This window comes from Amycolatopsis sp. CB00013 (genome assembly GCF_001905755.1).
In the GTDB taxonomy this organism is placed as follows: Bacteria; Actinomycetota; Actinomycetes; order Mycobacteriales; family Pseudonocardiaceae; genus Amycolatopsis; species Amycolatopsis japonica.
Window position 1 is genome coordinate 111,736 of record NZ_LIWC01000002.1, and the last position, 899,293, is coordinate 1,011,028.

Here is an 899,293-nt window from a genome sequence, read left to right on the forward strand (position 1 = left end):
ACGCTCGCGATCCGTGAGGCCAAGGAAGAAGAACTCCGCGCCGAAATGACCCGCCGCGCGGAACGCACCCGGATCGCGCGCGAGATGCACGACGTCCTCGGGCATCGGCTCTCGCTGCTGTCCTTGCAAGCCGGTGCGCTCGAAGTCAGCAAGGGGCCCGCGACGACGGAGGCGGCGAAGACCGTCCGCACGACCGCGCGCCAGTCGCTCGAAGATCTGCGGCAGGTCATCGGGGTCCTCCGCGATGGCCAGGGTTTCGGCGAAAACAGCGAGAACGGAATCCATCCGGAGCCGCCGCAGCCGACGCTGGCGGACATCCCCGAACTCGTCGCCAATGCCCGCCGGGCCGGTTTGGGGGTCAACGTGACGATCCTGCTCGACGACGCGGGCGGCGCGCCGGCCTTGCTCGGCACGACCGCGTACCGGATCGTGCAGGAGTCGATGACCAACATCCTGAAACACGCTCCGGGCGCGACGGCCGACGTTTCGGTTCGCGGCGGGCCCGGGAACGGGCTCACCGTCGAGGTCGTCAATCCGCTGCCCGCGATCGCCGCGGCGGGAAAGCCGCCGGGCGCGGGCGCCGGACTGGCCGGGATCGGTGAGCGTGTCACGCTGATCGGCGGGAACGTCAGCGCGGGCCCCACCGAAGAGCGCACATTCGCCGTCCGGGCTTGGCTACCGTGGGGACACCACTAACCTGTCCGGGTGAACCAGCGCCCACTGCGAGTGCTGCTCGTCGACGACGACCCGCTCGTGCGAACCGGTTTGTCGATGATCCTGTCCAGCACGGGCGACATCGAGGTCGTCGCGGAAGCGGGCGACGGGGACGAAGCCGTGCCGAAGGTGTCCATGCACGCGCCCGACGTCGTGCTGATGGACATCAGGATGCGGCGGATGAACGGCCTCACCGCGACCGCCGCGGTCACCGCGCTGCCCAATCCGCCGAAGGTTCTCGTGCTCACCACCTACGACCTCGACGAATACGTCTTCGACGCGCTCGGCGCGGGCGCCAGCGGATTCCTGCTGAAGGAGGGCTCGCCGCAGGAGATCATCGACGCGGTGCGCGTGGTCGCGGCGGGTGAGGCGATGCTGTCGCCACGCACCACGCGGAAACTCATCGGGCATTTCGTCGCGACCAGGACGAGCCCGCGCCGTCATCGGGCGCGAGCCGGGCTGGGCACCCTGACCGAACGCGAGCGGCAGATCGTCACCGCCGTCGCTCAAGGCGGGACCAACGCCGAAATCGGCGTGGAACTGCACTTGAGCGAGGCGACGGTGAAGACCCACATCACCCGGATCTTCGCCAAACTCGACGCGACCAACCGGGTCCAGCTGACGATCTTCGCTTACGAAGCCGGGCTCGTCGCTCCCTGACCTTCCGTCGCGAACAGCCCGGCGGCGACGGTCCCCCAGAGCACCACGGCGCCTCCAAAGCCGGGCACGAGCTGCCAGGCCGCGGCCCAGCCCGCGATCGCGAGTACGGCGGACAGCGCGGCGACAGCGCACAACAAGGCGCTCAGCACCAGGAAACGCCGTGAGCCGAACAACTTCGCGAACGGCAGGAAGTGCAGGCCGACCACGAAGAGGACCCAGGCGGGCACGGCTTCGGGAACTTCGAAAACCGCCGAGAGCACCCTGGCCCCGGCGAAGATCCCCACCAGCATGAGCAGCACGGCGATCCCGTACTGCTTGCCGAACGGGCTTTCCTCCCGGCCGCCGCCCGCGGGCAGCCCGGCGCCCCGGCGGGCGGTCAGGACCAGCCAGCCCACCAAGCCCAGTACCGCGACGATGCCCACGACGACCAGCAGCGTCGCTCCGTCGCCGACGGAGGAGGCACCGAAGAACCACCATCCGGCACCGAATCCCACACCGATCGCGGAACTGATCAGCAAGGTGATCAGATGCCCTTTGGTGAACCGCGCGTCCGTCATCACGCGAGCCCGGCGAGGATGGCGGTGGCCTCCTGCGGGTGCACGAGGAAACGGACGTGGCTGCTCGTCAGCGACCGCACGTCAGTCGGGTTGCCCGGGGTGAGCGCGTCCGCCTCCTTGATGAAACGGTCCTGCAGCGCGAGCGGCATCGACCGGTCTTCGGTGAGCCTGATGTAGGTGCGCGGGATCCGGCCCCAGGTGGCGGCGTCGGCGAGTTCGGTCCCGGCGTCGAGGCTCTCGTCCGGTTCGAGCGTGTTGAGGTAGGCGAAGAATTCCTGGTCGGTGCCGTCCTCGATCATCGCGGTCTTCAACGCGGCCAGCAGCGCGGGATCGGCGGTGCGCCAGTTCATCCGGAGCGCGCCGAGTTCGGCCGGATTCGCGACGACGACCCCGCCGACGTCGTTCAGCGCGCTGCTCGCGTACTCGGGCCCCTGCATGTACTCGCCCACCGTCGCGTCGACGCAGCACCACGCGGAGATGTAGACGATCCGGTCGATCAGCTCCGGGACGGCGTTCGCGACGCCCGTGAGCGGGAGCCCACCGCGGCTGTGCCCGACCAGGATGACGGGACCGTGCTCGGCGACCTTGCGCACGACGTCCACCACCTGCTCGACGGCCTCGGCCAAGGTGGCGCCCGCCTGGCTCGACGGCGCCGTGGCCAGCGCTTCGAGGTCTTGCGGCGCCTGGTAAGCGGCGTGGAAACCGGCGGCGAAACCGTGTCCGGGAAGGTCGACGGCCAGCGTGCGGTGGCCGAGCAGGGCGAGCTCGCGTTGCAGCGGTCCCCAGGTGAACGAGGCACTGTTGGAACCGTGGAGCAGGACGTAAGTGGGATTCACGTTCGTATCCTGACATCCCGGCTTTGCCCGCCTGACGGCTCAGTCCGCGATGAGCACCTGGCCTGCCCCGTCGAACCGGTAACCGACCCCGCGCACCGTCGCGATCGGTGTCAGCACGGGTTCCAGCTTGCCGCGGATCTTGCGGACATGGACGTCCACGGTCCGGACGTTGCCGCCGGACAGACCCCACACCCGCTCCATCAGCGTGATGCGGTCGAAGACGCGGTCCGGATTCCGGCTCAGGAACAGCAGGAGGTCGAACTCGAGCCTGGTGAACTCCAGTACCTCGCCGCGCAACAGCACTCGCCGCGAATCCGGCTCGATCCGCAGCGGCGGGCCGGACTCACTGGATCGCCGCCGTCCGGCGAGTTCGACGACCTGGCCGGTTTGGACGGTCCGTGCCGTCAGCGTCACACCGACAGTGTCCTCAAAGGACTCAAGCAGGCGTGCGGCGATAGTGGCGGCGTGCTCGGAGTCGGTGCTCACCCGCAACGCCAGGGTCAGCTCGACGGTCGGCTCGATGCTCACCGCGACCGACTGCGTCATCTCACACCACCCGGACCGGATGCCGGACGACGGCGTCGAACAGGTAGCCCTGGGTGTTGTGCGGGGTGACCTCGGGCTGAGTGACGCCAGTGATGTCCGTGGCTCGCGCCCGCAGCGTGTGGACACCGGGAACACCGGCGCGCCAAGGGATCTCCCAGCGCTGCCACCCTCGATCCGCCGCCGCGCCCACGAACTTCGCCTGCCGCCAACCGCTTCCGGTATCGACGTCGACCCGCCTGATCCGGCCGTTGCCCGACCACGAGCGCCCGCGCAGCACCTGCCTGTCACCGGCCGCGAACTCAGCGTTCCAGGGCAGTTCGAACGCGCTCTTGACCACCTGCCGGGTCACGAGCGTGCCCTCGGCCGGATAGTCCGGCCCGAGCAGCCGGTAGTACTGCGTGTTCCACGGGGACACCAGTGGCGTTTCGGAGACTTCGATGCGCCCCAGCCATTTGATCGACGAGATCCCGGCCCAGGAGGGTACGACGAGCCGCACCGGATGGCCGTGATCCGGCGGAAGCGGGTGCCCGTTCATCTCGTACGCCAGCAGAACGTCCTGCAGCGCCTTCGCGACCGGCAGCGGACGGCGCACCTTTCCCAGGTTGACCCCGCCGGTGACGTAATCGGCGTCCAGCCCCTCCGGCAGGACGTCGACCGCGTTCCGCGTCAGGCCCGCTTTGGCCAGCACCGTGGCGAGCCGGACACCACGCCAGCGCGCGACGCCGATCGCGCCGAGCTTCCAGGCCGTGCCCGACACCGTTTGCCCTTGCTGGCTGGTGAAGTAGCTCCGTCCGTTGCCCGCGCATTCGATGGCGGAAGTGATCGTCTCCGACGGCAAGCGGAGAAGATCCCGGTAGCTGAACTCGACGGGCCCACCACGCAGACCGCTCCCGAAGAGCTTCAGCCGCCAGGTGCTGACGTCGATCGTCGGAGTGGCGGTGTGGTTTCGCACGAAGAACCGCTCGACCGGAGTCAGGTAGCCCTGGCCGCTCAGCGCCTCCCAGCGCGTCTCCGCGTTGGTGCCGTAGACCTCGAAGATCTCCGGCGGCAGGGGTTTCACGATCGGTGTGGCCGCCGATGCCGTGCCGGACGGAAGCGCGCCGAGCGCCGTCAGCGCGAGTGAGCCGCCGGCCGTCAGCCGGAGCATCCCGCGCCGCGACAGCGCCTTCCCCGCCCGCCATTGCTCGATCCGCGTGCGGTCATAGGTGGCTTCGTCGGTCAGGCCGGTTCCGGTCATGCGGCTCATTGTCGGCAGCGGCCGACCGCGCGGACCAGCATGTCCACAGAGCGGAACACTTCAGGTCCGGGACGCCGTTCGTGCGCGTCATCGAGGCCTGTTCAAACCCCTCCCGGCCGGTACGACGGTTGTTAGACATGGTCAAGGCCTGGTCAGACACCCCGGCAGATGTGACACCACAACCCGTGGCGTACCAAACGCAACGCCAGCTACGTCCTGACGAGGTGGCCACCGCAGTGGCAAGGTTCGAAGCTGGCGCGAGCATGCAGCAGATCGCCGACCAGCTAGATGTTCACCGAACCACCATCCTCAAACGGCTCCAGAGCCTCGGTATCACAACCCGCTTCTCAAAGCTGGAGCCAGACGAGGTGAAAGCAGCCGCCGAGCTCTACGGCGACGGGTGGACACTTGACAAGATCGCGAAGAAGTACCATGTGGCCGCAAGCACCGTACGCGATTACCTGCTTGCTGCTGGCATGGAGATGCGACCGCGAGGACGACAGAACTTCCCGTACGCCGAAAAGATCGACACAACCTAAGGTTGACTCGCCGAATCGTTGACACGGAGAGCCAGCGGACCGTCTCACCTAAGCCCGAGCAAGGTCAAGAGCCCCCTGGGCGCCTTGGATAAGATCACCATACGTAATTACTTCAACACGGCTCAAGTGAGAGTTATATGTTCGGAGCGTCTCCGATATCTCATCCTGAGTAGCCCCTTTTACATAGGATGGGTGGCCGATCACGACAGTAGCGAAGGCACGCCTACACTCGATACCAAGAGTGCCCTTGATGGTGTGTCTCTGCTCGTCAAGCTCGCGAAGATAGTTCATTACCTGACCAACAGCCTCATTGACAGCTGGACCTGCGACGAAGTGGTTTCGATACTTGATGACCAGGTCTGGCACGTTCGCCGTCTTTAACTCGATAACATGCAGGGCACCGTCAGCCCGAATGAGGGGAATATCCAACTGGTCAAGCACGGTTATCGCCCGACGACTCGCCTTATCTATAAACTTCCCGCCGAACATCCACCAGTTATCTTCGAGCGCCTTCTGAAACCGGCCTTCGCGAGCACTAGGATCTTCGACGGCAGCCGTCAGCTCCGAGATCACATCTCGTTGTCGCGCGAACTGAATTCCATCAAGGAGCACTTGTCCTGCCCCATGACGAGCCAGGACATCATCAGCGTTCGGCGCATCAGCAAGCGCCTGGACCATCTGCGCAATCTGCTCAGCGTCAGCCTTCCCAGCTTCAATACAGGCAACCAGCTGCGCTAGAGCCTCACTGTCGCCTACGCGCCGATATAACCCGGGTTCGTCGATCTGCCCAGACAGAAAGGCGAGCAGCGCATCGATCTCATCGTTGTCACACGCCCACGAGTTCGCCTTCTCCGTAAAATCAAAGCCCCCTCCCCCTTCTCTCGCGTTCCAAGATTGGACAGATAGCGTCCTTTTCTTCAGCTCACCAGTTTCAGAATCGCCAAAGAACCAGAGCGTAGCTGTCTTATAAGCTTGAGGACCTTTTCTCACGACAGCCGTCTCGATACGCAAGCAGCCAGGCGGCAGCGGCCCGCTCCTTATTCTAAGCTCCAGAGCCTTTGCCGCACTGGTCACATCTTTGAAGCTTATCGCCAAGTCACCCACACCCTCTACGTCATCTACTTGGTGCGCAATTGATACAATGTTTTGCTCGTAGCGACTCTTGTGACAGCTACGGCCTCACTGCCGCCGACGCCCCAATACCACGCCGTAGAGAACAAAGACGTTCACCAATGCGATGAACGACGGCTGGAGTACACGGAAGACCGCCTTGGGCTGGTTCGCAACCGGCTGACCCTCGGTTCCAAGAACGGTGGCGCCCGGACGGGACACGAGTAGCGATACGAGGCCGAACAGGGCGCAGAGCACAAAGGGGAACCACCCGCCGCGCAGCGGACTCCACAAGCTTTGCCCGCCACCCCACGCCGCGGCGATGGCTCCTGTCATAGCGGCGAAGTTGGTCAGCGACTGCACCGTGATGAAGTCGCTGACGCTCGTGGTGCCGGCCGGGGCGTTCTGCTGGAGGTTGCCGGTTGATGGCTCGCCTGCGGCAGCGGTAGTGCCGAATGCTGCGGATATAGACATGGCTGGCCTCGCTTCCGTGCGTCGAGCTGGCCATGCCGTGTACACCTGGTCAGCCCGGTGATGACTCAGAGTCGAAGCGAGGCGCACCAGTGTTACGCCGTGTAGCGGTTTGTTACCACTTGTCCATCTGGGCGCGATAGTCCGAACTGGTCTGCGAGACCTTCAGGCTTGAAGTTACATCAGTAGTAAGAAGGAAACTCACCGTTGAACAGCTTGTCCCACCACTCAAAGGCCTTCTTCGTGTTCCCCGCCTTGTGCTCTTCGAGCGCGTTCGTCGCCCGCGTGACGGCAAGATTGAGCTTGGACAAGGCGTCGTTGCGCTTGGTTTCAGTGGAGCAGGCGTTGATCCGACCCGTGTAGCCCGTCGGATCATTCATGGCCGCCAGATCGTGGCCTTGCAGTCTCGACAGGAAGCGCTTGATGTCCTGTGGGTAGTCGAGGAAGGTCTCCCCCTCCATGTACTGCGCCGCCCGCATCTCTAGGTAGAACGACGAGATCGGGACGTTGCGGTAGTACTTCCACGCCTTCACCAGCCGGGCGAGCTCCTTGGCGCCGCCCTTCGGAGTGCCATTGCAGTCGTTGACGTAGCTGGCATGCGCCTCCGGCGTGGACTCCAGCCACTCGTCAACGACACCGGGGATGTTGAACTTCATGACCTCTTTGTCGGTCACGCGTTCCTTGGCGTAGGCCGGGATCACCTCCACCCGTTCGTATCCCTGCCCGAACTCCAGCACGACCGCGGGGCGCTCGACGTGGATTCTGGTGAACGGGAACCGGTCCTGAAGCGCACTACGAACAGCAGACAGCGTGCTGTCTGATCTCACCGGGCGGTCTGACTTCAGGGACACGAAGTAGTCCACATCGCTGTGGCCGCTCACGCCGGTTCCGTGCTTGAACGAACCGCTCTCGAACATCCGGTACACGCCGAACTTGGACTCAAGCTTGTCCTTGATGCTCTGGCGATGCGAGGCAGCCTTGGCCCGCTCGCTTGCGGTAGGCGTCAGCCAGCCAAGGAACGTGTCGAAGCCTTCTGAGGCCGTCTTAGCCATCTTCCTTACCTGCCTTGTCTACCTCGTAGTCCTGTCCACCGCTCTTTGTGATGTTGCGTTTTGCGCGCCAGTACGCGTAGGTGTTCGGCGGGTCGGCCGTCCGGTTGACCTCATCGCGGCGGGCGCTCAGGGTCTTCAGCTCCTCGCGAGCGTCCTCAAGGTTCAAGTGAGGGAGCCGGATGGTGAGGAACTGGCGGGCGTCGGTCTGAATTTCCAGGTAAGCGTTCGCTGCCGCCTGAGCCTGAGTGACCCGACGAGACGGGTTGAGCGTCGTGAGCGCCGCCCCGAAGCCTGCGGCAACCAGGGCTAAGACAGCAGGGAGCTTCGTGGCCTCGGCAGCAGCCAAGCCGGTACCACCTGAGAAGGCCGCCAGAATCGCGGCCGGGACACCGAAAACCATGTTCATGGCCCGCCAGAGCTTCATCTGCTCAAACTGGCCCTGACCACTCCACAAGGCACTCTCATGAATCCGGTCCGCCTCTTCGGCGATTGGCTTGAGCTCGTCCGAGAGATTGGATGGCACCATTGACATGTGTATTGCTCCCTCCTCTGCGGGGAGTATCACTCCGCGAAGCTCGGTTTGCAACTTTGAAAGATTTGCACTAGAAGACCAAGAGTGTGGACAATAGAAAACACCCCACCAGCGAAACTGGCAGGGTGTTAGGCGTCTTCTCGCGCTTACGAGTGAACTCTGTCAAACGCATCCACTCTTACGGGCATGATTTCGCGGTGACCGAAATCTTTATAACGTGTGTCTAGCTCGACCGGATCCTGCGTGGTCGCAACGAAATGCTTGCAGTGAGTTCTCAGAACAGGAACTTCCGTCCAGATACCCAACCTTGGTATATGAACCTCAAGGCCTCCGATAATCAGTCCGGAAACCATGCGAGCTTTCAAGAGACGTAAGTAATTCGGATGCACCGCACAAGCGGCCAGCACTTCAAGACCGGCCGAAAACTCCGGGTCCCGCTCCTTAGCAGGACACGTCAGTTCGCCTGACTCTTTTCGGTCCCGACCCGCGAGGTCAATTTCCAACCAGCGGACACTGGGCTGGTCACCGTACCGGCTCGAATCAAGAAGACGCAAATGGCTTGCATCGGAAAGAATCTCCGGATCGCAGACAATGTCTTCACCAAGCTTTCGCTGCTCCTCAACCATCCAAAGAACCAGCTCATCATAGGTATTCTTCAGATTCCCCAGCCATATATCCACGACGGGCACAACAAGTGGCCGAGCTCGATTAACGAACGGCCGGTCATCCACCAAGGCGTCGAGTATGCTTTCTGAAATTGGCCACCTACGCTCCTCAGACCTAGCACGGACACTGGCAAGAACTTCTTCTTCGCTTGAAAATGGGTATGCCATCCTGATCACCCTCCATTCGGTGCAGTTAAGAAGACACACCTACATTAAACTAGTTAGCGTCCAATTCAAGCTTAAGTGGTTTAGTTTTATGCGGATTTGTTAACCACGGTCACATGTCCACCTGGACTCAACTCCATCAATAGCCTCTCGGCGTTGCGACGGCGGCCTACGGGTTGAACAGGATTTACAATTCCAAGGGCTTGCGTCAGGCCAACTATCGCGTAGATCTCCTCTCCTGGCTCGAAATAGTCTTGGTACCACAAGATGACCGCATCGATCTCAACGGCCCGGCGCTTAGCGAGTAGCTCATGCACGTTCGCTCTTTCATCAACGAGTAGCCGATCAAGGTCACGAAACACCGCGTCGCGTCGTCCTTGGATGTGCGATGTGCCAGACGTGAAGCTCCGCGTAATATCACAGTAAATCACCCGCATGTCAGCGTTAGTGCTGGCGGGGCGATCACGAAGTTGGCGGTGCGCCTCAGTAAGACGCTCTTCAATCCGCTCTCCCGAGAACACACGCTTAGCCTCGATTGCAATCTTCTGCTTACCCCAAGTAGAGAATAGGTCAGGGTTGGGGTCTGCTAAGACGGTAGGAATTCCAAGGCTGTTGTGGCGCGCACATATTGAAAGCTCAAACCGCACATCTCTTGGGCGTGTCTTCTTTGACTGCTCCTCACGAACAGAATCGGGACCCCTTAGAATCTCGGTCAACTTACGTGACAATAACTTGACATCCTGGACGCCTACATTGTTTCGAATGAATCGAAGGTGTTGCATGTCTGAGAGGTTGTTTTGGCTTACCACGGGATCTGCATAAAGCTGATCAAAGAGTCTCTGCGCTTCTGCTTCACTGGGAGCGCCTAGAATCTTCTCCATCTTCACGATAGATTTTTCGAGCCAGTTGTTGCTCCCCGCTTTCGCGCCTACCGTGGTCGCCCAAGCGAGAAACTCGCGGCCTTCCTTAATTAAATCCGCTAAACCAAGTGCATTTGGCTGCAAAGAGGGGCTCATAGGAGCTGATCTCGCAAGTAGTCGAGAGTAGCTCGAACTACCGGAACTACAGTTATTACTGACCCAATGAAACCGAGGCCATCAACTGCAGCCCTGAGACGAAAGGAAGCATGCCGAGGTGGCGGCAGGAAGGAAGCCTTAACACGCTTCATCCTTACGTCATTAAGCTTTGCCTCAGAGGAAACATCCATAAGCCTCATCCCCGAGACCTCAACATTATCTAACTCAAGACCATCGACGTTACCATCAATCTTGATAGCCACAGGGATATCTCGATCATCTGAAATTTCTTTAGTTGGAGCAAGCCTGCAGGACAGCTTGTAAAGTAGATTGTAGAATACCATCTACTTAAACCTCTTGCCATGCTTCTTAATTTGACGTCGCTCCGTGCTCACTTGAAAATTCCTTTGTGAAAAGCTTGCGCCCACGCACCGCTACTGTCAACAGGACACGAAGAAGTCAGGAATGTAGGCCGTACATCAACGACTCATACACCGGCGCATCGTCGAACGGTTGGAGCTGCCCGAAGCGCCGCCAACCCCACGACAAGTACGCCGTGCGAGCTGGGATGTTGTCAGGCTTCACGAGCAAGGTGGCCCGTTCCTCGGTCCGGTCATGTAAGAGCGCGTCGTGGAGCTGCTTGGCGTAGCCACGTCGCTGCCAGGCCGGAAGCACCATCAGCTGAGTGACGGCGAAGGTGCGCTTGCCGTCCTCTTCCAGCATCCGTGGGTCCACGTCGCCCCGGAAGCCCCGCCACCAGGCGGACCGGTTCGGCAGGCGGTAGCCGAGGGTGTAGCCAATCAGGCCATCCGCTATCCAGCCGGTCACGAGAGCGAAGCCCGGCCACTTGGCGTAGGCCTCGAGGCGTTCCCAGAATCGCTCCGGCGCGAAGAACGGATCACCAAGAAGATCGGCGTACACCTCGGTATAGACCGTGAGCAGTGGCTCACGAAGCTGGTACATGCCGTCCGCGTCATAGTGACGCAACGACAGCTCAGGAACATCACTCATCCGGTGACCACAGTCCGGTAGCGCTCCACCAGTTCATTCACGCCGGGAGCGGCGTGGGCCGAGATGGCCCGCATGACCCGGCCAAGTTCGAGGTTGACCCGCCAGCTGTCGAGCCCGGCCGAGATGGCATCCAGCACCTCGCCCGTGGTTTCGACAGCGCCATCGACGGCGCCCGCCTTGACCCGAGCCGAAGCTAGGCGGACCCGGTAGAGCGCGATGTTGCGAGCAAAGCCGTCGTCGTACCCGGAAATAGCCTGCTCCAGCAGCTTCTCGGCTCGCGTGGCCTTACCAACCTCTACGGCACAGGTCGCTTCCACACCGTCAATCTCCATCGGGCTCATGAAGGCCGCCCAGCTGGCCGCCTCGCCCGTTCGGTCTGAGTCGAGAGCCTTCCGGGCGCGGGTGATGGCCGCTTCGGCCCCGCGGTAGTCGTTGCTGCGGGCGTTCGCCACGGCCAGGTGCAACAGCGGCACGGCCGTCATCCGGGACGATGGTCCGAGGGTCTGCACCGCATCATCAGCCGCACGGGAGAAGCGCAGGCCCTCACGGGGTCGGCCGACGAGATTGCTCTGGAAGCCTAGACCTGCCAGTGCTCGGGTCTCGATCTCGGCGGCGCCGGCCTGGCGAGCAACGGTTAAGGCGTCGGTGAAGCTGGTTCTAGCCACCTTGTGCTGTCCGGCGTCACAGGCCAACCAGCCCGTTCGGATGTGCAGATTGCCGGTGGCTTCAAGGAGCGCTTGCCCAACACTGGTGCTGTAACTGCCATGCTCCAGCATGGTGTTGGCCTCCTGCACCGAGGCCACCCCGGCCTGCCACAGGATTTCGCCGCCGTGCCGATGATCCAGACTGCAGAGTCGGTCGGTGGTGCGGCGAAACCGCTGCACATCTGCCATACCGATCTTGGCGAACACCGTGGCGCCAAGCCCTGTGGCGGCGGTTGTCGCCACGCCCCACTTCATCAGGGTCCGTCGCTTCATAGGATCGGACGTTACCTCGGCCAGATCCGCTGCGCCGCGCTGAAGGTCCTGATTTTCGTCTGACTCAAGGCTTTGGGCGAGAAGTTCTTCGAGCTTTTCGGTGGTGATGCGTAGATGTCTCGCCAGCTTGAACCGCGTATGCGGCAACGGCTCAGTGTCGCCTGCCTCCCAGCGTCCAATGGTGCTGCGGTCCATCTCTAGAGCTTCGGCTAACCGTTCCTGGGTGAGACCGGCCGCTTTACGTGCCCGCATGAGCCCTGTTCGCTTGCTGGCCATGATCATCTCCCTGGTTACACGGCGAGATCAACACATTACCGCAGGTCAAAATGGTGCGTGCATCATCCGCGCGACATTTCGGCGCTTTTCGTGCTCTGGTTTGCCCGGTCTCACCGGACGAAGGTCATATGTGGCACCCCGGCGACCGGTTGACACGGACGCCCTCCCCGAAAAGACCACGGGGCGGCACCCGCCAGCGCTACCGCCGCCCGTGATCGTTTTGTCCTGGTCACCAGGGTGCCGTCCACCGTGACCGCACGCGACCTCAAGGCGAGGCACCCATGACCACGCGCAGCTTGTTGGACCCGCCATCCACCGCACCGGCCGCCGTCTTTGCGGCAGATGAGCCGCAAATGCTGGTAACGAAGCCCCTGGCGTACGGGTACATGAGAGTTCCGCGGGACGTCTCAGATGACAAGGTGCGGCGGCTGGAGCGGGCCATCATGCGGTTCGCGGACGGCCAGGGGCTGTACTTCGTCAGCTTCTTCTTTGAGTTCCACTGTGGTTCGCGCGAAGCCTTCGACGAACTCATTACCGAGCTCGTGCGGGCTCAGGCCCGTCACGTCGTCGTGCCCACCCTGCGGCACCTGGCGCGCAACGGCTTGCTCCAGGACGTCATGCGGGACCGGCTGACCCAAGAGGCCAGGGCCGAGGTGCTGGTGCTGCGCCACCAAGTGGAGGTGTCGTCCCATGCCTGACGCCTTCCCTGAACTCCAGGAGCTAGCCGGATGGCTGGGCCAGCAGCCGCCCTCTCCCCTAACGACCACGACCTCACCGCTGGTGTATGGCTACGTCCGCACACCCGAATCCCAACCGAGCTACGCGGAAGCCTGCGCGGATCTCTTGACCTGGTGGAGCGTGGCGCGGGGTTGGCGGCTCGGGGTCATCTTCCGTGATGTGGGTGTGGGCTGCGCGCATGAGGCGCGGCCGGGCTTCACGGGCCTGCTGGATGTCTTGCAGTTGCCGGAGGCCGCTTTTGCTCTTGTCGTGACGAGTGACCACCTGGACCGCAGGCCAACTGAAGCCACTCGGCGGACGGCCAAGATTCGCCGCACCGGCTGCCAGGTCCGCATCCTGGCCGACGAGGTGACGGCGTGAACACCGAGACAGCCGAACTGGTCCGGGCACTGTCTGGGGTGGCCAACCACGTTCCCCGGGTAACGGCGGAACTGCTGACGGGCGCCTTGTCGCCGGAGCGGCAGCGCCAGTTCGCGGTCTTGCTGGCGGGGCTGGCGGAGCTCATGAAAACCCACGCCCAGCACCAGGAGGACGGCGTCATCCCGACACCCTCCGGGGCGGAGCAACCAGCACTGCCCGGCGACCCGCCGGCGGCCGCGGAGGGGCCGGACCTGGTCCAGCCGCCCGACCAGCCCGCGTCATGACCTGGTGGGGCGCCTACGCCTTGGTCATCCTGGCGCTGCCGGTGGTGCTGGTCATCCGGTGGGTGGTGGCGGACTGGCTGCGGTCCAAACGCCAAGCGAGGGTCGATGCTGGGACGGTCCAGTCTGAGGATCCCTGGCACGCCAGCGTCATCCTGGCCCGTGTCAAGCAGGAACGCGCCGACGAGCAAGCCGCCGAGGCACCCACCGAGGTCCTGCCGGTGATCTCACCCCACGCCGTGCCAGCGCAACGGGCGCAGTCACCAGATGACGCCCCCACCGAACGCCTGCGTCCGGTATTGCCGAAACGACTACCTGGCCGGACCACGCGGCCGACGCCGTATCCGCGGCAGCCGTTGGTTCGCCCTGAAGAGGTCCTCATGAAGCGGGTGCTTGTCGGCTTGGAGCGTCTGCCCGTGCCGGACAGCTCCCGCCACAGCTTGCCGAGCAGACCGCCCGCCCAGATCTCTCCGGCCCGGCCAAGCGGGTCGGAGGTTGGTGATACCAAACAGAAAGAGGACTGTTGAGAACAACCATTCTTGCCTCCACCGTCGCCCTGCTGCTGGCTCCGGCCCTCGTCGGAACCAGTGCGACCAGCGCGGAGGAGATCCAGCCCAACATCGTTGGCGGCAGTGAAGCCAAAGGCAACACCAGCTGGATGGCCTCGCTGCAGTACGACGCTCCCGCCTACGACCGCTACGCCCGTCACACCTGCGGCGGCGCCCTTGTGTTCCGCAGCTGGGTGGTGACCGGCGCACACTGTGTCACGGATATGCCGGGTGATCCCAACGCCGTCCCCACCGCCGCGAAGACGTTCTTCGTCCGGGTCGGCTCCAAGGACCGCACCGGGGGCGGTGAAACCGCCAAGGTGACCCAGATTGTCATCCGGCCCGGCTGGCAGTGGGGCGAAGGCGCCCCGCAGAAGCAGGTGGATGACCTGGCCATGCTGAAACTGGACCACCCTGTGGACCTGCAGCCGATCCAGCTCAGCCCGCAGGCCGCGCATCCCGGCGAACGAGTGCGGCTGTACGGCTGGGGCTCCGACGACCCCGCGGTGCCGCCCACGGACCTGCCCCGGCGGCTCCAGCAGCTCGACACCACGGTGCTGGCTCCCGAGAAGTGTGCGGGCGCCTTCCAGAGCGCCGGAGAAATCTGCACCGACAACCCCAACGGCACAGATGGACCGGGACACGGTGACTCCGGTGGCCCGGCCGTCCGCATCTCGGGCGGAGTCGCGCAGCTGGTTGGCACCTGTAGCCGGAGTGTGGCCAAGCACCCTGGCGTGAAGCCAAGCGTCTACACCAGTGCACCGGACTTCCGGCAGTGGCTGTATGACACGGCCCGGGGCGGTCCGAGAGCGTAGCTTGCCAAAAGGAAGCGCCACGCCGCAGCTCGGGCGGCGTGGCGCTTCTTTGCAGATTGGGCCTCGTCGCCTACGTTGCGCTGGCTTCGTCAGGCGCCAGGAGACGAGGGTTGAACCAGGACAGTCCGGCCTGGTCATGACATTGGTCGTTTGTGGACATATCTACTCGCCACACCAGGGCGATGCTGTTCGTGCCGGGGCTTATGGGAACGTGCAGGAGCCGGTTTGGCTCGCCTGCGTGGAGCTGGCCGTGCTCCACCTGGACACCACGGCCGTCTTCGATTGACCAGGCGATGGTCATCTCGGGGCACTGCTGGTCTGGCGGCGGGCCGTCCAGCGTCAGCAGTCCAGTCAGGACGACCGGAGCCGTCGGCTCGCTCGCGGGAGCGAAGATGGCCCGGTAGCTTCCATGGTTCCAAAGCTTCCACTGGAGGACGTCAAACTCGTCTGCAAACGGGGTGTTGGTCGGGGTCAGGCTGCCCGCGATGTAACTGAGCCTGGTTCCGAGGGAACGATTCGAGATTTGAGTTAGGGACGTGACCAGCGCGGCCCCGGCAGTGAGGGCCGCTGCGAGAGCGAGCAAGCGCCTACATGGTTGGAAGGCGCGCTGGTTCGGCCGGATGGGTTGCGGCTGACTGGGTTCCGGGTCGACGGGGGTTGGTGGGGGTGACGTCTCAGGCTGGCTGGCTGGTTCCGCTGGTTCGCGATCCTCGATCTTCTGCAAGAGCTCAGCTCGAACCTTCTCATCGCTCAGAAAGTCCAGTATCGCTTGTTCAAACTTGCGGAGAAGGTCATCGACGTTGTCGTGGACGGCCTTGTTTGAGTAACGTTCTTTGTCGCGATACCAAACTGAACCAAAGAGCTCGCGCTGCTTCTTGCCGCGCTTGTACTCGCCCGCCATGAGACGGCTCCAGTAGGCGGGATTCACATCCCTGAGCTTGACCAACCGTTGGAGTTGCTGCCTCTTCCCGAGGCCGATTAGTTCACCAACTGCTGCAATGCCCGACGTTGCGCCCGGAGCTTTTAGGACGCGCTGGCGTTCTTGTTCCGCCAACGTCGAAAGGATCATTCCCAGAAACTCTGAGGCGCCACTCGGCGTAAGTGGCAAGCGACGGCCGAGCGCATCTTCGACGAGTGCCACGAGAGCGCTGCATTGACGTAACGAATCGAGACTGACGGTAACGTCGGCTAGAAAATAAAGATCCTCCAGGGCGGTAACACCTGGCGCGTGCTTCGATCGCATCCCTTTCCTTTCACTTTGAGTGGACACCGTAGTTTACGCTACGGATACAGGGGCAACCTCTCGTGCTTGCATTTGCAGGCCGTTGGCATAAAACTCATAGTTGTTGAGCACTCAACTACTGAGGAGTTTGCATGCTTACTCCATCGCCCTTTTCTTATTGGACGGTAGTGCACTTCAAGAATTGGGTAGGCGACTACGAGGATGACGGTGACTACCCCAACCTTCTTGACTTCATTACCCAGTGGATGAAAGAAGATGGGTTCTCGCGCATGGACGACTACACGTCGTTCCTTGAAGCAATGTTAATCCTTATCGATGCCTACGAACGGGATCCCTCAATTCTTGATTACGCGGGAGATCCGGAGCGAGGGAAGCCCCCCCGACGCCGCCGCGTGAAGCGAATGCTCGATTTTCACGACAACAATCCGGGCATCTACCACCTGGACCGACGACACGTCAACCATGCGATCATGCTTCACTACCGAAAGTAATTGCCCGGCACCTCTCTACGTCCGCCTCCGTCTGGAGGCGGGCTTCTCTGTGTGCGCCTCCCTGGCGCCTCCCCAAGATCTCATCGGCGCCCTGAGCTGCGCAAACGGCATCGCGTCTGGGGAGATGGCGGGGAGATTCGTTGCTTGCGAGCTGCACCAGATGCTGGAATTGATCTCGTCAGCAGATTCCGCTAGCTACGGCTTTGCAGGCACGACCGGCTCACTGTCAGCCTTGGGCTTGAGGCTGTCGAGATCAAGAGACTTGCCAGTCTCGTAGTCCACGAAACAGGTAGCGGCAGCTACTAACTTCCTGCGCCGCTCGGCATCTTCACCCGTAATTCCCGTCATGCGCTGGGAGTAGCCCGGCTCATTGCAGAAGTGTTCGACGGCGATCCGCTGGAGGGACAGCTGATCAGCAGTAACGAGATACGTCCAATAGCCAACGAGTCCGACATTGAGGGCAACGGATAGCCCCAGGGTAATCCACAAAATCCGGGTGTTCTTTGCCTGAGAGGAGGTTGAACGAGCAGCCATCTGAAATTTCCTTTGCTTACGCGAACAACCATAAGAGGAACGAGTCTCGGAACAAAGGAGCAATCATGCAGAAATTTGGGCGGATGTTCGCCACCGTTTTGGCTGTTTCAGCCTTGATGCTTGGTGGCGCCAGCCAGGCGTTCGCCTGGCCCTGGAGTAGCACGGTAACCGTAAGCGGCGCGCTGACGCAGTGCTCCGACAGTATCCAGAGTGCCCATGTCAGCGCCGTCCTCAATGGCCAGGGCCATGCTTATAACACCTTGGCTGGAATGCCACCTCGCTACGGCGTGACATTTACGAATGTGCCGGGTGGCTCTGGTGGTCTGGCCTGGATCGTCGTCACTTGCGCGGTTCAGGGCGGTTCGCGCGGCTACTGGGTGCGGGTGTACCGGCCAGCATTCGGATCCGTCCTGAACGTCAACCTGTAGCCGCCCCCGTGCCGACGGGCCGTGGAAGGCGCGGTCCGTCGGCACCTCACCCGCATTCACCTGCAAGAGCCAGACGAGAGGAAACCCATGACGAGTCTGCCCAGTCGCCTCACCGGCGCCCTCAGTCCGTTGTCCAGCCGCGAACTGCGCCCTCGGCCCGTGCCCGCCCGAATTGAACGAGCCGTTCACGAGAGCGTGGCCCTTGAACACGGCAACGGCATTATTCAGGCGGCCAAGGTGCGCGCCGTCGAACTGGTGGCAAACGAAGGCATGCAGGCCGTAGCTGGTCTCAGCCAGCTTGAAGCCTTGCACCTCCAGCGCTGCCCGCTCGGAGAAGCCCGGTACCGCACCATTGCCGATACCGCTGCTGTGGCCATCGCCAGCATCGTGGCCGAGACGGGGCGGCACTGACGTGGTAGCCGTGGCTGCGCTCTTTGGCTGCCTGCTACTTCTGGCGCTCCTGGCCTACCTCGACCAGGAGGCCGAACGCAGGCGACAGGAGGAGCGACGGGCCCAGCTTGAACAGGAGCGCTACCAGCTAGGCAGCGACTGGCACGTCTTGGACGCCACCCGCCGCATCCGGGCGACCTTCACCCTGGCTCAGCGGGCCATGCAAGAAGAAGCCCGGCGGCACGACCAGCCGCCGACTACCTAACGCTCACAGCGTTGAGCGAACACCCGACGAGCTGGCAGCGGCGCATCTTCGCCGCCACGAGTCTCCTGCTGGCCGTGGCCATTGGAACGCGGGTGACGGCAGACCTGCTGGCTCCGCTCGTCCCCCTGCTCATTACCGCGGCCGTCGCGCTGTTCGTGCTGGCAGTCGCCACTAGCTGGTGGCGACGTTAGGTCGACCGTCACCAGCCCCTAAGACAGAGAGGAGCCAGTTGCCCAGAAAGACCCGGAAACAGTTGGTAGGTAAGGAAGAAAACGCCGAGGCCGAAGAGCGGGAGGAGTTCCTGCGGGCCCTGGCCCGGGCCCTACGTCAGGCGTGGCGGCGGGAGCAGCGGCGCAAGAAGACGTGTAGGCCGACGCGATCACCTGCCCCTAAACAGGACGATCTCAGTTAAACCATGGTAATTACCTGATTTCTAGCCCTGCTTTCGTCTGGTGTTTCTCTGTAAGAACAGGCTACCGGCGCTCGGTTAGGTGTGGAAAAGTCGGTTGTTCCCGGTGTGAGTACTCCGGAATAATAAAAGCCCTGGGCCTGCCGCAAGGCTAAAGGATGCGCAGATCGATGTGGAATCTGCTGCGCATCTGTCGCGCGAGCGGCGTTGGTCCAGGTTGCTACACAACAATAACCCTCGAAATTAAGGGGAGCTGCGTTCGCTTATTTTCACGCTATCCGTGCTACGAGTCAAGTAGCATAGGCGTCTTAAATGCGGCCGGTGAAACCCTCGTTTCGAGCTCGTCCCGAGAGGAGGGTTTTCTATGTCCGAGCCACGTTCAAATCAACAGATCAAGGTCACCGCCGAGGAGAAGGTGCACCCCAGTATCCAGCGTTTAGCGAGGGCGGCGATTGCCCTCGGCCGTCACGAGCTGCAGCGGGAGCGGCTCTCAGTCGACACCCCTAATCCGGGCGCAGCCAACGGCGACACGGCGGTCAGTTCGGAGGCAGCGCATGACTAACCTTGCCTGGCACGAACTCTTTCCGCCGCGTGGCGTCGGTCTTGACGACGTGACGCGGCTCTTGCGACCGCTGGCTAGCCGTCCGCACGTGGGCTTCCTGAAGCGAACACCCGTGGTCGTGGCCGAAACCGAGCTTCAGCCAGGCGCCGTGCGCTGGCGGCTGGGAGTGGACGAGCGGTTGCCGCGTCGCTTCACCGCTGGACTGCGGGCTCATCTACCCGGTCTTGAGGTCGTGACGCTGGATAGTCCGGCACGCCTTACGCCGACCTTGGGTGCGGAGGTGCGGTTATCCAGCTACGTCTTCCCGATCCGGCTCGACACGGCCGAAAGCGTCAGTGCTGGTGTGCTGGCACTCGCGGACCAACTGAAGCCCGGCGAGGTGCTTACCTTGCAGTGGCTGATCGGGCCGTCATATCAGCGGGCACGCCGCCCGCAGCCGTACCGGGTGGCCGAAGCCCTCGGCCTGCAGCCGCCGAGCTCACCGACTGCCACCGAGCACCAGGCTTGGAAGGTCAAGACCGGCGAAGCACTCTTTGGCGTAAGAGCCCGGATCGCCGCCCGGGCCGCCAGTCCGCGGCGGGCTCACAGTCTCATCCGGTCAGTCGCGGCTGCCCTGGCACTGGCTAACAGCCCGCAGTGCGCGGTGCGCACCGGCAAGGCAACGACGAGAAGCGCGCGAGCGGTGGAGGCTGTCATCCAGCCGACTGTCACGTGGTCGTCGGTGGTCAGTTCGGCAGAGCTGGGCGCGCTGCTGGGCTGGCCGCTCGGCTCGGTTGAGGTAGCGGGCCGGGCAACGCAGCTGGCACCGCCGCCTCGTTCGGTGGTAGCCGAGCCGGAGACTGCCGAACCCGCCGGCCGCGTCCTGGGCGTAAGCCTCCACCCTGCAGATCACGGCAGTCTGGTTCGAATGCCACTCGCAACCAGTCTCCACAACCTCCAAGTGGTTGGCCCCACAGGTAGTGGCAAAAGTACGGCCCTGGCGCAGATGGTCCTCTCGGACGCCGAAGCAGGGCACGGCGTCCTGGTGCTCGAGCCACGCGGCGACTTGGTCACGGAGATCATCGAGCGCCTACCGAAGCACCGGCGGGGCCATCTCGTGATCATCGATCCGTCGGCAGGGGATCAGGTCGGCGTTAACCCGCTCGTCGGGCCGCTGCACCAAGCCGAGCAACGGGCGGACGAACTTGCGGGCCTCCTGCGGTCGCTGTACGGCTCCGCCATCGGGCCGAGAAGCGGGGACGTGATCTTTCACGCTGCCCTCACCGCGGCCCGGCTGCCAGATGGCTCCTTGGCTGACATACCCATCCTGTTGTCGAACCCCAGTTTCAGAAGATCGGCACTCGCCAAAGTCAGCGATCCCGTCGTGCTTGGACCTTGGTGGGCCTGGTTCGACTCATTGTCGGCGGGTGAAGCTCAGCAAGTCGTAGCTCCCGTCCGGAACAAGCTGGCTGCCTTCCTCGCTCGTCGCAGCTTGAGGCACCTCGTGGCGCAGCCTGAGCCGAAGTTCTCCTTCGATGATCTGTTCCTGCGCGGTCCGCGCATCGTGCTCGTCAACGCCAACCGGGGCCTCATGGGTCCGGAGGCGAGTCGGCTGCTTGGCATGCTGATCTTGCAATCCGCCTGGATGGCAGCGCAACGGCGTGCCACGTTGCCTGTGGCGGCCCGGTTCCCGGTCAGTCTCGTGGTCGACGAGTTTCAGGACTACGTCGGCGCACTCGACATGGGCGAAATCCTGTCGCAGTGCCGGGGCCTTGGGGTGTCATTCACAGCGGCCCACCAGCACCTCGGACAGCTCAGCCCGCAGTTGCAAGCAGCCGTAACGGCTAATGCCCGGTCCCGGCTCGCGTTTCGGCCCTCCGACGATGACGCCCGGGCGCTCGCGACGGTCTTTGGCTCGCCCGTCACCCCGGATGACGTGCTGCGCCTCGGTGCGTTCCAAGCCTGTGTTCGCCTGCTCATCGACTCAGCCATGACGCCACCGTTCGCGGTCAAGACGTTGCCACTCGGCCCGGCAACGAACGACGCGGCCAAGCTGCGACACATGAGCCGCGACCGATACGCCGCCGACGGTGACGCTCTGGATGAAGCTCTGGTTCGTCGTTGGTACGGGGGAGGCTCTGGCCCAGCCGCCCCGGTGGCGACTCGACGGAGGCCGGCGTGAGGTGCTCCGGCGTCACTCCGGCGCCTACCGATCGCCCTGCCGCTCCCTGGCTCTACGCCTTCGCCCTGGCCACGCGGAACCTCAACCAACCACCACCGAGTGTCTACCCGTCAGGAGGTGCCCTATGACTGACCACACCACCACACGCGGCCGGGCCGGGCGCCTGCGCGAACGACTCAGTGACCGCGACCTTGAAGTGTTGAAGACGCTCTACCAGCTCCGGCTGGCCACCTCGCGGCATCTCCAACGGCTCCATGTCCCGGACGGCTCAGCCCGCACACGGACCCGGCGCACTCGTGCCCTCTTGCAGCGCCTGTCAGACCTGCGGCTGGTGGTGCGGATGGCGCGCACCGTCGGCGGTACCCGCTCTGGCAGCTCCGCCCACATCTACGGCTTGTCCGGCTTGGGCCTGGCGGTGCTGAACGTTCAAGGTCCCTACGGCCGGAGACGGCGGCGGGTCTGGGAGACCAAGCCGCACTTCGCTCGTCATGTCCTCGCCGTCACGGAGCTTGCCGTGAGTCTGACCGAACGCAGCCGCCCAAGCGCGGTGGACCTGGTGACCTTTGACGGTGAACCCGCCTGCTGGCGGCCCTATCCCGGTCCCATGGGTGTGCCGATCACCCTCAAACCGGACGCCTACGTGCACGTCGGTGTCGGCGAGTTCGAACGCCACGCCCTGATCGAGATGGACATGGCCACTGAAAGCCTGCCATCCGTTCGGCGGAAGTGCGCAAGCGTCATCCACTACTTCAACAGCGGCGTCGAACAAGGTCGGCGCGGCATCTTCCCGGTCGTGCTCTGGCTCGTCCCCAGCGAGCACCGCCAACGGCAGCTTGAGGAGGTAATCGCGGATCTTGAGACGGAGTATCGCCACCTTTTCACGGTGGCGCTGCAAGAAGACGGACCGGCGCTCCTGACGGCACCAGTTGAGGTCGAAGCGTGAGCGGGTCCGAGCGCCGCGATATGACGCGGCAGGTACCCACCGGGCAGATTCTCATTGGCGATGTCCGCCAGCGCCTGGCTGAACTCCCCGATTCCTCAGTGGACTGCGTGGTGACGAGTCCGCCGTACTGGAACCTCAGGAATTACGGCCACAAGGATCAGATCGGTGCGGAGGCCACGGTGGACGACTGGGCCGCCCAGATCGCCGCCATCTGTAGCGACGTGGCCCGTGTCCTGACGCCGACTGGTTCGCTGTGGCTGGTCCTCGGAGACGGCTACTCCCGTCACCCCAAGGAAGGCGCGGCCAAGAAGAGCTTGCTGCTTGGTCCGTCGCGGGTCGCCCTGCTCCTGACTCGCTCCGGTTGGCTGCTCCGGTCGCAGATTGTGTGGCACAAGCCCAACCCGACCCCCAGTTCGGCACGAGATCGCTTCACGCCGAATCACGAAGTGCTCTTCCACCTCGTCCGGCAGTCGCACTATCACTTCGACCTTGATGCCTGCCGCGAACCCGCCAAAACCGCGGCCACGGGTCCTGCTCGCAAGACGGCTCAGGCCTACTTGCCGCGCGAAGCCGTCCCCGCCCTCGGCGGTGGCACGAGTCCCCGAGTGGACCTCAACCACGGCCTGGCACGGATGAAATCCGCCGGACTCACTAGTCATCCCCTTGGCAAGAATCCGGGCTCTGTCTGGTCTGTATCAACCGGCAGTTACCGGGGAGCGCACTGGGCCAGCTACCCCGTCGAGCTGATTCGACGGCCAATCCTGGCGGGCTGTCCTGAAAGAGTCTGTGCCACCTGCGACCGCCCCTGGCGACGAGCTGAACGGCTCCATGACGGCCGCTGGCTGGCTACTGGTCCGTTGGAACCCGTCTGCCCGCACACCACCTGGCGGCGCGGCATCCTGCTGGATCCCTTTCTCGGCAGCGGAACCTCAGCGGTCGCCGCTGAGATGTACGGCCGGGATTGGATCGGGATCGAGCTCAACCCAGACTACGCCGCGCTCGCCAAGCAGCGCCTTGCGACCTGGCGCGCCGAACAGGACCGGGCAGCGTGAGCTGCCGCCCGGTCCGGGCCACTCGTCGGTGGCCTGTGGTCGCTCTAGCCACCGCTCCGCGCGCTGTGCGCGGACCTAGAGCGGTCACACCAACACCGAGGAGGCAGGTCACCAATGACCGATCCCAAAGGCGTCAAGACGCTCGGCCTAAAAGTAGGTGCTGAGCTGCACGCTCAGTTCACTTTGATCGCTCAGCTGGATGGCATCTCGCTCAACGACGCCACGCTGCGGGCAGTGGAGCTGTACGTCGAGACCAAGCGATCTGAGCCGGACTTCGCCCAGCGAGCAACCGCTGCCCTGGAGGCGATCCAGCGGGAAGCCGAAGCCAGGGCCGGAGCCATTCAGGGCCTGTTCGGCACCGACCCGGCCGAAGTCGCCGAAACCAAGCCCCCGGCAACCCGAGGGCGCAAAGCAGCCGAGTAAGCCACTCGGCCTGGCCCCAAATGGTGAATACTTCGCCATTTGGGGCTATCCCGCACGAAACCATAGAAATTAGGACAGGATTTCCTCTCTTGGCACTTCCTAAAAAGACTGAGAAAATGATTATGTAAATAACGTTCTTGGCTCTTTGAAGCCAAAAGGAGACCCCCTCATGGTTATAGAACCAGTACACACGGCCGCATTTTACCTACGCGTCAATGAATGGGATCCCCAGTTGGCCAAACGAGCCATTGAGCTCCAGCGAGCAGCCTGCGAACGTCGAGCAGAGCAGCTCGGCCTCATTGTTACCGCTGAATATATCGACCGGTGCGACGACGGCAAACCTGAAGAGCGCCCTGGATTCTCTGGACTCCTCAAGCAGCTGGCTGGAACGCCGCCACACTACATTATCGCTCACGACCACCGCAGCATTTCCGACAGCATGAACCGCTACGCCGAGGCAGCCTGGGCGATTGGCAAGGCTGGATCACGGCTAGAAATCGCCTCACTGCCACATCGGGAAGTGGATGAAAACATCCGACAGCTAATTAGCTACATCGGCTCGGTGCAGCTTGTGACCCCCTCTCAAGACCACGCACAAGACGACCAATTGAATTAGACAGGAACATCAAAACAGGAAGGAGGCACTCATGTCTGCCAGCCACGATCACACCGAAACAGAATCGACCATCCCTGAAAAACAGCTTGCCTTAGCTGCTATTCAACGCATCCAACAGCTCAGCACTCAAACTGGAGACAACGCCACAAATCCGTCTAACGCAGAAACTGGGCTTATTTATCTGCGCGTTAGCACCAAGGAGCAAGCTCGTACTGGCGGAGGCGCAGAAGGCTACTCTATTCCGGCTCAACGCGAAGCCTGTCACGCCAGGGCGGCGCAAATGGGCGTCACAATCCTCGACGAGTACGTCGATGCAGGTGAGTCAGCACGTTCAGCTCAGCGCGACGACCTACAACGAATGCTTAGCGACATCAAGAAAACCCACCCAACCTATGTGTACGTTCACAAAATTGACAGACTGGCACGCAATCGCGAAGACGACATTGCCATTAATCTGCTCTTGCGGAAGCATGGCGTCAAGCTCATATCCTGCACTGAAAACGTAGATGACACGCCCAGCGGAAAGCTACTTTACGGCCTGATGGCCGAGATTGCTCAGTTCTATTCTGCCAACCTCGCTCAGGAGGTCATGAAAGGCCTAGTGCGTAAGGCAGAAGAAGGTGGCACTCCGTACCGAGCCCCTTTGGGCTACATTAACCGTCGCGAGATTCGTGATGGCGTTCAGTTTTCATGGGTTGACCTTGACACAGAACGAGCCGAGATCATCCGCTGGTGCTTTGAGGCCTACTCAACCGGAGAGTGGAGCGCAATCGACCTCACGCTTGCCGCAAGAGCCAAAGGGCTTACCAGCAGGCCCACGCCTGCCCGTCCCAGTAAGCCCATCGCACTCACAACCATGTACCACATACTGGCCAACCCTTACTACATGGGACTTGTGCCATACCAGGGAATTCACTACGAGGGAAAACATGCCACTCTCGTTGAACCGGACGTTTGGCTAGCCGTCCAGCACACTCTCGCGGCTCACAATCAGACGGGCGAGAGAGATCGGATTCACAATCATTACCTACGCTCAACTATCTACTGCTCAGAATGCGGCGGACGCCTTGTTTACTCACGCAACAAAGGCAACGGCGGAACCTACGTGTACTATTTTTGCGTAAAGAAGAAGACCAAAGCAAACAACTGTATCCGCCCTGGAGTGCGGCTAGAACGCATCGAGGATGGTATCGCCGCCTTCTACAGCCAGTTCCGCATCCGGCCTGAGCATGCCGAACAGATACAAGCCAGTGTCTACGAAGAGCTCACCGCCCAGCGCCAAGAGGCAAACCGCGGCCTGGCGCGTGCCAACAAGCGCAAGGATCTGCTGACAGACGAACGTCAGAAGCTGCTCCATGCTCATTACGCTGGCGCCATCCCACAGGATCTACTGGGAAGCGAGATGAAGCGTCTAACACGCGCTCTGACTGAAGCTGAGACCGAGATCAAAGCCGCCAAGACGACCGCAACCGACACAGAAGCCACCCTTACCCGCGCTCTAGCTGCCGCCAGCCACTGCGAGAAGGCATATCTCGGTGCACCAAGCAACATCCGACGGCAGATCAACCGAGGCTTCTTTGAGAAGCTCTACATCGGCGCAGACGGCGCCGTAGAAGGCGTCGAGCTGACGGAGCCGTTTGCCGCTCTGCTGGAGGTCGGCACAATGGTGCACCTGCCCAACACGTCAGCAGAAGAGGCCACCTCACCCGCGCAGACCGCCGCAGAAGCTAGGCACCTCCCCGCCAGGACTGGCAGCGCGCAACTCACAGAAGCGCGACGGGCGGCATTCAAGACACGCACAAACATTACGGAACGTGCACAACGCAACACGCCCAGCGAGCTCTCGCTCGTCGGGCGTGGTTTGGATAGGACATGTCTGGTGCCCCGGACGGGGATCGAACCCGCACTGTGTCGATTTTAAGTCGACTGCCTCTGCCAGTTGGGCTACCGGGGCACGGGTCAGCCTAGGCGATGCCACAACCGAGGCGATGACCTAGTTCGCCTTGTCGGCTTGGCGATACTTCAGCCAGCTGTTCCCGACGAGGTCCCAGATCGCCTGGTACTGGTCGAATCTCTCGCGCAACACGGCCTGATCGAGCTCTTCGGGCGGCGTCGAAGCGATGTAGTAGGTCAGCTCGTCACGCAGCCGGTAGAACTTGTACTGGCCTTCTTCCATCAGCACCCACAGCGAACGCCACGCGAAGAACGGTTCGAGCACGTTCACCACGGTGACGACGGCGACCAGCGCGAACGCCGTCCCCGTCCACGGATTCAGATTCTGCAATCCGAGGATGATCGTCGAGGTCGCAGACAGCAGCAGCGCCAGTACCCGCAGGATGACCGACCTCGTCCGGAACCGGCGTTTGCGGATCCGCGCGTACTTCGTCCCCTGTTCGATCCGCTCCACGAGGTCGTGGGCGAGTTCGAGCGGGGTCAGCCCCGGCCGGGGAAGGGCGGATTGGATGGGCGGCTTCAACTTCCGGAATGCCTGCACCGGCACACCTTAAACGCCGTGAAGGCCTCCTTCCCTACGTTCAAGGTAGGGAAGGAGGCCTTCACGGAACTACGAAATCAGGACTTCGACAGCCGGTCGAACTCTTCGCGCGGGTTGTTGATCTGGCCGAGCGAGATGACCTCGCGCCGGAACAGGCCACCGAGCATCCAGTCGAACAGGATGCGGATCTTGCGGTTCCACGTCGGCATCGCCTTGAGGTGGTACGCGCGGTGGAAGAGCCAGGCCGGGAAGCCCTTGATCTTCAGGTTCAGCGCGTCGGCGACACCCTTGTGCAGGCCGAGGCTGGCCACCGCACCCAGGTTCTTGTGGTAGTAGTCCTTCGGCTTGCCGCCGCGGATCACCTTGATGATGTTCTTCGACAGCAGACGCGCCTGGCGCACGGCGTGCTGCGCGTTCGGCGGGCAGGTGGCGGTCGGGTCCTGCTCGGTACGCGAGAGGTCCGGCACGGCGGCGTTGTCACCGGCGGTCCAGACGTCGGGGTGCCCGACGACCTGCATCGCGGCGGTGGCCTCGACCCGGCCGCGCTTGTCCAGCGGCAGGTCCGAGCTGGCGAGCACCGGGTTCGCCTTCACGCCGGCGGTCCAGATGATCGTGTCGGTGTCGAATTCGGTGCCGTCCGAGAGCACGACGTGGCCGTTCTCGAACGACTTCGCCGCTGTCGACAAATAGACTTCGATGCCGCGCTTCTCGAGCTGCTCGACGGTGTACACACCGAGCGTCTCGCGCACCTCGGGGAGGATCCGCCCGGCGGCCTCGACGAGCACCCAGCGGATGTCCTCGACCTTGAGGTTCGGGTAGTAGTTCTCCACCGCGAACCGGGTCATGTCCTCGAGTTCGGCGAGCGCTTCGATACCGGCGAACCCGCCGCCGACGACGGTGAACGTCAGCAGGCGCTTGCGCTGCTCGGGATCGAGCGTGCTGGCGGCCTCGTCCAGCTTCGTCATGACGTGGTTGCGCAGGTAGATCGCCTCGCCGATGGTCTTGAAGGCGATACCTTCTTCGACCAGGCCCGGGATCGGCAGGATGCGCGCGACGGCGCCGAGGGCGACCACGAGGACGTCGTAGTTCAGCTGCTCGACGTGCCCGTCGGCGGCCTCGACCGTCACGGCTTTGCGCTCGTGCTCGATCTTCGTCACGCGCGCGGTGAGCACGTGGCAGCGCTTGAGCACGCGCCTCAGCGGCACGACCACGTGCCGCGGTTCGATCGCACCGGCCGCCGCCTCGGGCAGGAAGGGGGCATAGGTCATGTGCGGCTGCGGATCAACGACCGTCACGGACGCTTCGTTGGCCCGGAGCATCTTCTGGAGCCCGTACGCCGTGTAGAGCCCGACGTACCCACCACCAAGGACGAGGATCCGTGTCGGTTCCGACTTAACACCAGCCATATTCCTATAGTCGCACCCATCTGCTGAGATCGCTCGCAGACCCCATCCGGCTGTGACCAGCGTCGCCACGGTTTCCGCACCGATTCAGTTCAGGCCGGCCGCCGAGGTCGCGGAGGCCAGGACGTCGCACACCATGTCAAGCGTCAGGCGGCCGGTCTGGACATTGCGCTGCGACACGTGGTAACAGCCGAAAAGGCGCAGGTCGCCGAGTTCCACTTCCACCCCGTGGCCGAACTTCGGGCGTGGCGCGGGCACCGGCCAGCCCGCCTCCGCGAGCACCGGCAGCAACGCCTGCCAGCCGAACGCGCCGAGCACCACGACGGCCTTCAGTGTCGGTTTCAGCAACGTGAGTTCGGCCGCGAGCCACGATCGGCAGGTCTCCCGTTCCTCAGGTGTGGGCTTGTTGGCGGGTGGCGCGCATCTCACCGGGGAGACCATCCGGGTGCCACGCAGCTCGAGCCCGTCACCTATATGGGTCGAGGTCGGCTGTGACGCCACCCCGACCCGGTGAAGCGCCTTGAAGAGAACGTCACCGGACGGGTCGCCGGTGAACAGGCGGCCGGTCCGGTTCGCGCCATGCGCCGAGGGAGCCAGTCCGACGATGGCCAGTGACGCGTCCGGCGGGCCGAAGCCGGGCACCGGCCGGGCCCAGTAGGTCTCGCCGGCGAACGCCGCCCGCTTGACCACGGCGATCTCCTCACGCCAGGCGACCAGCCGCGGGCAGGCACGGCAGTCCACGACCTCGGCGTCGAGTTCGGCGAGCGAACGGAACCTCATAACGCTTCTTTCAGGGTGTCTCGGGCGAGGCGGTCGGCGTGCCGGGTCGTCTCCGGCTGACGGAACGACGGTGCCAGCCGCAGCACCTGGCGGCACGCGTTCTCCAGCGAGATCTTGTGACCGACGGAGACGTAAACGGGCTTCACGTCGTCCTGGGTGCGCAGGACCGCGCCGACGACCTCGCCCCCGTCCAGCAGGGGTGCCCGCGAGCCACGGGTGCCGCCGGGTTCGTCGTGTTCGCCGACGAACCGGGTCTTGCCGACCCCGATGGACGGCAGGCCCGTCACGACCCCGACGTGGCAGGCGAGCCCGAACCGGCGCGGGTGCGCCAGGCCGTGCCCGTCGCAGACCAGCAGATCCGGGACGTGATCGAGCGCGCGGAGGGCGTCGAGCAGCGGAGGAAGCTCGCGAAAGGCGAAAAGGCCCGGTTCGTACGGGAACGAAACCCGGGAAACGACCGATCGCTTTTCCACGACGCGGAATCCGGAGGTTTCGAGGGTGACGGCGGCCGCGGCGATCAGGCCGCTGTCCTCGTCGTACGCGACGTCCAGCCCGGTGACCGTGACGATCTCTTGTGGACAGCGATCCTCGAGATCGACCAGGCCACGCAGGGTTTCCTGGATCTCGATCGCCTGCCCCGGCGTGCTCGGGCGATCATGCGCCGTGACGATGTCCACTCCTACAGACTGCCAGTAAGTTGGAGGCATGCCGGACACGAATCCCGATTCGAAGGTCACCGACGAGAAGGACACCCCGTCGGTGGAAACCAAGGTCGAGCCGACCGACGACCTGGTCACCACGAAGCACACGCTGACGCTCAAGCGCAAGAAGCTCGCCTACACGGCTCAGACCGGGCGGATCGTGCTGCGGAAGGAGGTCATCACCGACGGCAAATCCGAGGGCCACAAGGCCAAGGCCGAGGTGTTCCTGACCTCCTACACGCTCGACGACGCGGAGCCCGGCTCGCGCCCGGTCACGTTCGCGTTCAACGGCGGGCCCGGCTCGGCGAGTGTCTGGCTGCACATGGGCCTGCTCGGCCCGCGCCGCGTGCTTTCGGGCGATGTCGACGACCCGGTCGCGCCGCCCTACGGGTTGACCGACAACCAGGAAACCCTGCTGGCGCACAGCGACCTGGTGTTCATCGACCCGGTGTCGACCGGCTATTCCCGCGCCGTGGACGGCGAGGCGGCCAAGGAGTACCACGGGTACACCGCCGACATCGAGTCCATCGGCGAGGTCATCCGGCTGTGGGTCTCGCGCAAACAGCGCTGGCTGTCGCCGAAGTTCCTGGCAGGCGAGTCGTACGGCACGCTCCGCGCGGCCGGGCTGGCGTCGCATCTGCAGGAACGCCACGGGATGTACTTCAACGGGCTCCTGCTGATCTCGTCCGTGCTGGACCTGGGCACGCTGCGGTTCACCGAGGGCAACGACCTGCCGTACTCGCTCTACGTGCCGACGTACGCGGCGATCGCGCACTACCATGGGCTCCACGGCGACCGGCCGCTCGACGACGTCCTCGCCGACGCCGAGGACTTCGCGGCCAAGGAACTCCCCTGGGCCCTCGCCCGCGGCGCCCGTCTGTCCACACAGGACCGCGCGGAAGCGGTGGCGACGCTCGCTTCGCTGACCGGACTGAGTGAGTCCTATGTGGACCGGGTCAACCTGCGGATCGAGCACGTCCGGTACTTCACCGAACTGCTGCGTGACAAGGGCCTGGTTGTCGGCCGGATGGACGGCCGGTTCACCACCTGGGAGCCCGACGGCGGACGCGAGCACATGAGCGACGATCCGTCGATCTCGCGGATCATCGGCGCCTACACGGGCGGGCTCAACCACTATGTGCGAGCCGAACTCGGCTACGAGAACGACCTGCCGTACGAAATCCTCTCGACGGACGTCTTCAAGGCCTGGTCGTACTCGGACTTCGAGGGTCGCTCGGTGTCCTCTGTGGACTCGCTCGCTTCGGCCATGCGGGCGAACCCGCACCTTCGGGTGCATGTCGCCTTCGGTCACTACGATGGCGCGACGCCGTACTTCGCTTCGGAGCACGTGTTGGCGCGGCTGCAGATTCCCGAGGAACTGCGGGAGAACATCGACACGGCGTACTACCCGGCCGGGCACATGATGTACGTGCACGAGGAGTCGCGGGTGCGGCAGGCGAAGGACCTGGCTAAGTTCATCAAGGCCGCTTCGGGAAAGTAGCCACCCTCGGCCACGTCGCTGACCACAGATGCCATGAAAGGTCCTTTCCTTGCAAAATTTGCAAGGAAAGGACCTTTCATGGCAGTGCGGGATCGAATTTTGTCGGGCCTGCCGGTCACTGTGTCGGCATGTACCTATCACGAGCTCCACAAACGGACTCATACCTACGTCAACACAGTCGACACGGCGTCATCCGCGTGGCGACCCTGGAGCAACTCGGGGTCACGCAAAGCACGTCGTATCGAAGATGTCAGCCTGGTGGACGGTGGACTCACCTGCTACCAGGCATCGTCCTTCTCTCGAAAGAGCAGCCAAGCGCGCGGCAACGAGTAGAAGCCGCGCTGATGCTCACTGACTCCAGGGGAATCATCACCGGCTTCGAGGCCGCACGACGATACGGACTACGGCAGTCCGGCCCTCATGGGACCGTCCATGTACTCATTCCACAACAGCGCAAGGTGCGAAGCGTCAAGTTCGCGATCATCGAACGAACGATCGCGATGCCGGAACGCCGCGTGATCGAAGGGGTACCGCTGGCGGCACCGGCTCGAGCCGTCTTGGATGGCGTAAGGCGCATCCGAGATCTCGACCCGGTTCGCGCTCTGCTCATCGAAGCCATCGAGACGGGCCTCTGCACAGTAGACGAGTTGAGCGCCGAGCTCGAATCCGGCAGCAGGCGAGGAACAGCTCTCCCTCGCGCCGTGCTCCGAGAGCTCGCCGCCGATGTCAAGTCTGTCCCTGAAGCGGCATCGCTCGCGATCTGGAAGAAAGCGGGACTGCCGCCTGCCGAGCGGAACGTCAAGATCTACGACGCCTTCGGCAACTACATCGGCAAGCCGGATTCATGGTGCGACGAGCTCGGCATGGCATGGGAAGTCGATTCGTATGCCTTCCACTTCGGCAGGGACGTCTACCGGAAGACCCTTCACCGCAACAATCGCTATGCGGCTGCGGGGATCATCGTCGTCCAGACCTTGCCGTCTCGGATTCGCGACGAACCGGAGAAGGTAATCGCAGAACTCCGTGCCGCGGCCGACGCAGCGGCGCGACGCCCGAGACCTGATGTCACTGTGGTCCGCACCGATCGAGCCGCCTAACGATCCACCCCCGCACATGCTATGAAAGGTCCTTTCCTTGCAAATTTTGCAAGGAAAGGACCTTTCATAGCACTCTAGGGACCGAAGATCAGCCGCGCAGGAACTCCGAACCGCGCGTCACGGCCGACCAGGCGTCAACGGCACCATGACCGTAGAAGCCGTTGAACGAAGCGTCACCGGTGCAGGTCGCGGTGAACGACGCGTCCCGGCCTTCCTTCAGGTAGTCGACGGTCCGCGGCGTCGGGCAGGCGATGTCCGAAGCCGTGCCCTCGAGCACCCGCTGCACGGCGTCCGGGTTCATCCCGAAATCGCGCGAACCCTTGCCGTACTGCGAAACGATCAGCGCCGCGACACCCGTCGCGTGCGGCGACGCCATCGACGTGCCCTGCAGCCACTGGTAGTAGCCGACGCGGCCGTCGGCGGCGGTCGCCTTCTTGACACCGGCGGTGACACCGTCGGGCGTGACGTTCCCGTCCGCGTCGATCATGCCCTCGGCGACACCGACGTTGCGCGGGTAGGTCGAGAGGATCTGGTTCTCGACCGTGCGGAACCACGGGGTGCCGTAGTAGTCACGGAAGTAGCCACCGGGCGCGGACACCGAGATCTGCTCGGTCCCGTAGTTCGAGTAGTCCGCCTTCGCCTGCGACGGGCCGAAGGAGGAGACGCCGATCGTGTGCGGGCCTTCGATGGGCAGCGAGAGGCAGCTCGCGTTGTCGATCTGCCGCGGGTGCGTGCTGTTCGACGGGTAGCCCGGGCTCGACGCGTCCGGCTGCGGGGCGGCCAGGTCGCTGTGCTGGTTGCCCAGCGAGACGACCTGCGTGACGCCCTTGCGGTGCGCGTAGTTCAGCGCGCGGGTGGTCGCCTCGATGATGGTGCGCTGCTCGGCCTGCTGCTCGGGCGTGTCCGCCGGGTTCGCGGTGCAGTTGTACAGCCAGGGGTCCGTGAAGAAGCTCATGTTCACGACGTCCACACCGGCGTCGCCGGCGTAGGTGATCGCGTCCACGGTCGGCTGCAGGAAGAAGAAGCCCGAGTCCTGCCCGGCGCGAAGGTTCACCAGCGTCACGTTCGGGGCGACACCCGAGACACCGAAACCGTTCGCGGCGGCGCCGATGGTGCCGGCGACGTGCGTGCCGTGGCCGTTGTCGTCGTGGTCAACCGGGTCGACACAGCCGCGGAATTCACACGGTCCGTCGACGACGCCGCCGTTCACGTCGGAGACGATGTCCTTCGTGAAGTTCCGCGACGCGGCGCGGTCGAAGTTCGGCGCGATGTCCGGGTGGCTGCCGTCGACACCGGTGTCGATGACGCCGACCTTCACCCGCTTGTCACCCGGCTGCTTGGTACGCGAAAGGTCCGACCGGACGGATTTGAGTCCCCAGAGCTGATCGTCGAGCGGGTCCATGCCGACGGTCTTCGCTTCGACCGGCTTCGTGGCCGAGGCGGCGCCGCGGCCCTCCTTCTCGACGACACCCGGCTTGACCTTCGCCTTGCCCTGCTTCGGCGCGGTGCCGATCGCCTTCGCCTTGGCGGCACCGAAAACCGCGCGGTCCGCGGAGACCCGCTCGGCGAAACCGTTGGCGGGCGCGGTCGCGGTGATCAGGCCGACCGCGGCGTTGCTCGTCACGACGGTGCCCCCGGCGGCGCGGATCGCCCTTTCCACCGAGGCCACGCTCTGGCCTTCACGGGCCAGTACGGAGAATTCGGTCGCCGCACCGGAAAGCTGCGGCTGCGCGGAAGCCGTCGGCGCGGCCACGATTGCACCGAACAGCGGTACCGCGAGCGCGATCACGAGAGATCTTGGCTTTTTCACTTCCTGCCTCCTGAAGAATGCTATTCGTGCAAACTACGTCAGCTGTCCATCACGTATCAACGAAGTCCCTACGAAAGTCAGGGGACGACGGTTTTCTCCTCCGCGAAATGACAGGCGGACAAATGCCCACCGGACCGGGTGATCAATTCGGGTTCCTGATCGGCGCAAATGTCCTGCGCCTTCCAGCAGCGCGTGCGGAACCGGCAGCCGGACGGCGGATCCAGCGGGCTCGGCACGTCGCCTTCCAGGCGGATCACCTGCCGCTGCCCGCGTAACGCCGGATCCGCGACCGGCACCGCGGACAGCAGTGCCTGCGTATAGGGATGCGACGGATGTTCGTAGATCTCCTCTTCCGTCCCCATTTCCACGATCTTGCCGAGATACATCACCGCGACCCGCGTGGAAAGGTGACGGACAACGGACAGATCGTGTGCGATGAACACATAGGAAAGGCCGAATTCCTTCTGCAGTTCACCGAGCAGGTTCATCACCTGCGCCTGGATCGAAACGTCCAGCGCGGAAACGGGTTCGTCGCAGATGATGACCTTCGGCCGCAACGCCAGCGCCCGCGCGATCCCGATGCGCTGACGCTGCCCGCCGGAGAATTGGTGCGGATAGCGGTTGATGTGCTCGGGGTTCAACCCGACGACGTCGAGCAGCTCCCGCACCTTCGCCGCCCGCGACCCCTTCGGCGCCACCTCGGTGTGGATTTCGAAGGGTTCGCCGATGATGTCGCCGACCGTCATCCTGGGGTTCAGCGAGGTGTACGGATCCTGCAGCACGATCTGGATCTCGCGCCGCAGCCTCCGCAGTTCCGCTCCCCGCAACGCGAAGATGTCGCGGCCTTCGAAGGTCGCGAGCCCGCCCGTGGGTTCCTCCAGCCGCATCAGCACCTGGGCCAGCGTGGACTTGCCACAGCCGGACTCCCCCACGACGCCGAGTGTTTCCCCCGGCATCAGGTCGAAAGAGACACCGTCGACGGCCTTCACGTGCCCGATGGTGCGTTTGAAGAGGATCCCCGCCCGCACCGGGAAATACTTCACCAGATTCTCGACCCGCAGAATGGGCTCAGACACGGCCGATCACCACCTCGTCGGCGAAGTGGCAGGCGCTGACCCGGCCGAAACCGAGACTGTGCAGGGCGGGCCGTTCGGTCTCGCACCGGCTTTCCGCCCGTGGGCAGCGCGGATGGAACGGGCAGCCGGGCGGCACGTTCAGCAGGCTCGGCGGCAGGCCCTTGATGGTCTCCAGCGTCTGTCCTTTGAGGTCGAGCCGCGGCAGCGAGGCCATCAGTGCCTCGGTGTAGGGATGCCCCGGCGAGCGGAACAACTCGGTGACGTCGGCCTGTTCGACGATCCGGCCCGCGTACATCACGGCGATCCGGTCGGCGACCTCGGCGACCACCGCCAGGTCGTGGGTGATCAGGATCAGCCCCATCCGCCGTTCGGCCTGGATCTCCGCCAGCAGGTCCATGATCTGGGCCTGCACGGTGACGTCGAGAGCGGTCGTCGGTTCGTCCGCGATCAGCAGATCCGGGTCGAGCGCGAGCGACATGGCGATCATCGCGCGCTGCCGCATCCCGCCGGAGAACTGGTGCGGATACTCGCGGACCCGGCGGGCGGCCGCCGGGATGCGCACGATGTCGAGCAGTTCGATCGCCCGTTTGCGCGCGTCCTTTTTGGACATACCGAGCCGCACCCGCAGCTGTTCCTCGATCTGGAAGCCCACGGTGAACACGGGATTCAGCGCCGACAGCGCGTCCTGGAAGATCATCGCGATCTCCCCGCCCCGCACTTCACGCCGCCGCTCTTCGGTGGCGGTGAGCAGATCCTCACCGCGGTACCGGACGGCACCACCGGTGACGACGGCGGGCGGGCTGTCGAGAATGCCCATCACCGTCTGCGCCGTGACACTTTTACCGGAGCCCGATTCTCCCAGCACGGCAAGGGTTTCCCCGGCGTGCACGGAGTAGTCGACCCCGTTGAGCACGGTCGCGACCCCGTCGGAGGTGCGGAATTCGACGTGGAGGTCTTCCACTTCCAGCAGCAATTCGTCGGTCACGGCCGATCACCGGGCCTTCGGGTCGAGCGCGTCGCGGATCCCGTCACCGAGCATGACGAAAGCGAGCACGGTGATGGTCACGAACCCGGCGGGGAACAACAGCATATGCGGATTCACCCGGAAGTAGTCCCGCGCGTCGCTGATCATCACGCCCCACGAGACGACCGGCGGCCGCACGCCGACACCGAGATACGCCAGTGTCGCTTCCGCGCCGATGAACGCGCCGAGCGCGATGGTCCCGTAGACCAGCACCGGCGCGACCGTGTTGGGCAGCAGATGCCGGAACACGATGCGCGGCGTGCTCGCTCCGAGACCGCGCGCGGCCTTGACGTAGTCGAGCTGTTTGGCCACCAGCGTCGCCGACCGCATGATGCGCATCGCCACCGGCCAGCTCAGCGCGGCGATCGAGACGACCACCTGCACGATGATGGTGACCACGCCGGGATTCGAGCCGGGCGCGTTGAACGTGGTCAGGATGACGATCGCGCCGAGCACGAACGGCAGCGCCGCGAAGATGTCGCCCACCCGCGAGAACAGGCTGTCGACGAGACGGCCGTAGTACCCGGCGACGATCCCGACCACCGAGCCGATCAGGATCGTCAGGATCGTCGCGAAGACCCCGACCAGCAGCGACGCCCGCGCGCCGTGGATGGTCCGCGCGTAGACGTCGTAACCCTGGTTGTCGTAACCGAACCAGGCGTCCGCGGACGGTCCTTCGTTGGCGTGGAGCAGATCGCTGAACCCGGCGGGCCGGGAACTGAACAGGTCCGGCGCGATCGCGATGAGCACGACGAGCGCGATGATGACGGCGGAGATGATGAACGACGGCCGCTTGCGCAACATCCGCCAGGCGTCGCCGCCGAGACTGCGCGGTTTGTGCGCCACCGCGGAATCGTCGGCGACACCGGCGCTCGCGACGTCCACAGAGGACACCCCGCCGGCCACATTGGGGTCAGTCATAACGGATCCTCGGGTCGAGAACGGCGTAGAGCAGGTCGACGATGAGACTCACCAGCAGGTAGACCATCACCAGCAGGACGACGACGCCGGTGACGGTGGCGCCCTCCCGGTTCTGGATACCGCGGAAGATGAGCCCGCCGATGCCGTTGATGTTGAACACGCCTTCGGTGACGATGGCCCCGCCCATGAGCGCGCCGATGTCGGTGCCGATGAAGGTCAGCACCGGGATCACCGAGTTCCGGAGCAGGTGCACGCCGACGACCCGGCTGCGCGGCTGTCCTTTCGCGACGGCCGTGCGGACGTAGTCGGCGTGCCGGTTCTCCGCGATGCTCGTTCTGGTCAGCCGGGCTATGTAGGCCATGGAAAGGCTGCCGAGCGCGATTCCGGGCACGATCAGTTCGCCGATCGTGGCGTCCTCGGACACGCTCGCGTCGATGATGCCCAGTTCCGAACCGAGGACGATCTGCAGCACGATCGCGGTGACGAACACCGGGATCGAGATCAAGAACGTGGTGGACATCAGCACGAGGTTGTCGAGGAAACCCTTGCCGCGCAGGCCGGTCAGGATGCCGGCGGACAGGCCGATGATCGCTTCGATGGCCACCGCGATGAGGGCGAGCCGGACGGTCACCGGATAGGCGTTGCCGATCAGCTCGCCGACCGAGACACCGTTGAAGGTCTCGCCCCAGTCGCCGGTGAACAGGTTGCCGAGGTATTTGAAGTACTGGACGAAGATCGAATCGTCGAGGTTGAACTTCGCCGTCATCATCTCGATGTAGGCGGGCGGGCAGGCGACCTGGCCGCATTTGCCGGCGAACGGGTCACCGGGCACCGCCCACACGAGGGCGTAGATGAGGAACGTCGTGCCGAAGAAGACCGGGATGAGTTGAAGTAGTCGTCGAAGGATGTACTGGGGCATGGGCGTGCCGTCCTGGGGATCGCGTGGTGGGAGCCGTGGGTCCGGCCGGCCGGGAGCGGTGCGCTCCCGGCCGGCACGACCACGCGATTACTTCGCCGCGACCTCGATGGACGAGTAGTCCGCGAGACGACCGAAGTCGAGCTTCGCGACCTTGAGCCGGTTCGACTTGCCGCCGACACCCTTCTCTTCCCACACGGGGATCTGCGGCAGATCCTTCGCGATCAGGTCCTCGGCCTGCTGGTACAGCTTGATCGCGGCCGCCTTGTCGGCGGTCTGGTCCGCCTGGGTCAGCAGCGCGTCGACGGCCGGGTTGTTGTACGTGGAGTCGTTCGACGAACCGGTGCTCTTGTAGCGCGGGTTCAGGTAGTTCTCGATCGACGGGTAGTCGGCGGACCAGTCGGAGCGGCCCATACCGGTCAGCTGGCGGTTGTTGACGATGCTGCGCCACTGCCCGAAGTCGGTCGCCGGCACGAAGTCGCATTCGACGCCGAGCGCGTTCTTGATGCTGTTGCACGCCGCGACCAGCGGCTCCTTGCGGCCACCGTCGGCGTTCGAGGCGATGGTCAGCTTGCCGGTGAAACCGGACTTCGCGAAGAACTCCTTGGCCTTCACCGGATCGAACTTGCAGAACTCGCCGCAGACGCCGGGCCGGTAGCCCTCGATACCGCGCGACACGTAGCCGTCGGCGGGCGCGTAGGTGTCGTTCATGACGGTCTTGACGATCTGCTCGCGGTCGATGGCCAGCGAGATCGCCTTGCGCAGATCGAGGTTGTTGTAACCCGGGACGTAGTAGGGAAGGGCGAGCGCGCTGATGCCGAGCAGCTTCCCTTCGACCAGACGCTCACCGAGGTCGGTCTTGTACTTGCCACCGGCCTTCGCCGCGGGCGGGAGCGCCTCCATGAAGTCGAGGCGGTTGCTCAGCAGATCCTGGTACGCGGTCTCCTGGCTGGTGTAGATGCGGACTTCCAGGTCCTTGAACTTGACCTTGTCCTCGCCCTGGTACTCGTCGTACCGCGTGAGCTTCATGTTCTGGTTGGGCGTGCGCGAAACGAACTTCAGCGGGCCGTTGCCGATCGGGGCCTTGGCGAACGCCTCCGGGTCGGCGAAGAACTTGTCCGGCAGCGGCGCGAAGGCGAGGTAACCGATCTTGGTGGCGAACACCGAGAACGGGCCCTTGAGGGTGACCTGGAACTCGTAGTCGTTCACGACCTTGAGCCCGGACATCTCCTTGACGGCCGGTTCCTTGGCGCTGATCTCGTCGTAGCCCTGGATCTGCTCGAAGAACGACGCGTTCTGCATGCCGTTCTTGCCGTTCGCGCTGTAGTTCCAGGCGTCGACGAAGTTCTTGGCCTTGACCTCGGTCCCGTCGTGGAACTTCCAGCCCTTTTTGATCTTGATGTCGAAGACCTTGGAATCGGTCGTGTTGATCGATTCGGCCATCAGGTTGTACGGCTCGGCGGTGTCGGATTTGTAGCCGACCAGCGCCGAGAAGACCGGCTTGAGGGCCTTGGACCCGCCGAGCTCGTTGGTGTTGGCGGGAATCAGCGAGTTCTCCGGCTCGGTGCCGTAGACCGAAACCGACGCGTTGGCGTCGGTGGCGCCGGATCCCTTGTTCTCACCGGACCCACCACCCCCACAGGCCGTCAGCAGCAGGGCCGCCGTGGCCACCACCGCCGTCGCTCCCCAGAACCCGCGTGAAGCCCGCATGTCCCCTCCAACTCTCGTCGTCGGATTGTCGGCGGGCGCTGGTCGCGCCCTACCGCCCAGAAGGTGAGACGACGCTATGGGACAGGTGAAGGCGATCACAGTGCGTTGGTGTTGCAAATGTGTGACGGTCTCCGGGACCACCCGGTTAGAGCACAACGTTGGTAGGAACGACGCTGCGCCGAATGGCCCAATCCTGGCTGGAGGTCACCACTTGATCACCTAAAGAAATGGCTTCACGTAAGAGAAAACCCGGCTGTCAAGCCAAGGACAGCGCGATCCCGTCGAGGATGTCGTGCTCGGAGATCACCAGCTCGTCGGGACCACCGCGCGTGGCGAACTGCTCCGCCAGCACCTGCACGATCACCGAGCCGCCGCCGATCACGTCGACCCGGCCCGGGTGGATCACCGGGTTCGCGGCGCGGGTGGCGTGGTCGGCCGTGAGAAGCGACTGCGCGACCCGGTCGATGTCGGCGTGGGAGAGCTTCGAAAGGTGCGTGCGCTCGGAGTCGTACTCCGACAGGCCCTGTGCCACGGCGGTCAGGGTCGTGACCGTCCCGGCGACGCCGATCCACGTCTTGGCGGTGGACACGTCCACGACGTCGAAGGCCTCGGTGAGCACCTTCGCGGCCAGCTCGCGGGCTTCGGCGATTTCGGCCGCGGTCGGCGGGTCCGACTTCAGCGCGCGTTCGGTGATCCGCACACAGCCGATGTCGACCGACTTGGCCGCGATGACCTCGGCCTGGCGGCCGTCCCAGGTGCCGACCACGAGTTCGGTCGAACCGCCGCCGACGTCGACCACCACGAAGGGACCGTCGTCGGGATCCTGCTCACCGACTGCGCCGGTGAAGGAAAGGCGCGCCTCTTCGTCGCCGCTGATGACCTCGGCCTCGGTGCCGAGCACCTCGCGTGTCATCGCGAAGAACTCGTCGCGGTTGCTCGCGTCACGGGTCGCGGACGTCGCGACCATGCGGACCTTCTCGACACCCTTGCGGCGCGCGGCGATCGTGTAATCGGCCAGCGCCTTGCGGGTGCGCTCGAGCGCCTCGGGCGCCAGCTTGCCGGTGGCGTCCACACCCTGGCCGAGGCGGACGATCCGCATCTCACGGTGCAGGTCGCGCAGGTCGACCGTCCCGTCGTGGCGGGGGGTCAGCTCGGCGACGAGCAGGCGGATGGAGTTGGTCCCACAGTCGATCGCGGCAACACGAGGCATGACGCCAGCGTAGTCAACGCGATCAAGGCGTCTTGGTGCCGCTGGTCGATGACGTCACCGTCGTCGTCGTTGTGGTCGTCGTCGGCGAAGAGCAGGTCGGCGGAGGCGTCGGAGTCGTGGTCGTCGGACTCGTGCTCGTGGTCGAAGTCGGTTGCGTCTCCGTTTCGGTGACCGTCGGGCATGGCGGCAGCTTCGGGGTCGTCGACGAGGATTTCGACGACGAACCCGAATTGCTCGGCGGCAGCGAGGTCGACGACGGCGGCGTCACCGAACCGGGTGGCGTCGACGGCACCGGAGGCGGCGGCACCGACACGGGCGGCGGAGCGGCACCGGCGTTCGGCGCGCCGATGGGCACCTTGCTGTCCGGTGTCGGCAGCACCCCCGTGCGGTAGGCCTCGGCCCAGATCAGCACGGTGTTCACGTAGGTGTCCGAGTTGTTGTAGCGGAACACGGCCGCCCGCAACTGATCCGGCTTCGACAGATCGAGACCGCCGGAGCACAGGTACCGGCCCGTGCCCAGCGCCGCGTCGAAGATGTTGTTCGGATTGGATTCGCCGTCGCCGTTGCCGTCGGAGGCGTAGCGGGCCCAGGTCGACGGGATGAACTGCGTCGGGCCGACGGCGCGGTCCCAGACCGTGTCGCCGTCGAACTTCCCGCCGTCGGTGTCCGGGATGGCCGCGAAGGGGCCGGCGCCGTTGAGCTGCGGGCCGAGGATCGGTTCGAGAGTGTTGCCCTTCGCGTCGACGTACCCGCCGCGCGCGTGGTTGGACTCGATGCGGCCGATACTCGCGATCAGCGCCCAGTCGATATGGCAGCCGGGCTGTTCGGCGATGAGGATGTCGGCGGCGTTGCGGTACGCGGCGAGCGCGGTGACCGGGATGCCGAGCGGTCCGTTGGGGAGTTCGTCCGCGGGGAGCGGGAGCGGGGTCGGCGCGTTCGGCAGGCTGCCGTCGACACCGATCTGCTGGACCAGCGGGTTCTTGGGGTCGTAGCCGCCGACGAGGGCGACGTTGTCGGTGTGGATCGTGCTCGCCGTCGCGGCCCAGCTGCCGGTACCGACGACCGCGGCACCGGCCGGGACGATGGCGAGGACACCTCCGGTCACCGCGGCGATCGTGCGGTGCCGGAGACAGAGTCTCCGGACATGACCGGAGACCGCGCCTGGCACCTGCCTCACGCGCATACCTCTGAACCCTCCCGGCGGATCACGACTCGGCGATCCGGTACACCCACCCCGACAAACCCACGACTGGTACCCAGCCTGCCGCATGCGGTGACCGGTTTCACCCCATTGAGGACGACCAGTTGGCCGACATCGGGTGAATTAACCCGCCTGGAGGAACTATCTGTACACCGGCGGCCGGTGTTACCCCTGGCAGTCGCCCGATGGCCATCCGTTCGCCTTCAGCAACGCGAGGGTTTCGTCGCCGAACGGGTTCACGCCGGGGCCGACGGCGAGCGTGTGCGCGAGGTGGACGTGCAGGCATTTGACGCGGCCGGGCATCCCGCCCGCGCTGACCTCGTGACCGAGCGGGTCGATGGCGTCGCGTTCGGCGAGGTAGCTCTCGTGGGTCCGCTGGTAGGCGGCCGCCAGCTCGGGATCCTCCGCGAGCCGGTCGGTCATCTCCTTCATCAGCCCGGACGCTTCGAGCGTGCCGACCATCGACGTCAGCTTCGGGCAGGTCAAGTAGTAGAGCGTGGGGAACGGCGTGCCGTCGTCGAGGCGAGGGCTGGTCTGCACGACCGACGGGTGGCCGCTCGGGCAGCGCGCGGCGACGGCGCGCAGCGCACGGGGTGCCCGGCCGAGCTGTTCCGCGATGATCTCGCGGTCGGCGTCGGTCACGGGCTCGAAGGAAGACTGTTCCGTGCTGTTCACACCCCTAAGGCTAAAGGGAGTGCTTCAGCCGCCCGCGACCTGATCCCACAGCTTCTCGTACCAGGAGCCCGCGGGCACCGGCTGCTGACCTTGCGGCTGTCCCTGCTCGGGCGCCTTGTCCTCGGGGAGCTGCACGATGTACGGCGTCTCGCCGGGCTTAACGAAACCGAACCGCTTGCGGGCTTCGGCCTCGATTTGCGCGGGGTCGCTCAGTTCGGCCTTGCGGCCTTCCAGCTGGGTGACGCTGCGCTGCAGTTCGGACTGCAGCTGCTGCTGTTCGTTCACTTCGGACTTCTGGCTGAGGTACGTGCGCAGCGGGACGGCGATGGTGAACGCGAGCGCGCACACCACGATCGCCACCACCGCGGCCCGGCGGGTGGTGGACATGCCGAGCACCTTCGCGGCACCCGATGCCCGTTTCGCCGCCAGGCTGCGGCGCAGCCGGGTTCGGGCGCGGACCTCCGTCGTCGTCGTGCGACGGGCACGCTCCGGCCGGCGGCCCCTGCTGGAGCCACCACCGCTCACGCGCCCGCCGCCACGACGGGTCGTCCGCGCCCTCCCCCGGTCCGCCATCGTTCGTTATCCCTCGGCGCTGAACCGCGGGAACGCGAGGTCGCCGGCGTAGCGAGCCGCGTCGGCGAGGGTCTCCTCGATGCGGAGCAGCTGGTTGTACTTGGCGATCCGCTCGCCGCGCGCCGGGGCGCCGGTCTTGATCTGGCCGACACCGGTCGCGACGGCGAGGTCGGCGATGAAGGTGTCCTCGGTCTCGCCGGACCGGTGGCTCATCATCGACTTGTAGCCGTAGGACGTGGCCAGCGAGATCGCGTCGAGGGTCTCCGACAGGGTGCCGATCTGGTTGACCTTCACCAGCAGCGCGTTGGCGGCACGGCGGGTGATGCCCTCTTCGAGACGGTCCGGGTTGGTGACGAACAGGTCGTCGCCGACCAGCTGGACCTTCTCGCCGATCTCGGTGGTCAGCTGGACCCAGCCGTCCCAGTCGTCCTCGCTCAGCGGGTCCTCGATGGACACGAGCGGGTAGTCGCGGACGAGCTCGCCGTAGTAGGCGGACATCTGCTCGGCGCTCTTCTTCGCGCCTTCGAAGGTGTACGCGCCGTCCGAGAAGAACTCCGTCGCGGCGACGTCGAGCGCGAGCGCGACGTCGCGGCCCGGGGCGTACCCGGCCTTCTCGATCGCCTGAAGGATCAGGTCGAGCGCTTCGCGGTTGTTCTTCAGGCTGGGCGCGAAGCCGCCTTCGTCACCGAGGCCGGTCGCCAGGCCGCGGCCCTTCAGGACCGACTTCAGCGAGTGGTAGACCTCGGTGCCCCAGCGCAGGGCCTCGCGGAACGACTCGGCGCCGATCGGCGCGATCATGAATTCCTGGATGTCGACATCGGTGTCGGCGTGCGCGCCACCGTTGAGGATGTTCAGCATCGGCACCGGCAGCACGTGCGCGTTCGGCCCGCCGAGGTAGCGGAAGAGCTCCAGCTCGGCCGACTCCGCGGCGGCCTTCGCGACGGCGAGCGAAACACCCAGGATGGCGTTCGCGCCGAGGCGGGACTTCGCCGGCGTGCCGTCGAGGTCGACCAGCTTCTGGTCGACGATGCGCTGGTCGACGGCGTCGGTGCCGACCAGGTCCGGGCCGATCTCGTCCAGGACGGCCGCGACCGCGCGCTCGACACCCTTGCCGTTGTACCGGCCGGTGTCGCCGTCACGCAGCTCGACGGCTTCGTGTTCGCCGGTGGACGCACCCGAGGGGACCGCGGCCCGCGCCAGCGTGCCGTCGTCGAGAGCCACCTCCACTTCGACCGTCGGGTTGCCTCGCGAGTCCAGAATCTCGCGAGCGCCTACCTGCTCGATGAGCGCCACGCCATGCTCCTCATGTGGGTTGTGCCTGCGGTGACCGGGCCCAGCCTAGCCGTCACCGCAGTTCACCCGTTGGAGGCACGCGCCACATCAGCCGCCGACCGGGCTTTCCAACCTTCCTCCCCACCGCCACCCTCAACGGAGGAGCGTCGCTCCGCAGTACCTACTCCGTGGCCGGTTCGTCCGCCCGGACTTCCTTCCAGCCCGACGGGAGCTCGACCGTGTCGGAGAACTGCTGCCAGAAGGTCCAGCTGTTGCCGCCGATGTCGGAGACGGTGAACACGCGGGCGCCGTACGGCTGGTCCTGGGGCGCGTCGATGTCGGCGTCGTCGCCCAGCGCGGCGCGAACCCGCTCGTACTGCGCGTCGGCGTCGGCGACGTAGACGATGTTCAGCTGCCCGACCGGGCCGTCGACGCCCTTGGCCTGCCAGTACTCGGGGCCGACACCGGCCAGCTGGATCTTGGCCGGGCCGGCGCACAACGTGGCCTGGAACACCTCTCCGGAGCCGTCGGCGAAGCGCACTTCCTCGGTGAACCCGAACACTCTGACCAGCCACGCGACCGCCTCGGTGGCGTCGGCGTAGTAGAGGTACGGCGCGAGCCCGAGGTACCCGGGCTCGTTTTCGGGCCTATCCGCTTCGGTACTGCTCATGGCAGGACAGTCCACCATGACCGTTTCAGCAGTCGAGATCGGCCCTGCCCAGGCGTATCGTGGAGCGGACCATGATGGATGCCGAACCCGCCCCAGAACCCGGCCCGGACCCGTCCGGTGAGTCACGGTTCCGCGCCTTCCGTCAGGCGGAGGCGCTGGTCGAAAGCCGCAGGCCGCTCGACGCGCTCAAGGCACTCGAGCCCTTGCTGGAACACGAAACCGACAAACCGAGTGTTCAGTTGCTGGCGGGCCGCGCGTACTTCCACTCCGCACAGTTGCGGCGGGCCGAGCGTGCCTTCACCCGGGTGCTGGAGCTGGATCCCACCGATCATTACGCGCGGTTCGTACTCGGACGGACCCTCCAGCGCCTCGGCCGGTTGACCGAGGCGCTCGCGCAGATGCGGATAGCGTCGGCGATGCATCCGATCCCGGAGTATCTGGAGGCGATCAGCGAGGTCAGCGCGCGGATCGCGTTGCGCGACTGAGCTGCCGGGGAGCAAGGGACCTTTGCTCTCATTTCGACCTGGCCCGCAGATGCGCCCGTTCGCCCTGCTTGCCGAACAGCACCAGCAGCTCCACCGGCCCCGGACCGGCGCTGCCGAACCAGTGCGGCACCCGCGTGTCGAACTCCGCGGCCTCGCCGGGGCCCATCGTGAAATCGCGATCGCCGAGCAGCGCCCGCAACCGTCCACTGAGGACGTACATCCATTCGTAGCCCTCGTGGGTGCGCTGCACCGGCTCGATGTCCTCGACCGGGATCAGCAGTTTGAACGCCTGCGGCTGCCCAGGCTGCGCGGTCAGCGCCCACGCGGTGAACCGGCCGAACTTCTGCGCCTTCATCCGGACCCTCGGATCGGCGGGTTCGGGCTCGCCGACCAGTTCGTCGAGCGGGACCTGATGCGCCGCCGACAGCGTGAGCAACAACTCCAGTGTGGCCTTCCGCGTGCCCGATTCGAGCCGCGAGAGCGTGCTGGCGGAGATCCCCGTCGCCTCCGACAGCGCGGAGAGGGTGGTGCCGCGTTCCTTGCGAAGGGCCTTGAGCTTCGGGCCGACCTCGGCGAGCCGCCGTTCGATGTCCTCCATGTCTTCAGTTTGCCAAATCGGCAATGAACTTTGCCAACTTTCGCAGAGATCCGGATGCTCGGGACCATGAACGAAGAATTCGACGTGGTGATCATCGGTGGTGGCGTCGCGGGCCTCAGCGCGGCTTTGGTGCTGGGCAGGGCGCGGCGCAAGGTGGCCGTGATCGACGGCGGCACCCCGCGCAACGCGCCCGCCGCGCACGCACACGGTTTCCTGACCAGGGACGGCATCCCGCCCAAAGAACTACGGGAGATAGGCCGTGACGAAGTCCGCGCGTACGGCGTCGAGATCATCGACGACGTCGTCCACCGGCTGCGGCACGACAAGGCGGTGGAACTGGCGAGCGGACGGGTCGTCGGCGGACGGCGGATCGTGGTGACCACCGGGCTCGCCGACGAACTGCCGGACGTCCCCGGCGTCGCGGAGCGGTTCGGCGCCGACGTGCTGCACTGCCCGTACTGCCACGGCTGGGAAGTGCGCGATCAGCGGTTCGGCGTGCTCGCCACGTCCGACAAGTCGGTCCACCAGGCGCTGATCGTCTGGCAGTGGAGCAAGGACCTGACCTTCTTCACGCATACACAGCAGGTCTCGGCCGAAGACCGGGCGAAGCTGACCGGGCTGGGCATCCGGATCGTCGACGGGAAGGTGTCCGAGCTCGCCGTCGAAAACGACCGGCTGACCGGCGTCCGGCTCGTCGACGGCGAATTCGTCGAACGCGACGTCGTGTTCGTCGGCCCGAAGTTCGTCCCGCACGACCGGCTGCTCGCCCAGGTCGGCTGCGCCCGGACCGAAAGCGGCTCGATCGCGGTGGACGCGCAGGGCCGCACGAACGTGGACGGTGTCTGGGCGGCGGGGAACGTCGTCGATCCGATGGCGCAGCTCGTCGTCGCGGCGGGCGACGCCTACCGGATGGCGACGGCGCTCAACTTCGATCTGGTGCTCGAAGATCAGGGCGCGACGCTGGCGTCCGCGTAGGTGTCGGCCGCACTGAAGACTTCCTGGACGTAGGGCACCGCGGGGTTGAACACCCGCATCGACTTCCACCAGCCGTCCGGGGTGGCGACGTCGTCTCCGGCGGCGCAGAGGTAGCGGGCGGTGGCGAAGGCGGCGTCGTCGAGGTCCTTCGGATCCGGCTGTTTGCCGTCGCTCCTGGCCCGGGCGGAGTGCTTGGCCCAGATCTCGGGCGCGAGCGTGATCGGGCCGGGCCTGCCCTGCGCCGTCTCGACGTGGGAGATTCCGGCGAGGGTCGCCCACGAGAGATGACAGCCCGGCTTCTGCCGCCGCAGCCACATCTCGGCGCGGCCGTAGGCGGACAGGTCGGTGACGGAGAGCCGGGTCTTCGCGGCCACGCGCTTCGCCCAAGTCTCCAATTCGGCCGCGTCGGAAACGGTGGGCCGGTCGGGCGGCGCGGCAAGCCCGGCACGCGGCGTCGCCGCCCCGGGCTGCGGCTTCTGGTCGGGAACGGCGAGCGCGGGCTGGGGCTGAGGCGCCGGAGGCGGTTCCTCACCGGCAGGCCGGTTCACCCCGACCGTCATGATCAGCACCACGCCCGTGAGCACGAGCCCGCCCGCGAAGGCGAGCCTGGGGACGTACGGCGGCAGAGGGCGCGCTGGATGCTCCGGGGCGTCGGTGCTCTGGGCGGTTTCGGCCACCCGGACAGGTTACTTCGCCACACTTCCGGGCGATGACCCATTCGGCTTACGAAGCCAACTGACGGTAAAGCGAATCGGTAACCGGTCCTCGGCGGCCGATTCGTTATCTGAAGCACCGAGTTCACGCTGACCTGGGAATGCTTCAAAACACCCCGTCCGATCAAGGTCTCTTCAAGCGTTTCGTCCAGTTCTGGACCGTGTCACTCCCCCTGGACTTTCAGGGAAGCCTTACCTAAAACCAGGAGGTTCAGTCGGCACGACCAGGGAGAACGACGTGTGGTTCGCGAGTGCGCTCATCGGCCTGCGTGAAGGCCTCGAAGCGGCCCTCGTCGTCAGCATCCTCGTCGCGTTCCTGGTCAAGACCGAACGACGGCACGCGCTGCGCTGGGTCTGGCTCGGGGTCGGCGTCGCGGTCGCGCTGTCGGTCGGGGTCGGCGCGATCCTCACCTACTCGACCGCCCAGCTGACCTTCGAACAGCAGGAACTGCTCGGTGGCACGCTGTCGATCGTCGCGGTCGGTTTCGTGACGGCGATGATCTTCTGGATGCGCAAGGCGTCGAGGACGATCGCCGCGGAACTGCGCGGGAAGCTCGACGAAGCGCTCGACGTCGGCCCGGTCGCGGTGCTCGTCCTGTCGTTCTTCGCCGTCGGCCGCGAAGGCCTGGAGACGGCGGTGTTCTTCTATTCCACCGTGCAGACCGCGCAGGGCGGCACGACCGAACCGTTGATCGGTTTCAGCGCGGGCATCCTCGTCGCGGTCGTGCTGGCGTACCTGATCTACCGCGGCGCCGTCCGGTTCGACCTCGGCAAGTTCTTCACGATCACCGGTGTCCTGCTGGTGTTCGTCGCGGCGGGCGTCCTCGGCTACGGCCTGCACGACCTGCAGGAGGCCGCCTTCCTGCCCGGGCTGACCACGCTCGCGTTCGACGCGTCGGCCGTCCTGCCGGAGGACAGCTGGTACGGCGCGCTGCTCAAGGGGATCTTCAACTACTCGCAGCAGACGACGGTCCTGCAGGCCGTCGCCTGGGTCGCCTACGTGGCGATCGTGCTGCCGCTGTTCCTCAGGCCCAAGAAGAAGGCCACGGCACCCGCCGCGGCCGCGATCAAGGAGTGACCCTCGTGTCTCGTCGATTCCCGCTCGTCGCGCTCGCCGGCGTCGGCGCCATCGTGCTCACCGCCTGCGGTGGCGGCGAGGATGCGCCCACCGCGGCCGGCGGCCCGATCAAGGTCGAAGCCTCCGACTCGGCCTGCGCCGTCTCGGTGACCACCGCGAACGCGGGCAACGTGACCTTCGAGATCACCAACAAGGGCACCAAGGTCACCGAGTTCTACCTCTACGCCGAGGGCGACCGGATCATGGGCGAGGTCGAGAACATCGCGCCGGGGCTGAACCGGCGGCTCATCGTCGAGGTCGCCGAAGCGGGCAAGTACCAGACCGCGTGCAAACCCGGTATGACCGGCACCGGCATCCGCGGCGACTTCACCGTCACCGGCGGCGGAGCGAAGCAGAACGACCCGAACTCGCAGAAGGCGCAGGCGGTCAAGAGCTACGCGGAGTACGTCGCGAACAACACCAAGGCGCTCGACGAGGAGACCGCCAAGTTCGTCGCGCTGGTGAAGGCGGGCAAGGTCGACGAGGCGAAGGCCGCGTACGCCCGCACGCGCGTCTACTTCGAGCGGGTCGAGCCGGTGGCCGAGAAGTTCGGCGACCTCGACCCGAAGATCGACGCGCGCGAGGCCGACCTCGAACCGGGCCAGAAGTTCACCGGGTTCCACCGGCTGGAGAAGGATCTCTGGGTGACCGGCCTGCAGGCCGACTCGCCGCAAATCGCCGATCAGCTCGTCGCCGACGTCAAGGAGCTGGTGACCAAGTCGGCGTCGATCGAGCTGAACGCGCTCGACCTGGCCAACGGCGCCAAGGAACTGCTCGACGAGATCGCCACCGGCAAGATCACCGGCGAGGAGGAGGCGTTCTCGCACACCGACCTCTCGGACTTCCAGGGCAACCTCGACGGGTCGAAGGCCGCGATCGCCTCGCTGCGCCCGCTTCTGCAGGCGAAGGACCCGGCCTTGGTGTCCACTTTGGACAAGGAGTTCGGCAACGTGCAGGCACTGCTGGACAAGCAGCGTGAAGGCGACGGCTTCAAGCTGTACACCACGCTGAGCCAGGACCAGGTCAAGGAATTCGCGTCGGCGGTGGACGCGCTGAGCGAACCGCTGAGCAAGGTCGCCGAGGTCGCGGCGCAATGACCGGCGCGGAGCACACCCCGGTCACCCGCCGGAAGCTGTTCGGCATGGCGGGCGCGGGCGCCGCCCTGGTCGGAACCGGGGCCGCGGCGGGCTTCGGCGCGAACCAGCTCCTCGGCGGGGACAGCCCGGCGCAGGCGGCGCAGAGCGTCGTCGAGTTCCACGGCGAGCACCAGGCCGGGATCGTGACTCCCGTGCAGGAGAACCTGCATTTCGTCGCGTTGGACGTGACGACGAAGGATCGCGAAAAGCTGGTCAAGCTGCTGCGCACGTGGACGGACGCGGCGCGGCGGATGACCGCGGGCCAGGAGGTCGGGACGGGAGGCGCCGTCGGTGGCGCCCCCGCCGCCCCGCCGAGCGACACCGGCGAGGCACTCGATCTGGCGGCGTCCTCGCTGACGCTGACGATCGGTTTCGGCCCGTCGCTGTTCGACGACCGGTTCGGGCTCGCCTCGAAACGGCCCGCCGCGTTGATCGACCTCCCGCTGTTCCCTCAGGACAAGCTCGATCCCACGCGTAGCGGCGGCGACATCTGCATCCAGGCTTGCGCGGACGATCCGCAGGTGGCGGTGCACGCCATCCGGAACCTGGTGCGGCTCGGTTTCGGTGTCACCGCGGTGCGCTGGTCGCAGCTCGGCTTCGGCCGCAGCTCGTCGACCTCGCGGGCGCAGTCCACGCCGCGGAACCTGTTTGGGTTCAAGGACGGGACGCGCAACATCAAGGCCGAGGAGACCGACGTCCTGCGCGACCAGGTGTGGGCGACGGCCGAAGACGGGCAGCCGTGGATGGCGGGCGGGTCGTACCTGGTGGCCAGGCGGATCCGGATGCACATCGAGACCTGGGACCGGGAATCGTTGAAGGGCCAGGAAGGGATCGTCGGCCGGTCGAAGGGCGCGGGCGCGCCACTGGGCCAGGCCGCCGAATTCGACACCCCCGATTTCCAGGTCGGCGGCGCCGGCGGCGAGAAGCTGATCCCGGAGGACTCCCACGTCCGGCTGGCCTCGCACGAAAACCTGAACGGGGCACGGATCCTGCGGCGTGGCTACAACTTCGTCGACGGTTCCGACGGTGTCGGGCATCTCGAAGCCGGGCTGTTCTTCCTCGCCTTCAACCGGGACACGCGCAAGCAGTTCGTGCCGATGCAGCAGGCGCTGTCGTCGAAGGACGCGATGATGGAGTACCTGCAGCACACCGGATCCGCTCATTTCGCCGTGCCGCCGGGCGTGCGCGAAGGCGGTTTCTGGGGCGAGGGCCTGTTCTCTTGACCTCCAGTTAAGTGGAGGTCGCACACTGGGCTCATGTTCAGTGAAGCGGAACTCGACTACCTCGCCGCCCAAGGTCTCGGACGGCTCGCGACGGCGCAGCCGGACGGCACGCTGCAGGTCAGCCCCGTCGGCTACGCCTACAACACCGAGACCAAGACGATCGACATCACCGGCTACGAACTGGCGAAGAGCAAGAAGTTCCGGAACGTGGCCGCGAACGGGCAGGCCGCGTTCGTGGTGGACGACATGCCTTCACAGGACCCGCCGCGGATCCGCTGCCTCGAGATCCGCGGCCGGGCCGAGGCGCTCACCGGCGCCCGCACGGCCGACGGGCATTTCGACGGCGCGGTGATCCGGATCCACCCGTCGCGGATCATCAGCCTCGGCGTCGACGACCCGGACCACGACCCGCTCGATCTCGTTCCGCACAACCGGAACGTCTGAGCCCTTCGGATGTCATGAAAGGGCCGTTCCTGACGAAGAACGTCAGGAACGGCCCTTTCATGACATTTCAGCGGCGGTTACCGAAGACCGCGTAAATCCCGAGGCCCGCCACGGCCAGCACCACGGCCGTCCACGTGGCTTCGGCGACACCGGCCGGCTGGAAGAGCCAGGTGATCACCCGATGCGCGCTCTCCGTACTCGACGTGGTGGCCCACACCACGAACGAGACCGCGAACCCGAGCATCGGCAACGTCCACCCGAAAGCTCCACCGAACACCACCGCGGCGATCCCGGCGAGACCGAGCAGCCCACCCGCGTTCCGCACGATGAACTCCACCGGGGCCCGCTCCACTTCCCACAGCCGCGGCAGCAGCGCCGCACCGAGGCCGAGTCCGCCGATCAGCAGGAGATGGAGGACACGGCGCGGCGCCCAACGGATCGCGGCGGTCCGGTCGAGATCGGTGTCCTGCCCGCTGAGACCGACGGTGGTCACCGCGATCGCCACCAGAAGCGCCAGCGAAACCGGGATCTCCGACCAGCGGTCCCGCGCCAGGAACCAGAGCGCCGCCATGCTCACCGCCAGCCCCGCGAACGACGCGGGCATGGCGCGTGACCGCGCGTACAGCACCGCCCATCTCATCGGGCGCCCCCGAGGAGGATGCCGAGCTGGTTGCCTTGACAGGTCAGGCCCGCCTGCCGCTGCGCGATGATCCGCGTGCGCTGCACGTCGGGCGGCAGGGCACGGAAGATCTCCCAGTTCCGGAGGACCTCGTTCCATATCCTGTCGCCCAGCCGCGAACCCCTGTCCATCTCCCACTCGCCGAGGAACCAGCTCGACGAGATCGCCCGCGCGGTGAGTTCGTCCGAGAAGGACCGGTCACCACCACTCACGGCGTAACAGGTCGGCGTCCCTGCGCCGGCGACCAGTGTCCGCGTCACCTCATCCGGATTCACGATCGAACGGATGGACCAATCCACCAGGTCCACGTAGACGGTGTCGGCGGCACGCGGCGGCACCTCGTCGTAGCCCAGCCGCCGGTCCAGTGCCGTGACCTTGACGGGCGCGTCCGGCAAAGTTCCCAACAGCCTCAACGCTTTCTTGCCCGGCTCGGCGAGGCGAGGCAGTTCGGCCTCGAACATGCGCGGGACGCAGACCGGGCCGTCGCAGACCATCTCCGTCGCGTCCGGGTCGGCGACTTCGGCTTCGGCCGTGCTGCCGGGAAGAACGGGCAAAGCGATCACGACCGCCGCCAGCGCGGGGACGACGGCGAGCCCCTTCGCCCGCTTGGAGCGGGCAGCCAGCAGGAGAAATCCGGTCACGGCCAGTCCGGCGAGCCAGACTCCCTGGCCGAGATCCATCCAGCCCGCCGTGGTCTTGAACGGATCCCTGACGACATCCATCGCGGGCGAGAGCAAGGAGACCCGGAACGGCACGAACCCGGCCAGCGCGCTGCCCTCCGCCCCGGCGAACTGGAACAGGAGAACGGCTACGAACGCGGCGACGGCCACCGCGGGCGCGGTCAGCGGATGGGGCAGCGACCGGCCGATCCCGAGCCCGATCCAGGCGCCCGCGAGCATCGCGAGCACCCCGACCACGACGATCGGCAGCCAGCCGAAGGTGAAGAACCCGCCGTTGAAGGCGGCCTGGACGGCACCGACGGCGAAGATCAGCAGATAGCCCAGCACCAGCAGGCCGCCCAGCGCGCCGGCGAGTTTCGCGGCCCGCTGCCAGCCGGGGCGCGGCATGGTGGCCATGAGTTCGACCGTGCCGGACCGCTTGTCGCGCATGCCTTGGATGACACCGGCGCCGATCGCGATCGGCCACAGGAACACCAGCAGGAACCGGCTCCATTCAGCGGCGTGCGTCCAGTGCTCGTCCCAGGCGAGTGGCACCTTCGTCCACGGACCGCTGAACGAGTAGAGGAAGCCGAACGCGACGACGAGAATGGCGAGCGTGGCCCAAGGGGCGATGGAACGGCGGGCTTCGGTCCGCAGGACGCGAGTGTTCACCAGTTCCCCTTCCCCGGCTCGTGCCCCAGCAGCGCCGAGTAGCCGCGCTCGATCGGGCTGTCGCCGACGTGCTCCGCGCTTCCGGCGGCGGCCAGTTCGTCCGGAGTGCCCTGGAAGACGAGCTTCCCGTTTTCGAACAGGACGACGTCGGTGCACGCCGTCGCGACGTCCTCGACGAGGTGGGTCGAGACGACGACGCAGGCGTCCCGGCCCAGTTCCTGCATGAGCTCACGGAAGCGCACTCGTTGCGCCGGATCGAGTCCGGCGGTCGGCTCGTCCAGCAGGAGGATGTCCGGATCGTTGACGATCGCCTGCGCGATCCCGACCCGCCGCACCATTCCGCCGGACAGCGTCTTCATCCGGTCGTCGGCGCGATCGGCGAGGCCGACGCGTTCGATCGACCGTTGCACCGCGCCTGGGATGTCCTCTCCTGCCATTTCCTTGAGCCAGGCGATGTATTCGACGAACTCACGGACGGTGAATCGCTTGTAGAAACCGAAATTCTGCGGCAGATAGCCGATCCGGCGGCGCAGGCGGCGCTGATCGGTGAACCCCCCGACGGATTCACCGAGCAGCGCCAGCCCGCCCTCCGCCGGCCGGAGCACCGTCGCCAGTGCCCGGATCAGCGTGGTCTTCCCGGCCCCGTTCGGGCCGAGCAGACCGTGCACCCCCGTGCCGAGGTCCAGGTCGAGCCCGTTCACGGCGAACTTGCGTTTGCCGACCCGGACCTTCAGTCCCTCCGCCTTGATCTGCCACGCGTAGGTCGTCGGCGCGACCTCCGCGGCCCCGACAGCACGCATCATGTTCTCCCCTTCGTTCAACGTTCGGATCCGGTGAGCAGGCCGAAGACGCTCCGCCGGAGCACCACCACGACCGCGGTCACCGCGAAGATCGCGCCCCACACCGGGAGCAGCCGGGGTTCGAGCGCGGTGGCACGTCCTTGCGAAGCCACCGCGGGCGCCAAGATCACCGCCACCCAGACCCCGGCGAGGACATAGGCCGCCCGCACCACGCCGATCAGCCCGCCGAGCGCGAGCGTCCCGGTGGTGAAGGCCAGGCTCGGCAGGAGACCGAGCCCGAATCCGCCGCCGCCGAGCCAGCTGGAAAGGGCCTGGATCGGCAAGACGACGGCGAGGACCGCCGTCGTCCGGCGGAGCAGCAGGTAGAGCCCGGCTCTCGGCGTCGAAGTGACGAGTTCGTACGCGGGGTCGAGCCCCTTCGCCCACGACACCGCCACCCCGAGCACCGGCAGGACCGGTGAGAACAGCTGGACGAACGAGTAGCCCTTGCTCCCGGTGAACCCGACCCCGTCCAGCAGGACACCGATCGCCGGGATCAGGAGGATCATCACCAGCCACGGCAGCATCACCGGCGTCACCCAGGTGTGCAGCCGCCCGGCCCACCGCCTCCGCATCGGGCTCGGCCCCGCTTCGGCGAGTTTCGGCCCCAGCCCGGCCCAGACGTCGTCCACCAGCGCGGACACCGACGGCAGGCTGAGGGCGGACAACCGCCCCCGGCATTCCGCGCACGATTCGAGATGTGCCTCGACCGCCCAGACCTCGTCACCGGCCAAGCCGTCGTCGCCGAGGACGTAACCGGCGAGGAGCTGTTCGGACACGTGTTCCTTGTTCACGACAGCGCCTCCCGCATCGCGATCCGAGCCCGCCTGGCGCGGGTTTTGACGGTTCCTTCCGGCACGCCGAGCAGGACCGCGGTCTCGCGGACGGTCAGCCCGTCGAGCACCATGGCCTGCAGGACCTGCCGGAGTTCGGGAGCGAGCCGTCGCAGCGCGTCACCGACGTGGTCACCGACCGCACCGGCCAGCGCCTCGTCTTCGGCCGCGGGTGCAACGGCCGTTTCCGCGACCGGCAGCGGCTGCGCGAACTTCGCCCGGCGGCGGAAGGCGTCGACCAGCCGCCTCGCGGCGATCGTCCACAGCCAGCCGACGGCGCTTCCGCCGACGGCCGCACCGGCGAACGCGCCGGCCGCGCGCCAGACCGCGAGGTAGGTCTCCTGCATCACCTCGGCGACGATCTGTTCGTCGGCGCAGCGACGACGCAGGCGCACGGCCAGCCACGGCGACGTGCGGCGGTAGAGCTCCTCGAACGCCGCACGGTCGCCTTTGGCGGTGCGGCGGACGAGCTGCTCTTCGTCCGGTTCCGTTCCCTTCACATCCGGCAAGACGCCGAGATCACCGAAACGGTTCTCACCCGATTGTGTTCCGCATCACAGCGGCCGGACGGCTTCGGCGGCTTTCTCGTCGAAAGCGGAGCGTGAAGCGAGGATCTGGTCGACGTTTTCGACGGCCCATTCGGCGACGGCGTTCGTCAGCCTGCCGACATCGACGCCGAGCGGCGTGAGCCCGTACTCCACCCGCGGCGGAACGGTGGGATAGACGTCGCGCCGGATCAGCCCGTCCCGCTCCAGCGAGCGGAGCGTCTGGGTCAGCATCTTCTGCGTGATCCCGTCGAGCAATCGGCGAAGTTCGCTGAACCGCATCGGCCGTTCGTAGCGCCGGATCGCGCCGAGGACGTAGAGCGCCCATTTGTTCGCGAGCACTTCGATGACCGTCCTGGACGGGCAGTCACGGCCGTGCACGGCCACCCATTCCTCGAACAACCGCCGCTCGTCGAAGGTACCCATGAGGTACCTAGATATCAGTGGAGTGCCTACTTCACAACAGGTACCGACCGCGAAATGCTCATTTCCATGCGGAAGATCCAGCAAGACTCCTTCGGCGGACCCGGCGTCCTCGAACTCACCGAATCCGAAAAACCCGTTCCGGGAGCGGGCCAGGTCCTGGTGCGCGTCCACGCGGCCGGGGTCAATCCGGCCGATTGGAAGATCCGGAACGGGCTGGTCATCGGCGAACTGCCACTGACCGTCGGTCTCGATTTCTCGGGTGTGGTGGATTCGGCCGGGACACGGTTCCAGCCGGGGGACGAGGTCTACGGCGTCACCTTCCCGCCGAACGGCTCGTACGCCGAGTACATCGCGGTCAGCGAAGACGCGCTCGCGCCGAAACCGAAAAGTCTCGATCACGTCGAGGCGGCCGCGCTCCCGATCGCGGCATTGACCGCGTGGCAGCCGTTCACCAAGGTGTTCCCGGTCGGACCGGGACACCGTGTGCTCGTCCACGCCGCGGCAGGCGGGGTCGGACATCTCGCCGTCCAGATCGCGAAGGCCCGTGGCGCGTACGTCATCGGAACCGCCAGGGCGGCGAACCACGCGTTCCTGCGCGACCTCGGCGCCGACGAACTCATCGACCACACGGCCGACGATTTTTCGAAATCGCAGGTCGTGGACGTCGTACTGGACCCGATCTCCGGGGATTACGGTCCCCGGTCGCTCGACATACTCGAACCGGGCGGTTCGCTGATCGACATCGTCGGGCACGGCCCGGACCGGACGGAGGTCCGGCGGAAAGCCGCGGAGCTCGGGGTCCGTTTCGACGAGTTCTACGTCGCCCCGTCCGGAACCGATCTGGCCGAAATCGCCACTTTGGCCGACGCCGGTTCACTACGCGTCTCGATCGCCGAGGTCCTCCCCCTCGCACAGGCGGCGAAGGCACACGAACTGAGCGAGTCCGGACGCGTCCGGGGCAAACTCGTGCTGACGATCTAGCTCGGCCAGAACTTGCGCCAGCCGTCGGCCTCCAGCGTCGTCGGCTCCAGGCCGGCGTCCCGCGCGGCCTGTTCGGCGTCCCGGATGTCGCGCGCGAACCGCTTCGCGACAGCGCGGAGCTCGCCTTCGGGATCGATCCCCGCCCGGCGCGCGGTCGCGGCCACCCGGAACAGCTGGGCCGCCGCCTCGGCGCCGTCGGGGAACAGGTCGAGCGGGATCCCGGCCCGGCCGCTGCGCTGGCCGAGCTTCCCGGCGAGTGCCACGGCGGGCTGCCCGAGTGCCACACCGTCCACAATGGACTGACGGCTCTTCTCGGCCTGCTTCAGTTCTTCCCATTTGAGGTTCTGATCGCTGACGGTCTCGACCCGCGGAGCGTCACTGAATATGTGCGGATGACGTCCGACCAGTTTTGCGACCAGTCCGGACGCGACCTCGTCGATCCCGAACGGATCGGCCGCGTCCTCGACGGCGACGCGCGCGTGGAAGAGCACCTGGAGCAGGACGTCGCCGAGCTCCTCGCGCAAGGCGACCCTGTCGCCCTCCTCAATCGCGTCGAGCAGCTCGTAGGTCTCCTCGACCAGGTACTGGCGCAGCGATTCGTGGGTCTGGACGGCGTCCCACGGACATCCGCCCGGCGAACGCAGGCGGTCCATCACCTCGGCGGCCTCGACCAGCGGCGGAACAGGTCCTTCGATCACCCGCGCACCCGCCCTGATCAGCGCCGCGGCCTTGGCTTCCCGGCGCGAACCCGCGATGAGCACGAGGTCGCGCACCTGCGTGTCACCGAGCGAGGGCACCCCGAAAACGTCGGGATCGACATCGGAAGCCGCGTACACGGCGGCGCTGCTTCGCAGGATCGGGAGTGCCGCGGCGGGCAGTGTCGCCCCGCGGGCGATCACGACGACGGCAGCGGTCACGGGTTTTGCGGCGCGGCACCGTGCACAGGCAGCACGATGCCCTTCTTCGAAGCTTCGTTGGGCGCGAGGTCCATGCCGACAACATCCCACACGCCATAGCGCGGGTTCACCTTGAGGTCGACCTGGTCGAGGTACGGCTGGAGGAGCCGGATACCCACTCCTGCCAGCTGCTGAGCGGTCGGCTGCGTGGCCTGGTCCGACGCGACGGGCTTGTCCGCGGCCCGCTCGCGCATCACGACGACGACCCAAAGCGGCTGCTGCGGTGTCGGCTGGAAGGCGGCGACGGTGTTGGGTTCGAGACCGAACAGGACGGTGGCCGCGGTCGCGGGCGACTGCATCGCCGGCAGCTTCTGGCCGGTGCCCGCCTGCGTGTCGGCGGTCTGCTGGTCCTGCGCGATCAGCTCGGCGGCCGCGTTCGGCGACGCGGCGAACTTCTTGGCCTTCTCGATCGCCTGCTCGCGCAGCTTGTCCGCGTCGGAACCGGTGGCGTCGGTCGAGGAGACCGAGCTGAAATCGAACGTGACGGTGAGCTTGTCGAGGTACTTCATCGCGAGCTGGGTCTGCAGCGCCGCGTCGACCAGGGCGTCGCGGTGGTCCCGCACCCGCGCCACGAGCTGCTGGACGCTCAGCGCGGGATCGTTCTGCGGGTTGGCCTCCATCGGCTTGGCCAGCGGGTCGTTCTGCAGCGCGTTCACGACGAGGGACTCGTCGACCCGAACGCCTTCCCGCTGAGCGGCGCGCTCGGTGAGGTCGTGCAGGATCTCCTGCCGGACGATCTCGCGGCCGACGAGGTCGAGCTTGTGCTCGGCGGCGAGCTGCTGCCCGTACGGGTGTTCACGGACGGCCTTGTCGATCAGCTGCTGCACGCGATCCACCGAAACGGTTTTGCCGTCGATGATCACCGCGGCACCGACCTGCCCGGGGCCGGCGTTGCATCCGGCGAGAAGGAGAGAACCGGCAAGAACCCCGACCAGCGCGCGACGGCGCCCCATGATCCGCATCACAGGGCCTACCCTCTCATACCGGCCCCGGCGAGAGAACCAGGTCATAAGTCGCGATTCGGCTTCTCGCGAGCACCGAAAGTCCGTGAAGGCCCCCATGACGGACTCTGGGTCCCTCAAGGAGGCCGTCACGGACAGGCACGCCGTCTACGCGACGGGCGCCGGCGACTTCATCAGATTCGTCAGCAGCTTCGCGCACCAGTCCAGCAATTCCTCGTCGCGCAGCGCCGGGGCGCCCATGCGACCACCGGCCGGGCCCTCCGTCGGCTTCGGCACGGAGACCGTGTTCGTCACCGCCTTGTAGAGAGCCTTGGGGTACAAGCGCTTCAGCCGCACCATCTGCGAATCCGCCAGCGGCAGCGGCGCGAACCGGATCGACGTGCCCTGGACGGCGACCTCGGTGACGCCCGCCGCACGGCAGGTGTGCCGGAACGCGGCGACCGCGAGCAGCCTCCGCACCGGGGCGGGCGGCTGACCGTAGCGGTCGATCAGTTCCTCGCGCACGGCGTCGAGCCCGGCCTGGTCGGGAGCGGCCGCGATCTTGCGGTACGCCTCCAGCCGCAGCCGCTCGCCCGGCACGTAGTCGTGCGGGATGTGCGCGTCCACTGGGAGATCGACGCGGACTTCGGCGAGCTCCTCCTCTTCGGAGGTTTCCGCGCCCGCGTGCCGGCGGAACGCGTCGACCGCTTCGCCGACGAGCCGCACGTACAGGTCGAAACCGACTCCCGCGATGTGCCCGGACTGCTCCGCGCCGAGGATGTTGCCCGCGCCGCGGATCTCCAAGTCCTTCATCGCGACGGCCATACCCGCGCCCAGTTCGGTGTTCTGCGCGATGGTCGCGAGCCGGTCGTGCGCCGTCTCGGTGAGCGGTGCCTCCGGCGGATACAGGAAGTACGCGTACCCGCGCTCGCGCCCACGCCCGACCCGGCCGCGCAACTGGTGCAACTGCGCGAGCCCCAGCAGGTCACCGCGTTCCACCAGCAGCGTGTTGGCGTTCGAGATGTCCAGCCCGGTCTCGACGATCGTGGTGCAGACGAGCACGTCGTACTCGTTCTCCCAGAAACCCTGGATGATCTTCTCGAGTTTCTCCTCGTTCATCTGCCCGTGCGCGGTGACGACGCGCGCCTCCGGCACCAGTTCGCGAATGCGCTTCGCGGCCTTCTCGATCGAGGAGACCCTGTTGTGCACGTAAAAGACTTGGCCGTCACGCAGCAGCTCGCGCCGGATCGCGGCGCCGACCTGCTTGTCGTCGTACGCGCCGACGTAGGTCAGGATCGGATGCCTGTCCTCGGGCGGCGTCAGGATCGTGGACATCTCGCGGATGCCGGCGAGCGACATCTCCAGCGTCCGCGGGATCGGCGTCGCCGACATGGTCAGCACGTCGACGTGGGTCCGCAGCGCCTTGATGTGCTCCTTGTGCTCGACGCCGAACCGCTGCTCCTCGTCGACGATCACCAGGCCGAGATCCTTGTACCGGATCCCGGTCTGCAGCAGGCGGTGCGTGCCGATCACGATGTCGACGTCGCCCGCGGCCAGCTGCTCAAGGATCGCGTCGGACTCGGCCTTGTTCGTGAACCGTGAGAGCCCCTTGATCTTCACCGGGAACGAACTCATCCGTTCGGTGAAGGTGTTGAGGTGCTGCTGCGCGAGCAGCGTCGTCGGCACCAGCACCGCGACCTGCTTGCCGTCCTGCACCGCCTTGAACGCCGCGCGCACCGCGATCTCGGTCTTGCCGTAGCCCACGTCGCCGCAGATGACGCGGTCCATCGGGACGCCGCGTTCCATATCCGACTTGACCTCGTCGATCGCGGCGAGCTGGTCGTTGGTCTCGGTGAACGGGAAGGCGTCCTCGAGTTCGCCCTGCCACGGGGTGTCCTGCGCGAACGCGTGCCCCGGCGCGGCCTGCCGCGCGGCGTAGAGCTGCACGAGTTCGGCGGCGATCTCCTTGACCGCCTTCTTCGCCTTGGCCTTGGTGTTCTTCCAGTCCGATCCGCCGAGCTTGTTCAGCGTGGGCAGCTCGCCACCGACGTAGCGGGAGACCTCGTCGAGCTGGTCGGTCGGGACGAACAGCCGGTCCCCCGGATGCCCGCGTTTGGAGGAGGCGTACTCCAGCAGCAGGTACTCGCGGGTCGCGCCGGCGACGGTGCGCTGCACCATTTCGACGAACCGGCCGATGCCGTGCTGATCGTGCACGACGTAGTCGCCCGCCTTGAGGGCGAGCGGGTCGACGGCGTTGCGGCGCCGCGACGGCATCTTGGTACTGAAGTCCTTTGTGGACGTTCCCGCGCCCGAGCCGCGACCGGTGAGGTCCGATTCGGACAGCACCACGAGGGCGCGCTCCGGCGAGACGAAACCGTCCGACAGACCGCCGCACGTCACCGTCACGACGCCGGCCGTCAGCGGACCGGTGATGCCTTCGGCGAGCGACGCGGGGACATCTCCCGCCGACAGCTGCTCGACGGCGCGGGCCGCGGTGCCGTGCCCGGCGACGACGAGCACAGCCGTCCCGCCTGCCGCCGTGTGGGCGCGCAGATCGGTCGTCGCGCGCTCGACCTCGCCGCGATAGTTCGGCGCGGCCTCGATCGAGACGCGGTAGACGTCGGGATCGTCGCTGGCCAGCTGCGTCAACGTCCACCAAGGGCGCTTCGTCTCCTGAGCGTGCTTCGCGATCTCCGCGAGGTCCCGGTACGCGGACGCCCCGAGGTCGATCGGCGCCTGACCGCCCGCGGCGGCCGTGGTCCAGGACGCTTCGAGGAACTCCTGCCCGGTGCGGACCAGATCGGCCGCGCGGGCGCGGATCTTCTCCGGATCGGCCAGCAGGACGTGCGTGCCCTGGGGCATCGCGTCGGTCAGCAGGTCCAGCTCGCCCTCGCACAGCACGGGGATGAGCGCCTCCATACCCTCGACGGGGATCCCGCCGGAGAGTTTGGTGAGCATCTCGGTGAGCTGCGCGTCCGCCTCGTACGTCGTCGCGAGCTCGGCGGCCTTCGCGCGGACCGGCTCGGTGAGCAGCAGCTCACGGCACGGCGGCGCGCTGACGTGCTGGATCTCCCCGGGCAGCGACCGCTGGTCCGACACCGCGAACGCGCGGATCTCGCTGACCTCGTCGCCCCAGAACTCGACCCGCACCGGATGCTGCGCCGTCGGCCCGAACAGGTCGAGGATGCCGCCGCGCACGGCGAACTCGCCGCGCTTCTCGACCATGTCCACCCGCGTGTACGCGAGCTCGACCAGCCGCTCCAGCAACCCTTCGAAGCTCTGCTCCTCGCCGACGACCAGGTCGATCGGCGCGAGCGAACCGAGCCCGGGCGCCATCGGCTGGATCAGGCTGCGGACGGTCGCGACGACGACGCGCAGACCGTCCGAGCCCGTCTTGAGCCGGTGCAGCACCTCCAGCCGCCGCCCGACGGTGTCCGCCCGCGGGGACAGCCGCTCGTGCGGCAGCGTCTCCCAGGACGGGAAGTCGACGACGGCGCCTTCGCCGAGGAACGACTTCAGGGAAGCGGTCAATTCGTCCGCCTCGCGGCCGGTGGCGGTCACCGCGAGCACGGGGCGGCCGGCGCCCTCGTCCGCGGCGAGGGCACCGGCGACCAGCTGGCGGGTGGCGATCGCGCCCTGGAGTTCGAGCACCGGGGCACCGGCCCGCTCTACGACCCCGCGAAGGGCCGGATCGGGAAGGATGGAATGAAGGAGTCCGGACAATGGAGCGTTTGTCACCGTCCCAGCCTACGTGGGGGCACCGACAGTCCGCCGCGCGATTACCGGGGCAAGGCGTCGAACACCTTCGGGAGCTGCTCGTCGAACTCGGCCGGTTCCTGCGTCGCGATACGGATCAGCATGTGTTCGGCACCCGCGTCCTGGTACTCGCGCAACCGGTCGGCGACCTGCTCCGGGCTGCCCGCGACCAGCATTTGGATCTTCTCGACGAAGTCCAGCGGGACGCCGTAGTTCCGCTGTGCGTAGTCCTCCAGCCGCTCGCGTGCCCTGATCGGGTCATCCTCGATGAGCACCGTCGCGAACAACGCCGGTGTCACGGGGCGTACGGCCGTTTCGCGGATCTTCGCGAGGCCGTCGGTGTAGTCGGCGACGTCGGGCGGGTACGGCAACCAGCCGTCGTAGAGCCGCCCCGCACGTTTCAGCGCGCCCGGGGTGAAGGCGGCCAGCCACACCGGCGGGCCACCGGGACGGTGCGGTTCCGGGTACTCCGGCAAGGCGTCGTAGTGCAGCACGTCGCCGTGGAACGGCCCGCTCTTCCCGCTCCACACGTGCCGCCACAACGCGACGATGTCGTCGAGGCGGGCGCGGCGGCGTTCCCACGGGACCCGGGTGAACGCGAACTCGGGTTCGCTGCGACCCGCGAATCCGGCACCGACGCCGAGCGTGACGCGGCCCTGGCTGAGCAGGTCGAGTGAGAGGATCGCGTTCGCGGAAAGGAGCGGATCCCGCAACGCCGGCAGCAGCGCGGCGGTGCCGAGGGTGACCCGCTCGGTTCTGGCGGCGAACGCGCCGAGCAACGTCAAGGAATCGATGGGCGCCTTCGCGAGAGTGTCGCCGACCCAGACCGAATCGAAGCCGAGGCGTTCGGCCTCGACCGCGATGGCGACCATTTCCGGCGCGGTGCGCCCGGCGTCGAGGGTGGACCGATAACTGGGGACGACCAGACCGAATTTCATGCCGGAAGCATCTCCGCGGCGGGGAATCGTCTCAATTCCTTCGAGGGAATGGCGACGCCGACGACGTCTCGGCCAAGATGACGCCATGGTTTCCGGATTCGGCCCCGCGCTCCGGGGCTGGCGCGAACGACGGCGGCTTTCCCAGCTGGAGCTGGCGATCCGGGCCGGGACCACGCAACGGCACGTGAGTTTCCTGGAAGGCGGCCGGTCGATCCCCGGTCGCGGCCTGGTGCTGCGCGTCGCCGAATCGCTCGAACTGCCCCTGCGTGAACGCAACGGCCTGCTGCTCGCGGCCGGGTTCGCCCCCGGTTTCCCCGAAACCGAATTGGACGATCCGAGCCTGCGGCCGGTCCTCGACGGTATGCGGCGGCTGCTCGACGGGCACCGCCCGTATCCGGCCATCGTGGTCGACCGCTACGGCGTGCTCGTCGCCCGCAACGACGCGCTCGACCTGCTGTTCGAGGACGTGGCGCCGGAACTGCTGGAGGAACCGGTCAACACCCTGCGGCTCGCGCTGCACCCGAAGGGGATGGCGCCGAGGGTGCGCAACCTCGCGGACTGGGCCCGGCACATCCTGGAACGGTTGACCCAAGAGATCGCCCACGCGCCCGACGAGCGGCTCACCGCGCTGCTGGCCGAACTCGAAGGTTACGTTCCGGCTCCCGGTCCGCCCGGGCCCGATCACCTCGGTTTCGCGGTGCCGATGCGCCTGTCCACTTCCGCGGGCGAGCTGCGGCTGATCACGGCCATCACGACGTTCGCGACCGCCGCCGATGTCACGGTTTCGGAATTGAAACTGGAGACGTTCCTCCCCGCCGACGCCGAGACGGCGGCGATCCTCACCCGCTGACCCAAGCGCCCGCGTGGCCCAAGAACAGCTCGGCGCACGCCCACACGACGGCCGCGCAGACACTGCCGGGCACGAACCGCCGGTACGGCATCTCGGCGGCTCCCGCGATACGCGGCACGACGGTCCGCACCCCGGCCAGGCAGCGGCCGGCGATCACGGCCGGGACGCCGAACCGGGCGACGGCCCGCTCCACGCGCTCCCACCGATCCCGGCCGAACCGCCGCCCGAACCGCGTGGTCCGCAGCCGCGGGCCCAGCCGCCGCCCCTCCAGGAAGGCGATCTGGTCGCCCGCCACGGCGGCGCCGATCGCGACCGTCAACGCCATCGGCAGGTCGAGCGTGCCCCGTCCGGCGAGGAACCCCATCAGCAGCAGGCTGGACAACGTCGGCAGCACGATTCCCGGCAGCAGCGCGGTTTCCAGGAAGATCAGGGCGCCGCAGACGAGGTAGACGAGCACGGGCGGCGACTCAAGAAGCGGCCGCAGCAGGCTGTCCACGACGCCTCCCCGCCTTCTGTGGCAGCGCCGCGCGATGTACGAAGGCGGGCGGCAGGTTCGGCCAGACCAACGGGGTCCGGCCGGTCACCGCGAACCGGTCCCGCAGCGCCGCGCCGAACCTGCGGGCGGGCGTCGTCCAGGCCGCGTGCGCGTAGGCGAACGTCGTGAACCGTCCATGCGGCGCGAGGATCTCCGTGACCTGATCGAGGATCCGCAGCTGCCGTTCACCGGGCATGACCGTCCACGGCAGCCCGGAGACCACGACGTCGGCGGCCTCGTCCACATACGAAAGCAAGTTTTCGGCGGACCCCTCGACGACCTCGACGTCCCCGTGCCGGGACCGCAGTTCCCGCGCCAGCCGCGGATTGATCTCGACCGCGATCAGCCGCGCGCCCGGTGGCAGGCGGCGGACGACGGCGCCGGTGAACACACCGGTCCCGGGGCCGAGTTCGACGACGAGCCTCGCGCTTTCCAGGCCGAGGCCCGCGGTCATGGCCTCCGCGAGTTTCGGGGAGCTGGCCGCGACGGCCCCGGTCAAGACGGGATGGCGGAGGAATTCCCTGGTGATCGACATGTTCCCGACGCTAGGAACGGGTTTCGTCGCTCCGCGTCGGCTTCGTCGGCCGATTCCGTCCTCCCGTGGGAGGACCCCGGGAGTACCCCAGGACGACGCGCTCCCGTGCCGGGCGGGGTTACGTTCGAACGGTGCAAAGGCTGCTCGACCGGCTCCGCGCCCACCCGTGGGTGACCGACCTTCCCCTGTACGCGTGGTTCGTCTTCCTCGCGCCGACAGGATCGTCGTCGGCCCCCAAGGCCGTCCTGCTGGTGCCGTACCTCTTCCTCGTCCCGCTGCTCTGGCGGCGGCGCCACCCCGAGATCGTCGCGGTGCTGATCGTCGCCGGGGTCACCGCGCAGTACACGACGGAACTGTGGGCCTACGACCGCGGCCGGGGCGAACTGGCCATGGCCGTCGCGCTCTACACGCTGGTCCGCGCGGGCAACCGCCGATTCGCCGCGCTGATCGCCGGCGCGATCGTCATCCTCGACGTCACGTGGGGTCTCGTCTGGGGCGTCACCACCGAACAGGGCTCCTGGCTCGCCATCGGCGCGACGATCCCGCTGCACGTCGCCGCTTGGGCGCTCGGCGAGTTCTTCCGTGCGCGGCAACGGCTTTCGGCGGAGGAAGCGACGAAGGCGGAGCTGGCCGCGTCCGAGCAGGAGGCCCGCGCCCGGGCCGCCGTCGCCGAGGAACGCACCCGCATCGCCCGCGAACTGCACGACGTCCTCGCGCACAGCGTGAGTGTCATCGTGATCAACGCCGAGGGCGCGAAACTCATGCGCGACAAGGATCCCGAGGTCGTCGACCGGACACTCGACACGATCGGCAAGGCGGGCCGCGACGCGCTCGCCGAGCTGCGCCGTCTGCTGGAAGTCCTCCATGCCGGCGAAGCCGCCCGAAGCCCGCAGCCGACCGTCGCGGAGCTTCGCGACCTGGTCGCGCAGGTCAGCGCGAGCGGACGGGAGGTGGATCTTCAGGTCACCGGGGACGCCGAGGGGTTGCCGCCGAGCGCAGCGCTGCAGGCATACCGCATCGTCCAGGAGTCGCTGACCAACATGATCAAACACGCGCCGGGGGACGCGAGCGGCCAGGTCGAGATCGATTTCGGCCAGGGCGGCCACCGCCGGAACGTCCGGATCGAGGTGACGAACACCGGCGGGAGCGAACCCGTCGCGCCGCGGCTCCCGTCGTCCGGCCGGGGGATCGCCGGCATGACCCAGCGCGTCGAGATGTTCCACGGCACCCTCGACACCGGACCTACCCGCGACGGTGGCTACCGGGTCGCCGCGAATCTGGTGGTGGAGGCGGGATGACGGCGGTGAAGGTGCTGATCTGCGACGACCAGGAACTGGTCCGGGTCGGGATGGGGATGATCGTCACCAGCCAGGACGACCTGACCGTCGCGGGCGAAGCCACCAACGGCGCCGAAGCGGTCGAAGCCGCCGAGAAGCTGCGGCCGGATCTGGTCCTGATGGACGTCCGGATGCCCGTGCTCGACGGCGTCGCGGCGACCGAGCGGATCTGCCGGTCGCTTCCGGACACCCGGGTCCTGATGATCACCACGTTCGACCTCGACGAGTACGCGTATGCCGCGTTGCGTGCCGGTGCCAGCGGCTTCCTCGTCAAGGACGCGCCCGCCGACGAGATCCTCGTGGCGATCCGAGGTGTCCTCCGCGGCGATTCGATGGTCTCCCCATCGGTGACGAAACGGCTGCTCGACCGCTACCTGGCCGACGAACGGGACGCCGGTGAGAGCGCGCGGCTCGAAACGTTGACCGAACGCGAGAAGGACGTCCTCTCGCTCATCGCGCGCGGCCTGACGAACTCCGAAATCGCCGCGAAGCTCTACATCGGGGAGACGACCGTGAAGACCCACGTCGGCCGGATCCTCGCGAAGCTCTCGCTGCGCGACCGTGTGCACGCGGTCGTGTTCGCCTACGAAAGCGGTTTGGTTCGCGCGGGCGGGTGAGCACGGTGGCATGCTGATGTCATGCGCACTTCCGCCGTCGTCGCGTTCGCTTCCCTGTCCTTGCTGGTCACGGCCTGTTCCGGGGCGTCGAGCGAGACAGTGCAGAGCGCGCCTCCGGTCACCTCAAAGCCCGCGGTGTCGAAGCTGAAGGTCGAGCAGGTGACAGCCGGGCTCGAACACGGCTGGGACGTCGGTTTCCTGCCGGACGGGAAGATCCTCGTCACCCAGCGCCCCGGGAAGCTGGCCCTGATCGAGGGCGGCGCGAAGCGTGACGTCGCCGCGGACTTCTCCGATGTTCACGTACGCGGCGAAGGCGGCCTGATGGGGATGGTGGTCAGCAAGGACTTCTCGACGTCACGCGAGTTCATCACCTGCCAGACCCACAAGGAAGGCGACAAGGCCGTCGACATCCGGCTGGTCACGTGGCGGCTTTCGGACGACGGCGCGAGCGCCACGAAGGTCAAGGACCTGCTGACCGGGCTGCCGGTGAACCCCAGCGGCAGGCATTCCGGCTGCCGTCCCGCGTTCGGCGCGGACGGCGCGCTCCTCGTCGGCACCGGCGACACCGCCCGCCCGCAGCACCCGCAGGACCGGACGAGCCTCGGCGGCAAGGTGCTTCGCGTCGACGCGAAGACCGGGAACGCTTTGCCGGACAACCCGTTCGCGAAATCCGCGAACCCGAACGAACAGCGTGTATTCACCTACGGGCACCGTAACGTCCAGGGCGTCACGGTCCGCCCCGGCACCGGGCAGGTGTTCACCGCGGAGCACGGGCCGAGCATCGACGACGAGGTCAACCTGGAGACCGCGGGCGGGAACTACGGCTGGGACCCGTCCAAGGGCGGCACCGAGACCAGCTATGACGAAAACGTCCCGATGACGGACAAGCAGCGCTTCCCGGACGCCATCAGTCCTTTGTGGACGACCGGCGAGATCACCGAGGCGATCTGCGGCGCCGAGTTCCTCACCGGCTCGCAGTGGGGAGCGCTCGAAGGTTCGCTCGCCGTGACGGCGCTGAAGGGACAGAAACTCCTGCTGTTCCGCCTCGACGACACCGGCAAGGTCACCGAAGTGACGCTGCCGCCGGAGTTCGACGACAAGTTCGGCAGGCTGCGCGCCGTCCGCAGCGGTCCGGACGGCGCCCTCTACATCACCACTTCGGAAGGCCAGGACGACAAACTGCTGAAGGTCACGCCCAGCGCCTAACGGCCGAGGTGAGCTCCGCCGTTGACGTGGACGATCTGCCCGGTGACGTGCCGCGCCTCCGGGCTCGCCAGGAAGGCGACCACTTCGGCGACGTCCGCGGGCTCGCCGGCGCGTTTGGTCAGCGTGTTGCCGATCAGCCACGCCCGGCGCTCGTCGGAGAGCTTGCCCTGGAAGAACTCGGTGTCACCGACCAGCCCGGGCGCGACGATGTTCGCGGTGATCCCGCGCTGCCCGAATTCCCTTGCCACGTCGACGTTCCACGCCTCCAGCGCGGCTTTGGCGGCACCGTAGGAACCCGCCCCGGTGCGCGCGGCGATCGAACCGATGGTGACGATCCGCGCCCCGTCGGCGAACCTTTCCCGCAAGGCACGGGTGACCAGGACAGCGGTGAAGACGTTCGCGTCGAGATTCGCCTGCCAGTTCGCGGCGAACGACTTCAGGTCTTCGGCCTGCCCGCCGCGGAAGTCGGTGTTCCCGCCCGCGTTGTTGACCAGGACGTCGACGCGCTCCGGCAATTCGGTCAGTGCCCGTTCCACCGCCTCCGGATCGGCCGCGTCGAACGGGACCGGGTTCGCGCCGAGCAACGTGGCGGCCTCGGTGAGGACCTGCTCGCGACGGCCGGTGATCGTCACCCGATCACCTCGCGCGGCGAAGGCCGCCGCGACCGCGTAGCCGATTCCCGTTCCGCCGCCGGTGACCACTACTTCCCTGTTCTGCCCCATGTCTCCAGCATAGGGACCACTAGGCTTCCCCTCATGACGAAGATCGACCCGGCGACGACGGCGCTCGTCCTGATCGACCTCCAGACCCGGATCGTCGCGCTGGAGACCGTGCCGATCGAAGGCACCGAAGTCGTATCGAACGCCGTCCTGCTGCGAGACGCTTTCAGCGCGGCCGGCTCGCCGATCGTCCACGTGCGGGCGCACCGGCCGGACGTCGCCGAGCAGCCGCCCGGCAGTGAACTGGTCGCCGAACTGACGCCCCGCGAGGGCGAGCACCTGATCACCAAGAACACGATCGGCGCGTTCTACCGCACCGGACTCGACGAACTCCTGCGCGGCCTCGGCGTGAAGACGCTGGTGCTCGCCGGCATCGCCACGGAGTACGGCGTCGAATCGACGCTGCGGGCCGCGATCGACCACGCCTACGAGACCATCGCCGTTTCGGACGCGATGGCGGGCATCGCCGCGATCTCCCACGAATCGGCGATCACGAAGGTGTTCCCGCGGCTGGGCGAAGTGCTCACGACCGCCGAAACCGCCGCGGCGCTGGGCTGAACCATGATCGACAAAATCGCTTTGCTGTCTTTCCAGGACGGCCGTGTCCTCGGCGCCCGCTCGCACGGCAAATCCGTGTTCTACCTGCCCGGCGGCAAACGGGAACCCGGTGAAACCGACGCGGAGACACTGATCCGCGAAATCCGCGAGGAACTGAACGTCGAGATCGATCCGGCGACGATCGAACCCGCCGGATCGTTCGAGGCTCAAGCCGACGGACACGCGTCAGGACTCGTGGTCCGGACGACCTGCTACCTCGCCGAATTCAGCGGAACACCCACGGCCAGCAGCGAAATCGAAGAAATCGCGTGGCTGGGCCATGCGGACAGGGACCGGCTCTCCGCGGTGGGCAAGCTCATCTTCGACCACCTGCGGGAGACCGGCCTCCTGCGCTGACGCCTACTTCAGTTCGTCGAGGCACACCACGCGTTCGCGCGGGATCAGACCACCCGCACCCGACGCCCACGTGAGCTTCATGTCCGTCCCCGGCACGGAGGAGCACGTCGTGGTCCCGATGGAGACCTCAGGTTCCCTTTCGATGGCGAGCACCTTGAAATGCGCTCCCGCGCAGTCCACCTTTTCGAGCTTCTTCGCCGCGAAGAGGTCCCCGGCGAAGCAATCCCCGACGGCCGGCAGCCGTGGACCCGGATTCTTGAGGTTTTCCAGGCAGAGCAGCACGCCGTCGTCAGCCGACTGCCTACCCTGGAAGTAGTACAGGTCAGCGTTGAGGTAGCCGTCGCATTCGGAGCCACCCGAAAGCAGTATCCCGCCTTCCGACTTTCCGCCCTGTTTCCCGACGACCTTGAAGTTCGCTTCCGGCGTCCCGCACTCGACGTTCCTGATACTGTCCGCGTTGTCGACGTTGCCCTTGAGACAGGCGCCGACCTCGATACGCGACGCCGTCAACGGATTTTCGGCGAAGATCCCGAGCAGGACGATGGCACCGAAGACTCCCACGATGATGACCGGCTTCAGCCACGGTCTCTTCTTCTGCGGCGCCATCTGCCCGACGGCAAGCGCGGAAAAGTTCTCCACGGTGTTCCCCCAGTTTGATGATCTCTTTGGGGGACCTAGCGCTCATCGGCCGGGAAACGTTACTACCGCGCGACGCTATCAGTGCAGCCGCAGCTTGGGCTTGTGCTCCAAATTGGACAGACCGTTCCACGCCAGGTTGACCAGATGCGCGGCGACCTCGTCGCGCTTCGGTTTCCGGGCGTCGAGCCACCACTGCCCGGTGAGCGCCACCATCCCGACGAGCGCCTGCGCGTACAGCGCGGCCAGCTTCTCGTCGTAGCCCCTGGCGGCGAACTGCTGCGCGAGGATGTGCTCGACCTGGCTGGCGATGTCGTTCAGCACCGTCGAGAACGTGCCCGTGGAACTCGCGACCGGCGAATCCCGCACCAGGATGCGGAAGCCGTCGTGCGAGTCCTCGACGTAGGAGAGCAACGCGATCGCCGCCTGCTCCAGCATCACCCTCGGGTGTCCACCGTGGAGGGTGGAGACCATCCGGTCGAGCAGCAGCTGCGTCTCGCGGTCGACGACGACGGCGTAGATGCCTTCTTTGCCGCCGAAGTGCTCGTACACCACCGGTTTGGAGACGTTCGCGCGGTGCGCGATCTCCTCGATGGACGTTCCTTCGAAACCCTTCTCCGCGAACAGGGCCCTGGCGACGTTGAGCAGCTGCTGCCTGCGCTCGCTCCCCGTCATCCGCACCCGGGCCACCGGAGCGACAGGACGCGCCCCGGTGACCGCTTCACGTTTGGTCCGCCTTCTCCCCGCCATCGCAGAAGACTAACGCGACCTCGCTATTTGCTTTCAGCGGCGATGCGCGCGAGGCGCTGCGGGGTCGGCCAGCGCACGTCGTAGGCCCAGCCGAACTTCTCGAAGATCCAAATGAGCCGCGCGGAAAGGTCGATCTGGCCGCGCTGCACCCCGTGCCGCGCCGAGGTCGGGTCGGCGTGGTGCAGGTTGTGCCACGACTCGCCGAAGGAGAAGATCGCCAGCGGCCAGAAGTTGGCCGATTTGTCGCGGGCGGCGAACGGGCGCTCGCCGATCATGTGGCAGACCGAGTTGACCGACCAGGTCACGTGGTGCAGCACGCAGACCCGCACCAGCCCGGCCCAGAAGAACGCGGTCACCGCGCCCCAGAACGACCAGGTGATCAGTCCGCCCAGGATCGCGGGCAGCACCAGGGTGAGCAGGCTCCACAGCCAGAACAGGTCGTCGACCTTCTTGATGGCCGGGTCCTTCACCAGGTCCGGCGCGAACCGCTCCGCGTTGGTCTGGTCGCGCTCGAACAGCCAGCCCATGTGCGCGTGCCAGAACCCCTTGGCGATGGCGAGCGGCGAGGTGCCGAACAGCCACGGCGAATGCGGGTCGCCGTCGCGGTCGGAGAAGGCGTGGTGGCGCCGGTGGTCGGCGACCCAGGTGATGACGGGGCCCTGGACGGCCATGCTGCCGGCGATCGCCATCGCGACGCGCAGCCACGGCTTGGCCTTGAACGAGCCGTGCGTGAAGTAGCGGTGATAGGAGACGGTGATTCCGAGGCCGCTGATCGCGTAGAAGACCACGAACAGGCCGACGTCGACCCAGGTCAGTCCCCAGCCCCAAGCGAACGGGACGGCCGCGAGCAGCGCGGCGAGCGGGAAGATGACCCCGAGGTAGACCGAGAGCTGCACGGCGCCCGATCGTTGTCCGTCGATTACCGGTTTGGGGCCCTTCGCGGGCTTCTGGGAACGGTCGAGGGTAGCCGTCATGCAGTCACTTCTTTTCTACGCGCAACCCTGAGGGTTTCCCTAAGGGTGACCTTACCTACGATGCCGTAAGTTACGGTACAGGAGGTTTCGTCCCCTGTGGAGTGCCCGCGACGGTGAGGCCACCCCCGGGCGCACGTGGACGTCCCCGACATGGCTATCCTGACCAGGATCGATCCGCCGTAGTGTAATCGGCAGCACTTCAGATTTTGGTTCTGACAGTTCAGGTTCGAATCCTGGCGGCGGAGCAGACGAGCAGATGACCAGCGGCGTTTTCAACGGTGGGGGTGTGTGCGGCTGACCGAGGACGCGACGACCAGTGGCAGGCGGCCGGCGCTTGCGGAGATGTCCGACGCCTGGCTCTACGGCCGCGCGCGCGAACTCGGTGCGGCCATACAGCGCGTCACCTTCGCCGAGCAGCTGGACATCATCACCAGCCTCGACGAACTCCTCGACGAGACGCAGCGCCGTGGCGAACCCCTGCTGGTCGCCCAGCTGCTGCGTTACTCAGCGGCGGCCAGGCTGGTCACCCGCGGTCTCGCCGCCGAAGCCGAACCCAGGCTCGACGAGATGCTCGCGCACACCCGGCGGCACGGTCTCGCGCTGATGCGGGCCGACGCGCACGCCATGCGCGGCCGTCGGCTGGTGATCGCCAAACAGGAGGACGCCGCCCTCACCGAGATCGCCAGGGCGCTGGCCATCCTCGACGATTCCGCGGTCCCGGACCGTCAGATCGGCAGGCGCAACTGGGACCGAATGCTGTCCACGACCCTGGTCGACTGCTGGCTGGTGCTGAACCAGCTGGGCGTCTACGAGGCGGCCGAGGAGGCCATCGCCCGCGCCGCGCAGGCGATCCGCGACAGCGCCAGCCCGCACGAGATCGCGCTCCAGCTGATCAACCGGGTCAAGATGCTGCTGGGCTGGGGCCTGCGCCTCGAACGCATCGAGCGGTACGACGAGGGGGCGGACAAGTTCCGCACCGCGGCGTCGATGGCCCAGGCCGCCGAGGGCCCGTTCACCGAATCGCTGTTCCCGCGCAAGGCCGGGGTGCCCGCGATCGACCAGGTCGGCGTGCTCGCCGCCGCGGCCGCGCTGGCCTCGCCCGATTCGTCGCATATCGAGCGGCTGACCTCGCTGCTGCATCCGGAACTGGTGTTCCCGCACGAACGCGAGATCATCGCCATCGCGCTGGCCCGCTGCCTGGACAACGACGGCCGCCGCGAGGACGCGCTGCAGGTGCTCAAAGAGGTCCGCGAGGACAACGAAGAGGGCTCGCTGCCGTCGATGCGGTTGAACCTCGCCCGCGAGCTGGCCAGGCTCGACACCACGCCGGACTACGCGTCCGGGGCGAGCCAGTCGCTGATCGACTACGCGACCATCCTGGAAACGGAGATGTGGTCGCTGCGGGAATCGCAGATCGCCACGCTCAACGCGCGGCGGGAGCACGAGCGGCTCTCCGCCGAGCACGGCGCCATCACCCAGCAGGCGCTGCAGGACCCGCTCACCGGGTTGCCGAACCGGCGCGCGCTCGACGAAAAGCTGCGTTCGCTGGCGTCGTCCGCCGACGCCCAGCCGCTCGCGGTGGCGCTGGTCGACCTCGACGGCTTCAAGGACGTGAACGACAAGCAGTCGCACGCCGAAGGTGACAACGTGCTCCGTGTCATCGCGAGCACGCTGCGCGACGCCCTGCGCGGCGACGACGTCGTCGCCCGCTACGGCGGAGACGAGTTCATCGTGCTTCTACCTGGGGCTCCGGCCTCCGCGGCGAAACAGGCGCTGGGTCGTTCTGTGAATGCCGTCGCATCTCTGCCGCACCATCTTTCGCACGGCGTCACCCTCTCCGTCGGCCTTGTCTCGCTCCGCCCGCAGGAACGGGCCGAACAGGTCCTCGCGCGCGCCGATGCGGCCATGTACCAGGCGAAACGCGGCGGCGGGAACCAGGTTTCGTCGGTGAACTCGATGGCCATCGATCCGGTGACCGGATGGCCCGGCGAGGATGCTCCGACCGACCCCGCGTGGGACGCCGAGCAGCCCACGTAGGATCAATGCCCGACAACCACCGTTGGTGAAATGTTGGGAGTGCCGTGACCGGCCCGCTGAGCACGTTGATCCTCGCCGCGGGTGAGGGCACCCGCATGCGCTCGTCCACCCCGAAGGTGCTGCACCCGATCGCCGGCCGCCCGTTGGTCGAGCACGCGGTGCGGGCCGCCGCGGGACTGAACCCGGAGCACCTGGTCGTCGTCATCGGCCACGGTCGCGACTCGGTCGGCGCCCGGCTGGCGAACGTCGGCGAGGCGCTCGGCCGCGAGGTCGTCACGGCCGTCCAGGAAGAGCAGAAGGGCACCGGGCACGCCGTCTCGTGCGCGCTCTCGGCGCTGCCCGCGGGGCTGACCGGCACCGTCGTCGTCAGCTACGGCGACGTCCCGCTGCTCGACACCGAAACGCTCGCTTCCCTGGTCGCCGAGCACACCTCCACCGGGAACGCGGTCACCGTGCTGACCGCGGTCGTCGAGAACCCGACCGGTTACGGCCGGATCATCCGCGACGAGAACGGCGTCGTCACCTCGATCGTCGAGCAGAAGGACGCGACCCCCGAGCAGCACGAAATCGCCGAAATCAATTCCGGCGTCTACGCCTTCGACGCCTCGGTCCTGGTCGACGGGCTTTCGAAGCTTTCGACCGACAACGCCCAGGGCGAGCTCTACCTCACCGATGTCCTCGGCATCGCCCGTGGCGACGGCAAGGGCGTCGGTGCGCTGGTCATCGACGACCCGTGGGTGACCGAAGGCGTCAACGACCGCGTGCAGCTCTCCGTCCTCGGCGCCGAGCTGAACCGCCGGATCGTCCGCGGCTGGCAGCGGGCGGGTGTCACCGTCGTCGACCCGGCGAGCACCTGGATCGACGCGGGCGTGACCTTGTCGCGCGACGTCGTCATCGAACCCGGCGTCCAGCTGAAGGGCTCGACGTCGGTCGGCGAGGGTTCGCAGATCGGCCCGGACAGCACTCTGGAGAACGTCTCCGTCGGCGCGGGCGCGTCGGTGGTGCGGACGCACGGTTCCGATTCGGAACTGGGCGACGGCGTGAAGGTCGGCCCGTTCACCTACCTGCGTCCCGGCTCCAAACTGGGGACCAAGGGCAAACTCGGCGCTTTCGTCGAGACGAAGAACGCCGACATCGGCGCCGGCACGAAGGTCCCGCACCTGACCTACGTCGGCGACGCGACCATCGGCGAAAACAGCAACATCGGGTGTTCCAGCGTCTTCGTCAACTACGACGGCGTGAACAAGCATCACACCACGATCGGCTCCCATGTGCGGCTCGGCGCGGACAACACGTTCGTCGCCCCGGTGACCATCGGCGATGGCGCTTACAGTGGGGCAGGCACCGTGATCAGGCAAGACGTGCCCCCGGGCGCGCTCGCCGTGTCCACCGGGCCGCAGCGCAACATCGAAGACTGGGTGTCCCGGCGCAGGCCGGGCACACCCGCGGCGGAAGCAGCTTCCGCCGCGAAGCAGGACACCACCGCCGTGTCCGATTCAGATAAGGGAAACGACGGGGAGTCGCCAGCATGAGCTCGAAGTCCGGAACACCGAAGAAGAACCTGATGCTGTTCTCCGGGCGCGCGCACCCGGAGCTCGCGGAAGAGGTGGCCAAGCACCTCAACGTGTCGGTCGTCCCGCAGACCGCGCACAATTTCGCCAACGGGGAGATCTTCGTCCGGTTCAACGAATCGGTGCGCGGGACCGACGCGTTCGTGATCCAGAGCCACCCGGCGCCCATCAACGAATGGGTGATGGAGCAGCTGATCATGGTGGACGCCCTCAAGCGCGCGAGCGCCAAGCGGATCACCGTGATCATGCCGTTCTACCCGTACGCGCGGCAGGACAAGAAGCACAAGGGCCGCGAGCCGATCTCCGCGCGCCTGATCGCGGACCTGTTCAAGACCGCCGGCGCCGACCGGATCATGACGGTCGACCTGCACACCGCGCAGATCCAGGGCTTCTTCGACGGTCCCGTCGACCACCTGCTCGCGCAGAACGTGCTGGCCGCGCACATCAACAAGACCTACCAGGACGAGAACATCACCGTCGTCTCGCCGGACTCGGGCCGGGTGCGGCTCGCCGAGAAGTGGGCGGCGCAGCTGGGTGACCGGCCGATCGCCTTCATCCACAAGACCCGCGACCCGGACAAGCCGAACCAGGCCGTCGCCAACCGCGTCGTCGGCAAGGTCCGCGGTCAGCTGTGCGTGCTGATCGACGACATGATCGACACCGGTGGCACGATCGTGAAGGCCACCGAGGCCCTGCTCGACGAAGGCGCGGCCGACGTCGTCATCGCCTCGACCCACGGCATCCTGTCCGACCCCGCCACCGAGCGGCTGTCGAACTGCAAGGCGCGCGAGGTGATCGTCACCAACACGCTGCCGATCCCGGAGGAGAAGCGGTTCCCCGGGCTGACCGTGCTGTCCATCGCGCCGCTGCTGGCGCAGGCGATCCAGCAGGTCTTCGAGGACGGGTCGGTCACGTCCCTCTTCGACGGCAACGCCTGATCCCCGACGAAGCAAGGGACCTTTGCTCTCACTCTCTTTCGGAGAGTGGTAGCAAAGGTCCCTTGCTTCGTTTTCGGCTCCTCGCGAAACGGCGCGCGCCCGGCCTCCCCTCGTGGCTAGGTTTCCGGCATGGGGAAATTCAAGTTCGGCGTGAACCTGTGGGGCGCCGAGAGCCGCGAGAACTGGGTCGCGAAGTGCCGCCGCGTCGAGGCCCTCGGATACGACGTCATCTCCGTGCCGGATCACCTAGGCCCAGGACGGAACTCGCCTTTCCCGGCGCTGACCATGGCCGCCGCCGTGACTCAACGGCCCCGCGTCGGCACTCTCGTCTCCAACGTGCCCTTCTACAACTTCGCGCTCTTCGCGCGCGACGTCGTCACGACGGTGAAGATGACCGGCGATCGGCTGGACCTGGGTCTCGGCTCCGGTCACATGAAATCGGAATTCGACGATGCCGGCCTGCCGTGGATCCCGGCCAAGGAACGTATCGAGTACCTCACCAAGGGCATTGACCACCTGCGTGAACACTTCGCCGCCGAAGGGATCACGCCCCCTCCGCTGCTCCTCGCGGGCAACAGCGACGGCGTGCTCTCCCTCGCCGCCCGCGAAGCCGACATCGCCGGCTTCGCGGGCCTTCGCCAAGCACCGGGAAAGCCGCCGGGCACCTTCCGGCTCGACGACGCCGAACGCATGGACGAGCGCGTCGCCTTCTTCCGCTCACACGCGAACGGCCGGGACCCCGAACTGAACATGCTCGTCCAGCGCGTCGTGGTCACGGACGACCGGCGCGCGGCCGCCGAGTCCTGGCGCGAAGAGCTGAAGGACCAGGACAGCCTCGACGTCGACGCGGTGCTCGAAACGCCCCAATTGCTGTTCGGGACCACCGACGAGATGGTCCGGCAGCTCCAAGAGCGTCGTGAGCGGTACGGCTTCTCCTACATCACGGTGTTCGAGCCGATGCTGGAAACGTTCGCGCCGGTCGTCAAGGAACTGTCCGGTCAGTAAGCGACGCAGAAACGCTGACGGCGGCGCTCCGGCTTGTCGATCTCGTCGACGAACGCGATCGCGTAGTCGGCGCCGCTGATCTTCGACCCACCGTTCTCGTCGGTCAGGAGCACGTCGCCGCCGAGCCGGAACTCGCCGGTCCGCTCGCCCTCGGCCCACGCGCCGAACTCCGCGGCCGGGCTGACGTAGAACCAGTCGACGTCCTCGGGAAGCTTCCGGAACGCCTCCAGCACCTCGGCGTGCGCACCGGCCTCGCCCTTGTACTCGTCCGGGAACTCGGGGGTGTCGATCAGGCGCGGCCCGCCTTCGGCCACCTTCAAGCTGCCGGCCCCGCCAACGACGCCGATCCGCGCACCGTTGTCCTTCGCGACCTGGGCGATCGAGGGCACCGCGTCGAGCAGACCGCTCTGCCCGTGAACCGCGATGACCAGGACGTCCGCGCCCTTGGCGACGTCGGCCAGGAAGCCCTCGTCGTAGAGCGAGCCCGCCTTGGTCCCCTCACCCTCGGCGTTCCTCGACACCGCCAGGACCTCGTGGCCGCGGCCGCGTGCCTCCGCGGTGATCTTTCCGCCCGCGTACCCGGTTCCTCCGAACACAACCAACTTCGCCATCGCGTTTCTCCCTTTTCATCGGCGACCACGCCGATGCTAAGAACGCAAGATCGGCTACTTCAACGTATGCAACGCACCCAGAGGTGAGTGTGCAGGTCAGCCACCCAGCGCAGCGAACTCGGACTTGAGCTTTTCGCGGACGGCGTTGACGTCGACCGCCGCCCGGACCTCGCCGCGTGCCGAAGGCTTCGCCTGCACTTGGTAGCTGGCGTTCCGATTCGGCAGCTTGAACTTGACCTCACAGGTCATGCTCGTCGTGGCGCCGGGTGCCGCGTCGGCGTTCGCTGTGCAGCTCTGCGCGCCGAGGGACTGCGCGGTGAAATCGACGGTCAGCGTCAAATGCACGGGCGTCCCGCTCACGCCACCGATGACGGTGTTGGCGACGTCGATGGTCGCCCGGCAGTTTCCGACGAAATCCGTGCAGTCCAGCTTGTCGTTGACGACGCTGACACTCACCTGGGCGAGCGCGTCGAACGGCTGCCCGATTCCCCCGATCGCGCCGTCCAGGTCGGTCTGGAGTTTCTTGAGCGCGTCCCCGGCGAGCGGTTCGACCAGCATCTCGGCACCGAGCGTTTTACCGCCCGCCGCGGCGACGAGGGAAGGCGCGAAACTGACCACGCGGTGCGGCGCGGCGGTGGTCACGCGCAGTGCCCCGAGCCCGCTCCCGACGTCGTAGACCTCGGTCCCGTCGGGCAGCTTCGACCGGACCGGATCGGTCAGCGGGTCCATCGCCGACACCGCGGTCCTCAGTGTCGACGCGGCCCTGCGCGGGCTGAGCACCTCGACCGCGTTCACCGGCAGATCCGAGCCGTCCGTACGTACCCAGTTGGTGCCGTACTGCTCACTGTTGCCGAGCCCGTGCGCCTTCCAGTACTCCGGCGTCGCCGAGAGGTACAGCTGCTTGTCGGCGGAGATGATCTGGATCGGCTGACCGTCGACCGGGAGGGCCCCCTGCGCGCTGCCGCTACGGGTGATCCGGAACTGCAATTCTGCGGGTTTGCCCGAAGCGTCCTTGATTGTCGACTTGTAGACGACGGCGGGCGCTTGCTCAAGCGCCTTCAAGGCACTCTCGACGGCGCCGCGCTGTTCGGCGCGCCTGTCCACTCGCTGCTGTTCGGCGGGCGAGATCCCCGCCGCCCCGTCGATGGCGACGTCGCAACCCGCCAGGAGGCAGCACAAGGCGGCGATCGCGCCGATCCTCGACCGTCGTGCCGCCATTCCGCCCCCTTTGTCTCGAGTGCGAGGAGATCACACCTTAGAAAAGGGGTCGCGCACCACCGCATCCGCGGGTTCCCGAAGCAGCTGTCACCGACTTGTCACCTGAACGAGCCACCCGGCGGGACCCCGGCGCGACCGCTTGGTCTACACTTTCCCGGTCTCGGCGAGGCGGGTTCCGTGAGCACCTGGTGCCCGACGTGATCGACGCGGCGGCTTGAGTGGCCACACGCGGTCGAGCACGCCTGTGGAATTCGCCGCCGAACACCCGAACCGCCCGAACCATCCCCACCTCAGCATGCTTTCGCTGAACATGTTGGTGAATTGAAGGAGTGCTACACCGTGTCCGAGGTAACCCTGTCCGTCGAGCCCCGCACCGAATTCGGCAAGGGTGCCGCGCGTCGCACGCGTCGCGCCGGCAAGATCCCCGCGGTGCTGTACGGGCACGGCTCGGAGCCGCGCCACTACGCCCTTCCCGCCCTCGAGTTCGCCCGCGTCGTGCGTGAGAACGGCAGCAACGCCGTCATCACCCTCGAGCTCGAGGGCAAGAGCGAGCTGGCGCTGACGAAGACCATCGTCGTCCACCCGCTGAAGAACTACATCGAGCACGTCGACCTGCTGGTCGTCATCCGCGGCGAGAAGGTCACCGTCGACATCCCCGTCGTCGTCACCGGCACCCCCGGCCCGGGCACCCTGGTCACCACCGACCTCGACGCCATCCAGATCGAGGTCGAGGCGCTGCACATCCCCGAGCAGGTCGAGGTCTCGGTCGAGGGCGTCGCTGCCGGCACCCAGATCAACGCATCGGACGTCATCCTGCCGAAGGGTGCCTCGCTGGTCACCGACCCCGACGCCTTGGTCGTCGCCGTGAACGAGGCGCCGTCCGAGTCCGCGCTCGAGGGCGAAGAGGCCGAGGCTGCGGAGACCCCCGCCGAGGACGCCGAATAAAGTCACCGGTGTGACCGAAGCAGTACTTCCCGGGGCCGGCGAGCAGATCCTGCTCGCCGGCCTCGGCAATCCCGGCCCCCAATACGCGGGCAACAGGCACAACGTCGGCTTCATGGTGCTCGACGAACTGGCCGGCCGCGTCGGCGGCAAGTTCAAAGCGCACAAGAGCGGCGCCGAAATCCTCGAAGGCAGGCTGGCAGGCCAGCGAGTGGTTCTGGCCAAGCCGCGTTCGTACATGAACCTCTCGGGCGGCCCGGTCGTGGGCGCGGCCCGGTTCTACAAGATCCCCCCGGCCGGTGTCGTGGTCGTCCACGACGAGCTGGACGTCGACTTCGGCGCGCTCAAGATGAAGCTGGGCGGCGGCGACAACGGACACAACGGTCTCCGCTCGATCACCAAGTCCCTGGGCACGAAGGATTACTACCGTGTCCGTTTCGGCGTCGGCAGGCCTCCGGGGCGGCAGGATCCGGCCGATTTCGTGCTGAAAGACTTCTCGACGGTCGAACGCAAAGAGCTCGCTTTCGAGATCGATCGTTGCGCCGACGCCGTTGAAGCGCTTATCAGCACCGGTCTCGCGGCGGCCCAGAACACCTTCCACGCTGGGTGAATCCGCTCACATGGCGGTGCGTTACAGCTCGTCACTCGAAGGCGTTTCACCACGCCCCTGATCGAGTCGTGGAATAGGGCGAGCTCTTCCGGGGAACTCTCAAACCCGTTAGGACGGAATGCGGAGATCGCATTCCCCACCGAAACCGGAGAGAGTTTCATGTCGTTTACGGCCGAAGACATCACCGGCGCCACTTTCCCCAACGCCCCGATCGGGCGGCGCGGATACGCCAAACACGAGGTCGACGCGTTCCTGGAACGGATCGCCGACACGATCTCGGACCGGGACGACCTGACGGCCGCCGAGGTCCACCACGTCATGTTCTCGCGTCCGTTGATCGGGAAGCGCGGCTACGACGAACGCGAAGTCGACGATTTCCTCGACAAGGTCGAGGGGCAACTCGCCCACCGGACCGGCCAGCACGCACTCCACGTGCCCGGCGCCCGCGAAGAGGACGAAGCCACCGCCGAGCGCGCCGTTCCGGACCGCGGTCCCATCGAGACCCTCCGGGAGCGCTAGTGCCCGTCACCGCGTTCGAGGCCAGAACCCGGCAGTTCGACAGGGCGCCGATCGGTGCGCGTGGCTACCACGAACCCGCGGTCGACGCCTTCCTCGAACGGGTCGCGGCGACTCTCGACGGCGACGACGACCTGTCGGTCTCGGACGTCCACAACGTGGCGTTCGCCAAAGCGCCGCTCTCGAAACGAGGCTACGACCCGGCAGCTGTCGACGCGTTCCTGCGAGACGTCGAGGGGACGCTGGCCGGGTTGTCCCAGTCCTCCGGCTACTACATAGCGCCTGCCCTGGAGCACACCCATAACCGCAAGCCACTGTGGCGACGCCGCTGACCAACGGGAGGTGCCGCGAAAGGGCCGGGCCGCGATACTCGCGGGCCCGGCCCTTTCGTCTCAGCTGGTCGCCGCGTTCTTGGCGATCTTGTCCGCGAACTGGACGGCGGTCGCGGCCCGTTTCACCTTGCCCGAAGGCGTCTTCGGCAAGCTCCCCGCAGGGAGCACCACAACGGCGAAGGGCCGCATGTCGACGGCGCCGCGCACCTTGGCCGCGACCTCCTTCGCCAGCGCCTTCTCCGTCTCCGGGTCCCCGGCGAGTTTCGATTCGACGACGACCGCGAACCGTTCACGTCGGCTGCCGGCGTCGAGCCGCACGGCCACGGCGTTCCCCGCGCGCACCCCTTCGACCGAAGTCGCCGCCCGTTCGATGTCGGTCGGATACAGGTTCCGGCCGCCCATGATGATGACGTCCTTGCGACGGCCGCAGATCACGATCATGCCGTCGACCAGGTAACCGAGGTCGCCGGTGAGCAGCCAGCCGTCCTCGTCCTGCGTCGCGAGCGGACCTTCCATGGTCAGGTACCCCGGCGTCACGGCCTCGCCGCGCAGACGGATCTCCCCGACCTCGCGTTCCCCGAGCACGGTTCCCTTGTCGTCGACGATCTCGGCCTCGAGCCCGTCGAGCGGCGGCCCGAGCACGGCGAAGGACCGGACCTCCTCGGTCCCGCGCCGCGAGTCGCCCTCGGGGACCGGCACCGCGCGGTTGTCCGTCTCGAGCGCGTCGGCTTCGACGACGTCCAGTGTCAAGCCGGTGAACAACGGCGCGAACGAAACCGCGAGAGTCGCCTCCGCCATGCCGTACGCCGGGAAGACGCATTCGGCGGGCATTTTGAAGCGCGCCCCGGCATCGACGAACGTCTGCACGGCCGTTTCGTCGATCGGCTCGGCGCCGTTCAACGCGATCCGAAGCTTCGAGAGGTCGTACTCGTTGTCATCCTCGACGCGGGCCATCCGCCTGCCCACGATCGCGTACGCGAAGTTCGGCGCGGCCGTAGTCGTGCCGTTGTACTTGCTGATCAGCCGAGGCCAGATCAACGGTCCCGACAGGAACTCGAGCGGCGTGATCTTGACGAGCTCGACTCCGAACGTCATCGGGACCGTCAGGAAGCCGACCATCCCCATGTCGTGGAAGGTGGGCAGCCACGAGACCATCACGTCGACGTCGAAATCGAACTCGGCCCGATCGACCATCGCCTTGACGTTCGAATAGAGGTTTCCGTAGGTGATCTGAACGGCCTTCGGGTCGGCCGTCGACCCGCTGGTCAGCTGCAGGAGCGCCGTGTCCGATTCGGCCGTCGGCACGGGCTCCGCCAACGGTTCCGCTTCGAGCAGCTCGGTGATGACCTGGAAGGCGATGCCGTGCTCGGTGAGCACCGGCCCCAGCTGGTCGAACGGCTCGCCGAGCAGAACCAGGCCGGAACCGATCATCCGCAGCACGCGAACGGTGTCCTCGGCCCATTCCGCGAGGTCGGTGCGCTGCGTCGGCTGGTGCAGCATCGTCACGCTGCCTCCGGCGAGCCAAACCGCCTGTACCGTCGGCGCGATCAGCGACGGCGCCGCCGCCAGGACCGCGACCGCTTTACCGGGCTCCAGCCCGGCCGCCACCAGACCCCCGGCGACCCGTTTGGCCTGCTCGTGGATCTCGGCCCATGTCCGCCGAACCGGCTCCTTGGGCTCCCCGGTGACCATTCCCCGCTGCTGACCTCGCCCCGCCGCGGTGGCGACGAGCGTGTCCACGAACCGACTCATGCGCGTCACACTACTGTCCGCGCTGGAAGACCCGCGCGCCGTCGTGTGAACTCATTCGATCGCTTCGGAGGTCTCAAGCCACTGAGCTTCGACCTCCTCTTTCTCCGTTTCGACAGCCTTCAGTTCGGTGTTCAGCTCGATGAGCTTCGTAGGATCGGTCGCCGCGGCGAGCAGCGCCGCATGCAACTTCTCTTCCTTCGCGTGCAGCTGGTCGAGCTTGCGTTCGAGACGGGACAGCTCCTTCTGCGCCGCACGCTGCTCCGCGGCACTCTTCTTGGGCGCGGAGGCCTGAGCGTTGCCCGCCTTCCGGTCACTGCCCGCCTTTTCGAGGCTCTTGGCGCGCCGGTCCAGGTACTCCTCGATCCCGCCCGGCAAATGGGTCACCTGCCCATCCCCGAACAGGGCCACGATCGTGTCGCAGACGCGTTCCACCAGGTACCGGTCGTGCGAGACGACGACGAGGCTGCCCGGCCAGGAATCCAGCAGGTCTTCGAGCTGCTGCAAGGTGTCGATGTCGAGATCGTTCGTCGGCTCGTCGAGCAACAACACGTTGGGCTCGGCCATCAGAAGCCGGCACAACTGCAGGCGGCGCCGTTCGCCACCGGAAAGGTCTTCGACCGGCGTCCACTGCCTCGCCGCGGGGAACCCCAACTTCTCGGCGAGCTGCGAAGCGGTGAGCTCCTGCTTGCCGAACACGACCCGGCCGGACACCTCTTCGATCGCCTGCAGCACGCGCAGATCACCTGGCAGGTCGTCGAGCTCCTGCCGCAGGTGGGCGAGGCTGACCGTCTTGCCCTGGATGCGTCGCCCCGTCTCGGGCTCCTTGTCGCCGCCGAGCAGCTTGAGGAGCGTCGTCTTGCCCGACCCGTTGACGCCGACCAGACCGACCCGATCGCCGGGCCCGATCCGCCAGGTGACGTGATCGAGCAGGGTGCGGTCGCCGACGGTCAACGTGGCGTCCTCGATCTCCAGCACGGTCTTGCCCAGCCGCCGACGCGCGAACGCCTGCAGCTCGACCGAATCACGCGGCTCCGGCACATCGGAGATCAGCGCCTCAGCCGCCTCTACGCGGTAACGCGGCTTCGAGGTCCTGGCCTGCGGGCCGCGACGCAGCCACGCGAGCTCCTTACGCGCCAGGTTCTGCCGCTTCTCCTCGGCGGTCGCCGCCAGCCTCGCCCGTTCGGCCCGCGCGAAGATCCAGTCCGCGTACCCGCCTTCGTACTGCTCGACGCGGCCGTTGGTGACCTCCCAGGTCAGGCTCGCGACCGTGTCGAGGAACCACCGATCGTGCGTGACGACCACGACCGCGATCTTGCGGTTCAGCAGGTGATCCGCGAGCCAGCGCACGCCTTCGACGTCCAAGTGGTTGGTCGGCTCGTCGAGGACCACGAGGTCCAGTTCGCCGGTGAGAGCGGCCGCCAGCGCCACCCGTCGGCGTTCGCCACCGGACAGGTTCGCGGTTTCCTTCTCGACGCCTAGAGCGGTGATCCCCAGACCATCCATAATGGACCGGACACGCGCGTCAGCGGCCCACTCGTGCTCCGCGCCGTAGCGTTCCAGCACGACATCGCCGACAGTGCTGCCGGCAGGAAGCTCGGTCCGCTGAGTGACCACGGCCATCCGCAAGCCACGGACCTGACTGACCCGTCCTGTATCCGGCTCGCTGATCCCCGCGAGAACCTCCAGCAGCGTCGTCTTCCCGCCCCCGTTGAGACCGACGACACCGATACGCTGCCCCTCCGCCACACCGAGCGAAACACCGTCGAGCAGCGGGCGCACCCCGAAGGACTTGCTCACCGACTCCAGGTTGACCAAGTTGGCCATGCCTCAGCCGATCCTTTCCGAAAAGCTTGCACCACAACGAATTAGTCGATGTCCTTTTCGGACACCCTCACGCGTGCACCCGCGGCGGTGACGGCCGCGGCGCGTCGTCGCCGCCGACCAGCCGCGCTCCGGGCACCGGACCGTGCGCGACGCGTACCGTGCGGCAGACACCCGCGCCGGACAGCTCCGCGGCGACCTCGACGGCCGACTGGGCATCCGCGCACAGAAAGGCACACGTCGGTCCGGAGCCGGAGACGGTGCCGGCGAGCGCGCCCGCGTTGACCCCCGCCCGCAACGTACGACGCAGCCCCGGCCGCAACGAGACGGCGGCCGCCTGAAGGTCATTACCCAGAAGCAGCGCCAGCTGCCGCGGGTCACCGGACGCCAGCGCCTCGACGACCGGGGTGTGCGAACCGATCCGCGGCGGGCTGCCCTCTTCACGCAACTTGTCCAGCTCGCCGAACACCCTCGGCGTCGAAAGACCACGCTGGTCGAAGGCCAGGACCCAATGGAAGGTGTGCCGCGACAAGACCGGCACCAGCTGCTCACCTCGGCCGGTGCCCAACGCGGTCCCGCCGTAGAGCGCGAACGGGACATCGCTGCCGAGCTTCGCGGCGATACCCGCCAGTTCGTCTCGGGAGATGTCGAGCTTCCAAAGCGACGCGAGCCCCACCAGGGTCGCGGCCGCGTCGGCGCTGCCACCGGCCATCCCGCCCGCCACCGGGATGCCTTTGCGCAGTACGACCCTGACCTTGGACTCGCCGTCCGCCTTGCCGACGTGTGCCGCCAGCGCCTGCGCCGCCTTCCAGGCGAGGTTGTTCGCCCCTGTCGGTACGGAGCCTTCGCCTTCGCCGTAGACCTCGACACCGGGATCCTCGGTGACCGCGACGGTCACCTCGTCGGTCAAAGAAAGCGCCTGGAACACGGTCACCAGCTCGTGGTAACCGTCCGGGCGTACGTCACCGACCGACAGGTGCAGGTTGACCTTGGCGGGAACCCTGACGGTTACTGGGGGCGGTACGACGGCGAGCACCCGTCAAGCCTACGTGGCCGTTCCACTTGCGCTGTCACCAGGAGAAAAGAGAACAGGACGAGTCGGACACGAACGGGCCGCCCGGGACGGATTTCGTCCTGGGCGGCCCGTTCGTGGAGGAATCAGGCAGCGACACCCTGCGGTCCGCGGACCGGGTGGGTCACGTGGCCGCCGCGTTCGGCGATCCAGGCGAGCGCGGCGTCCGCACGCTCACCACGGACACCGAGACGGAACCGGCCCACCGGCGTGTCGCCGATCCGGGTCAGGCCACCACCGATGGTGGCGAGTTCGACGTCGAAGCGACCTGCGGCCTCCGGGAGCAACGCACCGACCGAGGCGAAGCCGACCAGCACGACGTCCACCGCGCGGTCGTACTTCGAGGCCTGCGCACGCCCGGTCTCGATCGCGGGAAGCAGCGCCTGCGCGGTACGGCTGTTCGGGTCGGAGACCAGGTCGAGCACGGTCCCGCGTTCGATGATCGCCCCGGCTTCCAGAACCGCGACGTCGTCGCAGACACGGCGAACCACGCCGGCGTCGGGAGTGGTGAGCAGCACGGTGACTCCGAGCTCGGCACGGGCCCGATCGAGCACGGTGAGGACCGCGCCGGACTCCTCGGCCTGCACGCCGGCGGTCGGGTCGTCGGCCAAGAGCACGGACGGCCCGGCGGCCAGCGCCTTGGCGATGGCCACTCGGCGCAGCTGCCCTTCGGACAGGTCGCCCGGCCGCTGCCCCGCCCGGGGGGTGAGCCCGACCAGGTCGAGCAGGTTGCCGACCCGGTTGCGCCGCTGCGGCCCGTCGAGACCGAGCTGTTCGAGCGGCGAAGCGATGTTGCCGGCGATGGTGCGCTCGGCGAGCAATTCCGGTTTGGTGCTCACGACGCCGACCTGCCGCCGGATCTCGCGCAGACGGCGTCCGTCGAGAGTCCCGGTGTTGAGGCCGTCGAGGCGGACGACGCCACGGTCGGGACGCTCCTGAAGACCGATGCAACGAGCGAGGGTCGACTTGCCGGAGCCGGCCGGGCCGACGACTCCGAACAGCGAGCCCGCTTGGATGTCCACGCTCACGTCGCGCAGCGCAACGACGGGATTTCCGTTGAGGGGAAAGGATTTGGACAGGTTTTCGACAGTGATCACGAGAGGCTCCATGCGAATGGGGCGCTGCTTCTTTCGAGCGCGCCGACCGTCACCGAGTGACCGTCCGGAAACGGACGGTTTTCAGAGGTAAGGGAGAAGGACTCAGGCAGTAACGGTGGAGCGTCGACACGCACTTACCGTGCGGCGACCTTCATCGACGACACGTCGCCTGGTCAGCAGGAGCGGGTGGGTGACCCTGTTCATTAGGCACAGCCTCCATCGGTCCTGGCTGTAGCACCTGCCCTGTGGAGGGTGGTTGCTGCGACTTCGGCGAGCCAGGTCTCTCAGTCGCTCGGGATGGCTCACTGAGTAAAACCGATCCCACTGGATGAAAGCAAGCGCGTAGGCGCAGATCACACGTCTGGTCGCGTCCATCATACAGGATCTGCTGTCCATATAATGGAACGCAGGCAGGTGACTTCGGCTTGCGTCAGGCGCGCTACCTGCTAAGACAATGCAGGCGCATACAAATCGAGAGAAGTCCGGCGGACGTTCACGCGGTGCCGGTCACATCCGAGACAGGCGGTCAACCGGCGGCCGCGGCGATCCGCGCGAACTGGTGGACATCCAGCTGTTCACCGCGGGTCTTGGGGTCGATTCCCGCCTTCTCGAGCAGCTCCCCCGCGCGCTCGGCGGAGCCGGCCCATGACGCCAACGCGGCACGCAAAGTCTTCCGCCGCTGGGAGAAGGCGGCGTCGACCACCGCGAACAATCGCTCCCGGTCCACGGACGACACCACCTCGCCCCGTTCGAAAGCGACCAGTGCGGAGTCCACGTTCGGAACGGGCCAGAACACCGCGCGAGGCACCGCGGCGACCTTGCGCGCCTTTCCGTACCAAGCGAGCTTGACGCTGGGGACGCCATAAGTCCGGCTCCCCGGGCCGGCCGCCATCCGGTCCGCGACCTCGGTCTGGACCATCACGAGACCGCTGGTCAGCGACGGCAGTTCGGCAAGCAGATGAAGTACGACCGGAACCGCGACGTTGTACGGCAGGTTCGCGACGAGCGCCGTCGGACGCGCGGGCAGGTCGTCGGCCGTGATCCGCAACGCGTCCGCGCCGACGACCGTCAGTCGGTCGGCCCCGCCTCGTTCGGCCGCGGTATCCGGCAACCGCCCCGCCAGCACGGGATCGATTTCGACCGCGACGACCTCGGCGCCGGTCGCGAGCAGTCCGAGGGTCAACGAGCCGAGGCCCGGCCCGACCTCCAGCACCACGTCGCCTTCGCCGACCCCCGAGAGGTCGACGATGCGTCGCACCGTATTGGGATCGTGCACGAAGTTCTGGCCGAGCTTCTTGGTCGGACGTACGTCCAGCTCGGCCGCCAGCGCCCTGATCTCCGCAGGACCGAGCAGTTCAGTCACCCGACGATCGTAACCAGCCCCGGTGGGCCACGATTGGCCGGTGGACGACGTCGTACTCGAAGGCGAGAAAGTCCGGCTGCGCGACTGGAGGCCCGGCGACCTCCGACCGCTTCGCGACCTACTCGATCCCACGCGGCCCTGGCATGAAACGAACGGGCCCTATTTCGGCACCCCGACCGCGGCGGCGGCCGACTCGACGGCACGCGAACTCACCACGCCCAAGACCGAGCCCGTCGATCCTCGCACCAGCCTCGCCGTATGCGATCTGAAGGACGGCAGGTTGATCGGCAGGGTCAGCTGGTACTGGGAAAGCAGGCAGACCGACTGGCGGCGGATGGGGTTGGCGATCTACGACGAGCGGTACTGGGGCGGCGGGTACGGCACCGAGGCCTTGCGCCTGTGGACGACCTATTTGTTCGCTCGCACCGACACGCTCCGCCTGGACTTCGCCACGTTCTCGGGGAACCCGGGGATGATCGCCGTCGGGCGGCGGCTGGGGTTCGTGGAGGAAGGCCGGTTCCGGCGCGCTCGACGCTGGGCCGGAGGCGTGCATGACGCCGTCGTCTATGGGGTGCTCCGCGAGGAGTGGGACCGGATGACCGGCTGACCGCGGAGCTGTGATCCCGCCCCCACCATCCGTATGGCGTTTTCGAACCGACACGTATCCCACTCCCGTGTGATCGGCGCAGGTCAGCGCAGGCGGAGCGTAATGATCATCCACCCGATCGATACCGTGCATTCGTTCGAATCTGCCTCGACAATCGAGGGATGACCAGCAAAAACAATCCCAAGGCCTTCCCGCTCAACCTGCCGGAAGGTGACGCCGAACTGCTCCTCGACGAGTTGCAGACACGGCTACGCGAAGGGCGACGTCTGTTCGCCGAAGTCGGCCAGATCCTGGCCGAGATCGAGTCACGTGGGGTCCGAGACCTTTACGGATACAACTCGATCGCCGCCTTCTACGAGCATGTGGCTCGAGTGCCTCGAGCAGAGGCTCAGAGAGTGGCCGGCAGAGCGCTCGCGCTCAATTCGAGACGGGCGCGCGACGGCACGACGATCGATCCCGTCGCGCCGTTGACCGGTGAGTCGGCCAGCACCGGCGCGTTGGCCGAGGCCGGCATCGACCGGATCGTCACCGTCATGAAGAGGCTGCCGGACCACCTCGACGCGGACGAGCGGCTTGAGGCCGAAAAGGGCCTGGTCGAACTCGCGGGCGTCGCAAGACCGCGCGACGTCACGATGGCGGGCACCGACCTGCTCGCGCGACATGATCCGGATGGGAAGCCCAAAGACGATCCCGAGCCGAAACGTCAGCGAAGCGAATTCTGGTTGCGCCAGAAACGGACCGGCCGCTGGGACATGCGCGGAAACCTCGACCCCGAGACGGGCGCCCGCCTGAACGCGCTCCTGGTGCCGCGTGCGTATCCGGCTCCCGGCGAAGTAGCCGACGACCGTGCGCCCGCGGAGAGACGCGGCGACGCGTTCGCGGAGATCGTCGATCTCGCGGAGGCCGGCCCGGACATACCCGCGCCCCGGCAGACCGCGGAGCGGGTCACTGAGGAGCCTCAGCCCGCACAGCCCAGCGAGGAACCCGCGAGCCGCCCTAAGCCCGCTCAGATGCCGCCACAGGGCCGCCAGAGCCCCCACCGCGGCAGCGGCGAGGGCGTTCAAGAGCCCGCCGCGGCTGAACGATCCCGGAATGTCGCTCACCTGCGTCCCCCTCGATGGTGGGCACGACTGTCGAGACCGAGATCCGGGAACGCGGCGCAATCTCATAAGCCTTTAACGGCCTGAAGGCCACCTTGCGGGCGAACCCACACGGTGACCTTCAGGAAAGGAGGATGATCTGGCGTCAGGCCTTTTTGCCGCAGTGCGGCCAAGCGCCGTAGCCACCACGCGCGTCGCGAACCTTCTCGGCGACGGCGATCTGCTGGGCCTTGCTGGCCTGGTGCGGGTACGCGGCGTACTGCTCGCCACCGTAGGCGTCCCAGGTGCTCTTGTTGAACTGCAGGCCACCGTAGTAGCCGTTGCCGGTGTTGGCGGCCCAGTTGCCGGTCGACTCGCACTGCGCGATGCGGTCCCAGGCTCCGGCGTCTCCGATGACCGGATCGGCGGGCTTCTTGGTTCCGACCTTGACGATCTTGGGCTTGGCCTCGGTGATGACCTCTTCCGAGACCTTCTCGCGGCCGACCTCTTTGCCGTTGCGCTTGGTGACCTTGTAGGTCACGGTCTTCTGGCCCGGGGTGCCCGGGTCCTCGACCTTGGTCTTGCCCTTTTCGAGCTCCGGGTCGTCGACCTTCTGCTCGGGCGGAGCGATTTCCTCGTTCTGCTTGACCATGGTGACGCCGGTCCGGCTGATGTGGACCTCGGCGCCGTCGACCAGCTTGACGTCGAGACCGCCGACGGCCTCGTCGTCCGGGCCGAGGGTCATCCGGAGCTCACCGAGGAATTCCTGAGTGGTCACCGAGTTGGTCTGAACCTTGCGCGGTTCGTTCGCACCGTCGTAGACCGTGACGTTCTTGAGGGTCTTGACCTCGACGGTGGCGCCCTCGAGCGGCAGCTCACCGTTCTGCGGGAGCGAAGTCCAGGTGCCGGCCTTGGCGAGGTCGGCGCGACCGAGCTGGTTCAACGCTTCGCCGAGGTTGGTCGCGCGGACCCAGGACTCCTGCTGCGGCGCGCCGTCGACGATCAGGTTCAGCTTGCGGCCGCGCTCAAGCTTGATGACGCCGCCGTCGCCCACCTCGGCCTGAGGCGAGGGCGAGAGCGAGTCGTGCGCGCCGACCGAGAGACCGGCGTCTTCGAGGACTTCGCCGACGGTGTCGCCGAAGCTGTGGACGGTCTGCTGCTTGCCGTCGACGTCGAGCGTGACGCTCTTGTTCATCGCCATCGCGGCCGCGCCGCCACCGCCGAGGGTGAGCAGCACCGCCATGACGGTCCCCTTGAGGAACCGCTTCTTCCAGACGCGGGTCGAGTTCGCGATGACCTCGTCCTTGGTCGCGACCTTCATCGGCGCGCCCGCGGTGCGGTCCTCGGCCATCTCGTCCGGAATGACGATCGGAGGAAGCATGGTGGTCTCGGCGCTGATCAGGCGGATCAGCTCGTCGACGTCGACGTCGATCTCGGCCATCAGGGCGTCGGCGTCAGGGCCGAGCGCTGCCAGGACGTCCTGGTGCGTGATGCGCGGATCGTCGGAGTAGTCGAGCTCGCCGTAGTGGGTGTCGCGGTCGAGCACGGCGACCGAGCCGGCGGAAGCGAAGGTGTTCGTCTCTGCGCCGAGGCGCGAGCCATCCTGCCTACTGCTACCAGTCACTGGGTCGTTCCCTTTCCCAAGACGTCGAGGAGCTCGACAACCGCTCCACTACGTCCTTCGTCTCGATGCGCTCTTCGGCACACCTCTAGAAGTCCGACACCCGCAGCCAGCGCCATCGTCACGGTTCCAGGCCGTACCGCTCCTGGTTCCGCTTCCCCGACGTGCACTGACGTGACTGTGGGCGTAACAGCCGGAAACCGCATGAGCGGGTACCGACCGGCACGATCACGGGACAGTAACGAACCTCGCCGGGTTGCGCAAACACCGCCCGGAGTGTCGTGACGTTGGTCACTCATCAGAGTGGACCATTGCTGATCACTAATGTCGCAATCCGTTCAACCGGCAGTGACTGTCGGCAAACGGAAGACCCGCTCAGCGGTCTTTCGCACCGATTCGGCCACCTCGTGCACCGCCTCGCCCCTGAGGGTGGCGAGGTGCCGAACCGTGTAGGCGGCGCAGTAGGGCTCGTTCGGCCGCCCACGGAACGGATGCGGGGTCAGGAAGGGAGCGTCCGTTTCGACGAGGTACTGGTCCGCCGGCACGATCCGCGCCGCCTCGTGGAGACCCCGGGCGTTGCGGAAGCTGACCGTCCCGGCGAAGGACAGCACGTATCCCGCGTCGGCACACCGGCGAGCGATGTGCTCGTCCCCCGAGAAACAGTGGAAGACGACCTGCTCGGGCGCCCCCTCTTCCTCGAGGATCCGGAGAACGTCGTCGTGGGCGTCTCGATCATGGATCATCAGCGGCTTGCCGATGCGCTTGGCGAGATCGATGTGCCACCGGAAAGCGTCCTGCTGGGCGTCGTGAGGCGAATAGTCCCAGTAGTAGTCGAGGCCGGTCTCGCCGACCGCGACCACTCTGGACTCTTTCGCGAGACTCTCCACTTCGGATTTCTCGGCTTCGGAGAATTCCTTGGTGCGCGTGGGATGGATCGCGACGGCGGCCCAAACCCGCGGGTCCCAAGTGGACGCTTGCGCGGCCCAGCGAGCGGCCGCGAGATCGTCCGCGACGGTGATCACCCGCGACACGCCGGCGCGCTCGGCGCGGTCGACCATGGCTGTCACATCAGCCGCGGTGACCGCGCCGCACGCGTCGAGGTGGGTGTGCGCGTCCACCACCGAAACCGGCAACCTGTCCGGGATCGGCGGCGGTTCCTTCTTCTCCGCACCCATCAGTTGCTCATTTCGAGATCGGCGCCCATTCGGGACCGGTGTCGCCGAGCTCCGGGTCCAGCTTGGCGAACAGCGGGGTCGGCTTCTCCAGAAGCTTGCCCACCTCGATGGGCACGGACTTCCAGCGCGCCTGCTCGGCCTTGTAGTCCCCGGTGATGATGGGGTTGATCCGGCCGGGGATGTCGAGGTCCTCGACTTCCTGAAGCTCGGGCTGGGCCGCCCAGACACCGGTGCCGCCGAGGGCCTCGTGCACCTTCTGCGCCGAGTGGGGCAGGAAGGGGGTCAGCAGCGTGTTGGCGTCGGAGACGACCTGCAGGGCGGTGTGCAGAACACTGTCGCGCCGCGCGGGGTCGTCCTTGAGCTTCCACGGCTCCTGGTCCGAGAGGTACCGGTTGGCCGCGGTGACGACGCGCATGGCCTCGCTCGCCGCTGCCTTGAACCGAGACCGCTGCAGGTGGGCGCCAGCGGTGTCGAACGCCTTGCGGGAGAGCTCCTTGAGCTCCTCGTCGGCGGCCGTGGGGGCGTCGGGACGCGGGATTGCTCCGACGTTCTTGTGCGCCATCGAGATGGACCTATTGACGAGGTTGCCCCACTCGTTGGCCAGCTCGAAGTTGGTCCGGCGGACGAATTCGTCCCAGGTGAAGTCGGTGTCCTGAGTCTCGGGGCCCGCCACGGAGATGAAGTACCGCAGCGTGTCCGGGCCGAAGTCGCGCAGGAAGTCGTGCACGTAGATGACCGTGCCGCGCGAGGTCGAGAACTTCGAGCCGCTCATCGTGAGGAACTCGCTGGAAACGATCTCGTCGGGCAGGTGCAGCTTGCCGTACTTGCCGGGCACGCCACCTCGGTCGCCCTCGCCGTTGTGGCCGAAGAGCAGGGCGGGCCAGATCTGGGCGTGGAAGGTGATGTTGTCCTTGCCCATGAAGTAGTAGGAGCGGGCCTCCGGGTTGCTCCACCACTCCTGCCAGGCGTCCGGGTTGCCGGTCCGGCGCGCCCACTCCACGCTCGCCGAGAAGTAACCGATGACCGCGTCGAACCAGACGTAGAAGCGCTTCATCGGCTGGTCGCGCCAACCGTCCAGCGGAATCTTCACGCCCCAGTCGAGATCGCGGGTGATCGGCCGCGGCCGCATGTCGTCGATCAGGTTCTTGGTGAAGTTGAGGACGTTCGGACGCCAGTCGGTCTTGCTGGACAGCCATTTGCCCAGGGTCTCGACGAACGCGGACAGGTCGAGGAAATAGTGCTCGGTCTCGACGAACTTCGGCGTTTCACCGTTGATCCGGGACTTCGGGTTGATCAGCTCGGCCGCGTCGAGCTGATTGCCGCAGTTGTCGCACTGGTCACCGCGCGCGCCGTCGTAGCCGCAGATCGGGCAGGTGCCCTCGATGTAGCGGTCGGGCAGGGTACGGCCGGTCGAGGGGCTGATCGCGCCCCGGGTCGTCTTGGGGACGACGTAGCCGTTGCGGTGCAGCGCGAGGAAGATCTGCTGCGTGACCTCGGCGTGGTTACCCGTGGTGGTGCGGGTGAACAGGTCGTAGGTGAGGCCGAGCCCTTGCAGGTCCTGGCCGATCTGGCGGGTGTACTTGTCGGCCGTCTGCTGGGAGGTCATGCCTTCTTTGTCGGCCTGGACGGTGATCGGGGTGCCGTGTTCGTCGGTACCGGACACCATGAGCACCCGGTTGCCGGCCATTCGCTGGTAGCGGGAGAAGACGTCGGACGGGACGCCGAATCCGGACACGTGGCCGATGTGGCGGGGGCCGTTGGCGTAGGGCCAGGCCACCGCAGTCAACACTGGGGTGCTCATGCTTGTTTAGCCTACGGACGTCGTCTAAGGCATTGTTGTCCGGGAGAGGATCGGAGGCCTCGGTGTCCGCCACGCGTCTGCTGGTGCTGGGTGTCGTGCGCATGTACGGCAAGGCACACGGCTACCAGGTCCGGCGCGAGCTTCTCTCGTGGGCGGCCGACAAGTGGGGCAACGTCCAGCCGGGTTCGATCTATCACGCGCTGAAGAAGATGACCACCGAAGGCCTTCTGGAACAGGTCGAGGATGCCGAAGCGGGCGGCGGGCCCGACAGGGTCGCGTACAGGCTGACCGAAGACGGAGAGACCGAGTTCCTCGTGCAACTCGGCAGGGCTCTGTCGAGCGACGACGCCACGGGGTACTCGCTATCCGCGGCCGTCACGTTCATGCCGACGTTGCCCCGCGCGCAAGTGCTGGCCTTGCTGAAACAGCAGCTGGCGAACATGGAAGCGCACGCCCAATCGACCCATTACGCCCGCGAACACGCCGTCGATCTGGGGAAGCCTCCCCACGTGAGCGAGCTGTACCGCCTGTGGAGCGTGCACGCGGAAGCGAACGTGAGCTGGATGAGGGATCTGATCGGCCGTCTGGAAGCAGGCGAGTACGTGATGGCGGGCGAAGGCGCGGACGACGAAGCCGTGTTCGGCGCACCACCCAAGTAATCAAATTTGACTACGGAACGACTCCTAGGGCACAGTGCGTCCAGCCACTAGTCAAACTTGACTAGCTGAGCACCGAAAGGAGTAGACATGATCAAGGCACGCGGTCTTGAGCGGCGGTTCCGCCGCAAGGGCCGCAATGGGGGCGAGGTCCACGCCGTCAAGGGCGTCGATCTCGACGTGTCGGCCGGGGAACTGGTCGGATTCCTCGGACCGAACGGCGCGGGGAAGACCACGACCCTGCGCATGCTGACCACGCTTCTCAAGCCCACCGCCGGTGAGGCGACGGTCGGCGGCTGCGACCTGCTCGCCGACCCACTGGGGGTGCGCCGGCGAATCGGCTACGTCGCACAGGGCGGCGGCACCGCGCCGGCGAGCAAGGTCGTCGAGGAGATCGAGTTCCAGGGCAGGCTGTACCGGATGAGCAAGGAGGACGCGCTCGCCCGTGGGGCTGTTCTCGCCGAGCAGCTGGACCTGGCCGGGCTCGACCAGCGGACGACCGCGACGCTGTCGGGTGGACAGCGCCGCCGGCTCGACATCGCGCTCGGGCTGATCCACTCGCCCGGTCTCGTCTTCCTCGACGAACCGTCGACGGGGCTCGACCCGCAGAGCCGGGCGAACCTGTGGGATCACATCCGCAGGCTGCGCGACGAGCAGGGCGTCACGGTCTTCCTGACCACGCACTACCTCGACGAGGCCGACGCGCTCTCCGATCGGCTGATCGTCATCGATGACGGGAAGATCGTCGCCGAAGGCACGCCGGACTCCTTGAAAGCGAGGGTTTCCGGCGACAGCGTCGTTATCGGGGTCTCACCGGAGTCGGCGGAGGAGACTGCGGAGGTCGCTGGCCGCCTTGAAGGGGCACACGAAATGACGGTCACCGACGGCACCGTGCGTTTCCGGGTACCGCGCGGGGATACCGCGATGCCCGAACTGCTGCGGGCGCTCGACGCGCGCGGCATCGCGATGACGTCCATGCAGGTGCACCGGCCGACGCTCGACGACGTGTTCCTGACCCTGACGGGCCGGAGCCTGCGCGACGCCGAAGAGGGCACGCCGACCGACTCCGCCGAGGAGAAGGAGACCACGCATGTTGCATGACACCTGGTTGATCTTCCGCCGTGACATGCTCGCGGCGTTGCGCAACCCGACGTGGCTCGCCATCGGCATCATGCAGCCGCTCCTCTATCTGTTCTTCTTCGGGCCGCTTCTGGTGAAGGCGCTCAACGCGCAGGGCCTGTCCGATGTGGACGGATGGATGATCTTCACCCCGGCGATCATCGCGCAGCTCGCGTTGTTCGGCAGTTCGTTCGTCGGTTTCGGGCTCCTCGCTGAATACCGGTCGGGCGTGGTCGAACGCCTGCGGGTCACCCCGGTGAGCCGGGTGGCCTTGTTGCTGGGCAAGGTGCTCGCCAACGCGTTGCAGACCGTCGTCCAGGCCTTGCTCATCATCGCTCTGGCGTATCTGGTCTTCGACCTGAACGCGCCGTTCAGCGGCGTGGTGCTCAGCCTGGTGATCGTCTTCCTTCTGTCGGTCACGCTGGCGTCGTGCTCGTACGCGCTGGCGCTGACCCTCAAGAGCGAAGACGCCTTCCCTGCTTTGCTCAACGCGGTTCTCATGCCGCTGCTGCTGCTTTCCGGAATCCTGATCCCGATCACCGCAGGCTCGGCGCCGGATTGGCTGTACACGATTTCCCGCATCAATCCGTTCCGGCACGTGGTGGATGTCGAGCGGAACAGTTTCCGCGGCGACTTCTCGATGGACGCGCTGTTCACCGGCAGCGTCGTGGTGCTGGTCATGGCCGTTCTGGCCATCTGGTGGGGCTCACGGACGTTCCAACGCGAAAACGCCTGAGACACGCTGTACCGAAAGGTCACCTTGCGGCCGCTCCGCGGACGTAAGGTGACTTTCGGTCGTACTGGGGCAAATTCAAGGCGGGTGGGTTTGATAGATCCGGAAGGCGAGCACGGCGTCACCCTGTCCCACCGTGAGACGGTGACGGACTGGGCGGCGGTGCGCGGCGCCGACATCCGGTTCGCGTCGGTCACCGTCACCGAGAACACCAACTGGCGGGACGCCGCGGCGGAACGCAATCTGGCCGGCGCGCAACATGTCGGCATCCACACCGGCGCGCGGCACTACGCACGTCCTGGTGCCGTCCATGACCAAGCCGAGCATTTCGTGCGGACGGCGAGCGCGCTCGGCGCCTTCGCGCCCGGTTCGCTCGCGCCCGCGCTCGAAGTGGAGGCGCCCAGCGTCGACGACCGGTTCATCAAGGCATGGATCAAACACGTCAGGCAGGCGGCGCGCGTCGAACGCGTCCTGGTGTACGCGGGGCTCGACTGCTGGACGAACCGGTTGCGGCCGGACAAATGGGCGGACAGCGAAGTGGTGTTGTGGCTGGTCAGGCACAACGAAATCCCGGGAAGACCGGGCTGGTTCCACTCGCGGCTGGGATTGCATCAGCACGGTTTCGGCGCCGGGCTGCCCGGTGTGGACGGACCCATCGCGCAGGATGCCGTGGTCTATCCCTTCAAACTGACCGACGTGCTCTTGTAGTTTCCGCTGCGTGACGAGGGATGCGCACGACGTCACCAGGCGGTCGCGGATCTCACTTTCCGGCAGAGGCGGGTTGCTTTTCCGGCCGCCCGAACGGCGACAATGTCGCGTGCGGTTGATGTGCCGGAAGCTGCGGACCGACGCCGGGCCCGAACGGGCACTGGCGGTCCTCGGCGCACGCGCCGAGAAGCTCGGGCTCGCACCGCCCGCCGCGCTTTGCGGCGAGTGGTTTTCTTCGCGCGCGGTCATCGCGCTGAACGCTTCGCTGACTCCGGTCCATGACGTGGCCGAAGCGTTCTCGATCCCCACTCGGATGCCTGACGTTCGTGACGCGGTGCCCGGTGCGGTCGGGGGCGGCTGGTTCGGTTACCTGAGCTACGACCTGACCGATCCCTCGGGCCGTTCCGGATCGCTTCCCCCGGCCGCGTGGGGCTGGGTCGACCGGATTCTCCGGCTGGACGCGGACGGGACCTGGTGGTTCGAAGCCCTGATTCCCGACGGCGATCCGGATCCGGTCGACGAAGTGTCCGCGGTGGAATCCGCGCTCACCCGGCTTCCCGAGGCGACGACCTGGAGTTCCGGCCCGTTGTTACGGCCGCTTCCTTCGGAGCACTACGACGCCGTCAAGGCGTGTGTGCACGCGATCGAAGCCGGCGAGCTTTTCCAGGCGAACATCTGCGCCCGCTTCGGCGGAAGGTTCACCGGCGATCCGATCGCGTTGTTCGCCGAAGGGGTGCGTCGCCTGGGAGCCCGCCGGGCGGCGTTCCTCTCCGGAGACTGGGGCTCGGTCGTCTCGTTCTCCCCTGAGCTTTTCCTTGCCAGGCATGGGCGAAGCGTCCGGTCGACGCCGATCAAGGGAACCCTGCCGCGGCGCAACGCCGCTGACGAACACCTCGCGCGGCGGCTTCGGGAATCCACCAAGGACGTCGCGGAGAACGTGATGATCACCGATCTCGTCCGCAACGATCTCGGCCGGGTGTGTGCCACCGGCAGCGTGCGTGTCCCCGAACTGCTCGCGGTCCGGCCCGCGCCGGGGGTCTGGCATCTGGAGTCCACTGTGGAGGGATCGCTCGCCGACGGGATCGACGACGCGGCGCTGCTCGCGGCCACTTTCCCGCCGGGTTCGGTGACGGGCGCGCCGAAGATCCGCGCGCTGGACCTGATCGCCGAGCTGGAGCCCACCGCGCGCGGCGTCTACACCGGCGCGATCGGCCTCGCTTCACCGATCGCCGGCCTGGAACTGAACGTCGCGATCAGAACCTTCGAAATCCACGAAGGCACGATCGCGCTCGGAGTCGGCGGCGGGATCACCGCCGACTCCGACAGCGACGCGGAATGGCAGGAATGCCTGCACAAGTCCGCCCCGCTGGAGCGCCTGCTCGGCTAGCTACTTGGTGGGATCCAGCAGGAGCTTGCCCATCGTGCCGCGCGAGCGCAGGGCCTCGTGGGCGGCGCGAGCGTCGGACAGCGCGTACTCGCCACCGGCGACAGCGCGGATCCGGCCGGCGAGGGCCAGCTCGAAAAGCTCGTCGAGCGTGCGGCCGAAGACGTTTCCGGGAAGTTTGAACGCGTGCGGCAGCCACATCCCGGCCACGGCAGTGCTGTGCCCGAGGAGGTTGCGGGCTTCGATCGGCTTCGGGTTCTCGCGGCTGGCCATTCCGTAGAACGCAAGGCGTCCGAACGGCGCGAGGGCCGCGATGCTCTGGTCAGTGACCGGGCCGCCGGTCATGTCGAGCACGATGTCGACGCGTTTGCCGCCGTTCGCCTCGCGGAGCGCGTCGGTCATGTTCTCGGCCCGAGAATCGATGGCGACGTCCGCGCCCAGTTCGAGCGCGAGGGCGCGCTTCTCGTCGCTGCTGGCGGTCGCGATGACCCGGCTCGCTCCCCAGGCCTTCGCGAGCTGCACGGCGATGGAGCCGACCCCGCCCGCGGCCGCGTGCACGACGACGGTTTCGCCCGGTTCGAGGTGGGCGCTCTTGCGCAGCAGGAGCGAGGCCGTGGTGCCCTGGACGATGAAGGAGAGCGCGGTCAGGTCGTCGACGCCGTCGGGAACGTCGTAGCTGGTGACGTCGTCGGCCACCGCGCGCTCGGCATAACCGCCGCCGCCGTTGAGCAGCGCGACGACCCGTTTGCCGTCGGCGGTGCGACCGACGACCTCGCCACCCGGGACGAGCGGGAGCTTGCTCGGCGCGAGGTACGAGTTCTCGGCCTGATGTGTGTCGGCGTAGTTGATGCCGATCCGGTCGACCTCGACCAGCCGCTGACCTGGGCCGGGGACGGGATCGGGAAGATCGACGAGGTTGAGCACCTCGGGTCCGCCGAACTCGGTCACCTGTACTGCGCGCATCCGCATCCTCCTCGTCGAGATGAGACATTCTTGCATATGTCTCATGCATGAGACACCGCGTGATATGTTTCACGCATCGAAACCGCACTCGAACGCCAGCTGACCTCGCCGCGCCCGGACGCCCTGCGCGCGTTCACGATCGCGCGCGCCCGCTTTCTGGAGGGGCGCCGGGTGGACATGGGCGAACTGGCGAGCGAACTCGGGATCAGCCGGGCGACGTTGCACCGCTGGGTCGGCGGCCGGGATCAACTACTCGGCGAAATCCTTTGGTCGATGACCGTGGAGGTCTTCGAAGCGCGGTCTTCTGGCAAGCTCGGGCGCGGCGCGGAAGGGATCGCGGAACTCGTCGGCACCTTCGTCCGGACCGTGAACGGCTCGAAACCGTTCCGGGAGTTCCTGCGCAACGAGCCCGAGCGGGCGTTGCGGATCCTGACGACGAAGGCCAGCGTGGTGCAGAGCCGCGCGATCGGGAAGATGCGCGAGTTCCTGGACGAAGAGGTCGAGGCCGGACGGCTCACTCCGCCACTGCCGGTCGAAGACCTGGCTTACCTGCTGGTGCGGATCGGCGAATCCTTCATCTACACCGATGTCATCACCGGCGACGAACCCGATGCCGGGAAGGCGCACGCCGCCGTGACAGCCTTGCTGTCCTAGCGCTTGCGGGAAGCGAGAACAGCGTCGTAGAGCTCCTTTTTCGACACCCCGGCCGCCTCGGCGACCTCGGCGGCGGCGGACTTGAGGCGTTCACCCGCTGAGACACGCGACGAGACCTCGGAGACCAGGTCCTCGACGCTCACCGAACGCGGCGGCGCACCCGCCAGAACGACGGTGATCTCGCCCTTGACCCCCTCGGCGGCCCAAGCGGCCAAATCCGGCAGATTGCCGCGTTTGACCTCTTCGTAGGTTTTGGTCAGTTCGCGGCAGACTGCGGCACGACGCTCGGGGCCCAGGACGTCGGCGGCGTCGGCGAGGGTGCTCGCGAGGCGATGCGGGGATTCGAAGAACACTGCAGTACGGGGCTCGTCCTTCAACGAACCGAGCCATTTCGCCCGTTCACCGGGCTTGCGCGGAGCGAAACCTTCGAAACAGAAACGGTCGCAGGGCAGGCCGGACAGCGCGAGCGCCGTGGTCACCGCGGACGGGCCGGGCAGGCAGGTCACCGGCACGTCCGCCTCGACACAGGCGGCCACCAGGCGGAATCCGGGATCCGAGACACTCGGCATCCCCGCGTCGGTCACCAGGAGCACCGTCTCGCCCGCTTGCAGCGATTCGAGCAATTTCGGCAGACGGGCGGTCTCGACGTCTTCGTAGAAGCTGACGACGCGTCCGACCGGCGAAACGTCGAGGGCCGCGGTGAGGGAGCGCAGACGCCGGGTGTCTTCGGCGGCGATCACGTCGGCCGTCGCGAGGGCTTCGGACAGGCGCGGCGAAGCGTCACGGACGTCTCCGAGCGGGGTGGCTGCCAGCACGAGGCGTCCTTCGGTCATTCCCGAAGGTTAACCGGTTCGCAGATCCGGACACCGAGTTCACTCTTCCGCCCGTAGGATCATGCCCCGTGACCGCACTGCTGACCCGCGACAACGAGAGCGTGCGGCCGGATCCGGTCGACGCGCTCAGGCCACCGAACGACCGGGAGGCCACCCTCCTCGGCCGCGGCATGCCGACGGACCGCCTGCGCGGCTGGATCGTCACGCTGGTGCTGACGCTCATCGGCGGCATCGTCCGGATCCAGAACCTGGGAACGCCCACGGACAAGGGCACCCCCGTCTTCGACGAGAAGCACTACGTCCCGCAGGCGTGGCAGATGCTGCGCAACGGCGGTTACGAGGACAACTACGGCTACGAACTGATCGTCCACCCGCCGTTGGCGAAGCATCTCATCGCGATCGGCGAATGGCTGTTCGGCTACAACGCCTGGGGCTGGCGGATCATGCCGGCGCTGGCGGGCACGCTGATCGTGTTCCTCACCATCCGGATCGCCCGGCGGCTCACACGGTCGACGCTGCTCGGCGCGGTCGCCGGGATCCTGGTGATCAGCGACGGCGTCCTGCACCTGCAGTCACGCATGGGCATGCTCGACATCTTCATCGCGTTGTTCGTCCTCGCCGCGTTCGCCTGCGTGCTGTGCGACCGCGATCAGGTGCGACGACGGCTCGCCGTGGCCGTCCGCGAAGGCTGGATCGACGAATCCCGGTTCGGCCCGAAGCTGGGTTTCCGCTGGTGGCGGTTCGCCGGCGGCCTGATGATCGGGCTGACCTTCGGCGTCAAATGGTCGGCGCTCTACTACATCGCCGCGTTCGGCTTGCTCACCGTCTTCTTCGACGTCGCCGCGCGCCGGGCCGCCGGGGTGCAGCGGCCTTGGGTCGGCACGCTGCGCCGCGACGTGCTGCCCGCGCTGTGGGCGATCGTCGTCATCCCGATCCTGGTGTACTTCGCCTGCTACTGGGCCTGGTTCGCGAGCGAGACCGCGACCGACCGCAACTACGTGGCGATCAAGGACGTCGATCCCGGTTTCTGGGCCTGGATGCCGCCCGCGTTGCGGTCGCTCGGCGACTACTCGATGAACGTGCTCGACTTCCACGCGAACCTGGTGACACCCAAGGACAAACCGCATCCATGGGAGTCGAAGCCGTGGACCTGGCCGATGGGGCTGCGGCCGATGCTCTACGCGTACGCGGGCGGCACGGACGCGACCGGCTGCGGCGAGTCGACCTGTGTGCGGGCGACGATGCTGATCGGGACGCCGGCGATGTGGTGGCTGGCGCTGCCCATGCTCGGCTGGAGCGTGTGGCGCTCGGTCTTCCGCGCGGACTGGCGCTACGCCGCCGTGCTCGTCGGCTACCTCGCCGGGTACCTGCCGTGGTTCACCAACCTCGACCGTCAGATGTACTACTTCTACGCGACGCCGCTGGCGCCGTTCCTGGTACTCGGGTTGACGCTGGTCCTCGGGCAGATCCTCGGCAGCGCGAAACGCGGCTTCGAGCGGAGGGGCACCGGTCTGCTCGTCGTCGCCCTCTACGTGGGGCTCGTCGTGGCCAACTTCGCCTGGTTGTGGCCGATCCTGAACGGCAACGCGATCACGAACGAGCATTGGAACGCCGAATTGTGGCTTCCGTCCTGGAAGTGATCGCGTCCCGGCCCACAACCTCGTGATTTTCCCGATTCAAGTGTGACACTTGCCCCCGAGTTGTTACTCTTCGCTGGTCAACAGCAGCTCTACAGGGGGCATCATGACGATCCGACCGCTCGGAGCGGCCTGCGCGGCCGCGGCGTTGTTCTTGATCGCGGGTTGCGAAGAGCAGACGCCGGGAACGGCGTCGCCGCAGACCTCGGCCGTTCCGAGCACTTCCGAAGCGCCTGCCACCAGCACGACGCAAGCCAGCGCTTCGAGGCCTTCGGCGACCGCGGCGACCGTCTCCGAGGCCACCACACCCGCGGCCGGCGGCGCCGTGGCGCACACCCCGGACGGCGCCGCCAGCGTGATGGAGGAGTACCACCACGCGCTGGGCGACAAGGACCTCGAAACCGTCTGCCGGATCACCGGGCCGGCGTTCGACGGCGGGATGAAGGAATGCCGTCAGCTCACCCCGATGCAGTTCGGGATGCTCTCGGCCGACGACGTGAAGAAGCTGAAGGCCACCCGCGTGGACCGGGCGAAGCTGCAGAGCAAGGGAGCGGACAAGGTCGTCGTCCCGCCGGGGGCGATCGCGCCGCAGATCGCGATGATGGCGGCTCAGCCCAAGACGTTCACCATGGCCTGGCGAGGCGGGACCTGGGTCATCGTCGACTGAAGGAGAGCAAGGGACCTTTGCTACCACTTACCTCGATGTCGAGACAAGTGGTAGCAAAGGTCCCTTGCTCCCTTTTCGCAGGTCAGCGCGGGTGACGCTGAGGCTGCGGCTGCTGGTGGGGCTGCGGTTGCTGCTGCGGAGGGCGACGCGTCACGATCTGCGTCACCGGGCCGTCCGGCGACTTCCCGGCCCGGGCCAGCCAGCCTTCGACGTCGCGCCGCACGGCGGTGAGCGTCGGGCGGCGGCGTGGCTCCTGGTCGAGCGACGCGATGAGGATCCGGGCGTGTGCGCTGCGGTTCGGCAGCTTCGACACCGGTTCGGCGCGGGCGGCGGCCATCAGCGCGGCCATCGGGGTCTCCCGGGTGCCGCGCGGCGGCTGACCCGAGAGCGCGTAGCTGACCGTCGCAGCGAGCTGCCAGGCGTCCGACGCCGGGCTGGCCGGCGAGCCCATCGCCTGCTCGGGGGCGACGAAGTCCGGCGTGCCGATCATCATCCCGGTCGCGGTCATCTTCGAGTCGCCCTGGCTGCGGGCGATGCCGAAGTCGATCAGGTGGGCGAGCCCGTTGCGGTCGAGGATGATGTTCGACGGCTTCAGGTCCCGGTGCAGCACACCCTTCTCGTGCGCCGCCGCGAGCGCGCCGGCCATGGTCGACCAGAGCCGTCCGGCGGCGATGTCGTCGAGCGGGCCCTGCGAGTCGACGATCTCGGCCAGCGAGCGCCCTTCGAGGTACTCCATCACCAGCGCGAGCCCGTCGGGTTCCTCGACGAGGTCGTACACCTTGACGCAGTTGGGGTGGTTCACCACGGCCAGCGCACGGGCCTCGCGCTGCATCCGTTCCTCGGTGTCGCGGTCCGGCGCGTGCGCGATCTTCAGCGCGACCGTGCGGTTGAGCTGTGTGTCGACCGCTTCCCAGACGGTGCCGAAGCCACCGTGGCCGAGCCGCCGGACACGCTTGTAGCGGCTGCCGCCGGAGTTGCGGGAACCCGGCGGAGGCGGGATCGGGCCCGGGGCGGCGGCCAGCGCGGGTGGTTCGGGCGCCTGCGCCAGCGCGGTCGCCGGGTACTGCTTGGCCGGCGGGGGCGGCAGCTGCGGCTGCGGTTTCGGGGCGGGCGGCTCCGGGCGGTACGGCTCGACCTTCTGCCGGGGCTGCGGGTCCGGCCGGTTGATCACCGACCACGGCGGCGGGCCGACCAGCGCGACCGGGATCAGCCCCAGCACGCTGAACGGCAGGAACCCGAGCCAGAAGTGCACCGCGGTGTTCGCGCCCATGCCGACGCTCGCCAGCACCATCAGCACGAACGGGATCCAGAAGAACCGCGAAGGCCACTTCGGTCCCCGGCGGAACGCGGTGCGCGCCTGCAGCATCACGAACAGCAGCGACAGCGCGGGTAGCCCGACCAGCAGGATCAGGTAGAAGACGTATCCCAGCTGCATCCCGTTCGGGTAGAACAGGACCTCGTACACGTTCTGGCCGCGGCCGAGGTACGCGCTCTGCGTGCCGATCAGCGGGTTGTACTCGGTGTTGAAGGTCGACAGATCGCTGCCGGAGAAGCCGGATTGACCGCCCGACTTCGACGAGGCGGCCTCCTGGTAGACCTGCGAAAGGCCGGTGGCCAGCAGCCACGGCAGCAGGAAGACGGCGACCACGCCGATCCCGCCGAACACCGACAGGGTCACCACGTCGTAGCGATTGCCGGTGCCTTTGCGGATGATCGCGACGATCATCGCTCCCAGTGCGGGCAGCAGCGCGACCAGCGCTCCCGCGGTGCTCGTCGCCCACACCCAGTCCCCAGGCCAGATCCCTGGCCCGAACAGGCTGTGCGCGAACGAAAGCAGCGCGCTCGCTAGTCCCATGGACCCTGCTCCCCTCGCTCGTCGAGGCCGTTTCCGGCGGTTTTCCCCCTAGTCCAGCTTAGGACGCTCCATGCCCTCACAGGGTTGCCGGGTTGTCGCGGGCGTCTCTCCGCCGTTACCACCAGGCATCGGCCGGTCCGGAAGTCCATGATGGTCCCCGTACCCGAACGCGAAGGAGCATTCGATGCACGCCGAGTCGTACCAGCGGAGCCTCGAAGACCCGGAGGGTTTCTGGCTCGAAGCCGCGCAGGCGATCGACTGGACCCGCACGCCGACGCAGGCGCTCGACGCGTCGAAAGCGCCCTTCTACCGCTGGTTCCCGGACGGGGAGCTGAACACGGCGTTCAACGCGCTCGACCGGCACGTGCGGGACGGCCGCGGCGAGCAGACCGCGCTGATCTGGGATTCGCCCGTAACCGATTCGGTTCGCCGGTTCACCTACACGGAACTGCTGGACGAAGTGGCGCGCTTCGCCGGCGCGCTCGCCTCCCTCGGTGTCGGGAAGGGCGACCGCGTCATCGTGTACATGCCGATGGTCCCCGAAGCGGCGGTCGCGATGCTCGCGTGCGCCCGGCTCGGCGCGGTGCATTCGGTCGTTTTCGGCGGCTTCGCGCCCAAGGAACTCGCGGCGCGGATCGAAGACGCGAAACCCAAGGTCATCGTCGCGGCGTCGTGCGGGATCGAGCCGACGCGGATCGTCGAGTACAAACCGATCATCGACGAGGCACTCGCGGGCACCGCGCACCAGCCGGACAAGGTCGTGGTCCTGCAGCGGGAACGCGCCCGCGCCGAACTGGGTGAGCGCGACGCCGACTGGGCCGAACTGGTCGCGAACGCCTCCCCCGCCGATCCGGTGCCGGTCGCGGCCACCGACCCGCTGTACATCCTCTACACCTCCGGCACCACGGGGAAGCCGAAGGGCGTCGTGCGCGACACCGGCGGGCACGCGGTCGCGCTCGCCTGGTCGATGAGCGCGATCTACGACATCCGGCCCGGCGACGTGTGGTGGACGGCGTCCGACGTCGGCTGGGTCGTCGGCCATTCCTACATCGTCTACGCGCCGCTTCTGATCGGGGCGACGACGGTCATGTACGAGGGCAAACCGGTCGGAACCCCGGACGCGGGCGCGTTCTGGCGCGTCATCTCCGATCACGGGGTAAAGGCGTTGTTCACCGCGCCGACCGCGCTGCGGGCGATCAAGAAGGTCGATCCGGACGGCGTCGAAATCGGAAAATACCAGCTCAGCGGATTCAAGACGTTGTTCATGGCGGGGGAACGACTCGATCCGGAGACCTATCACTGGGCGCACGACAAGCTCGGCGTACCGGTGATCGACCACTGGTGGCAGACCGAGACCGGCTGGCCGATCGCGGCCAATCCGCGCGGTTTGGAACCGATGCCGGTCAAACCCGGTTCCGCGACGAAACCGGTGCCGGGCTGGGACGTGCGGATCCTGGACCAGGCCGGCGATCCGCTTCCCGCCGGGCGCGAAGGCGCCATCGCCATCAAACTGCCGCTCCCGCCGGGATCGCTGCCGACGTTGTGGCAGGACGACGAGCGGTATCACGAGGCGTATCTTTCGCGGTACGAAGGCCACTACCTGACGGGTGACTCCGGGTACGTCGACGAAGACGGCTATCTGTTCGTCATGGGCCGCACCGACGACGTCATCAACGTCGCGGGGCACCGGCTTTCGACCGGTTCCATGGAGGCCGTGCTGGCGTCGCATCCCGCCGTCGCCGAATGCGCCGTGATCGGGGTCCGCGATCAGCTCAAGGGGCAGCTTCCGCGCGGTTTCGTGGTGCTGAAATCGGGCGCCGACATCGACGCCGAAACGCTCAAGGCCGAATTGGTCGCGCTGGTGCGGCGCGACATCGGCCCGGTCGCCGCGTTCCGTGACGTGTCCATTGTGGACGCGCTACCGAAGACGCGGTCCGGGAAGATCCTGCGCAAGACCATGCGCGGCATCGCCGACGGCCGCGACGAACAGGTGCCCTCGACGATCGAGGACGCGAGCGTTCTCGATGCCCTGAAAGCGGTTCTGCGCGGCGAGTGACCGATGATCGGTACGGCGTACTGGTCCGATCGGGTGTTGTCGGCTTTGCCCTATTGGTCTATACCTTCTCAGGGAAGAGAGTCTCCAGTTATCCGACCGGAGGTGCTCCATGAGTAAACGCCTGTCCAGAACCGTGCTCGGCGTGGCCGTCCTGAGCCTCGTGACGCTCGGGCTGCCCGCCACGGCGAGCGCGGGACAGCACGCGAAGGCCGAACGGACCGTCACCGACGTCGTCCCCGCGCCGGTCGACGCGAAACCCGACCCCCGCGCGAACTTCCGCCTCGGCCCCGCGACCGTCATCCGCACCGACCGCGAAGGCAAGCAGGTCGCCGAATACCTGGCGGGCCTGCTCCGGCCCGCCACCGGTTACCGGCTGCCCGTCGTCAGCGGCCACCGCGGCGGCGGCCCGGCCATCTCGCTCGAAACCGGTCACGCGAGCGACCGCGTCGGCGGCGAGGGTTACCAGCTCAAGGTGTCGCCCTCCGGCGTGACTTTGAAGGCGAACACCGACGAGGGCCTGTTCCTCGGCGTGCAAACGCTGCGTCAGTTGCTTCCTTCGGCGATCGAGGCGAAGACCGTCCAGAAGCGGTCGTGGGTGGTCTCGGGCGGCACGGTGCTCGACTATCCGCGCTTCGGCTACCGCAGCGCGATGCTCGACGTCGCCCGGCACTTCTTCACGCCGGACCAGGTCAAGCTGTACATCGACCAGATCGCGCAGTACAAGATCAACAACCTCCACCTGCACCTGAGCGACGACCAGGGCTGGCGGATCGAGATCAAGAGCTGGCCGAAGCTGGCGACCGTGGGCGGCCAGACGGCCGTCGGCGGCGCTCCCGGCGGTTACTACACGCAGGAGCAGTACAAGGACCTGGTGCGCTACGCGGCTTCGCGGCACATCACGATCGTTCCCGAGATCGACATGCCGGGTCACACCAACGCGGCCCAGTATTCCTATGCCGAACTGAACTGCGACGGCAAGCCGATACCGCCGCGCACGGACATCGAGGTCGGCTACAGCTCGCTGTGCATCGGCAAGGACATCACCTACAAGTTCGTGGACGACGTCATCCGCGAGCTGTCGGCGATCACCCCCGGGAAGTACATCAACATCGGTGGCGACGAAGCGCACTCGACCACCCCGGCCGACTACCAGACCTTCGCCACGAAGGTGCACCCGATCGTCGCGAAGTACGGCAAGACGATCACGGGCTGGCACGACATCGCCAAGACGAATCCGCCGGTTTCGGCCGTCCCGCAGTTCTGGGGCACGACCGGGACGGACGCGAACGTCGCCGCCGCGGCGGCCCGGGGCAACAAGATCCTGATGTCGCCCGCGAACAAGGCGTACCTGGACATGAAGTACCACCCGCAGACGCCGCTCGGGCTGAGCTGGGCCGGCCTGATCGAGGTCAAGACCGGGTACGACTGGGATCCGGCCACGTACCTGGAGGGCGTGACGGAGAAGAACGTGATCGGTGTCGAGGCGCCGCTGTGGTCGGAAACGCTGATCACCAGTGACCACATCGAGTTCATGGCGTTCCCGCGGCTGCCGGGTTACGCCGAGATCGGGTGGTCGCCGAAGGATTCCCGCACCTGGGACGCCTATCGGCTCCGGCTGGCGAAGCAGAGCCCGCGGTGGGTTCAGCAGGGCATCGACTTCTACCGGTCCACGCAGGTCGACTGGAAGTAGCGTGCAATGAAAGGTCCTTTCCTTGCGAAATTTGCAAGGAAAGGACCTTTCATCGCACGGCCGCGGCGTCGAGACGGGCGGTGATGGCGGCTCGAGCCAGCGCGTAGGGCTCGGTACCGCCGAACATCACCGAATCGGCGTTCGCGGCCCGCCCCAGCGCGTGCAGCTCGAAGGCCAGCCGGTTCACGTCGACGGACTCACGCAGGTGCCCGGCCTTCCGCGCCTCGACGGCGGTGGACCGGATGAACTGGGCGAAGGCCCGGCTCGCGTTCGCGACCGCGTCGTGCACCCGGCCGGTCCGCGCGTCGAACTCGGCGCCGGTGTTGAAGAAGAAACAGCCGCCCGGGAACACGCGGCGTTCCGAGTAGTCGAGCCAGTTCGCGCACAAGGCGCGCAGCCGCGCGATCCCCTGCTCGACCTCGAGCGTCGGCTCGACGACGTTCTCCGCGAAGATCGCGCTCGCCGTCTCGACCGCCGCGAGCTGCAGTTCCTCCTTGGAACCGAACAGGGCGAACACCCCGGATTTGCTCAAGTCCAATTCGGTGGCGAGCCTGCCGAGGGACAACCCGTCGAGCCCCTCGACGGACGCGATGTCCACGGCGCGCCGAAGCACGATCCGCCTCGTCGCGTCACCGCGGGCCACCCGGCCGTCAACCGGCATTCCGTTCCTCTCGCCGCTTCTTCGCCGATGCCAGGCCGTCACGGTACTGCCGGGAAAGCGACGGCGCCGCGAGCACCCGGTCCAGCAGGGCCCAGTACGCGTCCCGCCGCTCGTCGTCGAGCTGGGCGACGTTGGTGAACGACGCGACGTACACCTCGGCGATCGTCGGGCTCATCAGATCGCGTTCTTCGAGCGTCATCCGTCCCGACGTGGGCACCACGCCCGTCCGCAGCACCCGCAGGTACCAGCCGCTGCGACCGGAATCGATCATCGCCGGGATGACGTCCTTGCGCCCGGTCTTCATCGCGAGCTTGAAACACGGCGTCCGCGGCTGCGAGACCTGGACCAGCGTGTCTCCCCAGGCCCAGACATCGCCGACCCGGACGTCGTACTCGTCGGCGCCCGTCACCGAGGCGTTCTCCCCGAAATCACCCGCGGACACCGGGAAACCCTGCTCCGCCCAGGCGGCGTAGTGCGACGCCGGGTAGACGTAGACCGCCTTGTCCACGCCGCCGTGGACGGTGCGGTCGGCCTGGTCGTCGCCGGCCAGATTGATCTCGTCCAATTCCAGGAACGGCGTCTCCACCCGCGATTTCGCGATGGCGCTGTACACCGGGACGTCGCGCTTCGTCCCCAGTACCGACGGACGCCCGACGAAGACCTCGTTCACTTCGAGAGTGTTCACCTCTAGAAGATAGCACGATCGTTCGTATACATTGCCGCCATGGATCTCATCGCACTCACCACCCGGGCCCATCGGGCCACCGGAGCCACGATCGCCGGAATCGGCGCGGACGACTGGGACCGCTCGACCCCCTGCGCCGAGTGGACCGTCCGTGACATCGTGAAACACCTGATCGAGGGCCACGATTCCCGCACCGCGCAGGCGACGGGCCACCCGATGAAGAGCCGGCCGTCGGCCGACGACGAACTCGCCGGCTCATACGAAGCGAGTTCCGCCGCGTTCCTCGCGGCCTTCGACGGCGAAGCGCTGGAGAAGACCTTCGATTTCGGGAGCTTCGGCCCGCTCCCCGGGAAGAACGCGCTGGCCGTGCTGTTCGTCGACACGCTCACCCACGACTGGGACCTCAACACCGCCCTGGGCCGTGAACACCGCTGGGACGACGAGCTCGCGACGGCCGCGTTGAAGGTGGCGAGCCGCTATCCCGACGTCACGCCGGTCCGCGGGCCCGGCGGCGCCTTCGACCACGCTGTCGAGGCACCGCCGGACGCCGGACCGGGCGCACGGCTCATCGCGTTGCTGGGCCGTTCAGCTCGGCCGATTCCTCGTCGCTGAACAACCGGGACCGGACCAGGAAACGGACCCCTTCGGGCGCCTCCAAGGAGAATCCGCTCCCTCGGCCGGGGACGACGTCGATGGTCAGATGCGTGTGCTTCCAGTACTCGAACTGGGGACCCGACATCCACACCGGAACGTCGTCGACGCCTTCGACGCTCAGGTCACCAAGGTGGACATCGGACGCCCCGGTGCGGAATTCGCCCGCCGGGTAGCACATCGGGGCGCTCCCGTCGCAGCATCCGCCGGACTGGTGGAACATCACCGGCCCGTGGAGCGACACCAGCCGCCGCAGCAGATCCGCGGCGGCCGGTGTCAAGCCGACCCGCTCGGCCATCAGAAGAACCCGAGCGCACTGTCCGAATAGGACACCAGCATGTTCTTGGTCTGCTGGTAGTGGTCCAGCATCATCTTGTGGTTCTCGCGCCCGATCCCGGACGCCTTGTAGCCGCCGAAGGCCGCGTGCGCCGGGTACGCGTGGTAGTTGTTGACCCACACCCGGCCCGCTTGGATGTCGCGGCCGGCGCGGTAGGCGGTGTTGCCGTCGCGCGACCAGACACCGGCGCCGAGGCCGTACAGCGTGTCGTTGGCGATCTTCAGCGCGTCGGCGTAGTCGTCGAACCTGGCCACCGAGACGACCGGGCCGAAGATCTCCTCCTGGAAGATCCGCATCTTGTTGTCGCCTTCGAAGACCGTCGGCTGCACGTAGTACCCGCCGGACAGTTCGCCGCCGAGGTCGCTGCGCTCGCCGCCGGTGAGGATCTTCGCGCCTTCCTTCTGCCCGATGTCGATGTAGGAAAGGATCTTCTCCAGCTGGTCGTTCGAGGCCTGCGCGCCGATCTGCGTCTCGGTGTCGAGCGGGTGCCCCTGCTTGATCTTCTTGACCCGCTCGACTGCGTCGCCGAGGAACCGGTCGTAGATGCCGGACTGGATCAGCGCCCGCGACGGGCAGGTGCAGACTTCGCCCTGGTTCAGCGCGAAGAGCGCGAAGCCTTCCTGCGCCTTGTCGTAGAACGCGTCGTTGGCGGCGGCGACGTCGTCGAAGAAGATGTTCGGGCTCTTCCCGCCGAGTTCGACGGTGACCGGGATGATGTTCTCGCTGGCGTACTGCAGGATCAGCCGTCCGGTGGTGGTCTCACCGGTGAACGCGACCTTCCGCACGCGGTTGCTCGACGCGAGCGGCTTGCCGGCCTCGACACCGAAACCGTTGACGATGTTCAGCACGCCCGGCGGGATCAGATCGCCGATGAGCGACATCAGCAGGTGAATCGACGCCGGGGTCTGCTCGGCGGGTTTCAGCACGATCGCGTTGCCCGCGGCCAGCGCGGGCGCGAGCTTCCAGACCGCCATCAGCAGCGGGAAGTTCCACGGGATGATCTGGCCGACGACGCCGAGCGGCTCGTGGAAGTGGTACGCGACGGTGTTGTCGTCGATCTGGGAGATCCCGCCCTCCTGGGCGCGCAGGGCGCCGGCGAAGTAGCGGAAGTGGTCGATGGCCAGCGGGATGTCGGCGGCCAGGGTCTCGCGGACCGGTTTGCCGTTCTCCCACGATTCGGCGACGGCGATCGTTTCGAGGTTCTGTTCCATCCGGTCGGCGATCCGGAGCAGCACGTTCGCGCGCTCGTCCACCGACGTCCTGCCCCAGGCCGCTGCCGCACCTTCGGCGGCGTCGAGCGCGCGGTCGATGTCGGCGGCGGTGCCGCGGGCGACCTCGGTGAACACCTGTCCGGTCACCGGGGTCGGGTTCTCGAAGTACTGACCGCTCGCGGGCGGTACGTACTCGCCTCCGATGTAGTGGTCGTAGCGCGACTCGTAGCTGACGACGCTGCCTTCGGTGTTCGGTGCCGCGTACTTGGCCATCTTTCCTGCCTCATCGCTAGGGGTGGCGGATGACGGCGAAGCTAGGGCGGGTGAGGTTGCACGCACGTTGCAACGAAGTGAGCGCGGTCACCTATTCTCGGAAACGTGGCAGAGCGGCCCGCTGGAGAGTCCTCGCCGCGTGACCCCCAGGCGTACGCGCGGCTGCTGAAGGACGTCCACGACGCCGTCCTCTCCGGGGTTCCCGCGCCGCGTTCCCCCAGGTCGATCGTGTCCGCTTCGTGGAATCGCTCGCTCGCCGCGCACGTCGATCCGGACACCGGCGTCGCCCCGCTCGTCTACGACTCCGGCGAGGTGAACGGGCTGCGCGACGAGCATCCGCTGGCCCCGGTCCTGCCGATCCTGCGGCAGACGCTGGTGAGCATCGCCGACGACGCCGAGCACATGATGATCGTGACCGACGCGGCCGGGCACATCCTGTGGCGGGAGGGCGCCGCGGGCGTGTTGCGGCGCGCGGACGGCGTGATGCTCGCCGAAGGCACGCGCTGGAGCGAGGACGTCATCGGCACGAACGCGATGGGCACCACGCTCGCCACCGGGGAGCCGGTGCAGATCTATTCGGCCGAGCACCTGGTGCGGACCTATCACGGCTGGACCTGCGCGGCGGCGCCCGTACGCGATCCGGAGACCGGCGCGCTGCTCGGCTCGATCGACGTCAGCGGTCCGCTGCGGACGGTCCATCCCGCGATGCTCGCGCTGGTCACGGCGGCCGCCCAGCTCGCCGAAGGCCAGCTGCGGGCCCGGCTCGCGATGCACGACGAGCGGCTGCGGGCCGCGAACATGACCCATCTGGAAGCGTTGCGTGGCGCGCCGGGAGCACTGCTCTCGGCGAAGGGCCGCGTGCTGGCGGCCGAATCCTGCGGCGACCTTCCCTCCACAGTGGACATCAGGCCCGGCGGTGGCGCGGTCACCCTGCCCGACGGGCGGCTGGGCACGGTGGAGCCGTTGAGCGAGGGCTACCTGCTGCGCCTGCGGAACCGGGGCGCGTCGCGGCGGCCGCGGCTCGCGCTGGAGTTCCTCACCGACGGACCACCGTCGACCACAGTGGACGGTCGCGAGGTGCCGTTCACCTTGCGGCACGCGGAGATCCTCACCCTGCTGGCGCTGAACCCGGGCGGCCTCTCGGCGGAGCGGCTGGCCCTGCTGCTCTACGGCGAGAGCGGTAATCCGGTGACCGTGCGCGCGGAGATCCACCGGCTCCGGACGCAGCTCGGCTCGGACATCGTGCAGACGCGGCCGTACCGGCTTTCCGCCGAGGTGGACGCCGATTTCCTACGCGTCCGCGCGGCGCTCAAACGAGGCGACGTCGCGGCCGCGGCGGACGCCTTCCGCGGTCCGCTGCTCGCCGAATCGGAGTCGCCCGCCGTACGCGAGGAGCGCGAGGCCGTCACCGCGTCGGTCCGGCGGGTCGTCCTCGGCAGCGGGGACGCGTCGGCGTTGTGGTCGTACTGGGAGACCCCGTGCGGGGCCGACGACCTGGAGATCGTCGACGCGCTGTGCCGGGTGCTCCCGGACGGCGATCCGCGGCGCGCCGTCGCCTTCACCCATCGGAACCGTCTCGACCGCTGAGTAGACAGCGTCTACATCGGTTTGATAGACAGTGTCTACAAGGTGAACTCGCGGTTACGGAGATCTGGATGGGCTACCAACGTTTCGTCGCGCTCGGCGACAGCTGCGCCGAAGGGCTGGCCGATCCGCATCCGTCGGGCGGTTTCTACCGCGGCTGGGCCGACTTCGTCGCGCACCGGCTCGCCGAGGACGAGCCCGGTTTCCGTTACGCCAATCTCGCGGTCCGCGGGCGCAGGCTCGACCAGATCCACGCCGAGCAGACCCCGGCGGCGACCAGGCTCCAGCCGGATCTGATCGCCTTGTTCGGCGGCGGCAACGACGTGATGAGCCGCGGCTGGGACGCGCGCACGGTCGCCCGCCGCGTCGACACCGCCATCCGCGCCTGCACCGAGATCGCGCCGCGGGTCGTCACCTTCACCCTCAGCGACATCTCCCACCGCATGCCGATGGGCCACCGCATGCGCCCGCGCATCGTCGCGCTGAACGACGCCGTCCGCGAGGCGTCCGTCAGCTACGGCGCGACGCTGGTCGACCTCTGGCCGGACGACGCGGCGCACGATTCCCGCTACTTCGGCCCGGATCGGCTGCACCTGTCCGAGCAGGGCCACCGGCGCCTTGCCGGGCACGTGCTCGGCAAGCTCGACGTCTCCCATGATCCGGCCTGGCTCGCCCCGCTGCCCGGTTCGGCCGGACGGCCCGGCCTGCGCGCGGATCTGCGCTGGCTGACCAGGGAGGTCCTCCCGGTCGCGGTCAGCCGGTTCCGCAACCGGCTCATCGGCCGCCAGCCGGGCGACGGCTTCCTGCCGAAACGCCCCGACCTCCTGCCCGTTCTCGAGGAGACCCGGTCGTGGGCGCCCGAACCCGCTTGATCGACACCGCGGCGGCCCTGCTGGCCGAAGAAGGCGTCGGCGCCGTGACACTGCGCGGGATCGCCAAAGCGGCGGGCGTCTCGCACGGCGCGCCGCTGCGGCATTTCACCGGCCGCGCGGCGCTGCTTTCGGCGGTCGCCACCCGCGGTTACGTCGAACTCCTCGAACGCGGCGCCGACCTGCCGGCCGGGACACCCCGCGAACGGCTCATCGCGGCCTGCCACGGCTACCTCGATTTCGCGCTGGCCAATCCGGCGATGTTCGAGCTGATGTTCCGCCGCGATCTCATCGATCCGGACGATCCCGAGCTCACGCGGGTGAGCAGCGCGGTGTTCGACTTCTTCGCCGCGTTGGTCGAGGACGTGCAGGAAGGCGGCTGGCATCCCGCGACCGATCCGCGGCTGCTCGCGTCGTCGCTGTGGGCGTCACTGCACGGCCTCGCCCAGTTGTGGCTCTGGGGCGGTCTGGCGGGCGCGAGCTTCGCGCCGACACCGGAGCGGGCGCTGGCCGTCACGTTGGACGCCTATCTGGGCTGAGGCTCGGCGAAGAGGCGGCCTGTTCCGGATATCCCCTCCCGAAGGCCCTCTTACCCGGAGCGGGTCATCCTCTTCGCCGAGTTCGGGGAATGGAATATCCATCCTGTTCCGACGTTATCCGGACCGATCACCGAGCGGAATCCCCGCGAGTCGGAAGCCGGGGTAAACCTTGGCGGTATATGGCGCGATGAATACCGCGCTGGTTGCAGGAATTGGGCGCCTTCTCGCCGCGACGGTAACTTGCGGAAGTGCCGTCCCTCTTCTCTCTCCTCCGCGCACGGCCGCTGCTCACCGACTGCCTGATCACCGCGGCGGCGGCCACCCTTCTCGCCTTGGGCGCGGCACCCCGCGGCGGTTCGTTCGGCGACCCGGCCGGGGCGGGCGTCGTCCTCGCGGTGCTCATCGCCCTCCCGCTGATCGTGCGCCGCCGTCATCCGATCGCGGTCCTGCTCGCCTCGGTCTCGCTCATGACCGTCTACACCGCCTTGGGTTACCAGGCCACACTGGGCGAACCTTCGGCGTTCATCGCGGCGTACACGGTGTGGGCGCGGTATTCGCCGCCCAAGACCATCCCGCCGACCATCCCCGAACGGCTCGGCCACCTGCGCGCGGACCGGAGGCTGGAACGCGCCGTCCGCGCGGAACGGGAGATCCGGCTCGAAGCGGAACAGGCCGTCGTCGAGGAGCGCATCCGCATCGCCCACGAGCTGCACGACGTCGTGTCCCACCACATTTCGGTGATCGCGGTGCAGGCGAATCTGGCGCGGTACGTCTTCGAATCCTCCCCGGACACCGCGCGCACCGCGCTGGACACCATCACCGGGACCACGACCGAAGCGCTCGACGAACTGCGGCGTCTGCTCGGCGTGCTACGCCCGCCCCAGCGCGAAACCCATGAATACCGACCCCAGCCCGGCCTCGCCGACCTTCCCGCACTGGTCACCCGTGTGCGTGAAGCCGGCCTCACGGTGAAGACGCGGACCATCGGCGAACCGCGACGACTTCCGCCGGGGCAGCAGCTGTGCACCTACCGAATCGCGCAGGAAGCGCTTACCAACGTGCTGAAACACGCGGATGAGGCGATCGTGGAACTCGTCCTCGAATACGGCGAGGACGCGCTCGTGCTGAGTGTGCGCAATTCCGCGCCCGAAGGGACACCACCACCGAATCCGGCGGGACACGGCCTCATCGGAATGCGTGAACGGGCGAGAATGTACGGTGGTTCGATCGAAATGGGACCGGCCGGATCCGGTGGTTTCGCGATCGAACTGACCCTTCCCTATCTGCCGCAGGAGCGAGCCCGGTGACCAGTGTGCTGGTGGTCGACGACCAGGATCTCGTCCGGGCGGGATTCGTCGCCCTGCTCGAAGCCGTTCCCGGCGTCCGGGTCGCGGGCGAGGCACGAGACGGGCTCGAAGCCGTCGAGAAGGCTCGTGAACTGCGTCCCGACGTGATCCTGATGGACATCCGGCTTCCCGAACTCGACGGAGTGAAGGCGACCGAGCGGATCCTCGCGGACACCGGGGCGGAAAAGCCGCACGTGCTCATGCTGACGGTGTTCGACCTCGACGAATACGTCTACACGGCGTTACGCGCGGGCGCGGCGGGTTTCCTGCTCAAGGACAGCCCTCCGGAGACCCTGATCGCCGGGATCCACGCCGTCGCGCGCGGCGACATGCTGTTCGGCCCGACCATCACGCGGCGGCTCGTGGAGGCCTTCACCCAGGGCCCGCCGGAAAAGCCGGCGGCCCCGCCCGTGCTGGCCGGGCTGACCGAACGCGAAATCGAGGTGCTGCGTTTCGTCGGCACCGGCATGCCGAACGCGGACATCGCACGGAGCCTGCTGGTCAGCGAGGCCACGGTGAAAACGCATCTGAACCGCTTGATGACCAAGCTCCGGATCTCCAGCCGGGCCCAAGCCGTGGTGGTGGCCTACGAAACGGGACTCGTGCGACCCCGCGGTTCCTGAATCACCCGCTCGAAATCCCTCCCCAGCACGGCTTTCGCGGCGTACCAGCCGCCCATCCCGTGCACGCCGGGGCCCGGTGCCGTCGCAGCCGAACACAGGAAGACACCGCCGAGCGGCGTCCGGTGCGTATTCCATCGGGCGACCGGCCGCCCGAGTACCTGCCGCAGATTCACCGCGCCGGCCGCGACGTCGCCACCGGGATAGTTCGCGTTGTAGGCCTCCAGTTCCGGCGCGGTGACGCAACGGCTCGCCAGGATCGTGTCGGAGAAGCCGGGCGCGAACCGTTCGATGCGCCGCCGGACGAGCTCGGTGACGTCTCGCGGATCCCCATGCGGCAAATGGCAATACGCCCACACCGGCCGCTTGCCCGGCAACCCGCGGGACGGGTCGATCGCCATCGGATCCGACACGAGCACGAACCGGTCGTCCGGATCTTCTCCGCGCACGATGGCGTTTTCAGCGGCGTACACCTCGTCTCGTGTGCCTCCGAGATGGACGGTGCCCGCCTTGCCGACCCCCGGCGCCGCCCACGGAACCGGTTCGGACACCAGGAAATCGACCTTCGCCGCGCCGGGTCCGTAGCGGTAGGCCTCGAGCGCCTTCCGGTAGCGCGGCGGCAACAGCCCGCCGGCGATTTCGAGGAAACCGCGCGGGGCGATGTCGAGGATCACCGTGCGCGACTTCGCCAGTCGCCGCAGATCGGTGATCCTGCTTCCGGTGTGGATCCGTCCGCCGCGGGCGCGGAGATCGGCGGCGAGCGCCTCGGTGATCGTCCGGCTTCCGCCGCGGGCGATCGGCCAGCCCGTCGAGTGCGCGAGGTGGCTGAGCAGCAGTGTCGCACCGGCCGCCGCGAGTGAGGGCTGGCGGCTCATCACGTGCGCGGAAACCCCGGCGAGCAGCGCGGGCGCTTCCGGGCCGGCGAACAAGCGGCGTTCCGAACCGGACGCGAGCAGCGCGATCCTGGCCGGGAGGAGGGCCGCGGCGCGCGGGTCGCGAGGCGGATGGCGAAGGTCTCCGAGCAGGAGATCGGCCAGTTCACGACTGCGTTCGGCCAGCGGACCCAGCAGACGGCGCCACCGGGGGCCGTCCACGCCGAGGGCGTCACAGGTCCGGTCGAGATCTTCGTACGCGAGACCGGCCCGGTCACCGCCGAGAGGATGCGCGTACGCGATCTCCGGCCGCAGAAGGTCGACACCGTGCTCGGCGAGGCCGAACCAACGGAAGAAAGGAGACGCCGCGGCCAGCGGATGTCCGGTGGCGCAGATGTCGTGCCGGACCTCGTCGTCGAACAGCGAAGCCGTGCGCGTCCCACCGCCGATCTCTTCGGCCGCTTCGTGCACTTCGACCGTCAGCCCCGCCCTGACCAGCAGGACCGCCGCCGCGAGCCCGTTCGGTCCGGAACCGACCACCGACACGTCGACCGACATACCGCCCCCTCACCGGGATCCGGACCTCTCGTCCGAATATTGTCGGACCTCTCTCCTAGATTGATCCGCTCCAACCCAATCAGGAAGGAGGACCATGCCCGACCATGACACGCTGCTCGCGCGCGTCCGGAAACTCCTCGCGAAGGCGGAGGACCCGGCGGTCACCGAGGCCGAAGCCGAGTCGTACAACACCAAGGCCGCCGAACTGATCGCCCGGTACGGCATCGATCAGGCCTTGCTGGCCGCCTCCGGGGCGACCGCCGACGAGATCACCCAGATCAAGATCCCGATCGACAACCCGTACAGCCGGGACAAGGCGGGCCTGCTCACGAACATCGCGCATCCGCTGCGCTGCCGGGCCCTGCTGCACCGGCTCGGCCAATCGGTCACCGCGGTGACGGTGTTCGGTTTCCGTTCCGATCTGGAGCGCACGGAACTGCTGTACACGAGCCTGCTGCTGCAGGCGACCACCCAGCTGACCAGGGTCCGCCCGGAGAACCGGGTGTTCGCGGGCGAATCGCTGGCCGCGTACCGGCGGACGTGGCTGCACGGATTCTCCGGCGCGGTCTACGAACGGCTCCGCAACAGCGAGGACACCGCGGCCAGGACCCATACGGCCACCGCCGGTCACCGCTCGGCCGAACTGGTGATCCAGGATCGGACGGCGATGGTCAAACAGGCGTACGACGAGCAATACGGCGACCTGCGCTCGGCGCCGCCGAGGCGGCTGTCCGGCAGTGGCTATCTCGACGGCCACTCCGCGGGCGAACGCGCCAACCTCAACACCACCGGAATCACCGGACGGCGCCGCGCGCTGCCCGTACGCTGATCAGTACCGCCTCCGCTTCACCCGCCTGACCTTCGCGTCTTCGGGCAGCGGCCGAGCGCTCCCCTCGACAGGGATCTCGCCCGGTTCCGGAGGCCGCACATTGTGCACATGCGCCTCTTCGCAGGCACCGTGAAGGTCGAAGTTCCGCCGAGCGACCGTAAGTGACAGGGCACCGTTAGGCCCACCTCGGACGACGTCAGTGTCGTGGTCGTCCTGCCCGTCGTCTTCCCAGAAGCAGACCGAGCAGATCTCGAACGCGCCGCGCTCGCCCAGCGTGAGATAGCCGCAGCAAGGACAGGCGTACGCGCCCTTCCCTCTCGTCATACCGGAAAACCACCTCGTGAGAATCGCGTGTCCTCGGGTCTACTGAGGACATGATCGTGATCGAAGACCTGGCCACCAGGCCCGAACTGCGCGAGCCCGCGCTCGGCCTCGGCGGCACGGTCTGGCCGGACTGCTGGCGAAGTCGTCCCACCTGGGCGCCCGCTGGCCGGAATACTTCCTCGTGCTGCTGGAAGACGGCGTTCCCGTGGCGAGAACCGCCGCCGTCCCGGTCGGCTTCCCGACCGCCGAACGCCCGGAACTGCCGGACCACGGCTGGGACGCCGCCCTGATCTGGGCCGCGGAAGACCTGCTGAGCTCCCGTGAGACGAATACGTTGATCGCACTCGAAGTGATGGTCGCGCCAGGCCGCCGTGGTGGCGGCCTGGCCACAAAAGCGTTGGAAGCGTTGAAAAAGCGCGCTTCGGAAACCGGAATGCGCAAACTCGTCGTGCCGGTCCGCCCGGCCGGGAAGGAGAACGAACCAGCACTGTCCTTTGAGGACTACATCGCCCGCCGTCGCGCGGACGGGCTGCCGGAGGATCCGTGGCTGCGCACGCATGAACGGCTCGGCGCCCGGTTCCGGAAAGTGGCGCCGTTCGCGATGACGGTCACCGGCACCTTCGCCCAGTGGAAGGCGTGGACCTGCGTCGAACTCCAGGACGGTCTCACGGCCGTGCCGGGCGGGATCGCGCCGGTGCTCGCTTCCTCGGCGCTGGACGTCGGCGTCTACACGGAGCCGAACGTCTGGCTCGAGCACCTGGTAGATGAAGTCAGCACCTGCTAGATTTCTTTGGCATGTGCAGGAGCTCGGCATGACCGCCACCGGACCGTCCGGCGACGAGCTGCTGCGGCTGCTGGGGGCGCTGGCGAATCCGCACCGGCTGCGGATCGTCGCGGCACTGCGTGCGGAGCGCGCGTATGTCAGCCAGCTGGCGCGGGAGCTCGGCATCAGCCGGGCGTTGCTGCAGCTCCACCTGCGCAAACTGGAGGCGGCCGGGCTCGTGTCGGCCGCACTGGAGCTGTCGGAGGACGGGAAGGCGATGAAGTTCTACGAGGTGAAACCGTTCCTGGTCGAGCTGAGCCCGGACACCATCGCCGCCGCGGCACCGACGCTGAGCACACCGGCACCGGGTGACGAGGGGGAACGATCGTGAACTGGCATCAATGGCAGGAGGTCGCCGGGCTGATCGGCATCTTCGTGTTCCTCACCGTGGTGATCACGGTGGTCGTGTGGCAGTTCGGCGCGACCATCCGGGCCAGGGGCGCGCTCGCGCGCGAGCAGGAATACCGCAGGCTCGCCGAGAAAGCCGTCCAGGCGCAGGAAGTGACCGAACGCAAACTGACCGAACTCGACGGACGTCTCGCGGATCTCCGGAAGAGCGTGGGCACGGTCGAGCGAATCCTCAAGGAGGTCGACTGACCACCGGTGAAAGACCCTGGGCCGCCGAGCGGCAACTCGACGGCCCAGGAAAGAAGAAGCAAAAACCTCGCCCGAGGCATCTCACTCCTTCACGTAAAGGACTGTAGTTCATGCTGCCCGAAAAGATCGCCGCCTGGTCCATGCGGCACCGCGCGGTCACGCTCGCCGGCTGGGTCGCCCTCGTGGCCGTCGCCCTGCTGTCGGGAACGCTGATGGACGGCGACAGCCGCCGGAGCACCGATCCCGGCGAATCCGGCCGCGCCCAGACCGCTTTGAACGCCCAAAACACCTTCGACCCGTTCCGCGAAAACGTCCTCGTAGAGGCTAAGGAACCAAGCTCGCCGCCGTTCGCCGCGAACGAAGAACTCCGGCGGACGACCGATGACCTGGTCACCACGCTCACCCGTTCCGGCTCGGTCACCGACGTCCGCTCGCCACTGGCCGACGCCGAACGGATCTCGGCCGACAGCGCGTCCGGACTCGTCGGGTTTTCGATCGCGGGCGGCGAGAAGGACATCCGCCCGAACTTCGAGACCGCGACGGCACGAGTGGCCGAAGTCGCCGCCCGGCATCCGTCGGTCCGGTTGAGCCAGTCCGGAGATCTGAGCCTGTCGACCGTGGTCGACAAGGGCATCCGCGAGGACGTCAAACGCTCGGAACTCCTGTCCCTGCCGCTGACGCTGGTGATCCTGCTGATCGTCTTCGGGGCGCTGGTCGCCGCGTCGGTCCCGTTGCTGCTGGCGGGCACGAGCGTCGCGGCGACGTTCGGTTTCCTGTCCGTCGTCGACGACTTCACCCCGATCAACAGCGCGACGACGGTGATCACCCTGCTCATCGGGATGGCGGTCGGCGTCGACTACTCGCTGTTCTTCCTCAGGCGGCAACGGGAAGAGCGCGCACGCGGGCACTCGATCGACGCCGCGACCCGGATCGCCGCACGGACGTCCGGGCACGTCGTGGTCGTCTCCGGGCTCACGGTCGTCCTGTGCGTGAGCGGGCTGGTGTTCACCGGGCTCGACAATTTCACCGGCCTCGCGATCAGCACGGCGTTCGTGGTCGGCCTCGCCGTGCTCGGTTCGGTCACCGTGTTGCCCGCACTGCTCTCGTTGCTGGGCGACAAGGTCGATCGCGGCCGGATTCCCTGGCTGGGCGAGCGGCGCACCACGGCGGAGAAGTCGCGGTTCTGGTCCGCGACCGCCCGCGTGGTCACCCGGCGGCCGGCGTTGTGGGGCGGGCTGGGAGCCGCGTTGCTGATCCTGCTCACGCTGCCCGCACTCGGCATGCGCCTGCAAGATCCGACTCCGGCGGAAAGCCTGCCGCGGTCGCTGCCCGCGATCGACGCCGCAGTCCGCACCCAGGCGGCCTTCCCTGGCGTGGTCTACCCCGCCACAGTGGTGCTGACGGCCGAGAACGGTGGCCCGGTCGACAGCCCGGCCCTGCGGTCGGCGATCACCGATCTCGAACGGCGGATCGGGGAAACCTCCGGCGTGCTGAACAAACCCATCGCCGTCGCGGGCGTCGACGAGGCGGTGGTCGTCCGGGTCCCGCTCTCCGGCGCCGGCCGGGACGCGGAATCCGATGCGGCGCTCGCGAAGCTGCGTACCGAAGTACTCCCCGAGACGATCGGGAAGGTGGACGGCGTCGAGTACGCGGTATCCGGCCGGACGGCGAGTGCCCGCGACTTCGCGGATCGGGTCGTCGAGCGGATGCCGCTGGTCTTCGGGTTCGTCCTGCTGGCGGCGTTCGTGTTGCTGCTGCTGGCTTTCCGGTCGGTGCCGGCGGCGCTCGTGTCGATCGTGCTGAACCTGCTGTCGATCGGCGCGGCCTACGGCGTGCTCACCTGGATCTTCCAGGACGGCCATTTCGCTTCCCTGCTGGGATTCACCCCCTACGGCGGGGTCGTCGGCTGGCTGCCGATGTTCATGTTCGTCCTGCTGCTCGGGCTGAGCATGGACTACCACATCTTCATCCTCAGCCGGATCCGTGAACGCCGGGCGGAAGGCGCCGTCGCCGCGATCGTCCGCGGTACCGGCACGAGCGCCGGCGTGGTCAGCGGCGCGGCGGTGATCATGGTCGGCGTGTTCAGCGTCTTCATCACGTTGAGCGCGATCGAGTACAAGATGATGGGCGTGGGGATGGCGGTCGCCGTCCTGATCGACGCCACGCTGGTCCGCGGCGTGCTGTTGCCCGCTTTCCTGGCGTCGCTGGGAGAACGGGCGTGGCGGCGCGACCGTAAATCCGTGGCTCCCGAACGCGTCCCGGAACTATCGTCGCCGAATGCCTGACGCGCTCTTCGCCCACGCCCGGCTCGCACCGATCTACGACGCCTTCGACGGCGCTCGCGACGACCTGGACCACTACCTCGGCATCATCGGCGAACTCGGGGCCAAGAGAGTGCTCGACGTCGGCTGTGGCACTGGTTGCCTGGCCGTTCTCTTGGCCGCACGCGGAATCGAGGTCGTCGGTGTCGATCCCGCGAAGGCGTCACTGGACGTCGCGAAGGCCAAGGACCCGGAAGGGAAGATCACCTGGATCCACGGTGACACGCAAGCGGCGGGCGACGTGGGAGCCGATCTCGCGGTGATGACCGGGAACGTGGCCCAGGTCTTCCTGACCGACGACGAATGGAGCCGGACCCTCGAAGGCGTCCATGCCGCGCTGGTGCCGGGCGGTCACCTGGTCTTCGAGATCCGGCGCCCCGGACGCCGGGTGTGGGAGGACTGGGCGGCCGACACGGCACACGACACCATCGACGTCCCCGGCGTCGGCGAGGTCGAGCAGTGGCGCGAGGTCACCGAAGTGAACCTGCCGTTCGTGTCGTTCCGGTACAGCTACCGGTTCCCGGACGGCGAGGTCGTCACCTCGGACTCGACGTTGTGGTTCCGCGAACGCGAAGACCTGGAGTCGTTGCTGGCGGAACACGGTTTTCGCGTCCTGGACGTCCGGGACGCCCCCGACCGTCCAGGACGCGAGTACGTGTTCATCGCCCAGCGGAGTTAGAGGACTTCGCCGTCCGCGATGGTTTTCGGCCCGCTGATCTTCACATCGCCCCAGACGACGACGTCCTTCCCGAAGGTGACGTCGCCGTCCACCGCGAGGCTCGTGCACTCCTTGAGCGAAGGCGCGACGGGGATACGCGCGTCGAAGTCCGGAAGGAGCTTGTAGAACTCCTTGCTCAGCGACACGACCGGCGGGGTGGTGGTGAACTCCGGGACCATCTCCCCGCCGTCGTCGAGCACGTACGCGTCCGACCGGACGACCAGCAGATCGTCGGTGGTCTTGACCGGCGCGAACCGGGTCCGCGGGATCTCGATGGCCCGCGCGCCCTCGACCGAACCGATCGCCGCGCCCATCGCCGTTTCGAGCTGGATCACCGGCGTGCTGGTGGCGTCGGCGGGATCGACGGTCTTCCGGTTCACGATCAGCGGCAACAGCGGCGCGGCGGGGTCCGCGTCCTGCAGCGCCTTCAGCCGTTCGAGATCGAACCAGATGTTGTTGGTGTTGAAGAAACGCCATTTGGCGACGTCGCCGAACGAGTCGTCCCCGTCGGGGACCTGCGCGGATTCACGCAGGACGATCCGGCCCGCTCGCCGCGCGAGGTGCCCGCCCTTGCGGTCGGCCGCGGTGCCGAGCACCGTCTCCATCGCGAACGGGATGTCCTCCTTCGCCAGCCACGCCGCGATCCGGGCGTCCGGGAGCGCGCCGAGGTTGTCGGAGTTGGACACGAAGCACCAGCGGATTCCCTCCGCCAGCAGGGTTTCGAGCATTCCGCTCACCGCGAGCGCGACGTAGATGTCGCCGTGCCCCGGCGGGCACCATTCGAGCTCCGGGTTCGCGGGCCAGGCGACGGGCCGCCCGTCGGCGGTGATCTTCGGTTCGCGCCCCTGCAGGAAGTCGGCCGGGATGGCGTCGTCGGCGAGATCGGGATACTTCTTCAACAACTCCAGCGAAGGTTCGCGGGTGCCCGCCGAATTCATCAGGATCAGCGGAAGCCGCGCGTTGTACTTCTCCCGCGTCGAAAGCACCTGCATGGCGATGACGTCGAGGAACGTCTTCCCCGGTTTGATCTCCAGCAGCGATTTCGGGCCGGTGAGACCCATGCTCGTGCCGAGCCCGCCGTTGAGCTTCAGAACGGCGGTGCGGTCCAGCACCCGGCGCGCTTCTTCGGCGTCCGGCTCCGGCAGATCCACGAGCCTGCTGATGTCATCGAGAGGTTCGAGTTCGTTTCCCGGCAATTCACCGGCGCCGGGTTCGGTCAGCTGCTCGAGACGCCGTCGCAGGGCCGCCAGCTCCATGGCGTGGGCGCCCGCGGAACGCATTTTCGACAGCGTTTCGGCGAAATGATCGGACAGGTGCGCGTCAGAGCTCATTGTGCCCTTTCTGAACCACTGCGTCGGGGCGTCAGTCTATTACCGGGCGCGGCGCCAAGCCTTGCTCCGGGGTCAGTACCCCGGTCATGCGGACGTCATGCGGTTCCGCCGGCAACTCGCGCACGAGTTCGGCGTCCCGGACGACGGCGATCAGTGCCGCGCCGGGCGCGGCGAAGGAGAGCGACCGGTCGTAGTACCCGGCGCCGCGGCCGAGCCGGACACCCGCGTCGTCGACGGCGAGCGCCGGGATCAGCACCAGATCGGCCGTCCCCAGCGTGTCGGGACCGAGGCGGCGTCCGGTCGGCTCGAGCAACCCCCGCAGCCGTCCCGGTCCGAGGCTCGACGAGTCCTCGTAGGCGGCCCACTCCAGCGGGCCCGGCGCGTCGGGGACGATCGGCAGCAGCACCCGTTTGCCCTGGTCCAGAAGTTGATCAAGCAGTGACGTCGAACCCGGTTCGGTACCGAACGGAACATAGGCACACACAATTTCACCGGGCAGCCGAGCGGCGGCCGCGGTGAGCGCCATGGCCTCCCGCGCATGCTCTTCCGACACCTGCGAACGCCGTTCGGCGGTTATCCGGGAACGCCACTCCGTTTTGCTCAGGTGTTCATTGCCGGGCTCGACCACGTGGTCAGGTTAGGCTTCACGCCTATGACAGGCGCAGCGACCACCCCGGCGGCACGGACCACGAGGAGCTTGCCCGATCGGGCGATTTCCGCGGCTTCGGACCGCATCACTCCTGGTAACGGTGGTGAACTTCAGTTCACCGACGGGCCTTCAACGCGTGCCTGGTCGAACGAACGGATCGAGATCCCCCAGTCATGACGGAACCCATCGCCGAAGCGGCCGAGACCGAAGACGCGGGACAGTTCCGTTCCGTCGAGGATCAGATCTCCCTGACCCTGGACGCGGCGGTACGCCCACGTCCGGTCCGGGTCGCCATCTCCGAGGCCCAGGGCCTCCTGTGCGCCGAAGAGGTCGTCGCCGAACACGCGCTGCCCGGTTTCGACCAGGCCGCCGTCGACGGCTACGCGGTGCGAAGCGTCGACGTCCGCTCCGCGGGCCAGGAGCCGGTGCAGTTGCCGGTGGTCGGCGAGATCGCCGCCGGTTCCCGCCAGCCGCGGCGGCTGCAGCCGGGACAGGCCGTGCGGGTCGACACCGGCGCGCCGCTGCCCACGCTCGCCGACGCCGTCGTCCCGACCGCCTACACCGACGGTCACCAGGCCAAGGTCACCGTGCACCGGTCGGTGCCGTCGGCCGGATACGTGCGCCGGACCGGCGAAGACGTGCAGATCGGCGACGTCGCCGTGCGCAAGGGCGACACCATCGGCTCGGCCCAGGTCGGCCTGCTCGCCGCGGTCGGCCGCGCGAAGGTCCTGGTCTACCCGCGACCCCGGGTTTCGATCGTTTCCGTCGGCGACGAACTGGTCGACATCGACCGCACCCCGTCGGTCGGACAGGTTTACGACGTCAACTCCTACGCGCTGTCCGCGGCCGCGCGGGACGCGGGCGCCGAGGTGAGCCGCGTCGGCATCGTCCCCGGCGATCCGAAACGCCTGCGAGAGATCGTCGAAGGCCGGCTGCTGATGTCGGAGATCGTCGTCGTCGCGGGCGGCGCCGGCGGGAGCGCCGGCGACGAAGTACACGCCGCGCTGTCCGATCTCGGCCACATCGACATGACCCGCGTCGGCATGCACCCGGGCTCCGTGCAGGGTTTCGGCAGGCTCGGTCCCGACTCGGTGCCGACGTTCCTGATCCCCGGCAACCCGATGAGCGCGCTGGTCGTGTTCGAGGTGCTGGTCCGCCCGCTGATCCGCGCCGCGCGCGGCACCCGCAACCCGCACCGCCGGATCGTCGGTGCGCGGCTGCTCTCCCCGATCACCTCGACCAAGGGCCGGAAAGGGTTCCTGCGTGGGCAGCTGCTGCGTGACGAGGGCAACGGCGAGTACCTGGTGCAGCCGCTCGGCACCTCCGGCGCGCATCTGCTCGCGTCGCTGGCCGAGGCGAACTGCCTGATCAACATCGACGAAGACCTCACCGAGGTCGCCGCGGGCGAGCAGGTCAAGGTGACCTTCCTGGCCCAGCGGGCGTAATGGGCGCACCGATTTCCGGCGTCGCGTATCCGATCGAAAGCAGGCATCCGGGCTGGCCCGCCAAGCTGGGCCCGCTGCGGGTGCCCGCCGGGATCCTCGCCGTCCGGCCGGTCCGCCTCCGCGACGCCGGCGAGTGGAGCCGCGTCCGGCTGCGCGATCGCGAGCACCTGGAAATGTGGGAACCGACCGGTGTCGGGCCCTGGCCGGATCGCAACGCGTATTGGTCATGGCCGTCCCAATGGCTGGCACTGCGCGGCCTGGCCAGGCGCGGTCAATGTCTCCCGTTCACCATCACGGTGGATGGACGCTTCGCCGGGCAGATCACTGTGGGTAACGTCATCCGGGCGTCGCTCCGATCGGCCTGGATCGGCTACTGGGTGTCATCGGACATCGTCCGCGGCGGCGTCGCGACCGGCGCCGTCGCTCTCGTCACCGACCACGTCTTCGACTTCGGCGGGCTGCACCGCCTCGAGGCGACCGTCCGCCCCGAAAACACTCCCAGCCTGCGGGTTCTCGCCAAAGCGGGCTATCGGCAAGAGGGACTTTTCGAGCGTTATCTCGATGTCGCGGGTGGCTGGCGGGACCATTTCTGCTACGCCGTCACCAAGGAGGAGACCGGTGACGGACTGGTCTCAAGGCTCGTCTCGAAGGGCCTCGCGGAGCGCGTTTGACCCCGTTACGGGGCCGTTCCAGTGACCGCGTTACCACAAGCTGTGAGATTCACCTAATTTGGTGATGCATTTTCCGTGATCGAAACCGGCGAGTCTGCGCGGCGTGTGTGACTGTTGTGGCTAGCGTGACTACAGCAGTGGATCGGGGGAGGTGACGGGAGATGCCCAGTTCGGTGATCATCGTCGCGCTCGCAGCGGCATGGCTCGTCGTTCTCGTGCCCATGGTCGCCCGCAAGCGCCAGCAGGTCGCACGGACGACGGACTCGGCCTTGGCGGCGCGAGTCGTGCGGAGCGGGAGCACACGCCACGAGGGACCGGAGGAGTTCGCGATGGCGGAGAACACGGAACCATCGGTAGAAGACGACCTGGCCGAACTCGAGGCGGAGCTCGACGCCGACCTCGAGGACGAGGAGCCGGAAGCCGAACCGCTTCCCCAGCCCTCGCACACGGCCCGCCCGGAAAGAGAACGCCAAGGCGCGGGCTACCGTCCCGGCCGGGGCGGTTTCGACCCGGAGGCGGCGGACATCGCCGCCCGCGCCAAATACGCGTTCCGGCAGCGGGTCGTCATCGCACTCCTGGTGCTGGTGGTCACCACCGCGGCCGTCGCCGGCTTCCTGACCCCGACGGTCTGGTGGGCCAACGGTGTCGTCGACGCCGTCCTCATCGGCTACCTGGCGTACTTGCGCCGCCAGGTCCGCATCGAGAACGACATCCGGCAGCGGCGCCTCGCCCGCTTCAACAACACCCGCGCCCCGCGCCGCCCGGCGGTCGCCGACGAAGATCACGATGCGCACGAATCCCGTGAGGACATCGAGGTCGTCGCCACCGAACGCCCGGCCGTCGTGGAACGCAAACCGTCCCCGATGTCCCGCCTCCGGCGCCAAGCCGTCGTCGTCGACCTCGACGACGAGGACCCGGCCTTCCACGAGCTCGACGAGCCCGGGACCAGGCCTTTCCGCCGGGCCGCCGGAGAGTGACCCCCGCGTTTCGGGGCTCCATGGGCCACTGATAGGCTCATGGAGCTCCAAACGAGGGGCAAGCTTCACCAGGGGCTGTAGCGCAGTTGGTAGCGCGTCTCGTTCGCATCGAGAAGGTCAGGGGTTCGATTCCCCTCAGCTCCACACCGGAGGGCTTACTAGAACAGTGGCCCAAGTCGATGCCCGCTAGCAGGGCATGAACTTCATACAAGCCGAGAGGCCCGCTTCGATCTTCGGAAGCGGGCCTCTCGGCTTGTATAGCCCTATCCCCGCCGTTTGGGTCAGGCTTGTCTAGTGCCCTGTGACGCCCACCGCGGTAGGAGTCCAAAGTAGCGAATGGCTCCTTGAGCTCGTCGCCAGTCACGCCTTCCTCGTCTACAAAGAGGCGATGGAACAGCGCCTGATTCAGTAGCCGCCGCTGTTCGTCGTCACACTGTCGATAAAGCTCCTCCGGGTCCGCCAGCAAGGTGAGGCAGAGCTCGACCAGACGCGCGGCCTCCGAGAGGTCCTCGGTAGCTTCGTTCAGCCGCTCATTGAGCCGCTGCCGTTGACGGCCAATCTCGCGAAGCTTCTCCTTGATCATGTCCTGCGGAAGAGTCTCGTCCCCGCTGGCCGCTAAGTCGATCAGGTTCAACTCCTTGGCCTGCAGAGCGCTCAGCTCTGTACTGAGCTGAGCGCGAAGGAGTCGAGCCGCAGATTGGCCTTCCGCCAGCGTGGCTGCGACATGAGCGCGAACTGTCGCGGCGAAGGCTGGGTCGAACCGAATGGTTCGGTAGTGCACCTCCACGGCCTCCTCGAGATGCACGATGTTGATGTGTGGGCTGCTGCAGCTGCCGTTCTGCTTGTTTCGACAGAAGAAGTACATGTACTCGGTGCCGCGTGAGTTGACCGTCCGCTGGATGATCATCCGCTTCAGCTCGCCGCTGGCCCTCCAACACCGTCCGCAGAACAGGGAGCCCTTCAGATAGTGGTGATGGATGCGACGCCGCTCCCCCGCAGCACTGCGCGCGTTAGCGATGTCTTGGACTTGTTCGAACAGGGCCGGGGTGATGAGTGCCTCATGGCGGCCGCGGATCTCGTCACCATCCTTCGAGACGAAGCCAAGGTAGTACCTGTCTCGCAGCATCAACGACAACTTGTTGATCGAGACCTGCTTCGCCGGCCGACGCGGCGTCGGACGGGTGCGAAGTCCTCGCTCATACAGCTCATCGGACAAGTCCTCAAGGGTGTAGTCGCCGGTGGCGTAGAGCTCGAACGCCAGCTTGACGAGAGGAGCTCGCTCAGGATCCACCGCGATCGTCCGGATCTCGCCACCTTCGGGCTTCAGCTCTCGGACGTTCAGGTAGCCGAGTCTCGCCACTCCGATCGTGCCGCCGTTTCGAACCTTCTGTCCCATCTTGTAGCTGATGTCCGCTCCGCTCGCCTCGGACTGATACTGATCGACTGCGTGCAGGATCGTCTCCACAAGCGAGCTCTCCGGACTCTCCCCCATGTCCAAGATGGTCGACACCACACGCGTACCGACCTTCTTCAGGTCTCGTTTGGTGATCCCAGCATCCACGCTGTTCCGGAAGACCCGGTTGAAGTGGTAGACGATGATGTAGTCGATGTCCTTCTGAGCTTTGACCCAGGCGATCATCTCCTGGAACTTCGGGCGCTTGTCGATGCTGGTCGCGGTCCGGCCAGGCTCGACAAACTCCCGAACGATGTCAGCTTCTAGCTGCAGGGCTTTCCGTTTGCTAGCCTCGCGCTGCGCAGGGATCGAGATACCTTCCGGGTCGTAGTCGGTGTTGACCTGGCCTGGCGTTGAAACCCGCAGGTATAGCACTGCACGCTTGCGAGCCATGCCTGTGATACGCCTCGCCAAGTTGCTGTTAAGAGAACCTTCGGTCACCTGGGACCTCCTTTCGTAGTGGGTTTTCGTGCCACGCAGCCAACAACAGCGCGGCCGAGCATAAAGGTGCAACGACGCCGAACGATGTGCCGCTTGACAGTCGTGTGGTGTACGCGGAACCTCCGTGCCAGCTCCTTCTGAGAAACTCCAGAGTTGTAAGCTTCGAGCAGCTGTTCGGCCTCGTACGGCTTGAGTAAGTGGTTCGGCTTTACAGCAAGCCGAACAGCGGCAGGTTCCGTGGTCCCAGCGTCCGCAATGATCGCGTCATGCGTGCTGAACCTGGTGCCCGGTACGGGTTCTTCCTGGTTCTTGCGAGCTAGCAGGAGCCTCGATAGGGGTGACCTAGTGTTCGAGAGCGATGTACGTAGGGCAGCCATAGTGAGCTCTCTCGAACCCACGGATCCAGCGATCTTGGGCAACGTTCGAGCGAGAAGCCCTTCGGTGACGTAACCTTCACCGAAGGGCTTTTTGTTTTCAGCAAAAGAAATTCTGCCGTTCTCAAGGGCAAAGCTTCGCGTAAGCGCGTCAGCAGGCGCACCATGACGAACACGGCGTACCTCTACCACCTTCTCAGCCTCGGCCAAAAACTCTGGAGCGAGCACCATGTCGAAGGGAGCTGCGTAGTCGGCACGAACGTGGTCTTCGCTGACGTAGAGCGCCTGGAACAAGCTCTGGTTGAGCAACCGGCGCTGCCGCAGGTCTGCTGCCAAGTACACAGCGTGGCAACTGCCGAGGATCTTGAAGATGGCATCGAGATGGGTTTCCAGCTGGTCGGAAGTCTCTCGGAAAGCGCCAAGCCGACTCTCGACCTCCGCCAGTTGCCTTCCGATAGCTTCCTGCTCCCGCGCGATGAGATCCATCGGCATGGCACCGTTGTAGACAGCCTCGACCAGCTTCTCCCGCTTGGCTGTCAGCTTCTTCCTGGTGACCACTAGCCGACTCTCCTCCGCTTGAGCATCTCGATGGTGAGCAATCACCATGCCGCGAAGACTGTCCCGAAGCACCTCCAGGACATCTTCATCGAGCTGCACCGTCGCCCAATGGTCTTCGATAGCCTCTTCAACCTTCGCGATAGGCAAGGCCTTTTGGCGACAGGATGTTCGCTTCATTTGCCGGCCTATGCAGACGAAGTACGGATAGATCACTCCGTGCCGGTTCTTCGCATGCGAGACGATCAAGCGGCTCCCGCAGCAACCACAGAAGATGCTGGATTTCAGGTAGTGGTGGTGCTTGCGGTACTTCTCACCGGCTGCATGCCCAGCGAGCACATCTTGGACTGCTTGCCACGTTGCCGAGTCGACGAGCGGCTTGTGCCGCCCCGCGTGGGCGACGCCGCGGTACATGACATCGCCCTTGTAGTACGGATTGGTAAGCATCGAGTGCAACGTGCGCGGAGACAGCGGGCGAGCTGGTTGGCTAGGCGTCGGACGAGTCGTGAGCCCGAGCGCCTTGAGCTCGTTGGCGAGCGAGCGTTCCGTCCAGTCGCCGGACGCGAACTCATCAAACGCCCACGCGATGAGCTCAGCACGCTCCTTGTCAACGACAACAGTGCGTTCCTCGCGCCCCTCCGCTGTACTGCGCCCGACGTTGAGATAGCCAAGCGGCGCGCGTCCCGGCGTCCCACCTATTTTCGCCTTCTGGCTCATACCCTTGTGGACTTCGGCCGCCAGGTTGCGTGAGTAGAACTCAGCGATTGAAGACATGATGCCGTGAGTCAAGGCGCCGGAGGGCGTCTCGTCGATGTTCTCCGTGGCTGACACGAGCTGTGCGCCGTTCGCTCGGATGGCCATCGTGATGGCAACATCGTCGGCACGGTTTCTGGCCAGCCGATCCACCTTATGCACCAGCACGTACTCGACTCTGTGTTCCTTGAGGTACTCCAGCATGTGCTGCAGCTCTGGCCGATCGGCCGACCGGGCAGACTCGCCTGCGTCGACGAACTCCGCGACGATGACGGCGTTCAAGCTCTGCGCTTTACGCTTGAGTGCTTCGCGCTGAGCGGGGATAGAGAACCCCTCGACCTGACCACCGCGCTCCGCTTGCTCCTTGGTGGAGACGCGAAGGTAGGCGACGGCAGACTTCATTGCCACACGTCCTCGCCAGCAGCCGAACCAACGACCTGCTCATGGTCGGCCAAGCGTGCGCCGTAGCACCACTGCAGTATCGAAGGCGTAGAAGGCACCTCAAAAACCAATGCTTGCATCTCAGCGGTCGTCCCGGCGACAGCTGCACACGTGGGCGGACGACGAAACATCGATTTGCCCTTGCGGCTAACCTCTTTGAAATATTCGTCAGTTCGACGCTCATCGTCATTAGTCATCTTCGCAGGCTTCTCCGTTATTTTCCCTCCGATTTTACCTCCGTTTCGGCCGAAAATAGCCCAGTGTTGGCAATTCCACAACATTATTCCAAATACTGGGTTTCCGGAGTTTCTTGATGCTATGCGCCGGGCTCCCCAGCGGCTACCGCATGAATACATGCAGCTTCCCATTGAACTCAACAATGTCCCAGGTCACTCGCACAGTCCGTTCGAGTCGATCCTGATCGATCTCGGCGAAGCCCTCGAACCCGAGGCGGGACTCAACCTCTTCGATCGCCTGCGTGAACTCGCCGATCTCGGTGAGCTCCTCAGCGATGGCGGTGATGGACTCGTAGCTGCCGATGTGGAGGTCATCGAAGCGTTCGAGCAGTTCCTTGCTGGTCGTGTCGATGTCCGTTAGCTGCAGGAAGGCCCAAAACGGGGCGCCATGCTGCCGCAGTCCCTGCTCCACGGGCGTTAGCGTGTCGGCGCTGCGTCCGGCTCGCCCCGCGGGCTGCTTTATCAGGTAGAGCCCAAGGAGGTCGGCGAGCTCTCGTGTCTGGACGTTGCCGAACTGGGCATGAATGGCTAGTTCTCGAGCGAGCCCAACGTGCTCGACTGAACCTGTCGTTGCAAAGTGATGCAAGTTGCCTGGCACCGGTATACGGTTCGCCAGCTCGCGGGCAATGACTCGTGCTCCCCAGTCCGGGATCTTCTCGCCGACACCACCAGCTTCGGTGATGGCATCGAAGATGACGTCGGCGAGCACTTCAGGCTGCTGCACGCTACCGGTGAGGTCGACCTCGCCGGCTTGAAGGCGTTCACGGCCCGGGATACGTCTGTCTCGATCGTCCGCGTTATGTGGTTCTTGTTCCAAGTAGTACCTCCTTTCGTTGTGAGTGACTAGCTTCGCGTTGCTGAGCGAACTCAGCGAGCGAAGACATGGACCGTGCCATCGGGGTCGGAGACGACCACCCAACTGGCAGACGCGTCTTTTGCGACGGCTTCGTAGTCGAAGACCACGTAGGGCCGCATGAGCTCGTCGGTGATACGTCGATCGAGCTCTTGGTGCCAACTGAGGCTCTCGACCAAGCTCCAGGCCCAGGCCTCCTGCGACTGATGGCTGCCCGTGTAGACGTCGCGGAACTCGGCAAGCCTTGCGCGGTCGTTTTGGACAGACCGCGCCCATGCCGCGAAGGCTCGGCCATGTTCGATGATGCCGCGGGCCAGGTCAGCCACGACCGCGCTGTCGGTGACCTGCGAGAGGTCGATGCCACCGAAGTCTTCGGCCGACCGGATCGTCCAGAGCTTCGCTCCTAGCACCGGCGAGCTCTCCAGCATGGCACCAATGTCCGCGTCGATCTCACTCGCGCTCTGGTTGGCGTCCACCCAGAGCCCGTGGTCGATACCGCGCTCCGTGCTCGCAAGGTCGACGACGTAAATCCTGGGGTGGGGCGGCTGCTGGCGTTCAGCATCGAGCCGCCATGGGTGAGGTTCGGTGTCGTCGCCGGCCTCGTTGTTTTCGGGTTGTCGTTCCATTAATGACTTCCTCCTTCCTGTTCGAGTAGTTGGGTCGGTGTAGGGACAGGCACCGACGGCGGGTCGGGCACACCGCTGGTGACGAGGTGCCGGAACCCTGCGAGAGTCACAACCTGGAACAAGCCAGGCTGAATAGCCGTATCGCGGCTAAGCGCCGCACTCAGGGCGCGCTGGCGGGCAACGCTGGGCACGACCCAGGTGACGGCCGGGAACAGGCCATGCCGGGCTTGGTGGGCGCCAGTGGCCGCGTAGCGCTGGTAGACCTTCGCCTTACGGACAACCACGGTTGGGTGTTCCGTTGCGAGATCAGCTTCGAAGTACCAGTGGTCCTCGTACTCGCCGCTTACGGTGACCGCGAATAGATCGGGCTTCAGCCATTCCAGGCCGCCGCTCGGGCCGGCGAACGACCGCCAGCAGGTTGGCTCGGCCTCGAGGGCGGTGAGCTCGAGAATGTTGGCGCGCGCCAACTCGCGCAGAATCACTGCAAGTTCGGCGGTTGCCAGCGTGTGCGCTGCGAACGTCGCCCCAGGCTCGACAAGCCGACGACGGTACCGCTTGCCCTCCATGGTGCGGATCAACCGCTCGCCGGTTGCCCCCAGCTGCCAGGTAATGCCCGACGATCCCGCTCGCACTCCCCCGATGCGCCGCCCGAGGCGAACCACCAGGTTCTTGTCCTCGAGGCGGGTGAGCACCCGCATGGTGGCTCCAGCCGCTGCGGGGAGACTGGAATGTCCCTGGCCGAAGTGCAGCCGTCGCAGCTGCGCTGTACTCAGGAGGCGATGAGCACTTACTGACTGCAAGATCGCAAGGTCGCGCTCAGATAGATGCGATAGCAGGGTCGTGACGTCCGCCGGGCTCACGCGGCACCTCCTGGCGCCGCCCGGTGACCCCCACGTTGGGGGTCAGTCCCATCCCGGAGGAGGGGTGGGAGGGGGTGTGGCCTGGGGGTTTGATGAAGGACGGTCGACACGAACATCTGGGCGAACCTACGAGCGGAGATACTGCTTATAGTCGTCGTCTGGTTGTTCATGAGGTCCTCCGCTTCCGCCCGATCCGTTCGATCGGTTGAGGCGCCTCCTGGGGTGCTGCTGCTTCGCTAGCCTCGTCGTTTTGAGTGGTGGAGGGCGATGGGGGCGCCTTTGCGACGGGGGCGTAATTGGCCTGCGAGGCTGCCCGCACCACCGCCGGGTCGATCGTGGGCGGGGAGGGCGGCAGCGTCTTCACCAGCGCCCAGCCCGACGGGTGACCGTCGGCGACGAGGTTGGCGTAGGCGTGGAAGCGCGGCAGCGCCATGAAGTCTTCTGGTGTGAGCTCACGGGTGAGCTTGGCTGCATCCCGCGCGTCCTCGTACTCCGTGGCGAACTGAAGCTTACTTCGGGCATTCATGTCGACGGCCCGCGCGAGCGCGGGTGGAAACTGCGAACGGAACTGGGCTGCCAGGAACCAGCCGACGCCAAGCGACCGGGACACAGCCAAGGCATCGGCCATCGACAAGGGAAGGTTCAAGAACCTGGGCGCCTCGTCGATGAAGATGGACGCTGGGTGCTTGGCCGCCGCGGGATCGCCGGCTCGCTCCTGCGTGGCTTGCCAGAGGTCGGCGACGATCAGGCTGCCGAGCAGACTGGCCGTGCCTGGACCGATGAGTCCCTCGTTGAGCGGCACGAGCACGATCTTGTTCTCGCGGAAGATGTCGCGGAGCCGGAACCGGGGCTCACGCACATCGAGCATCCTGATGAGCGCTGGCCGGAGTAGCAGCTGGCGCAATTTGTTGAGGGGTGGAGCAATCGCGGCCGCCTGCGCTTGTGGTGATTGGCTTTCGTACCAAGCCCAGAAGCCCGCCAGTGCTACGTCGTGTTGGATGCGGCCGACCTGTCGGCGACGAAACGTTGCATCCGTCAGCAGGCGAGTGATGTCGACCAGCGTGGCGGGCTCCGTCGGCGTGGCGGCCTTCGCCAAAGTGCGCAGACTCGCCGAGAAAATATCTTGGGTCCGCGGTCCCCAGCCGTCGCTGAAGACGGCAGCAAACACCGCCAAGATGCCGTCGACCACGACGTCGGAGTCACGCTGGCCGACGTCGAGCGGGTTGAAGCCGACCGGAGTGGCGTCGCCGGCGTTGAGCTCGACAACGTCGTCGACCCGATGCGCGGGGATCCGGGCCATGAGGTCATCGATGAGCTGCCGCTTCGGATCGAGAACGGCCACGGCACGACCGGCTTCGATATCGGCCAGAATGAGATGTTGGATAGCGTTCGTCTTGCCCGAGCCGCTCGGGCCGTACGCAGCGCCATGAAAGGTTTGGTCCTGAGCCGAGATGCCGAGCTGGCGGTCGTCGCCTGGCGCCGCGCTGACGGCGAAGACCCGCGGACCGGTGTGCACGTTTGAGGCCGCACGTAGCGGCTTAGGGTGAATTGGTGGCAGACCCGGTAGCTCACCGTCGGAAAGTGGCCAGGCCAACAGGCCGACGACTTCGGTGACGGCGAGGTGCAGTGGCCATCGCCATGGCAGCCGCGGCTCGTTAAGGGCCGCAGCCTGCTCCGGCGCAAGCGACACATCCACTCCCGGACTCCGCGCTGTGGAGATCGCGCTCAGCAGCCCCATGATGAACCGGCGACGACGACCTCGATCGCTGCTTGCGGCTCCAAGCCGGATCAGGGCTCGAAAGCCCGTTCGCGAGACGCGATCCCTCAGCCGCTGCCGAGTCTCCGGCGTCGCCGGCCGCGCACCGAAGGTCAACGCATCGAGCAGGGATCCGTCTGGATTGGGCGCGGTCGCGTGCACTGGCCGAGGTGCATGCCGAGGCCCAAGGAGAACCTGCAGGACAATCGCCTCACCTGCATCGAGACGAACGGCCAAGGCTGAGAGCAGGGCTCGTGTGGTCTGTTCAGCCGTATCGGTCCTCAGCGGTAGATGTGCCGAGCGCAGGCGGAGACGCCGCGCTACGTCGACGGGGGGACGTTGCGGTACTGACTTGACCCCCGTAAGAACCGTGCCAGGCAGCAGGTCGAGCAGGATCCGTTTCAGGAGGTGGACGTCGGTGGCATGGCAGCCGAGCAGGTGTTGTGTCCCGTCTTCGCCGGCCCGTGCCTCGAACACGACGCGCGGCTCAGCCCGGTCAGAGGCCAGGCGTTCGAGGAACTGGAGGATCGTGGCGGCTTCGAGGGGCCGTGGCAGATGCAACTGGGAGAAAACGAGCGAGGGTGCGTTAGGCGCCATGATGGCCGTCCTTCTCCGCGGGCGGTGAGCTGCTGGCTGCACCAGGCGCAGATTCAGCAGCCTGTGCCTGAGCTTCTCGCTCAGCCTCGGCAAGCGCCAGGCCGATAATTGCTAAAGAGAGCTTGCGCATGTCCGGTGCACCTCGGCGGATGACACGAATCCTGACGTGACGTTCACGATGCTCCTTTCGATGCTTATCATTCTTTTTGGGGGTTGGGCTCATATATCACCTCACTTTCTCCACTTGCCGCTCACGCTGCACTCGTTCAGCACTTTGCAACGGCTTAACTTATTACCTAATTTCGACGCGGCGTCAACATTGTTTGTTAATTTAACAACGCGTGCGCCTAGTATGCGTTGGTCGCAATGACTACCAGCGCGAGCGCCGCCACCGGACGAACGCCACCACGCACCAACCAAGAAAGGCGAGCGCTAGTCCTCCGAACAGCCATGGCACGACAGGCTCCAGGAAGGCTACGGCCAGGTTGAGCGCAATGCTCGCACCGAGCAGGACTACGCTGGCGCGCAGCACCAACGACAAAGGCCCTTTGGGGCCGCTGTCGGTCATCGCTGACCTCGCAAATGCACGGCGTCGCTCGGGACGGGGTAGCCCGGGATGGTGACGTCGCTAGCTATTTCGTTACCCCACACCGACCATGGCTTGTTGCTCGACGGTCGGCGCCGGGCGAACAGCTCGAGGTACGGCCCCTCGGAGATCCGCTCAATGAGTGGGTACTGCTCCTCGGGTTTGTGAGAATGATCCTGCGCAGGCGCGTTGAACCAGGTCGGCTGTCCCCTGAACTTGACTGGCGCCTTACCTCGGGTGCAAAACAGCAGGGTCTCGCTTGAGTTGCGCAGGTACTGCCCAAGACCAAGGTGGAACTTCACCCAATGAAGGGGCGATCGCACGGTGAATCCCCACGCTTCGGCGACGTCGTAGCCATCGCGTAGCGTGGCGTTCGTCGTCCAAAGCCACAGATGCGCGTCTGGCGTAGCCAGTTCTGCAATCGGCATGGCCTTGATCTGATCCAGCGTCATGAGCTGGTAGTAGTTCCGCGCCCCGCGAGTTCCTTTCTGGTAAATATCCCAGGGTGGATCGGCCAGAATCGCACTATACTTGGTCACCGGAAGATCCTTACGCGTAGCACTAGTCATATATCACGCTCCTTTCTTTTTAGTTCGAGCATGCGCTTTTTGCGCCGCTCGAGTACGCCTCTACTTATGCACGGACACACATTCAGCAGGAACCGTCGGTTCGCCCGAACCTTCGCTCGATACTTCGAGCGAACCGACGGCTGCTTGCTGGGGTCGACGGAGCGATAAATCAGCTGTGACTTCCAGCAAGATCTTGTTGTGAAATTTTCTACGGCCGTTCAGCCGGTGAAGCGGACGCCTCCACCCGGTGGATCGTGAGACCTGCGAAGACCGCATGCGCCACTGAGCCGAGCGGGCTTGCCTCCGTGATGGTGGTGATGGCGATGCCCGAGTCGAGCACGCCTTCCGGCACGTGATCGCCGAGCACGACGGCGTGGACGTCTCCCGGGAACCCTGCAAGGCCCGAGAGCACCTCCCCCGGCTCCTGGTCGAGTAGCAGGAAGTCCGATAGAACCAGGAGTGTGGCGGCATGCTTCGGATACGCCCGCGCCATGGCCACCGCCCGGCGCAGGCTCGGCTCGAGGACGCTTGACCCTTTGGCGTCTCGAGGGCAGCTCAGTCCGCGGCGGATCTGCCGAGCCCGTCCACGGAGCGGCACCGGCGGCACGTCACCGCTGCACGGTGTGTCGAAGTGCAGCACCGCGCCACGTTCCCGCCGCACCGAGCGACCAGCCACGACTTCGAAGGCATGCCTGGCCTCGACATACCGGGCGGCCAGCGGGTCATTGCCGCCGCGCCCCGTCACCGAGCCCGAATCGTCGAACAGCGCGATGAGGAGCGTCGGGAAGGGCGCCGGCGAACCTGGGTCTCCCAGGACGTACGGAGCACTCGGCGTATCCGGCGACTGCCTGATCTGCTCTACCGGGACGGCGCCAAGCAGCTCACCGGGCAACCCGGCGCCAGGCAACAGACGAGTTCGAAGGTTCACGCGGCACCGCCTCGCCGCGGTCGCCGGCCGATCACCCCGCCTTGTTCACCGGCTGGAAAGCCGTGCCCAAGTACTGCCGGATTCCGAACTTGGATGTGCCAAGACAACGACTCCATGTGCTGCGCCGCTGCTTGACCACGCCAGGCGTACTCCTCCTTAATCGACTGTGCCGTGGCGAGAGCGGCAGGACGTTGCCGGAGCGCCGCGGAGTTGGCTAGCTTCAGGTAGCGCTTTTGGGCCTTCCTTGATCGCTTGCCGAGATCTTCGAGGAACTCGGCGACGTCGTCGTACGCCGAGTACGCCAGCAAGCCCGAAGCGAGCGCGGTCGCAGCAGCCAGCAACCCGAACGTCATCCCGGCTGCGCCGCCTTCCACCGAGGCGCGAAGTGTTCCAACGCCGATTGCGATGAGCGCGACGACGATGAGCGAAACAAGAGCGACCAGCTTGATCACACCCGTTCCACCGCCAGATCCAGCGAAAAAGTGCTGGTAGAGACGCTCGTCTTCCGTAAGGCTGTCGGGATCGCGCCGTCGCGCCTGCGCCAATCTGACGCCACGCAGCTCGGCGCCGAGCAGACCGGAACTCACCCCGGCGACGCCCGATGCCACCGCAAGGAAGATGGCGATGTAGACGATGTCGCCGTTGATGATCGCGGCCGAAGCCACGCTGGCGGCGTCACCGAAGACGAAAAGCGGCAGGCCAATCCAGTAGCGCAGTTTGGCGCCTACCGAACGTTTCACCTGCTGCAGCAACGTCCTTACCGCGTGCTGGTGATCGAGACGGGTTTGCCGCACCTCGTCCTCAGCCTCGGTGAGGAGGAACGTGATCGCTGTCGCCGCTGGGTCGAGGCCCGCTGCCTCCGCTTCGTGTGGCTGAGCTCCGTGTTCGCCCTCGGCCGACCAGAGCGCCTCCTGCTCGTGCGCAAGCGCTCGATACTGATGCTCGACGTAGGTCGTGCCAACCTCTTGCGGCCGCGGCATGGCCGCCACGTCGCCGATCCGAGGCAAGGTGACGTTGTCGGCCTCGTTACGCCAGGTGACGAGCACCTTCTCGTCGCCACCGTTCGCTCGTCCGCGCAGGACGTGACGGCCGCTCATCGACCGGCAACCGCGTAGTCAGTGACGGACGTGCAGGACGCTGCGGACGTCTTGGTACAGAGGGCGTCGTAGAACGCAACCAGACCGTCGACCACGCTCGATGCAGGCGGGTGGTCCGCGACTCGCCCTAGGCCCGCAACCAGCACCGATGCACCTGGCAGCTGAGGAACGGCGACCTCACCAGCGAGACGCGCTGCTTCGTCTCGACTGCGTGCTCGGTCGTCCAGCCGAAAATTCACCGTCTGGAAGCCGTCGGTCAGCAGGTAGAGGTGAAGCCGGTACGGCGCGCCGACCTGGGCCGACCACTCTGCGGCCAGGCGATACATAGCGCTCACGTCGGTACCGCTGTCGGGAAGCGACTTCACGGCCTCGGCGTACTTGTCGCGCAGAGAGGCCATGACCTCGGCAACCAGCGGCGGCGCTTTCTTCAGCTTCGCGTTGTCCGTCGCGCCTTCGAGGTGGAGCGGCCTGTCGGCGAGGACCGCCGTCGCGGCGCTCGTCGCCGAGAAGACGCTCACGCGGAGCCGTCCGCCACAGATGGCGGTTCGGCGGACGATCGCCTCGATCGCGCTGAAGCGCTCCTCGACGATTGACTCGGCGTTGCTCGAGCCGCTGCCGTCGAGCTGCACGTCGGCGGCCGGCAGTGCTGCGGCGTCGCAGATCGCGAGGATCTGCTGGTCAGCGGCCAGCTGACCAGCCGAATTGGCTGCCGAGCTGCAGGCGGACATCGCAGCGACCGCGACTCCCAGTGCGATGGTCGCGATTGACCGTTTCACGGCCGAACGCGTGAGGTTCTTCTTGATAAAAGAAGACACAGTAATTCCCTTCTCTCGGACTTTTCTGACGGGATTTTCTTGTCGGCACACTAGCCAGAGAAGATTGACTCGATTTGCTGGCGCGACCAACATGCCCGGCATTTACTTGCCCTGCTTTTCAGACTTAGCGCGACGCCGGTGTATCACGCGGGCACTGCGCCTCTCTTTCTGCTCATTACGTACGGAAAGAGGAACGAAGTCGAAGCTTGGCTGACGTAGCTCTTGCGCGAGCGAGCGCAGCTCTGCTTCCTGGCGCGCAACCTGGGCGCGTGTGCTTTTGCGAACGGACGTGGTGTAGCGGTTCCGGGGCATGGGTGACTCCTTGACTGGCGGTGGGGTGCAAATCCGCAGGTGCTGATTGCTTCTTCTGCGGGCGCCGATCGGCGGCGTGCAACCACTTGAGCACGAGTCAGACGGGAGACAAAAGTCTTCCCCTGATCCACCCGGAGAGATCCCGGGAAACGGAAGAAGTCGCAGCTCAGAGCCTCGGGGAGACATCGGGGAACAGGCCGGGAACCGAGAGTAAGACAGGAAAAGCCCGCTCCTTGGGAAGCGGGCGGGGGTCGGCCGGACGGGTTGTTCAGTGACGTTCGCTGATGGGGCGCGCGTCGTAGGGACTGAGCGGACGGTCGCCGTGCAGCTCCTGCCACGTCGCCTTGGCGAAGAAGTACGGATCGAGGATCTCGTGCGAGTAGCCCCCGACACCGTCGAAGATCGTCGCCACCCGACGCTCGATGGTGGCTTCCTCGACATTCTCGGGGTCATCGCTGACGTAGTACGAGTAGTCGAGGAGATCGGGCGCTTGATGCCACTCTTCGATGATGGCGATGATCGCCAGCGTGAACCGTTGAAAGTCTCCTTGGCACACACGGACGCCATAGCCGCTTTTCACCCACGAACGAATGTAATCCGCCAAGCACCGATGATGCTCGGGGAGCAGTTCTTCGGATGATGTTCCCGTAGTGAACTCGCGGAAAGAATCGATGGCGGCTTCATTGAGGAAACCCATAGGAATGCGCATACTGGCCTCCAGATAATTGAAGGCCGACCCATTCCATATATTAACACTTTTATTAGATATTTGCAATAGCAAATATCTGCTGGCACAAGAATGCTGCCTCGCCGCAGCCCGCAGGCCATGCCACAGCGCGGGGACAAAGTAGCCTAGAAGCCCTCGACTCTGAGCGGATGGAGTAGTGCTACCGTGCGTGACGAAGACGTGGCAGCAGGGCGAACGCCAGATGAAGACCTGTCCTAATCTCGCCCGGTTGAGCGCCTCCCGTATTGCCCTTGAGTCGTGTCAGGGCTTGGCATCGATGGTGCAAGACGAACTGAAACTCGGACCTCTTGCGGTTGGTCGTCGGGTCAACCTTCTTGACACGGTCCTGAACGCGGTGCTTCACGACAGCCGAGAAGCGGCTCTCGCTGGGCTCAATACGACGACGCAGCACAAGGCACGCCAGGTTGATGCTTATCAGGTTGCCGCGGCCGGCGAGCTACTGCAGCTGACTGACGAGGCGGCCTTCTCGAAGGTCTTGGCCGTTCGATGCAAGCAGCATGGGACCACCTGGTCCGAGATGATGGAGAAGGTGGGCAAGGGTGGACCTGCGACCGTGCGGCAACTTCGCGCAGCTCAGTGGCTAGGTTGGAAGAATATCGGAGGTATGAGCAGGAAGCGGGTCGAGCTGCTTGCGGCTCTGCTCGTTGCGCTCAGGGTGCACTTGGCCGACGAAGAAGTCGCCAGTGCCCTCAGAACCCAGTTCGCCGACGATGTCGAATCTGCCGCAAAGAAATCAGATGACGACATCCCGTCGTCCGCCACAGCGGACGAAAAGGCAACCACGTTCGTCCGGATGACCGACGCGCCAGATACGAGCGACCCGATGCCGTCGCCTAAGCCGCACCTGGGCTGCCTACGATCTCTCAGTCGAACTGGGCGGCGCTGGTACGCGCTGGCTGGCACGGCCTTGCTCATCGCAGCTGTCGTAACTGCCATTTCCTTGGCAAATGACAGTAGCGCCCCGTCTCACTCGCAAGCCGCGTCATCGAGTGCACTGGCTCCATCGACTGCCATCGAACAACACAAGCTGCCAACTGGTCCGATCAGGATCGATAACACAGGCAGCTGGGGGCCGGAACGTGAGCTCTTCACTAGTGCTAGCCCGCCTTCCTATGCAGTATTCAATAGCATCACCGACAACTCGAACTACGGTGACGAGCGGAACCTGATTACTTGTCGCGACAAGAGCCGCTCCGATCCGCTCAACAACCAACTCATTGCAGAAGACGGCCATGTGTACCGCTGCCAGGTCGGCATTTTCAATGACGTAGGTGACGACCTGGATGACGGCCGCTACTCATCCGGTCCAGCTCGGATGTTCAATGCCCGCCTGCTGGTACATCTTCCCGCGGAGCCCATCTACAACCCTGGCGTCGCAGCGACATTGTCCGCAAACAACGCGCAATCAGTATGGTCAAACTGTAATTTCGTTTCGCCGCGACCGATGAAACTGATCTATCAACGCGGCTCGACGCGCCTGATAACTCTCGGCTTGCCTACGGGAGGCCTTCAAGTCCCCGAAGAATTTCAGGGTGAGGACATGCGCAGCGGCTTGCTTGTGAAGCCAGGAATCTTGCTTGGCTACGATAAGCAAGATGGCGTGGTTCGTCACAGCGGTCAGTACAGCGTCTATGTCACCTTTGAAATAAAAATTGCGTTAGAGTCAGGCGTATAGTGACACAGGTGATGAATGTTAAATGGCGGGAGTCGCCCGAGCTTCGGATGTAGGCCGAAGGCTTGATGACTCCCGCCGTCCTGACGCGTTTAATACGATGTCTGGGTTACTCGCCCGCAGGCTTCCCTCGGCGCGTCCCAGTCTGGGAGTTGCTGACAGCAGCCTTCCCTTCGGACTTCTGGTCGGCGTTCCCCCCGAAGATGGCAGCGATCGCCGCGCGCTCGGTCTGAGCCTTGCGCTCGATCTCAGCCCTGACCGCTTGGGCCTTCTTGAGAATGACCGGGTCAGCCTTGGTCTTCTCGATCCAGTGCTCCAAGGCGAGACGAATCTCTTCAGTCGCGCTACGGCCCGTGAGCTGGGCGACAATGTCCAGCTGTGCACGCAGGTCTTCTGTGATTCGGACAGCTAGTGTCTTCAGCTGGCCGGGGCCCGCGGGTGTACCTGTTGGCTCGCTCATGAGCGAGTACCTCCTCGGCGAATTGCGGCCGACAAACCTTGCTGGTTTGTCTGGCGAAGCCGCAGGACGCCGACGAGCCCTCAAGCTCAGGCAAGCACCACTCTATTGATCACTCAACTCGCCAACTGGATCAACCAGATGTTCGCTGACGTTGTCAAAACCACGTCACTGCCCTGGCGTTGCCGTCGACCGCGGCGTCCCCCGCGTATGCGCCTCCGCTGACAAGTGGCACCCAGTCTTCAGCGTCAACATGCTGCTCGTTCCGGTTGTCGAGTTGCTTCCGCTCGACAGCGTTAGGTCGGCCCCGAAGCTATCCAGCAAGTGGAACTCGCGGTACGTCGGCTTGTTGACCTCGAAGCCCTTCTTCGTGAAGCCGTGCTTAGCGGCTACCTCTGTCAGGGCCTGTGTGGCCTTCGGCCAGGCTCCCTTAGCGACCTCGTTCGGCGAGCCCCAAGCGGTGTACGTCGTTGCCACGTCGTGCACGTCGACTTCTCGGAAGGCATTACAGCCGGAGTCGACGCGGGCGTCTTGCCCGACCTTCCAGTCCTTGAGCCCGACATCCGCCAGCTTCGCCTGTATATCGGCAAGCACCTGGCGGTAGGTCTTCTGGGCCTCGTCACTGTTCGGCCGTTTAAGGAGCTCGCCGAACTGCTGCTGGGTCGACATACCGTCCTTGCTGTGGTCGTTGTCGAGGTAGTCCGGGCTGCTATCGCACGCCGTGCTGGTCAGCAGGACGGCGAGCACCGTCCCAGCGATCCAGCTGGAGGTTCGGAGGGCGTGCTTCATGGGCTTCACCTGGGCTTACTTCGAGATGGTCAGATCGGGCAGGCCGGCAACGACCGCAGCCATGTTGTATTTACTGGTGCTGTCGGTGCCATCTGCCGTGGTTAGCGTGTACTCGCTATGGCCGGTCGACGCGGCGAGCGGGCGACCATCGAACTTCGACGTTGCCTCGTGGGTAGCGAGCTGCTTCATCCCCTCCATGCTGCCCGGGTCTTCGCCGAACCGCCCGTGCGTGAGGTTGCCGACGTCGGCCACCGGGTCTCCGTCCGCCTCGAGTGTGTAGGCGTGGCCCTCGGGGATGTGCAGCCGGTCGATCGAGCGGCCGCCGATGCCGTCTCCATAGGGCTGGTCGGAGATGCCGGGCGAGCCGAAGAACACGGCGTCGTCGACGCCGGTGTCACTTTGCAGGGCAATGCCGGTGGTGAGCGAGCCGTACGAGTGACCAAGCGCGGTGAGGTGCGGGTCGTCCGGCCGGGACATGTTGATCCCTTGGTCGAAGCGGGCAAGCTTTTCGGCCCCATCCTGCGCCGCGCCGCCGCCGATGACGTCGACGTAGTCGCCCGGCTTGTCGGTCGCGGGCGGCTCGTAGCCGAGCCAGGTAACTGTCGCGACCGATTGCCCGGTGGGGTCGTTGAGCATGCGGCTCGCGCTGTCGCGAACGGTCTGCATGTCATTGACGTAGCCGTCGAGGTTCTTCTCGGTTGCGGAGTTCATGCCCGGGGTGAAGACGGCGACGTGCTTGGCGTTGTCGACGTCGCCGTTGGCTACCGCGGCCTTCACCTTGTCGCCGGTCACGTCGAGGGACATGAGCTGCTTGTCGGCTTTGGGCTTGCCGTCCGGCCCGAGCATGATGCCTTCGACCTTGCCCAGTGCGGCCAGCCGTTCGTCGAGCTTAGCGAGCTGCTCCTGGTACTTGTGCACGCTCGGCACATCTCGGCTCAGATCCGCCGGGGCATGGCGCATCAGTTCGGTGCGCTCGTCGAGCAGCTTCTGCTTCTCGTCCGCCAGGAGCGCGATGTTCGCCTTACTCCGGGCCCATGCCGCCACACCGTCTCGGTTGCCGACCAACCCCGGGTGATCCTTGATCAGGCGCTCTTGCTGCTGTTTCGAAAGGGAGTCCCACCAGGCGGCGTTGGCCGCCGGGCCCGCGTCGACGGCAGGCGGAGCGGGGATCGACAAGGAGCCAAGCGCTTCGCCGGCGTTTCCGGCCGCAGCCAGGCTGGTGCCTTCGCCGCTGGCGTCGATCGTGTGGCCGTTGATCGCCGGGTCGAGCACGGCGCAGAAGTCGTTGTCGACGTCCTCGGCCGAGAGCAGTGTCTGCTTCACACGTTCGCCCAGCTCCGAGGCCACGACCTTGCGCTCGCGCTCGACGTCTTCGCGCTGCTCTTCCGGGATATCCGGCGGCAGGCCATGGTCGGTGATGGCGCCATCGTCCCCGATAGTGAAGTTATGCGCCTTGGCCAGGCCCTCGGCTTCCTTGAAGCCGGTCAGAACACCGGTGGCCGCGTCGGCAACATCACCACTGGCTCGGCGGATCGCCGCGATCTCGGCCGCCCACTCCTTGCCCTCTTCGATGAGGCGCTTCGATGCACCGGCTGCCGCGGTGGCCGCGGTACCTGACCAGCCGCTCGGCATCGCGGCGTCCTCGAAGTCTTCGGAGCAGGCCAGCAGCTGCAGGTACTTGCCGTTGAGTGCGGCCGACATGTCAGAAAGGACGCTCGGATTCCAGCGTCGAAGATCTCCCCAGGAAACCATCAGCTGGCCTTTGGCCCTCCGTGAGAGACCGTGACATGCAGGTCTCGCTGGGCGGCCGCTTCGTTGGCGCGGTAGTTCGCCGCGGCCTTGCCGAGGTCGCCGGAGTACGCCTCCCAGGCTCCGGCCCACCGCTGGCCCTTGCCCGACCAGGCAGACTTCAACGCGGCCAGCTTGCCTGCCGAACGAGTACCGGGAAGACCGGCATCACCCGCCGGAACCACGCCGGCGGTATCGAGCCCGCGGGCGTCATCGACCAATCGCCCGGCGGCCTTACTTGCTTCGTCGATCTCTACGAGTACAGCTTCATACCCAGCCATCTGCCACACCCTCCCAAGGTGACGCGTGTGCTGTCCCCGTGACCATACGACAACATTCGGTCACCTGTGAACCACATCGACCCAGGTCGGGGAGGGCTACTCAAGCTGGGGTGAGTGGGACTACTCAGTACTGCGGAGCGTTCGACACGCCTCCGGGCGCATGGACGGCGTTCACGACAGTGCTAACATCGCGGCGAAGGCGCACCCTCGGCAAACGCAGGCGTCTTCCCACAAAGTCTGCCGGGGCCATCGGGCCCGCAAGGCGCCTGATAGGGAGCTTGCTCCGGACGCCTTTGCCTGGCTACGAACTGAGCCATCCGGGGTCGAAGCGTCCACCGAGTGCCAGCAACGCTGTCGCCGAAGAAGTACTACCGCGCACGCAGCAGCCTAAGTCGGGCGGCTCGACACCCCGGACTCGCCGCCAGGAGTGGGACTGGTGTGGACGTGCTCATCGTGGGGATCATCTGCTTCACGTTCATCATGCTCGTTTGGCTCGCGTTCAAGTACGACCGGCCCATCTCCGTGAAGCTCTGGATCTTCACGCTCGTCTCACCCCGCCGGAACGACCGAACGCTGCACCCGCCGACTAGCGAGAAGAAGTCGTAGCCTTCCGATATTCCAGTCCTTGCGGCGCAGTGGCTTCATGACGGGATCCTGAAAGTAGGAAGCCTCACACCTCAGATGTCTCTGTCTCCAGGACAGCAACAGCCTCGTCGAGCAAGCGGTTTACCCAAGCGCGGGGTGGCAGGTCGTGGAAGTCAAGGATGTCTTCTCGCGGCCGTATCTGCCGATGCAGAGCATCGTCGGCTTGTGCTCGAAATTCTTCTAAGCGCTTCATGTATTTCTTGTCCGTCCTGCCCCACCCGTACTGATCGATAACCGAGCCGAAAGTCTTCTGACCAAATACCGGCGGCACGTGATCAAGGATTGCTCGAAGCAACGCATGGCAGGCGTAGACGTTTTCGCTTGCGTAGTTTTCATTCAGCTCAAGAAGGAGTTGCAGGAGCTTCTTTAGGTTCCACTTGGCGACAGCTTGAACCGCTTCCAACCTGCCGATCAGAGCCTTATTAATATAGTTCGACTGAGGCACGATCAGAGGAGCAAGGCGTGGCGCTGCGGCAGGAGCGGCGACGACTACGGCTCGCTCTAGGTGATCGGGGATGCGCTGCACCCAAGCGACGACAGTTTCCACATAGCCCCTGAGGTCCTTGACCTCTTGAACTCTTCGTAACCCTTCTCGGTTAAGCGTCAGCTGCCAATTACTCGCGCCAGGGGCACGCCCGGTACCGTTCGTGAAATTCATGGGCTCACCCCAGAGCAAGTCCGGCATCAGGCGATCAAGGACAGGGTTTATCGGGATTCGATGCTTCTCCCACAGCTCAACGTTCGTGATAACAAGTGGTTCCACCTTGAACGGATCACGCGGTGGGTACATCGACTGTTCGATAAGCACCTGGAGTATCCGTACGAAGTTTTTACCCACTTTGCGAAACTCAGGCAAGTGCAGAGCCGCCGCCACAGTCAAGCGCATCTCCGTGTCCTCGCGAGGATCTTGCTCGACATATTTTACGAGGCCGTACCGCTGAAATTGAGAGGAAACCGGCCACACGATAGGGAGCGACCGAAGGACATCTCGTGCATCCTTCCCAGTCTGGCCACTATACGACCCATCGACCCATCGCCAGTTCGGCCAGCAGCCTGCTTCCCGCGCCGGGCCATAGATGACCCGGAGCAGCTTCACCTGATCGGCGTTCAGTTCCGAGAAAATATCCGGAAGGGCAGTCATTTGGCGTCGCTCTCCACATCACTCGGCTGCGCATCAGTCGCCGAGAATTCATGCAGCCCACGGCGCACGGCAGACATCGGAGCTTCAGTGCTGGCTGACACCTCGCCCTGCTTCGCCATGTCGATGCGGTGAACCAAAGTGGTGGAGGCACTCACGCGGACGATGCTGCCTTCGTCCTTCATCGTCTGCTTGTGCCAGATGTCGAGCGCTACCACTGCTCACCCTCCTCGAAGGTCATCCCGTAGTCGCCAGGACGGTACACGGTGGCGAAGCAGCCCTGGGGAACAAACGGCGGTAGCGAGAGATGCGGCTCGAGAGGTAGGCGTACGGCCGCTGAGCGGTGCCAGCTCGGTGGTCCAGGGCCTATTTCCGCCTGTCTTGCGCCGGTGGGCATCAACACTCTTAAAGAGCCCGCATGCTATTGAGGGCAGAGAGGTCAGACACGCGTCTGGCTGGACCCCGGTAGCCCTCACGACTCAGCTTTGGGTTTCGAGTTTTGTTCGGTACCGGCTTGAACTCGCGCGAGCAACGCTTCAACCCCTTCGAGGATGACCATAGATGGCGTTCGAGGCACACGCCCTTCCGTGAGCGACTTTCGTAGCTCGAGCGCAAGGCGCTTGAGCTCTCCGGCGAACTCCTCCGAAGGCAGCGAAGTGCCGTGCTCGTGGGCAATGCGGCCGGATCGGTCGAGGTCTTCGGACATGACGAAGTTCTCCAAACATGACCAGGTTGCCAACTACGAATTCCGTGCTATACGGGCAGAATTCCGCCTGATCGATGACACTGATGCAGGCTCCGCCAATAGCGTGACGGCCCGACAGAATGATGTCTCAGATACATAGAGTGGCTACTTCTGCGGCGAGCGGTCGATCTTGTGCGCCAAGTAGCGCTGCACGTGCGGCTGCACGGCAAATTGCTTGCGCGCACGCCACTCGCATGCGTGCATGCACGCAACAATCACCCATTGGAGACCAAGCTGCTATGCGTTACTGCAAAGTAGTCTTTCGCTTGATCGCAGAGCTCACACGAGGCGGTGTGTCAATTCACCCGTTTGAGTGTAGAGTGGGGAATCATGCGGTCCGTATACGCATTTCGTATCGGGACGTGCGCGACCATGCGACCGTTTAACCTCGATTAGAGACCGGTCGGCGATTAATCATGTCTGGGACTCGCCCTCGGCCGTGATCTTCTGCAAGCTGGGCTCAAGCGGCGGCCGGGGAGGCGAGTCGTGCAGCCAGTGCGTGCATCGTGCTCCCCGCACTCTTCTCTCAGTTTAGGACGTGACCCCCTGCGCGAACAGGGGGCCACGTGAGTGTTCGTCGCGATACCAAACCCCCGGATAAGAGATAAGGAGACACGAGAACATGACGACCGTACCGGTTGCTACCGGCGAACCGCCAGAGAAACCATCGCCTGATCTGGTCACACCCTCACCCGAAAGTGGTGTCATTGTGCCAGTCGAGGTGCCGCAGTACGTCAGCCTCGACGAGCTGCTGGAGGCTACGGCCGAGCCATCGCACGAGGTCAGCGATGCAGCGATGGTGCTCCAGCCGCCTTGCCGCGCGCACTCCCTCAGCTGGTTGCGCATGGCAGACCGTGTTACTTCGGGCGAGTGGAAGCACACTTGGCAAGCCGTTGTGCTGCTTGTTGTGCTCGGCATCGTCGCCTCCGGCGTGCTGCTGGCTGGGTCGGTGCTGCTGCGAGCCGCGGCGCTCTCGGCGATGGCGCTCGGCGGGTTGCTCTGGTTGAGCAGGCGTAACGCGTCTCAGGCGCCGCAGCAGGCGTAGCTCGTCTCAGCTCAAACGATTGGAATATGCCGTGCCGCTGCTGATATCAGCGGCACGGCATACCCAGCTCAGGCGGCAAAACCGCCCTGCCGCCGTCGCCGCTTGTGGGACAGGTTCCACACGTCGCTCTTATGCGGCTGGTTCAAGATGGCGGCGCTTTCACTCGGTTGCCCCAAGGGTGATTGCAGGCTGTCGATCTACCGCGGCGCAGTGTGCACCGTCCGGAGGACGGGTGACGCACGGCCGCGCTACTCCCTTGAGCCAAGCTCGGTGTAGGACTTCAGCACCGTCTTCACCGCTTCGGTCACGGGCAACTCTCCGTCGAGCAGCGCCCACTGGTAGGTGTCGTGTTCCTCGAGCACGATCGGCTCGGTGGCCGCGACGTCGACGACGAAGTTGAACTGGCGACTGGCCTTGCCGCTGCCCGACGTGTAGTCGAACGTGCCGAGATGCTGGCGAATCACCGTGACCTCGAGACCGGTTTCTTCCTTCACCTCGCGCAGCAGCGCAGCGTCGAGCGACTCGCCCGCCTCCACCTTGCCGCTGGGCAGCTCGAAAATCCCGCCCATGAAGTCGTCGCTCGGCCGGCGCAGGAGCAGCACCGCATCGGCGGAGCAGATCACTGCGCCGACAACGAACTGTTGGATGCCTGCCGCTGTGGCCTCGGCGGCGAGTTCAGCGAACGTGGTCGAGTCAGTCATGCCTGTCCTTTGAGTTCGTGGTGGAAGCCGACCACCTTACGGAAGCCAGCCGCGTACTTCTGCGCCAGTGAAATGTCCCTTTCGCGGTGCCAGACCGGCAGCTTGAGGGTGTTGGCGTGCAGTCGTTCTGCCACCGGGAACTGCCCCGGCCGGTAACTGATCTGCCCCACGTACGGGTGGTGCGGGAACAGCGGCCGCGGATCCTGGAACAGCGGCAGCAGGTTGAGCGGGCACGTCGAACCTGGCCTGTCGACATCGAGGAGGCCTTCGGCTTGAAGAGCCTCGAAGAACTTCTCGATCGGGAGACCGCCAAGCTCATCGACGCTATAGATGATCGGGTAGCCGTACCAGGCGGCGAGCGTTTCCTCCGTGACGTGCGGTGTTCTGAGCCCCTCGACGTCTGCCAGCTCCTCGCCGAGGATGCCAGCGATCTCGGCGCGGCCGATGAGGTAACTGTCGAGCCGCTCCAGCTGGCCGAGCGAAATGACCGCGGCCAACGGGTGAATCCGAAACTTCAAGCCCATGCCGGTCACCGCGTAGCGGTGCAGCGGATGACTGGGCGGGATCTCGCTCTTGCAGCGCTTGTTGTAGTGGCCATGCATGAGGATCCGGTAGTAGACCTCGTCGCTGTTGGTCAGCACGAAGCCACCTTCACCGGCCGAGAGCGGCTTCGGGCCGTTCAAGGAGAAAGCCGCGATATCGCCGACGCTGCCGACTTTGCGGCCGGCCACCGCAGCGCCGTGCGCATGGGAGCCGTCCTCGAGCAGCAGTAGGTTGTGCTCGTCGGCCAGCGCCCTGAGCCCGGCGATGTCTGCCGGAATGCCCCACAGGTGCGTGGCCATAATGGCCACCGTTTTCGGCGTGATGCGGGCGGCGACATCGGCCACCGACAGATTGCCCGTGTCATCCGAGTCCGCCAGCACCGGAATGGCGCCGAGGTGAAGCAGCGGCGTCACCGTGGCGAGGAAGGTGTAGGCGGGCACGATGACTTCGTCGCCTGGCCCGACGCCGGCTGCCACGTACGCCGAGTGCAGCGCCGCCGTGCCGGAACTCGTGAGGACGGCGTGGCGAACGCCGAAGTAGTCCTCGAGTGCCGTTTCCAGCTCGGCGATCACGCCGGAACGGTTGTAGATCGAGATGCTTCGCTGCAGCTGAGCAAGGACTCGACGGTCGGTGCCATCGTCGAGCGGCGGCCAGCTGAAGTGCGGCCCCGGCTCCGAGATGACGGGCGTCCCGCCAAGGAGCGCCAGTTCGCCGGTCACATGAGCTCCTTCGGGTTCACGTGGTGCCCCGTTCGAGCCGACTCGTAGCAGGCAGCGATGAAGGCGAGATGCGCGACGTTGTCCTGCGGGCTGCTGAGGTTGGCGCGATCACCGCGAATCACCCGGCAGAAGTGGTTGATCTGCGAAGCTGCGGCCGAAGGCCACGCCTGCTCACGAACCAGCGACTCGACAATGTCACCGTCGTTGGTCATCCGCTGAATGCGGCCCCGCTCCAGCTGCACGATGCCGCGGCTGCCAACCAGCCTGATGGTTTCGTTCTTCGGCCCGATGAAGCGCGACAGCAGCAGCGAGCCGTACAGGCCGTGGTCGTAGGTGAAGTGAATGAGGGCGGTGTCTTCGGCGTCGTAGTGGCGATCGGGCCGCGCGCTCACCGAGCGATCGGCGGTGATGCGATCCGGCAGCCCGAAGTACCAGAGCAGCAGGTCAATGAGGTGGTAGCCCATGTCGATGACGCAGCCGCCGCCCGCAACCGCGTGCTGCCCGCGCCAGCCATCTGAGGGGTCATCGACGTGCAGCGTGTAGGCGGCGTCGATCACGAAGGGCGTGCCGATTTGGTCGGCCAACTGCGAGAAGCTGGTGTAAATGGGGTTGAAGCGACGCTGCAGGGTGACCATGAGCTCGATGTCGGATTGCTGGCAGAGCACAGCCAGCTCCTGGGCTTCGGGCAGCGATGTCGCGAACGGCTTCTCCTTCAGCACGTGGACGCCGCGCGCCGCGGCCGCCTCGATGACCTTCCGCCCAGCGCTATGTGGCACGCACACGATGACGAAGTCGAGCTGCTGTTCGGCCAGCATGACTTCGATGTCCCGGTAGCCGTTGACCTTGAGCGAATCTTCCTGGGCGTCGACCACGCCGGCGTTCTCATCGCAGATGGCGATGAGCTCCGCATCGTCGGCTGCCAGCAGGCCCGGCACGTGGTCCTCGAGCGCCTGCTTGCCGAGACCGACCACACCAGCACGGAGACGCGCCTCTGGGTTGTGGGGTAGTGGAACAGGGTCGGGATGCGTTCGTATTGCTGGTAAAACGCCCTGCATGGACTTCACCTTTCCTTACGTGGTGCGAATTTCTCGAAGTACGGCCAGCGCTTATTGCTCGCCGCTCGACGGGGAGACCTTGGAGTGGGTCGCGTACGGCCGTTTCCGCGACGACGCCACGCCCGCCTTCAGGCCTGGGTGCGTCGACGGAATCGTGAAACCGAGACTGCGCCGGTAGTGCAGGTCGCACGTCCAACACGTCGTCACCGACTGCTCGGCAGAAGTGGTGTACTCGACGATGTTGACCAGGCCGCAGAGCATGGTCACGGAATCGCCGGGGTTCGGCACCCGCGCTAGCCGGGCCCGGTGGCGCAGCCCGCTGACGACGAAGTGCAGCTTGTCGAGATCGAGGAAGATGCGGATCGTCATGACGACGACTCACGCGCGGTGTAGCCGGGAATACAGATGGCCACCATTTCAGAATCCTTCGCGCAGCCGATATGCCTGGCGAACCGTGGTGCACGGCCAGGCCGCCGCGCAGCAAACGCAATCGCCAGCCTCCGGATCGGGCTCATGCAGAACGAACGTGAGCGTGATCAAGCTGTAGAGCTGCGCGGGCTCGGGCAAGCGCTCAACGACGGTCGCCGACAACTGGTTTAGGCGTCGCTGCCACGCGCAAGAGACCTGAGTTCGGCGACGCAGATCGATCGTTCGTACGGTCATGGCGACCGCTCCATCCGTAGTCCGTTTCTTGGCGCGGCACCCAGCACCGAGGGACTCTTTGTCGCGGCCAACCGAGGGTTCATGCGGGGGCCAGCAGCGACGTTCCCGGAGAGGACGGGCGTCGACCTCGGCGCCGGGTGCCACGACTTGACCTTGGCCGGGTGCGGCGACCGGAACCAGAGAACCTATCCCGAGAATTACCCGAAAATAACCCGACTATGGGGGCCTGACCTGCGGTAATGTGGGCGCCTGCCACGGACGGTATCGACGAGGGGTACATATGGTTGCCAAGCGAGTTGCCTTGGCCCGAGCCCGCAAGGCGGCTGGCTTTACCCAGGAAAACCTAGCCGAGGCGATCCGCGTGGACGTCACGACAGTCGGCAACTGGGAGTCGGGCAAGAGCGAGCCGCAGCCGTACAAGCGCCCGAAGTTGGCCAAGTTGCTCGGCATCTCGCGTGGCGAACTCGAAGATCTTCTTGTCGGAACTTCGCTCATACCAGCGGGCCAAGCCAACGACCCCGCGCCCGCGGATCTCCGGCACCAACTCGAACAGATCGACATGCGGTACAGCGCCGAGCCGTCGACGAGCCTGCTGGCCTCCGCCTCTCAAACTCACGGGAACATCGCGTACCTGAGGAGGCAGGCAGCGTCAAAGCAGACCCGCCGTGAGTTGGTGGCGCTCGAGGCTGAGAGCGCCATCCTGTTGGGCCAACTTGTCTGGGACGCCTCGCAGCGGCGGGATCACCAGGCGCCGCGGAAGTACTTCGACCAGGCCATCGACGCCGCCCGGCTCAGCGGCGACACCGTCGTCGAGGCCTACGCGACGCTCCGCACCAGCTACCTATCGCTGTATGGCGACAAGGCTCCTGCCGCTGGCTTGGCATTAGCTCAGCGAGCTGCGGATACCGCCTTCGGCCCCAGCCCGGCGCTGGCCGGCCTCGCCCTTCTACACGTGGCCGAAGCTAACGCCATGCTCGGCCAGCGGCAGGACTGCGACCAGGCCCTCGATGCCGCGCGGCAGCAGCTCGACCGCGTGCATGACATCGACATGGCAGGCGAGTACCTGACCGCGGTGGAAATCGACCGTATGACGGGTTCCTGCTACCTCTTCTTGGGACTCCCGGAGCGAGCTGAAGCCACCCTCCGGCCACTCGCCCTCGCGCTTGATGACAAGAAGAAGTCGCAGTCGATCGTGCTCGGCAACCTCACCTTGGCGTACATCCAGCAAGAGGAGCTGCAAGCGGCCACGAGCAGCCTGCACCAGGCCATCGATGCGCTTGAGACCTCCCGCGGCGGCGGTGGCTTCACGCTCGCCTTCGAAGCTGGGCGGAAGCTGGCGCCGTGGCGCAACGAAGTGGCCGTCCAAGAGCTGCATGACCGGCTCTTCATGCTGATAGCCACGCCATGAACCGGTAGAACTAGGGCATGGACGTCGAGGCAGGTAAGCGAGCAGTACGCGAACGAGTGTGGGCCACTCTCGACCAGGCACACGCGGTCGAGCCGCCGGGCGCAGCTGGCCATATCCCGAGCTTCATCGGCGCCGAAGAAGCTGCTCGGCGGCTGGCCGAACTCGACGTGTGGCGGCAGGCCCGGGTCGTGAAGGCCAACCCCGATAAGGCCCAGCTTCCGGTGCGGGAGTCAGCGCTTCGCGAGCAGAAGCTGCTGTACATGGCGGTGCCGCGGATCGCCACCCCAAAGCCCTTCTACCTGCTCGACCCGGCTCAGGTCGGCGTCGACGCCGCCTCGAGCAGCCGCGCCGCCGAAGTCGCAGAGACGGTTGGGCCGGAGGAGATGCAGCCGGTCGACCTGGTGATGTGTGGCAGCGTGGCCGTCGACCACCGTGGCGTCCGAGTCGGCAAGGGCGCCGGCTTCTCCGACATCGAGATGGGGTTGCTTGCCGAGGTTGGCCTCCTCGGCCCGCACACGACGATCGTCACCACCGTGCACCAGCTGCAGGTCGTCGACGAGGAGTTGCCCGAGACAGAGCACGACTTTCGCGTCGATCTCATCGTGACGCCGGACGAAGTCCTTCGCTGCGCACCGGCGCCTCGGCCGAAGGGGATCGTTTGGGAACACCTCAGTGAGGAGAAGATCGCGGCGATTCCAGCGCTTGCTACACGAAAGCCGCGACTGCACAGAGTCGACCGTAGCACATAGTAACCGTAACCCTTAAAGCGCAGTCGAATTAAAGACCCCAAAAGCTTGCTTACATGAAGCCCCTTCCTTGCGCCTATTTGTAAGCTTCACGCCCTAGAAGCAAATGCCTACCGTTCACGTCAGGCTTGTCCGCCTTGCTCGGCAGGTAAAGCCGATGCGCCAGACAACTTACGCTTCCAAACCACAACAGTACCAGCCTTTGGTAGAATCCAGTCGTCGACCGTTATGCTTATAATTCTTGCGTTTTCGAGACTTGGCGAATATTCGATAGATGCCGGTCGAGTTAGGCCGAAGTAGTCGAATGCCCTAACTCGCTCGATATCATCGACGGAAATACTTATCGAGTAAGTTGCAGAGAAGGTAGGCTTCGGCACCTCAAAGCTCAGGAGGTTGCCATCGGCTACCACTTTCGCGTTAAACGAATATTGCACGAACACGTCGTCGCGATCAGAAAAATCTCCAACAGGCAAATATGTTACGTACTCTCGCTCGATATCACTCTTCTGGAACTTGAGCTGTCGTCCACCGTACGAAACGCTACTTAACGAGAAACCAGAATTCCAGTCATCGTCAAGCTCCCCCGTCGAAGGGAGCCTCCAAACTGCCCCCAATTCGTCTTCGCGCAAGAATTTGTCATACTCGTCCTGCCATCTAGCCACCTTTAGCGCAAAGCGGCTACGCAGAAGGTTGGTAGTATGATATCCGAACTGATAATAGACGTTGTAATAGTCATATTTTCGCCCGGTGTCGGCCGCTCGCTCTACATCAAAAATTTCGGCCCGAACCACTAAATTTCGCCAGGTCTCATTCGAATCAAAAACCCCAGTCTTAAGTTTTCGTCCTATGACAGATCCGAGCTCCGCGTTCCCAGTTCTAAGTCGTACCGCGTTCATGATAACCTGGTCAAGCTCCTGAGGTGCTAGCTTGAGTAATTCTAGGCTGCGGCCCGCAGAAAGAGACTTAGCCACTGCAAGTTCGAGAGATCTCTCGTGATCGACCAGGGAAAGGCTAACTCGCTCTGCAAAGCGATCTTCCGCCACGCGATTCAATAGAACTTGAAATAGCGCGATTGTCAGGCCTGCCTGAAATATCGCGACGCCTATATCATCAATGTGCAGATTCGTAAATACGTTCTCTGCAGCCTTCGCGATCGTTTTGCCAGTCGCGTCCTGAGTTATCACAGTAGAGGCAGGAGGCGTGATCAATATCAGCACGAGACCTATCGCTGTAGCCAATAGTCCTAGAAGCAGCCCTCGACTCTGGTATAAGTCTGTTAGTGTTGCCGTTAGAGTTCTTTTTGGCTTCCCCGTAGAGCGTTCAACTGAATCTTTGCTAGCCACTAACTATCCCTCCCTGCCATTGACAACATCCATAGTCCTACGATTTACCCGGAACGTATCTCAAAATACTGACACTCGCCTGATTTTCCGCAGAGAGCAAACGCTCGACGTTTGAATAGCCGACTTTGCTGCCATTCAATACGAACAGTGCGGACTCGCTGGCGATACTCGAGATTCGCTCTTTAGCGATGCTCGGGTCAATAGAGGCTGCATGAGAGACTTCAGTCACGGTCATGCCGCTGCGAACATGAAGTGCCAACAGGCAGTCGATGGGTGAATAGGCATAGGATGGAATAAAGCCAAGGCAGGCGAATTCCAGAATTGATAAGGTATCGCTGTCAAACTTTCCGCGCGGGAGGTCTAATTTCTTGTAGCTTCCATCAAGCACAGTCGCTGCAGCTGCATGAATCGCCTCTCGCCCCCGTGTCACGAGCGTGGACAGGCCCGTTAAGCCAAACTCGCAATACAGAAGCATGGCTTGCCTCGTGTGATCTCGGTAGAGCGACCAAATTTTTGGTCGCTCTACTCCATGGCGACCATAAACAAGCATATTCTTTAGCACTTTCGGAGGCATCATGGCGAGCCCCCCGTAGCATGTTCCAATAACCTCAGCAATACCCTCTTCAAGACCACCCACATAGACGTGAGGATCAACCTGGCCAGTTATCGTATGAATAACCTCGTGCGCGTACAGTGCCTGGGAATATAGAGGACGAAGTCGTGAGCGTTTGAAGTAAATTCCTTGCGGAATGCCAAATTCCTGTTCATCCTCGCGGTCGGGTGCGAACGCCGCCCAGTCAAACTTATCAAACGGCTCTGGAAACCTTTCAACAATGTTGAGTTTTGACGCCACAGGATGTAGACCGAGCTGCTCAAAGCGATCGCGAACTGTCTTCTCGCTACTTGTAAGGCCGTGTTCGACCGATTCTGGAAGGTTGCGCTCGGAAAAACCTTCGCTCGCGAGAAGGCGCAAATCTGTGGCTATTAGTCGCCTCTGGGCATCAGTATCCGTAGCGATCAATTTGTCGACGTCAACAATAGATGCGAGGCGTTGTGCAAATTCCTCGAACTCGCGAGGTAAGACAGTCTCGTCGAGGTCTTGATACTCCGTAAGATGATCGATAAACCGTTCAATATTTGCTGTACGACAACTGTTCATGTACAAAGCACCGTATATAAGCTCTCTACCTGTATAACTCATATAATCCCTCCTCCTTATTCGAAAAGATATCTTGGTTAGTCAACGCCGGAGCGGATGACAATAGAGACAGCTGCGCTCGCCTCTAGTAGTCATCCGCTCCTCTTACGCAAGTGGCAGGCTAGTCGTTAGCCTCCGCCGCCGTTGCCATTCACCCAACCGTCTACGCACGCAATCATCGCTCCACCTCCTTTCTGTTTAGATCAGCTTCGCCGGCCTCGCGTGACTTCACATTTGCGACTCGTGCAGATAGCCCTCGTACGGTATCGATAATAAGTGGCGATAGGCGTTCTAACTCGGCATCAGCGTTGCCACCCATGATATGAGCTAAACATTTATCGGCGGCATCGACAAGTGCGCCTGAAATTTCCATGGTCAATAGGTAGATCTCACGCCGAGAGGTGGATGTACTTGCATTATCGGCCGCAAAACGTGCCGTTTCCGCAGCGCTTTCAAGCTCTATAAAGGGGTGCAAGATTGTGCGCGCTACGCTATAGTAGCGAGCCACGACAGGATCGACAAAGTCATAGTAGAGGCGGTAGGAATCTTCGCGGAAATCTACGCCGCGTCTCCGAAAGTACGACAACAGAGGTGCGCCAGGGTAGAGCTCGAGGCGATTGGTCACCCGACGGTAGGTGCCTATCTTGTGCTTCGCCATGAACGATAGGTTTTCCTGCAACCTATCTACCGTGGAGAGTGGGTGGAACATGATAAATCCTGCCGAGAAGTCTATATCCAGTCGTCGCAGGAGTGTAATGGCAGTCTCGATCTCTTCAGTGCTAACTTTCTTTGCGAAGAGATTGTCGTCGAACTGGTTGGCTGACTCGATTCCAATAAGAACATGCCGAAGACCTGCTCGTCGTAGCGTCGACAGTATGCTTTGATCGATTTCATCCACTCGACACTCGATAGAAAATGTGATGCATATACCTCGATCATCGATTAACTGCGCGAACTCTTCAGCTCTGGCTCGCCCTCTTCCATCGCCGCCCAAGAAATCGTCGTCCACGATACTTATCGCGGTTATACCAAGCGTCAGGAGAAACTCGATCTCTGTAACTATATGAGAAGCGGATCTATGTCTCCATTTGGTGAGTTTGTGATACCTGTTACCATAGTTTCCAGACTGGCAGAACGAGCAGTGTGCCGCACAACCTCGACTGGTGTACATCGTCGCGTGACCGTCACGGTAGTTCTCGACCCTTGTTCCGCGGTACACAAATGGGAGGCTGTCAAGATCTTCAACTGGGTTTCGTGCTCGCGGGGGAGCTTCTACTTGGCCTCCGACCTGTCGGACATATAGGCCAGAAATCCCAATTAATGGCAGTTTTTGAAGCATTCTATCCCAGATTTCACATACGATGTCGTCGCCTTCATACATACAGCACGAATCAAGGTCAGGGCAATCGTTGAGCACTTGCTCCCACAGGAATGCCACACCTTGGCCCCCCATTGTAATGTGCGCATTTGGTGCAATAGCCCTCGCTTGCTTAACCAGCAGTAATGCAGCAGGGATCTGTCTGGTAAACAGAGTTCCGATACCGATCAAGCTTGCCGACTGAAGGGCACTTATCAAAGCCGAGTCAATCTCTGCAACTTCATCGAATACTTCGACCTCGACTCCGCGGTTATAGAGTGCCGCTGCAATGGCGCGGATGCCGAGGCTTTCGGCGCCTAGATACTCACTCCGGTCGTACGCCGGAGAAAGGAACACTGCTCCCGACATGTTGCCTGCTCTCTCATGCGTCGCGAACCTATCGAGCCCACGGCCGTGGGAGCTGGGTAGCTGCCACGGTCTCATAGTGGCCTACCAGCTGTCTTTACGGTAGGCAGTCACGTCGAAAGGGTCGCGCCAGAGTCGCCATCGTTACGGTTTCACCTGATCGTCGGATACAGAATGCTCTGTTGCCACCCAAGTGGGGGAACGTTAGTGCTGGTGCTCCAGCAGACCGTTCAATCTGGTTAGTTATTTTGGTTCTACGCTGGGGTGGCACGGTACCGGCGGCTGCGGAGGAGATGCGCGAGCATCTGCACAACCGCGCATTACGGTCGGCCCACCGCAGCGCGGAACACTAGTGCCGCTGGCGGCTTTAGCTCATATGATCACTTGAAATCAAGTCGATTGAGTAATAGCCGCAGGTCTGCATCCAACGCGTTCGTCACGTGCATCAACTCGATCAAGTCGAGTCGTCGCTCCCCGGCCTCGTACTTGCTCACGAACGACTGCGGCACTTGGAGCCTCTCGGCCACCTGCACCTGCGTCAGCCCAGCCTCGAGGCGCAACTCGCGGAGGAGCGTGCAGAGTAGCTGGTACTCGGCGGAGTAGATCGACTTTTCCACAGGGCAAGACGACCGCGACACTTGTCAATATCCCAAAATAGGATATTGTCTCGCCTGGCCGAGAAAGCGGCCCGTGACCTGCGGTTTTAGAAGGAGGTGTCGACATGAGTGTTGCCCGAAGCGGCGGTGGCGGTGGCACCGGCGGCTGATCTGCTCCCGTGTACCGAAGTGGCGAGAGTCCTGGGTCGTTGCCGCTCAGGGCTCTCGTTTCACTATTCAACTATGAGACAAACATTGCTACAATGGGTGGTGAATGAACCACCTTCTCGACCAGCTCTACAAGACCAAGCTTCGCCTCGCGGGGCTTGTAGTCGCCGTGGCTGGCACCGGGCTTCTCTTTCTCTCACACGCCGTGGCCACGACGCCAACGTTGAGCTGGCTCATCGGGTGGCCCACCAGCGAACTCGGCACCACGCTGCTCAGCGCCGGGCTGATTGCCGTCATCTTCGAGTACTACGCCCGAAGGGAAGCGGACGAAAGAGCCACCGAGCACTTCCGCAGCGCCATCCGGCAGGAGGCGCCGGCTATCCGCGACGCTGTCCTCGACGGCTTCGCCTTCAGGCCCGAGGGACTGAAGGGCATCGCCTCAGACGACACGCTCGACCGCATCGCCACCAACGCCATCGGGTTACGCGTGCGTGACTCCGAACTGGCACGCGATGCCTACGCTGACCTGCGCGAACAAGTCATTCGCTCTCCCGAGCGGTGGCGCGATGTCGACGTTTCAGTGTCGCTACATCCGTGGGCGGCAGGGCCTGTCAGAGGTCATGGCTCCATGTTCGTTGCCACGATTCGCTGGGAGTACCGCGTCAGACCGGCGAGCTCGACAATGCGCTTTGCCTGCGTCGCCGACCTGGCGGAATACCGCGAGCTCCTGCGCGACCCAGCGACCACATCAGCCTGGTACTTCGAGCCGCATGGCTCCGTGAAAGCAGAGAGCAACGATGCCTTCGAACTCGAACAGCTATCAGTCAACGGCAAGGAGCAAAAGATCCGGCGCACCGAGCGCCGCGGGGCACAGCTCTACAGCGTGGGCCTCGGCAAGGCTGCTGCAACCGGAGAAGAGATCACGCTCTCCTACACCTGCCGAGTACTCGTGCAACGCCACGGGCACCTCTTGTACCTCGATCTTCCCCGCCCAACAAAGGGCTTCCACGTGCAGCTCAACTACAGCCAAGCAGACATCCGCTATGTGAACGTGCTGGACTACTTCGCCAGCCCGGACTCGTCCCGGGTCGAGAGATCTACGGATTCCGCTGCGGCGAAGACGATCGACGTCGGCTTCGATGGCCAGATCTTCCCGCGAGCGGGCGTGGCTTTCGTGTGGGTTCTCGGGGACGAACTAGCGAAAGATACAAGGGCAGGGGTTCATGTGCCCTCAAAACGCTGACTGGTCTCGCCAAGAGGGCCAGATTGGGGGTTCACGGCTGCACGGGGTCTCGGCGGGCCTGTTTGTCGGCGGTTCCCCAACGATGACCCAGCATGTTCCCGGCACCCTCATGCGCTCGTTCGGCGCGCCATCGCGGGGCGGGCTGCACTGCGTCTGCTCGCTTCGTGAGCGGAAATCGGCACCAGGCGCAGGCAACTGAGAAGATCAACTAGGCGCTGCGATTATGCGGAATCCGCAAGAAATATACGAAGTAAGGCCGGTTTCCGGTGAGTCCTTTTTGTTCACTCGACTGGCCTATAGTCAACATTATTCGGACTCCGCTTAGCTGCGAGTTGCAGCCAACTTGTCTGTCGGGGGATAATTGAGGGGGAGTAACGCGATGAAGTTTGCTCGTTCGTGCGCGGCACTGCTTTTTGCTTTCGCGCTGACACTGACAACAAGTTCCACAGCCTTGGCTCTAGACCCGCCGAAGCGTCCAAACTGCGGCGACACGGTCTACTTGGTCGATATGAATTCAGGACTGAACACTGCCAAGTTTCGCATTGTTGGTGTCGGCCTCTCTAAATGGCTCGGTTCTGGGGGCGGGACTCTCCACTTCTCCGCGACAGCAGGTGGAAAGTCGACGTTTTTTCGCACCGGAGCATCGGGATTTGACGGGGCCCGGTCGGGTTTGATCGTGATCAACGGTGCCAGCCACGTAGCGGTTCATGCTTGGCTCGACAACCTTTCGGGCACTACCAAGTGCGAGAAATACATGTCGTTCTGACCTGTCAGGTCAGTGCCCTGAGGCGGCTTGTCCCACCTTGCGGCGCAGGAAGCCGACGTTACACTGAAGCGGTGAGCATGTCGTCGATCGTCAATACGGTGCAGGTAGTCAGCGCGTTGAGCGCTCCAATCACCGTCAGGCTCAGTCACTGTCCCATGGCGTTCGACCTGAAGCCCGGAGAGCTGTTCGATGTTACAGAAAGAACTCCACCGGGTGGATATGTCGAGATAGTCTTCGACTCCTATGAAGGACGCCCGATACTGTGGGTGCACGGCTGGGAGTTCGGCGACACGGAAATCTCGGTAAACGGCGTCTCGCAAGATGTTCCGCCGTGCACGCGAAACAACAAGCCGGATTTTCGTTTGAAGGGCTGGCCAGCTGGTCGACCTGAAGCCGCTCCTGCGGCCGGTGTCTACGTCTGTGACGAACGTACCGAAGGTGACAACCGGATCGACATCGAAGACTCCGGGGTCGTGACCTCGTATGTGAATCCGCCCAAGCAGCCGATGTGGTACTCGGGCGCGGGCATCGACGGTGCGCCGCCCAAGCTGGTGTTGCACGACGATGGGGTTCGCATCATCGGAGCGCACGGCCATGTAGTCACTGAAGATGGCCAAGCTCAATAGCGAGACGCCGCATCTAAGACAGAGAGCCCCTCGGCCAAATGACCGAGGGGCCCTCTGCTCGAGCACTCAAGCCTTATCGCCGAACGGTCACCACCGCTTCTTGCGGGGGTTTCGCCACGCCCTCGCACTGGTGCGTTGCGCCGATCCAGGCTCGTCGGTGCCGATGCGAGAGCCTGCTGCACGCATCCACAGCACGACATCTAGGCAGCGCAGCAAGCTGATGTCCTCGATTCCGCCGGCTTCGTCTCGGAGGCCCCGCAGCCCGACGACCCGCCGCGGATCGCCAGTGAACCACGTCCACAGGCATTCCCAGAAGCTGCTCGGCGCCCCGAGCAACGCCTTCACCTTGCTGTCATAGACCGGCAGGAGCCGCGGTCGCTTACGAGCCAGCAACTTGTTCGCTGTCACCCAGCGGTCCGTTCCGCCACACCGTCGCAGGAGCTCATGCAGTTCCGAAGCCGGCGAACCGGGTGCGTACACCGGCCACCCAACTTCGTGCATGTCGACGTCGACCGGCAGCTGCGCGAGCAGCCTGGTGATCTCGTCGGCATGGGTGACCATCGTGGAGGAGGCGACGTCGGGCAGCCGATCCGTGACGCTCAAGAAGGTGAGCGATAGGACATCGGCGCTGGTGATGCGGTCGCGAACCTGCGGCAGATCGCCCCCGCCGTCCAAACGCTCGAACCCGCGACCGGTATAGAGCAGCCCCGTAGCGGGGGCCTCGTTGAAGTACAGACAGAGCTCGCGAAGAGAGCTGTCCCTGCCGCCTCCCAACACAAGAAAGTCAAGCAACTCATGTTGGCCGCGGTAGGAGGTCGGATCCGGCACCTGTTGCACGGTGGTCACAGTGTCCGATCACTAGCCCTGCGGGCTGCCCACTGCACCAACTCCTCTTCCGTCGAACTCAGGCAGCCCCGGGCAGATTCGTCGGAGGCAACGTCATCGTCATGGGCGTGGTGGCCTTGCCAACGAGCGGCCGCACCACTTCCGAGCGCCGCAAGCAGCCACACCGCCGCCAGGACTCCCGCCCACGTCGCTCCGGTCGATACCCCGAGGTAGAGCTGGATGATCGCCACGACGGCATAGGTGACGGCCAGGCCGCGCCACATGTGCTGGTCATGCATCCGAACTCACCTCCGGCCACCAGACTTCGGTAGTAAGAAGTCGGCGTCGCGGCAAGGCACGTTACGTCGGGAACTGGCGGCAGAGATGCCTCCTAGGCGCCACGAAGAGTCATGGCTAAGCCAACCCAGCGTTGGCGGTCTCGTCCGGCGGTTCCTCGGGCCACGCCTGCGGAGCCGGGCCGAACGCACGCCGAGAAGCCCGGACAGCCAAGGCTGCCATGGTGGCATTGGCTCCGCCGCCAATCGCCGCACCGATGCCGAACGGGACCACTCGGCCGAGCACGATGATTCCTTGCTTTGTGCCGTACTTGGTAACGAAGTTTCTGCCCAAGACCTTGTTGATCTTGATCAGGGTCGCCGCGGGCACCTTGCCGACGACCTGACGGGCCCAGTGCTGGCCGGTGCGCTCGGCGACCTTGCCGATGATGGCCTCGGAGCCGGACTGACCGAGCAGGATGCCCATGACGAGCGTGCGGCGGCGTTCGATCTCGTCCAGCTGGACCCCGTGGACCTCGGCGAGCGAGAGCACGAACAGGGTGCTCAACTCGAGCGAGGAGACAAACTCCCCCGCCGACAACGCCAGCGCGATACCAGTACCGACCGCGGGCGCCGCCGCTGTGGCCCCGACCGCGGCCCCTGTGCTTGCCAAGGCACCGACATACATCCGCTCCAAGGTGCGGACCACCTCCGCCGGTGTCGCCTCCGGGTTGCGCTGTCGCGCCCGGGCGATGTTCTTACGGACCAGCGGTGCCTGCGCGCCGATGACCTTGTCCAGCAGATCGAAAACTGCCTGGCCCCGTCCGCTCAACGCCGGGACTGGTCCTTCGAGGGCGTCAGAGACCACGCCGAACTCCTTGGGTTGTCACGTTGCCCTCAGTTTCGCACTCGTGCGTCCACGGCCGTTCGCAGACGTGTCCCAGGCGGCGCCGGTCGAACAAGTAGCTTCCACTCGAAGGCGAGCAGGAGAACGCCTCTGCCTCTGCCTTGAAGCAACAGTCTGACTCAGCTAGCGCAGCCTAGGCGCTTGACTCAATCGTTACATATCACGTTTTTCCAGGTGGGAATTTCAGCAAAAGCATTCATTTACACTCAGAAAATTCGCGCCTTACAAACGGCGATTCCAAAGCATTGACTCTATCCAAGAACTCGATACGGTTCTCTCATCCGACGAACCCGAAGGAGAAGCCATCGAGTCGTAGGAATCAACCCGAAAGGAAAATTAATGACTATTAACAAAATCGAATCTCTCGACCCAGGCGACGCATCACAGAGAGGCGAAGCAAGGCTATGGGCCAAGAAGTTGCTGCAGGCCATGAAGGTTGCGCTCTGCGTTGGCAAGCTTACTCAGCTCATCGAGTGGCTTGCAGAGAACCTACCATAACAGAAGATGTGCAGGGCCCACCTGGCGGGCCCTGCATCAATCTTCATCAATCTTCTCTATTTTAGGAGACCTCGAGAAGCAGCTACCTAGCGGAGCACCACGGCGCTTACGAACGACAGGTAGCTATTTTCTCAAGGTTTAGCCGTTGTCCGTCTTCTTCTTCCGCGGGGCCCGCTTGCGCGCCGGCTTCGCGGGAGCTTCTTCCACCGACTCCAGTTCGACGTCGTCGACCTGCGCGTCACCAGAGTCGGCGTTGTCGAACGCTTCATAGATCTCGTTCGGGATGCGTCCACGTTCAGCGACCTGGTACCCGTTCTCCGACGCCCAAGCGCGCACCTGCTGGTTGCGCTCACGATCGGAAGCCGTCGTGGTGCGACCGCTTCCCGCCGCGGTCGACTGGCCAGCCGCGACCCGGAGCTTGCGCCCACCAGTGCGCGTACCCGCTGCGACGTAGCGGTCGAGCACCTCGCGCAGTGCCTCGGCGTTCTCATCCGACAGGTCGATCTCGTACTGCACACCGTCAAGCCCGAAGGGCACCGTCTGCGTCGCTTCGCCGCCGTCGAGATCGTCGATAATCTCGACACTAACCTTCTGAGCCATCCGCACAGCCTTTCACCAAATAGAGCAGCGCCCCTACGCGCCAACGGACTTTCCCGGAGCCTAGTCGCCGTTCACCGAGTTGGCGGTATGACACCCAACGATGTGACGGACCGCAAAGGTTCGCGGCAAGAAGGGCTCACTTAGCGCAGCACACCAACGAGCTCAACACAGAATCACGCCTGCGGCTTGGCCTCATACCCGAACGGCTGCCCCTCCGGCGCAAGCTCGAGCAGCTTGCTCAAGATAGTTTCGGTCGTCCGGCCCCACATCTTGCTCAGGATCCAGGTGCGATCCGCCTCACGCAGCGGTGCGTCGACGAACCAGCGCCCCAGGTGATCCTTCGTCTTGGGGTGCGCCGCGATGAACTCGCTTACGACTTCCTCGTCCGACGGTGTTCCCTCAAGGTTGAGGAACCGCGAGTTTGGCAGCACCGCGGCGATCCTCGCGGCCGGCACCCCCGCCGCGTGCAGCCCTTGCACCAGCGCGAGGACCGCCTGCCGTTTCCGGAGTGGCTCAGTCGTGCCCGCAGGCGTCGTAATTGCGTACGGCGTCCAGTCGCGGCCGTCGCTCACCCGCGCAGCGCGTGCCTGTGACTCCCGCCGCCGCAGCTGGACAGTGAGATCGGCCGCCTCAGGTAGCGGAATGACCTGCTGGACATCCAGTAGCAGCCGCTCCCCCACCTTGTAGGGAGTGAGCCGGACGCACTGGATGTCCAGCCCATACACCTCGTTCAGCCAAAGGACTGTCGTGGTGATCTCACGGTCAAAGCCAGCGGATACCAGCACCACCCGCACGTCCCGAGTGAGGACGGCGTCCTCCCCACCGACGTCTTCCAGCCACTCCGACAGCCGCGTACGGGCAGTACCTGCGGCGTCCGGCTCCGCTTGGAGCAGGTAGCGCTCGTATGCCTCAGCAACGTCGTCGAAGGTAAGCGTTGAGACCATCGCGGCGTAGCGCAGCGCTTGGAGCTCGAGGTGCCCGCCGTCAGTCGTGCGCTTGAGCTCGATGACGACGGGCTTGCCCTCACGGTCGACGCCGAGCAGGTCGATCCGTCGCCGTGCGCCAGCGAACTCGGCGAACTCTTCACTCACGATGAGGACGTCCTCGATCACGGCGTCGATCTGCGCCCGCAGTAGCCGCTGCAGGTCGGCCCGCTCGAGTACCTGCTCCTCGGCGAACGTCGACGACGGAACGGCCTCGAGGGCATCGGCAGTGAGTTCGAAGAGCGGCATGCCCGCCAGCTTCGTTGTCGACTCCACGAGAAGGAAGCACCGCGACGTCACGACTGCGTCAGCACTGCCTCCGCAGCCCGCCCTCGGATCACGACGCTTGTGGGACCACTTCAAGCTGCGGTCGCCGCTCGGCCTTGGTCTTCGACGAGGCGAGGTTGAGCGCCCTACTCAGAGCGCGTCGAAGCTTCCTCGCCTCGTCAACGGTCAGCCGTAGCCCTTCTCCAACTGGACCTTGCATCATGTCGGGCTCAATCACAATGGTTGCCTCACGATCGCGCCACTTCTGCTCCGTGAACACGGACAGACTCCACTCGCCGTGATCGTAAAGGCCAGAACCATCCTTACGCTGGTGATAGAAGTACGGATCGAGCAAGGTAGGGCGGAATTCCAACAGCCGAGGCGAGTAGTGCATCCGATCTTCCGGGTGGTCGTTTTCTTTATGACCTCCGTCGCACCATGCCGGACACGGCGCGGCGGAGGTATCATTCAGCCAGCTTGCAGGTGTGACGGTCTTACATGCAGCCATTTCAGAATCCTTGTCAGCGAGAGGGGACCATAACGATATTGCGCCGAACACATTCGCGACTATTCGACAACACCACCATCGCCGAGTTTCAAGATCGACTCAATGGGTAGCAAGTCAGTTCACCCAACGCAGTGAAACTACTCAGCACCCGCAAGGAGCGCATGTCCAACTTCTTTCCGAAGATAGATCTTGTTTGCGAAAGTTGACGAGCACTATCGCTCAACAGAAGCAACAAACTCAGAACCCAGCTGGCATGAAGCGTCCAAGAATGAAGACACTGACCATGAACTCAGCTGGATCATTCGTAGTCTTGGACGCAACACTTCGCGCCACGCGGCCAAACAAGATTGATCTTGACTGTTCAGTAGCATTACCCGATGCGACGAGACACGCGCCAGGACTACACTGCCGACGAGCATCGCAAATGGGTCAATGACATCCGCCGAATGACGCTACTCGACAAGATCTTCCGCAGGTTAACCCGGGTGATGGTGACCGCGAACAGAGCCCTGCTACGTAGACGATATATCTATAGTGATGTTGCGACACTTATCGAATATGGGTACACCGACGAGGAGGTTGAGCGAATGCATGATCAGCTCGTGTCCCGTTTTGCACTCCCGGTGACGCTGCTGCTCTGCTCGACGTTGGTTGTACCAGTGGCGCTGGCACCCATGCTGAACTTGGCAGATATCTGGTTTGAAGTCGAACGGGGCGTGGTCAATTTTTTCTTCTTCGCCCCGGTCGCATTGGTTCTTCTCATGAAGATGCTATCCGCGGAGAGCCGAATACTGATGGATGTACGAGTGATACTAGGCGCTCTCTCTACTATGCGGCGTTGCCACATGGTGGAGAGCTGTTTCGCGCCCAGCGGGGTCATCGTCATCGAAGCTGCACGGGCGAGCACGAAACAAACGTTGCGGCTTCGGGCTCGAAGCTTGCGAAAGAACGTAGCGAAGTCAGCAGGGCGTGAGCCGGGTGAACCTGGTTTCGAGCGGTGCGAGTACCTCGCGGTGTGGCTTTACTGGGCGTCTGACGATCTGGACGACGAGACGCGGGTACACCGCGCCATCCGCGCGTGCGGACAGATGCTGCAGCACTACACGGGCCCAACAGCGTGGCTTATCCCCGAGATCGCTAAGCCGCCTGCGGGAGCATCAGTGGTGCCCCCGACGCCGTTCCAGAGAGTTCGGTCGACCGCGGCGCGAGCGATTCAGGCAGGGCCGCTCACCGCCATGCTCGGGTTGCTGGCAGCAGTAGTAGCTTTCGCGGCAAAGATCCTCTAGCAAGACCACTACGGCTATCTTGACCTGGCCCAATAGACTTACAGGCGATAAGGAAAGCGCAGCGTGACATCTTCGCACTTCACCAGCGAGCAGGTCGACGATGCCATCGAGCATGTCATCTTCAACGGCGCTCACAACAACGGCTCGACTATCCACTACAGCCTGGTCTTCGCTGCCGCGGGTTTAGCCGCACCTCAGGAGCTACACCAAGGCGGCGACTCGCATCTGGTGTCGAGCTTCATGGAAGCCTTCCACTGGCGGTGCGAAGCACGTGGCCTTCCACCTCTCGACTCGCTCGTGGTGCACGTCGCAGGCACACGAAGGGGCCAGCCGGGAGCTGGCTACTTTCGGGTCAACAAGCTGCCCGACCCCTTCAGCGACCGCACCCCTCCCGAACAGGGTGTACCCGCCCTGCAGTTCTGGCAGAGGCAGCAGCGCGACTGTGCTAGCTGGGGCACGCGCCATCGCCGCGGGCAGGCTTGAAGCCCCCCACATCGGTCCCCTGAAGCGGCGACTACGGGATCTTCTCCGGCCCAACTCGCCGGAACGCTCGGTACAGCGCCCGCACTCGCTTCAAGATCATGGAGATCGTCAACAGCATCTGCACTGCGACGAAGACGATCACTGCGCTCACCGGTACCGGTAGCGGCTGCCCAGTGTCGGTGAAGAGCGCGAGCCCGCCGAACAGCCCCGTGAGCAGCAAGCCAAGGAGGACCGCATACGAGATGTTGGCTCGCAGCTCGTCGGCCAGCTTGTTGATAGTTGCTTGGTGTGCTGGATCCGTCTTGTCGGTGGCGCGCATCGTGAGGTCGAACAGCAACACGAACACGTTGAAGATCAGCCCGGTGAGGATGGCAACCGCGGCGAGCACCTCGGGGACGTGGCCAGCCTTAGCGCCCCGAAGCCAGGAGATGGCTGCCAGACCCAGCGGGAGTCCCACGAACATGCCGTAGTCCCGGATCCGCGGACGCCCCGACGAAGCGTCACGCAGGGTAGCATAGTGATCGCTTATCAGGGCTAACGTGGAAAACTTACTCCTAAGTTTCGCCGCTCTCCTCGCCACGCGCCCCCTCCTGCGTCGGCAGATCTACGACGGTCTTCTGGCTGCTTGAGGACCAGTTCCCAGTCTCCCACCCAGCACCGACAATCGCGCCAAACGCACGCGCTACCTCGGGCACCATCTGCTGCACCTCGCTGTAGAACTCCTCGTCGGAGGGCGCCTCGCGACCAGGGATCTGATAGACGAAGGACGGCATGCGCTCAGCCGCGATCGACAGGGTGGTGCTGCGGTCCCCGACCTGCATCTTGACGTTGACCTCGTCGAAGTCGAGACCGCCCACAGAGAGTAGTTGGGCTCGCGCTTGGTCGTCGTTACGGAACTTGTCGGTAAGCCGCTGTTTGAACTCGGGGATCCTCCCGCGGCTGATCTTCATCTCTAGCCGGCCGAGCGGTGCTTCCTTGTCGCGTACCTCCAGTTGGTCTGCGAGATCCGGGGGCAGTCCCGCGCGACGCAGCGTGATCGCGCCAATCTGCGCCTCTTCAAGAAAGGCGTGCAGCGCCTGCTCGTGAACCACGGCGTCGAAGTCGATGACCAGGCCGGTGTGAGCGCTGAAGCCGCGCTTCAGGAGCGGCATGAGCTGGCTACTCCCGGTCGAATTGGACCATGACTCCAGGGCGATCATCCCGACGGTCGACTTCGTGCCAGCAACGATGAGGCCACGCCGCTCGTTGCTCTCGATGTGCTTCTCTGCGCGCTTGAAGATCGGCTTCGCGTTCGCCGCAGCGGGATCGATGAAGGTGGAACTCACGCCACTAGTACCAAGATCGACCTTGAAGCGGACAGACCGTCCAGCCGGTCGGACATCTTGAATAGTGAGATGCTTCGTGCGCTCGTCGACTCGCCGTCCCAACATGCCGTTGAGCAGGCCAAACAGGGCGATCAGCGCATCGGTACGCGATGGCGACATGCCCTGCGCCTGGGCACTTTCGCCCCGGAGTTCACCGAGCGACAGTCGCGCATCGTTGTCGCGCGGCTTATGCACGCTAAAGGTATAGAACTTGTAGCCGTACTTGGTCATGGAGTAGGCCCCCTCTAAAATGATCAACGAGTATACCTCGCAGCAGATCGCGGTAACGCGCACGCACCACCGCTTTGGCGAGCAGCACGCAGAGTGGATAGTGCGAGCGTGGGCGTCCGGCCAATAACACGAAAGGGCGATATCCATGAACAGTCCGTGACTGCCGGCAAGTGCGCATACATACCGAACCAGATTGCCTCGTGGGACATGGGTCTTAGCGCTACGCAGCCAACGAAAGTTGATCTTGACGCTTCAGTTCCAGTTTTACATAATGGACATATATGACAAATGAGCAGCTATTCGAAGATTTGAAGCAATTTGTAACGACTACCGTGTCGCAGTCCGAACAGCGCCTCGGCGATCGACTCGACGGCATGGATAAGCGTTTCGACTCGATTGACAACCGCCTCGACACCATAGACAGGCGTTTCGATGCTGTCGACGATCGCCTCGATGCCATGGACCAACGTTTCAACGACATCGACGAGCAGCTCGATGAGATTCAGAACGCCGTCGGCTCCGAACTCGCGAAGATGGAAACAGCAGTTCACGACCTCGACCGGCGCGTTCGCCGACTCGACGGGCAGGCGGCGTAACCGCACTCACCGCAGTGCTGATCCAGAGCGTCACCCTGGATCAGCTGGCGATCTGGGCGATCGAAGGCGCCCGAACCACAAGCCCGAATTCCCCCTGCCTACCCAACACTGAAGGCCCTGCTGTAATTAATGTCGAGCGCGGCAGACTCTGTCTTCAAAACGTAGTTCCCAGGTGCCGCGTCCACGTTCGCGACCAACGAGGTCACCAGTGGGTCGGCACCACTTGCGACGCCGTACGCGAGCGAAGTCACCGTCCCATCGGGGTGCTCCACTGAAACAGCGAACAGATCTGGGAACTGAACGTCGAGCGCCAACGGCCTCGTCCCGATACCTTTGCTTGGCTGCTTCTCGACGATCAGAGTGAGGTGCAGAAAGTTCTCACTCGCAGACAAGCCACCGTGCCATACCTGCGCTTCGTCCGTACGCGAGAGAACCTCAGCGGTTACGAGCGTCGAAATAGTCATAACTCATGGTAGCGATCATGCACCAACCCCGCATCCGGCGCCGCCCTGGTTCGATTCGAACTGGGAGAGCTGGCCAGACGACGCCGGAGCGAGTGGGCTTAGTTACCCGATGAAGGTGCAGCCGACCGTAACTGGATTACCAGACTGAGAGAACCCCATGCCGCGAACCTGTCCTTCGGCGTACGGCGTCCAGGCATTGTTGTTGTTATTCGAGCACAGAAACGAGTTCCCGAGCACCGATGGCTGCTGAGACACGCCGGCACCGCGGACAGACCCGGCTTCATCGAGGTAGCCGCCAGGATCGTTCGTGAAGATCTTGGCTGTCACTGTATACTCGACCGGCTCGGTGCAGAACGCCTTGTAGCCGTAGTGCACCGCCGTAGCCGTTCCGATCGCCACGATGGACGGCTGAATGAACGTGTTCCGGCAGACCCCAGCGCGGTCCGGCGACTTCGTCGACTTGAAATGGACCACCCAAGCGTCCGAGCCTGTCTGCTCGACACCGGGCGCCCCCGGAGTCAGATCAACCTTTGGCGGCGCTTCAGCCACCGCTGTCCCCATTGAGAGCCCTACCGCAAGGCAGCAGGCTGCGCTAAGACTTCCAGCGCGCAGCACAAAGCGCGACATGTTGAACATGTGAAATCCACCCCTCTAGCAAGAAAGTTGTGATCAACTTTCCAGCCCTCCCGTTCGCAGGTTATCCACCGACGAGCGGATGAGTCGATACACCGCCTGGGTGATCTTGAAGACGCCTTGCCACGCTCGATGGTTGAGGCATTCGGCCCTAGGTCGCAGGCCAGCCGCGGTGCTACCTATGGCAGATGGCTCCTGACGCCCTTGGACTCGGCCGACTCGAACGCCTCGCCAACCCCCGCAAGGTGTGGGAACACGAGGCCAACGACTTCACTCCCTGGCTCGCCGCGAACATCGATGTACTGAGCGACGTGATCGGTCTTCCGCTTACAGTCGTCGGCCAGGAGGTGCTGGTCGGCGACTTCCGCCTCGATATCCACGCCACGGACCCGGCCGGCAAGACTGTGATCATCGAGAACCAGCTCGAGCCGAGCGATCACTCCCACCTCGGCCAGTTGCTCGTATACGCCAGCGGCCTCGAGGCTTCAACCGCCATTTGGATCACCACGCGGCTCCGCGACGAGCACCGCAGCGCGCTGACCTGGCTCAACGAACGCACCGATAGTGACGTCCGCGCCTTCGGGATCGAGCTGAGCGTGGTGCACATCGGTGACTCCTTGAAGGCGCCGGTGCTGGACGTCGTAGTCGAGCCTAACGACTGGGCGAAAGCGGCAAAAGAGATGTCCAAGGCCGCGGCCTCGCCGAAGAACCAGCAGCGCATGGCGTTCTTCGAAGACGTCTTCGACCAGATCGCCGCGACCTACACGGCCATCCGGACTCCGAAGACACAGACCGACAGTTGGTGCAGCTTCGCCTCCGGGCCATTCGGGTACTACTGCCTCACCTTCACCAAGCAGGGCTACCGCGTCGAGATTTACCTCGACACCGGCAGCAAGCCCTCGACCAAGCAGATCTTCGACGAGCTCTCCGCGGACCGGGAGCCGCTGGAAGAGGCAGTCGGCTTCGGGTTGGCCTGGGACCGCCTCGACGACAACCGCAGCAGCCGCATCGCCACCTACCTCGATGGCTTCGACCTGGGTACGGCAGACGCCACTGCCCGGCAGCAAGCGATCCAGTGGAGCGCCAACAGGGCCGTCGCACTGCACCAGCACTTCGATGGTCGGCTCCGCAGCGTCGCAAAGACCGCCAAAGCTGCCGAGCTGGCCGGAGGACATGAGTGACCATCTCGGAGCGCATCCTCGAGACACTTCGCTCTACAGCCCAGCCATGGGATAACGATGAGCTCGCCGAAGCGCTTGGGGTCGCTCAGCGGCAGACGGTGAACCAGATTTGCCGTCGATTCGCTGCCGATGGATGGCTCTACCGGTATGTCGGGCCGGGCAGGCAAGCTGGTCAACAGCCTTGCTGGGCAACCGAGCGCGGATTCCGCGGTCGCGTCGGCCGAGGTTCAAGCGATCGACGGACTGGCGGACATAGCCCCACCTGGGTCGAGTGCGGAACAACGAGCCGTGAAGCCCTGGTGATCGCGTCTGTAACAGTCAAGCTCGGGGTCGAGCTGGCACTGCAACGGGTCACAACACCAACAGCGCTCGGTCAAGATCGACGGAGTCGATCTTGACCGCACGAGGCTGGTCGAGGCCTGGGCCCGCCGAAGCCAGGGCAGAGGACAAGGTGCTTGCTGACGCCTTCAAGCTCAGCTGGATCGCCTTGATTATCATTTTGAAAGGTGCCAGCAAGAGGACGCATCGTAGGCATCCGCCTAATCACGCCCTGGAGCTAGCATCACAGCGGCAGATGCGTCGATCGCGTACGGTGGCGTGATCCTGTCGTGCTGTAACAGTACGAATGCGGATCGCTACGTAACGCTACGTCGGCCGACGTAAGCTTGTCGGTGGCGCGTGGCATGCTGACTGTATGCAGATCACGAAGTGCCGCTCACATCATGCGCAGCAGCGCGAGCAGGCGGCGCTCCAGGTACTGAGCGGAGAGCAGCAGTGAGCGGCGTAAGCCTAGTGCGAGATACTAACGACAAGCATGCCAAAAGCCAGGCACTGGTTGACGCGTTCGCTAACCTGCCATTTCTCAATGCTACGTTGACAGTCGCGGCAGGCAGGGAAGCCGCCGCATGAGCCAGGCTAAGGAGATTCAGCGCGCCGAGCTACACAAGACGATCTGGCGTATCGCAAATGACCTTCGCGGCAGTGTCGATGGCTGGGACTTCAAAAGCTATGTCCTAGGCATCCTCTTCTATCGGTTTATCTCGGAGAACCTAGCTGCCTACATCAACGAGGGAGAGCGAAAGGCCGGAGTTGAGTCGTTCGACTATGCGATGCTGAGCGACAAACAAGCCGAGTTTGGCAGGAGAGAGACGGTTGCCGAAAAGGGCTTCTACATCCTACCAAGCGAGCTATTTGCTAATGTTCGTAAAAACGCGAGCGACGATGAGAACCTAAACGAGACTCTTGAGCGAATCTTCAATAACATCGAAGGATCTGCAAAAGGTACTGACTCCGAGGACGACCTCAAGGGTTTGTTCGACGACCTCGACGTCAACAGTGCAAAGCTCGGCAGCACCGTCGCGAAACGCAACGAAAAGCTAGTCAAGCTGCTCGACGCAATCGGCGACCTGAATCTCGGCGACTTCAATGGCCACACCATTGACACATTCGGTGATGCGTATGAGTATCTCATGCAGATGTACGCCGCAAACGCTGGTAAATCAGGTGGTGAGTACTACACCCCACAGGAGGTCTCTGAGCTCCTTGCGCGCATCACAGTGGTGGGTAAGAAGTCGGTCAACAAGGTCTACGACCCCGCCTGCGGCTCAGGTTCGCTCCTTCTAAAATTTGCGAAGGTGCTCGGCAAGGAGAAGGTCCGCCGAGGCTTCTTCGGCCAGGAGATCAACCTGACTACCTACAACTTAGCACGTATTAACATGTTCCTGCATGACATCAACTACGAGAAATTCAGCCTTGCTCATGGCGATACTTTGATTGATCCGGCCCATTGGGACGACGAGCCCTTTGAGGCGATCGTGTCCAATCCGCCCTACTCGATCAAATGGGAGGGCGACGCCAATCCGCTACTGATCAACGACCCACGATTCGCTCCGGCCGGCGTCCTTGCCCCCAAGAGCAAGGCTGACCTCGCGTTCACGATGCACATGCTCTCGTGGCTTGCGGTCAACGGTACTGCAGCCATTATTGAGTTCCCCGGGGTTCTCTACCGTCGAGGCGCCGAGCGCAAGATTCGCAAGTACCTCATCGACAATAACTACGTCGATACCGTGATCCAATTACCACCGGACCTGTTCTTCGGCACGAACATCGCAACGTGCATCCTCGTACTTAAGAAGTCGAAGCGGGATAATTGCGTACTGTTTATTGATGCATCCGCAGAGTTTGAGCATGTCGGCAGCAAAAACAAACTTCAGTCGTCCAACCAGAAGAAGATCCTGGACACGTTCGTAGCACGCGAGGGTATGGACGGCTTTTCAAGACTCGTGCCAACAACCGAGATCGCCGAGCGCGAGTACCTTCTCTCGGTTTCCACGTACGTCGCAAAGGCGGACGATCGCGATTCTGTCGATATCAGTAAGCTAAACTCAGAGATTGCTAATATTGTAGCGCGTCAGACCAAGCTCCGCGCCGCTCTTGACAAGATCGTGGTCGAGCTGGAGAGCGGGTCGTGAGTCGTTTCAAGAACATTAGATCGAGAATCTGTTCACACGAAGTCCCGGTTGTCCCTCTTGGCGAACTAGGTACTTGGTACGGCGGTGGCACGCCGTCCAAGGCCGTACCCGAATACTGGCAGAATGGCACCGTCCCGTGGTTATCACCAAAGGACATGACCGACAGCACGGTGCTGGGCACCGAGGATCATATCACCGAGCTAGCACTCACCAAGTCGTCGGCCAAGCTAGTCCCAGCCGGATCAGTGGCCTTCGTAATGCGGTCGAATATTTTACGTCGCCGACTCCCAATTGGGCTCGTCCCGTTCGAAGTCGCGCTCAACCAGGACATGCGTGCAGTCGTACCGCATAGCGGCGTCCTTCCTGAATACTTGGCTCATGTGTGTCATGCCCGCGCTCAGACAATATTGAGCCATGCAGGTCGTACTGACGGATCAATGGCTGCCATCCAGACCTCAATGTTAATGAACTACGCCATTCCCGTCCCGCCAGTGCAGCTACAGCATGAGATAGTCCAGATTCTGGATAGTTTCACTGCGTTAGATGCGGCAATTTTAGAAGAGCTGGAAGTCCGCGAACGTCAGCGTATTGCACTTGCTCGCACATTGCCGGAAGCCCCCTATCCTACCAATACTATCTCGTCTAGCCGAAAACTTGTACGGTTAGGCGAGGTGGCGACACAGCACGTGGATCCGGTGCGCGTACAGGGAAGTGCTTCCTACAAGAACCTCGGGGTGAGATGGTACGGCGAAGGCGCCTTTGCTCGAGAATCAAAACTTGGCAGTTCCATTAAAGGAACGACGCTGTACCGAGTGAAGCCGCAACAGTTCATCTACAACAGAATGTTTGTAACCGAGGGTTCGTTCGCGATCATCACTCCGGAACTTTCAGATGGGGTTGTCTCTAACGAGTTCCCGGTGTACCAGCTTGACACTTCGCGTGTACTGCCAGAATGGCTCCTACTCTACTTCAAGGACGAGTACACACTCAAGCGCATCGAAGGAGAGGTCACGGGAACCGAGCGCGGTTCGACGAAGAGTCGCCGGCGCTGGAGGGAAGACCAGTTCGAAGCGTTCGAGATCGAGCTACCATCGATCTCTGCCCAGCGAGCCTTCCTGCGCACTATTAACGCCATCACCGCTCTCGAATCGACTCTGCGCGACGAGCTCGATGCCCGTCGGAAGCAGTACGACTACTACCGTGACGAGCTTCTGACATTTAAGGAGCACCAAGCATGAGTGAAGCGTCGGCATGCAAATACGATCAGATCGCCGTCAGTGCTGAGAGCACTGTCGTTGCCGAGTTCATTCCGGATGCTGCAACCGTCGCGGCATACCAGTCTGAGGCCGGTCTCGAGAAGGACTTTATCGAGCTTCTACAGGGGCAGGCCTACGAGTACCTGTCTATCACTTCTGAGCAGCAGCTCGTGTCCAATCTTCGAACCCAGCTCGAGCGCCTGAACAGCATCACGTTCAGCGACTCGGAGTGGCACCGGTTCTTCACAGAGAAGATTACTGGAGCTAACGAGGGAATCGTCGAGAAGACAGTCCGAATCCAGGAAGACCATGTTCAGGTCCTCAAGCGGGACGACGGCACAACCAAGAACGTTACGCTGCTGGACAAAACAAATATCCACCAGAACCGCCTCCAGGTCATTAACCAGTACGAGATCGACGCAGGTAAGGGCGGCGCCAAGCGCACCAACCGTTACGACGTCACCGTCCTGGTCAACGGCCTCCCCATGGTCCACATCGAGCTGAAACGCCGAGGTGTCGACATACGCGAGGCGTTCAACCAGATCGACCGCTACCAACGCGAAAGTTTCTGGGCCAGCTCTGGCCTGTTCGAGTACGTCCAACTATTCGTCATCAGCAACGGTACGCTGACTAAGTACTACTCCAACACTACCCGTCGTCAGCACATCAACGAGCCGGGCGGCAAGAAGACTCGAAAGACTAGCAACTCGTTCGAGTTCACCTCGTGGTGGGCAGATGCCCAGAATAGGCCAATCCAGGACTTGACGGCCTTCGCCAAGACCTTCTTCGCCCGACACACGCTGCTCAACATCTTGACCAAGTACTGCGTACTGACTGCCGACCAACTATTGCTAGTCATGCGGCCGTACCAGATTGTGGCGGCGGAGCGGATTCTCAATCGGATCGAGATCTCAACCAACTACAAGCAGCTTGGCACTCTCAATTCCGGTGGCTATATCTGGCACACCACTGGATCAGGGAAGACCCTGACCAGCTTTAAGGCGGCCCAGCTCGCGAGTCGAATGCCTAGTGTAGACAAGGTACTCTTCGTGGTCGACCGCAAGGACCTTGACTATCAGACCATGCGCGAGTACGACCGGTTCGAGCGGGGTGCGGCAAACTCCAACACGTCGACCGCGGTGCTCAAGCGCCAGCTCGAGGATAAGGGTGCCCGGATCATCATCACGACGATCCAGAAGCTCTCGAAGTTCATCGGGGGCAATAAGGGCCATGAAATCTACGGCGGTCACATTGTGATCATCTTCGACGAGTGCCACCGATCGCAGTTTGGCGACATGCACTCAGCAATCACGAAGGCCTTCAAACGGTACAACCTCTTCGGTTTCACGGGAACACCGATTTTCGCTGTTAACGCAAGCACTAGCGGTAACCCTAAGTTACGGACGACCGCTCAAGCGTTCGGCTGCTTCCTCCACGGTAACCCAACCAGCTGCTCATCCGAGCAGCATCAGATGGCGATTCATACATATACAATCGTCGACGCCATCAGCGATAAGAACGTCCTGCCATTCCGGATCGACTACGTCAACACCATCAAGCTGCCCGACGGCCTTGATGACAAGCAGGTCTCGGCAATCGATACCGAAAGGGCACTGCTTGCTCCCGAACGGGTGAGTCAGGTCGTCTCTTATACGCGGGAGCACTTCGATCAGAAGACGAAGCGCGCGCGACACTACTCACTCGCTGGCAAACGTGTTCATGGTTTTAACGCCCTCTTTGCCACTGCGTCGATTGATGCGGCGAAGCGCTACTACGCCGAGTTCAAAACCCAGCAGGGAGACCTGCCACCAGATCGACGACTGAAGATTGCCGTCATCTACTCCCACGCCGCAAACGAAGACATCGGCGACGACTATCTGGACGAAGAAGGTTTCGAGACTAACTCGCTCGACCAGTCGTCGCGCGACTTTCTTGAGGGTGCAATCGAGGATTATAACGCCATATTTGGCACCAGCTTTGACACCTTGGCCGACAGATTTCAGAACTACTACAAAGACTTGTCGATGCGGCTGAAGAACCGCGAGATCGATCTAGTCATAGTGGTTAACATGTTCCTGACTGGCTTCGATGCGACGACGCTCAATACGTTGTTCATCGATAAGCGTCTGGTCAACCATGGCTTGATTCAGGCCTATTCGCGCACGAACCGAATTCTCAACTCGGTTAAGACGTACGGCAACGTTGTCTCCTTCCGCAACCTAGAAGAAGAGACCAACGATGCGATCGCCTTGTTCGGCAACAAGGAAGCGCGCGGCATTGTGCTACTCAAGCCGTATGCCGATTACTACAGCGAATACGCTGATCGTGTCCAAGAGCTCCTGACAAGGTTCCCACTCGGACAGCCGATCATCGGCGAAACGGCGCAAAAGGCTTTTATCGCCCTATTTGGCTCCATTCTACGTCTACAAAATATCCTCACTGCGTTCGACGAATTCAGCGGCAACGAGATCCTGACTGAGCGCCAGAGTCAGGATTATCGTAGCGTCTACCTTAACCTCTACGCCGAGTTTCGCACGCAGAGCGATGAGGAAAAGGAGCCAATTAACGAGGATGTTGTCTTTGAGATTGAGCTCATCAAGCAAGTCGAGATCAACGTCGACTACATCCTTATGCTGGTTCAGGAGTGGCGCGAAGCCCGGGGCAACGGCACGGACCGAGAGATCGAGGCAGTCATGCGGATCGAGCGCGCCGTCGACTCTAGCTTGACACTGAGAAACAAGAGAGACCTCATCATGGACTTCGTCGACCGCGTCTCGGCGCGCGGCGAGATGGACGATGAGTGGCTGGCTTTCGTTGACGCCAGACGTGCAGCCGAGCTCGACGCCATCATTAACGACGAAGGCCTCAACCCTGAGGAGACGCGGACATTTATCGACCAGGCTTTCCGCGATGGCGCTATCCCAACTGCCGGTACCGCCATCATCAAGATCCTCCCGCCTGCCTCGCGCTTCTCTGCAGCTGGTGGCCATGGCGAGAAGAAGCAGCGTGTGCTCGCCCGCCTCGATGCATTCTTCGAGCGTTTCCATGGGCTCGGCTCTGAGTAAACCCCGAGGATCAGTGAGGTGCGCCTCCTGCTCACGCCCTGTGTATTCCGCATCCGTACCCCACGCTCCAGGAGCCGCGCTCTGATCGTGTTGACAGTGGTGTCTAGGTTCGTCCCGATCCGCGCGAGTGACCAACCAACTGCGTAGAGTCACACAACCTCGTCGACGTTATCGTGGTCATGCGCCCACAGATTAGGGCACCCGAGCGAAGGAGGATTGAGCTCACTCTCTTCCGATTGATGTCGAAGTGGTCGGCGAGGTCGTACATGGTGTCGCCCGCACGGTAGGCGACTATCGGCTCATCTGCCTGCTGATCGCTTAGTTACTTGGCACGTCGCGGCTTAGGCCGTTTGGGTGCAGAGTGGAGCGATGCCGGGCCTGCGGACAGGCGTCGGACCAGCGCTTCCATCCTTCTGACCAGCACCGACGGGTTGCACTGGCCTCCCCAGCCGCACAGGAGGGCTTACTAGAGCAGCGGCCCAATTCATTGCCCTCTAGCAGGGTATAAACCCGTCGTCTCGCCGCCGATGGAGCGGCTCCGTCGATATAATCGAGCATTTCTGTCGGAGATCCCTACTAGGCTTATACACGTGACTGAAGACCTCGAAGACAACTACGAAGAGCCAGCACTGGGCCTTGATGAGTTGAAGGAGATGGCCGCTGCTTCCTGGTCCGAGAGTGCTGAGCGGCTACAAGCGTGTGTGGCCGTGTGGCACGAGGACGCCGAGGCCGGGCGTGACCTGTTATTGGCGTTGTCGATCGATTTGGATGTCGACGACGAGGATCGCCTCAACGCGTTGACACGCCTACTCAAGATGGACTCATCGACAGCTGCCGCCGCCTCGTGGCTGATGTGGGAGACCGAGTGGGGGCACCTGCAGGGCGATTACAAGGGCGAAGCCGCGAGTATCGTCCCTGGTTACAGGGACGTTGCCGACAGTCTCGCCGCAGGTCTCGCTTTGATCGTCACGAATCCCTACCTGGACGATCTGTACCGAATCTGGGCCGGGGCCTACCGCGTCATCGAATGGACAAAGGACTCTTTTGCCGAACTGAGGGCACTGTTCAGCGACACTGCGCTCTTAGCCGGGCTTGGCGGAGTGGCACGGCTTGGCGGTCAGGCCTCCGGAGGCGTGCTCATCGGGCAGACGTCGCTCGGATGGATCGTCGGCGACAGCACGCTACCTTCTGCTATGCGTTTCCAAGCAGCGGACTGGACACATATCGCAGGCGGCGACGACGATGGCGCGGATTCGTTCGAGAAACTCGTCATGGACCCAACCCTTGAGCAAGGTTATCGGCTCCGCGCGGCGGAGGAGCTCGCAAGCATCGATCCGGCCAGGGCCACAAGGGTGCGTCCTAGTCTCCCCGAGGCCCCGACTGGCTAAGTCGACGCGGCATCGTCGTTCACGATCGTTCCCGCCCCTGCGCATCACGCATCCGGAGCCCACGCTCCAGCAGCCGTGCTCGGACGGTGTCAGCAGTTGTGTCGAATCGCGTACCGATTCGAGCCAAGGACCAACCTTCCTCGTAGAGCCAAACGGCGTCGTCAACTTGCTCCGGGAGGAGGCCGCGCTTACGAATCGAGACACCGCGGCGGCGGAGAATCTGACTTACCGTCCGACGATCGATACCGAACCGGCGGCCGAGCTGGGCGACCGGCACTCCGGCCAGGTAGCCCTCGATCAGGTCGGCGACCTCAGCCTCGCTCAGCCGCCTCGCAGTGCCGAGGCGCCGCCGGCGAGCTCTCGGCAGCGGGGGTGTTGAGGCGCTAGGGAGTTTCCTCAGTAGCGCTTCCAGCTTTATGACCTGCTGTTTTGTATTGTAGTAACCTCCCCCAGGGTCCACAGTTCGAAAGACCCGCACTTTGAGAAGTGCGGGTCTTTTGCGTTTCACAGCCGCCCGCTTTTCTTGCCGATTTCGTCACGAAACATACCGGAATCAACGAATACGAAAGAGCGGATTCGCGCGGGTACCGACCAGGCTTACTGTCTCCCGTTCGTGGCCCACCCGCCACTAGGATGATCACCCGTCGCACAGCGCATCTGGAGGGACGTCGCCCGTGGCCGGTCGGTTCGGCGTTCTCCTTCGTGACGCCCGCCGCCGGGCAGGTCTGACGCAGGAGGGCTTGGCCGCCCGCGCGGGGGTCGGGGTGCGGACCATCCGCCGTCTCGAAACCGGCGGGGGCACCGACCCGCGCGTCGGCACCGTGACGTTGCTCGCCGACGCACTCGGCATCACCCCGCAGGAACGCGCCGACCTCCTCGCCGCCGCCGACGGCAGGCAGCCGGACGAGCCCGTCGAAGCGCCGCCCGAGGACACCGTCGAAACACCGGTGGTTCCGGCCCCTTCCCTCGTCATCGTGCCCGAAGAGGTGACCGAAGCGGCGGACCATCTGGCCACGATCATCGCCACCCGGCTCCGGCGCGAGGAGGAACTGCGCCGCGTGCACGATCCGTTCCCCCTGCCCGTGCGGTGGCGGATCGCGGCCGACCTCGCCGACCACTGGGACAACATCTGCCGCGTTCCGCACGGGGTTACCGCCGCGCCGCTCGACCTGTCCGGCGAGATCGGCGACATCGCGGACATCTACCGCGGCATCCCGTCACGGAAACTGGTGATGCTGGGCCGCGCGGGAGCGGGCAAGACCGTGCTGACGCTGCGTTTCGCGCTCGACGCGCTGGCCGTCCGGAGTCGCGGCGGCGTCGTGCCGGTGATCTTCACCATCGGTTCGTGGGACCCGACCACGACACCGTTGCGCACCTGGCTCGTCGAAACCCTTCAGCGCGACCATCCCGGGCTCTCCGCCGAGGCTCCCGGCGGCTCGACGTTGGCGGCCGTGCTGGTCGACACCGGGTACATCTTGCCCGTCCTCGACGGCTTCGACGAGATCGCCGAGGGGCTGCACCGGGCGGCGCTCGAAGCGCTCAACTCCCTGTCCGGTCCGCTGTTCCTGACCAGTCGTTTCGACGAGTACGAGCGTGCGGTCACCAACGTCCACACGCTGACGTCGGCCGCCGTCGTCGAGCTGACCGACCTCGGCGTCGACGACCTCGCCGGTTACCTGCCCCGAACGGCGCGACGCGTCACTCCCGGCGGAACGGCCACGGCGTGGGATCCGGTCTTGGCCGCGTTGCGCGACCCCGAAGCGCCGGCCGCGAACCTGGCCACGGTCCTGAAAACCCCGCTCATGGTCGGACTCGCCCGTACGGTCTACAGCGACTCGCGCGACCGCGATCCGGCAAGTCTGCTGGACACCGACCGCTTCCCGACGGCGCAGGCGCTCGAGGAGCATCTGCTCGACACCTTCGTCCCCACCGTCTGGGAGGCCGGCGACGTCCGGCAGCGCTGGGATCTCGAACAGGTCCGCCACTGGCTGGGCTTCCTCGCCGACGACCTCGACCGGAGGGAAACCGGCGACCTCGAATGGTGGCGGATGGGCGGCTCGCTGACCCGTTGGTCGCGTGTCCTCCTGGTCACGGCCTCCACTTGGCTGACCACGGCGCTCGTCATCTGGTTCGTGTTGAGCCCGCTCAATTCCCTCAGTTCCGGCCTGCCGTTCCGGTGGCCGGTCGTCCTCGTCGACGGGCTGGCCAGCGGGGCCGTGATCGCCGTTCCGTTCGGTCTGCTGTATTCGTTCCTGGTGGTCCGCAAGGCCGGGTCCCTCGAACCGACGCGTGTGCGGGTGCGGCTGTTCGACCGGCGGGCACGCCGGCCCCGCCTCCGGCGAAGGATCGCGGTCAGGTTCGCGGCGGGTGTGGCGGGCGGCGTGCTGGCGGCCGTCGCCGTCACCCTTGTCGGCGTCTTCGTGAGGGCGCTGTCGCCGGATCTCGTCGTCATCGACGATCTCGGCCATCTCCTCCGCCTGATCCTGGTCGACGTCACCGTTTTCGGGCTCGCCTTCGGCCCTGTCTGCGGCGGGCTGCTGGCACTCCTCACCCTTCTCCAGGTACCCGCCAATCTGACCACCGCCACCAGCCCCGCCGATCTGCTCGCGGCGAACCGCTCGACCGTGCTGCGCGTCGTCGGGTTGTTCGCGCCGGTGCTCGCGATCGCGATCGGCCTCGGCAGTTTCGGAGCCGCGGCAGCGCTGGAGAGCATCACGGGCCCGTCCTTTCACCTCGTGCGCTCGTTCAGGGTCAGTGCCCTGCTCGGCCTCACCGCGGGGCTCGTCACGGCCTTCGCGTACGTGATCACCTTCACCGCGTGGGGGCAGTGGCTGGTCTTCACCCGCTTGCGGCTCCCCCTGCTCCGCAAGCTGCCGTGGGCCGTCACCGCGTTCCTGGACGACGCGTACCGGCGAGGGGTCCTGCGCCAGTCCGGCGCGGTCTACCAGTTCCGGCACGCCCGCCTGCAGCAGCACCTCGCGAAGGCCTACCGCGCCCAGCTCTAGGGCCTTTTCGCAGCTCAGCCCCACCGGCCGTAAATGGCCGCCGCTCGACCTTCCGGCTCCGGCACGCCCGCCGCCAGCATGGGTCGCATCGACAAGCGGTCAGTGGGAGGGGGGAACCGGGGTGAGCACCGAGACCGCGCCGGAGGGCGAGGTGAACTGGGAGGCTTACAGCCACGAAGAGCTGCACGGGATGCTGTGGCAGGACGCCGACGTCACGGACGTCAGCACGATCGCCGCGGACTGGTCCGGGCACCGGGCGGCCTTGGTCAACCACGCCGAGGTGCTGCGCGAACAGCACACCGCGTTGCTGGACGGCTGGCGCGGCAGCGGCGCGGAGGAGGCGGCCCGGCGGCTGCTCGTACTCGCCGACCGGGTGGAGAAGATCGCGGAGCTCGCCCACGCCGGCGAGCGGGCCGCGCAACAGGCGGCCGACGCGCTGGCGTGGGCCAGGGCCACGATGCCCGCCCCGGCGGACGACCCGGCCGTACCGATGACGAGCATGTTCGTGGACTGGACCTTCGGCGGAGCCGGTTTCAGCTTCTACGCCGACACCGGCACGGCCGATCTGCGGAAGCAGCGCGCCGTCCAGACCATGCGGACCTACGAGTCGAGCCTGACGAATTCGAGCAGGCTGATCGGGCAGGCACAGGGCACGATCCCGGCCGCCTCGACCATGCCGGACAGCGGCGACACCACGGTGAGCGCCTCGGCCTCCTCGCCGGAGCGCATCACCCCGAGCGGGTCTTCGTGGCAGCGCCTCACCGGGTCCGGCGGGCTCGGACAAGTCCCGGCCGGCGCCTTCGTGAACCCGCTCGCGAACGGCGTGCGAGTGGGGGCGGCGGCGTTGCCGGTCGGTCCCGGCGCGATGGCGGCGCAGACGGCCGCCGAACCGGCCGCGACGCGCACCGGCGCCGTGGGTCAGCCGGCTCCGGTCGGCTCTGGCACGCATGGCCGGTCCGACGAGGACGACCACACGAACCAGCTGCCGACGATCGACCACGCGCTGTTCCCTCTCGCGGAACCCGCCAGCGAGGCGGTCATCGGCCTTCCCCGGCAGGAGTGGCGATGAGCGCGGGGCGCGGCATCGAAGTCGAGCTGGAACTGCTCGACGCGCGCATCACGACGCTGGCCGATCTCGGCGATCTCACCGCCGATCTGGTGGCCACCGCGAGCAGGCTCGCGGAACGGCTGCCGATGCTGGGAACCGCGCCGCCCGCGGCGTACCTGGCGAACCGCCTGCGGGAAGCCGCGGGAGGCTCCGGACTCGCGGGCGAGGTCAAGGCCGCGGAACGCGAAGTCCGGGAATACCAGCAGATGCTGGCGTCCGCCAAACGCAAGTACCAAGAGCGGGAACAGCGCTCCGGCGACGAGCTCAGGGGGCAGGCCTCGTGACGCCGTTCGACGAACACGACAGCCGCTTCGAACTCGCGGAGCTGGATCTGCTCGCCACCTTCGCCGGAGTACCGCTGCCGTTTCCGTTGCGGATTCCGTCGTTCGGCCGGATCGCGGGCGAACGCGAGGTATCGCTCAGCGCCGCGGGTGGTTCGCTGGCCGAGCGTGGCCTCGCCACGGCGGACGGACCCGCCGGCCTGGCCGGGGCTCTGGTCGCCGCGCTGCGCGGGTACCACGGCTCGGTCGATCTGGTGCTGGCCCACAAGGGAAGCTTGACGGGGTTCGCGGCGATGATCCACGAAGACCGGGCGGTCCTGTGTGGACAGACGCTCGGTGGCGCGCCGAGCCCGGTGACCGTCATGAGGGTCGCGTACGACGCGGTGGCCGACACGCTCTCCGGGCTCCTTCCCGAGGTGCCTGCCGCACCGACCCTGCCGATCACCTTGTCTCCGGGGGCCGCCGGTGACGACCCGGCCGCCGAAGCGCTCGCCACCGTGCTGCCTTCGCTGACGGGACGCGGCCAGCTCGGTGTCGTGCGCCGATCGGGCGCCGAGAAGCGGCCACTCGAACTCTCCTGGCTGGACGGTCCTTCGGGGAGAGTCCGGATCGACCACGACGACCGCGGCTGGGTGAGCGTCAACCCGTTGCGGCACAACGAACTCGTTCACGCACTACGCGAGGCGGCGGCACTGGCCAGCCAGTGACGACACGTTCCATCGAACAAGGAAGGGGAACACCATGGAGCCGGCACAATGGCTCGCCGACTACCGAGACCGGCTCGAACGCGCCGCGGACGGCGCGCGCCAGGCTCGGGCAAGTCTCGAACAGGCGGGGGCGACGGCACGCTCACCCCGGGGTGAGGTCACCGTTTCGGTCAGCGCGGCGGGGGTGCTCGAGGGTGTCGCTTTGACGCCCGCCGCGCGCAGACTCGAAGCCGACGCGCTCGCCGTGTTGATCGTGACCACCGCACGCGAGGCCCAGCGTCTCGCCGGCGAACGGATGGCCGACGTGATGGCCGGGTATCTCGGCGACGGCCCGGCACTCACCCAGCTCACCCGGCACCTCTCGCCGGAGGTCGTGCGATGACCGCGGAACGGTCCTACACCGTCGATCCCGACCAGTTACGCCGGCACGCGGGCCGGCTCGCCGCGCATGCCGACCAGTTGTCGTCACTCGGTACGGCGCTGCCCGGCGACTTGCCGCCGACGGCGCTCGGACCGTTCGCGCAGTGCTTCACCGCGGGCATCGGCGCCGCGATGAGCCGGACGAGGGACGCGTTCACCCGCACCGCGTCGGTCATGGACGACGTCGGCGAAGGCATGCGGAGGGCGGCCGGGATGTATCAGAGCACGGACGAAGAACACGCCGCCCGCCTGAACCGGGACGGAGGCGCACGATGACGACGGCGGTGGAGGTCAGCACCGCGCTCGCGAACCTGCGTATCGCGCGGGATTCCGTCGGCGGCAAGGAATGGCTGTCCGCGGAGCTCCGCGGCGAACCGGCCGTCTCACTCGACATGCTCGGCTCGACGGCGAGCCCGCTGTCCGCGCTGAGCAGCGCCGGGTGCGACTTCCTGACGCCGATGATCTCGTTCCTCGAAGAGCCGCTCGGGCAGCTTCGCGGCGAGCCGGGGTCGGTTTCGGCTCCCTCCGCCGAGCACGACCGGGTCTCGCGGGGCGCGAACTCCGTCGCCGAGGACTACGGCTCCACGACGGAGAACGAGACGAGCGAATGGTCCGGGGACGCCAAGCGGGATTACACCGCGACGGCGACGAAGCTGGTCGACGGGATCAAGACGGTCGCGGAGGCCGCGGCGACCAACGCGAAGGCGATCGTCGCGGCCGGTGAGGTGGTGGCGCAGGCCGTCGACATCGTCACCCGCCTGATCACCGAGGCCGTCGGGAAGATCGTGCCGATCATGACGAGGGCCATCGCGGCGGCGCCCGCGACGTTCGGGGCCAGCATCGCCGAGGCGATCCCGGAGTGTGTGGCGATCGCCGTCGAACACGGCGGCCGGATCGCGGCGAAACTCGGCGAACTGCTCGTCAGCGGCGAAAACCTCGTGAAATTGCTCGAAGGCGTCGCCGGTGTGCTCGACGTCGTCGAGAAAGGCCTCACCGCGATCGGTGACGCCTCGGCGAACTCCGAAAAAGACTGAGGGAGAAGAGAATGGGAACGAAGACCCAGCGGATCGCCGGTGTCGCACTGGCCGTCGCGCTCGCCGTGCCGGTCGCGCCCGCGGTGGCGGCCGAGACCGGCGATCACGCCGCCGTACAGACCATGCTCGACCGCTTCCAGCGGAAGGCGGGCCCCGGTGCGGCCGTCCACGCCGGCGACGGCCAAGGCTCGTGGACCCTGTCGAGCGGCTCGGCCACCACCCCCGGGCAGCGGCCCATCACGGCCGGCGACCATTTCCGGGTCGCCAGCCAGACCAAGACCTTCACCGCGGCCGTCGTGCTCCAGCTGTTCGACGAGGGGATCGTCGACCTCGACGCTCCGATCGAGCGGTACCTGCCCGGCGTCGTCACCGGGAATTACGACGGCACCGTCATCACCGTGCGGCAGCTGCTCAACCACACGGCGGGATTCCCCCACGACCCCGCCGGCGCGAAGACCAAACCGGACGGCACGTTCGACCTGGCCACGCTCGTGCGGGCCGCGATGGACGACAAACCGGTCTCCGCGCCTGGCGCCTACCATTACTCCAACGTCGGCTACCTGGTGCTCGGCCTGCTGATCGAGAAACTCACCGGGAAATACGTCGGTTACGCGATCACCGAGCGGATCATCGAACCGCTCGGGCTGACCGAAACCTCGTTCCCGCCGCCGGGAAAGCGCACGCTCACCAGTCCGTATCTGCCCGGATACCAGGGTTTCCAGCTCGGTGGCGCCTACTTCTGGGTCGATATGACGACCTCGTTCGAGCTCTCGAAGTGGAGTGCGTCGGCCGCGATCGAATCCACCTTGACGGATCTCGCGAAGTTCGACCGTGCGCTCGTTTCGGGCACGGTCGTCTCGCCGAGGGCCCTCGCGGAGATGCGCACCGTCGTGCCGTGGACGCCGGGTTCTCCCGCCGGGTACGGCCTCGGGCAGTTCAGCATCCAGTTGTCCTGCGGCGGCGTCGCCTGGGGACACGACGGTTCCCTGCCGACCGGGCACGCGTCGCTGACGCTGGCCACCGACGACGGCAGGTTCGCGTCGGTCGTGACCAACACGAACCAGCTCCCGACCGACCCGAGCGCCATCGACGTCGCCAACGCCGCGCTGTGTGAGGGGAGGTAGATCGGTGACCCCGGCATCGCTCAGTCGCTTCGCGGTGCCGGGGTCACCGCCGGGTTTGTACGAATCTTGTACGAGCGTGAACAACCTTCGATCGGACCGCGAAACCCGACGAAGGCGAGCGCCCATGTCCGAGCAGCTGCCCACGGACCCCGTCCGGTCCCCGTTCTCCCGGCGTTCGCTGCTGCGGGCCGGTGGTGGTCTCGCCGCGACGACGGCGCTGCTCGGTACCGGCGCGGTGTTCGCCGGACCGGCTTCGGCCGCGGTGCCTGCGTCCAAGCGGTTCGACCTCACCAAGCCGTCCTATGACGAGTTCCGCAGCAAGATCTTGCACGAATCGCACCACGTGATGCAGGGTTTCGCGTTCGACAACCAGAACGTGCGCATCTTCATCGTGAACGCCCGCAACGGCGGGACCGGCGACGACCTGTGTGTCACCCAGGTCAACTTCTCCGGTGAGATCCAGGGCTCGATGCATCTGAACAACGCCGGGCACGGGGTGTCGATCGGCGTCGAACCGGTGGGCACCGACTCCTACATCTGGATGGAATGCGACTCGGACGGCTCCACGAGTGCCGGCCGCGGGACGGCGCTGGCCCGGTTCAAGTTCGTCAACGGTGGCACGCCTTCGGTGAAGAAGTTCCTCACCGGCAGCGACACGATCACCTGCGCCACCGATCCGATCAACAAGCGGATCGCGGTACGCCGCAAGGAAAACGGCAAGATGTTCTACAGCGTCTACCCGCTCGCGTCCGCGGCCGCCGGTAACTTCAGTTCGCCGCTGGCGCATTTCGCGCAACCCGCGCTGTCGACCGTGCCGGTGACGTTCCAGGGCTACACGATCTACGGCCAGTATCTGTACACATTGGACGGTACGGGACACGCGGACCCCGCCGACATCAACTCCTACGTCACCTGCATCGACATGAACACGGGCACCGTGAAGAGCCGCGCATTGACCAAGGCGGGGCAGTCGCTGGTGTTCCGTGAGCCGGAGGGGCTCGGGATCTACCGGAGCCTGGCCGGGGAAACCCGGCTGTACATGGGCTTCGGATCGCGTAGCAGCATGGACAACATCAACCGCTACGCGAACCTGTTCTACAAGAACGTCCTCATCGACTGACGACTCGCGGCGAACGCGGCCGCCGCCAGGGCGGCCGCGAAAAGCCCGTAGGAAGCCAACAATCCGGTGCCCGAGGAACTCAAGGCACCGCCGACGGCCCTGCCCAGCAATTGCCCGACGCATTCGGCGGTGATGACGGCGGTCGCCAGTTCGGCGGCGGTGAAACCGCTCGCGTCCGCCGTCGTGGCCCTGATGTACAGGCCCGGGTAAGCGAGTCCGACGCCGATTCCGGCGACCGTCCAGGCGACGAGGGCTGTGGCGAACGAACCACCGAAGGCCACGGCCGCGGTGCCGAGGGCGGTCAGGCTCAGGCCCACGACGGGAAAGCGTGCCGAGGAGAACTTGGCCGCGACGAGGCTGGTCACCGCCCAGCCGAGCGGGGCGGCGCTCAGCACGATCGCCGCTTGCCCGAGGCTCAGCTGGAAACCGCTCGTCAGGAGCACGGTGATCAGGCTGTCCGCGCCGAAATAGCCGATCGCGAACAGCACCATCGCGCCGAGCGCTGCGGGGGTCCCCGGCCGGAGCCGTGCGGTGCCCGGCGGCAGGATCGCGATCATCCCGACGGCGGTGATCGCCGCCCCGGCGAGCGCGAGCGGCCAGAAACCCGCGCTGAACACGACGATCGCCGCTCCCAGCGGCACCGAAAGCGTCCGCAGCAAGGGCCGTGAAGCGGCATCGGGTGCGTCGCCGCGCGCGGCACGCACGACCAGCAACCGTCCGAAAAGGACGAACGGCACCGGAAGCAGCAGGGTCCACCGCCAGCCGACGAGATGTTCCAGGCCGAGCGTCGCGGCCGGGCCGACCAGGGCGGGCACGATCCACATCGCCGACGACGCCGCGATCACGCGGATCCGCAGCCGGTCGTCGAGATGCCGGATCGCCGAGCTGACACCGAAAATCGCCAGGAGGCCGCTGGCGAGCCCGGCGGAGAACTGGCCGAGGGCGAACATCCACGCCGTCCGTGCCGACGCGGCCAGAGCGAGTCCGCCGAGGTAGGCGACCATCCCGACGGCGAGCGTGCCGCGAGGGCCCAGCCGGCCGAGGACCCTGCTCGCCAAGGGAAGCGCGACGAACAACCCCAGCGTCGAACCGGCGATCAGGAGTCCGAGGTCGGTCCTCGCGTCGAGATCGCCGGCGACGACGGGCAGCAAGGTGGAGGCGACGAAACCGGTGACGGCGGCCGCGAATTCGAGCGCGACGATGCCGACCGCCAGCCGGATTCCGGTCATGTGTAGAGGTCTCGGTCGTACCGGTTCAGCTGTACCCAGACCCCGTCGGGATCCTGGACGCGCAGCGAGTGACCGTAGCCCTCGTCCATCGGCGGGCCCGGTTCGAATCCGGCTGCCCGCAAGCGTTCCGCGACGTCCTCCAGTGGTTCGTCGACTTCGAAGGCCAGCTCACAGCGGCCGACGTCGTCGCCGGACGACCGGTGGATGGCCAGCATCCCGGCCTCGGCGGGCATTTCGACCCAGCCGCCGGGGCGCGACACCGGCCCGGTCCGCAGGCCGAGCACCTCGTAGAACCGTGTCATGGCCTCGACGTCCGCGCTGTAGCGGATCGGCATGATCTTCATCGCTCGCGTTCCTCACTGGTCCGCAGCAGGTATTCCTCCAGCACCCGTTCGACGAACGACGAGAGCGACTCGTCCGCGTCGACGGACGCGTGCTTCACCCGCTTGATGAGGTCGGGCGGCAGATAGACGTTGAATTGCCGTTTCTCGACCTGAGCCATGCTCGCATGCTAGCAAACGAGCACAAGCAGCACCGTGACCAGCGCCAGACCCGCGCCTATCCACGGGATGGCGGCCAGCGAAGCACCCAGGTTCAGCGCCCCGGCGGCGAAGGCGGGAGTAAGACTGATGCCCAGCTGGAAGGCCGAGACGGTGGTCGCGCCGGCCAGTGTCGGGGCGGACGCGGCGATCGTGAAGACCCGCCCGTAGAGCGCCGGATTGAGCACGAAGGCCGCGATGCCCAGCAAGAACACCGTCGGCACGACGACCCAGACGGAAGTGGCGAAAAGAGCGAGTATCGCCGAGAAGACCGCGATGCCGACGCCGCCGCCGAGCAGAGCGTGATGCGGGCGGCGGTCGGAGATGCGGCCGCCGATCGACAGTCCGGCGAAGGCGCCGATCCCGAACAGCGCGAGGACCGCGGGGATCCAGACCGCGGGAACGACGTCCGCGAGCATCGCCGCCAGGTAGTTGAAGGACACCATGTACGCGGCGGTGCTCAGGATGGTGATCGCGTAGACGCCCCAGAGGCGCGGCGTCCGCATGGCGCGCAGCTCCCCCGAAAGGCTGGGTTCCGCCGAAGGCGCGGTGGCGGGCAGGCCGACGGCGCACGCGACCACGCCCACGACGGTCAGCGTCACGACTCCCCAGAAGCCGCCGGTCCAGTCGGTGAGGTTGCTCAGCAGCGTGCCGACCGGTCCCCCGGCCACCATAGCGACGCTGAGCCCGGCGACGACGACGCCGGAGGCGCGGGCGTTGCGGTCGGGGGTCACCAGGCTGATCGCGGTCACGGTGGCGACCGCGAAGAACCCGGCGTAGGCGAGACCGGCGACGAACCTGGTGACCAGGAGGATCCAGTAGTCGTCGGCGAGCAGGCCGACGGCGATGGCTGCGGCGAAGGCGGCCTGCGTGGTCATCAACGCCGTACGCCGAGGCCATTTCAGGCTGAGCACGGCGAACGGCGGGCCGCCCAGGACGACACCGAGCGCGAACGCGGTGATGAGCGCGCCCGCGGAGGACAGGGAGACACCGAGATCGGCGGCGACCGCGGGCAGGACCCCGGCCATCAGGAACTCGGCGCTCCCCATCGCGAACAGGCTGAAGGCGAGGAGGTAGACCCCGGCGGGAAGGCGTTTCGTCTCGATCATGGCGCCAGCATCGGGAGATTCTGGCTGTTTCGGCAAAGAACTTTGCCGGAACCGGGACGAGCTGCTCTGCTGGCGGCATGGAGAGCCAACCCGCCGTCACCGCGGCGATCGAACTGATCGCGCCCCGGCTGCGCCGCGCCAGGGACAAGAAAGGCACGACGCTGGTGGAGCTCAGCCGCGCCACCGGGATCTCCACCAGCACCCTGTCCCGCCTGGAATCCGGGCAGCGCAAGCCGAGCCTCGAACTGTTGCTGCCGGTGATCGCCGCACTGGGCCTGCGCGTCGACGAGATCGTCGCCTCACCGAGGGTGCTCGAAGCGCCTTCGGACGGCCGGGCGCTCATCCCGCTCACGCGGCACGAGGACGGGCCTCGCGCCTACAAGATGACGATCCCGGCGAGCGACGACGAGCCCCGCACCCGAACCCACACCGGCCGCGAATGGCTTTACGTGCTGCGAGGCAGGCTGCGGCTCGTGCTCGGCGACCAGGACGTCGTACTCGGTCCCGGCGAGGCCGCCGAGTTCGACTGCCGGACGCCGCATTGGTTCGGCGCCACCGGCCGCGGGCGGGTCGAGGTGCTCAGCCTCTTCGGCGAACAGGGCGAGCGGATCCACGTCCGCGCCCGCACCCGATGAACGTCAGACGCGCTGCTGGATACGGATCAGGTTCCCGGACGGGTCGCGGACGGCGCCGTCACGCAGGCCGTACGGCTGGTCGGTCGGCTCCTGGATGATCTCGGCGCCCGCCTCCTGCAGGTGCTTGAAGAGGCCGTCGAGGTCGTCGGAGGAGAACAGGATCCCCGCGTAGGTGCCCTTGGCCATCATCTCGCTGATCACCCGGCGTTCGTCGTCGGTGATGCCCGGGTCGACGGCGGGCGGGTGCAGCACGATCGACACGGGCTGCCCCGGCGGGCCGACGGTGAGCCAGCGCATGCCGTCGTAGCCGACGTCGTTGCGCACCTCGAAACCGAGGAGGTCGCGGTAGAAGGCCAGTGCGGCTTCGGGGTCGGTCTGAGGAAGGAAGCTTCCGTGAATGGCGATGTCCATGACGGTCACGCTAGGTGAGACCGGTTCTCGACGCTTCTCGATTCCTGATCGCTCTTCCGTGCCGCCTTGATCGCCTCGACACTGCGATCGACGTCCGCTTCGGTCGTGCTCCAGTTCGACACGGAGATGCGCATCAGGCGCCGTCCGTGCCAGGTGGTCGCGCCCATCCAGCACTCGCCGGACCGCTGGAGGGCTTCGACGACGCGGTCGGTTTCCCCGTCGAAGGCGACGAGCACCTGGTTCAGCACGACGTCGTTCACGACGGTGACGCCCTCGCACGCCTCGAGTTTCCCGGCGAACCTCCTGGCCAGCGCGCAGCATCGTTCGACCATCTCGGCGATGCCCTCGCGGCCGAGCTCGCTGAGCGCGGCCCACGTCGCGAATCCCCGCGCCCGGCGGGAGGACTCCGGCACGAAGTCGCCCGGCGCTCGCACCCCATCGGCGCCCTGGCCGGTCAGATAGGCAGCGGTCACCGCCATGGCGGCCCGGTGCGACTCGGGATGGGCGCAGAACGCGTAGCCGCTGTCGTACGGGACGTTGAGCCACTTGTGCCCGTCGACCGCCCAGGAGTCGGCCCCGTCCAGGCCCGCGGTCCATCGCCTGAGCGTGGGCGCGGCGGCCGCCCAGAGCCCGAACGCGCCGTCGACGTGGACCCACGCGTCGTGCCGGCGGGCGATCTCCGTCGCGGCGGCGAAGTCGTCGAAAGCGCCGGTGTTCACGTTCCCGGCCTGGAGGCAAACGATTGCGGGCCCGTCAAGCGTCCTTTCGAGATCGGCGATGTCGATGGCACCTTGGCCGTTCGCGCGCACCGGCCGCACCGCGTCGGTGCCCAGGCCCAGCAAACGGAGCGACCGGTCGATCGACGCGTGCCGTTCTTCTCCGGCGACGACCCGCAGAGGCGGCGCCCCCTGCAGTCCCCGGCGCTCGACGTCCCATCCCGCCCGCGCCAGCAGGTGATGCCGGCCGGCGGCCAGGCCGACCGTGTTCGCTCCCTGTCCGCCGGTCACGAAGCCGAACGAGGCACCGGCCGGGAGACCGAGGACCTCCTTGAGCCATTCGCCCGCCACTTCCTCGACGATCGCGGCGGCGGGCGAGGTGACCTGGTTGAACGCGGGCTGGTCCCATCCGGTCGCCAGCATGTCGGCCGCGGTCGCGGCGTCGAGCGCGCCACCGGTGACGAAACCGAAGTACCTCGGCCCGGTGTTCGCCACCAACGCCGGCTCGACGGCGTCGGCCAGCCGCCGGATCACGTCGGCGGGCGGCGTGGGCTTTTCGGGCAGTTCGCCGAGCTTCTCCCGGACGCCCGTCGTGTCGTCCGGGAAGACCGGGGCGTCGGCGACGCTTTCGCGGTATCGGGTGACGCGGGCGGCGACGTCGGCCAGGAGATCTCGCAACTCACTCATCCGACGGCTCTCTTTCGATCGTCGCGAACCACGCGGGAGCGCCCGCTTCGTCGTGGAACCTCGTCCGGACGCGCTCCTCCACGATGGCCTTCACACGCCATCCTGCCCCGAAGGGCTTTGTCAGCGCTTCACGTTTTACCGGGTGGGGCCCGGCGTTCTCGCCGTCGCTGAAGCACAGGATGTAGAGCGTCCCCTTGGTGACCGCTTCGAGGCTCTTGACGTACGCGACGCGCTCGTCCGCGTCGAAAGCGTGGAAGAGCCCGCAATCGAGCACGGTGTCGAACCGCCGCCCGAGCCGCTCCAGGTGAAGCGCGTCCGCCGTCAAGAATTCGGCGTCGAGCCCGAGCTGGCTCGCCCTTCGCCGTGCGATGGCGAGGGCCGTCTCGGCGACATCGACGCCCAGCACCGGAAGCCCTCGCGACGCGAGGTGAAGCGCGTTCTCGCCCGACCCGCAGCCCGCGTCGAGCACCGTGCCGGTGAAGCTTCCAGCCGCCCGCACGACCGCGGGCTGGGGTCCGCCGAAATCCCAGGGGGCGGGGCCTTCGAGGTACGAGGCGTCCCAGGGCAGGCCGGTCATCCGCTCGTGACTGGTCGGGTTCCTGCCGCCGAACGGATCCTCTTGCGACATGGTGACCGCCCTTCCCGCACTCCGACGTCAGCCGCCGGCGACCGCTCTCTTCTGTTTGATCTTGTTCGCAGGAGTCCTGCTCTTCGCGGCAGCCCTTCCCGCGGAACCACCGATCAGCTGGCTCACACGCTGAGGTGTCAGACCCAGCACAGCGGCTATCTCTCGCCCGGACAATCCGGACGCTCCAAGATTCTTCGCCACCTCACGCTGCTTCGCCGCCGCCTCGCGTTGCCGACGTTCCGCGTCTCGCACGTCGGCACGCGCCGACCGGACCTGCTCCGCCAACTCGGCGTCGAGCTGAGGGACGACGTCCACATCGAAGGAGTTCTCGTCATCGAGATCCAGTGCGAACGCGATGTACTCACGGGCGACGGCTTCCGCTTTGGACAAAGTGCCCGCCTGCGTGACACCGACACCGTCGACATGAAGTTCCCAGCCACGCTTCCAGCGTTTGGCCAAGACGACGTAGGTGCCGGTCATTGCAGCCACCCCTTCGGTAGGCACGGGAGTTTCTTGATGACGTCGTCCACGACTCCGGGGGAGACGTTCTTGTGGTCTGTGAGCGCAGCCTTCGTCGAGAAGTGCCCACCGCACGTCTCTGTACTTCGTCGCTTTCACCGCCCACGTGAATCTAGCCCGTCTAGATACACAATATCTATACGGGATAGATGTCTCACCTCCGGCAGATGAGGATCGCCTGGCAGGAAGCGGGCCCCGCTCCGTAGCGGCACAGGTGCCGTGACCAGGTCCTCATGTGACCGTCGACGTCACCGGCTTCATCAGGATCTTCTCCGCCCCTAACTACGTCATCGAGTACGACGACGGTGAGGTCCGCTAGGAGTTCTCACTCTGCTTCCGTGCCCGCCCGGTCTCCGGCGAGCTACGCACGAGCAGCGAGAGCAAAGAGGTTCTGTGGGTCGAACCAGCCAAGCTGGACGGCCTCAACATCCACCCCGCCATTCGGTTCAGGATCGCCTGCGGCTTCAAGGGTGCTGACCAGCCGTTCTACACATAGTCGATGCCCGCCTCCCACAACCGAGCTTCCGTCCGCTCGACAGCACCCGCCAACTCCGGCCGCGCTAGCTGAATGAACGTCGACACGACGTCATCCGGTCCGTACCGCTGCTGAATCTCCGCTGCGCGCTCCTCGAAGGTCACAACTTCGCCGTCCGGCGAGGTCGTCATGTCGGCCCACCACAGAGCGTCTCTCAATGGCGTCCGCTCGTCGCCCCAGTCAGCCAGGTCGTCAGCCAGACCCCGCAGCTTTGCCTCCAGATACGCCGCCGAATGATGCGCCACCAACGCGCACAACCGATCCGGAGCCCCAGCTTCCCGGAGATATCGCGCGCCGTCCAGCGCATGCAGCCCGGTAGCCACCAGGTCGGGTGCGTACCCAATGTCGTGAACGAGGCCCGCTGCCGTGAGCACCTGCGCATTGTCGGCAGAAAACAGCCGTTCCGCCGCACTCAGCCGCTTGCATACTCCCCGGGAATGCTCCCAACGACGCGGCAAATCCACGCTGAGCCGTCTAGCCGCCAACTTACTAGCCCACGCCGTCAAATCCACCTGTTCACGGTATCGACGACATCGCGTCTCCGCACGAAGAGCCGCATGCCAACAAGGGGGTCACTTGCCCCCCTCCTCGTCGTCAAGCGCGACTTTGACCACCATGACACCACATCTACACGCTGCAATGTGTCTGAAGATGCCTAGAAGTCGTCTTGCCTTGAACTCAGAAGAACTTGCCGAGAACGGATTTTTTCGGCTTCCTCCTGCAATTCGTCATCAGAGTCCTCGTCAACCTCCTGGACATTCCTCCACTCTGCGTCCTTCTGCACTAAAGGCTTACTACCCTCTTGCGTAAAAATTTCACCTAGAGCATCATTGAGCGCTTCATTTCGCCTAACTCGATTTAGGCGGTCACTCGCTGCACGTTCAACCGCTCGAAGGTAACGCGCCGCAGGAACTGTGACAGCAGTTTTAACAAACAACTCGCCTTGATCCTCGTTCGCCTGCTCGCGCTTCAGCTCATTGACTGCGTCAGAGAACTCTGCAAGCCTCTGAATGAACTGATCTACTCGATCTCCTGTCAATGGCAAACGATCAGCGTGAGCCATCAAGAATACAAGCAAGGAATAGAAGTCCGACTTGTTCCTGAAGCGAGTCTTTTTTAATCTAACCGAGTAGATTGCAAGAAGTTCAAGTATCCTTCCGAAGCTGCGCTCTAAACGCTCCTGAAGATCAGGAGGGAAACCCTGCTTCTCGTACGTCACGAAGAGTTGGTCTAGGCCTTCTTTTTTATTAGGAAATGCGTTTGATGCAGTCGCGAAGATAACCTCGGCGAAAAATTCGTCGTTCCTTCTCCGCAAGTAGTCCTTTGCCGAGAAAACGCCGATCTCCCCGAATACTCGGCGGGCAGCCAACTGCTCAACAAGCTTAACAAATGGACCCGTATAAGCTGCATGCCGCAGCTCTTGCGACTCGAGCGACTCTACAGTGCGATTGAGCCTACGAAAAACCTCTCGTAAAGCACTTTCGTTAAGGTCAGGCAACTTCCTAACAATGAATTCAAAGCTACGGAAGCGCTGCTTTTGCTCCGGTTCAAGTTCCGCAAAGATCTTTCCTCGCCACTCTTCCTTTACCTCGTCATCCTGGACGAGGCGCAGCCGATTGGCAAGGAAGCGCAAGCAGGTAGTGATTCTCTGCTGTCCGTCGACAACAATTGTTTCTTCTTCGCCATCAGGAGATGTACTCCTTTGGATGTACACCTCAGGTACAGGCAGTCCGCGAAGTATTGAGTCAACAAGCAAGCTTTGCTGAGTCTCATTCCATACAAGATTTCGCTGAAATGCCGCCCTCAAGACCAGGTCGCCAATAGCGTGCACTTGCTGAAAATAGTTAATATTAAGACTTGAGCTGGTCGGAGCAACCTGCTCGTCGAATACCAAACCGTCAGAGTCCGCACTCAAAGAAGCTTCTCCTTGCATTTCATGAGACCAGAAGAGACATAATTTCGCACACTCCAATAATCTCGATAGATCCAGAAGTTCACGGCAACCTCACGATCCAACGCTATCGCCACCTTCTCCGATAACTCGGTACTCACCGAAATCCAGTGTGGTCCAAACGAGAGGAAAGGAAGCAGCACGTTGGCAAGTATAGCCCCATCGAAGAAGCGTTTCTTCTGCCATTTTAGGTTATCCGCAAATTCTCGATCTAACGGTTGAAATGTCGGCTGTGCCGCCCTTCTCAGGTCTCGCCAAGCCGTCTCGAAGTGAACCTCTGATACGATCGCTAGATCTATATCCGACTCATGATCGAACCTTTTTAGTTTACCGTCTGCGATCTTGCCGGGGTCTAACGACAGTCCGACCGCGCCGGAGCCGATACAAAAAATGCCATTAGGATCTACTTCGAGCCTCGATGCAAGGAGTCGCAAAATTGGACGAAAGTCAGAATCACTAAAAGCATAGGGATCTGCCCGAAGGTAATGCTCGTCAATCCAGTCTAATATTGGATCGCATCTCGCGATCTGATCTTGATCTGGATACGCCATTTCCTGCCTGTCTTGCCGGTGTCGGTCAGCTTCCAAGCATACTGGCCTGACGAGACAAGACCAATTAGCCTTGCACACTCCCGGGCTGGCAGAGCTGCCGAACTTGGCTCTATGGGATCAAGGTGCCGCCGGTGGCGGCGCGCGGGTCACCACCCGTCCGGCGGACTACGCCCACAAGGCGACGTCGGCCTACCGCTCCGCTCCCGGCAGGCGCCGCCGGGCGAGCCCGCCGTAGGGCAGCTCCCGCAGCGCGCCGCCGCTACAACGTTAATGCGCACGTCATGCGCGCACCCATCTCCGCGTGTCTTCCCGATTGCCGCACCGTCGAGCTTCTACTCTGGCTCCGAAGCCTGCTCCAGTCGCTTCCTCGGACGGCCGTCGAGGAAGCGCCCTGACTCTCGACGCTGCCGGGTACAGCGCCCGCGCGGTGCCTCAGGGGATGAGGTAGGTGAAGGCCCATGTCTCAACGGGGCCGGAAGAACCGGTTCACCGTCAGCATCACCGGCAAGGTGACACTGACGGTGAACCACGCAGTAACCGTTGTCGTGCTGGTCCTGCTAGGCGTCGCAACCTGGTACCAGCGCTGACCTGCGGTTTCGTCGCCGGGGCTGTTCTTTGGACAGCTCCGGCGATGAGCTTCCGAAGTCCGTATACGGACCCCGGCCGTGTCAACGTAAACCCCGGGTGTGCCCACACCTGGGACGTTGCCCGGCATGTCTGTATCAATCTGTATCAATAGGCCTTACGACACGGAGTCCCGAGTGCCGCCGAGTGACCAGTTCCTCGCCGCACGATCGTTTAACACCAGCCTGCCAGCATCAAGGGCGCCTACGGTGTCGCTGCGCGATGAGCTGCGCTCCCCCTTGACCCTGGCAGCCCGGTGCTAACAGCGGCAGGGGCGAGGAAACAGGGCCAGACTGCCACCGCGTGCTGTCATGTCGACCGATAGCCAGCCTGTCAGGACAGAGGGGCAGAACTACGACGCCTGATCGACACAAGACTTCGATCAGACTTGTACGACGAATCAGCCCGGCAAGGGCGCACGCTCGGAGACCGCCCAGCTCATGACGGCTCGTACCCTGGACCAGAGCCGATCTCGGTCCGGCACGGAACAGGTACGGAACAGAGGGCGTGACCAGGTCCTCATGTGACCTTGGGAAACCTTGTTTGACCTGCGTCGGAATGCCCCGGTACCGTTAGGCGTTAGCACTCTTGTCGGCTGAGTGCCAATGCACGAAGGAGCAGCAGTGCCCACCTACCAGTACGCCTGCAAGGAATGCGACCACGCTTTCGAGGCCGTGCAGTCGTTCTCCGACGCGAGCCTGACCGTGTGCCCGCAGTGCTCGGGACCGCTTCGCAAGGTCTTCAGCTCGGTCGGCGTGGTCTTCAAGGGCAGCGGTTTCTACCGCAACGATTCGCGCGACTCGAAGGCCAACACGACCGCGGCCCCGGCCAAGACCGAGACGAAGTCGGAGTCGAAGACCGAGTCCAAGTCGGAGACCAAGAGCGCGGCATCCTCCTCCACGGGTACGACGAAAACGGCCGCCGCCGCTTCCTGACGTCCCGAGTTGTCCACAGGCCCCCGGTTATCCACAGCCGGGGGTTTTCGTTCTTTCCAGGGCCGCGTGCCGCCCCTAGCGTCGAGATCATCACCGATCGACGAGGGGGAATCCCGTGCTCCACGCTCTGCCCGTCCTGCGAAGACTTCGCGGCAGGCCCGCGCGACTGCTCCGCCGCTGGCTTGCCCTGTCCCTGCTGCTCAGCGGCCTGGTCGCGCTCTTCCTTCCCGCTTCCGCACGCGGTGCGCCCGGCACCGCGACCGTGGTCTCCGCCCGCGACCTCCCGGCCGGGTCGGTGCTGAGGGCCGCCGACCTCAAGCTCGTCGATCTCCCGGACGACGTCCGTCCACAGGGCGCCATCGGCCTGCCCGCCACGGTGGAGGGACGGCTGCTCGTCGGTGCGGCGCGGGCGGGTGAACCGCTGACCGACGTCCGCCTGCTGGACGCGGCCATCCCCGGATCGGGTGATCCCGAGAGTTCAACTGTCCCGGTGAGGCTCGCCGACGCCGGCGTCACGGAGCTGCTCAGGCCGGGCCAGCGGGTCGACGTCGTCGCGGCCGCCGAGGCCGGGCGCGAAGCGTCTGTGCTGGCCAGCATGGCTGTCGTGGCGGCCGTGGGGGCTCAGGCGGCCCGCGACCCGACGGCTCCCAGCACCGGGAGCAAAGGACCTTTGGTGCTGCTTTCCCTGCCTTCCGCGATCGCGACACGAGTCGCCGCCATCTCGCTGGAACGGTCCATAACGGTTACCCTCCGCTAGCTCGCGCCTGCCCATGGCGGCGGGCGCCTGCGTCCCCCCGGTATGGAACGGGACGGTCGGCGAACCGTCCCAGGTGAAGAGGAGAGCGTCTTGCTCAAGGGTTTCAAGGACTTCCTGATGCGCGGGAACGTCGTCGACCTCGCGGTCGCGGTGGTCATCGGCGCCGCGTTCACGGCGATCGTCACGGCCTTCACGAACGGCCTGATCAAACCGCTGATCAACGCCATCGGCGGTTCGGACGCCGCCAAGGGGCTGGGGTTCAACATCCTCAGCGCGAACGACTCGACGTTCATGGACTTCGGCGGCGTGATCAACGCGGCCATCAACTTCGTGATCGTGGCCGCCGTCGTCTACTTCGTGATCGTGCTGCCGGTCAAGCACGTCCAGGAGCGGCGCAAGCGCGGCGAGGAGGCGGGCCCGGCGGAGCCGACCGACGTCGAACTGCTCACCGAGATCCGCGACCTGCTCCGCGCGCAGCAGAACCGCCAAAGCTGACCCGGTTCACCGGTCGTGATGAGGCGGCCGGTTCTCCAGGAACCACGAGTCGGAGTCCGGGGTGCGCCGCCCCGGCTCTCGCTCGTCGGAGGTCGTGTCCGGCAGGACGTCGCCGAAGATCTCGTCGACCCGTCGTTTCGCCGCCGCGGCGGAGCGCTTGTCCTCGTCTTCACCTGGCATGACGTCCATTTTCGCACCGGTCGCGAGGTCCGCCGACCGGTGGGACCATCAGCGCATGAGCATTGTCGACAAAGCGAAGGGGCTGGCCGCCCAGGCCATCCACAAAGCGGAAGAGGTCGCGGGCGAAGTCCGCGAGAAGGCCGGGCCGCTGGCCGAGAAGGCGGGCGACGTCGCGGCCAAGGGTGTCTCGGCGGCGTCTGCCGGGGCGAACAAGGTCACCGGCGGCCGGTTCGAGGACAAGATCGGCCACGTCACCGAGAAGGTGGAAGGAGTGTTGCACCAGGACAAAAAGGGCGAGCCCGGGACAGAGCCCGGACCCGCGCCCAAGAACTAGGCCTCTTCGAGCCCGGACAGCTCGTCGATCACGTACGGCACCAGCGACGAGAGCGTCGCCATGCCGTCGCGGACGGCCGCGCGTGAACCCGCGAGGTTGACCACCAGCGTGCTGCCGGAGACGCCGACGAGCCCGCGGGAGATGCCCGCGTCCACCGCGCCGGCGGCGAGGCCGGACGCGCGCAGTGCCTCACCGATGCCCGGGATCGGGCGGTCGAGCACACCGGCCGTCGCGTCGGGGGTGCGGTCGCGCGGGGAGACCCCGGTGCCGCCGACGGTGATCACCAGGTCGGCGCCGCCGATCACCGCGGTGTTGAGCGCGTTGCGGATCGCGGCCGTCTCGGCCTCGACCACGACGACGCCGTCGACGATGAATCCGGCCTCTTCGAGCAGCTCCGTGACCAACGGTCCCGTGTTGTCCTCGTGTTCGCCGTGGGCGACGCGATCGTCCACGATGACCACCAGTGCGCGGCCCAGCCGTTGTGCGCTCCGTTCCATAGGCACACCGTATCCGGTTTCGGCTGATCTTCGCTTCGGCGGTGCCGCGTAGTTGTGACGATTCCCTGACGTGAGCCGGTGATCCGGCGCCGCCGCCGGAAATCGCCCCTAGCGTCGGAGCGGTGCGAACACTGATAACCGGCGGGGCCGGGTTCATCGGCTCCCACATCGCCGATCTGCTGTCCGATCAAGGCCACGAGGTGGTCGTCCTCGACAACCTCCTCGGCACCGCGCACGGTTCGCCGCGCCCGCCCGGGTACACCGGCCGCCACCGGTTCCTGCGTGGCGACGTCACCGACACGGAGCTGGTCGCCGAGTTGCTGGACGGCGTCGACGCGGTCTGCCATCAGGCGGCCGTCGTGGGACACGGGGTCGATCCGTCCGACGCGCCGTCGTACGCGCTGAACAACGACTACGGGACCGCTGTGCTGGTCGCGGCCATGCACCGGGCGAAAGTGCGGAAACTGGTGCTCGCCTCGTCGATGGTCGTCTACGGCGAGGGGCGGTACGAGTGCCCCGTCCACGGGATCGTCGCGCCGTCGGCGCGGAAACAGTCCGATGTGGATGCCGGACGTTTCGAGCCCACATGCGCGGCTTGCGGCGCCGAGCTCGGCTGGCGGCTGGTTCCCGAAGACGCGCCGTTGCAGCCGCGGAGCACCTACGCGGCCACGAAGCTCGCCCAGGAACATCTGGCGGCGGCGTGGGCCCGGCAGACCGGCGGAACGGTCTGGGCGCTGCGCTACCACAACGTCTACGGACCACGGATGCCGCAGAACACCCCGTACGCGGGTGTCGCGTCGCTGTTCCGGTCCTCGCTTTTGCGCGGTGAGGCGCCGATCGTGCTTGAGGACGGCAAACAGCAGCGCGACTTCGTGCACGTCCACGACGTGGCGAGGGCGAACGTCCTGGCGCTGGGCACCGACGGCCCCGAAGGCGACCTGACGCCGCTGAACATCTGTTCCGGGCAACCCCACTCCGTGGGCGAACTCGCCGAGGAGCTCGCGAAGGCCTGTGACGGGCCTGCCCCGAAGATCGCCGGCGGTGCCCGTCCCGCCGACGTCCGGCATGTCGTCGCGGATCCCGCCCGCGCCGAACGGCTCCTCGGCTTCACCGCGCGAACGGGTTTCGCCGAAGGCATCGCCGGTTTCGCCACCGCTGAGCTGCGAGAACCGGTCGGTTCCTGAAACCGGGAACAGACCGGGCCCCCGGCCGGTTGTCGTTCCCGGCAACGGAATCGACTTTTTTTGGGGGTTTTGGTGGGCATCACCGTCGGAGACATCGAGATCGAAGCGCTCGGGGACGGCCTGATCCGGCTGCCGCTCGCGTTCTTCCCCGGTCTCGACCCCGAAGCCCACCCGGACGTCTTCGACGAGGACGGCACCGTGCACGTCCCGACCGGCGCGTACCTGATCCGCGGCAACGGCCGCACGATCCTCGTCGACACCGGCCTCGGCCCGCGCGAATTCGCCTTCCCGCCGGGGATGACGCCCGCCAAGGGCGACCCCACCCCGCCGATGGGCACGGGCGGCGACCTCGCGGCCGCGCTCGACAAGGCCGGCTGCCCGGTGGACGAGATCGACACCGTCTTCCTCACCCACCTGCACAACGACCACATCGGCTGGATCGCCCCCGAAGGCGACCTGACCTTCCCCGATGCCCAGGTCGTCTTCGGCCAACTCGACTGGGACGCGCTGATCGCGCCCGCCGGGACGGGCGAATGGAGCCGCGTCGGGATGGAGACCGCCCGCGGCGCGGGGCTGACCGAGGCGATCAGCGGCGACGACGTCGAGATCGCGCCCGGGATCGTGGCGCGGCACGCCCCCGGGCACACGCCCGGCCATTACGTCCTCGACATCACCGCGGACGACGAGCGCCTGTTGCTGCTCGGCGACGTCCTGCACACTCCCGCGCAGCTGACGGACTCGCGGGTCGGCTTCCTCGGCGACGTCGACCCGGATCTCGCTCTCCGTACCCGGCAACGCTTTCTCGCCGAAGCGGAAGAGACCGGCGCGATCATCGCGCCGGCCCACTTCCCTGACATGGGGTTCCTGCGGCTCTGAGCTACTTGCCGCAGAGCACCTTGTCGGTGAGCAGCTGGTCCGCCTTGTTGTAGGCCTGCCCCAGATCGGCCGCCGAGTCGCCGTAGGTCATGGACAGCTCGTAGGTCCGGCTGCCATCCGGCGTGCTGGCCATCAGCGTGCCGTAGCCGTGGAAACCGCCCATTCCCTTGAGGACGGTGCCACAGCTCGCTTCCTGGACGTACAGCCCGAGTCCGTAGCCGCCCTTCGGGTGCGGCTTGCGCATCTCGGCGAGCAGCGGGGCGGGCAGCAGCTTTCCGCCCAGCAGTGCGGAGAAGAACGTGTGGAGGTCCTTCGTGGTCGAGATCAGTTCACCGGCGCTGGACGCCCACGACGGGTTCTGGTTCGTGATGTCGACCGTCTTCCACTGGCCGGGCTTCTCCTCGTAGCGGTAGTAGCCGTGGGCGTGCGGCCCGGGGATACCCGGCCAGGTGCCGGGCACCACGGTGTCCCGGAGTCCGAGCGGCCGGAAGATCCGTCGCTGGAGCTCGTCGCCGTAGGGGCGGCCGGTGACCTTCTCGATCACCAGTCCGGCGAGGACGTAGTTGATGTTCGTGTACGTCCAGTCCGTTCCCGGTGCGAACAGCGGCTGCTTGGACAGGCCGAAGCGCACCAGCTCCTCCGGCCGGTAGGTGTGGTACCGGTTGTCCAGGAACTCCTTGCCCGTCAAGGGGATTCCGGGCACGATCGTGCCGTCGGGCAGCATCGCGCCGGTGTAGTCGAACAGGCCGCTGGTGTGCTGCAACAACATCCGCACGGTGATCCGCCGGTCGAGGCCGAACTCGGGCAGATACCCGGCCACCGGCGCGTCCAGGCCGACCTTGCCCTCCCCGACCAGCTGCAGCACGGCGGTGGCCACGAAGGTCTTGGTGTTGCTGCCGATCCGGAACCGTCCGTTGGTCGGCGGCTTGGCGGCCGAGCCCAGCTCGCGCACCCCGGCGCTGCCGGTCCAGTCACCTCGCGCGTCGTGCACCCGCAACTGCGCGCCGGCGAAACCGGAGGCGGCGATCCCCTCGACCATCGCCCGCAGCTCCGGCCGGTCCCGTCGGTCGTCCGCGGCGGCCACGCCGGGGGCGACCCCGGCCAGCAGTGCGGCCGCCACCGCGGTGATCGCCGTCCGCCGGAAGAATCGCTTCGCTGAAGTCGTCATGGCGGCAACGATCGCCGTCCGCGCTGACACCGCGGTGACATGCCGCTGACACGGTCAGGGCATGGCGAGCGGAAGCCGGACCTCGAACCGGCAGCCGGGTCCGTGGTTCTGGACGCCGATCCGGCCGCGATGGGCTTCCACCAGGCCTTTCGCGATCGCGAGACCGAGTCCGCCGCCGCTCGCCAGCCCACCGCGTTCGGGTGTCCGCGCCCGCGTCCCTCGGAAGGCGACGTCGAAGACCCGGCCGATCTCGTCGTCGGGGATCCCGCCGCAGCCGTCGGAAACCGCGAGCAGCGCCTCGCCGCCTTCGATGCCGATCTGGACGGCGACCGTCCCGTCCGGCGGGGTGTGCCGCACGGCGTTGGACACCAGGTTGCGCACGATCCGCGCCAGTTCCGGGTCGCTGCCGGAAACGACCGGCCACACGTTGGCGTACTCGATCATCCGTACGCGTTTCTGGTCGGCGAGCGGCGCCTGCGCGGCGACGGCGTCGCTCACGACGTCGCGCAGCGGCACCGCGGCCATGGTCAGCTGCAGCGCGCCCGCGGTGATCCGCGAAAGCTCGAACAGGTCGCCGACCATGCCGGACAGCCGCGTGGTCTCCCCGCTGATCCGCCGCGCGTAGCCGGTGACCTCGATCGGGTCGGCGACGACGCCGTCCGCGACGGCCTCGGCCATCGCCTGGATGCCGGCCAGCGGGCTCCGCAGGTCGTGGCTGATCCACGCGACCAGTTCGCGCCGCGACGCCTCGGCCGCACGCTCTCGTTCCCGTGCCTCCCGTTCCCACACACTGCGGCGCGCGATCGCGCGGCCGAGCACGAGCGCCGCCGGCACGGTCACGAGCGCGACCAGCAGGCAGACCAGGGTCATCGTGGTCAGCGCCGGGGTGAACATGAACCCGCTGATCCCGAGCACCGCGATCAGCGTCGCGAGCACCGGGATCAGCACCAGGATCGTCATCGTGCTGGCCAGCGAACCGTGCCGGAGCAGGTACAGGGCCAGCCCGCCGAGCAGCACCACCGGCAACGCGAACATCAGCGCGAACGGCAGGATGTGCCAGGCGTGCGCCAGCATCTCGCCGAGCGACTCCCCGGAGCCGATCATCGCCGCACCGGGTCGTACCGGTAGCCGACGCCCCACACGGTGGCGACGCGGACGGGTTTCGCCGGATTCTTCTCGATCTTTTCCCGCAGCCGTCTGACGTGGACGGTCACGGTGGACTGGTCGCCGAAGTCCCAGCCCCAGACCTTCTCCAGCAGATCGGCGCGGGAGAACGCCACCCCGGGATGGGTGAGGAAGAACGCGAGCAGATCGAATTCCCGGCTCGTCAGGGGAAGTTCGACGCCGCCGAGGGCCGCCTGCCGGGCCGACATCTGCAACGCCAGGTCGCCGTCAGTGATCACGCGGGCGGCAGGTTCGGGGCGCGGCATCCGCGCCCGCCGCAGCACCGACGCCACCCGCAACGCGAGTTCCTTGGGGCTGAACGGTTTCGTGACGTAGTCGTCGGCGCCGAGCTGGAGTCCGGCGATGCGGTTCTCCTCCTCGCCGAGCGCGGTCAGCATCACGACCGGCACCTGGCTCACCTGCCGCAGGCGGCGGCACACCTCGAGTCCGTTGAGCCCGGGCATCATGACGTCGAGGACCACCAGGTCCGGCCCGGTCGTGGAGAACAGCCGCAGCCCTTCGGTGCCGTCCCCGGCGACGTCGACCTCGAAGCCCGCGACCTCCAGGTACCGCCGGACGACGTCCCGCACGGTCTCGTCGTCGTCGACGACGAGCACCCGGCCCTGTTCTGTCATGCCATCCACCTCACCAGCTCGTCAGCACCAGATGGTTCACCACCAGCGCCGTGGCCGCCGACGCGGCGAGCCACCACCGCCGCCCCTTCGACGGCAGCAGCGCCACCGCGGGCAGCAGCCACACCTCGAACGGTAGCCAGATGCGTTCGACCTCCGCCTTCGACAGGCCGGACAGGTCGGCGAAAGCGATGGTCAGCGCCGCGGCCAGCACGATCAGCGTGACCGGCTCGCGGAACGAGCGTTTCGGCCCGGCCAGGAAGTCCGCGCCCGCTCGTCGTGTCCCGGCGATCACGGCGGGACCGATCGCGATCAGCACCGCCGCGATATCCGCCCACACCCAGTAGGAATACGGGCGCAGCGTCGCGATCCCCTGGTAGTAGCGCTCCACCACCAGGTGATAGCCGTCGAGCCACCAGAAACCCGTCAGCGCGAACGCCAAGACGACCACGGCAACGCCCGCCGTGGCGACGAGCAGGATCCGCCACTCGCGGGTGAGCACGACGACGGCCAGCACGAGCACGCCCAGCAGCACGAGACCGTACGAAAGAAAGAGCCCGAACCCGAGCAGCAGACCGCCGGGAAGCGCGAGGATCCGCCGTCGCTTGGCCAGCGCCAGCAGCGCGATCCCGGTCGCCGTGACCCCCGCGAAGAGCCCGTCCGCCGACACCCCGATCCAGATCGCACCCGGAGTGAGCACCGCGAACGGCAGGACCGTCCTCGCGGCGTCCTCCCGGCCCAGCGCGGCAAGCGTCACCGGCACCGCGACCACGGCCAGGCAACCGACGAGCACGACGACCGTCGAAGCCCACGCGCCGCCCTGCAGGCCGAGCCGGTCGAGCCAGACGAAGACCAGCGTCGCGCCCGGCGGATGCCCGGAAACGTGCGTCGTCCACGAGTCCGGCTGGAAGTCGAGGATGCGCGAGGAGAACTCGTTCAGCATCGCCGGGATGTCGGTGATGCCAGGGACCTCGTGCAGGTACTCGTGTTCCGTGGTGAGCCTGCCGGTGAAACCGCGCGCCCAGCCGTCGATCATCGCCAGCGAGAACGTCCACACCAACGCGGTCACGTAGCCGAGCCCGAGCAGCGGACGCCACCGCAGCCGCGCGGCGAGCGAGGGGCCTTTGGTGACGACGAGGAGCGCGAGCACCACGGCCGCGACCGAACCCGGCCCCACATGCGGCAGCCACAAGCCGAACAGCGGCGGCGCGAACGCGTAGATCACCACGCCGGAACCGGGACGGTTGTAGTGGAGGCCGACGCCGATCGCGGCGGCGACCACGAGCATCGCCAGCCCCACGGCGATCAGATCGGCCCGGCGACCGGTACGGGAAGGGGCGGTGACAGTGGACATCACCGGCACCGTAACCGCGTTCCCGGCGCGAAACGACGCGTCGGCGCCGTCCGTCAGAACTCGGTAAGACCTTCCCTCACCCGCCCGGTCGCGACCCGACCAGGAGCAGGCACAGCACCGCCACCGCGGTGACGACCCCGGCGACCAGGAGCATCGGGTCGAGTGACGGGCCGGTGGCCGCCGCCTCCTGGGTGACCGGGGCAGCGGGCGCCGGCGTCTCACTCACGGGCGCCGCGCTGCTGCTCGTCGGAGGCGAGCTCGACGACGGAGCCGAAGACGCCGTCGGCCGGGCCGTGGTCTGTTTCGAAGGTGTGGGAGACGGCTGCTTCGTCGGCGTTTCCGCGGCGAGGACGGTGACCGTCGCGCGCATGTCCGGATGCACCGAACAGTAGTAGGAATACGTACCCGGTTTGGTGAAGGTGTAGCTCCAGCTCTGCCCCGCCGAGAGCTGCGGACTGCGGAATGCGACCGGGGCGCTCGTCGTGACGACGTCGTGGGGCGCCTGATCGTGCTGCATCCAGGTGACGGTGTCCCCGGCCCGCACGGTGAGCGCCGCCGGGCCGTACGCGTAGTCCTGCATCATCACCTGCTGCGTGGCCGCGTCCACCGGTGGTGCCAGGCAGAGGGCTTGCAGGATGAGGAAGGCCGCCGTCAGGACGAGGCCGGCGAGCCGCTTCATCGGACGAACTCGATGGCGATCTCGACGTGGACGCGGCGGACGTACCACGGCGCGCGGCGCGGCCGGGGAAGGATTCCTTTGGCCCACAAGACGATCCCTTCTTCGTCGACCGGACGCAGCTCGCCGGACAGCACGAGCGGGCGGTCGCCGATCCATCCGTCGATCCACACGCGCCGTCCCTCCACGACGAACTCGCCGGAGGTGAACGTCAGCACGCGGGCGTCGTGCCGGATCAAGTACTTCAACGGCCATGGATAGGTGCGTAGCGAAGGGACGTCCAGTTCGACGAAGAGCGCGGGATCCTCCGAGACGTCCAGATATCCCGCGGTCGCGGTGAACCTGGCGCGTGCCAAGGGGAAACGCAGGAATCTGAGCGACGGCTCGACGACGCAACGGTCCGGACGAAGCGTGCGGCCGGTCTCGGCCGGGGCGGGCAGGAGTTCGGTGTCGGACATCGCTCGTCTCCGTACTCGGGAACGTGGATACTGGCGAAGGGCCCGGCCGGCCGCTTACCGGCCGGGCCCCCGGCTAGCAGCTCGCCTGGTTCAGCAACGGCGTGAGCACGGTTTCGAGCCACACCGTATGGGTCTTGATGTACTGGTCGAGGTTCAGCAGATCGGCGACCTGCTGACCGGGTGACGTCTCCAGATGCGCGGATTTGAGATGCGCGACGATCGGTGCGAGCGTGTCGGCGACGACCTTGTCGGCCGATCCGTCCAGCACCGGGGCGAGGACGGTTTCCAGCCACACCGTATGGGTCTTGATGTACTGGTCGAGATTCAGGATGTCCTGGACCTGCTGCCCCGGCGAGGTCTGCAGGTGCGCCGCCTTGACGTGGTCGATGATCGGCTGCAGCACCCCCTTCGGGACACAGGACCCGCCGCCGGGGGTGGTGGACGGCATCGAGTGCGTCGGGCTCGAAGTCGGCTTCGAGGTCGGCGGGGCACTCGTCGGCGACGACGTCGGCGGAGTACCCGAACCCTCCACCTTGACCGACGCCTTCATGTCCGGGTGCACCGAGCAGTAGTAGGAGTAGTCCCCGGCCTTGGTGAAGGTGTGACTGAAGGTCTGTCCCTGTTGCAGCGTGGGCGAAGTGAACTTCTCCGGGCCGTCGGTGATGACGACGTTGTGGGGCGCGGTGTCGTGGTTGGTCCAGGTCACCGTGTCGCCGACGGCGACGGAAAGGCTCGCGGGGCTGTACTTGTACCCCATGATCTCGACGGTCTTGGCCGACGCGGTCGCCGCCTTCTCCTTGGCGAGGCCCTGGTACAGCGGAACCGCCAGCGGCCCCTGCTTCGACAGCGCGGCCAGGTCGACGTCGGCGCTCTTGGCGGTGTCCGCCTGCTGCCCGCCGCGCAGGGTGGCGAGGCTGAACAGCGCGACACCCAGGGCGAGGATCGCCACCGCCACCGGCCAGATGCGCCGGGCGGGCACCGGCGGCGGCGCTTCGGCCGTGGGGTTCCCGGTCTCCTGGTTGTCCATTGAGGACACTCCTTTCGGTTGGACGGTCACCGGCCGGGACTGGCCGTGACGAGAAGGCTCGCCGCGACGAGGACCACGATGACGAGCGCGGTCTCGGCGGCGACGGAATGGACGAAGGGGCGGACGGTGGCGGCGTCCCCGCGCAGGACCACCGCGAAATCCAGGCGCCGGGCGACCCAGCTCTTGCTGCCCTGTGCGAGCACGAGGACGACCGCGAGGACGAGCAACTTGATCACGAGCGTGCGCCCGTAGTCCGTTGTGGACAGTCGATCCCAGCCGCCGACCGTCTGCCACGCCAGCACGACACCCGCCACGATGACGGCGAGGACGGAGACCATGGCCAGCCGGGAATAACGCGGCACGACGGCGGCGAGGTCGCCGGGGTCACGCCGGGACAGCACGCCGAACAACAGGACGGCCAGTCCCCCGATCCAGGCGCAGATCCCGGCCAGATGCACGAGATCCGCGACCTGGGTGAGCAACGGTCGCCCGCTTTCGACCGCGTGCCCGGTCAAGCCCGTCGTGCGCAGAAGCCCGAGTGTCACCACGCCCGCGCCGACCCGCCACGCGGTCGACGTCGCCGCGTTCCGGCCGCGCTGCATCAAGTCGGCGAGGACGACACCCGCCAGCAGCCACAGCAGTGCCTTCGCGAACCAGACGCGTCCGAACTGGGTGTCGAGCACCTGCCCGAGCAGGTCCCAGTCGAACAGATCCACGGCCGGCCGTTGCGCCGCCCACGCGCCCTGCAGGCCGAGACCGGCGACGGTACCGGCGAAACCGAGCAGCCAACCGGTTCCGACGACCTTGCGGGCGCGGCCCTGCCCCGCGCCGTCCGGCCACAGGAACGCGAGGAAGAACAGGCCACCCGTGAACAGGGTCATGCCGAAGTAGTCCACGCACCGGGCGAGTACGTACCAGGTCTTGACCATGGCTCACCGAACCGGAACGGGAACGGTTTCGAGGACGACCGTGCCGTCGGCCGCGCGGCAGTACCCGAGCAGCGTCGCGCCGAGCCCGTCCGCTCCCGTCACACCGAGGCCTCCGGTGACGCCGCCGAGCAGCGGAAGCGCGGCGACCGTGTCCAGAACCTGTTGCACCGCACCGGGTTGACATACCGGAAGCTCCTCCGGTGGCGGCGGCGGTGTGGTCGGCGGCTCCGGATGCGGATGCGTCGGCGGCACGGGTTCCGGCGGCGGCGCCGAAGGGCCGGCGTCGACACCGCCACCGGGCCCGGGCGGCGCCACCGGGGCGGGGGCGTCGGTGACCAGAACCGCCGGCAGGGAAGGAATGGGCGCGGGAGGCGGCGGTTTCCCGTCCGGCACCGGCGACGGGCCGGACGGCGCGGGCTGGGCGATCACCGGCGGCGGGTTTTCCGCCGCCGTCCCGGGTTTCAGCCCGAGACCCGACGCGTATCCGACCACGATCACGACCGCGCCGGTGAGGCTCGCCGCGATCAGCTGGTCCCGGCGCGGGACGATAGCTCGCAAAGCCACGAATAGTCCTCTCCTACGAAGGAGAAATGGGGAACGGCTCGATGGGCGAGAAGAAAACCAGCTGCCGCGTTACCTGGCATGATCGTCACATGAAGCCCAGGTAAAGGAACCCGGCCCGATGACTCCGTCCGGCTGTGAATTCCTCCGCCGAATGCCCGGCCCGTGCGGCCGAACGAGTGAAGCCTGTCCGATTTCGAGTGCTTCTTCGTCAGAAGCGGTGAGTTTTCGTTAACACGGTTGTCGCACGAACCCTCTCCACCGCAACGCGTCCGACCATTCCGTCGCCCACCATGGGCGTCCACTCCCGGTCCACCGACGCGATTGCGAGGACCCGACCATGCCGCTTTTCCCGTCATCGGGGAGAAATACCGTGATGGCCGCTTCGGTGCTGTTCATGGCGCTCGCCGGCGCCCAACCCGCGATGGCGCACAGCGTGCTCGTTTCGAGTGATCCGGCGAAAGACGCCTCGCTCGCTTCCGCGCCCGCCGCCGTCACCTTGGTGTTCAACGAACCGCTCGACCGCGGCTTCACCGAATTGGCCGTTCTCGGTCCGGACGGCACGTCGCATTGGGAAGGCGGACCGCCTGTGGTCACCGGAGAGAAGCTCACCGCACCCCTTCGAGCGCTGGGCTCCGCCGGCGTCTACACGGTGAAGTACCGCGTGGTTTCCGCCGACGGGCACCCCGTGTCGGGTTCCGTCCCGTTCACGCTCACCACGGCGGGTCTGGGGACGGCCGCCGCCCCGAAGGTGCGGACCGAGACCGCGGTGGCGGACGACTCCGTGCCCGTGTGGCCGTGGATCGCCGGGGCCGCGCTGGTCGCGCTCGCCGGGGCGTTCGTGGCGAGGCGGATCGCGAAACCGTGACGGCCGGGCACCTTAGCCCCGTCCCGGCCGCCCGGCGGGCCGGGCGCGGGATCCGTCAGAACTCGGTAAGAATTTCGCCGACGTCATGATTCGGTAAGCACGGCAAGGGTTCTCGTCCGTCTATCCCGGACTTAACGTGCTTTGCGTGAACGATGACCAGGTTGACGTCGTGCTCCCCTGTCTCGACGAGGCCGGTGCCCTGCCCGGCGTACTGGCGGCGTTGCCCGAGCGGTATCGGGCGATCGTGGTCGACAACGGCTCCACGGACGGTTCCGCCGAGATCGCGGCCGGGCTCGGGGCGAAGGTCGTCCACGAACCCCGGCGCGGCTACGGGGCCGCTGTGCACACCGGGTTGGAAGCGGCGACGGCGGACGTCGTCTGCTTCGCCGATGCCGACGGTTCTCTCGATCTCGCCGAACTGCCGATGCTCGTCCACGGCCTCGCGGACGCGGATCTGGCGGTCGGGCGACGGGTGCCGACCGGGCCGGGAGTCTGGCCGTGGCACGCCAGAGCCGGAAACGCGCTGATCTCGTCGCTGTTGCGGCACAAGGGATTGCCCGTCCGGGACATCGCGCCGCTGCGGGCGGTCCGACGGCAGGCGCTGCTCGATCTCAGCGTCACCGATCGCGCCTTCGGCTATCCGCTCGAACTGCTGATCAAGGCGAAGCGCGCGGGTTGGCGGGTCACCGAATTCGACGTGTCCTACGGCGAACGCGCCAAGGGCACGAAGTCGAAGGTCTCCGGCTCACTCCGGGGAACCTTGCGCGCCACGCGGGATTTCGGGCGGGTGCTGAGCCGATGACCTTCTGCCTGTTGATCGTCGCCAAGGCACCCGTGCCCGGTTTCGCGAAGACGCGGCTGTGCCCGCCCGCGACACCGGAACAGGCTGCCGAGATCGCGGCCGCCTCACTGCTCGACACCCTCGATGCCGCCCTTCGGACCCCGGACGCACGCGTGGTCGTCGCCATGACCGGCGACCTCGGCAAGGCTGCCCGCGGCATGGAAATCGCCACAGCACTCCGAAAAGCCGGCGTGATCCCCCAACGCGGGCAAGGTTTCGACATGCGTCTTGTCAACGCGCACACGGACGCCCCTCGCCCCGGGGAGCCGGTCCTGCAGATCGGCATGGACACGCCTCAGGTCACTCCGGCACTCCTGGCGGCAGCGGCGAACAGGTCCGAAGATTCCGTCCTCGGGCCTGCCGAAGACGGTGGCTGGTGGGCACTGGGACTCAAGCATCCGTTACACGCCAAGGCGCTCGCCGGGGTCCCGATGTCGCGTGACGACACCGGACGGCAGACCCTGCGCGCACTGGCGGACGTGGGGCTGCACCCCGGGCAGCTACCCACACTGTCCGATGTGGACACGATCGCGGACGCACGACGTGTCGCCGAGGTGGCACCGCACGGCCGGTTCGCCCGAGCGGTGGCCGAAGTCCGGTGACCGCCTTCGACCGCGGTCTGCTCGGCCACCGCTGCTGGCTGGAACTGGCGACCGGTGAACGCGTCGACCTGCCGGTGGACCGCTGGACGGCCATCCCCTGCGAAGGCGACGAAGTCCTCCTCGACGCCTGTGACGGCCCGACGCTCGACGTCGGCTGCGGGCCCGGCAGGCTCACCGCCGCGCTGTCCGAACGCGGCGTCGCCTCGCTCGGGGTCGACATCTCCGCCACCGCCGTGCGGCTCACGCACGACCGGGGCGCCGCCGCGCTCCACCGCGACGTCTTCGACCGGCTCCCCGGCGAAGGACGTTGGCGGCATGTCCTGCTCGCGGACGGGAACATCGGCATCGGCGGCGATCCGCACCGCCTCCTGACGCGGATGGCGGAACTGATCACCACCGGCGGGACGGTGCTCGTCGAACTCGACCCGCCCGGCCGCGGCCTCCGCCAGGACCGGGTCCGCCTGCGCCCCGACGACGGCGCCTGGTTCACCTGGGCGTGGGTCGGGGTCGAAGCGATCGCGGACCTCGCCGCCCGTACCGCGTTCCGCGTCGCCTGGTCCACCAGCCACGGCCACCGCTGGTTCGCCTGTCTGGAGAAAGCATGAACACGCCTTCGGAGCGCGTGACGTCCCGGATCGGGCTCGCCCTCGCCGTCACGTTCACCCTGTGCTTCGTCACCGGCCTCATCAGTCATCTCATCCAGCATCCGCCGTCGTGGTTCGGCTGGCCGAGCCGTCCGGTCTGGCTGTACCGGGTCACACAGGGCACGCACGTGATCTCCGGGATCGCGTCGATTCCCTTGCTGCTGGCCAAACTCTGGAGTGTCTACCCGAAACTCTTCGAACGCCCGGTGATCCGTTCGCTGCCGCACGCGCTCGAACGTCTGTCGATCCTCGTGCTCTCCGCGGCCGCGTTCTTCGAACTCGTCACCGGCCTGTTCAACGTCGCGCAGAACTATCCGTGGAACTTCTACTTCCCGCAGCTGCACTACGCGGTCGCGTGGGTGGCGATCGGCTCGATCCTGGTGCACATCGCCGTGAAACTTCCCATCGTCCGCCGCTCGCTCACGACGAAGCCCGAACCCTCGCGGCGCGCCTTCCTCCGCACGACCTGGCTGGCCGCCGGTGTCGCGGTCGTGGCGACCGCCGGAGCGACGGTTCCTTTGCTGCGCACCGTTTCCGGGCTGTCGTGGCGGAGCGGCAAAGGTCCGCAGGGGTTGCCGGTGAACCGGACCGCCGCGGCGGCCGGCGTCCTGGACGCGGCCAAGGACCCGAACTGGCGGCTCTCGGTGGTGACCCCGAGCGGCACGAAAACCTATTCGCTGGAGGAACTCCGCGCCCTGCCGAGGACTTCGGCCGAACTGCCGATCGCGTGCGTCGAGGGCTGGAGCGAGTCCGCCCACTGGAGCGGTGTCTCGCTGCCGGACTTGTTGCGGCACGCCGGAAGTACGCCGGGCAGGCCGGTCCGCGTGTTCTCGCTGGAGAAGGCGGGGCCGTACGGGATCAGCGATCTCCCCGGCGAGCACACCGCGGACGAACTCACCCTGCTGGCGCTGGAACTCAACGGCGAGGTGCTCGACGCCGACCACGGCTTCCCGTGCCGGATCATCGCCCCGAACCGGCCCGGTGTCCTGCAGACGAAATGGGTCACCCGCTTGGAGACGCTGTGAAGACGTTGCGGTTGCTGCTGTTCCTGCCCGGCCTCGCCGCGCTCGCGTGGGGCGCGGTGCTGTTCTCCGAGTACGCGTTCCCGCTGCGCCCGGACGTCTTCGGGACGCTCGGCTGGCTCGCCGGCGGTCCTCTGGTCCACGATCTGCTGATCGCGCCGCTGGTCGGCGCCGTGGGTTTCGCGCTGAGCAGGTTCCTCCCGGACCGCTGGAAGACACCGGTCAAGACGGGCGCGGTGCTCACAGGTGTCCTGACGCTGCTCGCGTTCCCGTTGCTGTGGCGGCCTTTCGGCGGCGCTCGGAACCCGGGCCTGCACGACGCCGACACCGTCACGGGCCTGCTCGTCACCCTGGCGGTCGTCTGGCTCGGCGTGCTCGTGGCCGTGTTCTTCAGGCGGAAGGCGCGTTATTGAGGGGTAGGGCAAATGTGGCGTGGTCACGCCTCTGCGTCGGAACCCTGCCGTCACCCTTGCCTGCCTGAAGTACGTGAAGGACCCCTTCCTTGCGTCTAGCGCAAGGAAGGGGTCCTTCACGTACTTGGGGAAGGTGTGAAGGTCGAGTTTCCTCGGTGAGCCGAGGGAAGGGGGCCTTCACGGACACGTCACCCGACACGACATGTTTGCCCTACCCCTCAATAAAAGGGGCCACGCGCGACCGGGATTGGCAGCCGGTCGCACGTGGCCTCCGAGGTCCGGCCCGCTGGGGGTTCGAGCCGGAGTTGGTCTCGGCCGCGCACTGCGGCCGAGCGTCTTCAGTTCGGCGTGACGGGCTGGCCGCCGAGGGTCACCTCGATGACCTTGTCACCGCTGAGGGTGAACTTCACCTTGTCGTTCGGCGCCCTGGTGCGGATCTCGGCGACGAGCGCGTCGGCGTTGGGGATCGACCGGTCGTCCAGCTTCGTCACGACGTCGCCGGATTTGAGGCCCGCCTTCTCCGCCGGGCTGCCCGGCGTGATCTCGCCGAGCTGCGCGCCACCGGTCGGCGCCGTCTGCACTCGCGCGCCGATGAAGGTCTGCGTGGCCTGGCCGGTGTTGATGATGTCGTCGGCCGTGCGGCGCGCCTGGTCGATCGGGATCGCGAAACCGATGCCGACGTTGCCGCCGCTCTCGCCGCCCTGGCCCTGCGCGGACTTCGGGCTGTAGATCGCCGAGTTGATGCCGATGACCTGGCCGGCCATGTTCGCGAGCGGGCCGCCCGAGTTGCCGGGGTTGATCGCCGCGTCGGTCTGCACCGCCGACATGACCGTGGTCTGGTCGCCGTTGCCACCGGCGCTCACCGGCCGGTTCAGCGCGCTGACGATGCCCGACGTGACCGTGCCCGTCAGCTCGAACGGCGAACCGATCGCGACCACCGGCTGCCCGACCCGCAGATCGTCGGACCGGCCGAGCTCCACCGGGGTCAGGCCGCTGACGCCGCTGACCTTCACCACGGCGATATCCGTCGTGGGGTCGCGGCCGACGACGGTCGCCGTGCCCTTCTTGCCGTCCTGGAACACCGCCTGGATCTGCCCGCCACCGGCGGCGACCTCGACGACATGGTTGTTGGTCAGCACGTAACCGTCGGTGCTGAGCACGAAGCCGGAGCCCTCGCCCGCCCCCGAGCGGCCGGAGACCTGCAGCTCGACCACGCTCGGCGACAGCTTCTGCGCCACGGACTCGACCGAACCGGCGGGTAGGTTGCCCGTCTGCTGGGCGGGCTTCGGCGCGTCGAGCGCGTTCACCGCGGAGCCTCCGGACCCGTCACCGGTCAGGTAGCCGACCGTGCCGCCCGCGACGCCGCCGACGACGAGCGCGATCGCCGCGACACCGGCGAGCAGCTTGCCCGAGGTGGACTTCTGCGCCTGGCGCTGCTGCGGGACTGCGTAGACCGACGGACCCGGCTGGGTGAACGGCGTCTGCTGGCCGGGGATCTGGTGACCCTGGGTGTACTGGCCCTGGGCCTGGTGTTCCTGGGTCTGAGTCTGCTGGGCCTGGGCTTGAGGCGACCACGGGTTGTACTGCTGCTGCTCCGCGGGGTAGGCCTGCTGCGCTCCGGTGTGCGGAGTGGCATGGCCGCCGAGGCCGGTCGCGTCGGGCTGCTGCGGCGCGGGCTGAGCCGCCCAGTTCGCGCTCTGCTCCGCGTCCGGCCGATCGCCGGCGGGCCGCGCCTTCTCGGCGTCGTTCTCGGTCATGTCTTCACCTTGCGGGATGGTCCTGAGAAGTTCCTGAGCCAAAGCTGTGCATCGCACATGAGTATGGCCCTGTCAGCGGGTGGCGCGCAGCCTGTCCGCGATCTGCTCGGGGGTGGCGTCGTTGATCCACACGGCCATCCCGGACTCCGAACCCGCCAGGTACTTCAGCTTGTCCTTCGCCCGCAGGACCGAGAAGACCTCCAGGTACAGCCAGCCGAATTCGCGGTCGCGTTTGGCGGGCGCCTGGTTCCAGGCCGCGATGTAGGGCAGCGGCCGGTCGTAGAGCCCGTCGCAGCGGCGGAGGACTTCGAGGTAGACGTCGGCGAAGTCGTCACGCTCGGCGTCGGAAAGCGCGGGGATGTCGGGCACCTGGCGATGCGGCACGATCTGAACCTGCACGGGCCAGCGCGCGGCGGGCGGCACGAACGCCGTCCAGTGCGCACCCGCGACCACGACCCGTTCCCCGGACGCCCGCTCGGCGGCCAGGACGTCCCCCATCACCGGACGGCCGTGCTCCGCCTCGTAGGCGCGGGCGACCTCCAGCAGGCGCTCGGTCTTCGGCGTGACGAACGGGTAACCGTAGATCTGACCGTGCGGATGGTGCAGGGTCACGCCGATCTCTTCGCCGCGGTTCTCGAACGGGAAGACCTGCTCGACACCGTCCATCGCGGACAGTTCGGCGGTGCGGTCGGCCCAGGCGTCGACGACCGCGCGGACCTGTTTCGCCGTCAGCCCGGCGAAAGAACCGTCGTGGTCGCTGGTGAAGCAGACGACCTCGCACCGGCCGACACCCGGCGCGACCGGCACCAGCCCCGCTCCATCCACTGTGGACGAATCACCGAGGACGTTGCGGGCGAAGGAAGGGAACCGGTTCTCGAACACCGCGACGTCGTAGTCCGGCTCCGGGATCTCACTGGGTTTCCCGGGTTTGGTGGGGCACAACGGGCACAGGTCGGCGGGCGGCTTGTAGGTGCGTGTCTGCCGGTGCGCGGCCATCGCGACCCATTCGCCGGTCAGCGGGTCACGCCGGATCTCCGACGCGGCGGCGACCTGGGGCAGGTCACGCGTGTCCTCGGCGGTGCGTTCGGGCGCGCCCGGTGCGTCGAAATAGATGATCTCCCGGCCGTCGGCCAGGTGCCTAACCGTGCGCTTCACGCTTCTTCAGCCTCAGCCGTCTCCGCCGTTTCGGCGATCATCAGCTCACCCGCCTGCTCGATGAGCGTTTCCCTTGCGTTGTCGGACAAACCGTCGTCCGAGACGACGACGTCGGCCTCTTCGAGCCCGGCGATGGTGGAGATCCCGACGATGCCCCATTTGGTGTGGTCGGCCAGCACGACCAGCTTGCGACCCGCCTCGACCAGCGCGCGGTCGGTCTCGGACTCGGTGAGGTTCGGCGTGGTGAACCCGGGGCCGTCGGCCATCCCGTGGACGCCGAGGAAGACGACGTCCAGGTGCAGCGACCGCAGGCTCTGCACGGCGACCGGCCCGACCAGCGCGTCCGACGGGGTGCGGACGCCGCCGGTGAGGACGACCGTGCGGTCCGGCTGGTTCGCGCCGCGCAGCACGTCGGCGACCTGGATGGAGTTCGTGACGATCGTCAGGCCGGGGACCTCGTCGAGTGCCCTGGCCAGCGTCCAAGTGGTGGTGCCGGCGGAGATGCCGATCGCGGTGCCCGGCCGGACCAGCCCGGCGGCGAGCGCGGCGATGGCCTCCTTCTGCGCGCGCTGGCGCACGGATTTGGCCTCGAAACCGGGTTCGTCGGTGCTCTTGCCGACAATGGAGGTGGCGCCGCCGTAGACCTTTTCGACCAGGCCCCGGCTCGCGAGCACGTCGAGGTCGCGGCGCACCGTCATATCGGAAACGCCGAGCCTCACGACGAGATCGCTGACCCGGACCGCCCCGGTCCGGCGCGCCTCCTCGAGGATCACCGCCTGTCGTTGCCGCGCGAGCAAGACGCCTCCGATAGCTACACTGGATCAATTACACAAAATCCTACACGATCAAACATGGCGCGACGAGCCGAGCCGCCTGCCACCATGAGGCCATGGCCAGGCTTCGCGACGTCGTCTTCGACTGCCGGCATCCCGCTTCACTCGCCCGCTTCTGGGCGGCCGCGCTCGACGGCTACGAAGTCGCACCCTATGCCGAAGAGGAGCTTGATCGCCTTCGTTCACTGGGGTTTTCCGGTCCCGAAGAGGATCCTTCGGTCCTGGTCGAAGCGGCATCGGGACCGCGGCTCTTCTTCAACCTGGTGCCGGAATCGAAGGTCGTCAAGAACCGCGTGCATCTGGACCTGACCGGAGACGACATCGAACGACTCGTCGCGTTGGGCGCGCGCGTACTCGCGCACCCCGAAGACGGACTGGTCGTGCTCGCGGATCCTGAAGGGAACGAGTTCTGCCTCGTTACTCCTCCGCCGTCTCCTTGACGCCTTCGATCGGGACGCCGCGGAAGCTCAGCACGAAAAGCGAGACCGCGCCGAAGAACAGCGCGATATCCGCGACGTTCCCGACGAACCAGCCGTTGTAGTCGATGAAGTCGACGACGTGACCGCGCGCGAAGCCGGGCTCGCGGAACAGGCGGTCTCCCAGATGGGTCGTCGCGCCGCCGAGCAGCAGCCCGAGCGAGATCGCCCAGCCCGTCGAACGGACCTTGCGGGAGATCCACAGCAGCGCGACCACCGCGGCCGCGGCCAGGATCGCGAAGATCCAGGTGGAGTTCGCGCCCAGCGAGAACGCCGCGCCCGGGTTGTAGAGCAGCCGGAACCGGATGAAGTCGCCGATCACCGGGATCGGCGCGTGGTCGGTGAGGGCGTCGACGGCCCACCATTTGGTCAGCTGGTCCGCGGCCAGCAGCACCGCGGCCACCAGCAGTGTCCACAGCAGACGGCGGGGCGGCAGCTCAGGCTCGTTCTCGGTGCTCATCACCCGTCAGCGTAATGGCGAGCGCGTTGAGCGCGGCGGGGAAGCCCACGTAGACGGCGAGATGGAGGATCGTCTCGACGGCCTCCCGGAGCTCCCCCGCATCCTTCGCTTCCTGGAGGACGTCGGCCAGTTCCGGCGCCACGCCGCCCTTCGCCGTGTACACCGCGATCCGTTTGAGCCGCCTGGTCGTTTCGTCGTCCTGCGCCAGGTCACCGCCGACGTTCGCCACGGCGTCGCGGTGGAACCGAAGCTGCGCCTCCGCGTATCCCAAGGTCTCCAGCGCCGCGACGGTGATCACTTGCCGCTGTGCCGGCGAAAGCCCCGGCCGCTGGTAGACGCCGCCGTAGACGAAGGCGACCGCCTCCCTGCCGTAGTCCGTCGCCCCGACGGCGTCGAACAGCTCCAGTACCGCGGGGTTCTCGACGCCGCCGAGAAGCCGGAGCAGTTCGAGGCCCTTGTCGTAGTCACCCATCAGGCCGGGGCTCCCGGGAGCCGCAAGGTCATCAGCGCGCCGCCGGTGGACGCGCGGCCCGCGTAGACGTCGCCGCCGTGCCGCTGCGCCGCGTGCTGGACGATCGCGAGGCCGAGCCCGGAACCGGGGAGCGTCCGCGCCTCCGACGAGCGGTAGAAGCGGTCGAACACCTTCGGCAGGTCCTCGTCGGCGATCCCCGGCCCGGAGTCCTCGACTTCGAGTACCGCCGTGCCGTCGCCGACCGGGTACAGCCGGACCCCGACGGTCGACCCTTCCGGCGAGAACTTCACCGCGTTGTCCAGCAGGTTCAGCACCGCGCGTTCCAGCGCGCTGGTGTCGCCGGTCAGCACCCACGGCTGGAGCGAGACGTCGAACTCGATCTCGCCCGCGCGGCGGCGTGCCCGGTCCAGCGCGCGCTCGACGACGTCGACCATCTCGACCCGCTCGTGCTCGATCCGCGGCTCGTCCTGGCGTGCGAGTTCGACGAGGTCGCCGATCAGCTGGGTCAGCTCGTCGAGCTGGCCGCGGATGTCGGCCTCGATGTCGCTGCGGTCCTCGTCGGACAGCGTCCGCGCGCCCGGCCTGCTCGCGGAAAGGAGCAGCTCCAGGTTCGTGCGCAACGACGTCAGCGGTGTGCGCAGCTCGTGGCCGGCGTCGGCGACGAGTTGCCGTTGGCGTTCCTGCGATTCGGCGACCGTGCCCAGCATCGTGTTGAAACTCTGGGTGAGGCGGGCGAGTTCGTCGTCGCCGCTGACCGGGATCGGCCGCAGGTCGCCCGTGGTGGCGACGCGTTCCGCCGCCGACGTGAGTCTGTCGACCGGCCTCAGCCCCGCTCTCGCGACGGCCGTTCCCGCGGCCGCGGCGACCAGGATCCCTGCGCCGCCGATCAGGAACAGGACCACGGAAAGCTCGTTCAGGGTGCGTTTGGTCGGGCCGAGCGACTGGGCGAGCACCATCGCCTGGCCGGCGCCCTGCGGGAGGGCGACGACCCGGCTGTCGGTCTTCGGGTCGGTGCGCAGGGAGAACGCCTTGTCCCCGGAGGCGACGGCGATCTCGTCGTCGCCGTACGGCGGGCGGCTGCCGGACTGCGGATAGGTCAGCCGGATCTTCTGCCCCACCGTCAGCTGGCCGATCTGCAGGTCCGCGCTGGCCAGGAAGGCGCCGGGGACCTGCTGCAGTTCGGTCTGCACCTGCGGCGAATCGACCGCGGCCTGCGCGCGGGCGAGGAGGTTGTCGTCCACCTGCTGGTAGAGGTTGTCGGCCACGACGAGATACGCGCCAAGGGACACCAGCGCCACCGCGCCCGCCACCGAAGCGGCCGCGAGCAGCGTCACCCGGCCGCGGAGCGAGAAGCGCCGCGTGCCCCAGCGGTCGCCGCGCGGATCCTTTTCGGACACGTCGACGACCGGGACCGGCTCGGTCACGGCGGGGTTTCCCTCAGGACGTAGCCCACTCCCCGCACCGTGTGGATCAGCCTCGGTTCGTTCCCAGCCTCGGTCTTTCGGCGCAAATAGCCGACGTAGACCTCCAGCGCGTTGCCCGACGTCGGGAAGTCGTATCCCCATACTTCCTCCAGGATCCGGCTGCGGGTCAGCACGTGCTTCGGGTAGGAGAGGAACAGCTCCAGCAGGGCGAATTCGGTCCTGGTGAGACTGATCTCCCGCCCGGCGCGGCGCACCTCGCGCGTCCCCGGGTCCAAGGTGAGGTCCGCGAACGAGAGGACCTCGGCGTTCTGACCGGCCTGCGGATCCGGGATCGCCCGGCGCAGAAGCGCGCGAAGGCGCGCGAGCAGCTCTTCGAGCGCGAAGGGCTTCGGCAGATAGTCGTCGGCCCCGGCATCGAGACCGGACACTCGGTCGGAAACGGTGTCCCGCGCGGTCAGCACGAGAATCGGCAGGTCGTCACCGGTGCTTCGCAGGCGTCGGGCGACCTCCAGGCCGTCGAGCCGCGGCATCATCACGTCGAGGACCATCGCGTCCGGTCTGTTGGCGATGATCGCTTCCAGGGCCTGCGCGCCGTCCCCGGCCAGTTCCACCTGGTACCCGTTGAACTCAAGGGATCGCCTGAGTGATTCACGGACGGCCCTGTCGTCGTCCACTACGAGGATGCGCATGGCGACAGTCTTACGCAGAGTGCTGAGACTCGCCTAAGAACACACACAGAACCAACAAAGGAAATCCGGCAGTCCAGAAGACGTTTCAGCCGGTCTCGGGCCCTTTTGCAACAGGTGCGTTCCATCTCCGCCACAAAGCGAGCATCCGGACCCCCACGACGGCGGCGGCTGCTACCACCGTCACCGGCCCCGGCGGCAGTCGCAGAGCGTGACCGATCACGACGAGCACGGCCCCCGCGAGCGCCGCGACCGCGTAGATCTCCTTCCGCAGCACGAGCGGGATTTCCCGCAACAGGAGATCACGCACCGCACCGCCGCCGATACCCGTCGTCATGCCGATCAGGCACGCCGCGTAGGGGGTGGCGCCCGCGTTCAACGCGATGGTGGTCCCCGCCGTCGCGAACACCCCGAGCCCGAGCGCGTCGGCGAGGAGAACGGCACGCCGCAGCTTCGCGATCTGCGGATGGAAGACGAACACGATCAGCGCCGTCCCGCCGCAGACCGCGAGATAAGGCCAGGTCCGCAGCGTGGTGGGCGGCGTGATCCCGAGCAGGACGTCACGGATGACCCCGCCGCCGAGCGCGGTCGTCAACCCGACGACCACGACTCCGAAGACGTCCAACCTGGACCGCACCGCCGCGAGCGCCCCCGAAGCGGCGAACGCGATCAAGCCGAGGAACTCGAGGGCGGTGAGGATCATTACTGGTCGAGCAGGCCACCGCGGTAGGCCAGCAGCGCGGCCTGCACCCGGTTCGCCGCGCCGATCTTGGACAGGACGGCCGAGACGTAACCCTTGACCGTGGCCTCGGACAGATGCAGGCGGCCGCCGATCTCGGCGTTGGACAGCCCCTGCCCGATCAGCCCGACGACCTCACGCTCCCGCTCGGACAACGACGCGAGCAGCTTGCGCGCCGGCTGCGCGGCCCGCTGCTCGTCCCGATGCGACTGCACCATGCGCGCCGCGACCCCAGGGTCGAGCACCGCGCCACCCCTCGCGAGGTCGCGGACGGCCCTGAGCAGCGCCGCCGGGTCGATGTCCTTCAGAAGGAAGCCGTTCGCCCCGAGCCTGAGCGCGAGACTGACGTAGTCGTCGATGTCGAACGTGGTCAACATGGCCACGGTCGGCGGATCCGGCAGGGCCAAAATCGCCCTCAGCGCGCGGATGCCGTCGTCAGGCGCCCGCATCTTGATGTCGAGCAGCGCGACGTCGGGGTGGTACCTCCGGGCGACCTCGACCGCTGATCTCCCGTCGCTCGCCTCGCCCACGATCTCGATATCGGCAGCGCCCGACATCATGGCACGCAGGCCCGAACGGACCAGTTCCTCGTCGTCGGCGAACATGAGCTTGATCAACGAAGCCCTCCGGCAGCCGGGGGAGCGGCGTCTCGCGTCCCGTTAACGAAGATTACCTACTGTTGTTCAGGGTTTCGAAACCAGACACGTACGAGTGACCCGCGCGGGTCATCTGTGTCGATCTAGCGCTCGATTCAGACCCTGTTTTGCCTGGATCGAGTGTCGCTGCTCCTGGGCGGATCCGCAGGTCGAGTGTCACTGGACGGCCACTGTCGCTGTCCGGCCTCCGATCTTGGGGCACCTGGCGCGCAACCGCCGTTCGGGGCATTCGGGGCCGGCCGCTTGGTCCGCCCGGGTGTGACTTGCGACCTCGCGCTCGGGCGGCTCGCGTCACCCGGTAGGCTGCGCCTGGCAGTACATGCCCTCGTAGCTCAGGGGATAGAGCACCGCTCTCCTAAAGCGGGTGTCGCAGGTTCGAATCCTGCCGGGGGCACATCTCACCGAACGGAGAGGCGATCGGGGAACTTGCGCCACGCCGCCCCATCTTTAGCCTCGTCCGTGGGCAACTCAATACTCGGCGTGCGATGAGCGCCACGCGACCTCATCGCTGGCATGCTGCGTTCCACAACCACTCAGATCACCGTGCCACGAAACCGAGCCGCCTCGTTGCCGAAATTGATCACGGGCGATCCCTATGCAGCCGCTCAGCATCACACCCTTCGTCGACGGACAAACCCGTACGGGACTTGTTTGTGGCGAGCGCCGGCCCCGCGCAGTCGACCATGACAAAGGCAGGCCATGGGGACGCCAGGCGCCGCAAGAAGATGTCCACTCCCGACAAGTACAAGTCTCCGAGATGACCGATGGAGAGCACATGTCGCGTTCACGTGTAGTCATTAGCATCCCGATGGCCTTTCAAGGGGCACCACGCCGCGCCAAGAATCGCCAAACGACACCCAACGACCGGCAGGGTTGACCAACGATGCTCGGTAGTTGGCGGCCAGTGCCGGCAGTGACTCAGGTCGATTATAGCCACCCAGCAGCCACTTCCGTGATCCATAAGAGCGATGTCGCAGGCTCAAATCTGGACGGGAAGCGCAAGACTAATATCCCGAGCATCAAGCGACCCCAATCGACAAGAGGGAAAGAAATCACTTATCCCCAAGGGCAAGTCGCGTCTTGAAAATCAGCCTTCCATGGAAATCGGTTCTATTTCGCCGTCCACCGCACTGTCACCTGCACCAGGGATCACGAATCCGCTGAACTCGGCACGAGCAGCGAAAAGGCGCTTCTGCGAATGTTCCTGTTCCTCTTGCGTCCGCTTCTCGGTAGCTCGAAGCTCCATTGAGACCTTCCGCTGCATATCGACCGTCATATCCATCGGCACCACAATAGAATTGGCATGCTCAACTGTCAGCTCGATTAGCCCAGTTGAACCAGAGAAAAGACGATTAGACTGCACACGCCCGAAGCCGACTCGTAGATAGTCAGACAGATAGTGCGGGTCAATAACTGCAGGATCCACTCGCAAAATTGTCACATGACCATCAGCGACAGCAGGATCATTCGATTCGTAAACAGCACTCTTTCCAAGAGTCCCGTCACCCGTCGAGGACAGCAAAACGTCGCCGAACTCAAGTTTGCACTTGCCAGGCATGTCGTCGTACACAGTCTTCTCGATCCAGTCGCCGGAGTCGACAACCTCTCCATAGTTCGTGATCGATGATCCTGCCTTGACCACACGTGCATAACCGTCTTCTCGATCAACGTATAGCGCCGCCACAGGACTCTTGCCGCGATCGGTGGCAATTTTGTTCAGCTCGTGAAGCGTCTTTCCGCCGCGAGAAAGCATATCTTTAATCTTGTCTCGAACACGCAGATCCCAGTACTTGAAGTCCAAACGCCTCGCCGCATTTGCCCGAATATCCGCACTAGACACTTTGAAAGCACGCCAGTGATCGCCATTGAATTCTCCGCGATCGCCCCTATCCCAAATCGTGGCCATATCAGAACAGAGCCGATCAAAATCAAATCCGCGAACACTCTCGCCAGAAGCGTAAAATCCCAGACTTTCCAGAGCAACAAAGAGAACGTCGTAATCTTCGAGCGGGTCTTCTTCTCTCTCGTCAAATCTTTCGAGAATAAGGAGACTCGATTTGACTGTTATCTTATTGGGCTTAAAAGTGCTCGCAGGAAGACTTACGACCGCCCGAACCCGGGCACTACTTAAAATGAATTCACGCGTATCTTTTGCGGTGTCAGTATTCAAAGCGCCGTCGTCAATTACTGTACAAACAGTACCCCGCGGCTTGACAGCTTTTACCATCCTTTGAAGAAAGAGCAGTTGACCCTTCTTCGTGGGTGCGGGGTATGCCCTCAGATCAGCCGCAGACAAGTCGGACTCACTAGTACCGAAAGGAGGGTTGCTGATAATGAGATCATAGACACCTTCGTCGAGCGACCACAGCTTGGTTCCGACTTCCAGACTGTTCGCCGCTTCGATGTTCGTGTGACCGTCTCCCGAGATGATCATATTCATCTTCGCAGACGAGGCGACACCAGGATTGGCGTCGATTCCAAAGAAGGTCTCTTCCCTCAGCTTCCGTCGAACCAGCGTCGCAGCAGCTGGAGACAACTCACGAGCCGCTCGCCGGCGGTCGATCTCGTCAAGCGCATCCTTCATAAGGAAAACAAGAAATCCACCCGTCCCGCACGCAGGATCCAAAACTTTCATGCCCTGCCCCACGGCGACAGAGTTGACGATCATCTGCCTGCCGACGAGCTCGAGCATCAGTTCGACGAGCGGGCGCGGAGTGAAATACTGACCCAACTTCTTGCCCTTAAGCGTAGCCCGCACGAAGTACTCGAAGGCGGCGCCCTTTGTATCCAAACCGCTGTCAGTGAACGACACCTTAGACAGCTCGACCACGAGGTAGAGATACGTCTTTGCCTGCTTCAACTTCAGACCTTCGGTAATGACGTCACCGTAAGTCGTCCGGTTGTCATGAATCATACCGTCGACGAGCCTCTTTACCTCGTCCGCCTTCGCTTCCGGTCGCTCGGCGAGTTCATGAAACCGGGACGAATAAGGCAACTCAATATCACTCGTAGGGTCATCCGCTTTCTCTTCCAAAAGACGCAGAAAGAGAAGCTTCGAGAAGTCCGCGAAAGCGTTATCTTCGTTCTTTTCTAGATTTCGAATCTTGTTGTGACACCGCGCGAACAGTGCATTCAACTGCTTAAGGGGAAGTCCCGGTCGATACGGAAGCGTCTCGTCGCTCTCATCAAGTGACGCCACATTTGGGTTCGCCCGCAGTCGTGCAACCACCTTCGAAATTTGCGACTTGTGCGGAAGCATCGCGCGCCCGCTTCGCTTGCCATTCACACTAAGGGCGCCCTTTGTGTGCGTATTGATAAGCTCGAGGTCTTGCCCATTCGTCAGTGCAACGAACGGCACCTTAAAAGATAGACCATAGCCAATCGCCTGTTGCCGATCGGCCTCGGTCAGTTTGTGCGATTGACGCTTTGCCTCGATCAGGAACTTCGGAGTCCTTCCACCAGCAGTGACAGTAATGTCAACGAACTTCTTGGTGACGGTATCCTCGGTCGGAACTTCGAACGAAACGTCCTTATCGATGTCATAACCACGGCGCACGAGGTAAGGCAGGATCCTCTTGACAACGGTTTCTGTTTCAGAGATCGACCGGGGTGACAAGAGATTCTGCCTTTCATAGCTGTTGCAGTGACGGCACGGAGCCTTGTCAGTCTACTGAACAGCGGGCCTCCACCTGCGGCTACCGCAGCCTGCGGGCGTGTCCCGCTTCATGCTAGCGCGACGTCTTGGTTCATGCTTAGGGCATAGCTGGAGGGCTGGCGTCCGAGTCCGGGGGCCTCGAAATACTTCGCCGCAACCGCAGAGTGGTTGAAGTACCGGTCCCCCACCAGCCCCAGTCCCGCGCGCACCTCGACGTGGTCGCGCGAGACCGGGGACGGATCAGGACGCGCCCCCAAGGCGGGACGGCCCTCGTACGCATGCACGGAGGAGACGTGCAGCGCGACGATCAGCGCTCGCCGAGCTGCCATTCCGGCCGCACGTAGTGGCAGGTGTAGCCGTTCGGGATGCGCTCCAGGTAGTCCTGGTGTTCCGGCTCGGCTTCCCAGAAGTCACCGGCCTGGGTCACCTCGGTGACCACCTTGCCCGGCCACTTCCCGGAGGCGTCGACGTCGGCGATCGTCTGTTCGGCGACCTGCTTCTGCTTGTCGTCGGTGTAGAAGATCGCCGATCGGTAACTGGTGCCGATGTCGTTGCCCTGGCGGTTGAGGGTCGTCGGGTTGTGGATCTGGAAGAAGAACTCCAGGATCTGCCGATACGTCAGCTGCGCAGGGTCGAAGACGATCTCGATGCCTTCGGCGTGGGAGCCGTGGTTGCGGTAGGTCGCGTTCGGCACGTCGCCGCCGGTGTAGCCGACCCTGGTGGAGACGACCCCGGGGTGCCGGCGGAACAGGTCCTGCATGCCCCAGAAGCAGCCGCCCGCGAGAACAGCCTTTTCCGTCACTGTAGATCTCCTTCGGTCGTTGACACCCAGTACAACGTGTCGAACCGCCCCTGTCATCCCCGTCCAAGTGTGACGGAACGCTTACGTCCACCGTGCGTCTCACGCTAGGTGAAAGCCCTCCTCGCGGTCCTCGTCCTCCTTCTCGCGGGCTGCGCGACGCCCCAGCCAAGCCCGACACCGGAAGACGCCTTCCGGTTCGGCGGGATCTCGATGCCTGCCAGCGGCAAGGTGCTGGAGACGCAGTACGACCGGGGCATCGACTCGCGCTACGTCGTCGTCCTGACCCTGCCGGCGGAGGACGTGCCCAAGCTGCTCGAAGGGTCGAACTTCGCGCCCGGGGTCCTGAACGACGACCGGGTTGTCGAGGGTCGTCACGTCTACCGCAAGGTCACCGTCGAGGGGACCACGGTGCGCCTCGAGATGTTCACGACGTGAGCACTCTGAGTGAAAAAGATGGGCCGTTCGGACTCGCCTGGGTGACCCCCTAACGTGTACCTCCACGCACCATCCGCCGGAGGACGCATGGATCCGTTCCGTGTACCGCCCGAGCTGTTCCGTTTCACCGACGGGAGCAGATCAGGGCTCCCCCTGGCGATCCTGCACGCCTTCGGTGAGGCGAACGAGCGGCTCGAGACGGCGCTCGGGATCGACGACGTCCGCACGCGGCTGCGTGAGGTCGGCTGGCTGGAGACGCTGGACGACGAAGACCTCGTCAAAGCGTTGGACCAGCTCAAGGGCCAGGGCCACCTCGACGTCGTCCAGAGCCACGCGGGTGATTACCGGACCGCGTCCGAGTACGAGCGCCGCAATCTCCAGTACGCGCTGACACGGCAGGGCGAGGCGGCGTACGCGGGTGTGGTCCGCGCGAACGAGGTGCTCAACGCGACCGGGGCGCTTCAGACGGCGGCGCTCGAAGCGCTCGGCGAACGGCTCGGTGAGCTCGCGAAGCAGCTCGAAGACGGCACCGACAGGCGCGTGTTCAGCACGCTCTCCGAAGCCGAGGGCCATCTCGAAGCGTTCCGCGACAACACGAAGCGCTTCAACGGCGACCTCCAGCGCCTGCTGCACGCGGAGGCCGACCTCGCGACGTTCCACGAGGTCAAGGCGGCGACGGTCGCGTATCTGCAGGAGTTCCTCAACGACCTCGAGCATCACACCCACACCATCGCCACCCGCATCAAGGAGATCGACGACCACGGCATCGAGCGGGTGCTTCGGCGGGCGCTCAACGGAGCGGCGCTGCCGAAGCCCGACGCGCGCTGGCTCGACGTCCGCAAGGCGCGGTGGGACGGGCTGCGCGCGTGGTTCCTGCCCGAGGACGGGGCGACGCCGCGGGTCGAGGACCTCCACAATCTCGCGCGGCGGGCGATCATCACGCTTCTCCAGGTGCTCGACCGGATCACCGAGTCGCGGCGGCGCGCGAGCAGCGCGGTCGCCGATTTCCGCGAGCTGGCGCGGTGGTTCACCGTCGTCCCGGCGCAGGAGGACCTGCATCGCCTGTGGTCCACGATGTTCGGGCTGAGTTCCGCGCGGCACGCGCATCTCGCCCACGCCGACCCGGAAGTGGTCAGCACGACGGCCTCGTGGCTCGACGCGCCACCGGTCGAGGTGTCGGAACTGCTCCGCTCCGCCGGCCGCACCGAGCGGTTCACCCGGACCGGGCGGGTTCGCGACGTGAGCGCGATCAGAGCCGCGAGAGCCGAAAAAGCCCTGCAGGAACGCGCCGAGCTCGAGGCGGCCTGGAACATGCTCGACACCGGCGGCGTCGTGCGGCTTTCGGCGTTCGAGAAGCTGGACCACACCGTTTTCGAGCGGCTGCTGGACCTGCTGGGTCAGGCGTTGGGCAGGCCTCCCGGCGCGGAGGGCGCCCGGCGGAGCACGACGTCCGACGGCCAGATCGAGATCGTCCTGCGACCACCGCGGAACGGCGCGGTCGCGCGCCTGACCACCACGAGCGGCGTCTTCCGTGGCCCCGACTACGAAATCGAAATCAGCACGGCCGGAGGCGGTGCGTGAGCCTCACCAACCAACTGGTCATCGCGGAACGCGAAGAGGTCGCGCGCGGGATCCGGGCCCTGCTGGCCACCCCGCTGATCGGCGAACGCGGCTCCCCCGAGACCTTCGACCTCATCCGGCGCCGCCGCGAACCCATCCGGCAGTGGTTCGACTACTACTGCGGCTGGACGCTCACGGTCGAACCGCGGCTCGGCTACGCGCGACTGATCAAGGTCCGCGCGGCCGCCGACCCCACCCGCCCGGCGCGACGATTGCGCTCCGGGCGCGCCGCGTTCGACCGCCGCCGTTACGTCCTGCTGTGCGTGGTGGCGGCCGAACTGCTGACCGTGCCGGTGACGACTATCGGACTCCTCGCCGGCCGCGTCGCACAGGCGAGCGCAGCCGACGACCTCGTCACCACGTTCGACGTCGCCACCAGGGCGGAGCGGCTGGCGTTCGTGGACGTCCTCAAACTGCTGGAGTCCTTCGGCGTCCTCGAAGCCGCCGACGGCGATCCGGAGTCCTTTGTGGACGATCCGGCGGCGAAGGTGCTGTTCCGGGTGGACGCGACGCTGTTGCTGCGGTTGCTCGCCGCGCCGGTCGGTCCTTCCCAGCTCGCCGTGCCCGCCGACGATGTCGCGCTGCGGTTCGAGGAGCTGCTGGAAGCGGTGTCGCACGAGCAGCGCTACGGCCTTTCCTCCGGCCGTCACGAGGACACCCCGAGCGCGTCGGACGTCCAGCGGAACCTGTGGCTGCGGCACACAGTGTTCCGCCGTCTCGTCGACGATCCGGTGCTGTACTTCGCCGAACTGACCGCGGAGGAACGCGCGTACCTCGGCACCCCGACCGGGCGCCAGTTGCTGCGGCGTGCCGCCGAGCAAGGCGGTTTCGTCCTCGAAGAGCGCGCGGAGGGTGTGCTGCTCGTCGACGTCGACGGGCTGGCCACCGACGAGCGGTTCCCGGACGACGGCAGCAACGCCAAGGTCGCCGCGCTCCTGCTGCTCGACGCGCTCGACGAGCCGCGCACCATCGATTACCTGCAGAAGGCCACCGCCAAACTGCTGAAACGCTTCCCCCGCTGGGCCAAGACCTACCGGGGCAAGGACGGCGTGCGACGGCTGACCGTCGACGCGCTCGCCGTGCTGACCGGCTTCGGGCTGGTCCGCGCCGAAGCCGAACTCGTCCGGCCGCTCCCGGCCGCCGCGAGGTACACCGACCGCACCGAGGAGGCGCCGTGACCGTGACGAGGTGGATCCCCTCCCGTGCGGGCATCCTCAACATCTGGCGCTACTACGACGAGATCTTCGAGTTCCACGACGGGCGCCTGCTGCTGCGCGGCCCCAACGGGAGCGGGAAGTCGAAGGCGCTGGAGCTGCTGCTGCCGTTCCTGTTCGACGCGAGCCTGCGCGCCAACCGGCTGTCGACCTTCGGCACCAGCGAGCGCAGCATGCACTGGAACCTGATGGGCGAAGGCGCTTCCGGCGCCACGCGCGTCGGGTACGTCTGGCTCGAATTCGGCATGGCGGGCGAGAAGTGGTTCACCTGCGGCGCGCGACTGCAGGCCAGCACGCACACCAGCACGGTGCACGCCGACTTCTTCACCACCGACCTGCGTGTGGGCGACGGCTTGCCGCTGGTCAACGAGGCCGGTCAGCCGCTGACCAAGGGCGCGCTGGAGGAGGCCCTCGGCGAGCACGGGACCGTGCACGACGGCGCGGCCGAGTACCGCGCGGAGATCCGCGCGAAACTGTTCCCCACGCTGAGCGAACAGCGCTACGACGCGCTGATCACCGCGCTGCTCCAGCTGCGGATGCCCAAACTCTCGCAGCGGCTCGACCCGAGCCTGCTCTCCAACCTGCTCTCCCGCGCGCTTCCGCCGTTGGGGCAGCAGGAGATCGCGGATCTCGCCGAGGGTTTCGAACGGCTCGACGCGCAACGCGAACGGCTGGGCTCGCTGGAGACCGAGGTCGACGCGACCCGTGCGCTCGCCGCGCGGCAGAAGACCTACGCCCAGCGTGTGCTGCGCGCGGGCGCCGCGAACCTCATCAACACCACCACGGAACTCGACGAACTCGCCGCGGCCGCCCGCCGATCGGCCGAGGAGCACGACGAGGTCGCCGCGAAGAAGGAGGCCGCCGAGGAACGGGCGGCGAAGCTGGAAAAGGACGTCGAAGAGACCGAAGCGCGGCTGTCGGGGCTGACCGAATCCGAGTCGTATCGCAAGGGCCAGGAGCTCGACAAACTGCGGCAACGGACCTTGTCCACGAGTGAGAAAGCGGAGGCACTGCGCGCGGACGCGGACCGTCTCCGTGCCGAGGCGGACGCCGACGAGGAGCGCTCAAGGGCGGCGAAGCAGGTCGCGAAACGGCAGGCGGACCTCGTCCGCTCGCTGGAGACCGAGGTCCGCGCCGCCGCGACCCGCGCGAACCTGGCCGGCGTGCACGACGAACTCGTCTCCGGGCTGGACGAACCGGCCCGGCTCCGCCCGTTGCTGCAGGCCGCCGTCCGCGGCAAACGCGACCAGGTCGAGGCGCTCGGCCGGACGCTGGACAAACACGAACGCGCCGTCGGACGACGTCACCAGGCCGAAGCGGACCTGGACCGCGCACGAGCGGATTTCTCGATCGCGCAGGAGCGGGTCGAACTCACGACGGCGACGCGGGAACTCGCGCTGAGCGATCTGCGCACCCGGCTCGCCGAATGGGCGATCGGCTGCCGCGAGCTGCGGTTCCCCGACGTGGAAGCGGTCGTCCGGGACGCCGAGGCGGAGGTCTCGCTGCTGGGCAGGCTCGGCGTCGTCGCCGAGACCGTGCTCGAAGACATCATCCGGCGGGAGGCGGCGACCGGTGCCGCGCTGGCCACCGCGCGCGCCGAGCACGACGAACTCCTCGTCGAGGCGGGCGTGCTCGAAACGGAGGACATCCTCGCGCCCGAGCCGCCGCGCACCCGCACGGCGGACCGGGCCGAGATGAGCGGCGCGCCGTTGTGGCGGCTGGTCGATTTCGCCGGTTCGGTCCCGGAAAGCAGCCACGCGGGGATCGAGGCCGCGCTCGAAGGCGCCGGTCTGCTGGACGCCTGGGTGAACTCCCACGGGGTCGTCGACGGCCACGACGTGCTCGCTGAGTCCGGAACGCTGCCGGTGGCCTCCGGTCGTTCGCTCGCCGACGTCCTCGCGCCGGAACCCGACGCGGAGGTTTCCCCCACGAAGATCCGCCGGATCCTGGAAGTGATCGCGTTCGACGACACCCTCCCCGCCGGTCCCGCGGCGATCGGCGCGGACGGTGGCTGGCGGATGGGCAGCCTGTCGGGTAGCTGGACGAAGGACGCCCCGGCCTACATCGGTGGTTCCGCGCGGCTGCGCGCCCGCGAACGCCGCATCGCCGCGCTGCGGGACAAGATCTCCCTTCGCGAGAAGACCATCGCCGAGCTGGAGGGCGAGCTGGCCGCCCTGCGCGGCAGGCGTGAGCTGATCAAGATCGAACGCGCCGCCCGCCCCGGTCACGACGATCTCCTTGCCGCGACCGGGGAACTGACCACGGCCGAGGCCGAGCTGACCGCCGCCGACGCCGCCGTCCGGCATCTGGAGAGCGCCGTCTCCGCGCTGGAGATCGAGGCCAAGACCGCGCTGCACGAGCTGACGGCGCAGGCTTCGGAATCCGGGTTGCCGACCGAACGCGCGCCGCTGGCCGCGCTCGCCACGGCTCTGCGTACGTACTCCGACCAGGGCGAGAACTGGTTGTACGAGCACGGGAACCTGCTCACCGCGACCCAGCGGGCCGAGCTGTGCGCCGAGCAGGCGGACCGGTCGGAGGGGAACGCCGCCCGGCGCGAGGACGAGGCCGCCGACGCGGAGGCCGAACGCACCAAGCTCACCGCGATGCTCGACGCGATCGACGGGACGGTCGGCACCGGCCAGCGCGAGGTGCTCGCCGAGATCGACGGCCTGCGCACGAAACTGCGTGCACTCTCGGGCGAACTCCGCGCCGCGAACGCCGACGCCAAGGAGCTCGCGGTGTCGCTGGGCGCGCTCGGCGTCCGCCGGACGACCGACGCGCGGGCACGCGAGGACGCGACCAAGAAGCAGGACGCCGCCGCGCTCCGGTTCCGGAAGCTCGCCACCGGGATCTTCCCCGCGGACGGCGGGATCGAGGATCTGCCGAAGTTCCAGGCCACCCTGTCCGCGTCCGAGAGTGTCCGTGCGGCGCTCGACACGGCCCGGCTGGTGGCCGCGGCGTGGCCGTCCGTGCCGCACGCGCCGAGCAACCTCGGCGAAGCACTGCACCGGCTGTCGGAAGCCGTGCACACCTGCCGGAACACGCTCAGCTCGCGCGCGGAACTCGATCTGGAGACCGACGAGGACGTCCAGATCTTCACCGCCGTCGTCGACGGGCTGCGGGTCGGCGCGGCCGAACTGCTCAAGATCCTTTACGCGGAAGCGGAACAGAGCAGGCACGAGATCACCGATCGCGAGAGCGACCTGTTCGACAAGACCCTGACCGGCGACACCCGCCGTCATCTCGCGGCCCGCATCCGGCAGGCCAACGACCTCGTCGACGGCATGAACGCGCGGCTGGAACGCGTGCGGACCGCGTCGCGGGTCGCCGTCCGGCTGGTCTGGCAGGTCTCCCCGGATCTGCCGCCGGGCACCAAGACCGCGCGGGATCTGCTGCTGAAGGATCCGGATCAGCTGACCGCCGAAGACCGCGTGTCACTGCACAAGTTCTTCCGTGAGCGCGTCGAGCAGGCGAAGGCGGACGACACGGCGACCAGCTGGGAACAGCAGCTCGCGCAGGTCTTCGACTACACGTCGTGGCACCGGTTCGTGGTCAAGGTGGACCGCGCGAACGGGGCGGGCTGGCAGCTGCTGACCAAGAAGCTGCACGGCGCGCTTTCCGGTGGGGAGAAGGCGATCGCGCTGCACCTGCCGCTGTTCGCCGCCGTCGCCGCGCACTATCAGGCCGCGCCCGAGGCGCCGAGGGTGATCCTGCTCGACGAGGTGTTCGTCGGCGTCGACACCACCAACCGGGGGCAGGTGTTCGGCCTGCTGTCCGCACTCGACCTCGACCTGATGCTGACGTCGGACCACGAATGGTGCACCTACGCAGAACTCGGCGGCGTCGGGATCCACCAGCTCATCACCGGCGGTGACGGCGACGACGCGGTCACCACGGCCCGGTTCACCTGGAACGGCCACGACCTCCAGCCCGCCGGGCATTAGCCTGAGCGGCCCCAAAGCCGGGCGCAGCGGGGCCCTTTCCGTCGTTTTTCCTTGTGCGGCGCGGAAGGGCTCGCTACGTTCCTGCCGGTGGCTGTGCGGATCCAGGTGCTGGGCTCGCTGCGCGTGTGGCTGGCCGGGGCGGAGGTCGACCTGGGACCACCGGGCCGCCGCGCCGTCCTGGGATTGCTCGTGCTCGCCGGCGGCGAGGCGATGTCCAAGCAGGAACTGGTGGACGCGCTGTGGGGTGACCGGCCGCCGCGCAGCGCGGTGAACGTCCTCCAGACACACGTCAAACATCTGCGGCGGCTGCTGGAACCCGGCCGCCCGTCGCGATCCGGGAGCGACATCCTGCCGCATGTCGGCGGCGGTTACGCGGTGCGCTGGGACGCCGTCGAAATCGACCTGCCCCACGTCCGCGGGCTCGTCGCCGAAGCGAACGACGCCCAGCGCGACGGCGAGACCGGCCGTGCCGCGTCCCTGTTCGGCGAGGCCGTGCGCCGGTGGCGTGGCAGGCCGCTGGCCGACGTTCCTTTGCTCGCAACGCATCCGAAGGTCCTGGCCCTGCTCGCGGAACGCCGTGCGCTGCTCGCCCGCTACGGCGACGCGATGCTCGCGATCGGCGCCGCCGACGAAGTGCTGACCGAACTGGTCGAAGCCGCCGCGGATCAGCCGCTGGACGAACCCGCGCAGGCCCGGTTGCTCCGCGCGTACCACCGCGCGGGCCAGCGGGCGACGGCTTTCCGGCTCTACCAGGACGTTCGTGAGCGGCTGCTCGAAGAACTGGGCGTCGAACCCGGGCCGGAACTCGTCGCGGCGCACACCGCGCTGCTCGAAGACGGCGAACCGCTCCCGAGCCCGCGTCCCGCCACCCGGGTCCCCCGGGAGTTGCCCGCCGAACCACCCGGCTTCACCGGCCGGGCGAGCGAACTGTCTATTTTGGACGAATTGGTACCGCGTCCCGGCGGCTCCGGTGGCGCGGTGGCGCTCGCGGCCGTCACGGGAACGGCGGGCGCCGGGAAGACCGCGCTGGCCGTGCACTGGGCGCATCGGGTGAAGGACCGGTTCCCGGACGGGCAGTTCTACGCGAACCTGCGCGGCCATTCCGGCGGCGCCCCCGCGACCGCACTCGAAGTGCTCACCCGGTTCCTGGCCGCGCTGGAGATCCCCGCCGAACGGCTTCCCGCGGACACGGAGACCGCGTCCGCGCTGTACCGGACGCTGATGACCGACCGGAAGGCGTTGGTGGTGCTGGACAACGCCGTCGACGTCGAGCAGGTCCGGCCGCTGCTGCCCGCCGGCCCCGGCTGTCTGGTGCTGGTCACCGCCCGGGACCGGATGGCCGGGCTGGTCGCCTTCCACGGTGCCCGGCGGATCACCTTGGGCGTACTCGATCCCGGTGAAGCGCTGGAACTGCTCGCGCGGCTGCTCGGCGTCGAGCGAGTCCGGGCCGAACACGAAGCGGCCGTCGAGGTGGCCGGGCTGTGCGCGTATCTCCCGCTGGCGCTGAGGATCGCCGCGGCCAATCTCGCCGACGATCCCGGGAACGGCATCGAGGACTACGCCATCGAGCTGCGCAAGGGCAATCCGCTCGCCGCCCTCGCCGTGCCCGGCGACGAGCAGATCGCCGTCCGGACCGCGTTCGACCTTTCGTACGCGGCCTTGCCCGCGGAAACACGCCGCCTGTTCCGGCTGCTGAGCCTGGTGCCGGGCAACGACATCGGCGTCGAAGCGGTCGAGATCCTCACCGGTTCGGACCAGGCGGGGCGGATGCTGGACACGCTCGCGGGCGCGCATCTCGTCGAGCAGCACGCGCCGGATCGCTATCACTTCCATGACCTGCTCCGCCGTTATGCCGCCGATCGCCTGCAGGAATCCCCGGCGGAGGTCGGATCCGCCAGGCGACGCCTGCACGAGTGGTACCTGCGTGGCGTCGACGTCGCGGCGAAACTGTTGTACCCGCACATGTTCCGGATCCCGCTGGCCGTGCCCGACGGCCCGGTTCCCGCCGCACCGGCGGAGTGGCTGGAAACCGAGCTGGGAAGTCTTGCCGCCGTCGCCGAAGACGCGGCGCGGACCGGACCGCTTTCGGTCGCCTGGCTGCTGTCCGACGCCCTGCGCGGCTACTTCTGGATGTCGTCGCGCCAGGTGGAATGGCGGGCGACCGCCGAGGCCGCGTCGTCCGCCGCCGAGGAGGACGGCGATCTCCGCGCCCGCGCGTCCGCCCGGTTCAGCCTGGCGGATCTGGGTTTCCGCCAGGGGCGCTATCGAAAGGCCGTCCGGGACTACACCGGCGCGCTAGTGCTCGCCCGGCGGGCGGGCTGGGTGGAGGCGCAGGCCGCGGTGCTGGGCAATCTCGGTTGCGTGTACTGGCAATCCGGACGGCTCCCGGCGGCCGCGGCACGGTTTTCCCGAGGGTTGGAGCTGAGCAGACGCGCCGGAACTCCCGCCGGGGAGGCCGTCGCGCTGGGCAATCTGGGGCTGGTGCAGTGGGAGATGGGCGATCTTTCCGGGGCTGCCGGGCATTACGTCCAGGCGCTGCGCCGGTATCGCGGCATCGGCTCGCGCTACGGGGAGGCGATCAACCTGGCCAACCTCGGGCAGACGCAGCACGCCCGCGGCCGGGTCACGGAGGCCGCCGGGCTGCTCACGAAGGCTCTCGCGCTGCATCGCGATGCTGGGAATCGCGCCGGAGAAGCGGAAACGCTCGGCAGGCTCGCCTCGGTGTACTGCGATCTCGGCCGTCGCTCGGACGCGCTCGACCACGCGCGCGAAGGGCTGCGCCTCGCGCGAGAGACCGGCGAACCACGCGGTGAGGGCGAGGCGCTCGTCGCACTCGCGCGCGTGCACCAGCGCTCGGGGCACCGGCAGGAAGCCGTCCGCCGGTACCGGCAGGCTTTGGTGCTGTTACGGGAAACCGGCGACCGGTATCCGGAGGTCGACGCGCTCATCGGGCTCGCCGGCGTCACCGGCGACCTCGGGCAGGCCCGTCAGGCACTCGCCCTCGCCGACCAGGCGGGCTATCACGCGTTGCGAAGACAGGCGTCGGCCGCGGTGGAATCGATCCGCCGGGCCTAGACCGCTATGTCACCGCTGATGTCGTACGCGCCCGCCGGGTGGAAGGTCACGACGACCCACGGGTTGACGCCGTGTTCCTTGCCCGCGCTGTCCAGGCAGGAGAACTCGCTCATGTCGAACACGCTCCACGTCTTGTCCGGGAGTTGCCTGATCGACTCCTCGACACGGCCGACCCAGCGACAGGCCGGGCTGTGCACTCGCGCCGCCACCGAGGGTTCCGCCCAAACGATGCTCCCGCCCTCCGCGCACCACGAAAGGTCGAACGTGTAGGTCCACCTCCCCGGATCTTCCAGCACGACCGGCTTGATGACCTTGGCACCGGAAGCGCATTCCCGGGCCGCTTCCGCCTCGCCCGGAACGGCGAACGTGAGACCGGCGCAGAGGATCGCCGAGCAGACTAGGACGTTCATCGCTCCCACTGTTCCGCCGGACTCGCTCGTCCGCAAGCCGCCGGATGCCGGGTCCAATCGACGTCCAATGGCCGTCCAGTGCCGCCGAATAGCTTGTGCTCGCACAGTTTCCGCTGAGGGGAGTACGGATGAGGGCACGACTCACGAAGGTCTTGACCGTGGTGGCGCTCGCGACGACGCTTGTCGTCGGGACCGCGAACTCGGCGCAGGCCGCCGGGCCACGGGCGTTCGCGATCTCGTCGGACGGCAAGCTGATGGCCACCTTCTACACCGACACACCCCAGGTCCTCGACTGGGTCCGGCTCGTTCAGGGTCTCACCTGCGGGGAAACGCGCCTGATCGGGCTCGATTTCCGCGTCCAGAACGGTTTGCTGTACGGCGTGGGCGAGAAAGGCTGTATCTACACGATCAAATTCCCGCCCGCGGCACCCGACGTCATCGTCACGAAGGTCTCGCAACTGAGCGTTCCGTTGTACGGCAAGGACTTCGGCGTCGACTTCAATCCGGCCGCCGACCGGCTCCGGGTGATCAGCGACTACGGCCAGAACCTGCGGCACAATCTCGGTGACCACGTCACGATCGAAGACACCATCCTGACCACTCCGCCGGCGGGCGGACCGACCAGGGGTGTCACGGCGGCCGCCTACACGAACAACGATCTCAACCCCGACACCGCGACCACGTTGTTCGACATCGGCACGGCCACCGACCAGGTACTCGTCCAAGCGCCCGCCAACAACGGATTCCTCAGCCCGACCGGCGCGCTCGGCGTCGACACCGGCCCGATCGCGGGCTTCGACATCTACAGCGATCTGACCAACGGCAAGACGACCTCGGTGAGCGGATTCGCCGTGCTCAACCCGGCCGCCGGTCCGTCGGCCTTCTACAGCGTCAATCTGCTGACCGGTGCGGCGGCAAAGATCGGCGACTTCCCGCTGCCGATCGGGGATGTCGCGGTGGCGCTCGACGGTAGCTGAGTGGGGAACGCCGCTGTCCGGTGTCCGGCTTTCTCGCTGGGCACCGGATGGTGGTGTTTGGGGGGTTCCGGGGATCGGTAAGGCTGCGATGATTTCTTGTTGTCGGAAATCGGCGACGTCCTCCGTGAGCGGTTTCGCCGTGCTCAACCCGGCCTCCGGACCGTCGGCTCTTTACAGTGTCAATCTGCTGACCAGTGCGGCCGCCAAGATCGGCGACTTCCCGCTGCCGACCGGGGACGTCGCGGTGGAACTCGACGGTAGCTGAGCGGGGAACGCCGCTGTCCAGTGTCCAGTCTTCGGGCTGGGCACCGGATGGTGGTGTTCCGGGGGCCGGGGATCGGTAAGGATGCGATGATTTCTTGTCGCCGAAAATCGGCGACTTCCCGCGGCCAATCGGGGACGTCGCGGTGGCGCTCAACGGTAGCTGAGCGGGGAACGCCGCTGTCCGGTGTCCGGCCTTCTCGCTGGGCACCGGATGGTGGCGCTTGGGGGGTTCCGGGATCGGTAAAGCTGCGACGATTTCTTGTTGCCGAAAATCGGCGACCGCCACTGTCAGTCCCACTGAATCTTCTATTGCCGAAAATCGGCAATGCGTCTGTCGTTCGTGGGGCCGGGAATTGTCGGTGGTGGGTCGTATGTTCGTGGGGTGGATACACATTCCGCGCCTGTGGCGCTCGTGGAAAGCCTCACCGATCCCGAGGTGCTGGCCGCGGTGAACGATGCCGCGAATATGTTGGACGACAAGGATTCCGTGGCGTTGGCGCAAGCCGCGTCGGCCGGGATCGCACGCCTGGAAGCGGTCCGGTTCCGGGCGCTCGCGCAGTTGAACCGGCATCGTGAGGGCGTGCGGAGTGTGGCGCAGGAGGTCGCGTTCGCATTGTCTGTCACGGACAATCATGCGGGCGCCATGGTCGCCGCCGCGGACGCGCTGACCACCCGCCTGCCCCGCACGTTGAATCTGATGGACGAGGGGAAACTCGCCGGGTTCAGTGCGATGAAGGTCGCGACGGCCACCGCGTGGCTGTCCGACGAAGATGCCCATGCGGTCGACGCCGTGCTGGAAGACCGGATCGGGGACAAGAACCCGGATCAGGTCCGGAAGGCGGCCAACCATGCTGCGAACACGATCGATCCCGAGGGCGCCGGTAAACGGGCCGAGCGGCATCGTGAAGGTCGTCGTCTCACGTTGCGGCAGGGCGAGACAGGGGTGGCGTCGATCGAGGTCGAGGATGGGCCGGTGGAGAAGGTCGCTGCCGCTTATCAGCGGATCGACCGCGAAGCACGCGCTCTCAGAACCGGTGGCGAGACTCGTACTCTCGACCAGCTCCGCGCCGATGTCGCGCTCGATCTTTTGCTCGGCGGCCAAGGCGGCACGAGCGAACGCAGCGAAGTGTTCCTCTACATGGATTTGTTCACCTATCTCGGCCTGAATGACGATCCGGCGGAGCTGGCGGGGCATGGCACGATCCCCGCCGCGCTGGCGAGGGAGATCGCCGAGGGTGGGAACAGTGCGTTGCGGCGGATCGTCACCGATCCGCTGTCCGGCCAGGTTCTCGATCTGGGCCGGGACCGGTACCGGCCCAGCGCGGGTTTGGCCGAGTTCGTGCGGGTGCGGGACCGCGAATGCCGAAGACCCGGCTGTCACCGACCCGCCCAAGCCTGCGACATCGATCATGCGGTGCCGTGGCAACACGGCGGCCACACCACCGATACCGACCTCATCGACCTCTGCCGCCGCGACCACCGGTTGAAGGACGAACCCGGCTGGACCTACCACCTCGCATCCGATGGCACCCTCACCATCACCACCCCCACCGGGCAGCGCTACGACAGCACACCACCGCCCCTTCACGGACCCCGCCCGGCAGCCGACGAGCCACCACCGTTCTGAGCCGTCGCCGGAAAACGGCAACGGGGGCTGGGGCTTCAGCGTTCCGGGGGATTGCCGGAAAACGGCGGCAGGTGGGCTGGATCCAGCCGCAAACCGCCACTGGCGAGTCTCGCTGTTCCGACCTGTCACCAGAAAGCGCGACGGTCGGACAGCTGGGCCTGACCCGAAAGCTGCGGTGACAGGCCTCTCTGTTCGGGTGCTGTCGGAGAACGGCGACGAGCGAGGACTTCAGCCGCCGACATCCTGCACTCGCCGAAAAGCGGCAACGGGCAGGCCACTGCAACCACTCAAGAACTCCACCCACGGTCTGACCCGCGAAATCGGCCCCTGACCCGATCCGCCCCCCCCACCGCCGACGGCACGCTCACAGCATGGAAACCGACCACGTCTTCCCCGGCCGCCGCATCGCCGCGGTCTCGATGATCCTCGCGCCACTTCTGCTGCTCACCGGAACGCTACTGCGGTCACCCTTCAACTTCTTCTTCCCCGACCAGCTGAAAGCGATGAGCGAGCATCCCGCGCTGATGACCGCCGCGTACACGTGTTTCCTGGCGGGCAATGTCCTGCTGTTGCCCGCGATGGTCGCGCTCGCCACGAAGATCGGCCGTACCAGGCCCGCGTTGGCCGCGTGGGGCGGCCTGTTCGTCCTTTTCGGACTCTTCGAGCGGACCTTCCACGCCGGGATCGACCAAGCCGCCCTCAGCCTTGCCGAACGGCGTGGAGCCGGGTTCGCCGCGAGTGTGGTCAGCGAGTCGTACCAGGATCTGCATCTGTTCAGTTTTCTGTCGTTCACGATCATGTTCGGCTGGTACATACTCGCGTTCGCCGCCTATCGGGCGAAAGTGCTCGGTGTCGCGGGGTCGATCGGGATGGCGACGATGGGGCTTCTGCCGCTCGGTGTTCTGAAAGGCACCGAAATCGTGTCGATCATCGGCACCGCCGGGCTTTGTCTCGCGTTGGTTCCGGCCGGTGTCCGCGCATTACTGGAAAGTCCCAAACCGAGCCGGCGGACGATGTTGCTCGCGGCGATCGCCGTTCCGATTCTGGGCGGCCTCGCCTTCGCCAGCGCGCTGGGCTGAGCTCAGGCCAGTCGTGCGGGCGCTTTCCTGTCACCGGATTCGTGTTCGCGCCCCGCCGGGAGGCAGCTCATCAGCAGTACGACACCGACAGCACCGAGAAGCATGTGCCCGGCGAGGATGCACAGCCCACAGAATCCGATCCACAATGAGATCTTCATTCTCAGAGGGTAGGGCGGTTCTCCGAGAAGGGCCCCGAACTTGGGAAAGACTTAAGGTCTCCTTTGGGAAAAGGGTCTGTCCGGCGTACGTGCGTAATGCACCACCAGCGAAACCGTCGCGGCCAGGAAGACCACCTGCATCAGGCTCCGCGGCACCAGTTCGTCCATCGTCGAGGTCACCGGGCCGTGCAGCGCCTTGTACACGTTCGCCGGGAACATCCCCAGCAACAACAGCGTCAGCCCGGCGGACGCCCACGGCGCGGTGCGCGACCACAGCACGCCCGCGGCGCCCGCGAGTTCGAGGACGCCGGTGACGGTGACCAGCAACTCCGGCGCGGGCAGCGCCGGCGGCACCATCGCGACGAGTTCCTCGCGCATGCCGATGAAATGCGCGAGGCCGGTGGTGACGAACAGGGCCGCGACGCCGCCGCGCACGGCCACCGGCCAGGGTTTGAGCCGCTGGACGCCGAAGACGCCCAGCAGGGACAACGTCGCCGTGACGGCGATCAGCATCAATACGGGTACGAGACCGGGATCCATGACCATGCCTCCCAAGCAGCAGCGAATCTTTCCACTGACAAGATGCGCTGTTGCAGCCCATCTTGTCAATGACTAGATTCATCGTCATGAGTCCCTACCACCACGGCGACCTCCGCCGGGCCGTGCTCGACGCCGCCGTCGCGGCCATCACCGAACACGGCTCGGCGGGGATCAGCCTCCGCGACCTCGCCCGGCGCGCGGGGGTCTCGCACGCCGGGCCGGTGCACCATTTCGGCGACAAGGCCGGGGTGCTCACCGCGCTGGCCGCCGAGGGGTTCGACCTGCTCGCGGACGCGCTCGCGGCCGAGGGCGACCGGGGCTTCGTCGAGGTCGGAGTGGCGTACGTGCGCTTCGCGATCGAGCATCGCGCGCATTTCGACGTGATGTTCCGCCCCGAGCTCCATCGTGAGGACGACGAGGCGCTGACCACCGCCCGTGACCGCGCGGGGGCCCTGCTGACCAGTGGCGCGTCGTCGGTCAGCGACGACGCGATGGCGGGGGTCGCCGCGTGGTCGTTGATGCACGGGTTCGCGAATTTGTGGCTCACCGGCGCGTTGCGCGCCGAGCTCCAGGAGGATCCGGACACCGCCGCCCGCGCGATCGCCCGGATCCTGTTCCCGTGATCAAACCTGCGCGGTGGGCATCACGGTGACCTGCTGGAGGTTCACCCGTGCCGGGAGCGAGGTCAGGAACGCCACGGTCTCGGCGATGTCCGCCGGCTTCAACCAGGTCAGCGTCTCGCGCACGCCGTCCAGCCACTCCAGCGCACCGGCGTCGGTGACGTGCCCCTGCAGTTCGGTCTCGACCAGGCCCGGCTCGATCGCCGCGACCCGCACGCCCTTCGGACCGAGGTCGGCGCGAAGGTTCTTCGACAGGTGCGTCACGTAGGCCTTCGAAGCGACGTACACGGCGAAGGACGGGAAGACGGCCTGCGCGCCGATGGATGAGGTGTTCACCAGGTCCGCGACGCCCTTCTCGGCCGCCGAAGCGACCAGTTGCGGGACGAAGGCGCCGATGGCGTTCATCAGACCCGTCATGTTGACGTCGATCATGCGCTGCCAGTCGCCGGTGGCGAGTTCGTCGATCGGCGCGGCCAGCATCACGCCGGCGTTGTTGAACAGCAGGTCCGCGCGGCCCAGTTTCGCTTCGACCTCGGCCGCGGCGGCCCGCATCGCGTCGGCGTCGGCGACGTCGGCCGCGAGCACGAGCGCGGTGCCGCCATCGCGTTCGATCTCCTTGGCGAGGGTTTCCAGCCGGTCGGCCCGGCGGGCGACGAGCGCGACAGCCGCACCGGAGGCGGCTAGCCGCCGAGCGGCCGCTTCGCCGATCCCGCTGGACGCTCCGGTGACGACGGCGACCCTGTTCGCGTGCGGTGCCGGGGAGTTCGTCATCTCTGTTTCTCCTAAGTGGACTCGGGGTGACAAGTCCAGGAAACCGGGCCGCGCACGGAGATGGCACGGTCTGTTCAGCCTGGGTCCGGCAGTACCAGTCAGACCGCGCACGGAACTGTTACGTGCTCATCGAGTTCCGCGGACACGGACCGGCCAGCGTGATCCGCATGCGAATCCGATCCCTCGCGCTCGCGCTGACCCTGATGACGGCGACCGCCGCCCCCGCGGCGGCCGTCATCGGCGGCACCGAGTCCGCCACGCCCTACGACTTCATGGTCTCGCTTCAGTACGACTCTCCCCGCCCGGACGGTCATCGGTGCGGGGCGGTGCTGATCGCGCCCCAGTGGGCGGTCACCGCCGGCCATTGCGCCAACACCCCGAACGGTGCGACGGCAGGCGTCCCCCGCGGCTGGAAGGTCCGCGTCGGCTCGCTGGACACCACCGCCGGCGGCGAGGTCACCGACATCGACAAGTTCTACCGGCGCCACCTCTCCTACAACCCGCCCGGCGAGGACATCGCGCTGCTGCACCTGCGCGAACCCGTGCGAGCCAAGCCCATCCGGCTCGCCGGGAGCTCCCCCGCCGTCGGGACCTCCGTCCGCATCCTCGGCTGGGGCGCGGCCTCGACCGGCTGCGACGACTTCGCCGACCCGAAGTGCTTCCCGGGCAAGCTGCGTGAAGCGGATACCGAGGTCGTGCCGCTCGACCGCTGCTGGGACGACGACGGGAGCACCCTGCCGCTGTGCGTCGGCCGCACCGATCCGCCGGTCGGGCCGGGAACGACGGATTCCGGAGGGCCCGCCCTGATCCGTTCGGGCGATGGCTGGGCGCTGGCGGGAACGGTCATCGGACCGGGTATCCGGGGCGCCGACTTCCCCGACATGTACACCGACGTCGCGAAGAACTCGGCCTGGATCGACGGCATCATGACCGGAACCGACGTCCCGCCGGACGACCCCGGCCCGAACGTGGAGGGCACGGCCGCGGTGGGCGACTGCAACGGCGCCGTGGTGCGTGCCCCCGTCTCGCGTCCCGAAGACCCGGCGCTGGTGCTGACCAACGGCCATTGTGTACCGAGCGGGCGGCCCGCACCGGGGAAGGCACTGATCGACCGGCCCGCCGACCTGCCCCGCCCGGTCACCATCGCCGGCCGGGACGGTTATCCGAAGGCCAGTGCCCGCGCCACCCGTCTGGTCTACGCGACGATGACCGGCACCGACGTCGCGCTGTACCGGCTCGACAAGACCTACGCGCAACTGGCCAGGGAGGGCGCGAAGGTCTTCCGGCTGACCACCAGCCCGATGCTCGCCGGCGACCGGCTGCTCATGTCCTACGCCAGCGGCCGCCCGAAGTGCACGATCGAGGCGGTGGTGCCGCACCTGCGTGAGGCGGGGTACCAGCAGGACGCCGCGGTCCGCTACGCCGCGAGCGACACCTGCGTGAGCAGGCCCGGCCTCTCCGGCTCGGCGCTTCTGTCTCTCGACGGGAACACGGTCATGGGCGTCAACAACACCCACAACCGGGACGGCGAGAGCTGCACCGAGGGCAACCCGTGCGAGGTCGGCCGGGACGGGACCGTGACCGCGGTGAAGGGCCGCGGCTACGGCCAGCAGGTGCACCGGATCGCGGCCTGTCTGACCCAGGGATCCCGGTTCGACCTGCGACGATGTGGCGGGAAGAAATAATTCCCGTCGGCTGTCGAATCGGCGGGACGCCCTTCGTATAGGGAGTGAAAGACCCACTCGGACGAGGAGGACGCCATGACCCAGTACCTGATCAGCCTGTATCAGCCCGACGGCCCCATCCCGCCGCCGGAATTCCTCGAACCGATCGCCCGCAAGATCCAGGCGCTGAACGAGGAGATGCAGGCCGCCGGCGTCTGGGTCTTCGCCGGTGGGCTGCACCCGCCGACCACGGCCACCGTGCTGCGGGCCAAGGAGAACGGCGAGATCGCGATGACGGACGGCCCGTACGTCGAGGGCAAGGAGCATCTCGGCGGTTTCACCATCGTCGAGGCACCGGATCTGGACGCCGCGCTCGACTGGGGCCGCCGCGTCACCGAGATCACCCATCTCCCGGTCGAAGTCCGGCCGTTCCAGGGCGACGAAGGTCCTACGTGCGTATGACCACCGAAGACGTCGGTCGCGTCTTCGCACAGGAGTACGGCCGCGCGGTCTCCGTGCTGGTCCGCGTCTTCGGCAGCATCGACATCGCCGAAGACGCGGTCCAGGACGCTTTCGCCGAGGCGGTGGACCGGTGGCCGTCGAGCGGTCCACCGCCGAGCCCGGCGGGCTGGATCATCACGACCGCCCGCAACAAGGCCATCGACCGCCTGCGCCGGGAAGCCGCGCGCGACGACAAACACGCCCAGGCCGCGCTGCTCAACGCGGACAGTGAACCAGTGGAGGAGGGTCCCGTGCGTGACGACCGTCTACGGCTGATCTTCACCTGCTGTCACCCCGCGCTGGCCGTCCCCGCGCAGGTCGCGCTGACGCTGAAACTGCTGGGTGGCTTGACCACCGCCGAAATCGCGCACGCGTTCTTCGTCCCCGAAACGACGATGGCCCAGCGGCTGGTCCGGGCGAAGGGCAAGATCCGCGACGCGAAGATCCCGTATCGCGTCCCCGGCGACGCCGATCTGCCGGACCGGCTGCGTTCGGTGCTCGCCGTGATCTACCTCGTGTTCAACGAGGGCTACGCGGCCAGCTCGGGTGAGCGGCTGGTGCGCGAGGACCTGTGCGCCGAAGCGATCCAGCTCGGCAGGCTGCTGGCGGGCCTCATGCCCGACGAACCGGAGGCCACCGGGCTGCTGGCACTGATGCTGCTCACCGAATCGCGCCGCGCCGCGCGCACCGGCGAGGACGGCGACGTCGTGCTGCTGGCGGAGCAGGACCGATCACAGTGGGACCAGGCGCTCATCGCCGAAGGGCAGACGCTGGTCCGCGCCTGCCTGCGCCGGAACCAGCCGGGGCCGTACCAGATCCAGGCGGCGATCAACGCCGTCCACAGCGACGCCGCCGACACGGCGAGCACGGACTGGTCGCAGGTCGTCGAGCTGTACGACCTGCTGCTCGCGATGAACCCGACGCCGGTCGTCGCGCTCAACCGGGCCGTCGCGGTCGCCGAACTGCGCGGCCCGTCACTCGCGCTCGGCCTGATCGACGCCCTCGACCTCGCGGGATACCACCTGTACCACGCCATCCGCGCCGATCTGCTGCATCGCGCGGGCCGTCCGGCGGAAGCCGTCCAGGAGTACGAAGAGGCGATCCGGCAGGTGGGCAACAGCGCCGAAAAACGGCTGCTGGAACGAAAACTGGCCGTGCTCAGTCGGTGATCAGCCGCGCCGGGCCGGGCCCCTTGGCGGCGAGGAAGTCGCCGGGGTTCACCAGCACGCACTGGTCGAAGGACAGGCAGCCGCAGCCGATGCATTCGGTGAACCGGTCCCGCATGCACTCCAGCTGCTCGATGCGCTTGTTCAGCTCGGCGCTCCAGCAGGCGGATGCCCGCCGCCAGAACGCGTGATCCGGCGCGGCGCCTTCGGGCAGGAAGTCGAGTACGCCGCCGATCACCTCGAGCGGGATGCCGAGATGGTGCGACGCGCGGATGAACGCGACGAGGCGAAGCGTGCTCCGGGGGTAGCGCCGCTGGTTTCCGCTGGTCCGCCTGCTGCTGATGAGGCCCTGACGTTCGTAGAACCGCAGGGCGGAGGTGGCGACACCGCTGCGCCGCGACAGCTCCCCGATGGTGAGTTCGGCCGGGAGTTCGGACATGTCCCTGATCCTAGCTTGACTTGAACCCTTGTTTAAGTTTCATGCTGGAGGCATGACAGTACAGGGGACCTCCGAAATGACCATCCACAAAGGACATTGGCCGACGCCCGATGACGCGACCGTCGCGGTGGCGCGGGAATGGCCGGACGCCGACGCGGCACGGGCGGCGTACAAGAGCCACGAAGGGCTCGTTTCCTTCACCGCGTACGAAGGCATCGGCCACGACGGCGCCTTCACTTACGAGCAGTGGACCAGCGAAGACGCCATCCGGGATCTCGACGGCGCGCCCGTGTTCCGGCTCTACCGCGGACAGCGCCGCGAGGGGACGCCCGGCTGCCTCGTGATCGTCTCGGTCGAATTCGAGGGGCCCGACGAGCGGCGGCAGCGCGACTGGATCGACCTCGTCTTCGAGGCGATGGCGTCGGAACCCGCGCTGCCGGAGGGCGGGATTTCGGGGTTCTTCCACGTGAGCACCGATGGGACCAAGGTGCTGAACTACGCCGAATGGGCGAGCGTCGAAGCCCACCTCGCCGCGCTCGCGGCCCCGGGCGCCGACGGCATCGGGACGACGGACGTGTGGAAGAAGGTGCAGACCTACCCGGGGATGTCGGGCGGGTCGGTCAAGCGGTACCGCCCGGTCTTCTCGGGGGTGGCGGCATGAAGCCGATCCTGGTCGCCGGCGCGACGGGCAACGTCGGTTCGCAGGTGGTCGCCCAGCTGCGGGAGCGGGACGTCCCGGTCCGGCCGCTGAGCCGGAATCCGCCGCCGGACGGCGTTCGCGGCGACCTGGCGAAACCGGAAACGATCGCACCGGCGCTCGACGGCGTCGACACCGTGTTCCTGATGCTCTCCGGCGCCGCCGAGGCCCTGGTGCCGACGGTGTCGTTGCTCGGGGAACGGGTGAACCGCGTGGTGTTCCTTTCTTCGGGCGCCGTCGACGATTCGCTGACGGAGCAGGACAACGCCATCGGAGCCTGGCATCGCACCGTCGAGGAGGCGATCGAAGCCGCGGGCGTGGAGTGGACCTTCCTGCGGCCGCACGCCTTCGCGACCAACACCCTCGGCTGGGCGCCGTCGATCCGCGCGGACGGCGTCGTCCGCGGCGCGTACGGCGAGGCGTCGATGCCGCTGATCCACGAGAAGGACATCGCCGCGGTGGCCGTCGAAGCGCTGACCGGCGACGGGCACGCCGGAGCGAAGTACACGCTCACCGGAACGCGACCGCTCACGCAGGCCGAACAGGTCCGCGTCATCGGCGAGGCCGCGGGCCGCCCGGCGCGCTGGGAGGAGCTCCCGCTCGACGAGGCACGTGCCGCCCTGCTCACCAGGATGCCGGACTTCGTCGTCGACACGATGCTGACCGGATTCCGGGGACTGGTGACGAAACCGGGAGAGGTCACCTCGACCGTCCAGGACGTCACCGGCAGGCCGGGGCTGGACTTCGAGGTCTGGGCGGCCGATCACGCCGCGTCGTTCCGCTAAACTCGGTTTCGTGTCGACACCGGTTCATGCCGCGGTGGTCCACTAACCGCCGTTCCTGAAATCACCCCACGGAGCCCGCGGGGTCTCTTCGCCGCGGGCGAAAACAGGAACGGAAACCATGAACCCCCTGTCCACAAGGGACGGTGGTCGGCGCTGGCTGACCACCGTCGGCACGAAACGCCCCGAACGTCTCGTCGACGTCAACGATCGCCTCACCGCCGACGAGGCGTTCCGGCTAGCCGTGTCCGGCACCGGACTCGTCTGGTACGGCGACTTCCCCGGCGCGCGGAACCTGCTCGCCGCGTTGTCCCGGCGCTGCGGTACGACGGCCGGGAAACCCTTTCAGGAGCAGCGGAACCAGCGGTCACGCCGGGCACGGATCCTCGGCAGGCTGCTGGTCCCGCTGGACCCTGGCCACGTCCTGCCGTTGCGCCGCGGGCCGGACGTCCGCGAGGCCTGCACCGAGGTCTACGGGCCGTCCGAAACCGCTTCGCTGGTGTCCTTGCGCGAGCTGCTCGGTGTCGTCGGCGCGCACGAATGGCGGGTGAAGGGCGTCGAGATCCCGGCACTCGGCGCGAGGATCCATCCGCACCATGGGGTCTTCTCCCCCGTCCGCGGCGAGTACGTCGATCTGGTGGCGAGAACTCCCTTGCCCACCAAAGAACTCGCCTTCGACATCGGCACCGGGACCGGTGTGCTCGCCGCGGTCCTCGCACGTCGGGGAGTCGAACGCGTGGTGGCGACGGACAACGAACCCCGCGCGCTCGCCTGCGCGCGGGAGAACTTCGAGCGCCTCGGTTGCACCGGCACGGAAACCCTTGAAGCGGACGTGTTCCCGCCGGGCCGCGCACCGCTGATCGTCTGCAATCCGCCCTGGCTGCCCGCCCGCGCGCACACCCCGCTCGAACGCGCCGTCTACGACCCGGGAAGCCGGATGCTGAAGGCGTTCCTCGACCGGCTGCCGCGGCATCTCGAACCCGGCGGGGAGGCGTGGCTGATCCTCTCCGACCTCGCCGAACTTCTGGGCCTGCGCCGGCGCGAAGAACTCCTCGACGCGTTCGAGCGGTCCGGTCTCGAAGTGCTGGGCAGGGAGGACATCCGGCCGAGACATCGACGAGCCGACACGAAGGAGGTGACCTCGTTGTGGCGGCTCACAACCCGAGCAGCGCCCGTGCCTGACTGATGAACACGCGGGCGGCGGGGCTGACCGGCCCCTCCGTCCGCCAGGCCAGCGCCAGTTTCGCGCGCAATCCGGCAGGCCGCGTGATCTTCATGGCGTGCAGTTTCGTGTAGTGCGTCGCCAGCGACATCGGCACCACGGCGACCCCGAGACCGCGTCCGACCAGTTCGGCGACGACGTTCGGATCGCCCGCTTCCAGCGTCACCCGCGGCTGCGCGCCGTCGGCGAGGAACGCCGCGTCGACGATCGCGCGCATGCCGGTGCCCTTCGGCAGGCTCACCAGCGACCGGCTTTCCAGTTCCGACAACGTGATCGTGGCCTGCCCGGTGAGCGGATCGTCCGGACCGGAGATGGCGACCATCGGCTCGTCGAGGACGACCTCCAGGCCGATCCCGGGCGGCGGTTCGCCGGAGACGCCGATCAGCGCGACGTCGAACCGGCCGTCGGCGACGCCCGCGAGCAGGATGTCGGAGGTCGCCTCGGCGAGCGTGATGTCGACGGCCGGATGACGCTCGTGGAAACGCGCGAGCAGATCCGGCAGGTTGACCGGGCCGCGCGAGGACACCATGCCCATCGCGACCTGGCCGCGGACCAGGCCGGTGAGATCGTCGACCGCCTGCCGCACCCCGGCGACGGCGGCGAGCGCGGCCCTGGCGTGCGGGAGCGCGGCGGCGCCGACCTCGGTGAGCCGCACCGCCCTGGCCGACCGGTCGAGCAGCGGCTGCCCGAGCTCGCGTTCGAGGCGGCGGATCTGGGCACTGACGCCGGGCTGCGCGACATGCAGCCGCTCGGCGGCGCGGGTGAAGTTCGCCTCCTCGGCGACCGCGACGAAGTATTCGAGCTGACGCAGTTCCATAAGCGATGATTATAGTTGCCAGACAAACAAGATCTTGGACTTCTGGCCGAATCGGGATCAAGCTGGTCGCATGACCACGATGCTCCGCTCCGGCGACCCGGATTACGACAACGAACTCGCCGGTTTCCAGACCGCGGTACCCCGCCGACCCGACGTCATCGTGCCCGCCGCTTCGGCCGCCGACGTCGTCGAGGCCGTCCGTCACGCCGCCGAGCACGATCTCCCGATCGCCGTCCACTCGACCGGGCACGGTGTGGGCGTCCCCTTCGAGGGCGGCGTCCTCGTCACGACGCACCGCATGACCGGTATCCGGATCGAAGACGGCATCGCACGGGTCGACGCGGGCGTGCGCTGGGGTGCGGTCATCGAGGCGGCCGCGAAACACGGGCTCGCGCCGCTGAGCGGTTCCTTCCCCGGTGTCGGCGTCGTCGGCTACACCCTCGGCGGCGGGTTCAGCCTGCTCGGCCGCAAGTACGGGCTGGCCGCCGACCAGGTGACCGCGATCGAGGTCGTGACCGCCGACGGCGAACTCCGCCGCGCCACCCCGGACGCCGAAAGCGAGCTGTTCTGGGCGCTGCGCGGCGGCCGCGACAACTTCGGGATCGTCACCGCGCTGGAGTTCCGGCTCGTCCCGGTCACCCGGTTGTACGGCGGGAGCCTGCAGTTCGGCACCGAATCGCTGTCCGCCGTGCTCCACGCCTGGCGAGACTGGGCGGCGGACCTGCCGCGCGAGATGACGTCGTCGCTGGGCATGGTGCCGATGCCCGACCTGCCGATGGTGCCCGAGCCGCTGCGCGGGCAGCACGTCGCGCAGATCCGGATCGCCTACCTCGGCGATGCCGCCGAGGGCGAACGCCTGGTCGCCCCGCTGCGCGCAGCCGCCCCCCTGCTGGGTGACACGCTCGCCGAGATCCCGTTCACCGAATCGGGGAAGATCGCGAACGAGCCGCCGTTCCCGCACGGCTACCGCGCCGACAACGCCACCGTGTCCGAACTGGACGACACGATGCTCGACGCGATCCTCGAACACGCCGGCCCCGGCGCCCCGGTGCCGACCGTCGTCCTGCTGGACCTGCTCGGCGGCGCGCTGTCCGACCTGCCCGAGCACCCCGGCGTCGGCTGGGACCGTGAGGCCCGCTTCACCGTCCGCGCACTGTCCGTAGTGGACGACGCGGGCATGGCCGAGATCAAGGCGGCCCACGGGAAGCTGTTCGACGCGCTGAAGCCCAAGTCGACCGGCAAGCTCCTGACCTTCGTCTACGGCGACAGCGGCGCGGGCGACGAAGCGGCCAAGGTGTACTCCCCGGCCGATCTGCGGCGGCTCGCCGAGGTCAAGGCGGCCGTCGATCCGGCGAACCGTTTCCGGCTGACCCATAACGTCGAACCCGCGCGTGACGCTGGGTGATCTCCGAAATCCGCTGGTAGGAGGCCCCGAGCCGGGGCGAGGGCACAGTGGGCGGCACCCGTATACTTCCGGGCCGATACCGCCATTAGGGGGCACTGTGCGCACTTTGGACCATGACGAGTTCCTCGCCATGCGTCGGTTCCCCGCGCTCGACGGGCTGCGCGCGATCGCGGCCACCATCGTGATCCTCTTCCACTTCGCGGGTCCGAAGTGGAGCTGGCTGTCCGGCTGGGTCGGTGTCTACATCTTCTTCGTGCTGTCCGGTTTCCTGATCACGACCCTGCTGCTGCGTGAGCAGGACCGGACCGGCCGGATCTCGCTTTCGGCGTTCTACCTGCGGCGGGTGTTCCGGATCCTGCCGCCGTACCTGGTGATCCTCGGCGGGATCATCGTGTTCGTGTGGCTGCGCGGGGAGTTCTTCACCCGCGAGTTCCCGCACGCGCTGAAGTACTACCTGACCTTCTTCAACGAGTTCTTCCCCGCCAGCAGCCCGAACGGCCCGGACAACTTCTTCAGCGGCTCGTGGACGCTGGGCATCGAAGAGAAGTTCTACCTGTTCTGGCCGTTCCTGCTGGTGGTCGCGGGAGCGGTCGGGCTGGCCGCGGCCTGGCGCAAGCTCGCGCTGGCGTTCGCCGCGTTCGCGCTGATGGCCGGGCTGGTCGGGGTGACCAGCGGCTGGGTGCTCAACGGGCCGCAGGTGCCGATCTACCGCTCGACCGTGCACTACGCGATCCTGCTGATCGGCTGCGTGCTGGCGATCGCGATGCACTACCGCCGGTCCTACGCGGTGATCAAACCGCTGACCCATCCGCTCGCGGCGATCCCCGTGTTCGGCGCTTTCGCCCTGCTGCACGTCAACATGGAAAGCCTGTGGTGGGAGACCGGCAGCAACCTCGGCCTGCTGATCGCCTACGGCCTGCTCTCGGCGATGTTGCTGGTGGTGCTGGTCTCGCCGGGGCCGCTTCGCTGGCTGCTGGCGACGAAGGTGATGCGGTTCGTCGGTGAGCGCTCGTACTCCCTCTACCTGCTGCAGGGCCCGGTGCATTTCGCCGTGGTCGCGGCGATCCCGCCGCTGGGCGAGCACCGGATGATCAGCGCGCTGACCGTGTTCGCGGTCGGGCTCGGGATCGCGGACCTGATCCACCGCTGGGTGGAGCAGCCGATGATCCTCACCGGCAAGAAGCTGATCGCGCGCCGCCAGGAGCGCAAGGCGCTGCGCGCGGCCGAAGCCGAACTCAAGCGGCCGAACGCCGTCGAAGCCCCCAGCGGCGCGCGCTGACCCCCTCGCGTTTCGTCCTCTGGATGCGGTGGTTGCACGCGCAAGTACCGCGTCGGTGCGACGGAACACGCGAGTGCGGCCTCCAGTCACGCGAGTTACGTCCCTGATCACGCAAGTCACGCCTTTGCTCACACCGCGCGCCTGTGTGCCTAGTCTGTGAAGGCCTCCTTGAGGGACTCTGGGTCCCTCAAGGAGGCCTTCATTTGTGTACCTACGTCCGACCTGCGTGGGAGCAAGAGTCCGGTTGCCGTCGAGGGATGACAATGAAGGAATGGGGACATTGAGCGTCCCGATTCCTTCATCGTCGCGGTGGCCGTCCTGGTCTTGAACCTTGATCGTGCCGGTCGCGCCCCGGGGGTGGACGACCGAGTGGGGAAGATCCTGGACGTTGGACGGCCGGAATCTTCCCCACTCGCCCAAGACGACAGCCAGCATGAGCTTCACTGCCCGCCTGCCTCACCGATGGGGTCGACCGTGGAGGATTCAGGACGCACAACGTCCCGAATCCTCCACACTCGGCCCCGGCCACACCAGCGGGTCAGCAAATACGGGTTCACCAAGGAGGCCTTCACGGCATCCGATGCGGTGAAAGGAGCCTTCGGCCCACGCACGACAGCGACAAAAGTGGCTTTCGCGACCTTCGGTCCGGCCGCCCCAGCGGCGCGCGCCGAATCAGCGCGAGATGGTGACGATCGGGATCACCCGGTCGGTCTTCTGCTCGTAGTCCGCGAAGCCCGGCATCAGGCTGGTCATCAACGCGTACAGACGGTCGCGCTCGGCGCGGTCCTCGAGGACGACGGCCGCGGTCGCCTCGAACTTCTCCGTGCCCACCTCGACGGTGACCTTCGGGTTCGCGACGATGTTGTGGTACCAGGCCGGGTTCTTGTCCGCCCCGGCGTACGACGCGGCGACGATGTACTTGCCGTCCTCCTGCCCGTACGCGAGCGGCGACGTGCGCGGTTCGCCGCTCTTCGCCCCGACGGTGGTGAGCAGCAGCAGCGAGCCGCCCTCGAACGGTCCGCCCACCTTCCCCTCGTTCTCGCGGAACTCCTTGATGATGTTCTTGTTCCAGTCGAGTGCTTCGGACATTCTTCTTCCTCCAGTGTCGATCTCTCCGCCGAGGCTACTCAGCCTTCACGGGCCTTGCGGCGCTGCTCCTCGGCGCGTTCCCGGCACTTACGGAGGAACTCTTCGTCGTCGGCCGCGCTCGTCGCGGCGAAACGGCCCGGACGGTCGTACTCCGGGAACGCCGGCGTCTCCCTTTCGTACCGTCCACGCGGCGCGCGGGCGGTGTGCTGCGGACGCCCGGCGACCAGCCAGACGATCGAGCCGATCAGCGGGACGATCAGCACCAGCAGCAGCCACATCCCCTTGGGCATGTTGCGGCACGATCCCTCGTCCGTGGTGATCACGTCGACGATGCAGAAGATCCACAGACCGAGCGTGAGAACGCCGAAGAAACCATTGAAATACAGCATCGAAAGACTCCCCAGTTCCAGATGACCGGGGTAAGTCTTAGCACAGCAGGGCGTCGAGAATTCCCGCGGCCACTTGCCGCGCCGACGCTTCCCCGGGGCAGTGTTTCGGCCCTGCTCCGAACGGATGCTCCGACAGGTCCACCTCGACCACCTCGCCGCCGACCCACCGCCGGGTGATCCGGACCGGCGGATCGTCACGCAAGACGCGGTCGAGCAGGCTTTCGACGTCCTCACCGGGCCGATGGGCGGCCAGCGCCTTGCCGAGCAGTTTGGCCGTCGCGTCGCAGGCCTGCACCAGGAGCCCGATCCGCGCGGCCGTCCGCTCGTCGACGGCACCGCCGCAGGCCTCGACCAGCCGCCGCATGGCTTCCTCGGCGTCGTCCCCGATTTCCGTATGCGGGTGGTACGCGCCGGAAAGCGTCGCGATGTCGCGGGAAACGTCGGGCAGGCCTAGTTCCGCGGCGAGTACGGCGACCGGAACCCGCTCCACCTCGTCCCGCATCACCTTGGCGAGCGCGAAAGCCTTGTCCCGCAACGACCCCATCGGCGCCAGCTCGGTGAGCACGAGCGCCCGCCGCCGCGCGTGGTCCTCCGGGCGGCTGAACCGGGCGACGTTCGCGCGCAACCACCGGACGCCGCCCGGTTCGACGTCCCGGGGCACCGGCGGAACGGGGGCTTCGATCAGGGGATTCTCCATATCGTGACGCTAAGTGCGGAACGCTTCGGTCACGGCCGAAACCTGAGCTCATCGTCGTTGTATGGTGACCGGGTGACGGCCGTGTCGGAGGCAACCGAAGTCGACGGCGCGGGGCGAACGGCGCAACCGCGCCAGTTGATCGTGACCGTGTACGGCCTCTACTCGCGCGGCGAGGGCGGCTGGCTCTCCGTCCGCTCCCTGATCGACCTGCTGGCCGGTGTGGACGTCGAGGAACCGGCCGTCCGGTCGTCGATCTCCCGGCTGAAGCGGCGGGGGATCCTGTCCGCGGTGCGCCGCGACGGGGCCGCCGGGTACGAGCTTTCCGAGACCGCGCTGGCGATCCTGCGCGAAGGCGACGAGCGGATCTTCCGCCGCGAACGCGCCACCCCCGGCGACGGCTGGCTGCTCGCGGTGTTCTCCGTCCCGGAGGCCGAACGGCACAAAAGGCACGTTCTGCGCACGCAACTGGCCCGGCTCGGCTTCGGGACCGCGTCGTCCGGCGTCTGGATCGCGCCCGCGCATCTGCGTGACGCGACGTCCGACATGCTCCGGCGGCTCGAACTCGAGGGCTACGCCGATCTCTTCCACGCCGAGCATCTCGCGTTCGGCGACGTGCGGGAGAAGATCCGCGACTGGTGGGACCTCGACCAGCTCGAAGCGCTGTACACCGCCTTCGTCGACGAGCACGCGGCCGCGCTCCGGCGGTGGCAGCGGCGCAAGACCACGGACGAGGCCGAAGCGTTCGCCGACTACGTCCGGGTGCTGACCGACTGGCGGCGGCTGCCCTACCTCGACCCGGGCCTGCCCGCCGAACTGCTGCCGCCGGGCTGGGCCGGGATCCGGGCCGCCGATCTGTTCTTCACGCTGCACTCGCGACTGGGCGAGGCCGCGGCCGCGCATGTTTCGCGGACCCTGCTCTAACGACACTGCCCTAAACGACCGCGAAGCCCTGCACCTCGACCAGCGCTTCCACGTCCCAAAGCCGGCTGACGCCGATCCCCGCCATCGCGGGGTACTCGCTCCCGGCCAGCCGCTTCCACACCGCGCCGATCTCGCGCGCGTGGGCCCGGTAGTCGTCCATGTCGACGATGTAGACGGTCACGCTGCACAGGTCCGACGGCTGCCCGCCCGCCGCGCGCAACGCGGTCAGCAGGTTGGACAGCGCGCGTTCGAACTGCTCGACCACGCCGTCGCCGACGATGCGGTTCTCCTCGTCCAACGCCGTCTGACCGGCGAGGAAGACGAACCGGCCACTCGCCGCGACGGCGTGCGAGAAGCCGGAGGGGCGGCCGAGTTCGGGCGGGTTGATGCGCTCCATACGGGTCAGCATATCCCGTATCGTTGACGGTCGTACATACCGCGACATACCCTGAGCGACGTGCGTATCGCGGTGTTAGGCGGCGGCCCGGCGGGGCTCTACTTCGCCACGCTGGCGAAACAGCTCCATCCCGATCACGAGATCACCGTCTGGGAGCGCAACGCGCCCGACGACACCTTCGGGTTCGGGGTGGTGTTCTCCGACGAAACCCTCGGCGGCATCGAGCACGCCGATCCGGTGATCCACGCGGCCATGCGCCGCGAGTTCGCGCGCTGGGACGACATCGACGTCCACTTCCGCGGCACGGTGCACACCTCCGGCGGGCACGGGTTCGCCGCGATGAGCCGTAAACGACTTCTCGGCATCCTCCAGGAACGCTGCGCGGAGCTCGGCGTCGACGTCCGGTTCCGCACCGAGGCGCCGAGCGCGGCCGAGGCGAGCGCCGAATACGACCTCGTCGTCGCGGCGGACGGCGTCAACTCGCCGACCCGCAACGCCCTCGCCGAGAGCTTTCGGCCGAGCCTGCAGACCCGGCGCTGCAAGTACATCTGGCTCGGCACGGACCTCGTCTTCGATGCCTTCAAGTTCTACGTCCTGGAAACCCCGCACGGGATCATGCAGATCCACGGCTATCCGTACGGCGACACCGCGAGCACGTTCATCCTCGAACTGCACGAGGACGTCTGGCAGCGCGCGTTCGGCGAGATCGCCGCGACCTCACTGGCGCCGGGCGAGAGCGACGAGAAGTCGATCGAGGTCATCCGCGAGCTGTGCGCGGACGTCCTCGGCGACCACCAGGTGTTCGCCAACAACTCGAAGTGGACCGCCTTCGCCACCGTGCGCTGCGCGAGCTGGCGGCACGAGAACGTCGTCCTGCTCGGCGACGCCGCGCACACCGCGCATTTCTCCATCGGTTCCGGAACGAAACTCGCCATGGAGGACGCCCTCGCGCTCGCCGCGTGCCTGCACGAACAGTCCGATATGGACAGTGCGCTCGAAGCCTATGAAGCAGAACGAAGGCCGGTCGTCACCTCGACCCAGCGTGCCGCGCAGGCGAGCCTCGAATGGTTCGAGAACATGGGCCAGTACACCCATCAGGATCCGGCGCAGTTCGCGTTCAACATCCTCACCCGCAGCCGCCGTGTCACCTACGACAACCTCCGGCTGCGCGATCCCGAATTCACGGCGGAACTCGACAATTGGCTTGCGTCCACTGTGGACTGCGAGGTTCGGCCGCCGATGTTCCAGCCGTTCCGCATCGGGAACCTGGACCTGCCGAACCGCGTCGTCGTCTCGCCGATGGACATGTACTCCTCCGAAAACGGCGTCCCGACCGACTTCCACCTGGTACATCTGGGAAGCAAGGCGCTCGGCGGCGCCGGCCTGGTGATGACGGAAATGGTCTGCGTCTCCGAGACCGGCCGGATCACCCCGGGTTGCGGCGGCCTGTACACCGAGGAACAAGAGCGAGCGTGGAAGCGGGTCACCGATTTCGTCCACGGGCATTCGCCCGCGCGGATCGGTGTCCAGCTCGGCCATTCCGGGCGCAAGGGTTCCACGAAACTGATGTGGGACGGCATCGACCAGCCGCTCCCCGAAGGCAACTGGGAGATCTGCGCCCCGTCCGCGATCCCGTACAGCGAAGCGAACCAGACCCCTCGCGAACTCACGAAGGCCGAACTGGACGGGATCCGCGACCAGTTCGCGGAATCCGCCCGCGCCGCCGCCCGCGCCGGATTCGACCTGCTCGAACTCCACTGCGCGCACGGCTACCTGCTGTCGTCCTTCGTCTCGCCGCTGACCAACCGGCGCACCGACGACTACGGCGGCTCACTGGAGAACAGGCTGCGCTTCCCGCTCGAAGTCTTCGACGCCGTCCGTGCGGCGTGGCCTGCCGAGCGGCCGATGACGGTCCGCATCTCCGCGACCGACTGGTACGACGGCGGGATCGACGTCGACGACGCCGTGGAGATCGCCCGCGCGTTCGCCGAGCACGGCGCCGACGGCATCGACGTGTCGACCGGGCAGGTCGTCAGCGAGGAGAAACCCGAGTACGGCCGCAGCTACCAGACTCCGTACGCCGACCGGATCCGCAACGAGATCGGCCGCGAGTACGGAGTCGCGGTGATCGCCGTCGGCGCGATCTCCTCCTACGACGACGTCAACTCGCTGATCCTCGCGGGCCGCGCGGATCTGTGCGCCCTTGGCAGAACCCACCTCTACGATCCACAGTGGACACTGCACGCCGCCGCCGAGCAGGGCTACCCGATGCCGTGGCCGAAACAGTTCGCGGCGGGCAGCCGGAAACCGCAGGGCGGCCGCACCGACGGGCCGAAACCACGGCTGGAACTGCTGCGCTCGGGGGAACCCGGCACCGCGCACGCCCGCTGGCGACCTGGGAGCGACCGATGACCGCCTTCGCCTTGAGCCCCGAGCAGCAGTCTTTCGCCGAAGAAGTCCGTCGGCTGGGCGCCGAAAAGCTCCGTCCGCTGGCCGAATCCGGCACCGAAGGCGCGGTCAACCGGCCGCTGCTCAAAGAAATGGGCGCGCTCGGCCTGCTCGCCCGGCTGTTCCCCGGGGTCGACGGCGGCAGCCCGAGCCGGGAGGCCGCCGCGACGGATCTCTGCATTCTGCGGGAATCCCTGGCCAGCCAGAGCACCGAGGCCGAGACGGCGTTGGCGCTACAGGGTTTGGGCACGTATCCAGTGCTGCAATCCGGGCAGGACTCGCAGGTCGCGAAGTGGGTTCCCGCCGTGGCAGCGGGCGACGCCGTGGCCGCTTTCGCGCTCACCGAACCGAACGCGGGTTCGGACGCGGCCGCACTGGAACTCGCCGCCGAACCCGACGGCGACGGCTGGCGGCTCACCGGCGAGAAGATGTGGATCTCCAACGCCCCCGAGGCCGATTTCTACAGCGTTTTCGCCCGCACCACACCGGAAGCGGGATCGCGCGGGGTCTCCGCGTTCGTCGTCCCGGCCGATCGAGCCGGGCTGTCGGGCGAGCACCTCGACCTCGTCAGCCCGCATCCCATCGGCACCCTGGTCTTCGACGGCGTCCGCGTCGAACGCGACGAACTGCTCGGCGAGCAGGACCGTGGCTTCGGCGTGGCGATGCGGACGCTGGACCTGTTCCGGCCGAGTGTCGGCGCGTTCGCCGTCGGGATGGCGCAGGCCGCGCTCGACGCCGCCGTCGCCCACGCCCAGACCCGGGTGGCGTTCGGCGGGCCACTGCTGAAACAGCAGACCGTGGCGCACACCCTCGCCGAAATGGCGACCCGCACCGAAGCGTCGCGCCTGCTCGTCTACGCCGCGGCCGCCGCGTACGACGCGGGCGAGCGGAACCTCGCCGGCCGGGCCGCGATGGCGAAACTGTTCGCCACCGAGACCGCGCAGTACGTCGTCGATTCGGCCGTGCAGATCCACGGTGCCCGGGCGCTGCGGCGAGGGCATCTGCTCGAACACCTCTACCGCGAGGTCCGGGCGCCGCGGATCTACGAAGGCGCGTCCGAAGTGCAGCGGACGATCATCGCGCGATCGCTGGCTTCTTCTTAGCCGGACGCCGGTCGAGGTGCCACTGCGTGGCGAGGAGGACCAGCGTCGGGCTCAACCAGGCGGTGATCGCCGAGACCGACTGCAGGTAGGCCAGCCCGCTGCCGCCGAACGTGGTCGGGATCAGCGGCTCCAGTGAGATCATCGCGATCGGCCCGACCACCCGGCTGACGATGATCGACATGGTCAGCGCGAAACTGCGGACCATCCAGCGGCGGTGGTCGGCGAACCGGCGCTGCCGTGCCGCGCGCCAGCCGGCGAACGTGCAGGCCAGCCACAGCACCCCGGCCACGACGTTGGCCACCCGCGTCGTCGGGCCGAACGGGCTCATGGCGCCGACGGTCAGCGCCATCAATCCGGCCGGGAGCACCCCGGCGAAGACGTACACCCGGCCGAGCTTCCGGTGTACCGCCGGATACTTCGCCCGGAACCACGGCCAGATCTGGAGCAGCGCGGAGATCATCGCGATCGAGCCGAACAGCACGTGCGCCGAGAGGAACCAGTAGTGCGACGTGAACCCCGGCGGCTGCGGCACCCGCGATTGCGACGGGTCCAGCGACAGATACGGCGGCATCGAAAAGGCCAGGAACACCACGACGATGACGGCCATCGGCCCCACCCAGGGCCTTCGCCACCACGGTTTCCGTGGCGCCGTCTCCGGCTGGTCACGTCGTTCTAGCCTGACGGTCATCACTGTCCCCCACGGTTTCCGGTACCGGCAACAACTTCCGCTGCCGAACCTAGAACGCCGGGCCATCGGGAAGAATGGAGCGGACCGCCGGTTCGATGGTGGAGCAGGCCCTACCGCCGGCTGCCGCGCACCCGGTGGACGACGTCGCGGTAGGCCAGCCCGCTCTGCTTGATCGTCCGCGCCTGCGTCTCCCGGTCGACCCGGACCAGGCCGAGCCGTTTCGCGTAGCCGTACGCCCATTCGAAACTGTCCAAAAAGGACCAGGCGAAATAGCCGCGGACGTCCGCGCCCGCCTGCCGCGCGGCGGCCGTGGCGGCGATGTGCGCGGACAGGTACGCGGCGCGGTCGTCGTCGCGGACGAACCCCGTCTCGTCGGGGACGTCGGCGAACGCGGCGCCGTTTTCGGTGACGTAGAGCGGCAAGCCCGGGTAATCCCGGCCGATCCGGACGAGCAGTTCGGTGAGCTTGTGCGGCAGGATCTCCCAGCCCAGCACCGTCGACGGCACTCCGAACGGGACCTTGCGGAACGCGGGCAACCCGAAATGCTCCACCGCGTTCCCGTTCTCCTCCACGCCGGAGTACCGCGTCCCGAAGTAGTAGTCGACGCCGAGGAAATCGAGCGGTGCCGCGATGATCGCCGGATCCCACGGCTCGGACGGCAGGCGGATGCCCTGACGCGCAAGGGTCTCGAGGACGTCCTCCGGGTACCGGCCGTGCACGAGCGCGTCGAGGTAGAACCGCGTGCCGAGCCCGTCCTCGAAGCGGGCGGCTTCGCGATCGGCCTCGCTGGGCGTTTCCGGGTCGGCGGTGCTCAGGTTGAGCGTGATGCCGAACTTCGTGCCGGGTTTCGCGAGTTCACGCATCCGCCGCACCGCGAGACCGTGGCCGAGCAGCAAGTGATGCGCCGCCGCCATCCCCGCCTTCGCGTCCCGGCGGCCGGGCGCCATCACGCCGTGGACGTACCCGTGCATGGCCGTGCACCACGGCTCGCTCAGCGTGGTCCAGTGGCGGACACGATCGCCGAGCCGCTCGAACACGAGCATCGCGTAATCGGCGAACCGGACGGCGGTGTCGCGCGCGGGCCAGCCGCCCGCGTCTTCGAGATGCTGGGGCAGATCCCAGTGGTACAGCGTCAGCCAGGGATCGATGCCGTTGTTGAGCAGTTCGTCGACCAGCCGGTCGTAGAAGGCGATCCCGGCGGGGTTGACGCCGCCGCGTCCGCGCGGCTGAACGCGGGGCCAGGAGACGGAGAACCGGTAGGTGTCGACGCCGAGTTCCTTGAGCAGGGCGATGTCGGCGGGCATCCGGTGGTAGTGGTCGCAGGCGATTTCGCCGGTGTCACCGTTGTCGACCGACCACGGCGACTGGGCCCAGGTGTCCCAAATGGACGGTGTTCGTCCGTCTTCGGAGACCGCGCCTTCGATCTGGTACGCCGAGCTGCCGACCCCCCACCGGAAGTCCGGCGGCAAGGAGCCGATGAGCTCGTCCTCCCCCGTCATGACCCTCTTCCCGCCTTATTTCACCAGTTGATACATGGCGGAGGCTAAGGTCGTGGGGCATCCTGGAAAGGTCCGCCGCCATAAGATGGGTATCCGCATGCCTGCCAAGCGCACCACCGTCCGTGACCTGCGGCGGCACAACCGTTCCCTCCTCCTGTCGAAACTCTACTTCGACGGCCCGCTCAGCCGCCATGAATTGAGCGGTCTGACCGGTTTGAGCGCCGCGACCGTCAGCAACGTGACCGCCGAACTCGGCGAAGAACGCCTCATCATCGAGGCCGGCCTGGTCGAATCCGACGGCGGCAGGCCGCGCGTCCTGCTCCGCGTCGACCCGGCGTACGGCCATGTCGCGGGCGTCGACATCGGCGAGACCGGGGTGAAGGTCGAGCTGTTCGACCTCACCATGAACCGGCTCGCCACCGTCGAACATCCTCTCGCCTCCCGGCGCCCCGACGCGGCCGCGGCGGTCACCCAGGTGGCGTCCGGACTCCGGGAAGTGATCGCGGAATCGGGGATCGACGAGTCGACCGTGCTCGGTGTCGGCGTCGGCGTCCCCGGCACCGTCCAGCAGGGCGAGGCGCTCCGCGTGCACGCGCCCACCATCGGCTGGAAAGAGGTTCCGCTCACCGAACTCCTGCGCGCGGAGGGCGTCGAGCTGCCGCTGTTCGTCGACAACGGCGCGAAAACCCAGGGCCAGGGCGAAATGTGGTTCGGCGCCGGCCGTGGCGCCCGGCACGCGGTGATCGCGCTGATCGGCTCCGGCGTCGGCGCGGCCGTGGTCACCGACGGCACCACGTACCGGGGTTCCACCAGCAGCGCGGGCGAATGGGGCCACACGACGATCGTCTACGGTGGGCAGGAATGCCGCTGCGGAGCGCGCGGTTGCCTGGAGTCCTACGTCGGCGCGGAGGGCGTCCTCGCCCGCTATCGCAAGGCGCGCGGCGGAAAGACGGCGTCGGACGAGGACGAGCAGACACAGTTCGCGGCCCTGCTGGAATCGGCGGGCAAGGCCAAGGCCGCGGCCAAGGTGCTGGAGGAGACCGCGGGTTACCTCGGCGCCGGGATCGGCAATCTGATCAATCTGTTCAACCCGGAGCGGATCGTGCTGGGCGGCTGGGCGGGGCTCGCGCTCGGCGAGCACTACCTCCCCGAGATCCGGCGGGTGGCGGGCGAGCACGCGCTGGCGCACGTGTTCGACCAGACCGAGATCGAACTCGGGCAGCTCGGGCCGGACGCCGTCGCCATAGGAGCCGCCACCCTCCCGGTCGCCGCCCTCCTGGAGCAGGGTGCGGACCCACGGACCGCCGGGTCGAAGCGGGGGACCGCCGCCTGACCTTAATTCGAGGTCGAAAAATACGTCTTGTCGCAATGGTTGAGACCATGCATACTTTGTTGTCAGGCACAACAAAGTGGTTTCCCGCCTGCGAAGAGAGGCGACAACGATGTCCATCTCCTCCCGCTTCCGCTGGGCGGCGTTCCTCGCCGCCGGCGTTCTCCTCGGCTCACTCCCCGCCACCACGCAGACCCCGGCCGCCGAGGCCGCGGTCATGGCCGCCACGTTCACCGACGACTTCAACGGACCCGCCGGCGCGGGTATCGACACCTCGAAATGGCATTTCGAGACCGGCGACAACGTGAACAACCACGAGCGGCAGTGGTACACGTCCGGGACGAACAACGCGGCGCTCGACGGCCAGGGCAATCTGGTCATCACCGCGAAGAAGGAGAACCCGGGCAACTACAACTGCTGGTACGGGCGCTGCGAGTACACCTCGGCGCGGCTGTCCACGCAGGGCCAGTTCACCCAGACCTACGGCCGGTTCGAAGCACGGATGAAACTGCCGCGCGGACAAGGGATGTGGCCCGCGTTCTGGATGCTCGGCGCCGACATCGGCAACGTCGGCTGGCCCAACAGCGGTGAGATCGACATCATGGAGAACGTCGGCTTCGAGCCGAACACGGTGCACGGCACCCTCCACGGCCCCGGTTACTCCGGCGCGGGCGGCATCGGCGCGGCCTACAACGGCCCGAACTTCTCCGACGACTTCCACACCTACGCCGTCGACTGGGCGCCGAACCAGATCAAGTGGTACGTGGACGGAAACCTCTACCAGACCCGCACTCCCGCCGATCTCAACGGCAACCGCTGGGTGTTCGACCACCCCTTCTACCTGATCCTGAACCTCGCGGTCGGCGGCTACTGGCCGGGCGACCCGAACTCCAGCACCGTCTTCCCGCAGCGGCTCGTGGTCGACTACGTGCACGTCAACTCCAGCGACACCGCGGGGCGGACCGGGCGGATCACCGGTATCGGCGGCAAATGCGTCGACGTCGCCGGGGCGAACACCGCCAACGGCACCCCGATCCAGCTCACCGACTGCAACGGGAACGCCGCGCAGAACTGGACCGTCGGCGGCGACGGCACGCTCCGCGCGCTCGGCAAGTGCATGGACGTCTCCGGCGGCGGAACCGCGGACGGCACGGCCGTGCAACTGTGGGACTGCAACGGAACCGGCGCGCAGAAATGGGCGATCAGCGGCGCGCGCGACATCGTGAACCCGCAGGCGAACAAATGCCTGGACGCCACCGGGAACAGCTCCGCGAACGGGACCAGACTCCAGATCTGGACCTGCGGGGGCGGCGCGAACCAGAAGTGGGTCACCCCCTAGCACCCCCACGCGTTTCGTCCTCTGAATGCGGTGGTTCGCATCCCGAACCACCGCATTCAGAGGACGAAATGCGTCAGGGGGAGCGCTCGGCGTAGGCCTCGACGAGCTGGTTTTCGGCGTCGGTGAGGTACTGCGCGAGGAGCTTTTCGGCGCCGAGGCCGTCGCCGGCCTCGAGGCGTTCGAGGATCTCCGCGTTGCGCTTGAGGTACGGCTCGTGGAAGCGCCGCGGGTCGGCCATCATGTGGAACACCAGCCGCAGCTCGGCCAGGATGCCGCGCATCAGCTCGTCGATCCGCTCGCTGCCGCTCAGTTCGGCGATCGCCGAATGGAACCGGATGTTCGCGGTGCCGAGGTCCTGCCAGCGTTCACTCCGCTCGGCGACCCTGCCGTCCTCGACCAGACGCGCGAGCTTCGCGAACGTCGGCGGCTTCTCCGTCACCGCCCGCACCGCCGAGCACTCGACGACCTTGCGCACCTTGTAGAGGTCGACGACGTCCTCGACGGGCAGCACCCGCACGAAGACGCCGCGGTTGAGCTCGTGGGTCAGCAGGCGTTCGTGCGTGAGCAGCCGGAACGCCTCGCGCAGCGTGTTGCGGGAGACGCCGAGCGCCGAGCCGATGTCGTGCTCCGACAGCCGGACGCCGGGCAGGAAGAACCCTTCCGCGATGCGCGTGCGGAGGACACCCGCCACCCTTTCGGCCGTACTGGTGCGGCTCACCATGCCGCGATCCGCTTCGAGTCCTTGAACCGAGGCAGGACCACCCTCCGCGATCGTCACGTGACCGATCCTAACCGGCTACAAGAGACCGAGCCAAGGATCCTCTTGTGGAATTGTTGAACAATACCTACAGTGGCTTCCCATGTGACCCGTGCCACGATGGGATCCACCTCTGGAGGTGCCGATGGACGCGACAGCCACTACCGAAGACACACGCCCCTTCGCCTGGTTCCGCACGCTCGGTTCGCGAGGCCGCCGGGCCTTCGTCGGCGCGTTCGGCGGATACGGGCTCGACTCGTTCGACTACCAGACCCTCCCGCTGGGCCTGGCCGCGATCACCGCCTACTACGGCCTCTCCGGCGGCGAGGCGGGCCTGCTCGGCACCACGACGCTGGTGGTCTCGGCGATCGGCGGGATCGGCGCGGGCGTCCTGGCCGACCGCATCGGCCGGGTCCGCACCCTCCAGATCACCATCGCGATGTACACGGTCTTCACCGTGCTCTGCGGGTTCGCCCCGAACTTCGAGACGCTCCTGATCTTCCGCGCCCTGCAGGGCCTGGGCTTCGGTGGTGAATGGGCCGCCGGCGCCGCACTGGTGGCGGAGTACTCGCAGGCGAAGTACCGCGGCCGGACCGTCGCCTTCGTGCAGAGCGCGTGGGCGGTCGGCTGGGCGCTGTCCGTCGTCGTCTACACGGTGGTCTTCAGCATCTGGAGCCCGGACGTCGCGTGGCGCGTCATGTTCTGGACCGGCGTCATCCCGGCGCTGCTGGTGCTGTGGGTCCGCCGCAACGTCCAGGACGCGCCCGTCGCCGAAGCGGCCCGCGCCACGAAGAAGGAACGCGGTTCGCTGGCGGGCATCTTCAAGCCCGACCTGCTGCGCACGACGTTCTTCGCCGCGCTGCTCGCCACCGGTGTCCAGGGCGGTTACTACACGCTCGCGACCTGGCTGCCGAGCTACCTGAAGACCACCCGCGGCCTCACCGTCATCGGCACCGGCGGCTATCTCGCGTTCCTCATCTCCGGCGCCTTCATCGGGTACGTCACCGGCGGCTATCTCACGGATCTCCTGGGCCGCAAGAAGACGTTCCTGCTGTTCTCGGTGCTGTCGGCGGGCCTCATCGTCGCCTACACGCAGATCCCGGCGGGCGCGAACACGCTCGTGCTGTTCCTCGGTTTCCCGCTCGGGTTCTCGATGTCCGCGATATTCAGCGGGTTCGGCGCGTTCCTCGCGGAGCTGTACCCGTCGGCGCTGCGCGGGACCGGGCAGGGTTTCACCTACAACCTCGGCCGGGCCATCGGCGCGACGTTCCCCGCCGTGGTCGGATTCCTCGGCGCGGGCGGCGCGATGGTGTTCGGCGCGGTCGGCTACGGGATCGCCGTGCTGGCGCTGCTCGGCCTGCCCGAGACTCGCGGCCGCGAACTGCTGTGACCACAATCGGAAGAGGAGGCACCGCGATGACCACCTTCGACGACCCGGCGACGTTGTCCCCCGCCGAGGCCCGAGCCCTGTTCCGCGCGGGCACGGCCCGCCCGACCACCGGCTGGGCGAACGGCTTCACCCAGACCAACCTGATCGCCGTCCCCGAGGACTGGGCCTACGACGTCCTGCTGTTCTGCCAGCGGAACCCGCAGCCCTGTCCGGTGCTCGACGTCAGCGACCCCGGCGACCCGTCGACCAGGCTGGCGCCCGGCGCGGATCTGCGCACCGACCTGCCGCGCTACCGCGTCTGGCAGAACGGCGCGCTGGCGGGCGAGCTCGCGGACGCGACCGGGTTGTGGCGCAGCGACATGGTCACGTTCTCGATCGGCTGCAGTTTCACCTTCGAATCGGCGCTGGCCGCCGACGGCATCCCGCTGCGGCACGTCGAGCAGGGCCGCAACGTGGCGATGTACGTGACGAACCGCGAATGCGTCCCGGCCGGGCGGTTGCACGGGCCGATGGTGGTCTCGATGCGGCAGATCCCCGAAGACCGCGTGGACGACGCCGTGCGCATCACCCGCGGGATGCCCGCCGTGCACGGTGCGCCGGTGCACATCGGCGACCCCGCCGCGCTCGGCATCACCGATCTCGGCAAGCCCGATTTCGGCGACCCGGTCGACGCGGCCCCCGGCGACGTGCCGGTGTTCTGGGCGTGCGGCGTGACCCCGCAGGCGGCGTTGATGGCTTCGCGGCCACCGTTCGCGATCACGCACGCGCCGGGCTACATGTTCGTGACCGACAAGCTCGACAGTGAGTTCAGGGTGGCCTGATGGATCTCAACAGTGACCTGGGCGAAGGTTTCGGCGCCTGGAAGATGGGTGACGACGACGCCATGCTCGACATCGTCACCAGCGCGAACGTCGCCTGCGGCTTCCACGCCGGCGACCCGTCGGTGATGCGGCGGGTCTGCGAGCGCGCGGCGGAACGGGGCGTCGTCATCGGCGCCCACGTCGCCTATCGCGATCTGGCGGGTTTCGGGCGGCGGGCGATGGACGTCGCGCCCGCCGATCTGGCCGACGACGTGCTCTACCAGATCGGCGCGCTCGACGCGTTCGCCCGCGCGGCGGGAACGAGCGTGCGGTACGTCAAACCGCACGGGGCGCTGTACAACACGGCGGCGGTCGATCCGGAGCAGGCGGCCGCCGTGGTCGAGGGGATCCGGCGGTTCCGTCCCGGGCTCGCGCTGCTGTGCCCGCCGGGATCGGAAATGGCCAAGCAGGCGGAAAAGGCCGGATTCCCCGCGTACGCCGAGACGTTCGCGGACCGCGCGTACACCTCCGAAGGCCTTCTCGTCTCCCGGAAACTGCCGGGTGCCGTCCTCCACGACGCCGACGAGGTGGCCGAGCGGGCGGTCGCGATGGCGACCACCGGCAAGGTCGTCGCCGCCGACGGGACCGAACTGGCGCTTCGACCGCATTCGCTGTGCGTGCACGGCGACACCCCCGGCGCCGTCGAACTGGCGCGCCGGATCCGCGCGGGACTCGACGCCTCCGGTGTCCACATCGGATCGTTCATCGAGGCCGCATGATGCGAGTGCTGCCCTATGGGGCGCGTGCGGCCATGGTCGACTTCGACGATCCGTCGGAGGTGCTCGGGCTGCACGCGTCACTGGAGCAGGACCCGCCGGACGGCGTCCTCGAACTGGTCCCGGCAGCGCGGACCCTGCTCATCCGGTTCGACCCCGGCCGCACCCACCATGACCGGCTCGCCGAGGACGTCCTCCATCGGTCCACAGTGGACACCAAACCGCGCGAGGCCGCCGAAATCGTCGTGCCCGTGCATTACGACGGGCCCGACCTGGCCGACGTCGCCGCCGCCTCCGGCATGTCCGCGGAAGCCGTCGTCCGGCGGCACGAGGACGGCACCTACGTCTCGGCGTTCTGCGGCTTCGCCCCGGGTTTCGCGTACCTGACCGGGCTCGATCCCGCGCTGCACCTGCCGCGCCGGACGAGCCCGCGCACCCGGGTGCCTGCCGGCTCGGTCGCGATCGCGGGCGAGTACACGGCGGTGTACCCGAACGCCTCGCCCGGCGGCTGGCAACTGATCGGACGCACCACGCTGCCGGTGTGGGACGTCGAACGGGAGCCGCCGAATCTGCTGGCGCCGGGCACCAGGATCCGGTTCACTTCATGACCGCGAAGATCGAAGTGCTCCGGCCCGGCGTTTTCACCACCGTGCAGGATCTCGGGCGACCGGAGCTGGCCGCGATCGGCGTCGGCCGGTCCGGCGCCGCCGACCGCGGTTCGCTGCGGCTGGCGAACCGGCTGGTCGGCAACCCCGAGGGCCACGCGGCCCTGGAATGCGTTCTGGGCGGCCTCGCCCTGCGGTTCCCGGCTCCGGCGACCGTCGCCGTCACCGGCGCGCCGTGCTCGATCACCGTCGGCACACGGGCTTTCGGCCCCGGCTCACCGATCCCGGTCGGCCCCGGCGAGGAACTCGTCCTCGGGATGGCTTCTCACGGTTTGCGGTGCTATGTCGCCGTGCGCGGCGGCATCGACGTTCCCTCGGTGCTGGGCGCGCGGGCGACCGACACACTGGGCAAACTCGGTCCGCCCGCGCTCTCCGCCGGGATGACCTTGCCGGTGGGGCAACGGGTTCTGCCCCACCCCGGGGTGGATCTCGCTCCTCGCGCGCCCTTGCCGGACGTCCCGGTTCTGCGCGTGACTCCGGGGCCCCGGGCTTCGTGGTTCGTTCCCGACGCACTGTCCACTTTGGTCTCCGCGGGTTATGTCGCCACCGCCGACGTCGATCGGGTGGGCGTGCGGCTGGACGGTCCCGTGCTGTCGCGGGCGCGTAGTGGCGAATTGCCCCCCGAGGCCGCCGTACCGGGGGCGTTGCAGGTACCGCCTTCGGGGCAGCCGATCCTGTTCCTGGCCGACCATCCGGTGACCGGGGGCTATCCGGTGATCGCGGTGGTGGAGGAAGCGGATCTGGATCTGGCCGCGCAGGTGCGGCCGGGGCAGCGGGTGCTTTTCCGCCTCTCGTGAGTGTTAAGGACAGTTCTGACCGTCCTTACCGTCCGTGGAGGTGCTGGTGGTGTGTCGCGAAAGCCACTTTGAGGGACTTGTACTGCTTACCCACTGGTGTGGGTCGAACCCGAGGACTCGGGCGTTGTACGTCCTGGCTTCTCCACGTTTGGATTCGTTGATGAAGGATTTGGGACAGTGAACGTCCCAAATCCTTCATCGACAAACCGGTCCACTTTCGGGACATCAGACGTTGCGAAAGTGGCTTTCGCAACCCCGAGCAAGGCCGGCCCCTCTAACCGTCCTTACCACTCACGAGGCCCGAAACCCGCAAGGTGATGTTCAACCGCCCCACCAGACCCAGCGCCGGATCGGCCGTCCCCGGCAACACCCGGGGCACTCCGTGGAAGGCCAGCCGCGACTCCCCGCCGAACACGAACAGATCCCCCGAGCGCAGATCCACATCCGTATAGGGCCGCCCGCGATCGGCCGTGTTCCCGAACCGGAAGACGCAGGCGTCCCCGAGACTCAGCGACACCACGGGCTCCAGCGAAGCCTCGTCCTTGTCCTGATGCTGCCCCATTTTCGCGGCGGAGTCGTAGAAGTTCACCAGCGCGATGTCCGGCTCGTACGACGTCGGACCATAAGCGGCCGAAACCGCCCGTCGCCCCAGGTCTCCCAGCCACGAAGGAAAAGGAAGCACCGGAGAGCCGTCGTCGGTCACCTTCGCGTACCGGTACGGATGCCAGTGCCAGCCGAGACAGACCGTCCGCACCGACATGACGCCGCCGTTCGGCAGCCGCGTCCGCCGATAGCCGCGCCAGCCGCGGCAGGCCTCGACCAGGCGTCGTTGCCCGTCGAGGTCGAGCCAGTCCGGAACATGCACCGCGCCGGGCGCGATTTCGGTCCGCGGTCGGGGGATCAGCGCGTCCACACGTCGAGTCTGCCAGGGCGCGCGCCGATGATCCGGTGGCCCCGCACCATGACACCGGCCGTGGTGAACCAGCGCAGCACGCGACGGCCGAATCGTGGCCCCACCGGGGCATCCATGACTGTCACGGCCAAGCAAGCTGCCACAAAGCGGCCGCGGAAGCCACCTTTCGGACTACTCCGATCGGCCGGTTGACCGTAAGGCGTTCACCCGGTCACTGTGCGAATTCGACCACGGTCACCCCGGCCCGCGCGGGCACCGGATCGTTCATCTCCGCGAGCACCGCGGGGACGTCGTCGAGGCCGACCCGCTTGCCGATCATGCCTTCGAGGTCGATCCCGGCCGTCTCCACCACCCGCAGCATCTCGGGGTACTCGTGCGCCTGCAGGCCGTGGATGCCGACGATCTCCAGTTCCCCGCCGATCACCCGGTGCATCGGGATCGGCGCGATGCCCTGCGCGGGCGGCATCAGACCGGCCTGGACGTGCCGTCCGCGTTTGCGGAGGCTCCCGATCGAGGCGGCGCAGGTGGTCGGCGAGCCGAGGCAGTCGAGCGAGACGTGCGCGCCGCCGCCGGTCAGCTCCCGGACGCGCGCTGAGACCGCCTCATGCCCGTCGAACGCCGAGGGATCGACGACCAAAGCTGCCCCCATCCGCGTCGCCATCGCCCTGGCGTGCGGGGACGGGTCGACGGCGACGACGGACGCACCGGCCGCGACGGCCAGCAGGATCGACGAGACGCCGACGCCGCCGCAGCCGTAGACCGCGACCCACTGACCCGGCCGGACGCCGCCCTGGCGCAGCACGGCCCGGAACGCCGTCCCGAAGCGGCAACCCAGCGCCGCCGCCTCGGCTGCGGACAGCGAGTCCGGGAGTGCGACGAGGTTGACCTCGGCGTTTTCGATGGCCACGTACTCGGCGAACGAACCCCAATGGGTCGCGCCCGGCTGGAACTCGCGGTCGCAGATCTGCTGGTCACCGGCGGCGCACTGGGCACAGGTGCCGCACGCGCAGACGAACGGCACGGTCACCCGGTCGCCCTCCGACCAGCCCCGGACGCCCTCGCCGAGCGACGCGATCCGGCCGGCGAGTTCGTGCCCGGCGACGTGCGGCAGCTTCACCGACGTGTCGTGTCCCTGCCAGGAGTGCCAGTCGCTGCGGCACACCCCGGTCGCCTCGACGGCGATCACCACCCCGCCCGGCGGCGCGACCGGATCCGGCACCTCGCGTACCTCGGGCAGCACCCCGAACTCCTCGAAGACGACCGCCCGCACTCGCGCTCCTTACGTGTCCCGGCCTCTCTGCATCACGAGGCCCTCGCCGGGCACCGTACACCGGGCCGCCCGCCCGCGCGGCGGCCCGAGAAGCCGCGACAGCGACTCCGGCGGCACCCCGAGGACCTCCTCGAGATTCTTGAGCACCAGCAGGGATTCCGGCCGTTCGGGACGGCAACGTCCCGACTGCCAATGGCTCAGGGTCGCGAGGCTGACCGAACACCCCCGTCCCCTCAGCCGGTACCGGATCCGATCGAGCCCGAGGCCCCTCGCCCTGATCGCCGCCCTGAGGGCGTCCGCGAACGGCCCGGTCTCCAAAAGCCGCCTGAGTTCACGTCCTTCCGCCACCCCCCGGTCGATGGTGTGTGTCCGCTGACCGGTCATCTTCATCGCCTTCGCACGCTCGCTAGCCACCCGGAAATGCGCAGCCTAGGCGGGGGGACACATGATCGGAAGGGCCTTAGATCACCTTTCCGCGCGGCATGTGGGTGACGTGCGGAGGAGCCGAATTATGCAGGGACGTAGGGAAAATTCCCACCGCGCGCCCCCGCCGAAACGCGTCCACAGTGGACACGAGCCTCAGCGTAGCGCGACCGACAGGGCTTGCGCGATCTCCTTGCCGATCGCGTGGGTGGCCGCGTCGGGCGGCGAGCCGACCTTGACCACCATGGGGCCGCCGAACGGCTGGCGCTCGACGACCTCGATCCGCTCGCCGAGGCCGATCGAATGCTCGGTCAGGTAGCGCAGGAGTTCCGGATCGGTGTCCCAGACGCGGACGATCTCGCCGACCGCGCCGGGCGGGAGGTCGTCGAGGATGCGCATCGGCATCTCCTCGACGCTGCCGTCGGGGGCGGGGATGGGGTCGCCGTGCGGGTCGCGCATCGGGTTGCCGAGCTTCGCCGCGATCCGCTCGACGAGCCTGTCCGACACCGCGTGTTCGAGCGCGTCCGCCTCCGAGTGCACCTCGTCCCAGGTGTAGCCGAGTTCGGACACCAGGTAGGTCTCGATCAGCCGGTGGCGGCGGAGCACCGAGCGGGCCAGCAGCCTGCCCTCGGTGGTCAGCTCGATCCCGCGGTACGGGACGTGCGCGACCAGCCCCAGCTGGGACAGTTTGGTGACCATGCCGGACGCCGAGGACGGGCTGACCTCCAGCCGTCCGGCCAGCGACGTGTTGGTGACGGCCTCGCCGCGCTCGACCAGCCCGTAGATCACCCGGACGTAGTCCTCCACGGACGACGACCTGCGACTTGCCCCTTCACCCATGGATGCGAGTTTACGGCTTGCCGCCCGGTCGCGGATCACCCAGCGTGCGGCCGCCAGCGGTACCGGATCCAGCCGGGGACGGGGTCGGCGCCGAGCTGGGCGTAGAACGCCTCGCCCTTCTCGTTGCCCTCCTGCATGTCCCATTCGACCCGGCCGGGGGTCCGCGCGCTCAGCTCGTCGAGCAGCTCCCGTCCGAGGCCGAAACGCCGGTGCTCGGGGCGCACGAAGAGGTCGTCGAGCCAGATCCCCGGCCGGGCCTCCCAGGTGGAGAAGTTCCAGCTGCAGAAGGCGAAGCCCGCGACCTTGCCCGGCTCGTCCGGCGGGGTGGCCAGCAGCACCCAGGCCTTCGGATCGAGCCCGAAGAGGAACCCGGCCATCTCCTGCCTGTCGAGCTTCAGATCGTGTTTGTCCTCGTAGACCGCGTGCTCCTCGATGAGCGCGCAGATCTCCTCGATGTCGTCCGCGACCGCGTCCCGCACCGGCATGGGTCTCAGCTCCGTTCGTAGACGATGTCGCCGCCGACGGCGGTGGCGACGACGTGGATCGAATCCAAAGTGGACTCGTCGGTCGGGTCGGCCGAGAGGACGGCGAAGTCCGCGAGCTTGCCGACCTCCAGTGTGCCCAGGTCCTTCTCGGCGAAAGCGGCGTACGCGGATCCGTAGGTGTACGCGCGCAGGGCTTCGGCGGGGGTGAGCCGCTCATCGGGACCCAGCACCACCCCGGACGCGGTCTTCCGCCGCACCATGTCGGCCAGCGCGAGCAGCGGCGCGCCCTCGACGACCGGGCGGTCCGAGCTGGCGGGCAGCACGCATCCCGCGTCGAGCAGGGTCTTGAGCCGGTAGCACCACGGCTCGCGTTCGGGGCCGAGGGCGGCCCGCATCCCGTCACCGATCTCGTTGACGAACCGGCCCTGCGGCGAGGCGATCAGCCCCAGCGACGCCAGCCGCTTCAGCTCCTCGGGCCGCAGCACCGCGCAGTGCTCGATGCGGTGCCGGTGGCCGGGACGCGGGTCGGCCTTCAGCGCGGCTTCGTAGGCGTCGAGGACGACGGTGATCGCGCGGTCGCCGATGGCGTGCGTCGCGATCTGCCAGCCCGCCTTGTGCGCGGCGGCGATCGTCCGCGCGATCTCGTCCTCGGGCACCTGGAAGTAGCCGACGTTGTCCGTTTCGCCGGCGAACGGCTCGTGCATCGCGCAGGTGCGCCCGATCAGCGAGCCGTCGGCGAACAGCTTCATCGCGCCGATCCGCAGCCATTCGTCGCCGAAGCCGGTGCGCATCCCCAGGTCCAGGCCGAAGCCCGCACCCGCATCAAGGTCGTGGAGCACGCTCGCGGCGACCATCACCGTGCTCCGCACACGCAGCACCCCGCGTTCGCGCGCCAGCTGGTACGCGGCCAGTTCGGCGGGGGTCTCCCCCACGAGACCCCCGCCGATCCCGGCCTCCTGGACGCTCGTGATGCCCTCGGCCAGGTAGCGCTCGCTCGCCCGGTCCAGCCCGCGGACGACCCGCTCGACCGGCGTCGGATAGGTCAGCGGCCGCAGCATGAGCTGGGCCTGCTCCCGTAAGAGCCCGGTCGGCGAACCGTCCTCGTCGCGGACGACGTCACCGCCGACGGGCACGTTGCCCAGATCGAGTTGCTCCAGCACCGCCGAATTGACCACGGTCATGTGCCCGGACGTGTGCTTGAGCCGCACGAGGTGCCCGGGGGCGGCCCGGTCGAGGCCCTGCCTCGTCGGATGACCGCCCACGAGCTTGTTCTGGTCGTAGCCGCTGCCGATGATCCAGCCGCCCGGCGGGGTTTCGGCCGCGCGCCGCGCGACGGCGTCGTACACCTCGTCGACGCTGCGGCAATCCGAAAGGGCGACGTCGTCGAGCGCCATGCCGAACCAGGCCATGTGGTTGTGCGCGTCGTGGAATCCGGGCACCACCACCGAGCCGCCGAGGTCCACGCGGCGCTTTGCGGAAAGCGCGGCGGCATCATGACCTAACGCCACAATTCGTCCGTTCAGCGCAGCAAGCGCTACGGATTCCCCCGTTCCGGTGAGGAACCGGGCGTTCTCGTAGACCGTGTCGACCCGCATGATTTCGACTCTATCGATCGATCGATCGGTCGTCTAGGCTCGGCGTCATGAGCACCGTGGACTACGCACTCGACGACGGAATCGCTGTGATCTGGCTGGACCGCCCCGAACGGTTGAACGCGGTGGTCGCCGAACTGGTCGACGACCTGCTGGAGGCGCTCGACGCGGCCGCCAAGTCGGACGCGCGCGCCGTCGTGCTCGCCGGTCGCGGACGCGCCTTCTGCGCCGGCCATGACCTCAAAGAGCCCACCCCCGAGGGTGATTCACGCCCGCGGCTCGACCGGCTACAGGACGTGACGCGCCGCCTTCGCGGCCTCCGCCAGCCGGTCATCGCCGCCGTCCACGGCTACGCGATCGGTGCGGGCGCGGAGTTCGCGATGGGCTGCGACCTGATCCTCGCCGCCGAAGACGCGGTGTTCGCCTTCCCCGAGGTCTCCCTGGGCCTGAGCGTCACGGGTGCGGCGTCGCGGTTGCTGCCGCTGCTGGTCGGCCCGCTGAAGGCCAAGGAACTCCTCCTGCTGGGCGAACGCGTGAGCGGCACCGAGGCGTACGAACTCGGCCTGGTCAACGCCGCCGTACCCGCCGACGACCTGATGGACACCGCACTCGCGTGGGCGGTCAAGATCGCCTCCCACCCGGCCGCCGCGGCCACGATGGCCAAACGCGCCCTCGATTCCGGCATCGACAGCTCGCTCGAAGCCGCGCTCGAACTCGAAGTCAGCCACGCGCTGATCACCGAGCACTCCGCCGAGGTCGCCGCTTCGTCCGAGGCCTTCCGGAGCCGGTCATGACCTCGCTCGCCGGGATCGACACCCTCTCCGGCCTGACCACGAGGGCCGCCGCGATCTGGCCGGACAAGACGGCGTGGATCTTCGACGCCACCGGGGAAAGCTTCACCTTCGCCGACGTCGACGCGCGCAGCACGGAGTACGCCCGCGCGCTGCTCGACCTCGGCGTGACCCCGGGCGACCGGGTCGCGGTGATGCTGCGCAACCAGCCCGAATTCCCGTTGCTGTGGCTGGCCTTGGCCAAGATCGGCGGGGTGCTCGTCCCGGTCAACACCGGATACCGCGAGTTCGACGGCGCCCACGTGCTGCGGCATTCCGGCGCCAGGTTCGCCGTCGTCGCCGAGGAATTCCTGGAGCTGCTGGGCAAGATCGCGCCGGAGACCTCGCTGGAACGCGTGCTCACGCCCGGCGAACTCGCGGCGCCCCGGGACGGTGCCTGGATGACCTTCTGGTCGGAAGGCGAACGTCCGGTCAACATCCAGTACACCTCGGGCACCACGGGCGCGCCCAAGGGCTGCGTGCTGCCGAACAGGTATTGGACGACGCTGGCGATCAGCCTGGCCACGGACCATCCGTCGGTCGGCGCGGACGACGTCATCCTGACCGCGCAACCGTTCCACTACATCGATCCACAGTGGAACGTGGCGCTGGGGCTCGCGGGCGGCGCGACCTTGGTGGTGCTCGACCGCTTCCACCCGTCGACGTTCTGGGAGAAGATCCGCGAACACGGGGTCACCTGGTTCTATTGCCTCGGTCTGATGCCCACCCTTCTGCTGCGCCAGCCGGAAAGCGAGCTCGACAAGGCGCACCAGGTCCGCGCGATCTGCGCTTCGGCCATCCCGCGTGACCTGCACGCCGCGCTCGAAGCACGCTGGGGCGCGCCATGGTTCGAGGCCTTCGGCATGACCGAGACCGGCGGCGACATCCGGATGTACCCGGCGGATCACGAGGAGACCGTCGGCACCGGCTGCCTCGGCAGGCCGGCGCCCACCCGTGAGGTGATGATCGCGGACGCGGACGGGAAACCGCTGCCGCGCGGGGAAACCGGCGAACTGCTGATCCGCGGCGTCGGCCTGATGCACGGCTACCACGACGATCCCGAAGCGACCAGGCGCGCCTTCGACGGCGGCTGGTTCCACACCGGTGATCTGGCCACAATGGACGGCGAAGGCCGCGTGTACTACGTGGGCCGCACCAAGGACATGATCCGCCGCAGCGGGGAGAACATCTCCGCCGACGAGGTCGAACGGGCGCTGCAGCTGCATCCCGCGGTCAAGCTCGCCGCCGTCATCGCGGTGCCGGACGACATCCGCGGCGAAGAGGTCAAGGCGTACCTCGTCCTCGACGAGAACGAGGGTCACCGGTGCGAACCGGCCGAGCTGGCGGAGTTCTGTTCGGCGAAGCTGGCCTACTTCAAGGTCCCGCGGTTCTGGACCATCGTCACGGAACTGCCGATGACACCGTCGGAACGGGTCGCGAAGGGCGAGCTCAAGAAGGCGGAAGACCTCCGCGCCGGTTCTTGGGACAGGACCACGGAGTCATGGCTGTGAACACCCGCGAAAGGGTCCGCCAGGCGGCGGTGAAACTGTTCGCCACCAAGGGGTTCCACGGCACCGGCATCCGGGATCTGGCCCAGGAGGCGGAGCTGTCCTCCGCCAGCCTGTACCACTACATGGGCACCAAAGAGGACCTGCTGGTCGCCATCATGAACGAGTCGCTGCGGCGCCTGTCCGACGCGGCCGAGCAGGCGACCGCCGGGCTCACCGATCCCGTGTCACGGCTCGGATCCCTGGTGGCACTGCACGTGCTCGCGCACGCCATCCAGCCGGACGACACGCGCGTGGTCGACAACGAGGTCCACGCGCTCACCGCGGGCGCCAGGGCCGAAGTGGTGGGGCTGCGCGACGCCTACGAAAAGCTGTGGGCGGACGCCATCGAAGACGGTGTCGCGGCCGGCGTCTTCCACACCGACCAGCCGTCGGTCACCCGGCTCGCGCTGGTGGAGATGTGCAGCGGGGTCGCGCGCTGGTATTCGCCGGCGGGGCCGCTCACCCTGGATCAGCTGGCCGCCCATTACGCCGGATTGGCACTGCGGGCGCTCGCCTGCGAACGGCAGCTGGACGTCACGGCGTTGCAAAACTGCCGTGAAGTGGTCTCGGGAGTGTGGCGAGTGCCCGTTTAGCGGCGACTTTAGGCTTGTACGCCTTGCTCAGACGGCTTCTCTGGGGGACGCTCGAAGGGTGACTGAGCAAACGATCCAACTCGAACTGGACGACTCGGGTCTCTCGCCGGCGTTGCCGGTGCCTTCGAACCCCCGTGATCAGGTGCAGGACGTCCCCTACCGCCCGGTGGGCTTCCGCGACGACGACCTGCCCACGGCGCTCGAACGGTGCGCGACATGGCTACGCCAGGCTCAGGAGTGGCTCGGGGAACCGGTCGATGTGCTGGCCGTCCATCTCGACTATGACGACCGCAAGGGTTCGCCCTACTACGACGTGAAACTTCTCTGCAACGAGGAGGACCTGGCCGGGGTCCCGATCGCGATGCGGAACCAGAAGGACGACTAGAGGCCGACGCAATGAAAGGTCCTTTCCTGGCGAATTTCGCCAGGAAAGGACCTTTCATTGCACGGGCGAGCGTCAGCCCAGCGTGCCGCCGACCTTGACGTGCCCCTTGAGCAGGTTGCGCGCGATGGTCCGGCGCTGGATCTCGTCGGTGCCCTCGTAGATCCGCAGCAGCCGCAGTTCGCGATACCACCGCTCGACCGGCAGTTCCCGCGTGTAGCCCATTCCGCCGTGGATCTGCAGGACGCGGTCGACGATCTCGTTCGCCTTCACCCCGCCGTACAGCTTCGCCATCGACTGCGCGTGCCGCGAGTCCAGCTTCTGGTCGACCTGCCAGGCGGCGTGCAGCACCAGCCAGCGCAGCGCCTCCAGTTCGGTGCCGGAATCCGCGATCATCCACTGGATGGCCTGGCGCTCGGCGATCTTCTGCCCGAACGTCTCCCGCGTGTTGGCGTGCTCGATGGCCATCGAGATCAGCCGCTCGCAGGAGCCGATGGCGCGGGCGGGCAGCAGGTAGCGGCCCGCCCCGATCCACTGCATGGCCAGGTCGAACCCGTGGCCGAGCTCGCCGAGGATCTGCGTCTCCGGCACGCGGACGTCCTCGAAGACCAGCGCCGCCGGGCCCCATTCGCCCATGGTGTCGATGTATTCGGACTTCCAGCCCGCGTCACGGTCGACGAGGAAGCAGGTGACGCCGCCGTTCGCGCCCTTCTCCGGATCGGTGATCGCGAAGACCATCACGAAGTCGGCCTCGTTACCGCCGGTGATGAAGGTCTTCTCGCCGTTGATGACCCAGTCGGTGCCGTCCTTGCGGGCGGAGGTCCGGATGGCCTTGGCGTCCGAACCCGCACCGGGTTCGGTGATCGCGAAGCACGATTTGCGGTCGCCCGAGATCGTCGGGAGCAGGTAGCGCTCCTTCTGCTCGTCGTTGGCGTAGTACAGGATGTTGTCCGCGGCGCCGCCGAAGCGGAACGGCACGAACGTGCGGCCGAGTTCGGCCTCCAGCAGCGCGGTCATCACCGCGGACAGGCCCATGCCGCCGTACTCCTCCGGCGTCTGCACACCCCAGAACCCGGACTCCTTGGCCTTCAGCTGCAGGTCGCGCAGCTCGTCGGCGGTCAGGCCGGGCTGACCGGCGCGTTCGCGGCGCAGCACCTCCTGCTCACGCGGCATGAGGTCGCGCTGGACGAACGTGCGGACCCAGTCGCGCACCTCGCGTTCCTCGACGCTCAGAGAGAAATCCATGGTCAGCCCGCTCCTGTTCGACAGTGACTAAGCGCTCGCTTAGTTCAGCGTACCGCTTCGGTTGTCGTTAGCCGAGGAGTTGTCATAAGTTTTCGCAACCTGTTCCCGTCTCGTCGAAGGGCACCCATGAGCACGGCAGCACCCGCGACGAAGCGGGATCGCACCCACTACCTCTACATCGCCGTCATCGTGGCGGTGGGGCTCGGCATCGCGGTCGGCATCCTGTTCCCCGCCCTCGGCAAGGAACTGAAGCCGCTCGGGACCGGGTTCGTGAACCTGATCAAGATGATGATCTCGCCGATCATCTTCTGCACGATCGCGCTCGGCGTCGGCTCGGTGGCGAAGGCCGCGAAGGTCGGCCGCGTCGGCGGGCTCGCGATCGGTTACTTCCTGATCATGTCGACGGTCGCGCTGGTCATCGGCCTGGTCGTCGGCAACATCCTGCAGCCCGGCACCGGCCTGCACCTGACCCCCGAGATCGCCGAAAAGGGACAGGACCAGATCGCCAAGAGCGAGGGCACCGTCGAGTTCCTGCTCGGGATCATCCCGAAGACGCTGGTCTCGGCGTTCACCGAGGGCGAGGTGCTGCAGACGCTGCTGGTCGCGCTGCTCGCCGGGTTCGCGCTGCAGAAACTGGGTACCAAGGGCGAGCCGATCCGCCGCGGCATCGAGCACATCCAGCGGCTCGTGTTCCGGATCCTGGCGATGATCATGTGGGCGGCCCCGGTCGGCGCGTTCGGCGCGATCGCCGCCGTCGTCGGCGAGACCGGCTGGAAGGCACTGCAGAGCCTCGCGGTGATCATGCTCGGCTTCTACATCACCTGCGGGTTGTTCGTGTTCGTGGTGCTCGGGCTGATCATCGGCGTGTTCGCCAGGGTCAACATCTTCAAGCTGCTGAAATACCTCGGCCGCGAGTTCCTGCTGATCCTGTCGACGTCGTCGTCCGAATCGGCGCTGCCGCGGCTGATCGCGAAGATGGAGCACGCCGGCGTCTCCAAACCGGTCGTCGGCATCACCGTGCCGACCGGGTACTCGTTCAACCTCGACGGCACCGCGATCTACCTGACGATGGCGTCCATCTTCATCGCGGACGCGCTCGACAAACCGCTGACCATCGGCGAGCAGATCTCGTTGCTGGTGTTCATGATCATCGCGTCGAAGGGTGCGGCCGGGGTCACCGGCGCGGGGCTCGCGACGCTGGCGGGCGGGCTGTCGTCGCATCGGCCGGAGCTGGTCGACGGCGTCGGGTTCATCGTCGGCATCGACCGGTTCATGTCCGAGGCCCGCGCGCTGACGAACTTCGCGGGCAACGCCGTCGCGACCGTGCTGATCGGCACCTGGACCAACGAGATCGACCGGGAGCAGCTGGACCGTACGCTGAACGGCGAGTCACCGTTCGACGAAGCGACCTTGCTCGACGAAAACGCCAGTGAGGCGACCGTGGAATCGGGTAAGAATGAGACGTGATCGAATGCGCGGTCCGCTGGTCGGAGCCCCTGCCCGCTGAACCCCGGTTCCTGGCCCTGCTCGACGAGCTGGAGCAGGGCCGGTACGCGAACTACCGCCAGGACATCGACAAACGCCGGTTCCTGACCGGCCGGGTGCTGGCGAAGACCGTCGCCGCCGAGCGGCTCGGCCTGGCCGTCGAGGCCGTGAGCTTCGACGCGACCTGCGAAGACTGCGGCAAACCGCACGGACGGCCCAAGGTCCCCGGCGCTCCGCTGATGCTGTCGATCTCGCATTCCGGCGACCTCATCGGCGTCGCGGCCACCGCAGGCACCCCGGTCGGCCTCGACGTCGAGACGGCCACCAGGCGGGCCGAGGACTCGCTCATGGAGTACGCGCTGACCCCGGCCGAGCTGGCCGCGATCTCCGGGCTCTCCGACGAGCAGCGCGCGACGGCGTTCTTCACCTACTGGACGCGCAAGGAAGCGGTCATGAAGGCCACCGGGAAGGGCCTCAAGATCCCGCTGCAGAGCATCACGTTCTCCGGCTACGACGAGCAGGCGAGGCTGGTCCGGTCGACCCACGAGGCCCTCGACCCGGACCGGACCCGGCTCGCGGACCTGAAGGCGGCCGAGGGCTACCGGGCCGCCGTCGCGCTGATCACGTCGGACGACATCTCGGTCACCGAAGACTTCGCCCCGCTCTGACCTCCCGCGTTTCGTCCTCTGGATGCGGTCCTTGCGCGCGCAAGGACCGCATCCAGAGGACGAAACGCGTCAGATCTCCAGGCCCATCGCGGCCAGCAGGGTGCGGAACTTCGCCGAGGTCTCGTCGAGTTCGGTCCTCGGGTCGGAGGCGGGCACGATGCCGCCGCCGGCGTACAGCCGCATCGAGGTGTCGGCGATCTCCGCGCACCGGATCCCGACGGCCCACTCGCCGTCCCCCGCCGCGTCGACCCAGCCGACGGCGCCCGCGTAGTACGCGCGATCGAACGGCTCCAGCTCCTGGACCAGCGAGCGGGCGGCATCGGTCGGCGTGCCGCAGATCGCGGGCGTCGGATGCAACGCGGCGGCGAGGTCCAGCGCGGTGACGTCCTGGTCGATCAGCTCGCCGGTGACCGTCGTCGACAGATGCCAGATCGCCGGTGTCGAGACCAGCTCGGGGCCGCGGACGTCGAGCGTGCGGCAGAACGGCCGCAGGATCTCGACGACGGACTCCACCACGACGGCGTGCTCGACGTGGTCCTTTTCGGACGCCAGCAACGCCTCACCGTTCGCCTTGTCGATCGCCGGGTCCGCCGACCGGGGCATCGACCCGGCATGCGGCCGGGACACGACGGCACCGCCGGTGCGGGAGAGCAGGAGTTCGGGGGTCGCGCCGACCAGCGTGCGCCCGTCGGGCAGCTGCGCGGCGTACGTGGTGTGCCGGGGGTTCCCGTTCGCCAGGTTCCGGACGACTTCGGCGACCGGGACGGCCGCGTCGAAGTCGAGATCGAGAGCGCGGGCCAGGACGACTTTGCGCAGGTCACGGTCGCTCAGCGCTGCGACGGCCGCACGGACGGCGGCCACATGGGCCTCCGGTTCGGGCACGGAAGTGACCTTGACCGGCCGCGGAAGCGAGGTGCGCGGCGGGACGGCCGCATGGTCGGACGACGCGCGGTGGACCGCGCGCGGGAGCACCAGATGCCCCGGTGTCGACGTGGTGTCACTGGTGTCGAAGGGCAGCACGCCGACCGCGATCGAAGCACCCGAGTCGGTGAACAGCCCGGGGAGCGCCCCGGACAGCCGCGACGGCTCGGTGTCGGTCGCGGTGGCCACGGCCCCGCTCGCGAGGAGCGCGTGCCGTGCCGTGGCCAGGAGGAAGTCGCCCCGCTCGTAGCGGGCGGCCAGGTCTGCCGGGGTCGCCGGTGCGGTACTGGTCGTCACCCCACCAGCGTCCCAGGCTCCGGCTGAGACCAGGGGAAAGTGTTGCCCGGGCAACAGCCTCTCAGGCAACACCTTCCCCGTGACCTGGCGGAAGCGTTACTTCAGCGCCTCGAGAAGAGCCTCGCGCTGCCGCTCGCCCAGGCCGGCGGCACGCCGGTCGGGGTCGATGCCGGCCTGCTCCAGCAGGGCGGCGACCTTGACCGCGCCCAGGCCGGGCACGGCCTTCAGCAGCTGCGTGACCTTCGTCTTGCCGATGGTCTTGTTCTCCTTGGCCTGCTTGAGCACCTTGTCGATGCTCTCCTTGCCGGACTTGATCGACGCAAGCAGCTCGGAGCGCGCTTTGCGAGCCTCAGCCGCCTTGGCGAGGGCATCGGCGCGCTGCTCCGGAGTCAACGTGGGCAGAGCCAACGTAGTAGTCCTTTCATCTCAGGTCTCCGCTTTCGCGGCCGACGGCCTTTAACCATGCTTGCGAGAGCAAGCGCTGGCCAGCCGTCTCTGTACCACGGCTCCAGTAAACGCCACCCGTTCCTCGGCCGTGAAACCGACACGCACTTATTACCCCTCGACCACGCCACGGGCAACCCGCCCCAGCCTGCGGAAACACGCCGTTCGAGCGGCGATTCACCGTCGTTCATCACCCTTATGAGCGATGTCACCACTTCGCACAGTCAGCCATTTTTCGTTTCATGGTAAGAAAAATACGAATTATTGATGATCTTGGTCCGAACCGGCGAACACCCGTTAGCGCGACACTGTGACCGAACGGTTGCCTGCGATGTTACTGACCGGTTCACCCCTCCCGGATTAGAGTCGGCGCAACCCCAGTTCACCGGAGAACGAGCACCACGGGAGTACGCGATGTTGAGCACGATGCAGGACGGGCAGCTGTCACTGGGCAGGCTGCTCCGCCACGGCACCACGGTGCACTCCGAGAGTGAAGTCATCACCTGGACCGGTTCAGAAGCCCGTCGCGAGACCTACGGCGAACTCGGCAAGCACGCCGCTCGCCTGGCGAACGCCCTCCGGAGCCTCGGCATCACCGGCGACCAGCGCGTCGGCACCTTCATGTGGAACAACGCCGAGCACATGGCCGCGTACCTGGCCATCCCGGCGATGGGCGCGGTGCTGCACACGCTGAACATCCGGCTGTTCCCCGAGCAGCTCGTCTTCGTCGCCAACCACGCCGAAGACCAGGTCGTCATCGTCGACGGCACGCTCGTCCCGCTGCTGGCCAAGCAGCTGCCCGAGCTGAAGACCGTGCGTCACGTCATCGTGGCCAACGGCGACGCCTCCACCCTCCCGGCGCCCGACGGCGTCCAGGTGCACTCCTACGACGAACTGCTGGCCGGCCAGCCGGACACCTTCGACTGGCCCGAGGTGGACGAGCGGTCGGCCGCCGCGATGTGTTACACGTCGGGCACCACGGGTGACCCGAAGGGCGTCGCGTACTCCCACCGGTCGATCTGGCTGCACTCGATGCAGGTCACGATGACCGACAGCATGCGGCTGGCCCAGCACGACAAGGCGCTCGCGATCGTCCCGATGTTCCACGCGATGGCGTGGGGCATGCCGTACGCGGCCTTGATGGTCGGCGCCTCGCTGCTGATGCCGGACCGCTTCCTCCAGCCGGCGCCGATCGCCCAGATGCTCGACGCGGAGAAGCCGACCTTCGCCGGGGCCGTCCCGACCATCTGGCAGGGCCTGCTCTCCCACCTCGACGCGAACCCGCAGGACATCTCGCATCTGCGCGAGGTCGTCGTCGGCGGATCGGCGGCGCCGCCGTCGCTGATGCACGCCTTCGAAGACCGCTACAACGTGCCGATCCTGCACGCCTGGGGCATGACCGAGACGTCGCCACTGGGCAGCGTCGCGCGTCCGCCCGCCTCCGCGACCGGCGAGAAGGCGTGGGACTACCGCTACACCCAAGGCCGCTTCCCGGCGTCCGTCAGCGCCAGGCTGATCGGCGACAACGGCGAGGAACTGCCGTGGGACAACGAAAGTGTCGGCGAGCTCGAAGTGCAGGGCCCGTGGATCGCGGCGTCGTACTACGGCGGCAAGGCCGGTGACGAGCCCGATCCGGAGAAGTTCCACGACGGCTGGCTGCGCACCGGCGACGTCGGCAAGATCAGCCCCGACGGCTACCTGACGCTGACCGACCGCGCGAAGGACGTCATCAAGTCCGGCGGCGAATGGATCTCGTCGGTCGACCTGGAGAACCAGGTGATGGCGCATCCCGCGGTGGCCGAGGCGGCCGTGGTCGGCATCCCCGACGAGAAGTGGGACGAGCGCCCGCTGGTCGCCGTCGTGCTCAAGGAGGGCCAGAGCGTCACGGCCGAAGAGCTGCGCGAGTTCCTGGCCGACAAAGTCGCGAAGTGGCAGCTTCCGGAGAATTGGACCTTTGTGGACGAAGTCCCGAAGACCAGTGTCGGCAAGTTCGACAAGAAGCGGCTGCGGGCGTTCCACTCCGAAGGCAAACTCGACGTCAGTCAGCTCTAACGGGTTAATCTCCCGCGCGCCTGCGCTTCAGTGAAGGCCATCTTGAGGGACTCTGGTCCCTGGAGATGGCCTTCACGGCGTTCGGCGAAGGGTTTTGTTGGTGCGTAAGACAAGCAGGCGGACGTTCCTGGCGCTGGCGGGGACGACGGTGCTCTCCGCCTGCGGGTCCAACACCGTCCAAACAGGAAACGCGCCACCCTCGACGGCCTACTCCGCCGGAGTGACCAGGCCGAAACCGAAACCGGTGGATCTCACGCAGTGGTATCACCCGTATCCCGAGGCGGGCGTCCAGGAAGCCGTCACGCGCTACGCGGCGGCGTACCAGAAGTCCAAGGTCGCGGTGCAGTGGAATCCCGACGACTACGAAACGAAGCTCAACACCGCACTGCAGGCGGGCCCGGTCCCGGACGTCTTCGAAGGCCAGGTCACCGTCGAGCGGGTCCGACAGAACCTCCTCGTCCCGCTTGACGACGTCATCGGGCCCGTGCGCGGGGATTTCAACCCTTCGGTGCTCGCGGCACAGACCGTCGACGGCAAGACTTACGGCATTCCTCAAGCGCTGGACACACAAGTCCTCTTCTACCGCAAGAGTTTCCTGCAGGAGGCCGGGGTTCAGCCGCCGCAGACGCTCGACGAACTCGTCGACGCGGCGAAGAAACTCTCCAAGGACGGCGTCAAAGGCCTGTTCGCCGGCAACGACGCGGGCGCGGCGGCGCTCGCCGGGCCGCTGCTGTGGTCGGCCGGGCTCGACTACGTCAAGGACGGGAAATCCGTCGGCTTCGACGATCCGCGTACCGCCACGGCGTTCGCGAAACTCCACGAGCTCAACGGTTCGCTGCTGCTGGGCGCCGCGACGGACTGGCCGGATCCGCTCCCGTTCATCGACGGGATCACCGCGATGCAGTGGACCTGGCTGTGGAATCTGCCGAAGATCCAGGACACCTTGAAAGACGACTTCGGTGTCCTGGCCTTCCCGCGGCTCGACGCGGCGGGCGCTCCGTCCGTGCCGGTCGGCGGGCTGAGCGCGATGGTGCACGCCAAGAGCCTGAACCCCAACGCCGCCAAGGATTTCGTCAAATGGCTGTGGCTGGAGCGCGTCGACTTCCAGCAGGAGTTCGCCACCAAGTTCGGTTTCCATCTGCCCGCGCGGCTGAGCGTGCTCGACAAGGTCACCGCGGCGGGCGACGCCGCGAAGCTGGTCAAGGAGAACGGGCGCGCCGCCGGTCCACTGTGGACACCGGCGGCGAACACCGCGCTCGTCGACGCGCTGGGCCGGATCGCCCGCGACGGCGCCGATCCGGCCACCGAGACGAAGGCCGCCGTCGAGGCCGTCAAAGCCGAACTGGGTCGCCTTTCCGCCTGAACGACCGCACGTAAGCGGTGATCAGCACGATCGACAGGATCACCGCGCCACCGTCGGTGACCAGCGAAGGCAGCACGCCCGGCCAGCCGTGTTCGGCGATCGCCGCCCGGTGCACTTCGAACGGCACGACGAACACGCCGAAGGCTTGGGCGACGTTGAACGCGAGCACCGGCCAGAACAACCAACGCCACCCGAACCACACCAACAGTCCCAAGGCGTTGCCGGCGATGAAGACGTTCCCCACCAGCCGCAACGCGCTCAGGTACGTGGGCGCTTCGGCGGTGTCGGCCCCCTTGAGCCGCATACTCGCCTCGATCAGATCCAGATCGATGATCACGTAGTTCTGCAGCGTCGTCCCGAGCACGAAGACGATCGAGCAGAGCACCGTGACCAGGCGGATCTTCGGTGTCCAAAGCATCACTTCCCCCGTTCTCTATCAGCGATAGAGATAAATCTATCACTGATAGAGTCCGCCGGGTGGCACGCAAAGGCTCGCTCGACCTCGCCAAGATCACCGAGGCGGCCGTCGAACTGCTCGACGACGCCGGCCTCGCGGAGCTGACGACCCGGCGACTGGCGGCGAAGCTCGGCGTCAGCTCACCGACGCTGTACTGGCACGTGAAGGACAAGGCTGAGCTGCTGGATCTCGTCGCCGAGGCGATCTGCGCCGACGCCTTCGAGATCGATGGATCGCTGCCGTGGCGCGATCAGCTCGCGAGCGGGCTCCGCCAGTTCCGCGCCCTGCTGCTGCGTCACCGGGACTCGGCCGCGCTGCTGCGCGAGCGGCCGCCGACCGGGCCGCACCGGCTGGGCCATATCGAGACGACCGCGCGGATCCTGCTGGAGGCCGGTTTCTCCGAAGAGGACACCGCCGGGATTTCGCGCCTGCTCACGGCGCACGTACTCGCGTCGGTCGAGACGCTTCCCGCACGGAAGCCGGACGAAGGGTTCCTCGCGCGGCTTGAGGCCTATCCGCATGTGGGCAGGTTGGGGCCGGCTTTCGCGCGGCAGAGCGGCGAAGAGCTGTTCGAGCTGGGTGTCGAGGTGATCCTCGACGGGCTCGCGGCCCGGCTGTAGCTCCTGGCGGCCGTGCCCGTGCAGGCGCGGCGTGATCGAAGGCGTGACTCGCGTGATCAGGGACGTAACTCGCGTGACTGGATGCCGCACTAGGTGTTCCGCCGCTGATCACGCGAGTTCCGGCCTCGATCACGCGAGTGCGGTGCCGCGTCACCGACGCGCCCGAAGCACCACCGTCGAACTCGGCCCTGCAAACCTCGTGAGTGGCACCTTCCCCAAGTACATGAAGGCCCCCTTCCTTGCGCTAGACGCAATGAAGGGGGCCTTCATGTACTTCAGGTGCCCAACCCGGTGGTCGCGAGGACCCGAAATCCACACGGTCGCGCGTGACCGGTCCGGTCACGACAGACGCGCCCCCCGGCTCTAGTCGCCGGACACACCCCAGATCGCCAGCTCGACGGCGACGTCGTTCTCGTAGAGCAGCGCGCAGTTCGCGCTCCACCGAGGCCGCCGCTCGTACGGCAGCCGACCGGCCTTGTCGAGTTCGTCGAAGTCCGCCACGGACGGCTCCTCGGTGCCGAACGCGGCGACGAGTTCGGCGTCGGTCAGGGGCCGGATCGTGCCGAAGTCGTCCTCACCCGTGGCGCTGATGAACTCGTGGACGTCGAGCACGGAATGGGTCCCGGACTCCTGGACGCTCTCCACCTCGTACAGCTCGTCGATCGAGTCCGGGCGGCCGAGTTCGTCCTCTTCCCAGAGGTAGTCGCCCTCCTCGAAGACGCGCGCCTTCATCGCGTCCAGCGCCGCTTCCGGGTCGCCGTCGAACCGGCCGCGGACGGACCAAGCCGAAGCACCCACCGGGCCACCTCCTCGCTCGTCGAGCGGCCAGCGTAACCAGCCCGCTTGGCTACTTGCGTATTCGGCCGAACGTGACAAATTTTCGCATTACCCTTTTCTGGCGTTCACCCCACGGCTAACGTCGTCCGGCATCGTCCTTCCGCGACACCCACCCGCGACGACTGGGGGCACCGCCATGTCCGTCATCTCCAGGCGCACCTTCACCGCGGCGGGCGCCGCCGGCGTCGGCCTGCTGCTGTGCACACCGACCGCCAACGCGCTCGACCGCGCGCTCGCGCGTACCGCGTCCCGCGCGGTCCGCACCGCGGGCACCACACTGGAAGCCGCGGCGGCCCCGTTGACCAGCGGTCCCGGTTACACGCGGCTGACCGCGGGCCCCGGCTGGCCGCTCGTGATCCGCGGCGATCTCGCCGCGCCGAAGTCCGGCCGCGACGACCGGCGCCGCGCGATGGCGTCCTTCGCGCAGTTCACCGACCTGCACTTCACCGACGCCGAAAGCCCCGCGCGGTTCGAATACCTGCATCCGTTCGTCGGCTCGGCGCACCGGCCGCAGGAGACCCTCGGCCCGGTCGCCACGACGGCGCTGGTGGAGCGGGTGAACAGCCTGAAGACGGGCCCGTTCACCGGGCGGGCGATCGACTTCATGGTCACGACCGGCGACAACACGGACAACCACGAGCTGATCGAGCTCGAATGGTTCCTCAAGGTGCTCAACGGCGGCACGGTGAACCCGACCTCGGGCGACCCGAACGTGCACGAAGGCGTCCAGACGTCCGGGTCCTCGCACTACTGGAACCCCGGCAAGACGCTGGACGACGCGTACACGAAGAAAGGTTTCCCGCAGCTGCCCGGCCTGCTCGGCGCGGCGTCGAACACCTTCACCTCGCCCGGTCTCGACGTCCCGTGGTTCTGCACCTTCGGCAACCACGACGACAGCATCGTCGGCACGGTGCCCGATCTGCCGGGGATGGACGCCTGGTACACCGGCCGTTTCAAGGTGATCGGCAAGGACGAGACGACGTCGCGGAAGCTCGCGAAGGCGATCGGATCCGGCTCGGGCGTGCCGATCACGGAGCTGTTCGGCGGTTCCGGCACGATCCGCGAAATCACCCCGGACGAGCGACGGCGGCCGTTCAGCACCGCGGAGTTCGTCCAGCACCACCTCGACTCCGCCAACACCGGCCCCGGCCCGGTGGGCCACGGGTTCAGCGGGAACAACGCCGACGGGCGGAACGTGTACTACACCTTCCGCATCGCGCCGGGGATCACCGGCATCAGCCTCGACACCACGACGATGGCCGGACTGGCCGACGGATCGATCGGGCTCGGGCAGTTTACCTGGGTGGAGAACACGCTCAAGCGCAACAGTTCGACGTACTACGACTTCTTCGGGCGCAAGGTCACGCAGAACGTGACGGACGAGCTGTTCATCCTGTTCAGCCACCACACCAGCGACACCATGGGCAACGTGCTGCCGGACGCGCGGCATCCCCTGGAGCTGCGGCTCAACGGCGACACGTTCGTCTCGCTGCTGCACCGGTTCCCGAACGTGCTGGCGTGGGTCAACGGGCACACGCACCACAACAAGATCACCCCGCACGCCGGCAAGACCGCGAAGCAGGGCTTCTGGGAGATCAACACCGCTTCGCACATCGACTTCCCGCAGCACGCGCGGATCATCGAGGTCGCCGACAACGCGGACGGCACGTTGTCGCTGTTCACGACGCTGATCGAGGCGGAAGCGCCGTACGAGGCGTCGTACTCGGACACCTCGACGCAAGCGCTTGCGTCGCTGTACCGGGAGTTCTCGTACAACGACATCCACGCCTCACTGGGCGCGGTCGGCACCGCTCAGGACCAGAACACGGAACTCCTGCTGCCCCATCCGCTCGCCTGATTCCCGCGCGTTTCGTCCTCTGAATGCGGTAGTTGCACGCGCAAGGATCGCATTCAGAGGACGAAATGCCGGGGGTTACCTCGGGGGTAATCGACACGGGGCGCGGTGCCGGGCACGCTCGGCACCATGATCGACGCAGAAGGCACCGCGCTCTTCCACCGGACCATGCCGCTCACCGAGCGGCTCGGCATCGAGGTACTGGAGCACTCCCCCGCGGCCGTGCGCGCCCGGATCTCCTGGGACGAAACGCTCTGCACGCTCGGCGGGGTACTGCACGGCGGCACGCTGATGGCGCTCGCCGATGCCACGGGCGCGGTCTGCGCGTTCCTCAACCTGCCCGAGGGCGCCCAAGGCACGACCACCGTCGAGTCGAAGACGAACTTCCTGCGCGCGGTCCGGTCCGGGCACGCCACGGCCACCGCGAAGCCGCTGCACGCGGGCCGCAAGCTCATCGTGGTGGAAACCGAAATCCGCGACGACGAGGGCAAGCTGGTCGCGAAAGTGACACAGACGCAGGCCGTCTTGTAGGCAACTGTTTACATACCTCGCGCGACCGGCGAAAATCCCTTCCCTACTGGGTGGAATCGAGGGATGGAGCCGGGATGCGCAGACGAGGGCTGGTCACGCTGCTGACGATCGCGACGATGACCGCGGTGACGGCACAGACGGCGGAAGCGGGTCCCGGCCGTCCGGACGACGAGTCGATCGACTACCACGAATGGTCCGGTCACGCCGGTTTCCGCGACGGCAGGCTCGAAGGGCTCGGCCTCGACCACGGCGCCCTGCGCATCGACCGCCCGATCGGCACGATCGAGCACACCGAACCCGTGCTCGGCACCACGAAGACCTACGAATACGGCCAGTGGACGTCGCGGAGCCACACGCAGGGCTTCGACGCCTCCCAGCTGGTCGCTTCGTGGAACGCGAAGACGCCGGCGAAGACCTGGGTCAAGGTGGAAGCGAAGGGCCGCACCGCGTCGGGCGCCGAGACCTCCTGGTACGTCATGGGCCGCTGGGCCAGCGGGGACGCCGACATCAAACGCACCAGCGTCGACGGGCAGAGCGACGCCAACGCCGCGGTCGACGTCGACACGCTGGTCATGAAGGCGGGCGTCGCGCTTCGCTCGTACCAGCTGCGGGTCAGCCTGTACCGGGAGGCCGGCTCCCGCGCCACCCCGTCGGTGACGTCGGTCGGCGCGATGACGTCGCTGGTCCCGGACCGCTTCGAGGTCCAGGCGACCAAGCCGGGCCGCGCCACCGGGATCGAACTCAAGGTGCCCGCCTACGCGCAGAACCTCCACAAAGGACAGTTCCCGGAGTACGGCGGTGGCGGCGAGAACTGGTGCAGCCCGACGTCCACCGAAATGGTCGCCGAGTACTGGGGCAAACGGCCCAAGCCCGAAGACATGAAGTGGATCCCGGAGGGTTACGTCGATCCGACCGTCGCGTACGCCGCCCGCTACACGTTCGACTACGCCTACGACGGAACCGGCAACTGGCCGTTCAACACCGCGTACGCCGCTTCACTCGGACTGCGTGGGCACATCACCCGTTTGCACTCCTTGAACGAACTCGAGAAGTACATCGCGCGCGGCATCCCGGTGATCACGTCGCAGTCGTTCAAGGCCGAGGAACTCGACGGCGCGGGCTACGGCACCGCCGGGCACATCATGGTCGTCGTCGGCTTCACCAAGGACGGCGACGTGATCGCGAACGACCCGGCCGCGAGCAGCAACGACCGGGTCCGAAATGTCTACAAGCGACACCAGTTCGAAACGATTTGGCAGCGCACCAAGCGGTACAACACGAATGGCGGCGTTTCCAGTGGTCCCGGCGGCATCGCTTACATCATCACGCCTGGGCACTGAACCGATACCGCACCCGAGCGGATGTCGCGATCCGGGTCGGCTTCGTGGCAAGCTGCGAAGTCGACTACTCGGAGGTGGGCATGCCGTACGAGGTCCAGGGCGTCGTTTCCCGCGCCAAGGGTGAGCCGGTCTCGCTGGAGCCCGTGACGGTGCCCGATCCCGGGCCCGGCGAGGCCGTCGTCTCGGTCAAGGCGTGCGGCGTCTGCCATACCGACCTGCACTACCGCGAGGGCGGGATCAACGACGAGTTCCCGTTCCTGCTCGGCCACGAGGCCGCGGGGTTCGTGGAGGCCGTCGGCGACGGCGTGACCGACCTCGAACCCGGCGATTACGTGATCCTGAACTGGCGCGCGGTCTGCGGCACCTGCCGCGCCTGCCGCCGGGGCAGGCCCTGGTACTGCTTCTCCACGTTCAACGCCGCCCAGCCGATGACGCTGGCCGACGGCACCGCCCTGTCGCCCGCACTCGGCGTCGGGGCGTTCCTCGAAAAGACGCTCGTCCACAGTGGACAATGCACGAAGGTCGACCCCGCCGCCGAGCCCGCCGTCGCCGGACTGCTCGGCTGCGGGGTGATGGCAGGCCTCGGCGCCGCGTTGAACACCGGTGCGGTGAGCCGCGGCGATTCCGTCGCGGTCATCGGCTGCGGCGGTGTCGGCGACGCCGCGATCGCGGGGGCGAACCTGGCAGGTGCGAAGACCATCGTCGCCGTCGACACCGACGACCGGAAACTCGCCTGGGCCAAGGACTTCGGCGCCACGCACACGCTGAACAGCAAGGGACTGAGCGAAGACCAGGTCGTCGAGGCGATCCGCGAGTTCACCGATTCGTTCGGAGCGGACGTCGTGATCGACGCGGTCGGCAGGCCCGAAACGTGGCGGCAGGCGTTCTACGGGCGCGATCTGGCGGGCACGGTGGTGCTCGTCGGCGTCCCGACCCCGGACATGCGGCTGGATCTGCCGCTGATCGACTTCTTCTCGCGCGGTGGCTCGCTCAAATCGTCGTGGTACGGCGATTGCCTGCCCTCACGCGATTTCCCGATGCTGATCGACCTCTACCTCCAGGGCAGTCTCCCGCTCGACAAGTTCGTCACCGAGCGGATCGCCCTCGACGGCGTCGAGCAGGCCTTCGGACGCATGCATGCCGGAGACGTCCTCCGCAGCGTGGTGACGTGGTGAAACTCTTCACCGACGCCGATTTCCCAGCCGATCCGTATCCGGGAGCGCGGCCGGGGCATTCGTTCGTCCACTTCGACGGTGCCGGGCACAGTCTCGACACCGCGCCGGAGGGCTGGCGCGAACGCCAGGCCGTGCTCGCCTACGGCTCGAACGCCTGCCCGTCCAAGATCACCTGGCTGCGGGAGAACATGGGCCTGGAAGGCCCGGTCGTCGTCTGTCACGCGCGCTGCACCGACCTCGCCGCGGTCTGGGCGTCCGGGCTGCGGTTCCGCGACGGGCAGCGCCCCGCGACGCTGGCCGCCGCGCCGGGCGTCGTCGAGGAGCACGCCGTGTGGTTCGCGACGCCCGAACAGCTGGCCGTGCTCGACAAATGCGAGGGCAACGGCATGCGCTACAACCTGGTGCGGCTGACCGCCCCGGCCATCACGCTCGACGATGGAACCGTGCTCGACGACGTGGTGGCGTACGTCGGCGCCGCGGACATCCGCCTGCCGATCCTGGTGGACGGCAGGCATATCCGCGTCGCCGACCTCGAACAGCGCCGGGCCGCGGCGCTGGACGGGATCCCCGCCGAAACGCACGGTCTGGACTGCACGCTGGTCGAGGCCGGGACGCTGATCAGACGAGTTTCCCGGGATTGAGGATCCCGCTCGGATCGACGGCCTTCTTCGCCGCACGCAACACTTCGACGCCGATCTCGCCGATCTCCGCCGCCAGATACCGCGCGTGGTCGACGCCGACGGCGTGGTGATGCGAGATCGTGCCGATGCCGGTGATCGCCTCCGACGCCGCCGCCTTCGCCCGCTGCCATTGGGCGATCGGGTCGGCTTCGTCGCGTGGCGTGAGCACGGTGAAGTACAGCGACGCGCCTGTTTCGTAGGCGTGCGAGACGTGGCACATGATGATGGCGTTGCCGAGCGTCGCGGTGAGCGCGGCGCGGACGGCGTCCCGCAGGTCGCTCAGTTCCGCCCAGTACGCGGCGGTTTCCAGGGTTTCGACGCAGACACCGTTGTCCATCAAGGCATCCCGCTGCCGAGGCCCGGAGAACCGGCCGCGTCGCCAGGATTCGCCGAGTGCGGCCCCGATCCGGACGGCGCCGAACTCCTTCAGCACACCGGCGGTCTCCTGCCGTCGCCGGGCGACCTCGCGTTTCGACGTGCCTTCCCAGCCGACGATCAGCAGGCACGGCGCGTGCACTCCCCGCGCCTTGAGATACCGGCGCAGCGCTTTGGTCTTCACACTGTCGTTGAGCGCGAGCGAAACCTCGCTCTCGTCCACATCGGACAGTCGCGTGACGTCCGCGAGCACGTGCCCCTGGGCGAGTTCGCGGACCGCGTCGGTGCCCTTCTCCCAGCCGTCGAGGACGAAACCCTCGTAGCGGCGGACTTCCGGCACCGGCCGGACACGGAGGGCGACCTCGGTGATCACGCCGAGCGCACCCTCGCTGCCGATGGCGAGCTGCCGCAGATCCGGCCCGGCGGCCGACGCCGGCGCGACGCCGAGTTTCCATTCCCCGCGCGGGGTCGCGAGCCGGACGCCCTTGACCATGTCCTCGAACCGGCCGTAGCCCGACGAGGCCTGTCCGGCGGACCGGGTCGCGGCGAATCCGCCGATGGTGGCGCGTTCGTAGGACTGCGGCACGTGCCCGAGGGTGAAACCGTGCGCGGCGAGCAGCCGGTCGGCCTCCGGGCCGGTGACCCCCGCCTGCAGGACCGCGATCCGGGACACGGGATCGACGGAGACCAGTTCATCGAGCCGGCTGAGGTCGAGCGCGATCACCGAGGCCTTGTCACCGCGCACTGCGGCGACCCCGCCGACCACCGACGTCCCGCCGCCGAACGGGACGACACCGATGTCGTGCCGTGCGCAGATTTCCAGCACCGACTGGACTTCGGCGGGATTGTCCGGCAGGACGACGGCGTCCGGCACCGGAAAATCACCGAACCCCCGTCGCCGTATCAGGTCCAGATAGGACAGACCACTGGCCCGAGCGAGCCGTTCCCCCGGCGCCGTCAGGACGTGCTCGGCGCCGACGAGCTCTTCGAGGTCTCGCTTGGGCAGTTCGTCCAGCACCGGTTCGGGCACGGACAGCGCCGAATCGGGCGCGAAGGGCGCCGCGGAGCCCAACGGCCCGATACGCTGGACGAGCCACCTCAGGGCCTTGGCCGGAAGGTGGGCGGCGTCACCGGCCTCGGGCGTCCAGGATCGTCTTAACCGGTGGTCAATAAGCTCGGTCACGACTACAGTGTTACATATGGACGTAAAACGTCACTCACCTGCGGAAACAGGCGTTTCGGCGCTGGCGGACACCCGATCCCGCCAGGCCTCGACACGTGTGTCCGACGACGTTCTGCTCGACGCCGCGAAGAAGTGCGTGCTCGCCGTCGGTGTGCGGCGGACCACCCTCGCCGAGATCGCCCGGACCGCCAAGGTCAGCCGGATGACCGTCTACCGCCGGTTCCCGGACGTGCGCAGTGTGCTCGCGACCCTCATGACCCGCGAGTTCGGCGGCCTGCTGCAGGGCGCCGCGGAACCCGAGGTCGAGCCCGCCCACTTCCGCGAGAAGCTCGTCCAGAGTTCTTCGGCCGCCGTCGCCGCGCTGTCGGGCGACCCGCTGTTCCGCACCCTGCTGGACCTCGATTCCGAACTGGTCCTGCCCTACATCGTCGAACGGTTCGGGAAGACCCAGCGCTTCGCCGAAGGCGTGATCCTGCACCTGCTGAAGTCGGGCCACGAGGACGGGTCGATCCGCAAGGGTGACCTGGCCGCGCAGGCTCGCACCTTGCTGCTGCTCATCCAGTCTTTCGCCTTCTCGTACCGTCCCGCCATCGCGGACGTGGACGAGAAGAAGCTGATGGCGGAGTTCGCCAACGTGCTCGACGCGGCGCTGCGCCCGTGACGCCGGGCTCGCTCAACGCTCTGCGGCGCGACCGGGAACTCACGGCGCTGGCCGGCGGCGAGCGGGTCGATCTGGTGGTGGTCGGCGGCGGTGTCACCGGCACCGGCATCGCGCTGGACGCGGCCGCGCGCGGGCTTTCGGTCGCCCTGATCGAGGCGTACGACCTGGCGTACGGCACGTCGCGCTGGTCCAGCAAGCTGGTCCACGGCGGGCTCCGGTATCTCGCCAAGGGCGATCTGGCGCTGGCGCACGAAAGCGCCGTCGAACGCGGTATCCTGATGACCCGCACCGCCCCGCATCTCACCAGGGCGATCCCGCAGCTGTTCCCCATGTACCGCAAGACCTCTCGCGGTCAACAGGCCTTCATCATGACCGGTCTCGTGGCCGGCGACGGCCTTCGCCGCGCGGCCGGCACCCCGGCGTCGGTGCTGCCCCGGCCGAGGTCGATCCCGGCCGCGGAAGCGCTCGCGCTCGCGCCCGGCCTTTCCCCGCAAGGCCTGCGCGGGGCACTGCTGGCCTACGACGGCGCGCTGACCGACGACGCGCGCCTGGTGGTGAGCCTCGCCCGCACGGCCGCGGCACGTGGCGCGAAGATCCTGACGAGGGTCGAGGCGCTCCGGCTCGACGCGGAATCGGTACTGGCGCGGGACAGGCTCACCGGGCACGAGATCGAGATCCACGCCCGGCAGGTGATCAACGCGACAGGTGTCTGGGCGGGCGAGCTGGCGGAGTCGGTCCGGCTGCGGCCGTCTCGCGGCTCGCACCTCATCCTGGCCACGGGAGCGGCGCGGATCGGCGCGACGTCGGTCAACGTGCCCGTCCCCGGCGAGAACAACCGCTTCGTCTTCCTGCTGCCGCAACCGGACGGCCGCGTGTTCGTCGGGGTCACCGACGAGCCGATCGACGGGCCGGTGCCGCGGGTGCCGACCGTGCCGGAGTCCGATGTGGACTTCCTGCTCGAAGTGGCCTCGACGGCGTTCACCCGCCCGCTGACCCGCGCCGACGTCGCGGGCTCGTTCGCCGGTCTTCGGCCGCTGGTCGAAGGCGGTGGCGGACGCAGCGCGGATCTCTCGCGCAAGCACGCGGTGGTGACCGGAGCCGACGGCGTGCTCACCGTCGTCGGCGGGAAGTTGACGACGTACCGGAAGATGGCCGAAGACGCCGTCGATGCCGCGCTGAAGCGGTCCGGGCTCCTCGCCGGGCCGTCGACGACGTCCCGGCTCCCGTTGCTCGGCGCGACCCCGCGCGATCGTCTATCCACTGTGGACGCGCCGCCTCGGCTCGTCGCGAAGTACGGCACCGAGGCGCCGCGGGTCGCGGCGCTCGGCGAGGTCGACCCGGAACTGGGGCTGCCCCTGTTCGACGGGACCGACATCAGCGCGGCGGAGGTCGTCTGGGCAGTACGACACGAGGGCGCGCTCGACGTCGAGGACGTCCTGGACCGCCGCACCCGGCTCGGCCTGGTCGCCCCCGACGCGGCGGCCGCCCGCGCCCACGTCCGAGAACTTGTCGACAAGTCGCTCGCCGGCCTCGCCTGACCTCCCGCATTTAGTCCTCTCAATGCGGCGAGTCATGCCCTCAGCTTGACGAGTCGTTGGGTTTTTGCAACAGTATGTTCCATGAGCCCGGTCAGACGCGGCAAAGAGCTGCCGATCTACAACCGGCTTCCCGTGCTCCGGGCCGAGCGTGGACTGAGCAGGGCCGCCCTCGCGACGGCCGTCGAGGTCAATCCGCAGACCATCGGCGCGCTCGAACGGGGAGACCACTACCCGAGCTTGGACCTGGCGTTCCGCATCTGCGCGGTGTTCGACCTCCCGGTCGAAGCCGTGTTCAGCCGCGAACCGTTCACGCCGCTGTCCACTCAGGTCTACCGGGAGGGGGGAACATGAGCGAGGAACGAGGCCGTCTCGCGGCGTACTGGGACCGTCAGCAGGAACGGCTGGACGAGGTGGAACGCAAGCGAGCGCTGAAGCTGCCGACGTGGCGCACGCGGAAACGGCGGCGGGCGTTGAGCGCGCTGGTCGTGGCGGGCGATCTGGTCCTGATCGCCGGAGCGGTCTTCTACCAGACAGGGCAGACAGGAGGCTTCCTCGTGTGCTGGCTCGGCGGGGGTGCCGTGGCCGGTGGCGCGCAGTACCTGCTGCGGATCCTCACCGGCAAGATGAGCGGCGGTTTCTCGATGCGGCTCGACGAGCGTGAGCGGGAGATGCGCCACCGCGTCACCTATGTCAGCTACCAGATCCTGGTGACGATGATGCTGTTCGCGGTGCTGTACGGCCTCCTGGTCCCCGGCCCCAAGGCCGGCGGCGCGATGATGGCCTGCGCGCTGCTGATCACCGGCACCACGGTGTCGGCCGTCATCCTGGGCTGGTCGCTGCCGGACGACGACCCCGAGGACTTCGAAGGGGTGAGCCCGGCATGACCACCACCAGGACGCGCTCGGATCGCCGACGGCTCGCCGTCGCGGCCGTGATCGGCCATCTGGTCGTGATCGCCGGTGCCGCGCTGCTGCGCGAGCCGACCTTGTGGTTCGCCGTGGGCCTGATGGGGCCGGGGCTGTGTCTCTGCGTCGGCGCGGCGACGGTGCTGCGCAAGGCCGTCGGTAGGCCGGGCTCCGCGGCGAAGGATCTCGACGAACGCGAACTGCTGCTGCGAAACCGCGCGCACTACGCTGCGTTCCAGGGGATCTGCGTACTGATGCTGGTGGATCTCGGGTACGGGCTTTACGCGGCGGGGCAACCGGATTCCGGTTCGCTGCTGTCCGCGATGACAGCGGCGTTGTTCGTCTTCGGGACGTCGCTACCGGCGCTGTGGCTCGCGTGGCGGCTGCCGGACGACGATCCCGAAGACTTCGAGGGGGTGGCTCCGGCATGACCGGGGACAAGAAGCGGCACAAGATGTCCATCGGCGTGGTCGCCGTCGTGCTGGTGGCGGGTGGGGTCCTCGCCGGCGCGGGGAGGGCGGTCCTGGTCTACCGGGCCACCTCGGTGGTGAGCAACGTCAAGCTGGACGGGCTGATCGAACGGAACCGCACGATTTCCGGCGTCCATCGGGGATTCGCGGCGCTGGTGCGGTATTTCGAAGAGGGGAAGTGGAAATGAGCGAGGGGAAGCTGGAGATCGACAAGGTCTCCAAACGCTACGGCGCGAAGGTCGCGCTGGACGAGGTGAGCTTCGAGGTCCAGCCCGGTGAGCTGTTCGGCTTCGTCGGCAGCAACGGCGCGGGCAAGACCACCACGATGCGGATCGTGCTCGGGGTGCTGGCGGCCGACTCCGGCCAGGTGCGCTTCGGCGGCGCCCCGATCACCCACGAGACCCGCACGCATATCGGGTACATGCCGGAAGAACGCGGGCTGTACCCGAAGATGAAGGTGCTGGAGCAGCTGGTCTATCTCGCCGAGCTGCACGGGATGTCGGCCAACGACGCCCACCGCAGCGCCGAGAACTGGATCGCCAGGCTCGGGCTGACCGAACGGCGCAAGGACGAGGTCCAGAAGCTGAGCCTCGGCAACCAGCAGCGCGTGCAGCTCGCGGCCGCGCTGGTGCACGATCCGAAGGTCCTCGTGCTGGACGAGCCGTTCTCCGGCCTCGACCCGCTGGCCGTGGACGTGATGAGCGGGGTGCTGCGGGAGAAGGCCGCGACCGGGGTGCCGGTGGTGTTCTCCAGTCACCAGCTGGATCTGGTCGAGCGGCTGTGCGACCGCGTCGGCATCATCCGAAGTGGACGGATGGTCGCCTCCGGCACCGTCGGGGAGCTGACCGCCGGTGCGGGCAACGGGCTCGTCGTCACCGCGCCCGGCGCCGCACCCGGCTGGGCTTCGGCCGTCCCCGGGGTCCGGACGATCGAGCAGAACGGCCCGACGACGATCCTCGAACTCGAGACGGGTGCCGACGATCAGGCCGTGCTCGCCGCGGCGCTGGCCACCGGGCCGGTCACCGAATTCACCAAACGCAGGCGTTCGCTGACCGAGCTCTTCCGCGACGCCGTCGCCGAAAAGCCGGCGGCACAGGGAGTTTCCGCATGAACACCGTTTCCTCATGGCGCGCGGTCTGGCTCATCGCCAAACGCGAGCTGAACACCCGGCTGCGCACCAGGTCCTTCGTGATCGGCACCGCCGTCCTGCTGGTCATGCTGATGGGCTATGTCCTGCTGCAGTCCACGCTGATCGGCAACGAGGACAAGAGCAAGGTCGGCCTCACCGGCCAGACCGCCGGGATCGCGCAGCAGCTCAAGACCGCGGGCGAGGCGATCGGCGAGAAGATCGAGACCGTCACCGTCGCCGACCCGGCGCAGGGCCGCTCGCAGGTCGAGAACGGCGACCTCGACGCGTTGCTGTCCGGCAACGCCACCGAGCTGAAGGTGCTCGTCAAGTCCGAATTGGACACCAAGCTGCGTGCGCTGCTGAACGGCGTTTCCCAGCAGGAGGTGTTGAACGGCATCCTTTCCGAAGCCCAGGAATCCCCTGAGCAGGTGATGCGCACGGTCCATCAGACGCAGGTCGAGGTCGACTCGATCAAACCGCCGGACCCCGAGAAATCGCAGCGGATGGTCATCGGGCTGATCGTGGCGGTGCTGCTGTACATGAGCATCGTGACCTACGGGACGCTGGTCGCGCAGGGTGTGGTCGAAGAGAAGTCCAGCCGGGTGGTCGAGATCCTGCTGTCCACGGTGCGGCCGTGGCATCTGTTGCTGGGCAAGGTGATCGGGCTCGGGCTGGTCGGGCTGACGCAACTGGTGATCATCGGTGGCGCCGGGTTCATCGTCGCTTCGGCGACCGACGTGCTGACGCTGTCCGGTGTCGCGACGAGCGCACTGCTGTGGGGTGTCGTGTGGTACCTGCTCGGGTTCCTGCTGTACGCCACCGTCTACGGCGCCATGGGTTCGCTGGTCTCCCGGCAGGAGGACACGCAGTCGGTGATCGGGCCGGTCAACATCGTGCTGATCCTCGGCTTCGTCGTCGGGTTCAACCTGCTGGCCCAGGCGCCGGAAGGCACGGCCACCAAGGTGCTTTCCCTGGTGCCGCTGCTTTCCCCGGTGCTGATGCCCGCGCGGATCGCGGCGGGCACCGTCGAGGTGTGGGAGATCGTGGCGTCGCTGGGGCTGACCGTGGGCGCCATCGCCCTGTTCACCTGGCTGGGCGCGCGGATCTACCAGAACAGCGTCCTGCGGGTCGGCAGCCGGATCAAGCTTTCGGAAGCCCTTCGCGGCTAACCTTTGATGGCGCCGTAGCGCTCCAACGCGACCTGACGTTCGTGCGCGTGGTCGACCATCGGTGCCGGGTAGTCCTTGACGTTCTCCGGTTTGTGCACGGCCTTGCCCTGCACGGACCGGAGTTCGGGGACGTAGCGGCGGACGTAGTCACCGGCGGGGTCGAACTTCTCCCCCTGCGTCGTCGGGTTGAAGATCCGGAAATACGGCGCGGCGTCGGTGCCGCTGCCCGCGACCCACTGCCAGTTCAGCTGGTTCGACGCGAGATCGCCGTCGACCAGATGCCGCATGAAATGCCGCGCGCCGAGCCACCACGGCAGATGCAGATCCTTGACCAGGAAGCTCGCCACGATCATCCGGACGCGGTTGTGCATCCAGCCCTCGGCGAGCAGCTGGCGCATCCCGGCGTCGACGATCGGGAACCCGGTGCGTCCCTCGCACCACCGCTGGAAGGCTTCGTCGTCGCTCTCGTGTTCCATGGCATCGAACCGGGAATCGTAGTTCTTCCGCGCGGTTTCGGGGCGGTGCCACAGAACGTCGGCGTGGAACTCGCGCCAGGCGAACTCGCCGCGCAGCGCCTTGGCGCCGGCACCCTCGTTCCCGGCGAGGTCGGCCAGCAGGGTGCGCGGGTGGACGCAACCCCAGCGCAGATACGGTGAAAGCCTTGTCGTACCGGGACGATCGGGACGATCGCGATCCTCGTCGTAGGTTTCGAGGCCGTCGTCCAGGAACTCGTGCCAGCGCTCCAGCGCCGCCTTCTCGCCGGGATCGGGCAGCTCCATCCCTTTGAGCGAAGGGGATTTCGGAAGCTTGACCGATCGCGGCGGCTCCACCCAGTCCACAATGGACTTCCCGGTGTCGGCGGGGCGCGGCCAGCCGTGACGCACCCACGCACGGTAGAACGGGGTGAACACGCGGTACGGGTCGCCATCCGGCTTGGTGATGCGTCCGGGCGTGATCGCGTACGACGAACCCGTCTCGACCCAGGCGATGTCGTGCTCCGCCAACGCCTTCTCGACCTCGTCGTCGCGGCGGCGGCCGTACGGGCCGGTGTCGGCGCTGACGTGCACGGTCGCGGCGCCGACCTCGCGCGCGGCCTTGACGACCTCCTTGACCGGATCGCCCTTGACCAGCATCAGCCGTCCGCCGAGCTGGTCGTCCAGCGCCTTCAGGCAGCCGTGCAGGAACGCGACGCGCGGGGCGCCGGAGGGTTTGAGGAGCGCGTCGTCGAGGACGTACAGCGCGAGGACGTGCTTGCTGTGCTTCGAGGCCTCCAGCAGGGCGGCGTGGTCTCCGAGGCGGAGATCGCGGCGGAACCACAGCACTACGGGGGCTTCTCTGGTCACTCCGGCAACCCTAAGCGGTACCGCCGGTGGGCGCAGTCCCGGATGCAATGAAAGGTCCTTTCCTCGCAAATTTTGCGAGGAAAGGACCTTTCATTGCACTTGCGGGAGGGAGGGTCAGCGCTCCGAGATGGGCGCGTAGTCCCGCGACGCGTAGCCGGTGTAGATCTGCCGCGGGCGGCCGATCTTGGTGGCCGGGTCCTGGATCATCTCGCGCCAGTGCGCGATCCAGCCCGGCAGGCGGCCGAGCGCGAACAGCACGGTGAAGTACTTCGTCGGGAAGCCGAGCGCCCGGTAGATCAGGCCGGTGTAGAAGTCGACGTTCGGGTACAGCTTGCGCTCGATGAAGTAGTCGTCCGAGAGCGCGGTCTCTTCCAGCTTCTTCGCGATGTCGAGCAGCTGGTCGCCGCCCTTGAGCTTGGAGAGGATCTCGTCCGCGGTGTTCTTGATGATCTTCGCGCGCGGGTCGTAGTTCTTGTAGACCCGGTGCCCGAAGCCCATCAGGCGGACACCCTTTTCCTTGTTCTTCACGCGCTGGACGAAGTTCGCGACGTCGCCGCCCTCGGCCTGGATGCCCTCGAGCATGTCCAGGACCGCGCTGTTGGCGCCACCGTGCAGCGGGCCGAACAGCGCGTTGATGCCGGCCGAGATCGAGGCGAACAGGTTCGCCTCGGAGGAGCCGACGAGGCGCACGGTCGAGGTGGAGCAGTTCTGCTCGTGGTCGGCGTGCAGGATGAACAGCAGGTCGAGCGCCTTGGCGACGTCCGGGTCGACCTCGTAGGGCTCGGCCGGGAAGCCGAAGGTCATCCGCAGGAAGTTCTCGACCAGGCCGAGCGAGTTGTCCGGGTACAGCAGCGGCTGGCCGACGGACTTCTTGTACGCGTACGCGGCCAGGGTCGGGACCTTGGCCAGCAGGCGGATGGTGGACAGCTCGACGTTCGGTTCGTCGAACGGGTTGAGCGAGTCCTGGTAGAAGGTCGACAGCGCGGATACGGCGCTGGACAGCACCGGCATCGGGTGCGCGTCGCGCGGGAAGCCGCTGAAGAAGGCCTTCAGGTCTTCGTGCAGCAGAGTGTGGCGCTGGATCTTCTCGGTGAACTCCGACAGCTGCGTCTGGGTGGGCAGCTCGCCGTAGATGAGCAGGTACGAGACCTCGATGAAGGTCGACTTCTCGGCCAGCTGCTCGATCGGGTACCCGCGGTAGCGCAGGATGCCGGCGTCACCGTCGATGTAGGTGATGGCCGAGGACGCGGCGCCGGTGTTCACGAACCCCGGGTCGTGGGTGATGTACCCGGTCGTCGCCAGCAGCTTCCCCAGCTCGATCCCAGGCGCACCCTCCACCGGGTGGATCACCTTGAACTCGTGCTCGCCGTTGGGCAGGCGCAGCGTCGCGGTCTCGCCGGACTGCCCCGCAGCCGTCGTCGCGTCGGACATGTAAGTCCCTCTCACGTTCAGCACGGGCCGGCGGCGCCTGTAGGTTCCACAGGTACGCCCTCTTTCACGCGCGTGACCCACGGCCTCGCTGCACACCGCCCCGCTGGGGTATGAATTCCCCTCCACGCTAGTCGAGAATGGGGTCAACGCGCAGCGGGTGAGTTGCTCACAACAGCCCCTTTGGGACCAGGTTCACACGGCGGATGCCATATCTTCGGCCGTCGGCGGTTCCGCCCCACTCCGCGAGACGGTGATCGACGCCGCTTTCGCCGCGAATTCGAGCGCCGACCGCCAGCCGTCGGCGTCGAGAGTGGACACGTCGCGCACGCCGTTCGAGTACAGCCACGCCAGGAGGGCGCCTTGCACGGTGTCACCGGCGCCGATCGTGTCGACGACGTCGACCCGGCGTGACGGGACCTGCGCGATTTCGCCCGCTCGTGTGATGACGGACAACCCCTGCGCGCCTCGGGTGAGCACGACGGCATCGACTCCGCAAGAGGTCCAGACCTTTGCCGCGTCGACCGGGTCGGCGCCTTCGGCGAGCCATTCCGTGTCGTCGTCGGAGATCTTGAGCAGGCGGACATGCGGCAGCCAGGACTCGAACCGCGCCCGGTACGCCGCCGGATCCTCGATCAGCGCCGCACGGATGTTCGGATCGAGCACGGTCAGCACGCCGCGCGCGGATTCGCGGCGCAACAGCGTTTCGTAGGTGCTCGCACCCGGCTCCAGGACCATGCCGAGGGTGCCGAGGGAGAGCGCCGTCACATCTTCGGGGAGCGGGCCGGGGTCGGCGACGAGCCGGTCCGCGGTGCCCTCGGTGTAGAAGGTGTACCGGGCGGAACCCTTCTCGTCGAGCGCGACCACGGCGAGCGTCGTCGGCTCGTTTCCCCGCTGCAGCAACGCGGTGTCGACGCCGGAGGCGTGCAGCCGGTCCACCAGCGCGACCCCGAAACGGTCGCTCGAGACGCGCGAGAGGAAACCCGTCGGGACGCCGAGCCGTCCGGCGGCGAGCGCGACGTTGTAGGGACCACCCCCCATCCGGGGCAGCAGCGCGCGCAACCCACCGTCCACAGTGGAATCCAACGGTTCACCAGGAACGAGGTCGACCAGCGCCTCTCCACCCACCACGATCACGGGCGCGATGCTAGCCGAGGCGGTGGTTCCACCACCAGAATTGTCAGTTCAGGACATTTTTTGTCGCAATACCGCCAAGGAGGAGTTCCGACAGCGCGGTGAACGCTTCGGCGTCGGTCACCCCGGTGCGCTGGCCGATCACGCCGGTCTGGATTCCCTCGATGATCAGTCCCGCCATTTCGGCGATCAGCCGCGCGTGCACCTCACGGAAAACACCGTCGGTGACCCCTCGGTCGATGAACGACCGGATCCGGGCGGCCGCGGCGCGGCTGTTGAGCTGATAGGCGTCCCGCGCCGGCGCGAATTCGGCGATGTCGGTCATGAAAGCGGCCGAGGCGCGATTCAGGTATTCGGAGATCCCGGCGAGATACTCGCCGAGGATCTTGCGGGCGTCGTCGATCCCGGCGATCCGCTCCTCCAGCAGCTCGGCGGCCCCCTTGAAAAAGTGGGTGACGACCTTCACCGCGAGCTGCTCCTTGCTGGGAGCGAGCGCGTAGAGGGTCGACTTCGAGCAGCGGAGCCTCGCGGCCAGGTCGTCCAGCGTGAACTGGGAAAACCCTTCGGCGAGGAAGAGCGCTTCGAGTTCCGAGAGCAGCGCTCTCTGACGCGCGGTGGGCTGGCGGCGCGAGGTCATCGGATCACTATCCCCTACGCGAACGGTGTACCCCCAGCACCGTCTACTGTACGCTGAATCAGCCCACAGTACTGTTTTTAGTACCGTTCAGCTCGGAGGAGCCATGCCGGCGGACCGTCTGCTGCCCAGCACCGAGGCCCAGGACCTGATCGACCTGGCCAAGGAGATCGCGCGCGAGGAACTCGCGCCGATCGCGAGCAAGTACGAAGAGACCGCGCACTTCCCGCGCGAGCAGTTCCGGCTGCTCGGACAGGCCGGGCTCCTCGGCCTGCCGTACGCGGAACGCTGGGGTGGCGGCGAGCTGCCGTACGAGGTCTACCTGCAGGTTCTGGAGGAGATCGCCGCCGCGTGGATGTCGGTGGGCGTCGGGCTCTCCGTGCACACGATGTCCTGCTTCGCGCTGGCGCACCACGGCACCGACGAACAGCGTGACCGCTGGCTGCCCTCGATGCTCGAAGGCGGCCTGCTGGGCGCGTACGCGCTCTCGGAGACCCACGCCGGCTCCGACGCGGCCGCGCTGTCCACGCGCGCGCGGCTCGACGGCGACCAGTACGTCGTGAACGGCACGAAGGCGTGGATCACCCACGCGGGTGAGGCCGACTTCTACACGACGATGGTGCGTACCAGCGACGAGGGCGGGCAGGGCATCAGCTGCCTGCTCGTCGACGCGGCGACGCCGGGCCTCTCGGCCGCGCCGCCCGAGCGGAAAATGGGCCTCACCGGCTCGACCACGGCACAGCTGATGTTCGAAGACGCCGCCGTCGACGCCGAACGCCGGATCGGCGAGGAGGGTCAGGGGCTGAAGATCGCGCTGTCGTCGCTCAGCTCCGGACGGCTGGGCATCGCCGCGTGCGCCGTCGGGCTCGCGCAGGCCGCGCTGGACGAGGCGCTCGAGTACGCGAAGGGCCGCACGCAGTTCGGGCGGCCGATCATCGAGTTCCAGGGCCTGGAGTTCCTGCTGGCCGACATGGCCGCGACCGTCGAGACGTCCCGCGCGATGTACCTCGACGCGGCCCGCCGCCGTGACCGCGGGCTGCCGTTCCAGCGGCAGGCGTCCATCGCGAAACTCGTCGCGACCGACGGCGCGATGAAGGTGACCACCGACGCCGTGCAGGTTCTCGGCGGCGCCGGCTACACGAAGGACTTCCCGGTGGAGCGGTACATGCGGGAGGCGAAGGTGCCGCAGATCTTCGAGGGCACGAACCAGATCCAGCGCATGGTGATCGCGCGGGAACTGCGGAAAGGCTGACCGCTCTCGCAACTCGCGCAACGCCCGTCCTCCATGATGTGAAAGCCACTTTCGCAACGTTGAAGGTTGCGAAAGTGGCTTTCACATCACACCCCAAGCCTGAGATCCGGCTCAGGCCTCGCGGTAACGCCGGTCTTCGGCGACGCCGACCCCGGTCTCCTCGTCGAAGTGGTAGACCTCGCGACCGCGCACGAACACGCGCATCGCCCGGTTCATCACGTCCAGCGGGTCGCCCGACCAGATGACCACGTCGGCGTCGAGGCCCGGCTTCAGCGAGCCGACCTGGTCGTCGAGGTCCAGCATCGCGGCCGGGTTGACGGTCAGCGCCTTCAGCGCGGTCTCCGGGTCGAGCCCGTCCTTCACCGACAGCGCGGCCTGGTACACCAGGAAGTTGATCGGCACGACCGGGTGGTCCGTGGTGATCGCGATCTTCACGCCCGCCCTGGCGAGGATGCCGGGCGCGCGCAGCGTGCGGTTGCGCAGCTCCACTTTGGATTTGGTGGTGAACAGCGGCCCGAGGATCACCGGCACGTCCCGTTCGGCGAGCAGATCCGCGATCAGGTGGCCTTCGGTGCCGTGGTTGATCACCAGTTTGTAGCCGAACTCGTCGGCCAGCCGGATCGCGGTGACCATGTCGTCGGCGCGGTGGACGTGCTGGTCCCAGTACAGCTCCCCGTCCAGGACCTTGGCCAGCGTCTCCTTGGTGAGGTCAACGTCGAACGGCTTGCCCTCGCCGGCGGCGTGCTCGCGCTGGGCGGCGTAGTTGCGCGCGGCGGTGAAGGCGTCGCGGATGGTCGACGCGACGCCGAGCCTGGTCGACGGCGTCTGCTTCTTCTCGCCGTACACGCGCTTCGGGTTCTCGCCGAGCGCGCTCTTCACGCTGACGCCCTCGGCGAAGATCATGTCGAGCACGGTCCGGCCCCAGGTCTTGACGCCGATCGTCTGCCCGCCGATGGGGTTCCCCGAGCCGGGTTTGATGACGACGCTGGTGACGCCGCCCGCGAGCGCGTCGTCGAAACCGGGCTCGTACGGGTCGATCCCGTCGATCGCGCGGAACCGCGCGCCGTTGGGGTCGGTCATCTCGTTGGTGTCGTTCCCGGACCAGCCTTCGCCGTCTTCGTGCACGCCGAGGTGGGCGTGCGCGTCGATGAACCCGGGCAGCACCCAGCTGCCCGCGGCGTCGATCAGTTCGGCGTCGTCGGGGATGTCGACGTCGGCGTCCGTGCCGACCGCGGCGATCTTCCCGTTCTCGATGAGGACCGTGCCGCCGTCGATGGGATCACCGTCGACCGGGACGACGTAACCACCGACGATGGCCTTGACCTGTGCTTTGTCAGACATACTTTGACACGCTAACGAACTGGGCCGCCGGTCCGCACGCGGGGCTTTTCGAAATGGACCAGTTCGTAGTGCTTCTCGCGCGTGCGGTGCGTCTCGACGTAGCCGAGCTTCCGGTACATCCGCAGCGGCCCCGCGCTCCGCTCCCCGGTGAACAGGCGGAACACGGTCACCGAAGGCGGCGCGGCGTCTTCGGCGGCGAGCAGCAAGGAGCTGCCGAGGCCGTGTCCCTGCCTGTCCGGGGCGACGATGAGCCTGCCGACGAGACCGGCGCCGCCGTCCACGACGATCCGGACGCTCGCCACCAGCCGCCCGGATTCCCTGATGCCCCAGGTGGAACACGCGGGATCACCCAGAGCCGCTTTGGTCTGCTCGAAGGTCTCCGTCAGCGGCCGGAGGTCGATGTTCTCGTGCGCCCTGGCCTCCGGGACGTACGCCGCGCGCTGCAGTGTGAGCACCTCGCCCGCGTCGGCGGGCCCCAGGCGGAGCAGCGACATCTCAGCGCACCCGGATTCCCCAGCTCCCGGTCCACGACGACGCGGGCTCCAGCTCGATCAGGTCGGTGCCGGTGTTGAGCGCGTCGGCGGGACAGGTCATCGGCTCGATCGCCACCGCCCGGCCGCGGCCGACCAGGTCGTCCGGGGTGAAGACCTGCGCCCAGCGGAAATCCGGCCCGGCCCAGACCAGCAGCTCCCGGTCCTCGTGCGAGAGGACGTGATGGTGGTTGCCGTCCTCGGCGACGGCCAGCCCGCCGAACGCCGTGTCCAGGTCGACACCTTCGAGCAGCTTGCCGGACCGGAAGTCGTACTCGGTCCCCTCGACGTCCTGCTCGTCGGCGTACGGCATCTGCTCGTCGCCGAGATACGGCCGGACGCGGCTCGCGGGCAGCGTCAGGGTCAGCTCGTCGGTGGGCACGTCGCCGATGCGGAAGTACGGGTGCGTGCCGAGCCCGACTCCGATGGGGCTCTCGCCCTCGTTGCGGATCTCATGCGTGACGACCAGCTCGCGCGGCGAGATCTCGTAGGTGATCGTCGCGTGCAGCGGCACCGGCCAGCCTTCCTGCGCCGGGACGTCGATGGCCAGGGTGATCGACGACTCCGCGTGTTCGAGGAGCTCCCACTCCTCGTGCCTGGTCAGGCCGTGGATCGCGTTGCCGCGCGCCTCTTCGGTGATCGGGAGCTGCTGTTTCTCGCCGTGGTAGTCCCACTGGCCGCCCTTGGTGCGGTTCGGCCAGGGCAGCAGTACCTGCCCGGCGCCCTTCGGTGGCTTCTCGTCCTCGGCGAACGCCTCGACGTAGGGCACCCCGCCGACCTCGAACGCGCGCAACCCGGCACCGATCTCGGTGACGACGGCTCGCGCGTTGCCGCGGGTGATCTCGAACTGCTCTCCGGTGGGATTGGCCATGCCGACGAGGTTACTGTGAGAACGCCACGCCCGGACGAAGGAGACCGCCGCGATGACCGTTCCCGGCTACCCCAGCACCGTCGGCCGCGTTCTGGAACGGAGCGCGCGCCGCGTCCCGGGCCGGGTCGCCCTCACGTTCGCCGATCGCGTGTGGACGTACGCGGAACTCGACCGCGCGGCGGGCCGGGTCGCGGCGAAGCTGCTCGATCGCGGGCTCGTCCACGGTGACCGGGTCGCGGCCTTCGGCAAGAATTCCGACGCGTATCTGTTGCTGTACCTCGGTTGCGCGCGGGCCGGGCTGGTGCACGTGCCGGTGAACTTCAACGCCCGCGGCGAGGAACTCGAGTACCTGCTCACGCAGTCCGAGCCCGCCGTCGCCTTCGTCGACCCCGCGCTGGCCGAGCACGTCGGTATCGAGCATGTGTCCACAGTGGACGTTCTGGAGTGGGCACTGGACGAAGCCGTCGTGCCGCACGAGGAATCCGGGGTCTCGGACGACGACCTCGTCCAGCTGCTCTACACGTCCGGGACGACCTCGCGGCCGAAGGGCGCGATGCTCACCCATCGCGCGCTGGTGCACGAGTACTCGTCCTGCATCGCCGCGCTCGATCTGAGCGACCGCGACGTGCCGCTGCACGCGTTGCCGTTGTACCACTCGGCGCAGATGCACGTGTTCCTCATGCCCGGGCTGGCCGTCGGCGCGACGAACCATCTCGTCGAGGGGCCCGATCTCGGCGACATCCTGGCGCGGATTCCCCGCCAGGGCATCACTTCCCTGTTCTTCCCGCCGACCGTCTGGGTGGGACTCGCGAACCATCCCGGCCTCGCGGACGCGGATCTGAGCTGCCTCACCAAGGCGTACTACGGCGCGTCGATCATGCCCGTCCCGGTGCTGAACGCGCTCCGCGCGCGGCTGCCGGAAGTCGGGTTCTACAACTGCTTCGGTCAATCGGAGATCGGTCCACTCGCGACGGTCCTGCGGCCCGAAGAGCACAACGCACGCCCGGATTCCGTCGGCCGCCCGATCCTTTTCGTCGAGACGCGGGTGGTGGACGCCGAGATGAACGACCTCCCGCCGGGCGAACTCGGCGAGGTCGTCTATCGCTCTCCCCAGCTGTGCACGGGTTACTGGGGCAAGCCCGAGGAGTCGGTGGAGGCTTTCGCGGGCGGCTGGTTCCATTCCGGTGATCTGGTGCGGCAGGACGAAGAAGGCTATCTGTTCGTCGTCGACCGGATCAAGGACGTCGTCAACACCGGCGGCGTGCTCGTCGCGTCGCGCGAGGTGGAAGACGCGCTGTACGCGCATCCCGCCGTGGCCGAGGTCGCCGTCGTCGGCCTGCCACACGAACGGTGGATCGAGGCGATCGCCGCGGTGGTCGTGGTGAAGGAACCCGTCGACGAAGCGGAACTGATCGAGTTCGCCAAGAAGTCGCTGGCGGCACACAAGGTGCCGAAGTCGGTGCATTTCGTCGGCGAACTGCCGAAGAACGCGTCCGGCAAGCTGCTCAAACGCGAGCTGCGGCAACAGTTCGGCGGGTCAGCGTCGGCGATCGGCGTCTAGCGACTCGGCGTACGCGGCGAATTCGCAGGCCGCTTCGAGGCTGCCCGGACGCGGCGGATCGCCGGGGTCCCAGCCGAGTTCGCGGTCTTGGAGCACCTGCGTGAGCAACGGGCGCCAGCGCGGATCGAGCCGCTCGCGCGCCCATTCGAGGGCGCCTCGTTTCGACTCGACCTCGGCCGTGCGCAACGTGTAGAGCACGCGGCAACAAGTCGACACGATGTAGCGCTGCGTCCAGGCGATGTCGAAGGGCGCCCACGTCCGGACGCCGTCGACCAAGCCGTGCAGCTCCTCGCGCATCGCCGCGCGCATCGCGTCCGGCGGCGGCTCGTCGACCAGGCTCGCGATCGGCGGGCCGTCGAGCACGATGCCCTTATGGCGCAGGATCCAGCGCGTGTGGAGGCTGTTGCAGTGGGTGTCCCAGATCAGGACGCGATGGCCGTGGTCGCAGTACAGCCACGGAGTGCCGAGCCCCTGACTGGTCTTCAGTGACGCGATGTCCGCGTAAGAGCCCTCGATTTCCTTGCACCAGAAGCCTTCTCCGGTGGGGAGTTCGTCATGGAGCACGCGGAGGTCGGCTTCGACCCGGCCGCTCGGCGGTTCGGTGGTCGCGATGATGAAGTCGCAGTCGCTGTGGAGGTCACCGGCGCCGAGCGCGAAGGAGCCCTGGACGTACGCGCCGACGTAGGTGTCGCCGAGGATCTCGCGGGCCGAGGCGACCAGGCCGGTGAGGACCTGGTCGAGTTCGGCGTAGGGCGTGTACACGGGTCGGACGTTACCTGCCTTGTGAGCGGCAAGACGCGACTCACGTGATCAGACACGTAACTCACGTGATCAGACGCCGAACTCATGAGTGCGGCGTCTGATCACGCGAGTTACGCCTCCAATCACGCGAGATCGGAGTTGGATCACCCGAGATTTACTAGACCGGTCGTCATAGTTTGAGCTACAGTCGGCCACATGGTTCGCCGCACCGACACCCGGCAGCGCATGCTCGACTCCGCCGCCGACCTCTTCCACCAGCAGGGTTACCACGCCACCGGGCTCAACCAGCTCGTCGCCGCCGTCGGCGCGCCCAAGGGCTCGCTCTACTTCCACTTCCCCGGCGGCAAGGAGCAGCTGGCCGCCGAGGCCATCCGCCAGTCCGCCGACCGGCTCTGCGAGCAGCTGCGCACGATCGCCGCGAACGCGCCCGACATCGTCACCGGTATCGAGAACGTGGTCGACGCGCTGGCGACCTCGTTGGAGGAGTCGGATTTCCAGCGCGGCTGCCCGCTGGCGACGGTCGCGCTCGACGCGTCGGGGGACAGCGAGGCGATCCGCCAGGCCTGCGCCGACGGCTACAAGTCCTGGCACACCGTCATCGCCGACGCGCTGGACACCGACAAGGCGGACCAACTGGCGACGGTCGTCCTCGCCGCCATCGAGGGCGGCTTGCTGCTGGCCAAGACGTTGCACGACACCGCGCCACTGCGCGCGATCGCCCCTCACCTCCGCGCTACACTCGAACGGGAGCTCTCCTGATGCGCGTCCATCACCTGAACTGCGGAACCATGCGGCCGATCGGCGGCAAGCTCGTCGACGGCAAGCCCGGGCTCTTCCGCCGCGCCGAGCTGATCTGTCACTGCCTTCTGCTGGAGACCGACAACGGGCTCGTGCTCATCGAGACCGGTGTCGGGACCCCCACCGTCACCCGGCCGGTCGAATGGCTCGGCGCCGGTTTCGTCCGGCTGGTGCACCCCGACAGCGACGACGACCTCAGCGCCACCACCCAGATCCGCAAGCTCGGCTTCGACCCGGCCGACGTGCGCGACATCGTGCTCACCCACCTCGACCTCGACCACGCGGGCGGGCTCGTCGACTTCCCCCAGGCACGGGTCCACGTCCACGCCCGCGAGCTCCAGGCACTGGAGAAGCCGATCGACCGCAAGGAGGCGAGCCGCTACCGCAAGGTCCAGTTCGACCATGGGCCGGTCTGGCGCTCGTACCGCGCCGACGGCGAGCCGTGGTTCGGTTTCGACGCGGTCCGCGAGCTCGAAGGCGTCCCGGACGTCCTGCTCATCCCCCTCGCCGGGCACACCCGCGGCCACGCCGGGATCGCGATCGACACGGGTGACGGTTGGCTTCTCAACGCGGGCGACGCCGTCTTCCACGGCGGCGAACTGGAGCAAAAGCCGCACATCCCCGCCGCTTTGGGCTTCTTCGAGTCGTACATGCAGACGGAGAAGACGGCACGACTGGACAACCAGCGCCGGCTGCGCGAACTTGTCAGTAACAACGGTGCCGAAGTGACGGTCTTCGCCGCGCACGACGCCACCGCATTCGAACGGCTCAGCCAGAGGAGCAGGCTATGAAGGTGCACCACCTGAACTGCGGCACGATGCGCGCACCGGGAGGCAAGCTGCTCGACGGCCAGCCCGGGCTCCTGCGCCGCTCGGAGCTGGTGGCGCACTGCCTGCTCATCGAGACCGGCGACGGCCTCGTGCTGGTGGACACCGGCTTCGGCCGCAAAGGAGTCGCGAACCCCGGCGCCTGGCTCGGCACGCCGTTCACGATCATGGTCGGCGCGAAGCCGGTCGAGACGGAGACTGCGGCCCACCACGTCGAGGCGCTCGGCCACAAGCTCGAAGACGTCCGGCACATCATCTGCACCCACCTCGACGTCGACCACGCGGGCGGGCTCGCGGACTTCCCGAACGCCGTCGTGCACGTCCGCACCGCGGAGCACGACGCGGCGACGGCGCCGTCGAACCAGAGCGAGAAGCTCCGCTTCCGCGCCAACCAGTTCGCCCACCGTCCACTGTGGAGCATGTACGACGAGGCAGGCGACGACTGGTTCGGCTTCCAGGCCGTCCGCGAGCTGAAGGGCCTGCCGCCGGAGATCCTGCTGGTGCCGCTCGCAGGACACACCAAGGGCCACACCGGTGTCGCGGTCGACACCGGCGACGGCTGGCTGCTGCACGCGGGCGACGCGTACTTCTTCCACGGTCAGATGGACCCGGTGAAACCGCATTGCCCGCCGGGGATGACCGCGTTCCAGAACATGGTGCAGACGCTGCGCAAACCGCGCTTGGAGAACGTCGAGCGGCTGCGCGAGCTGAGCCGAGAACACGCCGACGACGTCACCGTGTTCTCGGCCCACAGCCCGGTGGAGTACCAGGCGCTCAGCCGCGGCTAGCCGACCGGCGGCTCGATGGGCCGCCGGTCTTCTTCACTGTGCGTGGCCCGCATGACGAGCCAGTTGATCCCCCACAGCACGATGCCGACGCCGAGCAGGATCGCGGCGACCTTGTAGTCGCGCGCGGGCCGTCCGGACAACGGCGTCACCAGGTAGACGCAGAAGATCGCGGCCAGCACCGGGACGATCGTCGGCGCGCGGAAATGCTTGTGCGAAACCTTTTCCTTGCGCAGCACCAGCACCGCGACGTTGACGATGGCGAACACCGCCAGCAGCAGCAACGCCGTGGTGCCGCCGAGCACGCCGATGTCCACAAAGGACACCAGGGCGATCGCGATCAGGCTGGTGAACACGATCGCCACCCACGGGCTGCGGCGGAACGGGTGCACGGTGCCCAGCTGCTTCGGGATGATCCGCTGGTTCGCCATGCCGTAGAGCAGGCGGCTGGCCATCAGCATGTTGATCAGCGCCGAGTTGATGACCGCGAACAGACCGATCGCGGAGAACACCTCGCGCGGGAAGCCGGGTGCCCCGACGTCGAGCACCTTCAGCAGCGCGCTGCTCTTGGCCGCCGCCAGATCGTCCGCGGGCACGAGCAGCGAAGAGGTCACCGAGACCATGATGTAGATGGTCGCGGCGATGACCATGCCCCACAGCATCGCCTTCGGGAAGATCCGGATCGGGTCCTTGCACTCCTCGGCCATGTTCACCGAGTCCTCGAAACCGACCATCGCGAAGAACGCCAGCGACGTCGCCGAGGTGATCGCCACCAGCATCGTCTGGTTCTCGGTGTCGAACTCGACCAGCCGCGAGGCGTCCCCGTTGCCGTTCAGCACCGCCCACACGCCGACCCCGATGATGATCAGCAGACCGCCGATCTCGATGCAGGTCAGCACCACGTTGGTCTTCACCGATTCGGAGACCCCGCGGAAGTTGATCAGCGCGAGGCCGATCACGAACAGGATCGCCACCAGCGGCATCGGCGCGGTGATGAACTCCTTGAGATACGTGTCCCCGAACGCCTTCGCCGCCGACGAGGCCGACGTGATCCCGGAGCACATCACCGCGAACGCCACCATGAAGGTGAGGAAGCGGATCTTGAACGCCTTGTGCGTGTAGAGCGCGGCCCCCGCCGCCTGCGGGTACTTCCCGACCAGTTCCAGGTAGCTGAACGCGGTCATGAACGCGACCACGAACGCGATCAGGAACGGCAGCCAGAGCGCGCCGCCCACCCGGCCCGCCACCTGCCCGGTGAGCGCGTAGACGCCCGTCCCGATGATGTCCCCCACCACGAAGAACAGCAGGAGCTTGGAACCCATGACCCGTTTGAGGCTCGGCTGACCGGCCGGACCGGTCTGTTCTGTTGTCGTCGTGTCCGCCATGCGGCAAGAGTGTGCCGCATCACGTCTGTGGCCGACAGTCCGATTTGGTCAGTTCTTCGTCACGGGTTGACGAAGGCCGCTTCTGGGTAAATCGCTCAGTTGGCGTCGACCGCGGTCTTCACCAACGGGGTCATCATGTCCTGCGTCATCTTCGCCGGACCGGTGTAGTTGACCAGCACCGGGACGTTGTCCACGAGTTCGGCGGCCGCCAGCGTCGCGGTCTTGTTCTCGTCGGTGTAATAGATGGCGCCCTCGCCGACACCGGCGACGTCCTTCGCGTTCTGCTTCGCCTTCTTCAGCGCCGCGACCATCTCGGCGGGCTTGATCTTGTTGCCTTCGAACCGGGTCACGGCGAGCGCGCCGATCTGCTTGCCGGCGGCCGAGTAGACGCAGCTCTTGGCCTTGCCCCCGTTGGCGGCGTTGTCCTGCACCGGGCCCGGCGCCGACGTCACGCCCTGGATGGAGACGGCCTTGCCGACGGCCTCGGCGGGCAGCAGCGCGCACGGCTCCTTCGCACCGGCGCCACCGGTGGGAGCGGGCGACGAACTCGGCGCGGCGGAGGGCGAGGGGGCCTGGCTCGACGGCTTGGCCGCGTTGTCCGTCTTCTCATCGCCGGACGAGCAGGCGGAAAGGGTCGCGATGACAGCGGCGAACAGGATGATCGCCCGTGAAATACGCATGGGCCCGACGATAGACCGAACGGCTCAGTCCACCGGGGCCCGGTACCGCCAGAAGGACGGGATCAGCAGCGCCGCGCCGACGACCAGCACGATGACCAGCACCCCGCCGCCGGAGGCCGCGGCGGCAGTGCCGACACCGGCCGCGGCCCAGCCGTGGGTGAGGTCGGCGATCCGCGGACCGCCCGCGACGACGACGGTGAACACGCCCTGCAGCCGTCCGCGCATCTCGTCGGTGGTGGCGACCTGCAGGATCGACATCCGGTAGATCGCGCTGACCATGTCGGCCGCGCCGGCGAGCGCCATGAAGAACACCGCGAGCCACAGCGAGTTCGCGAGCCCGAAACCGGCGACCGCGGCGCCCCAGACGCAGACCGAGACGATCACGCCCGCGCCCTGGTTGCGGATCCTGGTCAGCCAGCCGGAGAACAGGCCGATCAGCATCGCGCCCGCGGGCAGCGCCGCGTACAGCCAGCCCAGCGCCGGACCGCCGCCGGGCGGATCGCCGAAGGTGCGCTCCGCCATCTCCGGGATCAGCGCGCGCGGCATGCCCGCGACCATCGCGATGATGTCGACGAGGAACGAGGCCAGCAGGATCTTCTGGGTGGCCAGGTATTTGAAGCCGTCGATGATGTCGCGGATCCCGGCCCGGCGCGCGATCTCGCCGAGCGGCGGGATCGGGGGTAGCCGGTAGACCGCGACGAGGGTCAAGGTCAGCGCGAGGACGTCGATCAGGTAGAGCGTCGAGAGGCCGAGGATCGGGATCAGCGAACCGGCGAGCAGCGGGCCGAAGACCGCGCCGAAGGTGGCCATCGTGCTGCTCAGCGCGGTCGCGGGCGCGATCAGGTTGTCCGGGACCAGCCGGGCCACGACGGCGCTGCGGGTCGGCATGTTGACCGCGAAGAACGCTTGGTTGACCGCGAGCAGGCCCAGCACGAGCCAGACGGAGCCGACGTTCAGGAACGCCTGGAGCCACAGGACCACCGAGGTGAGCGTGACCCCGACGTTGGTGACGAGGAGCAGCTTGCGGCGGTCGACGGCGTCCGCGATGGCGCCGCCCCAGAGTCCGAAGACGAGCAGCGGGATCAGGGCGACCAGGCCGGTCAGGCCGACGTACGCGGACGATCCGGTGAGGTCGAAGACCTGTTTGGGGACCGCGACGGCGGTGAGCTGGCTGCCGATCGCGGTGACCGCGGTGGAGAGCCAGAGGCGGCGGAACGCGGGGATCTTGAGCGGCCGGGTGTCGACGACGATCGAGCCGAACAGCTTGCGGACGCCTTTGCGCTGCTCAACCCCCACGTCGTCACTCACAACCCGACAGCTTAGCCGCGCTAACTAACCATCCGCGCGCGATTTATGTCACCCGGTGGCCGAAGGGGCCTTTCCCCACGTCAGACGCGGTGAAGGGAGCTTTCACCTCATGAGACGCGGCGAAAGTCCCCTTCAGCCCCCATCCGTAACCGCACCGAGCCCCGGGCGACCCAACGGTCTCCCGGGAGCGCGCCAGCGCGACGGGGAGACTTCACCGTCGAGCGCCCTCTTTCGGGCCGAAGGCCCACGAAAACGCGATGAAGGGGCTCCCTCCGCTCCCAACGCGAGTGGCAAGCGGTCCGGGCGCCCCTTCGGCGCGCTTTTCGTCAGCGCTCGACAAAAAACACAGACAAAAATTACGGCGCGACGCGCTCGATCTGCCAGCCGTCGTCGGTCCGCACGTAGCGGAGCCTGTCGTGCATACGGTCCTCGCGGCCCTGCCAGAACTCGACGACGTCGGGCCGGATGCGCCACCCGCCCCAGTGCGGCGGGAACGGGATGTTCTCGACGTCGGCGAAGCGGCGCTCGATGCCGTGCAGCGCGGTTTCGAGGGCACGGCGGCCGTCGACGACGCGGGACTGCGGCGAGGCCCAGGCCCCGAGCTGCGAACCCCGCGGGCGGGACGCCCAGTACTCGGCGGTCTCGGCGACGTTGACCTTCTCCACCTCGCCGCGCACGTGGACCTGCCGCTGCAGGGGGTACCAGGGGAAGGTGACCGACGCGTAGCGCGTCGCGGTGAGGTCGTGGCTCTTGGTGGAGGTGTAGTTCGTGTAGAACACGACGCCGCGCTCGTCGAGGCCCTTGCACAGGACGGTCCGGGAGGACGGCCTGCCCTCCGGGTCGGCCGTGGCGAGCACCATCGCGTTCGGTTCGGCGATCCCGGCGGAGACGGCCTGGTTCAGCCAGTCCTGCAGTTGGTCGGTCCAGGTCTCCGCCAGCGCGGACTCGTCGAAGGCCGCCCCTTCGTAGGCCACCCGCATCCCGGGCAGGCGCACGACGGCGTTGTCTCCGTCGGCAGCGCCAGCAGCGCCGTTCTTGATCTCCGGCATCATCCGCCAAACCTCCGTACCCGGTCGGGGCATCTGTGACTTCGGCTTTGCCGCCGACGGTATTGCCTCCGACGCGGCGGCGAAACCCACTGAACGGTGACACCCGCCACCCCTGCTGGATCATCTGTGTGTAGCCGCCGGACCGCAAGCCGTCACCTCCCCGTTACCCGACCGAGCCTGATCGATCAAGGTCGAACGTCGGTCCCGCGAAATCGCGTCCGCCTCCACAAACGGCGGAAATGCCCTGGACAGACCGGGTCCGCGCGGATCGGCGAGGAATTCTTTCCACTTTGTTTCGCCGGTATTTCGGCGAGCCGCGAACAATTCTTCCGGTTTTCACGACGGCGCCCGCGCCCACCGGAGCCAATTCTGTCGATTGACAGAAATTACCGCCCGGAACATCTCCCCCGGATGTGTCAGCGAGGGCCGGCTCCGGGACGGCAATTCGCGTCCCGAAACCGGCCTTCGCTTCTGTCAGTTCGTGACAGTGAACTCCGCGCGGACGATCCAGCCCCAGCAGTCGTAAGCCGCCGTGTAGCGCCCCGGCACCGTCCCCACCGGACCGTCGCCGCGCAACGCGACACCGATGCCGCCGGTGCCGCCGTCGCCCACCACCCGCAAGGGGATCGGGGCGGCGAGACCGTCCGCGACGAGGGACGTCGCGAGCTCGCCCGCACCGGACGGGCGCAGGCAGTAGATGTCCGCGGTGACCGTCCCACCTGCGACGACGGCGCTCGGGCTGATGACCAGACTGGACGGTCTGGTCGCGTTCGCCTGCCCCGCACCGAGCAAAGTGGACACGAGCGCCGCCCCCGCGACGCACGCCGCGGCCGAACGAATTTTCATCCTCTGCTCCCTCCCGAAGGGCGGGCGAAGATTCACCCGCCACCCGATGGACGTACGACGTCCGGGACCGGGTTGTCCATCAGGCGAGAGTCCGCCCATTGGGGCGAACGGCCGGATTTAGCAGAATGTGACAGCGAATCGTGCAAGAGCCGACGATCACACTAGGTAGACCTTGCGCCACTCGATAGGATCGCCGCCGAGAGCAACGGGGTGATCACCTCTATCCAATACGTTCAGAGGTTTGGATGGGACGGCCGGGTGTGCGGCCGCGCCATCCGCCATTGCCGGCCGGGCTTCCCCGAGGGAGTTCGACACCGGTCGATCAGTCCTGCGCTCGAACAGCCGGAACTTTCCACGCCCGAGTTACTCCCCTTCCCCAGGAGTGCGTTGTGATTTCCCGTTCCCGCCGTCTGATGACGGCGTTGTTGTGCGCCCTTTCGCTGGCGGGCGTGACCGCCCTTTCGGCTTGTTCCGACAGCACGGCCGCCTCCGGCACCAAGGTCACGATCGGTTACAGCGCCTGGCCGGGGTGGTTCCCGTGGGCGGTCGCCCAGGAGAAGGGCCTCTTCGAGAAGAACGGCGTGAACGTCGACCTGAAGTGGTTCGACAGCTACACCGAGAGCATCAACGCCCTCTCCTCGGGCGCGATCGACGCCAACAGCCAGACCCTGAACGACACCCTCGCCTCGGTCAGCGGTGGCGCGAAGCTGTCGGTGGTACTGGTCAACGACAACTCGACCGGCAACGACAAGATCATCGCCCGCCAGGGCATCACCGGCGTCGCCGACCTCAAGGGCAAGAAGATCGCCGTCGAACAGGGCACCGTCGACCACTACCTGCTGCTGCTCGCGCTGCAGGAGGCCAAACTGACCGAGAAGGACGTCGAAATCGTCCCGCTGCTGACCGACGCCGCCGCGGCCGCGTTCGTCGGCGAGCAGGTCGACGCCGTCGCCGCCTTCGCCCCCTTCACCTCGAAGGCGCTCGAGCGCCCCGGCAGCCGCGCGATCGCGACGTCGGCCGAGTTCCCCGGCGCCATCCCGGACCACCTGGTCGTCTCCGAGCAGATGTCGAAGGAGCGCAAGAAGGAGGTCCAGGCGCTGGTGAACACCTGGTTCGAGACGATCGACTGGATCAAGCAGAACCGCGAAGAGGCCGTGAAGATCATGGCGAAACGCGGCGCGGTGTCGATCGACGAGTACAAGTCCTACGACGCGGGCACCACGATCTTCACCAAGCAGCAGAACCTCGACGCGTTCACCCCCGGCGTCACCCCGGCCCACCTGAACTTCCAGGCGGGCAAGATCGCCGACTTCATCGTCTCCAACGGGCTCGCCCAGAGCCGCCCGAACTTCGACGGGCTGTTCGACGACCAGTACGTCAAGGCGGTGAAGTGAGCGCCACCGACGCGGCGGGGCGGGCCGCTCAGCGGACGGACGCCGCTGACGAGGCCGAAGCGCGCCGTCTCGAAGACGAGCAGCGGCTCGCCGAGGCGCAGGAAGAGCGGCGCGGCGCGCGACCGGACTGGTCGCCGCTGCCCCGCCGGGCGGGCCTCAAGCCGAACGCCTCCCCGCTGCTTTCACTGCGGACGCCGATCTCCGCCCGCTGGCGGTGGACGCTGGCGGCGGCCTCGTTCGTGATCCCGTTGCTGATCTGGGTGACGCTGAACGCACTCGGCACGATCAAGCCGATGTTCCTCCCGACGCCGGTCGCGGTGTTCGACGCGCTGGTGAAGATGATCGAGTCGGGTGAGCTGTTCAGCGACCTCTGGGCCACCACTCAGCGCGTGCTGCTCGGCTTCGGGCTCGCGATCCTCGTGTCCGTGCCGCTCGGCATCGTGATGGGGACGTTCGACGCGGGGCTGGCGCTGTTCGAGCCGGTCATCGCGATGCTGCGCTATCTGCCGGCGAGCGCGTTCATCCCGCTGCTGATGATCTGGCTCGGCCTCGGCGAACCGTCGAAGGTCGCGGTCCTGTTCCTCGGCACGGTCTTCTTCAACACGCTGATGATCGCCGACGCCGTCCGCGGGGTGCCGCGATCGCTGATCGACGTGTCCTACACGCTCGGCGCGCGGCGCGGCGAAGTGCTGCGGAAGGTGATCGTCCCGCACGCGCTGCCCGGGATGATCGACGCGACCCGCGTCAACGCGGCGGCCGCGTGGAACTTCGTGGTGGTCGCCGAACTGATCAACGCCACCGCCGGGCTCGGCCTGCGGATCATGCGGGCGCAGCGGTTCACCCAGACCGACCGGATCTTCGCGCTGCTGATCGTGATCGGCCTGCTCGGGCTGGTCATCGACATCGCGCTGCGGCTCCTGCGGGCCAGGGTCGGGAAGTGGGCGGCATGACCCTTCAGCTGAAAGCGGTCGCCAAGGACTACACGGTCCGTGGCAAGACCACCCGCGCGCTCGACGGGATCGACCTCGACGTCGCGCGCGGCGATTTCGTCTGCGTCGTCGGCGCGAGCGGATCCGGCAAGTCGACCCTGCTGTCGCTGATCGCCGGGCTGACCGAACCGACCGAGGGCCTGATCACCCTCGACGGCGACGCCGTGACCGGGCCCGGCCCGGATCGCGGGCTGGTGTTCCAGCACGGCGCGCTGTACCCGTGGCGCACGGTGGAGAGCAATGTCGCGTTCGGACTCGAACTGCTGAGCCTCGACAAGGCAGAGCGGGCGCGCCGGATCGACTGGTATCTCGACGAGACCGGGCTCGGCCACCTGCGGAAGTCGTTGCCCAAACAGCTTTCCGGCGGGCAGAAGCAGCGGGTCGCGATCGCGCGGGCGCTGGTGTGCGAGCCCGACGTGCTGCTGCTGGACGAACCCTTCGGCGCGCTGGACGTCCAGACCAAAGAGGACATGCAGGTCCTGATCCGCCGGATCTGGACCGACACGCACACCACCGTGCTGATGGTGACCCACGACGTCGAGGAGGCCGTGTTCCTCGGCGGGCGCGTCGTGGTGCTGGCCTCGGATCCGGGCCGGGTGGCCGCGGACATCGTGGTCGACCTGCCCGCCGAACGCGACCTCGCGGTCAAACGCGCGCCCGAGTTCGTCTCGTTGCGCGCGTCCATCGAAGACCTCGTCCGGGAACAGCACCGCGGACACCTCGGGCGGAGCCGGGGAGAAAGGTGACCATGAGGCACGGGAAGTCCCGGCCGGAACGCACGGCACGGTCCGGGTTGCTCGGCAGACTCGGCATCCGGGGCAAGCTCAACCTGCTCCTGATGCTGCCGCTCACCGCCGTGGTCCTGGTGTCTGTGCCTTACGTCGCCGGGGAAATCGACGACGCCCGGTCCGCCCGCACCACCGCCGACGTCGCGTCGCAGGCCCGCGCGCTCGGCACGCTCGCCTGGGAACTGCAGCGCGAGCGGCTGCTGACGGCGCACTACATCGCGTCCACGTCGGCTGGCGGTTCGGCGATGCTGAAGCAGCAGGGCGTGGTCGCGGAAACGGTGAACCAGGTGCGGTCGGGGCTGAGCGCCGACGCGCCGGAAGAACTCGCGGCGGCACTGGTGCGCATCGGGTCGCTGAACGAGATCCGGGAGAACGCGCTGCGGCGCGGTGCCTCACTCGACAGCGTGGCGCGGACGTATCACGCGGTGATCGACGCGGTCATCAACGCGCTCCGTCTCGTCCCGCAGCAGACCAGTGACGCGGCGGGCACCCAGCAGCTGACGGCGCTCGACGCGCTGCTGCGCGCGAACGAGGAGAACTCGTTGCGCGGGATGGCGTTGATCATCGTGCTGGTCACCCCGGAATCGGGGGCGCCGGTGCTGGCCGACGCGAAGCAGCAGTCGTCGCTGTTCCTCGAACGGTTCGTGCAGCAGGCCGACGTCACCCAGGCCACGCAGGTCGTCGCGGTCGAGCAGGGTGAGACGGGCCGCCGGGTCGACGCGCTGGAGGCCAGGCTCGCTGAGGCCAAGGGCCCGCAGGCCGTGCAGAACCTGCTGCCCGACATCCTCGGCGCCGTCGACGCCCAGTCGAACCAGCGACGGATCACCCAGGACGCGGTCACCACCGGCATCACCGACGCGGCGACCGCGCGAGCGGACGCGGCGCAGAACCTGGCGTGGACGATCGGTATCGGCGCCGGTGTGCTGTTCCTGCTGGTCGGCGGGCTCGCGATCGCGGTCAGCCGGTCGATCGCGGATCCGCTGCGGAAGCTGACCACGGCGGCGACGTCGGTCGCGGACCTCGCGAGCACCGAACTCGTCCGCGTCACCGACACCGAGCAGGCCGAGGAACTCGCGCCGCGGCTGGCCACCATCGACGTGTCCTCGCAGGACGAACTCGGCAAGCTGGCCGAGGCGTTCAACCGGGTGCAGGCCACCGCGGCCGAACTGGTGGAACGGCAGGCCGTCACGCGGCGCAACGTCGGCCTCATGTTCGCCAACGTCGCGAAGCGCACGCAGAACCTGGTGGGCAGGCAGCTGGCGCTGGTCGACGAACTGGAGCGCAACGAGCAGGACGTCGCCCTGCTGGCGAGCCTCTACCGGCTCGACCACCTCTCCACCCGCCTGCGCCGGAACGCGGACAACCTGCTCGTCGTCTCGGGAAACCGGGACGAGGCAAGGATTTCCGGCCCGATCGAACTCTCGACGGCGCTGCGTTCGGCACTCGCGGAGATCGAGGACTACCAGCGGGTGCGGCTCGGCTCGATGGGCGACGTCCTGCTGTCGTCGCCGTTCGGCTCCGATCTGGTGCTGATCTTCGCCGAGCTGCTGGAGAACGCGACGTCGTTCTCCCCGCCGGAGTCCTTTGTGGACGTCGGCACGAAGATCCTGCCCGACGGCTCCTGCCTGATCGTGATCGTGGACCAGGGCATCGGCATGACCGCGGAACGGCTCGCCGAGGAGAACCGGCGGCTGGTCGAACGCGAGCGGCTCGAGCTGGCGCCGACCAGTGTGCTCGGGCTGTTCGTGGTCGGACGGCTCGCGCGGCGGCACGGCCTCAAGGTCGAGCTGACCGAGACCGAGCCGGGCGCGGGTATCACCGCGCGGCTCACCGTCCCGCCGAATCTGCTGACCTACCGGCCGCCCACGCCGAAATCCGTCCCGGCGCCGCCGGTGTGGCCGACGGCGGAACCGGGTGACGAGCCCGCACCGCCGTCGCTGCCCGAGCCGCGGCAGAAGACGGCTCCGAGCGAACCGCCGACGCTCGCGATCGCCGGGATGATCCCGCGCGACGGCAGGCAGCCCAAGGACTTCCGGTGGTTCCGCAAGACCGACGGAGAGATCTTGGAACCACCTCCCCTGCCTGCGCCGGTGCCTGAGCCCGTCTACCAGGCTCCCGCGCCGACGCTCACCGCCGCCGATCCCGGCGAGACCCGAGGCGGGCTGCGGCGGCGGGTCAAGGGCGCGCAGCTTCCCGGTGCCCCCGAAGCGCCGGCGCGGCAGAAGTCCAGGCATGATCCAGAAGCGGCCAAGGCGGCCTTCGACGGGTTCGAGGCCGGACTCGCGAAGGCCACCGCACCACCAGCACCACCGGCCGCCGCCCCGGCGCCGATGCCGACCCCGACACCGGTGCCCGCCGCCTCCCGCGGTGGTCTCACCCGGCGGGTCCCCGGCGCGCAACTGGCGCCGGGACTGGCGAAAGGTCCGGCCGCGCGGCACCAGACCGCGCGGGCGGCGCTGAACACCACCAAGCCCAAGGGCATGCGTGACCCCGAGGCCGAGCGTGCCGCGTTCGACGCCTTCAGTGACGGGTTGGAGAAAGCCGTCAACCCGGAGATGGAACAGAGAGAGAAGAGCAAGAGATGACGACCGGAGTCAGCGTCGAAGCCCGGAACTTCAACTGGTTGGTGACGCGCTTCGCGCAGAACACGGCGAGCGCGATGGGCGCGATCGCCGTCTCGGCCGACGGCCTGCTGATCGCGATGTCGTCCGAACTGGAACGCGCCAACGCCGACCGGCTGGCCGCGATCTGCTCGGCGATGCTCGGCCTCGCGCACGGTGTCTCCGAGAGCCACCCGCTCGGTTCGCCCGACAAGATCATCATCGAGCTGGAACAGGGCTACCTGCTGGTCTGCACGATCAGCATCGGTTGTTCGCTCGGCGTGCTCGCCACCAAGCAGGCCAGTCTCGGCACGATCGCCTACGAGATGGCGATGTTCGCCAACCGCGCCACCGAGGTGCTCACCCCCGCGCTGATCGAGGAACTCAAGAAGAGCGTCGGCAGCTGAACTGACGAGGGGACAAGGGAATGAGCGACGATCAGGTACCCCAGCCGCGAGGCGCCGAACAGGGCATCTCGCCGCTACGCCCGTATCTGCTCACCGCCGGCCGCGCGCAGCCGGTGGACGGCACGCTCGAAATCGAGGCTCAAGTGCTCACGAGCAGGCTCGGCGCGGCGTCGCACGCGCGGCTGACCTTCGAACGACGGGAGATCGTTTCCCTTTGCCGGGAAACGAAATCCGTCGCCGAAGTGGCGGCGATGCTCGGCCTGCACATCGGCGTGGCCAGGGTGCTCGTGGCGGATCTCGCCGCACTCGGCTACGTCGTGCTCCGTCGCCCGGCGGGAGCCTTCACCCAGGACCTCGGCATGATCGAAAGGGTCATTCGTGGACTCGAAGCAATTCGCTGAACCGGCGTCGGCCAAACCGCCGACACCGGTCAAGATCGTCATCGCCGGCGGGTTCGGGGTCGGCAAGACGACCACCGTCGGCGCGATCTCCGAGATCAAACCGCTGACCACCGAGGCGGCCATGACCTCGGCGGGCGCGGCCGTCGATGGCTCCGGCGGGGAGGTGCCGTCGAAGACCACCACCACCGTGGCGCTGGACTTCGGCTGCATCACCATCGACGAAGAGGTGAAGCTGTACCTTTTCGGCACGCCGGGGCAGGACCGGTTCGGGTTCATGTGGCACGACCTCGTGCTGGGCGCGCTCGGCGCGCTCGTCATCGTCGACACCCGGCGGCTCGACGACTGCTACCCGGCCGTCGACTACTTCGAGAAGGCCGGATTGCCGTTCGTGGTCGGGGTGAACGTCTTCGACGGCTCGCTCAAGCACGACCTCGAAGACGTGCGATGGGCGCTCGCGGTGAGCGAGGACGTCCCGCTGATCACCTTCGACGCGCGGCAGCGCCTCTCCGTGCGGGACGCGCTGCTGGCCGTGCTGCACAACACCTTCCGTCGCGCCTCCGCCGCCTCCTGACGCGTTTCGTCCTCTGAATGCGGTACTTGCGTGTGCAAGGACCGCATCCAGAGGACGAAACGCAGGCGGTGGTCAGGCGGGCCGGGTGATCGCGGCGAGCATCAGGGCCCGGAGTTCGGCGGCGACGTCGGCGACCGGCAGCGGCGGGGTGTGCGCCTGCCACTCGCGCAGCAGACCGGTCGCCGCACCGACGAGCGCGATCGCCGTCAGGTGGTAGTCGCGATCGGGCGCCACGCCGTGCACGGCGGCGTGCCGGGCCTCGGCTTCGATGAACGCGGCCCACCGGTCGACCCATTCCTGGTGCTGTGCCTCCAAAGCGGCGCTGACCCCGACGGCCTCGACGTAGTTCAGCCGCGGCATCCGGGGATCCGAGGTGACAGTGCTGACGAAGACGTCCAACAGCGTCCCGATCCGGGTGACCGCGTCGGCGTCCTCCAGCCGTTCCAGGGTGCCGGTGACATGCTCCAGCGCGAGCGCGTTGATCCGCTCGTGCAGGGTGAGCAGCACCTTCTCCTTGTTCTCGAACTCCTCGTAGAAGTTCCGCGTGGAGACACCCGCGCGGGTGCACAACTCGGTGATCTTCGCCTGCTGGTAGCCCGTCGAGGTGAACAGGTCCAGGGCCGCCAGGAGCAGGCGTTCACGCCGTTCGGCGCGCCGTTGCTCGGGCGCGACCCCGCCATAGGTGCGGGCCACTCGACCTCCCCCGATTCGGTAACAGGGATTGCCAGATGCTAGCAACAGCGCCTACATTGCGAAAATCTCGATTACCAAACTGGAGGCAACGGTGCTTCGGACAGTTCTGGTCTCGGCCCTCGCAGCCACCCTGATCGGCGCGCCCGCCGCGCAAGCCGCGCCGAGCGCGCCCGGGGACCTGGTCGACTACAAATCGGTCGTCGCCACTGCCCCGGCGAAGGCCTGGAAACTCCACTACCGCTCCACGTCGGCGACGGGACAGCCGAACACGGTGTCGGGCATCCTGCTGGTCCCGCACACGCCATGGACGAAGGGCGCGCGCCCGCTGGTCAGCTACGCCGTCGGCACCCACGGCCTCGGCGACCGCTGCGCGCCGTCGACCCGGCTGACGAACGGGTCCGAGAACGAAGTCCTCCTGATGAGCCAAGCGCTTTCGCGCGGCTGGGCGGTCGTCGTGACCGACTACGAAGGCCTCGGCACCCCGGGCACGCACACCTACGCCGTCGGCCAGTCCGAAGGCCGGGCCGTCCTCGACGCCGCCCGCGCCGCCTCCCGGGTCCCCGAAGCGGGCCTGTCCAAGACCGGACCGGTCGGCGTTTTCGGTTACTCGCAAGGAGGCCAGGCCGCGGCGTTCGCCGGCGAACTGCAGCCGTCCTACGCACCCGACGTCAACCTGGTCGGCGTCGCGGAAGGCGGCGTCCCGGCGGATCTGAACGCGGTCCTGAAGTTCAACGACGGCGGTCCGGCGTTCGGGCTGGTGCTCGGCGCCGCCGTCGGCTACGCGACCGCATATCCGGAACTGCCGTTCACCGACGTGCTCAACGCGAAGGGCGAGAAGGCCGTCGCGAAGGTCAAGGAAGCGTGCACCGTGGAACTCGGCGCGGCGGCGCCTTTCGCGCGGCTCAACGACTTCACGACCGTTCCGAACGTTTCGTCGGACCCGCGCTGGCAGGCCCGGCTCGGCGAGAACCTGGCGGGCAAGACCAAACCGGGCGCGCCGGTCTTCCTGTACCACGCGTCGCTGGACGAACTGATCCCGCTCGCGGTCGGCAAAGGCCTGCGCGACCGCTACCAGGCCCTCGGCGCCGACGTCACCTGGCAGGAATTCCCGCTGCTGGAACACATCGGTGGCGTCTCGGCCGGCGGGCCCGTCGCGATGACCTGGCTGGGCACGAAGTTCTGACGGGGAGTCGGGGATGATGCGAAAGCCACTTTCGCAACCTTGAAGGTTGCGAAAGTGGCTTTCGCAACGCTTTTCGCCACCCCACGGGCCCCGTCAGCGGACGACACACGTGACCAGACGGACGACACCTGTGATTGAACGGACGACACACCCGAGACCGGATCTCACCGCGTGTCGTCCAGCCGATCACGCGTGTCGTCCGTCTGATCACGCGTGTCGTCCAGTCGCCGACCGAAAACCGGTGGGATCACGAGGCGGCTAGAGCTCGTCGAAGACCCGCAGCGCGGTCACGGCGTCCGGCGCCAAGGAAGTCGTGAGCGTCCCACCGGCGGCGAGCGACGTACGCGACCACCACTCACCGGAAGCCTCGGGCACCACGGGACCACCGACGACCAGATCGGTCGCCAGCACCCGTCGCCCGGCCAGATGCGCGAGACTGGCGTCCAAAGTGGAGTCCCCGATCTCCAACGTCTGCCGCAGCACCGGCATGTCGCCCCGCGTCACATGCTGCGTCGTCACCAGCGAGCCAGGCCGCTCACCCGCCCGCCCCAGGACCAGCACCTCTCGCGTATGCAAGAAGGCGCCAGACGCCAAAGCAGCCCGGAAAACGGCGGTGTGCCGGGCGCGCGCGGTCACCACGGTCGGCTCCGGCAGATACTCCAAAGACCCACCAGCGTCCACGGCGATGTCCACAAGGGACGAACTCCCCTCCCCATGCAGCCCAGGGAGCGCGATCGTCGCCGCCACCCCGGAAAGCCGCAGCGAAGCACCGGCACCGACCCGGACGGTCAGCTTCAGCTCATCGCCACCCAATGGCGAGGTCGCCGAGTTGACCAGGTGCACCACCGCCGTCGCACCAGTGCCCCGCTTGGGAAGGAGCGTGAGCGGCGCCATCGAGCGCAGCTCACGCAGTACGGTCCGGCCGCCCTCGAAGCAGGCGGTCAGCCGCGCGTGCGCCTTCACCCCGCGCGAACCGGGAGCAGCGAGCGGACCCAGTCCGCCACCGCCGGCGCGTTCGGAGTGTCCACAAGGGACTGGGTGATCACCGGCAATTCGCCCCGCATCCGGTGCGCGTCCGAGGTCATCACGTCCATGTCCGCCCCGACCAGATGCGCGATGTCGATCTTGTTGATCACCAGCAGATCCGCCGTCGTCACGCCCGGCCCGCCCTTGCGCGGCACCTTGTCGCCACCGGCGACGTCGACCACGAACACCTGGCTGTCCGCGAGTCCCCGGCTGAACACCGCGGTGAGGTTGTCCCCGCCGCTTTCGATGATCACCAGATCCAGCCCGGGGAACCGCTCCTCCAGCCGTTCGACCGCGTCGAGGTTCGCGGTGATGTCGTCGCGGATCGCGGTGTGCGGGCACGCGCCGGTCTGCACGGCCTCGATCCGCTCCGGGTCGAGCACCCCGGCCTTGCGCAGGAAGTCGGCGTCCTCGGTGGTGTAGATGTCGTTGGTGACGACGGCGAGGTTCACCTCGTCGCCCAGCGCCCGGCACAGCGCCGCGGTGAGCGCGGTCTTCCCGCTCCCCACCGGCCCGCCGATCCCGATCCGGTACGCGCGCCCGGCGGTCGGCGCCTGCTCGTAGTGGTCGGGTTCCGCGGCGGTCGGGTCGAAGTTGACCGGGTGCACATGTCCGTGACCGTGACCATGCTCAGCTGGCAAAGAGACGCACCTCTTCCTGGTGATGCCGGGCGTGTGCCTCGGCGAACAGATCGAGCGCCGGTGAACCCGGCGCCGGGAGATCGGCCGGATCATCGCCCGCGACCTCGGCGGCCCGCCGGGAAACCTCCTGGACCTCGTCCGCGAGGCGGGCCACGACGGCGTTGACGGCGAACGGATCGAGACCGAGCAGCCGCACGGCCGCGCTCGCCGGACCGCTGATCGCGAGATAGGCCACGGCCATCGCGGCGTCGAAGGGCACACCGATCAGCGCTCCGACGATCACCGGATGATGCGGCCGCGGGGTTTCCTTCAGCAGCTGGGAAAGTACCGGCGACGGCCAGGCCGCTTTACCCGCCCGTGCCGTGCCCCGCCCCTGCGCGCGGGAGGCCTCCCGCTGCGCGAGCGAAGGCGTTCTGGCGTCGAGTTCAAGATCGAGCCGCCGCCAGTGTCCACTTCGGACGTTACGAGCCGCCGCGTGCGCCGACGCGGCGGCGAACACCGCGGCCAGCGAACCGGCCGTGCGCAAGCGCCCGGAAAGGAACCCCGGAAGGTCACGTTCGTGCGTGATCAGCTTCCGGGCGACGGCTTCTTCAAGCCCGCCGGAATGGACGTGACCACCGCCGGGGAACCTGGAATCGGCCAAGATGACCGCTGCGGTGTTCATCAGAACAAGAAATACCGTTGCGCCATGGGCAGTTCGGTCACCGGCCGCGGCTCGATCAGCTCCCCGTCGACGTGCACGGCGAAACTGTCCGGCTCCACCCGGATGTCCGGCGTCGCGTCGTTGAGCACCATGTCGGACTTGCCCCGGGACCGGGTGTTCGCGACCGGCACGAGCTTCCGCGCGATGCCGAACCGCTCCGCCACCCCGTTTTCCAGCGCTTCCGGGGCCACGAAATGGAAGCTGCTCGCGGCGGCGATCGCCGGTGCCGCACCGAACATCGGCCGCGCGAGCACCGGCTGCGGCGTCGGGATGGACGCGTTCGCGTCGCCCATCGCCGCCCACGCCGGGAATCCGCCCTTCAGCACCACATGCGGCCGCACCCCGAAGAACTTCGGCTCCCACAGCACGAGATCCGCGAGCTTCCCGACCTCCACCGAGCCGATCTCGCGCTCCATGCCGTGCGCGATCGCGGGGTTGATCGTGTATTTGGCGACATAGCGACGAGCCCGCAGGTTGTCGGCCGCGCCGTCGCCGGGAAGGGCGCCACGCCGTCGTTTCATGACGTGCGCGGTCTGCCAGGTCCGGATGATCACCTCGCCGATGCGGCCCATCGCCTGCGAGTCCGAGCTCATCATCGAGATCGCGCCGAGGTCGTGCAGGACGTCCTCGGCCGCGATGGTCGTCGGCCGGATCCGGCTTTCGGCGAACGCCAGATCCTCGGGCACGGACGGGTTCAGGTGGTGGCAGACGACGAGCATGTCGAGGTGTTCGTCGAGGGTGTTCGCGGTGTGCGGGCGCGTCGGGTTCGTCGACGACGGCAGGATGTTGGGCAGCCCGGCGACCTGGATGATGTCCGGCGCGTGCCCGCCGCCCGCGCCTTCGGTGTGGTACGCGTTGATCGACCGCCCGCCGATGGCGTCCACAGTGGACTCCAGGAAGCCCGCTTCGTTCAGCGTGTCGGTGTGGATCGCGACCTGGACACCGGATTCGTCGGCCACGGTCAGGCAGGCGTCGATCGCGGCCGGGGTGCTGCCCCAGTCCTCGTGCAGTTTGAACCCGCCCGCGCCGGCGGCGAGCTGTTCGCGCAGCGCCTCGTGCCGGACGGTGTTCCCCTTGCCCAGCAACAGGACGTTGACCGGCTGGCCGTCCATCGCCCGCAGCATCCGGCCGAGGTTCCACGCGCCGGGCGTGACGGTGGTGGCCTTGCTGCCCTCGACCGGCCCGGTCCCGCCGCCGACGAGCGTGGTGAGCCCGGACGCCAGCGCGGTGTCGGTCAGCTGCGGGCAGATGAAGTGGACGTGGCAGTCGATGCCGCCCGCGGTGAGGATCTTGCCGTTGCCGGACAGCACCTCCGTGGACGGTCCGACGACCAGAGCGGGGTCGACACCGTCCATCGTGTCCGGGTTGCCCGCCTTGCCGATGCCGACGATCCGGCCGTCGCGGACGCCGACGTCGGCCTTGACGATCCCCCAGTGGTCTAGGATCACCGCGCCGGTGATGATCAGATCGGGCGCGCCTTCGGCCCGGGTCGCCATCCCCTGGCCCATGGATTCGCGGATCACCTTGCCGCCGCCGAACAGCACTTCGTCACCGCTGCCCGACGGCCCCATGCTGCGGTCTTCGGTGACCTCGATGAGCAGATCGGTGTCGGCGAGGCGGATCCGGTCGCCGGTGGTCGGGCCGAACAGTTCGGCGTAGCGCTCGCGATCGATCGACGGCATCAGATCGCCTTCCGCAGTCCGGGCACCGCGCGGTTCCCGGCCAGCGGGACGAGGTCGACTTCGCGTTCGACCCCCGGCTCGAAACGCACGGACGTTCCCGCGGGCACGTCGAGCCGATGTCCCCTGGCGGCTTCGCGATCGAATTCGAGCCCCGGATTGACCGCCGCGAAATGGTAGTGCGAACCGACCTGGACGGGCCGGTCGCCGAGGTTCCGCACGAGCAGCCGGACCCGCGGCCTGCCCGGGTTCAGCTCGACCGGCGTGTCGCCGGTGATGATCTCTCCTGGTCGCACTCGCGGCCCTTTCTAGACGATCGGGTCGTGCACGGTGACGAGCTTCGTGCCGTCCGGGAAAGTGGCTTCGACCTGCACGGAATCGACCATCTCCGGCACTCCGTCCAGCACCTGCGCCCGGCCGAGCACCGACCGGCCGCTCGCCACGAGCTCGCTCACCGTCCGGCCGTCGCGAGCGCCTTCGAGGACGTGATCGGTGATCAGGGCGACCGCCTCGGGGTAGTTCAGCAGGACCCCGCGCTCCAGGCGTTTGCGAGCTACGTCCGCCGCGACGTGGATGAGCAGTTTGTCCCGCTCCTGGGGGCTCAGGTGCATGGGAAAGGTCTATCACCGGAAACGGCCCGCCGCCGGTTCTCGAAACACAGGATTTACGTCGGCGCCCGGTACACGCAAAGTGAACGTCGCCGTAACTCTTCGCGTACGAACGTGCTTTTCACTGAATCGTTCTCGTAATCGTGACCGAAAGCACCACATCTTTCGATTGCCCCAGGCCGCGACGTGGAGCAAAGTTTGTCCATCCGTGCGATGAGGCGCGCCTTCGCTGCGTGTATCCCGTCCACGCATGAACACAAAGCCGGGGAATGCGCATCGAAAGGTTTCACCACAGTGAGTACCTCCACGATCAGCACCAATCAGCCGTCCGAGCAGGTCGACGACGGTTTCCGACCGGGTCTCGAAGGCGTGGTCGCCTTCAAGACCGAAATCGCCGAGCCCGACCGTGACGGCGGCGCGCTGCGTTATCGCGGTGTCGACATCGAGGATCTCGCCGGCAAGGTGACCTTCGGTGACGTCTGGGGTCTTCTCGTCGACAGCCGCTTCGGCCATGGGCTACCGCCCGCCGAGCCGTTCCCGCTGCCGGTGCACACCGGCGACGTCCGCGTCGATGTCCAGGCCGCGCTGGCCATGCTCGCCCCCATCTGGGGCTACCGGCCGCTGCTGGACATCACCGACGACGAGGCGCGCGACCAGCTGGCCCGCGCCTCGGTGATGGCGCTTTCGTACGTCGCCCAGTCCGCCCGCGGCATCGGGCAGCCCGCCGTCCCCCAGACCCGGGTCGACGAGGCGAAGTCGATCACCGAACGCTTCATGGTCCGCTGGCGCGGCGAGCCGGACCCGGCCCACGTCAAGGCCATCGACGCCTACTGGGTCTCGGCCGCCGAGCACGGTCTCAACGCCTCGACCTTCACCGCCCGGGTCATCGCCTCGACCGGCGCCGACGTCGCCGCGGCGCTGTCCGGCGCGATCGGCGCCATGTCCGGCCCGCTGCACGGCGGCGCGCCGGCGCGGGTGCTGCCGATGATCGAAGAGGTCGAGAAGACCGGTGACGCGGTCGGCCTGGTCAAGGGCATCCTGGACCGCAAGGAACGGATGATGGGCTTCGGGCACCGCGTGTACCGCGCGGAGGACCCGCGGGCGCGCGTGCTGCGCCGGACCTGCCAGGAGCTCGGCGCGTCGCGCTACGAGGCGGCCGCGGAGCTGGAGCAGGTGGCGCTGAAGGAGCTGCGCGAGCGGCGTCCGGACCACCCGATCGAGACCAACGTCGAGTTCTGGGCGGCCGTGATCCTGGACTTCGCCCAGGTACCGCCGCACATGATGCCCGCGATGTTCAGCTCGGCGCGCACCGCCGGCTGGGCCGCGCACATCCTGGAGCAGAAGAAGACCGGCCGCCTCGTGCGCCCGTCGGCCAAGTACGTCGGGCCGGAGCCGCGGAAGCCGGAAGACGTCGAAGGCTGGGACCTGGTCGCGAAGCAGTCCTGACGCGCGCTATGAAAGGTCCTTTCCTTGCAAAATTTGCAAGGAAAGGACCTTTCATAGCATCTGCGGGATCGAGGAATCGTGCGCCGCGGTCGCCGAGAGCATGGCGGTCAGCTGATCGACCAGCCAGCCGTCGAGCGCCTCACGCGGCACGGAACGCTCCTGCAGCCAGCTCAGCAGAGCGCCCTCCACCACCGCCGTCCAGCACCGCAGGGTCAGCAGGAGCATAGGCGAGGGCTCCGACACTCCCAGCGCGCCGAGGATGAGCTCGACGGCGCGGTTGCGGACCTCGTCGATCGCCGCGTCCGTCTCCGACGTCGCGATCACCGAACCGCTGCGCAACAGCGCGACGTACCCCGCCCGGTAGTGGTCGGCGACGTCGATCAGTCCGCGGACGGCGGCCCGCAGCCGGGTTTCGGGCGGGCCTTCCTCGAGCCCGGCGAGGCCGTCGATGAGCCCTTCGGTGACCGTTTTCAGCGCCTCGACCTGCAGTTCCCGCAGGTTCGAGAAGTACCGGTAGAACAGCGGCCGGGAGACCTCGGCGCGGGCGATGATGTCGTCGACCGTGACGAGTTCGGGCGCGCGCGAGCCGAACAGGTCCAGCGCGGCGCGGATCAGGTCCTCGCGGCGCGCTTCCGGCGACATCCGGCGTGGGCGTCCGGTCACGGGGTGACGTCCAGTTTGGCCGCGGCCCGCAGCAGTCCGGGGGTGAGCCGGGAGAGGACGAGCGCGGCCTTGGCCTCCGGCGTCGACGGCTGGATGGCCTTGTCCTTCTCAACGGCCCGCAGGATGTCGCGGGCGACCTTCTCCGGGCCGAAGCCGCGTTTCGCGTACAGCTTGCTGCTCGACTTCTGGCGCCGCTTCTGCTCGATGTCGTCGACACCGACGAAACGGGTGGTGCTGGTGATGTTGGTGTTCACGATGCCGGGGCAGATCGCGGTGACGCCGATGTTCTCGGCGGCCAGCTCCGCCCGCAGGCAGACGCTCAAGGTCAGCACGGCGGATTTCGTGGTGGCGTACGCGGAAAGGATCTTCGACGGCAGGTACGCGGCGGCCGAGGCGACGTTGACGATCTGGCCGCCTTCGGCCCGTTCGCGCATCTGCTCGGCGAAGACGCGGCAGCCGTGGATGACGCCCCACAGGTTCACGTCGATGAGACGTTCCCAGTCCTTGACCGTCGTGTCGAGGAACGGACCGGACAGGCCGATCCCCGCGTTGTTGACGACGATGTCCGGGACGCCGAACTCCTCCTTGACCCGCTGGGCGAACTTCTCGACCGCTTCGGCGTCTGAAGAGTCCACTGTGTACTCGCCGACGGTCGCACCCTTGTCCCGCAGCAGTTTCGCGGTGTCGGCGGCGGCGGAGCCGTTGATGTCGGTGATGACGACGTCCGCACCCTTGTCCGCGAACGCGAGCGCCGTCGCGCGGCCGATCCCGCTGCCGGCGCCGGTGATCACGACGAGCTTGTGCGCGAAGCCTTTCGTCCTGGCCTGTTTGAGCGCGCGGCTCTCCTCACCGCCTTCGACGTGGTCGATCAATTCGGCGGTCGCGTCGGCGATCACCTGGGGCTTCTCGCGGACCACCCAGTGCGTGCCGACGATCCGGCGGATCCGGAGGTCCGGCGCCCAGCGTTCGATCTCGGTCTGCAGCGGCGTGGTGACGAACTTGTCGCCGGTGGGCGCGAGCACCTGCACCGGGATCTCGGCGGGCCTCGGCCGCGGCCGCGAAAGGCGCGTGAACATGTTGGCGCGATACAGGTTGAGGCCGTACAGGCCGTCCGAAGTGGACGGCGCACCGGCCGCCGGATCCATCCGGCCGATCAGCGCGCCCATCGCGCCGGTGCGCCAGAGCACCTGCGGCATCAGGGGGATCTGGAAGCCGAGGATGTACGTCGAATGCGCCCACTGGACGAGCGCGTTCTTGAGCCGTTTCGGGCTCGGACGCACCTGCGCGCGGAACCACGCGCCCGCGTGGTCGAGGCTCGGCCCGGAGATCGACGTGAACGACGCGAGCCGTCCGCGCAGCCTGTCGCCGGTGACCGAATGCCAGGTCTGGATGGAGCCCCAGTCGTGCGCGAGCAGGTGGACCTTGCCCTCGGGCTGGACCTCGTCGACGATCGCGGCGAGGTCTTCGGACAGCTGGTCCAGTTTGTAGGACGCGCGTCCCGAAGGCTTGTCCGAGCGCCCCGCGCCCCGGACGTCGTAGACGACCACCCGGTAGCGGCGTTCCAGCAGGGCGGCGATGCCGTCCCACATGGAGCCGTTGTCCGGGTAGCCGTGGACGAGCACCACCGTGGGCGCGTCGTCGACGCCGGTCACCCGGACCGAAAGGCGGACACCGTCGCTGGCCGTCACCCACTTGTGAGACATCCTGTCATGTTAGACAACTTGTCAATAAGGCCGCTTCTTGAGGAGTTCGCGGCCGAAGGTCCACACGGTGTCGATCACGAGAACGAAGGTCCAGATGCGGCCGAGGTTCAACAGCCAGTGACCACTGGAGTTCCAGTACCAGCCGGCTTCGTGCGCTTCGCCGAACAAGGCTTCGATGGGCCAGCTGTAACCGGCGACCGCCAGAGCCGCCTGCGCGACGATGTAGACCCCGGCGTGGATCGCCCAGTTCCGGAGCGGATTCGCGCGCTTGTTCGCCTCCTCCGTCACCGATTCGGCCGCTTGTGGACTGTCCTCGATCGTGCGGGGCGCCCGCTTTTCCTTTTGTGACACCGTTTTTCGTGGTTCCACGGGAAACTCCGCAACTCCGACACGCCGTACGGCGCCACGAACCACGAACGATCCGAAGAGCAGAAGCCCCGCCGCACCGAAGCAAGCGACACGCCATCCGGTCTCCGAGCCGTAGAGCTGCCCCGCCACGAAGGTTCCGATCGTCGCTCCCAGTAGCGTCGCACTCTCGTAGATCCCCATCGCCCGGCCGAGGCTCAGCCCGGCCGCCTCGGCGACCACCGCCTGCTCGACCGGGATGGCCGCCGCGAACGCCGCCGCGGACAGGACCCACATGACCGCGAGCACCGGCGGGCTCGGCGCGAAGGACAGTCCGGCGGCGAAGATCGCGCTCGCCACCATCGCCAGCGCGAGCACGCGCGTCCGGCCGACCTTGCGGACGAAGCCGTGGAGGTAGTCGGGCAGCAGGCTGTAGACGATGAAGCCGGGGATGAAGACCGCCGCGATCTCACCGAGCCGGAGCTGATGCCCGCGTTGCAGGTGCATCAGCAGCAACAGGGCGACGCCCGCCTCGGCCATCGCGGTCAACGCGACGAGCGCGAGCATCGGACGCATCCTCCTGCCCAGCTGAAGCAGCCGCGGCGCGCCCTCCTCGCGCACCTGCGCGGACTTCGCGTTCAGCAGGACCACCGCGGCCACCGCGCAGGCCGCGGCGCCGAGCCAGAACACGCCCCGGTAGTCGATCCAGGCGATCGCGGTCAGCGCGACCACGAAGGCGATCCACGTGCCGCCCCCCTCGGCCGCGAACAGCTTGCTGAACGCGCCGTCGTCGGCCGCGAGCCCCTCCCCGACCCGCGCCCGCAACGCGACCCAGAACAACGCACCGCCCGCGCCGCCGAGAACCGCGGCCAGGTAGGCGACCCCGATGCCCGGCGTCACCGCGTAGACCACAAAGGACAGTCCATAGAGGACAGCGCCGACCGCGGCGATCCGGCCCCGGTCGAACCGATCGGCGAGCGAGCCCGCGATCGGCCGGACCACGAACGACACCAACGTCTCCAACGCGGTCAGCGCCCCGACCTCGGCGGCCGACGCACCGAGCTGGCTCCCCACCCACAGCGGCAGGAGGAAATCGAGCACCTCCGCCGGTCCTTTGGTCAGCGCGGCGGCGAGCTGGTTCTCCTCGGCGCGTTTCTTGTGTGCTACCTCGTCCACCCCAGTACCCCCTTTTCGGATACGACTGTATTCTAAAGAGAGGCGGCCGGGCAAGGTGGGCGCCGGAGCGGAGCCGGTCCAGGTGGTCGTGAGTGGCGTTTCGGGTTCTAACCCGAAACGCCACTCACGACCCACCCAGCCCATCCGGTGCACAGAGGGGAGGATGCATCCGTGCCGAAGATCGTGGACCGCGCCGAACGCCGCCGGGAGATCGCCGGCGCCCTCCTGCGCATCGTCGCGCGCGAAGGCGTCGAAGCCGTCAGCGTGCGCTCGGTCGCCGTCGAAGCCGGGGTGTCCGCGGGCGCGGTGCAGAAGTACTTCTCCACCAAGGAAGACCTGTTCCGGTTCGCCCTCGACATGACGAGCGAGTTCCTGGAGCAACGCTGGGAAAACCTCGATCAGTCCGGCGACCTGCTGGACCTGCTGCTGCGCCTGCTCTTCGAGGCGATGCCGCTCGACGAGCAGCGCCGCGCGGAGGTGATCGTCATCAACGCCTTCACCGCCCGCGCCGCCGTCCGGCCGTCCTGGGCCGAGTTCATCCGCACCGGCTACGACGAGCTCGCGGAGATCACGACGCAGTACATCTCGAAAGCGCAGTCGGAGGGCCACATCCGGGACGACCTCGCGGCGAGCGACCTGGCCGATGCCGTCCTCGCCCTGTCGGACGGCTTCGCGAACCGAATGCTCACCGCCGCCGATCCGGCCGCGCTCCTTCCATCCCTCGAAACCTCTGTGCGCACGCTACTCACTCCCCGCAGTTAGTCCTCTGGATGCGGTAGTTGCGCGTGCAAGGACCGCATCCAGAGGACTAAATGCGGGGAGGGCGTGACACCGGTGTCCATCGATCGGTTGACAGCCGGGTTCAGTCCAGCGGTCGTCCCGGGACAGCGGCCCGCTGAAGCACGATCGACGTATGAACAAAGCGGTGAAAGTGCGTGGCCTGCGCAAGGAGTACCCGGGCCACACGGCCGTCGGGGGGATCGACCTCGACATCGAGCAGGGCGAGGTGTTCGCGCTGCTCGGCCCTAACGGCGCGGGCAAGACGACGACGGTCGAGATCCTGGAGGGCCATCGCAAGAGAACCGAAGGCGAGGTCGACGTCCTCGGCGAGGATCCCGGCACGGCGGGCCGCGCCTGGCGGGCCAGGCTCGGGATCGTGTTGCAGACGGCCAACGACGCCGCCGAGCTCACCGTCGCCGAGACCGTCCGGCACTTCGCCCGCTACTACCCGAATCCTCGTGACACCGACGAAGTGATCGAGAAGGTCGGCCTGACCGAGAAGGCAGGCGCCCGCGTCAAAAGCCTTTCCGGCGGGCAACGGCGTCGGGTGGACGTCGCGCTCGGGATCATCGGGCGGCCCGAGCTGGTGTTCCTCGACGAGCCCACGACCGGGTTCGATCCGGCGGCCCGGCGCCAGTTCTGGGAGCTGATCAGGAGTCTCGCCCGCGAGGGCACCACGATCCTGCTCACCACGCACTACCTGGACGAGGCCGAGGCGCTGGCCGACCGGGTCGCGGTCATCACCCGCGGCGCGATCGTCGCCGAGGGGACGCCGCAGACGCTCGGCGGCCGCGCCACCGCGGAGGCCACCGTCCGCTGGGCCGACGAGCACGGCGCCCACCTGGAACGCACCCACTTCCCGGCCAAGCTGATCCGCGAGCTCTCCGCCGACGGCCGCGAGCCGTCGGAGCTGACCGTCCACCGCCCCACGCTCGAAGAGACCTACCTCGACCTGATCGGAGAAGCCCGATGAGCACGCTGACCCTTCCGGGCACCTTCTCGCTCGGTCTCGTCCGCGGCGCCGCGGAGATCAAGCAGTTCTTCCGCCTGCGGGAGCAGGTGATCTTCACCTTCGCCTTCCCGTCCCTGCTGATGGTCCTGCTCGGCTCGATGCTGAACTCCTCGATGCCCGGCATGGCGATCACCACCGGACAGGTGCTGGCCGCGGGCATGATCGGCTCCGGCATCGTCTCGACGTCGTTCAACAGCGTCGGCATCGGCCTGGCGGCGGACCGTGAAGCCGGTGCGCTGAAACGGCTTCGCGGTACGCCGATGCCCGCGGCGTCCTACTTCATCGGCAAGATCGTCCTGGTCGGCGCGACGAGTATCGCCCAGGTCGTGCTGATGTCGGTCGTCGGTGTCCTGCTGTTCGACCTGAGCCTGCCCACCGATCCGGTGAAACTGCTGACCGCCCTGTGGGTCTTCCTGCTCGGCGTCACCAGCTGCACCCTGCTGGGCATCGCGCTCGGGTCGGTGACAAAATCGGTCAGCGGCGCGGTCGCCGTGGCCAATCTGATCTACATCGCGTTGCAGTTCATCTCCGGGGTGTTCGTCACGCCGATCACCAACCTGCCGAAGGTTATGGTCGACATCGCTTCGTTCTTCCCGGTGAAGTGGATCTGCCAGGGCTTCCGCTCGGTGTTCCTGCCGGCCGAGGCCGCGAGTCAGGAAATGGCGGGGACATGGGAACTTCCGATGGTGGCACTGGTGCTGACGGCGTGGTGCGTCGCGGGGCTGCTGCTGGCGAAGCTGACGTTCCGCTGGTCGAACGAAGGCAAGTGAACGCCTGGGAGCGGTTCTACTGGCTGTGGGAGGTCCTCTTCGGGATCACCTTCGCCGCGACGACCGCCCTGGTGGTCTTCGACGACGGGACGACCACGGACAAGACGGTCGCGATCCTGTGCTTGACCGGTATCGCCGTGGCGTACCTGGTCCGGGGCCGCCGGCTCATCAAGGGCCCGGACCACGAAGACACACCGTGGCTGCACACCGTCGTGGTGATGCTTTTCCTGGCGGGCGCCAACTTCGCCAGCACCACGTCGAGTTTCATCCTGTTCTTCGTGTGCCCAGTGCTCTACATGACGCTGTCGACGAAAACGGCGTCGGTCTTCACCACGATCGGGGTGCTGCTGGGCCCGGCGTCGTCGATAGCGCGGGGCGGCTTCGATCAGCCGTCCCTGCGCATCCTGCTGCCGATGACGGCGATCCTGATCGTCTTCAGCATCCTCGCCGGCCGCTACACCAGCCAGATCATCGATCAGAGCAAGAGCAGGGCCGCGTTGATCGAACAGCTGCAGGCCAGCCAGGCGGAGGTCTCCAGGCTCTCGCGGGAGGCGGGGACGGCCGCCGAACGCGAGCGCATGGCCCGCGAGATCCACGACACGCTCGCGCAGGGCTTCACCAGCATCGTCACGCTCACCCAAGCCATCGAGTCCGAAATGGACACCGATCCGAAGGCGGCCCGTCGTCATCTGGAGCTCGCGGCGCGGACGGCGCGGGAGAACCTGGCCGAGGCGCGGGCGATGGTCGCGGCGCAGGGACCGTCGGCACTCGTCGCCGCTTCACTGGAGGAAGCCTTGCGCCGTCAGGGGGAACGGCTGACCGAGGAGACCGGGATCGAGGCGTCGATCGAGGTCGGCGGCCCGCTGCCCGCGCTCCCGATGTCCACGGAGGTCGTCCTTCTGCGGGCGGCACAGGAGGCGCTGAGCAACATCCGCAAGCATTCCCGCGCCACCCGCGTCTCGCTTCGGCTGTCCGTTGTGGACGGACGTGTCCGGCTCGGCGTCACGGACGACGGCATCGGATTCGACCCCGCCGCGCCCACCGGTGGCTTCGGCCTGGCGGGGATGCGCACGCGTACCGATCAGGTCGGTGGCATCGTGACACTGAAGAGCGAACCCGGTGCGGGGACGACACTGGAACTGGAGGTGCCCGCGTGATCACGATCATGCTGGTCGACGATCACCCCGTGGTCCGGGAAGGCCTGCGCGGAATGCTGGAGGCCGAGCCGGACCTGAGCGTCATCGGGGAAGCGGGCTCCGGCGACGAGGCCGTCGCGCTGAGCCGGGTCAAGCAGCCGGACGTGATCCTGATGGACCTGCGGATGCCCGGTCTCGACGGCGTCGGCGCGACGCGGAAGATCCTCGCCGACCGGCCGGGCCAGCGCGTCGTCGTGCTCACCACCTACGAGACGGACGCGGACATCCTGCGCGCGGTCGAAGCGGGCGCCTCCGGCTACCTGTTGAAGGACGCTTCGCGCGCGGAGCTCGCCGGTGCGATTCGTGCCGCGTCGCGCGGCGAGACGGTCTTGGCGCCTTCGGTCGCCGGGAAGCTGGTGAACCGGGTGCGCAACCCGACGGCGTCGCCCTTGTCGGCACGCGAGATCGAGGTACTCCGGCTGGTGGCGCGGGGAAGCACGAACGCCGACATCGGCAGGACGCTCCACATCAGCGAGGCGACGGTCAAGACCCATCTGCTGCGCGTGTTCGGGAAACTGGACGTTTCGGACCGCACGGCCGCTGTGACCACCGCTATGCGACTGGGGCTGCTCGGGTAGGCAGAATGCGACCCATGCTTGCCACGACCGAAATGGCGCTGCTTCGCCGCCTCGCGCACGAGCAATCCTCGTGCCGCACCCCGTCCATCGTCGCCGCCGTCGTCCGCGACGGGGAAATCGCCTGGTCCGGAGGGCGCGGACGCGTCGACGGCGAGACACCGGGCGCCGACACGCAGTACCGGCTCGGGTCGATCACCAAGACACTCGTCGCGACGGCCGTCATGCGGCTGCGCGACGAAGGCAAGCTCGACCTGAACGACCCGCTGGAGCAGCACCTGCCCGGCACCTCGTTCGGCTCGGCCACCATCGCGCAACTGCTGTCGCACACCTCGGGCCTGACCGCGGAATCGCCCGGCTCCTGGTGGGAGCGCACCGTGGGCGCGGACTGGGACGCGCTCGTCGAGAGCCTCAAGGACGGCGCGACGCGGCTGCGGCCGGGCAGCCGGTTCCACTACAGCAACGTCGGTTACGGCGTGCTCGGCGAACTGGTCGCGCGGCACCGCGGGCAGTCGTGGCTCGACGTCGTCCGCGCCGAGATCCTGGGCCCGCTCGGCATGAACCGGACCTCGCCGCATCCGGAAGGCGCGCACGCGGACGGGTTCGCCGTGCATCCCTTCGCCGATCTCCTCATGCCGGAGCCGTCGCCGGACGCGGGCGCGATGGCCCCCGCCGGCCAGCTGTGGTCGACGGCCACCGACCTCGCCCGCTGGACGGCGTTCCTCGGCGGGCACACCGGCGGCGTCCTGAGCGAGCAGACCGTCGCGGAGATGCGCGAAATGGTCACCGTGGACGACGGCGACGCCTGGACCACCGGATTCGGCCTCGGTGTCATGCTGGTCCGCACGGAGGGCAGGCGGCTGGCCGGGCACACCGGATCGATGCCGGGCTTCCTCGCCTGCTCGCTCGTCGACGCGAACGCCGGCATCGGCGCGCTGGTGCTGACGAACTCGACGGCGGGCGTCGGCATCACGCAGCTGTGCCTCGACCTGATGAACCTGACCGAACAGCACGAGCCGTCCATGCCCGCCGAATGGCAACCGTCCACTGTGGACCCGAAGTTGCTGGAGCTGACCGGGTTGTGGCACTGGGGGCCGACGCCGTACCACCTGCGGCTGCTCCCGGGCGGCCTGTTCTCCCTCGCGCCGACCGACGGCCCGGGCCGCGCGTCGCGGTTCGCGCCGGTGGGTGACGACACCTGGGTCGGCCTCGACGCCTACTACGCGGGCGAGACGCTGCGGGTCGGACGGGATTCGGCGGGCAAGCCGAACCACCTCGACCTCGCGACGTTCATCTTCTCGCGCACCCCGTTCGACCCGGCGGCGCCCATCCCGGGTGGCGTCGACCCCGAGGGCTGGCGCTAGCGGTCCAGCACCGCCGATTTCACGTGATCGACCGGACGACACGCGTGATCCGGCGGACGACACGCGTGACTGGATGGACGACACGACACGCGGCCGACTCCCGTGCGTGACCAGGGACGAAGGCTCCTTTTACCGCATCAGGCGCGGCGAAGGGAGCCTTCATCCCACCATCGGCCCGCCCGAGAACACGCCACGTTCGACCCCGGCTCAAAGAGAACCCGAATCGCCACTCACGACCACATCAGACCGCCGGGGTGTGCCCGACCGCCGCGCCGACGGCCGCGATGAACTTGCGGGCGATGCGCTTGCCCTCGCCCCAGTCGACGAAGCCGAACTTCAGGCTCGTCTGGATCGCCAGCCCGGAGCCCTCGGAGGTCCGCTCGACCTTCACGGTGACCGTCTGGCCGTAGCTGAAGAGGCCCATGCTGGTGGAGAAGGTGACGTAGCCCGCGGCCGCGTCGTAGAAAGGGTTCTTCCCCTTGACCGCCGTGACCCCGTTCGGAAGGGCCTGCCACAACGCCTCGGGGGCCAGGGGGAATCGCTCGTGCACTGTCGCCATGGGGCGAGAAGCTACCCGGACGACGGGCACCCGCGGGAGCGAGTTCTCCGATCCCACATACCGGACACGCGACACCGACTTTCAGCAGGGTCATCCCGACCTGAGAGACTGGGCACATGACCGACGCACCTGAGTTGACCCTCCCCGCGGACCTGAAGCCTGCCGATGGCCGCTTCGGCTGCGGACCGTCCAAGGTCCGTGACGAGCAGCTCGCCAACCTGGCGAAATCCGGTGCCACCTACCTCGGCACCTCGCACCGTCAGAAGCCGGTGAAGTCCCTCGTCGGCCGCGTGCGTGCGGGTCTGTCCGAATTGTTCTCCCTGCCCGAAGGCTACGAAGTGGTCCTCGGCAACGGCGGGACGACCGCATTCTGGGACGCCGCCGCGTTCGGGCTCGTGCGGGAACGTGCGCAGCATTTCACCTACGGCGAGTTCTCCTCGAAGTTCGCCACGGTGACCAAGGGCGCCCCGTTCCTCGCCGACCCGATCGTCGTGAAGGCCGACCCGGGCAGCGCGCCCGAGATCGCCTACGAGGCCGGCGCCGACCTGGTCGGCTGGGCGCACAACGAGACCTCGACCGGTGTCGCGGTGCCGGTCCGCCGCCCTGAAGGCAGCGAAGGCGCCCTCGTCGCCATCGACGCCACTTCCGGCGCGGGCGGTCTGCCGGTCAAGGCCGAGGACTTCGACGTCTACTACTTCGCGCCCCAGAAGTCCTTCGCCTCCGACGGTGGCCTCTGGATCGCGCTGGCGTCGCCCGCCGCCGTCGAGCGCATCGGCGAGATCGGCGCGAGCGACCGCTGGATCCCCGAGTTCCTGTCGCTGACCACGGCGCTCGACAACTCCCGCAAGGACCAGACGTACAACACCCCGGCGGTGTCGACGCTGTTCCTGCTGGCCGACCAGATCGAGTGGATGAACTCCAACGGCGGTCTGGAGTGGACGACCTCGCGGACCCGCGACTCGTCGACCCGGCTGTACGAGTGGGCCGAGAAGACCGGCTACACGACGCCGTTCGTCAGCGACCCGTCGCTGCGCTCGCAGGTCGTCGGCACCATCGACTTCGCCGACGAGGTGGACGCCGCCGCGGTGGCGAAGGTGCTGCGCGCCAACGGGATCGTCGACACCGAGCCGTACCGGAAGCTGGGCCGCAACCAGCTGCGCGTCGGCCTGTTCCCGGCCATCGACCCGGACGACATCACGAAGCTGACCCAGAGCATCGAGTACGTCGTCGAGCGCCTGGGCTGAACTAGCTAGCTGTCCGTGAAGGCCTCCTTGAGGGACCCAGAGTCCCTCAAGGAGGCCTTCACGGACTTGCGGAAGACTGCGGCCAGGGCGAGCAGCATCAGGCCGTACAGCACGTAGGACTCCGTCGCCAGCCACCAGCCGAAGCTCCCGGCGGGCCGCGGCGCGAGCCACATCGGCGCGATCACGAACAACGCCACCGTCACGGCGGCGAGCACGTACGAAACGACCGAACGTGCCCAAATCAGCAGCACCAGGATCGGCACGCACCAGATCCAGTGGTGCGTCCACGAAACCGGCGACACCAGCAGCCCGCCGACGGCACACGCGGTCAGCGCGAACACCGGCTCCGCGACGCGCACGATCACGAACGCGGTCAGCGCGACCACGGCGATCGAGGCCAGCACCCAGACGACGTCTTCCGCCGAGCCGAACCCGAACCGCGCGAGCATCCCGCGCAGCGACTGGTTGCCGACGTAACCGCGATCGCCGATGCGGCTGGTGTCGAACAGGATGTCCGTCCAGAACCTCGCCGACGCGCCGGGCGCGGTCAGGAACATCAGCGCGCCCGCGCCGAGGAAACCGGCCACCACCCGGCCCGCGGACCGGAAGTCCTTGCGGAACAAGAAGAACAGGATGAAGAAGGCCGGCGTCAGCTTGATCGCCGCGGCGACGCCGATCAGCAGGCCCTTCGTGCGGGCGCGGCCCGGCAGCAGGGCGTCGAGGACGACCAGCAGCATCAGCAGGGTGTTCACCTGGCCGAAGCCGAGCGTCGAACGGACCGGCTCCATGATCCCGCCGACGGCCTGTGCCCCGATCGCCGCCAGGACGGCGACGGCGCGGCCCCGGACGGCGGAACGATCGGTGAGCGAACCGTTGAGCGTCGCGACGAAGAGGTAGACGACGATCCCGCCCGCGATGATCGACGCGAGCCCGACCAGTCGCGTAGCCAGCGCGGCCGACAGCAGCGTGCCGGGCAGGAACACCGCCGCCGCGAACGGCGTGTACGTGAAAGGCAGCCAGCCGCCGTGCGTCTGCACCCACGCGCCGTACGGGTCGCCGGAGTCGACGAGCAGCCGCGCGCCGCCGATGTAGACCTCGAGGTCCTGGCCGTCGAACACCTTGAGCGTGAACAGCACGCCGACCACGACGGCTTCGAGCGCGATCAACGCCCCCGCGAGTTTCCGCCCCGACAATCCCACCAGCACCCGGCGAGATTACCCACCGTCGCCCCGCGTTCAGTCCTCTGGATGCGGTGAACCACCGCATCCAGAGGACGAAACGCGAGCTAGGCGAGGGCTTGGGTCGGGGGCAGGCGCGCCGCGCGCATCGCCGGATAGGCACCGGCGACGGCACCGACCAGTGCCGAGATCCCGACCCCGCCGAGCAGGGCGCCGACGGGCAGCACCGCGGGCCAGCCTTGGCTCAGCGCATAGCCGGACGTCACCAGCACGCCGACCAGGACCCCGGCGATCCCGCCGAGCCCGGACAACAGCACCGACTCGGCCAGGAACTGGCCTCTCACCTGCCGTTTCGTCGCGCCGAGCGCGCGGCGGAGGCCGATCTCCCTGCGTCGTTCCAGCACCGAGATCACCATCGTGTTGGCCACCCCGACGCCGCCGACCAGCAACGCGACCCCGCCGAGCCCGAGGAACAGCGCGCTGTAGGTGTTCTCCGTCAGCTTCTGTGCCTCCAGCGCCTCCGACGGACGACGGACCTCGACCTCGTTCGGCGCCTCCGGGTTCATCGTCTGCGCGAGCACCGAGCGCACGTTCTCGACCTGCGAATCCTTCGCCCGCACGTACACGGTCGTCGGGTGGCCCTCGAAGTCGAGGAGCCGCTTGGCCGCGTCCCAGCCGACCAGCACCGAACGCTCGATCTCGGGCGCCAGCGGCGTCGGCCCGAGGATCCCGCCCACGGTGAACCACTTCCCGTCGATGTACACCTGCGGCGGTTTCGCCGGGTCGATGTGGTCGATCCCGAGCCGCGCCGCCGCGACCGAACCCAGCACGACGACCGGATAGTCGCGAGTGGCGTCCCGGAGGAACTGCCCGTCGCGGACGGCACCGCCGATGACGTCGAGAAGATCCGGCGTCGCCGCGTAGACGCCGAGGCCGGACGTCTCGTCCTTGTCGATCTTGTCCGTGCGCCGCACGGACCCGCCGGTGGTCCCGGTCGCGGACGCCGCCGTGACCGGGGCGATCCGTTTCGCCATCGGCACCGCGCTGTCCGGCAGGGTCGCGTCGCCGCCGAACATCGTCTTGCCCGGCCCTGCCGTGAGCAGGTTGGTGCCCAGCGCGGCCAGCTGGTCTTGCAACGCCTTCGCGCCCGACGCCGGGATCGCGAGCACCGCCACCATCGCGGCGATCCCGATCCCGATGCCGAGCGCGGACAGCACCGCCCGCATCGGCCGCGTCCGCATCCCGTGCGCGCCGAGGTTCAGCACGTCACGCGGGCCGAGCCGGGCCGGATCCGGCGTCTTGTCGAGGACGGGCGCGCTCACACCAGCACCCCCGTCCCGGTGTCGAGCCGGATCCGCCCGTCCCGCAGTTCGATCCGGCGCGGGATGCCCGCCGCGATCTCCCGGTCGTGCGTGATGATCACGACCGTCGTCCCCTGCGAGCTCAACGTGGCCAGCAGGTTGAGGATCGCCGCGCCGTTGCCCGTGTCGAGGTTCCCGGTCGGCTCGTCGGCCAGCAGGATCGACGGCGAGTTGACGACCGCCCGCGCGATCGCCACCCGCTGCCGTTCCCCGCCGGAGAGCTCGTTCGGGAAATGCCCCGCCCGGTGCGCGAGCCCGACGCGGTCGAGCGCGGCCAGCGCCCGCTCGCGCCGTTTCCGCCGCGGCACCCCCGCGTACAGCAGTCCCGTCGCGACGTTGTCGACCGCGCTCACCCCCTCACTGAGGAAGAACTGCTGGAACACGAACCCGATCCACCGCGACCGCAACGCCGAAAGCTTGCGGTCGGGCAGTTTCGCCACGTCGTGCCCGCGCAGTTCGATGACGCCGCTGGTCGGCCGGTCGAGTGTGCCCATCAGCTGCAGCAGCGTCGACTTGCCGGAACCCGACGGCCCCAGGATGGCGACCATCTCCCTGTCCTCAATGGACAGTGTCACCTCGTGCAGGGCGCGCACGCCGCCGGGATAGGTGCGCGAGGCGTTGCGCACGGCCAGCACCGGGGTCATGACGTCGTCACCACCCGCATCCCGGCGGCGAGGCCGGTGCCGGTGACCTCGACGCGTCCGCCTGAGAACAAACCGGTCTTCACCGCGATGAGACGCCGCTTACCGCCTTCGTCGACCTCGACGGCGTATCCGCCCTCGGCGAGCGCGAGCAGCGCCCCGACCGGGACCGCCAACACTCCACTGTGGACTTCCTTGGTGAACCGCACGGACACCGGTGTCGAATCGAGCGATCCCGCCGCGGCCGGGTCATCCAGTTTGATCTTCACCTTGATCTTCGGCTTGCCGTCGTCCTGCCCGGCACCGTCCTTGCCGTTCTCCGCGACCTTGCCGACGTCGGTGATCACGCCGGTCGTGGTCTTGCCGCCGGTGATGTCGACCCCGACCTTGTCCCCCGCCTTGGCGATAGCCTGCTTGGCGGCGTCGAGTTTGACCTCGACGAGACGCTCGGTGCCGGTGTACTTCAGCAGTTCGCCGCCGCCGGGACCGCCGAGTTGCGCGGCGACCTGCGAAACCCGGATCTCACCCGGCGCAAGGACGACGTCGCCCTGCCCGAACGCGCCGGTCTGCTCCAAGCCCAGCGACTTCTGCCATTTCTTGATCGCGGCGGCGGTCGCGGAGGTGAACTTCTTGTCGGGCGTGCCGAAACCGCCGAAACCGAGCGCCTTCAGGTTCTCTTCCAGCTGCTTGACGTCCGGGCCGTCCGCGGCCCCGTCGGCGAGGTCGCGGAAGAACGGCAGCGTGCCGTAGAACAGCGGGACGGGTTTGGCGTCGACGCCGTACACGGCCTTGCCGCGGGTGAGCACCGCGCCCGCGTCCGGCAGGGACGTGATCGTGCCCTGTTTCCGGCCGGCGAGGGAGCTTTCCTCGCCGTAGCCCAGTTTCCCGTTCGCTTCCTCTTCCTCCTGCAGGTCGGTCTTCTCGACCTTCGCGGTCTCGACCGGCGGCGGCGCCTGCCCGACCTGCTGGGCCTCGGAGGTGACCCTGGTCAGCACGACCACGGACATCGTCCCGACCACGACGACGAGGACCGCCGCGATGATGAACCAGCGCGCCCGGCGCGACCGCCGTGCGCCGCCGGGTCCTTCGTGTTCGCTCATTTCGCCGGGGCCGCCCTCACGGTCATGCCGAGACCGCAGGCCTTCGCCGCTTCTTCGAACTTCTTGGGGTCGCCCATGTCCATCGTCATGGCGGCGCCCTTGCCGCTGGGATCGGGATCCGGGAAGTCGATCCCATGCTCGCGCATGCACTTGGCTTCCTTGCGCATCTTGTCGAGTTCTTCCGGCGTGGGCGGCTTGATCTCGCCACCGTTGGGCAGCAGCTTCCGGCACGCGTCGCTCGCGGCCTTCATCTTGTTCTCGTCGCGCCCGACCTCGCCAGCCTCGATGGAGATCGAGCCTTGCCCGTCGCCGTCGGTCTTGGGATCCGGCATGTCGACGCCGTGCTCCCGCATGCACTTCGCGAAGTTGCGCATCTTGTCCTCGTCGGACACGTTGTCCGCCTGCTTCCCGTCGCCCGCGCCGGCGGCGGGAGGGGACGAGATCGAGGCGACCTTGTCGCCGCCGTCCCCGCCACCACCGCAACCGGCCACGAGCGCGAAGACCGCTCCGGCGATCAGCACCGCCATGGGTCGTTTCCGCATCGCTGCTCCTTCGGTCGTCTTGGCGACCCGATTTCTACGGAGACGGCGATTCCGGGGCGGTAAGCGATGTTGCTTATGTCGCGCTTACAGTCCCGATCAGCGGAACAAAGATCCGACCTTTCTGCCGTCTTTCCGGGTGAACTAGCTCTCCGATGGACCTCTCGGAGGTTCACATCCGACCTCTGGCTTCCTAAAGTCCCCGACGTCCACACCTCAGCGAGGAGGAGTGCATGAATCGCCGCAAGCCACTCCGGGCCCTGGCGGCCCTCGTCATCGCGACCACCGCACTGGGCATCGCGCCCGCCGCGGAAGCCGCGCCACTCCCGTCCGACCACGCCTACGACGACCCGTTCACCGCCGACCGGACGCGCTGGTGGCGCGACGACCGCTTCGGCCAGTTCATCCACTTCGGCGCGTACTCGCAGCTGCAGGGGAAGTACACCCGCCCTGATGGAAGCGTTTGCCAGGACGCCGAATGGATCCAACGGAACTGCCAGATCCCGCGCGCCGAATACGAGCAGATCGCCGCGAAGTTCAACCCCGCCGGTTTCGACGCGAACGCCATCGCGCAGTCGGCGAAGGACGCCGGGCAGAAGTACGTGGTGATTACGTCGAAGCATCACGAGGGCTACGCGATGTGGCCGACGAAGGTCAACAAGTTCAACCTCCGCGATCACTCGGCGTTCGACAAGAAGCGCGACATCCTCGCCGAACTGAAACGCGCGACGGCCGCGCGGGACGTGAAACTCGGCTTCTACTACTCGATCTGGGATTGGCACGACCCGGATTTCCCGGACCCCGCGACGTTCCCGAAGTACAAGGAGCGGATGTACGCCCAGCTCAAGGAACTCGTGGACAACTACCACCCGGCGGTGCTGTGGTTCGACGGCGAATGGAGCACCGACCGGCCCAACAACCCTTGGACGGAAAGGGACGGCGAGGAGCTGGAGGCCTACGTCCGCAGCCTCGATCCGTCCATTGTGGTCAACAACCGCGTCGGCAAACGGCGGGTGGTCGACGGCGACACGGGCACGCCGGAACAGGAGATCCCGGACAAGCCGGTCGACGGGCAGCTGTGGGAATCGTGCATGACCCTCAACGGCAGCTGGGGCTACACCGATTGGGACCACAACTGGAAGTCCTCGGCGGATCTGACCAGGAAACTGCTCTCGATCGCCGGCCGTAGCGGGAACTTCCTGCTCAACGTCGGCCCCGATCGCAACGGCCGGGTGCCGACGGAATCCATCGACAGGCTGAAGCAGATGGGCCAGTGGCTGCGGACGAACGGCCAGTCCTCGGCCGTCTACGGCGCGGGCGCGCCAGGTCTGGTCGCAGAACCGGGCTGGGGTGTCGTCAGCCGTCGCGGCGACAAGCTGTACGCGTCGGTGTTCGATTGGCCCGCTTCGGGCGGTTCGCTGACGCTCGACGCGTTGGCGCCTTTCCGCGTCCGCGACGCGCGGGTGCTCGGCAGCCGTCAGCGCGTGCGGGTCGAGCAGTCGCCCGGAAGCGTGAAGCTCACGCCGTCGGGCAGCCGGACGAACGACATCGCGACCGTCATCGAGCTGAGCGTCGATCCGTTGCCGCAGGCGCCTGTCGGACGCGGGACCGGGTTGACCGCCGAATACTGGCCGAACGCGGACTTCACCGGGACGCCGACGGTGCGGCGGGTCGAGCCGGGCGTGAACCACAACTGGAAGTTCACCGGCTCACCGGACGCGAAGATCCCGGCGGAGACCTTCTCGTCGCGCTGGACCGGGCAGGTCACCGCGCGCGACACCGGGAAGTACACGTTCACCACGGTCTCGGACGACACCGTGCGGCTGTGGGTCGACGGGAAACTCCTGATCGACAACACCACACCCCACGGGCCCAGTGTCGACAAAGCGACTCTCGACCTGGTCGCCGGGCGGTCCTACGCGATCCGGCTCGAACACACCGAACGCGGCGGGGAGGCGTCGATGAAGCTGCTGTGGTCGAGTCCGAACACTCCGCAGCAGGTGATCCCGGCCCGTCAGTTGCACCCGGCCGGCTGAGCGTTCGGTACAGCTGGTCGTGAGTGGCGCTTATCCCCCGCTTACCCCCTCCCGGGGCAGACTGGCCAGGTGAGAGTGCTGGTGGTGGAAGACGAGCGGCTCCTGGCGGACACGATCGCCGAGGGCCTGCGACGGTTCTCCATGGCCGTCGACGTCTGCTACGACGGCGCGCAGGCCCTGGACCGGGTGGGGGTGCACGGCTACGACGTCGTCGTGCTCGACAGAGATCTCCCCGTCGTGCACGGCGACGAAGTCTGCGCCGCGGTGATCGGGACCGGCGGCGAGGCCCGGGTCCTCATGCTGACGGCCGCGGCCGACGTCAACGACCGGGTCGCCGGGCTGGGCCTCGGCGCCGACGACTACCTGACGAAACCGTTCGCGTTCGCCGAACTCGTCGCCAGGGTGCAGGCGCTCTCGCGGCGCGCGCGGCCGGCGTTGCCGCCGGTGCTGGAACGCGGCGGCGTCGTCCTCGACCTGCCCCGGCACCAGGCATCCCGCGACGGCCGGTTCCTTCCCTTGTCCCCCAAGGAATTCGCCGTCTTGGAGGTGCTCATGCGCGCCGAAGGGACCGTGGTCAGCGCGGAAGAACTGCTGGAGAAGGCGTGGGACGAACACGCCGACCCGTTCACGAACGCCGTCCGCGTGGCGATGATGACGTTGCGGCGCAAACTCGGCGAACCGCCGCTGATCGAGACCGTGCCCGGCGCGGGTTACCGGTTCGGGTCGTGAAACCGCTCCGGCTCTCCGTCCGCACCAAGCTGACGGCGCTCTACGGCGGCGCGTTCCTGATCGTCGGGCTCGCCCTGCTCATCGTCAACTACCTGCTGGTGAGCTCGACCCTGCCGGATACGGCGGCGTTCGCGAACGGAGCGACCGCGGGCGCCCAGATCGAGGTCGCCAGGGCGTATCCGATGGACACGACGAGCATCCTCCCCGCCGAACGAGCCCAGGCCACGCAACTGGTCGCGACGTCGATCACCGAATACCGCTCGGACGTCCTTTCGACCCTGCTGTGGCAATCACTGGTGGCGTTGGCGATCGCCGGCGCGCTCGCGGTGCTGCTCGGCTGGCTGATGGCGAGCCGCGTACTGCGGCCGCTGCACGCGATCACTTCCACGGCACGGAAACTCGAGGTCGAAAACCTCGACCGGCGCATCGACCTCGACGGCCCCGACGACGAACTCAAGGAACTCGCGGACACCTTCGACGGCATGCTCGACCGGCTCGCCGTGTCGTTCGACAGCCAGAAACGCTTCGTCGCCAACGCTTCCCACGAACTGCGGACCCCGCTCGCGGTGCAGCGGACGCTGGTCGAGGTCGCGATGGCCGACCCCGACGCGAGCCCCGAGGTCCGGAAACTCGGCGAACATCTGATCTACACCAACGAACGCAGCGAACGGATGATCGAAGGCCTGCTCGTGCTCGCCCGCAGCGACCGCGGCCTGACCGCGCGAGCCCCCGTGCGGCTGGACGAGGTCGCGGCGACGGTGATCCGGTCGGCGTCGGCCATGGCCGAGGAGGCGGGGGTCACGGTGGAGTCGCGGCTGCGGCCGCGGACGGTGTCCGGCGATCCCGTGCTGCTGGAACGGCTGGTCACGAACCTGGTGCACAACGCCATCACCTACAACCGCGAGGGCGGCTGGATCCACGTCGACATCGGCGGCGATCCGGCGCTGGTGGTGCGCAACACCGGCCCGCAGGTGCCGCTGGACGCCGTACCCGCCCTGTTCGAGCCGTTCCGCCGGCTTTCGGGCGACCGCACCGGCGACTCCCGCAACGCCGGGCTCGGCCTGTCGATCGTCCGGTCCATCGCGAAGGCGCACGGCGGGACCGCGGGCGCGGAACCGGGCGGCCGCGGCGGCGGACTGGTCGTCCGGGTGCGGCTGCCGTAGATTCCCCCGATCGTGACTGTGCGTGTCCGGCGCGTCACGCGGCAAGCCGCCCTTCGCTCCCGCAGAATTCCCCTTGCCGTCATGAACAAAATAGTGAGCAGGACACATGACATCGGCGCGCCTCACACGTCAAGGCGACGCGCCGTTTTAACGTGGACACCCACAAAGGTGAAGAATCGGGGAGGCGAGAATGCGAGCGCTACGGGTGGTCGGGCTGCACGAGGACGGTAAGTCCATCGTGTGCGAAGACCCGGCGAGCCGCACGCGCTTCCTGCTCCCCGCGGATGAGAGGCTGCGAGCGGCGGCGAGGGGTGACATCACCCGCCTCGGCCAGATCGAAATCGAGTTGGAGAGCCAAATGCGGCCACGCGAGATCCAGGCACGAATCCGGGCCGGTGAGTCCGTGGAGCAGGTCGCGAGCAGCGCCGGCGTCACCGTGCAGCGCGTCGAGCGGTTCGCGTACCCCGTCCTGCTCGAACGATCCCGCACCGCCGAACTGGCCCAGCGGGCGCATCCGGTCCGCGAAGACGGCCCCGACGTCCAGACCCTCGGCGAGGTCGTCGCGCACTCCTTCGGGCAGCGCGGTCACGACTACAGCCAGGCGACCTGGGACTCCTGGCGAGGCGACGACGGCAAGTGGGTCGTCGTGCTGAGCTGGAAGGCCGGCCGTTCGGACAACCGCGCGCACTGGGCGTTCGCACCCGGCGCGCACGGCGGCACCGTGCAGGCCCTCGACGAGAACGCCGAAGTCCTGCTCAACCCCAACGCCTACCGTGCCCCGCGCACGGTGCGGGCACTCGAGCCCGGCCGGGACGCGGTCGTCCAGCCGACCCTCGATTCGGTACCGGACGAGCCGGTCGCGAAGGTGATCGACGCGCCGATAGCCGAGCCCGAAGAAGATGCCGAGCCACCACTTCCGGCTGACGAGCCGGAGGAAGTGGCCGAACCGGCTCCACGGGCGAAGGGGAAGAAGAACCACCCCATCGTTCCATCCTGGGAAGACGTCCTCCTGGGCGTCCGATCGCAACGAGGTTGAATCCGCACGTAGTGGCCCCTTCCGGTGGAGGGGCCATTACGTGCGTCCGGGGACCTGCGCGATCAGGGATTTCGGCGCCACGAGGCAATACGCGTCGGTGACGATCTGTCCGATCTCGGCCCAGTCGACGTCGGTGTCCAGCCGCACCCCGAGCCATCCCCGATGGCCGACATACGGCGGCCGGAAGAACCGCTCCGGCTCGGCGCCCACCAGCTCCTCCTGCGCCCCGGGCGGCGCCGGGCACCAGAAGGCGACCTTGTCGTCGTGATGACGGTCCGCGTACATGACGAACGTCTTCTTGCCGCGCACGAACCAGGTCGGCTCGCCGTGACTGAGCCGCTCGGAGGTTTCCGGCAGCGCGAGGCAGAGCCGTCTGAGTGAATCGAGCGGATCTCCGGCCATGGATCTCAGTATTCCTAGAAAACGACGATCAGCACGCCGATCCACGCGATCACGATCCCCGCGGCCGCGCCGAACGACGCCCACCGCACGATCGGCACCCGCCGCGCGAGCCACAGCGACGGCGTGATCCCGGCGGTCACGACGGCGGACGCGAGCAGCGCGAGCCAGCCGTTGGTCTCACGCGCGAGGGTGTTCGCCAGCGCCAGCATCGCCACGACGACCACGGCCGCGACGAACGCCGAGACCGTCAGCCCGGTCAGCCACGGTGTCGGCTCCCCGGCCGGGTCCGGGGTGCCGAAGAGGCGCCGCGCGAGTTCGCTGCGGGGTGCGGGGGCGGGCGGGTCGATGATGAGGCCGTCGCCGGACACGGGGTCGACGAACCGCACCGACGTGCCCATCGTGGCGGCGACCCGCTGGGCGAGCTGGCGGCCTCGCTGGGAGACCACGGAAGCGGCTTCGGTGCCGGAGGAGCCGACGGCGGAGGCGACCCTGGCCCATTCGTGCAGCGCCTGGGCGAGATCCGAACCGATCGCGAGTGAATGCGGGTCCACCTCGCGCGCGCTTTCGCCGCCCGGCCCGGCCAGCACCGCGCGTCCCTCACGGATCCGCAATTCCATGGGTTCTCCTCGTGATCGCTCGGGTGCTCACGATAGCGGTGGACGCGTCTCGTAGAACGCGATCGCGCCCGCCGTGGCGACATTCAGCGAATCGACGCCTTCCGGCATCGGGATCCGCACCGCGACGTCGGCGGCGGCGATGGCCTCGTCGGTCAGGCCGGGGCCCTCCGCGCCCAGCATCAACGCGACCTTCCCCGGTGTCTGGTCTCGTAACTGGCGCAGCGAAACGGAATCCGCACGAGGAGTCAGGGCCGCGATGCGGAAACCGCGGTCCCGCAGCGATTCCAGGTCGCCGGGCCAGGACCCGAAGGTGGCGAACGGGACGCGCAGGACATGCCCCATCGAGACGCGGACACTGCGCCGGTACAGCGGGTCCGAGCAGCCGGCGCCGAGCAGGATCCCGTCGACGCCGAGCGCGGCCGCGTTGCGGAACAACGATCCGAGGTTCTCGTGGTCACCGACGCCTTCGAGGATCGCGAGCACCCGTGCGCCGTCGATGACCTCTTCCACCGACGGCGGCGGAACCGGCCGGTCGGCGACGGCCAGGATCCCGCGGTTCAGGTGGAATCCGACCACGTCGGCCATCGTCTCGGCCGAAGTCACGTAACCGGGGACGTCGACCGCGTCCAGGGCTTCGCCCAATTCGTGGAATCGCCGCTCCACACCGAGGAGGGAACGAACCGGATAACGGGATTTGAGCAGCCGCTCGACCACGACGGTGCCCTCGGCGATCACAAAGCCACGCCCACCCGGCCTATCGGGACGCCGATCGGCTGTGGACAAGTCGCGGAAATCGTCGAGCCGCGGGTCGTCGCGGTCGTCGATGGTGATCAGTTCAGCCACCCGGAGAGTGTGTCATCCGCCCGCTGCGCGGCGTTTGCGTCCGAACGTCGACGGGTAGGTGGTACGAACGGAGGTATTTTGCTGTCAGTTAACCCCTAGTGACAGAGAGCACCAGTTTGGCCGCTAGCCGGGCGACAGCGATGCGTGAAACCGTTGGGCCGCCTGGCAGTCCCGCCTGGATCCCGCGGAGCGTGGCCAATGAGGAGCTCGACGAACATGGGTAAGAATCTTTCGGCGGACCCCTCCGAGCCGCAGGATCGCGGCCGATATCGCCGGAAGGTCCAGCGCTGCCTCGACACCTTGGCCCGCATGCTCACCGATGGAAGCTTTTCCTTCCCGCGCAAGAACATCGGGCTCGAGGTCGAGCTGAACCTCGTCGACGCGGAGATGCGCCCGTCGATGACGAACACGACGGTCCTCGAGGCGCTGAACGACCCGTCGTTCACCACCGAGCTCGGCCAGCACAACCTGGAGCTCAACGTGCCGCCGCGGCCGCTGGCCGGCGAATCCGCGCTCCAGCTGGAGGACGACCTCAACGCGTATCTGGGCGCCGCGTCACGCAAGGCCGAGGAATCCGGCGCCTCGCTGGCGATGATCGGCATCCTCCCGACGCTGCGGCACGAGCACTTCGACCAGAAGTGGCTCACCAACAACGCCCGTTATTCGTTGCTCAATGACCGGATCTTCGCCGCTCGCGGCGAGCGCACGGTCCTCTCGATGGAGGGCGCGCCGCTGCCGGGCAGGCAGCCCGAGCGGCTGCGCAGCTACTCCGAATCGATCCTCCCCGAGGCCGCGTGCACCTCCGTCCAGCTGCATCTGCAGGTCGCGCCGGAGGAGTTCGCGGCGCATTGGAACGCGGCACAGGCGCTGGCCGGCGTCCAGGTCGCCGTCGGCGCGAATTCGCCGTTCCTGCTCGGCAAGGCGCTCTGGCACGAGACCCGGATCCCGCTGTTCCTGCAGGCCACGGACACCCGGCCCGAAGAACTGAAGAACCAGGGCGTGCGGCCGAGGGTGTGGTTCGGCGAGCGATGGATCACGTCGATCTTCGACCTGTTCGAGGAGAACGTCCGGTACTTCCCCGGCCTCCTGCCCGAGACCGATCGCGAGGATCCGATCGAGGCCCTCGACTCCGGGCAGGCGCCGAAACTCACCGAGCTGCGGATGCACAACGGCACCGTCTGGCGCTGGAACCGGCCGGTGTACGACGTCGTCGACGGCCTGCCGCATCTCCGGGTGGAGAACCGGGTGCTGCCCGCCGGCCCGACCGTCGTCGACATGGTCGCGAACGCCGCCTTCTTCTACGGCGCGCAGCGGGCCCTCGCCGAAGCCGACCGTCCAGTGTGGACACAGATGTCGTTCCAGGCCGCCGAGGAGAACATGTACGCGGGCGCGCGCCGGGGTTTCGACGCGCAGCTGTACTGGCCGGGTATCGGCTGGATCCCGCCGGACGAGCTGGTGCTGCGGGTCCTGCTGCCGCTGGCGCACGAGGGACTGCGCCGGTCGGACGTTTCGGACGAGGCGAGAGAGCGCTATCTCGGCATCATCGAGCAGCGGTGTCTCACCAGGCGGACCGGCGCGGCGTGGCAGCGGGAGTACGTCCTGCGCGCGGAGGAGCGCGGCGCCGAACGGGAGACCGCGCTGAACCGGATGCTGGGCCGGTATCTGGAGCTGTCCGCCACGGAGACGCCGGTGCACACCTGGCCGCTGGAGGCTTAGGGGTGCCTCTCAAACCGAGGCTCGGCTGGGCCGTGAGGACACGCGCGCGCGTTTCTTTTCGGCCGGAGGCCTCGGATTTGCGGAGGTGGGCCGCTGTCACGGCCGGGTGAGTGACCAGCTGACGCCGCGGCCCGGCTACGGAAATCCGAAAGCGCGCTTTGAGACACCGGGTTTAGAGTTTCCTCTCAGGGAGGTGGCTCGTGCCCAAGATCATCGGCCGCTCGCTGGAGGAGCACCGGCGCGAGGTCCGCAGCAGGGTGTTCGACGTCCTGCGCGGCCAGCTGTACGAGCGCGGGTTCGACGCGATCACGCTCGCCGGTGTCGCCGCTGAAGCGGGCCTCGGCCGGACGGCGATGTACAACCACTTCCCCGACAAGGAAAGCCTGCTGGTGGCCTTCGTCGAGGACGAGGCGACGCGGTACGTCGAACGGCTGTCGGCGGCCGTCGCGACCGCCGACACCCCGGTCGAGAAGCTTTCGACGTTCGTCCGGCTCCAGCTGCGGGTGCTCGCCGAGTACCACCTGCCACCGGGGACGGCGCTCGCGTCGGCGCTGGCGCCCGCCGCGTACCGGCGGATCAGCGCGCATGCCGACCCGATCACCGGCCAGCTGCGGGAGATCCTCGCGGAGGGGGTGCCGGACGAGGATCCGGACGTCCTGATCCCGATGATCACCGCCGCGCTCGGCAGCCGTCAGGTGGTCGACGTGCCACCCGAACGGCTGGACGACGCGATCGAGGGCGCCGTGCGCTTCGTGCTCAGAGCGGTCGGGATGTCGGAAAACCCGTGAATTAGGGTAGCCTAACCCGCAGTTGTGCCTTACGCTCTTTCTGACAGCATGTCAGATCGATGCTTGGAGGCTCTGTCCATGCCGGTGACCACCGACGTCGAATCCGGGCCGTTCTCCGCGACCCTGCGCGCCTCCACCCTGCCCGCCCACGAGCGGGCCAACCACTCCGAGTACATGAACGCGCTGCTCGGCGGCGAGCTCACGCGCGACGGGTACACGCGGCTGGCGATCCAGTACTACTTCATCTACCAGGCGATCGAGCAGGCCGCCGACAAGCTGGCGAAAGACCCGGTGGCGGGCAAATTCGTCTTCGAGGAGCTGCGGCGGTTGCCCAGCCTCGAACGCGACCTCGAACACCTCGTCGGCCCGGACTGGCGCGAGACCGTCCGGCCGCTGCCCTCGACGGAGCGTTACGCGCGGCGTGTGGCCGAGGCGTCGGACTGGTCCGGCGGATTCGTCGCCCACCACTACACGCGCTACCTCGGCGACATCGCCGGCGGTCAGGTCATCCGGCGACTGCTGGAACGGAAGTACGAGCTCAACGAGGCGGGGTCGCTGTTCTACCACTTCGACCAGCTGGGCAGCGCTCCCAAGTTCCGGGACAACTACCGCGAACAGCTGAACGCGGCGCCGTGGAGCGAGGACGAACGCGCGCGGCTGATCGAAGAGGCCATCGTGGCCTTCGAGTGCAACATCGCGGTGTTCGACGAGCTGGCGAGCGAGCTGGACGAGTACCGGGCCGCCTGACGTCGTGCGTCCGGTCGCGGGGTAGGGCCGGCCCCACCCCGCGATCGGCGGTCCGCCGGATCCCCTCACCCCGGGGAAATCCCTAACTTTCCAGGTATGTTCCGAATCGCGGCCACCGCCGCCCTGTTGACCGTCGCGACGGTCCTGACCACTCCCGCCGCCCAAGCCGCGACACCCGCCGCCGTCTTTGACGAAATCCTCCCGCGAAGCCTTGCCGAGCACCACATTCCCGGTGCCGCCGTGGTGGTCGTCGAGGGCGGTAAGACCGTGTTCTCGAAGGGTTACGGCGTGTCCTCAGTGGACACTCAGGCCAAGGTCGACCCCGAGCGCACCGGGTTCCTGATCAACTCCGTCGGCAAGTCGATCGCCGCGACGGCCGCGATGCAGCTCGTCGAACAGGGCAAACTCGCACTGGACGCCGACGTCAACACGTACCTGAAGTCGTTCAAGATCCCCGAAACCTTCCCCGGCCGACCGGTCACCCTGTCGTCCCTGCTCACCCACACCGCGGGTTTCGAAGACCGCGTGTACCGGATGTTCACGCCACGGGAAGAGAAACTGCCGACGCTCGCGGAGCATCTCGCGGCCGAGATGCCCACCCGGGTCCGCCCGCCCGGCGAGGTCGCCCTCTACTCGAACTACGGCTACGCGCTGGCCGGGCATCTCGTGGAGCTCGCGTCAGGACAGTCCTATTCGGACTATGTGCGGCAACACATCTTCGAACCGTTGGGGATGAAGGACAGCAGTGTCGCGCAGCCCACGCCTGATGTCCCGCTGGCGACCGGCTACCGCTGGGACGGGTCCGCGCAGGTCGTGCCGCCCGCCAACTTCGGCCCCGAACCGCCCGCGGGCGACGGGAACGTCGCGACTCCCGCCGACATGGGCCGCTACCTGTCCGCGAACCTCGTCCCCGGCGTGTTCAGCCGTCCCCTGCTCGACCAGTTGCACGGCGCGCGGTTCCGCAACGATCCACGCCTGCCCGCGATGGGTTTCGGCTTCTCCGAACGGTATCTGAACGGTCTGCGCCTGGTGGAGAAGACCGGTGACTCACCGGGGTTCTTCAGCGTGCTGGAACTCGTGCCGGAGAAGAACACCGGCGTGTACCTGGCGTTCAACGGCGGTGCGTTCTCCGGCGACGCCGCCGCGGTGACCGCCGAGGTGCTGAAAGCGTTCGTCGACCGGCTACAGCCCGCCACGCCCGTCCCCGCTCCCGTGAGGCTCGCGGGTGATGTCTCGAGGTTCGAGGGCAGCTACAACAACACCCGGCTGGACTACGACAGCTTCACGAAGGTCCGCGCGCTCGCGGGCGGCGTCACGGTGACCGCGGACGGCGACGGCGTGCTGACGACTTCCGGCCTCGGAGAGGGGACCCGGCGCTGGACACAGACCGAGCCTGGGCTGTTCACCGACGCCGCCGGTGAGCGGATCGCGTTCCGCGAGTCCGGCGGGGAGGTCCTGCTCTTCGCGGGCGACGACCCGAACTCCTCCTACGAACGGGTGTCGTGGCTCGGCTCGCCGTCCACGCACCTGCTGATCCTCGGTGTCGCGCTGCTGCTCCTGCTGGGCGCACTGGTGTGGTGGCCGATCCGCGCGTTCGTCCGGCGCGGCCGGGAGCGGAACCCGTCGGGCGCCCGGTTCGCGACCGTCGCCGCCTGGTCCGCGGCGCTGGCCGTCCTGCTGTTCACGACCGGTTTCGCCCTGCTCATGAGCGATCTGAGCGCCGCCGCCGTGGCGCTGACGTCCGGGCACTCGCCGTTGCTGAGCGTCACCTTGCTCCTGCCGAACGCCGTCCTGCTCCTGACCGGCGCGGCCGTCGTCTGCGCGGTGCTCGCCTGGGTCCGAGGCTGGTGGACCACGCCCGCCAGGATCACCTACACGGTGGTTTCCGTTGCCCTGCTCGCCTTCCTCGGCGTCATCGCCTCTTATCACCTGGTGGGACTGCCCTACCTGGCTTGATGACCGCCGTCACATCGCCTTGACCTCCAGCTAACTGGAGCTAGCAGGGTGGGTTTCAGGCGGTGGTCCCACCGGGTACAGCCGCTACGAACGGGTCGTTCCACCTGGGGAGAAACGCGGCGCCCCCGGTCGCCGCAAACGGGTGAAGACGACTAAGTTCGTCCTTGGAAACTTGTGTCGAAGACAGAAGGAGGGCCGATGGCCCGCTACGTGCTCCCCGATCTCGACTATGACTACAGCGCTCTGGCGCCGCACATCTCGGGCGAGATCAACGAGCTGCACCACAGCAAGCACCACGCGACCTACGTCAAGGGCGCGAACGACACGCTCGACAAGATCGCCGAGGCCCGCGAGGCCGGCAACTTCGGTGACATCGTCGGCCTGCAGACCACGCTGGCGTTCCACCTCGCCGGGCATGCCAACCACGTCGTGTGGTGGAAGATCCTCTCCCCGGAAGGCGGCGACAAGCCGACCGGCGAGCTGGCCTCCGCGATCGACGAGGCGTTCGGCTCCTTCGACAAGTTCAAGGCGCAGTTCACCGCGGTCGCCACCACGATCCAGGGCAACGGCTGGGCCGCGCTCTCCTGGGACCCGATCGGCAAGACGCTGATCACCCAGCAGCTGCGCGACCACCACAACAACCTGGTCCTCCCGACCACGCCGATCCTGCTGGTCGACGTCTGGGAGCACGCGTTCTACCTGGACTACAAGAACGTGAAGCCGGACTACGTCAAGGCGCTCTGGAACATCTTCAACTGGGCCGAGATCTCCAAGCGGTTCGACAACGCCGTCGCCGGTGGCAACGGCCTGCTGCTCGGCTGACCTCTCGCCACGAAACGGGGCTCTCCTACCGGGAGGGCCCCGTTCTTCGTTCTTGACCTCCAGCCGAGTCGAGGTGTCAAGGTGGTCGCATGGACGTCGCCGCATACCTCGACCGACTCGGGCTCGACCGCCCCGCCGCCGCGGACGTAGCCGCGTTGCGGACGCTGCAAGAGCGCCATCTCGCGGTGGTGCCGTTCGAGAATCTGAGCATCCACCTCGGCGAACCGATCGTCCTGGACGCCGAGGCGCTGTTCGACAAGATCGTGCGGCGGCGCCGTGGTGGCTTCTGTTACGAGCTGAACGGGCTCTTCGCCGCCTTGCTGGGAGAACTGGGCTTCGACGTCACCCTGCAGGCCGCGAAGGTCTTCCGGCCGGACGGGACCCTCGGGCGGCCGTTCGACCACGCCGTCGTCCGTGTCGAGCTGGAAGAGCCGTGGCTGGCGGACGTCGGCTTCGGCCGGTTCAGCCGGTTCCCGCTGCGGCTGTCCGCCACCGAGGCGCAGGCCGACCCGGACGGCGAGTTCCTGGTGCTCGACGCGCCTCACGGCGACATCGACGTCCTCCAGGACGGCAAGCCCCAGTACCGGATCGAGCGGCGGCCGCGGGCGCTGGACGAGTTCGTCCCGACGGCGTTCTGGCAGGCGACCTCGCCGGATTCGCATTTCACGCAGGGGCCGACCTGCTCGCTGCCGACCAAGCACGGCCGCGTCACGCTGGCGGGTGACAAGCTGATCGTCACCACCCACGGCGTCCGCACGGAGACCAGGCTTTCGGGTGACGAGGAGATCCTGGAGGCGTATCGGAAGGAGTTCGGGATCGAACTCGACCGGGTGCCTTGACCCGAGCGACGCGGTCATCGACCATGAATCCTCCGGAATGAACGAAGCCCCGCCTCCGGGGGTGACCCGGTTGCGGGGCTTCGTCCGTTCCCGAACTGACTGCCGCTCCCACCACGAAGCGGACGTGTATGAGGTTAGCCTAACCTCATCTTCCCCGGCAAGGGGTTCCGCCGAGAGACGCCGATCTCACCCTTATGAGTGACTTGTCCCATGACTCTTCTCAGCGGCAAGGCCGTGGTGATCACCGGCTCCGGGCAGGGCCTGGGCAGGGCTTTCGCGCACCATGCGGCCGCACAGGGCGCGGCGGTCGTGGTGAACGACGTCGAAGCGGGGATCGCGGACGAGGTCGCGCGGGAGATCCGCGCACTGGGCGGGCGGGCTGTGTCCCATGAGGGTTCGGTCGCCGACGCCGAGCAGGCCGCCGGGCTGATCGACCGGTGCGTCGCCGAATTCGGACGGCTCGACGGCCTGGTCAACAACGCCGGCGTCAACTACCGGGCCGAGCCGTGGGCGGCCGACCCGGCGCGGATGCGTGAAGTGGTCGAGGTCAACGTGCTCGGCCCGCTGTTCTGCGGGACCGCGGCGGCGAAGGTACTGCGTGCCCAGGGCGGCGGCGTGATCGTGAACGTCGGCTCCGGCTCGATGATCGGCCAACGGCGCGCGGCCGCGTACTCGGCGTCGAAGGGCGCTGTCGCCTCCATGACCGCCTCGTGGGCGGTGGACCTGGCCGAATACGGCATCCGGGTCAACGCCGTCGCGCCGGTGGCCTGGACGCGGATGGCCTGGAACGATCCGAGCGTCGTCCAGACCCCTGAGCACACCCCGGAACGGGTGGCGCCGCTGGTGACATACCTGCTCAGCGACCTCTCGGCGGGGATCACCGGCCAGATCCTCCGGTTCCGCGGCGACATCCTGTGCGTGCTGCGGCAAACCGCGATCAAGGACCCCGTGCTGGACCGGGACGGCTGGACCGTCGAAGACATCGCGTCGGCGTTGGACGGCGAGCTGCGGGAGGCGCTGGAACCGCCTCCGTCAGCGAGATGGTCGTGAGTGGCCGCGCCTGGTCGAAAGTCCGTGAAGGCGTGGCGTGCGCGGAGGCGTGACTCGCGTGATCAGGGACGTGACTCGCGTGATTGGAGGCCGCACTCGAGGTGTTCCGGCGCTGATCACGCGAGTTCCGGCTTCAATCACGTGAGTTGCGGCTTCGATCACGTGAGTGCGGTGCCACGGCGCCGGTGGTAATGCCACGTCACCGCCGCGAGCAGCGGTCCCCAAAGCACCAACGGGGCGTAGAGGACGACGACCAGCCAGTACGCCCAAGGCTCGCCCGCCATTTCACCGATGAAGGTCGTGTACACGAAGAAGCCTCCGTAGACCGTCGTGGCCACTGCGCCGAGCGAGGAGACAACCACCACCTTGCGGGCGGAAACGGGCTTGCCGCCGACGAAGGGAAGCCATCTCGGCCAGGTCTCGCCCCACGGCTGGATGAGACCGAGCGCCAGGAAGGCGACCGCTTCAGAGAACACGGCGAGGAACACGAGATAGAGCGAGCCCCAGCCGGGAGTGTTCAAGCTGTCCAATTCGGACTGAGCCAGCCCGAACGGGATCCCGACCGCGAGCCCCAGCCGCCAAAGGCCGGACGGGACGTTCACCAGTGCGACGGTGTGCGCCGACCACTTCGCCCATCCGGGCACTCCTGGAACGCTGCGAAACGCTGTGCTGTCCATGTCTTGAAGCCTCGTCGGACGCGCTTCGCGGCGGTTCCCTCCGGTGGTGCTTCGGGCTCCCCCACGAGAGGGGAACGCACCTGACTCGTGAGTGGTAAGGACGGTTCTAACCGTCCTTACCACGCACGAGCCTTTGGGCGTTTCGCCGGACACCGGGCGCCCGACGGACTAGCTTCACCCCCGTGGCCACCCCGAACGACTACCGCGCCATCGCGCGCAAGACCGACCGTCCGATGTGGATCTGGGCGGGCTGCGCGCTGGCCAGTGTGCTGCTGCTGTTCGGCGTCGGCATCGTCGTCGCGATCACCGTGCTGAACCAGGACGGCGAGCCCGAAGCCGAGCTCCCCGCGACCTGGCCGTCCAGGTCCGGACAGGCGCTCCGCCCGGTCACGATGCCGACGGGCGAGATGGTGGCCGCACTGACGGACGAAACCGCGGCGCAGGTGCTGTGCCAGGCGATCCCGGAGCAGCGCTGGGAGGAGATCCTCGGCGGCCGCACGCTTCGCGAGGCCGGCCAGTCCTGCCACGCGGTCACCGCGCAGCTCGACGTCAGCGCGCAGATGGCGCCGGCGCTGCCGGACGATACGAGCCGCGGTCTGCCCACGCGGACCACGGTCGCGGGCAAGCTCGCGGTCATCGCCACGAACGAGGACGGCACCAGCCTGAGCGTCGAGCTCGTCGAAGTCGCGCCGCACAATGGCGCCTCGCCCATGCTGCACGTCTCGATCCGCAGCAGGACCGTGAAGAGCCCGGAAACCGAGAAGAAGGCGAGGTCGCTCGCCGAAGCGCTGATCGCGGGTGCGATGCCGCCGGGGCCGAAGTTGCCGAAAATCGGCGAGAACGGCGAGATCCCGCTGGAGAAGCCGGAACCCGGTCCGATCAAGGACAAGCCGCTGCCGGTGATCTCGTGGCTGCTGTGCGGAGAACTCGGCCGCGCGCTCGGCGTCCCGGCCGACACGGCGAAGCCGACGTTCTTCGCCGGATGCGAGCTGAACGGCGTGACCGCGGACTACAGCGAGCTGTCCACCGCCGTCGCCCCGACCACGACGGTCGCCGGGCTGCCTGCCCAAGTCGACGGACGAGGCGTCGTCGTGCAGCTCACCGGCGATCCGGCCGGGCAGACGCTCAAGTTCAAGGGCACCGGCGACCTCGTGGCCCTCGCCGAGAAGATGGTGCCGCCGCTGCTCGGCCGCTAGGCGCGGTAGTTCGACAAGAGGTCGCCGAGCAGCGTCTCGTACGCCTTCCGCTCGAAGCGGGCGCCGGTGAACCGGTACTCCTCCGGGTCGTCGAACGGCTCGTAGTCGGTTTGCCAGCCGAAGCCCCGCCACTCGACCACATCGTCGCCGAAGACGACTTCGACGCTGTAGGCGCCACAGCCGAGATCGCCACACATCGGACACATCAGCAGCGCGACCCGGCCGTCGTCGAAATCGCCCGGCAGGCGCCCCAGAAGACGGCGAAGCGTCTCGACCGCGGACTCGCGCCACCTGTCGTCGTCCAGGAACAACGGCGTCCGCTGCTCAGCGGGAACCATCGAGCGCAGCGCGACGCCATCGATCGTCCAGTCGAGGAACCCGGTCCCCGACGGTTCGACGCCGAGCCGCTTCACACCCGTTCCCGCTTCAGCACGCGCAGACCGTTCCCGAACCGCCGCACCGGCAGGCTCACCCCGCCACGCCGGATCAGCACGACGGCGCACACCACCGCGGCGACCGCCGAGATCGCGCCGCCGATGTAGAACGGCGAGCGGCCGCCGAAGGCGTCGGCCATCCAGCCGGTCATCGGGCCGCCGATGGGGTTGCCGCCGATCAGCACCAGCACGTACAGGCCCATCACCCGGCCGCGCATCTCCGGGCTGACCGCGGTCTGCACGAGCGCGTTCGCCGTGTTCAGGAAGGTGATCGTGGCGAAGCCGAGCGGGATGAGCGCGAGGCCGAAGGTCAGGTACGTCGGCATGAACGCGGTGATCACCTCGAACGCGCCGAGCAGGAACGCCGAGATCAGCAGCAGCCGCACGCGCGGACCGCCGCGGGTGTTGCGACGGGCCGACATCAGCGCGCCGGTGAAAGTGCCGACGGCGACCAGCGTCGACAGCAGGCCATAACCGTCGGCGTTGGTGTGGAAGACGTTCGCGGCGACGATCGGCAGCGACGTGAAGTACGTGATGCCGAACGTGCTCACGAAGAACACCAGCACCATCACGGTCATCAGGTCACTGCGCCGTCGGACGTACCGCAGCCCCTCGACGAGCTGCCCCTTCTCGCGCGGGATGGCCGGGCCGCGGAAGAGCTTGTCCGGGTTCATCAGCACCAGCGCGGCGATGACGGCGCCCGTGCTCACCGCGTTCGCCATGAACAGCCAGCCGGTGCCGACCCAGGTGATCGCGAAACCCGCGATGGCCGGGCCGACGATCCGGGCCATGTTGAAGATCGACGAGTTGAGCGCGACGGCGTTGGTGACCTTGTCCCTGCCCACCATCTCGGCGACGAACGACTGCCGCGCGGGCACTTCCAGCGAGGCCGTCACGCCGAGGGTGAAGCAGAGGAGGTACACGTGCCAGAGCGCCGCGATCCCGCTCAGGTCGAGGGCGCCAAGGACCACCGCCTGCGTCAGCACGGCGATCTGGATACCGATCAGCAGCCGCCGTTTGTCGACGCGGTCGGCCAGCACGCCCGCCCACAGCGAGAGGAACAGCGTCGGCGCGAACTGCAGCGCGACCGCGATGCCGAGCGCGATCGGGTCGTTGCCGCTGAGGGTGAACACCAGCCAGTCCTGCGCGATGCGCTGCATCCAGGTGCCGATGTTCGAGATGACCTGGCCGGTGAAGAAAAGCCGGTAGTTGCGGACCTTCAGCGAGGAGAACATGCTCCCGCGCGGCTTCTCGCGCGCGGGTGGTGGCGGTGGAGCGGGTTCCCGGGTAACGGTGGTCTTGGAAGGACACTGTGTTTCGTTACCCGTGGTCGTCACCGCTGTTAGTTCCCCGCCATCCTGTCGATGATCTCGGAGGCGCGAGAGAGCACTTCACGTTCTTCGGCGCTCAACTCCGCCAATTGCTTGTCCAGCCAGATCTCCCGCGCGGTGATCTGCTCGATCACGTAGGCCCGGCCGCGATCGGACAGTTCGACGATGGCCTGGCGGCCGTCCGTCGGATGCGGCCTGCGCTCGACGTAACCCATCTCCTCGAGCGCGGCGATCACCCTCGTCATCGAAGGTGGCTGGACGCCTTCCTTCGCGGCGAGCTGGCCAGGGGTCAGCGCACCGCATTTGTGCAACGTCGACAACGCGGACACCTGGGTCAGCGAGATGCCGTCACCGGCACGCTGGGCCCGTAGCCGTCGATTGAGCCGCACCACCGCGAGACGCAGGCGGCTCGCCAGTGAGCGCTCGTGCGTGTCTCCGGACATATAGTTAGCATACCTCACGATCGGATCATCGGCCCGTGAGATCGCCCACGGATGACATAACCGCTGGTCAGTTGAACGCGGCCTGGATCGGCCCGACCGCGAAATAGGCCACGAACATCGCCGCGATACCCCACATCAGCGGGTGCACGCCCTTGGCCTTGCCGGTGACCGCGCGGATGACGACGTAGCTGACGAAGCCGGCGCCGATGCCGTTGGCGATCGAGTAGGTGAACGGCATGACCACGATGGTCAGGAACGCGGGCAGCGCGACGGTGAAGTCGGAGAAGTCGATCTCCTTGACCTGGCTCATCATCAGCGCGCCGACGACGACCAGCGCCGGAGCGGCGGCTTCGACCGGGACGACCTGGTAGAGCGGGGTCAGGAACATGGCCGCGATGAACAGCACGCCGGTGACGACGTTCGCGAGCCCGGTCCTGGCGCCCTCGGCGATACCGGACGCGGATTCGACGAAGACGGTGTTCGAACTCGACGACGCGAAGCCGCCCGCCACCGCGGCGGTGCCGTCGACGAACAGGGCCTTGCCGACGTTCGGGAGCTTGCCGTCCGCCGGGAGCAGCCCGCCTTCCTTCGCCAGGCCGGTCATCGAGCCCATGGTGTCGAAGAAGTCCGCCAGCACCAGGGTGAACACCAGCAGCACGACGGTGATGATCGGCAGCCGCGTCCAGGCGCCGAAGGAGATGTCGCCGACCAGCGAGAGGTCCGGCATGCCCAGGACCTGATCCGGCAGCGCCGGGTAGCCGAGGTTCCAGCCCAGCGGGTTCACGCCCTTGGAGGGGCCGACCTTGGTGATCGCCTCGACGACGATCGCCAGCACGGTCGACGCGAGGACACCGATCAGGATCGCGCCCTTGACCCGCTTCGCCACCAGGATGCCGGTGACCAGCAGGCCGACGACGAACACCAGCGTCGGCCACGAGGCGATCGAGCCGTTGATGCCCAGCCCGACCGGCACGGTCGTCTTCGCGTCGTCCGGGACGCGGCGGACGAAACCGGCGTCCACCAGGCCGATCAGGCAGATGAACAGGCCGATGCCGACCGCGATCGCGGATTTCAGCGGCGGTGGCACGGCGTTGAACACCGCCGTGCGGATGCCGGCGAACACGAGCAGGACAATGACCAGGCCCTCGATCACCACCAGGCCCATCGCCTCCGGCCAGGTCATCTGCGAGGCGAAGGTGACCGCGATCAGGCTGTTGATGCCGAGGCCGGTGGCGATGGCGAACGGATAGTTCGCGACCAGGCCCATGATGATCGTCAGCACGCCGGCGACCAACGCGGTCACCGCGGCGACCTGCGGCACGGGGAGGATGTTGCCGAGGACGTCCTTGTGCGCACCCGCGTCTTCGGCGGAGAAACTGCCGAGGATCAGGGGATTCAGCACGACGATGTAGGCCATCGTGAAGAAGGTGACGATCCCGCCGCGGATCTCCCGCCCCGGTGTCGAGCCGCGCTCGCTGATCTTGAAGAACCGGTCCAGTGTGGACCGGGTGCGCTGCTCCGCCATCGCGTACCACCCTTCGCCCGTTGCCGGGTACCCTTCCCCACGTGGGCGAATCGATCAATTCCGGGGAAGTAAACGGTTCATTGCGGCCAACGCCGGAGCTGCCGAAGCGGCTGACCGACCTGACGCCGGTCGTGATCGTAGGTACCTCGCTCTGGGCGGTCGCGACCGTGGTCCTGTTCTTTGTGACCGACGGCATCTGGGTGCAGACGGCGTTCTCCGGCGTCGTGCTCGGCTTCATCGGTCTCGCGATCATCGCCTGGCAGCGCGCCGCCGCCCGCCGGGGCTCGAAGAGCGCCCAGCGCCTCTAACCCCCGCATTCAGAGGACGAAACGCGGTCAGTTCAGGAGGGCCGAGGGCGAGGGGTCGTCGAGCAGGGCCGTCAGGACGTGACGGTCGGCCCAGCGGTCCGTGGCCCAGGCGAAGGCCCGGCCGAGGCCTTCCGGGGTGTCGGCGGCGTGCAGCCTGCCGTCGGACCACCAGGCGACCTCGTGCTCGGCGTCCTCGAAGGTCACCGTCAGCGCCTCGTGCAGCAGCACGCCACCCTCGGGCAGTTCGACGCCCAGCTGATCGGCGGCCAGCCGGAGCGCGGACAGCTCCGTCCACGGCACGTACTCGCCGTCTTCGGTGACCTTGGCGTCGAGTCCGCTCGCCACGGGCAGGTCCAGCAGTTCCGCCAGCGCGGCGGCGCCGCTCGCCGAGACGACCATCCGCTCCGGCGCCAGTACGGCCGCGAACCACGGCACGTCGAGCACCACGGCGTCGCGAGCGTCGACGGCCGAGCCGTCCGCGGCACGGACGCGGTCCGGCGTGGGAACGTCCACTGTGTACTCGGCGAGGGCCGCGTGCGCGCGGGAAGCGAGCCCGGGGCTCACCTTGCGCTCGGGATCCCCGAGCCGATCCAGGAGATCCTCGACGTCTTCGGCGTCCGCCCCCAGCTCCGTCCGGACACCGGCGGCGAGCAGGATCTCCTTGCTCAGTCCCGAATCCGGGACGACGTCGTAGAGCCCGGCCAGCGCGGACGCTTCCGGCATCCGCCAGTCGAGCGGGGCGTGCCCGTCCAGCAACGCGTACCGCGCGAGCCACCAGCCGGTGTGCCCGCCGGGTTCGGTGAGGGCCCGCCAGGTTTCGGGACGCGCCGCGAGCAGGCGCAGCGCCTCCGGCCAGGCGTCGTCACCGACGAGGTCGAGATCGCGCACGGCGAGCACCCGCGACGGCGGCCGTTCCCGGGAATCCCACCACTCGTGCTCTTCGGGCAGCCCGTGTTCGGGTTCGAGGGGTTCGTCGTCGGTGATGATCGCGAACGAATCGAGCACGCCGACCGCGACGAGCGTCGCCACCGGCCAGTCTTCGGCGAATTCCTCGTCCAGCACGGACAAAGCGCCGTCTTCTTCGAACACCTCGGGGTCGAAGATGTCGCCCAGCGGCGACGTCGGCAGGACGAGCTCGTCCGCGCGACGCCAGCCGTCCTCGCTCGGCAGGGCCAGCGCACCCGCCCAATCGGGGGCTTCGTCGCCGACTTCGGCGATCAGGCGGAGCACCGCGCCCGCGAGCGCCATACCGTCCAAACCGGACCGGACGTCTTCGACACTGCGTTCGACGGCCGCGCTCAGCGCGTCGGCCTCCAGCAGGTCACTCGCCTCGGCGTGCTTGGCACCCAAGCGTTCCAGCAACGGATGCGCGGCGGCCGGATGCACCAGCCTCAGCCCGATGATGTCCACATCGGACAGCAGTTCGAGCAGTTCCGCCGAGCCACCGACGAGCAGCGCGTCGCGGACGCCGGGCAAGGTCCGGCCGTCGGACATCGGCACCGGCAACGCGCCGAGATCGTCCTTGGTGAGGTCGTGTGCTTCGAGCGCCGGGAGCAGCACGTCGTAGAGCGAACGCCACCACGAGGGCTCGCGCTGGGCCCCGGTCAGCAGCTCGATGGCTTCGGCGGGCGACAGCGTCCGCGCGCCGACCGCGCGAAGGTCCACACCGGACAGTGAAATCAAGCCGGGCACGAGATCGGCCAGCAGCGGCGCCAATCCCGGCACGTCCACCGAAAGGACACGCGCCTGACGCCCCGGCAGATCGTCACCCTCCTGCGCGGGAAGCCAAGGCGAGTCGCTGAGATTCTCGAGGATGGCCTCGCGCAGCGTTCCGTCCACAGTGGAACGCGGGAAGCCTGCGCCGGGCACGAGCGCCAGACGTTCCTTGCCCGGCAAGGAACAGACGAGCTCGACGTACTCCCGCGCGGCGTTCTTCAACGCGGCGGTCAGCTCCGGCCCCGGCAACGCGCGGCGCCGGGACGGCTCGATCGGGAGCGTCGCGATCAGCCTGGCCGGCAGGGAAAGCTCGTCGTCGGTCGGGGTCGGCGCGTGCAGCACGTCGTCACCGAGCGGCCGGGGTGAACCTGATCCATCGAGCGGGACGGCCCAGACGACCTCGCCGCGATGCACCTGCCAGTGCTCGGATCCGCCCGGCGACGCGAGCTCGACGACACCGTCACCGAGATCGGAGCGGCGCCAGACACCGCCTTCGACCTCGACGCTTTCCAGCCAGGGCAAGGTGAGCAGAAGATCGCCGATGTCGTTCTTCAGATCCGCCAGCAGGGCCCGGACATCGACGCCTTCGCGTAGCGGAAGCCGGACCTCGGTGGTGAAACCCTCGGGCACGGGCGGCTCGTCGTCGGCGACCGGCCACGGCAGCCGCAGCACGGGAACGTCTCCGGTGCGCTCGGCTTCGGCACGCGTGCGTTCCGCGGAGAACGCGACGCCTCCGGTCACCGAAACGATCCTCGGCTCGGCGGAAACCGTGAGCACGGCGGCGAATCCGACGCCGAACCGGCCGACGGTCTCCTCCCCCTTGCCGGAAGCACGAAGGGAGGCAAGGGATTCGACCCCGCGGGCGTCCAAGGGCGCGCCCGTGTTGGCGAACCTCAGCTCACCGTCCACAACGGACACCCGAAGCGTGCCGCGATCACCGGCGGCCAGGGCGGCGTCGGCGGCGTTCTGCGCCAGCTCGACGAACAGCCGGTCGCGGTAGCCACCGACCCGCAGGTCGTTCTCGGTGTTCGTGTCCTCGGTGAACCGCGTCGGCGAATCGGCCCACGCCCGCAGGACGGCGGCGCGGAGCCGCTCGGTGCCGAACGGGTCAGTGCTCACTGGCGCTTTCGGCCTCGACCTGCGCCTCGTCGGCCGTTTCCGCGGTCTCGGCGGTCACCGCCTCGGGTTCGACCTCCGGCTGGACCTCGGCGGTCTCGGGCGCCTCGGCCACCGGGGCCTCGGACTCGTCGACGACCGTGGCTTCGGCGGGCTCGGGTTCGGGAGCCTCGACGGGCGTCTCCGGAGCAGGCTCGAAGTCCATCAGCGAGTCGTCGTAGACCAGTTCCGCCACCGGCACCGACGAGGTCACCTCGACCTCGATCTCGGAGTGCGCGCCGCAGCCGTACTCGACGTCGACGACGTGGCCGTCCGCCGGGGAGATGTCGTTGGTGCACGCGCCGAAGGCCGCGCTGAGCGAACCGGCGAGCGACACGAAGAACCCACAGCTGCCGCAGACGTCCGGCGCGCTGCGAGCCATGTCCGACCGCGGGCCGAACTCGCCGCTGTGCCAGCGGGCGGCGGCGTCGAGCCTGCCGTGCCGGGACAGCACGTGGACCCGGCCGAGCCCGGTCTCCTTGGCGACCGCCTCGACCGCGGGGTCGTCGGACTCCAGGTACGCGGGGACGAGCCGCGGGTCGTCTTTCTCCACCGGGAAGATGTCGCCGACGCCGAGGTCGCCCGCCTGCACGCGGCGCTCCCACGGCACCCACGCCGGGGCGACACGCGCGTCCGGACCCGGGATCAGCACGACCTCGCTGACCGTGATCGGCTCGTCCTCACCGGCGAGCGCGACCGTCACCGACCAGCGCCAGCCGCGATACCCCGTCACGGTCGCCTCGAACAGGTGGCTCGCGGAGACCGCGTCCTCGGAGTCCACGCCGACGTGCGCGCCGACCTGTTCGGCACCGGCGTCCTCCAGCACCGCCGCGCGGGCCAGATCGACCGCCTCGGCGAGTTTGCGCTGGATGGAGCCGTCGTCCAGGGTCAACAGCAGGGTCATACCCCCATTCTGCCGCACGCGATATCGCGGTCCGTGTCAGGCTGTCCGCGTGCGCACGCTGATGACCACCTCGCTCCTGCTGGCCGCCGTCCTCGGTGGCTGCGCCGCCGCGCCGGTGAGCGACGCCGCGCCGCCCGCGCCCGAGAAGCTGAAGGTGCGGGTGCTCTCGACGTTGCCCCACGACCCGGGCGCCTTCACCCAGGGCCTCGAGTTCTCCGGCGAGACGCTGTACGAGGGGACCGGTCTGGTCGGGAAGTCGTCGATGCGGGCCGGGCCCGCGGGTGCGGCGCCGGCGGTCCGGCAGGAACTGCCCGGCCTGTTCGGCGAGGGCATCACCGTGCTCGGGGCGACGGCCTGGCAGATCACCTGGAAGGACGGCGTCGCGATCGAACGGGACGCCAAGACGCTGGCCGAGCTGAGGCGGGTGACGTACACCGGCGAGGGCTGGGGACTCTGTCATCGCGACGGGCGGCTGGTGATGAGCGACGGCTCGTCGAAGCTGACCTTCCGCGACCCTGTGTCCTTCGCGCCGACGGGCGCTGTCGATGTCGGCCGTGACCAGCTGAACGAGCTGGAATGCGTCGGCGACTCCGTGTACGCGAACGTCTGGCAGACCGACCGGATCCTGCGGATCGACGCGGCGACCGGGCGCGTCACCGGCGAGATCGACGCCTCCGGGTTGCTCGACCAGGCCGAGCGTGGTTCCGCGGACGTCCTCAATGGCATCGCGGCGGTGCCCGGGACCGACGAATTCCTGATCACGGGCAAGCTCTGGCCCAAGATGTTCCGCGTGAAATTCGTCCCGGTCCCCTAGAAAGCAGTGGTGAACGCGCGAAGCGAGTCCCGCGTAAGGCAGGATTGAACCGTGGGAATCTTCGGCTCGAACTCTGGACCCGACGGCACGCGTTCCGGCCGGTCGGGCAAGGAGCGTGGCCGCAAGAGCAAGCGGAAGTGGACGCCGGAGCCCGGCGCCGCCCAGGCACGCGGCTGGTCCGCACCGCCGCCGACCAGGGTCGATCAGCAGCCGGTGCCCCCGCCCGCGCCGCGTGCGGCCCGCCCGCAGCCGCCGCACCAGCCCCAGTACCAGCCGCATCCGGCCGGGCCCACCGCCGACGAAGCGCGCACCAGCGCGATCCCGATGGGACACCACCAGCCACCGCCGCCGCCTCCGCCGCCGAGGACGCCTCCTCGTGGCGCGCGGCCGTATCCGGATCCCTCGCAGCGTCAGACCGAACCCGTCCGGCGTCGTCAGGGCGGGTTCTACGACGAGCATCCGCCGGGCAGCGGCGAGTACGAGCACTACGACACCGGCGGATACGCGGGCGAGCCGCGTGAGGTGCCGGAGCCTCCGCACGAGCATCCGACGACCGCGGTCCCGCCGCGCGCGGGTGCCCTGCCGAAGATGCCGAAGAAGATCACGGTCACCCGGGTCGCGGCGATGCGCAGCCGTCAGCTCACCGGGCAGGCCGTCGGCGCGTTCCAGCGCGCGACGAAGGCGGACGGCGCCGACAAGTCGGGCCTCACTTCGCTGACGTACGCGGTGATGCTCAACTACGCCAGCGACGCCGCGATGGCGATCGCGCTGGCGAACACCTTGTTCTTCGCCGCCACCAGCGGGGAGAGCAAGGGCAAGGTCGCGCTCTACCTGCTCATCACCATCGCGCCGTTCGCGCTGGTCGCGCCGGTGATCGGTCCGGCGCTGGACAAGATCCAGCGCGGCCGACGGCTGGCGATGTGCGTGTCCTCGGCGGGGCAGGCGCTGATGGCGATCGTGATGGCGCTGCACTTCGACGACTGGCTCCTGTACCCGGCGGCGCTGGGCATGATGGTGCTGTCGAAGTCGTTCACCGTGCTCAAGGCCGCGGTGACCCCACGGGTGCTGCCGCCCGAGATCACGCTGTCCAAGACCAACGCGCGGCTGACCGTGTTCGGCCTGGTCGCCGCCGGCGCGTTCGGCGCGCTCGCGAGCGGGGTCAACGCGATCTGGGGCTCGCAGGGCGCGCTGTGGTTCACCATGCTGATCTGCGTCGCGGCCGCGGTGCAGTCGATGCGCATCCCGTCCTGGGTCGAGAAGACCGAGGGCGAGGTGCCGGCGTCGCTGTCCGCGCATCCCGAGCGGCGGGTCAAGAAGCAGCGGCAGCCGATGGGGCGGCAGATCGTCGTCTCGTTGTGGGGCAACGGCACCGTCCGCGTGCTGACCGGATTCCTGATGATGTTCTCCGCGTTCGCGGTGAAGGCGCAGGCCGAAGGCAGCGGGCAGAGCCCGTTCGACCAGCTGCTGCTGCTCGGCATCATCGGCGCCGCGGCGGGCGTGGGCGGTTTTCTCGGCAACGCGCTGGGTTCACGGCTGCATTTCGGCAAACCGGATCAGGTGATCCTGGCCTGCGTCGGAGCCTGTCTCGGCATCGCGATCATCGCCACCGTGGCGGCCGGACTGGCGACGGCGGCGATCGTGGCGCTCGTCGGCGCGACCGCGAGCGCGCTGGCGAAGATCAGCCTCGACGCCGTCATCCAGGAGGACCTGCCGGAAGAGTCGCGCGCGTCGGCGTTCGGGCGGTCGGAGACCGTGCTGCAGATGTCCTGGTGCTTCGGCGGCGCCGTCGGCCTGCTGCTGCCGCCGACGTACTGGATCGGCTTCCTGGTGCTGTCGATCCTGCTGGCCGTCGGGTTCACGCAGACGTTCATGGTCCGGCGCGGGACCTCACTGGTCCCGGGTCTCGGCGGCGACCGGCCGCTGCGCCCGGAGCCGACCAGCGAAACGCCGGTCCCCTCGCAGCCCGGTGACTCCCGGTGGCGGCCGGGCTCGTAATCTTCACCGTATGCGGCGACTTCGTATTTTGGCCCTGCTCGCGGCGGGTGGTTTCGTGGTGGCCGGTTGCGCGGCCCCCGGCCCCGAAGAGGTGACCTTCTTCGCCGACGGCAAGACGGTGAACGTCGGCCCGCTGGCGTCGTGCGACATCAAGAGCGCCCAGTGCACCACCAGGCCCGACGCTGCGGGCAAACTGCGGATCCGGCCGGGGAAGCCGGTGCAGATCTCGGTGCCGAGCGCGATCGCGGAAACGCCGTGGAAGGTCACGGTGCAGTACGTGAACGGCCAGGGCGAGCCGCAGGAACTCAAGCAGGACATCATCACGTCGCTGGACCGGTTCGCCTACACCGTGACGACGCCGCGGCCCGACGACCAGATCCTCGTCGTCGAGGTCGCGCAGGCTTCGGTGCTCAGCCGGACCGGACGGCCGGAGGACGCCGAGGCGGTCACGACGGCCATCTGGTCGCTGCAGGTCGAGCCGCCGGCCGCCTGAGGGAGCAAGGGACCTTTGCTACCACCGCGCGGCCGTCCCTGAGCTGCGGCGATCTTCGAGTCCGTGAAGGCCTCCTTGAGGGACTCTGGGTCCCTCAAGGAGGCCTTCACGGACCAGGTGAGGTTCCCAAGGCATCGATGTACGCGAGTGCCATGAAAGGTCCTTTCCTTGCAAATTTTGCAAGGAAAGGACCTTTCATGGCACGTGGGCAGGGAGCGCCGATCAGGGATCGAGGTCCCGCGCGACCGCGCGCATGATCTCGGCGATCTGCTTGGTGTTCTTGCGGTCCGGGTAGCGGTTGCGCCGCAGATCCGGCTGCACCTTGAGTTCGAGCAGCTTGATCATGTCCTCGATGAGCCCGTGCAGCTCCTCGGCGGGGCGGCGGCGCGCCTCGGCGACCGAAGGCGGCGGATCCAGCAGCCGGACGGAGAGCGCTTGCGGGCCGCGGCGGCCGTCGGCGACACCGAACTCGAGGCGCTGCCCGGCCTTGAGCCCTTCGACGCCCTGCGGCAGCGCGGCTTTGCGGATGTAGACGTCGGCGCCCCCATCCTGGGTGACGAAACCGAAACCCTTCTCCGCGTCGTACCACTTGACCTTGCCGGTCGGCACTTCCCTCACCAATCCTTTGCTGTCCCGCTCACAACGAACGCGCCCGGGGGCGTACCCAGGGCGCGCGTCCCATAAGCGTATCTCGCCACAGGCCCTGTGGAGAAGCGGATACCGGCGGATACCCTCTCCTTCATGGAGACCGCAGTAAAGGAGGCCGCTGTGGCCGTCCCCGAAAAGCCCGGCAAACCGATCCTCATGCGCGTCGGCATCGGCCTGTTCGCGCTGGGCATGATCGCCGTCACAGCGGTTTTCGTCATGTTCGCCGCCGGACTCGAGAACCTGCCGGTGTGGCTTTCCGCCGCGGCGGGCGTGATCACTCCGCTGGGGCTCGCCCTCGGCCTGATCGCCCTTATCCGCGAGGCTCGCCGAAAGAGCTGAGCCAGCCGGGGAACTCGGTCAGCGAGTCGAACACCACGTCGGCTCCTTCCGCGAGCAGCTCTTCCTTGGTGCACGGGCCGGTCGTGACCCCGATCGGGACCGCGCCCGCCGCCAGCGCGCCGCGGATGTCGCCGACGTGATCTCCGACGTAGACGCTGGCGCCGTGCTCGGTGAGCGCGGCGGCCTTCTCCGTCGACCACAGTTCCCCGACCAGGACGTCGACCTCCAGCCCGAGCGCGTCCAGGTGGAGTTTCGCGTTGGGCGCGTATTTGCCGGTGACGACGACGGTGCGCCCGCCCGCCTCGCGGACCGCGTGCAGGGCTTCGGCCGCGCCGGGCATCGCGACCGTCACCGGCACGACCGTCTCCGGATACATCGCGCGGAACCGCGCCACCAGCTCCGGGATGCGCTCCTCCGGCGCGCCGAAACCCCGCAGGCTGGCGTCGAGGGGCGGGCCGAGGTTGGCCGCGAAGTATTCGCCGTCCAGCGGCAGGCCGGATTCCACGCCGAGCGCGTTCATCACCGCGACCATGCCCGGCCGCGGATCGATCAGTGTCATGTCGAGGTCGAACCCCACGGTGATGCCCACACGATCACGGTAGCCGCCGCCACCGACCGATTTACACCGGATGGACACCCGTCAACTTCTTTGACATACGCGTGATCTGTGTCAAGCTGGAAGTGTGGGCGAGATCACGAGCTTCTCCGATCGGACCAAGGCCTCCCTGCGGGAGGCACTGCTCGACGCGGCCACCGAGCTGCTCACCGAACACGGCTACACGGCCCTGCGGATGGCGGACGTCGCCGCCCGCGCCGGCGTGAGCAGGCAGACCGTCTACAACGAGTTCGGGAACAAGGGCACGCTCGCCGAGGCCGTGGTCCTCCGGACGACTTCGGAGTTCCTGGAAGGCATCCGCGTGCGCGTCCAAGACGCACTGGACCTGCGCGACGGGATCCGCGAGGCGGTCGTGTACACGATCGAGCACGCCCGCGAGAACCGGCTCGTCGCCACCACGCTGGGCACCGAAGCGGGCGAGGACCTTCTTCCCCTGCTCACCACCAAGGGCGAACCGATCCTGACCGCGGCCACCGAGGTCGCGGCCGGGCAATACCGCGAGTTCGAGCCGTCGCTCTCCCCGGAATCCGCCACGCTGCTGGCGGAGACCGTCGTGCGGCTTTCCCTGTCCCATCTCGTCATGCCGACGCATTCGGCCGACGAGGCGGCGGCGGCGGTCGTCGCCGTGCTGGCACCCGCGATACGGGCGCTGACCACCGATTCGAAGGGGACCTCATGACCGACACGCTCTCCGAACTGCGGACCGGTTTTTCCTCACTGCGCAAAGGCGGGCTGAACTGGGACTCGTTCCCGCTGCGGCTGTTCGTCAAGGGGAACAAGAAGTTCTGGAACCCTGCCGACATCGACTTCTCCCGTGAACGCGAAGGCTGGGAAAGCCTCAACCCGGAACAGCAGCGGTCGACGACCTATCTGGTGGCACAGTTCATCGCGGGCGAAGAGGCGGTCACCGAAGACATCCAGCCGTTCATGCGGGCGATGTCCGCGACCGGCCGCTTCGGCGACGAGATGTACCTGACGCAGTTCTGTTTCGAGGAGGCCAAGCACACCGAGGTGTTCCGCCGCTGGATGGACTCCGTCGGGCTGACCGAGGACCTGCATCCGTACGTCGCGGAGAATCCCCACTACCGCAAGCTTTTCTACGAAGAGCTGCCGCAGTCCTTGCGCGCGCTGGAAGACGATCCCAGTCCGCTCAACCAGATCCGCGCGAGCGTCACCTACAACCACGTCATCGAGGGCAGTCTCGCGCTGACCGGGTACTACTCGTGGCAGCTGATCTGCACCCAGCACGACATCCTGCCGGGTATGCAGGAACTGGTCCGCCGCATCGGCGACGACGAACGCCGCCACATGGCGTGGGGCACCTTCACCTGCCGCCGTCACGTGGCCGCCGACGATTCGCTCTGGGACGCGGTGCAGCAACGGATGGGCGAACTGCTCCCCCACGCGCTGGGCATGATCCAGTGGGTGCAGGACCAGTTCGAGGAGATCCCGTTCGACAACGATCCCGAGGAGATCATCCAGTACGCGGCGGACCGGGCGCAGCGGCGTCTCGGCGCGATCGAGTCCGCGCGCGGGATGCCGGTGGAGCAGATCGATCTCGACTACTCGCCGGAGAACCTCGAAGAGACCTTCGGCGAAGAAGACGCGAAGGCGATCGCCGCGGCTGCGGCCAACTCCGCGGCCTGAGGAGTGCTGAAGGACGCTTTCCCCGCATCGCACGCGGCGAAGGACGCTTTCACTGCATCACATGCGGTGAAAGCGTCCTTCAGCCCCTACCCGGCGGGCCAGTACACGGCGTGCGTGCGGCCGTTTTCGTTGTCGGACAAGCCGACGACCGTTCCGTTCGCCGCGATGTGGGTGGCGACGCTGTAGGAGCCGCCCGGCAGCGCGCCGAGGACCGTCCGAGTGCCGTTCGCCGTCCACTTCGTCGCGATGTTGTTCTCCAGGCCCACGACCGTGCCGAGCCGGTCGATGTCGTAAGCCAGCCCACGCGCGGTCGAAAGTGTCGTACGGGTTCCCGCGCGGTTCCACTTGACCGGGCTTTCCGTGCCGAACACCAGATAGCCGCCACCGGCCGCGGCACCGGCGTTGTTCACCGCGTTCGCCCAGCCCGGATCCCGTTCCGGCCAGTCGAGCCAGGTCATCCGCCCGTCACGCTCCCACCGCACCGGTTTCGGGTTGCCGCTCGCGTCGTCGGCGCTTCCCACGATCACCCCGAAATCGTTCATGTCCTGCGGGGTGGCGCGCGGATTGCCCGGGGAAAGATCGGTGATCACACCGGCGAGATTCCAGCGCACGACGTGGTTGTTCCCCGCGGCGTCGGACGCCGTTCCGGCGACGGTCCTGCCGTCCGGGGTGACCCATTCCGCGTTCGCGTAGGCGCCGCCCGGCAAGCCGCCGAGGTCCACCACCTTGCCGTCCGGGTTCCACCGGACGGCGTGCATCGTCCCGTCCGCCGCACGCCCGGCGCCGACGATCACGCCGCCGTCGGTGATCGCGTTCGCGGTCGCGTAATCCCCGCCGGGCAAGTAAGGCAACGCGGTCACCGTGCCGTCGGGTGCCCATTTGACCGCGGCCTGGTTCCAGTTCGCGTCCTTGTGGGCCCAGCCGACCGCGACCCCACCGCGGTTGACGTCCGTCGCCTTGCTCTGCTCGCCGCCGAGGCCGGGCAACGCGGAAATCCGGCCCAGCACGTCCCATTTCGCCGCGTGGTACTTGATCTGGGTTTCCAGCGGTGTCGACGAACCGACCATGACGCCGTCGTCGTTGACCGCGTTGACCTCGCTGTACTGATCCCCCGGCAGCGTGCCCAGATCGATCGGCGCGGTGGCGGCGACCGCCACGCCTGGCAGCATCAGCGGCAGCACCGCGAGCGAGCCTGCCAGAGCGAGAACTCTTCTGCTTCGCTTGAGTGTCATGACTTTCTCCCCTTCGCGGCGGTTCGGGTCCGCCACGAAGGGAACACGCGACAACGGTGTGACAGGTTGCCTCGAAGTGTCAGGCGTGCTTGGTCGACGCCGCCTTCTCCAGCCCGAGGATGCTGATCGACTCCGCCCGCATCTCGACCTTGCGCACCTTGCCGGTCACCGTCATCGGGAACTCCTCGACGACATGGACGTAGCGCGGGATCTTGTAGCGCGCCAGCTTGCCCTCGCAGAACTCCCGCACCGCTTCGGCCGTCAGCGGCTCCGCGCCCTCGCGCATGCGGACCCAGGCCATGAGTTCCTCGCCGTACTTCTCGTCCGGGACGCCGATCACCTGAGCGTCGAGGATGTCGGGATGCGTGTAGAGGAACTCCTCGATCTCGCGCGGGTACAGGTTTTCGCCGCCGCGGATGACCATGTCCTTGATGCGGCCGGTGATGTTGACGTACCCGTCGGCGTCCATGATCGCGAGGTCGCCGGTGTGCATCCACCGCGCCGCGTCGATCGCCTCGGCCGTCTTGTCGGCCTGTTCCCAGTAGCCCAGCATCACCGAGTAGCCGCGAGTGCAGAGTTCGCCCGGTTCGCCACGCGGCACGGTCAGCCCGGTCTCCGGATCGACGACCTTGACCTCCAGATGCGGCCCGACCCGGCCGACCGTCGACACCCGGCGCTCCACCGAATCGTCCGCGCGGGTCTGCGTCGAAACCGGCGACGTCTCGGTCATGCCATAGCAGATCGACACCTCCGCCATGCCCATCCGATCGATGACCTGCTTCATCACCTCGACCGGGCACGGCGAGCCCGCCATGATCCCGGTCCGCAGCGAGGACAGGTCGTGAGAAGCGAAGTCCGGGTCGGCCAGTTCGGCGATGAACATCGTCGGAACCCCGTACAGGGACGTGCATTTCTCGGCCGCGACGGCTTCGAGCGTGGCCTTCGGCTCGAACGCGGGCGCCGGGATGACCATGCAGGCGCCGTGACTCGTCGCCGCGAGATTGCCCATCACCATGCCGAAGCAGTGGTAGAAGGGCACGGGGATGCAGATCTTGTCGGCTTCGGTGTAGTTGCAGAGTTCACCGACGAAGTAGCCGTTGTTGAGGATGTTGTGGTGGCTGAGCGTGGCGCCCTTGGGGAATCCGGTGGTGCCGGAGGTGTACTGGATGTTGATCGGGTTGTCCGCGGAGAGTTCGGCCTGCCGCTTCACCAGCGGCGCGCGATCGGCCTTGCGGCCGATCTCCAGCATCGACGGCCACGCGGGGCTGTCGAGCAGCACGACGTGCTCCAGCGCCGGACACTTCGGGCCCGCTTCGGCGATCATGCCCGCGTAATCCGAGGTCTTGAACGAGTTCGCGGCCACGATGAGCTTGATCCCGGCCTGGTTCAGCACGTATTCGAGTTCGTGCGAGCGGTACGCCGGGTTGATGTTGACCAGGATCGCGCCGATCTTCGCGGTCGCGTACTGGACGCAGGTCCACTCCCAGCGGTTCGGCGACCAGATGCCGACGCGGTCGCCCTTGGCGATCCCGAGGTCGAGCAGGCCCAGCGCGAGCGCGTCCACTTCGGCCGCGAGTTCGGTGTACGTCCAGCGTTTCCCGGCCGCGCGGTCGACGAGCGCGTCCCGGTCGCCGAAGGCGGCGACGGTGCGATCGAAGTTGTCGCCGATGGTGTCCCCCAGCAGCGGGGTGTCCGAGATTCCCGATGCGTAGCTCGGTACTGCGGGGGCGTCGGGCATGGAGACTCCTGCGTTCGGCGGCATCGACGCGTCGAGTCTAGGAACGTGGCGTGACGGCGGCCACCTGCAAGTGGAGACCACCTCAGGGGAAACCCGGAGGCCCGCTCCGGCGGCGGCCGATATCGTCGAGGACATGCGCCTCTACATCGTCGACGCCTTCACCTCCGAAGCCTTCGCCGGTAACTCCGCCGGCGTGGTGCTGCTGGACGCTCCGGGCGACGCGGGCTGGATGCAGTCCGTCGCCGCCGAGCTGAAGCACGCCGAGACGGCCTTCGTCGAGGTCGGTGGCGACGGGCCGAAGTCGCTTCGCTGGTTCACACCGGAGACCGAAGTCGACCTGTGCGGGCATGCGACTCTGGCGACCACGCACGTCCTCGGCGGCGAGCAGACCTTCACGACGAGAAGCGGCGAGTTGCGCTGCCGCGCCGAAGACGGCTGGGTGTCGATGGACTTCCCGTCGGATCCGCCCCGCGAGTCGGACGACGATCTGTCGTCGATCCTGCCGGGCCTGGAGTTCGAGTACGTCGGGCGCAGCAAGCACAACCTGTTCGCGGTGGTGGACGACGCTTCGGTAGTGCGCTCGCTCGCGCCGGACCTCGCCGCGCTGCGCGTGCACTGGAACGGACGGCTCATGGTCACCGCATCGGGTGACGTGGACGGGATCGACTTCGTCACCCGGTTCTTCGCGCCGGGCGTCGGCATCGACGAAGACCCGGTCACCGGCTCCGCGCACTGCGTCCTCGCGCCGTACTGGGCCGCCCGGCTCGGCCGCGACAAGCTCGTCGGCGAGCAGGCCTCGGCCCGCGGCGGCATCGTCCGGGTGAAACTCGAAGGCGACCGCGTCCTGCTTTCGGGGCAGGCGGTCACCGTGGCCAGCGGGGAGTTGCACGTCTGATGCGCCTGATCCTCAACGTCATCTGGCTCGTGCTGTGCGGCCTGTGGATGGCGCTCGGCTACATCGTCGCCGGCATCATCTGCTGCATCCTGATCGTCACCATCCCGTTCGGGCTGGCGTCGTTCCGGATCGCGGCGTACGCGCTCTGGCCGTTCGGCCGCACCGTGGTGGACCGGCGCGACTCCGGGGCCGCGTCGACCATCGGCAACGTCATCTGGTTCATCTTCGCCGGCCTTTGGCTCGCCATCGGACATGTGCTGACCGGGGTGGCGCTGTGCATCACGATCATCGGGATCCCGCTGGGGGTGGCGAACTTCAAGATGATCCCGGTGTCGCTGATGCCGCTGGGCAAGGAGATCGTGGAACTCCCCTGAGGCTTGACCGGGGGTTGCGAAAGCCACTTTCGCAACGTTGAAGGTTGCGAAAGTGGCTTTCGCAACGTCGGAGGTGGCGGGGCCTGGCAGCCGCCGGGAGACGTGCCCCGACCACGCTACCGCCGCCCTTCGCTCGTCCCTGCAAGTACATGAAGGCCCCCTTCCTTGCGCCTGGCGCAAGGAAGGGGGCCTTCATGTACTTCGGTACCCAACCGGACCCGCCTGGCTCAGTCCTCGGGCTCCCACGGCAGCGGGATGATCAGGCAAGGACCGCCGACGAACAGCCCGCCGTCGATCCCCAGCGCCTTCCCGCCCGCGTAGAGATACGGTCCCTCGATCTGCGCGGGGTGGATCCCCAGCTGGTCCGCGATGACGCTGTGCCCGTGCACGATCCGCTCGCCGCCGAGCCGGTCCATGAGCTGTTGCGCGACGTCGGCGCCCTCCGGGCCGCGGAAGGCGTACCGCGTGGTCATCCGCCGCCACACGTCCCACCAGGCTTCGATGTCGCTGCCTTCGAGGATCTCGCGGCCACGCGCGTTGATCCCGTCGATGTCCTCGCCCCAGCCGAGGTACTCGAGGGTGTCCGAATGCATCAGCAGGTGATCCGCGGCCAGCGTCAGCATCGGGCGCGAGGTCAGCCATTCGATATGCTGCGGAGTGAGCCTGTCCTGGTCTTCGAGCAGCCCGCCGTTGATCTCCCAGCTGCGGGCGAAGCTGCGCGGCCCGAAGTCGGACGGCACCTCCGTGTCGCCGAAGTGGTACATCCCGAGCAGCAGGATCTCGTGGTTGCCCAGCAGCGTCCCGCAGTGCCCGCCCGCCGTGGCGGCCTGGCGTTCGAGCCGCATCACCAGGTCGATGACGCCGACGCCGTCGGGCCCTCGGTCGACGAAGTCGCCGAGGAACCACAGGGTCGCTTCGCCGCCGGCCCAGTCGTCGTCGGAGTCGAGCAGCCCCTTCTCCCGGAGCGCCTCGGCCAGCTCGTCCCGGTGTCCGTGCACGTCACCGACCACATAGGTCGGGGGCGTGGGCTGATCGTCGTGCATCGTCTGACGATAAGCCCTCCGCCCGCCGTCGTGTCGCTCAGCCTTCGCCGAAGGGGTCGCCGGTGCGCCCGACCAGATCGGCGATCGAGTCGATGATCTTGGTCGGCCGGTACGGGTAGTGCTCCGCGCTCTCCCGCGTGGAGATGCCGGTGAGCACCAGGATCGTCTGCAATCCGGCCTCGATTCCCGAGTGGACGTCGGTGTCCATCCGGTCGCCGATCATCAGCGTCGACTCCGAATGCGCGCCGAGCCGCCGCAGCGCGGAACGCATCATCAGCGGGTTCGGCTTGCCGACGTAATACGGCGAGCGGCCGGTCGCCTTCTCGATCAGCGCGGCGACCGAACCGGTGGCGGGCATCGAGCCCTCCATGCTCGGGCCGGTGGCGTCCGGGTTGGTGGCGATGAACTTCGCCCCACCTTCGATCAGCCTGATCGCGCGGGTTATCGCGCTGAAGCTGTACGTCCGCGTCTCGCCGAGGACGACGTAGTCCGGGTCTCGTTCGGTCAGCACATAGCCGACCTCGTGCAGCGCCGTGGTCAGCCCGGCCTCGCCGATCACGAACGCCGAGCCGTTCGGCCGCTGCGACGCGAGGAACTTCGCGGTCGCCAGCGCGGAGGTCCAGATGGCCTCCTCGGGGATGTCGAGACCGGTCCGCTCGAGCCTCGCCCGCAGGTCGCGCGGGGTGTAGATCGAGTTGTTGGTCAGCACCAGGAAGCCGATGTCGTTGGCGCGCAGCTCCTTGAGGAACTCGTCCGCGCCGGGCACGAGATGCTCCTCCTGCACCAGCACGCCATCCATGTCGCTGAGGTAGGTCCAACGGCGCTCGTTCATACCTCTCACCCTAATGATCCGAGACGGCGTGAACAGCCACGGACGCCGCCTTGACCGAAAGATTGACCGGTGTGCCGGGTTCGAGCGCCAGTTCGGCGACCGCTGCCGGGGTGAGGTCGGCGGCGAGACCTGCCACCCAGCCGTCACCGCGGGCCCGGACACGGATCACCGGTCCGTGTGGTTCGAGCGCGTCGACGATTCCCTCGACGGTGTTGCGCGGGCTGCCCCGGTGCTCGCCGTCACGCAAGTACACGGCGACGGCACTGGGCGCGAAGACGGCGACAGCTGCTTCGCCCTCGACGACGTCCTCGGCCGGGATTCCGGCCAACTGCCCGCCTGACGTGCGTAAACCGCCTTCGACGGCGACGCCGGGAACCAGGTTCAGCCCGGCGATCCGCGCGGTGAACGCCGTGCGCGGTGCGGAAAGGACCTTGCGGGTCTCGCCGCGTTCGACGATCCGGCCGCCGTCGAGGACGGCGACGTGATCGGCCAGCGCCAACGCGTCGAGCGGGTCGTGCGTGACCAGGACGGTCGGCGGTCCGGACCGCAACACCCGGCGGAGCAGTCCTCGGATGGCGGGCGCCGCGTCGACGTCCAGAGCCGCGAAAGGCTCGTCGAGCAGCAGAAGTCCCGGTTCGGCGGCCAGGGCCCGCGCGATCGCGACCCGCTGCGCCTGCCCGCCGGAGAGCTGGGCGGGCCGTCGATCGGCCAGTTCGAGCGCGTCCACTTCGGTCAGCCACTCCCGCGCGCGCCGCTTCGCCTCGGCGCGCCCGGCTCCGGTCGAGCGCGGCGCGAAGGCGACGTTGTCCAAAGCGGACAGATGCGGGAAGAGCAGGGCGTCCTGGGAGAGCAGGCCGATCCCGCGCGCGTGCGGCGGCAGGCCCGCCAGGCCGCGCCCGCCGAGCGTGATCCGTGCCCGGTCCGGCCGGAGCAGACCGGCGAGGCAGCCGAGCACACTGGACTTGCCCGACCCGTTGGGGCCGAGCAGCGCGAGCACACCGCCGTCGGGGACTTCGAAGCCGACGTCCAGGGTGAACCCGCCGCGCCGGAGCGCGATCTCGGCCGAAAGGGTCACGACCGGACTCCTTCGAGCGCGCGCGGCCGGGCGAGCGCGATCACCGCGACGGCGACCAGGATGAGCAGCAAGGCGAGCGCCACGGCGCTGTCGACGTCGACCTCGGCCTGGGTGTAGACCTCCAGCGGCAGGGTCCTGGTCACCCCTTCGAGGCTTCCGGCGAAGGTGATCGTCGCGCCGAACTCGCCCAGCGCCCGCGCGAAGCTGAGCACGATGCCCGATCCGAGCGCGGGCAGCAGCAGCGGCAGCGTGACCCGGCGGAACACCGTCCACGGCTTGGCGCCGAGCGTCGAGGCGACCCGTTCGTACCGGTCACCGGCGCCGCGAAGGGCGCCTTCGAGACTGACGACCAGGAACGGCATCGCCACGAACGTCTGCGCGATGACCACGGCGGCCGTGGTGAACGGCACCTGCTCGCCGGTCAGCGTGGTCACCAGGACGCCGAGGAAACCCTTGCGGCCCAGCAGGTACAGCAGCGCCAGGCCACCGACCACCGGCGGCAGGACCAGCGGAAGCAGCACCACCGCGCGCAGCACGCGGACACCGCGCGCCCCCGAACGCGCGAGCACCACGGCGAGCGGGACACCGAGCAGCACACAGGCCACAGTGGACAGTCCGGCGGTGAGCAGCGAGAGTTTGAGCGCGTTCAGCGAGGACGTCGAGGTGATGAGGCTCGGGAAGCGCGTCAGGTCCGAACGCACCAGCAGGCCGACGACCGGCAGCACCACCAGCGCCAGCGCGCAGATCGCCGGCGGCCACAACACCCACGGCACCCCCGCATTTAGTCCTCTGAATGCGGTCGTTGCGCGTGCATCTACCGCATCCAGAGGACGAAACGCGGGGTCACGGCGTGCCAAAACCGACCTTCGCCAATTCCTTCTTGCCTTCCTCGCTGAGCACGAAGGACCTGAACTGCCTGGCGAGGTCGGCTTGCGGAGCGTCCTTCACCACCGCGATGGGGTAGTTGTTGATCGCGCCCGCGGCCTCGGGGAAGTCCACTTTGTCCACCTTCCCGGCCGCTGACGTCGCATCGGTGACGTAAACGAGCCCGGCGTCGGCGTCGCCCGACTGCACCTTCGCGAGCACCGACTTGACGTCCTGCTCCTCACTGGCGGGCTTGAGCGTCACCCCGGACGACTGCTGGACCTTCTTCGCCGCCGACCCGCACGGCACCTGCGGAGCGCAGACGACCACGGTCAGCCCGTCCTTCGCGAGGTCGGCCAGGCCCTTGATGCCCTTGGGGTTGCCCTTCCCGACCGCGATGGCGAGCCGGTTGGTGGCGAACACCGACGGCTGTCCGTCGAGCACCTCGCCCTTGGCCGCCTTGTCCATATTGGCCTGATCGGCGGAGGCGAACACGTCCGCCTTGGCGCCCTGGGTCAGTTTCTGCACCAGCGCCGAGGAGCCCTCGAAGCTGAACTTCACGGTCACCCCGGAGTTCTGCTCTTCGAACCGCTTGCCCAGCGTCCCGAACGACTCGGTCAGCGACGCCGCCGCGAACACGGTCAGCGTCCTCGACTCGACCGTCGCGGTCACCGGCTGATCCGAACCGCAGGCGGTCGCGGCCAGTGCCAGCGCGATCAGGGCGGGGGCGAGTCTCCTCATCGGCTTCCTTCCGGGGTTTCGATCACGACGGTGGTCGCCTTGACGACGGCGACCGCGAGCACCCCCGGCCGCAGCCCGAGTTCGCGGACGGCTTCGGCGCTCATCAGGGAGACCACGCGATGCGGACCGCACTGCAGCTCGACCTGTGCCATCACCTTGTCCGTGACGACCTCGGTGACGAGACCGACGAAGCGGTTGCGCGCGGAGCGGCCGACGTTCGAGGGATCCTCGGGCTGTTCGGCCTGCGCCTTGGCGAACGCGGCGAGTTCGGCGCCGTCGACGACCTTGCGGCCCGCCGAGTCGTCGAACGCGGTGAGCTGGCCGGCGCGGACCCAGCGGCGGACGGTGTCGTCGCTGACGCCGAGCAGACGAGCGGCCTCAGACAACCGGAATTGCGGCATGCCTGGCAGATTACTTCCGCAGATACGGAAAAGCTATGGTCGCGAAGAAGTGCCGGGGAGTTCGTCGCGGAGGCCATCGAGCACCGCGCTCTGGAATCGCTCCAGCACTTTCCGTTCGTCGGGTGAGAACTGTTCGAGCACCGACTTCATGTTCGTGTACGCGGATTCGAAGAGCGGCGCGTACTGCTCCATGGCACCGGGAACGACCTCTATCAGGACCTTCCGGCGGTCGGCGGTGTCGCGGACGCGGCGGGCGAGACCCGCCTTCTCGAGCCTGTCCATGACGCCGGTCACAGCGCCCGTCGACAGCCCGGTCAGCTCCGCGATCCTGCCCGCTGTCAACGGTCCCGGCGCCTGCCCGGCGAGTTCGAGCACCTTGTGGTCGGTGGCGGACAGGCCCATCCGCTCGGCGATACGCGCGTGCCGGAGAACGGTCAGCGTGCTGCTTTCCCTGCCGAGATGGGCGAACCGGGCCAATTCGTCCGCCGAGAGCGGATATTTCGCCATCCGGAAACCCTCCCGATTCGGTACCTGCCGAATTCTAGACAGTCGGTTTTCGCCCGCTTCGGGGTTAGTCTGGTGTCAATGACAGCAGTCGATCTCGGGTTTCCCCGTGTCCCCGGTACACGTGGTCGCCCCAGCGTGCCCAGGCCGGACAACCCCGCTCTGATCGACACCTTCGGCCGCGTGGCGACCGACCTGCGGGTGTCGCTCACCGACAAGTGCAATCTGCGCTGCACCTACTGCATGCCCGCCGAAGGGCTCGAATGGATGCCGAGCGCGGACGTGCTGACCGACGACGAACTCGTGCTCCTGCTGCGGATCGCCGTCGAACGGCTCGGGATCACCGACATCCGGCTCACCGGCGGCGAACCGCTGCTGCGCCAAGGGCTGGAGAAGATCGTCGAACGGGTCGCGGCGCTCGAACCGCGACCGCGGCTTTCCATGACCACCAACGGGATCGGGCTCGCGAAGCGCGCGAAATCGCTCGCCGACGCCGGGCTGGACCGCATCAACGTCTCGCTGGACACCGTCGACCGCGCGCTGTTCGAGACGATCACGCGTCGCGACCGGCTTTCGCACGTGCTCGCCGGGATGGCCGCCGCACGCGAAGCCGGGCTGGACCCGGTGAAGGTCAACGCGGTGCTGATGCGCGGGCTGAACGAAGACCAGGCCGTGCCGCTGCTGAAGTTCTGCCTCGCCGAGGGGTACCACCTGCGGTTCATCGAGCAGATGCCGCTGGACGCGCAGCACGGCTGGAACCGCGGCGACATGATCACCGCCGAGGAGATCCTCGGCATGCTCGGCGAGGAGTTCTCGCTGTCGCCGTTCCCCGCCGCGCGGGGCGGGGCGCCCGCCGAACGCTGGCTGGTCGACGGCGGCCCTGGCGACGTCGGCGTGATCGCGTCGGTGACGCGTCCGTTCTGCGGCGCCTGCGAGCGGACCCGGCTGACCGCGGACGGCGCGGTGCGCTCGTGCCTGTTCAGCAACGACGAGACGGACCTGCGCGCCCTCGTGCGCGCGGGCGCGCGCGAAGAAGAGGTGGCGGACGCCTGGCGGGCGACCATGTGGGGCAAGCTCGCCGGACACGAGATCAACGAGGCCGGGTTCGCGCAGCCGATCCGGCCGATGAGCGCGATCGGCGGCTGACATGGTGACCATCGTGGTGCGGTACTTCGCGTCGGCCCGCGCGGCCGTCGGCCTCGACGAGGAGAAGGTGACACTCCCGGACGGCGCCCGCGTCGCCGACGCCGTCGCCCGCCTTCGCGAACTCCACCCGGAGAAGCTGCCGAAGCTGCTCGACGCGGTCTCCTATCTACTGGACGGCGTCGCGGTGCGGGATCTCACGCGGCCGCTGACCGACGCGGCCGAACTGGACGTCCTGCCCCCGTTCGCCGGCGGCTGACGCCTCGCTCACCGTCGCTGACCTGCGCGAACCACGAAAGTGGTAGCAAAGGTCCCTTGCTCGCCGTCTCGAGTTCACCGTCCGGTCGCCGAAGCAGCCGAGGATGCGCCAGTGATCACTCCCCGCCGTATCCTCGCCGCGCTGCTCGCCGCGGTCGCCGCCACGAGCCTCGCGACCGCGCCGGCCTCCGCCCACGAACGCGGCGTCAAGCCGCTGCCGCAGGCGCACAGCCACAACGACTACGAGCACACCCGTCCGCTGCAGGACGCGCTCGATCAGGGCTTCACCAGCGTCGAGGCCGACATCTACCTGGTGGACGGGCAGCTGCTGGTCGCCCACGACCTCGCGGACACCCGCCCGGACCGCACCCTGGAGTCGCTCTACCTGGAGCCGCTGCGCAAGCGCGTGCTGGCCAACCACGGCGTCGGCGTCTACCGGCAGCGCGCGGAGTTCCAGCTGCTGATCGACGTCAAGGGCGACGCGAACAGCACCTACGCGGCGCTCGAGAAGCGGCTGTACGACCCGCGCTACTCCTTCCTCTTCTCTCTGTACGCGTTCGGACACGTGAAGAAGCGGGCCGTCACCGCCGTGATCTCCGGCGGGCGCCCCAAGGACGTGATGCTCGGGCAGAAGTTCCGGCTCGCCTTCTGCGACGGCCGGATCAAGGACCAGAACGACCTCGGTATCGGCTCGGACCCCCGCGTCACCCCGCTGGTCTCGGACTCCTGGACGGGGCTGTTCACCTGGACCGGCGAAGGCCCCTTCCCCGCCGAGGAGCGGGCGAAGCTGCACGACCTGGTCGAGCGGGCCCACGCGGCGGGTCAGCGCGTGCGCTTCTGGGCCACGCCGGACGCCGCCGGGCCCGGCCGTGACGCGTTGTGGAAAGAGCTGGTCGCCGCCGGGGTCGACCACCTGAATACGGATGACCTGCCAGGGCTGGCGAACTTCTTGAGGTCTCGCTAAAGTGCGCGGCCCATTCGCGCGCGAAGGCGCACGAATGGGCCAGTCATCCCTTAATCCACGTGATGCAAGCCTCACGATCCGTGAATTATCTCGGTCAGGAAACGGCCAGATAACGGCCCGCTGACCTGCATAAACAGCCGAATCGTTATGGGTTGCGTGCTGTTACTGTGATGTAGGTCACAGCTCGAATAATTTCCGTCGCGGCCGTTCGTTACGTACCGTCGCTTTTCGGTTGGCCCCGACCGACCACGCAACACCGGGAACCCGTAGCGCCGAGCCCTGTCCAACGGATTCCCGGACCCAACCCCGAGCGAAAGCATTTCCGGACAGGGACGAGGGGACCGAGCCGACGCGTCGTGCGTCAGGCGAAGTCAGCCGGCCCGCAACGGCCGGCCAGGACCCGCGGGTCTTCCCTCAGCACCGGCTCGTAGGCGCAGGGAGCGAGATCTATTCACATGTCTTACCGAGGCAAGCACCGCAAGATGTCCGCCGCCACCCGTCACATCGCCCGCGTCGCCATTGCGGGTGTCGCGGTCGGCGCTCCCCTCGCAATCGCCGCGACCCCCGCGTCGGCGACCAACTGGGACGCCATCGCGCAGTGCGAGAGCAGCGGCAACTGGAGCACCAACACCGGTAACGGCTACTACGGTGGTCTGCAGTTCTCGCAGAGCACCTGGCGTGCCTACGGCGGCACCGGCAGCGCGCACAACGCGTCGCGTGAGCAGCAGATCGCCGTCGCCGAGCGGGTCCTCCAGGGCCAGGGCATCGGCGCGTGGCCGCACTGTGGCAAGAAGGGCGGCTCCGCCAGCCCCGCCAAGGCCAAGTCGAGCGCCCCGAAGGCCACCAAGAAGGTGACCCCGAAGAAGTCGACCGCGCCGGTCCAGAAGCAGCAGGCCCCGGCCCCGGCCGCGAACGTCGCCAACTCGAACCCGGCGGGTGACTACACCGTCGTGGCCGGCGACACGCTGTCGAAGATCGCTTCCAAGTTCAACGTCCAGGGCGGCTACCAGAAGCTGCAGGAGCTGAACAAGGACTACGTGTCGAACGCCGACTTCATCGTCGTCGGCCAGAAGCTCGCCACCAAGTGAGCTCTTGAGCACGAGTAAGTCGTGATGCCTGCGGGATTCCCCGCGCGGCCACGTCACGACTGACAAGGCCCCACCGCGCCATTCCCCCGGCGGTGGGGCTTTGTCGTGTCCGGGGTGGGTGTCGGTTCGGTCCGTGAAGGCTCGCCCCATTGCCAAGTACATGAAGGACCCCTTCCTTGCGCCTGGCGCAAGGAAGGGGTCCTTCATGTACCCAAGCAGCCTCATGAGTGGCGATTCAAGTCAGAGCCAGCCGTGTCTAATGCACCCAGTCCGTGAAGGCCTCCTTGCGGGACTCTGGGTCCCTCAAGGAGGCCTTCACGGACTGGGAACACGGGCGCGGCGTGCGCGAAGGCGTGACTCGCGTGATCAGGGACGTGACTCGCGTGACTGGAGGCCGCACTCGCGTGCTCCGCCTTCGATCACGTGAGTGGGGGTGCCAAGTACTCCAGGTGCCCAAGGTCCTACGGCGAGTTGACCCATTCGTCGCTGCCGTCGCTGAAGTGCTGGTGCTTCCACACCGGCAGCCGAGCCTTGACCTCGTCGACCAGCTCCGAGCAGGCGGCGAAGGCCTGGCCCCGGTGCTCGGCCGCCACGGCGCACGCGAGCGCGACGTCCCCGATGGCCAGCGCGCCCAGCCGGTGGCTGACGGCGACCGCCCGCACGCCTTCCCATTTCCCCGAGAGGTCCGTGACGACCTCCGCGAGCACATCGGCGGCGCTGGGGTGCCCCTCGTACGCGAGCCTCTCCACCGACCGTCCGCCGTCGTGGTCCCGGACGACCCCGCCGAAGGTGACGACGGCGCCCGCGGCGGCGTCGTCCACCAGCCGGGCGTGTTCTTCGACCGAAAGCGGCTCGTCGACCACCGCGATCCGTGCGACCCGAACGCTCACTGCTGTGCCTCCCGTGGGTGGTCGCCGCCCGCCAGCTGGTCGACGGCGTGGTCGAGGATCCCGTCCAGTACGCCCAGGCCGTCCTTCACCCCGCCGCGTGAACCGGGCAGGTTCACCACGAGGGTCCGGCCCGCGACGCCCGCGACGCCGCGCGAGAGCACGGCGGTGGGCACCTTGGGCAGTCCGGCGGCGCGGATCGCGTCCGCGACGCCGGGGAGTTCGTAGTCGAGGACGGCGCGGGTGACGTCCGGGGTGCGGTCCGTCGGCGAGATGCCGGTGCCGCCGGTCGTCACGATCACCTGGACCCCGGCCGCGACGGCGTCCCGCAGGGCTTCGCCGACCGGTTCGCCGTCCTGGACGACGACGGGCGCGGGCACTTCCCAGCCCCGCGAAGCGAGCCAGTCCGTGATGACCGGGCCGGTCGTGTCCTCGTAGACGCCCTTCGCTGCACGATTCGACGCCACGATCACCCTCGCGACCCGGTTCACGGCCGCTCCCAGGTCCCGGTCTTGCCGCCGTCCTTGCGGATCAGGCGGACGTCGTCGAGGGTCGCCGCCGGATCGACGGCCTTGATCATGTCGTGCAGGGTCAGCCCGGCGACGGCGACGGCGGTCAGCGCCTCCATCTCGACGCCGGTCCGGTCGTTCGTCTTCGCGGTCGCGGTGATGTGCACGGCGGTCTCGTCGAGGACGAACTCGACCTTCACCCCGGACAACGCGATCTGGTGGCAGAGCGGGATCAGCTCGGGCACCTTCTTCGCGCCCATGATGCCCGCGATCCGCGCGGTCGCGAGCGCGTCGCCCTTGGGGAGCCCGTCCGTCGCCAGCAGGCCGAGCACCTCGGCCGTGGTGTGCACGGTGCCGCCCGCCAGCGCGGTGCGGGCGGTGGGCGTCTTGCCGGAAACGTCGACCATACGGGCGGCACCCGTATGGTCGACGTGGCTGAGTTCACTCACGCCCAGCAGGCTAGTCCTCAGTACCTGTCGGCGGAGCCGAGGTCTGTCCGGCGAGGCGCCCACGCGTGAACCCGCCCGGCCGAAGGCCTCGCTATCGCGGGTTCACCTCAGAAGGTTCAGAACATCCGCTGCTTCGAGCGAACCTCGCCGAGAGCCTTCTCCCGTTCCTGCCGCTGCTCCGGCGTCATCGAGGCGAAGAGCCCGCCCCGGTCCGCGGCGCAGGCCGTGTCGTGCGCGGGACGCTTGCCGTCCACGAGGAACCGGTTGACGGCGTTGTTGCCGCAGGCGTTCTCCGAGCTCAGCCAGACCCCGTGCCCGCCGTCGTCGACCGACACCATCCGCGCCCGGTCGCCCAGCGCGCGCCGCATCTCCTTGGCCCCGCTCAGCGGGGTCGCCGGGTCACGCAGGTTCTGCACGACCAGGATGTTCGACGGACCGCGGTCGCCGATCCGCACCTGCGGCTCGATCGGCTCCGACGGCCAGTAGGCGCACGCCCAGATGTTCGCCGCGGCGGCGCCGAACATCGGGTACCGCACCCGGTCCTTCTCGACGTTGCGCTGGTAGGCCGCGACCTTCTCCGGCCAGTTCACGTCGTTGCACACCACGTGCAGCTGCGCGGACAGCAGCTGCGCCACGTCGAGCTGCTGAGCCTGAGCGGTCTGCTTCACGACGCCTTCGGTGTCGAGCGCCTGCCACTGCTGGGCCAGCACCGGGAAGGAGCTGGTCGAGTACAGCGAACCGAACGTGCCCGCCCGGAAGGCCGCGCCGTCCACTCCGGGGACCGCGCCGCCGTCGAGCTTGGCGACGAGTTCGTAGAACTTCGCCGTCACCTGCTGCGGAGTGCGGCCGAGCCCGTAGCTCGCGTGCCGCGCCGCCGCCCACTTCGCGAAGTCCGGGAAGCGATCCTGGAACCCCTCCGCCAGCCGGCGGGAGCCGGTCGTGTCGAGCCCGCCCGGACCGGTCGCGCTGTCGAGCACGACGCGATCGGTCTGCCGCGGGAACAGCGTCGAATACACGGCGCCCAGGTACGTGCCGTACGAGACGCCGTAGTACGAGAGCTTCTCCTCGCCCAAGGCCTCCCGGATGCGGTCCATGTCGCGGGCGGTGTTGGCCGTGGTGATGTACGGCAGGTTCGCGGCCGTCTTCGAGTCGGCGCACTGCTTCGCGACGCCCTCGACGTACTTCGCGCGCTCCGCCACCGCCGCGGCGTCGCGCGCGTACGGCGGGACGTTGCTGACCTGCTGCTCGGGCTTGAGGTCGCAGGTGACCGGCGTGCTGCGGCCGATCCCGCACGGATCGAAGCCGATGATGTCGTAGGCGTCGAGCACGCTCGACGGCATGCCCGCCGACCGCAACCCCGCGGGCATCGTCAGCCCGGGGCCGCCGGGGCCGCCCGGGTTGGTGAGCATGATGCCGCGCCGCTTCGCCGGTTTGGTGCTGGCGAGCTTCGAAATGGCGACGTCGATCGTCTTCCCGCCCGGGTTCCGGTAATCGAGCGGGACCTTCAAGGTGGCGCATTGCACGCCGGGCGCGGCCACGTCCTCCGGACACGGCCCCCAGCTGACAGACGAAACCGCGGCGGACGCCGTGGCCGGTACGAGTACCGCCATGGTGACCGCCGCGGCCGTGAGTGTCCCGATCCTGCTCAGGACAGAGCGAGTCATCCCCAACCCCCGTCATGATCGACTTCTTGGTCGGAGTCGAGCCTATGAGCGGGCCGGCGGCGGAGTCGTCACCCTGAAGTCGGCCTCGATGTCGGTCTCAGTGATGACGGCGCCGCCGAATGGAGCAAGGGACCTTTGCTACCACGCCCTAGGACTGAGCCGCCTTTGCAGCCTTCGCCGCCTTCTTCACGGCTTCGGCGACCGCGGGGGCGACGGCGTTGTCGAACACGCTCGGCACGATGAACGAGGCGTTCAGCTTGCCGTTGTCCACGACGTCCGCGATGGCGTCGGCGGCCGCGAGGAGCATCGAGTCGTCGATGTGGTGCGCCTGCGCGTCGAGCAGCCCGCGGAAGACGCCGGGGAACGCGAGCACGTTGTTGATCTGGTTCGGGAAGTCGCTGCGGCCGGTGGCGACCACGGCGGCGTGCTTCTGCGCTTCGAGGGGGTCGATCTCCGGGTCCGGGTTGGCCAGCGCGAACACGACGGCGTCGGACTTCATGGTCGCGACCTGCTCGGCCCCGAACAGGTTCGGCGCGGAGACCCCGATGAACACGTCGGCGCCGACGAGCGCCTCGTGCAGCGTGCCCGCCTGCTGCTCCTTGTTCGTGTGCCCGGCGATCCAGGTCAGGTTGTCGTCGAGGTTGCCGCGCGCGGAGTGCACGATGCCGTCGATGTCGGCGGCCACGATGTCGCCCGGGTTCTTGCGCAGCAGCAGGCGGATGATCGCCGAACCCGCCGCGCCGACGCCGCTGACGACGATCTTGCAGTCTTCGATGTTCTTGCCGACCACACGAAGGGCGTTGCGCAGCGCGGCGACCACGACGATCGCGGTGCCGTGCTGGTCGTCGTGGAAGACCGGGATGTCGAGCTGCTCACGCAGGCGCTTCTCGATCTCGAAGCAGCGCGGCGCGGCGATGTCCTCGAGGTTGATGCCCGCGTACACCGGCGCGAGCGCCTTCGCGATCATGATGATCTCTTCGGTGTCCTGGGTGTCCAGGCAGACCGGCCACGCGTCGACGTCGGCGAACTTCTTGAACAGCGCCGCCTTGCCCTCCATCACCGGCAGCGCGGCGGCCGGGCCGATGTTGCCCAGCCCCAGCACCGCGGAGCCGTCGGTGAGCACCGCGACGGTGTTGCGCTTGATGGTCAGGCGGCGCGCGTCCTCGGGGTTCGCCGCGATCGCCTGGCAGACGCGGGCGACACCCGGCGTGTACGCGCGGGAGAGGTCGTCACGGTTGCGGAGCGCGACCTTGGGGCTGACCTCGATCTTGCCGCCGAGGTGGATCAGGAACGTCCGGTCGGAGACCTTGCGCACGCGGACGCCCGGCAACGAGTCCAGGGTCTGCGTGATGTCCTGCGCGTGGTTCTCCGACAGGGCGTTGGCGCTGATGTCGACGACGATCGATTCGGGGTGCGACTCGACGACGTCGAACGCGGTCAGCACGCCGCCGACCCGGCCGACGGCCGTGGTCAGGTCACCCGCCGCGGTGGACGACGCGGGGGCCTCCACCCGGACGGTGATCGAATATCCGGGACCGGGAACCGGCATGGCACTACCCCCGCTGAGGAAAGCTCGAATAGGTCGATCGAAAACCTACTCCCGTGACGACCGCCACGAACCCTCGCAGGGGTAACCCGCCAGTAGCTTCTTACCGGTTGATCTCGGTCTCGGGGTGCACGTACGGCACCGCGTCGAGGGGGAAGGTCACGTCGCCGAACGGGGACAAGGCGCCCTGCCGATCGGACGCGAGCTCGGTGACGGGGTGCTCTCCGTCTTCACCGGGCCACGTGGGGTCGATGCCCGCGCGCTTCTTGTTATCGCCCTTCGCCACAACGTCCTCCAGAGCATGGTCAAGCCGTTCTCAGGGGACAGTCTGCCCGAACGCGGCTGCCGGGCCACCACCCGCCCGGTATCCTGGTCGTCTATGCCCGCGCCATCCCTGGCGGACTGGCTGCGCCAGGAGTCCGACGACGCCCTCGCCGCGCTGCTGCGCACGCGTCGCGACCTGTCCACGCCGCCCCCGTCCGACACCATCGTGCTCGCCACCCGGGCAGGCACGCCGGGCTCCGTCGCGCGTGCCTGCGAAGACCTCGACACCTTCACCCTCGCCGTCCTCGACGCCCTGCTGCTGGCCGGAGCGGACACCGAGCCGGTCCCGGCCGCCGAGGTCGCGCGGCTCGCGGGCACGGAGATCGGCGAGGCGCTGACGCTGCTGCGCAAGCGGGCCTTGGTCTGGGGTGAAGACGACGCGCTGCGCGTCCCGCCGTCGGCCCGCGACGCGCTCGGCCCCTTCCCCGCCGGGCTCGGGGTCTCGTCGCCCTCGCTCGCCGGAACGGATATCGAGGCCGCGCTCGCGGAGGTCGGCGAGGACGAACGCGCCCTGCTGACGACGCTGGCCGCCGGGCCGCCGATCGGCCGCACCCGCGACGCGTCGGCGGACGTCCCGCTGGAACGGGCGCAGAACCCCGTCCAGCGGCTGCTCGCCAGGGGACTGCTGCTGCGCCGGGACGACCAGACCGTCGAACTGCCGCGTGAGATCGGGATCACGCTGCGCGGCGGGGTGGTGTTCGAGCCGGCGTCGCTGCGCGAGCCGGAGCTCCCCGTCCATCCGCACCAGCAGTCCACTGTGGACACAACGGCGGCCGGCGAGGCGATGGAGTTCTTGCGCCAGACCGAAAACATGCTGCGCGCCTGGTCGGAGACGCCACCGCCAGTGCTGAAGTCCGGCGGGCTCGGGGTCCGCGAGCTGAAGAAGCTCGCGAAGGATCTCGACGTCGACGAGGCGCGGGTGACCCTGCTCGCGGAGATCGCGGTGGGCGCCGGTCTGGTGGCCGACAGCGAAGCGACCACGCCGGAATGGGTGCCGACGACGCTCACGGATTCGTGGCTCGCGTCGCCGACCGCGCAGCGCTGGATGACGGTCGCGCAGGCCTGGCTCGAACTGCCCCGGCTGCCCGGTCTCGCCGGCGGGCGGGACGCGAAGGACAAGCCGATCGCGCCGCTTTCGGAAGACCTGCGCCGTCCGCTGGCGCCCACTTCGCGGCGCCGGATCCTCCTCGCGCTGGCGGCATTGCCCGAAGGCGCCGGTGTGAAGAGCACCGACGAGCTGGTCGCCGCGCTCGCCTGGCGCGCGCCGCGGCGGGGCGGGCGGCTGCGGGACGAGACCGTGCGCTGGACGATGGCCGAGGGGGCCGCGCTCGGCCTGATCGGCCTCGGCGGGCTCACCACGGCGACCCGGGCGTTGCTGGCCGAGGATCGCCCCGGGGCGATCGAGGCGATGCTCGACGCGCTGCCGCGTCCGGTGGACCACGTGCTCGTCCAGGCCGACCTGACCGTGGTCGCGCCGGGGCCGTTGGAAGCGGAACTCGCGGCGGAGATGACCGCCGTCGCCGACATCGAATCGGCCGGGCACGCGACCGTCTACCGGATCACCGAGACGTCCGTGCGGCGCGCGCTCGACACCGGGCGGACCGCGGGCGAACTGCATCAGCTGTTCACGTCGAAGTCGGCGACGCCGGTGCCCCAATCGCTGAGCTACCTCATCGACGACGTCGCCCGGCGGCACGGACGGCTGCGCGGCGGGGCCGCCGAGTCGTTCCTGCGCTGCGACGACGCGTCGCTGCTCGCGGAGGTCATGGGCAGCCCCGTCGCGACGGAGTACGGCTTGCGGATGATCGCGCCGACAGTGCTCATCAGCGCGTACCCGCTCGCCGAAGTCCTCGACGCGCTCCGCGCCGCCGGGTTCGCTCCGGCCGCCGAAGGCCCCGACGGACGCGTCATGGACATCAGGCCGTCCGGACGCCGCCTGCCCGCGAAGGCGCGTGCCGCGCGTCGCGCGCCCGGAGAGCCTGCCGGGCTGACCGACGAGCAGGTCGGCAAGATCGTCGCGCACGTCCGGGCCGGCGACGCCGCTTCGGCGCGCCGACGGGGCGAGACGGTGCGCGCGCCGCAGGGAGGCGGCGCCGGGGACACGTCCGCGACGCTGGCGTTGCTGTCCCAGGCGACCATGGAGCGCCGCGAGGTGTGGATCGGGTTCGTCGACTCACGCGGGACGGCGAGCCAGCGGGTGGTGCGGCCGCTGCGGGTCGGCGGCGGGGTCCTCGAAGGGACCGACAACGAGCGCTACCCGCTGCACCGGATCACGTCGGCGGCCCTGGTGGAGGACTGACCACGCCCCGCATTTAGTCCTCTAAATGCGGTTTGGCGGCCCCACGCTCGCATCCGCAACGTGCTTTACAGCCAGGACTGATCTACACTGTGTTCGGAGCGTGACGTCGCGGACGTCAGGCGAGTCGCAAGGCCAGGTGCACCCGGGGCAGACCGGGACCCTGGCCTTACGCATGTCCGCCTAGCACCTGGTCTCCACGTCGATCTCGTACACGAGATCTTCGATCAGCCGCCGATAGCCGGGTTGCCCGTCCTTCGTGGCCCTGATCGCGCCGGCGACGATATCCGCGGCCCAGAGCAAGGGTTCGTCCTTGCCTTTCTCATGGACGACCCGGAACTGGGTGCCCTTTGGCAAACCGAATCTGGCGCCTCTGACCGTCTCGACATCCCGAGCGTTCAAAGTGGCTGTCCGTGACTCGAGGACGAGCATTTCGACGTCGAACGCGGAAAGCTCGAGAGTCAGACGCCGAAGGCAACCGGCTCGGGCCCGTTCCTGCCGCCGCCGGGGTACCGGGGAGCCGACCGCGACAAGGTGGAATCCGTCGAGGTCGGCGAGGGTCTTGACGGCGGCCGCTTGTTCCGCAGGATCCATCTCGTTCCAGTGGAGTTTGGGGATTCGCCGCCTACCCCGGAGCTCCGACATGACGATCCGGGCTTCGTCGTGTACTGCTGGGTCGAAGACGGCGGCCGCCAGTACGTAGAAGCCGTCAACGTCGGATTCCTTGAAGGATTCGTCACCGAACGCGAGGATCAGCGGCCGACCACCTGATGACATAGCGTGATTTTATGTCACGCCATGTACTCGTGATCTCCGCGTCGCCTTGCGTGCTCGCATTTACCCACTGCACCGGATCACGTCGGCCGCCCCGGCGGAGGGCTGACCACCGTCAGCATTTATTGAGGGTAAGTCGAACATGGCGTGATCGGACCCTGCCGCGCGAGATTCCGGAATGACTGGCGGGAATGACTCCGGCGCGATGTGTCCACAACGGACACCCTGCGCGGACTGAATGCCCGATTGATGTCATTATGTCCGGTTCCTGCGAGGGTCGTGAGTGACAAAGAGGGTTAGAACGACCATTGCCACTCACGACCCCCCGGGCGATACTGCGCGAAGTGCCCAAATCGGACGGTTTGATCTCGTAAAGTGACCTTTTTGGACAGTCCGAGGGGCATGCTAGGCCTCGGTGGCGAGCCCGCTCGCACCGCCGACTCCATCACGCCGCCTTTGACTTACCCTCAATAGACCGCTAAATGCGCAGCTACGCGAGTTGCTCGGTGCGTAGATCCTTCAGCACCATCGACATGGCCTCGCCGTGCGTCGGCCAATCCGGCGTCCCGATCCCGACCGAATGAAGGGCGGATCGGACGGCGGCATGAGCCTTCGCGATCGCGTGCGAGAGATCATCGCCGGAAACATCGGCCTCGATCTCCACGACCGCTCGTCCGCCATCCGCGGAGACCGCGATTCCTTCGAGGCAGCGTTCCTGCTCGAGCAGCGCTCGCATCACCTTGTCGCAGTAATCGAAGAGATCACCACCGCCGTCGGCGATGAACACCCAATGCGCGTGAACCGTCACAGCCATCGGTAACCCCCTTCGATCTGGTAGCAAGGCACCGCTCGGCGTCAGGCCGACGGATCTAATCGAGACGCGACACAGTTTGCTACCGAACGCGCTGATACATCACCGCAAAGTAGTCACGTTGAGGGCGACTTGCACCGGCGCGCATTTAGAGGACTAAACGCGGGGGTCAGAGGGCGCGCAGGCCTTGGAGTACGCGTTCCATGAAGGCGCGCGAAGAGGAATCACCGAGGATCAGCTCCGTCTGGTGGATCAGCACCAGACCGGCGTCAGCCATGTCGCCCACGAGCACCTTCACCACGCCCAGCGGCAGCCGCAGATGCGCGGCGATCTCCGCGATCGAGCGGGTGTCCAGGCAGAGATCGCAGATCTGCCGGTGTTCGGGGGTCCGCACGCCGCGGTACCGGCGGCCGTCCTCGCTGGTCGACACCAGCGCCTCCAGCGCCAGGTCGTGCGCGGTGCGGGTGCGCCCGCCGGTGCGGGTGTAGGGCCGGACCCGGGAGCCCGAAGCCGGCGGCAGGTAGATCGAAGCGGGCGCAACGTCGGCGGGCGCGGGCCGCGGCGGCGACTGACGGATCGGCGAAGGCATCGAAGCGGGAGGTGCGAGAGACGCAGGAGGCGCCGGGTCAGGAGGCGGCGCGGCCGGACGCCGCGGCATCACCGTGCTGATCGAGCTCAGCTCGAACCGGCTAGGCGAATCGAAGGCCTCGCGTTCGGTGCCCTGATAGAGGGAGTCCCAGCCGGAGGGGTCCGGTTCGGTGAATCCGCTGATCTTCATCGGTCACCCACGTACGCCGCCCTGCAGCTGCGCCCGCAGCTCAGGGGTGATCTGCTGGCCGACCCGCTCGACGAGCAGCGTCATCTCGTAGGCCACGGTGCCGATGTCGCAGGTCGGCGCGGCCAGCACGGCGAGTGACGAACCGTCGGCGACCGACATGAGGAAGAGGTAGCCGCGTTCCATCTCGACGACGGTCTGGTTGACCCCGCCCGCGTCGAAACAGCGGGCCGCGCCGGCGGTGAGGCTGATCAGCCCGGAGGCGACCGCGGAGAGCTGTTCGGCCCGTTCCTGCGGCAGTCCCTCCGACGGCGCGAGGAGAAGCCCGTCCGCGGAGACCAGCACGGCGTGCGCCGCACCGGGAACCCGGCGCGCGAAATCCGTGATGAGCCAGCCGAACGAGCTTTGCTGCCCGGATGCCGTCACAAGTCCCTCCTCGCTGCGTCAAGACCACCTGGGCGGCGTGGTCCGGGCGTCTTCCACCGACCAGCACCGATCCCGGTACCGGCGAGCCGAAAGACGCCTCCACCCAGCGTATTCGTCCCGTCGATCGTGTCGAGCCCGCCACCCGGCCGACGGCGTTAACCGAACGTAAACGTCCAGCCGCTCACCGCGTCGACACATCGTGAACCACGCATTCGTGGGTCACCCTGTGGTGGCCTGGCGCGACCAGGTGTGAACCGGCGTCCGCGCAGGTCACCGGCGTTGCGACCACTCGATCGGGGGTCGTCGGCGCCGGATCGCGTGAAAGGGGTCGCCCCGCGTTCGATCCGACCGGTGACACCACTCCCCGAAGCGGGTGAAGCCTGCCGAGTTCACTCCAACGGCCGCATCCGCCCCGGGGTTTCGTCCCTTTTAGCCCGCGCGCAACGCCGAATCGTGTGCGATGGCGTGCTGCACGACCGAGATCAACACCTGCTTGGCGGACTCACGTTCCCGGGCGTCACAGGCCATGATCGGCACGGACGGTGAGATCGTCAGCGCGTGCCGGACGTCCTCGATCTGGTGGTGCAGCAGCCGGTCGAAGCAGTTGATCGCCACGACGTACGGCAGCTTCCGGTTCTCGAAGAAGTCGATCGACGGGAACGCGTCGGCGAGCCGCCGCGTGTCGACCAGCACGACGGCACCGATGGCGCCGACCGCGAGGTCGTCCCACATGAACCAGAACCGGTGCTGGCCCGGCGTACCGAACACGTACAGCACCAGATCCGAGTCCAGCGAAATCCGGCCGAAGTCCATGGCCACGGTCGTCGTCGACTTGTTCGGGGTGGCCGAATTGTCGTCGACGCCGGTACTGGCCTCGGTCATCATGGCCTCGGTGGTCAGCGGATCGATCTCCGAAACCGCTCCGACCAGCGTGGTCTTCCCCGAGCCGAATCCGCCAGCGACCACGATCTTGGCCGACGAAGTCGGTCCGGTCACCTGCGGCGCATTCGCGTCGGAGTCAAATTCTCCGAAGCCCACTGAGCACCCTCTCCATGAACTCGATACTCGGCCGGTCACCCACGTTCTGGCTGGCGGTGTGCACCAGGACCAGACCGAGGCCGGCCACGTCTCCGATCAGCACCCGGACCACGCCGAGCGGCAGGCGCAACAGCGCCGCGACTTCGGCGACGGACCGGGTGTCCAGGCAAAGGTCGCAGATCGACCGGTGTTCGGGGACGCGTACCCGATCGAGCACACGTCCCTGTTCGCTGGTCGAGATCAACGCCTCGATGGCAAGGTCGTACGTCGGCTTGGTCCGGCCCCGCGTGCGGAAATACGGCCGGACCAGGCCGGAGGATTCGACGTCGGTGGTGTACTGCTCGTCGACGAACTCGTTCTGCGCCTGCTGCGGCAGGGCCGCGGCGAGCGGGTCGGCGGCGGCCGCCGCCGCCGCCCGGCGCTCCTCCTCCTTGTCGAAGGAGAACTTGGCGAACTCGCCCGAGTCGTAGAGCGGACCGCTGCCACCACCGAACAGCTCCGCCCCCGGCCCGCCGAGCAGGCGTTCCCGGTAGTCCGAGACGCTGAAGTCGGCGGGTCCCTGTCCCGCGTTCGAATCGGTCAGCCAGCGGGAGGCTTCGTCCGGGGACACGGGGTCGTTGTCCGACCCCTGTGCCCTTCGCGATCGCCATTCGCGGTCGACCCGGTCCCGGAAGGACGTCCAGTCCTCCCGGCCGTCGTCTCGTTCCGACCACCCGCCGGAGAAGTCGTCACCGAGCCGGCCATCGCCCCTCAAGCGCCCGTCGTCCACGGCATTCTCCTCGGTTCCCGGTCGCTCAGCGGCGGACCGACGCGCCCTGCAGCTGCGCGCGCATCTCCGGTGTCAGCTGTTGCCCCACCCGTTCCACCAGCAGGGTCATCTCGTAGACGACCAAGCCGATGTCGCTCTCCGGCGATCCGAGGACCGCCAGGCAGGAACCGTCGGACACCGACATCAGGAAGAGGAAGCCGTTGGCCATCTCGACCACCGTCTGCGCGACCGTGCCGCCCTCGAACACCTTCGCCGCACCGCGCGCGAGGCTCGTGAGCCCCGACGCGACCGCCGCCAGCTGATCGGCCCTGTCCTTGGGAAGTCCCTTCGAGGACGCCAGCAGCAAACCGTCCGCCGACACCACCACGGCATGCGCCGCGCCCGGGACCCGGTGCACGAAATCCGTGATCAGCCAGGCAAAGCTGCTCGTGTGTCCTTTACCCTGCGCCTGGCCGCCAGGCTGCGCCGGACCACCCGGCTGCATCGCACCCGCCCGTGTCACTGTCACTCCTTACTGCTGTCATCGGCAGAGGTATCCCTGCCGGTCACCGGAACGCCGTTGTCATCCAGCGCATCGAGCGGGCGTTCCTTCAACGCGTGCCGTCCCGACGTGTAGCCCTTCTGGAAGCTTGCCATCCGACTCCGCGCCGCCGTCGCCGAGCGGGCGATCGCACCCGTGCCCGGCATTCCGGAGGTCTTGTCGGCGAACGAGTCTTCCTTCTTCGGCTCGTTCCCGCCGATCGAGCCGGGGACGAGGTACTGGTTCGGCACCCGTTTGGGCAGGCCCGCCGGGGTGATCTCGTCGTTCCGGTCTTCGTACAGGACCTGCGCCGCCTGCCAGCCGTCGTCCGACGCGCTGCGCCAGCCATTGTCCTGGAGCACCGTCTCCGGCGGAACACTCCGCGGGGTCCGAGTGGGCAATGCCTCTTCGGATGTCTCCTCAGTGTCCCTGCCGACGGGTTCCGCCGTTTCGGCGGCACCGTTCGGGGTCCGCACGGGCAGTTCGGACTCGACCGGCTCGGTGTAGGTCGTCGGGGTGTCGCCCCCGGCCTCGTCACCTTCGCTGAACCAGCGCGAGAGCACCGACTGGTAGATCGGCAGCCGCCGCGTGGGCACGTCGTCATCGAGCGCCGACTTGCCCGCGTCCGAAGACTCCGCGGGCTCCTCGGGCTTGTTCCGCGGCTCGACCGGCGTGTACTTCGGCTCCCGCTTCGGCAGCACCAGCGACGCGAACTGGGTCTCGGTGCCGCTGGAGGCGCCGTCGCCGTTCGTCGGCGAGATGTCCTCGGCCGTCGGCCACGCCGGGGCCTCCTCGGCGGGGGACGCGGGGCTGAGGAACGGCCCCGCCGCGTTCTTGCCCGCGACCAGGTCGTCGAGGCTGATCGGCTGGTCGAGCGGGACGAGCCCGCCCTGCGACGCGACCGGTTGCGGAGCGGCCGGCGGCTTCGACGGCGGCGGCGGGGTCATCTCCAGGCCGCGGTCGGACATCGGGATGTTCGGCAGCGACGTCTCGGAGACCGACGGCATCGAAGGCATCGACGTTTCCGAGCGGTTCGACGGCGGCGGGGTGTTGCGCGCGCCGGGCCGCATCTGCGTGAGCAGCTCGGCGGGCACGACGACCCGCGCGATCACGCCGCCTTCGATGTCCTCGTTCTCCCGGAGCCGGACCTCGATGCCGTGGCGGCGCGCCAGGCGCGCGACCACGTACAGGCCCATCCGCCGGGTCACCGAGACGTCCAGGTCCGGCGGGTCGGCCAGGCGCTGGTTGACCTCGGCGAGCCGCTCCTCGGTCATGCCGACACCGTGGTCGGTGACCTGGATGGCGAGCGCCTTCTTGCGGGTGATCACCGCGCGGACGGTCACCTTCGTCTCCGGCTCGGAGAAGTAGGTGGCGTTGTCCAGCAGTTCCGCGAGCACGTGCACGAGGTCGTGGATCGTCAGGCCCTGGACGGCGACCTCGGGGACGATCCCGATCTCGATCCGGGCGTACTGCTCGATCTCCGAGACCGCGGCGCCGATGACGTCGGCGGCGGGCACCGGCTTGGGCACCGACTTCGCGAGACCGGCGCCCGAGAGCACCAGGAGGCTTTCACCGTTGCGGCGCAGCCGCGTGGCGAGGTGGTCGAGCTCGAACAGGCTGGCCAAGTGGTCCGGGTCCTGCTCGTCGGCCTCGAGCCGGTCGATCACGCCCAGCTGGCGTTCCACCAGCCGCTGCGACCGGCGGGACAGGTTCACGAAGATGCCGTTGACGTTCTCGCGCAGGAGGGCCTGTTCGGCGGCCATCTTGACGGCCTGTTCGTGGACGACGTCGAACGACCGCGCCACTTCACCGATCTCGTCACGCGAAGTGACGGGCACCGGCTCGACCGACCGCTTCGAGGCGTTGACCGGGTCCGGGTCGTCGAGGATCGCTTGCACGGTTTCCGGCAGTCGTGTGTAGGCCACGTCGAGCGCCGTCTTCCGCAGCACCCGCAGCGGGCGCAGCATCAGGCGGGCGATGACGAGCATCAGGAACAGCGCCGCGAGCAGCGCCAGCAGCACGATCGCGCCGCCGATCCAGGCCGAGTTGATCGCGTCGGTGGCCAGGCCGTCGGCCTGTGCCCGCAGCTGGCCGAGCAGGTTGGTCTCGACCGCGCGCAGCTTGTCCAGCGCGACCCGGCTGTCGTTGCCGAGGGCGACGTTGTCGATCGCCGGCGGCTCGTTCTGCTGGTGCAGCGAGAACGCCATCGTGGTGATGCGGCGCCGGTCGTCGACCTCGGGACCGGAGAAGGTGTCCGAGTAGAGCTGCCGCTGTTCGGGGCTGGCGTTGTTGAGGAACGCCGCCGTCGAGGCGTCGCCGCTGGCGACCGCCGAACGCGCCTGGTCGAACAGGTCGCCGGGGAAGCCGGAGCGGAAGGAGGCGATCAGCAGCGCCGCGTCACCGCGGGCGATGAACTCCTTGCTCTCACTGATGGCCTGCACGGTGACGCCGAGCCGGAGCACGTCGCGGTTCGCCACCGCGGTGGTCACCTCGCGGCCGAGCTGGACCAGCGAGTCGAGGATGCCGGAGTAGGCGATGAGGATCGGGGTGTCGCCCAGCAGCGAGGTGTTCATCGCGCCGCGCAGCGGGCGCAGGGCGTCGAGCCGCTGCAGACCACGCGAGTAGCGGTCCCTCGTGTCCTGATCGTCCGGGTTGATCTGGTTCGCCGAGGCACGCAGGTCGTCGATGGCGCGGTCGACCTTGGCGATCTGCGCGTCGAGACCGTTCTGGCGCGACGGGTCACCGGAGGCGATCTTGGCGACGGCGAGCGCGCGTTCGCTCTGCAGCTCGTGCACCACGAGGGTGATCTTGTCGGCGAACGCGACCTGATCGGCCGTGTCCTGGAACCGGGCCGCCTCACTGCTGTCGTCGATCACGCGGAGCGTGCCGAGCGCGAGCGCGGTCAGCGTCGGAATGATCAGGACGGCCGCGAGCTTCGATCGCAGACGCCAGTTACGCAGGCCCAGGAACGACCCGGCCTTCCCACCAGGACCGTCTCCGGTTTCCCGCGCAGGGGTCCCTCCCACCCCCGCGGTGTCTTCGTTCGGCACCGCCGCACCACCATCATCTTCATTCGGGCCGGGAAAGCCCATTTTGGACATGCCGTTCTGCTGCTGCCTGGGTCGGTTGTCGGAGACCACTACCCGCACGCTCCTGCCACCCGGCAGGGAGACGTTGGACGCGAGTGCTCACTCTGACGAATGAGGAAGTCGTCTTTGACGCAGTCTCTCAAGTGCACTTGGCCGAAATCCCGCCTGACGTCATTGGTCTATTCGGCCTAACCCGCCAGTGCGCGGGCGCGCACCAGTGAAGCACGGTCGTGTCCGACATCAGGATCGCGTTCGACACAGAGTGCCTTGCACCTCGGGAAAGGTCCAGAGCGTTCGGCCATCCAAGGCACTCTCTTTCACTACATCAGTGGTCCACACCTCACTACCGGTGCATGAGGGTAGCGAACGGGCGGCCCAGATGTAACCCTTCGGTCAAGACCTTCAAGTAAGCCCCGGACGGGTCTTGACCCGTTGACGCTCATTCGTCAACAAGTCCCCGCCTCGAACACGCCCCGTTGTGTTCACTTCTGACAAACAACCTGTTCGGGTGATCGTTACCACTTGGGATCATGGGATGACCACCCATTGTGAGCACAGTGTGTGTTCTCTACAGTGGGCCCGTGACTCGACAAAGAGTCACTTCCGAATTCCACATCAGGCCACGTCATCACGTGTCCTCCCCCTCGATCAGGAGCACCACTTGCTTTCGAAGAAGGCCTTGAGCGCCCGCCTCGGGCGGCCGTCTCGTGGAATGGCGAGGGCGATCGCATTCGCGATGGCGGCCGTCGTCACGACGTCGGTCGGTGGCTGCGGCCTGCTCGGCGGTGACGATTCGTCCTCTTCCGGCGGCTCGGGGAACCTCGAGAAGTCGAAGATCAAGGTCGCCGTGATGTCGACCATCGACCTGGCTCCGCTGCGCCTCGCCCAGGACGGCGGCTACTTCAAGAACGAGGGCCTCGACGTCGAGGCCATCGAGGCGGGCACCGGCCAGATCTCGCTGACCAAGCTGATCGGCGGCGAGGTCGACATCGCGTACGCGAGCTACACGCCGTTCTTCATCGCGATGAGCAAGAACACCGCCGACATCAAGCTGGTCGCGGACGCCTCCTCCGCCGGTCCGAAGAGCACGATGCTGGTCACGCTGCCGACGTCGTCGGTGAAGAGCGTCAGCGACCTGGCGGGCAAGAAGATCGGCATCACCGCGCCGAACACCGTCTCGGACACCCTGTCCAAATCGGTCATGAAGGACCACGGCGTCGACGCCAGCAAGGTCCAGTGGGTGCCGATCCAGCTGCCGAACGTCGGCGCCGCGCTCAAGAACGGCGACATCGACGCCGGCTTCCTGACCGAGCCGTTCATCACCCAGACCGCGAAGCAGGCCGGCACCGTCCCGGTCGTGGACACCGCCACCGGCGCCACCCAGGACTTCCCCACCGCGGGCTACGGCTCGCTCGGCAAGTTCGTGTCGGAGAACCCGAAGACCGTGGCCGCCTTCCAGCGCGCCATGCAGAAGGCCACCCGGGACGCGGCGGACCGCTCCAAGATCGAGCCGCTGCTGGTCAAGTACGCCAGGATCGACCAGGACACCGCCGCGCTGACCACGCTGCTGACGTTCCAGTCCACCCTGGACCCCCGTCGCATCCAGCGGGTCCCGGATCTGCTGCTGCAGATGGGCGCGATCCCGACCAAGATCGACGTCGGCCCGATGATCGCGGCGCAGGCCACCAGCTGACGACGCGGCATTACATCTAATAGTCACATTTCTCGGAAATTGATCACTGAAAGTAATGATGTCCAAGCGGGTGATCAGGTGATCGGGCGAATGGCCTAAAATGATCACCCGCTCACGACACCCATTGTGAGCAGGTGGGCAAATCTCTAAGGTGACCGCGTGCCTGGCGGAATGAAGCCACGACACGGATGAAAAAACCCAACGGTGATTCATTGTTTCCGAGGAGCTGGCTTTGTTTCGAAACGCCATGAGCAGGAACGGTGCACGTAGAGGACGGGGTGCCGTCGGCGTCGCCCTGAGCGCGCTCATGCTGGCCACCTTGGGCGCCTGTGGCGCACTCGGCGGCGAGGACACGTCCAAGGCGTCGGGTGGGGAAGGCGGCCTTGAGAAGGCGAAGATCAAGGTGGCCCTGCTGCCCGTCGTCGACCTCGCGCCGCTGCGGCTGGCGCAGGAGGGCGGCTACTTCAAGGCCGAAGGTCTCGAGGTCGAAGCGGTCGACGCGCCCAGCGGCCAGCAGGCGATGACCAAGATGATCGGTGGCGAGGTCGACATCGCCTTCTCCACCTACATGCCGTTCTTCGTCGCGAAGAGCAAGGGCGCGGCCGACATCCGGCTCGTCGCCGACTCGGTCTCGGCCAGCCCCAAGAGCAACGCGGTCGTCACCGTGCCGACCTCGTCGGTCAAGACGATCAACGACCTCGCGGGCAAGAAGATCGCGATCACCGACAAGAACACCGCCTCCCACCTGCTCACCGTCTCGGTGATGAAGGACCACGGCGTCGACACCAGCAAGGTCCAGTGGGTGCCGATGGCGCTGCCGAACATCGCCGCGGCGCTCTCGTCGGGCCAGGTCGACGCTGGCTACCTGCCCGAGCCGTTCCTGACCCAGGCCTCCAAGGTCGTCGGCGCGACCCCGGTCGTCGACATCTCGACCGGTGCCACGCAGGACTTCCCCCTGGCGGGCTTCGGCGCGCTCGGGTCCTTCGTGGACAAGAACCCCAAGACGCTGGCCGCGTTCCAGCGCGCACTGGGCAAGGCCGTGCGCGACGCGGCCGACCGCTCCAAGATCGAACCCCTCATCGTCAAGTACGCCAGGGTCGACGCTGAAACCGCCTCACTGCTCACGCTGCCGACGTTCGGGTCCACTCTGGACGCCCGTCGCCTGCAGCGGGTACCGGATCTGCTGCTGCAGACCGGAGTGATCGGGGCCAAGCTCGACGCCGCTCCGATGCTCGCCCCTCAAGCTGGATAAAGGTAAAGGTGTCACGACTTCTCCGTGCCCTTGCCGGTCTGGCCGGTTTCTTCCTCGTCTGGGAAGTGATCGTCCAGGCCGGCCTGGTCCGTAAAGAGTTCCTCCCCCCGCCGTCGGTCGTCCTCGTGACGATCGTCGAACAGTTCGGTGAGACCCAGTTCGTCCGGGACCTGATCGCCACGTTCCTCGCGTGGGCGATCGCCCTGCTGATCGCGGTCGCCATCGCGGTTCCCGCCGGCCTGCTGCTCGGCAGCATCCCCGGCCTGCGCACGGCGACCGCGGTGGTCATCGAGTTCCTGCGGCCGATCCCCGCCGTCGCGCTGATCCCGCTGGTGCTCCTGCTGATCGGCGGCGGGCCCGAGGCGAAGATCACGCTGGCCGTGTACGCGTCGTTGTGGCCCATCATGTTCAACACGATCTACGCGCTCGGCGAGATCGACCCCGTGCTGCTGGAGACCGCGAAGGCCTGCGGCACGAGCAAGTTCCGGACGCTGACGTCGGTGGCGCTGCCGCATACCGCGCCGTTCGTGTTCACCGGGGTCCGGCTGTCCGCCAACATCGCGCTGATCGCGGTGGTCAGTACCGAGTTCCTCGCCGGGGCCAAACTCGGCATCGGCAACTTCATCATGCAGGCCAGCACCGGCTCCACCAGGTTCGACCTCGTGCTCGCCGGCACCGTGGTGGTCGGCGCGCTCGGCTTCCTCATCAACGGCGGGCTCGAGATGATCGGCAGGCGGGCGTTCCGCTGGAGCACGGTCGACCGGGAGGCGGTCTCGTGACGACCCTCACGCTGACCAGCCGCGTCGGCAGGCGCGTGGGCCGGGGTATCGGCATCCTCGTCCGCAACTGGCTGCTCTTCTTCGCCCTGATCGGGATCTGGGAGCTCGCGACCCGGCTCGGGGAAAGCCCGTTCTTCCCGCCGCCGAGCGAGATCCTGAGCGCTTCGGCGAAACTGTGGTTCACCGGCCCGGCCTCGCAGCTGTTCCTGACCGACACGGTGTTCGACAACGTGCTCCCCAGCCTCGGCCGGACGCTCGGCGGCTGGCTGCTGGCCGGCGCGTTCGGTGTCGCGCTGGGTGTCCTCTTGGGACGGTCCAAGACGGGAATGGACTACGTCGGGCCGCTTTTCGCGTTCTTCCGCTCGGTCCCGCCACCCGCCCTGATCCCGGTGTTCATCGTCCTTTTCGGACTCGGACCGGGGATGCAGACCGGGTCGATCATCTTCGGCGCGATCTGGCCGGTACTGCTCAACACCGTGGACGGCGTCCGGTCGGTGGACCAGGTGAAGATCGACACCGCGAAGTCGTTCCGGACCCCGCGGTCGTACTGGGTGCGCTCGATCGTGCTCCCCGCCGCCGGGCCGAAGATCTTCGCCGGCCTGCGGCTGAGCCTGTCCATCTCCCTGCTGCTGATGGTGATCTCGGAGCTGGTCGGCTCCTACAACGGCATCGGCCGGTCCCTGATGGACGCCCAGCAGGCGTTCGACTTCCCGCTCATGTGGTCGTGGCTGGTCCTGCTCGGACTGCTCGGCTTCGGGTTCAACGCGGCCTTCCTCGCGGTGGAGCAGAGAGTGCTTCGCTGGCAGCCCACCCGCAACGGCCGTATCTAGCTTTCGAAGGGTCAGCAAGATGTCAACCATGCTCGAAGTCTCCGGGCTGAACCACCGGTACGGCGCGGGAGAAAAGGCGCACATCGCGGTCAACGATCTGTCGTTCACCGTGGAAGCGGGACAGCTCGCGAGCATCGTCGGCCCGTCGGGCTGCGGCAAGTCCACGCTCCTGCGCTGCATCGCCGGGCTGATCAAGCCGACGTCCGGCCGCGTCAGCCTGCACGGCGACGACGTCTCCGGCGTGCCGGAGGACCTGGCCGTGGTGTTCCAGGACTACAGCCGCTCGCTGTTCCCGTGGCTCTCGGTCGCGAAGAACGTCGAGTTCCCCTTGCGGTGGCGTAACTTGAGCCGCGCGGAGCGCCGGACGCGGGCACAGGAGGCGCTGGAATCGGTCGGCCTGTCCGGGGTCGGCTCGAAGTTCCCGTGGCAGCTCTCGGGCGGTATGCAGCAGCGTGTGTCGATCGCGCGGGCGCTGGCCAGCCGTCCCGCCCTGCTGCTGATGGACGAGCCGTTCGCGTCGGTCGACGCGCAGACGCGGTTCGAACTCGAGGACCTGACGCGGCGCGTGCAGCGCGAGAACGGGAGCACGGTCCTCGTCGTCACGCACGACATCGACGAGAGCGTCTACCTGTCTGACCGCGTGCTGGTGCTGTCGAAGTCGCCCGCGAAGATCGTCGCGGACCTGCCGGTCGGGCTGCCCGCGGAGCGGGACCAGATCACCACTCGCGAGTCCGCCGAGTTCGTGACGCTGCGCGGTGAGGTCGCGCGACTGCTGCACGGTGGCGCCCCGGAAGCGGCCGCCGCCGCTTCGGACGCGGCCGAGTACGAGCTGGCGCAGCAGGAAGCGGCCGCCGACGCCGACGCCGAGGTGCGCGCCAAGAGCTGAAGTACGTGAAGGCCCCCTTCCTTGCGTCCAGCGCAAGGAAGGGGGCCTTCACGTACTTCTCGGGGTGGTGCTGCGGGCCGAGCAGGCGTTGCGAAAGCCACTTTCGCAACGTTGAAGGTTGCGAAAGTGGCTTTCGCAACGCTCCGCAGGGGATCACAACCACGCGACGCGATGAAGGGCGCTTTCCCCGCATGTGATGCGGGGAAAGCGCCCTTCAGCCCTCTCAGTACAGCGTGCGCGGGTTCGCGTCGATGCGGACGTGCACCAGATGCGGCCGCTCGTCCGGCAGCGCCGCTTCCAGCGTCGGCTTGAGGTCCTCGGCCTTCTCGACGACCGACGTCCGCAGCCCCAGGCTCTTCGCCAGCGCGGGGAAATCGATGCCGCCGAGGTCGACACCCGGCACCTTCTCGCCGCCCGCGGCCTCGCCGAGGATGCGCACGGCGGCGTACTGCGAATTGTCGAAGATCACGAACGTCACCGGCAGGTTGTGCTGCGCGGCCGTCCACAGTGCCTGGACGCAGTACATGCTCGACCCGTCGCCGAGGATCGCCACGACCTTGCGGTCCGGGCGGGCCAGCGCGGCGCCGACGGCGGCCGGGAGACCGTAGCCGAGGGTGCCGCTGGCGACGGTGAGGAAGCCGGTGTCGGTGGACTTGATCGGCAGGTGGTCGTGCAGTTCGTTGCGGTGGCTCGGCGTCTCCTCGACGACGATCGCGTCGTCCGGCAGGACTTCCGAGATCACCGAGTAGGCGAAGCCGGGCGTGATCGGCGTGACCGCGGCGGGCTTCTCATGCCGGGTGCGGGATTTCGGCGCTTCCCGCGGCGCGGCACGCTCCAGCAACGCGCGGATGGTGAGCTTCGGCGTCGCACGGATCCCGGTGCCTTCCGCGGCCCTGGCGAGGATCTGCTCGTCGTCGCTGACCAGGAACAGCGGCGGCAGCGCGGTTTCCGACTCGCCGCGGTACACGTGGTAGGTGAACGCCGGGGCGCCGATGACGACCACGAGATCGTGGTCCGCCAGCGCGCTCGCGAGCATTTTCCGTTCCGGCTGAAGGAATCCGAAGAACTGCGGGTGGTCCTCGGGGAAGGAGCAGCGCGCCCCCATCGGCGGCGCCCAGACCCCGGCGCCGACCTTCTCGGCCAGCTCGACGACGTCCGGCACGGCGCCTTCACCGTCGATACCGGGGCCGACCACGATCGCCGGGCGCTCGGCGGCGTCCAAAGCCGACACCAGTTCGTCCAAAGCGGACGGATCGGGCGCGAAACCGCGGATCTGCGGCCGGGACACGATCGGCTTCGTGGTCTCGACGTCCCAGTCGTCCACGGGCACCGAAACGAACACCGGCCCCATGGGCGCCTGCGTCGCGATGTGATACGCCCGCGCCAGCGCCGCCGGGACGTCCTCCGCCCTGGCGGGCTCGCAGCTCCACTTCACGTACGGCTTGGGGAAGTTCGCCGCCTCGACGGCGCCGAGGAAGGGATCGTCCGGCAGCAGCGACCTGGTCTGCTGGCCGGCGAGGATGATCAGCGGCGCGTTGTTGCGGTACGCGGTGAAGATATGCCCGAGCGCGTGCCCGACCCCGCCCGCGGAGTGCAGGTTCACCAGCGCCGCCCGCCTGCTCGCGCGGGCGTACCCGTCGGCCATCGCGACGACGGACGCCTCGTGGAGCGCGAGCACGTAGGTGAAGTCGTCGGGCCACTCCGTGAGGAAGGCGATCTCGGTCGTCCCGGGATTGCCGAAAACGGTGGTCAGGCCCAGATCGCGCAGCAGTTCCCTGGTCGCGTCACGTACGGTGCGGGTAGCCATGGCCACACGCTATCTGGTCGATACCCGATAGTTGAAGATGCAACCTCGTATCACCGTGTGTGGTCTGGACCTGACCCGGTGCGTCCGGCCTACTCCTTGACCAGCGCGGCCCATTCGCGCACGGCGGCGACGTCCACATCGGACTCCCACCCGCCCGGCCGGACCGCGCTGCCGACGTGGAACGCGCCGACCCCGCCCGCCCGCAGCAGGTGCACCTGCTGCGCCCGCAGGCCGCCGCCGACGAGCAGCCGCGGCCCGTCCTCTCGCCGGGCGAGCCGCTGCAGGACTGAAAGCCCGTGCGCCACACCGTGCGGATGCCCGGCCGCGAGCACCGTGTCGCAGCCGAGCGCGGTCAGCCGGTCGTAGGCGCGCAACGGGTCCCGCGCGCGGTCGATGGCGCGGTGGAAGGTCCACGGCAGCCCGTCGAGCTCCTTGACCAGCGTCTCGCAGGCCTCCACGTCGATTTCGCTTTCCAGGTCCAGGAAACCGAAGACGAACTCCCGCGCGCCCGCGTCGATCAGGCGCCCGGCGTCCGCGCGCAGCCCGTCGAGGTCACCGGCGGCGAAGGACATGTTGTCGCGCAGCATGACCCGCACCGGGAGATCGGTGGCGGCGAGTACGTCGCGCAGCGTCTCGACCGACGGCGTGAGACCGTCGCTGGCCATGTCGCTGACCAGTTCGAGGCGATCGGCCCCGCCCTCCTGTGCGCGCTCCGCGTCCACCGCGGTCAGCGCGATCACTTCCAGCAGGCCGGATTTCGGGCTCATGGACCATCCAATTCGCTTATACCGAGGGGTTGTCGTCACCCCTGGCGTGGCGACCGCGCCGGAAACCGCCTTGCAGGCTGGTCATCCGTTCGCGGACCGCTTCGGGGGAAAGTGAGAGTATCGGCCTCTCCCCCAGCGGTTTCTCCGGCCTGTCGTCCTGCGACCGCGCCTCGGGGACGACGGCGGGCAGCACCGGCCAGGTCTCCTCCGCCCCGTCCTCCTGCTCCAGCTCGGCGGGCGTCGGCCAAGCGGGCTCGGGTTCCGGCGCCTTTTCCTTGGGCTCCTTCGGTTCCAGCGGCTTCAGCGTCGGCTCGGTCGGCTCGTCCGGATCCTGCGCCGGCTCATCGGGCACGACGTTCTTCACCGGTTCGAATGACGGCAAGGAGGGCGGGCCGGGTTCGGCGGGCGAAGGACCTTCGCGCGGGCCTCCGTGGTCGAACCACTGCGAAAGCACGCTCTGGTACTTGGGCATCCGCTCGGTCGGCGAGTCCAGTTCGAGATGGTTGACGGCGTCGTCGTCCGAGGACGGCCACTCCGGCTGGGTCTCGCGCTCGACGACCGGCGCACGTCGCAGCGGCCCGGGGTCCAGCACGGGCGCGAACCGCGATTCCTCGGCGCTCTCCTGGGGTTCGGGCAGCGGCGGGACTTCCAGCGGGGGTTCGGGCTCCGGCTCCGGCACGACGACGGTGACGGGCGGGGGCTCCGGCAGCGGAGCCGGCCGGGGCGCTTCGACGATGAGCTCGGCGGGCACGACGACCACCGCGGTGATCCCGCCGCCGTCGGCGGACCGCAGGCGGACGTCGATATGGTGCCGGACGGCCAGCGTCGCGACCACGAACAGGCCCATCCGCCGGGACACCTCGACGTCGACGTCCGGCGGGTTCGCCAGCCGCGTGTTGGTCCGGTCGATCTCCGCCTGCGGCATGCCCGCGCCGTGGTCGGTGATCTCGATCTGCCATTCGCCGCGGTCGGTCTCGTGCCCCTCGACCTGCACCATCGTGCTCTGGTCCGAATAGCGGGTCGCGTTCTCCAGCAGCTCGGAGACCACGTGCACGAGGTCGTTGACGGCCTCGCCGCGCACCGCGATCCGCGGCGCCGCGCCGAGTTCGATCCGCTGGTAGTGCTCGACCTCCGACAGCGCGGCGCCGATGATCTCGTCGGCGACCACGGCACCGCCGTCCTCACGGACGACGTCGGTTCCGGAGAGCACCAGCAGGTTCTCGCTGTTGCGGCGCATCCGGGTCGCGAGATGGTCGAGTTCGAAGAGGCCGGCGAGAGTGTCGGGATCCTGTTCGTCGGCCTCCATACGGTCCAAAACGGACAGCTGCCGCTCGACGAGATCCTGGCTCCGCTGCGACAGGTTCACGAACATCGCGTTGATGTTCTCCCGCAGCATGGCCTGTTCGCCCGCGAGCCGGACGGCCTCGCCGTGCACCGCGTCGAACGCGCGCGCCACCTGGCCGAGTTCCTCGCGGCTGAACACCGGGACGGGCGCGACGGCCAGCCGCCGCCGCAGGTTCTCCGGCTGCGGTTCGGGATCGCTCAGCAGACCTTCGACAGCCGCCGGGAGCTGATGCTCGGCGACCTGGAGCGCGCTGCGGCGCAGGATCCGCAACGGCCGCAGCAGCGAACGCGCGATGATCACCGACAGCACACCGGCGACGATCAGCACGGCGAGCACGATGCCGCCGTCCCAGATCGCGGACGTCCTCGCGCGCGCCGCGAGGGCGTCGGTGCGTTCCTGGAGCTGGACGAGCAGCGCCTGCTGCACCTGATGGGCCAGATTGACCGTGTACGTGGCCGAGGTGTCCCACTGGTTCGGGTCCAGCCCGCCGAGCCCCTGGTCGTTCTCGGCGCGGATGAGCGCCGATTCCACCATGTCGTTGCCGATGTCGACGATCAGGCCGATGACCGTGTCGTCGTACATGCGCTGCTGTTCGGGCGTCGCGAAGGTGCGGTAGTCGCTGCGGGCGGCGGCGAGTTCGGCCTCCGCGCCGAGCAGCGCGCGGGTCCGGTCCCGGTTGAGGCCACCCTGCGCGAGCGCGGCCGCCATGATCGCGCGTTTGACCGACATCTGATCCTTGACCCGCGCGAGCGCGTTGCCCGCGAGGCGGAGCTTCCCCAGATCCGGGTCGGAGACGTCGGCCGCGGTGGCGTCGCTGATGTCGAGCAGGCCGGAGATGAGCTCGCTGTAGGACCGCAGCACCGCGTCGGCGGGAAAAGCCGAGTGTTCCGCGGAAAAGCGGAGCCCGGTCAGCACGCGCAGGCGGTCGCTGGTCTGCTGCAGGCTCGTCGCGGCCTTGTCGCCGAGCCTGCTCTTGCTCTCACCGAGCGTGCGGTCGAACGTGCCGATGGCTTCGTCGGCCCGTTTGCGCTGCTCGGTCAATTCGGAAAGATCGCCCTTGCGATCGCCCGCGACGAACCGGACGGTGAGGTCGCGTTCGCGCTGAAGCTGATGCACCGCTTCGGCGACGGTGCTGTCGACCCGGCCGCGGGTGGCGAATTCGGCCAGCTGCCGCGCGTCCCGCAGATCCGAGTTGACCCGGAGCCCGACGAGGGCGACCACCGCGAGCGCGGGAATCAGGAGTACCACGAAGAGTTTGGTACGCAGGTGCCAGTTCCGCAGCCGCCAGCGGCCGCCGACACGAGGATGCCGTTCCGCCGCGTCGCCCCCACGGGGACGCTTGTCGCGACGGGCCACCTGGTTTCCTTTTCCCACCACGGGACCCTTTCCCATGGCTGACATCGGGGACGAGAGCCCGAACCTACTGTAGAGTAACAAGGTTCGAGAACGATCGAAAGCCGCGCCATCCGGCGTCTCCCGCAGGCGATCGTATGGGGCACGGACCATACGATCCAGAAGGAGGAGCACATTCTCTCGGTAGGTGAGCGGTGACGAAGATGCGTGTCTTGGCGATTCCGCTGGTAGCGGCTCTGCTGGCGACCGCCGGTTGCGGAGTGTTTTCAGGTGGTGACGCAAGCACCGACGCGCCACTCGAACGGACGGAACTGCGCATCGGCGTCGGAAGCCCCATCGACACGGCACCGTTGCGGGTCGCCGTCGCCGACGGGAAGTTCACCGCGGCCGGCCTTTCCGTGACCCTCGTCGAGGTTCCCGGCGACCAGGCGATCGGCAAACTCTCCGCCGGCGAGGTCGACCTGGCGTTCGCCAGCGACGTGTCCATCTTCCGCGCCGCCGCGGCGGGGACGGCGTTGCAGTTGCAGGGCGAGGCCTACACCGCCGGCCGCAACACCATGGCGCTCGTCACACTCCCCGGCTCCGACTACACCGAACCGACGCTCAAGAAGTCACCGAAGATCGCGGTGAACATGCTCGACGACGTCGGCGTGCTGGCGGCCAGGTCGGTGCTGGGGACCGCGGGCGTCGACGTGAACCGGATCCAGTTCAAGCAGAACCCGTTCGACCGGATGCCGCAGGCGTTGCAGGCGGGCGAGGTCGACGCCGCGTGGATGGTCGAGCCGTACATCACCAGGGCCGAGAAGGAACTCGGGGCGAGCATCCTCGCCGACGGCGCCCGCGGCGCGACCCTGGACTTCCCGATGTCGTCCTACGTTTCGATGGGAGCTTTCGCCCAAGCCAACGCCCGCACGCTCACGGTGTTCCGGAAGGTGCTCGGCGAGGCGCAGGTGCGCGCGGCCGACCCCGCCGTCGTCCGCGACGCGCTGCCGTCGTTCTCCGACATCGACCGGACGACGGCTTCGCTGATCTCGCTCGGGACGTACCCGGTCTCCCTCAACGGCATCCGGCTGCAGCGCGTCGCCGATCTGATGCACAACTCGGGCAGTCTCGGCGCCCGGCTCGACGTGCAGTCGATGGTGGCGCGACCCTAAATGTTCTCCCCGGTCGGCCTGAGGCAAACGGTGCGCTCGGGCGGCCCGGTGTAGTGCAGGGCGGTGTCTTCCGACGAACAGGCGGTCTCCGACGATCCCCGCGTGACGACCGCCCGGGCCTCCGCGCTGATGTCGGTGCAGCGGACCTTCGCGATCCGCGTCTCGTGCACGACGTCGCGCAGGCAATCCCCGGTCTCGACGTTCAGCGCGAGACAGAGCGTCTTCTTGGCCGTCCGGCTGGACGAGGTCCCGTACAGCTCGAACTGGATGTAATCCGCGTCGCGGCAGTCGGACGAACCCGTCCTCACCTCGTCGATGCGGAAGGTCGCGCGGTTCGAGCTGCAACTGGCCGTCGTGTAGCTCTGGTTGCCGCCCGCCTCGTCGGTCAGGTACAGGCATTTGCCCGCCTCGACCGTGGCGAAACTGCTCGACCGCGAAATACCCCAGGCGGCCAGGCTCCCCAGGCCCAGCGCGAGGACCACACCCAGCACGATCGACACCCTGGCCAGCACGCTCAGCGGGGCCGGTTTCGGGAACGGCGTCGGCGGGGCCGCCTCCGGCATCGGGGGCAGGGGCGCGGGCGCGTGGAACGGGTCGTACTCGGGCGTCCCGCCGGTCGGTGTAGTCGTCAAGGTCCCCTCCAGTCACCTTGCGTCCATCCTTCCACCAGCGGTGCCGCGACGGGAGCCGGTGTGGCCGGAACGTATAAAGGAGGATGTGACCGATGGCCCGCTGATCGTCCAATCCGACAAGACCGTGCTCCTCGAGGTCGACAACAGCCAGGCCGACGACGCGCGGATCGCCATCGCGCCGTTCGCCGAACTGGAACGCGCGCCCGAGCACGTCCACACCTACCGGATCACGCCGCTCGCGTTGTGGAACGCCCGCGCGGCGGGTCACGACGCCGAACAGGTCGTCGACGCGCTGACCACGTACTCGCGGTTCCCCGTGCCGCAGCCGCTGCTCATCGACATCGTGGACACGATGGGCCGCTTCGGGCGGCTGCAGATCGCCAACCACCCGGCGCACGGCCTGGTCATGTCGACCATCGACCGCGCGGTGCTGGAGGAGATCCTCCGGCACAAGAAGATCAGCCCGATGCTGGGCGCGCGTATCGACGACGACACCGTCGTCGTGCACCCGTCCGAACGCGGACGGCTCAAGCAGGCGCTGCTGAAGGTCGGCTGGCCAGCGGAAGACCTCGCCGGTTACGTCGACGGCGAAGCGCATCCGATCGACCTCGCCGAGGACGACTGGGAGCTGCGCGACTACCAGCGCAAGGCCGCCGAGGCGTTCTGGGCGGGCGGATCCGGCGTCGTCGTGCTGCCGTGCGGCGCGGGCAAGACCCTGGTCGGCGCCGCGGCCATGGCACACGCGAAGGCGACCACGCTGATCCTGGTGACGAACACCGTCGCCGGCCGGCAATGGAAGCGAGAGCTGGTCGCGCGGACCTCGCTCACCGAGGAGGAGATCGGCGAATACTCCGGGGAGAAGAAGGAGATCCGGCCGGTCACCATCGCGACGTACCAGGTGGTCACGCGCAAGACCAAGGGCGAGTACAAGCATCTGGACCTGTTCGATTCGCGGGACTGGGGCCTGGTGGTCTACGACGAGGTCCACCTGCTGCCCGCGCCCGTCTTCCGGATGACCGCGGACCTGCAGTCGCGGCGGCGGCTCGGGCTCACCGCGACCCTCGTGCGCGAGGACGGCCGCGAAGGCGACGTGTTCTCCCTGATCGGCCCGAAGCGATACGACGTCCCGTGGCGCGACATCGAGGCGCAGGGCTGGATCGCACCGGCCGAGTGCACCGAAGTCCGCGTGACGCTGACGGACGCCGAGAGACTCGCGTACGCGACGGCCGAGGCCGAGGAGCGGTACAAGCTGGCGGCGACCGCGGACACCAAGACCAAGGTGATCAAATCGCTGGTCGACCGGCATCCCGGCGAGCCGACGCTGGTCATCGGGGCCTACCTCGACCAGCTGGAGATGATCGGCGACGAACTCGACGCGCCGGTGATCCAGGGCGCGACGCGGAACAAGGAACGCGAGGAACTCTTCGACGCGTTCCGGCGCGGCGAGATCAGGACACTGGTCGTTTCGAAGGTCGCGAACTTCTCGATCGACCTGCCGGAGGCGTCGGTCGCCATCCAGATCTCCGGGACGTTCGGCTCGCGGCAGGAGGAGGCGCAGCGGCTCGGGCGGCTGTTGCGGCCCAAGGGCGACGGACGGCAGGCGCACTTCTACTCGGTCGTCTCGCGGGACACCGTCGACACGGAGTACGCGGCGCACCGGCAGCGGTTCCTGGCGGAACAGGGGTACGCGTACCGGATCGTGGACGCGGACGACCTGCTGCGCCCGATGTAGGGGCTTCGCTTCGGCTCGCGGTGGGCGTGAGTGCTCCTGCTGTCCGTGAAGGCCTCCTTGAGGGACTCTGGGTCCCTCAAGGAGGCCTTCACGGCATTTCGGGCATTGCCCCCTGGGCAAGGTGTCCTGAAGGCCTCCCTTGAGACGTTCATCGTCCCGAAGTAGGCCTTCACGGCATCCGACCACCCGCCGGCGTGTGGCAAGAGAGCAAGGGACCTTTGCTACCACTTGCGGCTCCGCCCCAGCCCCAAGTCCGTGAAGGCCTCCTTCCCTACCCTGAAAGTAGTGAAGGAGGCCTTCACGGCATTCCGGGCACCCAACACGACGAGTCCACTGTGGACACCAGCTGGTGCACGTGTGACTCCAGCGACGTCTGAGGCGGCCACCCCGAGATCCCGCAAACGGGGTATCGAAAACTGTCGGTGCTTCGAACTAGTGTTCGGTAGAGTTGACCGAACACCAGTTCGAGGGGAAGCCGATGACCATCGCACCGTTCCGACCGGGTACACCACCAGTCCAGACCCTGCCGCCCGGCCGGTGGCACGGCCGGATCTGGGTTTCCGACCTGCCATTGGCCAGGCCGGAGCGCTACACCGGCTGCGTCGCCGAGTTCGACCGGTCCGGGCTGTGGCCGGTGCTGATCCCGCACGACCAGCGGTTCGCGGCCAACGGCGAGGACTGGATCGACGACCGCGGCAGGCTCGCCCCCGCCGACCACCGGATCGGCTCGGTGGATCCGGCCGAGGTGCTGGCCCGCTGGTGGGACACGTCGTGCTGCGACGGAGCCTGCCTGCGCCCGTTCGGCGCGAAGTTCCCCGGCCTCGCCCGCCGTCCGTCACGCCGGGCGGATCCGCTGGCCGAGGCGGGCAACACCGGGTCGATCCTGGCCGCGCGCGGGCAGCACCGGCTGGCATTGGTGCAGACCGAGCGGCCCGCCGACATCCCGGCGATCCTCGGCTGGACGGGCATGATCAAGGCGACCGATCAGGTCCACGAGCTGTCCGCCGTCCTGCGCAGCTGGGAAGACCGCTTCGGCGCGACGCTCACGGTGCTGGGCTTCGATTCGATGGAGCTGTCGGTGGCCGCGCCGCCGCGGACCCAGGGCCGCGCGCTCACGGTCGCCGCCGAGCACCGCTCGTTCTGTCTGCCGTCGTTCGCCGGCCAGCCGGGCAATCTGCGCGAGTTCGCGGCCAACCTCGTCCAGACACGCCGGTGGCGGTTCTCGTGGGCGTGAGTGGTCGTTTATCCCGAGGTGAGAGGGGGAATCAGGGCGACACGGGAAGGCGGTGATCGACGTCGCGGCGCTGAGGATCGGCACTTCGGGCTGGCGCTATCCACCGTGGCGCGGGGACTTCTACCCCCGCGGCCTGGTGCAGCGGCGCGAGCTGGAATACCTGTCGTCCCGGATGAACTCGGCCGAGATCAACGGCTCGTTCTACTCGCTGCAGCGTCCCGAGCGGTACCGCGCGTGGGCCGAGCAGACCCCGGACGACTTCGTCTTCGCCGTCAAGGGCGGCCGCTTCATCACGCATCTGAAGCAACTGCGCGACGTCGAGACACCGCTGGCGAACTTCTTCGCCTCCGGTGTGCTGGCGCTCGGCCGGAAACTGGGGCCGATCCTCTGGCAGCTGCCGCCGCGGCTGGCGTTCGACGCCGAGCGTGTCGAAGCGTTTTTCAAGCTGCTGCCGCACACCAGCCACGCCGCCGCCACGCTCGCGAAACACCACGACGACAAGCTGAAGGCCGAACCGCACACCGATCCGAGCCCTCGCCGGAAGCTCCGGCACGCCGTCGAGGTACGGCATCCGAGCTTCGCCGAGCCCGAAAGCCTGGCCCTGTTCCGGAAACACGGCATCGCGCTCGTGGTCGCCGACACCGCGGGCAAGTTCCCGTACATCGACGAGATGACGAGCGAAGACTTCGCGTACGTCCGCCTGCACGGCGACGAGGAGTTGTACGTCAGCGGTTACAGCGACAAGGCCCTCAAGAAGTGGGCCCGGAAGATCAAGGGCTGGGGCCGCGACACGTACGTCTACTTCGACAACGACGTCAAGGTCGAGGCGCCGAAGAACGCGATCGCCCTCGCGGAACTCCTGGCTTGACCCTCGCCAGCTGCACAGTCAGCGCGCAGTGAGCGGTGTCCTGTTCACTGGCTCGTGAGGTCACGGGCGTACTCGCGTGCTGGTTCTGGGGGTCGGCACGCCGGGCGCCCGTGCCTCACTCAGCCTTGACGGTTTCGCCCACGAGCGAGGCCAGCTTGGTGCGGACGTCCTCGGCGTCGGGATGCGCGAGCTCGGTCAGCACCCGCACCGAACGCAGCCAGCACTCACGCGCCGACGAGGGATCACCGAGCCGCAGATGGATTCCGCCGAGCTGGGCCAGCACGTCGGCCGCCTCGTAGAGCTCGCCGTGGGCGAAGAACATCTCGACGGCGCGCCGCATGCAGGCGATGCCCTCGTCGCCGCGGCCGAGCCCGACCAGCGCGGTTCCCTTGGTGTGCAAGGTGAAGCGGGCTTCGTCGGGCAGCGCGTGCGCCTCCAGCGCCAAAGCCTGGTCGGCGAAATCGAGTGCCTGCTCGAAGCGGCTGGCCTGGGCACAGATGTCGCCGAGGGCCTGCAGCGCGCTGGCCTCCATGCCGGCGCCGACGTTGCTCTCCCGGATGAGCCGCAACGCGCGCGTGCCGTAGTCCCACCCCGTGTCGGGATCCTGGCTGGCCAGCGTGAGGTTGTAGAGGGCCCGCGCCTCGCCCTGCCGGTCCCCGACCTGCCGCTGCAGTTCGACGACCTGCTCCAGGTAGGCGATGCTGTCCTCGTATTGGCGCGCGACCCCGCAGGCCACGCCGAGGCCGCTGAGGATGGCGGCCTCACCGGAACGGTCCCCGAGGTCGCGGGCGGCACGAAGCGCGACGCCGAACACCGAACGCCAGTCGTCCAGCCGGGCCCGCACGATGAAGTACGACTGCAGCAGCCACGCCAGCTGCCAGCATTCCCGGTATCGCCGCTCCCGGTACGCGATGTTCACCGCGGCGATGAGGTTGCCCGCCTCTTCGTCGAACCAGTCGAGCGCCTGTTCGTAGTGCCCGAACTTCAGCCCGGCGCCGTCGAACCGCTCCGGCTGGACGAGCCGGTAGTGCCGTTCGGAGCGCAGAAGCCTCGACGCGTTCAGCGCGGAGGCGAGCGACGCGTGGAGCAGCCTGTCCAGCACGGCCGTCCGTGCCTCGGGCCCGTCGAGCTCCGCCGAAAGTTCGGCCGCGTACGCGCGGATCAGGTCGTGGAACTGGTACCGGCCCGGTTTGGACCGCGCGATCAGATGCGCGGACGCGAGTTTCGCCAGATCCTCGTGTGCTTCCGCGATGTCGACGCCGGCCACCGCCGCGGCCGCGGGCACGCTGAAGTCGCCGCCGGTCGGCAGGCCGAGCAGCCGCAGCATCCGCGCGGCCCGCTGGTCGAGCGCCCGGTACGAGTACGAGAAGACGGCCCGGATGTTCGTCTCGTCGCCGTCGGCGAGGTCGAACGAGCCCAGCCTGTCCTGTTCGGCTTCCAGCAGCCGGACGAACTCGCCCAGCGCGAGGTCCGGGAACTGCGCCGCCCGCACCGCGAGGATCCGGATGGCCAGCGGCAGCCCGCCGCAGTACCGGATGAACCGTTCGGTGGCCTCGGGATCCTCGACGACCCGGTCCAGCCCGATCGTCGACGCGAGGAGGGCGATCGCGTCCTCGTCCGGCAGTTCCTCCAGCGCGACGCGCCGGGCGCCGTGGGTCGCGACGAGTGCTTGGAGCTGCCATCGGCTGGTCACCAGCACCAGGCAGCCGGGGCCGGGCAGCAGCGGCCGGATCTGCTCGGTGCTGGCCGCGTTGTCGAGCAGGATCAGCATCCGGCGGCCCGCGCTGTACGTACGCCAGGTGGCCGCGCGTCCGTCGACGTCGGCGGGGATCCGGTCGGCGGGGACGCCGACCGAGACGAGCATGGTTTCGAGCGCGGCTGCGGCCTCGACCGGCTCGCCGGGACCGTAACCGCGCAGGTTGAGGTACACCTGCCCGCCGGGGAAGCGGTCTCCGACCTCGTGCGCGAAGTGGACGGCGAGTGTCGTCTTGCCGATGCCGCCCATTCCCTCGATCGAGGCGATGGACGTCGACCGCTCGGTGTCCAGCGCCTCCGGGACGAGCCCGTGCAACGCCTTGAGGTCGCGTTGGCGGCCGGAGAACACCCGCAGATCGGCGGGGAGCTGGCGAGGGATCAGCGGTTCGGCGCCGAGCCGGTACCGCGTCAGTTCGGAGTCCAATGTGGTCTCGACGGACTCTTCGCCGGTCAGGATCGCCTGGTGCGCCCGCTGCAGCGACGCTCCGGGGTCCAATCCGAGCTCTTCGGCCAGCACCGCGCCGATCCGGCGGTAGACGTTCAGCGCCTCGGCCTGCCTGCCGGAGCGGTAGAGCGCGATCATCAGCTGTTCGTGCAGCCGCTCCCGCAGCGGGTTCTCACGGCACAGTCTGATCAGCTCGGGCACGACGACGTTGTGCTCGCCGAGCGCGATGAGCGCGTCGGCCCACTGCTCGCACACTCGTAACCGCTCTTCGCCCAGCTGGTCGGCTTCGTCGCGAAGCAGCGCTTCGGAGTGGACGTTCTGCAGCGCCGGCCCCCGCCATTCGGACAAGGCCGCGGCGAACCGGCCCGCGGCTCCGCGCAGGTCGCCGTCCCGCGCGGCCTCCGCACCGGCCGCGGCGTGGGCGCGGAAACGGGCGAGGTCGAGCAGGTTTTCGTCGAGTTCGAGCAGGTAGCCGCCCCGTTCGGTGCGGATGGTGACCTCGTCGCCGAGCGCGCGGCGGACCCGCAGGACGTAGGTCTGCAGCGCCCCCTTGGACCGCCGCTGGTCGTCCGGCCACAGCCAGCGGCCCAGCTCCCCGACCGGAACCACCGTGTTCGCGCGCAGCAACAGGCCTGCCAGCACGATGAGCGGCCTGCTGCCGCCCAAGGGCACCGGCAGCCCGTCCGCCGTGACCTCGGTGGGCCCCAGCACGCGAAAGTCGAGTGCCACGTCGCTCATTCTGTCCGGAACCGATGGAATCGGCACGCGATTCCCGCGGTGGCATGATCGGTGCCGATGGACGTCTACGCTATCCCCCTGCGCACGCGGTTCCGAGGCATCACGGTCCGCGAAGGACTGCTGGTCCGCGGCGAGGCGGGCTGGGGCGAGTTCTGCCCGTTCTCCGACTACTCCGACGCCGAGAGCGCGCCGTGGCTCGCGTCCGCGCTGGAGGCGAGCGAACGGGGCTGGCCGTCGCCGGTGCGGGACAGCGTCGAGGTGAACGCGACCGTGCCGGTGGTGTCCCCGGAGCAGGCGTACGAACTCGTTTCCGCTTCGGGCTGTCGCACGGCGAAGGTGAAGGTCGCCGACCCGCGGGTGAGCCTCGCCGAGGACTGCGCCCGGGTGGAGGCGGTGCGGGCCGCGCTGGGCCCGCGGGGCGCCGTCCGCGTCGACGCGAACATGGCCTGGGACGTGGACACCGCGGTCAAGGCCATCGGTGAACTGGACCGCGCGGCCGGCGGGCTCGAGTACGCCGAGCAGCCCTGCCCGTCGATCGACGAACTGGCCGCCGTCCGGCGCCGGGTCGGGGTGCGGATCGCCGCGGACGAATCGATCCGCCGGGCCGAGGATCCGCTGAAGGTGGCCGTCGCGGGGGCGGCCGACGTCGCCGTGCTGAAGGTCGCGCCGCTGGGCGGGGTGCGGCGCGCCCTGGAGGTCGCCGAAGCCTGTGGCCTGCCGTGCGTGGTGTCTTCCGCCGTCGAGACGAGCGTCGGGCTCGCCGCCGGGTTGGCGCTCGCGGGCGCACTGCCCACTTTGGACTTCGCGTGCGGACTGGGCACGATGTCGTTGCTGACCGGAGATGTCTGCGGCGAATCACTGTTCCCTGTGGACGGTCAGCTGCCGGTGCCGCCTCAGGCTCCCGCTCCCGATCTGTTCGCCGCCCACGCCGCCGCCCCGGACGTCCAGGCGGCCTGGATGTCCCGCTTCACTCGCGTCCGCGCCCACCTCCGGATGTCATGAAAGGGTCGTTCAGGACAAAAGATGTCCTGAACGACCCTTTCATGACACTTCCGAGATCAGGTGCAGTGTTCGAAAGGCGATTCGTAGCTGGCGGATCCCGCCGAGCCGCCCCACCGGACACATTTCGCGCCGGCGGCCGCGCTCACCGGACCCGCGTAGTACTCGAAGCTGCCGGAGTCGGTCTTCCTGGCCGAACCCTGCACTTCGAGGAAGGCCGAGACCGCGCTGCCCGTGCCGACCGAGGTGGACTTGATGGTGGTGACGCAGTTGTTCTTGTTCGTGGCGTTGTACAGCAGGTACGCCGTCGCGGCGCTGCCGACCGCCTGCGAGTCGATCACCTTGTAGCCGTCGCCGCACACCTCGACGGCGTCGTACGGGTTGGGGTTCCCGTTGCCGCTGCAGGTGTTCTTGGAGGTCACGTTGGCGTTGGGGTAGCCGAATTTCACGCCGTTGAAGTACGCGGGCTTGATGTTGCTCGGCCACGACGAGTCGTTGGTGCGGACTTCGTAGTGCAGGTGCGGGCTGATGTTGTTGCCCGGCTTGGAGGTGTTGCCGACCTCGCCGATCTTCTGCCCCTGCGCGACCTGCGCGTTGAGCGCGACCGAACGGACCTTCAGATGCGCGTAGTAGGTCGACCATCCCCCACCGTGGTCGATCTTCACGAGGTTGCCGAAGCCGTTCTGCGACCCCTGGTGCGCCGAGATGACGACCTTGCCCGCCGCCGCCGCGACCACCGTGTCGCCCAGATCCGCCCCCGCGGAACTGCCCCGATTGAAGTCGATCTCGTAGGCCCGGTGTGCGCTGCTGTTGTCGTTGTCGCCGTTCCACACCTGGTTGCAGGGGAACGGAAGCTGGAAGTTGGGACGCGGCCCGACGGCGGCTTCGGCCGACGTCGCGGTGATCGCCAGCCCGGCCATCCCCAGCAAGGCGGTGGCGGCCGCCGTGAGCACTCGTCTGAATCTCATCGGATGTCCTTTCTCGGCGTTTCGCGAGAAGCGTCCCGAAAGGGCGTACAAGCGAGATACAAACGACCACGAGCCCTCCTGGCCGAGGGGACCAGGAGGACTCGTGCCGCCTCCGCACCGGATCCGTCCGCGTCTTCCCCGTCCCGGTGCGGGTGTCTCAGCCGACGCGCTCGATGGTGGCGCGGCGGATCAGGAACTTGCCCGGTTCGCGGACCTGCTCGAAGGCCGCGTTGTTCAGCAGCGCGCAACTGCCGGAAACGCCGGTGACCTCGACGGTCGTGGACTTGTCGTTGTCCAGGTTCGTCACCTTCAGCTTGGTCCCCGCCGGGAACTCGCTGCTGGACGCCGCGGGGGCGCCGCCCTCGCCGGACAGCGTCACCGTGGAGCCCGGGCAGACGACCTCGCCGTCACCGGCGGCCGCTTCCTCCTGCGGGGCAGCTTCTTCCTTCGGAGCCGCCTCGTCCTCGACCGCCATGACGTCGTCCGCGGCGTGCTTCCCACTGTCGGCCTGCACTTCTTCGGTGCACCCGGCGGCTTCGCGGCGCTGCTGGATGAGGTCGACGACGGCCTGCCTGTTCGCGATCCGCGCCTCGGACAAGGCGTCCGGCTGCGCCTTCTGACCCGCGATGAAGGTGAGATTGTTACGGAGAGCGGTGTCGAGTCCCTGGCAGCTTTCCGCGGCCTGCCCGTCCGGAGTGCTGATCGCGAACATCGCCGCGGCGATGGCGGCCACCCCGAGCACGGACGCGATGCCGATCGTCGCGCGTTTGCGGTGTTTCCCGGCGCTGTTCATCATCGGTGTCTTCCTCCGGTCTGATTTCCTCCTCACCCACATCCAGGGATACGGCCGGATAACGAAAGTGGTTCAAACCGATTTCAGCCGAGCCAGGGCTTCGCGATACGCGCGTACGTGCCGTCGTTCAGCGCGAGATGCAGCCACTGGTCGGCCCACTCCTTGAACACGACGTCGCGCGGCAGGAGGTACGCCTTCTCCGAGAAGGTGAACGGCTCGTCGGGATGCACCGCGCACAAACGCGGATTCCGCTTCGCCTGCCAACGGGTCTCGGTGGCGTCGGTGATCATCAGGTCGGCCCGGCCCGCCAGGATCTCGGCGAAGATGGTGTTGTTGTCCGGATGCCGCACGATGGTCGCGCGCTTGAGGTTGGCGTCGGCGAACTGTTCGTTGGTACCGCCCGGATTCACGATCGCCCGCACACCCGGCTGGTCGATCTGCTCCAGGGTCTGGAACCGCTTTTCGTTCTCGCACAAGGTGATCGGCGTCTTGCCGTCGCGAAGATAAGGAACGGTGTAGAAACCCTTCTTCGCGCGGTCCAAGGTCACCGAAACCCCGCCCATCGCCAGATCGCATTTCCGCCCGACGTCGTCGGCGATCGCCTTCCAAGTGGTCTGGACCATCTGGAGCCGGACGCCGAGCCGCCGGGCGAGGTCGCCCGCGAGGTCGATGTCGATCCCGCTCCACGCGCCGTCGGCGTCCCGATAGGTGAACGGGCGATAATCCCCCGTCGAACACACGCGGATCTCGCCGCGGGCTTGAACGACGTCCAGTCTGCTTTGCGCGCCATGGCCTTCGGGCGCGGCACTGGCCGTGCCGATTCCCAGCACGGTCAGCACCGCGACCCCGAACGTGAGCGCTTTCGCCTTGATCGTCATCAAGGCATCTTCCACGCCCTGAGGTAAGCGCGCACCAGCCAAGCGTCGGCCCATTCGGCGTCCGGCTCCTCCGGCAGCGGCGACGCGCCGCGCACCAGCTCGTCGAGACGGCGCTCCAGCGACTCGGCCGCTTCCAGCGCTTCCTCGCGGGTTTTCTCGCCCTGCCTCAGATCCCGGAGCCAGCCGAGCCACGGTTCGGGGACCGGCAGCGTGATCCGGCCGGTCTCCAACAGCTCCACGCCCTGCACGCCGAGCCGCACCATGTGCATGGCGAACTTCGTGTCGAAGCCGTACTTCTCGATCAGCTCCGGCCTGCCCGATTTGCCGCGCAGCCCCAGCATCCGCTCGCGCTGGGCGCGGGAGTAGCCGAGGAACCGCAGCCCGGCCCGGCGCGAGACGATCCGGTGCGCTTGCTCGCGCAGTTCGGCGCCGAGTTCGTCGATCACCACGATCTCGGACTCGGGTACGAACAACGGCAGGAGGACGGTCGGGTTCCCGTTGAGCACGAGCCGCATCCACTTGCGCAGCGAATAGACGATCAGGTCGAGGTCGCCGGGGCCGGATCGGGCGCCTTCGGGCTGCGTGCGGAAGATGTACTGCTCGAACCGCTTCAGGCCGATCACGTGGTCCGGCGGCTCGATGCAGATGCCGAGCTCGTCCCGGTCGTCCTGGCCGAGCACGGCGGTGCCGTGCAGCCCGGACCCGACCTGGCAGCGCAGGATCGTGCCCTGCTCGGCGATGGCGGCGAATTCGGGGCTGTCGTGTTTCACCGGACAAGTCATACCCGCGGACGGGGGCGCCGGGCACCCGCTTTTCCGGCCCCTCAGGGTCGGATTCCAGGGTCGGGTCGGGGCCGTTCCCCGATGTGCCGGGGGTCGTTCCGGAGCGAACATGGAGCCATGACGAACAGCGTGTACACCCCCCAGGCCACCAAGAAGCTCTACCGCAGCCGCACCGACAAGATGCTCGCGGGCGTCGCCGGCGGCTGGGCCGCCTACCTCGGCGTCGACGCCGCGATCCTGCGCATCGCCCTCGTGGCCGGCGTCTTCTTCACCGCCGGATTCGCGATCCCGCTCTACGCCGCCGCGTGGCTCCTGACCCCGGAACAGCCGGGCGAATCCTGATCGAGGGCGGACGCCGTGCGCAGGGGGCGCGGCGTCCGCCGGATCGCGTTCAGCCCGCTAAACGCGATCCGCCTGGGGACAGGGGGATGAAGAAGGGCCCGGACATGGGGATGTCCGGGCCCTTTCCGGTTTTCGGCCGCGGGATCGCGCGCTCGCCGTTACACTTCCCCTGACTTTGTCACAGGGAGTGGGAAGCGGGGGCCTCCATGGCCGGGTATCTGAGCCTCAGCGAGTACAAGCGGATGCTGGAAGGCGCGCTGGACGACTTTTGGCAGGCACTCACCAAGCGCTGGATGGAAGACGCCGTCGACGCCATGGCGAAGCTCTCGACCACCGTCCCGTGCTCGCCGGATCCCTGGGCCTGGCAGTGGTCCGCCGAATCGTACGGCCATCTGTCGCACGGCGAAGACCTGTGCGGCTACCTGACCTGGGTCATGGACGGCATGCACGGCCACTACAAGGACGTCCACTGCGAGGGCTGGAACCCGCAGCTGACGAAGTACGTCGAGTGCCACGTCGAACGGAACCTCGCGCAGATCGAGCGGCTGGCCTGGAACCGGCGGCAGGAGGTTGCCAAGTTCGTCCCGCAGCTGGAGGGACCCGACCTCGCGAAGCTGGAGGCCGCCCACAACACGTTCCTGAACGTCGCCGGCAACCTCGGCTACCAGGACAAGAACGGCCGGGTGACCGAGCTGCTCGGTCAGGGCGCTGTCGTCGAGAACGTCGAATGGCTGGACGGCGCCACCAGCGCGACCGAGCCCTGGTTCATCGCGTGGACCGGGCTCGCCGCCCAGGAGTTCAGGGAAGGGTTCTTCGCCTCGATCGCGCCGACCATGGCGCACCAGTCGCTCATCCTCGCCAGCCTGTCCACGCTGTACTCCACCCGCGCTTCGACGATCCAGGCGACCCGCCTCAACATCATCAAGCGGCTCAACTGGGCCACCAAGAAGCTGGACGAGAAGGTCACCCTCAAGGTCTTCACCGCGGACTCGATCCTGGAGAAGGTCGACCAGGCGCGAACGGTCCACGGCGTCGCGACCAATCTGCTGTCCGCCGCGGCGAAACTCAGCAAGGTCGTGAAGACCGTCGACGAGGCGGGCGGGAAGGTCCTCGGCCCGGTGGGCGCCGTCCTCGATCTGGCCGGTTTCGTCGGCGGGATCATCAAGGGGCTCACCGTCGAGCAGGACGCCATGTCGCTCCAGGACATCCTGCAGAAGCTCACCACGTCGATCCAGGACGAGCACAACGCGTTGTCCGGCCTCGAATCCGACTTCGGCGCGAACGTGCTGGCCCTGCAGAAGGCGATCGCGGGGGTGCACAGTTACAACCTCGAACTCTACGACCTCACCGCGAACAAGCTGCCGAACCAGACCGACCGCGCGAAGTACCACGGGGTCCAGGTCGAGGTCTATTTCGTGCTGCGGTTGGCACAGACCTGCTTCGAAGCGGCCGAAGGCTATTCGGCACAACTGCGGATTCTCGCCGAGGCCGACAACGCCGACCGGCACCTCGCGGGCCGCGACGAGCAGACGTGCACGGGCGACGACACGACGTTGGAGATCCGGGACGCCGTCGAACAGTTCATGAGGACGAGTTGCGCGCGATTCCTTCTCGCCGGTGAGCAGCTCAGGAAGGCGGCCGAGGCCTACGCGCGAACGGACGGCGAGCTGTCGGACGACCTGAAGAAGATGTTCGCCAACTGGGAAAACGCCAACAAGGACCGGGGGAAGATCGATCCCAATCCCGAGACGGTCGAACGGGAAAGCGCGGCCACGGAGGCGGGCGGAACCGACCGGACCGGTCTTGAGCCGAGGAAGCCTTCGGAGCCGAACTCCACCGATCCGTACGAGGAGGAGCGCCGGAAGCAAGGCGGGAAGTACGCGGTGGACGGGCAACGGTAGGGGCCACACCTCCAGCAGCCACGGGTCGTGAGTGGTATTGGTCGTTCTACGGACTCGTATTTCCTAACCACTGGTGTGATTGGCGGTCGACGGGGGAAGATTCCGGCCGTTGAACGTCCGGAATCTTCCCCCGTCACGTCGTCTGCCACCGGTCGCGCCTGGCGCGACCTTGATCAACGGAGGATCGGGGACGTTGACTGTCCCGAACCTTCCGTTGATCAAGGTCCAAGACCGGGCGTCCCTGGCGACGATGGAGGAATTGGGACGTTCAACGTCCCAATTCCTCCATCGTCGCGCCCGGCAACCGCGGAACCACCACTCTCGCCCCGTCAGGCGCAGGTAGGCAAATACCGGTCCGCTCTAACCCTCATTACTCACGACCCGGCATAAAACGCCTGAATCGGGCGCGATCACCTCGGAAGCGTCCCTTGTGGACAGTCAAGCCCGTGACGAGACGACTTCGCGGGCCCGCCGCACCCGGGCAAAGGAAAAGCCCGGACGCGCGAGGCGCGTCCGGGCTTTCCGGTGGTGCTACAGGCTCGAACTCAGAAGTCCATGCCGCCCATGCCACCGGACGGGTCGGCGGGAGCGGCCGAGGCCTTCTCCGGCTTGTCCGCCACGACGGCTTCGGTGGTCAGGAACAGCGCCGCGATGGAAGCGGCGTTCTGCAGCGCGGAGCGGGTGACCTTCGTCGGGTCCGGCACGCCGGCCGCGAGCAGGTCCTCGTACTCGCCCGTGGCGGCGTTGAGGCCGTGGCCCTGCGGGAGGGACTTGACCTTCTCCGCCACGACGCCGCCTTCGAGGCCGGCGTTGATCGCGATCTGCTTGAGCGGCGCCTCGACGGCGACCTTGACGATGTTGGCACCAGTGGCCTCGTCGCCCTCGAGCTTCAGACCGGCGAAGGCGGCCTCGGCGGCCTGGATGAGAGCGACGCCACCACCGGCGACGATGCCCTCTTCGACGGCGGCCTTGGCGTTGCGCACCGCGTCCTCGATGCGGTGCTTGCGCTCCTTCAGCTCGACCTCGGTGGCGGCACCGGCCTTGATGACGGCCACGCCGCCGGCCAGCTTCGCCAGACGCTCCTGGAGCTTCTCGCGGTCGTAGTCCGAGTCCGAGTTGTCGATCTCGGCGCGGATCTGGTTGACGCGACCCTGGATCTGGTCGGCGTCGCCCGCACCCTCGACGATGGTGGTCTCGTCCTTGGTGATGACGGCCTTGCGCGCCTTGCCCAGCAGGGAAAGGTCCGCGTTCTCCAGCTTGAGGCCGACGTCCTCGGAGATGACCTGGCCACCGGTCAGGATCGCGATGTCCTGCAGGATCGCCTTGCGGCGGTCACCGAAGCCCGGGGCCTTGACGGCGACGGACTTGAAGGTGCCGCGCATCTTGTTGACGATGAGGGTGGCCAGGGCCTCGCCCTCGACGTCCTCGGCGATGATCAGCAGCGGCTTGCCGGACTGGATGACCTTCTCCAGCAGCGGCAGGACGTCCTTGACGGTGGAGATCTTGGAGCCGAAGAGCAGGACGTACGGGTCCTCGAGCTCGGCTTCCTGACGCTCCGGGTCGGTCACGAAGTAACCGGAGATGTAGCCCTTGTCGAAGCGCATACCCTCGGTGAGCTCGAGCTCGAGCCCGAAGGTGTTGCTCTCCTCGACGGTGACGACGCCTTCCTTACCGACCTTGTCCAGCGCCTCGGCGATGAGCTCGCCGATGGTGCGGTCCGCGGCGGAGATCGACGCGGTGGCGGCGATCTGCTCCTTGGTCTCGATCTGGACGGCGGCCTTGTGCAGCTGCTCGGTGATGGCCTCGACGGCCGCCTCGATGCCGCGCTTCAGACTGATGGGGTCGGCCCCGGCGGCGACGTTGCGCAGACCCTCGCGGACGAGAGCCTGGGCGAGCACGGTGGCGGTGGTGGTGCCGTCACCCGCGACGTCGTCGGTCTTCTTGGCAACTTCCTTGACGAGCTCGGCCCCGATCTTCTCCCACGGGTCCTCGAGCTCGATCTCCTTGGCGATGGAGACACCGTCGTTGGTGATCGTCGGCGCGCCCCACTTCTTTTCGAGCACGACGTTCCGGCCCCGCGGGCCGAGGGTCACCTTGACGGCTTCGGCGAGGGTGTTCAAGCCGCGCTCAAGACCGCGGCGGGCGTCCTCGTCGAACGCGATCAGTTTGGCCATTGCGGTGTGGTCCTCCGGTATTGGGCGCCGCCGCACGCCTACTACAGCGCGGCGGCAGGACTCTTCCTCGGCCAGGCTCGGTGCCCGCGACGGACGACCCACCCGATCAAGGGTGCGGCCTCACCGTCCCGACCTTCAGGCGAACGGTCGGTGACCGCTCCGCCTGGCACTCGACGGCGTCGAGTGCCAATGTCGTGTTTAGCACTCTCCAGGGGAGAGTGCAAGAACCGCAGGTCAGCGCGGTGGTATTCAGCTGCTCGGCTTGATGGGGATCGACGACGGGGGCGGCTTCAACGACGAGCCGGGACCCTGCGTTTGGGAGCCGCCGGGGCCGACCGGGATGTTCGGCGCGGTGGTCTGCGGGCCGTTCCCGCCACTCGAATCACCGAAGACGAAGATCGCGGCGACGATCGCGCCCGCGACCACGAGGGCGCCGACGACGATCCAGATCCACTTGGCGCCGCCGCCCTTCTTGGGCTGCTGCTGGAAACCGCCCTGCTGCTGGGGCGGTGGGCCGTAACCGGGGGGCGGGCCTTGCTGGAAGCCACCCTGTTGCTGGAAACCGCCCTGCTGCGGCGGCGGGCCGTAACCAGGGGGCGGCCCCTGCTGGAAACCGCCCTGCTGCTGGAAGCCACCCTGCTGCGGCGGCGGGCCGTAACCGGGCGGCGGGCCCTGCTGGGGCGGGCCTTGCGGCGGGGGACCCTGCGGTCCCGGTCCCTGCTGGCCGTAGCCGGGCTGCTGTCCTCCGTACGGGTGCACGGGGCCCCCCTCTCCCTGTGGCGGCGTGTTCTGCCGTGGCGCCTGCTGCGGTACCGCCTGCTGGACGGTCGCGGCCGCCGCCTGCCCGGGCGCGCCGGGAGGCTCGTTCGAAGTCGCGAGCGGACCGAGCGCGCGCCTGGCGGCCGCGATCATCTCAACACAGTTGGGGTAGCGATCGGCGGGATTCTTCGCCATTCCCTTCCGGACGACCTCGTCGATCCCGGCGGGCAGGCCGACGATCCGCGAGATGGCCGGGGGCTCGCCGTTCAGATGTCCCTTGATGACCGTCTGCACGTCGCCCTTGAAGGGCGGGCTGCCGGTCAGGCAGGCGTAGAGGACACAGGTGAGCGCGTACTGGTCGGTGCGGCCGTCGAGCGGCTCGCCGCGCAGGTGCTCGGGCGCCGCGTACGTGGGCGAGCCGAGGAAGTCGCCGCCGCGGGTCCGGTGCCCGGTGGCGCCGCGCCGGGTCAGGCCGAAGTCGGCGACGTAGACGTGCTCGCGCGAGGTCTCCTTGCTGGTGACCAGGACGTTCGCCGGTTTGACGTCGAGGTGCACGAGACCGCGGTTGTGCAGGGTGTCGAGCGCGTCGGCGACCTGGTCGAGCATGTTCAGCGCGCGGGCGGGCGCGATCGGGCCACCGGAGATCAGCCCGGCGAGGTCGCCGCCGTCGACCATCCGCATGGCGATGTAGAGCATGCCTTCGAGCTCGCCGAAGTCGTACAAGGGCACGACGTTGGCATGGTCGATCGCGGACGTGTTCCGCGCCTCGTCGACGAAGCGTTCGCGGAATTCGGCGTCGGCCCCGAGGTGATCACCGATGACCTTCAGTGCCACCTTGCGTCCGAGCCGCACGTCCGTGGCCTTGTAGGTCACGCTCATGCCGCCCTTGCCGAGCACACCGTCGATGCGGTAGTTGCCCAGCCGACGACCCGTCAGGTCCCCCGACTCATCGCCTGTCACGCAGCGAAGCCTAACGCGCCAGTTCCGGGCGCCGCCGGGGGTCGCCCGAAGTCTCCTTAAGAGACCTTGCGTACGTCCGCGGCCTGACTCCGCCCGTCACGGCCGGACTGGACTTCGAATTCCACGCGGTCACCCTCGTCGAGCGTCCGGAATCCGTCGGCCTGAATGGCCGAGTAGTGGACGAAGACGTCGGGCCCTTCGGTGGATTCGATGAATCCGTAGCCCTTTTCCGAGTTGAACCACTTGACGGTGCCGACTGCCACGGCGCACTCCCTCAGCACAGGATCCGTCGGCCTTCTCTGCCCCGGCCGGCGGTTTCGAGTGCAGTTCACGCTACCCGAATTACCGGCGTCGGCAATGCTCAATTCGTCCCAAGGTCATCCGTGAGAAAGCCGCCTATTGCGCGCTTGCACGAGGACGCGTCCTGGTCCCGCGAAGTCCAGCGCGAGCCCTTCGCCGGTGCGCACCGACTGCGGGCCGGACTGGTCGACCGCGCGGAGACGGCACTGCACGGTGTCCGGATAGGCCAGCAGGAAGTCCGGCCGCACGGTGACGAGTTCGCCCGCGGTGAGTTCGAAGGCGTCGACCGGTCCCTGCGCGGCCAGCACGAGCGGGCCGCTTCCGCTGTAGTGCTCCAGGAAACCGGAATCGGCGCCGAAGAGCTTCTGCAGCGGCGCCCAGCCGGGGTCGTGCCGGACGGTCGACGGCCGGGCGAGGATCGCGTCCCGGCTCACGCACCAGCCCCCGCCGCCGTTGAACTCCAGCGGGTAGACGTCGCCGGCGGCCAGCGGCGCGAAGTCGATCCAGCCGCCGCCCTCCGGTGCGTTGAACACCGACGGGGCGGCTTTGCCCGCCCGCGAACCACCGCGGGACGGGACGGTTTCGGTGATGCCGAAACTGCTGGCCAGCATGGTGTCCCCGGCGGCCTGGACGGCCTCGCCGGGGGACAGCAGCACGCGTGCGACCCCGAAGTTCGGGGTGTGCCTCGTCTGGACCCGCATGCGGTCAGCGGGAGGGGACCTGGGCGATCACCCAGGCGGACAGCGCCGACGGGTTGCGGGTCTGGGTGAGCAGCTGGCCCGGACCGGCGAAGTCGAAGACGAGGCCTTCACCGCTCTTCATCGACTGGATGACGCCGGTGGCGACCTTGCGGATCTGGTACTGCACGGTGTCGGCGAATGCGACGACGTGCCCGGTGTCGATGGTGATCACCTCGCCCTGCTGCAGGGTGACCGTCTCCAGCGCGCCGTAGCAGGCCACGACGAGCGGCCCCTGTCCCGTCGCGTGCGTCAGGAAGCCGCCCTCGCCGCCGACGAGGTTCTTGAGCCCGCCCCATTTGGTCTCGGTCTGCACGCCGTGGGAGGACGCGAGCCACGAACCGCGCGTGACGCACCAGCCGGTGCGGCCGTCGAGGTTGATGATCTGCATGTCGCCCGGCAGGTTCGCGGCGACGTCGACCCAGCCGCCGTTCTGCGGCGCGGTGTAGGTGGAGATGAAGAAGGATTCGCCGGAGAGGAAGGCGCGGCCGAGGCCCTTCATGATGCCGCCCTGCGCCTGGGACTGGACCTGCACGCCGTAACTCGTCGCCATCATCGCGCCCGACTCGACCTGCGCCGGCTCACCCGGGGCGAGGACGAGCCTCGCCACCGCGAACGATGGCTGGTGACGGATCTGAACCTGCATGTCTTCTTCTCCCCGGATGGTCGTTGTGACGCGCAGAGTCTTGCATGCGGGGCCCGAGGCGGGAGGATGGTCCGGTGATCTCCGTCGACGCCCACCGTGAGACCGTCACCGGCCTGCTCGGAAACGCCCCCGTCATCCGCCTTCCGCTCGCCTCCGCCGCCGGGCTCGTGCTCGCCGAGGACGTCCGCGCGGGGGTTTCGCTGCCGCCGTTCGACAATTCCGCGATGGACGGTTATGCCGTCCGCGCCGAAGACGTCGCGGAAGTACCCGTGACGTTGCCGGTCGCCGAAGACATCCCCGCGGGACGGGTCGACAGCACGAAACTGGAGCCGGGCACCGCGCACCGGATCATGACCGGCGCCCCGATGCCGCCCGGTGCCGACGCGGTGGTGATGGTGGAGCACACGGACGGCGGCGTGACGGACGTCCGGATTCTCAGGACGGCTGTCCTGGGCGCGCATATCCGGCGCCGGGGCGAAGACGTCGTCGAGGGCACGGTGGCGCTTTCCGCGGGGACGGTGCTGGGTCCGGCGCAACTGGGTCTCGCGGCGGCCGTCGGGCTCGCCGAGGTTCCCGTTTACCGGCCGCTGAAGGTGCTCGTGGTGTCCACCGGGACCGAACTCGTCGACGCGCCGGAACCGTTGCGGCACGGGCAGATCTACGAGTCGAACAGCATCATGCTGGCGTCCGCGATCCGCGCGCTCGGCTGCGAGGCCGAGGTCGTGCGCAGTGTGGTCGACGACGTGGACGAGTTCCGCTCGGTGATCGAGCCGAGGCTGGCGGAGGTCGATCTGCTGGTGACCTCGGGCGGGGTGAGCGCGGGGGCGTACGAAGTGGTGAAGGACGCGCTGACCGGACAGGGCGTGGAGTTCCGGAAGGTCGCGATGCAGCCGGGCGGGCCGCAGGGCTGCGGACGCTGGAACGGCGTGCCGGTGGTGACGCTGCCGGGCAATCCGGTGAGCGTGCTCGTGTCGTTCGAAGCGTTCCTGCGGCCGGCGTTGCTCGCGGCGATGGGGCACGCCGGGGTCGACCGGCAGAAGGTGCGGGCCCGGCTCACCGAGTCGATGACCTCCCCCGCCGGACGGCGCCAGTTCCGGCGGGGCTTCTACACGCATTCCGAAGGCGAGGTCACCGGGATCGTCGGTCCGCGCGGCGGACCGGGATCGCATCTGCTGGCGTCGTTCACGCAGGCGAACTGCCTGATCGTGCTGCCTGAGGACGTGGACTCGGCCGAGCAGGGCGACGAGGTGGACGTCCTCCTGCTCTGACCTGCGTTTCGAGAGACACGGCCTAAACGCGATCCGCCGGGAAGTCGCGGCAACGGCCGACCGGGGTGAACAGCAGGACGAAGACGGCGACGACCTCGAGCCCGGCCATCAGCCCCAGCGTCTGCCGCACGCCGGCCGTCTCGCCGAGGATCCCGCCGAGCAGGCCGCCGAGCGCGACCGCGCCGAAGCTGAGCACGGACGAACTCGCGGTGACCCGGCCGAACATCCCGGCCGGGACGTAGCGCTGCCTGAAGGTGGCGTTGAGGACGTTCGAGCCGACGACGCCCGCGCTGACCGAGAACCCGGCGGCGACGAAGAAGGCGAGCCCCCAGCCGCCGTTCGCCAGCGGGCCGAGCAGCATCATCAGCGCTCCGAAGGCTTCACAGAGCACGAAGGCCCGCGCGGTGCCGATCCGTGCGGCGAGTTTGCCCGACAGCGCGGCGCCGAAGACGCCGCCCGCGCCGACGAGCGCGAGCACGAGCCCCGCGGTGCCTTCCCCCACGCCGAGATCGCGGACGAGGAACACGACCTCGATCGACTGGTAGCCCATGAGCGCGACGTTCGAGATCGCGCCGAAGACCGCCAGGACGCGCAAATACGGGTCGTGGACGACGAAAACGAGGCCGTCGCGGATCTCGTCACGCAGCCGTGAACGCGTCTTCGCCGGGCGCTCGGGCTCGCGGTGCCGGATGGATCGCAGGCACAGCACGGAAATCCCGAAGCTGACGGCGTCGGCGAACACCCCGGCGACGGCGCCGAACCAGTGCGCCAAGAGACCGGCGAGCCCCGGTCCGCCGATCTGCGCGGCGGATTCGCTGCCCTGCAGTTTTTCGTTGGCCTCCTGCAGCTGGTCCTTCTCGACCAGCGAAGGCAGGTACGCGCGATACGCGACGTTGAAGAACACCTTCGCGACGCCGCCCGCCAAGGCGACGACGATCAGCTGGGTCATCGTGAGCAGCCCGGACCACGCCGCGACCGGGACGCTGAGGAAGACCAGCATGGAAATGCCGTTGCACACCAGCATGACCGGGCGTTTCGGCCGTCTGTCGACCCAGGCGCCGGCGGGCAGGCCGATCAGCAGCCAGGGCAGCCAGGCGGCCGCGGTCAGCAGACCGACCGCGAACGTGCTCGCCTGCAAGGTGACCACCGCGACGAGCGGCAGCGCGACGACGGCGATGGAACTGCCGAGCACGCTGGTCGTCTCGCCGGTCCACAGCAGCCGGAAATCCCTGGAGCGCAGCAATCCGCCGCGTTCGCGGGTGGTCACGGGCGGGCCGGGACGACGCGGGTGGAGATGAAGACGGGGCGGCGTTCCTGGCCGTCGTCCGGGATCTCGCGGCCGCTGTAGGACTTGATCAGTTCGTGGACCTTCTGTTCGAGCTCGGCCAGCTCGGCGACCGACATCTTCGCCCAGCTGTCGGTGGCGAAGGCGGCGCGATGCCATTCCTCCGGATAGCTGTCGCGTTCGGCGAACCATTGGCGCGCCATGGAAACCTGACGTTCGAGGGCGAGGGATTCGGCGGCTGCCGCGACCGGGTCGTCGGGGAAGTCCGAAGGCGACCAGGAAACCGCGTAGCTCACGCGGCGCCACCAGCGCTCGCGACGGTCGCGGGCGAGTTCCGGTGCTTCCTCGACGAGATCGCTCGCGGCCAGCACCTTCAGGTGGTGGCTGACGTTCCCGACCGCCTGCCCGGTCCGTTCGGCGAGCACGGAAGCCGTGCACGGGCCGTCGAGGCGGAGGACGTCGAGCAGGCGGCGCCGCAGCGGATGCGACATCGCGGCGAGCACCTTCGAATCGTGGACTTCGTGGACTTCGCGATCGGCCATAACGCACAACAGTAGTTGCACAAGAGTCCTTGTACAAGTCTCCTTGTGCGCTACTCCATCCGGGTCGGTAACCTCGATGGCATGGGTTTCTTCTCGTGGATCGTGTTCGGCGCCATCGCCGGCTGGCTGGCCAATGTCGTGGTGGGCGGCCCGGACCGGCGCGGCGGCTGCCTGTTCAGCATCCTGGTCGGCGTGCTCGGCGCGGCGCTGGGCGGTTTCATCTACCGGCTCGCCACCGGCACCGAACGGACCTTCGAGTTCGACTTCCCGAGCTTCGGCGTCGCGATCCTCGGTTCGATCGTGCTGCTCGCCCTGCTGCGGCTGGTGCGTGGCTCCGGGCGGAGCGACTCGTATCGGCGGTGATCAACGGAGTGACCGTTGGTAACGGTTTTCTCGCGACCGGTGATCATCGGGGCGCGGGGAACTAGAGTGGGATGTTCGCTCAGTTCCAGTGGCCGCGTCCGGGTGCATGTGCCGTCGGGGGGCATATGCATCCGGACGCGCGTGCCTCGGCGATGACGGAGACGGCGCGGACGGGGTCGACGAGCGGAGGCATCGGCGCCGCCGAAATGTCCTTCTTCCAGGCGCGGAACAGCTCGGCGAGTCGCTCGCCTGCGGGGTCCGGGCTGGCGGGCATTCGAGGGTCCTCAAGGTCTGCTATCGGCGTCAATTACCTAGAGTTATCGCGTATTTCGACCTTCCGTTACCGGGATGTGGCCCCTCCCACCCGGCGCGGGGAAACCCTTCCGGGGGAGGCCACGGCCCGTCTCCGGACAGGGCGGTAGCGTGGTGGCTCTTCCTGTCCCGACCCCCCGACACGAACTGCGGTGAACCCGACCAATGAGCGGCAACCGGCCGGAAGCCACTGGTAATCCCCTCGCGCACGCCGTGAAGCTGGCCCGCGAGACCGTTCCGCCGATGCACCCGGCCGGCAGGCCGTTCGTGTTCGGCGGTCTCGCCGCGACGCTGGTGCTGCGGCGGTTCTCCAAGCGCCTCGGCGTCGTCGGCGCGCTCGCGACGGCCGCCACGGCCGCGTTCTTCCGTGAGCCCAAGCGGGTCCCGCCCGCTCAGTCCGGCCTCGCGATCGCGTCGGCGGACGGCTTGGTCTCGCTGATCGAAGAGGCCGTGCCGCCGCCCGAGCTGGGGCTGCCCGCCGAGCCGCGGATGCGGGTGAGCGTGTTCCTGTCGGTGTTCGACGTGCACGTCCAGCGGATCCCGGCCTCGGGGGTGATCGAGCGGGTCGCGTACCGGCCCGGGAAGTTCCTGTCGGCGGACCTGGACAAGGCGAGCGACGACAACGAGCGCAACTCCGTGCTCATGCGCACCGAAGACGGCCACGAGCTCGTCGTGGTGCAGATCGCCGGGCTGGTGGCCCGGCGCATCCTCTGTGAGATCCGCGAGGGTGACAAGGTCGGCGTCGGCGCGACGTACGGCATCATCCGCTTCGGCTCGCGAGTCGACCTGTATCTGCCGCCGGGCAGCAAGGTTCTCGTCTCGAAGGGCCAGCGCACGATCGGCGGCGAGACGCCGATCGCCGAGCTGCCCACGGCGCCGCACCCGGAAGGCTGATCCATGGTCCGCGTGACCACTCCCGGCGTGCGGCTGCTGCCGAACGCCATCACGGTGCTCGCCCTGTGCGCCGGTCTGTCGTCGGTGCAGTTCGCGCTGATCGGCAACTATCCGATGGCGATCGCGTCGATCGGGATCGCCGCGGTGCTCGACAGTCTCGACGGCCGCATCGCGCGGCTGCTGGACGCGACGTCGAAGATGGGCCAAGAGCTCGACTCGCTGTCCGACGGCATCTCGTTCGGTGTCGCGCCCGCGCTGGTGCTGTACGTCTGGCACGCGGAGGGCGAGCGGATCGGCTGGGTGGCATCGCTGATCTTCGCGGTCTGCATGATTCTGCGGCTGGCGCGGTTCAACACGCTGATCGAGGACACCGAGCAGCCGCCGTACGCGGGCGAGTTCTTCGTCGGTGTACCCGCGCCCGCCGGTGGTCTGCTGGCGATGTTGCCGCTGATCCTGGAGCTGCAGTTCGGGCAGGGCTGGTGGTCGCATCAGTACGTGGTGTGGGTGTGGACGATCGCCGTCGCCGCGCTGCTGATCAGCCGGATCCCGACGCTTTCGCTGAAGACGGTGAAGGCGCCGCCCAAGGCGATCGCGCCGCTGCTGGTCGGGGTGGGCCTGCTGGCCGCCGCGATCATCCAGTTCCCATTGGTGGCGCTGGCGATCGCGCTGGTGCTGTACCTGGCGCACATCCCGTACTCGGTGTACCGGCACCGGTGGCTGGCGAAGCATCCGGAGGCGTGGATGGCGCCGCCGCGGGAACGGCGCGCGATCCGGCGTTCTTCGAGCCGCCGCCGTCTCGGCCTGCGGCCGCCGCTGCGGCGCGTGGTGGCCGGCGCCGCTCAGCGGGTCCGGCTGCAGCGCGGCGAACAGCACGTCGCGCGCGCTCCGCGCACCATCCCGACCGACAAGGACCGGGACAACGGCCGGGGCCCGCGGCGCCGCTCATGGCGCCGGATCGGCCTGCGGAAACGCTGACTCACCCGGCTTGACCGCCCACTCCCAGCCCCCCGCCCGTCCCTGGGGGACGGCCCCGCGCCCAGCGTACCGGGGGTGTCCGACGGGACCGGGGGAAACGGGGGCCGGGGGCGGGAGTTGTCCACAAGCGGGTGGGGCTGTGGACAACTTGGGGACAGACAGTCTTGAAGTACATGAAGGCCCCCTTCCTTGCGCCTAGCGCAAGGAAGGGGGCCTTCATGTACTTCGGCGGCTCGCCGCACGGTCCGCGTAGATAGGGTGGCGGGGTGAGCGCACCCCAGATCACGCTGACCGTCCGGCACACCCCGTCCGCACTGGACTCCCGCCGCGGCGTCGTCCGGCTGCACCCCGAAGTCCTCGACGCGCTCGGCCTGATGGCCTGGGACGCCGTCCGCGTCACCGGCGCGCGGGTCAGCTCCGCGTTGGCCGCCCCGTCGGACGCCGAGGGGATCCCGGGCGTGATCCTCCTCGACGACGTCACGATGTCGAACCTCGGCGTGACCGAAGGTTCGGAGGTGGTCGTCGCTCCCGCGGAGGTGTCGGCCGCGAAAACGGTCACCGTGGCGGGCTCGCGGATCGCGAGCGTGTCGCTCTCCCCGCACACCCTGCGGCTCGCCCTGATCGGCAAGGTGCTGACCGTCGGCGACGCCGTTTCCCTGCTCCCCCAGGATCTCGCGCCCGCACCGGGCTCCGACGTGTCCGCGGTCCGCGGCCAGCTTTCCCGCGCCATCGGCATGACGTGGACGAACGAGCTGCTCACCGTCACCGCCACCGAGCCATCGGGGCCGGTCGCCGTCGGACCGTCCACTGTGGTCAGCTGGCGTGACGGCGCCCGCACCGGCGAGGCCGCCCCCGCCGCCGCGCCTGCCCGCGCCGGGACGACGCTGGTACGCAGCACGCCCGCCACGCCGCACGAGGATTTCATCGACGCGGAGATCGTCGAAGACGAACGGATCGACGAGGTCGCCGAGGAAACCGTGCCTCCCCTGTCGGACCTCGCCGGGTCCGAAACGGCCGCCCGCAAACTCGCCGAATGGTTCGACCTGGCCTTCCACCGCCCGGAGCTGCTGGCGAAACTCGGGACGTCGGCGCACCTCGGGGTCCTGCTGTCCGGGCCGGAAGGCGTCGGGAAGGCGACGCTCGTCCGCGCCGTGGCACAGGCCGAGAAGGTGCGGGTGGTGTCGCTCGCGGCGCCGAACATCGCCGTCCTCGACCCGAACGTCGCCGCCGCGCGGCTGCGTGAAGCGATCGAGCAGGCCACCCGCGATGAAGACCCCGCCGTCCTGCTGATCACCGACATCGACGCGCTGCTGCCCGCGTCCCAGCCGCCGCTCGCGACGGTCGTCCTCGACGACCTGCGCAAGGCCTTGCGCACCAAGGGTTTCGCCGTCGTCGCCACCACCGGCCGCGCCGAGTCCACCGATCCGAGGCTGCGTGCCGCCGACCTCCTCGACCGCGAACTCGGCCTCCCGCTCCCGGACGCGAAGACCCGCACCGAACTGTTGCGTGTGCTCCTGCGCGACGCCCCGCTGGAGCCCGGCGTCGACGTCGGCCCGATCGCCGAGCGCACCCCCGGCTTCGTGGCCGCGGACCTCATCGCGCTCCGCCGTGACGCCGCCCTCCGCGCCGCGCTGCGGCAGCGTGAGGCCGACGAGCCGCGGATCTCCCAGCAGGACCTGCTCGACGCGCTCACCACGGTCCGCCCCATCTCGATGTCCACTTCGGACAATCTCGCCACCGGCGGGCTGACGCTGGACGACGTCGGCAACATGACCGACGTCAAGCAGTCGCTCACCGAGGCGGTGCTGTGGCCGCTGCGCTACCCGGACTCGTTCGCGCGCCTCGGCGTCGATCCGCCGCGCGGCGTGCTCCTGTACGGGCCGCCCGGCGGCGGCAAGACGTTCCTGGTCCGCGCACTCGCCGGCACCGGCGCGCTGAACGTCTTCGCGGTCAAGGGCGCCGAACTGATGGACAAATGGGTCGGCGAGTCCGAGCGCGCGGTGCGGGAACTGTTCCGCCGTGCCGCCGAGGCCGCGCCGTCGCTGATCTTCCTCGACGAGATCGACGCGCTCGCCCCGCGCCGCGGCCAGTCGTCGGACTCCGGCGTGTCGGACCGCGTCGTCGCGGCCCTGCTGACCGAATTGGACGGTGTCGAGCCGATGCGCGAGGTCGTCGTCCTCGGCGCGACGAACCGGCCGGAACTGGTCGACCCGGCCCTGCTGCGGCCGGGACGGCTGGAGCGCCGCGTCTACGTCCCGCCGCCGGACGCGCACGCCCGTGAGGCGATCTTGGCCGCCAGCGCCAAGAACACGCCGCTGGCGTCCGATGTGGACCTCGCGGCGTATGCGGCCACTTTGGACGGTTACTCGGCGGCGGACTGCGCGGCGCTGATCCGCGAGGCCGCGCTGACCGCGATGCGGGAGTCATTGGAGGCCAAGGAGGTCACCGCCGCGCATCTGACGAAGGCGGCCGAGACGGTCCGGCCGTCGCTTGACCCGGCCCAGCTCGCGGCGCTGGAGGCGTACGCGCAGTCCCAGGTCTGAGAATGTGAAAGGGCCCGCTTCCTCGCGAGGAAGCGGGCCCTTTCACATTCTGCCTAGGAGCCGTCTTTGTCGTTGGTCTTGTAGTCCTTGGTGAGGATGACGATCACGCCGGGGCCGATGTTCTCGATCTCCTTGAACCGGGGCTCGGCGCGGAACCCGAACTCCAGCGCCAGCGCCTTCGCGGCCGCCTCCTCGTCGGTGCCGGGGCGGAAGTAGGCCACCGTCTCGGGGAGCCTGCCCGGGTAGCCCTTGACCTCGGAGACGTTCCAGCCCGAGGCGCGGAAATCCTTCGCGGCCTGCTCGGCGAGGCCCTGGATCGTGCTGTTGTTGTAGACGCGCACCGTCACCCACTTGTGCGACGCCTGCTGGTCGCCACCGGGCTGGCCCGGCTGACCGGTCTGCCCCGGCTGGCTCGCCGGCGGCGCGGAACTCGCGGGCGCGCTCGACGGCGGCGCCGACGACGACGCGGGCGGCGTGCTGGCCGAAGGCGAACCCGGCGCCGGTGACGAAGGCTGCGTCGCGCCGTCCGAAGACGTGGGCGTGGTGCCGGGCGGTGTCGCGGTGTCCGAGTCACCGCCGCCGCTGGTCAGGGTGATCCCGCCGATCACGGCGGTGATCACGGCGACACCGACCAAGGCCAGTCCGGCGGCCTTCATCGGCCGGGACAGGCCCGAAAACAGACTCATGAGAGATCGATCCCCAGTCGCCGGGCCGCGCGATTGCGCTGCCGGGCCGCTCGCGTCTTTCGCAGGCGCTTCACCAGCATCGGGTCGGCCTGCATGGCTTCGGTCTTCTCGAGCAGCCGGTTCAGCAGCTGGTAGTAGCGCGTCGACGACATCGAGAAGCGTTCGCGGATGGCCTGTTCCTTCGCGCCGGCGTACTTCCACCACTGACGTTCGAACGCGAGCATGTCGAGCTCGCGCTCGCTGAGGCCGTTCACGGTCTCCGACGGGGACGGCTGGTCGGGCTCAGCCATCGACTCCGCGGCGTCCATCCGACTCCTCGCAATCAGGTCAGTGCTCGGCGGGCGTGAAACCACAGGCTTGTCATTCCGCGGCGCCATTAGACCACGGATGCGGCGCCCGGCCTCGGTATCGGCGTCGGCGCGTCACGGGTAAGGGTCTACCAGAAGGGTCCGACTAAACTGCGCGCGTGACCGTCCATCCCATCGTGATCGCCGGCGAGCCCGTGCTGCACAACCCGACTCGGGAGATCACCGAGTTCGACGACAAGCTGCGCACCCTCGTCGACGACATGTTCGAGACCATGTACGCCGCCGAAGGGGTGGGCCTCGCGGCCAACCAGATCGGCCTCGACCTGCGCGTGTTCGTCTACGACTGCCCCGACGACGAGGGCACGCGCCACAAGGGCGTCGTGGTGAACCCGAAGCTCGAGACGTCGGAGATCCCGGAGACGATGCCCGATCCGGACGACGACTGGGAAGGCTGCCTGTCGGCTCCCGGCGAGTCGTACCCGACAGGGCGCGCTTCGTGGGCGAAGGTCACCGGCTTCGACGTCGAGGGCAATCCGATCGAGGTCGAAGGCACCGGCTACCTCGCGCGCTGCCTGCAGCACGAGACCGACCACCTGGACGGCTTCATCTACCTCGACCGGCTGGTCGGGCGCCACGCCCGCGCGGCGAAGAAGATGCTGAAGTCGAACAAATGGGGCGTTCCGGGCAACTCGTGGCTGCCCGAGGCTCAGCCCTCCGACGACTGACCCCTCTCACCGCCGCTCCGCGTGCAATGAAAGGACCTTTCCTTGCAAATTTTGCAAGGAAAGGTCCTTTCATTGCGTTCACGTGAGGGTCAGCACCCCAGGAAGTGGCACCGCACGACCCGCGGCTGCTCGATCACCTTCCCGGCCTGCACCGACCACGCGAGCCGGAGGTACTGGGCGTGCGTCCAGGCCAGCGGCGTCGCGGACGCGGTCGGCGTGCCCGCCGGGAAGCCCGGGCGCCCCGAAGGCGCGTTCTCGTCCCAGACCTGCTCCGGCATCGTGTCCCCGGAGCTGCTGACGCGCCCGAGATCGCGAAGCCGCTTCGCGGCCGTACCCCGGTCACCGGCGGCGAGGTCGTACTCGCCGCGTTCACCCGCGAGCAGCGGCCAAAGTCGCCCGAAGGTGGTCCGGCTTTCGGCCGGGAACGTGTAGTCCCACGGCGAGCCGTCGGCCTTCTCGCCGTATCCGTCCTTCGTGTAGCGGTGCCAGAACTGCCCCGTCGGGGTGGTGAACGCGATGTCGGCGTCAGTGACCTTGATGCTGTTCCTGATCACCGGATCGTCGGCGCGATAGATGCCCAGCCTGACCAGTTCGAGGAATCCGGCGTCGGTCACCGCACGCTGGTCCATGGTCACGCTGGAATTGCCCAGGTTGTACTTCGTGCCGTTGTTCGCGTCGCCGTCCTTGGTCAGCCGGACGAAGTACGGGTCCTTCGACAGCGGGCCGTTCGTGGTCACCGTCCACTGGGTGAGTTTCGCCTTGAAGGCGTCGGCGGTCGCGAGGTAGCGCGCCGCGTCGGCGTCGGCACCGTTGGCCTTGGCGAGGTCGGCCGCGCAGACCAGCCCGGCGATCACCGCGGCGATCGTCGAAGGCGAGTAGCCGTCCTGCTCCTCCCAGCGTTCCTGCTGGCTGTACGGCGACGCGTGCCCGTTGTCCGCCTTGTAGGACAACAGGAATTCCGCCGCCTTGCGCACACCGCGCCAGGTCTTCGCGTCGGTACGGCCGAGCTGCTGCGCGAGCACGATCGGCAACGCGGTCTCGTCGAGCTGGATGGACGTCCAGTACGGCGTGCCGTCGACGTGGCTGTTCTGCGGCAGATGCCCGTCCGGCAGCTGCTGCGTGCCGAACATGTAGTCGACCGACCGGTTCGCGGCGTCGCGATCGCCGGCGGCGAGCAGCCCGGTCGCGATCTGGTAGAGGTCACGCGGCCAGACCAGGTGATACGTGCCCGACGGCGACCACTCGGGGTCGTTGTTCCCGAACCGCCACGGCATGCTCGGCGACGCGATGAGCGCCCCCTGGTGGATCTTGTCCTCGCTCGCCGCGAGCATGAGCACTGACGCCTGATAGAGATCGCGCTCCCGCTTGGTCTTCAAGGAGGACGGCGCGTCCTTCACCTGACGGAGGTACTGCTTCCACCCGCGGTCGTACGCGCGGGCGGCGTCGGCGAATCCGCGCCGCAGAGAGGCTTTCGCGTTGGCGAGCGCGTCGGAGTCCTTCGCGCCCATACCCAGCGAAAGCGTGAAGTCACGCGAGCGGACACCGTCGACGGAGGTCTGCCCGGTGATCAGCACGTTGCCCTTGGCCGCGGTCGCGTAATCCTTGAGCCTGAAGGACTTCGTCAGCTGCGTGAGGCCGTCGGAGGAGCCCGCGTAGCCCACGGAAGTCCGCGAGAACGCCGGTTCCGCCGCCAACGCGGCCGCCGTCTTCGCATCCGACGAGACCGCGCTCGCACCCTGTGAACGCGCGGAGTCGTCGGATCCTTCGTTGGTGAGATCGGGATCCGCGACCGCGTACACCTGGTACGGGCGGCCGGTCAGCGAAACGAAGTCGACGTCGATCAGCACACTCGCGCGCGCCGGGTCGGTGACGTAGGTCTTGCGGAGTTTCCAGCGGCGCTGGTCGTCGGTGACGGTCTGTTCGTAGGTGAGGCCGCCGGTGCGGCGAACCTGCTGGGCCTTGGCCGACGAATCGACGGTCGCGAAGCTCGTCCCGTCGGTCACGACGAGATCCAGCGACCGCACGCCCGGCGTCGACAGATCCGGGTAGTAGACCTCGGACATCCGGCCGCCCTGCAGGGTGAACCAGACGTTGCTCGCCCGTTCGCGGGCGGTGCCGAAGCCGGTCTTGTCGGCCGGGAGCCAGCTCGGATGGGCGCCGGGCGCACCTGGCGCCTCACCTCCCTGAGCCTCGGCGACCGCCGGGACCAGCCCCACGATCAACACGCCTGCAAGTGCGTGGAGCACGAGTTTCCGCATATCCACCCCAGACTTCTGTAACGGTGCAGAACCTCCGGGATTCTGTCGTGAATCCCCGGCGCGCACAGGACCCGAACCGGTGAACCGTCAACGCTGTCGACAAGTCGTCACCCGAGGGCGGGTTGATTGATCCGGCCCCGGCGTGGCATGGTCGGGGCACAACCAAACAACCGCGGGAGCTCGCGCCATGGCGGGCTGAGAGGGCGGCTGGTGTCTTTCTAGAGGACCCGGCGCCGCCGACCGCATGAACCTGACCGGGTAATGCCGGCGTAGGGAGTGAACGTCGTTGACGACGCTTGAGAATGCCCAGGGCATCAAGCCGACCGTGACCACCGGTCCGATCACCGGTTCCCGGAAGGTCTATCACCAGACGGAATCCGGGCTCCGGGTCCCCGCGAGGCGGATCGATCTTTCGAACGGCGAGCATTTCGACGTTTACGACACTTCCGGCCCGTACACCGACGACGACGCGCAGATCGATGTCCACAGTGGACTCCATCGCCTGCGCGCCGGCTGGGCCGACGGTCGTGAGCACAACACCCAGCTCGGCTGGGCCAAACAGGGCGTCATCACCCGCGAGATGGAGTACATCGCGGCACGCGAGCGCTGCTCGCCGGAATTCGTGCGGGACGAGGTCGCGCGCGGCCGCGCGGTGATCCCCGCCAACCGCAAGCACCCGGAGACCGAGCCGATGATCATCGGCAAGAACTTCCTTGTGAAGATCAACGCCAACATGGGCAACTCGGCCGTCTGGTCCTCCGTGGAGGAGGAGGTCGACAAGATGGTGTGGGCGACCCGCTGGGGCGCCGACACGATCATGGACCTCTCCACCGGCAAGCGGATCCACGAGACGCGCGAGTGGATCATCCGCAACTCGCCCGTCCCGGTCGGCACCGTGCCGATCTACCAGGCGCTGGAAAAGGTCAACGGAGAGCCCGAAAAGCTGTCGTGGGAGGTCTACCGCGACACGATCATCGAGCAGTGCGAGCAGGGCGTCGACTACGTCACCGTGCACGCGGGCGTGCTGCTGCGCTACATCCCGCTGACCGCGCGCCGGGTCACCGGCATCGTCTCGCGCGGCGGCTCGATCATGGCGGCGTGGTGCCTCGCGCACCACAAGGAATCGTTCCTGTACACCAATTTCGCCGAGCTCTGCGAGATCCTGCGCGAGTACGACGTCACCTTCTCCCTCGGTGACGGCCTGCGGCCGGGCTCGATCGCCGACGCGAACGACCGCGCGCAGTTCGCCGAACTGGAGACGCTGGGCGAGCTCACGCACATCGCCCGCGAGCACGACGTCCAGGTGATGATCGAGGGCCCCGGCCACGTGCCGATGCACAAGATCAAGGAGAACGTCGAACTCGAGGAGAAGCTGACCGGCGAGGCGCCGTTCTACACCCTCGGCCCGCTCGCGACCGACATCGCGCCGGCGTACGACCACATCACCTCGGCCATCGGCGCGGCGCAGATCGGCTGGTACGGCACGGCGATGCTCTGCTACGTCACGCCGAAGGAGCACCTCGGCCTGCCGAACCGCGACGACGTGAAGACCGGCGTCATCACCTACAAGATCGCCGCGCACGCCGCCGACCTCGCCAAGGGCCACCAGTACGCGCAGGAGTGGGACGACGAGCTGTCCAAGGCCCGCTTCGAATTCCGCTGGAACGACCAGTTCAACCTGTCGCTGGACCCGGACACCGCGCGCTCGTACCACGACGAGACGCTGCCCGCGGAACCGGCGAAGACGGCGCACTTCTGCTCGATGTGCGGACCGAAGTTCTGCTCGATGCGCATCACGCAGGACGTCCGCAAGTACGCCGAGGAACACGGACTGTCCACTGTGGAGGCCATCGAGGCCGGCATGTCGGAGAAGTCGACCGAGTTCGCCGAGCAGGGCAACAAGGTGTACCTGCCGGTGGTCAATCCGTGACAGCCACGCCCAGGACGGCCCTCACCATCGCCGGATCGGATTCCGGTGGTGGTGCGGGCATCCAGGCCGATCTGCGCACCTTCTTCGCCAACGGCGTGCACGGGATGGTCGCGCTGACCGCGGTCACCGTGCAGAACTCGCTGGGGGTGCAGGGGTTCAGCGAGATCCCGGTCGACGTCGTCACCGGCCAGATCAAGGCCGTCGCCACGGACATGGGAGTCGACGCGGCGAAGACCGGGATGCTCGCGACGGCCGAGATCATCAACGCCGTCGCGAAGACGCTCGACGAGGTCCACATCGGACGCTCGACGGGTACGCCGTTCGTCGTGGACCCCGTCGCCGCTTCGATGACGGGGCACGCGTTGCTGCGCGAGGAGGCGCTGGAGGCGATCCGCACCGAACTCTTCCCGCGCGCCACGCTGATCACGCCGAACCTGGACGAGGTGCGGCTGCTGACCGGCGTCGACGTCACCGGGCCCGCGACCCAGCGGGAGGCGGCGGAAGCGTTGCTGGAATTCGGTTCCGAGTGGGTGCTGGTGAAGGGCGGGCATCTCGACGCCGCCCAGGACTGCGTGGACCTGTTGTCCGACGGCGAATCCTGGGTCGAGCTGAGCGGTCCGCGTTTCGACACCCGCAACACCCACGGCGGCGGGGACACGATGGCTTCGGCGATCACGTCCTCGCTGGCGAAAGGGGCCGACGTCCCGACCGCCGTCGCCGAGGGGAAACGGTTCATCGAGCGGTGCGTCGCGGAGTCGTATCCGCTGGGGGCCGGGGTCGGTCCCGTTTCACCCTTCTGGCGGCTCTCCAGCCCCTGACGCGTGCAATGAAAGGACCTTTCCTTGCAAAATTTGCAAGGAAAGGTCCTTTCATTGCACGCGTTAGCGAGTGGTGAGGCGAGGAGCGTCCACAGCCCAGTACCAGTCGTTCCCCGCCGCGTAGAGCCGCCAGGTCAGCTTCACCGAACGCGCCCCCGCGGGCACCTTCACCGAAGCCGACGTCGGCACCGAAAGCACGTCACCGCCCTTGTTCGCCGTCCCGGACTCCGGCCCGTAGGCCAGCACGTTCTGCTCAGGACCACCGTCGAACGACGCCGTCAGCGCGCCCCGCTGCGTTCTCTCCTGCCGGTAGTGCGAGACGAACGCGACGTCCACAGTGGACCTTCCAGAGACGTCGAGCGAAGGCGACACCAGGGAAGAGTCGAAGGTTCCGCGTGAGGAGGGCGCGCCCTTGTCGTCCCACTCGTCCGGGTCAGCGACCGCGAACACGCCACGTGCCCGCGCGTTCGCCTCACGCTGCTGTCCGGGAGCGGCGCGGGTCCAGAAGTCGTCGGTCGTGAAGGCCCAGCCCTGCCATTCCGTCACGCCGGCGGGCATTCCGGACGCGTTGCGCACGCTCCAGCCGCCGGGTGCGTCGTGCGTCCAGCCGAGCACTCCGGCCGGGAGACCGGTTTCGTCCTGCCGGGGCTTCAGAACGGCGGTGTCGAAGACGTCCGAAGGCGCGGCGCCGAGCGGGTAGCCGTCGTAGACCGTCGGAACCGCGATACCCAGATGCCGCAGCACCGTCGGTGCGATGTCGACGATCTTCGGTGCCACGGCGGGGGTTCCGGCCGGAACCGCACCGCCCGCGGCGATCACGAAGGTCATCCGCTCCTCGGGGCTGTCGCCGCCGTGTCCGCCGGAAGCCGTGTGGCCGTGGTCGGCGGAGATCATGATCAGCCAGTCCTCGCCGGCGCGGTTCGCGCGGGCGTCGACGGCGGCGAGCAGGCGTCCGATCAACGCGTCGTCGGTGCGAAGACTGGCTTCGTACTGCGAGGAGTCCGCGCCGTGCTCGTGGCCGGCGATGTCCGTCTGTCCGAAGTAGACGAACGATGCGTCGGCCTTGTCCTGCTTGAGATGCTTCTCCGCGTCGACGGCGACCTGCTCATCGGTCTTCTCGTAGCCAGCGCTGTCGCCGTTCAGGACGAACTTGCGGTCCTGGCCGGTGCGCAGGATCCGGTCACCGATCGGAGTCCAGTCGACCGCCGCGTAGGTGTCGAGCGCGGGGTTCGCGGTTTCGGCGCGCGCGAGCCAGCTCGGATGCGAGGCGAGATCGTTGCCGGCGAAGGAATTGTCCTTCACCTTGTGCTTGTCCGGCCAGACACCGGTGAGGATCGTGGACCAGCCGGGGCCGCTGACCGTCGGCGCCATCCCGCTGCCGTACAACGAACTGCGCGACACGTACCCGCGGTTCGCCAGCGCGTGGACGTTCGGGGTGTCGGCGGCCATCAGCTTGTCGAACCGGGCGCCGTCCAGGCCGATGACCAGCACCTTGGGCGTTTTGGCCGCGGCGACGGCGACACCGGACGTCAGCCCGGCGACGGCCACCAAGACCGCGAGGAGGGAAAGCGTTCTGCGCACGAAAGCCTCCGGTAACTCGTTCGAACCAATTGTTCGTCAAGTTAGTGCGCCGAACCGACTTCCCGATGAAGTCCGCGTGCCTTCGCGGAGGACGTCAGCCGACGGAAGCTCGTTCCGACCGTCTGAGATCGCGCATGGAAAATGGACCCATGAGCGAGAACCCGAGCCCGCCGTCGGCGCTGACCATCGCGGGGTCCGACTCCGGCGGCGCCGCCGGCCTGCAGGCCGACCTGCGCACGTTCCTCACCTGCGGGGTGCACGGTCTGGTCGCGGTCACCGCCGTGACCGTCCAGAACACCCTCGGCGTGCACGACCGCACCGACATCCCGGCGCATATCGTCGCCGGGCAGATCGAGGCGGTCGCGGCCGACATGGGCGTCAACGCGGCCAAGACCGGCATGCTCGCCTCGGCCGAGATCATCCACGCCGTCGCCGCGGCCTGCGACAAGGCCGAGATCGGCCGCGACAGCAAGGTGCCGTTCGTGGTCGACCCGGTCGCGGCCTCGATGCACGGGCATCCGCTGTTCGACGAGGCCGGGCTGGTGGCGCTGCGCGACGAGCTCCTGCCGCGCGCGACCGTCCTCACGCCGAACCTCGACGAGGTCCGCCTGCTGACCGGGATGACCGTGACCACCCGCGAGCAGATGCACCAGGCGGCCGTCGTCCTGCACCGGCTCGGGCCGAAGTACGTGCTCGTGAAGAGCGGCCACCTCGTGGCGGACCCGGAATGCGTCGACGTGCTCTTCGACGGCTCCACGTTCGTCGAGCTGCCGGGTGAGCGGTACGCGACGCAGCACACGCACGGCGCCGGGGACACGATGGCGTCGGCGCTGACGGCCGGTCTCGCGAAGGGGATGTCCGTCGTCGAGGCCGCCCGCTACGGCAAGTGGTTCGTCTCACACGCGGTCGAAAACGCCTACCCGATGGGGGCGAAGGTCGGTCCGGTTTCGGCGTTTTGGCGGCTTGCGCCGGAGCACTGAGCACACGGACGGTTACCATCTGCGCCGTGACGGGACGCGAAACGGTGGCCAGGGTCGTCGAAGACCGCCGCTTCCAGAACTTCATCATCGCGGTGATCGTCTTCAACGCCGTCACCCTCGGCCTGGAGACCTCGACCAGAATGGTCGCCGAGTACGGGACGCTGCTGCACACGGTCGACTACGTCGCACTCGGGATCTTCGTCCTCGAACTCGGCGCGAAGCTCTACGCCTACCGCGCGAAGTTCTTCCGCGACCCGTGGAACATCTTCGACCTGCTCGTCGTCGGCATCGCGGTGATCCCCACGACCGGCCCGTTCGCGGTGCTGCGGGCGTTGCGGGTCCTGCGGGTGCTGCGGCTGATCTCGGTCGTGCCGTCGATGCGGAAGGTCGTCACCGGCCTGCTCGCGTCGATCCCCGGCATGGCTTCGATCGCCGCGCTCCTCGCGCTGATCATCTTCGTCGCGGGCGTGATGGCGACGAAACTGTTCGGCGCGATCTCACCGGAGAACTTCGGCGACCTCGGCACTTCGCTGTTCACGCTGTTCCAGGTGATGACGGGCGAGGCGTGGCCGGACATCGCGAAGGAGATCATGAAGGAAGCACCCATGGCCTGGGTGTTCTTCGTGGTCTACATCCTCGTGTCCAGCTTCGCGGTGCTGAACCTCTTCATCGCCGTGGTGGTCAGCGGGATGGAGGACGAGCTTCGCCAGGACATCCGCGAGGAAGAGGCGAAGCAGGCCGAAACCCAGGCTCAGGCGAACAAGGAGATCCTCGACGAGCTTCGCGCTCTTCGCGCCGAGGTCAGCGCTCTTCGTCGGCAATAAGCGCTTCGAGCGCCGGGAGAGCCGCCGCGAGCGCCGCCTGGTGCTCCGGAGTCAGCCGTTCGAGGCGTTTGCCGAGTTCGTTCACCCGCGTCGACCGGACGCCGGAAACCAGCCTCTCGCCCTCTTCGGTGGCCTCCGCGAGCCAGGCGCGCCTGTCGATCGGGTCCGATTCACGGCTGACGTAGCCCGCTTCGACCAGCGAAGCGACGATCCTCGACATGGTGGCCGCGGCGACGCCTTCCTTCGCCGCGAGATCCCCCAGACGGAGCTGTCCGTGATGCACGAGCGTCGCGAGCGCGGAGATCGCACCGTGGCCTGGTCCGGGCACGCCCGCCTGCCGCAGTGACCGGGACAGCCTGCCCACGGCCAGGAACAACCTGCCCGAAACGTCCTGGACCGTTGACGTGGTCACCACTGGCTCCTCTGGGTACACGGCGGCGGGTATGCCTCCGGAAAGTGCCGTCAACCATACGGGCTCCGGGGGCGTATTCGCCGTGAAGGCCGTGAACCGTACAAAAGGGTTACCGGGGAGGGCTCGAAGCGTGCGCCCAGAACCGCTGCGGGATCCGCCCCGCGCCGGCGGCCAGCCGCCCGGCGGTGACGGCGGCCCGCATCGCCGATGCCATCCGTTCCGGATCCGCGGCCCTGGTCACGGCGGTGGAGAGCAGGACGGCGTCGCAGCCGAGCTCCATCGCCAGCGTCGCGTCGGAAGCCGTGCCGATCCCGGCGTCGAGGATCACCGGGACCCCGGCGCGCGACACGATCAGCTCGATGTTGTGCGGGTTCCGGATGCCGAGACCGGTGCCGATGGGCGCGCCGAGCGGCATCACCGCCGCACAGCCCGCCTCCTCCAGCCGCAGCGCCAGCACCGGGTCGTCGTTGGTGTACGCGAGCACGGTGAAACCGTCCGCGGCGAGCTGTTCGGCCGCTTCGAGGGTCTCGAACGGGTCGGGCAGCAGCGTGCGGTCGTCGGCGTGGACCTCCAGCTTGATGAGGTCGGTTTCGAGCGCTTCGCGGGCGAGCTGCGCGGTGAGGACCGCTTCGGCGGCCGTACGGCAGCCTGCGGTGTTGGGCAGCAGGCGGATACCGAGCCGCCGAAGCAGTTCGAGGACACCGGAGCCGCCTTCGGCGTCGGCCTTGCGCATGGCGACGGTGGTCAGTTCCGTCCCGGACGCCACCAGCGCGCGTTCCAGCACGGCGAGGTTGCCCGCGCCGCCGGTGCCGATGATCAGCCGCGACGAGAGTTTGTGCTCGCCGATGACGAGTTCGTCACCGTTCATGTCAGCCTCCTTGCACAGCGGTGAGGATGTCGACGCTGGCGCCCTTGCGCACCACCGATTCCGGCCAGTCGCCCCGCCGGACGACCACGCCGTCCACCGCGACCGCGACCCCCCGCGTCGCCGTGCCCAGCGCCTCCAGCACACCCTCGACGGTGGTCCCGTCGGGGAATTCGCGCCACTGGCCGTTGACCTGGATCTCCATCACACCCGCTCCTCGCTTCGCCGCGACGGCGTGGCCGCCGCGACCTCGTCCGGCAACGGCCGTCCGTCCAGCCAGGCGACCGCGGCGTCCGCGGTGACCGGGGCCATCAGGAGACCGTTGCGATGGTGACCTGTCGCGGCGAAGACGCCTTCGCCCAGCTCACCGATGAAAGGCATCGTGTCGACGCTCGCCGCGCGAAGCCCGGCAGCCGTCTCCACGAGTTCGTATTCGGTCAGGCCCGGGAAGACGCGCTCCGCGCCTTCGAGCAGCTCACGGACGCCTCGGACGGTGACGGTCTCGTCGAAACCGGCCTCGTACTGGGTCGCGCCGAGTACGAGCTGCCCGTCGTCGCGCGGGACGAGGTAGATCGGGCGGCCCTCGACCATCGCGCGGACCGTCCGCTTCGGCGGCGGCAGGCAGCCTCGTCGCGGCCGCAGGCGCAGGATCTCACCCTTCAGCGGGCGGACGGCGCCGTCGAGCGCGGGGTGCAGGCGTCCGGTCCAGGCGCCCGCGGCGAGGACGACGTCGCCTTCGAGGTCTTCGAGCCCGGTGACCGTCTCGTGGCGGAACTCGACGCCGTGCGCGTCGCACGCGTGTTTGAGCGCGTGCAGTAGCTTTCTGTTGTCCACGGCCAGATCCCCGGGTACCAGGAGTCCACTTCGGACTGTTCCGGCGAGACCGGGCTCGGCGCGGCGGGCTTCGCGCCCGGTCAGCTGCTCCACCTCGCGGCCGAGTTCGGTGAGGTACGCGGCGAGCATTTCGAGGTTGCCCGCGTCGGCGCTGTCCAGCGCGACGACGAGCGTGCCGTGCGGGGAAAGGCCCGGATCGACGCCCTCTTCGGCCAGGTCACGGGCGAAATCCGGCCAGCGGCGCAGCGACGCCTCACCGAGGGTGAGCACGTCCTCCTCGCCGGGCCAGGCCTCGGTGACCGGCGCGAGCATGCCGCCCGCGAGCCACGACGCGCCTCGTCCCGGATCCGGGTCGTACACGGTGACGCGACGACCGCGCGCGGACGCGCGCCAAGCGACCGAGAGGCCGATGACCCCGCCGCCGACAACCGAAAGTTCCTTCATCTGCGATCACGCTCCCTGCGCCGGCATGACCCGGATCAGGTTCCACGGTCGGAGCGGTCTCGGCTCCCTCTCAGCCCGTCCTCGGGCTCCCGTGCGGACCACCACACCGTAGCGCGCGAGTACCGTCGCCGCCATGCCCACCCTGTCTGGTTCGCCGATCCGCGCCCGGCTCGCGGACGCCCGCCTGTACCTCTGCACCGACGCCCGCCGCGGCCGCGGCGATCTCGCCGAATTCGCCGACGCGGCGCTGGCCGGCGGGGTCGACATCATCCAGCTGCGGGACAAGACCGGCGGTGCCCCGATCGAGGCGAAACACGAGATCGCCGCCCTCGAAGTGCTGGCCGAGGCATGCGAGAAGCACGACAAGCTGCTCGCGGTGAACGACCGGGCGGACGTCGCGCTCGCCGTCGGCGCGCACGTCCTGCACCTCGGCCAGGACGACATCCCGGTGTCGCTGGCGCGCCGCGTGCTGGGGGACGACGTGGTGATCGGCCGGTCCACCCATTCGGCCGAACAGGCCGCGGCCGCCGCCGGGGAGCCCGGCGTCGACTACTTCTGCACCGGCCCGTGCTGGCCGACCCCGACGAAACCGGGCCGGTCCGCGCCGGGACTCGACCTGGTGCGCTCGACGGCCGCGTCCGGGACGACGCGGCCGTGGTTCGCGATCGGCGGGATCGACACCGAGCGCCTGCCCGAGGTACTGGCCGCGGGGGCCTCGCGGATAGTCGTCGTCCGGGCGATCACCGAGGCCGAAGACCCCGAAGCGGCCGCTCGCACGCTTCGCTCCGCCCTCCCCTGACCCCATGCATTTCGTCCTCTGGATGCGGTAGTCGGCGATATGAACTACCGCATTCAGAGGACGAAATGCGGGAGAGGGTCAGGGCACGGGGGTGTTCGAGGCGGGAGGGGCCGACGGCGTCGTCGGCGGTGCCTGGGAGGTCGAAGGCGTGGTGGACGGCGCTGTCGGCGTCGTCGGGGGCGCCTGCGTAGTGGTGGGTGCCGTCGAAGGGGGCGGAGTGTTCGTCGGCGTCGTCTCGGGCTGGTCGTCCTTCGTTTCCGAAGGGGACGTCGCCGGCGGGGTGTCGTGCTTGTCCTGCGGCTCCTGCGCCTGTCCGCCGCCGATGATCTTCCCTATGGTCGTCCCGGTCCCGCCGCCGAAGGTCTTCCCGGTCGCGCCCTCGAAGCCGGTGATCGCGACGAGCGCCACCGCGAACGCCACCACGCTGACCCCGGCGATCACCGCCCAGCGTGGCTTGAACTTCCGGCCTGTGGGTTCCTCTTCGGCCTCGGACGGTTTCAACCGGACGGTCTCTTCTTCGCCCGGGTCGAGCACCCGGCGCCGCCCCGGCACGGTCAGCACCACTCGCGCCTTCAACGCCGCGTCCTTCGTCCGCTGAAGCGAACGCAGGTACAGCTCGCCGCCGAGTGTCGTGATCACACTCGCCAGCCCGGCGCCCGCGACCGTTCCGGCCACGCCGAGCGTGGAACCCAGCAGTGCCGCGGTGATCGCGGCCATCGCCGCCGCCGTCACCTGGATGATCCGGCCCTGCTTTTCCGTCTTTTCGGTCTTCTCCGAGGTCTCCTTGGTCATGATCCCGTTCTGCTGCTAGTCGGTCCTCACCCGTCCTAACGAATAAGGCGCACGGGATGCTCCCTTCGTTGTCCGCACGTGAGGAGCGCCACGCCATCTGTCCAAAAAGGACTGTCCACGGTTCACAACTCCTTGACATAATCGGACGTATGGATCTGGTATCGATCGAGGAAATCCGTGACGCGGCGAGCCGTGTCAAAGGCGTCGCGGTGCGCACACCCCTGCTGACACAAGGGTGGGCGCCGTTGTGGCTCAAACCGGAAAGCCTTCAGCCGATCGGCGCTTTCAAGGTGCGCGGGGCCTACAACGCGATCGCCGCGCTGACCGAAGATCAACGCGCTCGCGGCGTCGTCGCGTTTTCCAGTGGCAACCACGCGCAAGCGGTCGCCTACTCGGCGAAGCGATTCGGGATTCCCGCGGTGATCCTCATTCCGGACGTCGCCCCGCGCGCCAAGGTCGAAGCCACCAAGGCGCTCGGCGCCGAAGTCATCGAGGTCCCGATCGACGCCCAGGAGTCCTCCGCGCTCGCCGTCGCCGAGGAACGGGGGCTCACCATGATCCCGCCGTTCGACCACCGTGACGTCATCGCCGGACAGGGCACCGTCGGCCTGGAGATCGCCGAAGACCTGCCGGACGCCGGCGTCGTCCTCGTCCCGCTGAGCGGCGGCGGGCTGGCCTCGGGCGTCGGCACGGCGATAAAGGCGCTGCTGCCGGACGCGAAGGTCATCGGCGTCGAGCCGGAGCTGGCGGCCGACACCGCCGAGGGCCTGCGCGCGGGCAGGCGTATCGAGTGGCCGATGGACCTGCGGGCGCGGACCAGTGCCGACGGTCTCCGCGCCCAGCCCTCGGACCTGACCTTCGCGCACCTCCAGTCGGTGCTCGACGACGTCATCACCGTTTCGGAGGAGGAGATCCGGGACGCCGTCCGGACGCTGGCGCACCGCGCGCGGCTGGTCGCCGAGCCGAGCGGGGCCACCGCGACCGCCGCGTTCCTCTCCCACCGCGAAGCGCTGCCGCCGGGCAAGGTCGTTTCGGTCGTTTCGGGCGGCAACCTGGACCCCGCGACCCTCGCCGACCTCCTCGCTTAGGACGACACGCGTGTCCAGATGGACGACACGCGTGATTAGGCGGACAACACTCGCGACGTCCGTCCAATCACGCGTGTCGTCCGTCTGATCACGCGTGACCGCCGGGGCGGACGTGTGTCGGGGGCGAGTCGACCCCGCAATGGAGACATTCGCCCGGATGCGGTGACTCGTCGGTGTCCTCGGCCGAAGGGGTGTCGAGGACACCGTTGTGGATGCCGAGGGCGATCAGGCCGCCGCCGATCGCCAGCGCCGCGCACACCAGCAACGCCGTCCGCCAGCCCGCGGTCAGCGCGACCGGATCGGTGTACGCGGCGCCGGAAAGTCCGGCGACGGCGGGCAGGACGGCGATCGCGAGCAGACCACCGGACCGGGCGATGGCGTTGTTGACCCCGGAGGCGACGCCGGCGTACCGGTCCGGCGCGGCGGCCAGCACCGTCGCGGTCACCGGCGCGACGACCGTCGCCAGCCCGGCGCCGAACACGACGACGGCGGGCAGCACCGACCCCAGGTACGAAGATCCCGGCCCGACACGCATCAGCAGGAGCATGCCCACGCCGACCAGGATCGGGCCGACGACCAGTTGCGTACGCGGCCCGATCTTCTGCGCGAGCGCGCCCGACCGGCCGGAGAACAGCAGCATGATGACGGTGATCGGCAGCCCGGCGAGCCCGGCCGCGGTCGGCGAATAGCCCAGCGACACCTGAAGCTGCATGACCATCAGCATCATCACGCCGCCGAGCGCCGCGTAGACGACGAAGGTCAGCGCGTTGGCGAGGCTGAACGTCCGGTCGCGGAACAGTTTCGGCGGCACCAGCGGATCGGTGGAGCGATGCTGGATCACCAGGAACGCCACCAGACCGACGACGCCGAGCACGATCGCCACCAGGACGACGACGTCACCGATACCGCGTCCGGGCGCCTCCACGAGCGCGCCGGTGAGACCGGCGAGACCGATCGCGCCGACGGCGGCGGCGAGGAAGTCGGGATGCCCGGTCGCCTCCTCGTCGCGGGACTCGGGCACGTAGCGCCGGGCGAGCAGGACGCAGACGGCGGCCAGCGGCAGGTTGATCAGGAACGCCAGCCGCCACGACCACACCTGTACGAGGACGCCGCCGAGCAGCGGGCCGATCGCCGCCGCGATACCGCCGAGCCCGGACCAGGCGCCGATCGCGCGGGCCCGGTCGTCGTGGGCGAAGGACGCTTGGAGGATCGCGAGGGAGCCGGGCGTGAGCAAAGCTCCCCCGATCCCTTGGAGGATCCGGGTCGCGACGAGCATCTCGGTCGTCGTCGCGGCGGCGCACAGCCCGGAGGCGACGCCGAACCAGACGACGCCGACGAGGAACATGCGACGGCGGCCGTAGCGGTCCCCGAGTGATCCGGCGACGAGGATCAGCGCGGCGAGCGCGAGCAGGTAGCCGTCGAGGATCCATTGAAGGCCCGCGACGGACGCTTCGAGTTCTTCGCCGATCCGCGGGAGCGCGACGTTGATGATCGTCCCGTCGAGCATCGCCATACCTGAGCCGACGATGGTCGTGGCGAGTACGCCGCGCGCCACTGGCGTCCCCCATCGGATTCCCGCCGCCGTGTCAGTCATGGGACGACTGAATCACGCAACCCGCCACCGGGCTACCCAAATCGCCTGACACGTCAGGCAAATAAGAACCAAACAACGGAACCGGGAGATCGACTCCTCGAAGCGCGCCAGCGCGACGAGGAGTCCGCACAGCGCGCGCCCTCTTTCGGCCGAAGGCCACGGAAACGTTTTGTAGGGCGCCCGCGCCCTGCGAAACGTTTCCGTCAGCGCGCGCTCAAGGAAGCAGCGTGGTGACGAATTTGTAACGGTCACCCCGGTAGATCGCCCTGGCGAACTCGACCGGTTTTCCGTCGGTGGCGAAGGAATGCCTCGAAAGGAGCAACATCGGCATTCCGACGTCGGCGCCGAGCATCTCCGCTTCGTGCGGTCCGGCGAGGGCGGTCTCGATCGTTTCCTCGGCCCTTTCGAGCTCGACGCCGTAGTGCTCCCTCAACACGGCGTACAGGGAGCCACCTGCGGAAACGTGTTTGCGCAAACCGCGGAACCGGCCGAGCGGGAGATGCGTGGTCTCCAGCGCCATCGGCTGCGAATCGGCGAGCCGGAGACGGCGAAGGCGAAGAATCTTCGCGCCCACCCGGATTCCGAGCAGTTTCGCCAGATCGGCTTCGACAGGCAGTTCGTCGATCTCCAGGAGCTTGGAGGAAGGCTTGAGACCCTGCTTGCGCATGTCCTCGGTGTAGGACGACAACTGCAGGCGCTGCGCGAGTTTCGGTTCGGCGGCGAAGGTGCCCTTGCCCTGCACGCGGTGAAGCCTGCCCTCGGCGGTGAGGTCGGCGAGCGCCTGCCGGACCGTGGTGCGCGAAACGGTGAATTCCCCCGCCAGTGCCCGTTCCGTCGGAATCGGCGAGCCCGGGGGCAACGCGTCGAGCAGATCGAGCAGATGCTGTTTCAGCGCCCAGTACTTGGGTTCGCGCTGTCCGCGCATCCCTGCCGTAGCGCCCGCCTCACTCGCGGTGGTTGTCTCCAACATGACCGACTCCCTAAGCCTTCCCACTCGAACGCGCACCGTCCCCGCTAGGAAACGTACCCTTCTCCACAAACGTCCATTCGGGCTAGCATTGGTCTAGACCTACTCGGGGGACGAAGTACGTCCCGGTGGAAGGGAACGAGATGACCGAACAGCGCCCCGGCGAGCACATGGCCGCGGAGATCTCCCAGCAACCCGCCATTCTGGCAGGAATCGTGGAGCGACAGGCCGAAATCGCCGAGGTGGCCGAAGCCATCTCCAAGCGCCCGCCCAGGTTCGCACTGCTCGCCGCCCGGGGCTCCAGCGACCACGCCGCCCTGTATGCGAAGTACCTGATCGAAGTACTCCTCGGTCTCCCCTGCGGTCTCGTTTCGCCCTCCACCGCGACTTTGTACGGCGCCCGTCCCGATCTGCGGGACGTTCTCTTCATCACAGTAAGCCAAAGCGGTGGTTCTCCGGATCTCATCGAGGTCACCGAAACCGCGCGTCGCCAGGGAGCGCTGACCGTCTCGGTCACCAACACCCCGGAATCGCCGCTGCGCGCCGCCGCCGAACTCGGCGTCGACATCGGCGCGGGGCTGGAAAAGGCCGTGGCCGCCACCAAGACCTACTCGGCCACCTTGCTGTCGCTTTACCTTCTGATCGACGCGGTCCGCGGCGGCAAGGGCGAAGACGCGGAGAAGCTGGGCGAGCTCGCACAGCAGACCCTCGACGGTTCCGTCGAAGGCGTGCAGCGCGCGGTGGACCGCTACCGCTTCGTCGACCGGGTGCTCACCACCGGCCGCGGCTACTCCTACGCCTCGGCGCTGGAAGGTTCCTTGAAGCTGGCGGAAACCAGCTACCTCGCCGCCCGCGCGTACAGCGGCGCGGACCTGTTGCACGGTCCGGTCGCCGCGGTCGACGGCGAGACCGCCGTACTGGCCGTGACGAGCCAGGGCCACGGTGTGGGCGCGATGCAGGAGGTCCTCGAGGCCGTCGGCAAACGCGGCGCGGACGTGCTCGCGGTCGGTTCGGCTTCGGCCGACGTCCCCGCGGCGCTGCGGATCGGCGTCGCGCCGTCCGCCGAGGAGGTCGCCCCGATCCTGGAGATCCTGCCCATCCAGCGGATCGCGCTCGGCCTTTCGCTGGCGCGCGGCGGTGACCCGGACAGCCCCCGCGGGCTGCTCAAGGTGACCAAGACCCGGTGAGTCACGTCGTAGGTGTGGACGCCGGAGGCACGTCGACGCGAGCGATCGCCGTCGACGCCTCCGGCGCCGTCCTCGGCACCGGGCGCGCGGACGGGGCGAACCCCAACTCCCATCCACCGCACACGGCCGCGTCGCGGATCGCGAGCGCGATCACCGGCGCGCTGGGCGGGCTCGACCCGGCCGCGACGGCGGCGTGCGTCGTCGGCATGGCGGGGGTCAGCAAACTGAGCGATCCGTCGATCGCGGAGATCTTCGAAGCCGCTTGGAAGGACGCGGGGATCGGTCCGGTGCGGACGGTTCCCGACCCGGAGGTCGCCTACGCCTCGGCGACCTCTTCGCCCGACGGTTCGGTTCTCGTCGCGGGAACCGGGTCGATCGCCGGCCGGATCCGTGGCAGGCGCATGGTTTCCACCGTCGGCGGCTACGGCTGGTTGCTCGGTGACGAAGGTTCGGCGTACTGGCTCGGCCGTGAAGCCGTTCGTTCCACTTTGGATGTTCTCGGCCGCGGCGGCGAACCCGGTCCGCTCGCGCGTGCCGTGCTCACCGAAGCGCTCGGACCGTCCGCAGTGGACCCGGGGAGCGACCGGTCCCCGCTCTGGCGCGCGCTCGTCACGAGCGCCAACGCCGAAGCGCCGATCCGGCTCGCCAGGTTCGCCCCGTTCGTCAGCGAGGCCTACCACGAAGGCGACCCGGCGGCGGACGAGATCACCACCCGCGCGGCCGCCCTGCTGGTGACGAACGTCATGACCGCGCGGGATCCCGGGGAGAGGACGCCGATCGTCCTGGTGGGCGGAGTGCTGTCGCCGGAGGGCCCGGTCGGGACGAAGGTCCGCGCCGAACTCGCCGGTCTCGAAGTCCTGACCAGCACCGATGGGGTACTCGGGGCCGCGTGGCTCGCCGCCGTCGACGCCTATGGGGAAGGGGCGCCGCGACCGGCGCATCGGTGAAAAAACACCCGAAACAAGCCCGAAAAGACCAAACCATCGACTCCGGGGCCGAACTCCGGGTACCGTAGGACCCGGCCCCCGGACCCTCCCCCCTCGCCGGGGGCCGCCTTATGTCCTGGGCAGCCCACCGGGCTCGGAATCCGAGGGATCTTCGTTTTCCTCCACCACCCGCAGACCGGGATGATCCGGCGGCAGCGTGCGGTACAGCACCCAGCCGCTCACGGCGACCGTCACCGCGACCAGCGGCCAGGACAGCACCGTCCGCGCGATACCGAGCGCGACCACCTGCCCGCTCCACCACAGCGAGCCGTACACGGCGACCCGCAGCGTGTATTGCAGGAACACCCAGACCCAGCTGGCCCGTGAATACGCGCGCAGCAGCGCGGGATCGCGGCGCCAGCGGGTCTTCTGCCCGATGACGAGCCCGACCACGACGCCCAGCAGCGGCCACCGCACCACGATGCTGGCCGCCCACAGCAGCGCGCTGGCCACATTGGACAGCAGCTGGATGAGGAAGAAGTCTTCGGCGCGCCCGGTGTGCAGCGCGATCAGCGCGGCGGCGATCACCGCGGCGAGGCTCACCACGACCGCGCGGGCCTTGTCGCCCCGTGCGACCCGGTACCCGCCGAGCAGCACCGCCACCCCGATCGCCACTCCGGAGCCCCAGGCGATCGACTGACCGGCGATCAACCAGCCCAGGACGAAGGCCGCGGGCGGGATGCTCGCGTCGATGGCGCCACGCCGCCCGCCGAGGATCTGGGCGAGCGACTCGCGCGGGGGTCGTGAGGTCACCCTTACAGCCTGCCGGATCTATGAGCCCGAACACCCGGGCGGGGAGACGTTCGCCACATACCGTGTCCGGTTTACGCCCGCTTGAGGGGAATCTTCGCAGCCCAGGAGTGTACATCCCACTAAAAGAGATGCATGGACGTCCGACAAAATAAGAGACTGTGTCAACGGGCTGAACCACGGGTTTCGGTCAGGTGGGATTGCAGGGGCGCTCTCAGCTGTTAGTTGTGGTGTACAAGTACCAACCGGGGGCACACGGACGGAAGGGGACCCAACGTGTACGGATTCGACAGCTATGTGGCGATCGGTGACAGCTTCACCGAAGGACTCAACGACGACTTGCCCGACGGCACCTTCAGGGGCTGGGCGGACAGGCTGGCGGAGATCCTCGCCGAAGGCAGGCGCGATTTCCAGTACGCGAACCTCGCCCTCCGCGGGAAGATGCTCGACGAGATCCTCGAAGAGCAGCTCCCGATCGCCCTCGAAGTGAAGCCCGACCTGGTCACCCTGTGCGCGGGCGGCAACGACATCATCGTGCCCGGCGCGGACGTGGACGCCGTCGCCGCGCGGCTGGAGGCGGGGGTCGCCAAGCTGCGCGAGGCCGGGATCCCGGTGCTCATCTTCAACGGGCCGGACACCAAGTACCTGTCCGTGATGCACGTCCTGCGGGGGAAGGTCGGCATCTACAACGCGCATCTGTGGGCGATCGCCGACCGGCACGGCGCCAAGATGGTCGACATGTGGGCGATGGCCCCGCTGCACGACCGCCGCGCCTGGAGCGACGACCGGCTGCACTTCACCCCCGAGGCCCACCGGCGGATCGCGCTGCGCGCGGCCGAGGTCCTCGGCGTCCCGGTCGCCGACGACTGGCGTGAGCCGTGGCCGGCGTCCGAGCAGCCGAGTACCTGGATCACGTCGCGCCGTTCGGACCTCGAATGGACGAAGGCGCATCTGCTGCCGTGGATCCGGCGTCAGCTCAAGGGCGAGTCCATGGGCGACGGCCTGTCCCCGAAGCGCCCCGCGCTCGCGCCGCTGCTCCCGCTGGAGCAGATCGAGTCGGCGACCGTCACCCTGCCCGCCAAGGATCTGCGGGAGATCCACCACCACGCGAGCTGAACCGCGTTCCGACGCCTCGAAGGGGCCCTTCACCGCATGATCTGATGCGGTGAAGGGCCCCTTCGGTTCACATCACCCGAACGGGTCATGTCCTGTTCGTCCGATGCACCCACGCCGAGTGCGGCTTACAGTCCCTTCATGCCCGGTACACGCTGGAGCCGCTTGCTGCCTACAGCGCTGCTGGTCACGCTCGCCTTGACGGCGATCACCGTCTGGACGGCCTCGGACGACATCGAGGCCGAGCTGGCCGCGCGCGCGAAGGCCGCGCTCGCCGACGTCGGCGTCTCCGGCGGTCAAGTGAGCTTCTCCGGCCGCGACGCGAGCCTCGCCGGATTCCCGCCGGACAAGGCCGCGCAGGCCATCGACGCCATCCAGCGGATCGACGGGGTCCGGACGGTCGAGATCTCCGGCGACACCGCACCGCCCGCGGGCCCGGTGACGACCAGCGGCGAGCCGCCGGCCCCGCCCGCTCCGCCGAGCCCCTCGCCCAGTCCCACGCCGACTTCGACCAAGCCGGTGGACAAGGCGGAGTTCCAGGCCGAGATCGACCGCCTGCTCGCGGCCACGCCGATCACCTTCGAACCGGACACCACCGACCTCACCCCGGACGGCGAACGCGGCGCGCTGGAGATCGCGAAGCTGCTCACGGACGCGCCCCGCGACCTGAAGTTCCGGATCACCGGGTCGGTCGCGACCGGTTCGGACCGGAAGCTCGCGCTGAACCGGGCGCTCACGGTGGAGCGGCTGCTGGAGCGCAACGGGGTCAAACGCGACCAGGCGTACTCCCCTCAGCGCAAGAACTCCGACGGCGCGAGCGGCGAGGGCCGCCGCGTCGACATCACGGCGGAACAGAGGTGATGGCCTGATGCTCTGGCTCTTCGGGCAGATCTGGCTCTGGCTGCTCATCTCGTTCGCCCTCGGCTGCGGTGTCACCTGGCTGCTGATGCGCGGCGAACGACGTGAGCGGCCTGCCACGGAACCGGTGACCCACGAGCCGGTGCACGGCTTCCCGGCCGAACGCGAACCGGACCCCGAACCCGTGCCCGAACTGCTTTCCACCGAACGGACGCAGTTCCTCCCGCCCGCGCGGATCCAGGACGACGACGAGCCGTACGACCAGGAGGCGGAAGGCCACCGCGAGGGTCAGCTGATCCCGGAACCGGTGCGGGCCTACCACCCGGAGCAGCCGGAACCCGCCGCCCGCAACGGCGAGGGCGGGCACGAACCCGAACCGGTCTGGCCGAGCGACGAGGACTGGCCGCCCGCCAGGCAGGCGCCCGAGCACCGGCCGGGGCAGGGCGGCTGACACTCGCCTGGTAAATTCGGCTACGCACTGTGAGCGGGACGCCGGGTACGTTTCTTCGATCGGGAGCTCCGGCACACGAAGGAGGCTCCGATTGGCGCTCCCCTATTGGACGCCGCACAACCTGCTGCCTCCTGGCCGCCATCCCGCCGATCTGGCCGATGTCTACGAGCGGCTGGTCTTCGACGCGCCACACCAGAACGATCGTGAAATCCTGTTCAGCGCGCTGAACAGCTACCTGGGCGTCGCCCGGCGGATCATGCCGACCGGCCGCGCGTGGATCGGCGGCGAGCTGACCGCCAGGACCCCGCATCCGCCGCGCGGGCTCGACGTGGTGCTGTTCCCGGACGAGTGGGGCGCGCTCAAACGGCTCGACGACGCGGGCCGCTCGGCGCTGTACGGGCTGCTGACGTTGCGCGGGGTCATCGTCGGCCAGCCCGCGATGTATCTCGACCAGGTCCAGCCCGTCGGCGGCATGCTCGACGGTTTCCTCTGCCGCCCCGGCGACGAGGAGATCTGGGAAGAAGTGTGGGCATCAGGTGGCAGGGGAATTCCGGAAGTGATCTGGTGAGGAACGAATTCCGGCGTATCGCCGACGAGATCCCCGGCGGCACCTGGCTCGACGACCTCGCCCGCGCGTCGGCGATGGCCGCGTACGCGAAGTTCGAGCGGACGTCGCGCTCGCCGCTGCTTCGCGTGTCCGTGATCGGTGAATCGCATCTGGACGCGTACACCTTTTCCGACATCAGCCGCGCGTTGCAGGACGCGACGGCGAAGATCGGGCACATCATCCGCAATCCGTCGGGCGAGGTGACCTTCGTCCAGCCCGCGGACCGGGAAAAGGCCCCGCTGATCCAGCGCGGCCAGGCGGGTAACGCGATCTTCTTCGGCTTCCCCGAACCGGCGCTCGACGACGCGCTGATCCACGACGGGATCGAGTCGCTGTCCGAACGCGCGGTCAAGGAACTGTGCGATTTCCTGCCGGCCAACGGCTCCGACGACGGCGCGCTGGACGCGGTGCTGCTGCAGCGCGACACCGTCCGCAACGCGGTCAGCGACATCGTCAACGCGGTCAGCAAACACGCGGGGGTCGGGATGGCGCTGACCCCGACGTCCGGCGAGGAATTGACCCGCAGCATGACCACCGAGCAGGCGAGGATCCTGTCCGGGAGCCTGCGCGAGTCACGCGAGGCCGTCGGCTACGAAACGGTCAGCGGCAGGCTGGACGGGGTCCGCACCCGGCGCCGGATCTTCTATCTCGAACGCGAATCGGGCGGCACGATCCAGGGCGCGGTGGCGCCGGATCTGCTCGACGAGATCAAGGAGAACCTGGACCGGCCGGTGACCGCGCGGTTGCGCGTCGTGCGCACCACGACCATCGACGGCCGCCGCGGCCGCCCGGTGCACGAACTGCTGGAGATCACCCCGGAAGTCAGTCTGTTCGATCAGTGATCGGGTTTCCGACATTCGGCGATGCCACAATTCTCGTCAGAAAATGTCGATGACCGCTTGATCATCGTTGAATGATGACTTTTTCCGGCAGGTAACAATTTCGGCCATTGCCCCGAACGATGGGTTAACGTCTTCGGACGGAAGCCTCCGAAAGGGCACGTATGCCGACCGATCCACCTCTCCCGCACCCGCCTGCCACCCGCTACGGCCCCGGGTTCGCCGCGCACGGAACACGGCACCGCAAACCCAAGAACGGCCTGGTCATCGCAGGTTTCCTGGTCGGCTTGGCAGCGCTCGGGGTCGCCTTCGTCCCGGTCGCCGGGATCGCCGCTTGGCCGCTCGCCGTGATCGGAATGATTCTTTCCGTGATCGGTTTGACCAAAATCAAGAAGGGCGAAGCGGACAAGAAGGGAATGGGGATCGCGGGGCTCGCGCTTTCCGTCGCCGGCCTGCTGGCCGCCGGCGGGTTACTGGTCTACACCAGTTTCTTCGCCACCGGCGAGTCCGGCTTGCACGTCCCGGCCGTCGCCGGGGACAAGAACACCGTCGAGTTCGTCGTCAGCGCCTCGGGCGGCGCGACCATCCGGTTCGGCTCGCTCAACGACCAGCGGACCGAGACGACCCCGGCGAGCACCGACGAATGGCGCGGCACGGCGTCCTTCAACTCGGGCGACTACCTGCTCACCGTCACCGCGGACACCCGGAACTCGTCGGTCAGCAACCAGATCGCCTGCACCATCCTGGTCAACGGCCAGAAGGTGGCGGAGAACAAGGGGCAGACCATCGCCCTGTGCACCGCCGGCACCGGCTGACCCCACACGTTTCGTCCTCTGAATGCGGTTCTTGCGTGTGCAAGTACCGCATTCAGAGGACGAAACGCGGTGGTGCCGCCTGGCGGCCGGCCGGTATCGCCCCCACCTCCACCGGCCGGACCGCCACGAGCCGCTCCTGGCGGCTCTTCAGACGGGCCCGCGAAGGGCCCGCCCGAGCGCCGATTCCTACCGCATGCCCCTCCCCTAGGGCTCGATCGACGCTGAATCGGACCCTACGCGCGTGCGCGGCGAGGCCACTAAGAATCCGCTAAGGATCACTCACGGACTCTCGCCGAGGTCCGTGAGTTCCGCACGGACCAATCCCGCGAGCTTCGGATTGGCGTCCGCGAGGATCTTCAGCGCGAGCGCGAACTGCTCGCGGGCACCGTCCACATCCGACCCTGCCCGCAACACCCTGCCCAAGGTCAGCCGCAGTACGCCCTCCTGCAGGACGAACCGCCTGCTGATCGTCAGGTCCACGGCCTCCCAGACGTACCGTTCGGCCGCGGCGAGTTCGCCGATCCGCATGCTCAGTTCGGCGAGATTGTTCAGCGAGACGACGACGTAGCTGTCGTCGCCGAGGGTCCGGTCGATCTCCAGCGAGGCGATCTGGTGCCCGATCGCCTCGATGAACCGCCCGGCCCGCTTTTCGGCCTCGGCGCAGTTGTTGAGCGCCTGCCCGCGCAGTTCGAGGTCTCCGGTCCGCTCGGTCTCCTCGACCGCCCGCCGCAACGTCCCGATGGCCTCGTCGTACCGGCCGAGCAGCGTCAGCGCGGAGCCGAGGTGGATGTTCGCCGAGACCATCAGGCGGTCGTCGCCGATCGCGCTCGCGAGTTCCAGCGCGCGTTCGGCGTCGGCGAGGCAGCCCTGCGGCAGTTCGAAGGTGAGCGCGATGGCGCACCGGGAGATCAGCATCCAGCACTGGCCGAGGACGTCGCCGGACCGTTCGGCGGCCTCCAGCCCGATCCCGACCAGCCGGGTCCATTCGTCCAGCAACGGGTACACCGCGCGATAGGTGTGCGCGACCCTGGCCAGCCGCCAGACGTCGTCGTGCCGTCCGGCGGCGCGGGCGGCTTCGAGGACTTCGAGCAGGTTCTCCCATTCCGCGGTGAACCAGTCCTGCGCCTCGTCGAAGGTGCCGATCGGCGGCGTCTGCGCGTCGGTCAGCACAGCGGTGAAATCGAGGGGGTCGACGATCCGCAGCATCTTGCGGCGGGCCCGGTCGGCGACGGCCTGATAGAACCGCACTGACCGCGACAGGACGTCCTCCCGGTCGGCCTCGTCGAGTTCGTTCTCCGCCAGTTCGCGCAGGAACAGCCGGACGAGATCGTGCGGCACGAAGGAATCGCGGCCGGTTTCGGCGAGCAGGTTGTGCGCGGCGAGCACCCGCAGATGCCGCCGTGCCTCGGCGACGGTGATCCCGCCGATCGCGGCCGTCAGATGCGAACCGGCCGAAACGCATTGGACGACGCCGAGCCGCAGGAACGTGTTCGCGACCTCGGCGGGCAGACCGCGGAACGAGACGTCGAACGCCGCGCGGACCCCGTCGTCCGGCCCTTCGACGTCGAGCGCGGCCAGCCTGGTCCGCTCGTTGCCGAGTTCGTCGACCAGATCCTGCGCGGACCACTGCGCGCTGGCGGCGAGCCGGGCTCCCGCGATCCGCAGCGCCAGCGGGAGATAGCCGCACAGCCGGGCGAGCGCGTGGTTGAGGTCGTAGCCGGCGGGCCCGGCGAGCTCCTCGATCAACCGGACGGCGTCGCCGGGCGCGAGCGTGCCGAGCACCCGCAGTTTGGCGGCGTTGGAGACGGCGAGCCCGTCGAGGCGGGAGCGGCTGGTCACCAGCGTCATCGACCGCGATCCTGGTGGCAGCAACGGCCGGACCTGGTCGGCTGAGCGGGCATTGTCGAGGATGACCAGCATCCGGCGGCCGGCGATCATCGACCGGTAGAGGGCGACGCGTTCGTGGACCTGTTCCGGAACGCCTTCGGCCGGGACGCCGAGCCCGAGCAGGAACTGGGTGAGCAGCTCCGCGGGCTCCAACGGCGGATGATGCGGGTCGAACCCGCGCAGCGCGGCGAAAAGGATGCCGTCGGGGAAGCGGCGGGCCGCGCGATGCGCCCACCACACCACCAGGCTGCTCTTGCCGATCCCGGCGGTGCCGGTGACCACACCGACCGCGGTCTCGCCCGCTTCGGCCCGCTCGGCGAGTTCGTCGAGCCAGGCCAGATCCGCCTCGCGTCCGGCGAGATTCGGCACCGCGGGCGGCAACTGCTGGACGGGCCCCGCCTCGGGCTTCGGCTCCGCGACGACCTTGACCGGCAGGTCGTCGTTGAGGACGCGTTCGTGCAGCCAGCGCAGGTCCGCGCCGGGTTCGACACCGAGGGTGCGCAGGGTCGCCCGGGAGACCGTGCGATAGAGCTCGAGCGCGTCGCCGCGGCGTCCGGCGTGATACAGCGCGCGCATCAGCTGACCGGCGGTGCGCTCGGCGAGCGGCGCGGCCCGGACCAGCGGGCTGAGCTCGACGATCAGTTCCGCGTGCCTGCCGAGTTCGAGATCCGCGTCGACCCTGGCGCCGTGGACGGCGAGCCGCAGATCCTCCAGCTCGGGAGCGCGAACCGAACTCGGCACGCCTGCCAGCGCGGGCCCCTGCCAGAGTGAGAGGGCCTCCGCGAGCAGTTCGGACGCCTTCTCCGGCTCTTCCGTCGAAGCCCGCTCCAGCAGGGACCGGGCGCGGTGGACGTCGATCCGCTCCGGCTCGACCGTGAGCTGGTAGCCGGGCGGCGTGGTGCGGATCTGGGCACCGTCCGGGTGATCGCCCTGGATGCCCCGGAGCACGCGGCGCAGATGCGAAACGTTGCCGTGGACGATCGTGCGGGCGGTGGCGGGCGGATCGTGGCCCCAGAGCGCGTCGATGATCTCGTCGAGCGCGACGACCTTGTTGACCTTCAGCGCCAGCAGCGCGAGCAGCCCGCGGACGCCGGGACCGCCGACGGGGACGGGCCGATCGCCGTCGAGGAGGCGCACGGGACCGAGGAGTTGGAAGCGGGCAGGGGAACCGCTTTCGGCCATGACAAGCCCCCCTCCCTCCGATCTCTCCCCTTACCGGAGTAGCCAACCTACCGCGCGAAGAGCCCGCCAACCAGAACGCGGCAGGTCGTGAAGGCCTCCTTCCCTACTTTGAGGGTAGGGAAGGAGGCCTTCACGGACGCTCGATACGGACAAATGCCCCACGGAGGCTTCTGTCCACTATGGACTCCCCAGGGCTGGCGCGTGCGCTCATGTCCTGAAGGCCTCCTTTGGGACGCTGAACGTCTCAAAGGAGGCCTTCAGGACATGAGCGATCAGCGCCAGGGCTCGCCTGAAGTACATGAAGGCCCCCTTCCTGTACCTAGACGCAAGGAAGGGGGCCTTCATGTACTTGGCAAGTCCGTGAAGGCCTCCTTGGGGGACCCAGAGTCCCTCAAGGAGGCCTTCACGGACCGGACCCGTGCCGCTCAACGAGACGAAAAAGGCTCCGTGCCATCAGTCCCGATCTGATGGCACGGAGCCGGGGGATGTCCGACTTGGGCCGCCTGGGGGCGCGACCCACATCGGACATCGGCGTCCACGTCCGTCCGGGTGGGCTCACCCCGAGCGAAGAACCCGTTCGGTCGTCGACAACACCTACGTGAGCGAGCCCACTGGCCCGCTCACGTGGCGACAACGTAACAGGGCGCACACCGACGGCTACAAGCGCCCCGTCATGGCCTTCGCGACCTGCGGTTTCGTCAAACGGGTCAGCGCGTCAGCGGGGTCGAGTCGCGGCCGGCGATGAAGGCCGGACGCGGTTCGATCGCGGCGTACGGCTTCTGCAGCGCGTTCTCGACGCTGTTGAACACGACGAAGATGTTCGACCGCGGGTACGGCGTGATGTTGTTCGAGGAACCGTGCATCACGTTCGAATCGAACCAGAGCGCGGAACCGGCCTGGCCGGTGAACTGGTCGATTCCGTATTCGGCGGCGAGCGAAGTGATGTCTTCCTCGCTCGGGACGCCGACCCGCTGCTCTTTCAGCGAACTCTTGTAGTTGTCCTCCGGGGTCTCCCCCGCGCACTGCACGAAGGTCCGCTGCGAACCCGGCATCACCATCAGCCCGCCGTTGAACGGGTAGTTGTCGGTGAGCGCGATGGAGCAGCTGACCGCGCGCGGCAGCGGCATGCCGTCCTCGGCGTGCCAGGTCTCGAAGTCCGAGTGCCAGTAGAACCCGGTGCCCTTGAAGCCGGGCATGTAGTTCACGCGGCTCTGGTGGATGTACACCTCGGAGCCGAGGATCTGCCGGGCCCGGTCGAGCACGCGCGGGTCGCGGACGAGTTCCGCGATCAGCTCGCTGGTCTCGTGGACGTCGAAGATGGAGCGGACCTCACCGGTCTTGGCCTCGGTGATGACGCGCTCGTCGTCGCGGTGGTCCCCCGACGACATCCTGACGAGTTCCTGCCAGTACGTCTGGATTTCGCCAGGCGACAACAACTGGTCGACGACGGTGTAACCACGCGTTTCGTGGTTGGCGAGCGTGGCCGCGTCCAAGGGGCCGTCGGCCTCGGTGCCCCAGACGGTGGGGTGCGTCCTGGGCAGGTGTTCGGGCTTACCCGTGATGCGGGTCGGGTAACTGTCGTCGACTCGGGTGTCGGTCAGCGTCAATGCAGTCGCCTCCTCGAGCGTTTTCTAGGGTTCGGTGACGAGCGGGTACACGCCGTTTTCGTCGTGGACCTCACGGCCGGTGATGGGCGGGTTGAACACGCAGACGCACTTGATCTCGGTCTTGGGCCGGACCTGGTGCTTGTCGTGGTCGTTGAGCAGGTACAACGTGCCCGGCTTCAGCTGGAAGACCTCGCCGGTCGCGGTGTTTTCGAGCTCGCCTTCACCGGAGGTGATGAACACCGCTTCGATGTGGTTGGCGTACCAGAAGTCGTTGACCGTCCCGGCGTACAACGTGGTCTCGTGCACCGAGAAACCGACGCCCTCCTTGGCCAGCACGATGCGCTTGCTGCGCCAGTTCGGGGTCTTGATGTCGGCGTCGGTGTCGGTGACCTCGTCGAGTGTTCTGACAAGCAACGGAAAACTCCTTCTCGTTCCTGGTTGAGGGCGGTCGGTTCGGGTCAGTTGAGGACGGCGGCGACGGCCTCGTCGATGATCGCGAGGCCCTTCGTGAGCTCGTCGTCCGTCAGGGTGAGCGGCGGGAGGACCTTCATGACCTCTCCGTCCGGCCCGGAGGTCTCCATCAGCAGCCCGCGCTCGAACGCGGCGGCGCAGACCTTGCCCGCGAGGTCGCCGTTGGCGAACTCGATGCCCCGGGCGAGGCCGCGGCCCTTCGCGAACAGGTTCGCGTCCGGGTACGCCTCGACGATGCCCTGGAAGGCGGCGACGACGCGCTCGCCCTTGGCCTTGGTCGACTTCTCCAGCTCGTCGTCGCTCCAGTAGACGCGCATCGCCTCGGTCGCGGTGACGAACGCCGGGCTGATGCCGCGGAAGGTGCCGTTGTGCTCACCCGGCTCCCAGACGTCGAGGTCCGGGCGGATCAGCGTCAGCGCCATCGGGATGCCGTAGCCGCCGATGGACTTCGAGAGGCAGACGATGTCGGGTTTGATGCCCGCGTCCTCGAAGCTGAAGAACGGGCCGGTGCGGCCGCAGCCCATCTGGACGTCGTCGAGGATCAGCAGGATGCCGTGCTTCTTGCACAGATCGTCCAGCGCCTTGAGCCACTCGACGCGCGCGGCGTTGATGCCGCCCTCGCCCTGCACGCCTTCGACGATCACGGCGGCGGGCTCGTTCAGGCCGCTGCCGGAGTCTTCGAGCAGCTTCTCGAAGTAGAGGAAGTCCGGGATGGAGCCGTCGAAGTAGTTGTCGTACGGCATCGGGGTCGCGTGCACCAGCGGGACACCCGCGCCGCCGCGCTTCATCGAGTTGCCGGTCACCGAGAGGGCGCCCAGCGTCATCCCGTGGAAGGCGTTGGTGAAGTTGATGACCGATTCCTTGCCGGTCACCTTGCGGGCGAGCTTCAGCGCGGCCTCGACGGCGTTCGCGCCACCGGGGCCGGGGAAGACGACCTTGTAGTCGAGATCGCGCGGCCGCAGGATCTTCTCCTGGAACGTCTGGAGGAAGTCCCGCTTCGCCACGGTGAACATGTCGAGCGCGTGCGTCACGCCGTCACGGGCGATGTAGTCGATCAGCGCCCGCTTCAGTGCCGGGTTGTTGTGCCCGTAGTTGAGCGCGCCGGCGCCCGCGAAGAAGTCGAGATAGGCCTTGCCGTCTTCGTCGTACAGGTAGCTCCCCTGGGCCCGGTCGAACACCACGGGCCAGCCACGGCTGTAACTGCGTACTTCGGATTCGAGTTCCTCGAAAATGCTCATCACGTTTTCTTTCTCCCTGAGATCCCCGGATTTACGTTCTATTGACTGCTGAGCGGACCGATTCGGTACAGGTCCTCCTGCTCATGCGTTCCTTCCTCGGCCGGGAAATCCGTCGCGGAGAACAGATCCTGGCGTTCGACGGTGGTGTCCCACCGCTTGGCGAACGAGGCGAACAACCGGATCGAAGCCTCGTTGTCCGGCGTGATCGTGGTTTCGAGGTACCGCACGCCCTGGGCGGTCAGACGGCTGAACAGCTCGTCGAGCAGGGCTCCGGCCAGGCCTTTTCCCCGCTGGGACGCGTCGACCGCGACCTGCCACACGAAGCCGGTGTCCTGCTTGCGGTATCCGATCACGAAGCCGACCGGGACGCCGTCGACTTTCGCGACGACCGAGGTGTCGGCGAAATCGTGGCACCACAGCAAATAGGCGTAAGGCGTGTTGAGATCGAGCTTCTTCGAATCGCGGGCGATTCTCCAGAGCGCGGCACCGTCTGCCTTGGTCGGAGTTTCGATCAAGTGCTTTCCGGACATGTCCAAGAAACGTACCGGAGGATTCGGGCGCGGTCAGATCAGCGCGGCAGCGGCAACGCGGCTACCTGCAACAACCTCGAAACACACGTGATAAAGGTAACTGTAACGTTTGAAGCGCAGCACGTGTGGGTAAGGCCGCTTCGGTGCGGTCTCACTGCACGTGACGATACCAACCGTTACCACTTCGTCGCACGGTCAGGACGCGATTCGGGTTCCGATTCCGCTATTCACGACGTCGCTTGCGACCCGCGAGCGAACCGATCGGCGTCCAGATGGCGGGCAGGACGAGCAGCAGGCAGACGACCAGCCACCACACCGGCGCCTCGCCGCGCCGCCAGCCCGCGACGACGTCGCCGAGCCAGCCGAAGAGCGGGTCGCGCACCGGTGGCAGGAACGCGGCGAACAGCAGCGCCGCCACCACCAGCACGCCGAGCACCGTGAGCACCATCCGCCACGTCTTGCGCAACGTCATCAGGCTGACCACCAGGAACACGACGGCGCCCGCGGCGACCGGCACGCCGACCCACTGCAGGACCGGGCCGCCCTGTCCACCGAGGACGAAGCCCGCCAGCACGGTGATCAGCGCGGCGAGCACGTTCCACGGCGACGGCAGGGTGGCCGCGCCGCGCGTGATCCACCACGCGCTGCGCCCGGCGGCCTTGGCGAAGGTCGCGGCGGGCTGGACCGATTTCGGCACCCGCGTCGCCCCCGCGGCCGCGTTGAGCCCGGCCGCGCCCGCCTTGACCAGCGTCTTCGTCAGGAGCATCGTCCCGCGTTCGTGCTCGAACCGTTCGCCGGAGACCTGGCACGCCTGGAACGCGCGCTGGGTCTGCTCATCGGTTTCCGGCTCGTTCTCGATCAGCCGTCTGAACCGTTCCGACGGTTTTCCATTGCCCTTGGCCGTTTTCGCGTCGTGTCCGCAGTGGAGGCCGACACACGGCAGTTCCTCGCGCGCGATCTCCAGCTGCCGCACCCTGGCGAGCACCATCGCCGTCACCGGCATGCTGATCGGCAGGGCGGCTTCGGTCTCCACGTCGGCGAGTTCGCCGTCGAGACCGAGGAAAGCCAGTTCCCCGGCCAATTGCGCGCGCAGGGCGTCCGCTTCCTCTTGCGACAGACCGTCTTCCGTGCCCGGCTGTCGCCAGCCGATCGCCTTGAACGTGTCCCGTACCTGTGTCCGGAACGCCTCCCGCCCGACGACGTCGCGCAGCAGCCGCAGGCGTTTCGGGTCGAGCAGGCATTGCACCAGCCAGCCCGCGCCGTCGACGCGGCCCCACATCCAATCGTTCGCGCGCCAGGACGCCTTGTAGAACGCGCCGAAATAGTCGGCCTGCATCCCGGTGAGCTTGTCCCAGGAACGGCGGCGCTTCATGTCCATCAATGTCCGCGAATCCGCGCTCACCTGGACGAGATCGACCCGCTGGTCGACCGACGGCGGCTGCGCGAGCAATCCTCGCGTCGCGATGTGGAGACGCACCAGGCGCGAGGTGACGACGGGATCTCCGGCGCTCTCGTCATCGGACGTGAGACCTGTCCAGGCGAGCAGCGTGCTGACCGCGTCGGCGGCTTCGGTGTCGGGTTTCGCCTGTGCCAGCGGCAAAAGGATCGGCGTCGCCTGCCGGAGCGCGGCGACGACGAGCGGCCACGCCTCCTTCAGCGTGTCCGACCGGCCGAGCCCCGCCCATTCCTTGGCCAGGCCTTCGATCCAGGCAGCGAGCGTGACATCGGCCGACGGCGGGCCCTGTTCGGTGACCCAGCCCGCGAGCCGTTTCCCCCGCGCGGCCTTGTGACGCGCTTCGTGCAACAGCACCCGGCAACGATTGAGCTGCACCGCCTGCTCCGGCGACGGATCGAGCCGGAAGCCCGCGTTCACCAGCTGGAGGCCGGTCGCGACGGAATCATCGAGCGCGGTGGTGCGGAAGGCGACCAGATCCGTGAGATCGCAGGTGTCCTTCGGCGGCTCGGTGGGCAAGCCGTCCCGCAATCCGGCCGCCGCGGCCGCGCGCAGCTGCGCCGCCGTACCGGACGCCCACTGGCGGCCTTGATCCTCCACATCGGACAGTGAGAGCCTGCGCGTCGCCTCGCGGACCAGCGCGGTGGCGTCCTCCTGCACCCGCCGGTCGCGGTAGTCGTTCATCAGCCGCTGGTCGACCAGCGTGTCCGGGCCGCCGCGAACCCCCATCGCGGCCAGGGAGACCCTGGTCCCCCTGGTGCGGACGACGGCGTCGTTGTGCCTGGTCAGGTCTTCCAGTTCGGCACTGATCGTCTGGCTCAGCACGGTGCCGACGACCTTGCTCATCGCACTGCCCAGCAGCGGCGGGCGCTCGGGATCGACCGCGACCCGCTCGGCCTCGCGTTCCGCCGTCGGCACCACGTACAGCAGCAGCCGCCGGACGTCCGAATGGGACTGCCGTTCGAAGATCTCCCGCAGCGCCGGCCGCAGCGGTTTGTTGAGCAGCACCCCGCCGTCGGTGAGCCAGTGCGATCGCGTGACGTCGGTGTACTTCGTCATGTCCGGATGCAGCGGACCGGTCTTCTCGCCGATCGGCATCCGGGACAGCTCGAACGCGCCGGGGAACGACGCGGTGGACCGCGCCGCCAACGCGAGCGGCCCGACCACGTCGTCCGTCCACAAAGGAGCGTCGAAGCGGAACAGCAGGCGATGTTCGGTGTCCCGCACCAGGTTTCCGAGCGCGTCGTCGAACCGGGTCGTCTCGCCGTCGATCATCGTGCCGGTGAGCAGCACGGTGATGTCGGGACAGTCGGGTTTCACCGTCGCCTTGTCGGTGATCCGGTGCAACGCGTCCTTGAGATCCCCGAGCAGCACCTTGTCGCCGTCGAGCAGCGAACGTGGTTCCTTCTCGCCGGGATCGCGGATCAGGTTGTCGAGCGATCCCGTGCTGATCCACGTGTCGCGCAGCACCTGTGGGCTCGACCGGAACGCCTCGGCCAGCCCGAGGCACGCCGCGTTGATGCCGCCCGCGCTCGTGCCGGTGAGCACGTCGAGCGAGACGGTGGCGTTGAGCAGGTCGAGCAGGGCCCGGTACGGGCTCTTCGATTCCGGCGCTCTCGACGCCTGCAACAGATGCGAGGTCTCGGTGGCGACCCCGCCCATCCAGACCGCGAGACTCGCCCCGCCCACCATGGTCATCGCCAGCCGGATCTCCTGCGGCCACGGGCTCCCCGCGTCGGCCATGTGCGCCCTCCCCAAGGCTTTGCTGCAGGGGGCACTCTAGACCGGACGGCGGACCCGGTGTACCGCCGATGGGGCAGCCATCCGAGCATTTCGTCCTCTGAATGCGGTCCTTGTCAGGCGGCGAAGTGCTCCAGGAGGAGGACTTGGGCCTCACCGACGGCGAAACCGAGGACGGCGCCGGTCGCGATCAGGATCCATTCGTCCTGCTGGAACGCCGGCCGCAGCAGTCCTTCGAATTCGCGCGGCGACAGCTCCTTCATCTTCGTCACCAGCACGTTCCGGATGTCCATCGCGTCGGTCGCGTAATCCTCGATGTACCGCATGGTCTCGGGAAGCTTGTCCATGATCTTCTCGGCGATGTTCAGCTTCATGTCCTGATACCGCCTGCTGCCGACGGCGAACACCACCAGCGGTTTCCCGACGCCGACGCGGCGCCCGAGCTGCGCGTCGAGCTGACGTTGGATGAGCCCGAGCACCCGGTCCGACAACGGGCCGCGCAGCACCGCCTCGATCACGTTGTGCGGGGTGATGATCTCCTTCGCGATCAGCGCGCCGTACGCCTCCGCGACCTCGCCGCGCCGCTTCAGGAACAGTCCCTGCCAGCGCACGCCGAAATACCGGCGTTCCTCGATCGGGTAGAAGATCATCCGCAGCGCCAGCCAGTCGGTGAACCAGCCGGTGAAGAGCCCGAACAGCGGCATGATCAGCGGGAACTTGAACAGCACCCACGCGATCATCTGGATGACGCCGATGAGCCCGCCGAAGAAGATGCCGGAGCGGGCGATGAACTTGAACTCCTTGTCGCCCGCTTCCTGGAAGATCCGGTTCAGCAGCCGTTTGTCCTTGACCAGTGCGGTGACCACCATGCCCTTGAGGTCGAACACACTGTCCACATCGGACTTGATGAGCTCCAGCACGGCCGCGACCATCCGCGGCGTCTCGGCCTGGACGCGTTGGATCACCAGCCGCTGCATCCCCACCGGCAGCGATTCCCACAGCCCCGGCTGGTAGTGGGCGGCGACGTCGCGCACGATGTCCTCGACGGCCGCCTGGAGCGGTTTTTCGATCTCCTTGGCGATTCTCTGCGGATCGAGCCGGGCGACGACCTCCGCCGGTTTGATCAGCTGCTCGGTCATCGTGTCGCAGGCGATGCTCGCCATCCGCGCGGCGCGTTTGGGCACGATGCCCTGCCAGCCGAGGAAGGGTTTGATCCCGATGAACTCGACCGGCTGGAACATCATCCGGATCGCGACGAGTTTGGTGGTGTAGCCGATCAGGGCGGCGACGATCGGGATGGAGACGTAGAGCGGCCAGTGCCTGCCGAAGTCGGCGAGGATCCCGTCGAGGAACGCACCCATGCCGGGGTCAACCGGCGCTCGGGTCGCAGGCCTGCCAGAACTGGGCGCCGAGCCGGGAAATGTGGACCGTGCGTTTGACGAACTTGGCCCGCTTCACCGATTTCTCCGCTTCGCGGACGGTCTCGTCGGTCAGCAGGATCTCGTACTGCGTCTCCAGCGCGGGCACCTCTTCGTCCAGCTCGACCAGGCCGAGCCCGATCAGCCTGGTGAGGTAGCCGGGCACCTGGTCCGGCAGCGACACCCCGGCCGCCTTGCCCACAGTGGAGGCGTTGCGCAGCACGAACCGCCCGGCGGCACCGAGGCTCGTTCGCTCGGCGACGTCGACGGCGGGGAACGGCGAGCCGTCGGAGAGCGCGGAAAGGATGCGGGCCTCGTCCGGCGTGAGCTGCCGCAGGATGATCGCGTAGAGGTATTCGCGCGCCCGCTCGCGGCCGAAGCCGATCGAGTGGTTGAGCAGTTCGGCCATCGCCGCGCGGAGCGGTTCGAGCTGGGCGCGGGTGTGCACGAGGGTGATGGTGGCCTCGACCGGCCGGGAGCCGTTGGTGTCGGGCCGGTTCATCGCGGACGCGGCGGTGAGCGCGGCGTGGTACGGGTCGTCGACCTCGTCGAGACGGCGGCGCAGCTCCGAGAGCAGTTGCCGCTCGCCCTGTTTGATGACCTGTTCCGCGATTTCGACACCGGGGAGCTTGCGGGTGAACTCGAAACCGGTGCGGGCGGCCCAGCCCGCCAGCTGTCCCGCGCGTTTGGCGAAAGCGGCCAGGTCTTCACCGGCGGGTCGGTCGTTGCTCACGGGCACTCCCCTCACGTTCGCGCTGATGCTACCTGCGAGTAGGCCGAATGGCCGAAATTGTGATCGACGAGGGTGTTTGGATGGCGGTATGAGCTTCACGCGCTGGGGTCCGCCGATCGACGTCCTCCCGTTGTTCGCGCGGGAGGAGCAGGCCTTGCTGGACGTCCTGACCGGATTGGACGCGGAGCGGTGGGCCGCGCCGACGGTGTGCACGGGCTGGACGGTGCACGATCTCGCGGCCCACATCCTGGGCGACAAACTCGGCAGGCTGTCCCGCGACCGCGACGACTACCGGACGACGGCACCCCGTGAGGGTGAGCGGTTCGAGGACTTCATCGACCGGATCAACGACGAATGGGTGGTCGCGTGCCGGCGGCTGTCCCCCGAAGTGCTGTTCGCGATGCTGGTGGACAGCACCTCGCAGATCGCCGAGATGTTCGGCCGCGCCGACCTCGACGCCATCGGCGACCCGGTGAGCTGGGCCGGGGACGAGCCCGCGCCGGTATGGCTCGACGTCGCCCGCGAGTACACCGAGTTCTGGGTGCACCAGCAGCAGATCCGCGAGGCCGTGGGCGCGCGGTTGCTCGACGATCCGGACTTCCGCGGGCCGGTGGTCGACACCTTCATGCGGGCGTTGCCGCACACCCTGCGTGACATCGACGCCCGCGTCGGCAAGCAGGTCGCCTACACCGTCACCGGCGAGGGCGGCGGGAAGTGGACGGCACGGCGGACCGCGGACGGCTGGGAACTCGACCGCGTCGCGCCGACGTCACGGGCGCCGCTGGCCTCGGTGACGACGGACGCGGACACCTTCTGGCGGCTGTGCACCCGGAACCCGGCGGACCGCGCCCGCGTCACCGCCGAGGGCGACGAAAACGTTTGCGCCGCCGTGCTCGGGATGACGTCGATCATCACATCAGGTAGCGGCTCACCTTCTCAGGCCGGATGACGAGCCGCACTAGGTCGAGGGTCTGGATCCCGGCGAGCTCGCCCGCATGGGCCGGGTCTTCGAGGTCCCAGTAGCGCTCGGCGAGCCGGGCGGCCAGGTCGTGCGCCCCGTCGGGTTCCACCGTGGCGGGCCCGGAGACCGAGACCCAGCGCTCTCGCTCGCCGACCGGCGCGGCCACGATGATCGACGCGCGGGGATCGTCGTCCAGCCGCCGCACCTTGGGCGACTCACGGGGCGTGAACAGCTGGATGGCGCCGTCGGCGGTGGCCTCGAACCACACCGGCCGGACCGGGCCGCCGGCCACGGCCAGGAATCCGTGCAGGGGGCGGCGGAGGAATTCGAGGTCGTCGGAGGTCAGCATGAGCTCGATTCAATCCGGCCGGCTCGGACGTGCCCATAGGTGAAAGGCCGGATCACCTGTCCATTCGTCTAACATCGGCCACGTGGACGTGTTCAGTGACCTGATCCGCGGCGTGCGGTCCCACGGTTCGTTGTTCGGCAGCACGACGCTGTCCCCGCCCTGGGCACTGCACTTCGTGGACGGCGCGCCGCTGACCCTGTGCGCCGTGCTCACCGGGGCGGGCTGGATCGTGCCGGAGGACGGCCCGCCGGAGCCGCTTCGCGCGGGCGAGTCGGTCATCGTGCGCGGGCCCACGACGTTCACTTTCGTCGACGAAGTCGGCACTTCGGCCGAGCCGCTCGCGTGCGGCGAGCACTGCGCGACGCCCGAACAGGGCGGGACGCGGCACCGGCTCGGCTGGGTCGACGACCCCGGCGGCGAGGCGACCTTGATCGTCGGCGCGTACCCGGTGCGCGGTGAGATCGGCCGCCCGTTGCTGGACGCGCTGCCCGTCGTGCTGCGGGTGGACGCCGGGGGCGCGGGCGACCCGGTCCTGGAACACCTCGCCGCGGAAGTCGCCATCGACGCGCCGGGCCAGCAGGTCGTCCTCGACCGGCTGCTGGACTGGATGCTGGTCTGTTCCCTGCGCGAGTGGTTCGACCGGCCGGGCGGTGAGCCTCCGGCGTGGTGGGCGGCCCAGCGGGATCCGGTGGTGGGCGACGCGCTGCGCCTGCTGCACGCGGAGCCGGCGGCCCCGTGGACGGTCGGCTCGCTGGCCGCACGTGCCGGGGTCTCACGGTCGACGCTGGCCAAGCGGTTCGCCGAGCTGGTCGGCGAACCGCCGTTGACCTATCTCACCCGCTGGCGCATGACGCTCGCGGCGGATCTGCTGACCGGCAAGGCGTCCGCGACCATCTCGGACATCGCGCGCACCGTCGGCTACTCCGACGCCTTCGGGTTCAGCGCGGCGTTCAAACGCGTGCGGGGCGTGAACCCCAGCGAGTTCCGGAGCGGCGTCGCTCAGCGCAGCTGATGCCGGGACTTCTTGGCCTGCTTGCGCAACTGCAGGATCCGGGCGCCGCCGACGAGCGCGACCAGCGCGCCGCCGGCGATCACCGAGAACAGCATCGCGACCGCCAGCGGCATGCTGCCGGACATGCCGAGGAAGTGCACGGTGGCCGTGTCCTGGTTCTGCAGGATGAACACGAGCAGGAACACCAGCACGATCAGCGCCACGATGACGGCGATCCAGGTGCCGCTCACCCGGGTCCGTTTGAGTTTCGGGCCGGCCTCGAACTTTCCGCTGTGGCGTGCGCCGCCCGCGGTCTCGGGCGGCCTGACGGGAACCTCGGCGGTGCCTTCCTCCGGCTGCGTCATGCAGGACAGTGTCCGCCGAAGCGGGCTAGATCGCGCTCTCAAGCGTCCGAACGGGTGACCTCGTCCGCCGCGCGCAGCACGCGCAAGGTGTTCTTCCCGGCCAGCTTCGCGCAGTCCTCTTCGCTCCAGCCGCGTTCCAGCAGCGCGGCGAACAGCACCGGGTACTTGGAAACGTCCTCGAGGCCTTCGGGCAGCGTCGCGACTCCGTCGTAGTCGCCGCCGAGTCCGATGTGGTCGACACCGGCCACTTCGCGCGCGTGCTCGATGTGCGCGACGACGTCGTCGATGCCCGCCTTCGGCTTCTCCGGGCCGCCTCGCTCCGCGGTGAACTTCGTGCGCTGGTCGATGTTGCGGTAATCCCTGCCCGCGGCTTCCATGTCCTGGCGCAGCTGGTCGTCCCACTCGGCGACCTTCGGCGAGATGAAGCCCGGCACGAACGTCACCATCGCGACGCCGTCCTTGGCCGCCAGCGTTTCCAGCACGTCGTCGGGGATGTTGCGGGGGTGGTCGTTGACCGCGGTGCAGGAGGAGTGGCTGAAGATCACCGGCGCGGAGCTGACCTCCAGCGCGGCGCGCATGGTGCTCGGCGCGACGTGCGAGAGGTCGACGAGCATGCCGATCTCGTTCATCTCGCGGACGACGTCACGGCCGAATTCGGTGAGCCCGCCGTGCTCGGGTTCGTCGGTGCCGGAATCGGCCCAGGTGGTGTTGTAGTTGTGCGTCAGCGTCATGTAGCGGACGCCGAGGCGGCGCAGGATCCTCAGCACGCCAAGGGATTCGGCGATGCTGTGGCCGCCCTCGGCACCCAGCAGCGACGCGATCTTGCCGTCGCGGAACGCGGCTTCGGCCTGGTCGGCGGTGTCCACGAGGGCCAGGCGATCGGGGTATCGCTCGGCCATCTGGTGCACGATCTCGATCTGTTCGAGGACCGCCGTCACCGCGCTGTGCCCCTCGAACTGGCAAGGCACGTAGACGGACCAGAACTGCATCCCGAGCCTGCCCTCGGCGAGCTTCGGGAAGTCGGTGTGGAGATGCGGCTGGCGGACCGTGAGATCCGTGCCCGCCACGGCCTCGACCGGATCCGGCCCGGTCGTGACCCGCAGCTCCCATGGCAGATCGTTGTGCCCGTCCGCGAGGAGGACCCTGTCGAGCAGGGCCTGGGCGCGGACGAGGTCCCCGTTAGTCATCGGACGATTTTACGTTCGCGTGCTTTGCTCTCCCCGCTACGGGTTGAGCCACCCCGCGGCCGCTACCAAACCGTTGCCGGTGACCTGGTGCCCGCCGGGATGCCGGTGGGCGACCACGTCCGCGCCGCGTTCGCGCAGGTCACGGACGAGTGTCTCGGCCGAACCCAGCGGCGCCATCGGATCGTGCTCGCCGTTCGACAGGAAGACCCTGGTGTCGGACAGGTCTTCGCGTGGCGGCTCCGGAAGCGGTGACATCGCCGCGAACAGCGCGGACTCCCGGACGGCGTCCGGGCGGAGCAGGGTCACCGCGGCGGCGATGTTGGCGCCGTTGGAGAACCCGATGGCGACGAGCCGCCGGTCGCCGAGGCCGTATTCCTCGCGCGAGGCGAGCACGAAATCGGCCAGCTGGTTCGCGCGGAAGACGACGTCCTCGTGGTCGAAGACGCCCTCGGCCAGCCGCCGGAACCAGCGCGCCGCACCGTGTTCCGACACCGGCCCGGCCGGCGCGAGCAGCGCCGACGCCGGGCTCAGCCGCCGGGCGAGCGGCACGAGGTCGTCCGGCCCGCCGCCGGTGCCGTGCAGGAGCAGCAGCACCGGCTCGTCGGCCGCGCCCTCGACGTACTTGTGCTCCAAGGTGCTCATCGCGGGTTGTTCTCGCTCGGGAGGTCCAGCTTCGGCAGCATGGCCTCGATGTCCTCGCGCTTGGGCTCCAGCCACGGCGGGAGTTTCAGCGCGCGGCCGAGTTCGAGCAGCGGCTCGTCGATCGCGAAACCGGGTTCGTCGGTCGCGACCTCGAGCAGGGTGCCGCCGGGCTCGCGGAAGTAGATCGAGCGGAAGTACTGACGGTCCAAAATGGACGTCACGTTCACGCCGTCGTCGATGAGCTCGTCGCGCCAGGCGGCCTGGGTCTCTTCGTCCGGCGCGCGCCAGGCGACGTGGTGCACGGTGCCCGCCGCGACCAGCCCGCGCGGGGCGTCGGGGGTCACGAGGACGTCGACGAGCGCGCCGGGGCCGCCCTCACCGGCGGAGAACCGGAGGCGGTTGCTCTCCTGGTGCTCGAAGGACAGGCCGAGGCCGTCGGTCAGCATCCCGGCGGTCGCGTCCTCTTTGGACACCGACAGCGTGACGGAGTGCAGGCCGCGGATCGCGTGTTCGGCGGGGACGAGCTTGGTGTCCCACGGGTCGCGCGGATCGCCCTGCGGATGCGCGACGAGCGCGAGCTTCAGGCCGTCCGGATCGGCGAAGGTGAGCGTCTCCTCGCCGTCGGAGTTCCGGATCTGGCTCGTCTCGGTGCCGCTCGCGGCGAGGTGCTGCTTCCACCAGCCGAGTGAGGCCTCGGGCACGGAGAACGACGTCGTGGTCGCCTGGCCGGTGCCGTGGCGGCCCTTCGGCGCGTCCTTCCACGGGAAGAACGTCATCAGCGAGCCGGGCTTGCCGGATCCGTCGCCGTAATAGAGGTGGTAGGTGCCGGGGTCGTCGAAGTTCACGGTGGTCTTCACCAGCCGCAGGCCGAGGGCCCGGGTGTAGAAGTCCGCGTTGCGCTGGGGGTCGCCACCGATGGCGGTGACGTGGTGCAGGCCCGAAGTCTTGATCGACATGGTGCCCTCCTCTGGAGCCGGTGAAATCAAGCTAGCCCGATAACCTCTCGCGCGCAAGATATATTCCTGGAAGAGTTCTTGGTGTACTCTCGCCCGCGTGACAACCGAGGAACCGCAAGACGACGAAGTGGTCACGTGGTGGGGCCTGGTGATCGAGGGCTACCTGGCCACGCAGAACAAGCTGATGGGCGAGATCGCCGAACGGTTCGGCCTGGCGCCGGCGTCGTTCGACATCCTGTTGCGGCTCGTGCGCTCACCCGAGCACCGGATGCCGATGACGCGGCTGGCCGTCGAGGCGGCGCTGTCCAGCGGCGGGTTCACCAAGGTCGCGGACCGGCTGGTCGCCGCGGACCTCATCTGCCGGGTACCCAGCCCGGACGACCGCCGGGTCACGTTCGCGGCGCTCACCGAGCACGGTCTCGACGTCGCGGAGAAGGCGCGGGAGGCGTGCGCGGAGATCCTGCGGCGCATCGTCCTGACTCCGCTCGGTGACGACGCGCACGCGCTCGCCGAAGCCATGCGGACGCTGCGCACCGTCAACGGCGGCTGAAAAACCCGCTCTGGCCTGCGGCTTCGATGAGGCGCACGCTTTGGGGATGCTCACCGAATCGACCATCACGACGATGCTCCCGGTGACCGACGCCGAACGCGCCGGCCGCTTCTACGCGGATTCCCTTGGCCTGCGCCGGACTTCCACCGGCGAGGACGGGACCGTCTACTTCGAGGCGGGCGCGGGCGCCATCGGCCTGCGCCCGATGCCCGACGGAACGCAGAGCGAGAACACGGCGCTGAGTTTCGAGGTCGGCGACCTCGACGCCGAGGTGCGGACACTGGAGGACCGCGGGGTGCGGTTCCAGGACTTCGAGGCGGACGGCATCAAGACCGTCGGCCACATCGCCGACCTCGGCAAGGAACGCGCCGCCTGGTTCAACGACAGCGAGGGGAACGTCCTCTGCCTGCACGAGGTCGTCGCCTGACGCCCCGCGTTTCGTCCTCTGAATGCGGTACTTGCGCGTGCAAGGACCGCATTCAGAGGACTAAATGCGGCGGGGCGGGGGCCCGGACCTCGTACATGTCCCGCACCAGTTCCCGGATGACGTTGCGCCGGATCTTCCCGGTCGCCGTCTTCGGCAGTTCGCCCAGCTCGACGATGCCCCGCGGCCGTTTGAACGACGCAAGCCCGGCCCGGCAGAACTCGATCAGCTCGTCTGGGTCGAGCCGGTGCCCCGGGACGCCGACCACGCACGCGACCGGTTTCTCGATGCCGTCGGCGTCGAAGGCGGCCACCACCGCGACCTCGGCGACCGCCGGATGTTGCCGCAGCCTGTCCTCGACCTCGGTGGGCGAAACCCAGATCCCGCCCGGTTTCAGCATGTCGTTGAAGCGCCCCAGACAGGTGTAACTGCCATCGGCGTTGCGCACGAAGCTGTCGCCCGTCCGCAGCCATTCACCCTGGAAGACCTGCTTCGTCGTCTCGTACCGGGCCCAATACCCGGTCGCGATCGACGGCCCGGCGACGAACAGTTCACCGGGTTGCCCGTCCGGCACCGGATCGCCGTTTTCGTCGCGCAGCGCGATCTCGTAACCCGGCACCGGCGTCCCGGTACTGCCGGGACGGACCTGACGCGGCCGGTTGGACAGGAAGATGTGCAACGCCTCGGTCGAGCCGATCCCGTCGAGGATCTCGACGCCGAACCGGTCGCGAAACCGTTCGTACAGCACGGCGGGCAGCGGTTCGCCCGCCGAAACCGCTTGGCGTACCGAGACGAACGTGTCGTCGGGGATGTCGCTGGCGAGCAGTGCCGCGTAGAACGTCGGGACGGCGAAGAACAACGTCGGCCGCTCCGCGCGGGCCCTGGCCGCGATCAGTCCCGGGGTCGGCCTCGCCGGTTCGAGCAGTGCCGTCCCGCCGGCCGCGAGCGGGAAGAACGCCGAATTCCCCAAGCCGTAGGCGAAGAACAGCTTCGGGACGGAGAGGAACCGGTCGTTCGGCCCGATGTCCAGCACGCCGCGCGCGTACGTCTCGCAGACCGCGCGGATACCCGCGTGCCGGTGCATCGCGCCCTTCGGCTTGCCCGTCGTCCCCGAGGTGTACAACCAAAGCGCGGGCGAGTCCTCCCAGGTCGGCGCCGGCTCGAAGCCAACATCGTCCACTGTGGACAGATCGCCCCACTGGTGCGTGCGGATCGCGGACGGCAGATCGGCCGCCTTCGCCCTGTCCAGCACGACGTCGGTGACCTCCGGCGCCAGCCCCAGCGCGACCGTCGCCTGCGACGCGAACTCGCCCGAGACGCACAGGACCCTGGCCCGCGAATCGGCGAGCATCTTGCCGAGGTCCAGCCCGGTGACCATGGTGGACACCGGTACCGCGACCGCTCCGGCCAGCATCGCGCCGAGGATGCCGGTGAGCAGTTCGACGTCGTCGGCCATGCAGAACAGGACCCGCTCCTCCGGGCGGACGCCGATCGCCTTCAGCCCTGCCGCGACCCGGCGGGTTTCGGCCGCCAGCCCCGCGTACGTGAGACTTCGCCTCGGGGAAACGACCGCGTCCTTCGCGCCCCGCCCTTCCGCCAGATGCCGGTCGAGCAGGTAGCTCGCCGCGTTGAACCCGGTAGCAGCAGCGGTCACGGGCGCACCTCAATCGCTCAGCTCAGGTAAACGTATTCGTAGTCGAACGGTTTCCCATTGATGCCCTGGCGTGGCGGCGCCACCCAGCTCGCGATCTTTCCTCGCTCGTACACCGGGTGCATCAGCGATCGGACGAAAGTCAGGTCTTCGGGAGTGGGCAGCCACTTGCGTTTGCCGGCCAGCCATGTCCGCTCGTCGACAACGGTGCCGTCGGGCGTCACATGGTGGCCGGAGTTTATGCCGACTTCGCGATTGAATCCAGGGTGCGGGAGGACGAATCGGAAGTCGACGCCCGCCTCGTCCAGGATCTTGTTCCAGCGGTTGACCCCGGTCTGGCAGTCGGCGCGGTACTCCTCCCGCAGGTCGAGGTTCAGCAGCAGGATGGCCGCGTGTTCCTCGGTCTCCCAGGTGCCGTCGGCTTTCGGCCGCGACAGCGATCCGGCGGCGTCGGTGAGCTTGTGGTCGTCCTTGCGGCGGGGCTCCTGCCAGCGGCCTTTCAGCCCGGCGGTGTAGTAGTTCGCCGCGTTGGTCGAGGTCTCCCCGCCGAACAGGTCGAGTGAGACGGTGTAGTGGAAGTTGAGGTAACGCTGGATCACGTCCAGCGGGATGCCGCCGTGCCCGGCGATGTCGAAGGTGTCGTGCTCGCGGATCAGTTCGGCACTGCGGGTGACCACCCGGTCGACCCCCGTGGTGCCGACGAACATGTGGTGCGCCTCTTCCTTGAGCATGAATTCACAAGTGCGGGAAAGCGGGTCGAAGCCGCTTTCCTTGAGGGTGCCGAGCTGATATTTGCCATCACGATCGGTGAAATAGGTGAACATGTAGAACGCGAGCCAATCCGCGGTCTCCTCATTGAAGGCGCCGAGGATCCGAGGGGCGTCCGGACTTCCGGAATTCCGGAGCAGCAATCCTTCCGCCTCGTCCCGGCCTTCACGACCGAAGTAGGCGTGCAGCAGGTACACCATCGCCCACAGATGGCGACCCTCTTCGACATTGACCTGGAAGAGATTCCGCAGGTCGTAGAGGCTCGGCGCGGTGAGGCCCAGCAGTTTCTGCTGTTCGACCGAAGCGGGTTCGGTGTCGCCCTGGATGACGATGAGCCGCTGCAGGTCGGCGCGGTATTCACCGGGAACCTGCTGCCAGGCGGGCTCGCCCTTGTGCTCGCCGAAGCCGATGACGCGGTCGGGGTCCGGCTCCGCGAGGAAGATCCCCCACCGGTAGTCGGGCACGTTGACGTGGTCGAAATGCGCCCAGCCGTCCCGTCCGACACTCACCGCGGTGCGCAGGTAGACCCCCTGCGTCCGCAGTGTGGGGCCCATTTCGCCCCACCAGTCCAGGAACTTCGGCTGCCAACCTTCCAGCGCCCGCTGAAGGCGGCGATCACCGGAGAGGTCGATGTTGTTGGGGATCTTGGCGTCGTAATCGATCTTGGTGGGCATGCGCTGTTCAAACCCGCTTCCTGTCGAAGACGGCCTTCTGACCAGTACCGTAGCGACGCAACGCACCCTCGGGACCGGATGCGTTCGGACGAGTGAAGATCCAGTTCTGCCAGGCGGCGAGCCTGCCGAAGATCTTGCTTTCCAGTGTTTCGGGCCCCACGAACCGGTGATTGGCCTCCATCCCGGTCAACGCGTCGGGACTGAGCGAAGCCCGCCCTTCCAGCGCGATCCGGATCTCGTCCTCCCAGTCGAGGTCGTCCGGGGCGTCGGTGACCAGGCCGAGTTCGTTCACTTCCGCCGGGCTCAGCGCCTTGCCGCGCACCTCCGCGAGCCTGGTGACGTGGTCCGGGTCCCCGAAGAAGCGGGATTCGAGGCGAGTCAAGCCGTTGCCCATCGGGAAGCGGCCGAAGTTGGCCTCGGACAACGTGATCGCCGCTCGTTCTTCACTGTCTTCGTCGTCGATCGGCGGACCGTCCAAGATGTACTGCCGGTCGGCGGCGAGCGCGAGCTCCAGCAGGAGCCCGGCGTAGCAACTACCCGGCTCGACAAGGGCGATCAGGCTCCGGCTGGTGACGTCCAGCCGCTTCAGCGTCCGCTTGAAGTAATGGACGATTTCGTTGCTCAGACAGTCTTTCGCGTCGAACACGGCGCGTTCGTGTTCGAGGACCTTCGCCGGATCGCCTTCCGTGCGGAGCACCCACGTGCCGAGTTCGGGTTCGTTGGTGCGCAGCCGGAGGATCGCGTCGTCCAGCTCGCGCGTGACGTCCAGCAGCCAGCCGTCGTCGTCCTCCGGACCTTTGACGGTGATCGTCGCCTCGGTCGCGGTGCGGGCGATGTCGACATAACGATGCTTGAGCGGCTTCAGCTCGACACCTTCGCCGTCGAGCCGCTCGCTCGTCCGCGCGAACTCCTTCGCCCTGGCCAGCACGGCTTCGCGGAACCCCTGCCGCGACACGAGTTCGTCGACGAGCCGCCAGTCGACGGCGGTCCGCCCTTTCACTCCGTCGGGGCGCGTGGCGAAGACGTCGGCGAGGTCCCGCCGTACGCCGCGTTTCTCGACCACCCGGGTGAGCCCGCCGGTGCCGGGCAGGACGCCGAGAAGCGGCACCTCCGGCAGCGCGACGGTCGAGGAGTTGTCGTCGACCAGCAGGATCTTTTCGCAGGCGAGCGCGATCTCGTAGCCGCCGCCGGCACAGGTGCCGTTGACCGCCGCGACGTAGACCTGGCCCGAATGCGCGGCGGCGTCCTCCATCGCGTTGCGGGTCTCATTGGTGAATTTGCAGAAGTTCACCTTCCACTCGTGCGACGACGACGCCAGCATGCGGATGTTCGCGCCGGCGCAGAAGACGTTGTCCTTCGCGCTGGTCACGATGACCACGCGGACTTCAGGATGTTCGAACCGCAGCCGCTGCGTGGCGTCGTACAACTCGATGTCCACGCCGAGGTCGTACGAGTTGAGCTTGAGCTCGTAACCCGGCACGAGGCCGCCGTCGGGGTCGACGTCGAGTTCGAGCCACGCGACGTCGCCGTCGGTGGTCAGTTTCCAGTGCCGGTAGCCGCTGGGATGACGTTCGAACGTCACCGATGTGGTCCGCGTCACCCCTCCGATTGTCTACATTGCACTGATCAGCGTCAATGTTATGTAGAAAGTTGGTCACGGAGCAGATCGAGGAAACGAACCCAGTCAGCACCCTTGCGGATGACCGAGGAAAGCGCGCCGACCAGGAGATACACGTCGGCGACCGTGCAGTCCGACCGAAGACGGCCGGCCGCCTGATCGTGAACGATGATCTCGGCGACCACGGTTTCGAGACGCTCACGAGCGGAGCCACGCGGCTCGCTCCCGGGCCGCCCGCGGGCCGAATCGATGGCGGCAGTGAGGCCGCGATCGCCCGCCAGCACCTCGCCGACGTGCCGGAAATAGCGCTCCAGACCGGAATCCTCACCGAAACAGTGCACCCTGGCGTACTGCTCGATCTCCGCGAACCGATACTCCGCCGCCGCCTCGACCAGCGCCTGGCGATCCGGGAAATGCCGGTACACGGTCCCCACGCCGACCCCGGCCACGCGGGCGATCTCCGGCATCTGCACGTCGTCCCCGCGTTCGGCGAACAACGCGCGCGCGGCGTCGACCACCTTCGCCCGGTTGCGTTCCGCGTCCGCTCGCGGCTTGGTTGACAACCCGCCTCCCTCGCGTTTAAGTGGAAACGGAGTCCGTTTCCGATTGAAGGGCAGCATAGCATGCCGAAGGACCGTTTTCTCCTGCTCAAACCCGGTGAAGCCCGCCCCGGCCGCGTACCGCTGCCACCATCGTTCAGCGTCAAGGCGATGACCGAAGACACCGAGACGAGGTTCTCGCTGCTCGAGGTCACCCTCGCCATGGACATCCCGCGGCACGTGCACCACGAAGCCGACGAGTGCATCTACGTCCTCGAAGGCGAGCTCGGGATCGATTTCGACGACGAGACCCACATCGCGACGAAGGGCACTTTCGTGCTGCTACCGCGCGGCGTCCCGCATGCCTTGCGCCGCGTCTCCGAGCCGCCGCGGGTTCTGCAGATCTCGTCCCCCGGCGGCTGGGAGCACTACTTGGAAGACCTGTTCGAGGCGGGACCTGCGGTCTTCACCCAAGGCGCGATCGACCCGGCGAAGATCAACCGGATCGCCGCACCCCACCGCATCACGTATGGGAGCCGACCGCCGCGGGAACGCGGTTGAGCTTCGTCGCCGCCCAGGTCACGAAGACCCACAACACGAGCGCCGAGGCGGTGTCGGTGTAGATCGTGGCGAACCAGAAGGCCGGGATCTGCGGGACACCGACCAGGAAGTGCCCGAGGCTCGCCAGACCCGACAGCGAGAAGACCATCAGGAACGCGAGCGCCCGCCAGTAGCGTCCGCGCAGGTAATCGCGGTAGCCGGCGAGGCCGAACGCGGTGAAGACGACGTACGCGACGGCGACCAAGGTGGCGGCGACCGCCACCGGGATCCCCTCGATCTGCGGATAGTCGGCCGCCCTGATCACGTTGTGCGCGTAGTGCAACGTGGTGGTCAGCAGGGTGAAGGCCAGGATCAGGCGTAGCGCGGTGAGTCCGCTGGTTCGAAGAGCTTCCATGTTCGCCCCCTTGCGATTTGATAGATCGCTCTAGCGAGAGCGTAGCCCAAGGCGAGGGCGTGTGGAAATAGGGACGTTGAGTGTCCCTATCTCCACACACCCCGTACTCCGCGTAGCGATGCTGACTGGCTGTGAGAGGCGGCGGAGGGCTGCGCCCAATGTGGCATTGGGGACCCTGAGCGTCTCCGATGCCACATTGGGCGCACTGAGTGAGACTTGCGTTGTCTCGCGCCGCATGGAGCCGCGACTCTGAGAAGGCAAGTAGTAAGCAGGTCCGTGAAGGCCTCCTTGAGGGACCCAGAGTCCCTCAAGGAGGCCTTCACGGACCGAGCGATCGCCACGTTCGCGCCACATGCACCAGTAGTCACAAGTGCTGCTGGCGCACGTTCCAAGTACATGAAGGCCCCCTTCATTGCGTCTAGCGCAGTGAAGGGGGCCTTCATGTACTTCAAGCGAGCAAGGTACCGACGCCGAGCACCTCTTCGGCTCTCGGAAATGTCGGTGGGTGCGCGTAGAGAAGGAGGAGTGCCCGAAACGACCGTGCCCCTGATCGGGGTCGAGAACCTCAAGATGCCCGAATGGGCGGCGGTCGACGAGACCGTGGCCGAAGCGGGGATGGTCAAGGCCATCCGCACGCTCCCGTCCGCCGTGGCCATCGTGCTGCGGCTGGCCTGGCGGACGTCGCCGCGGCTGACCCTGCTCGCCGGCGTCGTCCACCTGCTTTCCGGCTGTGTCACGGCGTTCGGCCTGCTGGCGACGGCGAACGTGTTCATCGCGCTGCTGGAGAGCGGGCCGACGCCGGAAAGGGTGCTGCAATCGCTGCCCGCGCTGGTGGTCGTCGTCGGCACGTATGCCTTGCGCGCGTTGCTCGACACGGCGGTGGCCGCGGTCGAGGGCGCGCTCCGGCCGCGGGTCGTGACGTCGGCGGGCGACGAGGTCACCGCGGCGATGGTCCGGGTGCGGCTGCTGGCCTTCGAGGACGCCGATTTCCGGGAGCTGGCCAGGCAGGGCGCGCGATACGGGGTCCGGTCGATCGAGATGAGCCTGCGCTGGCTCGCGGATCTGACGTCGGCACTGATCTCGCTGGTCGCCGCGCTGGTGGCGGCGGGCCTGCTCAACCCGTGGCTCGCGCCGGTGCTGCTGCTCGCCGCGGTGGCCGACGGCTGGGCGGCGGCGAAGGTCGCGCGCCTGAACTACCGGCATTATCTCGACACCGTCGGCCGCAACATCCGGAAAGGGATCGTCGAAGAGGTGGCCACGTGGCGCCAGTTCGCCCTCGAACGACATGCCCTCACTCTCCAGGAGCCGCTGCTCCAGGAGTACCGGCGGATCACGGAAAGCCTGATGCGCGAAGAGGTCCGGCTCGCGCACCGCAGCAACATGGTCCGGCTGACCGGGCGTGCGGCGGCCGGGGTGGGCACCGCGATCGCGTATCTGGTGCTCGGTCTCCTGCTCTACAGCGGGCAGATGGAGCTCGCCCTCGCCGGGACGGCCGCGCTCGCCATGCGGACGGCGTCGAATTCGCTGTCCATCACGATGCACGCGGTGAACTCCTTGTACGAGGAGTCCTTCTACATCGCGTTCTTCCACCGGCTGCTCGTGGAATCCGCGAAACGCGGCCCGGTGAAGGGCGGGGTCGCCGCTCCGCCGGATCCGGCGGAGATCCGGCTCGAGAACGTCGGATTCACCTATCCCGGCCAGGAAACCCCGGCTCTGCGCGACGTTTCCTTGACCATCCGGCGCGGCGAGGTGATCGCCCTCGTCGGGGAGAACGGGTCGGGCAAGACCACGCTGGGCAAACTGCTCACCGGGCTCTATCCGCCCTCGGAAGGAAAGGTGTACTGGGACGACGTCGATCTCGCGGGCGCCGATCACGAGTCGGTGCACGCGAACATCGCGGTGATCGCCCAGGATCCCGCCGAATGGCCGATGACCGCGGAGCACAACGTGACCGTCGGCAGACTCGGCCGCGAAGACCCGGACCGCGTCGCCTGGCAGGACGCGATCACCTCTTCCGGCGCCGACGAGGTGATCGAATCCTTACCCGCCAAGGAGAAGACGGTGCTGTCCAAGAAGTTCGACGACGGGCAGGACCTCTCGGGCGGGCAATGGCAGCGGATGGGCATCGCCCGCGGGATCTACCGGGACGCCGCCGTCCTGGTCGCCGACGAGCCGACGGCCGCGCTCGACGCGAAGGCCGAGGCCCGGGTCTTCGCCGGCCTGCGGCACGCGAGTGTTTCGGGGGCGGGCAGGCGCACGACCATCCTGGTGACCCACCGGCTGGCCAACATCCGCTCCGCGGACCGGATCCTCGTGCTGGAGAAGGGGCGGCTGATCGAGCAGGGCACGCACGCCGAACTCATCGAGGAAGGAGGGCTCTACCACGAACTTTACGAAATCCAGGCTCGCGCGTACCGCGGCGAGTAGGCACACTGTCGTGATGCCGGAGAAGATCGCCGAAGTGAACGGCATCCAGCTGTGCCACGAGACGTTCGGCTCGCCGGACGGCAGGCCGCTGCTGATGATCATGGGCCTGGCCTCCCAGATGATCTGGTGGGACGACGAACTCTGCGAGAACCTCGCGGCCGAGGGGTTCTTCGTCATCCGCTACGACAACCGGGACGCCGGCCGGTCCAGCCGGATGACCGGCCGGGTGAACCTGCCGCTCGCCTATGCCCTGCGCACGGCGCCGTACTCCTTGGCGGACATGGCGGGCGACGCCGCCGGGTTGCTGACCGAGCTCGGTGTCGCGAGCGCGCACGTCGTGGGCGCGTCGATGGGCGGGATGGTCGCGCAGACGCTGGCCATCGAGTATCCGTCGCGAGTGCGGTCGCTGACGTCGATCATGTCGACCACCGGCAACCGGTTCGTCGGGCGCCCGAGCGCCAAGGCGATGGCGATGCTGCTTTCGGCGCCCCCGCGCGGCCGCGAGGAGTACGTCGACTCGCTCGTGCGCACGTTCCGCGTGATCGGCTCGCCCGGTTATCCCTTCGACGAGGCCCGGATGCGTGAGCGCGCGGAGCGGTCGTTCGATCGGGGCGTGAACCCCGGCGGGACGGCGCGGCAGCTGGCGGCGATCGTTTCGAGCCGGGATCGCTTCCGCGCGTTGCGGAAGGTCGACGTGCCCGCGCTCGTCGTGCACGGTTCGAAGGATCCGCTCGTGCATGTTTCCGGCGGCCGGGCGACGGCCCGCGCGCTGCGGGAGTCCGAAGTGGACATCGTCCCGGGCATGGGGCACGACCTGCCGCGCGCGATCTGGCCCCGGCTGACGCGCGGTCTGGTCCGGACGGCCGACCGCGCCGACGTCAAGACCCGGCGAGCGTGATCGAGCCCAGGTTCGAGAAATGCGCCGCCACCCGTGAACCCGGGCGCACGTCGACCGCGTCGGTCATCCCGCCGGTGAACACGAGCCAGCCCGGCTCCAGCGCGCGCCCGCGCGCACCGAGGGCGTTGGCCGCCAGCGCCAGCGCCTCCGCCGGATGCCCCAGCACCGCCGCCCCGGTGGCGGTGTCGACGATCGCGCCGTCGACCTCCAGCAGGGCCGCCTCCAGCGAGAGATCCAGCGACGCGGGCTGTGCGCCCACCGGCCCGAGCGTGACGTACGCGGTAGAACCGTTGTCCGCCACGACGTCCGGCAGTTCGAAGCGATAGTCGCGGTAGCGGCTGTCGATGACCTCGACACCGCCGTAGACCCGGTCCACCGCCGCCATCGCGGTCGCCGCGGTCACGCCAGGGCCGGAAAGACGTTGCCCCAGAACGAAAACCAGCTCCGGCTCGGCACGCGGATGGAGCAGTGACGGCACGGACACCCCGGCGGGGAGCACCATCGCGTCGGTCAGCCACGCGAGCAACGGCGAGTCGATGCCCATGCGTTGCTGCTTCGCCCGCGAGGTCAGGCCGAGCTTGACGCCGATCAGCGTCTCGCCGCGCTCCAGCCTGAGCCGGAGCGCCTCGTCCTGGATCGCGTACGCGGTGTCGACGTCCAGCTCCGGCCACGCGTCGGTCAGCGGCTCGCGTTCTTCCCCGGACAGCAGCGCTTCCGCCGCCTCCCGCACTTCAAGGCTCACGGCCGTTCCTCCCCGGAGAACTTCGCGGTGACACTGCCGAGCCCCGCCATCGTCGCGACGACGGTGTCACCCGGATTCACCGGGATCGCCCGCGTCATCGAACCCGGCAGCACGACGTGCCCCGGTTCGAGCGCGACACCGAGCGGGCCGACCGTGTTCGCGAGCCACACCAGCGCGTTCACCGGCGAACCGAGCACCGCGCCACCGGCGCCGGTCGCCGCGATCTCGCCGTTCTGGTGCAGGACACAGCCCACCAGCCGCAGGTCGATGTCGCCGATCGCGGTCGGCCTGCTGCCGAGGACGACCCCGCCCGAAGACGCGTTGTCCGCGATGGTGTCGACGATGCTGATCTTCCAGTCCCGGATCCGGGAATCGACGATCTCCAGCGCCGGGACGACGAAGTCCACCGCCCGCAGCGCGTCCGCCACCGTGACCCCGGGGCCGCGCAGCCGCGAACCGAGCACGAACGCGATCTCCGGTTCGATCTTCGGCTGCAGGAAGCCGCCGATCGGGATCGGCTGGTGTTCGAGGTGGAACATCGAAGCGGTCAGATGGCCGTAGTCGGGCTGGTCGACGCCCATCTGCCGCTGCATGGCGGCGGAGGCGAGACCGACCTTGTGCCCGCGCACGCCGTCGCCGCGCTCGGCCCAATGGCGGACGAGCCGCTGCTGGACGCGGTACGCGTCCTCCAGCGTCGCGGCGGGATAGGTCTCGATGAGGGGCGCGATCGGCTTACCGGTCTCGTACGCGCTGAGCAGCGCGGCCGCGGCCTCCTGCAGCGTGCTGGCGTCCATGGGCTCCTTCCGACCAGTCGGACTCTGCCCCGTCACCCCTGCCTGCACAAGACGGCCGTTCCACTGGCCGGTACGCCCAGATTAGGCCGAAAGGGTCTCGCACGACCCCGATCATCACCTAGCCTGCTCCCATGTCCGATTGGACGCTCTCCCGGGCGAAGACCAGGATCGACCGCCGCGAGGAGCTCGACGAGCTCACCGCGCGTATCCGCTACGAGGTGCGGGTGCACCTCAACGAGCCCACCGCGCACAACGCCTACGACGAGCTGACCGACATCTTCGCCATCGGGCACGCGGAGTGTTCGGCGCTGCTCAAGCACCGCCGGGTCCTGCCGTTGTGGGAGCGGCTGCTGCTCCAGCGCTACACCCGGCGCCTCTACGGCAAGGCCGTCTCGGCGACCGTCGGTGATCTCCCCGCCGACGCGGGGCCGGCGCCCGCGGCCGCTTTCGGCCCGGAGATCGCGTCACTGACCCCGGATTCCGGTGACACCGGCGCGAAGTTCGACATGCAGGGCCGCGGCCTGGTCAACGTCTTCCGGATCGCCGCCGGGCGGCACGGCGAGATCTGGCCGGACCGCCACGACGTCGCGACGACGTCCGCGCGCAGTGTCCTCACCTGTTCCGCGGTCTTCCTGCGGCGCCGCGTGTGGCACGTCGTCTGGCCGGTGTACCGGGTGCGCGGGCTGCGGCTCTGGAAGCTCTAGGAATTCCTTTGCGCCGGTGGCCGTTGTACGGGATATGACCGATCGCGCCACCGAGATCCTCGCCGGATCGAAGACGATCGCCGTCGTGGGCCTGAGCCGCGATCCGGCCAAGTCCTCGCACGGGGTCGCCGCCGTACTGCAGGCACACGGGTTCCGGATCATCCCCGTCCACCCGTCGGCCGACGAACTGCTGGGCGAGAAGGTCTACCGCTCGCTCACCGACATCCCGGAGCCCGTCGACCTGGTCGACGTCTTCCGCCCGTCCGCCGACACCCCGCCGATCGCCGAACAGGCCGTCGCGATCGGCGCGAAGGCGCTTTGGCTGCAGCAGGGCATCGTCTCCGCCGAGTCCCGCCGGATCGCCGAAGAAGGCGGCTTGGACTACGTCGAAGATCGCTGCACGGCGGTCGTCCGAGCGATCGGAAACCTCTCGGTGCGTTAGAAACGGACTCCGCCCCGAACCCTCGCCGCGATTTTCCGGCGGGGGTTCTTTCATATCCGTGAACAGAAGAATGACCTCTGAAGTCATACGCCGAATCGGACCCGCCGAACGGATTGGTCCAAACCGGTGATCTTGACGGGAAGCCCGCGAGCTGGGAAAACTTGTCCGGTCGCCAGTTTGTTAAGAAACCTTCCCAAGGGTCCGGTGAACTGTTAACGTCCGAATCCGCTTAGCGGAAACAGGTGCCGGTCAGTGGCACCCCGGTCCTACGGAGGGCGAAGTGGGCACACCACGCGGGCTGGATTCCAGTGGCACACTCGAGCGCGGTCTCGCGGTTCTCGAGCACGTCGGCCAGAACCAGGAGATTTCCACCAACGCGATCGCCAGGCAACTGGGTCTCTCCCGGAGCGCCGCCTACCGCATCGTCGGCACCCTCAAGAATCTCGAATACCTCGAAGCCGATCGCGCCACCGGCCGGGTGCGGCTCGGTACCCGGCTGGTCGAACTCGGCGCCCGCGCGATGGCGGCGACCGATCTGCACCGCTGCGCGCCGCGCTACCTCGCGTCGCTCGCCGAGCGGAGCGGCGAGACCACGTATCTCGCCGTCCCGGACAACGACACGATGGTCTACGTCGCCACCGAACGCAGCGCCAACGCCGTCACGCTGGCCTGCCGCCTCGGCACCCGCCGTCCGCAGCACGCGACGTCGCTGGGCAAGGCGTGGCTGGCGGCGTTGCCCGAACAGGACCGTGTCGAACGCATCCGCCGGATGAAACTCGACAGTCTCACGCTCAAGACGATCAACGATCCCGTCCGGCTGCTCGACGATCTCGCCAGGACGAGCCGTCGCGGCTGGGCCGTGGACGACGTCGAGAACGAACCGGACGTCGGTTGTGTGGCCGCCGCCGTCCGCGACCACACCGGACGGCCGATCGCCGCGATCAGCGTCGCGGGCCCCGCCGGCCGCGTGCTCCGTCGCACCGACGAACTCGGCGCGACGGTGGCCGGGACCGCCGCCGCGCTGTCGCTCCGCCTGGGTTACGTCCGGGCGCAAAGGGCCTGAGGTGGGCTGGCTCCAGGACTACCAGCCGGCGGGCGGGCTGTGGCTTTCCGCCGCGCTGGCGGCGCTGCCGATCATCGTGCTGCTGGTGACGCTGGGAGTCCTGCGCCGCTCGGCGCAGCTCTCGGCCGGGCTCGCGCTGATCACCGCGCTGCTGGTCGCGGTGCTGCTGTATCGCATGCCCGCCGGGCTCGCCCTCGATTCCGCCGCCATGGGGCTGGTGTTCGGGGTGTGGTCGGTGGCCTGGATCGCGTTCCACGCCGTGTACTTCCACAACGTCACCGTCGCGACCGGACGGTTCGACGACATCAAGGCGGTCCTCGCCGGGTTCAGCGAGGACCGCCGTCTCCAGGCGTTGCTGATCGCGTTCGGTTTCGGCGCGCTGCTGGAAGGGATCGCGGGCGGCGGCTCGCCGATCGCGATCACCGCGGCGATGATGGCCGCGCTCGGTTTCCCGCCGGTGAAGGCGGTCGTGCTGGCGTTGCTGGCGAACACCGCGCCGGTCGCGTTCGGCGGTCTCGGCAATCCGCTGATCGTGCTGGGCAGGCTGACCGCGCCGATCCTCGATCTGAAACAGGAGCAGGCGACGGAACTGTTCTCGTCGATGGTCGGGCGTCAGCTCCCGTTGCTGGCGTTGATCGTCCCCGGTTTCCTGATCGTGGTCCTCGCGGGCTGGAAACGGATGATCGAGGTCTGGCCCGCCGTGCTGACGGCCGGGCTGTCGTTCGCCGTCATGCAGTTCGTCACCTCGAACTTCATCAGCCCGAGCCTCGTCGACGTCGTCGCCGCGCTCGCCGCGATGGCGTCGCTGTGGATACTGACGCGGTTCTGGCAGCCTTCGGCGGTTTGGCGTTTCGACGGCGAAGAACCGGTGAAGGCCAGTCTCGGCGCGGCGAAGGCCGGACGCGGCGCGCTGTACGCGTGGGCGCCGTACATCGTCCTGATCGCGGCGATCTTCCTTTCCCGGATCGGCACGATCTTCAAGAACCTGCCCGATTGGCTCGACCTGACGAAGCTGCTGCACAAGGCCGACTGGGTGTTCGCTTGGCCGGGGCTGCACAAGGAGGTCGTCCAGCACGCGCCGATCACGCCCAAGGACACGCCGTACGCGGCGACGCTGACCGTCGACTTCCTTTATTCGCCGGGAACGGTGGCCCTGATCGCGGCGATCGTGGCGGGGTTCGCGATGGGCGCGAAACCGCGGCTGCTGCTGGCGACCTACCGCCGGACACTGCACCAGATGCGGTGGGCGCTGGCCACGATCTTCATGATCCTCGCGATCGCGTTCGTCATGAACTACTCGGGCGCGACGCAGACCCTCGGCCTCGCGCTCGCGACCACCGGGGTGATGTTCCCGTTGTTCTCCGCCTACATCGGCTGGCTGGGCGTCTTCCTCACCGGCTCGGACGCGTCGACGAACAGTCTCTTCGGGCCGATGCAGGTGATTTCGGCGCAGCAACTGCACGTCGACCCGATCCTCGCCGGCGCCACCAACACCTCCGGCGGCGTGATGGGCAAGATGATCTCGCCGCAGAACCTGTCCATCGGCGCCACCGCGATCGGTCAGTCCGGGAAAGAAGGCGCGCTGCTGCGGCAGACGTTCCTGTGGTCCGTGGTGCTGACCGCCGTGGTCGGGGTGATCTCGTTGCTGCAGGCGACGGTGCTGCGGTTCATGATCCCGTCGTGAACGTGAATGCCGGTCGGCGACCGTGTCGCGAAAGCCACTTTCGGGACATCACACGTCGCGAAAGTGGCTTCCGCGACACGCGCCCCGGCCAGGGCCAAGGGCACGACACAGAGGCGTAGTGAAGGCCTCCTTCCCTACCGTCAGGGTAGGGAAGGAGGCCTTCACCAGCTGGGCCGTCAGCCGCCCCTTTTGCCTTGCCCTCAAGAGTCACCGCCCCGTGCCCGGCGGGGATTTCGCGTGACTGGCGGGACGACACGCGTGACGGGACGGACGACACGCGTGTTCAGACGGACGACTCACCGACTTTCGGCGCAGGCCGTCATTACCCTTTCGAGAATGTCCACATTGGTCATCCGATCTTAACCGGCCATTGGGCTGGATGGATGAACACCGGATCCGTTCACCGGAATGCGAACTACCGTTGTCCTCATGCCCATGACGCTGATCAAAGGTACGTTCCAGCTTGTCGGAGCCTCACCGGACGGCGATTCGGTGCGGTTCTATCCCGAAGACCCGCAGGCGACCAAGAAGGCGGGCCTGAAGGTCCGGCTCAATTCGCGGGGCGGGATGCAGTTGCGGCTCGACGCGATCGACGCGCTCGAAACGCATTACCAGGCCAGGGGAACCGGCGGGATATGGCACCAGCCCGCGGAATTCGCCGACGCCGCCGCGGCGAACCTGCTGAAGTGCCTCGGCTTCAAAACCGTCGAACGCGACGAACGGGGAAGGGTCACATCGTCGACGCCGATCAAGGTAGCCGGTCACATACTGACGCGATTCGCCGACAAATACGGACGAGCCGTGGCGTTCGCCTTTCCCGGGCAGCGGCCGGGACGGTCGGCGGACCTTTCCAAGGTCCACCTCGACGTCAAAACGCTGAAGAACTCCGCGAACTACCGGCAGGTCGCGGACGGTCTCGTCTATCCGACGTTCTATTCACTGCTTTATCCCGATCTCCGTGACGCCTTGGCCGAAGCCGCGGTCAAAGCCCGCCAGAACGGGCTCGGGCTGTGGCCGCAGGACGTCACGAACTCCGGGTTCAAGCTCGCGTCGCGGCGGCAACTGGCCGACGAACTGGTGATCCTGCCGAAACTGTTCCGCCGGCTCGTCGACTACCTCGCGCTCGACGAAAGCGGCGGAGTCTCGCTGACCGGCTTCTCCGACTTCCTCGATTCCCGCAACGATCGCCTGTTCACCGTCCCGGACGGGCACGCGACGGAATTCGAGACCTTGGTGAGCGTGAAACGGCAGACCGTGAGCCTCACGATCGAGCCCGAGCGGATCGTCTTCATCGAGGCCTGACCCGCTCGTGTGGGCAAAAAGACCGTACCTCCCTCCCCCGCGGCCGTGCTCATCTGAAAGGTGGGAGAGGGAGCCGATGGAAGGACACGGTTCGCGACGGCCGGAGGAGGCCGACGGGCGGATGGAGCCGACTTCGAAACTCGTCGACGCCGTCCGCGTCCTGGTCGTGCGTTATTGCCGGGCGCGGATCGGTCGTCGTTCGGGCACCTACGACATCGCCGACGCGGTCGCCAAGGACAGCTGCCGCGAGATCGTCGCCGGGACGGCCGGTGCGCGCGCCCTGCTCGCGTTCGCCTACGACGTCACGCACGGTCTGGTCGACGACTTCCACCGGACCGCCGCCGAACTGCCGAACCCGCTTTCGGGGCTGCCGGGGCAGCAGCGCGAGATCATGGTGCTGCGGTCGCTCGTCGGGCTTTCCGCCGACGACACCGCGCTCGCGCTCGGCTGCTCCGTCCAGGCGGTCCGGTTGGGGCAGCACCGGGCGCTGACCGCGCTTCGCCCCGCCCCCGCCTGACGCATTTCGTCCTCTGAATGCGGTGGTTCGCAGGTCGAACCACCGCATTCAGAGGACTAAACGCGAGGGGTGCATTCGGCCGCGCGGTTCAGGAGCAGGGTGCGCTCCCGATCGTTCCCGGTCATCTCCGCCGCGCGCTCGAACTCGGCGCGGGCCTCGTCGAGGCGGCCGAGCTTCGACAGGAAGTCGCCGCGCACGCTCGGCAGGAGGTGGTACGCCTTGAGCGCGGGCTCCGACGTCAGCTTGTCGACGATCTCCAGCCCCGCCTCCGGACCGACGGCCATCGACAGCGCCACCGCGCGGTTCAGTTCGATCACCGGCGACGGGTTCAGCTTCCCGAGCCCTTCGTACAGGACGGCGATCCGCGCCCAGTCGGTCTCCTCGCCCGTCCGCGCCCGCGCGTGGCAGGCGGCGATGGCGGCCTGCGCCGCGTAGACGCCGAAAGCGCCGCCCGTGAGCGACTCGGAGAGCTCCAGCGCGGAGAGGCCGCGGCCGATCAGGATCCGGTTCCATTTCGTGCGGTCCTGGTCCATCAGCAACACGGGTTCGCCGTTCGGCCCGACGCGGGCGGCGGACCGCGAAGCCTGGATCTCCATCAGCGCGACGAGCCCGTGCACCTCGGGTTCCTTCGGCATCAGCCCGGCGAGGATCCGCCCGAGCCGCAGCGCCTCCTCGCACAGCGCGGGCCGCATCCAGTCCTCGCCCGCCGTCGCCGAATAGCCCTCGTTGAAGATCAGGTAGATGACTTCGAGCACCGAGGAGAGGCGCGCGACCCTGTCCGACCCCTCGGGCACCTCGAACGGCACCTTGGCGTCGCCGAGCGTCTTCTTCGCCCGCACGATCCGCTGCGCGATGGCGGTCTCCTTGGCCAGGAACGCCCGCGCGATCTCGTGCGTCTGCAGCCCGCCGATCATCTTCAGCGTCAGCGCCACCCTGGCCTCGGTCGAAAGCACCGGGTGGCAGGCGGTGAACACCAGCCGCAGCAGATCGTCCTCGATATGGTCGTCGAGGCCCGCGGTGAAGTCGGGCTCCTCCTCGTACTCCTGCTCGCGGCCGATCTCGCCGAGCTTCTTCTCGTACCGCTCGTTGCGCCGGAAGGTGTCGACCGCCCGGCGTTTGGCCGTGGTCATGAGCCAGGCGCCCGGATTCCTCGGGACGCCCGACTCAGGCCACTGTTCGAGCGCGGCGACCAGCGCGTCCTGCGCCAGCTCCTCCGCGAGGCCGACGTCGCGCGTCATCCGCGCGAGGCCGGCGATGAGGCGGGCCGATTCGATCCGCCACACCGCGTCGATCGCCGAACGGGAGTCTGTCGTTGCCGTCACGCCGACCAATCAACATCGTCGGCGCGGCGACCGCAACCATTACTTCGCCTCGGCCTGCTCCCGCAGCTTCTTCTCGTGCTCGACGATCTCCGGGGTCGCGTTGTCGAAGTCGTCCAGCTCGGCGATCCGGCGGATCTCGATCTCGCCCTCGCGGAACGGCGCGCGCTTCATCCATTCGATGACCTCGGCCCGGTCCTTGACCTGCAGGATCCAGAAACCCGCGATGAGTTCCTTGCTCTCGGCGAACGGCCCGTCGACGACGCGCGCCTCGGTGGTGCCGGAGTACTGGAGGCGGAAACCCTCGGAGCTGGGCAGCAGGCCTTCACCCGCGAGCATGACGCCGGCCTTCACCAGTTCCTCGTTGAACTTCCCCATCTCCTGCAGCTCCTCGGCGCTCGGCTGGGCGCCGGCCACGTCGGTCTTCTCGTCGCTCTTGACAATCACCATGAACCGCATCGAAGTCTCCGTTCCCGGCGGGGCTCGTCCCTGCCACATCTACGCGTCGATCGGGCACCCCGGGATTCGACACGGTCCCCGAACTTTTTTCCGCCGATATTCGAGCAGCCGGAAAACCGCAGGTCAACCACCCATGCGAGAATCTTCGATCGTGTCCGCACTCCCCGAAACCCTCCGCTCCGCCCTCGACGAAGAGCTGGGCAAGTACCCGCAGAACAGGCTGACGCAGTCCGTCGAGCGGCTCAGCACGCGCTACCGCGAGAACGCCCCCGCGAGCGCGCCCATCCTCTCGTCCGAAGCGGACATCGCGGCGTACGCGGGCTACCGGATGCCGGCCACGTACGCGGCCGTACACGCCGTCCTCGCCGAAGCCGCCCTTCGCGCCCCTGGGTTCGCTCCGCGCACGCAGATCGACATCGGCGGCGGAACCGGCGCCGCGATCTGGGCGGCGGCCGACGTGTGGCCGACGCTGGAGGAGAGCACCGTCGTCGAGCAGGTCCCCGGCGCGATCGCGCTGGGGCGGCGGCTCGCGGAGAACGCCGGGGACAAGGCCGTCCGGGGCGCGACCTGGCGGCGCGGCCTGATCGACCCGGCGGCGCCCGCGCCCGAGGCCGATCTGGTGACCCTCTCCTATGTCCTCGGCGAGCTGCCCGAAGCGCGCCGGGCCGACACCGTCCGCTGGCTCTCGGCGAAGGCCTCGATGCTGGTGCTGATCGAACCCGGCACCCCCGCGGGTTACGAGCGGATCGTCGCGGCGCGGGATCAGCTCGTCGAACTCGGGCTCTCCCTGGTCGCGCCCTGTCCGCACGAGGGCGCGTGCCCGATCCCGCGCGGCAAGGACTGGTGCCATTTCTCCGCGCGCCTCCCGCGCACGGGCCTGCACCGTCAGCTCAAGTCCGGAACGCTCGGCTTCGAGGACGAGAAGTTCTCCTACGTCGTCGCCTCCCGCACGGCGCCGGAACGCGCCGACGCCCGCATCCTGCGGCATCCGGCCAAACGCAAGGGCATGGTCAGCCTGTCCCTGTGCGCCGAGTCCGGTCTCACCGAGAAGATCGTCACCAAACGACACGGCCCGGCCTACCGCGCGGCCCGCGACGCGGAATGGGGCGACGCCTGGCCCGATCACTCCACAGTGGACTGACGGCGCCGCGGAGGATTGCCGATGGCGGTGAGCAGCGCGCCGAGTGCCGGATTGTCGTTGCCGCGCCGCCACATCAGGTCGAGTTCCACCGGACGGCCCTCGACCCCGTCCACCGGACGGAGCACGACACCTTCGAAGCGCAGCGTGCTTGCCGCGGCCGGGACCAGCGCGACGCCGAGTTCCGCCTTCACCAGCGCGAGCACCGTATGCACCTGACAGGGGTATTGCGTGTACTCCGGCGACACCCGGGCGGCGCGGAACACCGCGACGAGCAGATCGTGGAAGTACCGGCCTTCCGACGGCGAATACATGATGAACGGTTCGGCGTCGAAATCGCGGACGTCGGGATTCTTCTTGCGCCGTGCCAAAGGATGCGCCGACGGCAGCGCGGCCAGCAGCGGTTCCCGCCACAGCGGCAGGGTCACGATGTCGGCGCCCGCGACCGGTGGCCGGATCATGCCGAGGTCGATCCCGCCCGCGAGCAGCTCCTCCACCTGCGCCGCCGTCACCATCTCCCGGAGCACGAGATCGACGCCGGGCACCTCGGCGTTCGCCGCGGCGATGACGCGTTCGAGATACGAATACGCCGCCGTGGCGGTGAAACCGAGCGTCACGACGCCGACCTCACCCTTCTTCACGCGGCGGACGTACAACGTCGCCTCGTGCGACGAACGCAGGATCTTCCTTGCCTCGGCGAGGAAAACCCGTCCGGCGGGGGTCAGCCGGACGGTGCGGTGCGTACGATCGAAAAGCTCGGCCCCGAGTTCCCGCTCCAGCAGCTGGATCCGCCTGCTCAACGGCGGCTGCGTCATCGAGAGCCGCTCCGCCGCCCGGCCGTAGTGCAGTTCCTCGGCCACCGCGACGAAACTCACCAGCTGCTCCAGGGAGAACACCCATCCAGTCTAGGAATCGGCCTGGGGCGGACAAGCGCCGAACCGGTATCGCTCAGCGCCGGATTTCCACTGTGCGATCGATGATCCCCGTCGCCACGGCGAGGATCTTGCGGTTGTTGCTCCGCGCGTAGGCGCGTAGTACGCCGAACGCGTCGCTGATCGAAACGCGGAGCCGTTCGGCCAACACGCCTTTCGCCTGTTCGATGATGACCCGGCTGTTCAACGCCGTCTGCAGTTGCGCGGTGATGATCTCCTGCCGCTGCAGCAGGCGGTGATGCACGATGCCGATCGTGGCGATGTCCGCGAGTGCCTGTCCCAGCCGCAATCCCTCGTCGTCGAGCAAGGCGGGACGCGTGCCGAACAGGTTCAGCGCGCCGATCACGTCTTCCCGCAACCGCATCGGCAACGCGTACACGGAACGGAATCCGGCGTTTTCCGCCTCCCGGGCGAACTTCGGCCATCTTCCGCGCGCACGCACCAGATCCACGCATCGCACCGGCTCGCCGTCCTGGTAGCAGTCCAGGCAGGGCCCCTCGGAGTTCTGCAGCTGGAACAATTCGAGCAACCGGGTTTGTTCGTCGGAAGCGGCCACCATGGTGAGCGTGCCGCGCGGGTCGGCGAGCAACAGGCCCGCGGTGCAGACGCCGAGCAGCTCGACACATCTGAACGCGAGCAGATCGAGGAACTCGATGAGGTCGAAGTCGTCGACAAGCGTGTCCGCCAGCTGCACGAAGGTTTCTCGCAAGGCGGTCGCCGAGTCGGTCATCTTTTCCGTTCTCTCCTTAGGCACTCGACCCATCACGAGCCGGGCCGGAACGCGAACCTGCGCGTCACCACGTCCTCGGCCACCTCGCTCAGCTTGCGGCCGTTGGCGAAGGCGTGGGCACGCAAGCGGGCGAGCGCGTCCCTGAGCCCGATGTCGAGCTGGACCGACACCATGCCCGCGGCCTGGTGGACTTGAGCACGATGCTGGGTGAATTCGAGGTCGATCAGTTCGGCGAGGCCGGGCCTTCCGATGTCGGCATCGGCGACGGCGAGGGTGATCGCGGCTTCGGCGCAGACGAGTGCCTCCGCTTGGCCGTGCACCGAAGGGAGCCCGGCGAGTTCGCGATAGCAGTCGACGACGCCCAGTTTGATCACCCCGGCCTGAATGGGCACCGCGATGATCGATTTGACGCCTCTGTCGATCGCCTCGGGAGCGAACATCGGCCACCGGAGCGACGCCTCCGAATCGGTCATATCGGTGACGACGACGAGCGTCCCGCCGTCCATCACCTCCAGCGCCGGTCCTTCTCCCAGGGTGAACTGCAGGTCTTCCAATTCCCTGCTGCGTTCGTCGGTGGCGAAGACCGGCTCGGCGGGACCTCCTTTCGCGGCGAGGGTGAGGCCGACGCCCGCGGCCTCGAGAACCTCTCCGCAGACGATGCACGCGTGTTCCACTGTCACCGCGGATCCGGATTCCGAAGCGAGGTTACGCAACTTCGCCCATACCAGTGCGGTGTGATCGGGCCTTGCAGGCCTCATGTCTGCCTCTCGGCGTTGTCCGGTGCCGGACGGGATCGCCGAGGTCAGGGGCGAACAGTGCGAACCTGCCGTTCGCGCCGCGACCATACTCCCACGTTTCCGCTCTTTGCCGTGCCCACAACGACTTCTTCGGCACTAATGCAGTAGCCCGAAGGGCTGAATGGCGGGTGCGGGTGGCCGTCAATGGTCCGTTCAGCCGGTTCCGGCTCCCCGGACCGCGCCTAGGGTGGGAAACGAGACCGCTTGTCCTGGCCCTCGGCAACGGTGCTCGCCGGCGAGCTCTGGAGGGGCCATGTGCGTTCGCATTCTCGAAACCCGCGCCAAACGGGAGAATCCGTTGGTCCGGCTGTTGATCCGGTTTCAGCTCAAGGCGTCCTGGCGCTGAGCGCAGGCGCGCAGTCTGCTGATCGCGCGATGTTTGGTCACCCGCACCCGTGACGAGGTCGTCCCGAGCGCCGCCGCGGTCTCGTTCGACGTCAGCTCGCCGATCACCCGCATCCCCAGCACCTCGCGGTGCGAGACGGGCAGCATCCGCATCAGCCTGCCGAGGCGGACCCCGAGGTCGGTCCGCAGCGCGCGCTGCTCCGGTTCATCCGCCGGTCCGGCCGGGCGCTCGGGGAGTTCGCCGGTCAGCACCTGCTTGCTCCGCGCCGCCTTCCGGAAGACGTCGGCGACCTTGTTCGCCGCGATGGCGCGCAGGAGGAACAGGAAGGAACCGCCGCGTACGCCGTATCCGGGGACGGCGACCAGGACCGCGAGACAGATCTCCTGGGCGACGTCGGCCGGTTCGAGGTACGTCAGCTCATGGCCGCCGAGGCGGGTCTCGGTGTACTGGCGTGCCCACGTCGCGACGGCGGCCATGAGGTCGTCCATGCCGTGCGGCTCGCCGTCCGCCGCGGCCTTGGCGAGGCCGTCCCAGGAGGCGGCGGAAATCCACGTCTCGCCGCCGCCGGTTCTTCGCATCGGAAATTCGTCGCTCATGTCCCGCTCCCCACGGATGAGAAAACCCGGCCGCCGGGGTCCAGGACGGAACCCGGACAACGGTAGTCGAGGAATCCGGCCACCTCAATCGGCGAAGGCCCGCGACGAATTGTCCGTCCCGGCGCAAAACCGGACAGATTCCCACCAGTGGTCTGGACATGTCGGCATACCGCGACGTAACTTCCCGTGCTGAGACCCCTCGCCAAGGTCACGCCCAGGCCGGGAACGCGCCCCCGGCCGACATCCGCAAGCACCGCCGCGGCGCGTCCACGCTCCGCGGCGGGATTCCGCCGAGGAGTGAACTGTGCGCATCCGCAAGAAAGTCCGGCGCGTTTTGACCGCGTTGGCGGTCGCCCTCCCCCTGGTCACCGGTGTTTCGGCGCTTTCGGCGTCCACCGCGGCCGCCGCCGGCCCCGATCCGCTGCCGCTGACCGTGACGAACAATTCGAACCGCTCCGACGCGGTCCACCTCTACGTGCTCGGCACGAACCTCGACACCGGGAAACTCGGCTACGTCAACGCCGCCGGCGCCTTCACCGCGTGGCCGCCGGGCGCGAACCCGCCGAGCCCCGCGCCGGACGTCTCGATCGCGGGCCCCGGCAACGGCGGCTCGACCACGCTGCGGATCCCGCGCATGCTCTCGGGCCGGGTCTACATGTCGTTCGGGCAGAAGATCAAGTTCTTCCTCACCCCGGACGGCCTGGTCCAGCCCGCGCCGTGGGCCGACGGCGACCCGAACCGCGACATCCTGTTCGACTGGAGCGAATTCACCTACGACAACGGCGGGCTGTTCATCAACAGCTCGCAGGTCGACATGTTCAGCGTGCCGCACGCCGTCGGGCTGACCAACGGGGCGGGCGCGAACAAGGAGGCCGGCCGTTTGAAGCCCGGTGGCCGCGAGAACATCTTCAACGCCGTCCAGGGCCAGTCCGGGTTCTCGAACCTGGTGTACAACCGGCTGCGGGTCCTCGCGCCGGGCAAGGGGCTCGACACCGGCAAGTTCAGTGGCAACTACCTCGACGGCTACGTCACTAGCGCCTGGAACACCTACAAGTCGACACCGCTCGCCGTCGTCCCGTTCGAGGCCGAACCCGGTAAGAAGTTCACCGGACGGACCGGCGGGGACGACGTCCTGCGCTTCACCGACACCTCGGGCGCCGAAGTGGCGTCGTTCAGCAAGCCGAGCACCCGCGACGTCTTCAACTGCGACGGACGGCTGCACGCGCCGAACGACCAGGTCGTCGGCCCGATCGCGCGGACCCTGTGCGCGGCGCTGCACCGCTCGACGCTCGGCTCGCTGCACACTCAGCCGACGTACGACGCGGGCCAGTTCTACAAGCAGTCCGTGACCGACCACTACTCGCGGATCGTGCACGAGCAGATGGTCGACGGGAAGGCGTACGGCTTCGCCTTCGACGACGTCGGGCACTTCGAGTCGCTGGTGCACGACGGGGATCCGCGGACCGCGCGGATCACGTTGACCGCTTTCTAGACGATCAGCGCGCCCCGCTCCCGATCCGCCAAGCCGACATGCCGATCCCGCTCGGCACGAGCGAGAACACCGGCGGCTCGGGAGCGTGGACGCGCGCCAGCTCCTCCGGCGTGTACCGCACGCATTTCCGGTGCCATTCCAGGATTCCCGCCATCCAGTCCTTCAGGTGGTCCGCGTACCCGGTGACCGCCGCGCGGACATCGTCGCCGAGCCCGAGGTCGTCGCACATCCGCGGCAGGTCCTCGTCGGCGAGCTGCTCGAACTGCGTCATCCGCGCGTTGCCCAGCCGGGCGGCGATGTCGCGGGCCTCGTTCCGGTCGACGTCCAGGAACCGCTCGGCGACGTACACGAGGTTGTGCGTCTCGCCCTCGTATTCGATCTCCTTCTGGTACGAGAACAGGTCGTTGGAGAACGCCGCGTAGTCCTGCGCCGCCGTGTCGAGTTCGAACAGCACGCGGTTGCGGAAGAGCTCGGCGGGCACGACGTCGCCGAGTTCGAGGAGCGCGAGGCTCTTGGTCAGATCGGAGCCGAACGTCCGGCGGCGCATCTCCACGTAGTCGACCGGGTCGGGGACGCGGTTCTGCGCCTGATTCCCGACCTCCCAGACCCAGCTCGCGGTCATACTCTCGACCGCCTGCCGGAACCCCGCGCGCGTGCGAGGGGACAGCGGTCCCGCGGTGCGGCCCCACAGGTCCGCGAGGCCGACCTCGATCGGGTTCGACGGCTTCGGCACCGGCTCACCTTCGAGCGGCATGAACAGGGAAAGCCGGTCGCTGCACAGTTTCGCCGCGACCGCGTCCCGTTTCGCCCCGAAGACCAGCGGGAAGTAGTCGTCGCCGAACGTGCCCCAAGTGAGCCAGTCGGTCGACAGTTTCAGCCCGTCGAGGTCCGCGTCCGGGTCGATCATCGCGGCGCAATACGCGAGGTCGAGCCCGCGGAACCGGCGCTCGTCCCAGACCCCGCCGTCGAGCATCCCCATCTCCCGCGCCCAGCCGGGCGCGTATTCACGGGCGGCGGCGAGATGGGGGCTGGTGCGCACGGGATACGGCATGCGGAATTCCGGCAACGGCAGGTGCCCGGTCTTCGCGAACGGCGGCGGCGCCTGCTGGCGTATCCGCCGGCCGAGGCCCAGGCTGTCGGTACCGGAGTCCGCGCCCTCGTTCATGTACCGGCTCGACCGGGTGTGCCATTCGTGACCGCCGGACTGCCAGTCCTGCAGGCCTTTGACGTACAGGCCGACCGCGATCTGCTCGGGCAGCGAGACATCGCGCTCGGCGAGCAACGCGGGCACCTCGACGAGCGCGGTGTTCTCGAACTGCTGCAATCGCGAGGTCAGGAGGTCGTTGGTGAGTTCGGCGGCTTCCTGCGTCGGGCAGTCGAGGAACTTCTCGAAGACGAGGACGGCGTTGGAGTTCTCGCCCTCTTCGCGCACTTCGCGTTGGTAGGAAAAGAGATCGTTGCGAAGGTGGACGGCGTCGGCGAACGTGTCGCGCAGTACCTCCATCGGCCTGGTCGCCGCGATCCCGTCGGGCACCTCGGCGCCGACGGCGAACTCGATGAGGTTCGCCGACCACGGCGCCCCGCCGACACGACGCCGCATCTGGACGTATTCGATGGGGTTCGCGATGCGGCCGCGGTCGATGTTGTCCAGTTCCCAGAGCGATTCGACCATCAGATTGTGCGTGCTGGTGACGAATCGCCGTCGCCAGGCCTCGGACATCGAAGGAATGGTGCGCGCCCAAAGGTTTTCAAGCCCGGCTTCGGCGGGATTCGCCGGTTCCGGTGATGTTTCCCCCGGCCCGGTCATGAACAGTTCCAAGCGGTCCAAATAGGCCTTGGCGCCCTCGGTGTCCCGGGTGTACTTGAATTGCGCGAGGAAATCGTCGTCGAAGAAGAACACCCACACGTACCAGTCCGTGACCAGATCGAGGGACGGCCCGTCACAGTCCGGATGGGTGTGCGCGCAGAGCAGCGCGTAATCCATTTTCGCCAGCGCCTGCTCGGTCCAGACGACGTCACCGGACGGCGACGGCGAATCGAGCATCCCCATTTCCCCGGCCCAGGCCATACTGTGCGCCCGCGCCGCTTCGAGGTGCGGATTCATCCTGGCCGGATGGGGCAGGTAGAACTCGGGCAAGGTGAAAGCCTGCATCTGCGACTGCCTCCCGGGCCGGGGTCGGATCCGTTCCGACGTTTCCAGCCCGCCGCCGCGCTGGGCAACCGTCCAGCCGAGCGATTCGGTGTGCCATGGAGTGAATCAGTCCCAGAGTGACTCCGGATCGACATACGGCACGAGCAATCCGGTCAATATCTCGTCGCCGTTCCCGTTCAATGCGTCCTCCGCGATCCGGCGGGCGACGCCGACGAGGAAATCGGCGACCTGCACCCGCGGATCGGTCCGGGAATCCACGAACTTCACCCCGGCCAATCCCGGACTCGACTCGATCCGGGCGAGCCGGTCCCCTTTGAGCGACGGTTGTTCGTCATGGACGAGGAAGACCGGCTCCCCTCCCGCGCTCCAGTACTCGATGGCGCGGAGGATCGCGGGCACCAGCGGATCGAGGCTCTTGGCGTCGCGCGTCCGGCCGACCTTCGCCCGCAATTCCGCGGTGTCCCCGGCCATCGCGAAGAACGACCCCGCCGCCGGATCCCGGCGGTTCCTGGTCCGCAGCACGTCGTTGAACGCGGCGAGGAGCTCGTCGTCCGGCCGGATTTCGGGCCCGGCGAGCGCCCGGAGTTCGTTCGCCAGCAGCCGTTTCTTGTCCACGAGGTACACCTGCGCACGCCCGTGGACCGGGCCGCGCGGACCGAGGAACCATTCGAGCACCCGCCGGTGCTTCGTGCGGAGGAGGTGGTTCGCCTTGTACTCGAGCGCCGGCGAGCGGATCCTTCGCCGCAGCTCGACCAGGCAAGCCGCGGTCTCTTCGAGGCTCAGCCGGACCCCCGCGTGCGCGAACACGCCGGTCCGGCCGCCGATCAGTTTCTCGCCCTCGGACCCGGACTCGTCGCAGGCGATCTCCAGGGGCACGCTGCGCATCGTGCCCGATCGCGAGGGCCGGGTCGACCGGGTTACGCGGGTTCGGGCAGCGGCTCGCCGGTCTCCAGCAGCGATTTGAGGCTCGACAGGATCGACGGCCAGCCGCCCTTGACCATCTCCAGCGCGGTGCTGCCCTGGTCGAAACCGTCGTGCACCACGGTCAGCTTCACCATGTCGCCGACGGGTTCGAGGTCGAACGTCACCTTCGACCGCGACTCGGCCTGGAGCTTCGCCGACACGTCGTCGTCGAGCCCGACCGACTTGGCGAACTCCGGCGTGAAGGTGTGCCAGGTGTAGGACAGCCGCCGATACGGGTCGGACTCGAGGACGACCTGTTCGGGATCCTCCAGCTTCACGCCGAGTTGCTCCCAGGCCATCGTCGACCCGGCCTTCCAGTCCGAGGTGAACTCGCAACCCCAGTACCGCTTGGTGAAGACCGGATCGGTGAGCGCCTGCCAAAGCCGCTCCGGCGTCGTCCTGATGTAGCTGGTGTACACGAATTCGTCGGTGCTCATGGGTTCCTGCTCCAATGCCTTCTTGAGGTCGGCGAGCGCGTCGACCCGGCCCTGGTGGTACCGGTCGATCCAGCGCTCGGCGATCGCGTTGATCGGCTCCGCGTTCACGTAGTGCAACTTCTCGCGGCCACGCCACACCGTGGTCACCAGATTCGCCGCTTCCAGCACGGCCAAATGCTTGCTGACCGACTGCCGCGCCATGTCCAGCCCCGCGCACAGCTCGCGCAGGGTCTGCCCGTTGCGGGCGTTCAGGTCGTCGAGCAACCGCCGCCTGCTCGGGTCGGCCAGCGCCTTGAAGACCTCGTCCATGCCGCTCTCCCTGATATGCAGCCTCGCGGCTGCCTTTGCAGATTAGGCAGCCGCACGGCTGCATGTCAAGCCGGCTGCTCAGGGTTCTCACCGAGCACGCGCGGACCCGGGACCAGGCTCAGCCAGTCGGTTTCCACACGAAGAAGACGCGAATACCACGGTTTCCCTCGCGACATCCCCTATTCATGAAACAGCCTCGGTATCGGACCGCCATCTCCCCTTAAGGGCGCCTTTCCGAGGTCTCGGGATATGCCCGGATGCTCGGCAGAATCGGTTCCGACACGCTTCATTTCCATGAAAGCCGATTCGCGGACGAAACACGCCAGACGGTTGTTGCTGTGCCTCCATGTGCTGGCCTCGGTCGCCTGGTGCACGATGCAGCTGGCGCAGCTGGCCCTGTTGCTGCGCGGCTGGTCGTCCGACGGCCCCGCCCGCCTGGCGACCTTCGAACTCGCCGAGTTCCTCGAGAACACGGTCCTCGATCCGGCGGCCATCGTTTCCGCCTACACCGGGATGATGCTCTCTGCGCTGACGTCATGGGGTTTCTTCAAACATCGCTGGGTGATGGTCAAGTTCGTCATCACGGTCGCCTTGCTGGTCATCGCGAGCACGGTGGTGAGCAGGCTGCTGCCGTCGGTCGTCGAGGCGTTGCGAGCCGGAGCGGAAGAGCCGCGGATCCCGATCCTCGTCGGAACGTGCGGGATGGCGTGCGCCACCGCTTTCCTGCTCTGGGTCTCGGTCGTCAAACCCTGGGGGAAGACCGCCCGCCACGCGGCGGAATTGAAGGCCAAGAAAGCACGGGGCCGCAAAGAACCGGAACCGTCGCTGCCGGTCTACGTGGCGGTCTTGCTCATTCCCGCAATCGAGTTCGGCTTCGCACTCGACTACCCGATCCTCACTTTCGGAACGGTGATCGGCTACAGCATCTTCAAATCCGTTTCACGCCGCTCGCACAAGGCCGAACCGGCCGCGACCGCCTGAGCTAACCGCCGGAGTGGGTGATCAACGCCGGCGTCTCCGTCACCTGAACAGGGTCACCAGGCCGCAGCGGCGTGACCGTCCCATCGAGCCCGGTACGCGACTCGGCGCCCGGACCCGCCGTCGTGAACGCGCTCCCCGAGTGCGTCCAGCGGATCGTCAGCAAGCGATCGGCACCGTCGACGAACTCGCACTGCCAGACGTTCGCGGGCAGCCCGGCCGGAAGTCCCTGCGCGCACCCGCGCAGCCGAGTGCCCGCCAGCCAGCGTTGGAGCGTCTCGACCGCGAGGGCCGCGCGGGTCGGCGGAGTCCCCTCGACCTGCAGCACCAGCGGCAGGCGGCTCGAACCCCAGTTGTAGAAGTACATCCGGCGCATGCCGAACTCCCTGCCGTACAGCCCGGCGAGGTAGAACCGCACGGCATGATCCACGGAACGCTTGGGAGACAGACGTTCCTGGAGCGGGATGTCGTAAGTGGTGCCCGTGTTCCATAGCGGCGGATGGACGCCGGCCGCGTGCATCGTGTCGTCGATCTCCCGTAGGAGGTTGACGAGCGTCTCCGGCGGATCGGCCGGATGTCGTTGGTGCAGCTTGACTCCCGCGACGTCGCAGTGGTCGTAACCGCCGAGTTCCGCGAACCGCTTCAGCGTTTCCCGCCCGGCCGGCTGCCAGAGCTGTCCCATCGAGGGACACACCAGCGTGGCGTCCGGGTCGAAGGAGCGCACGATCCTCGCGGCCCGGCCCGTCATCTGCACGAGTGTCTCCACCGAACCCGAGTAATACTTGGGATTCGACGCCTGAACCCACAGCTCGTAGGCATCGAGCCTGCCCCGATAGCGGGAAACGAGGGCTTCGACGAAGCGGTCCCAGTCCGCGAGGTTCTCCGGCGAACCGGTCCGCGACCCGTCGGTGTACGCGCCCTTCGGCGAGTTCGGCGCCGCCCAACCCGGTGTCCCGCCGAGGACGAACAGGGAGGGCAGGCCTGCCTTTTCCGCGCCGTCGACCAACCGGTCGAGTGTGGCCCAGTCGAAGCGGTCGCGGGCAGGCTGCAGGTTCGCCCAGCGGGTGTGGCTGTCCCAGAACCGCACCCCGCCGACCCGGAACGCGGGCATGGTCCCGGTGTCGCTGTTCATCGTCACGCCGAACAGCTCCGGGGAAACCTCAACGGGCTCCCTCACCCACGGAGCCGCGGAGAGCGCTTCGACGCTCGCGTCGGCACCCGTGCCCGAAGGCGCGCTCGCGGTCACGACGAGCACCATCAGCACGACGAGCACGGCGGCGATCGGCCGGCCCCGTCGCCGGGGCTGCGGCTCCGACACCGCGATCGGCACGGGAGCGGGCTCCGGCTCCGGTGCGTCGTCCCCGCGACGACGCCACCGACGCACCAGTTCGTTCAGCTCGTCGTCGGTCGCACCGCACTCCTTGGCGATGGCGGCCACCAGCTGGTAGTCGGGCGGCTCGCTCCGGCCGGTGCAGTAGCGGTGCAGGGTCGAGCTGCTGACGTAGGTCCGTCTGGCGAGCTCGGCGTAGCTGAGACCGCTGCGCTGCTTCAACGCCGACAGCAATCCCGCCAGATCGTCCCGCTGCTCCGCCATCCGGCCCCCTCCCCGAAAGCTTGTCACGGCGCATCCCATCACAACGGCGAAACCGCTGTACAAGGCCCATATCGCCGTCCCGGGACGCCGCGGGCCTTCCCACCGGCGAGCGCGATCCGTCAGGGTTTCGGCGTAGCGACCACAGAGTTCGACAAGGGGAGAAAATGAACAAGAGACGTGCCGTCCTCGCCGCCGCGGCCGCGCCGATCCTGGCGATGACCGCCGCCGCGACACCCGCGCAGGCCGACGCGCCCATCACCATCCAGGGCAACTGCACCTACCCGGGCCTCGGGCAGGAACTGTGCGGCCGGGTGATCAACCACAAGGACTCCGAGAAGTGGCTGGTCGTCGCCGACGGCTGGAACTGCGGCGGCAGCGGAACGGCCTGCGGCGACAAGGTGCGGCTGTACCCCGGCGACCTGTCCACCGACAGCTACAAGGACGCCGACGGCGTCTACATCCCGAACGGCTGCACCGGCCACCTCGGTCTTCGCGAGCTCAAGGGCGGGAAGTGGACGAAGATCTCCGACAGCATCGGCTACTACAAGGTCAAGGTGAAGTGCTGACGCCGGTTCCCTGATCGAGGCGTTCGCGGGCGTGGGGGCTCGCGAACGCCTTGTCACGTTTCCCGCGGCTCCCTCGTCGAGGTGGTGACACGTCCACTCGAAGGAGTTCACATGCCGACCCCGTTGCGCGTCGCGATCGCCGTGCAGACCCTGGCCGTCTTCCTCACCCCGATCTCCGCCGGTCTCCTGCTGACCGTGCCGAGTGGCCACACCCTGCACAGCGCCACGGCCTACACGCTGTTCAGCGTCTCGATGCTGCACGTGCTCGTCGCGGTCCTCGTGTGGCGGCCGGGCGGCGGCTCCGCCAAACCGATCCTGCCCGCGGCCGTGTTCCTCGGTCTCACGCTGGTGCAGGTGTTCCTCGGGATTGCGCACGTGACGGCGGTCCACGTCCCGCTCGGCGTCCTGCTGTTCGGCTTCAGCCTCGTGCAGCTGAGCCGGATCCGGCCCCTGCCACGGGAAGCGGCGGCGCCTTGATGACCGCGGTGAAAGTCTGCCGATCCATGCGTCCCTCCACCCGAGATACTTGAACGCGCAACCAAATGCGAGTACTAGTGGCACCAAGGCCGATACGGTCCGTCCATACCTCAGGGGAGTATCGATGCGTCTTGGGTTCAGCCTTCCGGTGTTCGGCAAGGCGGCGGCCACACCAGGTGGGATCGCGCGGTACGCGCGTACGGCGGAGCAGGCCGGGGCGGCCAGTCTCTGGGTCGGCGACCGGTTGCTGTCGCCGGTGAACCCGGAGGTGGCCTACCCGGGCTACGACACCATGCCCGAGGAGTTTTGGACCGCCCAAGATCCGTTCACCGCACTGGCCGTCGCGGCCGCCGTGACCGAAACCGCGATCCTCGGGTCCAGCACCATCAACGCGACGCAGTACCAGCCCGCCAACTTCGCCCGGCTGCTGACCAGCATCGACGTGGCCAGCAACGGCCGGCTGCTCCCCGGCCTGGGCATCGGCTGGTCACCCGACGAATACGCGGCCGTCGGCGTTCCGATGGCGGAACGCGGCAAGCGGCTGGACGATCTACTCGATCTTCTCGACACCTGGTGGACCAAGGACACCGTGTCACACAACGGCATCGGCTACACGATTCCGGAGACCCACGTCCACCTGAAACCGGTACGCAAGCCGCCCGTACACCTGGCCGGGTTCGGCGAGAGGGCACTGCGCCGGGTCGCCGAGCGGGCGGATGGCTGGCTGCCGGTCTGGACGGTGCCCGAAACCATCCCCGCCGACATGCTCACCTCCACCCTGGCCAAGATCCGGGCCGACGCCGAACAAGCCGGTCGCGACCCGCGGACACTGGGCGTGGCGCTGCGAGTGAATGCCGCCCCGGACACGAAGCCGGAACTCATCGCCGAGTCGGTGACGAAGATCGTCGCGACACTTGCGCCGGACCACACCTTCGTCGACCTCACCTACCTGACCAGCAGCGTGGAAGAACACATCGACCTCACCGGCCGCCTGCTGGAACTGACCGCCATGGGCTGATTCCCGACGCGGCGCGGACGGGAGCAGCACCCGCTGCCAGGTGACGACGGAGATCGACCTCGACAGACGTGTCAGCCCCACAAAATGTTCACACATCGTCGTCCTACGTGCTGCAACGCACGGACGGGGGGTGGCGCCCAGTCACAGACGGGATATCCGCACTCATGCTCCGCACAAACGAGATCCAGCGGTACGTTGCGCGCCTGAGCCCGCCGGCCCCCAGGCTGAGCACTGACATGTACGAGGCCATGCATACGAATGAGGAGATTCGCGACGAGCTGGCCAGCCGCATGGTGCTCGCCGCGCTCCCGACGTTCTTGACCACTGCATTCGAGAAGAACGCTGGCGACCTGATCAGTCATCACTGATCACGTACGTCTTCACCGCATGGGTCAGAGGCTGGTTACGACTCCGGTATGACCAAGACACCCTGCCGAGTTCCGAAGCTCATCAACACCCAGAACTCGACAGATCGCCACGACTCTCGCCATCAGCGTCAGCGCTGTCCAGAACCGCCTCTACCGCTTCCGGCGGTCCGTGGTCGCCCCAGCCCTGCGACGATCCGGAACGCCGTCCGGCGCGACGTCATCGGTCGCGATCGACCGACTGGGCCGACTCGCATGCACTCCTCGCTCGGCCCGCCGCGGCGGCCACTGGAAGGAACATAAATGGCTACGCTGTAGCTGATATTGTCGGGCCCGGTCAATCCTGGACGCACTTTGACGCGTGTCACCATCGTCGAACAGCCGCGACGCGACCTCGACCGGCCGACGCGCCCAGGTCGCCTTCGCGATGCAACTGAACCCGGACCGGTTCCCCGTTACGGTCGCCGTCGCCGACGCACTCCCGGCGCCACCGGAGGACGCGTTCGAATTCGGGTTGCGACTGATCATCACCGGCCCCGGCGAACTCCGTCACCCCGCTGGCGCCGACGACGTCACCGGGCGGCAGCGTGCAGCTGACGCAGCCCGTTGACGATCAACTCCAGACCGAATGCGAACTCGTCCTCCAGCGGCACCGGCAGGGAGTCCGCAACCCTGCGCGTGGCCGGGAAGTCGACGGACGACAGGTCGTGGAACCGCGCCGACACCCGCTCCTGCTCGGCGCCGTTCCCAGAACCGACGAGCTGGATGGCGAAACCGAGGACGTAGCGCGCGAGCGTGGCGTAGGCGCGCGCCGCGAGGCTCGGCGGCAACCCGCCGTCGAGCAGGACGGCCAGGCAGCGTTCCCGCAGCACCATCGCGTTCGGTCCGGTCGGGGTCTGCTCGATCAGCAGGGGCGCGATCTGCCGGTGCCGGCCCAGCGTGTCGAACATCGCCTGAGCGACGGCATGGCAGGCCTGGTCCCAGCGCAGCTCCGCCAGCGTCCGGGAGTCGAGTTCGATCTCGCCGAACACGCGGTCGATGACGTGGTTGATCAACGTCGCCCGGTTGCCGAAGTGGCGATAGAGCGTGGCCGTGCCGGATTCGAGTCGTTGAGCAAGGCTGCGCATCGACAGCGCCTCGGCGCCTTCCTCGTCGACGAGCTGCAACGCCGCGGCGAGGATCCGGTCCAGCGGGACAGCAGGACGGCCCCGCGATCGTCGTGCGAACGCGGCGGCTTCGGTTGACAGGGAGGGTTTCGACACACCCAGAAGTATGACCACAGGTTGACACCCACCGCAATAACGGCAACACTGTTGCCATTATGAAGAGCAATCACACCCGGTCAGTTTCGGTCGACGGCGTGCGCGTTCACTACGAACGCGCAGGTCAAGGCCCCGCTGTGGTGCTGTTGCACGGCAGCGGGTCGTCATTGGAGGGCTTCGAGCGGGTCGCGGAGCTGCTGTCGGCGTCCCACGACGTCATCCGCCCGGACCTGCCCGGGTTCGGGCGGACGGGGCCGCGGCCCGACCGCGACTACCGCGTCCGCACGTACGCGGGCACGATCGCCCGGTTCATGACCGCGCTGGGCGTGCCGCAGTTCGCCGTGGCGGGCAATTCGCTGGGCGGCAACATCGCATGGAACCTCGCGCTGGATGCCCCCGAGCGGGTGGATGCGCTGGTGCTGATCAACGCCACGGGCTACCCGGAGAAGACGCTGCCCGCCGGGTTGCGGCTGGCCCGGAATCCGTTGCTGCGCCCGCTGGTGCGGCGGTGGCTGCCGCGCGGCGCGACCGAACGCGGGCTGCGCGAAGCCGTCGGCGCGAACTCCGCGATCGTGGACGACGCCATGGTCGATCGGGTGCACGCGCTGACCAGCCGCCCGGGGAACCGGTCGGCGTTCGTCGACTTCGCCAACACCGACCAGCCCGACCGCAGCGGCGACCTCCCGAAGATCGCGGTCCCGACGCTGGTCCTGCGCAGCGCGAGCGTCGATGGGCAGCACTTCGCCCGCGACATCCCCGGCGCCCACGAGCGCGTACACACCGGCGGTGGCCATCTGCTGCCGGAAGAGGACCCGGACTGGGTGGCCACGGCGATCAGGGAGTTCCTGCGATGAAGTACTTCGTTGCCTCCGATGAGGATCGCCGGCTTGACGCGGCCACGCGCCGGACCCTGCGCGGTGACTTCGTCGCCCTGTCCGACGGGGTGACGCACTACGAGCTGACCGGCCCCGAGGACGGGGAGCTCGCCGTGCTGGTCGGCGGGATCACGATCCCGTTGTCCTATTGGGACGGACTCGCCGCGCGGCTGCACGCCCGCGGTCTGCGCACCCTGGCCTGCAGCGCCTACGGCCGCGGCTATTCCGACCGGGTCCGGGGCCGCTACGACGAGGCTTTGTTCGTCCGGCAGCTGGCCGAGCTCACCGCCGCGCTGGGCCTCACCGGACCGCACCACGTCGTCGGCACGTCGATGGGTGCCCTGGTCGCGATGGCCTATGCGAACCGGGACCCGGCGACCGTGGCCACGCTCACGATCGTGGGCCCGGCCGGGCTGGGTGCGCGGCCGCTGCCGCAGCGGTTGCTGCGCAACGATCTCATCGCCGGATTCATCGCCCGGCGCTTCGGCCGCAACCTCCTGGAAGACCACCTCGGGCACAACGTCCGCGACCCCGGGCTCTCCGCCCGGCTGGTCGCGATGGTGCAGGACGCCTACCGCTACGAAGGCTCCCTCTACGCGTTCTTCCAGACCCTGCAGGACTTTCCGCTGCACGAACGGAAGGACCTGTTCCGCAGGACCGGCGAGCTGGGGCTTCCGGTCCTGCTGGTGTGGGGCGACGACGACCAGGTCACCCCGATCACCCACCTCGGCACCGTCCACGAGTTGCTGCGCCCGCGGCAGACGCACGTGATCACCGAATGCGGCCACATGGCCCCCTACGAACGGCCGGACGACGTCGGCGACCTGCTCGCGTCGTTCACCGTTCCTCACCCGGAACGGCTCGAACCATGAACGACACCCTCGACGTCCTGATCGCCGGCGCCGGCCCGGCCGGCACCACCCTGGCCATCGACCTGGCCCGCCGCGGCCTCGCGGTCCGGATCCTCGACAAGGCCCCGCAGTCCTTCGACGGCTCCCGCGCCAAAGGCCTCCAGCCCCGCACCCTCGAGGTCTTCGACGACCTCGGCGTGCTCGGCGACATCCTCGACGGCAGCAGCGACTACCCCCGCCTGGGTATTCACCTGGGCCCGGTCGCCGTCCCGTGGCGGATGTTCCGCAACCGCGACCGCACCGCCGACGTCCCCTACCCGAACACGCGGCTGATGCCCCAGTACCGCACCGACGCCGTGCTGCACGACCGCCTCGACCGGCTGGGCGGCAAGGTCGAATACGGCCGGGAAATCACCGAATTCACCCTGGACGCCACGTCGGTCACCGCCACCGTGACCAGCGACGACGGCCCCGAACGGATCACCGCTCGCTACCTCGTCGGCGCCGACGGCGGATCGAGCGCCGTCCGCAAACACCTCGGGCTGGGGTTCCTGGGCGAGACCCGCGAGGCAGATCGGATGCTCATCGTCGACGCCGCCACCACCGGCCTGTCCCGCGACCGCTGGCACGTCTGGCCGGGTGTGAAGGGCCGGTTCGTGGGCGCGTGCCCGCTGCCGCACACGGATCTGTTCCAGTGGATGATCCGCCTGTCCCCGGACGAAGAGCCGCCCGAGGGCGAGGAGGCGATCACTCGGCGGATCCGGGCGCACACTCGCAACCGGGCGATCGCCGTCTGCGACATCCGGTGGCGGTCGGTGTTCCGGCCCAACATCCGCTTGGCCGAGGCCTACCGCCGCGGGCGGGTCTTCCTCGTCGGCGACGCCGCCCACGTGCACACCCCGGCCGGCGCGCAAGGCCTCAACACCGGCATCCAGGACGCCTACAACCTCGGCTGGAAGCTCGGCCAGGTCCTCGCCGGCGCCGACCCGCGGCTGCTGGACAGCTACGAAGCCGAACGTCTGCCGATCGCCGCGGGCGTGCTCGGCCTGTCGACGAAGAAGTACGAAGGCCTCGCCAAGCTCGACCCCTCCAGCCTGCGCCGCGGCAAGGACGAACAACAGCTGTCCCTGACATACCACGGCGGCCCGCTCGCGCCCAGCGGAACCGACCGCACGAAGACGCTGCAGGCCGGCGACCGCGCACCGGACACCGAACTGCTCGACACGGACGGAAAGCCGGTGCGCCTGTTCGACACCTACCGGGGGCCGCAATTCACCGTCGTCGCCTACGGCGCAGAAGCCGTGGCAGCGAGCGAAGAACTCGACTGGCCGACCGCCGGGGCGCCGCTGCAGCGCGTCGTCGTCGACGCCGAGGCCAAAGCCGACCACGTCCTCACCGATCACCGGCGTGACTTCCGCCGTGTTCACGGGATCGAGAGAGACGCCCTGCTGCTCGTCCGGCCCGACGGCTACCTCGGGCACATCGCGACCCACGACTTCCGTACCTCGACCCGCGCCGCCGTGCGCACCATGACCCCGGAGGTGGCCGGATGATCCACATCCTCCTGCGCGGAGCACAGGTCATCACCATGGCACCGCACCGGCCCGACACCGAACACGCTGACATCCTCATCGACGACGACACCATCGCCGCCGTCGGCGAAAACCTCGACCCGACCGGTGCGGACATCATCGACGTCACCGGCCGGATCATCATGCCCGGCCTGGTCAACGCCCACCTGCACACCTGGCAAACCGCCCTGCGAGGCGTGGGCACCGACTGGACGCTGATGGACTACCTCGGCCGCATGCACGGCGCCGCGGCCCGCCACTACCGCCCCGAGGACATGCACATCGGCACCCTCGCCGGCGCGCTGAGCCAGCTCGACCGCGGCACCACCACCGTGGGCGACTGGTGCCACAACACGCCCACCCCGGAGCACACAGACGCCGCCTTCGACGGCCTCCGCGCTTCCGGCGTCCGCGGGGTGTTCCTGCACGGCACCCCCTACTCCGCGGCCGATGCGACACACCCGGTCGGCGAAATCGACCGGCTGTCCGGTGGCCCGCTGCTCACCATCGGCATGGCCGTCCGCGGGCCACAACTGTCCACTCCGGACACCGCGGTCGCCGACTTCCGCGCCGCCGCCGAACGCGGCCTCGTCGTCTCGATGCACCAGAGCGGCGGCGAACCCGGGCCCGGTTGGGCCGCGGTGCGGGACGCCGGGCTGCTGAGCCCCCGCACGAACATCGTGCACGGCGCCGGTCTCACCGACGACTGGTTCAAAACCCTGGTCGACGCGGGCGCAACCCTCACCAGCACGCCCGAGAACGAACTCGGCCAAGGCCACGGGTTCCCCGTCACCGGGCACCTGCTCCGGCTGGGCGCCGCACCGTCGCTGGGCACCGACACCGACGCCATCACCCCCGCCGACGTGCTCTCCGCAGCCCGCATCGCCCTGGCACACCAGCGCGGCCACGACCACGAGCACCACCGGCAGACCACCGGCTCCTTCTCCCACACCGCAACGATCACCGCCAAGCAAGCACTCGCCTGGGCCACTGTCGAAGGCGCCCGCGCACTCGGCCTCGCCGACCGCGTCGGCCGGCTCGAACCGGGCATGCAAGCCGACCTCATCGTCCTTGACGCCCCGGCACCGAACCCGATCGCCACCGCCCTGCACGCCACCGCCGCCGACATCGAAGCGGTCATGATCGCCGGACGCTGGCGCAAACGCGACCACACCCTCCTCGACGTCGACCTCGGCACCATACGAGCCCAGCTCCACGAATCCGCAGCCCATCTCCTCCCCCACTTCCCGGGCTGATGAGCACGCGGGCCGAACTCGCCGGCCGGACCCGATCGGACCTGCTGGCCGCGGCGAAGCGGCTGTTCTCCGAACGCGGCTATCTCGACACCAAGATCACCGACATCGCCGCCGCGGCCGGGCGCGCGGCCGGGTCCTTCTACTCCCACTTCAGCGGTAAGGAACAGCTCCTCACCGCGCTGCGAAGCGAACTTGCCGAGACAGCGGTACCCGGCCCGGCCGGCGACAACCCGATCCGTGAGCACGTCACGGCCTGCTGGACCGCGATGCGCACCCACCGCCCCACGCTCATCGCGCTGCTGCAGTCGGCGATCGCCGCCGCCCCGGCTTCCGGACGCCTTTGGCACGAGCTGACCACCCGGACCGCACCACTGCGAAGGCATCTAGAGGACCTGCGCGATCGCGGCGAGCCGCTGCCGGGCGACCCCGAGCTGCTGGCGGCGGCCGTGGGCGCCATGCTCGCCGGACTCAACCACGCGCTGCCCACCGACGACGGCCGCGTCGCCGACACCGTAACCAACCTCGTGCTCTACGGCCTGGCCGGGCCCCGCGTCGGGGCCGATGCATCCGATGCCGAAAACCGAACTTCTCGATGACGGCGCCGCAGCCGTCAAATTCTTCCGCCGGGACCCCGGCAAACCCTGGCAGCGCGGGACGAACGAGAACGCGAACGGCCTCGCTCGCCGACAACCTGCCCAAACACAGCGATCTCTCGATCCACACGCCTGCCGACCTGGCCGCCATCGAGCATCGGTTCAACACCCGACCACGCAAGGGACTCGACTGGCGAACACCGCTCGAGGTCTTCCAAGGCGCGATGGGATCTTAAAAGATCGACGCCAGTGCGACGATCGCTCGAAACCGCCTCCAGTGATACGCAGGTGATCAGCGGAACAAAGTCGAGACCCATGGCGGTACTTGTCCGTTCGAGTGACCACGCCCGTGATCCAGCACGACGGTCTTGTCCGCCGCCTGGATTCATCAGAAACTGCCGCTTCCGTAGTTGCTCGAGGGACCGCCGTGGTACTTCGACCACATCGGTGGATCACTCGGGTCGTGGGGAAGCGGGATGATCACTTCGCCGGTGAGCCGCGCCCATCCCGATCCCACGGTCTCGTATTTCTCTTTCAACGCGCGAGCGGTCTCCTGCGCCCAATACACGCCGGTGTAGCGATGTTCGGCCCGTTCCGCGGTCAGCGCGGCGTGCACCTCCTGCACGGTGTGCATACTTCCGCCTCCGACGTCCAGGCTCCTCAGATAGATCCAGAAGCTGCGGCGCCCGCCTGGATGCTTGCGGATCTCGTAGGCCCACACCGGACCGGACACGTCGGCGATGGCCTCCGCACGCTTCTTCCTGGCCTGCTCATCTTCTCGTCGTTTGCGCTCCTTCTCCCGCATGGCGTACTCCTCCAGGTACGCGGGAAGGTCATCCATGCTCTGTTGGTGGTCCGCGAGAGCAGCGGCGAAGTCCGACCGCAGCCGCGCGCTCGCCGCGCCATATCCCTTACGCAGCAACCAGTTCCGCCGCGCGTACTTGATCCGCCACCACAGGCCACCCCGAAACGGCGCCCGCCGGTGGAGGCTGACGGCTTCCTCACGTTCCTGCAGCGTGTGGATCTCCGCCAGCAGTCGGCGCGTCGCCGAACACCAGCGATCCCGGTCCTCCCGACCGGCTCTGACGAGTCTGTCCGAAGTGGAGTACGACGAACGGGAGACCTCGGCGCACAGCAACCGGCTGTGCTTACTCAGTTCGGCCCCGACCACGTTGACCGTCCAGCCGCCCAGCAGGCTCCCGAGATCGGTGACATAGAAGTCGAATTCCATTGTTTCTCCTTAACAGCACATTGACCGCCATCAGTCCTCTCCGCGCAACCAGAACGCATCCTCGTCGGCGAACTCGGGCGAGGCGACGATACGTTCGACGAAGTCCACGGCCGGGTGCCCGCGAAGTTCGGAGACCGTGGCGCCCACGACGTCGAGTGCCCGCAGGTCGGCCGCCAGTCGCGCGTACTCGGCCGGGTCGACGTAAAACACCAAGCCGCGCCAGGATGTGTTCTGTGACCGGATGGTGCGGCCGGCCAATTCGATGTTCGGCGTCACCGTGTAGTCGGCGAACATGGCGGCTTCCAGCCGAGCCTGTCGCTCGGTGGTGATCTCATCGAGGCCGGCCGGCGATCGAGCGCGATCGTGGACCGGCTGACCGATGTCCGGAACGAATGACACTGTCACCATTCTGTTGAGCAGAACGTCCCAGATGCCCTCGTGGAGCACGGCTTGAGGGCCATCCACTTCCCAGCGCCGAGAACGCACTTCCACCGGGTAGTCCGCTTTGGGAGTCACCTGCACGGTGCCACCTTCCTCCTGCTCGTCACCGCGATCAGGGCCGTAGATGGGCGCGCATCGAACGCACCCGCCGCTCAAGTTCCCGGAGGTCACCGAAATGCCGGCGTTGCCAGCCGATCGTCCTGTTCCCCTGGCGTCCGGACGTGGCCTTGCGGTAGCGGTCCAGCCAGTCGCCGGCTCCGGCGAGATGCTCCCGCATGACGTCCGGCGGGACGCCACGCTCGCTGAGCCAGAGCAGTTCCTGCAGCCGGTTGTGGTATTCCAGGACCGCGTTCTGATTGATCGTCAATACCCCGCTCTGGTTGAACGCTCGCTTGTAGCCCAACGGCGAGTTCCGTGTCGGTGTGACGATCTCGCTCGGCGGTGGGCCTTCAGGGAAGCGATTCGGGTCGAAGAGCTGGTCGATGTGTCCGAGTTCGTGCTCCAGGTCCAGATAACGCATTCCTGGTCGAAGCCTGAGCTCGAGGTCGGTCCTGATCGTCTCCCCGGCCAGCCCGACGAAGCGGCGGATCGCCACCGAAGGGTCGCTCTCGACCGCGACGATCGTGAAGCCCATCGCCGCCACCTTTGCCGTCTCGGCCGCGAAGTCAGGGTGTTCCTCCATCCGCACCGTGCCATGGGCGATCGACTCCGGTGTCGGATCAATGCCGATCTTGGCGCCGGTGCCGACCTTCCCGCTGGCCCCGCCTCGGGCATAACTGAACGCGGCGTGGCCGACGGCGACGGCGAGAGCGGCGGCCACCGCGACGGCGGAGCCGACCGCCGGGTAGCTACCGCCGCAGCCGTCGTCTCCCGTGGAGCCAAGGGTGTTGACCAGGCCACCCGTGCACCGGGCGACCGCTGTCGCGGGAGTGAGCAACAGCACGGCGAGCACGATGGTGACGACGTGCCCGACCCTCCGGAGCGTTTGACGCATCAGCGGTCCCGTCCTGTGCGGATTTCGTGGCCGGCCTTGAGGTCCTGGATGCGCCGCCGCAGATCGGTGAAGTCCACCTCCGCCCCGTCGGGGTCCTGACGTGCCTGGTGCCAGTGACACATGCCCAGGTCGAGTTGGGCTTGGTACAGGCGGGACAGCCGGCGATAGGCAAGCGGCCCACCACGCAGGAAGGCGTCGACGAGGGTTCGGAACCTGCGTGCGGGATTGAGCAGCACCGGCAGTTCGGCGGCGGTGACCGCGTCGTGCCCACTGTTCGCCTCGTGCCGGAGTTCGATGGCCAGCGCGGTGCTCTGGTAGCGCAGGCCACGGCGCAGCAGCACCAGATACATCACCAGGAGCGGGCTGAGCAGCAGCAGAACCAGGAATGGCAACACGACCATGGCGAACACCGGCTCGCTGACCCGGAACTTCAACGGCAGCAACGAGATCAGGCTGTTGTACAGATAGTGGCCGCAGATCGCGGTCAGCAGGCCGCAACAGATCACGACGAGCCTTGTCCTCGGGTTCCGCATCTGCCGGGCGGCGCCGATCGCCGCACCGACCAGCGCCGAGAAGGCCACATGCATCAGCATGATCCCGACCACCTGCCGCAGCCAGTGCTGATAGACGGCGCCGCCCGTGCCCGGGGCGGACATGTACAACATGGATTCGAGGAAGTTGAACCCCAGGCCGACACTGGCACCGACGACGAGACCGGACACCAGGTCGGTGACCCACCGCCGCGCCACGACGGCGATCAGCAGCACGCCGACGCCCTTGGCCAATTCCTCGAAGACGGGCACTTCGACACCGTCGATGATCGCAACGAACCGGTTGAAGCCCAGCAATTGATCGCTCAAGGAGTTGTACAGGACCGGAAGCGCCATTCCGTATCCGACGGCCACCGTCGCACCCCAGCCGAATCCGGCGATCAGGAGCCGGAAAGGCATCCGCCGATGGCGTTGCATCCGGTGCACGGCCCAGAGCGCGATCGCCGTCGTGGGCAGCGAAAGCAGCGCCGCGGACACCAGGTCCGCCCCGCTCTCGGCCCTCGCGTGGATCATCTTGATCAGAAGCGCGATCGGCGGCAGAGCACACGCGAGTGCGATCCACAGCTGACTGTTCCTGTCCCGGCGCCGCAGTCGCTCACCGTCGGCGGCACGGCTGGGGTGGAGCCGGTCGCCGCCCAGGATCAGGCACGCCAGCAGCAGGGCACTGAGCCCGGCGTTCATGTTCGCGGAGACCATCTCCGACACCTGGTACTCCGGCCGGACGAACTGCACGGCCGCCACCATCAGATGGAAGGCGGAGAGCGTGGCCAGCGCCGCCGCCATGACTACCAGAGCACGCGTCACCGGTGCGTCGGGGGAGGCGAGCCGGCGATGACGGACCGCTCGATACAGGATGAAGAGCATCAGGAGCCGGATAACCACCAGGAACCCGGCAGTGAACGACCGGGACCGCGTACTCGCCGCGGCTCCGAAGCTCTCGGAGAACGCGCCGGCCTGAATCTCCAAGGCCGGCTTGCTCAGGAAGAGCAGAAACGGCACCAGCGCGAGGACGCCGCCGATCACCGCGCAGATCACCAAGATCCGCCGGTGTGGATCAGGTTCGTATCCCGCAGTCCGGCCGGTGCCCCTGCCTCCGGAAGCACGGATGAGTTCCCGGGTCACGACGGACGTGCCCCTTCCGGCGACCGAGACCGCCGATCTCTCCCCCGCTGAACGCGGCCGACGAAGGGCCGCGCGTCGTGCACGACCCCGAGCACGCGCGCGCCCACGGCGACCAGCAACGAGGCACCACCGACCCACGCGGAAGGGGTTCCGTCCGACACCGCGTCGGCAGGTTGGGTCGCGACCGCGCCGTCGGGGTCGTAGACGACGTCCAGCCGGGCGCCCTCCCCGGCGGCACGGTATGACAGAGACACGTTCTCCTCGCGTTCTTCCGAGCAGGCGAGGCGATGGTCGTAGTACGTGTCGGTGGTCGTGCTCCATTGCTCACCGTCATAGGTACGGATCGGCACGCGACGGGTCTGGATGTCGAGCACCGTGCAGGACGTGCGGACGCCGCGTTCGGACAACGCCGCGTCGTTCACCCCCTCCCACGCCGCGAAAGCGGCGATCACCGTGGCCGCCGCACCCGCAATGACCCACCCCAAAGGCGCGGCGAGGAGAATGGACGTCAGCCAGAGCAACAAGCCGACGCCGAGCAGGACCACGCCCAGCACGCGCGACGAGTGCGCGCACAGCCAGGCCCCGGCCAGCGACGACGCGACCACGAGTACCGGCTGGACCACGGCGATGACCGACTGCGGCACCGGTCCACCGGGGTGAAGCCTCATGCGTTCGTCCTCCGTCCTGAGGCCGCTCCGTGCGTCGGCCTTGGACTACTACCGTGGGTGATCAGTCCTGTACGTATCTCGCGCTAATCTTGAATTCGCAGGTAGAGAGGGAGGTGTTGTGGAGGTCGAGTTCGCCGTCCTCGGCGACGTTCGCGTTCGGCTCGACGGAGAGGATCTGGACATCGGGCACGCGCGTCAGCGGTCCGTCCTCGCCGTCCTGCTCGCCGAGGCAGGCCACAAGGTGACCGCCGCCCAGCTGGAAGACAGGGTGTGGGGCGAGCGAGCCCCTCGCCAAGCTCGGAACGCCCTCTACAGCTACCTCTTCCGGCTCAGGACGGCCCTGCGGGACGTCGCGGGGTTCGACATCGCCCACCGAAATGGCGGATACGTGCTGGAGGTCGACGTCGAAACCGTCGACCTGCACCTCTTCAGGCGTCTGCTCGGGCAGGCTCACGAAGCCGCCGAAGGCCGGCGAGCGCTGGCCCTGTTCGACCGCGCGCTGCGGCTCTGGCGAGGTGTGCCGTTCGACGAGCTGGACAGCCCCTGGCTGGCGGCGCTGCGCGACCAGCTGCAGAAAGAGCGGTACACCGCCCAGGTCGAGCGCCACGACGTCGCACTGAACCTCGGGATGCACGCCGAACTGCTGGCCGAGCTGACCACCGCGACAGCGGCGAACCCGTTCGACGAGCGACTCGCCGGTCAGCATCTGCTCGCCCTGTACCGATGCGGGCGCCGGGTGGAGGCGTTGACGCGGTACCGCACGTTCCGCGCCCGGCTCGTGGCGGAGATCGGCGTCGAGCCCGGCGATCACCTGCGACGTCTGCATCAGCAGATGCTCGCCTCGCAGGTGCCGCCTCCGCCCGCCGCCCAGCGGGCGGAGCAGAACCAGGAGCCGGTGCCACGGCAGTTACCGGCGGCGTCACCGTGGTTCGTCGCCCGCACCCGTGAACTCGGTCTGCTCGACAAGGCGCGGAACGACGCCGCCGGCGTCGTTCTGGTGACGGGTACCGGAGGGTCGGGCAAGACGTCCTTGGCGCTGCACTGGGCGCATCGCGAGGCCGGGCGGTTCCCCGGCGGGCAGCTGTACGTGAACCTCCGCGGGTTCGATCGAGTGGGCAAGCCGTTGTCTCCGGCCGATGTACTGCATGGTTTCCTGGAGGCGCTGGGCGTGCCGGCAGAGCACGTCCCGGCCGGCCAGGACGCGAGGGCCGCGCTGTATCGCAGTCTGCTGGCCCGTCGGCGAGCACTGGTGGTACTGGACAACGCCTACGACGCCGACCAGGTCCGGCCCCTTCTTCCCGGTGGGGCGGATTGCCTCACGGTGATCACCAGTCGTGAGCGGGCCACCGATCTCGTCACCCATGAGGGAGCCGTGCCCGTCCGCCTGACCGTGCTCGAGGAGATCGAGGCCGTCTCGCTTCTCGTCAGGCGGCTGGGACCCGACCGGGTGACCGCCGAACCCGACGCGGTCGCGCGACTTCTCGCGCACTCCGCCCGGCTCCCGCTGGCCCTGGCCGTAGTGGCGGGTCGCGCGGTGGCCAACCCCGCCTTCCCGCTGAGCGCCCTGGCCGATGAACTGCGCGACGAGCGAGCGCGGCTGGACGCGTTGGAAGCGGACGGCACCACGTCGAGCGTGCGAGCGGTGTTCTCCTGGTCGTACCGCACGCTGAGCCCCGAGGCGGCCCGGCTGTTCCGGCTGCTGAGCCTGCACCCCGGCCCCGACGCGAGCCGGTTCGCCGCGGCCGCGCTGGCCGGGATCGACACGTCCCGCACCCACACCCTGCTGAACGAACTGATACGGACACACCTCGTCGACGAGCCCCGCCCCGGTCGCTTCCGCTCACACGACCTGCTCCGCGTCTACGCGGCCGAACTGGCTGAGCGGGAGGACACCGACGAGGAACGGAGAAGCGCACTGCACCGATGCCTCGACTTCTACCTCCACACCGGATTCGCCGCCGAACGGCACCTGGCGCCGCACTGGCCACCGATCGTGCTCGCCAACGCACAAGACCACGTCCCACATCCGCCCGTCAACGACTACCACCAGGCCATGCACTGGCTCACCACGGAGCACGACACCCTGCTCGCCGCGACGGCGGCAGCCGTCCGCGCAGGCCTCGACGTGCACGCCTGGCAGCTGCCCTGGGTGCACAGCACCTACCTGAGCAGGCGAGGTCATCTGGCGCACCGCGCCGAGTCCCAGCGCACGGCACTGGCGGCCGCCGACCGCCTCGATGACGACTTCGCCCGAGCCACCAGCCGCCAGCTGCTCGGCAGGGCCGAAATCCTGGTGGGCGACCAAGACCAAGCCCTGAAGAACCTGCGGCACGCGCTCGACCTCTACACCAGCCTCGGGGACACCATGGGTATGGCCATCACCCATTTCTCCCTCAGCTCGGCCTACGACCTGCAGCAGTGCCACACCCGGGCTCTGCGGCACGCCAACCACGCTCTACGGCTATGCCGCGAAGCGGGCGACCATGCATGGGAAGCATTCACGCTCACCGCGATCGGCTGGTATCACGGCAAAGCAGGCCACCACGCCCAATCCCTTGCCCGCTGCAGCGAGGCCAAACCCTTACTGGACCGCATCGGAGACCGAGACGGCCGGGCCCACAACCTCCACTGCCTCGCACGCGCACACCACAATCTCGGCCAGTACACCGAAGCCGCGCAGGGCTTCCGCGACTCACTCGCCCTGTTCCAAGAACTAGGCAGTCCCTATCTGGAAGCGACTACTCTCGACCACCTTGGCGACGCGCTACAAGCCGCAGGCGACCACCCCGGAGCCTGCGACGCGTGGACCCGAGCACTCGAAATCCTTGAACCACTGGCACACCCCGACACCGTCGAGATCGAAGCCAAACTCCTCGACACGAGCGCGCGCCGATAGCCGGCGGTGCTGCCGGCATGGCTCGCCGGGGTACCACTGGCCAAGGACCGGCTACGCGAGCACCGTATCCCGTGCACCGCGGGCATGACGGTCCGCGACCTCGCGGCGGCCGCGCACGGCTCGGCCGATCGATCCACAGTGGACGGACTGCTGCTCTTGACGTCCTCTGTGGACGTCACGCCGTGGTCGGGCGTGGGCACCGAGTTCACCGGCCGTTCGCGTCATCGGCCGCCTGGAACAAGCGAAGACCCTTCGCTGGAGCCCGATCCGCTGCCGCTCGAAATCCGTCGAATCGAGCCTCGAAGGCCGTTGTGAAGCGGTTTTCGCCTGAAGCCGTGGATGACGACGACACCGAACGGGTCACCACACGAAACGGCGGGCGTTGTCGCGGCACGGGGTTCGAGCCCGCCACTGGAGGCGCCGGCCTGGTGCGCCGAGCGTTAACTGAATCGTGACAGCAGGATACGCCGGGGATAAAGGAGGCAGCGGAAGCTTGCGGTATGAAGGAATCGGAGGGGCGACCGGGGACCGCCGCGGGTGCGAAAACCTCGATGGGGCGCGAGCTGATCGAACTCGCGGCGCTCTTCATCGCGGCGGGTGTGGCCCACCTGTTCGTCAGCACGTTGTCGCTCAATCGCGCCGGACCGGTCGTGCTGTTCGGGCTCGGGTTGCTCCTGATCGCCACCTCCGCGTTGCGGCGATGGTGGAGTCACCGTCCGCGAGAGAAGGTGAGTCTCGGCGCGACGGACGAACACGAAGCGGGAACGGGCGTGGCGTGGCGGATCCGCGTCACGGTCCGTGACGTGCCAGGTGCCTTGGCCGGGGTGACGGCCGCGTTGGCGGCGCACCGGTACGACATCGTGTCGATGCAGGTCTTAGCGGTGCAGGACGGCGTGGTCGACGAGTTCCTCCTGCGTGCACCGGCCGGTGCGAGTGAGGCGACCAGAAGCAGGGCCGCGGCGTCAGCCTCGAGGCAGAGGCCATCTTGAGATACGCGCGGCGAGCATGGTTCAGGCCGAACAGGCGTACTGTCGATGCTCCGAAGCTTGAGTTGATCACCACTGTGGTGGCGGTGCGTTCTCGCGCTCGTCGCATCGCCAGACGCGCCCGGGCTTCGGGTGAAATGTCTCTTGAGGACTCGAATCGTCAAGCCTCCAGTGGCTAGTGTTGTGGTCGCAGGACTCTCACGGGCGCTGTAGCGGTGGCCTGACCGGTAAGCGACGACCGACGTTGCCTGCTGCCGTTGACTGTTGACCGCCCCGTGGGCCGTCCTGCGACCGCGTGGCGGTCATGAACAATCACGATCTCGGACACGGCACCGTGCCACGCCATCGTGAACCACGAGTGGATGCACGTCTGGGCGAGAGGCCCTCTAACCGGGACGGGCGATGCGCGCGTACGGCGAGGCGTTGAGATCGTCGCCGACTGTGGCTCGATGCTGCTCGGCTCAACGATCACCCCGTACCTTGAGCGCCGGAAGCGCGCCGGCGGGCCAACAGGGCGCATGTCCGACGAACTGGACTCGGCGCGCGGCGCGCTCGGCTGGTCTCTTGTCGTGGCAACAGCAACCCCAGATCGGGAATCCGGCGAGAAGCTGGCGGGCGCGGCCGTCGCTGCGCGTCTCGCTGGTACCGCGCAGGTCGTCGGGCCGGTTACGTCGTTCTTCTGGCACCTCGGTGAAAGCGGACGGGGCGAGGAGTTCAATGTGACGTTCAAGACGACCGATGCCAGGTACGCCGAGCTGGAGGCGTACATCATCGCGAACCATCCGTGGGACAAGCCCGAGGTGACGGCCGTCGAGCTGGTCCGCGGCTCTGCGGACTACTTGGCATGGGCCGAGGAGTCCACCCGACGCAGTTAGACCTTCAGCCTGGTAAGGAGATCGGCGCCTGCCGGGGTCGAACGGTGGCGGGCGAGACGGCACGCAACGGCCGCCGGAGTTCCGTCCAGCAGCGGCTTTCGCTGTTCTATGCGCCGGAGATCGGTCGCAGCGTGGCGCCTTTGTCGTCGCGCGGGTCGGCGACCGGGGCACGAGCGGTTCGGCCTGGCGGCGGGCGCCGAACGCTAATTTCGACCCCTGAGGCCTCGAACCCGGGGAACTCTCAGAGGTCAGTTTCACGTGCCGGCGACATCCCTTGCCCGAGTTCAAGAGGTGGTGTTTTCGCTGTGCCGCAAAGGGGTGTCCGCAGCCGGCCGCTTGGTCTCATTCTCCTGGGTACGTCGACGACTCAGACGCGGCGGCTTACCGGAGAGAGGAACAAATGCTTAAACGAGCGGTCTTCCTTGCAGTACTGGCCACAGGAGTGGCTTTGGCCGGTCCCATCGGCCCGGCATCAGCGACGGAGAAAGGTGTTGGCCGGGCGCCTGCAGAACAGCGCGGGTCCTGGAAGTGCAGCAAAGAACTTCAGCCCGACGATGGGGATCCGGGCGGTGTCTCCGGGCGCGTCCACCGGTACTGGAGCGGTGGCGGAGCACAACTGGGAGTGCAGTTCCATGCTCTGGACGAAATCGTCGACTACACGAACACGACCAGCGTCAATGGGTACATCAAGCTGATTCGGCGGCTGTCCAACGGCGTGGAGACGGTGATCTGGAGCACGACCGCCTCCCCGGGCGAGACCGACAGAAAGGATCTCAATCTGCCTGAAGGGCAAAGGGTGTACGTGTATGTGCAGGTGAAAGACAGGGGATCCTGCACGAGCGACATGCTCACCACGTAGCACCCCACCAGCCCGGTTCACACCACCCAAGGCTGAGCGGAGCGCGAGCGCCGCGTGGCGTTGGAACGTATGCGAAGCCGGGATCTTTCGGAGGACCGAGTCGCTCGGCTGGGCGTTGCCGTTCGGTCCGGTCTACGAATCTGACCGGTGAAGCCGAAGGCGGTATTCGTTCCATGCCTGGGCGGCCTGATGGAGTTTGTCTTTCCACGGTTGCGGATCGTTGTCGGCGATCTGTTCCCACAGGTTCCTGTTGACCGTCGTGAAGACGTCGATTCCTGTCGCGGGCGCTTCCCGCCAGGCGGGGATCGCAGCGGCCCAGTTCTCCGCGGCCGCAGGTGAGTGGCCTTCGGCGATCAGCCACAGGGCCGCGCAGGCGGGGTCGACCCAGGCGGCGCCGAGGGTGGGCCAGGCCCAGTCCACGATCTTGGCACCGCTGGTGGTGATGAGGATGTTGTGCGGGTTGAGGTCGGTGTGCAGGAGCCGGTCACCGGCCAGCACGGCCAGTTCGCGTTGATCGGCGTAGCCCGCCCAGCGTCGCTCGATGCGCGCCAGCGGCAGCCCGGGTGCCGGTAATTGTCCGAGGCGGGTGAGAACGTCGGCCAGCTTGCCGAGGTCGGCGGAGCCGGGGCCCAGGTCGGCGTGGTGTCCACGAAGGTGGTCGAAGCCGAGGATGTTCCATCCTCCGGCTTCGAACTGCCAGCGCAGGACTGGACCGATACCGGCGATACGGTCGGCGACCGCGGCCTCGCGCTGCTGAGTGGCGATGCGACGGTGCTCGGTGGGCATGCCTTTGACGAACACCGAGGTGCTCGAGGCGTGCACAATCGCCGTGAAACCGGCGTTCAGCCCGGACCTGACCGGGTCCACGGCCTGGACGGTCCCGGTCTCCCGCTCGACCGCGTCACGGACGGCGACGGGCAGGTCGAGCCAGAGGGTACGTTCTCGGGTGTCGTTCAGCATGCCGCGCGCGGTCGAGGTGGTGTTCATGCCGCAACCGTGGTGGCGAAGCCGAGGGTGCTCAGGCCCTCGGACCGGAACAGTCCGTCCGCCGGGCCGCCGGTGACGGTTTGCAGCAACTGGTAGTCGGCCAGGTGGCGTTCGGCCCAGGCGGCGGCATATCGCCACAGGGCACGGCCGTGTCCGTGTCCGCGATACTCGGCCAGGACACCGAAGTACTGCGGCAGCATCGCCGTCGCGCCGTGGCGGTCGGCCATCGTCGCCAGGGGCCCGATCGCTCCGACGATCCGCTCGTCCGCCACGGCGACGAGGATCGGCCCGTCGACCAGACCGTCGCACCAGCGTCGATGCAGGAATTCGAATCCCGTGCCGGGCAGCTGCCCGGCGAAATCCCGGAAGGTGGCCCTCACCGGCGCGGAGGTTCGGTCCAGGTCGAGCACCACTGAATGCGCGGTCCCTTGGACGCCGGCTGCCGGTGATGCGTCGAAGGCCTTGAGCAGGATCCTGGTCGTGGACGGCGCCGTCTCCGGAGTGGTGGCGGACTCACCGGGGTGGAACCAGACGAGGCGCCCGGCCCGGGCGCCGTGCGCCACACGCCACCGACGGGTCGCCTCACGCAGCATCACGATGTCGGGCCGTCCCTGGCTGTAGACGTAGGTCTTGATCGCCGCTTTCCCCCGGCGCGTCAAGGCGGGGATGATCGTGAGGTCGGGGCGGTGCACGATCTCGTCGGTCAGCACCGTTTCGGATTTGGTCGCCGACCAGCGGCTTTCCTTGTCGAAGGGCAGCATCACCCCGGCGGCAGCGGCGGAGAGGACCTCGTCGAAGACCGCCGGCTCGAAGGTGTCCGGGTGCACGGGCCCGAGGGTGGGGACATAGGGGACGTGCAGCACACGGCGCAGCCACTGCGGACGGAAGCGCATGGCGGCACGCTACCCGGACGGCCGAGACGCCCGGTGACCACCGGGGCGGTGACACGCCGATGGTCACCGGGACGTGCACGGGTCAGTACGGGTTGTCGTCGCCGGCGTTGCAGCTGCATTTCGACGATTCGACCAGCACGTCCAGGTCGTCGACGAGTTCGATCTCCTCGATCGGCTTCTCGACGGCCGGCGCGCCGAACTGAATCTCCACGGCAACAGCGGTCATAGCGTTCCATAACCCCAGCGGTACCTCCACCGAGGAGTCCGCGTTGCCGTCGAAATTGCCGCCAGACGTTGTTTTAAACCCTTGACAACCAACAAGAAAATCCCCCTGATTGACACCGCCGCTCTTTAGCCTAACGAGTTACATGTCTTCACTCAATACGAACCTTGCGATTCGAGCAGCCTGTTCTCGCTCATAACCTGGAGCAGCGCCAGCATTCAAGTCATTAATTACAAGCAAGTCAAATGTGAGCGTGGTCAGATTAATGAGAAGTCTATGAATCGCCGCCGCTATAGCAACACCATGCAGTCCACTATTTGCCACGGCGTAGAGTTTGTCAATCCGGGCGCCCACGTCTTTGAGATTGACTTGAATCACGTCAGCATTCGATTTAGTCAGCCGTGACGCCACGTACTGCCACAATCTTGAAATATATCGATCCTGAGTCATCTTTCGACCGTCGATCACCTCATCTGTCGCCGGGTAGAGCGCATCAGCAAGTCGCTCCAGTAGTCGACGGCACGAGAGAGCGACCTGCGATAGCTGCTCTGCACTGTCATGCTCCTCGAGCGTCCTGAGAGCAACGTCGAAGATCTCGATAATTCCCGGGTCTATTTGACGAGCCCTTAAGTATATTTCGTCAGCCACATGCGAGAACGCGCTCCCCAGTATTCGCTCCATGCGACCAGCGCGATTAGCATCTTGAATGCTATCGCGCGGGTCAAGAATAGTATCCTCCAGGCCAGTACTGGCAAAATCGACACTCAGCGCCGAACCGGCAAGTTCGCGCGCGATCGTCTTTTTCCAGTCATGATCACGCAGATCCTCTCCAGCCACCTCGGGATCGTCCATCATTGAATAGAGGAGACTCACGACTCCAGAGTGAATCCGATATCGCAGCGGCAGTACCGCCATATAGAACGCCCATTGCAAGCGGCTGTCGTTTCGCACTTGGATCACACCAAAGTACTCTGACCTACTCCGCAAACGCCCGTCTAATAGTACAGCATCTTCGAGGGCTATTCCCTCAACTATCAACGAGCAAGTAGGCGTCCTCGTAATAAGGTGAGCGAAACTTTCGAGGTCTTGAATTGAGCGCCAACCTGTATCGCCGCCCAGCAAAGCATGGACTGCTTCAGCTAGCTGCGACTGCTGCCGCGGCAGGTAGCTTACACCAGGATTACCTGACCGAATTCTGACATGCTGTCTGTAAGCTGGGATTGTAGCTAGAATTCCCTCAATGGCGACGATTTCCATCCTCCTAAGAGGAGTAAGAAAATCCTCGGACGCATCAGCATTCTCTTCGAGGAAATGAAAAGCGACGTGCACAGTTTACCCCTCTACGCCTCATTGAAAATGAGTCAAACGCGACTCGCATTCTAGCAAGAAAGACTCTTGCTCAATGCGGCGAGGATAGATACGGGTCGTGACAGAAGTTTATTTCTGCGCATTTTCAGCCACCAGGCCAGCCGAGATGCCGAGCGCAAGTAGGCGTAATCTATTTGCAAGGACGCGGGTCACAAGGAAAGGGGGGCGTCACTCGAACACGTGTGTCACGCCATCTCAGTGATCTTCAAGGCTGGAGCGCTACCTGAGCGTAACAGCCTGCCGTCACCACACGACCAGCTCGATAGCCGTCTCAACGCGTCGGCCGGCCAGCGATTGACTGGCTGCTTCACCGGGGTGGTACGTCCACAAGGTGACAACCTCCCCGACCACGGCGGAGGGTGGCCCAGATGAACGCCAAGCGATCGAACAACGCCATCTGGAAAGTGACGTTGCCAGATGGCGTTGAACCTGCGGCCCGACTAAGAGGTGTGCTCGAACAGTACGCAGAGCGGCTCGCTGGGGAGCCGGCCCAGGAGCTCACCCCTGTCCCATTGAAACAAACGATCGAAGGCTTCCAGGTCGACCTCTACATGCGTAGCAACCACAGCGAGGGTCTCTTGCCGTTCGTACGGGAATACCTGCTGAACCCAGACGGTGATGACAGGCGCTTTCACGTCCGCGGTGTCGACGCCTGCCTATTCATAGCCACCAAGTCATCGCTCTACGCCGTCACATCGGGCGGAGGCTTTCGAGTTATTGCCGATGCCGTCGATTACAGCTTCCCCTTCGACTCCGCCAAGAAGCTAATATCGAATAGCTTCACCGCCACCGATGTGCGCGATATGATCGGTTCCAGAACGAGTCGCTCCGAGACGTACCGCCGCGCCTATTCCATCGACAAAAGCGAAGCGGTCGACACGGTGTGGAAGAAGCTGGTGGGCCGGCTCGATGCTGGCCAACTACCGGAGGGCAGCCCCCTCATTGGCCTTATTGACCCCGATAAGCCGCCCGCCCTGGAGATAAAGTCGTCCTTCGTTCTTCGGCAGAAGCTCGATCTCGTTGAGATCACAAAGCTTATCACAGCACTGGAAGCCCTACCGGAACCCGATGAAGAACGCCTCCGACAGCTATCCTTCCTCGACAACTTGTACCCCGTACGAAACGATAAGGGACTGGAAGGCGATCTCACCCGAGCTTTCGTTGAAAATATTCGAAAATCGCTCGCAAATGGCGAGGTACCAGATATCGATGTCCTCGACCCATACGATATCGTCGCGTTCAACGCGGGATCCGACTTTAGGCTGAGCCGCGCCAATCTCGGACAAAGCGCACCCGACTTTGTAGACCTAGTGCCGCAAATCACGCGAAAACTCAAGGACTCTTTGGACGACACCAGTGTGTTTGTTGAGAAGTTTCTGACACTTTCACTGAGCTACAGGATCGACCCAGATGATAGATCGAAAAAGATCTACAGAAAGCTCGTGGACTTCCTGCATGGCCAGGTCGATCTCGACGGGCAAACCTTCTTTCGAATCGACAAGGTGTGGTATCGAAGTCTCGGAGACTTCTTGGAGAACCTGAAGAACGACTTCATTGAGGAAGTGTTCAATGCGGAAGAGCCAATCCTTCTCGATTCTGAGCTGTCGTTTCTACCTTGGGCGAGCGGCTCTGAGAGCGAGTTCAACAGCTTGCAGGCCGATGAAGATGACTTTTACTTTGGGGACGAGATCTTCGCCAACGCTAACCGTGGCGATATTGAACTGTTCGATTTACTCAAGGTGGATAAGGAGTCCAAGCGCCTCTACATCATCCAGACGAAGAGTGGGTTCGGGAACAGCATGAGAGATGCCTGCTCTCAGATTCTTGTCGCCTCGGATGTCATCGAGGCCGACCTTCGTGACGAGCGCAAGCTGCTGACACGCTATTATAGCGAAAAATGGCGTAAAGACGATCACAACAAGAAGGTCACACTCCGGAGTTTTCTTTCATGGTTCTCATACACGCGAACCTATGTTGTGCTATGCTCCACAAAGCAGCAGTTCATTCCAGAAGACTTTGAGAAACGTCGGCTTTATTCACATATTGCGCGCCGCGAGATACTCGCCACAAAGAACGAGATGAAACGAAATCAACGTCAGTTCCGGTTGGCGCACACCAAGTCTGAGAAGAAGCCGACAGGCAGCTGAAACTTTGGACGTCAAACCGATCATCGACGATCTCGACGGCGGCGAAGCGACGTAGACGGTGCCCTTCGGGCTCGACGGTGTGCAGTACGAGATAGACCTCTCCGATGAAAATGCTGAGGCACTGCGCGAGTTGCTCGAGCGCTACACCGCAGCGGGCACCCGCACCGGCGGGCGCAAGCTACGGGTCGCCGCTGGCCAGTCCACAAACGGCAGCAGCCGTACCGCTACGGACCGTGAGCGGAACCTGCAAGTACGTGCCTGGGCGACAGAGAACGGCTACCCGATTGCCGAACGCGGCCGCATCCCGAGCAACATCTACGAGGCGTTCGACAGCGCCGGGGCCCTCGACGCTCAGGCCGATGACGCTCAACCTGAGCCGGTGGAGGAAGCTCCGGCGAAGCCGGCACGCAAGCGAGCTCCGCGGAAGAAGAAGGCCGACAGCTGACGATCGCCCGGCCGCCGCGCCATCTGAGAGACATGGCGCGGCGGCTACGCCTTATCCTGCAACCCAAGGGCCGTCGGGGAATTTGGACACCGCCACGCGGTTGTGTTTGAGGACATACCAAGCCTCGGTGTGAGGTGGGTCATCCCGAGGAAGACGCTGGTCATCCACGCCAGATCCTCCGGCTTCGCTTGCGCAGGTTCCTTCTTGAACATGTCGCGTAGGCCCATCTCTTCAACGCTCCTGGTCTGGTGTTTCCCGGGGCGCCTCACTGAAAGCGTGCTCACTAGCTCGCGCACCAGGCCTTCGCTGTTACAGCGAAGGCCGAAGGTTCTGAACGGGCGGCCAGCCGAACTCTCGGCGAGAGTTCCTCCGTCGTAACGTGCCCGGCGACGACACCGACTCCCCACTACCGCAGTCTGGCGGCAGGAGGCGGAGTTAGATGTCCGACCAGCACGTTTGGCGCGACTTGGCCGTTACCTACGCCGTCGTAGCGCTCATCCAGCTCTACCTCGCGCTATCGACTGGAGCGGCCTGGGCGGCAGCCCTGGCAGCACTTTGGCTGCTGGCGGCGGTCGGATGTATCGTCGTTGCCCATCGGCGAGACGCCGATACCCTCAATGAACCTGTTGGGGACAGGTCGCGTCCGACGGAAGACGTGCTGGAACAGCGGGCACCTCGCCAGCCTAGTGACCGGTCGCGATGACGACTGCGCAGCGCCCTCCGGATCCGGCTTCGTACCGCGGCCAGCACGACTTACTTGATTCCTTCGTGCTCGGAGAAGGCCGGAGCGATTCCCTCAACGCTCTGCGCCGCTACTTCAACGAGGACGCCACTACCGGGCGGCTCTACACCGGCAGGGGCTTCGAGCGACTGGAGGGCGGCGGCGACCTCCCGCACGTCCGTAACTGCATTACCAGCGCCGATGTCCTGGCACTGAGCTACTTGAGCATCACGCACCGCTTGCCCGACGTCGCCTTCGACACCATGGTGACCTACGCCGACGATATCGCTCGGCTGCTCGCGGAGCTGCCGGTCGACATCGACATACACGAGGCAGCGTGGCGGGTATATGCGACTACTTCGCCGGCCGCGGAACTGCATGCGCTCCTGCGACGGTGCGGCGGCACGAACCGCTGGGTGACGGCGAACAAGCTGCTCGCCCGGAAGCGGCCGCGCCTGCTCCCGGTCTACGACAGCAGGGTGGAAAGACTGCTCGGCGCACCGAACAGCTTCTGGGAATGCCTCTGGACTTGGTTCGATGGCGATCCGCAGCGAGTCGACGGGCTGCGGAGCCTCCGGGACGAAGCCAGCGGAATCGAGGACATCAGCTTGCTGCGCTGCCTCGATGTCGTGCTGTGGATGCGTGCAGCAGGCTCTCACATCGACACCGACGAGCCTGGGTAGGTGTGACTCACCAAGCGGAAGGTGCGGCGAAACTCCCGCGAGAAGCAGCGGTGAAACCGTTCGGCGATGAGGCTTGAGCTCTCGAGCAGAGAGCCCCTCGGTCATATGGCCGAGGGGCTCTCTGCCTTCGAAGTCGGTTATTCGCTACTGAGCTTGGCCATCTTCAGTGGCTACTTGGCTGTGCGCCCCGATGATGCGAATCCCATCGTCGTGTAAAACCAGCTTGGGCGGCGCACCGTCGATGCCCGCGCCGGAGTACCAAATCGGCTGCTTCGGCGGATTCACATACGAGGTCACAACCCCGGAGTCTTCGATGTCGATACGGTTGTCACCCTCGGTACGCTCGTCACAGACGTAGACACCGGCCGAAGGAGCGGCTTCAGGTCGCCCAACTGGCCAGCCCTTCAAGCGAAAATCCGGCTTGTTGTTTCGCGTGCACGGCGGAACATCTTGCGAGGCACCGTTTACCGAGATTTCCGTGTCGCCGAACTCCCAGCCATGCACCCACAATATCGGGAGCCCTTCATAGGAATCGAAGACTATCTCAATGTATCCACCTGGCGGAGTTCTCTCCGTAACCTCGAATGACTCCGCAGGCCGAAGGTCGAATGCCATCGGGCAGTGGCTGAGCCTGACGGTGATTGGAGCGCTCAGCGCACTGGCTACCTGTACGGTATTAACGATCGACGACATACTCACCGCTTCAGTGTAACGTCGGCCTCCTGCGCCGCAAGGCGAGACAAGCGCCTCGGCGCACTGCCCTGACAGGTCAGAACGACATGTATTTCTCGCACTTAGTAGTGCCCGAAAGATTGTCTAGCCAAGCATGAACCGCTACGTGGCTAGCACCGTTGATCACGATCAAACCCGACCGGGCGCCGTCCCGCCCTGAAGCGCCGGTTCGGAAAAAGGTCGACTTTCCGCCCGCCGTCGCGGAGAAATGAAGAGTCCCACCACCGGATCCGAGCCATTTCGAGAGACCGACGCCGACAATGCGAAACTTGGCGGTGTTCAACCCCGAATTCATATCAACCAAGTAGACCGTGTCACCGCAGTTCGGACGCTTCGGCGGGTCCAGGGCCAAGGCTGTGGAGCTTGTTGTCAGTGTCAGTGCGAATGCAAAAAGCAGTGCCACGCACGAACGAACAAACATCATCGCGTTACTCCCCCCTCAATCATCCCCCGACAGACAAGTTGGCTGCAACTCGCAGCTAAGCGGAGCCTGAATGATCCTGACTATAGGCCAGTCGAGTGAACAAAAATGCTCACCGAAAACCAGTCCTGTTCCGCATATTACTTACGAATTCCGCAAAAATAACGCTGCTTAGTTGATCTTCTCGCCCGCACCAAGCGGGGATCGACCCAAAGTTTCCCTGAGGACAGCTCGCTCCGCCCCAGAATCGACCAGCTGATCTCAGCCGGCCGACGCGACGTTCTGGCTCGATCGGCAAACGTGAAAATCGGCCAATGAGGTGCCTACCAGGCGTTCCGCCGCTTCGCTAAGTCTTCCTCCGCCTGATCTCGGCGACGCACTCGTGCCCGATGACGAACGGGCCGCGGAACGGGACCTTGCCGCAGATGCCGCCGACGACCGGGGTCGACTGGGCCCAGAGCCATTCCTGCTTGCAGGACCCGGAACACCGGCCGGTTGCCTGCAAGGTCTCGCCGTCGCAGCGGGCGGCGACGAAGGGCCGGATGATCGCGTCCGTCGCCTCCAGCGATGCCGGAGCGTCCCGCTCGTGCCAGGCCAACCTGCCGGGACGTTCGAACCACAGCTCACGCACCGGCGAATCCTGGCAGGTCGCGGACGAAGACGGGTTTGAGGTGCCGTTCGGGCAAAGCGCTGGGCAGTTCTTCCCAGTCGAACACGTCCGACACCACCCGCCTGGGGTCCACCAGTCCGGACTGGGCGAGGTCGAGCGCCTCGGGCAGGTGCGCACGCACGTTGTCGCGGGCGATGCGCTTCGTCACCCCGGTCAGATACATCTCCAGCAGCGGCAGCTCGCCGGGGCGGAAATGGTTTCCCGCGCTCTCGCAAGACCCTTCCGGTACCAGTGACCGCAGCGCGACTAGTCCAGCAGGTAGATCGCGGGCTCGCGGACCAGCGCCCTGGCCACGGCCACGCGCTGGCGCTGCCCGCCGGACAGCGCCTTGGGCCGCCGGTCGAGGTACTGCGTCAGCTCCAGCATCTCAGCGACCTCGTCGATCTTCGCGACCATGTCCGGGCGTTTGAGCGCCTTGCGCCGCGCCAGGTTGCCCACGATCGGGATGTGGTGCCACCACCGCTGCTCGTCCATCAGCAGCGGAAACGCGATGTTGGCGCGCACCGTCATCTGCGGGTAGAGCGCGTAGGACTGGAACACGAAGGCGACGTTGCGCTCCTTCGGCGACTTGGCGTTGACGACCTCGGTGAGGCCCGCGATCATGCGGAGCATTGTGGACTTGCCGCAGCCCGACGGGCCGAGCAGGACGAGGAACTCCTAATCCGGTACCTCTGCGTCGAACTCGCGGATTACCTCGGTGCCTCCGTAGCTCTTGCCGATGTGGGCGAACGTGATGACCGGCATGATGATCAGCCCTTCACTTGCCTTGTCCCTTCTATTGGACACTTCGCTTCCCAGACTTAGCGCGGCCCGCTGACTCACTCGATGGCCTTGAGACCGGACTCGCCCTCGTCGCGACCTTCACGGGCCTCTGCTTCGTCATCGACGCCGCCCTGCGTTTCGGAAAGATCCTGAGACGGACCCTGACGGCACCGCCGGTTGCCACAAAACTGGTCAACGAGCGTGTCCTGGTCGACCGAAATCCGGCGTTCATCACCGAGCGGCGACTCCGGCACAGACAAGACCCATCTGCTCATCAGACTCAGCAGTGTCCCGTCCAGCATGTGAGCCGGCACAACACGGATGCCTGGATCCAAAACCCATATGCATCGCACCGACCGCTCGGGCGGCCAGCAGTTCGGCTGATGGCCGTATTGGCGGCGGAGTTGGATTCACTGATTCGAGATCGACGGTGGGCTCATCGGGTGGTCTCGTGTCCCAGCCGGGCGGAGTTGCACTGTCGCTCTGGAGATCGCCGCCAGAATGAGATGGTGATCCGGCAGCGAGGAGACGTGGAATGTCACGCCGTAAGGCCATCGGACTCGGTCTCGTCGGCACCGGCCTGGGTGTGGTGCTCGTGGTGCTCGCCGTGTTCCTGTGGGGTGGTCCGGACCTGGACGCGACGCAGAAGGTCGTCTCGATCCTCGGTGTTGTGATCAGCGCCGGGTCTCTGGCAGTAGGAGTGGCGACCCTGCTGCGCCAGCGCGCGGCGGCCGGCCCCGACCTGGCCCGGTTCGCGCAGGACGTACGACGCCGGTGGGATCGAGAAGCAGCTTTTCGACAGGTGCGCAGTCCAGCGCCGATCAGGTTGCGCTGGAGCTCCACCTCCCGGCCGGTGACCGCGTCCCCGGCCGCGGTCGTGGGCGCGGCGGTGCCTGGTCATCCGGTGCGGTTGAGGCTGTCGGGGGATGTTAGTCAAGCGGCGGAGAAGTACCGGGCGTTGCCGCGACGCCAGCTCGTCATCCTTGGCAAGCCCGGCGCTGGGAAATCCACTCTCGTCATGCTGATGCTGCTGCAGCTGCTCGACACCCGCACCGAGGACGACCCGGTGCCGTACCTAGTGCCCCTGGTGGAATGGGAGGGAAACCCACTGTATGACTGGCTGGCGGATCGGCTGGCACTCGAACATCCCGGACTCGGGGGCGTCCACTCATGCCGCCGGTTGCTCACGACGGGCCGGATCCTGCCGTTGCTCGACGGCTTCGACGAACTACCCGTCCAGCGCCAGGCTCGGGCTCTCGCTTCGATCGACGAAGCGACCGACGGCGACAAACCGGTGGTACTGACCTGCCGCATCACCGAATACGAGGAAGTCATCGCACGCACCCGGTCCCCGCTGGCCACCGCTGCGGTGATCGAGTTGGAAGCGGTGTCAGCCGGGGACGCTCGCTCCTTCCTCGATACCACCGAGCAGGCCGCGCGGTCGTGGGAACCGGTCCTGATGCGACTGGCCGCCGAACCCGACGGGGAACTTGCTGATGCCCTGTCCACCCCGCTGATGATGTCGCTCGCCCGGACCACCTACTCTGCTCCCGGCCAGCTGCTGGCGCTGACCGACCGCACCACAATCCAGCAACGACTGCTGGACGGACTAATCCCCGCTCTCTACCGCAAAAATACCCGCTACACCATCCGTGACGTGCAGACGTGGATGACATTTCTTGCCCGCCACCTTGACCGCACACGCTCGCAGACCATCCGCTGGTGGCAGCTACACCAGGCACTTCCCGCGCTGGCGCGCTGGATCATGGCGCTGCTGTTCCCCATCGCACCTCTCGGCGCCATGATCGGCTACGCCGCCGCGACCTTGGCGAACTGGCCACCTCTCGCTGGCACGGGAATCGGCTTCATCATCGGGTTCGCACTCACCCACTGGGTACCGCCCCGGAGACCGCGACCAATCAGTTATCCGGATTTGTTTGTCGCCGGTTTAGGTGCGGTCCCACTTCCCGGGTTCGTCGCAATCGCGTTCGCCACCGACAGCATCATCATCGACCCGGCGAAACTGCCCAAGTGGGGCCCAGGCACTAATTTCCTCGTTGCTGTCTTTGTCGTCACAGGAATTTCTGGAGTCTGCATCGCCCTCATCGGACGCTTCGTAAGCGTCGACTTCGACCGAAGCCCGCTCGAGCAAGTCCTCGCCGACCGGACCTATGCCCTGACCCAGTTCTTCTGGCTGGTCCCTACGATGTGGATCGGGAGCACACTGCTGTCACGACAACCGTCCATACTCGGCGGTTTGCTCCTGGTGTACCTGTGCCTCACGCTCCAAGTGTCGCACGCGTCCAGCACCTTCCGGCTCCACCGCTGGTTCCTTGCCGCCAGCGGCCGCCTACCACGCGACCTGCTCGCGTTCCTCGACGACGCTCACCAGCGCGGCCTGCTGCGTCGCAACGGCCCGGACTACGAATTCCGCCACCAACTCCTGCAAGCCCGACTCGCCGCGCGAGCACGCAGTGCCAACGAAAGCTGAACGCACAACTCTCGGCGTTCAGGGCTCCACTGATTCTCAGGCAAGGCCTCGATGCCGCGTACGATAGTTCTGGTGCCAATGCCCGCGTTTGCGCTGTACCGTATACACGAACCTGCCAGGTCGCGGTCTTGCACTCCGACCACTGCGGCAAGGCTGCCTTGGTGCCCTGTCGCAAGCTCGGGAGCCACCTCCTAGCATCGGCGCAACCCCACTCTTGGCCAGCGCGGGATTCCATCCGGACGCCACTCTTGGCCAGCGCGGGATTCCATCCGGACGGTCGCGTCTCACGTCAGCTGCACAAATGCAAGGCAAGTGCAGTTCAGACCAACGGGAAGTCGAGCGGTTCAACGGCACCCTGCTCGAGGAATGGGCTACGCGCCCCTATCGCTCCAACCCCGAACACCGCGAAGCCTTTCCCACGATGGCTACCGCGGCCACACCGCACTCGCCGGGCACCCACCCCGCTGTCGCTCGCACGGCGAACTTCACCCACCCCCGCGGTAGCTACCTACCATTGCGGCCCGTCGGGTTTTCGGCGGCGGCCGCAGCCGCCGCCGAAGGCGTCGAACCTCAGGCCCACGCCGGAGGCAGGATCGACCCGGAATCGGCACGCCTGTGAAAACGGAGACGAAACGGGGCCCAATGGCACCGAGTAAAACATGAACAAGACTCGCGAAAAGCGATACATCGACAGGTCAAACGCAATATTGATCTTGAGCCGCCAAGGGGGCTCGAACCCCTGACCTTCTGTTTACAAGACAGATGCTCTACCAGCTGAGCTATAGCGGCCTTGCCCAGGACAGCCTGGACAGGGCCAGTATATCGGCGCCCGTTCAGCGCTCCGCAGGGCGCACCCGCGGGTCCCCGGCCACCGTCCGGAAGGCGTGCGTGAACGTCACGGCGGTCGCCGGGTCCCGGCGGTCGGCGACGTAGTACCAGTTCATCCGAACGGCGTCCGGGGTCACTTCGAGGACGCCCGGACCGTGCGAGTCGAGTTCCACGAAGCGCACGTGCGGGTTCAGCGCGCGGATCGCGGCTTCGACCTTCAGCGAGCCGGTCCGCGGCGGGACGCCGAGCTGCTCGTCGATGTTGTCCGACGTGACCGACGGGCAGACGAACTCGACGGCGACGCTCGCTCCGTCTCGCGGCACGTCGTTCGCCCACGACGAGTGGACGTCGCCGGTCAGGAACACCGTGTTGCCCCGGCCTTGCGCGGCGATGGTGTCGAGGACACGGCGGCGGTCGGCGGTGTAGCCGTCCCATTGGTCGGTGTTGACCGTGGTCGGCTGGCCGTCGAGCAGGTCGTCGAGCGCGAGCCGTTCGCGCGTGGGCAGCGCGGGGATCTTGATGGGCGTGACCATCACCGAGTTCCCGATCAGGTTCCAGGACGCGGTCCCGCGTGCGAGGCCGTCCAGGAACCACTGCCGCTGATCGGCGCCGAGGATGGTGTCGTCCGCCGAGACCGGGCCGGGTTGCCGCGTTCGGTACGTCCGCAGGTCCAGCATGGTCAGGTCGGCCAGCTTCCCGAACTTCAGCCGCCGGTACAGCCGGTCGCCGCGATGCCGCACCGGCATCCATTCGAAGTACGCCCGGTGCGCGGCCCGCATCCGGTCCGCCCAGTCGCCCTCGGTCGCCGGGTCGTGTGACGGCGATCCGCCGGACCAGGCGTTGTCGGCGGCCTCGTGGTCGTCCCAGGTCGCGATCATCGGATGCCGGGCGTGGAGGCGCCGCAGGTGCTCGTCGGTCTTGTACATCGCGTGACGTTGCCGGTAGTCCGCGAGGGTGATCAACTCGTTGGGCGGTACCGACGGCCGGAGATCACCCGCAGGGTTGGGATTCCCTTCGTAGAGGTAGTCACCCAGGTGAATGAAGGCGTCCAGATCGTCGCGGCCGGCCAGATAGCCGTAGGGGGCGAAGTGACCGACAGCCCAGTTCGCACACGAGACCACGCCGAAGCGCAGGCTCTCGACGTCCTCGTCGCGCGGAGGCGCCGTGCGGGTCCGGCCGGTCTGCGAGACCTTCCCCTGAGACGTGAACCGGTACCAGTACCCGGTCGACGCGCACAGCCCGCCGGCCGTCACCTTCACCGTGTGGTCGCGTTCCGGGCCGGTCCGAAGGTGACCGCGAGCGACGACGCGGGTGAATCCGGCGTCCTCGGCCACCTCCCACCGGACGTCCACCGCCGCCCCTTTTCCGGATCCCGGAACGGCCTCGGGCGAAGGCGTGACGCGGGTCCAGAGAAGGACCGAATCGGGCATCGGGTCACCCGAGGCGACCCCGTGCGCGAAAACCGGGGCTTCCGCCCCGCTAGATGCACCCGAAAGGGTGAATGTCGCCGCGGTTCCGGCAGCTGTCACACCGGCCGCGCGAAGAACGGAACGCCTGCTCACAGAGGACGCCATGACATGCAGTGTGCCGTAAACCGGCGAGGTCGCGATGATCTTCCTCCGACGTGGCGGACGCCACTTCGGGTTTCCTGCAACGGTCGAGGCACCGGCCCCGATGCTCCTCGGGAAAGTCCCTCGAACCAGAGTGAGGAGGTGGATCGATCATGAAGATCAACGAGCACACCAAGGGAGCCCAGCGCGGCGAACGAGGTGCCGAAAAGAACCAGGACGAAACACCCGAACGTGGCGAATGGCTGCTGGAAGCGCCGCGCCAGCGTGACGGAGAGCGATCGATCCCCCAGACTCGCTCGCACCGGCCGAATCTGCTGCGCCGCCGCGCCTGGCAGATCCTCGAAGCGCCGACGGCCGAGCAGCCCGCCGTCGACGTCGAAGAGGCGATGGGCCCGCAGCCGCCGGACGACACGACGGTCAACTTCGTCCTGGATCTCGTCCTGCGCATCGGCGAGGTCCAGATGTCGAGCGGCGCCGGCGCCTCCGACGTCACCGCCACGATCATCGCGCTGACCTCCGCGCTCGGCCTCCCGCACTGCGAGGTCGACGTGATCTTCACGTCGATCACGGTGACCTGCCACCGCGGCACCGACATGGCCCCGGTCACGGCGCTGCGCGTGGTCCGTTCGCGCAGCCTCGACTACACGCGGCTGACCCAGACCGAGACCCTGGTCCGCCGGATCGTCCGCGGCAACATCGGCGCCGAAGAGGCCCAGCAGGAACTGCAGCGGATCACGACCGCGCCGCACCCGTACCCCCGTTGGGTGGCCACGGCCGCTTGGGGCGGGCTGGCCGCGTTCATCACCCTGATCCTCGGCGGCAGCATCGACGTCGCGCTGGTCGCGCTGGTGATCAGCGCGGTCATCGACCGGCTCGGCCGGTTCTTGAACCGCTTCGCGCTGCCGTTCTTCTTCCAGCAGGTGATCGGCGGCCTGGTGGCGACGCTGTCCGCGATGGCGATAGTCAGCAGCAACCTGCTCACCACGGACAAACCCACGCTGGTCGTCGCGGCGGCCGTCACCGTGCTGCTGTCCGGGCTCTCCACGGTCTCCGCCGTGCAGGACGCCATCACCGGCTACTACGTCACAGCGGCCGGGCGCACGACCGAAACCGCGCTGATGAGCGCCGGGCTGATCGCGGGCGTGGTGCTCGCGCTGAAGATCGCGGTACTGCTCGGCCTGCCGCTGACGCCGCTGCCCGAGGTCGTTTCCTCGACCCCGCAACAGCTGCCGATCATCATCATCGGCAGCGTCGGCGCGTCGGCCTGCTTCGCGCTCGCCTCGTATTCGACCCTGCGCGCGATGATCGTCGCGGGAGCGGCCGGGGCGATCGGCGGCGCCGTGTACGGCGCGTTGATGCTGACCGACTTCCAGGCCGTCAGCTCCTCCGCGGTCGCCGCGACGCTGGTCGGTTTCTGCGGCGGCGTGCTCGCCAGGCGCCTCAAGGTGACGCCGCTCGTGGTGGCTGTGTCCGGCATCACGCCCCTCCTCCCCGGTCTCTCCACCTATCGTGGTCTATACCAATTGGGCGTCGAGCCCGGCGGGAACATCTCGACGCTGATGACCGCGGTCGCGATCGGGCTTGCCCTGGCAGCGGGTGTGGTACTCGGCGAATACCTGGCGCAGCCGGTGCGCACGGGGCTCGGCAGGCTGGAACGCAAATTCGCCGGGCCGCGGATGGCGGGTCCGCTGGAACCCGCCGAACGACGCTTGGAGTGATCGCTCGGCGACGGGCCGTGGCCTCCTCGCGCGATAGGGTTTCCGCTTAGGGCAGCGACCCGCGATTCGAGGGAGCGGCTGGTGGACGAAGTGATTGCCGAGACGAGCAGAACGGCCTCCGCGGATTTCGTGGTGGTGGCGAACCGGCTACCGGTGGACCTCGAACGGACCGCCGACGGGAGCAGGCGCTGGACGGCGAGCCCCGGCGGACTGGTGTCGGCGCTCGAACCGTTCCTGCGGTCGCGCAAGGGAGCCTGGGTCGGGTGGCCGGGTGTGCCCGACGTCGACGTCGAGGAGTTCGACGACGACGGCCTCGTGCTGCACCCGGTCTCCCTGACGTCGGACGACGTCCGTGACTACTACGAGGGCTTCTCCAACGCGACGCTCTGGCCGCTGTACCACGACGTGGTGGCGCGGCCGGTGTTCGACCGGAGCTGGTGGGAGTCCTACGTCCGGGTGAACCGGCGCTTCGCCGAGGCGAGCGCGAAGGTCGCCGCCGAGGGCGCGACCGTGTGGATCCAGGACTACCAGCTGCAACTGGTCCCGGCGATGCTCCGCGAGCTGCGTCCCGATCTCCGGATCGGGTTCTTCCTGCACATCCCGTTCCCCCCGGTCGAGTTGTTCATGCAGATGCCGTGGCGGACGGAGATCGTCCGTGGCCTGGTCGGGGCCGACCTCGTCGGATTCCACCGGCCGGGTGGCGCGCAGAACTTCCTCTGGCTGGCGCGGCAGCTGGCCGGTCTCGAATCCAGCCGCGGCGCGGTCGGCATCCGCACCCGCCCCGGCCTGATGCAGGTCGGCGACCGCACGGTGCGGGTCGGCGCGTTCCCGATCTCCATCGACGCCATCGGCCTCGACAAACTCGCCAAGACCAAGGGCGTCGCCGAACGCGCCGCCCAGCTGCGCCGTGACCTGGGCAATCCGAAGAAGGTGCTGCTCGGCGTCGACCGGCTCGACTACACGAAGGGCATCGACCTGCGGCTGCAGGCGCTGCACGAGTTGCTTCACGAAGGCCGCGTCCGTCCGGAGGACGTCACGTTCGTCCAGCTGGCCACGCCGAGCCGCGAGCGCGTCGAGCACTACCAGCGGATGCGCGGCGACATCGAGCAGATGGTCGGGCGGATCAACGGCGAATTCGCGCGCGTGGGTCACCCGGTCGTGCATTATCTGCATCAGTCCGTGAACCGGACGGAGCTGGCCGCCTTCTTCTCCGCGGCCGACGTCATGGTGGTCACTCCCCTGCGTGACGGGATGAACCTCGTCTGCAAGGAGTACGTCGCCTGCCGCCACGACCTGGGCGGTTCGCTCGTGCTTTCGGAGTTCGCCGGCGCCGCGGCCGAGCTGACCAGTGCGCTCCTGGTCAACCCGCATGATCTGGACGGGGTGAAGAACGCCTTGGAGACTGCCATTACGCTCGACCCCGCAGAGGGACGCCGCCGTATGCGCGCCATGCGTCGACAGGTCCTCACGCATGACGTCGACCGCTGGGCGCGCTCGTTCCTCCAAGCGCTCGGTGCCGAACCGGCCGACTGATCCCCCTACCCCGCATAGTTCCCGAGGAGAAATCGTTGACCGCCGAGGCACTGCCCGCCGAGCTGCGGCGTGCGATCGTTCAGGTCGCGCGCACCCCGCGGCTGCTGGTCGCCTGCGACTACGACGGCACGCTGGCTCCGATCACGGCCAACCCGGACGAAGCCCGTCCCCTGCCCGAATCGGTAGGTGCGCTCAGGTCGCTGGCCGGCCTGCACGAGACGACCACCGCGGTCATCTCCGGCCGCGCGTTGCGTGATCTCGCCACTCTTTCCCGCCTTCCGGCCGAGGTGAACCTGGTCGGCAGCCACGGATCCGAGTTCGACATCGGCTTCATCCACGCGCTCGACGACAAGGCCCGCGAACTCCACAGACGGCTCGAGGCCGAACTGGAGAACCTGGTGCTCGACGTGCCGGGTGTCTCGCTCGAGGTCAAACCCGCGAGCATCGCGGTGCACGTCCGCCGCGCCGAGCACGAGGCCGGACGGCGAGTCCTCCGCGATGTCCACAATGGACCTTCGAAATGGGAGGGCGTCTCCACGACCGACGGCAAGGAGGTCGTCGAGCTCGCGGTCGTCCAGACGGACAAGGGCCGCGCGCTGGACACCCTGCGCCACCAGGTCGGCGCGACGGCGGCGGTCTTCCTCGGCGACGACGTCACCGACGAGAAGGCGTTCGCCCGGATCTCCGGCCCGGACCTCGGCGTGAAGGTCGGCGACGGCGAAAGCCTGGCCCAGTACCGGGTTCCGGACACGGTCGACGTCGCGATGGCGCTCGCGTTCCTGCTCGAAGAGCGGCGCAACTGGCTCTACGGCGAGCAGGCCCCGCCGATCGAGCGGCTTTCCCTGCTGGCCAACGAACGTTCGGTCGCGCTGGTCACGCCGGACGCCCGGCTGACCTGGCTGTGCCACCCCGGCCCCGACGCGCCCGCGATCTTCGCGGACCTGCTCGGCGGTGCCGGCGCGGGCCACTTCTCGATCAAGCCGCACCGCAACGGCCTGCCACTCGGGCAGCGTTACCTGCCGAACACGATGACCGTCGAGACCCGCTGGTCGCGGCTGCTCGTCACCGACTACCTCGAACCGGAGAGCCCCGCGCACCGCACGGATCTCGTCCGGGTGATCTCGGGTGAGACGGCGGCGGAGATCGTGTTCGCGCCGCGGCCCGAATTCGGCGGTGTGCCGGTGAAGCTGGTCGCCGAGGACGACGGGATCCTGGTGCAGGGCACCTCGGAACCGTTCGCGCTGCGCTCGCCCGGCGTGGAGTGGGAGATCACCTCCGACGGTATGAACGACACCGCGACGGCGCTCGTCACCCCCTCCCCGGAGAACCCGGTGGTGCTCGAACTCCGTTGCGGCACTTCGGATCTCAGCGAGCACGAACTGTCCGAAGTGGAGCGACGGACGCGCGCGGGCGACTACTGGAGCACCTGGGCGCGGACGCTCAAGCTGCCCAGCGTCCAGACCGACCTCGTCGGCCGCTCGGCGCTCACCCTGCGCGGGCTGGTGAACACCGACACCGGCGGCGTGCTCGCGGCGGCGACGTCCTCGCTGCCGGAGGAGATCGGCGGCGTCCGCAACTGGGACTACCGCTACTGCTGGATCCGCGACGCGGCCATGACCGTGCGCGAACTGGTCCACCTCGGCTCGACCGAAGAGGCCGAAGGCTACCTCCGGTGGCTGCACGGCGTTCTGTCCACTTTGGCCGGTCCGGAACGGCTGCACCCGCTGTACACCTTGGCGGGCAGCGTGATCGGCGCCGAAGCGGTCATCGAATCGCTGCCCGGATACGCCGGTTCGCGGCCGGTCCGCGTCGGCAACCTGGCGAACCACCAGGTACAGCTGGACGTGTTCGGCCCGGTCGTCGAACTCGTGCAGACGCTGGCGGAGGCGCGCGGAGAGCTGCGCGACGAGGACTGGCAGATGGTGCGCGCGATGGCCGAGGCCGTCACGCGGCGCTGGAACGAGCCGGACCACGGCATCTGGGAGGAACGGCACGTGCCGCGCCACCGGGTGTACTCGCGGGTGATGTGCTGGGTGACCATCGACCGGGCGGTCAAACTGGGCGAGGTCTACGGCCGCGCGGTGCCGGGCGCGTGGCCTTCGCTGCGCGACGAGATCGCCGCGGACGTGCTGGAGAAGGGCTGGAACGAAGAGGTCCAGGCCTTCACCACCGCCTACGACGGAACGGACCTCGACGCCGCTTCCCTGTTCGTCGGGCTGACCGGGCTGATCGATCCGGCCGACCCGCGCTTCCAGTCCACGGTGACCGCGATCGAGGCGGAACTGCGCAGTGGGTCCACCGTGTACCGGTATCGCCGCGACGACGGTCTTCCCGGCGGCGAGGGCGGTTTCCACATTTGCGCGGCCTGGCTCATCGAGGCGTACCTGCTCACCGGGCGGCGCACCGAGGCCGAGGAACTGTTCACGCAGATCGTCGACGCGGCGGGCCCGACCGGCCTGCTGCCCGAGCAGTTCGACCCGATCGCGGAGCGCTCGCTGGGCAACCACCCGCAGGCGTACTCGCACATCGGGCTGATCCGCTGCGCGAACCTGCTTTCCCAGTAGCTCGCTTCACGTGTCAGGAAAGGGTCGTTCAGGACGTTTTTCGTCCTGAACGACCCTTTCCTGACGTTCGGTGGCGCGGTCTCTGTTCTCAAGGGTCGGCGTGACTCCTGGCGATTCGAACCGGACCTTGTCGCTCCTTCGGTCTTGAGTGGCGATTCGGCTTTCCCGAGGGATAGGCCAAAGACTCAAGTGTCCACAAACGACATCACCCGGCGACTGAGCGTCCGATTGATGCCGGAATGCACGATTTCGCGCGGTTCTCTTGAGGGGTGGGACAAAGGTGGCGTGTTGCGAAAGCCACTTTCGCGACGTTGAAGGTTGCGAAAGTGGCTTTCGCAACGTCGGCTGAAGTGGTCGGCTCGGGTGGTGGTGAAGGCCTGGGCGAGCCCCATCGTCGGGGCGTGTGTCACGAAAGCCACTTTCGCGACACCTCCGGAACTCAGGCGATGCGGGGAAAGTCCTCTTCAGCCGCCGGCCACGGACGGGATGATCTGGACTTCCGTCACCTCGGCGAGCGAGGTCTTCGCCCCATCAAGCCGTCGGCATTCCTCACCGTCCACATAGAAGTTCACATAGCGCCGCAGCGCACCCGTCTCGTCGCGCAAACGCCGTTCCAGAGCGGGAAAACCGGCGCCGAGCGAGTCCAGGACCGCGTCGAGCGTCGGGGCGTCGACGTCGAGCGTCGCCTCTCCGCCCGCGAGCGACCGCAGCATCGCGGGCAGCAGGACCCGGACCATCTAGACCACCTGGGCCCGGACGCACAGCACGTCCGGCAGATGCGCGGCCACCTGATGCCAGGTGTCGCCCCCATCGGGGCCGGCCCACACTTCACCGGATCGCGTGCCGAAGTAGATACCGTCCCGCGCGTCGACGCACATGCCGTCCCGGAGCACACCCGCGTAGAAACCCTTGTCCGGCAAGCCGTTCCCGAGTCCCGTCCAGGTCTCGCCCGCGTCCTCGCTGCGGTAGACGCGGCAGCGGCCCTCCGGCGGGAACCGGAGCACGTCGGCCACCAAGGGGAAGTTGTAGACGGTGTCCGGCTCGGTCGGATGGACGACCATGGCGAATCCGAAGTCGTTCGGCAGGCCGCCGGCGATGGACTTCCACGTCTTCGCGTCGTCGTCGCTGCGGTAGACACCGCCGTGGTTCTGCAGGAAGAACCGTTCGGGCCGCGCCGGATGCATCGCGACCTTGTGCACGCATTGCCCGAATTCGGGTTCCTCGTCGGGCAGGAATCCCGCGCTGATCCCGCGGTTCGACGCCGTCCAGCTCTTGCCGCCGTCCTCGGTCCGGTACACGCCGCCCGTAGACATGGCGACGGTGATCCGCCGGGAATCCGTGGGATGCGGCAGGATCGTGTGGATCATCTGGCCGCCGCCACCGGGTGTCCAGTGTGGACGGTGCTCGTGATCCCACAGCCCGCGCACGAGTTCGAAGGTCTCGCCGCAGTCCTCGGACCGGAACAGCGCGGACGGCTCGACACCGGCGTAGACGACGTCCCCGGCGAGCACGATCTGCCAGATGCCTTCGAGCGCGGTCTCCGTGTCGGCGGGGAAGGCGACCGGGGCGTGATCGGGTTCGGACCAGGTTTCGCCGAAGTCCTCGGACGTCGCGATCGTCGGTCCGAAGTGTTCGTTGACCGCGGCCGCGTAGACCTTGCCGGGAGTCAGCGCGACCGCGCGCACCGCCTCCATCGGGAACTTCGGCTCGGAGAGCTCCCAGTTCTCGCGATCCTCGCTGCGGGCGAGGAACAAGCCCTTCCTGGTACCGATCCCCAGCTGGAACTCCACGACGCAGTCCTCCTCGCTCCGGTGATGTGACCCAGGTCACCGTACTACCAGGAGCTGGGAAATGGAGGCGTCGCGCCGGCTGCTGTCCAAGGGGTCGTGGCCTTCGCCTTCTCGGGAGAACGAGGGTCACAGACGAGCAGCCGGCGCGACGGGCTTTCGGGGCGGTCAGGTGCCGCTGATCAGGCGCAGGGCGAGATCGGGGCTGAACTGACCGGCTTCGACGTTCGGCGCGATCCCGCATTTGCCGTCGGAGTCGCCGGGCACCTTGACCCAGAGCAGCATCTCGGCGCCGCCGCCGGTCTGCGAGGTCGCCCCGAGCTTGCGCCCGGCCGGGTTGCACCATTCGGAGCCCAGCGGGCCGTTGCCGTTGCGGCTCGTGTCGATCACGAACGGCTTGGTGTAGCCGTACTTGCTCGACAGCGCGGCGCTGACGGCCTTGCCGTAGTTCGCCGAGTCGGTGGTGGTCTTGTAGTTCGACACGTTGATCGCGAGACCGCGGATCGACTTCACCCCGACGGCGTTGAGCCGGTCGGCCATGGTCGCGGCGGGGATCCAGGTCGAGTTGCCGCCGTCCATGTACGCCCAGGTGTTCGGGGCCTTCGCGGCGAACTGCTCCGCGGCGTACTTGAGGAGGTCGAGGCGGGTCTGGCGCTCACCGGTGGGCAGGCAGTCGAGCTGCGCGAGCGCGTCCGGCTCGATGACGACGACCGCGGGCTTGCCGCCGATGCCGTCGGCGAAGTTCGAGATCCAGGTCCGGTAGGCGTCCGGGCTGCCCGCGCCGCCGCCGGAGTGACCGCCGCAGTCACGGCCGGGGATGTTGTACGCGACCAGGATCGGCAGCTTGTCCGCGACGTCGGCGGCGTAGGTGTAGCCGTCGACCGCGGTCTTGATGTTCCCGCTCCAGTTGCCGAACCAGCGCGCGCCCGCCTTGGTGGAGATGGCGGCCTTGATCTTGTCGGCGGTGCTGCCCGGGTGGTCCTTGACCCAGACCGCGGGGTTGGAGTTCGGGTCGACGTAGAAGCCGTTGGTCTTCTCGAGCGGGTTGCCGTCGGCGGCCATGGCCGGCGAGGCGACCAGTGCCAGCAACGAGGCGGCCAGCAGACCGAGCGTCTTGATGCGCATGTTCCCCAGCTTCGGGCCCTTCCGTACAAGATTCGTACAACCCACGCGTTTCGTCCTCTGAATGCGATCCTTGCGCGCGCAAGTAACGCATTCAGAGGACGAAACGCGGCGTGGGTCAGGCCGAGTAGCCCTTCGGCGGGATCAGGGTCGCGAGCTGGTTGAAGGTGAGCCAGTAGATCTGGTTGCCGCCGAAGTTGGCCGGGTCGGCGATCTTCACCGTCATGTTGTCGCTGTTGTAGCCGATGATCGTGAAGTAGTGGTAGATCGTGTAGTTCGGGTAGCCCGGCGGGTGGTTGTTCGCCGGGGCGACGATGTTCGCGACGATCGCGTAGCCCTTGTCGACGTCCAGCACGATGTCGCGCCACAGCAGGTCGCGCTGCGCCTGGGTCGGCGGGTCGTTCGGCATCTCCTTGGTCTCGTACCAGCCACCGGCGACGTGGTTGTTGAGGACGCGGGTGACCTGCCCGATCCAGTCGGTGCCGTTGGTGGTGGTCGGCAGTTCGTTCGCGAGCTGCTGCTGGCTCGGCGGGTTGCCGTTCTTGGCCGAAATGGCGATCCGGGTGGCGGCCGGGCCGCACCAGTACCCGGTCTCCTGGATCTGGTACTGGATGTTGAGCTCCGCGGCCGCCTTGACCCCTTCGACCTTGGCGGGCGGGGCCATCGACGTCACATCGACGGCGTTTTCACCTTGGGCGAGCGCCACCGCCGGAGCGGTGATCAAGGCGGACGCCGCGAGCGCGGCGACGACCACGGTCCTGAGTCGACGCATGGTAATCCTTCCCCAGTTTCACTTTTGAATGGTGAATAGTGAACATGATCGCCGGTCCCGCGGCTTTTGTCTGCGGCTTCACCTGCGCTTTCCCCGGTCGGCCCACGACGAAAGTAGGATCGGATGAACGCTTCGATGGCCATCGGGCAATAGCGATCGTGCAGGTGATGAAAGACGATCACGAGCAGGCCGGCTCGCGCGGACCGGACAGACCCGATCTCGGTGGCCCCGATCCCGCACCCGTCTTCGGCATGCTCTTCGACGCCCACGCGGCACCGCTGCAGCGTTATCTCGCGCGCCGCGTCGGCACGGAGACCGCGCACGACCTCGTCGCCGAGACATTCCTCGTGGCGCTCCGGCGGCGCGAGACGTACCGCCCGGAGGCCGGGACGGCGCGGGCGTGGCTCTACGGCATCGCGACGAACCTGCTGCGGCATCATGTCCGCACCGAGACGAGGGCGCTCAACGCGACGGCCCGGCTCGCGGCCGCCGGCCAGGCGGTCTCGGCCGGGCACGACGGCCGCGTCGCCGAGCGGGTCGACGCGCAGTCCCGCGCGGCCCAGCTGGCTGGCGCACTGGCCGAACTGAGCGTCGCGGACCGCGACACCCTGCTGCTGGTGTCGTGGGCGGGCCTTGATCCCGGCGAGGTCGCCGAGGCGCTGGGGATTCCCGCCGGGACGGTGAGATCACGGCTGCACCGGATCAGGAGATGGCTGCGCGCCAACGCACCGGAGTCCACAAAGGACGGATCGAGCAGGAACGAGGAGGGCGAAAGTGCACGGCGATAGCGTCAGGAAGGTGTGGTCGGAGGCCGAACTCGACGAGGCGCTGGCCTGCCTCCACGCCGAACCGGAAACCCGGCGGGACGAGCTGTCCCGTGCCAAGGCGGCACTCCTGCGCGCCGCCGGCGAGGTCGAGGACGAACTGCTCCCGAGGCTCGCGCCCCCGCCGAAGAAACGGCCCGGCGCGTGGCGATGGATCGCCGCCGCGGCGGCCGCGGCCCTGGTGTCCGGCGGGGGGATCGTGGCGACGAACGCCTTCACCGGCGGCGACGGCCCGGCCCCCGCGGACCATTCGGTCGTCGGCCCGAACGAAGACGCGCTCGAATCCCTCCACGGCGACGACTTCCCTCTTCGCGACGATCAGTACCGGCTCGTCACGGAGTCCACTTGGACCACGCGCGTCACCAAGTCCGGGCTGGTCTACCAGACCCACGAGATCCTCGAACGCTGGCTGCCGGCCCCGGGCTGGAAGCCGATCAAGACCCGGTTCACCGGCACCGGCGAGATCCGCTGGGTCAAGGGCGACTACCAGACGGCGATGAGGAACGGAGAGGCGCTGCCGGGTCCGTCGTCCTCGGTCAGCGAGAACAACGTGCCGCCGCCGACCACCACCACGACGTCGCCGGCACCTCCGGTCCTCCCGCCCCAGGACCGGCTCCCTTCGGAGAGCGGCTGGACGCAACCCGCCCCGGACTTCCTCGCGGAACTGCCCATCGACGCCGGGAAGATGGCCGAGCGGCTCCGCCACGACGGCATCTGGCCGGACGGCCGCCCCGCGGAACAGCCGAACTCGCCGCCCGAGATGTTCGAGATGGCCTTCAACGTGCTCCGCTCGTCCCAGGGCTTCGGCGCGCAACGGGTGGCTCTGTGCAAAGCACTCGCGAGGATGCCCGGCATCGTCCTGGAGACCGTGACCACTCCTGACGGTCGGGCCGCGTTGTCGTTCTCGGTCACGATGCCGGACCGGACACGCACGTTCATCGTCGACCGGGCGACGGCGGCCGTCGTCGGGAGCCGCGCCGTCCGGGCGAACGACAGGGAAGAGGGCTGGCCGGGGCTGACCCTGTTCGACACGACGATCTCGGTGGTGATCACCGACGAGAACGGTCCCTAACGAGCGTGCTTCGCGGCGTTGAGCGCGCTTCCGACGTCGGCCACCTCCAGCACCCGGATACCCGGCGGGATCTTGCCGGAATCCGGCGGCACCAGCGCATACGTGAAGCCGAGCCGGGCGGCCTCCGCGAGCCGCCGCCCGACGCTCGGCACCCGCCGGACCTCACCCGAGAGCCCGACCTCGCCCATCGCGACGAGTTTGGGCGAGAGCGGGGTGTCCCGCGCAGACGACATCAGCGCCAGCACGACCGCGAGATCGATACCGGGCTCGGTGATCTTCATGCCGCCGACCGTCGCGACGTAGACGTCCTTGTCGCCGACCTTGATGCCCGCCCGCTTCTCCACCACGGCCAGCACCATCGCGAGACGGGCCGAATCGAGACCGCTCACCGCGCGCCGGGGCTGCGGTGACTGGGTCGCCGACACCAGCGCCTGTACCTCGCCCAGCAGCGGCCGCTTGCCCTCCATGGTCACCGTGACCGCGGTGCCCGCGACCGGCTCCGCCGTGTGGCTGAGGAACAGCCCCGACGGGTCGGGCACGCCGACGATGCCCTCCTCGACCAGTTCGAAGCAGCCGATCTCGTCGGCGGCGCCGAAGCGGTTCTTGATGCCGCGCAGCATCCGCAGCGTCGAATGCTTGTCGCCCTCGAATTGCAGGACGACGTCGACCAGATGCTCCAGCACCCGCGGCCCGGCGACCGATCCGTCCTTCGTCACGTGGCCGACCAGCACGATCGGCAGCCCGCGTTCCTTGGCCAGCGCGACCAGCCCGGAGGTGACCGCGCGGACCTGGGTGACCCCGCCCGGCGCGCCCTCCACCTGCGGGGAGGCCATGGTCTGGACCGAGTCGACGATCAGCACGCCCGGTTTGACCGCGTCGACGTGACCGAGGATCGCGGAGAGATCGCTCTCGGCCGCGAGGAACATCTCGTCGTGGACGTTGCCGGTGCGCTCGGCACGCAGGCGCACCTGCCCCGCCGACTCCTCACCCGTGACGTACAGCGCGCGGCCCGCGGTGGCTGCCCACTGATAGGCGACCTCCAGCAGGAGGGTCGACTTGCCGACACCGGGCTCCCCGGCGAGCAGGATGACCGCGCCCGGCACGAACCCGCCGCCGAGCACCCGGTCCAGCTCGGAGACGCCGGTGGGCTTCGCGCGCGCCGTCTCGACGTCGACCTCGCCGATCGGACGCGCCGGGGCACTGGGCGCGCCCGCCGCGACCCTGGCTATCGCGGGGCGGGCGTCGCCGCGCTCCTCGAGCGTTCCCCACGCCTGACATTCGGGGCAGCGCCCGACCCATTTCGGCGCCTCGTACCCGCACTCGCCGCAGCGGTAGGTGCTGCCTTTCTTGACCACCCCGCGAGGCTAGCGGCCACCACCGACAAACCCGGGGAGCGACAAGTACATGAAGGCCCCCTTCCTGTACCTAGGCGCAAGGAAGGGGGCCTTCATGTACTTACGAGGGAGCTAGTGCCCGCCGCCTTCGGCCTTGGGCTTCTCCGGCGCGGGCGCCCGGCTGCCCGGGTGCGACGGCGCCGCGACCGGCAGGTCGACGGTGATCGAGCCGGAGTTCTTGAAGACGAAGGTGACCTTGATGGTCTGGCCCGCCCACACCGGCTGCTTCAGCCCCTGCAGGACGATCGTGGCCTTGCCCACCTGGTCCGGCGCGTTGGTCGTCTCCGGGCCCGCGGACGGCGTGACCGTCCCGGCGACGCTCGACGACGGGGCACCGGAAGACGAGGGCGCACCCGACGAGGACGGCGCACCGGAGGACGAAACCGGCGCGGAGGACGCCGGGGCGCTCGTCGGTGCGACCTCCTTGGTCGACTCGACCGCGTCGGACGGGCCGATCACGAGCGCGTGGCTCGCCACGATGACCTTGGCGCCGGTGATCTTGGCGTCACCGGTGGCGGCTTCGGAGGAGACCGAGACGAGCTCGTCGTCCAGCTTGCCCTGGTTCACGATGGTCAGCGTCAGCGGCGCGGCGGCACCGGCCGGGTACGCCTGCCCCTCGGTCGGGAACTGGAGCGCGGCGTTCCGCAGCACCAGCTCCTTCGCCTGCGCGTACGTCCCGTTGACCGCGGGCTGCTGCGAGTCGGTCTGGGTGATCTGACCAGCACCGCAGCCGGCGAGCACGAGCGCGGCGCCGAGCGCCAGCACACCTGCGCCGAACACGCGACGATTCTGCAGCCTCACGTCGGAGTCCTTCCATCTCACGGCCTCTTCACCGCGAAGACTAGCCGGGCGCCTTCGCGGGCCAAGAACCCGGTGCGTGTTGGCACCCCACCAATGCGGTGACGTGCCCAAGATCAACCGTCCACAAAGGATTTGGAAATCGTTCGCTTCTCACCAGCGTGAGCATGGGCGAATTGGGTTTGTCAACCCCCGGGCGGACCACCGTCAGGCCGCTGACCTGCGACGACGATCGCGGGCCACTAGGTGGGCCTCGTCGGCACGTGCTAAGATGAATTCAGCGAAAGGGGCAGAGGACACATGGTTTTCAAGGTCGGAGAGACCGTCGTCTACCCGCACCACGGTGCCGCACTCATCGAAGCCATCGAGACCCGCGTGATCAAGGGCGAGGAGAAGAAGTACCTCGTCCTCAAAGTCGCGCAAGGGGATCTTACGGTTCGCGTACCCGCAGACAACGCCGAGATCGTCGGCGTTCGTGATGTCGTCGGGCAAGAAGGACTGGACAAGGTTTTCGACGTTCTGCGTGCTCCGCACACCGAGGAGCCCACCAACTGGTCTCGTCGGTACAAGGCCAACCTCGAGAAGCTCGCCTCCGGCGATGTGAACAAGGTGGCCGAAGTGGTGCGCGACCTCTGGCGGCGAGAGAAGGACCGCGGACTTTCAGCCGGCGAGAAGCGCATGCTGGCGAAGGCGCGGCAAATTCTGGTCAGCGAGCTGGCGCTCGCGGAGGGCACCGACGAGGACAAGGCTGAAGTCCTCCTCGACGAAGTTCTGGAAACCGCGGCAGTCTGAACCGGCGGGTGTCCCACGCCAGGTGAGGCTGCGAGGGATACCTCTACGATCGCGCACATATGAGCACCGTCCATATGAGCACAATCGTGTTCGTCACTGTCGTTCGACACCATGCCTCCGACGCGGAGCTCGCTCTCGCGCCGGTCAATGGTGAAGCGCTACTCACGCACACTGTGCGGGGGCTGCTCGCTCTGCCGGATCTCGATCTGGTGGTCGTAGCGGCCCCCGAGCGGTGTGCTGATTTGTTTTCGGCCGCTTTGAGCGGCTTCGAGGAGCGTTGCCGGATAGTACCCGGCTCGTCGCTCAAGCATGCTTTCGACACCGTCGAAAAAGAGATCACCGGGAATCCGGTTTTCCTCGTGCACGACGCCCTGCGCGCCTTCACTCCCCCGGACACGGTCCGTGCCGTCGCGGACGCGGTCCGTGCGGGATCTCCTTTCGTGATTCCCGTACTCCCGATGGCGGACACCGTGAAGGTGACTGATGCGGCGAAAGTGATTACAGGGACCGAAGACCGGGCGTATCTGCGCACGGCGCAAACCCCGCTCGGCTTCACTCGTGAGACTTTTCTCTCGTATGCCGGCAAGCCGTCTCTCGACGGCGCGCACACCATCGCCGGACACCCGGATGCGATGCGCGTCACCAATTCGTTCGAACTGAAGCTGGCCGAAGCGATCGCTCGGGCCGGGGAAGCAGAGGAAGTGCTGTGAGGATCGGGAACGGCGTCGACGTCCACCCCGTCGAGGCGGGCCGCGAATGCTGGATCGCCGGGCTCCTCTGGCCCGGCGTCGACGGTTGCGCGGGTCATTCCGACGGTGACGTCGCCGCGCACGCGTTGTGCGACGCGCTGCTGTCCGCGGCCGGGCTCGGCGATCTCGGCGCGGTGTTCGGCACCGGCGATCCGCGCTGGGCGGGCAAGCACGGCGTCGAATTCCTCGCGGAGGCGCGGCGTCTGGTCGAGGCGGGTGGATGGACCGTCGGGAACGCGACCGTCCAGATCGTGGGCAACGCGCCGCGCGTCGGGAAGCGCCGCGAAGAGGCCCAGAAGGTGTTGAGCGAGGCCGTCGGCGGGCCGGTGAGCGTGTCCGGGACGACGACCGACGGGCTCGGCCTGACCGGACGCGGCGAGGGCATCGCGGCGTTCGCGACGGCATTGCTGCTGCCCTCGCAGGAATAGCCGCGGCCGGAAGCCGGTTCGGGCTGTCATGGCAGTCACACTTCCCGAACCGGTCCGCGAACTGGTGGACGGCAAGAACTTCGCGACCGTGGCCACGCTGGACGCCGACGGCGGCCCGCAGACCTCGGTCGTCTGGGTGGGCCTCGACGACGGCGAGCTGGTCTTCAGCGCCACCGAAGACCGGCTGAAGGTGCGAAACCTGCGCCGCGATCCGCGCGCGAGCGTGTCGATCACCGACGCGGAGAACCCGTACCGGCACACGCAGCTGCGCGGCACGGTCACGATCACCCCGGATCCCGGGAAGACGTTGCCGAAGGCGCTCAGCCACAAATACCTCGGCCAGGACCCGCCGCCGGAGGGCGACGAGGTCGAGCGGGTGATCGTCCGCCTGCGCGTCGAACGGATCGCCGGGAACGTCCGGTGATTAGGCTCTCGGGCATGGGTGTGACCTTCAACGACGCGACCAAGAAACTCCTCGACGGCAACAACTTCCCGGTGCTGGCGACCATCAACGCCGACGGCTCCGCGCAGACGTCCGTGCTGTGGGCGAAGCGGGACGGCGACACGGTGATCTTCGCGACCGTCCGCGGCCGTCTCAAGGAGCGGAACATGGCCAGGGACCCGCGGGTGTCCGTCTCGGTCTTCGATCAGGAGAACCCGTACGACTACGTCGAGATCCGCGGGACCGTGGAGATGACCGACGAGGGCGGCCGCGAGCTGATCAACGAGCTGTCGCACAAGTACCTCGGCAAGGACTACCCGGACGAGCCGGCGGAGGTCGTCCGCGTACTGGTCCGGATCACGCCCACCAAGATCACCGGCAACGCCGCCTGACACGCGCCATGAAAGGTCCTTTCCTTGCAAATTTCGCAAGGAAAGGACCTTTCATCTCACACGCGAGGGGCGGCAGGAACCCCACGATCGTGGCTAATGTGGACCCCGTGACCTTTCGCGCTGTGTTGTTCGACTTCTCCGGCACGGTCTTCCGGCTCGAACAGGACGAGACCTGGCTCGCCGACCTCACCGACCACGAGGGCGAGGGCCTGGACATCGAGGCCCAGACCGAACTGATGCGCCGGATGACCGCGCCGGTCGGCCAGGTCGTCGATCTCGACGAGGAGCACCAGTACGCCTGGAACCACCGCGACCGCGACCCGGTGCTGCACCGGAAGGTGTACCTCGAGGTCCTCAAGCAGTCCGGGGTGCCGCACGCCGACCAGGCCCTCGCGCTCTACACCCGGCTGATCGATCCCACCCAGTGGACGCCGTACCCGGACACCGAGGCCGTTCTCAAGGGCGTCTCGGGCAAGGGTGTGAAGCTCGGGGTGCTGAGCAACATCGCCTTCGACATCCGGCCCGCGTTCGGCCGCCGGGGCTGGGACGCCTACGTCGACGAGTTCATCCTGTCGTTCGAGGTCGGAGCGGTGAAACCGGAGCCGGAGATCTTCCGCGCGGCCGTCGAGCGGCTCGGCGTCGACCCGGCGGAAACGCTCATGGTCGGCGACAGCGAGGAAGCGGACGGCGCCGCGCGCGACATCGGCTGCGCGTTCGCGCTGGTAGAGCCGCTGCCGACGACGGAGCGGCCGGACGCCCTGCTCAGCGCCCTGCGCACCCATAACGTGCTGTAATACGGTCACTGCGACACCGCTCACGCCGACCCCGTACCCTTTTAGGGTGGCACTACACCTCTATGACACGGCGACCCGAAGCGTGCGGGAGTTCCATCCCGCCCGTAGTGGAACGGCGTCCATGTACGTGTGTGGTGCCACCGTGCAGGGCATCCCGCATATCGGCCACATCCGCGGCGCGCTGAATTACGACGTCCTGCGTCGCTGGCTCGTCCACAGTGGACTCGACGTGCTGATGGTCCGCAACGTCACCGACATCGACGACAAGATCCTCAACAAGGCCACGGAGGCGGGTCGCCCCTGGTGGGAGTGGGCGGCGACGCACGAGCGCGCGTTCGAGTCGGCCTACGAGACGCTGGGCTGCTTGCCGCCCTCGATCGCCCCTCGGGCGACCGGGCACGTCACGCAGATGGTCGAGCTCATGCAGCGGCTGATCGACGGCGGGCACGCCTACGCCGCGGACGGCAACGTGTACTTCTCGGTGAAGGCGTTCGACGGCTACGGCGAGCTCTCCGGCCAGAAGCTCGACGAGGTCCAGCAGGGCGAGGACAAGCGTGGCGGCGAGGCCAAGCGCGACCCGCGCGACTTCACGCTGTGGAAGAGCGCGAAGCCGGGCGAACCGTCGTGGCCGACGCCGTGGGGTTCCGGCCGCCCCGGCTGGCACCTCGAATGCTCGGCGATGGCGACGACGTATCTCGGCGCCGAGTTCGACATCCACGGCGGCGGCGTCGACCTGGTGTTCCCGCACCACGAGAACGAGCGCGCCCAGTCGAACGCCGCGGGTGATCCGTTCGCGCGGTTCTGGCTGCACAACGCTTGGGTGACCATGGCCGGCGAGAAGATGGCCAAGTCGCTGGGCAACACGGTCTCGATCCCGGAGATGCTGCGCGAGTACCGGGCGCCCGAACTGCGGTATTACCTGGTCCAGCCGCATTACCGGTCGACGATCGAGTACTCCCCGGGCGCGCTCACCGAGGCGGCGCAGGGCTACCGGCGGATCGAGCAGTTCCTCCGCCGGACCGCGAGCGGCGCCGGCGCCGTGCCCCTCGGCGAGATCCAGGCCGGGTTCGCCGCCGCCCTCGACGACGACCTGGCCACCCCACAGGCGTTCGCCGTGCTGCACAACACGGTCCGGGACGGTAACGCGGCCCTCGACGCGGCCGACAATTCCAAGGCACTCGAAATCGCCGCCTCCGTGCGCGCGATGACCGACGTGCTCGGCCTCGACCCGCTCTCCGCGCGCTGGTCCGAGGCGGGCGGCAATGAGACGCCCACCCGGCAGGCACTGTCCGATCTCGTGGAAGGGCTGCTGACCGAACGGCAGCAGGCCCGCGCCGACAAGGACTTCGCCCGTGCGGACGCCGCGCGTGACCGCCTCCAGCAGGCGGGCATCGTGGTGGAGGACACGCCGAACGGTCCTCAGTGGACCGTCAAGGACGTCTGACCCTTACTCGCGTTTTCTAGCTCAAGGATTCTCACTGATGGCAGGCAACTCCCGGCGCCAGGGCGCTATTCGCAAGCCCGGCACGAAGAAGGGTCAGGTCGTCGGCTCCGGCGGCCAGCGCCGGAAGGGCCTCGAAGGCAAGGGCCCGACCCCCAAGGCCGAGGACCGGCCCGGCCACAAGGCGTACCGGATGGCCAACGCGCGTGACCGCAAGGACCAGGCGCGGCAGAAGAAGGCCGACAAGCCGGAACTGATCGCCGGGCGCAACCCGGTGGTCGAGGCGCTGCGCGCCGACGTGCCCGCGACCGCGCTGTACGTGGCGATCAACATCGAGATCGACGACCGCGTCAACGAGGCCGTCCGGCTCGCCGGCGACAAGGGCATCTCGATCCTGGAGATCCCGCGCGAGGAACTGGACCGCAAGACCAACCGGGCCATGCACCAGGGTCTCGGCCTGCAGGTCCCGCCGTTCGTCTACGCCGACCCGCGCGACCTGATGGCCGTCGCGAAGGACTCCGGGCAGACCCCGCTGTTCGTCGCGCTCGACGGTGTCACCGACCCGCGCAACCTCGGCGCGGTGATCCGCTCGGCCGCCGCGTTCGGCGCGCAGGGTGTCCTCCTGCCGGAGCGGCGCAGCGCGGGGATGACCGCGGTCGCGTGGCGGACCTCGGCCGGTACCGCGGCCAAGCTGCCGATCGCCGTCGCGACCAACCTGACCCGTCAACTGAAGGCGTGGAAGGACGAAGGCCTGATGGTCGTCGGCCTCGACGCGGACGGCTCGGTCGACATCGACGAGCTGGACCTCGCGGCGGATCCGCTGGTCATCGTGCTCGGCTCCGAGGGCCGCGGTCTGTCCCGCCTGGTGCGCGAGACCTGCGACGCGACCGTCTCGATCCCGATGGCGGCCGGCGTCGAATCGCTCAACGCGTCGGTCGCGGCCGGGGTGCTGCTGGCCGAGGTGGCGCGCCGCCGACGGCTCGCGGGACGTGTCTGACCCCGCACTTCGGCACACGGTGCGGGGTGCGCAGGCTAAGGTCACCAGCGGATAACGCGTAACCGCCCTGGGGGACCCCGCACCGATGTCGTTCATTTCACCGCTGTTCCTGTGGTACTTCATGCCGGCGGTCCTGCTCGCCGTGCTGGTGTGCCCGCGCGGCTGGCGGAACGGCATCGTCGCGGTCGGCAGCCTGATCTTCTACGCCACCGGCGCCGGGCCGTACACGCTCGTGCTGCTCGGCTGCATGGTGGTCAACTTCTTCGCCGGGCCCGCGCTGGAGCCGAACGCGTGGGACCTGCAGAACAAACGGCGCAAGCGGCTGCTGCTCGGCGTCATCGGCCTCAACGTCGGCATGCTGCTGATCTGGAAGTACGCGGGGTTCGCGACCCAGCAGATCGCGGCCGTGACGCATTGGTTCGGCGGCGGCTTCCCGGTGGCCGACCTGGTCATCCCGATCGGCATCTCGTTCTACACGTTCCACCACATCTCGTACGTGGTGGACATCTACCGCGGTGAACGCCGCGCGCTGCGCGATCCGGTGTCGTTCGCCGCGTACATCGCGATGTTCCCGCAGCTGGTGGCCGGGCCGATCGTGCGGTACCGCGAGATCGCCGACCAGCTGCCGCAGCAGCGGTCGCACCGCCTCGACGACATCGCCGCCGGTTTCCCGCGGTTCGCGCTGGGGCTGTGCAAGAAGACGATCATCGCGGACTCGCTCAGCCCGATGGTGGACGCCTGCTTCAACACGCCACCGGACCAGATGACCTTCGCCATCGCCTGGCTCGGCGCGATCGGATACACGCTGCAGCTGTTCTTCGACTTCTCCGGCTACTCCGACATGGCGATCGGGCTCGGCCGCATGCTCGGCTTCCGGCTGCCGGAGAACTTCGCGAGACCGTACTCGTCGGTGACCATCACCGAATTCTGGCGACGCTGGCACATGTCGCTGTCCCGCTGGTTCCGCGACTACGTGTACATCCCGCTGGGCGGCAACCGCACCGGCGCCGGGCACACGTACCGGAACCTGTGCATCGTCTTCGTGCTGACCGGGTTCTGGCACGGCGCGCAGTGGACGTTCCTGATCTGGGGCATCTACCACGGCGCGCTGCTGATCGTGGAACGCGCATTCGGCTACGACGTCACCCCGAAGTCCCAGGCGGCCCGGATCGGCCGCCGAGCGCTGACGCTCGTGCTCGTCGTCTTCGGCTGGGTGTTCTTCCGCGCCAAGGACCTGCCGCACGCGCTCGGCATGATCGGGCACATGGTGCTGCCGGACTTCACCGGGCTCACCGACGTCGTCGAGAGCGCCGTGACCAACCAGCGGTTGCTCATCCTGCTGTGCGCGCTGGCGATCGTGTTCCTGCCCGCGCATCCGGTGACGGGGCCGCTGCTGGAATCGTCGCGGAGCCGCCCGGCCACGGCGCTGCGGATCGGCGTGATGACCGTCGGCCTGGTGTACGCGGCCATCCTGATCGCGACCGGGACGTTCAGCCCGTTCCTCTACTACCAGTTCTGACGGAGCCGAAATGACCAACCTGGCAGCCCAGCCCGGAGTGATCCCGTACGTGGACAACCACGACGGTCCTCGCCGTCTGCTCACGGTCGACATGCGTCCCTTTCCGAGCATGAGGCTGACCTACGTGCCGTTCGCGAGCATCGACGGCAGGCAGTACGTGGTCTCGTGGGGGTCGGTCAGGTTCGAGATCCCCGCCGACCGGAACGTGCACGTCAGCGTCCACATGCAGACCAACTACGGGGCCGGGTCCAGTGCGACGCCGTTCGCCTCGATCGTCTTGGCGCCGCATCACGAGCCGGTCCGGCTGGCCACTCAGCTCACCAGCCAGGGCGGTTCGATCCTCCCGGTCGGCTAGCTTGGCCTCATGACCGACGGGTGGAAGCGGGATCGCATCGGTTCGGCGCTGCGCGGCGAGAATCCGACCGTACTGCGGCGCCTGGCCTCGGGCTTCGCGGTGATCGGCGATACGCAATTCCTTCCGGGCTACTGCGTCCTGCTGACCGATTCCGCCGACGTCGGCAGGCTGAGCGATCTATCGCGGCCGCGGCGGCTGGAGTTCCTGGCGGACATGGATCTGCTCGGGGAAGCCGTCGAAAACGTCTGCGCGCGAAGGGATCCGGGCTTCCGCCGGGTGAACCTGGAGATCCTCGGCAATACGGATCCGTTCCTGCACGCGCACGTCTGGCCGCGGTACGACTGGGAACCGGCCGACGTGGTCGGACGGCCGGTCTGGCTGTATCCGGAGGAGAACTGGGCCGCTTCGCTCGGGCCTGAGCACGACTCGCTGCGCTCTGAACTGACCGCTGAGATCGACCGGCTGCGCACCTGAGGGAGGCCGAGAGTGCCCCGCGGGGCACTCTCGGCGTTCGTTCACAGAAGGTCGATCAGCGCTTCGGCGAAGACCCTCGGCCGGCTGAAGTAACCGACGTGCGACGAGGCCAGGGTGCGCACCTCGAACGGGTTGTGCGGAGTCAGCTCGTCAGCCTTGCGGATCATGTAGTCCTGCACGGCCGGGGTGATGCCGAAATCCTCGGCGAGCCGCACGTAGGTGTGCGGGACCCGCCCCCACCCGTCCGCCCGGACCACCGCGCCCGGCTCGAGCACCGCGTAATTCTCGTCCGGGTCCAGCGAGTCCAGCAAAAGCCGGAACTGGTGGTCGGTGGAGTCGGCCATGATGGCGGCCTTCAACTCCGCGAACAGCGCCGGGTCGCCGTGGGCGGAGCGCCAGTTCAGCCGGGCCACACCGGGTTCGCTCACCCCCGGGACGGCGATCCGCGCCGACACCGCGTCAAGCAGGTTGTCGTCGACCACGTCCCACGGTTCGGTGAGCATGGCCGGATCGCTGAGACAGAGCGCGGACAGGTAGACGACACGGTCGAGCAACTCCGGCACGGCGTTGGCGACGGCGCTGATCGTCAGACCGCCGAGGCTGTTGCCGACCAGGACGACCGGCCGCCGGCCGTCGAGGCGCCGCAGCGTGTCCACCACGTGCCGCACGTTGTCCTGCAACGTGACCCCGCGCATCGGGGAGGGAGCGGCCGCCAACGCGGCAAGGTCCTGGGGTTGGTTGTAGTAGGCGGCGGGGCTGTCCGCCAGGTCGCCGTGGCCGGGCAGGTCGACGGCGTGCGAACGGTATCCGAGCAGTGCCAGCTCGTTCTGCAACGGACCCCAGGCCCTGGCGTTGCTGGAACCGCCGTGAACGAAGACGAAAACAGGGCGCGAAAGTGCGCGCATGGTGAAAGATCCTTGTCATCCTTGGCGAACGGTGGACGTGGACCTCGACGCCGCCGAGGGGCGGCACCAGGTCAGCGCGTCGACCGGATGCGAAGGGCCTGCCAATTGTGGATGACGGAACACATGGTGATCACCTTAGCCGGAGGCGACACCGGCCGCCTCCGATTTACCGGGTGCCGGAGATCGGGCCGCGTCGAGCACCAGCCGGGCGAACTCCTTGCCCCGCACCATCGGCAGGTAGTGCCCCGCCTTCGGGACGTTGATCAGCCTGCCGTCGGCGCAGGCGTCGAGAAAGCGGCGTTCATGGCGCCTGAAGTGGTCGCGTGAGCCGTTGACGAGCCAGGTGGGCCCCGGATAGGCAGCCAGGTCCGCGAGCACGTCGAAGCCCGCGAAGGCCTCTGCGACGTCCGGGATGACTTCGGTCGCGATGCCGCCGCCGATCACCGCTTCGGCGAGCTTCGGCGGCAGAGCGCTTCGGAACTGCCATCGGCTCAGCCGTTCGCCCTGGTCCGGCAGCCGCATCAGCAAGCGGTGCGCCAAACGGAACGGAGTCTCCAGTGCCTTGCCGGGCAGGAACGTCGAGCCCGCGACGACGAGCCCCGCCACGCGCTCCGGATACTTCGCCGCCGCTGCGATCGCGACGTAGCCACCGAGCGAGTGTCCGACCACCAGCGCGGGCTCGTCGATCGCTTCGGCGACCGCGTCCGCCGCCGCGGCCAAGGTGAACCGCTCACCTCTCCGGGTGCCGTGGCCTGGGAGATCGACCGCTTTCGCGGAATGTCCGAGCAGGTGGAGTTGCTCGGTCCAGGCGGCACCGCTGAGCCGGATGCCGTGGACGAAGACGACGGGAACCATGGACTGCCTCCTAATTGCAACGCACCGTTGCGTTGCAAAGTACGCCCGATCGTCATGCAACGCAACGGTGCGTTGTATTCTCGGGCGGTGAGCACTCGGAACGGCCCTCGCAAGGCGGAGGCGATCTTCGCCGCGACCCTCGAACTCCTGGCGGAGCACGGCTACGACAAGCTTGCCATCGAGGCCGTCGCCGCCCGGTCCGGCGTCAACAAGACGACGCTGTATCGCTGGTGGCCTTCGAAGGACGCGCTCCTGGCCGCCGCGTTGCGCGATTCGGGCCTGTTCGCCGTCGACGTCCCGGACACCGGCAGCCTGCGCGGCGATCTTCTCGCCGTGGCAACGCAAATCCATCGTTTACTGACTTCGGAGCGCACCGCGCCGGTCGTCACGGCGGCCCTGACCGCGGGCCCCCGGCGCCCGGAACTCGGTGACGTGGCAAGGAGTTTCTTCGCCGACCGCATGGCCCGCGAGGAGCCGATCTTCGAACGCGCCACCGCGAGAGGCGAACTGCGCGCCGGCGTCGATCCGGTACTGGTGATGGATCTGCTGGCGGGGGCGATCTGGTTCCGCTTGCTGCTGCGAGGCGGCGAAACCGGTCCGAAATTCCTCGAAGAAGTCGTCGACACAGCGCTGGGTGGTGCCGCGTGAAAATCACGCTGAAGATCGAATCCGAACGGCTCGAAGATTATCTCGCCGCCGACGCGATCGTCGATCACGATCATCCGCTGATCCGCGAAACGGCTGACAGCCTGTCACCGACCGGCGGCACCGAGGCCGACGTGATTCGTTCGATGTTTCACTTCGTGCGCGACGAGATCGCCCATACGGTGGACGCCGCCGATTCCCGCGTCACCCTTATGGCCTCCGAGGTTTTGCGCGAGCGAGTCGGGCTCTGCTACGCGAAGGCCCACCTGCTGGCCGCTTTGCTTCGCAGCCAAGGCATCCCGGCCGGGTTCTGTTATCAGCGGATCGGCGTCCTGCACGGGCTCAACGCCGTGTACCTCAGTGGTCCGGACCGGTGGATCCGGCTGGACCCGAGGGGCAACAAGAACGGCGCGGACGCGCACTTTCCTTTCATACGAGCGAGTCAGCCGGAAGACGAACGGCTCGCCTGGACGCTGGACCCGTCGAAGGGCGAGATCGACTTCCCCACCGTGTACACCGCACCGTCTTCGGCCGTCGTCGAAACCTTGTCGTCCGCGAAGCCCGGCCCGGCGTGGTACGAAGGAATCCTTCCGCACGCTCCGTGAGTGGTTTTTCCGCGATCCGGCGAAACCTCCGATGCGAAACCGGCATCGCCTAGCGTCACATTCGTTGTTGGTCCCTTTCCCCCGATTTTCTTATTTCGACATTGTCACGATGCGCGTAGAGTAACTCCCCGCACTCGAACAGATACGCACTGCGTTCGTCCGTTCGGGTGCTGATCAAGGAGGTGACCCTCGTGCCCGCGGAAGCCGACCGGCTCCGCCGTACCCCGTTGCAAGAGATCTTCTGGACCAGGACGAGTCTTCTGCTCACCGTACTGGTCGTCGTCGCGGGCCTCAGCCTGTGGATCTCCAGCATGATGGATCCCGGCGCCGGCAAGACACTGCTCACCTCACTGGGCACCGGCACCCTGATCTCCGCGGTGGTCGGCTTCGGCCAGACCCTGATCACCGCCACCGCGTCACAACGCGCGATGGTGACCCCGGTGATCGAGGAAAGCCGACGAGCGCTGGAAGCGCTCAGCGCCGAATACCGTTCGCTCAACAAGGAATTCTTCCCCACCCACGTCTTCGAAGCGACCACCGATCCGGATCCGTTGTTCAACCGGGTCATGACCGAAGACCTCGACGTGGCCAGGCACTACTTCTTCCGCGGGTTCTCCGGCAGGCATGCCGCGGCCCGATTGCTGTTGTCCCGCACCGAAAGAGAGCTCCGCGTGGTCATCGCCGACCCACGCGACGAGGGCGCGATCGGTGGCAGGGCCCGGTATCTCCTGCGCAGCGAAGAAGCGGGCATGGACTACGAGACGATCCGGTCGCGGCTCAACGACGAGATCAGCATCGGCCTGGTCGGGCTGTTCCTGGCCCGCAGCCGGTGCTCGCTGGTGGACATCACCGTCGTCGCCGACCCGCCCTTGGACCGGCTCGAAGTGTTCGACGAGAGCGTTTGGGTGACCTTGTACAGCGACATCCGCGGCGCGACCACGTTGTATCCGCGAACGCTGCGGTTCAGCGAAGGATCCTTCCTGTACAACAAGGAACGCTCCGAGTTCCTGCGCGTGTCCCAGTCTCGGTCGGGACGGCATTTCCGCATCTCCACCACGACGACGCGGGCGGATTTTCTCGCCCTGTACGAAAAGATCACCGGCTCTCCCCTGACCGAAGAGAACTTCCTCGAACTGGAAGGGAAATTCCATTCCTTCCGGAAGGAGTTCACCACACTCGCCGAGTTGAACCCCTGACCTCTCGGCGTCGCAGAGCACTAGATTTGAGGAGCTGAAGTTGCTCACTCGCTTGTCCCCCCTCACCCAGCTCTCCGCGCTGCTCCGGACCACGGACCTGCCGCTGGCGCAGCACTGGCAGATCGTCGACGGGATCTTCCGCGACTGGACGTCGAGACCAGAGTTGCGCGACGACCTCCGACGGCATTTGGATTCGCTGAGCCCGGACGAGGCGAGCGCGGTACTCGAGCGGTCCAGGGAGACCACCACCCATTTCGCCTGGTGCCTGCTCGATTGTCCGACAGATCCTTTTTCGGTCTGGCTGCACGAGTACAAGGCGCCGGAGGACTGGCGTGAGGGGTACGCCGATTCCGTGCACAATCACAGATACCACTTCTGCACCACGATCCTCCGTGGCAACTACGTCCACGAACGTTATTCGACCCTGCGCGACCAGCTTTCCGGATTGATCACATCGGTTCGGTTACGACGTAGCACGCTGTGTCAGACCGGGTCGGTAGGCGTCATGTACGCGGACGAGTTCCATCGGATTCCCGAGGCCACCGAAGGGACTATGACGTTTTTGGTGAAATCACGCCCCGTGAGCGAGTTCAGTCTTTCCTTTGACCCGAAGACCGGGACAGGGCATCGTCACGTTCCGGTTGAGGTCCGATTGGGGGATCTCGCGGGCCGCATCTAACTACACACCGCCGTCGAAGGCGCATACCATTACTCCACCCGTCTCCTGAACGGGATCGGAGAGGTGTATGCGCGCGCGAAAGAGCACGATTCCTTCCCACACCATTGACGCCGTCGAACAGCACGTCCGGAGACTGTGCTGGCGTTATGCGGACAAACTGCAGTTCCACGGCTGGCACCACGTGAGTTTCGTCCGGGCCAAGGCCGCGGGGTTCGCCGACCACAACGGCGCGGATCGCACCGTCGTCGAAGTGGCGGCGCTGGTGCACGATGTGAACTACATCGTGCTCCGGAACTCCCCCGCGGCGGCCGGACGAGACCTCCGGATGGACATCCTGCGGGAATGCGGGGTCGAGGAGAACGTGGGCCGATGGATCGACGAGATCATCGACGAAGCCGAAATGGCCACCAGAGGCCGCCACATCTCGCTCGAAGCCCAGGCGTTGAGCGACGCCGACACGCTGTTCAAGGCACTGCCGGTGACGCCCGTCGTCCTCGCCCACCGCTATCTGCGGGAGAACGGGTTGAGCCTCCGCGAGCTGGCACACAAGATCGTCGGCGAACAACGCGACGTCCACGACAGCGGCTATTACTTCTACAACCCGAAAGCCGCGGAGAACTACTCCCGCTGGGCGTTGGCGAACCTCCAGTTGTGGCAGTGCATCAAGGAAGCCGTCGACGATCCGACGGTCGTCGAGCTTCTCGACGCGGTGCACGCCGTGGACGCCACGGACTTCGAAGTCGAGCCCGCGGCGTCCTAGGACGTCAGTGAACGTGCCGGCGCCTCCGCCAGTACGCGAAGCAGACCGCTGCCAGCAAGGGGCCCCACAGCAGGAGCGGCACGTAGGTGAGTTCGAAGAACGCGAGTTGCCAGCCGTGCATGGCATTCGCGGGGTAGTCGGCCGGGAGCGGGTCGCCTTGGATGGTGAGCCCGGACATCCCGGTGACGAAGGCGGTGGTCCACAGGACGGTCAGGATCGTGGCGCCGAGGGCGGCGGGCAGGATCGCGGCGAGGGGCCGCACTCGGCGTCCGCCCAGCCACGGGATCCAGCGAGGGACGACCTCGCCCCAGGAGGCGATCAGTCCGATGGCGGTGAACGCCAGCAGTTCGGAGACGACGGACAGGCCGACGATGTACACCGGCCCCGGCAACCACGACGGAAGCTGGCCCGCGCCGTGCGTGGCGTCGTCACCGATATGGAAGACGACGGTCATGATCCGCCAGACGCCGGAGGGCAGCACGACGAAGGGAATGGCGTAGGCGGCGATCCGGGCCCACCGGGGGACTCCCGGCACCGGGGCGTGCGCGTTGTGCCAGGCGGCGCGCAGTCGCCCGGGCGCGGTGGGGTGGTGGACAGTCATGCGTGCTCCTCGGACCATCGGATGCCGATCACTTGATCGGTTCCCACGATCACAGCCGCTGCTGCCCGTTGGCGTCCCTCGCCGGTTTGAACCCGGTCCGTCGCTTGGGGGAAGGTGTGGCCTAGCGCTGGCCGTAGCCGCGGAGCTTCTCCACGACGTGCTCGATCTCGTCGGGCGGGAGCAGGTTCGGCGTTCCGGCCGCGCGCGCCGTCAGCCACACCTGGCAGACCCACTCGAGCTGTTGCGCGCGGCTGTACGCCGAGCCGAGGCTGTCGCCGAAGGTGGTGGTGCCGTGATTCGCCAGCAGACAGCCCCGACGGCCGTCCAGCGCCTCCAGCATGGCTTTGGCGAGCTCTTCGGTGCCGTACGTCGCGTAGGCGGCGACGCGGGCTGTCGGACCGATCGCGGCGAGCATGTAGTGGATCGGCGGCACCTCGGTGACAAGGGTGGAGACAGCCGTCGCGTGCACGGAATGCGTGTGCACCACCGCGGAGATCGGCTTGCCGTCCGGATCCGTCGCCTGCCGGTACACCGTGAGGTGCATCGGGAGCTCGCTGGTCGGCTTGAGCGTGCCTTCGACGATCTCACCGTCCAGGCCGACCACCGGGATGTCTTCCGGCCGCAGCCCGGCGTAGTCGACCCCGGTCGGGGTCACGGCGACCAGCTCGCCCTGCCTCGCGGAGACGTTGCCGGAGGTGCCGACCACGAGCCCGTCCGCGGTCATCCGGCGCGCGAACTCGCAGACCGCCAGGCGTTCTTTGGCCAGGATCACCGTCACAACCTCCAAAGTCCGCGGGCCGCGGCCAGTGAGGCCTGATAGTCGGCATAGCCCTGCTCGTAGAACCCTACGTTCTCGGGCCGGACCTCGACGACGCGCGCGCTCTCCGCCCAGAGTTCCCGGTCGACCGGCTCGCCGAGGGCGTCCGCCGCGACGATCACCGCGCCTCGCGCGCCGACTCCGGGATCGCCGGGGATCACGATGGGCCGTCCGAGAACGTCGGCGAAGATCCGGGTCCATTCGAGCGACCGGACCCCGCCGCCGCACGCGTACAACGTGCCGGTGAGACCGGCCGCCTCGAAGCACTGCCTTGCCGCGTAAGCGATCGACTCGCACAGCGCCCGGACGATGTCCCCCCGCTCGCTCTCCAGGCTCAGCCCGGAGAACTGGGCCCGCGCCGAAGCGTCGACGAACGGCGCCCGCTCACCGGACGCGGAGAGGAACGGAAGCGCGCGGACCCCGCCAGCCCCGGGCTCGCTCGTGTCGAGCAGCGAGCCGATCTCCTCGACCTCGATCCCGAACAGGCGGCACATCCAGTCGATCCCCGCCGTGCCGACCATCGCCGGCATCGCCCGCAGGAACTGGCCTTCTTCCGGCGTGCAGAGGAACATCCCGGCGGGCTCGCCTTCCGGATCGAACTCCGCCGAGTCCGTCAGGACCTGGCAGGCGAGAGTGGTGCCGGCGGTGAGGATGCCGTCGCCCGGCCGTCGTACACCGGCGCCGATGGCACTCGCGGGCAGGTCGAACGGCCCCGCGGTGACGGGCAGCCCGACCGGAAGCCCGAGCAGTCCGGCGCCGCGTTCGTCCAAGCGGAACACGGTCTTCGGCGCCGCCGGCTCCGCGAACAGGTTCCGGCGGTGGGAGAGACCGACGGCGGCGATGGCGTCTTCGTCGTACCGCCGGGTGGCCGGGTCGAGGAACGGCAGCGAAGCGTCCGACGCGTCGACCGTGATCTCGCCCGTCAGCCGCTGGAGTACCGCGTCGACGCAGTAACCCGCCACCGCCGCCCTGTCCAGCGACTCCGGTTCATGAGTGTCCAAAAAGGACATGATGGCCGCGGCGCAACCGGGGAACATTCCCGACGCGGTACGGCGGAACACCTCCCTGGCCACTCCGCCTGCCTGCCACTGGGCGAGCAACGAGTTCGCCCGGCCGTCGAGCCAGGAGATCGCCGGGCGCACGGCCTCGCCGGATTCGTCGCGCAGCCACAGCCCGTCGCCCTGACCGGTGAGGGCCAGTGCGGTGACCGGACCGTCGAGCCCGGCGGCGACCTCGCGCACCACCGTCGCCACGGTGCCCAGCACCTGATCGAGATCCTGTTCGACCAACCCGCCCGGCAGGTGGTGCACCTCGGACGTGGTGCACGCGCTCGCCACGGACATCCCGGCCTTGTCGAAGACGACCGCCTTGGTCAGTGACGTGCCGATGTCGACGCCGATGATCATGGCCGCAGGACCTCGGGGTTCGCCAGATTCGCGAGCGTCTCCCCGCGCGCGTACCGGCCGACTTCGGCGGCGACGATGCTCGCCGCCCGCTCCGCCGTCTGCCTGCTGGCCCCGGCGAGATGCGGCGTCGCGATCACGTTCGGCGCGTCGCGCAACGCCCAGTCCGCGGGCGGGGGCTCGACGTCGTACACGTCGAGCGCGAGCGCGCCGAGCCGTCCCGAGCGCAGGGCTTCCGGCAGCGGCGAGTAGTCCAGCAGGCCACCGCGCGCGGTGTTGACCAGCACGGCGCCTTCCGGCAGCAAAGCGAGTTTGGCGGCGTCGATCAGGTGCCGGGTCTCCTCGGTGAGCCGGGCGTGCAGGCTCACCACGAAACTGCGGCGCAGCAGGTCGTCCAGTTCGACGAGCTCCGCCCCGTCCGCACTGATCCGGGCCGGGTCGGCGAACGGGTCCGAGACCAGCACCTTCGCACCGAACGCGACGAGCACCTTGGCCACCCGCGCACCGATCGCGCCGTACCCCACCAGGCCGACGGTGGTCCCGTCGAGTTCGAGACCGGTCTGGTCGTAGGCGTAGTAGTCGCCGCGCCAGGTGCCGCCCAGCAGTTCGGCCGAGGACGTCGAGATCCGGCGCATCGCGGCCAGGATCATCCCCACCGCGAATTCGGCGGCGGCACCGGCGTTACGGCCGGGCGCGTACGTCACCGCGACACCCGCTTCGGTGGCCGCCGCGAGGTCGACGTTGACCGGGCCGCCCCGGCACACCGACACGAGCTTGAGCCCGGGTGCGGCCGCGAACACCTGCTTGGTGAAGGGCGCCATCTGGGTCACCACGACCTCGGCTCCGGCCAAGGCCTCGATCACCTGCTCCTCGGTGCCGCTGGCCTCGTGGACGTTCGCGACCGGGCCGAACGGCTCCACCGGCCACGGCAGGGTCAGTTCCGAGAATTCGTGCCCGGCGCCGATCTCGGCACGGACGGCGTCGGCCAGCAGGCCGGTGCCGACGAAATGGTCTCCCGCAGCGAGTATCCGCAACTCTGCGTCCTCTCTCCGTGCCCGTGTCGGGCCGCGTTCAGTGAGCTTGCTCGTATTCGGTGATGTGCGCGACCTTGCTCGCGCTGGCCGATGCCGGGTCGAAGCGATGGCCGACCCATTCGGCGACGATCTTCTTCGCCAGCTCCGGACCGATCGCCCGGGCGCCGAAGGTGATCACCTGGCAGTCGTTCGATTTGACCGAACGCTCGGCGGAGTACGAGTCGTGCGCGACCGTGGCCCGGACACCGGGGACCTTGTTCGCCGAGATCGCCATGCCGATCCCGGTCCCGCAGACCAGGACGCCGCGATCCGCCTCGCCCCGCGCGATGGTCTCCGCCGCCGCCAGGCCGAGCAGTGGGTACGCCTTGTCGTCGGACCCGTCGGCCACGCCGAGGTCGGTGACCTCGTCCACCCGGTCGTCGGCGAGGAGCAGGTCACGCAGCTGGTCCTTGAGTGCCACCCCGGCGTTGTCCGCCGCCACCACGATCCGCATTCAGTCTTCCTTTCCGAGAGCCTGGCCGACCGCGGTGACGAGCAGCGCGAACGAGGTGGCCCCGGGATCGGGGTGCCCTTCGCTGCGCCGCGCCAATCGCGCCGCCCGGCCTTTGACGGGCAGCAGGTCCGCCGTGGCCTCGGCCGCGCTCACCGCGACCTGGGCCGCCTTCTGCCAGGCCTGCGGGACGTCGGCGCCCGCCTCGGCCTGTTCGCGCAACGCCAGCCGGAACGGCTCGATGGCGTCGAGCATGGTCTTCTCGCCGGGCTCGGCCTTGCCCAGTTCGACGAACGCCTTCACCGCGCCGTCCACCGCGCCGGCGAGTGTTCCCGTGGTGACCTCTTCGGCCGCCAGGCCACGCAGTCCCGCCCCGGTCTCGGCGAGCAGGACGCCGTACAGCGCGCCGGACGCCCCGCCCGCCGCGTCGGCGAACGCCGTCCCGGCGGCCAGGAGCGCGGTGGACAGCGAGTCTCCGTCGCGCCGAGCGGCGGAGACCGCGGCCCGCATGCCCCTGGTCATCCCCAGCCCGTGGTCGCCGTCGGCCGCGACCGCGTCCAACCGGCCGAGTTCGGCTTCGTTGGCCTCGATATCGCGCAGGGCCACGGTCAGCGCGCGATCCACGATGCCCTGCCCCGGCTCGGCCTCCGCCAGCAGAGCGTCCACTGTGGACTCCAGCGGCACCTTTGCCAGCGCGGCACCGGTGCTCCGGTAGCCAGGCGTGTCGCAGGGGGCCGCGTAGAGCTCGGCGAGTTCGTCGTCGAGCACCAGGATCGACAGCGAGACACCCGCCATGTCGAGCGAAGTCACGAACTCGCCGACCTCGGTGTGCGACGGGCTGAGCCCCGCCGCGGCGAGCCGCTCGTGCACCCGGGTGTAGGTCGCGAACATCTCCTCGTATTTGGTGCGGCCCAGCCCGTTCAGCAGGACCACCACGCGTCCGTCGCCGGCGGGCAGCTCCGGGAGGAGACCGTCGACCAGCTCGTCGGCCAGCTCCCGTGCGCTCAGCCTGCCGACCGTGCGGACGCCGGGCTCGCCGTGGATGCCGAGCCCCAGCTCCATCTCGCTCTCGCCGACGGTGAACAGCGGAGCGGACGCGCCGGGCAGCGTGCACCCGCCGAACGCCACGCCGAACGTCCGGGTGTTCGCGTTCGCCTTCTCCGCCACCGCGTGCACGGTGGCCAGATCGTCACCGCGTTCGGCGGCGGCGCCCGCGATCTTGAAGACCAGGAAGTCGCCCGCGACACCACGACGCCTTTCCGGCGCGTCGGCGGGACCGCTGGCGATGTCGTCGGTGACCAGGATCGTCCTGCTCTCGATGCCCTCCGCGGCCAGCCTGCGCGCGGCGAGCCCGAAATGCAGCACGTCGCCCTGGTAGTTGCCGTAGCCGAAGAGCACGCCTGCCCCGCTCTCCGCGGCCCGCGCGGTGCGATAGACCTGCTCGGCGCTCGGGCTGGTGAACACGTCGCCCACCACGGCTCCGTCGGCCAGACCAGGACCGACCAGCCCGGCGAACGCGGGATAGTGCCCGCAGCCGCCGCCGATCACCACCGCGACCTTGGGTTCGGATTCTTCCCGGCGCAGCACGCCATAGGCGCCGGGAACCTTGCGCACCGAACGCCCGTAGGCCGTGACGAACCCGTCCAGCCAGTCGCGTTTGAACGTCTCCGCGGCACCCAGGACCGTCATCGCCCGCTCGCTTCCGCGAATTCACCGGACAGGTACGCGAGCAGCTTGCGGCGCACGTCGTCGTTGTTCTCCGCGACTTCGGCGGCCAGCTCCAGCGCGTCCGGCTTCGGCGGGTACACCGGATTCGGCAACGCGATCACGGTGAGCCCGGCCGCGGCGGCGGCACGGATGCCGTTGCTGGAGTCTTCGACGCCGAGGCATTCCTCACCGGACCGGCCGAGCCTGGCCGCGGCTTCGAGATAGACGTCCGGGCTCGGTTTGCCCCTGGCGACCTCGGCGCTGGAGACGGTCGCGGCGAACTCGCCGGTGAGCCCGTGCTTGGAGAGCACCGCGTCGATCACCCGGCGGGCGGCCGACGACGCCAGCGCGACCGGCACCTTCGCGCTCACCTCGCGGACCATCTCCCCTGCGCCGGGCAGGAGGGGCGCCTCGTCCGCCTCGATCGCGGCGATCATGCCGTCGACCACGGCACGCTCGACCTCGGCCGCGCTTTCCGGGGTGCCGGACCGCTTCGCGAGATACGCGGCCCATTCGGGCGCGCTCATCCCCTGCACGGACGCGGTGTCCTCGGCGGTCCATTCGGTGCGGTGCCGGGCGGCGTACGCCACCCAGTTCTCCTCCCAAAGGTGTTCACTGTCGACGAGGACACCGTCCAGGTCGAACACCACCGCGGCGAGTGCCATCCGGCATCTCCTTTCACATCGATGCTGTTAAGTTAACATCGATGATGTGATCTGAACAAGCCTCGAGGAGGGATCGCGTGGTCGCACGGTTGTTATTGGCACGGCACGGCCAAACGGAATGGCATGCCGAGAACCGGTACGCGGGCAGCAGTGACGTCGCGCTGACCGAGGAAGGGCTCCGGCAGGCGGACGAGCTCGCCGGATTCGCCGCGGCGGCCAAGCCGTCCGCCGTGTTCTGCTCGCCGCAGAGCCGGGCACGGCGCACCGCGGAGCCGTCCGCGAAGGCCCTGGACCTGCCTTTGCGGGTGGTCGACGAGCTGCACGAAGTCCACTTCGGACTGATGGAAGGGCGTACCAGGGCCGAGCTGGCGGAGACGGATCCCGCTGCGGTGGCAAGGTTTCTCGCCGATCCCGTGAGCGGCGCGTTCCCCGGTTCGGAGCCGCCCGCCGACGCGGCCGCCCGCGGAGCCGGCGCCTTGCGCGGGATCGCCGCCGAGGCGCCGGGCGAGACGGTGCTGGTCGTCGCGCACAACACCTTGATCAGGCTGACGTTGTGCGCGCTGCTCGGCATCCCGCTCGAGAACTACCGCACCGTGTTCCCGCGGCTGGACAACGCGGCCGTCACGGAGATCGAGATCGACGGCACGCGCACCGGCCTGCTGCGCCTCAATCAGCCCGCCCGCACGCGATACTGGACGACATGAGCGATGAGAAGACGGCCGGTGCGAGCGCGCACTCTCGTAACACGCGTCAGCAGCTGATCACCGAACACGTCTTCACGACCGGCTCCGCGAGCATCGCCGAACTGGTGGAACTCACCGGCGTCAGCACCATGACGGTGCACCGCGACGTCGACGAACTGGCGCGGCGCGGCCTGCTCCGGAAGTACCGGGGTGGCGTGTCGGCCATGCCGTCGACGGTGTTCGAAAGCAACGCCGACTACCGGATGAACGTGCATTCGGAAGAGAAGATGGCCATCGCAGCGCACGCGCTCGCGCGCGTCGAGCCGGGGATGTCGATCCTGCTCGACGACTCGACGAGCGCGCTCGCGCTGGCGAAGATGCTGCACCGCGTCACCCCGCTGACCGTCGCGACGAACTACCTCGGCGCCATCGAACTGCTCAAAGGCGTTCCCGACCTGCGGCTCATCTGCATCGGCGGCGACTACTCCGCGACCCACGACTCGTTCCTCGGCATGCAGAGCCTGGAGGCGATCGAGCGGATCAACGTCGACGCGACCTTCGTTTCGACCTCGGCGATGAACACGCGGATGACGTTCCATCAGGAACCGGAGATCGTGATGCTGAAGCGCGCGATGCTGGCCAGCGCCCGGACGAAGGTGCTGCTGATGGACCACAGCAAGACCGAACGCGCGGCGCTGCACCGGCTGGCGCCGTTGAGCGACTTCGACGTGCTGATCGTCGACGACGGAGTGGAAGAGCACCTGGCCGAGGAGATGCGAAGCCAGGTGGAAGTGGATCTCGCGGAACTCTGAGGCGCACGCCTGCCGAGACCTGAAGTACGTGAAGGCCCCCTTCATTGCGTCTAGCGCAGTGAAGGGGGCCTTCACGTACTCGGGACCGACCCGGGCGCGCGAGGCTAACACGAAAATCCACCGATGTAACATCTTGAAAGTTAAGTTAACACGATCCATGATACGCTGAACACGACGTCATGGAGGCGTGCATGAACCAGGTAACACCGCCGTTATCGCGATCCGGGAGCGGGTTCGCCCGCGTACTGACCCGTTGGGGCCTGCCCGCCCCGCTGTTCCTCGGCTACGCCGGGCTGCTGCTGTTCATGATCGGCGACGGGGTCGAGTCGGGCTTCATCGCGCCGTTCATGGCGGACAACGGCGCGGGCACCGAGATCAAGGCTTCGTATGTGATCACCGTGTACGGCGTCGCCGTGATGCTGGCGTCGTGGTTGTCGGGCGCGCTGTCGGATCTGTGGGGCCCGCGTCGCGTGATGATGATCGGCCTGGCCATCTGGCTGGTGTTCGACGTGCTGTTCCTCGCGGTCGCGGTATCGGGTGAGAACTACCCGTTGATGCTGGTGTTCTACGGCCTGCGCGGGTTCGGCTATCCGATGTTCGCGTTCGGTTTCCTGGTCTGGATCACCGCGGTGGCGCCGGTCGCCAGGCTCGGCGCGGCGGTGGGCTGGTTCTACTTCGCCTTCACCGGCGGGCTTCCGACGCTGGGCGCGTTGGTCGCGAGCTTCACGAACCCGGTGCTGGGCCAGTACGGGACGCTTTGGGTGTCGGTGGCGCTGCTCGCGCTCGGCGGGCTGCTCGCGATCTTCGGTGTCCGGCAACGGACCGGGTACACCCGGCTCGCGCCGCCGGACGTGAAACCGGTGCAGAGCCTGGTTTCCAGCGTGTCGATCGCGTGGAAAAAGCCCCGCGTCGGCGTCGGGATGCTCGTCCGCGTCATCAACACCGCGCCCGAATTCGGGATGCTGGTGTTCTTCCCGACGATCTTCATCGAGGAGATCGGGTTCGGGGAGAGCCGCTGGCTCCTCCTGGTCTCGGTCATCTACGGCACGAACATCTTCTTCAACCTGATCTTCGGCGTGCTGAGCGACCGGATCGGCTGGCGCACCACGATCTTCTGGTTCGGCGCGATCGGCTGCGCCGTCTCGATCCTGTTGCTCTACTTCGTCCCGATCGCCATGGGCGCCGAGTACTACTGGCTCGCGCTGCTCGTCGGCGCGCTGTACGGCGCCACGCTCGCCGGATTCGTGCCGATCTCGGCACTGCTCCCCTCGCTCGCCCCGGAGAACAAGGGCGGCGCGATGGCCCTGCTGAACCTGGGCGCGGGCGCGGCGGCGTTCGTCGGGCCGGCGATCGTCAGCGTGTTCCTCGGCCCGCTGGGCGCGGCCGGCGTGGTGATCGTCTTCGCCGCGCTGTATCTGGTCGCGGCGGTCATGGTGCGCTACCTGAAGCTGCCCGATGAGACGGCGAAGGCGATCGAAGAGGACAAGAGTCTGCAAGAAGTCGGAGAGAAGGTCGTCACCACGTGAACCAACCCGTCACGATCGGCATCGACGTCGCCACCGCGGGGGTCCGAGCCCTCGCGGTGCGCGGCGGCACCGTCCTCGCTTCGGCCGCCGGGCCGCTGCCCGCGCCGGTCCGCGACGGCCGCGGACACAGCGAGCAGGACGCCCGGTCCTGGTGGCCGGCGGTGAAGACGGTGCTGGCGAAGGTCACCGGCGAGCTGCCGGGCAGGGGCGGCGAGGTCGCCGCGGTGGCCATCGCCGCGACGTCGGGGACGATCGTCGGGGTCGACGCGTCCGGTGAGCCGGTCACGCCCGCGCTGATGTACGACGACAGGCGGGGTGCGGAACTCAACCGCGAGGGCACCGCGCTCGGCGCGGTTCGCTGGCGGCGGCTCGGTTTCGGCGTGTCCGCCACGGCCGCGCTCGGCCGGATCGCCTGGCTGGCCGGGCACGTCCCCGACATCGCCGGGATCCGCCACACCCCCGATCTGATCGCCGCGGAGCTCACCGGCGGGCCGGTGGCGGCCGACTGGTCGCATGCCTTGAAGAGCGGCTACGACCCGCTTGCCCTCGAGTGGCCCGCCGAGGTCTTCGAGGCGTTGGGCGTGCCGGCGAGCCTGCTCCCCTCGGTGGTCGCGCCGGCCACCGTGCTGGGCGAGGTGGCCCGTCCGGTCGCCGGACTCCCGGCGGGCTGCCCGGTCGTGGCCGGGATGACCGACGGTTGCGCGGGCCAGCTCGCGGCCGGCGCGGTCGCTCCCGGGAGTTTCGTCGGAATCCTCGGCACGACGTACGTGCTCAAGGGAGTCACCGAAGAGCTGGTGCCGGATCCGACGGGGGCGATGTACAGCCACCGTCATCCGGACGGCTGGTGGCTGCCCGGTGGCGCGTCGAACACCGGCGGCGAGGCCGTCGCCGGGCAGGATCGCCTTCCCGAACTCGACGCGGCGGCGGCCGAGCTGGGTCCGGCGAAGGTGGTCGCGTATCCGTTGCGGCGCAAGGGCGAACGCTTCCCGTTCGCCAGCCCGGACGCGGAGGGCTTCGTGTCGGGCCAAGCGGACGAGGTGGAGCTGCACCGGGCCAGGCTGGAGGGGGTCGCCTTCCTCGAGCGGCTGGCGTTGGACCACTTGCGCCGCCTCGGCGTCACGGTCACCGATCCGCTGCTGGCGGCGGGCGGCGGCAGCAAAAGTCCTTTGTGGACACGGATCAGGGCGACCGTCACCGGACTCGGCCTGCGGGTGTCGCCACAGGCGGAAACGGGTTACGGCGCCGCGCTGCTCGCCGCGGCGGGAGTCCTGCCGGGCGGGCTCACCGAGGCGTCCGAAGGGCTCGGCGGGGGAACGCTGGTCGAGCCCGACGAGCGCGAAAGTGCCGCGCTCGCCGAGTCGTACCAGCGATTCTGCGCCGAGCTGCACACCAGGGGCTGGATCGACGACGAGCTGTTCGCCGTCGTCCGGCGTTAAGCGATCAGGAAGGGCGTGGGCCGTTGGATTTGGTGGGGGCGGGCTTCGGCGCGGCCTCCGGCTTGGGTGCCTCGGCGGCATCAGGGGCGGGAGCCAGCAGCCGGATGGCCTCCTGGACGGCGACGTCCGTGGCGGAGAGCCGATCGGCGACCTTCGACCGGAGTTCCAGCGCGAGCTTCCGGGCCTGCTGGGCTTCGGCCTGCTGGGTCTTCGCGTCGGTGAGGGCCTCCGCGACCTGCTCCTGCTTCGCGGCGATGTCCTCCGCCGAAGACTTCTCCGACTTGGCGATCTTCTCCGCGGAGATCCGCTCGGCCTCGGCACGCTTGGCCGCCGACACCTGATCGGCTTCCGCGATCTTGTCCGCGGACGCCTTCTCGGCCTCCGCGCGGCGAGCCGCCGAAGCCTCCTCGGCCTTCTTGTCCGCGGCGGCGCGGGCCCGGACGCTCTCCATGTCCAGTTCCTTGCGCTTCTGCGCCGCCTCGGAGTTCAGCCGCTCGATCTCCGCCTTGGCGTCGGCGAGCAGCTTTTCCCGCTCGGCCTGCGCGTCCTTGGCCGCCTTCTCGATCGCGCGCTGCGTCTCGTGGGCGTACTTGTCCGCTTCGGCCCGGGTCGACTCGGCGTCGGCTTCCGCGGCGGCCTTGAGGTCGGCGATCTCCTCCTCGGCGAGCTGCATCATCATGCGGACGCGTTCGGCCATCGCGCCGGCGCCGGACGGGCTCGAACTCATCCGCACGAGCGCGGCCTTGGTCTCGTCCAGTTCCTTCTGGGCGTGGCCGAGTGCCTTGGTGAGTTCACCGGCGGTCGCCACGGCCTCGTCGCGGCTGCGTGAGGTCTGCTTGAGTTCGGTCGCCAGTTCGGCGAGGTGCTCGTCGACCTGACGCTTGTCATAGCCGCGGACAGAGCCCGCGAACGGGGACGATTTCGCTGAGGGCGCCTGAGGCGCCGTCTTCTCAGGAGCGACCATGGCGGCCACCTTAATGAGCTGGCACCCGTCGGGCAGTACCGCCAAACGGCTGCACTCGGCGTGCGGTGGACCGATCACATGGCATCCTGCATTGTTGACAGGTCGTAAGCAGCGGAGGCCCGGTTGGACATCTCGGCGATCCTCGAAGACATCCGCGAGCATTGGCACGTCTACGCCACGATGCCCTTCATCGCCGCGCTCATCGGGTACATCACGAAACGCGTCGCCATCGAGATGATGTTCCGGCCGCTGGAGTTCGTCGGGATCAAACCGTTCCTCGGCTGGCAGGGGGTCATCCCGGCCAACTCGCGCCGGATGGCGACCACCGCCGTCGACCTGCTGACCAAGAACCTCGTCGATCCGCAGGAGATCTTCTCCCGGCTCGATCCCGAGGAAATGGTCAAGGAACTCGAAGAGCCGCTCCTCAAGGCCGTCGAGGACGTCACCCGCGAGGTGATGGAGCAGTACCAGCCCAGACTGTGGGAACTGCTGCCGACCCGGGCGCAGCGCATGCTGGTCGACCAGGTCCGCGCGCAGGCGCCGAAGGTCGTCGCGCGGTTGATGCGCGAGGTGTCGACGAACATCGACGAGGTCCTCGACGTCAACGAGATGCTGATCAACTCGATGGTCCGCGACAAATCGCTGACCTGTCGCCTGATCAAGGAGGTCGCGACCCCTGAGCTCCGCTTCATCGCCCGGTCCGGCATCTGGTTCGGCTTCGTCATCGGCCTGATCCAGTTCGTCGCGTGGGCGTTGACGAAACAGCCGCTGATCATGCCGATCTTCGGTTTCGTCACCGGGTTCGTCACCGACTGGCTGGCGCTGAAGATGATCTTCTACCCGCGTGAGCCGCGCCGGTTCCTGTTCTTCAGCTGGCAGGGCATGTTCCAGAAACGCCGCCAGGCGGTGGCCAAGGACTACGGCGCGCTGATCGCCGACGAGGTCCTCACCGTGCGGAACGTGATGGAGGCCGTGCTCACCGGGCCCAAATCGGACAAGCTGTTCGCGATGATCACCCGCGAGGTGCAACGGACCATCGACGCGCAGGCGAGCATCGCGAAACCGTTGGTGGCGCTGACCGTCGGCGGGGTCCAGTACCAGGAGATGAAGAAGGCCGCGGCGGAAAAGGCGATCGCGTATCTCCCCGAAACGGTGAAACACGTGGAGAGCTACGCCACTGACGCGCTCGACGTCCGCAACACCATCGTCACGAAGATGCAGCAGCTGACCCCGCTCGAGTTCGAGGGGATCCTCCGTCCCGCGTTCCAGCAGGACGAATGGAAGCTCATCGCGGTCGGCGCGGTGATCGGCGGGCTCGTGGGTGAACTTCAGGTCCTGTTACTCCTCCATTGAGGACCGGCGGCTAGGTTGCCCCTCAAGCAAGACGCGGGAGGGGCTCGGAAGTGGACGCCGTCATCGCCGATCTCGGCGAGCACTGGCCGGTGTACGTCACCATGCCGTTCGTCGCCGCGCTGATCGGCTACGTCACCAAACGCGTCGCCATCGAGATGATGTTCAAACCGGTGGAATTCGTCGGCGTCAAACCGTTCCTCGGCTGGCAGGGAGTGCTGCCGGCGAACGCGGAGCGGATGGCGGCCACCGCCACCGAGATGCTGACGAACAACCTCGTCGACCCGAAGGAGATCTTCGCCAGGCTAGACCCGGCCCAGGTGGCGAAGGAGATCGAGCAACCGCTCCTGCGGATCGTCGAGGACGTCACCCGCGAGGTGATGGAGCAGTATCAGCCCAGACTGTGGGAAGTACTGCCGAACACCGCCCAGCAACTACTGCTCAAACGCGTGCAGGCCGAGGCGCCGCGCGCGATCACGAAGATCATGGGCGAGATCTCGGAGAACATCGAGGACGTCCTCGACCTCAAGCACATGGTCGTGACGAACCTGGTGCGCGACAAGGCCTTGCTGAACCGGCTGATCCGCGACATCTCACGGCCGGAGATGCGGTTCATCGCGCGGTCGGGGATCGTTTTCGGGTTCTCCCTCGGCTGTGTGCAGCTGCTGGTGTGGGCGCTGACGAAGTCGCCGATCGTGCTGCCGCTGTTCGGTATCGGCATCGGCTGGTTCACCGACTGGATCGCGCTGAAGATGATCTTCCTGCCGCGCGAGCCGAAACGGTTCTTCGGCTTCTACACCTGGCAAGGCGTGTTCCAGAAGCGCAAGGACCAGGTCTCCGCCGACTACGGCGACATGATCGCGCGCGAGATCATCACCATCCCGAACCTGCTCGAAGCCGTGCTGAGCGGGCCGAAATCGGACAAGCTCTTCGCGATGATCACCCGTGAGGTTCAGCGGACGATCGACGCGCAGGCGAGTGTCGTGAAGCCGTTCGTCGCGATGGCCGTCGGGAGCAGGCGGTTCCAGGAGATGAAGCAGACGGCGGCCGCGAAGGCCGCGGCGCGGATCCCGGAGACGATCCGCCACGCCGAAAGCTACGCGGTCAACGCGCTCGACGTCCGGAACACCATTGTGGACAGAATGCGGCGGCTGAACCCGCTCGAATTCGAGCAGCTGCTGCGCCCGGCGTTCCGGCAGGACGAGTGGAAACTGATCGCCGTCGGCGCGGTGATCGGCGGCCTTGTCGGTGAACTTCAGGTGCTTCTACTGCTTCACTGAAGGCCAACCGATACGGTTTCCCCTTCCCTGAGCGAAGCGAGGAGGTCGTGTGGACGCCGTCCTGGACGACCTCGCCCGGCACTGGTGGCTGTACGCCGCGATCCCGTTCGTCGCCGCGCTGATCGGCTACGTCACCAAACGCGTCGCCATCGAGATGATGTTCAAACCGCTCGAGTTCGTCGGGATCAAACCCTTCCTCGGCTGGCAGGGCGTGGTGCCCAAACACGGCGGGCGGATGGCCGCCGTCGCGACCGAGCTGCTGACGTCGAATCTGCTGGACGTCAAGGAGGTCTTCCGCCGGATCGATCCGGCGATCATCACGCGCGAGATCGAGCAGCCGTTGCTGCGGGCCGTGGACGAGGTCGCGCGCGAAGTGCTCGAAAAGCACCATCCCAGGCTCTGGGAGGTCATGCCGACGATGGCGCAGGAACTGCTGATCAAGCAGGTCCAGGCGTCGACGCCGCGGCTGGTTCGCGAGTTCATGGAGGAGATGACCGAGAACCTCGACGAGGTGCTCGACTTCCAGCACATGACCGTGCAGCGGCTTACCAGGGACAAGAAGCTGCTCGTCCGGCTGATCCGGGAGACGTCGCGGCCGGAGATGGCGTTCATCGCGCGCACCGGGATCTACTTCGGCTTCGGGCTCGGCGTCGTGCAGGCGTTCGTCTGGGCGCTGACGAAGGAGCCGTGGGTGCTGCCGATCTTCGGTGGCTGCATCGGGCTGTTCACCGACTGGCTGGCGATCAAGCTGATCTTCGTGCCGCGCGAGCCGGTGCGGGTCGGGCGGGTGATCCTGCAGGGCAAGTTCCAGCGGCGGCGGGCCGAGGTCGCGCATCAGTACGGCGAGATGATCGCGAACGAGATCCTCACCGTGCCGAACCTGCTCGACGCCGTGCTGCGCGGGCCGCGGTCGGATCGGCTGTACGCGCTGGTCGAGCGGCTGGTGGCGCACGCCGTGGACGAGCAGGCGAGTGTCGCGAAACCGATGGTCGTGATGGCCGTCGGCGGGCAACGGCTGCAGGAGATCAAGCAGGCGGCCGCGCGGAAGGCGCTGGAGCGGCTGCCGCCGACGATCCGGTACGCCGAGGGCTACCTGACCGAGGCGATGGACGTCGCGAAGATCGTCGAACGGCGGATGCTCGGGCTGACGCCGCTGGAGTTCGAGGGGTTGCTGAGGCCCGCGTTCCGGCAGGACGAGTGGAAGCTGATCGCGGTGGGTGGGCTCATCGGCTTCCTGGTCGGTGAACTGCAGGTCCTGCTGATGCTGCACTGACCTGCGTTTAGCGGGCTAAACGCGATCCGGGGCCTCCAGCCGGGCAGATCGCGTTTAGCCCGCTAAATGCGATCCGGGGCGGGAGGCGCGAGGGGTGTGGGACCGCCGGGGGCTCGATGTCCCCAATGTGGCATTGGGGACGCTCAGTGTCTCCAATGCCACATTGGGGACATCGCTCCCGGAGCCGGGCAGATCGCGTTTAGCGGGCTAAACGCGATCCGGGGCGCGGAAGTGAGGCGTTCTCACATGCGGGAGACACGGGGTGATTACGGTGGAGGGGTGGCGTCCGAACCCCAGCAGCTGCCAGCCGTCCACGAGGCGTGGCTTCCGCGCGAGCACGCGTTGCACCGTCCCCGCCACGGCGGCAGGCAGCTGACCGCGCTGATCAGCGCGCTTCTGTTCTTCACCACCCCCGCGCTGCTGTGGGTGTTCGGCGTCCGGCCGGGCGAGATCGAGAACCACAAGCTCGCGAGCTTCCCCGGGCTGGACCGGGGCTGGGGCTTCTTCACCGACATGCCGACCTGGGCGATCGACCAGCTGTCGTTCCGGCCGGGCGCGATCGCCGCCGCCGACGCGATCAGCCGCGGCGTCTTCGGCGAGAGCGCCCCGCTCGACCAGCAGCCACCGCGGCAGCAGGCGGGCCCGATCCCCGCGCCGCCGGCACCGGCGCCGTCCAAGACCGCGCCGACCCAGGGGCCGACGCCGAACGCCGCGTCCGGTTACCGCCGTGTCGTGCAGGGCCGCGACGGCTGGCTGTACTACGGCTACGACGCCGACGCGAAATGCGATCCGTCCCGTCCGCTGCCCGAGACCATCGCCAAGATCAACGAGCTGCGGCGCGCGGTCGAGCAGTCCGGGCGCAGGTTCGAGCTCGTCATCGCGCCGGACAAGTCGACGATGGTGCCGCAGTTCCTGCCGGACACCTACCCCGGCAAGGACTGTTCGCGGTCGGCCGAGGCGTCGGCCTGGCACCGGATGCTCAAGGACGCGCGCGCGATCGACCTGCGGCCCGAACTCCGCGCGTCCGAGGGCCGCGTGCAGCATCCGATCTACCCGCCGAACGACACCCACTGGGCCGATGAGGGCGCACTGGTCATGACGCGCGCCATCGCGAACGCGATCAAACCGGGGGTCACGCAGACCTGGGTCAGCGTTCCCGTCGGCCAGTACGACACCGTCGCCGATCTGCCGCCGCTGATCAACAAGCAGGGCACGAAGACGAACACGCTGTACAGCCTCCGCCCGGACGGCGTCGCCGAACGCGCGGGCGAGCCGAACGGCGACATCGACCGGCCCATCTACCGCACGGCCAGCCCTTTGATCGGGACCGTGGACGACAAGGTCCTGATCTACGGCGACTCGTTCACGAAGGCGTCTTCGCGGTATCTCTCGGGCGCGTTCACGAACCTGACGATGCTGGCGCACTTCACGCAGAAGACGTCGCAGGCCGAGGCCGTGGACGCGTTCGTGAACGCGAACGTCGTGGTCGTCGAGGCCGTGGAGCGCAGCGTGGCCGGCGGTCAGCTCGCCTTCATCGACCCGAATTTCCTCGAACCGCTGAAGAAGGCGCTCGCCGAGAATCCGATCCGCTAGCGCAGGGCGGGCTGCGCGGTCGCCGTCGGCTCGACGCGGACCCGCGACGTACGTCCGCGCAGCCACGCGACGAGACGGCAGACCAGGTAGATCACGAACGAGATCGTCGTGACGAACGCGCTCACCGGCTTCCCCGGCGCGAGCGAGAGGATGATCCCGCCGAGCGCGGCGATCTCCGCGAACACGATCGACAGCACGGTCGCCTTCCACGGGCTCGCCGTGACCCGCGCGGCCGCCGCGGCCGGGGTCACCATCAGCGAGACGACCAGCAGCGCGCCGACGATCTGCACGCCGAGCGCGCTCGAGATCCCGACCAGCACCGCGAAGATCAGCGACAGCAGCCGCACCGGCACGCCGCGCGCCGTCGCGACCGCCGGGTCGACCGTGGCGAACAGCAGCGGCCGGTAGATCACCGCGAGCACCACCAATACGACGACCGACGCGCCGACGAGCAGGTTCAGATTGGTCGAGTCGATGGTGATGATCTGCCCGACGAGGATGCCGAACTTGTTGGCGCTGCGGCCTTCGTAGAACGACAGCAGCAGGACGCCCATGCCGAGGCCGAAGGCGAGGATCACGCCGATCACGGAGTCGCGTTCGGATTCGCGGCCGCCGAGGATCCCGATCAGCAGGGCGGCGATGACCGCGCCCGCGAGGCCGCCGAGTTCGACGCCGACGCCCAGCAGCAGCGCGCCCGCCGCGCCGGTGAACGCGAGTTCGGCGGTGCCGTGCACGGCGAACGACATCCGCCGCATGACCACCAGCGGGCCGAGCACGCCGGCCACCAGGCCGAGGACGGCGGCCGCGAGCAGCGCCGTCCGCACGAAGTCGAGGCCGAGGAGTTCGCCGGTCAGGGCGAAGTCGAACATCTTGTCCACGGCGTTTATCCGAGAACCCGCGACCGCGATCGCGTCGCCAGGGCGCGAGTTCGCGTCATCGAGCGCGTTGATTCACCAAGACGCCCTGCCGCCCCGATCGCGGGGCCTCCGGCCAGGGCGGGTTCTGCGTGTGGTCCAGGCCGCACGAATGACCTCACTTCGTCTACCACTTCCGCTACGAAACCTGTTCGTCGATGTGGTGGGGTTCGTCCTCGCACAACGCGCTCTGCGCCCCGGCGACGTGGATCTGCCCGCCGACCTTGAGCACCTCGATCCGCGTCCCGTACAGCTCGGACAGCGTCTCCGAGTTCATCACCTCGTCCGGCTTGCCGACCCGGAACTGGCCGTTCACCAGATAAAGCACCCTGTCCACATAGGACAGGATCGGGTTGATCTCGTGGGTGACGAACAGGACGGCCGTTTCCGCCGAACGCCGACGCTCGTCGATCAGCTCGCTGACCGCGCGCTGGTGCGCGAGGTCGAGGGAGAGCAGCGGCTCGTCGCAAAGAAGGACTTCGGGGTCGCCGACCAGCGACTGCGCGACGCGGAGCCGCTGCTGCTCGCCGCCGGAAAGCCGCCCGACCGGCTGCTTCGCGTACGCCTGGGCGCCGACGGACTCGATCGCCTTCGCCACCAGCTGACGCCGCTTCGAGATCCCGAAGAGCCCGGTGCCCCACCGGTGCCCGTCCAGGCCGAGGCCGACCAGGTCCACCCCGCGCATCGTCAGGCCCTCGTCGAGGGCGCGCTGCTGCGGGATGTAGCCGATCCGCCGGTTGGTCCCGCCGGGGCGCCGCCCCGCGATCTCGACCGTGCCCTCGGGCAGCCCCTGCTGACCGAGCAGCACCTTGAGCAGGCTGCTCTTCCCGGAGCCGTTGGGCCCGAGGATCGCGAGGAACTCGCCGGGCTCGACGTCGAGGTCGAGCCCGGACCAGAGGGTCCTGGTGCCGAACGCGAGGCTCGCCCCGCGGACACGGACCGCGGGGCGGGCTTCGGCGGGTACGGAGGTCACTACTTCAGTGCTCCGGCCAGCGCGTCCACTTCCTTGGTCATCCATGCAATGTAGTCGGTCACACCCTGCGGGAGCGTTTCGGTGACGTCGACGACCGCGATGCCGGCGTTCTTGGCGTCGCCGACGACCTGCTGGGTGACCGGGGTGGTGGTCTGCGCGTTGTTGATCAGGGCCTTGACCTGCTTGCCGGAGATCAGCTGCTTGACCTCGTTGAGCGCGGCGGCGGGCACGTCCTGCTCCGCTTCCACGGCCTCGGCGAAGGCGGGCGGAGTCGCGTCGGTGACCTTCGCGCTGTCGAGCAGGTAGTGCGCGACGGGCTCGGTCGCGACGACCTTGGCGTTCGAGGCGCCCAGGCCCGAGACCTTCTTCAGCAGTTCCTGGGTCTTGCCCTTGAACGCGGTCGCGTTGGCGGTGAAGGCGTCCTTCGAGGCGGGCTGGATCTCCCCGAGCTTCGCGGCGACCTGGTCGGCGATCTTCTCGACGCCGGGGAGGCTGTACCAGACGTGCTCGTTCTCGTTGCCGGTCGCGGCGATGTCGACGGCGACCAGCTTCTGCGCGCCGGTGGCCTGGTCGGCGAGCTTCGAGAAGAACTCGTCGTAGCCGCCGCCGTTGGACAGCGTCAGCTTCGCGTTCTTCGCGGCGATGGCGTCGCTCGCGGTGGTCTCGTAGGAGTGCGGGTCGGCCGACGGGTCGTGGATGATCGAGGTGACCTCGACCTTGTCGCCGCCGACGGCGGTCACGACGCTGCCCCAGACGTCGGTCGAGGCGACGACCTTGATCTTCTCGCCACCCGGGTTCGCGGCGGACGCGTTCGGCGAACCGGAGCCCGTCGACGCCTTGTCGCTCGACGCGCAAGCCGTCGCGCCGAGCGCGAGGACGGCCAGGGCCGACACGGCCGCGAAAACACTCTTAGTACGGCGGGAATTCATTTACTGCACTCCTGCGGATGCCCAGGCCAGGTGTCCCCAATGCCGGGTAATGGAAACCGTTGTCAGATTCAACTGTACCCCATCCGGATGACCATGTTCCCCGTCCAGGCGCGAGCTGTACCCAGGGTCACTCTGAATCGAGACCTGCCACACGTCGGGTGATGCTTCTGCAAAACGTTCTGAACCGTTACGGTTTGCGGATGGGCCGTCCTATCCGCACCAGGAGGCAGGCGACACTGGCGTCGTTGGCCGCAGAGCTCGGTGTGTCGAGGACCACCGTCTCCAACGCCTACAACCGACCCGACCAGCTGTCCCCTGAGCTGCGCCGCCGCGTCCTCGAGACCGCGCGCCGCCTCGGCTACCCGGGCCCGGACCCGGTGGCCCGTTCACTGCGGACGCGCAAAGCCGGCGCTGTCGGTCTTTTGCTCACCGAAAACCTGTCCTACGCCTTCCGCGACCCCGCCGCCGTCGGCGTGCTCGAAGGGCTCGCGCTGGCCTGCGAAGACGCGGGCGTCGGCCTGCACCTGGTCCCGGCGAGCCCGGGCCGGGAAGATGTCGCGGCCGTGCACCGCGCCGGCGTCGACGGCTTCGTCGTCTACTCGGTGCCCGACGACGACCCTCATCTGGGCGCCGTGCTGGAGCGCCCGGTGCCGACGGTGATCGTCGACCAGCCGCGCGTGGACGGCGTCGACCGGGTCGGCCCGGACGACGCGGCCGCGGTGACCGCCATGGCCGAGCACCTCATCTCGCTGGGACACCGGCAGATCGGCGTGCTGTGCATGCGGCTGGCCCGTGAGCGCAACGACGATTTCGTCTCCATCCAGCGGCAGAGCGCCGCCCACTTCCACGTCCAGCGGATCCGGCTGGAGGCGCTGGCCGCCGCGTTCTCGGCGGCCGGGGTCGACTGGGCGACCGTGCCGGTGGTCGAGCGCTTCGACCACACCGTGGACGACGGCGCGTCGGCCGCGCGCCAGCTGCTCGACGCGTATCCGCAGGTCACAGCCGTGATCTGCACCTCGGACATCCTCGCCCTCGGCGCGCTGGCCGAGGCGGAGCGCCGCGGGCTGCGGGTGCCGCAGGATCTGACGGTCACCGGCTTCGACGGCATCACCGAGGCCGAGCGTTCCGGGCTCACCACGGTCCACCAGCCGGTGCTGGAGAAGGGCAAGGCTGCGGGCAAGCTGCTGCTCAGCTCCGCCGACCGGGTCGGGCCCAAGGTGATCACGCTGCAGACGGAACTCCGGGTCGGGCGCACGTCCGCGCCGCCGCGAACGGCCGAAGAACGCTGGTTCGGGCCGTGATCTGCGTCCGCACGCGTTGCCGTCGCCCCGCGCGTCGGTTCCAATGAACACGTGACCTCAATCGACGTACTGCTCAAGCGAAACCAGGAGCTGGGTGATGTCACTCCTGGTGACCGCTCGTCTCCGAGGCCATCGCTCCACGTGACGATCCTGACCTGCATGGACGCCCGTATCCGGGTGTTCGAGATCTTCGGCATGATCCAGGGTGAAGCGCACATCCTGCGCAACGCGGGCGGCGTCGTCACCGACGACATGATCCGCTCGCTCGCGCTCAGCCAGCGGAAGCTCGGCACGCGCGAGGTGCTGATCGTGCAGCACACCGACTGCGGCCTGTCCATGGTCACCGAAGACGACTTCAAGGACGAACTCGAAGCCGCCAGCGGGCTGCGGCCGACGTGGTCGGTCGAGGCGTTCCGGGTGGTGGAGGACAGCGTGCGCCGGTCGGTGCAGCGCGTGCGGCGCAGTGACTTCCTGGCGCATACCGACAATGTGCGCGGTTTCGTCTACGACGTAAAACTAGGCCGCCTGACCGAGGTCGAGTAAGGGTTTTAAGCTGACTCGGTGGGCGTCGACGCGGATGTGCTGACCGAATGGTTCGACGAAGTGGGGCGCGACCTGCCCTGGCGTGAGCCGGAATGCTCCGCCTGGGGCGTGCTCGTCAGCGAGATCATGCTGCAGCAGACCCCGGTCGCGCGCGTCCAGCCGATCTGGCTCGAATGGATGGCGCGCTGGCCGGTGCCGTCGGCGCTGGCGGCGTCGTCGCAGGGCGAGGTCGTGCGTGCCTGGGGCAAACTCGGCTATCCGCGGCGCGCGCTGCGGCTGCACGCCGCGGCGGCCGTCATCGCCGCCGAACACGGCGACGTCGTTCCGTCCGATGTGGACACTCTGCTCGCGTTGCCGGGGATCGGCGCGTACACCGCCCGCGCGGTCGCGGCCTTCGCCTACGGCAAACGCGCGCCGGTGGTGGACACGAACGTCCGTCGCGTGGTCGCCAGAGCGGTGCACGGCGCGGGTGACGCCGGGCCGCCGTCGAACACCCGCGACATGGCCGACGTCGAGGCGCTGCTCCCGCCGGAGGACGCGCCCGCCGCGAAACTCTCGGCGGCACTGATGGAACTCGGCGCGCTCGTCTGCACGGCGCGCTCGCCGCGCTGCGCGGACTGCCCGATCTACGAAGACTGCGCGTGGCAGCGCGCGGGCAAACCCGCTTACGCCGGGCCCGCGAAGCAGGTCCAGAAGTTCGCCGGCACCGACCGTCAGGTGCGCGGTTTGCTGCTCGACGTCCTGCGCGGCAGCGAAGGGCCGGTCGAGAAGGCGCGGCTCGATCTCGTGTGGGACGAATCCGGGCAGCGTGACCGTTGCCTCGACTCCCTGCTCGTCGACGGCCTCCTCGAACAGACCCGGGACGGCCTGTTCGCGCTGCCTGGCGAACACTAACGCATTACGACAAAAGTTGGTCAATGGTTGTCATCGGCGCGATGGCGGGTTAGTTTTCCGGCCAACGCGCATGATGGGAGTTACGCCCGTGGCCGACTTCGACCGACGTACCGCGCTCAAGGGCGGCCTGACGGTAAGCGCCGTCGGGCTACTGGGGACAGCGACGATTTCCGCCGCCGATGCGGCGTCTGGGGTGGCAGAACCCAAGATTTACGACACGACGGCCTGGAACGCCCGCCCGCCGGCCGGGGCGATCGAGGTGCAGAACCACAAACCGACGTACATCGTCGTGCACCACACGGTCGATCCGGGGAACGTCACCGACTACACGCTCGAACACGCCTTCTGGGCGTCGCGTTCGATCCAGAACTTCCATATGGACACCCGTGGCTGGATCGACACCGGCCAGCAGTTCACGAACAGCCGCGGCGGGCACATCACCGAAGGGCGGCACCGCAGCCTGGAGATCCTGCGCGGCGGGACCCGGCACGTGCTGGGCGCGAACGTGGGCAACAACAACAGCACCTGCATCGGCATCGAGAACGAGGGCCTCTACAGCAAAGAGGACGTCACGCCCGCGCTCTGGGACTCGCTGGTGAAGCTGGTCGCGTACATCGCGTCGCAGTACGGGATCTCGCCGGAGTTCATCAAGGGACACCGGGACTTCAACTCGACCGAATGCCCGGGAACCGTGCTGTACAACCGGCTTCCCGAGCTGCGCACGGAGGTCGGCAAGCTGCTGGGCACCGCGTCGCCCAAGGTGGACCTGCCGGAGTGGCCGCTGCTCAAACCCGGCGACTCCGGACCTCGCGTGCGGACGGCGCAGGAACTCCTGCGGGCACGCGGTTTCGCCGTCCCGGTCGACGGCCTGTTCGGACAGTCCACAAAGGACGCGGTCGCCGCGGTGGCGGCCCGCAACGGGCTGGAGCGCGATACCTGCGGTGCGACGGCGGCGACCGACGAGACCGGGTTCCTCGGCTCCGACGTCTGGCCGCTCATCGTCGGCTCCGGCACCGATCCGCGGGCGCTGAAGGCACGACTCGCCGGCTGAACAGGAGCGGCGCGAGGATCAGCACGGCCGCGCACCACGGGAGCGACGACGTTCCCAGTGGCAGCAGCAGCCCGCCGACGAGGGCTCCCCCGGCGACGGCGCCGTTCCAGGCCGCGATCGTGAGCGACTGGGCGGCGTCGGCCGTGGGGCCCGCGAGCAAGGCGGTGACGGCCTGGAACGCGGTCGGCGCGCCGCCGAATCCGAGGCCCCACAAGGCCGCGGCGACAAGCACGAGTCCGTGGACACCGTCGCCGACCCCCAGCAGGACGATGGCGGCGGCGGTCACGGCGGAGCACGACACGAGCACCGCGCGCGGACGGCTGTCGAGCGCGGAGCCGGCCGCGACCAGCCCGCCCACCGTGGCGCAGCCGAACACCAGCAGCACCGCGCCCAGCATCGGTGCCGCGTCGAGCCCGGCGAGCACCGGACCGATGTAGGTGTAGGCCACGTTGTGCCCCAACGAGAACAGCGCCACCGTCGCCAATACGGGACGCATTCCCGGCAGCCTCGACGCGGCCAGCGGGCGGGTGACTTCCGTCCGCTCCGCGGGTACGGCGGGCACCGCGACGGAAACCCAGGCCAGCAACGGCACGGAGATCAGCGCCATCGCGGCGAACGCCCAGCGCCAGTCGGCGAATTCGCCGAGCGCGGTCCCCGCGGGCACGCCCAGCGCGAAGCCGATCGGCGTGCCCGACATCGCGACGGCCAGCGCGCGTCCGGTGAGTCCCGGCGGGGCGAGCCGCATCGCGTAACCCGCGACGAGCGACCACATCACCCCGGTCAGCGCACCGGAAGCGATCCGTGTCGCCAGGATCAGCGGATACGACGAGGACACCGCGATCACCAGATTCGTCGCCAGGAAGCCGAAGATCAGCGCCAGGAGCAAGCGTTTGCGCGGCACACGGAGGGTCGCTCCCGTGAGCGGGATGGCGGTGACCGCGGTCGTGATCGCGTAGACCGTCACCAGCTGCCCGGTGGCCGACGGCGAGACGCCCAGATCCTCGGACATTCCCAGCAGCAATCCGGCGGGGAGCACTTCGGCGAGGCAGCCGAGGAACACCGTGGTCGTCAGCGCGAGCAGCGCCGGGAGGGACAGCATGCCTCGACGATCTCTTCCGCTGGGTGACGCGGGTAGTCCCTGGCGGGTATGCCGCGCGGTTATCGGCCGGGATAACCCGGCGGCATGACCGGCTGGCAGTGCCGCGCGCCGCGCGGACGTACGCACGATGACCGGGCACCCTCCCCGTTAGAGAGAAGGCTCGTTCATGACCGTGCGGATTCGGTGGCAGGAGCCACTGTGCACCGCGTTGCTCGCCACCACGATGCTCGGCGCCTGCCCGGCTTCGGCGGTCGCCAAGCCGGCCCCCGGCAGCGACGGGTACGTGCACGTTTCACCCGACGGCACCGTCCTCGGACCCGATCCTTACTACCCGAAGGACGGCAACGGCGGTTACGACGTCGACCGATACTCCCTCGCGTTGGACTACGCGCCGTACTCGATGTTCTTGAGCGGCAAGGCGACCATCACCGCGACCGCGACCCAGGAGCTGGACCGGTTCGACCTCGACCTGCGGGGTCTCACCGTCCGTTCGGTAACCGTCGACGGTATGGCCGCGACGTTCCGCCGGGAGGGTGAACACGAGCTGGTGATCACGCCACGGACCCCGTTGGCCGACGGTGCGCGGTTCACCGTGGTGGTCGGTTACGACGGGCGTCCGGAACCGATCGCCACGGCGCGGGGACGGGTCGGCTGGCTGGCCACGTACGGCGATTCCGCCGTCGCCACCGGGCAGCCGCGTTCGGCGATGACCTGGTTCCCGGTCAACGGCACCGAAGTCGACAAGGCGACCCTGCGCGTCTCCGTCACCGTGCTGGACGAATTCTCCGTGCTGGGCAATGGTTTTCAGGTCTCCGACGTGCACGCCGGCGTCGGGCGGCACACCGTCACCTGGTCTGAGGAAACCGCGCTCGCGCCGAGCACGGCGATGCTCGGCATCGGCCGCTGGGAGGTCGAGAGGATCACCCTTCCCGGTGGGCGGACCGCGATCAACGCCTACCACCCGTGCGCCGTGGACAAGCGGAAGATCGGCGGGCGGCTGCCGGAGGTCCTGGAATTCCTCACCGGGAAGTTCGGCGACTATCCGCAGTCGGCGGCGGGCGGGCTGTTCCTCGACCGCTCCCTCGGCTACACGCACGGCGCCCAGACCAGGCCGGTGTACGGCCGCGCCGCCACGATCGCCGATCTGGTGTACGCGAGCGCGTACCAATGGTGGGGAGCGGGGGTGAGCGGCAAGATGTGGCGCGACGCGCTGATGCCCGAGTCAATCGCGCGGTACGCGGTGTGGCTGTGGGACGAGAAGAACGGCGTCGATCCGGATCGTCGCTACCGCGAGATGGTGACGAAGGTGCGCGACGACGCGGCTTTCTGGGCGCCGAAGCTCACCGATCCGGGCAAGGGCACCGAATTCGCGCCGACGGCCAAAGCGGTGCTGATGGTGCACGCGCTGCGCCGTCTCGTCGGCGACGACGCGTTCTTCCAGATCCTGGCGGGCTTCCCGGTGATCAATCCGCAGGGAAACCAGAACTGGCACGACTTCGAGCTCTACGTCTCCGCGATGACCCAACGCGATCTCGGCGAGTTCAACCACGCGTGGCTGGACGGCACGGTGCGGCCGCCGGACTCGCTGCTCTTTCCCGGGAGCTGAACGACCTCGTGAGTGGTGAGGACGGTGGGTTGCGAAAGCCACTTTCGCAACCTTCAACGTTGCGAAAGTGGCTTTCGCAACATCGGCCGTGACCGGGCCCGGTACCGCCCTGGCGATCATGTCGCGAAAGCCACTTTCGAGACGTCTGATGTCCCGAAAGTGGCTTTCGCGACACACCGCCGGTGGTTCTCTTGAGGGGTCGTGCTCGCGGGCCGGGTCGGCGGTGGGGCGAAGGCTCCCTTCGCCGCGTCTAATCCGGTGAAGGGAGCCTTCACCCCGGTCACCCGCCCGCGCCGACCATCCCGCCCGCCAGCGCCCGTGTCGCGAAACCCACTTTCGCGACGCGTTCGACAGGTGGAAGAGCGCGGTGACCCCTTGGTGTCCCTTGTGGACGGTGGGCCGCGCACCACACGTCACCTTTGCCTCACTACTCACGAGGCCCGGCCAGGTATTCCGCGTAGACGGGCGCCGTCCGCGCCTCGGCCCAGTACGCGTCGACGACGGCGGAGAGCAGCTCTTCCCGCCGTCCCGCCACGAACGTCTCCTTGTTCCAGGCGAGAACATGCCTGCGCGGCAACACATCCCCGCGCAGCGGCCGCGTCACGACGCCGTGGTCGCCCGGATCGCAGATCGGCTGGGACAGCCCGATCGCGCCCGCTTTGACCACCAACAGTGCCACCTGCTGCGAAGTCACCTGATGGGTGAACGACGGCGTGAAACCGTGCCGCGCGCAGGTGTCGGCGAAGTACTTGGTGAACGTGGCCGCCGATGAATCGGACACCATCACCCACGATTCGTCCCGCAGATCGCACAGGTCGACGACCTTCTCCCGCGCCAGCGGATGGAAAGCCGGCAGGAGGACGAAGGTCGGCTCGGTCACCACCACCGCGGTGTCCACGTTCGCGGGGATTTCGAGCTCGTAACCCGGATAGTCCTTGACCAGCGCCAATTCCGCGCGACGCTGGGCCAGCAGCGGCAACAGCCGCTCGGGATGGTCGTCGTGCACGACCTGTACCTCGGAGACCTCCGGCCACAACCGGGTCACCAGCGACGGAAGACACGCCACCAGCGCACTGGCCACCGCGGCCACCCGGACCACGGCGGGCGGACCGCTGGGGCAGACGCGCTGCTCGATGTCTTCGAGCAGTTTGTCCAGCTGTGGCAGCAAAGCGGCCGTGCGGCGCAACAGCAGCTCCCCCATCGGGGTCGGTGTCACGCCGCCTTCGCACCGGTCGAACAGCTGGTAGCCCAGCATGTTCTCCAGCCGTTTGAGTTGCGCGGAAACCGCGGGCTGGGTGACGCCCAGCGCGATCGCGGCACGGGAAAGGCTGCCCGTGTCCGCGATCGCCCGGATCACCCGCAGGTGGTGGACATCCAGCTGTACGACGTCGAACTCCTTTGTCACGAACGGGTTTTCGACCCGCCGGAAGAAGTCGTGGCCGCGGGAACCGCCGCGGCCGTGGTCCGTCTGCCGAGAAGAACATACAGCAGAAATGCCGCGAAAACGGAGTTCACCGTGGGGATTCCCCACGGCAGCCAGACCCCCACCGCCGCCCCGGCCGCCCAGCAGATCAGCGCGGCGGGAACCCAGGACGGGCAGGTGGGCGGCAGTTCCCCCGACGCACGGGTGGCGTCCAGCTCCGGTTTCCAGCGCCGGACCACGTAGTACTCGGCGATCACCACCCCCGCCACCGGCGGCGTGAGCACGCCGACCCAGGTCAGGAAGGTGGTGAAGTGGTCGAGGATGCCGATCGCGGAGAGCACCGTGCCGAGGCCGCCGAGCAGCAGGGTCGCGGTGGTGCGGTCCAGCCGCCGGGACAGCAGCACCTGCACGGCGTTCACCAGCCCGAGCGAGGACGAGTAGAGGTTCCAGTCGTTGATCTTCAGGATCGCGGTGACCAGGATCAGCGTGCCGAGCACCCCGGACGACGAGGTGATGATCCCGACCACGTCGGCGCTTTTCGCCGCGTGCGCGAGCAGCACCCCGATCAGGCCGATCAGGTACTGGCCGAGGGTGACGCTGACCAGGGTCTGTTTCACCACGTCGGACGCGGTCCGGTTGAACCGGGTCATGTCCGGCGTCATGATCGCGCCCATGATGAAGGCACCCGCCACCAGCGTGGTGCCCTGCGCCAGCGACATCGACGGCCCCGGCGGCGGCTCGGCCATCAGCGCGGGCAGCGAATGGTCGCCGAGCGCCGAGATGATCGAAAACCCCGCCAGCGCCAGGAAAGCGGGCACCGTCAGGTACGCCGTCCACGCCATCGCGTGGAAGCCGAACACGACGATCGCGGTGACCAGCGCGCCGCCCGCGAGCGCCCACACCCACACCGGCGGGCCGCCCATCAACGCGTGCAGACCGTGGGCGAAGACGTCGTTCTGCACCCCGAACCAGCCGGCCAGGCTCACCGTCATCAGGAGCCCGACCAGCGACGATCCGCCGGTGCCGAACCCGGCCCAGCGCGCGAGCACCGAAGTCGAAAGCCCTTCCCGGGTGCCGGCGACCCCCATCAGGATGGTGATGATCTCCAGCAGCACGGAACCGATCGTGATGGCGAGGACCGCGCCCCAGAACGTCATCCCGAAACCCAGCACCGCGCCGAGCAGGAACTGATGGAACGAGGAAACCTGCCCGAACCGTTGCAGCGCGACGGAAACCCAGGAGTAGCGGCGTTCGGCGGGTACCCGGCGCAGGGAGAAGTCGTCGTGTTCCACGCTCACTCCACGCGTTCCGGGACGGCTTGTTCGAGGACGACGAAACCTTGGCCCGGCAACGGCCGCCACGAGAGTTCGCCGCGGTAGAGCCGTTCGAGGAAGCCGACCCGCTGGTGATAGGCGAACACGGAGCTTTCGACGCCGGCCACGGCGACGGTGCCGACGAACATCGGCAGCTCGGCGAGGAAGTACCGGACCGCGCTGCGCAGCTGGTCACGGGTGGGGTGTTCGCCTTCGGGCAGGCGCCGGTCCAGCACCCAGCCCGTGGCGCCGAGGCACTGCTCGGCGAACTCCGGATCGGTGGCGAACCGTTGGTGCGCCTCGGAAAGCAGGCCGAGGTACGCGCTGTCGGCCTCCAGCGCCGCGGCGTCCAGTATCAAGGTGTGCGGATCCGAAGGGCAGACCTGCTGTAGCGCGCGGACGATCTTGTTACGCGTGTAATTGCCCTGTCGTTGCGCCTTTTGCGCGGCGCGGACCGGGTCGTAACCGAGCGCTTCGAGGGTGAACGCGGACGGGCCGTCCGGGACGAAGAAATGGAATCCCCGAAAGGCCGACATGGCCCAGCGGGCGAGATCGGCGATACGTTCCACCGTGAAATGGCTGTTGAACGGGCTGACGCCGAGACAAACGTGCTCGGCCCGCGCCAGCGGATCGGCGCAATGCTCCGTGAGTGGCAGTGGTCGCGGCAAGACGGCTCCTGATTCGCGTGATCTGCGGGGCGTCGACCGAACGTAGCCACGGCACTCCTGCGCGGGTATTGCCGGAGAATGTTGTCACCGGGTTATGAGAAATCGGCTGTCTCTACTTTCGGGGGTGCCGGGCGCGAACCGGTCGCGGTATACGAAGTCATGGAGATTCAGGTTCGGCATCTTCGCGTGATCTGTGAGATCGCCGCCGCCGGCAGTCTCAATCGTGCCGCGGCCGGGCTGGGACTCGGGCAACCCGCGCTCAGCCACCAGTTGCGCCGGATCGAGCGGATGGTCGGCGGCCCGCTGTTCCACCGCGACCAGCACGGGGTGCGGCCCACCGAACTCGGCGCCCTGATCCTGCGGCGGGCACGGGCGATCGTGCTCACCTTCGACGAACTGGAGCACGACTTCCACCGGCAGGAACCCGAGACGGGCGAATCGATCCGGATCGGCTGGAACGACAGCGCCATCACGGGTTCACTGCTCGGCGGCCTGCGCGACCTGCGTCCCGGCGAGCCGTTCCGCACGCGCGCCGACACTTCGCGCACGCGGCTGCTCGCGCAGGTCGCGAACCGGGGCATCGACCTGGCGCTGATCATGATCTGCGGCCGTCGCGGTCTCCCCGTGCCGCCGGAAGTGCGGACGCTGACGCTGGTCGAGGAGCCGTCTTTCGTCGCCATCCCCGCGGAACATCCGCTCGCCGGCGAAGAGGAGATCGAGCTCGCCGAACTCGCCGGGGAGGACTGGATCGTGTCGAGCGGCGGCGACGGCTGCCGGGTGGTGTTCCGCGAAATGTGTCTCGCGCACGGTTTCGATCCGCGGATCACCCACGACGTCGACATCGACACCGCACGGGAAGACCTGGTCAGCGGCGGGTACGGGGTCGGGCTGGTCCAGCCGACCCGGCCACCGGCGGACGGGCTGGCCATCCGGCCGCTGGCGGGCGCGCCGATGTGCGTGCGGCATGTGCTGGCGTGGCGGGAAGACGGTCCATGCGCGCACGGGGTCCCGGAACTCGCCACCGAGGCGAGGGCGGGCTATTGGCGGCTCGCCGAACGGACGGCGTCGTACCGCTCCTGGTTGCACCGCCACGGAAGGGTGGCCGCCGGATAACCCCTCGGCATGCCGAGGCGGCACTAGAGCGTGTCCCGCGAGGCGTCCGACGATGTGAATCGTCAATCACGGTCGCCGAAAGAAGGGGCACCATGCTGCCGTTGATCACCCGTACGGAACTGCTTTCCCGGATGGAGTCCGGTTCGGTGGTCGTGGTCGACACGATGCCGGTCGCCTATTTCGACAAGGAACATCTGCCGGAAGCGCGCAACATTCCGGGTTTCCCGTACGAACGGGCCGCCGAATTCACCGACCGGCTGGCACCCGTGGTGCTTCCGGACAAGGCCGCCGCGATCGTCGTCTATTGCGCGAACACGCCGTGCCGCAACAGTGAATTCGTCGGACGGCGGCTGCTGGAGCTCGGATACACGAACGTCCGCAAGTACCGCGAAGGCATCGAAGACTGGGTCGCGAACGATCTTCCGACCTGGTCTTCGTCCTGAAAGGAGATCGTCTTGTCCAAGGTCAAACGATTCGTCTGCGTGCTGGCCGGTGCGCTGGCACTCGTCACCGGATTCGGCGGCGGCGTGGCTTCGGCCGCACCGAAGGCCGAGAACGTGATGACGGTGACTTCGGCCAACTACGCCGAGGTCATGGACATCTCGAAGCAGAAGCTGGTCATCATGGACTTCGGCGCGACCTGGTGCCCGCCGTGCCGCCAGATGAAACCGGTGATCGAGCGGCTCGCCGGTGAATACGGCGGGCGGTTCCTGCTGGGCGAGGTCGACGTCGACCGGAGCCGTGACCTGTCCACCCGGTACAACATCCGTTACCTCCCGACGCTGGTCGGCGTCCGCAACGCCGCCGAACTGCCGTCGTCGCGGAACATCGGTTACCCGGGCGAAGCGCGGTTGCGCGCCTGGATCGACGCTCAGCTCGCGAAGGGCTGACCGATGACCTCGGAGAGAAACGCTTCGACGGCACCGAGGTAGGTCTCCGGCGCTTCGTCGTGCACCACGTGCCCGGCGCCTTGGACGACGATGTGCCGTCCGAGGCCGCCGGGCACGCGGGCGGCCAGTTCGGCCTGCTGGCCGTGCGGCATCGCGGTGCGTTCGCCCTCGATCGCGAGCAGCGGACATTTGACGCGTTCGACGAACTCCCAGAAATCACGCCGTCCCCACTCGGCCGCGATCTCGTACAGGTCCGTGAGCGACGCGATCAGGTGATAGCCGTCTTCGCGTTCCTCGACGCATTCGATGAAGTAGTCGCCGGTGTCGCCGAAGAACTCGCGCACATGGGCCAGCGACCGGAACGGGACCGGCCACGACTCGAAATACCCGCGCCAGGTGTCCACGGTCCGGCCGCGCTGATCCGGCGCGAAGTCCTCGCAGACCACGGCGCGGACGAGTTCGGGATGCCGGGCCGCGGTGACCCACGCGTGCAGGCCGCCCATCGAATGTCCGATCAGGACCGCGGGTTCGTCGAAGGTCCGCAGCATTTCCGCGACGTCGTCGGTGAACCGTTCGGTGCGCCAGGGCCCGCCGCGCGGCCCGCGTCCGTGTCCTCGCGCGTCGAGGCCGTGGACACGCCCGTACGGTTCGAGCCTTCGCGCGACCCGCCACCACGTCGTCGCCCTGCCCATCAGCCCGTGCAGCAGGACGATCGGTGGCCCGTCACCGCCGAAAGTGACCAACCCGTCGCGCTGAATCACCACTAAGCTCCCCTCCATGCGCAGCCGTGTCCCCGCCGCCGGTCTGGTCCTGGGGGTCGTCTGCGCCCTGATTATCGGCTGCACCGCCGATCCTCCTCCGGCCACGCCCCCTCCGCCGCCGCCGATGAACCCGGCGCCGGGTGCTTCGGGCGCGGGCGACCCGTATTACCCGATGGACGGAAACGGCGGCTACGACGCGACCGAGTACCAGGTCGGGATCACTTACGACCCCGCGAAAGGGCGTCTCGACGGCGACACCACGGTGATCGCGAAAGCGACCCAAGACCTCAATCGGTACAACTTGGACTTACGCGGCTTGACGGTCCAATCCGTTGAAGTGGACGGGAAACCGGCGAAGTTCGCGCGCGAGGGCGAATTCGAACTGGTGGTGACGCCCGCCGAGCCGATCCGGAACGGGACCTCCTTCCGCACCAAGGTCCTCTACGGCGGCGACCCGTCGGCGACGCCCAAGGCGGGCGGCAGCGAGAACGGCTGGCAGAAGTCGAAGGACGGCGGCGCGTTCATCGTCGGCGAGCCGCATTCGGCGTCGTTCTGGTATCCCGTCAACGAAACCCCGCGCGACAAGGCGATGTTCACCCTCAACGCCCGCGTGCCGGACGGCTGGACCGTCATCTCGAACGGACGCGAGATCCAGAAGACCGCGGCGAACGGCTGGACGACGACGTCCTGGCAGGAACGCACCCCCGTGGCGGCGTACCTGACCACGGTGGCGATCGACAAGTTCACCGTCGACCGGATGGCGCTCCCGGACGGGACGCCGGTGGTCAACGCGTACGCGCCGGGCGCCGAGGACCGGCGCGACACGGGCAGGCGGCTGCCGGAGATCATCGGCTTCCTGAGCTCGAAGTTCGGGCCGTACCCGGTGGACGCCGCGGGCGGCATCTATCTCGACGAGGACATCCACTTCTCGCTGGAGACCCAGACCAGGCCGACCTATGCGAAATGGGCCGACCTGATCACCGTGGTGCACGAAACCGCACACCAGTGGTTCGGCGATTCGGTGACGCTGAATTCCTGGTCGGACATCTGTCTCAACGAATGTCTCGCGTCGTACGCGCAATGGCTGTGGCAGGAGTCGCGGGACAACGAGAACCTGGACGACCGTTATCGCGCCGCACTGGAGATCATGCGGGGCAGCACCGATTTCTGGAAGCCGAAGCTGGTCGGCATGGGGGCGGGGCAGGAATTCCACGGCGTCTACGACAAGGGGATCCTGGCAGTCCACGCGCTGCGGCGGAAGATCGGCGAAGGCGCTTTCGCGCGGCTGCTGAAGGAATGGCCGGCGGCGCACCGGAACGCCAACGCGAGCTGGGCGGATTTCGAGGCGTTCACGATCAAGCTTTCGGAGCAGGACCTGCGGCCGTTCTTCGACGCTTGGTTCCACGGGACGACGATCCCGCCGGACGCGGAACTCCTTCCGGGCACCCTGCGAGGCTGACCCCACCTCACCCCGCATTTAGTCCTCTAAATGCGGGCCGTGCGGGCACCTCACCCACGCACTGGCGCGTTGCGAAAGCCACTTTCGCAACCTTCAACGTTGCGAAAGTGGCTTTCGCAACACCGGCGGAGCCCACGCGACCAGCCGCCGCGGCACCCCCACTCACGCATTTAGTCCTCTGAATGCGGGGCCGGGTAGTCCGGCAGGGCGATGCCGTTCACGACGTCCCGCATCTTCCGCGAGGCCAGGGCGGCGAACGGCTTCAGCCGCATGACCCGCATCGCCAGATACCGCATCCGCAAACCCGTCCGCGACTTCGCGAAGATCGACTCCGCGTTCTCCCGCCCCAGCTCCTGGGTCTTCTCGACGAACTCGCGCATGACGGCTTCGTAGCGTTTCAGCCCGGTGTCGAGACCGGCGGCGAGTTCCCCGGCGAGCACGTACGCGCCGACGAACGCCAGGCTCGTGCCCTGCCCGGACAGCGGCGAAGGGCAGAAAGCGGCGTCGCCCAGCAGCCCGACGCGGCCGCGCGACCAGGAGTCCATGATCACCTGGGCGCACGAGTCGAAGTAGAAGTCGGGCGCCTCGTCCATCCGGTCCAGCAGCCAGGGCGCTTCCCACTCCATCCCGGTGGCGAACCGGCGGACCAGCGCCTTCTGCGCATCGACGTCGCGGTAGTCGTAGTCGATTTTCGGCGACGCGAACCCGAAGTACGCCATCGCCTCGTCGCCGTCGCGGACGCCGCGGATCCCGGCGGCCCGGCCGACGTCGTCGTAGCCGACGGCCCAGTTCCGCAGGCCGAGCCGGTTCGGCACGGTGAAGAACGCCAGGTACGAGCCGAGATGCCGGACGAACCGGGATTCCTCGCCGAAGGCCAGCGCCCGCACGCCCGAATGCAGCCCGTCCGCCCCGATGACCAGGTCGTAAGTCGCCCTCGAACCACTCGCGAAGGTGACGCCGACGCCGTCGGCCCGCTCGTCCAGCGCGGTGATCCGGTCGCCGAAGACGTACTCCGTCCGCTCCCTGGTCGCTTCGTAGAGCACTTCGGTCAGGTCGCCGCGGAGGATCTCGATCTCCGCGACGACACCGTCGCCGTCGAAGTCGTCGGCGCGGATGGTGGCCTTCGTGCGGTTCTTCCGGTCGACGAGCGTCTCGCCCTTCGTGTCCGTGCAGGCCGCGCGGATGCGTTCGTCGAGCCCCATCCGGCGGGCGACCTCCTTGGCCGTTCCGCGCAGGTCGACGGCCTGGCCGCCGGGACGCAACGACGGCGCGCGCTCCACGACGGTCACCTGGAAGCCGTACCGGGTGAGCCAGAAGGCCAAGGCCGGTCCGGCGACGCTCGCTCCGGAGATGAGGATCTTGGTGTCAGCCATCGCCTGGAAGGTCCCACGCATCACATCGCGGCGCAAAACGATTTCGTCGTAGGCTGGCGGCATGGCTGTCGTGAAGATCAACGCGATCGAGGTACCCGAAGGCGCAGGCCCCGAGCTGGAGAAGCGGTTCGCCGCGCGGCTGCACGCCGTCGACGATCAGCCCGGTTTCCTCGGCTTCGAGCTGCTCCGCCCGGTCTCCGGCGAGTCGCGCTACTTCGTCTACACCAAGTGGGAGTCCGAAGAGGCGTACCAGGCGTGGGCGTCCGGCCCGGCGCGTGAAGCGCACGCGGGCGAGCGCGCGAAGCCGGTCTCCACGGGTGCGAACCTGCTGGAATTCGAGGTCGTCCAGGCTTCGAAGCCGGGTGAGTGAACTCGAACGAGCCGCGGAACTGATCGACGGCGCCGGCGCGCTGCTCGTCTGCGCCGGTGCCGGGATGGGCGTCGACTCCGGCCTGCCCGATTTCCGGGGCGATGAAGGTTTCTGGAAGGCATATCCGCCGTACGAGCGGCTGGGCATCAGCTTCGTCGAGCTCGCCGACCCGCGTCATTTCGCCGAGGATCCCAAGCTGGCCTGGGGTTTCTACGGGCATCGGCTAGCGCTGTATCGCGCCACCGTCCCGCACGACGGGTTCCGTCTCCTGTCGTCCTGGGGAGCACGCAAACCGGGCGGCACCCGCGCTTTCACGTCCAATGTGGACGGACAGTTCCAGAAGGCGGGTTATCCGCACGTCGCCGAGGCGCACGGCTCCATCCATCACCTTCAGTGCCTCGAAAGGTGCACCAAGGAGATCTGGTCCGCGGACGACGTCGAGGTCCCGATCGACGAAGACACCATGCGCGCGCGGACCCCGCTGCCGTCCTGCCCGCGCTGCGGCGGTCTCGCCCGGCCCAACATCCTGATGTTCGGCGACTACGACTGGCTCGGGCAGCGCAGCCAGGCCCAGCTCGACGAGCTGAACGCGTGGCGCCGCGCGCATCGCGACCTCGTGGTGGTGGAACTCGGCGCCGGACAGGCCGTGCCGACGGTGCGGCGGTACTCGGAGCTGGCCAGCGCCGCGACCGGCGCCCTGGTGCGGATCAACCCGCGTGAACCCGGGATCCGGCACGGCCGCGGTGTCTCCCTCGCGACCAACGGCCTGGAAACCCTCGAAGCGCTGGACGCCCTGCTCAGCTAGGCCGCACCCACAGGTCGCGGTCGCCCTTCAGCACCACACGCCCGTCGTCGAGGGTCATCGCGGCGGTGAGCCGTCCGGCCGGGCAGCCGAGCTCACCGCGCTGCCAGCCTCCCTGCCCGACCCACACCACCGAGCACGACCGATTCGACGTCTTGCCCCGGTTCCACTCGACGTGGTCCCCGAACAGCACGGGCTCACCCGCCTTGCCGACGGTCCCGCCGAGGATCCGGCCATCGCCGAGCGGAGCGATTTCCCAGGCATCGGGCTCGCCGGTCACGACCAGCGCACCGGCCGCGGAACCTCCGGCCAGCAGCCATTTCCCGCCCACCCGGAGCGCGGTGGAGAACCAGACGTCGCTCGCCCGCACCAGCACCTGCGAGACCGTCCAGGTGGCGCCCGCGTCACCAGATGCCCACACCCGGACGTCTCCGCCGAGGGCCGCGGTCACGAGCACCCGCTCGCCGTCGGCGGCGATCGCGGTCGGCGCCCAGTGACCCGGCCTGTCCTGCGGCAACACGATCTCTCGGGTGCCTCCGTCCCCAGATACCCACGCGATCGGGTCCGACCGGCTTTCCCCGGGGAACTCCCGGAAGCCGACGCCGATCGCGGTCCGGCCCGCGCGGGTCAGCGCCACCCCGGTCCGGCCGGGCCCTGGCCGGAACAGCCGCTGGATCTCGGCGACCGGATCCTGGGCACCGAAGGCGTTCGCCTCGCCGGGCCGGGCGGCGAAGCCCAGCGCGCTCTTCGCCTCACTCGGCGGCAACTGCCCCGGGACACAGGCCGCGAGCAGCGACAGCGCGAGCACTCCCCAGAGCTTCCTCATGGGCGGGAAGCCTGCCAGCGGAAGGTCACTTTCCGGGCAGCACGATCTCCGCGTAGACGGCGTCGTGATCGCTGCCGGGCGTCTCCAGCACCTTGAAGTCCGCGATGGCCGTCCGTTTGTCCGCCAGCACGTGGTCGATCGCGACCGGCGGCGCGATCCCGTTCGTCCAGGTGCCCTCCAACGCCTTCCCCAGCTCGTCGGCCGCGTCCACGTATCCCCTGGTCAGCAACTCACGGAAGAGCGCGTGGTCCAGGCTCGCGTTGAAGTCGCCCGCCAGGATCCGGATGTCGTGCTCGGCGTCAGCGTACGGCAGGTCCTTGGCCTCGGCGACCCATTCATGCCGGTCCCACATCGGCGCCGACGGATGCACCGCGACGACCTCGACGCGGACACCGTCCCCGAGATCCACACCCGCGCTGGGCTGCTTGTAATCCGAGTCGCCGCTCAGTTTCAACGGCGTGAGCGGGTACTTCGACACGAGCCCGGAGCCGGACGCCCACTCGGCCGGATGCAGCACGTGGTACGGCAGGACCTGGAACAACCCGGCCCGGTCGAGCGCGGTGATCGCCTCGGGGGTCAGCTCGGTCAGGCTCAGGACGTCGACCTGGTGTTCCTTCACGTAGCCGACGATCCTGGCCGGATCCGCCCCGCCGCCGAGCATGTTCGACGCCAGCACGCGGACGTGCTTCCCGTCGAGCGCCCTCTGCTCGTTCGCGAAGGCGCGCGGCAGGACCATGGACGCGATCGTGCAGGTCAGCACCAGTGCGACGACCGCGGTCCACCAGCGGCGCAGCACCAGCGCGAGAACGCCGAGGACGAGCGTCGCGATCCCGGCGTACGGGGTCAGTGCGAGCGCGGCGATCGTGTACGTGTTGCCGTCGTAGCCGACCAGCCGCAGCCCGGTCAGCACCGCGAACGGCACGACCGCCGCGATGAGGAGCCCGCTGACCAGCTTCCGTCCGGCGCCGGGACGCGCCGCCGGACGAACCGGACGTTCTTCGATCACCATGCCGTCGAGTATGCCGATCGAGCGCGCCGGGGCAGCGGTCTCCACAACACCTTCACAACCTCCTCACACGGCGTCTACCAGCGCTTATCAGTTCCTGTCAGCCGCTGCCAGCGCGCTGTGCGCGGTCTGCCAGGCCAGGGGTGCACCTTTGTCCGCGGGGCGAGATCCACAGGAGGAAAGCGATGACTCACGCGATCAGGGCCGAGGGCCTGGTCAAACACTATGGGGAGACGAAGGCGCTCGACGGGGTCGATCTGGAGGTCCCGGCGGGCAAGGTGGTCGGGGTGCTGGGGCCGAACGGCGCGGGGAAGACGACCGCCGTCCGGATCCTGGCCACCTTGATCCGGCCGGACCGCGGCCACGCGAGCGTCTTCGGGTACGACGTCGTCAAGAACCCGATGGCGGTCCGGAGCATGATCGGGCTGACCGGGCAGTACGCGTCGGTCGACGAGGACCTTTCCGGTACGGAGAACCTCGTCCTGATCGGCAGGCTGCTGGAGTTCTCGAGGGCGGACGCGAAGAAGCGCGCGGCCGATCTGCTGGAACGGTTCGAGCTCACCGACGCCGCCGGCCGCGCGATCAAGACCTACTCGGGCGGGATGCGGCGGCGGCTCGACCTCGCCGCGAGCCTGGTCGGCCGTCCCAAGGTGCTGTACCTGGACGAGCCGACCACCGGGCTCGACCCGCACGCCCGCAACGAGGTCTGGGCCGTGGTCCGGACGCTGGTCGCCGACGGCACGACGGTGCTGCTCACCACGCAGTACCTGGAGGAGGCCGACCAGCTGGCCGACACGATCACCGTGTTCGACCACGGGCACGTCGTGGCGAACGGTCGGGCCGACGAGCTCAAGCGGCGGACCGGCGGCCAGACGCTGCAGGTGCGGCCGTCCGCGCTCGCCGACCTCGACGCCGTCGAGCGCATCCTGGCCGGGCTCACCGGGGTCCGGCCGAACCGGGACGACGACACCGGGCTGCTCACCGCACCCGTCGCCGATCCCGTCCTGCTGTCCACTTTGGTCCGCAAGCTGGACGAAGCGGGGATCACCGCGGACGAGCTGGCGCTGCGGCTGCCCAGCCTCGACGAGGTGTTCCTCGCGCTGACCGGCAAGAAGACCGACGAGTCCACAAAGGACGCTACTCCGGAAGGGAGCCTGGTATGACGACCATCGCCGCGCCCGCACCACCACGGCGCGTATCACTGTCGAGCAGCACGCGGCACGGGCTTTCCCTCGCCTGGCGCGGAGTGCTGAAGATCCGCAAGAACCCGGAGCAGCTGGCCGACGTCACGCTCGCGCCGATCATCTTCCTGGTCATGTTCGTCTACCTGTTCGGTGGCGCGATCATGGGCAGCACCGAGAGCTACCTCCAGATGATCGTGCCCGGCATCATGGTGTTCAACATCCTGCAGGCCAGCATGACCGTCGGCGTCCAGCTGAACACCGACGTCACCAAGGGCGTGTTCGACCGGTTCCGCGCGATGCCGATCGCGCGGTCCGCGCCGCTGATCGGCGCCGTGCTGGCCGATATCGTGCGGTACCTGGTGTGCCTGGTCGTGCTGATGGTGGTGGCGACGATCATGGGCTACCGGATCCAGACCGGGCCCGCCGAGTTCGCGCTGGCGATCCTGCTCGTCATCGCGTTCGCGCTGTCGTTCTGCTGGGCCTCGGTGTTCGTCGGGATGCTGGTGAAGAGCCCGGGCGCGGTGCAGGGCCTGATGTTCGTGGTGCTGATGCCGCTGACCTTCGGCAGCAACGTCTTCGTCCCGACCGGCACCATGCCCGGCTGGCTGAAGGCGTGGGCCGACATCAGCCCGGTGACCCAGATGTCCGACGTCCTGCGCGGGCTGATGAACGGCGGGCCGATCGCCGGTCCGCTCACCGGTTCGCTGATCTGGATGGCGGCCGCGCTCGCGGTCTTCTTCCCGCTCGCCACGTGGGCTTACCGGAAGCGCGTCTGACGGGGGTCAGGGGGAACGCGCATGAAGGGCTCCTCGCCACTGCCGGGCGAGGGGCCCTTCTTCACGCGCCCACTTCCTGGAGGACCCAGGACATCAGGGCGGGGCGGGAAAGCCCGGCATCCTGCGTGAGCAAGGCTTCGTAGCGCTCTTCGCCGAATCGCTCGCGAAGTTCGCCGATCAGGTCTCGGATGGCCGGCTCGCCGAGATCCAGCCTGCCGCGCAGCAGTTTCGCCGCGCCGAGCAGCCGGACGGCGGTCTCGGGGTCGCCCTGCCGGAACCGGATCAGGCCGCAGACCTCGACGATCCGCCCGAGATCGGCGATGTCGCCGCGGTCCGCGGTGGACTTCACGACGACCGCGGCACCGCGCTCGGCCGCGGCCAGATCCCCGGCGGCCAACCCGATCTCGGTGTCGATGTACCCGCCGAACTCCTCGCCGAACATGCCCGGCGCCGCGACCGAGGCCATCTTCTCCCGGAATCGGACGGCGACCTCGCGGGCCTCGTCCACGCGTCCGGCGCGGCAGAGCAGATCGGCCTTGCCCACCAGCACCATCACCGCGAGCTGGGCGTTGCCTTTTTCGGTCGCGTAGCGCTCGGCCTCGATCATCTCGCGCGTCGCCGTGTCCAGATCGCCCGCCCGCGCGTACTCCGTCGCGAGCCGCCAGCGCTGCTGGATCACGTCGTCCTGCGAACCCAGTTCGAGCGCGAGGGCGAGCCCTCGGCGGTACAGCGCGAGCGCGGCCTCGTGATCGCCGGACATCGAGATGTCGCTCGCCTTCATGCCCAGCGCCATCGCCGTGCCCCACCGGTCGCCCAGCGCCAGGAACCCTTCGTAGGCCCGGTCCCTGGCCTGTTCGGCGCCGTCGGGGTCACCGTCGTCGGTGAGGACGAAGCTGTGTGCCCACGATCCCGCCGCCCTCGACCACGGATCCTCGCTCGACAGTGCCCGTTCCACCTCGCGGTGCGCGAGCTTCTTGTCCAGCGAGAAGAAGGCCAGCATGGGCAGGCCGATGGCCAGCCCGGCGAACCGGTTGTACGCGCCGGTCCGCACGCATTCGTCGATGAGCGAGCGCACGGCTTCCGGGTCGCCGACGCCGGGCACCATCGTGGTGATCTCGCGCATCGCCCGGAACGCGGCCGCGAAGTCGTCGTCCAGGCGGTCGCCGAAGGTGAGCACTTCGGCGACGAAGGACTCCACCCGATCGCTGTCGCCCTTGATCAGCCAGTACCAGAACGTGCTGCCGAACAGGTGCATCGCCATCTCGACGTCGTCGGCGTCGATGGCCTGGCGGAGCGCGGTCACGATGTTGCCGTGCTCCTCGTCGTACCGGGAGATGGCGACGAGCTGATCCGCCGTCCGCAGCATCGGCTCCAGCCGCTCTGCGAGCTGGGCGTAGTAGCGGTGATAGGCCTTCCTCAGCCGTTCCCGCTCTTCGGCCTCGTCGAGGCGCTCCGCCGCGTACGCCCGGATGGTCTCCAGCATGCGGTAGCGCGGCTCGCCGTGCTCCCCGGCGATCGCGTCCACAATGGACTTCTCGACGAGCGAGCCGAGGACGTACAGGACGTCCTCGGCGGGCAGGTCTTCGTCGGCGCAGACGCTTTCGACCGCTTCGACCTCGGCACCGCCCCCGAACACCGAAAGCCGTCTGGCGAGCACGCGTTCGGCGTCGTCGAGCAGGTCCCAGCTCCACTCGACGACGGCACGCAGCGTGCGCTGCCTCGGCAGCGCCGTCCGGCTGCCGGAGGTCAGCAGGCGGAACCGGTCGTCGAGACGCCGCGAGATCTGCGCGACGGTCATCGACCGCAGCCGCGCCGCAGCCAGCTCCAGCGCCAGCGGCATCCCGTCCAGCCTGCGGCAGATCTGCGCGACGTCGTCCACTGTGGACTCGTCGAGCCGGAAGTCCGGGCGCACGGCCACCGCCCGGTCGACGAACAGCCGGATCGCGCCCGCCTCGGCCGCCTGGGAAACCGTCGGCGTGCCCTCCGGGACGGACAGCGGACCGAGCGGGCACAGCGTCTCGCCGTCGATGGCCAGCGCCTCCCGGCTCGTCGCGAGGACGCGCAAGGTCGGCACCCGCCGCAGCAGGGTGTTCGTCAGCTCCGCCGCCGCGTCGACCAGATGCTCGCAGTTGTCCAGCACCAGTACCGCTTCACCGGCGCCGAGCGTCTCCACGACCCTGGCCAGCGCGTCCGCCGGGCGGCGCATCGGATCGCCGGCGTGCGAAAGGCCGAGATCCCACAGCTCCAGCGCCGCGAAGACCGCGCCGGGCAGGTCACCGGGGTCGCGGACGCCGGCGAGCGGCACGAACCAGACGCGTCCGCGCGCGTGCGCCGGATGCCGCGTCGCGACCTCCGTGGCCAGCCGCGTCTTCCCCGCGCCGCCGGGCCCGACGAGCGTCACCAGCCGCGCACCGGCGAGGAGTTCGGCGATCAGCTTCAACTCGTCGTCACGGCCGACGAAACTGGTCAGCCGCACCGGCAGATGATCGGCGGGCGCGGGTGGCGGGCCGAGTTCACCGCGCAACGCCGCGAGATGGATCTCCTGGAGTTCGGCCGAGGGATCGACGCCGAGCTGATCGGCCAGCGCCGCCCGGACCTCCTCGTAGACCGCGAGGGCGTCGGACTGGCGATCGGCCGCGCACAGCGCCCGGATCCACAGCCCGGCGAGCCGTTCGCGCAGCGGATACCGCGCGGCGGCCTCCTTGAGATCCGCCAGCACCCGGTCTTGCCCGCCGAGCCGGATCTCCGCTTCGAAACGGTCTTCGGCGGCTTCGAGGCGCAGATCCTCCAGGCGGGTCGCCGGTGCCTGCGCGAAAGGAGCGTCGAGGACGTCGGACAGCGCTTGACCACGCCAGAGCCCGAGCGCCTCCGCGAGGATCGCGGCCGCACCGGCGTCCCGGCCAGCCGCGAGTTCCGCGCGCCCCTCCGCGGCCAGCCGCTCGAAGCGGCACACGTCGACGTCCTCGCGGGCGACGTCCAGCCGGTAACCGCCCGGGCCGGAGTCGAGGGCGACGTCTTCGGCGCGCAGGACCTTGCGCAGCCGCGAGACCAGGGACTGCAGCGCGTTCGCCGCGTCGGCGGGCGGCTCCGCGCCCCAAAGACCGTCGACGAGGGCCGTCGCCGGGACGGCGCGCCCGGGCTCCAGCGCGAGCCTGGCCAAGAGCATGCGGAGGCGGGCACCGCCGATGTCGACCGGGGTGCCGTCACCGGCCTCCGCTCCGACCGGGCCCAGCAGCGTCACACGCACGGACCCCAGCTTTCCAGAAGCCGCAAACGCATAGCCCGACCAGGCTGTGTCTCTCAGAGCGTGCTGTCGGACTTCCGGACCTCGATCAGGCGACGGAAGTGGGGATTATCCGGGCACCAGGGAGCTTTCCGGGCGGTAGGCCGACGTCACGGCGCTACGTTCGAGGCCAAGTCACAGCCGATCGACTGGGAGCGTGAATGAGGTACCGGAGTGCGGCCGTCATCGCCGCCGTTCTGGCCGCGAGTGTCCTCGGCGGCGGGACCGCCCTCGCCGACACCGGGAAACCCGGCGCCGACGGCGCGGGCGACAGCTACTACCCGCAGGACGGCAACGGCGGCTACGACGTCGGCGACTACAACCTGAAAATCGGCTACGAGCCCGCCACCAAGCAGCTCACCGGCCTGCAGACGATCACCGGACGGACCACCCAGGCGCTGAGCTCGTTCAACCTCGACCTGCACGGGCTGACCGTCGACTCGGTCAAGGTCAACGGGCGCAAGGCGGCCTTCACCCGCACCGGCGACCACGAACTCGTGATCACCCCGGCGCGTCCGCTGCGGAACCACGAGCGGTTCACCGCCGAAATCGCGTATCACGGTGTCCCGCAGCCGATCGAGGATCCGGCGCTGGGCGAGAACGGCTGGCAGTACGCGAAATCCGGCGGCGCGTTCGTCGCGGGCGAGCCGAAATCCGCGACCACCTGGTACCCGGTCAACGACACCCCGCGCGACAAGGCGACCTTCCACCTCGCCGTCACCGTGCCCTCGGAATGGGGCGTCATCTCGAACGGCCGCGAGCGCGGGCATTTCGCCGACGGGCCGAAGACCACCTACGTCTGGGCCGAAGAGACCCCGGCCGTGCCGTACATGACGACGGTCGCGATCGACAAATGGGAGTTCGAGCGGACGAAGCTGTCCGACGGCACCCCGGTCGTCAACGCCTACGCCCCCGGCACCCCCGCGTCGACCAAACAGGCCGAGGCGCGGCTGCCGGAGATCATCGACTTCCTGGCGTCGAAGTTCGGGCGCTACCCGGTGGACGCGGCGGGCGGCATCTTCCTCGCCGAGCCGATCGGGTTCTCGCTGGAGACGCTGAGCAGGCCGATCTACTCGGGCGCGGCGGGCAACATCCCGACGATCGTGCACGAGAACGCCCACCAGTGGTGGGGCGACTCGGTCGCCGTCGACAAGTGGAAGGACGTCTGCCTCAACGAATGCTTCGCGTCGTACGCGGAATGGCTGTGGTCCGAGGCGAAGTCGGGGCAGGACCTCAAGGCGCGCTACCTGAACGCCGTGCAGAAGGCGACGGACCGGTTCTGGGCAGGGAAGCTGTACGACATGGGGCCCGGCAACGAGTTCACGTACGTGTACTCGAAGGGCCCGGCGGCGTTGCACGCGTTGAAGAACTACATCGGCGCGGCGCCGTTCGACCGCATCCTCAAGACGTGGCCCGCCATCCACCGCGACGGCAACGCGAGCCTGCCGGAGTTCCAGAGGTTCGCCGAGCGCGTCGCGCACAAGAACCTTCAGGGCTTCTTCGACGCGTGGTTCTACGGCAACACCAAGCCGGCGCCCGAGTACCTCTACCCGGGGGACCTCAAGCCCGCCGCCTGAGGTGTGTCACACGTTAGGGTGAGGGCATGACGTCTGTGCTCCTCACCGGTTTCGAACCGTTCGGCGGTGAGCGGGTGAATCCGTCGTGGCAGGCGGTTTCCCTGCTCACCGGCCGTCGGAACGACACCGTGGCCGTCGAACTGCCGTGCGTCTTCTCGCGTTCGCTGGTCACCTTGCGCGACGCGATCGACGAGTACCGCCCGGATCTGGTGATCTGCGTCGGCCAGGCGGGCGGCCGCCCCGACGTCACCCCGGAGCGGGTCGCGATCAACCTGATCGACGCGCGCATCCCGGACAACGCGGGCTCGCAGCCCGTCGACGTCCCGGTGATCCCCGGCGGGCCCAACGCGTACTTCACCACCTTGCCGGTGAAGGCCTGTGTCACGGGGATCAAGGACGCGGGGCTGCCGGCGTCGGTCTCGCACACCGCCGGGACGTACGTGTGCAACCAGGTCTTCTACGGCCTGATGCACTTGCTGGACAACGACTTTCCCGGGGTACGCGGCGGTTTCGTGCACGTGCCGTACACCCCGGAGCAGGCAGCGCGGACCACCGCGCCGAGCCTGGCCGTGCACCGGGCCGCCGAGGCGCTGGAGATCATCGTGGACACCGCGCTTTCGGTGACCGAAGACCTTTCGACACCGGCGGGCACCCTGCACTGATCAAGGTTTGAGCTGTGCGGTGAAGAACTCGACCATCTCCGCGGTCGTCCGCGCGGTGCCGTCGCTGCGGGTCGAGACGAGCATCGCGCTCAACGGCGCGTCTTCGGTCCCGAAGAGCACGATGCCGCTTCGCGCGCCTACGCCCGCCACATAGCGCCCTCGGAGGCCGTCGGCCGCCCAGGTGCCCTCTGCGGGCTTTCCCTTGGTCATCCGCTGCCGGACGCCGTCCTCCAGGCCGGTCATCGCGACGCCCTGGTAGTAGTTGATCGCGTTCGATCCTTTGGCGTCCTTGAACACGCAGGTGACCGCCGACGACGCGCCCACCGTGGCGGCCGCGTCCGGCGCGTCCCGGCATTCGTCCCGCTGCGGGATGACGGCGGCGATCCGGCGGAGACAGTCCGTGAATCCCTGCGCGTCCTTCGCCCCGGGCTGATCGCAGCTCACCGGTTTCGCCGGGGCCGGTCCGGCGACCGGCTCGTCCTCGCCGCCGGTGAGCAGGACGATCGTCGTCACGATCGCCGCGAGGGCGAGCGCGACGACGCCGTAGGTGGTGGGCTTCTGCCAGTTCCGGCCGGGCGGTGGCTGCGGCGGTGTCCAGCGCGGCGGCTGCGGACGCCGCGCAGGCGGAGGCTGTTGCTGAACCGGCTGCTGGACGGGCTGTGGCCGCACCGGCGCGAAAGCGGGCACGGTCAGCTGGGAATCCTCGCCACCGGTGGGCACGTGATGCAGCCCGAACGCGACCGCCGTCTCCGGCTGGTCCTGCGTGGTCGGCGCGATCCGGAGCTGGTTCGCCAGCAGGCTCGCCAGCAACGGCATCCGGCTCGGCCCGCCGACGAGGTAGACGCCGCCGAGCCGGTCCGGGGTCAGCCCGGCGCGATGGATCGTGGTCGCCAGGAGTTCGCCGCTGCGCAGGAAACTCGGCCGGACGAGCGCTTCGAGCTCCATCCGTGTCACCCGCACGTCGCCGAAGGGCTCCGGCATCGGGATCTCGGTCTGCTGGTGGCGGGACAGGCTTTCCTTGGCGTCACGGACATCCTGCAGCAACGACCGGCGCGTCCGGCGGTCGCTGACCGACTGCGGGCGCAGGATCCGTTGCCAGTGCGCGGGATCGGAATGCGACACCTCGCGGCCGATGTGCACCAGCAGCGCCTGGTCGATGTCGAGACTGCCGAGATCGGGCAGCCCGTCCTCGGCGAGCACGGCGAACCCCTGCGCGCTCACGCCGACGACGGCGCAGTCGAAGGTGCCGGCCCCGAGGTCGTACACCGCGATCGGACCGGGCGGGCGCCTGCCGTTGTTGAGCGAGGCGTAATGCGCGGCGGCCGCGACCGGCTCGGGAATGAGCACCGTGGTGGGGAATCCGGCCTTGAGCGCGGCGTCGCGGAGGATCTGCTTGCGATCCGGGCCCCAGCCCGCGGGGTGCGAAATGCGCACCTGCGCGGGCATCCGCTGAAGGAGCAGCTCGGCCTCTTCGCCGACGCGGCGCAGGACAGCGGCGAACGCGTCGGCGATGGGAAGCGAGACCTCACCGAGCTGGAGGGCGCCTTCGTCGATGCGCCGCTTCGGATTCGCCTCGAACCGGCTCGGATCCAGCCGGGCCCGGCGTTCGGCGTCGCGGCCGACGAAGACCGTGCCGTCCTTGTCGGCGTAGATCGCGGACGACATCGTCACCGACCCGTCGATCTCGACGACCTGCGTCCTCCTGCCGTGGATCGAAAGCACCCCCACCGTGCTGGAGGTACCGAAATCGATCGCCAGAACGTCCACCTGACCCCCTCCCGGACCCGAAGGCATCGTCTCACGCGAAGATCGGGAGACCGGGGCGGGTTCAGACGGCGGTGGAAATGGTGACGTCGTGATCGTCGAAATCGGCGACCACGCGCATGCGGCCACCCAAGGCGCCGATGTACCTGCGGAGCGTGTCCAATTCCATCTGGCTCGGATCACCCTGCTCGAGCTGGCTGATCCGCGGCTGGCTGACGCCCATCCGCTTGGCGACCTCGGCCTGGCTCAGTCCGACGTCCTCACGCAGTCGCGACAGCCGGAAGCCGAGAACGTACGCCTGAGTGGCTTCCCGCGCCTCGGCCCGCGCGGCTTCGACGTCGCGGCCGGCGTCACGGTCCGCGGCGAGCTTTTCGGCCTTGACCTCTTTCCAGGACCGACCCATTTCAGCCTTCCTCCATCGCGTCGAGATGGTGCCGGTATCGCTCCTCCGCGATCGGGATGTTGATGTCGTACCACCGTTTCCAGTTTCCGGCCTTGTCACCGGCCACCAGGAGCACGGCCCTGCGCGCCGGATCGAAGACGAACAAGATCCTGATCTCGGTATGCCCGGCAGACGCCGGGCGTAACTCTTTCAAGTTGTGTCTTCGCGATCCGCTGATCCGGTCGACCAGCGGCCGCCCGAGCCGGGGACCTTCACGAGCCAGCATGTCGATCGCCTCTTCGACCCGGTCGGCCGTACGCGGTTCTTCCCGACACAGCGCCGCGAACCAGCGATCCACTTCCTCGTGAAGTTCGATCTCCCACTGCATCAGCCGACCATAATGTAGACCTTATATCGGTCGAGGCTCGAAGACCAGAGTTCCCACGAAGGTGCGCTTCCGCCTCGGGGCCTTCCGCAACCGCAAGGACCGCACGCGAGTTCCGCCTCCAATCACGTGAGTCCCGCGCCCAATCACGCGTGTCGTCCGCCCAATCACGCGTGTCGTCCATCCACACACGAATGGCGTCCGTGCGGAAAGACGGAACTCACGTGACGGAACGCGGAACTCGCGTGATCGGAGGCGGAACTCGCGTGATCGAACGGCGAACTCGCGTGATTGGAGGCGGGACACGCGTGATCAGACGGACGACACACCGCACCGAAACGCGGAAGTGCCCGCCGCGGCGAACCGCGACGGGCACTTCCGGAGCAGAGGCGTTACTCGCCCTCGGCTTCACCGTTCTCTTCGGTCGAGCCGGCACCGATGCTCACCGGCGGGGCGTCCGGGACCGACGAGGGGCGGGCTTCGCCACGGAAGACGAAGTGCGCCTTGTCGTCCTTCTCGCCCTCTTCGTCGTTCCAGCCTTCGACGTCGACCAGGATGATCTGCCCGGCCTGGACCTCGCCGAACAGGATCTTCTCCGACAGCTGGTCCTCGATCTCGCGCTGGATCGTGCGACGCAGCGGCCGCGCGCCCAGCACCGGGTCGAAGCCGCGCTTGGCGAGCAGCGACTTGGCCTTGGGCGTGAGCTCCAGCTCCATGTCCTTGGCCTTGAGCTGCGTCTCGACCCGGGCGATCATCAGATCGACCATCTCGATGATCTGTTCCTTGGTCAGCTGGTGGAAGACGATGATGTCGTCGATCCGGTTCAGGAACTCCGGCCGGAAATGCTTCTTCATCTCCTCGTTGACCTTTTGCTTCATCTTCTCGTACCGGTTGGTGCTGTCACCGCCGGACGAGAACCCGAGCGAAACGGACTTGGAGATGTCCGAGGTACCCAGGTTCGAGGTGAAGATGAGCACGGTGTTCTTGAAGTCGACCGTACGACCCTGACCGTCGGTGAGACGGCCGTCTTCGAGGACCTGCAGGAGCGTGTTGTAGATCTCCTGGTGGGCCTTCTCGATCTCGTCGAACAGCACCACCGAGAACGGCTTGCGCCGCACCTTCTCGGTCAGCTGGCCGCCCTCTTCGTAGCCGACGTAGCCCGGAGGGGCACCGAAGAGCCGCGAAGCGGTGTAGCGGTCGTGGAACTCGCCCATGTCGATCTGGATGAGCGCGTCGTCCTCGCCGAACAGGAACGCCGCGAGCGCCTTGGACAGCTCGGTCTTACCGACACCGGACGGGCCGGCGAAGATGAACGAACCGGACGGGCGCTTCGGGTCCTTCAGGCCGGCACGGGTGCGTCGGATCGCCTGGGAGACGGCCTTGACCGCGTCCTCCTGGCCGATGATCCGCTTGTGCAGCTCCTCCTCCATGCGGAGCAGACGCGTGGTCTCCTCCTCGGTGAGCTTGAACACCGGGATCCCGGTCCAGTTGGCGAGGACCTCGGCGATCTGCTCCTCGTCGACCTCGGCGACGACGTCGAGGTCGCCGTCCTTCCACTGCTTCTCCCGCTCGCCCTTCTGGCCGAGGAGGGTCTTCTCCTCGTCGCGGAGGCGGGCGGCGCGCTCGAAGTCCTGCGCGTCTATCGCGGACTCCTTGTCCCTGCGCACGTCGGCGATCTTCTCGTCGAACTCGCGCAGGTCCGGCGGCGCGGTCATGCGGCGGATGCGCATCCGGGCGCCGGCCTCGTCGATCAGGTCGATCGCCTTGTCCGGCAGGAAGCGGTCGTTGATGTAGCGGTCCGCGAGGGTGGCCGCCTGCACCAGCGCGCCGTCGGTGATCGAGACGCGGTGGTGCGCCTCGTACCGGTCACGCAGACCCTTCAGGATCTCGATCGTGTGCTCGAGCGACGGCTCGCCGACCTGGATCGGCTGGAAGCGGCGCTCCAGCGCGGCGTCCTTCTCGATGTACTTGCGGTACTCCTCGAGCGTGGTCGCGCCGATCGTCTGCAGCTCGCCACGGGCCAGCATCGGCTTCAGGATCGACGCGGCGTCGATCGCGCCCTCGGCGGCACCCGCGCCGACGAGCGTGTGCAGCTCGTCGATGAACAGGATGATGTCGCCGCGGGTCTTGATCTCCTTGAGCACCTTCTTCAGGCGCTCTTCGAAGTCACCGCGGTACCGGGAACCGGCGACCAGGGAGCCGAGGTCGAGGGTGTAGAGCTGCTTGTCCTTCAGCGTCTCCGGGACCTCGCCCTTGACGATGTTCTGCGCGAGCCCCTCGACGACGGCGGTCTTGCCGACGCCGGGCTCGCCGATGAGGACCGGGTTGTTCTTGGTGCGCCGCGACAGCACCTGCATGACCCGCTCGATCTCTTTGCCCCGGCCGATGACCGGGTCGAGCTTGCCTTCGCGGGCCTGCACGGTCAGGTTGCGGCCGAACTGGTCGAGCACCAGCGACGACGACGGGGTGCCTTCACCGCGTCCGGAGCCGGTCTCGGTCGACTCCTTGCCACCCTGGTAGCCCGACAGCAGCTGCAGGACCTGCTGACGCACCCGGTTGAGGTCCGCGCCGAGCTTGACGAGCACCTGTGCGGCGACGCCTTCACCCTCGCGGATCAGCCCGAGCAGGATGTGCTCGGTGCCGATGTAGTTGTGGCCGAGCTGCAGCGCTTCGCGCAGCGACAGCTCAAGCACCTTCTTGGCCCGCGGGGTGAAGGGGATGTGCCCGCTCGGGGCCTGCTGCCCCTGGCCGATGATCTCCTCGACCTGCTGGCGGACGCCCTCCAGCGCGATGCCCAGCGATTCCAGCGCCTTGGCGGCGACACCTTCACCCTCGTGGATCAGACCCAGGAGGATGTGCTCGGTGCCGATGTAGTTGTGGTTGAGCATCCTGGCCTCTTCTTGGGCCAGGACGACCACCCGCCTCGCGCGGTCGGTGAACCTCTCAAACATGTGCACTCCCTCGACTGCTGCGACGGCGGCCCGTTTCCATCGTGCTTTCACCGCGATGGATTCAGCACCGTGAGACCACTCTAGTAGCCATGCGGTCGCGCTGGCGTACCACTACGGCTGATTGCGGCCCGTTCGCGCCCAGGCCGTTCTCCGGCCGTGCGCTCTTTCATCTTCCGGTTGCCCTGCACCTTTACGTCAAGCCCAACGTGCGAACACGCGTCCGGATTCCGCCGGACGAGGGTTGTCCGCTGAGCGCGAACACGGGCTCCGCCCAGTGGATGGACACCCGTCCGGAGTAGTCACGGACGGTATGTAAGGTTAGGCGTACCTAATGACGGGAGGCCGGTGTGTCGCATCCCCGCACGCTCGTGTCGCCGGAGGACGGGCTCCGGGCCTCCTTGTCGAGGATGCCCGAAGACGCCCGGCTCCGCGCGGACGTGCCGGAGGACGAGCCGGGCTGGGTCCGCTGCGGGGACCTGCTCGGCGAACCGGCCCGGCTCGTGCGCTGGCGGGAGCGGCTCACCGGCTGGCTCGCCGAGACGTATCCGGAGGCGGCCTCGATCCCCGAGCGGACCCCGGCGAGCTGGATCCTTTCCTGGTACCTGCACGTCCCGGCCCTGGCCGGCGCGATGCTGCTCCATCACGAGCGCCGCGTCCCCTCGCTGGCGCCGTCCGCGCTGGCGTTCCGGATCGGCGCCGACCGGCCCCATCCCGATTCGGTGGCCGTCCTCGGCGACGGGTTCCACTGCCTGCCGACCGACCCTGGCTCGGCACATCCGAAGGCCATCGTGGCTCCGGACGAGCGGGCGCTGGCGACCGTCCTGCGAGGCCGCTACGTCGCGCACGCGAGCCGGTTCATCGACATCTACGGCCCGCTGACGAGGCTCGGGCGACGTCAGTTGTGGGCCGCCGCCACAGACGCGCTCGACAACGCGCTGTGGTCGGCGGGACGGCTGGGCGGGACCCCGGAGGCCGAGGGCGCCGGGGTCGCGGACGCCGCACTGGTACTCGAAGCGCGGTTCCCGCCGCTGACGTCCGCGTCGAAGCTGACGCTGACATCGGGAGCCGACGGACGCCGCGAGTGGACGAGAAACCGCGAAGGCTGCTGTTACAACTATCTGCTTCCCGCGGAATCGGAATGCGGCGGTTGTCCGCGGGTCCGTTAAGGGAGCCAGCCGGGGTTTCGCCCCGTCGCGCCCAAAGCGCGTTCGAACGTCGTCGCGCCTTTCGCGACGGGCACTTCTTCCCCGTACACCTTCATCGCCCGGGCCTGTTCGCCCATCGCCGCGGCGGACGCCAAGACGGCTTCGGCCACCTCGGGTGCGACGTCGAGCGAGCGGCCGGTCGCCTTCGCCAGGTCCCAGCCGTGGAAGACGAACTCGCCGAGCACCATGTCGCCGACGAACGAGGACGGCATTTCCGCCGTGCCGAGCGCCGTCGTGCCCTGCCACGCTTCGGGTGTCCCGAAGACGTCCACGAGCCGCGCGGTCTGCTTCTCGATGGCATTGAGCCATTCGCCGTCGACGAGGCCCGCTTCGGCCTCACCGACGGACATCTCGGGAGGCGCGGTCTTGCTCCCGGCGGCCTCGAGCCAGGGACCCCAGTAGAGAAGGTGGTTCAGCAACGCACGGACGTCGTACTCGGCGCACGGCGTGCGGGCGGAGAGGTCGGATTCGCCGATCCCGCGCAGGATTCCGGTGAACTCCGCGGCGGCGGGGGCGATCAGGGTGGCGTATTCGGACATGAGGCCATGAGTTCACGGACAACGGCGCGCTGTCTTGAAGAAACGCGACACGGCTAGGTTGATCCGGTGAGCGGGCACCGGATCCCGGCGGGGATCGTCAACGCGCGGGCGGCGAAGTTCAGCCTCGTCCGGCATCCGCCCTCGCCGGAACTGCGCCCGTACGTCGACCACCACTGGGTGCTGCGGTGGGATCTGCGCGGCAGACCGGGCGAGGAACAGGCGGTTTTGCCCAATCTCGCGGTGAACGTCACGTTCTTCCGCCTCGCGGCCGGCGCGTTCGGGCCGGGGAAACGGCCTTTCCGCTACCTCGTCGAGGGCACGGACCACGGTATCGGCGTGCGATTCCGTCCTGGGGCATTCCGGGCATTCCTCGGCGGTCCGGTCTCGATGATCTCCGGCGGTTCCGTTCCGCTCACCGATCTCTTCCCCGGCGCCGGAGGAGTGACGGAATCGGTACGGAATGCGACGGACGACTTCGAAATGGTCCGTGCCGCGGAGGAACTGCTCCTCGCGAAACGCCCCGTGCTCACCGCCGCGGCCGTGACGGCCATCGAAGCGGTGGAAACAATCGCGGCCGAGCCGTCCATTACCCGGGTCGCCGAGCTGTCAAGCCGGACGGGCATGTCTCAACGAAGCCTGCAACGCCTGTTCGCCGAACATGTCGGCACCGCCCCCAAATGGGCGATTCAGGTATACCGATTGAACGAAGCGGCGGCACGGATCGCGGCCGAGGAACGGCCGGACTACGCGGAACTGGCGTTCACGCTGGGCTATAGCGACCAAGCGCACTTCACCCGGGATTTCCGCTCCGTGACCGGATGGGCGCCCACCGAGTACGCCCGCTTGAACCGTGTACAAGAACAAGAAAGCCGCCGGGAAAGGTTTCCCGGCGGCCGTCTGGTCTGAAAGACCTCAGTTCTTCTTGTGGTAGGCCTCCACGACCTCGGACGGGATACGTCCACGGTCGGAAACCTGGAAGCCGTTCTTGCGGGCCCAGGCGCGAATGGCCTGGTTCTGCTCGCGGTCCACGGTCGCGGGACGGGCGGCGGCCTTCACGCCGGCGACCGGACGAATGGCGGTGCGCTTACGGCCACCCGCGCGACGGGCGTGCTCCACATACTGGGCCAGCGCGTCACGAAGCTCTTCCGCGTTTTCCGCGGAAAGGTCGATCTGGTAGCTCACACCGTCCAAACCGAACTCGACGGTCTCTTCCGCCTCAGTGCCGTCGAGGTCGTCGACGAGCGAGACGAGCACCTTCTGTGCCATCTGTTTCCTCCTGCTGGGGGCTTACACGAATGATCTGGTACGGGGCATGCCCCGGACAGAAGACTTTGTCTAGCGACATTAATACCCGCTACCGACTCATAACGCAAATCTTGTTTACGAGAACGATCGAGGTATCTCTCACGCGGACGGGTTATTCGGGTCGGACGAGCGGGAACAGGATGGTCTCCCGGATACCAAGGCCGGTCAGCGCCATCAGCAACCGGTCGATCCCCATTCCGACACCACCGCTCGGCGGCATTCCGTACTCCAGCGCGCGGAGGAAATCCTCATCCAGGTTCATGGCCTCACTATCACCCTGCGCACCCAGCCGAGCCTGTTCCACCAGACGCTGACGCTCTACCACGGGATCGACCAGCTCGGAGTATCCGGTGGCCAGTTCGAATCCGCGCACGTACAGATCCCACTTCTCGGCGACCCCCGGCTTGCTGCGATGTTGCCTGGTCAGCGGGGATGTCTCGACCGGAAAATCACGGACAAAAGTGGGTTCGTGGAGATGATCGCCGACGAGATGTTCCCAAAGTTCTTCGACGAGTTTGCCGTGGCCTAACTTCGGGTCGAGCTCCAGCTCTCGCGCTTCGGCATAGGAACGCAGCTTGTCCGCGGACGTCTCGGGAGTGACCTCTTCCGACAACGCCTCGGACAACGACTCGTACATTCCGAGCGTGGTCCACTCGCCGGACAGGTCGTACTCCGAACCGTCGGCGAGAGTGACCACCTGAGTGCCGAGAACGTTCTGCGCCGCCTCCTGGATGAGCTGCCGCGTCATCACCGCGTTGGAGTCATAGGTCGCATACGCTTCGTAGTACTCGAGCATGGCGAACTCCGGCGAGTGCGAGGAGTCGCTGCCCTCGTTCCGGAAGTTGCGGTTGATCTCGAAGACCTTCTCGATACCGCCGACCACGCAACGCTTGAGGTACAGCTCCGGCGCGATCCTCAGGTACAGATCGAGGTCGAAGGCATTCGAATGCGTGACGAATGGCCGCGCCGCGGCACCGCCGTGCAGCGTTTGCAGCATCGGGGTCTCGACCTCGAGGAATCCCCGGCCGTGAAACGAGTCACGCAGGGAACGCAGCACACCGGCGCGGGTACGGACCACGTCCCGCGCCTTGGGACGCACGATCAGATCGACATAACGCTGCCGGATCCGCGTTTCCTCCGCCAGGTCTTTGTGCGCCACGGGCAACGGGCGCAATGCTTTCGACGTGATGCGCCAGGAGTCGGCCATCACGGAAAGCTCACCGCGCTTGGAGGTGATGACCTCACCGGAGACGAATACGTGATCACCGAGATCGACATCGGACTTCCACGCCGCGAGCGCGTCCTCGCCCACCTTCGCGAGGCTGAGCATCGCCTGCAACTCGGTGCCGTCGCCTTCACGAAGACTCGCGAAACACAGTTTGCCGGTATTGCGCATGTACATGACCCGGCCGGTGATACCGACGATGTCGCCGGTGGCGGTGTCGACAGGAAGACCGGAATGCTTCGCGCGCACTTCGGCCAGCGAGTGCGTCCGGGGCACCTCGACCGGATACGGATCGATACCCTCCGCGATTATCCGGTCGCGCTTGTCCCGGCGCACCCGCATCTGTTCCGGCAGGTCTTCGTCGGGGCTCACGCCCTCGGATGCGGGGATTTCAGTCATGGCGCACAGCGTACGAACCCGCCGGTTCCCTACGCCAACCGGATTACCTTTTCCGGGTCCGGACCGGCCGGTTTTCTCTCCATTAACCTTGAGCGCGTGAACTCATCCACTCCCGGCATCGAACCCGAACTGCACGCACGCCGCGCCGCCTCGTTCGGCGCGAAGGCCGCCGACTATGCCGCGCATCGGCCGGACTATCCGGAAAAGGCACTGGCCTGGGGGCTGGCCGGCGCGGCGGGAACCCCGGAACGGGTCCTGGACCTGGCGGCCGGGACCGGCAAGGTCAGCGAAGGACTGCTGGCGCTGGGCGTCGAGGTCACCGCCGTCGAGCCGGACGAGAAGATGCTCGCCGAGCTCACCAGGACACTCCCCGCCGTGACCCCGCTCATCGGGACCGCCGAGGAGATCCCGCTGCCGGACGGATCCGTGGACGCCGTCGTGGTGGGCCAGGCCGTCCACTGGTTCGATCTCGACCGGGCCTATCCGGAGATGGCCAGGGTGCTGAGGCCGGGCGGAGTCGTTGCGGCGCTGTGGAACCACGACGACGAGTCGGCGGGCTGGCTGGCGGAGTTGAACGCGCTGATCAAGACCTCGATGAGCAGGCGCTGGCTGAGCGACTACGAATCGTTGCCGGAACACGAGGCCCTCGGGCCGTTCGAGAAGAAGACGTTCGGTCACAAACAACCCAGGACGGCGGAAACCCTGGTGGCCACTCTCGCGACCCATTCGCACATGCTGGTGGCCACGGCGGAGGAACGCGAAGCCAAACTTCGCACGGCGCGGGAATTCCTCGACCGGAATCCGGAAACCGCGTCCGGGGAATTCGATCTCCCGATCACCACCACCGTCTTCCGGGCGCGTAAGCGATGACCGACTGGAAGGCGGCGTTCACGACCACGTTCGGCGCCCCCGCGTCGGCGGTGTCCGCGCGGATCTGGGCCGAGGTCTACGGCGACGAGTACCCCGCCGAGCTGGACACCTACAGCTTCGTGACCCGGACCGACCTGCGCCGCATCGCGGCCGAAGCGCATCTGGAGCCGGGCGGGCGGCTCGCCGACATCGGCTGCGGGCGCGGCGGTCCCGGGCTTTGGGTCGCCGCCCGCACGTACGCGACGCTCACCGGCATCGACATCGCGGCGACGGCACTGGCGTCAGCACGACGCCGGGCGGAGGCGATGGACGTCGAGGCGACCGATTTCCGGATCGGCGACTTCCAGGACACCGGGCTGGAGGACGCGTCGTTCGACGCGGTGATAAGCGTCGACGCGCTGCTGTTCGCGCCCGACAAGCGGCGCGCCTGCGAAGAGTTCGCACGGATCCTCGCGCCGGGCGGGCGGCTGCTCGTCACGACCTGGGACTTCGACGGGCAGCCGGTGAACCGGCCGCCCCAGGTCGCCGACCACCGGCCGCTGCTGGAGGCCGCCGGCTTCGACGTCCTCGCCTACGAGGAGACACCGGACTGGCGGGCGCGGCAGCGGCGGACCATGGAGCTTTCGCTCGAACGGCTGGAGGAGCTGGCGGCGGAATCGGGCGACGATCCTTCGCGGCTCCGGGCGAGCCTCGAACAGACGCTGCGGAACCAGGACCTGATGACGCGGCGGGTGCTGATGATCGCCTCCCGGCGCGTTTAGTCCTCTAAATGCGGTAGTTGCCCACGCAAGGACCGCATTCAGAGGACTAAACGCGGTGGTTGCGCTCGTAGACCAGCCGGAGACCCAGGAGCGTCAGATCGGGCGCGTGCTCGGTGATCGTCTCGGACTCGCCGAGCACCAGGGGCGCGAGGCCGCCGGTCGCGATCACCGCGACCGGATCCACCCCGCCCGGTGAGAGCTCGCGCTTGATCCGCTTCACCAGGCCGTCGACCTGGCCGGCGAAACCGTAGAGGATGCCGGATTGCAGGCATTCCACGGTGTTCTTGCCGATCACCGACCGCGGCGGCACCAGCTCCACCTTGCGCAGCGCCGCGGCGCGCGCGGCCAGCGCGTCGACCGAGATCTCGATCCCGGGCGCGAACGCGCCGCCGAGGAACTCGCCCTTGGCGGAGATGGCGTCCACATTGGTCGAAGTCCCGAAATCCACCACCACACAGGCGGTGGACGGGTGCAGGTGATGCGCGGCCAGGGTGTTCACCAGCCGGTCCGCGCCCACCTCCTTGGGGTTGTCGACCAGGAGCGGCACACCGGTGCGCACCCCCGGCTCGATGACGATCTTCGGCACCCTGGCGTAGTACCGCGAAAGCATGACGCGCAGCTCCCGCAGTACGGCGGGAACCGTGGACAGCGCGCTGATCCCGGTGACCGCGTCCGCGTGCGAGCCGAGGAGCCCGCGCATGGTGAGCGCGAGTTCGTCGGCGGTCATCCGCGCGTCGGTGCGCATCCGCCAGTCACCGGCCAGGTCGTTTCCCGAGTACAGCCCGAGAACGATGTTGGTGTTGCCGACGTCGATCGTGAGCAGCAAGGACTCAGCTTTCGGCGTGCAGCAGCGCGTCGAGACGGCGGGCGTCGGCGGTTTCGGCGACCGGGAAGGTCATCGTGTCGTCGTCGGCCAGGGTCACGGTGCCGCTCAACAGGCCGGAGCCCTCCGGCGCGTGCCCGGGGTTTGCGCCCTTCTCGACGATCCGGTTGTCCGCGTCGACGAAGACGACGCGCGGCCGGAACGCGGCCGCCTCGGCGTTCTCCATCTGCGCGTACGAAATCAGGATCACCAGATCGCCCGGGTGCACCAGATGCGCCGCGGCGCCGTTGATGCCGAGCACCCCGCTGCCGCGTTCGCCCGCGATCACGTAGGTCTCGAGCCGCGCGCCGTTGGTGACGTCCACAATGGACACCTGTTCGCCCGGCAGCAGATCCGCCGCGTCCATCAGGTCCTCGTCGACGGTCACCGATCCGACGTAGTGGAGATCGGCCTGGGTGACCGTCGCCCTATGGATCTTCGATTTCAGCATCGTGCGGTACATCGTGGACTCTCCCTATTCCCCTGCGTCCGGCGCGTGTTCCGGATGGTCCACGGCCGCGCCGAGCACCACCGGGACGTTGTCGATCAGCCGGGTACTCCCCACCCTGGCCGCGATCAGCAGACGCGCCTCACCGTCGACGGGCGCGGGCCCGAGGTCGGTTCCCCTCAATTCCAGATAATCGACCTCGACCGCGGGTCGCGCGGCGAGGGTCTGCCTGGCGGTCGCCAGCACGGCTTCCGCGCCGTCGCGTCCGACGAAGGCACCCGCGGTGAGCGCCGCCGACAACACGATCGCGTCCTCGCGCTGTTCCGGAGTCAGGTAGACGTTGCGCGAGGACAACGCCAGCCCGTCGCGCTCCCGGACCGTCGGCACCCCGATGACGCGGGTGTCGAAGTTCAGGTCGCGCACCATCTTCTTGATCAGCACCAGCTGCTGGTAGTCCTTCTCCCCGAAGAAGGCGTAGTCCGGCCGCACGATGTTGAACAGTTTCGCCACCACGGTGAGCACGCCGGCGAAATGCCCCGGCCGCACCGCGCCTTCCAACTCGTCGCCGAGCGCGCCGGGATGCACCGTGACGGTGGCCCCTTCGGGATACAGATCCGACGCCTTGGGCAGGAAGCCCAGCTCGACTCCGTCCTCCTTCAGCACCTCGAGGTCCTTGTCCAGCGGACGCGGGTACGCCTCGAAGTCCTCGCCCTCCCCGAACTGCAGGGGGTTCACGAAGATCGACGTCGCGACGACCGTGTTCGGAAGCCGCTTCGCCCGGCGGATCAGCTCACGGTGACCGGCGTGCAGTGCGCCCATCGTGGGCACCAGCGCGACCTTGCGGCCGACGCCGTGCAGCGCACGCGTCACCTGGCTGACCTGCTCCGGCGGCTGGAAGGTGTGCAGCGTGCCTCGGGCGAATTTCGGTGTGGTCACTGGTTTTGCTGCCCTTCGGCGGGGTCACTGAGGAGTTCGGTGAGCTCGGCGGCGGCCGAGGCGTCCAAGAGCCCGGCGGCGTCGCCGCGCGCCAGCGTGCGCTTGGCCAGCGCGCGATAGCTCGGGGCGATGTCGGGGCCACGTTCGGCCAGCACCGCGAGATGCTTGCGCACGGTGCCGAGATCACCACGGGCCACCGGCCCGGTCAGTGCGCGGTCCCCGTGTCGCAGAACATTATCCAACGCCGCCGACAACAACGGAGCCACCAGGCGTTCGGGCTGGGCGATTCCCGCCTCCCGCAACAGTTCCGCGCAGTCGGCGACCAGCGCCATCAGGTGGTTCGCACCGTGCGCCAACGCCGCGTGATAGAGCGCTCGCGCTTCGTCGGGGACCCGGACGGGCTCCGCGCCCATCTCCACGGTCAACGCCTCGCCGACGTTCCATGCCGCCTCGTCACCCTCCGCCGCCGTGACGCCGAAACTGCAGGCGGCGAGCCTGTCGAGGTCTTCGGGACGGCCGGTGAAGGTCATCACGGGGTGCAGCGCCAGCGGCAGCGCGCCCGCCTCGGCGGCGGGCGCGAGGACGTCGATGCCGTGCGACCCGGAGGTGTGCACGACGATCTGTCCCGGGCGCAGCGAACCGGTGGCGACGAAACCGCGCACCATTCCGGCGAGCGCGTCGTCCGGCAGGGCCAGCAGGACCAGATCGGCCCTGCGAGCGACCTCGTCGGGCGGCAGGAGCGGCACGTCGGGGAGCAGTTGCTCCGCCCGGCGCACCGAAGCGTTGGAAAGGCCCGAAGCGGCGACGACCGTGTGCCCGGCCCTGGTGAGCGCCGCGCCTACGACACTGCCGACGCGACCTGCGGAAACGACGCCCACGGCCAAGCGAGCGGGCCTCATCATGGCGTGCGCCAGGGGACGCTCATGGTCGAAAACTCCTCAACTCGTTCCAGTCCCGCTCTGCGGTCGCGGGTACCAGACGACGGCGCGAGGGTAACCCTCCGCCCCGGGTCTGACCCGGCGCTCGTGACCAGCTTCACCTGACCGTGGTCACCCGCGCGGCGCGCCGTCCGCGAGCCGGACGGCCTCGGCCCGTGACGTCTTGAGCACCCGCAACAGTTCACTCTGCCGCTGTTTCGCCTCGTCGGTGAGCTTCGGGCCGCGCCGCAGGAACGCGAGCTCGGTCACGCTGGCCTGGTAGCGGCCGACGGCCTTCGCCGCCTCCCGCCCCGACTGCTTCCGGGCCTGTTTCCGCCACGACCGCCGTCCGGAGAGGCTGGCCAGCAGCGACACCTCCGACGGGGCGATCCAGCGGGCGTCGACCATCATCGGCAGGGCCGCGGCGACGATCCGCTGCTCGCGGCGCCGCTGCATGACCACCACGGAGAAGACGCCGATGAACAGCGGCACCATGATCAGGAAGTAGACGTTCAGGAAGGTCTTGGCGCCGCCGAGCAGCGCGGCGCCGTTCCACAGCGCGTGCAGCAGGACGGCGACGAGGTAGCCGCCGATCGGCGCCAGGATCCGCAGCGAGCGGACCTTGCTGCTCGCGGCGACCCCGAGGCCGATCCCGGTCATCACGGCGAACAGCGGATGCGTGAACGGTGAGAGCACGCCACGCAGGAAGAACGCCGCGAGCACACCGGCGCTCGTGCCGTCGCCGAAGCCGTGCTCGGCGAACGCGCGGCCGAAGTAATAGATGTTCTCGGTGAAGGCGAAGCCCGCCGCGGTGAACCCGGCGTAGACGATGCCGTCCACGACGCCGTCGAACTCGCTCGGGCGGCGCCACCACAGCAGCAGGATGAAAACGGCCTTCGCGGCCTCCTCGACCAGCGGCGCGGAGACCAGCCCGCTGATCTTGCTCCCGACGCCCGTACCGAGCAGCAGGTCACCGACGGCCTCGGCGCCGCTGTTGAGCAGCAACGCGATGATCGTCGCGACGCACGCGCCCCAGACGAAGGCCAGCAGGAGGAGCTTCGGCGGTTCCGGCTCCCAGCGGTCGACCCACAGGAACGCGGTGACCACCACGGCGACCGGGACCAGCGCCGCGAGCACACCGATCCCCACCGCGAGCGGGCCCACCTTTTCGGTCACCGTGCCGAAGACGAACAACCCGCACAGCGCGACGGCGATCAACCCGAGCACCGGCAGCAGCACGGTGATCGACCGAGACCGGCGGGGCCGGTCGAGACCGGGCGCAGGGGAGGAAGGCTCGCTCACAGCGGGTCACCCTACCGTCGGTACGGGGTCAGTCTTCGGCGCGCCGCCTGCGCCGCGGAGTGGATTCGTTCGCGCCGTTGGCGGCGAGCAGGTCCATCACCGATCGGCCGGAGGCGTGCGAGCCCGCGTCGGAGGTCTCCGGACGGCTGTGCGACGACCCGTTGCGGGACGGCGCCTCGTCGTCCGGCTTCGCCCGCCTGCCACCGTGACGGCCGCCGGAGGACTCGTTGCTCTGCCAGGCCGGGGGCTCCCCGTCCGGACGACGGCGACGGCCGCCTCCGGTGGGCTCCGGGACGTTCGGGGCCGGGGTGATCGAGACCGAGGAGTCCTCGGCGGCCCGGCGACGGCGTCCGCCGCCACCGTTCTGCGCCAGCCGGATCTCTTCGGGCAGCGTCGGGTTGACCGCGGGCGGCTCCTCCGCGGCCGGGGATCCGTGCCGCGACGGCGCCTCGGCCGCCGGACGGCGCACCGGTTCGGGCTCCGGCTGCCGCACGGGCTCGGCCCGGCGAGGCGGCTCGGACACGGCCGGGATCGACAGCGGGGTCGACGGCTCCGGGTCGCGACGCGGCTCCGGACGCGACTCGGGGCGAGGTTCCGGACGCGACGCGGCCGCGGGTTGCGGCTTGGCAGGCGGCGTGGGCCGCAGCCGGTCCTGGAAGTCGTCCTTCCGGGGGAACGCGGCGCTCAGATCGGAGACCGGGCGCTCCTGCGTCCACGACGGCTTCCACTCGCCGGTGGCCTCCATCGGCTCCGGCGTGGCGGGCTTGTTCGCGGGCGGCGGCGTGCCACCGGCCGGACGCGGCCGCTCGACGGGCTTCATTCCGGGGCGGGTCAGGCCGAGCTCGCGGTTCGGCCGGGGACGGTCCGGCTCGACCTTCTTCACCGGCTTCGCCTGCGCCGGGGGCTTCACCGGCGGCGTCTGCTTCCGGGTCTGCTCCTCGGGCCGCGTCGCGGGAGGACGCTGCACGGTGCCGGCGTCGAGGCGCTGCTGCAGCGAAGACTGCTGCGGGCGGCGGGGCGGTTCGTTGCGCGGGGGCTCCGGCCGCTGGGGCTGCCGGGCGATGGTGGGCATCGACGGCTGCGAGACCTCGGCACGCGACACGCCGGGCATCGACGGGCGGGACACCTCGGCCGGTGTCACCGGCGGCGGGGTCTTGCGCTGGGCCTCGACCCTCGGCATCGGCCGGGAGACCTCGGCGGGCGACATGCCGGGGTTCGACATCTCCATCCGCTCGCGGCGAGCGGCTTCGGCGGCGAGCGCCTCGGCCGCTTTCGAGGCGCGGGCATCCGCCTTGCGCATACTGCGGCGAGTCGACTCGTCGACCGGCTTCGGCCGCTGGACCTGATTGCTCTGCCCGTACCCGTTGGTGCCGTTGACCTGGCCGTTCGCCGGTTTACGGCGGGCGGCGGGCGGCGTGCCCGCCCGCGCGGAAGCGGGTTCGAGGACGCGGTCGATCATCTCGGTCGGGCGCTCGCGCTCGCGTTCACGCTCGTCGACGTCGATCGTGGTGCTCTTGGCCGCCATGAGCTGGGGTTTGCCGTTGCCGTTCTCGGACCCCGCGCTCATCAGCTGCTTGTTGTCGAGGGACCGCATCCGGGTGGCCTGCGCGGTGAGCGCGACGCGTTCGAGGAGCACCTCGCCGCCGAAGAGCGACTGGAGGCTTTCACGCAGGGCGCTCACCTCGGCTCTGAGCGCTTCGAGCTCGTCGTGAGAGCGGCTCTCGGCGGCCTGCCTGGTCTCCGCCTCGATCTCCAGCTCGAACTCGCGGCGGGCGGCGATCTCGCGTTCCAGCTCCAGCTCGTAGACGGCCTGTGCCTCGGCGACGGCGTCCTCGCTCTGCGACACGTGCTTGCGGTAGCGGACCGCGAGGAACGCACCGATCAAGGCGGCCCACAGCGCCGCGACGATCCCCAAACGCAAGTAGCGGAGGTCGTCGGAAAGCACCAATGCGAGAGTCGCGCCGACGGCGAGAACCAAGCCGACGACAAGCCACGGCCTACCCGCAAGGCGGCCGCGCGAGTCGTCACCCACCCCGGTCATGCCCAACACCGTACCTTCTAGTAATCCGAACGAGACCTAGTCGGTACTTCGAGCGGTGGCTCTCGAGCGTTAACCGGTCGGCTCGGGATCGCGCTCCCGATCGCCGCCCTCGGGGGTCCGGCAGCAGTGTTCGAGCCATAAAGCCGCAGCTACCAGCGCCACCGAGCTGACGATCCCGACCGTCGCCGAGCGGAGATCACCGCTCGCCGCGAGGAGTTCGTCACGTCGCGGAAAAAGATACGCGAAAGCCGCCAGCCACACCCCCGTCATAGCGGATCCGGCGAGCGAAGAGGCCTTCGCGAGGGCCACCGATCGGGCGACGGAGATCGCGGCGAGCACGCGGTTGCTCTTGATCCGCGCACGGATGATGAAGGCGAGCACGGCCTCGCAGAGCGCGAGGACGAGCAGCGTGATTCCGGCGAAGAGCGGAAGCGCGGGGATGGATCCGTAGGCGACCTGGAAGAGCAGATAGGCCAGGACCAATCCCAGGAGGCCGGCCACCGCCAGCTCGCGTGGCCGGGTGAAGTGCATGGTCCAACGCTACCTGGCAGGCTTGACTCTCCACCAACTGGAGAGTCGACGATGAAGCATATGGGCACCGCAGCGGTTTTCACCATCGGGGAGCTGGCCAAACGCACCGGCCTGCCGGTGAAGACCATCCGCTTCTACTCCGACGAAGGGCTCCTGCCCCCGACCGACCGCACCGACTCGGGCTACCGCCTCTACGACGCCACCGCGATGGCGCGGCTGGAGCTGGTCCGGACTCTGCGGGAACTCGGGCTGGGCCTCGCGGACGTGGAGCGGGCGCTGACCAGGGAAGCGACCATCGGGGACCTCGCGGTCCAGCACGTCGCCGCCCTGGACGAGCAGATCCGGCGGCTGGAGCTGCGCCGCGCGGTCCTGCGAGCGGTGGCCAAACGGGACTCACCACTGGAGGAGGTCGAACTGATGAACAAACTCGCGTCGATGTCGGACGAAGACCGCAAACGTTTGCTCGACGAGTTCTGGGCGGACATGGTCGAAGGGCTCGAGCTGGATCCGGAGTTCTACGAGCGGATGGTCTCGGCGAAACCGGAACTGCCCGCCGACCCGACGCCCGAGCAGCTGGAGGCGTGGATCGAGTTCGCCGAACTCGTGCAGGACGAGGAGTTTCGCGCGTCCATCCGCCGGATGAGCGAGTGGCACTCGCAGCTCCGGAAGGAGGACGGGGCGGACTTCGGCGCGAAGCAGCAGGAGCTGTGGATGGCGTGGAGCGCGAAGGCGACCGAAGCCCTCGAAGCCGGCCTCGCACCGGACTCGCCCGAAGGCCGGGAACTGGCGGAGACGATCTTCACGCAGTCTTCGCGCAACGGCCGGGACCCGCACGACCCCGCCTGGCGGAAGCGGCTCGCCGACGGGATGGCGATCAGCTCCGACCCGCGGGCCGAGCGGTACTGGCTGCTGATGGGGAAGATGAACGGCTGGCCGTCGTTCCCCTCGCAGATGCGGCAGGCGGAGTGGATCATCGCGGCCCTGCGCTCCGCGCTGGGGTAGCAAGGGACCTTTGCTACCACCCGCTACCCGCCCCGCGTTTCGTCCTCTGGATGCAGTGGTCGACTGGGTCGCGAGGGTGCGTTGCGAAAGCCACTTTCGCAACGTTGAAGGTTGCGAAAGTGGCTTTCGCAACCTCGGGGGGCGTTTAGTCCTCTGGATGCGGTGGTTGGTATCGCGAACTACCGCATTCAGAGGACGAAATGCGTGAGGCGGACGGAGTCGCGGTCCGAGGCGGGGCGGGCGGCGAGGAGGTCGGCGACGGGACCGTGGCCGGGAAGCACCGCGTCGGGCTCGATCTCCAGCCAGGGGATCAGCACGCTCGCGCGCTCCGGCGTGCCGGGATGCGGCAGCACCAACTGGGGGTCGTCGGAGCGCACCCCGGCCACGGTCACTATGTCGACATCCAGCGTGCGCGGACCCCACCGGAGTTCGCGCACGCGCTCCGCCGCCTGCTCGGCGGCCTGACCGGTGCGCAGCCAATCCCAGTGATCGCGCGCCGGGTCGTCGACCAGGACGACGGCGTTGAGGAAGTCCGGCTGGTCCTCGACGCCCCACGCCTTGGTCTCGTAAACCGACGACACCGCGACGACCGAGGGCCGGACCGCGTCGACGGCGGACCGGAGGTACGCGAGCCGGTCACCCAGGTTGGAACCGAGCGAGAGCAGCGCGCGGCTCATCGCTGCCGCCGCACCGTCACGGCGACGTCGTCGAAGTTCAGCGGGATCGGGGCGGACGGCTTGTGCACCGTCACTTCGACGGCGGTCAGCCGCTCGTCGCGCAGCACCTCGTCGGCGATCTTCCCGGCGACACTCTCGATGAGGTCGTACGGCTCGCCCGCCACGATCCCGGCGGCGAGCTCCGCCAGTTCGCCGTAGTGCAGCGTCTTGGTCAGGTCGTCGGACGCGGCGGCCGGGCCGAGGTCCAGCCACACCACGATGTCGACGACGAACTCCTGCCCGTCCCGCTTCTCGTGGTCGAAGACCCCGTGCCTGCCGAAGACCCTCAATCCGGTCAACGTGATCCGGTCAGACAACAGGACTCCCCTTCCGCCAAGCCGCCGCGACGGTCACGGCGTCGATACTCGCGCCGACCTCGTGCACCCGCACACCCCAGGCTCCGGCCGCCGCGGCGAGCGCGGACACGGCCGCGGTCGCGTTCTCGCGGCCGTCCGGCGGGGCGGGCTTTCCGTCCTTTCCGGACAACAGGCGCCCGAGGAACCGTTTGCGCGACGCGCCGACGAGGACCGGGAAACCCAGAGACAGAAAGGAATCCAGGCCGTTCAACAGCGCCCAGTCGTGCTCGGCGTTCTTCGCGAAACCCAGCCCGGGGTCGAGCACGATCGCGCCGCGGTCGACGCCCGCGGCGAGTGCTTCGTCCACTCGGGACAGCAGCTCGGCACGCACATCCGCGACGACGTCCTCATAGGACGCCAGCGCGTTCATGTCCTTGCTGTGCCCGCGCCAGTGCATCAGCACATACGGGACGCCGGTCTCGGCGGCGACCTTCGCCATGTTCGGATCGGCCAGCCCACCGGAGACGTCGTTGATCACGGAAGCGCCCGCCTCGATCGCGGCGAGAGCGACCTCGGCGCGGGTCGTGTCCACGGACATCGCGACGCCGTCGGCGGCGAGCGTGCGGATCACCGGCATGATCCGGGAAATCTCGGTCTCGGCGTCCACCCGGGACGCTCCCGGCCGCGTCGACTCCCCGCCGACGTCGATCAGATCCGCGCCGCGCGCCCACATCTCGTGCGCGTGCTCCAGTGCCTGCTCGACGCCGAGGTAGCGGCCACCGTCCGAAAAGGAATCGGGGGTGACGTTCAGGATGCCCATCACCGCACACCGGCCGGGCCGGGGCAGGGCGGTCATCGACGGCCCTTGATCAGGTCCAGCGCCTCCGCCCGCGAGGACGCCGAAGACTGCAGCAGCCCGCGCACGGCGGACGTCGTCGTCCTGGCACCGGGTTTGCGGATACCGCGCATGGCCATGCAGAGATGCTCGGCCTCGACCACGACGATCGCGCCGCGGGGTTCGAGTTTGCGCATGAGCGCGTCGGCGACCTGGGAGGTGAGCCGCTCCTGGACCTGCGGACGCTTGGCGTAGAGGTCGACGAGGCGGGCCAGTTTGGACAGGCCGGTGACCTTGCCGTGCTCGTTGGGGATGTACCCGATGTGAGCAACGCCGTGGAATGAAAGCAAATGGTGTTCACAGTTGTGCGTCAGGTGCCCGGCGATCAGGAAGGTCGGGTGGGGTTCGCATTTGAAGCTGTACACCGTGTAGGGCTTGGTTCCCGTGGCTTTCACCGGCCGGACGGACTCTACCTCCACGTAGTCCGACTCGATGAGGTCCGTCGTGTAGTCGTCCTGGGGGAAGCCATGCCGCTCGAACCAGCGGTCAGCGACGTAGAGAACTGAGGCAGGCGCCTTACGCGGCGTGAACCTCGCTCCGATGATCGTGGCCAAGTCTTCGAGGAAAGGGATGTTCGCGCTGGTGATCAGGCGGCCCGGGTGTCGTTTGTCGTCGCAGCCGTCCCCGTCGATGTAGCCATCGAGAAAGCCGTTGAAAGTGCTTCGGTCGTTGAGCACGACCATGGGGAATCGCTGTCGCTGATGGTGGGCATCGCCACCGACGTACTGCCGCATCAGATCCGCGAGGAACGACGAGACGACTCGCACCCGAAATCCCGGAACATCGCGCTCAAGGTAGCCCGACGGTCGCGTGACCGGTTCGAGTTTCGCCTCGATCCCGAAGGCACGATAGAGCGACTCGGCGTATTTTTTTGCGAAGTCGCGGTCGTTCACCACCAGCGAGACGTAGCGCTCGGCGACGGCTCCGTCCGAGCAGGTCGCACCGATGACATAGCCGAAGTCGTAGCCGAACTTCGGCTTCCAGCGATCCCGGCAAAGCTTGCGCGCGTGGGTCCACTCGATGAAGGAACCCTCGACGTCCTTGGCCTCCACCCAGCCCTTGGGCGTCGCCAAAGGATGGTCAGGGGTGACCTTGAAACTTCCGCCTGCGGTCGTGACCTCGACAAGCTCACGAGTCTGGTGCGAGCTGATCTCGGTGACCGTGGTCTCCTCGACCTTGCCACCCGACAGAGTCCACAGCTTGTCACCGACTTCGACCTCGGCCGCCTGCTTACGGCCTCCGACCGCGTTCACCGTCTGCTTGCTCGGCACACAGGTGCTGAACATCGGGATGTCCGTCACGAGGACGAGTTCTTCGTGGGCCTCGTCGAACGTGCGGTCCAGGACGTGGTCCGGTTCGGTGTAGAGACCGGCGAACATTTCCCGGTAAGCGCGAGCGACCCGGGCCGGGGTCTCCAAGAGACCGTCCCGGTCCGGGTCCTCACCACAGGCGAGCAGGAGTTCGCGTACGGCTTTCTCGGCCCGGTCCTGGTCGAAGACCGGGCGGTCGCCGTTATCGCTTGGTGTCGTCCTGTCCGTCGTCACGCCGTTGCTGTCCTTCGTCCTGCTGACCGCCGGGCTGGTCAGCGAACCAGCCGTCGCGCGGGCGGTCTTCGGCGGGACGCCAGGGCTGGTTCGGCTGGCCGCCCGGCTGGGTCGCCGGGGTCCATCCGGGAGGAGCCCCGTAGTTCGGCGGGCCGCCTACGGGCCCACCCTGGTAACCGCCTGCCGGTCCGCCCGGCTGCTGCCCACCATATGCCTGGGGCCAGTGACCGGTGCCGTTCGGCCCGCCGTTGGGGCGACCGCCGTTGGGGTAGGCGCCCGGCGGCGGAGGGGCGTACGGGTTGGCGTTCGGGTCCGGGGGCGGGGCCGGCTGCGTGTACGGCGGGCCGCCGGGAAGGTCGCCGCCGCCCTGCGCGGTGCCGACCGGGGTCGGCGCCGGCTGCAGCACCGGCTGCTCCTTCTTCTCCTCCGGCGGGGGCCACGGCTCGCCGCGCTCCATGGCCAGCTCGCCGGGGGTCTTGATCGGCGGCTTGTCGGACGGCTTCCGGTCGCCGAACTCGTTGAAGATGGTGATGTGCGGGCGCTTCTCGACGGTCGCGAAGATCCGCTCGAGGTCCTTGCGGGTCAGCGTCTCCTTCTCGAGGAGCTCGATGACCAGCTCGTCCAGCACGTCGCGGTAGGTGCTCAGCACGTGCCACGCCTCGGTGTGCGCGGTCTCGATGAGCTTGCGCACCTCCTCGTCGATCTCGTGCGCGACCTCCAGCGAGTAGTCCGCCTGGCGGCCCGCCGAGCGGCCGAGGAACGGGTCGCCCTGTTCCTGGCCGTACTTGACGGCGCCGAGCCGGGCGCTCATGCCGTATTCGGTGACCATCGCGCGGGCGATCTTCGTCGCCTGCTCGATGTCGGAGGAGGCACCGGTGGTGGGCTCGTGGAAGACGAGCTCCTCCGCCGTCCGGCCGCCCATCGCGAAGACCAGGCGCCCGATCATCTCCGAACGGGTCATCAACTCCTTGTCGTCCTCCGGGACGAGCAGGGCGTGCCCGCCGGTGCGCCCACGCGGCAGGATGGTCAGCTTGTAGACCGGCTCGATGTCCGGCATCGCCCACGCGGCGAGCGCGTGCCCGCCCTCGTGGTAGGCCGTGATCTTCTTCTCCTTCTCGGAGATGATCCGGCTCTTGCGGGCGGGGCCGCCGACGACGCGGTCGACGGACTCCTCCAGCGCGGCGTCGGTGATCACGTGCCCGTTCTGGCGGGCGGTGAGCAGCGCGGCCTCGTTGAGCACGTTCGCCAGGTCGGCGCCGGACATGCCGACGGTCCGCTTGGCGAGGCTGCTCAGGTCGGTGCCCTGCGCGATCGGCTTGCCCTTGGCGTGCACCTCGAGGATCGCCTTGCGGCCGCGCATGTCCGGCGCGGACACCGGGATCTGGCGGTCGAAGCGGCCGGGGCGCAGGAGCGCCGGGTCGAGGATGTCGGGACGGTTGGTCGCGGCGATCAGGATGATGCCGCCGCGCGCGTCGAAGCCGTCCATCTCGACGAGGAGCTGGTTCAGCGTCTGCTCGCGTTCGTCGTGGCCGCCGCCGAGGCCGGCGCCGCGCTGGCGGCCGACCGCGTCGATCTCGTCGACGAAGATGATGCAGGGCGCGTTCTGCTTGGCCTGCTCGAACAGGTCGCGGACTCGCGAGGCGCCGACACCGACGAACATCTCGACGAAGTCGGAACCGGAGATCGTGTAGAACGGCACGCCCGCCTCGCCGGCGACGGCTCGCGCGAGCAGCGTCTTACCGGTACCGGGCGGCCCGTAGAGCAGCACGCCCTTGGGGATCTTCGCGCCGAGCGCCTGGTAGCGCGCCGGGTTCTGCAGGAAGTCCTTGATCTCGTACAGCTCTTCGACGGCCTCGTCGGCGCCCGCGACGTCCCCGAAGGTCGTCTTGGGCATGTCCTTGTTGAGCTGTTTGGCCTTCGACTTGCCGAAGTTGAGGACGCGGTTCCCGCCGCCCTGCGCGTTGTTCATCATCCACATCAGCAGGCCCAGCACCAGCGCCAAGGGGATGGCGAAGATCAGGATCTGGGTGAGGACGTTCTGCTGGGTGACCTTGGTGGTGAACTTGACCGGGTTGTCACCGCTCTTGAGGCCGATGAGCTGGCCGTAGATGGTGCCCGCGACGTTCGCCGGGTACTGCGCGATGATCTGGTCGACCTGCTGGCCGTCGACCTCGATCTTCTTGTTCAGCAGCAGCTTGATCTGCTGCTCCTTGTCCTCTTGCGAGGCTTCCTTGACGTTGTTCGCGGTGATCTGCTGGTTCGCGATCGAGATCGGCACCTGGGTGTAGCCACGATCACTGTCGAAGATCGTGTTGTATGCGAGAAACGCCAGTACCGCCGCGAGAATCCAGAGCACTGGGTTCCTGAGCACGCTCTTCCGGTTCATACGACTCGGCCCTGGTGGCCTCGACCCTTCCTGGTTGGGCGGCTCCTGTGATACCCGCCATCACGATCTTGACGACCCATGGTGCTCCGACACCCGCCCCTCAGGATACCGCCCGCCTGGACGGATGAGGGTGGTGAGCCTCTCGGACGTAAACGGCGGACGCCTCGCGAGGGTTCCCGGAGCCGGGTCTCAGCGTGTGTCGACCGCCACACCGGCGGCCATTTCACCCAGCCTCATCCGGAGTGTCTTGACGTCCGCGGGTGAGACGGTGACCCATTCGCGGCCGTCCGGACCGGCCTGTGACGTGCTGAGATAGCGGCCGCTGGCGGTGTCGAACCAGCCGAGGACGCGGGACCGCTGTTTGGCGCCGACGTGGGATCGGCTGTTCGCTGCGAGCTGACCGCCGCGGAGCCTCGGCTGGCCGGTGAGCTTGCCGAACGCCTCGCGCGGGTCCGCGGTGATGCGTTCGCTGAGCGAGACGCGCGGCTTGTCCTTGCGACGGGTCTTCGCCGCTTCGGGCTCTTCGGACTGCTTCGTCGCGTTGATGGCGGCGCGGATCGGCTCCGTGCGGCGGGCGTCGTCGATCGGCAGCGTGATGGACGCCTCCGAACCGCGCTGTCCCGGGGGCAGCAGGTCGACGACCGCGGTCGGGAGCCCGTCGGCGGGTGCCTCACGCAGCCAGATCCCGGACTGGTCCTGGATCGCGATCACCGCGTCGCGGCCGTCGGTGGCGCCGAGCACGGCGATCGTCGGGGCCTGGAAATCGGGGATGTGCAGCGCGTCAATGGTCAGCGAACCGCGGGCGAGGAGGTACAGCCAGTCCTCGATCTTGCGGTCCAGCCGGCCCCGGCCGTCGCGGATGCCGCGGGCCTGGAGTTCGTTGTCGACGCGTTGGCGCAGCGCCCGCCGCTCGAGCTCGGTCGCGCCGTGCGACCGGACGCGCAGCGGGTACGGCAGGTCGCCGAGCTCGGCGGACTCCCAGAGGAAGTCGAACGCCATCGGCGTGAAATGTTCCTGGTGCATTGCTCCGTGCCCTCCCGGCACCTCGGCTTCTGGGCCTCGGGACGCCCAGCGGGTTCACGATAGCGAAGGGGTACGACAGTCGTCGTCCGGATGCGGTAAGTGCCCGGCGCGAACGCCATGAAAGGTCCTTTCCTTGCAAAATTTGCAAGGAAAGGACCTTTCATGGCACGGGCGTGAGGGGGCGGGTCAGCGCGCGAGAGACGCTTCGGAAGCGATCTTCCCCAGCATCTCCGTGAGCCGGTGCCGCAACGTCGCCGGATCCGCGGGCGCGATGGTGATCCAGTCCCGTCCGTCGGCACCGCGGGTGGCCTGGGTGAAGTACCGGCCGGACTGCGTGTCGAACCAGCTCAGCACCGAAGACCGGCTCCGCGTGCCGTGTTTGCTGCGCGCGTTCGCGCCGAACTGGCCACCGCGAAGCCGCGGCTGGGCTTGAAGCCTCGACAGGGCCTTGCGGTCCTCGTCGGACGTCGCCGTGCCGTCGATCTGCGGCTGGCGACGCTGGAGGAAGTCCGCCCCCGAAGCGCCGACGAGCCCGTCCAGCGGGAGGGTGATCGACTTCTCCGTGCCGCGGGTCCCCGGCGGCAGGAGGGAGACGATCGCGCTCGCGAGGCCGTCCGGGGCGATGGGGTGGAAGTGGAAACCGCGCGGGTCCTGCACCGTCAGCAGGCCTTGGCCGCCGAGCACGGACGCGACCGCGAGCAGCGGTTCGGTGTTGGGATTGTTGAGCTGGACGCAGTCCAGGCTCAGGTCCGGCCTCGCGAGGACACCGAAGTAATCCTCGATATGCGGCTCGGGGCGTCCGCGCTCGTCGGCGAGGCGGCGCTGGTTCAGCGACTGGAGCGTCTGCGTGCGCAGGGCGCCGCGCTCGTCCATGGTCGCCCCGTGCGAGCGGAGCCGTAGCGGGTACGGCAGCTCTCCGGCGTTCGCGCTCTCCCAGAGGAAGTCCAGCTCGACCGGGGTGAGCAGTTCACCGTTCGCCATCTTCGGCCCCCAAACAAGTCAGCGGGCGCGCGGCCGATCGGCCGCGCGCCCGGTGAAAACCGTTCTAGCGTTCGTCGTCTTCGGTCCAGGCGCCGATGACCGGCGGCGGGGTCGCCTCGTTGGCGCCGAAGGCGTCGTCCGGGTCCGGCTCGATGAGGAACGACGCGTGCGTGTGCTCCTCTTCCTGCTCGGCCTGCGCGCCGTGGGCGCCCATGCCCATGCCGCCGCCCATACCCTGCATCGGCGGGGTGGCGCCACCACCGATGGTGCCGCTGGAGGACACGATGCCCTGCTGCGGCACGGCCTGGGACGCCGCGCTCTGCGCGGGCCCGCCCTTCTCGGTGGCCGCGGCGTCGGTGCTGTCGGTGTCCTTGGCGCCGGACTTGTTGCCCTGTCCGAGCGTCTTGGCGCCCGCGTAGCCGAGAGCGCCGCCGAGACCGGCCGCGGTGAGGGCCTGGCCGAGTCCGTTGCCGCCGCTCGCCGGGGCGTGCGGGGTCATCGGGGCACCCGCGCCGGAGGCGACGCCGGCACCCGGCGCGACACCGGAAGCCGGCAGGTTGCCCGCGGCGGGGTTGTAGCCGGCCTGCGAGAACACACCCGAGTCCGGGCCTGCGTGGATCGGAGCCGCGCCGCTGCCCTGCGCGCCGCCGTAGCCGTGCGTGCCGGCGAGGACGGGGGTGCCGGAGACGGCGCCGGAGTTGAGGCCGCCGCCGGCGATGTTGCCGACACCGCTGAACGAAGCGCTGTTGTGCGTGGCGGTCGGCTTCATGCCGAGGGATTCGGGGCCGAAGCTCGGGGTCGAGCTGTCGACCTCGCTCATCTCCTTGGTGTAGGCCTCGAGGAACCTGGCCTGCTCCGCCCGCACTTCCTTGTCCTGGTCGGCGAGGGGCTTCTGGTCGGTGATCATGCCGACCGGGCCCGCCGCCAGCGCCTGGCCCATGGCCTTCTCGGGGCTGTAGTCGGTCGGCTTCGGCATGAGCTTGACCTTGGTGGCGGCGTCGGCCTGCTTCTGCAGCCTGTCCGACATCGTGTGCGCCGCCTCGGAGGCCTGCGAACCCGAGTTCGCGATGGCGACCAGCGAACCCTGCGCGGCCGCCGCGCCCTGCCCGATCCAGGCGGCGCCCAGTTCGGAGATCGCGTTGTAGAGGTCGTTCGACGCCTGGCTCAGCTTGCTGCCGTGCGAGCCCCAGGACTGGCTGATCGCGGTCGCGGTGCTGGGGTCGTTGCCGAGGTTGGCCTGGTTCCACAGGTCCTGGCTGCTCGGCGCGCTCTCCCAGTTCGGCGGGTTCGTGATGGCGCGGTCGGCGCCGATGTCGAAGCCGTCGGAACGGCCTCGCGCGGACGACACGATGTTCGCGGCTTCCGAGTTGTCGCCGAGCTGGACCGGGGTGCTGCTGGTGCTGCTCTCGCCGTAAGAGTCGGCGCTGTGCTTCGGTGGCATGGCTTTCTGACTCCCCCTCAGACGTTCCGGAACGGCTCGGCCGCGGCCTGGTCGATCTCGTGGTAACGGGCCATCGCGGTGACGATGCCGGACTCGGCCGCCTCGTACTGCTGGTAAAGGTTCTGGAGGGCGGCGGTGTAGGAGTCGCCGCCGCCGTCGGCCCGGTTCGCGACCTTCGCCGCGATCGCGTTGCCGACCGGGTTGTTGCCCAGCTTCGGCGCCTGTCCGAGGTCGCCGGCGCTGTGGAGCAGCGCTTCGACGGCGTCCTTGCCGGTGCGGATCTTGTTCAGTGCGGTCTGGGCCGCGTCCGGGTCGATCCCGACCTGCCCCTGAGCCGCGGCGTTCTTGAACGCGTTCGCGTCCGCCAGGCTGCTGTTCCCCATCTGAGCTCTCTCCGTTTCCCCCGGGCCAGGCCACGACGGCTTCGTGGCAAAGGTCTTCGCATAGGTTAACGCACTTGATCGCAGCCTATGACGCGTTCTCCGCGCTCAGGGTTCCGCATTTCCCCACGAACGGGCAAGCGGTTCTCAGGACGTGTAGACGTGCGGATCCAGGGTGCCGATGTAGGGCAGGTCCCGGTAACGCTCCGCGTAGTCCAGGCCGTATCCGACTACGAATTCGTTAGGGATGTCGAACCCGATGTACTTGACCGGTACGTCGACCTTGACCGCCTCCGGCTTGCGCAGGAGCGAGACGACCTCCAGCGACGCCGGGTTCCGGCTCGCGAGGTTCTTCAGCAGCCAGGACAGGGTCAGCCCGGAGTCGACGATGTCCTCGACGATGAGCACGTCGCGGCCGGCGATGTCGCGGTCGAGGTCCTTGAGGATCCGCACCACGCCGGACGACGACGTCGCCGAGCCGTAGGAGGAGACCGCCATGAACTCGAGCTGGGAGGGAAGAGGGAGAGCCCTGGCGAAGTCGGTCATGAACATCACCGCGCCCTTGAGCACGCCGACGAGCAGGAGGTCTCCCTGCCCGGAGCCGGGGCCGTCGGCCGGGTAGTCCGCGGCGACCTGTGCGGCCAGCTCGGCGATCTTGTCGTTGATCTGCTGCTCGGTGACGAGCACGGAGGCGATCTCGCCTTCGTACACAGGACGTTCCCCTCTAGGTGGTGGACTGGGGTGTTTCGAGCATGAGCCTGCCATGCGCCCGCTTCGCCACCAAGTCGCCGGGTAGCCAGACCCCGCCCTGACCCCGCCAGTTCCCCACGAGCGCGTCGACCGAACGCAGATGGGCGTCGGTGAGCTCGCGGACCCCGGAGTCCAGCAGCCACCTGCGGAGGACGCGTCGCCGCAGCGCGGGCGGTTCGGTGGCGAGCACCGCGACGTCGAGCCCTTCGCCGGTGAAAGCCCGCAGGTGGACCTCGGCGGCGAGTGTGTCCAACGCCTCGGTGTCCTCGCGTAGTTGCGCCGCCGTGCGAGCGAGCGAGGCCGCGACACCGCCGGACAGCACCTCCTCCAGAAGGGGCAGTACTTCCGTCCGTAACCGGACACGGGTGAACCGCGGATCCTCGTTGTGCGGGTCCTGCCACGGGTCGACGCCGAGCGCCGCGCAAGCCCTCCGTGTGGTGGCGCGGGTGACGCCGAGCAGCGGCCGTCCCCATGGCGGGTCGAGCGGCCGCATCCCGGCGAGCGAGCGCGGACCGGAACCCCGGCCGAGGCCGAGCAAGACCGTTTCGGCCTGGTCGTCGAGGGTGTGGCCGAGCAGGACGAGGCCGTGTCCGTCCGGCAGCGCCGAGCGCAAGGCGCCGTAGCGGGCCCGGCGGGCGGCGGCTTCCGGCCCGCCCGCACCCTCGACGCGCACCTTCAGGACTTCGGCGGTGTCGGCGCCCAGCTCTCGCGCGGTGCTCGCGGCCCGGGCGGCGGTTTCGGCGGAACCGTCCTGGAGGCCGTGGTCGACGACGAGCGCGCGCACCTTCAGCCCCGCGCGGCCGCCGGTGAACGCGGCGGCTTCGGTCAGCGCCAGGGAGTCCGCGCCGCCGGAGACCGCGACGTACACCTCGTCACGCGGGTTTGCCGACGCGAGGAACTCCCGTACGGCCGTCCGCACGGCCGCGATCGCCGGATCGGGTCCGCTCACCCGTGCAGGCGCCGCACCCAGGCCGCCGGATCGCCGATCTCGGCCCTGGTCGGCAGCGTGTTCGGCGACGTCCACACGGCGTTGAAACCGTCCATGCCGACGGCGTCGACGACGTGCTTGGTGAACTTCGCGCCCTGTTCGTACTGGCGCAGCTTCGCGTCCACGCCGAGCAGGCTGCGCAGCACGCGGTCGATCAGGCCGCCGCCCTTGCGCCGGGCGGTGAACCGCGACCGGATCAGCTCGACGCTCGGCACCACCTGCGGCCCGACGGCGTCCATCACGAAGTCGGCGTGCCCCTCCAACAGGGTGGAAAGGGCGAGCAGCCGGTCGAACACCGCGCGTTCGCCCGGCGACTGCAGGAGTTCGGCGAGACCGGCCCCGCCCGCCTTGCCCTTGCCGATCTGCTTGATGGTGTCCGGCAGGCGGCCGACCAGATCGCTCAGCCCGTCCGCGTCCCGGCCGGCGAGCCCGCCGATCAGGCGCTCGACCTCGTCGGCGAAGTAGTCGCGCAGCCAGGTGACCGCGGTGAACTGCAGCCGGTGGGTGCATTCGTGCAGGCAGACCCACAGCCGGAAGTCGTGCCCCGGCACGTCCATCGCGCGCTGGGCGGCGACGACGTTCGGCGCGACGAGCACCAGCTGCCCGGCGCGGTCCGGCCCGCCGAACGGGTCGTACTGCCCGAGCACGCGGGACGCCAGGAAGGCGAGCACGAGTCCGGTCTGGACACCGGCGCCACCGGCCAGCACGGGCGCCAGCGGGCCGCCCTGCGCTTCCGGCAGCGCGCGACCGGTGAGCGCGTCGAGCCCTGCCGCGGCGGAACGGACCCAACCGGGCCTGTCGACGACTTCGGCGGGCAGCAGCGGCAGGTCGAGGCCGAGCCCGGTCAGCTCGCGGACGTGCCCCTCGGCCTCGCTCGTCAGGTCACGTAGCTCGGCGACGGCTTCTTCGGCCTCTTCGCGGTCGACCACCGGACCGCCACGCACCAGGAGGGCGCCCGTCGAGGCGGCCAGGGACCAGTCGACCATCGAACGTGTCTTGGTCGGCGTTTCCTCAGTCACTCTTATGACGCTACCCGCTGGAAGACCGGTTTCCGTCCCGAGTTCCTCACGCTCCGATTCCGGTCGCTCACCGGAATCATCTGCAGCCGCATTTGTGCAGGGTCGCGGCGACGACGTCGAGCGCGGCCCTGCCCTTGTTCTGGTCCGAACCGGACGACATCAGCGCGAACACCAGCATCCGGCCGTCGGTGTCCAGCACCACGCCCGCCAGGGTGTTCACGCCGGACAGCGTCCCGGTCTTGCCGCGCACCCAACCCCGGCCCGCCGACGACGCCGGGTCGCCGTAGCGCTTCTCCAGCGTCCCGCTGCCACCCGCGACGGGGAGGCCCGCCAGCAGCGGCCGCAGCTTGGGCGTCCTCGGGTCCTTGCCGTCCGGTGCCGCCGCGACCGCGAGGATCTCGCTGAGCACCTTGGCCGGGATCTTGTTCTGGTCGGACAGCCCGCTTCCGTCGTTGATCTGGACCCCGGTGAGGTCGAATCCGGCCTGCTTGAGCACGTCCATCGTCGCGGCCGCGCCGCCGGTGAACGACGGCTCGACGCCCTTCGCGAGCGCGAGCTGGCGGGCGAGGACGTCGGCCATCAGGTTGTCCGACAGCTGCAGCAGCGAGTTGGCGAACTCGGTCAGCGGCTGCGACTTGACCTCGCCGAGCACCTTCGCGTCCTTCGGTGCCGTCGTCGTACCGCCGGCTTGGGCTTCGAGCTTCCCCGCGATCTTCTGGGTCAGCGCGGCCGCCGGATTCGCGACGCGGGGCGAGTGGTCGTTCTTCGGATCGGTGCGGCCGCCGTCGGCCATCACGGGGAGGACCGGCGCCATGTAGGTGTTCCCGGCGGCGGTGTCCTCCGGGTCCCAGCCCTTCGCCGCCGTCGGCCCCTTGAATAGGCTGATGTCCAGCTGGACCTTGGAGATCTTGCCGCCCACGGCCTTCTTGACCTGGGCGACGAGGTCGTCGACATGCGCCGCGCCCGGGTACAGCGGCGAATCGGTGCCCAGCGGCAACGCGGTCAGCGACGGGTCGCCACCCGCGACGAGGACGACCGTGCCCGGCTCGGCGCCCTGGACGATCTTCGTCGAGAACTGCGTCCCGTGCTCCATCGACAACAGAGCGGCCGCGACGACGAGGATCTTCGTGGTCGACGCCGGGGTCAGCGGGGTGCCGGAGTTCTTGTCCCACAGGACCTCACCGGTCGCCGCGTCCACGACGGTGCCGGTGAGCGTGCCCAGGTCCGGCGCACCGGCGGGGCCGGCCAGCGCGACCGCGAGACCGTCCTTCGTCGGCCCGGCGCCGTTGATGTCCGGCCCGTGCAGGACGCGGGTGACACCGGCGGGCTTGGGGATCTCGCCCTTCGGCGCGTTCGGCGCCCAGGGCAGGCCGAGCCGGTTCGACACCTTCGGCATCGCGGCGGCGCCGCCCATCCCGGCGAGCAGCAGGACCACGACCAGCGTCGTGATCAGCAGGGCCTTGCGTTTGCGCTTCGGCTTCGGCGCGGGCGCGGATTCGGCCTCGGCGGCCGGGGGTTCCTGAGAAGGCGGCTCGGGCTGCTGGATCCCGACGGTCGCTTCGGCGTCGAAGCGCTCTTCGGCGGGCTCGATGCGGACCGGACGCGCGTGCATGGTCGCGGACGGGACCGGCGCGGGCGACGGCGGCTCGACCCGGCTCGGCTCGGGACGGCGCGGCGGCTGCTGCGGCGGGGGTTCCGGCCGCGGCTCGGGTCTCGCGAGCTCGTGATCCCGCGTCGGCGTCGGGGCGCCCCGGTCGAACTGCTCCCAGTCGGGTTTGTCCGTTTGCCGCGGCTGGACGGGCTGGACGAAGACCGTCTTCGGTGCTTCGGGCTCTTCAGGCTCGACCGGCGTCGCGGGCTCGAAGGCGGACCACTGCGGCGTCGGGGTCTCCGGGACGTCCGGCTCCTCCTCCACCTCGACGACGGGCTGGAACCACGAGCCACTTTCGGGTGTGACCTTCGGCACGGCCAGCTCTTCGGTCTTGCCGTTCGCCAGACCCGTCATCGGCAGCCAGACGGTGGCCTCACTCTCCCCCTTGGTGCCCTTGGGCTCGGTGGATGAGGTGTCCTTGTCGTCCGACGGCCACATCGGGACATCGTTTTCCGGCACGCAACACTCCTTCATCCACCGTCCGGGGAAGGGGCCAAGCTCACATACGACCACATCGATGCGACCGCCCGAGCCCCCGTGGTCCACACTAGTGAAGACAAGACGATGATTTCGGTGAGCCGTCCGCGACGGCGGGGCGTACCAAAGACGAGAGCAGCGAGGCCGGCGTGGAATTCGACGTCACTATCGAAATCCCCAAGGGGGAGCGCAACAAGTACGAGGTGGACCACAAGACCGGTCGGATCAAACTCGACCGGACGCTGTTCACCGCCACCCAGTACCCCGCCGACTACGGGTTCATCGACGACACCCTCGGCCAGGACGGCGACCCGCTCGACGTGCTGGTGCTCGTCCAGGAGCCGACCTTCCCGGGCTGCCTGATCCGCTGCCGCGCGATCGGCATGTTCCGGATGACCGACGAGAAGGGCCCGGACGACAAGGTCCTCGCGGTCCCGACGAACGACCCGCGGCTCGAGCACCTGCGCGACATCCACCACCTGAACGAGTTCCACAAGCTCGAGATCCAGCACTTCTTCGAGGTGTACAAGGACCTGGAGCCGGGCAAGAGCGTCGAGGGTTCGACCTGGGTCGGGCGTTCCGACGCCGAGGCCGAGATCAAGCGTTCGCTCGACCGTGAGACCGACCGGCTGGCCAAGGAGGCCATCGACGGTCCGGCGGCTCACTAGTCGCTTAAGCACCGAAGGGGCCCTTCACCGCATCGCATGCGGTGAAGGGCCCCTTCGCGTCTCGTCCGTCCACTCACGAGACCGTCTACGCCGAGTAGCCCGGGATCGGGAACGGCGCCAGGAACTCGCGGATCTCGGCGGCGATGGTGTCCAAAGCGGACTGTTCCTCGCCCGCCGCCGCGGTGATCGTGCGGTCGATCCACTCCGCCACCTTGACCTGGTGCTCCGGCTCGAGCCCGCGGGTGGTGATCGCGGAGGTGCCGAGCCGGATGCCGGACGGGTCGAACGGCTTGCGCGGGTCGAACGGCACGGTGTTGTAGTTCAGTTCGATCCCGGCGCGGTCCAGCGCCTGCGCGGCGGGTTTGCCCGGCACGTTCTTGTTCGTCAGGTCGATCAGCAGCAGGTGGTTGTCGGTGCCGCCGGACACGAGGTCGTAGCCCCGCTCCACCAGCGCCTCCGCCAGCGCCCGCGCGTTGGCGACGATGCGGTGCGCGTACGCGGAGAACTCCGGCTTCTGCGCCTCGCCGAGCGCGACGGCGATCGCGGCGGTCGTGTGGTTGTGCGGGCCGCCCTGCAGGCCGGGGAACACCGCCTTGTCGACGGCCTTCGCGTGGTCGGCGTCGGAAAGGATCATCGCGCCGCGCGGGCCGCGCAGCGTCTTGTGCGTGGTCGTGGTGATGACCTGCGCATGCCCGACCGGCGACGGATGCGCGCCGCCGGCGACCAGCCCGGCGATATGCGCGATGTCGGCGACCAGCACGGCGTCGACCTCGCGGGCGATCTCCGCGAACGCCGGGAAGTCGATGGTGCGCGGGATCGCGGTGCCGCCCGCGAAGATCAGCTTCGGCCGGTGCTTCAGCGCGAGTTCGCGGACCTGGTCGAGGTCGACGCGGCCGGTCTCCTTGCGGACGCCGTAGCGGACCGGGGTGAACCACTTGCCGGTCGCGGACACGCTCCAGCCGTGCGTGAGGTGGCCGCCGTCCGGCAGCGCCATCCCGAGCACGGTGTCGCCCGGCTGCGCGAAAGCGAGGTACACCGCGAGGTTCGCCGGGGAGCCGGAGTACGGCTGGACGTTCGCGTGGTCGACGCCGAAGACGGCCTTCGCGCGTTCGATGGCGAGGGTCTCGACCTGGTCGATGAGCTGCTGGCCCTCGTAGTACCGCTTGCCCGCGTAGCCCTCGGAGTACTTGTTGGTGAGGACGGTGCCGGTCGCTTCGAGGACGGCCTGGGAAACGTAGTTCTCGGACGCGATCAGGCGGATCTTGTCGTGCTGGCGTTTCGCCTCGTCCTCCACGAGCCCCGCGATCTGCGGGTCGGCGGCGGCGAGCGCGGAAAGTTCGGGCTGGTGTGTCATCGGACGTACTCCTGCCAGAGACGGCCGGACCCAGGCGCGCGGTACCGGCCTTGTCGTCGCTTCCCGGTGGTGCTCCACCTCAAATGGCGCCAGTCGCTGGTGCGGACAAGCCTAGAGCACGGCGCGAGGCCCGGCGTGCGGACGATGCCCGGCGCACCACCGGCGGCTGCATCCGGCCGTGCGGTCGCAGAACGCCTGTGCGCAGACGGCACAGCGTTTGATCCGCCGCCAGCCGCCGAACGCGACCAGTTCCGCCAGCCCGGAGGCTCCCGCGACCAGGTCACCGCAGCCGGGCCACGCCGTCACGTGCACCAGCCGCCACCCCGTTCCGGACTCGACCAGCCGCGGCGCGGCACCGTTCCCGGCGAGGATCCGGTTGAGCCGGTCGGCGGCGGCGGGTTCGTCCGGCAGCGCCGAGACGACCCCGGCGAGCCACGGATTCCCTTGGGCCAGCAGCCTTTCCGCGATCTCGAGCGCCGGGTCGAGGTCGCGGAAAGGCGGGACGATCACGTGCTTGCGCGTCACGGTTCTTCGATCGCGACGCCCATCGAGCGAGCGGTGCCCGCGATCGTGCGCATGGCCGCTTCGACGTCGCCGGTGTTGAGGTCCGGCAGTTTCCGCTCGGCGATCTCGCGCAGCTGCTCCCGGGTCAGCTTCCCGGCGACCTCATGTCCTGGACGGCCGGATCCCTTGCCGCCCAAGGCTTTCTTGATGAGGAACGACGCGGGCGGGGTCTTCAGCCGAAGTTCGAAGGACCGGTCTTCGAACACCGACACGACCACCGGGACGATGTCGCCCCGCTGCGCCGCCGTCGCCGTGTCGTAGGCCTTCTTGACCTCGACGAGGTTCACGCCGGTCTGCCCGAGCGTCTTCCCGAGGTCGACCACCGGCGCGTTGCCGGCGGTCAGCTCGAGGGTCGCTTGATGTGTCTTCTTCTTCGACTTCGGTGCCATGCGCCGAAGCTATGGTCTCCAGTTACTGGAGAGTCAATCGATCGGTTTGACGGTCTCCGCGTGACGGCGCGCCAACTCCTGGTAGATCACCGCGTTGTGCTCGACCCAGCCGCGGGCGGTGCCGTCGAGCGGGACGTGCTTCTTCGCCGGGCTGCCCATGGCGACCGTCTCCGGCGGGATGACCATGCCGGGTGTCACCGTGGCGCCGGCGGCGACCAGTGCCTTCGCGCCGATCTGCGCCTTGTCGAGCACGGTCGAGCCGTTCCCGATCAGCGCCTGCTCGCCGACCGTGCAGTCGTGCACGAGGCACTGGTGCCCGACGGTGGCGTTCTTGCCGACCTCGGTCACGCCGCCGTTGACGTGGATGACCGAGTTGTCCTGCACGTTGGCGCCCTCACGGACGATGATCTTCCCGAAGTCGGCACGCAGCACGGCGCCGTACCAGACGGAGGCGCCCTTCTCGACGACGACGTCGCCGATCAGGGTGGCGGTGGGGGCGATCCACGCTTCGGGATCCACCTGGGGACGCAGCCCCTCGAATTCGAACATCGGCATGCCCCGCACCCTATGCGCGAAAGTCCGTGAAGGCCTCCTTCCCTACCTTGAGAGTAGGGAAGGAGGCCTTCACGGAACTCTGGAGCCTCAGCCGATGGCGGTGTTCAGCAGGAGGTCCACGGCCTTGTCGTTACGCGTGGTCTCCCGGACGATCACCTCGTCGGGCGGGTAGAAGCCGGGGTTCGAACCCCGCGGGTACATCTCGAAGGTGAAGCTCAGGATCTTGTGGGTGCCCCACATCCAGTCGTCGATCGTCCCGTCGGTGATGTACAGGTCGCTCGACTGCTGCGGCGTGTAGCCGTTGGTCGCCGCCAGCTGCCGTCCCAGCGTCTGGAACCGCTGCGCCTCGGCCGCCGTCATGCCGGGTGCGGTGTCGTTGTAGGTGAAGCCGAACGGCCACAGCACGAGCTCCGAGTAGGTGTGGAAGTCGATGCTCGCCTTGATCTGCTGGACGCCGCCGATCTTGCGCGAGTTGACGAAGTTGGACACCGCGCGGGTCTCCGGGGCGGAGAACGCCGACGGGCCGCGGTAGGTCTCACTGGTGGTCGAGCCCGACGAACCGCCGCAGCAGCCCCAGTTGTAACCCCAGTTGCGGTTGGGGTCGGTGCCGTTGCCCTGGCGGTTCTTGCGCCAGTACTTGTAGCTGCCGCCGGAGATGTCGTACTCCGAGCCGTCGGGGTTGACGTTCGGGATCACGTAGATCTCGGTGCTGTCGACGAAGCGCTTGATCGCCGGGTCCGAGGCGTAGCCCTGGGTGAACCGGTTCACGATCCGCAGGCACATCTCGGTGGTGAGGTGCTCACGCGCGTGCTGGTTGCAGGTGAACAGGACCTCCGGCTCGTTCTCGTCCGTACCGACGTTGTCGCTGATCTTCAGCATGTTCAACGCCCGGCCCTGATACGAGTTGCCGACGCTGCTCAACCGCGCGATCGACCCGTAGTTCGACTGGGCGTTGCGCAGTTCCGTCGTCACTTCGGCGTAGTTGTGGAAGCCGGAGTCCGACGGCGGGAAGTCGTTGATCGCGTTGGTGCCGACCTTCTCGGACCGGTCGACCACGCCACGCTGCTCGACGCGGTAGCCGAGCGAGCGGATCTTCGCCGCGTCGCGCGCCTCGCCGATGAACGTGGTCGTGCCGCCCGCGGAGCCGAGGACGTCGACGCCCAGCCGGGAGATCTGGGTGCGCTGCTGGGAAGTCCCGGTGCCGAAGACCTCGTAGATCTGGACCTGCGCGTCCTCGGCCTGCTGGTCCGCGGTCGCCGGGCTCGCGGCGACCGGGATGGTGAACGCCGCGACGGCCGCGATCGCCACGGCCATGCACCGTCTTATGCGCATCGTCGTCTCCTAGCTCTCAGGCAAGGGAAGGGAACCTCACCATGGCCGGAGCAGGCAGGGGGAACAATCCGTAACGGTACGGATCTAATGCGTATTTCTAGCCGTAGTTCGCGAAACAGAGCGCTTCGATGTCACCACGCAGTGCGGCGAACGGCCGCCGCCGGACGCGCTGCTGGACGATCGCACCGAGCAGATAGGACAGTAGGGCCCGCGCTCGCGCCCGCGGGTCTTCGACGTCGAGCGGGGCGAGCAGTTCCGCGAGCAGTTCGGTGATCGACGTCAGCATCACGTCGATGGCCTGAGGGTGCTGCGCGCGGCCCGCGGCGATCCAGTACTCGAACCAGAGGAAGGCCGCGTTCGGACGGCCGGAGAACTCGGCGAGGAAGGCCTCCAGCGCGGCGAAGAGCCGCTCATCCGGGTGATCGTGTTTCGCCGATATTTTGCGCAAATCGGCGGTGAACGTTGTGATGTGCGCCGCCATCGCCCGGTCGATCAAGACGTCGATGTCCGCGAAGTAGTAATGAATCGCACTCTTCGTGAGCGGCCCGGCGTCCGCGATCGCCCGCACGGTGCAGCCCGCGAGCCCGTCCCTGGCGAGCACGACACGCGCCGCTTCGACGATCTGTTCCTGTTTCTGCAGCTGATTGGGGGAGAGCCGCGCGCTGCGGCCGGGAACGGCGGTCACGAAGTTCCTTACACCAAGTAGTCAGGACATGAGCCCTGAATCTTAGGGCAAGTGTCCTGTCCGATCACAGCGGGTGAAAAATCTAGGTGGCTAGCCGTCGATCCGTAGCGGACAATGCCCGGCATGGTGACCTCAGGGGACAACGGGTTCAGCCCGGCCGCACGACGGCAGCTGGAGAAGGAACTCGCCGATCTGCGTGCGCAGCGCGACGCGATGGCGCCGCTCGTCGGCGAGCAGGAACGAACCGGCGACGCCGCCGACCAGGCCGAGGTGCTGGACCGCGCGGAGGCCGCCGCCTACCTCGACCGGCGCATCGCCGACGTCGCGGCGAAACTCGAGCACGGCGGCCGTAACAGCAAGGGCCTGCTCCCCGACGGCACCACCGTCACCCTCAGGTTCGCCGACGGCGACGAGGACGAGCTCCACATCGTCACGATCCCCGGCGAGGACGCGGACGCCTCCACGGTCACCTCGGACAGCCCGCTCGGCCTCGCGCTCGTCGGCGCGAAGGAGGGCGACGAGATCACGTACCGGACGCCGCGTGGCGAGACCAGCGCCACCGTCGTCACGCTGAAGCCGCCTGCCTGACCCTCGTACCGCCGCGGATGTCATGAAAGGGTCGTTCAGGACACTTTTCGTCCTGAACGACCCTTTCATGACACTTGAGCGCAGGTCAGGCTTTCACGCGCCCGGACGGCACAGCACCGGATTCGCCAGCTCGGCGCACGGCCGGTGCCCATGCGACCGCACGATGTCCTTGCCGACCTGATTCGTCAGGTACCGCAGGAAGCTCGCCACGAGCGAGTCCGCCTTCGGCTCGCCGAACGTGTACGCGTACTCGGTCTCCCAGAACGGGTAGGCCGCGTGGATCGCGCCCTCCAGCGTCGCCTGGTGGCCGTCGATCCGCACCGGCAGCACGTCCTCGCGTTTCGTGGCGGCGCCCAGTTCGCTGTACCCGAGCGCGCCCGGCACCCGCGACACCGCGTCGAGGACGTCGTTCGTGGACGGCTTCGCGCACCGCACCACTCCCGGCTGGGCACCCGGCGCCGGTTTGAGGCAGTCGTCGGAGTTGTCGCCGGGCTCCCGTTTGCCCGCCAGGATCTGCCCCTCGAACGTCCGCCGCGTGCCGGAGTCCGAATGCCGGTCGACGAGCCGGACCGGCCGGTCCTTGCCGCCGATCTCCCGCCAGTTCGCGATCTTGCCGTCGTAGACGTCGCGGATCTGCGCGAGCGTGAGGTCCTGGACCCCGGCCTCTTTGTTGATCACGAGCGTGAACAGCGAGAACGCGACCGGACGCGGCAGCAGTTGCGGGAAGCCCTCGCCCTTGGCGCCGTCGGAGAACGCCAGCACGCCTTCGTTCCCGGCCTGGTTCAGGCTCCCGAGCCCTTCCGCGCTCCCCCGGGTGTCGAAGACGAACGACGCACCCGGGCACGTCTTCGCGTACGAGGCCGTCGCTTCCTTCAGTACCGGCGCGAACGCCGTCGATCCGGTGATCGTGAGCTTCCCGGACGCGCAGTCCAGCGGCGGCGGCTTCTCGTCGAAGAACAGGGAGCGGGTCAGCTGGAAGATGCTGATCACCACGAGGAACAGGATGAGCGCGATCACCGAAGTCGTCGGGCCGGTGCGGCTTTTGGTCTCGCGGAGGCTGCCGCCCTTGATCTCGCCGACGACCTGGGGATCGTCGAAATCGTCGGGCGATCCGTTGGGGATCCGGTCGAGCACGGCGAGGATCTTGTAGTGCGCGCCGCGGTTCAGCGGCACCCTCGGCAGGTCGATCACACCCGCCGGCCGCTCGGGATTCTCGTCGCGCGCGCCGAAACCGGAGTCGTCGCCGAAGCATTCGTGCAGATGCGGCGAGCTGAGTTCGGTCACCACCATGCCCGCCACGGTGCGGCCGGGGAACTTCACGCGGACGCCGACGCGGTCGTTCTCGTTGACCGCGTAGTCGTCGGTGTCGATGTCGGTGGTGCCGTTGTTCTCGATGCGCAGCAGCACGAACGACGGGTCGACGAGCCGCTCGCCGTTCTCGTGCTGCAGCTGCGCCAGCGCGTCGGCGGTCGGCGCGAACCCGCGTCCGGACGCCGTCGGGGTGTCCATCTGCACGCGGTAGCCGAGCCGTTTGCGGCCGACGAGCGCGAACTCCCACAGGAAAGCGACGGCCGGGACGGCGATCCCGGCCACCGCGAGCAGGACGTCCCAGGGAAAGCCTTCCAAGACCAGCCTCCAGGTTCGGGGAATCGAACCTAAGGCCCGTCACGGCCGGGGACGGCGGACTTCAGCCAGTGTTCACCGGCCGTCCGCGAAGGCGTAGTCGTCGAGGTCGAAGAACCGGCTCGTCACCATGGTTTCCAGCGTCGGCGAGGCGCGAAACGGCACGTCCCCGTTCGCGTCGAAGTAGTAGCTGTTGGCCAGTGAACAGCTGTCCTGGAAGAAGACCTGATGCTTGCGCCGGTCCAGCATGCTGCGGAAGTAGCGGTCGTTGGCCTCGCTCGTGACCTCCACGCGCGTGGCGCCGGTCTTCCTCGCGTTGCGCAGACAGCGGATGATGTGCGCGGTCTGCGTCTCGATGAGGTTGAAGTACGAGGAACCGTTGTAGCCGTAGGGCCCGAGAATGGTGAACAGGTTCGGGAAACCGGGGACGCTGACGCCCTGGTAGGCCTGGAACCGGTTCTCCTCCCAGAACTTCTCCAGGTCCGCGCCGCCCGAACCGCGCACGGTGAAGGCGGGCATGTTGCCCTTCTCGAACACCTTGAACCCGGTCGCCAGCACCAGGACGTCGACCGGATGCTCGGTGCCGTCGGCGGTGCGCACGCCGGATTCGGTGATCGCGTCGATGCCGGTGGTCTCCAGCGTGACGTCGTCCCGGTTGAACGTCTGGAGGTATTCGTTCGAGAAGCTCGGCCGCTTGCAGCCCAAGGCGTAGCGCGGGGTCAGCTTCTCGCGGGTTTCGGGGTCCTTGACCGCGCGGCGCAGATGCGCGCGCCCGATCCGCTCGCCGGCGCCCGCGGTCGGCAGCAGGTTGTGGAAGTGCGCCGCCAGCGGAAAGGTCACCTCGACGAGGGCCTGACTGGCCAGCCTGGACACCAGTTTCGCGCCCGGCAGCCGCCGCAGCGCGAGGCGCGCCGTCCGGGGCAACGCGGCATCGGGTTTGGGCAGGCACCAGATCGGCGTGCGCTGGAAAACCGTCAGATGCGCGGCCCCCGGCGCGATGGACGGGATCACCTGCACGGCCGATGCCCCGGTGCCGACGACGGCGACGCGTTTGCCCCGCAGGTCCACGCCGTGGTCCCAGCGCGCGGTGTGCATGACCGTGCCGCGGAAAGCGTCGATGCCGTCGATGTCCGGCGGCTTCGGCTGGGTGAGCACGCCGGTGGCGCCGACGACGAACCGCGCCGTCATCGACCACCCTTCGGCGGTTTCGAGGCACCACAAGTGCGTCTCGTCGTCGAAAGTCGCGGAGACGACTTTGCTGCCGAGGCGGGTGCGGCGGCGGATGTCGTACTTGTCGACGCAGTAGTCGGCGTACGCCTTCAGTTCGCGGCCGGGCGCGTAGACCCGCGACCAGCCGGAGATCTGCTCGAACGAGAACTGGTAACTGAACGACGGGATGTCGACGGCGACACCGGGATAGGTGTTCCAGTGCCACGCGCCGCCGACGCCGTCGCCCTCCTCCAGCATCAGGAAGTCTTCGAAACCGGCCTGGTGCAGCAGGATCGCGGCCCCGATCCCGGAGAATCCCCCGCCGATGATCGCGATCTCGTGGTCCGGCGTCATGCGGGAAGTCCTTCCTCGGCGAACAGTGAGCTGGGCCCGAGCACCACCACGTCGGCCTGGTGCTCGATACCTTCGGCGGTGCGGATTCCGTCGGGAGCGAAGGCGTAAACCGGCCAGGTGATGAGCTTGCAGCCGGGCCGCCGGAGCGCGCCGTAGTAGCCGAGGCCCGGCGCCGTCCGCCGCGAGCCGAAGCGCCGGTCGGGCGTCAGGAGCCGGCGGATCCAGGGGTCTTTCACCTGCCAGCGCAGGAAAACCCGGGCGACGGCGACGCCGAGGACGGTCGGGCCGGGGACCGGCATCGGCACCACCCAGTCCGGCTCCTCTTGGAACACCTTCACCGATCGCGCGGTGGCCACCACCTCGGGCACGATCTGCGCCGCCTCGCGGCCTGGCGCGAGCACGGCCACCCGTTGCCCGGTGAAGTCGTGCCCGAACCACTCGGTGCCGCGCAGCACCTCGCCCCGGAAGGCGCCGAGCGTCATGACGCGACCGGTTCGTGGGTGATCTCCTCGGTCCACGACTGCGGCTTTCCCAGCAGCCGCGCGGGAATCAGCCGGGTCGCCTTCACCATCGGGTCGGCGAGCAGCCGGTGGTAGACGTGCGAACGGTCGACGATCATCGCCGCCTGCGCCTTGAGCACGTGGTACGCCGGGATGCGTTTCGTGAACTCGCCGCGGCCGCCGATGGTGGAGAACCGCTTCACGGCGTTGTACAGCTTCTTCTCCGGCAGGCCCATCGCGACGATGTTGTCCCGCATCTTGTTGATCAGCGGGACGAACACCACGATCAGGCCGAGGACGATCTGCGGTTTGAGCGAGCCGATCGATTCGGTGAGCAGTTTGGTCGTGGATCCGGCGCCGATCAGTTCCAGCACCTCGAAATCAGCCGTGATGTGCCGGGCCTCGTCGGAGTTGATATGCCGGAACACCTGATGGCACACCGGATCGGAGACCTCGTCCAGCAGGAACTTCACCAGCGCGCCGTCCAGCGCGCATTCGAGCAGCGGGATGAGCGTGGCGAGCGCCGTCAGCGGCAGCGTGTCGCCGAAGTCGTCGAGGACCTTGATGGCGAGCTTGACGTTGATGTTCGGCTCGGGCATCGACCCGTGCTCGTCGAGCATGCCCCAGCGTTTCATCAGCGCCAGTTCCGCGTTGGCGTGCTTCTGTTCCTCGGCGTGGAAGTAGCGGTAGATCTCCTGGATCACCGGAGTCGGCGCCTTCTTGGCCAGCGAGGCGAAGCCGCGCGCGCCGACGTGCTCGATCCACACGAGGTCGGCCATGAACGGCCGCATCTTGGCGCGCAGTTCGTCGGTCATCGTCTCGGCGCCGGGCGCGTCCCAGTCGATGTCGGCCAGCGACCACTGCTTGTCCTTGATGGTCTGGAGCATCGCCGCGAAGTCGTAAGCCATCACTTCTCCTTTTCGGCGGGCAGGAACCGGCCGAGCAGACCGGCGATCCGCGTGTACGGAACGGGCACGAACCGTTTGGCGTGCCACAGAAGCTGGGCGTCGGGCTGCGGCACGACGTAGAGGCGTCCGCGATCGTGGGCGTCGAGCGTCATCTTCGCGACACGCTCCGGCGAGAACCCGACCACGTCGGAGACCCGCTGCGCGAGGCCGCGCGCCCCGTCTTCGATGAGCTCGCCGCCGAAGATGTTGGTGCGCACGAAGGTCGGGCACAGCACGGTGACCGCGACGCCGGTGCCGGACAGTTCGGCGGCCAGTGTCTCGGACAGACTGACGACCCCGGCCTTGCTCACGTTGTACGCGGCCATCCTCGGCGCGGCGGTGAACCCGGCGGCCGACGCGACGTTGATGACGCCGCCCGCCTTCGCCGCGCGCATGGCGGGGACGAAGGTGTGGCAGCCGTGGATCACGCCCCAGAGGTTCACCCCGAGCGTCCGCTGCCAATCGGACAGCGGGCTCTCCCCGACGAGTTTGCCGCCCGCACCGATCCCGGCGTTGTTGACGACGAGGTCCGGCTCGCGACCGAACCAGGACCGCGCCTGGTTCGCCAAGTCCGCGACTTCGTCCACATCGGACACGTCACAGGCGATGGCGACCGCGTTCTCGAGCGTTTTCGCGGTTTCCTCAGCGGCTTCGAGGTCGATGTCGGCGCAAACGACCCGGCTGCCGCGCCGGACGAGCTCGGCCGCGATCGCCCTCCCGATCCCGCTGCCGGCGCCGGTGACGACGGCGTGCGCTCCGTGGGTCCGTTTCGTCATGCCGCCCTCACGATCGCTGGAAGGTTCCCGGTGAGGAAGCGGCAAGCCCGCTCCATCGCCGGCGCCGCTTCGGGGATGAAGCGGGTCAAAGCCTGGAAGACGTGCATCTGGCCGGGCACCACGTCCAATTCGCAGTCGGCTCCCGCGCGGCGCAGCGCCCTGGCCAGCTCGATGGCGTCCGCGGCGAGCATTTCGAGCCCGCCCGCTTGGATGATCGTCGGCGGGAAACCCTTGATGTCGTCGAAGGCGAACCGCAGCCGCGCCGACGCGAGGTCGGCGTCCACTGTGTACAGACCGACCAGCCGCGCGGCCGCGGCGGCGGAGATCATCGGGTCCGGGCTCATCCGTTCTCGTTGAGCGGCGAGCCCGAAGGTCACGTCGAACAACGGCGAGAAAAGCGCCAGCGCCGCGGGTGGCTCACGGCGTTCCCGGAGCAGCTGCGCGGCGAGGTCGACCGCGAGATGCCCGCCCGCGGAGTCGCCCGCGACGAGGATCCGCCGATATCCCTGATCGAGGAGCCGGTCGTAGGCCGCGCGGACGTCGTCGGCGGCGCTCGGGAACCGATGCCGCGGCGCGAGCCGGTACTCGCAGGCGAAGACCGGCAGCCCGGTGCCGGCGGATACCCGCGTGGTCAGCCCGCGGTGCGTGCGCGCCGAGCAAAGGGCGTAACCGCTGCCGTGGATGTAGAGGACCACGGCGTTGCCCTCGCTCGTCCCGGGCGCGCGGACCCACTCGCCGCGGATGCCGGGCTCGATGCGGCTCCCCTTCAACGGCGGCGACGCCAGCCACAAACTGCTCGCGATGAAGGCCCGGGAGAACGCGACGCCCGCGCGGTTGGCCGGGATCGCGTTGGCGATCGGCCGCACGAAAGCGGACGTCAGCGCGGAGGCCAACCCGGCGCGCAGGCCATTCTGCGGTCGCATGCCCTCAGAATGAATCTGAGGGCACCTGCTGTCAAGATGGAGAGGTGACCGCGTCCCGCCGCTACAGCGGCAAAACCGCCGACGAACGCCGCGCCGAACGACGGCTGGCACTTCTCGGCGCCGCGCTGGAGATCTGGCAGGAACAGGGCTGGGCGGCGGTCACCATGCGCGGCGTCTGCGCGCGGGCGAACCTGACCGACCGATACTTCTACGAGAGCTTCGCCAACCGCGACGCGCTGCTCGCCACCGCCTGGGAACAGGTCCGCGACGAAACCCTGCGGATGGTCCTCGACGCCGTCGCCGCCCGCATCGAGCAACCCGCCCTGGACCAGCTCCGCGCCGCCGTCGACGTCGTCGTGCACCACGTGCAGGAAGAGCCGTCGCGCGCGCAGATCCTGTTCGGCGACCACGCGGGCAGCGCGGTGCTGGAGCAACTGCGGCGGCAGACCGTCCAGGAGACCACTGGCCTGCTGATCGACCTGGCGCGGCCGCATCTGAAACCGGACGTGGACGGGCTGGAGTTCCGGGTGAACGTCCTGCTGGGCATCGGCGGCTTCGTCGAGATCATGCTCGCGTGGCGCTCCGGACTGCTCGACGCGGACGCGGACACGCTCGTCGAGCACCTCACGGGAGTGGGCACCTCGCTGTCGCGGATGTTCCTCAAGGGGTGACACCGAGTACGCCGGGCTTCGGGTGCAGCCGCGTGACCAGGTGAAGGAACACCCCACTATTTGCGGCCAGTTATGGCGCGATCATGCCTAAAAGCGTCACCATCACGCGGTGATAAGCGAAGCGGCGGCGAGCTCGATGGGCGTGCTGGCCGTGACGGCTTTCGCCCTCCGATACGCGATCCAATTGCTCATTGTTCTCTGGTCGCTCCGCGCGGACGAAGCTGGACGCACCCACGCCATCCGGCTTCTCGAACTGCTTCGCGGCAGGCGGCCCCACCACAGGCCGCTCCCCGGATCGGGTGAACTTGATCGGGACCGCAGCCAGACCGCCCAGTCACTCGAGTAGTCACCCCAAAAGGTCAGGGCCCCATCCGGAGTGTTCCGAATGGGGCCCTGACCTGCGGAGCCGCCTAGGGGAATCGAACCCCTGACCTATTCATTACGAGTGAATCGCTCTGGCCGACTGAGCTAAGGCGGCGGACATCGGGCTCGCACCCGATGACGGAGCCAAGTGTAGCGGAGGCTTGAACGTCACCTTCGAGGGCCACCGTCGTTAAGGTCCTATGACGCCGGTCTCAGTCCCCCAAGATCGGCCCATCCCCACTGGAGGACCTGTTCATGCGGCAACGACTGCCCCGTGTGCTGGCGCTTCCGGCCGCCGCGGCCCTGCTTCTGCTGACCGCGGCTCCGGCGACCGCCCAGACGATCCCGACCACGCCGATCCCCGATCCGGCGAATCCGGGACAGCCGCCGATGTCGGCGCCGATCGGGCCGCAGCCGCTCGGCAAGGCGGTCGGTGACGCGGGGGCGGCGCTCGGCGTGCTGCGGCTGCTGCCGAACGCGGTGCCGACCAGCGCCATCCTGCCCGGCGCGGGCGAGTTGCTGCCGAAGCAGTCCGCGCTCGAAGCGGGGATGGGGCTTTCGAGCGCGCAGGCCAACTCCGAGGCCTACCTGAACTACGAGAAGTCGATCGCGCAGTCGTCGCCGTTCGGCCTGTCCGCCGCCGGCAACGCGCCGCAGACGCCGGGCAGCCTCGTGCAGACGGCGCTGCCGGACAACCCGAAGCCGATCAGCGGCGGCCTCAACGCGCCGAAGAACCCGCTGTTCAACCTCGGCCTGCTCAACGGTGAGGCGCACGCGCGCTGGAGCCCGACGCTCGGGCCGTGCGTCGGCACGATCGCCGATTCGAGCACGTCGATCGCGAACCTCGCGCTGCTGCCGACCATCCCGAACATCCCGGGCGCCGACCAGCTGACCCAGGCATCCGAGCAGCTCAAGTCCGGTCTGTCCGCTCTCGGCCCGCTGGCGAACCTCGGCGGGCTGCTGTCGGGCACCAGCACCAGCGCCGACGGCAAGGGTGCGGTGCTGAGCCTGCCGAACACGCTGTCGTCGCGATCCGTCGTGCGGCTGGTCGACATCCCCGGTTCGAAGAACAAGGCCGTCGAATCGACGTCGACCCTGCAGGCGGCCAACATCGAACTGCTGAAGGGCACGCCGCTCGGCCTGACGATCAAGGTCGCCAGCCAGCCGACGCTGAGGGTCACCTCGACCGGCGAGAAGAAGACGTCGAAGGTCGAGTACAGCGCCCCGGTGCTGCAGATCGTCCGCGGTGACAAGGTGCTGTTCACCCTCGACGCGAACAACCCGACCAAGGACATCCCGATCGGGATCCCGCTGCCGTCGCTCAAGCAGGTCCCGGGCTTCGACCAGCTGAAGAACGTGCCGGTGATCGGCGGGCTGGCCGAGATGCTGAACGGCGCCACCAAGCAGCTCCCCGGCGGCGAGGCCGGGAACGGGCTCACCCTCGACATCGGGGTGCTCAAGCTGTCGATCGCCGGGCTGAACCAGAAGTCGAGCGACATGACCTCGCCGTTCAAGGGCTTCCAGATGGGCGCCTCGGCGCGGCTGCTGGACCTGCAGATCCTGCCGACGACGGCGCTGCAGAAGGCGCTCCCGCCGGACGCCGCGAAGAAGCTGCCTTCGTCGCTGGCGCAGGTGTCGCTCGGCGAGCAGATCGCCCGGGCGTACGCGCCCACCGGTGGTGTCGAGTGCGGCACCGCTACCCCGCCGCCCGCGGGCAACAACGGTGGCGCGGCGCCGAAGGGGCCGGTCAAGAACCTGGCGTACACCAACGCCGCCTACGACACGGTGCCGATGTTCTGGTCGGGTACGGCGATGCTGCTGATCGGTGTCGTTCTCGTGGCCGCCATGCCGGGACGGCGCCGGCTCGCGGTGGTTCCGGTCGCGAAGAAGTCGCCTGGCTTCAAGCCTTCGCCGCGGCCGCGCTCGCTGGACTCGGAGGACTAGACGGGGCGAGGAGGGTGATGAACGGTCCTTTCACGTCCCCGCGTGAGAGGACCGTTCGTACCCCCTGATCGCTCTTCAGCAGTGGGGCCCCGCCGCTGACCGTGTGGATTTTGGTGCGTTGGATGACCTGAAATCCACACAGTCACCCCCTCCCCGCATGCCGGAGCCCGCCCCGAACCCGAAGCCTCTTCACTTACCCACAGCACTTGTCCACAACCATCCCCACCTGTGGACAACTCCCGCCACCAGCCCTTTTCCCCCGCCACCCCCGGTAGACTGGACTCGGGGACGCCCCCCTGGGAAGGGCGGGGGGTGGGGTAGGGATCGAAGCGCGTGTCAGCTCTGGCGCAGGGTGGTGACCATGGCTTCGACGGCGATCCTCGGCTTCACGTTCAGGTCGATGGCCTCGCGGCATTCCAGGACGGCTTCGAGCCGCCGCAGGATCGAGTCCGGCGCCCACGCGGAGGCGGCCTGCGAGATTTCCGAGGCGTGGTCGGGATGGTTCAGCGTCGCGCCCGCGCCGCTCGCGGTCACGAGCACGTCCCGGTAGAACGCGGCCAGATCCACCAGCGCGAGATCCAGCGTGTCTCGCTGCGTTCGGGTCGCGCGGGACTTCTGGCGCTTCTCGAGCTGCTTCACGGCGGCTTCGGCGGCGCGTTTCGCCCCGGCGACACCCTTTCCGGTGCCATCGCCGCCCATCGCGGTGCGGAGTTCGGAACGTTCGGCCTCGTCGCGGACCTTGCTCTCCTCGCCCGCGTCGGCCTCCGCCGCGCTGATCAGCTGATCGGCGCAAGTGAACACATCGGACGGCCGCCGCAGGCCGAGCGGGATCCGCAGCACCGTCGCCCGCCGCTGCCGCGCCGCCTCGTCGGTCGCGAGCCGCCGCGCACGGCCGACATGTCCACTGGAGACGGACGCGGCCCACCGCGCACGCTCGGGCTCGATACCGTCCCGCTCCATCAGCACCTGCGCGATCGCCTCCGGCGGCGGCGTCCGCAACGTGACCAGACGGCACCGCGAGCGGATCGTCACCGACACGTCGTCCGGGTGATCCGACGGCGCGCACAGCAGGAACACCGTGCGATCCGGCGGCTCCTCGACGGCCTTCAGCAACGCGTTCGACGCGCCTTCGGTCAGCCTGTCGGAGTCCTCGATGATCACCACCTGCCACTTCCCGGTGGTCGGGCGGCGGGCGGCGGCCTGCACCAGCGAACGCATCTCGGCGACCGAGATCGAAAGGCCTTCCGGCACGACGAGCTTGACGTCCGCGTGCGTCCCGGCCATCACGGTGCGGCAGCCGGGGCACTCGCCGCAGCCGGTGCCGGCGCTGCACTGCAACGCCGCCGCGAAAACCCGCGCGGCCGTCGAACGCCCCGAACCCGGCGGACCGGTGATCAGCCAGGCATGGGTCATCGCGCCGGGCGCGACCGGCTGGTTGTCGATGATCCGGGCGGCCGCCGTCGACGCCGAAGAAAGCGTGCGCGCGGCGGGCTCCTGGCCGACGAGCTGCTTCCAGACACCGATCAGCACAGGGGCTTCCGTCACTTCGCTTCGACCTTCTCCTCCGCCGGAGCGAGCCCGGCGAGCCTGCCGACGAGCACCGCGCGGATCGCGGTCCGCACCCGGTCGCCCACTTCGTCCTCGGTACCTTCCGCGTCGACCACGACATACCGGTCCGGGTCGGCGGCGGCCATCTCCGTGAGCAGATGCTGCACCCGCCACTGCGCGTCCAGCGACTCCGACTTCCGCATCACCGTGCCGGGATCGGCGTCGAGCAGGATGGTGATGTCGGGCCGCAGCCTGCCGGTCGCCCAGTCCGCGAGCCCTTCGAGCTCCTGGCTGTCCAGACCGGCCACCGCGGACAGATGCGCCAGCGGCGAGTCCACGAACCGTTCCATCACCACGACGGAGCCGGCGTCGAGCGCGGGCTGGATGTCCCGTTCGACGATGTCCGCCCGCACCGCGGCGGCGGCCAGCGCCTGCGCCCGCGCACCGGACAGCGAAGCGCCGGAGACGAGCTTCGCGAGCCGTTGATCGTCCAACGCCGGGTCGGCGGCCAGCACGACCGGACGCGTACCCGCGCGCAGCCATTCGGCCAGCCGCGCGGCCTGCGTTTCGGTGTTGATCGCCCGCGTGCCTTCGAGCGCGATCAGCAGGCCGTTCACGCGACGCGGGCTGCGGCGCAAAGCGTTGCGGAGATCGGCGAGGATCGGTTCGGCCCGCCGGTCGTCCATCTGCCGGTACGCGAAGATGCCGGCGAGCAGCGCGAGGATGCCGCCGCCGACCATCACCGGCCGCGTGCCGTCGATGGTGATCGTGCCGCCCCACAGCTCGACCTCGGTCGTCCGGACCGCGCTGATCAGCACTGGCACCAACACCGTCGAGCCGAACAGCACGATCTTCATCAGCGACTGGTAGATCGCGTTGATCCGGCCGCGGATGGAGTCCTCGATCCGCGAACCGATGATCGTGACACCGGTCAGGAACGCCGTCCCCGCCCAGACACCGACGGCCGCGACCGCGACCAGCGAAACGGCGAGATGCGGCGACAGCGCCACCACGACGAGACACAGTCCCGCGGCGACGATCGAGATCCCGAACAGCCGGTCGTGCGCGAGCCGACGCGCGAGCTTCGGGGCCACCGCCATACCGGTGGCGAGCCCGAGGAAGACGGCCAGGACGAGCAGGTTGAACGCCGCGTCACCGGCGAGCAGGCTGGACGAGTACGGCTTGGCCGAACCGATCACCGCGCCACCGGCGGCGAAGGCGCCGAAAGCACCGATCATCAATCCGCGCACCAGCGGCGTCGTCCGCACGAACCGGGCGCCGTCGGCGATCATCTGCCGGAAGCCGAACTTCTCCTCGTCGGCAGGCTTGACCTTGGGCTTCTCGACCGCGTGGACATTGCGCAGCGACAGCTCGGGGATCCGGGTCGCGATCACGATCGCGCTGGTCAGGTACAGCAGGCCGGTGATGACGACGGCGACCTTGGCGATGCCGAGCTGGGCGTCGCCCTGGAAGAAGTGGAACGTGGTGTTGCTACCGGTGAGCACGGCGTTCGCCCCGGCGGCGGTGATCACCGCGAGGCCGTAGGTCATCACCATGCCGAGCTGGTTGGCCGTCTCGACCTGGTCCGGACGGCGCAGCAGGTTCGGCACCGCCGCGTCCTTCGACGGGATCCACATCATCGAGCAGCAGCCGACCAGGAAGTTGCCGACGAACACCCACCACGGGGTGCCGACGAACGCGATCGACAGCAGGAACCCGCATCGGCCGAGGTCGCAGAGCACCATCACCTTGCGCCGGTCGAAGCGGTCGGCGAGCAGCCCGCCGAGCGGGGCGAACAGCAGCCCCGGCAGCAGCGACGTCAGCACGACCCCGACGAACGCGAAGTTCTGCGCGGCGTAGTTGTCGGTCAGTTTGGTGACCAGACCGGTCAGCGTGAGGAGGTTCAGCCAGTCCGCGACGCTGCACAGATAGGAGACACCCCAGATCCGGCGGAACGGCTTGATCGCCAGCACCCGCCGCACCCGGTGCATGGTGGAAGCGTCACGTCCCGACGGACCACTCGTGCCCGTCTCGGGCACCGACTGCACGCCCTCGCTGATACGCCCACCCCACTAGTCACGCGGCGCCGGGGTTGCGACCCGGGTCAACACCGGGTACCCCGACCGTAGGGCCAGGGTATCCCGATGGGTGACGTCTGGACGGACGGCCCCGTCCGGCGCTATCCGCCGGACGGGTTACCCGAAGATCCCCGCGATGCTGTTGAACAGGCTCGCGAGCAGCTGGATGGCGAGGACCGCGAAGACGATCATGAGGGCGATCGCGATCATCACGCCGGCGGTGTTCGACGACGGTTTGCCGAGCCTCGGCATCTGCATGGAACGCTTGGCGCGCCGAACTTCGACCTCGGCCTCCTCGTCGACCTCGACCGGCTCTTCCGGCTTCAGCCGACGGGGCTGGCGGATCAGCTGAGACGGCCTCGACGGCCAGGTTCGCTGCTGGGGCAGGATCCCGATCGGCGCAGCGCCTTGCTCACCCACCGTGCTGACGACCTTGGCGGGCGACGGGGCCGCGGTCTGCTCCGCGCCCGGGCTTTCCGCGGGCTGGTCGTCCGCGAGCATGGCCGCGCTGACCATCCTGCTCACCACTTCGGGGTCGTGCTGGACCGGTCCCGGCACCTGCACGTGGACGTCGTCGGCTCCCGCCGACGGATCGGATGGGGCCGTCGTGCCGGTCGTGACCAGCCCGGACAGCGGGTCGGCGAACGTGTCGCCCGGAGGATCTGCCTGAGTGCCATCGCCTTTCACGAAGTCGGGGGCATCGAAGAAGGGAGTTCCGCCCTTCCCGCTCATGGTGACCACCTCACTACGGAATGTCCTCTGCTTCCAGGGTAACCACCTCGGCCCGCCGCACATCCGCCCAATGGGCCAGATAAATGTCACGCGCCGCGAGGCTGATCTTCACATCCTCCAGCAAAGGTTCGAAGAAAGAACGCCGGTACCGGGCATCCGTCGCGGTCGATGCGGCGAAGTACAAACCGGAGAAAACGGCGAGGAAGACGGAGACGTTGACGAGTGCGGAACTCACCGGAAGGGGGACACCCAGCAGTGTCCCCGGCGCCGATTCACGGCCGGCGAACTCCGTCACGACCTCCGGGCTCAGGATCAGCACCCCGAACACGACGAAGAACGCGAACACCAGCACCCCGAACGCCACGATCTGCACCGCTTGGGCGAAGAACAGCACCAGGGCGATGTTCAGGCGCTCGGTCTTCGTCAGCGCGCGCCTGCCAGGTGGCTCGGTGTCGTCGTCGAACGGCGTGCCGCGCAGGACGGTCGCGCCGGGCTCCACGGTCCAGGACTTCAGTTCCTTGATCTCGTCGGACAGCATCGACGCCAGGAACACGGCGCCGATCAGCACGAGGAAGCCGACCACCAGCCACAACCGGCCGGGGGTCAGCCGTTCCACCGCCTGCCACAGCTCGGCGGTGAAGAAGCTGAACATCACCACCAGCAGGAGCAGCGGCAACGCCCGCGACGCGAGCGTGCCGATGGCCCTGACCTGGGCGACCGCGCTCCGTGCCGCCCAGGTGAGGATCGAGCCGACGCCGATCCGGACCAGGAACATCAGCACGGCCAGCGCGACCAGGTTGGTGAGGATGGCGACCCACAACGGGTTGTCCCACGACACCAGCCCGGTGAGCCGCTCGCCGAGCGGCAGCACGAGCAGCCAGAAGCCGATCGTCGCCGCCATCACGGCCAAGCGGACTCTGGTGCGGCTCAGCACGCGAAGCAGCTTCGCCATCAGCCGTCCGGCGATCACCGGCACCACGACCACGGCGAACGTCAGCGCCAGCACGCCGAGCACGTAGCCGACGCCACTGCTGCGCATCCTGGCCGCGAGCACGTCCTCGGGGACGTCGAGCAGCTTCAGCAACCCGGCCAGCAGCAGGTCGAGCAGGCACAGGAACACCAGCCCCGGCGTGGACCGGCGCAACATGCCCGCTCCGCGCCTCCGCCGGTGGATGACCATCGGCAGCCCTCGCCGCCGGAACCACGCGTCGGCCGCGCGCCGGTCCAGGTCCATGCCCGCCCTCCCCAGTCGTCATCGCCCAAGGCGGCTACGTCCGGCTCAAGTCCACCGCCTCGTGCAGCCAGCCCGCCAGTGCCCGGCGGTCCATTCCACCGAACATCAGCCACCCTTCGGAAGGGGCGGCGTACAACACGAACCTCCCCAAATCGTTGTCGACGATCACGAAGCCGTAGTCCGGGTACTCGGCGTTCAGCCCGCCGAAGGCGACCAGATCGAGGATCGCCGTGCCGGTGCGCGGACGGTTCAGCGTGTCGGCGACCAGCCCGACCTCCTCTTCCTGGCCGGGCAGCGGCACGCCGTGCTCGTCGATCCTGATGCGCATCGGCTCGGTCTCACCGGCGGGAACATGCGGGAGCCCGCCGAAGACCCGGGCTCCCAGCTCGCCGAAATCGCTGAGGCTGAACGTGGTCCGCCGCCCCGACCGCATCCGCCAGACGACCGCTTGATGCCCGTCTCCGTAGCAATCGACGCGCACCGAGCGCGGCGCGGAGGCGAAGACTCCGGTGAGGACGCCTCGCACAGAGCCGCGCAGCATCACGCCGTGCATCTGGACCGCTGCCGGATGGATCTCGCCGTTCTCCATCAGCCCGGCCTCTTCGAGCATCGCCGCCTTGGCCGCGTACCGCTCGGCCTGGGTGACGAGATCCGCCGGCTCGTCGTAGGACGGGCACAAGCGGCGGATCTCGTCGTCGGTGATCTCCGGGTCGTAGCCCAGGTACACGCTCCGCCGCTCGGGCACCGCGCGCAGCACCGGCTCGGCGGCGCGCCTCATCAGTTCCTTCACGGTCGCCGGTTCACGCATGGTTCTGCACCGCCTTCACGATCCATTGCTCGGCCGTCGACCGGCTGGCCGGGCCCCAGGTGAGCGTCCAACGGCCGTCGCCGTCCATCGCCGCGCTGAACTGGTACCGGCCGAGGTCGTTGTCCACCAGGCCGAACGCGCCGTGCGGATACTCGGCGAGGATGGAGTTCCGCACCGCGAGATCGACGAGGACCGTGCCGTGCCGCGGCCGCGAGGCGCCTTCACGGATCACCTCGACGGCCTCGCGGGCCCGCAGCGGGATCAGCCCGCCGGCGTCCGTCACGATGCGCACGGTCTCGCCGGTGCCCGGCGGATGGTCGGGCAGGCCGTCGAACACCCAGCCCGGCAGCGCGCTGAGGAAACCGGACCGCAGCCGCGCCCGCCTGCCGAGCTTGTTCAGCACCGTGGTGTAGTCCTCGTCGCCGAAGAACCGGACCTCCCACGGCTCCGAACGCGACGGGAACACGCCGGTCACCACGCCGCGGATGAACCCGCCGCGCAGCGCGCGATACAGCCCGACGGCCTCGGGCGTGACCTCACCGCCGGGGGCCAGCCCGATGGTCGCCATCCCGCTCACGAACCGGGTGTACTGCTCCACCTCCTCGGCCAGGGTGAGCCCTGGAGTCGGCTCCTCGTCGGCCAGCACCGGCGGCACGGCGAGCTCCGGGTCGTAGAACTCCATCACCGAGGGACGCTCCGGAACCTCGGCTGCCAGCGGGGCGATGACCTCGTCGATGACGTCGAAGACAGCGGTCGTTGAAGTGCTCACCTGACCATTGAACACCCTGGTACCGACAATTTTTAGAACTTTTGTTCGAACGGGTGAGGTGGTTCGGCGAGCGGTCGGTGAGCGGTCGCCGGTGGACGGATTTGCTCACCTGAGCTATTTTTTGCTCATGCAAGCAAAAGCGAAGTCGTTCACCGAGAGTGCGAGACGGGCACAGATCGTGGCGGCGGCCATCGAGACGATCGCGGAGCTCGGCTACACCCGCGCGTCGTTCGCCCGGATCGCGAAACAGGCGAAGCTGTCGAGCACCGGGCTCATCTCGTACCACTTCGCGAACAAGGAAGAACTCGTCCGCACGGTCCTCGAGGACGTCTTCCGTGAGATCGGCGCGTTCATGGCCGAGCGGATGAGCGAACCCGCGTCGGCGAGCGAGGCGCTGCGGACGTACCTGGAGGCGAACCTGGAGTTCGCCGCCGCGCAGCCGACGCGGATGCGCGCGCTGCTGAACATCTTCCTCGGCGGCGCTCTCGACTACGACCCGGCGAGCGAGCGGGCGGCGCTGGAACCGGTCGAACGCATCCTGCGCTGGGGCCAGGAATCGGGCGAGTTCCGCGAGTTCGACGTGCACGTGATGGCGACGACCATCCGGCGTTCGGTGGAAGGCCCGGTGTTCCTGCTCGCCGGAACGCCGGAGCTGGATCTCACCACCTACGCGGCCGAGCTGGTGACCCTCTTCGAACTCGCGACCCGAAGGCAGTGATCCCGTGATCCGGCAGTGGGGTGTGGTGCTGCTCGAAGTCGTCGTGCCCGTCGCGGGGTACTACGTGCTTCGCGGCTTCGGCGTCGACGTGCTCTTCGCGCTCGCCCTCTGCGCCCTGCCGACCGTGCTCTTCGTCCTCTACCGAGCGATCCGCTGGCGGAAGATCGACACTCTCGCGATCTTCGTGCTGACGATCTTCGCGATCAGCGTCGGCGTCTCGTTCGTCACCGGCAGTCCCCGGTTCATGCTGGCGAAGGCGGGCTGGGTCACCGGGGTGATCGGCGCCGGTTTCCTGGTCTCGCTGCTGTTCGCCAGGCCGCTCGCGTTCGGCATGGCCCGCTCGATGATCGCGAAGAGCCGTTTCGCGGACTCGCTGCGCGCCGCCGAATGGGACGAACTGTGGCCGCGGCACGCGTGGTTCCGGCGTGCGTGGCGGGTCGCGACCGTCCTGTGGGGTGTCGCCCTGATCGCCGACGCCGCCGGGCGGGTCCTGCTGGCGTACACGCTGCCCGTCGATTCGGTGCCCGCGCTCGGCACCGCGCTGTACGGCGTCACGTTCGTCGCCGTACAGGTCCTGCAACACCTCTATTTCCGCCGCGTTGGGCTCTGGCGCTGGCTCGCGGCCTCCTGAAAGGACCTCTCATGCATCTCCTGCTGGCCATCGTCACCGGCCTTCTCACGATCGTCGCCCCCGCGGACCCGCTCGTCGTGCGCACCGACGCGGGGCCGGTCCGAGGAATGGACTCCGGGCCGACCCGGACGTTCGACGGGATCAGGTTCGCCGCGCCACCCGTCGGCGAGGATCGATGGAAGCCGCCGCGACCGCCCGAACCGTGGAAGGAGGTCGCGGACGCGACGAAACCCGGCGCCGCCTGCACCCAGTTCATGCCGGGCAGCGCCGAGGACTGTCTCTTCTTGAACGTCACCGTGCCGCGCGACGCGGGGAACCGACGGCTGCCGGTGCTGGTCTGGCTGCACGGCGGCGGCTACACGATGGACGCGGGAAGCCTTTACGGCGCACGACGCCTGGCGGATCAGGGCGACGTCGTCGTGGTGACGACGAACTACCGGCTCGGCGTCTTCGGCTACTTCGGCCTTCCGGGGCTCGCGGGCTCCGGCGATTTCGGCTTCATGGACCAGCTTTCCGCGCTGCGCTGGACCCAGCGCAACATCGCCGCGTTCGGCGGCGACCCGCGGAACGTGACGGTGGCGGGGCAGTCGTCGGGCGGGATGAGCACCTGCGCGCTGCTCACTTCGCCCGCCGCAGCGGGCCTGTTCCACAAGGCCGCCATCATGTCCGGCTCATGCCTGCTGAACTGGCCACCCGGCGGTCTCATCCCGAACCAGGAAGCCCAAACGCCCTACGCCCCGCTCGCGAAAACGGAAGCCGACGGCGCGGCGGTGGCCGCGAGTCACGGCTGCGAGGGCCCGGACACGCTCGATTGCCTGCGGCGTCTTCCGGCCGCCGATCTGCTGAAGGACAACCAGACTTTCGCCAACCACCTGACCTACGGGACCCCACTGTTCCCACTCGACCCCGCGAAAGCCTTGCGGCGCGGCGCTTTCCACCGCGTGCCGGTGATTTCGGGCGGCACGCACGACGAGATGCGGGCGTTCATCGCCGGGGTCGAGAAGCTCAAGCCGATCACCGAAGAGCGCTATCAAGAGCTCTTGCGGAAGTCGTTCGGCGAGTACGCGGACGAGGTCGCGGCCGAATACCCTTCGCGGGACCACCTGTCGCCCGCGATGGCCTGGGCGACCGTGACCACCGACCGGTCGTGGGCCTGCCCGACGACCGAAGGGAACCGGCTGCTGTCGCGGCGGACCTCCGTGCACGCCTACGAGTTCGACGACAAGAACGCGCCGAACGTCAACGGCAACGACGTCCCCACGGTGCCGCACGGCGCGGCGCACGCGCTGGACCTGGTCTACCTCTTCGAGCTCAGCGGGGTGGAGGAGTCGCTGGACGCGGCGCAGCAACGGCTTTCGCGGCAGATGATCGCGTACTGGACCACCTTCATGCGCACGGGTGATCCGAACGCGCCCGGATCGCCCCGATGGGATTCGGATGCCGTGCTGTCGCTCGCCCCGGACGCGATCCGGCCTGTCTCGTTCGCGGCCGATCACCGATGCGGCTTCTGGCTGGGCCTGCGCTCCTGACGAGCGTCCCGTGTGCGATGAAGGGGCCTTTCATAGCAAATTTTGCTATGAAAGGCCCCTTCATCGCACTTGACGGGAGCTACTTCGCCTTCGTGGCCGTCGAGCGCGTCGAAGGCTTCTTCGCCGCCGCGGTCTTGGTCGCGGTGGTCTTCTTGGCCGCGGTCGTCTTGGTGGCCGCCGTCTTCGACGCCGCCGGCTTGCGCGCCGGGGCCTTGCGCTTGGGCGCCGGGCCCTTCGCGCGCTTCTCCGCCAGCAGTTCGGCGGCACGCTCGGCGGTCAGCTCCTCGATGCTGTCCGACTTCCGCAGCGTCGCGTTGTACTCGCCATCGGTCACGTACGGACCGAAGCGGCCGTCCTTGACGACCATCGGCTTACCGGACACCGGGTCGTCGCCCAGTTCCTTCAGCGGCGGCTTCGCGGTCGCCGACCGGCCACGCTGCTTCGGCTCCGAGTAGATCTTCAGCGCCTCTTCGAGCGTGATCGAGAACAGCTGGTCCTCGGTGGTGAGCGAACGCGAGTCCGTGCCCTTCTTCAGGTACGGCCCGTAGCGCCCGTTCTGCGCGGTGATCTCGTCGCCGGATTCCGGGTCCTTGCCGACGACGCGCGGCAGCGAAAGCAGCTTCAGCGCGTCTTCGAGGTTCATCGTCTCGATCGACATGGACTTGAACAGCGAACCCGTCCGCGGCTTCGGCTGCTTCGCCTTCGCGGCCTTCTTCTGCGCGGCGGTCGCCCCTTCGGGCAGCGGCTCCGGCTCGGGCAGGAGCTCGGTGACGTACGGGCCGAAGCGGCCTTCCTTTGCCACGATCTCGTGTCCGCTGACCGGGTCCTTGCCGAGCACGCGGCCTTCCTGCGGCGTCGCGAACAGCTTCTCCGCGATCTCCTTGGTCAGCTCGTCCGGCGGCAGGTCCTCGGGCAGGTTCGCTCGCTGCGACGTCCCGTCCACCTCGCGCTCGAGGTACGGGCCGTAGCGGCCGACGCGCACGACGACGGTGTGCCCGTCGGCGTCGCTGAACAGCGGGATCGAGTTGATCTCGCGGGCGTCGATGTCTTCGACACCCGAGCCGACCAGCTTCTTCAGCCCGCCGAGACGGCCGACGGAACCGTCGACACCCATGTCGCCGCCGAAGTAGAACTTCGACAGCCACTGCGTCCGGTGCTCGTCACCGGCGGCGATGCGGTCGAGCTCGTCCTCCATGCCGGCGGTGAAGTCGTAGTCGACCAGCCGCTCGAAATGCCGCTCCATCAGGCCGATCACGGCGAACGCGACCCAGGAGGGCACCAGCGCGGAACCCTTCTTCCACACGTAGCCGCGGTCCTGGATGGTCTTGATGATCGACGCGTACGTCGACGGGCGGCCGATGCCCAGTTCTTCGAGCTTGCTGACCAGACTCGGCTCCGAGTAGCGCGCCGGCGGCGACGTGGTGTGCCCGTCCGGGCTCAGCTCGGTCGCGGTCAGCGCCTGGTCCTTGACCAGCTGCGGCAGACGGCTCTGCTTGTCGTCCGCCTCGCCACCGCTTTCGGTGTCGACGGCCTCGACGTACGCCTTGAGGAACCCGGCGAAGGTGATCGTGCGGCCCGACGAGGCGAACGTGCACTCCTCGCCGCTCGTGGCCGTGCCGACGATGCGCACCGACATCGTGGTGCCCTTCGCGTCCGCCATCTGCGACGCGATCGTGCGCTGCCAGATCATCTCGTAAAGGCGGTACTCGTCGGTGTCCAGATCCTTCGCGACCTGGCCCGGCGTGCGGAAGACCTCACCCGAAGGACGGATCGCTTCGTGGGCTTCCTGCGCGTTCTTCACCTTGCGGGTGTACTGGCGCGGCGACGGCGAGACGTATTCCTTGCCGTACAGCTGCGTCGCCTGGCTGCGCGCCGCCGAGATCGCCGACTCCGACAGCGTCGTGGAGTCGGTACGCATATAAGTGATGTACCCGTTCTCGTACAGCTTCTGCGCGATCCGCATGGTGCGCTCGGAGGTGAACCGCAGCTTGCGGCCTGCCTCCTGCTGCAGGGTCGAGGTCATGAAGGGCGCGTACGGCTTGCGCGTGTACGGCTTCTCCTCGACGCTCGCGACCTTGAAGTCGCGGTTCTTCAGCGCCTCGGCCAGCCGGACGGCGTCGGCCTCGGCCAGCACGCGGATCTCGTTGTTCGAGGCCTTGAGCTGCCCGTCCGAGCCGAAGTCACGGCCCGTGGCCAGCCGGGCGCCGTCGACGGCGATCATCCTGGCCGGGAAGTTACGGGGGGACGCCTCGGCACCGGCGTCCATCGTCGCGGAGATGTCCCAGTACGACGCCGAGGTGAAGCGCATGCGCTCACGCTCCCGCTCGACCACGATCCTGGTCGCCACCGACTGCACGCGGCCCGCCGAAAGCTTCGGCATGACCTTCTTCCACAGCACGGGCGAGACCTCGTAGCCGTAGAGCCGGTCCAGGATGCGGCGGGTCTCCTGCGCGTCGACGAGGTCTCCGTCGAGCTCACGGGTGCTGTCGGCCGCGGCGCGGATCGCCTGCTCGGTGACCTCGTGGAAGACCATCCGGCGCACCGGGACCTTCGGCTTGAGGGTCTCCAGCAGATGCCACGCGATGGCCTCGCCCTCGCGGTCGGGGTCCGTGGCGAGGTAGAGCTCGTCGACGTCCTTCAGCAGGCCCTTCAGCTCCGTGACCTTGGACTTCTTGTCCGGCGTGACGACGTAGAGCGCCTTGAAGTCGTTGTCGACGTCGACACCCAGCCGTGCCCACGACTCGCCCTTGTACTGGGCGGGCACGTCGGCCGCGCCGCGGGGAAGGTCGCGGATGTGTCCGACGGAGGACTCCACGACGTAGTTACCGCCGAGGTACGGGGCGATCTTGCGGGCCTTGGTCGGCGACTCGACGATCACCAGCCGACGACGGCCCGCGCCGTCGTCCGACGCCGCGGTCTTCTTCGTCCGTGCTCCTGCCACGCTGTCCTGCTCTCCGCTCATCTTCGGCGCCTTCGCGCCGCCTCTCGACCCGTCAGTGTGCACGCTCGCACCGCCTGGACCACGGCTAGGTGGCGCAACACGCCGCCGATCGTGTGTCCAGCGCATCGCCGCTGACCTCGTCGATGTTTCCTTTCAACACCTAGCACGTGATGTCGGACACGTCCGCCTGGGGTCCCGCGTGACGGGGTGAACACCCTCCGTTCGACGGTGGTGGCTCACAGCCGCCAACGCTTCACTTGATGTCCACGCCGACCCGAAAGGACTCCACGTGACCCGACGACTCCTCGGCACACTGTTCGCCATGCTGACCGCGTCCGCCCTGGTCGGAACCGCACCGGCGGAAGCGGCCACGACCACCTTCGCCGGAACGGTGGCGTTGTCGAACTGCTCCGGGTCGGTGGTCAAACCGCCCGAGGCGAGCCTCGACGACCCCGCCCTCGTCCTTTCCAACGGGCATTGCCTGCAAGAAGGTTTCCCGGACCCCGGGGAAGTAATCGTCGACAAGCCCTCGTCACGGACGTTCAGCCTGCTGTCCAAGGACGGCCGCTCGTCACTGGGCACGCTCAAGGCGAAGAAGCTGCTCTACGCCACGATGACCGACACCGACGTCTCGCTCTACCAGCTCAACACCAGCTACGCCAAGATCAAGTCGACGTACGGTATCGCCCCGCTGACGCTCTCGCCCACCCGTCCGTCCGCGGGTATCGCGATGGACGTGGTCTCGGGATATTGGAAGAAGATCTACTCCTGCAACATCGACGGCTTCGTCCACGAGCTGCACGAGGCGGACTGGGTCTGGAAGGACTCGATCCGGTACACCTCGGCGTGCAAGACGATCGGTGGGACCTCGGGGTCGCCCATCATCGAGACCTCGACCGGGAAGGTCGTCGGCGTCAACAACACCGGCAACGAAAGCGGCCAGCGGTGCACGATGAACAACCCGTGCGAGGTCGACGCGGCCGGGAACGTGACCGTGCGGCAGGGCATCAACTACGGGGAGCAGACCTACCAGCTGACCTCCTGCCTTTCGCACAGTGAACTCGACCTCGCCAACCCGAACTGCCGGGCGCCGAAGCCCTGACCTTCCTCCTTCTCACCGAGTGCCATGAAAGGTCCTTTCCTTGCGAAATTTGCCAGGAAAGGACCTTTCATGGCGTTCAGGCGGCGGCCGAACGCAGGTCAGGTGGGTCGCGGGGGCAACCCGGGTTGGCGCCAACCGTGTCCGTGAAGGCCTCCTTGAGGGACTCTGGTTCCCTCAAGGAGGCCTTCACGGACCGGACACAGGGCGCGGCGTGCGCGGCGTGACTCGCGTGATCAGGGACGTGACTCGCGTGACTGGAGGCCGCACTCGGGTGTTCCGCCTCTGATCACGCGAGTTCCGGCTTCGATCACGTGAGTGCGGTCTCAAGAGCCTCAGACGGCGCGCACCGCCGGCACCAGGCTCGGCCAGGCGGGCTCGGCACCCGCGGGCGCGTCCCCGATCAGCTCGAGGACGTGCGCCAGCCGCCGCCGTCCGGTGACCCGGAGCAGCGCGTCTTCCCCCTTCTGCACTTTGGCGGGCACGCCCAGCCGCGCCAGTGCCGTGATCAGCAGCTCGTGCGTTTCCGGCGCCGCCGGATCGAGCGCGAGCAGGTAGCCGTTGCCCTGGGGACTGCCCGCCGCCAGCGCCCACATCCTCAACATGGCCCCGTCGAGCCGGAAGCCTTCCGGCAGGATCTTCTCTTCACCACGGTTCCACCGCCGCTCCAGCGGCAGCAGGTCGACCCGGAACGGCGTTCTCACGAGCGGCCGCCCGCATTCGGCGGCCGAGACCTGCGCCTGGACGCCGCGCCGACGGCATTCCCTGGCGAGGGCACCCGCTCGCCACGGCTCGTCGACCACGGCGGACAGCCGCCCGGCCGTCCGCCCGAAGCCCGTCATCCGCCCGGGCCCGCACAGCACCCCGGCGAGGTCGGCGAGCACCGGCCCGCTCGCCTCCGCCGAGAAGAGCGAGATCGTCCCGTCCACCCGGACAGAATAGAACACAAGTTCGACTCATGGCCAGTGATCGGCCGATGACTCAGCGAGGTTGTTTCACCAATTCCTGGCAAACCGGGATCCGGCTGCTCGCCGCGGCGAGCTGAGGGACGTCGTTAAGGCCCCTGAGAAGGTCAAGGCGGTCCAGTTCGTCGAGCGAGGTCCTGGCGTCGCGAAGCGCGGTTTTCGTCGCCTCGGGGTCGGCTGAGGAGTCGAGACGCTGGCGGACGTCGTCGGCGCGGGCGCGGATGCCGCCGAGCTGCGCGACGGCGGCCGTCCGCGAGGAGTCGGCGCCGGCGACCGGTGCCGGGCCGAGGTTCTCGAGCGCGGCGGAAGTGCGATCCAGCCCTTCGACCACCGAGAGCATCAGCTCGCTGGATGTGCGCGAAGCCTGCTGAGGCGTGCTCGGATCGACGCTGGGCAGCGCCGCCAGCGTCCGGACGAGGCCGCCCGCCGCGCCGCAGTACGCCTCCGCCCAAGCGGAGGTGGGGTCGGCCTCCGACGCGCTGACCGTCGCGAGACCTTCTTGTCTGGCGTGGGAAGTCACCGCGGGCTGCTGCCCGCACCCGGCGAGGCCGAGTCCGATACCTGTTGCTAGCGCGGCAAGGACGGTGAACCGCGGCCGCACGAAAACACCTCCCGACCTGACGACTTCCCGGCTGGACCCCGACGGTACCGATACCGGGGGGCAATGCAAATCAACGTGGCGGAAAGAACGGTCAAGAAGGCAGCTTTCCGCAGTTCGGGGCCTGCGCGGCCAGTGTTTTCAACGAAACGTTCGTTTCCAGCTGCTGGAACGGGTCGGGCATGTCGTTCATGTGGGAACCGATTCGCCGGAAGGCGGCCCCCGCGGCCACCACGGCGTTCTTGTCGTCCTTCGGCGCGGCGTCGAGTGCCGCCTTCGCGGCGAGCACCTCGTCCCGGATCGGCGTCAGCGCGTCGACGATGCTCTTGCGCGCGGCGTCGGCCTCCGCGCTCGGCGCCTGGCCGAGCTTTCCCAAGCCGGTGACCGCGTTGTCGAAACCGGGCGCGAACACCCCGAAGGCATCGTCCATCACCTTCCGCGCACTGGCGACGTCGTTCTGTTCGAAGTCGGGCATCGTGAAATCGCCGATCTTGGCGAAGTCGATCAGCGAACCGCAGAAACCGTCCATCCACGCACTCCCCGCCGCCGGAGCGGGAGAAGGAGGAGAAGGAGCGGCCCCACCGCAGCCCGCCAGCAGGATTCCGGCGGCGAACAGGACGATCGAACGCCTCATGGCAGGAACTCCCCGAATCGGATCGGCGTGACGCGCAGAGATTAGCCCGCCCCGGACAGCCGTCGGGCCCGCCACGGAAACCGTGGCGGGCCCGGCGGAAGGAAACTGTTCGGTGTTACGCCTTCGCGTCCGCGGGAGTGTCGGAAAGAACCGACTCGCGGCGCTTGGAGACCACGATCGCCGCGACGATGATCGCGACGGCGACCAGCGAGATCGCGATGCGGATGCCGACGTTGGCGTCCGCGCCGATCGAGAACTGCACGATCGCCGGGGCGATCAGCACCGACACCAGGTTCATCACCTTGATCAACGGGTTGATCGCGGGACCGGCGGTGTCCTTGAACGGGTCACCCACGGTGTCACCGATGATGGTGGCCTCGTGCGCGTCCGAACCCTTGCCGCCGTGGTTTCCGTCCTCCACGAGCTTCTTCGCGTTGTCCCAGGCGCCACCGGAGTTGGCGAGGAAGATCGCCATCAGGGTGCCGGTCGCGATCGCACCGGCCAGGTAGCCGGCGAGCGCGCCGGTGCCGAGACCGAAGCCGACCGCGATGGGGGCGAAGACCGCGAGCAGACCGGGCGTGGTCAGCTCACGCAGCGAATCGCGCGTGACGATGTCGACGACCCGGCCGTACTCGGGACGGGTGGTGCCCTCCATGATCCCCGGGATGTCGCGGAACTGGCGGCGCACTTCGTAGACGACCGCGCCGGCGGCACGGGACACCGCGTTGACCGCGAGACCGGAGAACAGGAACACGACCGCCGCGCCGACGATCACGCCGACGAGGGTGTTCGGGCTGACCACCGTGTTCACGAAGAAGTTCAGCGTCGACATGCTGGCTTCCGCGGCTTCCGGGATCGACTTCAGCGCCTTGCTGATCGCGTCCTGGTAGGACCCGAACAACGCCGTCGCCGCGAGGACCGCCGTGGCGATCGCGATGCCCTTGGTGATGGCCTTGGTGGTGTTGCCGACCGCGTCGAGTTCGGTGAGGATCTGCGCGGCGTCTTCGTCGACGTCGCCCGACATCTCCGCGATGCCCTGCGCGTTGTCCGAAACCGGGCCGAAGGTGTCCATCGCGACGATGACGCCGACGGTGGTGAGCAGACCGGTACCGGCCAGCGCCACGGCGAACAGCGCGACGCCGCCGCCGAGCAGGTACGCGCCGAACACCGCCGCGCCGATGACCAGCGCGGTGTACACAGCGGACTCGAAACCGACCGAGATACCGGCCAGGATCACCGTCGCGGCACCGGTTTCCGAGGACTTGCCGACCTCCTTGACCGGCTTGTGCTCGGTGCCGGTGTAGTACCCGGTGATCTTCAGGATGATCGCCGCGAGCACGATGCCGATGATGACCGAGATGGTCGCGATGAGCGCCGGGTTCCCGGACTCGCTCGTGGCGCCACCGGTCAGCTCGGAGAACGAACCGGGCAGGTAGACGAACGCCGCGATCGTCGAGAGCACCGCGGAAATACCGGCGGAGATGTAGAAGGAGCGGTTGATCGTGACCAGACCGCCTTCGCCCGCCTTGGCCTTGGTGATGTAGACACCGATGACCGCGGTGATCACGCCGATGGCGGGAACGATGAGCGGGAAGATCAGGCCGTGCATGCCGAAGGCGGTGCTACCCAGGATCAGCGCCGCCACGAGCATGACCGCGTACGACTCGAAGAGGTCCGCCGCCATCCCGGCGCAGTCGCCCACGTTGTCACCGACGTTGTCGGCGATGGTGGCCGCGTTGCGCGGATCGTCCTCGGGGATGCCCTGTTCGACCTTGCCGACCAGGTCCGCGCCGACGTCGGCGGCCTTTGTGAAGATACCGCCGCCGACACGCATGAACATCGCGATCAGCGCGGCACCGAAACCGAAGCCCTCCAACACCTTCGGGGCCTGTCCGGTGTAGACGAGGACGACCACCGCGGCACCGAAGAGGCCGAGACCGACGGTGATCATGCCGACCACGCCACCGGTGCGGAAGGCCACGCGCATCGCCTTTTCGCGACCGCCTTCCTCCCGCGAAGCGGCCGCGACGCGCAGGTTCGCCTGCGTCGCCAGCCACATGCCGAGATAGCCGATCGCGAAGGAGAACGCCGCGCCGACCAGGAAGAAGATCGACCTGCCGATCTTTTCGTTCCAGTCATCGGCCGGCAAGGCGAAGAGCAGTACGAACACGATCGCACCGAAGATCGCGAGGGTGTTGCGCTGCCGTTTCAGATAGGCAGCCGCGCCTTCCTGCACTGCCTTCGCGATGTCCTGCATCTTGGTGGTGCCCTGGCCGGCGGCCAGCACCTCCTTGAGCAGAACGTAGCCGATGACCAGTGCGGCAAGGGCGACCACGGCGATTACACCGACGATGGTGTAACCACCTCCGGAGAGCGTGAGTTCGCCCTCCGCGAGGAACTGCCGGGACATTCGTCCTCCTGGAGACGTCGCCGTTGGCCAGCGAACGACCCGCCGATGGGACCGGCGGCTCCCGCGCTGGCATGGGGATCTGAACCGAATGTCACGCTAGTCGCACTGCAAGGTACGTCTCACATGACGCTCGCCACAGACGGTGTGGATTGCGGGAGTGTATTGGTAGTGGGATGGCGGACGGCAAGGCGTCCCCGCCGCCGCACGTTCCGTTACCTTGTGAGGCTGATCACTTTATCGATCATCGAAGGTCGCTTCCAGTGCCGGATCCGTTCGGCGGCGGCCCGTTTCTGTCGGTGCGCTGTGCGAAGCTCGGAACGTGGACGGCACGGTGCGACCCGGCAAAGGGCGGCGGCTTCTCGACCGCGCGACGGCGGGGATCCCGGCTTCGCTGTACCCGGTCACCCATGTGGCCGAACTGCCCGCCCGTCCGGCGGATTCGGTCGACTGGCCGGAGTGGGCGGCGGCCCCGGTCGTCGAGGCGCTGAGGGCGAACGGCGTCAAGGCGCCGTGGCGGCAACAGGTGGAAGCCGCGTCGCTGGCCCGCGCGGGCGAGCATGTGGTGATCTCCACCGGAACGGCGTCGGGCAAGTCGCTCGCGTACCAGTTGCCGGTGCTTTCGGCCTTGGTCGAGGACGAGCGCGCCTCGGCGCTGTACCTGTCGCCGACCAAGGCGCTCGGCGCCGACCAGTTGCGCGCGGTGTCCTCTTTGGACATCAAGAAGGCGCGGGCGGCGTCGTTCGACGGTGACACCCCGCTGGAGGAGCGGGACTGGGTCCGCGCGCACGCGAACTGGGTGTTCACGAACCCGGACATGCTGCACCGCGGGATCCTCTCGTCGCACTCGCGCTGGTCACGATTCTTCCGGCGGCTCGCGTTCGTCGTCGTCGACGAATGCCACAGCTATCGCGGGGTCTTCGGTTCCCACGTGGCACTGCTGCTGCGCAGGCTGCGAAGGGTCGCGGCGTACTACGGCGCTTCGCCGGTCTTCGTCCTCGCGTCCGCGACGACGGCGGACCCGGCGGCGTTCGCGGCGAAACTCACCGGGCAGGACTGCGTCCCGGTCACCGAGGACGGCTCACCGCGGGGCGCCCGCACGGTCGCGTTGTGGGAACCCCCTCTGCTGTCGGAACTCTCGGGCGAGAACGGGGCGCCGGTGCGGCGCTCGGCGGGGGCCGAGGCTTCCCGCATCCTCGCCGAACTGGTCATCGAAGGCGCTCGTTCGCTGGCGTTCGTCCGGTCGCGGCGAGGCGCGGAGCTGACCGCGCTCGGCGCCCGGCGCATTCTGTCCGAAGTGGACGGTTCCTTGGCGGAATCCGTGGCCGCGTACCGCTCCGGCTACCTGCCGGAGGAGCGGCGCGCCCTCGAAGCGGCGTTGTTGTCCGGACGCTTGCTCGGCGTCGCGACGACGAACGCGCTCGAACTCGGCGTCGACATCGCGGGACTCGACGCGGTGGTGCTGGCGGGATACCCGGGCACGCTCGCGTCGTTCTGGCAGCAGGCGGGGCGGGCCGGGCGCGCGGGCGACGCGGCGCTGGTCGTGTTCGTGGCCAGGGACGATCCTCTGGACACCTATCTCGTGCACCATCCGGCCGCGATCCTGGACCGGCCGGTGGAAGCCGCCGTCCTCGACCCGTCGAATCCGTATGTCCTCGGGCCGCAACTGGCGTGCGCCATCGCCGAACTCCCGTTGACCGAGCCGGAGGTCGCGGCCTTCGGCGGCGATCCGGCGCGTGCCGTGCTCGCCGATCTGGTCAAGGAGAAGATCGTCCGGCGCCGGACGAGCGGCTGGTACTGGACCTCGCGGGACCGGCCGCACGCCGAGGTCGGCATCCGCGGTTCTGGCGGCGAGCAGATCGCCGTCGTGGAGGCCGACTCGGGCCGCATGCTCGGCACCGTCGACCCGGGTTCGGCCTGCTACGCGGTACATCCCGGCGCGGTGTACCTGCACCAGGGTTCGTCCTATGTGGTCGACGAACTCGATCTGGAGACCGGGCTCGCGCTGGTGCACGCGGAGGATCCGGACTGGACCACGTCACCGCGCGAGATCGTCGACATCAGTGTGCTGCGCACCGAGGAGACCAGCGTGCACGGCGGGGTCACGGTGAATCTCGGCGAGGTGTCGGTCAGTTCGCAAGTGGTCGGTTACCTGCGGCGGCGCCCGTCCGGTGAGGTGCTGGACCAGACGCCGCTGGATCTGCCGGAGCAGAGCCTGCACACCCGCGCCGTCTGGTACACGATCTCGGCGGAGCTGCTCGGTGTGTCCGATGGTGTGGCGGGGACCGGGGGCCATCGGGCGGGGACCGAAGTTCTGGAGCCGGTGGGGACCGGAGGCTCCAGGGTGGGGACCAAGGAACTTGGCGGAGCACCGGGGACGAGCGCCGAGTTGGATCCGGCGCGCGTCCCCGGTGCCCTGCATGCCGCCGAGCACGCGGCGATCGGCCTGCTACCGCTGTTCGCTACGTGCGACCGCTGGGACATTGGCGGGGTGTCGACCGCGTGGCACGAAGACACCGGGGAGGCGACGGTGTTCGTGCACGATGGCCATCCCGGGGGTGCGGGATTCGCCGACCGCGGATTTGCCGCGATTGTCCCTTGGCTGGCCGCAACGCGGGAGGCGATCGTTTCCTGCGAGTGCCCGGCCGGCTGCCCGTCCTGCGTCCAGTCGCCGAAGTGCGGGAACGGCAACGATCCGCTGGACAAGGCGGGGGCAGTGGCCGTTTTGGACACCGTGCTCGGGGCTTTGCGTCAGCACGGGTCCGTGTCCGGCCACTTGGTGGTTTGAAGGGCTGTGGCTTGAAATTGTGGGTTGATCAGGCGGCGGTGCTCAGGGTCGCCACCGGGGCGACGGTCTGGTCACCGGCCAGCGCACGGACGAGCACGTCGTGCACCTCGGTGGCCTCGGGCAGCTGCCAGCCCCAGACCTCGGGCTTGACCCGCCAGTGCACGACACCGTGCTGGAACGGCGACGGGGGCAGCGGGATGTAGCCGTTCGCGCCGTGCCACTGGATCGAGGCCTGGTCGGCCAGTTCCCGCGGGATGCTCGTGGCGACGGTGGTGAGGAACAGCCAGCGGCCGTTCGGCATCGCGACGATCGGGGCGGGGTGGCCGGTGGCACGAAGCAGGCGGGCGGCGGCCTTGCCGAGCTCGTCGTCGACCTCGATGGCGTCGAGCACGGTGCCGGTGGCCACGAGCAGGCTGTGGGTGTCGTCGCCGAACCAGGTGGCGACCTCGTGCGGGTGGGTCTCGAGCAGTTCACGCCAGTTGTCCTGCGCCGGGACGGGACGACGCCAGGTGAGGTCGTCACCCTCCGCGGTGATCGCGGCGGGCTCCGCACCCGGGAGCACCGGCCAGCCACGCCACGCGAGGCCGATCGCCTCCGCCCGCATCTCGATGCGGAAGGCGCCCCGCCAGCTGTCCGGCCAATTCGCGTCCAACATTCCGTCCCTGCCTCAGGTCAACTCTGTCCTGTGTCGGTTCTGCTCCGCGCTACCCGGCGACCTTCTCGAGGTGGCGCACATCTCAATAAACGGCAAGTTGCACATCGGGAGAAGACCTCGCGCGACAACCGGCGGTTACTTAGCGATGAACGCGCGGTAGTGCGACCGGACGGACCGAACGCCGGACGTCCGATTAACGGGCGTGCGCGACCGGTCCGAGGCCGTTCGTCGAAGCCGACCTGGGTTTCCGTACCGCGTGACGGCGCTCACGGTGAGCGGCGGGCGGCCGTTCGGCGGCGGGCTGATCATGACTTCGACCGCTCGCCGTACGTCAACGACCGCTGCTCGCGCCGAGCGGTTACTCACGCGTACTACCGGCCGGTCACCACTGGACGACCGTTCGTCGTGCGACGCACGTCACGGTGGCCGGTCGACCGGCCCCGCCCGGGCGCGTGCCTCCGCCCGTCCGTTGACCGCCGGCCGCCCCGACGGCTCCGAGCGCACCTCGACCAGGGCATCGCCGCGCTCCCACCGGCAAGTGAGCAGCGTGACCGACATCCGGACGGCGACCTGCCGGGCCCGTTCGCAGGCCGCGCCGGGGCCCTCCGTCGCGTGCGAGGCGGCCGCGAGCGCGGCCAGATCGGCGGCGGCCTCGGCGCGATGCCGGGCCGTGACGGCGGCGCCGACCCAGAAGACGAACGCCGCCGCGCAGACCAGTGCCGCGACGATCGAGGCCGTCCACACGGTCGCGACCCCGCGGTCGTTCGAGGTCATGGCCCGCTCCCAGGCTCGGCGATGGCGAACGCGCGGGAATGCAGCCGGATCCCCGGCAGGAGGCCGCCGACCGGTTCGGCCTCGACGCCGACGGTGATCGCCTCCCCTTCGCGGACGACGTCCAGCCGAGCGCCGGACGGCGCGATCTCCCGCACCGCTTGCTCGGCACGGGCGGGCTGGCCACGGGCGAGGAGCCTGGCCGCCTCTCGGGCCGCGTCGGTGCAGCGGAGCTGATCGGAGGCCACGCCGATCCCGGCGAACAACAGGGCCGAGAGGAAGGTCAGGGCGCCGATGCCGAGGGCGGCCTCCACCGTGACGGAGCCGTGGTCGGCCATCAGAACTTCACCGACAAGGCCCGCTCGATGAGCGCGGTGAGCCCGGCGGAGACGGCATCACTGGTGACGACCAGATAGAGGAGGCCTGCCAACCCGGCCGCGGCCAAGGTGGCGATGGCGTACTCGACCGTCGTCATGCCGTCGTCTTCGCGGAAGGTGGGGAGCTTGGTCATGGGGATCGCCTTTCAGTCAGTTGTTTGTCGGTGAACCCGCGGCCGTGATCGACGTCGGCAGAGCGCTGCCTGGCCTTCCACGGCACGCTGACGAACAGGGCGCCCTGCCACCGCGATAACGGGGCCTTCGGCCGGGCGGGTTCACGTCTTTGGTCTCTTCTCGCGTGATTTCTCCAGCTCCGCCCTCCCTCGTTCAGAGGAAGTCGAGACGCCCGGCGAGGCCGAGCACGACGGGGAAGACACCGAGGCACAGGAACGCGGGGAGGAAGCACAGGCCGATCGGTGCGGCCAGCAGCACTCCGGCCCGTTCGGCTCGTTCCTCGGCTTCGGCGGCGAGCGACTCACGCAGTCTTCGCGCGAGGTCCTTCGCATGGTTGGCGAGCGCGGTGCCCGCCCTCGCCGTACGGACGGCGGCGACGGACAGTTCGGTCAGGCCGGGCCGGTCGCGGACCGGGGCCCAGGCTTCGGCCGGTCCGACGCCCACGGCGAGGTGCGACGCCACCGAGCGCAGCGCCGCCGCGGTCTTCGGTGACGCGGTCGGTACGACGGCTTCGAGTGCGACGGGTACCGGCAGCCCGCCGCCCAGGCAGGCGGCCAGCAGGTCGAGGGTGGCCGCAGATCGGAGGAGTTCGGAGACGCCGTTGTCGCGGGAAGTTCGCCCGCGCGGCCGGAGCCACCCGGGCCGCGCTGTGGCCATGGAGGTGACGCGCGGCCAACACAAGACGGCACCGCCCAGCAGGATCAAGGCCGCCCCGATCACGAGGGCGCCACCCTCCCGGTCAGGGCCCGGCACCAGGCCGTGCCCGCCCAGATCAGGCCACTGCCCACGATGAGCGACAGCTGCCCGGCGCCCGTACCGGTGAAGACCTGGACCGGTCCGGCCCCCATCGCCTCGCCGAGCACCAGGCACAGCAGAGGGAGGACCGCGAGCACGGCGGCACTCGCCCTGGGGCCCGCCATCTTGGCTTTGAGCCGACGACGAAAGCCGATCTCCGCCTCGGCGTCCCGTCGTGCGGCATCGAGTACCTCGGCCATCGGAAGCCCGAACCGGTTCGCGAGTGCCCACGCGTTCGCCAGCGCCGGAGGCGCGTCCGGATCGGCGGCGGTGCCGCCACCGAACCGGGCGGCCGCGATGAGCCCGCGCAAGCGCTCGGACGCCGCGGGAACCGCCTCCGCGGTGGCCTCGGCCGCGGCCACCGGATGGGCACCCGCACGGAGCTCGGCGATCATCGTGCGCAAGACGGACCCGGTGAGTTCCGCTTCGGCCAGCGCCGCCTTCTCCCGCGCCCGCCACCGATGCTCTTGGCGGAGGGTCCAGGTGAGTACGAGCGTCGCCACCGCCCAGCCGATTCCCACGAAGGACAGAGCAAGCGCGGGCAGCGGCCACCAGCCCACCCGGACGACGCGAGGCAGCCGCCAGGCGATCGGAGTACGCCCCATCGTCCGGGGCCAGCAGGCGAGACCCGCGCCCCAGGAGAGCAGGAACCACGGGTTCACGCCGCCATCTCCTCGAACGGCGTCTGGTCGCCGATCCAGGAGCCTTTGCTCCAGACCGGGACGACCTTGGCCTCGCCTCGAAACGACCGGAGGACACCGACCTCGTCCAGGCGCCGGATCCCGCTCGGCAGGCGGCGCATGTGCAGGACCACCCGGATCGCCGCCGTCAGCTGGCTGTGCAGCGCGTCCCGTTTCAGCCCGCCGAGCGCGGCCAGCGCCTCCAGCCGCGCGGGGACGTCCTCCGGCGAGTTGGCGTGCACGGTGCAGCCGCCGCCCTCGTGCCCGGTGTTCATGGCGTTGAGCAACGCGATGACCTCGGCACCGCGTACTTCGCCGACGACCAGCCGATCCGGACGCATGCGCAACGCCTGCCGCACCAGCTCGCTCAACCCGACCTCGCCCGCGCCTTCGACGTTGGGCGGCCGGGTGAGCAGGCTGACGAACTGCGGATGGTCCGGTTGCAGTTCTCCGGCGTCCTCGACGCAGACGATGCGTTCGGCCGGGGGCACCGCGCCGAGCAACGCGGAGAGCAGGGTCGTCTTGCCCGCCCCCGTCCCGCCGGAGACCAGGAACGCGAGCCGTCGCCGGATGACCGAGCCGAGCAGGTCCGCGCCACTGGTGCCGAACACCCCGCGCAGCCGGAGTTCGGCGAGATCGTGGGTGGCGGGCCGGAGCACGCGAAGCGAGAGGGCGGTCCCGGCCGGCGCGATCGGCGGGAGGACCGCGTGCATGCGGACGCGGCCTTGCGGACCCACTCCCGGCAGCCAGCAGTCGGCGAACGGTTGAGCGTCGTCCAGGCGCCGCCCGCCGGCGAGGGCGAGCCGCTGGGCCAGCCTGCGGACGGCTTCCTCGTCGGCGAAACGAACATCCGTCAGGCGGATGCCTTCACCGGTGTCGGTCCAGACCTCGTCGGGTGCCGTGACGAGAACGTCGGTGACGCCGGGTTTTTCGAGAAGCGGCGCCAACGGACCGGCTCCGACGAACTCGTCACGCGCCAGCCGGACCGCTCCGAGGACGGCCTCCTGCCCGAGCGCGCCACCGGCTTCGGCGCGGACGGCCCGCGCGACGCTCACCGGATCCGCCGGGGCGGCCGATCCGGCCAGCCGCCGCCGGACCCGCTCGACCAGATCGTCGGTCATCGCGAGGCACCGGCCAGCCGCCCGCGCGCGGCCGCGAGGACTTCGCCGGCGGCGATGGCCAGATGCCCGCGATGCCTCAGGACGAACTCACCGCGGTCGAGGGCCGCCGCGAGGGAGCGCTCGCGGCCCATCGAAGTGATGAGCGGAACGCCGACGGCGTCGGCGATCTCCTGCGGGATCAGCCCGGCGGGCGACGGCCCCCGTACCGCGACACCGATCCGCGACGCGTGGGGCTCGATCCTGGCGAGAACCTGTTTCGCCGCCGCGCAGGCACGGAGTTCGGCGGGGACGACGACCACGACCAGATCGGCGAGCCCGATCACGGCGGACGTCTCGGCGCCGAAATACCTCGGCAGATCGCAGACGACCGTCCGTCCCGCTCGCCGTCCGGCGCACAGCACGCCTTCGATCGCATCGGGCCCCGGCCCGCGTCCTTCCCTGCCATAGGACACAAAGGACAGTGAGCCGGTGGCGTACTTCTTTCGCGGCAGGGCTTCGCTCAACGCGGCCATGGACACCCTGCCGCCGAGTTCGAGCTCCGGCCAGCGTGGCCCGCGATCGCGTTCGGCGGCGAGGAGGACGTCGACCCCGCCGCCGAGTGGATCGCAGTCGACGAGCAGCCCGCCGGTGCCGGACTTCTCCGCCCGGTACGCGACGGCGGCCGAAAGCACCGATGCCCCGGCCCCGCCTCGCCCGCCGATGATCCCGATGACGACGCCGTCGTCCCGTGGCGGCCCGTCGACGACATCGGCGAATTCGCCGATGAGGTCGCTTTCCTCGTCCGGCAGCGAAAGGACCTTCTCCGAACCGGTGTTGACGGCACGCTCCCACGTGACCGGTGTCGGTGCGCCCTTGCAAACGAGCAGGACCTTGTTCCGCCGCAGCAGCCGGTTCGGCGCGCTCGCGGCCTCTTCGTCGAGCACCACGAGCGGCGCACGGGCCCATCTCCCGCGTGCGGCGTCCAGATCGGGTGCTCGTTCGACCTCGCACCCCGCGGCCGCCGCCACGCGCAGGATCTCGTCGAGCAGGACGTCGTCTCCGGCGACGACGAGCGGATGTTCCGCGGTCATGACTCCCCCAGTGATTCGGTCGGACTCGGGTGACCACTCCACGGTCGCGCCGCTTCCCCACCCCGCACAACGCCATTCCGCCCCACCTGTGGACAACTGGGGTGTTGTGGACAACTCCGCCGCGGGAAACCGGTTTCCCGCGATTTCCGTCGGCCCTTTCCGCTATGGGCCACGGAGCGGGACAGAACTCAAGAAACCCTTGAGAGAAAGGAAAGTTAACGAACTCCGGCCGATTCCGCCTTGCCCTGGCGAGGTTTCCGCGGCCGACAAGGTCTGAACCATTGGTACGACGGGGAAATAGGAGGCGGCCCTCGCCAGGGGGGAGGGACGAGGGCCGCCTGGGGTTCAGCCCCGGGGGGTCGGACTGAACCTGGGCCCGGTGCAACACCGGACAATCTCACTGTAACTCCGATACCGGCCCGTTGCGGGCGGCGCCGGTACCCACAATTCGATAACGGCACGACGCGCCGGATCGGGTACGCGGTCGTGAATTTTCCACCGCCGTATCCCGATCGTGGTCGACCAACGGGCGCCCGGCCGTACCGCTCTCCTATCCTTGGCGAGTGGACCGACCCAGCACGACGCCGAGCCAGGTCGCGGCGTTCTTCGATCTCGACAAGACGATCATCGCGTCATCGAGCGCATTGGCCTTCAGCAAGCCGCTTTTGCGCGAAGGCCTGATCAACCGACGAGCCGCGCTTCGCAGTGCGTACGCCCAACTCGTCTTCTCGCTCGCGGGTGCGGACGCGGCGAAGACCGAGCGGATGCGAGCCGAGGTTTCCGCGCTATGCACCGGATGGGATGTCGCGCAGGTGTCCGCGATCGTCCGCGAAACGCTGCACGACGTCGTCGACCCGCTCGTGTACGCGGAGGCCGCGGAACTGATCTCGTCCCATCGCGCGGACGGGCACGACGTCGTGGTGCTGTCGGCGACCGGCGAGGAAGTCGTCGCGCCGGTCGCGGAAATGCTCGGCGCGACGCGCAGCGTGGCCACGCGGATGCAGATCGTGGACGGCCGTTACTCGGGCGAAGTCGATTTCTACTGCTACGGCGAGAACAAGGCCGTCGCCGCGAAGCAGCTCGCGGCGACGTACGGCTACGACCTCACCCAGTGCCACGCGTACACCGACTCGAGCACCGACATCCCGCTCCTCGAAGTCGTCGGACGTCCGCACGCGGTCAACCCCGACCGCGTCCTGCGCAAGCACGCGACGGAACAGGGCTGGGAGATCCTCGCCTTCGAGCACCCGATGTCGCTGCGGACCCGGATCCCCGCGCGGTCGGCCGGCCTGGTCGCGCTCGGCGCCTTCGCGGCGGGGGCCACCTGGTACGGCTACAACCGGCGCAAACGCACCCGCTGAGCACGCACCCACACGGCGGTACCGGGCCGGTTTTCGCAGTCAGGGCCGCGAATTGTCCGTCGCGGAGGGTGCCCGTGTCACTAGATCGAGCCTCTGTACCGGTGCACCCGTCTGCGCACTTGAAGTGACCCGGCTCACGGCGTAGAAAGTAGGTGCGGACGTTCGGTCGGCCAGGGAACAGGTAGAAGAGAAGCCTGTTCCACCCCGGCGAATCTCCGTGTGCGGACACCGGGTACCCACGCGCAGCGCGCCGCGGGAGGCTCGTCGTCTAGGGACTGCGTACCGGGACGCCGGACGCCGAGTCCATGAAGGTACGACCAGAGTTGCACGCTTGGTCGCCCGAGTTGCCCGCACTGACTGGCGGCGCCCGCCGGCTTCGGCCGACGGGCGCCGCCAGTGTTTTGCCCAGGTTTTCAAGCGTGACAGGCCCGTTCGCGTCCCTTTGTGTATGAACGGACCGTTCGTGCGGGTGGCCGATGGACAAGCAAAGTGCTCGTGGGTAGCTTCCGGATATCAGTGCTTCCAGGTGGACTTCTTTCCACCTGAGAGTCAGGCACGAATCTGGGAGGCTTGAGGTGACGACCCGAATCGCGCACGCCCGTCATCGGAGGATCCATGCGCTCGCCCTGCCCCTCGCGGGTCTGCTCGCCCTGGGTGTCGCGGGCGTACCGGCGACCGCGCAGCCGGTGACGGCCGACGCGGAGGCGCAGCGGGCGCTGCGCGGGTTGACCCTGGAGCAGAAGGTCGGGCAGCTCTTCGTCACGTGGGTGAACGGGAAGTCGGCCGACGAGGTCAACGCCAAGAACAAGGCCGACTTCGGCGTGGACACCCCCGCGCAGGTGATAGAGAAGTACCACCTGGGCGGCGTCATCTACTTCAACAACGACAGCCGCGACAACTTCGACGACCCGGCGCAGGTCGCCAAGCTGTCGAACGGGCTCCAGCGGGCGGCCCTCCGCAGCGGCGCCCGCATCCCGTTGCAGATCGCGACCGACCAGGAAGGCGGCACGGTCACCCGGATGGGTGCCCCCGCCACCGAACTGCCGAACGCGATGGCGATCTCGGCCGGCCGTGACACCAAGGCCGCGCAGGACGCCGCCCGGATCCTCGGGCACGAACTGCGCGCCGTCGGCATCAACCAGGACTTCGCCCCCGACGCCGACGTGAACTCGAACCCGGCGAACCCGGTGATCGGCGTCCGGTCCTTCTCCGGCCGCCCGGAGCTGGCGAGCCAGTTCGTCGAAGCCCAGGTCAGGGGCTTCCAGAACTCCGGCCGACGCTCCGAGACGGTGTCCGCCGCCGCGAAGCACTTCCCCGGCCACGGCGACGCGGCCACCGACAGTCACCACGAGCTGCCCCGGATCGACCGGAGCGAGGCCAGCTGGCGCGAGACCGACGTGCCGCCGTTCAAGGCCGCCATCAAGGCGGGTATCGACTCGATCATGAGCGCGCACATCCAGTTCCCCAGCCTCGACCCGTCAGGCGAGCCGGCCACGCTGTCGAAGCCGATCCTCACCGGCAAGCTGCGCGAGGAGCTCGGATACCGCGGAGTCGTCGTCACCGACTCCCTCTCGATGGACGCGGTGCGCGAGATGCACAGCGACGCGGAGATCCCGGTGCTGGCCCTCAAGGCGGGTATCGACCAGCTGCTCATGCCGGTGAACCTCGAACTCGCGATCAACTCGGTACTCGACGCCGTCCGCAAGGGCGAACTGACCGAGCGGCGTATCGACGAGAGCGTCCTGCGGGTGCTGAAGCTCAAGCTGAACCGCGGCATCCTGACCTCGCCGTTCGTCGATCCGGCCAAGGTGATGTCGAAGGTCGGTGTCCCGGCCAACCTCGCGACCGCGCAGGGCATCGCCGACCGGTCGGTCACCGCGATCCGCAACGACGGCGGTGTCCTGCCGCTCAAGCAGCAGCCCGCGAAGACCCTCGTGACCGGCTGGGGCGCGACCACGACGACGTCGCTGGCCGCGAAGCTCACCGCGCACGGCACGCAGGCGACCGCGCTGCAGACCGGCCAGACGCCGACGGACGCGCAGATCGCGCAGGCGACCGCGGCGGCCAAGAACGTCGACCTCGTCGTCGTGCTGACCAACAACGTCGGCACGTATCCGTTGCAGGGCAAGCTGTTGCAGGCACTCGCCGACACCGGGAAGCCCGTCGTCGCGGTCGCCGCCCAGATCCCCTACGACGCCGGCTACGAGAACCCGATCAAGACGTGGCTCGCCACGTACGGCTACATCACGCCTTCGCTCGAAGCGCTGGCGAAGGTGATCCTCGGGAAGGTGACGCCGCAGGGCAAGCTGCCGGTCGACGTTCCCGCGGGCAAGGACGTGGGCACGGTGAAGTACCCCTTCGGCCACGGGCTGACCTGGTGAACCTCAACCGCCGCCACTTCCTCGCCACCGGCGCGCTCGCGGTCCCCGCGCTGACGGCCGGGTCCTCGGTCGCGGGGGCCCAGCCGGAAAGCGAGAGCAAAGGTCCCCCGCTCACCCGCACCGGAGCCGACGTGCTCGCCGCCCGGGGCTGGGTACCGCTGTCCGGCCGCAAGCTCGGCGTGCTGTCGAACCCGACGGGTGTGCTGGCGAGCGGCGACCACATCGTCGACTCGATGGTCGCCGCCGGGGTCCGGCCGCTCGCCGCGTTCGGGCCGGAGCACGGGTTCCGCGGTAGCGCGCAGGCAGGCGGCTCCGAGGGCGACTACACCGACCCGCGCACCGGCGTGCCGGTGTACGACGCGTACGGCGCCGACGCGACGAAGCTCGCCGGGATGTTCACGAAGGCGGGCGTCGACACCGTCGTCTTCGACATCGCCGACGTCGGAGCGCGGTTCTACACCTACATCTGGTCCCTGTACACGGCGATGGTCGCGGCGGCGAAGGTCGGTGCGGCGGTCGTCGTACTGGACCGGCCGAATCCGCTGGGTGGCAAGGCCGCCGGGCCGATGCTGGACCCGGCGTTCGCCTCGGGTGTCGGCCGGAAGCCGATCGTGCAGCAGCACGGCATGACCGTCGGCGAACTCGCGCGCTTCTTCGCGGCCGAGTTCCTGCCGGCCGAAGGGGTCACGCCGGGCAAGCTCGAGATCGTCGACGTGCGTGATTGGCGCCGTGATCAGCTCTTCGCCCGCACCGGGCTGACCTGGGTCCCGCCGAGCCCGAACATGCCGACGCCGGACACCGCGCTCGTCTATCCCGGCACCGGGATGTTCGAGGGCACCGTGTTCTCCGAAGGCCGGGGCACCACCAGGCCGTTCGAGATCATCGGCGCGCCGGGTCTCGACTGGCGCTGGCGCGAGAAGCTCGGCGAGCTACGGCTTCCCGGAGTGAAGTTCCGTGAGGCCTACTTCGTGCCGACGTTCGGCAAGTTCGTCAACGAACCCTGCGGCGGCGTGCAGGTGACGATCACCGATCCGCGGGCGTTCGACGCCATCCGCACCGCGGTCACCATGTTCGTCACCGCGAAACAGGTGCATCCGGACAAGTTCAAATGGCGCCCCGACAATTTCCTCGACAAGCTCTCGGGCTCCGCCAGGCTGCGCACGATGGTCGACAAGGGCGCCGGGGTGGACGAGATCGTCGGGTCCTGGCAGGCGGAACTGGCCGAGTTCGACCGGAAACGCCGCCGCCATCTCATCTACCGCTGAGAGGAACGACCGTGCGTGTTAGGAAGATCCTGATCGCGGCCGTCTCCGTACTGGTCGCGGCGACCACGCTGTCGACGGCGGGAGCACAGGCGATTCCGGGTACCGGGCAACAGGGAAACGGCACGGCGGGCCGGTTCGACAAGCCGCGTGGGGGTTTCGCGCCCGCGTCCACCGTGCTGCGCGACGGCGCGCCCTCGGAGGTCGGCCTCGACCCCGAGCCGATCAAGGCGGCCGAGCGGTTCATCGAGAGCTGGACGAAGCCGGACGCCACCGGGCATCCGCACTTCTCCGGGGCGGTCGGCCTGCTCGCGCACGACGGCGTGGTCGTCGAGCGCCAGGCCGTCGGCGGCGCGGTCCGCTACGCCGACGCCAAGGGCACGGAACTGCCGCCCGAGCAGCAGGTGCCGATGCGCGCGGACACCATCTTCGACATGGCCTCGATCTCGAAGCTGTTCACCTCCATCGCGGTGATGCAGCTGGCCGAGTCGGGCAAGGTGGACATCTCGGCGCCGGTGGTGCGGTATCTGCCGGAGTTCGGGGTGAACGGCAAGGAGTCCGTCACCGTCCAGCAGCTGCTCACCCACGTCTCGGGCTTCGCCGCGACACCGCTCCCGTCGCTGTGGGAGGGCTACCCGGACATCCCGTCCCGCCGGAAGGCCGTCCTCGACAGCCCGCTGAAGAACGCGCCGGGCAGCACGTACCTCTACTCCGACATCAACCTGCTGACGCTCGGCTTCCTGGTCGAGAAGGTGGCCGGAGCTCCGCTGGACAAGGTCGTCCAGGACCGCATTTCCGCGCCTCTGGGTCTGGTCGACACCGGGTACAACCCGCCTGCGTCGAAACTCGCGAGGGTCGCGGCGACCGAGTACGCCGCGAAGCCGCCGCGGGGGCTCGTACGCGGCGAAGTGCACGACGAGAACGCTTGGTCCTTGGGCGGTGTCGCCGGGCACGCGGGCGTGTTCTCCACGGCGCCCGACATGGCGGTGCTGGCGCAGACCATCCTCAACGGCGGCGCGTACCGCGGTCACCGGATCCTCCGCGAGGAGACCGTGCGGGCGATGCTGACGAACTACAACCACAAGTTCCCCGACAACGCGCACGGGCTCGGCTTCGAACTCGACCAGCCTTGGTACATGGGAGCGCTGTCGGCACCGTCGACCGCCGGGCACACCGGCTTCACCGGGACCTCGCTGGTGATCGACCCGCTGTCGCGGTCGTTCGCGATCCTGCTCACCAACCGCGTGCACCCGACGCGGAACTGGGGCTCGATCAACCTCGCCAGGGAGACGTGGGCGAGTTCGCTCGCGAAGGCGATGGCCGTCCGCCCCGCGCACGGCCGCGAAGCGTGGTTCAGCGGCGCAGGGGACGTCTCCACGGCCACGCTCACGACCCCGCCGTTACAGACGCGCGGCGGGCCGCTGAAGGTCTCCTTCGACACCTTCGTGGACACCGAAGGTCCCTCGGATTCGCTGTTCCTGGAAATAAGTACCGACGGCGGAGCCACCTGGAAATCGATTACCCTGCGTGCGTCCGGACCAGGCGCCCCCGCCGGGGACCGAACCGGGCTCGGCGGGCATGGACATCGCGCTTGGTGGCGGGCGGCCGCCGAGGTGTCACAAAGCTCACAAATCACCCTCCGCTGGCGTTACACGACCGATGCCCGTTACACCGGACGGGGAATTTCTTTGGACGGTGTGAAAGTCACTGAACGCGGCCGCATACTGCTGGACAGTGAGCATAATCCCCCTACTTTCGTCGCTACCGGCTGGAAGTTGAGCACTAGGTAGCCAATCGGCTCCGATGTGCTGACCGGACCGCCCCGTTGACCGGGACACAGCCCCTTGCGTCGCGACACTAAGTTGCCAAGTCGTTAGCTCGACCTCGTTAACGGCCTCGACCTGGTTAGCGACTTTCTGGTCAACGATTAATCGCAAATCGAATCCGCAGACACGGATAGGTTGCGATCTTCCCGAAGGGTGTGGGTAGCCTTGTCGCAGATGCCAACGGTTAGTAACTTTCCCACGGTGGGCGATACCGAATCCGTAATCGCGGCCGCACCGTCCGAGGCCGTGCCGGCGCAGCCGACACGGGACGCTGACGCGAGCCCGCTGGTCCGGATTCGCTCCCTCCTGCCCGGGCTCGCCCGGGCCGAGCAGCGCGTCGCGAAGGTCGTCCTCGACGACCCCGCGCAGGTCGCGCGGCGCAGCATCACCGAGGTCGCGCTCGCGGCGAACACCAGCGAAACCACCGTCACGCGGTTCTGCAAGGCGGTCGGCGTCGGCGGATATCCGCAGCTCAGGATCGCTCTGGCGGCCGACACCGCCCGCTCCGAGGCGCGGTCGACCCGCAACCTCGGCGGCGAGATCGGGCCGGAGGACGACCTGGCCGCGGTGATCGGCAAGGTCAGCTTCGCGGACGCACGCGCCGTGGAGGAGACCGCCGACCAGCTCGACGTCCCGTCGCTACAGCGCGTGATCGACATCGTGGCCGGCGCGGGCCGCGTGGACGTCTACGGCGTGGGCGCGAGCGCGTTCGTCGCCGCGGACCTGCAGCAGAAGCTGCACCGCATCGGGCGGGTCAGCTTCGCCTGGTCGGACACGCACATCATGCTCACCTCGGCCGCCGTGCTGAGCCCCGGCGACGTCGCGATCGGCATCTCCCACACGGGCGCGACCACGGACACCGTCGAGGCGCTGCGGGTGGCGCGTGAGCACGGCGCGATCACCGTCGCCGTGACGAACTTCCCGCGTTCACCGATCACCGAGGTCGCCGACCACGTGCTGACCACGGCCGCGCGGGAGACGACGTTCCGCTCGGGTGCGACCGCCAGTCGCATCGCGCAGCTGACCGTCATCGACTGCCTGTTCATCGGTGTCGCGCAGCGGCACATGGACGCGTCGGTCAACGCGCTCGACGCGACCAGGGACGCGGTTGGCTCGCACCGTCTGGGCGTCCGGCCCGACGGCAGGCGGCGGCCGCGGGAAACCGGCAAATGAGCGAAAAAGTGAGGCGCATGATGACCGTCCCACGCCAGGTGGTGCACGTCGACTCGCCAACCGAACAGCGCAATCCACGGACGACCGACATCGACCTGATGTCGACCATGGGCATCCTCGGCGCGATCAACGCCGAGGACCGCCGGGTCCCCGAAGCCGTCGCCGCGGTGCTGCCGCAGGTGGCGCGGGCGGTCGACTTCGCCGTGGAAGCGCTGCGGTCGGGACACCGCGTGCACTACTTCGGGGCCGGTACCTCCGGCAGGCTGGCGACGTTGGACGCGGCGGAACTGGTGCCGACGTTCAACGTGCCCTCCGATTGGTTCATCGCGCATCACGCGGGCGGCGCGCGCGCTCTGCGCCAAGCCGTCGAAGACGCCGAGGACAACGCGAAGGCCGGAGCCGCCGAGGTGGCCGAGTCCGTCGCGCCCGGCGACTTCGTGCTCGGGCTGACGGCTTCCGGCCGGACGCCCTACGTCCTCGGCGCGCTGGCCGCGGCCAGCCGTCGCGGTGCCCGTACCGCGCTGGTCTCGGGCAATCCGGCAGCGGTGACGCCGCCGGGCGTCGACGTCCTCATCGCGGTGGACACCGGCCCCGAGGCGATCGCCGGATCGACGCGGATGAAGGCGGGCACGGCGCAGAAGATCATCCTCACGGCGTTCTCCACCGCGACGATGATCAAACTCGGCCGCACGTATTCGAACCTGATGGTGAGCATGCGGGCGACCAACGCGAAACTGCGCGGGCGGACCATCCGGATCCTGCGCGAGGCCACCGGTATGAGCATGGCGGACTGCTCCGACGCGCTCACCGAGGCCGACGGCGACCTCAAGGTCGCGCTGGTCCATCTGCTGTCCGGCGAAGACGTCGCGAGTGCGGCGAAGGCGCTGACGGCCAGCGATGGCCACGTACGAAAGGCTCTCGACTCCCTGAGGGTGCGCGCGAGCTGAACACCGGCGGACAGACCCGTTCATCCCGACGCTTCGCGCTCACGCGACGCGAACGGGTGTCCGTCGCCGGGATGGCCGGCTTCATCCTGGCGCTCAACGTCATCGGCTGGGGGGTCCTGACGCTTTTCGTGGCGCCGCGCCAGTACGAGCTCGGCGCCACGGGCGTGTTCGGGGTCGGCCTCGGCGTCACGGCGTTCGTGCTCGGGATGCGGCACGCGTTCGACGCGGACCACATCGCCGCGATCGACAACACCACCCGCAAGCTGATGACCGACGGGCAACGGCCGCTTTCGGTCGGTTTCTGGTTCTCTCTCGGCCATTCGACGATCGTCTTCGTCCTGTGCCTGCTGCTGTCGCTCGGCGTCCGCGCGCTCGCCGGAGCCGTCGAGGACGACTCGTCGGCGCTGCACGCGGCGACCGGGCTGATCGGGACGTCCGTTTCGGCGGTGTTCCTGTACCTCATCGGGATCATGAACCTCGTGGTGCTCGTCGGCATCGTGAAGGTGTTCCGGCGCATGCGGCGGGGCGAGTTCGACGAAGCGGCGCTGGAGCGGCAGCTCGACAACCGTGGCCTCATGAACCGCCTGCTCCGCGGGGCCACCAAAGCGGTGCGCAAGCCTTGGCACATCTACCCGATCGGCGTGCTGTTCGGTCTCGGCTTCGACACCGCGACCGAGATCAGCCTGCTGGTGCTCGCCGGCGGCGCGGCGGCGTTCTCGCTGCCCTGGTACGCGATCCTGGTGCTGCCGATCCTGTTCGCCGCGGGGATGACGCTGTTCGACACCGCCGATGGCTGCTTCATGAACTACGCGTACGGCTGGGCGTTCGCGAAGCCGGTGCGGAAGATCTACTACAACCTCATCGTGACGGCGCTTTCCGTCGCGGTCGCCTTGCTCATCGGGACGATCGAGGTCATCTCGATCATCACCGAACGGTTCGGCATCACGACCGGGCCGCTCGCGGCCATCGGGTCGCTGAGTTTGGACTACGTGGGCTACGCGGTTGTAGCGCTCTTCGTGCTTACGTGGCTCTTCGCGCTCCTGGTGTGGCGCTTCGGGCGTATCGAGGAGCGCTGGGCGGTCAAACAGGGCCTCTGACCTGCGGGAAGAGAGCAAGGGACCTTTGCTACCACTTGTCTCAACGTTGAGATAAGTGGTAGCAAAGGTCCCTTGCTCCCCCTTGGGTCACGCGGGCTCGGGCACCTTCGCCCGCGAAGGCACCGAAAGCGCGAAGCCCAGCAGAGCGACGAAGGCGGCAACGGGACCGATCCACCAGACACCGGCGGAAGACAGGACGACGCCGCCCAGCGCGGCACCGAGAGCACCACCGCCGTAGATCGCGGAACCGTTGAGCCCCATGGCGACCGTCGGCGCGTCAGGCGCTAGCGAGAACAGCCGGTGCTGCTGCGGCACCATCAGCATGCCGCCGAAGATCCCCGAAGCCAGCGCGAGGACCAGCGAACTGGGCAAGCTCAACACGGCGACGTCCAGCAGCGCGAAAGTCACGACCGTCCCGATCAGCGAGATCGACCGGACCCACGAAGGGCCCAGCGAGTCCGTCGCCCGGCCCGCGAAGGCGTTGCCCACGATCTGCCCGATCCCGAAGCCGACGAGCAGCCACGAGATCGTCGCGCCCGCCGCCACCGGAGCCACCAGCACCGGCAGGTACACGAAGGCCGCGAAGCCCGCCGCGGTGCCGAGGACGCTCACGCCGAGCACGCGCGCGATCGGCGGCCGCGCGACGACAGCGAGCCTGTCGCGCAGGGACACCGTCGGCATCCGGACCCCGGGCAGCAGCGGCACGAGCAGCATCACGATCAGCGCCACCGCGCCGATCCCCCACATCACCGCGCGCCACCCGAACCAGGTCCCGGCCAGCACCCCGATCGGCACGCCGAGCACCATCGACACGCTCATCCCGTTCGAGACCGTGGCCAGCGCGCGCCCGCGACGCTCGTCCGACGCCAACGCACCGGCGAGCACATACGCGTTGGATTGGAACGCGGCGGCGCCGAGGGCGGCCAGCACGCGTGCGACGGCGACCACGGCGAAGGACTCGCCGAGCGCCTGGCCTGCCATGCCGATCGTGAACAGCACCATCCCCGCGCCGAGCACCCAGCGCCGGTCGAGCCGTCCGGTGAAAGCCGCGATGAGCGGCGAAGAAATCGCGTAGGTCACCGCGAAGACCGTGGTCAGCTGTCCCGCGACGGCCTCGGAGACCCGCAGGTCGGCGGCGATGGCGGGCAGCAGCCCGTTCAGGACGAATCCGTCGGTGCCGACGGTGAACGTCCCGACGGCGAGTACCAGCAGAGCCCCCAGAGCGAGCCGATCATTTGATGATCGTCGAATCGTCATGGGAGGTATAGTGGCGGGACTGTTCGATGACTGTCAAATAGTTTGGAGTGCCGTGAGCAGCACGCTGCCGCAGCCGTCGATCGACGAGATCGAGATCGTGCCGGTGCTCCAGGCGCTCGCGGATCCCGTGCGCCTGGAGCTGATCCGCGCCCTGCGAAGCAACCCTTCGCCGCGAAGCTGCGCCGTCACCGAGTACGACGTCGACATCAGCGCGCCGACGCTCTCCCACCACTGGAAGGTGTTGCGCGAGGCCGGCCTCACGACGACGTTCCTCGAGGGTCGGACCCGCTGGGTCGAGCTACGGACCGAGGACGTCCACGCGCGCTTCCCCGGGCTACTGGACGCTGTCCTCGCTTAGCCGCCATTTCGCCGCGAGTTCCGCCGCGGCGCACACGCCGACGTCGAGCAGATACGGCCCCGCCTGCCCGCAGCCGGATCCCGGCGCGATCGGCTGACCGTGCCCCATCCCGCTGACGGCGTGCGTGTCGACGGCCGCGCCGACGTCGGTCCACTGCTCGGAAAGCTCGCGCATGTTCATCGGGGCGACCGTGTAGTCCGCGGTCCCGTGCCAGACGCTGACCGGCGAACGCGGCCCCGTGCCCGCGGCGCGCACCTTGTCGCCCCATTGTTTCGGGGTCAGATCCTTGCCGGGGTTCATGCAGGAGTACGCGTCGATCATCGAGGTCGCGCAGCCGTAAGGCAGCCCCGCGACGACGCCGCCGCCCGCGAAGAGTTCCGGATACGCCGCCAGCATCACGGAAGTCATCGCACCACCGGCCGACAAGCCGGTCACGTACGTCCGGCTCCCGGCCGAATACCGCGCCATCTGCGCGATCGATTCGGCTTCCCCGGAGCCGCGCTTGATGTCGGCCGCCTGGAACCAGTTGAAGCATTTGCTGAAGTTGTTCGCCGAAACCTGTTGCGGCAGAACGAGTTTGAACCGCATCCTGTCCGCGAGCCCGGCCCAGCCGGAGCCACGCGCGTATCCGGCGGCGTCCTGCGTGCAGCCGTGCAGCACCACCACCGCCGGACGTCCGGACGGCAGCCCGTCGGGGACGTATTCGAACATCTGCAAAGCACCGGGATTGCTCCCGAACCCGGTCACCGGACAGATCGTCGCCGCCTGTGCCGGAGTCGCGAAGAGAAGGGTCAATGCCGAAACCACCGCGCCGATGAGGAGTTTTCGCATCACCCGAGGCTAAAACCGGCGCCCGCGGGGTTTCCACGTGGAAGACCACCACAGCGACGGCGCGTTTTGTGTGGTCGCGCCGGGTACCGATCCGCGAAAAGCCCGCTTACCGTCGGCCGATGCGGCTCTTTCTGGTCCTCGCGATGATGCTGGCCCTGGCCACCCCCGCCCAGGCGGCGGGCGGTTGCGGGAACGTGCGCGTTCCCGGCGCCGCGGCGCAACGACTGTCCTGTTTGGACGATCTGACCACCACCGGCACCCTGGCCACCGGCCATACCGTGCAGTCCGACTGGGCCGGTCTCACGTCCGCCGGCCTCCCCGCGCCCAAGGGTGTTCCCGGTATCCAGATCGATGGCTACTTCCCGGATTCGTCGACGTCCAACACGACGCACGGCTGGAACCACGACGCGCAGTTCGTGCTGCGGCTGCCCGATCGCTGGAACGGCGGCCTCGTGGTCACGGGATCGCCCGGGGTGCGACGGCAGTACGCGAACGATCGTGCGATCGGCGACCAGGTCCTCGCCGCCGGTTACGCGTTCGCCGCGACCGACAAGGGCAACACCGGCGCCGACTTCCACACCGACGGACGCCGCCCCGGTGACGCGATCGCCGAGTGGAACTCGCGGGTCACGCAGCTGACCATCGCCGCGAAGGCGGCCGTCGCGCACCGCTACGGGCGTCTGCCGAGCCGCACCCTCGCGGCCGGGATGTCGAACGGCGGCTACCTCGTCCGCTGGCAGCTCGAGAACCGGCCGTGGCTCTACGACGGCGGAATCGACTGGGAGGGCACGCTTTGGCACGAAGACGGCCCGAACCTGTTCACCTTCCTGCCGCCCGCGATCAAGGCCTACCCCGCGTACGCCAACGGTTCCACGCAAGCCCATCAGGAAATCCTCGACGCCGGTTTCGCGCCGGGTTCGGAATTCCTCTGGAAGTACCACAACGACGTCTACTGGGGCTTGACCCAGCGGATCTACCAGGCCGAATTCGACCCGTCGTTCGCCGGGACCGATTACGACTACGCCGCTCGCCCGCCGTCGGTGCACCGCGCGGTCGAACGGATCTCGCTGAGCGGCCGGATCGGCAAACCGCTGATCACCCTGCACGGCACCCTCGACACACTCCTGCCGATCACCCGCGATTCCGATGTCTACCAGCGGATGATCGCCGGCCAGGGCCGCGCCGGGCTGCAGCGCTACTACCGGATCGTCGACGGCAACCACGTCGACGGCCTGTACGACGCGTACCCGGACAAGCTGCGCCCGATCGGCCCGTGTTTCCGGACGGCTTTCAGCGCTCTCGAAGGCTGGCTCGACGGCGTCCGCCCGCCCGCTTCGGCGACCATCCCGCGTGCGAGCGGTGACCTGGCGACCGCTTGCGCACTAAGCTGATCGCATGGAATTCCAGGACGTCGTACGACGCCGTCGCATGGTCCGGAAGTTCACCGACGAGCCCGTCGCCGAGGCAAGCCTTCAGCGCATCCTGCGCAACGCGCTCAAAGGTCCCTCGGCCGGATTCTCACAGGGACAAGGATTTCTCGTCCTCACCGGCGAAGAACTCGCCAAATTCTGGGAGTTCGGCGCGAGCTGGGCGCCGGAAACCGTGACCACGGCCCCGGTCGCGATCGTCCCGCTTTCGGTCAAGAACGCGTACCTCGACCGCTATGCCAAGCCGGACAAGGGTTTCACCGATCGGGACGATTCGTGGTGGCGCGTGCCGTACTGGGACGTCGACACCGGGATGGCGACGATGCTGATCCTCCAGACGGCCGTCGACGAAGGTCTCGGCGCGGTGTTCTTCGGGCTGGCGCCGGAAAGCGTGGACCGGCTCCACGGCGAGTTCGGCGTGCCGGAGGATCACGACCCGATCGGTGTCGTGGCGCTCGGGCACGGCGCCGAATCCGGTCCGTCGCCCGGCTCGTCGCCGACCACGGTCGCCCGCCGAGACTTCGACGACGTCATCCGTTTCGGTCACTGGTGAGGCGGTGCAGCCTGAGCGCGAGCTGAAGTTCCAGCGCGCGCTCGGGCGCCTGCCACTGCTCGCCCAGCAGTGAAGCGATGCGGTCCAGCCGCTGGACGACGGTGTTGACGTGCACGTGGAGCAGGTCCTTCGCCCGCGTCAAGTTGCCGCCACAGGCGAAATACGCGCGGAGCGTGCCGATCAGGTCCGTGCCGCGACGTTCGTCGTAGTCGAGCACCGGGCCGATCGTGGCGGTCACGTATGCACCGAGGTCGGCGTGCTCACCGAGGAGCAGCCCGACGAACCCGAGGTCGGCCATGCTCGCACCTTCCCCCGCCCGGCCCAGCGCCAGCAACGACGCGACGCATCGAGCGGCTTCGGCGTGCGCCACGGCCAGCGCCTTCGGGGAGGCGGCCGGCCCCGCCGCACCCACCGTCACCGGACAGTCCATTGTGGACGACAGTTCGGCGGCGACGGATCGCGCCAGCGAGCCGGGATCCGCGCCACGCACCAGAAGGACCACCTCGTCGGCGTGGACCCCGACCAGGTCCGCGTGCCGCGAAGCCGCCGCGGCCAGCCGTCGCCGGGAAACGTCGTCGGAATGCGCGATCAGCACCGCGTGCGATGTCGACAAATCGACTCCCAGTCGTCGACCGCGCGCCAGCAGCGCGGCCGGATTGCGGCCGGGCGCGGTGAGCAGATCCGACAGCAGCTCGCCTCGCACCTCGTCCTCGGCACGCGCGACGGAACGCCGTTGCATCAGCAGCACGGCGGTGACCACGCCCGCCCGCTCGAACAGCCGCCGGTCGGCCTCGCCGAGCGAGTGCCCGCCGCCCAGCACCAGACTGCCGAGGAACTCCTGACCTGCCTGGACCGCGCACAGCCAACCGTCCTCAGTGGACACCGCGCGCCCGCTCGCCCTGGACGCGGAAACCGCGGTCCGCGAAAGATTCAGCTCGCCGTCGGTCCGCGCGAGCACCGCGCCATCCGCGTCGTAGACGGCGATCGCCCCGCCGAGCACGTCCGCGACCGCGGCGGCGACCTCGGCCAGATCACCGCCGCGCAGCACGAGATCCATCAGCCGGTCGTGCGCGTCCTCGGCGCGGCGCATCGCGTCGTTGTGCGCGCTGATCGTCGCGTTCGCGGCGTTCAGCTCGGCGACCGCGCGGCGCGTCTCGTCGAGCAGATGCGCGTTGTCCAGCGCGATCGCCGCGTGGTCGGCCAGCGACGACAGCAGCGCGACCTCGTCGGGCGAAAACTCCCGGCTGGTCCGGTCCGAGGCGAACAGGACCCCGATGACCTTGCTGCCGATCGCCAGCGGCACCCCGAGGATCGCGGTCAGTCCCTCGTCGAGCACACCGGTGTCGATCGACGAGGTGTGGCGGAACCGCTTGTCGTTGAAGTAATCCGCCGTCGCGTACGGCCGCGCGGTCTGCGCGACCAGCCCGCCGAGCCCCTCGCCCATACCGAGCACGATGTCCTGGAACAGCGCGGAAACCGACCCGTCGGTGACCCGGACATAGGTCTTGCCTTCGGTCTCGTCGTTGAGGCTGAGATACGAGACGTCCACGCCGAGCAGCGCCCGCGCCCGCCGCACGATCGACCGGAGGACGGCGTCCGGATCGTCCAGCCGCGCGAGGTCGCTGGCCGTGTCGAACAACGCGGCCAGCTCCGCCTCGCGCCGCCGGTGTTCGGCGACGGTGTCCCGGATCCGCAGCGCCAGCTCGGTGGCCTTCGGGTCGACGGGGACGTGCGCCAGCTGCTCGCTGCCCGCGCCGGAGGCGAGCAGTTCGAGCAGCCGGCGCAATTCCACGGCTCCGTCCACAGCGGTCATGCTGACACGTGACCGCGCTCCGTGAGAACTTCGGAGTGCAGGGATTCACCCTTGGTCTCGCGGGCGGCGAGCAGGGCGATCACGGTCAGCGCGCACATCGAGACCACGTAGAGCGAGACCGGGACCGTGCTGCCGAACTCCTTGAACAGCGCGACCGCGATGAGCGGCGCCACCGCGCCGGCCGCGATCGAAGACAGCTGACCGCCGACCGAAAGCCCGGTGTAGCGCACCCGCGTCGGGAACTGCTCGGAGAAGAACGCGGCCTGCGGGCCGTACATCGCGCCGTGCAGCACCAGGCCGATGGTCGCCGCGAGGATGATGACGCCGGAGTTCTTCGTGTCGAGCATCGCGAAGAACACGAAGCTCCACACCGCCATGCCGATCGCGCCGAACAGATAGACCGGGCGACGGCCGATCCGGTCGGAAAGCTTGCCCCACAAGGGAATCGTCACGAAGTGCACGGCGGAGCCGATGAGCACCGCGTTCAGCCCTGCCGACTTCGGCAGGCTCAGCCCGGTGGTGACGTAGACGAGGATGAACGCGGTGATCACGTAGTACGAGACGTTCTCCGCCATCCGCGAACCGATCGTGATCAGCACCGCGCGCCAGCTCTTGCGGAACACCTCGACGACCGGCGCGTGCGTGGTCGTGTCGTTCTTCTGCGCCGCGAGGAACACGGGCGATTCGCTGACCGCGAGCCGGATCCACAGCCCGATCACCACGAGCACCCCGGACAGCAGGAACGGGATCCGCCAGCCCCAGCTGAGGAACGCCTCGTCGGACTGCGTCGCGGCGAGGATCGCCAAGACCGCCGTCGCGAGCAGGTTGCCGCCGGGAGCACCGCATTGCGGCCACGACGCCCAGAACCCGCGACGCTTGTCGTCGCCGTGTTCGGAGACGATCAGCACCGCACCGCCCCATTCGCCGCCGAGCGCGAAACCCTGCACGAGCCTCAGCAGCGTCAGCAGGATCGGCGCCAGGACACCGACCGTGGCGTACGTCGGCAGGATGCCCATCGCGCAGGTCGCCCCGCCCATCAGCAGCAGGCTCAGCACCAGCAGCTTCTTGCGGCCGACACGGTCACCGAAATGCCCGAACACCAGCCCGCCGATCGGCCGGGCGAGGAAGCCGACGGCGTAGGTGAGGAACGCGAGCAGGGTCCCGGTGAGCGGATCGTTGGTGGGGAAGAACAATTTGCCGAACACCAGCGCCGCGGCGGAGGTGTAGAGGAAGAAGTCGTACCACTCGATCGTCGTGCCGATCAGGCTGGCGCTGACGACCTTCGCGATCGAGCCGCGGTTCTGGGTGGTCACCGGGGACGTCCTTTCTGGGGAGGGGTTCACGCGGCGGTCCAGCCGCCGTCGAGGGGGATGGAGGTACCGGTGACATGGGCGGCGTGGTCGCCGGACAGCCAGAGCACGCACGCGGCGACGTCCGCCGGTTCGATGAGCCGTTTGATCGCCGACCGGCGCAGCAGGACCTGCTCGATGACGGCGTCGCGTTCGAGCCCGTGCTCTTCGGCCTGCGCCTGGAGCTGGCCGGTCACCAGCGGCGTCCGGACGTAGCCCGGGTTGACGCAGTTGCTGGTCACGCCGTGTTCCGCGCCTTCGAGCGCGGTGACCTTGGAGAGGCCTTCGAGCGCGTGTTTCGCGGTGACGTACGCGGATTTGAACGGGCTCGCGCGGAGGCCGTGGACGCTGGACATGTTGACCACGCGCCCCCAGCCGCGTTCGTACATGCTCGGCAGCGCGCGGCGGATGAGCAGGAACGGCGCGGTGACCATCAGCGCCTGGATGCGGGTGAACGTCTCCGGCGGGAACTCGTGGATCGGCGCGATGTGCTGGAAACCGGCGTTGTTGACGAGGATGTCGATCTCGGTGGGAAGGGTCTCGACGGCCTGGGTGTCGGTGAGGTCGACGACGTGCGCGATGCCGTCGACGTCGGCCGCCGCCTTCTCGACGGCGTCGTCGATGTCGACGAGGTGGACCTTGGCCCCGGCCTGTGACAGCGCTTCGGCGCAGGCCAGCCCGATCCCGCCCGCCGCACCCGTGACCAGCGCGGACTTACCCGCCAGATCGCTGTGATACGCACCACTCATGCCGGACGACGTTAGGTCTCCCGGCGCGCTTAAGCCATGTGGTCACGCACTACACCTGGGCAAGATCCCGTGTGGCCTCACCCCACCCATGCATTTCGTCCTCTGAATGCGGTAGTTGATATCGCGAACTACCGCATTCAGAGGACGAAACGCGGGGAGTCAGCCGGCGGCGTCGGAGATGGACTTCGCCTCGCGAGCGCCCGCCTCGAACGCTTCGCACGAGAAGAGCAGCCAAGCGCGGACGCCGTCGGGAGTCCCGCTGGAGAAGCCCGTAGCGGCTTCGAGGTACTTCGGCACCCGCCGGAAGTACGCGACCTCCGGCACCGTCAGCGCCTTCGGGTCCAGCCCGGTCGCCACCGCCGAAAGCCGCGCCGCCGCCCGCGCGACGACGCCGTCCGCCGAGCCGAAAGGCTTGAGTGCCAACAGTTCCCCGTGCACGACGGCGGTCAGCACCGGACCCGGCACCGACGTCGCGCCGGTGACCAGTTGCGCCAGCAGCTCCAGCCGCGGCCCGACGTCACCGGACGACCGCGGCCGCCCCAGCGCGTCGAGATCCGTCACCAGATCCGACGCGGCGAGAACGTGCAAACGCGCCAACGCCTGCAGCGGTGCGCGCCGCCACGTCGGGAGCAGTCCTTCGAGCGCTTCCGCGACCCGCAGCGCGCCCGCCAGCACCGGATCGGTCACCTCACCGGATTCCGGCAGTTCGGGCGCGGCGCCCTCGATCCCGGCCGACGCCCGCGCCGACCGCACGGAGGCTTCGGCGGCCGTCGCCGCGCCGCCGCGCAGGTTGGCGGGCAGCCGGTGGACGGCGAAGACAGCGTCCTGAGCCGATTTCGCGGCCGCCGCGACCCCTTCGAGATCCAGCAGCGGCTTCAGCGGATCCGTCACGCGTCCAGCACCTGACCCGCGCGCCGCACCACGGGCGCCTGCACCGACCACGGGAAGTTGATCCACCGGTCCGTGTGCTTCCAGACGTACTCGCATTTGACCTCGGAGCGCGGCTTCTCGTAGACCACCGCGCAGCGCACCTCGGCGACGTGGTCGGCGCAGAAGTCGCGGACCAGCTTCAGCGTCGCACCGGTGTCCGCGACGTCGTCGGCGACGAGCACCTTCTTCTTCGTCAGGTCCACGACGTTCGGCACCGGCGGCAGCATCACCGGCAGGTCGAGACGCTGGTCGACGCCGGTGTAGAACTCGACGTTCATCACGTGCAGGTTCTTGACGTCCAGCGCGTAGCCGAGCGCACCCGCGACGAACAGCCCGCCGCGCGCGATCGACAGGATCAGGTCCGGCTCGAAGCCGTCGTCGGCGACGGCCTGTGCCAGATCCCTGCTGGCCGTCCCGAACAACTCCCAGGTGAGCTCTTCCCGCTCTTCGGCCATGGTGCCTCGCCTTCGTCGATCGTTCCCGCGAGCATAGGCAACGCCGTAGTGGCCTTCTCGAATGCTTCGAAACTGGCTATCCAGTAAGGCCATTGCCGGTCGTACCGTCGAGATCGTGACCGACTGGACCTCCCATGCGACCTTGACCGGCGAACGCGTCCGCCTCGAACCCCTCACCCGCGACCACACCAAGGGCCTCTTCGCGGCGGGTTCCGACCCGGCGATCTGGACCTGGCTCAGCCTCCGGCAGCCGACGGATCTCACCGAGGCCGAAGCGATGGTCGAAGGCATCCTCGCCGACACCGACCGCCGCGCCTGGGCGCAGATCGACGCGCGCACCGGCGAGGTCGCCGGCACGACGTCGTTCTACGCGATGAACGCGCGCCACAAGATCGTTTCCGTCGGCTACACCTGGATCGGTTCCGAATGGCAGCGGACCGGGCTCAACCGCGAGTCGAAACTCCTGTTGCTGCGCCACGCTTTCGACGACCTCGGCGCGAACCGCGTCTCGTGGGAGACCGACATCCGCAACCTCAAGTCGCAGAAGGCGATCGAACGTCTCGGCGCGCAAAGGGAAGGGGTGCTGCGCGCGCATCGCGTGCGGCCGGACGGAACCATCCGCGACACCGTCGTCTACTCCCTGACCGGACCAGAATGGCCGGCGGTCCGTACCGCTTTGTCCTCAAGCGTGTGAATGCCGAGCGCAACCACGATGCAACCTTTTACTTCGCGTCGTAACGTCGATAGCGTGCCAACGGGCGTGAAGACACGCGAAACACAGGAGGCATCGCACCATGACCGAGCAGTCGCCGGCGCTGGACAATTTGCTCACGGAGAGCAGGACCTTCCCCCCGAGTGAGGCTTTCAGCGCGCAAGCGAATGCCACCGCCGACTTCTACGCCGAAGCCGACGACGACCGGGAAGCGTTCTGGGCCAAGCAGGCCGAGCGTCTGCACTGGGAAACGAAGTGGTCGCAGGTACTGGACTGGACCAATGCGCCGGTCGCGAAGTGGTTCGTGGGCGGGAAGCTGAACGTCGCCTACAACTGCGTGGACCGCCACGTCGATTCCGGGCACGGCGACCAGGTCGCCATCCACTGGGTCGGCGAGCCCGGCGACAGCCGCGACATCACCTACGCCCAGTTGAAGGACGACGTTTCCCGCGCGGCGAACGCCCTCGAATCCCTGGGCCTCGAGGCGGGCGACCGCGTCGCCATCCAGATGCCGATGGTGCCCGAAGCGATCGTCGCGATGCTCGCGTGTGCCCGCATCGGCGTCCTGCACAGTGTCGTCTTCGGTGGTTTTTCCCCGACAGCGCTGCGTTCCCGCGTGGACGACCAGGCGGCGCGGATCGTCATCACCACCGACGGCCAGTACCGCCGCGGCAAGGCCGCCCCGATGAAGGCCAATGTCGACGAAGCGCTCGAAGGCGCCGAATCGGTCGAGAAGGTCATCGTCGTCCGCCGCACCGGCGAAGAGGTGCCGATCACCGAAGGCCGCGACCTCTGGTGGCACGAACTGGTCGACGGCCAGTCCGCGGAGCACGCGCCGCAGGCCTTCGACTCCGAGCACCCGCTCTTCATCCTCTACACCTCCGGCACCACCGGGAAGCCGAAGGGCATCCTGCACACCTCCGGGGGCTACCTGACCCAGGCCGCGTACACGCACCACAACGTCTTCGACCACAAGGCGGGCGAAGACGTCTACTGGTGCACCGCCGACATCGGGTGGATCACCGGGCACACGTACATCGTGTACGGGCCGCTGGCGAACCGGACGACCCAGGTCGTCTACGAAGGCACGCCGAACACGCCGCACGAGGGCCGCCACTGGGAGATCGTGCAGCAGCACAAGGTCTCCATCTACTACACCGCGCCCACGTTGATCCGCACGTTCATGAAGTGGGGCAACGAGATCCCGCAGAAGTACGACCTGTCGTCGCTGCGTGTGCTCGGCAGCGTCGGCGAGCCGATCAACCCCGAGGCGTGGATCTGGTACCGCGAGAACATCGGCGCGAACTCGGCGCCGATCGTGGACACCTGGTGGCAGACCGAGACCGGCGCGATCATGATCTCGCCACTGCCGGGTGTCACCGCCACGAAGCCGGGCTCCGCGCAGAAGGCGCTGCCGGGTATCTCGGCGAAGGTCGTCGACGACCAGGGCGTCGAGGTCGGCAAGGGCGGCGGCGGGTACCTGGTGCTCGACAAGCCGTGGCCGGGCATGCTGCGCGGCATCTGGGGCGACGAGCAGCGTTTCCGTGAGACCTACTGGTCCCGCTTCGCCGACCAGGGCTATTACTTCGCCGGAGACGGCGCGAAGTACGACGCCGACGGCGACGTCTGGCTGCTGGGCCGGGTCGACGACGTGATGAACGTGTCCGGGCACCGCATCTCGACCACCGAGGTCGAGTCGGCGCTGGTCTCGCACCCGACGGTCGCCGAGGCCGCCGTCGTCGGCGCGACCGACCCGACCACCGGGCAGGGCATCGTCGCGTTCGTCATCCTGCGCGGCAACGCCGTGGACGGCGGAGACGCGGCCGTCCAGGAGCTGCGCAACCACGTCGCCAAGGAGATCGGCCCGATCGCGAAGCCGCGGCAGATCCTGGTCGTGCAGGAGCTGCCGAAGACGCGGTCCGGCAAGATCATGCGCCGCCTGCTGCGCGACGTCGCGGAGAACCGCCAGGTCGGCGACGTGACCACGCTGGCCGACTCGTCGGTGATGGACCTGATCTCTTCGGGCCTGAAGTCCGGCAAGTCCGAGGAGTAACCCCTCCCGCACGCGCCATGAAAGGTCCTTTCCTTGCAAAATTTGCGAGGAAAGGACCTTTCCTCGCATCCGACACGCCTACCACACCCCGGTTCGCCTCACTCGAACGCCTGTTCTAGGATGTGCCGGGTACCACCCCATACCCGGGCAAGGAGACGACACCGACGATGACCGTGGATGCCTTGACACGCACTGACGCCGTGTCCGAAGAAGCGGCTACCGAAGCGCCCGTCGACTCGACGCCGCAGGCGGAGACCACCTCGGAGACCACCGAAGCCCCGGCCGAGGCCAAGGCCGAGACCCCCGAGGCTTCGAGCACCCCGGAGACCCCCGCCGAAGAAGCCACGGCGGAGTCCCCCAAGCCCAAGCGCGGCCGTCCGAAGGTCGCCACGACGGCGAAGAAGACCCGCACCGTCGAGCTGACCCTCACGGTCACCGGAACCGCCGACGGCGAGTGGCAGGCCGAGCTCAAGAACGGCGCGAAGTGGGTCGCGAAGGGCCTGGAGATCCCGGCCGCCGCCGTGTCCCGCGCCGCCAAGGAGCTGCACGCGGACCTGTCGGGCCCGATCGACGAGGTCATCAACGCCGCCCGCGAGCTGCAGGCCGCGAAGGTGGCTCAGCTCGAAGCCGAGCTGGAGAAGGCGAAGCTGGCGCTGGCCGAGCTGGATGCCTGAGACTTTCCTCCCGACCGGGGCGGACGCTGGATATCAGTGTCCGCCCCGGTTTCTTTCATTCCGCGATCGGCGGCCGCGTGGGCAGCGGTGTCTTGAACTCGACCCACTGACTGTCCACAATGGCCTCGACGCTGTGCGGAACGCCGCGCGGATGGACGATCGTGCCGCCCGCTTCGAGCGTCACCTCCTCGCCGTCGAGCGTGCCGCGCAGCGAACCCGAAATCAGGTAAACGATGCTGTCGTGATCGTGGCTGTGCACGGGAGAAGCGACGCCCGCCGGATAGTGGATCTCATACGCCAGGCCACCTTCCGCCGTCGCGAGCGTCCGGAACCGGCCCTGCCCTCCGATCAGCGGCAGACCCTCCACTGTGGACATCGCGGTCCAGGTCATCGCACGGGCTCCATGGCGGCGGCCTCCTCGCGGTCCGGGTCATGGGCGAGCACGACCCCGATGATGGTCACCACCGCGGTCGCGAGCAGGTAGGCCCCGATCGCGAGCCAGGTGTCGAAACCGGCCAGGAGCGCGGTGAACAGCAGCGGCGCGGGCGCCCCGCCGATCACGCCGGCGAGCGTGTACGCCAGCGAACTTCCGGTGTAGCGCAGGCGCGGCGAGAACTGCTCGGTGACGAGCGCGGCCTGCGGGCCGTAGAGCGCGGCGTGGATGACCAGCGCGAGCACGATGCCGATCGCCAGCATCGCGAACGATCCGCCGCTGACCATCGGGAAGAACACGAACGGCCAGATACCGGCGGCGATGGTCGCGAACAGGTACATCTTGCGCCGGGAAACGCGGTCCGAAAGCGCGCCGAACAGCGGCATCAGGATCAGCTGGAACGCGGAACCGATCATCACCGCGGCCAGCCCGGCACCGCGCGAGAGGTCGGTGTGCGTGGTGACGTAGGTGAGGACGAAGACGGTGAACAGCGCGTAGAGCACGTCCGGGCAGACGCGGATGAGCACGGCGGCGACGAGCGCGCGGCGTTCGGTGCGGAAGACCTCGGAGATCGGCGCCGACGAGCGTTCGCCCCGCTCCTGGATCTGCTTGAAGACCGGCGTCTCCTCCAGTTTGAGCCGGATCCACAGCCCGAACCCGACGAGCGCGCCGGACAGCAGGAACGCGATCCGCCAGCCCCAGCCGTTGAACTGGTCCTCGGTGAGCAGCGCGGCCAGCACGGCGAGGACACCGTTGGCGAGCAGGTTGCCCGCGGGCGGGCCGATCTGCGCGGCCGAAGCCCAGAAGCCCCGTTTGCCCGGATCGCCGAACTCACTCGACAGCAGGACGGCGCCACCCCATTCGCCGCCGATGCCGACGCCCTGCGCGAACCGCAGCGCCACGAGCAGGACCGCCGCGAAGCCGCCGATCGTCTCGTACGTGGGCAGGACACCGATGAGGAACGTCGCCACACCGGTGAGCACGAGCGTCATGACCAGGATGCGTTTGCGGCCGAGCACGTCGCCGAGGCGGCCGAAGAGGAACCCGCCGATCGGCCGGGCGAGATAGCCGACCGCGTAGGTCGAGAACGCCGCCATCGTGCTCGCGAGCTGGTCTTCCGAGGGGAAGAAGAGATGCCCGAAGATCGTCGCGGCCGCCACCGAGTAGGCCGCGAAGTCGTACCACTCGAGCGCGGTTCCCGAGAGGCTGGCCGCGAAGGCCTTGTGCAACGAACGCCGGTCACCGGCTGGTGAGGTCATGTCCACATCCGTCCGTAGGAGGTCCGCAACCCCGCCGGGAGGGGTTGAATTGCGGATATACTCCTTGTATACAAGCTGTATGCGCAACCCCCAATCTCGGAGGACAGATGCCTGAGCTGCGTTTCACCCTTCCCGACGGCCAGGAGCGGCGGACCGAGGTCCACACGCTGCTGAACGCCGGATACGCCGGTCGCAGCCAGGAGGACGTCGCCGCCCACGTGGCCGAACTGGCCGAACTCGGCGTCCCCGCGCCTTCGGTGATCCCGGCGCTCTACCCGGTCGCGCCGTACCTGGCGAGCCAGACCGACGAGGTCCCGGTGCAGCACGAGCGGACCTCCGGCGAGGCCGAATGGGCCCTCGTCATCACCGGCCCCGAGCCCGAGGACGTCCTCCTGACCGCCGCCTGCGACCACACCGACCGCGCGCTCGAAGCGCACGGCGTCGCGTGGAGCAAGAACGCCGGCCCCGACGTCCTCGCCGCCAAGGCTTGGCGGCTCGTCGACGTCCAGGACCGGCTCGACGACCTCACGCTGTCCGCGTGGGCCGGGGAAACCCTGATCCAGCAAGGGAAACTCGCGGAACTGCTGCCGCCGTCGTACTGGCTGGACGTGCTGCGCGAACGCGATCTGTACGCCCCCGGCACCGTGCTGATCTCCGGGACCATCCCGATGGTGCACGGCGTCGACCAGTTCGCCGACTCCTGGCGCGTCGAACTGGGCGACCCCGCGACCGGCGAGACGATCGAACTCGCCTACTCGGTGCGGCGGCTGCCCGAACCGATCGGCTGAAGCAACTCGCCCAGGAAGGCGCGATATTCGCCCTTCATCGGCAACTCGCGGTCGACGCGGACGCGGCGGCGGGTCGCGGAGACCTCGACCTCTCGCACCGGATCGAAACCGGTGCGCTCGTAGGACTCCCAGTACAGCCCGACGCCGCGGCGCTGCCAGGCGGGGACTTCGGCGAAATTGACGCCGTGTGCGAAGAGCAGTTCGTTCTTCTCGGAGACACCGGTGCCTTCGAGAGCCGCTCCGGCCTCACTCGCCGACTTCCCCGCCTTGCGCAGGATCCAGTAGCACCAGCCGTTGAGCGCGCAGCGGGCCGCGTCCGCCTGACGCCAGGAGAAGTAGTCGACGACGTCGTCCGTCGTCGTGCCGAGCCAGACCCTGCCGTCGAAGTGCGCGGGCACCCCGGCCGCGTGGGTGAACGCGGCCGACGCGACCCCGGCGGAGATCGACACGAGCTTCTCCACGCCCCGGCCGAACAGGTCGGCGGCGGGAGGCAGCACGAGGGAGATCTCGTCGCTTTCCGTGTACACGTAAGGCGAAGCGAACTCCGCCATCAACGCGCTCGCCGCCTCGGCCATGCAGTCGGCGAACCGGGGATCGAACGGTTTCCCGAACCGCGCCTCGGTGAACTTGGAGAAGCCCCGGCCGTCGACACGGAGCACCGTCCACGCTCCCGGCGGTACGGTCAGCCCGTGGAACCACTCGCGTTCCCGATGCCGTGCCTCGAAATCACCGGCGTCCATGGTTCACCCCCGCTCCACGACGAAACCGCCCTCACCGTCGAAACCGACGGTGTACAGCTCGTCGAAACCGTCTTCGGCGCTCGGGCGCCGCAGCCGCTTGAGAGTCGCATACAGGCCGACGTCGGGCACCCGGGTTTTGCCGCTCCGCCGCGCGTTGCGCTCTTGGGAACCTTCGAGATCCGGCGGGAACCAGTACCCGGAGACGCGCGCGCCGTGCCGTCTCGCGACCTCGATCAGCGGCGTCCACTCCTCCGGCGATGGGTTGGTGTTGTCCACGACCACCGAACGGCCTTCTTCGAGTGCCTCGGCGAGCATCCGCAGCTGGCGCCGCTGCCGTTGCTTGGCGTTCGGGAAGTGGTCCTTGCTGAGATGGACGTGCGTGTCCGCGAACACCCGCCGGAAGAACGTCGACTTCCCGGACGCCTGCAACCCGATCAGGATCACCACCTCCGCCATGTCCGCAATGTATCCCACGACTTAGGTAAGGCAATAATGAATAAGGATTGCCTCAATTGACCGAATCACTTTCCACTCGCCTCGCGCCGTTTTCCGTGTTTCACTGAAACGGTGACCGAGACGGTATCGACCGAACATCCCCACGAACCGCACGCGGATCTGGGCGGCAAACTGAACTGGTTGCGCGCCGGGGTACTCGGCGCGAACGACGGGATCGTGTCGGTGGCGGGCATCGTGGTCGGCGTCGCGGGCGCGACCACGGACTCCACCACGATCGCCACCGCGGGAATCGCGGGGCTCGTCGCGGGCGCGCTTTCGATGGCGGGCGGCGAATACGTCTCCGTGAGCACTCAGCGCGACACCGAACGCGCACAGTTGCGGCTGGAAAAGCGTGAACTGAAAGAGATGCCGGAAGCCGAAGAACGGGAACTCGCGCAAATCTACGAAGGCAAGGGCCTTTCCCCGGAACTGGCCGCCGAGGTCGCCCGCGAACTGACCGAAAAGGACGCGCTGCAGGCGCACGCCGAGGCCGAACTCGGCATCGATCCGGACAATCTGACCAGCCCGTGGCAGGCGGCGTGGGCCTCGCTGGTGGCGTTCACCGTCGGCGCGCTGCTGCCGTTGCTGGCGATCGTGTGGACGTCGACCTCGGCCCGCGTCTGGGCGTGCGCGGCGGCCGTCGTGGTCGGGCTGGCGCTGACCGGGTTCATCAGCGCGAAACTCGGCGACGCCCGGGCCGGCCGCGCGATCGCGCGGAACGTCGGCGTGGGCGCGCTGACGATGCTGGTGACGTACTACGTCGGCGTGCTGTTCGGTACCACCGTCGGCTGACGGCGATCTCGCGTGATCGGAGGGACGACACGCGTGATCAGACGGCGAACTCGCGTGATTGGAGCCGTAAGACAGCGAAAGGGCCCTTCACCGCGTCCTATGCGGTGAAGGGCCCTTTCAGCACCTCCGAGGGTCGCTCGTCAGCGCGGGAAGAAGTGCGTCAGTGAACGCCCTTCATGAGCTTGCGGATCATCGGCGTCGCCACCAGGAGCGCCACACCGACCACGATGGCCACGCCGCCGACGATGCTGAAGTACGGCGCTTCGTCGTCGACCGTGTAGTACTCGGCGAGCTTCCCGGACATCGCCGTGCCGAGCGAGATCGACAGGAAGTTCAGCGCCACCATCTGCGTCCGGAACGCCTCCGGCGCGAGTTTGGTCGACAGCGAGAGGCCGACCGGCGACAGCATCAGTTCCGCCATGGTGAACACGAACAGGATGCCGGCCAGCGCGAGCAGCGGGCTCGCGTTCTTGCCGCTGCCGACCATCGGGAGGAACAGCAGGAACGCCACGCCCATGGTGACCGTGCCGAGCACGAACTTGATCGGCGAGGACGGCTGCCGCGAGCCGAGTTTCGTCCAGATCGCCGCGATCACCGGCGCGAACAGGATGATGAACACGGGGTTGATCGAGTTGACCCACGCGACCGGCATCTCCCAGCCGAAGATCGTCCGGTTCAGCCGCTCGTCGGTGTAGGCCGCGACCACGGTGAACTGCTGCTGGTACAGCGAGAAGAACGCGGCGCTCGCGATGAACATCGGGATGAACGAGTACACCCGGCTGCGTTCGTCGGAGGTGATCTTCTTGCTGCTGATGATCACCACGAAGTAGATCACCGAGATGACCGCGACGGCCCAGACGACGACGTCGACGAGGTTGCCGGGGTTGATCACGCCGAACACCACGAGCAGCACGATCGCCGCGACACCCACCGCGGTGCCGCCGAAGACCAGCGGCCGCTGCGAGGCGGGCAGCGGGTTGGGGATCTCGCTCGCCTTCTCACCGAGGTTCTTGCGGCCGATCGTGTACTGGGTCAGGCCGAGCGCCATCCCGAACGCGGCGAGCCCGAAGCCGACGTGGAAGCCGATCTCGCTCTGCGCGAGGCCGGTCAGCAGCGGCCCGACGAAACCGCCGATGTTCACGCCCATGTAGAAGATGGTGAAACCGCCGTCGCGGCGCTCGTCACCGGCGGCGTACAGCGTCCCGACGATGGCCGTGGCGTTGGATTTCAGCCCGCCACTGCCGACGGCCACGCAGACGAGGCCGACGCCGATGCCCGCCAGCCCCGGCAGCACGGCGAGGCTGATGTGCCCGATCATGATCAGGATCGCGCTGTAGAACAGCGTCCGTTCGGAGCCGAGCACGCGGTCCGCGACCCAGGCGCCGATCACCGCCGACAGGTAGACCATGCCGCCGTACGCGCCGACGATGCCGAGCGCGGAGGCCTTCGGCAGCGCGAGGCCGCCCTGACTGACTTCGTAGTAGAGGTAGATGGGGAGGATGCCGAGCATCCCGTAGTACGAGAAACGCTCCCACATCTCGACGCCGAAGAGGTTCGCCAGCCCTCGTGGGTGCCCGAAGAACCTCGTGTCTTGCTGGACCTCGGTAGAGGTACTCACCATGCCGTCCTTATCGAAGACATCGTTGTCGGTTTTCAGTTGACATGCTAGAAGCCCACCATGTGGACGGGACACCGACGTCCGCATGGATCTTGTGGTCGCCGTCATGAACGCGAGATTTCCGCAGCTCCAGGCGTTAAAATGGTGTCAAGGTGCGCCGGGAAGTCTGGTCGGCAACAGTATTCGTCGTTGCCGAAAACCGGAGGTCGTCTTGTCCGGACCGAACCGTCCCGCGAAAGTCGTCGTCGCCGAGTTCGCCCGTTATCTCCGCACGGAGACCACCGGCGGAATGATCCTGCTCGGCGCCACCGCGATCGCCCTGTTGTGGGCGAATTCGCCCATTGACGACAGTTACCGCGCCATCCGCGATTTCCGGCTCGGTCCCGAATTCCTGCATCTGAACCTGACGATCGGCGACTGGGCGAAAGACGGCCTGCTCGCGTTGTTCTTCTTCGTCGCGGGGCTCGAACTCAAACGCGAACTCGTGGTCGGTGAACTCTCCCGGTTCAAACAGGCGATCCTGCCGGTGGTCGCCGCGGTCGGCGGCATGATCGTGCCGGCGCTCGTCGCCCTTTCCGTGGGCTGGGGAACCCCGGGCATCGAACGCGCGTGGGCCATCCCGGTCGCCACCGACATCGCGTTCGCCCTGGGCGTGCTCGCCCTGACCGCGTCGAACCTGCCGAGCAGCGCCAGGGTCTTCCTGCTCTCGCTCGCGGTGGTCGACGACCTCGGCGCGATCCTGCTCATCGCGATCCTCTTCACCGCGAAGTTCGACCTCGTCGCCGCGGGTGTCGCCGTCGTCGCCCTCGCGCTGTACGCGTACCTGCAGCACCGTCGCGTCCGCAGCGCCTGGATCTACGTGCCGCTGGCCTTGATCACCTGGGTCGCGGTGCATTCGGCGGGTATCCACGCCACCATCGCCGGCGTCGCGCTCGGCCTGCTCACCCGCGTCCGCGCCGACGAGGGCGAGGAGCACGCGCCCGCGATCCGGCTCGAACACCGGTTGCAGCCGTGGTCGGCCGCGGTCGCGGTACCGCTGTTCGCGCTGTTCGCGGCCGGGATCACAGTGGACGGCGAATCGCTCAGCGCGGTGTTCACCACCGCGTTGCCGCTGGCCGTGCTCGTCGGGCTCGTCGGCGGGAAGCTCATCGGGATCTTCGGCGCCAGCCTGCTCGCCGTGAAGTTCAAGCTCGCGGAGAAACCCAGGGGGATGGGCTGGCGTGACATCGGGGCGCTGTCGATGCTCGGCGGCGTCGGGTTCACGGTGAGCCTGCTGATCGCCGATCTCGCGCTCGACGGGGAGGCCGTCGAACTGGCGAAGGCGGCGGTGCTGATCGCCTCGGCCATCGCCTCGCTTTCGGCCGCCGCGATGCTGCTGCACCGCAGCCGCGTGCACGCGCGCGAAGATTGAGAATGCGACACTCGCCGGTCCGCCGCGCCCGTGATCGGGGCACGTGGCACGATGACCGGTGTGAGCAGCCCCAAGCACGAACGTACCGGCCCCGACGGCGTGGGGGCCGTGCCCTACCTCCCCCTGTCGAGCGATGACGACGTGGTAGCGAGCGAGCAGTCCCTCGGGAAACTCGTCGGCGATGCCACACAGCACGTCTCGACGCTGATCCGCGCCGAGGTCGAGCTGGCCAAATCCGAGGTCGTCGCGGAGGCGAAGAAGGGCCTCAAGGGCGCCATCTTCTTCCTGGTCGCGCTGGTCGTCGGGCTGTACAGCTCGTTCTTCTTCTTTTTCTTCCTCGGCGAGCTGCTGTCGGAGTGGCTGATGCGCTGGGCGGCGTTCGCGATCGTGTTCGGGCTGATGCTCGCCACGACGGCGGTCGCGGGGTTCCTGGGCTACCGCAAGGTGAAGAAGATCAAGGCGCCCGAGCGCACGATCAACAGCTTCAAGGACACCGCCGCCGCGTTCAAGCCGCGTCATGACGACGCGCCCGCGGACCGCGACTGAGAAGTCTTCGAGTCGGTGCAGGCGACACCGGATCCGTCGATCGTCCGGATCGACGGTCCGTGGACCCATCGTGACGTCTCGGCGAACGGCATCCGGCTGCACGTCGCCGAACTCGGCGACGGGCCGCTGGTCGTGCTGCTGCACGGGTTCGCCGAGTTCTGGTGGACCTGGCACCACCAGCTGACCGCGCTCGCCGACGCCGGTTTCCGCGCGGTCGCGGTGGATCTGCGCGGCTACGGCGACTCCGACAAACCCCCGCGCGGCTACGACGCCTGGACCCTCGCGGGCGACGTCGGCGGGCTGATCAAGTCGCTCGGCGCGCGCAAGGCCCATCTCGTCGGGCATGCCTGGGGCGGCATGCTCGCGTGGACGGTCGGCGCGCTGCACCCGCGGCTGGTCTCGTCGGTCAGCGTGCTGGGCGGCGCGCATCCGCTGGCGTTGCGCAGCGCCGTCCGGCGGCCGGGACAGCTGCGCGCTTCGGGACATCTGTTCCGCTTCCAGGTGCCGATGGCACCGGAGAAATGGCTGGTCAAGGACGACGCGTTCGCCGTCGAAGAGCTGTTCCGCGCCTGGTCTGGTCCACAGTGGACGGACACGGCGGAGTTCGCCGAGGCCGTGCGGGCGTTCCGGCAGGCGATGCTCGTGCCGGGAGTGCCGCACAGCGCGCTCGAGTACTACCGATGGGCGTTCCGCGCGCAGTTCCGCGGTGAAGGACGCCGGTTCAGTGAAGCGCTGCGAGGCCGCTTCGCTCCCCGAGTGCTGCAACTGCACGGCGAGGAGGACCGGTGCGTCCTGCCCGACACCGCGGCGGCGTCCCGTCGCTGGGCCCCGGACGCCCGTCTCGAGCGCTGGCCGGGCATCGGGCACTTCCCGCATCTGGAGGCCCCGGACCGCACGTCGGCCGCCTTGCTGGACTTTTTCCGTATCCTGGAAGCATGACCGAGCGCAAACCGACGGGCGTGTCGTTCGAGTCCTGGGTGGACAGGCAGGTCAGCGCGGCCGCCGCGAAGGGCGAGTTCGACGACCTTCCCGGCGCGGGGAAACCGCTGCCGAAGACCGACGGCAAGGACACCGCGCTGGCCTGGGTGGTGAACAAGGTCCGCGCCGAGGGGCACGACGTTTCGGCGCTGCTGCCGCCTTCGCTGGCGATCGCGAAGGAGCTCGACGATCTGCCGGACACCTTGGCTCGTGTACGTCGTGAGGCGCGGGTGCGGGAGATCGTCGAAGACCTGAACGAACGGATCCGCGCCGAGCACCGGCGTCCGGCGGGCGGTCCGGTACTGCGGGCACGGCCGCTGGACGTGGAAGAGGTCGTGACCTCCTGGCGCGAAGCCGCTAGTTAGCGCAAGGCCCGGTCGAGGTGTTCGCGCTCAGCGCCGGAGCCGTCTCGACCACCGGCCGCACCTGCTCCGAGGTCAGCGTGAAGCCGGTCTCCGGATCCTCGACGGCCGCACCGAACACGACCCCGATGACCTCGCCATCGGGGTTGATCATCGGTCCGCCCGAGTTCCCGCTGCGGACCTGCCCGCGCACGGTGAACACGTCGCGCTGCACGGTGTTGGACTCGTAGATGTCCGGTCCGCGCAGGTTGATCCGGCCGCGCACTCTGGCCGGCGTCGCGGTGTACGGACCGTCGAGCGGGTAGCCGAGCACGATCGCGTTGTCGCCCGCGCGCGCGACCCGCGGCGTGAACGGGAGCACCGGGGCCTGCAGCCTCGGCACCGCGAGCACGGCCACGTCGGCCTCGGGATCGAAGTAGACGACCCTGGCCGGGAACTTGCCCGAGGTCGACTCGATGGCGACCTCGTCGGTGCCCGCGACCACGTGCGCGTTCGTCATCACCCGCTGCGGCGCGACGACGAAACCGCTGCCCTCCAGCGCCCGCGAGCACGAGGTCGCGTTGCCGCGGATCTTCACCACACTGCGGTGCACCTGTTTGACGATCGCGCTCGCCTGCAGCGCGGTGTCCGGCGGGCTGGTGTCCTCGACGTTCGGCTTCTGGAACGGGTCCACAATGGACGGGAAGCCCGAGGCGTCCAGCAGTTTGCGCAGTTCGCTCGGGAAGCCTTGCGCCGCTTCGGGCATGACGTCGTTGACGCCGCCGAGCACGACCGAGCTGTTGATCGACTTCGCCAGCCCCGGCACTCCCGAGACGGCGGTGAGCGGTGTCGCGATCAGCCACGCGACCACGAACACCACGGCGGCCTGCACCACCGCGCCCAGCGTCTTGTCGACGCCGGAAAGCTTGTCCGGATTGATCTTCTGCCGCAGCTTCCGGCCGGCCCAGACCCCGAGGGTCTCGCCGAGCGCGACCAGGAACACCACGGTCGCCACCGCGAAGGCGACCTTCGCCGCCGGATGCTGGAAGAGTTCCACGACCAGCGGCGCGATCTTGATCCCCGCGAGCGCGCCGAGCACCACCCCGACCAGCGAGGGGAGGGCGATGATCACCCCCTGGAACGCGCCGGACACGCCCGCCAGCAGCGCGAGCAGGATCACCAGTACGTCGACCCAGTTCACCGGCGCCTACTCCTTCTCCGGCACTTGCCGCCCGTCGACCCGCGCCTGATGTTCGGCCAACGCTACGTCAAGGTCACGGACGTCGCCGTGGTCCCAGTCCCGTTCCCAGCCGCCGAGCGCCAGCGTCATCGCCAGCAGGCCGCCCGTGAAACCCCAGACGAACATCCCGCCGACGTCGAACGCGGGGCCCTTCCAGTCGTAGCCCTTGCGCATGACCTGGAACCGGTTGGCCGGATCGGTGAGCTCCGCGACCGGCACCCTGGCCACGGCCGCCGTCTCGCCGGGGTCGACGGCGTGCACCGGCGACGGCGTCCGCCAGTAGGCGAGCACCGGCGTGACGGCGAAGCTGGACACCGGGACGAACAGCTCCGGGAAGACCGCCACCGGCAGCACCCCCGCCGGCTCGACGCCGGTCTCCTCCTCCGCCTCGCGCAACGCGGTGCCGACCGGTCCGCCGTCCTCCGGCTCGGCGCCCCCGCCGGGGAAGCTGACCTGGCCCGCGTGCGAGCCGAGGGTGTCCGCGCGGCGTTGGAGCAGGACGTCCGGCCCCTGCGGGCCTTCGCCGAAGAGCATCAGGACGGACGCGGACCGGTAGCTCGCGTCCGGCGGCACGCTGAACCGGCTGAAGGTGGCCGCGTCGACCTCGCCACTGATCTTGACCAGCGGCTGCAGCCAGGCGGGCACGGCGTCGGTGTCCACGAGGGGGCCGGTCATGGTGTCCCTTCCACAGCGGCGCGCACCTGGTCAGTGTTCAGGAAGACGCGTGGGTTCTCGATGAGCCGGACGTCGCCGCCCGCCGTGACCAGGTACGTCGCGGGCAGGGAGGAAGGGACCTTCAGTGCCGTCCGCACCGGCCCCGACTGTCCGTCACCGTCGAACACGGACGGCAGCCGGACACCCAGCTCGGCCAGCATCGCCAGCCCGTCGGCGCCGGAGCTCGCGACCTGGACGAGGAGCACCCGCGCGGCGCCGGGCTGCGCGGCGTACCGCTGGAGCAGCGGAAGCTCGGCCCGGCACGGCTCGCACCACGACGCCCACAGGTTGACCAGCACGGGACCGCCCGAGACCACCTTGGCGAGGTCGACCCTGGAGCCGTCGCCGAGGCACTCGACATCGACACCGCGCAGCTTCGCCACCTCACCGGGCCCAGGCGGCGGGCAAGGGGCGAGCGCGGCCTTCGCCCGCGCGGCCCTGAGATCCCCCGACGTCTTCGCGGGCGCCTGGCCGTCCCGCGTCGTGAGCAACGCGACGATCAGGGCCACCACCAGCACGGCGGCACCGAGGGCCAGTTTGGTGACCCTGGTCACCGGCGGGCCGCCAGATCCAGGATGTGGTCGCGTTCTTCGCCCTTGACCAGCTTCGCGGCCTCTTCGAATTCCGTCGGGCCGGTTCCGTACGAGGGGCACATCTTGGCCAGCGGGCAGGCGCCGCAGGCCGGTTTGCGGGCGTGGCAGACGCGGCGGCCGTGGAAGATCGTCCGATGCGAGAGGAGCGTCCACTCCTTGCGCGGGATCAGCTCGCCGACGGCGTGCTCGACCTTGACCGGGTCCTCCTCCTCGGTCCAGCCCCAGCGGCGGACCAGGCGGCCGAAATGCGTGTCGACGGTGATCCCGGGGACCCCGAAGGCGTCGCCGAGCACGACGTTGGCCGTCTTGCGGCCGACCCCCGGCAGCGTGACGAGGTCCTTCAGCTTGCCGGGTACTTCGCCGTCGTAGCGCTCCACCAGCGCGGCGCCCAGTCCCAGCACCGAATTCGCCTTGGCGCGGAAGAAACCCGTCGGGCGGAGGTACTCCTCGAGTTCGGCGCGGTCGGCGCCGGCGTAGTCCGCGGCGGTCCGGTAGCGCGCGAAGAGCGCGGGCGTGACCTGATTCACGCGGACGTCGGTGGTCTGTGCCGAAAGCACGACCGCGACCAGCAGTTCGAGCGGAGTGGTGAAGTCGAGCTCACAGTGCGCGTCGGGGAACTCGTCGTCGAGGCAACGCTTCATCCGCCTGGCGCGTCTCACCAACGCGAGCCGGCTTTCACCCTTGCCCCCCGCGCGGGGGGCATTGGTGAGGGCAGGAGGCACCCCGATAGCCTACGGGCGCCATCGGACGAGCCAGTGGGAGCATCCCGCCGGTCGACGGCCGACACGCCAGAGCACCACCTCGGCGCTTCGATCGAGGACGCCATGAGCGAGGATCTGGAGTAATGCACAACTTTTCGGAATTCCCTGGGCAGGGCTCATGACCGTCTGGTTCGTCATCCTCGTGCCCCTGGTGATCATGTTCTTCGCGCTGTTCATGGAACGCGTGGAGACCAGGCTCAAGCACGTCGCGGTGCAGGAGAACGAGGTCGAGGAGTTCCTCGAGCAGGCTCAGCCCAACGAGGTCAGGGCCCTTTACGGGCACGGCATCGGGCGCGCCCTCGAGCTTTTCCGGCTGCGCAGGCTGGGCGGGAAGGCGGCCAGGCTTCGCGCGCGACGCGTGCGGAGTTAGGCTCCACGTTCGAGCGAGATCGTTCCCGGCCCGCGCGCGCGTTCGGCGTGCCGACGAGCGATCTCGCGCGCACAACCTAGACTGACGCGAAAAGTGATCGACGACACGGTCCCCGCCCGACGAGGATCGACGTCGTATCTCGATGAGGAGGCACCCGAGGTGGACGAAACCCTGGCCCGAGCGGGCATTTTCCAGGGTGTTGAGCCGGCAGCCGCCGAGGCGCTGGCACAGACCTTGGAATCCGTGGAGTTCCCTCGCGGGCATGTCATCTTCAACGAGGGTGAACCCGGCGACAAGCTTTACATCATCCAGTCCGGCAAGGTGAAGATCGGCCGCAAGTCACCCGACGGCCGCGAGAACCTGCTGGGCATCTTCGGCCCGTCCGACATGTTCGGCGAGCTGTCCATTTTCGACCCCGGCCCCCGGACGTCCAGCGCGACGACGGTGACCGAGGTCCGCGCGGTGACGATGGACCGCCCGGCGCTGCGGCAGTGGATCTCCACCCGCCCGGAGATCGCCGAGCAGCTGCTCCGTGTGGTCGCCCGCAGGCTGCGCCGGACGAACAACATGGTCGCCGAGCTGATCTTCACCGACGTCCCCGGCCGCGTGGCGCGGGCGCTGCTGCAGCTCGCGCAGCGCTTCGGCAGCCAGGAGGCCGGCCTGCTGCGGGTCACCCACGACCTGACTCAGGAAGAGATCGCCCAGTACGTCGGCGCCTCGCGCGAGACCGTCAACAAGGCTCTCGCCGACTTCGCGCACCGCGGCTGGCTGCGGCTCGAAGGCAAGAGCGTGCTGATCCTGGACCCGGAGCGGCTGGCCCGCCGCGCGCGTTGATTTCAAGTACATGAAGGCCCCCTTCATTGCGTCTAGCGCAGTGAAGGGGGCCTTCATGTACTCGTGCTGAAACACAACGAAGAGCCGGGCGCCACCCCCGACGTGGCGCACCGGCTCTTCGCTGTGCGCGGACCATCCCCCGACGATCCGCGCTCCCCGCCCTCCGGAACAAGGCCCCGACCCGTACGCCGGAGGGAGCTGGAAGCTGTGTGTTTGTCGTACAACCATCCACGGCCATCGGCCGTGAACTCAAGTTCTTTCACTCTCAAGGACGCCATCTGCGTCGATTTGTTGCCCCGAATGACCCAGAATCGACCGACTGTTACCTGATCGTGACGAACCTGGCGGATTCGTGGTCCGTAGTACCCGGATCCGGTGGTGACCAAACTTACCGCCGCAGATCTGGTACTCGCGTACCAAAGTGTTCATACTGGTACGCGTGTCCCAGTCTGTGTCCGCTTCCGCCGAGAGCCACCGCACCTCCCTCGCCGACTACCGGGCCGCGCTGACCGCGCCCGGATCCCGCGGGGCGGTGATCGCGTCGCTGCTCGCCCGCCTGCCGATCGCGATGATCGGTATCTCCGCGCTGCTCTACGTCCAGCGCGAGACGGGCTCCTTCGCCGCGGCCGGGCTGGTGTCGGCCGGGTCGCTGGTGGGCGTCTCCGTGGGCGCGGTCGTGCAGGGAAGGCTCATCGACCGGTTCGGGCCGACCCGGCCGCTGCTGACCACCACGGTGCTCTTCGCGCTGGCGATGACCGGGCTGGTGTTCGCGATCGAGGCGCACGCCCCGACGCTCGTGCTGGTCCCGCTGGCCTTCGGCACCGGGATCACGGAACCGATGGTCGGCTCGGCCTCGCGGGCACTGTGGACACGGCTGCTGCCCGCCGGGCCGACGCGGAACGCCGCGTTCTCCTACGAGGCGATCAGCATGGAGGTCTTCTTCATCCTCGGCCCCGGGTTCGCGGGACTGCTGATCGCCGCGCCGTGGGCGGGCACCGGCATCGTGACCGGCTCGCTGACCATGATCGCGGGCGCGGTCCTGTTCGCGCTGAGCCCGACCGTGCGCGCATGGGGTCCGTCGCCGTCGACGGGCGGCAAACTGCTCGGCGCGCTGGCCAGCCCCGGGATGCGCACGCTCGCGATCGCCGCGCTGGGCTTCGGCGCGGTGATCGGGTTCGTCGAGGTCGCCGTCCCGGCGGCCGCGACCGAGGCGGGGAACACCTCCATCGGCGGTCTGCTGCTTTCGGCGTGGTCGGTCAGCTCGGTCGCGTTCGGGGTGGCGTACAGCCTGCGCCCGTGGCCACGTCAGATGGGCCTGCGGCTGCCGGTGCTGCTGGCCGGGTTCGGCGCGCTGGTGGCGCTGCTCGCGCTGCCGGGTTCGCTCTGGGGCCTCGCGCTCGCCATGCTCGCCGCGGGCGCGCTCATCACGCCGCAGTCGACGACGCATTCGGCGGCCATCGAGATCGCCGCGCCGAAGGGCACGGCGGCCGAGGCGTTCGGCTGGGTGCTCACCGCGGTGACCCTCGGCCTCGCGTTCGGGCAGTCGATCAGCGGCTACCTCGTCGAGCACGCCGGACACGAGGCGGCGTTCCTCGCCGCCGGCGTGGTCGGGTTCGCGCTCGCCGCGGTGGTGTGGCTGCTGCGCGGCACCTTCCGCCCTCAGCCGGCCGCGGCCGCCGCCGAAGCGCCCGAACTTGTCGGTGCCGCCCGCTAGCTTGCGGGCATGGACCTGACCGCCGCCACCCGCCCCCTTTCGTCCGCCGTCTCCGCCGCCGCCCGGCTGCTGTCGGCCCGTTCCGGCCTGCTGCTGCGCGCCGGAAAGGACGGGCTGACCGTCGGCGGCAACGACAGCGAACGAGCCGTCCGCCTGACCGCCGAGGCCATGGTCCACACCGATGGCGAGGTCCTCGTCCCCGCCGGGCCACTGGCGGAGACGCTGCGCATGCTCGACGACGACCTGGTGCGTCTGGTCGTCGAGGGTTCGAGGCTGGCCGTGCGGGTGGAGGGCGGGCGCTACGCGCTGCCGTTGCTGAGCCGTGAGCTGAACCTCCCGGACATGCCGCCGAAGGTGTCCGAAGTGGACGGTCACGCCCTCGTGACCGCGTTGCGCACCGTCGCGGGCACGGCGGCGAAGGACGACGCGCTGCCGATGTTCACCGGGGTCCGTGTGCAGAGCTTCAGCCGTGAGCTGCGGCTGACGGCGTCCGACCGCTACCGGATGGCCGTGGCCACCCTGCCGCTGCGCTCCGCGGGCGAGCCGATCGACGCACTGGTCCCGGCGGGCCTGCTCGCCGAGACGGCGAAGCAGGCGCGCGGCACCGTCGGCCTGCACGGCGACGGCACCCGGTTCGGGCTGAGCTGGGCCGGAGTCGCCGTCACGACCGCCGTGCTCGACGCTGGTTTCCTGTCGGAGAAGCTGATCGAATCGTCCACTGTGGACACGACGGTCGAGGTCGCCGCCGACGCGCTGGCCGCCGCCGTGCGCCGCGTGGGCGTCTACGCGGACGATCGCCGGGTGCTGACGCTGGAGGTCGGCGACGCGCACCTGCGGCTGGCCAGTGCCAAGCAGAACACCGGTGAGGCAGAGGAAACGCTGAAAGCGGAGGTCTCCGGCGGCCGGACGTCGCCCTCGTTCCAGGCGCGCTACCTGCTGGACGCGCTGCAGGGTTTCGCCGGGGAACGGGTGCGGTTGGACATCCAGCCCGGGATGCGTGCCTGCGTCATCCGCGCGGTGGAGCCGGGCGAGGTGGAGCTGACGTACTACGTGATGCCGATGCTGCCGCGCTGACACCCGGCCCCACGCGACGCCCGCACCCGAACGCCATGAAAGGTCCTTTCCTTGCAAATTTTGCAAGGAAAGGACCTTTCATAGCACGCTGAGGGGTCAGGCGGAGGCGGCCTTCACGGCGGCCTCGATCTCCCCGAACGAAGGGTTCACCATCGCCTTCGAGCCCACGAAGACCGTCGGCACGACCTCGTTCCCGTTCGCCACCGAACGCACGCGGGCGGCGGCGTCCGGGTCCTCCCAGATGTTGACCCGCTTCACCTTGAAACCGCTCTTCGACAGCGGCCGCTCCAACGCGGCGCAGAACCCGCATCCGGGGCGCCAGTAGAACTCGACCTCGACGTCACTCATTCGCCGTCCTCCGACCTCAGGTAGTCCAACTGCGCCCGCACGCTCCATTCGGCGGGCGCCCACAAAGCCTTGTCGACGTCGGCGTAGACGACCTCGACCACCTGGCGCGGGGTGGCGTCCGCGCCGAGCGTCTCCAGTGCCGAACGCACCTGGTCGAGCCGTTCTTCCCGATGTGCCAGGTATTCGCGCGCGGTCGCGGCCAGGTCGGGCAGTTCGGGGCCGTGTCCCGGCAGGCCGACGGTGCCGTCGGGCAGCCCGATGAGTTTCCGCAGCGAGCGCAGGTAGTCGCCGAGGTCGTGCAGCACGGTGGTGCCGCGGCCGAGGATGGTGTCACCGGTCAGGATCTGGCCGTCGGACACCAGGCAGATCGAGTCGCCGGTGTGGCCCGGCGTGTGCAGCACCGACAGCCGGACACCGCCCGCCTCGATCACCTCACCGTCCACAAGGGACTTCCCGCCGATGCAGAGCTTTTCGTCGAAGGCCCGCACGGGGGCGCCGACGCGCTCGGCGAACCAGGGCGCGCCCTCGGCGTGGTCGGGGTGATGGTGGGTGAGCACGATCAGCTCGACGGCGCCGGTCTCCGCCAGCCGCGTCAGATGCTCGACGTCCTCGTGACCGGGGTCGACGACCACGGAACCGGACGCGCCGGGCCCGCGCAGCACCCAGGAGTTGGTGCCCTCCAACGTCATCGACGAAGGATTGTTCTCCAGCAGCACGGAAGTCGTCGGCGTGATCCGGCGCAGCACGCCGTATTCGGGGGCGCTCATGCCGGGTCCAGGATGACGCGGACCTTGTCGCCGTCGCGCACCAGCGTCGGCATGATCTTCGAGATCTCGCGTTCGGCGGCCTGAGCCGCGGCCGAAGACTCGAACTCGCCCAGCTCCGCGAGCGTGAGCCACGTCGGTGGCATGAGCATGCGGCGGCCTTCCTTGGCATCGGCGATGGCCTCTTCGGGCCGCTGCCAGCCGGAGCTGACGGCCTCGGAGGTGGCGCCGTCCGCCTGCTGTCCCTCGGGCAGGACGGCGACGAAGAAGCAGGTGTCGTAGCGGCGCGGTTCCTGCGGCGGGGTCACCCAGTTCGCCCACGGGCGCAAGAGATCCGCGCGCAGCGTCAGGCCGTTCGCTTCGAGGAAGGCGGCGAGCGAGAGTTCGCGGGAGACCAGTTTTTCGCGGGCGTCGTGATACGGCGTCGTGTCGGTGACGACCGTGTCGCCGGTGCTCGCGAGCAGTACGCCAGACTCCTCGAACGTCTCCCGCACGGCCGCGCACACCAGGGCGCGGGCCAGCGACTCGTCGCAACCGAAGCGTTCCGCCCACCAGGCGGGCTCGGGGCCGGCCCAGCTCACGGAGGTGTCGACATCGCGGGAATCCACGCCACCGCCGGGGAAGACCGTCATGCCGCCCGCGAAGGGCATGCCCTTCACCCGGTGCTGCAGGAAGACCTCGACGCCTTCGGTGCCGTCGCGGAGGAGGATCACGGTCGCCGCGTCCTTGGGCGTCACGGGCTCGCCGTCGGCGTTGGCGCGGGTGCCCACCCCGGCCCCCACCGGGATGTCGAATGTCAGTTCTTCAGCCACACCCGCAACCTAACATCGCGTTTCGTCCTCTGGTTGCGATCGTTGCGCGTGCAACTACCGCATTCAGAGGACGAAACGCGTGGCGGTCGGTCAGGACCAGCTAGAGCCGCTGCTGCGCGAAGCGCCGTTCAGCCGGATCTTCGCCGCTTCGGCGCGCTCCCGTTCGGCGAGCTCGGCGTGCAGCTCGCGCAGGAGCGCGCGGTCGCGCTCGCTCAGGCTGGGGTCGTCGAGGTCGAGAGCGGGCAGCTCGACGACCTCGTGCATGCTCGGCTTGCCCGTGGCGATCTCGCGGCCCTTTTCGGGGTCCTCCTTGAGCGCCTGACGAAGCTGCGCCACCTCGGCCGGGGTCAGGTCGGCCGTGCGCTCGGCACGGGTCTCCGCCCGCGACTTGCGCGGCGGCGCGGACTCCGTCGAGGACGAGGAAGACGTCGTCGCCGCGGGCGCCTGCTGCACGATCGGCACCACCGGCGCGATCGGCTCGGCCGGTTCGTGGCTTCCGCTGCTCACCGGACGCAGCCCGTGCCTGCTCGGCTGCTCCTTGACCGGCTCGGGAGCCGGGGCGGGAGCGGGCGGCGGAGTCACCGGCTCGGACCGAAAGTCACTGGAGTGGGTACTCCCGGTGACCCAGACAGGACTCGCGGCCGAAGACGCGGCCTGGTGGTACGCGGACCGCGCGACGCCGGGGCCCGCGACCTCGACGACCGAACGGATGCCCGCGCGGCGAAGCGCGGTGTCCACGCGGAACGCGACCGCGGGCGGATTGCCCTCGGGCCCGATCTCGACCAGGACCACCCGCTGCGGCAGCGCGCCGGGCACGCTGCCCGCCGGCGTGTTCCGCCACACCGCGTGCACCGACCGGACGTCCGGCAGCACCTGCAGGGTGCGGTCGAGCGCCTCGGCGAGGCCGAATTCGGGCTGGTTCTCCCCGGTGAACCGGTGGGTGAGCACCGGCTCGTCCTCCTCGACGACCAGCAGGTCGTTCGCCAGAGTGGCGTCGGACCGGCTCATCTCCAGGACGAGCGCGAGTTCACGCTGTTCGGAGGAGCTCACCGGGATCTTCCCCGCGATCAGGGTGCCGGTGGTGAGCTCCACCGCTTCGTCGATGTGCGCACGCGCGATCAGCTCACGCGCTTCGGTCAAAGCACTGTCGTCGATACGACCCGCCAGGGCCAGTAACAGGTTGTGCAGGCGCAGGGGCACCGAGAACCCGTCCATGGGCGGGCCGTCGTGGACCTCCACCATTGCTCTGCTCCCTCCCGGCTCGCCTGGTGGAGCGAGCGTTAAGCGGCGACCAGCCGACTTCCGGTGTCCACCGCGCCCACACAGACCAGCTCGGAATTGGTGAGCGCGGTGCGGTGATAGCCGGTGAGGTCGATGCTCGGCGGGAGAACCTCGACGCCGGGCTCCTCGTCACCCAGCACGCGCAGGACGCGCTGCAGTTCACCGGTCAGCCTCGGCAGCCCGTTCGTCGCCGTGACCAGGAGGACTCGTTTCGCCCCACCCTCGCCGACCACACCGAGGTGTCGCCAGCTTTGCCGCACTTCACCCACATCCGGCCGTCCCCGCAACGTTGCGTGGATCAATACGGACACAGAGTCGACGGAGTTCACCCATTCGGGCGCACTCTGCGTGAATGTGTACCTGGTCTCGGTGACGTCGTCTACCCCCAGGGTGGAACTCACCTGATGCCAGTCGGCTCCGTGGGGGATGAGCCCGGCGACTAGCAGGCGATACTCGGTTTGGTCCAGGTCGATCCTGTGCTTAAGCAAAGACCTGGGCAGGGTCCGCGCGAGCGTGCCCATCGCACCTTCGCCCAGCCAGTCACGGAACCGCCACAAGAGCTGGTCCGGCAGCCGTCCGGCCAGCCGGAGCAGGAGCTCGTGCGAGGACCGTTCGATGTCCGGGTCCATCACTTCACCTCCACGATCAGTTCGATCTCGACCGGCGCCCCGATCGGCAGCTCGGCGACCCCGACGGCCGACCGGGCGTGGATGCCCGCCTCGCCGAAGATCTCGCCCAGCAGCTCGGACGCCCCGTTGATCACCGCGGGCTGGCCGGTGAAGCCCTCCGCGGAGGCCACGAACCCGACGACCTTGACCACCCGCACGACGTTGTCGATGCCGGCGACCGAGTCGACCGCGGCGAGGGCGTTGAGGATCGACGTCCGCGCGTACTGCTTCGCCTCTTCGGGGCTGACCTCGGCGCCGACCTTGCCGGTCGCTTCGAGCTCACCCTTCACGAAGGGCAGCTGCCCGGCCGTGTAGACGTGCGAACCGGTGCGGACCGCGGGCACGTAGGCCGCCAGCGGGGCGGCGACGGCCGGCAGTTCGATGCCGAGCTCGGCGAGTCGATCGCTCCAGGTCATGGCTTCAATCCCTCAGTTCTTCGCTCGTTTGAGGTAGGCGACGTGCTGCTCGCCGGTCGGGTTCGGGAGCACGGTGACGAGCTCCCAGCCGTCCTCGCCCCACTGGTCGAGGATCTGCTTGGTGGCGTGGATCAACAGGGGGACGGTCGCGTACTCCCACTTGGTGGCGCTCATGCCCGGGAGCGTAGCCAAACCGGCAAGGGCGCCCGACACACATGCGGAAAACCCTCTCGCGGACGGTTCGCCGATTTCCCGCCGATGTGGTTCACTTCACACCTACTCGGGAGTAGATAGGACGCCGACATGCGGACGACGAAGTCCCTCGCCGCCACCTTCCTGGCCGCGGCCCTTGCCCTGATCTGCGCTTCCCCCGCGACCGCCGACGAGGAACTCCCCGTCCCGTGGACGCTGGCCGCGGCACTGCCCGCGCAAGCGGCGAACCCCGGCGGCCCGCCACCCGGCGCGAACGACTTCGACTGCCGCCCGAGCGCGGCCCATCCGAATCCGGTGGTGCTCACCCACGGGCTCGGCGCCAACCAGACGGTGAACTGGCAGACGTTCGGCCCGCTTCTCAAGAACCAGGGGTACTGCGTCTTCTCCCTCACCTACGGCGTTCCCGGCGAACCGCTGCCGATCTACCAGCCCGGCGGGCTGCTGCCGATGGAGCAGAGCGCGAAGGAGCTTTCGGCGTTCATCGACAGGGTGCGCGGCGCGACCGGCGCGTCCAAGGTGGACATCCTCGGGCATTCCGAAGGCACGCTGATGCCTTCTTACTATGTGAAGTTCCTCGGCGGAGCGTCCAAAGTGGACAAGTACGTCAGCCTGACCCCGCTCTGGAACGGCACGACGCTGTTCGGTGCCTCGCATCTGTACGCGCTCGCGGGCGCGCTGGGGCTCGCGCCCGGCTTCAACGGCATCCTCGACCCGCTCTGCGGTTCGTGCCGCCAGTTCCTGCGCGGCTCGGAGTTCCTGACGAACCTGCGGTCGGGCAACGGCGTCTTCCAGCCGGGCGTGACCTACACGAACATCATGACCCGCTACGACGAGGCCGTCGTCCCGTACACGAGCGGGATGGGCACCGGCCCGAACGTGAAGAACATCGTGCTGCAGGACAGCTGCCTGCTCGACCTGGCTGAGCACGCCGGGGTCGCCGCCGATCGCAACGCCGCCGGGCACGTCCTCAACGCGCTGGACCCGGCGCACGCGAAGCCGGTCCCCTGCGTGCCCGCGACCCCCATCGGGAGCTGACGGAAGCGCGTTCGGCACCGCTACGGTGGGCCCGTGGAGACCTGGCGCGTGGTCGCGACCGTCCTGCTCGCCGCGGCCGGGCTGCCGCTGGTGCTGGTCCTGATGGCCAAGGCGCGGGACCGCACGGGCCGCTCGGCGACGGTCGCGATCACCGGCGCGGTGGCCCTCGTGACCCTCCTGCTGCTCGGTGTGGTGATGCTCACGGTGCTGCCCGGCGTCCTGACCTGGTGCGTCGCAGGACTGGTCGTGGCCGCGCTCGGCGTCATGATGCTGGCGAGCTGATCGCTCAATTAGGGTGGGACCGGTGAGCACACCCCTTGCCGGCTGGACCGACGAACTCGCGAGAGCCAGGCTGCATTTCGTCACCGGTAAGGGCGGGACGGGCAAGACCACGCTCGCCGCCTCGCTGGGCCTCGCGCTCGCCAAGGGCGGGCGCCGAGTGCTGCTGATCGAGGTCGAAGGCCGCCAGGGCATCGCCCAGCTCTTCGACACCGAGCCGCTCCCGTACGCCGAGCAGCGCATCGCGGCCGTCCCCGGCGGCGGCGAACTGCGCGCCCTGCACATCGACGTCGAGGCCGCGCTGCTCGAATACTTCGAGATGTTCTACAACCTCGGCTTCGCGGGGCGGACGCTGCGGCGGATGGGCGCGATCGAGTTCGCGACCACGCTGGCGCCCGGCCTTCGCGACGTGCTGCTCACCGGCAAGATCAAGGAATGCGTCGGCCGCACCGAATCGGACGGCCGCCACACCTACGACGCCGTCGTCGTCGACTCGCCGCCCACCGGCCGGGTCGTGAAGTTCCTCGACGTCACCAAGGCCCTGACCGATCTCGCCAAGACCGGCCCGATCCGCGGCCAGGCCGACGGCGTCGTGCGGCTGCTGCATTCCGGTGAGACCGCGGTCCACCTGGTCACGTTGCTGGAAGAGATGCCGGTACGGGAGACCGTCGAAGCGGTCGCCGAACTCGACGGCGCCGACCTGCGTCCCGGCGCCGTGCTGGTGAACCGGGTGCGCCCGCCTCGGCTGCCCGCCCGCTCGGTGACCGCCGCCGCCGACGGCCGTGTCGACGCCTCGCGCGTCCGCGCCGGGCTCGCGTCGGCCGGTCTCGACCTGCCAGAAAGCACCCTCGACGCGCTCGTCGAGGAAACCGTCGAGCACGCCGTGCGGGTCGCGGCCGAGCAACGCGCCCGCGAACAGCTGTCCGAAGCGGACTTGCCGGGCCTCGAACTGCCGGATCTGACCGACGGCGTCGACGTCGCGGCGCTCTACGACCTCGCCGAAGCGCTGACCGAGCAGGGGGTGCGCTGATGTCGGACATCTTGGAGGTCGACAAGCTGATCGACGATCCGGAGAGCCGGGTCATCGTGTGCTGCGGTTCCGGCGGGGTCGGCAAGACGACCACCGCGGCGGCGCTCGCGTTGCGCGCGGCCGAACGGGGACGGCAGACGGTGGTGCTGACCATCGACCCGGCCCGGCGGCTGGCGCAGGCGCTCGGCCTGCGTGAACTGGGCAATCACCCGAAGCAGGTGCAGGTCGAAGGCTTCGAGCCCAAGGGCGAGCTGTGGGCGATGATGCTCGACATGCGCCGCACCTTCGACGACATGGTGCGCGTCCACGCCGGCCCTGAACGCGCCGAGCAGCTGCTGCAGAACCCCTTCTACCAGACCATTTCCACGTCGTTCTCCGGCACGCAGGAGTACATGGCGATGGAGAAGCTGGGGCAGCTCGCGGCCACCGACGAGTGGGATCTGATCATCGTCGACACGCCGCCGAGCCGGTCCGCGCTGGACTTCCTCGACGCACCGACGCGGCTTTCGAGCGCGCTCGACGGCCGGATGATCCGGCTGCTCACCGGTCCGGCCAAGGCGGGCGGCTGGGGCCTGCGCAAGGTCGTCAACGCCGGGTTCTCGATGTTCGCGAAGGCCGTCTCGACGATCATCGGCGGCCAGCTGCTGACGGACGCTTCGGCGTTCATGCAGGCCTTCGACAGCATGTTCGGCGGTTTCCGCGAACGCGCGCGCAAGACTTCCGAGCTGCTGCGGTCCGGCGGCACTTCGTTCCTCGTGGTGGCCGCGCCGGAGCCCGACGCGCTGCGCGAGGCGTCCTATTTCGTGGAGCGGCTCTCGGAGGAGAGCATGCCGCTCGCGGGGCTGGTCGCGAACCGGACGCATCCGGTGCTCGCCCCGCTCTCCAGTGCCGAAGCCGTCGCGGCCGCCGAGCAGCTCGCGAAGGGCGAGGCCAGCGCTCCGCTGGCCGAAGCCGTCCTTCGCCTGCACGCGGACCGGGTCGCGCTGGCCGATCGGGAGACGCGGCTGCTCGCCAGGTTCACGCGGGCGCATCCCGAGGTCCCGCTGGTGCGGGTGCCCGCGCTTCCCAGTGACGTGCACGATCTCGAAGGCCTGCGCGACATCGGCACGCGTCTGGCCACCCAGTCCTGAGTTTTCGCGAAGGGCCCCTTCCCTACCTTGGACTCAGGGAAGGGGCCTTTCACGCCAACCTTGATCACGAGACTCGGACGCGCACGTCTTCCTCTTCGTCGATCCCGGTGAAACTGCGCTTCGCCGCTTCAAGCAGGTCCGCCCAGCTGGAAACGTCCGGCCGCCGCCGCAGCAGCGCCCGCCGTTCCCGTTCGGTCATACCTCCCCAGATGCCGAAGTTGATCCGGCCATCGAGCGCTTCGGCGAGGCATTCCGTCCTGACCGGGCAACCGAGGCAGACCGCCTTGGCCCGGTTCTGTTCCGCCCCCCGGACGAACAAACCGTCCGGATCGGTGTCGCGGCACGACGCATTGACTCGCCAGCTCGACTGGTTGGTTTCCATACCCCCAGCTCCCTACCCTGGTGTTCGACACACCACGGGGGGACGAAAAGCCTGCGCTCCTGCCCCCATGAGCGTGTCTCCCTGTGTGCTCACGTCGGTTGAGCCGACACCTCCCCGGTGCCGGTGCCTCCGTTCGGCCGAATGCGACTGCCGCTCGCACTCACCCGTCTGTCGGCTTTTTCATACGTGAGACGTTGACGGACTGTAAGGGCCCTCGGTTCCCTCCGCCAAGCCCTAGAATGCCTCCGACTACCGGCCGTCACCTCATGGGGTCGATTTCGTAACCGAATCCACACTTTCAGCTAGGTGACGTCACGGTGGGCTAACGGCATCCGCGTACCCTGGTCCGCGTGCGCAAAACGGACGGTCTGCTGAAGCTCATTGGCCTTTGTGTGCTCGCGGGGGTGCTGGTCGCGGGGATGTTGTTCCCGGTGGCGGGTGCCGCGGGGGTGCTGTCGAACCAGGCGAGCGAGACCGTCGACAAGACATCTTCGGACCTAGCGGACATCCCGCCGCCGTTGGTGACGACGATCACGGACAACACCGGCAAGCAGATCGCGACGCTGTACAAGCAGTACCGCATCCCGACCACCGAGACCCAGATCAACGACGCCATGAAGTGGGCGCTGATCTCCGTCGAGGACAAGCGCTTCTACGAGCACAACGGGGTGGACTGGAAGGGCACGCTGCGCGCGGCGGTCAGCAACAGCACCGGCGGGGACACGCAGGGCGCGTCGACGCTGACCCAGCAGTACGTCAAGAACTACTTGATCAACGTCGTCTACCGGGACGACAAGCCGGGCCAGAAGCGCGCACAGGAGCAGTCGGTCGCCCGGAAGCTGAAGGAAGCCCGGATCGCGATCCAGCTGGAAACCAAGCTGAACAAGATGCAGATCCTGACCGGCTACCTGAACGTCGTCGAGTTCTCACGTGAGATCTACGGCGTCGGCGCGGCCGCGAACGCGTACTTCAACACGCCCGTCGAGAAGCTCACGGTGCCGCAGGCGGCCTTGCTGGCCGGGCTGGTGAACAACCCGGCCGTCAACGACCCGTGGAAGAGCCCGGCGAAGGCGACCGAACGGCGAAACCTGGTGCTGGACCGCATGGTCGACAACCAGAAGCTCGCGAAGGTGGACGCGGAACGGTTCAAGGCCGAGCCGCTCGGCGTGGTCGAAGGCGGCCCGCAGAAGCCCGCGTCGAACTGCGTCGGCGCCGGTACGGAGAACGGTTTCTTCTGCCAGTACGTCGAGGACTACCTCCTCAAATCCGGGATGACGAAGGACGATCTCTACACCGGCGGCTACCGGATCCAGACCACTTTGGACGAACGGGCGAACCACGAGGCCAAGATGTCGGCCGAGGCCCAGGTCAAGAAGACGCAGGACAACGTCGCGAACACGCTTTCCCTGGTGAAACCGGGCAAACAGCGACACGAAGTCGTCGCGCTGGCGGCGAACCGTGACTACGGATTGCACGAAGACCAGGGACAGACGACGTTCGCGTTGCCTTCCGGTGTCTACAACACCGGTGGCGCGGGGTCCGCGTACAAGACCTTCACGGCGGCCGCGGCTTTGGAAGCCGGTGTGGCCGGGATCAACAGTCCCCTTCCGGTGCCCGACTTCTACACCTCCCGCGTGTTCGCCGGTGGTGGCCCCAAATGCGCTCCGACCGGGCCGCCGTTGCGCTCCCGCTGGTACTGCCTCGGCAACGCGGGCGACTACAACCCGGCGGGCGGGCAGATGTCGTTGCAGCAGGCGCTGGCGTCTTCGCCGAACACCGCGTTCGTGGCCCTCGAGGAGAAGGTCGGGAGCACGGGGCCGATCGTGGAGATGGCGCGCAAACTCGGGATGCGCGACACCATGGCGAGCAACCTCGGCGGCGGCGCCGTGGATCCGAAGTCCGACAACCCCGGTGCCAACACCAGTCAGCTGCAGGCGTTCGGTCCGCGGCCCGGCTGGGCCGGAAACGCTTCGTTCACCCTCGGCCCGGCTCCGCTGAGCGGACTGGAACTGGCGAACGTCGGCGCCACGATCATGAGCGGCGGCGTCTGGTGCCCGCCGACCCCGCTGTCCGGTGTCACCGACCGGGACGGAAAGCCGGTGCCCGTCAAGGAAGCCGCCTGCGAGCAGGTGGTGCCCGAAGGTCTCGCGAACACCCTCGCGGTCGGCATGAGCAGGGACAGCCAGCCCGGTGGGACGTCGTTCGGCGCCGCGAACGGTGTCGGCTGGAACCGTCCGGTGATGGGCAAGACCGGGACCACGCAAAGCAACGGCTCGGGAACCTACCTCGGGGCCACCCCGCAGCTCGCGGGCGCGGCGATGGTGTTCCGTCCGAAGGGCGGAAACGGCGGCCTCTGCTACCTCGGCCCGGGTAATGTGACCACCCGCTGCGAAAACATGTTCGGCGGCAAGACGCCGGCGCAGACCTGGTTCGGGGCGATGTCGAAGATCCTCGCCGGCCAGGAACCGCTGCCGTTGCCGGCTCCGGACCCCAAGTACATGGGCGGCGGACGCTGACCGACAAGGGCGGCATTCACCAGCGCAAATCACGATGAGTCACGTCATTCTAACTTTGAGTGACTGAAGGGCGGCCTATCGGGGAACAGCGGTCGACGAGACCATGTCGGTTGATCGCGACACTCCGCGCCGACCACGGAAGGTGAAGAAAAGAGGCCATTCCAGCGATTTACCGAGATCGCCGGAATGGGGGCGGACGATCACCACCGGAGAGCACGTAAACTGGACATTGTGAGCACGCTCAGTAACAAAAGTACTTCGGGGGCGACGGTACGGCGCTTGGCCGTGGGAACCGTCGCCCTGGGAGCCGCGACCCTCGGTTACGCGGTCGGTATCGAAAGGCGCCGGTGGACGCTTCGCACCGCGGAGCTCCCGGTCCTCGCGGCAGGGGCGAAGCCCTTCACGATCCTCCACATCTCGGATCTGCACATGCTGCCCGGTCACGTGAGCAAACAACGCTGGGTAGCGGCGCTCGACGAGCTCGAACCGGACCTCGTCGTCAACACCGGTGACAACCTGTCACATCATCAGGCCGTCCCGTCCGTGCTGCGCGCGCTCGGCCCCTTGCTCGACCGGCCCGGCGTGTTCATCTTCGGCAGCAACGACTACTACGCGCCGAAGCCGAAGAACCCCGCGCGCTACCTCATGCCGAAGGGCAAGAAGAAGCGGATCCACGGCGAGCACCTGCCATGGCGCGACCTCCGCGCGGCGTTCGTCGAGCACGGGTGGAACGACCTCACCCACGTCCGGCGCACCATCGAGGTGGCCGACCAGTACGTGTTCACCGCGGGCGTCGACGACGCGCACCTTCACCGCGACCGCTACGCCGACATCGCGGGGCCCGTGGACACCGCGGCCGCCGTCCGCATCGGCGTCACGCACTCGCCGGAGCCCCGCGTGCTCGACGAGTTCGCCGGCGACGGTTACGACCTCGTCCTCGCGGGCCACACGCACGGCGGGCAGCTCCGCGTCCCCGGCTACGGCGCGCTCGTCACCAACTGCGAACTGGACCGCACCCGCGCCCGCGGCGCGTCCCGCTGGGGCGCCCAGATGTGGCTGCACGTCTCCGCCGGACTGGGCACTTCGCCGTACGCTCCGGCCCGGTTCGCGTGCCCGCCCGAGGCGAGCCTGCTGACCCTCGTCCCACGGGGCACGACCAGCGAGAACCACCGGAAAGCAGCCCCCCGCAAAGCCCGAAACACCGTCCGCTAAACTTCTCCTCGACCCGCTAAGAAGTATCCGGGGTGTGGCGCAGCTTGGTAGCGTGCCTCGTTCGGGTCGAGGAGGTCGTGGGTTCGAATCCCGCCACCCCGACGTTGGATCGAAAGAGCCTTGCTCGCTTTGGCGAGCAAGGCTCTTTCGCGTTGCAGGCTCCTTCACGACGCGGCCGGAGCCGGAGGCCCCGAGTCACGCGCCCCCGGGCAGCCCCCTCCACTCCCAGGGGCAATGCCACTTACTTAAGCGATATTGCTTAAGTATCTACGGAGGACAGTTGCTCGGTGGAATTGTCCGATTGCCGACCGTTTGACGCTGCTCAGGAGTACGCGAAGGCTCCCTTCACTGCGCTAGACGCCAGGGGTCTCGGCGAAGTCGCATAAACGCAGGTCAAGCGCTTGATAACCCTGGTCGACGGGAGTCGAACGGGCTCCAACCGTCCACTGTGGTCACTTCTCGGCGACCGAATGTCCTATTCATGGCGAGATGGGCGATTACGCCGAGGGGTCGTGAGTGGTAAAGGTCGTTCTAACCCGAATCGCCACTCACGACCCCGTTGCGAAACGCTCAAATCGGGCACGCTCACCCTGGAGGGGGCCCTGCGGCCAGTCGAGAAGGAGTCAGGCCACCGTGACGAGTGCCTCCGTTGCCCACTTGACCAGCGAATAGGCGACTTTGCCGGGGGCTAGCGCTCGACGCAATGAAGGGGGCCTTCACGCACTTCGGCTGTTCGATCGCGGGGGTCGACACCTCACCTGCTACCTGCGCAAACGTGACTCGCTCGCAACACGCGACGCCCCGGGCAGCCCCCGCCACTCCCAGGGGGGCGACCCCGGCTCCAGCGTATCGCCGAGGGGCGGCGGGACCGGGCGAAAACGGGGCCGGCGGGGTCAGTAGTCCACAACGGCGGGTGGCTGTGGACAACCGAGGGGCAAGCAAGGCCGAGGGTTCCCAATGGCTCATTTGAGACGCTGAGTGTCTCCAATGAGGCATTGGTCGCCGGGGCCCGAAAGAGTGCTCAGCGGGTCGCGAGCAACTCGGTCCAGCACTGCGCGAAATCCCCGTCCCCCGAGCGCGCCCACGACCAGGCCGAGCGGGCGGCCGAGGCGAGCTGGTCGCGGTCCGGGGTCGTCGCGGTTTCCAGCGCCGTCACCAGCCGCGCCTCCACGGACGTCGCCAGCGCGCGGTAGGTCGTGTCCGTGCGGTAGCGGGTTTTCGTTCGTACGTCGGTGAAACCGGCGGCCGCGACCGCCGAGGGCAGCGAACGTCCGGCGAACGGGTCACCGCCCGCGCGGCGCCACAGCAGATAGTGGCCGCGGAGGGCGGCGTCGACATTCGCCGTCTTCGGCCGCAGCCGCGCCCGGCTCCAGTCCGATGTGGACAGTGCGAGGGTGCCGCCCGGTTTGAGGACGCGACGGAACTCCGCCAGCGCGGCGCCCGGCTCCTTCAGGTATTCGAAGACGGCGTGCGCGAAGAGCACGTCCACCGAATCCTCGGCGAACGGCAACGCGCACGCCTCCGCCACCAAGAAGTCCACTGTGGACTTTCTGTGCCCGTTGCCGATACCGAGGGTGATCGAACCCGGCCCGCAGCCGACGTCGACGCACCCCATCCCCGGCCCGAACAGCGGTTGCGCGAACACGGCCCGTTCGACCGCCTGACGCGCGGACCGCGCGCGTGGCGCGTTTCCCTCCAGCACCCCGCACACAGTACGGCTCCGGGGTGGCAGGATCGAGGGGTGAGCACGCAGTCAGGCACTGAATATCCGTCCGCGGCGGTCCCGGACCGCCTGTTCGACGACGCCGAAGCCGAGACCAGGTGGCGGGCCCGCTTCCACGCGCCGCGGATCTCGGTCCCCGAGTGGGCCATCGACGCCCCGGACGCGAACGTCTACGTCTCCAACGCCAGCGGCGTCTGGGAGGTCTATTCCTGGGACCGGTCGACCGGCGAGCACCGCCGCGTCACCGACCGTCCGAACGGCACCATGCACGCCACCCCGTCCCCCGACGGACGCTGGATCTGGTGGTTCAACGACACCGACGGCGACGAATTCGGTTCCTGGGTCCGCGAACCGTTCGCACCGGGCGCCGCCGCCGAGCGCGCGGTGCCGGACGTCCACGACGGCTACCCCGCCGGGCTCGAGATCGGCACGCGGGTGATCGCCCTCGGCGTCTCGACCGACGACGGCAGCGAACTCTTCGCCCATATCGACGGCGAAACCACCTCCTTCTACAAGCACGAGGACGACGCCGGGATCGCCTCGCTGTCCCGCGACGAGTCGCTGCTCGCGATCTCCCACTCCGAACACGGTGATTCGCGCCACCCCGCGCTGCGTGTCCTGTCGACCGACGGCTTCACGACGATCGCCGACAAATGGGACGGCGAGGGCAAAGGCCTCGGCGCGCTCGAGTACTCGCCGGTCGCCGGCGATCAGCGGTTGCTGGTGCTGCACGAGCGGCGCGGCCGCGAAGAGCTCCTGATCTGGGACACCGCCGCGGACACCGAGCAGGAGATCGAGCTGGATCTGCCCGGCGAGGTGGTCGCGGGCTGGTACCCCGACGCGCGGGCGCTGCTCGTCGTCCACTTCCACCAGGGCCGCAGTTCCCTGCACCGGTACGACCTCGCGACCGGCGAACTGTCCTCTTTGGACACGCCGCCCGGCCGCATCGGCGGCGCGGGCGTGCGGCCCGACGGAACGGTCGAGTACTCGTGGTCCAGTGCCGCGCAGCCGACGGCGGTGCGCGCGCGGACGGCGGGCGGGGAAGACTCGGTGCTCCTCGAACCGCCGGGTGAGCGTGCCCCGGAGTCCGCCCCGGTCACCGACGCGTTCGTCGACGGGATCGGCGGGCAGATCCATGCGCTGGTCTCGCGGCCGGCCGACGCGCCGGAAGGCCCGCTCCCGACGGTCTTCTCGTTGCACGGCGGGCCGCATTCGGCCGACGAGGACCGCTTCTCCGCGTACCGCGCCGTCTGGCTCGACGCCGGTTTCGCCGTCGTCGAGGTCAACTACCGTGGCTCGACCGGGTACGGCTCGGCCTGGCGCGACGCCATCGAAGGCCGTCCCGGCCTGACCGAACTCGAAGACGTCGCCGCCGTGCACGACTGGGCAGTCCAAAGTGGACTCTCAGACCCCGCGAAGTGCGTGGTGAACGGCGCTTCGTGGGGTGGCTACCTGAGCCTGCTGGCGCTGGGCACCCAGCCCGCGCGCTGGGCGGCGGGGATCGCCGGGGTGCCGGTGGCGGATTACGTCGCCGCGTACGAGGACGAGATGGAGCAGCTCCGGTCGTTCGACCGGGCGTTGTTCGGCGGTTCGCCGGAGACGGTGCCGGCGGTGTACCGGGAATGCTCGCCGATCACCTACGTCGAGGCCGTGACGGCGCCGGTGCTGGTGCTCGCCGGGGACAACGACCCGCGCTGCCCGATCCGGCAGGTCGAGAACTACCTCGACCGGCTCGCGAAGCGGGAGATCCCGTTCGAGTTCTACCGGTTCGACGCGGGCCACGGTTCGCTGGTGATCGCCGAGACGATCAAGCAGACCGCGATCGAGGTGTTCTTCGCGCAGCGGGCGGTCGGGCTTCGCTGACCCCGGCCAACGGTCAGCGCTCGGAGAAGAGAGTCCCGCCGGACGCCCAGTGTTCGGCGGGAATCTCGTTGATGGTCACCCAGACACCTTCGGGGTTTCCGCCGCAGGTGCGGACGAAGGCGTCGGTCACCTCGTGCACGAGGGCCTGCTTCTGCTCGGCCGTGCGGCCGGGGAACATCGAAACACTGATCATCGGCATGGCCGGAACTCTAGTGTTCTGCGTCGGGAATACGGTGCGTATCTCGGTGGATCCAGGTTTCCGTCGGCAAGGCGCCGGTTCGTCCTCGTACCGGGTTGTACTCGGACGGACCGGCGACGCGGCCGACGGGAAGCTGGGCCGCCGAGATGCGTGCCGGATTCCCGGCGCTGGACACTTAAAGCCCGCGGTCGTGTTTCCGCAGACGGTCGACGGCGTAGGCGTCGCCTTCGAAGGCGATCCGGGCGGCGTCACGGCCGAAGACGAACAGCAGCAGTTCGATCGGCGCGCCGATCACGGTCACCGTGTCCGGGCCTTCCTTCACCCGCGCTTCGCGGCCTTCGGGGGTCTTCAGGATCACGCCGACCGGTGATTTCCGCAGGTTCAGCTTCGAGGCCTGCTTCGCGGACTTCCAGGCCGCCGCGTCCCGCGCGGAGTCCGCGGGACGCGGTTCCCAGCCAGGCTGTCCCCGGCGGACGTCCTCGTGGTGGATCAGGAACTCCGCGCTGTTCGTCAGCTCGTCGAGCGCGCCGATCGACGTCGGCCAGTACCAGGCTGGGCCGGATCGGACCTTGCCGACGACCTCGGACCACGGCCGGGCGGCGTAGGAGTCCTGCACCCGCTGCGTGTACGAAGCGAGCGCGGGCACCAGGATGCCGGGCGCCGCGTCGGGCCGCCGCTCGCGGACCAGCAGATGCGCCGCGAGATCCCGCGTCTTCCAGCCCGTGCACAGGGTCGGCGCGTCCGGGCCGACCTCTTCGAAAAGCTCGCTCAACGCACGACGTTCGTCTCCGGCGACTCCCATACCCCCTGACGTTACGCGCCGGTAGGGCCCGGGGAAATCCGGCGTGACGCAGGGCACCCGGCTCAGTGATGGAACGCGGTCCGCCGTCGCGGGCCGTGATCGAGCTCGGGCAGCAGACGGCGGAGATCGGCGAGCAGCAGCTCGGCGAGGTCGTGGGTGAAACCGTTGCGCACCACGATCCTCAGCACCGCGAGGTCGGTCCGGTTCTCCGGGAACGTGTACGCCGGGACAAGCCAGCCACGCTCGCGAAGCCGCCGTGACACGTCGAAGACGTCGAAACCCTCGACGTCCGGCTTCGTCGTGAAGGCGAACACGGGCAGCTGATCGCCGCGGGTCAGCAGCCGGAACGGGCCCAGCTCGGCGATCCCGTCCGCCAGCTGGGTCGCGACGTCACGCGAAGCCTGTTGCACCGCACGGAAACCTTCGCGGCCGAGCCGGACGAACGTGTAGTACTGCGCGGCCACCTCGGCGCCGGGACGGGAGAAGTTCAGCGCGAAAGTCGGCATGTCGCCACCGAGGTAGTTGACGTTGAAGACGAGCTCCTCCGGCAACGCGTCCTTGTCACGCCACAGCACCCAGCCGACGCCGGGGTAGACGAGCCCGTACTTGTGCCCGGAGGTGTTGATCGACGCCACCCTCGGCAGGCGGAAGTCCCAGCTCAGCTCAGGATCGAGGAAGGGCGCGATCATCGCGCCCGAAGCGCCGTCGACGTGCACGGGGATGTCCCAGCCGGAGCGTTCCGCCAGACCGTCGAGCGCGGCGGCGATCTCGGCGACCGGCTCGTAGCTGCCGTCGAAAGTGGACCCGAGGATCGCGACGACGCCGATCGTGTTCTCGTCGCAGCGGGCGATCGCCTCGTCGGCGGTGAGGTGGAAGCGGTCGCCGTCCATCGGCACCAGCCGCGGCTCGACCTCCCAGTACTCGCAGAACTTCTCCCAGCAGACCTGGACGTTCGCGCCCATCACCAGATTCGGCTTCCCGGTGCGGCCCAGCTTCGACCAGCGGCGCTTCATCGCCATGCCGGCGAGCATGCAGGCTTCCGACGAGCCGGTGGTGGAGCAGCCCATGATCACGGTGGGATCGGGCGCGTGCCACAGATCGGCGAGGATGTTCACGCAGCGCCGCTCGAGTTCCGCGGTCTGCGGGTACTCGTCCTTGTCGATCATGTTCTTGTCGACGCATTCGGCCATCAGCTCGCGGGCCTGCGGCTCCATCCACGTGGTGACGAACGTGGCGAGATTGAGCCGGGCGTTGCCGTCGAGCATCAGCTCGTCGCGCACCAGCTGGAGGGCGGTGTCGGGCGGGAGCGGGTCTTCGGCGAGGCTGTCGTGCGGGAGACGGATGTTCGCGGCGAGCGCGGGATACTCGCCGGCGTACAGCGGGTTGGCCCCGGTCTTGCGGTCCGGATCGGACGCGGTTCCCTTGTGCAGCACCATGAGTCGAACGTAGCCCGGCGCACGGCCGGTGGCACCTCGATCGCCCAGGGCGTGCAATGAAAGGTCCTTTCCTCGCAAATTTTGCGAGGAAAGGACCTTTCATTGCATTCGGGACCGGAGGGGGTCAGGCCTGCTGCGCCTGCCACATCCAGTGCGCCTTTTCGAGCTCCTGGGTGATCGCGATGATGAGGTCCTGGGTGACCAGGTCGCTCTTGTCGGTCTCGTCGATGCGCTTGCGCAACCGCTCGATCAGCGCCGCGAGGATGCCGACGATCGCGGCGACCGTGGACTCGACGGACTGCCAGTTGTCGGGGTAGTCCGGCAGGCCGGAGCTCTCCACGACGGCCTTCGCCTGGCCGTTCGGCGAGACACCGATGGCGTTGGCGCGCTCGGCGACCTCGTCGACGTACTGGCGCGCGGTGTCGACCAGCTCGTCGAGCTGGAGGTGCACGCTGCGGAAGTTCGCGCCGACGACGTTCCAGTGGGCCTGCTTCGCGATCAGCGACAGGTCCACCAGATCGACCAGCGTGGCCTGCAAGGCGTTACCGGTGATCTCCTTGTCGGCTTCGCTCAACGGACTCTGGATCGGAGACTTGCCCATTTTTCGGTCTTCCTTTCAGAAATCAGTCGGTTCGGGAACGGACCTGCCGCGGACGGGATCAGACCGTCGCGGACAGGGCGACCTCGATGTTGCCGCGGGTCGCGTTCGAGTAGGGGCACACCTGGTGCGCCTGCTCGACGAGCTGATCGGCCTGCGCCTGCTCCAGGCCGGGCAGCGAAACCTTGAGTGCCACGCCGAGTCCGAAGCCCGCGCCCTGCTTGAGCACGCTGACCTCGGCGGTCACGGTGGAGCCGTCCAGCGTCACCTTCGCCTGGCGCGCGACGAGTTGCAGCGCGGAGTGGAAACAGGCGGAGTAACCGGCGGCGAAGAGCTGCTCGGGGTTCGTCTTGTCCCCGCCGGGGCCGCCCATCTCCTTCGGGATCGCCAGCGACTCGTCGATGACGCCGTCCGAAGACGTGACCTCACCGTTGCGGCCGTCGCCGCGAGCGGTGGCCACAGCGGTGTACAGAGCCTCAGCCATTCTTCGCCTACCTTCTGGTCTCAAGACACGCCCCGTTGAGCGTCTCTTCGGTGTCAACGTCCCGCAACCGCGAAACCTTGCCACCCCATGGCAGGCATCACGTCCGGGAATTACCCGGACGACGACCGGAGCAAACGACTAGTGACCGGCGCGACTCAGCGCGAACTCGGCGACCTGGCTTCCGATCAGGCGGAGCGTGCGGACGCTCTTCTCGTCCGAGGCGCCGCCGGCTTCGTCGAATTTGGTCTCCGCGGTGTTGATCGAACCACCCAAAGGGGTGGCCCAGCCGCGCAGCGCGTGCGTGATCGTGCGCAGCTGCTCCAGCGTGGTGACCGCGGCCTGCCAGCCGTAGGCGACGGCGGCGAGACCGACCGCCCGGCCGTCGAGATACGGGCGGGCGTCGTCGCGCAGGTCTTCGACGTAGTCCAGCGCGTTCTTGACCAGGCCGGACAGCGCGCCGTGGTAGCCGGGTGAGACGACGACGATCCCGTCGGCACGACGGATCGCTTCGACGAGCCGGGTGGCGCGCTCGTGCCTCTCGTCCAACGCGGTGTCGTAGAACGGCAACACCAGTTCGGGCCCGGAGATCAGCTCAGTGGTGACTCCGGCCTCGGCCGCCGCGCCGAGGGCGATCCGCAGCGCGCGCTCGGATTGCGAGCCCTCCCGCAGAGAGCCGCCGATACCGAGGACATGCACCGAATTCGTCGAAGTCACGCTTTCGAGGCTAACCCCTCTACTTAAGTGGAGGACCAGGATCTGGAACGGAGGCCTGCGTCACACCCGTTCGCCGCAACGGGCCCGGTCCCGCTGGACGGCATACCTACTCGAAAGTAACCTGACCGGAAGCCCCCCAGGAGGAAGCATGGCGATACCGCTCCAGATCCGTGCCGAGGCCGCGTTTTCACAGCTGGCGTTCTGGCTCCCGAAGCCGGTCAGACGGGCCATCGCCGGGCCGCCGCTCCGCCTGGACGGCCAGGAACTGGCGTTGGACGCCCAGCTCCTGCTTCGCCTGCAGAAGCTGGCGAAGGCGTCGCTGGTGCGGGGAAGCGTCGAAGAGTCGCGCAGCATGCTCCTCGCGAGCAGGCATCTGGTGAGCGGGCCGACGATCGAGCCGGTCGCCACCAGGGAACTGCTCATCCCCACGGGTGACGGCGACGTGCCTGCCACGCTCTACACCCCGGCCGGGTTGCCGGATCCGTCCGGGCTGCTGGTGTTCTTCCACGGCGGGGGCTGGGTGGTCGGCAGCCGGGCCTCCCACGACAACAGCGTGCGCTACCTGGCGAAACAGGCGGGCGTGCGGGTTCTTTCGGTGGAATACCGGCTCGCGCCGGAGACGCGATTCCCCGGCGCCACCGAAGACGCGATCGCGGCGTTCGAGTACGCCTACGCGAAGGCGAGGGACCTCGGGGCCGATCCGGCGCGCATCGCCGTCGGCGGCGACAGCGCGGGCGGGAACCTCGCGGCGGTGACGGCGCAGCAGGCCGTGAAACGCGGCGGCGGGATCCCGGCGTTCCAGCTGCTGTTCTATCCGGCGACCGATTTCACCGTGCGCCGCCGCTCCCGGGAATTGTTCGCGGAGGACCTGTTCCTCACCGATTCGGATATGACCTGGTTCGAAGGACATTACGTGCCGAAGGGCACCGATCTGTACAACCCGAAACTCTCCCCGTTGCACGGCGACGTTTCCGGATTACCGCCCGCGTATATCGCGACGGCCGGATTCGATCCGTTGCGCGACGAGGGCGAGGCGTACGCGGAGAAATTGCGGAAAGCCGGGGTGCCGGTGGCGCTCAGCCGCCAGCCGGACCTGATCCACGGGTACCTCAACTTCCTCGGCGTCGGACGGCGGTTCCGGGAGGCGACGGCCGAGGCGGCGGGAGCCCTGCGAGTGGGCCTCGCGCCCCGCTGACGGCCAGAGCCCGGATGGGGAGAAATGTCCCCACCCGGGCCCCGGCCCCCATTTCGTGGCCCGCCGCCCTGCACGGCGGAACCGGACGACTCCCTCGGTCTCCTAGGGCGTGGGGAGTGGCACAGGCGGTACCGGAAGCGGCGGGACAGGGAGTCCGCCGAGCAGCCCGCTGAGAATGCCGGTTACCGCCGTGAGCAGGGCTTTCACCAGGTCGCTGACGATCTTCAGCGGTCCGGGAAGGTCCGGGAGCGACGGGATCGGCACCGGCAGTGGCGGCAGCTGACGCGCCTTGGCGGTCGGGTCGGCCAGCAGCCTGCTGGACTCGACGGAGCGGCCCTGGGCCAGGTCGCCGAGCTTCTGCGTTTCGGTCTGGATCTGGTAGCGCTTGCCCGCGGCGATGTCACCGAGGACGGGGCTGAGCTTGTCCAAGTCCGCCCGCGTCTTGGCGACGTCACCGGTGTAGGCCACCTTGGTGAGGCCGTCCCGCATCTGCAGCACCTGCGCGGCGAGCGCCTGCGTGTTCGACGAACCCTTTCCACCATCGGTACCAGCCGTCGCGGCGCCGGCCGAGGCCACCGCCAACAGACTGCCGGTGGCGACCACGGCAATCATCCGGGCAATGTTGCCTTTCATTCCTTACCTCCTGGCCTCTGGGACCTGACGAGGTAAATCGATACCCGCCGTATCGGCCGAACACCACCCGATCACCGGTTGGAACACTTTTCTAACCCTTACGTGCCGGATTCATTCCCGGGGAAGACCCCCGCAATTGATTAACGTCGAAATCTTGTGCTTCCCCCTGAAGATCATCCTTTTCCCGCCGATTTATGACCACCTGTGACCGATCTCCACCGTGGAGCGGCTCGTTCACCCACAGCGGTGTAAACGGTGATCGTTTGGCTTCATCACTCCGTCGGACAGGCGTGTCGCGCTGCTCCACTCGGGGTGTCCCCCACGCACGCCACGCCACCTTCTGGCTTCACATGCGAGTGGGGACATGGGAACGCCCCCGGTGCGGGCACCGGGGGCGTTCCGTGGTGGGAGCAGCCTCTCGAAAGAGGTCCTTCTACTCGCGGAAGGCGTCCGCGACCTTGTCGCCGAGGTCCTTGTCGACGTTCCGCCAGTACTCGAAGACGCGTTCCAGCACCGGCCGGGAGACGTCGTTCGAAGCGTGGCCGATGATGTTGTTCGCGAGCCGCTCGCGCTGCGCGTCGTCCATCACGTCGCGGACGAGCGTGCCCGGCTGGCCGAAGTCGTCGTCCTCGGCGTGGAGCTTGTACGCCGACCGGATGACCTCGTCCTCGACGCCGTAGCCCGAAGCGGTCTCGGAGGCGATCTCCGCGCTCGCGTGCGGGCCGCCGTAGGAGTTCGGCGCGTACACCGGGTCGCCCGGGTTGTTGTAGCGCATCGCACCGTCGCGCGAGTAGCTGTTCACCGGGGACTTCGGCGCGTTGACCGGCAGCTGCGTGTAGTTCGCGCCGATCCGGTAGCGGTGCGCGTCCGGGTACGCGAACAGGCGGCCCTGCAGCATCTTGTCCGGCGACGGGCCGATGCCCGGCACCAGGTTGGACGGCTCGAACGCGGCCTGCTCGATCTCCGCGAAGTAGTTCGCCGGGTTGCGGTCGAGCACCCAGCGGCCGACCTTGATCAGCGGGTAGTCGCCCTTCGGCCACACCTTGGTCAGGTCGAACGGGTTGAAGCGGTAGTCCGCGGCCTCGGCGTACGGCATCACCTGGACGTACAGCGTCCAGCTCGGGTGGTTGCCCTGCTTGATGTTCTTGAACAGGTCGCGGATGTAGTAGTCGGAGTCCTCGCCCGCGATGCGGTCCGCGTCGGCCTGCGGCAGGTAGCCGATGCCCTGGTCGGTCTTGAAGTGGTACTTGACCCAGAACTTCTCGCCGCCGGCGTTCTCCCACAGGTAGGTGTGCGAGCCGAAGCCGTCCATCTCCCGCCAGTTCGACGGGATGCCGCGGTCGCCCATCAGCCAGGTGACCTGGTGCGCGGACTCGGGCCGCAGCGTCCAGAAGTCCCACTGGATGTCGTGGTCGCGCAGGTGGTTGTCGGCGCGGCGCTTCTGCGAGTGGATGAAGTCGGGGAACTTGATCGGGTCGCGGATGAAGAACACCGGGGTGTTGTTGCCGACGAGGTCGTAGTTGCCCTCGGAGGTGTAGAACTTCACCGCGAAGCCGCGCGGGTCGCGCCACGTGTCGGGCGAGCCGTTCTCGCCGGCGACCGATGAGAAGCGGGCCAGGCTCTCGGTGCGCACGCCGGGCTGGAACAGCGCGGCCTTCGTGAACTGACTGACGTCCTCGGTGACCTCGAGGAAGCCGTGCGCACCGCCGCCCTTGGCGTGGACGACGCGCTCCGGCACGCGTTCACGGTTGAACTGGGCGTTCTTCTCGATCAGGTAGTGGTCCTGGAGCAGGATCGGGCCGTTGGCGCCTACCGTCAGGGAGTCGTTGTCGCTCGCGACGGGGATGCCCACGTTGTTCGTGGTCGGCAGGGTCACGCCGGTGCCTCCTGGTTCGTGGTGGTGAGCGGTCAGTCACCACCCACCCTCTCGCCTAAACTGGAATCAGTCAAGAAAACCCCCCGGACCGGGTGACCCGCACCTCGCGAAAAAAACTTGCACGCGCGTACCAAGTTACGTTCTCATCGGTTCCATGGCCCTCGCTCCGTATCGTCGCGTGTTAGCCGTGCCCGGAGTTCCCAGCTCGATGCTGCTGATGTTCCTGGCCCGGCTCCCGATGACGGCCATGGGCGTGACGATGACGCTGTACGTGGTCAACGACCTCGGCCGCGGTTACGGCGCGGCCGGGCTGATCGGCGCCGCCACCACCCTCGGCAGCGCGATCGGGGCACCGCTCGTCGGCCGGTACGTCGACCGCTACGGGCTGCGCCCGGTGGTCGCGATCTGCGGGGTGGCCTCGTCGACGTTCTGGATCAGCGCGCCGCATCTGCCGTATCAGGTGCTGCTCGCGGTCGCGCTCCCCGCGGGCGTGCTGTCGGTGCCCGCGGGAACGCTCGCGCGGCTGGTGCTCACCGCGCTCGTGCCGCTGGAGCAGCGGCGAGCGGCCTACTCGCTGGACACGATCCTGGTGGAGGCGTCGTTCATGATCGGGCCGTCGGCCGGGATCATGGCGATCACGCAACTCCCCGCGGTCTACGCGCTCACCGGTATCGGGGTCTGCTTCGCGCTTTCGGCGACGTTGATCTACCGGCAGAACCCGCCGATCCGCGCCGAAGCCGACGCCGAGGTGTTCAGCGGGGAGCGGCCGCCCGTGCGGAGCTGGCTCACCGGACGGCTCGTGATGGCGATGTTCATCGCCGCGGGCGCGTTGTTCTGCCTGGTCGGCATGGAGCTCGCCGCCTTGGCGACGCTGCGCGCGAGCGGGGACATCGCCTGGTCCGGACTGCTGATCACGTTCATGTGCGTCGCGTCCGTGCTCGGCGGGGCGATCCACGGCGCGGTCCGGCGGTCGCTTTCGCAGGGCACGCTGATGGTGCTCCTCGCGGTGCTGACGCTGCCGGTCGGCCTGATCGACCACCCGTGGTGGCTGCTGGCGATCGTGCTCTTCCCGAGCAACGTGCTGTGCGCGCCGACGCTCGCGGCGAGCACGGAGACGGTCAGCGCGGCGGCGCCGCCGCGGGTGCGCGGCGAGGCGATGGGCCTGCTGGACGCGGCGAGCCGGATCGGATTGGCGATCGGGAGCCCGATCATCGGGTTCGTGATCGACCATTCGAGCCCCGGCTGGGGGTTCACGGCCTCGGCGCTGGGCGCGCTGGCGATCGCTTCGGTCGGCCTGTTCTGGCGCCGGTCCCGGACGCCCGCCCGGGTGCCCGCGCTCACCTCCTCCTGACGCGTTTCGTCCTCTGAACGCGGTCGTTGGTGATACCAACTACCGCATTCAGAGGACGAAACGCGAGAGGGGGCTAGGCGCAGACCTTGCGGAGGGCGTCGAGCCGGTCGAGGTTGCGCTTGGTCCAGTCCGCGATCTTGCCTGCGTCCTGGATGTTCTCCTTCTGCACCTGCAGGTACGAGTCGGCCATGCCGGTGAGCGCGCTCGCGACGTTCTGCTCGCCGACGCTGTTCGCCAGCTCACGCAGCCGCTTCTCCTTGTCCGCGGCACGTTCCTTGATCGTCGCCGGGTCCGGATTGAGGTCGGCGAGGCTGAGCGCCTCGGCGCAGGCACCGACCTTCGTCGCGGCCTTGTTCGTCTGATCGACGGCGTTCGTGACCTCGCTGCAGCCCGCCAGCGCGAGTCCGGCGGCCGCCAGTAGCGCCGCGATTCCCAACCTCTTCATGAAGACCACAGTAGCGAGGAACGTGGGTGGTATGTCGGGTTCCCCGCCACACCACCCACGTTTCAGCCCTTCACGCAGACGACCTGCTTGAGGTGCGCGACCACCTCGACGAGGTCCGTCTGCGCCTTGATCACCGTTTCGATGTCCTTGTACGCGGCCGGGATCTCGTCCACCACACCGGAGTCCTTGCGGCATTCCACGCCGGCGGTCTGCGCGGCGAGGTCCTCGGCGGTGTACAGCTTCTTGGCCTTGTTCCGCGACATCCGGCGGCCCGCGCCGTGCGACGCGGACTGGAAGGACGACGCGTTCCCGAGGCCGCGCACGATGTACGAACCGGTGCCCATGCTGCCCGGGATGATCCCGAGGTCACCCGAACCCGCGCGGATCGCGCCCTTGCGGGTCACCAGGAGGTCGACACCGTCGTAGGTCTCCTCGGCGACGTAGTTGTGGTGGCAGCTGATCGCGTCGTCGAACGTCGTCCGCGGCACGACGTCCTTCAGCGCCTGCTTCACGAGCGCGACCATGGTGGCGCGGTTGCGCGCCGCGTAGTCCTGCGCCCAGAACAGGTCGCGCCGGTACGCCTGCATCTCCGGCGTGCCCGCGACGAAGACCGCGAGGTCCGGATCCGGCAGATCCGCGTTGTGCGGCAGCTTCCGCGCGACGGCCATGTGCCGTTCCGCGAGTTCCTTGCCGATGTTGCGCGAACCGGAGTGCAGCATCAGCCACACGCGGCCTTCGTCCTCGCCGCCCTGTTCGAGGCAGACCTCGATGAAGTGGTTGCCACCGCCGAGGCTCCCGATCTGGCGCGACGCGCGGTCGTGCAGTTCCTGGACGCCGGGATGCAGGTCACCGAAGGACTTCCAGAAGGCGTCCCAGCCACCGACACCGTGCACCTTCGCCGGGTTCACCGGGGTCTTGTGCAGGCCGAACCCGACCGGGACGGCCGATTCGATCCGGCGGCGGAGCTTCAGCAGGTCGTCGGGCAGGTCGGCGGCGGTGAGCGAGGTCCGCACCGCGCTCATCCCGCAGCCGATGTCCACGCCGACGGCGGCCGGGGACACCGCGTCGCGCATCGCGATCACGCTGCCGACGGTCGCGCCCTTGCCGTAGTGGACGTCGGGCATGACCGCGACGCCGTGCACCCACGGCAGGTTGGCGACGTTGTGCAGCTGTCGCATGGCCTGGTCCTCGACCGATGCGGGGTCCGCCCACATCCGGATCGGAACCCGCGAGCCTTCGACCGCCGTGTACATGACTTTCCTTTCGTGGAAAACGTTTTGCCGTCGTCGAGAATGCACCGATCGGGCGAACCGGACAAGGCAATTATCCGCTCCACAATGGACAGTCCACATGCGACGACGCGCGCCGGGGTGATGTTCATCCCGAAGTCTTCGATCGTATTCGAAAAGTGATCGGCCGCGCGAGGCGCTTCGGGCACAATGAGCGCTCGGTGTCGGGGGTACACCAACTCTGGGGAAGGTCCGTTTCACAGTGAAGTCTTTTCGTGGGCTGCTCGCTGCCGTCCTGCTGGCGGGGTTCCCGCTGCTCGTGCTCGCCTTCGTGGGCGGGATCGTGACACTCGAAGTACTGGCCTTGCGGCACAACGTCATCGCGGCGGTGAAGCTCGGCATCATCACCGTTCCGGTCGGCTGGATCCTGCTGAAGACCCTGCTCACCGTCGAGCGGGTGACCGACGACGACGTACCCGGCGTCCAGGTGACGCCGGAGTCCCAACCCGCCCTCTGGGCGCTGGTTCGGGAACTGGCGGCCGAGGCGGGCACCCGGCCGCCGGACGAGATCTACCTCGATCCGGACGTCAACGCCGCGGTCACCGAGCGCACCTCGTGGCTCGGGCTGAGGGTGCTGCGCCGCCGCATGATCATCGGGGTCCCGCTGATCATGGGCCTGCGCCAGGACCAGTTCCGCGCCGTGCTCGCGCACGAACTGGGGCACTACAGCAACAAGGACACCCGCTTCGCCGCGCTGACCTATCGCGGGCGCAAGTCGATCGCGCGGGTGGTCAACGGCCTCGACCGCGACGGCTACTTCGAACGCTTCGTCGGCTGGCTCTTCAAGCAGTACGCGAAGCTGTACTTCGTCGTCTCTATGAGTGTCTGCCGGGCTCAGGAGCTCGCGGCCGACGCCGTCTCGGCACGGCTCGCGGGCACCGACGCGGCGACCTCGGCCCTGCGCGAGATCGAAGCGCTGGCCGTCACCTGGCGGTTCTTCATGAACAACTACGCAGCGATCGGCTGGGACGCGGGGTATCTCCCGGACCGGTTCGGCGAGGGCTACCGCGCACTGCTCACCGACCCGACCAGGGCGGAGCAGATGGACGAGATGCGCCGGAACCCGTCGGAGGACGAGACCTCGCGATGGGACACGCATCCGGCCACTCGGGAGCGGGTCGCGACGCTCGAAGCGGGCACCCGGATCCCGGTCCGCCCCGGCGGCGAACGTCCGGCGACCGACCTGCTGACCGGCGCCGAGAAGATGCTCGACGAGGCGCTGTTCACCGTCTTCTCCGACGAGGCGCACACGAAACGGCGGACGGACTGGCAGTCGCTGGTCGCCATCGGCCATCGTCACGCCGCCGCCGAAGCGGCCGCCGAGGTCCTCGGCGAACGCACCCTCGACATGGCGCTGGACCTCCTCGACGCGGGCAGGCACGAGGAGCTCGCCGATCCGGACGCGGCGCCGCCCGCCGGTGCCGGCCCGCGCGCCCGCCGGGAGTTCGCCGTCGTCTCGGTCCGCCGACGGCTGGCGGTCGTCGTCCACGCGGCGCTCACCGACGTCGGCGCGGGACGATGGTCGCTTTCGTGGTCCGGACCGGCGCCGTTCACCGTGGACGAGCCGCTGGAGGACCGGCTGGAGCCCGCGCTCGACCAGGCCACCGCGGCCGAATCCGACACCGCCCCGCTGCGTGCGCTGCTGACGGCCGCCGGCGTGCCCGCCGGCTACCGGCCGACTCTCACACTTGTTCGCTCTTAAGGAGTTCCCATGCTTTGGCTGCTCAAATCCCGTGAACGCAAGGCCGTCTTCGCCATGATGAAAGAGGCGAAACGACGTGGCGTCGAAATCGACGAACTCAAGAACGTGCTGACGCCCGAAGAGTTCGCCGCGCTGCTGCCGCCGGAGAAGCCCAAGTTCAAGGGCAGGATCCCGGACGTCACCCGCTGGGGTCTCCCGGCCGACGGCGAGGTGTCGGCGAAGGAATATTGGACCGACGGGGAGATCCTCGCCGTGCAGGAGTCGACCTCCCGCGGCGATTGGGAAGGCGCCGCCGCGCTGCTGGCGTCGACCCGGGGGAACTGGTCTCGCCGCGATCAGGTGACCGGCGCCCTCGGCGAGGCCGCCGCTAAGGACGACGAGTGGCTGCGCGCGTGGCGGAAGGCCCGCCCCGGCGACCCGGGCGCGGCGCTCGTCAACGCGGCGTCCCTGGTGGACGTGGCTTGGGAAGTGCGCAGCTCGCTGCAGGCGAAGCATGTCACGCAAGAGCAGTTCGCCGCGTTCTTCCGGGTGCTGGAGCGGGCCGAGGAGGCCGTGCACGAGGCGGCCGGGCTCGCTCCCGAAGACCCGACCCCGTGGGTGACCGCGCTCACGATCGCGATGGGTCGGCAATACGAGAACGACGAGTACCGGAAGGTCTGGGCGGAACTCGTCGCCCGCGACCCGCGGCACCGCGGCGCGCACTCACGGGCGTTGCAGTACTGGTGCGCGAAGTGGTTCGGCTCGAACGAGCTGATGTGGGAGTTCGCCGAGACCGCGGCCGCGGAGTCGCCGAACCTGGCGCCGCTGCTGCTGGTCGCGGCGCACGAAGCCGAGTTCCAGGACGTTCCCGCGTGGCGTTCCCCGCGGGTGTCCGGCGCGCTCGACGGCATCCTGGCGTTGCTCGACGGCGAAGATTACCCGGAGAAACGGGGAGACCGGGCGTATCTGGCGAAGGCGCTGGTGGAGAACGGGCGGTTCGACGAGGCCGTCGAGCAGTTCCGGCACTTGGGCACGCGGGCGGACGGCGGGGTTTGGTCCTACAGCGGGGATCCTCGGGGCGAGTTCCTCGCTACGCGGTATGCGGCCTGCGCGGGTGCTGCGCGCGTTTAGTCCTCTGGATGCGTTAGCCGTCTGTCCGTGAAGGCCTCCTTCCCTACCTTGAGGTAGGGAAGGAGGCCTTCACGGACAGACGGTCGCCCCAAGGACCTCGTGACATGAGCCGGGAGTGCCCACGGGACCGATCATAGCGCCACCGTCCACAAGGAACTCCAGGTCGGCCCGTGTGCCCGACTTGAGTGGTTCACCGAGGGGTCGTGAGTGGCAATGGTCGTTCTAACCCTCATTTCCACTCACGACCCCCGCGCGAAACCGTGCATATGGTGATCAATCGTTCATTTCACCACGTGCAGGCGTCCCTTGTGGACACTCATGCCCTGAAGGCGGCTCAGCGGATGCAAGAAACGGTCCTTTCCTCGCAAATTTTGCAAGGAAAGGACCGTTCATGGCACGGGTCAGGAGTTCGCGGCGACCAGTTCCGCGATCTGCACGGCGTTGAGCGCCGCGCCCTTCCGCAGGTTGTCGTTCGACAGGAACAGCACCAGGCCGCGACCGCCGTCGACGCCAGGGTCCGTCCGCAGCCGCCCGACGTACGACGGGTCCTGCCCGGCGGCCTGCAGCGGGGTCGGGATGTCCGACAGCTCGACGCCGGGCGCGCCGGTCAGCAGTTCGGTCGCGCGGGCGACGGAAAGCGGCTGCGCGAACTCGGCGTTGATCGAGATCGAGTGCCCCGAGAACACCGGCACCCGCACGCAGGTGCACGAGACCCGCAGCTCCGGGATGCTCAGGATCTTGCGGCTTTCGTTGCGGAACTTCTTCTCCTCGTCCGTCTCGAACTCGCCATCGTCCACAATGGACCCGGCCAGCGGGAGGACGTTGTGCGCGATGGGCCGCGCGTACTTCTTCGGCTCGGGGAAGGTCACCGCCGCGCCGTCGTGGGTCAGGGCGCCCGCGTTCGCCGCGGCCGCGGCGAGCTGGCCTTCCAGCTCCTCGACGCCGGCGAGCCCGCTGCCGGAGACCGCCTGGTAGGTGCTGGCCACCAGCCGCACCAGGCCCGCTTCGGCGTGCAGCGGCTTGAGCACCGGCATCGCGGCCATGGTGGTGCAGTTGGGGTTCGCGATGATCCCCTTGCGCGCTTCCTTGACCGCCTCCGGGTTGACCTCGCTGACGATCAGCGGGACGTCCGGGTCCATCCGCCACGCCGACGAGTTGTCGATCACCGTTGCACCGGCGGCGGCGAACCGTTCCGCCTGGGCCTTGGAGGTCGAGCCGCCCGCCGAGAACAGCGCGATGTCCAAACCGGACGGATCCGCGGTCGTCGCGTCCTCGATGACGATTTCCCCGTCACGCCAAGGAAGCTTCGAACCGGCGGACCGCGCCGAAGCGAAGTACCGCATTTCGGCGACCGGGAAACCCCGTTCGGCCAGCAGACGGCGCATGACGCCGCCGACCTGACCGGTCGCCCCGACCACGCCTACCCGCAAACCTTCCGACATCAGCGACCACTCCCCGCGTAGACGACGGCTTCTTCGTCACCGCCGAGTTCGAACGCCTCGTGGATCGCGCGCACCGCGTCGTCGAGCTGCGCGTCCCGGATGAGCACCGAGATCCGGATCTCCGAGGTGTTGATGATTTCGATGTTGACGCCCGACTGCGCGAGCGCCTCGCAGAACGTCGCCGTGACACCGGGGTGCGAACGCATCCCCGCGCCGACGAGCGACACCTTGCCGACATGGTCGTCGTAGAGGACCGACTCGAAGCCGATCTCGTCCTTGATCTTCTCCAGCGACTGCACGGCCTTGGCCCCGTTGGCCTTCGACAGGGTGAAGGTGATGTCGGTGCGGCCCGACGACGTGCTGGACACGTTCTGCAGCACCATGTCGATGTCGATCTCGTTGTCGGCGATCACGCGGAAGATCCGGGCGGCGGCACCGGTGGTGTCGGGTACGCCGGTCACCGTGATCTTGGCTTCGGAGCGGTCGTGCGCCACACCGGTGATCAACGCTTGTTCCACGGGGATCTCCTCGATAGAACCGGTCACCGTGGTGCCCGGCTTGTCACTGTAGGAAGAACGGACTCGGATCGGGACGCCGTAGCGGCGCGCGTACTCCACCGAGCGCAGGTGCAGGATCTTCGATCCGCTCGCGGCGAGCTCCAGCATCTCCTCGTAGGCGATGGTGTCGAGCTTGCGTGCGTCGGACACGACCCGGGGATCGGCGGTGTACACACCGTCCACATCGGAATAGATCTCGCAGACGTCGGCGTTCAGCGCCGCGGCCAGCGCGACGGCGGTGGTGTCCGAACCGCCGCGGCCGAGGGTGGTGATGTCCTTGGTGTCCTGCGACACGCCCTGGAAACCGGCCACCAGCGCGATGTAGCCCTGGTCGAGGGCCTCCGTCACGCGGCTGGGGCTGACGTCGATGATCCGTGCGTTGCCGTGCACCGACGTCGTCACCACGCCGGCCTGCGAGCCGGTGAACGACCAGGCCTCCGCGCCGTGGGCCGAAATCGCCATCGCCACCAGCGAGTTGGAGATGCGCTCACCCGCGGTGAGCAGCATGTCCATCTCACGCTCCGGCGGAGCCGGGTTGACCTGCTGAGCCAGGTCGAGCAGCTCGTCGGTGGTGTCGCCCATGGCGGAGCAGACGACGACCACGTCGTTGCCCGCCTTCTTGGTGGCGACGATGCGTTCCGCGACGCGTTTGATCCGGTCGGCACTTTCCAGCGACGAACCGCCGTACTTCTGGACCACGAGGGCCACGCCCGAACCTCCTCGACGGGCCGGGCGTGCTCCTCGTGGGCACCGAGGAGCCCCCGCGTCCCTTATTTGGGCGAAAGCCTACCGGGGTCACGCACGCCCGCCACCCTCGTAAGTGGTCCTGACCACCACATAGAGGACTTCCCGAAGTAAATCTTCCTTAACACCAACGAAATAGTCGGAGGGCTTTCACTTTAGTGACGGAGAGCACCCCTTGTTATCGTCCGCCAATGCACAAACCCGCCCGAACGAGTACCCCGATCGCGCCGATCATGGCCGCCAGGTGGAGCCCGCGCGCCTACGACGAGGCCGCCACGGTGTCCGAAGACCAGCTCCGCGCGCTGCTCGAAGCGGCTCGCTGGGCGCCGTCGTTCGGCAACACGCAGCCCGCCCGCTACCTGGTCGGCCTGCGGGGCATGCCGTCGTTCGACCGCATCCTCTCGACGCTGAACTCGGGCAACCGCGCGTGGGCCCATCGCGCCGGGCTGCTGCTGATCGGCGTGATGGTGACCACGAACGAGAAGGGCGACGTCCCGTACGCCGAGTACGGGCTGGGCCTGGCGAGCGAGAACCTCGTGCTCCAGGCCGTCGACCTCGGCCTGATCGCACACCAGATGGCGGGCTTCTCCGCCGAAGCGGCGAAGGACTTCTTCGGCCTCCCTGACGACGTCGTCCCCAAGGTCGCCATCGCGGTCGGCCACCCCGCGGACCCGTCGGTGCTCGAAGAGGACTGGCGGATCGAGCGCGAGAAGGCGCCACGCGAGCGGATTCCCCTGGCCGAGTTCGCCTACGCCGACGCCTGGGGCACGAGTGCCTTCTCCGGGTGAGGGAGCCATCGCAGAGCGAGAACCCCTAGCCCGGCGTGCAGCAGGCTGAGCACCGCCACGGCGGTGTGCAGGCCGGCGACGAAGGCCTCCTTCGCGTCAAGAGCGGCCGCAGGCGCGATTTCGAGGGATTCACCGAGTGTGGGCGCGAGATCCGGTCCCGCCAGGCGGAACACCAGCGCGGCGAGCGAGCCCATGAGCGCGATACCCAGCGCGTTGCCGATCTCGTTGCTGGTCTCGGCGATCGCGCCCGCGGCTCCCGCCCGTTCGGCGGGCACCGCGGCGACGGCCGTGTCGGCCACCACGCTGAACGAGATGCCGTAGCCGATCCCGGCGACCACCGTCGACGCGACGTACCAGCCCGCCCCGCCCGTGACCCCGGTCATGAGCAGGAGCGCGAGCCCGGCGGCGATGAAGAAGTGGCAGGCGACCAGCGCCGTTCGCTTGCCGACGCGGTCGACCAGCGCGGGCGTGACGACGCACATGATCGTGAGGACGGCCGCGCCGGGCAGCGCCAGCAGCGCCGCGTGCAGGACGGGCAGGCCGAGTACGGACTGCAGGTGGATCCCCGACAGGTACGCGGCCGCCGACCACGCGGCCAACGGCACCAACCCGGTGACGATCGCGATCGTGAAGACGCGGTCGCGGAACAGGGAGAACTCGATCAGCGGATGCTCCAGACCGCGCTGCCGCCGGACGAACCACGTCAGCAGCACGGCGCCGGCGACCGCGGAGGCGACCGGGAAGACGGAGAGACCGTCGGCGGCCGCGTGCTTGATCCCGTAGATCGCGAGCAGGAGACCGGTGGCGGAGAGCACCACGCTCAGCACGTCGACCCGGCCCGTCCCGGCGGTCCGCACCTCGCGCAACAGCACCGGCGCGAGCGCCAGGAACACCGCGATCACCGGCAGGTTGACCAGGAAGACCGAGCCCCACGGGAAGCGTTCCAGCAGGATCCCGCCGACGACCGGGCCGATCGCGAATCCGGCGGCGAACGCGGCCGCGAAGATCCCGATGGCGCGTGCCCGTCGTCGCGGATCGGGGAAGAGTTCGCTCAGCACGGCCAGCGCGGACGGCAGCAGCGTCGCGCCCGCGAGCCCCATCAGCGCGCGGAAGGCGACGAGCGTTTCCGGATTCGGGGCGAAGGCCGCGCCCGCCGAGCCGATGCCGAACACGGCGGCGCCGATCATCAGCAGTTTCAGCCGTCCGTACCGGTCGCCGATGGCGCCGAACGCGATCAGCAGCGAGCCGACCGCGAATCCGTAGACGTCGAGGATCCACAGCGCCTGATCGGCCGTGGGCGTGAGGGCCTGGCTGATCCTGGGCATCGCGAGGAACAGGATCGAGCCGTCCATCGAGACCAGGAACACCGGGCAGAGGATCACCAGCAGGCCGAACCAGGCGCGGGTGTGCTGTCGTGTCATGCCCTTGACGCTGTACCGGCTTCGAAACCGCCGCCATCCCCGTGCCATGGGTACACCTCGCGGGTACACCCACGCGGCGGGCGAAGTACTTAGGCTCGGAGTCATGGAAAGCCTCGGCGTGTACCTCAAAAGCCGTCGTGACCGGGTGACTCCCGCCGACATCGGCCTGCGCACCTACGGCACCTCTCGCCGCGTGCCCGGACTGCGTCGCGAGGAGCTCGCCCAGCTCGCCGGAGTGAGCGCCGGGTACTACACGCGGCTGGAACAAGGACTGGCCGAGACCGCGTCACAGCAGGTGCTCGACGCGCTCGCCCGCGCGCTGCGGCTCGACGACGTCGAGACCGCGCACCTGCACAACCTCGCGCGGAGGTCCTCGCTCCCGAAGCTGTCCGACCCCGGCCCGGAAGAACCGCATCCCCGGGTGCTCGCGCTGCTGGAGAATCTCGGCGAGACCGTGCCCGCCGTCGTGCTCGGCAGGCGCGGCGACGTCCTCGCGTGGAACCGCGCAGGCCACGTGCTCACCGCCGAACACCTCGACTTCGGCTCGCCGTCGGATCCCGCGCGGCGGCCGTCCGTGCCGCGGATGTTCTTCCTCGACCCGCTCACCAGGGACCTGTTCGACAACTGGGCCGAGCTCGCCCGCGTCCACGTCGCCTATCTGCGGTTGACCGCCGGTCGCCATCCGACCGACGCCCGGCTGGCCGCGCTCATCGGCGAGCTGACCATGCACAGCGACGAGTTCGCGACGCTCTGGGCGACCGGTGACGTCGCCGACTGCACGGTCGGCGCCATGTGGTTGCGGCATCCGACGGTCGGCGCGCTCGGCGTCGACTATCAGGTGTGGCTCCAGCCCGACAGCCCCGACCACCGGCTGGAGATCTACACCCCGAAGGACCCGGCATCAGCCGACGCGGTGAAGATCTTGACTCGGTTCGATCGCTAACCTGGGGTTATGGGGGCAGTTCGCGCGTTGATCCGCAACGAGTCACGCACGATGGCCGGACTCTGGCTGTATCTCGGCCGCCGGAAGGACGGCATCGACGGGGACGCCGTCGCGGTGCCGTACGGCTCGGGCGGCAAGCCGATCTTCATCGTCTTGGCCGTGGTGAGCGCCTTCGAAGCCGGTCTCTTCTGGCTGATCGACTTCGGTCTCGTCGTCGACATCCTGCTGCTCGTCCTCGGCGTGTACTCGGCACTGCTGGTGTTCGGGGTCTACGCCGGCACCGTCGTCCGGCCGCACGTGATCTCGTCGCGCGAAGTGCGAGTGCGCTACAGCTCGTTCTACGACGTGCGGATCCCGAGGGAGAACATCGTCGCCCTGCGGCACCTGAAGGAAAGCCACGATCCCGCCAAGGCGAAGGCGTTTCGTGACGAAACCTGGCTACGTCACGACAACTTCTACGAGACGAACCTGGTCGCCGAACTGCGGGAGCCGATCACCGTGACCCGGCCACTCGGGGCGACCGAGACCGTCCGCGTCGTGAAATTCCAGGCGGACGACCCGAAAGCCGCCGTCGAGGCCTACGAAAGGCTCGGTGTCAGCTGAGCGTCGACGTCCGGTTCACGATCGTCCTGGCGACTTCGATGACACTTTCGTCCAGGGCGTAGGCACGCGCGTGAATGAGGGCGAGCGCGTCCGAAGCGGTGCAACCCTGGGTGGCCATGACCATCCCCGTGGCCTGATGCACCACGACCTCGAGGTCCAGGTCACCGAACAACGGATGGACGGGGAGCCCGTCTTCGGCGTCGAGCCGGGTGGCCGGATGCAACGCGGTGGCGGTGAGCGCGTCGGCCACCAGTTCCGTCGAACGGGCGATTTCGGCGTCCGGTTCGGGTTCGGGCCGATATGCCGTGAGGGTGCCCAGCGGCGCTTCACGCAGCCCCAGCGGGGCCGACACCACCGCCCGGACCCCGAGTTCCTTCGCGGCGGGCCCGAACCGGGGCCACCGGTTCGACAGTTCCCACTCGGCGCAAACGCCGGGCGCTCCGGGCATTTCCCGGGAAGGCCCTTCACCGAAGACGCACTCCAGGTCGTTCGCCCTGGCAGCGACGGGATCGGACACGACGACAGCCGCGGTTCCGGGGCTGCTGAACAAGGTCACCGCGAGGCTCCGGACGCCGGCGTTCTCGGCGACCGCGGCCAGGAACGCCGGCGGGACGTCCGCCCGCCCGGCGGCCCAGTCCTTCACCGCGGCGACGTAGCCCGCGTGCAGATCGGCCGCCGCCCGGTGCCTGCCCTCGGTGGCGCGATGGAGTTCCGCCATCCTCCGGTGGAACGGTCGCATGGTTTCGACGGCCGTTTCCATGAGGATTTCGTGCCGTAAGGCCACCCCCGCGGCGCGATCCGCACGCCCTCGTTCGGCCTCGACCAGTTCCCGCAGGGCCGACTGGTCGTACCGGCCACCGGTGCCGTCCCACATGAGGCGAGAGTACGCCCGCGACCGCCCCGCGGATGTGACCCGGATGGCTGAGTGGGGCGGCTTCCGTGACCGCGGCGAGAGGACTAGCGTTGGCTGCCCCCAAGGAAGGCCGATTTTTGATGCGGAATCGCGAAAAATGGGTCGCCGACACGTTGGTGGAGCTGGCGGACACTCTCGTCCCCGCGTTGGATCCGGCGAATTACTGGCTCTGCGTGGCGGATCGATACACCCAGCTGATCGCTTCGTCGTCGGTGCATCTGACCGCCTCCGGCGACCGCCACGTCGTGGTGGACACCGACGAAAGACTCGAGGCACCACCGCTCGGCGATCTGTTCGCCGAAGAAGGGCCGGGCGTCGAGAGCGAGGCGAGCGGGAAGCCGGTCGTCAACGTGCTCCTCGACGAAGCGACGTCACGCTGGAGCAGATTCGCCCCCGCCGCGCTTTCCCTCGGCTATCGGTCGGTGCACGCGTTCCCCTTCAGCCGCCGCGAAGACGCGCTCGGCGCGGTGACGATCCTGACCACGGAGACGACGCCGCTGCCGCCGACCGAGCTGAGCATCGCGAGCGCGCTCGCCGACGTCGCGACGATCGCCATGCTCAACCACCGGACGATCGGCGGGCTGACCACGACCTCACGGCAGCTGCAGGGCGCGCTGTCGAGCCGGGTGATCATCGAACAGGCCAAGGGATTGCTGTCCGCCCGGCTGGAAGTCAGCGCGGAGGGCGCGTTCCGGGTGCTGCGGCGGTACGCCCGCAGTCACAACATGCGGATCGGCGATTTGTCCGAACGGCTGATGAGCCGCCGCTTGACGGTCGCAGACCTGATCCCCCACGGCGACGACCTCACTCCCGCCGCTTCTCCATCAGCAGCACGACGCCACTTCCCGGCCCGCCCAGCGGCGAACAGCTGACGGAGGCGGCGAAGGGCCTGCCCTTCCGGTCGACCGCGTCGGTCTCGACCGGGAGCGCGCGATGGCCGGTCTCGTTGCAGATCTCGACCATGTCGCGGAGCCCGTCCGTCGGCAGGCCGAAGTCGAGCGTGAAGAAATCCGTCCGGTAGACCTCGTCGGCGCGCATCCCCCACAGGTCCTCGGCGCCGCGGTTCCAGCTGCGCACCAGGAGATCGCTGTCGAGCACGACCACTCCGGCGGCGACACTGGACAGCACCCCTTCGAGGAAGGTGCGCGCCTCGTCCAGCTCGGCGGTGCGGATCCGCAGCTCCTCGTTCATCGTCTCGAGTTCTTCGTTGCCCGACTGGAGTTCCTCGTTGGTGGTCTCGAGCTCCTCGTTGGTGGACTGGAGTTCCTCGTTCGTCGTCTCGAGTTCCTCGATACTCGACTGGAGTTCTTCGTTGACGGTCTCCAGTTCGGCGTTGGTCGACTGGAGTTCCGCGTAGGCCGTGGCGAGATCTTCTTGCACCCGTTTGACCTCCTGCTGGAGCCGGGTGGCCTCGGTGGTGTCGATGAGGGTGATCGCGACGCCGAGGTCCTCGCCGTCACTGGTGAGCAGCGGCTTCACGATGACGTCGAAATACCGTTCCTCACCGTCGTTCTTGTCCCATCGCACGGCGTTGACCCGGACACTCCGTCGCTCGCTGTGGGCTCTGTCGACCATGGACCCGAGGTCGATCGGCCGAGAGGAGATCTCGAGCTCCCCGAACAACGTGCCCACCTTGTCCGGGGAAAGCCCGAACTGCAGCCTCGCCGCGCCGTTGATCAACGCGACCGTGCCGTCACGGTCGATGACCAGCACCGAATCGGGTGAGGACGCCAAGGCCAGTTCGACCACCTGACGCCGATTGAATCTTCCCGCCTCGGAAGCGGGCAAGAGGTCGAATCGCGCCGACTTCGCCGACCCCACCCCGTTCTGGATCCGGAACACCCGGTTGCGCATGTCGGTGACCTCGAACCGGGAACCGTCGGCGAGCAGCATCTCGGCCTTGCCGAGGAAAAGGTGACCGCCTTCGTTGAGCGCGAAATGGAACCGCTCGATGATTTTCGTCTGCGCTTCGACGTTGAAATACATCAGGGTGTTGCGGCAGACGAGCAGATCGACCCGCGAGATCGGGGCGTCACGGGTGATGTCGTGCCTGCCGAAGATCACCCGGCGACGGAGGTCGCGGCGGAAGGCGAACAAGGCGCCGTTCGGTTCGAAGTACTTCGACTTCACCTCGTCGGGAAGTTTTTCCAGCGCTTTGAGGGAGTACACGCCGGCCCTGGCCTCGCGCAGGGCTTCCTCGTCGACGTCGGTGCCGTAGATCTTGACCCGTTTGGTGCAGGCCTCGATCCCGAGGTGTTCGGCGAAGATGATCGCGAGGGTGTAGGCCTCCTCGCCGCTCGAACACCCGGCGCTCCAGATGCGGATGTCCTGGTCCGGGTCGGCCTTGGCGATCAAGCCGGGGACGACGGCCGTCCGCAGGTACTCCCACGCCGCCGGGTCGCGGAAGAAACCGGTGACGTTGATCAGAATCGTGTTGAAGAGTTCCTGGAACTCGTCGGCGTTGCTTTCCAGGAAATCCCGATAATCCGCGTACTTCTCGAAGTTCACCGTCTGCATCCGCTTACGGATCCGGCGGCCGAGCGACGTCCGCTTGTACCCGGTGAAATCGAATCCGCGGGAATCGTTGATGAACGTCAGCAGCGATTCCAGCTCACGCTCGTCGTCGGACCCACCGGCATGCACGATCACAGCGATCTCGTTCCTTCGATCAGGGCCACCAGCGCGGCCGCGATCCCCTCCAACGGCAGCGTCAGATCGACCGCCACGGCGTTCAGCACGGCCTGTGGCATGCCTTTGAATTCCGCGGTACTCGGATCTTCGGCGACCACGGTACCGCCACGCGACGAGACCGCCCTCGCGCCCGCCGAGCCGTCGGAACCGGTCCCGGTGAGCACGCAGACCAGTGCCGCGGCACCGCAGGCCACCGCGACGGATTCGAAGAGCAGATCGGCCGACGGCCGGACGAATCTCACCTTGTCCCGCCGGGACAGCCGGAGTGCTCCGCCGGGCCCGACCAGGAGATGATGGTCCGGCGGGGCGATGTAGGCGGTACCGGGCTCGGCCACGTCGCCGTCCTCGGCCAGCTTGACCCGCAACCGCGACCGCCGGTCGAGGAGCTCGGCGAGCACCGTGTCGTGGTGGGGATCGAGGTGCTGGACGATGACCACGGGCACCGGGAAGTCCACGGGCAAGGCCTTGAGCACCGTGAGGAGTGCCTTGACTCCGCCCGCCGAAGCCCCGATCGCGACGATCTCGTAGGGCACCGCCCGCGCGAACATCTTCCGAGCGTAATGCTCCGAGACTAAGCGGAACCGCCCACACGCCGGATGATCTTCGCGAGGATCCCGGTGACGACCATCCAGAAGATCGCGGCGATGCCGTAGTTGACCAGTACGCGCAGCTTGGCGTCTTCGGGCATGAAGAGATCCTTGAAGCCCAGCAGCAACCCGTCGGCCCAGCCGCGGACGAAGGACACGATGCCGTTGTCCGGGTTCGCCTCGCCGATCACGAAGACGACGTGCAGCACCAGGATGGCCGCGAAGATCAAGCCGACCCAGCGGACGACGCTCGCCAGGACGCCGGCCGCGCGGCTGCCGCCCGCTCGCCAGTCGACCTTGCGCCTGGTCGCCTGATCAGCGGTTTCCTTCTCTTCAGCGTGCTCGCCCATGCCGGGCAGTGTGGCACGCCGCCTGGTCCGATTGCTACCCGTGAGTAACCCGAATGGGCGCCACTGTGGTCACGGTTCGATCGCGGCCCGGGTTTCCCTTCGGGAGATCGCGCGGTTAAGGTGGCGTCGTGGCTCGAGCTCTCCTGCTTCGCTGCCGCGACGGGGCCTGATCGGACCGGCTCCCCGTCGCGGGGCTTCGTGGTGCCGGTCGTCGCACCCGATTCTTCAGGAGAACCGTCCCCTCATGAGCATTCGCAAGCCCACCCGTCCTGCGCCTTCCGAGCAGGCTTCGTGGAACACCCAGCGCGGCACTTCGATGCCGGTACACCGCTATCGCCCCTGGTACGACCTGGTCGAGGACATCGCCCTGCCCGACCGCACCTGGCCGGACAAGCGCATCGAGCGCGCGCCGCTGTGGTGCGCCGTCGACCTGCGTGACGGCAACCAGGCCCTGATCGACCCGATGTCGCCCGCGCGCAAGCGCAAGTTCTTCGACCTGCTGGTCCGCATGGGCTACAAGGAGATCGAGGTCGGCTTCCCGGCGGCGTCGCAGACGGACTTCGACTTCGTCCGCGAGATCATCGACGAGGGCGCCATCCCGGACGACGTCAGCATCCAGGTGCTGACCCAGTGTCGCCCGGAGCTGATCGAGCGCACCTTCAAGGCGCTCGAAGGCGCGCCGCGCGCGATCGTCCACATCTACAACTCGACCTCGATCCTGCAGCGTCGCGTCGTGTTCCGCGAAGAGCGCATCGGCATCACGAAGATCGCTTCGCAGGCCGCTGAGCTGGTCGTCGACTACGCGGCGAAGCAGCCGGACACCGACTTCCGCTTCCAGTACTCGCCGGAGTCCTACACCGGCACCGAACTGTCGTACGCGCTCGAGGTCTGCAACACCATCACCGAGATCTGGCAGCCGACGCCGGCGAAGCCGGTGATCCTGAACCTGCCCGCGACCGTCGAGATGGCGTCGCCGAACGTCTACGCCGACTCGATCGAGTGGATGCACCGCAACCTGGACCGCCGTGACTCGGTGATCCTGTCGCTGCACCCGCACAACGACCGCGGCACCGGCATCGCCGCCGCCGAACTGGGCTTCCGGGCCGGCGCGGACCGGATCGAGGGCTGCCTGTTCGGCAACGGCGAGCGCACCGGCAACGTCGATCTGGTCGCGCTGGGCATGAACCTGTACAGCCAGGGCGTCGACCCGCAGATCGACTTCTCCGACATGGACGAGATCAAGCGGACCGTCGAATACTGCAACCAGCTGCCGGTGCACGAACGCAGCCCGTGGGCGGGCGACCTGGTGTTCACCGCGTTCTCCGGCAGCCACCAGGACGCGATCAACAAGGGCCTCGACGCGATGAAGGCCGCCGCCGACAAGGTCGGGACGCCGGTCGACGAGCACCCGTGGGAGGTCCCGTACCTGCCGATCGACCCGAAGGACATCGGCCGCAACTACGAGGCCGTGATCCGGGTGAACTCGCAGTCCGGCAAGGGCGGCGTCGCCTACATCATGAAGGCCGAGCACCAGCTCGACCTGCCGCGGCGCCTGCAGATCGAGTTCTCGAAGGTCGTCCAGCGCCACACCGACACCGAGGGCGGCGAGGTCGACCCGGCCACGATGTGGAACGCGTTCTCGGCCGAGTACCTGGAGCTGAAGACGCCGCTGGAGCTGGTGCGCCAGCACGTCCGGGACAACGGCGACGGCGAGTACGACATCACCGCGACCGTGCGGGTCGAGGGCGACGAGCACGAGGTCACCGGACGCGGGAACGGCCCGATCGCGGCGTTCTTCGACGCGCTGTCGACCGTCGGGTTCGACCTGCGGCTGCTGGACTACAGCGAGCACACGCTCTCGCCGGGCGACGACGCGCGCGCGGCGTCGTACATCGAGTGCGCGATCTCCGACCGGGTGTACTGGGGCATCGGGATCGACCCGTCGATCGTGACCGCTTCGCTGCGGGCCGTCGTCTCGGCCGTGAATCGGGCTAACCGGTAGTTCCTCAGTACATGAAGGCCCCCTTCCTTGCGCCTAGGTACAGGAAGGGGGCCTTCATGTACTTCTACAGGCCTTTCACCGCGGCCAGGACGTCGGCCGGGTCGGTGCGCGTGGTGTAGTCCGGGTGCACGTCGATGTACCGGATGACGCCTTCGCCGTCCACGACCAGGACGGTCGGATACGGCAGCTCCCATTCCGCCGCCCCGTTGATCTTCTCGACGTCGCCGATGAGCGTGTCGAACGCCGGTTTCGTCTCCGGGGCCAGCCGGAACGTGATGCCGAGCGCGCGTCCGAGCTCGTTGTCCACATCGGACAGCACGGCGAACTCCAGGTCCTTTGTGGACAGCGAGCCGTCCGGCAGCTGCGGGCTGACCGCGACCAGCTTCACGCCCAGTTTCTCCAGCTCCGGCACCAGCTCCTGCTGATACGTGCGCAGCGCCAGGTTGCAGTACGGACACCACGCGCCGCGATAGAACACCACGACCGCGGGCCCGTCCGCGACCCGCACCCGATCGCCACCGGCGTCCGGCAGCGCGAGGTCCGGCATCGGCGTCCCCGGTTTCGCGGCCGCCTCGGCGACCACCCCCACGAACGTCGCGCGGTCGGCCTTGAGCACCTCGGCGACCTCCGCCGGAACGTGGCTCGCGACGGACTCCCGCAGCTCGGCGAGTTCGGTGTTGAGATCCCCCATGGTCGGCCTCCTTTGGTTGTACTGATCGGTACAGTGAGCCTGACTGTACTATTCGGTACATGAGTGGTCAACCGGCGAAGACCCCGCAGGGGCGGATGACGAGGGACGCCATCGTCGACGCGGCGGCGGAGCTGATGTACGTCCACGGCGTCGCCGGGACGAGCGTCGACAAGGTGCTCGCGGCGAGCGGGGCCGGGAAATCGCAGATGTACCACTACTTCAAGAACAAGGATCAGCTCGTCGAAGCGGTCATCACCCGCTTCCTCGAGAACATCCTCGGCAACCAGCCGACCATCTTCGAGCTGCACGACTGGGCCGATTTCGACCAGTGGGCCCGGGAGATCCTGGCCATCCAGACCACGCCCAAGGGGCCGATCGCCTGCCCGCTGGGCAACCTCACCGGCGAACTCGGCGACGACCCCAAGATGGCGCCGCTGCTGGACAAGGCCTACCGCGAATGGGAGTCACATCTCCAGCGCGGCCTGGAATCGTTGCGAGAACAGGGAAAACTGGTCGAAGGCGCCGACCCTGCGCGACTCGCGCAGGCCGCGCTGACCTGTGTGCAGGGCGGCCTGCTGATGGCCCACCTGCGCCACGACGTCACGCCGATCGCCGACGCGCTCAAGATCGCGTTGGACCACCTGAAGAGTCACGCTCGCCTGTGAGGGCGCCGACCTCGTCGGCGAGCGCGTCGAGCACCTTCGCCACCGCGGGCCGCGAAGACGCGCCGAGCCGGTAGACCGCCTCCACGTGCCGGGCCGCCTTGATCCCGGCGAGCGGACGGCAGACCAGACCGCTGCCGCGCCGAGTGTCCATTGTGTACCGGGGCAGGAGCGCGATCCCGTGCCCGGCGGCGACGAGCCGTTCGGTGATGCGGAAGTCGTTGATGCGCTGGACCACCTGCGGCCGCACCCCGGTGCGGATGATCAGTGACTGGAGGATGTCGTCCACCGGGAAGCCGGCGTTGACGCTGATCCAGCGTTCGTCGGCCAGTTCGGCGAGTTCGATACGGCGGCGCTTCGCGAGCCGGTGCCCCGCGGGAAGCGCGACGTCGAGCGGTTCCCGCAGCAGATGCCGGGTCTCCAGCCGATCCGAGCCGAGCGACGGCGCGTGCTCGTCCCGGTGCGCCACCACGATGTCGTAATCCGCGACGAGGCCGGGGACCTCCGGCGGGGTCATGTCGACGTCGCGCACGATGACGTCCAGGCCGTCGAATTCCGCCGTCCGATGCAGCAGGCCAGGCAGCAGCATCAGCCCGGCGGACTGGAAGATCGCCACCCGGACCCGGCCGCGCGGGGCGCTGCGGTAAGTGTCCAATTCGGACTCCGCCCGCTCCAGTGCGGCGAGCACGTCGTCCGCGCGGGCGACCAGCGCGCGGCCCGCGTCGGTCAGCCGCAGGCCGCGTCCGGCCGGTTCCGTCAGCGCGAGACCGACGTCACTCTGCAAGGCGCGAAGCTGCTGGGAGACCGCGGACGGCGTGCAGTGCAACGCTTTCGCGGCCGCCGTCACGCTGCCGCGATCGGCGAACTCCCGCAGGGTCCGCAACCGGCCGATGTCCATACCGCCAGCATATGTGAAGCCGAACTGAACGATCGCTGCAAATATTCTCGCTGGTCCTAAATGGTCGTTCCACGTAAGAGTGAAGACATGCCCGCCCGCGATCGTCTGCTCGCCCTGTTCGTCGCCGTCCTCTGGGGCTGCAACTTCCTCGCCATCCACGCCACCCTCGGCCAGTTCCCGCCCGTCTTCGCCGGCGGGCTGCGTTTCGCGGTCATCGCGATCCCGACGATCCTGTTCGTCCCGTGGCCGAAGGTGAAGATCCGCCACCTGCTCGGCTACGGGCTGGGCTTCGGCACCGGGCAGTTCGTGTTCCTCTTCATCGCGATGGACACCGGTATGCCGACCGGTCTCGCGTCGCTCGTGCTGCAGGCGTCGGCCCCGTTCACCGTGCTGCTCGGCGCCGTCTTCCTCCGCGAACGCGTGTCCGGACGGCAGCTCGCCGGGATCCTGCTCGCCGTCGCCGGGATGGCGACGATCGCCTGGCAGCAGGCCGGGAACGCCGCCCTGCTGCCGGTGATCCTGACCCTGCTCGGCGCGCTGAGCTGGGCGTTCGGCAACCTGAGCACCCGGCAGGCGGCACCGGACAACCCGCTGAATTTCGTCCTCTGGATGTCCGTGGTGCCGCCCCTGCCGATGTTCGCGCTGTCGCTGGCCATGGAGGGCCCCGCCGAGATCGGGCACTCGCTGAGCACGCTCGGCACCACGACCGGGCTGATCGGGCTCGGCGGCCTCGCCTACGTCGTGGTGTTCGGCACGATCGTCGGCTCCGGGATCTGGACGTCGCTGATGCGCCGCAACCCGGCGGGCGTGGTCGCGCCGTTCTCCCTGCTGGTGCCGGTGGTCGGGCTGTCGATGGCGTTCCTGGTCCTCGACGAGCGGCCTTCGCCGGTGGAGATCGTCGCGGCGGCCGTGGTCATCGGCGGCGTCCTGTTCGGTTCGACGAAACGCCGCGTGCGCGAGCCGGATTTCCTCGCCGAAGCCGAAACGCCTCAGCCCACTGGCGTGCGGTGAGCCGTTTGGGCACGACGTCCCGGCCGGGCCTGGTGAACACCTGCCGCACGAAGTCCTGGTAGCCCTCACGATCCGCGTCGCCGACGAGCGGCCGCTCACGCCGGGCCATGGTGAGCAGCCCACCGTCGACGCCGGGCCTCGGGCGGAACGCCTCCGCGGGCACCCGGCCCGCCAGCCGGAAGTCGAACCACGGCCACCACTGCGCGGTCATCATGGTCGCGCCACCGACCCCGGCCCGGCGGCGCGCCACCTCCCACTGCATGAGCAGGACGGCGTCCGTCCACCCGGGAGCGGCGAGGACGTGGCGCAGGGTCGCGGTGGTCAGGTGGAACGGCAGGTTCCCGACCAGCACATGGGGTGTCTTCGGCAACGGGAACCGCAGGAAGTCCGCGGTGACGATCTTCGTCGGCGGCTGGACGCGGCCCGCCAGCCGGGCGGTGCGGCGGTCGTCGATTTCGACGCCGGTCAGTGGCCTGCCGAGCTGTTCCAACGGCAGGGTGAGGGCGCCGTCGCCCGTGCCGAATTCGATGATCGGCCCGGTCGTGCCGTCGACGAGCTTCACGACGGTTTCGATGATGTTCCGGTCGATGAGGAAGTTCTGGCCGAGTTCATGACGGCCAGGACGCTGTGTGCGCAAGGGATCTCCGCGGCTTCGAGGTGAGCCGGGCAGCACGAGGCTCGCCCGGCGATGACTCGCTCGGGCGGCGGTTCCTTGCCGAAAGCCGGGAATCCGCCGCTAGGCGCGGCGGATCCGGGTGAACGCGGGGGCACACATGGCGGCGAAGCTACCTCGGAGCGGCGGCCTCCCGCCAACGGTTTTCTACGCGCCGATCCGGCTGGTGCCGAGATGCTCGACCGGACCGGACAGCGCGGCTTTGACCCGGCGGGTGAGGTCGTCGGTGAGCACCTCGGTCTCGCCCTTTTCGAGGCCGTCGACGACCTGGCGGGCGACGTCGCGAGGGTCGTTCTTGGGGATGTCGAGGCCCTGGGTCATGTCGGTGTCGGTGTAGCCGAGGTGCACGCCGACCACCTGGGTGCCCTGCTCGGCGAACTCGATGCGGAGCGAATTGGTGAGTGACCAGAACGCCGCCTTCGAGGCGCCGTAGGACCCCGAGCCCGCCGCCCACGACAGGACCGAGTGCACGTTGACCAGCGCACCACCGTCCTTGAGCTGCGGCGCAAACGCTTGCGCGACGCGCAGCGCGCCGAAGACGTTCGTCTCGAAGACCGGCCGATGCGCTTCGACGCCGTCGTTCAACAGCGAGCCGAGCCCGAGGACGCCGGCGTTGTTGAAGACGATCGTGGCGTCGCTCGCGTTCGCGGCCAGCGCGCGGACGGATTCCGGGTCGGTGACGTCGAGCGGGAGCGGGACGATCCGCGGATCGGTCTCCTCGCGCGGCGACCTGGCCGTCGCGTAGACCTTCGCGGCGCCGCGGTCGAGCAGTTCGGCGACGAACGCCTTGCCGAGCCCGCGCTGCCCGCCGGTGACCAGGACGACGGCGCCTTCGATGGAGGTCATGACTTGCTCCCTTGACAGAAGTGTTCGGCTTTTGCCTCTGTCGCCAGCATGGCGACGCGACTCGACAGAGTCAAGTACGCTTGACCTATGTCATGGACCGCGACGGACCGGTACCGGTTACGCACCGCCCCCTCGGGGCTGGCGCTCGTTCAGGACTTCCTCAACACCAAGGCGATCAAGACGTACGGCCTCGACCTGCTGAGCGACGCCGACCTGGCGCGGCCTTGGGCCACCGAGGCACTGGCGGAATGGTCGCGAGCCCGGGACTCCGCGGCTCCCGAGATCTCGCTGGGTCCGGGTGACCTTCGCGCGCTACGCGACCTTCGAGCATCGTTCGTTTCGCTCGTGGACGGCGGCGAAACGGACCTCGGCAAGCCGATCAAGGCGGACCTCGACCTGCGCGACGGCGTCGTCCGGCTGTTCCCGTCCGGCACCGGACGGCAGTGGCTCGCTTCGGCACTGTGGACGGAGACACTGCTCGCGCAGCAGGCCGGGATCTGGTCGCGGCTGAAACTGTGCCGGCTCGACGGCTGCCGTTCGGCCTTCTACGACGTCTCGCGCAACAACAGCGGCGTCTGGCACGACGTCCGAACCTGCGGGAACGTCGCGAACCTGCGGGCGGCGCGGGAACGGAAGAAGGCGCTCAGCCCAACGACGCCAGCGCCGACGGAATAGGGATCTCCCCGCCGATGACGTCGAAACCCTGATTCTCGGCGAGCGGTTCTTCCAGCGTGGCGACCAGGACGGCGGCGACGTCGGCGCGGGAGACGCGGCCCGGTTCGAGATGACCGGCGATCTTGACGTGGCCGGTGGGCTGGTCGTCGGTGAGCGTGCCGGGCCGGACGATCGTCCAGTTCAGGCTCGAACGGCGCAGGACACTGTCGGAGATCTGCTTCGCCATCAGGATCGACCGCACCAGGCGATCACCCTGATCCGGTGAATCCGCGAACTGCGCGGAAAGCTGCACGAACCGCGAGACCCCCGCCTTCTCCGCCGCGCGGATGGCGGTCATCACGCCGTCACGGTCGACGAGGTCGACCGAGGCCTGGTCGGGATCGGGCGCGCCGATCGCGCTGATCACCACTTCGGACCCGGCGAGCGCCTCGACGAGATCGTCCGCGTCGGCGGTGACGTCGGCGACCACGGTCTCGGCGCCGAGCCCGGCGACCTGCTCGGCGCGGCGGCGGCTGCGCAGGCCCGCCCGCACCTGATGTCCCCGCCCCCGCAGGAGCCGGACCACGTGGATCCCCGTCCGCCCCGACGCTCCCAGCACTGTGACCCGCATGACAGAGAGTCTGCCCGAAGGCCACGCTCCCCGCATTTAGTCCTCTGAATGCGGGCAGTACGTGAAGGCCCCCTTCACTGCGCTAGACGCAATGAAGGGGGCCTTCACGTACTTCACCAAAGCTGGGGCTAGAGGATCTCCGCCGCCGAGCCGACGTCCGGCAGTCCGCCGACGTCGGGGTTCAGCTCCCCGGCCTCGACGAGTTCCGCCTTGACCTCGTGCGGTTTGATCCGCCCGTCGCGGATGTCCTCCGCGTAGTGGCACGCGACCCGGTGCCCGGTGCCGATCTCCCGCAGCTGCGGGCGGTCGGTGTCGCACAGGCTCTGCTGCTTCCACGGGCACCGCGTGTGGAAGCGGCAGCCGGACGGCGGCCGCGCCGGCGAGGGCAGGTCACCGGCGAGCAGGATCTGCTCGCGGCTGTCCTCCACCGTCGGATCCGGCACGGGGATCGCCGAGAGCAGCGCCCGCGTGTACGGGTGCAGCGGGTTCTCGTACAGCGTGTCGGCGTCGGCCTCTTCGACCAGCGAGCCGAGGTACATCACGCCGATGCGGTCGGAGATGTGACGCACCACCGCGAGGTCGTGCGCGATCACCAGGTACGTCAGCCCGAGCTTCTCCTGCAGATCCTCCAGGAGGTTGACCACCTGCGCCTGCACCGAGACGTCCAGCGCGGACACCGGTTCGTCGGCGACGATCAGGTCCGGCTCGACCGCCAGTGCCCGCGCGATGCCGATGCGCTGACGCTGACCGCCCGAGAACTCGTGCGGGTACTTCCGCAGCGAGGACTCCGGAAGCCCCACGGCGGCAAGGAGTTCGCGCAGCCGCTTGGCCGTCGCCTCCTTGTCCTTGTCGAGGCCGTGCGCCTTCATCCCTTCGGTCAGAATGGATTCCACCGACTGCCGAGGGTCCAAAGAGGACATCGGGTCCTGGAACACCATCTGCATCCGGCGGCGGGCCTTGCGCAGTTCCTCGCCCTTGAGCCCGGCGACGTCGGTGCCGTCGAAGACGACCTTGCCGTCGGTCAGCTCGGTCAGCCGGAGGATCGCCCTGCCCAAAGTGGACTTCCCGCAGCCGGATTCCCCGACCAGACCGTAGGTTTCACCCCGGCGGATGGCCAGATCGACGCCGTCGACGGCGAACACGTGCCCGACCGTGCGGTCGACCACGATGCCGCGTTTGATCGGGAAGTGCACCTTGAGGTCGTCGACCTCCAGGAGCACGTCCTGCGGCGGTACCGTGTGGGTCATCGGGCCCCTCCTCGTGCGGCCACGGCCGGGATCACCGGGTTGTGGCAGCGCAGCAGCCCGTTGCGATCCGGGGTCAGCTGCGGTGAAACCTCCCGGCACACGCCGAGAGCGTTCGGGCAGCGGGGCGCGAACGCGCAGCCGCCGTCCCACGGGATGTTGTCGGCGACGGATCCCTTGATGGGGATCAGTTTCTCGCCGCGGCCCGCGTCGAGACGCGGGATCGAGGCGAGCAGGCCGTGCGTGTAGGGATGCCGCGGCTCGGCGAACAACGCGTGCCGCTCCGCGCGCTCGACGATCTTGCCGCCGTAGAGCACGTTGACCTGGTCGCAGAGACCGGCGACGACACCGAGGTCGTGCGTGATCATGATCAGCGCGGTCCCGGTGTCCTGCACCAGTTCCCGCAGCAGCGCGAGGATCTGCGCCTGGATCGTCACGTCGAGCGCGGTGGTCGGCTCGTCGGCGATGAGCAGCCGCGGACGGCACGCCAGCGCGATCGCGATCAGCGCGCGCTGCCGCATCCCGCCGGAAAGCTGGTGCGGGTACTCGGAAAGCCGCCGGGTCGGGTCGGGGATGCCGACCTTGTCCAGCAGTTCCGCCGCTTCCACCGACGCCGCCTTGCGCGCCATCCCGCGGTGCCGTTCCAGCACCTCGGTGATCTGCAGCCCGATCGGGATGACCGGGTTCAGCGAGGACAGCGGGTCCTGGAACACCATGCCGAGATCGCGACCCCGGCGGTCCCGCATTTCCTTGTCCGACAGGCGAAGCAGATCCGCGCCTTCGAACGACACTGAACCACTGACCTGGTTGCCGCGCTTCGCGAGCAGCCGCATGATCGCCAGCGAGGTCACGGACTTGCCGCAACCGGACTCGCCGACGAGACCGACCGTCTGGCCGGGTTCGACGTCGAAACTGACCTCGTCCACCGCGGTGAACGGCTTCTCGCCACGCCGCTGGAAAACGACCTTGAGGTCGCGTACTTCAAGGAGAGCCATGAAAGATCACCGCCTGTTCTTCGGATCGAGGGCTTCCCGCAAGGACTCGCCGAGCAGCGTGAACCCGAGCGCGACGATGATGATCGCGATGGCCGGGTAGTACGCCAGCTCGGGACGGATGTCGAGGAACTGCCGAGCGCTGCGGCTCAGCATGATGCCCCATTCCGCCCGGTTCGGGTCCGGGTCGCCGAGACCGAGGAACGACAGCGCCGCCGCCTCGAGGATCGCGGTGGCCAGGGTCAGCGTGGCCTGCACGATGACCGGGCCGAGCGAGTTGGGCAGCATGTGCCGCAACACGATCGCGCCGCGTTTGACGCCGAGCGACGTCGCCGCGAGCACATGGTCGCTGTTTCTCTGCGCGAGCATCGAACCGCGCAGCAACCGCGCGAAGATCGGCACGCCGACCATCGACACGGCCACGATCACGGTCCACTGGCTCGGCTTCTGGAACAGCGCGGCGACCGAGATCGCCAGCAGCAGCGACGGCACCGACAGCATGACGTCGACGAGGCGCATCAGCACCGTGTCGACCCAGCCGCCGAAGGCACCGGCGAGACCGCCGATGATCATGCCGACCACGACGCCGATGATCGTCGCGAGCACACCGACCAGCAGCGTGTTCTGCGCGCCGACCAGCAGCCGCGAAAGGTAGTCGCGACCGAAGTCGTCGACACCGAGCGGGAAACCGGCCTGGGCGCCGGGGATGATGCCCTGGCCGAGGATGACCTCGCTCTGCAGGTACCGCTCGTACGGGTCCTTCGGCGCGATGAACGGCGCCAGGATCGCCAGCAGCAGGAACAGCAGGGTGATCACGCCACCGGTGATCGCGACCGGGCTCCGCAGCATGCGGCGGACCGCCTCGCCACCGAGGCTGTGCCCCTTCGCCGACGTCGCGGCGAGCTTGTCGATCGGTTCCTTCTTCTTGTTCAGCAATGTGTTCATCGGACACGCACCCTCGGGTCGATGAGCCCGTACGAGATATCGACCAGCGTGTTCACCAGCACGTAGACCAGCGCGCCGAACAGCAGCAGCGCCTGCAGACGCGGGTAGTCACGCCGTTCGATGCCCTCGGCGAGCAGGAAGCCCAGGCCGCGGAAGTTGAAAACACGCTCGGTCAGCACGGCGCCACCGAGCAGCGCGCCGGTCTGCAGGCCGATGACGGTGACCACCGGCAGGAGCCCGTTGCGGAGCACGTGACGGCGCCGGACGATCGGCTGGGTCAGGCCCTTCGAGTTGGCCGTGCGGATGAAGTCCTCGTTCAGCACGTCCAGCACCGACGCGCGGGTGATCCGGACGATCACCGCGAGCGGGATGGTGGCGAGCGCGAACGCGGGAAGGATCAGGTGGGTGATCGCGTCCCAGGCGGCGTCCCATTCCTGGGTGATGATGCCGTCGAAGACCGCGAAGCCGGTGACGGTGGTGGCGTCGAGACCCGCCATCTGACGGCCCTGCGACGGAAGTCCGAGCGGAGCGGCCAGCGCGTCCTGCATCATGTAGCCGAGGAAGAACACCGGCACCGCGACCCCGACCAGCGAGAGCACGATGATGATGTTGTCGACGGCACCGCCGCGGAAGCGGGCGGACAGGTAGCCGAACGGGATGCCGAGCCCCACCGCGATGAGCATCGCGCAGAAGCCGAGCTCGAGGGTGGCGGGCAGGAAGTTCCCGATCTCCGACATGACCGGCTGGGCGGAGACCAGCGAGTTGCCGAAGTCGCCGGTGATCGCCCGGCCGAGGAACTTGAAGTACTGGACGAAGATCGGATCGTCGAGGCCGAGAAGCTTGTTCAGGTCGGCGATCTTCTCCGGGGTCGCCTTGTCACCCAGGAGGGCGCCGGCGGGGCCACCGGGCAGGGACCGGAGCCAGGCGAAGATCAAAATGGACAGGATCAAGAGCGTCGGTATCGCTTGTAGCAGCCGACGCACGAGAAAACGGAGCACGTGCGTTCCTTTGTTGCCAGCCCGGGATGGACTTCAGGGGGTGGGCGCGGTAGCACCCACCCCCTGAGCCACTAGTGGTGGAGGATCAGTTGACCGTGACGGTGTAGAAGCGCTCGTCGGTCAGCGGGCTGGCCACCAGACCCTTCACCTTCGGGCCGACGACGATCGCCGGGGGGCCGTAGGAGATCGGGATGGCGGGCAGGTACTCCATGATCTTCTGGTTCACTTCCTGGTACGCCTTGGTGTGCGCCTCGCCGGCGGGCGCGGCGTCCGCGGCCGAGATGGCCGAGAACAGCGCCGAGTCGTTGAAGCCGAACTCCGGCTTCTCGCGACCGAAGAAGGTGCCCACGAAGTTGCCGGCGTCGTTGTAGTCACCGGTCCAGCCGAGCAGGTGCACGTCGTGCTTGCCCGCCTTCTGGACGTCGTCCTTGTAGCCACCGTTCCACGGCTTGGCGATCGGCTCGACCTTGATGCCCATGGCCTTCATGTCCTCGGACAGCGAGGTGAAGATGTCCGCCGGGTTCGGCATGTACGGCCGGGTGACCTCGGTCGGGTAGTAGAACTTCAGGGTCATGCCCTCGGCGCCGGCTTCCTTCAGCAGGTCTTTCGCCTTCTGAAGGTTGTAGTCGTACTTGGTGACGTTCTCGTTGTAGCCGTCGATCGCCTTCGGCACGAACTGGGTCGCGGTCTCGGCGCCCTCGGGGAGCTTCGACTTCACGAACTGGGCGCGGTTGAGGCCGTAGGCCAGCGCCTGACGGACCTTGAGGTCCTTCAGCTTCGGGTTGTTCTTCTGGTTGATGCCCAGGTACAGGATGTTGAACGACGGGCGGATGAGCACCTGCTCGCCGTCGTTGCGCAGCAGGCCGTAGTCCGCGGGCGACGGGTAGTCGTAGCCCTGGATGTCGCCGGCCTTGAGCGCCTGCTTGCGGGCGTTCTCGTCCGGGATGACCTTGAAGACCAGCTTGTCGAGCTTGGCCGTCTGGGTCGGCGAGTCGGTGGCCTTGGAGAGCGTGATCTCACCCTTGGCCTGGTCCCAGCTCTCGAACTTGAACGGGCCGGTGCCGGTCGGGTGCTTCAGCGCGTACTCCGGGTAGGAGAACGAGTCACCGCTCTGGGTGACCTGGTCCGCGTTGTACTTCTTCAGCGCGTCCGGGCTCTGGATCGAGAACGACGGCAGCGTGAAGGCGGCCGGGAAGGCACCCTTGGCCTTGTTCAGGTTCAGGACGGCGGTCGACTCGTCCTTGACCTGGCAGTCCTTGAACACCGGGGCGCCGGAGGCGTCACCCTCGTTCTTGGCGAAGCCCTCGAAGACGTCGCCGTAGTAGATCATCTGGCTCTGGGCGGCGGCGCCCTTCATGTTGAACATGCGGTTGAAGTTGAAGCAGACCGCTTCGGCGTTGAACGGGGTGCCGTCGTGGAACTTCACGCCCTTCTTCAGGCTGAAGGTCCAGGTCTTGCCTTCGTTGCTGCCTTCCCACTTCTCCGCCAGGCCGGGCTCGAGGTCCGCGGTCCCCGGCTTGTTCATGATCAGGGTGTCCATCATCTGGCGGATGATGCGGAAGGTCTCACCGTCGTCGTTGAAGAGCGGGTCGAAAGTCTTCGGGTTACCGGCGGCGCCGAAGACCATGGTGCCTCCCGAGCCACCCCCTGCGCCTTCTTCACGCTTCGATTCGGCACAGGCGGAAATGGAGACCGCGAGTGCGCCGGCAAGCCCGATCAGGGCCACACGGCGTGCTCGGGTCACCCGCAGTTGCTGCATCTGGCACCCCTTGAGGAGATTTTCGGTGTTTAGGCACCGTCCGGTCGGTCGGTAACTCGAACTCCACGGACGATCGGTGTGCCCGCCGACACTAGCGGGAACTCAGCCCGCACTTAAGCACGCGAGGTTACGATCGCGCTACACGACGGCCAATACGACCGCAAAGTGTCCGCAATTCCGGACGGAGTGTAATCAATTCCCGACCACTAACGCGCAGAGTGCCGGGTCACTGACTCAAATGGGTGTCCACCACTACAACCAATGGGTGCCGGAGGAAACAGGACATCGGCAGGACATTGGGCCGCACTCACGTGATCGAAGGCGGAACTCGCGTGATCAGAGGCGGAACACCCGAGTGCGGCCTTCAATCACGCGAGTCACGTCCCTGATCACGCGAGTCCCGCCTCCGCGCACGCCGCGCCTGGGTGCCGAACGGTCCTCACCACTCGCGAGGGGTGACCACACGATCGGCCGCGGCCCTGGTCCCGTCGACGGCGAACCACCCGCGCTCGAACAGCTGCCAGCGCCGCAGTTCCGCCCTCGATCCCTCGCCGTCCCGCTCGGCGGCGCGGTCGAGACGTTCGGCTTCACTGCCGCCATCGAGCCAGGTCAGCAGGGACAACGAGGGCCGCATCCGCGCGCGGCCGCTGGAAACGCCTTCCAGCACCAGAACCTCGGGGACCGGGATCTCGACCTCTTCACCCGGCAGCGGGACGCCGGTGGACCAGTCCACTCGCCGGTAGCGGCCGGGCCTGCCCGCGCGCAGCGGTTCCAGCACGCCGGTCTCCAGCCGCGGCCACCACGAAACGGGTTCGTCCCAGGTGGCGAACTCGTCGGTGCTCACCAGCGCCACCCGCGCACCGCGACCGGCGAGTTCCGCCACGATCTTCCCGGCCAGCGTGGACTTCCCGGAGCCGGAAGGGCCGTCGACGGCGAGTACGCGGACGGCGCCCAACCTCGGCGGGGCGGCGAAAAAGGCGTCGATCAGCGTGCGCGTGCGGGGCTCACTTCGGGGAGCCCTTTGACGTTGTCGGGCGTGGCCGTCCGCGCTTCGAGCGCGGCGACGCGTTCTTCCAGGTCACGCTGGGCGTCGGCGAGTTCGCAGCGGAGCAGCGCGATCTCCTCGACGGAGGTCCGGACCTCTTCTTCGAGGTGACCGACCTCGGTCGACAGATGCAACGCGACCAGTGCCAGCACGACACCGGCCAAGAGGAATACGAAGTTCGACGGCGTCTGCACGCCGGTTATCCGCGCCAGGAAGTCGGCGGCCTGCGGAACGAGGGCGAGCACGACCACGCCGACGGCGAGGACGAGCCAAACACCCGCGTACTTTTCCCGCAGTTTCCGCCGCCGCATCATCTCGAGGACGACGAACAGCACCAGACAGGCGACGACGATGCTGAGAATGCGCCAGCCAGCCATAATCAGCTCCTTTTACGCCGAATCCGACGAGTCGACGGCGGGGCGGCGGCGCACGAGCGCCAGCAGCAGGGCGAGTCCGGCGCGGCCGAGGTAGACGGCCGATTTCACCGGAGAATGGCTCGGTGTGCCACCGGCCCGTTCCCGCATGATCACCGGGATTTCCTTGATCTTCAGTTCGGCGCGGATCGCCATCACCAGCGATTCGACCGTGTCGCCGAGGTATTCGGCCGGGTAGTACGCGGCGAACAGTTTGATCGCGCGCGGGCCCATCGCCTTGAACCCGGAGGTCACGTCGGTGAGCTTGGTCTTCCCGAGCCGGGAGAAAACGAGCGAGAGCACGACCATCGCGTATTTCCGCGGGCCGCTGGCCTTGTACGAACCCTTGCCGGCGAACCGCGAACCGATCGCGATGTCGGCGTCGTCGAGCGCGTCCAGCAGGGCGGCGACCTCGTCCGGATCGTGCTGGCCGTCCGCGTCCACCTGCACGACGACGTCGTAGCCGCGGGCGGCCGCGTACCGGAAGCCGGTGCGCATCGCCCCGCCGACGCCGAGGTTCACCGACAGGCGGGCCACCTCCGCGCCCGCCGCGCGGGCGAGCTTGGCCGTGTCGTCGGACGAACCGTCGTCGACCACCAGCACGTCCATGCCCGGCAAGGACTGCTTGACCTGGGAAATGACCGCGCCGACACTGGCCTGCTCGTTCAAGGCAGGCATCACGATGAGTACGCGGCGGGTGGTCACGGACGTACTGGACACTGGATCACTCTATCTTCTTACTGGCCGTGAGCGGTGTCGGACCCGGCGGGGACGCCGGAGGCGACCACACCTTGCTGACCTTCGATTTCGTAAACCGACGCGTCGAGGTTGTGGAAGACGCGCTTGAAACCCGGAGTGATGTCGAGCCGCTGGAGCCCCACCGCGGACTGCGCGTTGGGGGCCACCTTGCCCTTGCCGACCAGCACGTAGCGCACCTTGAGATCGGTGAGCGCCTCGCGCACGCGCGGCTCGCGGTTGATGTCGTTGAGGAACACGCTGAGCCAGCCCGCCTTGGTGGTGAACTCGGCGCCGTAGTTCGTCCACTCGACCGGCTGAACCCCGGCGAGCGCGTACATCCACACCGAGCCGTCGGCCTTGTCGTTCATCACACGCTCGCCCGGCACGACGTGCTTCCCGAGCCAGGCGTAGGCCTCTTCCTCGCCCTTGCTGACCGAGGGCCCTTCCGTGCCGTAGTTCATCGCGAGCCGCGCGGAGTTGCGGCCGATGTACCCGCCTCGGCTCAGCACGGTGACCACGAGACCGACCACGAGCGCGCCCGCGATGGCCGCGGTGACCGGGTTCAGGTTCGGTTTGCGCTCGCCGATCTTCTCGGCGAACTTGCCCGACGCGGTGTGCACGAACTCGCCGAACGCGACGGCGCCTGCCAGCGGCACGAGCGCGCCGATCCGCCAGTGGTCGTTGTAGAACACGCCGGTCAGGGTGTGGATGAGCGGGGTCTCCAGCGAGATCGTCGCGGCGAACAGGCCGCCGAGTACCACGTACGCGCCGACCATCCAGAGCATCCGCCGGTGCTTGACCAGGAAGAACACACCGATGATCGCCGGGATGCCGATCCACCACTGCGGGAACGACGCCATCGGCGAGAACGTGATCGTCTGCCCGAGCGCGCCGGACACGCTGGTCTCCGAGGCCCAGAACGCGCTCGTCACGCCGCCGGCGTTGTAGAGCGCGGGAAGGACCTGTGGCACGCCGAGCACGACCGCCATCACGATCGTCGCGATCAGCGAGGCGGCGCTGCGGCGCCAGCCGATCTTCTCGAAGCGGAACAGCACCGCGAGCAGGATCAGCAGGAAGTAGACCATGATCACGAAGATCAGGCTGGTGTGCAGGCCGGCCAGCCCGGCGACGCCGACGCCGATCGCGAGCGGTCCGGCGACGCCGTTCGGCTTGAGCAGCAGGCGGGCGAGCGCGAGCATCGCGGGCACGAGCGCCACGCCGGCGACGTACGGCCACAGCGGGCCGCGCCACAGCGAGTCGTACGGGAACGCGGTGAACCAGGTGGACACGGCCGCCGCGGCCGCGGTCGCGAGGACCGGCATCCGCCAGGCGCGGCACATCGCCGCGACCCCGACCGGGACGGTCAGCACGACCATGAGCGCCGCCAGGTTCAGCGTCGGCATCATCGTCAGGCCGCCCTTGCCGAAGACCAGGGCGAGCAGCGCGTGGTAGGTGTCCGGGTAGAAGTAGTCGGTCTGGTTCGGCAGGTTCGCGATGGTGCCGACGGTCGACGCGCGCGCGTCACCGTGTTCGGCGATCCAGCGCACGAGGTTGCCGTGGAACGGGGCGTCCCAGCCCTGCTGGACGTTGTCGAGACTGTGCGAACCGCGCAGGAAGGTCACCGTGCCGACGCCGAGACCGACCAGGACACCGGCACCGATCAGCAGGTGGTCGCGCAGGGAACGCTTCGACTCGTCGTCGTCTTCGTCCTCGGACCAGTCCGGGTGCCGCTTCGCGGTGAAGCGGAGCACGAGGAAAGAGAGCGCGAAACCGACGACGGACAGCAGGAGCACCCAAAGGCCGACGTTCAGCATCGTCCAGCGGATGCCGAAGCGGCCGAGGATCGGGATGCCGATGGCGACGAGACCGAAGGTCAGCAGCGGGGCCGCGGCGGCGAGGGTCCAGCCGCGCAACCGGATCGCGGCACCGAAGACGAGCCCCGGCAGCCAGAACGCCAGCAAGACCAAAAGAACGTTCATCGAATTCGCTGTCCAACCCTATTCGGCGTTAATAACGCCACCCCGTTCGCGGCGCGCGATGGCGCGGCCACACTATCGAGACGTTTCGGACGGCTTCGCGTTGCCCGCCTCGGGCGTGCCTCTCACCACGAACGCCATCACGACCAGCAGGCCGACGGTGGGTCCGGCGGCGAGCCCGACGACGGCGCGCACGACCGTGTCGCCGGGGAAGAACAGCAGGACCAGCGCGGTCGCGACGACGACGGCGGCCCAGGTGATCAGCACCTTCGTGGCCTTGGCCTGCGCGACGAGGACGGCGGCGAGCAGCTGCATCGCGGCCAGCAGCACCGACGACCAGACCAGCCCGGCCATCCACCAGGCCTCGGGATCGTTCTTGGCGCCGTAGACCAGGCGCACCACCCACGGGCCGATGAGCCAGCCGATCAGCGCGCCGAGCGCCGCGAGCGCCAGCGCGCCCGCCGAACCGAGCGCGAGCAGCTTCCGCAGCCGGTGTTTGCCCTCCTCGGTGCTGGACAGACGCACCACGGTCGGGACCGCGAGAGCCTGGACCGGCGCCATCAGTGTGAGTGGCGTCCTGGCCACGAACAGGGCGAGGAAGAGCACGCCGAGCGCGTCCTTGTCGCCGCCGGGCGCGAGCAGGCTGACCAGCGCCGGGTAGCCGGTGATCACGCTCGCGGTGAGCCCCGCGCCCGCCAGCAGCATCAGCATGTTCGTGACGATCGGCCGCGCGGGCTCGTCGGCGTCCAGCTTCGGGTCGACCAGCTTGGCGGCGCCGCGGGCGAACAGCAACCACGCGAACGAGCCGGTCGCGGCGGCGATGGCGAACCAGTACAGCTGGGTGAGCCCGGCGACCACCAGCGCGGCGACCACGAGGATCCGCACGGCGGCCTCGACCAGGATCAGCCACGAGTAGGACCGGACGTGGTCCTGGCCGATCAGCAGACCGCGCGCGGCGAACTGGAAGGCGAACGACAGCCCGCCCGCGAGCACGATCACGGCGAGCGCGAACTGGCCGCCGTAGACCTTGTCGGTCACCGCCGGGATCAGCGTGAACAGGGCCGCGACGGCGACCGCGACCAGGCTGGTGACGAAGGCGAGTACCGCGGGGCGGCCCGCCTTGCGGCCTTCGAGCGCGGCGTGCGCGGACTGGCGCGAGATCTCCTGTTCGAGCGGGGACAGGGCCGCGCCCAGCCCCATCAACATGCCCCAGAAGGAGAGCAGGACCGCGTTGTCGGCAGGCGACAGCGTCCGGCCCCAGACCACGGTGAGGACGTAGCCGAGCGCGATGGCGATCAGCAGGTAGACACCGATGCGACCGGCGGATTTCCCGGTGTCCTTCGCCAGTTTTTCGCTGCTCACCGCGCTGCTCATTTACGGAGCCGCGCCCGCAGCGCCATGAAGAGGCCTCGGAGTGCCCCGGCGCCGAAGCCGGCGGCGAAGACCGGGGTGAGCTGGGCGACGGCCTTGGCCTCGGCCTTGGTCGCGCCGAACTTGGTCACCGCGAACCCGGCGGCCGTCGACCCCGCGGCGGCCAGCGCGACGGCGGTCTTCGGGCGCTTCGCGGCGACACCGAGGCCGAGCACGCCGACGGCCATCGCGGCGAACAGGCCGTTGCGCGCGGGCCCGGGCGACGCGAGATACGAATCGACGAACGTGGTGCCGCGGAAATACGACTGCCCGACGAACTTCTTGAACGAATCGCGGCCGTGGTAGGTCGCGGAGAAGTCCGGGGCGAGGAAGATGCGGTGGCGTTCCGCGATCCAGCGCAGAACACCCGTGTCGTCACTGGCGAAACGGACGTCTTCGAAGAGCGACTCGAACGCGTTGGACGAATCCTCGAGAACGTCCTTCGGCGCGGAAAAGAATCCGGTGCCTTTCGGGAAGACGTCGAACTCGTCGATACCGAACGACATCAACCGCGGGTTCGCGCAATAACGGCGCCACGGGATCTTGACCAGCCCGGCCATGAATCCCGCGTACGGATTGTGTTCGGACGCGACGTTGATGTGACCGTTCCACACCGTGCGCTCGGGGTGGTCGACGAGCTGGTCGCGGAGGAAGGTGAGCGAACCCGGGTCGACGATCACGCGGCTGTCGAGCAGCAGGATCTGCCGTCCCGACGCCTTCGCGATGCCCGCGCGGCGTGCCTCGAACCGGCCGCTGTTCGGCTGGGTGAGGACGGTGATGCCGTACAGCTCCTGCAGCTTGGCGAGCTTGCCGCCGGTGCCGTCGGTGCTGCCGTCGTCGACCACGACGACCTCGACCGGCCAGTTCGCCACCTGTGCCGACGCGATCAGCGCGCCGACACTGCGGTCGATCCAGTCCTGCTCGTTGTAGACCGGGATCACGACGGACAGGGCCGGGAGGAGCGAATTCGCACTCACCCCGGCGAGGCTACCTTGCGCGGCCCACCAGTATCCTTCGGGCACCGCAGACCCCGACAGAATGGCTCTTCCGGTGATTTCCTTCATTCTCGGCACCACGGCGGAACTGATCAAAATCGCGCCGGTCTACCACGGCATCCTCGAACGCGGGGTCCGGCCGAAGATCTGGTTCACCGCCCAGCACGTCGACGAGGTTTCGGACGTTCTCGCCGACCTGGACCTCCCCGAGCCCGACGTCTGGCTCGTGCCGAAGGAGAAGGCGCACAACCTGGAGTCGCCCGCGCAGGTGCCGGGCTGGGCCGCGCAGGTGCTGCGGACCGCGTGGGGCCGCCGGGCCGAGCTGAAGGCCGCGCTGGTCGAGGACGGGCGTCCGCCGCTGGTGCTGGTGCACGGCGACACCTTCACCACGCCGTACGGCTCGCTCATCGGGAAGCGGATCCTCAAGTCGCGGGTCGGGCACGTCGAGGCGGGTGCGCGGTCGGGCAGCATCATGTCGCCGCTGCCGGAGGAGCTGAACCGGAAGATCGCCGCGAAGATCGTCGACATGCACTTCGCGCCCAGCGCGCGTGAGGTGAACAACCTCCGCAACGCCCGCGGCGTCGTCGTCGACACCGAGGCGAACACCGCGATCGACGCGATGCGGATGGCCATCAACGGGCCGCTGGACGTCGAGGGCCTGCCGGAGAAGTTCGGCCTCGCCACCCTGCACCGCTTCGAACTGGTCTCGCGCGCGGACAAGTACCGCGAGGCGCTGGAGATCCTGCGCGAGCAGAGCAAGCAGATGCCGATCCTCTACATGGCGGGCGCGCCCGAGCGCGAGAAGATCCGCGCGCTCGGCCTGGCGAACCTGTTCGACGAGAAGAACTTCATCATCCAGCCGAAGATGCGGTATCTGAAGTTCCTGCCGCTCGTCGCGCGCGCCGAGTACGTCGTCACCGACTCGGGCGGCCTTTCGGCCGAGTGCTACTACCTCGGTCTGCCGTGCGCCGTGCACCGCGAGCGCACCGAGACGCCGCAGCACCTCGGCGAGACCGTCGTGCTGACCGAGATGCGCGGGGACAAGCTGCAGAACTTCCTCGACACCTACCAGAACCGCCGCGGCGAGTCCTGGGTCGACAAGTTCCACCCGTCGGAGATCATCGTCGACACTCTCGCGCGGCTGGGTTACTGCTGACGCTTCGCGCTCGCTCACGAACGCCATGAAAGGTCCTTTCCTTGCAAATTTTGCAAGGAAAGGACCTTTCATGGCATCGGGGAGCTAAAGAGCCCGCCGGCCGGACAGCGCCCGGCCCAGCGTCAGCTCGTCCGCGAACTCCAGGTCACCGCCCATCGGCAGCCCCGACGCCAGCCGCGTCACGGTCAGGCCCGGGAAATCGCGAAGCATCCGCACGAGATACGTCGCGGTCGCCTCGCCTTCGGTGTTCGGGTCGGTCGCGATGATGATCTCGCTGATCTCCGCGCCACCGATCCGGGCGAGCAGTTCACGCATGCGCAACTGCTCGGGTCCGATACCGGACAACGGGTCCAGCGCGCCGCCGAGCACGTGGTAGCGGCCCTTGAACTCACGCGTCCGCTCGACCGCGAGGACGTCCTTCGGCTCCTCGACCACGCAGATGACCGTGAGGTCGCGGCGGGTGTCGCGGCAGATCCGGCAGGTCTCCTGCTCCGAGACGTTGCCGCAGACCTCGCAGAACTGCACGCCTTCCTTGACCTTGCCGAGTACTTCCTGCAAGCGCGCGATATCCGCGGGATCGGCCGCCAGCAGGTGGAAGGCGATCCGCTGCGCGCTCTTGGGACCGACGCCGGGCAGCCGCCCGAGCTCGTCGATCAGATCCTGGACGACACCCTCGTACAAGCTAGCCGCCGAGCCCGGGGAAGCCGCCGAGGTCCGGCATTCCGCCGCCGAGGCCGCCGGCGAGCGGGCCGAGCTTCTGCTCGGTGAGCTTCTGCGCGTTGGCCGAGGCATCGCGGACAGCCGCGACGACCAGGTCGGACAGAGTCTCGACGTCGTCCGGGTCGACCACCTTGGGGTCGATGGACAGCGACTTGAGCTGGCTGTCGCCGGACACGGTCGCGGTGACCAGGCCGCCGCCGGAAGTACCGGTCACCTCCGTGTTGGCCAGCTCTTCCTGGGCCTCGACCAGCTTCTGCTGCATCTGCTGTGCCTGCTGCATGATCTGCGACAGGTCGAAGCCGCCACCGGGTTGCACCATGATCCGATCGGTCCTCTCCTGGAAAATCCCGTGCCGCCTACCAGCCTAGCCGTCACCCGTGTGGCACCGTGGGCGCCGTGCGACGACGGATGGGCCTGGTGCTGGCGATCGGATTGACGCTGTTCACGGCGTGCGGGGTGGACACCCCCGCGTCTTCGCCGTCGAGTCCGCCGCCGCCCGGCACCACCACGGTCTTCACCACCCTTCCGCAGCCGAGCCCCACGACGAGCGCTCCGCCATCGAGCGCGCCTCAGCCGCCGCCGAGCAGCCAGCAGCCGCCGAAAACCGGCAAGGTCGTCGTGCTGGATCCCGGGCACAACGGCGGCAACTCCGGCAAGCCGGGCGAGATCAACAAGCAGGTCCCGGCGGGGCGCGGCAAGACGAAACCGTGCAACACCACCGGAACCTCGACGGATTCCGGCTACACCGAGCACGCGTTCACCTGGGACGTCTCGCAGCGGATCTCGCAGGCGTTGGCGGCCAAGGGAATCCGCGTCATCCTCACCCGGCAGAACGACACCGGCGTCGGACCGTGCGTCAACGAACGCGCCGCGATCGGGAACGACGCCGGGGCGGACGCGGTCGTGTCGATCCATGCGGACGGCTCGAATTCCGCCGGAGCGCACGGTTTCCACGTCGCGTACTCGGCACCGCCGCTGAACGCCCAGCAGGGTGAGCCGTCGATGAGGCTCGCGACGGCGTTGCGGGACGGCCTCCGCGCGGGCGGTTTCCCGACCTCGACGTACCTCGGCTCGAACGGGCTCGCCCCGCGCGCCGACCTCGGCGGGCTCAACCTCTCGACCCGCCCCGCCGCGCTCGTCGAATGCGGGAACATGCGCAACGCCGCCGAAGCCGCCGCGATGGCGAGCGAAGAGGGGCGGCAGCAGTACGCGGCCGTCATCGCGAAGGCGATCGAGGACTACCTCGCGGCGTAGGGCGCCGGACCGAACCGGACGACTCGCGTGATCAGGTGGCCGACTCGCGTGATCAGACGGACGTCGCGCGTGTCGTCCGTCTGATCACGCGTGACGTCTGGCTGATCACGCGTGATGTCAGGGCTTGAGCAGCACCGGGCTGCCGGTGACCTCGACGGAGCCCGATTCGATCGCCGGCCGTGTCCCGTCGAGGCGTTCCGCGCTGCCCGGCGCCGACAGCCGCACGGTGCCCGAGGGAGCCCACGCGATCCGGAACTCCATGCCGTTGCGCGTGAACCGGCATCGCCACAGGTTCTCCGGCAGCCCGGCCCGCGTGCCCTCGCCGCAGGACCGGATCTTCGCGCCGTCGAGCCAGCGGCCGAGCCGTTCGACGTGGGCGGCGGCGCGGGTCGGCGGTCCGCCCGCCGGCTGGAGCACGATCGGCACGCGGTCGCTTCCCCAGTTGTAGAAGTACATCCGCTTGAAGCGCGCGTAAAGACCGGTCAGGAAGATGCGAGCGGCGTAGTCCGCGGCGACGGCGGGGTCGACCGGCGGCTGCAACGGGACGTCGAAATCGGGGCCGGTGCTCCACAGGTTCGCGTGCCCGTTGGCGCGGTGGAAACTCCGCTGGATCTCGTCCGCGACGGCGAGCATCGTCTCCGGCGGGTCCGCCATCCTGCCCGGATGCAGTTTGACCGCGGCGGCGTCGCAGCTTTCGTAGCCGCGGAGTTCACCGAACCGCTCCATGATTCGCCGATACGCGGGATCGGCGAGGTGCCCCATCGACGGGCAGACCACGGTGGCGCCGGGATCACCAGCCTTGATGAGCCGGCTCGCCCGCCGGACCATCTCCACCAGCCGTTCGACCGGACCGGTGAAGTACTTGGGATGGTTGGCCATGTCCCACAGCTCGTAGGACTCGATCCGGCCGCGGTACCGCTCGACCACCTTCCCGACGAAGGAGTCCCAGTCCGCGAGGTCTTCGGGCGGTGCCGCCCGGGAGCCGTCCGGGTAGGCCGACGGCGGTCCGCCCGGCGCCGCCCAGCCGGGGGTGCCGCCGAAGACGTACAGCACCGGGAGCCCCGCCTGGTTCGCGCCGTCGACCAGTCTGTCCAAAGTGGACCAAACCGGCCTGCCGCGTTCCGGTTCGAGGTTCTGCCAGCGGGTCTCCGAATCCCAGAGCCGGACCGCGCCGACGCCGAACGTCGGCATCAGCCCGGTCTCGCTGTTGGTCGTCACGCCGAAGAACGCACTGTCCACAGGGGACGGGAACTCGGTCCACATCGGGGCATGGATCGCCGGCGCGACCGGTTCCGCCGCGGGGACCGCGCTCGCCCCGACCACGGTGACCATGACGAGCGACGCCAGCAGCGGCCACCACCCGATCCGGTCACGCCCCCTCGGCTCGGGGACCGGATGCGGGGCGGGAGGCGCGGACGCGACCTCTCCCCGTGCCGCGTCCGCGCGTTCCCACAGCCGGAAGAGCTTCGACAGTTCGTCGCGCTCGGCCTCGCAGACCGTCGCGATCCGTTCCAGCGGGCCGAACGCGGCCGGCACGCTGGCACCGCTGCAGTAGCGGTGGACGGTCGATCGGCTCAGATGCGCCTTGGCGCCGATCCGTTCGTAGCTTTGCCCGCTACGCCGTTTCAGCCCTTCGAGCAGTTCCGCCAAGGCCTGGCCGTGTTCTCCTCCTGCCATGGGTCCCTCCCCCGGATGGTGCCCACGAAGCGTCACCGATGACCCGCGAACGGGACACACCTTTTCGTCCCAGCGAAAACATCACCAGGCCCCGGCCTCCCGGAAACGTCTCACGCGCCCGTGTCTCCGCAGGTCAGCAGAGGCTTGTCGTCCCACCCTCCCGGATTAGGCCGATCGGCTTGTCTCAGCGGGTCCGGCACGTTTGAGTTACCGCCGGAGAAGAAAATGCCGTCTTGAGGGGGACCAGGCATGACTCTGCGCATGATCTTCGATCGGAAGGATCTCCAGGGGATCCGCATAGCCGACGCACCGGACCCGCTGTGGGAGCTGGTCCTCGGCTCGCATCAGCTGAGAGAGGACCGCCCGTCGGCCTGGCGGCAGCGGGTCCAGCAGAACCTGCGTCAGAACGAGGAAGCGGCACGATCGCTGAAGACGCTGTTCACCCTCGTCCCACCGAAGGGGAACTTTCCCGATTTCCTGACCCCGCCCACGACGGCGGGCTCCTTCGAAAGCGGGCTCGAAGCGGTGGCGTGCACCCCTCGCGGACGGCTGTGCGCCGATCTCCGGACCGTGTTCACCGGCGCCGCCCCGACCTGGGTGAAACGGCTCGCCGACGGCGATCGCGACGAGGTCCACGGGGTCGTCGGCGCGCTGCGCGACGCGTACGACCTGGTGATCGCGCCGGTCTGGCACAGCATGCGCGAGACCGTCGCCGCCGACCGGGCCCGGCGGGTCCGCACGCTGGCCACCGAAGGCGCGGGGGCGATGATGCGCGGCATCCCCGGCGTCCGCGGCTGGGACGGCGAGGTGCTGGAGATCGCGTACCCCCGGCAGCGGACCGTCCATCTCGGCGGCCGGGGACTGACCCTGATCCCGAGCCGGTTCTGCGCGAAAACGCCGGTCACCTTCATCGATCCGGCGCTGCCGCCGGTGCTGCTGTACCCAGCCGGCCCGGCGAGCGCCCGCCCGGCGGACGTGTCCCCCGAACTGGTGGCGCTTCTCGGCCGGACCCGCGCGGAAAGCCTCGGCGCGCTGCATGTCCCGCGTACGACCAGCAAGCTGGCCTCATACCTCGGCACCTCGATCGGCACGGCCAGCAAACAGGCCACCGTGCTGCGCGAGGCCGGGCTCGTCACCAGCGTCCGGCAGGGCAGCGCCATCCTGCACCACCTCACCCGGCTCGGCACCGCGCTGCTCGCCGGGGAACTCGACGAGTCACCCTGACCCGCCGACCCCCGCGTTTCGTCCTCTGGATGCGGTCCTTGCGCGTTCAAGGACCGCATCCAGAGGACTACTTGCGTTCGTCGAGCGGGCGGGCGTTGAGGTGGTCGGCGAGCAGCTTCCGGGCGATCTCTTCCGGATCCTTCTCGGGTGGGAGCGGCGGAGGCGGCGGCGCGGGGCTCGCGTCCTCGTTGTAGAGGTCTTCGTCCTCCTCGACCGGCTCGGGCGGGAGTGGGATGTCCGGCTCGCTGGTCGTCACCTTCGGCCGCTGGGGCTCCGGCTTCGGCGCGGGAGGCGCCGGAGGCGCGCTGGGCGCTTCAGCGGACCGGCGGGTGAAGGATCGTTCGGGCGCGGGTGGCGGCGGCGCGGCCTTCGGAGCGGCGGCCTGCCGGGCCTGTGCGGCGCCGTGGACGCAACGCACCTGCCAATCGCCGCCGAAGACCTCCTTGAACGCGGCCGCGACCCGCTCCGCGTTGTGCGGCTCGGAAAGCCGCCGGGCCAGCGGCTCCGCGCTGTGGGTGAGAGTGACGGCGTGGCCTTCGACGCTCACCACGCTCGCCTGCGTGAGCATCGCTTCGGTGCTGCGGCCGCCCGGCACCTTGCGGATCGCGGCGAGCACGTGCGGCCACTTGCCGCGGATGCCGTCCGCGTCCGATACGGGCGCCGCGTCGCCCGAGGCCGCAGCCGGGGCGGGCGTGGGTGCGGCGGGCGGCGGAGTCTGCGCGGAAGGACGTTGCGGGGCGGGCCGCTCGGCGACCGGCTCGGGTCGCGCGGCGGGCTGCGGAGCCGGTGCGGCCTGCTGCGGAGCGGGCACGGCGGCCCGTTGCGACGGCCGCTGGAACTCGCGGACGGGCTCCCCCGAGGGCGGAGCGGCCGGGGCGGGCGCGGACTGCGCCACCGGAGCGGCCTGCGCCGGAGCAGCGGCGACGGGCGCCGGGGCCGAAGCGGCGCGGCGCTCAAGCCGTTCGAGGCGGGCGAGCAACGCGTCGGTGCTCTCCGCGACCGACGGCAGCAGCATCCGCGCCGTCAGCAGCTCCAGCACGAGCCGCGGCGAGGTCGCGCCCCGCATCTCCAAGAGTCCATTGTGGACGATGTCGGCGTAGCGCGAGAGCGTGGCGGGCTCCAGTTTGCCCGCCTGTTCCTTCATCTTCTTGAGCTCGTCGTCCGGCGCGGAGACGAGGCCGCGTTCCCCCGCGTCCGGCACCGAACGCAGCAGCACCAGGTCGCGCAGGCGGTCGAGCAGGTCGGTGGCGAACCGGCGCGGGTCGTGCCCGGCCTCGGCGAGCCGCTCGACGGTGCCGAACACGGCGGCCGCGTCGTCCGCGGCCAGCGCGTCGACCATGCCGTCGATGAGCGCGACGTCGGTGACCCCCAGCAGCGACACCGCGCGCGAGTAGTCGACGCCGTCCGGCCCGGCTCCCGCCAGCAGCTGGTCGAGCACCGACTGTGTGTCCCGCGCCGAACCCCCGCCCGCGCGGATGACCAGCGGATACACCGCGGGCTCGACCGTCGCGCCCTCGGCGGCGACGTTGCGTTCCAGCAGTTCGCGCATGGAGCTGGGCGGGATCAGCCGGAAGGGGTAGTGGTGCGTCCGCGACCGGATGGTGGGGAGCACCTTGTCCGGTTCGGTGGTCGCGAAGATGAAGATCAGGTGCTCGGGCGGCTCTTCCACGATCTTCAGCAGGGCGTTGAAGCCCTGCGTGGTGACCATGTGCGCCTCGTCGATGATGAAGACGCGGTAGCGCGAATCGGCCGGGGCGTAGAACGCCCTGTCCCGCAGCTCGCGGGCGTCGTCGACACCACCGTGGCTGGCGGCGTCGAGCTCGGTGACGTCGACGCTGCCGGGGCCCTCGGGCGCGAGGTTGCGGCACGAGTTGCACTCGCCACACGGATCCGGCGTCGGGCCCTTCGCGCAGTTCAACGACCGCGCCATGATGCGGGCGCTGGACGTCTTGCCGCAGCCGCGCGGGCCGGAGAAGAGGTAGGCGTGGTTGATACGACCGGCGGCCAGCGCGATGCGCAGCGGATCGGTCACATGCTCCTGCCCGACGACCTCGGCGAAGGTAGCCGGACGGTACTTTCGGTATAGAGCTAGAGCCACGCGGCGAGACTACCGGGAAGGTCCGACGGTGAGACCAGCACCGACCCCAGGCAGGTATCCGGTGCGCTTCGGCACCGCCGAACTGCTCCAGGACGCCGACCGTCCCAACGCCTGGATGATCTCGGTCGACGGCGTCGCCCAGTCGCACGTCAACCTCGACGACCCCACCGATCTCGAGTTCGACTACATCCGCAGGATCGCCGACGTCGTCGACTGCCTCGGCGAAGGCCCGCTCGACGTGCTGCACGTCGGCGGGGCGGCCTGCACGCTCCCCCGCTACCTCGCCGCGGCGCGGCCGCGATCACGGCAGCTGGTCTTCGACGCCGACGGTGAGCTCGTCGCGCTCGTCCGCGAGCAGCTGGGCCTGAAGGGGCTGAAGGTCCGTGTCGGCGACGGCCGCGAAGGGGTCTCCGGCAGGTACGACGCTTCGGCCGACCTGGTCATCGTGGACGCTTTCGAACGCGGGGTCCTGGCCGGCGGGCTCGCGACCGTCGAGTTCACGAACGAGATCGCGCGGGTCCTCCGCCCGGCCGGAACCTACGTCGCCAACGTGTCGGATGGGCCGAACCTGCCGTTCCTCCGCCGGTTCTTGGCGACGCTGGCGAGTTCCTTCCCCCACCTGGCGATCTTGGCCGAGCCGGGCGTCCTGCGGGGCCGCCGGTTCGGGAACATCGTGGTCGCCGCTTCCCGCGTCGAGCTCCCGGTCGCGGACCTGACCCGGCGCGCCGCTTCGTCGGCGTACCCGGCGCGCTGCGTCGCCGGAGAAGACCTTCGGCAACTCCAGGGCAAGGCGAAACCCATCACGGACGCGGAAGCCCTGCCGTCGCCTGTGCCGCCGAAGGATGTGTTCGGGATCTTCTAGCCCCAAAAAAAAGGGGATCCCGCGCACCCGTCAGAGCTTGCTTATCCTTGCTGCCTTCCGGCCCTGGGGAGGTTCACAAGATGGACGCCGCGCGGGATCCGGGGACCAGTGTAGTCACTCCCGTCCCGGCATGGAGGACAGTGGGGGGTATGAGTACTCCGACCTGGGAAGATGTCCTCAAGGCCGCCGAGGCCGTTCATCCGTTCGTGCGGCGCACGCCGGTGTTGCGCGCCGAGGTCGACGGACGGCCGCTGGTCCTCAAGCTGGAGCATCTGCAGCGGAGCGGATCGTTCAAACTGCGGGGTGCGGTGAACGCGCTGGTGAGCGGCCCGTTGCCGGAGCGGGTGCTGACGGCGTCCGGCGGCAACCACGGGCTGGGCGTGGCGACGGCGGCTTCGCTGCTGAATCTGCCTGCGACGGTGTACGTGCCGGAGTCGGCTCCGCAGGCGAAGACGGTCCGGATCGAGGCCACGGGCGCGAAGCTCATCCGCCACGGAGCGACGTACGCCGAGGCGGCCGCGAAGGCCCTCGAAGCCGCCGCTGAGCCGGGTACGCGGCACCTGCACGCGTACGACGATCCTGCCGTCGTCGCCGGTCAGGGCACCGTCGCGGCCGAAGTGGTCCAGGACGCGCCGGACGTCGACGCGTTCCTGGTCGCGGTCGGCGGTGGCGGGCTGGTCGCGGGGACGTCGCTGGCCGGCTTGCCGACGTTCGCCGTCGAGCCGGAGCGGTGCCGCGCGCTCGGCGCCGCGCTGGAGGCGGGCGAGCCGGTGGACGTGGAGATCGACTCGGTGGCCGCGTCCGCGCTGGGCGCGACCAGGGTCGGGGACGTCCCGTTCGCCGTGCTCCGGGATCGGGTGACGTCCGTGCTGGTCAGCGACGAGGAACTGCTCGCCGCGCGGGACCGGCTCTGGGAGGAGTTCCGCCTCGCCGTCGAACCGGCCGCCGCGGTCCCGTTCGCCGCGTGGCTGGCCGGACGCACCGAAGGCGATCTGCCCTGCGTCATCCTGTGCGGCGCTAACAGTGAGTGGAGGCCCTGAGCACCACCCGGAACTCCGTGTGTCCCGGGCGGCTGGCGACGCCGACCTGCCCGCCGTGCGCGGCGACGACGGCCGCGACGATGGCCAGTCCGAGCCCGGTGCTGCCCGCCGCCCGCGACCGTGAGTCGTCGCCGCGGGCGAAACGTTCGAAGACCTCCGGGAGGATCTCCGGCGGGATCCCCGGCCCACCGTCGACAATGGACAGTGTCACCGTCGAGTCCACTATGGACAGCGAGGTGGTGACCTCGGTGCCTGCCGGGGTGTGCGTGCGCGCGTTGCCGAGCAGATTGATCACCACCTGATGCAGCTGATCCGCGTCACCGAGGACGGTGATCGGCTCCGGCGGGACCTCCAGCAGCCATTTGTGCTCCGGCCCGGCGACATGCGCGTCGGCGACGGCGTCCGCGACCAGGCGGGAGAGGTCCACCGGCCGGTGCACCACCGGACGGCCGGAGTCGAGCCGCGCGAGCAGCAGCAGATCCTCGACCAAGCCGGTCATCCGCGTCGATTCCGACTCCACGCGGCCCATCGCGAACGCGATGTCCGGCGGCACCTCGGAGCCGGAGCGCCGGGTGAGTTCCGCGTAGCCGCGGATGGCCGCGAGCGGCGTCCGCAGTTCGTGGCTGGCGTCCGCGACGAATCGGCGCACCCGGCTTTCGCTGACCTGCCGGGCGGAAAGCGCGTTCGAGATATGGCCGAGCATGCGGTTGAGCGCGAACCCGACCTTCCCGACCTCGGTCCGCGGATCCGTGTCCACTTCGGACACTCGCTCGGACAACGCGACCTCGCCGCGATCCAGCGGGAGTTCGGCGACCCTGGTCGCGGTGGCGGCCAGGCGGTCCAGGGGTTTCATGGTGCGCCGCACGGTCACCGCGCCGAGCGCGCCCGCCAGCAGGATGCCGCCGACGGCGACCCCGCCGAAGATGAAACCGAGGCTCCACAACGTATCCGTGACGTCCTTGGTGGGCAGCCCGGTGATCGCGACGCCACCGCCCGCCGTTTTCTTCGCCACCACCCGGTATTCCCCGAGCGACCCGAGGTTCACGTCGGTCGGCTTGTCACCCGTCGTCGACCGCAGCAGGGTGCCGATCTGGGTGGGGCTGATCTCGTCGTGCGGGAAGGGATCGGTGACCTTCGCGTCGTAGCTGGACCGCAGCACCGCCGCGAGCACGCGTCCGTCCGGGAACACGTTCACGAACAACGAACCGGTGCTCTGCCCATACGCGCGAAGGCCCTCGGGAACCCTTTCCCCGCCGGGACGGCCCGGGGGCGGCGGGCGGCTGGCACGCTCGCTGGTCTCGGCGAGGCGGGCGTCGAGCTGGTCGATCAGGAAGTTCCGCAACGCCAGTTCGGTGACCACGCCGACCACCAGGCAGACGAGCGCGAGCAGGCCCGCGACCTGCGCGATCAGCCGTCGGCGCAGGGACCACGGCCGCCTACCCCGCGGGTTTGAGGACATACCCGGCGCCGCGCATCGTGTGGATCATCGGTTCCCTGTCGGCGTCGATCTTCTTGCGGAGATAGGAGATGTAGAGCTCGACGATATTGGCCTGGCCGCCGAAGTCGTAGCTCCACACCCGGTCCAGGATCTGCGCCTTGGACAGCACACGCTTCGGATTGCGCATGAGATAACGCAGCAGTTCGAACTCGGTCGCGGTCAACGGCACCAAGTCGCCACCCCGGTGCACCTCGCGGCTGTCCTCGTCCAGGGTCAGGTCGCCGACGACGAGCGTCGACCCGCTCGGCCCGGCGACCCCGCCCGCGCGGCGGAGCAGCGCGCGCAACCGCAGCGCGACCTCCTCCAGGCTGAACGGTTTGGTGACGTAGTCGTCGCCACCCGCGGTGAGACCGGCGATCCTGTCCTCCACCGCGTCCTTCGCGGTCAGGAACAGCACCGGCAGGTTCGGCACTTCGGAACGCAGGCGGCGCAGGACTTCCAGTCCGCTCATATCCGGCAGCATGACGTCCAGCACCACCGCGTCCGGCCGGAATTCCCGCGCGACACGGACGGCCTCGGTGCCGTCGGCGGCGGTGCGGATGTCCCAGCCCTCCATGCGCAGCGCCATCGACACGAGTTCGGACAAGGTCGCCTCGTCGTCGACGACCAGCACCCGTACGGGGCTGCCGTCGGCACGGCGCAGGCCGGCCTTCGCGGAACCGGACGAAGGGACGTTCACACTGGTCATGGTGCCATCCTGGGCGGCGCCGATGAGGCTTCTCTGTGTGCCGCCTGTGCGTTTCCTGTGAACGATCACCCTGCCGGGGTGCGAATCACAGCGCGTGCCCACCGGCGGCACAGCTCCCGCACAGCGACGGCGCCGACCATGGCCGCAACCGAGTACAGGGAGGCGTCCAGATGACCGAACCGACCGAACCCGCCGAATGGGGTGCGCCCGCCCCGGAAGGCGAACCGAAGAAGACCTGGTCGGGTCGCAAGACCGCGATCGCGGCCGGGGCGGCGGTCGTGATCGCCGCCGGCGGTGGCGCCGCGATCTGGGCCGGGACCGCCGCGAACGGCGCCGAACGGGGCACGATGACGGGCGGCCCCGGCGGCGGCCGGGTGCTCATGGGCCCCGGCGGGGGTATGCCTCGCGACACGCTGCACGGCGACTTCGTCGTCTCCGACGGCAAAGGCGGCTACAGCACCGAGCGGACGCAGACCGGGGAGGTCACCGAGGTCAGCGCGACCTCCGTCAGCCTGACCAGCAAGGACGGCTACAAGCAGGTCTACACGATCGACGCGTCGACCATGAAGACCGGCGAACCCAAGGTCGGCGAGACGGTGATGGTGACCGCCAAGGTCACCGGGAACACCGCGACGGCGACGACCATCGGCAAACCAGGCCAGAACCAGCGCGGTGGGCCGCCCGGACAGGGCCAGGACGGTCAGCGGCGCTACTGAGCCACCACGGCGAGCAGCGCGGCGGCCGTTTCGGCGGGTTCCTGCCCTGAGGTGTCGAGGACGACGCGATCGCCGCCGGAGCGCCGCATCCGCGCCGCTTCGGCGACCGCACGCGCGGCCACCCGGTCCCGTACGCCGGGTGGCGCGCCGCGAAGTTCGTCGCCCGCCAGCAAGGCGGACTCGCCTTCGGCCCGGCGCCGGACTCGCTCGGTGAGCGTGCCGTCGTCCGCGTCGAGGCGGACGACGGTGACCGCGTCGAAGACCCGCCGGTGCTCCGGGCGGAATTCCCGGGCCACGACGATCAGCCGCTTCGCTCCCGCGTCGCGATAGCCGCGCCAGACGGCCGAAAGGAGCGCCGCTTCCAGTGCCGGATCCGGGCCGGGGTGCGCGAAGCCGAGTTGCGCGAGATCGACGTAGGCCACGGGGATCCCGCGCTCCCAGAGATCGCGGAGCGCGCTGAACGCGGCTGTCGACTTGCCGACCGCCGTCGGGCCGGTAACCACGGTCACCGGTCCGGGCTGCGGCTGTCCCGCGTCTGGCGTGCGAACGGTTCCGGCGTCCAAGGTGCAGCGGCGGAACAGCGCTTCGACGGTCTGCTCGGGCCGCTGGCCGGTCGTGTCCATCGCCTCGCCGAAACCGGCGCGGTCGTAAAGGTCCGCCACCGCGAAGAGGTCGGGCAAGGCCGCGGCGGGTGAGCCACGGCCGAGGAAGCGGCTCCGGAGTTCGTCGCGATCGCACGTCAGCCGGATGAGCGTGAGGTCGAAGTCCGGGCTCTCGATGTACGGCTTCGCCGGGTCCACCACTCCGGACACGACGACCTGCGCGGTGCCTCGCAGGACTTCCAGTACGCGCAGCAGATTGGCCGCCTTGATCGCGTGCGCGGCGTCCCCGCCGCCGGGCGGCGGACCGATCAGCCCGAGCTGGTCGATGTCGACGTACGCGACGCTTCCGCCCGCTTGCGTCAGGCGGGTGTACAAACCCCAGGCGGTGGTCGATTTCCCGGTTCCCGGCGCCCCGGTCGTCCAGAGCACGGGTGTCTTCGCTGCCCCCATGGGTTTCGATCTTAGGAACCCCTGTCCAGCGAAATAGGGCAGAGTTGAGCCCGTGCGGGACATCAGCGGTTCGTTGGCGAGGCAGGCGTGCGCGGTCGCGGCCGTCTGCCTGATCGCCGACGCCGGCCTGTTCCTCATCGCCGGTCCGCCGCTCTCACTGGGCTGGCAGGCTTGGGTTCTCCTGATCGGCGGCATCCTCGCGAACGCCGCGCTCGCCGGGCCTTCGCGGTATTCCGGCTGGGTTTCCGCCGCGCACGGCGCGTTGCTGGCCGCCGCGCCGCTCCTGCTGTTCCCGTACGACCACTATCTGCAGGCCACCAACGCCGGCGTGCTGATCGCGGGTTACCGCGCGGGCGCCTGGCTCGCGACCAAACCCGCGGTGGCCGCCCTGGTGACGATGCTCGCCGGGCTCGTCGCCTGCAACCTCATCCCGGTCGACCGCGGCGACCGGGACTGGCGGCTGCTGGTCATCGACGTCGGCGTGAGCGGTTTGCTGCCGTGGATGGTCGGCCGCTACACGACCGCGCGGCGCGCGTACATCGCCGATCTCCAGCGCGCGGAGGAACAACGGCAGCAGCACGAAGCGGAGGCCGTCCGCCGTGCCGTCGTCGAAGAACGCACGACGATCGCCCGCGATCTGCACGACGTGATCTCCCACCACGTCAGCGCGATCGGCGTGCACGCCGGTGCCGCGCGGCTCGGGCTGCCGGAGGGCGAACCCGCCGTCCGGCGTTCGCTCTCCGCCGTCGAATCGTCGAGCCGGGCCGCGATGGCCGATCTGCGGCGTCTGCTGGATCTGTTGCACGGCAAGGAGAACGGTGACGTGCAACGGCAGCCGGGGCTGGACAACCTCGACGAGCTGCTCGACAACCTCCGCACCGCCGGGCTGCCCGCGCGGCTGACCAGCCACGGCGGGCCGCGCGAACTCCCCGGTTCGGTGGACATCGCGTTGTACCGCATCGCGCAGGAGGCGCTGACGAACGCGCTCCGGCACGGGGCCGGCGGAATCGTCGAGATCGACCTCGCCTACCGGCAGACGGAAGTGCTCCTCACGATCACCAACGAGATCGGCCGCCCGAACGCGTCGGCCGAGTCGACGAAACGCGGTCTCGCCGGGATCAGGCAGCGGGTCGCGTTGTTCGGCGGACAGGCCGAATGCGGACCGCTCGACGACGGGCGGCACTGGCGGGTTCGAGTCGGTTTTCCTTTGGAGGCACAGTGATCCGGGTTCTGCTGGCCGACGACCACGCGATGTTCCGGTCCGGGATGCGCGCGGTGCTCGACACCCAGGCGGACTTCGAATGCGTCGGCGAGGCGGCGGACGGACGCGAGGCCGTCGCGCAGGCGGCATCGCTGCGCCCGGACGTCGCCGTCCTCGACGTCCGGATGCCCAAATTGGACGGTCTGGCCGCGACCGAGGCCATCATGTCCGCGCCCGGCAACGACACCCGGGTTCTCGTGCTGACGACGTATGACTCCGACGAGTACGTGTATCGCGCGCTTCGCGCCGGTGCGAGCGGGTTCCTGCTGAAGAGCCTCGCGCCCGAAGAACTCGTCTCGGCCATGCGGGTGGCCGCGCGTGGCGACGCGCTGATCGACCCGACGGTGACCCGGCGGCTGGTGTCGACCTTCGCCACCAGCATCGAACCGGCGGCCGCCGAACCGGCCGAACTCGAACGGCTCACCTCACGCGAACGCGAAGTCCTCCTGCTCGTCGCCGACGCCTCCAGCAACGCGGAGATCGCCGTACGCCTGCACGTGGGTGAGGAGACGGTGAAGACCCACGTCTCGCGGATCCTGGCGAAGCTCGGGCTGCGGGACAGGGTGCACGCCGTCGTCTACGCCTATCGCAACGGCTTGGTGGGGAACTGACCTCGCCGGGCTTGATCGGTTCGCCGGGCGGGACACCCGATGCCAGAATCGCCACAGGGCACGTCGACGCGGGGAGCTGTGGATGAAACGCTGGGTCACGCTCACGATCGGGCTGGTCTTCCTGCTGGTCGGCGGTGTCTGGGTGCTGCAGGGCGCCGGTGTGCTGACCGGCAGTTTCATGACCGGGCAGAAGCTGTGGTTCCTGATCGGGCTCGTCGCGTTCCTGGTCGGGGTGGTGCTGGTGGCGGCCACCGCCCGCCGCACACGGCAGACCTCCGGTGAGGACCGGGCCGACTAGCCGGGGCCGTCACCGCCGGACACGCGTGATCAGGCGATCTTGAAGATCGGGTAGCCGGGCGCGATCTCCAGCAGCTTCTCGTCCGACGCCTTCGCGTCGACACCGTCGAAGAACACCCCGACCTCGAACTTCCAGCGCTTGAGGTACGCGCGCAGGATCTCGGGCTTCTCGTGGTCGGCGAGTTCGGTGTAGGTGAACGTCTCGGTGCGGCGTCCGACGCTGAGCTGCCCCTCACCGGCGACGCGCAGGTTCCGCACCCACTGCGTGACACCGCGGGGAGCGACCAGGTAGCGCTCGCCGTCCAGCTTCAGCAGGTTGACCGGGACGGAGCGCAGTTCGCCGCTCTTGCGACCGCGGACCGAGAGCACCCGGCTGCCCAGGACGCTGACGCCGAGCTTCGTCAGCTTGAGCACGAACTCGTTGAACGCGTTGGTCGCCTTGGCCGGCTTGACGTAGCGGATCGCGGCAGTCTCCGGGGCGGCTCCGGTGGTGGCGGCGTTGGTGGTCATCTCGTCTCCTCGAAGTCTGCGAGAGCAGTGCTCTCTGTTAAGAGCAGTGAACACCAGAGCGGTGCGCCATGTCAAGAGCACTGCTCTCGTTTAGGTGCGATGCTCTACAGTGAGAGCATGGCCGCCACTCAGACCGCGCGCGAACGTGCCCGCGCCGAACTCACTCGTGAGATCAAGGACGAAGCCCGCCGCCAGCTCGCCGAAGTCGGCGCGCTCGGCCTCTCCCTCCGCGCGGTCGCGCGCGAGCTGGGCATGGTGTCGTCCGCGCTCTACCGGTACTTCTCCAGCCGCGAGGAGCTGCTGACCGCCCTGATCGTCGACGCCTACAACGCCGTCGGAGAAGCCGCGGAGGCCGCAGACGACCCGAAGAAGGCCCCGCTGGAACGGTGGGTGTCGATCTGGCACGCGGTCCGCGCCTGGGCGAAGGCGCATCCGCACGAGTACGCGCTGATCTACGGTTCGCCGATCCCCGGCTACCAGGCCCCGCAGGACACCGTCGCCCCCGCCGGCCGGGTGGCCTTCGCGCTGGTCGCGGTCCTGCGCGACGCGAACCTCCGCGTCGAGACCGAGGTCGGCGAGATGCCGGTCGAGCTGCTGCACCAGCTCGACGCGCTGACCGAAATCCTCAAGGTCAACCTGGGCCCCGAGACCGCCTCGCGGCTGATCATGGCCTGGACCCAGCTGTTCGGAATGATCAACTTCGAGCTGTTCGGCCAGTACGTCGGCTCCGTCGACCCGGCGGACGCCTTCTTCGCGCACGGGGTCCGTCAGATGGCCGAGTTCACCGGGATCAAGATGACCGGCTGAGCGCGGTCCACGAGCGCATCAGCAGCTGGACGGCGTCCACGACGTCCTCGTCGCCGGTTCCCTCCGGGCTGAGGAAGCGCTGCAGCAGGAGACCGTCCTCGAGCGCGTGCAGGATCAGCGCGAGGAAGGCCGGATCGGCGGGCGGTTCCGCGCCCCGCGCGGCGAGCTCGGTCCGGATCGAAGTCTCCAGCAGCGCCCTTGTCGACTTCTCGCCTTCGCCGACGAGCGGGCGGGCATCGGGATTCCGCAACGCGTAGAGGGCCAGCTCGGTGCGCAGCGTCAGCCAGCCGGCGAGGTGTTCGGCGCGCTCGACGTTCCAGGCGCGCAGGCGGTCCATCATCTCGACGAAGGAGCCGACGCCCTCACGCAACGCGGCGACCTCCTCGGCCTCACGCTGGGTGCGGCGGCGCAGCAACTCGACGACCAGCTCGTGTTTGCCGTCGAAGTTGCCGTAGAAGGCGCCGCGCGTGAAACCCGCCCGCTCGGCGATCTGCTCGACGGACGTGCCGTTGACCCCGCGTTCGGAGAACAGCTCGGCGGCCGCCGCGAGCAGGCGCTGCCTGGTCTGCTCGCGGCTCTCCTCCCGCGTCAAGCGTTTCGCCGTCACACGGCGATCTTAGAGTTCGGTCGCGGGCTTCCGTCCGGACAGCCAGACCCCGCCCGCGAGGACGGCGGCGGCGACCACGACGGCCAGGGCGGTGAGCGACCACAACGCCTGGCTCGCCAGGAACGCGGCGACCGCGCCGAAGAGAACGGCGACGAGGAGCAACGGCGTGGTCCGGACGGCTGCGGCGGCGGGGACGGTGGCCATGGGAGGTTTCCCTTCGGGGGTGGTGCGCGGAACACTCGGTTTTCGCGGAGGAGACCTCGGCGGCTCGGTGGCCTTACGCCGAGTGGCGCACGGATCACCCGTCCGGGCGAGATACCGGCGTGGCGGCTAGCGTCACGACGGGACTACATCGACGGAAAGGCGGCTCGCGGTGGAGAAGTGGGCGGAGCAGGTCGGCAGGATCCGGGTCATCGGAACCGGGGTGATGGGCCGGGGCATCGTCCAGCTCGCCGTGACGGCGGGGCTCGAGGTCGAGCTCGCCGACGCCCGGCCCGAGGCGGTCGGCGAGGCCATCGACCACGTCGGCGCGATGCTGGGCAAGCTCGCCTCGAAGGGCAAGATCACCGAGGAGGCAGCCGAGTCGGCGAAGGGCAGGCTGATCGCGGCCGAGGGCCCGCTTGCTCCCGCCGACGGAGTCGACCTCGTCGTCGAAGCGGTCCGCGAGGATCTGGAGATCAAACGCGCGCTGTTCGCCGAGCTGGAACGCGTGTGCGGCCCGGACACCGTGTTCGCCACCAACACCAGCTCGCTCTCGGTCACCGAGATCGGTGCCGCGCTGACCGATCCCGGCCGGTTGCTCGGCCTCCACTTCTTCAACCCGGTCCCGCTGATGCGGCTGGTCGAGGTCGTGCCCGGCGCGCGGACCGCCGCGTGGCTGCCGCCCGCCATGACCGAACTCGTCCGCGGCTGGGGACACGAACCGGTCCTCGCCCGCGACGCACCGGGTTTCCTGGTCAACCATGCCGGCCGCGGGCTCGGTACCGAGGCGCTGCAGATCCTCTCCGAAGGGATCGCGAGCCCGGCCGAAGTGGACCGTGTCGCCCGTGACGTGCTCGGCCTGAAACTCGGCCCGTTCGAACTGCTCGACCTCACCGGTCTCGACGTCTCGCACGCCGTGCTCGAAAGCATCTGGAGCGGCTTCCACGGCGAACCGCGGTTGCGGCCGTCGTGGCTGACGCGTCCCCGCGTCGCCGCCGGGCTCTTCGGCCGCAAGAACGGTGAAGGCTTCTACAGCTATGTCGACGGGCAACAACAGGTCGAGCCGGAACCGGCCGCGCCGGAGGCCCCGAGCACTCCGGTATGGGTCGACGACGAACGCCTCGGCACGCTGCTCTCGGCAGCGGGTATCCAAGTCGTGCACTCCGCCTACCCGGACACGGTCCTGATCGTCAGCCCGATCGGGTCGTCCACTGTGGACACCGCGCTCGCGGCGGGTCTCCCGCCGGAACGGGTCGTCGGCGTCGATCCCCTCGGCGGCTACGGGAAACGTCTGACACTCTCGGTCCACCCCGCGCTCGACCCGGCCGCCGGCCGCACCGCTTGGGGCGCGCTCGCCGCGACCGGACTGCCGGTGACCGTGGTCCGCGACGGCCCCGCTCCGATCGCGCAGCGGCTGCTCGCGTCGATCGTCAACACCGCCTGTTTCATCGCCGGGCAACGCCTCGCGACGCCGGAGGACATCGACACCGCCGTCCGCCTCGGCCTCGGCTACCCGCGTGGGCCGCTGACCTGGGGCGACGAAGCGGGCGCGGATCTCGTGCTGCGAGTGCTACGCGGTCTCGTCGCGAGCACGGGCGACCAGCGCTACCGGCCGAGCGCCTGGCTCACCGAACGCGTCGCGCTCGGCCTGCCGCTGACGTCGACGGGCACGTCACCGACGGACCTCCTGCGCTGAAGTACATGAAGGCCCCCTTCCTTGCGCCTGGTGCAAGGAAGGGGGCCTTCATGTACTTGACCGGTTACCAGCGGCCGTCGGTCACGGTTCCGTTGGAAGCGTTCCAGAACACGTAGCCGCCCTGGAAGTTGTTCTGCCGTCCGCCGGTGACGACCATCTCGTCGGTGGTCGGGTAGCGCAGGTACGAACGCTCCCAGCCGAGCGCGGCCCAGCGTTTGCGGATCTCGCCCCATACGCCGTGCGCGTCGGTCGCCATCGACCAGTAGATGGAACCGGCCTTGGTGAAGTGGGTGTACCGGCCGACACCGTCCGGCGTCGCCGCCTCGTCCATCGTCGGATAGCCCATGGGACCGGATTCCCAGCCGAGCGCCGCCCACCGGACACGGATCCGGCCGTAGATCGCCCGCGCGTCCGTCTGGACCGTGTAGTAGATCGACGCGGCGTTGCTGAAGTGGTTGTACCGGCCGAGCCCGTCCGGAGTACCCGCCTCATCGGTGCTCGGGTAGCCCAGCGGTCCCCGCTCCCAGTCGAGCGAAGCCCACTTCTGCCGGATCCTGCCGTAGATCGGGTGCGCCCCGGTGTTCACGGTGTAGTAGATCGACGTCTGCAGGACGCCGGGCCAGACCGGGAAGTGGTTGTACCGGCCGACACCGTCCGGAGTGGACTGTTCGTCGGTCGCGGGCGGCCCGAACTTCACGTGTCCGCCGGCGGCGAGGTACTTCTTGAGGATCTCGCCCTCGATCTGCTTCACGCCCGTGTCCTTCGACCAGTACAGCCGCCCGCGCTCGTAGGTGCGGAAGCGGACCGTGCCGTCGACGGCCTCGGGCGCGGTCGGCGCGCCGAGTCGTTGCGCCAGCGCGGGTTCGTCGCGGTAGCGCTTGTCGATCGGGGTGATGTAGTTCGCCGTGATCGTCAGATCCGTGGTGCCCATGGTGATCTCGGTCAGCCGCCCGGTGGCACCGTTCGACCAGCCGGTGAAGGTCGACGCGCCGTCCGAAGCGACCTCGGCCGCCTGGATCTCCACCTTCGCGCCTTCGACCACCATCGCCGACGAGGCCCCGCCTTCCGGCGTGATGCCCAGTGCCGCGGCGACGTTGCTGGTCAGCGTGAGCCGGTGCTCGCGAGGCTTCGCGATGTAGGTCTTCGAGACCTTGACGCCCGCGCTGTCGGTCGCCGTCGCGGTGAACTCCAGGTTGGAGTCCGTGTGATCGGTGAACGGCATGGCGAACTCGGGTCCGGTGCCGCTGTGGTCCGGATGCGCGTGGCAGACCGCGTTCTCGGGGCAGTGCCGGACCAGGGTGGTCCAGGTGACCGGGAGCGCGCCGTCCTCGGTGTCGGTCACGGTCGCGCCTACCTTGACCTCCTCGCCGACGGCGAACAGCCGCTCGCCGGGGTCGGTCATGGCCAGCTTCGGCGAGTGGTTCCCGGGCGCCACGGCGATGTCCGTGCTCCCGGACGCCTGCAGGCCGTCCTTCACCGTCAGCTTGGCGGTGAACTTCTCGGTGCCCGCCGGGTAGGCGTGGCTGATCTTCGCGCCGGCGCCGGTGGTGCCGTCACCGAAGTCCCACTCGTAGGTCAGCTGGTCGCCGTCGAAGTCGTAGGAACCGCTGCCGTCGAACGTGACCGTGCGGGTTTCGGGATTCGTTTCGGAAGTGGCGACCGCGACGGGCGCCTTGTTCCCGGTGGTGTAGCTGAGCCGCCGCAGCAGACCGCTGTAGATGTCGGCGTAGACGATGTCGCCGTTGGACGCGGCCAGGAACTTGACCGGGCCACCGATGCCGGTGAACTTCGGCGGCGTCTCCTGCGGGCGGACGACGCGGCCCTGCGTGTCGTACTTGGCCGTCCAGAGCTTCTGGGTGGCGTAGTCGCCGAAGAAGTACGCGCCCCGGTATTCCTCCGGGTACGACTCTCCATTGTAGACGATCCCGGCGGTGATGCTGTTGCCGTTGTCGACGCCCTGCCCGTGGCTGATCGCCAGCATCGGCGGGGTGTTCACGGCCGAAGCGCACTGCGGCATCGCGGAGAAACCGTCCGCGGGCTGGTTGCCCTCGAAGCAGGGCCAGCCGAGATTCGCGCCCTTCTGGACGAAGTTGATCTCTTCCCAGGTGCCCCAGCCGACGTCGCCGACCACCGGCAGACCGGTGCTGGCGTCGAGGCTGAACCGGAACGGGCTGCGGAAGCCGCTCGCGAAGACCTTGGAGCGCAAGGAGTTCGGGTTGGCCGCGGTGTAGTACGGGTTGTCGGGAACGCCCGCACCGTCCGCGGTGATGTGGAAGATCTTGCCGAAGATCTTGTCGAGGTCGTACACGTTGAGCGCGAACGGGTCGGCCGCGCCCTGGAACCGGGAGCTATCGCCGGTCGAGACCCATACCGTGCCGTCGGGGGCGGCCACGACGCCGGTGATGCCGTGGATGTCGGTGTTGGCGGCGCCCTCGATGAGCACCTTCTCGGCGGTCAGCCCGGTCGGCTGGGCGGTACCGGTGACCGTCCAGCGCGAAGCGCGCAGCGCGATCCCGCCGCCGGCGACGTCGACCGCGCGTGCCGTGTAGATCGTGCGGGAGGTGGCGTAGTCGGGCGCGATCGCGATTCCGACGAGCCCCAGGTCGCCTGTGCTGCGCACCGGCAGGGTGGCGATGCTCTGGGTCTGCCCGGTGGTGGACACCCAGGCGACGTTGCCCTGCTTCCCGGTGGTCAGCATCGAGCCGTCGGGCAGGTAGGCGAAGTCGGTCAGGTCGTACGGAGCCTGCCCGCTCTGCTGGTCACGCAGGACGAAGCCGGGCGGAAGCACCGGCGCCGCGGACGCCGATGTGGACGTCAGCGGCACCAGCAAGGTCACTATCAGCAACGTCACGAGGGCGTGACAGAGCGCACGGAATCTCGAAGGCATGCAAGGGCCCCTTTCCCCAGTCGAACGTCTCATCGAAGGGGCCTAGGTGGACATTTCACACTTTCGAGTGCCTTTATCGAACTGTGATCACCACCGTCGGTCGATCACCTGCCCCGTGGTCCGGTTCCAGGTGATGTAGCCGCTCTGGAAGCTGCTCTGCCGTCCGATGGGGATGCCGAACTCGTCCGTCGCCGGGTAGCGCAGGTACGACCGCTCCCAGCCGAGCGCGGCCCACCGCTGCCGGATCGCACCGTAGACCGCGTGCGCATCGGTGGCCATCGTCCAGTAGATCGAGCCCGCCTTGGTGAAGTGGTTGTAGCGGCCGACGCCGTCCGGAGTGGCGGACTCGTCCGTGGTGGGGTAGCCGAGCGGGCCGGTCTCCCAGCCGAGCGCCTCCCACCGGACCCGGATGCGGCCCCAGATCGCGTGCGCGTCGGTCTGCACCGTGTAGTAGATGGACGCCTTCTTGCTGAAGTGGTTGAACCGGCCTGCCCCGTCGGGGGTCGGGAGCTCGTCGGTCGTGGGGTAGCCGAGCGGGCCCGCCTCCCAGCCCAGCGCCGCCCATTTGACCCGGATCCGCCCGTACACCGGATGCGCGCCGGTCGACGGCGTCCAGTAGATCGACGACTGCATGGTTCCGGGCCGGTTCGGGAAGTGGTTGTAGCGGCCGACGCCGTCCGGGGTGGCGGTCTCGTCGGTCGCGGGCGGCCCGAACTTCCGGTGCCCGCCCAGCGCGAGGTACTTCTTGAGGATCTCGCCCTCGATCTGCTTCACGCCGGTCTCGGCGCTCCAGTAGAGCCTGCCGTTCGCGTACGGCCGGTAGCGCACGGTCCCGTCGGCGACCTCGGGCCCGACGGGTGCGCCGAGTCGTTGCCGCAGCGCGGGTTCCGCCTGGTAGCGCTTGTCGATCGGGGTGAGGTAGTTCGCGATCAGGGTCAGGTCGTTCGCCGGAACGGTCACGGTCACCGTGCGCGACGCCCGCCCGTCGGACCAGTTCGAGAACGTCGAGACGCCGTCCGCGGCGATCTCCTCCGCCACGACCTCGAACGTCGCGCCTTCGGTCACCATCGCGGTGCTGACCCCGCCCTCGGCCGGGATGCTCAACGCCGCCGCCACGTTGGCGGTCAGCGTCAGCCGGTGCTCACGCGGCATGGCGACGTACGTCTTGCTCGCCGTCACCCCCGCACTGTCGGTCACCGACGCGGTGATCTCGACGCGGGAGTCCTGGTGGTCGGTGAAGGGCACGGTGAACGCCGGTCCGCCGCCCGGCGAGCCGGGATGCGCGTGGCAGGTCGCTTCCTCCGGGCAGTGCCGGATGAGGGTGGTCCACGACACCGGCAGCACGCCGTCCTCCGCGTCGGTCGCCGTCGCCTCGACGGCGACCGGTTCCCCGACCGCGAACGTCCGGGCGCCGGGGTCCGTCATCACCGGTCGCGGCGAATGGTTTCCCGGCACCACGACGACGTCCGTACCGCCGGACGCGCCGAGCCGGTCCGTGACGGTGAGCCGCGCCGTCGCTCTCGTGAGCCCGGTGCCGTAGGCGTGGGTCACGCGGACGCCGGTCTGGCTCGTGCCGTCACCGAAATCCCAGTGGTAGGTCAGCGGATCGCCGTCGAAGTCGTAGGAACCGCCGCCGTCGAAGGTGACCGTGCGGGTTTCGGGGTTCGTTTCGGAAGTGGCGACCGCGACCGGTTCCGCGTTCGTCCCCGGATAGCTGAGGCGCCGCAGGTTGCCGGTGTGGATGTCGGCGTACACGATGTCGCCGTTGGCCGCGGCCGCGAACTTGACCGGACCGCCGACTCCGGTGAACTTCGGCGGCCGCTCCGGCGCGCGCACGAGCCTGCCCTGGCTGTCGTAGGTCATCGTCCAGATCTTCTGCGTGACGTAATCACCGAAGAAGAAGGCGCCTTTGTATTCGTCCGGATAGGACGATCCACTGTAGACGATCCCGGCGGTGACGCTGTTGCCTTCGTCGACGCCGGAACCGTGGTGGTACGCGGTGATCGGCGGCGTGTTGACCACTCCGGCACAGCCCGCCAGCCCGGAATACCCCGGCGTGGGGGCGTTTCCTTCCCAGCAGGGCCAGGCGTGGTTCGCCCCCGGCCGCACGACGTCCACCTCTTCCCAGGTGTTCCAGCCGACGTCGCCCACGACCGGCAGGCCGAGCCGCGGGTCGAGGGAGAACCGGAAGGGACTGCGGTAGCCACTGGAGAAGACCTTGGAGCGATTGGCATCCGGGGCCGCGGCGGAGTAGTACGGATTGCCGGGAACGCCGGCGCCGTCCGAGGTGACGTGCAGGATCTTGCCGTAGAGCTGATCGAGGTCGAGCGAGCGCAACGCGCCCGGATCCATCCTGGTGAAGTCGGCGGCGTCGCCGATGGAGATCCACAACGTGCCGTCGGGCGCCGTGACGAGCCCCGTGATGCCGTGGACGTCGTAGAACCCGGGAAGATCGACGAGCACCCGTTCGTTCGCGAGACCGGTGGGAACGTCCGTGCCGGTCACCGTCCAGCGCGCCACCCGCATGGTGAACGCGCCGCCGGCCGTGTCGAACGACCACGCGAGATAGATCCGGTGCGACGTGGCGTAATCCGGCGCGATGGCGAGACCGACCAGTCCGAGGTCGCCGCCGTCGTGGACGGGAAGGTTCGCGATCGTCCTGGCCGCACCGGAGACCGGCACCCAGGCGACCTTGCCGCTCTTTCCGATGCTCAGCACGGAACCGTCCGGCAGATAAGCGAAATCGGTCAGATCGAAGGCGGCCTGCCCGCTCGGCTGGTCGCGCAGGACGAAGCCGGACGGCAGAGTGGGCGCTCCGGTCGCTTCCGGAGCGCCCACCCATCCCGGGAGAAGCAGGATGGAAACCGACAGTGCGACGAGTACCCGGCTCCAGATCATCGGCACTTCCCCATTTCCGGCGTGTCCTGGGCACGTCGCCGGGAGCGGGGAGGTCATTGCGACCGGGAGCTTTCATTTATCTCAAAGCAACCGAACCGCAATGATCCGCAGGAGAACGATGGCGCAAGGCGATTCGGGTGCGGCTTGATCGCGGGTCAGGTCCGTGAAGGCCTCCTTGAGGGACTCTGGGTCCCTCAAGGAGACCTTCACGGACTCGCAGCTCGCCACACTCGCCCCACATACACCAGCAGCCACAACGGTCACAAGCGCCGCGCGTGAAGGACCCCATCCCTCGGCTCAGCCGAGGAAACTCGACCTTCACACCTTCCCCAGTACATGAAGGCCCCCTTCCTTGCGCCTGGCGCAAGGAAGGGGGCCTTCATGTACTGGGGCGTGACGGGACGACAGCGGTCCCGAGGCGGATCAGGCCACGACCTGCACCACATCGCCGTTCTGCAAGGTCGTGAAGTACTTCTGCGAAGCCGCCGCCGACAGGTGGATGCAGCCGTGCGAGTACACCGAGAGGCTGCCGGTGTGGAACGCGATACCCGGCAGGAAGAACACCGAGTTCGGCATCGGCGCGTCGAAGGCCTTCGAGTGGTAGTTCTTGACCTTGGCCGAAACGTGGAACACGCCGGTCGGCGTGGCGTGCCCCTTCTTGCCGGGCAGTTGCTTGACCGGCCCGTAGATGACCTTGCCGTCCTGCAGGAGCCACGTCTTGAGCGCGGAGAGGTCCACGCAGGCGCTCACGCCCGGCGAGGCCAGCGCGGCCTTGCAGGGCACGTCGGCGGCGTTCGCGGCGGGCTTGGGCGCCGGTTTCGGCGTGGGCTTCGGCTTGGGCTTTGAAGACGTCGGCTTCGGCGTGGAACTGCTGCTGCTCGGCGTCGGCGTCTGGGACGACGTGGCCGGGGTCGAAGACGGCGCCGACGTGGTCGTGGGCCCGCCCGCCGGGTCGCCCTGCGCGACGGCTCCGCCACCGGGCGCGCTGCCGCCGGCGTTGCCCGAACACGCGGTCAGCACCAGCGCGGTGGCCAGTGCGGTCACCCCCACCAGGAACTTCTTCACGACCCTTACCCCCGTTTGTCCGTAGTCCGTCTGACATGGGTAAAGACGGAGCTCACCCGGTCGGGGTTGTTGATCGGCAGGTCACGATCGCGTCTCAGGGGCTGAAGGGGCCCTTCACCTCATCCGATGCGGCGAAGGGAGCTTTCCCCGCATCGCATGCGAGGAAAGTCCCTTTCAGCTCAGGGCACGCGGCCGACGACCCTCGCGTACATCCGGCCCGGGTTGGCGCCCTCGTCCAGATATCCGGGCAGCGGCGGCAGGTCCCGCGCGAACACGGCCAGCCGTCCGAACAGTTCGTCCGCGTCACGGGGCCGCCGTTCCGGGTCCTTTTCCAGCAGATCCGCGAGCAGCACGTTCAGTCCACCCGGGACACCGTCCACTTCGGCCGGACTCTCCTTCACCTGCTTCTCGAACACCGCGTACGCCGTCGGGCCGGTGAACAGCTGCCTGCCGGTCAGCATTTCGTGCAGGACGCAGCCCAGCGCGTACAGATCGCTACGCGGCCCGGCGATCCCGCGCTGGATCTGCTCGGGCGCCATGTACGCGGGGGTGCCGAGGATCTGCCCGGCGCGGGTGAACTGGGCGACGTCGGTTTCGCGCAGCATCGCGAGCCCGAAGTCGAGCACCTTCACGCTGCCGTCGGGGCACAGCATCAGGTTGGTGGGTTTGAGATCGCGGTGGCAGATGGACAGCGCGTGCGCGGCGGAAAGCACGGCACAGGCCTGCGCGGCGATCGCGGCCGCCCACGGCACCGGCAGCGGCCCGTGTTCGGCGGCGAGGTCGGCGACGGTCACGCCCTCGATGAACTGCATGACCTGGTACAACCGCTCGTCATAGGTGCCGAAGTCGTACAGCGTCGGCGCGCCCGCGTGTTCCAGGGTGGCGAGGATCCGCGCCTCGCGGATGAAACGCTGTTCGAGTTCGGCGTCCGGCCCGCCGGGGAGCCCGAGGAACTTCACCGCCACACGGCGGCCGAGATGCCGGTCGTGGCCCGCGTACACCGCGCCCATCCCACCCCGCCCGAGCGGCAGCTCGTCGAGTTCGTAGCGATCGGCGATAAGCACTAGTTCTCCGGCTTGAGCTGTCCTTCGGTGAGCCCCGCCAAGCCTAGCCTCACCAGCTCCAGGCCCGATTCCGCCGCCTCGCGCAGGGCGTCCTCGAAGGCGGCGAGCCGGGTGAACGCCGCCCCGTGCGCACGTTGCGTCTCGATCGGCAGGCGCGGGATCCGGGTGCGTTTGAGGTCGATCCTGGTCGAGGAGGTCGGCGCGATCTGCCCGGCCGCGCGCAGACAGCCGGCGAGGAACGCGGCGTCGAGCCGTTCGGGATCGGTGCGGTACTTCGACATCGTCGGCTCAGCTGTGAACGTCTCTCCATTGTGGACATACGCGGGCACGGCGGGCGACGCGACGACGTCGCCTTCTTCCACCGATTCCGGCACGGTGAGCACCCCGGACTTCAGCAGCTCCCCGATCGTGACGTACGAGGGCTTCTCGTCGGACACGACCAGCGATGGAGGTTCCGGCCGAACACCCTCGAAACGCTTGAGGACTTCAAGGAAGGCTTCGCCCGCGTGTTCACCGCGCGCCTGATGGCGAACCGGGGAAAGGTCGATCTCCTCGTCGAGCAGATCGATGATCCGGGCCGTGCCAGGTACGTCGGCACCGCGCAGATATCCCTCCACAGTGGACGGGTCAGTCGTCAGGAGAAGCCGGGACGGCGGTCGTTCCCCGGATTCCGGCCGCCGCAGCAACCAGAGATCGGCGCCGCCGACCGTGACCACGGCGCGCAAAGCACCGGCACGCAACAGGTTCCCGCGAATCCTCCGCCCCGTGCGACGGCCGGCCGCGGCGGGGGGCATGCGGATCGCGACGAGCCCGCCGGGTTTCACATGCGCGAGACAGTGCTGCACCCAGGCCAGTTCCGGTTCGCCGCGCGGCGGCTGGCCGTACACCCAGCGCGGGTCGCCGATGAGTTCGTCGTACCCCCATTCCCTTTCGTTGAAAGGCGGATCGCAGACGACAGCGTCCGCGAGAACCCCTTCGTAGGAGTCCATCGACAGGGCGTCCGCGCCGTACATCTCCATGTCCGCCCCCGCGAGCAGGAGCCGATGCGCGGCGATGCACGAGGTCGCCGGATCGTCGACCTGGCCGAGCAGCCGGGTCCCGCCGGAGGCCAGCAGCAGCGTCCCGAGCCCGCACGCGGGATCGAGCACGACACCGGGTTCGGGGCCGATGAGCCGGGACATCAACGCCGCCACCGGTTCCGGCGTGACGGACAGCTGGCGCGAGTGCGCCTCGACGTAGCGTTCGCACAGGAACTCGTAGGCCTCGCGGGCTCCTCGCTCCTCGGCGAAGCGGTCCAGCAGTCCGAGCAGTTCCGCGTCGTCGTAGCGCGGCGAGAAGCTCCACACGCCTCGACGCGAGAGATACGACCCCACCCGGCCGACGCGGTCGCCGAGCGCCAGGTCGTCGCCGAGGTTCCGCAGCCGCTGCCAGACCCGGTCGCCGAGCGAGATCTCGACCGGTTTTCCCCGCTCACGCAGCCAGCTTTCGACGGCGAACAGGGAAAAGAGGGGGCTCGACGCCGTCCCGCCGACGGGCGGCGGAAAATCGCCGTAACGTCGACGCCAGTTGCTGACGGCGGCGCGGCCGACGCCGGCGATGCGCGCGATGTCCGCCGCGGTGACGGTGGCTTGCTCCTCCATCGCCGCATCGTAACCGACAGCTGGCTATTCCAACCCTTTGTTTGTGAACTCAGTACACAGCTGCTTTACTGGGGCCCATGAGGTACACCCTTCGGTACGCCGCCGGCTCGGACGTCGGACGGCGCCGCCAGGTCAACCAGGACTCGGTCTACGCCAGCGCCAGGATGCTGGCGGTCGCCGACGGCATCGGCGGGCAGCCGCACGGCGAAGTGGCCAGCGCCGCGGCGGTCGGCGTCCTGTCCCGGCTCGACACGGACCTCCGCGGCTTCGACCTCGCGGACGTCGACCTGGTCGAGGTGCTCACCGGCGGCCTTCGCACCATCGACGACCGGCTCGCCGCGACGGCCGAGCAGGAGCCCGAGACGCGGGGCATGGGCACCACGCTGACCGCCCTGCTGTTCGACGGCTCGCATTTCACGGCCGCCCACATCGGCGACTCGAAGGGCTACCTCCTCCGCGGCGGGACGCTTCAGCGCTTCACCCGCGACCACACGCTCGCCCAAGCCCTCGCCGACGACGGCCGCATCGACCCGTCAGAGGTCGAAGGACACCCCCGCGGCTCGCTGTTGATGAAGGCACTCCTGAGCACCGGCAGCGGCGAAGCGGACATCTGGACCTTCGACGCCGTCCCCGGCGACCGTCTCCTGCTGTGCTCGGACGGGTTAACGGCAACGGTTGTCGAAACCGTTATCAAGGACGTCCTCGGCGCCTTCCAAGATCCCGCCGAGACCGTCCCGAGGCTGATCGACCTGGCCAACGAAGGCGGCGGACCGGACAACATCACCTGCGTCGTGGCCGACGTCCTCGCCCCCGCGGCCGCCTGAGTCGCCGAAGCCGCAAACGCAGGTCAGACCCGCCTTCGAGGGGGCGAAACGGCATCCGGTATCGTTCCCCACGGAGGATTGGCCGAGCGGCCTAAGGCGCACGCTTGGAAAGCGTGTTGGGTTCACGCCCTCGCAGGTTCGAATCCTGTATCCTCCGCCGTCAGCAAGGCCCCGGACGTTCCGACGTCCGGGGCCTTGTTGATTACTTAGCAGGACCTTCACTTAACAGAGTCAGTTGATCACGCTAAGTTTAATAGTGGTCGTTCCAGCCCCCGACGTCCCAAGGAGTCCGCCAAAATGGCCGGAGTCGAAGAGATCCGCGCTGGTATCGCGCTCGCGAACGAGAAGGCATCCGCGAGCATCGCCGCACTTCAGCAGGCAGCGCAGTCTCTCGAAGAAGCCCAGCTTTCGCTTTCCCAGGCCACTCAGGGCAGCACCCAGCACGAGGTGAGCCAGGCACACGGGCTTCTCGCGGAAGCCCTACAAGGCATCACCGGCATGCAGAGCACCATCCAGGCGGGCATCTCGTCGGCCGAGTCGTACTCGACCCGTCTCTGACATGTACCTCGAGGAACTGCACCAGCTGCTGACGGCCGTCCAAACCGGCCTCGCCGACGGACGCGCCCATGCCGAGCGGGCCAGGAGCCTGCTCGAAGAGTCCAGACGCGCCATCGTGGAACCCCAGGCCCAAGCCGTGCCATGGGTTCCGCCGCAGCTGGCGCAGGCCGACGAGGGAATGGAAAACCTCCTGACGCGCCTTTCCGCCGCTGACGACCTGGTCAGCGGTTACCAATCCCGCCTCTGAGATCGGCGAGCCGGTATGGGCAGCAAAGCGAGTGAACAGCGCAATCGCGTCGCCACGGCGCTCGAGCGGGTCCGGCACCAGATCGGGCTCGTCCTCGGCGCCGCCGCCGGCGCCCGTCAGGCCGCCGAGGCGGAACTGGCCAAACTGCAGCTGGAGCAGCACATCGTCCGGGTGGGGATGAACAACTCCACCTCGGAGCAGTACACCGAATGGTCGCGGCATCCCGCCGCGAACGAGGTGTTCGGCCTGCTGGGCAGCGTGCGCGGCCAGTTCTACGCCGACTGGGAAGCGGGCCCGAACGCGTTGCGCGAACTCGTCGCGAACAACGCGCCGGGGCCCGCGAGCCAGCAGCCGGGGAACTGGCTCGGCCGCGTCGGCGGGAATCCCGGCATCACCGCGCCCGGGCTGTGGCGCGTCGGCTCGGCGACCGTGCCGGGCCAGGACGTCCCGCGCACCTTCGACGTCGCGGTCCCCTTGCTCGACGAGTCGCATCTGTCCATCACGTCGGCGCCGAAGACCAGGGCCGCGGTGGACGGCATCGTGCAGAACCTGCTGATGCGGATCCTGAGCACGTTCGAACCCGGCGCGGTGCGCATCCATCTGTGGGACGTCGGGCAGCTGACCGCGATCCTCCCCGACCTGTATCCGCTGAGCCGCACCAGCGCGCTCACTCTGTACGACCCAGGACGGCTCGAGGACCTCCTCGACGAACTGGCCGGGCACATCCGCCGCATCCACGCGACCGGGATGCAGGCGGGGCACACGTCGCTGCGGGAGATCCGGCGGGCGAGCGGCCAGCGCGTCGAACCGTTCCGTGTCGCGGTGCTCTACGGCAACGGCGAAACCCTCGAACCGGAGCGCGCCCGCGAACTGAAACGGGTCGCCACCGGGGCGCTGGCGGCGGGGATCTGCTTGATCCTGATCGACGTGCCGACCATGCTGTCGACGTCGGTCGAATCGCTGAGCCTGCACGACGAACGGCACGCGACGAGCAGCATGACCGGCCCCGACCTGATGGTCGACCTCGATCCGCCGATGCCGTCCGGGCAGGTCATCCGCGCCGCCGGGCGGATCGCCGAGGCGCTGATCGCCAAACAGGGCGGGCCGCGCGCGTTCGCCGACCTCCTGCCGACGGAACTGGGCAAGGAGAGCTCGGCGCGGGAGTTGCGGGCGCCGGTCGGGTTCTTCGAGGGCGAGGCGGTGGAGGTCGTCATCGGCGACGCCAGCCCGCACGTGCTCATCGGCGGGCCGAGCGGTTCGGGGAAGACGAACTTCCTGTATTCGCTGCTCGGCAGCCTCGCGGCGCGGTACTCGCCGGACGAACTCGCGCTGTACCTGCTGGACTTCAAGGAAGGCGTGTCGTTCGCCGGGCTCGCGCCGGGGCGGCGGGACGCCAGCTGGCTGCCGCACGCCAAGCTCATCGGGGTCAACGTCAACACCGACCGCGAATTCGGCCTGGCGCTGCTGCGGTACCTCGCCGACGAGCTGCGCCGCCGGTCGGCCGCCGCGAAACTGCACGAGGTCACCAATCTCGCGGATCTGCGCGAGCAGGACCCCGGCGGGCACTGGCCGCGGATCGTCGCGGTGATCGACGAATTCCAGTACCTGTTCGCCGGCCGCGACGGCGTGACGGCGACCGCGACGCAGCTGCTGGAGGACATCGCGCGGCGAGGCCGGTCGCAAGGCATCCATCTGGTCCTGGCGAGCCAGGACGTGGCCGGGATCGAGGCCTTCTGGGGCAAACCTGCGGTGTTCGAGCAGTGCACGCTGCGGATCGCCATGCCGAAGGCGCGGCGGGTGTTGTCCGAGACCAACAACGCGGCCGTCTCCGCGCCGAAGTGGCACGCGGTGATCAACCACGATTCCGGTGTGGCGCACGGGAACCAGCTCGCGCACGTCCCGGACGCGAGCAGCAAGGACGTCTTCAACAAGCTGCAGCACCGGCTCTGGGAGCAGTACTCGGAGTCGTTCAAGCGGCCCCGGTTGTTCGACGGCGCGCATTCCCCGGTGCTGGAACAGTTCCCGGCGTTCACCGATCTGAAGCCGACGGACAAGCCGCGGGCGCTGCTCGGCCAGTCCATCGACGTCGACGAGGCCGCCTGCGGGGTCGAACTGCCGAAGGCACCAGGGCGGAACGTCGCCGTCCTCGGCGCGGCCACGGCGGAGGCACTGTCCATCATGGACTCCGCCGCGCGTTCGCTGGCCCGCCAGTATCACCGCGAGACGGTGGAGTTCGTGCTCTCGTGCCCCATCGAGGCGTCCGTCCCCGCCGTGGCCGAACTGGCCGAGCGCCTGCGCGCGGAGGGGCACCAGGCGACCCTGGTCGACGATCTTCCCGCCCGGGTAATCGATATCGCGGAGAATCTGTCCTCTTTGGACAAAGCGTGGGTACTGCTGCTGTACGGCGTCGACGCGTCGATCCCCGCCCTGGAGGCGAAGGCGCCCGGACAGCTCAAGAGCGGTCTGGATCAGTTGCGGGTGCTGCTGAAGCAGGGCCCGACGCACGGAGTCCACACCATCGGCTGGTGGCGCAGCATCGCCCGGCTGAAGGACACGCTCGGTTTCGCGGGCACCGACGACATCGGATCCTGGGCGGCGTTGGACGTCCAGGGCAACGAACTGTCGCCGTTCGCCGCCGGGCAGGTGGTGCACTGGTCACCGCGGCCGGGCCGCGCGCTGTTCTTCGACCGCACCACGCACGGTGCCCCTGAGGTGATCATCCCGTTCCAGCGTCCGGAAGGGCTTCTCGATGGATGACGGCATCACCGCGGCCATGCGGTACAAGGAGATCGTCGGCCTCGCGCGCGCTTCGGCGGAGAACCTCCGGAACTGGGAGATCGGCCGCGCGGACGAACTGGAGGCCCGGCTCGCCGAGGCGCACCAGGCCGTCGCGGACGCCGCCGAACGCGAGCAGCGCGCCGTCGACCGGTGCACGCGCTGGTGGAAGATGGCGCAGCACAACGTCGAAGGCCTCTCGTGGCTGCCGGAGGACGAGGAACCGCGACCGGTGCCGACCGCGCGGGCCGGGTACCTGGAGAAGTACCTGGAAGAGGTCAAGCCGAGCTACCAGGAACTCGTCCAGGCCGTCCTTTCCCTCGGGTGGCGCGCCAAACGCTCCTGACCCCACCCGCGTTTCGTCCTCTGGATGCGGTACTTGCGCGTGCAAGTACCGCATCCAGAGGACTAATTGCGGGTCAGGGGCGTCCGAAGATCTTCTCCAGGTAGTCGGCCAGGTCCCAGAACGCGTCCTGGACCGGGTTGCCCGCGCTCGGCCGGAACCGCAGCACCTGCGGGTCGTGGTCGCTCGCCTGCTTCGCGAACTCGGCGTTCAGGTGCACGACGTCGTAGTCGAGACCGCGCGGCGCGTTCGACGCCAGGATGTGGTCGAGCACCTGCGACTGGCCCTCGAAAACGTAGCTGTACCGCTCGTTTTCGGGCAGCGACGCGATGAGATCCTTCAGCGCGCCACCGGCGGTCAGCGTCTTCACGGCGGGCGAGAACGGGTAGTCGTTCAGGTCACCGGCGACGACGATGTTCGCGTTCTTGTCCGAAGCGAGCAGCTTGTCGACGAAGCCTCGGAGCAGGGTCGCCTGCTTGGCCCGCTGCACCTCGGAACTCCGGACCGGTGGCTGGTTGCGGCCGTGCGTCGGCTGGTCGCCGCCCTTGGAGTTGAAGTGGTTCGCGATGACGAACACGGTGCGCCCGTGGAAGACGAACTCGCCGACCAGCGGTTTCCGGCTGGCTTCCCACGCCTCGTTCCCGGGCTCGACGCGGCCGGGCGAGACGGTCAGATGGGTCTTGCCGCGCTCCTTCACCACGCCGACCGGGGTGGTCGCGTCGCCGCCGGGTCGGTCCACAAAGGACACCCGAGCGGGATTGAACAGGAAGCCGACACGGATGTTCCCGCCGGGCTGGCCGCCGTCCTTGCCGTTCTCCGGGTCGATCTGACGCCATTCGTAGCGTGGGCCGCCGGCGGCGACGATCGCGTCGGTGAACTTCTTCAGCGTCTGGTCCGCGGCGACGGTGCCGTTGTTCGTCGGCCCGTTGTTGTCCTGGATCTCTTCCAAGTTCAGGATGTCCGGCTTCGCCAGGTTGGTGGCGATGGCCTTCGCCAGCTCGCCGAACTTCTCGTCACTGTCCAAAGCAGACAGATTCTCGACGTTGTAGGTCGCCACGGAGAGCTCACCACTGCGCTGCGCGCGGGTGCTCTCGCGCTGCAAGCCGTTGTCCTTGGCGGCGCCGAGCTTCGTCGCGAACAGCGTGTAGCCGCCGAAGTTGCTGTACTCGACCGGGCCGGACGTCTCGCCGGTGAGCACGTCACCGGTGTTGACCTTCGGGAACGGCTGCTGGGCGAACGGGATCAGCGACGCGACCTTGAGCACGCCGGTGTTGAGCCGGTCGTAGTCCAGGTACACCGCGCCACCGCGGACGCTCGGGTTCTGCTTCGGCTTGGTGGTGACGTAAAGTTCGTTGAACGACGACGTCGGGCCGACGACGCGGGCGTCCGAGACGCTGACGATCTCGCTCTCGTGCGTCTCCCAGAAGTCCAGCGAGTACTTCGCGGGCTCCAGCGGCAACGGCTCGATGCTGCCGCCCGGCGCGGGGGCGACGGTGTCCGGGACCGTGTCCGGCGTGACGACGGTCGGTGCGGGCAAGGCGTTCCCGTTGGAGCCGACCGTCCACTGTGCACTCGTCAGCTCGGTGAGCGACTGGTACGGCGAGCTCGCGGGCGCGTCCGGGTAGAACTCGCGGACGGTGCCGGTGGCGGTCACCGCGTCACCGACGGCCACGGCGGGCGTGGTCGAGCCGGTGAAGACGAACAGCCCCTCGCTGGTGCGCGGGTCGGCGTCGGGCGCGGGGTCGGTGATCCAGAACCCGCGCGCCGAGCCGAAGCTCCGGATCGCGGTGACGACGCCGGTGACCCCGGCGACCTTCCGGTCCTTGAGCGGCGAGATCCGCGTGGTGCCCTGGATGTCATGGATCTTGACGTCGACCGGCGGCGGGCCGGTCTCGCCCGGCGTCTCACCCTTGCCGTTGGTCGGCGTGGGCGCGCCGGAGGTGAAGTCGGCGGCGTTGTCGTCGGTGTCCGCGAGCGTCGTCCCCCTGGCGACGGACGCGGTGTTGGACGGCGCGGGCGCCGCGGCACCCTCACGGATGACGGCGGTGGAACCGAAGCCCACCAGATCCTTGATGCGGCTGTCGGCGGCGCAGTCGGCGGCCGTCTTGCAGGTCAGGGCCGTGGTGCCCTGGACGAGCGCGATGGTGCCGGCGGTCGCGGACAGGGCCAGCGAACCGGTGGCGTCCGGCGTCGGCAGCGCGACCGTGCCGCCCGAGCCCTTCGCCTGCGCGATGAGGTACCGCGCGCCCGGCGCGACGCTGCCGGTCAGCGGCGTGACCTGCCAGCTGTTCCCCGACGCGGGCGCGTACTGGACGCTGAAGCCGTCGAGGCTCACAGCGGCCGCGCCGCGGTTCGCGAGTTCGACGAAGTCGTTGGTCAGCGTGGCGCCCGAGTTGCCGCCACCGCCGTAGACCTCGGCGATCACGGCGTCGGCGCTGGGCGCGGCGAGCGCGGCCGGAGCGGTCATGCCGCTCACGACCAGGCCCGAGGCGACGGCCACGGTCAGGGCCCGCCTCCGGGCAGCACGTCGGGATGTGGTCACGCTGAGTCCCCTTTTTCGCAAGATCGGTCGAGGCATACTCCCCCGAACAAGTGAAATGAGGAAGACGTCAAGACAACGATTCGTCACCACTAGCCCGTTCGGATCCTCGCGTGAGAAGATCGAACTCCGCCGCCTGCCACACACCAGGAGGCGTTTTTCATGCGCGGACTGCTTTGCGCGCTCGTCGCGGCCGGTCTCGTGATCCCGGTTCCCGCGGCGACCGCCGCACCACCACCCGGCAAGGTCGCGTTCGACGTGATGACCCCGGCGAGCACCGTCGCGTCTCGCACCGACCGGCGGCCGAACGCGGGAGGGGTCTTCGACCCGGTCGCGCGCAAGACCTTCATCTCGTGGTCCGGCAAGGCCGCGGACACCTACGTCCAGGCCTACGACCACCGGACCGGCGTCTGGACGGCGCCGAAGAAGATCGCCGACGGCGAGTCCGATCCGCACAACTACCCGACGATGCTGCTGGCGGGCGACGGGCATCTGCTGATCTTCCGCGGCATGCACAACACGCGGACCGTGATCAGCCGCGCGCCGCGCGCCCATTCCCTCGACGGCACCTGGACCGACACCGAGGTGCCCGAGGGTGATTCGGCGAGCTACCCGATGCCGGTGAAGACCGTCGACGGCACGCTTTTCCTGTTCTACCGCGAGACCACCAACGAACTGGACCCGGCGGCGAACTCCGACTTCCGCCCGATGAAGTACCTCGTCTCCCGCGATCACGGGAAGACGTGGAGGAACTCCGTGCAGCTGACCGGGAAGCGGTGGGCGTTCGGCTCGCTGGGCCGGGCCGACCACATGGACGAGATCTACGTCGGGCAGCTGCGGTACGTGCCGTCGTCCGGGCGGATCCACTTCGCCTACACGCTCGCCGGCGGCGGGCCGTCGCAGCACAAACACGACGTCTACCACCGAAACGTCTATCACCTGTCGTTCGACGTGCGGAGCCTGCACTTCTTCTCCGCGGCCGGCCGCGACCTCGGCACGCAGGTCGACGATGCCGAGCAGGAGCGGTATCTCAAGGTCGTCGAAACGCCGCTCGAACTCCCCGGCGGGCTCAAGTCGCCGGACTACATCCTGCAGGTCGGCACCCAGCGCGACGGCAAACCGTTCGTCACCTGGTTCCAGTTCGACGCCGCGGGCTCGCCGCGCGATTTCGCGGGCGCGTGGAACGGCCGGAACTGGGAAGTGCGCGAAGTCGCGAACGGACTCCGATTGCGTGAGATCGAGCAGCTCAATGGCGGCACTTGGCGCGTTTACGGAACACGCGACGGACAACCGGGCATCGAAACGTTCTTGCTCGAGAACGGTCGCGTCTGGACGCCGGAAACCTTGATCACCACGCCGAAACCGGTCCAGCGCGTCGAAGTGATCACCGGTTTCCGGGACCCCGCCCGCATTCTGGCGACCGGCGCGTCCAGTGCCCGTGACGTCTCCGTGGCCGACGGTGACATTTATGTCGCGGGAACCCCGCGGAAATAGCCCATTGGTGTTCCGCTGCCTTAAATGAACCTCAAGTCCGGGTCCAACCCGGCATTTCCGGAGCTACCTTGGCGACGTGAGCGAGGACACAAATCCTCCCTCACGTCGCCGGAGGAGGTGTCCGATGAACTGGCTCATCGTCGGTACGGCACTGGTTCTGCTGCTGACCACCGCCTTGGCCGTCGACCTGCGCGACCGGAAACGCGGCGGACGCCCGGTGGCCCCGTTCGGCGGGGCACGGCTCGACGCCGTCCTGCGCGAGGCCGACCTGGGCGAACGACTTCTGGACGCTCACCGGGGAGGGTGAGCCGGGGGAACTGGGGGCGCACCGCCGGTGCACGGGACCCGTCGGGGGAGGACGGAGCCCGTACACCGGCGGTGTGTCATTTCCGTCTCGCGGCACACGCTTGCCCTGTGTTCCCAAGTCGGTACAGAAGACACGGTTGGCCCTAACCGTCCTTGCCACTCACGAGTTTCTTCAAGCCGGCGACCGCCGCCTTGCCCACGCCCTTCGCGCTCGCCGCGAGGAACGTCGTCCAGTCGAAGTAGTCGCGCCACAGCACGATCCGGCCGTCGCGCACTTCGAACGTGCCGCACACCCAGAACTCGGCTTCCCACGCACCACGCCGCAGGACGTCGGTGCGCTCGGTGAGCACGATCGGGCCGTCGGCGGCGATGTGGTGGGTGCGCGCCTCGAACCCGCTTCCGTAGCGGGTCATGGCGCGCAACTGCTTCTCCACCGCCGAAAGGCCGCGCGCAGGGGGAAGCGGGACGTTCTGGTAGACGATGTCGATCGCGACGAAGCCCAGCGCGCGGTCGATGTCGAACTCTTCGAGGGCCTGAAGGAAACCGGTCACCACGGTCTTCGGATCCGTCATGTCAGCCAAGGCTAATCCGGTTTTGAACCGGCGGAAGGTCACAGCCGTATCACAGGGCGGAGGGGCCGGTTTTCCCTGACTACGGAGGTATCGATGCGACGGCGACTGCCGATGGCCCTGTTCGCGCTGGTCGTCTGGGTGCTCGCGGGCTGCTCGACGGCCACGGGCGCCGCCCCGGCGACACCGGGCGCCAACCAGGCCGACATCACCTTCTCCCAGCAGATGGTGCCGCACCACCAGCAGTCGATCCAGGTCGCGAACCTGGCCTCGGAACGGTCGGCGTCCGAGTACGTGAAGGCCACCGCGGCCAAGATCGTCAAGGCGGAGTCGGCCGAAGTCCAGACGATGACCGCGTGGCTCCAGTCGTGGAACGCGGCCGTGCTCCCCGCGGCGGGCCACGCCGGGCACGCGATGCCGGGGATGATCACCGAAGGGCAGGTCGCGTCGCTGCAGAACCTGACCGGCGCCGAATTCGACAAGATGTGGCTCCCGCTGATGGCCGAGCATCTGCGCAACGGCGTCGCGATGGCCAAGACCGTGCTCTCCTCCGGCGAGCACGCCGAGACGAAAGCGCTGGCACAGGAGATCGTCGAGAACCAGACGGCGGCGATCGACGAGATCACGTCGCAGCTTTCCTGACCCCCTGAAGACACCGGAAGGCCCTCCGGTATTGTTCTCGGCGGTGGCGTGTCCGAGCGGCCGAAGGAGCACGACTCGAAATCGTGTGACGGTTAATACCCGTCCGTGGGTTCAAATCCCACCGCCACCGCAGCGAAGAGCCGGTCTCCACGGAGACCGGCTCTTCTGCGTTCGCGGCTACTTGTTGAACTTGTCCTTGAGGTCCTGCACGCCGCCTTCCGCGCGGTCGCGGAGGTCGTGCCCGGCCTCCTTGACCTCACCCTTGGTCTGGTCGGCCCGGCCGGAGTTCGCGAGGTCCTGGTTGTCGGTCTTCTCGCCGAGCTTCTCCTTGGCGGCGCCGATGGCCTGCTCGGCCTTGTCCTTCGCCTTGTCGAAAACGCTCATGGCGGATGTTCCTCCTTCGACTGCGGCCACCGTCTGCGGCCACCTCTCCGGAGGGTTACCCGTGCCCCGGGGTCCGACACATCCTTCACCCGGTGCGGTTACCCCGCTGCCCGTGGAAGAAGTCTTCGAGCAGGGCCGCGCATTCGGCCTCCAGGACCCCGCCGACGACCTCCGCGCGGTGGCTGAGCCGCCGGTCGCGGACGACGTCCCACAGCGACCCCACGGCCCCGGTCTTGGGCTCCCAGGCGCCGAAGACGACCTTCGCGACCCTCGCCATCACGAGGGCGCCGGCGCACATCGTGCACGGCTCCAGTGTCACCGCGAGCGTGCAGCCTTCGAGCCGCCAGCCGTCGCCGTAGATCTTCGACGCGGCCCGCAGCGCGAGGATCTCCGCGTGCGCCGTCGGATCGCCGAGTTCTTCGCGGGCGTTGCGCGCGGAAGCGAGCGGGGTCCCGTCCGGAGCCAGGACGACGGCGCCGATCGGCACGTCTTCGCCCGCACCTCGCGCCGCGACGATCGCCGCCCGGACGGCGGCGATGTCGGCGGCGGAGGCGGCGGGGCTCAGATCTCGTCCAGGATCTTGGTGAACTCGGCGGCGAAGCCGCATCTCTGCGCGACCATCTGGAGTTGTTCGTCCGGATAGAGGTCGACCTCGCCGACGATCACCTGCAGCTCCGCCCCGGGCAGTCCGAGATCGGACAGGATCTCCAGGTCGCCTTCCGGCCAGACCGCGTCGTCGTCCTCGTCCGGCGGGTCGACTCTCAGCACGTCGAGGACGTCGGCGGCGATGTCGTAGTCGAGCGCCGCGGCGGCGTCGGACAACAGCAGCGACGGGCCTCTGGGGCTCGGCCGGACGATCACGAAGAACTCGTCGTCCACCGCCAGCAGCCCGAACGCGGCCCCTGTCGAACGCAGCTTGCCGAGCTCGGTGATCGCAGCGTCGAGCTCGCCGAGCGCCCCCGGATCAAGGGAACTGCACCGCCACCGACCGTCCTCCCGCACCACGGCCACCGCGAACCCCGTGATCGGCTCTTGCACCGCCATGCGCACACCGTATTCCGCCCGCATTCGGAACGCACGCACGGTGCGCCCGAAGCGCCGCATGCGCCACTATCGAGACATGACCGGACCCACCGACCTGCCCACCCTCCCCGACGCGCGCTTCGCCGGTTTGCTGGACGAAGCCCGCGCTCTCCAGACGAAAACCGTAGAGCTCCGCCGGGAGATCCACCGGAATCCGGAGATCGGCCTCGACCTGCCGAAGACCCAGGCCTCGATCAAAGCCGCCCTCGATGGCCTGCCGCTGGAGATCACCGAGGGCAAATCGACCACCTCGCTGACCGCCGTCCTCCGCGGCGGGAAGCCGGGCCCGGCGATCCTGCTCCGCGGCGACATGGACGCGTTGCCGCTGCACGAGGACACCGGGCTCGACTTCTCCTCCGAAGACGACGGCGCGATGCACGCCTGCGGGCACGACACCCACGTCGCGATGCTGGCTTCGGCCGCGCGGCTGCTCTGCGAGCACGTCGACGAGCTGGCCGGGTCGGTGGTGTTCATGTTCCAGCCCGGCGAGGAGGGCGAGCACGGCGCGCGCCACATGATCCACGAGGGCGTGCTCGACGCCGCGGGTGAGCGTGTCGAGAAGGCGTTCGGCCTGCACATCTTCACCTCGGCCGCGTCCGGCGTCGTGCAGACGCGACCGGGCCCGATCATGGCGTCGGCCAACAGCTTCCACGTCACCGTCACCGGCAGGGGCGGGCACGGCTCGGCGCCCCACCAGGCGATCGACCCGGTGCCGGCGGCGGCCGCGATGGTGAGCGCGCTGCAGACGATGGTGACCCGCAAGGTCAGCGTGTTCGAGCCCGCGGTGGTGTCGGTGACCCGCATCGAGACGGGCACGACGACGAACATCATCCCGGAGACGGCGTTCCTGGAGGGCACGATCCGCACGCTGTCCGAGCGGACACAGGCGTTCGTGCGCGAGGAACTGCCGCGGGTGTGCGAGGCGGTCGGCGCGGCGCACGGCGTCAAGGTGAGCGCCGAGGTCCTCCCCGGCTACCCGGTCACGGTGAACGATCCCCAGGTCGCGGCCCGGGTGCTGGAACTGGCGGGCGAGGTCCTCGGCGCCGGGAACTCCGAGGTCATGGAGAACCCGGTGATGGGCGCGGAGGACTTCTCGTACGTCCTGCAGCGGGTGCCGGGGGCGTTCGCGTTCCTGGGGGCCTGCCCGCCCGGCGCCGATCTGGCCACGGTGGAGGCGAACCACTCGAACCGGGTGGTCTTCGACGAGGACGCGATGGCCAACGGCGTGGCGATGTACGCCGCGTTCGCCCTGGACGCCCTTCGCTAGGCATTACACAACAGTGTTGATTTAATGGGTGCCATGAGCGATGACACCCTGGCCGTCCTGGCCGCACAGGAGGAGCGTCTGGTCTTCAGCCGGTTCGACAACGAGACCGCGCTGGAGCTGGGCGCCCACCTGCTCGCGGCGGCGCGGGACCGCGCCCTCCCGGTGACGGTCTCCGTGCGCCGCGGCGGGCAGCGGCTGTTCCACGCGGCGTTGCCGGGCACCTCGGCCGACAACGACGCGTGGATCGACCGCAAGAGCCGCGTCGTCGACCGTTACGGGCGCAGCTCGTTCTTCGTCGGCGAACAGTTCCGCGCGAAGGGCACGACGTTCGAGGCCGACTCCCGCCTCGACCCGGATCTGTACGCCGCGCACGGTGGCGTGTTCCCGGTGATCGTCGAGGGAGTCGGTCCGGTCGGCACCGTCGGCGTCTCGGGCCTGCCACAGGCCGATGATCACGCGTTCGTCGTCGAGCAGCTGGAGATCTTCCTCGCCGCTACGTCCTAAGTGGACCGTGCGGCTCCGTACGTGAGTTCCGCTTCGATCACGTGGATCCGGGCCACTCACGACCCACTTGAGTCAAGCGTCCCGAGATTCAGGACAAGCGTCCCGTCATGCTACCGTGAGACGTCACATCATATATCAGATCGGACATGCCAGTGACCTCACGGTTCGACGAGCGGAAACGGCGGCTGTCCGGGGTCGTGGCCATCCCGGTGACCCCGTTCGATGCCGGCGGCGCCGTGGATTCCGAGACCTACGGGCACCTGGTCGACCGCGTGATCAGCGCCGGCGTCGACGTCGTGACGCCGAACGGGAACACCGGCGAGTTCTACGCGCTGGACGAGTCCGAGGCACGGCACTGCCTGGAGGTGACGGTCAAAGCCGCGGCGGGGCGGGCGAGTGTGGTCGCCGGGGTCGGGCACGACGTCCGGACGGCGATCGGCGCGGCCCGGCACGCCGGGGACGCGGGCGCCGACCTGGTCATGATCCATCAGCCGGTGCATCCGTACGTCTCGGCGGAGGGCTGGGTCGAGTACCACCGCGCCATCGCGGCGGCGGTCCCGGAGCTGGGCGTCGTGCTGTACGTTCGGGACGCGCGCATCGCAGGCGAACAGCTGGCCAGGCTCGCCGACGCCGCGGAGAACGTCATCGGCGTGAAGTACGCGGTGCCGGATCCGGTGCGCTTCGCCTCGGTGGCGCGGGACGCGGGGATCGACCGTTTCGCGTGGATCGCCGGGCTGGCGGAGATGTCGGCGCCGGGCTACTTCGCAGTCGGCGCGACCGGGTTCACCTCCGGGCTGGTGAACGTCGCGCCGTCGCTTTCGCTGGAGATGTTCCATGCACTGCGAAACGGCGACTTCGCCGGGGCGATGGTGATTTGGGAGCGGATCCGGCCCTTCGAGGAGCTGCGGGCCGCGGACGGCAACGCCAACAACGTGAGCGTGGTCAAGGAAGCGTTGGCACAGCTGGGTTTGTGCCGCCCGGACGTCCGGCCGCCGAGCCGTCCGCTGACCGGCGGCGAACGTGACGAGGTCGCCGCGCTGCTCGAAGAATGGGGACCGCGCCAAAGGATTTCCTGACCGGGCGCACGCTTGCCGGGCGTGCACCCGGTGACAGGTCAGAGGTCATGGCCATCGACGATCGCGGCGTGGCCCTGATGGGCGCCTCGGGGCGCGTCATACGGCGCGGCGGGCGGCTGCTCACCGGCGAAGCCGGCGGGACCATGAGCGCGAAGAACGATGTCTTGGCCGGTGCTCCTGCCTCCGGCCGAAACTCGCGACCGGACGGAACCGGGGGAAATTTCCCTCGATGTCTTCGACTGTACGCCAGATCGTGCTGCTTTGGTGAATTGCTTCCGCTCCGCCGTCGTGGGACGCTGGACGAAGACCACGGAGCGTCCGTGGCGTGTTGTGGTACCAGTGCCTTTTCTCGGCCACACCGGCCTCTTCGGTGTTGTGAACCCGTTGCTGGATCGCCCACTTTCACGTACCAGAACGGTGTGATCTCCCATGACCTCCACCCGGACGAGGCAGGGCAGCGACTTCGCCGAACTGTCCAAATTGGTCAAGGACGCCGGCCTCCTCGACCGGCGACGCAAATACTACGCGGTGAAGATCTCCTTGAATCTGCTCGCTTTCGCGGGTGGTTGGGTCGCGTTCGCGCATCTCGGCGACTCCTGGTGGCAGCTGTTCCTCGCCGCCTTCTTCGCGATGATGTTCACGCAGCTGTCCTTCATCGGTCATGACGCGGGGCACAAGCAGATCTTCCGCGGCCGCAAGGCGAACGACGTCACCGGCTTCGTCCACGGTGGACTGACCGGGCTCAGCTACGGCTGGTGGATCGGCACGCACACCCGCCACCACGCGAACCCCAACCACGAGGACGAAGATCCGGACGTCAACCTCGCGGCGCTCATCTTCACCAAGGCCCAGGGTGCCGAACGGCGCGGTTTCCTGCGCTGGATGGCGAAATACCAGGCTTTCCTGTTCTTCCCGCTGCTGTTGCTGGAAGGCCTGAACCTGCACGTGTCGAGCGTGACGGCGATCTTCCAGCGCGGCTTCAAGCGACGGAAGCTCGAATCGGCGCTGATGCTCGCCCACCTCGCCGCGTACCTGACGGCGGTGTTCGTGGTCCTCTCACCCGGCGTCGGCTTCGTCTTCATCGCCGTGCACCAGTGTCTCTGGGGCGTGTACATGGGCTGCTCGTTCGCCCCGAACCACAAGGGCATGCCGACGCTGTCGGCCGGGCACAAGCTCGACTTCCTGCGCAAACAGGTCCTCACCTCGCGCAATGTGCGCGGCGGCAGGGTCGTGGACTTCGCGCTCGGCGGGCTCAACTACCAGATCGAGCACCACCTCTTCCCGAGCATGGCGCGGCCGAACCTCAAGCACGCGCAGGTGATCGTGCGCGAGTTCTGCGCGAAGCACGGCATCGACTACGCGCAGTGCGGCTGGGCGGCGTCCTACGGCTACGTGCTTCGACATCTGCATGAGGTCGGGGCGCCGTTACGCGCTCGACCGGCAGGCGTGCGGTGACCTCCGCCCGTTCCCTCGGCGACGTCGCCGAGCCGGCCGCCGACGACCGCTGCCCGGTCTGCCCGCATCCGCTGTCCGCGCACGACACGATCGCCCGCCGCTTCTGCACCGCGACCGCGGCCGGCGGGTTCAGCCGCGGCTGCACCTGCGCCACGAACCCCGAAACAACCGAATAGAGGATCACCATGGACGCCGACACCGTCCCCACCGTCCCGGAGCCGGTCCGCTAGTGGCGTGACCGGGGTTACTCGCGCGTTAACAAGGCGTCAGCGAGGCCGCGCGGAGCGTCAGGGAGACGTTGCCGCGACGGCCGGGCCGGGTCGATCGGAGTTGTGCTGATGAGGCACTGACCGATCGACGCGGAGGTAACCGTGACGCTCAGCGAGCTCCTGCCCAGCCTCGGTTGCGAGGCCGCCGACCACCTCGAACCCGGGGTCTGGCCACGGAGCACCCGGCTCGGGCCGGGCGGGGAACTGCTGTTCGCCGGTGCGCCGGTGTCTCACCTCGCCGCGAGGTTCGGGACACCGGCGTACCTGCTCGACGAGGACGAGGTCCGGCAGAACGCCCGCGCGTACCGGAAGGCACTGCCCGACGCCGAAGTGGCGTATGCGAGCAAGGCCCTCTGCACCCGCGCGGTCCTGCGCTGGGTCGCCGAGGAAGGGCTTTCCCTCGACACCTGCTCGGCCGGCGAGATCGCGGTGGCACGATCGATCGGCTTCCCCGCCGAGCGGATCCTGCTGCACGGCAACGCGAAAACCCCCGAAGACCTCAAAGCCGCCTTGTCCTACGGCGTCCGCCGGATCGTGGTGGACTCGCTCGACGAGATCGAGCAGCTCGGCGCGCTGGCCACCGGCGCGCAGCAAGTGCTGATCCGCGTGACCCCCGACGTCGCCGCCGGCACGCACGCGGCGATCACCACCGGCACCGAAGGGCAGAAGTTCGGCTTCTCGCTGCGCGAGGAGGTCCGCGACAACCTCGGGCGCGCCGTGTCCGCCGTGCTCGCGCAGCCCGGGCTCCGCCTGGCCGGGCTGCATTGCCACATCGGTTCGCAGGTGTCGCGGGTGGACTTCTACGAACTGGCCGCCCGCAAGATGATCGGGGTGCTCGTCGCACTCCGCGAGAGCCACGGTGTCACCCTGCGCGAACTGGATCTCGGCGGCGGGCACGCCGTGCGCTATCTGCCCGGCGACACGGGTTTCGACATCGACGGTTATGTGCGCCGTCTGCGTGTCGCGCTCGCTTACGAATGCACCTCGCACGGCTTCCCCCTGCCGAAGCTGACGATCGAACCCGGCCGCGCGATCGTCGGTCCGGCGGGGATCACCGTGTACCGGGTCTGCGCGGTGAAACGCGGCTCGCGCACTTTCGTCGCCGTCGACGGCGGGATGAGCGACAACGCACGGCCGGCGCTCTACGGGGCGGCGTACACGGCGCGTCTGATCGGCAGGCGCAGCCGTTCCGCCCGTCGGCCGATGACGGTGGTCGGACGGCACTGCGAATCGGGCGACGTCCTCGCCGACGGGCTCTCGCTCCCCGACGACGTCCACCCCGGCGATCTGCTCGCCGTCCCGTGCACCGGGGCATACCACCACTCGCTCGCGTCGAATTACAACCTCGTGGGCAGGCCGCCGGTGGTCGGCGTCTCCCGCGGCACCGCGACGCTGCTCGTCCGCCGTGAAACCGAGGAAGACCTGCTGAAACGCGACCTCGGCTGACGCGTCATCCGAAAACCTCGGCACCCGCCCTATCGCACGACAGAATCCTTCGCGCGAAGGCGCCGAGAAAGAGAATCACGACAAACAACTTAACGGCGGTAGCATTCTGGACACTTATCGATACGCTGCGCGACAAGAATCGCATGCCGAAACAAAGGGAGGGACGGCATGGGTGACGAACCACGCGCGCAGATGGAGCAGCGCACACCTAGAGGTTTGGACAATACCGATCGCACCCTGATCGCTCTACTGCAAGTCGACGGGCGGGCCTCGTTCACGGCCTTGGCCAAGGCCGTCGGGCTGTCGGAGGGCGCCGTGCGGCAGCGCGTCCAGCGGCTGCTGCGGGACGAGACGATGCAGATCGTCGCGGTCACGGATCCGGCGAACGTCGGGCTCGGCCGCCAGGCGATGGTCGGGATCAAGGTGCAAGGCGATCCGCGGGCGGTCTCCGACCAGCTCTCCGGAATGCCGGACGTCCACTACGTCGTACTGACCGCAGGAGGCTACGACCTGCTCGCCGAGGTCGCCTGCCGGGACGACGAACACCTCTTGAGTGTGCTGAACGACGACATCCGGCCCATCCCGGGTGTCGTCAGCACGGAGACCTTGGTCTACTTGAAACTCGCAAAACAGACATATGCCTGGGGCAACCTGACCCGATGACAGCACGCCCCGCGCCATGAAAGGTCCCTTCCTCGCAAATTTCGCAAGGAAGGGACCTTTCATGGCACTCGCGGGAGGGTCAGACGCAGTGCAGGTAAGCGTCGGGAGTCCGCCGCCCGGAATCAAGACCGCGGAGGACTTTCGGCAGCACCCCGCTGTACAGGACCCCGAGCCGCTGCGTCGCCCGCGTCAGCGCGACGTACAGCTCCGCCTCGCCGCTCGGGCCTTCCGCGAGGATCCGCTCCGGCTCGACCACCAGGACGGCGTCGTACTCCAGCCCCTTCGTCGCGGACGGCGCGATCGCACCGGGCACTCCCGGCGGCCCGATGACGACCGACGTCCCCTCGCGTCCCGCCTCTTCGCGGACGAACTCGGCGACGGCGTCCTCCATGTCCACTTCGGACAGTCGACGCGCCCACGGGCGAATTCCGCACGAGCGCACCGATTCCGGCGGCACGACATCCGGCGCGAAACTCGCCAGCAGTGACGCCGCGACCGCCATGATCTCCGACGGCGTCCGGTAGTTGACGGTCAGTTTCCGGTACACCCATCGATCGGCGACGTACCGGGACAGCATCGCGTCCCACGACCGCGCGCCGGACGGCGACCGGCGCTGCGCCAGATCCCCGACGACGGTGAACGACCGGCTTGGACAGCGCCTCATCAGCACCCGCCAGTCCATTTCGGACAGTTCCTGCGCCTCGTCGACGACCACGTGCCCGTACGTCCACTCCCGGTCGGCGGCGGCGCGTTCCGCCAGATCCCGCTCGTCGCGTTCGGCGAACCGGTCCGCCAGTTCCTCCGCCATCAGCACGTCCGTCGGCCGCAGCGCGAACTCGTAGTCGTCGTGGTCGTCTTCGACCTCGACGATTTCCAGCACCCGCTCGGCGTATTCCTTGCGCGCCAGCCGCCGCCGTTCCTCCGCCCGGCGCTCGGCGGTGCGGTCCCGGCCGAGCAGTTCGACGGCTTCGTCGAGCAACGGCACGTCGGACACCGTCCACGCGTCCGCGTCCTCACGGAACAGCGCCGGATCGGCCCCGGCGGCCCGCAACCGCTCCGGCGACGCGTAGAGGTCGGCGAGCAGCCGCTGCGGCGTCAGCGACGGCCAGAGCCGATCGAGCACCGCGCCGAGCTCCTCGCTCGCTTCCAGGTCCCGGCGGGCGTTCTCGAGCATCTCCGGACGGGTGTGCCGATCGTCCTCCGGGAGCCAGCCCGCTCCGATCCGGTCGACCGCGCGCACGGCGAGGGAGGCGATCACCGTGCGTTCGAAGACGGCCTTGGCCTCGTTGTGCAGCAGGCCGCTCTCCCTGGCCACCTCGCGCGCGGCGGCCGCGATCCCGGCGTCCAACGGCACGGTGACGTCGTCGAGCTCGATCGGCTCCGGTTCGGCGGGCAGTTCCTGCCGGTCCGCCACCGCGGCCGCGAGGACGTCCAGGATCGCCAGCGAACCCTTGATCCGCTGGACCGGCGGCGGATCCTCCCGTTCGGTGCACAGACCGGCGACGAGGTCGCCAGGCGTCGCGAAGACGGCGCTGGTCTCGCCGAGCGACGGCAGGACCCGGCCGATGTGGTCGAGGAAGCCGCTGCTGGGCCCGACCACGAGCACGCCGCGGCGCTCCATGCGCTCCCGTTTCGTGTACAGCAGATACGCCACGCGGTGCAGCGCCACCGCCGTCTTGCCGGTGCCGGGACCGCCTTCCACGACGACGACCCCTGGGTGATCGAGCCGGATGATCTCGTCCTGCTCGGCCTGGATCGTCGCGACGATGTCCCGCATCCCCTCGCCGCGCGGCGCGTTGACCGCGGCCAGCAGCGCGACGTCACCCCGTTCCCCCGCCGATCCCGGACGGCCGAAGACCTCGTCGGTGAAGTCGAGGACCTCGCGCCCGAGGGTGCGGAATTGACGGCGCCTCGCCATTCCTTCCGGCGACGCGCCGGTCGCGCAGTAAAACGCGCGCGACGCCGGCGCACGCCAATCCAGCACCAAGGGTTCGTAGTCGTTCTCTTCGTCGAAAAGGCCGATCCGGCCGACGTACGAACGTTCTCCCGAAAGGGCGTCCAAACGGCCGAAACAAAGACCCTCGTCGGCGACCTTCAGCCTGGCCATCTCGCGAGCCTTCGCGCCGACGGACACCTCGCGGTCGGACAGCGCGAAGCCTTCTCCGCGCAGTGCACCGGCATACGCCTCGCTCACGCGCACGCGTTCGGTGTCCAGCCGCCCGTAGAGCGACGCCACGTACTGCCGCTCGGATCGCAATTCCTCGTCGTACCCCTGATTTGACAAGTTCCCCTCACAGCGGTTAGACTGACAACACATTCGGCGTACTGATCAGACATTCTGAATCAGGCGCCGATTTTTTATTGTCCCCCGCTTGTCAAGAGACCCCCCGCATTCCCCCGGAAACGACCGTGCGCGATAATGGGGACGGTCGTCCACCATTACCGCGCACGATCCGCGCGAAACTCAGCCGAGCATGAACTCGCGGGGGTCCAGCGCCCTGCCCACCACACGCACGTCGCCGAGCCACCCGTGGAACGCCTGCTCGACGATCGAGTCATAGGCGTAGGCGCCGATCAGCCACGAGCCGCCGGGGTTCGCGATCCCCGCCGCCGGCGTCTTCGGATTCCGCAGCACGGGGCAGCCGTCGACGTAGAGCGTCGTCCGCCTGCCGTCGTTGACGGCCGCGACGTGGATCCATTCCCGCAACGCCAGTTCGTGCCCCCAGCAGGTGGAGATCCCGTTCTGGTTCACCGGGAACACCGCCCACTGGAACGCGGCACCGTCCGAAAGGGACAGTGTGGCCGACGGCTCGCCGGGATCGTCGCCGGTCTTGCCCGCCTTGCCGCCCGAGCCCTGCCTGCCGAAGATCGCCGCCCAGGAATGCTTGCCGTCCTTGAAATCCTCGGGCAGTTTCACGAACGCCTCGACGGTGTAGCCGCGGGCGAACGTCTCCGCGTTCATCGGCGCCGAGTCCGCCGTGCGCAGATACCCGCCGCGAGCCGGTTTCTTGCCGCCGTCGAACCGGAGACTCGACCTCGACGGCTGCCGCGTGGAGAACTCGCCGGAGAACCGCAACGCCTCGGGCGCGCTCCCGGGCAGGGTCACCCGGACCAGGTCGTTGCCCCGGCCCGAAAGGTCACGGACTCTGTCGACAGGCGCGCCGTCACGGCCCTCGAACCGCCAGTACGCCACGGTCCCGCGGATCAGCTGGCGTTCGGCGGGCCGCGCGGGCGGGACCGGGACCGGCGCGAAACCCGCGAACCTCGATTCGAAGTCGATCTCCAGGCTGAAGTAGTCCGCCGGGCCGGTGCGTTCGATCTCCTGCCGCTGCAGCTCGTTCAGCCGCGGCGCCTGGTCCGCGAGCCACGGCGAGACCGTGCGGACGTCGATCACGTTGCGCGCGAGGTCGAACCGGTAGAGCCGGATCATCGCGCTGCCACCGTAGTACCGGTCCTGGTAGTTGGTGATGTGCAGATGGACGTCGTGGCCCGCTTTGTTCTGCTTCACCATGCGTCCGGGCGGCCAGTAGTGCCCGTTGAGCGTCAGGAAGATCTGGTCGTTGCCTGCGACCAGTTCGTCCCACACCTTCTGTCCGAACTCCGAGAACTGCGCCTGCCCGGTCTCGTCGGCCCATACCAATTCATGGATGGTCAGGATCGCCGGAAGCCGCGGATTCCGCGCCAGCACCGACCGCACCCACTCCAGCCCGCCCGCCGACGGCCGCCAGTCGAGCGCGAGCAGCAGCCATTCACGCCCACCGGCACGGAAAACGTGGTGGCTGTTGTAGCCGTCCGGGCTCGCGCCGCGAAAGGTCCGCGAACCGCGCTGGCGCTGCGGCCCGAAGGCGTCGAGGTACGGCGTGCGGCCGCGCTGGTCGTCGGTCGAGGACTTGATGTCGTGGTTGCCCGCGAGGGTGCTGTACGGGAACCGTCGCCGGTCCAGGTGCTGGAAGGAGCGGCTGATCTGGTCGAACTCGCCCGGCTGCCCGTTCTCGGTGAGGTCGCCGAGATGCGCCAGGAAGACGATGTTCTCGTCGCCGCCGGTGACGTACCGCAGCGTGGCGTCCAACGGCGCGGGGTCGCCGCGGTCGGCGTCGAAGAGGTACTGAGTGTCGGGCAGGACCGCGAGGGTGAAGCGGCCGTCTTCGGTGTCCGGGCCGCGACCGAAGGCCGCCGAAGCGGCGGGAGCACCGAGCGCGGGTAACGCGGAGACCGCCGCACCGGCGCCGAGCAGGCCCGCGCCGCGCAGGAAGGTCCGTCTGGATGAGTCGTTCACGGCCGCAACCTACGGTCGCGGAGGCAACGCGTCCCGAACCGCGGATGAACACTTGCCCCGCTCGGTAGCTTCGTCCCATGGGGAACGTCAAACGCTGGCCCGTGCTCGCCGGGGTCGGTGTGGTGGTGGCCGCGGCAGGCTGGTGGATCGTGGACGAGATGCCGACGGTGGACGACGCCGTCGCCCGCGAGGCGCTGCCGCCGATCGACGAGCATCTGCGCGCGTGGACGACGGCGGCCGCCCACTCCGACGACCCGGACGTCCGCTGGGTGTGCACGCAGAAGGTGATCGAGACCAGGCCGGACGGCGACCGGGTCAAGATCGGCCTGGTCGCGAGCTGCGACGAGGTCGCGAAAGAGGGCGGCGGGCTCGTCACGCGCAGCGGATTCCGGCGGCAGGCGATGGTCTACCGCGTGGAACGGACCCCCGGCGGGTTCCGCGTGCTCGACCGGAAGTTCGCGGAGGACGGCGCCGGCTACTCACGTTCGGTCAAGGAGATGTTCTCCTGGGTCGGCGCCCGCCGGGTACTCGACGGCGCGAGCCCGGACGATCCGAAGTCCGTGTCGGCCGCCGCTTTCGGCCTGCCCGAAAGCACGCCGGTGCGCACCGGGCGGTGATCAGTCGCCGTTGCGGTCGATCTTCTTCGGCACGACGAACCACATGACGACGAACAGCACCGCCGACACCACGCCGAGGATCGTCATCGCGATCGGGCCGTAGACGACCTTGGCGATGAGCGCGACGGTCGTGGTGATGGCGGCCGCCAGGCAGGCGAGGCCCGCCAGCACGGAACGGTTGCCGACGGTGAGGATCCGCTCACGGTTCCCGGTGCGGAACAGCAGCCGGTGCCACGCGGCGGGCGCCGTCAGCAGCACCGTCGAACAGACCGTGAGCAGGACGGCCGTCAGGTGGACGGCCTTCTCGAATCCGCTCGCCTCGTGGAACTCGTCGGTGAACACCACCGTGAGCAGGAAACCGAAGAGGATCTGGACACCGGCCTGCGCGACCCGCAGCTCCTGCAGGAGCTCACTGACGTTGCGGGTCAGGCGTTCGTTCTTCGTCTCGCCGGTGTGCTCGACCATGCGGCGGCTCCAAGACCATCGGTTGACGCCTGACCTTTTCATGCCAGCCGAGCGACGTGACCGACACGACCACCACGGCGAGGCCCAGCCACTGAGTACCCGACAAATCGGCGTTCAAGCACAATACGCCGATCACGGCCGCGGTGACCGGGAACGCGAGCTCGGCCAGCGTCGCCCTGGCGGCCGGAGTCGACCGCAGGCCCAGGTAGTACAGGCTCAGCGCCAGCAGGCCGGGGACGAAGGCGAGCAGGCCGAGCCCGAGCGCGTTGTCCCAGCCGACCGCGAACTCGCCGCCCTGGTAGGCCACGATGCCCGCCGCGACCGGGAGTCCGACGGTGAAGCGCAGGGTGGTGACCTCCTTCGGCGCCAGTTCGGTGGAGAGCAGCCGTCCGAGCACCGTGCCCGCCGCCCACAACGCGGCCGCGCCGATCGCCAGCAGCGCCGCCTTGGCCGCGGCGAGCTGGATGTTCAGCGGATCCTTGAACGCCAGCAGCCAGGCGCCGAGCAGCGCCGGGATCGCGAAGAAGGCGTAACCGGGGCGGACCCGCTCACTGAGGACGAAATACGCCGCCAGCACGGCGAACACCGGCTGGAGCTTCTGCAGCACCAGCGGCGTCACCGGGTCGCCCAGTTTGAAGGCCGCGGTGAACATCGCGGTCGCGAGCGCGGAGGATCCGCCGCCGATGGCGAGCACCGCCAGCCATTCCCGCGGTCCGGTCCGGCGCAGCGCGCGGAAAGCGCCGGGAATGAAGGGACTCAGCACGAGCACCACCAGCAGGTGCTCCCAGAAGACCACCGTGGCCGCCGGAAGCGCCTCGGCCAGCGGAAGCCGAAGAAGCCCGTCGGTACCCCAAAGCGCGGCGGCGACCGCGACCAGCCAGGTGCGATCCGGAGGGTTGCTACTCACTTTTCCTGCCCATAGTTTGAGAATGATCGCCCGACGGAGTGACCGCTCTGGCGTGTCCGATTCGTGCCGACTAGGCAAGGGGCATGCGCCCCGTCCCCGCACTCGCCCTCGTCCTGTCCGCGGCCGCCTTGGCCCTGACCGCCGGCGCCGGGCCGGCCACCGCCGTCCCCGGCTCCCGGGTCCACGTGATCACCGCCAAGAGCGGCTTGACCATCTACAAACCCGACCTGGTGCCACCCGGCGCCCGCGCGCACGTCTTCGGGTTGACGTCCAAGGCCCATGGCACGTCGACCGCGGTCCTCGTGACCGGCCTGCTGCCCAACCGCGAATACGGCGCCCACGCGCACACGAAGCCGTGCGGCGCCACCGGTGATCTCGCCGGCCCGCACTACCAGAACGTCGAAGACCCGGTGAAGCCGTCGGTGGACCCGGCCTATGCCAACCCCCGCAACGAGATCTGGCTCGACCTCACCTCCGACGCCACCGGCCGCGGCGTCGCCGTGTCCAAAGTGGACTGGACGTTCACCGACCGGCGCGCGAACTCGATCGTGATCCACGAAACGCATACGCACACCGACCCGGGCCACGCCGGGACCGCGGGGGCCCGGCTGGCCTGTGTGACGGTCGGTTTTTAGAAACCCCAGGTACGTTCGGGCCGGATCCTGATCCGGACGCTGTACTCCCGGTCGAACTTCGGGACGTCGTAGTCGATCGCCGGGTAGTGCTTCTCGTACTTGGCGAGGAAGCCCGGCTGCTCCGACGCGAGACCGTCCGGCAGGATCTCGGCCTTGCCGCCGATCACCAGGATCGAGCCCCCGTGCTCGTCGCTGTTGAAGTGGAGGCTGACCTCGGAGTTGGCTTCGATGTGGCGGGTCTTCGCCGTGTCCGGCTGGCTGAAGACGATGAAATCGTCACCGTCGAGCACGAACCACACCGGGCGGGGCGAAGGGCGTCCCTTCGGGCTGATCGTGGTCAGCCAGGCGACGTTCTCCTTCGCCCGCTCGGCGAGCCGCGGATCGGGTTGGTAGGTCATGAACCGACCAACCACGATCCCGCGGCTTTTCTTCCACGTCCGCTCAGCGAGACGCGACGAGCTTCGCGTACCGCGTCCCCGCGCCGAGCAGCACCAGACCGGCGATGAGGAACGCGGCGACCCTGGCCAGGCCGTCGAGCGCGGAGAGGTCGAACAGGACCAGCTTCAGCACCGCGGCGCCGACCAGCACGAACCCGATCACCCGCAGGTTGACCGCCGAGATGCCGCGGATGAGCAGGACCAGCGCGGCGACCGTCCACGACACCGTGATCACCACGTGGCCGACGAGGAAACCCGACCGGCCGGGAACGGACAGCAGCGCGCCGCACAGCACCAGCGCGCCCGCGCCGTAAAGCCCGCAGACCCCGGCGAGGAGCCACGGCACCACGTTCTCGGCCGCGGCCTTGAACAGTCCCAGGCGGTGTGAGACCCACGGAAGCGTGATCGAGGCGGCCAAGATCGCCAGGGCCACCAGGAACGCGGCGGCGAGGTCGGCGTCCGGACGGTTGCGGACCAGGAAGAACAGCGTCGGCGGGACGTCGAGGACCAGCGCGATCATGCCGCCGATGACGGCGAAGCCGAGGCCTCCGAAGAGCGCGACGTGCTTCTTCGTCCACAGCGCGACCAGGGCCAGCAAGACCGCTTCGCCGATGAGGATCCCCGAACGGGCACTGCCGTCGAAGAGCGTCATCGTCGTCTGCAGGGCAGCGACGAGCCCGGCGGCGCCCGCGAGCTCACCCGTCCAACCGTCGAGCCACTGCCCGACGGCCCACACCGCGAGCAGCACCAGCGCGACCGAGGCGGTGACGAGCACGGCCTGGGTCTTCGGCAGGAACAGCGCGGCGAGCAACGACGGGGCGGGGGCGACGGCGAGCAGGGCGAGCCCGGCGGCGTCTCCCGGCCGCTTGAGGGTGACGATCAGGGCCAGCGCGAGAGCGGTACCGCCCGCGGCCAGCGCGGCGGCGGTGTTGGCCGTGCTGCCGCCGAAGCCGACGAAGGCCGTGCTGCAGACCGAGGCGAGCAGCGGCGGGATCCCGGCCGCGACCGCGACCGACGGCCAGGACTGGCGCAGCTGCACCGGCGTCGAAGCGATCTGGACGACAAGAAGGAACGCGACCAGCTGCGGGGTGAACCCCTGCGTGATGATGGGCGCGCAGATCACACAGCCGAGCACGACGGCCGTCGCGAGCAGCGACGACTCCCACCGCACGGCCAGCAGCAACCCGCAGACCGCGATCACGAGCCCGATCGCTAGACCGGCGTAGGCCGGGAGGTACTCGTACATCGTCGTCGCGGCGATGGCGTCGAGGTACAGCGCGCCGATCCCGGTCGCGGCGAGCGCGAACGCACCCGTGCGGCCCGCCGGCGTGCGGTGAAGGCGGAGGCCGATCCCGACCAGCGCCGCGCCGAGCACGGCACCGCCGATCACCCGCGGCACCGGACCGAACCAGCCACGCTGGATCGCGAGCACGAGGAACAGCACGATGCCGAGCAACGTGACCGCGCCGCCGATCCAGGCCAGCAGCCTGCTGCCGGCGCCCTCCTTGCCCAGCTTCTCGGCGAGCGACACCTTCGGGGCGGGCTGGTACGGGCGGTAGGGCTGCTGCGGCTGCTGGTACTGCTGACGGTATTGCTGCTGCCATTGGTGCTGCCACTGCGCGTACTGGGCCTGCTGGTGCTGCTGGTGGTACTGGGCCTGGTACTGAGGGTGCTGCGGGTGGGTGAAGTAGCGCGGGTACGGCTGCTGGGGCGCGTGGGGCTGCTGCGTCTGGCCCTGATGCGGCGTCTGGGGCTGTTGCGGCTGCTCCGGCTGCGGCTGGGTTGCCTGCGGTGTCGGCGGCTGCTCTGTCTGCTCGGCCTGCGGTGCCGTGGCCTGCTCTTCCTGCTGCTCGGCGGGCTTCTCCGCCTGCTCAGGCGCCTCTTCGGGCCTCGGCTCGGCCTCGGACTGGACGGTCCGCAGCTCGGTGCCGACCCGCGCGAGGCGGGCCCCAAGGTCGTCGATCTCCCCGGCGAGCCTGAGGAGCACATCCCCATCGGTGGTCATGGCGATCAGCATGCGGCCTGACGCCCGCCGAGGGATCCGTAGCACTACTCAATCGTGATGACGATGTGGTCGCGACCTGCAAGATCATCGCGATCTGGCCCACACCCGGAGCGCCCGTAAGAGGTCGATGTACCGGAAGCCCGGCCAGTTCACGTCGCAGAAGTACAGCCGGGAATCCTTGGCCTGCCAAAGCAGGAATCCGGACAGCCGGACCTCACCACTGGTGCGGATGATCAGGTCCGGATCGGGACTGCCGACCGTGTACAGATGCGCGGAAAGAGCGTCCACGGAGACGGACTCCGCGATCTCCACCAGGGTTTTGCCGTCCGCCGCCCCTTCGAGCACGAGATCGCGGACGGCGTCGACGATCTCCTCGCGGCTTCCGTACCCGATCGCGAGAGTCAGCTCAGGCCCCGTCGCGCCCCGAGTGTCCTCTTCGGCCTGTTTCAGCACTTCGGCCGTGGACGACGGCAGCATGTCGAGCCGCCCCACAGGCGCGACGCGCCAGTTCGCACCCGGCGCGGCGAGCCGCTCACGGACGACGTCCTCGATCACCTGCATCAAGAAGGCCATCTCCGGCGATGCGCGCTTCGTCAGGTTGTCGACCGAAGCGAGGTACACCGTCACGTGCCCGATGCCGAGGCCTTCGCACCACGACATCAGCCGGGCGATGTGCTGCGCTCCGTGACGATGCCCCTCGCGGACGTCCTCGAAGCCCATCGCGCGGGCCCAGCGGCGGTTGCCGTCGATGATCAAGCCGACGTGGCGGGGCAGTGGACCTCGCAGGAGGCGAGCGTGGAGCCGTCGCGCGTAGAGGTCGTCGAGTCCGGTCCGTACGCCCATGAAGGCGAAGCTACCGAAATCGGGGTCGGCGTGCGGATCGCTCATGAGCTACGCTGAACACGGAGTGTGGCGCCGCGGGCGCCACACGAGTCGCAAGGCCAGGTGCACCCGGGGAATACCGGGACCCTGGCCTTACGCATGTCCATGGTCAACAACGGGTGTCGACCTGGAACTCGATGGCGCACTCGGCCAGTTGGTCGGCGTAGTCGGGGTTTCCTTGTCTTCGAGCCCGAACGGCCCCGGCGACGATGTCGGAGATCCACAACAGCGGCTCATCGGCACCGCGCACGTGCCGAATGCGGAATACGGCGCCTCGCGGCAAGGAAAAGCGGCATTGCTGGACCGTGCGCACGTCGCGGGCATCGAGCTGGGCCGTACGGCCTTCTGCGACCAGGAGCCCGACGCCGAGCGCGTGCAACTCCATCACCAGGCGTTGCATGCACAGAGAACGGCCACGTTCCTGCCGCCGCGCCGGTACCGGAGTGCCCACCGCCACCAGGTGAAGCTCCTCGAAGTCGGCGACCTGCTTGACGACCGCTCGCTTCTGCCCGTCGGTCAGCACGGTCCAATGCAGTTTTCCCGTGCGTTCGGCCCGTATGCCCAGCATGGCTTCGCGCAGTTCGGCATGCCGTTCGACGGGCAGGACCGCGGCCGCGAGTACGTAGAAACCACCGTCGTCGTCTTCTTTGAAGGATTCGTCGGCGAAGGCTTGAAGCGCGGCCATCGGACGAGCCTAGGGATTCCTGCCCGGCTCAATCGGTACGGTCCGGCGTCCGGATTCGCGGTGCCGCAACACCGCGCGGATCGAGTGAATACTCGGCCACTGTGTGGATTTTGGGACATCTGACGTCCCAAAATCCACACGGTCACCGCAGGGAGCCAAAGGTCAGGCCCGCGCACCGGAAGTTTCTCCATACTGGGGGGGGATGAACCCCGGCGAAACGCTCCTCAGCACGTCCCGCACCTTCCAGCTGTGGCGATACGGCGCAGGGCACTCACAGTTGATCCTCCGGTCCGGGTTCAGGCCGCAGGCCGATCCTGTCGAACTTCTCTTCGAAGGCGTCCGGTCGGTGCGCTTCGAGAACCTTCACTTCCCCGAGCTGACCGTATGGAGAGACGAAGACGAAGTCATCGAGACCGAGAAGTACCGCATGTACAACCTGCGAATCGAATTGAGATCCCCGAAGCACACAGGCGTGATCACCGCCGGTCGCATGACCTACATCGACGGGACCTACACCGACGGCACGATCAAATGGTGGGTGACCTCCCCGCGCGGCGAGGAAATCGGCGGCGGAGCCCGGCCCACCTGCGAGTGACAGACACCACAGGCGACAATGGAGGACGTGACAGCCACCTTGAGCAAGCCCAGCCTGAAGATCGGCCCCTACGAGGTCGATCCGCCGGTCGTGCTCGCTCCCATGGCGGGCATCACCAACGTCGCGTTCCGGCAGCTGTGCCAGGAGTACGGCGCCGGCATCTACGTCTGCGAGATGATCACCGCCCGCGCGGTGGTCGAGCGCCACCCCGGAACCATGCACATGATGACCTTCGGCGAGAACGAAAAGCCCAGGTCCATGCAGCTTTACGGCGTCGACCCGAAGACCATGGCCGAGGCCGTCCGCATCATCACCGGTGAGGGGCTCGCCGACCACATCGACAGCAACTTCGGCTGCCCGGTGGCGAAGGTGACGCGCAAGGGCGGCGGCGCGGCGTTGCCGTTCAAGCGCAAGCTGTTCGCCGACATCGTGCGCGAGTCGGCGAAGGCCGCGGCCGAGGCGGGGGTGCCGTTCACGGTCAAGTTCCGGGTGGGCATCGACGACGACCACCTGACGTACCTCGACGCCGGGCGCATCGCCGAGGCGGAGGGCGCGGCGGCGGTCAGCCTGCACGCGCGCACCGCCGCGCAGCGTTACTCCGGCCAGGCCGACTGGACGAAGATCGCGGCGCTCAAGGAGGCCGTCACCAGCATCCCGGTGCTCGGCAACGGCGACATCTTCTCCGCCGAGGACGCGCTTCGCATGGTCGACGAGACCGGTTGCGACGGCGTCGTCGTCGGCCGCGGTTGCTTGGGCAGGCCGTGGCTGTTCGGTGAGCTGGAAGCCGCCTTCGCCGGTCGCCCGCAGCCGACGCCGCCGAATCTCGGCGAGGTCGCGAAGGTGCTGCGCCGCCACACGGAACTGCTCGTGGAGCACGACGGCCACGACAAGGCCATGCGCGACATCCGCAAGCACATGGCTTGGTACTTCATGGGTTTCCCGGTCGGTTCGGAGCTGCGACGCGGTTTCGCGATGCTCTCCAGCATGGACCAGCTCGACGACCTGATCGCCAAGCTCGACCACGACGCGCCGTTCCCCACCGCGGCCACCGGTCCGCGCGGGCGGCAGGGTTCGCCGGGCAAGGTCACGCTGCCGCACGGCTGGCTCGACGACCCGGACGACGACTGCGTCCCCGAAGCCGAGGACATGCACTCGGGCGGCTGAAACGAAAAACGCTCCCGCCGGGCGGCGGGAGCGTTTCGTTCACGACTCAGGTTCCCCTGGTCTTGTAGGCGAACTTCCACTGGTCGTGGTCGACCTCGAAGCACCGCATGGTGATCGTGTAATACCGGGCCATGTTGCTCTGCTCGATGAGACACGCCTCGTAGGTCGGGTACGGCCCGAGATGACACCCCGGGTTGCCGTCACAGACCCCGAGCACCGAAACCGGTGCCTCCTGCGCGACCGCGACATTCGCCGCGGTGACACCGATTCCGCCCGCGAGCGCGACGGAAGCGGCGCCGACGGCGAGCCGGCGCCTCCAACTGTTCGACATGTGATACCCCAGTTTCCCCAGTGCGGCCGAAGATCGGCAGCGCGCTCATTAGACGATCAAGGGACACTCGTCGTCAATCCCTTGCCGCTTGCCGGAAACCGGAGACCCGTAAAGTCGGCGTCGTGATCGAGCAGCTGAGCATCCCCACCGCGGCCGGTTCCTTCGACGCCATCGCGGCGGGCCCCGAAGACGGCCGTCCCGTCCTGCTGCTGCACGGGTTTCCCGAGGCCGCGGTGGAATGGGAGCACCAGGTCGCGACGCTCGGCGTGCTCGGTTATCGCGCGGTCGCCCCGGATCAGCGCGGATACTCGCCGGACGTCCGGCCGGAACAGGCCTCCGAGTACGGGATCGACGACCTCGTCGGTGACGTCATCGCGATCGCGGATCGCTTGGGGTGGAACGAATTCGATCTCGTCGGACACGACTGGGGCGGCGCGGTCGCGTGGTGGACGGCCGACGCGCATCCCGCCAGGCTCCGCAGTCTCACCGTGATTTCGACGCCGCATCCGGCGGCGCTGGCGGAGGCCATGAAGACCGACGAGGACCAGCATCTCCGTTCGGCGTACATGACCGAATGGCGGCAGACCCGCGTCACCGAACGGCGGATGCTCGAGAACAACGCCGAGGCGCTGCGCCGCATGTTCGACTGGAAAGTGCCGCCGAGCAAGATCGACGAGTACATCCAGCGTCTTTCCGAGCCGGGCGCGCTGACCGCCGCGCTCAACTGGTACCGCGCCGGCCGTCCCGGCGGGAAGATCGGGCCGATCGAGGTTCCGACGCTCTACATCTGGAGCACCGAGGACGCCGCCTTCGGTTCGACGGCCGCGCTCGACACCGCGAACCGGGTCACCGGCCCGTACCGCTTCGAGATGATCGAGGACGTCTCTCACTGGGTCGTGGAAGAGGCTCCCGAGGCCGTCACATCTTTGCTCGTGGAGCACCTTTCATCCCACTAACAGGGGTAACTCTGGTCGCGGTACCGGTTACAGCGAGCCTGCTGGTTCAGTGGGTCCGATGAACAACATGACCGAAGTGGACACCGAACGCATCGTCTACGTCACCGAGGACGGCGAGCCGACCGGCGAAACCGCGCCCAAGCTGGCCGCGCACCACGAGCACACCCGGCTGCACCTGGCGTTCTCCTGCTATCTGTTGCGCGGCAGCGACCAGTCCCTGCTGATCACCAGCCGCGCCGCCACCAAGAAGGTGTGGCCTCGCGTGTGGACCAACAGTGTCTGCGGGCACCCCGCACCGGGTGAACCGATCGAGGAGGCCGTCCGGCGCCGCGCCGCCTTCGAGCTCGGGCTGCCGCGGCTGAACGGGCTCCGGTGCGTCCTTCCGGCCTACCGTTACTCCACTCCGCCGTTCGAAGGTGTGGTCGAGAACGAGTTCTGCCCGGTCTTCGTCGCCTGGGTCGACGACGATCCGGAACCGCATCCCGACGAGGTCGGCGACTGGCGCTGGCTGAGCTGGAACGATTACGCACTGTTGCTGAATGACGATGTGACTGACGTGAGTTACTGGGCGAAGGATCAGTTTTCGCAGCTCAAGGACGCTGAGCCGTTTTCGTCCTTATGAAAAGACACTTCGGTGCGTGACAATGGCGCCGAACCGTCGTCCTCTTGAGCGATATTCACTTTGGCCCGTACTCATACCTCAAGAGATCCCTCCTATACGACGAAAACCAATTCGTGGCGGAGGTGAGCGTGGCAGCCGACGACGAGGCCGCGCTCCCACCGGGCGCGCCGACCACCGATCTGCTCAGTCTCCACGAGTCGATCGCCGGGGTATTGGCCACGCAGGGCGACTGGCGGCGCGCGTATCACCACCTCAAATCCGCCTTCGACCTCGCCAGGGCCGGCAGCCTGCGGGACACACTGACGTCCAGTTACAACCGCCGCTACCTCGACCAGTGGCTGCACGGCCCGGCCGTCGACCACCGCGGCCCGCCGGGCGTCGCGATCGCGCTGGTCGACCTCGACCTGTTCAAGGACGTCAACGACACTTTCGGGCATCTGGTGGGTGATCGGGTGCTCCGCGAGGTGGCCGACCTGCTGCAACAGGGACTTCCGCCGGAGGCGTTCTGCGCCCGCTACGGCGGCGAGGAGTTCGCGCTCGTCATCCCGGACGTCGACGCCGCCCGCGCCGTGCGCATCGCCGACACCGCCCGTATCCGGGTGGCCCGCCATCCGTGGCGCCGCATCCGCCCGGGCCTGTCGGTGACGATCAGCGTGGGGCTCGCGCACGAAAGCCGGATGGAGCCGGATCTCGCGGCCGAACCGGAACGGCAGTTGCGCAGTGCCGACACTTTGTTGTATATGGCGAAACGGGCGGGACGAAACAAAGTGGCCTATCAGGATAGGGAATCGTCGCGCACGATTCCGCATCCGATGAACACGGCGGAGTCCGCGGGCGCTTAGCCCACTCGCCGCCACTCACACAGTCAACCGTCGCACTCTGCGTAGCGGTTTCACACCTTTTAACGCAGCTTTAACCACGACCGCTCACCCGATCGCATGGACCGTTCGGCGCTTCTCGGTACCTTGGGTGAAGAAAATTCCGGGATGGTTGTCGTCACGAACCTGAGGTGTCCGTACGATAACGAAAGAGCTTCGACGCCAGGCCTGAAAGGAGACCGAGTGCCCGACGAGCACCACACCCCGGGGACCGGTCGCCACAGCAACACCGACAGGAATGCCGGTGAGCGCGGCCGCCGGGCCCGACGCCGCTCGATGGACACCCACGGCGGGATCAGCGTTTCCGACGTCGTCGCACGTCATACCGGTGAACGCCCGATCTTCGACCCCTCCGCCGAGGCGCCCGCTCCGCGTCGTCTCCGGCAGAGCGAGCCGTCGCCGGAGCCTCCGAGACCCGGTGCGCGAGCCGCCCGGACGGAGCCGCCCGCACCTCGCCGTCCTCGGCCCGCCGCGCCCGCCGAGAGCCCGGCACCCCCTCCCCGCGCGGCCAAACCCGCCGCCCCGCGTGCCCAGATGCCGCCGCGTGGCCCGCAGCCCGACGAGACCCAGCGTCCGCCTCGAGCGCGCCAGCCGCGCCGCGCCACGCAGGCCGCGCCCAGCCCCGAAGCCCCGACGCAGCGCCGCCCGCCCGTGGTCGGCCCGGGCGCGCAGCAGCAGCCCGCGGTACCGCCGCCCCCGCGTCGTCCTCGCCGTCCGGTGCAACGGCCGGTGCAGCAGGCGTCCGCCCCACCGTCGCCGGGTGTCCCGCCGCGGTCCGAGATGGACCGGCTCACGATGACCGATGAGCTCGAGGCGATCGACGACGCGACGATCACCAAGCGCAAGATCGACCACACGCTCGCCCGGTTCTCCGCCGCGCACGACGAACTCGAGGCCGAAGAGGCCAAGAAGCGTGAGCGCCGCGAGCGGCTCGCCCTGCGCCCCGCCGCGCTGCTGGAGCAGACCCGCACGGCCTTGCAGCGGGTGGTCACGACCACCGATCCCGAGCCTGCCGCGGCCGCCGAGGAGTCCGCGCCACAGACCCGGCTGCAGGAGAAGAAGGAACGCAAGACCAGGCAGACGGCCAAGGCAGGCCGGATCGCCGCCGCCGTGGTCGCCGCGCTCGTGTTCCTTTCCATCGGTTCGGCTTGGGGCGCCCAGACCTGGTTCGACGCGAAGTTCAACAACGTCGCTTCGCTCGACGAGGACTCGGCCGACATCCAGGACGCCGCCGGCCAGACCGGCGACGAGAACTTCCTGATGGTCGGCTCCGACACCCGTGACGGCGCGGCCGCCGAAGACGGTGTCGGCGACGCCGAGGGCACCCCGGGCGCCCGCTCGGACACGGTGATGATCGCGCACGTCCCCGCCGACCGGCAGCGCGTCGTCATGGTGTCCTTCCCGCGCGACCTCGAGATCAGCCGCCCCGAATGCAAGCGCTGGGACCCGGCGACGTCGTCGTACTCGGACCAGACCTCGCCGGCGCAGAAGATCGCGAAGCTGAACACCGCCTACGCGGTCGGCGGCCCGCAGTGCGTCACGAAGGTCATTCAGCAGATCACCGGCATGAAGATGAACCACTTCGTCGGGATCGACTTCAACGGCTTCAAATCCATGGTCGACGCCGTGCAGGGCGTCACCGTGTACAACGAGAAGCCGGTCGACGACACCACGCTCGGCATGATCATCCCGCAGGCGGGCGAGGTGCGGATCTCCGGCGATCAGGCGCTGAACTACGTCCGGGCGCGGCACGTCAAGGGCGACCCGACGTCGGACTACGGCCGGATCAAACGGCAGCAGGCCTTCCTCGGCGCGCTGCTGAAGACGGTGATGTCGAAGGACGTCATCCTGGACACCGGCAAGCTCAGCGGCTTCATCGACGCGTTCGCCAAGGCCACCTTCGGCGAGAACCTCGGCATCAAGCAGATGATGACGCTGGCGAAGTCGATGCGCGGGATGGGCTCGGACAAGGTCAAGTTCCTCACCGTGCCCACCACCGAAGAGGCGAACAAACGCGGCAACGAGGTGTTGCTGCAGAGCAAGGCGAAGGCCGTCTTCGACGCGTTGATCAACAACACGCCGCTGGAAGAGAAGGCCCCGGCGCCTCCCGCGAGCGACACGGCCTCGCCCCCGACCAGCTCCGCCAAGTCGGGCGGCGCCAAGAAGAGCAGCAGCTCAGGCTGAGGATCATTCGTTAGTCCGGGTTCATGTCAGGTTCACTCTGGGATGCGGCTTTTGGCCTCTGTTCCCCGTAGGGTTGGGCCATGCGTGAGGCTTACCATGTCGAACTCGAACAGCTCGCCGAGAACCTAGCGAGCATGTCCCTCCAGGTCGCCGACGCGATGGAGCGGGCGACCCGGGCGTTGCTCGAGGTCGATCTCGGGCTCGCCGAGCAGGTCATCAGCGACGACGCGAAGGTCGACGACGCGCGCGCCGAATGCGAGGAGCAGGCGTACGCGCTGCTGGCCCTGCAGGCACCCGTCGCGACCGACCTCCGGACCGTGCTCGCCGCGATCCACGCGGCGGAAAGCCTGGAGCGGATGGGCGATCTGGCGCTGCACGTGGCCAAGGCCGCGCGCCGCCGTCACCCGGACCCCGTACTGCCCGAAGAGGTGAAGGCGGACTTCGCCAAGATGGGCGAGGTCGGCGTGAGCCTGGCCCGTCAGGTCGAGCAGGTCATCAAGTCCAAGGACGTCGAGGCCGCCCGCACGATCGAGTCGGACGACGACGAGGTCGACGAGATCCACAAGCACCTGTTCACGGTCATCATGGACCGGAACTGGGACCACGGCGTCGCCGCGGCCGTGGACGTCACCCTGCTGGGCCGCTTCTACGAGCGCTTCGCCGACCACGCCGTCTCGGTCGCGCGCCGGATGATCTTCGTGGTGACCGGCAAGATGCCGGGTTACGGACCCGACGAGCTTTAAGGGCTGAAGGGGACTTTCCCCGCATGAGACGTAGCGAAGGGGCCCTTCACCGCATCTAACGCGGTGAAGGGCCCCTTCGTCATGCTGGCGCCGGACCGACATCGGTCGTTTCGCGTGACGGAACGGACGACACGTGTGAGCTGGTGGACGACACACGTGATCCGAGGGACGACACGGCTGAGGCCGAGCTACGCGGCGAGCCGTCCCTCTGGACACGTGTGTCGTCCACTCCGTCACGCGTGTCGTCCGTCCAGTCACGCGTGTCGTCCAGCCGCCCGCCATCGCGCCGCGGGGGAAGGTGTTGCGAAAGCCACTTTCGCAACCTTCAACGTTGCGAAAGTGGCTTTCGCAACGTCCACTCGACCCCCAAGCGCGTGAAGGCCCCCTTCCCTCGGTTGAGCCGAGGAAAGGGGGCCTTCACGCGCGACAAAGATCAGCCGAACCGGCCCGAGATGTAGTCCTCGGTCGCCTTCTCGTCCGGGTTCGAGAAGATCTTCTCCGTGTCGTTCAGCTCCACCAGGCGCCCCGGCTGGCCGACGCCCGCCAGGTTGAAGAACGCGGTCTGGTCCGAGACCCGCGCCGCCTGCTGCATGTTGTGCGTCACGATGACGATCGTGTACTCCTTCTTGAGCTCACCGATCAGGTCCTCGATGGCCAGCGTCGAGATCGGGTCGAGCGCGGAGCACGGCTCGTCCATCAGCAGCACGTCGGGCCGCACGGCGATCGCCCGCGCGATGCAGAGCCGCTGCTGCTGACCACCGGAGAGGCCGCCGCCCGGCTTGTTCAGCCGGTCCTTGACCTCGTTCCACAGGTTCGCGCCGCGCAGGGCCCGCTCGGCGACGTCGTCGAGCTCCTTCTTGCCCTTGGTGCCGCCCAGGCGCAGGCCGGCCACGACGTTGTCGCGGATGGACATCGTCGGGAACGGGTTGGGGCGCTGGAACACCATGCCGATGGTGCGGCGGACCTGCACCGGGTCGACACCGGCGCCGTAGATGTCCTCGCCGTCCAGCAGCACCTCGCCCTCGACGCGGGCGCCGGGGATGACCTCGTGCATGCGGTTCAGCGTGCGCAGCACCGTCGACTTGCCGCAGCCCGACGGGCCGATGAACGCGGTGACGTTCCGCGGCGGCACCGAGAGGGTGACGCCGTCCACGGCGTGGAATTTGCCGTAGTAGATGTCCACGTCTTTGACGTCGATTCGTTTGGCCATCTCAAACAGCTCACTTCTTCTTCGGGGCGACAAGACGGGCAAAGAGCATGGCGAGGAGGTTCACGATCGCGATGATCAGTACCAGGGTGAGCGCCGCTCCCCAGATCCTGTCGAACGCGACGGTACCTTCGTCGAACGGGTTGCTGACCCGTTCGTTGTTCATCAGAAGCGGCAGTGCGGCCTGTTCGCCACCGAAGATGTCCCAGTTCACGTAGGCGGAGTACCCCACGAGGACCAGCAGCGGCGCGGTCTCGCCCATGACCCTGGCGAGCGCCATCATGATGCCGCCGATGATGCCGGACAGCGCGGTCGGCAGGACGATCTTCATGATCGTCTTCCACTTCGGCACGCCCAGCGCGTAGGAGGCTTCGCGCAGGTCGTCCGGGACGATCCGCAGCATCTCCTCCGAGGAGCGCACGACCACCGGGATCATCAGCAGCACCAGCGCGAGCGACACGGCGAAACCGCTGCGCGGGAGGCCGAACGTCGTGATCCACAGCGCGTAGATGAACAGCGCCGCGACGATCGAGGGGACACCGGAGAGGATGTCCACCATGAAGGTCGTGACCTTCGCGAGTTTGCCGCGGCCGTATTCGACCAGGTAGATCGCGACCAGCATGCCGATCGGGACCGCGATGATCGCGCAGACCAGGCCCTGCAGCACCGAGCCGATGACCGCGTGCAGCACGCCGCCGCCGACCTCGTCCGACAGCACGGAGCCGAAGTCCTCGGTCCACCAGTTGCTGTAGGGGATCCGCTTGACACCGTTGATGACCACAGTGGCGAGGAGCCACACCAGCGGCACGACGGCGATCAGGAACGACAGCCAGATCAACGTCGTGGCGAAGCCGTTCTTGACCTTCCTCGCCAGGCTGACCTGCTGGAAGGCGGGGGTGGTGGCGGGGGTCTTCTCGAGCGTGGTGGACATGCTCAGTCCCCCTTCTTGGCGATGACGGATCGCGCGATGAAGTTGACGACGAGCGTCAGCAGGAACAGCACGAGACCCGCCGCGATGTACGCGCCCGCCGAGATCTCGTTGTTGAGTTCCGCGTAGTCCGCCGCGATCTTCGAGGCGAACGTGGCGCCGCCGTCGAAGAGGCTCCAGGTGAACTCGCGGCCGACCGCGCCGGTCAGGATGATCGCGAGCGCGATCGTCTCGCCGAGCGCGCGGCCGAGGCCGAGCATCGAAGCGCCGATGTAGCCCGCCTTGCCGAACGGGAGCACCGTGGTGCGGATGACCTCCCAGCGGGTGGCGCCCAGCGCCAGCGCGCCCTCGATATGCGGGGTCGGGGTCCGCTCGAACACCTCACGGGACAGCGAGGTGATGATCGGCAGGATCATCACGGCCAGCACGATGCCCGCGGTGAAGATGGTGCCCCGCAGGTCCGGCGAGACGTTGCCGGCCGCGAAGAGCGGGATCCACGAGAAGGTGTCGTTGACCCACTGCGAGAAGGGCTCGATCGCCGGCGCGAAGACCATCAGGCCCCACAGGCCGTAGATGATCGAAGGGACCGCGGCGAGCAGGTCGATCACGTAGGCGAAGGGCCGTGCCAGCCGCTTCGGCGCGTACTGGGTGAGGAAGAGGGCGATCCCGAGCGAGATCGGCATCGCGATGATCAACGCCAGCAGGGACGAGTACACCGTCACCAGCAGCAGGCCCATGATCCCGAAGCGCATGTCGTCCGGGGTGGTCTGCCAGACCTGGCTGGTCAGGAAGTTCACGTTGTCGGCCTGCAACGCCGGGATGGCCTGCACCAGCAGGAACAGCCCGATCAGGCCGATCAGCGAGACGACGAAGACGCCGGCTCCGGTGGTCAGGATCTGGAAGATGCGGTCACCGGGTCGCACCGTCCTGGAATTGGGGCTCGCGAGGCGCACCGAGGACTGCTCGGGCGGTGACGCGGCAGATTGCTCCGAAATCGGGTCCTCCGTGAAGGTCTCGCGGACGCCAGAACGCCCACCGGGGTCGCCGGTGGGCGTTCTGGGCGAAGACGAATCGCTCATCGACTACTTCAGTCCAGCCTGTTCACTGATCAACCTAGAGGTCGTCGACAGATCAGGCGATGGCCTTGACGGCGGTCAGGACCTTGTCCTGCAGGCTCTGCGGGATCGGCACGTAGCCCTTGTCCGAAAGCGGCTTCTGACCGTCGGTGGCGGCGACGTTCAGGAACGCCTTGACGGCCTTGCCGACCTCGGCGTCCGCGTACTTCGAGCAGACGATCTCGTAGGTGGCGAGCAGCAGCGGGTAGGCGCCCGCGACGTTGCTGGAGTAGATCGAGTTCAGGTCCAGCGCGAGGTCGTTGCTGCCTTCCTTCTTGAACTTCGCCGAGTCGAGGGACTTGGCGACGTTCGCGGCGGTGAGCTCGACACCGCCGGAGCCGCTGTCGATCAGGGCGGCGTTCAGGCCGTCCTTCGCGAAGGAGGACTCGACGTAGGTGATGGCGCCGTCGGTGGCCTTGACCGCGCTGGCCACACCGTTGGACTTCTCGGCACCGTTACCGACGCCACCGTTGAACTTCTTGCCGTCGCCCTGGGTCCAAGCGCCCTTCGAGGCCGCCTTCAGGTACTTCTGGAAGTTGTCGGTGGTGCCCGACTCGTCGGTGCGGGAGATGACCTGGATGGCCTTGTCCGGCAGGTTGACGCTCTCGTTGCCCTTGACCGCCTTGATGGCCGGGTCGTTCCACTTGGTGATGCCGCCGTTGAAGATCTTGGCGGTGACCTCGGGGGTCAGGGTCAGCTTGTCGACCCCGGAAACCTTGTACGCGACGGCGACCGGGCCGATGACGAGCGGGAGGTTCCACGCGTCCGAGGCGCACCGGGCCTTGGCCTTCTCGGCCTCTTCGTCCTTGAGGGGCGAGTCCGAACCGGCGAAGTCGACCTGGTTCGCGTTGAACTGCTTGATGCCGGCGCCCGAACCGCTGGGGTTGTAGTTCACCTTCTGGCCGGAGCACTTGGCGGCGTAAGCCTGCACGAAGATGTCGACCGCGGTCTTCTGCGCGGACGAACCCTCGGCCGAAAGCGGGTTCTTGCCGCCGCATTCGACGTTGGCCGCGCCACTCGGAGCGGCGGCGGCACCCGTGCTGCCGGGCTTGGTCGCCGCCGGGTCGGATCCACAAGCGCCGAGCACGAGGGCGGCGGTGGCCACGATGCCGATCGCGCCCGCGGGCCGCATGATCTTCACTGCATTTCCTCCACTGGGAGACTTTCGCCGGATCGGTGGAACGGGAGCGTTCCTTCCGGACCCGGACATTAAGCACCGACAGTGGACAGGCGACCGTCTAAGGGTGAACGGCAAGTGAACAAGGCGGCCGATGTGAGCAGCGCGACTACTCCGAAAGTGACCCGTGTCCCGCCCGTGACCTGCGCGTCTGCTCTCCGTGACCGGTCAAGTGCCGCCCGTGTGAACGCCGTTACCGTGCGTATTGAACGTCTACCTCGTATCGGGTGAAGCCGAGCTTCGAATACACGGCGAGTGCGGGCGCGTTGTCCCCTTCGACGTAAAGGATCACTTGCCCCAGCCCGCGATCACGGAGATACCGCAGTCCGGCGAGGGTGAGGGCCTTTCCGAGGCCGCCGCCCTGCGCGTCCGGGTCGATCCCGACGACATAGACCTCTCCGGCGGGCTCACCGCCGAACCGGCCGGGGACCGCCTCGTGGACCTTCGTCCAGTGGAAGCCGATGACCTCGCCGTTCTCCTCCGCGAGGAAGAAGCCTTCGGGGTCGAACCAGGCGTCCTTCTCGGTCGCCCGGACCTCGTCGGCGGTCAGCGCGCCCTGTTCGGGGTGCCAGTCGAAGGCGCGGGCGTTGACCCGCACCATCGCTTCCTCGTCCTGGCCGGGGACGAACGTGCGCAGCGTGACCCCTTCGCGCGTCACGGGTTCCGGCCAGTCGGCGCTCTCGACGTCCGCGTGGAGGATCAGCAGTTCGCGGGCCCGTTCGAAACCTTCGGTCCCGGCGAGGTGGACGGCGGCGGGGTGGTCGCCGTGCGCCCAGACACGCAGCGGCTTCCCCGCGGTCTCTTCGACGAGCGCCCTGGTGAGCGCCCTGCCGTGGCCGGAGCGGCGATGCGCGGGGTGGACGAACAGTTCGGCGACCTGGTTTCCGTGCGAGTCGCCCTCGGTGTCCAGATGCGCGTACGCGACCAACGCGCCGTCGACGCGGCCGAGGAGGTGCCGCCCACCGTCGAACCCGGAGTCCTCCGGGCGGCCGTCGGCCTCGCGCACGGCGAGGAGGAAGTCGTGGATCTCTTCCGTGTCCGGTTCACCGGTCCAAGCCAGATCGAGCATGAAATCGACCCTACCCGGGAACCCGCCTTCCGCCTGGACGTCTTGTCAGACAGGAAAGGGGACTCAGTGCGCGGAAAACTCGCTCGGCTCGTAGACGCTCGAGTCCGGGGCGACGGCCTGCTTGGCCGCTCCCTTCGAGGGACGCTCGAACTTGTAGCCGACGTTGCGCACGGTGCCGATCATCTGCTCGTGCTCCGGCCCCAGCTTCGCGCGCAGACGCCGGACGTGGACGTCGACCGTGCGCGTGCCGCCGAAGAAGTCGTAACCCCAGACCTCCTGCAGCAGCTGGGCGCGGGTGAACACCCGGCCGGCGTGCTGCGCGAGGTACTTGAGGAGTTCGAACTCCTTGTACGTGAGCTCGAGAGTGCGCTTGCGCAGCTTCGCGGTGTAGGTCGCTTCGTCGATGACGAGGTCGCCGACGCGGAGTTCGGCGTCGACCTGCGCGGCACTGCCGTCGCGGGTGGTGACCAGCCGCAACCGGGCGTCGACCTCGGCGGGACCGGCCGTCGGGAGGAGGATGTCGTCGGTGCGCCATTCCGCGCTGACCGCGACCAGACCGCCTTCGCCGACGACGGCGATGACCGGCGTGGAGGCCTCGTCCTCGCCGGCGCCCTTGAGCAGGCGGCAGAGGCTCTTCGCGGAGGCGAGATCGGTGCGGGCGTCGAGGACGATGACGTCGCGGTGGCCCGCGTCGAGCAGCGCGGTCACTTCCGGAGCACGGACGCGTACGGTGTGGGGCAGCAGGTCCAGGGCGGGCAACACCGTGGTGGCATCTGCTTCCGCGGTCAGTACCAGAAGGTCCAGGCTCATCGCCGCACCGCCTTCGGATCGTGGCCGCCTCGAACGTGGCGACCGCCGGTGCTTAGTGAGAATAGCGGGTGAACAGCCGGGGACCTACCCCGTGCTGGATCGATCACACCTGGCCAAAGAGGTTGACGAAGGAGATTCGACGCAATGGTGAGCAGGCCCGTGGCGCAGGACGACCGACCCTCTCCGGGGCGGTCCGCCAAGCGAGGAAAGCGCCGTGGCCGGGGCTGGCTCATCGCCCTCGCGGTCCTCGTGGTGCTGCTGGTCGGCGCCGATTTCGGGGCGGCGGCGTTCGCCGAGCACACGATCTCCCAGAAGGCCCGCCAGCAGCTGGATCTGGCCAACGATCCGGCGGTCACGGTGCACGGTTTCCCGTTCCTGACCCAGGCCCTTTCCGGTGACTACAGTCACATCACCATCAACGCCCAGGGCGTCGCCGTTCCGCCGAAACTGCGTGACGTGGACTTCAACGCGGACATGAGCGACGTCACGGCGCCGCTCTCGGACCTGACGTCCGGCAACACGAAGTCGATCGTCATCGGCACGCTCAAGGGCGAGGTGACGATCAAGGCCGCGGACATCGCGCGGCAGGCGCCGCTGGACAAGATCGAGAACCTCAAGATCGAACCGGTCACCGAGGACTACGTCCGCAACGGCGACAGCGGCCAGGGCGAGACGAAGCCGACGGCGACCAATGAGAACGGCGAGCCGGTGGACACCGCCAGCGCCGGGATCCGGGTTTCGGGCAACGTCCAGATCGCCGGGCAGAAGGTGGAGATCTTCTGCTTCGCGATGATCGAACTGGACGGGCAGAAGATCCGTCTCGAGCCGAAGCGGCTGCAGTTCGGGAATGACAAGGAGACCACCGTCGTTCCCCAAGCGGTGCAGGACGCGCTGCTGCCGAACTTCAACGCGACCATCGACACCGGCGCGATGCCGTTCTCGGTGACGCCGACCTCGGTGCGCGTGAACAGCGGCTCGGTGACCATCAAGGGTGAAGGCAAGAACGTGGCCTTCAGCGGAGCGAAGCCTCAGGGGTGACTTGCGGATGACCGGAGTATGGGTGCTGCTGGGTGTCTTGGTGCTCGGCGGGATCGCGGGCGCGCTGATGCGAGCGCGTAACGGCCGGATCCGCGCGGCCAAACCCGGCGCGCCCACACTGCCCGGTCGTGTCTCGGGTGCCCTCGCGCCCGAAGGCGTCACCCTGGTCCAGATCTCCACGACGTTCTGCGCGCCGTGCCGCCACACCCGCGCGATCCTCTCGGCGCTCGCGGACAAGACCGACGGCCTCACGCACGTCGATCTGGACGTCACCGAAACCCCCGAAGTCGCCCAGGCGCTCTCGGTGCTGCGGACCCCCACGACGTTGGCCTTGACCCCGGACGGCCGGGAGGTTTTCCGCGTCGGCGGCGTTCCCCGAGGTCAGGAGCTTCTAGAAGCCCTGAGGCCCCATCTGGCGAACGCCTGATCCCGAATTTTGGGAAGCGTCCCAAGGTGTGAACACGGTTCCCAACCTGAGGGAGCTCTGCGTACCCTCGTGCCCGTGAACAGGCTGCCCCGAACCTTGCTGACCCAGCGCCGCGCAGTGGATCTGTGCCGCGTTCGCAGCAGCCTGTGTCCCGGCGTTCGCTGAACCTCGCCTGCGCGTGCCCGTCC

Annotated in this window: 888 protein-coding genes, 9 tRNA genes, 1 other RNA gene, 8 pseudogenes and 2 riboswitches (1 of these 908 cut by a window edge); of the genes and pseudogenes, 419 read left to right on the plus strand and 487 right to left on the minus strand. The window is 67.9% G+C overall.

The window, feature by feature from the left end:
• Together AMK34_RS10375 and AMK34_RS10380 are read left to right on the plus strand one after the other, a co-directional pair.
• Positions 1-696: the 3' portion of a sensor histidine kinase gene (locus tag AMK34_RS10375; protein WP_174491995.1), read on the plus strand. 504 nt of this gene lie to the left of the window's left edge; only the last 696 of its 1,200 coding nucleotides appear in the window; its start codon lies off the left edge, out of view; the stop codon is at positions 694-696.
• A gap of 30 nt (positions 697-726) precedes the next feature.
• The gene (locus AMK34_RS10380) at positions 727-1,374 is read left to right on the plus strand and encodes a response regulator transcription factor (RefSeq protein WP_038508305.1); all 648 of its coding nucleotides are present in this window, start codon (positions 727-729) and stop codon (positions 1,372-1,374) included.
• Here the strand turns inward: AMK34_RS10380 and AMK34_RS10385 are convergent.
• The 4 genes from AMK34_RS10385 to AMK34_RS10400 are packed head-to-tail and all read right to left on the minus strand — an operon-like array spanning position 1,347 to position 4,550.
• Positions 1,347-1,931 (minus strand): DUF7010 family protein, encoded by a 585-nt coding sequence (locus AMK34_RS10385; RefSeq protein WP_073844865.1) that lies wholly within the window; start codon positions 1,929-1,931, stop codon positions 1,347-1,349. The genes AMK34_RS10380 and AMK34_RS10385 overlap by 28 nt on opposite strands.
• Positions 1,931-2,767 carry an alpha/beta fold hydrolase gene (locus tag AMK34_RS10390; RefSeq protein ID WP_073844866.1) on the minus strand — a complete coding sequence of 279 codons (837 nt, stop codon included), beginning with the start codon at positions 2,765-2,767 and terminating at the stop codon, positions 1,931-1,933. The genes AMK34_RS10385 and AMK34_RS10390 overlap by 1 nt, the downstream gene beginning before the upstream one ends.
• Positions 2,768-2,806: 39 nt before the next feature.
• Positions 2,807-3,313: a winged helix-turn-helix domain-containing protein gene (locus AMK34_RS10395; RefSeq protein ID WP_038508300.1), complete on the minus strand. Its 507-nt coding sequence runs from the start codon at positions 3,311-3,313 to the stop codon at positions 2,807-2,809.
• Position 3,314: 1 nt separating this feature from the next.
• On the minus strand, positions 3,315-4,550 hold the full coding sequence (locus AMK34_RS10400; RefSeq protein ID WP_073844868.1) for a sulfite oxidase: 1,236 nt from the start codon (positions 4,548-4,550) through the stop codon (positions 3,315-3,317).
• An 80-nt stretch (positions 4,551-4,630) separates the two neighbouring features.
• Here AMK34_RS10400 and AMK34_RS10405 point away from each other — a divergent pair, with 80 nt between their 5' ends.
• Positions 4,631-5,089: a hypothetical protein gene (locus tag AMK34_RS10405; RefSeq protein WP_143202401.1), complete on the plus strand. Its 459-nt coding sequence runs from the start codon at positions 4,631-4,633 to the stop codon at positions 5,087-5,089.
• Between the two features lie 48 nt (positions 5,090-5,137).
• Here AMK34_RS10405 and AMK34_RS42560 read toward each other — a convergent pair whose 3' ends face one another.
• From AMK34_RS42560 to AMK34_RS10440, 9 genes are all read right to left on the minus strand, one after another.
• Positions 5,138-6,193, minus strand: a complete 1,056-nt coding sequence (locus tag AMK34_RS42560) for a Shedu anti-phage system protein SduA domain-containing protein (protein WP_143202402.1) — start codon at positions 6,191-6,193, stop codon at positions 5,138-5,140.
• Positions 6,194-6,268: 75 nt separating this feature from the next.
• A complete protein-coding gene (locus tag AMK34_RS10415; protein WP_073844873.1) occupies positions 6,269-6,673 on the minus strand; it encodes a hypothetical protein in 405 nt (134 codons plus the stop codon).
• Between the two features lie 179 nt (positions 6,674-6,852).
• Positions 6,853-7,722 (minus strand): nucleotidyltransferase domain-containing protein, encoded by an 870-nt coding sequence (locus AMK34_RS10420; RefSeq protein WP_073844875.1) that lies wholly within the window; start codon positions 7,720-7,722, stop codon positions 6,853-6,855.
• Positions 7,715-8,254: an SLATT domain-containing protein gene (locus AMK34_RS10425; RefSeq protein WP_073844877.1), complete on the minus strand. Its 540-nt coding sequence runs from the start codon at positions 8,252-8,254 to the stop codon at positions 7,715-7,717. Before AMK34_RS10425 ends, AMK34_RS10420 begins: the two co-directional genes overlap by 8 nt.
• Before the next feature lie 146 nt (positions 8,255-8,400).
• Complete coding sequence (locus AMK34_RS42565) at positions 8,401-8,934, minus strand: hypothetical protein (protein WP_143202403.1); 534 nt, start codon at positions 8,932-8,934, stop codon at positions 8,401-8,403.
• Positions 8,935-9,173: 239 nt separating this feature from the next.
• Positions 9,174-10,100 carry a hypothetical protein gene (locus tag AMK34_RS42570; protein ID WP_143202404.1) on the minus strand — a complete coding sequence of 309 codons (927 nt, stop codon included), beginning with the start codon at positions 10,098-10,100 and terminating at the stop codon, positions 9,174-9,176.
• Positions 10,097-10,444 carry a hypothetical protein gene (locus AMK34_RS42575; protein ID WP_143202405.1) on the minus strand — a complete coding sequence of 116 codons (348 nt, stop codon included), beginning with the start codon at positions 10,442-10,444 and terminating at the stop codon, positions 10,097-10,099. Before AMK34_RS42575 ends, AMK34_RS42570 begins: the two co-directional genes overlap by 4 nt.
• A 115-nt stretch (positions 10,445-10,559) precedes the next feature.
• Positions 10,560-11,111, minus strand: a complete 552-nt coding sequence (locus AMK34_RS10435; RefSeq protein ID WP_073844880.1) for a GNAT family N-acetyltransferase — start codon at positions 11,109-11,111, stop codon at positions 10,560-10,562.
• Positions 11,108-12,364, minus strand: a complete 1,257-nt coding sequence (locus AMK34_RS10440; RefSeq protein WP_158073282.1) for a helix-turn-helix transcriptional regulator — start codon at positions 12,362-12,364, stop codon at positions 11,108-11,110. Before AMK34_RS10440 ends, AMK34_RS10435 begins: the two co-directional genes overlap by 4 nt.
• A 281-nt stretch (positions 12,365-12,645) precedes the next feature.
• Here AMK34_RS10440 and AMK34_RS10445 point away from each other — a divergent pair, with 281 nt between their 5' ends.
• Genes AMK34_RS10445 through AMK34_RS10465 form a run of 5 tightly spaced genes read left to right on the plus strand, consistent with a single transcriptional unit; the run spans position 12,646 to position 15,106 of the window.
• Positions 12,646-13,062 carry a recombinase family protein gene (locus tag AMK34_RS10445; RefSeq protein WP_083649828.1) on the plus strand — a complete coding sequence of 139 codons (417 nt, stop codon included), beginning with the start codon at positions 12,646-12,648 and terminating at the stop codon, positions 13,060-13,062.
• The gene (locus AMK34_RS10450) at positions 13,055-13,462 is read left to right on the plus strand and encodes a recombinase family protein (protein ID WP_073844884.1); all 408 of its coding nucleotides are present in this window, start codon (positions 13,055-13,057) and stop codon (positions 13,460-13,462) included. The genes AMK34_RS10445 and AMK34_RS10450 overlap by 8 nt, the downstream gene beginning before the upstream one ends.
• Positions 13,459-13,746 carry a hypothetical protein gene (locus AMK34_RS10455; protein WP_073844885.1) on the plus strand — a complete coding sequence of 96 codons (288 nt, stop codon included), beginning with the start codon at positions 13,459-13,461 and terminating at the stop codon, positions 13,744-13,746. Before AMK34_RS10450 ends, AMK34_RS10455 begins: the two co-directional genes overlap by 4 nt.
• Positions 13,743-14,270, plus strand: a complete 528-nt coding sequence (locus AMK34_RS10460; RefSeq protein ID WP_073844887.1) for a hypothetical protein — start codon at positions 13,743-13,745, stop codon at positions 14,268-14,270. Before AMK34_RS10455 ends, AMK34_RS10460 begins: the two co-directional genes overlap by 4 nt.
• Positions 14,267-15,106 carry a S1 family peptidase gene (locus tag AMK34_RS10465; RefSeq protein ID WP_241832745.1) on the plus strand — a complete coding sequence of 280 codons (840 nt, stop codon included), beginning with the start codon at positions 14,267-14,269 and terminating at the stop codon, positions 15,104-15,106. The genes AMK34_RS10460 and AMK34_RS10465 overlap by 4 nt, the downstream gene beginning before the upstream one ends.
• A gap of 70 nt (positions 15,107-15,176) precedes the next feature.
• Here AMK34_RS10465 and AMK34_RS10470 read toward each other — a convergent pair whose 3' ends face one another.
• Positions 15,177-16,349, minus strand: coding sequence for a hypothetical protein (locus AMK34_RS10470; protein WP_143202406.1), 1,173 nt, complete (start codon positions 16,347-16,349; stop codon positions 15,177-15,179).
• A gap of 131 nt (positions 16,350-16,480) precedes the next feature.
• On the opposite strand from AMK34_RS10470, the gene AMK34_RS10475 reads away from it, so the two are divergent.
• Positions 16,481-16,840 (plus strand): hypothetical protein, encoded by a 360-nt coding sequence (locus AMK34_RS10475; RefSeq protein ID WP_143202407.1) that lies wholly within the window; start codon positions 16,481-16,483, stop codon positions 16,838-16,840.
• Between the two features lie 195 nt (positions 16,841-17,035).
• Here AMK34_RS10475 and AMK34_RS10480 read toward each other — a convergent pair whose 3' ends face one another.
• Positions 17,036-17,374, minus strand: a complete 339-nt coding sequence (locus AMK34_RS10480) for a hypothetical protein (protein WP_073844893.1) — start codon at positions 17,372-17,374, stop codon at positions 17,036-17,038.
• 65 nt (positions 17,375-17,439) lie between these two features.
• Here AMK34_RS10480 and AMK34_RS42580 point away from each other — a divergent pair, with 65 nt between their 5' ends.
• The 11 genes and pseudogenes from AMK34_RS42580 to AMK34_RS43425 all read left to right on the plus strand — a co-directional run.
• On the plus strand, positions 17,440-17,802 hold the full coding sequence (locus AMK34_RS42580) for a hypothetical protein (protein WP_143202408.1): 363 nt from the start codon (positions 17,440-17,442) through the stop codon (positions 17,800-17,802).
• A gap of 87 nt (positions 17,803-17,889) precedes the next feature.
• Positions 17,890-18,213, plus strand: a complete 324-nt coding sequence (locus AMK34_RS10485; protein ID WP_073844894.1) for a hypothetical protein — start codon at positions 17,890-17,892, stop codon at positions 18,211-18,213.
• A 10-nt stretch (positions 18,214-18,223) separates the two neighbouring features.
• Positions 18,224-18,457: a hypothetical protein gene (locus AMK34_RS10490; RefSeq protein ID WP_143202409.1), complete on the plus strand. Its 234-nt coding sequence runs from the start codon at positions 18,224-18,226 to the stop codon at positions 18,455-18,457.
• A gap of 11 nt (positions 18,458-18,468) precedes the next feature.
• A complete protein-coding gene (locus AMK34_RS10495) occupies positions 18,469-18,648 on the plus strand; it encodes a hypothetical protein (RefSeq protein WP_073844898.1) in 180 nt (59 codons plus the stop codon).
• 582 nt (positions 18,649-19,230) lie between these two features.
• Positions 19,231-19,428 carry a hypothetical protein gene (locus AMK34_RS42215; protein ID WP_083649829.1) on the plus strand — a complete coding sequence of 66 codons (198 nt, stop codon included), beginning with the start codon at positions 19,231-19,233 and terminating at the stop codon, positions 19,426-19,428.
• Entirely contained in the window at positions 19,421-21,589 is a 2,169-nt protein-coding gene (locus AMK34_RS10500) for a type IV secretory system conjugative DNA transfer family protein (RefSeq protein WP_073844900.1), read from the plus strand. The genes AMK34_RS42215 and AMK34_RS10500 overlap by 8 nt, the downstream gene beginning before the upstream one ends.
• A gap of 124 nt (positions 21,590-21,713) precedes the next feature.
• Positions 21,714-22,532, plus strand: coding sequence for a replication-relaxation family protein (locus AMK34_RS10505; protein ID WP_073844902.1), 819 nt, complete (start codon positions 21,714-21,716; stop codon positions 22,530-22,532).
• The gene (locus tag AMK34_RS10510) at positions 22,529-23,584 is read left to right on the plus strand and encodes a DNA-methyltransferase (protein WP_241832746.1); all 1,056 of its coding nucleotides are present in this window, start codon (positions 22,529-22,531) and stop codon (positions 23,582-23,584) included. The genes AMK34_RS10505 and AMK34_RS10510 overlap by 4 nt, the downstream gene beginning before the upstream one ends.
• 114 nt (positions 23,585-23,698) lie before the next feature.
• The gene (locus AMK34_RS10515) at positions 23,699-24,007 is read left to right on the plus strand and encodes a hypothetical protein (RefSeq protein WP_143202411.1); all 309 of its coding nucleotides are present in this window, start codon (positions 23,699-23,701) and stop codon (positions 24,005-24,007) included.
• Positions 24,008-24,176: 169 nt separating this feature from the next.
• Positions 24,177-24,623, plus strand: coding sequence for a recombinase family protein (locus AMK34_RS10520; protein ID WP_073844903.1), 447 nt, complete (start codon positions 24,177-24,179; stop codon positions 24,621-24,623).
• 31 nt (positions 24,624-24,654) lie between these two features.
• Positions 24,655-25,761: pseudogene (locus tag AMK34_RS43425) on the plus strand (recombinase family protein); the annotation flags it as partial.
• Positions 25,762-25,791: 30 nt separating this feature from the next.
• Here the strand turns inward: AMK34_RS43425 and AMK34_RS43430 are convergent.
• The 6 genes from AMK34_RS43430 to AMK34_RS10565 all read right to left on the minus strand — a co-directional run bounded on the left by AMK34_RS43430 (position 25,792) and on the right by AMK34_RS10565 (position 29,977).
• Positions 25,792-25,980, minus strand: coding sequence for a hypothetical protein (locus AMK34_RS43430; protein ID WP_241832747.1), 189 nt, complete (start codon positions 25,978-25,980; stop codon positions 25,792-25,794).
• Positions 25,981-26,500: 520 nt separating this feature from the next.
• Positions 26,501-26,577, minus strand: a tRNA-Leu gene (locus tag AMK34_RS10545).
• A 39-nt stretch (positions 26,578-26,616) separates the two neighbouring features.
• A complete protein-coding gene (locus tag AMK34_RS10550; RefSeq protein ID WP_228688245.1) occupies positions 26,617-27,117 on the minus strand; it encodes a DUF4231 domain-containing protein in 501 nt (166 codons plus the stop codon).
• Positions 27,118-27,194: 77 nt separating this feature from the next.
• Positions 27,195-28,523: an NAD(P)/FAD-dependent oxidoreductase gene (locus AMK34_RS10555; RefSeq protein ID WP_005155795.1), complete on the minus strand. Its 1,329-nt coding sequence runs from the start codon at positions 28,521-28,523 to the stop codon at positions 27,195-27,197.
• A gap of 84 nt (positions 28,524-28,607) precedes the next feature.
• Positions 28,608-29,300, minus strand: coding sequence for a uracil-DNA glycosylase (locus tag AMK34_RS10560; RefSeq protein WP_073844907.1), 693 nt, complete (start codon positions 29,298-29,300; stop codon positions 28,608-28,610).
• On the minus strand, positions 29,297-29,977 hold the full coding sequence (locus AMK34_RS10565; protein WP_073844909.1) for an endonuclease V: 681 nt from the start codon (positions 29,975-29,977) through the stop codon (positions 29,297-29,299). Before AMK34_RS10565 ends, AMK34_RS10560 begins: the two co-directional genes overlap by 4 nt.
• 28 nt (positions 29,978-30,005) lie before the next feature.
• Here AMK34_RS10565 and AMK34_RS10570 point away from each other — a divergent pair, with 28 nt between their 5' ends.
• The gene (locus tag AMK34_RS10570) at positions 30,006-31,502 is read left to right on the plus strand and encodes a S10 family peptidase (protein ID WP_073844911.1); all 1,497 of its coding nucleotides are present in this window, start codon (positions 30,006-30,008) and stop codon (positions 31,500-31,502) included.
• A gap of 197 nt (positions 31,503-31,699) precedes the next feature.
• Positions 31,700-32,599, plus strand: coding sequence for a hypothetical protein (locus AMK34_RS10575; protein WP_241832748.1), 900 nt, complete (start codon positions 31,700-31,702; stop codon positions 32,597-32,599).
• 88 nt (positions 32,600-32,687) lie between these two features.
• On the opposite strand, the gene AMK34_RS10580 is transcribed toward AMK34_RS10575, so the two are convergent.
• The 12 genes from AMK34_RS10580 to AMK34_RS10635 form a co-directional block, all read right to left on the minus strand.
• Positions 32,688-34,409 carry a S8 family serine peptidase gene (locus AMK34_RS10580; RefSeq protein ID WP_073844913.1) on the minus strand — a complete coding sequence of 574 codons (1,722 nt, stop codon included), beginning with the start codon at positions 34,407-34,409 and terminating at the stop codon, positions 32,688-32,690.
• A 77-nt stretch (positions 34,410-34,486) separates the two neighbouring features.
• Positions 34,487-35,485: an ABC transporter ATP-binding protein gene (locus AMK34_RS10585; protein WP_037340729.1), complete on the minus strand. Its 999-nt coding sequence runs from the start codon at positions 35,483-35,485 to the stop codon at positions 34,487-34,489.
• The gene (locus AMK34_RS10590; RefSeq protein WP_073844915.1) at positions 35,478-36,470 is read right to left on the minus strand and encodes an ABC transporter ATP-binding protein; all 993 of its coding nucleotides are present in this window, start codon (positions 36,468-36,470) and stop codon (positions 35,478-35,480) included. Before AMK34_RS10590 ends, AMK34_RS10585 begins: the two co-directional genes overlap by 8 nt.
• Before the next feature lie 6 nt (positions 36,471-36,476).
• Positions 36,477-37,430 (minus strand): ABC transporter permease, encoded by a 954-nt coding sequence (locus AMK34_RS10595; RefSeq protein WP_038508285.1) that lies wholly within the window; start codon positions 37,428-37,430, stop codon positions 36,477-36,479.
• Entirely contained in the window at positions 37,423-38,349 is a 927-nt protein-coding gene (locus AMK34_RS10600) for an ABC transporter permease (protein WP_016337270.1), read from the minus strand. Before AMK34_RS10600 ends, AMK34_RS10595 begins: the two co-directional genes overlap by 8 nt.
• Positions 38,350-38,436: 87 nt before the next feature.
• Positions 38,437-40,056 carry a peptide ABC transporter substrate-binding protein gene (locus tag AMK34_RS10605; protein ID WP_016337271.1) on the minus strand — a complete coding sequence of 540 codons (1,620 nt, stop codon included), beginning with the start codon at positions 40,054-40,056 and terminating at the stop codon, positions 38,437-38,439.
• 256 nt (positions 40,057-40,312) lie between these two features.
• Positions 40,313-41,266, minus strand: a complete 954-nt coding sequence (locus tag AMK34_RS10610; protein ID WP_037342450.1) for a Ppx/GppA phosphatase family protein — start codon at positions 41,264-41,266, stop codon at positions 40,313-40,315.
• A 22-nt stretch (positions 41,267-41,288) separates the two neighbouring features.
• The gene (locus AMK34_RS10615; protein WP_073844917.1) at positions 41,289-42,449 is read right to left on the minus strand and encodes a lytic transglycosylase domain-containing protein; all 1,161 of its coding nucleotides are present in this window, start codon (positions 42,447-42,449) and stop codon (positions 41,289-41,291) included.
• 183 nt (positions 42,450-42,632) lie between these two features.
• Positions 42,633-43,142 (minus strand): DUF501 domain-containing protein, encoded by a 510-nt coding sequence (locus AMK34_RS10620; protein ID WP_073844919.1) that lies wholly within the window; start codon positions 43,140-43,142, stop codon positions 42,633-42,635.
• Positions 43,143-43,166: 24 nt separating this feature from the next.
• Positions 43,167-43,529 (minus strand): FtsB family cell division protein, encoded by a 363-nt coding sequence (locus tag AMK34_RS10625; protein ID WP_123799156.1) that lies wholly within the window; start codon positions 43,527-43,529, stop codon positions 43,167-43,169.
• A 192-nt stretch (positions 43,530-43,721) separates the two neighbouring features.
• The gene (eno, locus tag AMK34_RS10630; RefSeq protein ID WP_038508280.1) at positions 43,722-45,008 is read right to left on the minus strand and encodes a phosphopyruvate hydratase; all 1,287 of its coding nucleotides are present in this window, start codon (positions 45,006-45,008) and stop codon (positions 43,722-43,724) included.
• Between the two features lie 160 nt (positions 45,009-45,168).
• Positions 45,169-45,657, minus strand: coding sequence for a VOC family protein (locus AMK34_RS10635; protein ID WP_073844923.1), 489 nt, complete (start codon positions 45,655-45,657; stop codon positions 45,169-45,171).
• A 71-nt stretch (positions 45,658-45,728) separates the two neighbouring features.
• On the opposite strand from AMK34_RS10635, the gene AMK34_RS10640 reads away from it, so the two are divergent.
• Positions 45,729-46,142, plus strand: a complete 414-nt coding sequence (locus tag AMK34_RS10640) for a tetratricopeptide repeat protein (protein ID WP_016337278.1) — start codon at positions 45,729-45,731, stop codon at positions 46,140-46,142.
• Between the two features lie 28 nt (positions 46,143-46,170).
• On the opposite strand, the gene AMK34_RS10645 is transcribed toward AMK34_RS10640, so the two are convergent.
• Entirely contained in the window at positions 46,171-46,740 is a 570-nt protein-coding gene (locus tag AMK34_RS10645; protein WP_007028810.1) for a helix-turn-helix domain-containing protein, read from the minus strand.
• Positions 46,741-46,794: 54 nt separating this feature from the next.
• On the opposite strand from AMK34_RS10645, the gene AMK34_RS10650 reads away from it, so the two are divergent.
• A complete protein-coding gene (locus AMK34_RS10650; protein ID WP_073844925.1) occupies positions 46,795-47,715 on the plus strand; it encodes an NAD(P)/FAD-dependent oxidoreductase in 921 nt (306 codons plus the stop codon).
• Here the strand turns inward: AMK34_RS10650 and AMK34_RS10655 are convergent.
• Entirely contained in the window at positions 47,688-48,392 is a 705-nt protein-coding gene (locus AMK34_RS10655) for a murein transglycosylase (protein ID WP_073844926.1), read from the minus strand. The two genes, AMK34_RS10650 and AMK34_RS10655, sit on opposite strands and share 28 nt — an antisense overlap.
• A 274-nt stretch (positions 48,393-48,666) precedes the next feature.
• Here AMK34_RS10655 and efeU point away from each other — a divergent pair, with 274 nt between their 5' ends.
• Genes efeU through AMK34_RS10675 form a run of 4 tightly spaced genes read left to right on the plus strand, consistent with a single transcriptional unit; the run spans position 48,667 to position 52,348 of the window.
• Entirely contained in the window at positions 48,667-49,506 is an 840-nt protein-coding gene (gene efeU / locus AMK34_RS10660; RefSeq protein WP_037340711.1) for an iron uptake transporter permease EfeU, read from the plus strand.
• Between the two features lie 5 nt (positions 49,507-49,511).
• A complete protein-coding gene (efeO, locus tag AMK34_RS10665) occupies positions 49,512-50,642 on the plus strand; it encodes an iron uptake system protein EfeO (RefSeq protein ID WP_073846243.1) in 1,131 nt (376 codons plus the stop codon).
• Positions 50,639-51,904: an iron uptake transporter deferrochelatase/peroxidase subunit gene (gene efeB, locus AMK34_RS10670; RefSeq protein ID WP_038508271.1), complete on the plus strand. Its 1,266-nt coding sequence runs from the start codon at positions 50,639-50,641 to the stop codon at positions 51,902-51,904. The genes efeO and efeB overlap by 4 nt, the downstream gene beginning before the upstream one ends.
• Positions 51,905-51,937: 33 nt before the next feature.
• Positions 51,938-52,348, plus strand: a complete 411-nt coding sequence (locus tag AMK34_RS10675; RefSeq protein WP_037340705.1) for a PPOX class F420-dependent oxidoreductase — start codon at positions 51,938-51,940, stop codon at positions 52,346-52,348.
• 67 nt (positions 52,349-52,415) lie between these two features.
• On the opposite strand, the gene AMK34_RS10680 is transcribed toward AMK34_RS10675, so the two are convergent.
• The 6 genes from AMK34_RS10680 to AMK34_RS10705 are packed head-to-tail and all read right to left on the minus strand — an operon-like array spanning position 52,416 to position 57,001.
• Positions 52,416-52,988 (minus strand): hypothetical protein, encoded by a 573-nt coding sequence (locus AMK34_RS10680; protein WP_073844927.1) that lies wholly within the window; start codon positions 52,986-52,988, stop codon positions 52,416-52,418.
• Positions 52,985-54,358 (minus strand): hypothetical protein, encoded by a 1,374-nt coding sequence (locus AMK34_RS10685; RefSeq protein WP_073844929.1) that lies wholly within the window; start codon positions 54,356-54,358, stop codon positions 52,985-52,987. The genes AMK34_RS10680 and AMK34_RS10685 overlap by 4 nt, the downstream gene beginning before the upstream one ends.
• Positions 54,355-55,158, minus strand: coding sequence for an ABC transporter ATP-binding protein (locus tag AMK34_RS10690; RefSeq protein WP_073846244.1), 804 nt, complete (start codon positions 55,156-55,158; stop codon positions 54,355-54,357). Before AMK34_RS10690 ends, AMK34_RS10685 begins: the two co-directional genes overlap by 4 nt.
• 17 nt (positions 55,159-55,175) lie before the next feature.
• Positions 55,176-55,991 (minus strand): anti-sigma factor family protein, encoded by an 816-nt coding sequence (locus tag AMK34_RS10695; protein ID WP_038508264.1) that lies wholly within the window; start codon positions 55,989-55,991, stop codon positions 55,176-55,178.
• On the minus strand, positions 55,988-56,530 hold the full coding sequence (locus AMK34_RS10700; RefSeq protein ID WP_073844931.1) for an RNA polymerase sigma factor: 543 nt from the start codon (positions 56,528-56,530) through the stop codon (positions 55,988-55,990). Before AMK34_RS10700 ends, AMK34_RS10695 begins: the two co-directional genes overlap by 4 nt.
• 54 nt (positions 56,531-56,584) lie before the next feature.
• Positions 56,585-57,001, minus strand: coding sequence for a winged helix-turn-helix transcriptional regulator (locus AMK34_RS10705; RefSeq protein WP_037340693.1), 417 nt, complete (start codon positions 56,999-57,001; stop codon positions 56,585-56,587).
• A gap of 66 nt (positions 57,002-57,067) precedes the next feature.
• On the opposite strand from AMK34_RS10705, the gene AMK34_RS10710 reads away from it, so the two are divergent.
• The gene (locus tag AMK34_RS10710) at positions 57,068-57,982 is read left to right on the plus strand and encodes an NADP-dependent oxidoreductase (protein ID WP_241832750.1); all 915 of its coding nucleotides are present in this window, start codon (positions 57,068-57,070) and stop codon (positions 57,980-57,982) included.
• Here the strand turns inward: AMK34_RS10710 and AMK34_RS10715 are convergent.
• The 4 genes from AMK34_RS10715 to AMK34_RS10730 all read right to left on the minus strand — a co-directional run bounded on the left by AMK34_RS10715 (position 57,979) and on the right by AMK34_RS10730 (position 64,573).
• A complete protein-coding gene (locus tag AMK34_RS10715; protein WP_073844934.1) occupies positions 57,979-58,899 on the minus strand; it encodes a MazG family protein in 921 nt (306 codons plus the stop codon). The genes AMK34_RS10710 and AMK34_RS10715 overlap by 4 nt on opposite strands.
• A complete protein-coding gene (locus tag AMK34_RS10720; RefSeq protein WP_073844936.1) occupies positions 58,896-59,900 on the minus strand; it encodes a hypothetical protein in 1,005 nt (334 codons plus the stop codon). Before AMK34_RS10720 ends, AMK34_RS10715 begins: the two co-directional genes overlap by 4 nt.
• Before the next feature lie 147 nt (positions 59,901-60,047).
• Entirely contained in the window at positions 60,048-63,602 is a 3,555-nt protein-coding gene (gene mfd, locus AMK34_RS10725; RefSeq protein WP_051972336.1) for a transcription-repair coupling factor, read from the minus strand.
• A 56-nt stretch (positions 63,603-63,658) separates the two neighbouring features.
• Positions 63,659-64,573 carry an LLM class flavin-dependent oxidoreductase gene (locus AMK34_RS10730; protein WP_073844938.1) on the minus strand — a complete coding sequence of 305 codons (915 nt, stop codon included), beginning with the start codon at positions 64,571-64,573 and terminating at the stop codon, positions 63,659-63,661.
• An 85-nt stretch (positions 64,574-64,658) separates the two neighbouring features.
• Here AMK34_RS10730 and AMK34_RS10735 point away from each other — a divergent pair, with 85 nt between their 5' ends.
• Entirely contained in the window at positions 64,659-65,423 is a 765-nt protein-coding gene (locus AMK34_RS10735; protein WP_038508252.1) for a helix-turn-helix transcriptional regulator, read from the plus strand.
• On the opposite strand, the gene AMK34_RS10740 is transcribed toward AMK34_RS10735, so the two are convergent.
• Both AMK34_RS10740 and AMK34_RS10745 read right to left on the minus strand, forming a co-directional pair.
• Positions 65,413-65,919, minus strand: coding sequence for a DedA family protein (locus tag AMK34_RS10740; RefSeq protein WP_038508250.1), 507 nt, complete (start codon positions 65,917-65,919; stop codon positions 65,413-65,415). The genes AMK34_RS10735 and AMK34_RS10740 overlap by 11 nt on opposite strands.
• Positions 65,891-66,493 carry a class I SAM-dependent methyltransferase gene (locus tag AMK34_RS10745; RefSeq protein ID WP_038508249.1) on the minus strand — a complete coding sequence of 201 codons (603 nt, stop codon included), beginning with the start codon at positions 66,491-66,493 and terminating at the stop codon, positions 65,891-65,893. The genes AMK34_RS10740 and AMK34_RS10745 overlap by 29 nt, the downstream gene beginning before the upstream one ends.
• A 131-nt stretch (positions 66,494-66,624) precedes the next feature.
• Between AMK34_RS10745 and AMK34_RS10750 the strand changes: the two genes are divergently transcribed.
• The 3 genes from AMK34_RS10750 to AMK34_RS10760 are packed head-to-tail and all read left to right on the plus strand — an operon-like array spanning position 66,625 to position 69,653.
• Positions 66,625-67,791 (plus strand): sensor histidine kinase, encoded by a 1,167-nt coding sequence (locus AMK34_RS10750; protein WP_073844939.1) that lies wholly within the window; start codon positions 66,625-66,627, stop codon positions 67,789-67,791.
• The gene (locus AMK34_RS10755; protein WP_037340667.1) at positions 67,788-68,447 is read left to right on the plus strand and encodes a response regulator; all 660 of its coding nucleotides are present in this window, start codon (positions 67,788-67,790) and stop codon (positions 68,445-68,447) included. Before AMK34_RS10750 ends, AMK34_RS10755 begins: the two co-directional genes overlap by 4 nt.
• A gap of 21 nt (positions 68,448-68,468) precedes the next feature.
• The gene (locus AMK34_RS10760; protein WP_073844941.1) at positions 68,469-69,653 is read left to right on the plus strand and encodes a PQQ-dependent sugar dehydrogenase; all 1,185 of its coding nucleotides are present in this window, start codon (positions 68,469-68,471) and stop codon (positions 69,651-69,653) included.
• Here AMK34_RS10760 and AMK34_RS10765 read toward each other — a convergent pair.
• On the minus strand, positions 69,650-70,375 hold the full coding sequence (locus AMK34_RS10765; RefSeq protein WP_073844943.1) for an SDR family NAD(P)-dependent oxidoreductase: 726 nt from the start codon (positions 70,373-70,375) through the stop codon (positions 69,650-69,652). The genes AMK34_RS10760 and AMK34_RS10765 overlap by 4 nt on opposite strands.
• A 33-nt stretch (positions 70,376-70,408) precedes the next feature.
• Between AMK34_RS10765 and AMK34_RS10770 the strand changes: the two genes are divergently transcribed.
• Positions 70,409-70,930, plus strand: coding sequence for an isochorismatase family protein (locus AMK34_RS10770; RefSeq protein WP_073844945.1), 522 nt, complete (start codon positions 70,409-70,411; stop codon positions 70,928-70,930).
• 3 nt (positions 70,931-70,933) lie between these two features.
• Positions 70,934-71,326, plus strand: a complete 393-nt coding sequence (locus tag AMK34_RS10775) for an NUDIX hydrolase (RefSeq protein ID WP_073844946.1) — start codon at positions 70,934-70,936, stop codon at positions 71,324-71,326.
• 3 nt (positions 71,327-71,329) lie between these two features.
• Here the strand turns inward: AMK34_RS10775 and AMK34_RS10780 are convergent, their stop codons facing one another.
• The 3 genes from AMK34_RS10780 to AMK34_RS10790 all read right to left on the minus strand — a co-directional run bounded on the left by AMK34_RS10780 (position 71,330) and on the right by AMK34_RS10790 (position 73,686).
• Complete coding sequence (locus AMK34_RS10780) at positions 71,330-71,965, minus strand: LppU/SCO3897 family protein (protein ID WP_073844948.1); 636 nt, start codon at positions 71,963-71,965, stop codon at positions 71,330-71,332.
• Between the two features lie 78 nt (positions 71,966-72,043).
• Entirely contained in the window at positions 72,044-72,637 is a 594-nt protein-coding gene (locus AMK34_RS10785) for a TetR/AcrR family transcriptional regulator (RefSeq protein WP_026466989.1), read from the minus strand.
• A gap of 98 nt (positions 72,638-72,735) precedes the next feature.
• Entirely contained in the window at positions 72,736-73,686 is a 951-nt protein-coding gene (locus tag AMK34_RS10790; protein WP_038508238.1) for an acyl-CoA desaturase, read from the minus strand.
• Positions 73,687-73,859: 173 nt separating this feature from the next.
• Between AMK34_RS10790 and AMK34_RS10795 the strand changes: the two genes are divergently transcribed.
• From AMK34_RS10795 to AMK34_RS10815, 5 genes are all read left to right on the plus strand, one after another.
• Positions 73,860-73,931, plus strand: a tRNA-Gln gene (locus tag AMK34_RS10795).
• Between the two features lie 43 nt (positions 73,932-73,974).
• A complete protein-coding gene (locus AMK34_RS10800; protein WP_038508236.1) occupies positions 73,975-75,723 on the plus strand; it encodes a GGDEF domain-containing protein in 1,749 nt (582 codons plus the stop codon).
• Between the two features lie 44 nt (positions 75,724-75,767).
• On the plus strand, positions 75,768-77,255 hold the full coding sequence (gene glmU / locus AMK34_RS10805; protein WP_037340648.1) for a bifunctional UDP-N-acetylglucosamine diphosphorylase/glucosamine-1-phosphate N-acetyltransferase GlmU: 1,488 nt from the start codon (positions 75,768-75,770) through the stop codon (positions 77,253-77,255).
• Positions 77,252-78,232, plus strand: a complete 981-nt coding sequence (locus AMK34_RS10810; protein ID WP_037340645.1) for a ribose-phosphate diphosphokinase — start codon at positions 77,252-77,254, stop codon at positions 78,230-78,232. Before glmU ends, AMK34_RS10810 begins: the two co-directional genes overlap by 4 nt.
• Positions 78,233-78,361: 129 nt before the next feature.
• Positions 78,362-79,237 carry a TIGR03621 family F420-dependent LLM class oxidoreductase gene (locus AMK34_RS10815; protein WP_073844950.1) on the plus strand — a complete coding sequence of 292 codons (876 nt, stop codon included), beginning with the start codon at positions 78,362-78,364 and terminating at the stop codon, positions 79,235-79,237.
• Here the strand turns inward: AMK34_RS10815 and AMK34_RS10820 are convergent.
• Together AMK34_RS10820 and AMK34_RS10825 are read right to left on the minus strand one after the other, a co-directional pair.
• Positions 79,231-79,848 carry an NAD(P)-dependent oxidoreductase gene (locus tag AMK34_RS10820; protein ID WP_073844952.1) on the minus strand — a complete coding sequence of 206 codons (618 nt, stop codon included), beginning with the start codon at positions 79,846-79,848 and terminating at the stop codon, positions 79,231-79,233. The two genes, AMK34_RS10815 and AMK34_RS10820, sit on opposite strands and share 7 nt — an antisense overlap.
• Positions 79,849-79,944: 96 nt before the next feature.
• The gene (locus AMK34_RS10825) at positions 79,945-81,066 is read right to left on the minus strand and encodes a hypothetical protein (RefSeq protein WP_083649832.1); all 1,122 of its coding nucleotides are present in this window, start codon (positions 81,064-81,066) and stop codon (positions 79,945-79,947) included.
• Between the two features lie 339 nt (positions 81,067-81,405).
• Here AMK34_RS10825 and AMK34_RS10830 point away from each other — a divergent pair, with 339 nt between their 5' ends.
• The 4 genes from AMK34_RS10830 (at position 81,406) to AMK34_RS10845 (ending at position 83,466) form a co-directional block, all read left to right on the plus strand.
• Complete coding sequence (locus tag AMK34_RS10830) at positions 81,406-82,011, plus strand: 50S ribosomal protein L25/general stress protein Ctc (protein ID WP_073846245.1); 606 nt, start codon at positions 81,406-81,408, stop codon at positions 82,009-82,011.
• 10 nt (positions 82,012-82,021) lie between these two features.
• Positions 82,022-82,618, plus strand: coding sequence for an aminoacyl-tRNA hydrolase (gene pth, locus AMK34_RS10835; RefSeq protein WP_038508230.1), 597 nt, complete (start codon positions 82,022-82,024; stop codon positions 82,616-82,618).
• 159 nt (positions 82,619-82,777) lie between these two features.
• Positions 82,778-83,137, plus strand: a complete 360-nt coding sequence (locus AMK34_RS10840) for a DivIVA domain-containing protein (RefSeq protein ID WP_038508228.1) — start codon at positions 82,778-82,780, stop codon at positions 83,135-83,137.
• The gene (locus AMK34_RS10845; protein ID WP_038508226.1) at positions 83,137-83,466 is read left to right on the plus strand and encodes a DivIVA domain-containing protein; all 330 of its coding nucleotides are present in this window, start codon (positions 83,137-83,139) and stop codon (positions 83,464-83,466) included. The genes AMK34_RS10840 and AMK34_RS10845 overlap by 1 nt, the downstream gene beginning before the upstream one ends.
• Positions 83,467-83,526: 60 nt before the next feature.
• Here AMK34_RS10845 and AMK34_RS10850 read toward each other — a convergent pair whose 3' ends face one another.
• The 5 genes from AMK34_RS10850 to rsmA form a co-directional block, all read right to left on the minus strand.
• Entirely contained in the window at positions 83,527-85,218 is a 1,692-nt protein-coding gene (locus AMK34_RS10850; RefSeq protein WP_073844954.1) for a fatty acyl-AMP ligase, read from the minus strand.
• Between the two features lie 51 nt (positions 85,219-85,269).
• On the minus strand, positions 85,270-87,042 hold the full coding sequence (locus AMK34_RS10855) for an ABC-F family ATP-binding cassette domain-containing protein (protein ID WP_038508222.1): 1,773 nt from the start codon (positions 87,040-87,042) through the stop codon (positions 85,270-85,272).
• A 67-nt stretch (positions 87,043-87,109) separates the two neighbouring features.
• Positions 87,110-88,075 carry a 4-(cytidine 5'-diphospho)-2-C-methyl-D-erythritol kinase gene (locus AMK34_RS10860; RefSeq protein ID WP_007028772.1) on the minus strand — a complete coding sequence of 322 codons (966 nt, stop codon included), beginning with the start codon at positions 88,073-88,075 and terminating at the stop codon, positions 87,110-87,112.
• 122 nt (positions 88,076-88,197) lie between these two features.
• Positions 88,198-89,208 carry a methionine ABC transporter ATP-binding protein gene (locus AMK34_RS10865; protein WP_038522356.1) on the minus strand — a complete coding sequence of 337 codons (1,011 nt, stop codon included), beginning with the start codon at positions 89,206-89,208 and terminating at the stop codon, positions 88,198-88,200.
• 213 nt (positions 89,209-89,421) lie between these two features.
• A riboswitch (SAM riboswitch) is annotated at positions 89,422-89,512 on the minus strand.
• A 222-nt stretch (positions 89,513-89,734) separates the two neighbouring features.
• On the minus strand, positions 89,735-90,571 hold the full coding sequence (gene rsmA / locus AMK34_RS10870) for a 16S rRNA (adenine(1518)-N(6)/adenine(1519)-N(6))-dimethyltransferase RsmA (protein WP_073844955.1): 837 nt from the start codon (positions 90,569-90,571) through the stop codon (positions 89,735-89,737).
• Between the two features lie 40 nt (positions 90,572-90,611).
• Between rsmA and AMK34_RS10875 the strand changes: the two genes are divergently transcribed.
• Both AMK34_RS10875 and AMK34_RS10880 read left to right on the plus strand, forming a co-directional pair.
• Positions 90,612-91,178 carry a GNAT family N-acetyltransferase gene (locus AMK34_RS10875; protein WP_038508218.1) on the plus strand — a complete coding sequence of 189 codons (567 nt, stop codon included), beginning with the start codon at positions 90,612-90,614 and terminating at the stop codon, positions 91,176-91,178.
• 161 nt (positions 91,179-91,339) lie between these two features.
• Positions 91,340-92,365: a DUF222 domain-containing protein gene (locus AMK34_RS10880; RefSeq protein ID WP_073844957.1), complete on the plus strand. Its 1,026-nt coding sequence runs from the start codon at positions 91,340-91,342 to the stop codon at positions 92,363-92,365.
• A 58-nt stretch (positions 92,366-92,423) separates the two neighbouring features.
• On the opposite strand, the gene AMK34_RS10885 is transcribed toward AMK34_RS10880, so the two are convergent.
• The 3 genes from AMK34_RS10885 to metG form a co-directional block, all read right to left on the minus strand.
• Positions 92,424-93,803, minus strand: coding sequence for a resuscitation-promoting factor (locus AMK34_RS10885; RefSeq protein ID WP_038508216.1), 1,380 nt, complete (start codon positions 93,801-93,803; stop codon positions 92,424-92,426).
• Between the two features lie 413 nt (positions 93,804-94,216).
• Positions 94,217-95,053, minus strand: a complete 837-nt coding sequence (locus AMK34_RS10890; RefSeq protein WP_073844959.1) for a TatD family hydrolase — start codon at positions 95,051-95,053, stop codon at positions 94,217-94,219.
• Between the two features lie 7 nt (positions 95,054-95,060).
• Positions 95,061-96,854, minus strand: a complete 1,794-nt coding sequence (gene metG / locus AMK34_RS10895; protein ID WP_083649834.1) for a methionine--tRNA ligase — start codon at positions 96,852-96,854, stop codon at positions 95,061-95,063.
• Positions 96,855-96,916: 62 nt separating this feature from the next.
• On the opposite strand from metG, the gene AMK34_RS10900 reads away from it, so the two are divergent.
• From AMK34_RS10900 to AMK34_RS10920, 5 genes are all read left to right on the plus strand, one after another.
• Positions 96,917-97,513, plus strand: a complete 597-nt coding sequence (locus AMK34_RS10900) for a PadR family transcriptional regulator (RefSeq protein WP_073844962.1) — start codon at positions 96,917-96,919, stop codon at positions 97,511-97,513.
• A gap of 87 nt (positions 97,514-97,600) precedes the next feature.
• Positions 97,601-98,611, plus strand: coding sequence for an ATP-binding cassette domain-containing protein (locus AMK34_RS10905; protein ID WP_073844964.1), 1,011 nt, complete (start codon positions 97,601-97,603; stop codon positions 98,609-98,611).
• Positions 98,601-99,365, plus strand: coding sequence for an ABC transporter permease (locus tag AMK34_RS10910; protein ID WP_037340604.1), 765 nt, complete (start codon positions 98,601-98,603; stop codon positions 99,363-99,365). The genes AMK34_RS10905 and AMK34_RS10910 overlap by 11 nt, the downstream gene beginning before the upstream one ends.
• Positions 99,366-99,455: 90 nt before the next feature.
• Entirely contained in the window at positions 99,456-100,070 is a 615-nt protein-coding gene (locus AMK34_RS10915) for a glycoside hydrolase family 25 protein (protein ID WP_037342442.1), read from the plus strand.
• A 109-nt stretch (positions 100,071-100,179) separates the two neighbouring features.
• Positions 100,180-101,457, plus strand: coding sequence for an aminodeoxychorismate synthase component I (locus AMK34_RS10920; RefSeq protein ID WP_073844966.1), 1,278 nt, complete (start codon positions 100,180-100,182; stop codon positions 101,455-101,457).
• On the opposite strand, the gene AMK34_RS10925 is transcribed toward AMK34_RS10920, so the two are convergent.
• Positions 101,458-102,417 carry a quinone oxidoreductase family protein gene (locus AMK34_RS10925; RefSeq protein ID WP_073846246.1) on the minus strand — a complete coding sequence of 320 codons (960 nt, stop codon included), beginning with the start codon at positions 102,415-102,417 and terminating at the stop codon, positions 101,458-101,460.
• A gap of 177 nt (positions 102,418-102,594) precedes the next feature.
• Between AMK34_RS10925 and AMK34_RS10930 the strand changes: the two genes are divergently transcribed.
• A complete protein-coding gene (locus tag AMK34_RS10930; protein WP_228694993.1) occupies positions 102,595-103,071 on the plus strand; it encodes a QsdR family transcriptional regulator in 477 nt (158 codons plus the stop codon).
• On the opposite strand, the gene rsmI is transcribed toward AMK34_RS10930, so the two are convergent.
• Positions 103,068-103,904 carry a 16S rRNA (cytidine(1402)-2'-O)-methyltransferase gene (gene rsmI / locus AMK34_RS10935; protein WP_038508206.1) on the minus strand — a complete coding sequence of 279 codons (837 nt, stop codon included), beginning with the start codon at positions 103,902-103,904 and terminating at the stop codon, positions 103,068-103,070. The genes AMK34_RS10930 and rsmI overlap by 4 nt on opposite strands.
• A 68-nt stretch (positions 103,905-103,972) precedes the next feature.
• On the opposite strand from rsmI, the gene AMK34_RS10940 reads away from it, so the two are divergent.
• Together AMK34_RS10940 and AMK34_RS43435 are read left to right on the plus strand one after the other, a co-directional pair.
• Positions 103,973-105,544, plus strand: coding sequence for a dolichyl-phosphate-mannose--protein mannosyltransferase (locus AMK34_RS10940; RefSeq protein WP_038508204.1), 1,572 nt, complete (start codon positions 103,973-103,975; stop codon positions 105,542-105,544).
• Between the two features lie 103 nt (positions 105,545-105,647).
• On the plus strand, positions 105,648-106,208 hold the full coding sequence (locus AMK34_RS43435) for a hypothetical protein (protein ID WP_228694854.1): 561 nt from the start codon (positions 105,648-105,650) through the stop codon (positions 106,206-106,208).
• Positions 106,209-106,290: 82 nt separating this feature from the next.
• Here AMK34_RS43435 and AMK34_RS10955 read toward each other — a convergent pair whose 3' ends face one another.
• Complete coding sequence (locus AMK34_RS10955; RefSeq protein WP_073844968.1) at positions 106,291-108,063, minus strand: serine/threonine-protein kinase; 1,773 nt, start codon at positions 108,061-108,063, stop codon at positions 106,291-106,293.
• 184 nt (positions 108,064-108,247) lie between these two features.
• Between AMK34_RS10955 and AMK34_RS10960 the strand changes: the two genes are divergently transcribed.
• Together AMK34_RS10960 and AMK34_RS10965 are read left to right on the plus strand one after the other, a co-directional pair.
• Complete coding sequence (locus AMK34_RS10960) at positions 108,248-110,119, plus strand: propionyl-CoA synthetase (protein ID WP_073844969.1); 1,872 nt, start codon at positions 108,248-108,250, stop codon at positions 110,117-110,119.
• A gap of 109 nt (positions 110,120-110,228) precedes the next feature.
• Positions 110,229-111,809, plus strand: a complete 1,581-nt coding sequence (locus AMK34_RS10965; protein ID WP_073844971.1) for a family 20 glycosylhydrolase — start codon at positions 110,229-110,231, stop codon at positions 111,807-111,809.
• 49 nt (positions 111,810-111,858) lie between these two features.
• On the opposite strand, the gene AMK34_RS10970 is transcribed toward AMK34_RS10965, so the two are convergent.
• Together AMK34_RS10970 and AMK34_RS10975 are read right to left on the minus strand one after the other, a co-directional pair.
• Entirely contained in the window at positions 111,859-112,470 is a 612-nt protein-coding gene (locus AMK34_RS10970; protein WP_073844973.1) for a TetR/AcrR family transcriptional regulator, read from the minus strand.
• A complete protein-coding gene (locus AMK34_RS10975; RefSeq protein WP_073844975.1) occupies positions 112,460-113,155 on the minus strand; it encodes an MOSC domain-containing protein in 696 nt (231 codons plus the stop codon). The genes AMK34_RS10970 and AMK34_RS10975 overlap by 11 nt, the downstream gene beginning before the upstream one ends.
• Before the next feature lie 39 nt (positions 113,156-113,194).
• Here AMK34_RS10975 and AMK34_RS10980 point away from each other — a divergent pair, with 39 nt between their 5' ends.
• On the plus strand, positions 113,195-113,767 hold the full coding sequence (locus AMK34_RS10980; RefSeq protein WP_073844977.1) for a TIGR03086 family metal-binding protein: 573 nt from the start codon (positions 113,195-113,197) through the stop codon (positions 113,765-113,767).
• Here AMK34_RS10980 and AMK34_RS10985 read toward each other — a convergent pair.
• Both AMK34_RS10985 and exaC read right to left on the minus strand, forming a co-directional pair.
• Complete coding sequence (locus tag AMK34_RS10985) at positions 113,721-114,104, minus strand: DUF779 domain-containing protein (RefSeq protein WP_073844978.1); 384 nt, start codon at positions 114,102-114,104, stop codon at positions 113,721-113,723. The genes AMK34_RS10980 and AMK34_RS10985 overlap by 47 nt on opposite strands.
• On the minus strand, positions 114,104-115,627 hold the full coding sequence (gene exaC, locus AMK34_RS10990; RefSeq protein ID WP_073844980.1) for an acetaldehyde dehydrogenase ExaC: 1,524 nt from the start codon (positions 115,625-115,627) through the stop codon (positions 114,104-114,106). Before exaC ends, AMK34_RS10985 begins: the two co-directional genes overlap by 1 nt.
• A gap of 105 nt (positions 115,628-115,732) precedes the next feature.
• On the opposite strand from exaC, the gene AMK34_RS10995 reads away from it, so the two are divergent.
• From AMK34_RS10995 to AMK34_RS11015, 5 genes are all read left to right on the plus strand, one after another.
• Positions 115,733-117,214, plus strand: a complete 1,482-nt coding sequence (locus AMK34_RS10995; RefSeq protein ID WP_073844982.1) for a helix-turn-helix domain-containing protein — start codon at positions 115,733-115,735, stop codon at positions 117,212-117,214.
• A 68-nt stretch (positions 117,215-117,282) separates the two neighbouring features.
• On the plus strand, positions 117,283-118,083 hold the full coding sequence (locus AMK34_RS11000) for an SGNH/GDSL hydrolase family protein (RefSeq protein WP_073844984.1): 801 nt from the start codon (positions 117,283-117,285) through the stop codon (positions 118,081-118,083).
• Positions 118,062-118,619: a TetR/AcrR family transcriptional regulator gene (locus tag AMK34_RS11005; RefSeq protein WP_038508192.1), complete on the plus strand. Its 558-nt coding sequence runs from the start codon at positions 118,062-118,064 to the stop codon at positions 118,617-118,619. Before AMK34_RS11000 ends, AMK34_RS11005 begins: the two co-directional genes overlap by 22 nt.
• A 248-nt stretch (positions 118,620-118,867) precedes the next feature.
• Complete coding sequence (locus AMK34_RS11010) at positions 118,868-119,926, plus strand: sensor histidine kinase (protein ID WP_073844986.1); 1,059 nt, start codon at positions 118,868-118,870, stop codon at positions 119,924-119,926.
• Entirely contained in the window at positions 119,923-120,588 is a 666-nt protein-coding gene (locus AMK34_RS11015) for a response regulator (RefSeq protein ID WP_073844988.1), read from the plus strand. Before AMK34_RS11010 ends, AMK34_RS11015 begins: the two co-directional genes overlap by 4 nt.
• Here AMK34_RS11015 and AMK34_RS11020 read toward each other — a convergent pair.
• Complete coding sequence (locus tag AMK34_RS11020; RefSeq protein WP_073844990.1) at positions 120,552-122,015, minus strand: phytoene desaturase family protein; 1,464 nt, start codon at positions 122,013-122,015, stop codon at positions 120,552-120,554. The genes AMK34_RS11015 and AMK34_RS11020 overlap by 37 nt on opposite strands.
• 94 nt (positions 122,016-122,109) lie before the next feature.
• Here AMK34_RS11020 and AMK34_RS11025 point away from each other — a divergent pair, with 94 nt between their 5' ends.
• The gene (locus tag AMK34_RS11025) at positions 122,110-122,844 is read left to right on the plus strand and encodes a DUF2786 domain-containing protein (RefSeq protein WP_037340562.1); all 735 of its coding nucleotides are present in this window, start codon (positions 122,110-122,112) and stop codon (positions 122,842-122,844) included.
• Here the strand turns inward: AMK34_RS11025 and AMK34_RS43940 are convergent, their stop codons facing one another.
• Positions 122,845-123,168 (minus strand): CPCC family cysteine-rich protein, encoded by a 324-nt coding sequence (locus AMK34_RS43940; RefSeq protein WP_083649835.1) that lies wholly within the window; start codon positions 123,166-123,168, stop codon positions 122,845-122,847. It abuts the gene before it with no gap.
• 50 nt (positions 123,169-123,218) lie between these two features.
• On the opposite strand from AMK34_RS43940, the pseudogene AMK34_RS11035 reads away from it, so the two are divergent.
• The 5 genes and pseudogenes from AMK34_RS11035 to AMK34_RS11055 all read left to right on the plus strand — a co-directional run bounded on the left by AMK34_RS11035 (position 123,219) and on the right by AMK34_RS11055 (position 127,588).
• Positions 123,219-123,952: pseudogene (locus AMK34_RS11035) on the plus strand (GNAT family N-acetyltransferase).
• 28 nt (positions 123,953-123,980) lie between these two features.
• Complete coding sequence (locus AMK34_RS11040; RefSeq protein WP_038522344.1) at positions 123,981-124,322, plus strand: ArsR/SmtB family transcription factor; 342 nt, start codon at positions 123,981-123,983, stop codon at positions 124,320-124,322.
• Positions 124,319-124,588, plus strand: a complete 270-nt coding sequence (locus AMK34_RS11045; protein ID WP_073844992.1) for a hypothetical protein — start codon at positions 124,319-124,321, stop codon at positions 124,586-124,588. The genes AMK34_RS11040 and AMK34_RS11045 overlap by 4 nt, the downstream gene beginning before the upstream one ends.
• Before the next feature lie 110 nt (positions 124,589-124,698).
• Positions 124,699-126,873 carry an MMPL family transporter gene (locus tag AMK34_RS11050; protein ID WP_073844994.1) on the plus strand — a complete coding sequence of 725 codons (2,175 nt, stop codon included), beginning with the start codon at positions 124,699-124,701 and terminating at the stop codon, positions 126,871-126,873.
• Positions 126,866-127,588, plus strand: a complete 723-nt coding sequence (locus AMK34_RS11055) for a class I SAM-dependent methyltransferase (protein WP_073844996.1) — start codon at positions 126,866-126,868, stop codon at positions 127,586-127,588. The genes AMK34_RS11050 and AMK34_RS11055 overlap by 8 nt, the downstream gene beginning before the upstream one ends.
• Here AMK34_RS11055 and AMK34_RS11060 read toward each other — a convergent pair.
• Both AMK34_RS11060 and AMK34_RS11065 read right to left on the minus strand, forming a co-directional pair.
• Positions 127,585-128,958 (minus strand): UTP--glucose-1-phosphate uridylyltransferase, encoded by a 1,374-nt coding sequence (locus AMK34_RS11060; protein WP_073844998.1) that lies wholly within the window; start codon positions 128,956-128,958, stop codon positions 127,585-127,587. The two genes, AMK34_RS11055 and AMK34_RS11060, sit on opposite strands and share 4 nt — an antisense overlap.
• Before the next feature lie 31 nt (positions 128,959-128,989).
• Positions 128,990-129,562, minus strand: coding sequence for a 5-formyltetrahydrofolate cyclo-ligase (locus AMK34_RS11065; RefSeq protein WP_073846249.1), 573 nt, complete (start codon positions 129,560-129,562; stop codon positions 128,990-128,992).
• 218 nt (positions 129,563-129,780) lie between these two features.
• Between AMK34_RS11065 and glp the strand changes: the two genes are divergently transcribed.
• From glp to AMK34_RS11085, 4 genes are all read left to right on the plus strand, one after another.
• On the plus strand, positions 129,781-131,052 hold the full coding sequence (gene glp, locus AMK34_RS11070; RefSeq protein ID WP_038508176.1) for a molybdotransferase-like divisome protein Glp: 1,272 nt from the start codon (positions 129,781-129,783) through the stop codon (positions 131,050-131,052).
• Positions 131,052-131,723 (plus strand): GNAT family N-acetyltransferase, encoded by a 672-nt coding sequence (locus AMK34_RS11075; protein WP_016337357.1) that lies wholly within the window; start codon positions 131,052-131,054, stop codon positions 131,721-131,723. Before glp ends, AMK34_RS11075 begins: the two co-directional genes overlap by 1 nt.
• A gap of 161 nt (positions 131,724-131,884) precedes the next feature.
• Positions 131,885-132,700, plus strand: coding sequence for a divisome protein SepX/GlpR (gene sepX, locus AMK34_RS11080; RefSeq protein WP_073845000.1), 816 nt, complete (start codon positions 131,885-131,887; stop codon positions 132,698-132,700).
• Positions 132,701-132,771: 71 nt separating this feature from the next.
• Positions 132,772-132,844, plus strand: a tRNA-Ala gene (locus AMK34_RS11085).
• 643 nt (positions 132,845-133,487) lie between these two features.
• Here AMK34_RS11085 and AMK34_RS43945 read toward each other — a convergent pair.
• The 11 genes and pseudogenes from AMK34_RS43945 to AMK34_RS11155 all read right to left on the minus strand — a co-directional run.
• Positions 133,488-134,546 (minus strand): annotated as a pseudogene (locus AMK34_RS43945) (recombinase family protein); the annotation flags it as partial.
• Positions 134,547-134,590: 44 nt separating this feature from the next.
• On the minus strand, positions 134,591-136,678 hold the full coding sequence (locus AMK34_RS11105; RefSeq protein ID WP_073845002.1) for a recombinase family protein: 2,088 nt from the start codon (positions 136,676-136,678) through the stop codon (positions 134,591-134,593).
• A 378-nt stretch (positions 136,679-137,056) separates the two neighbouring features.
• Positions 137,057-137,770 carry a hypothetical protein gene (locus AMK34_RS42585; protein ID WP_143202412.1) on the minus strand — a complete coding sequence of 238 codons (714 nt, stop codon included), beginning with the start codon at positions 137,768-137,770 and terminating at the stop codon, positions 137,057-137,059.
• A gap of 50 nt (positions 137,771-137,820) precedes the next feature.
• Complete coding sequence (locus AMK34_RS11120) at positions 137,821-138,432, minus strand: antirestriction protein ArdA (protein WP_073845008.1); 612 nt, start codon at positions 138,430-138,432, stop codon at positions 137,821-137,823.
• A complete protein-coding gene (locus AMK34_RS11125; protein ID WP_073845009.1) occupies positions 138,432-139,292 on the minus strand; it encodes a replication-relaxation family protein in 861 nt (286 codons plus the stop codon). Before AMK34_RS11125 ends, AMK34_RS11120 begins: the two co-directional genes overlap by 1 nt.
• Positions 139,293-139,458: 166 nt before the next feature.
• Positions 139,459-141,645, minus strand: a complete 2,187-nt coding sequence (locus AMK34_RS11130; RefSeq protein WP_073845011.1) for a type IV secretory system conjugative DNA transfer family protein — start codon at positions 141,643-141,645, stop codon at positions 139,459-139,461.
• 564 nt (positions 141,646-142,209) lie between these two features.
• The gene (locus AMK34_RS11135; protein WP_198941668.1) at positions 142,210-142,770 is read right to left on the minus strand and encodes an MT-A70 family methyltransferase; all 561 of its coding nucleotides are present in this window, start codon (positions 142,768-142,770) and stop codon (positions 142,210-142,212) included.
• A 238-nt stretch (positions 142,771-143,008) separates the two neighbouring features.
• Positions 143,009-143,728 (minus strand): hypothetical protein, encoded by a 720-nt coding sequence (locus tag AMK34_RS11140; protein WP_143202413.1) that lies wholly within the window; start codon positions 143,726-143,728, stop codon positions 143,009-143,011.
• Positions 143,725-144,825, minus strand: a complete 1,101-nt coding sequence (locus tag AMK34_RS11145; RefSeq protein ID WP_143202414.1) for a hypothetical protein — start codon at positions 144,823-144,825, stop codon at positions 143,725-143,727. Before AMK34_RS11145 ends, AMK34_RS11140 begins: the two co-directional genes overlap by 4 nt.
• A complete protein-coding gene (locus AMK34_RS11150; protein ID WP_073845019.1) occupies positions 144,822-145,640 on the minus strand; it encodes a VWA domain-containing protein in 819 nt (272 codons plus the stop codon). Before AMK34_RS11150 ends, AMK34_RS11145 begins: the two co-directional genes overlap by 4 nt.
• A 580-nt stretch (positions 145,641-146,220) precedes the next feature.
• A complete protein-coding gene (locus AMK34_RS11155; protein ID WP_143202415.1) occupies positions 146,221-146,661 on the minus strand; it encodes a hypothetical protein in 441 nt (146 codons plus the stop codon).
• A 187-nt stretch (positions 146,662-146,848) separates the two neighbouring features.
• On the opposite strand from AMK34_RS11155, the gene AMK34_RS42590 reads away from it, so the two are divergent.
• On the plus strand, positions 146,849-148,375 hold the full coding sequence (locus tag AMK34_RS42590) for a hypothetical protein (protein WP_143202416.1): 1,527 nt from the start codon (positions 146,849-146,851) through the stop codon (positions 148,373-148,375).
• 106 nt (positions 148,376-148,481) lie between these two features.
• Here the strand turns inward: AMK34_RS42590 and AMK34_RS11160 are convergent, their stop codons facing one another.
• From AMK34_RS11160 to AMK34_RS42595, 4 genes are all read right to left on the minus strand, one after another.
• Complete coding sequence (locus tag AMK34_RS11160; protein ID WP_073845023.1) at positions 148,482-148,832, minus strand: hypothetical protein; 351 nt, start codon at positions 148,830-148,832, stop codon at positions 148,482-148,484.
• Positions 148,833-148,997: 165 nt separating this feature from the next.
• Entirely contained in the window at positions 148,998-149,618 is a 621-nt protein-coding gene (locus AMK34_RS11165) for an LppA family lipoprotein (RefSeq protein ID WP_143202417.1), read from the minus strand.
• 15 nt (positions 149,619-149,633) lie between these two features.
• Positions 149,634-151,319, minus strand: a complete 1,686-nt coding sequence (locus tag AMK34_RS11170) for an alpha/beta hydrolase (RefSeq protein WP_143202418.1) — start codon at positions 151,317-151,319, stop codon at positions 149,634-149,636.
• Between the two features lie 50 nt (positions 151,320-151,369).
• On the minus strand, positions 151,370-151,687 hold the full coding sequence (locus AMK34_RS42595; RefSeq protein ID WP_073845029.1) for a hypothetical protein: 318 nt from the start codon (positions 151,685-151,687) through the stop codon (positions 151,370-151,372).
• A gap of 438 nt (positions 151,688-152,125) precedes the next feature.
• Here AMK34_RS42595 and AMK34_RS42985 point away from each other — a divergent pair, with 438 nt between their 5' ends.
• A complete protein-coding gene (locus AMK34_RS42985; RefSeq protein WP_158073283.1) occupies positions 152,126-152,293 on the plus strand; it encodes a hypothetical protein in 168 nt (55 codons plus the stop codon).
• Positions 152,294-152,357: 64 nt separating this feature from the next.
• Here AMK34_RS42985 and AMK34_RS42600 read toward each other — a convergent pair whose 3' ends face one another.
• The 3 genes from AMK34_RS42600 to AMK34_RS42605 form a co-directional block, all read right to left on the minus strand.
• Complete coding sequence (locus AMK34_RS42600) at positions 152,358-153,473, minus strand: hypothetical protein (RefSeq protein WP_143202419.1); 1,116 nt, start codon at positions 153,471-153,473, stop codon at positions 152,358-152,360.
• Positions 153,470-153,688 carry a hypothetical protein gene (locus AMK34_RS11180; protein WP_073845031.1) on the minus strand — a complete coding sequence of 73 codons (219 nt, stop codon included), beginning with the start codon at positions 153,686-153,688 and terminating at the stop codon, positions 153,470-153,472. The genes AMK34_RS42600 and AMK34_RS11180 overlap by 4 nt, the downstream gene beginning before the upstream one ends.
• A 254-nt stretch (positions 153,689-153,942) precedes the next feature.
• Positions 153,943-154,176: a hypothetical protein gene (locus AMK34_RS42605; protein ID WP_143202420.1), complete on the minus strand. Its 234-nt coding sequence runs from the start codon at positions 154,174-154,176 to the stop codon at positions 153,943-153,945.
• A gap of 661 nt (positions 154,177-154,837) precedes the next feature.
• Between AMK34_RS42605 and AMK34_RS11185 the strand changes: the two genes are divergently transcribed.
• Positions 154,838-155,260 (plus strand): hypothetical protein, encoded by a 423-nt coding sequence (locus tag AMK34_RS11185; RefSeq protein ID WP_143202421.1) that lies wholly within the window; start codon positions 154,838-154,840, stop codon positions 155,258-155,260.
• Positions 155,261-155,508: 248 nt separating this feature from the next.
• On the opposite strand, the gene AMK34_RS11190 is transcribed toward AMK34_RS11185, so the two are convergent.
• The 5 genes from AMK34_RS11190 to AMK34_RS42610 form a co-directional block, all read right to left on the minus strand.
• The gene (locus AMK34_RS11190; protein ID WP_073845034.1) at positions 155,509-155,961 is read right to left on the minus strand and encodes an NUDIX hydrolase; all 453 of its coding nucleotides are present in this window, start codon (positions 155,959-155,961) and stop codon (positions 155,509-155,511) included.
• Positions 155,958-157,223, minus strand: coding sequence for a DegT/DnrJ/EryC1/StrS family aminotransferase (locus AMK34_RS11195; RefSeq protein WP_073845036.1), 1,266 nt, complete (start codon positions 157,221-157,223; stop codon positions 155,958-155,960). Before AMK34_RS11195 ends, AMK34_RS11190 begins: the two co-directional genes overlap by 4 nt.
• Positions 157,220-158,194 carry a Gfo/Idh/MocA family protein gene (locus tag AMK34_RS11200; protein WP_241832753.1) on the minus strand — a complete coding sequence of 325 codons (975 nt, stop codon included), beginning with the start codon at positions 158,192-158,194 and terminating at the stop codon, positions 157,220-157,222. The genes AMK34_RS11195 and AMK34_RS11200 overlap by 4 nt, the downstream gene beginning before the upstream one ends.
• 135 nt (positions 158,195-158,329) lie before the next feature.
• Positions 158,330-158,647 carry a hypothetical protein gene (locus AMK34_RS11205; RefSeq protein ID WP_073845038.1) on the minus strand — a complete coding sequence of 106 codons (318 nt, stop codon included), beginning with the start codon at positions 158,645-158,647 and terminating at the stop codon, positions 158,330-158,332.
• Positions 158,648-158,695: 48 nt separating this feature from the next.
• A complete protein-coding gene (locus AMK34_RS42610) occupies positions 158,696-158,941 on the minus strand; it encodes a hypothetical protein (protein WP_143202422.1) in 246 nt (81 codons plus the stop codon).
• 280 nt (positions 158,942-159,221) lie between these two features.
• Between AMK34_RS42610 and AMK34_RS11210 the strand changes: the two genes are divergently transcribed.
• Positions 159,222-160,349: a helix-turn-helix domain-containing protein gene (locus AMK34_RS11210; RefSeq protein WP_073845040.1), complete on the plus strand. Its 1,128-nt coding sequence runs from the start codon at positions 159,222-159,224 to the stop codon at positions 160,347-160,349.
• Positions 160,350-160,366: 17 nt separating this feature from the next.
• Positions 160,367-161,098 (plus strand): 5-formyltetrahydrofolate cyclo-ligase, encoded by a 732-nt coding sequence (locus tag AMK34_RS11215; RefSeq protein ID WP_073845042.1) that lies wholly within the window; start codon positions 160,367-160,369, stop codon positions 161,096-161,098.
• Positions 161,099-161,217: 119 nt separating this feature from the next.
• Here the strand turns inward: AMK34_RS11215 and AMK34_RS42615 are convergent, their stop codons facing one another.
• From AMK34_RS42615 to AMK34_RS11225, 4 genes are all read right to left on the minus strand, one after another.
• Positions 161,218-162,312 (minus strand): hypothetical protein, encoded by a 1,095-nt coding sequence (locus tag AMK34_RS42615; RefSeq protein WP_143202423.1) that lies wholly within the window; start codon positions 162,310-162,312, stop codon positions 161,218-161,220.
• A gap of 163 nt (positions 162,313-162,475) precedes the next feature.
• Entirely contained in the window at positions 162,476-163,639 is a 1,164-nt protein-coding gene (locus tag AMK34_RS42620; protein ID WP_143202424.1) for a hypothetical protein, read from the minus strand.
• A 172-nt stretch (positions 163,640-163,811) separates the two neighbouring features.
• Positions 163,812-165,362, minus strand: coding sequence for a B12-binding domain-containing radical SAM protein (locus AMK34_RS11220; RefSeq protein ID WP_158073284.1), 1,551 nt, complete (start codon positions 165,360-165,362; stop codon positions 163,812-163,814).
• A gap of 377 nt (positions 165,363-165,739) precedes the next feature.
• Positions 165,740-165,976, minus strand: a complete 237-nt coding sequence (locus AMK34_RS11225) for a helix-turn-helix domain-containing protein (protein WP_073845046.1) — start codon at positions 165,974-165,976, stop codon at positions 165,740-165,742.
• 253 nt (positions 165,977-166,229) lie between these two features.
• Between AMK34_RS11225 and AMK34_RS11230 the strand changes: the two genes are divergently transcribed.
• From AMK34_RS11230 to AMK34_RS42630, 3 genes are all read left to right on the plus strand, one after another.
• Complete coding sequence (locus tag AMK34_RS11230) at positions 166,230-167,366, plus strand: hypothetical protein (RefSeq protein WP_073845047.1); 1,137 nt, start codon at positions 166,230-166,232, stop codon at positions 167,364-167,366.
• Positions 167,367-167,745: 379 nt separating this feature from the next.
• On the plus strand, positions 167,746-168,132 hold the full coding sequence (locus AMK34_RS42625) for a hypothetical protein (protein WP_143202425.1): 387 nt from the start codon (positions 167,746-167,748) through the stop codon (positions 168,130-168,132).
• 71 nt (positions 168,133-168,203) lie between these two features.
• Positions 168,204-168,758 (plus strand): hypothetical protein, encoded by a 555-nt coding sequence (locus tag AMK34_RS42630; protein ID WP_143202426.1) that lies wholly within the window; start codon positions 168,204-168,206, stop codon positions 168,756-168,758.
• Positions 168,759-168,845: 87 nt separating this feature from the next.
• Here the strand turns inward: AMK34_RS42630 and AMK34_RS11235 are convergent, their stop codons facing one another.
• From AMK34_RS11235 to AMK34_RS11260, 6 genes are all read right to left on the minus strand, one after another.
• Positions 168,846-169,595 (minus strand): DUF6308 family protein, encoded by a 750-nt coding sequence (locus AMK34_RS11235; RefSeq protein ID WP_143202427.1) that lies wholly within the window; start codon positions 169,593-169,595, stop codon positions 168,846-168,848.
• 5 nt (positions 169,596-169,600) lie between these two features.
• Entirely contained in the window at positions 169,601-169,882 is a 282-nt protein-coding gene (locus AMK34_RS11240; protein WP_073845050.1) for a hypothetical protein, read from the minus strand.
• A gap of 115 nt (positions 169,883-169,997) precedes the next feature.
• Positions 169,998-170,726, minus strand: coding sequence for a hypothetical protein (locus AMK34_RS11245; RefSeq protein ID WP_073845051.1), 729 nt, complete (start codon positions 170,724-170,726; stop codon positions 169,998-170,000).
• A gap of 675 nt (positions 170,727-171,401) precedes the next feature.
• Complete coding sequence (locus AMK34_RS11250) at positions 171,402-171,863, minus strand: histone-like nucleoid-structuring protein Lsr2 (RefSeq protein ID WP_073845053.1); 462 nt, start codon at positions 171,861-171,863, stop codon at positions 171,402-171,404.
• Between the two features lie 173 nt (positions 171,864-172,036).
• Positions 172,037-173,095 (minus strand): hypothetical protein, encoded by a 1,059-nt coding sequence (locus AMK34_RS11255; RefSeq protein WP_073846251.1) that lies wholly within the window; start codon positions 173,093-173,095, stop codon positions 172,037-172,039.
• Positions 173,096-173,183: 88 nt separating this feature from the next.
• Complete coding sequence (locus AMK34_RS11260) at positions 173,184-173,621, minus strand: DUF6907 domain-containing protein (RefSeq protein WP_143202428.1); 438 nt, start codon at positions 173,619-173,621, stop codon at positions 173,184-173,186.
• Between the two features lie 377 nt (positions 173,622-173,998).
• Here AMK34_RS11260 and AMK34_RS11265 point away from each other — a divergent pair, with 377 nt between their 5' ends.
• Positions 173,999-174,907, plus strand: a complete 909-nt coding sequence (locus tag AMK34_RS11265; protein WP_143202429.1) for a hypothetical protein — start codon at positions 173,999-174,001, stop codon at positions 174,905-174,907.
• A gap of 63 nt (positions 174,908-174,970) precedes the next feature.
• The gene (locus tag AMK34_RS11270; protein ID WP_073845059.1) at positions 174,971-175,390 is read left to right on the plus strand and encodes a hypothetical protein; all 420 of its coding nucleotides are present in this window, start codon (positions 174,971-174,973) and stop codon (positions 175,388-175,390) included.
• A 31-nt stretch (positions 175,391-175,421) separates the two neighbouring features.
• On the opposite strand, the gene AMK34_RS11275 is transcribed toward AMK34_RS11270, so the two are convergent.
• Both AMK34_RS11275 and AMK34_RS11280 read right to left on the minus strand, forming a co-directional pair.
• Positions 175,422-175,853, minus strand: coding sequence for a hypothetical protein (locus AMK34_RS11275; protein WP_073845061.1), 432 nt, complete (start codon positions 175,851-175,853; stop codon positions 175,422-175,424).
• 91 nt (positions 175,854-175,944) lie between these two features.
• A complete protein-coding gene (locus AMK34_RS11280) occupies positions 175,945-176,985 on the minus strand; it encodes a hypothetical protein (RefSeq protein ID WP_143202430.1) in 1,041 nt (346 codons plus the stop codon).
• A gap of 281 nt (positions 176,986-177,266) precedes the next feature.
• Between AMK34_RS11280 and AMK34_RS11285 the strand changes: the two genes are divergently transcribed.
• Complete coding sequence (locus AMK34_RS11285) at positions 177,267-177,581, plus strand: hypothetical protein (protein ID WP_073845064.1); 315 nt, start codon at positions 177,267-177,269, stop codon at positions 177,579-177,581.
• A 98-nt stretch (positions 177,582-177,679) separates the two neighbouring features.
• Here the strand turns inward: AMK34_RS11285 and AMK34_RS11290 are convergent, their stop codons facing one another.
• Entirely contained in the window at positions 177,680-178,045 is a 366-nt protein-coding gene (locus AMK34_RS11290) for a hypothetical protein (RefSeq protein WP_073845066.1), read from the minus strand.
• A 102-nt stretch (positions 178,046-178,147) separates the two neighbouring features.
• A complete protein-coding gene (locus AMK34_RS11295; RefSeq protein WP_143202431.1) occupies positions 178,148-178,594 on the minus strand; it encodes a hypothetical protein in 447 nt (148 codons plus the stop codon).
• A gap of 272 nt (positions 178,595-178,866) precedes the next feature.
• Between AMK34_RS11295 and AMK34_RS11300 the strand changes: the two genes are divergently transcribed.
• The 14 genes from AMK34_RS11300 (at position 178,867) to AMK34_RS11370 (ending at position 196,838) form a co-directional block, all read left to right on the plus strand.
• Positions 178,867-179,859, plus strand: a complete 993-nt coding sequence (locus tag AMK34_RS11300; RefSeq protein ID WP_073845070.1) for a DUF4268 domain-containing protein — start codon at positions 178,867-178,869, stop codon at positions 179,857-179,859.
• Between the two features lie 905 nt (positions 179,860-180,764).
• Positions 180,765-182,330 (plus strand): type I restriction-modification system subunit M, encoded by a 1,566-nt coding sequence (locus AMK34_RS11305; protein ID WP_073845072.1) that lies wholly within the window; start codon positions 180,765-180,767, stop codon positions 182,328-182,330.
• Positions 182,327-183,568, plus strand: a complete 1,242-nt coding sequence (locus AMK34_RS11310) for a restriction endonuclease subunit S (RefSeq protein WP_073845074.1) — start codon at positions 182,327-182,329, stop codon at positions 183,566-183,568. Before AMK34_RS11305 ends, AMK34_RS11310 begins: the two co-directional genes overlap by 4 nt.
• A complete protein-coding gene (locus tag AMK34_RS11315) occupies positions 183,565-186,651 on the plus strand; it encodes a type I restriction endonuclease subunit R (RefSeq protein ID WP_073845076.1) in 3,087 nt (1,028 codons plus the stop codon). Before AMK34_RS11310 ends, AMK34_RS11315 begins: the two co-directional genes overlap by 4 nt.
• 590 nt (positions 186,652-187,241) lie before the next feature.
• On the plus strand, positions 187,242-188,039 hold the full coding sequence (locus AMK34_RS11320) for a hypothetical protein (protein ID WP_073845078.1): 798 nt from the start codon (positions 187,242-187,244) through the stop codon (positions 188,037-188,039).
• Positions 188,040-188,713: 674 nt separating this feature from the next.
• Positions 188,714-191,044, plus strand: coding sequence for a helix-turn-helix domain-containing protein (locus AMK34_RS11330; RefSeq protein ID WP_073845080.1), 2,331 nt, complete (start codon positions 188,714-188,716; stop codon positions 191,042-191,044).
• A 121-nt stretch (positions 191,045-191,165) separates the two neighbouring features.
• Positions 191,166-192,113 (plus strand): hypothetical protein, encoded by a 948-nt coding sequence (locus tag AMK34_RS11335; RefSeq protein WP_073845082.1) that lies wholly within the window; start codon positions 191,166-191,168, stop codon positions 192,111-192,113.
• Positions 192,110-192,436, plus strand: a complete 327-nt coding sequence (locus AMK34_RS11340; protein ID WP_073846253.1) for a hypothetical protein — start codon at positions 192,110-192,112, stop codon at positions 192,434-192,436. Before AMK34_RS11335 ends, AMK34_RS11340 begins: the two co-directional genes overlap by 4 nt.
• A complete protein-coding gene (locus AMK34_RS11345) occupies positions 192,433-193,140 on the plus strand; it encodes an ESX secretion-associated protein EspG (RefSeq protein WP_073845084.1) in 708 nt (235 codons plus the stop codon). The genes AMK34_RS11340 and AMK34_RS11345 overlap by 4 nt, the downstream gene beginning before the upstream one ends.
• 34 nt (positions 193,141-193,174) lie before the next feature.
• On the plus strand, positions 193,175-193,522 hold the full coding sequence (locus tag AMK34_RS11350; RefSeq protein ID WP_073845086.1) for a YbaB/EbfC family nucleoid-associated protein: 348 nt from the start codon (positions 193,175-193,177) through the stop codon (positions 193,520-193,522).
• Positions 193,519-193,836: a WXG100 family type VII secretion target gene (locus AMK34_RS11355; protein WP_073845088.1), complete on the plus strand. Its 318-nt coding sequence runs from the start codon at positions 193,519-193,521 to the stop codon at positions 193,834-193,836. The genes AMK34_RS11350 and AMK34_RS11355 overlap by 4 nt, the downstream gene beginning before the upstream one ends.
• Entirely contained in the window at positions 193,833-194,594 is a 762-nt protein-coding gene (locus AMK34_RS11360; RefSeq protein WP_073845090.1) for a hypothetical protein, read from the plus strand. The genes AMK34_RS11355 and AMK34_RS11360 overlap by 4 nt, the downstream gene beginning before the upstream one ends.
• A gap of 11 nt (positions 194,595-194,605) precedes the next feature.
• Positions 194,606-195,718, plus strand: coding sequence for a serine hydrolase domain-containing protein (locus AMK34_RS11365; protein ID WP_073845092.1), 1,113 nt, complete (start codon positions 194,606-194,608; stop codon positions 195,716-195,718).
• A 124-nt stretch (positions 195,719-195,842) separates the two neighbouring features.
• The gene (locus AMK34_RS11370; RefSeq protein WP_073845094.1) at positions 195,843-196,838 is read left to right on the plus strand and encodes a phage baseplate protein; all 996 of its coding nucleotides are present in this window, start codon (positions 195,843-195,845) and stop codon (positions 196,836-196,838) included.
• Here AMK34_RS11370 and AMK34_RS11375 read toward each other — a convergent pair.
• The 4 genes from AMK34_RS11375 to AMK34_RS11390 are packed head-to-tail and all read right to left on the minus strand — an operon-like array spanning position 196,814 to position 199,715.
• Positions 196,814-198,067, minus strand: coding sequence for an MFS transporter (locus AMK34_RS11375; protein ID WP_073845096.1), 1,254 nt, complete (start codon positions 198,065-198,067; stop codon positions 196,814-196,816). The genes AMK34_RS11370 and AMK34_RS11375 overlap by 25 nt on opposite strands.
• The gene (locus tag AMK34_RS11380; protein ID WP_073845098.1) at positions 198,064-198,411 is read right to left on the minus strand and encodes a VOC family protein; all 348 of its coding nucleotides are present in this window, start codon (positions 198,409-198,411) and stop codon (positions 198,064-198,066) included. Before AMK34_RS11380 ends, AMK34_RS11375 begins: the two co-directional genes overlap by 4 nt.
• Positions 198,408-198,569 carry a hypothetical protein gene (locus AMK34_RS11385; protein WP_016337362.1) on the minus strand — a complete coding sequence of 54 codons (162 nt, stop codon included), beginning with the start codon at positions 198,567-198,569 and terminating at the stop codon, positions 198,408-198,410. The genes AMK34_RS11380 and AMK34_RS11385 overlap by 4 nt, the downstream gene beginning before the upstream one ends.
• A gap of 9 nt (positions 198,570-198,578) precedes the next feature.
• Positions 198,579-199,715 (minus strand): MFS transporter, encoded by a 1,137-nt coding sequence (locus AMK34_RS11390; RefSeq protein ID WP_073845100.1) that lies wholly within the window; start codon positions 199,713-199,715, stop codon positions 198,579-198,581.
• A 77-nt stretch (positions 199,716-199,792) separates the two neighbouring features.
• Between AMK34_RS11390 and AMK34_RS11395 the strand changes: the two genes are divergently transcribed.
• Entirely contained in the window at positions 199,793-200,350 is a 558-nt protein-coding gene (locus AMK34_RS11395) for a helix-turn-helix domain-containing protein (RefSeq protein ID WP_037340514.1), read from the plus strand.
• A 3-nt stretch (positions 200,351-200,353) separates the two neighbouring features.
• On the opposite strand, the gene AMK34_RS11400 is transcribed toward AMK34_RS11395, so the two are convergent.
• The 7 genes from AMK34_RS11400 to AMK34_RS42635 form a co-directional block, all read right to left on the minus strand.
• Positions 200,354-200,761: a VOC family protein gene (locus AMK34_RS11400; RefSeq protein WP_038522339.1), complete on the minus strand. Its 408-nt coding sequence runs from the start codon at positions 200,759-200,761 to the stop codon at positions 200,354-200,356.
• A 5-nt stretch (positions 200,762-200,766) separates the two neighbouring features.
• Positions 200,767-202,164, minus strand: coding sequence for a pyridoxal phosphate-dependent decarboxylase family protein (locus tag AMK34_RS11405; protein ID WP_073845102.1), 1,398 nt, complete (start codon positions 202,162-202,164; stop codon positions 200,767-200,769).
• Complete coding sequence (locus AMK34_RS11410) at positions 202,157-202,792, minus strand: class I SAM-dependent methyltransferase (protein WP_198941669.1); 636 nt, start codon at positions 202,790-202,792, stop codon at positions 202,157-202,159. The genes AMK34_RS11405 and AMK34_RS11410 overlap by 8 nt, the downstream gene beginning before the upstream one ends.
• Before the next feature lie 27 nt (positions 202,793-202,819).
• Positions 202,820-203,272, minus strand: coding sequence for a hypothetical protein (locus tag AMK34_RS11415; RefSeq protein ID WP_073845104.1), 453 nt, complete (start codon positions 203,270-203,272; stop codon positions 202,820-202,822).
• 525 nt (positions 203,273-203,797) lie between these two features.
• Positions 203,798-204,358, minus strand: a complete 561-nt coding sequence (locus tag AMK34_RS11420; RefSeq protein WP_073845106.1) for an HD domain-containing protein — start codon at positions 204,356-204,358, stop codon at positions 203,798-203,800.
• A 143-nt stretch (positions 204,359-204,501) separates the two neighbouring features.
• Complete coding sequence (locus AMK34_RS11425; RefSeq protein WP_083649839.1) at positions 204,502-205,779, minus strand: GmrSD restriction endonuclease domain-containing protein; 1,278 nt, start codon at positions 205,777-205,779, stop codon at positions 204,502-204,504.
• Positions 205,758-206,348: a hypothetical protein gene (locus AMK34_RS42635; RefSeq protein WP_143202432.1), complete on the minus strand. Its 591-nt coding sequence runs from the start codon at positions 206,346-206,348 to the stop codon at positions 205,758-205,760. Before AMK34_RS42635 ends, AMK34_RS11425 begins: the two co-directional genes overlap by 22 nt.
• Positions 206,349-206,451: 103 nt before the next feature.
• Between AMK34_RS42635 and AMK34_RS43715 the strand changes: the two genes are divergently transcribed.
• The 5 genes from AMK34_RS43715 (at position 206,452) to mscL (ending at position 209,159) form a co-directional block, all read left to right on the plus strand.
• The gene (locus AMK34_RS43715; protein ID WP_274534428.1) at positions 206,452-206,583 is read left to right on the plus strand and encodes a hypothetical protein; all 132 of its coding nucleotides are present in this window, start codon (positions 206,452-206,454) and stop codon (positions 206,581-206,583) included.
• A gap of 223 nt (positions 206,584-206,806) precedes the next feature.
• Entirely contained in the window at positions 206,807-206,935 is a 129-nt protein-coding gene (locus AMK34_RS43720) for a hypothetical protein (protein ID WP_274534429.1), read from the plus strand.
• Positions 206,936-207,595: 660 nt separating this feature from the next.
• Positions 207,596-207,907, plus strand: a complete 312-nt coding sequence (locus AMK34_RS11430; RefSeq protein ID WP_037340509.1) for an FmdB family zinc ribbon protein — start codon at positions 207,596-207,598, stop codon at positions 207,905-207,907.
• Between the two features lie 115 nt (positions 207,908-208,022).
• The gene (locus AMK34_RS11435) at positions 208,023-208,664 is read left to right on the plus strand and encodes an SAF domain-containing protein (RefSeq protein WP_073845110.1); all 642 of its coding nucleotides are present in this window, start codon (positions 208,023-208,025) and stop codon (positions 208,662-208,664) included.
• A 90-nt stretch (positions 208,665-208,754) separates the two neighbouring features.
• Positions 208,755-209,159: a large-conductance mechanosensitive channel protein MscL gene (mscL, locus tag AMK34_RS11440; protein WP_038508148.1), complete on the plus strand. Its 405-nt coding sequence runs from the start codon at positions 208,755-208,757 to the stop codon at positions 209,157-209,159.
• Between the two features lie 6 nt (positions 209,160-209,165).
• Here mscL and AMK34_RS11445 read toward each other — a convergent pair whose 3' ends face one another.
• Positions 209,166-209,339 (minus strand): hypothetical protein, encoded by a 174-nt coding sequence (locus tag AMK34_RS11445; protein WP_174491993.1) that lies wholly within the window; start codon positions 209,337-209,339, stop codon positions 209,166-209,168.
• 55 nt (positions 209,340-209,394) lie between these two features.
• Between AMK34_RS11445 and AMK34_RS11450 the strand changes: the two genes are divergently transcribed.
• A complete protein-coding gene (locus AMK34_RS11450; protein ID WP_073846255.1) occupies positions 209,395-209,673 on the plus strand; it encodes a hypothetical protein in 279 nt (92 codons plus the stop codon).
• Here AMK34_RS11450 and AMK34_RS11455 read toward each other — a convergent pair.
• Positions 209,670-210,170: a MogA/MoaB family molybdenum cofactor biosynthesis protein gene (locus AMK34_RS11455; RefSeq protein ID WP_005155592.1), complete on the minus strand. Its 501-nt coding sequence runs from the start codon at positions 210,168-210,170 to the stop codon at positions 209,670-209,672. The genes AMK34_RS11450 and AMK34_RS11455 overlap by 4 nt on opposite strands.
• A gap of 122 nt (positions 210,171-210,292) precedes the next feature.
• Here AMK34_RS11455 and AMK34_RS11460 point away from each other — a divergent pair, with 122 nt between their 5' ends.
• Together AMK34_RS11460 and AMK34_RS11465 are read left to right on the plus strand one after the other, a co-directional pair.
• Positions 210,293-211,354 (plus strand): NAD-dependent epimerase/dehydratase family protein, encoded by a 1,062-nt coding sequence (locus tag AMK34_RS11460; RefSeq protein ID WP_073845114.1) that lies wholly within the window; start codon positions 210,293-210,295, stop codon positions 211,352-211,354.
• 72 nt (positions 211,355-211,426) lie between these two features.
• Positions 211,427-212,230, plus strand: a complete 804-nt coding sequence (locus AMK34_RS11465; protein WP_038508145.1) for an MBL fold metallo-hydrolase — start codon at positions 211,427-211,429, stop codon at positions 212,228-212,230.
• A gap of 1 nt (position 212,231) precedes the next feature.
• On the opposite strand, the gene AMK34_RS11470 is transcribed toward AMK34_RS11465, so the two are convergent.
• The 9 genes from AMK34_RS11470 to AMK34_RS43725 form a co-directional block, all read right to left on the minus strand.
• Complete coding sequence (locus tag AMK34_RS11470; protein WP_073845116.1) at positions 212,232-213,398, minus strand: serine hydrolase domain-containing protein; 1,167 nt, start codon at positions 213,396-213,398, stop codon at positions 212,232-212,234.
• Positions 213,399-213,452: 54 nt separating this feature from the next.
• Complete coding sequence (locus AMK34_RS11475) at positions 213,453-214,502, minus strand: sensor histidine kinase (RefSeq protein ID WP_037340497.1); 1,050 nt, start codon at positions 214,500-214,502, stop codon at positions 213,453-213,455.
• Entirely contained in the window at positions 214,499-215,197 is a 699-nt protein-coding gene (locus tag AMK34_RS11480; RefSeq protein WP_037340495.1) for a response regulator transcription factor, read from the minus strand. Before AMK34_RS11480 ends, AMK34_RS11475 begins: the two co-directional genes overlap by 4 nt.
• 10 nt (positions 215,198-215,207) lie before the next feature.
• Positions 215,208-216,548 (minus strand): hypothetical protein, encoded by a 1,341-nt coding sequence (locus tag AMK34_RS11485; RefSeq protein ID WP_073846256.1) that lies wholly within the window; start codon positions 216,546-216,548, stop codon positions 215,208-215,210.
• A gap of 76 nt (positions 216,549-216,624) precedes the next feature.
• Positions 216,625-217,227, minus strand: coding sequence for a cupredoxin domain-containing protein (locus AMK34_RS11490; protein WP_073845118.1), 603 nt, complete (start codon positions 217,225-217,227; stop codon positions 216,625-216,627).
• Complete coding sequence (locus AMK34_RS11495) at positions 217,224-217,682, minus strand: hypothetical protein (protein ID WP_073845120.1); 459 nt, start codon at positions 217,680-217,682, stop codon at positions 217,224-217,226. The genes AMK34_RS11490 and AMK34_RS11495 overlap by 4 nt, the downstream gene beginning before the upstream one ends.
• Positions 217,683-217,755: 73 nt before the next feature.
• A complete protein-coding gene (locus tag AMK34_RS11500) occupies positions 217,756-218,709 on the minus strand; it encodes a cupredoxin domain-containing protein (RefSeq protein ID WP_073845122.1) in 954 nt (317 codons plus the stop codon).
• Positions 218,710-218,735: 26 nt separating this feature from the next.
• Positions 218,736-219,638, minus strand: a complete 903-nt coding sequence (locus AMK34_RS11505) for a copper resistance D family protein (RefSeq protein WP_073845124.1) — start codon at positions 219,636-219,638, stop codon at positions 218,736-218,738.
• 3 nt (positions 219,639-219,641) lie between these two features.
• Positions 219,642-220,202, minus strand: a complete 561-nt coding sequence (locus AMK34_RS43725) for a hypothetical protein (protein ID WP_073845126.1) — start codon at positions 220,200-220,202, stop codon at positions 219,642-219,644.
• Positions 220,203-220,575: 373 nt separating this feature from the next.
• Here AMK34_RS43725 and AMK34_RS11515 point away from each other — a divergent pair, with 373 nt between their 5' ends.
• From AMK34_RS11515 to AMK34_RS11540, 6 genes are all read left to right on the plus strand, one after another.
• Entirely contained in the window at positions 220,576-221,067 is a 492-nt protein-coding gene (locus AMK34_RS11515) for a copper resistance CopC family protein (RefSeq protein ID WP_241832802.1), read from the plus strand.
• A gap of 145 nt (positions 221,068-221,212) precedes the next feature.
• Positions 221,213-221,869, plus strand: coding sequence for a glycosyltransferase family 2 protein (locus tag AMK34_RS11520; protein ID WP_073845130.1), 657 nt, complete (start codon positions 221,213-221,215; stop codon positions 221,867-221,869).
• Positions 221,866-222,510, plus strand: coding sequence for a TIGR04282 family arsenosugar biosynthesis glycosyltransferase (locus AMK34_RS11525; RefSeq protein ID WP_073845132.1), 645 nt, complete (start codon positions 221,866-221,868; stop codon positions 222,508-222,510). Before AMK34_RS11520 ends, AMK34_RS11525 begins: the two co-directional genes overlap by 4 nt.
• Complete coding sequence (locus AMK34_RS11530) at positions 222,507-223,115, plus strand: class I SAM-dependent methyltransferase (protein WP_073845134.1); 609 nt, start codon at positions 222,507-222,509, stop codon at positions 223,113-223,115. The genes AMK34_RS11525 and AMK34_RS11530 overlap by 4 nt, the downstream gene beginning before the upstream one ends.
• The gene (locus AMK34_RS11535) at positions 223,112-224,179 is read left to right on the plus strand and encodes a molybdopterin-dependent oxidoreductase (protein ID WP_073845136.1); all 1,068 of its coding nucleotides are present in this window, start codon (positions 223,112-223,114) and stop codon (positions 224,177-224,179) included. The genes AMK34_RS11530 and AMK34_RS11535 overlap by 4 nt, the downstream gene beginning before the upstream one ends.
• Entirely contained in the window at positions 224,176-224,589 is a 414-nt protein-coding gene (locus tag AMK34_RS11540; RefSeq protein WP_073845138.1) for a hypothetical protein, read from the plus strand. Before AMK34_RS11535 ends, AMK34_RS11540 begins: the two co-directional genes overlap by 4 nt.
• A gap of 338 nt (positions 224,590-224,927) precedes the next feature.
• Here the strand turns inward: AMK34_RS11540 and AMK34_RS11545 are convergent, their stop codons facing one another.
• The 3 genes from AMK34_RS11545 to AMK34_RS11555 all read right to left on the minus strand — a co-directional run bounded on the left by AMK34_RS11545 (position 224,928) and on the right by AMK34_RS11555 (position 228,298).
• The gene (locus AMK34_RS11545) at positions 224,928-226,346 is read right to left on the minus strand and encodes a S1C family serine protease (RefSeq protein WP_073845140.1); all 1,419 of its coding nucleotides are present in this window, start codon (positions 226,344-226,346) and stop codon (positions 224,928-224,930) included.
• A gap of 72 nt (positions 226,347-226,418) precedes the next feature.
• Positions 226,419-227,501, minus strand: coding sequence for a galactose-1-phosphate uridylyltransferase (galT, locus tag AMK34_RS11550; protein WP_073845141.1), 1,083 nt, complete (start codon positions 227,499-227,501; stop codon positions 226,419-226,421).
• Entirely contained in the window at positions 227,498-228,298 is an 801-nt protein-coding gene (locus AMK34_RS11555) for a DeoR/GlpR family DNA-binding transcription regulator (RefSeq protein ID WP_038508117.1), read from the minus strand. The genes galT and AMK34_RS11555 overlap by 4 nt, the downstream gene beginning before the upstream one ends.
• 92 nt (positions 228,299-228,390) lie before the next feature.
• Between AMK34_RS11555 and AMK34_RS11560 the strand changes: the two genes are divergently transcribed.
• A complete protein-coding gene (locus AMK34_RS11560) occupies positions 228,391-228,774 on the plus strand; it encodes a VOC family protein (protein WP_038508115.1) in 384 nt (127 codons plus the stop codon).
• Here AMK34_RS11560 and lspA read toward each other — a convergent pair.
• From lspA to AMK34_RS11590, 6 genes are all read right to left on the minus strand, one after another.
• Positions 228,752-229,270, minus strand: a complete 519-nt coding sequence (gene lspA, locus AMK34_RS11565; RefSeq protein WP_038508113.1) for a signal peptidase II — start codon at positions 229,268-229,270, stop codon at positions 228,752-228,754. The genes AMK34_RS11560 and lspA overlap by 23 nt on opposite strands.
• A complete protein-coding gene (locus AMK34_RS11570) occupies positions 229,248-229,742 on the minus strand; it encodes a carboxymuconolactone decarboxylase family protein (protein ID WP_073845143.1) in 495 nt (164 codons plus the stop codon). Before AMK34_RS11570 ends, lspA begins: the two co-directional genes overlap by 23 nt.
• Entirely contained in the window at positions 229,742-231,166 is a 1,425-nt protein-coding gene (locus tag AMK34_RS11575) for a HAMP domain-containing sensor histidine kinase (RefSeq protein WP_073845145.1), read from the minus strand. Before AMK34_RS11575 ends, AMK34_RS11570 begins: the two co-directional genes overlap by 1 nt.
• On the minus strand, positions 231,163-231,855 hold the full coding sequence (locus tag AMK34_RS11580) for a response regulator transcription factor (RefSeq protein WP_037340466.1): 693 nt from the start codon (positions 231,853-231,855) through the stop codon (positions 231,163-231,165). Before AMK34_RS11580 ends, AMK34_RS11575 begins: the two co-directional genes overlap by 4 nt.
• Positions 231,856-231,940: 85 nt before the next feature.
• Positions 231,941-232,555: a trimeric intracellular cation channel family protein gene (locus AMK34_RS11585; protein ID WP_037340464.1), complete on the minus strand. Its 615-nt coding sequence runs from the start codon at positions 232,553-232,555 to the stop codon at positions 231,941-231,943.
• Positions 232,555-233,208 (minus strand): response regulator, encoded by a 654-nt coding sequence (locus AMK34_RS11590; RefSeq protein WP_005155565.1) that lies wholly within the window; start codon positions 233,206-233,208, stop codon positions 232,555-232,557. The genes AMK34_RS11585 and AMK34_RS11590 overlap by 1 nt, the downstream gene beginning before the upstream one ends.
• 360 nt (positions 233,209-233,568) lie before the next feature.
• Here AMK34_RS11590 and AMK34_RS11595 point away from each other — a divergent pair.
• Positions 233,569-233,641, plus strand: a tRNA-Arg gene (locus tag AMK34_RS11595).
• Positions 233,642-234,334: 693 nt separating this feature from the next.
• Here AMK34_RS11595 and AMK34_RS11600 read toward each other — a convergent pair.
• Together AMK34_RS11600 and msrA are read right to left on the minus strand one after the other, a co-directional pair.
• Positions 234,335-236,863, minus strand: a complete 2,529-nt coding sequence (locus tag AMK34_RS11600; RefSeq protein WP_073845147.1) for an N-6 DNA methylase — start codon at positions 236,861-236,863, stop codon at positions 234,335-234,337.
• A 346-nt stretch (positions 236,864-237,209) separates the two neighbouring features.
• Positions 237,210-237,704 (minus strand): peptide-methionine (S)-S-oxide reductase MsrA, encoded by a 495-nt coding sequence (gene msrA / locus AMK34_RS11610; protein WP_038508087.1) that lies wholly within the window; start codon positions 237,702-237,704, stop codon positions 237,210-237,212.
• 108 nt (positions 237,705-237,812) lie between these two features.
• On the opposite strand from msrA, the gene AMK34_RS11615 reads away from it, so the two are divergent.
• The 5 genes from AMK34_RS11615 to AMK34_RS11635 all read left to right on the plus strand — a co-directional run bounded on the left by AMK34_RS11615 (position 237,813) and on the right by AMK34_RS11635 (position 247,992).
• Complete coding sequence (locus tag AMK34_RS11615; protein ID WP_073845149.1) at positions 237,813-238,139, plus strand: hypothetical protein; 327 nt, start codon at positions 237,813-237,815, stop codon at positions 238,137-238,139.
• Between the two features lie 87 nt (positions 238,140-238,226).
• Positions 238,227-239,720 (plus strand): TIGR02677 family protein, encoded by a 1,494-nt coding sequence (locus AMK34_RS11620; RefSeq protein WP_073845151.1) that lies wholly within the window; start codon positions 238,227-238,229, stop codon positions 239,718-239,720.
• Positions 239,717-240,937 (plus strand): TIGR02678 family protein, encoded by a 1,221-nt coding sequence (locus tag AMK34_RS11625; RefSeq protein ID WP_073845153.1) that lies wholly within the window; start codon positions 239,717-239,719, stop codon positions 240,935-240,937. The genes AMK34_RS11620 and AMK34_RS11625 overlap by 4 nt, the downstream gene beginning before the upstream one ends.
• Complete coding sequence (locus tag AMK34_RS11630) at positions 240,934-244,917, plus strand: TIGR02680 family protein (RefSeq protein WP_073845155.1); 3,984 nt, start codon at positions 240,934-240,936, stop codon at positions 244,915-244,917. Before AMK34_RS11625 ends, AMK34_RS11630 begins: the two co-directional genes overlap by 4 nt.
• Before the next feature lie 87 nt (positions 244,918-245,004).
• Positions 245,005-247,992 (plus strand): AfsR/SARP family transcriptional regulator, encoded by a 2,988-nt coding sequence (locus tag AMK34_RS11635; RefSeq protein WP_241832754.1) that lies wholly within the window; start codon positions 245,005-245,007, stop codon positions 247,990-247,992.
• Here the strand turns inward: AMK34_RS11635 and AMK34_RS11640 are convergent.
• Entirely contained in the window at positions 247,989-248,402 is a 414-nt protein-coding gene (locus tag AMK34_RS11640; RefSeq protein WP_073845157.1) for a hypothetical protein, read from the minus strand. The genes AMK34_RS11635 and AMK34_RS11640 overlap by 4 nt on opposite strands.
• Before the next feature lie 128 nt (positions 248,403-248,530).
• Between AMK34_RS11640 and AMK34_RS11645 the strand changes: the two genes are divergently transcribed.
• The 4 genes from AMK34_RS11645 to AMK34_RS11655 all read left to right on the plus strand — a co-directional run bounded on the left by AMK34_RS11645 (position 248,531) and on the right by AMK34_RS11655 (position 252,349).
• Positions 248,531-249,379, plus strand: a complete 849-nt coding sequence (locus AMK34_RS11645) for a DUF4394 domain-containing protein (RefSeq protein WP_073845159.1) — start codon at positions 248,531-248,533, stop codon at positions 249,377-249,379.
• A gap of 124 nt (positions 249,380-249,503) precedes the next feature.
• Entirely contained in the window at positions 249,504-249,644 is a 141-nt protein-coding gene (locus AMK34_RS42990) for a hypothetical protein (RefSeq protein ID WP_198941700.1), read from the plus strand.
• 402 nt (positions 249,645-250,046) lie between these two features.
• Positions 250,047-251,270 (plus strand): HNH endonuclease signature motif containing protein, encoded by a 1,224-nt coding sequence (locus AMK34_RS11650; protein WP_073845161.1) that lies wholly within the window; start codon positions 250,047-250,049, stop codon positions 251,268-251,270.
• Between the two features lie 371 nt (positions 251,271-251,641).
• A complete protein-coding gene (locus tag AMK34_RS11655; RefSeq protein ID WP_073845163.1) occupies positions 251,642-252,349 on the plus strand; it encodes a hypothetical protein in 708 nt (235 codons plus the stop codon).
• A gap of 2 nt (positions 252,350-252,351) precedes the next feature.
• Here AMK34_RS11655 and AMK34_RS42995 read toward each other — a convergent pair whose 3' ends face one another.
• The gene (locus tag AMK34_RS42995; RefSeq protein WP_158073286.1) at positions 252,352-252,507 is read right to left on the minus strand and encodes a hypothetical protein; all 156 of its coding nucleotides are present in this window, start codon (positions 252,505-252,507) and stop codon (positions 252,352-252,354) included.
• Between the two features lie 51 nt (positions 252,508-252,558).
• Positions 252,559-253,053: a DoxX family protein gene (locus tag AMK34_RS11660; protein WP_073845165.1), complete on the minus strand. Its 495-nt coding sequence runs from the start codon at positions 253,051-253,053 to the stop codon at positions 252,559-252,561.
• An 80-nt stretch (positions 253,054-253,133) separates the two neighbouring features.
• Between AMK34_RS11660 and AMK34_RS11665 the strand changes: the two genes are divergently transcribed.
• Entirely contained in the window at positions 253,134-253,670 is a 537-nt protein-coding gene (locus AMK34_RS11665; protein WP_073845167.1) for a TetR/AcrR family transcriptional regulator, read from the plus strand.
• Here AMK34_RS11665 and AMK34_RS11670 read toward each other — a convergent pair whose 3' ends face one another.
• Positions 253,671-254,438 (minus strand): SDR family oxidoreductase, encoded by a 768-nt coding sequence (locus AMK34_RS11670; protein ID WP_073845169.1) that lies wholly within the window; start codon positions 254,436-254,438, stop codon positions 253,671-253,673. It abuts the gene before it with no gap.
• Positions 254,439-254,605: 167 nt separating this feature from the next.
• Here AMK34_RS11670 and AMK34_RS11675 point away from each other — a divergent pair, with 167 nt between their 5' ends.
• The 3 genes from AMK34_RS11675 (at position 254,606) to AMK34_RS11685 (ending at position 257,772) form a co-directional block, all read left to right on the plus strand.
• Positions 254,606-256,123, plus strand: a complete 1,518-nt coding sequence (locus AMK34_RS11675; protein WP_073846258.1) for a trypsin-like serine protease — start codon at positions 254,606-254,608, stop codon at positions 256,121-256,123.
• Between the two features lie 75 nt (positions 256,124-256,198).
• Positions 256,199-256,564, plus strand: a complete 366-nt coding sequence (locus AMK34_RS11680) for a YciI family protein (protein ID WP_038508068.1) — start codon at positions 256,199-256,201, stop codon at positions 256,562-256,564.
• A complete protein-coding gene (locus AMK34_RS11685) occupies positions 256,561-257,772 on the plus strand; it encodes an RNA polymerase sigma factor (protein WP_038508067.1) in 1,212 nt (403 codons plus the stop codon). Before AMK34_RS11680 ends, AMK34_RS11685 begins: the two co-directional genes overlap by 4 nt.
• Here AMK34_RS11685 and soxR read toward each other — a convergent pair.
• Entirely contained in the window at positions 257,762-258,208 is a 447-nt protein-coding gene (gene soxR, locus AMK34_RS11690; RefSeq protein WP_038508065.1) for a redox-sensitive transcriptional activator SoxR, read from the minus strand. The two genes, AMK34_RS11685 and soxR, sit on opposite strands and share 11 nt — an antisense overlap.
• A gap of 52 nt (positions 258,209-258,260) precedes the next feature.
• On the opposite strand from soxR, the gene AMK34_RS11695 reads away from it, so the two are divergent.
• The 3 genes from AMK34_RS11695 to AMK34_RS11705 all read left to right on the plus strand — a co-directional run bounded on the left by AMK34_RS11695 (position 258,261) and on the right by AMK34_RS11705 (position 260,873).
• On the plus strand, positions 258,261-258,869 hold the full coding sequence (locus tag AMK34_RS11695) for an antibiotic biosynthesis monooxygenase (protein ID WP_241832755.1): 609 nt from the start codon (positions 258,261-258,263) through the stop codon (positions 258,867-258,869).
• The gene (locus AMK34_RS11700) at positions 258,866-259,690 is read left to right on the plus strand and encodes an NAD(P)H-binding protein (RefSeq protein WP_073845173.1); all 825 of its coding nucleotides are present in this window, start codon (positions 258,866-258,868) and stop codon (positions 259,688-259,690) included. Before AMK34_RS11695 ends, AMK34_RS11700 begins: the two co-directional genes overlap by 4 nt.
• A gap of 118 nt (positions 259,691-259,808) precedes the next feature.
• Positions 259,809-260,873 (plus strand): methyltransferase, encoded by a 1,065-nt coding sequence (locus tag AMK34_RS11705; protein WP_073845175.1) that lies wholly within the window; start codon positions 259,809-259,811, stop codon positions 260,871-260,873.
• On the opposite strand, the gene AMK34_RS11710 is transcribed toward AMK34_RS11705, so the two are convergent.
• The gene (locus AMK34_RS11710) at positions 260,842-261,726 is read right to left on the minus strand and encodes a LysR family transcriptional regulator (protein ID WP_038508057.1); all 885 of its coding nucleotides are present in this window, start codon (positions 261,724-261,726) and stop codon (positions 260,842-260,844) included. The two genes, AMK34_RS11705 and AMK34_RS11710, sit on opposite strands and share 32 nt — an antisense overlap.
• A 70-nt stretch (positions 261,727-261,796) precedes the next feature.
• On the opposite strand from AMK34_RS11710, the gene AMK34_RS11715 reads away from it, so the two are divergent.
• Both AMK34_RS11715 and AMK34_RS11720 read left to right on the plus strand, forming a co-directional pair.
• On the plus strand, positions 261,797-263,131 hold the full coding sequence (locus tag AMK34_RS11715) for an FAD-binding oxidoreductase (protein ID WP_073845177.1): 1,335 nt from the start codon (positions 261,797-261,799) through the stop codon (positions 263,129-263,131).
• 97 nt (positions 263,132-263,228) lie between these two features.
• On the plus strand, positions 263,229-264,410 hold the full coding sequence (locus AMK34_RS11720; protein WP_073845179.1) for an acyltransferase family protein: 1,182 nt from the start codon (positions 263,229-263,231) through the stop codon (positions 264,408-264,410).
• A 672-nt stretch (positions 264,411-265,082) separates the two neighbouring features.
• Here AMK34_RS11720 and AMK34_RS11725 read toward each other — a convergent pair.
• The 3 genes from AMK34_RS11725 to AMK34_RS11735 are packed head-to-tail and all read right to left on the minus strand — an operon-like array spanning position 265,083 to position 266,585.
• Positions 265,083-265,499: a nitroreductase family deazaflavin-dependent oxidoreductase gene (locus tag AMK34_RS11725; protein WP_073845181.1), complete on the minus strand. Its 417-nt coding sequence runs from the start codon at positions 265,497-265,499 to the stop codon at positions 265,083-265,085.
• Between the two features lie 38 nt (positions 265,500-265,537).
• Positions 265,538-265,888, minus strand: a complete 351-nt coding sequence (locus AMK34_RS11730; RefSeq protein ID WP_038508050.1) for a PLDc N-terminal domain-containing protein — start codon at positions 265,886-265,888, stop codon at positions 265,538-265,540.
• A 37-nt stretch (positions 265,889-265,925) separates the two neighbouring features.
• Positions 265,926-266,585 carry an oxidoreductase gene (locus AMK34_RS11735; protein ID WP_073845183.1) on the minus strand — a complete coding sequence of 220 codons (660 nt, stop codon included), beginning with the start codon at positions 266,583-266,585 and terminating at the stop codon, positions 265,926-265,928.
• Between the two features lie 72 nt (positions 266,586-266,657).
• Here AMK34_RS11735 and AMK34_RS11740 point away from each other — a divergent pair, with 72 nt between their 5' ends.
• Positions 266,658-267,506: a PaaX family transcriptional regulator gene (locus tag AMK34_RS11740; RefSeq protein ID WP_073845184.1), complete on the plus strand. Its 849-nt coding sequence runs from the start codon at positions 266,658-266,660 to the stop codon at positions 267,504-267,506.
• A 10-nt stretch (positions 267,507-267,516) separates the two neighbouring features.
• On the opposite strand, the gene AMK34_RS11745 is transcribed toward AMK34_RS11740, so the two are convergent.
• Positions 267,517-267,915, minus strand: a complete 399-nt coding sequence (locus tag AMK34_RS11745) for a RidA family protein (RefSeq protein ID WP_073845186.1) — start codon at positions 267,913-267,915, stop codon at positions 267,517-267,519.
• Positions 267,916-267,963: 48 nt separating this feature from the next.
• Between AMK34_RS11745 and AMK34_RS11750 the strand changes: the two genes are divergently transcribed.
• A complete protein-coding gene (locus AMK34_RS11750; RefSeq protein WP_073845188.1) occupies positions 267,964-270,315 on the plus strand; it encodes a bifunctional salicylyl-CoA 5-hydroxylase/oxidoreductase in 2,352 nt (783 codons plus the stop codon).
• Entirely contained in the window at positions 270,312-271,454 is a 1,143-nt protein-coding gene (locus tag AMK34_RS11755) for an acyl-CoA dehydrogenase family protein (protein ID WP_073845191.1), read from the plus strand. Before AMK34_RS11750 ends, AMK34_RS11755 begins: the two co-directional genes overlap by 4 nt.
• On the opposite strand, the gene AMK34_RS11760 is transcribed toward AMK34_RS11755, so the two are convergent.
• Entirely contained in the window at positions 271,426-272,061 is a 636-nt protein-coding gene (locus AMK34_RS11760) for a DUF2306 domain-containing protein (protein WP_083649841.1), read from the minus strand. The two genes, AMK34_RS11755 and AMK34_RS11760, sit on opposite strands and share 29 nt — an antisense overlap.
• 191 nt (positions 272,062-272,252) lie before the next feature.
• Positions 272,253-273,641, minus strand: coding sequence for a GH1 family beta-glucosidase (locus AMK34_RS11765; protein ID WP_038508039.1), 1,389 nt, complete (start codon positions 273,639-273,641; stop codon positions 272,253-272,255).
• 85 nt (positions 273,642-273,726) lie between these two features.
• Here AMK34_RS11765 and AMK34_RS11770 point away from each other — a divergent pair, with 85 nt between their 5' ends.
• The gene (locus AMK34_RS11770) at positions 273,727-274,974 is read left to right on the plus strand and encodes an ROK family protein (RefSeq protein ID WP_083649842.1); all 1,248 of its coding nucleotides are present in this window, start codon (positions 273,727-273,729) and stop codon (positions 274,972-274,974) included.
• Positions 274,975-275,083: 109 nt separating this feature from the next.
• Entirely contained in the window at positions 275,084-276,310 is a 1,227-nt protein-coding gene (locus AMK34_RS11775) for a glycoside hydrolase family 16 protein (protein WP_073845195.1), read from the plus strand.
• 73 nt (positions 276,311-276,383) lie between these two features.
• Here AMK34_RS11775 and AMK34_RS11780 read toward each other — a convergent pair whose 3' ends face one another.
• The gene (locus AMK34_RS11780) at positions 276,384-277,031 is read right to left on the minus strand and encodes a GntR family transcriptional regulator (RefSeq protein WP_073845197.1); all 648 of its coding nucleotides are present in this window, start codon (positions 277,029-277,031) and stop codon (positions 276,384-276,386) included.
• 181 nt (positions 277,032-277,212) lie between these two features.
• On the opposite strand from AMK34_RS11780, the gene AMK34_RS11785 reads away from it, so the two are divergent.
• From AMK34_RS11785 to AMK34_RS11805, 5 genes are read left to right on the plus strand one after another with little or no spacing between them, the layout of a single operon-like run.
• Positions 277,213-278,457, plus strand: a complete 1,245-nt coding sequence (locus AMK34_RS11785; protein WP_037347934.1) for an MFS transporter — start codon at positions 277,213-277,215, stop codon at positions 278,455-278,457.
• 26 nt (positions 278,458-278,483) lie between these two features.
• A complete protein-coding gene (locus AMK34_RS11790; protein ID WP_038508034.1) occupies positions 278,484-279,278 on the plus strand; it encodes a putative hydro-lyase in 795 nt (264 codons plus the stop codon).
• On the plus strand, positions 279,278-280,036 hold the full coding sequence (locus AMK34_RS11795; protein WP_073845199.1) for a LamB/YcsF family protein: 759 nt from the start codon (positions 279,278-279,280) through the stop codon (positions 280,034-280,036). The genes AMK34_RS11790 and AMK34_RS11795 overlap by 1 nt, the downstream gene beginning before the upstream one ends.
• Positions 280,036-280,641 carry a 5-oxoprolinase subunit B family protein gene (locus AMK34_RS11800; protein WP_073845201.1) on the plus strand — a complete coding sequence of 202 codons (606 nt, stop codon included), beginning with the start codon at positions 280,036-280,038 and terminating at the stop codon, positions 280,639-280,641. Before AMK34_RS11795 ends, AMK34_RS11800 begins: the two co-directional genes overlap by 1 nt.
• Positions 280,638-281,495, plus strand: coding sequence for a biotin-dependent carboxyltransferase family protein (locus AMK34_RS11805; RefSeq protein ID WP_073845203.1), 858 nt, complete (start codon positions 280,638-280,640; stop codon positions 281,493-281,495). Before AMK34_RS11800 ends, AMK34_RS11805 begins: the two co-directional genes overlap by 4 nt.
• A 274-nt stretch (positions 281,496-281,769) precedes the next feature.
• On the opposite strand, the gene AMK34_RS11810 is transcribed toward AMK34_RS11805, so the two are convergent.
• The 6 genes from AMK34_RS11810 to AMK34_RS11835 form a co-directional block, all read right to left on the minus strand.
• Positions 281,770-282,408, minus strand: coding sequence for an alpha-ketoglutarate-dependent dioxygenase AlkB family protein (locus AMK34_RS11810; protein ID WP_073845205.1), 639 nt, complete (start codon positions 282,406-282,408; stop codon positions 281,770-281,772).
• Positions 282,409-282,619: 211 nt separating this feature from the next.
• Positions 282,620-283,678 (minus strand): zinc-dependent alcohol dehydrogenase family protein, encoded by a 1,059-nt coding sequence (locus tag AMK34_RS11815; protein ID WP_073845207.1) that lies wholly within the window; start codon positions 283,676-283,678, stop codon positions 282,620-282,622.
• A 9-nt stretch (positions 283,679-283,687) separates the two neighbouring features.
• On the minus strand, positions 283,688-284,068 hold the full coding sequence (locus tag AMK34_RS11820; protein ID WP_073845209.1) for a transcriptional regulator: 381 nt from the start codon (positions 284,066-284,068) through the stop codon (positions 283,688-283,690).
• Between the two features lie 189 nt (positions 284,069-284,257).
• The gene (locus tag AMK34_RS11825; protein WP_037347949.1) at positions 284,258-284,941 is read right to left on the minus strand and encodes a metal-dependent transcriptional regulator; all 684 of its coding nucleotides are present in this window, start codon (positions 284,939-284,941) and stop codon (positions 284,258-284,260) included.
• 35 nt (positions 284,942-284,976) lie between these two features.
• Positions 284,977-285,426: a GNAT family N-acetyltransferase gene (locus AMK34_RS11830; protein ID WP_073845211.1), complete on the minus strand. Its 450-nt coding sequence runs from the start codon at positions 285,424-285,426 to the stop codon at positions 284,977-284,979.
• 5 nt (positions 285,427-285,431) lie between these two features.
• On the minus strand, positions 285,432-287,021 hold the full coding sequence (locus AMK34_RS11835) for an amidohydrolase (protein WP_073845213.1): 1,590 nt from the start codon (positions 287,019-287,021) through the stop codon (positions 285,432-285,434).
• Positions 287,022-287,068: 47 nt separating this feature from the next.
• Between AMK34_RS11835 and AMK34_RS11840 the strand changes: the two genes are divergently transcribed.
• Genes AMK34_RS11840 through AMK34_RS11855 form a run of 4 tightly spaced genes read left to right on the plus strand, consistent with a single transcriptional unit; the run spans position 287,069 to position 290,376 of the window.
• Complete coding sequence (locus tag AMK34_RS11840; RefSeq protein WP_073845215.1) at positions 287,069-287,812, plus strand: enoyl-CoA hydratase/isomerase family protein; 744 nt, start codon at positions 287,069-287,071, stop codon at positions 287,810-287,812.
• Positions 287,809-289,359: an ATP-dependent acyl-CoA ligase gene (locus tag AMK34_RS11845; protein ID WP_073845217.1), complete on the plus strand. Its 1,551-nt coding sequence runs from the start codon at positions 287,809-287,811 to the stop codon at positions 289,357-289,359. Before AMK34_RS11840 ends, AMK34_RS11845 begins: the two co-directional genes overlap by 4 nt.
• Positions 289,350-289,991 carry a TetR/AcrR family transcriptional regulator gene (locus AMK34_RS11850; protein WP_143202434.1) on the plus strand — a complete coding sequence of 214 codons (642 nt, stop codon included), beginning with the start codon at positions 289,350-289,352 and terminating at the stop codon, positions 289,989-289,991. Before AMK34_RS11845 ends, AMK34_RS11850 begins: the two co-directional genes overlap by 10 nt.
• 58 nt (positions 289,992-290,049) lie before the next feature.
• Positions 290,050-290,376: a hypothetical protein gene (locus AMK34_RS11855; protein WP_038508013.1), complete on the plus strand. Its 327-nt coding sequence runs from the start codon at positions 290,050-290,052 to the stop codon at positions 290,374-290,376.
• Positions 290,377-290,448: 72 nt separating this feature from the next.
• Here AMK34_RS11855 and AMK34_RS11860 read toward each other — a convergent pair whose 3' ends face one another.
• Positions 290,449-291,618: an acyl-CoA dehydrogenase family protein gene (locus AMK34_RS11860; protein WP_073845219.1), complete on the minus strand. Its 1,170-nt coding sequence runs from the start codon at positions 291,616-291,618 to the stop codon at positions 290,449-290,451.
• Between the two features lie 126 nt (positions 291,619-291,744).
• Here AMK34_RS11860 and AMK34_RS11865 point away from each other — a divergent pair, with 126 nt between their 5' ends.
• Positions 291,745-293,085, plus strand: a complete 1,341-nt coding sequence (locus AMK34_RS11865) for a cation:dicarboxylate symporter family transporter (RefSeq protein WP_038508011.1) — start codon at positions 291,745-291,747, stop codon at positions 293,083-293,085.
• On the plus strand, positions 293,082-293,771 hold the full coding sequence (locus AMK34_RS11870; RefSeq protein WP_073845221.1) for a 4'-phosphopantetheinyl transferase family protein: 690 nt from the start codon (positions 293,082-293,084) through the stop codon (positions 293,769-293,771). The genes AMK34_RS11865 and AMK34_RS11870 overlap by 4 nt, the downstream gene beginning before the upstream one ends.
• Positions 293,772-293,840: 69 nt before the next feature.
• On the opposite strand, the gene AMK34_RS11875 is transcribed toward AMK34_RS11870, so the two are convergent.
• Positions 293,841-294,989, minus strand: a complete 1,149-nt coding sequence (locus AMK34_RS11875; RefSeq protein WP_073845223.1) for an isochorismate synthase — start codon at positions 294,987-294,989, stop codon at positions 293,841-293,843.
• 96 nt (positions 294,990-295,085) lie between these two features.
• On the minus strand, positions 295,086-295,397 hold the full coding sequence (gene mihF / locus AMK34_RS11880; protein WP_005155963.1) for an integration host factor, actinobacterial type: 312 nt from the start codon (positions 295,395-295,397) through the stop codon (positions 295,086-295,088).
• Between the two features lie 450 nt (positions 295,398-295,847).
• Here mihF and AMK34_RS11885 point away from each other — a divergent pair, with 450 nt between their 5' ends.
• Positions 295,848-297,485, plus strand: a complete 1,638-nt coding sequence (locus tag AMK34_RS11885; protein WP_073845225.1) for a long-chain fatty acid--CoA ligase — start codon at positions 295,848-295,850, stop codon at positions 297,483-297,485.
• Between the two features lie 100 nt (positions 297,486-297,585).
• Entirely contained in the window at positions 297,586-298,848 is a 1,263-nt protein-coding gene (locus AMK34_RS11890) for an ABC transporter substrate-binding protein (protein WP_073846259.1), read from the plus strand.
• Here the strand turns inward: AMK34_RS11890 and AMK34_RS11895 are convergent.
• Positions 298,817-299,266 carry a hypothetical protein gene (locus AMK34_RS11895; protein WP_073845227.1) on the minus strand — a complete coding sequence of 150 codons (450 nt, stop codon included), beginning with the start codon at positions 299,264-299,266 and terminating at the stop codon, positions 298,817-298,819. The genes AMK34_RS11890 and AMK34_RS11895 overlap by 32 nt on opposite strands.
• Positions 299,267-299,325: 59 nt before the next feature.
• On the opposite strand from AMK34_RS11895, the gene AMK34_RS11900 reads away from it, so the two are divergent.
• The gene (locus tag AMK34_RS11900) at positions 299,326-299,925 is read left to right on the plus strand and encodes a TetR/AcrR family transcriptional regulator C-terminal domain-containing protein (protein ID WP_038508002.1); all 600 of its coding nucleotides are present in this window, start codon (positions 299,326-299,328) and stop codon (positions 299,923-299,925) included.
• Between the two features lie 363 nt (positions 299,926-300,288).
• Here the strand turns inward: AMK34_RS11900 and AMK34_RS11905 are convergent, their stop codons facing one another.
• Positions 300,289-300,723, minus strand: coding sequence for a hypothetical protein (locus tag AMK34_RS11905; protein ID WP_016337460.1), 435 nt, complete (start codon positions 300,721-300,723; stop codon positions 300,289-300,291).
• Between the two features lie 175 nt (positions 300,724-300,898).
• Here AMK34_RS11905 and AMK34_RS11910 point away from each other — a divergent pair, with 175 nt between their 5' ends.
• The 5 genes from AMK34_RS11910 to AMK34_RS11930 all read left to right on the plus strand — a co-directional run bounded on the left by AMK34_RS11910 (position 300,899) and on the right by AMK34_RS11930 (position 306,304).
• A complete protein-coding gene (locus tag AMK34_RS11910; RefSeq protein WP_073845229.1) occupies positions 300,899-302,620 on the plus strand; it encodes a TIGR03767 family metallophosphoesterase in 1,722 nt (573 codons plus the stop codon).
• Positions 302,621-302,746: 126 nt separating this feature from the next.
• Complete coding sequence (locus AMK34_RS11915; protein ID WP_073846260.1) at positions 302,747-303,148, plus strand: PaaI family thioesterase; 402 nt, start codon at positions 302,747-302,749, stop codon at positions 303,146-303,148.
• A 74-nt stretch (positions 303,149-303,222) separates the two neighbouring features.
• On the plus strand, positions 303,223-304,488 hold the full coding sequence (locus AMK34_RS11920) for a C39 family peptidase (protein ID WP_073845231.1): 1,266 nt from the start codon (positions 303,223-303,225) through the stop codon (positions 304,486-304,488).
• 80 nt (positions 304,489-304,568) lie between these two features.
• Positions 304,569-305,663 carry an S-(hydroxymethyl)mycothiol dehydrogenase gene (locus AMK34_RS11925; protein ID WP_073845233.1) on the plus strand — a complete coding sequence of 365 codons (1,095 nt, stop codon included), beginning with the start codon at positions 304,569-304,571 and terminating at the stop codon, positions 305,661-305,663.
• Positions 305,657-306,304: a gamma-glutamylcyclotransferase family protein gene (locus AMK34_RS11930; RefSeq protein WP_038507994.1), complete on the plus strand. Its 648-nt coding sequence runs from the start codon at positions 305,657-305,659 to the stop codon at positions 306,302-306,304. The genes AMK34_RS11925 and AMK34_RS11930 overlap by 7 nt, the downstream gene beginning before the upstream one ends.
• Here the strand turns inward: AMK34_RS11930 and AMK34_RS11935 are convergent.
• Positions 306,282-307,901: an FAD-binding oxidoreductase gene (locus AMK34_RS11935; protein WP_083649844.1), complete on the minus strand. Its 1,620-nt coding sequence runs from the start codon at positions 307,899-307,901 to the stop codon at positions 306,282-306,284. The genes AMK34_RS11930 and AMK34_RS11935 overlap by 23 nt on opposite strands.
• Before the next feature lie 97 nt (positions 307,902-307,998).
• Here AMK34_RS11935 and AMK34_RS11940 point away from each other — a divergent pair, with 97 nt between their 5' ends.
• From AMK34_RS11940 to AMK34_RS11975, 8 genes are all read left to right on the plus strand, one after another.
• Positions 307,999-308,562, plus strand: a complete 564-nt coding sequence (locus AMK34_RS11940; protein ID WP_038507993.1) for a TetR/AcrR family transcriptional regulator — start codon at positions 307,999-308,001, stop codon at positions 308,560-308,562.
• Positions 308,559-310,100, plus strand: a complete 1,542-nt coding sequence (locus tag AMK34_RS11945; RefSeq protein ID WP_038507992.1) for a glycerol-3-phosphate dehydrogenase/oxidase — start codon at positions 308,559-308,561, stop codon at positions 310,098-310,100. Before AMK34_RS11940 ends, AMK34_RS11945 begins: the two co-directional genes overlap by 4 nt.
• A gap of 81 nt (positions 310,101-310,181) precedes the next feature.
• The gene (locus AMK34_RS11950; RefSeq protein ID WP_005155992.1) at positions 310,182-310,451 is read left to right on the plus strand and encodes a helix-turn-helix transcriptional regulator; all 270 of its coding nucleotides are present in this window, start codon (positions 310,182-310,184) and stop codon (positions 310,449-310,451) included.
• Complete coding sequence (locus AMK34_RS11955) at positions 310,448-310,984, plus strand: hypothetical protein (protein ID WP_073845235.1); 537 nt, start codon at positions 310,448-310,450, stop codon at positions 310,982-310,984. The genes AMK34_RS11950 and AMK34_RS11955 overlap by 4 nt, the downstream gene beginning before the upstream one ends.
• Complete coding sequence (locus tag AMK34_RS11960) at positions 310,981-311,436, plus strand: hypothetical protein (protein WP_038507989.1); 456 nt, start codon at positions 310,981-310,983, stop codon at positions 311,434-311,436. Before AMK34_RS11955 ends, AMK34_RS11960 begins: the two co-directional genes overlap by 4 nt.
• Positions 311,433-311,663 carry a hypothetical protein gene (locus AMK34_RS11965; protein WP_038507987.1) on the plus strand — a complete coding sequence of 77 codons (231 nt, stop codon included), beginning with the start codon at positions 311,433-311,435 and terminating at the stop codon, positions 311,661-311,663. Before AMK34_RS11960 ends, AMK34_RS11965 begins: the two co-directional genes overlap by 4 nt.
• On the plus strand, positions 311,660-312,586 hold the full coding sequence (locus AMK34_RS11970; protein WP_073845237.1) for an ABC transporter ATP-binding protein: 927 nt from the start codon (positions 311,660-311,662) through the stop codon (positions 312,584-312,586). Before AMK34_RS11965 ends, AMK34_RS11970 begins: the two co-directional genes overlap by 4 nt.
• Positions 312,583-313,773, plus strand: a complete 1,191-nt coding sequence (locus AMK34_RS11975) for an ABC transporter permease (protein ID WP_073845239.1) — start codon at positions 312,583-312,585, stop codon at positions 313,771-313,773. The genes AMK34_RS11970 and AMK34_RS11975 overlap by 4 nt, the downstream gene beginning before the upstream one ends.
• Here AMK34_RS11975 and AMK34_RS11980 read toward each other — a convergent pair.
• The 4 genes from AMK34_RS11980 to AMK34_RS11995 all read right to left on the minus strand — a co-directional run bounded on the left by AMK34_RS11980 (position 313,770) and on the right by AMK34_RS11995 (position 318,315).
• Positions 313,770-315,116: a cryptochrome/photolyase family protein gene (locus AMK34_RS11980; protein ID WP_073845241.1), complete on the minus strand. Its 1,347-nt coding sequence runs from the start codon at positions 315,114-315,116 to the stop codon at positions 313,770-313,772. The two genes, AMK34_RS11975 and AMK34_RS11980, sit on opposite strands and share 4 nt — an antisense overlap.
• Before the next feature lie 114 nt (positions 315,117-315,230).
• A complete protein-coding gene (locus AMK34_RS11985) occupies positions 315,231-316,547 on the minus strand; it encodes a citrate synthase (RefSeq protein WP_051972324.1) in 1,317 nt (438 codons plus the stop codon).
• Between the two features lie 192 nt (positions 316,548-316,739).
• Positions 316,740-317,681 (minus strand): carbohydrate kinase family protein, encoded by a 942-nt coding sequence (locus AMK34_RS11990; protein WP_073845243.1) that lies wholly within the window; start codon positions 317,679-317,681, stop codon positions 316,740-316,742.
• Positions 317,682-317,724: 43 nt separating this feature from the next.
• On the minus strand, positions 317,725-318,315 hold the full coding sequence (locus AMK34_RS11995) for a TetR/AcrR family transcriptional regulator (protein WP_037347986.1): 591 nt from the start codon (positions 318,313-318,315) through the stop codon (positions 317,725-317,727).
• 103 nt (positions 318,316-318,418) lie between these two features.
• Between AMK34_RS11995 and AMK34_RS12000 the strand changes: the two genes are divergently transcribed.
• Entirely contained in the window at positions 318,419-319,564 is a 1,146-nt protein-coding gene (locus AMK34_RS12000; RefSeq protein WP_073845245.1) for an acyl-CoA dehydrogenase family protein, read from the plus strand.
• Positions 319,565-319,675: 111 nt separating this feature from the next.
• Here the strand turns inward: AMK34_RS12000 and AMK34_RS12005 are convergent, their stop codons facing one another.
• Genes AMK34_RS12005 through AMK34_RS12015 form a run of 3 tightly spaced genes read right to left on the minus strand, consistent with a single transcriptional unit; the run spans position 319,676 to position 322,306 of the window.
• A complete protein-coding gene (locus AMK34_RS12005; protein ID WP_073845247.1) occupies positions 319,676-320,905 on the minus strand; it encodes an amidohydrolase in 1,230 nt (409 codons plus the stop codon).
• Between the two features lie 11 nt (positions 320,906-320,916).
• The gene (locus AMK34_RS12010; protein ID WP_073845249.1) at positions 320,917-321,399 is read right to left on the minus strand and encodes a GNAT family N-acetyltransferase; all 483 of its coding nucleotides are present in this window, start codon (positions 321,397-321,399) and stop codon (positions 320,917-320,919) included.
• Between the two features lies 1 nt (position 321,400).
• Positions 321,401-322,306 (minus strand): aldose 1-epimerase family protein, encoded by a 906-nt coding sequence (locus AMK34_RS12015; RefSeq protein ID WP_073845251.1) that lies wholly within the window; start codon positions 322,304-322,306, stop codon positions 321,401-321,403.
• A gap of 52 nt (positions 322,307-322,358) precedes the next feature.
• Here AMK34_RS12015 and AMK34_RS12020 point away from each other — a divergent pair, with 52 nt between their 5' ends.
• A complete protein-coding gene (locus AMK34_RS12020; RefSeq protein WP_073845253.1) occupies positions 322,359-323,867 on the plus strand; it encodes a fatty acyl-CoA synthetase in 1,509 nt (502 codons plus the stop codon).
• Here the strand turns inward: AMK34_RS12020 and AMK34_RS12025 are convergent.
• Positions 323,844-324,629 (minus strand): aminoglycoside adenylyltransferase domain-containing protein, encoded by a 786-nt coding sequence (locus tag AMK34_RS12025; RefSeq protein WP_073845254.1) that lies wholly within the window; start codon positions 324,627-324,629, stop codon positions 323,844-323,846. The two genes, AMK34_RS12020 and AMK34_RS12025, sit on opposite strands and share 24 nt — an antisense overlap.
• A 195-nt stretch (positions 324,630-324,824) precedes the next feature.
• On the opposite strand from AMK34_RS12025, the gene AMK34_RS12030 reads away from it, so the two are divergent.
• The 3 genes from AMK34_RS12030 to AMK34_RS12040 are packed head-to-tail and all read left to right on the plus strand — an operon-like array spanning position 324,825 to position 327,042.
• Positions 324,825-325,388, plus strand: a complete 564-nt coding sequence (locus tag AMK34_RS12030; protein WP_073845256.1) for a TetR/AcrR family transcriptional regulator — start codon at positions 324,825-324,827, stop codon at positions 325,386-325,388.
• On the plus strand, positions 325,388-326,218 hold the full coding sequence (locus AMK34_RS12035) for an MBL fold metallo-hydrolase (RefSeq protein WP_073845258.1): 831 nt from the start codon (positions 325,388-325,390) through the stop codon (positions 326,216-326,218). The genes AMK34_RS12030 and AMK34_RS12035 overlap by 1 nt, the downstream gene beginning before the upstream one ends.
• Complete coding sequence (locus AMK34_RS12040; protein WP_038507963.1) at positions 326,215-327,042, plus strand: MBL fold metallo-hydrolase; 828 nt, start codon at positions 326,215-326,217, stop codon at positions 327,040-327,042. Before AMK34_RS12035 ends, AMK34_RS12040 begins: the two co-directional genes overlap by 4 nt.
• Here AMK34_RS12040 and AMK34_RS12045 read toward each other — a convergent pair.
• The 5 genes from AMK34_RS12045 to AMK34_RS12065 form a co-directional block, all read right to left on the minus strand.
• Positions 327,039-328,424: an APC family permease gene (locus AMK34_RS12045; protein WP_073845260.1), complete on the minus strand. Its 1,386-nt coding sequence runs from the start codon at positions 328,422-328,424 to the stop codon at positions 327,039-327,041. The genes AMK34_RS12040 and AMK34_RS12045 overlap by 4 nt on opposite strands.
• Positions 328,425-328,519: 95 nt before the next feature.
• Positions 328,520-329,104 (minus strand): DUF3558 family protein, encoded by a 585-nt coding sequence (locus AMK34_RS12050; RefSeq protein ID WP_073845262.1) that lies wholly within the window; start codon positions 329,102-329,104, stop codon positions 328,520-328,522.
• A 24-nt stretch (positions 329,105-329,128) separates the two neighbouring features.
• On the minus strand, positions 329,129-330,412 hold the full coding sequence (locus tag AMK34_RS12055; protein WP_073845264.1) for an MFS transporter: 1,284 nt from the start codon (positions 330,410-330,412) through the stop codon (positions 329,129-329,131).
• A gap of 356 nt (positions 330,413-330,768) precedes the next feature.
• Positions 330,769-331,464 carry a pyridoxamine 5'-phosphate oxidase gene (gene pdxH, locus AMK34_RS12060; RefSeq protein WP_038507957.1) on the minus strand — a complete coding sequence of 232 codons (696 nt, stop codon included), beginning with the start codon at positions 331,462-331,464 and terminating at the stop codon, positions 330,769-330,771.
• Positions 331,465-331,935: 471 nt separating this feature from the next.
• Complete coding sequence (locus AMK34_RS12065) at positions 331,936-332,307, minus strand: hypothetical protein (RefSeq protein ID WP_038507956.1); 372 nt, start codon at positions 332,305-332,307, stop codon at positions 331,936-331,938.
• A gap of 389 nt (positions 332,308-332,696) precedes the next feature.
• Between AMK34_RS12065 and AMK34_RS12070 the strand changes: the two genes are divergently transcribed.
• The 7 genes from AMK34_RS12070 to AMK34_RS12100 are packed head-to-tail and all read left to right on the plus strand — an operon-like array spanning position 332,697 to position 339,457.
• The gene (locus tag AMK34_RS12070) at positions 332,697-333,701 is read left to right on the plus strand and encodes an ABC transporter substrate-binding protein (RefSeq protein ID WP_037348008.1); all 1,005 of its coding nucleotides are present in this window, start codon (positions 332,697-332,699) and stop codon (positions 333,699-333,701) included.
• Complete coding sequence (locus tag AMK34_RS12075) at positions 333,698-334,651, plus strand: ABC transporter permease (RefSeq protein WP_073845266.1); 954 nt, start codon at positions 333,698-333,700, stop codon at positions 334,649-334,651. The genes AMK34_RS12070 and AMK34_RS12075 overlap by 4 nt, the downstream gene beginning before the upstream one ends.
• Positions 334,648-335,436 carry an ABC transporter ATP-binding protein gene (locus AMK34_RS12080; protein WP_073846262.1) on the plus strand — a complete coding sequence of 263 codons (789 nt, stop codon included), beginning with the start codon at positions 334,648-334,650 and terminating at the stop codon, positions 335,434-335,436. The genes AMK34_RS12075 and AMK34_RS12080 overlap by 4 nt, the downstream gene beginning before the upstream one ends.
• Positions 335,437-335,438: 2 nt before the next feature.
• Entirely contained in the window at positions 335,439-338,063 is a 2,625-nt protein-coding gene (locus AMK34_RS12085) for a sensor histidine kinase (RefSeq protein ID WP_073845268.1), read from the plus strand.
• Positions 338,060-338,485: a roadblock/LC7 domain-containing protein gene (locus tag AMK34_RS12090; RefSeq protein ID WP_005156032.1), complete on the plus strand. Its 426-nt coding sequence runs from the start codon at positions 338,060-338,062 to the stop codon at positions 338,483-338,485. Before AMK34_RS12085 ends, AMK34_RS12090 begins: the two co-directional genes overlap by 4 nt.
• 20 nt (positions 338,486-338,505) lie before the next feature.
• Positions 338,506-338,886, plus strand: a complete 381-nt coding sequence (locus AMK34_RS12095) for a DUF742 domain-containing protein (RefSeq protein ID WP_034308529.1) — start codon at positions 338,506-338,508, stop codon at positions 338,884-338,886.
• A complete protein-coding gene (locus AMK34_RS12100) occupies positions 338,864-339,457 on the plus strand; it encodes a GTP-binding protein (protein ID WP_038507950.1) in 594 nt (197 codons plus the stop codon). The genes AMK34_RS12095 and AMK34_RS12100 overlap by 23 nt, the downstream gene beginning before the upstream one ends.
• Positions 339,458-339,529: 72 nt before the next feature.
• Here AMK34_RS12100 and AMK34_RS12105 read toward each other — a convergent pair whose 3' ends face one another.
• Positions 339,530-340,150, minus strand: a complete 621-nt coding sequence (locus AMK34_RS12105; RefSeq protein ID WP_073845270.1) for a TetR/AcrR family transcriptional regulator — start codon at positions 340,148-340,150, stop codon at positions 339,530-339,532.
• Positions 340,151-340,241: 91 nt separating this feature from the next.
• Here AMK34_RS12105 and AMK34_RS12110 point away from each other — a divergent pair, with 91 nt between their 5' ends.
• Positions 340,242-341,333, plus strand: coding sequence for a lipase family protein (locus tag AMK34_RS12110; protein ID WP_038507948.1), 1,092 nt, complete (start codon positions 340,242-340,244; stop codon positions 341,331-341,333).
• Between the two features lie 258 nt (positions 341,334-341,591).
• On the opposite strand, the gene AMK34_RS12115 is transcribed toward AMK34_RS12110, so the two are convergent.
• From AMK34_RS12115 to AMK34_RS12140, 6 genes are read right to left on the minus strand one after another with little or no spacing between them, the layout of a single operon-like run.
• Positions 341,592-342,296 carry an urease accessory protein UreD gene (locus AMK34_RS12115; protein ID WP_073845272.1) on the minus strand — a complete coding sequence of 235 codons (705 nt, stop codon included), beginning with the start codon at positions 342,294-342,296 and terminating at the stop codon, positions 341,592-341,594.
• The gene (gene ureG, locus AMK34_RS12120; RefSeq protein WP_037348019.1) at positions 342,293-343,000 is read right to left on the minus strand and encodes an urease accessory protein UreG; all 708 of its coding nucleotides are present in this window, start codon (positions 342,998-343,000) and stop codon (positions 342,293-342,295) included. Before ureG ends, AMK34_RS12115 begins: the two co-directional genes overlap by 4 nt.
• Positions 342,990-343,664 carry an urease accessory protein UreF gene (locus tag AMK34_RS12125; RefSeq protein ID WP_073845274.1) on the minus strand — a complete coding sequence of 225 codons (675 nt, stop codon included), beginning with the start codon at positions 343,662-343,664 and terminating at the stop codon, positions 342,990-342,992. Before AMK34_RS12125 ends, ureG begins: the two co-directional genes overlap by 11 nt.
• On the minus strand, positions 343,664-345,385 hold the full coding sequence (locus tag AMK34_RS12130) for an urease subunit alpha (RefSeq protein ID WP_073845276.1): 1,722 nt from the start codon (positions 345,383-345,385) through the stop codon (positions 343,664-343,666). Before AMK34_RS12130 ends, AMK34_RS12125 begins: the two co-directional genes overlap by 1 nt.
• Positions 345,385-345,678 (minus strand): urease subunit beta, encoded by a 294-nt coding sequence (locus tag AMK34_RS12135; protein WP_073845278.1) that lies wholly within the window; start codon positions 345,676-345,678, stop codon positions 345,385-345,387. The genes AMK34_RS12130 and AMK34_RS12135 overlap by 1 nt, the downstream gene beginning before the upstream one ends.
• 12 nt (positions 345,679-345,690) lie before the next feature.
• Positions 345,691-345,993, minus strand: a complete 303-nt coding sequence (locus AMK34_RS12140; RefSeq protein WP_016337506.1) for an urease subunit gamma — start codon at positions 345,991-345,993, stop codon at positions 345,691-345,693.
• Between the two features lie 291 nt (positions 345,994-346,284).
• Here AMK34_RS12140 and AMK34_RS12145 point away from each other — a divergent pair, with 291 nt between their 5' ends.
• Positions 346,285-347,436: a citrate synthase 2 gene (locus AMK34_RS12145; protein ID WP_037348027.1), complete on the plus strand. Its 1,152-nt coding sequence runs from the start codon at positions 346,285-346,287 to the stop codon at positions 347,434-347,436.
• A 51-nt stretch (positions 347,437-347,487) separates the two neighbouring features.
• Here AMK34_RS12145 and AMK34_RS12150 read toward each other — a convergent pair whose 3' ends face one another.
• Genes AMK34_RS12150 through AMK34_RS12160 form a run of 3 tightly spaced genes read right to left on the minus strand, consistent with a single transcriptional unit; the run spans position 347,488 to position 351,323 of the window.
• The gene (locus AMK34_RS12150) at positions 347,488-348,078 is read right to left on the minus strand and encodes a TetR/AcrR family transcriptional regulator (protein WP_073845280.1); all 591 of its coding nucleotides are present in this window, start codon (positions 348,076-348,078) and stop codon (positions 347,488-347,490) included.
• A gap of 17 nt (positions 348,079-348,095) precedes the next feature.
• Positions 348,096-349,787, minus strand: coding sequence for an SDR family oxidoreductase (locus tag AMK34_RS12155; protein ID WP_073845282.1), 1,692 nt, complete (start codon positions 349,785-349,787; stop codon positions 348,096-348,098).
• Between the two features lie 36 nt (positions 349,788-349,823).
• Positions 349,824-351,323, minus strand: coding sequence for an MFS transporter (locus tag AMK34_RS12160; RefSeq protein ID WP_073845283.1), 1,500 nt, complete (start codon positions 351,321-351,323; stop codon positions 349,824-349,826).
• Between the two features lie 171 nt (positions 351,324-351,494).
• On the opposite strand from AMK34_RS12160, the gene AMK34_RS12165 reads away from it, so the two are divergent.
• The 6 genes from AMK34_RS12165 (at position 351,495) to AMK34_RS12190 (ending at position 357,020) form a co-directional block, all read left to right on the plus strand.
• A complete protein-coding gene (locus tag AMK34_RS12165; RefSeq protein WP_073845284.1) occupies positions 351,495-352,085 on the plus strand; it encodes a TetR/AcrR family transcriptional regulator in 591 nt (196 codons plus the stop codon).
• Positions 352,086-352,248: 163 nt separating this feature from the next.
• The gene (locus AMK34_RS12170) at positions 352,249-353,076 is read left to right on the plus strand and encodes an ABC transporter ATP-binding protein (protein WP_073846263.1); all 828 of its coding nucleotides are present in this window, start codon (positions 352,249-352,251) and stop codon (positions 353,074-353,076) included.
• Positions 353,073-353,885, plus strand: a complete 813-nt coding sequence (locus AMK34_RS12175) for an ABC transporter permease (RefSeq protein ID WP_037348039.1) — start codon at positions 353,073-353,075, stop codon at positions 353,883-353,885. Before AMK34_RS12170 ends, AMK34_RS12175 begins: the two co-directional genes overlap by 4 nt.
• The gene (locus tag AMK34_RS12180; RefSeq protein WP_073845286.1) at positions 353,882-355,042 is read left to right on the plus strand and encodes a sensor histidine kinase; all 1,161 of its coding nucleotides are present in this window, start codon (positions 353,882-353,884) and stop codon (positions 355,040-355,042) included. The genes AMK34_RS12175 and AMK34_RS12180 overlap by 4 nt, the downstream gene beginning before the upstream one ends.
• Positions 355,039-355,659 (plus strand): response regulator, encoded by a 621-nt coding sequence (locus AMK34_RS12185; RefSeq protein ID WP_037348043.1) that lies wholly within the window; start codon positions 355,039-355,041, stop codon positions 355,657-355,659. The genes AMK34_RS12180 and AMK34_RS12185 overlap by 4 nt, the downstream gene beginning before the upstream one ends.
• Positions 355,660-355,673: 14 nt before the next feature.
• Positions 355,674-357,020, plus strand: a complete 1,347-nt coding sequence (locus AMK34_RS12190; RefSeq protein WP_038507924.1) for a serine hydrolase domain-containing protein — start codon at positions 355,674-355,676, stop codon at positions 357,018-357,020.
• A gap of 241 nt (positions 357,021-357,261) precedes the next feature.
• On the opposite strand, the gene AMK34_RS12195 is transcribed toward AMK34_RS12190, so the two are convergent.
• Positions 357,262-357,579: a hypothetical protein gene (locus AMK34_RS12195; RefSeq protein ID WP_037348049.1), complete on the minus strand. Its 318-nt coding sequence runs from the start codon at positions 357,577-357,579 to the stop codon at positions 357,262-357,264.
• 116 nt (positions 357,580-357,695) lie between these two features.
• Here AMK34_RS12195 and serC point away from each other — a divergent pair, with 116 nt between their 5' ends.
• Complete coding sequence (gene serC, locus AMK34_RS12200) at positions 357,696-358,823, plus strand: phosphoserine transaminase (protein WP_016337521.1); 1,128 nt, start codon at positions 357,696-357,698, stop codon at positions 358,821-358,823.
• Between the two features lie 5 nt (positions 358,824-358,828).
• Here serC and AMK34_RS12205 read toward each other — a convergent pair whose 3' ends face one another.
• From AMK34_RS12205 to AMK34_RS12225, 5 genes are all read right to left on the minus strand, one after another.
• Positions 358,829-360,028: a glycosyltransferase 87 family protein gene (locus AMK34_RS12205; RefSeq protein WP_073845288.1), complete on the minus strand. Its 1,200-nt coding sequence runs from the start codon at positions 360,026-360,028 to the stop codon at positions 358,829-358,831.
• A gap of 80 nt (positions 360,029-360,108) precedes the next feature.
• Positions 360,109-361,323: an ABC transporter permease gene (locus AMK34_RS12210; protein WP_038507922.1), complete on the minus strand. Its 1,215-nt coding sequence runs from the start codon at positions 361,321-361,323 to the stop codon at positions 360,109-360,111.
• Positions 361,320-362,006, minus strand: a complete 687-nt coding sequence (locus AMK34_RS12215) for an ABC transporter ATP-binding protein (protein WP_007033339.1) — start codon at positions 362,004-362,006, stop codon at positions 361,320-361,322. Before AMK34_RS12215 ends, AMK34_RS12210 begins: the two co-directional genes overlap by 4 nt.
• Positions 362,003-363,103: a peptidoglycan-binding protein gene (locus tag AMK34_RS12220; protein WP_038507920.1), complete on the minus strand. Its 1,101-nt coding sequence runs from the start codon at positions 363,101-363,103 to the stop codon at positions 362,003-362,005. Before AMK34_RS12220 ends, AMK34_RS12215 begins: the two co-directional genes overlap by 4 nt.
• Positions 363,100-363,645, minus strand: a complete 546-nt coding sequence (locus AMK34_RS12225; RefSeq protein ID WP_038507917.1) for a hypothetical protein — start codon at positions 363,643-363,645, stop codon at positions 363,100-363,102. The genes AMK34_RS12220 and AMK34_RS12225 overlap by 4 nt, the downstream gene beginning before the upstream one ends.
• Before the next feature lie 230 nt (positions 363,646-363,875).
• Between AMK34_RS12225 and AMK34_RS12230 the strand changes: the two genes are divergently transcribed.
• From AMK34_RS12230 to sepH, 4 genes are all read left to right on the plus strand, one after another.
• Positions 363,876-365,678, plus strand: coding sequence for an alpha-L-fucosidase (locus AMK34_RS12230; protein ID WP_073845290.1), 1,803 nt, complete (start codon positions 363,876-363,878; stop codon positions 365,676-365,678).
• Between the two features lie 69 nt (positions 365,679-365,747).
• Complete coding sequence (locus AMK34_RS12235) at positions 365,748-366,407, plus strand: response regulator transcription factor (protein ID WP_037348058.1); 660 nt, start codon at positions 365,748-365,750, stop codon at positions 366,405-366,407.
• Entirely contained in the window at positions 366,404-367,570 is a 1,167-nt protein-coding gene (locus AMK34_RS12240; protein WP_073845291.1) for an ATP-binding protein, read from the plus strand. Before AMK34_RS12235 ends, AMK34_RS12240 begins: the two co-directional genes overlap by 4 nt.
• 190 nt (positions 367,571-367,760) lie before the next feature.
• A complete protein-coding gene (gene sepH, locus AMK34_RS12245) occupies positions 367,761-368,606 on the plus strand; it encodes a septation protein SepH (RefSeq protein ID WP_038507911.1) in 846 nt (281 codons plus the stop codon).
• 36 nt (positions 368,607-368,642) lie between these two features.
• Here the strand turns inward: sepH and AMK34_RS12250 are convergent, their stop codons facing one another.
• The 3 genes from AMK34_RS12250 to AMK34_RS12260 are packed head-to-tail and all read right to left on the minus strand — an operon-like array spanning position 368,643 to position 370,468.
• The gene (locus AMK34_RS12250) at positions 368,643-369,008 is read right to left on the minus strand and encodes an MmcQ/YjbR family DNA-binding protein (protein ID WP_038507909.1); all 366 of its coding nucleotides are present in this window, start codon (positions 369,006-369,008) and stop codon (positions 368,643-368,645) included.
• Between the two features lie 14 nt (positions 369,009-369,022).
• The gene (locus tag AMK34_RS12255; protein ID WP_073845293.1) at positions 369,023-369,625 is read right to left on the minus strand and encodes a DUF2537 domain-containing protein; all 603 of its coding nucleotides are present in this window, start codon (positions 369,623-369,625) and stop codon (positions 369,023-369,025) included.
• Between the two features lie 27 nt (positions 369,626-369,652).
• Complete coding sequence (locus AMK34_RS12260; protein WP_073845295.1) at positions 369,653-370,468, minus strand: TrmH family RNA methyltransferase; 816 nt, start codon at positions 370,466-370,468, stop codon at positions 369,653-369,655.
• A gap of 216 nt (positions 370,469-370,684) precedes the next feature.
• Between AMK34_RS12260 and AMK34_RS12265 the strand changes: the two genes are divergently transcribed.
• The 7 genes from AMK34_RS12265 (at position 370,685) to AMK34_RS12295 (ending at position 378,386) form a co-directional block, all read left to right on the plus strand.
• Positions 370,685-372,184 carry a glutamate-cysteine ligase family protein gene (locus tag AMK34_RS12265; protein ID WP_037348067.1) on the plus strand — a complete coding sequence of 500 codons (1,500 nt, stop codon included), beginning with the start codon at positions 370,685-370,687 and terminating at the stop codon, positions 372,182-372,184.
• 200 nt (positions 372,185-372,384) lie between these two features.
• A complete protein-coding gene (locus AMK34_RS12270; RefSeq protein ID WP_073845296.1) occupies positions 372,385-372,972 on the plus strand; it encodes a TetR/AcrR family transcriptional regulator in 588 nt (195 codons plus the stop codon).
• A gap of 78 nt (positions 372,973-373,050) precedes the next feature.
• A complete protein-coding gene (locus AMK34_RS12275) occupies positions 373,051-373,719 on the plus strand; it encodes a biliverdin-producing heme oxygenase (RefSeq protein WP_073845298.1) in 669 nt (222 codons plus the stop codon).
• A gap of 96 nt (positions 373,720-373,815) precedes the next feature.
• Positions 373,816-375,675 (plus strand): serine hydrolase domain-containing protein, encoded by a 1,860-nt coding sequence (locus tag AMK34_RS12280; protein ID WP_073845300.1) that lies wholly within the window; start codon positions 373,816-373,818, stop codon positions 375,673-375,675.
• Positions 375,676-375,873: 198 nt separating this feature from the next.
• Positions 375,874-376,497, plus strand: coding sequence for a superoxide dismutase (locus tag AMK34_RS12285; RefSeq protein WP_016337537.1), 624 nt, complete (start codon positions 375,874-375,876; stop codon positions 376,495-376,497).
• A gap of 89 nt (positions 376,498-376,586) precedes the next feature.
• On the plus strand, positions 376,587-377,336 hold the full coding sequence (locus AMK34_RS12290; RefSeq protein WP_073845302.1) for an arylamine N-acetyltransferase family protein: 750 nt from the start codon (positions 376,587-376,589) through the stop codon (positions 377,334-377,336).
• 210 nt (positions 377,337-377,546) lie between these two features.
• A complete protein-coding gene (locus AMK34_RS12295; protein WP_073845304.1) occupies positions 377,547-378,386 on the plus strand; it encodes an SDR family NAD(P)-dependent oxidoreductase in 840 nt (279 codons plus the stop codon).
• Between the two features lie 158 nt (positions 378,387-378,544).
• Here AMK34_RS12295 and AMK34_RS12300 read toward each other — a convergent pair whose 3' ends face one another.
• Positions 378,545-379,063 (minus strand): hypothetical protein, encoded by a 519-nt coding sequence (locus tag AMK34_RS12300; RefSeq protein ID WP_073845306.1) that lies wholly within the window; start codon positions 379,061-379,063, stop codon positions 378,545-378,547.
• Between the two features lie 182 nt (positions 379,064-379,245).
• Here AMK34_RS12300 and AMK34_RS12305 point away from each other — a divergent pair, with 182 nt between their 5' ends.
• A complete protein-coding gene (locus AMK34_RS12305; RefSeq protein WP_073845308.1) occupies positions 379,246-380,259 on the plus strand; it encodes a hypothetical protein in 1,014 nt (337 codons plus the stop codon).
• Here AMK34_RS12305 and AMK34_RS12310 read toward each other — a convergent pair.
• From AMK34_RS12310 to AMK34_RS12325, 4 genes are all read right to left on the minus strand, one after another.
• Positions 380,256-380,672 carry a hypothetical protein gene (locus tag AMK34_RS12310; protein ID WP_073845310.1) on the minus strand — a complete coding sequence of 139 codons (417 nt, stop codon included), beginning with the start codon at positions 380,670-380,672 and terminating at the stop codon, positions 380,256-380,258. The genes AMK34_RS12305 and AMK34_RS12310 overlap by 4 nt on opposite strands.
• Complete coding sequence (locus tag AMK34_RS12315) at positions 380,669-381,928, minus strand: MFS transporter (protein WP_038507893.1); 1,260 nt, start codon at positions 381,926-381,928, stop codon at positions 380,669-380,671. The genes AMK34_RS12310 and AMK34_RS12315 overlap by 4 nt, the downstream gene beginning before the upstream one ends.
• Positions 381,929-382,035: 107 nt before the next feature.
• Positions 382,036-382,467 carry a MarR family winged helix-turn-helix transcriptional regulator gene (locus tag AMK34_RS12320; protein ID WP_016337543.1) on the minus strand — a complete coding sequence of 144 codons (432 nt, stop codon included), beginning with the start codon at positions 382,465-382,467 and terminating at the stop codon, positions 382,036-382,038.
• 67 nt (positions 382,468-382,534) lie between these two features.
• Positions 382,535-383,992 (minus strand): NCS2 family permease, encoded by a 1,458-nt coding sequence (locus tag AMK34_RS12325; RefSeq protein ID WP_038507891.1) that lies wholly within the window; start codon positions 383,990-383,992, stop codon positions 382,535-382,537.
• A gap of 80 nt (positions 383,993-384,072) precedes the next feature.
• Between AMK34_RS12325 and AMK34_RS12330 the strand changes: the two genes are divergently transcribed.
• Positions 384,073-384,300, plus strand: coding sequence for a DUF2530 domain-containing protein (locus tag AMK34_RS12330; protein ID WP_037335676.1), 228 nt, complete (start codon positions 384,073-384,075; stop codon positions 384,298-384,300).
• Positions 384,301-384,327: 27 nt separating this feature from the next.
• Here AMK34_RS12330 and AMK34_RS12335 read toward each other — a convergent pair whose 3' ends face one another.
• Together AMK34_RS12335 and AMK34_RS12340 are read right to left on the minus strand one after the other, a co-directional pair.
• Positions 384,328-387,135: a sacsin N-terminal ATP-binding-like domain-containing protein gene (locus AMK34_RS12335; protein WP_073845312.1), complete on the minus strand. Its 2,808-nt coding sequence runs from the start codon at positions 387,133-387,135 to the stop codon at positions 384,328-384,330.
• The gene (locus tag AMK34_RS12340) at positions 387,125-388,075 is read right to left on the minus strand and encodes a DUF3027 domain-containing protein (RefSeq protein WP_038507887.1); all 951 of its coding nucleotides are present in this window, start codon (positions 388,073-388,075) and stop codon (positions 387,125-387,127) included. The genes AMK34_RS12335 and AMK34_RS12340 overlap by 11 nt, the downstream gene beginning before the upstream one ends.
• A 49-nt stretch (positions 388,076-388,124) precedes the next feature.
• Between AMK34_RS12340 and AMK34_RS12345 the strand changes: the two genes are divergently transcribed.
• From AMK34_RS12345 to AMK34_RS12355, 3 genes are read left to right on the plus strand one after another with little or no spacing between them, the layout of a single operon-like run.
• Positions 388,125-388,889, plus strand: a complete 765-nt coding sequence (locus tag AMK34_RS12345) for a glutaminyl-peptide cyclotransferase (protein ID WP_073845314.1) — start codon at positions 388,125-388,127, stop codon at positions 388,887-388,889.
• 51 nt (positions 388,890-388,940) lie between these two features.
• On the plus strand, positions 388,941-390,884 hold the full coding sequence (locus tag AMK34_RS12350; RefSeq protein ID WP_073845316.1) for an MFS transporter: 1,944 nt from the start codon (positions 388,941-388,943) through the stop codon (positions 390,882-390,884).
• A gap of 28 nt (positions 390,885-390,912) precedes the next feature.
• Positions 390,913-391,377, plus strand: a complete 465-nt coding sequence (locus tag AMK34_RS12355) for a DUF2771 family protein (protein ID WP_083649846.1) — start codon at positions 390,913-390,915, stop codon at positions 391,375-391,377.
• Positions 391,378-391,599: 222 nt separating this feature from the next.
• On the opposite strand, the gene AMK34_RS12360 is transcribed toward AMK34_RS12355, so the two are convergent.
• On the minus strand, positions 391,600-391,986 hold the full coding sequence (locus tag AMK34_RS12360) for a cold-shock protein (protein ID WP_016337551.1): 387 nt from the start codon (positions 391,984-391,986) through the stop codon (positions 391,600-391,602).
• 132 nt (positions 391,987-392,118) lie between these two features.
• Between AMK34_RS12360 and AMK34_RS12365 the strand changes: the two genes are divergently transcribed.
• Entirely contained in the window at positions 392,119-392,364 is a 246-nt protein-coding gene (locus AMK34_RS12365) for a hypothetical protein (protein WP_051972318.1), read from the plus strand.
• Here AMK34_RS12365 and AMK34_RS12370 read toward each other — a convergent pair.
• A complete protein-coding gene (locus AMK34_RS12370) occupies positions 392,336-392,953 on the minus strand; it encodes an HAD family hydrolase (RefSeq protein WP_038507880.1) in 618 nt (205 codons plus the stop codon). The two genes, AMK34_RS12365 and AMK34_RS12370, sit on opposite strands and share 29 nt — an antisense overlap.
• A gap of 94 nt (positions 392,954-393,047) precedes the next feature.
• Here AMK34_RS12370 and AMK34_RS12375 point away from each other — a divergent pair, with 94 nt between their 5' ends.
• Together AMK34_RS12375 and AMK34_RS12380 are read left to right on the plus strand one after the other, a co-directional pair.
• Entirely contained in the window at positions 393,048-393,659 is a 612-nt protein-coding gene (locus AMK34_RS12375) for a TetR/AcrR family transcriptional regulator (protein ID WP_174491991.1), read from the plus strand.
• Positions 393,656-394,627 carry a R2-like ligand-binding oxidase gene (locus AMK34_RS12380; protein WP_016337555.1) on the plus strand — a complete coding sequence of 324 codons (972 nt, stop codon included), beginning with the start codon at positions 393,656-393,658 and terminating at the stop codon, positions 394,625-394,627. Before AMK34_RS12375 ends, AMK34_RS12380 begins: the two co-directional genes overlap by 4 nt.
• A gap of 86 nt (positions 394,628-394,713) precedes the next feature.
• Here AMK34_RS12380 and AMK34_RS12385 read toward each other — a convergent pair whose 3' ends face one another.
• Both AMK34_RS12385 and AMK34_RS12390 read right to left on the minus strand, forming a co-directional pair.
• Entirely contained in the window at positions 394,714-395,859 is a 1,146-nt protein-coding gene (locus AMK34_RS12385) for a hypothetical protein (RefSeq protein ID WP_073846264.1), read from the minus strand.
• Positions 395,860-395,938: 79 nt separating this feature from the next.
• Complete coding sequence (locus tag AMK34_RS12390) at positions 395,939-397,597, minus strand: AMP-binding protein (RefSeq protein WP_073845320.1); 1,659 nt, start codon at positions 397,595-397,597, stop codon at positions 395,939-395,941.
• Between the two features lie 133 nt (positions 397,598-397,730).
• Here AMK34_RS12390 and AMK34_RS12395 point away from each other — a divergent pair, with 133 nt between their 5' ends.
• Both AMK34_RS12395 and AMK34_RS12400 read left to right on the plus strand, forming a co-directional pair.
• On the plus strand, positions 397,731-398,492 hold the full coding sequence (locus AMK34_RS12395) for a PhzF family phenazine biosynthesis protein (protein WP_073846265.1): 762 nt from the start codon (positions 397,731-397,733) through the stop codon (positions 398,490-398,492).
• Entirely contained in the window at positions 398,492-398,866 is a 375-nt protein-coding gene (locus AMK34_RS12400; protein ID WP_016337560.1) for a YccF domain-containing protein, read from the plus strand. Before AMK34_RS12395 ends, AMK34_RS12400 begins: the two co-directional genes overlap by 1 nt.
• A gap of 227 nt (positions 398,867-399,093) precedes the next feature.
• Here AMK34_RS12400 and AMK34_RS12405 read toward each other — a convergent pair whose 3' ends face one another.
• From AMK34_RS12405 to AMK34_RS12435, 7 genes are all read right to left on the minus strand, one after another.
• The gene (locus AMK34_RS12405; protein WP_038507873.1) at positions 399,094-399,909 is read right to left on the minus strand and encodes a metallophosphoesterase; all 816 of its coding nucleotides are present in this window, start codon (positions 399,907-399,909) and stop codon (positions 399,094-399,096) included.
• Positions 399,910-399,946: 37 nt separating this feature from the next.
• Positions 399,947-400,741: an HAD-IIA family hydrolase gene (locus AMK34_RS12410; RefSeq protein WP_034308369.1), complete on the minus strand. Its 795-nt coding sequence runs from the start codon at positions 400,739-400,741 to the stop codon at positions 399,947-399,949.
• Between the two features lie 10 nt (positions 400,742-400,751).
• On the minus strand, positions 400,752-401,816 hold the full coding sequence (locus AMK34_RS12415; protein ID WP_073845322.1) for a sulfate/molybdate ABC transporter ATP-binding protein: 1,065 nt from the start codon (positions 401,814-401,816) through the stop codon (positions 400,752-400,754).
• Positions 401,813-402,589 (minus strand): ABC transporter permease, encoded by a 777-nt coding sequence (locus AMK34_RS12420; RefSeq protein ID WP_073845324.1) that lies wholly within the window; start codon positions 402,587-402,589, stop codon positions 401,813-401,815. The genes AMK34_RS12415 and AMK34_RS12420 overlap by 4 nt, the downstream gene beginning before the upstream one ends.
• Before the next feature lie 70 nt (positions 402,590-402,659).
• Complete coding sequence (modA, locus tag AMK34_RS12425) at positions 402,660-403,421, minus strand: molybdate ABC transporter substrate-binding protein (protein ID WP_073845325.1); 762 nt, start codon at positions 403,419-403,421, stop codon at positions 402,660-402,662.
• Entirely contained in the window at positions 403,418-403,822 is a 405-nt protein-coding gene (locus tag AMK34_RS12430; RefSeq protein ID WP_005156143.1) for a TOBE domain-containing protein, read from the minus strand. Before AMK34_RS12430 ends, modA begins: the two co-directional genes overlap by 4 nt.
• A 33-nt stretch (positions 403,823-403,855) precedes the next feature.
• Positions 403,856-404,329, minus strand: a complete 474-nt coding sequence (locus AMK34_RS12435; protein WP_073845327.1) for a MarR family transcriptional regulator — start codon at positions 404,327-404,329, stop codon at positions 403,856-403,858.
• A 78-nt stretch (positions 404,330-404,407) separates the two neighbouring features.
• Here AMK34_RS12435 and moaA point away from each other — a divergent pair, with 78 nt between their 5' ends.
• The 4 genes from moaA to AMK34_RS12455 all read left to right on the plus strand — a co-directional run bounded on the left by moaA (position 404,408) and on the right by AMK34_RS12455 (position 407,779).
• Positions 404,408-405,472: a GTP 3',8-cyclase MoaA gene (gene moaA / locus AMK34_RS12440; RefSeq protein WP_051972317.1), complete on the plus strand. Its 1,065-nt coding sequence runs from the start codon at positions 404,408-404,410 to the stop codon at positions 405,470-405,472.
• 1 nt (position 405,473) lies between these two features.
• Positions 405,474-405,728, plus strand: a complete 255-nt coding sequence (locus AMK34_RS12445) for a MoaD/ThiS family protein (RefSeq protein ID WP_037335646.1) — start codon at positions 405,474-405,476, stop codon at positions 405,726-405,728.
• A gap of 111 nt (positions 405,729-405,839) precedes the next feature.
• Positions 405,840-406,691, plus strand: a complete 852-nt coding sequence (locus AMK34_RS12450) for a phosphatidylinositol-specific phospholipase C/glycerophosphodiester phosphodiesterase family protein (protein ID WP_073845329.1) — start codon at positions 405,840-405,842, stop codon at positions 406,689-406,691.
• Positions 406,692-407,146: 455 nt separating this feature from the next.
• Complete coding sequence (locus AMK34_RS12455) at positions 407,147-407,779, plus strand: transglycosylase family protein (protein WP_037335640.1); 633 nt, start codon at positions 407,147-407,149, stop codon at positions 407,777-407,779.
• Between the two features lie 461 nt (positions 407,780-408,240).
• On the opposite strand, the pseudogene AMK34_RS43730 reads toward AMK34_RS12455, so the two are convergent.
• The 5 genes and pseudogenes from AMK34_RS43730 to AMK34_RS12485 form a co-directional block, all read right to left on the minus strand.
• Positions 408,241-409,157 (minus strand): annotated as a pseudogene (locus tag AMK34_RS43730) (molybdenum cofactor biosynthesis protein MoaE).
• A complete protein-coding gene (moaC, locus tag AMK34_RS12470) occupies positions 409,154-409,624 on the minus strand; it encodes a cyclic pyranopterin monophosphate synthase MoaC (RefSeq protein ID WP_016337573.1) in 471 nt (156 codons plus the stop codon). Before moaC ends, AMK34_RS43730 begins: the two are co-directional and overlap by 4 nt.
• Positions 409,625-409,740: 116 nt before the next feature.
• Positions 409,741-411,288, minus strand: coding sequence for an alpha/beta hydrolase (locus AMK34_RS12475; protein WP_073845331.1), 1,548 nt, complete (start codon positions 411,286-411,288; stop codon positions 409,741-409,743).
• A 148-nt stretch (positions 411,289-411,436) separates the two neighbouring features.
• Positions 411,437-412,837, minus strand: a complete 1,401-nt coding sequence (locus tag AMK34_RS12480) for an NAD-dependent malic enzyme (RefSeq protein WP_038507854.1) — start codon at positions 412,835-412,837, stop codon at positions 411,437-411,439.
• 100 nt (positions 412,838-412,937) lie between these two features.
• Positions 412,938-413,120, minus strand: a complete 183-nt coding sequence (locus AMK34_RS12485; protein WP_037335631.1) for a hypothetical protein — start codon at positions 413,118-413,120, stop codon at positions 412,938-412,940.
• A 93-nt stretch (positions 413,121-413,213) separates the two neighbouring features.
• Here AMK34_RS12485 and AMK34_RS12490 point away from each other — a divergent pair, with 93 nt between their 5' ends.
• Positions 413,214-415,457, plus strand: coding sequence for a helicase-associated domain-containing protein (locus AMK34_RS12490; RefSeq protein ID WP_073845333.1), 2,244 nt, complete (start codon positions 413,214-413,216; stop codon positions 415,455-415,457).
• A gap of 180 nt (positions 415,458-415,637) precedes the next feature.
• Here AMK34_RS12490 and AMK34_RS12495 read toward each other — a convergent pair whose 3' ends face one another.
• The 8 genes from AMK34_RS12495 to AMK34_RS12530 form a co-directional block, all read right to left on the minus strand.
• A complete protein-coding gene (locus AMK34_RS12495) occupies positions 415,638-416,231 on the minus strand; it encodes a hypothetical protein (protein WP_073845335.1) in 594 nt (197 codons plus the stop codon).
• 487 nt (positions 416,232-416,718) lie between these two features.
• On the minus strand, positions 416,719-417,042 hold the full coding sequence (locus AMK34_RS12500; RefSeq protein WP_073845337.1) for a hypothetical protein: 324 nt from the start codon (positions 417,040-417,042) through the stop codon (positions 416,719-416,721).
• A 166-nt stretch (positions 417,043-417,208) separates the two neighbouring features.
• A complete protein-coding gene (locus AMK34_RS12505) occupies positions 417,209-417,817 on the minus strand; it encodes a DUF742 domain-containing protein (protein ID WP_073845339.1) in 609 nt (202 codons plus the stop codon).
• A gap of 3 nt (positions 417,818-417,820) precedes the next feature.
• Complete coding sequence (locus AMK34_RS12510; RefSeq protein ID WP_038507851.1) at positions 417,821-418,240, minus strand: roadblock/LC7 domain-containing protein; 420 nt, start codon at positions 418,238-418,240, stop codon at positions 417,821-417,823.
• Positions 418,241-418,669: 429 nt separating this feature from the next.
• Entirely contained in the window at positions 418,670-419,278 is a 609-nt protein-coding gene (locus tag AMK34_RS12515; protein ID WP_007033392.1) for a GTP-binding protein, read from the minus strand.
• Positions 419,259-420,047, minus strand: coding sequence for a DUF742 domain-containing protein (locus tag AMK34_RS12520; RefSeq protein WP_073845341.1), 789 nt, complete (start codon positions 420,045-420,047; stop codon positions 419,259-419,261). Before AMK34_RS12520 ends, AMK34_RS12515 begins: the two co-directional genes overlap by 20 nt.
• Before the next feature lie 25 nt (positions 420,048-420,072).
• A complete protein-coding gene (locus tag AMK34_RS12525) occupies positions 420,073-420,531 on the minus strand; it encodes a roadblock/LC7 domain-containing protein (protein WP_085939650.1) in 459 nt (152 codons plus the stop codon).
• A gap of 20 nt (positions 420,532-420,551) precedes the next feature.
• Positions 420,552-423,668 (minus strand): sensor histidine kinase, encoded by a 3,117-nt coding sequence (locus tag AMK34_RS12530; RefSeq protein ID WP_073846266.1) that lies wholly within the window; start codon positions 423,666-423,668, stop codon positions 420,552-420,554.
• A gap of 649 nt (positions 423,669-424,317) precedes the next feature.
• Here AMK34_RS12530 and AMK34_RS12535 point away from each other — a divergent pair.
• The 5 genes from AMK34_RS12535 (at position 424,318) to AMK34_RS12555 (ending at position 429,096) form a co-directional block, all read left to right on the plus strand.
• Positions 424,318-425,349 (plus strand): ABC transporter substrate-binding protein, encoded by a 1,032-nt coding sequence (locus tag AMK34_RS12535; RefSeq protein WP_073845343.1) that lies wholly within the window; start codon positions 424,318-424,320, stop codon positions 425,347-425,349.
• 247 nt (positions 425,350-425,596) lie between these two features.
• Positions 425,597-426,601, plus strand: a complete 1,005-nt coding sequence (locus tag AMK34_RS12540) for an ABC transporter substrate-binding protein (protein WP_378415006.1) — start codon at positions 425,597-425,599, stop codon at positions 426,599-426,601.
• An 8-nt stretch (positions 426,602-426,609) separates the two neighbouring features.
• Positions 426,610-427,380, plus strand: coding sequence for an ABC transporter permease (locus AMK34_RS12545; RefSeq protein WP_073845345.1), 771 nt, complete (start codon positions 426,610-426,612; stop codon positions 427,378-427,380).
• Positions 427,377-428,210, plus strand: a complete 834-nt coding sequence (locus AMK34_RS12550; protein WP_038507840.1) for an ABC transporter permease — start codon at positions 427,377-427,379, stop codon at positions 428,208-428,210. Before AMK34_RS12545 ends, AMK34_RS12550 begins: the two co-directional genes overlap by 4 nt.
• 19 nt (positions 428,211-428,229) lie before the next feature.
• The gene (locus AMK34_RS12555; RefSeq protein ID WP_073845347.1) at positions 428,230-429,096 is read left to right on the plus strand and encodes an ABC transporter ATP-binding protein; all 867 of its coding nucleotides are present in this window, start codon (positions 428,230-428,232) and stop codon (positions 429,094-429,096) included.
• A gap of 223 nt (positions 429,097-429,319) precedes the next feature.
• Here the strand turns inward: AMK34_RS12555 and mdlC are convergent, their stop codons facing one another.
• The 3 genes from mdlC to AMK34_RS12570 all read right to left on the minus strand — a co-directional run bounded on the left by mdlC (position 429,320) and on the right by AMK34_RS12570 (position 434,371).
• Positions 429,320-430,903, minus strand: coding sequence for a benzoylformate decarboxylase (gene mdlC, locus AMK34_RS12560; protein ID WP_073845349.1), 1,584 nt, complete (start codon positions 430,901-430,903; stop codon positions 429,320-429,322).
• A gap of 89 nt (positions 430,904-430,992) precedes the next feature.
• Positions 430,993-431,670 (minus strand): copper homeostasis protein CutC, encoded by a 678-nt coding sequence (locus AMK34_RS12565; RefSeq protein WP_073845351.1) that lies wholly within the window; start codon positions 431,668-431,670, stop codon positions 430,993-430,995.
• 16 nt (positions 431,671-431,686) lie between these two features.
• The gene (locus AMK34_RS12570) at positions 431,687-434,371 is read right to left on the minus strand and encodes a nitrate- and nitrite sensing domain-containing protein (RefSeq protein WP_198941672.1); all 2,685 of its coding nucleotides are present in this window, start codon (positions 434,369-434,371) and stop codon (positions 431,687-431,689) included.
• A gap of 191 nt (positions 434,372-434,562) precedes the next feature.
• Here AMK34_RS12570 and AMK34_RS12575 point away from each other — a divergent pair, with 191 nt between their 5' ends.
• A complete protein-coding gene (locus AMK34_RS12575; RefSeq protein ID WP_143202438.1) occupies positions 434,563-435,522 on the plus strand; it encodes an ABC transporter substrate-binding protein in 960 nt (319 codons plus the stop codon).
• Here the strand turns inward: AMK34_RS12575 and AMK34_RS12580 are convergent.
• On the minus strand, positions 435,519-436,154 hold the full coding sequence (locus tag AMK34_RS12580) for an LppU/SCO3897 family protein (protein ID WP_083649847.1): 636 nt from the start codon (positions 436,152-436,154) through the stop codon (positions 435,519-435,521). The two genes, AMK34_RS12575 and AMK34_RS12580, sit on opposite strands and share 4 nt — an antisense overlap.
• Before the next feature lie 85 nt (positions 436,155-436,239).
• Between AMK34_RS12580 and AMK34_RS12585 the strand changes: the two genes are divergently transcribed.
• The 3 genes from AMK34_RS12585 to AMK34_RS12595 all read left to right on the plus strand — a co-directional run bounded on the left by AMK34_RS12585 (position 436,240) and on the right by AMK34_RS12595 (position 439,988).
• Complete coding sequence (locus tag AMK34_RS12585; protein ID WP_037335606.1) at positions 436,240-437,886, plus strand: DNA repair helicase XPB; 1,647 nt, start codon at positions 436,240-436,242, stop codon at positions 437,884-437,886.
• Positions 437,887-438,364: 478 nt separating this feature from the next.
• Positions 438,365-439,120, plus strand: coding sequence for a DUF4253 domain-containing protein (locus AMK34_RS12590; protein WP_073846268.1), 756 nt, complete (start codon positions 438,365-438,367; stop codon positions 439,118-439,120).
• Positions 439,121-439,172: 52 nt separating this feature from the next.
• Positions 439,173-439,988 carry a DUF72 domain-containing protein gene (locus tag AMK34_RS12595; protein WP_073845356.1) on the plus strand — a complete coding sequence of 272 codons (816 nt, stop codon included), beginning with the start codon at positions 439,173-439,175 and terminating at the stop codon, positions 439,986-439,988.
• A 115-nt stretch (positions 439,989-440,103) separates the two neighbouring features.
• On the opposite strand, the gene AMK34_RS12600 is transcribed toward AMK34_RS12595, so the two are convergent.
• Positions 440,104-442,917, minus strand: a complete 2,814-nt coding sequence (locus AMK34_RS12600; protein ID WP_443111201.1) for a BTAD domain-containing putative transcriptional regulator — start codon at positions 442,915-442,917, stop codon at positions 440,104-440,106.
• A 66-nt stretch (positions 442,918-442,983) separates the two neighbouring features.
• On the opposite strand from AMK34_RS12600, the gene AMK34_RS12605 reads away from it, so the two are divergent.
• Positions 442,984-443,928 carry an o-succinylbenzoate synthase gene (locus tag AMK34_RS12605; RefSeq protein WP_073845361.1) on the plus strand — a complete coding sequence of 315 codons (945 nt, stop codon included), beginning with the start codon at positions 442,984-442,986 and terminating at the stop codon, positions 443,926-443,928.
• 56 nt (positions 443,929-443,984) lie between these two features.
• Here the strand turns inward: AMK34_RS12605 and AMK34_RS12610 are convergent, their stop codons facing one another.
• The 4 genes from AMK34_RS12610 to AMK34_RS12625 form a co-directional block, all read right to left on the minus strand.
• Positions 443,985-444,893, minus strand: a complete 909-nt coding sequence (locus tag AMK34_RS12610) for a M23 family metallopeptidase (protein ID WP_063777790.1) — start codon at positions 444,891-444,893, stop codon at positions 443,985-443,987.
• A 157-nt stretch (positions 444,894-445,050) separates the two neighbouring features.
• Positions 445,051-445,689: a hypothetical protein gene (locus tag AMK34_RS12615; RefSeq protein WP_073845363.1), complete on the minus strand. Its 639-nt coding sequence runs from the start codon at positions 445,687-445,689 to the stop codon at positions 445,051-445,053.
• Positions 445,690-445,769: 80 nt separating this feature from the next.
• Positions 445,770-446,564 (minus strand): transporter substrate-binding domain-containing protein, encoded by a 795-nt coding sequence (locus AMK34_RS12620; protein WP_073845365.1) that lies wholly within the window; start codon positions 446,562-446,564, stop codon positions 445,770-445,772.
• Positions 446,564-447,334, minus strand: coding sequence for a nucleotidyltransferase domain-containing protein (locus AMK34_RS12625; RefSeq protein ID WP_073846269.1), 771 nt, complete (start codon positions 447,332-447,334; stop codon positions 446,564-446,566). The genes AMK34_RS12620 and AMK34_RS12625 overlap by 1 nt, the downstream gene beginning before the upstream one ends.
• Positions 447,335-447,463: 129 nt before the next feature.
• On the opposite strand from AMK34_RS12625, the gene AMK34_RS12630 reads away from it, so the two are divergent.
• Complete coding sequence (locus AMK34_RS12630) at positions 447,464-447,688, plus strand: PspC domain-containing protein (protein ID WP_007033414.1); 225 nt, start codon at positions 447,464-447,466, stop codon at positions 447,686-447,688.
• A gap of 206 nt (positions 447,689-447,894) precedes the next feature.
• Positions 447,895-449,589, plus strand: a complete 1,695-nt coding sequence (locus tag AMK34_RS12635; protein WP_073845367.1) for a hypothetical protein — start codon at positions 447,895-447,897, stop codon at positions 449,587-449,589.
• Positions 449,590-450,134: 545 nt separating this feature from the next.
• Here the strand turns inward: AMK34_RS12635 and groL are convergent.
• The 5 genes from groL to AMK34_RS12660 form a co-directional block, all read right to left on the minus strand.
• Complete coding sequence (gene groL, locus AMK34_RS12640; RefSeq protein WP_037335595.1) at positions 450,135-451,763, minus strand: chaperonin GroEL; 1,629 nt, start codon at positions 451,761-451,763, stop codon at positions 450,135-450,137.
• Positions 451,764-452,012: 249 nt separating this feature from the next.
• A complete protein-coding gene (locus AMK34_RS12645) occupies positions 452,013-453,482 on the minus strand; it encodes a serine/threonine-protein kinase (RefSeq protein ID WP_073845369.1) in 1,470 nt (489 codons plus the stop codon).
• 56 nt (positions 453,483-453,538) lie between these two features.
• Positions 453,539-453,745, minus strand: a complete 207-nt coding sequence (locus tag AMK34_RS12650) for a cold-shock protein (RefSeq protein ID WP_005164266.1) — start codon at positions 453,743-453,745, stop codon at positions 453,539-453,541.
• Positions 453,746-453,859: 114 nt separating this feature from the next.
• A complete protein-coding gene (locus AMK34_RS12655) occupies positions 453,860-454,483 on the minus strand; it encodes an AIM24 family protein (protein WP_038507818.1) in 624 nt (207 codons plus the stop codon).
• 4 nt (positions 454,484-454,487) lie between these two features.
• Positions 454,488-455,165: a TIGR00266 family protein gene (locus AMK34_RS12660; protein WP_038507816.1), complete on the minus strand. Its 678-nt coding sequence runs from the start codon at positions 455,163-455,165 to the stop codon at positions 454,488-454,490.
• A 74-nt stretch (positions 455,166-455,239) separates the two neighbouring features.
• On the opposite strand from AMK34_RS12660, the gene moeA reads away from it, so the two are divergent.
• Complete coding sequence (moeA, locus tag AMK34_RS12665; RefSeq protein WP_073845371.1) at positions 455,240-456,433, plus strand: molybdopterin molybdotransferase MoeA; 1,194 nt, start codon at positions 455,240-455,242, stop codon at positions 456,431-456,433.
• A 22-nt stretch (positions 456,434-456,455) separates the two neighbouring features.
• Here moeA and AMK34_RS12670 read toward each other — a convergent pair whose 3' ends face one another.
• Both AMK34_RS12670 and AMK34_RS12675 read right to left on the minus strand, forming a co-directional pair.
• Positions 456,456-457,700 carry an MFS transporter gene (locus tag AMK34_RS12670; RefSeq protein WP_073845373.1) on the minus strand — a complete coding sequence of 415 codons (1,245 nt, stop codon included), beginning with the start codon at positions 457,698-457,700 and terminating at the stop codon, positions 456,456-456,458.
• Positions 457,697-458,260, minus strand: a complete 564-nt coding sequence (locus AMK34_RS12675; protein ID WP_037335572.1) for an ArsR/SmtB family transcription factor — start codon at positions 458,258-458,260, stop codon at positions 457,697-457,699. The genes AMK34_RS12670 and AMK34_RS12675 overlap by 4 nt, the downstream gene beginning before the upstream one ends.
• Before the next feature lie 81 nt (positions 458,261-458,341).
• Here AMK34_RS12675 and AMK34_RS12680 point away from each other — a divergent pair, with 81 nt between their 5' ends.
• The 4 genes from AMK34_RS12680 to AMK34_RS12700 all read left to right on the plus strand — a co-directional run bounded on the left by AMK34_RS12680 (position 458,342) and on the right by AMK34_RS12700 (position 463,347).
• On the plus strand, positions 458,342-458,623 hold the full coding sequence (locus AMK34_RS12680) for a GlsB/YeaQ/YmgE family stress response membrane protein (protein ID WP_038507811.1): 282 nt from the start codon (positions 458,342-458,344) through the stop codon (positions 458,621-458,623).
• Between the two features lie 477 nt (positions 458,624-459,100).
• Entirely contained in the window at positions 459,101-459,829 is a 729-nt protein-coding gene (locus AMK34_RS12690; protein ID WP_073845375.1) for a phosphatidylserine decarboxylase, read from the plus strand.
• Between the two features lie 3 nt (positions 459,830-459,832).
• Positions 459,833-460,804 (plus strand): CDP-diacylglycerol--serine O-phosphatidyltransferase, encoded by a 972-nt coding sequence (gene pssA / locus AMK34_RS12695; RefSeq protein WP_038507805.1) that lies wholly within the window; start codon positions 459,833-459,835, stop codon positions 460,802-460,804.
• A 266-nt stretch (positions 460,805-461,070) separates the two neighbouring features.
• Complete coding sequence (locus tag AMK34_RS12700; RefSeq protein ID WP_073845377.1) at positions 461,071-463,347, plus strand: AAA family ATPase; 2,277 nt, start codon at positions 461,071-461,073, stop codon at positions 463,345-463,347.
• 53 nt (positions 463,348-463,400) lie between these two features.
• Here the strand turns inward: AMK34_RS12700 and AMK34_RS12705 are convergent, their stop codons facing one another.
• Both AMK34_RS12705 and AMK34_RS12710 read right to left on the minus strand, forming a co-directional pair.
• The gene (locus AMK34_RS12705) at positions 463,401-464,033 is read right to left on the minus strand and encodes a LytR C-terminal domain-containing protein (protein ID WP_083649848.1); all 633 of its coding nucleotides are present in this window, start codon (positions 464,031-464,033) and stop codon (positions 463,401-463,403) included.
• Positions 464,030-464,341: a DUF3263 domain-containing protein gene (locus AMK34_RS12710; protein ID WP_005160574.1), complete on the minus strand. Its 312-nt coding sequence runs from the start codon at positions 464,339-464,341 to the stop codon at positions 464,030-464,032. The genes AMK34_RS12705 and AMK34_RS12710 overlap by 4 nt, the downstream gene beginning before the upstream one ends.
• A 158-nt stretch (positions 464,342-464,499) precedes the next feature.
• Here AMK34_RS12710 and AMK34_RS12715 point away from each other — a divergent pair, with 158 nt between their 5' ends.
• Complete coding sequence (locus AMK34_RS12715; RefSeq protein WP_037335552.1) at positions 464,500-465,066, plus strand: peptide deformylase; 567 nt, start codon at positions 464,500-464,502, stop codon at positions 465,064-465,066.
• An 89-nt stretch (positions 465,067-465,155) separates the two neighbouring features.
• Here the strand turns inward: AMK34_RS12715 and AMK34_RS12720 are convergent, their stop codons facing one another.
• Complete coding sequence (locus tag AMK34_RS12720) at positions 465,156-467,324, minus strand: glycoside hydrolase family 15 protein (protein WP_073845379.1); 2,169 nt, start codon at positions 467,322-467,324, stop codon at positions 465,156-465,158.
• 286 nt (positions 467,325-467,610) lie between these two features.
• On the opposite strand from AMK34_RS12720, the gene thiC reads away from it, so the two are divergent.
• Positions 467,611-469,254, plus strand: coding sequence for a phosphomethylpyrimidine synthase ThiC (gene thiC, locus AMK34_RS12725; protein ID WP_016337620.1), 1,644 nt, complete (start codon positions 467,611-467,613; stop codon positions 469,252-469,254).
• Positions 469,251-470,072, plus strand: coding sequence for a bifunctional hydroxymethylpyrimidine kinase/phosphomethylpyrimidine kinase (gene thiD, locus AMK34_RS12730; protein WP_038507800.1), 822 nt, complete (start codon positions 469,251-469,253; stop codon positions 470,070-470,072). The genes thiC and thiD (AMK34_RS12730) overlap by 4 nt, the downstream gene beginning before the upstream one ends.
• 63 nt (positions 470,073-470,135) lie before the next feature.
• On the opposite strand, the gene AMK34_RS12735 is transcribed toward thiD (AMK34_RS12730), so the two are convergent.
• Positions 470,136-471,653: an alkaline phosphatase family protein gene (locus AMK34_RS12735; protein WP_073845381.1), complete on the minus strand. Its 1,518-nt coding sequence runs from the start codon at positions 471,651-471,653 to the stop codon at positions 470,136-470,138.
• A 149-nt stretch (positions 471,654-471,802) separates the two neighbouring features.
• Here AMK34_RS12735 and thiD (AMK34_RS12740) point away from each other — a divergent pair, with 149 nt between their 5' ends.
• Together thiD (AMK34_RS12740) and AMK34_RS12745 are read left to right on the plus strand one after the other, a co-directional pair.
• The gene (thiD, locus tag AMK34_RS12740; protein WP_038507796.1) at positions 471,803-472,633 is read left to right on the plus strand and encodes a bifunctional hydroxymethylpyrimidine kinase/phosphomethylpyrimidine kinase; all 831 of its coding nucleotides are present in this window, start codon (positions 471,803-471,805) and stop codon (positions 472,631-472,633) included.
• A gap of 26 nt (positions 472,634-472,659) precedes the next feature.
• Positions 472,660-473,457: an ion transporter gene (locus tag AMK34_RS12745; RefSeq protein ID WP_038507795.1), complete on the plus strand. Its 798-nt coding sequence runs from the start codon at positions 472,660-472,662 to the stop codon at positions 473,455-473,457.
• Here AMK34_RS12745 and AMK34_RS12750 read toward each other — a convergent pair.
• From AMK34_RS12750 to thiO, 4 genes are all read right to left on the minus strand, one after another.
• Positions 473,435-473,869 carry a MarR family winged helix-turn-helix transcriptional regulator gene (locus AMK34_RS12750; protein WP_037335529.1) on the minus strand — a complete coding sequence of 145 codons (435 nt, stop codon included), beginning with the start codon at positions 473,867-473,869 and terminating at the stop codon, positions 473,435-473,437. The two genes, AMK34_RS12745 and AMK34_RS12750, sit on opposite strands and share 23 nt — an antisense overlap.
• Before the next feature lie 109 nt (positions 473,870-473,978).
• The gene (locus AMK34_RS12755; RefSeq protein WP_016337628.1) at positions 473,979-474,737 is read right to left on the minus strand and encodes a thiazole synthase; all 759 of its coding nucleotides are present in this window, start codon (positions 474,735-474,737) and stop codon (positions 473,979-473,981) included.
• Between the two features lies 1 nt (position 474,738).
• Positions 474,739-474,939, minus strand: a complete 201-nt coding sequence (gene thiS / locus AMK34_RS12760; protein ID WP_016337629.1) for a sulfur carrier protein ThiS — start codon at positions 474,937-474,939, stop codon at positions 474,739-474,741.
• On the minus strand, positions 474,939-476,012 hold the full coding sequence (gene thiO, locus AMK34_RS12765) for a glycine oxidase ThiO (RefSeq protein WP_073845383.1): 1,074 nt from the start codon (positions 476,010-476,012) through the stop codon (positions 474,939-474,941). The genes thiS and thiO overlap by 1 nt, the downstream gene beginning before the upstream one ends.
• Positions 476,008-476,115: riboswitch (TPP riboswitch) on the minus strand. It overlaps the preceding gene by 5 nt.
• A gap of 30 nt (positions 476,116-476,145) precedes the next feature.
• Here thiO and thiE point away from each other — a divergent pair.
• Positions 476,146-476,811 carry a thiamine phosphate synthase gene (gene thiE, locus AMK34_RS12770; protein ID WP_038507790.1) on the plus strand — a complete coding sequence of 222 codons (666 nt, stop codon included), beginning with the start codon at positions 476,146-476,148 and terminating at the stop codon, positions 476,809-476,811.
• Positions 476,812-476,889: 78 nt separating this feature from the next.
• Here thiE and AMK34_RS12775 read toward each other — a convergent pair whose 3' ends face one another.
• The gene (locus AMK34_RS12775; protein WP_073845385.1) at positions 476,890-477,603 is read right to left on the minus strand and encodes a hypothetical protein; all 714 of its coding nucleotides are present in this window, start codon (positions 477,601-477,603) and stop codon (positions 476,890-476,892) included.
• 149 nt (positions 477,604-477,752) lie between these two features.
• Between AMK34_RS12775 and AMK34_RS12780 the strand changes: the two genes are divergently transcribed.
• Entirely contained in the window at positions 477,753-478,691 is a 939-nt protein-coding gene (locus tag AMK34_RS12780) for a threonine ammonia-lyase (RefSeq protein WP_073845387.1), read from the plus strand.
• 88 nt (positions 478,692-478,779) lie between these two features.
• On the opposite strand, the gene AMK34_RS12785 is transcribed toward AMK34_RS12780, so the two are convergent.
• Together AMK34_RS12785 and AMK34_RS12790 are read right to left on the minus strand one after the other, a co-directional pair.
• On the minus strand, positions 478,780-480,285 hold the full coding sequence (locus AMK34_RS12785; protein WP_073845389.1) for an MFS transporter: 1,506 nt from the start codon (positions 480,283-480,285) through the stop codon (positions 478,780-478,782).
• Positions 480,286-480,499: 214 nt separating this feature from the next.
• A complete protein-coding gene (locus tag AMK34_RS12790; protein ID WP_005160527.1) occupies positions 480,500-481,255 on the minus strand; it encodes a GntR family transcriptional regulator in 756 nt (251 codons plus the stop codon).
• Between the two features lie 140 nt (positions 481,256-481,395).
• On the opposite strand from AMK34_RS12790, the gene AMK34_RS12795 reads away from it, so the two are divergent.
• Both AMK34_RS12795 and AMK34_RS12800 read left to right on the plus strand, forming a co-directional pair.
• On the plus strand, positions 481,396-482,439 hold the full coding sequence (locus tag AMK34_RS12795; protein WP_037336305.1) for an SIS domain-containing protein: 1,044 nt from the start codon (positions 481,396-481,398) through the stop codon (positions 482,437-482,439).
• Entirely contained in the window at positions 482,436-483,386 is a 951-nt protein-coding gene (locus AMK34_RS12800) for an N-acetylglucosamine kinase (RefSeq protein WP_073845391.1), read from the plus strand. The genes AMK34_RS12795 and AMK34_RS12800 overlap by 4 nt, the downstream gene beginning before the upstream one ends.
• A gap of 108 nt (positions 483,387-483,494) precedes the next feature.
• On the opposite strand, the gene AMK34_RS12805 is transcribed toward AMK34_RS12800, so the two are convergent.
• A complete protein-coding gene (locus AMK34_RS12805; RefSeq protein WP_038507782.1) occupies positions 483,495-484,178 on the minus strand; it encodes a DUF3159 domain-containing protein in 684 nt (227 codons plus the stop codon).
• A 273-nt stretch (positions 484,179-484,451) separates the two neighbouring features.
• On the opposite strand from AMK34_RS12805, the gene AMK34_RS12810 reads away from it, so the two are divergent.
• The 6 genes from AMK34_RS12810 to AMK34_RS12835 all read left to right on the plus strand — a co-directional run bounded on the left by AMK34_RS12810 (position 484,452) and on the right by AMK34_RS12835 (position 488,858).
• Positions 484,452-485,291 carry an SGNH/GDSL hydrolase family protein gene (locus AMK34_RS12810; protein ID WP_038507781.1) on the plus strand — a complete coding sequence of 280 codons (840 nt, stop codon included), beginning with the start codon at positions 484,452-484,454 and terminating at the stop codon, positions 485,289-485,291.
• Between the two features lie 138 nt (positions 485,292-485,429).
• Positions 485,430-486,149, plus strand: coding sequence for a cell envelope biogenesis protein OmpA (locus tag AMK34_RS12815; protein WP_241832757.1), 720 nt, complete (start codon positions 485,430-485,432; stop codon positions 486,147-486,149).
• A 7-nt stretch (positions 486,150-486,156) separates the two neighbouring features.
• On the plus strand, positions 486,157-486,597 hold the full coding sequence (locus tag AMK34_RS12820) for a hypothetical protein (RefSeq protein WP_073845395.1): 441 nt from the start codon (positions 486,157-486,159) through the stop codon (positions 486,595-486,597).
• Between the two features lie 91 nt (positions 486,598-486,688).
• Positions 486,689-487,165, plus strand: a complete 477-nt coding sequence (locus AMK34_RS12825) for a DUF6932 family protein (protein WP_038507778.1) — start codon at positions 486,689-486,691, stop codon at positions 487,163-487,165.
• The gene (locus AMK34_RS12830) at positions 487,162-488,046 is read left to right on the plus strand and encodes a hypothetical protein (protein WP_038507777.1); all 885 of its coding nucleotides are present in this window, start codon (positions 487,162-487,164) and stop codon (positions 488,044-488,046) included. The genes AMK34_RS12825 and AMK34_RS12830 overlap by 4 nt, the downstream gene beginning before the upstream one ends.
• Positions 488,047-488,207: 161 nt before the next feature.
• Complete coding sequence (locus AMK34_RS12835; RefSeq protein ID WP_038507776.1) at positions 488,208-488,858, plus strand: hypothetical protein; 651 nt, start codon at positions 488,208-488,210, stop codon at positions 488,856-488,858.
• A 279-nt stretch (positions 488,859-489,137) separates the two neighbouring features.
• Here AMK34_RS12835 and AMK34_RS12840 read toward each other — a convergent pair whose 3' ends face one another.
• From AMK34_RS12840 to AMK34_RS12875, 8 genes are all read right to left on the minus strand, one after another.
• Positions 489,138-491,927 (minus strand): AfsR/SARP family transcriptional regulator, encoded by a 2,790-nt coding sequence (locus AMK34_RS12840; protein ID WP_073845397.1) that lies wholly within the window; start codon positions 491,925-491,927, stop codon positions 489,138-489,140.
• A 707-nt stretch (positions 491,928-492,634) separates the two neighbouring features.
• The gene (gene thpD / locus AMK34_RS12845) at positions 492,635-493,534 is read right to left on the minus strand and encodes an ectoine hydroxylase (RefSeq protein WP_073845399.1); all 900 of its coding nucleotides are present in this window, start codon (positions 493,532-493,534) and stop codon (positions 492,635-492,637) included.
• A 24-nt stretch (positions 493,535-493,558) separates the two neighbouring features.
• Complete coding sequence (locus tag AMK34_RS12850) at positions 493,559-493,948, minus strand: ectoine synthase (protein WP_007033454.1); 390 nt, start codon at positions 493,946-493,948, stop codon at positions 493,559-493,561.
• A gap of 44 nt (positions 493,949-493,992) precedes the next feature.
• Positions 493,993-495,243, minus strand: coding sequence for a diaminobutyrate--2-oxoglutarate transaminase (ectB, locus tag AMK34_RS12855; RefSeq protein ID WP_073845401.1), 1,251 nt, complete (start codon positions 495,241-495,243; stop codon positions 493,993-493,995).
• Positions 495,244-495,281: 38 nt separating this feature from the next.
• Positions 495,282-495,773, minus strand: coding sequence for a diaminobutyrate acetyltransferase (ectA, locus tag AMK34_RS12860; protein ID WP_038507771.1), 492 nt, complete (start codon positions 495,771-495,773; stop codon positions 495,282-495,284).
• Between the two features lie 223 nt (positions 495,774-495,996).
• The gene (locus tag AMK34_RS12865) at positions 495,997-498,969 is read right to left on the minus strand and encodes a patatin-like protein (RefSeq protein ID WP_073845403.1); all 2,973 of its coding nucleotides are present in this window, start codon (positions 498,967-498,969) and stop codon (positions 495,997-495,999) included.
• Positions 498,970-499,082: 113 nt separating this feature from the next.
• Positions 499,083-500,327, minus strand: coding sequence for a DUF445 domain-containing protein (locus AMK34_RS12870; RefSeq protein ID WP_038507769.1), 1,245 nt, complete (start codon positions 500,325-500,327; stop codon positions 499,083-499,085).
• 7 nt (positions 500,328-500,334) lie between these two features.
• The gene (locus tag AMK34_RS12875; RefSeq protein WP_038507768.1) at positions 500,335-501,117 is read right to left on the minus strand and encodes an Abi-alpha family protein; all 783 of its coding nucleotides are present in this window, start codon (positions 501,115-501,117) and stop codon (positions 500,335-500,337) included.
• Between the two features lie 88 nt (positions 501,118-501,205).
• Here AMK34_RS12875 and AMK34_RS12880 point away from each other — a divergent pair, with 88 nt between their 5' ends.
• Positions 501,206-502,066, plus strand: a complete 861-nt coding sequence (locus AMK34_RS12880) for a maleylpyruvate isomerase family mycothiol-dependent enzyme (RefSeq protein WP_073845405.1) — start codon at positions 501,206-501,208, stop codon at positions 502,064-502,066.
• On the opposite strand, the gene AMK34_RS12885 is transcribed toward AMK34_RS12880, so the two are convergent.
• The gene (locus tag AMK34_RS12885) at positions 502,029-502,427 is read right to left on the minus strand and encodes a pyridoxamine 5'-phosphate oxidase family protein (RefSeq protein WP_038507766.1); all 399 of its coding nucleotides are present in this window, start codon (positions 502,425-502,427) and stop codon (positions 502,029-502,031) included. The two genes, AMK34_RS12880 and AMK34_RS12885, sit on opposite strands and share 38 nt — an antisense overlap.
• 82 nt (positions 502,428-502,509) lie before the next feature.
• Here AMK34_RS12885 and AMK34_RS12890 point away from each other — a divergent pair, with 82 nt between their 5' ends.
• A complete protein-coding gene (locus AMK34_RS12890) occupies positions 502,510-503,439 on the plus strand; it encodes an AraC family transcriptional regulator (protein ID WP_073845406.1) in 930 nt (309 codons plus the stop codon).
• On the opposite strand, the gene AMK34_RS12895 is transcribed toward AMK34_RS12890, so the two are convergent.
• The 4 genes from AMK34_RS12895 to AMK34_RS12910 are packed head-to-tail and all read right to left on the minus strand — an operon-like array spanning position 503,427 to position 506,568.
• Positions 503,427-503,783 carry a LapA family protein gene (locus AMK34_RS12895; RefSeq protein WP_038507764.1) on the minus strand — a complete coding sequence of 119 codons (357 nt, stop codon included), beginning with the start codon at positions 503,781-503,783 and terminating at the stop codon, positions 503,427-503,429. The two genes, AMK34_RS12890 and AMK34_RS12895, sit on opposite strands and share 13 nt — an antisense overlap.
• 38 nt (positions 503,784-503,821) lie before the next feature.
• A complete protein-coding gene (locus AMK34_RS12900) occupies positions 503,822-504,970 on the minus strand; it encodes a dipeptidase (RefSeq protein ID WP_073845408.1) in 1,149 nt (382 codons plus the stop codon).
• A 36-nt stretch (positions 504,971-505,006) separates the two neighbouring features.
• Complete coding sequence (locus AMK34_RS12905) at positions 505,007-505,612, minus strand: alpha/beta hydrolase (RefSeq protein WP_073845410.1); 606 nt, start codon at positions 505,610-505,612, stop codon at positions 505,007-505,009.
• On the minus strand, positions 505,609-506,568 hold the full coding sequence (locus AMK34_RS12910) for a ring-cleaving dioxygenase (protein ID WP_038507761.1): 960 nt from the start codon (positions 506,566-506,568) through the stop codon (positions 505,609-505,611). The genes AMK34_RS12905 and AMK34_RS12910 overlap by 4 nt, the downstream gene beginning before the upstream one ends.
• Positions 506,569-506,665: 97 nt before the next feature.
• Here AMK34_RS12910 and AMK34_RS12915 point away from each other — a divergent pair, with 97 nt between their 5' ends.
• Positions 506,666-507,118, plus strand: a complete 453-nt coding sequence (locus AMK34_RS12915; RefSeq protein ID WP_073845412.1) for a MarR family winged helix-turn-helix transcriptional regulator — start codon at positions 506,666-506,668, stop codon at positions 507,116-507,118.
• 46 nt (positions 507,119-507,164) lie between these two features.
• The gene (locus AMK34_RS12920; protein ID WP_073845414.1) at positions 507,165-507,545 is read left to right on the plus strand and encodes a VOC family protein; all 381 of its coding nucleotides are present in this window, start codon (positions 507,165-507,167) and stop codon (positions 507,543-507,545) included.
• Between the two features lie 52 nt (positions 507,546-507,597).
• On the opposite strand, the gene AMK34_RS12925 is transcribed toward AMK34_RS12920, so the two are convergent.
• The 4 genes from AMK34_RS12925 to AMK34_RS12940 are packed head-to-tail and all read right to left on the minus strand — an operon-like array spanning position 507,598 to position 512,816.
• Positions 507,598-509,196: a benzoate-CoA ligase family protein gene (locus AMK34_RS12925; RefSeq protein ID WP_073845416.1), complete on the minus strand. Its 1,599-nt coding sequence runs from the start codon at positions 509,194-509,196 to the stop codon at positions 507,598-507,600.
• Positions 509,197-509,213: 17 nt separating this feature from the next.
• Positions 509,214-510,635, minus strand: a complete 1,422-nt coding sequence (gene boxB / locus AMK34_RS12930; RefSeq protein WP_073845418.1) for a benzoyl-CoA 2,3-epoxidase subunit BoxB — start codon at positions 510,633-510,635, stop codon at positions 509,214-509,216.
• A 7-nt stretch (positions 510,636-510,642) separates the two neighbouring features.
• The gene (boxC, locus tag AMK34_RS12935) at positions 510,643-512,235 is read right to left on the minus strand and encodes a 2,3-epoxybenzoyl-CoA dihydrolase (protein ID WP_073845420.1); all 1,593 of its coding nucleotides are present in this window, start codon (positions 512,233-512,235) and stop codon (positions 510,643-510,645) included.
• A 38-nt stretch (positions 512,236-512,273) separates the two neighbouring features.
• The gene (locus tag AMK34_RS12940; RefSeq protein ID WP_073845421.1) at positions 512,274-512,816 is read right to left on the minus strand and encodes a TetR/AcrR family transcriptional regulator; all 543 of its coding nucleotides are present in this window, start codon (positions 512,814-512,816) and stop codon (positions 512,274-512,276) included.
• Positions 512,817-512,876: 60 nt separating this feature from the next.
• Between AMK34_RS12940 and AMK34_RS12945 the strand changes: the two genes are divergently transcribed.
• Entirely contained in the window at positions 512,877-513,353 is a 477-nt protein-coding gene (locus AMK34_RS12945) for a cupin domain-containing protein (protein ID WP_073845423.1), read from the plus strand.
• On the opposite strand, the gene AMK34_RS12950 is transcribed toward AMK34_RS12945, so the two are convergent.
• Positions 513,316-513,747 carry a hypothetical protein gene (locus tag AMK34_RS12950; protein ID WP_143202439.1) on the minus strand — a complete coding sequence of 144 codons (432 nt, stop codon included), beginning with the start codon at positions 513,745-513,747 and terminating at the stop codon, positions 513,316-513,318. The two genes, AMK34_RS12945 and AMK34_RS12950, sit on opposite strands and share 38 nt — an antisense overlap.
• A 525-nt stretch (positions 513,748-514,272) precedes the next feature.
• On the opposite strand from AMK34_RS12950, the gene AMK34_RS12955 reads away from it, so the two are divergent.
• The gene (locus AMK34_RS12955) at positions 514,273-516,174 is read left to right on the plus strand and encodes an ABC transporter ATP-binding protein (RefSeq protein ID WP_038507754.1); all 1,902 of its coding nucleotides are present in this window, start codon (positions 514,273-514,275) and stop codon (positions 516,172-516,174) included.
• Positions 516,175-516,187: 13 nt separating this feature from the next.
• Positions 516,188-517,072, plus strand: a complete 885-nt coding sequence (locus tag AMK34_RS12960) for an alpha/beta fold hydrolase (protein ID WP_073845425.1) — start codon at positions 516,188-516,190, stop codon at positions 517,070-517,072.
• Here the strand turns inward: AMK34_RS12960 and AMK34_RS12965 are convergent.
• Positions 517,053-517,814, minus strand: coding sequence for a 2-keto-4-pentenoate hydratase (locus tag AMK34_RS12965; protein WP_073845427.1), 762 nt, complete (start codon positions 517,812-517,814; stop codon positions 517,053-517,055). The genes AMK34_RS12960 and AMK34_RS12965 overlap by 20 nt on opposite strands.
• Positions 517,811-518,608 carry a 2-keto-4-pentenoate hydratase gene (locus tag AMK34_RS12970; RefSeq protein ID WP_037335454.1) on the minus strand — a complete coding sequence of 266 codons (798 nt, stop codon included), beginning with the start codon at positions 518,606-518,608 and terminating at the stop codon, positions 517,811-517,813. Before AMK34_RS12970 ends, AMK34_RS12965 begins: the two co-directional genes overlap by 4 nt.
• Positions 518,609-518,739: 131 nt before the next feature.
• On the opposite strand from AMK34_RS12970, the gene AMK34_RS12975 reads away from it, so the two are divergent.
• The 6 genes from AMK34_RS12975 (at position 518,740) to AMK34_RS13000 (ending at position 524,320) form a co-directional block, all read left to right on the plus strand.
• Positions 518,740-519,312, plus strand: coding sequence for a hypothetical protein (locus tag AMK34_RS12975; protein ID WP_073845429.1), 573 nt, complete (start codon positions 518,740-518,742; stop codon positions 519,310-519,312).
• A 34-nt stretch (positions 519,313-519,346) separates the two neighbouring features.
• On the plus strand, positions 519,347-519,754 hold the full coding sequence (locus tag AMK34_RS12980; protein ID WP_037335452.1) for a CoA-binding protein: 408 nt from the start codon (positions 519,347-519,349) through the stop codon (positions 519,752-519,754).
• 280 nt (positions 519,755-520,034) lie between these two features.
• Positions 520,035-520,817 (plus strand): IclR family transcriptional regulator, encoded by a 783-nt coding sequence (locus AMK34_RS12985; RefSeq protein ID WP_037335451.1) that lies wholly within the window; start codon positions 520,035-520,037, stop codon positions 520,815-520,817.
• Position 520,818: 1 nt separating this feature from the next.
• Positions 520,819-522,501: an L-lactate permease gene (locus tag AMK34_RS12990; protein WP_073845431.1), complete on the plus strand. Its 1,683-nt coding sequence runs from the start codon at positions 520,819-520,821 to the stop codon at positions 522,499-522,501.
• A 429-nt stretch (positions 522,502-522,930) separates the two neighbouring features.
• Entirely contained in the window at positions 522,931-523,803 is an 873-nt protein-coding gene (locus AMK34_RS12995; protein WP_073845433.1) for a nuclease, read from the plus strand.
• Between the two features lie 76 nt (positions 523,804-523,879).
• On the plus strand, positions 523,880-524,320 hold the full coding sequence (locus AMK34_RS13000; protein WP_228694790.1) for a sigma factor-like helix-turn-helix DNA-binding protein: 441 nt from the start codon (positions 523,880-523,882) through the stop codon (positions 524,318-524,320).
• A 56-nt stretch (positions 524,321-524,376) separates the two neighbouring features.
• Here the strand turns inward: AMK34_RS13000 and AMK34_RS13005 are convergent, their stop codons facing one another.
• Positions 524,377-525,651, minus strand: a complete 1,275-nt coding sequence (locus AMK34_RS13005) for an RNA polymerase sigma factor (RefSeq protein ID WP_073845435.1) — start codon at positions 525,649-525,651, stop codon at positions 524,377-524,379.
• A gap of 30 nt (positions 525,652-525,681) precedes the next feature.
• Positions 525,682-526,098, minus strand: coding sequence for a YciI family protein (locus AMK34_RS13010; protein ID WP_038520666.1), 417 nt, complete (start codon positions 526,096-526,098; stop codon positions 525,682-525,684).
• A 133-nt stretch (positions 526,099-526,231) separates the two neighbouring features.
• On the opposite strand from AMK34_RS13010, the gene AMK34_RS13015 reads away from it, so the two are divergent.
• Positions 526,232-527,239 carry a small ribosomal subunit Rsm22 family protein gene (locus tag AMK34_RS13015; RefSeq protein WP_073845437.1) on the plus strand — a complete coding sequence of 336 codons (1,008 nt, stop codon included), beginning with the start codon at positions 526,232-526,234 and terminating at the stop codon, positions 527,237-527,239.
• Here the strand turns inward: AMK34_RS13015 and AMK34_RS13020 are convergent.
• The 4 genes from AMK34_RS13020 to AMK34_RS13035 all read right to left on the minus strand — a co-directional run bounded on the left by AMK34_RS13020 (position 527,221) and on the right by AMK34_RS13035 (position 530,637).
• The gene (locus AMK34_RS13020) at positions 527,221-528,132 is read right to left on the minus strand and encodes a LysR substrate-binding domain-containing protein (RefSeq protein ID WP_073845439.1); all 912 of its coding nucleotides are present in this window, start codon (positions 528,130-528,132) and stop codon (positions 527,221-527,223) included. The two genes, AMK34_RS13015 and AMK34_RS13020, sit on opposite strands and share 19 nt — an antisense overlap.
• Before the next feature lie 52 nt (positions 528,133-528,184).
• Positions 528,185-528,898, minus strand: a complete 714-nt coding sequence (locus AMK34_RS13025; protein ID WP_073845441.1) for a GAF and ANTAR domain-containing protein — start codon at positions 528,896-528,898, stop codon at positions 528,185-528,187.
• Between the two features lie 32 nt (positions 528,899-528,930).
• Positions 528,931-529,578 carry an ANTAR domain-containing protein gene (locus tag AMK34_RS13030; RefSeq protein ID WP_241832758.1) on the minus strand — a complete coding sequence of 216 codons (648 nt, stop codon included), beginning with the start codon at positions 529,576-529,578 and terminating at the stop codon, positions 528,931-528,933.
• A 438-nt stretch (positions 529,579-530,016) separates the two neighbouring features.
• The gene (locus tag AMK34_RS13035) at positions 530,017-530,637 is read right to left on the minus strand and encodes a sigma-70 family RNA polymerase sigma factor (RefSeq protein ID WP_073845445.1); all 621 of its coding nucleotides are present in this window, start codon (positions 530,635-530,637) and stop codon (positions 530,017-530,019) included.
• A gap of 304 nt (positions 530,638-530,941) precedes the next feature.
• Here AMK34_RS13035 and AMK34_RS13040 point away from each other — a divergent pair, with 304 nt between their 5' ends.
• The gene (locus tag AMK34_RS13040; RefSeq protein ID WP_073845447.1) at positions 530,942-532,129 is read left to right on the plus strand and encodes a beta-1,3-glucanase family protein; all 1,188 of its coding nucleotides are present in this window, start codon (positions 530,942-530,944) and stop codon (positions 532,127-532,129) included.
• A gap of 4 nt (positions 532,130-532,133) precedes the next feature.
• On the opposite strand, the gene AMK34_RS13045 is transcribed toward AMK34_RS13040, so the two are convergent.
• The 3 genes from AMK34_RS13045 to AMK34_RS13055 form a co-directional block, all read right to left on the minus strand.
• On the minus strand, positions 532,134-534,281 hold the full coding sequence (locus AMK34_RS13045; RefSeq protein ID WP_073845449.1) for a terpene synthase family protein: 2,148 nt from the start codon (positions 534,279-534,281) through the stop codon (positions 532,134-532,136).
• A 105-nt stretch (positions 534,282-534,386) separates the two neighbouring features.
• The gene (locus tag AMK34_RS13050) at positions 534,387-535,166 is read right to left on the minus strand and encodes a DUF3800 domain-containing protein (RefSeq protein ID WP_073845451.1); all 780 of its coding nucleotides are present in this window, start codon (positions 535,164-535,166) and stop codon (positions 534,387-534,389) included.
• A gap of 32 nt (positions 535,167-535,198) precedes the next feature.
• A complete protein-coding gene (locus tag AMK34_RS13055; RefSeq protein ID WP_038520693.1) occupies positions 535,199-535,990 on the minus strand; it encodes an ArsR/SmtB family transcription factor in 792 nt (263 codons plus the stop codon).
• A gap of 294 nt (positions 535,991-536,284) precedes the next feature.
• On the opposite strand from AMK34_RS13055, the gene AMK34_RS13060 reads away from it, so the two are divergent.
• Positions 536,285-536,971, plus strand: coding sequence for a hypothetical protein (locus AMK34_RS13060; RefSeq protein ID WP_143202440.1), 687 nt, complete (start codon positions 536,285-536,287; stop codon positions 536,969-536,971).
• Position 536,972: 1 nt separating this feature from the next.
• Here AMK34_RS13060 and AMK34_RS13065 read toward each other — a convergent pair whose 3' ends face one another.
• Entirely contained in the window at positions 536,973-538,562 is a 1,590-nt protein-coding gene (locus tag AMK34_RS13065) for a helix-turn-helix domain-containing protein (protein WP_073845455.1), read from the minus strand.
• Between the two features lie 164 nt (positions 538,563-538,726).
• On the opposite strand from AMK34_RS13065, the gene AMK34_RS13070 reads away from it, so the two are divergent.
• From AMK34_RS13070 to AMK34_RS13090, 5 genes are all read left to right on the plus strand, one after another.
• The gene (locus AMK34_RS13070; RefSeq protein WP_073845457.1) at positions 538,727-539,128 is read left to right on the plus strand and encodes a hypothetical protein; all 402 of its coding nucleotides are present in this window, start codon (positions 538,727-538,729) and stop codon (positions 539,126-539,128) included.
• A gap of 111 nt (positions 539,129-539,239) precedes the next feature.
• On the plus strand, positions 539,240-539,605 hold the full coding sequence (locus AMK34_RS13075) for a hypothetical protein (protein ID WP_073845459.1): 366 nt from the start codon (positions 539,240-539,242) through the stop codon (positions 539,603-539,605).
• A gap of 124 nt (positions 539,606-539,729) precedes the next feature.
• A complete protein-coding gene (locus AMK34_RS13080; RefSeq protein ID WP_073845461.1) occupies positions 539,730-540,623 on the plus strand; it encodes a TIGR03619 family F420-dependent LLM class oxidoreductase in 894 nt (297 codons plus the stop codon).
• 236 nt (positions 540,624-540,859) lie between these two features.
• Positions 540,860-540,991 carry a hypothetical protein gene (locus tag AMK34_RS43735; RefSeq protein WP_274534430.1) on the plus strand — a complete coding sequence of 44 codons (132 nt, stop codon included), beginning with the start codon at positions 540,860-540,862 and terminating at the stop codon, positions 540,989-540,991.
• Positions 540,992-541,349: 358 nt separating this feature from the next.
• Positions 541,350-541,598 (plus strand): hypothetical protein, encoded by a 249-nt coding sequence (locus AMK34_RS13090; RefSeq protein ID WP_073845465.1) that lies wholly within the window; start codon positions 541,350-541,352, stop codon positions 541,596-541,598.
• On the opposite strand, the gene AMK34_RS13095 is transcribed toward AMK34_RS13090, so the two are convergent.
• Positions 541,561-542,250 carry a TetR/AcrR family transcriptional regulator gene (locus tag AMK34_RS13095; protein ID WP_198941674.1) on the minus strand — a complete coding sequence of 230 codons (690 nt, stop codon included), beginning with the start codon at positions 542,248-542,250 and terminating at the stop codon, positions 541,561-541,563. The genes AMK34_RS13090 and AMK34_RS13095 overlap by 38 nt on opposite strands.
• Positions 542,251-542,309: 59 nt before the next feature.
• On the opposite strand from AMK34_RS13095, the gene AMK34_RS13100 reads away from it, so the two are divergent.
• The 6 genes and pseudogenes from AMK34_RS13100 to AMK34_RS43460 form a co-directional block, all read left to right on the plus strand.
• Positions 542,310-543,104: an alpha/beta fold hydrolase gene (locus AMK34_RS13100; protein ID WP_073845467.1), complete on the plus strand. Its 795-nt coding sequence runs from the start codon at positions 542,310-542,312 to the stop codon at positions 543,102-543,104.
• Complete coding sequence (locus tag AMK34_RS13105) at positions 543,101-543,997, plus strand: alpha/beta fold hydrolase (RefSeq protein WP_073845469.1); 897 nt, start codon at positions 543,101-543,103, stop codon at positions 543,995-543,997. The genes AMK34_RS13100 and AMK34_RS13105 overlap by 4 nt, the downstream gene beginning before the upstream one ends.
• Entirely contained in the window at positions 543,994-545,529 is a 1,536-nt protein-coding gene (locus AMK34_RS13110; protein WP_073845471.1) for an FAD-dependent oxidoreductase, read from the plus strand. Before AMK34_RS13105 ends, AMK34_RS13110 begins: the two co-directional genes overlap by 4 nt.
• Positions 545,526-546,803, plus strand: coding sequence for an amidohydrolase family protein (locus AMK34_RS13115; RefSeq protein ID WP_073845473.1), 1,278 nt, complete (start codon positions 545,526-545,528; stop codon positions 546,801-546,803). The genes AMK34_RS13110 and AMK34_RS13115 overlap by 4 nt, the downstream gene beginning before the upstream one ends.
• Entirely contained in the window at positions 546,803-547,399 is a 597-nt protein-coding gene (locus AMK34_RS13120) for a TetR/AcrR family transcriptional regulator (protein WP_073845475.1), read from the plus strand. Before AMK34_RS13115 ends, AMK34_RS13120 begins: the two co-directional genes overlap by 1 nt.
• Positions 547,400-547,403: 4 nt before the next feature.
• Positions 547,404-547,632, plus strand: a pseudogene (locus tag AMK34_RS43460) (transposase); the annotation flags it as partial.
• A gap of 152 nt (positions 547,633-547,784) precedes the next feature.
• Here AMK34_RS43460 and AMK34_RS43160 read toward each other — a convergent pair.
• Genes AMK34_RS43160 through AMK34_RS13145 form a run of 5 tightly spaced genes read right to left on the minus strand, consistent with a single transcriptional unit; the run spans position 547,785 to position 552,403 of the window.
• The gene (locus AMK34_RS43160; RefSeq protein ID WP_073845477.1) at positions 547,785-548,627 is read right to left on the minus strand and encodes a hypothetical protein; all 843 of its coding nucleotides are present in this window, start codon (positions 548,625-548,627) and stop codon (positions 547,785-547,787) included.
• 30 nt (positions 548,628-548,657) lie between these two features.
• A complete protein-coding gene (locus tag AMK34_RS13130) occupies positions 548,658-549,149 on the minus strand; it encodes a hypothetical protein (RefSeq protein WP_143202441.1) in 492 nt (163 codons plus the stop codon).
• Between the two features lie 31 nt (positions 549,150-549,180).
• Positions 549,181-550,062 carry a hypothetical protein gene (locus AMK34_RS13135; protein WP_073845481.1) on the minus strand — a complete coding sequence of 294 codons (882 nt, stop codon included), beginning with the start codon at positions 550,060-550,062 and terminating at the stop codon, positions 549,181-549,183.
• The gene (locus tag AMK34_RS13140; RefSeq protein WP_143202442.1) at positions 550,062-551,735 is read right to left on the minus strand and encodes a PrsW family intramembrane metalloprotease; all 1,674 of its coding nucleotides are present in this window, start codon (positions 551,733-551,735) and stop codon (positions 550,062-550,064) included. The genes AMK34_RS13135 and AMK34_RS13140 overlap by 1 nt, the downstream gene beginning before the upstream one ends.
• The gene (locus tag AMK34_RS13145; protein WP_143202443.1) at positions 551,732-552,403 is read right to left on the minus strand and encodes a hypothetical protein; all 672 of its coding nucleotides are present in this window, start codon (positions 552,401-552,403) and stop codon (positions 551,732-551,734) included. Before AMK34_RS13145 ends, AMK34_RS13140 begins: the two co-directional genes overlap by 4 nt.
• A 118-nt stretch (positions 552,404-552,521) precedes the next feature.
• Between AMK34_RS13145 and AMK34_RS13150 the strand changes: the two genes are divergently transcribed.
• From AMK34_RS13150 to AMK34_RS42655, 5 genes are all read left to right on the plus strand, one after another.
• Positions 552,522-555,299, plus strand: a complete 2,778-nt coding sequence (locus AMK34_RS13150; protein ID WP_073845487.1) for an AfsR/SARP family transcriptional regulator — start codon at positions 552,522-552,524, stop codon at positions 555,297-555,299.
• Between the two features lie 6 nt (positions 555,300-555,305).
• Positions 555,306-555,614 carry a hypothetical protein gene (locus AMK34_RS13155; RefSeq protein ID WP_073845489.1) on the plus strand — a complete coding sequence of 103 codons (309 nt, stop codon included), beginning with the start codon at positions 555,306-555,308 and terminating at the stop codon, positions 555,612-555,614.
• A 185-nt stretch (positions 555,615-555,799) separates the two neighbouring features.
• Entirely contained in the window at positions 555,800-556,288 is a 489-nt protein-coding gene (locus tag AMK34_RS13160) for an ACT domain-containing protein (protein WP_083649849.1), read from the plus strand.
• A gap of 446 nt (positions 556,289-556,734) precedes the next feature.
• Positions 556,735-557,160: a divalent-cation tolerance protein CutA gene (cutA, locus tag AMK34_RS13165; RefSeq protein ID WP_241832759.1), complete on the plus strand. Its 426-nt coding sequence runs from the start codon at positions 556,735-556,737 to the stop codon at positions 557,158-557,160.
• Positions 557,161-557,608: 448 nt separating this feature from the next.
• The gene (locus AMK34_RS42655) at positions 557,609-558,019 is read left to right on the plus strand and encodes a hypothetical protein (RefSeq protein ID WP_143202444.1); all 411 of its coding nucleotides are present in this window, start codon (positions 557,609-557,611) and stop codon (positions 558,017-558,019) included.
• 132 nt (positions 558,020-558,151) lie between these two features.
• Here AMK34_RS42655 and AMK34_RS13175 read toward each other — a convergent pair whose 3' ends face one another.
• The 4 genes from AMK34_RS13175 to AMK34_RS42660 all read right to left on the minus strand — a co-directional run bounded on the left by AMK34_RS13175 (position 558,152) and on the right by AMK34_RS42660 (position 561,379).
• Positions 558,152-559,006: a phosphotransferase gene (locus AMK34_RS13175; RefSeq protein WP_083649850.1), complete on the minus strand. Its 855-nt coding sequence runs from the start codon at positions 559,004-559,006 to the stop codon at positions 558,152-558,154.
• Entirely contained in the window at positions 559,003-559,899 is an 897-nt protein-coding gene (locus AMK34_RS13180; RefSeq protein WP_073845492.1) for a GNAT family N-acetyltransferase, read from the minus strand. Before AMK34_RS13180 ends, AMK34_RS13175 begins: the two co-directional genes overlap by 4 nt.
• An 82-nt stretch (positions 559,900-559,981) precedes the next feature.
• The gene (locus AMK34_RS43165; RefSeq protein ID WP_198941675.1) at positions 559,982-560,125 is read right to left on the minus strand and encodes a hypothetical protein; all 144 of its coding nucleotides are present in this window, start codon (positions 560,123-560,125) and stop codon (positions 559,982-559,984) included.
• A gap of 138 nt (positions 560,126-560,263) precedes the next feature.
• Positions 560,264-561,379: a hypothetical protein gene (locus AMK34_RS42660; protein WP_143202445.1), complete on the minus strand. Its 1,116-nt coding sequence runs from the start codon at positions 561,377-561,379 to the stop codon at positions 560,264-560,266.
• A 479-nt stretch (positions 561,380-561,858) separates the two neighbouring features.
• On the opposite strand from AMK34_RS42660, the gene AMK34_RS13190 reads away from it, so the two are divergent.
• The 3 genes and pseudogenes from AMK34_RS13190 (at position 561,859) to AMK34_RS13205 (ending at position 565,486) form a co-directional block, all read left to right on the plus strand.
• Positions 561,859-563,637 (plus strand): DUF6119 family protein, encoded by a 1,779-nt coding sequence (locus tag AMK34_RS13190; protein WP_083649851.1) that lies wholly within the window; start codon positions 561,859-561,861, stop codon positions 563,635-563,637.
• 4 nt (positions 563,638-563,641) lie between these two features.
• A pseudogene (locus AMK34_RS13195) lies at positions 563,642-564,082 on the plus strand (histone-like nucleoid-structuring protein Lsr2).
• Between the two features lie 699 nt (positions 564,083-564,781).
• Positions 564,782-565,486 carry a DUF6308 family protein gene (locus AMK34_RS13205; RefSeq protein WP_083649852.1) on the plus strand — a complete coding sequence of 235 codons (705 nt, stop codon included), beginning with the start codon at positions 564,782-564,784 and terminating at the stop codon, positions 565,484-565,486.
• A gap of 144 nt (positions 565,487-565,630) precedes the next feature.
• On the opposite strand, the gene AMK34_RS42665 is transcribed toward AMK34_RS13205, so the two are convergent.
• From AMK34_RS42665 to AMK34_RS13225, 5 genes are all read right to left on the minus strand, one after another.
• A complete protein-coding gene (locus AMK34_RS42665; protein WP_143202446.1) occupies positions 565,631-566,185 on the minus strand; it encodes a hypothetical protein in 555 nt (184 codons plus the stop codon).
• Positions 566,186-566,985: 800 nt separating this feature from the next.
• The gene (locus AMK34_RS13210; RefSeq protein WP_073845500.1) at positions 566,986-567,270 is read right to left on the minus strand and encodes a hypothetical protein; all 285 of its coding nucleotides are present in this window, start codon (positions 567,268-567,270) and stop codon (positions 566,986-566,988) included.
• On the minus strand, positions 567,263-567,457 hold the full coding sequence (locus AMK34_RS13215; RefSeq protein ID WP_241832761.1) for a hypothetical protein: 195 nt from the start codon (positions 567,455-567,457) through the stop codon (positions 567,263-567,265). Before AMK34_RS13215 ends, AMK34_RS13210 begins: the two co-directional genes overlap by 8 nt.
• 98 nt (positions 567,458-567,555) lie before the next feature.
• Positions 567,556-567,954, minus strand: a complete 399-nt coding sequence (locus tag AMK34_RS13220; protein ID WP_274534435.1) for an ATP-binding cassette domain-containing protein — start codon at positions 567,952-567,954, stop codon at positions 567,556-567,558.
• A gap of 173 nt (positions 567,955-568,127) precedes the next feature.
• Positions 568,128-568,346 (minus strand): hypothetical protein, encoded by a 219-nt coding sequence (locus tag AMK34_RS13225; RefSeq protein ID WP_143202447.1) that lies wholly within the window; start codon positions 568,344-568,346, stop codon positions 568,128-568,130.
• A 260-nt stretch (positions 568,347-568,606) separates the two neighbouring features.
• Here AMK34_RS13225 and AMK34_RS13230 point away from each other — a divergent pair, with 260 nt between their 5' ends.
• Positions 568,607-570,562, plus strand: a complete 1,956-nt coding sequence (locus AMK34_RS13230; RefSeq protein ID WP_073845505.1) for an NACHT domain-containing protein — start codon at positions 568,607-568,609, stop codon at positions 570,560-570,562.
• Between the two features lie 716 nt (positions 570,563-571,278).
• On the opposite strand, the gene AMK34_RS13235 is transcribed toward AMK34_RS13230, so the two are convergent.
• Both AMK34_RS13235 and AMK34_RS13240 read right to left on the minus strand, forming a co-directional pair.
• Positions 571,279-571,351, minus strand: a tRNA-Thr gene (locus AMK34_RS13235).
• A gap of 44 nt (positions 571,352-571,395) precedes the next feature.
• Entirely contained in the window at positions 571,396-572,964 is a 1,569-nt protein-coding gene (locus AMK34_RS13240; protein WP_073845507.1) for an alkaline phosphatase D family protein, read from the minus strand.
• A 149-nt stretch (positions 572,965-573,113) separates the two neighbouring features.
• Between AMK34_RS13240 and AMK34_RS13245 the strand changes: the two genes are divergently transcribed.
• From AMK34_RS13245 to otsB, 3 genes are all read left to right on the plus strand, one after another.
• Positions 573,114-574,679 (plus strand): threonine/serine ThrE exporter family protein, encoded by a 1,566-nt coding sequence (locus AMK34_RS13245; protein WP_073845509.1) that lies wholly within the window; start codon positions 573,114-573,116, stop codon positions 574,677-574,679.
• An 81-nt stretch (positions 574,680-574,760) separates the two neighbouring features.
• Positions 574,761-576,212 carry an alpha,alpha-trehalose-phosphate synthase (UDP-forming) gene (locus AMK34_RS13250; RefSeq protein ID WP_016337688.1) on the plus strand — a complete coding sequence of 484 codons (1,452 nt, stop codon included), beginning with the start codon at positions 574,761-574,763 and terminating at the stop codon, positions 576,210-576,212.
• Positions 576,213-576,247: 35 nt separating this feature from the next.
• Positions 576,248-578,776, plus strand: a complete 2,529-nt coding sequence (gene otsB / locus AMK34_RS13255) for a trehalose-phosphatase (RefSeq protein WP_073845511.1) — start codon at positions 576,248-576,250, stop codon at positions 578,774-578,776.
• A 464-nt stretch (positions 578,777-579,240) separates the two neighbouring features.
• On the opposite strand, the gene AMK34_RS13260 is transcribed toward otsB, so the two are convergent.
• From AMK34_RS13260 to AMK34_RS13275, 4 genes are all read right to left on the minus strand, one after another.
• On the minus strand, positions 579,241-579,513 hold the full coding sequence (locus AMK34_RS13260) for a MoaD/ThiS family protein (protein WP_073845513.1): 273 nt from the start codon (positions 579,511-579,513) through the stop codon (positions 579,241-579,243).
• Positions 579,514-580,566: a WD40/YVTN/BNR-like repeat-containing protein gene (locus tag AMK34_RS13265; RefSeq protein ID WP_073845515.1), complete on the minus strand. Its 1,053-nt coding sequence runs from the start codon at positions 580,564-580,566 to the stop codon at positions 579,514-579,516. It abuts the gene before it with no gap.
• Positions 580,567-580,731: 165 nt separating this feature from the next.
• On the minus strand, positions 580,732-581,688 hold the full coding sequence (locus tag AMK34_RS13270; protein WP_038520715.1) for a glycoside hydrolase family 6 protein: 957 nt from the start codon (positions 581,686-581,688) through the stop codon (positions 580,732-580,734).
• Between the two features lie 115 nt (positions 581,689-581,803).
• Positions 581,804-582,457 carry a C39 family peptidase gene (locus AMK34_RS13275; RefSeq protein WP_038520717.1) on the minus strand — a complete coding sequence of 218 codons (654 nt, stop codon included), beginning with the start codon at positions 582,455-582,457 and terminating at the stop codon, positions 581,804-581,806.
• A 158-nt stretch (positions 582,458-582,615) separates the two neighbouring features.
• Between AMK34_RS13275 and AMK34_RS13280 the strand changes: the two genes are divergently transcribed.
• Both AMK34_RS13280 and AMK34_RS13285 read left to right on the plus strand, forming a co-directional pair.
• Entirely contained in the window at positions 582,616-583,245 is a 630-nt protein-coding gene (locus AMK34_RS13280) for an RNA polymerase sigma factor (protein ID WP_037335389.1), read from the plus strand.
• Between the two features lie 10 nt (positions 583,246-583,255).
• Positions 583,256-584,353 (plus strand): CU044_5270 family protein, encoded by a 1,098-nt coding sequence (locus tag AMK34_RS13285; RefSeq protein WP_241832764.1) that lies wholly within the window; start codon positions 583,256-583,258, stop codon positions 584,351-584,353.
• Here AMK34_RS13285 and radA read toward each other — a convergent pair.
• Both radA and AMK34_RS13295 read right to left on the minus strand, forming a co-directional pair.
• The gene (gene radA, locus AMK34_RS13290) at positions 584,350-585,708 is read right to left on the minus strand and encodes a DNA repair protein RadA (RefSeq protein ID WP_073845519.1); all 1,359 of its coding nucleotides are present in this window, start codon (positions 585,706-585,708) and stop codon (positions 584,350-584,352) included. The genes AMK34_RS13285 and radA overlap by 4 nt on opposite strands.
• A gap of 111 nt (positions 585,709-585,819) precedes the next feature.
• Positions 585,820-586,548, minus strand: a complete 729-nt coding sequence (locus tag AMK34_RS13295; RefSeq protein WP_073845521.1) for a hypothetical protein — start codon at positions 586,546-586,548, stop codon at positions 585,820-585,822.
• Positions 586,549-586,845: 297 nt separating this feature from the next.
• Between AMK34_RS13295 and AMK34_RS13300 the strand changes: the two genes are divergently transcribed.
• The 11 genes from AMK34_RS13300 to AMK34_RS13350 all read left to right on the plus strand — a co-directional run bounded on the left by AMK34_RS13300 (position 586,846) and on the right by AMK34_RS13350 (position 594,928).
• Positions 586,846-587,337, plus strand: coding sequence for a CarD family transcriptional regulator (locus AMK34_RS13300; protein WP_005165253.1), 492 nt, complete (start codon positions 586,846-586,848; stop codon positions 587,335-587,337).
• Positions 587,338-587,396: 59 nt separating this feature from the next.
• A complete protein-coding gene (locus tag AMK34_RS13305; protein WP_407639389.1) occupies positions 587,397-588,047 on the plus strand; it encodes an IspD/TarI family cytidylyltransferase in 651 nt (216 codons plus the stop codon).
• Entirely contained in the window at positions 588,044-588,514 is a 471-nt protein-coding gene (gene ispF / locus AMK34_RS13310; protein ID WP_034310203.1) for a 2-C-methyl-D-erythritol 2,4-cyclodiphosphate synthase, read from the plus strand. Before AMK34_RS13305 ends, ispF begins: the two co-directional genes overlap by 4 nt.
• Before the next feature lie 28 nt (positions 588,515-588,542).
• Entirely contained in the window at positions 588,543-588,938 is a 396-nt protein-coding gene (locus AMK34_RS13315; RefSeq protein WP_073845524.1) for a PPOX class F420-dependent oxidoreductase, read from the plus strand.
• Between the two features lie 14 nt (positions 588,939-588,952).
• Positions 588,953-589,348, plus strand: a complete 396-nt coding sequence (locus AMK34_RS13320; protein ID WP_037335370.1) for a PPOX class F420-dependent oxidoreductase — start codon at positions 588,953-588,955, stop codon at positions 589,346-589,348.
• 107 nt (positions 589,349-589,455) lie between these two features.
• Complete coding sequence (locus AMK34_RS13325) at positions 589,456-590,142, plus strand: HAD family hydrolase (protein ID WP_073845526.1); 687 nt, start codon at positions 589,456-589,458, stop codon at positions 590,140-590,142.
• 46 nt (positions 590,143-590,188) lie between these two features.
• A complete protein-coding gene (gene cysS, locus AMK34_RS13330) occupies positions 590,189-591,586 on the plus strand; it encodes a cysteine--tRNA ligase (RefSeq protein WP_038520728.1) in 1,398 nt (465 codons plus the stop codon).
• A gap of 37 nt (positions 591,587-591,623) precedes the next feature.
• Positions 591,624-592,580 carry a 23S rRNA (guanosine(2251)-2'-O)-methyltransferase RlmB gene (gene rlmB, locus AMK34_RS13335; protein ID WP_037335364.1) on the plus strand — a complete coding sequence of 319 codons (957 nt, stop codon included), beginning with the start codon at positions 591,624-591,626 and terminating at the stop codon, positions 592,578-592,580.
• A gap of 85 nt (positions 592,581-592,665) precedes the next feature.
• A complete protein-coding gene (locus tag AMK34_RS13340) occupies positions 592,666-594,099 on the plus strand; it encodes an MBOAT family O-acyltransferase (RefSeq protein ID WP_038520731.1) in 1,434 nt (477 codons plus the stop codon).
• Between the two features lie 10 nt (positions 594,100-594,109).
• Positions 594,110-594,454 carry a hypothetical protein gene (locus AMK34_RS13345; protein WP_073845527.1) on the plus strand — a complete coding sequence of 115 codons (345 nt, stop codon included), beginning with the start codon at positions 594,110-594,112 and terminating at the stop codon, positions 594,452-594,454.
• A 9-nt stretch (positions 594,455-594,463) separates the two neighbouring features.
• Entirely contained in the window at positions 594,464-594,928 is a 465-nt protein-coding gene (locus AMK34_RS13350; protein ID WP_073845529.1) for an HIT family protein, read from the plus strand.
• Between the two features lie 41 nt (positions 594,929-594,969).
• Here AMK34_RS13350 and AMK34_RS13355 read toward each other — a convergent pair whose 3' ends face one another.
• Together AMK34_RS13355 and AMK34_RS13360 are read right to left on the minus strand one after the other, a co-directional pair.
• Complete coding sequence (locus AMK34_RS13355; protein ID WP_073845531.1) at positions 594,970-595,833, minus strand: alpha/beta hydrolase; 864 nt, start codon at positions 595,831-595,833, stop codon at positions 594,970-594,972.
• Between the two features lie 135 nt (positions 595,834-595,968).
• The gene (locus tag AMK34_RS13360) at positions 595,969-596,688 is read right to left on the minus strand and encodes an alpha/beta fold hydrolase (RefSeq protein WP_073845533.1); all 720 of its coding nucleotides are present in this window, start codon (positions 596,686-596,688) and stop codon (positions 595,969-595,971) included.
• An 87-nt stretch (positions 596,689-596,775) separates the two neighbouring features.
• Between AMK34_RS13360 and AMK34_RS13365 the strand changes: the two genes are divergently transcribed.
• The 5 genes from AMK34_RS13365 (at position 596,776) to AMK34_RS13385 (ending at position 600,573) form a co-directional block, all read left to right on the plus strand.
• Positions 596,776-597,336 carry a TetR/AcrR family transcriptional regulator gene (locus tag AMK34_RS13365; protein ID WP_073846277.1) on the plus strand — a complete coding sequence of 187 codons (561 nt, stop codon included), beginning with the start codon at positions 596,776-596,778 and terminating at the stop codon, positions 597,334-597,336.
• Positions 597,333-597,938: a transglutaminase-like domain-containing protein gene (locus AMK34_RS13370; RefSeq protein WP_038520744.1), complete on the plus strand. Its 606-nt coding sequence runs from the start codon at positions 597,333-597,335 to the stop codon at positions 597,936-597,938. The genes AMK34_RS13365 and AMK34_RS13370 overlap by 4 nt, the downstream gene beginning before the upstream one ends.
• A 149-nt stretch (positions 597,939-598,087) precedes the next feature.
• Complete coding sequence (locus AMK34_RS13375; RefSeq protein WP_241832803.1) at positions 598,088-599,134, plus strand: hypothetical protein; 1,047 nt, start codon at positions 598,088-598,090, stop codon at positions 599,132-599,134.
• A gap of 40 nt (positions 599,135-599,174) precedes the next feature.
• Positions 599,175-599,813, plus strand: a complete 639-nt coding sequence (locus AMK34_RS13380) for a hypothetical protein (RefSeq protein ID WP_037335344.1) — start codon at positions 599,175-599,177, stop codon at positions 599,811-599,813.
• Positions 599,814-599,880: 67 nt separating this feature from the next.
• On the plus strand, positions 599,881-600,573 hold the full coding sequence (locus AMK34_RS13385; RefSeq protein ID WP_037335342.1) for an HD domain-containing protein: 693 nt from the start codon (positions 599,881-599,883) through the stop codon (positions 600,571-600,573).
• A 4-nt stretch (positions 600,574-600,577) separates the two neighbouring features.
• Here the strand turns inward: AMK34_RS13385 and AMK34_RS13390 are convergent, their stop codons facing one another.
• From AMK34_RS13390 to AMK34_RS13420, 7 genes are all read right to left on the minus strand, one after another.
• Entirely contained in the window at positions 600,578-601,174 is a 597-nt protein-coding gene (locus AMK34_RS13390) for a hypothetical protein (protein ID WP_073845535.1), read from the minus strand.
• Between the two features lie 121 nt (positions 601,175-601,295).
• Entirely contained in the window at positions 601,296-601,946 is a 651-nt protein-coding gene (locus AMK34_RS13395; protein WP_038524701.1) for a class II aldolase/adducin family protein, read from the minus strand.
• Between the two features lie 2 nt (positions 601,947-601,948).
• Positions 601,949-603,397: an FGGY-family carbohydrate kinase gene (locus tag AMK34_RS13400; protein ID WP_073845537.1), complete on the minus strand. Its 1,449-nt coding sequence runs from the start codon at positions 603,395-603,397 to the stop codon at positions 601,949-601,951.
• Positions 603,394-604,428, minus strand: a complete 1,035-nt coding sequence (locus AMK34_RS13405) for a 2-hydroxyacid dehydrogenase (RefSeq protein WP_073845539.1) — start codon at positions 604,426-604,428, stop codon at positions 603,394-603,396. Before AMK34_RS13405 ends, AMK34_RS13400 begins: the two co-directional genes overlap by 4 nt.
• A 37-nt stretch (positions 604,429-604,465) precedes the next feature.
• Positions 604,466-604,921 carry a ribose-5-phosphate isomerase gene (locus AMK34_RS13410; protein ID WP_037335333.1) on the minus strand — a complete coding sequence of 152 codons (456 nt, stop codon included), beginning with the start codon at positions 604,919-604,921 and terminating at the stop codon, positions 604,466-604,468.
• Positions 604,922-606,607, minus strand: coding sequence for a dihydroxyacetone kinase family protein (locus AMK34_RS13415; RefSeq protein WP_073845541.1), 1,686 nt, complete (start codon positions 606,605-606,607; stop codon positions 604,922-604,924).
• A complete protein-coding gene (locus AMK34_RS13420) occupies positions 606,604-607,290 on the minus strand; it encodes an HAD family hydrolase (RefSeq protein ID WP_073845543.1) in 687 nt (228 codons plus the stop codon). The genes AMK34_RS13415 and AMK34_RS13420 overlap by 4 nt, the downstream gene beginning before the upstream one ends.
• 77 nt (positions 607,291-607,367) lie before the next feature.
• On the opposite strand from AMK34_RS13420, the gene AMK34_RS13425 reads away from it, so the two are divergent.
• The 4 genes from AMK34_RS13425 (at position 607,368) to AMK34_RS13440 (ending at position 611,747) form a co-directional block, all read left to right on the plus strand.
• Positions 607,368-607,994: a histidine phosphatase family protein gene (locus AMK34_RS13425; protein WP_038520762.1), complete on the plus strand. Its 627-nt coding sequence runs from the start codon at positions 607,368-607,370 to the stop codon at positions 607,992-607,994.
• On the plus strand, positions 607,991-608,785 hold the full coding sequence (locus AMK34_RS13430; RefSeq protein WP_073845545.1) for a DeoR/GlpR family DNA-binding transcription regulator: 795 nt from the start codon (positions 607,991-607,993) through the stop codon (positions 608,783-608,785). The genes AMK34_RS13425 and AMK34_RS13430 overlap by 4 nt, the downstream gene beginning before the upstream one ends.
• 191 nt (positions 608,786-608,976) lie before the next feature.
• Positions 608,977-610,311 carry an MFS transporter gene (locus AMK34_RS13435; protein ID WP_073846279.1) on the plus strand — a complete coding sequence of 445 codons (1,335 nt, stop codon included), beginning with the start codon at positions 608,977-608,979 and terminating at the stop codon, positions 610,309-610,311.
• Positions 610,308-611,747: an FGGY-family carbohydrate kinase gene (locus AMK34_RS13440; RefSeq protein ID WP_073845547.1), complete on the plus strand. Its 1,440-nt coding sequence runs from the start codon at positions 610,308-610,310 to the stop codon at positions 611,745-611,747. The genes AMK34_RS13435 and AMK34_RS13440 overlap by 4 nt, the downstream gene beginning before the upstream one ends.
• Positions 611,748-611,751: 4 nt before the next feature.
• On the opposite strand, the gene AMK34_RS13445 is transcribed toward AMK34_RS13440, so the two are convergent.
• Positions 611,752-612,711 carry a hypothetical protein gene (locus AMK34_RS13445; RefSeq protein WP_073845549.1) on the minus strand — a complete coding sequence of 320 codons (960 nt, stop codon included), beginning with the start codon at positions 612,709-612,711 and terminating at the stop codon, positions 611,752-611,754.
• Positions 612,712-612,834: 123 nt separating this feature from the next.
• Here AMK34_RS13445 and AMK34_RS13450 point away from each other — a divergent pair, with 123 nt between their 5' ends.
• From AMK34_RS13450 to AMK34_RS13465, 4 genes are all read left to right on the plus strand, one after another.
• On the plus strand, positions 612,835-614,064 hold the full coding sequence (locus AMK34_RS13450) for a DUF445 domain-containing protein (RefSeq protein ID WP_037335314.1): 1,230 nt from the start codon (positions 612,835-612,837) through the stop codon (positions 614,062-614,064).
• 50 nt (positions 614,065-614,114) lie between these two features.
• Entirely contained in the window at positions 614,115-615,341 is a 1,227-nt protein-coding gene (locus AMK34_RS13455) for a DUF445 domain-containing protein (protein WP_038520776.1), read from the plus strand.
• Positions 615,342-615,390: 49 nt separating this feature from the next.
• Positions 615,391-616,614, plus strand: a complete 1,224-nt coding sequence (locus AMK34_RS13460) for a DUF445 domain-containing protein (RefSeq protein WP_073845551.1) — start codon at positions 615,391-615,393, stop codon at positions 616,612-616,614.
• A 279-nt stretch (positions 616,615-616,893) separates the two neighbouring features.
• On the plus strand, positions 616,894-618,207 hold the full coding sequence (locus tag AMK34_RS13465) for an alginate O-acetyltransferase AlgX-related protein (protein WP_038520782.1): 1,314 nt from the start codon (positions 616,894-616,896) through the stop codon (positions 618,205-618,207).
• Here the strand turns inward: AMK34_RS13465 and AMK34_RS13470 are convergent.
• The 3 genes from AMK34_RS13470 to AMK34_RS13480 all read right to left on the minus strand — a co-directional run bounded on the left by AMK34_RS13470 (position 618,204) and on the right by AMK34_RS13480 (position 621,023).
• Positions 618,204-619,085: a metal ABC transporter permease gene (locus AMK34_RS13470; protein WP_073845553.1), complete on the minus strand. Its 882-nt coding sequence runs from the start codon at positions 619,083-619,085 to the stop codon at positions 618,204-618,206. The genes AMK34_RS13465 and AMK34_RS13470 overlap by 4 nt on opposite strands.
• Positions 619,086-619,260: 175 nt before the next feature.
• Positions 619,261-620,094, minus strand: coding sequence for a metal ABC transporter ATP-binding protein (locus AMK34_RS13475; RefSeq protein ID WP_038520787.1), 834 nt, complete (start codon positions 620,092-620,094; stop codon positions 619,261-619,263).
• A complete protein-coding gene (locus tag AMK34_RS13480) occupies positions 620,094-621,023 on the minus strand; it encodes a metal ABC transporter solute-binding protein, Zn/Mn family (RefSeq protein WP_073845555.1) in 930 nt (309 codons plus the stop codon). The genes AMK34_RS13475 and AMK34_RS13480 overlap by 1 nt, the downstream gene beginning before the upstream one ends.
• A gap of 200 nt (positions 621,024-621,223) precedes the next feature.
• Here AMK34_RS13480 and AMK34_RS13485 point away from each other — a divergent pair, with 200 nt between their 5' ends.
• The 4 genes from AMK34_RS13485 (at position 621,224) to AMK34_RS13500 (ending at position 624,812) form a co-directional block, all read left to right on the plus strand.
• Entirely contained in the window at positions 621,224-622,324 is a 1,101-nt protein-coding gene (locus tag AMK34_RS13485; protein ID WP_005165317.1) for a LacI family DNA-binding transcriptional regulator, read from the plus strand.
• 51 nt (positions 622,325-622,375) lie between these two features.
• Entirely contained in the window at positions 622,376-622,867 is a 492-nt protein-coding gene (locus AMK34_RS13490; protein ID WP_073845557.1) for a beta-class carbonic anhydrase, read from the plus strand.
• An 18-nt stretch (positions 622,868-622,885) separates the two neighbouring features.
• Positions 622,886-623,761, plus strand: coding sequence for an A/G-specific adenine glycosylase (locus AMK34_RS13495; protein ID WP_037335292.1), 876 nt, complete (start codon positions 622,886-622,888; stop codon positions 623,759-623,761).
• Positions 623,762-623,849: 88 nt separating this feature from the next.
• Positions 623,850-624,812, plus strand: a complete 963-nt coding sequence (locus AMK34_RS13500) for a peptidoglycan recognition protein family protein (RefSeq protein WP_143202448.1) — start codon at positions 623,850-623,852, stop codon at positions 624,810-624,812.
• Here AMK34_RS13500 and AMK34_RS13505 read toward each other — a convergent pair.
• Positions 624,757-625,911, minus strand: a complete 1,155-nt coding sequence (locus AMK34_RS13505) for an MFS transporter (protein ID WP_073845558.1) — start codon at positions 625,909-625,911, stop codon at positions 624,757-624,759. The genes AMK34_RS13500 and AMK34_RS13505 overlap by 56 nt on opposite strands.
• Before the next feature lie 166 nt (positions 625,912-626,077).
• Between AMK34_RS13505 and AMK34_RS13510 the strand changes: the two genes are divergently transcribed.
• The gene (locus tag AMK34_RS13510) at positions 626,078-627,517 is read left to right on the plus strand and encodes a M1 family metallopeptidase (RefSeq protein WP_073845559.1); all 1,440 of its coding nucleotides are present in this window, start codon (positions 626,078-626,080) and stop codon (positions 627,515-627,517) included.
• A gap of 427 nt (positions 627,518-627,944) precedes the next feature.
• Here the strand turns inward: AMK34_RS13510 and AMK34_RS13515 are convergent, their stop codons facing one another.
• Genes AMK34_RS13515 through AMK34_RS13525 form a run of 3 tightly spaced genes read right to left on the minus strand, consistent with a single transcriptional unit; the run spans position 627,945 to position 630,921 of the window.
• On the minus strand, positions 627,945-628,922 hold the full coding sequence (locus AMK34_RS13515) for a LysR family transcriptional regulator (RefSeq protein WP_073845561.1): 978 nt from the start codon (positions 628,920-628,922) through the stop codon (positions 627,945-627,947).
• Positions 628,919-630,232, minus strand: a complete 1,314-nt coding sequence (locus AMK34_RS13520; RefSeq protein WP_073845562.1) for a purine-cytosine permease family protein — start codon at positions 630,230-630,232, stop codon at positions 628,919-628,921. The genes AMK34_RS13515 and AMK34_RS13520 overlap by 4 nt, the downstream gene beginning before the upstream one ends.
• Before the next feature lie 2 nt (positions 630,233-630,234).
• On the minus strand, positions 630,235-630,921 hold the full coding sequence (locus AMK34_RS13525; protein ID WP_038520806.1) for a tRNA-dependent cyclodipeptide synthase: 687 nt from the start codon (positions 630,919-630,921) through the stop codon (positions 630,235-630,237).
• 159 nt (positions 630,922-631,080) lie between these two features.
• Between AMK34_RS13525 and AMK34_RS13530 the strand changes: the two genes are divergently transcribed.
• From AMK34_RS13530 to AMK34_RS13540, 3 genes are all read left to right on the plus strand, one after another.
• Positions 631,081-632,034 carry a LysR family transcriptional regulator gene (locus tag AMK34_RS13530; protein ID WP_038520809.1) on the plus strand — a complete coding sequence of 318 codons (954 nt, stop codon included), beginning with the start codon at positions 631,081-631,083 and terminating at the stop codon, positions 632,032-632,034.
• Positions 632,035-632,126: 92 nt separating this feature from the next.
• Positions 632,127-632,477 carry a rhodanese-like domain-containing protein gene (locus tag AMK34_RS13535; RefSeq protein ID WP_037335273.1) on the plus strand — a complete coding sequence of 117 codons (351 nt, stop codon included), beginning with the start codon at positions 632,127-632,129 and terminating at the stop codon, positions 632,475-632,477.
• Positions 632,478-632,489: 12 nt separating this feature from the next.
• The gene (locus AMK34_RS13540; RefSeq protein ID WP_038520812.1) at positions 632,490-632,924 is read left to right on the plus strand and encodes a thioredoxin family protein; all 435 of its coding nucleotides are present in this window, start codon (positions 632,490-632,492) and stop codon (positions 632,922-632,924) included.
• On the opposite strand, the gene AMK34_RS13545 is transcribed toward AMK34_RS13540, so the two are convergent.
• Positions 632,906-633,703: an alpha/beta fold hydrolase gene (locus AMK34_RS13545; RefSeq protein ID WP_143202449.1), complete on the minus strand. Its 798-nt coding sequence runs from the start codon at positions 633,701-633,703 to the stop codon at positions 632,906-632,908. The two genes, AMK34_RS13540 and AMK34_RS13545, sit on opposite strands and share 19 nt — an antisense overlap.
• Here AMK34_RS13545 and AMK34_RS13550 point away from each other — a divergent pair.
• Positions 633,702-635,144: a M1 family metallopeptidase gene (locus tag AMK34_RS13550; protein ID WP_073845565.1), complete on the plus strand. Its 1,443-nt coding sequence runs from the start codon at positions 633,702-633,704 to the stop codon at positions 635,142-635,144. The genes AMK34_RS13545 and AMK34_RS13550 overlap by 2 nt on opposite strands.
• 170 nt (positions 635,145-635,314) lie before the next feature.
• Here AMK34_RS13550 and AMK34_RS13555 read toward each other — a convergent pair whose 3' ends face one another.
• Positions 635,315-636,517 (minus strand): FAD-dependent monooxygenase, encoded by a 1,203-nt coding sequence (locus tag AMK34_RS13555; RefSeq protein ID WP_241832765.1) that lies wholly within the window; start codon positions 636,515-636,517, stop codon positions 635,315-635,317.
• Positions 636,518-636,578: 61 nt separating this feature from the next.
• On the opposite strand from AMK34_RS13555, the gene AMK34_RS13560 reads away from it, so the two are divergent.
• Both AMK34_RS13560 and AMK34_RS13565 read left to right on the plus strand, forming a co-directional pair.
• The gene (locus tag AMK34_RS13560; protein ID WP_038520818.1) at positions 636,579-636,887 is read left to right on the plus strand and encodes an antibiotic biosynthesis monooxygenase family protein; all 309 of its coding nucleotides are present in this window, start codon (positions 636,579-636,581) and stop codon (positions 636,885-636,887) included.
• Positions 636,880-637,692: an SIR2 family NAD-dependent protein deacylase gene (locus AMK34_RS13565; RefSeq protein WP_073845569.1), complete on the plus strand. Its 813-nt coding sequence runs from the start codon at positions 636,880-636,882 to the stop codon at positions 637,690-637,692. The genes AMK34_RS13560 and AMK34_RS13565 overlap by 8 nt, the downstream gene beginning before the upstream one ends.
• Here AMK34_RS13565 and AMK34_RS13570 read toward each other — a convergent pair.
• Positions 637,685-638,515, minus strand: coding sequence for a hypothetical protein (locus AMK34_RS13570; protein WP_073845571.1), 831 nt, complete (start codon positions 638,513-638,515; stop codon positions 637,685-637,687). The two genes, AMK34_RS13565 and AMK34_RS13570, sit on opposite strands and share 8 nt — an antisense overlap.
• Before the next feature lie 25 nt (positions 638,516-638,540).
• Entirely contained in the window at positions 638,541-639,569 is a 1,029-nt protein-coding gene (locus AMK34_RS13575) for an endonuclease/exonuclease/phosphatase family protein (protein ID WP_073845572.1), read from the minus strand.
• Positions 639,570-639,706: 137 nt separating this feature from the next.
• Between AMK34_RS13575 and AMK34_RS13580 the strand changes: the two genes are divergently transcribed.
• Positions 639,707-640,684: a daunorubicin resistance protein DrrA family ABC transporter ATP-binding protein gene (locus AMK34_RS13580; RefSeq protein WP_038520829.1), complete on the plus strand. Its 978-nt coding sequence runs from the start codon at positions 639,707-639,709 to the stop codon at positions 640,682-640,684.
• Positions 640,681-641,481 (plus strand): ABC transporter permease, encoded by an 801-nt coding sequence (locus AMK34_RS13585; RefSeq protein ID WP_073845574.1) that lies wholly within the window; start codon positions 640,681-640,683, stop codon positions 641,479-641,481. Before AMK34_RS13580 ends, AMK34_RS13585 begins: the two co-directional genes overlap by 4 nt.
• A gap of 61 nt (positions 641,482-641,542) precedes the next feature.
• Here AMK34_RS13585 and AMK34_RS13590 read toward each other — a convergent pair whose 3' ends face one another.
• Complete coding sequence (locus tag AMK34_RS13590) at positions 641,543-644,728, minus strand: BTAD domain-containing putative transcriptional regulator (RefSeq protein ID WP_073845576.1); 3,186 nt, start codon at positions 644,726-644,728, stop codon at positions 641,543-641,545.
• Positions 644,729-644,925: 197 nt separating this feature from the next.
• On the opposite strand from AMK34_RS13590, the gene AMK34_RS13595 reads away from it, so the two are divergent.
• Together AMK34_RS13595 and pcp are read left to right on the plus strand one after the other, a co-directional pair.
• The gene (locus AMK34_RS13595) at positions 644,926-646,341 is read left to right on the plus strand and encodes a M1 family metallopeptidase (protein WP_073845578.1); all 1,416 of its coding nucleotides are present in this window, start codon (positions 644,926-644,928) and stop codon (positions 646,339-646,341) included.
• 26 nt (positions 646,342-646,367) lie between these two features.
• The gene (pcp, locus tag AMK34_RS13600; RefSeq protein WP_073845581.1) at positions 646,368-647,003 is read left to right on the plus strand and encodes a pyroglutamyl-peptidase I; all 636 of its coding nucleotides are present in this window, start codon (positions 646,368-646,370) and stop codon (positions 647,001-647,003) included.
• Here the strand turns inward: pcp and AMK34_RS13605 are convergent, their stop codons facing one another.
• The 4 genes from AMK34_RS13605 to AMK34_RS13620 all read right to left on the minus strand — a co-directional run bounded on the left by AMK34_RS13605 (position 647,004) and on the right by AMK34_RS13620 (position 652,485).
• A complete protein-coding gene (locus AMK34_RS13605) occupies positions 647,004-648,770 on the minus strand; it encodes an Hsp70 family protein (RefSeq protein ID WP_073845583.1) in 1,767 nt (588 codons plus the stop codon).
• A gap of 61 nt (positions 648,771-648,831) precedes the next feature.
• Entirely contained in the window at positions 648,832-649,170 is a 339-nt protein-coding gene (locus tag AMK34_RS13610) for an XRE family transcriptional regulator (protein WP_037335250.1), read from the minus strand.
• A gap of 1 nt (position 649,171) precedes the next feature.
• Entirely contained in the window at positions 649,172-649,537 is a 366-nt protein-coding gene (locus tag AMK34_RS13615) for a type II toxin-antitoxin system RelE/ParE family toxin (RefSeq protein WP_073845585.1), read from the minus strand.
• Between the two features lie 389 nt (positions 649,538-649,926).
• Positions 649,927-652,485 carry an ATP-dependent Clp protease ATP-binding subunit gene (locus AMK34_RS13620; protein WP_038520844.1) on the minus strand — a complete coding sequence of 853 codons (2,559 nt, stop codon included), beginning with the start codon at positions 652,483-652,485 and terminating at the stop codon, positions 649,927-649,929.
• Between the two features lie 347 nt (positions 652,486-652,832).
• Here AMK34_RS13620 and AMK34_RS13625 point away from each other — a divergent pair, with 347 nt between their 5' ends.
• A complete protein-coding gene (locus tag AMK34_RS13625; protein WP_073845587.1) occupies positions 652,833-653,651 on the plus strand; it encodes an iron-sulfur protein in 819 nt (272 codons plus the stop codon).
• Here the strand turns inward: AMK34_RS13625 and AMK34_RS13630 are convergent.
• A complete protein-coding gene (locus AMK34_RS13630) occupies positions 653,648-654,229 on the minus strand; it encodes a TIGR03086 family metal-binding protein (protein WP_073845589.1) in 582 nt (193 codons plus the stop codon). The genes AMK34_RS13625 and AMK34_RS13630 overlap by 4 nt on opposite strands.
• Before the next feature lie 66 nt (positions 654,230-654,295).
• On the opposite strand from AMK34_RS13630, the gene AMK34_RS13635 reads away from it, so the two are divergent.
• Positions 654,296-655,135 carry a helix-turn-helix domain-containing protein gene (locus AMK34_RS13635; protein WP_073845591.1) on the plus strand — a complete coding sequence of 280 codons (840 nt, stop codon included), beginning with the start codon at positions 654,296-654,298 and terminating at the stop codon, positions 655,133-655,135.
• A 6-nt stretch (positions 655,136-655,141) separates the two neighbouring features.
• Here the strand turns inward: AMK34_RS13635 and AMK34_RS13640 are convergent, their stop codons facing one another.
• Both AMK34_RS13640 and lysS read right to left on the minus strand, forming a co-directional pair.
• Positions 655,142-655,495, minus strand: a complete 354-nt coding sequence (locus AMK34_RS13640; protein ID WP_005165380.1) for a histone-like nucleoid-structuring protein Lsr2 — start codon at positions 655,493-655,495, stop codon at positions 655,142-655,144.
• A 151-nt stretch (positions 655,496-655,646) separates the two neighbouring features.
• Positions 655,647-657,158 (minus strand): lysine--tRNA ligase, encoded by a 1,512-nt coding sequence (gene lysS / locus AMK34_RS13645; protein ID WP_038520856.1) that lies wholly within the window; start codon positions 657,156-657,158, stop codon positions 655,647-655,649.
• 96 nt (positions 657,159-657,254) lie between these two features.
• Here lysS and AMK34_RS13650 point away from each other — a divergent pair, with 96 nt between their 5' ends.
• Positions 657,255-658,028 (plus strand): class I SAM-dependent methyltransferase, encoded by a 774-nt coding sequence (locus AMK34_RS13650; protein ID WP_073845593.1) that lies wholly within the window; start codon positions 657,255-657,257, stop codon positions 658,026-658,028.
• Positions 658,025-658,789, plus strand: a complete 765-nt coding sequence (locus tag AMK34_RS13655; protein WP_073845595.1) for a class I SAM-dependent methyltransferase — start codon at positions 658,025-658,027, stop codon at positions 658,787-658,789. Before AMK34_RS13650 ends, AMK34_RS13655 begins: the two co-directional genes overlap by 4 nt.
• A gap of 46 nt (positions 658,790-658,835) precedes the next feature.
• Here the strand turns inward: AMK34_RS13655 and AMK34_RS13660 are convergent, their stop codons facing one another.
• The 7 genes from AMK34_RS13660 to AMK34_RS13690 form a co-directional block, all read right to left on the minus strand.
• Positions 658,836-659,615: a type III pantothenate kinase gene (locus AMK34_RS13660; RefSeq protein WP_038520863.1), complete on the minus strand. Its 780-nt coding sequence runs from the start codon at positions 659,613-659,615 to the stop codon at positions 658,836-658,838.
• A 4-nt stretch (positions 659,616-659,619) separates the two neighbouring features.
• Positions 659,620-660,114, minus strand: coding sequence for an aspartate 1-decarboxylase (gene panD, locus AMK34_RS13665; protein ID WP_016337767.1), 495 nt, complete (start codon positions 660,112-660,114; stop codon positions 659,620-659,622).
• Positions 660,115-660,126: 12 nt separating this feature from the next.
• The gene (gene panC, locus AMK34_RS13670) at positions 660,127-661,035 is read right to left on the minus strand and encodes a pantoate--beta-alanine ligase (protein WP_016337768.1); all 909 of its coding nucleotides are present in this window, start codon (positions 661,033-661,035) and stop codon (positions 660,127-660,129) included.
• Positions 661,032-661,949, minus strand: a complete 918-nt coding sequence (locus AMK34_RS13675; RefSeq protein ID WP_378415295.1) for a Rossmann-like and DUF2520 domain-containing protein — start codon at positions 661,947-661,949, stop codon at positions 661,032-661,034. Before AMK34_RS13675 ends, panC begins: the two co-directional genes overlap by 4 nt.
• A 135-nt stretch (positions 661,950-662,084) precedes the next feature.
• On the minus strand, positions 662,085-663,254 hold the full coding sequence (locus tag AMK34_RS13680) for a PrsW family intramembrane metalloprotease (RefSeq protein WP_083649855.1): 1,170 nt from the start codon (positions 663,252-663,254) through the stop codon (positions 662,085-662,087).
• Positions 663,255-663,282: 28 nt separating this feature from the next.
• On the minus strand, positions 663,283-665,295 hold the full coding sequence (locus AMK34_RS13685; RefSeq protein ID WP_073845598.1) for a DUF6779 domain-containing protein: 2,013 nt from the start codon (positions 665,293-665,295) through the stop codon (positions 663,283-663,285).
• Positions 665,296-665,364: 69 nt separating this feature from the next.
• A complete protein-coding gene (locus AMK34_RS13690) occupies positions 665,365-665,826 on the minus strand; it encodes a DUF3180 domain-containing protein (RefSeq protein WP_073845600.1) in 462 nt (153 codons plus the stop codon).
• Between the two features lie 60 nt (positions 665,827-665,886).
• Here AMK34_RS13690 and AMK34_RS13695 point away from each other — a divergent pair, with 60 nt between their 5' ends.
• The gene (locus AMK34_RS13695) at positions 665,887-666,828 is read left to right on the plus strand and encodes a MerR family transcriptional regulator (protein WP_073845602.1); all 942 of its coding nucleotides are present in this window, start codon (positions 665,887-665,889) and stop codon (positions 666,826-666,828) included.
• 188 nt (positions 666,829-667,016) lie between these two features.
• Here AMK34_RS13695 and folK read toward each other — a convergent pair whose 3' ends face one another.
• The 14 genes and pseudogenes from folK to dacB all read right to left on the minus strand — a co-directional run bounded on the left by folK (position 667,017) and on the right by dacB (position 681,357).
• Positions 667,017-667,505: a 2-amino-4-hydroxy-6-hydroxymethyldihydropteridine diphosphokinase gene (gene folK / locus AMK34_RS13700; RefSeq protein WP_073845604.1), complete on the minus strand. Its 489-nt coding sequence runs from the start codon at positions 667,503-667,505 to the stop codon at positions 667,017-667,019.
• Positions 667,502-667,861, minus strand: coding sequence for a dihydroneopterin aldolase (gene folB / locus AMK34_RS13705; protein ID WP_073845606.1), 360 nt, complete (start codon positions 667,859-667,861; stop codon positions 667,502-667,504). Before folB ends, folK begins: the two co-directional genes overlap by 4 nt.
• Positions 667,854-668,696, minus strand: coding sequence for a dihydropteroate synthase (gene folP, locus AMK34_RS13710; protein WP_073845608.1), 843 nt, complete (start codon positions 668,694-668,696; stop codon positions 667,854-667,856). The genes folB and folP overlap by 8 nt, the downstream gene beginning before the upstream one ends.
• Positions 668,693-669,037: pseudogene (folE, locus tag AMK34_RS13715) on the minus strand (GTP cyclohydrolase I); the annotation flags it as partial. The pseudogene folE and the gene folP, both read right to left, overlap by 4 nt.
• A 969-nt stretch (positions 669,038-670,006) precedes the next feature.
• Positions 670,007-670,279, minus strand: a pseudogene (locus AMK34_RS13720) (GTP cyclohydrolase I); the annotation flags it as partial.
• Complete coding sequence (ftsH, locus tag AMK34_RS13725) at positions 670,248-672,665, minus strand: ATP-dependent zinc metalloprotease FtsH (RefSeq protein ID WP_016337778.1); 2,418 nt, start codon at positions 672,663-672,665, stop codon at positions 670,248-670,250. The pseudogene AMK34_RS13720 and the gene ftsH, both read right to left, overlap by 32 nt.
• Before the next feature lie 189 nt (positions 672,666-672,854).
• A complete protein-coding gene (locus tag AMK34_RS13730) occupies positions 672,855-673,688 on the minus strand; it encodes an ESX secretion-associated protein EspG (protein ID WP_073845610.1) in 834 nt (277 codons plus the stop codon).
• A gap of 186 nt (positions 673,689-673,874) precedes the next feature.
• Positions 673,875-674,669: an ESX secretion-associated protein EspG gene (locus AMK34_RS13735; RefSeq protein ID WP_038524720.1), complete on the minus strand. Its 795-nt coding sequence runs from the start codon at positions 674,667-674,669 to the stop codon at positions 673,875-673,877.
• Positions 674,670-674,733: 64 nt separating this feature from the next.
• Positions 674,734-676,110, minus strand: coding sequence for a WXG100 family type VII secretion target (locus tag AMK34_RS13740; protein ID WP_038520895.1), 1,377 nt, complete (start codon positions 676,108-676,110; stop codon positions 674,734-674,736).
• A gap of 17 nt (positions 676,111-676,127) precedes the next feature.
• The gene (locus AMK34_RS13745; RefSeq protein WP_038520899.1) at positions 676,128-676,493 is read right to left on the minus strand and encodes a hypothetical protein; all 366 of its coding nucleotides are present in this window, start codon (positions 676,491-676,493) and stop codon (positions 676,128-676,130) included.
• A 144-nt stretch (positions 676,494-676,637) separates the two neighbouring features.
• On the minus strand, positions 676,638-677,201 hold the full coding sequence (gene hpt, locus AMK34_RS13750) for a hypoxanthine phosphoribosyltransferase (RefSeq protein WP_016337783.1): 564 nt from the start codon (positions 677,199-677,201) through the stop codon (positions 676,638-676,640).
• Between the two features lie 13 nt (positions 677,202-677,214).
• A complete protein-coding gene (gene tilS / locus AMK34_RS13755; RefSeq protein WP_073845611.1) occupies positions 677,215-678,189 on the minus strand; it encodes a tRNA lysidine(34) synthetase TilS in 975 nt (324 codons plus the stop codon).
• On the minus strand, positions 678,186-679,214 hold the full coding sequence (locus AMK34_RS13760) for a zinc-dependent metalloprotease (RefSeq protein WP_073845613.1): 1,029 nt from the start codon (positions 679,212-679,214) through the stop codon (positions 678,186-678,188). Before AMK34_RS13760 ends, tilS begins: the two co-directional genes overlap by 4 nt.
• A 109-nt stretch (positions 679,215-679,323) precedes the next feature.
• Positions 679,324-681,357, minus strand: a complete 2,034-nt coding sequence (gene dacB / locus AMK34_RS13765) for a D-alanyl-D-alanine carboxypeptidase/D-alanyl-D-alanine endopeptidase (RefSeq protein WP_073845615.1) — start codon at positions 681,355-681,357, stop codon at positions 679,324-679,326.
• Between the two features lie 167 nt (positions 681,358-681,524).
• On the opposite strand from dacB, the gene AMK34_RS13770 reads away from it, so the two are divergent.
• Positions 681,525-682,043: an inorganic diphosphatase gene (locus AMK34_RS13770; RefSeq protein WP_073845617.1), complete on the plus strand. Its 519-nt coding sequence runs from the start codon at positions 681,525-681,527 to the stop codon at positions 682,041-682,043.
• 85 nt (positions 682,044-682,128) lie between these two features.
• Here AMK34_RS13770 and glyA read toward each other — a convergent pair whose 3' ends face one another.
• The 6 genes from glyA to AMK34_RS13800 form a co-directional block, all read right to left on the minus strand.
• Entirely contained in the window at positions 682,129-683,397 is a 1,269-nt protein-coding gene (gene glyA, locus AMK34_RS13775) for a serine hydroxymethyltransferase (protein ID WP_037335192.1), read from the minus strand.
• Between the two features lie 111 nt (positions 683,398-683,508).
• The gene (locus AMK34_RS13780) at positions 683,509-683,922 is read right to left on the minus strand and encodes a hypothetical protein (protein WP_073845619.1); all 414 of its coding nucleotides are present in this window, start codon (positions 683,920-683,922) and stop codon (positions 683,509-683,511) included.
• Positions 683,919-684,350, minus strand: coding sequence for an uL11 family ribosomal protein (locus tag AMK34_RS13785; protein WP_038520914.1), 432 nt, complete (start codon positions 684,348-684,350; stop codon positions 683,919-683,921). The genes AMK34_RS13780 and AMK34_RS13785 overlap by 4 nt, the downstream gene beginning before the upstream one ends.
• A 33-nt stretch (positions 684,351-684,383) precedes the next feature.
• Positions 684,384-684,905: a gamma carbonic anhydrase family protein gene (locus tag AMK34_RS13790; RefSeq protein ID WP_037335186.1), complete on the minus strand. Its 522-nt coding sequence runs from the start codon at positions 684,903-684,905 to the stop codon at positions 684,384-684,386.
• A gap of 87 nt (positions 684,906-684,992) precedes the next feature.
• Positions 684,993-686,219, minus strand: coding sequence for a M14 family metallopeptidase (locus tag AMK34_RS13795; RefSeq protein WP_038520917.1), 1,227 nt, complete (start codon positions 686,217-686,219; stop codon positions 684,993-684,995).
• A 115-nt stretch (positions 686,220-686,334) separates the two neighbouring features.
• On the minus strand, positions 686,335-686,922 hold the full coding sequence (locus tag AMK34_RS13800; protein ID WP_037335180.1) for a TetR/AcrR family transcriptional regulator: 588 nt from the start codon (positions 686,920-686,922) through the stop codon (positions 686,335-686,337).
• 123 nt (positions 686,923-687,045) lie between these two features.
• On the opposite strand from AMK34_RS13800, the gene AMK34_RS13805 reads away from it, so the two are divergent.
• The gene (locus AMK34_RS13805) at positions 687,046-687,510 is read left to right on the plus strand and encodes a GreA/GreB family elongation factor (RefSeq protein ID WP_034310019.1); all 465 of its coding nucleotides are present in this window, start codon (positions 687,046-687,048) and stop codon (positions 687,508-687,510) included.
• A gap of 93 nt (positions 687,511-687,603) precedes the next feature.
• Here AMK34_RS13805 and AMK34_RS13810 read toward each other — a convergent pair whose 3' ends face one another.
• The 6 genes from AMK34_RS13810 to AMK34_RS13835 form a co-directional block, all read right to left on the minus strand.
• Complete coding sequence (locus AMK34_RS13810; protein WP_073845621.1) at positions 687,604-689,136, minus strand: PstS family phosphate ABC transporter substrate-binding protein; 1,533 nt, start codon at positions 689,134-689,136, stop codon at positions 687,604-687,606.
• Between the two features lie 72 nt (positions 689,137-689,208).
• A complete protein-coding gene (locus AMK34_RS13815) occupies positions 689,209-690,696 on the minus strand; it encodes a flavin-containing monooxygenase (protein ID WP_073845623.1) in 1,488 nt (495 codons plus the stop codon).
• Positions 690,693-691,178, minus strand: a complete 486-nt coding sequence (locus AMK34_RS13820; RefSeq protein WP_038520929.1) for a hypothetical protein — start codon at positions 691,176-691,178, stop codon at positions 690,693-690,695. Before AMK34_RS13820 ends, AMK34_RS13815 begins: the two co-directional genes overlap by 4 nt.
• Positions 691,175-692,104: a hypothetical protein gene (locus AMK34_RS13825; RefSeq protein ID WP_037335167.1), complete on the minus strand. Its 930-nt coding sequence runs from the start codon at positions 692,102-692,104 to the stop codon at positions 691,175-691,177. The genes AMK34_RS13820 and AMK34_RS13825 overlap by 4 nt, the downstream gene beginning before the upstream one ends.
• Positions 692,104-692,919 (minus strand): SDR family NAD(P)-dependent oxidoreductase, encoded by an 816-nt coding sequence (locus tag AMK34_RS13830; protein ID WP_073845625.1) that lies wholly within the window; start codon positions 692,917-692,919, stop codon positions 692,104-692,106. Before AMK34_RS13830 ends, AMK34_RS13825 begins: the two co-directional genes overlap by 1 nt.
• Positions 692,916-693,842, minus strand: a complete 927-nt coding sequence (locus tag AMK34_RS13835) for an alpha/beta hydrolase (protein WP_174492079.1) — start codon at positions 693,840-693,842, stop codon at positions 692,916-692,918. Before AMK34_RS13835 ends, AMK34_RS13830 begins: the two co-directional genes overlap by 4 nt.
• Positions 693,843-693,886: 44 nt before the next feature.
• Here AMK34_RS13835 and AMK34_RS13840 point away from each other — a divergent pair, with 44 nt between their 5' ends.
• Entirely contained in the window at positions 693,887-694,513 is a 627-nt protein-coding gene (locus tag AMK34_RS13840) for a TetR/AcrR family transcriptional regulator (RefSeq protein ID WP_073845627.1), read from the plus strand.
• A 404-nt stretch (positions 694,514-694,917) separates the two neighbouring features.
• Here AMK34_RS13840 and AMK34_RS13850 read toward each other — a convergent pair.
• Positions 694,918-694,991 (minus strand) — tRNA-Thr (locus AMK34_RS13850).
• Between the two features lie 140 nt (positions 694,992-695,131).
• Between AMK34_RS13850 and AMK34_RS13855 the strand changes: the two genes are divergently transcribed.
• Positions 695,132-696,820, plus strand: coding sequence for a hypothetical protein (locus AMK34_RS13855; protein ID WP_143202451.1), 1,689 nt, complete (start codon positions 695,132-695,134; stop codon positions 696,818-696,820).
• A 336-nt stretch (positions 696,821-697,156) separates the two neighbouring features.
• On the opposite strand, the gene AMK34_RS13860 is transcribed toward AMK34_RS13855, so the two are convergent.
• From AMK34_RS13860 to AMK34_RS13885, 6 genes are all read right to left on the minus strand, one after another.
• On the minus strand, positions 697,157-698,365 hold the full coding sequence (locus AMK34_RS13860) for a DNA polymerase III subunit delta' (RefSeq protein WP_073845631.1): 1,209 nt from the start codon (positions 698,363-698,365) through the stop codon (positions 697,157-697,159).
• Positions 698,362-700,416 (minus strand): bifunctional MFS transporter/dTMP kinase, encoded by a 2,055-nt coding sequence (locus tag AMK34_RS13865; RefSeq protein ID WP_037335156.1) that lies wholly within the window; start codon positions 700,414-700,416, stop codon positions 698,362-698,364. Before AMK34_RS13865 ends, AMK34_RS13860 begins: the two co-directional genes overlap by 4 nt.
• A gap of 147 nt (positions 700,417-700,563) precedes the next feature.
• Positions 700,564-701,178, minus strand: coding sequence for a hypothetical protein (locus tag AMK34_RS13870; RefSeq protein ID WP_241832766.1), 615 nt, complete (start codon positions 701,176-701,178; stop codon positions 700,564-700,566).
• A 13-nt stretch (positions 701,179-701,191) separates the two neighbouring features.
• Positions 701,192-702,412, minus strand: coding sequence for a hypothetical protein (locus tag AMK34_RS13875; RefSeq protein ID WP_038520943.1), 1,221 nt, complete (start codon positions 702,410-702,412; stop codon positions 701,192-701,194).
• Between the two features lie 34 nt (positions 702,413-702,446).
• Positions 702,447-703,220, minus strand: coding sequence for an ESX secretion-associated protein EspG (locus AMK34_RS13880; protein ID WP_016337828.1), 774 nt, complete (start codon positions 703,218-703,220; stop codon positions 702,447-702,449).
• Positions 703,213-704,004 (minus strand): ESX secretion-associated protein EspG, encoded by a 792-nt coding sequence (locus AMK34_RS13885; RefSeq protein ID WP_073845635.1) that lies wholly within the window; start codon positions 704,002-704,004, stop codon positions 703,213-703,215. The genes AMK34_RS13880 and AMK34_RS13885 overlap by 8 nt, the downstream gene beginning before the upstream one ends.
• 112 nt (positions 704,005-704,116) lie before the next feature.
• On the opposite strand from AMK34_RS13885, the gene AMK34_RS13890 reads away from it, so the two are divergent.
• Genes AMK34_RS13890 through AMK34_RS13900 form a run of 3 tightly spaced genes read left to right on the plus strand, consistent with a single transcriptional unit; the run spans position 704,117 to position 706,867 of the window.
• The gene (locus AMK34_RS13890; protein ID WP_038520953.1) at positions 704,117-704,707 is read left to right on the plus strand and encodes a TetR/AcrR family transcriptional regulator; all 591 of its coding nucleotides are present in this window, start codon (positions 704,117-704,119) and stop codon (positions 704,705-704,707) included.
• A 4-nt stretch (positions 704,708-704,711) separates the two neighbouring features.
• On the plus strand, positions 704,712-705,338 hold the full coding sequence (locus AMK34_RS13895; RefSeq protein WP_083649857.1) for a VC0807 family protein: 627 nt from the start codon (positions 704,712-704,714) through the stop codon (positions 705,336-705,338).
• An 11-nt stretch (positions 705,339-705,349) separates the two neighbouring features.
• Entirely contained in the window at positions 705,350-706,867 is a 1,518-nt protein-coding gene (locus tag AMK34_RS13900; protein ID WP_073845637.1) for a carboxylesterase/lipase family protein, read from the plus strand.
• A gap of 79 nt (positions 706,868-706,946) precedes the next feature.
• Here AMK34_RS13900 and topA read toward each other — a convergent pair whose 3' ends face one another.
• Entirely contained in the window at positions 706,947-709,829 is a 2,883-nt protein-coding gene (gene topA / locus AMK34_RS13905; protein WP_198941677.1) for a type I DNA topoisomerase, read from the minus strand.
• Positions 709,830-710,097: 268 nt separating this feature from the next.
• On the opposite strand from topA, the gene AMK34_RS13910 reads away from it, so the two are divergent.
• The gene (locus AMK34_RS13910; RefSeq protein ID WP_038520957.1) at positions 710,098-710,910 is read left to right on the plus strand and encodes a S1 family peptidase; all 813 of its coding nucleotides are present in this window, start codon (positions 710,098-710,100) and stop codon (positions 710,908-710,910) included.
• A gap of 332 nt (positions 710,911-711,242) precedes the next feature.
• Here AMK34_RS13910 and AMK34_RS13915 read toward each other — a convergent pair whose 3' ends face one another.
• The 4 genes from AMK34_RS13915 to AMK34_RS13930 all read right to left on the minus strand — a co-directional run bounded on the left by AMK34_RS13915 (position 711,243) and on the right by AMK34_RS13930 (position 715,514).
• Positions 711,243-711,854 carry a hypothetical protein gene (locus AMK34_RS13915; protein WP_073845639.1) on the minus strand — a complete coding sequence of 204 codons (612 nt, stop codon included), beginning with the start codon at positions 711,852-711,854 and terminating at the stop codon, positions 711,243-711,245.
• Between the two features lie 34 nt (positions 711,855-711,888).
• Positions 711,889-712,473: a hypothetical protein gene (locus AMK34_RS13920; RefSeq protein WP_038520961.1), complete on the minus strand. Its 585-nt coding sequence runs from the start codon at positions 712,471-712,473 to the stop codon at positions 711,889-711,891.
• Positions 712,474-712,564: 91 nt separating this feature from the next.
• Positions 712,565-713,104, minus strand: coding sequence for a hypothetical protein (locus tag AMK34_RS13925; RefSeq protein WP_241832767.1), 540 nt, complete (start codon positions 713,102-713,104; stop codon positions 712,565-712,567).
• A 115-nt stretch (positions 713,105-713,219) separates the two neighbouring features.
• Positions 713,220-715,514 (minus strand): sodium-translocating pyrophosphatase, encoded by a 2,295-nt coding sequence (locus AMK34_RS13930; protein ID WP_073845641.1) that lies wholly within the window; start codon positions 715,512-715,514, stop codon positions 713,220-713,222.
• A gap of 319 nt (positions 715,515-715,833) precedes the next feature.
• Here AMK34_RS13930 and AMK34_RS13935 point away from each other — a divergent pair, with 319 nt between their 5' ends.
• Positions 715,834-718,299, plus strand: a complete 2,466-nt coding sequence (locus AMK34_RS13935; protein WP_073845643.1) for a DEAD/DEAH box helicase — start codon at positions 715,834-715,836, stop codon at positions 718,297-718,299.
• A 28-nt stretch (positions 718,300-718,327) separates the two neighbouring features.
• On the opposite strand, the gene AMK34_RS13940 is transcribed toward AMK34_RS13935, so the two are convergent.
• From AMK34_RS13940 to ssd, 8 genes are all read right to left on the minus strand, one after another.
• The gene (locus AMK34_RS13940; protein WP_073845645.1) at positions 718,328-718,954 is read right to left on the minus strand and encodes a bifunctional DNA primase/polymerase; all 627 of its coding nucleotides are present in this window, start codon (positions 718,952-718,954) and stop codon (positions 718,328-718,330) included.
• A gap of 417 nt (positions 718,955-719,371) precedes the next feature.
• A complete protein-coding gene (locus tag AMK34_RS13945) occupies positions 719,372-719,728 on the minus strand; it encodes an Rv3654c family TadE-like protein (protein ID WP_073845647.1) in 357 nt (118 codons plus the stop codon).
• Complete coding sequence (locus tag AMK34_RS13950) at positions 719,725-720,063, minus strand: TadE family type IV pilus minor pilin (protein WP_038520976.1); 339 nt, start codon at positions 720,061-720,063, stop codon at positions 719,725-719,727. The genes AMK34_RS13945 and AMK34_RS13950 overlap by 4 nt, the downstream gene beginning before the upstream one ends.
• The gene (locus tag AMK34_RS13955) at positions 720,063-720,236 is read right to left on the minus strand and encodes a DUF4244 domain-containing protein (protein WP_038520979.1); all 174 of its coding nucleotides are present in this window, start codon (positions 720,234-720,236) and stop codon (positions 720,063-720,065) included. The genes AMK34_RS13950 and AMK34_RS13955 overlap by 1 nt, the downstream gene beginning before the upstream one ends.
• A 193-nt stretch (positions 720,237-720,429) precedes the next feature.
• Complete coding sequence (locus AMK34_RS13960) at positions 720,430-720,996, minus strand: type II secretion system F family protein (protein ID WP_241832768.1); 567 nt, start codon at positions 720,994-720,996, stop codon at positions 720,430-720,432.
• Positions 720,993-721,733: a type II secretion system F family protein gene (locus tag AMK34_RS13965; RefSeq protein ID WP_083649858.1), complete on the minus strand. Its 741-nt coding sequence runs from the start codon at positions 721,731-721,733 to the stop codon at positions 720,993-720,995. Before AMK34_RS13965 ends, AMK34_RS13960 begins: the two co-directional genes overlap by 4 nt.
• Positions 721,730-722,872 carry a TadA family conjugal transfer-associated ATPase gene (locus tag AMK34_RS13970; protein ID WP_073845651.1) on the minus strand — a complete coding sequence of 381 codons (1,143 nt, stop codon included), beginning with the start codon at positions 722,870-722,872 and terminating at the stop codon, positions 721,730-721,732. Before AMK34_RS13970 ends, AMK34_RS13965 begins: the two co-directional genes overlap by 4 nt.
• Complete coding sequence (ssd, locus tag AMK34_RS13975; protein WP_038520989.1) at positions 722,869-723,942, minus strand: septum site-determining protein Ssd; 1,074 nt, start codon at positions 723,940-723,942, stop codon at positions 722,869-722,871. The genes AMK34_RS13970 and ssd overlap by 4 nt, the downstream gene beginning before the upstream one ends.
• Before the next feature lie 563 nt (positions 723,943-724,505).
• Here ssd and AMK34_RS13980 point away from each other — a divergent pair.
• From AMK34_RS13980 to AMK34_RS14010, 7 genes are all read left to right on the plus strand, one after another.
• Positions 724,506-725,303, plus strand: coding sequence for an HAD family hydrolase (locus tag AMK34_RS13980; protein ID WP_016337846.1), 798 nt, complete (start codon positions 724,506-724,508; stop codon positions 725,301-725,303).
• Positions 725,304-725,878: 575 nt separating this feature from the next.
• Entirely contained in the window at positions 725,879-727,684 is a 1,806-nt protein-coding gene (locus tag AMK34_RS13985) for a glycoside hydrolase family 3 protein (RefSeq protein ID WP_073845652.1), read from the plus strand.
• On the plus strand, positions 727,681-728,949 hold the full coding sequence (locus AMK34_RS13990) for an exo-beta-N-acetylmuramidase NamZ family protein (RefSeq protein ID WP_073845654.1): 1,269 nt from the start codon (positions 727,681-727,683) through the stop codon (positions 728,947-728,949). Before AMK34_RS13985 ends, AMK34_RS13990 begins: the two co-directional genes overlap by 4 nt.
• A gap of 11 nt (positions 728,950-728,960) precedes the next feature.
• The gene (locus AMK34_RS13995; protein ID WP_143202452.1) at positions 728,961-730,736 is read left to right on the plus strand and encodes a serine hydrolase; all 1,776 of its coding nucleotides are present in this window, start codon (positions 728,961-728,963) and stop codon (positions 730,734-730,736) included.
• Between the two features lie 210 nt (positions 730,737-730,946).
• Entirely contained in the window at positions 730,947-731,945 is a 999-nt protein-coding gene (locus AMK34_RS14000) for a MurR/RpiR family transcriptional regulator (RefSeq protein ID WP_370323676.1), read from the plus strand.
• 17 nt (positions 731,946-731,962) lie between these two features.
• Entirely contained in the window at positions 731,963-732,892 is a 930-nt protein-coding gene (locus AMK34_RS14005; protein WP_007028475.1) for an N-acetylmuramic acid 6-phosphate etherase, read from the plus strand.
• Positions 732,893-732,948: 56 nt separating this feature from the next.
• Positions 732,949-733,989: a HoxN/HupN/NixA family nickel/cobalt transporter gene (locus AMK34_RS14010; RefSeq protein ID WP_073845656.1), complete on the plus strand. Its 1,041-nt coding sequence runs from the start codon at positions 732,949-732,951 to the stop codon at positions 733,987-733,989.
• An 87-nt stretch (positions 733,990-734,076) separates the two neighbouring features.
• On the opposite strand, the gene AMK34_RS14015 is transcribed toward AMK34_RS14010, so the two are convergent.
• A complete protein-coding gene (locus AMK34_RS14015; protein WP_073845658.1) occupies positions 734,077-735,246 on the minus strand; it encodes an MFS transporter in 1,170 nt (389 codons plus the stop codon).
• Positions 735,247-735,298: 52 nt separating this feature from the next.
• On the opposite strand from AMK34_RS14015, the gene AMK34_RS14020 reads away from it, so the two are divergent.
• On the plus strand, positions 735,299-735,604 hold the full coding sequence (locus AMK34_RS14020) for an ArsR/SmtB family transcription factor (RefSeq protein WP_073845660.1): 306 nt from the start codon (positions 735,299-735,301) through the stop codon (positions 735,602-735,604).
• Here AMK34_RS14020 and AMK34_RS14025 read toward each other — a convergent pair.
• Complete coding sequence (locus AMK34_RS14025) at positions 735,581-736,435, minus strand: extracellular catalytic domain type 1 short-chain-length polyhydroxyalkanoate depolymerase (protein ID WP_073845662.1); 855 nt, start codon at positions 736,433-736,435, stop codon at positions 735,581-735,583. The two genes, AMK34_RS14020 and AMK34_RS14025, sit on opposite strands and share 24 nt — an antisense overlap.
• Positions 736,436-736,554: 119 nt before the next feature.
• Here AMK34_RS14025 and AMK34_RS14030 point away from each other — a divergent pair, with 119 nt between their 5' ends.
• Complete coding sequence (locus AMK34_RS14030; protein ID WP_198941678.1) at positions 736,555-737,826, plus strand: tannase/feruloyl esterase family alpha/beta hydrolase; 1,272 nt, start codon at positions 736,555-736,557, stop codon at positions 737,824-737,826.
• 4 nt (positions 737,827-737,830) lie between these two features.
• On the plus strand, positions 737,831-738,415 hold the full coding sequence (locus AMK34_RS14035; protein WP_038521008.1) for a nitroreductase family protein: 585 nt from the start codon (positions 737,831-737,833) through the stop codon (positions 738,413-738,415).
• Here AMK34_RS14035 and AMK34_RS14040 read toward each other — a convergent pair.
• From AMK34_RS14040 to AMK34_RS14060, 5 genes are all read right to left on the minus strand, one after another.
• Positions 738,393-740,228 (minus strand): helix-turn-helix domain-containing protein, encoded by a 1,836-nt coding sequence (locus tag AMK34_RS14040; protein ID WP_038521010.1) that lies wholly within the window; start codon positions 740,226-740,228, stop codon positions 738,393-738,395. The genes AMK34_RS14035 and AMK34_RS14040 overlap by 23 nt on opposite strands.
• Positions 740,225-741,541 carry an MFS transporter gene (locus AMK34_RS14045; RefSeq protein WP_073845664.1) on the minus strand — a complete coding sequence of 439 codons (1,317 nt, stop codon included), beginning with the start codon at positions 741,539-741,541 and terminating at the stop codon, positions 740,225-740,227. Before AMK34_RS14045 ends, AMK34_RS14040 begins: the two co-directional genes overlap by 4 nt.
• A 26-nt stretch (positions 741,542-741,567) precedes the next feature.
• Positions 741,568-742,326: a 3-hydroxybutyrate dehydrogenase gene (locus AMK34_RS14050; protein WP_073845666.1), complete on the minus strand. Its 759-nt coding sequence runs from the start codon at positions 742,324-742,326 to the stop codon at positions 741,568-741,570.
• Between the two features lie 159 nt (positions 742,327-742,485).
• Positions 742,486-743,217, minus strand: coding sequence for a hypothetical protein (locus AMK34_RS14055; protein WP_037335083.1), 732 nt, complete (start codon positions 743,215-743,217; stop codon positions 742,486-742,488).
• Positions 743,214-743,711: a phosphoribosyltransferase gene (locus AMK34_RS14060; RefSeq protein ID WP_007028464.1), complete on the minus strand. Its 498-nt coding sequence runs from the start codon at positions 743,709-743,711 to the stop codon at positions 743,214-743,216. The genes AMK34_RS14055 and AMK34_RS14060 overlap by 4 nt, the downstream gene beginning before the upstream one ends.
• A gap of 115 nt (positions 743,712-743,826) precedes the next feature.
• Between AMK34_RS14060 and AMK34_RS14065 the strand changes: the two genes are divergently transcribed.
• The 3 genes from AMK34_RS14065 (at position 743,827) to AMK34_RS14075 (ending at position 747,150) form a co-directional block, all read left to right on the plus strand.
• Entirely contained in the window at positions 743,827-744,405 is a 579-nt protein-coding gene (locus tag AMK34_RS14065) for a GNAT family N-acetyltransferase (protein ID WP_038521019.1), read from the plus strand.
• Positions 744,406-744,505: 100 nt separating this feature from the next.
• On the plus strand, positions 744,506-746,476 hold the full coding sequence (acs, locus tag AMK34_RS14070; RefSeq protein WP_073845668.1) for an acetate--CoA ligase: 1,971 nt from the start codon (positions 744,506-744,508) through the stop codon (positions 746,474-746,476).
• Positions 746,477-746,643: 167 nt separating this feature from the next.
• A complete protein-coding gene (locus AMK34_RS14075) occupies positions 746,644-747,150 on the plus strand; it encodes a DUF6319 family protein (protein WP_037335074.1) in 507 nt (168 codons plus the stop codon).
• A 55-nt stretch (positions 747,151-747,205) separates the two neighbouring features.
• Here AMK34_RS14075 and AMK34_RS14080 read toward each other — a convergent pair whose 3' ends face one another.
• Positions 747,206-747,541 carry a cupin domain-containing protein gene (locus tag AMK34_RS14080; protein WP_073845670.1) on the minus strand — a complete coding sequence of 112 codons (336 nt, stop codon included), beginning with the start codon at positions 747,539-747,541 and terminating at the stop codon, positions 747,206-747,208.
• On the minus strand, positions 747,538-748,842 hold the full coding sequence (locus AMK34_RS14085; RefSeq protein ID WP_073845672.1) for an MFS transporter: 1,305 nt from the start codon (positions 748,840-748,842) through the stop codon (positions 747,538-747,540). Before AMK34_RS14085 ends, AMK34_RS14080 begins: the two co-directional genes overlap by 4 nt.
• 107 nt (positions 748,843-748,949) lie before the next feature.
• Here AMK34_RS14085 and AMK34_RS14090 point away from each other — a divergent pair, with 107 nt between their 5' ends.
• On the plus strand, positions 748,950-749,630 hold the full coding sequence (locus AMK34_RS14090; RefSeq protein WP_037335066.1) for a DUF2848 domain-containing protein: 681 nt from the start codon (positions 748,950-748,952) through the stop codon (positions 749,628-749,630).
• Here the strand turns inward: AMK34_RS14090 and AMK34_RS14095 are convergent.
• Both AMK34_RS14095 and AMK34_RS14100 read right to left on the minus strand, forming a co-directional pair.
• A complete protein-coding gene (locus AMK34_RS14095) occupies positions 749,594-750,370 on the minus strand; it encodes a tRNA(His) guanylyltransferase Thg1 family protein (RefSeq protein WP_073845674.1) in 777 nt (258 codons plus the stop codon). The genes AMK34_RS14090 and AMK34_RS14095 overlap by 37 nt on opposite strands.
• A 3-nt stretch (positions 750,371-750,373) precedes the next feature.
• The gene (locus tag AMK34_RS14100) at positions 750,374-750,826 is read right to left on the minus strand and encodes an AAA family ATPase (RefSeq protein WP_198941679.1); all 453 of its coding nucleotides are present in this window, start codon (positions 750,824-750,826) and stop codon (positions 750,374-750,376) included.
• Positions 750,827-750,937: 111 nt separating this feature from the next.
• On the opposite strand from AMK34_RS14100, the gene AMK34_RS14105 reads away from it, so the two are divergent.
• The gene (locus tag AMK34_RS14105) at positions 750,938-751,657 is read left to right on the plus strand and encodes a VIT1/CCC1 transporter family protein (protein WP_037335059.1); all 720 of its coding nucleotides are present in this window, start codon (positions 750,938-750,940) and stop codon (positions 751,655-751,657) included.
• Between the two features lie 160 nt (positions 751,658-751,817).
• On the opposite strand, the gene AMK34_RS14110 is transcribed toward AMK34_RS14105, so the two are convergent.
• Positions 751,818-753,278 (minus strand): peptide MFS transporter, encoded by a 1,461-nt coding sequence (locus AMK34_RS14110; RefSeq protein WP_083649859.1) that lies wholly within the window; start codon positions 753,276-753,278, stop codon positions 751,818-751,820.
• Between the two features lie 208 nt (positions 753,279-753,486).
• Here AMK34_RS14110 and nhaA point away from each other — a divergent pair, with 208 nt between their 5' ends.
• Genes nhaA through AMK34_RS14130 form a run of 4 tightly spaced genes read left to right on the plus strand, consistent with a single transcriptional unit; the run spans position 753,487 to position 756,575 of the window.
• Positions 753,487-754,686, plus strand: coding sequence for a Na+/H+ antiporter NhaA (gene nhaA / locus AMK34_RS14115; RefSeq protein ID WP_073845676.1), 1,200 nt, complete (start codon positions 753,487-753,489; stop codon positions 754,684-754,686).
• Positions 754,687-754,737: 51 nt separating this feature from the next.
• Positions 754,738-755,232 carry a phage holin family protein gene (locus AMK34_RS14120; protein ID WP_016337874.1) on the plus strand — a complete coding sequence of 165 codons (495 nt, stop codon included), beginning with the start codon at positions 754,738-754,740 and terminating at the stop codon, positions 755,230-755,232.
• A gap of 15 nt (positions 755,233-755,247) precedes the next feature.
• Positions 755,248-756,171, plus strand: a complete 924-nt coding sequence (locus AMK34_RS14125) for an alpha/beta fold hydrolase (protein ID WP_073845678.1) — start codon at positions 755,248-755,250, stop codon at positions 756,169-756,171.
• Positions 756,168-756,575 carry a J-domain-containing protein gene (locus tag AMK34_RS14130; protein ID WP_038521044.1) on the plus strand — a complete coding sequence of 136 codons (408 nt, stop codon included), beginning with the start codon at positions 756,168-756,170 and terminating at the stop codon, positions 756,573-756,575. Before AMK34_RS14125 ends, AMK34_RS14130 begins: the two co-directional genes overlap by 4 nt.
• On the opposite strand, the gene AMK34_RS14135 is transcribed toward AMK34_RS14130, so the two are convergent.
• Genes AMK34_RS14135 through nth form a run of 4 tightly spaced genes read right to left on the minus strand, consistent with a single transcriptional unit; the run spans position 756,568 to position 759,739 of the window.
• Positions 756,568-757,752, minus strand: coding sequence for a MarP family serine protease (locus tag AMK34_RS14135; RefSeq protein ID WP_038521046.1), 1,185 nt, complete (start codon positions 757,750-757,752; stop codon positions 756,568-756,570). The genes AMK34_RS14130 and AMK34_RS14135 overlap by 8 nt on opposite strands.
• Before the next feature lie 6 nt (positions 757,753-757,758).
• Positions 757,759-758,466 (minus strand): NUDIX hydrolase, encoded by a 708-nt coding sequence (locus tag AMK34_RS14140; protein WP_038521049.1) that lies wholly within the window; start codon positions 758,464-758,466, stop codon positions 757,759-757,761.
• Entirely contained in the window at positions 758,463-759,059 is a 597-nt protein-coding gene (locus tag AMK34_RS14145; RefSeq protein ID WP_073845680.1) for a TlpA family protein disulfide reductase, read from the minus strand. Before AMK34_RS14145 ends, AMK34_RS14140 begins: the two co-directional genes overlap by 4 nt.
• Positions 759,056-759,739, minus strand: coding sequence for an endonuclease III (gene nth, locus AMK34_RS14150; RefSeq protein WP_038521054.1), 684 nt, complete (start codon positions 759,737-759,739; stop codon positions 759,056-759,058). The genes AMK34_RS14145 and nth overlap by 4 nt, the downstream gene beginning before the upstream one ends.
• Before the next feature lie 238 nt (positions 759,740-759,977).
• Here nth and AMK34_RS14155 point away from each other — a divergent pair, with 238 nt between their 5' ends.
• The 4 genes from AMK34_RS14155 to dnaN all read left to right on the plus strand — a co-directional run bounded on the left by AMK34_RS14155 (position 759,978) and on the right by dnaN (position 763,851).
• Entirely contained in the window at positions 759,978-760,229 is a 252-nt protein-coding gene (locus tag AMK34_RS14155; protein ID WP_005166943.1) for a hypothetical protein, read from the plus strand.
• Positions 760,230-760,388: 159 nt separating this feature from the next.
• On the plus strand, positions 760,389-761,063 hold the full coding sequence (locus tag AMK34_RS14160; RefSeq protein ID WP_003081747.1) for a Crp/Fnr family transcriptional regulator: 675 nt from the start codon (positions 760,389-760,391) through the stop codon (positions 761,061-761,063).
• Between the two features lie 451 nt (positions 761,064-761,514).
• Positions 761,515-762,777, plus strand: a complete 1,263-nt coding sequence (locus AMK34_RS14165; protein WP_198941692.1) for an MFS transporter — start codon at positions 761,515-761,517, stop codon at positions 762,775-762,777.
• A gap of 9 nt (positions 762,778-762,786) precedes the next feature.
• Entirely contained in the window at positions 762,787-763,851 is a 1,065-nt protein-coding gene (dnaN, locus tag AMK34_RS14170) for a DNA polymerase III subunit beta (RefSeq protein WP_038521062.1), read from the plus strand.
• A gap of 96 nt (positions 763,852-763,947) precedes the next feature.
• Here dnaN and AMK34_RS14175 read toward each other — a convergent pair whose 3' ends face one another.
• From AMK34_RS14175 to AMK34_RS42670, 7 genes are all read right to left on the minus strand, one after another.
• Positions 763,948-764,199: a glutaredoxin family protein gene (locus AMK34_RS14175; RefSeq protein WP_034314716.1), complete on the minus strand. Its 252-nt coding sequence runs from the start codon at positions 764,197-764,199 to the stop codon at positions 763,948-763,950.
• Positions 764,196-764,966: an MBL fold metallo-hydrolase gene (locus AMK34_RS14180; protein WP_073845684.1), complete on the minus strand. Its 771-nt coding sequence runs from the start codon at positions 764,964-764,966 to the stop codon at positions 764,196-764,198. The genes AMK34_RS14175 and AMK34_RS14180 overlap by 4 nt, the downstream gene beginning before the upstream one ends.
• Entirely contained in the window at positions 764,963-765,775 is an 813-nt protein-coding gene (locus tag AMK34_RS14185) for an NUDIX hydrolase (protein ID WP_038521071.1), read from the minus strand. Before AMK34_RS14185 ends, AMK34_RS14180 begins: the two co-directional genes overlap by 4 nt.
• A gap of 90 nt (positions 765,776-765,865) precedes the next feature.
• On the minus strand, positions 765,866-767,017 hold the full coding sequence (locus tag AMK34_RS14190; protein ID WP_038521074.1) for a hypothetical protein: 1,152 nt from the start codon (positions 767,015-767,017) through the stop codon (positions 765,866-765,868).
• A gap of 38 nt (positions 767,018-767,055) precedes the next feature.
• Positions 767,056-767,685, minus strand: a complete 630-nt coding sequence (locus AMK34_RS14195; protein WP_038521077.1) for a hypothetical protein — start codon at positions 767,683-767,685, stop codon at positions 767,056-767,058.
• Positions 767,685-768,140, minus strand: a complete 456-nt coding sequence (locus AMK34_RS14200) for a RidA family protein (RefSeq protein WP_016337888.1) — start codon at positions 768,138-768,140, stop codon at positions 767,685-767,687. Before AMK34_RS14200 ends, AMK34_RS14195 begins: the two co-directional genes overlap by 1 nt.
• A 12-nt stretch (positions 768,141-768,152) precedes the next feature.
• Positions 768,153-768,314, minus strand: coding sequence for a DUF4177 domain-containing protein (locus AMK34_RS42670; protein ID WP_005166970.1), 162 nt, complete (start codon positions 768,312-768,314; stop codon positions 768,153-768,155).
• A gap of 129 nt (positions 768,315-768,443) precedes the next feature.
• On the opposite strand from AMK34_RS42670, the gene AMK34_RS14210 reads away from it, so the two are divergent.
• Genes AMK34_RS14210 through AMK34_RS14225 form a run of 4 tightly spaced genes read left to right on the plus strand, consistent with a single transcriptional unit; the run spans position 768,444 to position 771,827 of the window.
• Positions 768,444-769,388, plus strand: coding sequence for an esterase/lipase family protein (locus AMK34_RS14210; RefSeq protein ID WP_073845685.1), 945 nt, complete (start codon positions 768,444-768,446; stop codon positions 769,386-769,388).
• 33 nt (positions 769,389-769,421) lie between these two features.
• Positions 769,422-769,670, plus strand: coding sequence for a hypothetical protein (locus AMK34_RS14215; protein WP_073845687.1), 249 nt, complete (start codon positions 769,422-769,424; stop codon positions 769,668-769,670).
• Positions 769,671-769,692: 22 nt separating this feature from the next.
• A complete protein-coding gene (locus AMK34_RS14220; RefSeq protein ID WP_016337892.1) occupies positions 769,693-770,697 on the plus strand; it encodes an ArsA-related P-loop ATPase in 1,005 nt (334 codons plus the stop codon).
• Positions 770,697-771,827 (plus strand): ArsA family ATPase, encoded by a 1,131-nt coding sequence (locus AMK34_RS14225; RefSeq protein WP_073845689.1) that lies wholly within the window; start codon positions 770,697-770,699, stop codon positions 771,825-771,827. The genes AMK34_RS14220 and AMK34_RS14225 overlap by 1 nt, the downstream gene beginning before the upstream one ends.
• Before the next feature lie 64 nt (positions 771,828-771,891).
• Here AMK34_RS14225 and AMK34_RS14230 read toward each other — a convergent pair whose 3' ends face one another.
• On the minus strand, positions 771,892-772,209 hold the full coding sequence (locus AMK34_RS14230) for a WhiB family transcriptional regulator (protein ID WP_005166974.1): 318 nt from the start codon (positions 772,207-772,209) through the stop codon (positions 771,892-771,894).
• Between the two features lie 350 nt (positions 772,210-772,559).
• Here AMK34_RS14230 and AMK34_RS14235 point away from each other — a divergent pair, with 350 nt between their 5' ends.
• The 3 genes from AMK34_RS14235 to AMK34_RS14245 all read left to right on the plus strand — a co-directional run bounded on the left by AMK34_RS14235 (position 772,560) and on the right by AMK34_RS14245 (position 776,039).
• Entirely contained in the window at positions 772,560-774,725 is a 2,166-nt protein-coding gene (locus tag AMK34_RS14235; RefSeq protein ID WP_143202453.1) for a transglycosylase domain-containing protein, read from the plus strand.
• Between the two features lie 285 nt (positions 774,726-775,010).
• Entirely contained in the window at positions 775,011-775,937 is a 927-nt protein-coding gene (locus AMK34_RS14240; protein WP_198941694.1) for a metallophosphoesterase, read from the plus strand.
• A gap of 28 nt (positions 775,938-775,965) precedes the next feature.
• Positions 775,966-776,039: transfer RNA gene (locus AMK34_RS14245), tRNA-Pro, on the plus strand.
• Between the two features lie 919 nt (positions 776,040-776,958).
• Here the strand turns inward: AMK34_RS14245 and AMK34_RS14250 are convergent.
• The gene (locus AMK34_RS14250) at positions 776,959-777,639 is read right to left on the minus strand and encodes a methyltransferase domain-containing protein (protein ID WP_073845691.1); all 681 of its coding nucleotides are present in this window, start codon (positions 777,637-777,639) and stop codon (positions 776,959-776,961) included.
• A gap of 39 nt (positions 777,640-777,678) precedes the next feature.
• Between AMK34_RS14250 and AMK34_RS14255 the strand changes: the two genes are divergently transcribed.
• Positions 777,679-779,523 carry a prolyl oligopeptidase family serine peptidase gene (locus AMK34_RS14255; protein ID WP_073845693.1) on the plus strand — a complete coding sequence of 615 codons (1,845 nt, stop codon included), beginning with the start codon at positions 777,679-777,681 and terminating at the stop codon, positions 779,521-779,523.
• 13 nt (positions 779,524-779,536) lie between these two features.
• Here AMK34_RS14255 and AMK34_RS43845 read toward each other — a convergent pair whose 3' ends face one another.
• The 6 genes from AMK34_RS43845 to AMK34_RS14285 form a co-directional block, all read right to left on the minus strand.
• Positions 779,537-779,764, minus strand: a complete 228-nt coding sequence (locus tag AMK34_RS43845; RefSeq protein ID WP_338020561.1) for a 2-hydroxymuconate tautomerase — start codon at positions 779,762-779,764, stop codon at positions 779,537-779,539.
• A 133-nt stretch (positions 779,765-779,897) separates the two neighbouring features.
• Positions 779,898-780,524: a TIGR03085 family metal-binding protein gene (locus tag AMK34_RS14265; RefSeq protein WP_073845697.1), complete on the minus strand. Its 627-nt coding sequence runs from the start codon at positions 780,522-780,524 to the stop codon at positions 779,898-779,900.
• A gap of 62 nt (positions 780,525-780,586) precedes the next feature.
• Positions 780,587-781,960 carry a glutamate decarboxylase gene (locus AMK34_RS14270; RefSeq protein ID WP_073845699.1) on the minus strand — a complete coding sequence of 458 codons (1,374 nt, stop codon included), beginning with the start codon at positions 781,958-781,960 and terminating at the stop codon, positions 780,587-780,589.
• Between the two features lie 124 nt (positions 781,961-782,084).
• Entirely contained in the window at positions 782,085-782,561 is a 477-nt protein-coding gene (locus AMK34_RS14275; RefSeq protein ID WP_038521101.1) for a Dps family protein, read from the minus strand.
• Between the two features lie 58 nt (positions 782,562-782,619).
• A complete protein-coding gene (locus AMK34_RS14280) occupies positions 782,620-783,042 on the minus strand; it encodes an organic hydroperoxide resistance protein (RefSeq protein WP_016337902.1) in 423 nt (140 codons plus the stop codon).
• A gap of 138 nt (positions 783,043-783,180) precedes the next feature.
• On the minus strand, positions 783,181-783,756 hold the full coding sequence (locus AMK34_RS14285) for an NADPH-dependent FMN reductase (RefSeq protein WP_038521104.1): 576 nt from the start codon (positions 783,754-783,756) through the stop codon (positions 783,181-783,183).
• A 148-nt stretch (positions 783,757-783,904) separates the two neighbouring features.
• On the opposite strand from AMK34_RS14285, the gene AMK34_RS14290 reads away from it, so the two are divergent.
• Positions 783,905-784,951, plus strand: coding sequence for an alpha/beta hydrolase (locus AMK34_RS14290; RefSeq protein WP_038521106.1), 1,047 nt, complete (start codon positions 783,905-783,907; stop codon positions 784,949-784,951).
• A gap of 102 nt (positions 784,952-785,053) precedes the next feature.
• On the opposite strand, the gene AMK34_RS14295 is transcribed toward AMK34_RS14290, so the two are convergent.
• Positions 785,054-785,584: a hypothetical protein gene (locus AMK34_RS14295; protein ID WP_038521109.1), complete on the minus strand. Its 531-nt coding sequence runs from the start codon at positions 785,582-785,584 to the stop codon at positions 785,054-785,056.
• Positions 785,585-786,017: 433 nt separating this feature from the next.
• On the minus strand, positions 786,018-787,460 hold the full coding sequence (locus tag AMK34_RS14300; RefSeq protein ID WP_038521112.1) for a catalase: 1,443 nt from the start codon (positions 787,458-787,460) through the stop codon (positions 786,018-786,020).
• 208 nt (positions 787,461-787,668) lie between these two features.
• On the opposite strand from AMK34_RS14300, the gene AMK34_RS14305 reads away from it, so the two are divergent.
• Complete coding sequence (locus AMK34_RS14305) at positions 787,669-788,811, plus strand: MFS transporter (RefSeq protein ID WP_038521115.1); 1,143 nt, start codon at positions 787,669-787,671, stop codon at positions 788,809-788,811.
• Between the two features lie 73 nt (positions 788,812-788,884).
• Here AMK34_RS14305 and AMK34_RS14310 read toward each other — a convergent pair whose 3' ends face one another.
• Entirely contained in the window at positions 788,885-789,256 is a 372-nt protein-coding gene (locus AMK34_RS14310) for a hypothetical protein (RefSeq protein WP_037336230.1), read from the minus strand.
• Between the two features lie 62 nt (positions 789,257-789,318).
• Entirely contained in the window at positions 789,319-790,509 is a 1,191-nt protein-coding gene (locus AMK34_RS14315; RefSeq protein ID WP_073845701.1) for an RtcB family protein, read from the minus strand.
• Positions 790,510-790,747: 238 nt separating this feature from the next.
• Here AMK34_RS14315 and AMK34_RS14320 point away from each other — a divergent pair, with 238 nt between their 5' ends.
• Both AMK34_RS14320 and AMK34_RS14325 read left to right on the plus strand, forming a co-directional pair.
• Entirely contained in the window at positions 790,748-792,247 is a 1,500-nt protein-coding gene (locus AMK34_RS14320; RefSeq protein WP_073845703.1) for a M48 family metallopeptidase, read from the plus strand.
• Between the two features lie 9 nt (positions 792,248-792,256).
• On the plus strand, positions 792,257-793,357 hold the full coding sequence (locus AMK34_RS14325) for a DUF4034 domain-containing protein (protein WP_073845705.1): 1,101 nt from the start codon (positions 792,257-792,259) through the stop codon (positions 793,355-793,357).
• A 401-nt stretch (positions 793,358-793,758) separates the two neighbouring features.
• Here the strand turns inward: AMK34_RS14325 and AMK34_RS14330 are convergent, their stop codons facing one another.
• Both AMK34_RS14330 and AMK34_RS14335 read right to left on the minus strand, forming a co-directional pair.
• The gene (locus AMK34_RS14330; protein ID WP_073845707.1) at positions 793,759-794,799 is read right to left on the minus strand and encodes an aspartate-semialdehyde dehydrogenase; all 1,041 of its coding nucleotides are present in this window, start codon (positions 794,797-794,799) and stop codon (positions 793,759-793,761) included.
• On the minus strand, positions 794,799-796,064 hold the full coding sequence (locus tag AMK34_RS14335) for an aspartate kinase (RefSeq protein ID WP_037334984.1): 1,266 nt from the start codon (positions 796,062-796,064) through the stop codon (positions 794,799-794,801). The genes AMK34_RS14330 and AMK34_RS14335 overlap by 1 nt, the downstream gene beginning before the upstream one ends.
• Positions 796,065-796,291: 227 nt before the next feature.
• Here AMK34_RS14335 and AMK34_RS14340 point away from each other — a divergent pair, with 227 nt between their 5' ends.
• Entirely contained in the window at positions 796,292-796,888 is a 597-nt protein-coding gene (locus tag AMK34_RS14340) for a nitroreductase family protein (RefSeq protein ID WP_073845709.1), read from the plus strand.
• Here AMK34_RS14340 and AMK34_RS14345 read toward each other — a convergent pair.
• On the minus strand, positions 796,849-798,309 hold the full coding sequence (locus tag AMK34_RS14345; protein WP_073845711.1) for an MFS transporter: 1,461 nt from the start codon (positions 798,307-798,309) through the stop codon (positions 796,849-796,851). The two genes, AMK34_RS14340 and AMK34_RS14345, sit on opposite strands and share 40 nt — an antisense overlap.
• A 103-nt stretch (positions 798,310-798,412) precedes the next feature.
• Between AMK34_RS14345 and AMK34_RS14350 the strand changes: the two genes are divergently transcribed.
• Positions 798,413-799,252: a helix-turn-helix transcriptional regulator gene (locus AMK34_RS14350; protein ID WP_073845713.1), complete on the plus strand. Its 840-nt coding sequence runs from the start codon at positions 798,413-798,415 to the stop codon at positions 799,250-799,252.
• Positions 799,253-799,261: 9 nt separating this feature from the next.
• Entirely contained in the window at positions 799,262-799,855 is a 594-nt protein-coding gene (locus tag AMK34_RS14355; protein WP_241832770.1) for a hypothetical protein, read from the plus strand.
• On the opposite strand, the gene AMK34_RS14360 is transcribed toward AMK34_RS14355, so the two are convergent.
• Positions 799,848-800,729 carry a GAF and ANTAR domain-containing protein gene (locus tag AMK34_RS14360; protein WP_073845715.1) on the minus strand — a complete coding sequence of 294 codons (882 nt, stop codon included), beginning with the start codon at positions 800,727-800,729 and terminating at the stop codon, positions 799,848-799,850. The two genes, AMK34_RS14355 and AMK34_RS14360, sit on opposite strands and share 8 nt — an antisense overlap.
• A gap of 119 nt (positions 800,730-800,848) precedes the next feature.
• Here AMK34_RS14360 and AMK34_RS14365 point away from each other — a divergent pair, with 119 nt between their 5' ends.
• Positions 800,849-801,640, plus strand: coding sequence for an ANTAR domain-containing protein (locus tag AMK34_RS14365; RefSeq protein WP_083649860.1), 792 nt, complete (start codon positions 800,849-800,851; stop codon positions 801,638-801,640).
• On the opposite strand, the gene AMK34_RS14370 is transcribed toward AMK34_RS14365, so the two are convergent.
• Genes AMK34_RS14370 through AMK34_RS14380 form a run of 3 tightly spaced genes read right to left on the minus strand, consistent with a single transcriptional unit; the run spans position 801,573 to position 804,396 of the window.
• Complete coding sequence (locus tag AMK34_RS14370) at positions 801,573-803,417, minus strand: CheR family methyltransferase (RefSeq protein ID WP_083649861.1); 1,845 nt, start codon at positions 803,415-803,417, stop codon at positions 801,573-801,575. The genes AMK34_RS14365 and AMK34_RS14370 overlap by 68 nt on opposite strands.
• Positions 803,414-804,007, minus strand: a complete 594-nt coding sequence (locus AMK34_RS14375) for a chemotaxis protein CheB (protein WP_073845718.1) — start codon at positions 804,005-804,007, stop codon at positions 803,414-803,416. The genes AMK34_RS14370 and AMK34_RS14375 overlap by 4 nt, the downstream gene beginning before the upstream one ends.
• 23 nt (positions 804,008-804,030) lie before the next feature.
• Complete coding sequence (locus AMK34_RS14380) at positions 804,031-804,396, minus strand: hypothetical protein (protein ID WP_073845719.1); 366 nt, start codon at positions 804,394-804,396, stop codon at positions 804,031-804,033.
• Positions 804,397-804,640: 244 nt separating this feature from the next.
• Here AMK34_RS14380 and leuA point away from each other — a divergent pair, with 244 nt between their 5' ends.
• Positions 804,641-806,398 carry a 2-isopropylmalate synthase gene (leuA, locus tag AMK34_RS14385; protein ID WP_073845720.1) on the plus strand — a complete coding sequence of 586 codons (1,758 nt, stop codon included), beginning with the start codon at positions 804,641-804,643 and terminating at the stop codon, positions 806,396-806,398.
• Between the two features lie 64 nt (positions 806,399-806,462).
• Here leuA and AMK34_RS14390 read toward each other — a convergent pair whose 3' ends face one another.
• The gene (locus AMK34_RS14390) at positions 806,463-807,089 is read right to left on the minus strand and encodes a peroxiredoxin-like family protein (protein WP_038521152.1); all 627 of its coding nucleotides are present in this window, start codon (positions 807,087-807,089) and stop codon (positions 806,463-806,465) included.
• 59 nt (positions 807,090-807,148) lie between these two features.
• On the opposite strand from AMK34_RS14390, the gene AMK34_RS14395 reads away from it, so the two are divergent.
• A complete protein-coding gene (locus AMK34_RS14395; protein WP_073845722.1) occupies positions 807,149-807,754 on the plus strand; it encodes a TetR/AcrR family transcriptional regulator in 606 nt (201 codons plus the stop codon).
• On the opposite strand, the gene AMK34_RS14400 is transcribed toward AMK34_RS14395, so the two are convergent.
• Positions 807,711-808,649 (minus strand): LysR family transcriptional regulator, encoded by a 939-nt coding sequence (locus AMK34_RS14400; protein WP_073845724.1) that lies wholly within the window; start codon positions 808,647-808,649, stop codon positions 807,711-807,713. The genes AMK34_RS14395 and AMK34_RS14400 overlap by 44 nt on opposite strands.
• Positions 808,650-808,736: 87 nt before the next feature.
• Here AMK34_RS14400 and AMK34_RS14405 point away from each other — a divergent pair, with 87 nt between their 5' ends.
• Positions 808,737-809,660, plus strand: a complete 924-nt coding sequence (locus AMK34_RS14405; RefSeq protein WP_073845725.1) for an EamA family transporter — start codon at positions 808,737-808,739, stop codon at positions 809,658-809,660.
• Here AMK34_RS14405 and erm read toward each other — a convergent pair.
• Both erm and AMK34_RS14415 read right to left on the minus strand, forming a co-directional pair.
• A complete protein-coding gene (erm, locus tag AMK34_RS14410; RefSeq protein WP_073845726.1) occupies positions 809,563-810,297 on the minus strand; it encodes a 23S ribosomal RNA methyltransferase Erm in 735 nt (244 codons plus the stop codon). The genes AMK34_RS14405 and erm overlap by 98 nt on opposite strands.
• A 183-nt stretch (positions 810,298-810,480) precedes the next feature.
• Positions 810,481-811,179 carry an SDR family oxidoreductase gene (locus AMK34_RS14415; protein WP_073845727.1) on the minus strand — a complete coding sequence of 233 codons (699 nt, stop codon included), beginning with the start codon at positions 811,177-811,179 and terminating at the stop codon, positions 810,481-810,483.
• 87 nt (positions 811,180-811,266) lie between these two features.
• On the opposite strand from AMK34_RS14415, the gene AMK34_RS14420 reads away from it, so the two are divergent.
• A complete protein-coding gene (locus AMK34_RS14420) occupies positions 811,267-811,854 on the plus strand; it encodes a CGNR zinc finger domain-containing protein (RefSeq protein WP_038521169.1) in 588 nt (195 codons plus the stop codon).
• Here AMK34_RS14420 and AMK34_RS14425 read toward each other — a convergent pair.
• From AMK34_RS14425 to AMK34_RS14480, 12 genes are all read right to left on the minus strand, one after another.
• Positions 811,823-812,464 (minus strand): SDR family oxidoreductase, encoded by a 642-nt coding sequence (locus AMK34_RS14425; protein WP_038521172.1) that lies wholly within the window; start codon positions 812,462-812,464, stop codon positions 811,823-811,825. The genes AMK34_RS14420 and AMK34_RS14425 overlap by 32 nt on opposite strands.
• 128 nt (positions 812,465-812,592) lie before the next feature.
• Positions 812,593-813,711: an ABC transporter ATP-binding protein gene (locus tag AMK34_RS14430; protein ID WP_073845728.1), complete on the minus strand. Its 1,119-nt coding sequence runs from the start codon at positions 813,709-813,711 to the stop codon at positions 812,593-812,595.
• Complete coding sequence (locus tag AMK34_RS14435; RefSeq protein WP_073845729.1) at positions 813,708-814,703, minus strand: ABC transporter ATP-binding protein; 996 nt, start codon at positions 814,701-814,703, stop codon at positions 813,708-813,710. The genes AMK34_RS14430 and AMK34_RS14435 overlap by 4 nt, the downstream gene beginning before the upstream one ends.
• 6 nt (positions 814,704-814,709) lie before the next feature.
• A complete protein-coding gene (locus AMK34_RS14440; RefSeq protein WP_073845730.1) occupies positions 814,710-815,645 on the minus strand; it encodes an ABC transporter permease in 936 nt (311 codons plus the stop codon).
• Positions 815,642-816,643: an ABC transporter permease gene (locus AMK34_RS14445; RefSeq protein ID WP_037334940.1), complete on the minus strand. Its 1,002-nt coding sequence runs from the start codon at positions 816,641-816,643 to the stop codon at positions 815,642-815,644. Before AMK34_RS14445 ends, AMK34_RS14440 begins: the two co-directional genes overlap by 4 nt.
• 85 nt (positions 816,644-816,728) lie before the next feature.
• Positions 816,729-818,402 carry an ABC transporter substrate-binding protein gene (locus AMK34_RS14450; RefSeq protein ID WP_443111205.1) on the minus strand — a complete coding sequence of 558 codons (1,674 nt, stop codon included), beginning with the start codon at positions 818,400-818,402 and terminating at the stop codon, positions 816,729-816,731.
• 439 nt (positions 818,403-818,841) lie between these two features.
• Complete coding sequence (locus tag AMK34_RS14455) at positions 818,842-819,357, minus strand: uridine kinase family protein (RefSeq protein WP_241832771.1); 516 nt, start codon at positions 819,355-819,357, stop codon at positions 818,842-818,844.
• A gap of 29 nt (positions 819,358-819,386) precedes the next feature.
• Positions 819,387-819,824, minus strand: coding sequence for a DUF2304 domain-containing protein (locus AMK34_RS14460; RefSeq protein ID WP_007035120.1), 438 nt, complete (start codon positions 819,822-819,824; stop codon positions 819,387-819,389).
• 12 nt (positions 819,825-819,836) lie between these two features.
• Complete coding sequence (locus AMK34_RS14465; RefSeq protein WP_051972890.1) at positions 819,837-820,538, minus strand: glycosyltransferase family 2 protein; 702 nt, start codon at positions 820,536-820,538, stop codon at positions 819,837-819,839.
• Between the two features lie 59 nt (positions 820,539-820,597).
• Entirely contained in the window at positions 820,598-822,577 is a 1,980-nt protein-coding gene (locus AMK34_RS14470; RefSeq protein ID WP_073845732.1) for a DUF6541 family protein, read from the minus strand.
• Positions 822,578-822,649: 72 nt separating this feature from the next.
• Complete coding sequence (locus tag AMK34_RS14475; protein ID WP_073845733.1) at positions 822,650-823,948, minus strand: hypothetical protein; 1,299 nt, start codon at positions 823,946-823,948, stop codon at positions 822,650-822,652.
• Positions 823,945-824,961: a glycosyltransferase family 2 protein gene (locus AMK34_RS14480; protein ID WP_063275650.1), complete on the minus strand. Its 1,017-nt coding sequence runs from the start codon at positions 824,959-824,961 to the stop codon at positions 823,945-823,947. The genes AMK34_RS14475 and AMK34_RS14480 overlap by 4 nt, the downstream gene beginning before the upstream one ends.
• A gap of 61 nt (positions 824,962-825,022) precedes the next feature.
• On the opposite strand from AMK34_RS14480, the gene AMK34_RS14485 reads away from it, so the two are divergent.
• Positions 825,023-826,135: a UDP-N-acetylglucosamine 2-epimerase gene (locus tag AMK34_RS14485; protein ID WP_037334923.1), complete on the plus strand. Its 1,113-nt coding sequence runs from the start codon at positions 825,023-825,025 to the stop codon at positions 826,133-826,135.
• Positions 826,136-826,219: 84 nt separating this feature from the next.
• On the opposite strand, the gene recR is transcribed toward AMK34_RS14485, so the two are convergent.
• Both recR and AMK34_RS14495 read right to left on the minus strand, forming a co-directional pair.
• Positions 826,220-826,816, minus strand: a complete 597-nt coding sequence (recR, locus tag AMK34_RS14490; protein ID WP_005166260.1) for a recombination mediator RecR — start codon at positions 826,814-826,816, stop codon at positions 826,220-826,222.
• A gap of 1 nt (position 826,817) precedes the next feature.
• Positions 826,818-827,174: a YbaB/EbfC family nucleoid-associated protein gene (locus tag AMK34_RS14495; RefSeq protein WP_007035126.1), complete on the minus strand. Its 357-nt coding sequence runs from the start codon at positions 827,172-827,174 to the stop codon at positions 826,818-826,820.
• 89 nt (positions 827,175-827,263) lie between these two features.
• On the opposite strand from AMK34_RS14495, the gene AMK34_RS14500 reads away from it, so the two are divergent.
• Positions 827,264-828,109: an N-acetylmuramoyl-L-alanine amidase gene (locus tag AMK34_RS14500; RefSeq protein ID WP_073845734.1), complete on the plus strand. Its 846-nt coding sequence runs from the start codon at positions 827,264-827,266 to the stop codon at positions 828,107-828,109.
• A gap of 117 nt (positions 828,110-828,226) precedes the next feature.
• On the opposite strand, the gene AMK34_RS14505 is transcribed toward AMK34_RS14500, so the two are convergent.
• Positions 828,227-829,786 (minus strand): helix-turn-helix domain-containing protein, encoded by a 1,560-nt coding sequence (locus tag AMK34_RS14505; protein WP_073845735.1) that lies wholly within the window; start codon positions 829,784-829,786, stop codon positions 828,227-828,229.
• Between the two features lie 249 nt (positions 829,787-830,035).
• On the opposite strand from AMK34_RS14505, the gene AMK34_RS14510 reads away from it, so the two are divergent.
• A complete protein-coding gene (locus AMK34_RS14510; RefSeq protein ID WP_073845736.1) occupies positions 830,036-831,010 on the plus strand; it encodes an ArsR/SmtB family transcription factor in 975 nt (324 codons plus the stop codon).
• A 67-nt stretch (positions 831,011-831,077) separates the two neighbouring features.
• Here the strand turns inward: AMK34_RS14510 and AMK34_RS14515 are convergent, their stop codons facing one another.
• Positions 831,078-833,108: a DNA polymerase III subunit gamma and tau gene (locus AMK34_RS14515; RefSeq protein ID WP_073845737.1), complete on the minus strand. Its 2,031-nt coding sequence runs from the start codon at positions 833,106-833,108 to the stop codon at positions 831,078-831,080.
• A 28-nt stretch (positions 833,109-833,136) separates the two neighbouring features.
• Between AMK34_RS14515 and AMK34_RS14520 the strand changes: the two genes are divergently transcribed.
• The gene (locus tag AMK34_RS14520) at positions 833,137-833,970 is read left to right on the plus strand and encodes a spermidine synthase (RefSeq protein WP_073845738.1); all 834 of its coding nucleotides are present in this window, start codon (positions 833,137-833,139) and stop codon (positions 833,968-833,970) included.
• Positions 833,971-833,978: 8 nt separating this feature from the next.
• Here AMK34_RS14520 and ffs read toward each other — a convergent pair.
• Positions 833,979-834,073: signal recognition particle sRNA small type (gene ffs, locus AMK34_RS14525), an RNA gene on the minus strand.
• Positions 834,074-834,119: 46 nt separating this feature from the next.
• On the opposite strand from ffs, the gene AMK34_RS14530 reads away from it, so the two are divergent.
• Positions 834,120-835,010: a serine/threonine dehydratase gene (locus AMK34_RS14530; protein WP_073845739.1), complete on the plus strand. Its 891-nt coding sequence runs from the start codon at positions 834,120-834,122 to the stop codon at positions 835,008-835,010.
• On the opposite strand, the gene AMK34_RS14535 is transcribed toward AMK34_RS14530, so the two are convergent.
• Together AMK34_RS14535 and AMK34_RS14540 are read right to left on the minus strand one after the other, a co-directional pair.
• Positions 834,988-836,469 (minus strand): sensor histidine kinase, encoded by a 1,482-nt coding sequence (locus AMK34_RS14535; protein ID WP_073845740.1) that lies wholly within the window; start codon positions 836,467-836,469, stop codon positions 834,988-834,990. The genes AMK34_RS14530 and AMK34_RS14535 overlap by 23 nt on opposite strands.
• On the minus strand, positions 836,447-837,196 hold the full coding sequence (locus AMK34_RS14540) for a response regulator transcription factor (protein WP_037334910.1): 750 nt from the start codon (positions 837,194-837,196) through the stop codon (positions 836,447-836,449). The genes AMK34_RS14535 and AMK34_RS14540 overlap by 23 nt, the downstream gene beginning before the upstream one ends.
• A 170-nt stretch (positions 837,197-837,366) precedes the next feature.
• On the opposite strand from AMK34_RS14540, the gene AMK34_RS14545 reads away from it, so the two are divergent.
• Complete coding sequence (locus tag AMK34_RS14545; RefSeq protein ID WP_037334908.1) at positions 837,367-837,912, plus strand: hypothetical protein; 546 nt, start codon at positions 837,367-837,369, stop codon at positions 837,910-837,912.
• Here AMK34_RS14545 and AMK34_RS14550 read toward each other — a convergent pair.
• Entirely contained in the window at positions 837,906-838,964 is a 1,059-nt protein-coding gene (locus AMK34_RS14550) for a hypothetical protein (protein WP_073845741.1), read from the minus strand. The two genes, AMK34_RS14545 and AMK34_RS14550, sit on opposite strands and share 7 nt — an antisense overlap.
• Positions 838,965-839,016: 52 nt before the next feature.
• On the opposite strand from AMK34_RS14550, the gene AMK34_RS14555 reads away from it, so the two are divergent.
• The 3 genes from AMK34_RS14555 to AMK34_RS14565 all read left to right on the plus strand — a co-directional run bounded on the left by AMK34_RS14555 (position 839,017) and on the right by AMK34_RS14565 (position 841,134).
• Positions 839,017-840,186 (plus strand): sensor histidine kinase, encoded by a 1,170-nt coding sequence (locus AMK34_RS14555; RefSeq protein ID WP_037334902.1) that lies wholly within the window; start codon positions 839,017-839,019, stop codon positions 840,184-840,186.
• Complete coding sequence (locus AMK34_RS14560) at positions 840,183-840,836, plus strand: response regulator (protein WP_016337954.1); 654 nt, start codon at positions 840,183-840,185, stop codon at positions 840,834-840,836. Before AMK34_RS14555 ends, AMK34_RS14560 begins: the two co-directional genes overlap by 4 nt.
• A gap of 82 nt (positions 840,837-840,918) precedes the next feature.
• Positions 840,919-841,134: a hypothetical protein gene (locus AMK34_RS14565; protein WP_016337955.1), complete on the plus strand. Its 216-nt coding sequence runs from the start codon at positions 840,919-840,921 to the stop codon at positions 841,132-841,134.
• A 29-nt stretch (positions 841,135-841,163) separates the two neighbouring features.
• On the opposite strand, the gene AMK34_RS14570 is transcribed toward AMK34_RS14565, so the two are convergent.
• Positions 841,164-841,643 carry a nitroreductase/quinone reductase family protein gene (locus tag AMK34_RS14570; RefSeq protein ID WP_073845742.1) on the minus strand — a complete coding sequence of 160 codons (480 nt, stop codon included), beginning with the start codon at positions 841,641-841,643 and terminating at the stop codon, positions 841,164-841,166.
• A 117-nt stretch (positions 841,644-841,760) separates the two neighbouring features.
• Between AMK34_RS14570 and AMK34_RS14575 the strand changes: the two genes are divergently transcribed.
• Positions 841,761-842,450 (plus strand): TetR/AcrR family transcriptional regulator, encoded by a 690-nt coding sequence (locus AMK34_RS14575; RefSeq protein WP_038524764.1) that lies wholly within the window; start codon positions 841,761-841,763, stop codon positions 842,448-842,450.
• On the opposite strand, the gene AMK34_RS14580 is transcribed toward AMK34_RS14575, so the two are convergent.
• The gene (locus AMK34_RS14580) at positions 842,434-843,057 is read right to left on the minus strand and encodes a TetR/AcrR family transcriptional regulator (RefSeq protein WP_073845743.1); all 624 of its coding nucleotides are present in this window, start codon (positions 843,055-843,057) and stop codon (positions 842,434-842,436) included. The two genes, AMK34_RS14575 and AMK34_RS14580, sit on opposite strands and share 17 nt — an antisense overlap.
• A 9-nt stretch (positions 843,058-843,066) precedes the next feature.
• Positions 843,067-843,261: a hypothetical protein gene (locus tag AMK34_RS14585; RefSeq protein WP_038521226.1), complete on the minus strand. Its 195-nt coding sequence runs from the start codon at positions 843,259-843,261 to the stop codon at positions 843,067-843,069.
• A 169-nt stretch (positions 843,262-843,430) separates the two neighbouring features.
• On the opposite strand from AMK34_RS14585, the gene AMK34_RS14590 reads away from it, so the two are divergent.
• Positions 843,431-844,954 (plus strand): 3-hydroxyacyl-CoA dehydrogenase, encoded by a 1,524-nt coding sequence (locus AMK34_RS14590; RefSeq protein ID WP_073845744.1) that lies wholly within the window; start codon positions 843,431-843,433, stop codon positions 844,952-844,954.
• Positions 844,955-845,018: 64 nt separating this feature from the next.
• Here the strand turns inward: AMK34_RS14590 and AMK34_RS14595 are convergent, their stop codons facing one another.
• The 5 genes from AMK34_RS14595 to AMK34_RS14615 form a co-directional block, all read right to left on the minus strand.
• A complete protein-coding gene (locus AMK34_RS14595; protein ID WP_073845745.1) occupies positions 845,019-847,841 on the minus strand; it encodes a PQQ-dependent sugar dehydrogenase in 2,823 nt (940 codons plus the stop codon).
• Positions 847,842-847,928: 87 nt separating this feature from the next.
• Complete coding sequence (locus AMK34_RS14600) at positions 847,929-850,739, minus strand: PQQ-dependent sugar dehydrogenase (protein WP_073846294.1); 2,811 nt, start codon at positions 850,737-850,739, stop codon at positions 847,929-847,931.
• Between the two features lie 423 nt (positions 850,740-851,162).
• Positions 851,163-851,804: a L,D-transpeptidase gene (locus AMK34_RS14605; protein ID WP_073845746.1), complete on the minus strand. Its 642-nt coding sequence runs from the start codon at positions 851,802-851,804 to the stop codon at positions 851,163-851,165.
• Positions 851,805-851,983: 179 nt separating this feature from the next.
• Positions 851,984-852,868, minus strand: coding sequence for a serine/threonine-protein kinase (locus tag AMK34_RS14610; protein ID WP_038521243.1), 885 nt, complete (start codon positions 852,866-852,868; stop codon positions 851,984-851,986).
• Entirely contained in the window at positions 852,868-854,508 is a 1,641-nt protein-coding gene (locus tag AMK34_RS14615; protein WP_073845747.1) for an N-6 DNA methylase, read from the minus strand. Before AMK34_RS14615 ends, AMK34_RS14610 begins: the two co-directional genes overlap by 1 nt.
• A gap of 77 nt (positions 854,509-854,585) precedes the next feature.
• On the opposite strand from AMK34_RS14615, the gene AMK34_RS14620 reads away from it, so the two are divergent.
• The 6 genes from AMK34_RS14620 to AMK34_RS14645 all read left to right on the plus strand — a co-directional run bounded on the left by AMK34_RS14620 (position 854,586) and on the right by AMK34_RS14645 (position 859,258).
• Positions 854,586-855,332 (plus strand): PP2C family protein-serine/threonine phosphatase, encoded by a 747-nt coding sequence (locus AMK34_RS14620; protein WP_083649865.1) that lies wholly within the window; start codon positions 854,586-854,588, stop codon positions 855,330-855,332.
• 72 nt (positions 855,333-855,404) lie between these two features.
• Positions 855,405-855,489: transfer RNA gene (locus tag AMK34_RS14625), tRNA-Ser, on the plus strand.
• A gap of 140 nt (positions 855,490-855,629) precedes the next feature.
• Complete coding sequence (locus AMK34_RS14630; protein WP_005167132.1) at positions 855,630-855,890, plus strand: hypothetical protein; 261 nt, start codon at positions 855,630-855,632, stop codon at positions 855,888-855,890.
• A gap of 1 nt (position 855,891) precedes the next feature.
• Entirely contained in the window at positions 855,892-856,137 is a 246-nt protein-coding gene (locus AMK34_RS14635; RefSeq protein WP_016337967.1) for a hypothetical protein, read from the plus strand.
• 15 nt (positions 856,138-856,152) lie between these two features.
• Positions 856,153-858,894: an FtsK/SpoIIIE domain-containing protein gene (locus tag AMK34_RS14640; protein WP_073845749.1), complete on the plus strand. Its 2,742-nt coding sequence runs from the start codon at positions 856,153-856,155 to the stop codon at positions 858,892-858,894.
• The gene (locus tag AMK34_RS14645) at positions 858,887-859,258 is read left to right on the plus strand and encodes a hypothetical protein (RefSeq protein WP_037334861.1); all 372 of its coding nucleotides are present in this window, start codon (positions 858,887-858,889) and stop codon (positions 859,256-859,258) included. Before AMK34_RS14640 ends, AMK34_RS14645 begins: the two co-directional genes overlap by 8 nt.
• 73 nt (positions 859,259-859,331) lie before the next feature.
• Here the strand turns inward: AMK34_RS14645 and AMK34_RS14650 are convergent, their stop codons facing one another.
• Positions 859,332-861,722, minus strand: coding sequence for an endonuclease/exonuclease/phosphatase family protein (locus AMK34_RS14650; RefSeq protein WP_241832804.1), 2,391 nt, complete (start codon positions 861,720-861,722; stop codon positions 859,332-859,334).
• A gap of 234 nt (positions 861,723-861,956) precedes the next feature.
• Here AMK34_RS14650 and AMK34_RS14655 point away from each other — a divergent pair, with 234 nt between their 5' ends.
• Both AMK34_RS14655 and AMK34_RS14660 read left to right on the plus strand, forming a co-directional pair.
• Positions 861,957-863,288, plus strand: coding sequence for a BNR-4 repeat-containing protein (locus tag AMK34_RS14655; protein ID WP_073845751.1), 1,332 nt, complete (start codon positions 861,957-861,959; stop codon positions 863,286-863,288).
• Positions 863,289-863,412: 124 nt separating this feature from the next.
• Positions 863,413-863,595: a hypothetical protein gene (locus AMK34_RS14660; protein WP_037334852.1), complete on the plus strand. Its 183-nt coding sequence runs from the start codon at positions 863,413-863,415 to the stop codon at positions 863,593-863,595.
• 142 nt (positions 863,596-863,737) lie between these two features.
• On the opposite strand, the gene AMK34_RS14665 is transcribed toward AMK34_RS14660, so the two are convergent.
• A complete protein-coding gene (locus tag AMK34_RS14665) occupies positions 863,738-864,166 on the minus strand; it encodes a limonene-1,2-epoxide hydrolase family protein (RefSeq protein ID WP_174492083.1) in 429 nt (142 codons plus the stop codon).
• A 93-nt stretch (positions 864,167-864,259) separates the two neighbouring features.
• Between AMK34_RS14665 and AMK34_RS14670 the strand changes: the two genes are divergently transcribed.
• Positions 864,260-864,805, plus strand: coding sequence for a DUF305 domain-containing protein (locus tag AMK34_RS14670; RefSeq protein ID WP_038521259.1), 546 nt, complete (start codon positions 864,260-864,262; stop codon positions 864,803-864,805).
• A 42-nt stretch (positions 864,806-864,847) separates the two neighbouring features.
• Positions 864,848-864,935, plus strand: a tRNA-Ser gene (locus AMK34_RS14675).
• A 47-nt stretch (positions 864,936-864,982) separates the two neighbouring features.
• On the opposite strand, the gene AMK34_RS14680 is transcribed toward AMK34_RS14675, so the two are convergent.
• From AMK34_RS14680 to AMK34_RS14690, 3 genes are all read right to left on the minus strand, one after another.
• A complete protein-coding gene (locus tag AMK34_RS14680; protein WP_037334843.1) occupies positions 864,983-865,189 on the minus strand; it encodes a CsbD family protein in 207 nt (68 codons plus the stop codon).
• An 85-nt stretch (positions 865,190-865,274) separates the two neighbouring features.
• Positions 865,275-865,796, minus strand: a complete 522-nt coding sequence (locus tag AMK34_RS14685) for a nucleoside deaminase (RefSeq protein WP_241832772.1) — start codon at positions 865,794-865,796, stop codon at positions 865,275-865,277.
• Positions 865,751-866,233, minus strand: coding sequence for a tRNA adenosine deaminase-associated protein (locus AMK34_RS14690; RefSeq protein WP_197684721.1), 483 nt, complete (start codon positions 866,231-866,233; stop codon positions 865,751-865,753). Before AMK34_RS14690 ends, AMK34_RS14685 begins: the two co-directional genes overlap by 46 nt.
• A gap of 76 nt (positions 866,234-866,309) precedes the next feature.
• Here AMK34_RS14690 and AMK34_RS14695 point away from each other — a divergent pair, with 76 nt between their 5' ends.
• From AMK34_RS14695 to AMK34_RS14725, 7 genes are all read left to right on the plus strand, one after another.
• Positions 866,310-867,539, plus strand: a complete 1,230-nt coding sequence (locus AMK34_RS14695) for a M20 metallopeptidase family protein (protein WP_038521266.1) — start codon at positions 866,310-866,312, stop codon at positions 867,537-867,539.
• Between the two features lie 33 nt (positions 867,540-867,572).
• The gene (locus tag AMK34_RS14700; protein ID WP_073845752.1) at positions 867,573-868,043 is read left to right on the plus strand and encodes a heme-degrading domain-containing protein; all 471 of its coding nucleotides are present in this window, start codon (positions 867,573-867,575) and stop codon (positions 868,041-868,043) included.
• A gap of 146 nt (positions 868,044-868,189) precedes the next feature.
• A complete protein-coding gene (locus tag AMK34_RS14705; protein WP_073845753.1) occupies positions 868,190-869,119 on the plus strand; it encodes a dihydrodipicolinate synthase family protein in 930 nt (309 codons plus the stop codon).
• A gap of 429 nt (positions 869,120-869,548) precedes the next feature.
• Positions 869,549-870,574, plus strand: coding sequence for a fatty acid desaturase family protein (locus AMK34_RS14710; RefSeq protein ID WP_073845754.1), 1,026 nt, complete (start codon positions 869,549-869,551; stop codon positions 870,572-870,574).
• Entirely contained in the window at positions 870,571-870,750 is a 180-nt protein-coding gene (locus AMK34_RS14715; protein ID WP_073845755.1) for an RGCVC family protein, read from the plus strand. The genes AMK34_RS14710 and AMK34_RS14715 overlap by 4 nt, the downstream gene beginning before the upstream one ends.
• A 195-nt stretch (positions 870,751-870,945) precedes the next feature.
• Positions 870,946-872,289, plus strand: a complete 1,344-nt coding sequence (gene lysA / locus AMK34_RS14720; protein WP_037334829.1) for a diaminopimelate decarboxylase — start codon at positions 870,946-870,948, stop codon at positions 872,287-872,289.
• Positions 872,290-872,457: 168 nt separating this feature from the next.
• On the plus strand, positions 872,458-872,952 hold the full coding sequence (locus AMK34_RS14725) for an Lrp/AsnC family transcriptional regulator (protein ID WP_037334827.1): 495 nt from the start codon (positions 872,458-872,460) through the stop codon (positions 872,950-872,952).
• A gap of 79 nt (positions 872,953-873,031) precedes the next feature.
• Here the strand turns inward: AMK34_RS14725 and helR are convergent, their stop codons facing one another.
• Together helR and AMK34_RS14735 are read right to left on the minus strand one after the other, a co-directional pair.
• Positions 873,032-875,236: an RNA polymerase recycling motor ATPase HelR gene (gene helR, locus AMK34_RS14730; RefSeq protein WP_274534433.1), complete on the minus strand. Its 2,205-nt coding sequence runs from the start codon at positions 875,234-875,236 to the stop codon at positions 873,032-873,034.
• 180 nt (positions 875,237-875,416) lie between these two features.
• Positions 875,417-877,228 carry a LamG-like jellyroll fold domain-containing protein gene (locus tag AMK34_RS14735; protein WP_073845757.1) on the minus strand — a complete coding sequence of 604 codons (1,812 nt, stop codon included), beginning with the start codon at positions 877,226-877,228 and terminating at the stop codon, positions 875,417-875,419.
• Between the two features lie 77 nt (positions 877,229-877,305).
• Between AMK34_RS14735 and AMK34_RS14740 the strand changes: the two genes are divergently transcribed.
• Positions 877,306-877,845: a hypothetical protein gene (locus AMK34_RS14740; protein WP_038521288.1), complete on the plus strand. Its 540-nt coding sequence runs from the start codon at positions 877,306-877,308 to the stop codon at positions 877,843-877,845.
• Here AMK34_RS14740 and AMK34_RS14745 read toward each other — a convergent pair whose 3' ends face one another.
• Together AMK34_RS14745 and AMK34_RS14750 are read right to left on the minus strand one after the other, a co-directional pair.
• Complete coding sequence (locus AMK34_RS14745) at positions 877,846-878,310, minus strand: DUF6328 family protein (RefSeq protein WP_038521290.1); 465 nt, start codon at positions 878,308-878,310, stop codon at positions 877,846-877,848.
• The gene (locus tag AMK34_RS14750) at positions 878,255-879,217 is read right to left on the minus strand and encodes a DMT family transporter (RefSeq protein ID WP_073845758.1); all 963 of its coding nucleotides are present in this window, start codon (positions 879,215-879,217) and stop codon (positions 878,255-878,257) included. Before AMK34_RS14750 ends, AMK34_RS14745 begins: the two co-directional genes overlap by 56 nt.
• An 83-nt stretch (positions 879,218-879,300) precedes the next feature.
• Between AMK34_RS14750 and AMK34_RS14755 the strand changes: the two genes are divergently transcribed.
• Positions 879,301-879,852, plus strand: a complete 552-nt coding sequence (locus AMK34_RS14755; protein ID WP_038521295.1) for a superoxide dismutase family protein — start codon at positions 879,301-879,303, stop codon at positions 879,850-879,852.
• On the opposite strand, the gene AMK34_RS14760 is transcribed toward AMK34_RS14755, so the two are convergent.
• The 4 genes from AMK34_RS14760 to AMK34_RS14775 form a co-directional block, all read right to left on the minus strand.
• On the minus strand, positions 879,849-880,250 hold the full coding sequence (locus AMK34_RS14760; RefSeq protein ID WP_038521298.1) for a TIGR03667 family PPOX class F420-dependent oxidoreductase: 402 nt from the start codon (positions 880,248-880,250) through the stop codon (positions 879,849-879,851). The two genes, AMK34_RS14755 and AMK34_RS14760, sit on opposite strands and share 4 nt — an antisense overlap.
• A gap of 43 nt (positions 880,251-880,293) precedes the next feature.
• A complete protein-coding gene (locus tag AMK34_RS14765) occupies positions 880,294-882,306 on the minus strand; it encodes a DUF2339 domain-containing protein (RefSeq protein ID WP_073845759.1) in 2,013 nt (670 codons plus the stop codon).
• 72 nt (positions 882,307-882,378) lie between these two features.
• Positions 882,379-883,137, minus strand: coding sequence for a polyprenyl diphosphate synthase (gene uppS, locus AMK34_RS14770; protein ID WP_073846296.1), 759 nt, complete (start codon positions 883,135-883,137; stop codon positions 882,379-882,381).
• A 148-nt stretch (positions 883,138-883,285) separates the two neighbouring features.
• On the minus strand, positions 883,286-883,861 hold the full coding sequence (locus AMK34_RS14775; protein ID WP_037334800.1) for a DUF3800 domain-containing protein: 576 nt from the start codon (positions 883,859-883,861) through the stop codon (positions 883,286-883,288).
• A 346-nt stretch (positions 883,862-884,207) separates the two neighbouring features.
• Here AMK34_RS14775 and AMK34_RS42675 point away from each other — a divergent pair, with 346 nt between their 5' ends.
• Both AMK34_RS42675 and dusB read left to right on the plus strand, forming a co-directional pair.
• Complete coding sequence (locus AMK34_RS42675; protein WP_143202455.1) at positions 884,208-884,456, plus strand: hypothetical protein; 249 nt, start codon at positions 884,208-884,210, stop codon at positions 884,454-884,456.
• 18 nt (positions 884,457-884,474) lie between these two features.
• Entirely contained in the window at positions 884,475-885,620 is a 1,146-nt protein-coding gene (gene dusB, locus AMK34_RS14785; RefSeq protein ID WP_016337992.1) for a tRNA dihydrouridine synthase DusB, read from the plus strand.
• A gap of 46 nt (positions 885,621-885,666) precedes the next feature.
• Here the strand turns inward: dusB and AMK34_RS14790 are convergent, their stop codons facing one another.
• Positions 885,667-885,951, minus strand: coding sequence for a hypothetical protein (locus AMK34_RS14790; protein ID WP_037334795.1), 285 nt, complete (start codon positions 885,949-885,951; stop codon positions 885,667-885,669).
• 122 nt (positions 885,952-886,073) lie between these two features.
• Between AMK34_RS14790 and AMK34_RS14795 the strand changes: the two genes are divergently transcribed.
• From AMK34_RS14795 to phoU, 5 genes are all read left to right on the plus strand, one after another.
• Entirely contained in the window at positions 886,074-886,907 is an 834-nt protein-coding gene (locus tag AMK34_RS14795) for an alpha/beta fold hydrolase (RefSeq protein WP_073845760.1), read from the plus strand.
• Positions 886,908-886,965: 58 nt separating this feature from the next.
• Positions 886,966-887,529, plus strand: a complete 564-nt coding sequence (idi, locus tag AMK34_RS14800) for an isopentenyl-diphosphate Delta-isomerase (RefSeq protein ID WP_073845761.1) — start codon at positions 886,966-886,968, stop codon at positions 887,527-887,529.
• 113 nt (positions 887,530-887,642) lie between these two features.
• Positions 887,643-888,371 (plus strand): GGDEF domain-containing protein, encoded by a 729-nt coding sequence (locus AMK34_RS14805; RefSeq protein WP_038521315.1) that lies wholly within the window; start codon positions 887,643-887,645, stop codon positions 888,369-888,371.
• 816 nt (positions 888,372-889,187) lie between these two features.
• Complete coding sequence (locus AMK34_RS14810; RefSeq protein ID WP_038521318.1) at positions 889,188-890,591, plus strand: LCP family protein; 1,404 nt, start codon at positions 889,188-889,190, stop codon at positions 890,589-890,591.
• An 80-nt stretch (positions 890,592-890,671) separates the two neighbouring features.
• Positions 890,672-891,334 carry a phosphate signaling complex protein PhoU gene (phoU, locus tag AMK34_RS14815; RefSeq protein WP_016337999.1) on the plus strand — a complete coding sequence of 221 codons (663 nt, stop codon included), beginning with the start codon at positions 890,672-890,674 and terminating at the stop codon, positions 891,332-891,334.
• A gap of 433 nt (positions 891,335-891,767) precedes the next feature.
• Here phoU and pstB read toward each other — a convergent pair whose 3' ends face one another.
• From pstB to AMK34_RS14850, 6 genes are all read right to left on the minus strand, one after another.
• The gene (gene pstB / locus AMK34_RS14825) at positions 891,768-892,544 is read right to left on the minus strand and encodes a phosphate ABC transporter ATP-binding protein PstB (protein ID WP_016338000.1); all 777 of its coding nucleotides are present in this window, start codon (positions 892,542-892,544) and stop codon (positions 891,768-891,770) included.
• Positions 892,545-892,554: 10 nt separating this feature from the next.
• Positions 892,555-893,472: a phosphate ABC transporter permease PstA gene (gene pstA / locus AMK34_RS14830; protein ID WP_037334778.1), complete on the minus strand. Its 918-nt coding sequence runs from the start codon at positions 893,470-893,472 to the stop codon at positions 892,555-892,557.
• Between the two features lie 2 nt (positions 893,473-893,474).
• On the minus strand, positions 893,475-894,392 hold the full coding sequence (pstC, locus tag AMK34_RS14835; RefSeq protein ID WP_016338002.1) for a phosphate ABC transporter permease subunit PstC: 918 nt from the start codon (positions 894,390-894,392) through the stop codon (positions 893,475-893,477).
• Between the two features lie 208 nt (positions 894,393-894,600).
• Positions 894,601-895,725, minus strand: coding sequence for a phosphate ABC transporter substrate-binding protein PstS (gene pstS, locus AMK34_RS14840; protein ID WP_037334774.1), 1,125 nt, complete (start codon positions 895,723-895,725; stop codon positions 894,601-894,603).
• A 229-nt stretch (positions 895,726-895,954) separates the two neighbouring features.
• Positions 895,955-896,830, minus strand: a complete 876-nt coding sequence (gene mshD / locus AMK34_RS14845; protein ID WP_038521324.1) for a mycothiol synthase — start codon at positions 896,828-896,830, stop codon at positions 895,955-895,957.
• A 63-nt stretch (positions 896,831-896,893) separates the two neighbouring features.
• Positions 896,894-897,640 (minus strand): winged helix-turn-helix transcriptional regulator, encoded by a 747-nt coding sequence (locus tag AMK34_RS14850; protein ID WP_038521327.1) that lies wholly within the window; start codon positions 897,638-897,640, stop codon positions 896,894-896,896.
• Between the two features lie 144 nt (positions 897,641-897,784).
• Between AMK34_RS14850 and AMK34_RS14855 the strand changes: the two genes are divergently transcribed.
• Both AMK34_RS14855 and AMK34_RS14860 read left to right on the plus strand, forming a co-directional pair.
• Positions 897,785-898,678 carry an LmeA family phospholipid-binding protein gene (locus AMK34_RS14855; RefSeq protein ID WP_083649866.1) on the plus strand — a complete coding sequence of 298 codons (894 nt, stop codon included), beginning with the start codon at positions 897,785-897,787 and terminating at the stop codon, positions 898,676-898,678.
• Positions 898,679-898,685: 7 nt separating this feature from the next.
• Entirely contained in the window at positions 898,686-899,105 is a 420-nt protein-coding gene (locus AMK34_RS14860; protein WP_038521329.1) for a TlpA family protein disulfide reductase, read from the plus strand.
• Positions 899,106-899,293: the final 188 nt, after the last annotated feature.

Bases quoted from the DNA above. Each gene is read 5' to 3' on its own strand.
- AMK34_RS10385 (WP_073844865.1), bottom strand. From the start codon at position 1,931: ATGACGGACGCGCGGTTCACCAAAGGGCATCTGATCACCTTGCTGATC.
- AMK34_RS10395 (WP_038508300.1), bottom strand. From the start codon at position 3,313: ATGACGCAGTCGGTCGCGGTGAGCATCGAGCCGACCGTCGAGCTGACC.
- AMK34_RS10400 (WP_073844868.1), bottom strand. From the start codon at position 4,550: ATGACCGGAACCGGCCTGACCGACGAAGCCACCTATGACCGCACGCGG.
- AMK34_RS10415 (WP_073844873.1), bottom strand. From the start codon at position 6,673: ATGTCTATATCCGCAGCATTCGGCACTACCGCTGCCGCAGGCGAGCCA.
- AMK34_RS10420 (WP_073844875.1), bottom strand. From the start codon at position 7,722: ATGGCTAAGACGGCCTCAGAAGGCTTCGACACGTTCCTTGGCTGGCTG.
- AMK34_RS10425 (WP_073844877.1), bottom strand. From the start codon at position 8,254: ATGTCAATGGTGCCATCCAATCTCTCGGACGAGCTCAAGCCAATCGCC.
- AMK34_RS42570 (WP_143202404.1), bottom strand. From the start codon at position 10,100: ATGAGCCCCTCTTTGCAGCCAAATGCACTTGGTTTAGCGGATTTAATT.
- AMK34_RS42575 (WP_143202405.1), bottom strand. From the start codon at position 10,444: ATGGTATTCTACAATCTACTTTACAAGCTGTCCTGCAGGCTTGCTCCA.
- AMK34_RS10435 (WP_073844880.1), bottom strand. From the start codon at position 11,111: ATGAGTGATGTTCCTGAGCTGTCGTTGCGTCACTATGACGCGGACGGC.
- AMK34_RS10440 (WP_158073282.1), bottom strand. From the start codon at position 12,364: ATGGCCAGCAAGCGAACAGGGCTCATGCGGGCACGTAAAGCGGCCGGT.
- AMK34_RS10445 (WP_083649828.1), top strand. From the start codon at position 12,646: ATGACCACGCGCAGCTTGTTGGACCCGCCATCCACCGCACCGGCCGCC.
- AMK34_RS10450 (WP_073844884.1), top strand. From the start codon at position 13,055: ATGCCTGACGCCTTCCCTGAACTCCAGGAGCTAGCCGGATGGCTGGGC.
- AMK34_RS10460 (WP_073844887.1), top strand. From the start codon at position 13,743: ATGACCTGGTGGGGCGCCTACGCCTTGGTCATCCTGGCGCTGCCGGTG.
- AMK34_RS10470 (WP_143202406.1), bottom strand. From the start codon at position 16,349: ATGCGATCGAAGCACGCGCCAGGTGTTACCGCCCTGGAGGATCTTTAT.
- AMK34_RS10475 (WP_143202407.1), top strand. From the start codon at position 16,481: ATGCTTACTCCATCGCCCTTTTCTTATTGGACGGTAGTGCACTTCAAG.
- AMK34_RS10480 (WP_073844893.1), bottom strand. From the start codon at position 17,374: ATGGCTGCTCGTTCAACCTCCTCTCAGGCAAAGAACACCCGGATTTTG.
- AMK34_RS42580 (WP_143202408.1), top strand. From the start codon at position 17,440: ATGCAGAAATTTGGGCGGATGTTCGCCACCGTTTTGGCTGTTTCAGCC.
- AMK34_RS10485 (WP_073844894.1), top strand. From the start codon at position 17,890: ATGACGAGTCTGCCCAGTCGCCTCACCGGCGCCCTCAGTCCGTTGTCC.
- AMK34_RS42215 (WP_083649829.1), top strand. From the start codon at position 19,231: ATGTCCGAGCCACGTTCAAATCAACAGATCAAGGTCACCGCCGAGGAG.
- AMK34_RS10500 (WP_073844900.1), top strand. From the start codon at position 19,421: ATGACTAACCTTGCCTGGCACGAACTCTTTCCGCCGCGTGGCGTCGGT.
- AMK34_RS10505 (WP_073844902.1), top strand. From the start codon at position 21,714: ATGACTGACCACACCACCACACGCGGCCGGGCCGGGCGCCTGCGCGAA.
- AMK34_RS10515 (WP_143202411.1), top strand. From the start codon at position 23,699: ATGACCGATCCCAAAGGCGTCAAGACGCTCGGCCTAAAAGTAGGTGCT.
- AMK34_RS10520 (WP_073844903.1), top strand. From the start codon at position 24,177: ATGGTTATAGAACCAGTACACACGGCCGCATTTTACCTACGCGTCAAT.
- AMK34_RS43430 (WP_241832747.1), bottom strand. From the start codon at position 25,980: ATGGAGCAGCTTCTGACGTTCGTCTGTCAGCAGATCCTTGCGCTTGTT.
- AMK34_RS10555 (WP_005155795.1), bottom strand. From the start codon at position 28,523: ATGGCTGGTGTTAAGTCGGAACCGACACGGATCCTCGTCCTTGGTGGT.
- AMK34_RS10560 (WP_073844907.1), bottom strand. From the start codon at position 29,300: ATGAGGTTCCGTTCGCTCGCCGAACTCGACGCCGAGGTCGTGGACTGC.
- AMK34_RS10570 (WP_073844911.1), top strand. From the start codon at position 30,006: ATGCCGGACACGAATCCCGATTCGAAGGTCACCGACGAGAAGGACACC.
- AMK34_RS10595 (WP_038508285.1), bottom strand. From the start codon at position 37,430: ATGACTGACCCCAATGTGGCCGGCGGGGTGTCCTCTGTGGACGTCGCG.
- AMK34_RS10600 (WP_016337270.1), bottom strand. From the start codon at position 38,349: ATGCCCCAGTACATCCTTCGACGACTACTTCAACTCATCCCGGTCTTC.
- AMK34_RS10605 (WP_016337271.1), bottom strand. From the start codon at position 40,056: ATGCGGGCTTCACGCGGGTTCTGGGGAGCGACGGCGGTGGTGGCCACG.
- AMK34_RS10610 (WP_037342450.1), bottom strand. From the start codon at position 41,266: ATGCCTCGTGTTGCCGCGATCGACTGTGGGACCAACTCCATCCGCCTG.
- AMK34_RS10615 (WP_073844917.1), bottom strand. From the start codon at position 42,449: ATGCGCGTGAGGCAGGTGCCAGGCGCGGTCTCCGGTCATGTCCGGAGA.
- AMK34_RS10625 (WP_123799156.1), bottom strand. From the start codon at position 43,529: ATGTCCACCACCCGCCGGGCCGCGGTGGTGGCGATCGTGGTGTGCGCG.
- AMK34_RS10635 (WP_073844923.1), bottom strand. From the start codon at position 45,657: ATGAGCAGTACCGAAGCGGATAGGCCCGAAAACGAGCCCGGGTACCTC.
- AMK34_RS10640 (WP_016337278.1), top strand. From the start codon at position 45,729: ATGATGGATGCCGAACCCGCCCCAGAACCCGGCCCGGACCCGTCCGGT.
- AMK34_RS10645 (WP_007028810.1), bottom strand. From the start codon at position 46,740: ATGGAGGACATCGAACGGCGGCTCGCCGAGGTCGGCCCGAAGCTCAAG.
- AMK34_RS10650 (WP_073844925.1), top strand. From the start codon at position 46,795: ATGCTCGGGACCATGAACGAAGAATTCGACGTGGTGATCATCGGTGGT.
- efeB (WP_038508271.1), top strand. From the start codon at position 50,639: ATGACCGGCGCGGAGCACACCCCGGTCACCCGCCGGAAGCTGTTCGGC.
- AMK34_RS10675 (WP_037340705.1), top strand. From the start codon at position 51,938: ATGTTCAGTGAAGCGGAACTCGACTACCTCGCCGCCCAAGGTCTCGGA.
- AMK34_RS10680 (WP_073844927.1), bottom strand. From the start codon at position 52,988: ATGAGATGGGCGGTGCTGTACGCGCGGTCACGCGCCATGCCCGCGTCG.
- AMK34_RS10690 (WP_073846244.1), bottom strand. From the start codon at position 55,158: ATGCGTGCTGTCGGGGCCGCGGAGGTCGCGCCGACGACCTACGCGTGG.
- AMK34_RS10705 (WP_037340693.1), bottom strand. From the start codon at position 57,001: ATGGGTACCTTCGACGAGCGGCGGTTGTTCGAGGAATGGGTGGCCGTG.
- AMK34_RS10710 (WP_241832750.1), top strand. From the start codon at position 57,068: ATGCGGAAGATCCAGCAAGACTCCTTCGGCGGACCCGGCGTCCTCGAA.
- AMK34_RS10720 (WP_073844936.1), bottom strand. From the start codon at position 59,900: ATGCGGATCATGGGGCGCCGTCGCGCGCTGGTCGGGGTTCTTGCCGGT.
- AMK34_RS10730 (WP_073844938.1), bottom strand. From the start codon at position 64,573: ATGAAATTCGGTCTGGTCGTCCCCAGTTATCGGTCCACCCTCGACGCC.
- AMK34_RS10735 (WP_038508252.1), top strand. From the start codon at position 64,659: ATGGTTTCCGGATTCGGCCCCGCGCTCCGGGGCTGGCGCGAACGACGG.
- AMK34_RS10745 (WP_038508249.1), bottom strand. From the start codon at position 66,493: ATGTCGATCACCAGGGAATTCCTCCGCCATCCCGTCTTGACCGGGGCC.
- AMK34_RS10755 (WP_037340667.1), top strand. From the start codon at position 67,788: ATGACGGCGGTGAAGGTGCTGATCTGCGACGACCAGGAACTGGTCCGG.
- AMK34_RS10760 (WP_073844941.1), top strand. From the start codon at position 68,469: ATGCGCACTTCCGCCGTCGTCGCGTTCGCTTCCCTGTCCTTGCTGGTC.
- AMK34_RS10765 (WP_073844943.1), bottom strand. From the start codon at position 70,375: ATGGGGCAGAACAGGGAAGTAGTGGTCACCGGCGGCGGAACGGGAATC.
- AMK34_RS10770 (WP_073844945.1), top strand. From the start codon at position 70,409: ATGACGAAGATCGACCCGGCGACGACGGCGCTCGTCCTGATCGACCTC.
- AMK34_RS10775 (WP_073844946.1), top strand. From the start codon at position 70,934: ATGATCGACAAAATCGCTTTGCTGTCTTTCCAGGACGGCCGTGTCCTC.
- AMK34_RS10785 (WP_026466989.1), bottom strand. From the start codon at position 72,637: ATGACGGGGAGCGAGCGCAGGCAGCAGCTGCTCAACGTCGCCAGGGCC.
- AMK34_RS10790 (WP_038508238.1), bottom strand. From the start codon at position 73,686: ATGACGGCTACCCTCGACCGTTCCCAGAAGCCCGCGAAGGGCCCCAAA.
- AMK34_RS10810 (WP_037340645.1), top strand. From the start codon at position 77,252: ATGAGCTCGAAGTCCGGAACACCGAAGAAGAACCTGATGCTGTTCTCC.
- AMK34_RS10815 (WP_073844950.1), top strand. From the start codon at position 78,362: ATGGGGAAATTCAAGTTCGGCGTGAACCTGTGGGGCGCCGAGAGCCGC.
- AMK34_RS10820 (WP_073844952.1), bottom strand. From the start codon at position 79,848: ATGGCGAAGTTGGTTGTGTTCGGAGGAACCGGGTACGCGGGCGGAAAG.
- AMK34_RS10825 (WP_083649832.1), bottom strand. From the start codon at position 81,066: ATGGCGGCACGACGGTCGAGGATCGGCGCGATCGCCGCCTTGTGCTGC.
- AMK34_RS10840 (WP_038508228.1), top strand. From the start codon at position 82,778: ATGTCGTTTACGGCCGAAGACATCACCGGCGCCACTTTCCCCAACGCC.
- AMK34_RS10850 (WP_073844954.1), bottom strand. From the start codon at position 85,218: ATGAGTCGGTTCGTGGACACGCTCGTCGCCACCGCGGCGGGGCGAGGT.
- AMK34_RS10855 (WP_038508222.1), bottom strand. From the start codon at position 87,042: ATGGCCAACTTGGTCAACCTGGAGTCGGTGAGCAAGTCCTTCGGGGTG.
- AMK34_RS10880 (WP_073844957.1), top strand. From the start codon at position 91,340: ATGACCAGCAAAAACAATCCCAAGGCCTTCCCGCTCAACCTGCCGGAA.
- AMK34_RS10890 (WP_073844959.1), bottom strand. From the start codon at position 95,053: ATGGGTGCGGAGAAGAAGGAACCGCCGCCGATCCCGGACAGGTTGCCG.
- metG (WP_083649834.1), bottom strand. From the start codon at position 96,854: ATGAGCACCCCAGTGTTGACTGCGGTGGCCTGGCCCTACGCCAACGGC.
- AMK34_RS10905 (WP_073844964.1), top strand. From the start codon at position 97,601: ATGATCAAGGCACGCGGTCTTGAGCGGCGGTTCCGCCGCAAGGGCCGC.
- AMK34_RS10910 (WP_037340604.1), top strand. From the start codon at position 98,601: ATGTTGCATGACACCTGGTTGATCTTCCGCCGTGACATGCTCGCGGCG.
- AMK34_RS10925 (WP_073846246.1), bottom strand. From the start codon at position 102,417: ATGCGCGCAGTACAGGTGACCGAGTTCGGCGGACCCGAGGTGCTCAAC.
- AMK34_RS10930 (WP_228694993.1), top strand. From the start codon at position 102,595: ATGGGCGAACTGGCGAGCGAACTCGGGATCAGCCGGGCGACGTTGCAC.
- rsmI (WP_038508206.1), bottom strand. From the start codon at position 103,904: ATGACCGAAGGACGCCTCGTGCTGGCAGCCACCCCGCTCGGAGACGTC.
- AMK34_RS43435 (WP_228694854.1), top strand. From the start codon at position 105,648: ATGACGATCCGACCGCTCGGAGCGGCCTGCGCGGCCGCGGCGTTGTTC.
- AMK34_RS10955 (WP_073844968.1), bottom strand. From the start codon at position 108,063: ATGGGACTAGCGAGCGCGCTGCTTTCGTTCGCGCACAGCCTGTTCGGG.
- AMK34_RS10960 (WP_073844969.1), top strand. From the start codon at position 108,248: ATGCACGCCGAGTCGTACCAGCGGAGCCTCGAAGACCCGGAGGGTTTC.
- AMK34_RS10965 (WP_073844971.1), top strand. From the start codon at position 110,229: ATGAGTAAACGCCTGTCCAGAACCGTGCTCGGCGTGGCCGTCCTGAGC.
- AMK34_RS10970 (WP_073844973.1), bottom strand. From the start codon at position 112,470: ATGCCGGTTGACGGCCGGGTGGCCCGCGGTGACGCGACGAGGCGGATC.
- AMK34_RS10980 (WP_073844977.1), top strand. From the start codon at position 113,195: ATGGATCTCATCGCACTCACCACCCGGGCCCATCGGGCCACCGGAGCC.
- AMK34_RS10985 (WP_073844978.1), bottom strand. From the start codon at position 114,104: ATGGCCGAGCGGGTCGGCTTGACACCGGCCGCCGCGGATCTGCTGCGG.
- exaC (WP_073844980.1), bottom strand. From the start codon at position 115,627: ATGGCCAAGTACGCGGCACCGAACACCGAAGGCAGCGTCGTCAGCTAC.
- AMK34_RS11000 (WP_073844984.1), top strand. From the start codon at position 117,283: ATGGGCTACCAACGTTTCGTCGCGCTCGGCGACAGCTGCGCCGAAGGG.
- AMK34_RS11020 (WP_073844990.1), bottom strand. From the start codon at position 122,015: ATGTCGGTCGACGTGTCGGTGGTCGGTTCCGGACCGAACGGGCTCGCG.
- AMK34_RS11025 (WP_037340562.1), top strand. From the start codon at position 122,110: ATGCCCGACCATGACACGCTGCTCGCGCGCGTCCGGAAACTCCTCGCG.
- AMK34_RS43940 (WP_083649835.1), bottom strand. From the start codon at position 123,168: ATGACGAGAGGGAAGGGCGCGTACGCCTGTCCTTGCTGCGGCTATCTC.
- AMK34_RS11040 (WP_038522344.1), top strand. From the start codon at position 123,981: ATGACCGCCACCGGACCGTCCGGCGACGAGCTGCTGCGGCTGCTGGGG.
- AMK34_RS11050 (WP_073844994.1), top strand. From the start codon at position 124,699: ATGCTGCCCGAAAAGATCGCCGCCTGGTCCATGCGGCACCGCGCGGTC.
- AMK34_RS11055 (WP_073844996.1), top strand. From the start codon at position 126,866: ATGCCTGACGCGCTCTTCGCCCACGCCCGGCTCGCACCGATCTACGAC.
- AMK34_RS11060 (WP_073844998.1), bottom strand. From the start codon at position 128,958: ATGAGCTCTGACGCGCACCTGTCCGATCATTTCGCCGAAACGCTGTCG.
- glp (WP_038508176.1), top strand. From the start codon at position 129,781: ATGACGGAACCCATCGCCGAAGCGGCCGAGACCGAAGACGCGGGACAG.
- AMK34_RS11075 (WP_016337357.1), top strand. From the start codon at position 131,052: ATGGGCGCACCGATTTCCGGCGTCGCGTATCCGATCGAAAGCAGGCAT.
- sepX (WP_073845000.1), top strand. From the start codon at position 131,885: ATGCCCAGTTCGGTGATCATCGTCGCGCTCGCAGCGGCATGGCTCGTC.
- AMK34_RS11105 (WP_073845002.1), bottom strand. From the start codon at position 136,678: ATGAAGTCTGCCGTCGCCTACCTTCGCGTCTCCACCAAGGAGCAAGCG.
- AMK34_RS11120 (WP_073845008.1), bottom strand. From the start codon at position 138,432: ATGGAACGACAACCCGAAAACAACGAGGCCGGCGACGACACCGAACCT.
- AMK34_RS11130 (WP_073845011.1), bottom strand. From the start codon at position 141,645: ATGGCGCCTAACGCACCCTCGCTCGTTTTCTCCCAGTTGCATCTGCCA.
- AMK34_RS11145 (WP_143202414.1), bottom strand. From the start codon at position 144,825: ATGAGCGGCCGTCACGTCCTGCGCGGACGAGCGAACGGTGGCGACGAG.
- AMK34_RS11155 (WP_143202415.1), bottom strand. From the start codon at position 146,661: ATGCGCATTCCTATGGGTTTCCTCAATGAAGCCGCCATCGATTCTTTC.
- AMK34_RS11160 (WP_073845023.1), bottom strand. From the start codon at position 148,832: ATGAGCGAGCCAACAGGTACACCCGCGGGCCCCGGCCAGCTGAAGACA.
- AMK34_RS11165 (WP_143202417.1), bottom strand. From the start codon at position 149,618: ATGAAGCACGCCCTCCGAACCTCCAGCTGGATCGCTGGGACGGTGCTC.
- AMK34_RS11170 (WP_143202418.1), bottom strand. From the start codon at position 151,319: ATGTCGGCCGCACTCAACGGCAAGTACCTGCAGCTGCTGGCCTGCTCC.
- AMK34_RS42595 (WP_073845029.1), bottom strand. From the start codon at position 151,687: ATGGCTGGGTATGAAGCTGTACTCGTAGAGATCGACGAAGCAAGTAAG.
- AMK34_RS42600 (WP_143202419.1), bottom strand. From the start codon at position 153,473: ATGACTGCCCTTCCGGATATTTTCTCGGAACTGAACGCCGATCAGGTG.
- AMK34_RS42605 (WP_143202420.1), bottom strand. From the start codon at position 154,176: ATGTCCGAAGACCTCGACCGATCCGGCCGCATTGCCCACGAGCACGGC.
- AMK34_RS11185 (WP_143202421.1), top strand. From the start codon at position 154,838: ATGACGACCGTACCGGTTGCTACCGGCGAACCGCCAGAGAAACCATCG.
- AMK34_RS11190 (WP_073845034.1), bottom strand. From the start codon at position 155,961: ATGACTGACTCGACCACGTTCGCTGAACTCGCCGCCGAGGCCACAGCG.
- AMK34_RS11205 (WP_073845038.1), bottom strand. From the start codon at position 158,647: ATGACGATCCGCATCTTCCTCGATCTCGACAAGCTGCACTTCGTCGTC.
- AMK34_RS42610 (WP_143202422.1), bottom strand. From the start codon at position 158,941: ATGACCGTACGAACGATCGATCTGCGTCGCCGAACTCAGGTCTCTTGC.
- AMK34_RS11210 (WP_073845040.1), top strand. From the start codon at position 159,222: ATGGTTGCCAAGCGAGTTGCCTTGGCCCGAGCCCGCAAGGCGGCTGGC.
- AMK34_RS11215 (WP_073845042.1), top strand. From the start codon at position 160,367: ATGGACGTCGAGGCAGGTAAGCGAGCAGTACGCGAACGAGTGTGGGCC.
- AMK34_RS42620 (WP_143202424.1), bottom strand. From the start codon at position 163,639: ATGAGTTATACAGGTAGAGAGCTTATATACGGTGCTTTGTACATGAAC.
- AMK34_RS11220 (WP_158073284.1), bottom strand. From the start codon at position 165,362: ATGTCGGGAGCAGTGTTCCTTTCTCCGGCGTACGACCGGAGTGAGTAT.
- AMK34_RS11230 (WP_073845047.1), top strand. From the start codon at position 166,230: ATGAACCACCTTCTCGACCAGCTCTACAAGACCAAGCTTCGCCTCGCG.
- AMK34_RS42625 (WP_143202425.1), top strand. From the start codon at position 167,746: ATGAAGTTTGCTCGTTCGTGCGCGGCACTGCTTTTTGCTTTCGCGCTG.
- AMK34_RS11240 (WP_073845050.1), bottom strand. From the start codon at position 169,882: ATGCATGACCAGCACATGTGGCGCGGCCTGGCCGTCACCTATGCCGTC.
- AMK34_RS11250 (WP_073845053.1), bottom strand. From the start codon at position 171,863: ATGGCTCAGAAGGTTAGTGTCGAGATTATCGACGATCTCGACGGCGGC.
- AMK34_RS11255 (WP_073846251.1), bottom strand. From the start codon at position 173,095: ATGCCGCTCTTCGAACTCACTGCCGATGCCCTCGAGGCCGTTCCGTCG.
- AMK34_RS11260 (WP_143202428.1), bottom strand. From the start codon at position 173,621: ATGGCTGCATGTAAGACCGTCACACCTGCAAGCTGGCTGAATGATACC.
- AMK34_RS11265 (WP_143202429.1), top strand. From the start codon at position 173,999: ATGCGACGAGACACGCGCCAGGACTACACTGCCGACGAGCATCGCAAA.
- AMK34_RS11275 (WP_073845061.1), bottom strand. From the start codon at position 175,853: ATGTTCGTGGGACTCCCGCTGGGTCTGGCAGCCATCTCCTGGCTTCGG.
- AMK34_RS11280 (WP_143202430.1), bottom strand. From the start codon at position 176,985: ATGACCAAGTACGGCTACAAGTTCTATACCTTTAGCGTGCATAAGCCG.
- AMK34_RS11285 (WP_073845064.1), top strand. From the start codon at position 177,267: ATGACAAATGAGCAGCTATTCGAAGATTTGAAGCAATTTGTAACGACT.
- AMK34_RS11290 (WP_073845066.1), bottom strand. From the start codon at position 178,045: ATGACTATTTCGACGCTCGTAACCGCTGAGGTTCTCTCGCGTACGGAC.
- AMK34_RS11300 (WP_073845070.1), top strand. From the start codon at position 178,867: ATGGCTCCTGACGCCCTTGGACTCGGCCGACTCGAACGCCTCGCCAAC.
- AMK34_RS11305 (WP_073845072.1), top strand. From the start codon at position 180,765: ATGAGCCAGGCTAAGGAGATTCAGCGCGCCGAGCTACACAAGACGATC.
- AMK34_RS11315 (WP_073845076.1), top strand. From the start codon at position 183,565: ATGAGTGAAGCGTCGGCATGCAAATACGATCAGATCGCCGTCAGTGCT.
- AMK34_RS11340 (WP_073846253.1), top strand. From the start codon at position 192,110: ATGAGCGCGGGGCGCGGCATCGAAGTCGAGCTGGAACTGCTCGACGCG.
- AMK34_RS11350 (WP_073845086.1), top strand. From the start codon at position 193,175: ATGGAGCCGGCACAATGGCTCGCCGACTACCGAGACCGGCTCGAACGC.
- AMK34_RS11355 (WP_073845088.1), top strand. From the start codon at position 193,519: ATGACCGCGGAACGGTCCTACACCGTCGATCCCGACCAGTTACGCCGG.
- AMK34_RS11360 (WP_073845090.1), top strand. From the start codon at position 193,833: ATGACGACGGCGGTGGAGGTCAGCACCGCGCTCGCGAACCTGCGTATC.
- AMK34_RS11365 (WP_073845092.1), top strand. From the start codon at position 194,606: ATGGGAACGAAGACCCAGCGGATCGCCGGTGTCGCACTGGCCGTCGCG.
- AMK34_RS11370 (WP_073845094.1), top strand. From the start codon at position 195,843: ATGTCCGAGCAGCTGCCCACGGACCCCGTCCGGTCCCCGTTCTCCCGG.
- AMK34_RS11375 (WP_073845096.1), bottom strand. From the start codon at position 198,067: ATGACCGGAATCCGGCTGGCGGTCGGCATCGTCGCGCTCGAATTCGCG.
- AMK34_RS11380 (WP_073845098.1), bottom strand. From the start codon at position 198,411: ATGAAGATCATGCCGATCCGCTACAGCGCGGACGTCGAGGCCATGACA.
- AMK34_RS11385 (WP_016337362.1), bottom strand. From the start codon at position 198,569: ATGGCTCAGGTCGAGAAACGGCAATTCAACGTCTATCTGCCGCCCGAC.
- AMK34_RS11390 (WP_073845100.1), bottom strand. From the start codon at position 199,715: ATGATCGAGACGAAACGCCTTCCCGCCGGGGTCTACCTCCTCGCCTTC.
- AMK34_RS11395 (WP_037340514.1), top strand. From the start codon at position 199,793: ATGGAGAGCCAACCCGCCGTCACCGCGGCGATCGAACTGATCGCGCCC.
- AMK34_RS11400 (WP_038522339.1), bottom strand. From the start codon at position 200,761: ATGGACATCGCCATTCACGGAAGCTTCCTTCCTCAGACCGACCCCGAA.
- AMK34_RS11405 (WP_073845102.1), bottom strand. From the start codon at position 202,164: ATGAGTGAGTTGCGAGATCTCCTGGCCGACGTCGCCGCCCGCGTCACC.
- AMK34_RS11410 (WP_198941669.1), bottom strand. From the start codon at position 202,792: ATGTCGCAAGAGGATCCGTTCGGCGGCAGGAACCCGACCAGTCACGAG.
- AMK34_RS11415 (WP_073845104.1), bottom strand. From the start codon at position 203,272: ATGACCGGCACCTACGTCGTCTTGGCCAAACGCTGGAAGCGTGGCTGG.
- AMK34_RS11425 (WP_083649839.1), bottom strand. From the start codon at position 205,779: ATGCAAGGAGAAGCTTCTTTGAGTGCGGACTCTGACGGTTTGGTATTC.
- AMK34_RS42635 (WP_143202432.1), bottom strand. From the start codon at position 206,348: ATGGCGTATCCAGATCAAGATCAGATCGCGAGATGCGATCCAATATTA.
- AMK34_RS43720 (WP_274534429.1), top strand. From the start codon at position 206,807: ATGTCTCAACGGGGCCGGAAGAACCGGTTCACCGTCAGCATCACCGGC.
- AMK34_RS11445 (WP_174491993.1), bottom strand. From the start codon at position 209,339: ATGCCAGGTGAAGACGAGGACAAGCGCTCCGCCGCGGCGGCGAAACGA.
- AMK34_RS11450 (WP_073846255.1), top strand. From the start codon at position 209,395: ATGAGCATTGTCGACAAAGCGAAGGGGCTGGCCGCCCAGGCCATCCAC.
- AMK34_RS11455 (WP_005155592.1), bottom strand. From the start codon at position 210,170: ATGGAACGGAGCGCACAACGGCTGGGCCGCGCACTGGTGGTCATCGTG.
- AMK34_RS11470 (WP_073845116.1), bottom strand. From the start codon at position 213,398: ATGACGACTTCAGCGAAGCGATTCTTCCGGCGGACGGCGATCACCGCG.
- AMK34_RS11475 (WP_037340497.1), bottom strand. From the start codon at position 214,502: ATGATCGGCTCCGGGGAGTCGCTCGGCGAGATGCTGGCGCACGCCTGG.
- AMK34_RS11480 (WP_037340495.1), bottom strand. From the start codon at position 215,197: ATGACAGAACAGGGCCGGGTGCTCGTCGTCGACGACGACGAGACCGTG.
- AMK34_RS11485 (WP_073846256.1), bottom strand. From the start codon at position 216,548: ATGTCCACTGTCACCGCCCCTTCCCGTACCGGTCGCCGGGCCGATCTG.
- AMK34_RS11490 (WP_073845118.1), bottom strand. From the start codon at position 217,227: ATGAAGCGGCTCGCCGGCCTCGTCCTGACGGCGGCCTTCCTCATCCTG.
- AMK34_RS11495 (WP_073845120.1), bottom strand. From the start codon at position 217,682: ATGTCCGACACCGAACTCCTGCCCGCCCCGGCCGAGACCGGCCGCACG.
- AMK34_RS11500 (WP_073845122.1), bottom strand. From the start codon at position 218,709: ATGGACAACCAGGAGACCGGGAACCCCACGGCCGAAGCGCCGCCGCCG.
- AMK34_RS11505 (WP_073845124.1), bottom strand. From the start codon at position 219,638: ATGGTCAAGACCTGGTACGTACTCGCCCGGTGCGTGGACTACTTCGGC.
- AMK34_RS11515 (WP_241832802.1), top strand. From the start codon at position 220,576: ATGGCCGCTTCGGTGCTGTTCATGGCGCTCGCCGGCGCCCAACCCGCG.
- AMK34_RS11525 (WP_073845132.1), top strand. From the start codon at position 221,866: ATGACCTTCTGCCTGTTGATCGTCGCCAAGGCACCCGTGCCCGGTTTC.
- AMK34_RS11535 (WP_073845136.1), top strand. From the start codon at position 223,112: ATGAACACGCCTTCGGAGCGCGTGACGTCCCGGATCGGGCTCGCCCTC.
- AMK34_RS11545 (WP_073845140.1), bottom strand. From the start codon at position 226,346: ATGACCGAGAACGACGCCGAGAAGGCGCGGCCCGCCGGCGATCGGCCG.
- AMK34_RS11560 (WP_038508115.1), top strand. From the start codon at position 228,391: ATGGCCAGGCTTCGCGACGTCGTCTTCGACTGCCGGCATCCCGCTTCA.
- lspA (WP_038508113.1), bottom strand. From the start codon at position 229,270: ATGAGCACCGAGAACGAGCCTGAGCTGCCGCCCCGCCGTCTGCTGTGG.
- AMK34_RS11570 (WP_073845143.1), bottom strand. From the start codon at position 229,742: ATGGGTGACTACGACAAGGGCCTCGAACTGCTCCGGCTTCTCGGCGGC.
- AMK34_RS11580 (WP_037340466.1), bottom strand. From the start codon at position 231,855: ATGCGCATCCTCGTAGTGGACGACGACAGGGCCGTCCGTGAATCACTC.
- AMK34_RS11585 (WP_037340464.1), bottom strand. From the start codon at position 232,555: ATGATCCTCACCGCCCTCGAGTTCCTCGGCTTGATCGCGTTCGCCGCT.
- AMK34_RS11620 (WP_073845151.1), top strand. From the start codon at position 238,227: ATGGATCCGTTCCGTGTACCGCCCGAGCTGTTCCGTTTCACCGACGGG.
- AMK34_RS11640 (WP_073845157.1), bottom strand. From the start codon at position 248,402: ATGAACGTCCTAGTCTGCTCGGCGATCCTCTGCGCCGGTCTCACGTTC.
- AMK34_RS11645 (WP_073845159.1), top strand. From the start codon at position 248,531: ATGAGGGCACGACTCACGAAGGTCTTGACCGTGGTGGCGCTCGCGACG.
- AMK34_RS11655 (WP_073845163.1), top strand. From the start codon at position 251,642: ATGGAAACCGACCACGTCTTCCCCGGCCGCCGCATCGCCGCGGTCTCG.
- AMK34_RS42995 (WP_158073286.1), bottom strand. From the start codon at position 252,507: ATGAAGATCTCATTGTGGATCGGATTCTGTGGGCTGTGCATCCTCGCC.
- AMK34_RS11660 (WP_073845165.1), bottom strand. From the start codon at position 253,053: ATGGTCATGGATCCCGGTCTCGTACCCGTATTGATGCTGATCGCCGTC.
- AMK34_RS11665 (WP_073845167.1), top strand. From the start codon at position 253,134: ATGAGTCCCTACCACCACGGCGACCTCCGCCGGGCCGTGCTCGACGCC.
- AMK34_RS11670 (WP_073845169.1), bottom strand. From the start codon at position 254,438: ATGACGAACTCCCCGGCACCGCACGCGAACAGGGTCGCCGTCGTCACC.
- AMK34_RS11675 (WP_073846258.1), top strand. From the start codon at position 254,606: ATGCGAATCCGATCCCTCGCGCTCGCGCTGACCCTGATGACGGCGACC.
- AMK34_RS11680 (WP_038508068.1), top strand. From the start codon at position 256,199: ATGACCCAGTACCTGATCAGCCTGTATCAGCCCGACGGCCCCATCCCG.
- AMK34_RS11685 (WP_038508067.1), top strand. From the start codon at position 256,561: ATGACCACCGAAGACGTCGGTCGCGTCTTCGCACAGGAGTACGGCCGC.
- soxR (WP_038508065.1), bottom strand. From the start codon at position 258,208: ATGTCCGAACTCCCGGCCGAACTCACCATCGGGGAGCTGTCGCGGCGC.
- AMK34_RS11695 (WP_241832755.1), top strand. From the start codon at position 258,261: ATGACAGTACAGGGGACCTCCGAAATGACCATCCACAAAGGACATTGG.
- AMK34_RS11700 (WP_073845173.1), top strand. From the start codon at position 258,866: ATGAAGCCGATCCTGGTCGCCGGCGCGACGGGCAACGTCGGTTCGCAG.
- AMK34_RS11705 (WP_073845175.1), top strand. From the start codon at position 259,809: ATGAACCCCCTGTCCACAAGGGACGGTGGTCGGCGCTGGCTGACCACC.
- AMK34_RS11710 (WP_038508057.1), bottom strand. From the start codon at position 261,726: ATGGAACTGCGTCAGCTCGAATACTTCGTCGCGGTCGCCGAGGAGGCG.
- AMK34_RS11715 (WP_073845177.1), top strand. From the start codon at position 261,797: ATGACCACGATGCTCCGCTCCGGCGACCCGGATTACGACAACGAACTC.
- AMK34_RS11725 (WP_073845181.1), bottom strand. From the start codon at position 265,499: ATGTCCGAAGCACTCGACTGGAACAAGAACATCATCAAGGAGTTCCGC.
- AMK34_RS11730 (WP_038508050.1), bottom strand. From the start codon at position 265,888: ATGCTGTATTTCAATGGTTTCTTCGGCGTTCTCACGCTCGGTCTGTGG.
- AMK34_RS11735 (WP_073845183.1), bottom strand. From the start codon at position 266,585: ATGGAGAATCCCCTGATCGAAGCCCCCGTTCCGCCGGTGCCCCGGGAC.
- AMK34_RS11745 (WP_073845186.1), bottom strand. From the start codon at position 267,915: ATGCTGACCCGTATGGAGCGCATCAACCCGCCCGAACTCGGCCGCCCC.
- AMK34_RS11755 (WP_073845191.1), top strand. From the start codon at position 270,312: ATGACCGCCTTCGCCTTGAGCCCCGAGCAGCAGTCTTTCGCCGAAGAA.
- AMK34_RS11760 (WP_083649841.1), bottom strand. From the start codon at position 272,061: ATGGCCGTCATCGTCGTGGTGTTCCTGGCCTTTTCGATGCCGCCGTAT.
- AMK34_RS11765 (WP_038508039.1), bottom strand. From the start codon at position 273,641: ATGACGGGGGAGGACGAGCTCATCGGCTCCTTGCCGCCGGACTTCCGG.
- AMK34_RS11770 (WP_083649842.1), top strand. From the start codon at position 273,727: ATGGGTATCCGCATGCCTGCCAAGCGCACCACCGTCCGTGACCTGCGG.
- AMK34_RS11775 (WP_073845195.1), top strand. From the start codon at position 275,084: ATGTCCATCTCCTCCCGCTTCCGCTGGGCGGCGTTCCTCGCCGCCGGC.
- AMK34_RS11780 (WP_073845197.1), bottom strand. From the start codon at position 277,031: ATGGTGAGCCGCACCAGTACGGCCGAAAGGGTGGCGGGTGTCCTCCGC.
- AMK34_RS11785 (WP_037347934.1), top strand. From the start codon at position 277,213: ATGGACGCGACAGCCACTACCGAAGACACACGCCCCTTCGCCTGGTTC.
- AMK34_RS11790 (WP_038508034.1), top strand. From the start codon at position 278,484: ATGACCACCTTCGACGACCCGGCGACGTTGTCCCCCGCCGAGGCCCGA.
- AMK34_RS11795 (WP_073845199.1), top strand. From the start codon at position 279,278: ATGGATCTCAACAGTGACCTGGGCGAAGGTTTCGGCGCCTGGAAGATG.
- AMK34_RS11800 (WP_073845201.1), top strand. From the start codon at position 280,036: ATGCGAGTGCTGCCCTATGGGGCGCGTGCGGCCATGGTCGACTTCGAC.
- AMK34_RS11805 (WP_073845203.1), top strand. From the start codon at position 280,638: ATGACCGCGAAGATCGAAGTGCTCCGGCCCGGCGTTTTCACCACCGTG.
- AMK34_RS11820 (WP_073845209.1), bottom strand. From the start codon at position 284,068: ATGAAGATGACCGGTCAGCGGACACACACCATCGACCGGGGGGTGGCG.
- AMK34_RS11825 (WP_037347949.1), bottom strand. From the start codon at position 284,941: ATGGGTGAAGGGGCAAGTCGCAGGTCGTCGTCCGTGGAGGACTACGTC.
- AMK34_RS11830 (WP_073845211.1), bottom strand. From the start codon at position 285,426: ATGCCGGTGCGGGACGCGGTCGCGGACGACATCGAGGAGATCTGCGCG.
- AMK34_RS11835 (WP_073845213.1), bottom strand. From the start codon at position 287,021: ATGCGGGTCGACACGGTCTACGAGAACGCCCGGTTCCTCACCGGAACG.
- AMK34_RS11840 (WP_073845215.1), top strand. From the start codon at position 287,069: ATGAGCACCGTGGACTACGCACTCGACGACGGAATCGCTGTGATCTGG.
- AMK34_RS11845 (WP_073845217.1), top strand. From the start codon at position 287,809: ATGACCTCGCTCGCCGGGATCGACACCCTCTCCGGCCTGACCACGAGG.
- AMK34_RS11850 (WP_143202434.1), top strand. From the start codon at position 289,350: ATGGCTGTGAACACCCGCGAAAGGGTCCGCCAGGCGGCGGTGAAACTG.
- AMK34_RS11860 (WP_073845219.1), bottom strand. From the start codon at position 291,618: ATGGATTTCTCTCTGAGCGTCGAGGAACGCGAGGTGCGCGACTGGGTC.
- AMK34_RS11865 (WP_038508011.1), top strand. From the start codon at position 291,745: ATGAGCACGGCAGCACCCGCGACGAAGCGGGATCGCACCCACTACCTC.
- AMK34_RS11885 (WP_073845225.1), top strand. From the start codon at position 295,848: ATGTTGAGCACGATGCAGGACGGGCAGCTGTCACTGGGCAGGCTGCTC.
- AMK34_RS11895 (WP_073845227.1), bottom strand. From the start codon at position 299,266: ATGCTTTGGACACCGAAGATCCGCCTGGTCACGGTGCTCTGCTCGATC.
- AMK34_RS11910 (WP_073845229.1), top strand. From the start codon at position 300,899: ATGTCCGTCATCTCCAGGCGCACCTTCACCGCGGCGGGCGCCGCCGGC.
- AMK34_RS11915 (WP_073846260.1), top strand. From the start codon at position 302,747: ATGATCGACGCAGAAGGCACCGCGCTCTTCCACCGGACCATGCCGCTC.
- AMK34_RS11920 (WP_073845231.1), top strand. From the start codon at position 303,223: ATGCGCAGACGAGGGCTGGTCACGCTGCTGACGATCGCGACGATGACC.
- AMK34_RS11925 (WP_073845233.1), top strand. From the start codon at position 304,569: ATGCCGTACGAGGTCCAGGGCGTCGTTTCCCGCGCCAAGGGTGAGCCG.
- AMK34_RS11950 (WP_005155992.1), top strand. From the start codon at position 310,182: ATGAGCCCGGTCAGACGCGGCAAAGAGCTGCCGATCTACAACCGGCTT.
- AMK34_RS11955 (WP_073845235.1), top strand. From the start codon at position 310,448: ATGAGCGAGGAACGAGGCCGTCTCGCGGCGTACTGGGACCGTCAGCAG.
- AMK34_RS11960 (WP_038507989.1), top strand. From the start codon at position 310,981: ATGACCACCACCAGGACGCGCTCGGATCGCCGACGGCTCGCCGTCGCG.
- AMK34_RS11965 (WP_038507987.1), top strand. From the start codon at position 311,433: ATGACCGGGGACAAGAAGCGGCACAAGATGTCCATCGGCGTGGTCGCC.
- AMK34_RS11970 (WP_073845237.1), top strand. From the start codon at position 311,660: ATGAGCGAGGGGAAGCTGGAGATCGACAAGGTCTCCAAACGCTACGGC.
- AMK34_RS11975 (WP_073845239.1), top strand. From the start codon at position 312,583: ATGAACACCGTTTCCTCATGGCGCGCGGTCTGGCTCATCGCCAAACGC.
- AMK34_RS11985 (WP_051972324.1), bottom strand. From the start codon at position 316,547: ATGTCCGACGCGACGACGGCTGCGGGGCAGTCCGGCGAGACCGCGACG.
- AMK34_RS11995 (WP_037347986.1), bottom strand. From the start codon at position 318,315: ATGACCTCGCGCCGCCAGCCCACCGCGCGTCAGAGAGCGCTGCTCTCG.
- AMK34_RS12000 (WP_073845245.1), top strand. From the start codon at position 318,419: ATGCCGGCGGACCGTCTGCTGCCCAGCACCGAGGCCCAGGACCTGATC.
- AMK34_RS12005 (WP_073845247.1), bottom strand. From the start codon at position 320,905: ATGTCTGACAAAGCACAGGTCAAGGCCATCGTCGGTGGTTACGTCGTC.
- AMK34_RS12010 (WP_073845249.1), bottom strand. From the start codon at position 321,399: ATGTCGCTGCTCCGCCTGGGGCCCGCCGACGCGGGCGAGGTGCTCACA.
- AMK34_RS12015 (WP_073845251.1), bottom strand. From the start codon at position 322,306: ATGGCCAATCCCACCGGAGAGCAGTTCGAGATCACCCGCGGCAACGCG.
- AMK34_RS12020 (WP_073845253.1), top strand. From the start codon at position 322,359: ATGACCGTTCCCGGCTACCCCAGCACCGTCGGCCGCGTTCTGGAACGG.
- AMK34_RS12030 (WP_073845256.1), top strand. From the start codon at position 324,825: ATGGTTCGCCGCACCGACACCCGGCAGCGCATGCTCGACTCCGCCGCC.
- AMK34_RS12035 (WP_073845258.1), top strand. From the start codon at position 325,388: ATGCGCGTCCATCACCTGAACTGCGGAACCATGCGGCCGATCGGCGGC.
- AMK34_RS12040 (WP_038507963.1), top strand. From the start codon at position 326,215: ATGAAGGTGCACCACCTGAACTGCGGCACGATGCGCGCACCGGGAGGC.
- AMK34_RS12045 (WP_073845260.1), bottom strand. From the start codon at position 328,424: ATGGCGGACACGACGACAACAGAACAGACCGGTCCGGCCGGTCAGCCG.
- AMK34_RS12050 (WP_073845262.1), bottom strand. From the start codon at position 329,104: ATGCGTATTTCACGGGCGATCATCCTGTTCGCCGCTGTCATCGCGACC.
- pdxH (WP_038507957.1), bottom strand. From the start codon at position 331,464: ATGATGCCGGAGATCAAGAACGGCGCTGCTGGCGCTGCCGACGGAGAC.
- AMK34_RS12065 (WP_038507956.1), bottom strand. From the start codon at position 332,307: ATGAAAATTCGTTCGGCCGCGGCGTGCGTCGCGGGGGCGGCGCTCGTG.
- AMK34_RS12080 (WP_073846262.1), top strand. From the start codon at position 334,648: ATGACCCTTCAGCTGAAAGCGGTCGCCAAGGACTACACGGTCCGTGGC.
- AMK34_RS12085 (WP_073845268.1), top strand. From the start codon at position 335,439: ATGAGGCACGGGAAGTCCCGGCCGGAACGCACGGCACGGTCCGGGTTG.
- AMK34_RS12090 (WP_005156032.1), top strand. From the start codon at position 338,060: ATGACGACCGGAGTCAGCGTCGAAGCCCGGAACTTCAACTGGTTGGTG.
- AMK34_RS12095 (WP_034308529.1), top strand. From the start codon at position 338,506: ATGAGCGACGATCAGGTACCCCAGCCGCGAGGCGCCGAACAGGGCATC.
- AMK34_RS12125 (WP_073845274.1), bottom strand. From the start codon at position 343,664: ATGAACACCGCAGCGGTCATCTTGGCCGATTCCAGGTTCCCCGGCGGT.
- AMK34_RS12130 (WP_073845276.1), bottom strand. From the start codon at position 345,385: ATGCCGTCGATCGATCGCGAGCGCTACGCCGAACTGTTCGGCCCGACC.
- AMK34_RS12140 (WP_016337506.1), bottom strand. From the start codon at position 345,993: ATGCACCTGAGCCCCCAGGAGCGGGACAAACTGCTCATCCACGTCGCG.
- AMK34_RS12150 (WP_073845280.1), bottom strand. From the start codon at position 348,078: ATGTCGCCGGAAGCGCGCCGCGAGGACCTGATCCGCGCCGCGCTGGAC.
- AMK34_RS12175 (WP_037348039.1), top strand. From the start codon at position 353,073: ATGAGCACGCTGACCCTTCCGGGCACCTTCTCGCTCGGTCTCGTCCGC.
- AMK34_RS12190 (WP_038507924.1), top strand. From the start codon at position 355,674: ATGCTTGCCACGACCGAAATGGCGCTGCTTCGCCGCCTCGCGCACGAG.
- AMK34_RS12195 (WP_037348049.1), bottom strand. From the start codon at position 357,579: ATGGCGACAGTGCACGAGCGATTCCCCCTGGCCCCCGAGGCGTTGTGG.
- serC (WP_016337521.1), top strand. From the start codon at position 357,696: ATGACCGACGCACCTGAGTTGACCCTCCCCGCGGACCTGAAGCCTGCC.
- AMK34_RS12215 (WP_007033339.1), bottom strand. From the start codon at position 362,006: ATGACCCCGGTGCTGGCCGTGCGCAACGCCTCGCGCACCTATCCCGGC.
- AMK34_RS12220 (WP_038507920.1), bottom strand. From the start codon at position 363,103: ATGAGCGAACACGAAGGACCCGGCGGCGCACGGCGGTCGCGCCGGGCG.
- AMK34_RS12225 (WP_038507917.1), bottom strand. From the start codon at position 363,645: ATGCGGAAACGACCCATGGCGGTGCTGATCGCCGGAGCGGTCTTCGCG.
- AMK34_RS12230 (WP_073845290.1), top strand. From the start codon at position 363,876: ATGAATCGCCGCAAGCCACTCCGGGCCCTGGCGGCCCTCGTCATCGCG.
- sepH (WP_038507911.1), top strand. From the start codon at position 367,761: ATGCGAGCGCTACGGGTGGTCGGGCTGCACGAGGACGGTAAGTCCATC.
- AMK34_RS12250 (WP_038507909.1), bottom strand. From the start codon at position 369,008: ATGGCCGGAGATCCGCTCGATTCACTCAGACGGCTCTGCCTCGCGCTG.
- AMK34_RS12255 (WP_073845293.1), bottom strand. From the start codon at position 369,625: ATGGAATTGCGGATCCGTGAGGGACGCGCGGTGCTGGCCGGGCCGGGC.
- AMK34_RS12265 (WP_037348067.1), top strand. From the start codon at position 370,685: ATGGGTAAGAATCTTTCGGCGGACCCCTCCGAGCCGCAGGATCGCGGC.
- AMK34_RS12275 (WP_073845298.1), top strand. From the start codon at position 373,051: ATGCCGGTGACCACCGACGTCGAATCCGGGCCGTTCTCCGCGACCCTG.
- AMK34_RS12280 (WP_073845300.1), top strand. From the start codon at position 373,816: ATGTTCCGAATCGCGGCCACCGCCGCCCTGTTGACCGTCGCGACGGTC.
- AMK34_RS12285 (WP_016337537.1), top strand. From the start codon at position 375,874: ATGGCCCGCTACGTGCTCCCCGATCTCGACTATGACTACAGCGCTCTG.
- AMK34_RS12290 (WP_073845302.1), top strand. From the start codon at position 376,587: ATGGACGTCGCCGCATACCTCGACCGACTCGGGCTCGACCGCCCCGCC.
- AMK34_RS12295 (WP_073845304.1), top strand. From the start codon at position 377,547: ATGACTCTTCTCAGCGGCAAGGCCGTGGTGATCACCGGCTCCGGGCAG.
- AMK34_RS12300 (WP_073845306.1), bottom strand. From the start codon at position 379,063: ATGGACAGCACAGCGTTTCGCAGCGTTCCAGGAGTGCCCGGATGGGCG.
- AMK34_RS12315 (WP_038507893.1), bottom strand. From the start codon at position 381,928: ATGTTCTCCTCGCTGAAGGTCCGCAACTACCGGCTTTTCTTCACCGGC.
- AMK34_RS12320 (WP_016337543.1), bottom strand. From the start codon at position 382,467: ATGTCCGGAGACACGCACGAGCGCTCACTGGCGAGCCGCCTGCGTCTC.
- AMK34_RS12325 (WP_038507891.1), bottom strand. From the start codon at position 383,992: ATGGCGGAGCAGCGCACCCGGTCCACACTGGACCGGTTCTTCAAGATC.
- AMK34_RS12340 (WP_038507887.1), bottom strand. From the start codon at position 388,075: ATGACCCTGCTGTTGACCCTGGACGACGGCTCCATCCAGCGCAAACTC.
- AMK34_RS12365 (WP_051972318.1), top strand. From the start codon at position 392,119: ATGGAGACCGCAGTAAAGGAGGCCGCTGTGGCCGTCCCCGAAAAGCCC.
- AMK34_RS12380 (WP_016337555.1), top strand. From the start codon at position 393,656: ATGACCGACACGCTCTCCGAACTGCGGACCGGTTTTTCCTCACTGCGC.
- AMK34_RS12385 (WP_073846264.1), bottom strand. From the start codon at position 395,859: ATGACACTCAAGCGAAGCAGAAGAGTTCTCGCTCTGGCAGGCTCGCTC.
- AMK34_RS12390 (WP_073845320.1), bottom strand. From the start codon at position 397,597: ATGCCCGACGCCCCCGCAGTACCGAGCTACGCATCGGGAATCTCGGAC.
- AMK34_RS12395 (WP_073846265.1), top strand. From the start codon at position 397,731: ATGCGCCTCTACATCGTCGACGCCTTCACCTCCGAAGCCTTCGCCGGT.
- AMK34_RS12400 (WP_016337560.1), top strand. From the start codon at position 398,492: ATGCGCCTGATCCTCAACGTCATCTGGCTCGTGCTGTGCGGCCTGTGG.
- AMK34_RS12405 (WP_038507873.1), bottom strand. From the start codon at position 399,909: ATGCACGACGATCAGCCCACGCCCCCGACCTATGTGGTCGGTGACGTG.
- AMK34_RS12410 (WP_034308369.1), bottom strand. From the start codon at position 400,741: ATGAACGAGCGCCGTTGGACCTACCTCAGCGACATGGATGGCGTGCTG.
- modA (WP_073845325.1), bottom strand. From the start codon at position 403,421: ATGAGGAGACTCGCCCCCGCCCTGATCGCGCTGGCACTGGCCGCGACC.
- AMK34_RS12430 (WP_005156143.1), bottom strand. From the start codon at position 403,822: ATGCCGCAATTCCGGTTGTCTGAGGCCGCTCGTCTGCTCGGCGTCAGC.
- AMK34_RS12435 (WP_073845327.1), bottom strand. From the start codon at position 404,329: ATGGCGAAATATCCGCTCTCGGCGGACGAATTGGCCCGGTTCGCCCAT.
- moaA (WP_051972317.1), top strand. From the start codon at position 404,408: ATGACAGCAGTCGATCTCGGGTTTCCCCGTGTCCCCGGTACACGTGGT.
- AMK34_RS12445 (WP_037335646.1), top strand. From the start codon at position 405,474: ATGGTGACCATCGTGGTGCGGTACTTCGCGTCGGCCCGCGCGGCCGTC.
- AMK34_RS12455 (WP_037335640.1), top strand. From the start codon at position 407,147: ATGTCTTACCGAGGCAAGCACCGCAAGATGTCCGCCGCCACCCGTCAC.
- AMK34_RS12475 (WP_073845331.1), bottom strand. From the start codon at position 411,288: ATGACTCGCTCTGTCCTGAGCAGGATCGGGACACTCACGGCCGCGGCG.
- AMK34_RS12480 (WP_038507854.1), bottom strand. From the start codon at position 412,837: ATGCCGGTTCCCGGTCCCGGATATTCGATCACCGTCCGGGTGGAGGCC.
- AMK34_RS12490 (WP_073845333.1), top strand. From the start codon at position 413,214: ATGCCCGCGCCATCCCTGGCGGACTGGCTGCGCCAGGAGTCCGACGAC.
- AMK34_RS12495 (WP_073845335.1), bottom strand. From the start codon at position 416,231: ATGTCATCAGGTGGTCGGCCGCTGATCCTCGCGTTCGGTGACGAATCC.
- AMK34_RS12500 (WP_073845337.1), bottom strand. From the start codon at position 417,042: ATGGCTGTGACGGTTCACGCGCATTGGGTGTTCATCGCCGACGGCGGT.
- AMK34_RS12505 (WP_073845339.1), bottom strand. From the start codon at position 417,817: ATGAAGATCAGCGGATTCACCGAACCGGACCCCTCCGGCTGGGACTCC.
- AMK34_RS12525 (WP_085939650.1), bottom strand. From the start codon at position 420,531: ATGCAGCCGGGTGGTCCGGCGCAGCCTGGCGGCCAGGCGCAGGGTAAA.
- AMK34_RS12530 (WP_073846266.1), bottom strand. From the start codon at position 423,668: ATGTCCAAAATGGGCTTTCCCGGCCCGAATGAAGATGATGGTGGTGCG.
- AMK34_RS12540 (WP_378415006.1), top strand. From the start codon at position 425,597: ATGAGCAGGAACGGTGCACGTAGAGGACGGGGTGCCGTCGGCGTCGCC.
- AMK34_RS12555 (WP_073845347.1), top strand. From the start codon at position 428,230: ATGTCAACCATGCTCGAAGTCTCCGGGCTGAACCACCGGTACGGCGCG.
- mdlC (WP_073845349.1), bottom strand. From the start codon at position 430,903: ATGGCTACCCGCACCGTACGTGACGCGACCAGGGAACTGCTGCGCGAT.
- AMK34_RS12565 (WP_073845351.1), bottom strand. From the start codon at position 431,670: ATGAGCCCGAAATCCGGCCTGCTGGAAGTGATCGCGCTGACCGCGGTG.
- AMK34_RS12590 (WP_073846268.1), top strand. From the start codon at position 438,365: ATGACCATCGCACCGTTCCGACCGGGTACACCACCAGTCCAGACCCTG.
- AMK34_RS12605 (WP_073845361.1), top strand. From the start codon at position 442,984: ATGGACGTCTACGCTATCCCCCTGCGCACGCGGTTCCGAGGCATCACG.
- AMK34_RS12610 (WP_063777790.1), bottom strand. From the start codon at position 444,893: ATGAGATTCAGACGAGTGCTCACGGCGGCCGCCACCGCCTTGCTGGGG.
- AMK34_RS12615 (WP_073845363.1), bottom strand. From the start codon at position 445,689: ATGATGAACAGCGCCGGGAAACACCGCAAACGCGCGACGATCGGCATC.
- AMK34_RS12620 (WP_073845365.1), bottom strand. From the start codon at position 446,564: ATGACGATCAAGGCGAAAGCGCTCACGTTCGGGGTCGCGGTGCTGACC.
- AMK34_RS12630 (WP_007033414.1), top strand. From the start codon at position 447,464: ATGACGAACAGCGTGTACACCCCCCAGGCCACCAAGAAGCTCTACCGC.
- AMK34_RS12635 (WP_073845367.1), top strand. From the start codon at position 447,895: ATGGCCGGGTATCTGAGCCTCAGCGAGTACAAGCGGATGCTGGAAGGC.
- groL (WP_037335595.1), bottom strand. From the start codon at position 451,763: ATGGCCAAACTGATCGCGTTCGACGAGGACGCCCGCCGCGGTCTTGAG.
- AMK34_RS12655 (WP_038507818.1), bottom strand. From the start codon at position 454,483: ATGCGGGTCCAGACGAGGCACACCCCGAACTTCGGGGTCGCACGCGTG.
- AMK34_RS12660 (WP_038507816.1), bottom strand. From the start codon at position 455,165: ATGCAGGTTCAGATCCGTCACCAGCCATCGTTCGCGGTGGCGAGGCTC.
- AMK34_RS12675 (WP_037335572.1), bottom strand. From the start codon at position 458,260: ATGGCCGATCGCGAAGTCCACGAAGTCCACGATTCGAAGGTGCTCGCC.
- AMK34_RS12680 (WP_038507811.1), top strand. From the start codon at position 458,342: ATGGGTTTCTTCTCGTGGATCGTGTTCGGCGCCATCGCCGGCTGGCTG.
- AMK34_RS12690 (WP_073845375.1), top strand. From the start codon at position 459,101: ATGAGCGGCAACCGGCCGGAAGCCACTGGTAATCCCCTCGCGCACGCC.
- pssA (WP_038507805.1), top strand. From the start codon at position 459,833: ATGGTCCGCGTGACCACTCCCGGCGTGCGGCTGCTGCCGAACGCCATC.
- AMK34_RS12705 (WP_083649848.1), bottom strand. From the start codon at position 464,033: ATGAGTCTGTTTTCGGGCCTGTCCCGGCCGATGAAGGCCGCCGGACTG.
- AMK34_RS12710 (WP_005160574.1), bottom strand. From the start codon at position 464,341: ATGGACGCCGCGGAGTCGATGGCTGAGCCCGACCAGCCGTCCCCGTCG.
- AMK34_RS12720 (WP_073845379.1), bottom strand. From the start codon at position 467,324: ATGCGGAAACTCGTGCTCCACGCACTTGCAGGCGTGTTGATCGTGGGG.
- thiD (WP_038507796.1), top strand. From the start codon at position 471,803: ATGAGCGAGAACCCGAGCCCGCCGTCGGCGCTGACCATCGCGGGGTCC.
- AMK34_RS12755 (WP_016337628.1), bottom strand. From the start codon at position 474,737: ATGAACGGTGACGAACTCGTCATCGGCGAGCACAAACTCTCGTCGCGG.
- thiS (WP_016337629.1), bottom strand. From the start codon at position 474,939: ATGGAGATCCAGGTCAACGGCCAGTGGCGCGAATTCCCCGACGGGACC.
- thiO (WP_073845383.1), bottom strand. From the start codon at position 476,012: ATGAAGGAACTTTCGGTTGTCGGCGGCGGGGTCATCGGCCTCTCGGTC.
- thiE (WP_038507790.1), top strand. From the start codon at position 476,146: ATGCCCACCCTGTCTGGTTCGCCGATCCGCGCCCGGCTCGCGGACGCC.
- AMK34_RS12775 (WP_073845385.1), bottom strand. From the start codon at position 477,603: ATGACCAAGGAGACCTCGGAGAAGACCGAAAAGACGGAAAAGCAGGGC.
- AMK34_RS12780 (WP_073845387.1), top strand. From the start codon at position 477,753: ATGGATCTGGTATCGATCGAGGAAATCCGTGACGCGGCGAGCCGTGTC.
- AMK34_RS12785 (WP_073845389.1), bottom strand. From the start codon at position 480,285: ATGACTGACACGGCGGCGGGAATCCGATGGGGGACGCCAGTGGCGCGC.
- AMK34_RS12790 (WP_005160527.1), bottom strand. From the start codon at position 481,255: ATGTTGGAGACAACCACCGCGAGTGAGGCGGGCGCTACGGCAGGGATG.
- AMK34_RS12795 (WP_037336305.1), top strand. From the start codon at position 481,396: ATGACCGAACAGCGCCCCGGCGAGCACATGGCCGCGGAGATCTCCCAG.
- AMK34_RS12815 (WP_241832757.1), top strand. From the start codon at position 485,430: ATGCCCGGTACACGCTGGAGCCGCTTGCTGCCTACAGCGCTGCTGGTC.
- AMK34_RS12820 (WP_073845395.1), top strand. From the start codon at position 486,157: ATGCTCTGGCTCTTCGGGCAGATCTGGCTCTGGCTGCTCATCTCGTTC.
- AMK34_RS12835 (WP_038507776.1), top strand. From the start codon at position 488,208: ATGCCGACCGATCCACCTCTCCCGCACCCGCCTGCCACCCGCTACGGC.
- AMK34_RS12840 (WP_073845397.1), bottom strand. From the start codon at position 491,927: ATGGCCGAAAGCGGTTCCCCTGCCCGCTTCCAACTCCTCGGTCCCGTG.
- ectB (WP_073845401.1), bottom strand. From the start codon at position 495,243: ATGAGCATTTTCGAGGAACTCGAATCCGAAGTACGCAGTTACAGCCGT.
- ectA (WP_038507771.1), bottom strand. From the start codon at position 495,773: ATGTCCGGAAAGCACTTGATCGAAACTCCGACCAAGGCAGACGGTGCC.
- AMK34_RS12865 (WP_073845403.1), bottom strand. From the start codon at position 498,969: ATGGCCGACGCGGGGAGCCCGTGGCCGCAGGAGATCCGGCTGGCGATG.
- AMK34_RS12870 (WP_038507769.1), bottom strand. From the start codon at position 500,327: ATGGGTGCGTTCCTCGACGGGATCCTCGCCGACTTCGGCAGGCACTGG.
- AMK34_RS12880 (WP_073845405.1), top strand. From the start codon at position 501,206: ATGAGCTTCACGCGCTGGGGTCCGCCGATCGACGTCCTCCCGTTGTTC.
- AMK34_RS12885 (WP_038507766.1), bottom strand. From the start codon at position 502,427: ATGCTGACCTCCGACGACCTCGAATTCCTCCGCCGCCCCCTGCACGGA.
- AMK34_RS12895 (WP_038507764.1), bottom strand. From the start codon at position 503,783: ATGACGCAGCCGGAGGAAGGCACCGCCGAGGTTCCCGTCAGGCCGCCC.
- AMK34_RS12900 (WP_073845408.1), bottom strand. From the start codon at position 504,970: ATGACTAACGGGGACCTCGTCCGCGCCCAGGCCCTGCTCGACAGGGTC.
- AMK34_RS12905 (WP_073845410.1), bottom strand. From the start codon at position 505,612: ATGAGCACCTTGGAGCACAAGTACGTCGAGGGCGCGGCCGACGAGCCG.
- AMK34_RS12910 (WP_038507761.1), bottom strand. From the start codon at position 506,568: ATGTCGATCAAGACTTCGGGCCTGCACCACGTCACCGCCATCGGTGGC.
- AMK34_RS12920 (WP_073845414.1), top strand. From the start codon at position 507,165: ATGCTCACCGAATCGACCATCACGACGATGCTCCCGGTGACCGACGCC.
- boxB (WP_073845418.1), bottom strand. From the start codon at position 510,635: ATGCCCACCAAGATCGATTACGACGCCAAGATCCCCAACAACATCGAC.
- AMK34_RS12945 (WP_073845423.1), top strand. From the start codon at position 512,877: ATGCCGAAGGACCGTTTTCTCCTGCTCAAACCCGGTGAAGCCCGCCCC.
- AMK34_RS12950 (WP_143202439.1), bottom strand. From the start codon at position 513,747: ATGGAAGCTCTTCGAACCAGCGGACTCACCGCGCTACGCCTGATCCTG.
- AMK34_RS12960 (WP_073845425.1), top strand. From the start codon at position 516,188: ATGCCGGAGAAGATCGCCGAAGTGAACGGCATCCAGCTGTGCCACGAG.
- AMK34_RS12970 (WP_037335454.1), bottom strand. From the start codon at position 518,608: ATGGACGCCAGCACGCTGCAGGAGGCCGCGGCCGCGCTGCTCAGCGCG.
- AMK34_RS12975 (WP_073845429.1), top strand. From the start codon at position 518,740: ATGTCCGATTGGACGCTCTCCCGGGCGAAGACCAGGATCGACCGCCGC.
- AMK34_RS12980 (WP_037335452.1), top strand. From the start codon at position 519,347: ATGACCGATCGCGCCACCGAGATCCTCGCCGGATCGAAGACGATCGCC.
- AMK34_RS12995 (WP_073845433.1), top strand. From the start codon at position 522,931: ATGCCCATGACGCTGATCAAAGGTACGTTCCAGCTTGTCGGAGCCTCA.
- AMK34_RS13000 (WP_228694790.1), top strand. From the start codon at position 523,880: ATGGAAGGACACGGTTCGCGACGGCCGGAGGAGGCCGACGGGCGGATG.
- AMK34_RS13010 (WP_038520666.1), bottom strand. From the start codon at position 526,098: ATGCGGTTCATGGTGATTGTCAAGAGCGACGAGAAGACCGACGTGGCC.
- AMK34_RS13015 (WP_073845437.1), top strand. From the start codon at position 526,232: ATGCGAGAATCTTCGATCGTGTCCGCACTCCCCGAAACCCTCCGCTCC.
- AMK34_RS13025 (WP_073845441.1), bottom strand. From the start codon at position 528,898: ATGACCGACTCGGCGACCGCCTTGCGAGAAACCTTCGTGCAGCTGGCG.
- AMK34_RS13035 (WP_073845445.1), bottom strand. From the start codon at position 530,637: ATGAGCGACGAATTTCCGATGCGAAGAACCGGCGGCGGCGAGACGTGG.
- AMK34_RS13045 (WP_073845449.1), bottom strand. From the start codon at position 534,281: ATGCAGGCTTTCACCTTGCCCGAGTTCTACCTGCCCCATCCGGCCAGG.
- AMK34_RS13050 (WP_073845451.1), bottom strand. From the start codon at position 535,166: ATGCGCAGCGTGCCCCTGGAGATCGCCTGCGACGAGTCCGGGTCCGAG.
- AMK34_RS13055 (WP_038520693.1), bottom strand. From the start codon at position 535,990: ATGGACGAGGTCTTCAAGGCGCTGGCCGACCCGAGCAGGCGGCGGTTG.
- AMK34_RS13060 (WP_143202440.1), top strand. From the start codon at position 536,285: ATGAAAGCCGATTCGCGGACGAAACACGCCAGACGGTTGTTGCTGTGC.
- AMK34_RS13065 (WP_073845455.1), bottom strand. From the start codon at position 538,562: ATGGCGGAGCAGCGGGACGATCTGGCGGGATTGCTGTCGGCGTTGAAG.
- AMK34_RS13070 (WP_073845457.1), top strand. From the start codon at position 538,727: ATGAACAAGAGACGTGCCGTCCTCGCCGCCGCGGCCGCGCCGATCCTG.
- AMK34_RS13075 (WP_073845459.1), top strand. From the start codon at position 539,240: ATGCCGACCCCGTTGCGCGTCGCGATCGCCGTGCAGACCCTGGCCGTC.
- AMK34_RS13080 (WP_073845461.1), top strand. From the start codon at position 539,730: ATGCGTCTTGGGTTCAGCCTTCCGGTGTTCGGCAAGGCGGCGGCCACA.
- AMK34_RS43735 (WP_274534430.1), top strand. From the start codon at position 540,860: ATGTACGAGGCCATGCATACGAATGAGGAGATTCGCGACGAGCTGGCC.
- AMK34_RS13100 (WP_073845467.1), top strand. From the start codon at position 542,310: ATGAAGAGCAATCACACCCGGTCAGTTTCGGTCGACGGCGTGCGCGTT.
- AMK34_RS13105 (WP_073845469.1), top strand. From the start codon at position 543,101: ATGAAGTACTTCGTTGCCTCCGATGAGGATCGCCGGCTTGACGCGGCC.
- AMK34_RS13110 (WP_073845471.1), top strand. From the start codon at position 543,994: ATGAACGACACCCTCGACGTCCTGATCGCCGGCGCCGGCCCGGCCGGC.
- AMK34_RS13115 (WP_073845473.1), top strand. From the start codon at position 545,526: ATGATCCACATCCTCCTGCGCGGAGCACAGGTCATCACCATGGCACCG.
- AMK34_RS13120 (WP_073845475.1), top strand. From the start codon at position 546,803: ATGAGCACGCGGGCCGAACTCGCCGGCCGGACCCGATCGGACCTGCTG.
- AMK34_RS43160 (WP_073845477.1), bottom strand. From the start codon at position 548,627: ATGGAATTCGACTTCTATGTCACCGATCTCGGGAGCCTGCTGGGCGGC.
- AMK34_RS13135 (WP_073845481.1), bottom strand. From the start codon at position 550,062: ATGCGTCAAACGCTCCGGAGGGTCGGGCACGTCGTCACCATCGTGCTC.
- AMK34_RS13145 (WP_143202443.1), bottom strand. From the start codon at position 552,403: ATGAGGCTTCACCCCGGTGGACCGGTGCCGCAGTCGGTCATCGCCGTG.
- AMK34_RS13160 (WP_083649849.1), top strand. From the start codon at position 555,800: ATGAAGGAATCGGAGGGGCGACCGGGGACCGCCGCGGGTGCGAAAACC.
- cutA (WP_241832759.1), top strand. From the start codon at position 556,735: ATGCTGCTCGGCTCAACGATCACCCCGTACCTTGAGCGCCGGAAGCGC.
- AMK34_RS13175 (WP_083649850.1), bottom strand. From the start codon at position 559,006: ATGAACACCACCTCGACCGCGCGCGGCATGCTGAACGACACCCGAGAA.
- AMK34_RS13180 (WP_073845492.1), bottom strand. From the start codon at position 559,899: ATGCGCTTCCGTCCGCAGTGGCTGCGCCGTGTGCTGCACGTCCCCTAT.
- AMK34_RS43165 (WP_198941675.1), bottom strand. From the start codon at position 560,125: ATGACCGCTGTTGCCGTGGAGATTCAGTTCGGCGCGCCGGCCGTCGAG.
- AMK34_RS42660 (WP_143202445.1), bottom strand. From the start codon at position 561,379: ATGGAAATCGTCGCCATTGAGGGAATTCTAGCTACAATCCCAGCTTAC.
- AMK34_RS13190 (WP_083649851.1), top strand. From the start codon at position 561,859: ATGAACGCCAAGCGATCGAACAACGCCATCTGGAAAGTGACGTTGCCA.
- AMK34_RS13205 (WP_083649852.1), top strand. From the start codon at position 564,782: ATGACGACTGCGCAGCGCCCTCCGGATCCGGCTTCGTACCGCGGCCAG.
- AMK34_RS13225 (WP_143202447.1), bottom strand. From the start codon at position 568,346: ATGAGCAGATGGGTCTTGTCTGTGCCGGAGTCGCCGCTCGGTGATGAA.
- AMK34_RS13230 (WP_073845505.1), top strand. From the start codon at position 568,607: ATGTCACGCCGTAAGGCCATCGGACTCGGTCTCGTCGGCACCGGCCTG.
- AMK34_RS13240 (WP_073845507.1), bottom strand. From the start codon at position 572,964: ATGGCGTCCTCTGTGAGCAGGCGTTCCGTTCTTCGCGCGGCCGGTGTG.
- AMK34_RS13245 (WP_073845509.1), top strand. From the start codon at position 573,114: ATGAAGATCAACGAGCACACCAAGGGAGCCCAGCGCGGCGAACGAGGT.
- AMK34_RS13260 (WP_073845513.1), bottom strand. From the start codon at position 579,513: ATGGTCCGGGTCCTGCTGCCCGCGATGCTGCGGTCGCTCGCGGGCGGA.
- AMK34_RS13270 (WP_038520715.1), bottom strand. From the start codon at position 581,688: ATGCGCATCAAGACGCTCGGTCTGCTGGCCGCCTCGTTGCTGGCACTG.
- AMK34_RS13275 (WP_038520717.1), bottom strand. From the start codon at position 582,457: ATGCGTCGACTCAGGACCGTGGTCGTCGCCGCGCTCGCGGCGTCCGCC.
- AMK34_RS13300 (WP_005165253.1), top strand. From the start codon at position 586,846: ATGGTTTTCAAGGTCGGAGAGACCGTCGTCTACCCGCACCACGGTGCC.
- AMK34_RS13305 (WP_407639389.1), top strand. From the start codon at position 587,397: ATGAGCACCGTCCATATGAGCACAATCGTGTTCGTCACTGTCGTTCGA.
- AMK34_RS13315 (WP_073845524.1), top strand. From the start codon at position 588,543: ATGGCAGTCACACTTCCCGAACCGGTCCGCGAACTGGTGGACGGCAAG.
- AMK34_RS13320 (WP_037335370.1), top strand. From the start codon at position 588,953: ATGGGTGTGACCTTCAACGACGCGACCAAGAAACTCCTCGACGGCAAC.
- rlmB (WP_037335364.1), top strand. From the start codon at position 591,624: ATGGCAGGCAACTCCCGGCGCCAGGGCGCTATTCGCAAGCCCGGCACG.
- AMK34_RS13340 (WP_038520731.1), top strand. From the start codon at position 592,666: ATGTCGTTCATTTCACCGCTGTTCCTGTGGTACTTCATGCCGGCGGTC.
- AMK34_RS13345 (WP_073845527.1), top strand. From the start codon at position 594,110: ATGACCAACCTGGCAGCCCAGCCCGGAGTGATCCCGTACGTGGACAAC.
- AMK34_RS13350 (WP_073845529.1), top strand. From the start codon at position 594,464: ATGACCGACGGGTGGAAGCGGGATCGCATCGGTTCGGCGCTGCGCGGC.
- AMK34_RS13355 (WP_073845531.1), bottom strand. From the start codon at position 595,833: ATGCGCGCACTTTCGCGCCCTGTTTTCGTCTTCGTTCACGGCGGTTCC.
- AMK34_RS13360 (WP_073845533.1), bottom strand. From the start codon at position 596,688: ATGGTTCCCGTCGTCTTCGTCCACGGCATCCGGCTCAGCGGTGCCGCC.
- AMK34_RS13385 (WP_037335342.1), top strand. From the start codon at position 599,881: ATGCGCGCGCGAAAGAGCACGATTCCTTCCCACACCATTGACGCCGTC.
- AMK34_RS13390 (WP_073845535.1), bottom strand. From the start codon at position 601,174: ATGACTGTCCACCACCCCACCGCGCCCGGGCGACTGCGCGCCGCCTGG.
- AMK34_RS13400 (WP_073845537.1), bottom strand. From the start codon at position 603,397: ATGATCATCGGCGTCGACATCGGCACGTCACTGACCAAGGCGGTCGTC.
- AMK34_RS13410 (WP_037335333.1), bottom strand. From the start codon at position 604,921: ATGCGGATCGTGGTGGCGGCGGACAACGCCGGGGTGGCACTCAAGGAC.
- AMK34_RS13415 (WP_073845541.1), bottom strand. From the start codon at position 606,607: ATGACGGTCCTGGGTGCCGCGGAGACGTTCAAACGCGACTGGCTGGAC.
- AMK34_RS13420 (WP_073845543.1), bottom strand. From the start codon at position 607,290: ATGGCACTCGCCGCGGTGGTGTTCGACCTGGACGGTGTCCTCGTCGAC.
- AMK34_RS13430 (WP_073845545.1), top strand. From the start codon at position 607,991: ATGAGCGATGAGAAGACGGCCGGTGCGAGCGCGCACTCTCGTAACACG.
- AMK34_RS13435 (WP_073846279.1), top strand. From the start codon at position 608,977: ATGAACCAGGTAACACCGCCGTTATCGCGATCCGGGAGCGGGTTCGCC.
- AMK34_RS13445 (WP_073845549.1), bottom strand. From the start codon at position 612,711: ATGGTCGCTCCTGAGAAGACGGCGCCTCAGGCGCCCTCAGCGAAATCG.
- AMK34_RS13480 (WP_073845555.1), bottom strand. From the start codon at position 621,023: ATGAATTCCCGCCGTACTAAGAGTGTTTTCGCGGCCGTGTCGGCCCTG.
- AMK34_RS13485 (WP_005165317.1), top strand. From the start codon at position 621,224: ATGGGCCGTCCTATCCGCACCAGGAGGCAGGCGACACTGGCGTCGTTG.
- AMK34_RS13505 (WP_073845558.1), bottom strand. From the start codon at position 625,911: ATGCTGTCCCTCCCGGCGCTGCTCGCGCTGACGACCACGGTGTTCCTC.
- AMK34_RS13510 (WP_073845559.1), top strand. From the start codon at position 626,078: ATGACCGTGCGGATTCGGTGGCAGGAGCCACTGTGCACCGCGTTGCTC.
- AMK34_RS13530 (WP_038520809.1), top strand. From the start codon at position 631,081: ATGGAGATTCAGGTTCGGCATCTTCGCGTGATCTGTGAGATCGCCGCC.
- AMK34_RS13535 (WP_037335273.1), top strand. From the start codon at position 632,127: ATGCTGCCGTTGATCACCCGTACGGAACTGCTTTCCCGGATGGAGTCC.
- AMK34_RS13550 (WP_073845565.1), top strand. From the start codon at position 633,702: ATGCGCAGCCGTGTCCCCGCCGCCGGTCTGGTCCTGGGGGTCGTCTGC.
- AMK34_RS13545 (WP_143202449.1), bottom strand. From the start codon at position 633,703: ATGGAGGGGAGCTTAGTGGTGATTCAGCGCGACGGGTTGGTCACTTTC.
- AMK34_RS13555 (WP_241832765.1), bottom strand. From the start codon at position 636,517: ATGGCTGACACCAAGATCCTCATCTCCGGAGCGAGCGTCGCCGGACCG.
- AMK34_RS13560 (WP_038520818.1), top strand. From the start codon at position 636,579: ATGGCTGTCGTGAAGATCAACGCGATCGAGGTACCCGAAGGCGCAGGC.
- AMK34_RS13570 (WP_073845571.1), bottom strand. From the start codon at position 638,515: ATGAGGAAGCTCTGGGGAGTGCTCGCGCTGTCGCTGCTCGCGGCCTGT.
- AMK34_RS13580 (WP_038520829.1), top strand. From the start codon at position 639,707: ATGACTCACGCGATCAGGGCCGAGGGCCTGGTCAAACACTATGGGGAG.
- AMK34_RS13585 (WP_073845574.1), top strand. From the start codon at position 640,681: ATGACGACCATCGCCGCGCCCGCACCACCACGGCGCGTATCACTGTCG.
- AMK34_RS13595 (WP_073845578.1), top strand. From the start codon at position 644,926: ATGAGGTACCGGAGTGCGGCCGTCATCGCCGCCGTTCTGGCCGCGAGT.
- pcp (WP_073845581.1), top strand. From the start codon at position 646,368: ATGACGTCTGTGCTCCTCACCGGTTTCGAACCGTTCGGCGGTGAGCGG.
- AMK34_RS13610 (WP_037335250.1), bottom strand. From the start codon at position 649,170: ATGGGTCGGTCCTGGAAAGAGGTCAAGGCCGAAAAGCTCGCCGCGGAC.
- AMK34_RS13615 (WP_073845585.1), bottom strand. From the start codon at position 649,537: ATGCAGTGGGAGATCGAACTTCACGAGGAAGTGGATCGCTGGTTCGCG.
- AMK34_RS13620 (WP_038520844.1), bottom strand. From the start codon at position 652,485: ATGTTTGAGAGGTTCACCGACCGCGCGAGGCGGGTGGTCGTCCTGGCC.
- AMK34_RS13630 (WP_073845589.1), bottom strand. From the start codon at position 654,229: ATGTCCGAATACGCCACCCTGATCGCCCCCGCCGCCGCGGAGTTCACC.
- AMK34_RS13640 (WP_005165380.1), bottom strand. From the start codon at position 655,495: ATGGCACAGAAGGTGCTCGTCTCGCTCGTCGACGACCTCGACGGCACT.
- lysS (WP_038520856.1), bottom strand. From the start codon at position 657,158: ATGACTGAAATCCCCGCATCCGAGGGCGTGAGCCCCGACGAAGACCTG.
- AMK34_RS13655 (WP_073845595.1), top strand. From the start codon at position 658,025: ATGACCGACTGGAAGGCGGCGTTCACGACCACGTTCGGCGCCCCCGCG.
- panD (WP_016337767.1), bottom strand. From the start codon at position 660,114: ATGTACCGCACGATGCTGAAATCGAAGATCCATAGGGCGACGGTCACC.
- AMK34_RS13685 (WP_073845598.1), bottom strand. From the start codon at position 665,295: ATGACCGGGGTGGGTGACGACTCGCGCGGCCGCCTTGCGGGTAGGCCG.
- AMK34_RS13690 (WP_073845600.1), bottom strand. From the start codon at position 665,826: ATGCACTTCACCCGGCCACGCGAGCTGGCGGTGGCCGGCCTCCTGGGA.
- AMK34_RS13695 (WP_073845602.1), top strand. From the start codon at position 665,887: ATGGGCACCGCAGCGGTTTTCACCATCGGGGAGCTGGCCAAACGCACC.
- folK (WP_073845604.1), bottom strand. From the start codon at position 667,505: ATGAGCCGCGCGCTGCTCTCGCTCGGTTCCAACCTGGGTGACCGGCTC.
- folP (WP_073845608.1), bottom strand. From the start codon at position 668,696: ATGACCGCCCTGCCCCGGCCCGGCCGGTGTGCGGTGATGGGCATCCTG.
- ftsH (WP_016337778.1), bottom strand. From the start codon at position 672,665: ATGAACCGGAAGAGCGTGCTCAGGAACCCAGTGCTCTGGATTCTCGCG.
- AMK34_RS13730 (WP_073845610.1), bottom strand. From the start codon at position 673,688: ATGCACCAGGAACATTTCACGCCGATGGCGTTCGACTTCCTCTGGGAG.
- AMK34_RS13735 (WP_038524720.1), bottom strand. From the start codon at position 674,669: ATGGCGAACGGTGAACTGCTCACCCCGGTCGAGCTGGACTTCCTCTGG.
- AMK34_RS13740 (WP_038520895.1), bottom strand. From the start codon at position 676,110: ATGCCACCGAAGCACAGCGCCGACTCTTACGGCGAGAGCAGCACCAGC.
- AMK34_RS13745 (WP_038520899.1), bottom strand. From the start codon at position 676,493: ATGGGGAACAGCAGCCTGGCGGACGCGAACGCGTTCAAGAACGCCGCG.
- AMK34_RS13760 (WP_073845613.1), bottom strand. From the start codon at position 679,214: ATGGTCGACTGGTCCCTGGCCGCCTCGACGGGCGCCCTCCTGGTGCGT.
- glyA (WP_037335192.1), bottom strand. From the start codon at position 683,397: ATGACACACCAGCCCGAACTTTCCGCGCTCGCCGCCGCCGACCCGCAG.
- AMK34_RS13785 (WP_038520914.1), bottom strand. From the start codon at position 684,350: ATGGCACCGAAGTCGAAGAAGAAGACACATCAAGCGACCCTCGAGCTG.
- AMK34_RS13790 (WP_037335186.1), bottom strand. From the start codon at position 684,905: ATGCCGATGTTCGAATTCGAGGGGCTGCGTCCCCAGGTGGATCCCGAA.
- AMK34_RS13795 (WP_038520917.1), bottom strand. From the start codon at position 686,219: ATGGCCGTGGCGATCGCGGCCGTCGCGGCGTTCACCATCCCGGTCGCC.
- AMK34_RS13805 (WP_034310019.1), top strand. From the start codon at position 687,046: ATGGTGACCTCAGGGGACAACGGGTTCAGCCCGGCCGCACGACGGCAG.
- AMK34_RS13815 (WP_073845623.1), bottom strand. From the start codon at position 690,696: ATGACGCCGGACCACGAGATCGCGATCATCGGCGGGGGATTCTCCGGG.
- AMK34_RS13820 (WP_038520929.1), bottom strand. From the start codon at position 691,178: ATGACGCTCGGCGCCTTCCGGGGCGAGGTGCTGCGCGGCACCGAGTGG.
- AMK34_RS13825 (WP_037335167.1), bottom strand. From the start codon at position 692,104: ATGGCTTACGACTTCGCGGCGATGCTCCAGACCATCAAGGACAAGCAG.
- AMK34_RS13830 (WP_073845625.1), bottom strand. From the start codon at position 692,919: ATGACGAAACGGACCCACGGAGCGCACGCCGTCGTCACCGGCGCCGGC.
- AMK34_RS13835 (WP_174492079.1), bottom strand. From the start codon at position 693,842: ATGCGACCGCAGAATGGCCTGCGCGCCGGGTTGGCCTCCGCGCTGACG.
- AMK34_RS13855 (WP_143202451.1), top strand. From the start codon at position 695,132: ATGCGGCAACGACTGCCCCGTGTGCTGGCGCTTCCGGCCGCCGCGGCC.
- AMK34_RS13870 (WP_241832766.1), bottom strand. From the start codon at position 701,178: ATGAGCGGGAAGGGCGGAACTCCCTTCTTCGATGCCCCCGACTTCGTG.
- AMK34_RS13875 (WP_038520943.1), bottom strand. From the start codon at position 702,412: ATGGACCTGGACCGGCGCGCGGCCGACGCGTGGTTCCGGCGGCGAGGG.
- AMK34_RS13880 (WP_016337828.1), bottom strand. From the start codon at position 703,220: ATGCGTGAACCGGCGACCGTGAAGGAACTGATGAGGCGCGCCGCCGAG.
- AMK34_RS13890 (WP_038520953.1), top strand. From the start codon at position 704,117: ATGCAAGCAAAAGCGAAGTCGTTCACCGAGAGTGCGAGACGGGCACAG.
- AMK34_RS13900 (WP_073845637.1), top strand. From the start codon at position 705,350: ATGCATCTCCTGCTGGCCATCGTCACCGGCCTTCTCACGATCGTCGCC.
- topA (WP_198941677.1), bottom strand. From the start codon at position 709,829: ATGAGCGGAGAGCAGGACAGCGTGGCAGGAGCACGGACGAAGAAGACC.
- AMK34_RS13925 (WP_241832767.1), bottom strand. From the start codon at position 713,104: ATGAGGCGTTCGATCGTCCTGTTCGCCGCCGGAATCCTGCTGGCGGGC.
- AMK34_RS13930 (WP_073845641.1), bottom strand. From the start codon at position 715,514: ATGTCCCGGCAGTTCCTCGCGGAGGGCGAACTCACGCTCTCCGGAGGT.
- AMK34_RS13940 (WP_073845645.1), bottom strand. From the start codon at position 718,954: ATGTTGGACGCGAATTGGCCGGACAGCTGGCGGGGCGCCTTCCGCATC.
- AMK34_RS13945 (WP_073845647.1), bottom strand. From the start codon at position 719,728: ATGACCTCGAACGACCGCGGGGTCGCGACCGTGTGGACGGCCTCGATC.
- AMK34_RS13950 (WP_038520976.1), bottom strand. From the start codon at position 720,063: ATGGCCGACCACGGCTCCGTCACGGTGGAGGCCGCCCTCGGCATCGGC.
- AMK34_RS13955 (WP_038520979.1), bottom strand. From the start codon at position 720,236: ATGACCAAGCTCCCCACCTTCCGCGAAGACGACGGCATGACGACGGTC.
- AMK34_RS13970 (WP_073845651.1), bottom strand. From the start codon at position 722,872: ATGACCGACGATCTGGTCGAGCGGGTCCGGCGGCGGCTGGCCGGATCG.
- ssd (WP_038520989.1), bottom strand. From the start codon at position 723,942: ATGACCGCGGAACATCCGCTCGTCGTCGCCGGAGACGACGTCCTGCTC.
- AMK34_RS14000 (WP_370323676.1), top strand. From the start codon at position 730,947: ATGCCAACGGTTAGTAACTTTCCCACGGTGGGCGATACCGAATCCGTA.
- AMK34_RS14005 (WP_007028475.1), top strand. From the start codon at position 731,963: ATGATGACCGTCCCACGCCAGGTGGTGCACGTCGACTCGCCAACCGAA.
- AMK34_RS14015 (WP_073845658.1), bottom strand. From the start codon at position 735,246: ATGACGATTCGACGATCATCAAATGATCGGCTCGCTCTGGGGGCTCTG.
- AMK34_RS14025 (WP_073845662.1), bottom strand. From the start codon at position 736,435: ATGCGAAAACTCCTCATCGGCGCGGTGGTTTCGGCATTGACCCTTCTC.
- AMK34_RS14030 (WP_198941678.1), top strand. From the start codon at position 736,555: ATGCGGCTCTTTCTGGTCCTCGCGATGATGCTGGCCCTGGCCACCCCC.
- AMK34_RS14035 (WP_038521008.1), top strand. From the start codon at position 737,831: ATGGAATTCCAGGACGTCGTACGACGCCGTCGCATGGTCCGGAAGTTC.
- AMK34_RS14040 (WP_038521010.1), bottom strand. From the start codon at position 740,228: ATGACCGCTGTGGACGGAGCCGTGGAATTGCGCCGGCTGCTCGAACTG.
- AMK34_RS14050 (WP_073845666.1), bottom strand. From the start codon at position 742,326: ATGAGTGGTGCGTATCACAGCGATCTGGCGGGTAAGTCCGCGCTGGTC.
- AMK34_RS14060 (WP_007028464.1), bottom strand. From the start codon at position 743,711: ATGGCCGAAGAGCGGGAAGAGCTCACCTGGGAGTTGTTCGGGACGGCC.
- acs (WP_073845668.1), top strand. From the start codon at position 744,506: ATGACCGAGCAGTCGCCGGCGCTGGACAATTTGCTCACGGAGAGCAGG.
- AMK34_RS14075 (WP_037335074.1), top strand. From the start codon at position 746,644: ATGACCGTGGATGCCTTGACACGCACTGACGCCGTGTCCGAAGAAGCG.
- AMK34_RS14080 (WP_073845670.1), bottom strand. From the start codon at position 747,541: ATGACCTGGACCGCGATGTCCACAGTGGAGGGTCTGCCGCTGATCGGA.
- AMK34_RS14085 (WP_073845672.1), bottom strand. From the start codon at position 748,842: ATGACCTCACCAGCCGGTGACCGGCGTTCGTTGCACAAGGCCTTCGCG.
- AMK34_RS14090 (WP_037335066.1), top strand. From the start codon at position 748,950: ATGCCTGAGCTGCGTTTCACCCTTCCCGACGGCCAGGAGCGGCGGACC.
- AMK34_RS14095 (WP_073845674.1), bottom strand. From the start codon at position 750,370: ATGGACGCCGGTGATTTCGAGGCACGGCATCGGGAACGCGAGTGGTTC.
- AMK34_RS14100 (WP_198941679.1), bottom strand. From the start codon at position 750,826: ATGGCGGAGGTGGTGATCCTGATCGGGTTGCAGGCGTCCGGGAAGTCG.
- AMK34_RS14110 (WP_083649859.1), bottom strand. From the start codon at position 753,278: ATGGTGAGTACCTCTACCGAGGTCCAGCAAGACACGAGGTTCTTCGGG.
- AMK34_RS14120 (WP_016337874.1), top strand. From the start codon at position 754,738: ATGACCGGTGTGAGCAGCCCCAAGCACGAACGTACCGGCCCCGACGGC.
- AMK34_RS14130 (WP_038521044.1), top strand. From the start codon at position 756,168: ATGACCGAGCGCAAACCGACGGGCGTGTCGTTCGAGTCCTGGGTGGAC.
- AMK34_RS14140 (WP_038521049.1), bottom strand. From the start codon at position 758,466: ATGACCGGCCCCCTCGTGGACACCGACGCCGTGCCCGCCTGGCTGCAG.
- nth (WP_038521054.1), bottom strand. From the start codon at position 759,739: ATGAAGCGTTGCCTCGACGACGAGTTCCCCGACGCGCACTGTGAGCTC.
- AMK34_RS14155 (WP_005166943.1), top strand. From the start codon at position 759,978: ATGACCGTCTGGTTCGTCATCCTCGTGCCCCTGGTGATCATGTTCTTC.
- dnaN (WP_038521062.1), top strand. From the start codon at position 762,787: ATGGACCTGACCGCCGCCACCCGCCCCCTTTCGTCCGCCGTCTCCGCC.
- AMK34_RS14175 (WP_034314716.1), bottom strand. From the start codon at position 764,199: ATGAGTGACGTCGAGGTCGAGTTCTACTGGCGCCCCGGATGCGGGTTC.
- AMK34_RS14180 (WP_073845684.1), bottom strand. From the start codon at position 764,966: ATGAGCGCCCCCGAATACGGCGTGCTGCGCCGGATCACGCCGACGACT.
- AMK34_RS14190 (WP_038521074.1), bottom strand. From the start codon at position 767,017: ATGGTGGAGGTCCACGACGGCCCGCCCATGGACGGGTTCTCGGTGCCC.
- AMK34_RS14195 (WP_038521077.1), bottom strand. From the start codon at position 767,685: ATGGACCCGGACATCGAACGGTCCTCGCACGAGCTCCTGCTCCGGCTG.
- AMK34_RS14200 (WP_016337888.1), bottom strand. From the start codon at position 768,140: ATGACCTGGAGCGATCGACTCGCCGAGCTCGGCATCGAACTGCCGGCC.
- AMK34_RS42670 (WP_005166970.1), bottom strand. From the start codon at position 768,314: ATGAGCGCCACCAAGTGGGAGTACGCGACCGTCCCCCTGTTGATCCAC.
- AMK34_RS14210 (WP_073845685.1), top strand. From the start codon at position 768,444: ATGCGGACGACGAAGTCCCTCGCCGCCACCTTCCTGGCCGCGGCCCTT.
- AMK34_RS14225 (WP_073845689.1), top strand. From the start codon at position 770,697: ATGTCGGACATCTTGGAGGTCGACAAGCTGATCGACGATCCGGAGAGC.
- AMK34_RS14230 (WP_005166974.1), bottom strand. From the start codon at position 772,209: ATGGAAACCAACCAGTCGAGCTGGCGAGTCAATGCGTCGTGCCGCGAC.
- AMK34_RS14265 (WP_073845697.1), bottom strand. From the start codon at position 780,524: ATGGGAGTCGCCGGAGACGAACGTCGTGCGTTGAGCGAGCTTTTCGAA.
- AMK34_RS14270 (WP_073845699.1), bottom strand. From the start codon at position 781,960: ATGGTGCTGCACAAGGGAACCGCGTCCGATCCGGACCGCAAGACCGGG.
- AMK34_RS14275 (WP_038521101.1), bottom strand. From the start codon at position 782,561: ATGGGCAAGTCTCCGATCCAGAGTCCGTTGAGCGAAGCCGACAAGGAG.
- AMK34_RS14280 (WP_016337902.1), bottom strand. From the start codon at position 783,042: ATGGCTGAGGCTCTGTACACCGCTGTGGCCACCGCTCGCGGCGACGGC.
- AMK34_RS14290 (WP_038521106.1), top strand. From the start codon at position 783,905: ATGGCGATACCGCTCCAGATCCGTGCCGAGGCCGCGTTTTCACAGCTG.
- AMK34_RS14295 (WP_038521109.1), bottom strand. From the start codon at position 785,584: ATGAAAGGCAACATTGCCCGGATGATTGCCGTGGTCGCCACCGGCAGT.
- AMK34_RS14305 (WP_038521115.1), top strand. From the start codon at position 787,669: ATGCTGCTGATGTTCCTGGCCCGGCTCCCGATGACGGCCATGGGCGTG.
- AMK34_RS14310 (WP_037336230.1), bottom strand. From the start codon at position 789,256: ATGAAGAGGTTGGGAATCGCGGCGCTACTGGCGGCCGCCGGACTCGCG.
- AMK34_RS14315 (WP_073845701.1), bottom strand. From the start codon at position 790,509: ATGTACACGGCGGTCGAAGGCTCGCGGGTTCCGATCCGGATGTGGGCG.
- AMK34_RS14325 (WP_073845705.1), top strand. From the start codon at position 792,257: ATGCTTTGGCTGCTCAAATCCCGTGAACGCAAGGCCGTCTTCGCCATG.
- AMK34_RS14330 (WP_073845707.1), bottom strand. From the start codon at position 794,799: ATGTCGGAAGGTTTGCGGGTAGGCGTGGTCGGGGCGACCGGTCAGGTC.
- AMK34_RS14340 (WP_073845709.1), top strand. From the start codon at position 796,292: ATGCACAAACCCGCCCGAACGAGTACCCCGATCGCGCCGATCATGGCC.
- AMK34_RS14345 (WP_073845711.1), bottom strand. From the start codon at position 798,309: ATGACACGACAGCACACCCGCGCCTGGTTCGGCCTGCTGGTGATCCTC.
- AMK34_RS14350 (WP_073845713.1), top strand. From the start codon at position 798,413: ATGGAAAGCCTCGGCGTGTACCTCAAAAGCCGTCGTGACCGGGTGACT.
- AMK34_RS14355 (WP_241832770.1), top strand. From the start codon at position 799,262: ATGGGGGCAGTTCGCGCGTTGATCCGCAACGAGTCACGCACGATGGCC.
- AMK34_RS14360 (WP_073845715.1), bottom strand. From the start codon at position 800,729: ATGTGGGACGGCACCGGTGGCCGGTACGACCAGTCGGCCCTGCGGGAA.
- AMK34_RS14365 (WP_083649860.1), top strand. From the start codon at position 800,849: ATGCGGAATCGCGAAAAATGGGTCGCCGACACGTTGGTGGAGCTGGCG.
- AMK34_RS14375 (WP_073845718.1), bottom strand. From the start codon at position 804,007: ATGTTCGCGCGGGCGGTGCCCTACGAGATCGTCGCGATCGGGGCTTCG.
- AMK34_RS14380 (WP_073845719.1), bottom strand. From the start codon at position 804,396: ATGGGCGAGCACGCTGAAGAGAAGGAAACCGCTGATCAGGCGACCAGG.
- leuA (WP_073845720.1), top strand. From the start codon at position 804,641: ATGAGCATTCGCAAGCCCACCCGTCCTGCGCCTTCCGAGCAGGCTTCG.
- AMK34_RS14390 (WP_038521152.1), bottom strand. From the start codon at position 807,089: ATGGGGGATCTCAACACCGAACTCGCCGAGCTGCGGGAGTCCGTCGCG.
- AMK34_RS14395 (WP_073845722.1), top strand. From the start codon at position 807,149: ATGAGTGGTCAACCGGCGAAGACCCCGCAGGGGCGGATGACGAGGGAC.
- AMK34_RS14400 (WP_073845724.1), bottom strand. From the start codon at position 808,649: ATGGACATCGGCCGGTTGCGGACCCTGCGGGAGTTCGCCGATCGCGGC.
- AMK34_RS14405 (WP_073845725.1), top strand. From the start codon at position 808,737: ATGCCCGCCCGCGATCGTCTGCTCGCCCTGTTCGTCGCCGTCCTCTGG.
- AMK34_RS14415 (WP_073845727.1), bottom strand. From the start codon at position 811,179: ATGACCTCCATCGAAGGCGCCGTCGTCCTGGTCACCGGCGGGCAGCGC.
- AMK34_RS14420 (WP_038521169.1), top strand. From the start codon at position 811,267: ATGTCATGGACCGCGACGGACCGGTACCGGTTACGCACCGCCCCCTCG.
- AMK34_RS14425 (WP_038521172.1), bottom strand. From the start codon at position 812,464: ATGCGGGTCACAGTGCTGGGAGCGTCGGGGCGGACGGGGATCCACGTG.
- AMK34_RS14430 (WP_073845728.1), bottom strand. From the start codon at position 813,711: ATGACCCACACGGTACCGCCGCAGGACGTGCTCCTGGAGGTCGACGAC.
- AMK34_RS14435 (WP_073845729.1), bottom strand. From the start codon at position 814,703: ATGGCTCTCCTTGAAGTACGCGACCTCAAGGTCGTTTTCCAGCGGCGT.
- AMK34_RS14440 (WP_073845730.1), bottom strand. From the start codon at position 815,645: ATGAACACATTGCTGAACAAGAAGAAGGAACCGATCGACAAGCTCGCC.
- AMK34_RS14450 (WP_443111205.1), bottom strand. From the start codon at position 818,402: ATGCAGCAACTGCGGGTGACCCGAGCACGCCGTGTGGCCCTGATCGGG.
- AMK34_RS14460 (WP_007035120.1), bottom strand. From the start codon at position 819,824: ATGGCTGGCTGGCGCATTCTCAGCATCGTCGTCGCCTGTCTGGTGCTG.
- AMK34_RS14465 (WP_051972890.1), bottom strand. From the start codon at position 820,538: ATGCCTGCCTTGAACGAGCAGGCCAGTGTCGGCGCGGTCATTTCCCAG.
- AMK34_RS14470 (WP_073845732.1), bottom strand. From the start codon at position 822,577: ATGAACGTTCTTTTGGTCTTGCTGGCGTTCTGGCTGCCGGGGCTCGTC.
- AMK34_RS14475 (WP_073845733.1), bottom strand. From the start codon at position 823,948: ATGAGCAGCGCGGTGAGCAGCGAAAAACTGGCGAAGGACACCGGGAAA.
- AMK34_RS14485 (WP_037334923.1), top strand. From the start codon at position 825,023: ATGGCTCTTCCGGTGATTTCCTTCATTCTCGGCACCACGGCGGAACTG.
- AMK34_RS14495 (WP_007035126.1), bottom strand. From the start codon at position 827,174: ATGGTGCAACCCGGTGGCGGCTTCGACCTGTCGCAGATCATGCAGCAG.
- AMK34_RS14500 (WP_073845734.1), top strand. From the start codon at position 827,264: ATGGGCCTGGTGCTGGCGATCGGATTGACGCTGTTCACGGCGTGCGGG.
- AMK34_RS14505 (WP_073845735.1), bottom strand. From the start codon at position 829,786: ATGGCAGGAGGAGAACACGGCCAGGCCTTGGCGGAACTGCTCGAAGGG.
- AMK34_RS14510 (WP_073845736.1), top strand. From the start codon at position 830,036: ATGACTCTGCGCATGATCTTCGATCGGAAGGATCTCCAGGGGATCCGC.
- AMK34_RS14530 (WP_073845739.1), top strand. From the start codon at position 834,120: ATGAGTACTCCGACCTGGGAAGATGTCCTCAAGGCCGCCGAGGCCGTT.
- AMK34_RS14535 (WP_073845740.1), bottom strand. From the start codon at position 836,469: ATGTCCTCAAACCCGCGGGGTAGGCGGCCGTGGTCCCTGCGCCGACGG.
- AMK34_RS14540 (WP_037334910.1), bottom strand. From the start codon at position 837,196: ATGACCAGTGTGAACGTCCCTTCGTCCGGTTCCGCGAAGGCCGGCCTG.
- AMK34_RS14545 (WP_037334908.1), top strand. From the start codon at position 837,367: ATGACCGAACCGACCGAACCCGCCGAATGGGGTGCGCCCGCCCCGGAA.
- AMK34_RS14550 (WP_073845741.1), bottom strand. From the start codon at position 838,964: ATGGGGGCAGCGAAGACACCCGTGCTCTGGACGACCGGGGCGCCGGGA.
- AMK34_RS14565 (WP_016337955.1), top strand. From the start codon at position 840,919: ATGAAACGCTGGGTCACGCTCACGATCGGGCTGGTCTTCCTGCTGGTC.
- AMK34_RS14570 (WP_073845742.1), bottom strand. From the start codon at position 841,643: ATGACCACCAACGCCGCCACCACCGGAGCCGCCCCGGAGACTGCCGCG.
- AMK34_RS14575 (WP_038524764.1), top strand. From the start codon at position 841,761: ATGGCCGCCACTCAGACCGCGCGCGAACGTGCCCGCGCCGAACTCACT.
- AMK34_RS14585 (WP_038521226.1), bottom strand. From the start codon at position 843,261: ATGGCCACCGTCCCCGCCGCCGCAGCCGTCCGGACCACGCCGTTGCTC.
- AMK34_RS14595 (WP_073845745.1), bottom strand. From the start codon at position 847,841: ATGCCTTCGAGATTCCGTGCGCTCTGTCACGCCCTCGTGACGTTGCTG.
- AMK34_RS14600 (WP_073846294.1), bottom strand. From the start codon at position 850,739: ATGATCTGGAGCCGGGTACTCGTCGCACTGTCGGTTTCCATCCTGCTT.
- AMK34_RS14615 (WP_073845747.1), bottom strand. From the start codon at position 854,508: ATGGAGGAGCAAGCCACCGTCACCGCGGCGGACATCGCGCGCATCGCC.
- AMK34_RS14620 (WP_083649865.1), top strand. From the start codon at position 854,586: ATGAGGTACACCCTTCGGTACGCCGCCGGCTCGGACGTCGGACGGCGC.
- AMK34_RS14630 (WP_005167132.1), top strand. From the start codon at position 855,630: ATGGCCGGAGTCGAAGAGATCCGCGCTGGTATCGCGCTCGCGAACGAG.
- AMK34_RS14635 (WP_016337967.1), top strand. From the start codon at position 855,892: ATGTACCTCGAGGAACTGCACCAGCTGCTGACGGCCGTCCAAACCGGC.
- AMK34_RS14640 (WP_073845749.1), top strand. From the start codon at position 856,153: ATGGGCAGCAAAGCGAGTGAACAGCGCAATCGCGTCGCCACGGCGCTC.
- AMK34_RS14645 (WP_037334861.1), top strand. From the start codon at position 858,887: ATGGATGACGGCATCACCGCGGCCATGCGGTACAAGGAGATCGTCGGC.
- AMK34_RS14650 (WP_241832804.1), bottom strand. From the start codon at position 861,722: ATGACCGCTCCGGCCGCGCTCGCCGCGCCCAGCGCCGACGCCGTGATC.
- AMK34_RS14655 (WP_073845751.1), top strand. From the start codon at position 861,957: ATGCGCGGACTGCTTTGCGCGCTCGTCGCGGCCGGTCTCGTGATCCCG.
- AMK34_RS14660 (WP_037334852.1), top strand. From the start codon at position 863,413: ATGAACTGGCTCATCGTCGGTACGGCACTGGTTCTGCTGCTGACCACC.
- AMK34_RS14665 (WP_174492083.1), bottom strand. From the start codon at position 864,166: ATGACGGATCCGAAGACCGTGGTGACCGGTTTCCTTCAGGCCCTCGAA.
- AMK34_RS14670 (WP_038521259.1), top strand. From the start codon at position 864,260: ATGCGACGGCGACTGCCGATGGCCCTGTTCGCGCTGGTCGTCTGGGTG.
- AMK34_RS14680 (WP_037334843.1), bottom strand. From the start codon at position 865,189: ATGAGCGTTTTCGACAAGGCGAAGGACAAGGCCGAGCAGGCCATCGGC.
- AMK34_RS14685 (WP_241832772.1), bottom strand. From the start codon at position 865,796: ATGCGGCTTCGCCGCCGAGTTCACCAAGATCCTGGACGAGATCTGAGC.
- AMK34_RS14690 (WP_197684721.1), bottom strand. From the start codon at position 866,233: ATGGCGGTGCAAGAGCCGATCACGGGGTTCGCGGTGGCCGTGGTGCGG.
- AMK34_RS14695 (WP_038521266.1), top strand. From the start codon at position 866,310: ATGACCGGACCCACCGACCTGCCCACCCTCCCCGACGCGCGCTTCGCC.
- AMK34_RS14700 (WP_073845752.1), top strand. From the start codon at position 867,573: ATGAGCGATGACACCCTGGCCGTCCTGGCCGCACAGGAGGAGCGTCTG.
- AMK34_RS14705 (WP_073845753.1), top strand. From the start codon at position 868,190: ATGCCAGTGACCTCACGGTTCGACGAGCGGAAACGGCGGCTGTCCGGG.
- AMK34_RS14710 (WP_073845754.1), top strand. From the start codon at position 869,549: ATGACCTCCACCCGGACGAGGCAGGGCAGCGACTTCGCCGAACTGTCC.
- AMK34_RS14725 (WP_037334827.1), top strand. From the start codon at position 872,458: ATGGGTGACGAACCACGCGCGCAGATGGAGCAGCGCACACCTAGAGGT.
- AMK34_RS14740 (WP_038521288.1), top strand. From the start codon at position 877,306: ATGGGGAACGTCAAACGCTGGCCCGTGCTCGCCGGGGTCGGTGTGGTG.
- AMK34_RS14745 (WP_038521290.1), bottom strand. From the start codon at position 878,310: ATGGTCGAGCACACCGGCGAGACGAAGAACGAACGCCTGACCCGCAAC.
- AMK34_RS14755 (WP_038521295.1), top strand. From the start codon at position 879,301: ATGCGCCCCGTCCCCGCACTCGCCCTCGTCCTGTCCGCGGCCGCCTTG.
- AMK34_RS14760 (WP_038521298.1), bottom strand. From the start codon at position 880,250: ATGACCTACCAACCCGATCCGCGGCTCGCCGAGCGGGCGAAGGAGAAC.
- AMK34_RS14765 (WP_073845759.1), bottom strand. From the start codon at position 882,306: ATGCTGATCGCCATGACCACCGATGGGGATGTGCTCCTCAGGCTCGCC.
- uppS (WP_073846296.1), bottom strand. From the start codon at position 883,137: ATGGGCGTACGGACCGGACTCGACGACCTCTACGCGCGACGGCTCCAC.
- AMK34_RS14775 (WP_037334800.1), bottom strand. From the start codon at position 883,861: ATGGCCGCGCTTCAAGCCTTCGCCGACGAATCCTTCAAAGAAGACGAC.
- dusB (WP_016337992.1), top strand. From the start codon at position 884,475: ATGGAGGACGTGACAGCCACCTTGAGCAAGCCCAGCCTGAAGATCGGC.
- AMK34_RS14790 (WP_037334795.1), bottom strand. From the start codon at position 885,951: ATGTCGAACAGTTGGAGGCGCCGGCTCGCCGTCGGCGCCGCTTCCGTC.
- idi (WP_073845761.1), top strand. From the start codon at position 886,966: ATGAACAACATGACCGAAGTGGACACCGAACGCATCGTCTACGTCACC.
- AMK34_RS14810 (WP_038521318.1), top strand. From the start codon at position 889,188: ATGGACCGGCTCACGATGACCGATGAGCTCGAGGCGATCGACGACGCG.
- phoU (WP_016337999.1), top strand. From the start codon at position 890,672: ATGCGTGAGGCTTACCATGTCGAACTCGAACAGCTCGCCGAGAACCTA.
- pstB (WP_016338000.1), bottom strand. From the start codon at position 892,544: ATGGCCAAACGAATCGACGTCAAAGACGTGGACATCTACTACGGCAAA.
- pstA (WP_037334778.1), bottom strand. From the start codon at position 893,472: ATGTCCACCACGCTCGAGAAGACCCCCGCCACCACCCCCGCCTTCCAG.
- mshD (WP_038521324.1), bottom strand. From the start codon at position 896,830: ATGCTCGATCTGGCTTGGACCGGTGAACCGGACACGGAAGAGATCCAC.
- AMK34_RS14850 (WP_038521327.1), bottom strand. From the start codon at position 897,640: ATGAGCCTGGACCTTCTGGTACTGACCGCGGAAGCAGATGCCACCACG.
- AMK34_RS14855 (WP_083649866.1), top strand. From the start codon at position 897,785: ATGGTGAGCAGGCCCGTGGCGCAGGACGACCGACCCTCTCCGGGGCGG.
- AMK34_RS14860 (WP_038521329.1), top strand. From the start codon at position 898,686: ATGACCGGAGTATGGGTGCTGCTGGGTGTCTTGGTGCTCGGCGGGATC.